The following is a 922,746-nucleotide window of genomic DNA, read 5'->3' as shown; positions in this document are numbered from 1 at the left end:
AACATCCGCCGGCCGACGCTGTAGCCGAGGGACCCGAGCATGACCGTGACGGCGAAGGGCGACCTGGGTCGCAGCGCGTCCAGAAACCGACTGATCGCGTGGTCGGCCTCGGCCCGGTCCGCCGAGATGGAGCAGGCCACGAAGAACATCGTGCCGGCGCTCCAGGCGTGCCTCGGCAGAGTGAAGACGCTGGCCCGCACCACCCGGCCGACCTGCGCCAGTCGCCGACGTGGGTCCGCCAGCGCCGCGTACGCCGGGTGCTCCGCGCACACCTGCCAGTACGGGTCCCAGAGTTCGTCGTAGCTGTCGACCTGCCCGCGCAGCCAGTTCACGTTCGCCGTCGACCATTCACACAGGTCGACGGCCCTCGCGAACGGCAGCAGCGACAGCGCCGGGTACAGATTTGCGCCCGACCCCACGTCGACGCACCGCGCGTCGGAGAGTTCCGCCTCGCCGAAGAAGTCGCGGATGCGGCAGAGGATCTCCCGATCGTCAGACCGCAGATCCGCGTAGTTGTGACGCACATATGCCTGCGGGTCGAAGTTGTCCCACTCGACATCGGCATTGACCGGCATCGACGACTGAATCGGTGAGCGTGGCGTCGACTCGCCGCAACCGCCCCCAGTCGCCGGGGTCAACGCCATGGACGGGCCTCCATCGATTCGGCGGATCACATTGGTCGCTGAAGCGGCGCTCAGTGCACTGCCCATTATGTATCGGAGGTGGTGCGGGCTCACAAGGGCAGGAACTTCACCGTCCGCCGGGATTGAGGGCGACAGGAGGGTTGTCGGACGCGCGCTCGCCCGTGCGGCGGTGGAGGTTCGATCGTGCGATACGGTTCGCGCGGCATGAGGCGGTGAGGTGGCTGGGGCTGCGCGGCCCGGGTCTGACAGGAGTGGACGAGTGACACAGCCGCTGTTCCGCTACCACCCCGATCCGGTGGCGACCGGCTCCGCCGTCTCCACCGATGAGGCATGTGTGCTGTGTGGAGTCGAACGCGGCTGGCGGTACGTGGGGCCGATCTACGGTCGGCAGGCCGACGTTCTGTGCCTGCACTGCATCGCCTCGGGTGAGGCGGCGCGGGCGTTGACGGGGTACGCCGAATTCCCCTGCATGTTCACGGACACGGTCGATGTGCCATCAGAGGTTCCGTTCGCCGTCGTCGAGGAGGTCACGCAACGCACACCGGGGTTCCACTCCTGGCAGCAGCCGTACTGGCTCTATCACTGCGGCGACGGCGCCGCATTTCTCGGCGCGGCCGGATACGTGGAGCTACGCGCCTATCCCGACGCGTTGGAAATGATCGGGGAAGATCTGCACCGGCTCGGTTGGCCGGCGGATCAGGCCGACGAGATCCTGCGGCGGATGGATCGCAGTGGTGAGCCGACCGCGTACCTGTTCCGCTGCCTGCACTGCGACGCGCACCTGGCCTCCTGGGACATCGGTTGACCGGCGTCGACCGGTACAGGCCGGCGGACGCCGGCGTGCCGACCGATGACGGGCGGGTCCGGTCGTCGATGGACGGGTCGTACATCCGGCGGTGGCGCCAGGACGTCACGGCCCGGCTGGATCGGTTGCTGCCGGGATTCGAAGTCCGGTTCGGTTACCCGCCGGACCGGCACACGATCGGCGGCCCGGCGGGGGAGGGGGAGATCGCTTCGCTCGCGGGCGTGCGTCCGCCCGCTGATCTGCTTGCGTGGTACCGGGAGGTGCGGGACGTCAGCCTGCCGGACATCGGCAACGGCTACTTCGTTCACGAACCCAGCCTGGTCGCTCGCAGTGAGGTCACGTCGATCCGGGGACGGTTCGTCGATGACGTGTTCGTGTTCGCCAGCGATGGCGGTGGCACCCTGTTCGCGGTGGGCGCGGCGACCGGCTCACCGGTGTACCGGCTGCCTGCCGGCGAGATCGTCGCCGATGTCTACCGCAGCGATGATCCACTGTTCGAGGTGGTAGCAGAGAATCTGATCGGCTTTTTCGACCGGCTCCGCGACACAGTCGACGCCTTCGTCATGACAGGCGCGGCCGGCGGCTGGACGGCAGCCCCCGACATCAGTCCCACCAGAATTCCCAGCAGTTCACACCCATGATGGCTTCGGCGTACTTGCGGAACGTGTCGGTGTTGCTCTGCCAGATGTTGTCCGGGCAGAAAGCGATATGTTCGGCGGTCACCCGTAGCGCCACATCAAGGGTGACCGGTGGTGCGGCGATGCTCAGGTGCAGGATGTCGAAGCCCAGGCCGACGACCGTGGCTCCAAATCGGGTCTGCCAGTCGCGGACAACGGCGGCGAAGCGGGCGGTGTCGTTGTCGTGGTTGAGCGGGCCGGTCCAACCGACTGCGGTCAGTGCGTGTGCGCCGTCGGTCGCGGGGACGAGCGCCAGGCGGGCCCGGCCGGTGGAGAGCAGGTCGGCGTACTGGTCGGCGAAGAGTTCCACCGGTCCTTGCTGATCGGGTGCGGGCGTGAGGCCGGGCCACCGTGCGCCGACCAGATCGAGGTGGCCGAGTTCGGTGTCGACCTCTCCGTCGAGTTCGTCTTCGGTGACCGCCTCCCAGCATTCGGCGAGGAACGCGTTGCTGTCGTGCTGCTCGACGGTGGTGATCTGGTCGTACTCGGCATCGACGCCGAAGGGGTCGTCACGGCCGTGGGCGTCGAGTGCGAGCAGAGGCCACAGTCCGGTCTGCTGATGTCGGGCCCGCCAACGGGACCAGTCTCCCGCCGCGGCCGGACCGGAGGAGAGCCAGTACACCGGTGTGACCCCGTTCTGCGGGATCACCGAACGGCCGTCGGGGATGCCCGCCGGCAGAGCCTCGTACCACGTCATGGCCGACACCCTAGAAGGCTGTTACGACACGATGATCCAGTAGCCGCAAGCCGTACGGACAGGCGAATCGGCGGTGACCGTCCCGGGGTCACCGCCGATTCGTGGTCGAGCGGTCAGGCGGCTGAGCAGGCGGTGTCCAGCTCCTTGATGGCGGCTTCCAGGGCCTTCTTGCTGGGCTTGGCGTCGGCGGACTTGTTGTACGCGTCGCTCAGGCTCATCATCTCGTCCTGGATCTTCTCCGAGGCGGCGGTGACGGCGTCATTGGCGCCGATCGAGTGGGCCAGGATCGCGACCGAGCCGGCTGCCCACTGAGCACTGACCGCGAAGTGACCGGCTGGCGGGCCGATCTTCTCGGCCTTGGCGATCTTTGCGGCGTTGTCCTTGATGTCCTTGTTGATGTCGGCGCAGGCCTTCACCGTGGCCGCGTCGTTGGCCGCTGCACTGGTGGCGGCACTGGTCGGGCTGCTCGTCGGGGCGGCGCTCGAGGCTGCCGGGGACGGCGAGGTTGCGGCGTTCTCAGTCGTGGGCTGCGGGTCGCAGCCGGACATCGCGATCGCCGCGAGGACAGCCACACCAGTCAGGACGAGTCGAGTTCGGTTCATCGATATTTCCCCCGTGATCTTCATGTTCGGCGCACGCTACCAGCCCCGATCCAACGGGTGGGACCGGTTTTCGGCCGGCGAGCACCGATCCCTGGAGCTGGAGTTGGATGCGAGGCGCGCGCGGTCCAGCATGGACGGCAACTGACTGGTCTGCGCCGACCGGACCGCCGCGGCGCTGCCCCGTCACTCCCGTGCGCCGGCTACCAGCGGGCGAGTCCGCGGCCGGGTGTCGCGACGAAGCGGAATCCCCGTCCCCCCGACGACGGTGCGCTCGTGACGGTGAACGCCTCGTACTGGTCGTCCGGCTCGACGACGAGGACCACGTCGTCGGCGAAGGTCAGGGTCAGTCGACCGCTCTTGCGGATCTCGGCGGCCGTGATGTGGGCCTGGTGCCGGTCGAGCAGGGGTGCCAGAGCTGTCGACAACGCGGGGTCGATTCGGCGCTCGGCGCCGGGTGTGCCGTAGGAGAACTCGGTTTCGATCCTGATCTCGATCCACGACTCGATCACGAGCGTGAGCGCGAAGTCGATCCGTAGTTGTGTGACGGTGCCGTCGCCGACCGGTAGCAGCCAGCTGTCGGCACGCTCGATCAGCCCGTGGGGGTGCATACGCTCGGCCATGGACCCATGCTGCCGTGGACTGTCGCGATGCTGCGGGTCGCCGACGTGCCGGTGCCGCGCAACTCGGACGCGCTCGGATCGATGGCCTCAGCTCTGCCTGTCCCGCGCCCACCCCTGGACATCTTCAGTTAACAAACCTAATAATTAGCCTCCCGTCGATATCTCGACCGGGCACCCCTCGGGAGGACCGGATGGCGCGCAGATTACGAACACCGTTCCTGGCTGCCCTGGCGGCCCTGGTCTCCGCCGCTGCGGCGACCCTGACCTTCGCTTATCCAGCCTTGGCCGCCGGCCCGACGGCCACCTTCACCAAGACGTCCGACTGGGGCACCGGCTGGGAGGGCCGCTACACCATCACCAACGGTGGGTCGAGCACGATCACCGGCTGGCAGGTCGCCTTCACGCTGCCGGCGGGCACCACCCTCGGCTCGTACTGGGACGCCACGGTCAGCAGCGTCGGGCAACGGCACACCTTCACCAACCGCTCGTGGAACGGCACCCTGGCCCCGGGCGCATCGGCGTCGTTCGGCTTCCTGGCCACCGGCTCCGGCTCGCCCGCCGACTGCACACTCAACGGCGCGCCATGCGCCGGTGGCACACCTCCCACCACGGCACCGCCGACCACCGTGCCTCCCACCACGACGCCGCCGACCACCGTGCCTCCCACCACGGCACCGCCGACCACCGCGCCTCCCACGACGACACCGCCCACCAGCCCGCCGCCGAACACGGGGCTGCCGAAGCACGCGCTGATCGGCTACCTGCACGCCAGCTTCGCCAACGGCGCCGGGTACCTGCGGATGGCCGACGTGCCCGACGACTGGGACATCATCAACCTCGCCTTCGGCGAACCCACCTCCGTCACCTCCGGCGACATCCGCTTCCAACTCTGCCCGGTCGCCGAGTGCCCCACCGTGGAGACCGAGGCCCAGTTCACGGCTGCCGTCCGCGCCAAGCAGCAGCAGGGCAAGAAGGTGCTGCTGTCCATCGGTGGCCAGAACGGGCAGGTGCAACTCACCACGACCGCCGCCCGTGACGCGTTCGTCCGCTCGGTGTCGGCGATCATCGACCGGTACGGCCTCAACGGCCTGGACATCGACTTCGAGGGCCACTCCCTCTACCTCAACACCGGCGACACCGACTTCCGCAACCCGACCACCCCGGTCGTGGTGAACCTGATCTCGGCGATCCGCGAGTTGAAGCAGCGCTACGGGAACGGCTTCGTGCTGACGATGGCCCCGGAGACGTTCTTCGTGCAGCTCGGCTACCAGTTCTACGGCTCCGGTCCGTGGGGCGGCCAGGATCCCAGAGCCGGGTCGTACCTGCCGGTGATCTACGCGCTGCGCGACATCCTCACCGTCCTGCACGTCCAGGACTACAACTCGGGCCCCATCGTCGGGCTCGACGGTCAGTACCACACCATAGGCAGCGCCGACTTCCACATCGCGATGACGGACATGCTGCTGGCCGGCTTCCCCGTGGCGGGAAACGCCAACGCCGTCTTCCCCGCGCTGCGCGAGGACCAGGTGGCGTTCGGCGCACCCTCCTCCACCAGCGCCGGCAACGGCTACCTCGCCCCGGCCGGCGTGCAACAGGCGGTTAACTGCCTGGTCCGAGGCCAGAACTGCGGCGCGTACACCCCGCGCAGCGGAACCAACCCCAACTTCCGAGGGCTCATGACCTGGTCGATCAACTGGGACCGGTACTACTCCTGGGAATTCCGGTTGAACCACGGCCCGTTCCTCAAGGCGCTGCCCTGACCGCGAGACCGGCGCAACCAGCCGGGATCACCGTCGCGGCCCGGTCGATCCGGACCGGGCCGCGACGTGGCACGGCAGCCCCGACCCGGCTCCCGGCACATCCACCGGCAGAGCACTTCCGGTGGCGGCCTCAGCGTGCTTTGGTGTGAGCACATCACCACCGCCCGTCACTGGAGGCTGAGATGACCCGGATCTCTCGGAACAGTTTCCTGGCCGGTCTGAGCGTAGGCGTCCTCGTCGCGACGCTGGGCCTGCCCGGCGTCGCCACGGCCGGGCCGCAGGCGCGAACCGTGTCGGCCTGCACGCTACGACCACTGCCCCTGCCCGCGGACCTGAACGGCGACGCTCGGGCGGTCGACCCGACCGGTCGGTTCATCGTCGGTACCGGCTACCGAGTCGATGGCGAGGATCGGCAGCCGCTGCTGCTGCTCTGGGCCACGCGGCCCGGGGTCTGGAACCAACCCCGCCTCACCGTCGTTGAATTCCAGACGGAGCCGCAGGTCTACAGCATCAATCGATTTGGTGTCGCCATCGGCACTGCCTATGTCGGTGACGTCTACCGCCCCTGGCGCTACGTTCAGGGGCGACTGGAGTGGCTACCCGTCCCGCCGGTGGTCGCCAACGTCACGGCGCACAGCATCAACGCGCGCGGTGACATCGTCGGTGCCGGCGCCATCGAGGAGACCGAGACGTCTCTGCCGCTGCTCTGGCCCGCCGACCGGCCGGGCACCGTCGAGGTGATCGACACTCCGCCCGGCTCTGGAGTGGTGGAGATCTTCGACGACGGCACCATCGTCGGCGGCACCGGCGTATCCGGCTGGGTACGCCATCCCGACGGGAGGACCGTCCGACTCACCGTGCCCGGCGCCCGGTGGGCGTGGGTCCACGCGGCCCGAGGGAACTGGGCGATTGGCCGCTTCGGCACCGGCAGCGAGGACGAGGACAGCACCGGGGTGCGCTGGGATCTGCGCACTGGCGTGGCCACCGCCGTGCACCCAGCGCTGGGCTTGCCGAACGACGTCAACAGTCAGGGCGCGGTGCTCGGCACCCGAGCCGTCGATCACGGCGACCGGCTCGTCACCCTGCCTGGCGCCATCCCGGACGTCCAAAGCAACTTCGCCGAGGAAATCGCCGACGACGGCCTCATCGTCGGTGGAATAAGCAGCATCGCCCGACGGCTTCCAGTGCGCTGGACCGACTGTTGACGTGGTCGCCGCCACGACCGGTGTTCCGACCGGAGGCCGGCCCTTGCGAGAGGGCCGGCCACGCCGCAGCAGCCCGGTCCTTCGCGGCGCCTGCCAGTCCGTTCGACGTGGTCAGGTCTCGGCACTGCCGGCGAGCCGGCCGACGGGCCTATCCGAGCAGGGTCGCCGCTGCGGCCAGGGTGCCCAGCGACAGGGTCGTGGTCACGACCACCGCGCGGTTGGCCACCGTCTCGCCGACGCCGTACTCCTGGCCGAAGATGAATGTGTTCTGGGCTGTCGGCAGGCCTGCGCACACCACCACGGCGAGCAACTGCGGCGCGGACAGGTGTAACGCCAGCCCGGCCGCGTACGCGATGACCGGCTGTGCGACGAGCTTCAGTGTGGCGATCACGGCCAGCTCGGCCGGGCCGGTCGGCTCTGCCCGTGACGGCGCCGCCGTACGGTGCAGCGACGCGCCGAGCGCGACCAGGGCGGCCGGGACCGCGGCGCCCGCCAGCAGGGCGAGCGACGTGTCGGCCGCCGACGGCAGGCGCAGGTCGGCCGCCGAGCACGCCACGCCGAGCAGCGACGCCAGGATCACCGGGTTGCGGACCGGTAGGGAGGCGATGCGGCGGACCCGTACCCGCCCGGCCGGGTCGCTGTGCCTGTCCAGGGCGATCAGGATCACGGGCGTCACCACCAGCACCTGCAGCAGTACCACCTCCGCCAGGAACGACACGGTGCCGAGCACCTGCGTCGCGATCGGGATGCCGAGGTTCGCCGAGTTCACGTACCCGGCGGCCATGCCCCAGATCGGCCGCTCGACCGGTGGGCGACCGAAAAGCCAGCTCGCGGCGACCCAACCGAATCCGACGACGGCGGCGGTGCTCATCCCAAAGGCGAGCAGCGAGCGGCCGGCGAACCCGGAGAGCGGCATGCGGGACAGGGCCAGGAACAGGGCGGACGGCATCGCGAGATGGAACACGAACCGGCCGAGCACCGATGCCACCGCCTCGCCCAGCAGGCCCCAGCGACAGGCCACGTAGCCGACAGCGGTGAGGATCCAGATCGGTACGAACGCCGACACCAAAGTCATACGTAGGTCACCTACCGGCGGGCGTCGCGCCAGTCCAGGATCTGACGCGCGGGTGGGAGGTACGAGTTGAGAACCAGGCGGCGATCCGCCGGCGGAGCGGTCAGGCGGATCGCCGGCGGGCAACCGACAGGAGCAGACCGGCAGCGGCCACGGCGACGCCGGCGGCGGCGGTGTACGCCGGGAGCTGGGTGGGGATGCCGAGGTGGACGGTGATACCGAGGATGCGGGACAGACCCCAGGGCAGCAGCGCGATCTGGTCGTTCCACACCGTCATCGCACGTTCCAGGCCCACCGTCCAGACCAGGGCGGACAGTGCGCCGAGGGGCACGCCCACGGCGGTGAGGGTCAGCCCGACGGCGCTTCGGCGGCGCAGGCCGTAGCGGTCCCGCAGGACCACCGCGGTGACCACGAACAGCCAGCAGAACGCCGCGAACGCGACGGTGACGTACGCCGCGCGCAGACCCGGCGCGGTCCAGAAGGCGAACCAGTAACCGCCGGGTCCGCGCCCGGCGAGCGCGGCCAGCAGAAGTACGCTGCGCAGCAGCGCGACGCCGCCGAGCGCGGCCCACAGGTGGAACGGGTCCCGCCGGCCGACGACGAGGCGTACGACGAGGGCGAACAGCGCCCACCCGGCGAGGGTGACCAGCAGGTGCGCCGGCGCGGCGAACCAGGTCAGCACGAGCCGGCTCGCCACCAGGACCACGGCCGGGACCAGCCACACCACCACCCGGTCCGCCCGCGTCGGGGGCGTCGGCAGCGCCGCGACCCGCCACGGCCGCAGCGCGCCGACCAGCAGCCCGCGCGCCGCGGCCGCGCCGAACCCGCGTCCGCGCAGGCCGAGCAGCATCACCAGCAGGATCGACGCGAGCAGCGCCCGGGCCGCCCAGGCCATCGCCGGGTCCCGGTCCGCGCGCCGGGCCCCGAGGTCGGCGGCGGTGAAGTTGTACGCCGGCAGGTCCAGGTCGGCGGCGTAGCGCTGCCGGTGCGTGTCGCGCGCGTCGCGGTACGCCGCCGCTGCCAGCCGCCACTCGTGGCGGGCGGTCGGGGCGCCCGTGTCCAGCCACTGCGCGTGCCGCAACACCATCCTCCGGTACGCGCCAAGCGTCTCGAAAAGGTCCACCTGGTAGTCGAGCGTCGCGGTGAAGCGCCCGCGCAGTTCGGGGTTCCGCCACGTCGCCGGGTCGGTCGAGGCGACCAGGTCGCGCATGCGTCGGGCCAGCACGACGGCCTGCGTGCCCTCCTCGATCGCCTCGTCGACGCGGCCGCCGGTCACCGCGTAGATGCTGTCCAGCGCCGCGGAGTCGCCCGTCGGGATGTCCCACTCGAAGATCCACATCATGGGCGGCGGTTCCAGCCCGAGCGCCCGCACCGACCGGTCGGCGTACGGACCGATGTAGAGGCCCTTGGTGACCGCCTGCCGGGACAGCGCCATGGCCTGCCCGATCGCGGCGACGGTAGCCGGGTCGTCGGAGAATGTGCGGTACGCCCAGTCCGCTGTGACCTGCGCTGTGTCGGCCTCTGGGTCCCACGCCAGGCGGCCGACGGCGTACGTGTTGAGGTCGTAGAGCTGCCAGAACCCGGCGCGTAGGTACAGCGACATGGGCCCTGCGCGCAGCGGTCCGCCGTCCTGGGTCCAGTTCCAGACGCCCTCGACGTTTCCGTTGGCGGCCAGGAACGCGCGCAGCGCCTGGCGGTGCAACGGGCCGAGGTCGTTGGGCAGCGAGCCGAACGCCTCGAACTCACGCCGGGCCTGGAACTCCACGATGCGGCGGTGCCCGCCACCCAGCAGGGTCGTGTTCAGCGGCAGATGGCTGTAGAAGTCGCCCAGGGTGTACTTCGTGGACACGATCAGGTGCGGGTCGTCGAGACCGCCGAGGACCTGCGCGTACGACTCCGGGTTGGTGTGCAGGTCGCCGACGGCGCCGACGCCCACCGTCCAGGTCCGGAAGATGATTTCCTTTCCGGCCGGGCCGGCCGTGTCCAGCAGCGCCCGCAGCATCGCGCGTACGGACGCTTCGGTGGTGACCGCGAGTCGGGACGAGTAGTCCCAGCCGCTGTCGGCGTACACCTCGCCGCCCTCGCCGATACGGACCATCAGGCCGTCGACGAACGGCATGCTCTCGAACAGTTCGGCCAGACCGGCCTGGTAGACCGCCCACAAACGAGGGTCGGCCGCATCGAGGCCGCCGACGGTTCGCGTGAGGTACGCCTCCAACGGAGGCGACACCGCGAGCATGTCGGTCAGCAGGAAGACCTTCACCCCCATGTCCTCGGCGTACCGGAAGACGGGACCGAAAGCTGCGACCATCGCCCGCGCCCGGTCGACGTGCGGGTCGCCGGGCGGGTAGACCGCGCGTCCGTCGCCGACCTTGGCGAACGTGACGTACTCCAGGAAGCCGGGCACGACGATCCCGTTGTATCCCTGCGCCACCGAATGGTCGACGATCTGGCGAAACTGCGCGTCGATGCGGGCCACCGCGCCGGCATCCACCCACGGCGCGCGGGGCAGCACCGCCGCGGCGACCACGTCGGTGTTCAGGCCGTAGTCGTCGCCGGCGGCGAAGGCGACCGGGTCGGGCTCGCGGCCCACCGAGCCGGCGTCGGTCAGCCGCAGGCCGAGCCGGGGGGCGACCACCCGACCCGTGTCCGCCGCGGGCAGCACCTCGACGCCGGAGCGGATCCGGTCGGCCAGCCGGTACAACCCGGCCGCCACGCCCGCGACGTCACCGCCCTGGACGACCAGGTCGGTGCCGCGCACGTCGAGCCGGTACGACTCGGGCGTGCCACCAAGGGCGGCCAGCACACCCGCCCGCAACGTGCGTACCGCCGACAGGTCGGGGGCGCCACCGCCCGCCGTACCGGTGTCCGGCGCGGTGGTCGCGGCCCCGGCCGAGGCGAGCACCGGCCGGGGCAGACCCCGGAAGACGACCGCGTCGGCAATGGCGGTCGCGGCCTTCGTGAGGCGCGGACTGTCGGGTACGACGACAGCCGCCAACGGTGGGACCGGCGCGGGCGTCCGTACCGGCGCGGCGACGGCCTCCTCGCGCGGCACGGCGGCGGGGGAGTGGCTCAGCCCCAGCGTGTCACCGACGCCCCAGGCCGTGAGGGCACCGAGCGCCACCAGGACCGCCAGGGCGACGATCAGCGGGTACGGCCTGCGGACACGGGCAACGTGAGTCACGCTCGGATGCTAGTGGTCCAGCGGGCTCCGGCTGAGGATCCGCAGGCATTCCGGTGGACGAGGCGACGGGCTCACGCCAGGTGGAAGTCCGCGAAGTCGAAGCCCGGACTCACCACGCAACTGACCAGGACGTGCTCGTCACCCGCCGGCGTCGCGGACTGCCACTCGCCCGCCGGCACCAGGACCTGCGGGCACCGGGCGCTCAGGATCGTCGGCGGACCGTCCCGGCCGATCGTCAGCGCCAACGGACCACCGGAGTGCCAGAACCAGATCTCGTCCGACCGCACGGTGTGCCAGGCCGACGAGTCGCCCGGTTCGAGGAGGAAGAGGATCGCCGTCGCGGCAGCCCGGCTGCCCGGGTACCCGTCGGGCTCGAACTCGACGGCGGACCGGTAGGTCTCCCGGAACCACCCGCCTTCGGGATGCGGCTGGAGGTCGAACTGTTCGGCCAGGGGCGGACGTGCGGTCATGCGGCCACTGTAGTGACGTCACCGCGGCGCGGGTCAGGACGTGTCAGACCCGGTCCCCGGTCCAGGCCGCTTCGAGGATCGCGGTCAGACTGGCGGTGTCGGTCGGACCCGGGTGGTTCTGGATCAGACGGGTGACGCCACTGGCCATCTCCGCGAAGCGCGGAAGGTCGGCGCGTGCCACCCCGATGTCCGCCAGGGTGGGCGGGATGCCGATGTCGGCGAGCAGCCCGTCGAGCCAGGTGAGGAACTCCTTCGCCGCCTCGGTGTCCGAGGCGTCGGCCACGTCGAGCCCGCACACCCGGGCAAGGGCGGCCAACCGGTCGTCGACGGCATTCCTGGCCGCGCGCAGCGCGTAGGGCAGGAGCAGCCCGACACCCAGGCCGTGCGGCGTGTGCGTGGCCGCACCGATGGGGTACTGGAGAGCGTGCGGGGCCGCGTTGCCCGCGTGGGAGAAGGCGAGCCCGGCGAGCATGGACCCGTAGGACATGTCCGCGCGGGCTTCCGTGTCGCCGCCGTTCCGGACCGCGCGACGCAGGCTCCGGGCGATCCGCTCCGCGGCGAGCAGCGCGTAGTGGTCGGTGACCGGGTTGCGACCGAGGAAGACCTGCTCCACCGGATCACGCGGTCCGTGGGGCCGGGGTCGCGCGGTGTAGCTCTCCACCGCGTGGCAGAACGCGTCGATGCCGGAGTGGGCGGTAACGGTCGGCGGGCAGCTGTAGGTGAGTTCGGGGTCGACGATGGCGAAGTCGGGCACGATGTGGACGCTGGAAACCCCCACCTTCAGCGCGCGGTCCGGGTCGGTCAACACCGAGACGGGTGTCAGCTCCGAGCCGGTGCCGGACGTCGTCGGTACCGCGACGAGAGGGATCGTCGGCCCGGGCACCTTCGACTCGCCGTAGAAGTCGCGCGGCGTTCCGCCGTGCCGCCGGATGACGCCGACGATCTTGGCGAGGTCGATCACCGTGCCACCGCCGATCGCGAGTATCACGTCGGCGTCCACCTGGGCAGCGGCCGAGACGGCCAGGGCGACATCGCTGAGTGGCACGTCCGGGGTGGCGTCCGAGAACACCTCGACGACGTCGACCTTCTCCCGTACGGCGGCCACGATCCCGGCCACGCCCGGCTGCCCCAACAGAACCTGATCGGTCACGATGAGGACTCGCGAGCCACTCTCGGCCACCACTCGCGGGATGTTCTGCGCGACCCCTTCACCGACTATCAGCTGGCGCGGTCCGCGGACGGTCTCAAGCATGTCGGTGCCTCTTTCGAACGTCGGCGGTGATGTACGGGGCGACAGCGCGGAGCAGCAGAACGGTCACGGCAGGTTGATCGCCGCGTAGGTGAGATCGAGGTACTCGAGGATGCCCTCGTGCGACCCCTCCTTGCCGATCCCGGACTGCTTCACGCCTCCGAACGGCGCCGACGGGTCCGATATGAGACCACGGTTGATGCCGATCATCCCGGTCTCCAACCCCTCGGCGAACCGGAGCGCCCGCCCCAGGTCGCGAGTGAAGACGTATCCGACCAGGCCGTGTTCGGTGTCGTTGGCCTTCGCCAGCACCTCGTCGTCGGACGTGAACGAGATGATCGGCGCCACCGGGCCGAAGATCTCCGTCCGCAGCATCCGGGCGTCGTCGGGTACGTCGACGAGGACCGTTGGCGGGTAGAAGTGACCCGGCCCGTCGGGGCGTTCACCGCCCACCACGACCCGGGCCCCGCGCTCGACCGCGTCGGTGACGAGGCCGTCGATCGTGGCGACCGAGGCCTCGTCGATCAACGCTCCGACGTCCACGCCGTCGTCGAGACCATGGCCCACCGCCAGCGCGCCCATCCGCTGTGCGAAGCGCGCCGTGAACTCCTCGCGCACCGGCTCCTCGACGTAGATCCGGTTGGCCGCGATGCAGGACTCCCCGATGTTGCGCATCTTGGCCACCATGGCGCCGCCGACGGCGACGTCCAGGTCGGCGTCGGCGCACACGATCAGGGCCGCGTTGCCGCCAAGCTCCATCGAGGTACGCAGCACGTTGTCCGCCGCCTGCCGGAGCAGCACACGCCCGACCTCGGTCGAACCGGTGAACGACAGCTTGCGGGTCCGGGCGTCGGCGAGCAGTGCGGAGACCACCGAGCCGGAACGCTTGGTGGTCACCACGTTGACGACGCCCGGGGGAACGCCGACCTCCTCCATGATGCGGGCCAGCACCAGCATGGTGAGGGGGGTCTGGCCGGCCGGCTTGGTGATCGTCGTGCAGCCCGCCGCCAGCGCCGGAGCGATCTTGCGGGCGCCCATGGCCAACGGAAAGTTCCAGGGCGTCACGAAGACACACGGTCCGACCGGCTTCGGCACGGTGAGGACCCGGTACCCACCGGCGGGAGCGGTGCTGTAGCGCCCCTCGACGCGTACCGCCTCCTCGGCGAACCACCGGAAGAACTCGGCGCCGTAGGCGACCTCCGCCCGAGCTTCGGCGAGCGGCTTGCCCATCTCGAGCGTTATCAGCCGGGCGACCTCCTCGGATCGCTCGGTCAGGGCCCGGTACGTCGCGGTCAACAACTCCGACCGTTTCCGCGGCGGGGTCGCCGCCCACTGCGCCGATGCCGCGCTCGCGGCGTCCAACGCGGCGAGCCCGTCGGCGACATCGGCGTCCGCCACCTCGGCGATGGTCTTGCCGGTGGCCGGGTCCTCGACGGCGAAGGTCGCTCCGCTCGCGGCGTCGCGCCAGGCGTCGCCGATCCGGAGCCGCCGGTGCTCGGGGGCCAGGACGTTCATCGGGTCACTCACTGCGCCGCCTCCTGTGATCTTCCTGCTGATGTCCGGCGTGCCCGCACCCTCGCGCGGGTGCGCGTCGACGGACGGGTCACCCGCCCTCGGCGGGGTGAGGTCGCCGGGCGGCGACGGGTCCGCCGAGGCGGTACCGCCAGTGCGGACGCATGGTGCCGTCCCCGCCCGGCGCGGTTACCGCCCCGCCTCGGACAGCGACAGCCCGGTGTCCGCGTCGAACAGGTGCGCGCGGTCCAGGTCGACCGTGACCGACAGCCGTTCGCCCGGCGTACCGGTGATGGTGGGTCGTGCCTTGACCTTGAGGATCTCCGTTCCCACCCGGACGTCGACCACCGTCCGGTCACCGAGCGGCTCAAGTCCGTAGAGCTCTCCCGACAACGACGCGTCCCCGCGCTGCTCGACGGACAGGTCCTCCGCGCGTACGCCCAACAGCAGCGCACGACCGTCCTCGGCGGTGGTCCAGCGGGGGCGCGGCAGCGTCCAGCCATCAGCGCCGACCAGACGATCCCCCTCGGCGCGGCAGGCGAGCAGGCTGATCGGAGGGCTCCCGACGAACCCGGCCACCCACTGGTTGGCGGGACGCTCGTACACCTCGGTCGGCGTCCCGACCTGTTGCACCTTCCCCTCCTTGAGGACCGCGACATGGTCGGCCATGGACAGGGCCTCGACCTGGTCGTTGGTCACGTAGACGAAGGTCGCGCCGAGGCTCCGGTGGATGCGGGTGAGCTCGGTGCGCATCTCGACGCGGAGCTTGAGGTCGAGGTTCGTCAGCGGCTCGTCCATGAGGAACGCCCGTGGGCTGCGGACCAGCGCCCGGGCCAGGGCGACCCGCTGCATCTCACCGCCCGACAACTGGGCGGGACGACGTTGCAGCAGACGTTCGATGTGCAGCAGTTTCGACATCTGCTCGACGGCGGCGGCGATCTCGCTCGGTGACCGTCGGCGGGCCCGCAGCGGTGAGGCGATGTTCTCGTACACCGTGTGTCGGGGGTAGAGGGCGTAGTTCTGGAAGACCATGGCCAGGTCGCGCGCGGCCGGCGCGTCACCGGTCGCGTCCCTCCCGTCCAGGTGCACCGACCCCGCGTCGAGCTTCTCCAGGCCGGCGATCGCCCGCAGGGTCGTCGTCTTACCCGCCCCGGAGGGCCCGAGCACGACGAAGAACGAGCCGTCCGGCACATCCAGCGTCACCCCGTCCAGGGCCTGGACCTTGCCGAAGGACTTGCGCAGCTCGTGCGCTGCCACGGTTCCCATCAGGCCACCAGCTCTTCCGTGCTCACGTCGTAGACCGCCGGGGTTCCGCCGGTGTGCCGCAGCCCGACCTTCGCGTCGGCGGCGAAGCGAACGGTCGGTGGCATCCGGACCCGTACGTCGCGCTGACCGCCGTGGTCGACCACGTAGATGATTTCGTCGCCCAGCCACTCGGCCGAGACCACGCGGGCCGGGATCGTGCCCTCCGTCCCGGGCGCGGTGACTTCCAGCGCCTCCGGCCGGACGCCGGCGACCAGGCGACGGTCGCGTGGCAGGCCCGACGGTGGCGTGAGGACCAGCCCGCCCTGACCGTGCAGCATGCCGTCGACCAGCTCGATGTCGATCAGGTTCATCGGCGGGGAGCCGATGAACGCGGCGCAGAAGAGACTCGCCGGGCGGTCGTAGACCTCCAGCGGCGTGCCGATCTGCTCCACCCGGCCCTTGTTGAGAATGGCGATCCGGTGACCGAGTGACATCGCCTCGACCTGGTCGTGGGTGACGTACACCATCGTCGCCCCCAGCTCTCCCTGGAGGTGCTTGATCTCCGTGCGCATGTCCGCCCGCAGCTCCGCGTCCAGGTTGGTGAGAGGCTCGTCCATGAGGAATGCGCGCGGTCGCCGCACCAGGGCGCGAGCCAGCGCGACACGCTGCTGCTCGCCGCCGGAGAGCTGGCGCGGCCGCCGGTCCAGGAGCGGACCGAGCCGCATCAGCCGGGCGGCCTCCTCGACCCGCGCGTGCACCTCCTGCTTGGGCAGGCCCTCGGCGCGCAGGGGGAACGCCAGGTTGTCGCGGGTTCGCAGATGCGGGTAGAGGGCGTAGAACTGGAACACCATGGCGATGTCGCGCTCGGCGGGCCGCAGGTCGTTGACCAGCGTGTCGCCGATGCGGATGTCACCGGACGTCTGCCTCTCCAGGCCGGCGATGGCCCGCAGCGTCGTCGTCTTGCCGCAACCCGAAGGGCCGAGCATCACGAACAGCTCGCCGTGGCCGATGGACAGGTCGACCTGCTCGACCGCGACCGTTCCGTCGGGGTAGCGCTTGTGCAGCGCGGTCACCTCGATGCCCGCCATCAGCGTCGCACCGCCCCGAGCGTCACACCGGCGATGAGGTGCTTGCGGACCAGGTAGGCGAAGATGAGCACCGGTAGGGCGAACACCACGGAGGCGGCTGCCACGAGGCCCCAGTCGGTGGTGGTGCCGCCGATGAGGCCGGCGATGGCGGGTGGGGCCGTCCGGACGCTGTCGCTGGAGGTGAGGAAGATGGCGAACACGAACTCGTTCCACGAGAAGATGAGCGCGAAGACCGCCGTCGCGGCGATACCGGGCACGAGCTGGGGAAGGGTGTATCGCCAGAACGCCTGGAGACGGGTGTAGCCGTCGAGCATGGCGGCGTCCTCGTACTCGGCGGGCACCTCGTCGACGAAGCCCTTCATCATCCAGATCGTGAACGGCACGTTGAACGCTGCGTAGATGAGGATCAGGCCGATCTTGTTGTCGATCAGGCCGACCTGGCGGTACATGAGGAAGATCGGAATCACCACCACCACGGGCGGCATGAAGCGGGTGGACAGGATGAAGAACAGTTGGTCCTTCTTGGCCTTCACGGCGAAGCGTGAGTAGGCCCAGGCCGCCGGGACCCCCAGCACGGTGGCCAGCACCGTGGAGGCGCCGGCGACGACGAAGGAGTTGAGGAAGCTGACGGACACGGGCGTGCGGCCGTCGCCCTGAGCGACGAACACGTCCTTGTAATGCTGCAGCGTGACGGCGAAGTCGAAGAACTTGGCCGGGATGGCATAGACGTCCCGGTTCTCCTTGAAGGACGTCTCGATCATCCAGAGCACCGGAAAAAGCATCACGGCGGCCAGCACGGCCAGTAGCGCGACCTCGACCGCGGAGCGGCCTCGGCCACCGCGGCGGCGTGCGGGAGGTGGGTGATCCCCGGCCGGACCGGTGGACACGGCCTCGTCGACGGAGACAGCCATCAGTCCTCCTTGAGCTTGTTCAGATAACGCAGGTAGAACTGCGTGAGGACGATGACGACGAGGACCATGAGGATTCCGTACGCCGACGCGGTCCCGGTGTTGAAGCCCAGGAACGCGACCTTGTAGATGTGGAACGACAACGTCTCGGTGGAGACCCCCGGGCCTCCGTTGGTGAGGATGTAGACGAGGTCGAACAGCCGGAACGCCTCGATGGCCCGGAACATCACGGCGATGAGCAGCAGTGGCCACACCAGCGGCAGCGTGATGGTGCGGAACTTGAACCACTCGGACGCCCGGTCGATCGAGGCGGCCTCGTAGAGGTACTTGGGCACGGCGCTGAGGCCCGCGAGCGCGATGAGCATGATGAACGGCGTCCACTGCCAGGTGTCGACCACGATCAGTGAGAGCAGGGCCGTCCGCTGCCTGGTCAGCCACTCCACCTGCCCCAGGCCGACCGAGCCGAGCATGCTGTTGACCACGCCGAACTGCGCGTCGAGCATGAAGCGCCAGAACAACCCGACGACGACCGGCGACAGCATCATCGGCACCAGGAACAGGGTGGTCAGCGCTCCCCGCCCGTGCGTGCGCCGGGAGATCAGGTAGGCGATGCCGAAACCGAGCACGGTCTGCAGGGAGACCGCGCCGATCACGTAGATCACCGTCGTCACGGCCCGGGTGTGGACCTGCGCCGACGTCAGGATGGCGGTGTAGTTGCCGAACCCGACGAAGTCGGCCGGGCCACCGCGGGTCGCCGAGTAGTCGGTGAAGGACAGGTACAGCGCCCACAGCAACGGGAACACCGACATGGCGAGCAACAGCAGGAGCGCAGGGGAGATGAAGGCCACGGCGAGCCCACGGTCGCTCAGCCGGCGGGACCGACCCGGTGCAGGCGGCGTCGCGGACGCCACCTGCCCGGGGTGGTCGGTCGTCAGGGGGGCGTCACTCACAGCCCGTCGCCGCCCTTGCGGTTGCTCGAGTCGAGCACGCTCTGCTGCTCCTTGGCGATGTCGTCGAGCGCGTCCTTCGGCTTCTTCGCGCCGTTGAGGGCCGCGTTCACGTTGGTGTTCTCGATGTCGACGAGGCGCGCGTACTCGGGCACGTTCCACATGTCCCGCATGCGTGGCACCGAGTCGGCGTACACCTTGTTGAACGGCCCGGCGTTGAGGAACTCGGGTGACTGGATCGCGTCGGTACGCGATGGCACGCCACCGGCGGCGGCCCACTTCTTCTGGATGTCAGCCCGCTCGAACCACTTCATGAAGTTCAGGGCTTCGGCCTGGTTCGCCGCGCCGGAGTAGGCCGACACGTGCATCCCCATCCCGCCGAGGGGGACCAGGTTCGTCTTCTGGGTCGGCAGGGTGGCGAAGCCCAGCTTGTCGAGGATCTGCTCCCGCGTGGTGCCGAGCGTCGACTGCTTGGGGTCGAGCAGGCCGCCGCTCGCCGCGATCCAGTTGAACGCGATGCACGCCTTGCCCTGGGCGACCGCCGCGTTGACCTCGTCGATGAACCAGTTGCCGGAGCCCTTGGCGGTCAACGGCTTCATCTTGTTCACCAGGACGTCCATCGCCTCCTGGCCCGCCGCGTCGTTGAGGACGCCCTGGATCTTGCGTGCCTTCGGGTCCCAGAGGTTGCCGCCGTAGACGCCGTTGACCGTGTTGTAGGTGACGGCCGCGGCGTCGGAGCCGTTGGCCTGGTGGAAAGCCAGCCCGCTCACGCCGGGGTTGTCCGCCTGGCACTTCCCGGCGACCGAGATCATCTCGTCCCAGGTCTGCGGCGGCTTGTCGCCGATCAGGTCCTTGCGGTAGATCATCGTCCAGGTGTCACCGAGCAGCGGCAGCCCGTACAGGCTGGCGTTCTCGTCGCGCTTGCCGGTCTCCGCCTGGGGGAACTGGCCGTAGGCCGCCAAGAGGTACGGGTCGTAGGCCTGCACCTCGATGTTGTTCTTGACGAAGTCCGTGAGGTCGAGGATGTTGCCGTTCGTCACGGCCTCGCCGATGTGCTGCGAGTCCAGGATCGCGATGTCGAAGTCGGTCTTGCGCGCGGCGAACTGGGTGAACATCGCGTCGTGCCAGTTCGCGTTCGGCACCGTGTTGACCTTGATGGTCGCGTTCGGCCGTTCCTTCTTGTACTCCGCGTTCGCGAAGGCTTCCAGTGCCTGGGCGGGCGGCCAGTCGAACCAGATGAAGCTGAGGGTCAGCGGGTCCTTGCTCAGCTCCGGCACGGCGGCCGGCGCCTTGGGGGCGCTCGCCTTCGCGTCGTCGTCCTTGTCGCCGCCGCACGCCGCCAGGGACGCGGCCACCAGCAGCATGGCCGCCGTCGCCAGCCGTACCGTCCGACCGGGGGTGGACATTCGTCCTATTCGCTTCTGATCGCGCATGTTATGCCTGCTTTCTGGGTGGGAACTTCTAGAACCTCGCTATGTGCTTCGCCGAGCGGTTGCCGGGTTGGTGAGGCGTGGCGCCGGGCCGTCGTGGGGGCCGGCGTCGAAGGTGCGCCGCGAGGTGGAGAATGAAGATCATCCCCCACATTTCCTATACGATCTGGTGGGGGCGTCAGCATGCCGCAGCGTTGTGACTGATGTCAACAGGTCGCAAAGGCGCAAGAAGGGACCTCACGTCACGATGGACGACGAAGCGATGATCGCGCGGGGCCGTAAGGCCGTGACGGGAGGAACCCCGGTGGGAAGATCAGGTGGCCGGCTCGCCGACGAGGTGTACGACACGCTGCTCGGACAGTTGATGTCGCTACGGATCGAGCCCGGCTCCCGCGTCACGATCGACGTCCTCGCGCGAGAGCTGGGAGTCTCCCAGACGCCGATCCGGGACGCCCTGAACCGCATGGAGGCCGAGGGGCTGGTCGTGCGAGTGCCGCATGCCGGCTACCGCATTCCTCCCCAGATCACCCGCCACCGGTTCGAGGACATGCTCGAGGTGCGCCTGCTTCTCGAGCCCGCGGCGGCTCGCCGGTCCGCCGAACGCGCCTCGGTGGAACAGGTGGCCGGACTGCGCCGGATGCTGGACGAGATGGCGGAGCTGGAGGGGGGCAAGGGTCCTGCGGCCTACGGCGCCTTCGGGCTCCGCGACGCCGCGTTTCACGACCTGGTCGCCCTCAGCGCGGAGAACCAGGTGATCCGGGAGGCGCTCGCTCGCCTGCACAGCCACGTGCACCTCTTCCGGCTGCACCACGACGCCCAGGTCACCCACCTGGCCATGGCCGAGCACGAGGACGTCGTGGCCGCGATCGCCGCGCGTGACCCCGACGCCGCCGCCTACGCGATGCGTCGGCACATCGTGCGCTCCGGCGAGCGTTTCCGACGATTGTTCGACGAGGTCAAGGACGCGGACCCGGTGGCGGTAGAGGCTTGACGGGCGGGCTGGGCCGAGGAATGCTATCGCCACCGGATCGGATCGGATTGGATCTCCACCACCCGCCACCAGATGCGAGGAGAAGCAGGTGCCCAGAGCGCTGCTCCTGACCGGCGACGCCGCCGAGGAACTCGACACCATGTATCCCTACTACCGCGTGCAGGAGGGCGGCTGGGACGTCGACGTCTCGTCACGGACGTTGCGTGACGTTCAGTTGGTCATCCACGAGTTCGACCCCAACTCCGACGCCTACGTGGAGAAGAACGGGCGCAAGCTGCCGGTCGACGTGCCCTGGGCCGAGGTCGACGTCGAGCGCTACGACGCCCTCATCATCCCCGGGGGACGCGCCCCCGAGTGGATCCGGGTCGACGCCGACGTCAGGCGCATCACCGAGCACTTCTTCGCGCGCAACCTCCCCATCGCCCTGGTGTGCCACGGCGCGCAGGTGCCAGCGGTGTACGGGCTCCTGAAGGGTCGGAAGACGGCGTGCTTCCCGCCCATCACCGGTGACATGGAGAACGCGGGCGCGACGGTCATCGACGCGCCCGACGTCGTGGACGGCAACCTCGTCTCCTGCCGGGGATGGCCCGACATGCCGCAGTTCGGCAGGGCGATGATGGAGGTCTTCTCGAAGTCCGTCAGCTCCGCATCGGCATGAGCGCACCCGGCCTGCCCCGATGACAGCACATCGGACGGTCACGGTCGACGCCTCACCCGTCCACGTTCTGGAGAGCGGCGCCGGGCCCGCGGTGCTGATGCTGCACGGCTCCGGACCCGGCACCACCGGGTCCGGAGCCTGGGCATCGACGGCGCAGACGCTGGGCACGTCCTGGCACCTGGTGGCTCCGGACCAGGCGGGGTTCGGCCATACATCCGTACCGGCTGGACATCGGGGTGGACTCCGGCTGTGGACGGAGCAGGCCGCAGGCCTGATGGATGCGCTGGGAGTCGAGCGCTACGCCGTGGTGGGTCACTCCATGGGCGGCGCCGTGGCGCTGGCGTTGGCCGCCGCGCGCCCCCGGCAGGTCACCCGTGTCGTGGCGGTCTCGACGATGGGTGCTCCCGGGGCGCCGCTGTCGGCCGATCTCGACGCGATCTGGTCCGCCCCCGCCGACCCGCACGGGGCGCGGGACATGCTGAGCCGCCTCCTCCTCGACCAGACGCTGGTGACCGATGCGGCCGTCGAGGCCCGTGCCGCGGCGATGCGCGACGGGGCGTCCGCGTACGCGTCGCTGTTCCCCGCGCCGAGGGCACGATGGGTCGACGACCTCACCCTCACCGCGCGGACGCTGGCAGCGATCCGCGCGCCCGTGCTGCTCGTGCACGGCGCCCAGGACCGGGTCACCCCGCTCGATACGGCCGCCCGACCCCTGCTCGAACACCTGGCCGACGTCCGTCTGCACGTGTTCGGTCGATGCGGCCACGTGCCGGCGATCGAGCACCCGCGTGAGTTCGGGCAGCTGCTGTCGTCCTTTCTCGGCAGCGGCAGCGGTTGACCGACGGTGAGCCGGCCACCGAGGCGGGAGCCCGACATGACCGGAGACGGCGGCCACGACCTGACGATCGTCGACGCCTGCACGCGCCGCGGAGGAGGGGGTAGCCCCACCGCCGTCCTGATCGATCACAGCGCTCTCAGCGACGGCGCTCGGCGGGCGATCGTCCGGCGAGCCGGCACCTCGCACGCGGCGTTCGTCGACACCGGGGCGGACACCACGCCGACGGTGCGGTTCTTCACCGCGTACGGCGAGCTCATCAACTGCGGGCACGGCACCATAGCCGCGCAGGCCGTCCTTTTGCACCGCCGCCGGGCCGGGGAACTCCGCGCCCGTCAGCGGACGGGTGGCCGCACCTTCGACACGACCGCGATCCAGCGTGACGATGGCATCGAGGTCTGGTTCGACCAGGGCACGGTGGACCTTCAGGGCGGCAGCGCCGCAGGGCTCGACCGCATCCTCGCTGCCCTGGGCATCAGGCCACACGACGTGCCCGCCGACGACGCCCCGTGTGTGGCCTCACCGGGAACACCGCGCCTGCTCGTACCGGTGACGACGCTGCCGACCCTGCTCTCGATGCGGCCCGACCTCCGTCGACTCGCGGCGGAGTGCCGTCGCCTCGGTTATCTCGGCTGCTTCGTCTACACGCTCTCCCCGACCGGCGACGCAGCGACCGCGCGCATGTTCGCGCCGGCTGTCGGAGTCGGCGAGGACGTCGTCAACGCGAACAGCGCCGGCTGCCTCGCCGCACACCTGTTCGCGACCGGCCGCCCCAGCACCATCGAAGTCGAGCAGGGGCACACCGCCGGCCGCCCCTCGTCGGTCTACGCCACCGCCGGCGCCACCGCGAGGGGCATCTCCGCCCGGGTCGGCGGAATGGCCGTCATCCGGTCCCGAAGCAACGGCACGGCGAACGGGTGAGAGGGTCGGCTCGCTGCTGTCACGTGCGTGGTGCCGATCCCACGCCGGTGCCGTTGATCCCGCGGAGGCGGAGCGGTCTCCATGGCGATCATCGATGTGCCTCGCTACGATCCGACATTGAACCGTAACGATGCGTAGGGATGTGTTGATCCATGCCCTGGGCGTAGGCGACCTGAGGCCGCTGCGAATGTGACGCAGGCCTGCGGATCGCGCCGTCTCGACGAAGGGAATCCGGATGACCGAGAGCGCGCAGACCACCGGGAGCCGAACCGTTCCGCCCGCGCGGACGTACCCGTTCAGTGTGCCGGACCGCCTCGTGGTCGATCCGACCTACGGCGAGCTGCGCGAGAGCGAGCCGATGACCCGGGTGCAGCTCCCCTACGGGGAGGAGGCGTGGCTCGCCACCCGGTACGAGGACGTCCGTACGGTCCTCGGCGATGTGCGCTTCGGTCGCGCGCCAGCCGTCCACCGCGACGAGCCCAGGCTCACCCCGCGCCAGCAGTACACCGGCATGCTGACCATGGACCCGCCCGATCACACCCGCCTGCGCCGGCTGGTGGCGAAGGCGTTCACGGCACGTCGGGTGGAGGCACTGCGTCCCCGAACCCAGGAGATCGCCGACACGTTGGTCGACGACATGCTCCGGCTCGGTCCGCCGGCCGACCTGGTGGAGCACGTCGCCACGCCGCTGCCGATCCAGGTGATCTGTGAGCTGCTCGGGGTCCCGTACGCCGACCGCGACCGTTTCCACATCTGGTCCGAGGCGATCGTCTCGACGACCTCACTGCCGCAGGAGACGATCCAGGAGTACCTGAACAATCTCTGGGGCTACATCGGTGCTCTGGTCGCCGAGCGCCGCCGCGAGCCGGGGATCGACGACCTGCTCGGCGCGTTGGTGCGGGCCCGCGACGAGAATCAGGACCGGCTCAGCGAGACCGAGCTGGTGGAGCTGGCCGCGGGGTTGCTCGCGGCCGGCCACGAGACGACGGTCACCCAGATCCCCAACTTCGTCTACGTCCTGCTGGACAATCCGGACCAGCTCGCCAGCCTGCGGGCCGATCCGTCGCTGGTGCCGGCCGCGGTCGAGGAACTGTTGCGGTACGTGCCGCTCGGCGTCGGTTCCTCCTTCGCCCGGTACGCCAAGGAGGACGTCGAGGTCGGCGGGGTGCTGGTCCGGGCCGGTGAGCCGGTTCTCGGCTCACTGTCGTCGGCGAATCGGGACGGTACCGTCTTCGCGGACCCGGACCGGCTGGACTTCGAGCGCGAGCAGAAACCGCACCTGGGCTTCGGGCACGGCGTACACCACTGCGTCGGCGCCCAGTTGGCCCGCATGGAGTTGCAGGTCGCGGTAGCCACCATCGTCACTCGTCTGCCCGGGTTGCGGCTCGCCGTACCGGAAGCAGAGCTGCCGTGGAAGCGCGGCATGTTGGTACGGGGCCTGCTCAGCATGCCGGTGGCCTGGTGAGCACCGCCTGGCGGGTCGGGGTGGACTCGGGTCGTTGCATCGGCACGAGCATCTGCGCCGGCACCGCGCCCGAGCATTTTCGCCTGGTCGACGGCGTTTCGGCGCCGCTGGCCGATGTCGTCTCCCCGGCCGAGGTCGTCCTCGACGCCGCCAACTCGTGCCCCGTGGAAGCGATCATCGTCCGCGACTCCACCGACCACCGGTTGATCGCTCCGGAGGAGTGAAACGCCCCTACGCAGGGCGTGGGTTCGACAATTCGTCCGACGTTGGCATCGCTGCGGTCGCCGCCTATGGTGGAGGCATGTCCCCGGTGACGTTCCGCTCTCCTGCCGTCACCGGTGTGACGGCGATCGGGGCTGCCCACGTGGCGACGGCGGCGTGCCGGCTGGTCGGCCTGCGGGTGCCGGTTGTCCGCGTGCTGCACATCGCGCCCACGTCGCGGCTGATGAGCCCGGCGCGAACCGGCCGAGGCCCCCCGCGGAATCGTTGCATCACCGAACGACCGCCAGGGCGAAGCTATCCAGCTTCGGCCCTTTTCTTTTTCCCCTTCGAAAGTAGAGGTAGGACCATGAGTGTCGATCATCGAGCTGTCGACCAGCGCTGGCTGGCCGATCTGCGAGCCTCACTGGCGGAAGACTTCGCCACGCAGACGGCTCGGTTGCGGGAACTGACCGAGCTCAACGCGGACACCGGCGACCCGAGCGAGGCCCACAACCGGGCCGCGCTGGTGGCGGCGACCCGGCGCAACATCGAACAGATCACCGGTGCGCTGAGCCGCATCAGCGCGGGCACCTACGGGGCCTGCGCGAAGTGCAGCCAGAACATCCCCGCCGAGCGGCTCGAAATCCTTCCGCACGCGCAGTTCTGCGTGGCCTGCCAGGCGAAGCAGAACGGCTGACGGGCGGCGTGGCTGCCGTGCCTCGGCGGGCACGGCAGCCACCGGTCGTCACGCGCAAGCCGGCGAGCATGGCCAGGCGAGGTGCCGTGGGCACGGTGATCAGGCGAGGCCCAGCGCGCGGTGCGGAGGAGCGTGATCCGCCGACCAGGTGGGCACCCGACCTGGGATCACCCGCCGTGCGGAACGGAGCACGATGCAGAACCCGGTCGTACGGGTGGCGGAGGCGCCAGTACGAGCATGGCAAGCAGCAGCAACGTCGGTGGCGGCACCCGCTCGCCGACGCGCCGAGGGCCGCGTCTGTCGTGCATCCCGAGAACCGCAGGCGTCGCCCAGAGTGTGGACGACATCCGCGCCTGGTGGCCGCCCCTGTCCCACCAGCAACGATGGCTGCCAACCCTGCACGTCGGTCCTCGCCGCACTCCTCGGCGCAACAATCACCCGCGTCTTCGCGCCCCTCATCGTCGGCGCAGTTGCTTTGCCCGCAACGCTGGAACGCTGCTCGAGCCGGGCTGTCGCGGCTCGGAACTCGATCCGTCAAGGTCATTCGTTCCGTCCCAGGCTCGGCCGGGTCGCGCGTTCGTGTGAACAACTACCTGGAAGGCCATCAAATGCCCTGGCTCAATCTGCAATCTGCCGTATCACTCCCTGCAGTCTGTGTCGTTCTCGGTGCCCCTGCCGGCCGTGGAGCTATCGCTGACTGGCTGGCCGCCCGGTGCTTACCCGGGAATGGCTACAATGGTCAAACCCTGTGGAGGAGTGCGAATGCCCGGCGATCCGCCCACGTTAGAGGTGCCCGATGGCGTGCGGAACGATCTCAGCGGCCAGGCGGGCAGTGCGGTCCTGCAGGCGGGATCCATCGGCGGTGATGTGCACTTTCACGGTGATCACGGGCACCGGTCGATACCGCGGCAACTCCCCGCCGGGGTGTCCCGATTCGTCGGCCGGACGAATGAACTCGCCGCGCTCGACGCCGCGCTCGACGCTCCCGACAGTACCGGGACGATTATCATTTCGGCGATATCAGGGGCCGGTGGAATCGGTAAGACCGCTCTGGCCCTCAGGTGGGCGCGACAGCTCGCCGACCGCTACCCCGACGGGCAGCTGTACGCAGACCTCCGTGGGTTCGCGCCCGACGCCGACCCGGTCGATCCCGCCGAGGTGATCCGCGGGTTCCTGGACGCTCTCGGGGTCGCGGCGGACAAGGTGCCGGTGAGCGTCGCCGCCCAGTCGGCCCTGTTTCGGTCCCTCGTCGCCGGGCGGCGGGTGCTGGTGGTGCTCGACAACGCCCGCAACTCAGCTCAGGTCCGTCCGCTGTTGCCTGGGGACCCGAGCTGTCTGGTCGTGATCACCAGCCGCAACGACCTGGCCGACCTGGTGGCGCAGGAGGGCGCCCGCCCGTTGAAACTCGACGTGCTCACCCCTGTCGAGGCGACCGCGCTGATCGCTGAGCACGTGGGTGGCCAGATGGTCGCCTCGGAGCCCGACGCCGTCGCCAGGCTGGTCGAGGCGTGCTCTGGCCTGCCCTTGGCGGTTGCCATCGTCGCAGCCCGCGCCGCCACCCGACCGAACTTCTCGCTGCGCGACATTGCCCAGGATCTTTCCGGGGAAGACCCGCTCAGCTCGTTTGACGGCGTCGACCGCAGCGTCCGGGCGGTCTTCTCCTGGTCATACCGCACGCTGAGCCCGGCGGCGGCCCGCGTCTTCGGCCTGCTTGGCCTGAACACCGGGGCCGACATCAGCCTCGCCGGCGTGGCGAGTCTGGCTGGCATTCCCCTCGCCGAGGCACGCGAGCTGATGAACGAGCTCACTGCGGTGCACCTCGTCGACGAGCATCTCGCCCGTCGGTTCCGGCTGCATGACCTGCTTCAGACGTACGCGGCGAGGCTCGCGGCGACGGGCGAGTCCGCCGAAGAGCGGGGCACCGCCATTCGGCGATTGCTCGACTTCTACCTCACCACGAGTTTCTGGGCTGATCGAGCGCTGGACCCGGCACGCGATCCCATCCACGTCATTCCATCCAGTAACTCTGTGTCACCGGTGGTGATCGAGGACATTCGGCAGGCCCTCGAGTGGTTCACTGGCGAGAAGGCCAACCTGCTCGCCGCAGTCGATGTGGCCACGCGCTCCGGGGAGGACGGGCACGCCTGGCAACTGGCGTGGGCCCTCAACACGTATTTCTACTGGCGATCGGACTGGCGTGACCTTGCGATGGTGCAGGAGGCGGCGGTTGAGGCCGCCGTGCGTTTGGATGATCTCCAAGGCCAGGTGAAGGCGTACCGTGGGTTGGGACGCGCCCTAACCAGCCTCGAACGCGACGACGAGGCGCTCGCACATAACGAGCGGGCGCTGGTGCTCAGCGAGCGGCTCCGCGACTTCCCTAACCAGGCGGCAAGCCATCACGCGATGAGTGTGATCCTCGACCGGCTCGAACGTTTCGAGGAGGCGCTGCATCATGCCCGGCGCGCGCTGGACCTCTCCCGCCGGATCGGTAACCGGTCGCGGGAGGCCCGGGCGCTGCGTGACGTCGGCATCGCACTCAACCGGCTCAGCAGCTTCGAGGAGGGAGTTCGGTACTGCACCGAGTCAGCGGATCTCTTCCGGGCGGCGGAGGACACCCACGGGGAGGCGGTGAGTCTCGACCACCTGGCCAACGCCCTAGCTCCGCTTGGGCGGTACCCGGAAGCCATCGAGCACCTGACCCGAGCCGCGAGCCTGCATCACCTGCTCGGCAACATCGAGTCGGAGGCCGCCACCCTAGACCTGCTCGGTGACTTTCACCTTGCAGTCGAGGACACCAGGTCGGCCCGGCGGACATGGCGGCAATGTCTGGACCTGTTGCGGCAGCTCGGCTCGCCACGGATCAAGTCGGTGCGTAGCAAGATTCGTAGCAGTTGACGATGTCGTCCAGACTTACAGACGGCACCAGATCGACGGACGGGTGGAGACATCATGGAACCAATCACCACGGCAGCCGTCGCCACTGTGCTCACTCCGCTGGTCAGCGGTGCGGCCACGGCCGCGGGTGAGCAGGCTTGGCATTGGCTCAGCGATCGGGTAGCGACCACATTCGGACGGACCTCGGCCGTCGGAGCGGCGCTTGAGCGGGCCCGGTCGAATCCGAATCGGCAGCAGATCGAGGAAGCCTCCAGGGTGGTCGCGGTTGCGGCCGAGGAGGACGCAGGCTTTGGTGCCGCCCTGCGGGTATGGCTAGACCGCAGCCAGCACCTTGCCCTGACTGACGGGCAGGTGTCCAACAACATCGGCGCCGCGACAATCCAGGGACCCGTCGTTCAGGCTCGGGACATCGCCGGCGGCGTCTCGTTCGGAAATGGCTGAGCGACTACCTCGGAGGAACCGTCCGTGGCGGTGACGCGCAGCGCGGCCCCCGCCTTGTGGGCCCGCCGGCCGATCGGCGCGCTCTTCAGGTCGTACCAGGAATAGGACAGCACCTCGCTCGTATCCGGCCGGACTACCGGGTGGTCGGCGACGAAGAGGAAGACCACGTCGGCGTGCCAGTGTGCCGGTTGGTCGGCGCGAGCCGGTATCGGATGCAGCTCGACATCGAGCGGACGGGTGCCGAGGTGGGCGGAGGGGGCGACCTCGGCAGCAGTTATCCCGGTCTCCTCGAACAGCTCACGTAGCGCCGTGGCCAGCAGGGATTCGTCCGACTGTTCGATGTGACCACCGGGCAGCAACCAGAGCCGGTAACGGCGGTGCCTGATCACCAAGATCTGCCTGGCCGCGTTCACGACCAGCGCGCCGCAGGTCAGGTGCCCACCATCGAAATGTGTCGACGAAGTGAGACGAGCAAGGCCCTCCGAATGGTCGAGCAACGGCGCTAGTGACTCACGCTCACTCGGATGACGCTGCACGTACTCGCCCAGTACCGAGCGGAGCTCGGATTCCTCAATAGCCATGACGCACCTCCCTTTTAATCGACCGCCCATGTCGACTGTGTGGAGCGTTGGGCGGACATTTCCGCGATCGCGCCAGGATCAGCGCCGTGATACCGCCGCTCCAGCCCCCGGAACCGGACGAGCGGGCAGGACCGCCGGCACATGGAGCACGGTTGGCCGGCGCGGTAGCCGTGCCGCTCCACAATGTCGGCTGCGTCCTTCGGATGGATCGCGATCTCGCACATGGTGGACCAGTCGTTCTCGCTACGTGCCCGTGACATCGCCTGGTCACGACTCGTGTCGCCGGTCCGGCCCAGCATGCCGATATGAACCGCGATCTGGAGGTACTTGATCGCGCGGACGAGGTCCGCGTGGGTCGGGATGTAGGTGTGCTCTCCGGCGGTCAGGCAGGCCAACCAGGGCGTGCCGTGCATGACCGCGGTGGCCGCGCCGACCGCGCCCGCGACGTCGTCGTACCCCATCGCGATGTCGGTGGGCAGCGGCCCCAGCGCACCGAATGGCGCTCCATCGAAGTGATGATGACCGATCTCGCAGTGTTCGGCGATCCGGTCGAGTGGGGTGTGCCCGATCAGTTCGACGCTCACGTTGACTCCCCGCTGGTGCGCCCGGGTCACCAGATCGGACTGCATCATGATCTCTTCCATATGGGCGGCACTGAACACGTCATGCACGCTGCCCACGCGGAAGGTGGCAGCCAGGCTGAGGGCGATGCCCGCCTCTGCGCACAGGTCGAGGATGTCGTCGAAGTAGGTCAGGATCGGATTCTCCAGTTCCTGGGCCAGCATCAGCTCCGCCATCATCGCGCCTCCCCGGCTCGTTATCGGGATCGTGCGCTCCTGGTGGCGGCGAGTGAGGAGTTGCTTCCGCGTCGCCGAGGCGTGCAGAGTGAAGTAGTCGACCCCTTCATCAGCCTGCTCCGTCAGGATGCTGAGCAGAGCGCTCCGCGCCGGCTGGCCGGCCCGGATGGCGGCGTAGAGGTTGTAGGTCGGAACCGTACGGCAGGCCACGTCGAGCTCTCGCAGGATCGTCCTTCGCAGCGTCGGATCGCCCTCGAACGAGACGTCGGTCAACATGGACACGCCCATTTCGGCGGCCGTGGTGGCCTTTGCGTACTCCAACTCGAAGGTCGTCTGTCCCTTCGTCAGGCCGATGATGACGTCGAGCAGCGGTGGGGCATCACCACCCATCCGAACGCCGGTGATCTCGTGCCTGGGGTTGCGGATCAGGAAGCTTCGGGGCGTTACGTGCGGTGGTGGGGTACTGGTCACGGCGTTGCTCCGTTCTGCAGGGCCACCTGCGTTCGCGCTGTGACTGGAGGCTGCGGTGCCGGCCGGAATGCGACCCTTCCGCGCGATCAGATATCGGCCTCCAGATGGACGTTGTAGACGCGTCTGGTGCTCGGCGTTCGGTGCCCACTGCCGTCTATCTGCTCCCGCGGGAATGGCATCCTGCCGTGAGCGACGCGATGGTTGTCTACTACGACCAGGTCGCCAGCGTGCAGGGGCAACTGGACGCGTACCGCATTCAAAGCGGCATCGAACGCATCCAACGCGTCGAGCTCATCGGCGCTCCAGCCATCGCGCCGGGCGTACTTCTGCATGTCGATCCAGTAGCGGAACGTCCACCCTCCCGCGGATGAACGACGCAGGATGGGTTCGGGACGCGGCGGCAGGTAGGGGATGTAGTCCGCCGTCACGGCTGTGTGCAGCAGCGCGTCCAGGAACTCCTCGGCCCTCTCCGGATAGACGCGACCCAACTCCTCGATGGCGTCATCAACCCGGCTGAACAGCGATTGACCGCTGTTTCCATCGGCGTCTGGCAGGCCAGAGCCGGCGTCCAACATGAGCATCATGTGTAGCTTCGGCTCGGTCGGCTCGTTGGCGCCTGCAGTGTGCAGGGGCAGCAGCTCGCCCCACCATCGCTCTGTCTCGTGGGCGTCCAGGTTGCCGATCCAGTAGGCAAGATCGCCAGGGGTAGCGGAGGCCGCCCGTGAAGTAGCCGGCTGCAGCCGGCCCAGCTTCCGCGCCAGGGTCAGTAGTGTGGCTGGATCACGGGGGAGATTCCGGATCAGGACCAGACCGTCGTTGCGAATTGCTTCGAAGATCGCCTTGATGAGCTCGTCGATGTCGCCATCGCAGCCGAATCGGGCCGCAATATCCGCCACTTGAGAGAGCTGCGTGCCGCATTCTGGCGTCTCAGGCATGTCGCTCCTGACTAGGCAGGATTTTCAAAAAGGTACCGCAGGATTGTCTGCCTGTGAAGGCCGGCGTTGGCTGCTTACCCGACGGGACACTGCACTGCATGGGGCGCGAAATTTGCGTCCGCGTCGACCGGCGGCCCACGGCTACGCCTGGACGGTCGCACCGCACCTCGTCTGGACCTGCCCTGCGATTTGTGGCAGCGGCCCGCAGCCGCGTCGGTGCGGGCCGAGGTCGTTGAGCGTCATTCGGTATCCCGTCCTGGAACTACAGGAATGGTCTCGCGCGTCCTCCCTGGCTCGTGCCGCATCTCATGGTGCCGTGCGTCCACTGCCGCCGGAGCGAGTACGTCCGGGTTCGCGGGACTGGTCAGGTCGTGCGCCACGCCGGACCGGACGGTTCAGCCGGGTCCGCTGGTGTGGCCCGCCTCAGCGGCCTGCGCGGCGGTGGCGGGGAGGGCCCCTGCGGCGTCGTTGGGTAGCGTCCCGGGCATGATCGAGTTCGTCGAGCGGCACACGGCTCTGGCCGTCGTGGTCGGGTCGCGGGCGTACGGGCTGCAGGGCCCGGGTTCCGACTGCGACCGGCGTGGTGTGTACGTGGCGCCCACGCGCGCGTTCTGGCACCTCGAGAAGCCGCCCACCCACCTCGACGGTCCGGCCGCGGAGCAGTTCTCCTGGGAAATCGAACGCTTCTGTCTCCTGGCCCTGCAGGGCAACCCGACGGTGCTGGAGGTGCTCTGGTCCCCGCTGGTGGAGCGGATCACCGACGACGGGAAACGCTTGCTGGCGGCCCGGCAGGCGTTCCTGTCGAGGCGGGTGGCCGAGACCTACGGCAACTACGCGCGGGATCAGCTCAACCGGGTGGCGTCCCGCCGCGAGCGCACCGGCGAGACGAATCACAAGCAGGCCATGCACATGATCCGGCTGCTGGTCGCCGGGGCCCACGTGCTGCGTACCGGGGAGGTACTGGTCGACGTTCGGCACCTACGCGAGCGGCTGCTCGCGGTGCGGCGGGGCGAGGTGCCGTGGGCGGAGGTCGACGCCTGGGCGGCGGACCTGTTCCGGGAGCTCGCCGACGCGGCGGCCACGACCGTGCTGCCCGATCAGCCGGACCGGGTCGAGGTCGATCGGCTCCTCACGGCCGTGCGGGAAGGAAACCTGTCGTGACCATCGAGGTGCCGCCGTGGGCCGCCGAAACAGCCCGCGCTCTGCCCCGCCCGCTGCTGTTCGCCACCGTCAGTGGTGCGCATCTGTACGGATTCGCCTCGGTCGACTCCGACCTGGATCTGCGGGCCGTGCACCTGCTCGCATCCGAGGAGGTCGTCGGGTTGCGGACCGGTCCGCAGACGCTGCAGCACATGGGCGTGCGGGACGGTGTCGAGTTGGACGTGGTCAGCCACGACCTGCTGAAGTTCGCCAAGCTGTTGACCAGCCGCAACGGGTACGTTCTGGAGCAGCTGCTGTCGCCGCTGGTGGTCGTCACCACGGCGGTGCACGCCGAGCTCGTCGCCCTGGCGCCACGCCTGGTCACCCGTCACCATGCGCACCACTATCTCGGATTCGCGGCCACCCAGGAGAGGCTGTACGCCAGGACCGGGCAGCTCAAGCCGGCGCTGTACACACTGCGGGTCCTGCTCACCGGGATCCACCTCATGCGCACCGGCCGGGTGGAGACGGACCTCGGTGTGCTCGGTACGGGACTGGCGTACGTACCGGATCTCATTGCCGCCAAACGGGAGGCCGAGCACGGCCCGCTCCCCGCAGACGCCGCGGCGCGGCTCGCCGTGGACGTGCCGCGGCTGCGCGCAGAACTGGAGACGGCCCGGGACGCCTCGACGCTGCCCGAGCGCAGCGACCCGGCCGCCGTGGAGGCTCTGCACGACCTGGTGGTGCGTACCCGACTGCACGGGCTTCCCGGCCGTGGACGCGTCGTCCTCCCGGGCCCGCGAGCCGGTGGTGGCCGACCAGGACCAGTCGCGCGCTGACCGCACGTGGTTCTGCCCGTGCCGTGGTGGGCGGCCACGGGTGCGTGGCCGCCCACCACGGTGTGGTTCCAGTCGGGGCTCAGCGGTTCGCCACCCCCGCGGTCGGGGTGGGCTGGACCCGCTCGAACCGCACCTTGCTCAGCCAGCCCGGGAGGTCGCTGAGCACGTACAGCTCGCCGTTCACGTCGGCGCCGAACGCCGTCGGCTGGGTGGGGAAGGTGCCGATCTCGGCGGACTCGTAGCCACCCGTGGACTTCGGACGTACGGCGAACGCGCGGGTCGAGCAGTAGTCGCTCGCGATGTAGGTCCCGCGCGCCTCCGGGGTGACGGACCCCCGGTACACGAGGCCGCCGATGATGGAGCAGTTCTCCGTCATGTAGTGCTCGTACTCGACGACCGGGTCGGTGAGCCGTACGCCGGGCCGGCACTGCGTCTGATCGAAGACCGGCGTGCCCTCTTTGCAGGACCAGCCGAGGTTCGCGCCGCGCTGGGACGGGCGGATGTGGTTGATCTCCTCGATCAGGCCCTGGCCGACGTCGCCGATCCAGAGGGAGTTGTCGACCGGGTCGATGGAGAACTTCCACGGGTTGCGCAGCCCGTAGACCCAGATCTCCGGACGCGCGCCCGCCGTGCGGACGAAGGGGTTGTCGGCGGGTACGCAGTAGGGCTTGCCCCCGCAGCTGCGGTTGACGTCGATCCGCACGATCTTGCCGAGCAGGGTGCCGAGGTTCTGGCCGCTCTTGAACGGGTCGTTGGCGTTTCCGCCGTCGCCGGTGGACCAGTAGAGGTAGCCGTCGCGGCCGAAGGCCACCTGGCCGCCGTTGTGGTTGCCGAACTCGGCGTGCTCCTGCGTGAGCAGCACCTGTAGCCGGTCGGGAGCGCCGAGCGGCACCCGCGCCAGGGTCAGCGCGCCGGCCGGCAGGCTCGTGTAGGCCACGTACAGGATTCCGGTGCGCGCGAAGTTCGGTGCGGGCGTGATGCCGAGAAGGCCGCGCTCGTTGTCGGACGTGTCGATCCGGGCGGTCAGGTCGAGCACCGGCTCGGCCGCCAGGCCGGTGTCGGGGTGGTACGCGCGGACGGTGCCGTTCTTCTCGGCGATCAACATCCGACCGTCCGGCAGGCCGGTGATCGCGATCGGACGCTGCAGACCGAACGCCACCCGCTCGGACACCACGGTCAGCTCGGTGAGTGGTGTCGCGCGGGCGTGGGATGTACTGGCCACCGAGGCGGGTGGTACCAGAAGCACGGACAGGGTCAGGATGAGCAGACCGGCCAGCATGGTGGCCGGGCGATGTCGCCGTCGCTGCATGTTCGGCTCCTCGATCAGGTGGTTGGTGGGTGGTGTGGGAGCGTTTCCACACTACATCGACCCGAGTCGATGCCAAACCCGCCGGTGATCCGCTCCACGCGCCAACGTCCGCGCTCCTCGACCACCCAGATCGAACTGATTCGATATAGCATCGCGACAGGGCAGTGCCACTCCGCAGGGCGTACGGCGCGGAGTGTTCGCCATCCACCGGGCGGGCCGGGCAGCCGGCGGTGGCCACCGATTTCGGGCGCGGCGGGGTTTGATGCCGGCTCGGCGTCACCCGCGGCGTGCTGGTCCAGTGGCGAGCACGGTGCTCCGGTCGTCGGCCGTGCGTCGATCGTCGAGTCGTGCCTCGTGTCGGGCAATGGACCGGACCGAACACCGAGGAGAAAGCACAGATGAACGACGTACCCGCTCGACCCCGACGCCGGACCAGGGGACCCGCCAGACTGCTCCTGGGCGGCGCCTGCGCCCTGGCGATCACCGTGTCCTCGATGGCCCTGGCGACCTTCGCCCGCGCTGATCTCCCCGGATCGCCCGGGACCACCCTGAAGGCCGCCGCCGAGCGCAGCGGCCGGTACTTCGGCGCCGCCATGGGGTCGGACCGTCTCAACGACTCCGGCTTCCTCACCATCGCGAACCGTGAGTTCGACATGATGACGGCCGTCAACGAGATGAAGCCCGACGCGACCGAGCCCAACCCCGGCCAGTTCAACTTCCAACGCGGTGACGCGATCTACAACTGGGCCGCCCAGCGCGGCATGCGGTTCCGTGGTCACACGCTTGCCTGGCACGCCCAGCAGCCGAGCTTCTGGGGGAGCCTGAGCGGCAGCGCCCTGCGGAACGCGATGATCAGCCACATCAACGGGGTCATGGCCCATTACCGGGGCAAGTTCGCGTACTGGGACGTGGTGAACGAGGCCTTCGCCGAGAACGGCAGTCGGCGGTCGTCGAACCTGCAGTCCACCGGCAACGACTGGATCGAGGTGGCGTTCCGGACCGCGCGCGCCGCCGACCCGAGCGTGAAGCTCTGCTACAACGACTACAACATCGAGAACTGGACGTACGCCAAGACGCAGGGCGTCTACAACATGATCAGGGACTTCAAGGCCCGAGGCGTCCCGGTCGACTGCGTGGGCCTGCAGACCCACTTCACCGGCGGCAGCTCGCTGCCGGGGAACTTCCAGCAGACGCTGTCCAGCTTCGCGGCCCTCGACGTCGACGTGGCGTTGACCGAGGCGGACGTCACCAACGCCTCGACCAGCCAGTACCAGGGCCTGACCCAGGCCTGCATGAACGTCCCCCGCTGCGTCGGCATCACGACGTGGGGGATCCGGGACAGCGACTCCTGGCGCGGCAGCGAGAATCCGCTGCTCTTCGACCGCAACAGCAACCCCAAGGCGGCGTACACCGCCGTTCTCAACGCGCTCAACGCCGCCTCCACCACCGTACCGGGCACACCACCGATCACCGACCCGCCGACGACTGCTCCGCCGACGACCGCTCCGCCGCCGACGGCTCCGCCGACGACCGCTCCACCGACCACGCCGCCGCCGGGTGCCTGTAGCGCGACGTACCGCACGGTCAACAGCTGGAACGGAGGCTTCCAGGGCGAGGTCACCGTCGCCAACAACGGCTCCGCCACCCTCAGCGGCTGGACCGTACGGCTGACGCTGGCCAGTGGACAGACCATCGCCAACGTCTGGAACGGCATCAACACCGGCACCAGCGGGACGGTCAGTGTCCGTAACGCCGACTACAACGGATCCCTCGGCGCGAACGCCTCGACCACCTTCGGCTTCCTGGCCAACGGCAGCAGCAGCGCGGCGCCCGGCAGCCTCTCCTGCACCAGCCCCTGACCGTCGACACGTACCGGTCCCTGAGCGTCACGAGCGCTGACCGGGCCCGGAGCCACCGGCTCCGGGCCCGGGCGCCGTCGTGGCTGGGCCGCACTCACCCACCGAAACTCGTCGATATGGAGAATGACCATGCGCAGCCTTCTCGCGGCGGTCAGCGCCGCCCTGGTCCTCGGCGCCGCCGCCGGTAGCGTTCCCGCCGCCGGGTCGGACGCCTCCCCGCGCTCGTGCCCCCGTGGCCTGCTCTTCTGCGAGGACTTCGAGCGCCTGCCGGTCGGAGGACCCAGCACGCTGAACTGGGGCGTCGACACCCGCCACGGCACGCTCACCGTCGAGCGCGCCCGCCGCGGCAACCAGGTGCTGCACGTGCACACGGTCGACAACGGACGAGCCTTCCTGCGCGTCGACGACTTCGCCGCGCCCGGCAACCGCTTCTACGGCCGGATGCGCCTGCGCGTCGACGCCTTCCCCACCGCCCCGGACTGGGCGCACTTCACCCTCGTCGAGGCGACCGGTAGCGGCAGCGCGGAGGTCGTGCGGCCGATCGGTGGCCAGTACGCCCCCACGGTCCCCGGGACGTTCTGGGGCATCGGCGCCGACGGAGGCCCGACCGGTGACTGGACCAACTGGCGGGAGTCCGCCCCCGTCGTCGAGGACACCTGGCAGTGCTTCGAATGGAAGTTCGACGCGGCGGACAACCGCGTCGCCGTGTGGATCGACGGCGTGGCGAACCCGGAACTGACCGCCTCCACGGACGACCACGGCGGCAACGACGTTCCCTTCGTCCTGCCCACCGTCGACACGGTGAAGATCGGCTGGCAGCTCTACCAGGGCGGCACGACGCCGGGTGAGTTCGACCTCTGGATCGACGACATCGCTCTGTCGACCAAGCGGCTCGGCTGCTGAGCTGAGGCTCCGCGATGCGCGAGGGCTCTCGACGCCAGGCGTCGTGATGTCGGTCGCGATGGACGTCTCTGCCGGGGTGCGGCTCTGTTGCCGCACCCCGGCCAGGGCCGCTGTGGTCGGGGAAGGGGTCGTGGCTCAGGCCCGCCGATCCGGAGCGCGCGAGCCGTACGCCGGACCGAACACCACCAACAGCGCCAGGTCCTCGGTCACCTCGTCGAAACGGTGCTCCTCGCCCGCCGGCACGAAGATGACCGCACCCGGGCCCACCTCGGTCGCGCCGTCCGGGGTGACGATCCGGGCCCGGCCGGCGGTGACCACGTAGATCTCATCCTCGGTGTGCGGGCTCTGATCGTCGAGGCCGCCCACCGGGATGCAGTACGTTCCCACCGACAGGTCCGGCACCCTCAGGTGTTCGATCCAGTCGTTGGCGGTCCCGGCGGGTGCGGTCCACCGACCCGCCCCTTCGATGATCTGCATCGCTGAAACCTAAGGGACGTCCCGCCGGCTCCACGGGCCTGGCGACTGGAAATGCCAAATCTGAGCGCTTCTCCTGTTTCGTCCGTGATTACGACTCCTTGTGCGTACCGTGAGGTCGGGCGATCATGCAGTCAACGCGGCATCGGAGGCGGTCCGCCACCGCGCCGCTCGGCGGTGGTTCCGACCGGTCGCGGCTCCGACTGGCCGCGTTGACCCCACACGCATCTGCCCGCGTTCGGCATCCATTGACCAACGAGGGAGAACAGACATGCTCGGAATCTCGCTACGTCGGCCGAAGGTCATCGCCGCTGCGCTCGTTGCCGCAACTCTGGCGACGGTGCTCGGCTCAGGCACCCCAAGCGTGTTCGCGGACGGCGGTGGGCGACCAACCCCCGATGAGGGACATGGCGACCGACCAACCATCGTCCTGGTGCATGGCGCCTGGGCTGACGGCTCGAGCTGGAACGGAGAGATCCGCAGGCTCCAGGCACGTGGTTTCGATGTCCAGGTCGCGCCGCAACCCAACCGGGGACCGTCGATCGACACCGGCTACCTGAAGGACTTCCTGTCCACCATCGAAGGTCCCATCGTGCTCGCCGGCCACTCGTACGGCGGCTTCGTGATCAGCGACGCCGCGACCGGCAACAGCAACGTCAAGGCCCTCGTGTTCGTCGACGCCTTCGCCCCGGACACGGGGGAGACCCTGGAGGAGCTCACCGCGGGCTCCGGCTCGATCCTTGAGCCGGCCCTGACCGACCCCACGAGCGTCTTCAGGCTGGTGCCGTTCCCGGGCGCACCGGAAGGTGCGGTAGACGCGTACGTCCTGCCGAAGGTCTTCATCAACGGCTTCGCCAACGGTCTGCCTCGCCGGCAGGCGGAGGTGCTCGCCGTGACCCAGACCGCTCTGGCCACGAACGCCCTGACGGAGCCGGCCACCGAGCCGGCGTGGAAGACGATCCCCGTGTGGGCCGTGATCGGTACCGAGGACCGGGTCATCCCGCCGGCCCGGCAGGAGGAGATGATGGAGCGGGCGGGGGCCGACATCACCCGGATCGACGCCGGCCACCTGGGCCTGATCTCGCATCCCGACCAGGTCACCAAGGTCATCCTGGAAGCGGCCCGGACGACCACCTGACGAGGTCTCGTGACAGCAGTGGCCGCGTGGGCCGGACCGGCCCACGCGGCCACTTCTCGACCGGCCGTGGCATCGCGCGGTGCGGTGCCACGGCCGGCCGCCGTATCAGTTGGTCGCCTTGGCGGCCGCCTCGATCTGGTTGGTGACCGCACCCGGGTCGGTGACCATCGACAGGTGGGGGGCGTTGATCTGGATGCTGTGCGCCTTGGCCCGCTCGGACATGACGACCTGCTCGGCGGTAGGGATGACGGCGTCCTGCTTGCCGATCACCGACCACGAGGGGATCGTCTTCCACGCCGGCTCGCCGGACTCCTCGACCAGCGCGCTGAAGGCCAGTGGACGCTGCCGGGCAGCCAGCACCGCCACGTCCTTGGCGGGAATGCTCCTGCCGGCGAACGCGGTACCAAAGACCGACGGCTTCACGTACAGGTTGACGTTGCCGGTTGCACCAGGGATCGCGACCTGGTCGAAGACGGCGGACGTGTCGCCCGCGAAGACCGAGCCCGGTACGGCGGAGGTCAGCGAAAAGACGGTGTCGTGCTGGTCCGGGATGTACGCGTCGACGTACACCAGGGCCTTGACCCGCTCATCGTCCAGGGCGGCATTGGTGATCACCATGCCGCCGTACGAGTGCCCGACGAGGACGATCGGCCCGGTGATGGTGTCCAGGTACGCGCGGAGGTTCGCCGCGTCGTTCGCCACGCCCGTGAGCGGATTCGGCGGTACGACCACCCGGTAGCCGTCGTGCTGGAGCTTGGCGGTCACCTTGTCCCAGCTCGACCCGTCCGCCCACGCGCCGTGCACGAGCACGACCGTCGGCTTGGCCACTGCGGGGCGCGACTGCGTGAGGTGAGTCGCCGAGGCCTGTGCGGTGCCGACACCGACACCGGTCAGGGTGAGGGCACCGATGACCACGCCTACGGAGACGAGGCGGCGCCGGAAGGACAATTTCACGGTTTCTCCTTACTGCTGAAAGAAATCGAGCAGGGCGGCGTTGACCTGGTCGGCGTGGGTCCAGGCAATGGCGTGCGGCCCGCCCTCGATGACGAGCAACCGGGAATCCCCGACGAAGGCGGAAATCCGCTGGCCGGTCACCCCGATGGGCAGCACGCGGTCCTTGTCGCCCTGGATCACGAGCACCGGCACGTCGACCTTGGCCAGGTCTTCGCGGAAGTCGGTGAGCCAGGTGGGGATACACGCCACCGCAGCGACCGGGGACCCGGCCTCGGCCACGGCCAGACTGGCCTGGAACGCCTCGTCGCTGACCAGTGATCCGCCGTACACGTCGAAGTTGTAAAAGTTCTCCAGGAACTGCTTGAGCCACCCGTTCCGGTCCGCTCGCGCGGCCTGGATGAACCCATCGAACAACGCCTGCGGCGCGCCTTCAGGATTGTCGTCCGTCTTCAGCAGGAACGGCGGGATCGGCGACATCAGCACGGCCTTCGCGACGCGTCCGGTGCCGTAGCGACCCAGGTACCGGGCGACGTCACCGGTTCCCATCGAATGACCCACGAGGATGGCGTCGCGTACGTCCAGTGTCTCGAGGAGCACATTCACATCGCTGGCGAACGTGTCGTAGTCGTATCCACCGGCGGGCTGGCTGGAATTTCCCCAACCTCGCCGGTCGTACGTGATGACGCGATAACCGGCGGCGAGCAGTGCGGTGACCTGCTTCTCCCAGGCCCGCCCGCTCAGCGGATAGCCGTGGCTGAGGACCACCGGCCTGCCGGCGCCGTGATCCTCGTAATAGATGTCGATCGGGTCGGCTCCCTCTGAGCCAACGGTGACATGAGGCATGCGTACTCCTTGGGCTTGCGTTCCGCGCTGGGAACCCTGCCGAAGGTACGGACATGGCAGCGTTTCGCGAATCGCCCGAATCACGTAGTCCCCGGCTTCGTCGGCGCCGGAAAGACAATGAGAGATGGGCGATGCGGCGAGCCCGGGACAAGCCGCAGGCTTGGGCCGAAAAGCGAAGCCGCCACTCTCTGATCCCTAGGATGTCAAACGTGACCACGCCCGACCGCAGGCTCCCGGACGGGCCGCCGTCCCACTGCGAGTTCAAGGTCTTCGGCGGTCTGGGCTGCCGGCGGGACGGCTCGGACGTCGATCTCGGCCCGGTCCGCCAGCGGATCATCCTGGCCAAGCTCCTCGCGGCCGGCGGTGACGCGGTCAGCCTCGACAGCATCGTCGACAGCGTGTGGGACGACCAACCTCCGGCCAGCGCCGCCAACCAGATCCACCGGCACGTCGGGAACCTTCGCCGGATTCTGGAACCGGACCTGGACGTCCGCGAAACCGGTCGCTACCTTCTACCGGCTGGTACGGGCTACCGGCTGATCCTCGCGACCGAGGCCTCCGATCTCGCCATGTACCGCGAGCTGGTCCGGCGGGCCCGTGAGGCGCTCGCCGGCGGGGACGCCCTGGCCGGGGTACGGGCGTACCTGACCGCACTGGAGCTCGGCCGCAGCCCCGCGTTCACCGACCTTCCGACCGGCGCGTTGCGTTCGCCGGAGTTCGTGGCCATCGAACGCGAACGCGTCGCGGTGGCGCTCGCGGCCAGCGAGGCCGCGATGGCCCACGGCATGGCCGACGCCGCGTTGACCCCGCTGGTGAGCGTGGCCGCCGCGGCACCGCTGGACGAGGCGCTGCAGGCGTGCCTGATGCGCGCGTACGTGGCCACCGGCCACCGGGCCGAGGGAGTGCAGGTCTTCGAGCGGACCCGTCAACGTCTCGCCGATGAACTGGGGGTGGATCCGGGGTCCGAACTACGGGAGGCGTATCGGGAACTGCTCGCCAGCGGCTGGACCTCGCAGGACGAGCTGCGCCCGCCGGACGCTCCCCGGCCCGCCCAGCTGCCGCCGCCGGTCGCGGGCTTCGTCCGACGCAACGACATGGCCGCCGTGCTCGACGCCTTACTGTCCGACGCGTTCAGCGACGCGACGATCGTGATCACCGTGCTCGGCGGCATGGGTGGCATCGGCAAGACCGCCCTCGCGGTGCACTGGGCCCACCAGATCGCCAACGAGTTTCCCGACGGCCAGTTGTTCCTCAACCTGAGGGGCCTGGACCCGGACGGACGGGTCATGTCATCGCAGGAGGCGCTCGCCACGTTGCTCGCGTCACTGGGCGAGCCGACGGTCTCGACACCACAGGAGAACGTCGACGCCCAGGCGGCTCGTTACCGGAGTCGCCTCGCCGGTCGTCGGGTCCTGATCCTCCTCGACAACGCTCGCGACGCCGACCAGGTCCGCCCGCTGCTGCCAGCCTCGCGAGGCTCTCTGGTCATCGTGACGAGCCGCCACCGGATGACGAGCCTCGTCACCCGGGAAGGGGCACGCTATCTGCAGGTCGACCGGCTCACCGGAGCCGAGTCCCGGCAGCTTCTGATCAACCGTCTCGGCGCCCGCCGCGCCACCATGGACCCGGACTCGTTGGACAGGGTCATCACGCTCTGCGCCGGGCTGCCGCTCGCACTGGCGATCGTCGCCGCCCGCGTGGCGCTCAACCCGACCCTGCCACTGAGCGCGGTCGTCACCGCTGTCTCGGACCCGTCAGCCAGACTCGACGCGTTGTCCAGCGCAGACTCGTCCGACGATGTCCGGTCGGTGTTCTCGTGGTCGTACCGGGCTCTCGACCCATCAGCGGCGCAGGTGTTCCGTGCTCTCGCCGTCCATCCGGGTCCGGGGGTCTCGCTGGAGTCGATGGCGAGCGTCGCCGGGGTCAGTCGGGCGCGGGCCCGCACGCTGCTCACGGAACTGGTGACCGCCAACCTGCTCGACGAGGCGCAGTCCGGGCGGTATTTCCTGCACGACCTGCTGCGGGCCTACGCGGGTGAGCTTCTCGACGAGGATCGAGAGCGACCGGAGTACGAGCGGCGCCTCGTCATGCACTATCTGCACTCCGCCCGGGCCGCGTACGCGAGACACCATCGGCAGCCAGTTGGCACCGTCACCGCAGTCCCGCCGGATGTGACGCCGGAATCGTTCGACAGCGTGTCACAGGCGGCCGCCTGGTACACGCGCGAACGGCCAGCCCTCTGGGCGACGATCGATCTGGCCCTCGCGCACGGTCTGGGGCCCGACGCGGCGGCCATGGTCCTCGCAGCCGCGGCGCCGGGCAACAACTCCATCCCTGCGGGCCGGACACCGACCGTACTCGCGATCCTCGACATGGCCAGCGCGTTCGGCGAGCCGCTGATCGAGGCCGAGCTGCTCCGTACCGTCGGTGAGGTGTTCGCCCCGCTGCCGCCGGCCGACGAATACCTACGTCGAGCCCTGTCCATCTTCGAAGGCGCCCGGGATCTCGCCGGACAGGCCGACGTCCTGCGGAACCTGGCCGTGCTCTCGTTGTCGCGTGGTGACCACGACGCGGCCAACGCGTACGGCGAAGGATCCGTGGCACTTGCCCGGCGTACGGAGCGTCAGGAGCTGCTCGCCGTCTCGCTGCTGACACTCGCGAGAGCGCGCCTGAGGTCCGATCGGTTCGATGACGGCGCACGGGTCGCGGACGAAGGTCTGGCCATCGCGATGGTGCAGCACCTCGATCATCTGAACCTCCGCTACGCGCAGCTCATCGCGGAATCGTCGTGGAGACTCGGTCGGCTTGAGCGAGCGGTGACGGTCTCGGAGTGGGGATTGTCGGAGGGCGTGAGCGAGTCGAACGGTCCCCGGTGCGCCATCGCGGCGATCCTCGCGCGGGCCGCCTTCGACCTGGACGACCAGGCGCGCGCGGAACAGGGTTGCCAGCAGTTCGAGAGCCTCATCGCCGACAACGGCTTCCGGGAACTCATCGAGTTCTCCGGCATCGAGGAGGCCGAGGCATACCGGACGATGGTCGCTTACGTGCGGGCCCGACTGAGCTTGAAGAGCGGCGCGTCGTGAGCCGATAGGGCGAGCACTCAGCCTGCACTCGTCGCGCACAGCGGTGCGTTCGGATGGTCGTCGAGACCCCGAACCCTCGCCCGAGGAGCACGATGCACCGCGCCCCAGCCGAGCCTGCCCGAGTTCTTCCGTGTGCGGCACTGACCCCTCGACAGGAACAGATCGCCCTGCTGGTGGCGGCAGGCTCCACCAACGTCGAGGTCGCCAGACACCTGGTCATCAGCCCACACACCGTCAAACACCATCTGCGCGGAGTGTTCGACAGGCTGAACGTCGCCTCCCGCCGCGAACTGCGCGGCAGGCTGAACCGCGGCGGCACGACCGATCGCTTCGTCCCGAGCTGCCGACTGACCCGCCAGGAGCGCGATATCGCGCGCCGGGTCTCGGACGGCGCGTCCAACCGGGAAGTGGCGGCACAACTGTTCATCAGCCCGAGCACGGTGGACTACCACCTACGCAAGATCTTCCGCAAACTCGACATCACCTCACGCCGCGAACTGGCGGCTCGCCCTCATCCGTGACGCGACCGCGCGAGAGCGGCCCGATCACCGACGCCTCGTCCGTCGCCACAGCAGCCCGGCGCCCGCCACGACGAGGACGGCGAGCGCCGCCCCGGCCGCGAGGACGCTGGCGCCCGGGCCGCGCTCGGCCTGCGCGGACGCCCTGTCGGTCGGTGTGCCGACGATCGGCGCGGCGCTGGAATCGGGGCTCGCCACGGTGAACGGGTACGAACCCTGGGCCGGGTGCCCGTCGGTGGAGACGACCCGGTAGGCGACGGTGTACGTCCCGCTCGGCAGGGCCTCGGTGACCTGCACTGACCCCTTTGCCCCGCTGACCACCGCGTGGCCGGTGGGGACCTTCCGCCGGGCGGCGTCGGTCAGCACGATGGTGGCGAACGCGGGGTCGAGCTCTTGGGCGAATTCGAGCACGATCTCGGTGGGGGCGCTCGACACGGTCGATTCCTGGACCGGGGCCGCCGACCGCAGCGTGTTGTGCGCCCAGGCCGGACTCGTCGGGACGAGGATCGCCACGACGACGGCGAGCGCCGCCGCGCCGAGCCGTACGACCAGGGGACAAGACCGTGGTCCGGTCATCACCGAACTCTGGATGACGCGGCTCACCCCAGCACCTGCTCGCCGATCCAGCCGCCCGCTCGGCAGCCGGGTGGGATGGCGAAGACGGCGGACCCGATCGGGGTGGTCCATTCGTTGAGCAGGTCCCGGTCGGCCAGCCGGCGTTGGATCGGCAGGAACTGTCGCGAGATGTCGGCCTGGTACGAGGTGAAGATCAGCCCGGCGTCGGCGTGGCCGTCGGCGCTCGGGACGCCGTCGTAGTTGTAGGGCCGGCGCAGGATCTTGAGCCGGTCGTCGGTGACGTGGGCTCGGGTCATGTGCGAGAAGTCGGGGATGACGGTGAGCCCGTCGGGGCCGGTGGCGGCGAAGTCGGGTTCGTCGTGCTCGGCGCTGCCGGTCAGCGGGGCGCCGGTGTCGAGGCGTCGACCGACGGCGAGTTCGCGGTCGGCGCGTCCGAGGAGGTCCCAGGTCTCCAGGTTCATGCTGATGCGCCGGATGACGAGGGTGGTGCTGTCGCGCAGCCAGGGCAGGCCGTCGGGTACGAAGACGGCTGAGTCCATCGGAGTGCCGGGGCGGGGGTTGGCGGTGCCGTCGAGTTGACCGAAGAGGTTGCGTTGGGTGTGGCCGCTCGGCTCGACGCCCGGACTGCGGCGAAAGCCCTGCTGGACCCAGCGGACGGTGGCGAACGGCCGGCTGTCCTTGAGCAGTACCCGTTGGGCGTGCGCAACGGTGATCGCGTCGTCGGCGCAGATCTGGAGTAGCAGGTCGCCGCCGGACCAGGCTGGTTGGAGCCGGTCGATGCGGAACGCGGGCAGGTCGGTGACCGAGGTGGGACGCCGGTCGTCGGCACCCGCGGCGCGGTAGAGGCCCGGTCCGAAGCCGAACGTCACGGTGAGGCGTGCGGGAAGGAGCCCGAGTTCAGCTTCGGTGTCGGCCAGGGCCGGTTGGCCCTGGGTGAGCCGGCCGGCGTCGTCGGTGAGCAGCCGCAGCATCCGGACCACCGCGGCCCGGTCGATGCCGGCCCGCAGGGTGAGGGCCACGAACGAGGCGTGGGCCTGCGGTTCGGTGGACACCCCTGCCTGCCGGGGCCCGTAAAACGGCTCCACCAGGCTTCCGACGCTCGCTACCGGCGTCGCGCCGGCGGCCGTCCGCCCGCCTCGGTCGGTACGAGTCGCGGCGATGGCGCCCGCGCCCGCGAGCGCCCCTCCGGCGGCCAGGGTGCCACCGGTGAGCAGACTGCGCCTGCTCACCGGGCGGACGGGCGGCGTACCGGTCACGATGCCGGGCTCATGCTCATCTCCGGCGTGGCGTTCGTGCCCGGCATGGGCTCGCCGTGGCCCGGGGCGTAGCTCTCCTGAGCGCCGGTGAACGGCTTGGCCACGGCGGTGAACTGCTGGGTCCTGCTGTCGGCGAAGGTGAGAGTGAAGGTCAGTTCCTCGCCGGCCTGGACGGGCTTGGTGAGGTTCATGAGCATCAGGTGGTCGCCGCCGGGCTCCAGGGCGTGGCTGCTCTTGGCCTTGATCACGATGCCGCCCTGCTTCTGCTGCATGACCATCTTGCCGTCCTTCATGGTCATCTCGTGCAGTTCCATGGGGGACGCCGAGGTCGCGGCACCGGTCAGCGTGACATCGGTGTCCCCGTCGTTGACCAGGGTTCCGAAGGCCGCCGTCATGCCCTTGTCGGCCGCCTTCACCCACGGGTCACGAATCGTGATCACGCCAGCAGGAGCGCCGGCGGACACCGACGCGCTTGGCTGCGCGGCCAACGACGGATCGGACGATCCACATCCGGTCGCACCGGTCGCCACGAGCGCGGCGGCGACGGCGAGGGCGACGGCCGAGCGTCGGCGTGCGCCGAGAGGGCTGATGGTGTGCATGAAATCGTCCTCCGATGGTGGCTGCTGCTCTGTTTGTCGGTCGCGGCAGGACGAAAGTTCCGGAGGCGGGGGTGCCGGCGTCGAAGGGGCGACGGCACGGGTTCAGGGTGCATCCCATCGTCCGGCGTCGGCGCCCCAGCCGGTGGGCGCTGCCCGGCGTACGTCGTCTCGGCTCAGCGCCGGCAGATCGGCTGATCTGACCTTCACCACCGGGAGCTCGAATGCGAACTCCACGTTCGACCCGTCCGCGAACGAGACCCTGACGTGGGTATCGGGACCTGCCGGGTGGTTGTCCAGCCACTGCACGTGGACGACCTCGGCCGTCAGCGACCCGTCGGGACGTACCAGAGCGAAGCCCTCCAGGTCACCCTGGGCGACGTCCCGATGGAGCTGTTCGCGCTGCTCCGCAAGCTGGCGTTGTCGTCAGCGTCGTCGTGCGTCGGCGTCCGACATGAAGTGCATTCTGCAACGGGCCACCCGGCCGAGAGGTGCGCGGTGCGCCGCAGCGCGAGGCCAACTCGGTCGGCCACCCGGATGACCCGACACAGACGCGCCGCCCGGAACGTGCCCGGGCGGCGCGTCTGTGCACCAGAGTCAGGTGCGCGTGCTCCACTGCTGGTTGGCGCCGCCGTGGCAGGCCCAGAGGTGCAGCTGCGTCCCGTTGGCCGTACCGGAACTGACGGCGTCCAGGCAGAGTCCCGACTGCGCCGAGGTGATGGTGCCGTTGGAGTTGACGTTCCACTGCTGGTTGGTCTGACCGTTGCAGTCCCAGATGATGACGGCGGTGCCGTTGCTGCTGCCGCCTCCGCTGGCGTCCAGACACTTGTTGCCGTAGACGGTCAGCGTGCGGTTGGCGGTACGGGTCCAGCGCTGGTTGGTACCACCGTGGCAGTCGTACAGCTGTGCGCGGGCGCCGTTGGTCGTGCTGGAGTTGGGAATGTCGACGCACCGGCCGGACTGGCTGCCCACGATCAGCACGTTCTGCTGGGTGGGCGGCGGGGTTGACGGCGGAGGAGTCGACGGCGGGGGAGTGGTGGGCGGCGCGCCGCCACCGAACTGGGCGAAGAAGTTCCACACCTCCTGCTTGACCCAGCTCCGCGCGCCGCTCTCGCAGCCGGCGCACCCGTCGACCGGACCCTGTTGGTGGCCGCCGTCGAACGCCGCCCACAGCACCGGGTATCCGGGCTGACAGGAGTAGGCGGTGGTGATGTGGGTCCGGCTGCCCGCCGCCGGTTCGGGCGGGTTCTGTGCGGCGCAGCCGTTGTTGCGGACGAACCTGTCGCGCAACGACCGGCCGCTCGGGATGTTGTCGTTGATGCCGTGGATTCCCAGGTACGCCACGGGCTGGGTGCCGCCGCTGCAGCCACTGATCGCCCCCGGGGCGGCGATGGCCGCGACCGCGCGGAACACCGTCGGTCGGGAACACGCCAACGAGTAGCTCATCGCGCCGCCGTAGCTGAACCCGACGGAGAAGAGTTGTGTCGTGTCGACACAGAGGGCGTTCTCGATCACGCGGACCATGTCGTCGGTGAAGGTGACGTCCTCACCGTTGGCGTTGCCCCAGCCGTTGTTGAGACCCTGCGGGGCGACGAAGATCGTGGTGTTGTTCGCCTGCGAGAGCATGCCGTAGTAGGCCCACGGCGCGCCGTCGCTCCCACCCGACGCGACCTGACTGGCGGTGCCGCCCAGCCAGTGGAAGCCGAAGGCCAGCCGGTGGGCGTAGGTGTTGTTGTAGCTGTCGGGTAGCCGAAGGATGAAGCTGCGGCTCTTTCCGCCGCTCTGGATGGTGTGGGTGCCGCTGGTCAATCCCGGCGCCTTGCCGCAGCCGGCGGTGGTGGCTGCGGATGCTGGAGCGACGGTCGTGACGACGTACATGCCGACGGCGATCAGGAGCAGGACCGCCATGGCCGCCCCGACCCAGGGGGCGGACAGTCTGCGAAGTGGCACAGCTGGATCTCCTTGTCTGCGGATGAAGAGGCGACGTGCCCACGGCCCGGCTCCACGCCACAGGTGCTCACCACCGGTCCCGCCGCCCACGCGGGACGAGTGGCCGTCGAATCGATTCGACGTCGAAGCTAGATCAGGCAGTGAAATATGTCAATGTCATGCCCGGTTGGTTACCGGTTGGTGACGTGCCCCATCGGCTGGCGGAGCCGCCACGTCGACAGACAAGGTCAGGCCCCCACGGCGAGGCTGCCGTGGGGGCCTGACACTGCGGCCGGCTACTTCTTCAGGCGCGGGTCCTCCTGCACCTTCAGGGCGTTGAGGATCGGATCACCCTCGCCCTTCTCCCGGGTGAACTGGATCGTCAGATCGCCACCGATGTGCTCGACCGTGACCGCGTTCGTGTCGACGGTCAGCGCGCCCACCTTCGCCTGCACGTCGTGGTCGTAGAGCACGACCTTGCCGTCGGCGAGCACGTCGAACGCGCGCTTGCCGGCCTTGACCTTCTCGAGCTCCGCGAAGTCGAGGCCGATCCGGTACGTGCCGGCGGGGGCGTTCTTGAACACGTAGCTGAACGTGTCGCCGGTCCGCTGGGTGCGGAACAGCGCGTCGTCAGTCGTACCGGCGATGTCGGCCTTGGTGGTGTGCGCCTTTCCGCCGACGTAGCCCCACTGCCGCGAGCCGAGCGCCTGGTCGGGCGCCCAGAAGAAGCCCGAGGCGTCGACGTACCCGGACCCGCCCGCGTCGACGCCCTTCCAGTACGCCGACGTCGCCAGGCGGACCGGCTTGAGCTGGCTTTCGCCCTTGCCGGCGGTGGACGCCACGAGCACGTCCCCGACGAGTACGCCGGGCTTGATGCCGGCGTTGTCGGCCGTCACCGTGACCGTGGTCGACGTGCCGGCCGCGAGCGTCACCGGGCCGGTCGCGGCCGGGCCCGTGAGGGTCAGCCACGGCAGGTCGGCGGCCTCGTGCCCACCGTCGTCGGTGCGCTTCTGCTCGCTGACCCGCACCTCAAGCGGTGCGGAACCGGTGTTGGTGACGGTCACGTCGGCCGTCGCCTTCTGGCCCTTGTCGAGGAGCCAGTCGATGTCCTCTCCGGCGACGGTGGCGATGCCCGTGGTCAGCGCCGTGTCGACCACCTCGGCCTGGTCCTTCTTCGTGATGGTCACCGGGTGGCTGACAGTGACGTAGTTCGGCGCCTCCACCTGCACCGTGTTCCCGCCGACGAGCGCCTGGGCCTTCCACCGGCCCTTCGCGTCGGTCGTGATGACCCGCTCACCGGCCGGTCCCTTGAGCGTGACGATCGCCCCTTCGATCGGCTTCTTGTCGTTCCTGTCGGTGACCGTGCCCTCGATCGTGCCCGCTGCCGGGAGGGTGTACTCCAGGCCCAGGCCGGCCTTCAGGATGGGCTGTTCGAAGGCGTACTGGAGCGCGGGGTTGCGGTTCAGGCTCTCCACGCCGACCGTCGCCGACGAACCCTTGGTGAGGGGGTTGTCGCCGCCGACGCCGTCGCCGTAGCCGATCTGGATCCGTCCGTCCGCGATCAGGGTGACCGAAAAGCTCACCCGAGCGCTCGGGTCAGCGAAGAAGGTGACGTTGCGCCATTCGATGACCTGCGCCGGGACCCCGTCCACCTCGGTCGTGCCGAAGTAGATGCCCGCCTCGTCGTCGACGACGAGATTGTCCCAGAACGGGTAGACAGCGTCGATCGGGTCCGGGGACGGGAGCGGCGTGTTGTCACCGAACCCGCCGACGCGGTCGAATGTGAGCGCGCCGTTCATCGTCACGCACACGCCGTCCCAGGCGGTGTCGTAGAACGGCTGGAGGTAGTCGGAGTCGAAGAACAGCGGGCCGCAGAGCTCGTCGCCGTGCCACCCGGACTCCTGGGTGCCCTGGCGGTAGAGCCCTTCGGTCACCTTCATCGAGTACGAGCGACCGGCGGGCGCCACCGGTACCGGACCCGGGTCCGGCTGCTCGGGCTCGGGCTCCGGCGCCACCGTGTCCGCCCGCGGGTCGAGCGTCACCCGCAGCGCGGCGATGCTGGGGGCCTTCAGCCCCTTCGAGCCCCGCAACTCCACGGTCAACGGACCGCCCTCGTGCTGCACGACGGCCCTGCGCCAGTCGGCGGCGTTCGGCCCCACGGCCGCGGTCGGGTCGTACGCGTAGTCCGTCAGGGCTCCATCCACGAGGACGTCGAACACCCGCTTGCCCTTGGCCGCCTTGTCGATCTCGGCGAACCCGAAGTCGATGGCGTAGGTGCCCTTGGGTGCGTCCGGGAAGCGGTAGAACAGCTGCTTCTCCGCGCTGGTGCGCTGCGACTGGAACAGGAGGTCGTCCGTCGTACCGGCGATCGGGGCCTTCGTGGACGCGACCTTCGTCTTGCCCTCGTAGCCCCAGGCCTTCTTGCTGGCCGGTTGGTCGGCGGACCAGGCGTAGCCGGTGCCGTCGGTGAACGTCGCGCCGCCGGCGTTGACGCCGACCTGGTACTTCGTAGTCGTGAGCGTCACCGGAACGTAGCTCTTGGACTGACGTCCGGAGTCGGACCGGACCACGATGTTCGCGCCCTGGACGCCGGGCTTGGCGCCCTTGGACGAGATCGAGACCTGGACGGTCGTCGACTGGCCGGGGGCGAGGGTGCCGCCGGTCGAGGAGAGCGACAGCCACGGCAGGTCGGTGAGCAGATCGTCCTCGACGTCGACGAGGACGACGTCGTCTGCGACCTGATCGACCGCCCACAGCGCGCCGGACGAGTCGGTCTCGAGGCCGCCGCCCTGGTTCGTCTTCTTGCCCGGGAACCACCACGCGTTCACCAGTGAGCAGTCGTCGGGGTCGACTTGCAGCAGGCGGGTGGGCCGGTTCGAGGTGAGGTCGGTATACCAGATCGTGTCCGAAGCCTGGTTGTAGGCCAGGCCGATGATCTCGGGCAGCGGTGGGGTGCAGAAGGACAGCAGCGCGCCCGGGTTGTCGTGCGACGTACCGGCCACGGTGCCGATCTTGCCGTTCCGCCGGCCACCGACGTAGAAGACGTCCTTGGCCGGGTTGTAGGCGAGACCGGTCAGCTGCGAGGTGACGAAGTCGCCCTTGATCTGCCTCGTCTCCTTGCCGGTGTCCCGGTTGAAGCAGTGGATGAAGCTGGCCGGGCTGTCCTCCATCTGGCACATGTCACCGGTCTTGGTGTCCAGGGCCATGTCGAAAGCCCGGTAGGCGGGGTTCCACGCCGCGTCGAAGACCTTGCCGGTCTTCTTGCCGGTCACCGTGTAGGCCGTGTTGGTGCGCGCCTCGTAGTCGTGGACCCAGACGTCGCCGTCGTAGCCGACGCCGGTGGGCACCTTCTCCCCGACCTTGCCGGGGATGGGGAGCCGGGTGATGACATCGCCGCCGGAGGTCGCCCCGACCTTGGCGGCCGCCTGCGCCTCCGCGGTGCTCGACGTGGCGGCACTGCTGTCGGTGCTGGACGGCTGCATACCGCCCGCACCGGCCTTCCATCCGGCGAGGTCGATCGTGCTCGCCGCGCCCCTGCCGGTACGCGCGGTGGCGCCGGCGGCGTCGAGCTCGGGGTGCCGCGCGGCCTCACCCAGGGTGTACGTGAGCGGGGCGGAGCCGGTGTTGGTGAGCGTCAGCGAACCGACGCCGTTCTGGTCGGTGCCCAGCAGCGTCTCCAGGCCGTCGGCCTTCAGGCCCGCGACACCCGTGGTCAGGCGCGCGTCGATCTTCGCCTGCGCGTAGAGCTTGTCGAGCGAGAAGGGGTACGACCCGGTCGTGTAGTTCGGCGCCTCGACCGTCATCGTGTAGCCGCCCACCGGAAGCTGGCGGTGCACGAGACCGGTCCCGTTGGTCGTGACGGTCTCGACGAGCCCGTCCTCGGTGCTGAAGGAGACCGTGGCGCCGGCTACCGGCAGCCCGTCGTTCTTGTCCACGACGGTCGCGTCGAGGTACCCGAAGTCCGGCATGTCGTAGGTGACGATCATCCCGTCGCGCAGCACCGGGGCGTGGTCGGAGAACCGGATGCCGTCGACGCCGGCCCAGCCCTGGATGCCGGTGACGCCGTTCGCGCCGGCGGTCACCGGGTCGTCGGACCCGACGCCGTCGCCGTACCCGAAGATCATCGTGCCCGAGCGGGTGAACGTGGCCGAGAAGTTGACCGGGGCCGTGTACTCCGAGCGGATGGGGTAGGCCCACAGCTTGGCGTTGCGGTACTCGACGACGAACGCGTCCTCACCGTTGACCTTGGTGGCGGCCGTGAAGACACCGCCGCCGGGGGCGAACTCGACGGGGCTCTCCATATAGAACGGGAAGGCGCCCGCGCCGCCGTAGCCGGGGCCGGTGCTGCCGTCCGGAGAGATGATGCCGCGCAGGCCGACGCCGAGGGTGTCGTGGCTGCCGTTGTACAGCGCGATCGGGAACGGCAGCTTCACCGTCGCCCACACCCCGTTGCCGAACGTGACCTGCTCGGTGCCGCGCAGGTAATCGCCCTCGGTGACGGCACAGCTGTAGCCGCCCTTGTCGACGACGAGCCCGACCGGGATCTCGGGCGACTCGTTCTGCGCGCCCACGGTCAGCGGGAGCGTCCTGGGCGAGAAGCAGGAGTTGGGCGTGACCGTCAGCTGGTACGTGCCCTCGGGGACAGCGGCGATCGTGAACGTGCCGTTGGCGTCCGTGCGTACCGGCTTCAGCGGCGTGTCCCGGACCGCGACGTCGGCGTTCGGTACGGGCCGCTTCTTGTCGTCGACGACCCGACCGCTGATGTCGTGCTTGGCGGCGGCCGTGAGCGGCAACGTGACGGAGGTGTCCTGGCCGAGGGTGATCGTGGCCTTGGCGGTCGCGGTCAGGTAGCCGAACACCTTGGTGGTGAGCTGGTAGTCACCGACCGGCAGGTTCGTCGTGAACCGGCCGTCCTTGTCGGTGCCGATCGACCGGCTGAACGGCCCGCTGATCGTCACCTCGGCGGCGGGGACCGGGGCGCCGTCGGCGGTCACGACACCGGTCAGGGTGCCGCCCTTGCGCGGCGCGAGTTCGAGCAGGCGGACGAGGTCGAGCCGGCCCTCGCCGTACTTGTTGTTGAGCTCGGCGGTGCCGCCGCACTCGGTGTCGTCGACGTCGGTGGCCGACTCGGCGAGCAGACGACGGGTCTCGTCGACCTGCCCGATCAGGGTCGGGTCGTAGCTCCAGAGCGCCGCGACGGCGCCGGCGACGTGGGGCGCCGCCATGGAGGTGCCGGACATCTCGACGTAGTTGTTTCCCGGGTACGACGACCGCACGCCGTCACCCGGCGCGGAGATCTCGGGCTTGATGCGACCGCCCGCACCCTCGCCCTTGCGGGAGAAAAGGGCAAGGGTCCCGTCCGACTTGTAGGCGCCGACGGAGTAGGCGCTCTCGGCGGCGCCCGGGGAGGAGACGGTGTCACAGTCCGCGTACGGCGTGGTGTTGCCCGACGACCAGGTGCTGAAGATGCCTGCGGCGGTCCAGGCCTCGTCGATCGCCTGGAAGAAGTCGTCGAAGTCGTGCTCGAGGTTCTGGCCCCACGAGTTGTTGACCACGTGCGGGCGCTTGGACGGGTCGGGGTTGTTCCCCTGAAGGTCGGTCGGGGCGAGCAGCCACCAGCCGGAGCGCAGCAGCGACTCGACGCCGGTGCTCTCGCAGCAGCCGTTCGTCGCGATCCACTGCGCGTCCGGGGCGACGCCGACGTGGTCGGTGCCGTCGACGCCGACCATGGTACCCATGGTGTGCGTGCCGTGTCCGTTGTCGTCGCACGGCGCGTCGGTGCACGAGCCCCGGGTGGCCATCCAGTTGTAGTTGTGGTCGATGCTGCCGTCCGGCTTCGCGCCACGGTACTGGCGCGACAGCGCGGGGTGGTCGAACTCGACTCCCGAGTCGAGGTTGGACACGGTGATGCCGGCGCCGGTCGCGCCCATGGCCCACGCCTGCGGGGCGTGGATCGCCTCGAGACCCCACGTGACGGTGTCGTCCGCGCCGGCCTTCGGGGCGGCGGGTCGGGCCGCCTGGTCGGCGGGGAGCTTCTTCTCCACGGGCGGGACCAGGGCGACCTGCGGCGTCGCGTGGATCTCGGCGACCTGCACCCCTGCGGCCACGTCGAGGGCGAGCTTCTCGGTGCCGCCCTTGACGAGTACGGCGTTGGCGATCGGGTAGGGGGTGTACGTGACACCGGCCCGGTCGAGGTCGGTGGAGACGGAGGCCAGGGAACTCTTCGACGCGGCGGTCAGGGCGTCGTAGACGAACTGGCCGCGGGCCGTCCAGTCGGCGATCTTCTTCGCCGGCCCGAGGTCGGGCTTCGTGTCGAACGTGATCCAGAAGTCGGAGGCTGGCTGCGTGCGGAAGCGGTCCTTCAGGGACGGCGCGATCTTGCGGGCCGACGTGCCCGGGTCCGGCTCGGCGGCGGACGCCGGTATCGGCTGGAGCACGGTCAGGCCGACCGCTGCGGCAAGCGTTGCCGCGAGGGCTGTAAGTCTCATCGGGGTCCTTCGCCTACAGGGGTTGGTAGGGGTCGTGGCTCACGTGGTCGACGGCACCGTCGGCGTCGCGTACGTCGGAGGCGTCGCGCGTGGTGACGCGCGATTCGCCGAGCCGCTCGGGTGGCGGCGGGAGCTCGAGGGCGGATTCGTCAGGCACGACGGGACGCTCAGGCATGCATTGCCCATGGGCTATGGATCATGGACTCATGCTCGGCGAGCCGGATGGCCGTAGCTATCCGGCGGATACGTCAAAATTCACGAGGCGTTGTCGAGGGATTCGTCCTCGGCGAACACACCGGCCTCCACCGCCTTGACCGCGAGCGCGGTCCGGCTGCTCACCTTCAGCTTGCGCATCGCGGCGCGTAGCTGCTGGTCCACGGTGGCCGGAGACTTGGCCAGGATGCGGCTGATCTCCCGGTTCGTCTTTCCCGCGACGACCAGTTGGACCACGTCGAGTTCGCGAGGCGAGAGTTGGTCCCCGTACCCGCGGCGGCCACCGCGCCACAGTCGCGGGACCTCGGCGCCGTGTTCGCGGAGCCGCTGCGCGACACGGTCCGCGTCGCCCCGGGCGCCGAGCCTGAACAGCCGCTCGTACTGTGCCGCCAACAGCTCGCGACCCTCCTCGACGCGGCCCTGCGCGATGATCGCCTCGGCCTGACGCTCGCGGGCGCGCATCGCGTCGTACGGGCGCGGCAACGCGTTCCAGGCACGCGCCGCCCGGTCGTACGACGTCGCCGCCCGGGCGTGGTCACCGCCGGCGGCGAGCAGCAGGGCACGGCACACGGTGAGCGCGGCGCGCGGCGCGGGCGCCGTACGACCACGCAGCCCTCTGGCGAACTGGTCGGCCAGGCGTGTCGCGGCCGTCAGGTCACCGGCCGCGAGGTGCGCCTCGATGCTGGCGGGGACGAGATCCGTCGCCCAGACCCAGACGCCCTTTCGCCGGACGGTGTCCATCGGCTCGTCCGTGATCCGCAGTGCCCGGCCGCTGTTGCCGTCGGCCAGCCACAGTCTCGCCAGTGCCGCGGCGGCCTCCATCGTGTCGTCGGCCGCGCCGAGACGGGCGGACTCCTCAAGGACCAGCCGGAACTGCTCCTCGGCGGCACGCCGCCGCCCGGCCGCGGCCGCCAGGCGGGCGGCGAGGCGAATGCTCCCCAGGTAGTGCGCCGGCCGGTCCCGGTCGGCGTCGGTCAGTGCCGCGCTCGTCTCGGCGAGGCCGTCCCACCGGCCGGTGAACCACGCCAGGTTGGCCTGTTCGAGTCGGACGTTGTGCTGCAACCGGGACGCCTGCTCGACCTCGGCGAGGCGCAGGGCGACGTCGAGGTGGTCCTCCGCGTCGGCGTACCGGCCCCAGATCAACGCGCCGGTGCCGACATTCGTGTGGATGCGGGCGACGTCGAGACGCTCCGTCGAGGTCGTGCCATCGAGGGGCAGGTCCGCGACGACCTCCCAGGCCTCCTCCTCGCCCAGCATGAGCAACGCGGCGGCGCGGTTTCCGGCCAGGTTCAGCCTCTCCGCCGGGGAGTCGATCTGGGCGGCGAGGTCGGCGGCCCGATCCAGCCATCGGCGATGGGTGGACGCCGGCCACGGCCCGGCGTAGGCCCAGCCGAGGTAGGTCATCGCCCGGGCCGCCTCGACCGGGTCGTGGTCGAGGTTGGCGACCGCCTGCTCCAGCTCGCGGAGGGCGGCCTGCGCCTCGCCTCCGGTGATGAGGAGCCGTCCCAGGGGATTGCGGATCTCGGCCTGCTGCCGGGCGGTGAGGCCGGGGGTCTCCAGCACCGAGCGCAGGGTACGGATCACCCGGTGGTAGACCTGGTCGACCTTCTCCCGGCGGCCCAGCGCGGCGACCCCGGCGATGCGGGCGACCCGCGCCCGGTCCGCCGGTGGCAGCACAGCCCACGACAGCAGGTCGACCAGCAGGTCCACCGCCTTGGTGTGGTCGCCCGAGGCCATGGCCAGCTCGGCGCCCTGTTCGGCGTACCGTGCCCAGGACGGGATCTCGCCGGCCTCGCGGAAGTGGTGGGCGAGGCGCGCCACGGGCGGTGGGTGGAGGTGCTCCAGGGCGCGACCGGCCAGCAGGTGCACGTGTCTACGGTCGGTCAGCGGGATCGACTCGTAGACCGCGGTGGCGGCCAGGACGTGCCGGAAGCGCCACCTGCCGCGGTCGTCTCCGTCCAGGACACCGGCGCTGGCCACCTCCGCGATGGCGCTCCGGCACGCGGTCGGCGACAGGCCGGCCGTCATCGCGATCGTCGCCACCGAGGACCGTTCCGCCAACGTCGCCGCCGCGCGTAACGCCTGCTGTGCCGTGGGCGACAGGCGGCTCACCCGCTCCCGGGTGGAGTCGCGCACCGTCGGCGGCACCTGTAGCTCACGCAGCTTCAACCGGACCCACTGGCCGTCGCGGAAGACGAGGTCGGCCCGGTCACACATGAGACGGACCGACTCCTCCAGCGCCAGCGGGACGCCGCCGGTCCGCTCGTGCAGGAACGTGGTGAACTCCTGCGAGATCGGGTTGCCGTCCAGCATCGAGGAGACGAGCGCCGCCGTGTCGTCGGGTCGCATGGGCGCGAGGGCGATCCTCAGCTGCGTCACACCGGCGGGCAGCCGGGACGTCAGCCGCAGCAACAGCGAGCCGTCGTCGACCTCCTCGGGCCGGTAGGAGATGACGAGGCTCGGCCCGTCGGACTGCTGTCGGGAGATGACGAACAGCAGGAACTCCAGCGTCACCTCGTCGGCCCAGTGCGCGTCCTCGAGGACGAGGACGTCGACACGCAGCGCCCGCAGCAGCTCGTCCAGGGCGCGGAACAGGCGATGCCGGGCCGCCTTCGCGTCGTCCAGGGGCGGCAGCGCCGGCGGAAGGCTCGCGGACCATTCGGGGAACAGGGGCCGTAGCGCGCCCGCGAGCGCGGTGAGCCGCAGCCGCGACACCGGACGGTCTGTCCCCCCGAACGCGTCGACGATCGGCCCCAACGTCAGCGACTCACGCAGCGGTGGGCACACCGAGACCAGGGTGGTGCGCTGAGTCGGCGCGGTGTGCCACTCGCGCAGCAGCCGGCTCTTGCCGATCCCCGCCTCGCCCTCCACCAGCACGATCGCCGGCGGCCGGGCCAGGGCGCCCCGCAGGGCCGCCAGCTCCCGGTCACGACCCACGAAGCGCGGGGTGGAGACGGTTGGTGCGGTCCCGTCGTCCTCGTTCGAGGGGTCGAGCATGCGTGATGATCTCGCTTTTCCATGCTGGGACACAAGACCATCGCCGTCGGTGGTTCCCGGGCGACCTTGCGGAAATCATCTTAGTCATTAAGATAACCGCGTGGGCATATCGACGGACTTCTCGGTGGCTATCGCCGGCGGCGGCCTCTCCGGTCTCTGCCTCGCCCAGTACCTCACGCGCGCCGGCATCGACGCGCACGTCTACGAGCGGGACCCCGGCCCCTTCGTCCGGCGGCAGGGCTACCGGATCATCCTCGACCGGTACGGGTTGGCGGCGTTGCGCGAGAGTCTGCCCCGCCCGCTGTACAACCTGGCGCTGACCACCGGCGACGAGCCCGGCGGGCACCTCCGCTTCACCGACAGTCGACTCCGGGACGCGTTCACCATCGCCTTCAAGGACGAGCCGTACGCCACCCGTCAGGTCGACAGACTGACGCTGCGCTCGATCCTGCAGACCGGGCTCGACGGGCGGATCCACTACGGCAAGGAGGCCGTCGCGGTGGACAGCGGCGGCCCTGCCGGGCTGCGACTGCGGTTCTCCGACGGCGGGGCCGTCGCGGCGACCGTCGTCGTGGGCGCGGACGGCGTCGGGTCGGCGCTACGGGCGCAGCTCATGCCGGACGCGGCCCCGGCGAGCGCGCCGATGGCGGGCATCTACGGTCGGTCGCCCCTGCGGCGCAACGGAGAGAGCATGATCCCGGACGCGCTGCGCAGCAGCGGCGTCCTGGCCATCGCCGATCGGCCCGGCCGGGCGTTTTTCTTCACCCCCATGCGGTTCGCCGAGAGGCCACGTGAGGCGTTCGCCCGTCTGGCCCCGGGCAGCTACGCGCCCACCGGCGACGACTACGTCATGTGGGGACTGCTGCTCCGGCAGGAGGAGGTTCCCATCGGCGTGCGCGGCGACCTGCTGGCGCTCTGGCGGCTGGCCGCCGGGATGAGCACGGACTTCCACCCGCTCGTCCGACGGCTGGTCGCCACGGCCGAGTTGGACGCCACGGTGCTGAACCTCTTCGCCACCGGCCGTCGCCCGCAGCGGTGGGCGGTGCCCCGGGCGACGATGATGGGCGACGCCGTGCACGTGATGCCACCGTTCGGCGCCCATGGCGGTAACACCGCACTGCGCGACGCCGCTCTGCTCGGCCGAAGGCTGCTCGAGGCGCGGGCGACCGGTCGGGCGGTGGAGGAGGCGATCGCCGCCTACCAGGACGAGATGGTGCCGTACACCTTCCGTGCCGTCGACACCGCCGGCCGGCTGATGCGCCGTCTCACCGGCGGCGCGACCGCACCACACTGGGTGTTGACCCGCCTGTTACCTCGGCTGCACCGGGTCACCGTGCCGGAGGCATGATTGCGGGCATGTCCCAGGTGCCGGCCCGTGCGTCCGCGATCGCCGACCTCATGCGCGCCGGACGGGAGATGTCCCGGCTGTCCATGGTGTTCCGCTATGCCATCGCGGAGCGGCTGGGCCTGACCGTGAGCGACCTGGAGTGCCTGGACCACCTGGCGGACGTCGGGTCCGCCACCGCGGGGCAGGTCGCCGAGCGCACCAACCTCACCACCGGGGCGGTGACCAGCATGCTGCGCCGGCTCCAGCAGGCGGGCTACGTGACGGCCGAACGCGATCCGACGGACCGTCGGCGGGTGATCGTCACCCTGCGCCCGGAGCGGGTGGCCGAGCTGACGCGGCCGTACGAGCGGTTCGCCGAGCGGGCCGAACACCTCGTCGAGGGTTACAGCGTCGAGGAGGTCGCGCTGCTGGTCCGGCACTACGACCGCATGCAGGCGATGTACCTCGCCGAGTTGGACCGCCTCCGGCATGGCGACACCGCGCAGCGGGCGCGCGCTCATATCGCGGACCCCGCGTCGCCGCCCGGGGCGACAGAGGGCCGAGGGTAGCCGAGTTCGTACGAGATCTGACGTGCGGTCTCCAGAAGGAGCGGCAGGTTGCCCTTCAACTCGTCGAGGCTTGCGATGACCTCGATCGCCGTGATCGAGACGGCGGCGATGACCTGTCCTCGGGAATCTCTGATCGGGGCGGCCACGCACATGACGTACGCGTCGTGCTCACCGTTGTCCACGGCCCAACCGCGTTCCTGGATGCGGGCGAGCTCGGTGTCGAGGGCGTCGCGGTCGGCGAACGTGGTGTTGGTGAACCTCTCGAAGACGACGGGGGAGAGCAGCCGCTCGCGATCCTGGCGGGGCAGGTACGCCAGGATGGTCTTGCCCACGGCGCTCGCGTAGATCGACACCGCGCGCCCGACCCGGGAGGGGAGCTTGACGGCGTCGAACGCCGGGCTGTCCACCTTGTCGATGTAGATGATCTCGTCACCGGTCAGCTGTGCCAGGTGCACGGTGTGGCCGGTCTCGCGTTGCAGCGCCCGCAGGTGCGCGGCGGCCGGCTGGCGCAGGTCCATCGCGCCGAGCGCGAGGTCCGCCAACTCGATCAGCCCGCTGCCGAGCACGTAGGTGCCCGCGCCGGTACGGCGGACGAAGCGCGCGGACTCCAGTGTGTGCAGGATCCGTAGGGCGGTCGATTTGTGTACGCCCAGTACGTCCGCGGCCTCCGTCAGGGACAGCGGACGTTCGGCGGATCGACGGATGAGGTCGATCGCGCGGCGGATCGATTGCGCCATGGCTGTGTCTCCCCTCGCACGGCGCGGCTTCCCCAGGTCGAGGACGACGGCGACCTCGTCGCCGCTGCCGTTGCATCATGTGCAATGTAGATGACGCGATGCGCAATCTCCACTTGACAACGTTGCACATGTCGCTACGATCGTTGCAATTTATGAACTTGACTCCGACTCGTAACGGTGGAGCGACGATGGGTAAGCGGCGCGCTCGTATCGGCTTCGCCGGGGCGACGAATGACGGCGACCGACGTGCCCTCGCATCCTGAGACCATCGACGGGCGGCTCACGCCGACCACCGCCGGCGAACCCCGACGCGAGGACTGGGTCGGCGACGCCGCGGAGGCCCTGCCGGACGACGCGGGGAGTGTCCTGATCGGCCGGATCTGGGATCCGTCCGTCGGCGGCCCCACACCCGTGGCCGTCCGCGACGGCGAGGTCGTCGACCTGAGCCACCGGTTTCCGACCGTCCGGGACATCTGCGAACTGCCCGACCCCGCCGCGACCGTGGCCGGGCTCGACGGGGCGCGGGTGGGGGACTTCGGGGAGATCCTGGCCAACACGGCGGTCGCGACCCGCGACCCTGGCCGGCCCTGGCTGTTGACCCCGGTCGACCTCCAGGCGCTCAAGGCCGCCGGCGTGACCTTCCCCATCTCGATGATCGAGCGGGTCATCGAGGAGCGAGCACGCGGAGACCTGGCGCTCGCGGCGGACATCCGGCAACGGATGTTCGCCGACATCGGCGTCGACCTGCACCACCTGGAGCCCGGCTCGGCCGAGGCGGATCGGCTCAAGAGCCTGCTGGTCTCCGAGGGCATGTGGAGTCAGTACCTGGAGGTGGGGATCGGTCCGGACGCCGAGATCTTCACCAAGGGGCAGGTTCTCTCCGCCGTCGGCACCGCCGTCGACGTCGGTGTGCTCGCCGCGTCGACCTGGAACAACCCGGAACCCGAGATCACGCTCATCGTCCAGTCCAGTGGCCGGATCGTCGGCGCCACCCTCGGCAACGACGTGAACCTGCGCGACATCGAGGGCCGCTCGGCGCTGCTGCTGCCTCTGGCGAAGGACAACAACGCCTCCTGCGCCATCGGCCCCCTGATCCGGCTCTTCGACGACCGGTTCGGCATGGAACGAGTACGCGAACTCGAGGTTCGCCTGGAAGTGCGCGGCGTGGACGACTTCCGGCTGGAGGCGGTCTCGGAGATGACGTGGATGTCGCGCGACCCGGAGGACCTGGTACGGCAGCTCATCGGGCCGCACCACCACTATCCCGATGGCGCCGCCCTGATGCTCGGCACCATGTTCGCGCCCATCCAGGACCGGGGCAGCCCCGGTGAGGGCTTCACCCACAAGGTCGACGACGTGGTACGGATCAGCTGCCCGGCGCTCGGCACCCTGGTCAACCGGGTGCGGCACGCCCAGGAGTGCGAGCCGTGGCACTTCGGTATCCGTGACCTGATGGGCAATCTGGCAAGGAGAGGACTGCTGTGAACGTGGTCAGCACGGTCGATCCGCGCGACGGCCAGCGTCGCGCGACGGATCTCACCGAGACCGACGAGTCCCGGGTGGACCTGATCGTCGGCCAGGCGTCCCGGGCGACGGGCTGGTTGGCCGAGCTGGGGAGGCACGGCAGGGCGGAGCTGCTGGACGCGGTCGCGGCCTCCCTCGAGGCCCGGCGGGCCGACCTGGTCGCGGCCGCCGAGGCGGAGACCGGGCTGGCCCAGGTGCGACTGGACTCGGAACTCACCCGGGCAGCCGTCCAGTTCCGGATGTTCGGCGACGTGCTCCGCGACGGGGCGTACGTCGAGGCCGCCATCGACCACGCCGCCGACACGCCGCTCGGGCCCGGCCCGGACGTGCGGCGGATGCTCGTACCCCTCGGGCCGGTCGCCGTCTTCGGGGCCAGCAACTTCCCGTTCGCCTTCTCGGTCGCGGGCGGTGACACCGCCGCCGCGCTGGCCGCCGGCTGCCCCACGGTCCTGAAGGCCCACCCGTCGCACCCGCTGACCTCGCACGCGTCCGCCGCCGCGATCGACGCGGCCGTCCGCGACCTGGGCGGCCCCGAGGGCGTCCTCGGGATCGTGTACGGCGAGCAGGCCGGCCTTGCCCTGGTGCGGCACCCCGCGATCCGTGCGGCCGCCCTCACCGGCTCGGTCAACGCCGCCCGCGCCATCCAGGCGGCCATCGACGACCGACCCGATCCCATCCCCCTCTACGCCGAGCTGAGCAGCGTGAACCCGATCGTCGTCCTGCCCGGCGCGGCCACCGACCGGGCCGAGGGGATCGCCGAGGGTCTGTTCGCCTCGTTCACCGCCTCCGGCGGCCAGCTCTGCACCAAGCCGGGTCTGGCGTTCGTGCCGGCCGGTGAGGGCGGTGACCAGCTCGTCGACGGTCTGCGCAAGAGGGTCGCCGGCTCGGGCGGCGCGGTTCTGCTGAACGAGCGGATCCGGGACGCGTACGAGATCCGGGCGGCGGAGTTCGCGCGGGCCGGCGCCCGCGTCTCGGCACAGCCGCAGGTCGAGGCCGGCGCGGGCTTCGCCGTCGCGCCGAGGCTGTTGGAGGTCGACCTGCCGGGACTGACCGCCGAGATCGCCGACGAGTGTTTCGGCCCGCTGATGGTCGTGGTCCGGTACGACGACACCGCCGACCTCGACGCCGCGCTGGCCACCGTGCCGCCATCGTTGACCGGTTCCGTACACCGTGGCCCCGAGGACGACGCCGACGTCGTCCGTTGGCTGGTCGACGTGCTCTCCGCCCGCGCGGGTCGCATCGTCTTCGACGGCTATCCCACCGGCGTCCGGGTGTCGTGGGCCCAGCACCACGGTGGACCCTGGCCGTCGACGAACGCCGTGCACACGTCGGTGGGCGCGACGTCGATCCGACGGTTCCTCCGGCCGCTGGCCTGGCAGGACGCCCCGGCCTGGGTGCTTCCCGAGGAGTTGCGCGACGAGTACACCGCCATTGTGCGACGAGTCGACGGGAGGCTGACGCCAGCGGTCGAATAATTGTGTCCGAGGGTCTCGCGGGTACGTTCCGACGCCGCCCGTGGCTGATTCGCGAATTCCTTCGCGGAAATGGTCGGAGCGGGAATCCGCGCGCCTGTTCGACAGGCGGTCGCCGCGTTTTCTCGGACGCAATTGTGTCGGTCCTGGCCGGACCGTCGACGCGATTCTCCGTACTCCCTGTGGTGGGGAAATCCCGGCCGCGCGCCCCTCGGTGAAGCCGGGGGTGCGCGGCCGGGGGTGGGTCTACGGGGTGACGTCGGTGACGCGCAGCCGCAGCATGGTCCACGACGCGGGCGCGAGGGTGAGCCGGACGCCGGCGTCCCCGGCCCGGGGCGTGTCGTTGGGGCGCGGCTCGGCGTGGTCCGGGCCGTCGGCGGTGTTCTTGGCATCAAGGTCGGCGCCGCCCACGGTGACGCACTCGACGATCTCGCCCACCTGGGCGCCGGCCAGGTCGACGGTCACCTCGGCCGGGGTGTCGACGACCCGGTTGACCAGGAAGACGGTCATCTCCGCAGTGCTGTCGTCCCAGGTGGAGACCGCGTCCACCGCGTCGATGACACCGTAGCGGTCGGTGGTCGTCGTGCTGCCGTCCCGCAGGACGTCCAGCACGACGCCCTGCGCGTGCCGGGCCGTGCGGGCGAACGGGTGGAAGATGGTCTGCCGCCAGGCCGATCCTCCCGGCTCGGTCATGATCGGCGCGATGACGTTGACCAGTTGGGCCTGGCAGGCCGCGGTGACCCGGTCGCTGTGCCGCAGCAGGCTGATGAGCAGGCCACCGACGACGACGGCGTCGGCCACGCTGTAGTGGTCCTCCAGCAGTGGCGGCGCGACCGGCCAGTCCTCGCCGCTGGGCGGCGTGGACGGCGCCGCCGACTGGTACCACACGTTCCACTCGTCGAACGCGATCATGATCTTCTTGGTCGAGCGGCGGATCGCGCCGACCGAGTCCGCGATGGCCGTGACGGCGTCGATGTACCGGTCCATGTCCTCGGCCGAGGCGAGGAAGCTGGGCAGGTCGTCGTCGACCGGCTGGTAGTAGGCGTGCAGCGAGATCAGGTCGACGTCGTCGTACGCCTCGGTGAGCACGTCGCGCTCCCAGCTACCGAAGGTCGGCATGCCGAGGTGGGACGAGCCGCAGGCGACCAGTTCGAGGTCGGGATCGAAGCGGCGCATCGCCTTGGCGGTCTGCGCCGCGAGTCGCCCGTACTCGGTCGCGCTGCGCTGGCCCACCTGCCACGGGCCGTCCATCTCGTTGCCGAGGCACCACAGTTTGATCCCGTACGGGTCGACGGCCCCGTTGTCGCGGCGCTGGTCGGCGAGGTGGCTCCCACCCCGGTGGTTGGCGTATTCCAGCAGGTCGACGGCCTCGGCGGTACCGCGCGTGCCGAGGTTGACCGCCATGATCGGGTCGACGCCGGCCTTGCCGACCCAGCGCATGAACTCGTCCAGTCCGAACGCGTTGGTCTCCAGACTGTGCCAGGCGAGGTCGAGCCGGGCCGGTCGCTTCTCGACCGGGCCGACGCCGTCCTCCCAGCGGTAGGAGGAGACGAAGTTGCCGCCCGGGTAGCGGACCGTCGTGACGCCCAGCTCGCGGACGAGCGCGAGCACGTCGCCCCGGAATCCGTCCGCGTCGGCGCTCGGGTGGTCGGGCTCGTAGATTCCGCCGTAGACACAGCGGCCCAGGTGCTCGACGAACGAGCCGAAGAGCCGGCGCGGCACCGATGCGACACGTCGCCGCGGGTCAAGGAGCAGGCGTGCGGTGTTCACGACCGCCCTCCCCGGTGGAGTGCGTGAGGCCGGACGGGTCGAGCGGCGCGGTGGGTGTTCAGGGCGGGCTCCTCTCGTACGAGGCCTCCGACGTCGGGATCCGTGTCGCGGCGCCGGGGACCCGGGGGTGGTGGGTCGGTGCGAGCTCTGGACATCGCCATGATCGTGGATTACGTTCGCGATCGATGTAAACGTTACCGATCATGCTCGCCGGAGGGAACACCCCCGCTCCGGAATGGTGCCTGACGGAGAGTGCCGTCCCGTTGTCAACGGGTAGAGCCCGCGCGCGAAATGGCGCGGTTTTGCGCGGCGGGAAGTCCGCCTTGCGCATTCCCGTTAGGACCTTGCTCCGGCGCTCGCGCCGGGATGAAAGGGTCTTGTGTTCATAATCGTGGTCGGTTACGTTGGCAACATCCTGGAAACGTAACCGATAACGATTGCAGTCCAGAGAGAGCGGCATGATCGAAGCCAATGCGCCGGTGACAATGAGTGATGTCGCCCGGATCGCCGGCGTTTCCACCGCCACCGTCTCCCGCGTCGTCAACGGGCACTACGGCGTCAGCGCCCGCACGATCGCTCAGGTCCGCACCGCCATCGAACAACTTGGCTACGAGTCGAGCCTGGTGGCCTCGAGCCTCCGGCGCAGCCGCACCAACGTCCTCGGCCTCGTGGCGCACAGCTTCCAGTCGTACACGGCCGAGGTGCTCAAGGGGGTCATGAAGGCGCTCAGCCGTTCCGGCTTCGACCTCATCATCTACGCCAACAGCGACCTCTACGGGTCCTACTCGGAGGGCTGGGAGCAGCGGCACCTGACCCGCCTGTCGGGCACCCTCACCGACGGATGCATCGTGGTCACGCCCTGGGGCGAGATGCGCAGCCGTACACCGGTCGTGGCCATCGACCCGGTGCGCGGCGCGACGGCGCCCTCGGTCATGGCCGACAATCTCGCCGGCGCCACCACCGCCGTCGAGCACCTGCTCGACCTGGGCCACCGCCGCATCGGGTTCATCGCCGGGCGCGACAGCCTCGCCTCGGCGTGGTCCCGGGAGGAGGGCTACCGGGCGGCGCTCGCCGCCGCCGGCGTCCCGGTCGACCCGACGTTGATCGAGCGGGGGGATTTCAATCCCGAGTCGGCGGTTCCGTTGGCGCGTGCCCTGTTGCAACGGGCGGACCGGCCCTCGGCCATCTTCGCCGCGAGCGACGGGATGGCCCTCAAGGTCCTGGAGGTCGCCAGGGAGCTTGGGCTCTCCGTCCCGCGGGACCTGTCCGTCGTCGGCTTCGACAACATCCCGGAGTCGGCGTCGACCGAACCCGGTCTGACCACAGTCGACCAGTCGATGTACCAGCTCGGGTACGAGGCGGCGCGGATGCTCAAGTCACTGGTGACCGGCGAGTGGGACGAGCCGCACCAGATAGTCCTGCCGACCAGCCTCGTGGTCCGCGAATCGACCGCAGCACCGGCGAGCGATCGAAGGAGGTGAGCGCTACCGCACGGCGAGATCCACCGATGGTTGAGCCGGCCAGCGGGTCGCATCCGCTGCCGGCACAGGAAAGGAGTGGAGCGTGACAACCGCACAGTATCACGGGCGCTCATCCCGCCTCGGCGTACGCCGACTCACGGCGGTGTTCAGCGCCGGAGTCATCGCCATGGCGGCGGCCCTGCTCGCGCCGCAACCGGCAGCGGCGGCGGACACGCCGTGGCTGGACGTCTCCCCGGACCGCTACGCCTCGTTTACCGTTCCGGCCGCGTACGTCCAGGAGCATCTGGGCACCGTCTCGCAGGTCGTCGTCGAGGGCAACTTCGGCCCGTCCGCCACCTGGGCGGAGTTCGGCCTGACCCGTCGTGGTGACGTCTGGTCCGGCGTGCTCGGCGCGCTGACGCCCGGGCTGTACCGCTACCAGGTGACCGCCGACGACACCAAGACCATCAAGGACCCGACGAACAGCACGGGCGTGGCGTCCGACCCGCTGCTGAGCACCTTCCTGGTCGCGGGCGACTCGGCGCGCTGGCTGGCCGACGCCCCGGCCGGCACCGGCGGCATGGTCGGGACGTTGACCTACCGGGTCCGGGGCGAGCAGCGCTCCGCCCTGGTCTGGACGCCACCCGGGTACGCGGCCAAGAAGCCGAAGGGCTACCCGGCGCTCTTCCTGGAGTCGGGGAACGGCGTGGCCGCCACCGACTGGCTCGACCTCGGTCGCACGAAGCAGATCCTCGACAACCTCTCGGCGGCGGGCGCGATGCAGCCGATGGTGGTGGTGATCGCCGACAGCGCGGACGACCGGGAGCTGAAGGATCTCCGCAGGGCGGTCGCGGACAACTACCGGGTCCTGCGTGACCCGGCGCACCAGGCCATCGCCGGCGTCGGCGACGGCGCGGCGCGGGCGGTCCGGGCGGCGTTCGCCAAGCCGGGTCAGTTCGGCTATGTCGGATGGTTCTCCGGCACGTCGGCGCCGACGATCGACCGTAGGGACGCCACCGCGCTCAACCACCTCAAGCTGCTGCGGCTCTACACCGGGAACGTGACCGACCCGGCCCACAACAGCACCTACCGGCTGACGAAGGCGTTGGACCGCGCCGGCGTCCGCTTCGAGTTCGACGGGGTCAACCCGGACGGCGGCGGGAACTGGACCACCTGGCAGGAGAACCTCGTCGACTTCGTACCCCGGCTGTTCGGGCACGTGTCGGACCACGGACCGAGCCCGGGCCACGGGCGGTTCACGGGCGAGTTCACGCCGCCGCCGGCCGGCACCACCCCGACGCCCTTCGTCACCGAGGACGGTTTCGTCACCTTCGAGACCACCACGGACTTCGCGGACGCCCAGCACGTCACGGTGTGGGCCAACATCGCGCCGGGGGGCAGTTGGTTGCGCGTGCCGCTGACGCGTGACGGCGACCGGTGGCGGGCGACCGTGGGGCCGCTGAAGCCCTGGTTCTACTACTACCGGCTGATCGTCGACCGGGTGCCGTTCAAGGACGTCTCGAACCCGACGAGGGTGACCACGGAGCCGATGTGGAGCACCTTCCTGGTGCCGGGCCCTGCGGCCCGACTGCTCACGGACGTGCCCGCCGGCCAGGGCGGCAAGGTCGAGAGCATGACCTACACCAGCACGGTGGCCGGTCAGGACCGCACCGCGCTGGTGTGGACCCCACCCGGGTACGACCCGCAGCGGGCCCAGCCCTATCCCGTCCTCTACCTCCAACACGGCGGCGGGCAGAACTACACGGACTGGGTCGAGATGGGCCGCGCCAAGCAGATCCTCGACCACCAGTTCCTCGACGGCGACCTCACGCCCATGGTGGTCGTGATGGGCAACGGCAACTCGTCGAACTTCAACCGGGAACTGTTGGACAACATCGTGCCGACGGCCCGGTCCCGCTACCACGTCTCCAGCGACCCGTCCCAGCAGGCCCTCGCCGGGCTGTCGATGGGCGGTGGGCAGGCGTTCGGCGTGCTGAAGGCCTACCCGGGCCAGTTCGCCTACGTCGCGGCCTTCTCGGCCGGCTTCGGCAGCGCCACCGGCGTCGACGTCGCGGCCATCAACAGCGGCACCAGGATGCTCCGGCTGTACGTCGGTGACCAGACCGACTTCGTGTACCCGAGCTTCATGGCCTCGCTGACCACGATGGACACCCTCGGTATCCGCTACGAGTTCGACGGGGTCACCCCCGGGCCGCACGGCTGGGACGTGTGGCAGAAGAACCTCATCGACCTGGCGCCCCGTCTGTTCAAACGCTAGGAGCCTGCCCGGGCGACGCCACCGGGGAGCGGGGTCCCAGCGCCCCGGTGGCGCCCGCCGGCGCATGGATGTCTGTGCACCGCCACCTTCCGAAGGGAACCATCTCAATGAAGAGAAGACGCATACTCGCCACGGTGGCCATGCTCGCGGCCGGGAGCGGCCTGGTCGCCTGCTCCTCGGACGACGGCGGCAGCGACGCGAGCAACTGCACGAACACCATCACCAAGCAGAACGTGCCGGTCGTGACGATGTGGGGCTGGTACCCCAACACCCAGCTCGTCGTCGACAACTTCAACAAGCTGCACGACGACGTGCAGGTGTGCTGGACCAACGTCGGTCAGGGCGGCGACGAGTACGACAAGTTCCAGACGGCCATCTCGGCGGGCACCGGCGCGCCCGACGTCATCATGGTCGAGGCGGACCGGATCCCGACCTTCCAGATCCAGGGCGCGCTCGTCGACATCAAGCAGTACGGCTACGACGCGGTCAAGGCCAACTACGGCGAGGGCGCCTGGAAGGACGTGTCGGTGGGCGACGCCGTCTACGGCGTCCCGGTCGACGGTGGTCCGATGGGCATGATCTACCGCAAGGACATCTTCGACAAGTACCAGATCACCCCACCGAAGACCTGGGCGGAGTACGAGCAGGCCGCGCAGAAGGTGAAGGACGCCGGCGGCCCGTTGTTCGGGGACCTCGGCGCGAACGTACCGGCGGTCCTGATGGCGCTCCAGATCCAGAAGGGCGCCGCCCCCTTCACCTTCGATCCGGCGCAGCCGAAGGCGATCGGTGTGAAGCTCAACGACCAGGCGTCCAAGGACGTGCTGGACTACTGGGGCGGCCTCGCCAAGAAGGGCCTGGTCGGCACGCAGGACCAGTTCACCCCCGAGTACATCTCCGGTGTGATCAACGGGAACTACGCGACCTACATCTCGGCGGCGTGGGCGCCGGGCTACCTCACCGGCGCGGGCGTCGGTAAGGGCCAGGACACCGGCAAGTTCGCGGTCGCGCCACTGCCGCAGTGGGATCCGGCCAACCCCGTGCAGGTGAACTGGGGTGGGTCGGCCTTCTCGGTGACCAAGCAGGCCAAGAAGCCGGAGCTGGCGGCGAAGGTCGCCTACGGCCTCTACGCCGACAAGGAGTCGCTCACCGACGGCTGGACCAACCAGATCATCTTCCCGCTGAACCTCACGGCGCTCAAGGATCCCGCGTTCGTCGACCTCAAGGTGGCGTTCTTCGGCGGCCAGCAGGCGAACAAGGAGGTCTACCTGCCCGCTGCCGAGGCCTACAAGGGTGTGGCCTACGCGCCCTTCGGCCAGTACTACCTGGACGCCATGACGAAGCAGATCAGCGAGGTCATCAAGGGCTCGATCACCGGCGCACAGGCGGCCGACAAGCTCCAGGAGGACGTCGCGAAGTACGCCAAGGAGCAGGGCTTCACCGTTCAGTGACCGCTCTGGGTGGGCCGTGCCGGCGGTGGTCGGCCGGCCCACCCACGACCCCCGCGTCCACGTTCCGGAGATCACAGATGACAGTCCTGACCGAGAAGCGCACACCGCGCCCACCGAGTGAGACGCGCACGATCCGTGGCAAGGTGCACCTCCGCGAGCACCTGATGGGGTGGCTCTTCGTCGGGCCCTTCGCGATCGTCTTCCTGGCGTTCCTCATCGCGCCGCTGGCGTACGCGCTGTACCTCAGCCTCTTTCAGAAGAAGCTGATCGGCGGCACCAGCTTCGTCCTGTTCGACAACTACGTGAAGGCGTTCACCGACCCGAGCTTCCTGTCCGGCGCCTGGTTCGTCATCCGCTTCTCGCTCGTCTCCATCCCGATCCAGATCGTCCTGGCGCTCGTGATGGCCCTCATCCTGGACGCCGTGACCACGCTGTTCGCGCGCTTCTCCCGCCTCATGATCTTTCTTCCGTACGCGATCCCCACCGTGATCGGCGCCGTGATGTGGGGGTTCCTCTACAGCAAGGGCTTCGGCCCGCTCACCGACATCTTCGGGCTGTTCGGCGCCACCGCGCCCGACTTCCTGAGCAGCGACCTGATCTTCTACGGCCTGCTCAACGTCGTCACCTGGCAGTGGGCCGGCTACTACATGATCATCCTGTACGCGGCACTGCAGGGCATCGACCCGACGCTCTACGAGGCCGCCCGGATGGACGGCGCCGGACGGTGGCAGATCGCGACACGCATCAAGATCCCGCTGATCGCGCCCGCGCTGATCCTGATCCTGGTCTTCTCGCTCATCGGCACCCTGCAGTTCTTCAACGAGCCGCAGATCCTGCGCTACCTCGCCGCGGGCACGATCGGGGCCGACTTCACCCCCAACATGTACGCGTACCAGCAGGCCTTCTCGCTCGCCAACTTCAACTACGGGTCGGCGATCTCGTTCGCGCTCGGCGGCATCGTCTTCATCTGCGTGTACGCCTTCCTGTTCTTCACCCGCAAGCGGAGGAGCTTCCTCTAGATGGCCGACCACACCAGCGTCCGCGCCGGCGTCCGCCGGCCGCAGCGCTACCTCCCTCTGCAGATCCTCCTCGGCTTCCTGGTGATCTACTTCCTGGTGCCGTTCTGGTGGGTCGTCGTCAACAGCTCCAAGGACGCGCCGGGCCTGTTCGGTGGCGGCAACACGATGTGGTTCACCGACCAGATCGACTACCTCGGCAACCTCCGGCAGCTCTTCACCTACGACGGTGGCATCTACCTGCGGTGGATCCTGAACTCCACGCTGTACGCCATCGCCGGCGGCGTCGGCGCCACGATCCTGGCGGTCATGGCCGGCTACGGGTTCGCCAAGTACCGGTTCGCCGCGCGGCGCTTCAGCTTCGCCGTCGTGCTCGGCGCGCTGATGGTGCCGGCCACCGCCCTGGTCATCCCGACGTTCATCATGTTCTCCCGGCTCGGGCTGACGAACACGGTCTGGGCGGTGATCCTGCCGTCGCTGCTCAACCCGTTCGGCGTCTATCTGATGCACGTGTACGCGCGCGACGCGGTGCCGGACGAGCTGCTGGACGCGGCGCGGGTCGACGGCGCGGGCGAGGTGCGCACGTTCCTGCAGATCGCGCTGCCGCTGATGCGTCCCGCGGTGGTCACCGTGCTGCTCCTGTCGGCCGTGGCGTCCTGGAACAACTACTTCCTGCCCCTGGCCATGCTCTCGGACAACCGGCTGTTCCCGGTGACCGTCGGTCTCGGCCTCTGGCAGGGGATCGCCTCGGCGAACAACTCGGGAGGCACCTCCCTGTGGAGCCTCATCATCCTGGGCTCGCTGGTGTCCGTGATCCCACTGGTCATCGCGTTCTTCAGCCTCCAACGGCACTGGCGCGGCGGCCTGTCCGTCGGCGGCCTTCGCTAGCTCGCGCCGCGCGATCACCAGGAACGACAGAGAGGTGTGCTGATGTCCACGACAGACAGACCACTGCGCAGCGGGCAGTGGTTCGGCGCCGAGGGCCGCAACGGGTTCATCCACCGGTCCTGGATGCGCAACCAGGGCTTCGCGGACGACGTCTTCGACGGTCGCCCCGTGATCGGCATCGCCACCACCTGGTCGGAGCTGACCCCCTGCAACGCCCACCTGCGAGACCTGGCCGAATCGGTGAAGCGCGGCGTGTGGGAGAGCGGCGGCCTGCCGCTGGAGTTCCCGGCCATGAGTCTGGGCGAGCCCCTCATGCGTCCCACGACCATGCTCTATCGCAACCTGCTCGCGATGGAGCTGGAGGAGTCCGTCCGCGCCAACCCCCTCGACGGGGTGGTCCTGCTCTCCGGCTGTGACAAGACCACGCCGGGCCTGCTGATGGGGGCGGCGAGCGTCGACCTGCCGACGCTGATGCTGACCGGCGGCCCGATGCTCAACGGCAAGTTCCGTGGCCAGGACATCGGTTCGGGCACGGTCGTCTGGCGCTTCACGGAGGAGATGCGGGCCGGCCGGATGAGCGCCGCCGACTGCGCCGAGGCGGAGGTCGGCATGTCCCGCAGCCGGGGTCACTGCATGACCATGGGGACCGCCTCCACCATGGCCTGCGTGACCGAGGCGCTGGGCGTGCAGCTACCCGGGGCCGCCGCCGTACCCGCCGTCGACTCCCGGCGGTACGCGCTCGCGCAGGCCGCCGGTCGTCGGATCGTCGCCATGGTGGGCGAGGACCAGCGGTTGTCCTCGGTGCTCACCCGCGAGGCGTTCGAGAACGCCATCCGGGTCAACGCCGCGATCGGTGGCTCCACGAACGCCGTCGTGCACCTGCTCGCAATCGCCGGACGCCTCGGCGTGCCCCTGTCGCTGGAGGACTTCGACACCCTCACCGCCGACGTCCCGCTGCTGGTCAACCTCATGCCGTCGGGGGCGTACCTGATGGAGGACTTCGCCTACGCGGGCGGCCTCCCGGTGGTCATGAAGGAACTCGCGCCGCTGCTGCACACGGAGCACATCACGGTCAGTGGCAGGAGCGTGGCCGAGAACGTCGACGGCGCGCAGTGCTGGAACCGGGACGTCATCGCCACCATGGCGGCGCCGTTCCAGGCCGCCGGCTCGGGCACCGTGGTGCTGCGCGGGTCGCTCGCGCCGTCCGGGGCGGTGTTGAAGGTCTCCGCCGCCTCCCCCCACCTCCTCACCCACACCGGTCCGGCGCTCGTCTTCGACCGGATCGAGGAGTACGTCGTCGCCGCCGACGATCCGGACCTCGACGTCACCCCCGACACGGTGATCGTCGTCCGCAACGCCGGCCCGCGCGGCTACCCCGGCTTTCCGGAGGTGGGCAACGTGCCCATGCCCCGCCGGTTGCTCACCGACGGCATCACGGACATGGTGCGGATCTCGGACGCCCGCATGAGCGGCACCGGCTACGGCACGTGCGTCCTGCACGTCGCGCCGGAGGCGTCCGTGGGTGGCCCCCTCGCGCTGGTGCGCACCGGCGACCTGGTCCAGCTCGACGTCGCCACCCGCAGCCTCGACCTCCTGGTCGACGAGGCGGAACTCGCCGAGCGTCGCTCCGCCTGGAAGCCGCCGCCGCCGGTCGCCGACCGGGGTTGGGTACGGCTGTACAGCGAGCACGTCCTCCAGGCCGACAGCGGGGCCGACCTCGACTTCCTCGTCGGTGGCGGCGGCAGCGCGGTGCCCCGCCACTCACATTGACGGCCGCGAACGGACGAGAATCCCCACCCATGGAAGAACGGACGGCCCGCCAGTGCGAGTTCACGCGGAGAGATCGGTGACGACCGCCCACCGGCCGGCGGTCATGGCGGACGTCGCCCGCCTGGCGGGCGTGTCACACCAGACGGTGTCCCGGGTCATCAACGGCGCGCCCGCGATCAGGCGCGAGACGCGGGAGCGGGTCCTCGAGGCCATCCGGCGACTCGACTACCGCCCCAACACGGCCGCCCGGGCGCTGGTCCGGGGGCGTTCCGGGATGATCGGCATCATCGGCACGGCCAGGACGCTGTTCGGTCCGACGAGCATCCACCGCAGCGTCGAGGACGCGGCCCGCGCCGCCGGCTACTTCGCCACCTCGGTCAGCCTGTCGGAGGTGACGGTACGGGCGCTCAGCGACGCCACCGAACACCTCATGCGCGTCGGCGTGGAGGGCGTCGTGATGATCGCCGGCAACGACGAGGCTCTCGAAGTGGTGCGGATGACCCGGTCCGGCGTGCCCTTCGTGGTGGTGGAGGGCGACCTGTCCAGGGCGAGCGTCACCGTCGGTGTCGACCAGGTGCTCGGCGCCCGGATGGCGACCGAGCACCTGCTCGGCCTCGGGCACACCGAGATCGTGCACGTGTCCGGCCCGCTCAACTGGGCCGAGGCCCGCGCCCGCCGTGACGGCTGGCGTACGGCGATGCTGGCGGCGGGCATCCGGCCGCCCGAGCCCGTCGAGGGTGACTGGATGGCCCACAGCGGCTACCTCGCCGGTCTGCGGATCTGCGAGATGCGCGGCACCACCGCGGTCTTCGCCGCCAACGACCAGATGGCCATCGGCGTGCTGCGCGCGCTGCACGAACGTGGCCGGCGGGTGCCGCAGGACGTCTCGGTCATCGGATTCGACGACGTGCCCGAGGCGGCGTACCTGATTCCGCCGTTGACCACGATCCAGCAGGACTTCGGCGCGGTCGGTCGACGGGCCATCACGGCGGTCACCCAGGCCATCGACGACACGGTGCCGCAGCCGTTGCCGTTGGTCGTCCCCACCCTCGTGGTGCGCGAGAGCACGGCGCCGCCGACCGGCTCGTGAGCCGCGAAGGCCGCACGGCGGGGCGGGCCCGGCGGAACGCCGAGCCCGCCCGGTGCGGCTACGTCAGGGCGGCGAGCCGGAACTGCTGGTTGGTCTGGCCGTGGCAGTCGTAGAGCTGGATCTGGGCGCCGTTGGCGGTGCTCCAGACGTCCAGGCAGCGTCCGGACTGGACGCTGCTGATGGTGCCGTTGGAGTTGATGTTCCACTGCTGGTTGGTCTGGCCGTGGCAGCTGTAGATCTGCACGGCCGCGCCGTTGCCGCTGCCTGCGGCGTCGAGGCACATGGTGCCGTACACCTGTAGTTGTCTGCCGGAGGTGTAGGTCCAGGACTGGTTAGCCTGCCGGTTGCAGTCGTAGAGGGTGACCCGCGTGCCGTTGGTGCGCGAGGCGTTCGGTACGTCGACGCACCGGCCCGACTGCGCGCCGATGATCTGGCTGGCGGAGCCGGGTGGGGTGGTGGGCGTGACGGTGGGGGTCGGTGTCGGGCTGCCTGTCGGGGTGGTGGTCGGCGTCGGGGTGGTCGGCGTCGACGGCAGCAGCGGGCAGGTGCTGCGGTAGGTCACCACGCCGCTGTTGTCCAGCAGCGGGCAGAGGAACTGGCTGTACCGGTCGTCGTTGTCGATGAACATCTTGACGAACGGCAACATGGTCCGGACCATCACCGGGTTCGACCGTCCGACCATGAAGCCGTGGTCCGCGCCGGCGACCTCCAGGTAGACGCTCTCGGTGGTGATCGGGATGCTGTTGTAGAGACCGGTGGCGTAGGACGGGGTGACCACCGTGTCGGCCTGGCCGGCGAAGATCATGGTGGGTACCCGGTCGTTCGCCAGGTTCGACGACGGCGAGTACGGCGCGATGCCGACCACGGCCTTCAGCGACGGACGCCGCATGGCGGCGCTGAGCGCTCCACCGCCGCCCATGGAGTGGCCGGCGACGGCCAACCGGTTCGGGTCGACGCGGTCGCGTACCGGGCTCTGCTGCGTCAGGTAGTCGAGCGCGGCGAGGAGTTGGGTGCCGCGCGCGGTGTCGAAGTCGTTGCGGCTGTTGGTCTCGATGCCGATCACGACGAAGCCGTGCGAGGCCAGCCACGGTCCCATCCAGGCCAGTTCGGCGGAGAACAACGCCGTGTAACCCGGCGAGATCGCGATGGCCCCGAAGGTGCCCTGGCTGGTGTCGGTCGGGTAGTAGATCCGGCCGCCGTTGAAGCCGTACTCGGTCGGGACGGCGACCGACGTGTTGGCGAAGGGGCCGTTCACGGCGGTGACGCTGGTCCGGGTGGGGTCCGGGCCGCGCTGGTACGGGTTGTCGGCTGCGGACGCCGACCCGGTCGCCAGGGTGATGGTGAGCAGCCCGACCGCGGCGGCCATCCCGGCGGCGGCGAACGTGAGCAGCCGTCCGCGGATGCCGGGCGGCCTGCGGTCGACAGGGGTGTCCGCCGGGGGCGGCGGGTGATCTGCGGGTCGCACTGTCGGTACCTCCTGGGGTGGTGGTGGTGAAGAGACGAGGGGCGGGCGGGCTCGTCAGGTGCTGAGCCCGCCCGCCCCGGGGTGTCCGAATCGTCAGCTGGACGAGTACCGGAACTGCTGGTTGGTCTGGCCGTGGCAGTCGTAGAGCTGGATCTGGGCGCCGTTCGCGGTGCTCCAGACGTCCAGGCAGCGTCCGGACTGGACGCTGCTGATGGTGCCGTTGGAGTTGATGTTCCACTGCTGGTTGGTCTGGCCGTGGCAGCTGTAGATCTGCACGGCCGCGCCGTTGCCGCTGCCTGCGGCGTCGAGGCACATGGTGCCGTACACCTGGAGCTGTTTGCCCGAGGTGTAGGTCCAGGACTGGTTAGCCTGCCGGTTGCAGTCGTAGAGCTGCACCCGGGTGCCGTTGGTGGTCGAGGCGTTGGGCACGTCGACGCACCGGCCGGACTGCGTGCCGACGATCTGACCGGCCGAGCCGGGTGGCGTGCTGGGCGTGGGCGAGACGGTGGGGGTCGGACCCGGCGTCGTGGGCGTGGGGGTGGTGCCGGGGCCCGCGCTGTTCAGCGCCTCCAGGGTGGCCGTGTAGGCGGCCTTCTTGTTGCCGTTGCAGTCGAAGAGCAGCGGGGTGCCGCTGGAGCGCCACGAGTCGCAGTCCCGCACTCCCCACACGGTGAGTCCGTTGCAGCGCGCCACGGCGAGGCAGTCGTTGACCACGCTGCGGTAGGTGTTGGCCTGCGTCGTGCCGGAGCCCTCGATGTCCAGTTCGGTGATCTGCACGTCCACCCCGAGGGCGGCGAAGCTGGACAGCGTCGTGCGGTAGTTGCTGTTGTACGGCGAGTTGGCGTTGAAGTGCGACTGGAAGCCGACGCAGTCGATCGGCACCCCGCGGGACTTGAAGTCGCGCACCATGTTGTACACGGCCTGGGTCTTGGCCCAGGTCCAGTTGTCGGTGTTGTAGTCGTTGTAGCAGAGCTTCGCGTCCGGGTCGGCCGAGTCGGCGGCGCGGAACGCCGCCTCGATCCAGTCGTTGCCGGTGCGCTGGAGGTTCGAGTTACGACGGGCGCCGCTGTTTCCGTCCTCGAACGCCTCGTTCACCACGTCCCAGGAGTAGATCTTGCCCTTGTAGTAACCGGCCACCCGGTTGATGTGGTTCAGCATCGCGCTGCGCAGCGCGCTGCCCTCCATGCTCTGCATCCACCCCGGCTGCTGCGAGTACCAGGCCAGGGTGTGGCCGCGTACCTTCCAGCCCCGGGAGAGGGCGTGGTTGACGATCCGGTCCGCGTTGCCGAACGTGAAGTTGTTCTGCTGCGGCTCGGTCGCGTCGATCTTCATCTCGTTCTCGGGCGTCACGGCGTTGAACTCGCGGTTCAGGATCGTCGTGTACGCGCTGTCGCCGAGCTTGTTCGCGGCCACGGCGGCACCGAAGTACCGGCCGGACTGGGCCGCCGCCGCGCCGAGGGTCGTCTCGGCGGCCTGAGCCAGGTTGGGCAGCATCGATACAACCAGGGCCACAATTATCGCGGCAGTTCCGGAAAGAGTGAACGTTCGTAGTCGGGTACGGCCGGTGGGACGGGGCCGGGAAAGCATGCTGATCCTCCGGTGGGGGTGGGGTGACTCGGTTGCTCTTCGGGTGGGTGACCCCGCTGTCCTGGCTGCGCTCGCGGTGCTGAGGTCGCTCGGGCGGGCCGGCGGTCGCGTGCGTCGTCCGGGTTGCTGTGGGCTGCCTGACCAGCGGGGGAGGGGTGGCGGTGAGGGGCGGTGGTGGACGCGGTCGGGTGGCTCGTGGACCGGCCTGGCGGATCGGGTGAGGCGCCTCCGATACAGGGAAAGGATCATGTAAATATCACACTGATCGATGTCTCAGGCTCGCAGAAAGTTCCGGGTTTTTCAACCGGTAGTTTCGGGGCTGTTGCGGCCCGAGGTGTCGGGCGTAAGCCCCGTCAGCAGCAAGATCGGATAACGTCCGGCCGTCGGCTCTGCTGTTGCTCCGGAGTGTTGACGTGTTCCTGACGTCGGCGCCTCGCCGGGCCCTGCTCGCGCTGCGGGCCACGCTGCTGACCGCCCCCGGGCTCACGCTGGGCTCGGGCGGCATCCAACCGTCCTACCTGTTCTCCGACTACCTGGACGACGACCTGAACGGCGGCCAGCGGCAGGAGGTCCGTGACGGCGCGTCGCGGATCGTGCATCTCGACGTGCTCTGCGACGCGCGGGCCGACACGTGAATCGGTGCGGGCCGGCGGCTCTGCGCCGGCCCGCACCGATCATCCGAGCGGTCCGTCGCTGTCAGGGGGCCCAGGGGGCGGCGATGTTCCAGGTGCTGTCGGCCGCCCACAGCGCGGGGCTGTTCCAGGCGTCGCCGCCTGTGCCGTTGCTGAGCCAGACCTCCGAGTTGTAGTGCCGAAGGTATTTGCCGCGGAAGTTGTACGACTCCAGCGACACGCCGCTTCCGGTCAGCCCCACGCGGGCACACCAGGTGGCGTCGGCCCGCAGGAGCGCCGAGCCGTCGTTCGGCGAGTTGCGGACCCGGGAGTCCTGGTGCCGCAGGTACTGACCGGGATAGTTGACCGACTCGAAGGAGTAGCAGGCGCCGTCGGCCAGGCCGGGACGGATGGTGTACGTCGCGTCGCTCTTGAGCAGCGCCGAACTGCCCGCGTCGACCACCTCCGTGTACGCCAGGCTGTTCTGGTGGCGCAGGTACCGGTTGGTGTAGCCGGGGGTGGTCACCTGCAACGAACGCCGCGTGTCGACCGGCAGGGCGACGGGGGCGGAACTGCCGATCGTCTTGGACGCGTTGACGAGGGCGGTGTTGGCCGCGCGCACGCGCGCCTGGTCCATCTTGACCACCTGCCGGTCATAGGTGAGGAAGCCGTTCAACTCTCCCTCCTGGTCGGCGATCTCGGTGTAGATCGAGGCGCTGAGACCCTTGCCCAGCATCAGGTTCTGCGCGCCCTGCACCAGCCCCACGTACCGGTCGGTGAGCGCCGTGGAGGTGGGCTGCCACTCGTAGGCGAAGAACTGCCCGTTGGGGCTGTACTCGTGGCCAGGTGCGCGCAGGCCCAGGCCGCCGAACTCGCCGAGCACCGCGATGCGGCTGCTCGACGGCGAGGGTGAGTCCGGACCGAGGTAGACGTGCCAGTCGTCGATGTCGCCGTTGCCGGGGTTGCCGAGGGACTGACAGCAGTTGTGGCCGCTGTGCGGGTTGACCAGGCGGGTGGGGTCCTGATTCTTGATGTTCTGCGCCACCCGGCGGGTGTCGGCCAGGCTGCGCTCGCCCCAGCCCTCGTTGTAGGGCGTGTAGGCGACGACCGCGGGGGAGCTGCGGTGCTCGTCGACGATCTCGCGTGCCTCGGTCTCGAACTGCGCCTGCTGCGCATCGGTGGGGTCGATGTTCTGCGCGGTGAGCGACGGGATGTCCTGCCAGACCAGCAGGCCGAGCCGGTCGGCGTGGTAGAACCAGCGCTGCGGTTCGACCTTGATGTGCTTGCGCACCATGTTGAAGCCCAGGTCCTTGTGCTTCTGCAGGTCGAAGGCGAGGGCGGCGTCGGTCGGCGCGGTGTACAGGCCGTCCGGCCAGAAGCCCTGGTCGAGGGTGCCGACCTGGAAGACGAACTGGCCGTTGAGCTTCGGTCGGAGCACCCCGTTGACCACGCCGGTGGTGATCTCCCGCATGCCGAAGTAGTGGGCGGTCTGGTCGACCGTCGCGCCGCTGGCGTTGCGCAGGCGAATTCGCAGGTTGTAGAGGAACGGGTCGTCGGGCGACCAGCGGCGGGCGTTGGGCACCGGAACGCTGAAGTCCGTGAAGCCGCCGGTGGCGGAGCCGACCACGGTGCTTCCGTTCAACGCCTCGGCGAGCACGCTGTGCCCGCTCACGTCGCCCCGCGTGAAGACCCGGACCCGCAGGGTGTTGGTGCCCAGGTTCGGGTAGACGTCCACGCTGCTGATCGACGCCGCGGGCACCGGCTCCATCCACACCGTCTGCCAGATGCCCGAGCTGGGGGTGTAGAAGATCCCGCTGGGCTGCTTGGTCTGCTTGCCGATCGGTGGCAGGCTGCCGTTCTGCCGGGTGTCGGTCGGATCCCACACCTTCACCACGATCTCGTTGACGCCGCCGTTGAGCTGTGGGGTCACGTCGAAGGTGAAGGCGTCGTACCCGCCGGTGTGTGCGCCGACCCGCACGCCGTTGACCCAGACCGTGCTCTGCCAGTCCACGGCGCCGAAGTGCAGCAGGGTCCGCCGGCCCGACCAGTTCGGTGGGACGGTGACGGTGCGTCGGTAGAACAGGTAGTTGCGGTTGTCGTTGGCGGCCCGCTGGACACCGGAGAGCGCGCTCTCCACGGGAAACGGCACGTTGACCCGCTCGGGCAGGTCGGTGTTGAACTGCGGGGCGTCGTCCGTGCCGGACTGCCGCAACTGCCACTCCCCGTTGAGGTTGAGCCAGTCCGGACGCGTCATCTGTGGTCGCGGGTATTCGGGCAGAGGCGTCCCGGCCAGTGCCTGGCTGGTCCACGGGGTGGTCAGTGGCGGCGTCTTGGCCGGGGCGGCCTGCGCCGGTCGGGCCGGTGCGGCGAACACGCCGGCGACGAGGGTGAGGATGAGCAGTAGGGGCAGGGCGGGGCGGGCGGGGATCTGACGTGTCATGCCGTCTCCGAGGGGCGGGTCGCCGCGGGCCGTGCAGCTGAGCCCGTAGCGCGCGGGCGGTGGGCATCGGGTGGCTTCTGGAACGTGGACGGGGGATGTCGGCCGGATCTCCGCCGCCGACAGGTCGTGGCGAACAGGTCAACATCCATCACCACCCGTACAAACGTTATAGAGCCATCGTGGACGCCTGGTCAATCGCTCATCGTCAATGCATCTCCTGTCCACTGCTCCTCAAGTGGCGTTGCCTACAACTCCAGGTGCACGGGTCATTACCCGACACGAAGGAGTTCTCATGGCTGACGTCACCGCACCGCCGTTGAAGGGCGTGCACCACGTCGCTTTCACCGTTCGGAACCTCGAGGCCAGCGTGGCCTGGTACCAGAAGGTCTTCCAGGCCACGCTCGCGGACGGCAAGCTTCCGCACTACGGGCGTGAGTGGACCGGGTACGCCGAGCTGGTCATCGATCCGCGCACCGGCTTCTCCATCGGTCTGCACCACAACGAGGGCAACCAGGGTGAGGAGTTCAACGAGGTCCGTACCGGCCTCGACCACTTCTCCCTGGACGTCGAGACGCGCGAGGGGCTGAAGGCCTGGTCCGCCTGGCTGGACAGCCTGGGCGTCGCGCACTCCGGCATCCAGACCGCGAGGGAGCCGTTCCTCTACTCGACGGTCGTCTTCCGGGACATCGACAACATCCAGCTCGAGGTCGTCGCCTTCGGCGTCTGAGTTGCCGGAGCGTGGGTATGACCGCCGACGCGACGTACGGCGGCGCTGGCCTGATGATTCAAGGAGTGGGACATGACCAGGGTTCTGATGGTATTGACCTCGCACGACCAGCTGGGTGACACCGGCCGTAAGACCGGGTTCTGGCTGGAGGAGCTGGCCACGCCCTACTACCGGTTCCGGGACGCCGGATGGGAGGTGACGCTCGCCTCGCCTCAGGGTGGACGGCCGCCCCTGGACCCCAAGAGCGACGAGCCGGACTTCCAGACCGAGCAGACCCGCCGGTTTACGGCGGACACCGAGGCGGAGCGCCAGCTCGCCACGACCGTACGGCTCGACTCGGTCTCCGTGGCGGACTTCGACACCGTCTTCTACCCGGGCGGCCACGGACCCCTGTGGGACCTCGCCGAGGACGACACCTCGATCAAGCTGATCGAGCAGGTCGTCGCGGCGGGCAAGCCGATCGCGCTGGTGTGCCACGCGCCGGGGGTGTTGCGGCACTGCGTGACGCCCGACGGTGGGTCTCTGGTGGCCGGCAAGCGAGGGTCACCGGCTTCACCGACAGCGAGGAGGAGTACATGGGCCTGACGAAGGTTGTGCCCTTCCTCGTCGAGGACGAGCTGGTCGCGAAGGGTGCCGACTTCTCCAAGGCGGGCAACTTCGAGCCGTACGTGGTGAGTGACGGGCTGCTGGTGACCGGCCAGAACCCGGCATCCTCAGGGCCGGCCGCGGATCAGTTGATCTCGCTGGTCGGCCGCAACGGCGGGTAAGAGCAACGCTCTCCGTCCGGTGGGCGTCACCGCCCGCCGGACGGGGCCTCGGGTGGCTGGCCGCGAATTCAGCGGGCCCGCACGGTGTGGACCGCGGACACCGCGCCGGCCCCCTCGCCGACGGCGGTCGCCACCCGCTTGGTGGAACCGGAGCGGATGTCACCCACCGCGAAGACGCGGGCGGCGCTGGTCTGGAACGGCAGGGGCGCGTCGTGCGTGCCGGAGGGCAGTCGGCTGTCGGTCAGCACGAAACCACTGTCATCCATCGCGATGCCCTTCATCCACCGGGACTCCGGTTCGGCACCGATGAAGCAGAACAGCCCCCGACAGTCCAGCCGCGTGGGATCACCCTCCTCCGACACGACGATCGCCCTCAGGGTGTCCTCCCCGTGCAGCTCCCGCAGCGTGCTGCCGGTGTGAACGGTGATCCGGGGATGGGCCCGGATCCGGTCGGTCAGGTACGCCGACATCTTCGCCCCGAGGTCGGCCGCGCGTACCACCAGGTGCACGGAGCAGCCGCGCGCGGCCAGGGAGAGCGCCGCCTGCCCGGCCGAGTTGGCCCCGCCCAACACCGCGACCGGCTGGGAGTCGTACCCCCGCACGTCCAGCTCGGTTGCCGCGTACCGGACGCAGCCACTGCGCTCGAACTCCGCCCACCGTTCGATGTCGAGACGTCGGTAACGCGCTCCGGTGGCGGCGATGACCGCGGAGGTCCCGATCCGGGTCCCGTCCTCCAACTCCACGACGGGACGCCTCTCGTCGGAGACGTCGAGGCCGGCCACCGCGCACGGCGCGTAGATCTGGACGCCGAACTTCAACGCCTGGAGCATCGCCAACCGGGCCAACCGTTCCCCGCTGACACCCTCGGGAAAGCCGAGGTAGTTCTCGATGCGCGCGCTCTTGGCCGCCTGGCCGCCGAGGCCGGTACCGTCCAGCAGCACCGTGACGAGACCTTCGGAGGCGCCGTACACCGCCGCGGCCAGCCCGGCCGGCCCGGCGCCGACCACGACCAGGTCGGGATCGCGCGCCGTGGCGGCGTAGGTCAGACCGAGCGCCTCCGCGAGCGTGCCGGGAGTGGCGCGGCGCAGTACTCGGTTGCTGGTGACCGCGACCGGTAGGTCGTCCTCGCCGACGCCCTCCGCCCGCATCAGCGCCCGCCCGGGCAGCGATGCCACGTCGAGCCAGGCGTGCGGGAGGAGCATCTGGTTCACGTACGTCCGCAGCTCCAGCGACTCGGCCACGTTCGGCCGACCGACGATCTCCAGGGCGTTGCCGGCCGCGCCGCGCATCAGCTCACGCCGGGCCCGGAAGGTCTCGATCAGGACGTCGGCGATGTCGACCTGGTCGGCGAGCACGCGCCGCAGCTCAGGGGCGGTGATCCGGACGACCGTCCCGGCCGTGACGACGCGCACCGTGAGGAACACCTGCTGCCCGGTCAGCAGACTCAGTTCGCCGAGAAACTCACCCGGCCCCCGCCGGTAGATCAGCCGTTCGGGCTCCAACGCGGTCGCGTTGCGGACCGCCTCGGCAGTCGCGGTACGCAGCAGGAAGAAGTCGTAGGAGCTGTCGCCGGCGGCGTACAGGTGTTCACCCTGGCGGACCTCCTCCTCGGTGCCGTAGCCGGCGAGGCGGTCGAACTGTTCGGCGTCGAGGACAGGGCCGTCGGCGTCTCCGGTGCTCACCCTCGCACGATAGATGGCCGGTGTTGACGAAGACTGGACCCTTACTGACTGGGTCAACATCTCCGGCCGGGTGGCTTCGGTGGCTTCACCGTAGCGAGGGCCGCGGCCAGCGGTAACTTGTTGGTCACTGGAAATCGTGTGCCCCGGCGTTGAGTAGACGCGCTGTGGACGACACGAAAGAGGGGCAGCCTTGACACACCAAACGATCTGGGGCCGGGACGGGTGGGCGGTCCAGCCTGGCGAGGGGAAGGTGATCGAACTCGGCGGCCCGCACCGGCCGGAGATCCTCGTCCGGGGCGCCGAGGTGGATGGGGCGTTGGGTGCCTTCCTGTTCCATCACGACGTGATCGGCGAGAACCCACCCCACGCGCACCAGGACTTCATGAAGATCGCTTACGTCCTCGAAGGGGAGTACCACTTCCGGGTGGGCAGCGCCGAATTCTCCGGTGGTCCGGGTACCACTGTCGTGGTGCCGCGGGGCGCTTACCACACGTTCGTCACCCCGACCGGCGGCAGGCTGCTGTTCGTCAGCGCGCCGGCCGGTAACGAGCAACTCTTCGAGGAACTCGGCAGCCTGGGTCCGAACCCCACGCCGGAGCAGCTCGCCGAGGTCGACCAGCGCTTCGCCACGACCCGGCTTCCCGGCGCGGATGGCCGCCCCTGGAGTCAGCTGCGTGGCACCGTAGGCCAGGCGGACGGAACCGCCCACTGATCGCCGGGGGACACCGCGCGTTCGCCCTGTCGGGCTGCGTACCGCGACCGGCGTCGGCCAACCTGTGGCCGACGCCGGTCGACGACTACGCGGGCGTGACGGCTGGCCTGGTCCGACCGACGGTGGTGAGGTAGAGGACCAGTCCGGCGCTGGTGAGGACGAACCCTGCCCACACCGTGGAGAGGGTTCCCCACCCGGCGCCGAGGGCCACGGCGCCGCCGATCGCGCCGAGCGAGTTGGCAAGGTTGAGGGCCGCCAGGTTGAGCGCGCCCATGAGGGTCGGCGCGTCGGGTGCGAACTGGGTCAGCCGTACCTGGATGGCCGGGATGGCGAACATCATGGTCGCGCCGACGCCGAACAGCGCCGGCAGGAGGATCAGGATCTCCCGACCGGTGAATGCGATGGCCACGAGCATCACCAGGACGTAGCTGAAGCCGTAGATCAGCGGCCGGCTGCCGTCGTGGTCGGCGGCGCGACCACCGACGTAGTTCCCGAACGCCATGCCGAGGCCGAAGACGGCCAGGGCGACCGGAATGAGCGAGGTGCTCTCCCGTGCCGCGTCGGTGACGAACGGCCCGATGAAGGTGTAGACGGCGAAGATGCTGGAGATGCCGAGCGCCGCGACAGCGACCATGAGCCACACCTCCCGTCGTCGGAGGGCGGCGAGCTCGTGCGCCACCGAACTGCCGTGCAGGTCGTCGGTGCGCGGCAACCAGGCCAGGAGCGCCGCGCCAGCCAGCAGACCCAGACCGACCACGGTCCAGTAGGTCGCCCGCCACCCGGCCTGCTGGCCGACGAGGGTGCCGAGCGGCGACCCCAGGATGGTGGCCACCGTCAGGCCCCCCATCACGGTGGCGAACGCCCTGCCACCCTTGCCGGGACCGTAGACGTACGCGGCGACGACCGCCCCCGCGCCGAAGAACGCGCCCTGCACGCTCCCCGTGATGAAGCGGAAGACGACGAGGGTCGCGATGTTCGGGGCCAGGCCCGACAGGACGTTGCCGACCAGGAACAACGCGATCAGACCCAGCAGGAGGGTACGGCGGTTGGCGCGGGCCGCGAGCAGGGTGATCGCCGGCGAGCCGATCATGACGCCGAAGGCGTAGGCGCTGATCGCGTACGTCGCGACCGGGATGGAGGTGCCCAGGTCGGCGGCGAAGAGTTGCAGGATCCCGTTGCTGCCGAACTCGCCGGTACCGATGGCGAAGGTGCCCAACGCCAGCGCGAAGAGGGTCAACGCCGGGCGGGGAACCGGCCGCGCCGCGCTGGCCGACCGCGCCGGCGCGTCGTGGATGTCGGGCGCAGCCGGTTGGAGCCGGGTGTGGTGTTCTGTGGTCATGGAGCCTTGTCCTCGGGGCGGGATTGCCTTCTACGTGGACATGCTGACGACCGCCAGTTGACACCTTCTGGAGTCGGTCGGACCGCGCTGCCCTCAGCCCGAGCGTCGTCGGCTCGCATCCCGTGTGAGCAGCACGAGGGCCGCCACCGTCAGCAGCCCACCGACGAGCGCGAGCACGCGTGCCCCCGACGTGGGCAGAAGGGCGCCGCCGAGCAGAGAACCACCGGCGATGCCGACGTTGAACGCGGTGCTGACGCCGGCCGAGGCGATGTCGGTGCTGCCGGGAGCCAGATGCAGCATCCGGTTCTGCACGGCGGAGGCGAACGCCGCGTAGGCGAGGCCGAGCCCGGCGAGACAGACGACCGCGCCGTGCGGGAGCGTGCCGAGTCCGTACATGCCGAACAGCGCGGCCGCACCGACACCCAGCGACGTCACCAGCGAGGCGACCGGCCGGGTGTCCAGGGTTCGGGCCGCGAGCAGGGTGCCGACGACGCCCGCGACGCCGGAGGTGAACAGCAGCGGCGTCAGGGCCGCTTCGGTGAAGCCACTGACGTCGAGCAGGAACGGCGTGATGTAGGTCTGCAGAGTCAGGAAGCCGCCGATACCGAGGGTGGTGGCGGCCAGTAACACCGCGAAGCGTCGTCCGTCGGGTGCCGTGCCCCGAGCGCCGCCACCGGCCGCCGGGGGACAGGTGGGCAGGAGGGCGAACACCGCGATGGCGATCGCCAGACCGACCCCCGCCAGCACCGCGAACGCCGCGCGCCAGCCGGCCTGCTGGCCGATCCAGGTGCCGAGGGGTACGCCGAGCACCGGGGCGAGCGTCGCCCCGGTCGCGAACAGCGCCACCACCCGCCCCCGCACCGCGACGGGGAAGGGTCCGATCACGGTCGCCGTGGCGATGGACCAGAACAGCGCCTGCGCGGCGGCGGTCCCGAGGCGTGCCCCGGCCAGCACGGCGTACGTGTGCGCGAGGGCGGCGGCGCCGTTCGCGGCGGCGAACAGGAGCATCGTGAGGCCGAGCAGGTGACGACGGGGGACTCGCCGGGTCATCCGGGCCAGCGGTACGGATGCCAGCACGACCACGACGGCGTACCCGCTGACCAGCAGACCCACCCGCGAGCGGGACCGGTCGAGCTCGGACGCGAGGTGAGTCAACAGACCGACAGGCAGCAGCTCGGTCGTGACGAACGCGAACGCGGCCAGGGAGAGGGTGACGAGCACCGCCCTGGCCCTGGCCGGCGACACCTCGGGCGTCACCTACGTGGCCACCGTCCGGCGGGCGCTTGACGGTGAGGACCGCGCCGATATAATTCATCGAACCGGGATGTCATCAGATGAGGAAACTCCTCCGTTCGGCACGTACATACCCGTCGAGTCGAGCCGGCCCGCCGTTCGAGCAGCGTGGAGGCCCTGTGTCCACTATAGATTCGCCGCTGGCGGCTGTGCGGCACGATCTGCCCGCGCACGGCACGGGCTGGGTCGACGACGTCCTGCTGGCCGGGCCGGGCAACGAGACGTGCCTCGTCCTCGGCACGCCGATCACCCGGGCGCAACTCCGCGCCGAAGTGGCCTCCCGGCAGGCCCGGCTCACCGACGCCGGGCTGCGCCCGGGCGGCGCGATCGCGCTCCGACTGCCCGCCTCGCTGGCGTACGTGGCCAACCTGCTCGCCGCCTGGCGGATCGGGGCCCAGGTGACGCTGCTCGACCACCGGCTGTCGCGCGGCGAGGTCGAGCGGGCGCTCGAGCGCGTCGGCGCGCAGTTCCTCGTCCAACCCGTCGACGCCGCGCTCCCGCCGCTGCGCGGCTTCGTGACCGTCGACGAGACGGTCATCGCGCGCCCGGCCGGGCGGCCGGCGTCGACACCCCACGCCCTCATCCAGCTCAGCTCCGGGTCCACCGGCCCGTCGAAAGTCATCGGCCGTACCGTCGACGACCTCGTCGCCGAGATCGAGCGCTACACCCTCACCGACGGCGTGCCCCGGCCCGGCGAGCGGCTCGTGCTGCTCGCGTCGATGGCGCACGTGCTCGGTCTGGTCGGCGGCCTGCTCTACGCCCTGCACGCCCGGGTCACGCTCACGCTGCCCGAGCGGATGACGGTGGGCGGCGTGTTGGGTGTCATCGCTGGGGACTCCACGCCGACCACGGTGATCGGTGTGCCCGTCCACCTCGAGATGCTGATGGCCGGCCGCCCCGCCGGGCCGTTGCCGCAGTTCGTCCGGATGACCACGGCGGGCGAGCTGGTCCGGCCCGGCGTCCCCGAGCGCTTCGCGGAGTGCTACGACACCGTGCTGGGCAACATGTACGGGATGACCGAGGTCGGCGTCATCGCCACCGACCTGTTCGGCGTGCACCGGCCCGCATTGCGCCCGGCGCCGGGGATCGACGTACGGGTCGTCGACGGTGAGCTCCAGGTCCGTCGGCCCGTCACGCCGTACGTGGGGCTCGTCGACGAGAGTCGCTGGTCCGACGGCTGGCTGCGCACCCGGGACGCGGCCACCCTCGACCCCGACACAGGGCTGTTCACGATCCGCGGGCGCCTCGACTCGCAGGTGTCCATCGGGGGCCTCAAGGTCGACCTCACCGAAGTCGAACAGGCCATCCTCGACCTGCCCGGCGTCACCGAGGCGGTCGTGACGTTCGACGGTGGTGCCATCGAGGCGTACACGGCTGTCGACAAGCCGTTGACCGGGCGCGAGCTGGACGCCGCGTTGGAGGACGTCCTGGCCCCGTACAAGCGACCGCTGCGGTGGCAGATCCTGGAGAAGTTGCCGCGTACGTCCAGCGGCAAGCTGGTCCGCGACGTGGCCGTGTTGCGCAGCGCGTCGGCCGAGCCGACGTCGTCATGACGCTCCGAAACGGGACGTGTGTGGCCCGGCCGCCGACAGGCCGTCATGACGCGGCCGCCTCCGGTGGGTCGATGAGCAGCCGGATGCCGCCCGTGTCGTCCGCGCGCGGTCGGTCCTGCCCGGCGACGGCCAGCACCAGGCCGTCGGGGAGGGCGCCGCAGGCCACCCCGGCCTGGCTGCCGGGCACGGGACGCATCGGCAACGACCCCGGCGGGTCCGGCCAGACGGTCGGCAGCATCAGCGGTTGCCGGAGGCCGCCGCCGCGCAGGCCGGTGCCGCGCGCCTTGCCGATGGCCTCCTTCTGGGTCCACAGCCAGAGGAACGCGCTGGTGTGCAGCGACCTCGGCTGGTCGGTCAGCCAGTCGGCGTCGGCCGGCGCCATCCAGCGCCGAGCCAACGCGGCGCCGGGCAGCGCGCGTTCGCGCTCGATGTCCACGCCGACCGGCGTCACCACGGAGACGGCCACCGCCACCACGCCGCGTCCGTGGCTGATGCTCGCGTGCAACCCGCGCGCCGCGCCGGTGAGCCTCGGCCGGCCGGTCTGGTCCCGTGCCACGCCAACGTCGGCGGCCGGCACGCCGAGCAGGTCAGCAGCGGTGCTGACCAGATGCTCCGACGCCCGACCCCTGGGGTCGCCGGTGATCGTCGCAATCCGCACCACGACCCATTCCATGGGAGGAGTCAAGCAATGTCAGATGAGGTTCGCCAGTCCATCGTCGATGCCCTGGCCCAGATGAACTACGACGTCGACGACGTCACCGGCGACACGGTGCTCGGTCCCGCCGGGCTCGACCTGGAGTCGCTGGCCGTCGCCGAACTCGCCGTCCGCGTCGAGGACACCTTCGGCGTCAAGTTCACCGACGAGGAGCTGGAGAAGCTGGCCGACTACACGCTCGACCGGTTCGCCGCCGAGGTGGCCGGGCGTGCGGAGCCGGCGCGGAGCGCCCCCGTCGCACCGGCCACTTCGGCGGAGTGACGGTGGGCGACAGCGATCGCCGCGACGAGATCCTGTCGATCCTCGCCGACGTGGGCTACCGGACCGTCGATGCCTCGCGTGAGCGCATCGACTCGTTGGAGCTCGCCCGGCTGGTCTACGAGATAGAGCGGCGCTACGGCCTCGACCTCGACCTGGACGACGACGAGCTGGCTGCCATGTCCACGGTGACCGGTGCGGCGGAGATCCTCAGTCGCCTTACCCTGACGGCGGCGGAGTCGGAGTGACCCCCTCGACTGTCGTGGTCACCGGACTGGGCCTCCTGACGGCCCACGGCCGCGGCCCCGCGCCGCTGCTGGCGGCGGTGCTGGCCGGAGAGCCCGCGTTCGGCGAGGTCCGTCGCTTCGACCCGGGCCGTAGCCGGGTACGAGCGGCGGCCACCCTCGCCGACGCCGGTGACCTGACCGACGAGGTGGTCGCCGTCGTGGCGCAGGCCTGTGACGACGCGGGGTTGGCGCACCGGCGCGCCGAGTGCCCGCTGTTCTTCGCCACCGGCACGGGCACCAGCGTGGTCCGCGCCGGCGGATCGGGCAACGGGCCGGCCGAGCTGGCCGCCACCGTCGCCCGACGAAGCGGGCTCTCCGGCGTCGCGCGGGTCTACACGTCGGCGTGCGTGGCGGGCAGCACCGCGCTGGCCGAGGCCGCCTCGATGATCGCCCGGGGTCGGTGTGACCGTGCCGTGGTCGCCGGGGGCTTCCTCGTCGACGCCGACCACCAGGCCCTCTTCGACGCCGGCCGGGCTCTGGCCGACGACGGCGCCGTACGCCCGTTCAGCAACGGGCGGCGCGGCATGCTGCTGGGCGACGCGGTCGCCGCCGTGGTGTTGGAGTCGGCGGCCGGTGCCCAGGGGCGGGGCGGTCGGGTGCGGTCCCGGCTGGCCGGCTGGGCCCGGGCCGGCGACGCCTACCACGTCTGCCAACCCGACCCGGGTGGCGCCGGGATGGCGTCGGCCATCCGGGCCGGCCTGACCCGGGCCGGTGTGACACCGGAGGAGTTGGCGTACGTCAACGCCAACGGCACCGGCACGACACGCGCCGACGCGGCCGAGAGCAGCGCGTTGCGCGTCGGCCTCGGCGCGGCGGTGGAGTCGGTGCCGGTGAGCTCGACCAAGTCCGTGCACGGGCACTCTCTGGAGGCGTCCGGCCTGCTGGAGTTCGCGGTCACCGCGTTGGCCCTCGACGCCGGCCGGTTGCCGGTCAACGCCGGCTTCACCGAGGCGGACCCGCAGTGCCCGGTACGGGTGGTGCGCGAGTCCGGCCCGATGGTGGGCCGGTACGCCCTGAGCTGCAATTTCGCGTTCGGTGGCGCCAACACCGCTCTGGTGCTGGGGGCGGTGTGACAGACCTCGACACCGCCGCAGGCGCGGTCCGCGAACTGGCGCGCGCGGCCTGGCCCGAGCCCGGCGACGCCGGTCGGCCCCCCGCGGTCCGTGGGTTCGTCGCCTCGCCGTTCCCTCCGCTCGTCGTGGCCGTCGCCGGTCGCTGCCTGCAACGGCGCACCGGCGCGGGTGCCGCCGGGCCGACCGCCGTCGTCCTGGTCAGCGCGTACGCCGACCAGGCCACCGCGGCGGCCATCGCCGGGGAGGTGGACGGGGGTCGGCGGGTGTCGCCGATGTACTTCTTCCAATCCGTGCCGAACTCGGTTCTCGGCCACGTCGCCACCGAGTGGGCCCTGACCGGACCGGTCGTGTCCCTCAGCCCGGCCGGCGATCCCTTCGGGGAGGGCCGGGCGGTCGCCGAGGGCCTGTTCGCCGACGGGGACGCGGCGGAGGCGCTGGTGATCGTCGTGGAGCACGACACCGACCCGGCCCGGCCCTCCGGCGCGACGGCCCTGCTGCTCACGCCGAACAACGAGATGACCAGGCCGCCGACCGGCGGCGGACAAGGCGGTTGACATGACCGGATCGACCCGACCCTCGGCCACCATCACCGGCATGGGGCTGGTGACGCCCGTCGGGCGGGGGGTGGAGGACTTCTTCGCGGCGATCTGCAACGGACGCTCCGGGCTGGTGCGCCCGCCCGTGGGGCACGGCGCGGCCGCCGCCACGGAGGTGGTCGGGATCGCCCCGGACATCGACCCCACCACCGTGCTGCCGCCCAACGAGGTGCTGGCCGCCGACCGGTTCCTGATCATGGCTCTGGCCGCCGCCGACGACGCGATGCGTGACGCCGGCCTGGAGGTCGGCCGCGACGTCGACCCACTGCGGGTCGCCGTTGTCGTCTCCAGCGGCGCGGGTGGCCTGACCACCTACGAGGCGCAGGCCAAGGCCCGGGAGGAGCGCGGCCGCACCGCCGTGAGCGCGTACCTCTATCCGGGTTTCCTCCCCAACATGGCGGCCGCCCGCATCGCCATCAGGTTCGGCATCCAGGGCTACAGCTCGTGCATCGCGACCGCCTGCGCCGCCGGCGCCCACGCCGTGGCGGAGGCGCTGCGGCTCATCCGGGCCGGTGACGCGGACGTGGTCGTGTGCGGCGGTGCGGAGTCCCCGCTCGGGCCGACCGGCACCGCCGGTTTCGCCAACGCGCGGGCCCTCGCCACCGGCTGGTCCGACCCGACGCAGGCGAGCCGCCCGTTCGACCGGCGACGCAACGGCTTCGTGCTGGGCGAGGGCGCCGGCATCCTGATCGTCGAGCGTGCCGAGCACGCGGACGCGCGCGGGGCCGCCGGCTACGCCGACATCATCGGGTGGGGCGCCACCACCGATGCCTTCCATCCCACGTCGCCGCGGGCGGACGGCGCCGGCGCCGCGCAGAGCATGCGCCGGGCGGTCGCCGACGCCGGCGTCGCGCCCACCGACGTCGACTACATCAACGCCCACGGCACGAGCACCAAGCGGGGCGACGTGGCCGAGGCCCGCGCCGTCCACACCGCATTCGGTACGCACGCCCCGGCGGTCAGCTCCACCAAGGGCGTGACCGGGCACCTGCTGGGCAGCGCCGGAGCCGTCGAGGCGGCGGCGACGGCCCTCACGGTCACGTACGGGATGCTGCCGCCGACCCACAACCTGGACGATCCGGACCCGGCCTGCGATCTCGACCACGTGCGGGGTCAGGCGCGTCCGGTCCGGCCCCGCGCGGTCCTGTCCAACTCCTTCGCGTTCGGCGGACACAACGTCAGCCTGATGTTCGGTCCGCCCTCCACGGCGCGGGTCCGGGAGGCGGACCCGGCGGCGGTCACCACAACGGATCAACGATGAGAGGAGCGCGATGACAACGACGGAATTCACGCTGACCGACGAGGAGCGGGCCGCGCTGCCCACCGACGAGGACGTCCGGTCGTACGCCGAGCGGGGCTGGTACCTCAGCCAGAAGCTGCTCACCGACGACGAGGTGGACACGCTCGTCGAGGCCAGCGAGCGGTTCTACGCGGGTCACCGCGACCGGCGGTTGCCCCGGCGGCCGGCGAAGCTGGCCTACTGGGAGCCGGAGCATGGCGACGTGCAGCGACACAACGACTACGTGCACTACGAGAGCGACGAGGTGGCCGCGATCCTGCGCAAGCCGATCATCGGCGCGGTCGCGGCGCGGCTGGCGGAGGCGGCCGAGATCCGGGTGTTCCAGAGCACGTTGATCCTCAAGCCGCCGAGCCCCGGTGAGCCGACCAACATCGTGCCCTGGCACTTCGACCGTCACTACTGGCAGACCTGCACCTCCGAGCGGATGCTGACCGCCTTCATCCCGATGCACGAGTGCACCGAGGAGATGGGCACGATCACGATGGTCGACGGCAGCCACGCCTGGAAGGAGGTCGGCGGCGACGACAAGACCACGAGGCACTTCGCCGAGCGCGACCGTTCCGAGCTGGAGGATCTGCTCGTCAACAACGCCGAGTACAACGGCGCGCAGGTCAACAAGATCCCGATGCACATCCCGAAGGGCCACATGAGTTTCCACCACTGCCGTACGTACCACGGCAGTGGGGCCAACCGGAGTCCGCGGCCCCGGCGTGCCATCTCTCTGCACCTGCAGGACGGTGACAACCGGTACCGGCGGTTCCACCGCTCCGACGGCGACCTCGTGGTCTACAACCACGATTCGCTGGTACGACGTGACGAGGCGGGTCTGCCCGACTACACCGACCCGCAGTTCTGCCCGGTTCTCTGGCGCTCCTCGACCCCTCAAGGCGAGACGGCATGACCGTCGGCACGCCCCGGCCCGTGGCAGTCGCACGGGACCGGGGCGCTGGCCGGCGCGATCCGCTGCTGTGGCCGGAGGAGTGCCTCTTCGCGGTGGCTCTCACGCTCGTCGCCGGGCTCGCCCTCGTCACGGGCGCGGTCTCCTGGGCGCTGATCGCCGCGTCGGCCGTGCTGGGCGGCGCGCTGATCGCCGGGATCGCGCTGTCGCGCCGCCGGCGTACCGCCGCCTCGGACGCGGCAACGCTCGACGCGGCGGCACGGGCGGGTGGCCCGGCGCGGCTGGCCAGGATCGTCGGCGGGGTGGCCAGGACGGCGGTGCCGTTCCTGTCCTGCCTGGTGATCTACTCGAGTCTGCGCGTCATCACCCCGGAGCTCGACTTTCCGCTCGTCGACCCGGCGCTGATCGAGTTCGACCGCGCGGTCTTCGGCGGCGACGTCAGCCGTTGGCTCAACGACACCCTCGGCTCACCGGCGCTGACACTGTTCATGGCGATCTGCTACCTGAGCTACGGCCTGTCCCAGGGGGCGTACGCGATCTTCTCGTATCTGCGGGGCCGTGCGCGCGAGTACCACGACTTCGCGCTCGCGATCTCCATCACGGCGGTCGTCGGCTACTCCGGCTACGTGTTGCTGCCGGGAGTGGGTCCGCACATCTACCAGACCGAAGTCTACGCCGACCCGCTTCCCGGTCACGGGGGATCGACCGGTGGCGCGCTGGACGCCATCACCGCAGTCCAGGGCCCGGCGCGGGATCTCTTTCCCAGTCTGCACACCGCCATGACGGTCGTGCTGATGGTCTACCTCTGGCGCGACGCCCGTCGCCTGTTCTGGTGGTACCTGCCGATCGGCCTGGGGCTGCTGCTGTCCACGCTCTACCTGCGCAAGCACTACGCAGTCGACCTGCTGGCCGGGACAGTTCTCGCGCTGCTGGCGGTGGTGGTGGCCGGGCGGGTCAACCGCTGGTGGTACCGGCCCCGGGTCGACCCACCCGCCGAAGCAGCTCGGTCACTCGCGCCGTAACCACGTCGACGACCTGTGGATGGTCGAGGATGAAGTGCCCGCCGTCCACCACGGTCAGGTCGAAGCGTTCGACCGTCTCCTGCTGCCAGGCCAGCGCGCCCGCCGCGTCGGCCATCCGATCGTGGCGGCCCACCACCGCGGCGATCGGACACCGCAACGCCGGCCGGGGTGGGCGGGCGTAGGTTTCCGCCAGCCGCAGGTCGGTCCGCAGTACCGGCAGGGCGAGCCGCATCAGCGCCGGTTCGGCCAGGACCTCGGCCGGGGTGCCGCCGAGACGTCCCAGCGACTCGATCAGCCGGTCGTCGTCCAACGCGTGCAGGGGGCGGTGGGCGAGGCCGGCGGTGGGTCCGTTGCGCCCCGCGGCGATCACCAGCTCGGGGCCCGGGCCGGTGCGCGGCAGCGTCGCGGCCACCTCGTACGCCAGCAGCGCGCCGAAGCTGTGCCCGGCCAGGGCGTACGGACCCGACAGGCGGTCGCGTACCGCGTCGCACGCGGCGGCCACCAGCCGGGGCCAGTCGTCGATCGCCGGCTCCTGCCGGCGGGTGCCGTGCCCGGGCAGCTCCACCGGCTCCACGACTACTCCGGCCGGCAGCCACCGGCTCCACCTGGTGAAATGCGACGCGGAGCCACCGGCGGCCGGAAAGCCGAACACCGTCAACGACGGCGGGCCTGAACGGCCGTTGTCCCGTGCTTCTTCGGCAACCAGGACGTGATCTATCAGCATTGACATCTCGCTTCCCGTCCGATGTACTTCAACGTACAGGGAAATCATCAGGCGGGGAATGGCCGCTGCAGTTCACCGAACGGATGCGCGTGGGGGGTGCCGTGGGGATGCGCCGCGACCGTCGCTCAGCCGCCAGGGCAGGTGCCACCGACATCGCGGTGGTGGGCGTCGGTTGCCGGTTCCCCGGCGGCGTGGACGACCTCGACTCGCTGTGGCGCGTCCTGGACGAGGGACGCGACGTCACCGGCCGCGTCCCGGCCGGGCGGCCCGGCGCCGACTCGCTCGAGACGGTCGGCGTCGGAGGATTCCTGCCCGACATCGACCTGTTCGACGCCGAGTTCTTCGGCGTCTCGCCCCGCGAGGCGCGCGAGATGGACCCCCAACAGCGCCTACTGCTGACGCTCGCCTGGCGAGCCATGGAGCACAGCGGTGTGCCACTGTCGGCCTGGGCCGGCAGCAACACCGGGGTCTACTTCGGCATCCTGGCGATGGACTACGCCGTCCTGCACGCCCGCACCCTCGGCGTCGACCACGTGGGGTCGCACTACGCCAGCGGCAAGGAGTTCAGCTTCGGCTCGGGCCGGGTGGCGTACACGTTCGGTCTGAACGGGCCGTGCATGACCCTGACCGCCGCCTGCGCGTCGTCGCTGCTGGCGGTGCACCTCGCCGCGCGCGCCCTGGCGGCGGGCGACTGCGACACCGCGCTGGCCGGCGGGGTCAACCTGATGGTCGGTCCGGAGCTCACCCTCTACATGCGACGCATCCAGGCACTGTCGCCGCAGGGGCTCTGCCGCCCGTTCGACGCGGACGCCGACGGGGTGGTGCGCGGCGAGGGCGGCGCGGTCGTCGTCCTCAAGAGGTACGACGACGCCGTCGCCGACGGCGACCGGATCTGGGGCGTGATCAAGGGAAGCGCGACGAACCACGACGGCCGCAGCGCCGGCCTCACCGCGCCCAACGCCGTCGCACAGGAGCAGTTGTTGCGCGCCGCGCTCCGTGATGCCGACGTGTCGCCCGCGGACATCGAGTACGTCGAGGCCCACAGCACCGGCACGCCACTGGGCGACCCGATCGAGCTGAGCGCGTTGGCGGCGGTCTTCGGTCCCGAGCGGGCGCCGGAGCGCCCGCTGCTCATCGGTTCGCACAAGGCCAACTTCGGCCACCTCGACTCGGCCGCCGGCATCCTCGGCCTGCTCAAGGGCCTGCTGGTCGCGCGTACCGGGGTGGTGCCGCCGCAGATCAAACTGACGCAGCCGACGCCACGGTTCGGCTGGTCCGACTCCGGGCTGGCGGTCCCCACCACCCGTACGGCGTTGTCCCCCAGCCCGCACCGCCTCACCGGCGTCAGCGCGTTCGGTCTGTCCGGCAGCAACGTCCACGTCGTGCTCGCCGCGCCCGGAGAGGAGCGCGCGGCGCAGCCGTCGGCGCCCGTGCCGTGGCCGGTGCTGGTGCTGTCCGGCCCCACCGAGTCGGCCCTGGCCGACCAGGTCACGCGACACGCGGCACTGCTCGACGACCCCGCGACCGCTGAGCCCGACCAGCTCGGCGACCTCTTGTTCAGCGTCGGCGCCCGGCGCAGCCACCACACCCACCGGCTCGCCGTGACCGGCGCGAGCGCCGCCGACCTGCGCGGCGCGCTGGCCGATCACCGGGCCGGCGCGCGGTCCGCCGGCGCGGTCAGCGGCGAATTGCTGCACGACGGTCCGGCGTACGTGGTGCAGGTGTTCTCCGGCCAGGGCTCGCAGTACCCGGGCATGGGTCTCGACCTGTACCGCGCCGATCCGACGGTGCGAGACACGCTCGACGAATGCGACGCGCTGACCCGGCGGATCGCCGGATGGTCGCTGCTGGAGGAGTTGGGCCGCCGCACCGGCAGCCGGTTGTCCGACACCCGGTTCGCCCAACCGGCGATCTTCGCGATCCAGATCGGGCTCTCCCGGCTCTGGGCCCGGTGGGGTGTGACGCCGGACTCGGTCGTGGGCCACAGCATGGGGGAGGTCGCCGCGGCCTGCGCCGCCGGCGCGCTGCCGCTGGAGGACGCGCTGCGGGTCATCGTGCTGCGCGGAGAGCTGTTGCAACCGGCCTCCGGCAGCGGACGGATGGCCGCGATCGCGCTCTCCGCCGACGAGGTCACCGCCGCCGTCGAGCGGTACGCCGAGGTCGTGATCGCCGCGGTCAACGGGCCACGCTCGGTCGTGGTCGCCGGCCCGGCAGCCACCGTGGACCGGCTCCTGGCCGACCTGACCGCCGCCGGGGTGCGGTGCGTGCCGCTGGCCGGCGACTACGCGTTCCACAGCCCGGCGGTCGCGGCGTACGGCGACGAGTTGGAGCGCCGGCTCGACGGGCTGACACCGGCCGAGCCGCGTGTGCCGATGCTGTCCAGCGTCGCCCCGACCGGCGTCGCACCGGAGTTCGGGCCGACCTACTGGGGCCGCAACGTGCGCGAACCCGTGCTGTTCTGGCCGGCGATCGACCGGCTGCTGTCCCGGCGGCCGGCGGTCTTCGTGGAGTTGGGCCCGCACCCGGTCCTGACCGGGCCGCTGGCGGCGTCACTCGTGGCGCGCTCCCGTCGTGGCGCGGCGATCGGCAGCCTGGTGCGGGGCCGACCGCCGGTGGAGAGCCTGACCCGAGCCCTCGCCGAGGCGTACACCGCCGGTGTCGCGGTGGACTGGGCGGCGGTGCACGGCGAGGGTCGGCGGTACGTGTCGCTGCCGCCGGTCCGGCTCTCCGAGGAGCGGTACTGGCTGCCGACCCCCGAGTCCGTCGCCTCGCCGTCACCGCAGTCGGTGGGGGCGGGTTCCGTCGGCTCCGCGCAGGGTGCCCCTGGCGTCGCCGGGGTGGCGCTGGGCGAGCTGCGAGCCGAGGTACGCCTCATCGCGCCGGACGGCACCGTCGTGCAGACGTTGGCCGGTGTCGGCGGTACGGGTGCCAACGGTGGCGGTGTCAACGGCGCGGCGGCCAACGGTACGACTGCCAGCGGTACGGATGCCGCGGGCGCGGGCGCGGGCGTCGGCGGTGGCGGGAGCGGCATCGGCGGCCGCGACGCCACCAACGGGACCGGCGCCCGCGCCCGCACACCCGTCGAGCGGGAGCGGATCGCCGCCCTGGTCAACGCCGCCGCCGCCGAGGCTCTCGGATACGAGCCCGGCCGGCGTCTGGCGCGCGGGCGTGGCTTCTTCGAGCTGGGCATGGACTCACTCGCCCTGGTGGCGCTCGTCAGCCGGCTCGAACGCGAGCTGGGGACCGTCCTCGGGGCTGCCGTCGGCATCGAGCACCCGACCATCGACGCCCTCACCGACCACCTCGTCGCCGAGGCGCTCCCCAGCGGGCTCCCTCCGGCCGAACCAACAGAGCCGGCGCGCCCGGTTGAGCCGCCCCACCCGACTGAGCCACCGTCGATCGCCTCGGCGGCGGCCGTTTCGGTCGCACCGGTCGTCCGCGGGACGGCCGAGCCGGTGGCCATCGTGGGCATCGGTTGCCGACTGCCACGGGCCGACGGTCCCGAGCAGTTCTGGCGGCTGCTGTCCGACGGGGTCGACGCCACCGGCGACGTGCCGACGGACCGGTGGGACGCCGAGGCGCTGCTCGGCGCCGGGCCCGGGGCACCCGGCACGGTGGTCACCCGCCGGGGCGGCTTCCTGGACCGGGTCGACCTCTTCGACAACGCGTTCTTCCGGATCTCGGCCCGTGAGGCCCGCGCCATGGACCCGCAGCAGCGCCTCTTCCTGGAGGTGGCCTGGGAGGCACTGGAGGACGCCGGGGTCACGCGGGAGCACCGACGGTCCGCCCGCGTCGGCGTCTTCGTCGGCATGAACACCACCGACTACCAGCAACTGCTCACCCGGCGGGCCCAGGACGTCGACCTCTACTACGGCACCGGCAACTCCTTCAGCGGCACTGCCGGCCGGTTGTCGTACTTCCTGGACGTTCGCGGCCCGAGTCTGGCGATCGACACGGCCTGCTCGTCGTCGCTGGTCGCGGTGCACCTGGCCGTGCAGAGCCTGCGCGCGGGGGAGGCCGACGTCGCGCTCGCCGGTGGGGTGAACGTGATGGTCCGGCCCACCGTGCACCTGGCCATGTCGGCCGCGGGCGCGCTGTCGCCCGACGGTCGCTGCAAGACCTTCGACGCCAGCGCCGACGGCTACGGGCGCGGTGAGGGCGCCGGTGTGGTGGTGCTCAAGACACTCGCGCAGGCCGAGCGCGACGGCGACCGGGTGTACGCCGTGATCCGTGGCAGCGCCGTCAACCACAACGGCGCGAGCGGCGGCCTGACCGTGCCCGGCGGCGAGGCGCAGGAGGAGTTGATCCGCACGGCGCTCGCCGCCGGTGGCGTCGCCCCGTCGGACGTGGACTACCTGGAGGCGCACGGCACCGGCACGGTGCTCGGCGACGCGGTGGAGCTGCGGGCGATGGCCCGTGCCCTCGGTGACGGGCGGCAGCCGGACCGGCCACTGCTGGTCGGGTCCGTCAAGACCAACATCGGCCACCTGGAGGCGGCCGCCGGTATCGCCGGCCTCATCAAGACCGCTCTGGCGCTGCGACACGGCGAACTGCCCGCGCACCTGCACGTCACCCGTCCCACTCCGCAGGTGGACTGGGCGCGGCTGCCGGTCCGGATCACCACGTCCACGACGGCATGGCCGGCCACCGGCGGGCGACCCCGGGTCGCCGGGGTGAGCGCGTTCGGATTCACCGGGACCAACGCCCACGTGGTGCTCAGCGGGCCAGCCACCCCGGCGTCGCAGAACGGGCACCTGACGCCGGGCGTCGCCCCGTCCTCCACGGCCGGCGCGATCATCTCCGGCCGGGCTCATCTCCTGGTCCTGTCGGCCGCCGGGGACACTGCCCTGGCCGCCGCGCGGGAGAGCTTCGCCGACGTACTGTCCGCGCAGGCCGGCGTGGACATCGGCGACATCTGCCACGCCGCGGCGGCCCGCCGCGCTCACCTGGAGCACCGGCTGGCGGTGGTCGGTCGCGGGATCGCCGACCTCGCCGCGGGGCTGTCCGGTGGCGACGGCACGCACCGGGGCGCGGCGTCCGGCGGGGCCGAGCGCCTGGTCCTCGTGTACGGGGACCGTGCGCAGATCGACTGGCGCGCCCTCGATCGCGACGAACCCGCCTTCCGGGCCACGGTGGACGCGCTCGACGACGACGGCGCGCTGCGTGCGGCGCTGACCGCCGGCGCCGCGGATCGGGGCGAGCCCGCCGCCGTCCTGGCCGTCCAACTCGCCCTCACCGCCGTCTGGGAGGCGTACGGGGTACGGCCCGACGCGGTCGTCGGACGTGGCGCCGGTGAGCTGGCAGCGGCGTGCGCCGCGGGCGCGCTCGACCGGGCGCGGGCGATCCGCGCGGCGCTCGACGGCACGGCGGTCACCGTGGCGGCACCCGCCGACACGTCGGCGGCACCCGTGCTGTGGCTGGCCTCGGCGGGCGGGCCGGTGTCCGGTCCGCACCCGGTACCCGTGCGGTCACCGGCCGCCGGCTGGGACGCGCTGGCCGCGCCGCTCGCGGCGGCGGGGGAGCGGGTGTGGCTCGCCGTCGACGCCGGACCGGACGCCGCTGCCGTCGCCGAAGGAGGGGAGACGAGCCTCCTGGCGGTCGGGGCGGATCTGGGCCGTCCGGAAGGATTCCTGGACGTCGTCGCCCAGCTGCACGTGGTCGGTGTCGGCATCGACTGGGAGAGGCTGTTCGGTCGTCGCCCGTACCGGGCGTCGCTGCCGCGCTACCCGTGGCAACGACGCCGGCACTGGGCGGACACGTCGGACCCGACCGGAGCCGCCGCCGATGTGGCCTCCTCGACCGCGCCCGCCGCCGATGTGGCCTCCTCGACCGCGCCCGCTGCCAGCGTGGCCCTCCCGACGGAAGCCGTCGCCGACGTGGCCTTGCCGGCCGACGGTGGCGCGAGCGTCGTACCCGAGGTGGCGGCCTGCGGGTCCGTCGGTGTCGCCCTGCCCGACGACGTCCGGGACCGCTGCGCCGCACGCACGTTCACCGTCCGCTGGCGTCGCGTCCTGCCACCCGCGCCGGAGGCGGCAGCCGGGCGGTGGCTCGTCGTTCCGCTCACGGACGCATCCGTCGAGGCGGGTCAGCGGGTGGTCGACGGTCTGCGGCTCGCCGGCGTCGAGGTGACCTGGCGGCCACCGTCCGCCGGTTCGGGCCGCGACGACGACCGGGGCGGTAGGTCGACCGCCGGCGTGCGGGAAGGCGATCTGCCCTCGTGGGCCGATGTTCCGCCAGACCACGGGATCGTGCTGGTCGCGGCGGCAGCGCCCGGCAGTGTGCCGGTCGAGGTCCTGGTGGCGCGCGTCGTGCGGGCGGCCCGTCAGCTTCGCGTCGGCCTCGGCGTGCCGCCCGGGCGGTTGCGTGTGGTCACCGCCGGGGCGTACCAGCCGACCGGCGTCGGCGAGGTGGACGCGGCGCAGGCGGCGGTGTGGACGGCCGGGCGGGTGCTCGCCATGGAGGCGGCGCCCGGGTGGGGCGGTCTGGTCGACGTCGACCCGCACCTGCTCGGCACCGCGCCACGTCAAGCAGACGACGAGCCGGGCCACGCGGGCGACGAGCCGGGTCAGGCGGGCGACGAGCCGGGCCGGCAGGACGTCGGCTGGACTCCCGGTGACGCCGCCGAGCTCGCCGGAGCGCTGACAGCGCCGCGCGGGCCCGCAAGCCAGCCGGCCGAGGACGAGCTGTGCCGGCGCGACGGGGTTTGGTACGCGGCCCGGTTGTCCTCGGCGGACCCGCTGCCGACGGCGCTGCCCGAGCTCGACTGTGATCCGGACGCCTGGTACCTGGTGACGGACGCGCTGCACCCGGTCAGCCGACCGTTCGTCGACGTGCTCGTACGCCGCGGCCTGCGCCGGCTGATCGTCGGGGACGCCACGCCGCTCGACGCCACGCCGCTGGACGCTGCGCCGTCCGACGGCGCGTCTCCGGGGGACGTCCGGCTCGCCGAGTTGGCAGCGGCCGGCGTGGAGGTGCGACGCATCGACCTCACGGCGACAGGCCGCAGCGGGGACGAACGATCCTCGACAGACCGTGGTGCGGACGAACGATCGACGGCAGACCGCGCGGCGGATCTCGCGGCCGACCTGGCGCCGGACGCGCTGGGCGCCCCGCTCGGTGGCGTGCTGCTCGTCGGGATGCCCGCGCCGGCCGCCCCGCTCGACAGCCTGGACGAGGGCGCGGTGTCGTCGGCCGTGCGCTGGGCTGACGTCGTACACCGGCTGGACCTGGCGACCCGTGACCTCGCGCCGCCGCTGTTCTGCGTGACCGGCGCGGCGGCCGCGGTCTGGGGGGCCACCGGGATGGCCGCGCGGGCCGCCGCCGAGGGCGCGGTCGACGCGGTGACCACGGCCCGGGAGCGGGCCGGTCTACCCGTCCAGGTGGTGCGGTTCATGCCCGTCGACGACCCGGCCGAGCTGTCCCGCCGGGACCGGATGGTGATGGTCGACAGCGGCCTGCGGCCGCTGGCCGGCGTGGAGGTGGGCGAGGCCTTCGAGGTGGCGCTCCGGGCGGGCCTGACCCAGGTCACGGTGGCGGACGTGGACGCGCCCCGGTACCTGCGGGTGTGCCGGGAACGGGCCGACCGCGCGTTCCTGGCCGAGGTGGGCGTCGAATCCGTGGCGAGCGACGGCCGACCGGAGGAGGCCGGACCGCCGGTCGCGCCGCTGGCCGCCGTCGTGCTGGCGCTGCCGGCCGAGCAGCGGGCCGAGCGCCTGTTGGAGGCGGTGCTCGACGCGGTTGCCGAGGTGCTGGGCGAGGCGTCCGGGGTGGACGTGCTGGCCCACCAGGGCTTCTTCGACCTCGGTATGGACTCGGTGATGTCGCTGAGCCTGCGCGGCTGGCTGGAACGCGCGCTGGGAGTGGACCTGCCGGCGACGCTCACGTTCGAGTTTCCCAACGCGGCGGCGCTCACCGATCACCTGCTGACGCTGCTCGCGCCGGCCCCGTCGGGCGTGGCGACCACCGGGCCGGCGACAACGGCGACCACCGGGCCGGCCACCACGGTTAGCGGCGTGCCGGACGGCACGGTGAGCGGCGTGCCGGACGGCGCCGACGACGACCTGGCGGCGATGTCCGAGGACGAGTTGATCGCGCGGCTGTCGGCCGCGCTCGCGGAGGGAGGCTGAGATGTCGACGACCGCTTCGCGTACACCGGACAGCCGCCGGCTCATGGCCGACGCGCTGCGCACCATCGAGGACCTGCGTCGTCGCCTGGCCGACAGCCGTGACGGTTGGTTGGACGAACCGATCGCCATCGTCGGGATGGCCTGCCGGTTCCCCGGCGGCGCGCACTCGCCCGAGGAGTTCTGGACCCTGCTGCGCAACGGGGTGGACACGACCTCGGAGTTCCCGCCGGAGCGCGCCGACGCCCGGGCGTACCACGATCCGGACCCGGAGGCGCCGGGCAAGGCGTACACGATCCGGGGCGCCTTCCTCGACCAGGTCGACCGGTTCGAGCCGGAGGCGTTCGGGATCTCCCCGCGCGAGGCGCTGGGCATGGACCCGCAGCACCGCATCGCGTTGGAGATCTGCTGGGAGGGGCTGGAGCGCGCCGGCTACGCGCCCGACCGGCTCGACGGCTCGCGGACCGGCGTCTACTTCGGGCTGAGCACGACCGACTACGTACGCGCCCGGCAGACCGTCGGCGACATCAACGACGTCGACTTCTACCAGCTCACCGGCGAGCCCAGCTTCCTGGCCGGCCGCATCTCGTACCTGCTCGGACTGCGGGGGCCGAGCAAGGTCGTGGACACCTCCTGCTCGTCGTCGCTGGTCGCCCTGCACGAGGCGTGCCAGGCGCTGCGGCTGCGGGAGTGCGATCTGGCGTTGGCGGGCGGGGTGAACCTGCTGCTGTCGCCGTACGGCTTCGTGATGATGAGCAAGTTCCGGGGGCTGTCCGCCGAGGGGCGGTGCAAGACCTTCGACGCGTCGGCCGACGGCTACGCCCGCGGGGAGGGCGCCGGTGTCGTGGTGCTCAAGCGGCTGTCCGCCGCCCTGGCCGACGACGACCCGATCGTCGCGGTCGTCCGTGGCTCGGCGGTCAACCACGACGGTCGCTCCAGCGGTCTCACCGTGCCGAACCCGCTCGCGCAGCAGGACGTGGTCGGCGCGGCCATGAGGCAGGCCGGCGTCGGGCCGGACGGCGTGGACTACGTCGAGGCGCACGGAACGGGCACCTCGCTCGGCGATCCCATCGAGCTGCGCTCGCTGGAAGCCGTCATCGGCCGGCACCGCCGACCCGACGACCCGCTGCTGGTGGGCTCGGTGAAGACGAACATCGGGCACCTGGAGCCGGCCGCCGGCATCGCCGGCCTGTTCAAGGTCGTGCTCGCGATGTCGAACGGAGAGATCCCACCGCACCTGCACCTGAGCGAGCCCAACCCGAACCTGGACTGGTCCGCTCTGCACGTGCGGGTGCCCGTCGCCTGCACGCCGTGGCCGGATCGGGGCCACCCGCGCACCGGCGGGGTGAGCAGTTTCGGGGCGAGCGGGACGAACGCGCACGTCGTACTGGCGGCGCCGCCGACCGGCGCGGTTCGGGCCGGTGCTGAACCGCCGTACGGGTTGTTCCTGGCCTCCGCGCGTACCGAGGAGGCGCTGCGCGAGACGGCCGACCGGCACGCGCGGTGGCTGCGCGGCCCGCACGCGCCATCCCTCGGCGATGCCTGCTACACCACGCAGGTCGGTCGCGCGGTCCAGACGTACGGCCTCGCGGTCACCGCCGCCGACACCGACGAGCTGGCGGACGTCCTGTCGGCGTACGCCCAGGGCCGCCACCCGCGCGGGCTGACGGCCGCCGCGCTGCCCCGCCGCCGCGATCGCAAGGTCGCCTGGCTGTTCACCGGCCAGGGCGCCCAGTACCCGGGCATGGCTCGGGGGCTGTTGGGCAACGCCGCCTTCCGCACCGCGTTCGAGGAGGCCGCGGCGCTCTTCGACCGCGAGCTGCCCCGTCGGTTGGCGGACGTGCTGTGGGCGGACGGTCCGACGCCGCTCGACGACACCCGCTACACGCAGCCGGCGCTGTTCGCGGTGGAGTACGCGCTGGCCCAGATGTGGCTCTCCTGGGGCCTGCGGCCGTCCGCGGTGGCCGGCCACAGTGTCGGCGAGCTGGTCGCCGCCTGCGTCGCCGGTGTCCTGGACCTGCCCGCCGCCGCGACGCTGGTGGCCGCGCGGGCGCGGTTGATGGCCGAACTGCCGGCTGGCGGCGCGATGGCCGCCGCGGGCTGCGCGGAGGACGTCGCCGTCGCGGCGATCGACGGGTACGCGGACACGGTCGCCGTCGCCGCCGTCAACGGGCCGGGCGACGTCACGATCTCGGGTAACGCCGCGCATGTGGCCACCGTCCTGGAACGGCTGGCGACCAACGGCGTCCGCACCCGGCGGCTGGCCGTGTCGCACGCGTTCCACTCTCCGCTGATCCGGCCCATGCTGGAGCCGTTCCGGGCGGTGCTGGCCGGCCTGTCGTTCCGCCCGCCGCGCATCCCGTTGGCGTCCAACGTCACCGGGCGACTGTTCGGCGACGACGACCTCGGCCCGGACTACTGGCTGCGGCACGCGGCCGGCGCGGTCCGCTTCCGCGACGGGGTGCGCGCGTTGCACGAAGCGGGCGTGCGTACCTTCGTGGAGCTCGGGCCCGCGCCCGTGCTGACGGCCCTGGCCGCCCGCTCCCTCGCCGGCGAGCCGGACTGCGCGTTCGTGCCCACGCTGCGGCGGGGCGGTGAGGACCTGCGTGAGGTGCTCGGCGCGGTCGGGACCGTGAGTCTGCGGGGTTCGCGTCCGGACTGGCGGGCCTTCCACGAGGGCGAGGACGTGCGGGCGGTACCGCTGCCGACGACACCGTGGCGCGGCGCGCACTACTGGTTCCGCGAGGTCGGGCCGGTCGCCCCGCCGGTGTCCGCGCCGGCCGCCGCCGAGGAGACCGGGGCCGCCGTCGTGGCCGGCGAGATCCCGGGCGTCGGCCGCCGCCTGCCCGGACCCGTGCCGGCGTACGAGGTGACGCCCGAGGCGCTGCCCGGTGAGGCACCGGGTCTCGGCGCGGTGCTGGACGTGGCGGTCCGGGCTGCCACCGATTGCCTGGGTGGCGGGTGGCGGTGCGCCGAGGATCTGAGCGTCCACACGTCGGTCCCGACCGGCGACCGGGGCCACCTGCGGCTCACCGTCACGGCGCGGGACGACGGCTCGGCCGCCTGGGAGCTGGTCGGGGCCACGGCGGCCCGCGAGGCGCTGGCCGCGCCGTGGATCCGCCACGCCAGCGGGGTGCTGCGTCGCCGCTGGCCGGCTGACCGCCCGTACCCCGACGTGGACACCGACGCCGGGACCGCACCGGCGATCTCCGTGCCGGACGGCGCGGGCTGGCACGAGGTGCTCGACGCCGCGCGGGTGGCGGTCGCGGTGGCGGGCGGGGTGGAGTCGGAGACCGGTTCGACGGTGGCCGGCTGCGGCGCGCTCGGTGGCACGCCCGCGCCGTCCGGTGGCGTCGTGCCGCCGGACGGCGTACGGGCGGTGCGGGTGCGCGCCGGCTCCCTGCGCGCGGTCGGCGACGCGCTGACCGGCGCCGTCGACCTGCTCGACGCCGGAGGCGTCCCGATCGGGTACGCGCAGGACGTGACCGTCGCGCCGGTGCCCGCGCCGGCGCACTGGGAGGCCCCGGCCGACCTGCTCTACGAGCAGACCTGGGCGCTCCTGCCCGGGCCGGCCCCGCAGCCGCCGGCCGACCTCTCCGGACAGAGCTACCTGCTGGTCGCCGACCCGACGGGTGCGGATGCCGCGCTGGTGACCGGGCTGGCCGCTCTGCTGCGGGAGCGCGACGCCGCCGTGACGGTGGCGGCGCCGCCGGTGCTGGGCCAGGGGCCGGACTGCCGGCCCGACCCCGACGCCGTCCGGGAACTGGTCACCACCTGGTCGGCCGGCCCGGGCCGCCCGCGGCTCGTGGTGGTCCTGACCGGGCTGGACGCGCCCTCGTCGACGGACTGCGACGCCGTGAGCCTGGAGGAGTACGCGGGGCGCGCGGACCTGACGACCCTCGCCCTCCTGAGCGCGATGCTCGACGACCCGGAGTGCGCCGACGCCCGACTCACGTTGGTGACCCGCGCTGCCCTGCGGGTGCCGAACGAGTCCGCCGCGCCGGACGCGGTCGCCCCGGTCGCCGGCACGCTGTGGGGCCTGGGCCGGGTGCTGGCGCTGGAGCACCCGGACCGGTGGGGCGGCGCGATCGACCTGGACCCGGAGCGCCGACCCGGCGAGGACCAGTCGCTGCTGGCCGCGCTGACCACGGGCGGGCTGATCGCCGGCGACCCGTCCCGCGTCGGCCCCGCCGACGGAGAGGACGGCTACGACGACCAGCAGGCGCTGCGCGCCGATCGTCGGTACGCGCTGCGCCTGACGCCCGCGCCGCTGCCGGCCGAGGCGCTGCGCCGTCGGCCGCCGGTGCACGGCGAGGCCACGTACCTCATCACCGGCGCGTTCGGCGGCATCGGCCTGACCGTCGCGGAATGGCTGGCCCGCGCCGGCGCCGGCCGCCTGGTGCTGCTCGCCCGCACACCGCTGCCCGAGCGGGACGGTTGGGCCGACGCGACCGGGGAGGCCGCGCGGCGGATCGACGCCGTGCGGCGGCTGGAACGGTTGGGGACCACCGTCGACGTGGTCGCCGCCGACGTGGTCGACGAGGCCGCGATGACCGCCGTGTTCGCCGCGCTGGAGAGCGACCCCCGGCCGCTGCGCGGCGTCGTCCACGCGGCCGGCGTGTCCGAGCCCGAGTACGCCCGCACGGCCACCGACGCGGCGTACCGGCGGGTGTGGCGGCCGAAGGTGATCGGCGGCTGGCTGCTGCACCAGCTCACGCGCGGCACGGAACTGGACTTCTTCGTCGGCTTCTCGTCGATCGCCGCGACCTGGGGCTCGCAGCACCTGGCCAGCTACGCGGCCGGCAACGCGTTCCTCGACGCGCTGGCCGGGCACCGCGACGCCGCCGGCCTGCCGGCCCTGTCCGTCGCCTGGGGCCCGTGGGACCTGCCCTCCGCGCTCTTCGGCGAGGAGGTGATGGCGTTCCTGAAGGCCACCGGGCTGCGTCCGTTGCCGGCCGACCAGAGCATCCGGATGCTGACGGCGCTCGCTGCCGGCGACGCCTCGCAGCGGGTGGTGTGCGCGGTGGACTGGTCGGTGTTCAAGCCGGTCATGCAGGCCCGCACGGAGCGGCCGATGCTGCGCGGCATCACCGCCGACGAACCGGTCGCGGACGATGTCGCGGAGGCCCCGCTGGTGGCCGGCCTGCGTGCCGAGGGTGACCCGCGCCGGGTACGGGCGACGCTCGGCGCGTACGCGGTCGAGTTGGCGACCGACGTCCTGGGCGCCGGTTCGGGGGCCCTCGACGAGGAGAGCGACGTGCTGGCCAGCGGGATGGACTCGCTCATGGTCATGGACGCCGTCCGGCGTTGCCGACGGGATCTCGGCCTCACCGTGCGCGCCGGTGACCTGCTCACCCTCGCCACCCCGGCACAATGGGCCGACCTTTTCGTCGGGCTGCTGGCCGACCGGTCCGTCGACGCGTCCGCCGAGGACGGCGGCCAGCCCGGCGGCGACCAGGGCGGCGACGACCTGGCGGGTGACCAGGCCAGTGACCCGGCGTGGATCGCGGGCGACGTGAGCCTCGCGCCGGACATCCGGGTGGCCGGTGACCCGCCGGCCCGGGTGCGCGATCCCCGGAACGTCCTGCTGACCGGCGCGACCGGCTTCGTCGGCGGCTATCTGCTGCACACCCTGCTGGAGTCGACCACGGCCCGGGTGTGGTGCCTGGTGCGGTGCGCCGACGAGGAGACCGGCCTGCGGCGGCTGCTGGACAACATGGAGCGTTACCTGCCCCTGCCGGCCACCGCCGTCGACCGGATCACGGTGCTGCCGGGCGACCTGGGGCAGCCCGGGCTGGGCCTGCCCGCCGACCGGTACGACGAACTCGCCGACCTGCTGGACGGCATCTACCACTGCGGCGCCCGGGTGCACTTCGGCTACAACTACCAGCAACTCCGGCCGGACAACGTCACGGGCACCGAGGAGGTCCTGCGGTTGGCCGCGCGTGGCCGGCCGACCGCGGTCCACCACGTGTCGACGTACGGCATCTGGGGCCTGCCGGCACCCGGCCGCGACGTCGTCGGCGAGGACGACGACATCGCCACGGCCGGTCGGTTGGTGACCGGCTACGTGCAGACCAAGTGGGCGGCGGAGCGGCTGGTCGAGCTGGCCCGCGCCTCCGGCGTGCCGGCCGACATCTACCGGCCGGGCCGGGTGCTCGGCGACTCCCGCACCGGCGCGAGCCTGACCACCCACTTCACCACCCGGGTGATGAAGGGCTGCGTGCAGCTCGGGTTGGCGCCGGACATCGACATCAAGGTGGAGATGACGCCCGTCGACTACGTGGCGAGCGCGCTGGTGCACATCTCCCGCTACGGCCCGGCCCTGGGTGGCACCTACCACCTGGTGAGTCCGTACAAGGCACTCTTCGCGGACGTGGTGCGCGCGCTGCGTCGGCACGGCTTCGCGGTCGAGGTCGTACCCGTCGAGGAGTGGTGGCAGGCGCTCAAGGCGACCTATGCCGTCGGCACGAACGAGCTGCACCCGGTCATGCCGGTGGTCCAGGAGTTCGTGGTCGGCGGTGAGGAGGCCGTCCACTACGCCGTCGACAACACCGAGGAACAACTGCACGGCACCGACGTCCGGTGCCCGCCGTTGGACGACGACCTACTCGACATCTACCTGCGCTGGATGGTGCGGACCGGCTACCTGCCCGCTCCCACAGCGATGAAGGAGCTTGAACGACATGACTGATCATCCGCGCGGCACACCGGAGTACGACGTCGCGATCATCGGGTCCGGCCTGTCCGGCACCATGCTGGCCGCGTGCCTGGCCCGAAACGGCGCGAAGGTGCTGATCGTCGACGGCACGACCCATCCGCGGTTCGCCATCGGCGAGTCGACCATCCCGGCGACGTCGATGATGATGCGGCTGGTCAGCGAGCGGTACGGCGTTCCCGAGATCAAGTGGCTGTCCACCTTCGAGGGCGTCCAGTCCAAGATCAACACGACGTCGGGGGTCAAGCGCAACTTCGGGTTCGTCTACCACCGACCGGGGGAGCGCCAGGACCCGCGCGAGACCCACATGTTCCCGATTCCCAAGGTCACCCACACCGAGAGCCACTTCTACCGCCAGGACATCGACAACTGGATGCTCACGGTCGCCGCCAAGTACGGCACCACGGTCCGTCAGCAGGTGCGGATCACCGGCGTGGAGATCGACGACGACGGAGCGACGCTGAAGCACACCGGCGGCCACTTCCGGGCCAAGTTCGTGGTCGACGCCAGCGGCTTCCGTTCCGTGTTGGCCGAGCAGTTCGGCCTCCGGGAGGAGCCGACGCGGTTCCGACACCAGTCGCGGTCGCTGTTCACCCACATGGTCGGCATCCGGCCGTACGACGAGCTGGCGCCCAAGTCCCGGTACGGGCATCCCAGCCCCTGGCACGACGGCACGCTGCACCACCTGTTCCGTGGCGGCTGGATGTGGGTGATCCCGTTCGACAACCACCTGCGCGGCACCAACGACCTGTGCAGCGTCGGGCTCCAGCTCGACCCGCGGATCCACCCGGTGCCGGACTGCTCTCCGGAGGAGGAGTTCCGCCGCTTCATCGCGCAGTACCCGGACATCGAGCCGCAGTTCGCCCAGGCGCGGTCGGTGCGGGACTGGACGCGTACCGGCCGGCTGCAGTACTCGTCGCGGCAGACGGTCGGCTACCGCTGGTGCCTCACCTCGCACGCGGCCGGGTTCCTGGACCCGCTGTTCTCCCGGGGGCTGTCCAACTCGCTGGAGACGATGCACGCGCTGGTGCACCGTCTGCTCTCCGCGATCGAGGACGACGACTTCTCGGTCGAGCGGTTCGAGTACATGCAGGAGTTCGAGCAGGGTCTGCTCGACTTCAACGACGACCTGGTCGCCAACGCGTACACGTCGTTCGGTGACTGGCGACTGTGGGACGCCTGGTTCCGCATCTGGTCGCTCGGGCAGTTCATCGCCACCTTCGAGGTGAACCGGGCGTACGCCCGCTTCCTGGACACCCGCGACCCGGCGGTGCTGGCCCCGCTGGAGCGGCCGTGGTGGCGGGGGCGGGTCATCCCGCAGGACTCGCCGTACGGCGCGGTCATGGGCCTGTTGCAGCAGGTCAACGACATGACCCGGGCCGTGCAGGAGGGACGGGCCGAGTCCGGCGAGACGGCCGCCGAGCTGCTGCGGCTGCTGCGCGAGGCGGACTTCGTGCCGCCCGCGTGGGGCCTCGCCGACCCGAACAACCAGTGGACCGACGCCAACTTCTTCGAGATCGGCAAGACCCTGCGCTGGGCCCGCAAGAAGGCGCCCAAGGCCGTCGGTGACCTCACGTACGACGGCCTGACGCTCTTCATGAAGAAGCGCTTCTCGCGCGGCGAGTTCGCCGTCGGCGAGGAACTCAAGCACCTCATCGCGCGCTGGCCCGTGGTCGGCAAGCGGCTCCGCGTCCCGGCGCCGAAGTGAATCCGATGGATAAGGAGTCCATGATGGAAGGTGCGGCCGCGCACAACGGGATGTTCGACGTGGTGGTGATCGGCTCCGGGCTGGCCGGCTCCACCCTGGCGGCATGCCTGGCCGCCAACGGCGCGTACACGCTGGTGATCGACGCCGGGACGCACCCGCGCTTCGCCGTCGGTGAGTCGACGATCCCGTACACGTCGATGGCGATGCGGTTGATCAGCGAGCGGTACGGCGTGCCGGAGATCAAGTACCTGAGCACCTTCGAGTCGGTGTACGCGAACATCAACACCACCGGCGGGGTCAAGAGGAACTTCGGCTTCGTCTACCAGCGGCCGGGCGAGCAGCAGCGGCCCGAAGAGTCCAACATGTTCCAGATCCCGAAGATCCTGAACACCGAGAACCACTTCTTCCGGCAGGACATCGACAACTTCATGCTCACCGTCGCGGCGAAGTACGGCGCCGTGATCCGGCAGCAGACGCGTATCGCGGGCGTGCAGGTCGACGACGACGGCGTGACGCTCGACGTCGGTCCCGGCGCGCCGGTACGGGCCCGCTACCTGGTGGACGCCAGCGGCTTCCGCTCGGCGCTGGCCGAGCAGTTCGACCTGCGGGAGGAGCCGACCCGGCTGGAACACCACTCGCGGTCGCTGTTCACGCACATGGTCGGTGTGCGGCCGTACGACGACTTCGCCCCGCGCGGTACGTACGGCAACCCGACCCGGTGGCACGAGGGGACGCTGCACCACATCTTCGAGGGCGGCTGGATGTGGGTGATCCCGTTCGACAACCACCCCCGGTCCACCAACGACCTGTGCAGCGTGGGGGTGCAGTTCGATCCCCGGATGCATCCGGTGCCGGACTGCTCGCCGGAGGAGGAGTTCCGCCGGTTCCTCGACCGCTTCCCGGGCATCGCGCAGCAGTTCACCGACGCCACCCCGGTGCGCGAGTGGGTGCGGACGGGCCGCCTGCAGTACTCGCCGAAGAAGACGGTGGGCTACCGCTGGTGCCTCATGTCGCACGCGGCCGGCTTCGTCGACGCGCTGTTCTCCCGCGGCCTGTCGAACACCATGGAGATCATCAACGCGCTGACCCAGCGGCTGCTCGACGCGCTCAAGGACGACGACTTCGCCGTCGAGCGGTTCGAGTACGTGCAGGAGCTCGAACAGGGTCAGCTCGACTTCAACGACGACCTGGTCAACAACGCGTACATCGCGTTCCGGGACTGGGACCTGTGGGACGCCTGGTTCCGGGTGTGGGCACTGACCCAGATCCTCTCCACCTTCGAGATCAACCGTGGCTACGCGCTCTACTCCAAGACCCGTGACCCCGCCGTGCTGCGGCGGATGGAACGGCCGTGGTGGCGGGTCGAGCTGCGCGAGTTCGACCGGTCGAAGGTCGACGACCCGGACCACGCCGAGGTGCTCGAGTTCCTGGCCGGCGTCAGCAGGATGATGCGCGCCGTCGACGCGGGGGAGGCCGAGCCGAAGGACGTCGCCAAGCAGATCCGCGACCAGCTCGCCAGCGCGCGGTTCGTGCCGCCGGCGTTCGGCCTGGCCGACCCGGCGATCCGGATCACCGGCGCGTCCGCGGCCAAGGTGCTCGGCACCCTGCGCTGGGCGAAGCGGGACGCTCCGCCGGCGATCGGTGAGCTCACCTACGAGGGCCTGACCCTCTTCATGCGCAAGCGCTTCGCCCGGGGCGAGTTCGAGCCGGTCGAGGAGATCAAGCAGAAACTCGCTGGCTGGCCGGTGCTCGGCTCCCGGCTGCGCGTTCCCGAGCCGAAGTAACCCGAGGAAATTGGAGTGCACGGTGAGTGAATTGATCGAGGCCGAGAAGGCCACCTATGACGTCGCCATCCTCGGCGCGGGTTTCGCCGGCTCGATGCTCGGCGCGATCCTGGCCCGCAACGGCGCGAAGGTGCTGCTGGTCGATGCCAAGGCGCACCCGAAGTTCGCCATCGGGGAGTCGACCATCCCCAACATGCTGGTGTCGCTGCGCACCATGTCCGAGCGGTACAAGGTGCCGGAGTTGATGACCCTGGCGACGCTGACCGCCTGCCAGAAGATCATCTCGCCCTGGCACGGCAAGAAGGACCACTTCGCCTTCCTCAACCACCAGGAGGGCAAGCCGCAGGACCCGAAGCAGGTCACGATGTTCAACTTCCCGAGCCTGCTGCACGAGACGCCGCACATGTACCGGCAGGACACCGACGCGTACCTGTTCCACGCGGCGATCAAGTACGGCTGCACGGCGCGGGTGAACTTCACGATCGCCGACGTCGACTTCGACGACTCCGGCGTGACCGTCAGCTCGACCCGGGGAGAGCAGTTCCGCAGCCGCTACGTGGTGGACGCCAGCGGCTACCGCTCCCCGCTGGCCGAGAAGTTCGCGCTGCGCGAGGACCCGTGCCGGTACAAGCACCACTCGCGGGCCGTCTGGAACCACATGATCGACCTCAAGACCACCGACGAGGTGTTCAACCGCACCGGGGCGGACAAGCCGCCCGTGCCGTTCTACGAGGGCACCGTCCACCACCTGTTCCCGCGCGGCTGGTCGTGGGTGATCGCGTTCAACAACCACAAGGACTCGAAGAACCCGCTGTGCAGCGTGGGCCTCACGATGGACCCGCGGATGTACCCGAAGACGCCCGGCATGTCGCCGGAGGAGGACTTCTGGAAGCACATGCAGCGGTTCCCCGGCATGGAGGCGCAGTTCGAGGGCGCGCGGCCGATGCGGGAGTGGGTGGGCACCGACCGGGTCCAGTACTCGTCGAAGACCACCGTCGGTGACCGGTGGGTGCTGCTGGCCCACGCCGCGGCGTTCATCGACCCGCTGTTCTCCCGTGGTCTGTCCAACACCTGCGAGGCGGTCAACGTCCTGGCCTGGCGGATCCTGCGGGCGGTCGGCGACGACGACTTCTCGGCCGACCGGTTCGAGGGGGTGAACACGCGCCAGCAGGCGCTGTTCGACGGCAACGACAAGCTGGTCAACGCCGCGTACGCCTCGTTCGAGCACTACTCGCTGTGGACGGCCGTGTTCCGGATCTGGGCGTGGGGCTCCAACGCGGGCACCTTCCGGGCCCACGAGGCGTACCGCCGGTGGCGCTCCACCGGCGACGACCGGCATCTGAACGAGCTGGAAGAGGTGAAGAACCCCGGCCTGCACTGGTCCGACCACGAGGGCTACGGCGAGCTGTTCGAGGACATGGTCAAGCAGTGCGGCGACTTCGAGGCCGGCAAGATCACCGGCGACGAGGCGGCCGACGCGCTCTACGACCACCTCAACCGGGCGCCCTTCGTGCCGGACCACTGGGGCTGGAAGGACCGCCACCTGCGGTTCATCAACCCGACTCCGCTCAAGATCGGCCGGACGATGCTCTGGGCGGCGACCAAGGCGCCGCCGGACGTGCGACGGCTGATGCTCGGCTTCCTGCGCGAGGCCGGCAAGGAGCAGCTCATGGGCCGAAAGATCTTCTAGGAGACCGTATGACCACCATCGAACCCGACGCCCCGGTGTCGTACGACGTCGTGATCCTGGGCAGCCATCTGGCGACCGGCCTGCTCGCCACGGTACTGGCCAAGCAGGCCCTGCGGGTCCTGCTCGTCGGCTCGCCCGACGACACGGTGCTGCCCTCGGGCGACAGCACCGTGCCGTACACGACCGCTGTGCTGCACCTGCTGGCCGAGCGGTTCGACGTGCCGGAGATCGCCTCCTTCGCCCACTTCGAGGACCTGCCGGACGCGGTGCGCGCGACCAGCGGGATCAAGAAGAGCCTCGCCTTCCTGCACCACACGGCGGGCCGCCGGCATGACCCGGCGCACGCCGTGCAGTTCCACGTGCCGGGCGAGCACAGCGAGTGGCACCTCTACCGGCCGGTCGTCGACGAGTACGCCCGGGAGCTGGCCGTGCGGTACGGCGCGTCGGTGCTGCCGGAACGGGCGTCCAGCACCGAGGTCCGGCTGGCTCCCGAGGCCGTACACCTGACCTTCGGCTCCGGGCGGGCGGTGACCGCGCGGTTCGTGGTGGACGCCTGCGGCGAGGAGTCACCCCTGCGGGCGGCGACCGCCGACGGCGATCCCGGCCCGCTGCTGTTGCGGTCGAAGATGATGCACGCCCACCTGCGCGGCGTCCGGAAGTTCGAGGAGTGCAGCCAGCTCGCCGACTACCACCGGGCGACGACCTGGTCACGGGGGACCGTGCACCACCTCTTCGACGGTGGCTGGATCCAGGTGGTGGACTTCCGCAACCACCACGACGCGGCCAACGACCTGTGCAGCGTGACGGTGGGGCTGGACCACGACCGGTTCGACGACCTGCCGGCGGAGCCGGACGCCGCGTTCCAGGCGCTGGTCGCGCCGTTCCCGAGCCTGGCGGAGCAGTTCGCGGCCGTTACGGCGGAGGACGGTTGGACCACCTCGCCCCACTGGCAGCGCCGGGCGGCGGTGACCCACGGGCCCCGGTGGTTCGCCATGGAGCGGTCGGCCTGCCGTACCGACGAGTTCCTGTCCCGGGACGTGACGATGACGGCGGAGATGGTCCACGCGCTCGGGGCCGCGCTGCCGCGAGCGCTCCACGACGAGCCGGCGACGGGCGCCGACCTGGCCGATGTGGCGGCCTTCCAGGACGCCCTGATCGAGTTCAACGACCAGATCCTGGCCGCTGCCCGGACGGCCGCCGGCAGCTTCGCGTTGTGGAACGCGTACAGCCGGGTCTGGCTGCTCTGGCAGATCCTGGCCCACCTGTCGCTGAAGCGGGCGACCAACGACGCCCTGGCCGCCGGGGCGTGGGATCCGGTCGAGCGGTTCGCCGACGGTGGACTGTGGTTCCGCACCCCGGACGGCCTGCGCCAGATGTTGGACTGGTTCTTCGAGGTCTTCGCCCGGGTCCGGGCCGGCGGGTTGCGGCAGGCCGAGGCGGCCGACATGATCTTCCGCGAGCTGCGCCGGGCGCGGTTCGTGCCGCCGCTGTACCGGTTCGGCGACCCGAACGCGCGGTACTACCACTTCACGATGCCCCGCCGGCTCCTCATGGTGGCCTGGGTCATGACGGTGGCGCCCGCGGACTTCAAGCGGCTGCTGACCAAGGACAACGTGACCGGCCGCCGGGATGACGCGCCGTCGCCGACCCGGGGGCGGGCGTCGGGCGACGACGGGCCGGTGGCGGCCCGCGACCTGGAACGCGCTGACGGCTCGACCGTCGACGCGCCCGGTGTCACTCAGCCAGGTCGGCGGTGAGGTAGTGCTGGATCGTGCGACCCATCATCCGCGCCAGATCGTCGCGGTCGTGCCGGGACAGCTCGGTGCCGTCGATCAGGTAGCGGCACAGGGCCAGGCCGATCACCTGGGACGCGGCGAGCGCCGCCCGCAGCTCGTGTCGGTCGGGGCTGACACCCTCGGCCAACGTGCCGAAGAACGCCCGGACGAACTCGTCGCGCATCAGCTCGGCGATCTCGTCGCTGGTCAGCGAGGCGGACAGCCGGGCCCGGTAGGAGATCGTCGTACGAGGGCTGTCCCAGTGGGCGAGCAGGGCCGTCGCGGTGGCCCGACCCAGTCGGCGACGGCTGCCGGCCAGCAGCTGTTCGGCGAGCTCAACCGGGTTGCCGTCGACCTGCACCGCGTGGCGCAGGAGCTGCTCCTTGGACCCGTAGTAGTGCCGCACGAGCCGCGGGTCGACACCCACGCGCCGGGCGACGCTGCGGATGCTCACCCCGGTCAGGCCGCACTCGGAGATTTCCCGCCGGGTGACGTCGAGGATCGCCTGCCGGATGCCGCTGCCACCGTCGAATCCCTGCTGCGTCGTCAAGGCAACCTCTTACGAGTTCCCGTACGCCCGAGCGCACGGCCCGATCAAATGCCTAAGTCTAGACCTTTGAGCATATGTCTGTCCGGTCCGGGTTGCTCCTGCAAGCCGGTCATTCCGCCGCGCCGGTTCACCGCGCGGCCGAGGGGGCACCGTGGACTTCACCTGGACGTCTGAACAGCGGGACGCGTACGACGAGGTGCGCGCGAGCGCCGAGCAGGCGTTTCCGCCCACCGCCGACGCCAGCCGGCTGCACGACCGCGAGGCCTGGCGGCGTCTCGGCCGACTGGGGCTGCTCGGCCTGTGCATTCCCGCAGAGTACGGCGGCGGCGGGCTGGGCGCGCTGGACACCGCGCTGCGTGTCGAGGCGTTCGGCCGGGGGTGCGCGGACACCGGTCTGGTGTTCGCGGCCAGCGCGCACCAGTTCGCGTGCGCGGTGCCGATCGCCGGGTTCGGCACCCCGGAGGTGAAGAAGGGCCTCCTACCGCGGATCTGCTCGGGCGAGGTGGTGGCCGGCAACGCGATGACCGAGGCGGGCGCGGGTTCCGACGTCTCGCGGCTCGCCGTGACCGCGACGGAGACGGCGGACGGCTACCTGCTCAACGGCGAGAAGACGTTCGTGACCAACGGACCGGTGGCCGACGTGCTGGTGACCTACGCGACCAGCGATCCGGCTGCCGCCCATCTCGGTGTCACCGCGTTCGTGCTGGACCGGGACACTCCCGGCCTGACGGTCGGCGAGCCGTTCGACAAGATGGGCCTCGTGTCGGCGCCGGCCGGCCGGGTGTCCTTTCAGGACTGTCTGGTGCCGGCGCACCGGGTGCTCGGCGAGCCGGGCCAGGGCGCGGCGATCTTCCAGCACTCGATGCGCTGGGAACGGGCCTGCCTGTTCGCCGGATATGTCGGCCTGCTGGATCGCCTGGTGGAGCGCTGTGTCGAGCACGTGACCTCACGCCGCCAGTTCGGCCGGCGCATCAGCGACTTCCAGGCGGTGGCGAACCGGATCGTCGAGATGAAGCTGCGCACGGAGTCGGCGCGGCTGCTGCTCTACCGGTGCTGCTGGGAGATGGACAACGGCGGCGGCTCGGAGCTCAACGTGGCGTTGTCGAAGCTGGCCGTCTCCGAGGCGGCCGTCGCCGGGGCGCTGGACGCGGTGCGCCTGTTCGGTGGGCTCGGATACCTGCGCGACACCGGGATCGAGACGATGCTGCGCGACGCCGTCCCCAGCACGATCTTCTCCGGCACGTCGGACGTCCAGCGGCTGCTCATCGCCCGCGAGCTGGGCCTGTGAGGGCCGCGCCGTGACCAGGGAGGTGTCGAGCGTGCGGGACGTGGACCAGTCCGACACGTCGGGTGAGGCGGGGATCCACGGCTACGTGGCCGAGTGGGCCCGGCGTACGCCGGACGCGCCGGCGGTGGTCGCGGACGACGGCCAGCTCACGTACGCGCAGCTGGCGACGGCCGCGCGGCGCCTGGCGGCGGGGCTGGCGCGCGTCGGCGTGACCCCGGGCGACCGGGTGGTGCTGTGGTCCGACAAGCGGGCCGACGCGGTGGCCGTCATGCAGGCGGCGCTGGCGTTGGGCGCGCCGTACGTCCCGGTGTCCGCGGCGAACCCGCCCGCCCGGGTGTGGCGCATCGCGACCGACTGCGCGGCGACCGTCGTCGTCGCGGACGGTCCGGCCGCGGACCGGGTCGCGCGCGAGGGCGGTGTTCCGGACGGGCCGCCGCTCGTGTCACTGGAGGAGCTGGAGCGGTTGGGCGCCGAGGGTGACCCGCCGCCGGTGCACCGACCGGCCCCGGACGACCCCGCCTACATCCTCTACACCTCCGGGTCGACCGGGGCCCCGAAGGGCGTCTGCCTGAGCCACCGCAACGCGGCCGCGTTCGTCGAGTGGGCCGGTGACCTGCTCGCCGTGTCGCCACGCGACCGGCTCGCCAACCACGCCCCGTTCAACTTCGACCTGTCGGTCTTCGACCTCTACGCGGCGTTCCGCGCGGGCGCGTCGGTGCACCTGGTCCCGGCCGAGCTGGCGTACGCGCCGGTGCAGTTGGCGCGGTTCGTGCGCGACGAGGGCATCACCGTCTGGTACTCGGTGCCGTCCGCGCTGACCCTGATGATCCGGGACGGCGGACTGCTGGACGGTCCGCCGCCGCCGGCCCTGCGGGCCTGCGTCTTCGCCGGTGAGGTGATGCCGATCCGGTACGTGCACGAACTCCGTGCCGCCTGGCCTGGCGTGCGGCTGCTCAACTGGTACGGGCCCACCGAGACCAACGTGTGCGCGTCGTACGAGGTGACCGACGCCGACGAGGGGCGCGACCGCCCGCTGCCCATCGGCCGGCCGGCCAGCGGCGCGGTGTTGACCCTGGTTCCGCCGAGCCTTGACGGTGCGGACGGCGGCGCTGACTGCCCGGAGGGCGAGATCCTGGCGGACGGGCCCACGGTGATGCTCGGCTACTGGGGGCGGGATCCGCAGCGTGGACCGTACCGGACGGGTGACCTCGGGCGGCTCGCGCCCGACGGCGCCCTGGAGTATCTGGGCCGCCGCGACGACATGGCGAAGGTACGCGGCAACCGGGTCGAACCCGGCGAGATCGAGGCCGTCCTCGCCGCGCATCCGGACGTCGCCGCGGCCGCGGTGGTCGTCGCCGGCGTCGGGCTCGCCGCGCGGCTGCACGCGGTCGTAGTACCGGCGGGCGAGCGCAGGCCCGGCCTGCTGGAGATCAAGCGTTGGTGCGCCGGACAGCTGCCGACGTACATGATCGTCGACTCGGTCCAGGCGGCCACGAGCCTACCGCTCACCCCGAACGGAAAGACCGATCGAGCCGCGCTGCTGGCGGCGATCGAAGGAGGTGGACCATTACTGGCACCGAACTAGTCAACGTGGCGCCGAGTGCGTTCCTGGCGATCATGGGCTCGCTGGCCAGCGGCGTCAGCGTGGTGACCGCACTCGACGCGGCCGGACGGCCGCACGGCCTGACCTCGTCGTCGGTGTGCAGCGTCTCCAAGGACCCACCGCTGCTGCTGTTCTGCGTGCGGCAGGTGAGTTCCACCCTGGACGCCATCCGGGAGACCGGCGGATTCGCCGTCAACTTCCTCGACGCCGACGGCCACGAGGTCTCCGAACTGTTCGCCAGCTACAACAGCGACAAGTTCGCCAACGTGGCGTGGCGTCCCGGCGACGTGGCCGGCATGCCGCAGCTGGAACCCACCGTCGCCTTCACCGAGTGCGCGCTCCACGACGTGATCACCGCCGGTGACCACGTCATCGTGCTCGGCCGTCTCGTCGGCGGGGCGACGGCGCCGGACCGATTCCCGCTGGGGTATTGGCGCGGGACATACGTCCGGGTCTCTCGCCCCCATTACCAACGAGAGGAGCGCAACGGGCAGCGTCCCAGCGATCCTTCCCAGTCAATCCATCTCGAGTAGGGAAACAGAGTGGACAAGAACCAACCGGCGACCCACAGTGCCGCATGGACATGGGTCGCGGCCCTGGTCGCGGTGTTCATGGTCGCAATCGACACCCTCGTCGTCACGACGACGCTACCGGTCATCCGCACCGAGCTCGGCGCGAGCCTTGAAGATCTTGAATGGATCGTCAACGCGTACACGCTCACCTTCGCCGTCTTTCTGTTGACCGGCGCGGCGCTCGGTGACCGCTTCGGCCGGCGCAAGGTCTTCACCATCGCGCTGCTGGTCTTCACCATTGCGTCCGGGCTGGCGGGCCTCGCCGACAACATCGAATTCCTGATCGCCGCACGCGCGGTGCAGGGCCTGGGCGCCGCGGTCGTCCTGCCGCTGACGCTCACGCTGTTGGCCAGCGTGGTGCCGGCACGTCAGCGCGGTCACGCGTTCGGGCTGTGGGGCGCGATGGTGGGTCTCGGTATCGCCCTCGGACCGGTCATCGGCGGTGCGGTCACCGAAGCCTGGTCCTGGCAGTGGATCTTCTGGGTGAACGTGCCCATCGGTCTGCTGCTGCTGCCGGTGATGACGCGCGTTCGCGAGAGCCGCGGCGGCTACGGTCGCCTGGACCCGATCGGCGTCGTCCTGATCACCGCCGGCATGCTCGGCATCGTGTCCAGCCTCGTGCGGGGCAACAGCGCCGGCTGGGACAGCCCCTCCATCCTGGCGGGGTTCATCGTCGGCGGTCTCCTCGTGCTCGTGTTCATCTTCTGGCAGTCGCGGGCGCGTACGCCGATGGTGCCGCTGTCGTTGTTCCGTAGCCGAGGCTTCAGCCTCACCATGGTGGCGACGATCATCATGCCGTTCGGTGTCTTCGGCGCGGTCTTCCTCGGCACCCAGTACCTGCAGAGCATCCTCGGTTACTCACCGCTGGAGGCCGGTCTCCGCACGCTGCCGTGGACGGCCATGCCGATGATCGCGGCACCGATCTCCGGCATCCTGACCGACAAGATCGGTGGTAAGCCGCTGGTGATCCTGGGCCTGACGATGCAGGCCATCGGCGTGGGCTGGATCGGCTCGGTCGTCGGCGACCTGACGTACTCGAAGCTGGTGGTGCCGTTCGTGATCACCGGGCTCGGCCTGGGCATCTTCCTCGCGCCGATCGGCCGGTTGGCCTTCGGGTTCGCACCCGCCGAGCTGGAGGGCGTGGCTTCGGGTGTGTCCAACGCTATCCGGCAGACCGGCACCGTGATGGGGGTGTCGGTGGGCGGCGCGATCCTCGGCGCGAACGGCGGCTACGAGTCCGTGGCCACGTTCGTCAACGGTCTGGAGGAGGCTCACCTGGTGGCCGCCTCCGCGCTCGCCGTGGGCGCGGTCATCGCGTTGTTCATTCCGCACCTGCGCACACAGGGACACGGCCACGCGGTCGAGGAAGAGGAGGAGGTCCTCGCGGCGGGCGCCCCGACCTGAGCGGTTGACGGGAATCGAGGCCCCGACCGCACGGTCGGGGCCTCGGTCGCGCCAGGGGGGCTTGGCGCGCGGATCGTTCGATGGTCCGGCGGTGAACCGCCGGTGGTTGGTGTCGTAATGGCGGCAGGTTCGACGGTGGGAGCTGGTTGCGCCGCGCCGGCGTCGGGCACGGGCTCGGCGCGTCCGGGCCCTTGACCTCACCACGTCGGGATGCGGCGTCGTCGAGGGTGGCGTCGGCGTTGGCCCATGTCAACCGGGGTCGCCGATTGCCGTGCTCGCTTTCCGGTGCGACATCTCCGCCCGGCGGGCCATGCCCGTTGAGACCTATTCGAGCCGTAACGGTCTGCAACCCGACCGGTGCTGCGTGATGGCCCACCCATTTAGGGGGGGACAGCGCGGCCCTCGGCAGGATAACATCCATCGATGAACTGGCGGTACGCTAATGGGGGATGGGGCCACCAGGGATATGAAGTCATCAGCGCTAGCGGTTACGGATGTCCAGGTACTCTTCTACGAGCCAGAAGGGCTGTTATTGACAGCGGGATTATTGCCGGCGGATGTAGCTGGGCGTGAGTACCGCGTAATGTTTCAATTGAGTTACCTGGGCAGTGGTGAGATTACGGCGCATGTCGGCTTCCAACAGTGCGACGGCACCGACAAGACAGCACCCGAGTTCGTCACGGTGGAATTGCTGGGAGCGGCACGACACCGGATGCCCATCATTTGGACGGCCTCGGCATCGGTGCGTGCGGAGCAGGTGAACTGCCGGCTCATCATCTGGGGGGAACCAGCCGGCGACGACCTCCTGCGGGGGGAGTTGATCGCCGAGGTCTCCGGGCGGCTGCCCGTGTTGACGGCCAGCTGTCAGGCATCGGTGACACAGGCGGAGCTTCCCACCCGGGAACGGGTCGCCTAGACGGCTGACTGCCCTCCGTCGTGGGCGGAGGGCAGTCAGCCCTCGGGGGTAGGCGACATGGCAGCCCTTTCGCGGGTCGGCGGCCGGGTCCACCGGCCGCACGTTCTGTGATGCGGGTTATCGGGTCACGCTTGCGGTGAGGTGGCCCCCTGCCAGGGGCGTAGGCGCGGGATCCACGCCGGGACCGCCGCGCGGTAGGTGTCGTACGCGGCGCCGTATCGCCGGCGCAGGCCGGGTTCCTCGTAGAACCGTACGAACGCGGCCTGGATGAGCGCGATGGCCAACCCGTACCACAGGAGCGCGCCCTGGCCGAAGATCAGTGCCTGGCCGAGGATCGCCGTCACCACCGCGACGTACATCGGGTTGCGGACGTACCGGTAGGGCCCGCCGATCACCAGGTGTTCGGTCGGCGCCACCGGGGCCGGAGTGCCCAGACCCTCCACGACGAACCGCACGAACGACTGCAGGAGAAACGCCACGGCGGCGACCAGCATCAGCGCGCCGAGGACTCGAACCGGCTGGTAGAAGCCGAACGGTGTTTCGACCTCCCAGTCGGATATCCACCATGGACCGAGGCCGGCGACCACACCCGGCGCGGCGCAAAAGAAGACAAGACTTCCGACGACGGCCCGTGTTCGTAGCACTGCGCCATGCTACGGCCCGTGCGGGGCACCATGTCAAGGCATCGTTACGTACTGTTGTCGTTGCCTGTCCGTAGAACCTGCGTATTTCCGCACGTGGGAAGGCGATACTATGTCCTTTGCCCCCATACGATGAATAGGGCATGCGATGAACTGGGAAAGGTGAACTTGTGGGCGCGGAGGTGTCCTCGAACGGTGCTCCACGACGACGGACGGGGCGACGAGTCGGGCCGACGGTGAGCCATCAGCTCATCCTCGAGATCGCTCGTGGCCAGTTCGCGGAGCGGGGCTACGAGGGCACCACGGTGCGCACCATCGCCCAGGAGGCGGGTGTCGACAGCGCGCTGGTGCACCACTTCTTCCTCACCAAGGAAGGCCTGTTCGAGGCCGCGGTGCGTGGCGCCCTGCAGCCGCCGGACCTGGTGGAGCGGGCGATGAAGGGCCCGCGTGGCCAGGTCGGCCGGCGTGCCGTCGAGCTGTTCTTCAGCCACTGGGACGAGCCCGACACGGCGGCCCGGCTCGGCGGCATCCTGCGCTCGATGACGGCCAACGACATGGCGGCGGACGCCGTCCGTAACTTCCTCGGCGACCAGGTGATCCTCCCGCTGACCCGGGCGTTGGGCCACTCCCAGCCGGAGCTGCGCGCCGCCATGGTCGGCTCGCACCTGATCGGTCTCGCCACCACCCGGTACGTCTTCCGCGTACCGGCGATCGCCGAGCTCAGCGCCGCCGCTCTGGCCGCGGGCACGGGCAAGGCCGTCCAGACCTACCTCACGGGCGTCCTGGCCTGATCAGTCCGCCCTCAGCGGGCGGGCTCCACCGTCGTCGTGCCAGTGGCCGGCGTCGATCCTTGCGCGGCATCCCCTTGACGAACCCGCGTGGGCTTCTAGAATTCATCGAGCAGGGATGTCATCAGAAGGGGAAGAGCCGGCGGGATTCGCGGCCTCCCGGGTGACGCCCCACGGGGGAGACCATGTCCGGCGACCTGGGAGGGGTTTGTGCCGACTGACCAACGCGACGAGATACTCGGCCAACTGATGGTGTACGTGCGCCACGAGCTGATTGGCGACCAGGACGAGGCGGTCACCGGAGTCGACCTGCGCCCCGACTCGCCACTGCTGGAGTGGGGCGTTCTGAACTCGCTGAACACGGCTCGGCTCATCGCGTTCGTCCGGGCGGAGCTCGACGTCGACGTGCCGCCTTCGCACATCACGGGACGGCACTTCCGCAGTCTCGACACCATCACCGACCTGATCCTGTCGTTGCCCCGCGCCTGACAGGCCCGCCGAGGAGGCGCCATGAACACCAAGCCAGCAGAGTGGGACGTCGGCATCATCGGAGGCGGGCCCGCCGGGTCCACGGCCGCCGCGTACCTGGCCAAGGCGGGGCTCTCCGTCGTGGTCTTCGAGAGCGCGCACTTCCCTCGCGAGCACGTGGGCGAGTCGTTGGTCCCGGCCACCACGCCGGTGCTGTTGGAGACCGGGGCGATGGCCGCCGTCGAGGCCGCCGGCTTCCCGCGCAAGTTCGGCGCGGCGTGGACGTCGGCCGAGTCGCGGCCGGTGAGCCACATGGGATTCTCCAACCTCACCCACGACTTCCGGCTCGCCGAGGTCATGTTCAACGAGCGGGACCAGGCCGGCGTCGACCGGGATTACACCTTCCACGTCGACCGGGGCAAGTTCGACCAGATCCTGCTGGAGAACGCGGCGAGTCTCGGCGCGGAGGTCCACCACGGCGTGCGGGTCAACCGCGTCGACTTCGAGGGTGAGCACCCCGTGATGCACACCCGCTCCGCCGACGGGCAGCGCGAGGTGCCGGTGCGGCTGGTGATCGACGCCAGTGGCCGGAACACCACGTTGGGCAGCCAGCTCAAGGTGAAGGTCGCCGACCCGGTCTTCAACCAGTACGCGATCCACACCTGGTTCGACGGCTTCGACCGGCAGGCGCTGTCGGCGGAGGAGTCGAAGTCCGACTTCATCTTCATCCACTTCCTGCCGCTGACCGACACCTGGGTGTGGCAGATCCCCATCACCGAGACCGTCACCTCGATCGGTGTCGTCACGCAGAAGGCCCGGTTCGCCGAGGCGGCCAAGGAAGACCTGGAAGCCTTCTTCTGGGAGTGCGTGGGCAGTCGGCCCGAGCTGGAGGCGGCCCTGCGCAGCTCGGAGCAGGTGCGGCCGTTCAAGGCCGAGGGTGACTACAGCTACGCGATGAAGCAGATCTGCGGCGACAACTTCGTCATGATCGGGGACGCGGCACGCTTCGTCGATCCCATCTTCTCCACCGGCGTCAGCATCGCCCTCAACAGCGCCCGGCTGGCCTGCAACGACATCATCGCCGCCGCCGAGGCGGGCGACTTCAAGCGCGAGCGGTTCACGACGTACGAGATGCTGCTGCGGCGCGGCGTGCGTAACTGGTACGAGTTCATCTCGGCCTACTACCGGCTCAACATCTTGTTCACCGCGTTCGTCCAGGACCCGCGGTATCGCCTCGACGTGCTGAAGATGTTGCAGGGCAACATGTACGACGAGGCCGAGCCCAAGGCGCTCGTCGAGATGCGGAACGTCATCCGGGCCGTTGAGCAGGACCCCGAACATCTCTGGCATCCGTATCTCGGTGAGCTGTCGGCTCCGACGGCGGCTCCCATCTTCTGACCACAAGGGGGCCGTGCGGCCCCGGTAGGGGGGACATCAGTGAGCGTGGGCAGCAGTGTGTTCAGCGACCTGGCTGTGCACCACGTCGAATTCCACGTGACCGACGCGGTCTGGGCCGCACGCGAGCTCGCCGCGCAGTACGGCTTCGCCGTCGTCGGTTCGCGCCGCGACGAGGACCATGTGTCGGTGGCACTGCGGCAGGGCTCGACAGTTCTCGTGGTGACCGAGGGGCTCACCGACGAGCACCCGGCCAGCCTGTACGTGCAGCAGCACGGTGACGGCGTGGCCGACCTGGCGATGCGTACCCCGGATGCCAGGGCGGCGTTCGAGGTCGCGGTGTCCCGCGGGGCGCGAGCGGTGGCCGAGCCGGCCGCCCGTGACGGGTTCGTCACGGCCACGGTCGGCGGTTTCGGCGACGTGACGCATACGTTCGTGCAGCCACCCGAGGGTTCGGCCGGGCCGGTGCTGCCCGGCCTGACCCCCGGTCTTCCGGACGGGCACGTGCTCCAATCGGGTCCGGGGCCGGAGCTGGGCGTGGTCGACCACCTCGCCGTCTGCCTCGAGGCGGGCACGCTCGACCCGACCGTGGACTTCTACCGCACGGTGCTGGACTTCGACATGACGTTCGAGGAGCACATCCTGGTCGGCAACCAGGCGATGTTCTCCAAGGTGGTGCAGAGCCCGTCGCGGTTGGTCACGCTCACGCTGATCGAGCCGGACTCGTCCGCCGCCGCCGGGCAGATCGACGACTTCCTCAAGGGGCACGGTGGCCCGGGGGTGCAGCACGTGGCGCTGTGCTCCCCGGACATCGTGTCGGCGATCTCGGCGTTGACCGATCGTGGGGTGGAGTTCCTGCGCACGCCGGAGGCCTACTACGACCTGCTCGGCCAGCGCCTCGACCTCGCCAGGTACGACGTGGACCAGCTCCGGTCGCGCAACATCCTCGTCGACGAGGACCATGACGGCCAGCTGTTCCAGATCTTCGCCAGGTCCACCCATCCGCGCCGGACGTTCTTCTTCGAGGTCATCGAGCGGCTGGGTGCGCGCACCTTCGGCAGCGGAAACATCCGGGCGCTCTACGAGGCGGTCGAGGCGGAGCGGACCAAGACCCACGACGTCCTGTGACCACCGTCGCGGCCCAGGGAACCGACCTCGCCGGCCTGCTCTGCCTCGACGACGTGGCACTGGCGGCGCGGCGGGTGCTGACCGAGCCCGTCTGGGACTACGTGGCCGGGGGCAGCGGCACGGAGTCGACGTTGCGCGACAACCGGGACGCCTTCGACCGCGTGCACCTGGTCCCACGGGTGCTGGTGGGTGCGGAGGCGTGCGACCTCGGCACGGAGCTGTTGGGCACGCCGTTGGGCCTGCCCGTCGGGGTGGCGCCGATGGCCTACCAGCGGCTCCTGCACCCGGACGGTGAGGTGGCGCTCGCCGAGGCGGCCCGGGACGAGGGCGCGGTCTTCGTCGCCAGCATGCTCAGCAGCGAGCCGATCGAGCGGATCGCCGCCACCCAGGCGGCGGTCTGGATGCAGCTCTACTGGCTACGCGACCGCGCGGTGGTCGCCGATCTGGTGACCCGCGCCGAGAACGCTGGTTGCCGTGCTCTCATGCTGACGGTCGACGTGCCCCGGATGGGCCGTCGCCTGCGGGACATGCGGTCCGGGTTCACGCTGCCCGACGACGTGGTGGCCGCCAACCTGCCGCCGGAGGTCGGCGCGCCCGCGCACTCCGGCGGGCTGCACAGTTCGGCGCTGATGGTGCACACGGGTCTCGCGTTCGACCCGAAGCTGTCCTGGCGGGACCTGGAGTGGCTGCGGCGACGCACGCGTCTGCCGATCGTCGTGAAGGGCGTCCTGCACCCGGACGACGCGGTGCGCGCGGCGGACCTCGGGGTGGATGCGGTCGTGGTGTCCAACCACGGCGGCCGCCAGCTCGACGGCGCGGTGCCCAGCATCGCCGCGCTGGAGCCGGTGGTCGCGGCCGTGGCCGATCGCTGCGCAGTGCTCCTGGACAGCGGCGTCCGTGGCGGCGTGGACGTGGCACGGGCGCTGGCCCTCGGCGCCTCCGCGGTGCTGGTGGGTCGGCCCGCTCTCTGGGGGTTGGCGGTGGGTGGCCGGGCCGGGGCCCGCCGGGTGCTCTCGCTGCTGCGGACCGAGTTGGAGGATGCGATGACGATGATGGGCTGCGCCGACCTGCGGGCGCTGGGCCACGGAACCACCGTGGCCGCTGGCGGGCCGGGATCGACGACGCGGAGCCGGGCGTCCGGCGGCGCCCTCGCGGGATGGTCCCCGTGACCGGCCTGGCGGGAACGACCACGGTGGGCGCCCGCGCGCCGATCGACCTGGCCGACCTGCACGGTTCGCTGACCGACCCGGTGCTCGACTCGATGACCTTCCTCAACGAGATCGCCGGTCGCTTCCCGGACGCGGTGTCGTTCGCGGCCGGCCGGCCGTACGAGGAGTTCTTCGAGGTCGAGGCGGTGCACCGCTACCTGCGCCGCTACTGCGAGCACCTGCGTGACGAGCACGGGCTGAGCGAGCGTCAGGTCAACCGCACGCTGTTGCAGTACGGGCGGACGAAGGGCATCGTGCACGACCTGGTGGCCCGCAACCTGTCCGTGGACGAGGGGATGGACGTCGACCCGGAGTCCGTCGTGGTGACGGTGGGCGCGCAGGAGGGCATGTTCCTCGTCCTGCGGGCGTTGCGGACCGACCCTCGCGACGTGCTGCTGGCGGTCTCGCCCAACTACGTGGGCATTCGCGGGGCCGCGTCACTCGTCGACATGACCACGCTCGGCGTGCGGGACGGCCCGCGCGGGATAGACCTCGACGATCTCGCCCGGGTGGTGCGCGCCGCGCGGGCGGCGGGGCAGCGCCCCCGCGCGCTGTACCTCGTGCCCGACTTCGCCAATCCGGCCGGGGCGAGCCTGGACACCGACACCCGGGTGGCGGTGCTGCGCGCGGCCGCCGAACACGACCTGCTGATCATCGAGGACAACCCGTACGGGTTGTTCCACGCGGGCGGCGATCGGCCGACCACGCTCAAGGCCATGGACGACGAGCGTCGGGTCGTCTATCTCGGCTCGTTCGCCAAGACCGGGATGCCCGGCGCCCGGGTGGGTTACGTGGTCGCCGACCAGCAGGTGGCCGGCCCCGAGGGAACGGGCCTGCTGGCCGACGAGCTTTCCAAGATCAAGAGCATGGTGACCGTCAACACCTCGCCGCTGGCGCAGGCGGTCATCGCCGGCAAGTTGCTGGAGCACGACTGCAGCCTCGTACGCGCCAACGAGCGCGAGGCCGGCGCGTACCGGCGCAATCTGCGGCACGTGCTGGACGGCCTGGCCGCGCGCTTCCCCCGGACCGGCCCAGGCGGGGGTCAAGTCTCCTGGAACACGCCGACGGGCGGCTTCTTCCTGGTGGTGACGGTGCCGTTCGTGGTGGACGACGCGCTGCTGGAGCGCTCCGCGCGCGAGTTCGGTGTGTTGTGGACGCCGATGCACCACTTCTACGCCGACGGAGGTGGCCGTCACCAACTGCGCCTGTCGGTCAGCCTTCTGCAGCCGCCGCAGATCGAGCAGGGGCTCGATCGGCTGGCGGCCCTGATCACGGAGATGAGGCCGGTATGAACGCACCCATCATGCCGCTGGCGGGCGGGCAGGTCGTGATCCTGCTCGTCCAGATCGCGTCCCTGCTCCTGCTGGGTCTCGCCCTCGGGCGGTTGGTGGCGCGTTTCGGGCTGCCGCCGATCGTGGGCGAGCTGATGGCCGGCGTGGTGCTCGGGCCGTCGCTGCTCGGCCACGCCGCCCCGGCGGTCCACGACTGGCTGTTCCCCGCCGACCCCGCACAGATGCACCTGCTGGACGCGGTCGCCCAGATCGGCGTCCTCCTGCTGGTCGGAGTGGCCGGCATCGAGTTGGACACCCGGATCGTCCGCCGCCGTGGCACGTCCGCCGTCCGGATCAGCCTGGGCGGCCTGCTCATCCCGATCGGCTTCGGCATCCTGATCGGTTACCTGGCCCCGGCCGTCCTGATACCGGACACCACCGAACGCCCGGTGTTCGCGCTCTTCCTCGCCGTGGCCATGTGCGTGACGGCGATCCCCGTGATCGCCAAGACGTTGGCGGACATGAAGCTGATCCACCGCGACGTCGGGCAATTGATCATGACGTCCGGCATGGTCGACGACGCCGTCGGCTGGTTCCTGTTGTCGGTCGTGTCGGCCATGGCGACCGTCGGTGTACGCGCCAACCAGGTCGCACTGTCGCTGCTGCTGCTGGTGGCGTTCGTGGTCGCCGCGATCGTCGTCGGCCGGCCGCTGGTGCGCGGCGCGCTGCGGCTCGCCGGCCGCTCCACCGAGAGCGGGCCGACAATCGTCACGGCCGTGATCATCGTCCTCGCCGGCGCGGCGATCACCCAGTCGCTGCACATGGAGGCGGTGTTCGGCGCGTTCGTCGCCGGCATCCTCGTCGGGCAGGCGATCCGGGAACGGCGGGCGGTCCTGGCCCCCCTGCGGACCATCGTGCTCACCGTGCTGGCACCGATCTTCCTGGCCTCCGCCGGCCTGCGGATGGACCTCGGCGTGCTGCTCGACCGCGATGTGGCCATCGCCGCCGTCGTGGTGCTGGCGGCGGCGATCCTCGGCAAGTTCACGGGGGCGTACCTGGGTGCGCGGTCCAGCCGGCTCGGCCACTGGGAGTCCCTGGCCGTCGGCGCCGGCATGAACGCCCGGGGCGTCGTCGAGATCGTCGTCGCGATGGTGGGGTTGCGGCTCGGCGTCCTGGACATCGCCACCTTCACGATCATCGCCCTCGTCGCGATCGTCACGTCGATGATGGCGCCGCCGCTGCTGCGCCTGGCGATGTCCCGGGTGGCGCACAGCGCCGACGAACTCCTGCGCAAGGCCGACCACGAGGAGCAGTGGTCGACCGGACCGGTCGTCCGGCCGGCGGGGACGGGCGCCCCGCCGGCCGCCTAGAAATCAACCGAGCACGCCGGCGGGGCCGATGGGATCGGCCTCGCCGGCATCGTGCAGCGCGAGGATGGCCTCGGCCGCGTTCGCAGGCCCGTCGGTGTCCGCGTACCAGCGCTGGACCCGCTCGGCCGCCTTCCGGTAGGACGGGTCGGCCAGCATCTCCGCGGCGAGCGGGGCCAGCCTCGCGCCCACGTGCCTCGGCGCCAGCAGGCGTGCCGCGCCGACCCGTTCCAGCAGCGCGAGATTGAGGTCCTGCTCAGGTTGCAGCGGGAAGCCGAGCACCGGCGTGCCACCGGACATCGCCGTCTGCACGCTGCCCTGCCCACCGGCGGTGATCGCCAGGTCCACCTCCGGCATGATCAGGTGGCTGGGCAGCACACCGCCGACCATGACCCGGTCGCCGGCCATGTCGTGCAGGTCGTGATGGGTGCCGGCGACCAGCACCCGCACCGGCAGGGTGGCGACGGTCGTCACCACGCGTCGCACGAAGCCGACCTCGGCCGAATTGACCGCCACGTAGACGACCGGCCCCGGCTCGGCGAGGAAACGGGCGACCCGCTCCGGCAACGGCAGGTCGAGCCGCGCGTAGAGCGGCCCGACGCAGCGCAGCCGGGTGCTCGCCCGGTAGCCGGACCGGCCGTCCGGCCGCCAGTCGGCCACCTCGGTGGCGGACACGCCCAGCACCTCCGGCACCTCCGGAATGAGCGCCAGGTCGCCGAGGACGAGCGCGGCGAGGCTGGGCACGGGTGGTACGCCCAGGTCGGCGGCCAGCCGGTTGAACCCGCCGCAGTAGAAGCCGACCCGGGATGGCAGGGAGTTGGACAACCACCGCAGCAGCGGCGACGGCAGCAGGCCGAAGTGCGCCTGGCTCGGCGCCGGCAGCATGCCGCGCTCGAACAGCGGCGGTACCCAACTGCCGGCGTGCTCGGTGACCAGCCGGGCGCCGGCCAGCCGGGTCGACAGCAGGGTGGTCAGCGTGAAGCCGGTGACCACCGTGCGGATGTCGTGCCGGCGGAAGTACTCGGTCTCGGCGGTGACGTAGTCACGCATCTCCCGGTCGGTGTACATGCTCTGACCGACGTACCCCATGCCGATCTCGTCGCGGATGAACCGTTCGCACCGCTGCGGCGTCATCCGTTCACCGACGATGTCGTACGGGACGCCGACGTCACGGAGCACGTGCTCGTAGGTGCCGCCGTGCGTGGCGATGCGGGCGGTCACCCCACGCTGGCGCAGCGCCCGGTAGATCTCCAACATGCGCGAGGTGGCGGACAGGAAGCCGCAGTGCGGCATGAGGCAGATCATGCGGTCGTCGCCTCCGGAAGGGGGTCGGCCTCCGGGAGCGGGTCGGCCGCCGGCGACGGGCCGACGCCGCGGGCCACCGCGCGGACCTCGTCCAGCACCCGGGCGACCGGCACGTCGGCGCGCCGGGCGACCGCCAGGGCGTCGTCGTACTCCGGTTGCACACTGACCAGACGGTCACCCAGGTAGCCGCGCTTGACCCGTACGGCGGTGTCGCCGTACGGCATGGCGATCTGGTCGCGGCGCAGCCGACGTCGCTGCACGGTGGACACCCGCACGCCGAGCGTGCCCGTGTAGGTGAACACCAGCCGGCAGACCAGGTCGAGCTGCGCCGGCGCGGCCAGCACGCTGAGCAGTTGCCCCGGCCGCCCCTTGCGCATCAGCACCGGCGTGCACCAGGCGTCCGCCGCGCCCACGGCCCGCAGTTGCTCCAGCAGATCCGGCCAGATCCGAGGGTCCACGTCGTCGATGGTGGTGTCGACCCGGTGCAGCGGTTCGCCCTGCCAGGGCGTGTCGTCCGCGTCCGGGACCGCCGAGGCGCCCACCAGCACCCGCAGGATGTTGGGGTGGCCGGCCGGGTCCCTGGTGCCGGCGCCGACCCCGACCGCGCGGGGCACCAACGCCGGTGGCGGCCCCCAGCCGGTGGCCAGTGTGGCGAGCAGGGCGGCGCCCGACGGTGTGCACAGCTCCATCGCGGCCGGATGGGCGGCGATCGGGGCGCCCGCGCCGGAGAGGATCTCCAGGACGGCGGGTACGGGCACCGGCATCGGGCCGTGCTCGGTGCGGACCACGCCGGAGCCCACCGCGACCGGGCCGACCACCCGGATCGGAGCGTCGAGGAGGCCCAGGTCGGCGAGCGCGAGCGCGCAACCGACCAGGTCGACCACCGCGTCGAGGGCGCCGACCTCGTGGAAGTGGATGTCCGCCAGGGGTACGCCGTGCACCCGCGCCTCGGCATGCGCGAGGGTGGTGAAGGCGGCGACCGCGAAGTCGTGCACCGCCGGCGGGAGCGCCGCCCGGTCGATGATCGCGGTCACCGCGGCGAGATCGCGGTGGGTGCCGCTGTCGGGCGCCGTGACGACCAGGTGGGCGGCGCGCAGGCCGTGTCGGCGTACGCTCTCCAGCTTCAGCGTCACCGGCTCCACCGCGAGTCGCGCCACGCCCTGCTCGACGGCGGACAGGCTCGCGCCGGCGTCGAGCAGCGCCGCCAGCAGCATGTCGCCGGCGGCGCCGTTGCTGGGGTCCACCCAGAGGGCGGTGGTCGATGCCGGCGGGTTGGTTCCGTCGGCCGTCGCCTGCGCCTCAGCCATTCGCGCCTGCGCAGCTCGGCGTGCGGCGGGCGATCCGGGCGGCGGCGACGCCCGCGCCGAAGCCGTTGTCCACGTTGACGGTCAGCACACCGGGGGCGCACGAGTTGAGCATGCCGAGCCATGCCGTCAGGCCGTCCAGGTGCCAGCCGTACCCGACGCTGGTCGGCACCGCGATCAGCGGGCTGCCGACCAGTCCACCGAGGACCGACGGCAGCGCGGCCTCCATCCCGGCGATGGCCACCACCACGTCGGCGCGGGCGATGCGGTCCCGCTCGGCCAGCAACCGGTGCAGGCCGGCCACCCCGACGTCCACCACGAGATCGGCCCGGGCGCCGAAGACCGCCACGGTGGCCGCGCACTCGCGGGCGACCGGCAGGTCGCTCGTGCCGCCGCAGGCGATGGCGACCGTGCCCACGGGCGTGCGTGCGGGACCCACCACCGCGGTCCGGGACACCGGATCCACCACGTCGGCGCCGAACTCGTCGGCGCACCGCGCCATGGTGGCGTCGGTGAGCCGGGTGGCGAGGATCGGCGTGTCGGGGTGGGCGACGCGCAACGCGTGCATCGCCCCGGTCACCTGTTCAGGGGTTTTGCCCGCGCCGTACACCACTTCGGGGTCGCCGGTGCGCGACAGACGGTCCACGTCCATCCGTGCGAATCCTAGGTCGATGAATTCCGGTGCGGACACCTCACGCTCCTTCCAGTACTGTCGAGCTGTGAGACCTGATGGATGGGCCTGGGGGGCCGCGGATCAGCTCGTCGCGGAATTCACACGATACGGCAAAACGCTCGTCGCATTCTCCGGTGGCGTGGACTCCAGCGTCGCCGTCGCGGCGGCGGTGCGGGCTCTGGAACCGGCCGACGTCGCTGCGGTGACAGCGGTTTCGGCAGCTGTCCCCGCCGCCGAGGTCGCCGCGGCCCGCGACTTCTGCGCCCGGCTCGGCGTGGCGCACCACGTCCTCGGCACCCGCGAGCTGGAGGTCGAGGGCTACCGCGAGAACGGCCCGCGCCGGTGCTACTTCTGCAAGAGCACGCTCATCGACACCGTGCGCGAGCTGGCTGACCGGCTCGGCTTCACGACCGTGGTGACCGGCACCAACGCCTCGGACCTGGCCGCCGGGTTCCGGCCGGGGATCGCCGCCGCGGCCGAGCGCGCGGCCCGCACGCCGCTTGCGGACCTCGGGCTGGACAAGCCGGCGGTACGCGCGATCGCGGCGCTCTGGGGGCTCGACACGGCAGCCAAGCCGGCCGCCGCGTGTCTGGCCAGCCGGATCGCGTTCGGCGTGCCCATCTCGCCGGCTCGACTGGCCCGGGTGGAGATGGCCGAGCTGGCCGCCCGCCGCCTGCTGGACCCGCACGGGGTCGTCGACCTGCGGGTCCGTGACCTGGGCGACGGCGTACGCCTCGAGGTCGACGCGCCCGTCGTGGAACGGGCCCGCGCCGACCAGCGGCTCGCCGCCGCCATCCGGGCGGCCGGCTTCCCCGACGTGCCGCTCACCGTGGAGGCGTTCCGTTCCGGATCGATGAACGAGCTGCTCGACGATCCGGACCGCTGGCGCTGACCGAGGGCGTCGTTTTTTCCGCGAATCGGTGGGCTGACGCGCGGCCCGTTTGACGCTATCCTCATCTGGTGAATTACAACCCGGGTGACCGACCCGCCACGCCGAACTGGTCTCTCGATGGTGCCCACGTCCTGCTCACCGGGGTGACCGGGTTCCTCGGGCAGGCAGCGCTGGAACGGCTTCTCGCCGACCACCCCAACACCCGAGTGACGGTGCTGGTGCGCGGTCGCGGCGCGACGTCGGGCGCCGACCGCGTCGCCGGCCTGGGCCGCAAGCCGGTGTTCCGCACGCTGCGCCGCCGGATCGGCGGGCCGGCGCTCACGCAACTGCTGGCCGAGCGGGTCAGCGTTCTCGAAGGCGACCTCACCGGCTCGGTGCCGGCGCTGCCGGACGACCTGACCGCCGTCCTGCACTGCGCGTCCACCGTGTCCTTCGACCCGCCCATCGACGAGGCGTTCCAGGTTAACGTCGGCGGCCTGGTCAACCTCTACGACGCGGTCGTCGCACTGCCGCGACGCCCGCACGTGGTCCACGTCTCCACGGCGTACGTGGCCGGCGCCCGCAAGGGCGTGGTTCCGGAGGCCCCGCTGGACCACGACGTCGACTGGCAGGCCGAGCTGACCGCCGCGCTGGCTGCCCGCGCCGAGGTGGAGCGCGCCTCCCGCCGTCCGGAGGCGCTCCGGGCGCTCCTGGCCGAGGCCCGCGCCGAGCACGGCAAGGCCGGCCCGCAGGCGACGGCGCGGGCCGCCGAGGAGGCACGGCGTCGCAAGGTGACCGAGCGGCTGGTCGACTACGGTCGGCTGCGCGCGCACAGCGTCGGCTGGCCGGACGTCTACACGTTCACCAAGGCGCTGGGGGAGCGGGTCGCCGAGCAGTACGCCCGCGACGAGGGGCTGCGCCTCTCCGTGGTGCGCCCGGCGATCGTGCAGAGCGCGCTGCGTCACCCGTTTCCCGGGTGGTTCGACTCCTTCAAGATGGTGGACCCGATCATCCTGTCGTACGGGCGCGGCACGCTTCCCGACTTCCCGGGCCTGCCCGACGCGGTGGTGGACATCGTCCCCATCGACCTGGTCACCAACGCCCTGCTGGCGGTCGCGGCCGTCGAGCCGGAGCCCGCCGCGCCGGTCTACTACCACGTCGGCACCGGCGCGCGGAACCCGCTCACCCAACGCCAGCTCGACGAGAACATCCGCAACTACTTCCGCCGTCACCCGCTGCCCGAGGCGGGCCGGGGTCACATCGCGGTGCCGACCTGGCGCTTCCCCGGCGCGAGCCAGATCGAGCGCAGGCTGCGCGCCGGTGAGCGTGCCGTGTCCTTCGCCGAACGGGCGCTCCTGCGACTGCCAGCCTCGCCGCGCACCCGCGACTGGATGACGAAGGTGCACAAGGAAACCAAGCGGATCGAGTCGCTGCGCCGGCTGTCCGACCTCTACGGCGTCTACACCGAGGTCGAGGCCATCTACACCGACAGCAACGTGCTGGCGCTGCACCAGCAGGTGCCCGAGGAGGTCGTCAGCCGGGGCAGCTTCGACGTCGCCGAGGTGGACTGGCCGCACTACCTCCAGGAGGTGCACTGCCCGGCCATCACCGCGCTGCTGCGGCAGTCGGTGACCCGGCGTCCCCGTTCCGGCGCGCGTGGGCCGCTGCCCGAGGGTCGCGACACGGTGGCGGTCTTCGACCTGGAGGGCACGGTGGTGGCGTCCAACCTCATCGAGACCTTCCTGTGGGCCCGCCTGTCCGACCGCCCGAAGGGCGGCTGGGCCAAGGAACTCGCGGCGCTCGCCGGCGCCGCGCCGCGTTACCTGCGCGCCGAACAGCGCAGCCGGGGCGAGTTCATCCGGACCTTCATGCGGCGGTACGCCGGCGCCTCCGAGGAGGCGCTGCGCGATCTGATCCGTGAACGGATGGGTGACGCGCTGCTGCGGCGGGCGCTGCCGGAGGCGATCCGGCAGATCCGGGCCCACCGTGCGGCCGGCCACCGCACCATCCTGATCACCGGCACCGCGGACATCCTCATCGAGTCGCTGCGACCGCTCTTCGACGACGTGGTCGCGAGCCGGTTGCACGTGCGCGACGGCGTCCTGACCGGCTTTCTGGCCTCACCGCCGTTGGTGGGCGAGGCCCGCCTGGCCTGGCTCCGCCACCACGCCGACGACATCGGCGCGGACCTGCGCAGCTCGTACGCGTACGGCGACAGTTTCTCCGACCGATCACTTCTTGAGGGGGTGGGCAACCCGGTGGCCGTCAACCCCGATCCCAAGCTGTACCGCCACGCGAAGCGCCAGAACTGGCGCATCGAGGAGTGGGGCGGGCACACGGTCGGCGCGGTCGAGACCATGGTCGAGCTGACCACCTCGGCCGCCGGCCCCGGCGCGCGGGGAGCGGACCGATGATGCCGGCCCTGGAGTACCGCCAGTCGACTCCCCGCTTCCTTGCCGCCCGGGGCGCCAGTTCCACCAAACTCGGCGGCCGGATGTCCGGGGTGCTCGCCAGCAACGTCGCGCCCCTGCGCCTGGTGCACCGGGCCGAGCCCAGCCTGCCGTCAGGCGACTGGGTCCGGCTGCGACCGCTGCTCTCCGGCATCTGCGGCTCGGACGTCAGCCTGCTGACGGGCCGCTCGTCGCCGTACTTCGGCGCGGTCGTGTCGATGCCCTTCGTGCCGGGGCACGAGGTTGTCGCGGAGACCCTGGACGACCTGCCCAACCTGCCCAAGGGCAGCCGCGTGGTGGTCGACCCGGTGCTGTCCTGCGCCGTACGCGGCGGGGAGCCCTGCCGCTGGTGTCTCGCGGGGCAGCACAGCCGGTGTGACCGGGTGACCGCCGGTCGTGTCTCCGCCGGCCTGCAGACCGGCTACTGCACGGACACCGGCGGTGGCTGGGGTCGGCAGATGGTCGCACACGCGGCCCAGCTGCACGCCGTACCGGACGCGATGGACGACCGCCGGGCGGTGCTCGTGGAGCCGCTGGCCTGCGCGGTGCACTCGGTCCACCGCGCGCAGGTGCCGGCCGGGGCGGCCGTGCTGATCGTCGGCGCCGGCACGGTCGGCCTGTTGACTCTGCTGGCGTTGCGGGCCCTGACCAAGGCCGGCCCCATCTACGTGGTCGCCAAGCACGCGCACCAGCACGCCCGGGCCCGCGAGCTCGGGGCCACCGAGGTGTTCCAGCCGTCCCGCGCGGCTCGCGCGGTGCGGCGCGCCTGTGGCGGGACGCTGGAGCAACCCATGATCGGCGGCGACTTCCTCCTCGGCGGGGCGGACGTGGCCTTCGAGTGCACCGGTGCCGGGGCCGGCCTGGACATGGCGTTGCGGCTGGTCCGGGCCGGTGGCACCGTGCTGCTGTCCGGCATGCCCTCCGGCGGGGTGGATCTGACACCCGTCTGGTTCCGAGAGCTGAACCTCGTCGGGTCGTACGCCTCCAGCGGCAGCGCGGCGGCGAGCCCGACCGCCGAGCCCGACGCCGATGCGCAGGAGACGGGCGAGCACGTCGGCGGCACGTTCGCCGAGGCGATGGCGCTGGCCGCCGAGGCGCCCCTGGACGGCTACGTCGACGCGATCTATCCGCTGTCGCGGTGGCGCGAGGCGCTCGGCCACGCCGCCAAGGCTGGGCAGTTGGGCGCCGTCAAGGTCGCCTTCGACCCCAGTCGCAACTGAATGAGCAGCCTGACGCACACGCACGAGCCGGAACGACGAAAGGACATTTCATGAGCAGACCTGGCTTCGTGCTCGAGGTCGACGAGCGTACGCCGCCGCTGCTCGTCCATCAGGGGGAGGGTTTCCTCCTCGAGCGGTTCCCGCTCGGCACGCGGGTGGTGTACCCGCCGGACTCGCTTCCGCCCATCGCCAACGTCGACGCCGCCATCCAGCGCGCGCTGCTGCACCCGGTGGACTCGCCGCCGCTGCCCGACCTGCTACGCCCCGGGATGCGGTTGACGATCGTCTTCGACGACCTGTCGCTCCCGTTGCCGCAGATGCGCCCGCCGGACATCAGGCAGCGGGTGATCGAGAACGTGCTGGAGCTCGCCGCCGAGGCCGGTGTGGACGACGTCGAGCTGATCGCGGCGAACTCGCTGCACCGGCGGATGACGCCGGCCGAGCTGAAGCGGATCGTCGGCGAGCGGGTCTTCCGCGCGTTCTTCCCGAAGCATCTGAAGAATCATGACGCCGAGGATCCGGACGGTCTGGTCCACCTCGGCACCACCCCCCACGGCGAGGACGTGGAGATCAACCGGCGGGCGGCCGAGAGCGATCTCATCGTCTACGCCAACATCAACCTCACCGCGATGAGCGGCGGCAGCAAGTCGGTCACCGTGGGGCTCGGCTCCTACAAGAGTCTGCGCCACCACCACAACGTCCACACGCTGCGCCACTCGCGTTCCTTCAACGACCCTCCGAACTCGGCCATGCACCACTCGTACGACCGGATGGCCGAGGTGCTGGGCGAGGCGGTCAAGGTCTTCACGGTCGAGACCACGCTGAACCTCGACTCGTTCCCCAACCAGGTCGGCTTCCTCAACAAGCGCGAGTGGGAGTGGGGGATCGGCGACCAGCTCTCCTACCTGGCCGCCAAGCGGGCCAACGATCTGACGCCGGCCAAGCTGCGCCGACGCGTCTGGCAGAACAACGACGCGCCGTACGGGGTGACCGGGGTCAACGCGGGCCGGCCGGACTCGGTCCACCCGCTCACGCTCGCCAACGTGCACCGTCAGCAGCTCACCGAGGTGCAGGGTCAGAGTGACATCGGCGTGTGGGGACTGCCCTTCATCTGCCCGTACAACGTCAACTCGATCATGAACCCGATCCTGGTGATGTCGCTGGGCCTGGGCTACTTCTTCAACCTCTACCGCAACCAGCCCATCGTGCGGCGCGGCGGGGTCGGCATCTTCTACCACCCGATGCCCAAGGAGTTCCACCCGGTGCACCACCCCAGCTACATCGACTTCTTCGAGGAGGTCCTGCCGCAGACCACCGACCCGGCGGCGATCGAGGCGAAGTACGAGCAGCAGTACGCGCAGGACCCCTGGTACCGGCACCTGTACCGGACCAGCTACGCGTACCACGGCGTGCACCCGTTCTACATGTGGTACTGGGGAGCGCACGCGATGGAGCACCTCGGCGACGTGATCTTCGTCGGCGCCGACCGGAAGACGGCGGCGGTGATGGGCTTCCGGGCGGCGTCCTCGCTCGCCGACGCGTTGGAGATGGCGCGCGACACCGTCGGGTCGAGCCCGAGCATCACCTACCTGCACGCCCCGCCGGTGACGCTGGCGGACGTCCGATGACCCGGGAGGCGACGTGCGCCTGATCGACGAGGTGAGGCTGCTGCGCGGCCGCCGCGACTGGCGTGGCCGGGCGACGACCCCTCGCTCCGCCGAGCCGTACGAGATCCGCCGCGAGCGTGCCGAGTTCCCCACCGCCTGGGCGCGTACCCGGGCGGCGGGGGCGGTCCGCTTCGGCCTCCAGCGGGGCGTGCTCAAGTCGGTGGCCTGGACACAGACCCATCCGGTCATCCGCGGCACCGAGTACCTCGACGGTCTGCAGGGGCCCGCCGTCTTCGTCTCCAACCACGCGAGTCACCTGGACACGCCGCTGATCCTCGGCTCGGTGCCCCGCCGGTTCGCGCGGCGGCTGGCCGTCGGGGCCGCCGCCGACTACTTCTTCGACGCACGCTGGCGCGCGGTCGTGACGTCGCTGGTGTTCAACGCGTTCCCGATCGAGCGGCAGGGCGACCGGCGGCTGCGCAGCCTCGCCACCAAGCTGCTCGGCGACGGTTGGAGCCTGCTGCTGTTCCCGGAGAGCAGCAGGTCCACCGACGGTTGGATGAGCGGGATGCGGTTGGGCGCGGCGCACCTGTGCTGCACGCACAACGTGCCGGCGGTGCCGGTGGCGCTGCGGGGCACGTTCGGTGCCATGCCGCGGGGCCGGAACTGGCCGGTGCCGGGCCGGCGTACCGTCGTGGTGCGCTACGGCCGGCCACTGTGGCCCCGGGAGGGCGAGGGAGCGCGGGCGTTCCACGAGCGGATGACCGCCGCGATCGGTCGACTGTGGGTGGAGGAGGAGGTCGGCTGGTACCGCTCACTGCGGACCGCGCCGGCCGCCGCGGTCGCGTCCACTGCCGGGCCGCAGGCCGCCGAGTGGCGGCGGCTGTGGGAGTCGACGCGCCCGCTTCCCGCGGCCGACGGCCGCCCGGCCCGTCGCATCTGGCCGACCAGCCGGTCCTGACCGGGCAGCACCGCCACCACCGGTCAGGGAATCCGCCGCCGGGCTACGGCCGCTCGCGCGGGAGGTCGGTGGGTGCCGGCCCGGCGACCGCGTCGCCGGGCCGGAGACGGTACGCGGCGAAGAAGACCGCCAGTCCCACCACGACGGCGCCGGCCAACAGGGCGTTCTCCGCGACGCTGTCGACGGTCGGCAGCGCCTCCGCGTGGGCCAGGTGGAACAGCAGGTGTGGCGTGTTCGCGACAACCGACGCGGCCGCTGCGGCGAGACACAACTCCCGCACCGGCCGCGCGGCCGCCCATCCGAGGACGACCGCCAACGCCAGGTAGGCGTAGCCCAGGTCGGACAACAGGTGCTCGTTGTACGGGCCACCGGCGGCCACCCAGCCCGCGCCGAACGGGAACCAGTCGAAGAACCACCGTGGCGCGACGGACGCCGGCACGCCGAGGGCGAGCATCTGCGCGGCCAGTAGTGCCGAACCGATCCGAATCCACCGCATGGGGCTCTTCCTGGGCTCTTCTGCGTCGTGTGTCGGCATCTTGCCTCTGCTCAAAGGTTCGTTGACACCCTTCAACGCGGGCATCTATGGTTCGACCGTTCCTCGGCCAATGAATTAGTAGCACAGACTGGCTTATACGGGAGGGGGCTGCGACGTTGCGATCGTACGGGTCCTACATCGCAGGTCAGGACGTTCCAGCGGAGAAGTGGGTACATTGCCTGCGCGCCTCGGCGGTGCTCGACGACATGCTGCCGCAGCTTTCCCTCAAGCGTGACCTGGACCGTGGTCGTCGGCACGACGGCGACGACCACGCGAGTGTCCTGGCCCGCTGCGCGGTGGCCGACGAGGCCGTCGTCGAGCAGGCCATCCAGGCCGCCGCGGCGGCGGCGCCCGTCTGGGGCGCGATGCCTCTTCGGGTACGGCTCCAGGTGGCGCACCGGCTGCACGAGGAGCTGCGTCGGCGCCACGACGAGGTGGTGGAGGTCCTCGTCCACGAGGGCCACCCCCGCGCGCTCGCCGAGTGGGAGTTGGCCGGCTGCCTGCACGGCACCAGCCCCGAGACGATCGGGCTGTGCGCGGAGCAGATGCACCGGGAGTACGAGGACGCGAACCGGCGTCTGCTGGTGGTACGCAAGCCCGACGGCGTGGTCGCGCTGAGCCCACCGCAGAACGCGGCGGCGGTCAACTCGCTGCTCGGGGTGCCCGCGCTCGCCGCCGGCAACGCGCTCGTCGTGAAGGCGCCGCGCGGGAGCCCCTACGGCGTGATGTTCGTGCTGCGCGAGATCGTGGCGCCGATCCTCGACGAGGTCGGCGCGCCTCCCGGCACCCTGAACGTGGTCTGCGGCCCACCCAAGCGGATCCTCGACCAGTTCCTGGCCAGTCCGCTCGTGGACGACATCTTCTACTTCGGCAGCAGCGAGCTCGGCATCCCGCTCGGTGAGGAGGCGGTCCGCCGGGGCAAGAAGCCGATCCTCGAGTTGGCCGGCAACGACGGCTGCGTGGTGTGGCACGACGCCGACCTGGACCGTGCCGCCGAAGCGCTCACCGAGAGCTTCTTCGGGTCCGGCCAGATCTGCATGGTCCCCAACTACGTGGTGGCCCATCCGGCCATCGCGGACCGCCTGCTGGCCCGCCTGATCAGCCACGCCCGCAAGATCCGGCCCGGTCGTCCCGAGGACCCGGACGTGCTGCTGTCGCCGGTGCTCAAGAGCGACCAGTTCAATCGGTACGTCGAGCAGGCCACCGAGTGCGGCGCCGAGGTGCTCGCCGGTGGTAACCGGATGGAGCTGGACGGCTCGATCTCGTCCACCGGGGTGTTCGTCGAGCCGACCGTCCTGCGGGTCAACGGCCTGGCCGACGCCCGGGCGGTGTGGGCGGTGGCCCGGGAGACCTTCTTTCCGCTGCTGCCGGTGGTGGTGCCCGACCCGGACCACGGCGACGGCCTGCTCGACGACGTCATCGACTTCCTCAACGCCAACGAGTACGCCCTGCGCAACTCGGTCTGGACCGGCGACGAGTCCACCGTCGAGCAGTTCGTCGCCCGGGTGCACAACGGCGGCCTGCTCAAGATCAACGACTCGCACATCGGCTTCGTCCCGTACCTGTCCACCCACGGTGGCGCCGGCCTGACCGGCGGCCCGCTGGGCGAGAGCAACTATCCAATGCTGCGGACGTCGCACCTGCAGGGCATCAGCATCGGCCGCGACGTCCAACCCCGGCGGGCGGCACTCGCCTCCCCGCTGCGTGCCGAGCGGGAGGGTCTGGCCGCATGAGTTTTCTCGACACCGAGCGGGACACCTGCGACATGCTGCTTCCGGGCCTGCTCAAGAGGCTCGGCGAGGTTCCCCTGATGGAGCTGGAGCGCCCGGGTGGCCCGGGCGTCGCCCTCTTCCGGGAGGCCGGCGGCGCGGGTCTGGTGGTGCCCAAGACGTACCAGGGGCTCGGCGCGTCCGCCCTCCAGGCCGTGCGGGTCACCCGCGCCCTGGCCGCCCAGGCGCCGTCGCTGGCGGTCGCCACCACGATGCACCAGTTCTCGGTCGCCGGCCTGGTGGCGCTTGCCAGGGCGAACGTCGGCTTCGAGTGGATGCTGCTGGAGGCGGTCGCCACCGATCGCCGGCTGGTCGCGTCCGGTTTCGCCGAGGGACACGCCGGCCGCGGCATCCTGACGCCCACCATGACGGCCCGGCGGGACGGCAAGAACTGGCGGGTCACCGGAGCGAAGCGGCCGTGCAGCCTCTCCGCCTCGATGGACCTGCTGACCGCGAGCGTCGCCGTGCCCACCGACGACGGCGGCACCCGCCTGGGTGTGGCGCTCATCCCGGCGGAGTCGCCGGGCATCACGATCGAGCCCTTCTGGGCGACGTCGGTGCTCACCGGCGCCGAGTCCGACGCCGTACTGCTCAACGACGTCGAGGTGCATCCGGACCTGTTCGTCTACCCGGAGGTCGCGCTCGACGGCCAGCTAGACGACCTGCAGACCATCGGGTTCGTCTGGTTCCAGCTCCTGGTGACCGCGTGTTACCTGGGGGTGGCGTCGGCGCTGGTGGAGCGCGCGATCACCAGCGGCCGGGGACCGGTTACCGAACGGGCGGACGTGGCGACGGCCGTGCAGGGCGCGGCGATCATGTTGGACGGCGCGGCACGGAGCCTCGACGACGGCGACGGCGGCAACGACGCACTCGGCCGGGCGCTCGTGGTGCGGTTCGCCGCCGCCAACGCGATCGCCACGGCGGTGCGCGGGGCGGTGGACCTGCTCGGTGGGATGGCGTTCATCTCCTCGCCCGAGGTGGCCTATCTGGCCGCCGCGTCGCACGCGGTCGCCTTCCATCCGCCGTCCCGGGTGAGCACCGCCGGGCAGCTGACGGCCTGGTTCGGCGGCCAGCCGCTCGTGGTGAGTTAGGGGGAGTGGTGACCACCAGCAGCGTAGAGACCGATCACCAGGTACGGGAGCAGGTCCGGGACAACTACCGTCGGTTCCTGTCCCGGGGCCGCGCCAAGCTCGGCGACATGTTCGGCGGGCACGTCGAGGTCGGCTCCGAGGGCGCGTGGGTGTACACGTCGGACGGCGACCGCTTTCTCAACGTGGGTGGGTACGGCGTGTTCCTGCACGGCGCCCGGCACCCGGCCGTGGTCGCCGCCGTCATCGCGCAGATCCAGAGCCACCCGATAGCCACCCGGATGATGCTGGAGCCGTCGGTGGCCGAGGCCGCGGCGGCGCTCGTCGCGGTGGCGCCGCCCGGGCTCACCCGCGTGCACTTCGCGGGCTCCGGCGCGGAGGCCGTGGAGGCGGCCATCAAGATGGCCCGGGTCCAGGGCCGGCGCAGGCTCGTCTCGACCGTCAACGGTTACCACGGCAAGACCATGGGCGCCCTCTCGGTCACCGGGCAGGACCTCTACCAGCGCCCCTTCCGCCCGCTGTTGCCGGACGCCACGCACGTCCCGTACGGCGACGCCGAGGCGCTGGGTACCGTGCTGGCGGCTGGACCGCCGGCCTGCGTGATCATGGAGCCGGTGCAGGGCGAGGGTGGGGTGGTCATTCCACCGTCCGGTTACCTGCGTGAGGTGTCCCGACTGTGCCGGGAGCACGGCGCGTTCCTGGTGCTCGACGAGATCCTCACCGGCGTCGGCCGTCTCGGCCACTGGTGGGGCGCTCTCCGCGAGGGCGTGACACCGGACGTGCTGCTGGCCGGCAAGAGCCTGTCCGGCGGCATCGTGCCGGTCTCCGCCGTGCTCGCCACCGCCGAGGCGTTCCAGGCCTTCGACAAGGATCCGTTCCTGCACACGTCGACGTTCTCCGGCGCGCCCATCGCGATGGCCGCGACCCGCGCGGCGATCGCGGCCGCCACCGAGGAACGGTTGGTCGAGCGCGCGGGGACGCTCGGCGACGAGCTGCTGGCCCGCCTGCGGGCGGTAGCCGCCGGGTACCCGCACCTGGTGCGTGAGGTACGCGGCGTCGGGCTGCTGATCGGCGTGGAGTTCGCCGGTCCGGGGCTCGCCGGCGAAGCAATCCTCGAACTCCTCCACGCCCGGGTGATCGTGAACCACTCGCTGAACGCCAGCGCCGTGCTGCGCCTCACTCCACCCGCGGTGCTCTCCGGCGACGAGGTCGCCCTCCTGGTCGACGCGTTCGACGGCGCGCTGCGCACGCTCGGCCACCGCTATCCGACAGCAGACCGGCTGGGGGTCCACTGACATGCGACGGGTCGAGATTCAAGCGTTCCTACCCGGTGGGGACGGCGGCACGGTGTTCGACCAACTGGTCGACTTCGAGCGCTACCCGCACCTGGTCGACGTCGTCCAGACGGTGACGGTGCAGTCGCCGGCCGACGCGGGCCGGGTCGTCAGCTCGTGGGAGGTCCTGTTCCGCAACGGGATCCTCGCCTGGACCGAGGCCGACGACCTGGACCGCGATCGTCTCACGATCGAGTTCGACCAGATCGACGGCGACTTCGACGAGTTCTCCGGCGCCTGGACGCTGCGCCAGGACCCGGACGGAGTGGCGATGACGTTCGTGGCGAGCTTCGACTTCGGCGTGCCGAGCCTCGCCAGCATCATCGACCCGGTCGCCGAGCGGGTGCTCACCGAGACGATCCACCACGTCCTCCGGGGACTGTTCCCGGCGGTGACCATCCCGGACGGCGTCCTGGCGACCGCGTCGGCCGGCGTCGGCGGAAAGGCCTGACGATGGACCAGCTGAACACCTTCGACACGCCGACGACCGCCCGGCTGCACCGCGCGGAGTGGTTCGCCGGGCTCGCGCTGGCGAGCGGCCTGTTCATCGCGCACTGGGACGAGATCCGGTGGCTGCCGGCGATCGGGCTGTTCCTCTACATCGACCTGATCGGCTACCTCCCCGGCGCGATCGCCTACCATCGCAGCCCCGACGGGCGGATCTCCAAGGCGTACTACGTCCTCTACAACAGCATGCACAGCCTGCTCAGCGCGGGTCTGGTGGTGGCGCTGTGGGCGTGGCTGATCGGGCCGGAGTGGGCGCTGCTGGCCGTGCCGATCCACCTCTTCGGTGACCGTTCGCTCTTCGGCAACCAGCTCAAACCCTTCGGCGTGCCGTTCGAGCCGAAGCGCCTGCCCGCCTTCGACGCGCTGCTGCGCGAGGTGACCGGCCGTCCGTCGCCGACCCCTGCCGGGCGAACCGACGCACCGGTCCCGGCGGCCACGTCGAGACCCACCTCGGTGGCCTGATGAGCCGGCCGGGCTCCGCGCCGAGCGGTTGGCAGCGCGACGACCCGCGGGCCGCCCGACAGCCTGCCCTCGCCGGCGACGAGGAGGCGTCCGTCGTCGTCCTCGGAGGTGGGCTGGCCGGGCTCGCGCTGGCGTACCAGTTGACGAACCATCTGCCCGCGAGCGACATCCTGGTCCTGGAGGCAACCGAGGTCGGCGCCGGCGCCAGCGGACACAGCACGGGCATCGTCGGCCCCGGGGTGGGCGGCCCGATCACCACCCTCGTCAAACGCTACGGGCGGGACCGGGCCCGGACCATGTTCGCCGCCACGCTCGACGGGATCGCCGCGCTGCGGCGGTTGGCCGGCGCCCTGCCCGACGGCTGTGAGCTGACCGACGGCTTCCAGCTCGTGGCCGCGTCGGCCCCCGCACACGCCGGATCGCTCCGACGTCAGGCGCAGACCCTGGGCGACCTCGGCTTCGGCGCCTCCTACCTGGACCGCGACGGCACCATCGAACGGCTCGGCAGCGCCCGCTACCACGGCGCGTTGTGCTATCCCGACGTGGCGCTGGTCAACCCGTGGCTGCTGGTCCAGGCGCTCCGGACGGCGCTGCTCACCGCCGGGGTACGCATCGCCGAGAACACGCCGGTCACCGCGATCACGGGCGGCGACCCGGTCACGCTGACGGCCGGCGGTCATCGGGTACGCGCCAGACAGGTCGCCCTGACCACGGACGGCTTCACCACCGGGCTGGGACTGTTCACCCGGAACGTCGCGGTGATCCGTACCCATGTCCTGCGCACCGGCCCCGTACCCGCCGAACTGCTGGCGCGGACCGGTTGGGACGGGCGCGGCGCGGCCATCGACAGCCGTTCCTTCTTCAACTACCTGCGGATGACCGCCCGTGGCCGGCTGCTGTTCGGCGGTGGTCCCGCCCTGCTGGAGCCACGGGTCGACGAGCGCGGCATCGCCGCCGTGCGGGACCGGCTGGTACGCGAGCTCGCCGCGACCTTCCCGGCGCTGGCGGACGTGCCGGTGACCGACTTCTGGTCCGGCGTCACGGCGTCCACGTTCGACCGGCTGCCGATCGTCGGTCCGGTGCCGGGCCGGCCGGGCGTGTGGTTCGCGGGTGCCTGGTGTGGGCACGGCCTGGCCCTCTCCGCTCTGACGGCCGAGCTGCTCGCCCCCCGGCTGGCCGACGCCTCGAATCCGAAGGCGGCCGACCCGACCGCGCCGCTGCCGGAGCTGCCCTGGCTGCGCAGCACCGCGGGCCTGATGCCGACGGGTCGGGTCGGCAATCTGCTGCTGGCCGGCTACCTGCGTGGGCTGGACGCGGCCGACAAGATCGCCCCCGCCCGCCGCTCGTCCGCCCTCGTGACCCCGGTCGCGGCCACCGACCCGACGTCGGCCGTCGAGCCAACCCGGCCCCCGGTCGCGGTGGCGACGGAGCTGCCGGTCTCCGCGGCGTCCGGGCCGGCCACCACGCCCGACCTGCCGGTCGCCGCGGCCCCCGCGCCAGCGGCCACCGCGACGGTGCCGCCGGTCGGTGCGGCCGCGGAGCCACCGGCCCCGGCCACCGGGTTGCCGCCGGCGGCGACGGGCGGCTCCGCCGTCGCCGGCAACCGGGCGGCGGAGCAGCAGGTCGACGTCGTCATCGTGGGGGCGCGGGTGGCCGGCTCGGCGCTGGCGGCCCGGCTCGCCGCCGCCGGGTTGTCGGTGGCCGTGTTCGACCGCGGCGACCTGCCCGCGCCGACCCTGTCCACGCACATCCTGCACGGCACCGAGGACCTGCGGATCGAGGGCGTGTACGACACCGTCGTCGGGCTCGGTGTGCCGCCGCTGCACGACGTGTGGGTCCGGCTGGACGATGTGAAGTTGCACTTCCGCCACCCGGACGATCCCGGGCTGTGTCCACCCCGGGACGTCCTCGACCAGGTCCTGCTGGAGCGGGCGGTCGCCGCCGGCGCCAAGACCTCCACCGGCACCGCCGTCGTCGGGCTGCGGCGCGGCGTGGACGGCGTGGTGCGTGGCGTGACCGTGCAGCGCGCCGACGGGTCGGTCCAGGACGTGTCGGCGCGGCTGGTGGTGGGCGCGGACGGCCGTAACTCGTCGGTGGCCCGGTGGGCGGGCGCCCGGCAGTACCTGACGGCGCGCAGCGAACGGGCTCTGCTCTGGCGGTACTTCACCGGCGTCCGGATCCCGCCGGCGCTGCTGTGGCACCGCATCGGGGCGCACATCGTCTCGATCCTGCCCACCGGTCCCGAGGACTTCGTGGTCATCGCGCAACCTCCGGAGCGCCTACAGGGTGAGTTGGCCGGTCGGGACGTGGCCGGGTTCCTGCGGCACGTCGAGACGGTCAGCCCGGAGGTGGGCCACCTCGCCGCCTCCGGCGAGCCGGTGGGGAACCTGAACCGGGTGGTGCGGTACCCGTGCTTCTTCCGAAAGCCGTTCGGGCCGGGCTGGGCCCTGGTGGGCGACGCCGGGCACGCCAAGGACGCGACCCTGGGCCACGGGATCAACGACGCGCTGCGGAACGCCCGCGGACTCGCGGCGGTGCTCACGGCGCACTGGGAGCAGCCGGCGGCGCTGTCGTCGGGGCTCGCCCGGTGGGCACGCGACCGGGACCGGGCCGAGTTGCCGAACTACTGGTACGGCCAGGACATCGGCCGGGGCGGCACGGTCACCGCGATGGAGCACGCGTTCCTCGCCGGCCTCCGGCGCAACCCTCGGGCCGTGGGTCGGCTCGACGACGTGATGGGCGACCGGCTCGACGCCGACCGGCTGCTCACCCTGCCCCGGCTGGTGGGTGCCGTCGCCCACCGGGTCACCGGCGGCGAACCCGCCTCGGCCGTCGGGCGCGAGGCCGTGGACCTTGTCCAGCTCGCGTGGGCGCGCCGGCGTGCGGCGACCCGTCACGACCCGTCCGCTCCCTGAGAGGTGGAGGCCGCCGCCATGGAACCGTTGACCGCACTGGCCGTCCTGCGTCGGCACGCGCAGCACTCCAGCGCCGCGCTGTCGCTGAACCGGGACACGCGGCACTTCACGATGGCCGGCCTCGACGGGTTCATCGCGTACCGGCCGGCCGGGCGGCGGCACGCCGTGCAACTGGGCAGCGTCTACGCCGACCCGGAGGACCGCAAGCGGCTGCTCGGCGCGTTCCACGGGTGGGCCCAGCAGGAGGGCCGGCGGTTGTGCGCGGTCCAGCTCACCCCGGACGACCTCGACCTGTACGCCGAGTTCGGTTACCAGCTCAGTCAGCTCGGCGCCGCCTACTCGATCGACCTGGACAGCTTCAGTCTGCGCGGCCGCAAGTTCGAGAAGGTGCGTAACAAGTTGGCGCGTTCCCGGCGGGCCGGGGTCACCGTGGTCGAGGCTGGCCGGGACGTGCCGTACGACGCGGCGCTCACCGCCCGGCTGGACGCCATGGACGCGCGCTGGCTCGCCGACAAGGGCCGGCACGTCAAGCAGATCGAGTTCCTGGTCGGTGAACGTGCCCGCCGGGACGACCCCGTACGCCGGCTGTTCCTCGCGATGTTCGACGGTGAGCCGGTGGCGTACGTGTCGTACTCCCCGGCGTTCGGCCGCGAGGGCGGGTGGCTGTACGACATCACGCGCCGTGAGCCCGACGCGCCGCCCGGCGCGGTCGATCTGGCGTTCGTGGTCGCGTTGCAGCGTTTCCAGGCCGAGGGTGTGGGATGGCTGCACCTGGGCCTCACGCCGTTTCGCGAGCTGTCGCCCCGGCACCAGCCGGCCGCTGGCAGCCACCGGGGTACGGACCGGCTGGTCGGGTTCATCGCCGAACACGGCGACTGGATCTACCCGGCCCGCAGCCAGGCCGAGTTCAAGGAGAAGTGGCAGCCACGGGTGACGCCCGAGTACGTCGGCTTCTACCCGAGCGTGTCCCTGCGTACCGTCTGGCGGTTGCTGCGGCTGACCCGGGCGGTGTGACAGACCGGCGGTCGTCCCCGAAAGCCACCGGGGCTTGCGGAGACGACCGCCGATTTCAGCTCCGCGTCACTCGACGGTCAGGCGGATGCGCCGCCGCCGGGCCGCGACGAGCGCGACCGCGCCGACCAGCAGCAGGAGGATGCCGGCGCCGGCGATCGTGAGGGCCTTGACGCCGGTGATCGGCAGGCCGGGGTCGCCGGACCCACCGCCGTTGCCCGTGCCGCCGCTGGGACCGGCGGTGGGGCTGCCGCTGGGCTGACCGCTGGGACCGCCGCCGACCGGGGCGCCCGGCTGGTCGACGGTGTACGCGCGCTCCACCGTGTCGGCCGTGACCGGAGACTTCGCCCGGAAGTAGTCGACCAGCACGGTGAGGTCGTTGTCGCCGGTCGCGAGCGGGTCGACGCCGCCGGCGAGCGCCTTGAAGTTGTCGCCGCCGGAGGCCAGGAACGAGTTGACCGTCACCCGGTAGGTGCCCTTCGGGTCGACGACCGTGCCGTTGAGGAAGATCCGGTCGGCGATGACCCGGTTACCGGCGGGACCGTTCGGGTCGTAGACGTAGCTGAAGCCCTTCGAGACGCCCAGGTGCAGGAAGGGCCGCGACGCGCCCGCCGGCTGCCACTGCTGCTCCAGCGTCTCCTTGATCTCGGCACCGGTGTACGTCTTCGTGATCACGTCGTTGGCGAACGGCTGGACGGTGGCGGCGTCGGCGAAGGTGACGGTGCCGTCGGGACGCTTGACGAAGTCGGCGCGCAGGCCGCCCGGGTTCATGAAGGCGATCTGCGCCCCGCCCCGGTTGGCCGCGCGGGTGCCCTCCAACTGGACGTCCGCGATGAAGTTGCCGAGGGTCGACTCGTTGCCACGGTCCTCGACGCCCTCGGCGGTGACGGCCCGCTTGATGTCGGCGGTGATCTCGCCGATCTTCACCTTGCCCTGTACGTCGGCCTCGGCCTTCTTGTCGGCGACGAACTGCGTGACCGCCGGATCCGCCGGATAGCCCTTGATCGGCAGGAGCGCGCCCTCGGCGGCCGTCACCTTGCCGTCGGCGATGGTGAGCTTGACCTGGTCCAACGCGTCCCCGTACCGGCCGGTCTGCAGGACGGGCCGCTTGTGCCCCAGGTTCGGCACGTCGTACGCGCAGTTGTACGGGACGTGGGTGTGACCCGAGATGATGACGTTGATGTCGGCGCTGGCGCCGGTCACGATCTTGCCGAAGGGAGTGGTCGGGTCCGCCACGGCGGCGCAGGCGGCGGCGTCCGTCCCGCTCGCCTCCGAGCCCTCGTGCACGAGGAGCACGACGGCGTCCACGTCCTCGTCGGCCTTCAGCTTCGCCGCGACGCGGTTCGCCTCGGCGGTCGGGTCCTTGAAGGTCAGGCCCGGGATGCCGGCCGGCGACACCAGCGACGGGGTCTCCAGGGTGACCGCGCCGACGACGCCGATGCGGACGCCGCCGACCGTCAGCACGGTGGACTCCGCCAGGCGGCCGGGAGCGGCCTCGGTGCCCCGGTACACGTTCGCGGCCAGGTACGGGAAGCCGGCGCGGGGGATGACCCGGTCGTTGAGGTCGTCGAATCCGCGGTCGAGTTCGTGGTTGCCGATGCTCGACGCGTCGACGCCGATCATCTTGAGGAAGTCGATCGTGGGCTCGTCCTTCTGCACGAGCGAGATGAACGGGGACGCGCCGATGCTGTCACCGGCGGACAGGAGCAGGGTGTTGTCGTTGGCCGCCCGCAACTGCTTGATCATGCCGGCCATCTGCGCGGCGCCACCGACTCCCGCCGTGGGCGCCTCCAGGCGGCCGTGGAAGTCGTTGAAGCCGAGGATCTGCACCTCGGTCGGCGCGGCCTGCGCCGGTGCCGGCGCGGTGCCCAGCACGACGAGTGTCGCCGCGGCTGTGGCAAGTGCCGCGCGCAAGGAAAGGGAACGCAACTGATACTCCTCATCGAACCATCGGTGGAAGCGCCGTCCGGGCGCCCTCGAAGGAGATTGCTTGATCTTCGCGCTCATGGTCAGTCATCTGTGTGAATGGCGAGTAACGTACCCGTTCACGTGACCATCAGGTAATTCTCGGTGCTGAACCACGCTCGTGCAGAGCGAGCCAGACCCGGTCGGCGGTGAGTGGCAGATCGGTGAAGCGGACGCCGGTCGCGTCGCGCAGGGCGTTCGCCAGCGCCGCCGCGACCGGATTGAACGGGCTCTCGCTCATCGACTTCGCGCCCAGCGGCCCGACGGCGTCACGCGTCTGCGCGAAGTGGACCTCCGTTCGCGGGATGTCGGCGAGGGTCGGCAGGTGGTACTGGCGGAACGCGGCAGTGGTGACCGTACCGCCGGCGTCGACGCGTACCTCCTCGCACAGGGCGGCCCCGATGGCCTGGGCGACCCCGCCCTCGACCTGGCCCCGGCACTGCATGGGGTTCACGACCGTGCCGGCGTCGGCGGCGTGGACGCTGCGCAGGATGCGGATCTCGCCCGTGTCCGGGTCGACCGCGACCCGGAACCAGTGCGTGTTGAAGGCCACCGACCGTGGTGTGCCCGCGCAGCGCCCGTCGGCGGCTGTCCGCTCACCGACCGACTGGGCGAGTTCCCACAGGTCCGGCAGGGACAGCCGGTTTCCGGCGCAGTCGAGGGCGTCGGCGACGAGCCGGCAGCGCGCGACCGGTACGCCGGTGTGCGCGGACGCGAGCGCGAGCAGGCGGTCCCGCAGCGCCGAACAGGCTCGCAGGACGGCGGTGCCCGCGACGATCGTGCCGGTGCTGCCGAACGCCCCGGTGTCGTGGCCGACCAGGTCGGTGTCGGACTGGCGGATGACGATCCGGTCCGGCGTCGTGCCCAGCGTCTCGGCGGCGAGCTGCTGGTGCACGGTGGTGCTGCCGTTGCCGAATTCGGCGGTGCCGACGGCGACCTCGAAACGCCCGTCGGGCAGCAGCGTCACCCGGGCGTCCGCGTGGTGACCACCGGGTGGCGCGGTGGCGATCATCGACAGGGCCATGCCGTGCCCGGTGAGCCAGCCGGGCGGTGGGGGCGGTCCGGCGTCCCTTCCGGCGGCGGCGACGACGTCCAGACACTGGTCGAGTCCGTAGCTGCCCACGGTCAGGTCGTCGTCGTGGCCGGCGGGAGGAACGAGCCGTTCACCAGGGCGTACGACGTTGCGGGCGCGCAGGGCGACCGGGTCGATGTCGAGGCGTCGCGCCAACTCGTCGAGGACCGACTCGACGGCGAAGCTGACCTGCCCGAGGCCGTAGCCGCGGAACGCGCCGGCGGGGACGGTGTTGGTGTAGACCGCGTACCCGTCGACCCTCTTGTTCGGGCACCGGTAGACCGACAGGGATTCGTGGCAGCCGTGGAACAGCACACCGGGCCCGTGGTTGCCGTACGCGCCGGTGTTGGAGACGACCCGCAGGCGGATGCCGGTCAGGGTGCCGTCCCGACGGGCGCCGGCCGTCACCTCGACGGTGAACGGATGACGGGTGGTGGTGGCGGTGAACTGCTCCGCGCGGGTGTGTTCGAGTTTCACCGGGCGGCCCGTGCGCAGCGCGGCGAGGACGACGAGGTCTTCGACCAGCATCTCCTGCTTGCCGCCGAAGCCGCCGCCGACCCGTCCGGTGAGCACCCGCACCCGGTCCGGTGGCAGGTCGAACAGCCGGCACAGCGCGCGGCGGGTGAGGAACGGCGTCTGGGTGCTGGAGCGTACGGTCACCCGCCCGTCGGCGTCGACCCAGGCCACTGCCCCGTGCGTCTCCAGGCTGGCGTGCTGCACCCGCTGGGTGCGGAACGTCTGCCGATGCACGACGTCGGCCGCCGCGAGCCCGGCGTCCACGTCGCCGACCTCGGCGTGGATCTCGCCGACCACGTTGTCGGCCGGCCGGGCGATACCGGCCTCGGCGCCCTTGTCGGCGTGCAGGACCGGCGCGCCCGGCGCCATGGCCTCCTCCGGGTCGACGACCGCCGGCAGCACCTCGTAGCGCACGACGACCCGTCGGCAGCCCTCCTCGGCGGCGGCCTCGGTGTCCGCGACGACGGCGGCGACCCGCTGGCCCACGTGCCGCACCACGTCGTCCAGGAGCCGGGTGTCGGCCGGGTCGTCGCTCGCGTGCTCGTGCTGCGCCGTGGAGTAGCGGCGATCGGGGGCGTCGACGTGGGTGAGCACCGCGTGGACACCCGGCAGGGCGAGCGCCGCGGTGGCGTCGACGGCCAGGATCCGCGCGTGCGGGTGGGGCGAGCGCAGCACCTTCAGGTGCAGCAGACCGGGCATGTCGACGTCGAACGTGTACCGGGCCGCGCCGGTGACCACGTCCCGACCGGCCGGCGCCGGCACGTTGGCCCCGACCGCCGCGCCCGAGGCCGGCTCGCGGACGTGGCGGACACCGCGAACGGCGTCCTCGATCGCCCGGTAGCCGGTGCAGCGGCACAGGTTGCCCTTCAACGCCTGCGGGAGCGCGTCGAGCTGGCGCTCGTCGAGCGCGGCGGCCGTCATGATGAACCCGGCGGTGCAGAAACCGCACTGGAAGCCCTGCGCGTCCAGGAAGCGCTGCTGCACCGGGTGCAGGCCGTCGGGCGTGGCCAGACCGCCGATGGTGGTGACCCGGCGCCCCCGGGCCCGGGCCGCCGGGTAGACGCAGCTGTGCACGGGCTCGCCGTCGACGTGCACCGTGCAGGCGCCGCAGTCGCCCGCGTCGCAGCCCTTCTTGACCCCGAAACGGCCGTGTTCCCGCAGGTAGGTACGCAGGCACTGGCCGGGCCGGGGCGCCTGGGGACAGGCGGTCCCGTCGACCTCGATCTCTCCGGCGGTCACCACGTGCTCCTTCCGGCGAGGTCGGCGCGGATCTGCTCGGCGAACAGCAGGGTGAGGTGGCGTCGCCACCGTGGCAGACCGTGCACGTCGTCGACGTACCACTCGGCGGGGATGCCGTCGGTGACGGCCTGCCGCAGGGTGTCGGCCGTGGGCAGGGCGCCGAACCGGAGCTGCGTCGGCCGTACCGTGGACGCGGTCACGGTGAGCACGAACGACCCGTCGGCCGGGTCGGTGCGGCCGACCAGCAGCGCGGCGGACCGGCCGCCGACGAACAGGGATCCCCGGCGGAACGCGGTCGGGCTGCGCAGGGTGGCGGCGGGCAGGGTCATCGACCGCAGGAACTCCCCGGGTACGAGGGCGGTCCTGCCCTCGCCCGTCACGAAGTCGACGACCGCCAGCTCACGCCGGCCGCCCTCGGCGGTGAGCAGCAGGCAGGTGCCGTCCAGGGCCGCGCCCAGCGAGATCATCGGCCCGGCCGGCAGCGCGGTGCACAGGTTCCCGCCCACGGTCGCCGTGTTCCAGATCTTGAAGGAGGCGAGGAAGGCCTCGCAGCATCGGCGGACCAGGTCCCGCAGCGCCGTCGACGGCACCACCGTGGACCGCGCCAGCTCCGCGATCGTGCACGTCGCGGCGATGTCCAGGCCGCCTGGTGTCGCGGTCACCGGCGGCCAGTCCTCGCCGGTCAGGTCGCGGAGTCGGCGGAGGTGTCGCTGGGGCTCGGAGAACAGGTACGTGCCACCGGCGAGCCAGGCGTCGCCCGGCTGCCAGCGACCGGCCGCCGCCGCCGGCACCACCGTCCGCACCGAGTCCAGATCCACCCCGCACACCCCGTCCCGCGAACCCGGTCGGCTCACCTGACAGCCATCTCAGCAGTGCGCGAGGTCGCATCCCATTGGCGCAGGGCACGAAGGCGGCCGGGTGGTCGCCGCCGCGAGTTGGGCGTTCGCACAGCGGGCGCCTTGGTCCAAGCGCCCCGCCCCCGAGTGCGGGCGGGGCGGCGATCGGTGGCGGGGGTGCTGACGGCTACAGCATGTTGGCTGGTGTCACGATGCGGAAGGACCGGTAGGTCTTCGTGACAGATCCCGCCTGCGCGACGCCGGCGGAACCTGGATCCGCTACGCCTCAGGCGATCACGCCCGGCCGCGACCCCGGATCTGAACCGAACCCGGCGGGAACGTTACCTTGGGTCCTGTTTAGTCGGTCGGAAATCGACAGCGAGGACCAACATGGATGACATTGTGATCGTGTTCGGCACGGCGCTGGTTGGCGCGATCGCCACCGACGGCTGGGTTTCGGTCCGTGACGCGGTGACCGGTCTGTGGCACCGTGCCCTCGACACCCGGGCCGCTGAGAACGTTGGTAGCGACCTCGAATCCCTACGCACGGAAATCCTCGAAGCCCGCGCGGCCCGCGACCAGGACACTGAGGACGCCCTCACCGGCGAGTGGCGTTCGCGGCTGCACCGGCTGCTGCGCGCCGACCCCGATATGGCTGCCGCCTTGCGCGAGGTCCTCGACCAGGTTCTGACCCCCGCGCTGCGACCCGCCGACCAGGCACTCGTACAGGAACTGCGGGGAGACAACGGCCAGCAGATCCACATCGTTGCCGGGAAAGACGCCTACACCGCCCTCGGGAACCAGGTCAACATCGGCGGTAGCCAGACCAATATCGGCCCGGTGTGACCACGATGCCCGCTGACGGTAAGGCAGGCCCGGACGGTACCGCTCAGCAACCTCCACCTCCACCTCCAGCGGATGGTGACCGGCCGAAGATCGAAGCCCGTGCCGGGGGAAACGCTTACACCTCGTTCGGAACCCAGACGAACATCGCCGGGGACCAGCACAACTATCCGGCGCCGGTACCGGCGCCGGAGCGCGTGTCGTGCAGCCTGCCTCGGGACACCGCGGCGTTTACCGGCCGGAGCACCGAGTTGGACTCCATCACCGATGCCGTGCGGCAGGCGGACATCGGCGGCATCCACGCGATCGTTGGGATGCCCGGTATCGGTAAGACCGCCCTGGCCGTGCACGCAGCTCACCAGCTTGCCGACCGGTTCCCCGACGGCCAGCTGTTTCTTGACCTGCACGCGCACACACCGGGACAGCAGCCCACCGATACATTCCGCGCGCTGGCGATGCTGCTGCTCGCCGACGGCCTATCCGTATCCTCGCTTCCCGCACACCTAGAAGAACGCGCCACGCTGTGGCGCGACCGGACCGCGGACAAGAAGCTGCTGCTGATCCTCGACAACGCCGCCAGCAGTAGCCAAGTCAGTCCGCTGCTGCCCGGCAATCCCGCCTGTCTGATCATGATCACTGCCCGACGCCACCTCGGTGACCTGCCCGGACAGACCAGGTCGCTGCCCCTGGACGACCTGTCCCCCCGAGAAGCCCGGAACATGTTCGACCGCTCAGCCGAACGCACTGTCGACGACAGCGACGACATCGAAACCCTGACCAAACTCTGCGGCTATCTACCGATGGCGATCACGATCGTCGCCCGCGTCTACAACCAGCACCCGCGTTGGAGCATGGCCGACCTGATCTGTGAGACCGAAACCCGGATACTGCGCTTGACCGCCGAAAACAACACCGTGGCAGCCGCGTTCGACCTGTCCGTGCACTACCTGACCGACCAGCGCCGCCGGTTCCTGACCCTGCTCGCACTGCACCCGGGAACCAGCATCGACCCCTACGCCGCGGCCGCGCTGACTGCCACCAGCCTGCAGGACGCCACCAACCACTTGGACGCGCTCTGGAGCGACAACCTGCTCACCGAGACCGCCTACCGCCGCTACGGCATGCACGACCTCATCCGTGCCTATACCCGCGAACTCGCCACCGGACTTTCCGACACCGAACGCGACCAGGCACTCGACCGGCTACTGGACTACTACCAGCACGCTGCCACCCGAGCCGCGACCGTCCTGTCCCAGATTCCCTGGACCGGGCCCGCCCTGCCCGCCCTGGACTCCACCGTTCCCCCGGTTGAGCAGTACCCGAAAGCCTTGACCTGGATCCGCACCGAACGGCCCAACCTGCACGCCTGCCTGGATCACGTCACGGATACCGCCACTCAACGCGTCCGGATCATTGCGTTCACTACGGCACTCGCACAGATCCTGCGCACCGATGGCCCCTGGCTCGACGCGATCCACCTGCACACCATCGCCGCCCAAACCGCCGAAACCGCCGACCAACTCGGACGGGCCAACACCCTTCACGACCTTGGGACCGTTCGGCGGCTGACCGACGACTTCCTGGAAGCGGACAAACTGCTTCGGCAGGCCCTGAAGCTCTACGAACGCCTCGGCAACCGACTCGGACGGGCCAACACCCTCCACGGCCTGGCGGGCGTGCGGCTGCAGGAAGGCAAAGGCTTCCCGGCCGCAGTTGACTTGCTACGGCGGGCCCTGAAGCTCTACAAACGCCTCGGTGACCAACTCGGACAAGCCAACACCCTTTATGAGCTGGGGGCCGTACGGCGAGCGCAAGGCAACTTCACGGCCGCAGCCAGCCGGCTGGAGCAGGCCCTCAAGCTCTACGAACGCCTCGGCGACCAGCGCGGACAGGTCAAGGCCCTCTACGATCTAGGGGCACTGCGGTACAGGGCCGACGACTACCCCCAAGCGGTCGAAATGTTGCAGCAGGCCTTGAACTTCAGCACCTGCCTCGGCGACCGACTCGGACAGGCCCACGCCCTCTATGCCTTGGGAGCCGTGCGACGGAGGACGGGCCACCTTGAGGACGCGGCCAACAAACAGACGGAGGCCCGAGCCCTCTTCGCCCACCTCGGCTCCGAGCGCGGGGAGGCCTACACCCTCCTCGAGCTGGGGATCGTACGGCGAGAGGAAGGTAACTACCAGGAAGCGCACGAACTACTGCGGCAGCTCCTGCCCATTTACGAGCGCCTCGGCAACCAGCACGGGCAGGCCAACACCCTCTACGAGCTGGGGAAGGTACGGCGAATGGAAGGCAACTTCCAGGCCGCAGCCAACTGCCTGGAGAAAGCACTGAATATTATCGACACTTCCGAGGAGAGCCAAAGCGATAGGCCGCAGGTGCTCGAAGAGTACGAGACCGTACGGCGACTTCTCGAGGATGAATCCGCTGCTTGGTAGTGAGCTGTCGAAACTCCGGATCAGCCACATGCGGCTGGAGTACTAGTGGCGTTGCAGTTGCAGCGCGAGGTACAGGTCGACCCGGTCGTCGAAGCGGTGCAGCTTGCGGCCGGTGAGCTGCTCGATGCGCTGGATGCGGTAGCGCAGGGTGTTGACGTGCACGTGCAGCTCCTTCGCCGTGCGGGTCCACGAGCCGTCGCAGCGCAGGAACATGTCGAGGGTGTGCACGAGGCGGGCGTCGTGGGCCCGGTCGTACTCGGCGAGGGGGCGCAACAGCCGACGGTGGAACGCCCGCCGGGCCTCGGTCGGGACCCCGGCCAGCAGCAGCGCGTGCGAGGACAGGTCCCCACTGGACACCACCGCCACCCGCTCCTGTCCGGTGACGGCGTACCGGTAGGCGTGGCGTGCCTCCTCGACCGCCGTGTCCAGCGCGTCGACCCCGGACGCCGGGGCGCTGAGCCCGACGGCGAACCGCTCTCCGCGCAGACCCGGTGTCAGCGCCCGCGTCGACTGACGGATTCCCTCCACGAGGTCGGCCGGGCTGACGTCGGTGGGGGAGTCGATGGGAATGACCGCATGGACCTCGTCGCCGACGGCCGCGATGGCCGACGTGGGCGCGAGCGGCCGCACGACCTCCTCGACGACGGTGAGCGCCAGGTCGTCGGGCGCTGCCGTGGCGGTGCCGGCGGTGAGGGCGAGGAAGGTGGCCTCCGGGTCCAGACGACACGCCTCGAGACGCGCCGCGATCTCGGCGGGTGCGGCTCTGCCGACCAGCGGTCGCAGCAGGAGCGCGGCGAGGCGACGCTCGACGTGCAGGTGCCGGTCGAGATGGGCGCGTTCGAGGGTGAGCAGGGTGACCAGCCCCTCGACGGCCTGACGGCGCTCGGGCTCCCAGGTGGTCACGTCGCCCGTGCACGCGAGGAACCAGGCGCCGACCCGCCGGCCGGGGTGGGCGCTTGCGCCGAAGAGCGAGAAGCGCCGGTCCCGGCCGACGCCGAGGACGTGTGGCAGCCGAGGGGCGGTCAGGAACGTACGCGCCAGACGGGCGCACAGGTCGCCGTCGATCGGTGCGGTGCCCGCGACGACCCGGCCGGTGGGCGACAGGACCCAGCAGGGGATCTCGGCGGCGGCCGAGGGCAGCAGGTCGGCGAGGTGCGCGTCCTCGGTGAGCGCCGCGATCAGACCCTGGTGTCGATGCACGGTCGCGGCCAGTCCGGTGGCTCTCTCGACCCGCAGGGCGGTGCCGATCGCATCGCTGATGACGGTGAAGGACACCTCGACGGGTACCTCGAACACGGGGATGTCGTGACGTGCGCACGCCTCGACGACGTCAGCCGGGACGGTGCCGAACGCCGCCGCGCCGGCACCGACCGCGCTGACGCCAGCCCGCGCGACGGCCGCCGCGAACACCTCGGAGTCCGTCGGACCGCGTCTCCACATGAGACCGGTGAGCACCACCTCGCCGCCGGACAGGTACCGGCTCGGGTCGAGCAGGTCGGTGGTGAAGAACTGCTGGATCACCCGCTCGCCCTGGCTGTGGCCGCTGAGCAACGTCAGTTTGAGGCCGGCCTGGCCCAGGAGGTCGCTGAGTCGCATCGACAACTCCTTGCCTTGGAGGAAGCTCCAGAGACCGTAGGGCGGCAATGTTTCAAGTTCGGTTCGCTCACCCAATGCACCCGGGTCGATGTCGCTGTTTGACTACCGCCACCGCAGGGTGGAGGGGAGGTCCGGTGCACGAGCGTCTGACGTGGTTCAACGCGTTGCCGGCGGCGGACGCCGAGCGGGAGCTGTCGGCCTGCTGCGCGTCGCCGTCGTGGGCGCGGGCCGTGGTCGCCTCCCGTCCCTACGCCACCCCGGGGGAGCTGGTCGCGGGGGGATCCGCGACGCTCGCCGCCCTGCCCTGGCCCGACATCGCCGAGGCGCTGGCGGCGCATCCGCGGATCGGGCAACGGGCCGACGGCGACGGGCGCGATGCCGCCTGGTCCCGCCGTGAGCAGGCCGGCGTCGCGGACGACGACGAGGTGACCGGACGAGCCCTGCACGAGGTCAACCGCGCCTACGAGGCCCGCTTCGGGCACCTCTTCCTGATCTTCGCGAACGGACGGTCGTCCGCCGAGATCGTCGCCGCCGCCACCGCCCGGCTCGCCAACGACGAGGAGGCGGAGCGGGAGGTGGTCCGGAGCGAGTTGACACGGATCACGGCGCTGCGACTGACGAGGCTGATGGACGAGTGAGCCTCTCCACGCACGTCCTCGACACCGCCCGGGGAGAACCGGCCCAGGGGGTGGCGGTGCACCTGTACCGCTGGACCGGCGACCGGTGGATCGACGTCGCCACGGGGCGTACCGACCCCGACGGGCGGCTGCGCGACTGGGTGCCCAAGCGGCGCTGGGCCCGGGGGACGTACCGACTCCGCTTCGACACCGCCGGCTATCTCGGCCTCGGGGCGTTCTTCCCGGAGGTCTCGGTGGTGTTCGTGGTCACGGATGTCTGGCGGCACGTGCACGTGCCCCTGCTGCTGAGCCCGTACGGCTATTCGACGTATCGAGGGAGTTGACCCCGTTGGACGTTGTTCTCGGTCCCCACCAGTACGGCAAGGCCGAAGTGCGGCTGGTCCACGTCGTCCGCCACGGCGAACGGCACGACCTGACCGACCTGACGGTCGGCGTCGCGCTCGCCGGCGACCTGGCCGACACCCACCTGACCGGCGACAACAGCAAGGTCCTGCCGACCGACAGCCAGAAGAACACGGTGTACGCCTTCGCCCGTCGCCACGGCGTCGGCGCGATCGAGGACTTCGGGCTGCGCCTGGCACGGCACTTCGTCGAGTCGCAGCCCGCCGTCACCCGGGCGACCGTCGACATCCACGAGCACGCCTGGACGCGCCTGGGCGGGCACTCCTTCGCCCGCTCGGCGGCGGAGACGCGGACGGCGACGGTCACCGTCGACGGGTCCGACGCCGTCGTCGTCTCCGGGCTGACCGGGATGGTGCTGATGAACACCACCGACTCGGAGTTCTTCGGCTTCGTCCGCGACGAGTACACGACGCTGCCCGAGGCGCACGACCGGATCCTGGCCACGGCGGTGGACGCCCGCTGGCGACACGCGACGAGCGAAAGCGACGACTGGGAGGCCTCGTTCGGCGAGGTACGACGGCACCTCGTCGAGGCGTTCGTCGACACGTACAGCCGGTCCCTGCAACAGACCCTGTACGCGATGGGGCAGCGGGTCCTCGAACACCGGCCGGAGATCACCGAGGTGCGGATGTCGCTGCCCAACAAGCACCATTTCCTCGTCGACCTCGCGCCCTTCGGGCTCGACAACCCCGACCAGGTCTTCCAGGCGCCCGACCGCCCGTACGGGCTGATCGAGGGCGCGGTGCGCCGCGACGACGCGCCACGGTGGGTCGAGTCGTGGTGGGACTCGTGAGCCCGCCCCGGCCGGAGCGCATCGTCATCGAGGGCTGTGCGGTCGCGACGGTCGACGGCACGGGCCGCGAGTACGAGAGCGGCCACCTCGTCGTCGAGGGTGGACGGATCGTCGCCGTCGGGGCCGGCCCGGCGGCGGGTACGGACGAGGCCGTGCGGGTCACGCGCGTGGACGGCACCGGCTGCCTCGCCACCCCGGGGCTGGTCAACACCCACCACCACCTCTACCAGTGGGTCACCCGGGGTCTGGCGCAGCAGGCCGACCTGTTCGGCTGGCTCACCGACCTGTACCCGGTGTGGGCGCGCATCGGCGAGGAGGACGTGTCGGCGGCCGTCGGCGCCGGACTGGGCTGGCTCGCGCTGTCCGGTTGCACGACGACCACCGACCACCACTACGTGTTCCCGGCGGGAGCCGGTGACCTGTTCGCCGCGGAGGTGGCCGAGGCGGGTCGGGTAGGGCTGCGCTTTCACCCCGTCCGTGGCTCCATGGATCTCGGGGCGTCCGCCGGCGGTCTGCCTCCGGACCATCTCGTGGAGGACACCGACGCCGCGCTGGCCGCGACCGTTGACGCGATCGACCGCTTCTCCGATCCCGCGCCCGACGCGATGGTCCGGGTCGCGGTCGGCCCCTGCTCCCCGTTCTCCGCGAGTGAACGGCTGATGCGCGACGCCGCCGCGTTGGCGCGGGACCGGGGCGTCCGGCTGCACACCCACCTGGCCGAGACCGTCGACGAGGAGGACTACTGCCGGGCCACGCACGGCTGCTCGCCCGCCGAGTACGCCGAGCGGCTCGGCTGGCTCGGCGACGACGTCTGGCTCGCGCACGGTGTGCACCTGGACGCCGACGCCATCGGGCGGATGGCCGCGACCGGAACGTCGCTGGCCCACTGCCCCAGCTCCAACGCCCGGCTCGGCGCGGGCATCGCTCCCGTGCGGGACCTGCTCGACGCCGGCGCGTCCGTCGGGCTCGGCGTCGACGGCGCCGCCTCGCAGGAGGCCGGACAGATGGTCGCCGAGGTGCGCCAGGCCCTGCTGGTGGCCCGCCTACGGGGAGGGCCCACCGCCCTGACCGCGCGCGAGGCGCTCACCCTCGCCACCCGTGGCGGTGCTCGCTGCCTCGGCCGCGCGGACGAGATCGGCTCACTGGAGGTGGGCAAGCTGGCCGACGTGGCGCTCTGGCGACTCGACGGGCTCGGGCACGCCGACATCGCCGATCCGGTCGCCGCCCTCGTCCTCGGCGCGCCGCCGCCGGTGGAGCTGCTGCTCGTCGGCGGGCGACCGGTCGTCGAAGGCGGCCGCCTGACCACCGTCGACGAACGGGACCTGCTCCTGCGGGCCCGACGCGCGGCGGTTCGGCTGCGCGGCGCGACCCCGTGACGGCGTACCGACAGCAAGGACAGGAGTGGACGTGCCGACGACGACCGAACCGGACATCCTCAGCCCCGAGGCGCTGGAGTTCGTCAGCGAGCTGCACCGGCGCTTCGGGGCCCGCCGTGCGGAACTGCTCGCCCGTCGCGCCCGACGACGGGCGGAGATCGCCCGGACCGGCCGACTCGACTTCCTGACCGAGACGAAGGACATCCGTGAGTCCGAGTGGCGGGTGCCCCCGCCGCCGCCCGGCCTCGTCGACCGTCGCGTGGAGATCACCGGACCCACCGACCGCAAGATGGCCATCAACGCGCTCAACTCCGGGGCGCAGGTCTGGCTCGCCGACCTGGAGGACGCCAACACTCCGCACTGGGCCAACGTCGTGGCCGGGCAGGTCAACCTGTACGACGCCGTACGCGCCACGATCACCCACGACGCGCCGGACGGGCGGCACTACGCCCTGCGCGCCGACGGGCCGCTCGCCACCATCGTCGTACGACCACGGGGCTGGCATCTCGACGAGCGTCACGTGCTGGTCGACGGCGTGCCGGCCGCCGGCGCGCTCGTCGACTTCGGCCTGCACGCCTTCCACAACGCGCGGGAGTCGATCGCGCGGGGTACCGGCCCCTACTACTACCTGCCGAAGCTGGAGAGCCACCGGGAGGCGCGGCTCTGGCACGACGTGTTCGCGTACGCCGAGGACACGCTCGCGATCGGGCGCGGCGCGATCCGCGCGACCGTGCTCATCGAGACCATCACGGCGGCGTTCGAGATGGACGAGATCCTGCACGCGCTGGGCCCGCACGCCGCCGGCCTGAACGCGGGCCGCTGGGACTACCTGTTCTCCATCATCAAGAACTTCCGCGAGCGCACCGTCCTGCCCGACCGTGCCGCGATCACGATGACCGCGCCGTTCCTTCGCGCGTACACCGATCTGCTCGTCGCGACCTGTCACCGCCGCGGCGCGGTCGCGATCGGCGGCATGTCGGCCTTCATTCCCGGCGGTGACGCGCAGCGGAACGCGGCGGCCTTCGCGCAGGTCCGCGCGGACAAGGAACGCGAGGCGAGCGACGGCTTCGACGGCTCCTGGGTGGCCCACCCCGCGCTGGTGCCGGTCTGCCGGGAGGTCTTCGACGGCGTCCTCGGGCAGCGGGACAACCAGCTGGACTGCACGCGCGACGACGTGCGCGTGCCCGCCGACCGGCTGCTCGACTTCACGGTCGCGGGCGGCGAGGTCACCTCGGCCGGGCTGCGCACCAACGTCTCGGTCGCGCTGCGCTACCTGGAGGCCTGGCTTCGGGGCGTCGGGGCCGTCGCCATCAACAACCTCATGGAGGACGCGGCCACCGCCGAGATCTCCCGCGCCCAGGTCTGGCAGTGGGCGCACCAGGGCGTCCGGCTGGCCGACACCGGCGAGACGGTCACCGCGGACCTCGTCCGACGCGTCGTGGGGGAGGAACTGGCCGGAATCCGGCACGCCGTGGGCGAGGCCGACTACACGGCCGGACGGTGGCCGGACGCCCGCGCCCTCGTCGAGAGGGGCGCGCTGGATCCCGAGTTCGTCGACTTCCTCACGGTGCCCGCGTACGAGGTCGTCGACTGATGGGCCGCCGACTCCACGAGCGGACCGGCCTCGAACTCGACCGTCGGCTCGCGCCGGTCGACGAGGCGCTGCGGCGGCGGTACCCCGGCGAGGCCCCCGGCCGGCAGCCGGTGCACACCGTGTACGTGCCGGCGGACCGGTACACCCCGGACCTGTGCCGGCGGTGGGGCGAGCAGGCACTCGACGCGCTCGACGCGTGCCCACCCCTGCCGTTTCCGGTGGAGCTGCGCGACCGTGTGGTGGCGAAGGTGTCCACCGAGCCCATCGAGGATCTCCGGCTCGACTTCGAGGACGGCTACGGCGTACGCGACGACGACGAGGAGGACGAGACCGCCCGCGTCGCCGCGACGGCGCTGCGGGACGGCCCGCGCCCCGCGTTCGTCGGGCTGCGCTGCAAGAGCTTCGACCCCGACAGCAGGGACCGGGCGATTCGCACCCTCGACGTGTTCCTCGACGCGCTCGGCCCGCCCCCACCCGGCTTCGTCATCACCCTGCCGAAGGTCCGGGCCGTGGAGCAGGTCGCGGCGATGTCCCTGCTCTGCGCGGCGCTGGAGGCCGCGTACGCGCTGCCGGCCGCGAGCCTGCGCTTCGAGCTGCAGATCGAGACCCCGGAGGCGGTGCTGGGCGCCGACGGCACCGCCACCGTCGCCCGCATGATCACCGCCGCCCAGGGCCGCTGCGTCGGGCTGCACTACGGCACCTACGACTACAGCGCCGCCTGCGGCGTCGCCGCCGCCCACCAGTCGCTCGATCATCCCGTCGCCGACCACGCCAAGGCCGTCATGCAGGCGGCGGCCGCCGGCACCGGCGTACGCCTCAGCGACGGCTCGTCAAACGTGCTCCCGGTGGGCGACGCGACGGCCGTGCACCGGGCCTGGCGGCTGCACACCAGCCTGGTCCGGCGGTCCCTGACACGGGGCTTCTACCAGGGCTGGGACCTGCACCCCGCGCAGTTGCCCACCCGGTACGCCGCCACCTACGCCTTCTTCCGCGAGAGCCGTGCGGCAACCGTGGAACGCCTCACGGCGTACCTGGACCGCCGGGCCGGAGGCGTGCTCGACGAACCGGCGACCGCCCACGCGCTCGCGAGTTTCCTGCGCCGTGGCCTCGACTGCGGCGCGCTCGACCCGGACGAGGTCGGCGTCGACCGAGCCACCCTGGAGGCGCTGTGAGCTACGACCTCGTCCTGCGCTCCACGCGGGTCGTCACCCCACAGGGTGAGCGGCCGGCGACGGTCTGCGTCACCGACGGACGCATCGAGGCGGTGACCGACCACGACGCCACGCCCGACGGGCCGGTGACCGACCTCGGCGACCTGGCCCTGCTGCCCGGCGTCGTCGACACGCACGTGCACGTCAACGAACCGGGGCGTACCGAATGGGAGGGTTTCGCCTCGGCCACCCGTGCCGCGATAGCCGGCGGCGTGACCACGATCGTCGACATGCCGCTCAACTCCGTCCCGCCGACCGTGTCGGTGCCGGCCCTCGACGTGAAGCGCCGCGCCGCCGACGGCAGGGTGCACGCGGACGTCGGATTCTGGGGTGGGGCGGTGCCCGGCAACGCCGGGGACCTCGCGGCGCTGCACCGCGCCGGTGTCCTCGGCTTCAAGTGCTTCCTGGTCGACTCGGGCGTGCCGGAGTTCCCACCGCTGGACCCGCCGGCGCTCGACGAGGCCCTGCGCGCGGTCGACGCCCTGTTCATCGTGCACGCCGAGAACCCGGACGCCGTCACCGCCGCACCTCCGTCGCGCCACTACGCCGACTTCGTGGCGTCCCGACCACCGAACGCCGAGACGGAGGCCATCGCCCGGGTCCTGGACGCCGCCCGACGCGCCGGCGCGCGGGTTCACATCCTGCACCTGTCGTCCGCCGACGCCCTGCCGCTGATCGCCGCCGCGCGCGGCGCCGGCGTCCGCGTCACCGTCGAGACCTGCCCCCACTACCTCTGCCTGACCGCCGAGGAGGTGCCCGACGGGGCCACCGAGTACAAGTGCTGCCCGCCGATCCGCGATCGCGCCAACCAGGACCGGCTCTGGGCGGGCCTCGTCGCCGGCGTCATCGACTGCGTGGTCTCCGACCACTCACCCAGCACACCGACGCTGAAGAGGCCGCCGAGCGGTGACTTCGCCGCCGCGTGGGGAGGCATCTCGTCGTTGCAGATCGGTCTGCCGGCGGTGTGGACCGGTGCCCGGCGGCGCGGGTACCGGTTGCTGGACGTCGTCCGCTGGATGGCGCAGCGGCCCGCCGAGATCGCCGGACTGGGCACCAAGGGGCGCATCGCCGCGGGCTTCGACGCCGACCTCGTCGCCTTCGCGCCGGACGAGCCGTTCGTGGTCGACCCGACCGCGCTGCGACACCGCCACCCCGTCACCCCGTACGCCGGGCGGACGCTGCACGGCGTCGTCCGCGGCGTGTGGCTGCGCGGTCGACAGGTGTCGCCGGACGGCCCGCCACAGGGGCGCCTCATCTCCGGGAGCAGCCGATGACCAACCTTCCCGACCTCGCCTCCCGGGCGCTGTCCGGTGGCGTCGTCCACGCCAACGACGAGTTCTTCGCCCCCGCCGACCACCTCGTCGATCCGAACCCGCCGACGTTCACCCCGGGCACCTTCGGGGCCAAGGGCCAGGTCTACGAGGGGTGGGAGACGCGCCGGCGGCGTACGCCCGGGCACGACCACGCCATCGTGCGGCTCGGCGTTCCCGGGATCGTGCACACGGTCGTCGTGGACACCAGCCACTTCACCGGCAACTACCCGCCGTACGCGGCCGTCGACGGCTGCCGCCTGGACGGGCACCCGTCGCCGGAGGAACTTGCCGACGCGGCCTGGACGCCGCTGGTGCCCCGGGCGGCGCTGGCCGGCGACACCCGCAACGTCTTCTCCGTCGAACCGGGAGACCGGGTCACCCACGTACGGCTGTCGATCTTCCCGGACGGCGGTGTCGCCCGGCTGCGGGTGCACGGCGAGGCGACCCCCGACCCCCGGTTCCTCACCGGCGGCCTGGTCGACCTCGCGGCCCTGGAGCATGGTGGTCTCGTCGTGGAATGCAGCGACATGTTCTACGGCACGCCCCACAACCTCATCGCCCCCGGCCGGGCACGCACCATGGGGGATGGCTGGGAGACCGCCCGCCGCCGCGACGACGGCAACGACTGGGTCCTGCTGCGCCTGGCCGCGCCCGGGGTCGTCCGCCTCGTCGAGCTGGACACCAGCCACTTCAAGGGCAACGCGCCCGGGGCGGCGGCGGTCCGCGGCTGCGCCACCGACCCGGACGACGGCGACGGCTGGTTCGACCTGCTGCCGGTGACCCGCCTGCAACCCGACACCCGGCACCGCTTCCTGGTCGCGGAGGCGGACGCCGTCACCTGGGTACGACTCGACGCGTACCCGGACGGCGGGATGGCCCGGCTCCGCATCCTCGGGGAGGTCACCCCGGCCGGCCTGGCTACCCTGCGAAGGCGGTGGTCGTCAGCGTGAACCGGACGCCCGCGAATCTCGTTGCAGGTGCGTGGCGTCGTCGTCGGAAGGACCGAACGTGCGGGCTCGTTGGGTGTCTCTGCGCGGTCGTGGCTGGGTCGCCGGCCTGGTCGCGGCCGGTGTCGCCGCCGCCGTCGGCATCGGGGTGACCGCGTACGCCCGGCACGACGAGACGGTCGGACGGTCGCTGTCCGACGACCAGATGTCTGCCGTGCTGTCCGCCGGGCACGCCTGCCCGATGCTGTCCTCGGCCCGGATCGCCGGGCAGCTCATGGCCGAGTCCGGCCTGGACGCGAACGCGGCGCGCACCACCTCCGGCGGCAGGGGCCTCGCCGGCCTCGACGACCAGCAGTGGCAACGCTGGGCACCCTGGACGGGCGCGCAGCGTACCGACCCGAGCGCCGCCGTGGCCGCGCTGTCGCACCTGATGTGCCAGCTCGGCGGCGAGATCCGGCAGGCCGGCGTGCAGGGCGACCCGTGGCGGCTGTCGCTGGCCGGTTTCCGGGCCGGTGTCCCGGCGGTGACCAGGGCCGGCCGGGTCCCCGACTCGGCAACCGAGTACGTCGACCGGGCCGCCGGCTACGCCACCTACTACCAGGGCCTGCCGCACTTCGCGGACGCCGGTGCACTGACCCTCAGCGCCGGGACGGCACCAGACGCCGTACCCCTGCCCCAGGCGCTCGCGCCCGTCATCGCCGCCGCCGGCCGGCGGTGCTCGCAGGTGCCCGCCGCCGCGCTCGCCGGTCAGATGATGGCCGTGTCCGGGTTCCGGGCGGACGGACCGGGCGGCGTCGCCGGCGTGCCGCCGGAGCTGTGGCGGCGGTACGCGCCCGCCGACGCCTCGGCGTCGAAGGCCGAGGACGCGGTCGGCGTGCTCGCTCTCGCGATGTGCCGGCTGACGAAGGAGTTGGCCGGACTGCCGGGTGACCCGTACCTGCTCGCGCTCGCCGCGTGGCGGGCCGGCGAGGACACCGTCCGACGCGCCGGGGGCGTACCGGACGCCAGGACACTGTCCTTCCTGGAACAGGTCCGCCGGTACACCGACTACTACCGCCTCGACACCCGCCTCGGCGTCGTGCCGGTGGTCTCGCCCTCGCCGTCCGCCCCGGTAGCCCCGTCGAAGCCACCGGCGGCCACCCCGACACGGCGGGCGAGCACGCCGCCTCCCGCGTCGCCGAAGCCGGTGGCACCCAAGCCCACGCCGAGCCGCAAGCCGTCCGGGACGATGTTCGCGCACGAGCGGTCCGGTCAGTGCCTGGACGCGGGCGCCGCCACCAACCTGCTCGCGTCCCGGATCGCGCCGTGTGACCCGTACAAGGTGTCGCAGCGGTGGAACGTGCGGTCCGACGGCACGATCCGGTCCGCCCGCAGCGGGCTCTGCCTCGAGGTCAACGACAGCGGCGTCACCGACGGCACCCTCGTGCAGACCGCCACCTGCGACGGTGCCGCCACCCAGCGCTGGACCCTCCGCGACGACGCCCTGGTCAGCCCGGTGAACGGCGGCATGTGCGTGGACATCGGCTGGGACCTGGCGACCACGGCCATCTGGACCTGCAACTACGACGCCGACCAGACCTGGCGGCCGACCACCTGATCCGGCCGCCTGGATCCGGGTGAGGGAAATCCCCGCAGAACGGCTCGCGAGCCTCCCGGGCGGTCCCGCGACCGTCCGCCGGCTGGTTGTCTACCGGTGCCAACGATCACCGGCCCAGAGGAGGCAGCCATTATGGCGATCACCGATATCAGACCGGAGGACGTCGAGACGGCGGCCGACAACCACCAGGCCGCCGAGCAGGACCTTGACAGTCAGCGCAGGGGTCTCGACGACACGGTCAACGTCCTCGTTACGACAAACAGCGGCTTTCTCATGCAGAAGCTGAACGAAGTCCAGGATGCCTGGAGCACGGACATGATCGCCATTCTCAAGGATCTCGACGCCTGCGAGCAGTTCCTGCGTGAGTGCAAGACGGAACTGGAACGGCTGAACCAGGAGCAGGGCGGCTCGCTCTCCTGATCGCTGTCCCTCGCAGATCTCAAGAAGGAGCATCCTCCATGACGGACCCGGATTACATCAAGTACGACTACAACTCCATGGACCTCGCCTATGACGAGATGAAGCGCATCAGCGACAACGTGATCAGCCAGTTGGACGTTCTGGAGCAGGAGGCGAAGCGGGTTCTCGCCTTCAACGGTGACTACGTCGACGCCTACGACCTGAAGGCCCAGAAGGTCCGGGACGGGATCACCGAGTTGAACGACGCCACCCTCCTGCGCAGCAAGGATCTGGCCGAGAAGTTCGCCGACTACCAGGCCACCGACAGGAAGCTCGGCTCCCGGTAGACCGCAGGGGCGGCGGGGAGTTTCTCCGCCGCCGCCCGCACCGCGCGACGCACACCTCGGCCTCGGCCCGGAAAGGAGCAGTGAGCAATGGCCAGCTCGGACAGCACCGAGATCGACCTCGCGGCGTTGCGCGACGCGGCGAGACAGATCGAGGACCTCATGACCGACGGCAGCATGACGATCTTCGAGACGGCGGCGGACACCAGCGCGCTGGAAGCCGGCAAGCTGGACGCCGCCCAGTGGCTCGAGGCCATGGTCGCCGACCGCGGGGCCGGCCTGCGCCAGCACGCCCTCGACCTGCAGGCGTCCTTCGAGGCGCTCGGCACCCGGCTGCGCACCATCGCCGACATCTTCGAGCAGCAGGACCAGGCCAACGGCGACTCGTTGCAGGGCAAGGCCGTCGACGAGATCGAGACCTGGACCGCATCGGTCGGCGGCCTCACCATCCCGCCCGCCGACGGCGAGGAGACGTACGACACCGGCGACAACGTCAACCGCGACGGCGCGCGCCTCGGCTTCGAGGTCGACCCGATGACGGGTGAGGCGAGAAAGGCCGACGACGGCAGCATCGAGGTCACCCTGCCGGCGCCGGAGGACCTGAACGTCACCGTCTTCCCGGACACCTCCATCACCCCGGACGTGCTCTTCACCGACACCGACGTCGTCGACTACGACTACGAGGGCGGGTTCTTCACCGAGGGCACCAACAACCAGTCGGTGCCAACGAGCACGAGCGTCACCGCGACCGTCACGCCCGAGGACGACGAGAAGTAGGCCATGCCCGAGGACTCGGTCGGCTCACTCCAGACGCCCGCCCCCCGTGGGCAGACGTTCGCCTCGCTGCACGTGTGGACGGACCTGCAGCCGTACGTCAGCGAACTGGTGGACAACACGGCGGAGACCGGCAACGCCTGGCACGACGCGGGGGCGGCCTTCGACAAGGCCGCCGCCGAACTCGCCCGCATCAACGACGAGTTCGACCGGATCAAGACGGCACTGGACCCGGGCTTCGTCGGCCAGGCGGGCGACGCGTTCCAGGAGCGGACAACGGAGCTGCTCAACCACAGCCGCGCCGTGCACGACCGGCTGGACGGGTACGGGCAGTTGGTCGGCGACGTCGGGCACGACATCAAGGTGTTCGCCACCGCCTTCTGGGAGGCGGTCGAGACGTTCCACCAGCTCACCGACCAGCAGGAGAAGCTGTTCGAGGGGGCGGTGTACGACGCGTACAGCGCTGTCGAGATGTCCCCACCGGCGGACATGTTGCAGAAGGCCCGCGACGCGGCGTACCAGATGGTCGAGCAGAACATCATGATGCCGCACATGCGGCAGCTGCTGATGACGCTGAGCGACAAGTACGTCATCAAGGGCGAGGCGCTGGACCCGCTGGAGATCACCCCGCCGAACGTGTTCACCAGCGCGGCGGACGACTCGTCCTCGTCGAACGGGGACGACGATTCGTCGTCCGACCAGGACGACGACGACTCATCCTCGGACCAGGACGACTCGTCCAACCAGGACGATGACTCCTCGTCCGGCCAGGACGACGACTCGTTGTCCGACGACTCCGACTCGGACTCCTCGTCGGACCGGGACGATCGGGACGAGGCCGAGGACCGGGCCGACGATGCGATCGACAACCTCCAGGACGCCGCGCCGGACGACAGCCTGGGCGGATCGAGCGGCGGCTCGTCCGGCGGGGGCCTCGGCGACGGCGCGCTGAACAGTGACGGCTCCGGTGCCGGTGACGGCTCCGGTGGCGGCTCCGGGTCGGGCGGCGGTGACGGTGCCGCCGAGCGGCAGGCCGCCCTTCAGGACGCGCAGAACGCAGCGAACGACGCCATCGACAGCCTCTCGAACCCGGGCGGCGGTACGTCCGGCAGCGGTGGGGCGCCGAGCGGGGAGACCTCCGGCGCGGGTGCGGGCGGTGGCATGCCGGGAATGGGCAGTGGCGGCAGCCCCGGGTCCGGCAGCTCGGGTGGCGGCAAGGGCAGCGGCAGCGGCGGGGGTCCGAGCAGTGGCAGCGGCCCCGGCAGTGGCGCTGGTAGTCCCGGCGGCGGCATGCCCGGCGGTGGATCGGGCAGCTCGGGTGGCGGCAAGGGCAGCACCGGCGGCGCTGAGCAGGCCCGTCAGAAGGCGCTGGATGACGCGCAGAAGGCGGCGAACGACGCGATCGAGGGCTTGCAGTCGGCCGGTGGTGGCATGCCGGGCGGCGGCTCCTCGGGAGGCGGCCTGCCGACCGAGTCCTCCGGCCCGTCCAGCGGTTCCGGCGGTGGCCCGGGAAGCGGCGGTGGACAGCCGTCCGAGGCGGCCCGGCAGCAGGCCCTGAACGACGCCAAGAAGGCCGCCGACGACGCCATCGCGGACCTGTCGGGCAAGTCCGGCGCGAGTGGCGCCGAGCGTCAGCAGGCGCTCGACGACGCTCGGGAGGCCGCGGACAAGGCCATCGAGGACCTGCTGGGCAAGGGCGACGCCAGCACCGGCGGTGAGGCTGTGCAGGATGCCCGGGACGCGGCCACCGACGCCATCGACGACCTGTTGGAGGAGAACGCGGCCAGTGACGCGGATCCCGAGTCCAAGGAGCAGCGTCGTGAGGCGCTCGAGGACGCCCGGGACGCGCTCGACGACCGCCTCGGCGACATGGCCCGGTCCACGGACACCATGGATCCTCAGGATGCCCGGCACGACGACGCGGTCCGCGAGGCCCGGGAGGCGGTCGACGCCGCGCTCGACGACCTGGTCGCGGACGCCGAGGCGCAGCCGGGTGAGAGCGCCGAGGAGAAGGCCCGGATCGAGGCGCTGGAGGACGCCCGCGAGAGCGCGACCGATGCTCTCGACGACCTGATCGAGGAGAACGGCGTCCACACCGGGGACGGCCGGCCCACCAGTCTCGCCGACTTCCTGCGGGGGACCGGCGCCGGTGCAGGCTCGGGCGGTGGCTCGGGCTCGTCCGGCGGGCTCGGCTCCGCCGGTGGCGGTGGCGGTGGCGGTGGCGGTGGCTCGGCGGGCGGTCCGGGCGGTGTGGGTACCGCCGGCGGCCCGCTCACCGACCTCCGTCCCGCCGTCCCGGTCGCGCAGGCCGGACCGGCCGGCCCGGGTGCCGTCGACCCGTCCGCCGGGCAGGGCATGCCGATGATGCCGCCGATGGGTCAGGGCCACGGGCACCAGCCGCCCCGCGACCGGGAACGCAGCATCTGGTTGGAGGGCGACGACGAGGCCTGGCAGGAGAACAGCGACGGAGCTTCCGCCGAGGCGATCGGGCGGCCGTCGTGACCGTCGCGTTGCTCCAGGAGGCCGTCGCCCGGCTGAGCCGTACCCCGCCGGCCGTCCTCTACGCGGCCGCGGACCGCTTCGAGGAGCGTCGGCAGACCTTCGCGGAACTCGCCGACCGGTACCGACGGGCCCTGCGCGACGCCGACGAGGCCTGCCGGACGTCCGGCTCGTCATCCTCGGTGCCGTCGTCATCCGCCCACATCGCGGCCGTGCTCGACCAACTCGCCACGACCGACTTCGCGAGCGCGCTGCGCCGGGCCGGCGACTCGCTGGCCGACGCCCGCGACCGGCTGGGCGACCTCGCCGCCCGCCAGGCCGCGCATCCACAGACGCGACCCGACGGGTACGACGTGCAGGGCCAGGTCGTCCTCTCGTCCACCGGAGCGGCGCTCCTGCGGGCCGGGCAGGACCTGCCGCCGCCGCCCCCGATCACCGCGACCGGCCGGGAGCTGACCGGATCGGCGCCCCCCGGAGTCGAGTTGTTCGCCGGCGACCTCGACCCCGACCGGGACGTCCCGCCCAGCCCGCCCGCTGCCGCATCGCCCGGCTCCGGCGCGCCCATGATGCCGATGATGCCGATGGGCGGGATGGGCATGGGCATGGGCGCGGTCGGCGCGCAACAGCGCGAGCGGCGTGTGGTCGTCACCGCGCCGGTCGACCCCGGCCCCTGGGCCGAATCGTCCGACGGTTGGGGAACCCCGGGACGCGGTCGGCCTTCGACACCCGTACGCCCCGAGAGGAGCCCGTCATGACCGACCAGCGACCACCCGGCGACGCGACCGCCGGTTTCGAGGCCGCCCTGCACACCCTCGCCGAGGAACGGGAACGCCTGGGGCGCATGCACGAGCAGATGGCCCAGGGCACGACGACCACCTCCAAGGACCGCATGCTCTCGGTCGCCGTGAACGCCCGCGGCGAGATCCTCAAGCTGACGTTCCACAACACCCGGTACCGCCAGATGGCCCCGGCCGAGCTGGCCGCGCTCGTCACCGAGACGATCGCGGCGGCCCGGGTCGAATCCCTGGCCCAGCTGACCGACGTCGCCGGCGACGAGGTGCTGCCCGGCATCTCGTTCCAGGATCTGGCCGGCGGCCGGGTCGACCTGGACCGGATGGTGAGCAGCTTCCTCAGTGCCTCGCTGGATGTCCTGCCGCCGGGCGCGGTCTCCGCGGCCGACCAGGCACGACTGCGGGGGGACCACTGATGGCTGAGATCACCTCCGCGGACATTCCCGGTGTGCACGGCGTGGCCGACCGGCTCGGCAAGGGCGGCGACCGACTCGGCGAAGCGCTCCGGGCGTTGCAGCGGGACCTCGACGCCGTGTACGGGTGCTGGGGCGACGACGACGCGGGCAAGTCGTTCGCCAACAACTACGTCGGAACCGCCGAACAGCAGCTCGCCGACATCGCCACGACGGTCGAGACCCTCGGTGGGGTCGCCGACAACCTGCACGTCATCGCCGACGCGTTCCAGCAACTCGACGCGCAGGGCGGCGGCTCGCTGGAGCTGACCAGCGAGTAGGAGAGGGTACGGAGGATTCGATGGCGGAGGATTCCGGGCCCGGGGTCGTCGACCTTCCCCCCGACCTTCAGCGGCTGCTGAAGGTCGTGGTCGGCATGGAGTGGCCCGAGGGCAACGAGGCGATGCTGCGGCGCATGCACGGGCTCTGGAGCGAGCACGGCCGCGTCCTGCGGGCGCTGCGCGAGGACATGCCCGGCCTGGGTCGTTCGCTCGGCGACTCGATGACCGGGTCGGCCGCCACCACGTACACCGATCTCGTCCGGTCCGACCTCCCCGGCGTCCTCGACGCCCTCGCCAGCGTCACCGACGAACTCGCCAAGACCTCGATGAACGCCGCCGCCGACATCCAGAAGACCAAGGTCACGATCATCGTGCAGCTGATCGTGCTGGCGGCGTCCATCGCCTGGCTGCTGGCCACCCTCTTCGGCGCGCTCTTCATTCCGGTGGTGGTGGCCACCGCGCGCGGCATCCTGTACGCGATCCTGCGGACCCTGGTCACGGAACTGGCCGCCGAGGTCGCCCTCGGCTTCGGTGTGGACCTCGCCACCCAGCTCGCCCAGATCGCCCGTGGTCTGCGCATCGGCGGCCTGGACACCCAGTCGTTGCTGGTGTCCGGCGTCGGCAGCGTGATCGGTGGCGTCGCCGCCGGCGCGGGCCGCCTCGTCGCCGGCGAGGCCGCCCGACACCTGGCCAACGCGTGGACGAGCACCACCCAGAGCATCACCGGGAACGGGATGCGCGAGATCAGGGACATCCAGTTCAAGGGCGCGTACGCCGCCATCTCCGCGACCGCGCAGGGCGCCGGCGGTGCCATCGCGGACGCCAGCACCGGCGCGATCTTCGGGCAGGCGTTCAACTGGGGCTCGGTGACCGCCGCGACGATCGGCGGCGCGTCCGAGGGCGGACCCTCCAACGGCAGTCACGGCGGCGGCGTGGGCGAGGTGGCCGTGCCGGACGTCGACGGCCTGCCCAGCTACGCCGAGGCGGTCGGCGACGCCGCCGACAAGCCCGGCGTCGAGGAGAAGCCCGGTCTCGACGAGAAGCCCGACGCGACCGCTCCGGAGAAGTCGGCCGGAACTGGCGGAGAGAAGGCGGGGGACGCTGTCGCCGATCGGTCCACCTCGGACGCCGCGCCGCAGGCGGTGGCGTCGGGCCCCACGGCCGGACCGGCCTCGGTGGGCACGTCCGCCGCCGGTCCGACCACCGCGCCGACGACGGCCGCTCGTGCGGGCGGGACATCCTCGACCAGTCCGCCGACGGCAAGCACAGGACCCGCCTCGGCCTCGGCTGCCCCGCCGTCGACGTCCTCCGCGCCGACGTCCTCCGCGCCGATGCCCTCAGCGGCCGCCGCAGCTTCGCCCTCCCCGTTGTCTGCGTCGTCTGCGTCGGCCTCCTCGGCTCCGGCGTCCGCGTCGTCGGGCCCGGCTGCGGCCTCCGCGTCGTTGGCGTCGACTCCGGCTGCGGCGTCCTCGGCTCCGGCCGCCGCTGCGTCGGCCTCCTCGGCCTCGGCTCCGGTGTCCTCGGCGGGATCGTCGTCCGGCGGCGTCGGGTCCGGTTCCACTGCCTCGATGTCGGCGTCGGGGCCGGGAGTCTCATCCGGTACGAGCCCAGGGGCGGGCGGCTCGGCGGGTACCGCTCCGGTGGCCGCCACCGCAGGCGGCAGCGCGGCGGGGGCTTCCACGTCCGGGACGACCGCCGGCAGCACACCGGTAGCCACGGTCGGCGGACCGTCGGGCGGGCAGACGGCCGGCGCTGCCACCGCCACCGGTTCGACGTCGACGACCACCTCGTCGTCACCCGCCGGTACGTCAACCGTCGCGGGTGCGTCGGTGGGTACGGCCAACTCCGCCACGGCGGCGCCTACCGCCACGACGGCGGCCGGCGGCAGTCCGACGGCTACTACGACGACGCCCGGCTCGACCACCGCCTCGACCCCGGGCTCGTCCGCTGGCGCTGCGACCGCCACGCCGACCTCGTCGGCCAGCTCGCCGTCGACGGGACCGACGCCGTCGACGTCCGCCTCCGGTGCGTCGGTCGCCGCGCCCGCCTCGGGTACGTCGACCGCCGGGTCGACGCCGACGGCAAGCGGTGGCTCGACGCCAACGTCGCTCAATCCACAGTCGACGTCGGCGCCGGGTGTTCCCCAGCCGACGGCGGCACCAGCGCCGACAGCCACGGCAGGCCCGCCGGTGGCACCGGCCGCCACCTCGACGACCGCCTCGACGTCGACCGCCGGCGCGGCGTCGGCGACGACTTCAGCGCCGGCCACGACCTCCGCCCCCACATCGACCTCCGCCCCGACGTCTGCCTCCACTCCGCCCACGACGGGGACTCCACCTGCTCCAACGCCACCGACCGTGCCCACCACAACGTCCCCGCCCGGAACCGCGATGTCGCCGCCCACGGCCCTCACCGCGACGCCGGCCACGCCCGGAACCTCGGCTGCCCCGCCCCTCGCGCCGGCGACATCAGCCACGACCCCGAACCCCGCGTCGACGGGAACGCCAGCCACGTTCCCGAACCCCGCGTCGACGGGAACGCCAACGACGACCCCGAACTCCGCGTCGACGGGAACGCCAGCCACGACCCCGAACCCCACGTCGACCGGGACGCCAACGACGACCCCGAACCCCGCGTCGACGGGAACGCCAACGACGACGCCGAACCCCACGTCGACCGGGACACCAACGACGACGCCGAACCCCACGACCGCGATGCCCTCGCCGACCACGACGGCGGGTCCGACCGCGACCCCAAGCCAAACCGCGACCCCAAGCCAAACCGCGACACCGAATCCCACGTCCACCGCGACGCCGTCCCCGACTGCGACGCCGTCCCCGACTGCGACGCCGTCCCCGACGCCGAGCCAAACGGCGGGTCCGACCGCGACGCCAGCTCCGACCGCGACGCCGAACCCCACGTCGACGGCGATGTCAGCCCCGACGCCGGCTCCGACCGTGTCGCCTGCCCCGGCGGCCACGCCGCCGACCGCCGTCGGGGACGCCTCGGCGGGCAAGCCGGTGCCAGTCGCGTCGACCGCTGATTCCGCGTCGGGTACCCGGCAGCACTCGCACACCGCCACCACCGGTCTGAGCGTGGCTCCGCACGTCACCGGGCCCGTGCCGACGACACCTGCGCGGGACGGTGGCGGTGGTGACGTGGGCGGTGTCGTGTTCGGGTACGCGGTGCCGCGTCCGGCCGAGCGTCCCCGTACCGACGGGGAACCGACCCCGACGTCGCCACCCGCGTCCGAGGAGTCGAGCAGCGCCGTACCGGCCGCCGCCGACGTCGCGGGTGCCGTGCCGGTGGATCGCAGCGGCTGGATCCCGGTCGGCGATCCGATCACGGTGGACCAGATGCGGGAGCGCTACCCGTACCTGGACCGGGTCAACCCGCTCCGGTCGCTGCTGAACTGCGTGTTCGCGGCGATCGTCACCGATCTGCTGGTGCGCGTCGGTGGGCGGGACCGGTTCGAGGCGCCCGCGTCGGTCGTCACCGAGGTGGGGGTGCTGGGCTTCTACGCGGGACGCCCCCTGCAGGAGGTCGACGGCTATCGGGCTGTCATCGACGCGATGCGCGCGTCACCAGTGGGGTCGCGCGGCGTCCTGGTCGTCAACGACGCCACGGGTTCGGTGGCGCACGCCGTGAACGTGGTGCGTGACGAGCACGGAGTGTTCTTCCTGGACGGTCAGACGAACGCGCCGGCGACCGTACCGCCGATGCCGTCGCGGGTCCGCTTCGTCGCCACCACCGCCGACGTGCCGGCGCCGGCCGTACCGGCGGATCCGGCGCCCGCGACGGAGCCGGACCTCGCGGGATCGGACCACGCCGCGCTGTTCGGCCTGCAACCGCTCGGCGGCCGGCCCCGCGACCTCGTCGCCGCCGTGCTCGCGGCGGCGGGACGCGACCAGGAGCCGGCGCCGGTGGCGCACCGCTGGGGTACGACCGATCCCGGCCGCCTCGCCAACGGCCTCGGGCTCCGCCTGGTCGTGCTGGGGGAGGACGGCGCGCTGCGGGCGTACGGCGATCCGGGGATGCCCGAGGCGTTCGTCGCGCGCAGCGGTGGGGGCTATCTGGCGTTGACGCCGACCGCTGGCCGCGAGCCGGAGTTGCCGGGTGACGGGGACGTCGAGGCGGTCGGGCAGCCACGGGGACTGACCGGCCGGGACGGCGCGGAGCCGGTACGCGCCGTGGCGTCGGAACTGCTCGACGCCCACGACGGCGGCCTCGGCCGGTACCGCTGGACGCTCGACGGTCACCAGGTGAACCTGGGCGCGCTGCTGACCCTGCCGTCGGTGCACCGTCACCTGCCCCGGCTGCTCGACGGCAACCTGGTGGTGCGGTCGGACCGGACCGGCCCGCGGGCACACCGCTACGAGCTGCGGCTGACCGGTCGCCGCGCGGACGGTTACGACCTCGGCGTCGACCACCTCACCAGCCGGGTCGACGTCACCGTGACCCTGCGCCGCATCGGCCAGGTACGCGGCAGCACCACCCGCGAGTGGCCGCGGACGGTGGCGCTCACGGAGGAGTTCACGCGGACCGTCCCGCTGCTGCCGCTGCCGCCGTCCGGGATGCCGGAGCCGACCGGCGTCCCGTTCCCGGTGACGGCCGATCAGCTCCGCAGCGGCGCGGTGACGGTCGGCGCGACCCGTAACCGGTCGGACCGGGCCCGGACGGACGGGTTCACCGACGCCGTACCGCTGGGGTTCGTGCAGCTCGGCGACCACTACCGCCTGGTGGCCCGGGCCGTCGGAGGCGAGGGTCCGCTGGAGCTGCTGCTCGACGTCACCGCCGTCGCCGAGCTGCGGGACCACTTCGCCGGGCCGGGTCTGGACGGTCTCGCGTCGTACGAGCGTCCGCCGGGGTACGCGGAGCCGACGCGCAGCCTCGGCCCGGCACCGGAGGGGGTCGACAACGTCAGGTGGGCCGACCCGTCCCTGGATCTCGACCGACCCCGGTGGGACGCGCTCACGGCGCTCGCCCCGGACGTGCCCGCCGCGCGCCTGTTCAGCTGGATCGCTGCGGTCGGCCGAGCACCCGGCGACCTCACCGCTCTGGCCGACCGGATCGGTGTCGCTCCCCGGGCGCTGCTGACCCTCGCCGTCGATGTCGGCGTCGACCCGCGGGCGCTGGCCGTGTTCGCCAGTCACCTCGCGCGGCTCGACGACGTGACCGTGCGGGAGCTGCGCGGCAGTCTCGACCCATTCGGCCGGATCACCGACGACGACGTGGTGGCTGTCGCGGACATCGCCGGCCGACTGGGGCTCGCCGCCGATGCTCTCCCGGCGCTCCTCGACTTCGTTCGGTACGCCGTGCCGTTCGACCTGCTCACCGCACTGCCGGACACCCTGCTCGCCGAGGCGGTGGCGGTGGCCCGGCTGCGGCACGACATCGACACCCGCCCCGACCGGGCCGCCGACGCGCTCGGCCTCGACGACCGTGACCAGGTCGAGGACCTGGCGATGGAGTTGGGCGTGCTGCCCGGCCACCTGGCGGTGATCGCGCCGGAGGTCCGCGACGCCGTGCTGCCGGACCTGGACGTGCCGGGTTCGAGCAGGGCACCGGTGGCCGGACGGGCCGAGGCCGTTCGCGCGAATCTGCGCCGCAGCGGCTACCTGCCGCACGACAACGCCGCCGGCCTCACCCGTCAACTGACCCTGGCCGGCCGGCTCGGCTTCCATCCCGGTCAGCTCTCCTTCCTGTTGCCGTCGCCGCACATCGTGCTGCTGTCCCACGAGTTCCTCGTCGACGTGCCGCTGCAACGGGTCGAGCTCACCCTGCGGCTGCTCGCCGAGGACCTGACCGGCCCGTCCGAGGCCCTGCTGACCGGTCTGCCGCGCACCACCGAGGTCAGCGACGCGGAGCTGACCGCGTGGGCGGGCTCGCTGACCAGCCTGGATGTCGTCGCCCAGGAACTCCGGGACGCCGCCCGCGCGCTGCTCGACCGGCCGTGGGGTGATCTGCGCGGGGCGACCGCGCTCGGTTACCGGGTTGGGTCGTCGGCGCTGAACCGCTTCGTCGACGTCGCCCGGGTCGCGGTGGCCAGCGGCCGGCTGCCGGTGGACCTGCTCCGCATCGCGCACCGGATGAACCTGTCGGCGGACACGGTGCTGGTCGCGGCCGGTGTCATCGGCACCGACCCGCGCTACCTGCACCCGTTCACCGCGCCGCTTCAGCGCAGTGAGCTGCCCGTGTCCGACCCGGACCACCAGAACGTGGTGGAGGTCGCCGCGCTGCTGCGGACGTACGCGGCCCGTCGCTCGCCGCTGCACGACGAGGCGTTGCGCGTACCGTGGATGTTCCGGCAGGCGGCGCGCGGCGTCGCCGGGGCGTGGGGCGCGGCGGTGACCCCGGCGGTCCTGACCACGGCTCTGGGCCGGTTGGGGCGCGCGGAGGTGCCCGAGTCCCACACCGACGTGTTGCGCGACCGGGGTGACCGGCTCCGCGAGGCGACGCAGCGGTTCGTCACGGACCTGCCCGCCGACCGGATCGGCCGTCTCGGTGATCTCGGCGGCCGTCTGAGGCGCTGGGCGGGAGGGTTGCGGCAGCTCACCGGCATGCATGGGGCCGTCGCCGCGGCGGCCACCGCCAACCGGGATCCGCTGCTCAACGCCGTGGAGGCGCGCGACCGGTTGGAACGCGAGATCATCCAGCTCCTCGACGCCTCCGCGCGGCCGGGGCCCGAGCTGCGAGCGGCGTGGGCCGAGCGCGACCAGGCGTTGCTGAACCTCACCGTCGAACCACCGGACCGCCTCGCCCGCACCCTGCCCGGGCTCTACCTCGCGGTCCTCACCGCCGACGCCCGGTACGTCCGGCTGCTGGCCGCGGAGGTGGCGACCAACCTGCGGCAGCGCCCTGAGCTGCGCGAACCGGACGGCACGCCGCACCCGGCCGCCGCCGAGCTGGGCAGCGCGGTCGAGGCGGTGGGCAGCGCGTTCGAAGCGGTCCTGCACGACCAGCCGTTCTTCCAGCGACCGGACGACCTCACCGCCCTGGAACTGGACGAACGTCTCGCCAACGCGCTGCCGGACACCCACGGCAGTGCCGTGACCGGTCAGCGCTCCGGTGAAGCGTGGATGGAGACGTACTGGTCGAGGCGTTTCGCCGACCCGCGGCTCGATGTGTACACCATCGCGCTCGACCACGAGGCACGGCCGTGGCTCGACCACCGGGCGGTCCTGGCGCTCGCCCGGGCCGCCGGTCAACCACCCTGGAGCATCTACGAGCTGGTGGCCGAGGAACTGGAGCGGACCCCGGTCGAGCTGCTGGACCCGGACAACCGGCACGGTATACCCCTCGACCGCCTGCTGGACTACGCCGCCCGCTGGTTCCTCGATCCGGCCGTCTTCGGGTTGCTCGACCGGGCGGCGCTCGCCGACGACGACCGGCACGCGGAGTACGCCACGCAGCTCGAGGAGCACCTGGACGCCCAGGGCAGCGCCGTCCGGCAGTTCGTGCTGGCCCGGGCGACGCAGGGCCGGTTCGCCGGTCCGCCGGCGGACACCCTGCTGTTCGACGATCCGACGGCAGTGGTGCTGAGCATGGGTCTGCCCCGCGCCTGGGGCACGGGTGACCCGGTCTCACCCGAGACTCTTATCGAGTTCGGCGAGCTCCAGGTGTCGCTGATCGACCTGATGGACGTCCGGGATTCGTCCCTCAGGTTGGGTGCCGAACTCGGCGTGCCGGCGATGTGGGCGGCACTGGTCGGTACGCGGATCGGCCGGGTGCCACTGGACGTCGCGGCGCACGCGGCGCGGCTCGGGGTGGTGGACCCGCTGCTGCTCTTCGCGCTGGTCGCCGAACTCGGCGTCGACCCCGCCGTGTTCACCTCGGCCGACGGGCTGCGGGCGCTCAACGACCCGGCCCCGGCGGAGGACCGGTACGCGCCGGTGCACGCCCTGCTGGCGGACCCGGTGACCGGCCCGCGACTCGCCACGGCGTGGACCCGGCCGGGGGCGCGGGTGAACCCGATACCGGACGGTGGCCGACCGCCCCGGCCACTGATCGAGTCGCTGTGGCAGATCCACCGGGTGACCGAACGCGTTCCCACCGATCTCATGAGGCTTGCGGCCAGCGCGTACCTGCACCCGGCGGTGCTCGCCGATGTCGCCGCCAGCCTGGGGATGGACCCGCGCACGGTGTCGGTGCTGGTGCAGTCCCTGCCGGACGCCCCGCCGCAGGACGCGACATCCACCGCGCCACGCGTGCCGCGTGTCGACCGGGCCGCCCGGGTACGCGACGTGGCGGTGGAGTGGGTGGACCGGCTCCAGCGGCGCTGGTCGGTGGCCGAGGACGAGATCGCCTCGCTCTTCCACTTCCTCCGGGGTGAGGGGCACACCCTCACCGTCCTCGACGACGGGTCGGCCGCCCAGGTCGCGGACCTGCTGACGCAGTGGCGGGCGGAACGCGCCGCCCGGCAGGGACGTTCGGCGATCACCACACCGGCGAACTCGCTCGACCTCGACGAGGTCATCAACGCCGCGGACGCCCCCGGCGTCCGGCCCACCGAGATCGAGGATCCGCCCGGTCTGCTGGACCTGCTGCGGGCCATCCCGGGCGTCGAGGTCACCGACTTCGCCGACACCGAGCAGGCGGACGCGGCGGCGGCGCAGTGGCAGGCGGACGTGGCGGCGCAGTGGCAGGCGGCCGCGGACCGGGCCGACGACTCGTCCGACACCGACACGGACAGCACGGTGGACGCGCAGACGCCCGCGCGCCGGTCTCCCACCGAACCGGGAGCGATCGGCGACCCCGACACCCCGTTACGCCCCCGACTGTCGGCCGGCGATCTCGTCGGGCGAGCGCTGCCCGGTCTCGGTCGGGTCGGTGGCCGGGACCCGGAACGGTTGCGACAGTGGGTGGCCGCGGTGGAGCCGGACCGGCCCGGCGACGAGGTCACGCTGAGCGAGACGGACTGCGTCATCCGGGCGTACGCGGCGTTCGTCGCCCTGCACGGCCGCAGCGCGAACGTGGTCGACAACCGGGCCGCCGCCGCTCCGCAGTCGATGACCGTCCGGGACCTTCAGGATCTGCTGGACGGGTCACTGACCCGGTTGACGGACTGGCCCGCGCTGGTCGACGGGCTGCGTGGCGCCCCCGGCGCGCTGGCGCTCATCCACCTGCCCGCGAACGACCTGGTGCTCGCCCCGGATGCAGGCCCGGCCCGGGGGCACGTCTTCTGGCTGTGGTCCGACGACCGGACCGGGACGCCGACCCTGCGGGTGATCGACACGCAACGCGCCGGCCTGCTCGCCGACGAGGCGTTCGCCGGGACGCCGAGCAGTCGGTGGGAGCGGGCGCTGACCGGGTACGGCGTCCGCGCCCTGCTGCTCGACGCGGACGGCCGCCCCGGCACGCTGCCGACGCCGGACGTTGCCGGCCGGCCACCGACGCAGTCGACGCCCGACGTCGACGGCCGGCCGTCGACGCAGCCGGTGCCGGACCGGTCCGACCTGGACGCGGTGACCCTGGCGTCGCGCTCACCCGCCGAGCCGGGCGTGCTGGGCCTGCCGGGAACGCGCCACGGGACCGGCTCGGACGCCGTGGCCGCAGCCCTGGCCCTGCCCGGCCGGTCCACCGGCCGCGACCCGGGCCGGTTGCGTGCCTGGGTGCGTACGGTCGAGTCGCAGCGCCCGCAGATGGTGTTGCAGCACGACGTGGCCCGCGCGTACGGGGCCTTCGTCGCGATGCACGGCCGGGCGGCGAACGTGGTGGACAGCCGCCGGTCCCCGGACGTCGTCCGGCTCACCCTGCCCGAACTCCAGCAACTCCTCGGCGGTGCCGTGCGGGCCCTGAACGACGTACCGGGCATGCTCACCGCGCTGCGCGGCGCGCCCGGCGCGATGGCCCTGGTGCACGTACCCGACCGCGACCGCGTCTTCTGGCTCTGGTCGGACGACACCGGCGACGCCCCGATCGTGCGGGTCGTCGATCCCACCCATGCCGGGCTGTTGGACCGGCCCACGCCCGGGGTCCTTGACCGGATGCTGCGCACGCCCGGCGTCACCGTCCTGGGGCTGGACGCGGACGGACAGCCCGGCGGCCAGGGCCCGGCCGACACGCTGCCGCCGCCCGCCGCGCCGGCCCAGGGGCCCAACGTGCCCTGGTACCTCGAGGACGGCGCGCTCGGCCAGTTCACCGTGCTGGCCGCCGGGCGACCGGCGAGCGCCCGCGTCGCCGCCGCGCAGCTCGCGAGAGGCCTCGCGGCCAGCCTGCCCGTCCTCCCCGGCGTGCCGGCCCACCACGCGGAGGCGATCCGGGTCGAGATACGGCGGGAGATCGCCCGGGCGCTGACCGCGCCGGAGCGCGGCACCGGCCCGGCCGACGCGGCGTACGAGCAGTACCTCGAACACTGGGACGAGCGGCTCACCAGCGGCACCCACCTCAGTGTCGGCAACCGTCTGGTCTGGATCCTGCCGGTGCCCCGGGTGGCCCGCCCCTCGCCACCCGCACCCGAGCAGGACGCCACGATCTACAAGGTCAGCTTCGGCTCGACGTCCCGAGGCTGGAGCAGGGACAGCGAGCGGCCGACCGGCGGCATCTTCAGCCCGGACACCGCGCTCGGCGGCATCAGCCAGTACCTGACCCGGGTGATCTTCCAGATGCCGGACATCACGTTCGGAAGCAACCGCGAGCACGGCAGCTCCGAGGGGCGCAAGGTGCTCGCCGGCCGCCAGATGTTCGTCACCGACACCACCCCGTTCCAGGCCGGACTGGCCTTCAAGGTGTACGTCGACGGCCGCCTCTGGACCACCACGCGAACCCTGCCCGCGCACGAGGACCTGCTGCTCATCCAGTTCCCCACGCCGTACACCGACCCCGCGAACGGGCAGTACCGCCCGGCCCGCGCCGCCGCTTCCGTCGACGGCTCACCACCTCGCACCTCGTACGCCGATCGGGTGTTCAACGCCCTGGCCACCGAACAGTTGATCACCAGCTGGCACCGGGCCCTGCGGGAGAGCCTCGACGCGGACGCGGCCGCCGACTTCGCCCGACAGGGCGTGGCGCAACTGCTCAACGAGCGGACCGCGCTCAACCGCAACCGACGCCTGCTGCACGGCTCGGACCGCGCCACCGGCCTGCACCACGGCAGCACGACCATGTCGCTGCACCTGATGCTCCAGCCGATGAGCCTCCAGCACCTCGGTGACACGCCGGACGTGGCGGTCCGCGACGACCTCGGCGTCATCGCGGAGACCGGCACCAGCGCCGACGGCAGCCGGAGCGTCGCGATCGCCGGCGAGATCGCGTCATACGGCATCAGTCACATCGCCCGTGCGCTGCCCACGCCAGGCGGGAAGCTGCCCAAGGACAACAGGTTGCAGGGCACGGTCAGCGGTGAGCTGGGCGGCAGCGTCGGCCGCGACGCGGGCGTCGAACTCGGCGAGAGCGTGCTCAACCACACGGTGTTCAAGCGCACCGCCGCGCAGACCCGGTACCGCCAGCAGTTCGAGGCGGTCCTGGTGACCCGGCTCAGCTCCGGCGAGGTCCGGCCGGTGGTGCTGCTCGGCATGCCCGGTGAGGTGGCCGTCTGGCAGGACCAGCGTGGCGCGTACGAGCAGGCGTTGCTCGGCGCACCCATGGACGGCCCGATCGTGGCGGTGCCGCCGGCGCCTCGGCGTATCGGCCGGCTGGTCGACGAAGATGAGGTCCGCGACCGCCTCGGGCCGCGCGCCGTCGAGGTGCTCACCGGTGGCCGGGTCGTCGACCCGAAGACCCGACGGCTGATGCCGAGGGTCGAGACGCCGCAGCTGCGGGGCCGTTATCCGGCGACGGCGGTGCCCGGCGAACCCCTGGCGCTGGCCACCCGACGCGGACTGGGCCCGAGCGCGCCCCTGTCGCTGCCCGGCGCCGAGGTGGTGCTCGACACCGCCACCGAGGGGCTGCTCGCCCTGTCGCACCGCGACGAGCTGCCCGTCGACGTCATCGAGGACCTGGAGATCCACATTGGTCGCGACGCCATGGAGGCGGATCCGAGTCGATTCCAGACGGGCGATCCGTTCCAGGTGACCATCGGCGGCGTCCCGTACGACGTGCTCGTCATCGCCTATCTCGAGGAGTTGCGCGATACGGTCGCCTATCCGATGGACGTCAACCTGCGCGCCCTGCAGGGCAGCTCGGTGGAGGGCTCGGTCGGCACCTCCCACGGCCTGGGCGGTGGCGTCGGCGGTGGTCTGCTCGTCCCGCTGCCGCTCGAGGAGTGGAAACTTCAGCTCGGGCGGGCCGAACTGCAGGGTGACTGGGAGTGGGCCCGCTCCGACGCGTACGACGGGGCGGTCAAGCACTACCGGCGCACCGAGACGACGCGGGGCGTGACCGAACTCCGCTACCGGGTGATCTACGAGGTCGTGTTGCGTCAGGGGACGCAGCCACGGGTCACGTACCTCATCGGCGACGACTCGAACGACCCGGACGAGCCGGACGTCACCGCGCTGCGGACCGTGGTGCCCGACGAGCACCGGTTGGACCGGACGGTCACACCGCGCGAGCAGGACCTGGCCGGCCGGGTGACCACCGTGACCTTCCGGGAGTGGAACCGGGCCAACCCCATCCCGTACGAGGACGAGTCCGCAGCCGGGGTGTTCCCCTTCCTGCCCGGGCTGCCCGAGGTGGCGGCTCAGGCCGCTCACGCGTACGCGCAGATCAACAACCTGGATCGCCGGTGGTTCGCGGAACCGCTGAACTGGCCGCGTCCGCTGTGGGGCCTGGGCATCGCCAGCCAGGCCGCCGGGCACCTCGCCGAGATGAGCGACCGCTACGGCTGGCTCGTCGCGCTGCCCGACGAGGGAGGGCACCACCAGGCGGTACGGGTGCAGATGCGGGCGTTCAACCCCGAGCAGACCCGGCCGCCCTCGGACGTCGAGATCGAGCACTACCAGCAGTTCAGCGCCGGCCACAAGTGGTCGCACGACACCGGCAGGAGCGCCGGGATCAGCATCTCCACCGGTCCGGTCTTCCCCCTCGGCGGTTCCGGCAAGGTCGACGATCCGACCGACCGGGTCGCGCCGTCCGACCCGTCCGGCCCGACCCGGCGGCAGGTCGGCGGCGTCGGCGGCGGCGGCGGACCGCTGCCCGGTGGTGACACCGCGGGCGAGGGCGGTCTCGGTCGCCTCGCCTTCGGTCCGTCCGGCGGCTACCGGTGGTCCCGCGAGGACGGGGTGTCCGACGAGTCCGGCTACATCGACATCACCCGGGCCACCTACGGAGGACTCACCCAGCACTATCGCAGCGACCTCGTCTTCAAGATCACTGCGGAGCGGTGGGACGGTGAGCAGGGCGAGGTCACGAGGATTGTCCGCTACCTGCGCGTCAACCTCGGCAAGGACTTCATCGCGCCGGACCGGCTCGCGGCGGCGCTCGGCCTGCCCGGCGCCACCGCCATCTCGCCAGCCAGCCCGCCGGCCCGTCGCCCGTTCGACCCGGAGCCCGTCCGCGCGTGGTCGCACCCGGAGCGGCTCGACACCCGCGCCGTGCTGCCCGCCGTCACCCGCGCGCTGTCGGTCTGGAAGCTGCTGCCGCGCCGTGCCGACCCGGTCGACCTGCCGCCCACGCTCCTGGTCCGCGCGCTCACCGCCCGGCTGCGGCCCTCCGCCCTCGAAGGACAGTTCGCCACCCTGACCGGCGCGGGCCTGCGGGTGTGGCAACCGATCGTCACCGACGGGAAGCTCCGGTTCCTGCTCGTCCAGGTGACCGGCGACCTCCAGGCGCCGACCGCCGACCTACCCCGCGGCGACGTCGCCCTGACCGAACGCAGCGAGGCGGTGACGGCGCACTCGACCGACACCTCGCACTCGGGCACCCTGCACGTGGGCGGTCGGACCCGCGCCCGTGGCGAGATCTCCTCCAAGGCGGACCTGGCCGGCGAGTTCCGGGCCGAGTGGCAGCGCACCACCGGCGTGGGCAGCGGCCTGGCCGACGAAACCAAGGACATCATGCGGCTCGGCATCAAGAAGTCGCACGAGTTCACCCAGCCCATCATCTTCCGGATCGACATCGGCCTCACCACCGAACTTCCGGAGCTGATCCGGTTCCTCGCCACGACCAGCGCCAACCTCTACCGCGCTCTGGAAGGGCTGGTCCTGCGCGACGCCGGTTCGTGGAGCCGCTGGTCGGCCGACGCGCCGGTGCTGGGTCGGGCGGCGTGGTGGGAGAAGACCACCACCGTCACCGGCATCACCGGCGACGGCCGGCTGGTCGTCCCCGCGTACCTGACGATCGCGAACCTACCCCCGGCCGCCACCGGCCCGGTGGACGGCAGTTGGGCGCCGGCCGGCCCGTCGCGGGCGGCGGCGCAGCCGGCGGTCCGGGTCGAGCGGGGCCCGCACCCCGCGCCGCCCGCCCTCAACGCGGCGGTGCTCGCGGACCCCACCTTCAACCCGCAGTCGATGCGCCCGATCGCCCGCGCCATCCACGCCTGGGCCAAGCTGGTCACCGAACCCCTGCGGAGGTGGCCGGCGACGTTCGACGGGAGCCGTCCGCCACGGATCGCCCGCAAGGGCCCCCTCAGCTCCCTGGAACGCGACGTCGCCCACCACACCTCGGACCGCCAGCTCAACCGGCGGTTCGACGAACTCTTCGAACACCGGTACCAGGTCGGCGACACCGGCATCCGGCTCGGCGTTGACCTCAGGGCCGCGTCGTTCAACGTCGACCTCAGCCCGGACGGCGCCGTGCGGCCCCGTGGTTTCGCCCACAAGGGCCGCACTTACCGGCAGCGGGACACCAAGCCCAGCTACGAGGTCTCCCAGAGCACCAGCTCCTCGGTGGGCGGTGGAGCGACCCTGCGTGGCACGTCCGGCAACATCCGTACCGGTCCGGGTGGTTCCGGCTATCGCGGGTTCGGCGGCGGCCGGGGGTACGAGGGCGAGACCAGCAACGTCGGTGAGCGCAACAGCGAACGACGGGCCGATTACCACCTCATGCGATACGACGTGACGCTGGTGATCTACCCGCCGGGCGATCCGGGTCACCGCCTGCTGATCGACCGGGACGGAGGCCTGTTCGCGGTGACGACCGTGCGGCCGGACACCAACTACCAGCCGCCGGCCCGGTTCGCGCCCACCGTCGTCGACCCCGTGCAGGGCATGGAGCTGGGCAGCCGGATCGACACCACGCCCACCGCCCCATTGGCGGCGCCGTCGCCGGCCAGGATGGACGAGCCGGCGTTCCGGCGGATGGTCGACGAGGTGGCCGACGCCGGTAACGCGGCGTCCGTCCGCACCGGTCTGCTGTCGCTCGCCGAGTGCCTCGCGCTGGCCGAGCGGATGGTCGCCCGGCTCTACCCGTCGGCCAGGCCGGAGCTGCACGCCCTGCGCCCGAGTCGCACCCGGGAGGCCGACGCCGCGGCGTCCTGGCTGACCGGGCAGACCGACTGGACGCCCGTCACAGGCTGGCAGACGGTCGAGTCGGATCTGCGGGACCGGCCCGCCACGACGGCCGTCGTGCTGCTGCAACGACCGAACCAGACCGTGCACCACATGTTCCTCGCACACACCCTCGCGAGCGGCCAGGTGCTCTGGGCCGATCCGAGCCGCCCACCGGGTGAGCGGGTCTTCGCGCGTCCCGGGCCGTTCGCGGACGCCCGGTTCGAGTCGGCCATCGCCGCCCGTGTCCTCGTCATCGGCGCGGACGCGACCGTCGCCCCCGGCCGGACCAGCCCGGAATCCGCCTCGACCGCGCGTGCCGTGGTGGACGCGCCGCTGGGCCACGACGTGCGAGGCAGCGTCCCCGTCCGGGGAGCCGTGCGGCCCTCGGTGGTCCCGCCGCCCTCCTCGACCGGCGACGGGCCACCGGCTCCGAGCCCTGTCACGCCGGTGGCGCAGCCCGACGCCGAGCCGCCCGCGCGGGTGGTGGTCGACGTCGCGGCGGTACGGGCCACCCTGCACGACCGGGCGGTTGCCGGCGACGACCCGATCCCGTACCGGACGGGTCAGGTCCTCACCGGCGCGGACGCCGCCGGCCTGAGCCTGACCCTGCGCACGGCCGGCCCGGTGGACGTGGCCGACCTCTCCGGTCGGCTGGCCGACCCGAGCACGGTGACCACCGGGCCGGACGGCCACGCCGTGACCCTGCGCCTGTCCGACACCCGCGACACCTGGGCGGACCTGCGGGCCGTGGCCCGGCACGTCCGGGCCTCCGGTGCGGGGATCCGGTCGGCCACGATCGACGCCGTGCTCGGGCCGGGCGAGCACACCGCGCTCGCCGCGTTCGTGTCCACCCACCACGCGGCCCTCGCCCGGATGGTCGGTGTCACCGAGGCCACCGGGGACGCGCTGCGCGCCTCGATCAGCCGGTCGAACCTCAACCTCGGCATCCTGCAGGCCCAGATCCGGCTGGTGCACGCGCTGCGGGGCGCCGGTGGAGCGGCCGCTCCGGTGTGGCTGGGCAACCACCACTACTGGTGGCACGACGACGAGCCGGTGGCCGTGTCGCACGAGGCACGCCGCCTGCTCGAGGCCGTCGCCGCCGTCCTGCCCGACGACCCCACGGATCTGATCGCCCTCGCCCTGCTCGCCGACGACGTGAACCACGGACCGGCCGTCCCCGTTGGTCAGTCATGACGATCCGCATGATCTCGGCCGACGGCGGCCGGCACGTACTGGCGGAGCAGCCCGCGGATCTGCTCGCCGAGCTGATCGGCGGGTACGCCCGCCTGCCGTCGCGGCACCGCCGTGCCGCCCGGGTCGCCCACGCGCAACGCTCACTGGCCCGGATCCGGCAGCGGCTGGCCGCCGGGTTCGGCCCGGACGCCGTACCGCCGACGGTCCTCGTCGACGTGCAGCACGACGCGGCCGACGGGCGGCACCGCGACGACGCCACGATCTGGTTGGACACCGAGGACGACGAGCGCTACCTGCGCTCGCTGGCCGTTGCCGGGGAGATCGTCCTGACCGTGGGGGAGGGGCATTCGCGAGGGATGTCCCCCGACTTCGCGGGGGCGAGCGGTGACGGCGACCCGACCGCGCCCGTGCGCTGATAGGAACCGGGGCATGCGGAGACGGCGTACGGCGGTGGGACGGCAGGCGGAACTCGACGCCCTCGCCACGGCCGGTCGCGACGCCGGGGAGGACGGCCGGTTCGTGCTGGTCCGTGGCACCGCCGGTAGCGGGCGGACGGCCCTGCTGAGCGCCGCCGCCGACGCCTGGCGGTCCGCGGGCGTCGCGGTGCTGCGGTTGCCGCCTACCGGTCCGGCGCAGGCCCCGACGAGCGGGTTCGAGGCGCTGCTCGACGCGGTACGGGAGCACTACGAGTCGCTGGGCGAGCCGACACTGGCGGCGCCGGTGGCCGCCCTCGGCGCGCTGTGCCCCTCGTCCACCGACCCGTCGCCGGGCCGCAACGCCGTGCTGGCCCGCGAGGCCGGCGCGCTCTTCTCGCTGATCGGCCGTCGTGGCCCGACCGTCCTGCTGGCCGACGATGCCGGCGACCAGCCGGCCCGGGTCCTCGCGCTCGGCGCCGCCGTCCGTCCGGGAGTCCTGGTCGTCGCCGCCGCCGAGCCGGACGCGCCCGCCGCCGAACGTCTCGACGCGCTGGCCGACGTGGTCGTCGACCTCCCGCCGCTGCCCACCTCGGCGGTACGCGAGCTGCTCGGTCGCCGTTACCGCACACCCGTCGACGACGCGTTCGCCTCGGCGCTGGCTGACGCGCTCGGTCCGCTGGCCGGGCATCCGGCGACCGTCGTGGCGACCGTCGACGCGTTACGCCGGGGCGGTCGGCTCACCGAGGCCGGCGGGCATCTGTGCCTGCGGGACCCGTACGCGCCGATCCTCCTGCCGCCGGATCACCCGCTGACCGTCCGGCTGCACGCTCACGGCGCCGACGCCGTACGTCTGGCCACGATGGCGTCGGTGGTCCGGTTCGGCATCGCCGACCTGCCCCTGTTCGCCACGGCCACGCTCGGTGACCCCGACGGTCACGGCGCGATCATCGACAACCTGGTGGAGGCCGGGGTGCTGGTCGCCGACCGGCACGGCGGCATCCGCCCGCAGAGCCCCGCGCTGGCCGCCCGTCTCGTCCACGACGCCGGACCCCGGGCGGTGGCCCGACTGCACCGGGCGTGTGCCGCCGCCCTGTTCCGACGTACGGGCGCGGGGGACCGGGCGGACCGGGCCACCCTCGCCGACCACGTCACCTCGGCCGGCGCCGCGGTGCCGCCCGACCGGCGTACCGCTCGCACGCTGCTGTCCACCGCCGCCCGGGCCACCGAACGGGAACCGGACCGCGCGGCGCACTGGCTGAGCGCCGCGCTGCGGCACTGCGACGGCGACGACTCCGCCGGCGACATCCAGGCGCGACTGCTGCGGCTGCTCGTGCGGACGGGCCAGTTCACGCGGCTCACCGCCGACGTCGACCGGATCGCCGCGCTCGGCGTCCCCGGCACGGGCCACGCCGACCTGGCCGCCGCCGCGCTGCTCGCCACCCTGCACACCGGTCGGCCACTGTCGCCGTGGGTGCGGACGGCGCTGCCCGGTCCGGACGCGATGGTGACGTTCGGCGAAGCCTGGCCGGCCGGTACGCCGATCCCGGTCACCGACCCGCCGGTCGGGGCCGCGTCGCTGCTGACGGCGCACGAGTTCGCCACGGTCCGGCGGGCGCTCACCGTCGGCGCGCAGGACGATCCGCTGGTACGCGCCGGCAGCCTCGGCGACCTGGCCCTGGTGCTGCGCCTGGTGCTCGGCGACGGCCGGTACGGCGTACCGGTCGACGGTCCGGTCGCCGCATACCACCGGTTGCACGAGCACCGCGCACGAGGCGACCTCGCCGGCGTTCTGTCCGCCGCCCGGGAGGCGAACGTCACCGACCTGCCGGACCGGCTCGTGCCCCGGCTGGCCCGACTGTGGGCCGCCGAGGCGTTGGCGCTGCGCGGACAGAGCGAGGCCGCCGCCGAGTGGCTGCGCTCGGTGCCGGCCGATCCGCCGTACGCGGCCCTGCGCTGGTGGGTCGCCAACGGCCCCGGGTGGGAGCCCCGCGACGCGGCGGACGTACGGGAGCGGCTCGCCGCCGGCTGGCGGGCCTACGAGGCGCACCTGTCGTACGGCAGCGTGCTCGGCGTCGAGCAGTTGCTCGTCCGGATCGCGGAGCTCGGCGCCCGGTATGCCCCCGGCGCGGCGGACCTCCGGCTGCCGGCACCGGGCCGGACGGGCGGTCCACGGCTCACCACCGAGGCGGAGGCGTTGATCCACGCTCTCGTCGAGCGGGATGCCCCGGCCGCCGAGCGGAGCGTCGAGCAGACCCGGGCGCGCGGTCACCGCCTCGACCTGTGGCACGCCACCCTGGCCCTCGGCCACACCGCCGAGGACGCCGGACCGTGGTTACGTCAGGCGTACGAGGTGGCCCGGACGCTGGACGCGGCGCCGGCCCGAACGGTGGTCGCCACGGCGATGCGCCGACGGGGCGTACCGCTGCCGCAGGCCCGGAGCGCCCGGCCCGCGTTCACCGCGATCGAGCTGCAGATCATCGAGCTGCTGCGCGGCGGGCGCACGAACCGGCAGATCGCCGCTCGCCTGCGCCTCAGCGAGAAGACCATCGAGAACCACCTGACCCGACTGTTCGCCCGCACCGGCCTGCGTTCGCGCGTGGAGCTGGCCGCGGCGAGCCTGGACGGGGACGTTCTCGGTGCGGTGTCCTGACCGGCCGACGCGGAGGTACCACCCGGCGTGAGAAGCAAGAGGATCCTCGTCTCCCGGACCGCCGGCGGGGCCAGCCGCAGCATCCGCGAGGCGTTGCAGAAGGCGGAGCCGGGCGCGCTCATCATGGTGGCGCCGGGTCACTACCCGGAGAACCTGGTGCTGGACAAGGTGGTCACGGTGACCGCCGAGGAAGGACCGGGCACCGTCAAGATCACTGCTGCCAGTGGCCCGGCCGTCGTGTTGACCGCCGAGTCGGCGGCCCTCAACGCGCTGACCATCGAGGCGCTCGACGCGGACAGCCCCGCCGTCGCGTTCGAGGCCGGCCAGCTCGGGGTCACCGAGTGCGAGCTGTCGGCCGGCTCCTGGGCGACCGTCTTCGTCCTCGGCCGGGCCTCGCTCACCATGCGCGGCAGCCGCGTCACCAATCAGGCCGGCGCGGGGGTCGTGGTCACCGCCGCGACCGGCACCGTTCTCGACGACTGCCGGCTCGTCCAGCTGGGCACCTCCGGCGTGGTCGTCGGCGAGACCGGTGTGCTGCGGATGCGGGCCAGCACCGTGCAGGGCGCGGGCGGCAACGGGGTGTGCCTCAACGGGCGCGCGTCCCTCGACCTGGAGGACTGCGAGATCGTCGCCGCCGGTAAACCGGCCCTCGCCGTGGAGCAGCAGGCCGCGGCGGTGATCCGCCGGCTGACCGTCACCGGCGGCGACAGCATCGGCGCGTACCTGGCGACCACCGGCGCGGTCTCCATCGAGGACAGCGCGATCACCGGCGTCGCTCACGACGGCGTGTTCGTCGGCGGCCGGTGCGCTCCACGGTTGACGCGGCTGACGGTGCGTTCCCCCGGGCGGCACGGCCTGAGCTTCGTCGGGCAGGCCGCGGGCGTCGTCGAGCGGTGCGCGGTCGTCGGGGCGGGCGTCACGGCGGTCAGCGTGGACGAACGATCCACACCCGAGTTCGGCGAGCTGGAGGTCGACGGCGGAGGCGACTCGGCGGTACGCGTCGGCGGCGGCGCGGACCCGTTCTTCCGCCGGCTCCAGGTGTCCGGCTGCCCCGGTACGGCCATCGTGGTCACCGGTGCCGCGCGCGGCACCCTGGAGAACATCACCGTGGACCGACCGGGCAACCACGGACTGGTCGTCGAGGACGGGGCACGTACCACCGTCAGCGGGCTCAGCCTGCGCGGCGCCACGGCCGCCGGCCTGCGGGTGGCCGGGGCCACGCTCACCTGCACCGACGCCGACATCGCCGAGTCCGGTGGCCCCGGCGTGGAGGCCGCCGCCGGCGCCGAGCTGTCCCTGACCCGGTGCCGGGTGCACGACGGCCGGGCCGACGGGTGCGCGCTGGCCGCCGACGCGTCCGGTGTCGTCGCGGAGTCGGAGTTCCACGCCAACGCGGGCAACGGGATCACCGTCGCCACCACCGAGACGGTGCGCCTGACCGGCTGCGCGGCGCACGACAACCGCGGATCCGGGCTGCGCCAGCTGGTGCCGGGTGAGCTGACCGTGGACGGGTTCAGCAGCGCCCGCAACGGCGCGCCGGACGCGTACGGCACGACCGCTGCCGCCACCGCCACCGTGTACGCCGAAACGGCCCCAACGGACCGCGCCGAGATCCGCCGCGCCGGTGACCCGCTGGCCGAGCTGCACGACCTGGTCGGCCTGCAGAGCGTCAAGCACGAGGTGTCATCGCTGGTCAACCTCAACAAGATGTCGCAACGCCGCAAGGAGGCCGGACTCAGCGCCCCGCCCATGGCCCGGCACCTCGTCTTCGCGGGGCCGCCCGGCACCGGCAAGACCACCGTCGCCCGGCTCTACGGCGCGATCCTCGCCGACCTGCGGGTCCTGCGCTCCGGTCACCTCGTCGAGGTGGCCCGCGCCGACCTGGTCGCCCAGATCATCGGCGGCACCGCGATCAAGGCCACCGAGGCGTTCAACCGTGCGCTCGGCGGTGTCCTGTTCATCGACGAGGCGTACACGCTCAGCACCGGCCGGGGCGGCACCGGCCCCGACTTCGGTCGCGAGGCGATCGACACGCTGGTCAAGCTCATGGAGGACCACCGCGAGGACATCGTGGTGATCGCCGCCGGCTACTCCGCCGAGATGCAACGATTCCTCGACACCAACCCGGGCCTCGAATCGCGGTTCAGCCGGACCATCGAGTTCCTCAGCTACAGCGCCGCCGAGCTGGTGACCATCGTCGAGGAGCAGTGTCGCCGGCACGACTACCACCTGGACGCCGAGGCGGCCGAGCTGCTGTTGACGCACTTCGAGACGATCCCCAGGACCGGGACGTTCGGCAACGGCCGCACCGCCCGCAAGGTCTTCGAACGGATGGCCGACCGGCAGGCGTCCCGACTCGCCACGTCCGACCGGCTCACCGACGCCGACATGCGACTGCTCACCGCCGCCGATTTCGCCGGTGACGCGTGACGGGCGTGGACCTGCGCGGCGGGCCGGCGCTCACCCTGGTCACCGGGCCGCCCGGCGTCGGCCGTACCCATGCGCTGCGGGCCACCGCCGACGCCGCCGCCCGGGACGGCGCGCCGGTGCTGGCGCTACGCCTCGCCCCGCAGGACCGCCACGAGCCGTGGTACCTGGCCGGACGCATCCTCGCCGCGCTCAGCCCGGCCCGTCCGTCCGGCCGGGTGGCCGAGCCACCGACGACCGCCCTCGCCGGCATCCTGCGCCGACGGCCCGGCCTGCTCCTCGTGCTCGACGACGCCCAGTGGGCCGACACGGAGTCGGCGGAGGCGATCGGCGACGTGCTGGACGACCCGGCGGGCTCGCCCGTGCGGTGCGTGGCCGCCCTCCGTACCGTTGGTGGACCGGCCGTCCCACGCCCCCGGCCCGGCCTGCGCGCCCGCATCGTGCCGTTGCGGCCGCGACGCGCGACCGAGGCCGAGGAGTTCGCCGCCCGGCTGCTGCGCGCCACCCCGCACGAGGACCTGGCCGCCGCGCTGCGCCGCTACGGCGCCGGCGTGCCCGCCGCGATCGACGCGGTCATCGCCGGATACCGCGACACCGGGCAACTCGTCGTGGCCGACGGCCGCGCCGGTCTCCGCGACCCGGGCGCGGTCCCGGTCATCCCGACCGGACACCAACTGCTGCGGCCGGTACGCCGGCTCGACCGCACGGCGCGTGCGGTGGCGCGTGCCCTCGCCGTGCTGCAACCGTTCGGCCCGGCCGCGCCCGCCCTCATCGGACAGGCCCTCGGCCTGACTCCGGACGAGGTGGACCGGCAGCTCGCCGTCGCGCGTACGGAGGGGGTCACCCGCGCTCGGCCGGGCGGTTGGACTCTCACCCCGCCGGCCCTGGCGCTCGCCCTCGCCGCCGACCTCGGCCCGTACGAGCGACATCGCACCGCCCAGGTCGCGGCCGAGGCGCTCGGGGGCGACCGGTCCGCCGTACCCGATCCACGCGACCTGCCCGACCGTCTCGTGGAGGCCGGCACGTCGGTCGACCCCGAGCGGCCCGTCGCAGCCCTCGCCCGCGTACACGCCGGTGGTCGGCCCGCCCGACCGTCCCTGGCCGACCGCTGCCTCCTGGACTTCCGGGCGGGCCGCTGGACCGCCGCCCTCGACGGCGCGGTGCTCGCCGAAGCGGCCGGACAGCCCGGAACCGACGTGCCGGTCGCCCGGGTGGCCGCCGAGGTGCTGCTCGCCCGGGGCCGGCCGGCCCGGGCCCGGACCCTGCTGGACGCCGCCGCCGACCAGCCGTCGCACCTGCTGGCACCGGTACGCGTCGACCTGCACCGGGCGCTCGGTGATCCGGCGGCCGCCGCCGAGGCGGTACGGACCGACCTGGAGCTGTCGACCGGCGGGGAGCTGTGGGTGCTCGCCGCCGAACTGGCGATCGAACACGGTGACCCCGCGACCGCCCGGGCGGCCCGAGCGGCGACTCTGCCCGCGTACCCAGCGGCTCTCGTCCGCCTGATCGTCGACGGGGACGCCGGCGCGGCGGCCGAGGCCGTGGAGTGGACGCGGCGACAGGAACGGCCGTACGAGGTGGCCCGCACCCTGGAACGCGCGGTGCGCTGGGCGGGCGCCGACCCCGGCCTGCTCGCCGAGGCGTACAACATCCTCGGCGCGCTGGGGGCGCTGCTCCACCGTTCCCGCCTCCGGCAGTTCGCCCGGAACCGGGGCGCCCCGGTCGCCGGTCGCGCCGAGACCGTCGCCGAGGGCGACCTGCTGCTCGCCGTCCTGGTGGCCGAGGGACTGTCCAACCGGGAGCTGGCAGCGGCGACACAGAGCAGCGAGAAGAGCGTCGAGGGTCGGTTGAGCCGCCTGTTCGCCCGGACGGGCTACCGCTCCCGCGTCGAGCTGGCCACCGCCGTGCTGGCCGGAACGTTCCCGGGGCAGGCCGACCCGGTCAGGCCGTGTGTCAAAGTCCTCGGTCGAGCCGAGGCGGAGTCCAGGCGGCGATCCGGCAAGGCGGAGATTCGTCAGGATACCGGTGTTGTATCCGGACGAATCTCCAACGCGGTCGGTCGTCGTCTGGGCCCGCCGTAGGCCGGCCAGGGGCTTTGACACACGGCCTAACGCCGTTCCGGGGCGATGAGGCTGGACAGCGGCAGCTCGATGCCCTTGGCCCGGGGCCGCCAGCGGTCGTTCTCCGCGTGCAGCACCTGGTCCACTGTCGTGCGCTCGTAGTACCGGCTGGGCAGCAGCATCGTCACCCCGTCCGCCACCAGCTCCGGCAGCCGTGACCGCACCGAGGTCAGGCCCGCCAGCGCGGCGGCGCTGGCCAACACGTCCACCGCCCGGTTCGGCGCGACCCGCAACCGGACCAGCCGGTGACCGGCGCGAACTGCGGGACGCCGGGCCAGCAGCACCAGGAGGTCGTCGTCCGTACCCGAGGGGTCCGGTCGGTCCGGAACCACCGCCCACATCCGTCCGCCGCGCGGCGCGAAGACCACCTCGTTCGGCAGGCCGTCGGCGCCGTGCCGGGCGCCGGCACACCGCAGCGTCAGCGGGTTGGCCGGCAGCTCGACGGGATCCCGCGGCTGCCCGGCCTCGTCCACCCGGTAGCCCTGTTCGAGGCGGGCCAGGTCCAACCACCCCGCCGGCAGCAGGAACGTCCCGTCGGTCGCCTGGTGGCGCAGGTCGGCGGGGAGGTCGACGCCCGCCCCGCCCGGGTGTACCGCGCCACCCGCCTCGACCCGGAGCGCCAGCAGATGCTGGTGTGGACCGGACCGGGCCAGCCCGTCGCCGGCAAGGTGGCCGACGAGGTGAAGGTTCGCCGACGGCACCCCCTCCACGGCGACGCGCTGTGCCGGCCACGGCGACGACAGCCACAGCCGTACCGGCGTCGCGTTGACCTCCGGCCGTTCCGGCAGCCAGCGGACGCCGTGCGGCCGCCGGCCCCGCGCGGAGACCGTCAGCGACGGCCGTGGGCTCGGCGGCGGCAGCGGACCGGCGGTCGCCGGGGCCGTCGCGGCCGGCTCCGCCACGCCCCCACCGGCCGGCGACAGCTCCGGGACCCGCCGCCGCAGGGAGACCAGCCAGCCGTCGTCGTTGCGCCACCGGCTGTCGTCGGGGTCCGGGCCGGCGGAGGCCGCGCGTTGCCAGCGCGCGGGAAGTCGCTGCTCGTCGACGGCCCGCGGCAGTCCCTCCTGTACGGACACCACGGCGCCCGGCGCGAGCGACCACACCTGGACGCCCAGCTCCTCCTCCAGCACCCGCAGGTGTTCGTGCAGACCGTCGGCCCGCTCCGGCGGCACCGGGGTGAGCACCATGAGGTCACCGCCGTCCCAGCCGGCCATCTCCAACAGCCGGCGCAGCTGGGCGGTGCCGGTGGCCAGGACGCCGCCGTCACCGTGCCGCAGCCCCAGCCGACCGTCCTCCAGGATCGTCAGGTCGACGAGCGTCAGGCCCGGCTCCGCGCCCAGGCCCCGGTACCGGTCGCGCGTCGCCGCCTCGCGCTGACGCGACGTGCTCATCAGCGCCACCGCGCCGGCCGAGGCCGTCGTGACGCCGTCCGCCGGGGTGAGCCGCCCGTCCAGGTCGGTGTCGAACACCGGCTCACCCGTCGCGTACGGGGGACGGACCGCCCGCCACGGCACCGCCTGACCGGACCGGTCCCGCGCGGCCAGGTCCCGGCAGCCCTTGAGCAGCACCGCCTCCGCGCCGACCGGAGGGGTCCACACCGTCGCGCCGGTCGTCTCGGCCAACGCGTGCACCTCGGCGTCGAGCAGCCGCTGCTCCGCCTCGTCCACCGGCCACCGCAGCCACAGTCGCAGGTCGCCACCGTGCAGCGGGATCGAGGACAGCGCGGCCGCGACCTCGTCGGCCCCGTGCACCCCGCTGCGCCCCCGATAGGTGGACAGCACGAACCTGCCGCCACGGGTGGCGAGGGCCACCGTCGCCAGATCCGGATGCGCTGCCCCCAACCGGGCCGCCGCCGCCCGCCGTACGACGTAGCTCTCCCGGTCGGCGAATTCGAGGCCGTTCGGCAGGGGCAGGGTGACGAGCCCACCGCGTTGCAGGACGAGGCCGCCGGCCAGGTCGTACCAGCCTGGCAGCGACGTACGCATCGACGCCGGCTGCACCAGCACCCAGTCGACCACCTCGCCGCTGGCCCGGTTCACCGGCACCGCTTCCGTCCGGGCTCCCGCCGCCGCCGTCGGCTGGACCGTCGCACCGGTCGGGGTGACGAGGACATCACAGCCCAGCGCGTCCGCCAGCCGGGCGAACACCGCGGCCTGCCGCGCGCCGTCGTCCATCAGCACGCGCAGGTCCCGTTCCCCGGCGCCGGCCTCCCGGGCGAGGTCGGCCAGGGCTTCGACGCCGAGCGCGGTCACCGGATCCTCCGGCGTGGCGACTCCGCCCTCGTCGCAGCGGACCAGCGTCAGGTCGGCGAGGCCGGGAACGGACGACGGACGATCGTCCGGGTCCCGCGTCACCACGTCCACCACCGGTTCCGGGGCCTGTCGCATCATGTCGCCAGCCCTTCAGCCATCGCGCGCACGGACCATCGGGCCGCCGGGGCCGCACCGATCACCACCGGGACGGTACGGTGCCCGACCGGCGTCAGCGAGCGACGCTCCCGCCACAGAGTTCCCACGGACGTCGCCGGGCAGAACACCACACGCAGCGGTACCGGGTCCAGCCGCGCCAGCTCGTCCAGGGACGCGAGTCGGCGGGTCCGCTCCGGCAGTGGCTCCACGCCGAGCACGTCAGCGATCACCACGACGTCGACGGCCGGCGCGAGCTGGGTGAGCAGCCGTACGCCCAGTCGCCGGCTCGCGTCCGGGTCGCCGCCGAGGGTGAGGACGTCCGGGGCGGCCGCCAGGTCGACCCAGAGGCGACGCCCGTCGCGCTCGCCGAGCACGACGGGGATGCTCGACGGCGGCGGGTTCCAGCCGTCCTCGAGCCATCCGTAGGCCGAGCCCCAGCGTGCCGGCCGCGCGCCGACCAGCCGTACCGCCGTGGTGGTCGTGTCGGTGGTCAGGTCGGCGACCAGGGGCGGGAACCAGCCGGGCATGGTCGCCGCGAGCGATCCGATGCCGGCCACGCGTTGCAGGTCACCGGCGGGCAGCACGATGGCACGTCGCAGTCCCTCGACCACCGGCGCGGGCGTCTGCGTCGCCGGATCCGTGGCCTGCTCGTCGTCGACCGACGGGAGGTCGTCGGGCGGTGTGGACGGCTCGGCCGGGACGAACGGGGCGTCGTCCGGAGGCTGCCGGGGCACAGGCACGGGCGTTGGGCGGGCCGCGGCGATCGGTGGTGACACGCGCGTCGGCGGCGTGGCGGGCGTCAGTGGGGTGACCGGCTGCGGCGCGGCCGTCGGGGCCGGGCTGAGCGGTCGCGGGGCGACGAGCCGCGGCGCGGCGGTCGGTGCTGCCGCGGGCTTCGGCGGTACGACCCGCTGCGGCCCGGCCTGCTCCGCCGCGATGGGCACCGATCCGGCGGGCGCCGACTCGGCGGGCGCTGAATCAGCGGGCACGGATTTGGCGGGCGCCGATTCGGCGGGCAGCGGCGCGGCGGGCAGCGGCGTGGCGGGCACCGAGTCGGCGGGCGCTGAATCGGCGGGGAGTGGCGCGGCGGGCTTTGGCTCGCCCTCACGTGATCCGGCGGGTTCCGGCCTCCGCGTCGCGGGCGCGGCGTCACCTGGCTCGGCGGCAGGCGGCCCGGCCGTGCTCGACTCCTCCGTCGACGGCTCGACGGTTCGCGGCGGGGCGGTCGATGGGCCGGTGGTCGGCGGCGTGTCGCGCGTTGGTGCCACCGGCGGAAGCGCGACCGGATCGGCAGCGGGGGAGGACCGGGCGACGATCGCCGGAGCCGGAGCCGGAGCCGGAGCCGGTGCGGCGGACAGCGGCGGCCGGTGGGGTTCGACAGTGGAGGTCGCGGGCGTGGCGGATGTCGGAACGGTGCCCGAGGGCGCGCCACGGGTCTCGTCGGGCAGCCTCGGGACGAGCGGCGCGTCGGGCTTGTCGGTGGGCGCGAGCCGGGCGGGCGACCGTGCGCCCTCGGACGGCGGTGCCGTGGAGGCCATGGGCGCGGCGGAGGGGCGGGTGGTGACCGGCGGCGCGGGGGCCGGGTCCACGGCGGAGGCGGCGGGCACGGCCACGACGCCGACGGCGGTGCGCGCGTCGGCGGTCGTGCGCGTGGTGCGGTCGCGGCGTCCGCCGCTGGCCCGGCGGGACGGGCCGGCCGGCGTCGGGGCACGGCGGGCGCGCAGGATCAGCAGGGGTACGGCCAGCGCCGCCAGCAGCAGGGCGGTCAGGGTGACCAGCAGGGTGGGGGACATCCCATCCCCGTCGGTACGCGGCCCGGCCTCGGCGGATGAGTCCGGGGCCCCGGGTGACGGTGGGGTGGACGGCGGCGCGACGGACGGCAGTGGTCCGGTTCGCACACCGGGGCCGCGCGCGTCGGCCGGCAGCAGCAGGATCCAGCCGGGCTCGAGGACCGTCGGGTCGTCCATGACGCGACCGTCCGGCTGCGCCCGTCCCCGGTTGAGGTCGAAGATCTCGCGGTAGCGCTTGCCGTCCCCGAGGGTCTGTGCGGCGATCGCGAAGAGGAATTCACGCCGGCCGTCGACCGGATCGCCGACCACGTAGAACTTGTCGGCCGTGGCCGTGGCCGTGGCCGTGGGCGTCGGGGCCGGCGCGGCGTGCGCGTCCCGGGTCGGCCCCCACGTCAGGAGCAGCCCGATCACCACGGCGGCCAGGACCGCGGGCGCTTTGCCGCGATCCGTGGCGCGGATCGTGAACAGCGGAGCCCCGCACTTCGTTCCCATGGTGAACTCCTGAGTGTGGAGGCATTATGAGCGGAATTACACCGTATTCGTCCGGCGAGGGCAATGTCGCTGACCGATGCCGTGCCGCCGTCCTGGAGATCGGTGAACAGGTCGATCGGCTACGTGTCCATCTTGGACGGCTGGACCCCGAGCGGCTGCGCATGTCCCCCCTACGGTTCCAGGCGCTGCTCGTCGGATTCGACATCTACGCTCGGATGCTCGACGACGCGCTGAACGACATCGTCGCCGAGCTACGGCCACCCGCCGTGCCCGCTCGTCGCGACCTCGAGATGGTCGCTGGTGAGAACCGATGACCGGGACACCGTACGAGGTCGACCCGGGCTCCGCCATCGGTGAGCTGGCGGCGGATCTCGTCAACCGGTTGGCCATGCTGCGACAGCTCGTGGAGCCCACCACGGCGGCCGCCCCGGCGTCCGGCCTGGTCGCGTTGCCGCCGGAGCACGAGTGCGCGATAGCCGTGGACGGGCTGCTGGGGCGGACCGGCATCCTCAGCCTCATCGGCGGCGCCCTGGACGCGGGCTGGTCGGTCGGCGGGGACGCCGGTTGGCACACGGGCGGCGCGGCGGAACGGGGTGCGTGAGATGTACTGCGAGGACGCCATCATGCGTGCGCAGGTCGGCCTTCTCACCATCGGGCGGGTCGACGACGCGGAACGCTCGGAGGTGGCGCGCCACCTGACGGAATGTCCGTCGTGCCGGTCCGAGCGGGACGACATCGCCCGCGTCGTCGGGATGCTCGAGGTGCTGCGTTCCGCTTCGGACATTGCCCCGTACGACCCGCTCGCGTCTCCCGCCGTGACGCCGCCCCGCCCTCCGGCCCAACTCTTCGGCGCGCCCGGCACGCCGTCGCCGCGGACCACCACGGCTCCGCTGCGTCCGGCCCTGGAATCCGGCGGCCTGTCGAGGCCGGCGCGCGACCCGGTCGGCCACCCCGCGCCCGTGATCGTGACGCCACTGCGGACGGATCCACCAGGGCGTCCGGCGTCCCCGCCGGGCGCGTCCGAGCGTCTCGCGCCGTGGCCGATCGAAACCTCCCGTCCGATGTCCCGCCTCCCCGCGCCGCGGCAGCCCGCGTTCGCGCCGGCCCTGCCGTACGCGCCCGTCGCCGCGATCGCGTCCCGTCCCGACGGTTACCTGCCACCTCGCCCGACCACCGGCCCCCTCTCCCGGGGCCCACACTCGCACCGGCGGCCGCGTCGCAGGTCGGCCCGCTTCCCGGTGTCGCTGGTCCTGCTCACCGTGACCCTGACCGCCGGTGCGGTCCTGGCCCCGTGGCCCCCGGCCGACGGGCGGGCTCCGGTCGTGGCGACCGCTGCCTCCGGCGATACGGCGCAGGTCGACCTGCGCGCGGTGCTGCGCGGCGGTGGTGACAGCGTGCGCGCGGAGCTGACCGTCGCCGGGCTCGCCCCGGGCGCCACCTACCAGGTGTACGTCGGCACGGTCCACGGTGACCTGGAACTGCTCGGCGAGCTGCCCGGTGTCGCGGGACCCGCCGACTGGTCGGGCGTGGCGACGGTGCCGATCGACGACCTCGCGTACCTCAGCGTGTGGGAGGTGGGCGGTCAGGTCGTGGCCGCGGCGAACGTCGTGAAGGACCCGGGAAGGGTGGTGTGACGTACGACACATCGTGGGTTTGAACGCTGTTTGCACAGGTCCGATCCCCAGTGGACACCGCAGGTGTCGGTAGGGTCCCCTCGTCCGTGAACCCGGCATTCGGCGGCATCGTTATGGTTTCCGTGGATCAGGCCACCGCGCAGGCGGCGTCCGGTGAGTTGTCACAGCCTCCGGCGGATGACGAGGCGTTACGGGTCGCGTATCGGACCCATGGTCCGATCCTGCTCAACTACCTGTCGCGCATGACGATGGGCAACCGTGCCCTGGCCGAGGACATCCTCCAGGAGACACTGGTCCGTGCCTGGAACCACCCGCAGGCGCGGACGGAGGACGGCCAGTGGAGCCGAGGCTGGCTGCTGACGGTCGCCCGGCGCATCGCCATCGACCACATGCGGTCGGTGCAGGGCAGGTCGACCGAGGTCCTCGACGAGCGGGTGGCGGAACGTCAGGTGGCCGATGACGACTTCGAGCGGCTGCTGAACGCGCGGACCGTGCGGGAAGCGGTGGCGTCGCTGCCGGAGCGGCTGCGCGGGACGCTCATCGAGATCTACTTCCGGGAGAGTTCGGTCGCCGAGGCGGCCCGTAACCTGTCCGTTCCCGAGGGGACGGTCAAGTCCCGGACCTTCTACGCGCTGCGGGCACTGCACGAGGAACTGGTGAAACGTGACTTCGCGCTCTAGGAGGCTTCCGGTGACGGTCCGATCGATCCGCCGGCGGGTGGCGGCCGGGCTGGTGGCCGCGCTGCTCGCCGTCCTGATGCCGGGCTCGGCGGCGGCGGCCGACGAGTACGTCCTCTACGCCACGGTCACCGCGGGCGGCGCGAACAAGGCGCCGACCCTGACCGACATCGCCGCACGCTACCTCGGCGACGGCGAGCGCGCGCAGGAGCTGTTCAACATCAACAGCGGCCGCCAGCAGCCGGACGGCGCCGCGCTGACCGACCCGAACCGGCTCACCGCCGGGTGGTACATCGTGCTGCCCTGGGACGCCGTCGGGCCCGGCGTCCAGTACGGCGTGCTGCCGACCCGGCCACCGGCGGCGTCTCCCGCCCCGACGTCGTCGTCCGCCCCCGGCGGTCCGGGGAGCCCACCGGTGGGTCCCGGCGCGGCCGGGCCGGCGCCGACGTCACGCCCAGGAGGCAAGTGCGTGGCCGCCGCCGTGGCCAGCGACCCGTCCAACTGGGCGTTCACCCGGCTGGCGGCGAGCCGGGTCTGGCCCCGCACCAAGGGCGCCGGCCAGTTGGTCGCGGTCGTGGACTCCGGCGTGGACGGTCGGCTACCCCAGTTGTCCGGTCGGGTCGCACAGGGGGCGGACCTGGTCACCGGTCGTGGCCGCGGTGATGCCGACTGTCTGGGCACCGGCACCGCGATGGCCGGTCTGATCGCCGCGGCCGCACCGGCCGGTGGCGGGTTCGCCGGCGTCGCGCCGGAGGCGGTCGTGCTTCCGGTCCGGATCGCCACCGACGGCAAGCCGGTGGGTCCGGCCGACCAGGCCGCGGCCATCGAGGTCGCCGCGTCCGCCGGCGCCACCGTGATCGCCCTCGGCGACCACGTCCTGGTCACCGACGAGAAGGTACGACAGGCGATCGATCAGGCGCTGTCGCGTGACATCGTGGTCGTCGCGGGCGCTCCGGCCGGTGCCGAGAACGCCGGCGCGGCGGCGCTGCTGCCGGAGTACCTGCTCTCGGTCGGTGGGGTCAGCGCCGACGGCAAGGCGGCCGAGGAGTACGCGACCGACACCGTCGACGTCGTCGCCCCGGGCGTCAACATCTCCAGCATCGGCATCACCGGCACCAAGGGGTTCGTCGGTAGCGGCACCCGGTACGCCGTGGCGCTGGTCGCCGGTGAGGCGGCGCTGGTCCGGGCCGCCCACCCGCGCCTGTCGGCGGTCCAGGTCGCCCGCCGGATCGTGCTGACCGCCGACGAGATGGGCGGATCGCCGGCCGGGAGTCCGTACGGCCACGGCATGATCGACCCCGAGGCCGCGGTCGTCGAGGACCTGCCGGACGAGACCGAGTCGTTGCCACCGGAGTCGACCGGCACGGCCGGCGGGGTCGGCGGCGCCAGCACGATCACGCAGGTCGCCATCCTGCTGGTCATGCTGGCCGCGCTGGTGGCCGGCGCGCTGCTGGTCGTCCGACTGCGCCGCTCCGCGCGTCGTACGGCCGCCGAGCGCGACGATCCTCCGGTCAGCGCCGAACCGGTACGGGACGAGGATTCGGCGCCCTCGACTCCGGGTGGCGGACGATGAGTCACTCCACGCCTGAACCTCCACCTGGCCACACTCGTTCTCCAGGTGCAGCGGTACGTACGGAGCGGGCGACCAGGATCATGAGGACTTGATGCCCAGTGGGCGACAACGGATGTGACGAACCGGAGGTGCGCGGCAAGGTCGCGCTCTACGTCGTCGGCCAGATCTCGGACAGCGAGCGGTGGGCGGTGGAGGAGCACCTCGCCCGCTGCGCCGAGTGCCTGGACGAGAGCCGGATCCTCGGCGACGCCGTGCTGGCCCTGACGCTTCTCGGCGAGGCGGATCGGCAGGAGTTGATCGCCGAGTTCGGCGTACCGGGCGGTGTGGCGACCACGCACGTGGCCGCGCGCACGGCGACGGCGTCCGGGCCGCCGGCACGGGTCGACGCGGACCGGCGGCCGGCAGCGCGGGCGCCCGGTGCGACCGGGCCGGGTTCGCGCGCGCGTCGCACGCTGCGACGTAAACCGGTCATGGTCGCGGGTGGGCTGGTCCTGGTGGTCCTCCTGGCGCTCGGCGGGGTGCTCGGCCAGGCCGCGCTGTTCGGGCCGCCGCCGTCCGCGCCGACGGCGCTGGTGGCCGACTCGGGAGGCAGTGCCAGTGGTGCCGTCCTGTCCGTGACGGTCTCGGCGGGCGGCGGTGACAGCGCGGTACGGGCCACCGTGTCGGGCCTGGAGCCGAACCGCAGCTACCGCTTCTACGTCACCGACGTGGACGGCAACAGCTACGACATGGCCGCGGTGACGGGCGCGGAACAGGCCCAGGACTTCACCACCTCGTGCCCGGTCCCCATGAACCGGTTGGAGAGGTTCAGCGTGACGGCCCCGGACGGCGCGCTCGTCGTGGCGGCCACGGTACGTCGGGACACCGACGCGCCGACCCCGCCCGGTTAGAGGTTCAACAAACTCTCAGTCGATAGTTGCCCACCGGAAACAACCAGCGCCTACCATCGCCTAATGCCCACCCCCGGCGGCGTGCGCCACGCCCGTCCACCGTCGCCGCCTGCATGACGCCCGACCAGTCCCGATGGCCGAGCCGGTCGGCGGCCCGCCCCTGATGCCACCGTCCGCAGCCTCCTCCACCGGCCCGCGTCGACATCTCTCCGGCTCCCTGCGCTGGCTGGCCGACGGCCTCGCCGTCGTCGGACCGGATCCGGACGGGGCCGTCGCCGTGGCCGCCGCCCAGCTGCCGGCGGAACCCGGTGTGGTGACGGTCGTGGGCGAGGTGGCCGGGCACCAGGACTGGAGGGCCGTCACCGAGGCGCTCCCGGCGCTGGTCCGGCCGGGCACGGCCGTGCGGCTGGGCCTCTCCGGCGCCGGCACCGCCCTCGGACCGGGTCCCACCCCGGAGTCCGACGTCTCGCCCGCCGCCGCCCTCTCCCGGCTGATCCAGACCGATGTGTACGCCCCGGACGGGCCGGTGCTGCTGGTGCCCGGCGGGACCCTGTACGCGCCGCACGGCTGGCGGCGGTTCGGCGAGCCCGGGTCACCGGCCCCCACCGTCCTGCGCCATCCGCGTCCGGACTGGGAACGGGAGGTCGACACGGTCGCCCGGCACACCTCGGGTCCCCTACGCGCGCGCTCCATCCCGGCCGGCCTCTGGCTGCACCGGCAGACCACCCAGTCGGCGTCGGCCTCGTACGACGACCCGGTGTACGCGATCCCGGTGGACGACGCCCGGCCCGTCGTGGTGGTCGGCCGGCCCGGGCTCGCGCCGCCGGACCCGCGTGCGGTCCGTACCGTCCTGGACGCGCTCGACCCCTCGCTGCTGTTGACGCCGTACGGCGTACCCCTGTCGCTGGTCCTGGATCTCGCGACCGAGCTGGCCGGGCGGTGGGGACGCCCGGTGGAGGTCGCGACCGGCCTGCCCACCGTGGACGACCGGGCCCTAGTGTCGGCGGCCGTGGACCCCGACGGCCTCGGTTGGTGGGTTCCGCCGGCGTCGCGGCTGCGGTGTGCGCCCGGCCAGCCGCCGGTCCCGATCGGGCCGCCACCGGTGGTCGCCGGACTGCCCCCCGAAAGTGACGCCTTCCGGCTCGGCGACGGCTGGGTCGTGGAGCCGACGGCGTGGGGCCTGTGGGTGCGCCCGCCGTCCGTCGGGAAGGACCGCGACGACGTGCGCCAGCGCCCGACCGACGGCACGCGGCTCACCATCCTGGTCGGCCTTCCGGGTCAGCCGCCGCCGCCCGGCGTCCGGACGCTGCTGTCCGGTCTCGTCGCCCGGCTCACCCCGCAGCAATGGGCGCGGACGACGTTCGCGCCGGTCGAGGTCGACGAGTTGCTCGGCGGCGGCGTGCCCGAGCGCGCTCATCGGCCCCAGGTACGTCCGACGAGCGCGGCGTCGCGGCCGAGCACCGGCCCGGTGGGCAGCAGCGCGAGGAACTCGCGTGGCACGTCCACGGGGGACACCCCCGAGTAGCCGAGCGAGTCGACGGCCTGATCGTCGGGCAGTGGAAACTTCACCCCGAACTCGGACACCAGGTAGACGCCGGTGGGTACCGCCGTGGGGGCCGGTCGATCGCGCAACAGCATCCCGCTGCCGGTCCTCATCACCACCTCGTCGGCCAGACCGGCCGCGTCCGCCCCCGTGGACGCGCTGACGGCCCGCGCCAGTGCCGGGTCGGGGACGGCGAGCGCCTCGGAGCGTACGGTGCCGCTGGTGATCGTGTGCCGCACGCACGCGACCGCCCCCCGCAGGTCGTTGACCGTGGACGGTGGTTCGGCGGGAAACCCGGTGATGTACTCACCGCCGTCGAGCACGGACGTCCCGTGCAGCGCGTCCGCGTCGATCGGGATCGGCCGTGGCGTCGAGCCGGGGTACGAACGGCGGGTGGCGGGGTCGCCCAGCAGCAGCGCGCCGACCGTACGGCTGATCGGCGCGAGTCCGTCCGTGCGCGCGAGGTAGAGCTCCCGCGTGGCGAGCGCCGGATTCGCCACCTCGAAGATCTGCCCGACCACCGAGGGTCCACCGGCGATGGGCGGCCCGGGCCGGCCTCGCCCGGCGACCGCCGGCACGACCAGGTCCCGCCCGGAGTCGAGCGGGTTGAGCCAGGCGGCGGTGACCCGGACCGGGGGCACGCCGCCGTACCCCAGCGCGAACCGCACCTGGTCGCCGCCGAGGCGGTAGCGGCGACCCTGCCACACCAGGTGCAGCGCGTTGTCCGGGGTGGACACCAGCAGCGCTCCCGGGTCGCGGCCCTCGACGTCGTCGAGCACCAGGGTGGTGCGTTCGGCCTTGGTGCGGTCCAGCGGGCGTCGGGTGCAGACGGTCCACGCGCCCCGGTAGAGCTGCCTGCCGGTCGGCACCGCGTCCGGCGCGTCCGGGATGCCCACCGGCGCGCCGACGGGTACCCCGGTCAGCGAGTTGCGGGAGACCGACCGCACCGGGGCGGTGCTCTGCATGATCAGCGCAGCGGACGTGTAGTTGAGCACCGGCCGTAGCTCACCGCCGAGCAGCAGGTATCGCGCTCCGGTCTCCTTGACCAGGATGATCGAGCCGGGCTGCCGCCACTGGTCGTTGCCGCCGGGGCGCAGCAGCCCGTAGATGCCGAAGCCCGCCGCGATGAGGACGCTGAGCAGCAGCCCCACGGCCGCTCCGATGGTGAACCGTCGGTGTGGTGGGTCGTCGCCCTCCGGGCGGCCCTTCATGAGCGCGCCGATCAACCGGCCCGCCTCGAAGAGGTAGGCCTGGACCTGGTCCCTGCGCGAGCGCACGTCAGCCGGCCCAGGCCCGGATCGCGGAGTACACGCCCAGCACGGCACCGAGCACGGGCAGGACGGCGAGCGCGACGACCAGCTCCACGATGTCCGCGGCCCGCGCCCAGTAGGGTCGCAGCCGCCGCCCCGGCAGGGTCGTGCTCGCGGCGAGGAAGGCCAGTCCGGCCGCGGCGAGCACGGGCAGCGCCGCGACGCGCAGGTAGAACGGCTGCTCGCCGCCGAAGCCGAGCAGCACCGACAGGACGAGGACCGTCGCCGGGACCACCACCGTCCACCGCTGGACGGTGGTGGTCAGGTGCCGGGCACGCAGCAGGAGCAGGGCGGCCGTGATCAGGGCCAGGGTGCGGGGCCAGGGACCGCCGGGCAGGGTCAGGAACACGGCCAGCGCGAGCTGCGCGGCGCCGACACCGATCAACAGCGCGGACTGGTGGCCGACCACCGCGTTGCCGCGCTCCACCACCAGCGTGTACGGAACGGGGTCGATGTCGTCGGAGAGCTGCTCCGGCCGGCGCGGCATCATCGGCAGCGTCATCCCGCCGAGGCGGAACGCCAGCAGCGGCAGCACCATCATCACCGCCAGCGTGGTGACCAGGGCGGTACCGGCGGTCCGTTGGGTGTCGAATCCGCCGGCGGCGGCGACCACCGCCGGCACGCCGGTCAGCAGCAGAGCCGTGATCGCGCCCGTGAACAGCACCGCGCCGTCCGCGACCGCGGCGAAGCCGGCACAGACCGCCGCCAGCGCGCAGAGACAGACGGCGGCGACGGCGACCGTCCACGAGGCGTCCGGCGCGGCCCACCGTGCCGCCGCCCAGCCGGCCCCGGCGGCGTACGCGGCGGCGCAGCCGGCCAGGAGTGTGCCGGCCACCGGATCGGCGGCGGCCCGGCTCACCAGGCCCGCCGCGCCGACGAGCACGATCGCCGCCACCGCCGCGACCATCGCCTGGTACGCCGACGGCCCGCCCAGCGCCAGCACCGGTAGCCCGGTCAGGACGGCGAGGACGCCGAACGACAGCAGCAGGGCCCGTAGCCGGGCCGGCGTCCACGTGCCACGGTGCTGTCCGACCTGCTCGGCGAGCCCGTCGATGAGGTCGTCGTAGCCGATCGGGGGTAGTGCGGCGGCACGTGGCAGCAGGTGGACCGTGTCGCCGTCGAGCAGGTCGAGAGCGGCCGGAGTGCGCTCCTCGTCCAGCGGCGGACCGCCGATCCGTTGCAGGACCCAGCCGTCGTGACCGGCGCCGTGGTCGCCGGCCTGCGGGTCGAGTTCGGCGAGGACGACGGGCAGCACGTCGACCAGCGGCGTATCGACCGGCATCGCCAGATCCACGACGCGTTCTTTCAGGACAAAACGTAGCCTTACCGGCGCTACCGTGCGATGCTGGATCAGCTCATCCATCGTTCGGACCCGGTTCCCTCCTGCCGCTGCGACGCCGACCAGATCTCGCCAGATCAGGGCCGTCACGCTAGCGGCGACAGCGGTACGCCGCCTCCGCCGTCGCGCGGCCGGTCGCAGGTAGGGGGAAAACCTCCACGAACGACAGGAGTGCACGTGGGCACCGTTCCCTTCGTCCGCCGTCCGCGCGTCGCCGGCCCGGTCGCGCCACCCGGGGAGATCGAGCTCCAGCCGCCACCGCCGGTGCCGGAGCCGGCAGCGGGCGGCATGGGACAGATCTGGCTCTACATCCCGATGGGTCTCGCGTCGATGGCGATGATGCTCGTCTTCGTGCGCCGTGACGCGGGTGTGCTCGCGTACATCGGTATGGGTCTGATGGCCGTGTCGGTGCTGGCCGGCGTCGTGGTGCCGTTCTTCCGGGCGGCCAGTGAGCACAAGGAACGCATGCACGGCGACCGGCGCGACTACCAGCGCTACCTCACCCAGATCCGGCGCAGCGCCCGCAGCAGTCTCGTCGACCAGTACCGTGCCGCGCGCTGGCAGCACCCCGATCCGCGGGCGCTCTGGTCACACGCGATGAGCCGGCGGCTGTGGGAGCGCCGCACCGCGCACGAGGACTTCGGCGAGGTCCGCGTCGGCATCGGAGCGCGTCGGTCGACGACCACCCTGACCGCGCCGCAGAGCAAACCCGTCGAGGAGCTGGAACCGATGGCCGCGCACGCGCTGCGCCGCTTCATCCGCGCCTACTCGACCCTGCGCGACGCCCCCGTCGCGGTCTACCTCCGGGGATTCGCCCGCCTCCAGCTCACCGGCGACGCGGCCGCCGTCCACGGGCTCACCCGCGCGATGCTCGCCCAACTCGCCGTCGCGCACGCGCCCGGTGACCTTGTCATCGCCGCCCTCGCCGCGCCGGGCCGGGAGAGGGACTGGGACTGGCTGAAGTGGCTGCCGCACGCGCAGAACGACGAGGACCCCGACGGCGCCGGCGCCGCTCGCCTGGTGGCCGCCGACCTGCCCGGGCTCGACGCGCTGCTCGCCGGGCTCGGCGTCGCCGACCGTCCGGCCTTCGAGCCAGACACCCCGATCACGGCCTCCGAACCGTTCGTCGTGGTCGTGCTCGACGGCCCGGCGGTCCACGGCGAGCACCGGCTCGCCGTCGAGGGCTACCGCAACGCGGTCGTCGTGGACACCGCCGGTGCGTTCGACTGGCAGTCGCGCCCGCAGACCCTGTTCGCCGAGGTGACCGCCGACGACCTGCACCTCGTCACGTTCGACCACCTCGGCAAGCCGTCGCGCAGCCGACTGTGCCGCCCCGACACCATCGGCCTGCCGTCTGTCGACGCCCTCGCCCGCCGGATCTCCCGCCTGCGCATCGGCCAGGCCGTCGACACCGAGGAACCACTGGCCACCGACTACGACCTGGCCGGCCTGCTCGGCATCGCCGACCTGCGCTCCTTCGACCCGGACGCCTACCGGGCCAACCGCCCGGCCGCGCAACGGCTGCGCGTGCCGATCGGCATCTCCACCACCGGCGCGCCGATCGAGCTGGACCTCAAGGAGTCCGCCGAGAACGGCATGGGCCCGCACGGCGTCCTCATCGGCGCCACCGGCTCCGGCAAGAGCGAACTGCTGCGTACGCTCGTGCTCGCCCTCGCCACCCGACACACGTCGGCCGAACTCAACCTCGTCCTCGTCGACTTCAAGGGCGGCGCCGCGTTCCTCGGCTTCGACCGGCTGCCGCACACCGCCGCGGTGATCACCAACCTGGCCGACGAGCTCGAACTGGTCGACCGGATGCGCGACGCGCTCACCGGTGAGCTGGTCCGGCGGCAGGAGCACCTCCGGGCCACCGGCAACTACGCCTCCCGGCGGGACTACGAACGGGCACGCGTCGAGGGCGCGCCGCTGGAACCGATGCCGGCCCTGCTGATCGTGGTGGACGAGTTCAGCGAACTGCTGACCGGCAAGCCGCAGTTCATCGAGGTCTTCGCGATGATTGGTCGGCTCGGGCGCTCACTCGGCGTACACCTGCTCCTGGCCAGCCAACGGCTCGACGAGGGGCGCATCCACCAGATCGAGTCACACCTGTCGTACCGGATCGGCCTGCGGACCTTCTCCGCCATGGAGAGTCGCAGCGTGCTCGGCGTCCCCGACGCGTACGAGCTGCCCAACGTCCCGGGCAACGGGTTCCTGCGCTCGGACATCCAGACCCTGACCCGGTTCAAGGCCGCCTACTCGTCCGGCCCGTACCGCCGGAACGGGCGTACCCAGCGGGGCGCGACGCGGACCGGCGTGGTCACCTTCGGCGTGGAACACGTCGAGCCGGTCGCCGCGCCGCCGCAGAGCCCCGACGACCCCGACGGCGAGAAGCCGCCCATGCTCGCCGAGGTGCTGCTGCAACGCCTGCAGGGACGCGGGCCGGCCGCGCACCAGGTGTGGCTGCCGCCGCTGCGGGAGCCGGCCAGCCTGGACCGGCTGCTGCCACCGCTCACCGACGACCCGGAACGCGGGCTGTGCCCGATCGGCGGCTACCAACCCCTCACCGTCCCGGTCGGGCTGCTCGACCTGCCCGCCCAGCAACGCCGCGAGCTCCTGCTCGCCGACCTGTCCGGCGGACGCGGCAACATCGGCGTGGTGGGCGGGCCGCAGAGCGGCAAGAGCACCCTGCTGCGGACGCTGATCTGCGCGCTCGCGCTCACCCACGGGCCGCAGGACGTGCAGGTCTACTGCCTCGACTTCGGCGGCGGCAGCCTCGCGTCCCTCGGCGGCCTGCCGCACGTCGGCTCGGTGGCGAACCGGCTGGACCGCGACCGGGTCACCCGTACCGTGCTGGAGCTGTCCAACCTGCTGGTCCTTCGGGAAAACCTGTTCAGCACGTACAACATCGACTCGATGGCGAGCTACCGCCGGATCCGTGCCACCGGTTCACTGCGCGACCAGGACCCGTACGGCGACGTGTTCCTCGTCATCGACGGCTGGTTCTCCGTACGACAGGACTTCGAGGAGTTGGAGCCCCGCCTCACCGACATCGCTGCCCGCGGTCTGGGCTTCGGCGTCCACCTCGTCGTCGCCGCCCGGCGCTGGGCGGAGATGCGGCCCTGGCTGCGGGACGCCCTCGGCACCCGGTTCGAGCTGCGGCTCGGCGACCCGATCGATTCCGAGATCAACAGCAAGTTCGCCGCCACCGTACCGTCCATTCCCGGGCGCGGCATCGTGCCCGAGCGCCTGCACTTCCTGGGCGCGCTGCCCCGCGTGGACGGGGACAGCGGCACCGAGGACCTGGCCGACGCGGTCGCCGACCTGGTCGACGCGGTGGCCGCCGGATCGCTGCCGCGCGCGCCGGAGGTCCGACTCCTGCCGAGCAGACTGCCCGACACGGCGCTGCCCGCACCCACCGCCGCGCGCCCGAGCGCGGACGTCCAGGTCGCCCTGGGGCTCGACGACGTCAAACTGGAACCGCTGTGGCACGACTTCGACGCCAGCCCGCACCTGTTGATCTTCGGTGACGCCGAGACGGGCAAGACCACGCTGCTGCGTCATCTGGCCCGCTCGATCGCCGCACACCACCGGGCCGACGAGGCGCGGATCATCTTCGGCGACTTCGGCCGCGAGCTGTACGACGCCGTGCCGCAGGAGCACCAGATCGGCTACTCGGTCAGCGCGGGCTCGCTCGCCTCGGCGCTGCAGGAGGCGGTCGGCCTGCTCAAGGAACGGGTACCCGGCCCGGACATCATCCCGAGCCGGCTGCCGTCGCGGGACTGGTGGTCCGGCGGCCGGATCTTCATCCTGGTCGACGACTACGAGCTGGCCGAGGCCGAGAAGCCCCTGCAACACCTGCTGCCCCTGCTCCCGCACGGCGCGGACATCGGCCTGCACCTGATCGTGGCCCGGCGGACCGCCGGCGCGTCCCGGGCCATGATGGACCAGGTCGTCCGGCGGGCCTGGGAGCTGGGCACCTCGGCCATGTTGTTCTCCTGCCCGCGCGAGGAGGGCGCGTTCCTCGGCACGGTGCGGCCCCGCGTGCTACCCGTCGGCCGGGCCCAGTACATCGACCGCCGCCGCAACGTACGTCTCGTGCAGGCGCCGGTCGTCGAGTGAGTCGCCGCCGTCCGGGTCGCCCCCGGCGGGCGCGGTCACCGCACCGGCGGGGCGACCTCGGGCGCGGTGGCCGCGGGGTCCGGCCCGGACACCTCGGCCGTACGCGCCGGACGCCAGCGCCGGCGGTGGCCGGCGGGCCCGAGGACCGCCAGCACCGCGCCCCCGGCGGCGACCAGCAGCACCAGCGCCACGCCGGTCGCCAGGAGCGGTCCCACCCGCGGGGGGCCGGTCAGGTCCGGTGCCGTCGCCCGTCGGGCCTCGCCCGCGATCGAGCCCGCCGTGCCCTCCTCGGGCAGCATCGTCGCCAACGCGGCCATCGGGTTTACCACTCCCCAGCCGAACTGTGCGTCCGGCAACGCGGCGGCGGGCAGATCCGCGGTCGCCTGGAGGCGGTGACGGATCTGCGCCGCGCTGAGCCCGGGGCGGTAGGCGCGCACCAACGCGGCGGTCCCGGCGACGAACGGCGCCGCGTAGCTGGTCCCGCTGCCCTGCCAGTGGCCGGCACCCCGTGGACCGATGCTGACCACGTCCTCACCCGGCGCGATCAGCGCCACCCCCGCGCTCTGCGACGCCGAGTCCGAGCGCCGTCCGCTGCTGTCCATCGCCCCAACGGCGAGGACGCCGGGCAGCGCCGCCGGATAGGTGCGTACGCCCGCCCCGGCGTCCCGGTTGCCGACCGCCGCGACGACCACGACGTTGCGCTGCTCGGCGTAGCGGACGGCGGCCTCCATCGCCGGATCACGTACCGTGGTGCCGGCCGAGACGTTGACCACGTCCGCGCCCCGGTCCACCGCCGTGCGGATGCCGTTCGCGATCGCGTCCGGCGCGCCGGCCGGCTGGTCGGTGATCCGGATCGGCAGGATCCGCACTCCCGGCGCGAGGCCGGCGAATCCCGTGCCCGACGCCGGCGCGGCCGCGATGATGCCCGCCACGAAGGTGCCGTGCCCGAGGCAGTCGGAATCGGCCCGTCGACCGCCCGTCCGGGTCAGGTCGACACCGGGGAGTACGCGCCGGGCCAGCTGCGGGCTGCGGGCGTCCACCCCGGAGTCGAGGACGGCGACCACGACTCCGGCGCCCTCGGTCAGCGTCCACGCCCGCTCGGGTGTCAGGTGCTGCTGCGGCCAGGGGATGTCCGGGATCGACGCGGCCGGCGCCGGGAGGCACTGCCCGGTCCGCAGCGGCGGGAGGACGGGTGCCGCCCACGCCGGGCCGACGCCGAGGAGGGCGGTCGAGAGTCCCGCCGTCGCGGCGTGGACGAGCCGTCGGAGACGCATGCGTGGTCACCTTCCGTCCGGTCAGGAGGCGTTCGCGGTCAGGGTCCGCTCGACGAAGCCCAGCGGCGGCCCGGCGAGGCGGTCCGCGGTGCCCTCGTCGGTGACCACGCGGGGAGCGGCGGACCGGCGCCGGTCCAACGCCCGTTGCAGTCGGCGCAGCGCCGCCCGGTCGTCGTCGTCGAGCCCGCGCCCGCTGCCGGTGTCGCCGGGAAGCAGCTCCCGCAGCAGCACTGCGGTGCCGGGTAGCGCGCCCCGGTCGCCGCCCGGCTCGTCGTTGACCGCCAGGACCCGGAACCGCGTACCGGCCAGGAACACCGCCTCGTCCAGGTCGCTGTGCTCGGCGAGCACCCCGATCTGCCGCGCGGTCCGGGACAACACCACGAAGTCGACGTCGGCGCCGTCGGCACACACGTCCAGGGACCCGCTGACGCTGCGGAACGCCGGCTCGACGAGTGTCGTGCCCTCCGGGTAGAGCCGCCGGGCGGGTACGCCCAACCGCCCCTGGCCGACCACGGCCCGGCGGTACGGCGGCAGTCGCCGCAGCCCGGAGACCAGGCAGGGCAGGAAACCCGGGGTGCCGACGTCCTGTCCCGCCCGCAGCGCCGCGTTGACCGTGGCGGCCGAGGTGCGCAGGTACGCCCGGACCGCGACCAGGTCCGACTTCTCCGCCGGCGCGATCTCCTGCCGCAGCGCGGGCCAGGCGGCGAGCGCCGCGTTCACCAGGGTGATCGAGTCGTGGTACGTGACCCCGAGGGCGGCGGCCAGCGCGCTCTGCTCCTCCGCGGTGCTGGGCCGGTCGACCACCGCCGTGCCGGACGCCGGGATCCAGCGCGGGACCTCGTCGACAGCCGGCACCTCGGTGACGTCCGGACCCGAGATGGTGCGCATGGCCGGGATCGGCCCGAAGCCGACGACGCTCAGCGGCGGTGCCGACGTACCGTGCGCAGGCCGCGCGACGGGCGGCGGAGGCGGCGCGACCGGCGGCGCTGAAGCGGCGACCGGTCCGGGCGGAACGACAACCGCTGGCACCACGGCCGGCGGCGGTGCGGCCGGTGGCAGCGCGGCCGGCGCTGGCGCGACTGCTGTCGGCACGGCCGGTGGCGGCACGACTGGTGGCGGCACGACTGGTGGCGGCACGACCGGTGGCGGCGCGGCCGGTTCCGGCGCGACCGGTTCCGGCACGGCCGGTTCGGTGTCGGCGGGTGTCCTCGTCTCCGCTGCGGGCGGGTTCACCGGGCGCGGTGGAAGAGGCAGCGTGACGATCTCCGAGGTCGCCCAGGTGGGCCGTGCGGGCCGTGGGGGAGTCGCCGGCGCGTGCACCGGCACGGACGCGTCCGGTCCGTCCCACACCCGGCGTACCGCGTCCCGCATGGCCGGGGAGGTCTCGCACCCCAGCACGAGGCGTCCCTCGACCGGGTCGACGAAGGCCAGGTCCGTCGAGGCGTACCCGCCGTCGCGGCGCAGCAGCACCCCCATCGGTACCACCTCGGCGAGCAGCCGCTCCACCGTCCGGTGCCGGTAGAGCCGGTCCCCGGTGCGACGCCAACCCTCCATGATCGCCGGTGCCCCGTGTCGCATCGGCTCGGCGGGAGTCGGCTCCGGCGGCCGCGCATCGCCGAGCAGGGTGGCCAGCGCGTCCCACCACGCCGGCTCCGGCACGACGTCCGACGTGTCCAGCAGCGCCGCTTCCACCCGTACCGGAAAGTGCGCCGGCAGTCCGGCGAAGAGCGACGCCACGTCGGCGGCGTCGGCCACCGGCCGCCCGACGTGGCGCAGCACGAGCACCGGTCCGCGCGGGTCGACCGGAATGCGGTACGCCGGATCCCCGGCGGCGGCCGGCGCGGAGGTGGCCGCGCGCAGCAGCAGGCCGGCCGGGACCGGGTCGGCGACCAGCCGTCCGAGATTCGTCGGCCGGTCGGGCAGGCACGGCTCCCAGGCCGGCGTGGGACACCGGTTGGCGGTGACCGGGCAGTCACCACCGCCGGAGAACGAGCGCCAACCCCAGGCCCCGGTGCCGCCCGCGGCGTACCAGGTGCCGTTCGGCACGACGACGACCGGCCCGTCGGGCGCGAGCAACTCCACCCCGGTGCGCGCCGCGAGGTCGGTCAACCACGGGGCGTACGCCTCGTCGGGGCGGCCGACGCGGTCCGCCGCCACCCAGACCCGCCGCACCCCGCCGATGTCCGCGGCCTCCTGCACGACGGTTCGCAGCACCGCGGCACAGTCCGGCTCGCGCTGCGCGCGGTCCGATGGGACGACCAGCACGTCGGGCGGTGCCCCGGCGCGCAACAGCCGCCACAGTTCTAGCGGCTGATCCTCGACGTGCGAGAGGACGGCGGTCGCGCCGTGCCACTCGACGTGCAGGGGCACGTCCCGTCGGCGCTTTCTCCACCCGATCGCAGTCACGTCCTTGCAACGGGCTCGGCACCCCGCCCGGTTCACGCCGTGGGTGTCCGGGCAGAATCTTCGATGTCGATTGCCGTCGAAGTGAACGAGCGCGATCCCGTCCACGTTGCTAAGACGTGGCTGCTACCGGGAGAGGGTGGAACACGGTGCGGGGCTTCGGGCTACAGAGGATCACCGGAACAGGCCGTGGCCTGATCGCGGGCGTGGCGGCGGTGATCGTGCTGGTGCTGGTGGTCGGCCTGGGCTGGAGCTTCGCGTACGCGGGAAAGGACACCCTCACCGGCCGCGCGCTCACCGGGGACCAGCTCACCGCGCTGTCCCGGGCGGGCCACGCCTGCCCGGCCGTGAGCTCCGCCCGCCTCGCCGGCCAGCTCATGGCGGAGTCCGAACTCGATCCTGCCTCCGCGCGTACGGAGTCGGGTGGACGGGGCATCGCCGGGCTCACCGACGAGCAGTGGCGTCGGTGGGCGCCGTGGCCCGGCGCGCAGCGCGAGGACACCGGGGCGGTTCTGCTCGCGTTGGCGCATCTGATGTGCAATTTCGTCGGCGAGCTGCGGACGAGCGGTGTCGACGGGGACGCGTGGCGGCTGGCGCTCGCGGCGTTCCGGTCCGGGCTCACCGAGGTCCGCAAGGCGGGCCGGGTGCCCGGCAAGGCGAAGGACTACGTCGACCGGACGGGAAAGTACGCCGCCTACTACGAGACCTTGCCACAGTTCGCGTCCGCCGGGTCGACCCAGTCCCTGGCCGCCGGGTCGGTGCCCGCGGCGGTGCCGCTGCCGGACGAGTTGGTCCCTGCCGTGGTGGCCGCCGGTAGCCGCTGCCCCGAGGTGAGCCCGCCAGCGGTCGCCGGGCAGCTGATGGCGCTGTCCAGCTTCAACGCGGAGCAGCGCGGGGCGTCGGGTGAGTTGGGGATCGCGGGCTTCTCCGAGGATCTGTGGCAGGACAGCGCGCCCAAGGGCGCGTCCGTGTGGGATCCGCAGGTCGCCGTGCCGGTGATGGGCGACGTGCTGTGCCGTCTGGTCCGCGAGCTGTCCGCGCTTCCGGGTGATCCCTACCTGCTGGCCGTCGCGGCGTGGCACGCGAGCGTCGACACGGTGCGCCGGGCCGGCGGGGTGCCGGACGCGATGACGCGGGCACACCTGGCGACCGTCGCCGCGTACACCGACTACTACCGGCTCGACACCCGGCTGGCACCGCCGTCCGCGCCGCTGCCGTCCCCGTCGCCGTCCTCGTCCTCGTCAGCGACCTCCGCGTCGCCGTCGGTCCGGCCAGCCGCCCCGACGAAGGCCGCGCCGCCCGCCAGCCGCGCCGCCACGAGCCCGGCCCGGCCGGCGGCCACGACGGCCCAGGCGCCCGCGACCACGGCCCCGCCGCCGGCCGTGACGACCGCGCCGACCCGCTTCGGTCCGGGTGGTCCCGGTGGCGGGGGATACCCGTGCCGCCGCCGCTGCCGCTGGTGACCGTCGCGTACGACGGCTCCGTGCCGGCGAGGGTGGCGATGGGCGTCTGAGCCTGCTGCCGGGGCCGTCGGCCTCACGTCTCGGCCGTGGGCGCCGCGGCCGTGGAGAGTGCCGGCCGGGCCATCCGGTCGAGGGCGTCCTCGCGACTGTCGAAGATCGGGAACACGCCGTCCAGGCGCATCGTGTGCAGGACGGTCCGGATGAACCGCGACGGCGCGGCGAGGCCGAGCGTGAGGCCCCGCTCGCGGGCGTCGAGGTGGGCCCGCACCAGCAGGCCGAGGCCGGTGGAGTCGATGGCGCGGACGCGGCTCAGGTCGACCAGTACGGGCGTGCCCCCGTCGGCCGCCTGTCGCAGGGCGGCACGCAGCGCGTCGCCGGTGGCGACGTCGATGTCGCCGCTGGCGGTGACGACGGTGGCGTCGTCGAGGTGGTCGATGCCGAGGATCCCACCGGGACCGAGGCCCTCGCCCAAGGAGTGCCCGGGGTTCGACGGCGGGAACAGGCTGCAGTGGGGGCAGCGGTGCGGGCCGGTGGCGAACGGGGAGCCGCTCCAGCCGTGCTCCGACACGAGCGTCCAGACGACCTCGGCGTCGGGGAGTACGCAGGCGGCGGCGGTGAGGCTGTCGCCGCAGGTGTCACAGATGAGTGTCATCAGGTTGTCGTCCGGGACGACGGTCATGCTGCTGATCCTTCCTCTCCGCCGAGGGTGACGAGCGCCGGCTCGACGGGCCGTGGCTCGTCCGGGGTCTCCGGGTCGTCGCCCGGTGCCGACGGCGGTTCGTCGACGATCGGCAGGACCTGGTCCAGGCGGGCGTGGTGCAGGATGCGCTGGATACGCCGGTTGGGGTTGCGCAGCACCAGGACCCCGTCCGAGCGGGTCAGCCGTCGGTGGACGTCCAGCAGCAGGCCGATGGCGGCGGCGTCGATGTACCGGCACTCCGACAGGTCGACGACGACCTGCCCGGGGCGCAGCGCCAGTAGCCGGTCGAACACGCCGCCGCTCTCGGGCAGGCAGCTCAGGTCGAGTTGGGTGATGCTGACCTGCACCAGCGGCAGCGCGTACGACGGAGGTTTGAGTGGTCCCGTCACTGTCGTACCCCTTTCTGGTGGCTCCTCTCGCCTGCCACCGTGCCGGTCCGGCGTGGCGGACCCCGCGCGGATCTATGACAGTTGGGTGACAAATCCGCAGGCCGGCGGACGCGATTGGCCGTGTCGTCGTGGCCTGGGGATGATGCGGTTATGACGGCCGTACTGGTGATCGAGGACGACGACCGGATCCGACTGGCGCTGCTGCTCGCCCTTGCGGACGAGGGGTACGACGCGGTGGGCGCGGCCACCGCCGAGGAGGGGCTGCGTGCGCAGCGTCGTGATCCGGCGGACTACGTGCTGGTCGACCTCATGCTTCCCGGCCTCGACGGCTTCGAGTGCATCCGGCAGCTCCGCCGCGACGACGATGTGCCGATCGTGGTGGTCAGCGCCCGGGACGACACCCATGACATCGTCGCCGCCCTGGAGGCCGGCGCGGACGACTACCTCGTCAAACCGGTCGCGATCAAGGAACTGACCGCACGGTTGCGGGCGCTGCGCCGCCGCGCCCGCGCCGTGGTCGGGGGAGCGGCGGCGGAGCCGGTGCCCGTGCTGGCGTTCGGCGAACTGGAGATCAGCCCCGACGCGGGCGAGGTGCGTCGTGACGGCCGGCCGGTCGCGGTGACCCGTACCGAGTTCCGGTTGCTGTGCGAGCTGGCCGAGCACGCGGGTCGGGTGCTGTCGCGCCAGCAGTTGCTGCAACGGGTCTGGGGCTACGACATCGGCGACGAGCGGTTGGTGGACGTGCACGTCGGCCGGTTGCGGCAGAAGATCGAGGCCGATCCGGCAACTCCCCGGCACCTGGTCACCCTGCGGGGTATGGGTTACAAGTTGCAGCGATGAGACGCCTCGGACTGCGTACCCGGGTCACCGCCGCGTTCGCCGTCGGCGCGCTCCTGCTCGCCGCCTCGATGGCTCTGGTCTCCTACGAGCTGACCCGCCGGTCCCTGCTCGGAGAGCGGGAACGCACCGCCCTGCGGGCCGCCTACTTCGACGCGACGGTCGTGCGTGCCGGGATCGACACCGACACCCCCGATGTCGTGGAGGTGCTGCGGTCGCTGGACACGGGCGGTGGGCGTCGTCCGGTGCTGCACCTGAACGGCGAGTGGTACGCCCGCACGGCCGACGCCGGACCCACCACCGTCATTCCGCAGGACCTGCGACGCGTCGTGGCGTCCGGGCAGCCGGCGATGCAGCGGGTACGGGTGGACGGCCAGTCCGTGCTCGTGGTCGGCGTGCCCCTCTCCGCGACGGCGACGTACTTCGAGGTCAACTCCCTGCGCGAGTTGGAGCAGACGTTCCAGGTCCTGGCGCTCGCGCTGACCACCGTGGCCATCATGATCGCCGGGTCCGGCGCCGCGCTGGGGTGGCACGCCACCCGGCACGGACTGCGCCCGTTGACGGCCGTCGCCGACGCGGCGGAGAAGATCGCGGCCGGCGACTTCACCGCCCGCCTGGCCCCGGCCACCGACCCCGACCTGACCCGGTTGTCCTCCTCGTTCAACCAGATGGTCGACCGGCTCGCCCAGCGCATCGAGCGCGACCGGCGGTTCGCCGCCGACGTCAGCCACGAACTGCGCTCGCCGTTGCAGACCCTCGCCGCCGCGGCGAGCGTGCTGGCCCGTCGCCGGGAACACCAGGACGAACGGACGGCGCTCGCGGCGGGGCTGGTCGCCGACGAGATCGACCGCTTCCAGCGACTCGTCAACGACCTGATCGACCTGGCCCGCAGCGACCAGCCCGCGCTCCGCGCGCCGGTGGACCCGGTGGCGCTGGCCCGCGCCGCCTGCGCCGCCCTGGACCTTCCGGAGTCGATCGTGCGGCTCGCGCCCGGCGTGCCCGCGACCTGGCGGGTCGAGCGGCGGCGCGTCGCGCAGATCCTGGCGAACCTGCTGGACAACGCCGTGACCTACGGCGGCGGTCCGACGTCCGTCCTGCTCGACCGGGACGGCAGCGCCGCCGTGATCGAGGTCGAGGACGACGGCCCGGGCGTACCCGTCGAGGACCGCGAGGCCATCTTCGACCGTTTCGTGCGGGGGCGTGCCGCCCACACGCGCGGTGCGGGTGACGGCACGGGTCTCGGTCTCGCCCTGGTCGCCCAGCACTCCGCCGCGCACGGTGGGACCGTCATCGTCACCGACCACCCCGGCGGTGGCGCCCGATTCCGCGTCACCCTGCCGGAGAGCCTGCCATGAGTCGTCGGCACCTGCTCGGTCTGGGACTCGTCGTGCTGCTGGCCGGCTGCGGCATCCCCACCGACGACGCGCCCCGCCCGGTGCTGCCCCCGCGCGGGCCGTTCCCGAGCACCGTCGACACCGCCCCCGCCGACTCCGCGCCGGCCGGCCCCGCCACCGAGACGCTCTGCCTCGTCCGCAACAACCGGATCGTCCCGGTGCTGCGGAGCGTCGACCGTCCACCCGGCGTCGAGGAGCACCTACGGCACCTGTTCGCCGGCCCCACGGCGGCCGAACGCGACACCGACCTCACCAGCGCCCTGCCGGGGGCGGTCAACGCGGCCGGCGCGACGGTGAGCGCCTTCCAGGCCCGGGTGATGGTCGACGAACCTGGTGCCGACACCGGCCGCAGCGACGAGGTTCTCGCCTTCGGGCAGATCGTCTGCACCCTCACCAGCCGCCACGACGTCAGCACCGTGACGTTCCTGCGCGACGATCGGCCGCTGGGAGTGCCCCGCGCCGACGGGTTGCTGTCCGCGCAGCCGCTCAGCCGTGCCGACTACGCCCCGCTGATCGCTCCACAGTGAGCGGTGCCGCTCGCGAAGCCGTCCGAGGTCGACCGCCGGATGTCGTTTCAACCGGACAGGTCGGTGGGTATCTGCCCGCCGGCTGATCGTCCGATCGACGGAGACCCTCGTGATCATGGCTTTGCTGCTCGACCTCGCCAACATCGTCGGCGGTTTCCTGCTCGCCGTGGCGGTGCTGCGGTTGCTGCCACGTGTCGGTGACGACCTGGGCCGCCTCGCGGCTCGGGCCGCGCCGATCGCGTGGGTGGTCGGGCTCGTGGCGCTCGTGACCGGTGGCTACTACCTGATCGTCCACCTGGTGTCCGGCCCTCGGGTTTTCCACTTCGAGGTCGTCGGCATCGGTGTCGGGCTGGCCCTGTTGTGGGACCGGCTGACCGGTCGTCCCGCGGCACGGGCCGAGCGGTCGGACGCCGCGACCGGAGTCCGCCTGTTGCTCGCGATCTTCGGCCTGATCGCGATCGTCGTCGGCGTGCAAGGGCTCTTCACCCCGGACGGCTGATCGTTTTCCCTGCTCAAACCCCCTGAATGAGGAGACCCTTATGTCCGCCCAGGCATTTCTGTACATCATCGCCGTCATCCTGATCGTGCTCGCGGCCCTGCCCCTGCCCACCCGCGGCATCTCGTTCGCGCTGCTCGGCGCCGCCTGCGCGCTGCTGGCCTACGCCTGGCCGGTGATCACCAACTGATCCTGCGTGGTTGACCTCCGGTGGCCGGGAGCGCGAGGCGTTCCCGGCCACCGATGGTCAGAGCGGCCGGAGCCGATCCGTCGCGTCCTCGTTCCCCGCTGTTCGGCGTCACGTCGACTGAGATCGATAGAGTGCGCCGACGGTCGCCGACGGCGGTCCGCAGGTGTGCGAAGGGGAGTAGATGTCGACGACAACACGCCGGCCAGCCCGAGCCCTCGGTGCTCTCGCAGCCGCCGTCGCGCTGGTGGCGGCTCTGCTGCCGGCCACACCGGCGGCCGCCGCGACCACGGCCTTCCGGGCGGCGACGCTGAACATCTACAACGGGTTGAGCCAGGCCGACTTCGCGCACGACCTGAACCTGATCGCGTCCCGGGCGGACCTCGTCGGTCTCAACGAGGTCGGCAACCGCAAGGACTTCCTGGAGAGCTGGGCCGCCGACAACGGGTGGTGGTTGTACGCGCCGGGCGGCACCAACCAGGCCGGCGAGGCGCTGATCGCCCGCAGGAGCATGTTCGACGTACGGGACAAGGGCTCGATCTTCGTGTGTGACACCAACGGCCCGGGCGAGGTGCCGCCCGCGCGGTACAACAACTGGGTCACGTACCGCCACAAGGCCAGCGGGCGCACCGTCACACAGATCAACGCCCACGCGGTGGCCGGCATCGAGGACGCCGGCCGGCCCGAGGACCTGCCGCGCACCCGGTGCGCCGAGGCGCAGTTCCAGGGCCTCAAGGACCTGGCGGTCGACAAGCAGCGCGAGGGTCAGGTCATCGTCAGTGGTGACCTCAACGTCGACTTCAGCGCCGACCGCGGCTACGGGTACGCGAAGTTCCCGTGGCGGGTCTTCGAGGCCAACGAGCTGCCCAACCTGCGCTCCATCTACAACCTGTACGGCGAGAAGGGCACCGGCACGCACGGCAACCGGCACATCGACTACATCTACTTCTGGAAGCGGCTGCCCGAGTACCAGCTCATGTGGATGACCGGCTACGACATCGTCGGCGGCACCGCGTCCGACCACAACGGCGTCGTCGCCACGTTCACCATCCAGAGCTGACGCGTCGGCTCACCCCGGCCAACGGGATACCCTGCCCGTGGTGCCCCGACGGCGTGGTGAAGGAGCCGAAGCGATGACGGCAGGGCGGGTCAACCCGACCCAGGAGGACGTGCTCGGGTACTTCGAGAAGCTGTCGAACTGGGGCCGGTGGGGCGACGACGACGAGCGCGGCACGCTGAACCACATCACCGACGACGTGCGGCTCGCGGCGGCGCGGGCCGTACGCCACGGCAGGAGTGTGTCCTGCGCGTGGGAGGTCGCCGTACCGGCGGAGATGGAGCGGTCGACGACGACCTGCCCGTACGCCGTCGACATGCCGGGCGCGGAGAACATGCCGGCGGCCTTCCACGCCGACCGGCGCTGGGGCTTCTCGTCCGAGCGGCTGGGAATCATGTTCCACGGCAACACCGTCACCCACCTCGACTCGCCGTGCCACCTCTTCTGGGACGGCCTCATGTACAACGGGCGGTCGCACGCGTTGGTCGACGAGGCGACAGGCTCGGCGTGGGCGGCCGTCACGGCGGCGGCGGACGGCATCGTCACCCGCGGCGTCCTGCTGGACGTCGCCCGGGCCCGGGACGTCGCGTGGTTCGAACCGGGGCAGGGCGTGTATCCCGACGACCTCGAGGAGGCCGAGCGCCGCCAGGGCGTACGGGTGGGTGCCGGCGACGCGGTGCTCCTGCGGACCGGCCACGGGCGCTTCCGGCGCGAGGGCCGCGCGGCCAGCGGTTTCGCGCAGACCGGCTGGCACGCGTCCTGCCTGCCGTGGCTCCACGAGCGCGGCGTCGCGCTGATCGCCGCCGACTCCCCGCAGGACGTCCAACCCTCGGGGTACGACGACGTGCTGATGCCCGTGCACGCCGTCGCTCTCGTCGCGATGGGTCTGTGGCTGCTGGACAACTGCGACCTGGAGGCGTGCGCGACGACGGCCGCCGAGCTGGGCCAGTGGGACTTCCAGCTCGCCGTCGCGCCGGTGCGCCTCGCCGGCACCTCCGGCAGCCCGGTCAACCCGATCGCCACCTTCTGACCGGTACGCGGGACGACCGCCCCGGCCGAAGCCGGGACGGTCGTTGGCCGAACACCCCCGATGTGACGCGTGCCCCGCGCGTACTCAGTGATTGTTGTTCAGCCAGATACAGGAGTTGTCGCTGCCCGTCCACCGCCAGCACAGGTGGTCACGGGTCTGCGGCCCGTACTCGCCGTCGACGGAGATGCCGAGGTCGGCCTGGGTGCTGCGCAACGCGTTGTAGGTGTAACCGCCGAAGTCGTTGTCGACTCCGTTGGGGCCCAGGTACCTGCCGTAGATGCCCTGCAACGTCCGTTGCAGCTCACCGACCCCGGAGCTGTGGTCGCCCCGGGTCAGCAAACAGTTGAAGTTGATGGTGCTGGAGACGTACGCCGGGATCCAGGCCGTCGCGCCCCGCGCGCCGGACCAGGTCGAGGTGTAGACGCCCGCGCCGTTGCAGTGCGGCAGGGCGGCCTGTGCGGGTGACGAGATCGCCACCGCGCCGCCTGCGGTCGTGACGGCGAGAAGCGCGGTCAGGCCGAGGCGTTGGAGACGTCGGAGCATGGAACCCCCCAGGTCGAGGTGAGAGTCGCCGCATGCGCATCGATGCGACGAGCGGCTTGCCTCACCATCGTTTCGTCCACCGCCGGGCGGCGAACAGGAGCCGGACCGGAGATTGACCGGCACTTGGGGCCGATCGACTGCTGCGCGGCGTGGTCGCCCATCGAGGGGTCGCCGTGTGTGCGGCGCACGACGTCACTCCGGTGGCACGAGGCGTCTCCTGACCTCGCGGCGATGCGTTGAGGTAATTCGGAGGCCAGCGTCAGAAGGGGTGGAAGATGAGAAGTGGCTTTCCCATGGTGGAGGAGCACGGGTTGGTCGGTGACCTGCAGACGGCGGCTCTCATCGCGCACGACGGCGCCGTTACCTGGTTCTGCGCGCCGCGCTTCGATTCACCCAGCATCTTCGCGTCCCTGCTCGACCCGGAGCGTGGTGGCACCTTCACTATTCGCCCCGACGGCGCCGACATCGTCTGCAAGCAGCTCTACCTGCCGGGGACGCCGGTACTGATCACCCGTTTCCTCAGCGATCGAGGTGTCGGTGAGGTTCTCGACTTCATGCCGGTCGCAGGCGGCGAGGCCACCGACCGGCATCGTCTCGTCCGGCTGCTTCGCGTGGTCCGCGGTGCGATGACATTCCGCGTCCAATGCCAGCCCCGTTTCAACTACGGACGAGACAGCCATGAAGTACAGCCCTACCCGGACGGCACCGTCTACCGCAGCCGAGCAGCGACGCTGACCGTACACATGATCCGGGCGGGAGCGGGACTCCTCACCGATCGACATGTCGAACGCGACGGGCGGGACTCTCAGGTCACCCTCGAGCTGACCGAGGGCCAGTCCGGCGGTGTGGTGCTGGAGACCGGCGAAGCGGGCATCCCACGGGCGTACGGCCTTGCCGAAGTTTTCGACCTGAAGCGACAGACGCAGGACTTCTGGCGGTCGTGGCTGGACCATTCGCCCTACCGCGGCAGATGGCGGGAGACGGTGCAGCGCTCGGCGATGACGTTGAAGCTGCTGACCTATGCGCCGACGGGCGCCGTCATCGCGGCTCCCACTGCTGGGCTGCCCGAGAGAATCGGCGGGACGCGGAATTGGGACTACCGCTACAGCTGGGTCCGCGACGCATCCCTGTCCGTGCTCGCACTCATGCGACTCGGATTCACACAGGAGGCGGTAGGCGCCGCCCGCTGGCTGCAGGACCGTGTCCGGGAGGCCGCGGACAACGCGAGCCCGTTGCAGATCATGTATCGGATCGACGGATCCAGCGACCTCCAGGAAGAGACCCTGGAGCACTGGGCCGGCTACCAGGATTCCTCGCCCGTACGGATCGGGAACGGCGCGGCCGGGCAACTGCAACTCGACATGTACGGCGCCATTCTGGAGGCCTTCCACTACGGGAGCCGCCGCAACCTCGGCATCACCCACCACGCTTGGCAGAACCTCGCCGCTCTCGTCGACTGGCTCAGCGATCACTGGGACCAACCCGACGACGGCATCTGGGAAGTGCGGGCAAGCCGTCGCGACCACACCTACAGCCGCATGATGTGCTGGGTCGCATTCGACCGCGCGATCCGTCTCGCCGCACGCCTCGGCCGTCCCGCGGACACCCACCGGTGGATCCGTAACCGCGACGCGATCTACCAGCAGATCATCCGCCGCGGCTACCACCATGGCAGGCAGTCCTTCGTCCAGCACTACGGTTCTGACGTCCTCGACGCGTCCCTGCTCACCATGCCGGCCCTCGGCTTCATCACCCCCGCTGACCCGCTGTGGCAGGGCACCCTGAGAGCGATTGACAACGACCTCGTGTCCGACAGCCTTGTCTACCGCTACGACCCCCGGACCGCGCCGGACGGACTACCCGGCGCCGAGGGCACCTTCAGCATGTGCACGTTCTGGTACATCGATGCGCTGGCACGCTCCGGACGCCTCGACGACGCACGGCTGACCTTCGAGAAGATGCTGACCTACAGCAGTCCTCTCGGGCTGTACAGCGAAGAGATCGCCCCGTCCGGGGAACAGATCGGCAACTATCCGCAGGCGTTCAGCCACCTGTCTCTGATCAACACAGCGCTGACTCTCGACCGGCTCCTCGACACGCCCGGGAGCTAGACCCAGCGGCGGCCGTGCCGATCGGGGAGTGCTGTCGACGGGCCGAGAAGAAGTCGGAGCACTAGCGCGCTGACGAGATTTTGGCGTCGAGCGCGGCGGTGTCGTCCTCGCCGAGCGCGACGAGGATGTCCCGCGCCTGCTGCCACGCGAGGCGGGCCGCCGTGCCGTTCCCGGCGGCCAGGTGGGCGTCGCCGAGGCTCACCAGCGCGTCCGCCTCCAACCGGCGGTGACCGATCTCGTGCCGCAGGCGGACGGCGTGTCCGTAGCAGGTGACCGCGTCCGTGAACGCGTCGAGCTGAAGGTGCGACTGTCCGAGACTGGCCCAGGTGATCGCCTGGCCGAGCACGTTCTCCACCGACGTGAACAGGGCCAGCGCCTGCTCGCAGCTCTCGATCGCGGCGTGGTGGTCGCCGAGCTGCCCCTGGGACCAGCCCACCGCGTTCAGCGCGAACGCCTGGCCGGTGACGTGGCCGGCCTGCCGGTGCAGCCGCAGCGCCTCCCGGGCGTGGCCGAGGGCCAGCTCCGGCTCGCCCGTCCGGTCGCGGATCCACCCGAGGTTCAGCTCGACACGCGCCTGACCGGCGAGGTCACCCAGCCGCCGGTACCGCTCGTACGCCAGCTCCAGGTGGCCTCGCGCGTCGGCGTACTCGTGCAGCGCGATGTCGGCGAAGCCGAGCACCCCGTGGGCGTACGCCTCGGCCCGGTCGTCGGCCAGCCGGAGGGCCGCCGACAACGCCGCCCGCAGGCTGCCGATCCAGTCCTGGAAGTAGCCGCCCTGGTTGAGGTAGGTGGTGATCGCCCAGGCGAGGTGACACGTGAGGCGGTCGAAGCCGTGGTCGGTCGCCAGTCGCAGCGCCGAGAGCAGCACCGGGTGCTCGTCGGTGAACCACGCCAGGGCCGCTTCCCGGTCGGCCAGCGGCACCGGCGCGACCCCGGGACCGGGCGGGTCGATCGGCAGCCGGTCCCGCTGCGGGTAGAGCAGCTCGTCGGCGGCGTACGCGACGCTGAGGTAGTGGTCGAGCAGGCGGCTGCGGGCCGCGTGACGCTCCGCCTCGCCGTCCTCGATCGCCGTCAGCTCGGCGGCGTACGCGCGCAGCAGGTCGTGGTACGTGAACCGGCCTGGCCGGTGCTCGCTGAGCAGGTGCGCCCGGGTCAGCTCGGTCAGGTGGCGGTGGGCCTGCGCGGGCGTGACCCCGGCGAGGCTGGCCGCCGCCGCGACGGCGAAGTCCGGACCGGGATGCACGCTCAGCAGCCGGAACAGGCGGGCGGTGGCCGCGTCGAGCGTCCGGTACGACCAGGACATGACCAGCCGTAGGTCGGTGACGGGTTCACCGCCGTCGAAGGCGTCGAGGCGACCGGTCTCCGGGCGCAGGTGCGCCGCCAGGTCCGTCAACCGGAACCCACTGTGGATCGCCGCCCGGGCGGCCACGACCGACAGCGCCAGCGGCAGGCCGGCGGACGCGCCGACGATGGCGTCGACGGCCTCGGGTTCGGCGGTCATCCGTTCCGCGCCGAGGCGTCGGGTCAGCAGCTCACGGGACTCGGCCCCGGACATGACGTCCAGGGTGACCGGATGGGCGCCGTTCACGCTGACCAGGCCCAGGAACTGGTGGCGGCTGGTGACGAGAACGAAGCAGCCCGGCGCTCCCGGCAGCAGCGGGCGTACCTGCTCGGCGTCGCCGGCATTGTCCAGCACGACGAGTACCCGTCGCCCGGCCAGCAGGCTCCGGTACCGGGCGACCTGCTCGTCCAGCCCGGTCGGCGGACGGGCCGCCGGCCCCGCGAGGGCGTTGACGAAGCCGGCGAGCGCCGTGCTCGGGTTGAGCGGGACACCGCCCGGGTCGAAGCCGCGCAGGTTGACGTAGAGCTGGCCGTCGGGAAAGTGCGCGGCGACGCGGTGCGCCCAGTGCACCGCGATCGTGGTCTTGCCCACGCCGGCGGTACCGGAGACGATCGCGAGGCCCATCGCGGTCGGCTGGTCCACCGACCCGGCCAGGATCCCGTCCAGGCGGGCCAGCGCGCCGTCGCGGCCCACGAAACCGAAGCCGTCCGCCGGTAGCTGCGCCGGAATGCCGCTCGACGGGGGCGGGTTGGGCGCCCCGGCGAGGAAGCGGTCCCGCCGCGACCCGTGCAGACCGAAGGCGTCGGCGAGCAGCAGCATCGTCGCCGGACGCGGCCGGGCGATCCGTCCCGCCTCCAGGTCCCGCAGATGCCGGACGGACAACCCGGTCTTCGCGGCCAGATCCTCCTGGGTCAACGCGCTGCTGCGCCGAAGTTCCTGCACGGCCTCCCCGAACACGGGACTCACCGTATCGACGGCGCTGAACGTGGACAATCGGCCATCCGACGTACGATCCGGCACGCTCCGCGCCGTGCCGCCGCACCGCTTCACGGGTACGGTTTCGATGCCCGACAAACGCCGGGGCGGCAGCGGCCGGCCCGGTGGCGACGGACGGTGGAAGGAGCGACGGTGACGCAGCCGAGAGCACTGGTGGTCCGAGGCGGATGGGAGGGGCACCAGCCGGTCAAGGCCACCGAGTTGTTCATCCCCATCCTCGAACGGAACGGCTACGCGGTCCGGGTCGAGGAGTCGACGGAGATCTACGCCGACGCCGACGAGATGGCCGGCACCGACCTGATCGTGCAGTGCATGACGATGTCGGAGATCACCTCGGCCCAGGTGGCCGGACTCGCCGCGGCGGTCGTCGCCGGCACGGGCTTCACCGGCTGGCACGGCGGCGTCGTGGACGCGTTCCGCGCGTCGTCGGAGTACCTGCACCTGGTGGGTGGTCAGTTCGCCACCCACCCGGGCAAGGAGCCGTGCGAGCGGCACGGCGGCGAGGAGGACAACTTCCTGCCGCACACCGTGCGCGTCACCGACCTCGGCCGGGAGCACCCGGTCACCGCCGGGATCGAGGACTTCGACCTGGTCACCGAGCAGTACTGGGTGCTGCACGACGACCTCATCGACGTCCTGGCCGTCACCACCCACCCCACGCGGGAGTGGCATCCGTGGCACCGGCCGGTCACCTCGCCGGCGATCTGGACCCGACGCTGGGGCGCGGGCCGCGTCGTCGTGACGACTCCGGGCCACAGCCTCGACGTGCTGGAGCACCCGGCCGTGCGTACCGTCATCGAGAGGGGGATGGTGTGGGCGACCCGCACGGCGTCGGCATCGTAGGTCTCGGGGTCATCTCCCGCGCGTACCTGGACACCCTCGCGCAGCACCCCGCGGTGCGCGTCGTCGCGCTGGCCGACCTCGACGCGTCCCGGTCGGCCGCGGCGGCGGCCACCGTCCCCGGCAGCGAGGCGATGAGCGTCGACCGCCTGCTCGCCCACCCGGACGTGGACACGGTGCTCAACCTCACGATCCCCGCGGCGCACGCCGACATCTCCCGCGCCGCGATCGACGCCGGCAAGAACGTGTACGTCGAGAAGCCGCTCGCCGTGACGTTCCCGGACGGTCGGTCCATCATCGAGCGGGCCGCCTCGGCGGGCGTCCACGTCGGATGCGCCCCGGACACCGTCCTGGGTACGGGCACGCAGACGGCGCGCGCCGCGATCGACGACGGACTGATCGGCCGCCCGATGTCCGCGACGGCCGTCATGGTCACAGCCGGCCACGAGCGGTGGCACCCGCACCCCGACTTCTACTACACCCCGGGCGGCGGCCCCCTGTTCGACATGGGGCCGTACTACATCTCGGCCCTCGTGCACCTGCTCGGGCCGGTCCGCGCGGTGGTCGGGGCCGCCAGCCGGCTGCGCTCCGAGCGGGTCATCGGCTCGGGGCCACGCGCCGGCGAGCGGATCCCGGTGAAGGTGGACACCCACGTCACCGGCGTCCTCGAACACGTCGACGGCGCCCTGTCCACCATCACCACGAGCTTCGACGGCACCGCGACGACGGCCGCGCCCATCGAGGTCCACGGGGAGACCGGCACGCTCGCCGTACCGGACCCGAACTACTTCGACGGCGAGGTCCGCCACTTCCCGCTCGGTGGCGCCGAGTGGCATGCCCTCCCGGCGCGCGCCGGGTACGTCGAGAGCGGTCGGGGCATCGGCCTGCTCGACTTCGTCCTGGCCGACGGCCAGCGTGCCCCCCGCGCCGGCGGCGACGTCGCGTTGCACGTCCTCGAGACGATGACCGCGCTGCTGGAGTCGGCGGCGCAGGGCCGGCGGATCGAGCTGACGACGAAGGCGCGGCGTCCCGTGCCGGTGCCGCTCACCCCGGCATCGGAGTGGAAGGGACGCTGACGGGTCGGCCGGCGGACGTCAGATGGTGATGACGACCTTGGCCCGCGCGTGCTCGCCCTCGACGTACCGGATGGCGTCGGGCACCTCGTGCAGCGGGTACGTCCGGTCGACGACCGGGGTGAGGCGGCCGGCCTCGACGTGGGCGCGGAGCGTGTCGAGGTGTCGCCCGCTCGGCGTCGTGGTGAGCGTGACGACTCGCTGCCGGATCAGCGGCGCGAGTAGTCGTCCGCGCGCGATCAGCCACACCGGCCCGACGAGGCTGCCGCCGCCGTACACGCCGCCGCCGGAGAGCACCAGCGTCCCGGTCGGTGTCAGCGCCCGCCGCAGGTCGGTGAGTGAGCGGTTGCCGACCAGGTCGAGCACGACGTCGTGGCGGCGCGCGCCGTCGGCGAAGTCGTCCCGGCGGTAGTCGATGACCTCGTCGGCGCCGAGGGAGCGGACCAGGTCGACGTTGCGGGTGCTGCACACCGCGGTCACGGTCGCGCCGAGCGCCTTGCCCAGTTGCACCGCGAGGGTGCCGACGCCGCCCGAGGCGCCGTTGACGAGCAGGCGCTGACCGGGCTCGACCCGCCCGACGTCGCACAGACCCATGAGCGCGGTGATGCCGGCCAGTGGCAGGGCCGCCGCCTGCTCGGGGGTCAGATTCGCCGGCATGGACGCGACCTGCGTCCGGGGCACGCACGCGTACTCGGCGAACGCGCCGTTCGCGTCGCCGAGGTCGCCGAAGACCGCGTCGCCCGCCCGGATGTCGCGTACGTCGGACCCGACGGCCTCGACGCGGCCGGCGATGTCCCGGCCGCGAATGCGCGCGCGAGGCCGCGCCAGCCCCATCGACAACCGCGCCATCCGGGGATCGCCGCGCATGGCATGCCAGTCGTACGCGTTGAGCGAGGCGGCCTGCACCCGAACGAGCACGTCGTCCGGGCCGGGCACCGGTTCGGTGACGTCCTTGAGAACGAGGGTTTCCGGGCCGCCGTACTGCTCCTGCACGATCGCCTTCATCACGCCTCCCTGAGGTGTACGGTGTACACCGACGGTAGGTGTACGCCGTACACCTGTCAAGGTGGTTATCGTTCAACAACCGCCGGACAGGACGAGGACGAGATGGTCGACCAGGCTGAGACGCTGCGCCGCACACCGCTGAGCAGGGACCGCATCCTGCGGGCGGCCGTCGCGCTCGCCGACGAGACCGGCATCGAATCGCTCAGCATGCGCAACCTCGCCCAGGACCTGGGCGTCGTACCGATGGCTCTCTACAAGCACGTGGCCAACAAGGACGAACTGCTCGACGGCATGATCGACGTGATCGTCGGCCAGATCGACCCGCCCGAGCGCGACACCACCTGGAAGGACGCCATCCGCCGGCGCATCCTCTCGGCGCGGGCGGTGCTGCGCCGGCACCCCTGGGCGCCGCTGGCCATCGAATCGCGGACCATGGCGACGCCGGCCGTCCTGGCCTACCTCGACTCGGTGGTCGGCACCCTCAGGGCCGGCGGGTTCACCGCGAACCTCGCGCACCACGTCATGCACACGATGGGCAGCCGGGTTCTGGGCTTCAGTCAGGAACTGTTCGACGACTCCCGTCGCGCCGGTCGGTCCGGAGCGACCAGCCCCGAACCCGCCGCGGCGCTGCCGCCGGAGTTCGCCGCCCGCTTCCCACACCTGGCGGAGATCGCCACGGCGGCATCCCACGACGACGAGTCGGTCGTGGGGCAGGGCTGCGATGACCAGTTCGAGTTCGAGTTCGCGCTCGACCTGCTGCTGGACGGTATCGAACGGCTGCAGGAGCAGGGCTGGACGTCGCCGCGACGACCCCGGTGACACCGCTTCTTCACCTCGATGTCACCGGTCGACCCCACAGGTGACGCTTCGGTGTCTGCCGGCGGGAGTTGGCTGTCGGCCGTCGCACTGTCTTGATCAGGAGCTGATCCGCGTGCCTTCCTCCCGTCGCACCTTCCTCGCCAGCGGCGCCGCCGCCGGTGTCGGCCTCGCCGTCGCCGGTGGCCTGCCGTCCCTGGCGCAGGCCAGCCCCGCCCGACCGCACTCGCCGGGCGTGGGTGGTCGCGTTCCCTTCCCGCCGCTGGTGGACGACCCCAAGGGGATCCTGGCCCTGCCCCAGGGCTTCCGCTACACGATCGTCACCCGCACCGGCGTCACCCGGCTCGATCGTGGTCAGGGCGTGACCCCGGCGGACCACGACGGCATGGCCGTCTACGACGCCGGACGAGGCCGCTACACCCTCATCCAGAACCACGAGATCGACCCGGGCGCCGAGTTCGGCGTACCCCACGTCAAGGGCACCGTCTACGACCCCGGTGCCGTCGACGCCGGCGGCTGCACGGTGATCACGACCGATCTCGCGGGCCGCAACCTGGGCGAGTTCGTCGCGCTCTCCGGCACCATCTCCAACTGCGCCGGCGGCCCGACGCCGTGGGGCACCTGGCTGACCTGCGAGGAGACCGAGGACCGCGCCGGCGACAGGTGGACCGAGGGCGACCGCTCCGGCGTCTACGCCAAGGACCACGGGTACGTCTTCGAGGTCTGGGCCGACGGCAGCGCGGACCCGAGGCCGATCAAGTGTCTCGGTCGCTACTCCCACGAGGCGCTGGCGATCGACAAGGACCGCACCCACGTCTACCTCTCCGAGGACGCCGACGAGCCCAACGGCCTCTTCTACCGCTGGTCGGCGCCGCGCGGCGTGAAGCTGGGTCCCGGCGTGCTGACCCGCCTCGCGCCGGACGCCGGTGTCCTCGCCGCCATGCAGATCATCATGGACGACGGGTCCGTGCTGCCGGACGTCGCCTACCTGACCTCCGCCCAGCTGGGCCGCCCGTTCCCCGTCCGGTGGATCGAGGTGCCGGACCGCGACGCGCGGCACACCTCCGTCCGCGAGCAGTTCGCCGACGGTCAGGTCACCCGTGGCCGCAAGTTCGAGGGCGTGTGGAGCACCGACGAGGGCGTGTACGTCGTCAACTCCTACGCGTGGGACGAGGGCGACCTGCCGGCCGACGCGGCGCCGCACGACGGCATGGTCTGGTTCTACAACTTCAAGGACCAGACGATCCAGCTCGTGACGTACTTCCCGCACCAGGCCGCCTCCGAGGAGGGGACGCCGGTCAGGTACACCGACATCACCTTCGACGGCCCGGACAACGTGACGGTCACCCCGTGGGGGAGCCTGGTGCTCGCCGAGGACGGCAAGGGCGCCTCGCACGTGCTCAGCACCATCCCGGGCGGGCCGACGTACGCGATCGCCCGCAACCAGCTCAACGACTCGGAGTTCTGCGGGCCGACCTTCAGCGCCGACGGCAAGGTGCTGTTCGTCAACATGCAGGACCCGGGTCTGACCCTGGCCATCACCGGCCCGTGGGAGAAGTACCTGGGCTGACGACGTTCCCAACGGCAGGTGGGGATCGGGCGACGGCCCGCTTCCCACCTGCCGTCTTTTCAAACCTCGGCAGTGCCTGACTATTGTCACGAGTTCGTGTGCACCTCGCATCACGGTCAGTGACTAAGCGCACTGGAGCCCACCGCGGCCCGTCGATGAGACTCGATGCAACGCCGGACGACAGCAGCCGGCCGGAATCGAGAGGTGGCGGGACAGTGGACGAACGCTACGACAGCTACTGCGCCGCGGATCGCCTCTTCTACGACTCGCTCGGCAGCGCCGTCGCGCAGCCCGTCTTTCCGGCCGCCGAGCGAGAGATTCCGGCCGGGTGGCGCCGCGAGCCGCTCGACGACTGGCTGATCTACGCCCCCGACGGCGGCTCGCTGCCGCAGCAGGGCTGGAAGATCCACGTGTCGGCGGGTCTGACGAACGCCGAGCGGGTGCTGGACACCATCTGGGACTACTGCGTACCCCGGGACCTGTCCTTCAAGTTCCTCCGCGGGCCGCGCACGCTCCTGCTGCGCAACTCCAAGTACGCCTCCCGGGCCGCCAGCGGCAAGTTCGTCACCGTCTACCCTCGCGACGACGCGGAGCTGGAGCTGGTCTGCAAGGAGCTCGACGAGCTGCTCGCCGGCGAGTCCGGGCCGTACATCCTCAGCGACCTCCGGTACGGCGCCGGCCCGATCCACGTGCGCTACGGCGGCTTCGCCGCCCGCTACTGCCACTCGCCCGACGGCCAGGTGGTGCCGGCGATCGAGGACGACTCCGGCACGCTGGTACCGGACCGCCGCGACCCGGTCTTCCACGTGCCGTCCTGGGTCACCCTGCCCGACTTCCTCGGCCCGCACCTGGCGGCCCGCAGCGGAACCAGCACCGACCAGGTGCCGTACCGGATCGAACGGGTGATCCACTTCTCCAACGGCGGTGGTCTGTACGTGGGCCGGGACCTGCGTACCGACACCGAGGTGGTGTTGAAGGAGGCCCGGCCGCACGCCGGCCTGGACGCTGACGGTGTCGACGCCGTCGCCCGGCTGGCCCGGGAGGCCGACGCCCTGCGGCAGTTCGCCGACCTGCCGCAGGTGCCGCGGGTGCACGACGAGTTCGACCTCGGCGAGCACCGGTTCCTCGCGCTGGAGTTCATCGAGGGCCGACCCTTGAACAAGGTGCTCGTCGACAGGTACCCGCTGATCGACGCTGACGCGACCGACGAGGATCGGGCGGCGTACGCCCGCTGGGCCCGGCACGTCCACGAGCAGGTCGAGGCCCTCATCGCGGCGATCCACGAGCGCGGCCTGGTCTACGGAGACCTGCACCTGTTCAACATCATGATCCGTCCGGACGACCGGGTCGCCCTCGTCGACTTCGAGGTGGCCGCCCCGATCGACAGGCATCGCCGACCAGGACTGCGCAACCAGGGCTTCGCGGCTCCCCGCGACCGGACCGGGCCGGCGGTCGACACGTACGCCCTGGCGTGCCTGCGACTGGCGTTGTTCCTGCCCCTGACCCAGCTCGTGCGGCTCGCCCCGGCGAAGGCGGCGCACCTGGCCGACGTCATCGCCGCCAACTTTCCGGTGCCGAGGTCCTTCCTCGACCCGGCGGTCGAGGAGATCACCGGCGGCCCCGGGGCGACCGGCGCGCACGACGCGTCCGTCACGCGGGACCGGCTGGCGACGGCGATCCTGGCCAGCGCCACCCCCACGCGCGACGATCGGCTCTTCCCCGGCGACATCGAGCAGTTCCGCAGCGGCGGCCTCAACCTCGCCCACGGGGCGGCGGGAGTGCTGTACGCACTGCACACCAGCGGCGTCGGACGGTGGCCCGAGCACGAGGACTGGCTGGTACGACGGGCGACCGCGCCCCCGTCCGGCACCCGCTGCGGCTTCTACGACGGCCTGCACGGTGTCGCCCACGCCCTGGAGAGCCTGGGACGACGCCAGGACGCGCTGGACGTGCTCGACATCTGCCTGCGCGAGCCACTGGACGGACTCGACCACAGCCTGGCGAGCGGACTGTCCGGGATCGCGCTCAACCTGGCCGAGCTGGCCGCCCGTACCGGGGAGGTGTCGTTGCGCGACGCCGCCTGGCGGGCCGCCGAGCGGGTGATCGGGCAACTGGCCGACGACCCCGGCCCGGACATCAGCGGCGGCCGCCACCCGTACGCCGGGCTGCTGCGCGGCCGTACCGGACCGGCGTTGATGCTGCTGCGGCTGTACGAGCTCAGCGGCGACGAGGACCTGCTGGGGCACGCCGCCACGGCGTTGCGCCAGGACCTGCGCCGGTGCGTGCTGCGCCCGGACGGCGCCCTGGAGGTCAACGAGGGCTGGCGGACCATGCCGTACCTGGCACACGGCAGCGTCGGCATCGGACTGGTCCTCGATCAGTACCTGCGCCACCGCGACGACGACCGGTTCGCCGAGGCCAGCGCGGGCATCCGCCGCGCGGCACGGTCACCGTTCTACGCGCAGTCCGGTCTCTTCGCCGGCCGGGCGGGCGTCATCGCCTACCTCGCCGCCTCCGCCCACGACGGCGACCGCCTCGAACTCGACGCCCAGGTGGACCGGCTGGCCTGGCACGCGCTGCCGTACCGGGAGGGGACGGCGTTCCCCGGCGAGCAGTTGCTCCGGCTCTCCATGGACTTCGGCACCGGCACCGCCGGCGTGCTCTACGCGCTGACCTGCGCGCGGGACGACGACCCGCCGGTGCTGCCCTTCCTCGCGCCCCTGCCGGGCGCGCAGAGACTCCCCCGCGACAGCGGGGGCGACCGGATCGACGAAGGAATGGAAGGGAGGTGAACGACATGGCGCTTCTGGACCTCCAGGGCCTGGAGATGGCTCCGGCCGACCGCACGGGTGGCGGTAGCCGGGCGAGCCTGCTGCTCTGCGGCGACAGCTCGCTCTCCGTCACGACCTGCAACTGATCCGTCGCAACAACGTGATCGCCCTGGGTGGGTAGACGTGCCCACCCAGGGCGACCGCGTAGCACCGGGAGGACCGATGTCGACGTTCGACGCGGGGGACCGGCTACTGCGGCGGACGGTCCTGGCCGGCGGAGGTTGGACCGCCGGGCTCGCGGTGGTCGCGCTCCTGGGCGCGGCCGCCGAACTGTTGCTTCCCGCGGCCCTGGGCCGCGCCGTCGACGCCGCCCTCACCGCCGGCTCGATCTGGTGGGCGGTGGCCGCCTGCGGGCTGGTCGTCGTCCTCGTCTGCGTCGACGCCCTGACCGACCTGGCCAGCGGATTCGGCGCCGCACGCGCCACCGCCGGACTACGCCGCCACCTGCTGCGCCACCTGTTCGCGCTGGACGTCCGCGCCACCCGCCGGTATCCGGTGGGGGATCTCGTCGGACGCCTGGTCGGCCAGGCCGCCGACGCGGGACAGGCCGGCAACGCGGTGGTCCTGACCGCCGTGGCGGTGCTGCCGCCACTGGGCAGCGTCGTCGCGCTCGCCCTTCTGGAGCCGGTCCTGGGGATCACCCTGCTCGCCGGCCTCTGCCTGCTCGCCGTGCTCATGCGCGCCTTCGTGGCCGACGCGTCCACCGCGACCGCCGGCTACCAACGGGTGCTCGGCGTCATCGCCGGCCGACTGTTGGAGTCGCTGACCGGGGCGCGGACCATCGCCGCCGCCGCCACGGTCCACCGCGAAGAGGCCCGCGTGCTGGCGGCTCTGCCGGAGCTGGGCCGCCACGGCCGACGTACGTGGGACCTGCTCGCCCGGGCGAGCGCGCGGACCGCGGCCGTGGCGCCGCTGCTGCACCTGAGCGTCGTGGCGGTCGGCGGGTACGCCCTGACGGCCGGCTGGCTCACGCCCGGTGAACTGGTCGCCGCCGTCCGGTACGCGGCCCTGGGCGCCGGGCTCGGTGCGGTCCTCGCCACGCTCAACCACCTGGTACGCAGCCGCGCTGGGGCGCAGCGGATCGCCGAACCGCTGCGACAGCCCGCGGCGACGAGCGGCTGCCGGCCCCTTCCGCCCGGCGGCGGCGCGTTGCGACTGCGGGGCGTGCGCGTGTACGGCGACGACGGCCGGCCCATCCTGGACGGCATCGACCTGGACGTACCGGCGGGCGCGACCGTGGCCGTCGTCGGCGCGTCCGGCGCCGGCAAGTCGACCCTCGCGGCCGTGGCGGGACGGCTGCACGACCCGGACCACGGTGCGGTGCTCCTCGACGGCGTACCGCTGCGTGACCTCGACGCGTCGGTGCTGCGCCGAGCCGTCGGCTACGCCTTCGACCAGCCGGTGCTGATCGGCGCGACCGTCCACGACGCGGTCGGCCTGGCGCTGCCGGGCGCCGCCGCGACGCCGCCGGCCGATGCGCGCCCGGCCACCCCGGCGGTTCTGCGGGCGGCCCGCCTGGCGGCGGTCGCCGACGTGATCGAACGGCTGCCCGAGGGTTATCGCACCCCTCTGGTGGACACGCCGCTCTCCGGTGGGGAGACCCAACGCCTCGGTCTGGCCCGGGCTTTCGCCGCCGAACGGCTGCTCATCCTGGACGACGCCACGTCCAGCCTGGACACCGCGACCGAACACCGGATCACCGAGGCGGTCCTCGGGCGCTCGGGCGAGTGGACCCGACTGGTGGTCACCCACCGGACGGCGGCGGCCGCCGGCGCGGACCTCGTCGCCTGGCTGGACGGCGGTCGGCTGCGCGCGCTGGCGCCACACCGCCGACTCTGGGCCGACCCGGACTACCGGGCCGTCTTCGCGCCGGACGGCGGTGGGTCGTGACCCCGCCGACCGTACGCCAGGTGACCTGGCGGGCGCTGCGGTCCCGCCGGGGTGACCTTGCCCGGCTCTGCGGATGGTCGCTCGTCGAGGCGCTGCCGGCGCTGCTCGCCGGCCTGCTGGTCGCCCGTGCCGTCGACGACGGCTTCCTGGCCGGGCGCCTGGTCGACGGGCTGGCGTGGTTGGGGGTCCTGGCCGGGGCCGTCCTGGTCGGCGCGGCGGCGACCGGTCGGACGTACCGGAGCCTCGGCGCGATCGTCGAGCCGTTCCGCGACGAGCTGGCCGCCCAGGTGGTGCGGGGCGCGCTGCGCGACGCCACCCGTGCCGGTGGTCGCCCGGACAGCGCGGCGACGACCCGGCTGACCCACCAGATGGAGATCGTCCGGGACACTTTCGCCGGCCTGCTGATGGTGACGCGCGGGTTCCTCTTCTCCGCCGGCGCGGCCCTGCTCGGCCTCCTCGCCCTCGCGCCGGTGGCGGCGGCGCTGGCCGCCGCGCCGCTGGTCGTCGGCCTCGTCGTGTTCCTCGCCGCGCTACCGGCCATGGTCGCGCACCAGCGGGCGTACGTCCGTGCCGGTGAGCTGCTGGGCCAGTCGGCGGCGACGGCGCTGGCCGGGCACCGGGACGTGCTGGCCTGCGGCGCCCAGACCCGCGTGACGTCCGACGTGGAACGTCGGGTGTCGGCGCAGGCCGCCGCCGAGCGCACCCTCGCGCGGATGGCGGTGATCCGTAGCCTCAGCCTCGGCATCGGCGGCTGGTCCCCGTTGGTGGTGCTGCTCGTCGCCGCCCCGTGGCTTGTCGACCGTGGGATGACCGCGGGCGCGGTCCTGGGGGCACTGATCTACGTGTCCACCGGCCTGCAACCGGCCCTGCACACCCTCGTGCAGGGCCTCGGCGGCGGCGGACTGCGCTACGCGGTCACGCTGGAGAACATCCTGCGCGTCTACCCCGAGCTACCGCCGTCCACGGGGGAGGCCCCCCGCTCGCGACCGCCCACCGGGCCGGTCGGCGGCGCACCGGCCGTCGAGGTCCGGGGACTGACCTTCCGGTACGGCCCGAGCGCCGCGCCCGTCCTGCGGAACTTCGCACTGACGCTGGCCGACGGCGATCACCTGGCCGTCGTGGGACCCAGCGGCGCGGGTAAGTCCACGCTTGCCGCGCTGCTGGCCGGGCTCGTACGGCCGCAGGAGGGCACGGTCCGCCTGGCCGGAGCTCCGGTCGCCGACGCCGCGCCGGCCGTCCTGGCCCGGATGCGGGTGCTGCTGCCCCAGCAGGCGTACGTCTTCACCGGCACCCTCGCCGACAACCTCCGCTACCTCCGGCCCGACGCCGACGACGACGCCCTGGAGGTGGCCCTCGACGCGCTGGGCGCGCGCCCCCTGGCGACCCGCCTGGGAGGCCTGGACGCTCCGGTCGTACCGTCCCTGCTCTCCGCCGGTGAGCGGCAGCTCGTCGCGGCGGTCCGGGCCTGGCTCGCGCCCGCCCCGCTGGCGGTCCTGGACGAGGCGACCTGTCACCTCGACCCGGCGCTGGAGGCGACCGTCGAGGCCGCCTTCGCTCGGCGGCCCGGCAGCCTCGTCGTGGTCGCGCACCGGATCAGCTCCGCCCTGCGGGCCGATCGGGTGCTGGTCCTCGACGGCGACGCGCCCACCGAGGGGACGCACGAGCAGTTGCTGATCCGCTCGGCCACCTACCGGGCGCTCGTCGGCTGCTGGGAGGATCCGGTGACGCCGTTCCCGGCGACGCGGCCGGCCTGACCGCCACCGGTCAGATCCAGCCCGCCTCGCCCGCCAACCGCACCGCCTCCACCCGGGTGCGCGCACCCACCTTGCGGGCGATTCGAGCGAGGTGGTTGCGGACGGTGCCACGGCTGAGCCCGAGCGATGCGGCCACCTCGGCGACCGGCGCCCCCGCGGCGGTCAGCGTCAACACCTCCCGCTCCCGCTCGGTCAGCGGATTGTCCGAGCGCAGGGCCGCGACGACGAGGTCCGCGTCGAGGACGGGCTCCCGGCGGGCGAGCCGGCGGATCCCGTCGACGACCCGCTGGGGAGCGGCGTCGTTGCGCAGGACGCCGACCGTCCGGGACGGGCTGAGCATCCCCCGCAGGCGGCGGGCCCGGCTCGGGTGGACCAGCATCAGGATGGGGCACAGGCCCAGGCGACCGGGCACCTCCTCCTCGACAAGATCGAGGTCGGCCACCACCACGTCCGGGCGCTGGGTGCGGACGGCCGCGGGGACCGCGTCGCCGCGATCCACCTCCGCCACGACACGGATGTCGTCCTCGGCGGCGAGGACGAACGACAGCGCTCCCAGCACCAGGGCCCCGTCCAGAGCGAGCAGGGTACGGATCACGACGAACCTTCCCGCGCTTGCATAGTGATCACTCAACGTCAATATTCAAACACGCATCCGCCGGGGCCGCACGGCGGCGGGGCGGGTCCGCCACGGACCCGCCCCGATGGCTACAGCCAGCCGTTGCGTCGGGCGTGCCACACCGCCTCCAACCGGTTGCGGGCCCCGATCTTGCGCAGGATCGCCGACAGGTGGTTACGCACCGTCCCGTGGGCCAGGAACAGGCGACCGGCGATCTCCTTGAGTGGCAGACCCTCGGCAGCCATCCGCAGCACGTCCAACTCCCGTGGCGTCAGCGGCATCTCCGGCGGGCTGAGCACCGCCACCGCAGCCGCCGGGTCGATCGCCCGCTCCCCGGCGGCGAGCGCACGGATCGACCGCACCAACTCCACCAGTGGGCTGTCCTTGCCGACCAGGCCGCGTGCGCCGGCCGCCAGCGCCGCCTCCACGAGCGCGGGGCTCCACCGGGGGCTCATCGCCAATACCGCGGCGTGTGGCGCCTCGGTGCTGATCCGGGCGACCACCTCCACCGGGTCGGGCAGCTCCGGGGTCAGCGCCAGCACCACCACCTGCGGCCTGCACCGGCGGACCGCCGTCAACAGTTCGCCGACGCCCTCGACGTCGGCGACCACCTTCATGTCCTCCTCACGGGAGAGCGCGGCGCAGAGCGCTCCGCGCAGCAGACCCATGTCCTCGGCGACAACAACGTGGATCACCGTGTTTCTCCGATCTCAGGTGCACGTCGCGACGATCACCGAACCCGGTGTGTCCACGGGTCGGCTGCGATCGTCGTACGCGAGAAGCCGGGCGGCCATCGGCCCACGACGCCGTCAGGGCGCGCGGGCACGGCCACCATTGACCAGGCCAGCAGGGTGGTACCGACCGTGCGGGCGAGCAGCCCCGGGTCGGTGGACGGCCTCAGCCCGGGCGGGCGATCGCAGACGGAGTTCGGCTCTCGACGAAGAGCGGCAGGAGGCGGCAGGGCGCGGCGATGCCGGGGTGTGACTGCCGGTGGGCCGGCCGGATCAGACCCGGCGCGGGCGCCGAGCCCTCGCCGGTGCCGGCGGCGTCCTGGTCGACCGGGGTGACGGGCTGACCCGGAGGGTGGGCCGCTACGGCCGGCGACGCCGGCCGCGCGGCGAGGTGACCCGGTGGGGCCGGAGAAGCTGGGTACGCGGCCACGGGTGTCGGCGGCAGTGCGGCCAGGGCTGGCGTCGCCGCGGCGCGTACGGGCGGCAGTGCCGGACCCGGCGGCGGCGTTGGCGGGGCGGGCGCGAGCGCCGCGCCGGGCGGCGGCACGACGGTCGGAGTGAGCGCCGGGGGAGCGACCGGTGCACGCGGCGCGGGAACGACCACCGCGCCGAGAGCCGGCGGCAGGACGGCGTCGACGACGCGCAGGAGCGCCGTGACGACGGGCGCGATCGGCAGGGCGCGCACGACGTCGACGGCGGGCCGCAGGACCGGGGTCAGCAGATCCGCCACGGCGGGTGATCCGAGCGGTCCGGGCAGCTCTCGGTGATCGGGAGAGGCAGCGGCCGGCTGCCGTGCGGGATCTGCCGCCGCTCGTGGTGGGCGGGCGCGCTGGGCGGGACGATGAGTCGCGTGGGCTGCGGTCGGGGCGCGCAGCCGATCGTGCCGGGCGGTGCCGGGCCGGACGGGTGTGTCCGGCCGGGACGGCGGCACGGACGTCCGCGCGGCGTCCGCCGGGCGGCGGGACGTGGCCGGGGACGGTACGTCCCGTGCGCCGACGACACCGGCGATCGCGCCGGTCAGCGGGGCGTGGCGCCCGCCCTGGCGGCGGTCGTCGGCACGCACGGCGGGCGGGGGACCGTGGTCGGCGCGCTCGGTGCTGGTGACCCGCCGGACCGGCTCCACCAGGGCGCCGACCTGCCGGTGGAGTTCGTCGGCGGAACTGCCGCGCGTGCCGTCCGCGCTGGCCGGCCCCTGGAACAGCAGGGCCAGGAGGAAGCCGCCCCCGACGGCGACCCCGATCAGCGCCAGCCGCCGGGCGAGCCTGCGCAGTCGGTCGGCCACGGACGGCATGGGCCGGTCCGGCGCGGACGTCGGCGCGGTTCCGTTGACGGGACTTCGCACGCGGGCACGACCCCCTTCCCCTCTGGATTGCTGACCCATAGTAGCGATGCACTCACGTATGCGCATCCGCTGATGCTCGCTGCTGTGGGTCGTGGGTCGTGGGTCGTGGGTCGTGGGTCGTGGGTCGTGCAGGCTGGCGGTGGCTGCGCGAACCAGCGCTGCTTACGGGCGATGGCGTCGGGGGTCAGCCCTCGTCGACTGGGCTGGGGCGGTTCTTGGCGATCCAAGATCGAACGGCCTTGCCGTCCCAGACGCGGCCCATGCTCAAGGTGGCGAGCGGGTCGGGGAATCCCTTGCGGCCCACGATGATCGTGGCGCGCTGCTTACTGATGCCGCCAAGCAGGTCGCGGATCTCATCTAGCCCGAGCAACTCCACGGTACCGACCGTAGGAGCCCTGGGGATTGCCCCTGGCGGTTCTGGGTGAGACAACTCCTCAGGGGGTTGCATTAGTACAACTGCCCATGGTGCCATGAACGGGTGGCCCGACGAGTTACCTATGCGGAGTATCTGGCGGCAGTAGCCATGACCCTCGCTCGCAGGCATCGGCCGGTGTGGTCGTGGGTCAAGTGGCGGAACGTCTGCAGGTGCGGAAGCGAGCTGCCGTGTCGCGCCAGCCACAAGATCCCAATCAGTCGGGGCCACTGGCCAGGTGAGGGCCAATGACGGCGCACGGACCGGTCTTGCCGCTCTGGCTGTGCGAGATGTGCGAACGCCCGTGGCCCTGTTCCGCAAGGCGTCTCGAGCTGTTGGACGAGTACTCCACCTCGCCGGTAGCCCTGCGGACCTATATGGCTGCGTATCTTGCGGCAGCTACGCAGGACCTGATCGGGTCTCCCGCCGACGCCGTCGACCGCAGGTTCGTCGGGTGGTTGGCGTGAAGGCCGGCGACCTGTTGATCGTGGGACGAGAGGCCAGCGTTCAGTTCGCCCGCCCAATCAGGTTCCGGCTCATCCGGCAGCTCGACTGGGTTACCTACGACGGGTGGGTATGGCTCGACGGCTACCAGGTCGGCGAACTGGGCGACGCCGTGGCCCGGCGGTCGATCTTCGTCAGGAAGGCCGGACTGCGGTGCTGTCGCTGATTGCCCCTCCTGCTCCTAGATGCACCGATTGTGGGACTTCTTCGGATAAGACCGTTTAACGCGAGTTCGGCTCGACTACGTTCCCCGTGGGAGCGACAACCGATTTGTCGCTGTCTGCGCCGAGTGTGGCGTGCAGAGACACGGTGTACGGAGAAGGGCCAGATATGTCCAACCATCGACACCCGAACGTCAGCGATGCGGCGGCCGGCCAGCCACGCCCGCCGAGGAAGCGCCGGGCCCGTTGGCTCGTCGCCGGGGTGGCCGGACTGACCGGGGTCGCCGGTCTGGTCGCCGTCGGCGCACCCGGAGGGCTGACCGGAGCGCTCGGAGCGGGCGGAGGGCTGCTCGGGAAACAGGTCCTCGCCGGCAGCAGCCGGGCGGCGAACGACGACAGCGGAAAGCACGACCCGGGCGGGCGCGACAAGGAGCACGGGGGCGACAAGGAACGCGGGAGCGACAAGGAGCACGGGGGCGACAAGGAGCGCGGGGACGACGACTGGAGCGGCGGCGGCCGGGACGCCTGGGACGTGCCGTGCGGCGCCAACGAGCTGATCGCGGCGATCGTCCGCGCGAACGCCGGCAACGGGGCGAAACTCCGGCTCGCCAAGGGGTGCACCTACACGCTCACCGCGTCCGCGCCCCAACCGCCCGTGCCCCACGGCCCCGTCGGCCTGCCGATCGTCACCCAGTCGATCACGATCGACGGGAACGGGGCCACCATCGTCCGGGCGGCCAACGCCACGCCGTTCCGGATCCTCGAGGTGGGCGCCGGCGGTGACCTGAAGCTCCGAGACGCCACCGTCAAGGGCGGCGACGACACCAGCGGGCTCGGCGGCGGCGGTGGCGGCATCCGCGTCGACGTCGGCGGCCGGGCCACCCTGGAAAACCTCGACGTCGTCTTCAACCACTCCAACGGCCCCGGTGGCGGCATCGCCAACTTCGGCGACACCAGGATCCTCGGCCGCAGCGACCACGGCGGCAAGGACAAGGACGGCAAGGACCGGGAGCGGTACGGCGACGACGAGAGCCGGATCAGCGACAACGGCGCGTTGTTCGACGGCGGTGGCGTCTACAACAACGGCAACCTCACCGTGAAGAACACCAAACTCAGCGACAACAGCACGATCGGGGTTGTCAACATCCTGCCGATCGGTGGCGCGGGCGGTGGCCTGTCGAACTCCAGCGTCGCCGTGCTCGACGACGTCCGCGTGCACCACAACAGCGCCGGCTTCCGGGGCGGTGGCATCCGTACCGGGATCAACGCCACCACCACGGCCCGGAACATCGAGGTCACCGAGAACGCGGCCGGTAGCGAGGGCGGCGGAATCTTCACCGACGGCACCTTCCACCTTCAGCACAGCAAGATCATTCGTAACGACGCCGGCCAACGCGGCGGCGGTGTGTTCAACCAGATCGGCCAGTTCGTGGCCGAGGACAGCCAGATCAGTGAGAACGCCGCCAGCACGAGGAGCACCATCGAGAACGGCGGCGGCATCTACAACGGCAGCGGTGTGGTCGTGCTGCGGCACACCCTCGTCAGCCGCAACAAGGCCTTCGGCACGAACTCACGCGGCGGCGGGATCTACAACAACGCCACCCTCACCCTCACCGCGTCCAAGGTGACGGAGAACATCTCCGTCGTGGCGCCGGGTGGGGTCTTCAACGACGGTGGTCAGGTCACGGCGGACGACAAGACTGTCATCAGCGGCAACCGACCCACCAACTGCACGCCCAGCGCGCCACCCGTACCCAACTGCTTCGGCTGACACCGCGGCACACCGCATCCGGTCCCGCCCGGGTCCGATCACCAGATCGGACCGTGGGCGGGACCGGCCGCGTGCGGTCAGAGGCGGGAGGTGAAGGTGGCCAGGAAGCGGTGTGGGGTGATGACGCCGGCGTTGTCGAAGCAGATCACGTCGACGTCGGCGTTTGTGGTGTACGTCCACGGTTGGGTCAGGTGGCAGTAGTTGCTGCCGGCGCCCTGCGCCACCACCTGGGCGTGCGTCTCCTTGACACCGATCTGCGGGAACGTCGCGAGGTAGCGGCCGGCGGGCGCGATCGCCGCCACGGTGTTCGCGCCGACGCCGAGCACCGAGTTGTCGTTGGTGGGCCCGCCGACGGCGGTACCCAGGTAACCGAAGTACGACGGCGGGCCGAGGGAGCCGATCACCGGCCGGCGACGGTGGTACGAGAGGACGAAGTCGGTGTTGACTGCGGCACCGGCCTGGTCGTAGCAGAAGACGTGGACCTGCACCTCGGTGCCGACGGGCGCCCACGAGTAGACCTTGCACCGGCGGGGTCCGGCGTTCGGCTGTACGGCGGTGACCTGCACGTCGCCGGCGAGCACGCCGGCCAGTCCGACACCGGGGAGTCGCACCAGATACTGCCCGACGCCCACGGGGCCGGCCGCGTTCACCACGCCCGTCGAGTTGTACGACTGCGCCACCAGACCGCTGGTCCGCTGCACGTACGCGTGGGAGGTGCCGGCCGGCAGGACGCCGGAGCTGGTCGTCCAGAGCACGGTGAACGGGGTGTCCTCGCGCGTGCCGCCGGGCCGGTGGCACTGCACGTCGACGATCTCGTCGGCGCCGGACTGGAACCAGCGGACCACCTCGCAGTAGTGCCCGGTCCGGTTCACCGGCGTCACGTGCGGTACGCCGCGCGCGGCGGCACCCACCTGCGGGAAGCGCACCTGGAAGCGGCCGGGCGCGAGCTTGACGCCGTCGGCCCAGGCGGCCGGGAACGCCGTCTTCCAGCTACCCCACTGGCGGCTGGTGTCCAGCACGGTCCAGACCGTGACGGTGGGGTCCTTGACGTACGCGAATCCCCAGCGGTCGGCGGTGGCGGCGGCGGCCGGCGCCGGTGGCGCGAGCGCGCCGGCGGCCAGGACGGCGGCCAGCGCGGCGGTGACGAACGAGCGGAGACGCATGTGTTCCTCCATTCGACAGGGACGTGTCGGGGAGGAGTGTGCTTTCGGTGATGGTTCGGTGACAGTCGGCTACCGCACGCCTTCGGTGTCGGGTGTCGGCTGACGAGAGGCGGCCCCACGCCTGCGCGTGGGGCCGCCTCTCGGGTTACCTGTGGGGTCAGCCGCCGGCGAACGTCACCTCGGTGCCGCACTTGGCCTTCTGGTTCAGGCAGGACTTGACCAGCGGTCCGATGTGGGCCGGGTCCCAGGCGTTCATGAAGTCGCCGTGCATGGAGGACGGCTTGCCGGAGGAGAGGCTCAGGCCGTTGCCGCCCAGCGACTGGTAGTTGACCATGAAGGACAGGTTCGGCACCGCCACCGGGTACTTGCCGGTGCAGACTCCGTTGACCGGGTCGCCCATGTGCGACTTGTGGTCGGGTGAGTCGATGTTCTTGCCGTCCCAGCAGTCCTTGAAGACGAGCTGGAAGATCAGGTTGCCGCCGGAGGCGCAGACCGGCCAGTTGCCGTCGGAGCTGCGGCCGGTCTCGGCGCTGCCGGCACACCAGAACTGGTTGCTACCGGCGTTCTTCGGGGTGTCCACCTGCTTCTTGGCGTCACCCTCGACCATCCGCAGGCCCGGGGGGAAGGGCTTCACGGTCGACGGGTCCTTCACCCGCGAGCCGTAGTAGACCCGGAAGCTCTTCATCGATACGGGCTTGCCGTCCTTGCGCAGCTCCGGGGTCCAGTAGGCGCTCAGGTCACCGGGGGCGTTGCAGGTGGTCGTCGAGGAGAGCAGCTGGTCGGTCGTGGTGAAGGCGTCGATCTTCGGGCCGAAGAAGGTGTGCATGTGCGAGGCGCCCGGCAGGCCGGGGACGACGATCGGGTCGTCCGGCGCAGAGTTGGCCAGCTCGCAGTCCGTGTGGAACTCGGGGACGCGGGTCGTTCCCGGCGTCACCGGCTTCGGCGTGATCGCGTTGAAGGCGGCCAGTTCCCGGTCCCACCGGGCCTGGTCCACCGGCACCCAGCCGGCCGCGGGCGCGGTGCCCGGCGTGGTGGGCGTGGCACCCGGGGTGGTCGGGGTCGTGCCCGGCGTGGTCGGCGTCGCCGGGCTGGCGCTCGGCGTGGGTGACCCGCTCGGCGTCGTACCCGTCGTGGAGCCGAACGTGAACCAGTTCAGGTTCACGAAGTCCGACCGGGAGCTGCTCTTCATGACGGCGAAGACGGTCTGCGGGCCGGACGGCACGCTCGCCGCCGTGGCGGTCACCGTCGTCCACTTCTGCCAGCCGCCGGTGTGGGCGATCGGGAAGCTGGCCAGCAGGGCGCCGGTCTGCGTACCGAGACGCAGCTCGACAGCGCCGCCGTCGGTGTTGTTCGCCGCGACCCGGGCCTTCAGGTCGGCGCCGGTGATCGACACGCCGTCGTACCGCAGCCAGTCTCCATTGCCGAGCCAGCCGACGTTGCGGCCGCCGTCGGCGTCGCCGGTGCTCTCGGTCTGCGCGCCGGACTGGGCCGCGAAGGACTCCGCTTGGACCCGGCCCGCCACGGCGACCTCTTCGGCCTGGGCGCCGGCGATGTAGATGCCACTGCCGACCAGGGCGGCGGCGACCCCCGAGGCGAGCGTGATGCGAGCGAGGCGGCGGCGCTTGCGCGCCCGGTCCGGCGGTGCGACGTGCGCGGGGGGAGGAGTCCGCATTACCAGTGATTTCCTTCGAGTCGACGATAACGCTCTGTCCGATGAAGTATGTGCACGTCCGGGACCTGCGGCAACGTGCGGAAAAAGAATTAAGGAGGGTCGAGGACAAGTGTCCTGGTGGCCGCCGGGCCGGTTCCGAATAACAATTTTTTGCCCTCGTACCCTTAAGTTTCTATTAATACTGATGGCATGCCTTCCAGGACCGGCGTCCCCCGGCTCGCGCGTCAGCCGGGGAGGTTGGTCGCCTTCAGCGACGCCGTCTTCGCCATCGCCGTCACCCTTCTCGTGCTGGAGATCCAACCGCCGAAGGACTTCGGACACCTCCTGCGAGGGCTCGGCGCGTTGTGGCCGTCGTACCTGGCCTACGCGCTGAGTTTCCTGCTGGTCGGTCAGGTGTGGGTCAACCACCACGTCATGTTCGACCGCGTCCGGCACGTCGACCGTCAGGTCCTGTTCCTCAACACGTTGCTCCTGATGGTCATCGCGTTCCTGCCGATCGCGGGCGTGGTCATCATCGCGGCCTTCCTGCCCGCCTACTACCTGCCCATTCGCGGTGAGGACGGCGAGTCCACCGACCGCCCCGGCTGACTCGACGAAAAAATCTGGACGTGGCTGTCGATCGGGGCCGGGTCCGTTCGTAGCCCTGGTGAGAGCCCGGCATCGAGCCGGACCACCCACCCGCTGGAGGGCACGATGACCACGACCACGCACACCAACCGCGCCCGCGCCACGTCGACCCTCGGCGCGCTGGTCCGCACCGGTGTCGTCGCCACCGTCGCCGCGAGCGCGGCGACCATGATCGTCGCCGCCGCCGGCCGGGCGGTGGGCGTCAGCCTCGACGTGAGCGGCGCTCCCATACCGGTGGCCGGATTCGGTGTGCTGACGACCGTCTTCTCGCTGATCGGCGTCGTCCTCGCGGCGCTGCTGTCCCGGTTCGCGCGGCGACCGCGGCGGACGTTCGTCCGTACGACGGTGGCGCTGACGGTCCTGTCGCTGGTGCCGGACGTCATCGCCGACGCCGACACGGCCACCAAGGCGCTGCTGATGCTCACCCACCTGGTCGCGGCTGCGATCGTGATCCCCGCCGTCGCCCGCCGCCTGGCCGCCTGAACTGTCACCATCGGACCGTCACACATCAGGAGGACCGTCATGAAGCAGTACCTGCTGTCCGTGCACTTCGTCGAGGGCGCGCCCGCCATGTCCGACGAGGAGACGGAGGTCATGTTCGCCGAGACCGGCCGCATCAACGACGAGATGCAGGCCGCCGGCGTCTGGGTCTTCGCCGGCGGCCTGGTGTCGCCGGAGAGCGCCACCGTCGTCCGGATCGACAACGGGGCCACCACCATGAGCGACGGGCCCTTCGCCGAGACGAAGGAGCACCTCGCCGGATTCTGGATCATCAAGTGCCCGGATCTGGACCAGGCGCTCGCCTGGGCCGAGAAGTGCGCGGCGGCCTGCGGCCCGATCGAGGTACGTCCCTTCGACGACCTGTCCCAGGCCTGACCGGGAGCCGGCCGATCGACATGGACCTGGCGAGCATCTACCGCGCGGAGTACGGCCGCTGCGTCGCCACCCTGGCCCGCCTCCTCGGCGACATCAACCTCGCCGAGGAGGCGGTCCAGGACGCCTTCGCCACGGCGCTTCAGAAGTGGCAGACGCCGCCACCCAACCCGGGCGCCTGGATCGTGACGACCGCCCGCAACCGGGCGATCGACCGGCTCCGCCGGGAGTCGACCCGCGAGGCCCGGCACGCCCAGGCACTCCTGCTCGCGCACCAGGACTCGCCCCAGGAGGTGGGACCCGTGAAGGACGACCAGTTACGACTCATCTTCACCTGCTGCCACCCCGCGCTCGCCCCGGAGGCGCGGACGGCCCTCACGCTGCGCCTGCTCGGTGGCCTCGAGGTCCCGGAGATCGCCCGGGCGTATCTGGTCCGCGAGACGACCATCGCGCAGCGGATCGTGCGCGCGAAGAAGAAGATCCGGGACGCCGCCATTCCCTACCGGGTACCCGCCGAGCACGAGCTGCCGGACCGCCTGCCGCCCGTGCTCACCGTGCTCTACCTGATGTTCAACGAGGGTTACGCCTCCACCGCGGGGCCGCTGATCCGGACGGACCTGTGCGCCGAGGCGATCCGGCTGGCCCGCGAACTGGCCGCGCTGATGCCGGACGAGCCCGAGGTTCTCGGCCTGCTCGCCCTGTTGCTGCTGATCGAGGCGCGCCGCCCGGCCCGGCTCGGCCCGGGCGGCGAGCTGGTGCTCCTGACCGACCAGGACCGGTCGCTGTGGAACGCCGCTCTCGTCGCCGAGGGGCACGATCTGGTCCGGCGGTGTCTGCGGCGCAACCAACCCGGCCCGTACCAGATCCAGGCCGCGATCAACGCGGTGCACACCGACGGCGCGGCCACCGACTGGCGGCAGGTCCTGGCGCTGTACGACCAGCTCATCGCGCTCACGCCGAATTCCGTCGTGGCGCTCAACCGCGCGGTCGCGGTGGCCGAGGTGCACGGTCCCGAGGCGGCCCTCGCCGCGCTGGACGCGGTCGACCTTCCCGGCTACCACCGGCTGCCCGCCACCCGGGCCGAACTGCTGGCCCGGCTGGGTCGCGACGCGCCGGCCCGCGCCGCCTACGACGAGGCCATCGGAATGGCCGAGAACGAGACCGAACGCGCCTTTCTCGAGGCGCGTCGCAGCGAACTCACCCACCCGAGGAGACCAGCGTGACCGCCACCTACACCTTCGACGTCTTCACCAGCCTCGACGGCTTCGGCAGCACCACCGGCGACTGGGGCGGCTACTGGGGCAAGCAGGGCCCGGAACTGCTGGAGCGCCGCCTCGCCAGCTATGACGAGGAGCACCGCATGGTCTTCGGCGCCCGCACCTTCGAGGTGTTCCGACAGATGCTGGCCGACAGCACCGAGGACTCCGATGTCCGCGACGCCTGGGTCACCCGGATGAGGAGCCTGCCGGCGACCGTCGTGTCGAACACCCTTGCGGGCCCGCTCGACTGGCCGGACGCCACCCTCGTCCGGGGCGACGCGGTCGACGTGGTCGCCCGGCTCAAGGAGGAGTCCGACGTGCCCCTGCGCTCGCACGGCAGCCTGTCGATGAACCGGGCGTTGATGGCCGCCGGCCTGGTCGACCTCGTGCAGGTGACGCTGTTCCCGGTGGTCACCGGCCAGACCGGAACCGAGCCGATCTTCCACGGCGCGGCCGACTTCGACCTGGAGCTGGTCGAGAGCCGCACGCTCGACGGCCGGACCCAGGAACTCATCTACCGACCCACCCCGCACAACTGAATCCCCCCGGGTTCGTCTCGCCGGAAGCGGGGCCGTCGACGCCCGGGTCGTCGACGCACCACATTGATGCCCGCCGTGGTTGGTTCGGTAGCCTCTGACACGCTCTGACAACGTCTGACAAAGTCGTCTGACCTGGGGGACTGATGAAGGACCAGCGTGCCGCGGAGTCGACTCAGGACGGACGGCCCGCCGAGAGGTTCGCCGAGCAGTTGCGCAGACTGCGCAGTGCCGCGGGAGACCCCTCGTTCCGCAAGATGGCGGGGCGATCAGGGCGGATCTCGCACACGACCCTGCACGAGGCCGCCGCCGGGACCCGGTTTCCCTCGTGGGAGACCACGCGGGAGTTCGTCCGAGCCTGTGAGGCGGACGAGGCCCTGTGGCGGCGCCGGTGGGAGGAGGCGCACCCGGCAGCGGCCGCTCGGCCCGGCGGAGACGGTGACCTGGCGCCGGTCGTCGCCACGTCCGCGTCGACGGAGCAGGGCACGGTGCAGCTCGTGGAGCATCCGCGGGCCGAGGATCGCGTCGTGATCACGCGGCGCCGCCGTCTGGCGTGGCTCAACGCCGCAGCGGTGGTGCTGGCGGTGGCGGTGGCCGCCGTCCTCGGCGTGACCCTTGGCGACCGGTCGGACTCGGACGGCGCCGGCGCGCCGACGGCGTCACCGTCACCGCCCGCGACGGCGATCTCGGACTCCCTGATCCCCGGGGACTCGAGCAGGTTCGTCGCCGACGTCACGATCCCCGACGGCACCCAGGTGAAGGTGAACGCCCAGTTCGACAAGGTATGGGCCCTCGCGAACGTGGGGAAGGTCGACTGGCACAACCGGTACCTGGCGCGGATGGACCCCGCCGCCGACGGTGCCGGCTGCCGGACACCGGACCGGGTGGCGATCGGTGACACGCCACCGGGCGAACAGGTGATGATCCGTGTTCGGGTCACCGCGCCGAGCCGCCCCGGCAGGTGCTGGGTCAGTTGGAAGATGGTCGACGAGGCCGGACGGGAGTACTTCCCGACCCGTCGGCCGGTGTACTTCATGGTCACCGTGACCGCCTGAGGTCGGGTCGCGATGTCAGACACGGGCTTCGAGCCGAGCTGACAACACCGCATTCATCGAGGTCAGTGATGGCCTGACGGATCTGACAGGACACCGGGGGTACCGAACAGCAGGGCACTTCTCGCAGGGTGAGGTCGAACCGAGAACGACTCCCCAGTTACGAGGAGGACCCACCTTGCGCCGTCCCTGGTCAACAGTCGGACTCGCCGCGCTCTGCGTGGCCGTCGGCCTCCCGGGTCCCGCGGTGGCATCCGGCGCCACAGCGCAGCGGACCACCACCACGGCCGCGTGGCCGATCGTGGACATGGAGGCCACCGTCCTGGCCGCTCAGATCGATCCCCGTCGGGCCGACAACACACTGACGCCCGGTGCGAAGACCTCCGTGCTCGCCGTGGAACAGGCGTTGCAGGCGCAGGGCCTGCTGAACGCGCAGTGGGTCGACGGCTACTTCGGCACGGTGACCGTCTCGGCGTACGCGGCGTACCAGCGCTCGCTCGGCTACACCGGACTGGCCGCGAACGGCCTGCCCGGAGTGGCGTCGCTGACCAAGCTCGGGCAGAACCGCTACACGGTCGCCAACACGATCGGACCGGGCGCGAAGGTCCCGCGCGACGGGTACGTCGTCAACGCCCGAACCCAGGCGATGCTGGCCGAGGCGCAGCGTCTGCTGGGCCAGACCCTGGTGCTCGAGCAGGGCTCGTACAACCCCGGGGGTGACCCGACCTCGGCCGGCACGCATGACGGCGGGGGTGTGGTGGACATCGCGGTCACCGGCATGACCGCGACCCGGCGCACCGCCGTCGTCCGGGCACTGCGACGGGTCGGCTTCGCGGCCTGGGTGCGCAACCCGAGTCAGGGCGACTGGCCGTGGCACATCCACGCCGCGGCGATCAGCGACACGGACCTGTCCAGCCAGGCGCAGCACCAGACCGGTGACTACCACCTCGGCATGAACGGTCTGGCCAACCGTGGCCCGGACGACGGCCCCCAGATCCCGATCCAGACCTGGGAGCAGTACCAGCGCGGGCAGTGACCCGCACACCCCCTCACCGTCCCGGAAAGGACACCATGAACATCCGTAAGAGTCTCGCCGCCGTCGGCGTCGCGCTGGCCGCGACCACCTCGATCGTCAGCGTCGCGGCGCCCGCCTCGGCGGCGGCCCGGGACGGGGTCTGCGACAGCGGCGAGTTCTGCTACTACTACAACAGCGACAACGCGGGATCGCTCTCGGACTTCACCGGTTCGCTCGACGACTACGGCACCGAGCAACCCTCGTGCTACGACTTCAAGGGCGCCGGCGCCGGCAAGGGCCTGTGCATCAAGAACGAGGCCGCCTCGGTCTGGAACCGCAGCACCAAGACCGTACGCGTCTACTACAACAGCGGCTACGCCGGTTCGTACCAGGACTTCGCCGCCGGTGCGAAGACCAACCTCAACGCCACGCTGAAGAACAACAACGCCTCGCACCAGTTCTCGCCGTCGACGCGCACGAACCTGTCGTACGCCCTGTACCAGGCCAGCGGCGGCTCGGTCACGTGCGGCTTCGACGGTTACACCACCACGCCCGGCCGGCACGAGGGCATCGACATCGCCCGCAGCGTCGGCTCGGACGTGCGCGCCCTGGTCTCCGGCACGGTCATCTACGTCGCGCGTGGCAGCACGGGCAGCGGCGGCCTGTCCACGATCTCGGTCTACAACTCCTCGCTCAACAAGACGGTGATCTACCTGCACACCGCGCCCAGGTCCGGGGTGAGCGTGGGGGACGCCATCAGCAAGGGCGAGATCATCGCCGATGAGTCATGGCACGGAGTGTCCTCCAGCTCAGGCGCGCACACCCACGTCGAGGTCCGGGCCGGTCGGCAGACCCACGCGGCCGTCAGCGTCGGGGACCCCACCCTGGACAACGCCGATCCGACCGCGTTCTGGAACTCCCAGGGCTACAACGAGAAGTAGGACGCCGTGAACATCCGCAAGGGCCTCGCCGCCGTCAGCGCCGTCCTCGCCATGTCCACCTCCATCCTGAGCGTCGCGTCGCCGGCGGCGGCGGCCGGGCGGGACGGAACCTGCGACAGCGGCGAGTTCTGCTACTACTACAACAGCAACCAGGCCGGCTCGGTCTCCGACTTCACCGACTCGCTTGACGACTACGGCACGACCCAACCGACCTGCTACGACTTCAAGGGCACGGGCGCCGGCAAGGGCCTGTGCGTGAAGAACAACGCGGCGTCGGTGTGGAACCGGACCGGCAGGACCGTCCGGGTCTACTTCAACAGCAACTTCGCGGGTACGACGCAGGACTTCACGGCCGGCGCGAAGGGCAACCTCAACGCCACGTTGAAGAACAACAACGCCTCGCACGAACTGCTGAGCGGGGCGACGGGCTGTAGCACCGACGGCACCAACAGCAGACTGCCGAGCACCATCCTCGTCTACCGGGTCGGTCTCGGACGCGTCGACCGGGTCGACTTCAAGACGTACGTCAAGAACGTCCTTCCGAACGAGTGGATCACGAGCTGGCCGGCCGCCTCACTGGACGCCGGTGCGATGGCCGTGAAGAGCTACGGCTGGTACTGGGCGCTGCACTCGACCCGCAAGACCCCCGGCGGCCAGTGCTACGACGTCCGGGACGACACGGGCGACCAGGTCTACCGGCCGTCGTCGGCGCAGTCCTCGACGTCGGCGGCGGTGGACCGGACCTGGTCGACCCGGATGACCCGGAGCGGCAACATCCTGCAATCGCACTACTGCGCGACCACCACCGCGTGCGGTGGCTGGGTGGACGGGGACTGGATGTCGCAGTACGGCTCGCGTGACCTCGCCAACTCGGGCAGCAGCTATCAGTCGATCCTGCGCCACTACTACCGCGACGTGGTCATCTCCTGACGTCTCGCGTCAACCGTGCCGCCCGTCGCGCGCCCGCGGCGGGCGGCACGCTCGTGGGCAGCCACGGCGCGGCCGGAGCGGTCGCCGGGCCGTACGCCCGCGCCCCCGCCGCTCGGACGGCGACAGGTGGCAGACTCGGCGGAGTGAACGACATGGCCGCACCGACGATGGACGGTGAGCTGGAGAGCGTCAGTCTGGTGGACCTCGCCGTCTCCCGGTTGACCCGGGAGATCCTCAGCGGCAAGAGCGATCCGGGGGAACGCCTCGTCGAGGAGCAGCTCACCCGTCGGCTCGGGATCAGCCGCGCGCCGCTGCGGGAGGCGCTGCGGTTGCTGGCACAGCAGGGGCTGGTCGAGCACGTGCCCCGGCGCGGCGTCCGGGTGGCCACCCTCTCCGACCGCGACGTGCGGGAGCTGTACGAGCTGCGGGACGTCCTGGAGCGGTTCGCGGTGCGGGCGGGCATCCCGGTCGGCCGGGAGAGCGATCTGGCGGGGTTGCGGGCGACGCTGGACGCGATGCGGGAGGCGACCCGGGTCGGCGACCGGATGCGGGTCGCCGAGTCGCACCGCGCCTTCCACGTCGCGCTCGTCGCACTCGCCGGCAACCGCCAACTGTCCGCCGTGTACGGCTCGATCCTGGTGAAGTTGCAGCTCTACATGGCGATCAACCTGCGGCGTGAGGCCGAGGTGGCGCAGCCCTTGGACGGGGTCCACCGGCACGAGCGGTTGCTCGAGGCGGTCGCCGGGGGAGACCCTGAGGAGGTCCTGTCCGTGCTGTCCGAGCACGGCGCACGCTCCTACCTGGACTAGGTTCAGCCAGAGCAAGCGCGCTTCGACCGCGTGCGGCGGGCAGGACACCCCCTTTCCGTCGGCTGTTCAATCGTCCTCGACGTGCACACCGACATCGAGGGCGCGGCCCTCTTCCCATCAGCTGTACGAGGCCATTGCCGCTCCCGACTCGCCCGTGGGAACATGCATCGATGAGGGGAAATCTCTTGCGTCGCAACGGGTCCCGCGTGCTGCTGACCGTGGCCGCAGCGGCCATGTCCATCGCGTCCCTGGGCCTCGGTACGCCGGCCGCCGCCGCGACCCCCGACGGCCACTACTGCTGGTACGTCCTGCCGGACAGTGTGCCGTGGAAGGCGGCCAACAACATCGTCAACTACACCGCGACGGTCACGTGCGACGGCGCGGTGCGGCGCGTCGACCTCTCGGTGGAGTTGCTGTACCACGGGACGGGCGGCGGCGCCGGCACGACCGTGAACGGCCGGACGACGCTGTGGACCGACGGCACCTCGATCCCCGTGGTCGCGCTCGGCGTCACCACCCCGAACACGCTCTGCGACTCGGGCTTCTACTCGGGTCGAGCGACCGCCACCGTCCAGTACCGCTCGGGCGAACCGGAGTACATCACCAGGTCGATCGCGTCGCAGCAGGTATCGCTGAACTGCTCGTTTCCCGAAATTCCGCCCACCGGCCCGAATCCCAGCACGGTGACGGTCACCAACCCGGGCACCCAGAGCTCGCTCAAGGGGGACAACGGGGGGCTGCAGATGCAGGCCACCGGCGGCAGTTACTCGTACACCTGGACGGCGGTCAACCTACCTCCCGGGCTGACCATCGAACCCGGGACCGGCCGGATCAGCGGCACGCTCACTCAAATCGGCTCCTACAACGTCACGGTCACCGCCGACGACGGATTCGGCAGCCTGGGCAGCACCACCTTCACCTGGAGCGTCCGCAAGGACTCTCCCTGCACGCGCTGCTGAGCAACGCCGGCGGCGCCCGTCCGGGGTCGGACGGGCGCCGCCCGACCGCGCCACCGCGCCCTGCCGGAGCGCCGCCCCGACTTCGCCTCGGCTCGGCCGCCGCTCTTGAAACAGGCCCAGCCGGGGGTCGGCGGGCGCACAAGCCGTCATGTCCCCGATACAGAACGGGTCGCCCGCTGTAACAGAACGGTCGACAATCGACTGTATGCCAGAGCCAGTCGGATCCATCTCGGACCTACGGACGGCGTACCGCGAGGGCCGCCTGACCCCGACGGACCAGGTCGAACGGGTCCTCGACGGGCTCGCGGGGCGCGCCGACGGGCCGGTCTGGATCAGCACGGTGCCGGCCGACGACCTGCGAGCCCGTGCCGAGGCGCTGACCCGACACGGTGATCCCGCGTCCCCGCTGTACGGCATCCCGTTCGCGGTCAAGGACAACATCGACGTCGCGGGCATGGTCACCACGGCCGGCTGCCCCGACTTCGGATACGAGGCGGCGCAGGACGCTCCGGTCGTACGCCGCCTGCTCGACGCCGGCGCGCTGCTCGTCGGCAAGACCAATCTGGACCAGTTCGCCACCGGCCTGACCGGCGCCCGCTCGCCGTACGGCAGTTGCGAGAGCGTCTTCGGCGGCGGGCTCATCTCCGGCGGCTCCAGCTCCGGCTCCGCGGTCGCGGTGGCCGACGGCCAGGTCAGCTTCGCCCTCGGTACGGACACCGCCGGCTCCGGCCGGGTGCCGGCGGCGCTCAACGGGATCGTCGGCCTCAAGCCCACCCGCGGTCTGCTCAGCACGGCCGGCGTGGTGCCCGCCTGCCGCTCGCTCGACTGCGTGTCGGTCTTCACGCCCGACGTGGCGGGGGCCGTCGACGTGCTGCACGCCGCCCGTGGCGTCACCCCGGCCGACCCGTGGGGCCGTCCGTTACCGGCGGAGCGGGTGGTCGCCCGCATGCCGGGCACGCTACGCCTCGGGGTGCCCTGGGCAGAAGACCTCGAGTTCTTCGGCGACACCGGGCAGGAGGCCCGTTTCGCCGCCGGGGTGCAACTGCTGCGTACCCTCGTCGGGTCGTTGCGCTCGGTGCCGCTCGGCGACTTCTTCGCGGCGGGTGACCTGCTTTACCAGGGGCCCTGGGTGGCCGAGCGCCTCGTCGGCCTGGGTGACTTCCTGCGGTCGCGTCCGGAGTCGGTGTTGGCGGTCACCCGGGCCGTGCTGGAGACCGGCCGACGCTACGACGCGGTCGACGCCTTCCGGGGGCGCCACCGCCTGCGTGAGCTGCGCGCCCAGGTCGACCGGCTCTGGCAGGACGTCGACGTGCTCGTCGTGCCCACCGTCGGCACCACCTTCACCCTCGACGAGATCGCCGAGGACCCGATCGGGCGCAACGCCATGCTGGGCCGCTACACCCAGTTCGCCAACCTGCTCGACCTGGCCGCGGTGTCCGTACCGAACGGTTTCACCGCCGCCGGTCGGCCGGCGAGCCTCACCCTGCTCGGTCCGGCGTTCAGCGACACCACGCTGGCCCAGCTCGCCGCCACCCTCACCACGGGCCGGGACGCCGTGCCCGAACCGCCCGCCGCCACCTCGGCGGAGGTGCTGATCGCCGTGGTCGGTCGGCACCTGAGCGGCGAGTCCCGCAACGGGGAACTGCTCGGGCGGGGCGCGGTCCTCGCCGGCGTCGCCCGTACCGCGCCGCTCTACCGGCTCTACCGGATGGACACCGCCGACGGCGAGGGACTGCCGGGGCTGGTCCGGGTCGCCCCGGAGACCTCGGCGGGCCACCCGATCGAGGTCGAGCTGTGGCGGCTGCCCAGCGCCGCGCTCGGTGGACTGCTGGCCGGCGTGCCGGCACCGCTCTCGCTCGGTTGGGTCCGGCTGCACGACGGGCGGGACGTGCTCGGCTTTCTCTGCGAGACGTACGCGGCCGGCCCGCCGGCCGAGGACATCAGCGCCAGTGGCGGGTGGCGGGCCTACCGCCGTTCCGCCGCCGCCCGGCGTTGAGGCGGGGCGCATCAGCGATCACGACAGGAGGCGAGAGGATGGGAAGCATCGGGCCGGTACCGGCCAACCCCTACCCGTGGCCGTACGACGGTGTGGCCGACACCGCGCGTACCGCGCTGCTCTGCATCGACTGGCAGACCGACTTCTGCGGGCCGGGCGGTTACGTCGACGCGATGGGATACGACATCGGTCTCACCCGGGCCGGCCTGCCGGCCACCGCCCGGCTGCTGGAGCACGCCCGGTCGCTCGGGATGCTGATCGTGCACACCCGCGAGGGCCACGACCCCGACCTGTCCGACCTGCCGGCGAACAAGCGCTGGCGCTCGGCCCGCATCGGCGCGGAGATCGGCGGGGCGGGTCCGTCCGGCCGGATCCTGGTCCGGGGCGAGCCGGGGTGGGAGATCGTGCCCGAGGTCGCCGCGCTGCCGGGCGAGGTGATCATCGACAAGCCCGGCAAGGGCGCCTTCTACGCCACCAACCTCGACCTCGTGCTCCGGACCCGGGGCATCACCCACCTGATCCTCACCGGCATCACCACCGACGTCTGCGTGCACACCACGATGCGCGAGGCGAACGACCGGGGATACGAGTGCCTGATCCTGGCCGACTGCACCGGCGCCACCGACAAGGCCAACCACGAGGCCGCCCTGCACATGGTCACCATGCAGGGCGGCGTCTTCGGCTGCGTCGCCACATCCGACGACGTCATCGCCGCCACGGCGAAGTGAGGTGAGCCATGCCGACCATCGCCGCCGCGCGACCCGGCCCGTACTCCTTCGACATCTCGACCACCGCGCTGCTCGTCATCGACATGCAGCGGGACTTCCTGGAGCCCGGCGGTTTCGGTGAGAGCCTCGGCAACGACGTGAGCCAACTACGTCGTACCATCGCGCCGCTCGCGGCCCTGCTGGCGGACGCCCGCGCCGTCGGCCTGGCCGTCGTGCACACCCGCGAGGGGCACCTGCCCGACCTGTCCGACTGCCCGCCCGCCAAGCTCAACCGGGGCGCGCCGAGCAAGCGGATCGGCGATCCCGGCCCCACGGGCCGGATCCTGGTCCGCGGCGAGTACGGCCACGACATCATCGACGAACTCGCCCCAGTGGCCGGCGAGCCAGTCGTCGACAAGCCCGGCAAGGGCGCGTTCCACGCCACCGACCTGGACGGTCTGCTCGCCGAGCGGGGCATCCGCAGCCTCCTGGTCGCCGGGGTCACCACGGAGGTGTGCGTGCACACCACCGTCCGCGAGGCCAACGACCGCGGGTACGAGTGCCTCGTACTCGCCGACTGCGTCGGGTCCTACTTTCCCGAGTTCCACCGGGTGGGGCTCGACATGATCGCCGCCCAGGGCGGGATCTTCGGGTGGGTCGCCGACTCGACGCAGGTCCGCGCCGTGCTGCCCACCACCTCCGCGTTGCAACCCTCCTCCTGACCGGGAGCAGCCATGGTCTCCTCGAAGCCCACCGTCGTCCCGCTCCCCTTCTGGGTGCGCGGCGACACCAACGCGTTCTTCGGTTTCGGCGTCAACGTCCTGGTCAACGTGCTCACCCTGACCGGGCTCTGCATCGGGGTGGTGAAGCTGCCCGAGGGGGAGGTGTTCGGCACCATCCTGCCGGCGCTCGGCATCGCCCTGGTCGCCGGCAACATCTACTACACCTACCTGGCCCGCCGGCTGGCCCGCCGGGAGAACCGCACCGACGTGACGGCCCTGCCGTACGGGCCGAGCGTGCCGCACATGTTCATCGTCATCTTCGTCATCATGCTCCCGATCTACCTGCGTACCCAGGACCCGGTGCGGGCCTGGGAGGCCGGGCTGGCGTGGGCCTTCATCATCGGCGTGATCGTGCTGATCGGCGCGTTCGTCGGGCCCTACATCCGCCGGTACGCGCCCCGGGCGGCGCTGCTCGGCACGCTCGCCGGGATCTCGATCACCTTCATCTCGATGAACCCGGCCGGGCAGATGTGGCGGATGGCCTGGGTCGCCCTGCCGGTCTTCGCGTTGCTGCTCATCGGCCTGCTCACCGACGTTAAGCTGCCGTTCAACTTCCCGATCGGGCTCGCGGCCCTGCTGGTGGGCACCGCGATCGGCTGGGTCGGCGGGGCGATGTCGGTGCCGGACGTGACGGCCGCCGCCCGGGACATCGCGGTCGCCGTACCCTCGTTCAAGCTCGACCTGTTGTTCACCGGGCTGTCCGACATGGCCCCGCTGCTGGCGACGGCCATCCCTCTCGGCGTCTACAACTTCACCGAGGGCATGACCAACGTGGAGAGCGCGGCGACCGCGGGCGACAACTACAACCTGCGCAGCGTGCTGCTGGCCGACGGCGCGGGCGCGGTGATCGGCGCGGCGCTCGGCTCCCCGTTCCCGCCCGCCGTCTACGTCGGGCATCCGGGCTGGAAGGCCGCGGGTGGCCGCAGCGGCTACTCGATGGCGACCGGCGTGGTGATCGCCGTGCTCTGCTTCCTCGGCATGTTCGGACTGCTCGCGGCGATCCTCCCGACGGCGGCCATCGTGCCGATCCTGCTCTACATCGGTCTGCTGATCGGGGCGCAGGCGTTCCAGGCGACCCCGCGGGCGCACGCCGCGGCCGTGGTCGCCGCGCTGGTGCCGAACATCGCGGCCTGGGCGACCGGGCAGATCGACAACGCGCTGGCGGCCGCCGGCACCACCGCCGCCACGGTGGGCGACGAGGCGCTCAACGGTGCCGGCGTCGTCTACGACGGGCTGCTGGTGCTGGGCCAGGGTGCCATCCTCGCCGGCCTGGTGCTCGGCGCGGTGGTGGTGTTCATCATCGACAAGCGGTTCGTCCGGGCGGCGGTCTTCGCCGGAACCGGCGCGGTGCTGTCGTTCATCGGGCTGATCCACGGTGAGCGGATCGAGTGGAACGCCAACGGGCAGGTGGCGCTCGGCTACCTCTTCGTCGCGGTGTTCTGCGGGGTCTTCGCGCTCGGTCGTCCCACGCCACGCGTGCCCGAGCCGGGGGAGGCCGAGATGGACGAGACGGACGGTCCGGCCGTGCCCGCCACCGAGCCGGAGGCCGACGCGCAGCGGACCGCGCCGGTGCGCGGCTGAGCCTGGGGCCACTCGAGGAGATGGAGAGGACGTACCGGATGGAGATCGATCGCGCGGACGTGGTCGCCGAGGTGGCGGCGGCCTTCGCCGGATACGAGCGGGCGCTCATCGACGGTGACGCCGAGGCGATCTGCGGGTACTTCTGGGACTCCGACCGGACGGTGCGGTTCGGTCTCGCCGACCATCAGTACGGGCTGGAAGAACAGCGCAAGTGGCGGGCCGCGCAGCCACCGCTGCCGGCCGACCGCCGGCTGGTCGAGACGAGGATCAGCACCTTCGGCGCCGACCTCGCGGTCGTGACGACCCGCTTCGGGTACGCCGGCACCGCCGCCACCGGACGGCAGACCCAGACCTGGGTACGCCTGCCCGTCGGGTGGCGGATCGTCACCGCACACGTCTCCGAACCCGCACCGGACCTCGACTGACCGGTCGCCGAGCCGAAACCGGCCGGAGGTGGTCGCGGCCCGATGACCGACCGCACGACGAAGCGCCCCGTCCGGTGTGGACGGGGCGCTTCGTGGCGTCAGCCGAACGGTGTGCCGGGCGTCGGACGGTCCTCGTCCGTACCCGGCGACGTGGCCACCTCGATCCGGGGCGACCGGTCCGGCGGAAGGTGGGCGGGGTCGGCGATGACGACCACGTCCACCTCGCCGTCGACCATCTTCTGCTCGACGGTCTCCCACGGCGCGCGGATGATCCCGTTCAGCCGGTAGTCATGTCGGCGCAGGTGGTTCAGACACGTCGCGATGGCGTGTTCCGACGGCTCGATGTCGGCGGGTACCCAGATGATGGCTAGCTCCATGATCTCTCCTGATCAACGTCGTGGACGTGGATGGGTGATCAGGAGCTGCCGGGGTGGCGGGGGACCCCGCTGGACGGGTCGACTGGTGGCCCGGCTGTCGAGGGGCCCGACGGCGCCGCCTCGACGCAGCGGCCCGATGGACGGCGGCGTGTCGCTCGTCGACGCCGTCAGGTCGGCGCCCCCGGCGCCGGTGCCGCTGGGCGCGGACACGAATGCGGGTACGAGCGCGGGCTGCGCCGGTAGGGGAAGAGGTGCGGGGACCGGCGTCGGTGACCTCTCGGCCGTCATCTCCGTCGGCCGGCGCGCGGGCACGCGACGGTCGGCGCGGTCGGCGCGGGATGCCCGCACCGTCAGCGGTGGCGACGACGGCGGGGTGGGGCGCGCAGAGGAGGCGATCGGCGTCCGCGCGTCGGGTGGCGGGGACGAGGGTCGCGTGCTGGGGGCTCGGCTGGGCGTGGGAGTCGCCGGTTCGTCCGTCGAGGCCGGTGGCCCGGTGACCTTCGGCAGGGGCAGGGGGGTGGCGGTCGGCAGAGGGACCGCCGTCGGTACCGGGACAGCGGTCGGCAGGGGGAGGGGGAGCGCTGTCGGCAGGGGAAGATCGATGTGCAGGGGAGTGTCGAGCAGGCCCCGCACCAGCGAGCCGACGATTCCCCCTGCGGTGGCGGTCTCCGTCGGCCCGGTGGTCGCCGGCGTCGGGATCGGCGTGGTCTCGGCGGAGGCGGGCTCGGCGCCCAGGGCCGCCGCGAGCGCGGCAGCGCCGAGCGCGACCGCGCCGAGAGCCACCGGTGGCGGGCAGTGCCTCGGCGGCGTCACGCGGCTGCCGCCGACCGTCGCGTCGGAGCGGCGTCGTCACGTCGACGTCCCTGGTCGAGCAGTCGCTCGTCGACCCGCGGCGTCCCACCCATGCGCGGATTGTTGCCCCTGGGGAACTCGGGCTACACCTGTCGCGGGCGATCGACGTCTTTCGCGGTGCAAGGACAGGGCAGACCGGCCCTGTGAGCGATAACAAGGATCGCGTCCATCGATACCACCGCATGATCCGGTCGGTGTGACCCCGCAGCCGCATCGTCGTGGGCCGATGCCGACCAGGGGGCGTTTGTCCGGCTCGTTACATCTTGACGAACAGCATGTTATCGCTCACCCTCGATGCAGAGGTCGGCGGCGTCGGTGGCTCACCGGGCGAGTCCCGTGGTCGCGCCTCGACGTACGGCGTCCTACGGGCAACGGACGCCGTCTCAGGACTCGTGCGGTTCCCGGCGAACGCCGGCCGATCCCGCGTGCGCCGGTGCGAGGTGGCCCAGGATGACCGTCCCGGATTCCTTGGTCCGCCCGGCGTGCGCTGCCGGGAACAGGTCGTCCTGAGCGAAGTGGCACATCACCACCGCCGACGCACTGAGAAGGATCGACATGAGACGTAGAAAAGCTCTGCTGGCGACGGCGACCCTCGCGGTCGCGCTGACCGCGGGTATGACGGTCGCGCTGGCTCCCACGGCCAGCGCCGGAACGACGTTGAAGGCGTCGGCGGCCGAGAAGGGCCGCTACTTCGGCGCCGCCGTCGCGACGGGCAAGCTCTCCGACAGCCAGTACGTCAGCATCCTGAACGGCGAGTTCAACAGCGTCACCCCCGAGAACGAGATGAAGTGGGACGCCACCGAGCCCCAGCAGGGTCGGTTCAGCTACACCGGGGGAGACCGTCTCGTCAGCCACGCCCAGGCCAACGGCATGAGCGTGCGCGGGCACGCCCTGCTGTGGCACGCCCAGCAGCCGAGCTGGGCGCAGGGCATGTCCGGCACCGCGCTGCGCAACGCCGCCATCAACCACGTCACCCAGGTCGCCACCCACTACCGCGGCAAGATCTACGCCTGGGACGTGGTGAACGAGGCGTTCGCCGACGGCGGCAGCGGCGGCCGACGCGACTCGAACCTGCAACGCACCGGCAACGACTGGATCGAAGCGGCCTTCCGCGCCGCCCGCGCCGCCGACCCGGGCGCCAAGCTCTGCTACAACGACTACAACACCGACGGCATCAACGCCAAGTCCACCGGCATCTACAACATGGTCCGCGACTTCAAGTCCCGCGGCGTACCCATCGACTGCGTCGGCTTCCAGTCCCACCTCGGCACCACGCTGGCGAGCGACTACCAGGCCAACCTGCAACGCTTCGCCGACCTGGGCGTCGACGTCCAGATCACCGAACTGGACGTGATGACCGGCTCCAACCAGGCGAACATCTACGCCTCGGTGACCCGCGCCTGCCTGGCAGTGTCGCGCTGCACCGGCATCACCACCTGGGGCGTACGGGACAGCGACTCGTGGCGCGGCTCGGACAACGCCCTGCTGTTCGACCGGTCGGGCAACAAGAAGGCGGCGTACACCTCCGTCCTCAACGCCCTCAACGCGGGCAGCGGCACCCCGACCACGCCCCCGCCGGGCTCGTCGGTGGACACCACCGCCTGGTACGTCCTGATCAACCGCAACAGCGGCAAGGCCCTGGACGTGTACGAGCGGGCGACCACCGACGGCGCCCGGATCGACCAGTGGACCCGCAACGACGGGGCGTGGCAGCAGTGGCAGTTCGTCGACTCCGGCAGTGGCTACTACCGACTGAAGTCCCGTAACTCCGGCAAGGTGCTCGACGTCTACAACCGCTCGACCGCCGACTCGGCGGCGATCGTGCAGTGGACCGACGGCAACGGCACCAACCAGCAGTTCCGGGTGGCGGATTCCGGGGGCTACGTGCGCCTCATCAACCGCAACAGCGGCAAGGCGGTCGAGGTGCAGGGCGCGTCCACCGCCGACGGCGGCAACGTCGTCCAGTACGCGGACTGGGGCGGCAACAACCAGCAGTGGCAGTTGATCAAGATCGGCTGATCATCCGTCGGTCGGATCGGCAGCGCGGTGGCGCGGACGTTCGTCGTCCGTGCCACCGTCGCCGCTCCCCGCACCGTCTATCGGTGTGCGGCCGTTGCGTCGTGCGGGAGAACCCGCCACGCTTCGGACATCAGATGGACAACCCCGGCACTATTGGAGAGCATCGATTTCATGATTATCCGGTCCGCCACCCCTCCACCAACCTCGGAAGACGTGACCCCCGACGAGATCCCCGAGGATCGGCCGCCGGCCGACTGGGGTCGATGGAACTGGGCGCGTTCGGAATGGACCGTGGCGGTGGCGGCGAGCCTGCTACTGGCGGTGGTGCTGACCTGGCCGACGATGCGCCACCCGGCGACCACGGTCCCCGGCGACCTGGGTGATCCGCTGTTGCAGGCGTGGCAGGTCGCCTGGTCGGGGCACGCCCTGCTGAGCAGCCCGGCCGACCTGTGGAACTCGAACACGTTCTACCCCGAGACGTACACGTACGCCTACAGCGACACGCTGCTCGGCTACGCCCCGATGGGGATGCTCGGCTCCGGCTTCACGGCCGCCGTGATCCACTACAACCTGCTGTACGTGCTGCTGCACGCGCTGGCGTCGTTCGGGGCGTACGCCCTCGCGCGGCAGCTCGGCGCGAACCGGTGGGGCGGCGCGGTCGCCGGGATCGCGTGGGCGTACGCGCCCTGGCGGCTGGCGCACTCCGGGCACCTGAACATCCTGTCCAGCGGGGCGATCGCGCTGTCGCTGGCCATGTTGGCCCGTGGTCACGGCTGGTCGCTGCGCCACGGGTACCGGCCCGAGCTGCGCAGGCCGGGCTGGGCGGTGGCCGGGTGGCTCGTCGCCGCCTGGCAGGTCAGTCTCGGGTTCGGCATCGGCCTGCCGCTTGTCTACTTCCTGCTGGCCGCGGTCCTGGTGGCGGCCGGCTGCTACGGCTGGTTCTGGTGGCGAAAGCGGGAACGGCCTCCGTTCGGCCGGCGGCTGCTGCTCGCGGATCTCGTCGGCGGCGGTGTGTTCGGCCTGGTGACGCTCCTGCTGGGCATGGTCTACCTGCGCGTCGTCGACCTCAACCCGCAGGCCGAGCGGACGCTGGACTGGACGAAGATGTTCTCGCCCCCGCTGATCGGTTTCGTCACCGCGCCGGCCGACTCGTGGCTGTGGGGTGAGCGGCACGCCGCCGCTCGCGAACAGCTCTCCTGGCCACCGGAGATGGCGCTGCTGCCGGGCATGATGCTGATCGGGCTGGCCGCGGCGGGGCTGTTCCTCTCGGCGTACCCGCTGCGGCACCGGGTCGCGCTGGGGCTCGGCGTGGTCGGCACGGTGCTGCTGGGGTTGGGCGCCACCCTCGGCGGCGACGGTGACCCGGGTTACCTGACCCTGTCCACGCTCCTGCCGGGCTGGGACGCGTTGCGGACGCCCGGCCGGATGATGCACTGGACGAGCCTGCTGCTCGCGGTGCTGGCCGCCGGCGCGGTGACCGCGCTGGCCGAGTCGTTGCGGCAGTCCACGCCCCGCCAGTGGGCGCGGACCCTCACGCCGCTGGTCCTGCTGATTCCCTTGACGGTGGTCACCCTGGAGGGCGTCAACTCCACACCCCACCTGACCGTGCCGCAGCCCCCGGCCGCGATGCGGACGGTGCAGGACCCGATCCTCGTGCTGCCGGCCGGGGGACTGGGCGACCTGACGTACATGTTGTGGACGACCGACGGGTTCCCCCGCGTGACGAACGGTCTGGCCGGGTTCGAGCCGGTCAGCCAGGCGCAGACCCGGACGGCGGTGGCGTCGTTCCCCGATCCGGTCAGCGTCGCGCACCTGCGCGGGATCGGCGTGCGCTCGGTGATGGTCGTGCCGAGCCGCGTCGTGGGAACGCCGTGGGAGAGCATCGCGACCCGGCCCATCGACGGGTTGGGCATCACCCGGGAGGATCTCGATGGCACGCTTGTCTACCACCTCTGACCCGGTGGGCGGCGGATGCCCGGGTGCGGGCGGGGTGAGGTGACGAGCATGCGACTGTCCGTCGTGGTGCCCTGTTTCAACGAGGAGGCGTCGGTCGAGCGGCTGCACGAGACCGTGTGCGCCGCCCTCGCCGAGCTGCCCGACGTCGAGGTCGAGGTGGTGTACGTCGACGATGGCAGCGAGGACGGCACTCTCGACGCGCTGCGCCGGCTCGCCGCCGCCGATCCGACCGTCTGCTACACGTCGCTGAGCCGTAACTTCGGCAAGGAGGCGGCGATGCTCGCCGGCTTGCAGCGCGCCACCGGCGACGCGGTCGTCATCATGGACGCCGACCTGCAGCATCCGCCCCGGCTGCTGCCCGAGATGGTGACGCTGTACCAGCAGGGTTTCGACCAGGTGATCGCCCGTCGGGACCGGCGCGGCGACCGGTTCGTCCGTATGGTCGCCTCCCGGTCCTTCTACCGGGTGATCAACTGGTGGATCGACGTGCGCCTCCAGGACGGCGCGGGCGACTTCCGCCTGCTGTCCCGGCTCGCGGTGGACGCGATACTCGCGATGCCCGAGTACAACCGCTTCTCCAAGGGCCTGTTCTCCTGGATCGGCTTCCGTACGGCCGTCGTCGCGCACCCCAACGAGACCCGGCAGGCCGGGCGGAGCAGGTGGACGCTCAGCAAGCTCTTCAACTACGCGTTCGACGGCCTGTTGTCGTTCAACAACCGGCCCCTGCGCCTGGCCATCTACGGCGGGCTGTTCCTCACCCTCATCGCGTTGGCCTACATGGCGTGGGTGGTCGCGGACGCGGTCGAGAAGGGCATCGACGTCCCCGGTTACACGACGATCATCGTCAGCGTGATCGGGCTCGGCGGCATCCAGATGACGATCCTCGGCGTGATCGGCGAGTACATCGGCCGGATCTACTACGAGACCAAACGTCGACCGCACTACCTGGTGCAGGAGACCGAGCACCTCGTCGCGGAGACGGGCGAGCGGCCGCGTATTCCGGCGCGGCCCGCGCCGCGCGCTCCGGTGCGGGGCCAACGGGCGACGTCGGCCCGGGAGGATCCCCTCTCCCGGCCGGCGTCCGGTCGGCGTGCGGTCGGCGACCCCGACCGGAGCTGAGCGGGGCCGGCGGCGGGTCAGCGTCCGCAGGCCCGGCACGCTCTGCGGGTACGCAGGTGGTAGTCGGTGGACGCGGCGAGCAGGCCGAGCCCCAGGAGGCAGTACGCCGACATGGCCACCCACAGGAACGCGTCGGAGAACTCGCTGGCCGACCCCGACGCCACCTGCGCCATCCCCATGCCGAAGTACGCGACGATGGCCGCCCCGAGCCCGAAACCCGGCACCAGCAACAGCCGGCGGGGGATCGTCCGGCCGGCGAGCAACGGCACCCACCCCGGCCAGACCTCACCCCAGGAGTGCACCAGCGCCAGCGGCAGCAGCACGCCGGCCAGCACCAGACCGATCTCCAACCCGATGATGGTCGCGTTCTGCGCGAGGTCGTCGAAGCCCACCACGGCCTGCGCCGCGAAGCGGGTCACGAGCCCGGCCACCGCGACGTACGCCCCCCAGCGTGCCCACGGCGCGGGCGTCGAGCGCCGTTGGCCGGGTCGGACCGTCCGGCAGCAGTCGGGGCAGTCGCCACGGGTGCGGCGCTGATAGTCGAAGGTGTGCAGGCCGAGGAGCGCCGCACCCGTGGCGCAGCCGAGCCGGCTCGCGAACGCCAGCGGGTCGAACGACGGTCCGGGCGCGAACAGCAGGAGACTCACCAGCTCCGGCAGCAGGATCGCCGCCGCCGCGACCAGCGCGCCGGCGACGATCCAGGCCAGTCCCGCAAGGGCCGGCCGCCAGGACGTCGTACGGTCGAGGACGGCCGCCACCGCGCCCGCGACCAGGCACAACGCCACCGATCGCCAGCCCGTGAAGCCGAGCAGGTCGGACCCGAACGGTGGGAACTCCGGGGTGGGTCCGACCGTCCACACCAGGCGTAGGGCGCCGTAGGCCACGGCCCAGCCGAGTACGGCGTACGTCAGGCCGTGACCGCTGCTGCGTGTGCGGGGCGCCGTCGTCGTCATGCCTGTGATCCTCGCGGCGCCCCCGCCGCAGGGCTTCCCTCCGGTCGGGGAGGGCGCTCCCCGACCGGAGGGAATCCGGCTCACGCTCGTCGTATCGCGGCGGCGGTCAGAGCGTGAACACGAGGGTCGAGATGCTCCGCGCGCCGACGTTGATGGTGGCCTGGCCTCCGTTCACGCTTGTCGGCTGGCTCGCCGCGTTGGCGTTCTGCGAGGTCAGGTAGTACTCCGCCCGGCTGACGTTCTGCGGGGCCTGGATGACGGCGTTGTTGACCGCGCTGTTCGACCGGTTGAGGATGACCAGCGTGATCTTGCCGTCTCCCTGGTAGGCCGTCACCTCCAGCGGAGACGCCTTGGAGCTCTTGGTCAGGGCCACCCGCTGGTAGCCCGGTCGGACGTACTTCGCGTACTGGGAGAACGCGTACCCGCGCTTGAGCGGGGCGCCCGCCGTGGTGCCGTAGGCCGCCTCGCCGTCACCGATGAAGGAGTAGTAGCGCTTGCCGTACCACCAGATGTAGGCGCTCCAGTTGGCCTCCATCGACCGGTGCACCGTCCGCATGATGTCGTCGAGCGTCTCGTTCCAGACGGCCAGGTTGCTGGGGTTGCCCCAGATGTTCGAGCCGCTGCCGTCCGCCGCGTGCAGGTTCCACTCGGTCATCCACACCGGCTTGTTGTACGTCGCGGCCAGGGGGTACGGGGCCAGCCGCCCCGCGGACTCGGTGCCGTACAGGTGGCCGCCGATGTAACCGATGTTGTTCCGGGCGGTCGCGTCGTTCAGGGTCGGGTCGGTGTAGCCGTAGTTCAGGTTGACCGCCTCGGCCACCATCAGCTTGCTGTTCTGCACCCTCGCACCCTGGTCGCGAACGAAGGTGCGCAGCTCGGTGCCGCTCCAGTCCATCGAGTCGTAGTCCGGGTGCCAGTCCGGCTCGTTCTGCACGGACGTGACGTCGATGGTCACGCCCTGACCCCGCATGTACTGGACATAGCTGTTCAGGTGGTTCGCGTAGTCGTCGTAGTAGTCGGTCTTCAGCTTGCCGCCGTTGGTCCTGCTGTTGTTGGTCTTCCAGGCCGCGGGAGCGGTCCACGGCGAGGCGAGGATCTTCACGTTCGACCCGTACGCCTTCGCCGTCTTCAACGAGTTGACGTGGGTCGCCCACTCGCTGGACTCCGGCGAGAGGCCGGTACGCACGATGGACAGGCCGAGCTGGTTGGCGCCCAGCCCGACCAGCGTCTGGGTGTCCGTGGTCGACCAGGCGCTGCCCCAGATGGACTGGGCGGCTCCGAATCCGTCGACGGTCTGGTACCTGGTGTTGCCGTTCACCGTGATGTCCGCCGGACCGGTGGGCGGCGGCGTGGTCGGGGGTGGGGTGGTCGGTGGCGGTGTGGTGGGCGGCGGCGTCGTCGGGGCCGGTGTGGTCGGCGTCGTGCCGCCGGTGCACGTCACGCCGTTGAGCGCGAAGCTGGACGGATCGGGGTTGCTGCCCGTCCACGAGCCGTTGAACCCGAACGACACGGTGCCGTTGGTCCCGATGCCCCCGTTGTAGCTGACGTTCTTTGCGGTGACGGCGGCGCCGCTCTGGGTCAGTGTCGTGTTCCAGGCCTGCGTGACGGTCTGTCCGGCGCTGTAGGACCAGGTCAGCGTCCAGCTGCTGACCGCGTCACCGAGGTTGGTGATCGTGACGTTCGCGCCGAAGCCGCCCTGCCACTGCGATGACACGGCGTAGTTCACGGCACAGCCGGCGGCTGCGGCGCCGGCGGGCGCGGCCAGCGCGACCGCTGTCGACGCCAGCAGGACGGCGCCCGCCGACACGAGGGCGGCGTTGGTGACCCTTCGTTTTCTCATCAGACTTCTCCCGAGATGGTGGTGGCGGCCGACGCGTCCGGGCTGGTCGGTTCGGAGGGCGTCGGGCGGAGGTCAGGCGTCGCCGGGAGCGCTCCCAAGGGCGCGACGGCGATGGTCGGATCCGCTGTCCAGATCAGCCCTGCCGGTCACCCTCGACATGCCGTGTCGGCCGCCGATCCCCACACCGCGCGACGATTCGCGGAGGGTGCACACCGGGGAACGCCGGTGCGGCGGCCGGGAGTCGACGCCGGATCGGCCCGCGCCGGCGGTGGTGCGGGGGCGGCGGCGCGAGGATGGCGATGCGGCGAGCGGGTCCGGCGGGGCTGCGGCACCCTCCTTTGTCGACCGGCTCGTCGGGCGGGCGGCCGCTCTGCTCATTCGCGGCTCGCGGGTGAGTGCCGCACAGCGAGCGCGCGAAACAGTTTCTCGTTGCCAGGAATTTATTTCGTTCAATGCCCCCGTGTCAACGCCACCCACACCCCGCCCGCGCCCCGCCGCGCCGGACCCCCTCCCGGTGATCATGAAGTTGTTGCCGTCGTCGGCGGCGTGTCGTGGCAACAACTTCATGATCACCGGGGCAAGTAGGGCGTGCTGCAACAAACCTGCAAACGGTAGGTGTTGCTTCACGGAAAACGCTTTCCTACGATCGTGTCACGTCGATGTTTCGTCCCCGGACTGACTGGGTGCGCCCCAGGGCGCTGCCGGTCGCGTGCCGCTTGGCCAGCGGCTCTGCCCCCGGACGGCAGGGCGATCGTATTGCCGACGATCGATGCCTAAATGGTTGTCGACTATTCCGATTCGCGCGACGGCGGTCAACTCGGACCGTCCGCCATCGACGCATCACTCGATTTCTTCGAAAGTGAGGCGAGATGAGACGAACACTCGTACGCCGTCTTCCGGCGGCACTCGTGACGGTGGCCGTCGGGGTCGCGGCCGGCGTGACTCTCCAGGGTCCCCGGCCGGCGGCGGCGGTCGGCGCCGCCACCGGTTACGCCACCCAGAACGGTGGGACCACCGGTGGCGCGGGAGGGCAGACGGTGCGCGCCAGCACGGGCACCGCGATCCACGCGGCCCTGTGCGGGCGGGCCAGCAGCAGCACTCCGCTCACCATCGAGGTCACCGGGACGATCAACCACGGCAACACCAGCAAGGTGTCGGGATCGAGCTGCAGCACGGCGGACGGCGTGATCGAGCTGAAGCAGATCAGCAACGTCACCATCATCGGGGCCGGCAGTGGAGCCGTCTTCGACCAGGTGGGCATCCACATCCGTGACTCCCGCAACATCATCATCCAGAACGTCACGGTCCGGAACGTCAAGAAGTCGGGTTCGCCGACCTCCAACGGTGGCGACGCCATCGGCATGGAGAGCACCGTCCGCAACGTCTGGGTCGACCACGTCACCCTGGAAGCGTCCGGCGGGGAGTCGGAGGGGTACGACGGCCTCTTCGACATGAAGAACGACACCCAGTACGTGACCCTGTCGTACAGCATCCTGCGCAACTCGGGGCGCGGCGGTCTCATCGGGTCCAGTGAGAGCGACCTGTCGAACGGCTACGTCACGTTCCACCACAACCTCTACCAGAACATCGACTCCCGTACGCCGTTGCTGCGCGGCGGCGTCGCCCACATCTACAACAACAGCTACGTGAGCTTGAACGAGTCCGGCATCAACTCCCGGGCCGGCGCCCGAGCCAAGGTCGAGAACAACCACTTCCGCGACTCGAAGGACGTCCTGGGCACCTTCTACACCGACGAGCGCGGCTACTGGCAGGTCAGCGGCAACATCTTCGACAACGTCACCTGGTCCACCCCCGGCAGCGAGAACTACCCCGCCGGTCCCAACCCGACGTCCACCACCACCGTCAGCATCCCGTACGCGTACCGGCTGGACGGCGCGAGCTGCGTCCCGAGCGTGGTCGGCCAGACGGCGGGCGCCAACACCGGCCTGCGGGTGTCCGACGGAAGCTGCTCGCCGCAGACGCCCCCGCCCACCACTGCGCCGCCGAGCACGCCACCGCCGACCACCCCGGCGCCGACCACCCCGCCGCCGAGCACGACGCCACCCAGCGGGACGAATCTCAGCCTGGACGCCGGCGCGGACGGTTCCAGCAAGGCCAGCGGGACCAGCTACGGCAACGTGCGCGACGGCGCCATCGCCACCTACTGGTCGCCGGCCGGCTCGACCGGTTCGATCTCGATCAAGTGGGGATCTGCCACGCGGGTGTCCCGCGTGGTCATCCGGGAGCCCTCCGGGACCCAGGGCTCCATCGGTTCCTGGCAGCTCGTCAACCATGACACCGGCGCGGTCCTGGCCTCCGGCGCGGGCGCGGCCACGATCACGTTCGCCGCGACGACGCTGAGCAAGATCACTTTTAAGATCAACAGCTCCAGCGGTACGCCCCGGGTCGGCGAGTTCGAGACGTACGCCAGCTGACCATCGGATGGCGGGCGCGTCGGTCACGCGGTGCTGAGCGGTATGCCTCAGAGGTATGGAGATGACTCTGAGGTATACCGCTGCTACGCATCGGCATGGCGGGTCAGGCGAAGGCCCTTCACGCCGTGTGAACCAGCTCGGCCCGAGCTGCCCCGACGTGCAATCACGTTCGGTCGTCGCGACGTCACTGTTAGCATGCGGCAATGTCCGCAGGTCAACGGGGGATCCAGGCAGGCGACGGCGATCCCGCGGTGACCGACGCGGGTCGCCTGGCGGCGTTCAGCGACGGCGTGTTCGCCATCGTCATCACCCTGCTGGTGCTCGACCTGCGGGTGCCGGACTTCCACGAGGGTGAACTGGCCGAGGGGCTTCTCGGCGAAGGGCCGTCGTACCTGGCGTTCGTCGTGTCGTTCATCTACGTCGGCGTCCTCTGGCTGAACCATCACGCCGTGCTCCAGTTGGTGCGGGGCACCACCCCCGCGTTCAGCTCCATCAACCTCGGCATCCTCTTCGGCGTGGTGATCATTCCCTTCCCCACCGCCGTCCTGGCGTCGGCGCTGGCCGACGGCAACACCGACGACCTCCGGGTGGCCGTCGTCCTGTACGCGTTCGCCGCCTCGCTGATGTCGGCGCCCTGGTGGGTGCTCTTCTCCTATGTCCGCCGCCATCCGGCGCTGCGGGCCGACACCGTCAGTCAGGACCAGGTACGGGTGCAGGAGATCCGCCCGATCGTCGGCCTGGTCCTCTACGGCCTGACCGGTGTGCTCGGCTGGCTGGTGAACCCGTTCCTCGGCCTGGTCGGCGTGGTCGTAATGATCATCTTCCATGGGGCCACCAGCCAGGGCCTCCGCTCCGGTCTGCGGTGGCTCGGGGGCGGCACCCGCCGGAGCTGACCCCCCGCCCCACCTCGGTTCGCGCAGGTCGTGGCGCTGCGGCTATGTTTGCGCACGCTCGGGGGAGCGTCAGGGGGAGAAGGCATGAACATCATCGGCGATCGGATGGCGGCGGCGTACGACGACGCCATCGAGGATCTGTGCGGTGCGACACCGAAGGGGCACTACGCGCGGCGGGGCACCGCCCGTGCGGCGGTCACCCACGCGGGAGCGGCGACGCTGAACGTGGCGTACGACCTGTCGCGGGAGCCGGATCTCGACGCCCTGCACGAGATGGCGATCGAGGTGTCCGGGCACGTGGAGGCCTGGTCGATCATGGTCCGGGGTGACGCCGACGGCGGGGTGGCCGATCTCGCCACCCGCCACGGCCGCTCCGCGCGCAGTGAGCTGCCCCTGCTGGCCGCTGCGGCGAACGAGCTGGTCCTGCGGGCGGACGCGGCGCAGCTGGAGCGCGTACGGCGGGTCGGCGCGGCGGAGAGCGATCGGTACACGGACGTCCTCACCCGGGGCTTCGAGGTGCCGGACGGTCTGTTCGGCCCGCTGATGGGCGGCGCGGTGCTCGACGCCGAGCGGATCGACGGCTACCTGTACGAGGAGGGTGGCCAGGTTCTCGGCACCGGTCTCGGGATGCGCACCCGAGGTGCGGTCGGCGTGTTCAACATCGCTGTCGTCCGCGACGCGCGTGGTCGCGGTCTGGGCCGTGCGATCACCGAGAAGGTGGTGCGCGACGGCGTCGCGGCCGGCGCGGACGCGGCGTACCTGCAGTCCAGCGCGCTCGGGCGGCCGCTGTACGAGTCGATGGGCTTCCGCTTCGAGGAGAACTGGATCGCCTTCCATGCCTGAGCAGCCGTCAACCTTCAGTGACGACGTCCGCTCGGCCTTCCGTCGGGGGGAGAGCGACGCGGTGGTACGGATGAGTACGGCGGAGATCGAGCGCGCTCGGGCCGTCGGCGACGCGGCGGGTGAGGTGGAGGCCCGCTACAGCCTGGCCCGGGTGGCGATCCGTGGCGGCGACCTGGCGCTCGGGGAGACGCGGGCGCGCGAGGCCCTCGACGTCGCGGTGCGCTCGGGTGACCGTGCGCTCGAGGAGCGGCCGAGACACGTGCTGGCGGCGGTGGCGCGGATGGCCGGCGACCTGGACCGGGCGCGGGACCTCTACCGCGCGAGCATCGCGCTGAACGAGTCGCTGGGCCGACCGGAGACCGTGAACTCCGAGACGCACAACCTGGCCTTCTGCGAGCTGGGCCTCGGCAATCTCGCCGAGGCGCGGAAGCTGTTCGCCCTCAGCCGTACCCGGGTGTTCCAGCACGGCTGGGACGACTTCGTGCCGTACGTCTGCGTGGCGGGAGCGGCGCTCGCCTCCGCCGAGGGCGACCATCCGCGCGCGGCGGTCATGGTCGGCCTCGCGGACGCGGCGTTCGCGGCGATCGGCCAGGTGCCGGACCCGGACGACGCGGCCGACCTCGCCGCCGTACGCGACGCCGCGATCGGGGCGCTCGGCCCCACTGCCTACGCCGCCGCGCAGGAGCGGGGTCGGCACCTCGATCCTCGTACGGCGTTCGACGACGACGAGCGCTGACGTCCGGGCGGTCAGGCCGACCGGGCAGCGGCCACGGCCTGACCGCGCTCGGACTCGGGAAAGCGCCGCAGCATGGCGCGCACCTCGTCGGCGCTGACGTTGGCGCCGAACAACTCGCTGCCCGGTTCGAGGCGTACGCCCTCGGCGAGCGGGCCGGCGACGACCGGGTCGAAGCCGAGGGCGTCGACGAGCGCGGCGACCGGAGCGAGGTCGGCCTCGTCGTCGCCGGCGATCGCGATGGCCTTGCGGCCGGCCGTGCCCGCCGGCCGCGCACCGTCCTCGAGATCGTGGTAGCCCATGTGGTTGAACGCCTTGACGACCCGTGACCCGGCCAGGAACGCCTGGACGATCTCACTGGACGAGGTGCGCGGGTCGGTCAGGTCGTCGCGGATGCCGTCGACCTCCCACCAGTAGTTCATCGCGTCGACCACGAGCTTGCCGCGCAGCGCCTCGACGGGAAGCGCACGGTACTTGCCCAGCGGGAGGGCGAGGATGACGATGTCGGCGTCCGCCACGGCGTCGACGGCGGTGGTCGCCAGCGCTCCGGGCGTGAGCACCTCGACGGTCAGCGCGATCTTCGCCGGATCGCCGGAGCCGGCGACGAGCACCCGGAAGCCGGCGGCGAGCGCGAGCCGGGCGAGGACGGTGCCCACCTTGCCGGCACCGAGGATGGCGAGGGTCCGTGGTCGGTCGGAGCCGCTGTCGTTCATGTCTTCCCTCTCCGAGGATCGGCCGGCGGTCAGCTGGCCAGGATGTCGCGGACCATGGGGATCACCCGGGAGCCGTACAGCTCGACGGCCCGCATCCGGGCGCTCACGGGCTGCGCCCCGGCGGTGTAGATGAGGTCGAAGCGGCCGACACCGAGACCCTTGATGGCGCTGGCCATCCGGCGGGCGACCGTCTCCGGCGAGCCGATGTAGAGCGAGCCGTGCTCCACCTCCGAGTCGAACTCCTGGCGGCGGATCGGTGGCCAGCCGCGCAGCGCGCCGATCCGGTCCCGCATGACCCGGTAGTGCGGCCAGAACAGCTCCTTGGCCTGCTCGTCGGTGTCGGCGATGAAGCCGGGCGAGTGCATCCCGACCGGGTGCGCGGTGGTGCCGAGCTGGTCGGCGGCCCGCCGGTACAGGTCGATGTAGGGCGCGAAACGTTCCGGAGCGCCCCCGATGATGGCGAGCATGAGCGGCAGGCCGTACCGGGCGGTCCGTACCACCGACTGCGGTGAGCCGCCGACGCCCACCCAGGTGGTGAGGTGCCCCGACTCCGTCTTGGGAAAGACGTCGGCGTCGGTGAGCGGGGCGCGGGTGGTGCCGCTCCAGGTGACCGGCTGCTCGTCGAGCAGCTTCGCGAACAGCTCGATCCGCTCCTCGAACAGCACGTCGTAGTCGGCCAGGTCGTAGCCGAACAGCGGGAAGGACTCGGTGAACGAGCCCCGACCGAGGATGACCTCGGCCCGGCCGTTCGACAGTGCGTCGACCGTGGCGAAGCGCTGGAAGACGCGGACCGGGTCGTCCGAGCTCAGCACGGTGACGCCGGAGGAGAGCCGGATCCGCGAGGTACGGGTGGCGATGCCCGCCAGCACCGTTTCCGGCGTCGACACCGAGTACTCCGGTCGGTGGTGCTCGCCCAGGGCGATGACGTCGACGCCGAGGTCGTCGGCCAGTACCGCCTCGTCGACGACCTGCCGGATGGCGGTGGCGTGGGAGACGGGCCTGCCGGAGTCGTCCTCCGGTACGTCACCGAAGGTGTCGAGGCCGAACACGAGGTCAGACATTGGTGGGCTCCTTCGCCAACAGCTCCCGGACCCGTGGCGCGACCTCGCTGCCGAGCAGCTCGATGGTGCGCGCCCGCGCCTCGCGAGGCAGGTGCATGATGTCGTACTTCAGGTCGAACCGACTCAGCCGCAGGTCGCGGGCCATGGTTGCGATCTTGCGGGCCACCGTCTCGGGCGACCCCACGAACAGCGCTCCGTGGTCGATCTCGGCCTCGTAGCGCTTGCGGTCCGGCCGGTAGAAGCCGCGCTCCTCGGCGAGCCGCGCCACGGTCGGCTGCCAGTACCGCCACCACGTCTCGACGGCCTCCTCGTCGGTGTCCGCGACGAGGCCGAGCGAGTGCTGCCCGACCGGTTGCGCGGCCTGCCCGAACTGTTCGAGCGCCCGACGGTGGAGGTCGACGTGGCCGGCGAACCGCTGCGGGCGTCCACCGATGATCGCCAGCATGAGGGGGAGCCCGTACCGGGCAGCGCGGATCACCGAGTTGGGGCTTCCTCCGACGCCGATCCAGGTGGGGATTCCGCCCGGGCGCATCCGCGGATGGAGTCGTTGCGCGACCAGGGGGATGCGGACGGTTCCCGACCAGGTGACCGTCTCCTCCTGCTGGAGTCGGAGGAAGAGGTCCAGCTTCTCCTCGAACAACCGTTCGTAGTCCGCCAGGTCGTAGCCGAACAGGGGGAACGACTCGGTCGCCGACGCCCGTCCGAGGACCAGTTGGGCCCGGCCGTCGCTGACCGCGTCCAGGGTGGCGAACTCGTGGTAGAGCCGTACCGGGTCGTTCGTGCTGAGGACGGTGACCGAGGTGCCGAGCTTGATCCGTTCGGTCGCCGTGGCCATCGCCGCGAGCAGGACGGGGGTCGCCGAGTCGTTGTGTCCCTCCCGGTAGTGCTCGCCCAGGCTGAACACGTCGAGCCCGACCGACTCCGCGAGCCGGGCCTCGTACACCAGCAGTCGTACGGTCTCGGCGTCACTCAGGGTCCGGTCGCCGTCGGTGGCCACCTCGCCGAACGAGTTGAGCCCCAGTTCGAAGGCTGTGGCGGACATGTCTCCTCCTCGGCGTTCCTCGCCGTCGACACGCGGGAAGCGGCCTCCCCGGTTGACGTGTCAATCATGCTAACCTGCTGATTGACACGTCAATTCCCGGGAGGGTTCGATGGTCGACGCCACCGGAGAGCGGCGCAGGGGTCGCCAGCTGCCGACGGCGGAGGAGCTACGGATCTGGCGGGACTTCGTCGAGACGACGGAGGTGCTCACCTCCCGGGTCGGGTCGCGTCTCCAGGTCGACTCTTCCCTCTCGCCGGGTGACTACGCCGTCCTGCTCGCCCTCACCGAGGCGCCGGAGCGGCGGATGCGCTCCTCCGCCCTGGCCGCGCACATCGGGTGGGAGCGGAGTCGGCTTTCGCACCATCTGGGTCGGATGGAACGACGCGGGCTCATCCGTCGCGAGGAGCGCCGGACCGTCCCGCGCGGGGCGGAAGTGCTCCTCACCCCGACCGGGGCCGAGGCGTTCCAGCGGGCCACGTACCCGCACCTGCGTACCATCCGGGAGCTGTTCGTCGACGCGCTCACGCCGGACCAGCTCCGCGCGGCCGGCGACATCGCGCGGGCGCTGCGCCAGCACCTCGGGACGCACGACGACGATCGGTCGGCGCATGGAGGCCGGCACATCGGGTAACCGCCGGCGGCCGTCGAGCCCGACGAGCGCCGCGCAGCCCGAGGAGCACCGACATGTCGATCGCGGGGCGGGCACGACTCGCGCCGAACGTCTCCCTGGTGCTGCTGGCGTCGATCCTCGTCTCGTTCCTGGCCGCCTCGGCGGCCCCGACCCCGCTGTACGGGACCTACCAGGAGCGCTGGCACTTCTCGCCGGTCACGACCACCGTGGTGTTCGCGGTCTACGCGCTCGCGGTGCTCGCCTCGCTGCTCACCTTCGGCAAGCTCTCCGACCACGTCGGCCGGCGTCCGGTCCTGGCCGCCGCGATCGCCGTGCAGATCCTGTCGCTGCTGGTGTTCATCCTCGCCAACGGCGTACCCGCGCTGCTGGCCGCCCGCCTCGTGCAGGGGCTAGCAGCGGGTGCCGCCACGGGCGCCGTCGGCGCGGCCATGCTGGACATCGACCGTGCCCGCGGGACGCTGGCGAACTCGATCGCACCCGGCCTCGGCACCGGCAGCGGAGCGCTCCTGTCGGCGCTGTTCATCCGCTACCTGCCCGCGCCGACCCGCCTCGTGTACGTCGTCCTCGTCGTGGTCCTACTGATCCAGGCCGTCGGGGTCGCGCTGATGCCGGAGACCGTCACCCGGATGCCGGGCGCGCGGCGCAGCCTGCGACCGGAGATCAGGCTGCCGCGCTCGGTACGTGGGCCGGTCCTGGTGGTCGCTCCGGTGCTGTTCGCGGTCTGGGCGCTGGCCGGCTTCTTCGGCGCGCTCGGTCCGGCGCTCGTGCGTAGTCTCATGGACACGTCGATCGTGGTCGCCGGTCTGGTGCTCTTCGTCTTCGCGCTCTTCGGGTCGGTCGCCGTCCTGCTGTTGCGCGACACCGCCGCGCGGACGGTGATCCTGACCGGAATCGTCGCCCTCATCCTGGGCATGGTCGTCACGGTGGTCTCGGTCATGGCCGAGTCCGTACCCGGGTTCTTCGTCGGCCTCGCGCTCGGCGGGGTCGGCTTCGGCGGTGGGTTCCAGGGCAGCCTCAAGACGATCATGCCGCTGGTCGAGGCGCACGAACGCGCCAGCGTGCTGTCGCTGCTCTACGTCGTCTGCTACGTCGGTTTCGGCCTTCCCACCGTGATCGCCGGCTTCCTCGTGGTGTACGCCGGGGGTCTCCCGCGGACGGCCGACGAGTACTCCGTCGCGGTCATCCTGCTCGCGGTGGTCGCCCTGTTCGGGCTGCGCAGGGCGACGAGGGCGGCCGCGGCCTGATGCCCCGAACGCCGCATCTCGTCCGGGCGCAGGACGTAGCGTGGTCGTCGACGGTGGGACCGACAGCCAGGAGGTCGCGATGAGTCCGAAGACCGGCCCGGGCGACCAGGGCCTCGCGAGCCTCGACGTCAAGGTCGAGGTGATCGTCATCGGGGTGTCGGACGTCGACCGCGCGACGCGGTTCTACCAGCGGCTCGGGTGGCGACTCGACCGGACGCCGCCCGGGATCGTGCAGTTCACCCCGCACGGCTCCCCGTGCTCGGTGCAGTTCGGCGAGCAGTTTCCGTCGGCGACGCCGGGGTCGGCGACGGCGTACCTGGTCGTGTCGGACATCGAGGCCGCCCGCGACGCGGTGGCCTCCGCCGGCGTCGAGGTGAGCCCGGTCTTCCACGTCACCCCGGACGGGCCGGTCGACGGCCTCGACCCCGAGCGCCGCAGCTACGTCTCGCGCGCCACGTTCCGGGACCCGGACGGCAACACCTGGCTGATGCAGGAGATCACGACCCGCCTGCCCGGGCGCGTCGAGGGTGACCTGACGTCGTACCGGTCGTCGACCGACCTGGCGGACGCGCTGCGACGCGCGGCGGCCGCCCACGGCGCGCACGAGGAGCGCACCGGCCAGCGGGACGAGAACTGGCCCGACTGGTACGCGACGTACCTGGTGGCCGAGCAGTCGGGGGCGACGCTGCCCGAGTGAGGCACCCTCAGCCGCGCCGCCGGTCCATTGAGGCCGTCGCGGCGTGGCTGATGCATTCGTCGGATGTCTGGCCGATGCTGGCCCGTCCGAGGCGACCCGGGTGAACGCGCGTCCCCGGCGCGGTCTCGACCGGGCCGATTCTCGATCATCGCACGCCGTCGTACAGCGGCGATCCGCCAGCGATCGACCGTTGCCTATTGCGTGACGCCGGAGTAATCTTCCCGAAACACATCGGACGTTTGTTCGTCCAACGGGTCTGCCTACGACCTGCGCTGCACGGTCGGTGTCACCGCGCGGACCCACTATCGGGGGTCGTCGTTGTCGCGCTCGGGTGGCCGCACCGGTCACCGTTTTGGAGGATCGATGTCAGACCTGACCCGGCGGCAGGCCCTCAAGATCGGCGCGGCCGGCGCGGGTGGCGCCCTGCTGCCGCTGCCGTGGACGGCGACCGCCAACGCCGACTCCGTCGCGCCGCCGCAGGTGCTGGCCGCCAACGACCTCGCCCTCTGGTACGACGAGGGCGCCGGCACGGACTGGCTGCGGGCCCTGCCGATCGGCAACGGCCGGCTCGGTGCCATGGTGTTCGGCAACGTCGACACCGAACGGCTTCAGCTCAACGAGGACACGGTGTGGGCGGGCGGCCCGCACGACCCCAGCAACACCCGCGGCGCGGCAGCCCTGCCGGAGATCCGTCGGCTCGTCAACGCGAACCAGTGGACCCAGGCCCAGGACCTCATCAACCAGACCATGATGGGCAACCCGGGCGGGCAGTTGGCGTACCAGACCGTCGGCAACCTACGGCTCGCCTTCGGATCGGCCAGCGGGGCGTCCCAGCACAACCGCACGCTCGACCTCACCACCGCCACGGCCACCACGTCGTACGTCCTGAACGGCATCCGCTACTCGCGCGAGGTCTTCGCCAGCGCGCCGGACCAGGTCATCGCGATGCGTCTGACCGCCGACCGCAGCACCTCGATCAGCTTCACCGCCACCTTCGACAGCCCACAGCGTACGACGGTGTCCAGTCCGGACGGCACGACGATCGGCCTCGACGGCGTCTCCGGCAGCCAGGAGGGCGTCACCGGGCAGGTCCGCTTCCTCACCCTGGCCAACGCCACCGTCACCGGCGGCAGCGTGTCCAGCTCGGGCGGCACCCTGCGGGTCACCAGCGCCACCAGTGTCGTCCTGCTGATCTCGATCGGCTCCAGCTACGTCAACTACCGCAACGTCGGCGGCGACTACGCGGGCATCGCCCGGCAGCGCCTGAGCGCCGCCCGTGCCTACAGCTACGACCAGTTGCGCAGCCGGCACGTCGCCGACTACCAGGCGCTGTTCGGACGGGTGTCCCTGGACCTGGGTCGCACCTCCGCGGCCGACCAGACGACCGACGTGCGCATCGCCCAGCACAACAGCGTCAACGACCCGCAGTTCTCCGCGCTGCTCTTCCAGTTCGGGCGGTACCTGCTGATCTCGTCGTCGCGGCCCGGTACCCAGCCGGCGAACCTCCAGGGCATCTGGAACGACTCGCTGACCCCCTCCTGGGACTCGAAGTACACGATCAACGCCAACCTGCCGATGAACTACTGGCCCGCCAACACGACAAACCTGGCCGAGTGCCACAACCCGGTGTTCGACATGGTCCGGGAGCTCGCCGTCACCGGAGCGCGGACCGCCCAGGTGCAGTACGGCTCCAGCAGTGGCTGGGTCACCCACCACAACACCGACGCCTGGCGGGCCACCGCCGTCGTGGACGGCGCGTTCTGGGGCATGTGGCAGACCGGCGGCGCCTGGCTGTCCACGTTGATCTGGGACCACTACCTGTTCAACGGTGACATCGAGTTCCTGCGGACGAACTACCCGGCCATGAAGGGCGCCGCGCAGTTCTTCCTCAACACCCTCGTGACCGAGCCGACCCTCGGCTACCTGGTGACCAACCCGTCGAACTCACCGGAGCTGAGCCACCACTCGAACGCCAGCGTCTGCGCCGGGCCCACGATGGACAACCAGATCCTGCGGGACCTCTTCGACGGCGTCGCCCGGGCCAGCGAGATCCTCGACGTGGACAGCACCTTCCGGGCCCAGGTACGCGCCACCCGGGACCGGCTCCCCCCGATGAAGGTCGGCTCGCGCGGCAACATCATGGAGTGGCTCTACGACTGGGTGGAGACCGAGCCCAACCACCGGCACATCTCCCACCTGTACGGCCTCGCGCCCAGCAACCAGATCACCAAGCGCGGCACCCCGCAGCTGTTCGAGGCCGCCCGCCGTACGCTGGCGCTGCGCGGCGACGACGGCACCGGCTGGTCGCTGGCCTGGAAAATCAACTTCTGGGCGCGGATGGAGGAGGGCAAGCGGGCCCACGACCTGATCCGCTACCTCGCCACCACCGCCCGGCTCGCCCCGAACATGTTTGACCTGCACCCGCCCTTCCAGATCGACGGCAACTTCGGCGCCACCGCCGGCATCGCCGAGATGCTGCTCCAGAGCCACATCGGTGAGCTGCACATCCTGCCCGCGCTGCCGCCGGCCTGGCCCAGCGGCCGGGTGACCGGGCTGCGGGGCCGCGGTGGGCACACGGTCGGCATCACGTGGGCGAGCGGTGTCGCCACCGAGGTGCTGGTGCGACCGGACCGCGCCGGCACCGTCCGTCTGCGCTCGCGCTTCCTGACCGGCACCGTCAGCGTCGTCGACACCGCCGACGGCACGTCGCGCCAGGTCACCCGGGTCGAGTCCGACCTGGTCGAGGTCACCGTGCAGGCGGGACGCACCTACCGGGTCACCAGTACGGGCGTCGCCACGCCGACGTTGGAGCAGAGCTTCACCAACGCGGGCATCACCAACGACAGCAATACCAACGTCGGCAACTTCGACGGCAACGGGGCCACCCTGTCGGCGCAGGCCCTGGCGCAGGCGGGTGCGAGCCCGGGTGGCACGGTGAGCCGCAACGGGGTGAACTTCCGCTGGCCCAACGTCAGTCCCGGCACGGCCGACAACGCCATCGCCTCGGGCCAGACCATCGGCGTCAGCGGCACCGGCAGCACGCTCGGGTTCCTCCTGACCGGCACGTACGGGGCCGTGTCGGGCACCGGAACGGTGGTGTACGCGGACGGCACCCGCCAGACGTTCACCCTCAGCACGCCCGACTGGTACGGCGGCCCGGCGTCCGGCGCGACCGCCGCCATCGTGTCCGCCTACCAGAACCGGCCCAACAACGGTCGACAGGCCACGGCCGCGTGCATCTACTACGTGGGCGTCGCCCTGCAGAACAAGGCGGTGACCCAGGTCGTGCTGCCCAACATCAGCGCCCGGGCGGCGGCCAACGTGCCGACGATGCACGTCTTCGCCATCGCGATCGGGTCCTGACACCGGCTCGCGTCGCGCCGCCGGTGACGGCACGGTCACCGGCGGCGCGGCGTGATCAGTCCCGACTCGTACGCCCACACGACCAACTGGGCGCGATCACGGCAGTGCAACTTGGTCATGGCCCGGTTCACGTGCGTCTTGGCGGTCAACGGGCTGATCACCATGCGCTGGGCGATCTCGTCGTTGGTCAGCCCCCGGGCGACCAGTTCGACGATCTCCTGCTCCCGGGCGGTCAGCACGTCCCGACCCGCCGTCGGCACGGCCGGCGGTGGCCCCGCCACGAACTCGCTGATCAGCGTACGGGTCACGGCCGGCGCGAGCAGCGCGTCGCCACCGGCCACCACGGCGACGGCCTGCAACAGGTCGACGGGGTCGGCGTCCTTGAGGAGAAACCCGCTCGCGCCCGCGCGCAGGGCGGCGAAGACGTACGAGTCGAGCCCGTAGTTGGTGAGGATGAGGACGCGGGTGGCGGCGAGGTCGGGATCGGCGGCGATGCGCCGGGTCGCCTCGATCCCGTCGAGTCCGGGCGTCTGCACGTCCATCAGCACGACATCCGGGCGTAGACGTCGGGCGAGCTGTACGGCCGACGCGCCGTCGGTGGCCTCGCCCACGACCTCCAGGTCGTCCTCGGCGGCCAGCAGGGCCCGGAAGCCGGCCCGCATCAGCGCCTGGTCGTCGGCGAGCAGAACCCGGATCATCGGTGCGGCCGCCCGGTCATGCCGACTCGTCCAGCGGGAACGTGGCCCGCACCGTGAACCCGTGGTCGTCGTTGGCGGTGGCCGACAGTGTGCCGCCCAGCCCGGTGACCCGCTCGCGCATGCCGCGCAGTCCCACCCCGGGTGTCGGGGGACGGGCCGACGACGCCTGCCCGTCGTCGCTCACCGCGACGGTCAGCCCGGCCGGGGCGTAGTCGACGTGGACACGTGCGGTCGCGGGACCGGCGTGCCGGGCCACGTTGGTCAGGGCCTCCTGGACGACCCGGAAGCCGGCCTGGTCGACCTCGTCCGGCAGATGCCGTGGCCGGCCGGTGATGCTCACCTGGACCGGCACGCCGACCGCGCGGGTCCGTTCGGCGAGCTCGTCGACCCGGGCCAGCCCGACGCGATCGTCGTCGGGCGCGCGCAGGACGTCGAGGGTGGTGCGCAGTTCGCGCATCGCGGCGGCGCTGGCCTCCTGGATCGCCAGTAGCGTGGCCGAGGGCTCGTCGCCCTGCTTGCGGGCCAGGTGCACGGCGATCCCGGCCTGCACCTTGATCACCGAGATGCTGTGCGTCAGGGAGTCGTGCAGGTCGCGGGCGATGCGCAGCCGCTCCTCGCCGGCGCGCCGCAACGCCATCTCCTCGCGGGTGCGTTCGGCCTCGACGGCCCGCTGCTCGACCTGCTCCAGGTAGGCGCGGCGCTGCCGGCCGACCAGTCCGGCGACGTTCGCCGCCACGAACCATCCCAGCAGCAGGGCCGTCCGCTCGACGATCAACTGGTTGGGACGGTCGACCGGCGCCACCGAGACGTCGCGGGCCAGGAAGCCACCGAGGAAGGCGACGCTGGCCACAGCGGCCGCCGCCCGGTGCCCCCGCCAGGCGGTCACGTAGACGACGCCGAGGACGGGGAAGGCGGCGGACACCCCGGAGTGCACCCGGACGTGCAGGGCCAGCATGGCGACGGTCACCACGCCCAGCGCGAGCACCGGATGCCGCCGGCACACCCCGAGGGCCGCGGCCATGGCGAGGACCAGGACGACGTCGAGAGCCCCGACCGTCGCGGCGTCCGGCGCGAGCGCGGCGTTGCCGAGCAGGAAGCCGCCGAGGGTGAGGCCGCTGAGGACGTACGGCAGGTCGCGGCGCATGGTCGCACTGTAGAGCGATCGTCCTCGCGGGAGCATCCCGCACGCGCGGTAGTTCCGGCGTACCGCGACCGTGGTAGCTCGGCGGCGCGAAGTGTCTGCGCCGGCACGACGCCGTGGCGGGCCGTCGCCGCGAGCATCGAGCACATGACATACCGCTTCTTCACCCCCGTCCCCACGAGGGCGGCGACCGGACGCACCGCGGAGGTCTACCAGCAGCTCCGCGAGGACTTCCTCGGACCGTTGCCCACCTTCCAGGCGCTCTCGGTCGTGCCCGAGGTGCTGGCCGCGACCTGGTCGCTGCTGCGTGAGGCCCTGCTCGCCGGCGACACGTCCCGGGTCGACCGCGAACTCGTCGCGGCGGTGGTCTCCCGGGCCAACGGCTGTCAGTTCTGCCTCGACGCCCACGTGCTGCTGCTGCACGCCCTGGGCGAGCACGGGCTGGCCGAGGTCGTCGCGCGGGGCGGGACGCCGGCCGAGCCGGGGCACGCCGAACTCGCCCGCTGGGCCCAGGCCAGCCGCAGCCCCCGCACCGGCGACTGGACGAGCCCGTACGGCCCCGAGCTCACCGGCACCCTGCTCGCGTTCCACTTCGTCAACCGGGTCGTCTCGGCGCTGCTCGACCCCGACCTGCTCCCCGGCGGCCTGCAACGCGCCCCGCTGGTGCGCTCGGTCGGCGGCCGGCTGTACGCCAGGTCCGCCCGGGAGCAAAAGGCGCCCGGACGCAGCCTCGGGCTCCTGGACGCCAGCACGACGCCGTCGCCCGCCTGGGCGGGGGACAGCCCGGTGGGTGTCGCGTACGCGTCGTTGCGGGACGCGGCCACCCGGGGCGGCGAGCTGCTGGGGGACGTGGCCCGCCAGACCGTGACGGCCACCGTGCGCTGGGAGGACGGCCGGTTCCCGACCCGGCCCGCGGACTGGGCCGTCGACCTGGTCCGGGACGTGCCCGGTCGGGACCGGGTCGGCACGCGGATCGCGTTGCTGGCGGCGTTCGCGCCCAGCGCGGTCAGCCCGGGCGACGTCGCCCTGTGGCGGCTGTCGCACCCGGCCGACGCCGACCTCGTCCGGATCGTCGCCTTCGGGGCGATCACCGCCACCGACCACGTCGCCCGGGCGTTGACCTCGGCGCAGCTCTAGGAGTCCCGCATGCGAAAGGCATTCGTCGTCAGTAGCGGTCTGCTCCTCACCGCGTTCGCCCTCCAGTTCGTCTTCGCCGCCGTCGGCGGGTTCACCAAGCCGGCGGGGGACGACGCGTATGCCCTGCACAGCGTCAACGGCATGGCGGTCATCCCGATCCTCACCCTGCTCACCGTCCTGCTCGCCGCGCTGGCCCGGGCACCCGGTCGGCTCGTCGGGCTGGCGGTCCTCCCGCTGGGCCTGGTCGTCGTGCAGGCGCTGCTCGCCATGCTCGCCAACGCCGGCACCGACGCCGTCGGCGTCAGCACGCCGTTCGGCCTGATCATCGGCGGGCTGCACGCGGTCAACGGCATCGTCGCGGTGCACGTCGTGGTCGGCGTCATGCGGGGAGCACGCCGGCTGGCCGCCGGGACGCCGACGGGCGACGCGCCTGTGGTCGTACCCCAGAAAGAGCCGGCATGACCACCGCCTCGCTGCTCGCGGCGGACCTTCTGCTGGCGGTCCTGGCCGCCGCCGGATGGCTGGGCGGCGGGGTCGCGGCGGCCGCCCGGCGTCGGCCCCTCGCCCTCGCGCTGGCCGCCGTCGCGCTGCTCGCCACGCTCGCCCGCGCGACCACGGTGGTCGCGCTCGCCCGGGCCGGCTGGTGGTTCGCCGCGGAGAAGGTCGTCGTCGCCGCGCCGCTGTCGCTCGCGGCCCTCGCCGTCGCCGGGCCGCGACTGCTGCGGGCCGCGGGCGACATCCGGTCCGTCGCGGTGCCGCTCCTCTTCGCGGGGTACGCCCTGAGCGCCGCCCTGCTCGTCACGGTCCTGCACGGCTACCCGGTGTCGGCGTCGGCGGGGCTGCTCGCGGTCGCCGGGGTCGTCGCGGCGACGGCGGTCTCGTGGCGTCTGCTCGACGCGCGCCCGTCCCGGACGGTGTCCCGGGCGGCGGTCGCGGTGGCGGCCGCGGCGCTGCTGGCCGGCACCGGGTTGGCCGTCACCCCGGGCGCGGCGCCCGCCGCACCGCACGACCACGGGTACCCGCAGGCCCGGATCTCCGACGAACCCACCCGGCGGTTCACCCTGACCGCCGGCACCGCCACGGTGCGCGTCGGGGGCCACGACGTCGCGGCCTGGGCGTTCGACGCGCAGGTGCCCGGGCCGGAGTTGACCGCCACCGTCGGCGACGTGGTGGAGGTGACGCTGCGCAACCGGGACATCGGGCGGGGCGTCACCCTGCACTGGCACGGGTACGACGTGCCGAACAGTCAGGACGGGGTGCCCGGGGTGACGCAGCCGGCGGTGCTGCCGGGACAGGAGTTCGTCTACCGGTTCCGTGCCGACCAGGCCGGCACGTACTGGTACCACACCCACTCGGTGTCCGACGTCGGCGTGCGGATGGGCCTGTACGGCGTCCTCGTGGTGCGTCCCGCGCCGACGAGCGGCCTCGACGTGATCGTGCCGGTGCACACCCTCGCGGGTCGTCCGCTGCCGGACGCCCGGGTGGAGTCCGCCGAGGCCGGCGCTCCGGTGCGGCTGCGACTGATCAACACTGACAGCACGACCCACCGCTACGCCCTTGCCGGGACGGATTTCCAGGTCGCCGCGATCGACGGCCACGACCTGGCTGGGCCGACGCCGGTGCGGGACACCGCCGTGCTGATCCCGGCCGGAGGTCGCTACGACCTGGTGTTCAGCGCCCCGGCCACCCCGGTGGCGCTGTACGTCGACGGACGGCTGGTCTACTCGACCGGCGCGCTGTCGACGGCGACCGACGGATGGCCCGTACTGGACCCGCTCACCTACGGCCGACCGGCCCCGACGCCCTGGACCCGGTTCGGCAGGGAGTTCACCCTCGTCCTCGATCGCGGTCTCGACCTGCGCGGACTGCTACCGCGCTACGCCCACACCGTCAACGGGGCATCCGATCCGGACATCCCGCCGCAGGTCGTCCGGCCCGGCGACGTCGTCCGGTTCACGATCGTCAACCGGTCGCAGATCGTGCACCCGTGGCACCTGCACGGCCATCACGTGCTCGTGCTGTCCCGCGACCGGCGGCCGGCCACCGGAAGCCCGCTCTGGCTGGACTCGTTCGACGTCCGGCCCGGTGAGGTGTGGGAGGTGGCGTTCCGGGCCGACAACCCGGGAATGTGGGCCAACCACTGCCACAACCTGGGGCACGCCGACGCCGGGATGATGCTGCACCTCGTGTACTCCTGAGCGCCCGGGCAGGGGCCCGGCCCCCGTCGCGTGGCGGCGGGGGCCGGGACGTGGTGCGTCGGCGCGGGTCAGCTCGTACGACAGCTGACCGTCGGCCAGGTCCAGTTGCCGTTGGCCATGATCGTGATCCCGAAGTTGTTGCCGTTGCCGTTCGGTCGGGCGGTCACCGTCCCGCTGGTGCCGCTGACGGACGCGTTCCAACTGTTCTGGATGCTCTGACCGCCGTTGAGGTTGAGGCTGACGACCCAGTTGTTGGTGCCGCTGACCGCGACGTTCAGGTTGAAGCGGTCACCCCACTGCTGGCCCGCCGAGAGCGTCGCGCTGCAGTTGCCGCCTCCCGGGTTGCCGGTGGTGGGCCCGGAGGTCGGTCCGGAGGTCGGGTTGCCGCCGCTGCCCTCGGACACGGTGACGTCGGAGCTGCCGGCGCTCTGGTAACCCTCGGTCGCCATGATCTGGTACGCGTGGTTGGTGCCGAGGTTCAGGCCGGCGCGGGCCCAGGCGTCGAAGTGGTTGGCCGTGGTGATGGTGCCACTCGAGCGCTTGTTCTGGCGGACGCTCCAGTACTGGTAGAACGTCTGGTTGCCGTCGATCGACGGGGCGTTGGTCCGCAGGCTGCGCAGGATGTCGTAGGTGCCGCCGTCGGTGGTGACCGTGCCCAACCGGGTGGCGCCGTTGCTCGGGTTGTAGCTACCGAAGTTCTCCACGACGTAGTACTCGATGAGCGGGTTGCGCGTCCACCCGTACAGGGCGAGGTAGGTGTTGTTGTTCCCCGGGTTGTAGTTGGCCGAGTAGGTGATCGTCCGCCGCGACCCGGTGGCCCAGCCCTTGCCGCCGACCCAGTTGTTGGTGCTGCGGTCCCAGCTGCTGGAGTACCGGCCGTTCTCGCGCAGCGTCATGCTGGCGTTGCCACTGTCCTTCCAGAAGGAGAAGTAGTAGCCGTTGTGCGTGCCGGTCAGGTTCGACGTGAGCGTCCGGTCGGCCTCGGCGTACGCGCTGGTGGCCGTGACCGCGACCGTGCCCGTGACGGCCAGGACGACCGCACAGGCGGCGCCGAGGAGCAGCCGTATCCGGCCGCGCCTCGGTGCTGCGGTGGAAGTGTGGTCGGTGTCGATCATGTAGGTGTTTCCTCCTCGTCACGGCTGGCGCGGGGCCAGCGGTGCGCTACGACGCGGGAAGCTGTCGGTTGCTGGTGACGGCCACGGCGGCCGTAGCGCGTGGTGGTGGTTTGACCGGTTGTCCGCGCGACGACCGGAGGCGGCAGTCGTGGCGCGGGCGGTGACGGCGATTGAGTGTCGTCGATGGGGACGGTATTGAGCCGGTCGTCCACTTGTCAACATTTTCCGGAAGCTCGGCGGCGGCGATCATCCCACCGCCATGCTCGAAAGGGTGTGCATCTTTCGAGGTCAGTTATCGATCAGGGGTGGCGGCGGCGAGGGCGGTGGCGGCTCCGGCGGGAGGCATCATCCGACGAATGCCGGGCGGAACTTCCGGAGACTTTCCGGACCGTCGGATGGCCGCCGGCGGGTGAACCGGGGGTGAAAGGTGCGCCACGCCGACGCGCGGAAGGGTGAAAACTTGATTCGTTCCAAAAAAGTGAGCTAGTGTGCAGCGCGTGATGCCCGACCTCGAAGCGCAGCTGAGAGGGGTCTCGTTACGAGTGACGCGACCCCGGCTGGCCGTGCTCGCGGTGCTGCGGGATCACCCCCACGTCGACACCGACACGGTGATCGCGCTGGTCCGGGCGGACCACCCCGCCATCTCGCACCAGGCGGTGTACGACGTGCTGCGCGCGCTTACCGACGCCGGTCTGGTGCGGCGCATCCAGCCGGCCCGCGCGACCGCCCGCTACGAGTCGCGGGTGGGGGACAACCACCACCACGTCGTGTGCCGCTCCTGCGGCGCCATCGCCGACGTCGAGTGCGCCGTCGGCCACGCACCCTGTCTCACCGCCTCGAACGACCACGGCTTCGCGGTCGACGAGGCGGAGGTCGTCTACTGGGGCACCTGCCCCGGCTGCGCGGCCGACCGCACCTCCCAGCGATCCGCCAGTTCGGAAGGAAGTACATGAGCGACACCCAGGACAACGCCCCCGTCAGCGCGCAGGGCGTGGACCAGAAGGCCGCGGCCGGCTGCCCGGTCGCACACGACTCGGTGACCGCGCACGGCAGCGAGAGCGAGAACCCGGCGATCGACTCGCCGACCCCGAAGACCGGTGGTCGCCCGCGCACCAACCGGGACTGGTGGCCCAACCAGCTCGACCTGTCGGTGCTGCACGCCCACTCGGCCAAGGGCAACCCGCTCGGGCCGGACTTCAGCTACGCCAAGGAGTTCGCCAAGCTCGACGTCGAGGCTCTCAAGCGGGACATCACCGAGGTCCTCACCACCTCGCAGGACTGGTGGCCGGCCGACTTCGGCCACTACGGCGGCCTGATGATCCGCATGAGCTGGCACGCCGCGGGCACCTACCGCATCGAGGACGGCCGTGGCGGCGCCGGCGACGGTGGTCAGCGGTTCGCCCCGCTCAACAGCTGGCCGGACAACGCCAACCTGGACAAGGCCCGCCGCCTGCTGTGGCCGGTCAAGCAGAAGTACGGCCAGCAGATCTCCTGGGCCGACCTGCTGGTGCTCGCCGGTAACGTGGCCCTGGAGTCGATGGGGTTCAAGACGTTCGGCTTCGGCTTCGGCCGTGAGGACGTGTGGGAGCCCGAGGAGATCTTCTGGGGTCCGGAGGACACCTGGCTGGGCGACGAGCGCTACGTCTCCGAGAAGGAGATGGCGGCCGGCGTCGGTTCGACCGAGATGGGCCTCATCTACGTCAACCCGGAGGGTCCCAACGGCAACGCGGACCCGGCTGCGGCGGCGTACTTCATCCGTGAGACCTTCGGCCGGATGGCGATGAACGACGAGGAGACCGTCGCCCTCATCGCCGGTGGCCACACCTTCGGCAAGACCCACGGCGCCGGTGTCGCCGACAACCACGTGGGCCCGGAGCCCGAGGGCGCTCCGATCGAGGCGCAGGGCCTGGGCTGGCTCAGCACCCACGGCAGCGGCAAGGGTGCCGACACGATCACCAGCGGTCTCGAGGTGACGTGGACCGACGTGCCGACGCAGTGGAGCAACCGCTTCTTCGAGATCCTGTTCGGCTACGAGTGGGAGCTGACCACCAGCCCGGGTGGCGCGAAGCAGTGGGTCGCCAAGGACGCCGAGGAGATCATCCCGGACCCGTTCGACCCGTCGAAGAAGTACCGGCCGACGATGCTCACGACCGACCTGGCGCTGCGCGTCGACCCGGCGTACGAGAAGATCTCGCGCCGTTTCCTGGAGAACCCCGACCAGTTCGCGCTGGCCTTCGCCAAGGCCTGGTACAAGCTGCTGCACCGCGACATGGGTCCGATCGAGCGCTTCCTCGGGCCGTGGGTCGCCGAGCCGCAGCTGTGGCAGGACCCGGTGCCGGCCGTCGACCACGCGCTGGTGGGTGACGCCGACATCGCCGCCCTCAAGGCGAAGGTTCTCGGCTCGGGCCTCACGGTCGAGCAGCTGGTCTCCACCGCCTGGGCCTCCGCCGCGAGCTTCCGCAACACCGACAAGCGCGGTGGCGCCAACGGCGCGCGCATCTGCCTGGAGCCGCAGCGCAACTGGGAGGTCAACCAGCCCGAGCAGCTCGCGACGGTGCTGAGCGCGCTGGAGGGCATCCAGCAGGAGTTCAACGCCGCCGGTGGGGCGAAGATCTCGCTCGCCGACCTGATCGTGCTGGCCGGCTCGGCCGCCGTCGAGAAGGCGGCGCGTGACGGGGGCGTCGAGGTGACCGTGCCGTTCCGGCCGGGCCGCACCGACGCCACCCAGGAGCAGACCGACGTCGACTCCTTCCGGGTCCTCGAGCCGCGCGCGGACGGTTTCCGCAACTACCTGCGGCCCGGCGAGAAGACCCAGCCGGAGGTGCTGCTCATCGACCGTGCCTACATGCTGAACCTGAGCGCGCCGGAGATGACCGTCCTCGTCGGCGGCCTGCGCGCCCTCGGGAACAACGTCGGGGGTGCGTCGCACGGCGTCCTCACCGACCGGCCGGGCGTGCTCACCGGTGACTTCTTCACCAACCTGCTCTCCCCGGGCACCCGGTGGAAGGCGTCGGAGACCGACGAGCACGTGTACGAGATCCGCGACCTGGCCACGGACGAGGTGAAGTGGACCGCCACCGCGGTCGACCTCATCTTCGGCTCCAACTCCCAGCTGCGCGCCCTCGCCGAGGTCTACGCCAGCCAGGACGCGCGCGAGAAGTTCGTGCGTGACTTCGTGGCCGCCTGGACGAAGGTCATGGAGCTCGACCGGTTCGACATCGCCTGATCCCGCTTTCCCCGACGAGCCCCGGCCCACCGGCCGGGGCTCGTCCGCGTTTCCGCCAAGTCCGTAAAACCCACGATCCCCGCAACTCCCTGAATTCAGGGAGTTGCGGGGATCGCTAGAACCCGCAGCGGACCGATGGCGTCTATGCAGTACTGGTCAGGCCGCAGGGTAAGTCTTCGCCATGTCGACGAACGCCCGCCAAGCCGTCGGGCTGAAGACCAGCGCGGGACCTGCCTGGTCCTTCGAGTCCCGGACACCAACGACGCCGGGCAGGTTGTCGGAGACCTCCACGCAGTTGCCGCCGTTCGTTCCGGACTTCGTCGACTTACGCCAACGGGCGTGGGTCATGTCCATGTCTTCGCCGTTTCCTTGATCACGTCTCGGGAGGATCTACGCGGGAGGGCGTCGCGGAGGATCGCTTCCCACGTCTTTTGAAGCGTAACAATCTCGGCCGTGCCGCTGACGGTCTGAGACCGCACCTGGTAGTCCGTGTGCCCGACGGCAGAGCCATCCGGCATCGTGGCGATGATGAACCCGCCCTGTAGGCCAGGGTAGAGCCCGGCGTCGTCCGGCACGACATGAATGTGGACGTGTGGAAGCTCGGCGACCGCAGCGAGGTGCTCGACCTGTTTCCGCATCAGCGTGCGGTCGTCGTCCACCGTCCGGCGCAGAACTGCGACGTCGAGCACGATCATTACGTGGGGAGGATCGTCGCGGGTGAGGATTGCCTGCCGCTCCATTCGCGACCGTACCCGCTGCGATATCTGCTCGGTGGTCAGCAATCCGCTCGCTTGAAGCGTCGCCCGTGCGTACGCCTCGGTCTGTAACAGACCCGGCACGAAGGCCGGTTCGTACCAACGCAACGCCCGAGCTTGTTCCTCGAACTTGATCCACTCGCGAAGCCAGACCGGGGCCGTGTCGAGCGCCGCCAGCCGCGCTACCAACCGCGCGAACATGCCGCCGGTCGTCAGCGCCTTGTCGATTGCCGTCGCGTAGTCACTGGTCGGCGGGCGCGTGCCGGTTTCAACGGCGCTCACATGGGTGCCGGAGTAGCTGATGAGTCTGCCGAAGTCGTCTTGATTCAGTCCCCGTGCCATTCGGGCGTGGCGCAACTCGTCGAGCAGAATCTCGGCTGCGGTCATGCTCATGTCCCCAACTCCTCCCCACCTCTGTCCCTCGCGTCCCCCAAGTCCCCTCACCAGGGCAATCGTTGGCCGTCAGGGTCTCTCCAACGTGGTCGAACACCTTCCGACACTAGGCGGTCACGGAACAGAGTGTCACCAGACGGCGCGGCCGGTGGAGGACCCGAACCCGGCGGACGCGTTCGTACCCGGGGCCGCCCCTGTCCGGCGAGCAAAACACGGGGGCGGCCCCTCCGACGACAGCGCGAAGGAGGCACCGTGCGCTTCACGTTCTGGCGCAGCGAACCCGCTCCGGAAGTGCCTGTGCGTGGCCCTGCCCCGCGGCCTGCCCCGTGACTTCCGGCCTGGGTCACGTCGCACCCCGAGGCGTTCCGTGTAAACGAGATCGGGCGAAGAGGTCACCTGACCCCGGCGCAGGAGTTCCGGGCGAGCGGGGGTCGGAAGTGATATCTACGCAGGTTTCAGGTCCTGAGCGGGGACCGGTCGCGGACCGTCCGCGTCAGCACCGCCAGGGCCCGCCGCACACGCCGTTACGGCCGCACTGGGCGTGCCGCGCCGACGGACAGCCGTGGCCGTGCGCGACGGCGCGGCTCATGTTGAAGGCCGAGTACGAAAACTCAATGCCGAGCCTGTCGATCTACCTGGCCGGGCTGCTGTACGAGGCGATGCGCGACCTGTACCACTTGAACCCGCACGACGGGCCGAGCCCGCGAGCCCTGTTCGACCGGTTCGTGGGCTGGGGCCCGTTCCGTAAGCCCATCGTCGAGGCTCCGTGACAGCCGGACCGCCCGCCCTGGGATCTCTTTCCCGTGGGGAAGTGACCCGGGCGGGCCTTCTCTTGCCCTGACGAGCGGTGAACCCCTGAGACCGATGGCCGGGGCTCGTCCGCGTTCGGCGCGGACGGCGGTAACCGTCGCACGGGTTTGCGATGCTGTGCCCGTCTCTGGGCCCGACCGCACCTCATGCAAAGGAGCACCGCGATGGCGAAGGTCATCTCCACGCTGTTCATCTCGGCCGACGGCGTCGCCGAGATCGACCCCGACTGGCACTTCCCGTACTTCGACGAGAACATGGGCCGCGCCGTCACCGAGGATTACGACACGTCCGACGTGTTGCTCATCGCCCGGCCGACCTATGACAGCTTCGCCGGGGCCTGGCCCGACCGGGAGGCCGCGGGCGGCGAGGACGCCGGGTTCGCCAAGCAGCTCGGTGACATCCGCAAGGTCGTCGTCTCCCGCCAGCCGCTGGACTTCTCCTGGCGCAACTCCGAGCTCATCGCCGGGGATCTCCCCGAGGCCGTCGCCGCGCTCAAGGCCGATCCCGGGATCAAGGGCATCCTCATCCCCGGGTCGATCTCGGTCGTCCAGCAGCTGCTCGCCGCCGGACTGGTCGACGAGTTGCGTCTGCTGGTGCACCCGGTGGCGGCGCGCAAGGGTCGTCGACTCTTCGACGACGGGGACACGCCGTACCACCTGCGGGTCATCGCGAGTGAGACGTTCCCGAACGGCGTGCTCCGCGTGATCTACGCGCCGACCGCGGCGCCCGGCGCGGTCGGGTACGACGAGGTCGTGGACCAGGTGCCCGCCGGCAACTGAGTCGGGCCGGCCCCGCCGCCGTGGGCGACGGGGCCGGCACGATCTGGTCGGAACGGCTCGCAGTCGCTCAGGCGATCGCGCAGGTCGCGCCGTTGAGCGTGAACGAACTCGGCCGGGCGGTGTTGCCGGTGTGCGTGGCCTGGAAGCCGACGGTCACCGATCCGTTCGGCGGGATGCTGGCGTTGTAGGAGGCGTTGCGGGCCGTCACCTGACCGGACGTGGGGGAGTAGGTCGCGTTCCAGCCCGAGGTGATGCTCTGGCCGCCGGGCAGGGTGAAGACGAGCGACCAGCCGTTGACGGCACTGGTTCCGGTGTTGGTGATGGTGATGTTCTCGGTCAGTCCGTTGTTCCAGGCGTTGATCGCGACGCCCACCCGGCACGCGCCCGAACTCGGCGGCGGCGTCGTCGGGTTCGGCGGCGGCGTGGTCGGGTTGGGCGGCGGAGTCGTCGGGTTCGGGGGCGGGGTGGTCGGGTTGGGCGGCGGGGTGGTCGGGTTCGGCGGCGGGGTGGTCGGGTTCGGCGGGGCGGTCAGCCCGAAGAACGCGACGGCGGCGGCGGCCATGCCGCCAGAAGGCAGGCTGTGGCCCGCGCCCTGGATGCTGTACGCCTCGATCTGGACCGTTCCGTTGGCGTCGGCGTACCGGCGGCGGTTCCAGTTGGTCTGCGGCGTGTCGGTGGAGGTGGGTGTCTGGCTGAGCCCGAACACGTTGGTCCACTGCTCGATAGTCTCCTGCAACAGCGAGAACGGAACGAGCGTGTCGCTGGTGCCGTGCCACAACTGCACCCGGGGACGGGGACCCGCGTAACCGGGGTACGCCGCGCGCACCGCGTCACCCCACTGCTGCGGGGTCCGGTTCATGTTCCCGCCGGTGCACTGGCTGCTTCCGGGTGGGTAGTCCGCCGCGTTGGCGAAGCAGTTGAAGGGGACACCCATGAACGCCGCGCCGGCCTTGAAGACGTCCGGGTACAGGGCCAGCATGTGGTTGGTCATCATGCCGCCGGACGAGCTGCCGGTGGCGTACACCCGGTCGGGGTCACCGCTGTACTGCTGCTGGGCGTAGCGGATCATCGAGATGATCGACACCGGGTCGCTGCCGCCGCCACGGCGCTTGGCGGCGTCCGACCAGGTGTCGAAGCAGTTGCCGAAGCCGGCCTGCTGGGTCGCCGACGGGTAGATCACGATGAACCCGTACCGGTCGGCCTGGGCGGCGAACTCGCTCCCGGAGTAGAAGCCGGGGCCCGACCCCCCGCAGCCGTGCATGGCCACGACGATCGCCGGCCTGGCCGGACGGGTGTCCGGCACGTAGATGTGCATGCGCATCCGGCCCGGGTTGTCGCCGAACGCGGTCACCTCGGTGAGCGAGGCGGCGTACGCGGGTTGGAGCGCGGGGGCCACCAGGCCGGCCGCCACCAGTGACGTGACCAGGCCGAGCAGCAGTTTCCTTCGGATCTTCACGGGGATGACTCCTTCGATCACCTGTGCGGGGTGGGTGTGGGGGGTCGCGCGCTGTGCGGTCACGGGTGCGCCCGACTCCCCGTGGTGATCGCGCCTCGCCCACTACGTGTGCTCGCCCTGTGCCCGGCTGCGTACGGCGTCGCGTAGCAGATAGTGTTCCTCGCGGTCGCCGAAGTGTCAATCGATGCATCTCGATCAGAGCGCGATGGTGCCGACACCGCCGTCCGGGCGGTCCGTCTACAGTCGGTGCACCGTCCCTGAGTCGAGCCGGGAGCGCCTGTGGCAAACCCCTTCACGATCGAGGAGATCTATCCCGACGAGGGGGACGAGCCGCCGCGACTGCCCCGACGGCAGGCCGGCAGTTCCCCGCAGGACCTCGCGGTGACCCTGCTGGCCGACTACACGCTGCGGACCCGGGCGCGGGTCCCGTCCGCGGCCCTCGTCGCGCTGCTCGCCGAGTCCGGTGTGAGTACGGCCGGCGCGCGCGCCGCGATCAGTCGGTTGGCCCGTCGCGGTGTGCTGGAGGGCAGCCGGGAGGGTCGACGCAGCTCCTACCGGCTCAGCCGGGCCGCCGCCGCGAACCTGTCCAGCGGCGGGAGTTGGATCCTGGCCGCGACCACCGAGGTGGTCGCGTGGGACGGCTGCTGGACCATCGTCGCCTTCTCCCTGCCCCAGGACCGTGGCGCGCAGCGGCGGGCCCTGCGCGGCCAGCTCCGTTGGCTCGGGTACGCGCCCCTGTACGACGGGCTGTGGATCTCGCCGTACGAGCTGAGCCCACCGGGCAGAGCCCAGCTCGCCCGGTTCACCCCGGGTGCCGTCACGGTGTTCCGTGGACGGCAGGCCGACCTCGACGCCATCGCCCAGCGCTCTCCGATCGACGCCTGGGACATCGAGGCGATCAGCCGGCACTACGAGGAGTTCCTCCGACGGTGGACGCCCCTGGTGCCGGCGGTGCGGGCCGAAGGCGTCGACGGCGCGACGGCCGTGCGGACGCGTACCGAGGTCATGGACACCTTCCGCCGATTTCCCACCCTCGACCCGCGGCTGCCCCTGGACCTGCTGCCGGCCGGATGGCTCAGGCGGCCGGCGCGGGAACTCTTCGAGACCATCTACGACGGCCTTGCCGCACCCGCCGAGCGGCACGTCCGAGCGGTCGTCGCCCGGTTCGCCGAGGAGGCGCAGTCCGGCATCCGGGCGCACACCGCCGCCGACATCCTCGCCGGGGTACGCGGCGCCGAGACGGCCGACGACGCCCAGGGCTGCGCCTCCTGAGCGCGGAGTCGGCGGGCACCCGCCCCGCCGTCGACGTGTGTACCTTGTGGAGGACGCGCAGCGAGGGGGAGGCCGGATGAGCTCGCACGGCGGACACCCCGCGGCCACCGACCGGATCGACACGTCGGTCGCGCACCCGGCGCGCAGGTACAACTATCTGCTGGGCGGCAAGGACAACTTCGCCGCCGACCGGGCGTCCGGCGACGCGCTCGCGGCGGCGATGCCCACCATCCGGCTCGCCGCGGTCGAGAATCGGATGTTCCTGCAACGCGCGGTGCGCTTCCTGGCTGAGCGCGGCGTCCGGCAGTTCCTGGACATCGGGACCGGCATCCCGACCGCCGACAACACCCACGAGGTCGCGCAGGCCGTCGACCCGTCGGCTCGTGTCGTCTACGTCGACAACGACCCGATCGTCCTCGCCCACGCCCGTGCGCTGTTGTCCAGTGCGCCCGAGGGGCGGACGGCGTACCTCGACGCCGACCTTCGTGCGCCGGCCGAGATCCTCGCGCACCCCGACCTGCGCGCGACGTTGGACCTGACCCGGCCCGTCGCGCTGATGCTGGTGGCCATCCTGCACTTCGTCCGCGACGACGAGGGCCCCAAGGCCATCCTCGATCGGCTCGTCGCCGCGCTGCCGTCCGGCAGCTACGTGGTCGCCTCGCACGTGACCTGGGAACATCTGCCGCCCGCGGTCACCGCCGAGCTGGCCGCCAACAACCGCGACGGCCGCTTCCAGGCGCGCAGCACCGAGCAGTTCGCGGCCCTGTTGGACGGGCTGGACCTCGTCGAGCCGGGCATCGTCTCGGTGGCGCGGTGGCACGCCGACGACGCGCCGCAGCCACGTCCGTCCGTGCAGGACGTGTCGTTCAACGGCGCGGTCGCCCGCGTCCGCTGACGACAACCGTCACCGTCGCCGACGGGACGACCCGATCAGCGGGTCTTCTTCGTCGGCCGCTTCCGGGGCGGGGTCAGCAGGTCGGCGATCGCCGCGATCGCCGAGGGCACGATGCGGTAGTACGCCCAGACGCCGCGCTTCTCCCGCTCGATCAGACCGGCCTCGGTGAGGATCCGCAGGTGATGGCTCACGGTCGGCTGCGAGAGGTTGAGCGGCGCGGTGAGGTCGGTGACCGAGGCCTCGCCGTCCGGGGCGGCCTGGATCAGGCTGAGCAGGCGCAGTCGGGCCGGATCGGCGAACGCCTTCAGCACCCCCGCGAGCCGTTCGGCGTCGGCGCGTTTGATCGGCTCACCGGCAAGTGGCGAGATGGCAGGCATGGCGGTATTGGCAGTTCCCACGACAGTCATCGTTCCACCAACGGACGGATCCGAGCGGCCGAACCGGACAAATCATCGGTTCGATGATGTGCTTCTCGCAACACCACCCCCTGCCGCACGCCCACGGTCAGCTCCCCGCCGGCGCCGGCGAGACGGGCGTGGCGCCGGGACGCCGACGCCGGGACACCACGCCCGCGACCACGTCGACGACCAGAAAGGCGAGCAGGCTGAGGCCGAACAGGGGTAGGGCCCAACCCACCGCCACGGTCACCGCCGCGCCGAGCAGCACCGCCCACCGGGGCAGCCGACGTACGCCTCCACGGGCCGGCGGCGCGCCCACGAGCGCGCGGCGGTCGGCGCGGGTCGGCCGACGCTGCCACCACATCCGGTAACCCCAGACGACGACGCAGAGCAGCCCCAGGGCGAGCGCGGCGAGCAGGATCTGGTTGACCGGGCCGAAGAGCACACCCATGTGGGCCTGGATGCCGAGACCGCTCAGCTTGGCCAGCAGGGGCCAGTCGGCGAAGTCGCTCCGGGCGGTGATCGTCGCGCTGGTGGGGTCGACGGCGACCCGGTCCTTCGCGACCGGCCAGGTGTTGTCGATCTGCGTGACGGTCCACGCGGTGCCCGGCTCCGCCGGGGTCATCTCGACCGGGCCGGAGAGGTCGGCCGTACGGGCAGCCGTCAGGACCCGGTCGAAGGCCGCCGGGTCGACGACCCCTTCCGCCGGCGCGTCGCCGTGGTGGTGACCGCCGCCGGTCTCGGCCGGAACGGCCGTGAGGCTGGTGGAGATCTCGGGCGAGCGCGCGTCGAGGGCGTCGAGGCCGGCGCCGAAGTTGGCTCCGGCGTACCGGGACCAGGTCAGGCCGGTCACCGAGAGGAACAGCAGACCGACGACCAGCCAGACACCGGTCGTGGCGTGCCACCCCCGGGTACGGCGGACACCCCTGCCGGTGGACAGGTTCGGCACGAACAGGTGTCGGGCGGCGGACCGGGAGGCCCTGCGTCGTCGCCACCACAGGAGCAGACCGCCGAGGGCCAGCACCCAGAGCCAACTCGCCGCCAGCTCCGAGTAGTGCCGGCCGACCGCGCCCAGGTGCAGGTTGCGGTGCAGGTCGTCCAGCCAGGTGGTGGCCGGCGTGGAGCCGAACCAGGTGGTGAGCTGGCCCCGGACCTCGGCGGTGTACGGGTCGACGTAGACGGTGTGCACCTTCTCGCCGAGCTCGGGCAGGGAGAACGCCACCCGGGTGGTCCGGTCGCCGTCTCCGGGCTGGACGGTGGCGATGGTCCCGGTGGGGTGCGCGGCGCGGGCGGCGGCGACCTGGTCGGCGAGGGGGAGGGGACGGTCACCGCGCGCGCCCACGGTCAACCGGTCGCCGTAGAGCGCGCCGTCCACCTGGGGCGCGACCGTGTAGGCGAGCCCGGTCAGCGCGGCGACCACGAGGAACGGCGCGACGAGGATGCCGGCGTAGAAGTGCAGCCGGACCAGCAGCGCGCCGAACGGCGAGCTGCGCCGGCTCGGCGGGATCGAGGGTTCCGCCGGGGTGGATTCCTCCGGCGTGGGCGGGCCGGTCAGCTCGGTCAGTGACATGTCTGGTAGTCGCGACATCGGCCCGTGTGGTTCCCGCCACTTTCCGGATCGGCCGCGGTCAGGGCAGATTGACGGTGTACTCGGCGGTCTGGACCTTGCCGTCGACCTGGAAGTCGAAGAAGGCCCGGTACCGGCCGGCACTGGGGACGGTCAGCCAGAAGGCCACCGCGTCGTCGACGAGATCCCGCTCCGGGTGCACGTGCACGTACCCGAGATCACCCTCGCGGACGACGACCAGGTGCCCGTACGCGCCCAGGTACGGCTGCGGCCGCACCGGGCCGGCGGCGTCCGTGCGGGTGATCTGGAAACGCACCGGCGCCGTCACCCCGGCCGTGGGCGTGCCGGTCATCGACACCGTGAACGCCCCGGCCGTCGCCTGTGCCTGGGCCGCCGGCAACGCGGCCGGCGCGTACACGCCCGGCACGTGGTGGTCGACGCCCAGCACGAGGGGGATCTGCCGGCCGTCGGGGGCGTCGACGGAGAAGTCGGCGTAGACGCGGTACCCACCGGGCCGGGCCAGGGTCAGCGGGACGCTCCACGTGCCGTCGGCCGCCATGCTCGGATGCAGGTGCTGGTAGCCGCCCAGGTCGCGACCCACCACGATCATGTGCAGGGGCTTGTCGTGGACGACGGCGAAACGGGTCACCGGCTGCCGGTCGGTCCCGACGATCCGGAACCGGTAGTCGGCGCGTACGCCGCTCGGCTGGGACCGCTCCACGGGTTGCAACGTGTACCCGCCGGCGCTGACCGTCGTCCCGGCCGCCAGGCTCTCGCCCGCGCCGGCGTCCCCCGGGTGCGAGTGCGGGCCGGTCCCGGGTGCGTGGTCGTGCCCGACCCCCGCCGAGAGGGCGGAGCTGGACGATCCACCGCCGGGACCCGCTTGCCGCCGCGCGTCACCGGCGGGGGACGCGTCGTCCGAACCGATTCGGGCGAGACCGAAGCCGGCCAGTAGCGCCGCCACCAACCCGCCGACGAGCAACGCCAGGTGGGCGTTGGTCAGCCGCGCCCCTCGTACCGCAGCGGCGTCGTCCGGCTCGGGCCGCGACGCCTCGGCGACCGACCCACGGTCCGGGTCCGGCACGGCCGACGAGGATCCGGCCGCGACCCGGCTGCGCGCGGCCGGCACGACGCCGCCGCGCTGACGGCCGGCGCTCCCACCCTTGCGGCCGCCGCCCGACCTGGGCGTGGCCCCGCGCCGTCCGGCGGACGCCTTCGAGCCACGGGCCCGGCGCGAGGCGCTGGCGGCAGAGGAGCGACGACGCCAGGTGACGAACCCGGCGACGGCCGCGAGGACCGCGATCGCGCCGCCGACCCACAGCAGGACGCCGGACCCGCTTCCGCTGTCCGAGGACGCCGGTGCGGGAGGTACGGCCGGCGACCCGGTGGGCGCGGCCGACGCGGCGGGCGTCTGGCCCGCGGACGAGTGCTGCTCGATGGCCGCCAGCAGCGCGGGATCCGGCTGCTGGGTCGGCGGCTGCCACCCCTGCGGCGCTGTGGTCGCGCGGCCGGAGTAGCGGAAGGTCATGGTGCCGCGGACCGCGTCGCCGTCCGAGGCCACCGACAGGTAGCTCACCGAGTACTGTCCGGCCGCCGGTAGGTGCGCGAGCGAGATCACCGCCGGGAACCCGGTCGTGTACTCGCGCGGCTGGAACTGCCCGTCGACGAGGAAGTACTCCCGCACCGGCTTGGTCAGGGGCTTCGGCTCCCCGTAGGTCCAACCGTTGTCGACGCGTACGCCGTTCGGCGCGGTGATCGTGAAGTACGCGTTGGCGCCGACCTTCTCGGTGAAGTACAGCGCCACCGACGTCAACGGGGTCGTGACGGTGGCGCCGTCGGCCGGTGTGGACATCCCGAGCGTCCCGTGCGCCGTCGCGGGTTGGGCGGACGCGAGGAGGGTGACCGCCGTGGCGAGGGCGAACGCGAACAGACCCGAGACCAGCCGGCCGAAGCTCTGGGGGAGACGACGCATCTGAACATCCTCGCCACGGCGAGGCTTTTTTCAAGAGGAGCCGATCTTTTTTCACGAATGCAAAAAGGGGCGCCGGCAGACTCGTCCCGCGTGGCGCTGCCGTGCGCGCCACGCGGGACTCGCCCCGGGGTGTCAGCCGGCGCTACAGGAGCGGATCTGTGGCCGGGCGCTGCTGTTGCCGTTGAACATCGTGGTGAAGCCGAAGGTGTTGCCGCTGCCGTTGGACCGCACGGTCATCACCGTGCCGCTGCTGTCCCAGGTGGCATTGCCGTTCCAGACGGTGGAGACCCGCTGCGGCGAGGTGAGGGCCACGACCACGGTCCAGGTGGTGCTGCCGCTGACCGTCACCGACGTGTTGTACCGGTCGCCCCACACGTTGGTGGTCGACGCGGTGGCGGTGCAGGAGCCGCCGCTGGGCGGTGGGGTGGTCGCGCTGGGGGGCGGCGTGGTGCCGCTCGGCGGCGGGGTGGCGCCGTCGGGCGCGACCGCCCGGCCGGTGGACGGCGAGATCATGCCCGGGCAGAGGTTGCGGCTGGTCAGGTTGGCCATGATCTGCCCGATGGCGTCCCGGGTGTTCTGGATGCCGTCGTGCATGAGGATGACCTGGCCGGCCTGGAGGCGACTGGCGTTCGAGACGATCTGGCTGACGCTGGCGCCGTTCCAGTCCTGCGAGTCGACGTCCCAGATCACCTGGCGCATCCCGAGCGAGGAGGCGACGGACTGGAGGGTGGAGTTGGTCTCTCCGTACGGAGGCCGGAACAACTGGGGTCGGGTGCCGGTCGCCGACTGGATGGCCGAACTCGTCTGGGACAGGTCGGACTGCATCTGGGACTGACTCATCGACGTCATGTGGGCGTGGTTCCAGCTGTGGTTACCGACCCACATGCCGGCGGCCACCTGCGCCTGCGCCGCCGACCGGTTGTTCTGCACGTTCTGCCCGACGTTGAACATGGTGGCCCGTACGCCGTTGGCGCGCAGCACGTTCAGCAGAGCGCTGGTGCTGCCGGTCGGACCGTCGTCGAAGGTGAGACCGACGTAGCCGTTGCAGGTGGCGGCGTTCGACGGGGTGGCGGTGGCCACGACGACGATGCCGCACGCCGCGGCGGCGGTGACGAGGATGGACAGCGCCGCCCGTAGTGGCCTGGACCGTACGAGCGTGCCAGCGGAGACAGTGCTCATCTGAGCCCCTTCTACCGGCCCGGGCCGTCGCGGTGTGGAAGGAGAGCACGGTCCGGAGGTGGTGGGTGGTGGGTGGGGAGATCGACGGCGACCGCACGGACGTCGGATCGCATCGATCACGGTGGATCGGAGTATTGCAGCGTAAATTCGGGGCAGTCAACAAGTTCCGGAAGTCCTCCGAGAGCGGGGTGCGGTCGTCGCGGATCGACCATCCTCGTGCCGAGCAGTGGCGATCCGCCTGCGACGAGGCGCGGACCGTCGGCGCGTCGGCCCCTCGGAGGTCGAGCTCCGATCGCGGTGGTCCGGAAATTCATCGGAACTATCGGCGTCAATCCGGTCGATGAATGGCGTCCCTTGCCGTCGGTTGTGAGTTCAATTGCCTGGCCGATGCGCGGGGACCAGTGTGGACGACTGTTGACCGCCTTGGGTCTGCCGTCTGACCTTTCGCAAAGTTTCCGAGAAACGTTGACATCGCGCTCGCGTCGTACCAATACTTTCGCCACCGACGGACCTCGATGAGCGTCGATCAGGGTCGTCCACGGCGACCCGAACGCCGGCCGCCGATGGCGGGGCGGGCCGGCCGACGCCGTCGCGTCGCACGACGTCGGTGCGCGCAGGGATCCACCCGCCGGGAGGCCCGCCCGGCCGGGTGGAACTGCGCTGCGGGGCCGCCCGGAGCGGCGGACCGGGCGGTCCGGCTCGGCGCCGACAGGCGCTGGTGGCGCGGCGGTTGCTGGGCCGCCGCGCCACGCCGCTCCCGCACACCGCCCCGCCCTGTCGCGCCACACCGCGCCGCCGCGTTGCCGCGCTGTCCCGTCACACCGCGCCGCCACGTTGCCGCGCTGTCCCGTCACGCCGCGCTGCCACGCCATTACGTCGCATCGAAACCGATCCGTGCAGAGCCGGCTTTGTTGACGCGGTTTGTCCTCGATCGATCGAGATCGTTGACATGTGCCGGAATTCCATCTTGGATGGTCGATGTTGTCTTCTCGTCGGTCTGGTTGGGCGCGTTGGGTCGCCCGACGTGGGGTCGGGCCGGCCGACGCCCCGACCTTGGAGGACGGATGAGCATTTTCGCGCGGCTCAGACCACGACGGCTCCTGCCGCCGATGATCGTGGCAGTGCTGGTGGCCGTGACGCTCGGCGTGCCGGCGGCGGCGGCCGGTCCGTCGACGATCGTCAGCGCGGCCTCCGGCCGGTGCCTGGACGTGGTGGGCGGTGGCCGGACCGCCGGCACCGGGATCAACATCTATGACTGCCTCGGGCAGGCCAACCAGGCGTGGACGCTCACCGACGCCGGCGAGTTGCGGGTGTACGACGCGACGATGTGCCTGGACGTCGTCGGCCAGGACACCACGGCGCCGGCCGCCGTGCAGATCTACGGCTGCACCGGCGGCGCCAACCAGCGCTGGCGGATCAACACCAACGGGACCATCGTCGGCGTCCAGTCGGGACTCTGCCTCGACGTGACGGGTGGCGGCACCGCCAACAGCACGACGGTCGGCCTCTGGACCTGCAACGGGCAGGCCAACCAGCGGTGGACGTCGTCGTTCGGCAGCGCCGACACCCAGCCACCCACAACGCCCGGCAGCGCCCGGGTGAGCGGACTGACCTGCAACTCGGTGACGTTCGCGTGGAACGCCTCGACGGACAACGTCGCGGTGGCGTTCTACGACATCTACCACGATGGCCAGCTCATGACGTCGGTGAGCGGAAGCACCCTGTCCGCCAACCTCACCGTCGTGCCCGGCGCGACCTGGGGGCTGTACGTCAACGCGCGAGACGCCGCCGGGAACGTGTCGCAGGCCAGCTCCACCGTGACGATCACCCCGCCGCAGTGCCAGGCCGACACCGTGCCGCCGAGCACGCCGACGCAGCTCACCGGCACCGCCTCGGGCACCACCGTCACACTGCGCTGGACCGCGTCCACCGACAACGTCGGAGTCCGGGCGTACGACGTCTACCGCGGTGGCGTGAAGATCGGCGCCGTCACGGGTGCTCCGCCGGTGACCACCTTCACCGACAGCGGCCTGGCGGCGAACACCACCTACCAGTACCAGGTGGCGGCCCGCGACGGGCAGGACAATGTCTCGGGGCGCAGCGCCTCCGTCGCGGTGAGCACCGGCGCCACCTGCGCCAACCCGGTGTGCACCGTACGGCAGGTCGCCACCGACACCGACGTGCCGTGGGGGCTGGTGACGCTGCCGGACGGGACGGTCCTCTACAACCGCCGCGACGCGCACGACATCGTCCAGCTCGACCCGGCCACGGGGGCGAAGACCACCGTCGGCACGGTGCCGAACGTGCAGAGCACCGACGGTGAGGGTGGCCTGATGGGCCTGGCGATCTCGTCGAGCTTCGCCAGCGACCGCTGGCTCTACATCATGCACACCTCGCCGACCGACAACCGGATCGTGCGGATCAAGCTGGAAAACGGCCGGCTCACCACCGCCGGCGAACAGGTCCTGCTCACCGGGATCCGGCGCAACAAGTACCACAACGGCGGCCGGCTGCGCTTCGGCCCGGACGGCAAGCTGTACGCCAGCACCGGCGACGCGCAGAACGGCGCGTACGCCCAGGACCGCGCCGCTCTCGAGGGCAAGATCCTGCGACTCAACCCGGACGGCAGCGTGCCGAGTGACAACCCGTTCGGCAACTACGTGTGGAGCTACGGTCACCGCAACCCGCAGGGGCTCGCGTTCGACTCGCAGGGCCGCCTGTGGGAGCAGGAGTTCGGCAACTCGATCATGGACGAGACGAACCTGATCACCAAGGGCGGCAACTACGGCTGGCCGGCCTGCGAGGGCACCAGCGGCACCTGCGGCACCGCCGGCTACATCGCGCCGGCACGCACCTACCCGACCGCCGAGGGCTCCTGCTCCGGCATCACGATCGTGCGCGACGCGCTGTACGTGGCGTGTGCGCGGGGCGCGCGGATGTACCGCGCGGTGATCAGCGGCAGCAGCCTGACGAACGTGCAGACGTACTTCAGTGGCACGTACGGCCGGCTGCGCACGGTGGAGCCGGCCCCGGGTGGGGGTCTGTGGCTGACCACCACGAACACCGGTGACAAGGACAGCACCCCGAACAACAGCAACGAACGCGTCCTGCACGTCACCCTCGGCGGTTAGGGGCGTTCGCCGACGGTCACCGCATCGCCAGGGTGACCGTCGGCGGACGGCAGGTGCTTCTGAGGTTCGGCGAGCGTTCACGTTCCGCTCGCGGCGAGGTCATCGGGGCCGGCCGTCTCCCACCTAGCGTGGCCAGGGCATCTGCACCTGAAGAGCTGAGGTTTCGCACCATGTCCCTGCGTCACGTTCTGGCCGGCCTCGTCGTCCTGCCCGCGCTCGCCGTTCCGGTGGCCGCGCACGCGTCGACCGTCGACAGCGCCAACGCGCTGCTGCCCCAGAAGACCCACTTCGACCTCCAGGCGCACCGCGGTGGCATCGGCATGACCACCGAGGAGTCGCTGGAGGGCTTCGCCAAGGCCCTGCGCCTCGGCGTCACCACCCTGGAGATGGACACCCAGATCACCAGGGACCAGAAGGTCGTCGTCAACCACGACCGCCAGGTCAGCGCGCAGAAGTGCGCCGACACCGCGCCGGTTGTGGCCGGTGACCCGATGTACCCGTACGTCGGCAAGTACCTCAAGGACCTCACCCTCGCCCAGGTCAAGACCATGAACTGCGGCTACCAGCAACTCCCGGGCTTTCCCGAGCAGGAGCAGGTCGAGGGCTTCCGCATGGTCGAGTTGAGGGACGTCCTCGACCTCGTCAAGAGCTACCACGCGAAGCAGGTCACCCTCAACATCGAGACGAAGGTCGAGGCGGGAGCACCCGAGCAGACCGCGCCCCGCGAGCTGTTCGTCCGGCGGGTCTTCGAGGAGATCCACGCCTCCGGCATCGAGAAGCAGGTCACCATCCAGTCGTTCGACTGGGGCGCGCTGAAGGAAATGCACCGGCTCGCGCCGAAGTGGCCGCTGGTGGCCCTGACGAACTACGACTTCCTCCAGGTCGGCAAGCCCGGCGCGTCCCCGTGGCTCGGTGGGATCGACGCCGACGACTACGACGGTGACTTCGTCAGGGCGGCCGCCGCCATCCCCGGCGTCACGGCCCTGTCGCCGAACTACGGATTCCCGCAGAACGGCACCATCGCCGACCCGAACTTCCGCTTCTACCCCGACGCCAGCATGATCGCCGAGGCGCACGCCCGTGGCCTGAAGGTCATCCCGTGGACCTGCGACGACCCGGCCACCGTGTCCGCGCTGATGGACATGGGCGTCGACGGGATCATCACCAACTACCCCAACCGCGTGCGGGAGATCATGGCCGAGCGCGGCATGCGCCTGCCGAAGAGCTACCAGCCCCGCCACTGATCTCGGGTCGGCCCCGATCCGTGAACCGTCACCCGGATCGGGGCATCCAACTCTGTGACAGGTGAAATCACGGAGAAGGGACCCCCATGCGCTACGGGACGCTCACCTCGATGGCACTGAGCCTCACCATGGTCACCGGCTGCACGCCGGCGACGGAACGGCTCGGCGGTGACGCGGCGCCCGCCGGCTCGCCCCGGGCGAGCGCGAGTACCGCAGCGCCCTCGGCGTCGAGCGTTGCCGCGACCGGCAGCCCACGGCCGAGCGGTTCCGCCAGCCGCACCGCCGGGCCGACCGCCTCGGCCACCCGTACCTCGGGGTCGAGTGGGTCGAGCGGTCAGTCCAGCGCGATCCGGCAGACCGACTGGCCCAACGCCACGATCACCAACCTGCGCTTCTGCGGGCAGTCCGACGACACCGTCCGATTCCGCGACGGCTCGAACGGCTTCGACGTGCCGTGCACGATCCTGCCCGGCGGCGCCCGCCCGGTGTACGCCGAGTTCGTGGTCGAGGAGCCGGCCAACGCGCCGTCGACGGAGGACGCGCTCGTGCTGGTGGAGCTGGGCAACCCCGGTGCCGCACGTCGGCAGGCGCTGGTGCCGGTCCAGCTCTCCGACAACGGTCGAGGGCTGTACGCGTGGCCGGTCATCGCCGGCGACGCGCCGGCCGCGGGTGGCGCGCAGGTCATGACCTTCACGTCGTACCGGGTGGTGGGGCAGACCGTGGAGGCCACCGTCCGGCGCACGGATGGCGGCAGCGAGACCCGGCGGTGGCGCAAGGCCGACGGCGCCGGCAACTGGGAGCGGTTCTAGCCTTGCGCGACCGTCGGGCCGTCCACCCGCAGGGTGTCGAGGACCTCGTCGGTGCGGTCCACCCCTCCGGTCTGTCTGACCTGGACGTAGACGCCGAAGGCGCCCTCGGGCGCGACCAGGGTGACCTCGCTGAAGGACATCGTGGTGCCGCGGCACCCCGACCAACGCCCGACGCTTCCCGTCAGGGCGCCGACCGTGACCGCGCGATCGGCCGCGCGGGTGCACTCGCTGTGGTCCGGCAGGGCCGGCCTGCCCGCCGGACCGGCGAGCGACGGGCTCGCCCCGGCGAAGACCCCGGACGTCACGTTGCCCACGTCGGGCCAGGCCGCGAGGTCTGGCCCGACGAGCAGGCCCGGGCCACGGCCGGCGGTCAGACCGACCACGGCCGGGTTCCAGCCGCGGTCGCGCAACTGCCGGGCCCAGTCGTCGGGTACGGCGATCGACAGCGCTCCGGTCACGTCGCTCACCCGCGTCCAGCCGTGCGGTGCGACCGGAACCGGGGTCGATCCCGCCAGGACAAGCGTCGCCGCGGCGACGCCGACGGCGGCCACGGACCGCAGGACACGCCGCAGCGCCGGACGTGCCCGACCCGGCGGCGTGGCGAGCACGTCCTCCAGGGCCGAGGCGTACGCGGTGGCGGTCGGCCAACGCCGGTCCCGATCGCGGTGCAGGGCCCGGCGTACGACGCGCTCGACGGCGGCGGGCAGCCGGCGTGCGGTCGCCGGGGCCTGCCCGGGCGGGCCCCCGGTCAGCATGTGGTGGGTCAGGGCGCCGATCGAGTAGACGTCGGCCCGTTCGTCCAGCCCGCCGTCCGCGAGCTGTTCGGGCGCCATGTAACCGGGTGTGCCGGCGACCAGTGTGAGGCCGGAGGCGTGCGCGAGTGTCTTCGCCAGCCCCAGATCGGCGACCAGCACGCGGCTTCCCGACCGGGCGGTGTCGAAGAGGACGTTGGAGGGCTTGAGGTCCCGGTGCAGCACCCCGTTGTCGTGCAGGACCGCCACCGCGCGGGCGATGTCGACGGCGATGCGCAGGGCTTCGTGGACCGGGAGTGGACCGTCGGCCAGCCGGTCGGCGAGCGAACCGCCGTCGGCGTACGTCATCACCAGGTACGGCCGGCCGTCGGGCAGTTCGCCGACGTCCAGCACCCGGACCAGGTGGTCGGAGTCCACCTGCCGCATGAACCGTGCCTCCTGGCGGAACCGGGCCCGGATGTCGGCCCGCTGTGACCAGTTCTCGGCGAGCACCTTGACGGCGACCGGGGACCGCAGCTCGTCGTCGTACGCCAGCCACACGGTGGCGAACGCTCCGGCGCCGACGGAGTGCGCGACGCGGTACCTGCCGATCTGCGACGGAATGGACACGGCCGTATTATGCGGCGACAACACGGACGACCGGGGGGCGTCGACAGTGGACAGGTCGGAGACAGAGGAACTGGCGCGCCGGGCCGCGGCCGGCGAGGCGGCGGCGCTCGACCATCTGCTGTCCGCGATCGGGCCGCGGGTGCTGGAGCAGTGTGGTCGGTTCCTGCCGTGTCGGCAGGACGCCGAGGAGGCGGCCCAGGACGCGCTCATGCAGGTCGCCAGACATATCGAGCGGTTCGAAGGCAGGTCGTTGTTCGCGACCTGGCTGCACGCGGTGGTCGCCAACTCGGCCCGGCAGACGTACCGCTCGTTGCGGCGGCGCGCCGTGGAGCACCCCAGCGAACTGCTGCCCGTCGAGGTCGCCGACCCGCGTACGACGAGCGTCATCGCCGGGACCCGTCTGGACCTGCTCGACGCGCTGGAGAGGCTGGAGGCGCACCGGCCGGAACTCGTCACGGCGCTCGTGCTCCGCGACTTCTGCCAGTTGGACTATCCGCAGATCGCCGCTCAGATGGGCATCCCGGTCGGGACGCTCAAGTCGCGGATCCACCACGCCCGCCGGCACGTACGGGAGTCGTTGCGGGAGCGGTGAGCCCTGCACGCCGGCGGAATACGCACGGGCGCCGGTCAGGCAGGGTGCTCGATGAGCCTTCTCGACGTCCGCTGGGCCGGCACGCCGGTCGGACGATGGCCCGCGTCCACCTCCGCCGTCCACGGGGGCTGCGCGTCCGGCGTCCGCCACCGGGCCACCCGTGCCCCCGGCGCAGCCGCCGAGTCCGCGTGCTGTCCGGTGTCCACGCCGGTCGTCGGACCGCCGGCCGGTGCAATGCCCAACTCCCGCATCCGCTCGACGTACGTGCGGTAGCGGCGTTGCGCCTCACCGTGCCGCCCGGCCGAGCGCAGCACCTGCACCAACTCCAGGTGGGCGTCCTCGTCGTACGGGTCCCGGTGCACCAGCCGCATCAGGTAGACGAGCTTCTGGTCGGTGTCCGCGGTGTGCTGGGCCAGTGCCCGCAGCACGCTGGTGTGGGCGACCTGCGCCTCCTCCCGCAGCGGCTGGGCCCAGTCCTCGTACGGGTCGTCCGCGAGAAAGTCGCCGCCGTACAGCTCGTCGGCGCGGACCAGCGCGCGGGCCGTGTCGGGGTGCCCGGCCCGCAGGGCGGCCTGCGCCTCCTCGGCCGCGGTGAGGAACGTCTCGACGTCCACGTCGATCACGTCGAGGTCGACCGCCACCGAACCGCGGTCGGCCAGCACCGCCCCCCGACCGCTGGTGCTGAGCACCCGACGCAACGTGGACAGCAGCACCGACAGCCGGTTCGCGGTGCGCGACGGTGACTCGTCCGGCCAGAGCAGCTCCATCAGCCGGGCCCGGGGCACGGCCCGGCCCCGGTGCGCGACGAGGATCTTCAGCAGGTCCCGGGCCTTCTTGGACTGCCACTCGCCGTACGGGACGACGGCGCCGGCCCGGAACACCCGGAAGTCGCCGAGGGTGTGGATGACCACCGCCGGTACGCGCAGCGTGATCGCGGTGAGCCCGTCCGCGACGCCCGGGTCGAGGCGTACCCCGCAGCGGCGCAGCTTCTGCTCGGCGCCCTCGGCGCCGCGACGGGCCTGCCGACCCTGCAACCGTGCGGCGATCAGCCGGACGGTGGCCTCCTCGGCCGCGTCGCCCAGCTCCCGGCAGAGCGCCGCCGCGTCGTCGAGCAGCCCGGCGGACGCGCGTGGGTCGTCCGCCGCGAGGACAGTGAGCTGAAGCGCCTCGACGAGGGTGGCCCGTCGCCGCCCGACGGTGGCCCCGGTGCGGGCCTCGGCGGCGTCGAAGTGGGCGGCGGTGGTGTCGCCGCGCAGCAGCGCCACCCAGCCGCGCGCCAGCAGGGCGTACGGCCGGTCGAGCTCGCGAGCCATGGTGACCGCCCGATCGGCGAGATCCTGTGCGGCGGCCAGATCGTCGGCGGCACGGATCCGCGCCAGCTCGGCGAGCACCCAGGCCGGGTAGGCGGGACGCGGTGCGGACGTGGCCAGAGCGCTCAGCGCGCCCTCCAACGCCTGCCGGGCCTGGCGTGGCTCCCGCCGCCGGCGGTGCACCATCCCGAGGGCGGCCAGCGAGAACGCCTCGTCGGCGGTGACACCCGCCAGCTCCCGCAGCCGAAGCCCCGCGGCGCCGTCGGCGAGCGCCTCCTCCAACCGACCGAGCTGGCACTTGGCGGCGGCCGCCAGGGTCAGCGCGTACGGCTCGAAGCCGGAGTCACCCGCCACCTCGGTCAGTCGTACGGCCGCCTCGGCCTGCCGCAGCGCCTCGACGGCGTCACCGGCCCGCAGCAGGTGGCCGGCCAGGTTCAGGTGGACCATCAGCCGGAACAGGTTGGCGTCGGCACGGCGCAGCCCGTCGGTCGCCTCCGCCCGTCCGAGGGTCGCCGCCGCGTCGCCGGTGGCCGCGGCGAACAGGACGACCACCCGGGCGTACGCCTGGTGGGCGGTCGGTACGCCGCACGCGTGGGCGGCGCGGGCCGCCTCCTCGACGTCGGCGCCGGCCCGCTCGATGTCGTCGTCGAGCAGGTGCTGCACCGCGGCGTGGCAGTACGTCTGCACGGCGTGCGGCCCGGTCGCGCCGATCGGCGCGGTCGCCAGGAGGGCCGTCGCCAGGTGTGGTTCCCCGGCGAGGTGGTGCCGCAGCGCCGTGCGCCAGATCTGGGCGACCGGGTCGTCGGTCTCATCGGGATCCGCGGTGAGCAGGTCGGGTTGGGTGGCGAGCCACAGGTGCGCCGCCGTGCGGTCACCGGTGGTGGCGAGATGACGCAGCGCCCGCCCCGGATCACCGCTCGTGGGTTGTCGTTCTGCCGCCGACGCGTCGCCTCCACCTTCGCTGCGGGCCGGCGTCGACGTGCGCCAGGCATGGTTGACAAGGTCTCCGGACATTCACCGCTCCTGTGTTCTCTCGTGGAGGCTCAGGCGAGCGAAGAGACAACCGGGCCCTGCGAGTCGTCGCCCGGCGTGGCTTCCCCCCGGCACGATCATCGCCTCCATCGAGCGGCATCGCCATAACCAAAAGAGTCGGTGTACTTACTGACTGCAATGCGCTATCGGCATAAAGCCGCGCTCAGGTTTCCCTCAGGCCGCCGCAACGGCACCCGAACGGCCCGTACAAGCAACTGGCACGGGTGCGGGCCAGACTCCCGGTCATTGCGTGTCACCCGCCGATCGGAGCTGAGATCCGATGACCGAACAGCCAATTGTTGCTGGCCTTTCCGCCTTCTGGGGGCGGCAGCTCGCCGCCCTCCCCGAACCGCCGGACCTGCCCTTTCCGCCGACCACGGACCCGCCCGGCGACGCCCGAGTCGACCTGGGCGACGAGCTCGATCCGCAGGTCAGCGCGTTGGCCGGCGTGTTCGCGCTGCTGCGCCGCTGGGTCGGTGGTCGGGACCTGCTCGCCGCGACGCCGTCCGCGTCGTCCGGTGCCGGGCGCTGGTTGCCGGTCCGGGTCCGGCTGCCCGAGGATCCCACCTGGACCGAGCTGCGGGGCCTGGTCCGAACGGCGCTGTGTGAAGCCCGCGAGCACGATACGGAATTGCCCGAAAATCCGCTCGACTATCGGCCGGTGGTATCGATTGGGCCCGATCAACCGCCGCCCGGTAATCGTGGGACGTTGCGACTGCTGATCGACGACGCCGATGAACGACCGACGGCCACGGTGGGCGGGCACCCCCACGCCACGTCGATCGCGACCGCGCTCGCCGTCCTGCTCGACCGGGCGCGGGAACGCCCCGCGGCCCGTCTGTCCGACCTGCCGCTGCTCGACCCGGCGACCGAACGGCGGGTGGTGCGGGACTGGAACGCCACCGACACCGACTATCCGCGCGAGTCGTCGGTGCCCGCCCTGTTCGCCGAGTGGGCCCGGCGGACCCCGGACGCGCCCGCGCTGCGCGACGACGAGCGGACCCTCGACTACCGCGAGGTGGACCGGCGTGCCAACCACCTGGCCGGGCATCTGCTCCGACTCGGGATCGGCGCCGAGACGATCGTCGGGATCTGCCTCGCCGACACCACGACCTGGGTGGTCGCCGCCCTGGCCACGCTCCGGGTCGGCGCCGCGTACCTGCCGCTGGACCCCGGTTACCCGCCGGAGCGGCTGGCGCTGATGTGCCAGGACGCCGCGCCGGGCGTCATCCTGCACGCCGCCGCGCTGGCCGACCGGCTTCCCGACGACGGCACACCTCGGATCGCCGTGGACCGGCTGCCCGCCGACGACGGCCCGGCGCAGCCTCCGGCGGTGACGGTCCACCCCGACCAGCTCGCGTACGTCATGTACACGTCCGGGTCCACGGGCCGGCCCAAGGGCACCGGCGTCACCCATCGCAACATCGTGCGGCTGGTCCGCGACACCACCTTCGTCGACGTACGCCCCGACGACGTGATGGGGCAGGCCGCCACGATGTCGTTCGACGCGGCCACGCTGGAGGTCTGGGGCGCGCTGCTCAACGGCGCCTGCCTCGCGGACCTGGACATCAACGACGTGATCGTGCCGGATCGGCTCCGCGCCCGACTGCGCGACACCGGCGTGACGATGATGTTCCTGGCCACCTCCGTGGCCCGGCAGGTGGCGACCGAGGCGCCGGACGCCCTGGCCGCGCTGCGGTACCTCACCTTCGGTGGCGAACAGGCCGACCGGGCCGCCGTGGACCGGCTCCGGGCGGCCTGTCCGGGCACGACGCTCGTCAACGGGTACGGCCCGACCGAGGCGACCACCTACAGCACCACGTACGACTGCGCCCGGCTCACCGCCGCGGACCCGGTCGTGCCGATCGGCGGCCCGATCGCCAACACCCGCGTGTACGTGCTGGACCGCCTGTTGCAGCCGGTGCCGCCGGGCGTGCTGGGCGAGCTCTTCATCGGCGGGTACGGGGTGGCCCGTGGTTATCTGGGCCGCCCCGACGCGACGGCCGAGAAGTTCGTGCCCGACCCGTTCGGGCCCCGCGCCGGGGGCCGGCTCTACCGCACCGGCGACGTGGTCCGGCAGCGCCCCGACGGGTTGATCGAGTTCGTCGGCCGGTCCGACCACCAGGTGAAGATCCGCGGTTACCGGGTCGAGCCGGGCGAGGTGACCGAGGCGCTGCGCGGCGGCAAGCTGGTCCGCGACGCGATCGTGCGCGCCGACCGCGACGCCGCCGGCGACTCCCGGCTGGTCGCGTACGTCGTGCCCGACGAGGGGGTGGGCGTCGAGGCGATCCGGGAACGGGCCCGCGAGCAACTGCCCGACCATCTGGTGCCGGCCGTGTTCGTGGTCCTGCCCCGGCTGCCGCTCAACCGCAACGGCAAGGTGGACATCGCGGCGCTGCCCGCCCCCGACGCCGCCACGACGGCCGACGACGACGCTCCCCGTACGCCCACCGAGCGGGCGGTGACCGAGATCTGGCAGGACGTCCTCGGTGTGCCGGTGCGCCGTCGCGCCGACGACTTCTTCGACCTGGGTGGGCGGTCCCTGAAGGCGACCCGGGTCCGCTCCCGGCTCGCCGCCGCGATCGGCGCGGAGGTGCCGTTGCGGCTGATCTTCGACCACCCCACGGTCGCCGGGCTGGCCGCCGCGCTGGACCGGATCAGCGGCGTGCCCGCCGATTCCGCCGAGCCGGTCGCGCCGGTCGTGCTGGACGGGCCGCCCCCCGCCGATCTCGCGGGCCTGCTCGACCAGCTCGAACAGGGCATCGCCCGATGATCGGCGCGCTCACCCCCGCGCAGTTGCGCCAGCGGGTGGACGCCCTGCCACCCGAGCGGCGGCGGACGTTCCTCGCGGCGATCGAGGCTGACGGCGACCGGTACGGCATCCACCCGCTCACCGCCGCCCAGGAGTGGATGCTCCTGCTGGCCCAGCTCCGACCGGACAGCCCCGCCTACCACGTGCCGTACCGGGTGGACCTGCGCGGCGAGGTGGACGTCACCGCGTTGCGCGGCGCGCTCGACGAGATCGTGGCGCGGCACGAGGCGCTGCGCACGGTCTTCGTGCCACTGGACGGCCAGTCGTACCAGATGGTCCTGCCGCCCACCGGTCTGCCGCTCACGGTCGTGGACGTCGCGCCGGAGCGGATCGACGAGTACGCCGCCGCCGAGGCGGTACGCCCGTTCGACCTGGCCCGGGGGCCACTGGTGCGCGCCACCCTGTGCCGCACCGGCCCGAGCGAATTCTCGCTGCTGCTCAGCCTGCATCACGTGGTCTGCGACGGCTGGAGCATGGGTCTGCTCTTCGAGGAGTTGTCGGCGGCGTACGCGGCCCTGCGCGAAGGCCGTGCCGTGGCGTTGCCGGCGGTTCCCCGGGACGTGCCGGCGGCGCTGGCCCAGGACCGGCTGCTCGGCCCGACCGAGGTGGCCCGGCGCCTCGCCTGGTGGCGTGACGCGCTGGCCGGCGCACCGCCCGGTCTCGACCTGCCCACCGACCGGCCCCGCCCGGCGGAGCTGGAGGACGCCGGCCACGAGATCGAGTTCTCCTGGCCGCCGGCGCTGGCCGACCGGGTCGCCGAGGCGCAACGACGCACCGGCGCGACCCCGTACATGATCTTCGCGGCGGCCTGGGCGGCGCTGCTGCACCGGCGCAGCCAGCAACCGGACCTGCTCATCGCCACCCCGGTGGCGAACCGGCAGACGCTCGACAGCGAGACCGCCGTCGGCTTCTTCGTCAACACCCTGGTGCTGCGCAGCCGGGTCGACGGTGGACTGACCTTCGCCGCGCTGCTGGACCGGCTCCGCGACTCGGCGCTGACCGCGCTGACCGACCCGGTGCCGTTCGACGCCCTGGTGCAGGAGCTGCGCCCGGTCCGCGACCCCGGCCGTCATCCCCTCGCTCAGGTCATGTTCGCCGTCGAGGACGGCTGGGAACAGCGGCTGACGCTGCCCGGCGTGACCGTGCTGACCAGCGGCGAGACGCACACCGGCACGTCCATGTTCGACCTGACGCTGACCGTCATCGTGCACGAGGGTCGGATCGACGGGCGGATCGAGTACCGGACCCGGCTCTTCGACGAGTCCACCGCCCGCGCGCTCGCCGACCAGCTCGACACCCTCCTCATGGCCGCGCTCGCCGCCCCGGACACCCCGGTGGAGCGGTTGCCGCTGCTCGACCCGGCCGCCGCTCGGGACCTCGTCGACAGCTGGGCCGCCACCGCGCCCGCGGCGCCGGACCAGCCGACCCTGGGCGAGCTCGTCGCCCGTCAGGCCCGGACCAACCCGGACGCGGTCGCCGTGGCGTACCGCGATCAGGCCGTCACCTACCGGGACCTGGACGCGCGGGCCGACCGGCTGGCCCGGACCCTCGCCGCCCGGGGCGTGCGGGCCGAGACGACCGTCGGCGTCTGCCTGCCGGCCGGCCCCGACTGGGTGATCACCTTCCTCGCCGTACTCCGAGCGGGTGGGGTCTATCTGCCCCTGGACCCGCAGCTACCGGCGGCCCGGCTGGCGCACCTGCTCGCCGACTCCGCCGCCGCGCTGGTGGTCACCACTGCCGACGCGCAGCTCGCGCTCCCCGCCACCGACCTGCCGCTGCTGCTCCTCGACGACCCCGCGCCCGACGACGACGCTGCGCCGCTCGCGGCCGTCCACCCGGACGCCGCCGCCTACCTGATCTACACGTCCGGCTCGACCGGGCTGCCCAAGGGCGTGATCGGCACGCACCGGGGGCTGGCCAACCTCGCCGAGGCGCAGGCCCGGCTGGTCGGCGTCCAGGCCGGCGACCGGGTGCTGCAGTTCCACTCGATCGGGTTCGACGTCGCGCTGTCCGACGTGGTCACCGCGCTCACCGTCGGCGCGACCCTGCGCCTGCTCGGCCCCGACGAGCGCACGCCCGGCCCCGACCTGGCCGCCGCGCTCGTCCGGCACCGCGTCACGGTCGCCGACCTACCGCCGGTGGTCCTCGACGCGTTGGACCCCGCCGCCGTCCCCGACCTGCGGATACTCACGGTGGGTGGGGAACCCTGCGCGCCGGACGTCGCCGCCGCCTGGTCGCGCGGCCGGCTCCTGATCAACGGGTACGGCCCCACCGAGGCCACCGTCACCGCCACCGCCGCCCGCTGCGTGGACACCGACGCCGACCTGCCGATCGGTTGTCCGCTGACCGGGGTACGCGCCTACGTCCTCGACACCGAGCTGCGGCCGGTGCCGCCCGGAGTGCCCGGCGAGCTGCACCTCGGCGGCGTGGGAGTGGCCCGCGGCTACCACGGGGACCCGGCGCTCACCGCCGGCCGATTCCTGCCCGACCCGTACGCGCCCACGCCGGGGGCACGGATGTACGCCACCGGGGACCTGGTCCGGTGGCGTGCCGACGGGCAACTGGTCTTCCTCGGCCGGGCGGACAACCAAGTCAAGATCAACGGGTTCCGGATCGAGCTGGGCGAGGTGGAAGCGCACCTGCGGCAGTACCCGGGCGTACGCCGGGCCGCCGCCGTGGTGCGGACCGACTCGCCCGGCGGCCGGCGACTCGTCGGCTACCTCGTGGGCGACGGGTTGGCGGTGGACGACCTGCGCCGGAGCCTGCTGCGGCGGCTGCCCCGCTATCTCGTGCCGAGCGCCTTCGTGGTGGTGCCCGACCTGCCGTTCACGTCGAGCGGCAAACTCGACGCGTCCCGCCTGCCCGCGCCCGCCGTGGCCCGCGCCGACCTCGGCGCCGCGTACGTGGCACCCGACGGGGCCGTCGAAAAAGCCATCGCCGACACCTGGCGACAGGTGCTCGGGGTCGACGACGTCGGGGCGGACGACAACTTCTTCGATCTCGGGGGAACGTCGCTGCTGCTGGCGCGGGTGCAGACCCGACTCGCCGAGCGGCTGGGCCGACCGGTCCCCGCGGTGGAGCTGTTCCGCCACCCGACCGTCGCGCAACTGGCCCGCTTCCTCGACGGCGGGTCCGCACCGACGCCGACGCCGACGCCGGCCGGCGGCCGCCGACGAGACGAACGCAAGCAGGCGCTGGCCGACCGGGCCCGCCGGGCTCGCCCGGTGCCGGCGGGGGAGGGACGAGCATGAGTGACCAGGAGACCGGACTGGAGATCGCCATCGTCGGGATGGCCGGCCGCTTCCCGGGCGCGGCCGACGTCGACGAACTGTGGCAGCGGGTCCTCACCGGCGAGGAGACCATCACCCGGTTCACGGACGCGGAGCTGGCCGCCGCCGGGCTGAGCGAACCGGAGCGGAGGCACCCCGACCACGTACCGGCGCACGGCGCGCTGCCGGACGTCGACCGCTTCGACGCCGCCTTCTTCGGCTACTCACCCCGTGACGCCCGGCTGCTCGACCCGCAACAGCGGCTCTTCCTCCAGACGGCCTGGACCGCCCTGGAACGCGCCGGTCACCTCACCGGGGACCCCGACCGGTTGGTCGGCGTGTACGCCGCCGCGGCCGCCAGCGGCTACCTCCTGCACCACCTGTTCCGTAACCCGCGGCTCGACTCGGTCTCCGAGTACGAGCTGATGCTGGCCAACGACAAGGACTCGCTGCCCACCCGGGTGGCGTACCACCTGGACCTGCGAGGGCCCGCCGTCGCGGTGCAGACGGCGTGCTCGTCGTCGCTGGTCGCCGTACACCTCGCCGCGCAGGCGCTGCTCGCCCGCGAGTGCGACGTCGCGCTCGCCGGCGCCGCGCACGTCCTGCTTCCCGGCGGCACCGGCTACCGCCACGAGGTCGGCGGCATCATGTCCCGCGACGGGCACTGCCGGCCCTTCGACGTACGGGCCACCGGAACCGTGGGAGGCGACGGCGCCGCTGCGGTCGTCCTGCGCCGGCTGGCGGACGCCCGCGACGACGGCGACACGGTGTACGCGGTCATCCGGGGCTCCGCCATCAACAACGACGGCCGTGTGAAGGTCGGCTTCACCGCGCCCGGTGTGGACGGTCAGGTGGCCGCGATCCGGGCCGCCCAGGAGGTGGCCGAGGTCGACCCGGCCACGATCGGCTACGTCGAGGCGCACGGCACCGGCACCGAGCTGGGCGACCAGATCGAGCTGCGCGCGCTGACCGAGGCGTTCCAGAGCGCGGCCGGGGGCCGGGGCTGTGCGCTCGGCTCGATCAAGGCGATCGTCGGTCACCTCGACGTCGCCGCCGGCGTCACCGGGCTGATCAAGGCCGCGCTGGCGCTGCACCACCGGGTGGTGCCACCCAGCCCGTACTGCACCGAGCCGCACCCGGCGCTGGCCGGCGGGCCGTTCCGGGTGCCCGCCACGGCGCAGCCCTGGCCCGACCTGGGCACGCCGCCCCGCGCGGCGGTCAGCTCCTTCGGGATCGGGGGCACCAACGCCCACGTCGTGCTCCAGGCCGCCGAACCGGCGGAACGTCTCCCCGACGACGAGCGGTCCGCGCACGTGCTGGTGCTCTCCGCCCGGGACGCCGACGCGCTCGCCGAGGCCCGTACGCAGCTCGCCGCCCGCCTGGACGCGAACCCGGACGTGCCGCTGGCCGACGTCGCGTACACCCTGGCCCACACGCGGCGCGCGTTCGGCCACCGCCTGGTCGCCGTCGCCCCGGATGTCCGCACCGCCGCCGCCCGGCTCGCCGACCGCGACTCGTCGCTGGTCCGCACCGGCGTCGCCACCGGTACGCCGGCCGGGGTGGCGCTGCTCTTTCCCGGCCAGGGCGCGCAGTACGCGGGGATGGGCCGCACCCTGTACCGCACCGAACCGGTCTACCGGGCGGCCTTCGACCGCTGCGCCCAGCTGCTGCGCCCGCACCTCGACGTGGACCTGCGTACGCTGCTCTGCCCACCCGGCGAGCCGGTCCCCGCCGTACCGGAGCTGGACGAGACCCGACTCACCCAGCCGGCCCTGTTCGCCGTCGAGTACGCCCTCGCCGAGCTGCTGCGCCATCGGGGCGTACGCCCGGTCGCGATGGCGGGACACAGCCTCGGCGAGTACGTGGCCGCGTGCCTGGCCGGCGTCTTCACGCTGCCCGACGCGCTCGCCACCGTGGCCGTACGCGGCCGGCTCATGCAGGCGCAGGCCCCCGGCTCGATGCTCTCGGTGGCGCTCGGCGTGGACGAGGTCACCGCGCTGCTGCCCGCCGGCGTGGAGGTGGCCGCCGCCAACGCGCCGCGCCTCGTCACCGTGTCCGGCGCGACCGCCGCCGTCGGCGCGTTCGCCGCCGACCTGCGGGGGCGCGGGGTGGCCTGCCGGGAGGTGCGCACCTCGCACGCGTTCCACTCGGCCATGATGGAGCCCGCCCTGGCCGGCTTCGCCGCGCACCTGCGCGAGGTTCCGCTCAGCCCGCCCGACCTGCCGATCGTGTCGAACGTGACCGGACGCTGGCTCACCGACGACGAGGCCACCGACCCCGACTACTGGGTGCGGCAGCTCCGCAGCCCGGTCAACTTCACCGCCACCGCCGACCTGCTGCTGGGCGAGCGGTACGCGCTGCTGGAGGCCGGTCCGGGTCGCACCCTGGCGACCCTCGTCCGCCAGCACGGGGCGGCCCGCGGGGCGACGGTGCTGACCAGCCTGCCCGCCGACCGCACTCCGGCCGGGGAGGACGACGCCGTCGCGCTGGCCGTCGGCCGGCTCTGGCTCGCCGGGGCGCCCGTCGACTGGCCCACCGGGCGACGGCGGGTGCCCCTGCCCACGTACCCGTTCGCCCGCGAGCGGCACTGGGTCGACGCGTACCGGCCGGGTCCGGTCACGGTCGACGAGAGCGAGCCGGTCACCGCCGCCACACCGCCGACGGTCCCGGAGGCTGCCGCCGTACCGACCGACGAGCCGTACGAGGTGGTGCGGCGGATCTGGGTGGACCTGCTCGGGGTGGACGAGATCGGCCCCGACGACGACTTCTTCGAGCTGGGCGGCCACTCGCTGCTCGGCACCCGCGTGGTGGCACGGCTGCGCGACGCGTTCGGCGTCGACCTGCCGCCTGCCGCGATCTTCGAGTCACCCACCCCCGCCGCGCTGGCGCGTACCGTCGCCGCGCTGGTCCGACCCGCTCCCGCCGTACCGGACGGCGACCTCACCGACCTGCTCGCGGAGATCCGGGCGCTCTCGCCGGAGAGTCTCGCCCGCGAGCTGCACCTGGCCCGACACGAGGAAGGCAACCCCAATGGCTGACGAACACCGCGTGGTGGTCAACGACGAGGAGCAGTACGCCCTGTGGCCCCGGCACCGGGAGGCGCCGGCCGGGTGGCGGGACGCCGGATGCGCCGGCAGTCGCGAGGAGTGCCTGGACTTCGTCACGCGCACCTGGACCGACATGCGTCCTCGCAGCGTCCGCGAACACCTCGCCAGCTGAAACGGTCGGTCACCGCCAGGCCGAGCGACGCCGGCCGCCAGCCAGGCGGTAGTGCGGCCTCGATGCTGGCTCGGCCCCGGCGGTGGCCCGGTCGACCGAGGTAGGTGTCCGTGCTGCCTGTCGAGCTGCCCCAGAAGTGGGGCAGCTACCAGGCGCCCCGAGCTGCCGCACCCCCAACGCCGAGCTGTCAATGTATCGTTGACACGATGACGACGCCGTTGGCTGGCCTGGCCGAGGTGCGTGCCGCTCGGGCGCACCTGGACGAGCGGGAGGCCGAGCTGATCGACCGCGCCCGCCATGACGGCGCGACCTGGGCGCAGATCGCGGCGGCACTGGGCCTCGGCACCCGGCAGGCCGCCGAGCAACGCCGGCAGCGTCTGGCGGTGGCGCGACGTGCGCGGCGGCAGGACCTGGACCGGGGCTACCCGCGTCAGATCGCCGCCCTGCGAGCCGCGGTGGCCGAGCTGGGGCGCTGGATCGCGACAGACCGGCGGTGGGACTCCCGCTTCCGCCGGGCGGCGCTCGTGCGGAGCACCGTGGACGCCGCCCTGGACGCCGACCCGGGCTCGCTCCACGCCCTGGTCCTGCACCTGCGTACCGACCTCGACGATGCCGGCGACCGGCTGCCGCCGCCGGTGCGGGCGGTGGCGGCAACGCTGGAGACCGCGTTGTCAACGCGGGATTGACAGCTGCCAACGGCATTGCCCGGGCCTGGCTCAAGAACCAGGATGTGAGTCGATCCGACTCAACCTGGGAGGGCTCATGCGGCGTAACGCGAGTCTGTTCGTGGCGATCTCGATGCTGTCCGGCTTCGGCAGCAGCGCCATGGCCCTCGTGTCCGGCATCTGGATCCTGGACCTCACCGGCTCCGCCGGCCTGGCCGCCCTCGCCGGGCTCTGCGTCTACGCCCCGGTGCTCGCCGGCCCGTGGCTCGGCGGCCTGCTCGACCGTGCGCCCCGGCGACCACTGGTGATCGCCGTCAACCTCCTGCTGGCGGCCGCGCTGCTGGCGCTCCTCGCCGTGCGTGGCCCCGAGCAGACGTGGGTCATCTTCGCCGTCTCGTGCGCCTACGGCGTCAGTTACGTGCTCATCGACGCGGGGGAGACCGCGCTGCTGCCGTCGGCGCTGTCGGCGGCGGAACTCGGCGTCGTCAACGGGTGGCGGTCCAGCGCCCAGGAGGGCATGAAGCTCGTCGCGCCGCTCGCTGGCGCGGGCCTCTACGCCTGGCAGGGCGGCCACGCGGTCGCCGTGCTGAGCGCGGCGATGCCGATCCTGGTCGCCGTCCTCTACCTGGCGGTCCGCCTGAACCGGACGCCGCCCGAGCGACTGATGAGGCGGGACCGCGGGTTCCGTAGCGGACTGTCGGTCCTGACCGGGCAGCGGTCTCTTCGCGTGCCGGTCCTGCTCGCCGGAGTGTCGATCGCCATGTCCGGCTTCGTGACCGCCGCCCTCTACACGATCGTCGTCGCGGACCTACGCCTGCCGACGACCTTTCTGGGGGTGCTGGCCAGTGCCCAGGGCGCCGGCTCCGTCCTGGGTGGAATCATCGTCGGCCGGCTCCTGACCCGGTGGGGTCCCGTACCCGTCGGGCTCGCCGGAACGGCGCTGTTCGCCGTGAGCTGTCTCGCGCGATGTCTGCCCTGGTGGCAGGCGATGGTGGCGGGTGCGCTCGTCGCCGGCGTCGGGCTGCCGTGGACCCTTGTCGCGGCGGTCACCGCCGTGCAGACGCACACCCCCTCGGCGCTGCTCGGCCGGGTCGCCGCGACGGCCAACACCGCGATGTTCGGGCCGCTGGTCCTCGCAATCCCGCTCGGTTCCGCCGCCGTCCACCTGGGCGGCCGCCCACCGGTCCTCGCCGCCACCGCGCTCTGCGCGCTCGCCGCGACCGCCGCCGCTCGCGATCGTTGGCCGCTCAGCAACATGACACGCCGGCGACACCGCTGCTCAACAGCCAACGATCAGCACCGAGCGACGTCCGCGACCGGTTGACGAAGTCACTCCTCGGCGAGGTGGTCGGGGGACTCCAGGGCCGTCTTCACGGCCTGGAGGAGGGCGACCGCCTCGCGTCCGTTGACCACCCGGTGGTCGTAGACGGCGCTCAGGTTGACGAACCGGCGGGTCACCACCTGACCGTCCGCGTCCAGCGCCAACTCCTCCTGGGTCCCACCGATCGCCACCACGCAGGTCTGGCCGGGAAAGACGATCGGCCCGGCGAGCACCACGTCGGGATCGGTGTGCAGGGACACGACGATGGTCCCGCCGGCCAGCTCGCCGGCCCGGAAGCCCTCGCCGCCGGCCCGGCTGCGGAAGTCCATCAGCGTCTCGGCGATTTCCGCGCAGGTCAGCTCCTCCACGTCGCGGACCACTGGGATGAACAGGCCCGTGCCGACGTCGATGGTGACGCCGACGTGGGCCGCCTCGGCCAGTCGTACGCTGCTGCCGTCGCCGGGGGAGGCGAACAGCAACGGGTGGTCCTCGCGCGTTCCGCCGATCGCCTTGACCAGCAGTTCCGGCAGGCCGACCAGGGTGCGGGTGGTGCGGGTGAGCTGCCGGGCCACCGCGAGGGCGGCGTCGGCCCGTACCTTGATCACCGCGAGCGCCGCCGGCACCTCCCGGTGCGACTCGGTGACCACGGCGGCCACCGCGCGCTGGGCGCGGGAGAGCGCGTGGACCGGGCGCGGGTCGTCCGGCTCCGGACCGTCGCCGGCCGCCAGCGCGGCGGCCGCGGCCACCACCACCGGCTCGGTCGTGGCCACCGGCGCCGTCGACCGGTCGGCCAGCAGACCCTCCACGTCGGTACGCCGCACGACGGCCTTGCCGAGCCCACGCAGCTCGTCGTCGCCGATGCCGTGCGCGGTGGCGAGGTCCCGGGCCGAGTCGGTGAGGACGGGTCCACCCGGCCGCACGTCGGGGGTCGGGGCGGCCGGAGCGACCGCCTCGGCGAGGAACCGCTGCCGCGCCTCCTCGTCGGCGAAGACGCGGCCGATGACGTCGCCCGGGGCGCACTCCTGGTTGACCTCGACGAGCCGGTGCAGCACGCCGTCGCCGTCGCTGAGCAGCTCCTCCGCCGCCTTGGACGTCTCCACCTCGGCGACCGGCTCGCCGGCGCGCACCCGCTCGCCGTCCTCGGCCAGCCAGTCGAGCAGGACGTACGTCGTGTCGTTGTTGTTGAGCTTGGGGACGACCAGGTCAGTCACCACTGACGACCTCCTTCACGGCCTGGTGGATGTCGGTGTCCTGCACCAGCACGGTGCGTTCGAGGTGCGCGGCGGTCGGGATGACGCTGTCCGCGGAGTGCACGAGGCGTACCGGCGCGCGCAGCGATCCCCAGAGCCGCCGGTGCACGACCTGCGCCAGCTCGGCGCCCCAGGTGCCGCCGGCGGTGCTCTCCTCGGCCACCACGACCCGTCCGGCCCGGGCGATCGGCGGTAGCAGGGCGTCGGTGTCCAGCGGCCAGAGCCGCGACGGCACCAGCACCTGGCAGACGACGTCGTCGCGCAGCAGCAGTTCCCGGGCCACCGAGACGGCCCGGGCGGCCAGCCCGCCGGGTACGACAAGCACGCAGTCGGCCTGCTCCTCCTCGTCCACCCGGATCCGGGCGACGTCGGCGTCCGGGCCGATCAGGTCGTAGCGGAACAGCTCGTCCACCACGCCGTCGGCGTACATGCGCGTGGTGTAGAGGACCTTGTCCTCGAAGAGCAGCCCCGGCCGGCCGGTGGCGAGCATCCCGGCGAGGACCGCCCGGTTGTCGTGGAACGGCGACACCTCGTGCACGCTCAGGCCGGGGATGCCGATGAAGTGCTTCAGCGGGCTCTGGCTGTGCGTCGGGCCGTACCCGCGGTTGCCGCCGCTGGGGCACCGCACCACCAGCCGCATCGGCACCCGCCGGCCGTACATGGCGGTGGACTTGCTGGCGAAGTTGAGGATCTGGTCGAACGCCAACGCCACGAAGTCACTGAACATGATCTCGACGATGGCGCTCTGCCCGGCCAGCGCCAGCCCACCGGCCACGCCGACGATCCCGCCCTCGCTCAGCGGGGTGGACAGCACCCGCTCCGGCCAGCGTTCGGACAGTCCCCGGGTCACCTTGAACGCCCCGCCGTACGGGTCGACGAGGTCCTCACCGAGCACGCTCAGCGTGGGGTCGTCGGCCAGCAGCGCGTGCAGGGCCTGGTTCAGGTTCTCCACCACCCGCTCAGCCACGGCTCTCCTCCGTCCAACGGCTCGCCGGCCGGCCGGCGACGTCGGCGACCACCTGCGCCACGTACGCCCGTTGGCGCTCGTCGTGCGCGTCGAACTGCTCCGGGTACGCCTGCGCGTAACGCGCGTACCAGTCGTGCGCCCGCGCGTGCGCGATCTCCTCGGGGCGGCGGCTGTCGTCCCCCTTGCTGTGCGGTCCCACCCGGTGGGTGAGCAGTTCCACCACGTACGGCGTGGACCGCTCGCGGACCCGGCGCAGCACCGGTGTCAGCGCGGCGCGGACCACCTCGGTGTCGGTGGAGGTGATCCGCAGGTGGTCCACCCCGAAGGCGCGCGCCCGGCCGCCGATGCTGCCGGCGAGCTGCGCGGTGGTCGGCGTGGACTGGGCGATGCCGTTGTTCTCCACGACCAGCACCAGCGGCAGGCCCCACAGCGCGGCCATGTTCAGCGCCTCGTAGACGGCGCCCTCGCCCCACGTGCCGTCGCCCAGGTAGACGAGCGCCAACCGGCCGGGTTCGGTGCGTCTGAGGTGCAGCGCCACCCCGGCGGCCACCGGCGCGCTCTCGCCCTGCACCCCGGTCGACAGGTAGCGGTCCCGCAGGATGTGCTGGCTGCCGCCGACGCCGTGGCACACCGCGCCCTCGCGGCCCATCACCTCGGCGAGCAGTCCGTGCGGGTCGTCGAACCGCGCCAGGTAGTGGCCGTGGCCTCGGTGGTTGCTGAACACGAAGTCGCCGTCGTCCAGCAGCGGGCGCAGCGCCACCGGCACGTACTCCTGACCCAGGCAGGTGTGCGTCGTGCCGTGCAGCTCCCCGCGTCCGAACATGTCGAGCAGGGCCAGCTCGAAGTGCCGGATCAGCAGCAGCAGGTCCAGGTCGGTGTCGGCGAGCCGGGTCGGCGCGACCGGCGCCGCCTCGGTGTGGGTGGCGGTCACCGGGTCGCCCCGTCCAGTTCGCCGGCGACCAGGTCGACCAGCTCGCCGACGGCCGTCACCGCCAGGTACGCCCGCAGGTCCAGCCGTACGCCGAGGTCGTCCTCCAGCGCGGAGAGCAGCCGCAGCGCCTCCAGGCTGGTCCAGTGGGCCAGCGACGCGAACCGGACGTCGGGCGAGATCTCCTCGGCCGGTACGTCCGCGACCTGCTCGATGAGGCCCGCGACGGTGGTGAACAGGTCAGGCACGGATGTCTCCCTCCTCTAGGGCGATCCACGCCGGCAGCAGCCGGGGCGGGGGGTGCAGCGGCAGCACGTGCCGGGTCGTGCCGTCCTCGACGGCGGCCACGGTGAAGCCGGCGGACGGCCAGACGGCCCCGCCGGGCTTGTTGCGGGCGGTGGGCCGGAACAGCGCCTCCAGGCGGGTCGCGCCGGCGGACCGGGCCAGCTCCGCGACCCGGTGCAGGGCGGCCTGCTCGACGCCCCGGGAGAAGACCCGGCAGCTCAGCACGAAGTTCTCGATCACCCACGCGTCCGGGTCGGCGCGGTCCAGCCACAGGCCGCCCACCAGGCCCTCCGCGCCGAACCGGTCGGCCACCTCGACGGTGAGCACCAGGTGGTCGGGGGAGTCGGCGCGCGCCCGGGTCTGCGCCTCGGTGTGCGCCCGTTCGGCCATCGTGAACTGGTTGGTCCGCAGCCCGAGCTGCGCGACCCGGGGCAGGCTGTGGGCGTCGACGTCCCGGACGCACACGCGCAACTTCAACTCGTGCAGGTAGTCGGCCGCCGACTCGAACGTGGCGGCGAAACGCTCCCGCCCGGCCCGGGCCCGGTACAGCTCGGTGCGCTCGCGGTCGGTGGCGCCGGTGGCCAGCACGGTGAAGTGCCCCTCGGTGAGCAGTTTCGTGGAGAAACCGGCCGGGTCGCCGGCCAGCTCGACCACCCGTACGGTCGGCAGCTCGTGGCGTACCAGCTCGCATTCGAACGGGCTGTCGTCGGCGAACACGACGGCGTCCAGGCCCAGGTTGAGGCCGGTGGCGAGCTGACGCAGGTTCTCGTCCTTGCGTCCCCAGTTCACCGCCTGCGCGACGAAGTCGTCGGCGCGCAGCAGCAGGTCCGGATGCTGCGCGAACGCCTCGGTCACCAGGTCCGGATCGTTCTTGCTGCACATCGCGAGCAGGACGCCCTGCCGGCGCAGCGCCAGGGCGCGACGTTGCACGTCCCGGTGGCAGTTGCCCGGGTAGTCGGTGCCGAGCTGGATGCCGGTCAGCCCGTCGTCGCCGAGCACACCCGCCCAGAGGGTGTTGTCCAGGTCCAGCGCGAGCACCTTCGCCGTCCGGCCGAGGACCGCGCGGCAGAAGGTGGCCGCCTCGTGGGCGTACCGGCGTTCCACCGTGGGCGTCCACGCCATGCTGGCGAACCGGTACAGGCGCTCGTCGCGCACCGGGCCGTCGTGGTCGACCAGCAGCGTCTCCAGGTCCAGGGTGTACGTGGTGTCCCGTCCGCCCAGCTCCAGGAGTTGGGCGTTCAGCTCCCGCCAGACGCGGCCCAGCTCGGCCCGTCCCCGGAAGCTGACCAGGCCGCGGTGCTCCAACGGGGACAGCGGCACGGTGTGCAGCAGCACGGCGCCGTCGGTGCGGGCGGCGTATCCGCCCAGCGCGGCGCTGAGCACGGCGGTCCGCTCGCGCAGCACGTCGGCGAGGCCGGCGAGGTCGCCGGGGTCCCACTCGGTGGGCAGGAACCAGCCGTCGTGCAAGAGGCAGAGCGTCACGTCCGGTTGGAACTCGGCAAGTGCCGAGCCGGGGTCGCTGAGATCGAGCACGAGCTGGTCGAAGCCGGAGACGTGGATCTCGGCGGCGATGCCGATCCGCAGCAGCGCCACCCGCAGCAGCGGTTCCAGCGTGCCGGGCGTGAACGTGCCGGTGACCGCGACCCGCAGCGGGCGCAGCGGGAAGTCCGGGCTGGCCAGCTTCCCGGCGGGCACGTCGGCGAGCAGCCGCCCGGCGGTCGCGACGGTGGTGACCGCCGCGTCGTCCAGGTGGACCAGGCCGGGCGCCAGCTCCGGGTCGGCGGCCGCGTCGCCTCGACGCAGTCGGCGGATCCGGTGCAGGACCTCCTCGACTCTCATGTTCGGTGTTCCTTCCCGTGGGTGGGGTGCGGCCGGTCAGACCCGCAGCAGGGTGCAGACCCAGTGCATGCCGCTGCCGGTGCTGGTCAGGGCGACCAGGTCGCCGGTGGTCAACTCGCCGCTGTCGAGGTGGCGCTCCAGGCCGATGAGCTGGTCGGCGCAGCCGATGTGGCCGTGCGCGAGGGCCAGCTCGACGTTCGTCCGTTCCAGCTCCACGCCGAGGTCCTTGGCCAGCTCGGCGAACTGCCGGGCGTTGTCGTGGAAGTGCACGAACCGGCGGACGTCGGCGAGCGGGACGCCGGCCCGGGCGCAGGCCGCCTGGACCACCTGCCGGTTGCGCTCGCGGATGGTCGCGACGAACCGGAACATCCGCCGGACGTCCCCGGCGAAGAACTCGTTGAGCCGGTCCGCCGGGTCGCCGACGCGGGGGGTGCCGGCGTCCGGCGTGAACGGCTGGGCGGCGCCTCCGACGGGCATGCGCATGAAGCCGGCGTACCGGCCGTCGGTGATGGTCTCGGTGGCCAGCCAGCGGCACCGGTCGTGGTCGCGGACCAGCACGGCCGCCGCCGCGCCGTCGGAGAAGACGCTGGTGTTCACCTCCATCCGGTTCCAGTACGGCTCGCACACCCGGTTCGCGCCGATCACCAGCGCCGTCCGGTACCCGGGGTGGGTGGCGAACCGACCGGCGACCGTGTCGAACGCGGCCACCCCGCCGCCGCACGCCTGGTTGAGCAGCACCGCTTCGGCCCGGTGCGCGCCGAGGCGGGCCTGGGTGTGCGCGGCCGGGTCCCAGTAGAGGTATTCGGCCAGGTCGGGGATGGCGAGCACGACGAGGTCCACGTCGGCGGCGGACAGCCCGGCCCGGTCCAGGGCCGTGCCGCCGGCGACCACCGCCAGGTCGGTCACCCCGACAGCGGGACCGGCCCGGTGGAAGGTCCGGTACTCCCAGGACCGCAGACGATCAAGATCCTTCGTGTACGCGGCCGCGGCCGCCGCCACGTCGACCGGCTCGCCGAGGACGTGGGCCAGGGCGGCCACCCCGACGCCGACCGGCGGCGCGCTCATCGCCGTACCCCCGTGCTCTGGTCGTCGCTCGCGGGAGTGGCGCGTAGCCGGACCCGTGGATCGCCGGGCGCGACCGCGTCCACCTCGGACAGGAAGCGCCGGGCGGTGCCGTTGCGGCCCGTGTCGGTCCACCGCACGACCACCTCGTCCGCTCCCGCCGCGCCGGCCCGGCGGGTCACCTCGCGCAGCACGGCCGCCTCGACGCCCTTGCCCAGCACGGGGCAGGAGAGCGAAAAGACGTCGACGGTCCAGCGGTGGTCGGCCCGGTCCAGCGCGACGAGGCCCGAGGTTCCGTAGTCGCCCAACCGGTCGCGGACCCGGATCGCCACCAGGTCGTCGGCCCGCTCGGCCAACGCGGCGGCCGGTGGCGCCGGGGCGAGGGCGAAGTCGTGCGCCCGGGCGACCACCTCCGCGACCTCGGCGACGCCGTCCGCGACCACCGGAAGGTAGTCGACCTGGACGTGCAGGCCGGCCACGAAGTCGTCCAGGGACAGCTCGACGGGCGCGGCGACGGGTCGGGACGTGCCGCCCGACCACCGGCACTCCGGCAGCCGGTCGGTCAGCCCGGCCGCCCGCAGTTCGTCCGACCAGAGCGTGGGATCGGCCCCGAGCGGCACGTGTCGTGGCGGTGGCTGCGCCGCGCCGACGCCGGCCAGGACGATCTGCGCCGGTACGACGTCCAGCTCCGCAGCGATCTCCGCGAGCTGGTCGCCCAGCGGCCGGTCGTCGGTGACCCAGCCGTCGAGCACGCGCAGAAGGTCGACGGCGTCGCCGGTGGACCACCAGTCGTCGCCGGTGGCGCGCAACGCCACCCGTACGCCTGCGGCGCGCAGCTCGCCCAGGGCCGGCAGCAGGTGCGCCGCGCCGGTCAGGCCGTCACCGTCCACGACCAGCGCCCCGCAGCCCGTGCCGAACCAGGAGGCCACCAGCGTGGCGACGGTCGCCCCGAGCCGGGCGAAGACCTCCTCGGTGTACGGCACCTTGGCGAGGCGGAACAGCACCTGGTGGTACGCGTGCTCGTCGCCGACGGCGCGTACCGCCTCGTCGGCGTCGACGAGCAGCACCCGGGGGTCGCCGGCCAACCGGTCGCGCAGGCGCTGTCGTACGACGGTGGCGCCGGCGGACACCCCGTCGGCGTGCATCGCGTCGGCCGGCCCGCACGGGCGGGCGGCGGGGACGGCCGGCAGCACGTACACCAGCAGGGCGCCGTGCCGGCGCGCGGCGGTGACGGCGGCCTCGGCCCCGGCCAGCAGCTCCGCCGCCCACGCGTCGCCGGCCGGGCCGGGGTCGCCGGCCTCCTCGAGGCGCTGGGCGACCACCAGCACGTCCGGCCGGACGTCGGCGAGGAATCCGTCGGTGGCCAGGCACTGCTGCATGACCTGCTGGAACGGGCCGACGCTGAGCGTGGCCGGTAGACCGCGCTCGTGCAGGTCCAGGCCCAGGTACGGCACCAGCGGGTCCGCCGTGTAGCTGGCCAGCAGCGCGACGCGCAGCGTCGGCGTCGGCCGCTGGCGGGTGAGCGCCTGCCAACGGGTGCGTCGGGTGAACAGGTCCGCGCTCATCGCGTCTCCGTGCCCTTGGCGCGCAGCACCGTCCGCAGCTCGCCGACGCTGCGCACGTCCCGGATCTCGTCGAAGGCGAAGGAGAGCCCGTAGACCTCCTCCAGGGTCACCACCAGTTGCAGGTGGCGCAGGCTGGTCCAGGTGCCGATGGTCTCCGGCCCGGACTCGTCGGTCACCTCGGCCGGGTCCACCTCCAGGACCCCGGCCACCACCTCGGTCAGCGTCACTTCGCCACCACCGCGCGGTCGTCGGTCAGCTCCTCGGTGCCGGTCGGCGACGGCAGCGGGGCGGGCGGATCGGTCGGCTCGTCGTAGTCGGGGAGGTCGGTCTCCATCCGGCGGACGCTCGGCGAGGCGAACCCGGCCGCCGCGACGCCGATGCCGAACACACCGACGATCACGAAGATCAGGCCCATTCCGGCGCCCGGTCCGCTGCCGACCAGCCACCCGAAGTACGGCACGCCGGGGCCGCCCTCGCGCATCATCGGCTCGAACCAGCGGTCCGCGGCGATACCCGCCAGGGCGGTGCCGCCGGGGTACGCCAGGTCCTCGATGAACTGGCGGGCGGCGAAGACGCGGCCCTGGTGGGACGGCTCGACCTTCTCCTGCCACACCGACTGGGCGTACCCGTCGATGAACGGGATGGACAGGTGCAGGAAGAGCAGGGCGACCGACCAGACGATGATGCTGTCCCCGACGCCGTAGACGATCCGGCCGAGGACGCTGAAGACCAGGATGGCGATCAGCATGCGGCGGATCTTGTGGCGGGTGTTGGGCAGCAGCCCGAGCAGGAGCGCGCCGGCCACGCCGCCCACCGCGCCGATGGTCTGCACCAGTCCGACCGCGTTGGTGCTGCTGTCGGTGCGGGCCAGGATCTGCGGCACCAGCAGGGCGAAGCCGACCGCCGCGAGGACGTTGATGGCGAACATGATCGCCTCCAGCCCGGTGAACGCCCGGCTGGCCAGGATGTAGCGGAAGCCGTAGATCGTGTCGTACCAGAAGCCGCCCTCGTTCGGCTGTGTCGAGCGGGGCACGGGTGGGAGCTGCACCAGCAGCACCGCGCCGATCGCCACGACGTAGGAGAGCGCGTCGACGAGCAGGATGACCTTGATGTCCAGAACACCGAGCAGCGCGGCGGCGAACCCGGGGGCGAAGATCACCGGAATGGTCCGGACCGCGAACATCATCGCGTTGGCCCTCGGGTACTGGCCCTTCTCCATCATCACCGTGATGGTCGCCTGGTACGCCGGGAGCTGGAACGCGAGGAACGCGCCGGTCACCAGGTTGACCAGGTAGAGGTGCCACACCTCGACCGAGCCGCTGAGGAACAGCAGCAGGACGACGGCCGTGGTGAGCGCCGAGCCGACGTCACTGAGCACGATGGTCAGTCGTCGTCCCCACCGGTCGACGAGCGCGCCGGCGATCGGGCTGAAGATCACGGTCGCGCCGAACGCGAACGCCATCAGCATGGTCAGGTCGAAGGCCCGGCCGGTGGCGTCCCACACCCAGATGCTCAGGGCGAAGTTCGTCATCCGGGTGCCGAGCGCCGACAGCAGCTGGCCGAACCAGATCGTGGTGAACCCGGCGAACCGGGACGGGCGTCGGAACGCCATGGGGGTCTCCTCCTACTGCCGTGGCGGTTGCCCGGGGCGTCCGGCCAGGCGCAACAGGCCGTGCCGGATGCCGTCGAGCAGGTTCTCAGCGGTCTCCGGCCGGAAGGCCGGAGTGGCGTAGCTCAGGTCGACGCGCAGCTCGGGGCCGGTGAGCGATCCCGTCACGTCGAAGGGGAAGGGCCAGTGCCCGTCGGGGTCCTCGGTCGGCCCGAACGGCGCCGTGCAGACGTCGAGGAGGTGGTTGGCCGGGGCGACGTCGTCGAACCCGTACCCGCCCATGTAGTTGACCGCCACCATCGGCGCGGCGGCGGCGGCCAGCCGGGCGCGCACGTCGTCGTCCGGGCAGAGGTGCCGCAGCAGCGCGTAGCCGATGCCGTTGTCCGGGACCCGGCCGAGCTGACGGATCACCGAGCGGACCGAGCGGGTCGCGTCGGCGGTGGCGGGCAGCTCCAGGCGCAGCGGGTACAGCACCTGGAACCAGCCCGTCGTACGGCTGACGTCGACGTCGTCGAAGAGCGCTTCCCGTCCGTGACCGGTCGTGGCGACGGTGACCGCGCCGCCGGTACGCCCCGCGACGGTGTCCACCACGGCCCACACGAGCAGGTCCCGGACGCTGGCGCGCAGCCGACGGGCGGCGGCGTGCAGTCCCCGGGTCGCGGCCTCGTCCAGGGCCACGGTGGCGAGGCCCAGGTCACCGAGGCGGAACGGCGTGGCCGTCGGCTCGTCGGTCAACCGGGACAGCACCCCGTCGTCGGCCTGCGCCAGCCAGAACGGCACCTGCGCGCGCAGTGCCGGCGAACCCGCGTACTCGGCCAACCGCTGCGCCCAGTCGCGGTACGACGTGGTCTTGGCCGGCAACGTCGGCTCGACACCGCGTTCCAGCTGGTCGCAGAGCGTCTCCAGGTCGGCCAGGAGGACGCCCCGGGAGACCGCGTCGACGACGAGGTGGTGGTTGACGAGCAGCAGCCGGTCGGGCAGCTCCGGGCCGAGCCGGAAGTGCGCCACCCGGGCCAGCGGGCCGGCCGTGAGATCCAGGCCGGTCTGCGCCTCGGCGCAGTGGACCTCGACCGCCGCCTTCCGCTCGTCGACGGCGAGTCCGGTCAGGTCGTGGCTGACGAACGGCACCGCGTCGGCCGGGTCGGCGTGGTGCTGACGCCAGCCCCCGTCCGCCTGCCGGGTCAGGCGCAGCCGCAGCGCGTCGTGCTGGGCCACCAGTCGGCGTACCGCCTCGCGGACCAGGTCGGCCGGGAGCGGCCGGGCCAGCTCGAGGTAGTAGGGGTGGTTGAACAGGGCGGGTCGACCCATGGTGGGGGCGATGACGTCGGTGAACCATCGCTGCGCGCCGGTCAGCGGGGCGTCGCCGTGCACCTCGCCCTGCTCGGCGTTCGACGTCGCGCTCGCCTCCCCGAGGCTGGCGGCCAGCTCGGCCACCGTGGGGTGGCGGACGAGCTGTCGGGGGGTGATGTGGATGTCGGCCGCCGCGCAGCGGGCCACGAGCTGCATGGCGAGCAGCGAGTCGCCGCCGGAGGCGAAGAAGTCGTCGGTGATGCCGAGCTGGTTGGTCCGCAGCAGCTCCGACCAGATCGCCACGAGCTGACGTTCCCGCTCGGTGCGGGGCGCGGCGGCGGCCCGGTCGGCGGAGCGCCGGTACCCGTCGGCGACCGCGCCGCGCACCGCCGCCGCGTCGGCCAACTCGGTGGCCACCTCGGCCAGCAGGCCGGCGGGAATCCGGTCGACGGGCGCGTCCCCGTCCACGGTGGTCCCGGCGTCGAGCGACCAGAGACCGCGCAGCAGGTCCATCGGCCCGACGCGCTCGTCGACGGGCAGCGCCAGGACGTCGGGTGGCGCGGGTGTGGTGGCCGGATGCAGGAGCAGGGTGGCCGCGTCGGTGGCGGGCGTCGGGGCGTACCCGATGATCCCGGCGGTGACCAGCGCGGACAGCTCCGCGCGCTGCGGCGTCGTGGTGAGCAGCACCTCGCGCCCGGCACGGGCCTGGGCCGCGAGCAGCCGGGCCAGCTCCGGCTGCTGGTGCGGCGGCCCGGCCGGTAGGACCAGCCGGCGCAGCGCGGGATGCCGCACCGCCCGCCGCACCAGCAGCGTCGCGGTGACCGCCGCCAGCTCCGGCGACCAGTCGTCGCCGGGCAGCTTCGGCACTCCGTAGCGCCGCGCCCACGCCTCGACCGGTACGACGTCGACGTCCGGTCGGGCCCGGGCCAGCCGCGCGGTCAGCTCCGCGAAGACAGCGGTGTACGGCGACGTCCGGTACGGCGGCGACGGCGGGCAGACCACGATCGTCAGCGCCGCCGCGCGGCGCGACCGGTGCGCGTCCAGCGCCGACAGCAGCTCGGTGTGGAAGTCGCGCAGCCCGGCGATGCCCGCCGCGAGCGGACCGGGTGCGAGCCGGTCCTCCCAGCGCAGGACCAGCGCGTTGCGGTCGCGCCGGCCGGTCGCCAGCCCGGCGGCCGGGTCGCGGAGCAGCCGCAGCAGCGCGCCGGGCGCGAGCTGTTCGAGGGTGTGTGGCAGGTGGAGCAGCCCGGCCCAGAAGCGGACGGTCTCCGCGAGCTCCGGAACCGCGACGGTGCCGCCGACCACCAGCCGGGGCGCGGGCGGCGTCGACCGCCGGGACGCCGGCGTACGGCGACCCGCGCCGATCGGCGCGTCCGGTCGACGCACCCCGTCGTCGAGCACCTTCGCCAGGCCGGTCAACAGCCGGACCATCCGCTCCGGGGTGAACAGGTCGGCCCGGTACGCCAGGTCGGCGTGCAGGTCGTCGCCCTGCCAGGTGACGCTGAGGAAGAGGTCGAAGTCGACACCCACGCTCGGCACCTCGACCGGCGTGGCGGCCAGCCCGGCGAACTCGGGCAGCTCGTCCGCGCCGTCGAGGACGTTGAGCACGCACTGGAACAGCGGGTGGTACGCGGCCTGCCGGGGCAGCCGCAGCGCCTCCACGATGGTGGCGAACGGCAACCCCTGGTGCCGGTACGCCTCCCGGGCCGTGCGGTAGGCCCGGGCCACGAGCTGGCGGAACGTGGGCCGTCCCGCCGCGTCCACCCGCAGCGGCAACAGGTCGGCGAAGCACCCGATCAGCGGGGCGAGCTCGGCGCGTTCCCGGCCGGCGGTGGGTGTGCCGAGCACCAGGTCCGGTTGTCCGCTCTCGGTGTGCAGCAGGGCCGCGAAGCCGGCCAGCAGGACGGCGAACGGGGTGACCCCCTCCGCCCGGGCCAGCTCCCGCACGGCCGCGCCGAGCCCCGCGCCGAGCCGCTGGGCCTGGTACCCGGCGACGTCCGAGCTCTCGTCGGGGCGTGGATGGTCGGTGGGCAGGTCCAGCAGCGGCGGCGCGTCGGCCAGCCGCTTGCGCCAGTACGTCAGGTGCGGCTCGACGGCGCTGGACGCCAGCCACTCGCGCTGGTGCCGGGCGTAGTCGGTGAACTGCACCGGCAGCGGCGGCAGGGGCCGGTCGACGCCGGTGGCGTGGTGGGCGTACCGGGCGGCGAGGTCGTCGAGCAGGATGCTCCACGAGGTGTTGTCGCAGACGATGTGGTGCATGCCGAGCAGCAGGTGCCAGCGTTGGTCGGGCAGCCGCAGCAGGCGGGCGCGCACCAGCGGCCCGGCGGCCAGGTCGTACCGGTGCGCGGCCAGCTCGGCGGCCGCCCGGCGCAGCGTACGGGGGTGCTTCGCCGCCGGTAGCGCGGTCAGGTCCAGCGTCTCCAGCCACGGGTCGACGTGCGGGTGCACCACCGGTTCGGGTTCACCGTCCCGGCCGCGGAAGGTGGTCCGTAACACCTCGTGCCGGGCCAGCACGTCGTCGAACGCCCGGCGCAGCGCGGTCGTGTCGAGGTCGCCGCGCAGCTCGACGGCGGCCGTGGTGTTGTGCCGGACCACGTCGTCGTCGAGCTGGTCGAGCGCCCAGAGCCGTACCTGCGCCGAGGACGCCACCGCCGGCGTACCCGCCGGGGCAGGGGTGAGCGGGGCGAGCGCGGTGGCGTCCTCATCGGCGTCCAGCACGGCGGCGAGCCCGGCCACGGTCGGGTTGGTGAACAGGGTGTAGAGCGACACCTCCCGGCCGAACTCGGCCTGCACCTGCGACAGCAGACCGGTGGCGAGCAGCGAGTGTCCACCGAGGCCGAAGAAGTCGCTCGTCACGCCGACCTGTTCGACGCCGAGCGCGGCGGCCCAGAGTCCGGCGAGCCGCTCCTCGGTGGGGGTGCGCGGCGCGACGACCTCCTCGTCTCCGACGGTGCGCACGGGGGCCGGTCGGCTGCGCTCGGCGATGGCGGCGGCGGTGCTCAGCTCCTCGACGACGTACGCGGCCCGCTCGGATCCGATCGGCGCGCACAGCTCACTCGGCCCGGCGCTCGTCACCGGCGGATCCAAGGCCCAGACGTGGGCGAGCACCCGGCGCAGGTCCTCCGTGCCGGCGGGCACGGCCAGCGCGAGCACGCCCGGGTGGTCGCCGCGCAGCGCCGCGACCGCCTCCGGGTCGCTGTGCAACACCATCGTGGTGGCCGGGTCGGCGGCGGCGAGCGCCTCCGCCGTGTACGCCCGCACCTCGTGACCGGCCAGCGCGTCGGCGAGCCGGTCGACCGGCAACCGTTCGCCGTCGACGAGCACGAGCCGGCGCGGCTGACCGGCGAGCCGCCGCAGCTCGCGCAGCACGATCGTGCCCAACGCCGCGAAGTACTCCCCGGTGTACGGCACGTGGCCCAACTCGTCCGCGCGCTCGTCGTCCACCTCGCCGACCGGGTAGGCGCCGGCCTGGTCGGCGGCCCACACCGCGTGGACCCCCGGCGTACGCGCCGCCAGCGCGGCCAGCCGGTCGTCGAGCCGGCCGTGCTCCTGGTCCTCGACACGTGCCGACGCGGGGCAGACCACCAGCAGCAACGGCGCGTCCGTTCGCCGCCGGTACGCCGCCACCGCCGCGTCGAGGTCGTCCATCGCCGCGTCCAGGGCCCCGGCGGTCTGGTCCCGCCGGCGCAGCCAGTCCTGGAACCGCAGCAGGCAGACCGTGGCGTCGACCGTCGGCCCGGCCAGCAGGTGGGCCACCAACTGGCCGTACCCGACCAGCTCCACCGACGCGGGTACGCGCAGGAAGCGCAGCCAGAACTCCACCGGATCACGCAGCGGATCCACGGTGAAGGTGGCCGCCAGGGCGATCCGGTGCCGGCGCAGCCCGGGCACCTCCGACAGCGGCCGGTCCGGATCGTCCACCATGGCGCGCAGCAGCTCGGGCAGCCGGCCCACGGTCGCGGCGATCGTCTCGTCGAGGTACAGGTCGGCGTTGAAGTCGACCGCGCCGTCGATCCGGTCACCGTCGACGGTCAGGCTGACGAACAGGTCGAAGTCGGTGAGGCCGCTCTCCGCCGGCACCGGGCGGAACGTCGCCCCGGCGGCCTGCCGCTGCCGTACGCCGCCGTCGGTCATGGTCGCCAACACCTGAAAGAGCGGGTTCACGCTGGGGTCGCGGACCGGGCGGACCTCTTCCACCACCCGCGCGTACGGGGCCTCCTGGTGGGCGTACGCCTCGCTGACCGTGCGGTGCACCCGGCGCACGAGGTCGCGGACGCTCGGGTCGCCGCCGGTGTCCACCCGCAGCACCAGCATGGTGGCGAAGCAGCCGATCAGCGGCTCCAGGTCGGTGCTCGCCCGGCCGGCGGCGGGCATGCCGAGCAGCAGATCCTCCTGGCCGGTGGCCTGGCGCAGCAGGGCGGTCAGCCCGGCGAGGACCACCGCGTTGACGGTGGCCCCGGCGCGGCGGGCCAGCCCGCCGAGGGCGTCGGTCAGCGCGGCGTCGACGGTGAACGGCAGGCTCCGGCCCCGGTGGGTCTGCACCGGCGGCCGGGGGCGGTCCGGTGGCAGCGTGGACCGGGCCGGCGCGGAGGCGAGCCGTTCGCGCCAGTGCGCCAGGTGACCCGCCAACTCACGCTCGGCCTCCGGCTGACGGCGGGCGGCGACGTGCGCGACGAACCGGGTGGGCAGCGCGGGCAACCCCGCCGGGACGTCCCCGGCGAACTCGCCGTACCAGCGCACCAACTCCTCGACGAACACACCTGCCGACCAGGCGTCGAAGACGATGTGGTGCGCGGTCACCAGCAACAGGTGCTCGTCGTCCGCGAGGGCGACCACCCGTGCCGCGAGCAGGGGCCCGCTGGTCAGGTCGAAGCGGACCGCCGCGTGCGCCGCGATCTCCCGCTCGGCCGCCGCCTCCCGCTCCGACGCCGGCAGTCCGGTCAGGTCGAGCAGCGGCAGCGGCACCTCCAGCGCGTCCGACACCCGCTGGGTGACGACGCCGTCGACGGTCGCGAAGACGACCCGCAGCGCGTCGTGCCGGGCCACCACCGCGTTGACCGCCCGGTGCAGCGCCGCCACGTCGAGGGGGCCGGTGATGCGCTCGGCGAAGGGCACGTTGTAGACGGGCGTGCCGGGCTCCAGCCGGTCGAGGAACCAGAGCTGCTCCTGGGTGAACGAGAGCGGGTAGCTCGCGGGTGTCGGATCGGCGCGGCCGGCCCGGGCCTGGTTGGCCTGGCCCTGGTTGGCGCGGGCCGGGCTGGCTTGGCCCGGGTTGCCGCGGGCCTGGCGCAGTCGCAGGGCCAGCAGCTCCCGCTGCTCGGGGGTGAGGTCGGCGAGGTCCGGGTGCAGGTCCTGGGTCATCGGGTGGCCCCTTCGACGTACGCGCGGTCGACGGTCGCCCCGCCGTCGAGCAGGCGGGACAGCGGGGGAGGCGTGTCGTGCAGGTAGAGGTGGCCCCCGGGAACGACGGTCAGCGAGAAGCCGGCTGCGGTGCAGGCCGCCCAGCCGGCCACCTCATCCGGGCTGACCAGGGGATCGTCGGCGGCCGCCACCGCGTCCACCGGCAGCGGCAGCGGCGTCACGGTCGCCGGCCGGTACGACGCGACCACGTTCAGGTCGGCCCGCACGGTGGGCAGGATCAGTTCCAGCAGGCCCGGGTCGGCGAGCACCTCGTCGGGAATCCCGCCCAGGTCGTGCAGCCAGCGGGTCAGCGCCGCGTCGTCGAGGCGGTGCGCCGTACCGAGCGGCGCGGCGTCGCGCGGCGGACGGGCCGCCGAGACCACCAGCCGCTGCGGTACCGGGCCGCCCCGCGCGACCAGGCGGGCCGACACCTCGTACCCGAGGAGGCCGCCCATGCTGTGCCCGAAGATCGCGAACGGCGTCGGCACCCGCGCGGCGATCGCCTCGACCAGCGGCGGCACCAGGTCGTCCATCGTGCTCAGGGGCGGCTCGGCCAGCCGACGTTCACGGCCGGGCAACTGCGCGGTCCACACCTCCACGTCGTCGCCGAGCAGGGCGGCCCACGGCCGGTACGCGCCGCCACCGGCACCGGCGTACGGGAGGCACACGAGCCGCAGCCGGGCGGCCGGACGGGACGCGACGCAGCTCAACCAGGCGGTCGGCGGCGGAGATACGGGTGGTGTCGCCATGCCCGCACACGCTAGGAACGGGCCTTGAGGGCGGTCTTAGCGTCGGCTGAGCGTTCCTCGTGGTGCTCGCTGTTCGTGGGCGGCCCGACTCACCCCGTCGCGGTGGCCGCGATCGCGTAGTGCGGCCGGTGCGGGCCGCCGTCGGGGCGTTCCAGGCGCTCCACCTCGGCGAACCCGGCCCTCGTCAGCCGCTCCGAGATCTCGTCGACCGGCCAGCGGTACGCGGTCGTGACCTTGTGGTCGAAGGCGTCGACCTCGTCGCCGGAGAAGAGGCCCAGCACCAACGCTCCGGACGGGATCAGGGCCCGTCGGAATGTCGTCAGTACGCCGTCGAGGCGCTCCGGGGGCAGGTGGATGAGCGAGTACCAGGCCAGGATGCCGGCGACGGTGTGGTCGGCCACGTCGAGGTCGTCCAACGACCCGAGGCGGTAGCTGCCGCTCGGGTGGGTCGCCCGCGCGTGGGCGATGAACTCGGGCACCACGTCGATGCCCGTGGCGTCGACGCCCAGCGACCGCAGGTGGTCGGTCAGGTGGCCGGGGCCGCAGCCCAGGTCGAGCACCGGACCCGGCAGGCCCGCCAGGTGTCGGCCGACGAAGGCGAGGTCGTCGGGGTGCACCTGCTCGCGGGTGCCGAACAGTTCGATGTACAGATCCGCGACCGCGCCGTACGCCTGCCGCACCCGTTCCGTGCCCACCGACCGACTATAGGAGATCGCAGCCGGCCGGCTGGCCGCGCGCAACCCGCCGTCACCGGGCTCGTTAGTGCCCGAGGGGTGCACGGATGTCGCACACGTGGACGGGACGCCTGCTGCGGGATCCGGTGGCCGCGCCCCGGGCGGCGTTCCTCGAACTCTTCTTCGACCTTGCCTTCGTCTTCGCCCTGACCCGGGTGGCGCAACGGCTCATCGACGAGCTGGACGCCAGCGAGCCCGAACGGAACGTGCTGGCGAGCGCCGCCGAGACGCTGTTCTTCTTCCTGGCGCTCTGGCTGATCTGGATGCTGGCGGCCTGGGTCACCAGCCTCTACGACCCCGCGCTGGCGTTCGTCCAGGCGTTGGTGATCGCGGTCATGCTCGGCGCGCTCATTCTGGCGGTCACGATGCCCCGCGCCTTCGGCGCCCGGGCCGCGGTGTTCGCGGGCACCTACGTCGCCATCCAGCTCGGCCGGCCGCTCGCGCTCACGCTGGCGCTGCGCCGTCATCCGCGGCGGTTGGTGACCCTCCGCATCACGATCTGGACGGCGGTCGCCGCCGTGCCCTGGCTCGTCGGCGCCGTTTCGAGCGAGCACGCCCGGCCCGCGGTGTGGGCCGGCGCGCTGGCCATCGAGTACGTGGGGTTCGCCCTCGGCTGGCCGATCCCCCGACTCGGCGCGTCCCGGGTCAACCAGTGGGTGATCAACGGGGTCCACCTCGTGGAGCGTTACCAGCAGGTGTTCCTGATCGCGCTCGGCGAGGCCATCCTGGTCGTCGGCCTGACCTCCAGCGCGAGCCCGTTCACCCCGGTGGAGATCGCCGCGTTCGTGATCGCGTTCGCCATCACCGTGCTGTTCTGGCGGATCTACTTCCACCGTGCCGGCCACCGGCTGCCGACGGCGGTGCGTGACGCGCCGTCCCCGGCGCGACTCGGTGAGATGGCGACGTACAACCACCTGGTGACGGTGGCCGGCGTGCTGATCACCACCGTCGGATTCGAACTGGTCATCGCCCACCCCACCGGCGAGCGCACGTACCCGTTGGCGGTCATCCTCATGGGCGGGCCCGCGCTGTTCCTGCTCGCGCAGGCCTGGGCGGACCACGCTGTCTTCGGTCGACACTCCGTCCACCGTCTGGTCGGGGCGCTGGTGCTGGCGGCGGCGGTCCCGGTCGGTGCCCGGCTGCCGGGGCTGGCGGTCCTGGTCACGGCCGCCCTGGCGCTCACCGTCGTCGCCGTGCTCGACACCCGCACGGGCCCCGCCGAGGCGCCCGGCCGCCCCTGACGGGTTCAGGGTCGCTCGGAAACCGTAATCTGATCTCCCTCGCCGCAGTCGCCCTGACCTGCCGAGATAACGCTCTCTCGGATAGTGCGGAAGTCCTTGACGAGGTGGTAATCGACCCGTAACGATGCATGCACACCACCACCGGCGTGATCGGCGCACGTCGTCCCGCGAAAGGACCAATCCGTGCGCAGATCCCTGAGAGCGTGGCTCGGCGCTGTGTTGAGCGCGATCCTCGTGCTGGGTGGCGTCGTCGCCACGCCCCCCGCGGCCAGTGCCGCCCCGTTCACCGTCCTGGTCTTCAGCAAGACCGCCGGATTCCGGCACGGCTCGATCACCCCCGGCATCACGGCGATCCAGCAGCTCGGCGCGGCCAACGGCTTCACCGTCGAGGCCACCGAGGACGCCGGTCAGTTCACCGACGCCAACCTCGCCCGGTTCGCGGCGGTGATCTGGCTGTCCACCACCGGCGACGTGCTCAACGCCGCCCAGCAGGCGAGCTTCGAGCGCTACATCACCGCCGGCGGCGGCTACGTGGGAGTGCACTCCGCCTCCGACACCGAGTACGACTGGCCGTGGTACGGCGGGCTCGTCGGCGCGTACTTCGCCTCGCACCCGGCCGAGCAGACCGCCACCGTGAAGGTCGCCGACCAGGTGCACCCGTCCACCCGGGCGCTGCCGCAGCGGTGGAGCCGCTTCGACGAGCTGTACAACTACCGCACCAACCCCCGGGGCAACGTGCACGTGCTGGCCACTCTCGACGAGAGCACCTACACCGGCGGCAGCATGGGGTACGACCACCCGATCTCCTGGTGCCAGAACTACTCCGGCGGTCGGGCGTGGTACACCGGCCTCGGCCACACCGACGCCTCGTACACCGACACGGCCTTCCGTCAGCACCTGCTCGGCGGCATCCAGACCGCGGCGGGAGCGGTCACCGCCGACTGCGGCCCGACGGTCACCACCAACTTCCAGCAGGTGGAGCTGGCCAAGGGCGCGGCCGAGACCGGCGAGCCGATGAGCCTCACCGTCCTGCCCGACCGGGGTGTGCTGCACACCTCCCGCAACGGCGTGATCCGGCACACCGACGCCGCCGGCAACACCAAGGTCGCGGGCACCCTCGCCGTCTACACCGGCGACGAGGAGGGCCTGCAGGGCATCAAGGCCGACCCCAACTTCGCCACCAACCGCTGGGTGTACGCGTACTACGCGCCCCCGTTGAGCACGCCCGGCGGCGGCGCGCCGGCCACCGGCACGGCTGCCGACTTCGCCGTCTGGGACGGGGTCAACCGGCTGTCCCGCTTCACCGTGAACGCCGACAACACCATCAACATGGCGAGCGAGACGCTGATCCTCAACGTGCCCACCAGCCGGGGCATGTGCTGCCACGTCGGCGGCGACATGGACTTCGACGCGGCCGGCAACCTCTACCTGTCCACCGGGGACGACACCAACCCGTTCGACTCGGCCGGCTTCACGCCGATCGACGAGCGGTCCGGCCGCAACCCGGCCTTCGACGCGCAGCGCACCTCGGCCAACAGCAACGACCTGCGCGGCAAGGTTCTGCGCATCAAGCCGAGCGCGGCGGGCGGCTACACCATCCCGGCCGGCAACATGTTCGCGCCCGGCACGGCGCGGACACGTCCGGAGATCTACGCGATGGGCTTCCGCAACCCGTTCCGGATGAGCGTGGACAAGGCCACCGGCATCGTCTACCTCGGTGACTACGGCCCCGACGCGGGCACCGCCGACCCGAACCGGGGGCCGGCGGGCAACGTGGAATTCGCCCGGATCGACCGGCCCGGTTTCTACGGCTGGCCGTACTGCACGGCCCGCAACGACGCGTACAACGACTACACCTTCCCGTCCGGGCCGTCCGGGCCGAAGTTCGACTGCGCCGGCGGACCCGTCAACAACTCGCCCAACAACACCGGCATCACCCAGCTCCCGCCGGCCGTCCCGGCCTGGCTGCCGTACGGCGGTTCCGGCTCGCCGCCCGAGTTCACCGGCGGTGGCCTGTCGCCGATGGGCGGTCCGGTCTACCGGTACGACCCGAACAACACCTCGCCCGTGGCGTTCCCGCAGTACTACGACGGCACCTTCTTCGCGGGCGAGTTCGGCCGCCGCTGGATCAAGAACGTCAAGCTCGACTCCAGCGGTCAGCCGTTGAAGATCAACCCGTTCCCGTGGACCGGCACCCAGGTCATGGACATGGAGTTCGGCCCGGACGGCGCGCTCTACGTACTCGACTACGGCACCGGCTGGTTCAACGGCGACGCCAACTCGGCGCTCTACCGCATCGAGTACGCCCGCGGAGGCCGGGCGCCCGTGCCGAAGGTCACCGCCACCCCCACCAGCGGGACCGCGCCGTTGACCGTGGCCTTCTCCTCGGCCGGCACCCTCGACCCGGACGGCGACCCGTTCACCTACGCCTGGGACTTCGACAACAACGGCACCACCGACTCGACCGCCGCCAACCCGAGCTTCACGTACACGACCAACGGCACGCGCAGCCCGACGCTGACCGTGCGGGACACCACCGGCAAGACCGCCACCGCGAGCGTGGTCGTCACCGTCGGCAACAGCGCGCCGGTGGTCACCGTGAACACCCCGTTGAACGGGCAGACCTTCAACTTCGGGGACGCGATCCCGTTCTCCGTCACGGTCACCGACGCCCAGGACGGCACCATCAACTGCGCACGGGTCAAGGTGAACTACGTCCTCGGCCACGACTCGCACGGCCACCAGCTCGGCAGCGTGCAGGGCTGCACCGGGGTCATCCAGACCTCGGCCGACGGCGAGCACGACACCGCGGCGAACATCTTCGGCATCATCGACGCCGAGTACACCGATCTGGGCGGGGGCGGCCAGCCGGCGCTGACCACGCACACCCAGGCGGTGCTGCAACCCCGCGTCCGCCAGGCCGAGCACTTCGGTGACTCGTCCGGCGTCCAGATCGTCGCCGGGGCGGCCGGGCACGGCGGGGCGGCGGTCGGCTACATCGACAACAACGACTGGATCTCGTTCCGTCCGTACAACCTGACCGGCATCCAGTCGTTCAGCGCCCGGGTCGGCGCGCCGGCCGGCGGCGGCGGGACGCTGGAGCTGCGCGTCGACTCACCCACCGGACAGCTGGTGGGCTCGGCGACGGTCACCTCCACCGGCGGGTACGCCAACTTCGCCACCGTCACCGGCGGGGTCACCGCGCCGACCGGCACCCGGACGCTGTACCTGGTGTTCAAGGGCACCGGCCCGTGGTTCGACATCGACGAGTTCACCCTCTCCACCAGCCCCGGCGGGCCCGGCCCGGACCCGGACCCGGATCCCGGGACGGGCACCAACCTGGCCAAGGGCAAGCCGGCACGCGCATCCAGCTACGAGGGCGCGTTCGTCGCGGCCAACGCGTTCGACGGTGTCGCCGGCACCCGTTGGGGCAGCGCCTTCGGCGACCCGCAGTGGATCGACGTGGACCTGGGGGCGACGTACGCCCTCAGTCGGGTCAAGCTGACCTGGGAGGCCGCGTACGGCAGCGCGTACCAGATCCAGACCTCGACCGACGGCGTCACCTTCACCACGATCCGCACGGTGACCGGCGGCGACGGCGGGGTGGACGACCTGACCGGGCTCACCGGCTCCGGCCGGTACGTCCGGCTCCTCGGCACCGGCCGGGGCACCGCCTGGGGCTACTCGCTCTACGAGTTCGAGGTGTACGGCGGCACCGGCACCCCGACCGGCGGCAACCTGCTGCTCAACAAGCCGACGACGACGTCCAGCACCGAGGGCGCCGACGTGACGGGCGCCCAGGCCGTCGACGGCAACCTCGCCACCCGCTGGTCGAGCACGTTCTCCGACCCGCAGTGGATCCGCGTCGACCTGGGCAGCCCCACCGCGATCGGGCGGGTCAAGCTCGCCTGGGAGGCGGCGTACAGCAGCGCGTACCAGATCCAGACCTCCAACGACGGCACCACCTGGACCACCGTGAAGACGGTGACCGGCGCCGACGGTGGCGTGGACGAGCACAGCGGCCTCGGCGCGAACGGCCGCTACCTGCGCATCTACGGCACGGCCCGGGGGACCGGCTACGGCCATTCCCTCTGGGAGGTGGAGGCGTACACGAGCTGAACCACCACCACCACGACGTGGCCGGCACGGATCTCCGTGCCGGCCACGCCGTTCGTTCCGCTAGTCGTCGGGGACGGCCACCGGTTCGGTGCCGATGCAGCGGACCTTCAACTCGTGCCGGCCGGCCGATCCCTCGAAGGTGACCTCGACGTCGTCGTCCGGGCCCCGGTCCACCTCGCGCACCCGGTAACCCTGCGCGGGCGCCCACGACACGAGGCGTACCCCGTCGGGGCCGCACTCGGCCACGGCCGTGCCGCCGCCGGTGGCGAAACTACGGCGGACCCCGGCGCTCGTGCTCGGCGCGGCGCTCGCCGTGGACGGCCCGCCCGGCGCGACGCCCACGGTGCCGCTCGGCGGGGTCTCGGGCGACGCGAGCGCCCGTTCGATCTCGGCCTCGCTGCGCACCCCGCCCGGCGTGCCGGTGATGCTCTCGCCCACCAGCCGGATCGCGCCCAACCCGATCAGGGTCGCCACGGCGACCGTGGCCACCCACCCGGCGGCGACGAGGATCGAACGACGGCTCATGGCACCGACTATCCCCGATCCACGGTTGTCGTCCGCATATCCGGAGGCTAAGGCACGGTTAACGTGCGTCGCGCCGGCATCGACACCGGCTAGCCTGCCTGCTGTGGCCCGCCTGCTGCTCATCGAGGACGACCTGACCATCCGTACCCCGCTGCTGCGTGGGCTGCGGGAACGCGGCCACGCGGTCGCCGCGGCCTCGACCGCGATGGCGGGCCTGCGGGACGCCCTCGACGACCGGCCCGACCTGGTGGTGCTCGACCTGGGCCTGCCCGACCTGGACGGACGCGAGCTGCTGCGGATGCTGCGCGCGGTCAGCTCCGTGCCGGTCATCGTGGCGACCGCCCGCGACGACGAGGCGGAGATCGTCCGGGTCCTCGACGCGGGCGCCGACGACTACGTGGTCAAGCCGTTCACCGCCGCGCAGCTCGACGCCCGTGCCCGCGCGGTGCTGCGACGCGGGGCCGCCGGCCTCGACGCACAGGATCCGTCCCTCCTGGTGGGCGGTCTGCGCGTCGACCCGAGGTCCCGACAGGTCACCCTGGACGGCACGCTGGTGGAGCTGACGCCGCGCGAGTTCGACCTGCTGCACCACCTGGCCGGGCGGCCCGGTCAGGTGGTCACCAAACGCGAGCTGCTCACCGAGGTCTGGCAGATCCCGTACGGCGGCGCCGACAAGACCGTCGACGTGCACCTGTCCTGGCTGCGCCGCAAGCTGGGGGAGACCGCCCAGAACCCCCGCTACCTGCACACCGTGCGCGGCGTCGGCGTACGCCTCGAAGCGCCCGCGGTCCGCCCGTGAGGGCGCGTCTGGCGCTGCTGGTCGCCGCGGTCAGCGTCCTCACGCTCGTCGCGTTCCTGGTGCCGCTGGCGCTGCTCGTGCGGACGGTCGCCCAGGACCGGGCGACCGTCCGGGCCACCGCCGACGCGCAGAGCCTCGTGCCGGTGGTCGGCACCGCCGACGCGCCCACCATCCGGCTCACCGTCGAGCAGCTCGCCGCGGAGTCCGGCCGACCGGTGAGCGTCTTCCTGCCCGACGGCACGGTGCTCGGCGCCCAGGCGCCCCGTACGCCCGCGGTGGCCCTCGCCGCACGCGGGCAGAGCCTCACCGGGGAGTCGGCTGCCGGCCGGGAGGTGGTCATCGCGGTGCAGGGCCGGGCGGACGGCACCGGCGTCATCCGGATCGTCGTTCCCCGGCAGGAGCTGACCGCCGGGGTGACCCGTGCCTGGCTGGTGCTGGCGCTGCTCGGTGTGGTGCTGGTGCTGATCGGGCTGGTGGTCGCCGACCGGCTGGCCCGCACGTTGGTGCGGCCCATCAGCGACCTGTCCGCCGTGTCGCACCGCCTGGCGAACGCCGAGCTGGACGCCCGGGTCGTACCCGCCGGCCCGGCCGAGCTGCGCGAGGTCGCCGGCGCGCTCAACCACCTCGCCGGCCGGATCCAGGTCCTCCTGCTCCAGGAGCGCGAGCAGGTCGCGGACCTGTCCCACCGGCTGCGGACACCCCTCACGGCGCTGCGGTTGGAGGCGGAGTCGCTGCGCGACCCGGAGGACGCGGCCCGGATCGCGGCCGCCGCCGACGGGCTCGAACGGGCGGTCACCGGGCTCATCCAGCAGGCCCGCTGGCGTCGTGCGCCGGCGCCGGGCACGGTCGCGTCCGACGCCGCGGCGATCGTCGCCGACCGGGTCGCGTTCTGGTCGGTGCTCGCCGAGGACACCGGCCGGGCCGTCCACCTCGACCTGGCCCCCGGCCCGCTGACCGTCGCCGTGGCCGCCGACGACCTGACGGCCGCCGTGGACGCCCTGCTCGGCAATGTCTTCGCGCACACCCCCGACGGCACGCCCTTCACCGTCCGGCTCGCGTCCGACGCCGGGGAGGTGCTGCTCACCGTCGCCGACGAGGGACCCGGGATGCCGGCGGGCGCCGTCCAGCGGGGCGCCAGCGCGGCCGGCTCCACCGGGCTCGGTCTGGACATCGCCCGCCGCGCCGCCCAGGCCGGCGGCGGGCGGCTGGAGCTGCGTTCCGGCCCGAGAGGTGGGGCGCAGGTGGTGCTGCGGCTCGGCCCACCGCCGCAGCGCCAGGCATAGCCGCTGCGCTGCCGGGTAGCTGCCAACCATGGCGCGGTACACGAAACCCGAGCTCAGAGAGCAGATCAAGGAAGAGATCAAGGCGTCCGACAAGGGCGGCAGGCCCGGTCAGTGGTCGGCGCGCAAGTCACAGCTGGTGACGCAGGAGTACAAGCGGCGCGGCGGCGGATTCCTGGGCGAAAAGGACGAGCGGCAGAAGGCGTTGCAGCGCTGGGGCAACGAGAAGTGGCAGACGAAAGAGGGCGACGCCCGAGCCCGCAAGGACGGCACCACGAGCCGTTACCTGCCCAAGAAGGCCTGGGACGAGATGTCCGAGAGCCAGAAGCGCGCGACCGACACCAAGAAGCGGGAGGCGTCCCGGACCGGTCGGCAGTACGTCGCCAACACCGGGCCGGCGAAGAAGGCACGACGCGACGCCACGACGGCCGGCCGGATCTCGGAGATGTCGGTCGCCGAGGCCAGCAAACTCGTCCGTGGCATGGACACGCGACAGCTCCGGACCGCCCTGCGCAACGAGCACGCCGGCAAGGACCGCAAGACCCTCGTCCAGCGGCTGGAGGCGGAACTCAACCGGCGCGGCCAGCCGTCCCGAAGCCCGTCGAGGTGACCCGGTCGTCGTCCCGGCGGCGCAGGATCCGCACCTCGGTGGTGGCCTCGGTGCCGGTCAACGGCAGCACCGCCACCGGAGGGGGCGCCACGGCGGTGACGCTCGCCGGCGCGATCGTCACTCCGAGGCCGGCCGCGACCAGGTGCACCACGGTGGTCCAACTGCCGGCGACCTGGACGATGCGCGGTGTGTAGCCGGCGTCCAGGCACGGCCGCAGGTTGCGCTGGTAGGCCCGCTCGCCGGCCACGCGTGGGATGAAGACGAACGGGTCGTCCCGCAGCACCGCCGTGTCGATCGCGCGGTCTCCCGCGTGCGGGTGGTCGGCCGGCACGACGGCGACGAAGGACTCGGTGGCGTACGTGACGCCGACCAGGTCGTCGTGGTCGTCCGGATCCCGCACCACGCCGAGATCGACCTCGCCGTCCAGCAGCCGGTCGACGATCTGCGCCGTGTACGCCTCGTGCAGGCGGAGGTGGACGGCCGGGTGGCGCTCACGGAAACGACGGATCGGCCCGGCCAGCCCGAGCTGGATCGCCGAGCTGACGAAGCCGATGTCGAAGCGCCCCTGCTCCCCGCGCCCGATGCGGCTCGCCTCGTGCACGTCGTCGGACACGGCGGCCAGCACCCGCCGGCACCGGACGAGGTACGCCTCGCCGGCGGGCGTCAGCGCCACCGACCGGGAGGTGCGGACGAACAGCGGCGTACCGATCATCGCCTCGAGCTGGCGGATCTGCTGCGACAGCGGCGGCTGGGCCATCCGCAGCCGCACCGCGGCCCGGCCGAAGTGCAGCTCCTCGGCGACCGCGACGAAGTACCGCAGGTGGCGCAACTCGGGATCCATACGTTGAGGATACGAATCAGTTCCAACAAGATATTGGACGTACGAATGGCGGCGACCGGAGAATCGGGGCATGAACCCGAGCACGCTGACCGTCACGTCCATGACCACCGCCGAGGAGGCCGCGGCCTTCCGGACGCTGAACGAAGAGTGGATCTCCCGCTCCTTCACCATCGAGGAGTCGGACCGTAAGACGCTCGCCGACCCGTTCGCCGCCATCGTCGAACCGGGCGGCGACGTGCTCGTCCTCCGCGACGACGGGCAGATCGTCGGCTGTGTCTCCCTGGTGCGCTACTCCGAGGACGTCTTCGAGTTGTCGAAGATGGCGGTGGCCCCGGCGGCGCGCGGCAGAGGCCTCGGCCGCCAGCTCATCGAGGCGGCGATCGAGCGCGCCCGCCAGCTCGGCGCGGCCACCCTGTTCCTCGGCAGCAGCACCAAGCTCCCGAACGCCGTGCACCTCTACGAGAGGGCCGGCTTCCAGCACGTCGCACCGGAGCAGATCCCGCTGCCGCCGTACGCCCGCGCCGACGTCTTCATGCGGATGTCGCTCCTGCCGGCTTAACCCGGCCTTAGCGTTCGGACAGCGCGCTGCTATCGGAATTCAGCCGATCCTCGTAGTCGACAACGAGGAAAGGTGAACACCATCATGAAGCGGACCAACCTGCTCCTGGCGTCGGTCGGTGGGGCGGCGGTGCTGGCGACCGCGGCGGTCGCGCTCGGCGTCACCGCCGCGAACGACTCGCGTACCGACACGACGCTCGCCGCGGCGACCGTCGCGCCGACGCCCGACACCACCACCACCGCCGCGCCGGCGACCGGCGATCCGTCGTCGACCGGCACCCCATCGGGTACGCCGACGAGCAGTGCCCCGTCGTCGAGTGTCGCCCCGTCCGCGGGCGGCGCGCCGGCCGGCGCCGCCGTCGACGAGAAGCGCGCCGGTGAGATCGCGCTCGCCAAGGCGGGCGGCGGCCAGATCGTCGAGGTCGAGGCCGAGCAGGAGAACGGCCGCCCGGTCTGGAGCATCGAGATCGTCGCCGGCGACACCGAGCACGAGGTGGACGTCGACCGTGAGAACGGCTCGGTCGTCAAGGCCGAGCAGGAGCCGGTCGACGCGGACGACGACGCCGATGACAAGGACGACGACGCGGACGACGGCGACGACGACTGACCGTCGACACTCGCCGCCCGCCCCGGGGATCGACCCGAGGCGGGCGGCGACGTCGTGGAGCAGCTATCCCGGCACGGTGGTCTGGATCGGCACGCGTTGCTCCTGGCCCGTCGGTTGGTCCTGGCCCGTCGGTTGGTCCCGGCCCGTCGGTTGGTCCTGGCCCGTCGGTTGGTCCTGGGAGAACTGCGTGCGGTACAGCTCGTGGTAGCGACCGCCGGCCGCGAGCAGGTCGCCGTGACGTCCGCGTTCGACGATCCTGCCGTCCTCCACGACGAGGATCTGGTCTGCCGCCCGGATCGTGGAGAGGCGGTGCGCGATGACCACGCTCGTGCGGCCGCTCAGAGCCTCGGCGAGGGCGTCCTGGACCGCCGCCTCCGACGTGGAGTCGAGGTGCGCGGTGGCCTCGTCGAGGATGACCACGCGCGGCCGGGCCAGCAACAGTCGTGCGATCGTCAACCGCTGCCGCTCGCCGCCGGACAGGCGGTACCCGCGTTCGCCGACGATGGTGTCGAGCCCGTCGGGAAGCGTACGGATCAGGTCGTCGAGTCGGGCCCGCCGGAGCACGTCCCACATCTCGTTCTCCGTGGCGTCGGGCCGGGCGAACGCCAGGTTGGCGCGGATGCTCTCGTGGAAGAGGTGCCCGTCCTGGGTCACCACACCCAACGCCGTCCGGATCGACTCGGCGGACAGGTCACGGACGTCGACGTCGCCGAGCTTCACCGTCCCGTCGTCGACGTCGTACAGGCGGGGCACCAACTGCGCGATCGTCGACTTGCCCGCCCCGGAGGAGCCCACCAGCGCGACCATCTGACCCGCCTCGGCGCGGAACGACACCCCGTGCAGCACGTCCTCGCCGCCACGCGTGTCGAGCTTCACCACGTCCTCGAGGGACGCGAGGGACACCCGGTCGGCCGACGGGTAGCCGAACCGCACCCCGTCGAACTCGACCGCGACCGGTCCGTCGGGAAGGCGTCGGGCGTCGGGCTTGTCGAGGATCAACGGTTTGAGGTCGAGGATCTCGAAGACCCGCTCGAAGCTCACCAGCGCGCTCATCACCTCGACGCGGGCGCTGGCCAGCGACGTCAACGGCGCGTAGAGCCGCGACAGCAGCAGCGCGAGAGCCACCACGGTCCCGGCGTCGAGGCTGCCCCGCAGGGCGTACAGGCCGCCCAGCCCGTAGACCAGGGCCAGCGCCAGCGAACCGACCACGGTGAGCGCGGTGATGAAGACCCACTGGAGCATCGCCGTACGGACGCCGATGTCCCGTACCCGCCGGGCCCGGGCGGCGAACTCGGCGGACTCCTCGGCCGGTCGTCCGTACAACTTGACCAGCGTGGCGCCGGGTGCGGAGAACCGTTCGGTCATGCGCGTGCTCATGGCCGCGTTGTGCTCGGCCGCCTCCCGCTGCAAGCGGGCGAGCCGGGACCCCATGTGGCGGGCCGGTAGCACGAAGATCGGCAGCAGGACGAGCGCCAACAGCGTGATCTGCCACGAGAAGCTGAGCATGACGGCCAACGTCAGCATCAGGGTGACCGCGTTGCCGACCACACTGGACAAGGTGTCGCTGAAGGCCCGCTGCGCGCCGATCACGTCGTTGTTCAGGCGGCTGACCAGCGCGCCCGTCCGGGTCCTGGTGAAGAACGCCACCGGCATCTGTTGGACGTGGTCGAAGACAGCCGTCCGCAGTTGGACGATCAGCCCTTCGCCGATGCTGGCGGAGAGATATCGCGTCACCAGGCCCAGGCCGGCTTCGGCGAGGGCGATCGCGGCGATCAGGACGGCCAACCGGACCACGACACCGCCGTCGGCGCCGTCCACGATCGCGTCGACCACCCGACCCGCGAGAATCGGCGACGCCACCGTGAGTACGGCCGTCACCACGCTCAACAGCAGGAATCTGACGATCCGCGCGCGGTGTGGCCGGGCGAACCGCCCGATCCGCTTCAGGGTGGCGCGGGACAGCGGTCGCTCGTCCCGCGCGTTCATCGCGTGGCGCAGAGACGTCCACGCGGTAACTTCCATGCTCATGCGTACCTCCGATGTCGGAGGCTAGGACCTCATCCGAACTTGAGGTCAACCCGCGGTCCGCGTTCACGGGGGAGAGCCCATGGAGTTGCTGGACGTCGTGGTGACGACAGTGGGTGGAGCGCTCGCGGCCACCGCCGGTGTCGTCGTCGGCGGAATGCTCGCCCGGCGCGCACAGGACCGGCACTGGTTACGGGATCGTCAACTCGTCGCCTATCAGGACCTGCTGCGGGAGTACGCGACGTTCTCGATGATCCTGCGGCGCGCCCACCTCGGGCGCACCCCCTGGGACTACGACTGGGGAGCATGGAGCACGGCCCTGATGTCGGCCAGTCTCGTCGCCCCGAGCGCCGTCGCCGCCGAGATCGACAGATTCGGCCGGGCGGTGCACGGGCTCCTGGATGCCACCGCAGGCGTGGACACGACGACGACACCGCTGTCGCAGAGCGATTTCGAGCAGGTGATGATCGCACCGGCCCGCGCGCACCTGGACCTGGTCAACGCCATGCGCCGATCCATGGGACGGCAGCAACGGCCCCTGTCGGTCTGGTTGGGCGGAGCGAGCGGCCGCCCACCCCACTGGCGAGACGCCGAAGTCGGCGGCTCGTCGGGACACGACGACACCGCCAGTTCCGCGCAGGCGGGAACCGCTTCCCGAGGAGACCCTGGTGGTCGTTGAGGCGGAGCGGATCGTTCACGCGGGACACCGGCTGCGACGCGAAGGGCTGGCCCCGCGCCAGCGCTGGCGCCGCCCACACTCCCGCTCTCGTGTCCTAGTTGCGCCGGTGGTAGCGGTTGCGGCGGGGGATCTGGTGGGGATCCAGCCAGGCCGGCGGGACAAACACCGGTGTGCCGTCGCTGCCGAGCCGGATTGTCCAGTCCCCCTTGTGTACGTGGCGATGGTGGTAGCCGCAGAGCAGCACGGCATTGGCCAGGCTGGTGTCGCCGCCGTCGACCCAGTGGCGGATGTGGTGGGCGTCGCACCAGCGGGGTGGACGGTCGCAGCCGGGGAAGGCGCAGCCACGGTCCCGCAAGACGAGGGCGCGGCGCAGGGGGCCGCTGACAAGACGGCGTTGCCGCCCGACATCGAGTGGTTGACTGTTGCCGCCGAGGACGGCGGGGAGGATGGCGGCGTCGCACGCGAGTCGACGTACCGTCTGCGGGGTCAGGGTGAGGCCGGTGTCGAGCGTGCCGGCGCCGAGCTGTCGGCTCAGGGTGTCGTAGCCGGTGGTGACGACGACCTGGGCGGGCTCGCCACCATTCGCGGGTAGGTCGCCGGTGCGGAGGGCGAGTCTGCAGACGTCGGCGAGGGCGTCGTGGCGGCGCTGACCCGGTGTACGGGTGTCGTCCGGGCCGCTGGGGCCGCTGAGCGGGTCGATGGCGGCCCGGAGCAGGCCGGCGGTCTCGGCGTCGAGCGTTCCGGCGAGTCGCAGCCGACCGTCGGTCTGCTCGGACACGGTGAGGTGTCGGTCGCGGCCGGCCCGGCGGTCGTCGGCGTCCAGTGCGGCCTTCGCGGCGGCGTCGGCGACGTCGGGTGCGACGTGGTCGAGGATGCGGGTGCTCATCCGTCGCAGCAGGGTGGGGTCGAACTGGCCGGCCCAGTCGACGAGGACGCCGGCGGCTTTGTCGGCGACCGCGGCACCGGCGGCGGAGTGCACGGTGGTCACGGTGTCGGCGATGACTCGGGCCTGCTCCATGCTGATGGCACCGTCGGCCAGCGCCTCCCGGACCCCGTCGTTGCGGCCGTCGTCGAGAGCGGCGGCGAGGTCGACGAGCCGCCGGGCGGCAGGAATCGTGAGGCGTAGACGTTCGCGGAGCCAGACGGCGGTGCCGGACGCGCCCTGGGCGCGAGCCGTGCCACGACCGTCCAGCTCGCGGACGAGGGTCAGTTGGAGCGCGGCGAGGCGTTGCGCGAGGCGGTGCGTGGCATCGAGCGCGGCGACAAGCTCCTGCTCGGTCAGGCTCCAGACGGCGGCGTCGAGGCAGGCGGAAATCGCCCCGTCCGCCTGCGCCAGCTCCTCGACCATGACCCGACACTAGAACAGGTGTACGACAGTTTTAGTCACCATGACCGATCAGAGCGTCATCAACGGCGAGGTCGACGGCCTGGACGCGATCGCGCCGCCACCCGCAGGTCCATCCGGACCGGGGGCGGCGGCGCGATGACCACCGTTACCGAACGCTGTTCGGCAGGCGGATCAGCCGATGCGGAACTGCTCGCCGTAGACGGCGAAGACCAACGGCGTGTTCAGGTTGAAGTTGCCGTTGTTGAGGAAGACCCGCTGGGCCGTGTCGACGCGGGAGGTGTCCGAGTGGGCCTCCTCCTTCTTCATCTCGATGACCCGCTCGTCGAGGAACGCGTTGAGCCAGGTCCGCTCGTTGCCGCCCTGGGCCGGCGGCTTCGCCCGGGTGAGGGCGCGGCTGCGGATCTGACGCATGCCCTCGTACCCGTGCATGACCGCCGCGTCGTAGTAGGCGAACTGGCCGAGTGCCCGTACCCCGTCGTTCTTGCCGTCGCGGACCGACGGGTTGAAGTAGACCCGGTCCCGCTCGGCCTCCTGCGCGGCCCGGAACACCGAGTCGTTGGCGGCGGTGCGCCAGTCGCGGGGGAAGTTCGGGTCGAGGCCCGAGTGCGACGCGGTGCCGTTGACGGCGCGCAGCGCCGGCAGGTAGCCGGACAGCACGTTGCCGGGCTTGGTGTTCGTGTACGCCTGGACGAGTTCGAGCATGTCGCCGGTGCCGGAGCAGAAGCCGATGATGCCGGCGGTGTAGCCGCGACCGTCGCCGATGTCCTCGATGTAGGAGAACTGGGCGCGCCAGTCGAGCGAGGAGTTCTCCGCCGCCGAGACGAGTTGCATGGCGACGTCCTTCTTCGCCGGGTCGTCGAGGTTGGTGCCGGTGGAACCGCTGGCGGTCGGCGTGGGGGTGGGGGTGCCGCCACCGGGGAGGGTCCACTGCTGGTTGGTGGTGCCGCCGCAGGTCCAGATCTGTAGCCGGGCGCCGTTCGCGGTGCTGCGGTCGGTCACGTCGAGGCACTTGCCCGAGGCGGTGTTGACGAGAGCGCCGCCGCTGGCGGGGGTCCACTTCTGGGCACCGGTGCCGTTGCAGTCGTACAGCTGGATCTTGGCGCCGTTGGTGGTCGACGCGGCGGTGACGTCGAGGCACTTGCCGAGCGCGCGGATGGAGCTGTCGCTGTTGCCCACCGTCCACGTCTGGGCCGCCGAGCCGTTGCAGTCGTAGAGCTGCACCGCTGTGCCGTTGGCGGAGTTGGCGCCGGCCACGTCGACGCACTTGCCGGCCAGGCCGGTGATCGGGCCGGCGGTCGCGGCGCTGGCGGACGGCAGGCCGTAGCCGACCGCCGCGACGCCGATCAGCAGGGTGCCCACGGCGTAGGCGGCTGTTCTCTTGCGCACCATGGTGTTCCTCGGGGAAGGGGCGGCAGGCCGCCGGCCGGTGGGTGCCCGGCGCGACGTCGGGCCCCGGCGGGCACCCTGAATATCAGGAAACTGTATTAACAGATAGCAGTATGTCGATCACCTGTCAATCGGGCTCAACCGGGCATTGTGGTGGCGGCACCTCGCAGCGCGGAAACGCACGCGAGCACCGCGGGGTGGTCGCCCGCGCCCCTGCGATAGGCGACCCGCGTACGGCGGCGGGTGGCCAGCGGGAGGAGTCGAACCTCGGGGGAGGGCCGCGGAACGGCGAGTTGGGGGACGATGGCGACGCCCTCGCCGGCGGCGACCAGCGCGAGCGTGGCGGTGAAGTCGTCGACGTGGTGCCGCACCGCCGGAGCGAAGCCCGCCATCCGGCAGACGTGCAGGGCGACCGAGTGGCAGAGCGTCCCGGGAGTGCCGACGATCCACTGCGCGTCGCGCGCTGCGCCGACCGGATCGGCGCCGTGGTCGTCCGACACGACCCCAGGGGGTACGGCGAGGTGGACCGGCTCGTCCAGCAGTGCGATCGAGTCCAGCGCCGGGTCGGGCGCGACCGGCGTGATGTCGTAGTCGTGCAGCAGCGCGACGTCGAGTTGCCGGCTCCGCAGGGCGGCCGGCATGTCGACCGGATCCAGTTCGGTGATCTTCAGGTCGAGCGCGGGATGGTCGCGGGCCAGGGTGACCAGCGCAGCCGGGAGCAGGGTGCGGACGGCGCTGGGGAAGGCGCCGATGCGGACGCTCCCGCGTAGTCCCGTTCGCGCGGCCGCGAGGCTCGCGTCGGCGGCTTCCAGCGCGGCCAGGACGACCTCGGTGTGCCGTACGAGCGCGGTCGCCGCCGGTGTGAGGGTGACCCGGCGGCCGGTGCGCTCCAGCAGCCGGGTGCCGGCCTCCCGTTGCAGAGCGGCCAGTTGCTGCGACACGGCGGACGGCGTGTAGGCGTGCGCCTGGGCGACCGAGGCGATGGTGCCGAGACGGGCCAGGTCCCGCAGCAGGACGAGGCGACGGACGTCAAGCATCAGCCCAGCTTAGGTATTGCGTGAGCAATCGGAACTGGACCTACCCGATCCGACCCATCGACAGTGGAGGCATGACCCTGACCGGCCTGTACGTGCCCCTGATCACCCCGTTCGACAGGTCCGGAGCCGTCGCCACCGACGCGCTGACCACGCTGGCCCACGACACCCTGGACGCCGGGGCGGCCGGTGTGGTCGCGTTGGGCACGACCGGCGAGCCGGCCGCCCTCGGCGACGAGGAGCAGAGCCTGGTCCTCGACGTCCTGGCCACGGTGTGCCGTGAACGCGGCGCGCGCCTGCTCGTCGGCGCCAACAGCGTCGCGGCGTTACGCACGTTGAGGGAGCGACCCGAGGTGACGGCGGCCCTGAGCCTGGTACCCCCGTTCCTTCGTCCGGGCCCTGCGGGAGTGCTCGCCCACTTCGTCCACCTCGCCCAGGCCAGCCCGGTGCCGCTGGTCGTCTACCACGTCCCGTACCGGACCGGGCAGCACCTCGACGCCGATGACCTCCGCCGGCTCGCCGAGGTGCCCGGCGTCGTCGGCGTCAAGTACGCCACGGGTCAGATCGACGCGGACACGATCGACCTCCTCGCCGACGTCCCGCCCGGCTTCGCCGTACTCGGTGGCGACGATCCGCTCCTCGCGCCGCTGCTCGCCCTCGGCGCGCACGGTGCCATTGCGGCCTCGGCCCAGGTCGCGGCCACGGAGTTCGCCCGGTTGGTCACCCACTGGCGCGCGGGCGACGTCGTCCGCGGACGGTCGCTCGGTCATCGACTCGCGGGCCTGTCGGCCGCGCTGTTCGCCGAACCTAACCCGACCGTCATCAAGGCCGTGCTGCACGCGCGGGGACGCATCCCGACCCCGGCGGTGCGACTGCCGCTGCTGCCCGCCGACGAGGACGCGACCCGGCGGGCGCTCCGTCGGTTGGACAGGGTGGCGAGCGAGCCGACGTGACACGTCGGAGACAAAGATCATTTGTTCATCCGGCCGTTGCCCGGCCGTGCGTGCCGGTCGCTATCGTCAGCCCGCGCGCGGCCCCCGACGGTGCCTGGAGCGCACACAGGCGTGCGTCAGCAGCGCCACCGACCGCGAGGAGCGTGCCATGGCAGTCGATCTCCGCCGTACCCTGCCCTGGTGGGCCGCCGCGACCGCCGTGCTCGCGGTCGCGGCGCTGTCGGCCTGCGCCAGCGCCGACGGCGCCGAGCCGGCCGCCGCGCCCACCACCGGCGGCGCGGTCGCGCCGGCGGCGAGCGCGCCGCCCGCGCCGGCGCGGGGAAAGCTGCGCGGGTACGGCACGGTGCAGCAGCTCACCGAGACCGCGGACCTGGTCGTCCGCGGCCAGGTCGCGTCCGCCGGCTTCCGGGTCGACGAGGTGCTGCGGGCCAGAACCGATTCCGGGGTACGCCCCGGAGCGTCGATCACGCTCGCCAGCCTCGACGCCGGGGTGGCGGACATGGCCCACATGTCCACCCTCGACGCGGGTCAGAACGTGGTCCTCTACCTGTCCCAGGACGCGGGGGCCGCGACGTCGACGTACCGGACGCTCAGCGGCGACTTCGGCATCTTCGACGTCACCGGATCCGACGACGACGCCGTCGCGGCCACCCGCTCGCAGGCCATGGCCGTGACCGGCCTGCGCACCGAGGACGCGACGGCGTCGGGTCGCGGGTTCCGCACCACCCTCGGCGAGTTGCGCGCGGTCGCCCGACGGCCGTGAGGCCTTCGCGTGGTCAGTGTTCCCGGTAGGTGGCGTGGTCGAAGTCGGCGTACACCCCGTCACCACCGAGATCCTGCACCCACAGGCCGACGAAGGCGCCGGTGAAGCCCCACGCCGCGGGCTCCCCGTCGATGATCAGCGCGGCGTGCTCGTCGGACAGGATGGTCGCGTCCAGGTCGACGGGCAGGCGCTGCCACCCGGCCCCGAGGTCGTAGTCGAAGCGGACCACGGGCCCGTCGAACACCGCCCGCAGACCGACCCGGGTGACACCGCTGGCGTCAACCGTCAGCTCGGGGTACGGGGTACGCCGGCCGTTGTCGGAGCTGAGCAGCTCCAACACCGTACGGCCGTCGTCGGCGCGGGTCAGGTAGAGGTGGTGCCAGTTCAGGGTGTTGTAGTACGCGGTGATCCCGGCGAGCTGCCGGTGGTCGATCGGATCGAACTCGACGACCGTCTCCAGTGAGCAGTGCGTCGCCCCGACCCGTCGTGCGACCAGGCTCGGCGCCTGGCGACCCACCGGCGACTGTCCACCGTGGACGCGGAGGTGCGAGGGCCGGGAGCGCAGGTCGACCCAGTCCGCCGTTGCCGGCCGGCGCAGCGTCGACCAGCAGGAGGCCAGCTCGGCGGCGTCGAAGTCGTCGGTGGCGGGCTCCTCGGGCCACGGGTGCGGTGCCAGGTCCGGAGCGACGACCTCCTCGGCCGGAACGCCGCCGGGAATGCGGGGCCAGCCGCCGTTCGGCCACTCGACCCGCTGGATCGCGGTCTCGCGCCCGAGCACGCAGTTGCCCAGGGGTGAGTAGGGGCGGCCGACCAGGTGGGCCAGGTACCACCCACCGTCGGGGGTCTGGACCAGGCTGCCGTGCCCCGCCTTCTGCAGGCGCAGGTCCGGACGGCCCACCGAGGTGAGCAGCGGCCCGTCCGGGTCCACCTCGTACGGGCCGAACAACTCCCGCGAGCGTGCCACGGTGACCTGGTGCTCCCAGCTCGTGCCGCCCTCGGCGGTGATCAGCCAGTACCAGCCGTCGTGGCGGTACAGGTGCGGCCCCTCGGTCACCCCGACCGGCGTACCGGTGAACAGGATGCGGGGCCGGCCGACGAGACGACGCGCCTCCCGGTCGTACTGCTGGATCTCGATGCCACCGAAGCGGTCCCGGCCCGGACGCCAGTCCGCGCTCATGCTCAGCAGCCAACTGGTGCCGTCGTCGTCGTGGAAGAGCGCGGCGTCGAAGCCGCGCCCGTGCAGCTTCACCGGGTCGGACCAGGGCCCGGCGATGTCGGGCGCGGTGATCAGGAAGTTCTGTGGATCCCAGTAACCGCTGGCGAAGCTGGCCACGTCACTGTAGACGAGGTGGAACTCTCCGTCGTGGTACGTCAGGTCGGGCGCCCACACGCCGTTGGAGTCGCCGCAGCCGCGCAGATCCAGCAGCCGGCGGTCGGTGATGATCCCACCCAGTGGGCGCCAGTTCACGAGGTCGCGTGAGTGGTGCACGCGTACCCCGGGATACCACTCGAAGGTCGAGGTGGCGAGGTAGAAGTCATCGCCGACGCGCAGGATCGACGGATCCGGGTGGAACCCGGCGAGGACGGGGTTGCGGATCGACCAGGCAGCGGTCGCCACGTCAGCGGTGTCGGTCGACACGGGGGCTCCTCTGTGCGGTGCGGCTGTGAAACTTCCGGAAACTTGCGGGACCAGATCACTGGAAGCCCCTCGTACGGTAGCCGGTCTTATCGCGATAGGACAGGGGTCTTGACCGCTGGGGGAACTGCTCGTAGCGTCCCGGCCATCGATCGGTAATACCGACGAAGCAATGAAAGTTCCGGAGATCCAGGTTCCAACCCTTGCCGGCTCGGCCGGCGTCCGAGCAAACCGTGAGTCCCCGAAGGGATGGATCATGACAGCGCACCTCTCCCGCCGATCGCTGCTCGGCATCGCCGGCGCCGGCGCCGGCGCCTACCTGCTCAGCGCCTGTAGCGGCGACGACAAGTCCAGCGACCCGAACGCGGCGCAGACGATCAACTGGTGGCACATCCAGAACACCGAGCCGATGCTGCCGGTCTGGGCCGCGATGGCCAACGAGTACAAGACCGCGCACAGCAACGTCACCTTCACCATCCAGCCGCTGGAGAACGAGGCGTTCAAGGCCAAGCTCACCACCGCCACGCAGGCCGGCGACCCGCCGGACCTCTTCCAGTCCTGGGGCGGCGGCGTGCTCAAGCAGCAGGTCGACGCGGGTCTGGTCAAGGACCTCACCGACGACGTGAAGGACCTGGTGGGCGGCATCCTGCCGGCCGCCATGGGGCCGTACACGATCGACGGGAAGATCTACGGCATCCCGTTCGACATCGGCATGGTCGGGTTCTGGTACAACAAGGACCTCTTCACCCGCGCCGGCATCACCGAGCCCCCCACCACCTGGACCGCCCTGCTCGACGCGGTCCGCAAGCTCAAGACCGCCGGCATCACCCCGGTCGCCATCGCCGGCAAGGACAAGTGGCCGGCCCACTTCTACTGGTCGTACCTGGCGATGCGCATCGGTGGCGTCGGCGCGCTGCAGAAGGCCGTCGACGACAAGAACTTCGACACCCCCGACCTGGTCGCCGCCGGTGAGCGGCTCAAGGAGCTCGTCGACCTGCAGCCGTTCCAGAAGGGCTTCCTCGGCGCCGAGTACGGCTCCCCGGACGGACAGGCCGCGACCATGGGCAACGGCGGCGCGGCCATGGAGCTGATGGGTCAGTGGGCGCCGGCGGTGCAGGCCTCCAGCTCGACCAGCAAGAAGGGCATCGGCGACAAGCTGGGCTTCTTCCCGTTCCCCGCCGTGGACGGCGGCAAGGGCACCGCGACCGAGGTGTTCGGCGGTGGCAACGGCTTCGCCGTCGGCAAGGACGCCCCGCCCGCCACGATCGATTTCCTGAAGTTCCTGCTCAGCGCCGACAACCAGCGCCGTTCCGCGAAGACCGGCGCGGTCCTGCCCACGGTGAAGGACGCCACCGACGCGATCAGCGACCCGAACAACAAGGTCGTCGCGGAGACCCTGGCCAAGAACACCGGCTTCCAGCTCTACCTCGACCAGGCGTACGCGCCCGCGCTCGGGCAGCAGATCAACGACAGCGTCGCCGAGATCATCGCCGGCAAGAAGGCGCCCGCGGCGATCCTCAAGGACATCACGCAGGTGGCGAAGACCGTCTGATCGTGACCCCGTACCCATCCGTAGCCGGCGATAGAAACCGAGTGGAGCAGGCATGACCAGGCCATCGACCGTGTCGTACACAGGACGCGGCGACACGGCGACAGATCCGCCGGCACCGGGGCCGGGCACCGCGCGACGGCGCGGCCGCCAGCCCCGGCCGGGGCGGGGTGGCGTCCTCGCCGTCTTTCTGACGCCCGCCCTGACCCTGTTCCTGCTGCTGGTCATCACGCCCATCGTGGTGGCCGGCTACGCCAGTCTCTACAAGTGGAACGGCTTCGGGCTCCCGGAGAACTTCGTCGGGCTGGACAACTACACCCGCGCCTTCGGTGACCCGACCTTCCGCGGCGACCTGTGGCGCGGCCTTGTGCTGGTGCTGCTGTCGCTGACCGTGCAGCTGCCCGCCGCGCTGGCCCTGGCGATGCTGCTCAACCAGCCGCTGCGCGGCCGGGCCTTCTACCGGCTGATCTTCTTCGCTCCGTACGTGCTGTCCGAGGTCACCACGGCGGTCCTGTTCACGCTGGTGTTCTCGCCCAACCGAGGGCTGGGCGAGTCGGTCTCCAAGTTCCTCGGAGCGGAGGCGGGCGCGGTCTTCGCCGACCCGTCCACCGTGCTGTACGCCGTCTTCCTGGTGGTGTCCTGGAAGTACTTCGGCCTCTACATGATGCTCTTCCTGGCCGCCCGACAGGGCATCCCGAAGGAGCTGTCCGAGGCCGCGGTCACCGACGGCGCCACCGCGTGGCAGTCGTTCCGCCACGTCACCCTGCCGCTGCTCGGGCCGACGATCCGGATCAGCATCTTCCTGTCGGTCATCGGCACCATCCAGCTGTTCGACATGGTCTGGGTGCTCACCGGCGGTGGTCCCATCCACTCCTCGGAGACCATGGCCGTCACGATGTACCAGTTCGGTTTCCGCCGGTTCGAGGTCGGCTACGCCAGCGCGATCAGCATGGTCATGTTCCTGCTGAGCCTCGTCTTCGCCCTGTTCTACCAGCGCATCGTCCTGCGTCGGGACACCGCGGGCGCGATCACCAACCAGGGAGGCCAGCGATGACCGCCAAGACCAGTGGCGCCCAGCGGGCCCGCAGCATCGTGCTGCACCTCGTCTGCATCGGCGTCGGCGCGCTCATCGTCGTGCCGGTCTGGTTCGGTGTGATCGGCGGCTTCAAGGACAACGGCCAGCTGTCGACCAACCCGTTGGGCCTGCCCGACCCGTGGGTGCCGTCGAACTACACCGACCTGTTCGCCTCCGGGGTGTTCTGGCGGCAGCTCGGCAACAGCCTGCTCATCGCCGTCAGCAGCACGTTCATCGTCGTCGCCGCGGCGGCGATGGCCGCGTTCGTCTTCGCCCGGTACGCCTTCCGGGGCCGCGAGTTCCTGGTGACCCTGTTCGCGATCGGCCTGATGTTCCCGTTCGCGGTGGCGATCCTGCCGCTGTTCGTCCTGCTGCGCTCCATCGGCCTGCTGGACAACCCGCTCGGCGTCATCCTGCCCCAGGCCGCCTTCGGGCTGCCGATCACCATCATCATCCTGCGTCAGTTCTTCCGCACCATCCCGGGCGAGGTGGAGGAGGCCGCCGTCCTGGACGGCTGCAGCTCCTTCGGGTTCTTCTGGCGGGTCCTGCTGCCGATGGCCCGCCCCGCGCTGGCCACCGTCTCGGTCCTGGCCGTCGTCACGAGCTGGAACAACTTCATGCTCCCGCTGGTCGTCTTCAGCGATCAGAGCTGGTGGACGCTGCCCGTCGGGGTCCAGGCGTTCCAGGGGCAGTACGCCGACGACACCGCCCGGGTGCTCGCCTACGTCGTCCTGTCCATGCTTCCCGCACTGGGCTTCTACGCCGTGGCCGAACGTCAACTGATCGGCGGCCTGACCGGCAGCGTCAAGGGGTGACGACACCAGATCGCCGACCGACCTGAAACGCCCCGCCAGACAAAGGAGCGGACCGTGGGCTCCGACAACGGCCGAAATGTCACCATCGCGATGATCGCGCGACTGGCCGGTGTCTCCGTGCCCACGGTCTCGCGGGTCATCAACGGCCGCACCGACGTCGCTCCCGAGACCCGGGAGCGCGTCGAGGCCCTGCTCAACCATCACGGCTACCGCCGGCGCACCCAGGCCCGGCGCACCGAGGCCGCGCTGATCGACCTGGTCTTCAACGACCTGGACAGCCCGTGGGCGGTGGAGATCATCCGCGGGGTGGAGGACGTCGCCCGCGCCAACGGCGTCGGCACCGTCGTCTCCGCCATCCACTGGCGCATCTCCTCGGCCAAGCAGTGGCTCGACAACATGCGGACGCGATCCACCGAGGGCGTCATCTTCGTGACCTCGATGGTGAACCCTCCACTACAGGCGGAGCTGCGCCGACTGCACCTGCCCGTGGTCATCATCGACCCCGCCGGCGTCGACCCGCAGGAGTCACCCACCATCGGCGCGACCAACTGGGCGGGCAGCCTGAGCGCCAACCAGTACCTGATCGGCCTCGGTCACCGCCGCATCGGCTTCATCGCCGGCCCGCCACACCTGATGTGCAGCCGGGCCCGGATGGACGGCTACCGCGCTGCGCTGGGTGCCGCCGGCATCGCCGTCGACGACGCCCTCATCCGGCCCGGCAACTTCTACCACGAGTCCGGCTTCACCTCGGGTACGCAGCTCCTGGCCCTGCCCGACCCACCCACCGCCATCTTCGCCTCCAGCGACCAGATGGCCCTCGGCGTCTACGAGGCCGTCCGCAAACGCGGCCTGCGGGTGCCCGACGACATCAGCGTGGTCGGCTTCGACGACCTGCCCGAGGTCCGCTGGTGCTCCCCGCCGCTGACCACCGTCCGGCAACCCCTGGCCGAGATGGGCATGCTGGCCGCCCGGACCGTACTGCGACTCGCCGGGGGCGAGAAGACCGAGAGCCCCCGCATCGAACTCGCCACCGAACTCGTCGTCCGCGACAGCGCCCGACCACCCCGCTGACCGTACGGCTGCCGTCCTCAGGCGTCGCCAGGCGGTCAGCGGCGCACGCGGTAGCGCAGGTGCAGCACCCGGTCGCCCTGGATCACCACGTCGGGATCCGCCAACAGGTGCTGCGCGTCGACCGATCCGAAGTAGCGCTTGCCGGACCCGAACACCACGGGTACGACGTCCATGCGTACCTCGTCGATCAGGCCCGCGGCGAGCACCTGGCCGCCGACGTCGCCGGCGGCGACCTCGACGACACGCTCACCCGCGAGCTCCTGCGCCTTGGCCACGGCTGCCTCGACGCCGTCGACGAAGTGGAACGGCGCCTCGGGATCCCAGCCCTCGGGACGGCCCCGGTGAGTCACGACGACGACGTGCGCGATCCCGCTCGGCGGCTTTCCGTCCCAGCCGTCCGTCAGGTCGAAGACGTGGCGGCCGACGATCGTCACCCCGATCTGGTCCCAGTACGGCCGGACGTGGTCGTAGGACGCCTGCGACACCTTCAGCGCGCCACTGTCGTCCAACGGCACGTCACCGCTGGTCAGCCAGTCGAACAGCGGGCCGGGCCGGTCCTTCTCATCCGCGACGAAGCCGTCCACCGACACCGAGCTGTACAGGACCACCGTGCCCACAGGGCTCTCCTCACGTCTTGGGATGCCCTCAAGTTAGCGTGTCGTGAGCTGCGGCTCTTGTAGGAAATCAATCTGTCGGCAGCGGCCAACCGTCCAGCACGTGGCCGGGGTGTTCGCGCAGGAACCGCCGCCGGACCTCGACGTACCGGGTCGGCGTGAGCCCGGTGAACTCCCGGAACTCGTGGCCGAAGTGCGCCTGGTCGAAGTAACCGGCGCTACCGGCGAGATCGCCCCAGTCGACCGGTCCGGCGGGGTCCATCGCGAACACGGTGGCGGTGAACCGGTAGGTGCGGGCCAGCCGCTTCGGTGTGACGCCGACGAGGTCCTTGAACCGTCGTGCCAGATGGGTGCTGCTGACCCCGGCCGCCACGCTCAGGTCGCCGATCGCCACCGCCCCGCTGGTCGCCGCGATGACCCTGCTCGTGTGGCGGACGAGCCCCAGACCGGCGGCGTCGCACAGCCGGCGCGTCAGCTCCTGTTCGAGCAGCGTCAGCATCTCGTACGGTCCGGACGTCGCGGCGAGCCGGTCGCGCAGCGCGGCGGTGGCGGGTCGGCCCCAGACCTGCTCGACCGTCACCGGCCGGTCGCACAGCTCGACGGCGGGCATCGGCAGAAGGGGTGCCAGCCCCCAGGGCTTGAAGTGCACGCCGACGGACCGGGTCCGGAGTGGGTAGCCGAACTCGTAGGCACGGGTGGGCGTGGTGATCACGCAGCCGTCGGCGTACTCGGCCGGCTCGATGTCGGTGCCGCCGCGAATACGGAACGGCGCTCCGAGGTTGATGATCAGCAACGCCGCCGGCATCGCCGGAAGCGTCAGCCGGGCGTACGGCGCAGTGCCCTCCAGGTAGTAGAGGTCATCGATCAGCTCGTCCAGCGGCGGCCGCGGCACTCTGGACACGTACTCCACGCCGACAGCATCGCAGACGCCACCGGCACCTGCGGGCCGCCTCGATGCGCACGGGGCCGCGTTCGGCATCAACCTCATCAGGGTACGGCCGGGCAGAAGGCCGACCATCGTGGACGTTATGCTGCTGGCTCGGCAGGGGAGAGGTGGTCGGCCATGACGCAGTCCGAGCCCGGGGTGAACCTCCAGACCGACCGGCCGAACGCCGCGCGGATGTTCGACTACTACCTCGGCGGCAAGGACAACTTCGCCGCCGACCGGGCCGCCGCCGAGATGGTGTTGCAGGTCGCGCCGTGGATGCCCGAGGCCGCCCGGCAGGGCCGCGACCTGATCGCCCGTACGGTCCGCCACCTCGTCGAGGAGAAGGGCGTCCGGCAGATCCTGGATCTCGGCTCCGGGCTGCCGACGCGCGACAACGTGCACGAGATCGCCCACCGCATCGACCCGACCGTACGCGTCGTCTACGTCGACAACGACCCGGTGGTCTGCGCTCACGGGCGTGCCCTGCTCGCCGACGCGGCGACGGTGTCGGTGGTGCAGGCCGACCTGTGCCGACCCGCCGAGGTGCTCGGTCACCCGGAGGTCGCCGCCGCCATCGACTTCGACAGCCCGGTCGCGGTCCTCATGATGTTCGTGCTGCACCTCGTGCCCGACGAGCAGGCCCCGCAGCGCATCGTGGCGACCTACCGCGACGCGCTCGCCGCCGGCAGCTACCTGGCGCTCTCCCACGCCAGCACCGACGCGCACCCGGACCTGATGGCCCGCATCTCCGCGATCTACGCCCGCGCGAACAGCCCGTTCGTGCCGCGCGGCCACGGGGACGTCACCGGGTTCTTCGGCGACTTCGTCCTCGAGTCACCCGGTCTGGTCAACATGTGGCCGTACCCCGAGCCGCCGGCCACCGTCGACGCCGAGGTGGCGCGCACCGGCTACAGCGGCGTGGCCCGCAAGCCGTAGGCGTCATCGGGCTCGTCTCGGCGACCGTCGCGCCGCGTCGGTCGGGATCCAGCCGGCCGCGATCAGCGCCCGTCGTACGGTGTCGGCGACCTCGTCGGGGCGGGCGCGGAGCAGCCAGGCAGGGAAGCGCAGGATACGGTCGCCGCTGGTCCAGACGTCGTTCTGTCGACGCATGTCCGCCGCCCACTGCCGCGCGTCCATGTGGTGCGCGCCGTCGACCTCCACCTGCACCCGCCACTCGTGCCAGTACGCGTCCAACCAGCGGTTGCGGCCCGCCGCGTCGACCCGGTGTCGTTGCAGGTCCGGTACCGGCAGCCGGTGCCGTCGGCACAACCGCACAAAATCGATCTCGGAGAGCGCCTCCGCGCCGCCGGCGATGTCGGCGACCGCCTGCCGGATCAGCTGTCGGCGCGGTGCCCGGGGCAGAACGTCGAGCACGGCGTCCAACTCCTCGGGCAGCACGCGACGCTGTTGGCATCCGGCCGCCAACAACCCCTGCGCCTCGTCCGCACTGCCCGCCCAACCGGCCGCGTCCACCAGGGCGCGGGCCGTCGTCGTACGCGGCGGACGGGCGAGCTGCACATGCGCGTCGGGCAGCACCGACGTGCGATGGACCAGCACCGCGGGCATGTCGATCGGGAGCCGACGCAGGGTGGTCCGCGCGGCGCGACGCTCGGCCGGCACCAGGACGTGCAGGGGTTCCCGCCGCAGTCCCCGTACGCCGGCCTCGGCAGCCGCGGTCACCCCGGCCAGGACCGCTCCCGGACCGGCCGCGAGGACCGCCACCCACAGTTGCTGGTCACGGGTCAGCCGGCCGTTGCCGGTCACCAGGATGCCTCGGCAGATCGAGCGCCAGCGGCCGGTGCGGATCCGGCTCCGCACCACCGGATCGCCGAGGATGCCAGCGGCCTGCGGAGTCGTCAGCACACGCGCCTGCTCGAAGGCGAGCCATTCGAGAGCGTCAGCGTCGTCGGCGGGCACCATGTGGGCGATCCTTGCCGCCGTACTGTCATGCGGCCAGCAGATCTTGGACACTTACCGTCCACGGAGGACGGTAAGTGTCCAAGATCTGCGGGATCGTGGCGTCCGGGCTAGCGGGGGGAGGCCCAGGCGGTGAATCGGTCGGTCAGTGTGGCGGGTAGTGGTGGGGTGTCCGGGTTCAGGGCGGTGAGGTGGGCGGCGGCCTCCGCCTGGAGCTCCGCCAGGTAGGCCAGCAGGGCTTGGCGATCCAGCCGGTAGGACGCGAGGAGGCGAAGCTTCGCCGGCGAGCAGGGCCAGGCGATCCCGCAGGTGCCGCAGCGCCACGTCGGGCGAGCCGGTTGGTGATCGCGGGCGCGGCGGGGCATCAGCCGACCCGCGCCGGACCGTGGGTGACCGGCCGCCGCGTATCCCGACGCGGCAGGGCGGTGGGCGGTGAGGTGGGCCGACGCGCGCCGGCAGGCATCAGGTACAACTCGCGGCGGGCTACCGCGTCGCCGTTCGGACCGAGTTGGTAGGCGTCGATCCACAACCAACCGTCGTACGTGTGCCGGTCGGTGAGTGCGCGGATCACGCGCACGGTGATAGGGCGGGCGAACTGCGGGCTCGCGGCGCGGTTCAGGTACAGCAGGTCGCCGGAGCGTACCCGCGGTGGCTGATCGACGGGCATGGTGATCTTCCCTGGCAGTCGTCGGGAGTGCCACACCGCGAGTGCGGCGGGCCCGGTACGAACGCGTCCGCCGGGTCCCGGGTCCTTCGCCGGCCGCGCCGTTGGTGACACTCTGCTGTGGAGGGCACTACGCTCGGAAGGCACTTCGTCGCTCCGGGTTGAGCTGGCGAAGCTTTCCACGCTGGGCAGTGGCGTGAGTAGTCGATCTTCCGGTTTGGGGAGCACTGAATGGCCGATCTGCCGCACTCGCTCGCCGCGTTCATCGTTGCCGAGATCCGTCGCGCCCGAGGGGCCGCCGGAATGACGCAGGAATCATTTGGTCGGGGTGCCGGGTTCAGCGCCTCGCACGTCAGCGCCGTCGAGAGCGAGACGCGGGCGCTGACGATGGACTTCATCAAAGGTGCCGACCGCGCCCTCAAGAACAACGGCCTGTTCGAGCGCATGGTGGGGAAGCTGGGCACCCCGTCCTGGTTTCTGCCGTGGCTGGACGCCGAACGCACCGCGACCCAGCTCAGGTGCTTCCAGCCAAACCTCGTCCCGGGCCTTCTGCAAACCGATGCATATGCCCGAGCGGTGATCCGGTGCAACGAGACGTTGAGCGAAGACGAGGTCGAAAAGCGGCTGGCACACCGGATCGACCGGCAGGCAATCCTGACGAAGGCGAACGCCCCGCATGTGGTCGCCGTGATCGCCGAGGCGGTGCTGCGCCGTGCCGGGATGGACTTCCGCGACATCATGGCGGGGCAGATCAAGCAGTTGACCACCCTCGCGGAGCAGCCCAACATCAACGTTCACCTGCTGCCGGACGAGGTCAGCATGCACGTCGGTCTGACCGGGCCGTTCAGCCTGGCACGTCTTCCGGAGCACAAATGGGTGGCAGAGATGGAGAACCAGCTCGGCGGGGTCGTCATCGATCGGGACGAAGATGTAGATACGCTCATGTCGAGGTGGGAGATGGTTCGCAGCGAAGCACTTCCCCGCCGTCAGTCGATCGAGCTGATGAAGGATGTGGTGACGTCATGGACCTGACCGCCGCTGTGTGGCGTAAGTCCACTCGTAGCGGGTCTGGCGGCGGCAACTGCGTCGAGGTTGCGGACAATCTGCCGGGCATCGTCGGCGTGCGGGACTCCAAGGACCCCGACGGGCCGACCTTGACCTTCCGGCCGACGTCGTGGCGGGCGTTCGTCGCTGACGTCACCCGTCGGTCGTAACCAGCGTCCCAAGAGACAAGCGCCCGCCCCCGAGAATCGGGGACGGGCGCTCTCGCTGTGCGCCGAAGCGGTCAGGCGACCACCGACCGTAGCGGCACTCCGGCGGCGCGCAGGGCGCGTACCAGATCGTTCGTGAAGGGGTGTTCGTCGGCCTGGAGGCCCTGCGGGTTGGGGATCACGACGTACGCCGAGGTGTCCTTCGCGGTCGTGCGCGCGTCGGTGGTGAAGCGTTCGACGACGGCCCGCGCGCGTGGCAGGTCGGCCGCCGCGACCTCGATGGTGATCGGCCGCCATCCGCCGCCGAGGTCCGCCGTCACCGGCGCGGCGGCGGCGCTGGCGCGCGCCGCGTCGACGCCCGGCGTCCGTCGGGCGTCCGGCGCGCCCGGCGGGTAGAGCAGCGCGTTGGCCACCAGGTGCAGACCGTTTTCGTTGTACGCCCGGAAGAGCGGGTTGAACGCGAACAGCACCGCCCGACCGGCGCCGGTGGGTTCGTCGACGACGGCCGCCGTGCCCCTGAGGGTGTCCGCGCCGACGGTGTAGCCGTTGGCCCAGAACGTGTCGCCGGTCGGGTAGCTGAGCACGTTCGTCCCGGTGCTGCTCGGGGTGAGGATCGGGTCGCTGTTGTTGAATTCGAAGTCCTCGGCGGGGCGGCCCAGGGCGACCGGGTTGTCGGTGTCGACGTCGACCCGCAGGTGTGAGCCGATCACCAGGTAGTCGGCCGGTTTGGTCTTCTCCGTGGTCGAGGTGAGGCCGGCGGCGCGGGCCAGTCGGGTGCCCTCGTTGCGCAGCCCGAGGTAGGTGTGGCCCTGGGCGATCCAGTCGCGCAGGTTGGCCTGGCCGGCGGCGGTCAGGCCGCCGGTCGCGTTGCTGCCGTCGGGGACCAGCAGCACGGTACGTCCCGTGAACGCGTCGGTGTTGTCGTTGATGTCGGCGGTGGTGACCGGCTTCAGGTCGAGGCCCCACCGCTTGCCGAGCACGTAGCGGGCCTCGCCGTGCGAGCCGGACGTGGTGGATATGCCGGTGCCCTGGAACAGTCCGACGTCGGGCAGGCCGAGTGGCGTGCCGGTGGGTCGTCCGCCCGGGGTGAGGGTGACCCCGGCGGCCCTCGCGAGGTCGTCGACCGTGCGGCTCAGGCTGCGGGCCGGTATCGCGACGCGGCCGGTGTCGAGGTCACGCACGAGCGGCACGTCCCGGCCCAGCAGGGTGAAGGTGAGCTCGGCGGCGGCGGCCGAGTCCAGCGGGTACGTGTAGGAGCCCCACGGCCAGGCCACGCCGTTGCGGCCGCCGGTGATCCCCTTGACCAGCCGGGCCTGCGGGCGCACGGCGTCTCCGGTGTAGATGGTCGAGACGCCCATCAGCAGCGGGTTGCTCCAGGAGGACACGTCGTAGAAGTACGGGAACGGGACGTACGGGTCCTCGCCCATGATCGCCTGGATCCAGTGTTTCTGCGGCTGGTCCATCGGGATCCAGTACGCGCCCTTGGGCACCGTGACGTTCGTGGCGCTGCGTCCACCGAAGACGCGCGCGGTGGGTACCCGGGTGGGCTTCTGCACCTCGTACACCTCGACGTCCATGCGGCGGAGCCGCTCGACGAGCCGGCGGACGTCGGCGAGCTGCCGGTCGGGCAGCAGGAAGTACGAGCGGATCGTGACGGCCGGCACGGGGAACTGGACCTCGTTGGTGGGCTGCACCACCTCGTTCGGTTCGAGGGTGCCCGCCCGGCCCTGGGCGAGCGCGTCGGTCCAGATGTCGAAGTAGCCGTCCAGCACCTCGCGCTTGTGGGCGGCGGCCCAGCCGAGCGTCGACCACTGGGTGTGGAACTGCTGCTGCACCCGGTCGGCGACGGCCGAGGCGCTGCCCTTCTCGTACGTCATGCCGGCCGCCCCGAAACCGGTGGTCGGCACGGTGTCGCCGTAGCCCATGAAGAACATGTCGTACGTGTCGTAGTTGAAGTAGCACTCGGTGGTGACGGTGTCGTCGCAGGCGCCGTTGTAGCCGAAGCCGGCCTTGTTGGCCTCGCCGATCCGGTTGATCCAGTCCACGGCCTCGCCGGCGATCTCGTGGTGGATCGGGTCGGCGTTGGGCGGGAAGAAGTACTGCCGGCCGCCCATCTCGTGGGCGTCGACGAACACCTGGGGCGGGTAGCGGCGCAGCAGTTCGAGCTTGCCGTCGGTCTCCTGCTGGGTACGGGAGAACCAGTCCCGGTTCAGGTCGAAGCCGAACTCGTTCTGTCGCCGGGTCGCGTCGCGGCCGTCCGGGTTCTGCGTCGGCACGATGATCGTGACGAGGTTGTCGTTGCGCCGGGCGACCTCGCAGGACAGGCCGGCGGCCAGCTCGTACAGCGTCTTGAGGGCCGCGTCGGTGCCGCTCTTCTCGCCGCCGTGCACGTTCGCGGTGATCCAGACGATGGCCGGGCCGTCCTTCGCCGTACGGGCGGCCGTCCGGGCGCTCGTCCGGCGGGGATCCCGCAGGTCGCGGACGTCGTCGGCGATCTTTCTCAGCGCGGACGGCCGCACGTGCCGCTCGTTGGACACCACCGCGTACGGCAAAGGTTGCCCGAGGACGCTGGACGCCAGCACTCCGGTGACGACCCGCTCGGAGGCGCGGTCGACGGCCCCGAGGTACGTGCGGACCTCGTCGTTGGTGACGACCCGCTCCTGGCCGGCGCCGAGGGGAAAGCCGAGCGCCGCCTCGGGGCTCGGCACACCGGCCAGCCGGGCGGTCGGGTCGCTGCTGCAGGTCGACGGTGGGGCGGCGCTCGCCGGTGCGGTGCCGCCGAGCAGGGGAGTCGTGCCGAGCAGGAGCGTGATCGCGGCGGCGCCCGCCAGCCGTCTCGGAGGGACCGTCCAGAACGGACGCGACGATGGGGCCATGTCTCGGGTTCCCTTCTTGGGGGAAAGCCTCGCAGTGGCCGGAGCCTATGAACCGGCCGACACGGCGGTCAAGGTCTGATCGACTTCGGTGAGTGCGTGGGATGCCGGCTCCGGGACCGGCTGGCAGGATGGGGGTGTGACTCAGCGTCGTCCTGGGAGGAGCAGACCGTGCCGGAGGCGATAACGCTCGCGGTTCGTCCGGATCTTCCGTCCGCCGATGTCCAGCGCTCGTTGGCGTCCTGGCTGCGCGCCGACGACCGACTCCGCGACGGGGTGACCACGACGCCGCCGACCGATGAGACGTCAACGGACGGCACGGACGTGCTGCGGGTGGCGATCGGCGACGCCGGCACTGTCATGGTGCTGGTCCAAGCGGTCGCCAGTTGGTTGACCCACCGCCGCGAGGACGTGACGGTGCAACTCGTTCTACCCGGCGGATCGTCGGCCGAGTTGGACGTCCGCCGGGCGCGGGACATGGACCAGGTGACGGCGCTCATCGCGGCCGCGGTGCGCGCGGTGGCCCCGGAGTAGGGCCGACCCCCTGATCACTTGATGAGCAGCAGTTGGGGGACCGGTACTGGCAACTGCTGGTCATCAAGTGATCAAGGGAGCCGGGCGTCGGGTGCGCCTACCGGGTGGTCAGGCCGAGGCCGATCGTCCTGGTCAGCGTGGCGTTGTCGTCGTCGCCGTCGAGTGACCAGATCATCGCGCCGCCCAGGCCGGCGCGTCGGATGTAGAGCGTCTTCTGCAACACGACGGCCGGGTCGTCGTACGTCCAGAGGGTCGTACCGTCGAAGAGCCAGGCGTGCCCGGCCCGCAGGTCGCGGTGCACGGTGTAGCCGTTGCCGGCCAGCTTCTTGAGGTTCTTGTAGTCCTCGTAGCCGGCCTCGAACGTCGCCGGCGCCGGCCCGGTGGCCGGCTGGAAGAGACCGTTGCCGCCGCCGCTGATGCCGGTCCAACCGCGACCGTAGTAGGGGATACCCAGGACCAGCTTGTCGCGGGGCGCGCCGCGGGCGATCCACCCGTCGACGGCCACCTCGACGGAGAAGTCCGGGTTGTCGGGCGAGCCCGCCGGCACGCGCAGCGCCGACTGCTGGTTGGCCAGCGCGTCCCAGCCGCCGTGGAAGTCGTACCCCTGCACGGTGGCGAAGTCCAGGTACTTGAAGATCTTGCGGCCCTCGTAGCCGGCGTCCATCGCGGCCGGGTTGGCCGGCAGGAAGGCCGTCAGCGGGTGGTGCGAGCGGGTGGTCCGGCCGTACGCGTCGAGCTGCCGGCGGAACTCGGCCAGCAGCTTGGTGAAGTTCTGCCGGTCCTCGGGGCGGATGACGTTGCCGGGCTCGCCGTCCCAGTTCGGCCACTCCCAGTCGAGGTCGACGCCGTCGAAGACGCCCGCGCCGGCGCCCGGCGCGCCCGGGAGGTTGCCCTTGAGGTACAGGTCGATGCAGGAGGCGACGAACGCCTTGCGGGAGGCGTCGGTCCGGGCGGCGTTGGAGAAGTACGTCGACCAGCTCCACCCGCCCAGCGAGATCAGCACCTTGAGCTGGGGGTGCTTGGCCTTCAGCTTGGCGAGCTGGTGGAAGTTGCCGTTCAGCGCCTGGCCGGGAGCGTCAGCGACGCCGTCGACGCTCTCCTCGGCGGGCACCGGCCGCTGGTAGTCGGCCCAGGCGTCGCCCTCACCCGGCCCGCCGTCCACATAGCAGCGGCCGTCCTCGCTGATGTTGCCGAAGGCGTAGTTGACGTGGGTGAGGCGGCTCGCCGCCCCGGACGTGTCGAGCTTCTTGACCGGGAACGCCCGACCGTAGATGCCCCACTGGGTGAAGTAGCCGACCCGGTGGTAGCCGGGCCGGCGGTCGGGCTTGGCGGTGGCGCTCGCGGCGGCGGGCGGGGCGGCGGTGACCAGGAGGGTCGCCAGGGCGACGACGGCGGTGAGGCGGCGGTGGCGCAATTGACGCATCGGCACTCCCACGAGGGATCAATCAGAATTAGTAAAGACACTTATCTGATTGATGAAGTTAAGCCGATCACGCTCTGCGGTCAAGAGCCGTCCGTCCGCCACCGCCGCCCCTGTCGGTCAGCCGATCTGGCTGTTGTCCTTCAGCGAGCCCCAGCCGTGCCACCGGTCGATCTCGATCAGGGCGCTGACCCGACCACGATCACGCCGGGGATAGGGATTGCCCGTGTAGTGCCGGGACAACCGGTCGATGTCCGCGAAGTCCTCGTCGGGACGCAGCTCGGCGACGTGCCCGATGATGCTCACGTGGGTGTACCACCCGGCCTCGTCCAGCACCGTGAGGGAGACCCGGGGGTCGTTGCGGACGTGCTCCAGGCGGCGGCGACTCTCGTCCATGTTCACCAGGATCCGGCCGTCCTCCCACAGGTACCAGGTCGCGGCGGACACCGGCTGACCACCATTGCGAAGCGTGGTGATGACAGCCGGGTTCGGCTTCTTGAGCATCTCGACCGCGGCCTCGGGAAGCGGTGGCTTGGACATGGGTCTCCTCCTCGCGTGGAACAGCTACCCCTGCACCGTACGCACCGACGGGCGGTGGTCGGGCGACATGCCGGCCGGTTCGGCGCGGCGGGGGACGCGAGGGCTCAGCGCAGTTCCTGGATGCGGACCATGCTCCCGGCCGGGTCCCGGAAGGCGCAGTCCCGCACGCCGTACGGCTGCTCCGTCGGCTCCTGGACGACCTCGACGTCACCGGACTGCACCTTCTCGAAGGTGGCGTCCAGGTCGCGGGTCGCCAGCAGGATCCACCCGTAGGTGCCCTTGGCCATCATCTCGGCGATGGTGCGTCGCTCGTCCTCGGTGATGCCGGGGTCGGCGGCCGGGGGCGCCAGCAGGATGGACGTGCCGGGCTGATCGACGGGGCCGACGGTGATCCACCGCATCGTGCCCTTCCCGACGTCGCTGCGGACCTCGAAGCCGAGGGCGTCGCGGTAGAAGGCCACCGAGGCGTCCGGGTCGACGTGGGGGAGAACGGTCGTGTGAATGGTGATGTCCATGCTGCTCATGCTAGGTAGGGCCGCCGGCGGTGACTTCTCGATTCCTGATCGATCCGGTGGGCGACCCGCCGGTACGCACCCGCCTGCGGGTCGCCGGAACCAGCCGACGAGGATGGGCTCATGAGCGATCCCGTACTCCCCGGACGTGTCGTCGTCACCGGCGCCACCGGCAAGCTCGGCCGCGCCGTGGTCGCCCACCTGCGCGGCGTCGGCGTCGACGTGCTGGCCGTGGACCGCGTCGGCGGGCGCGACCCCCGCGACGTCGACGGCGAGTTCCTCCTCGTCGACCTGACCGACTACGGGCAGGTGGTCGAGGCGTTCACCGGGGGCGCGGACGAGCACGCCGGTGGCATCGAGGCGGTCGTGCACCTGGCCGCCGTCCCGGCGCCCGGGCTCATGTCCAACGCGGTCACGTTCGCGAACAACTCCGCCGCGACGTACAACGTCTTCGCCGCCGCCCGCGCCGCCGGCATCAGGCGGGTGGTGTGGGCGTCGAGCGAGACGGTGCTCGGGCTGCCGTTCGACACCCCACCGCCGTACGCGCCGGTCGACGAGGAGTACGCGCCCCGGCCGGAGTCGACGTACTCGCTGAACAAGGCCCTCGAGGAGGAGATGGCCCGGCACTTCTGCCGGTGGGACCCGGAGCTGGTCATGGTGGGTCTGCGGTTCTCCAACGTGATGGACGTCGAGGACTACGCGCCGTTCCCCTCGTTCGACGCCGACCCCCGGGCACGGCGGTGGAACCTGTGGGGCTACATCGACTCGCGCGACGGCGCCCAGGCGGTCGAACGGGCTCTCGCGTACGACCGGCCCGGGGCGGACGTCTTCATCATCGCCAACGCCGACACCGTCATGACCCGCCCCAGCGCCAGCCTGATGGCGGAGGTCTACCCGGGCGTCGAGATCCGTAAGGAGCTGGGCGAGCACGAGACCCTGCTCAGCATCGACAAGGCGCGCCGCGTCCTGGGCTACGAGCCCCGGCACTCGTGGCGCGACCACGTCGAGCCCGCTGCGGGCGATCCGGCATAACCACCGGCCGTACCGGGATAAAGTTCCCTCAACCGGTACGAGGGGGTGCGGCCATGCTGACGCGCACCTGGATGCGCGGGCTGGCCGACAGCACGAGCCCGCGTTCGGCCACCGTCCTGGAGCTGTTGTTCGACATCGTCTACGTCTTCGCGCTCGCCCGCCTGGCCGGGCGGGTCGCGGACGACCTGACCATCGTCCGGCACACCCTGCTGTCCGAGGCGGGGCAGACGCTGCTGTTCTTCACGGCGATGTGGATGATCTGGTCGCTGAACGCGTTGCTGGCCAGCACGTACGATCCGCGCCGGGTGGACATCCAGGTCGTCCTCCTCGCCACGATGTTCGGCACGCTGGTGCTGGCGGTCTCGCTGCCGCAGGCGTTCGGTCAGCGGGGCGCGATCTTCGCCGGCACGTACGTCGTCATCCAGCTCGGCAGACCGCTCTACCTGGCGCTCGCCCTCCGGGGGCATCCGGCGCAGATGTTCTCGTACCGGGTGCTGGTCTGGCACTCGGTCTCCGGCGTGCTCTGGATCAGTGGCGGCATCGACGGCGGCCTCGGTCGCGGTGTGCTCTGGACGCTCGCGCTCGGCATCGAGCTCGTCGGCGCGGCCGCCAGCTGGCCCGTGCCGCGTATCGGTCGCGCGCCGATCGCCAGCCTGGTCTCGGTGTCCGAGGTGCACCTCGCCGAGCGGTACAACCAGTTCTTCATGATCGCGCTGGCCGAGGTGGTGCTCGAAGCCGGCGCCGCCGTCAGCTTCCCGGGTTTCTCGACCGAGCGGACCATCGTCCTCGTGTCCGCGTTCGTCGCCACGGTCTCGTTCTGGCGGATCTACTTCTACCACGTGGGCCCGGGTCAGAAGGCCAGCGGCAGCACCGGCGGCGAAGGGCTTCAGCTCTCCCGGCTGGCGAGCTACAGCCTGCTGTTCATCGTCGGTGGCATCATCTGCACCGCCGTCGGGTTCGGGCAGGTCATCGAGGATCCGCACCCGCCCATCGACTGGGCTCTCGTGGTCATCATCTTCGGCGGCCCGGTGCTGTTCCTGATCGGCCGAAGCTACCTGGAGCGCCGGTACTCGGTCGCGCCGCGCTGCCAGATGTTGTTCATCGGCGCCGCGGTGCTGGCGGTGGCGGCCCTGCCGAGCGTCCTGCTCCCACCGGTCGCCGTGACCGGCCTGGCGGCGCTGATCCTGGCCGGGATCGCCGTCGCCGACGGGCGCGCCCACCAGCGCGGCGCGCAGACCAACCCGACGCTGTGATCCGGGGGCGTTGAACGCCGGGGACACCTCCCGTATCGTGGCGGCACGCCGTCGAACCGGAAGGAGGTCAGAACAATGTCCGATGTTCTGCGCCCCCTCCGCGCCCCGGCGTCCACGCGGATCTGACCCGGGGCGCTCGCTTCCCGGAGGGTCACCACATGACCGACGTGCTCATCCGTCCGCTCGTCGCGGGCGAGGAAGATCTGTTCGACTCCATGGTCGATCCGCTGCCCCAACTGCGGCAGATCCCGTACGCCGACGGCATCGCCGGCGGCGGCTACCGGCCCGAGACCACCTGGATCGCCCTGCGCGGCGGCCGGGTCGTCGGCCGGGCGGCCTGGCTCCTCCCACCCGGCGCGGTGGGGGACCCCTGGCTGGAGCGGTTCGACCTGGCCGCCGAGCCGGAGGTGGGGGCCACGCTGCTGCGCGCGGCCCACGAGGCGCTCGGCGGCCCCGGTCACTACTACGCCGCCCTGCCCGCGCACTGGCGACGTCGACCCGAGGTGCTGGCCGTGGTCACCGCACCGATGGAGGCGGCCCGACTCGCCGGCCTGGTCGAGGTGGGTGAGCGGCTGCGCTGCTCGTGGACGGGTACGCCGCTGCCGGCGACCTCCGGCCGCTACACGTTCCGTCCACCCGCCGACGTGGCGGCGATCAACGCCCTGGTCGCCCGGGTCGCCGAGCCCGACATCCTGACCGGCAGGGAGATCGCGCGTGCCGTCGGAGGCGTCGACCTGGCCACCGATCCGGTGGCCTGGCTGGGGGAGTCGCCCGAGAACTGGCGGGTCGCCGTGGCGGACGGGCGGCCGGCGGGGCTGGTCGGGACGGCCGGCGACGCCTGCTACCCGCTGCTGGCGTACCTCGGCCTGTTCGACGACGCGGCGCGCGGTGAGCTGCTGGCCGAGGCGGTCCGGGTGCTCGCCGCCGGTGGCGCGCGGGAGGTGATCGCCGACGTGGACGCCCACCGCGTCGCGGTGCTCGCGGAGCTGGAACGGACCGGGTTCCGGCAGCTCCGCGCGCGCGTGCTGTTCACGCCGCCGAGGGAGGCGGCCGGGACGGCGTAGTCGCTTCGGGTGCGCCCCGGGTCACCGGGGCGCGCCCCCCGCGGCCGTGCCGACGTCCCCTCCTGCCAGGATCTGCCCATGCCGGAGTTCATCACCCTCGTCGTCGGCGGCGCCGCGGCGCTGCTCGCGGCGGCGGTCGCCGGGCTGTACCTCTGGCCGCTGGGGCACCGGAGGCTGCGGCTGGCGCCGGCGTCGCCGCTCGACTTCGCCGCCGCCACCGAGGCCGCCGCGAGCATCACGGCGGCGGAGGCCGCCGATCCGGAGGTACGGCCGCATTCGCGCAGCCGCCTGCTGAGCCACGGCACGCGTACCGCCCGGGCGGTCCTGCTGCTGCACGGCTACACCATGGCGCCGGAGCAGTACGACGAGTTGGCCGAGCTGTTCTTCGCGCGGGGCTACAACGTGTGGATACCGCGAGCCCCGCACCACGGCACCGTCGACCGGCGGGCCCACCACCGGGTCGAGGCCGGCGAGCTGACGGCGTACGCCCAGCAGGCCGTGACGGTCGCGGCGGGCCTCGGCGACGAGGTGGGTGTCGTCGGCATCTCCGGTGGGGCGGTGCTGGCCACCTGGCTGGCCCAGGTCCGTGGGGACGTCGTACGGCGGCTGCTGGTGCTGTCGCCGTTCTTCGGCCCCCGCCAGGGACCGGCGTTCGCGGTCCGGCCCCTCATCACGCTGTACGGGCGGCGCGTCCTGCGCGACCGGGTCACCGCTCGCGGCTACTCGCTCGCGGCGGTCACGCGGTACCTGACGATCGTGCGGTCGCTGCCGCGCCCGCCGCGACGGACCGACCTCGTGAGCGCGGCCGTGGCGATCAGCCCGCTCGACACCGTGGTGGATCCCGCCGCGGCGGTGCGGGTGCCTCGCCGGATCGCGCGGGCGAACGGTATCGACCTGCGGGTGTACGCCCTGCCCGAGGCGCTGGGAGTTGGCCACAACACCCTCGCCCTGACCGCGCTCGGCGACGAGGCCGCCGACGTGTTGGGGCGCTACGTCGACCTCTACGAGGGCGATCCGGCGTCGACGACCGACGCCTCCGACGCCGCGACGGTCGGCGGCTGACGAACGGTGTGCCGAGGGCTCGCCACGGCACACCGTCGCCCGCTTTCAGCTCGCCGCGTTGACGACCGGCGGCGCGTAGCCGGCCGGCTTGTCGCCGACGTGCAGGCCCGGGCTCACCAGCCAGGACTGGTACTGCGGGGTGAACATGCCGTACGGCAGCCCGAGGTTCGGGGCGCTGGCCTCGTCGAGGCGGCGTCGGGCGTCGGCCGGGATCTCGAAGTCCAGGGCTCCGAAGTTGCTGGCGACCTGCTCGGCGCTGCTCGCCCCGATGATCACCGAGCTGACCGCCGGCTGGGTGACCACCCAGTTGATCGCGACCTGCGCCATGGGACGGCCCAGCTCGGTGGCGACCTCCTCCAGGGCCTCGATGACCTTCCAGTCGTCGGGGCTGATCTCCCGTCCCCCGGCGTTGGGCGTGGTCAGCCGGCCGGTCCCGCTCAGGCCCTCGCTGGTACGGCGGTACTTGCCGCTGAGCAGGCCGCCGCCGATCGGGCTGAACGCGGTGATGCCCATGCCCAGGGTCTGGGCCATCGCCGTGTACTCCGCCTCGATGTGCCGGCCCACCAGCGAGTACGGGAGCTGAAGGTTGATCATCGGGGTCAGCGCGTGCGCCTCGGCGTAGCTCTGTGCCCGGGCCGCGTACCAGGCCGGCACGTCGGACAGCCCGGCGTACCGGATCTTGCCGGCGCGTACCAGGTCGTCGAAGGTCCGCACGACCTCCTCGGCCGGGGTGATCCGATCCCAGGTGTGCAGCAGGTACAGGTCGATGTAGTCGGTGCCGAGGCGGCGCAGGGACGCCTCGACGGCGCGCATGATGTGCTTGCGGCCGTTGCCGCTGGCGTTCGGGTCGCCCGGGTCGACGCTGTAGGTGAACTTGCTGCTGAGCACGAGCCGTTCCCGTACGCCGGCACGGTCGATCAGGCGGCCGAGGATCTTCTCGCTCTCCCCGGCGGTGTAGAAGTCCGCCGTGTCGACGAAGTTCCCGCCCGCCTCGAGATACTGCCGGAAGATCAGCTCGGACTCCTCCTCGGTCTTGCCGTACGCGGCGTGGAAGCCGTCGACACCGAAGTTCATCGTGCCTAGCGCGAGTCGGCTCACCCGCAGGCCGGACCGTCCGAGCAGGTAGTACTGGTTCATCGTCGAGTCCTCCTGGTCGCTGTGCGGGCCTCGGAGCGGGCCGCGCGTCAACGACCTTGGCTCGCCAAAAATGGACCCGCAAGTCCAGAACCCGAGCTAGGGTGGGGCCATGACTCGCGCGTTGACCCGCAAGGGCGAGGCGACCCGTGCGCGGATCGTCGCCGGCGCCGCCGCCGAGATCCGTGAGCGCGGCGTCGACGAGGTACGCCTCGAAGATGTGATGGCCCACACCGGCACCAGCAAGGGCCAGCTCTTCCACTACTTCCCGGACGGCAAGGAGGAGCTGCTGCTCGCGGTGGCCCAGCACGAGGCCGACCAGGTGCTCACCGACCAGGAGCCGATGCTCAGCAACCTGACCTCCTGGGCGGCCTGGCAGGCGTGGCGGGACCGGCTCATCGAGCGTTACCGCGCCCAGGGCGTGAAGTGCCCGCTCAACGGCCTGCTCGGCCAGACGGGCCGGCGCGCGCCGGGTGCCCAGGCGATCGTGACCGGGCTCATGTGGCGCTGGCAGGACAAGATCGCCGAAGGCGTCCGGCACATGCAGTCGACCGGGGACATCGCCCCCGAGGTGGACGCCGAGCGCGCGGCCGCGGCACTGCTGGCCGGCATCCAGGGCGGCGTCCTGCTGCTGCTCTCCACCGGGAGGACCGACCACCTGGAGGCCGCCCTCGACCTGACCATCGAACGCCTGCGGGCGAGCCGCCGAGATGACCGAGACCCGGAAGAGGTACGGCAGTGAACGACGACGACAACCGACCGCCGTTGGTCCTGATCCACGGCCTGACCTACGACCGGAGGCAGTGGGATCCGGTCCGGCGTGAGCTCGCGACGCTCGACCCGCGGCGGCAGATCCTCGCCCTGGACCTGCCCGGTCACGGCGACGCGCCCCGGCGGGACTCCTACCGGATGGCCGAGGTCGCCGAGGTCGTGCACACCCAGGTGACCGAGGCGGGTCTCGCCGCGCCCGTCGTGGTGGGGCACTCGGTGGGCGCGGTCGTCGCCACGACGTACGCGGCGCGTCATCCGGTGCGGGGTGTGGTCAACCTGGACCAGATCCTGCTGCCCGGCCCGTTCGGCGCCGCCGTACGCCAGGCCGAGCCGACGCTGCGCGGCCCGCAGTGGCGGCAGGTGTGGGACCGCATGCTGGCCGGCATGGGCATCGAGTCGTTGCCCGCCGAGGCGCGGACGATCGTCACCACCGCGACCGATCCCCGGCCGGATCTGCTGCTGGGCTACTGGGGCGAGATCCTGCACTCCACCGACGAGGGCATCGCCGCCGAGCGGTCCGATGACCTGCGGTCGATCGCCGAGCGGGACGTTCCCTACCGCTGGGTCACCTCGTCCGAGCCGCCGGCTCGTTACCTCGCCTGGCTGACGGGGGTTCTGCCGCAGGTCGAGGTCACCGTGTTGCCCGGTAGCCACTTCCCGCACCTCGCGGAACCGGCGACGATTGCCCGGTTGCTGGTGAGCTGAGCGCCAGGCGGGGCGAGAGGATGGCCGGCCCGGAGCCGGCTATCCTTGCCGCCGACATCGCCGGAGATCGGAGCAGACGTGGCAGGTGACGACGACATCTCCGGGTGAGCACCCGGACCGGCCGCCGACCGGCGCGTGATCGCGCCGCTGTCGCCGCGGCCTCCGTCGTCATGCCCTGCTCCCGCCGGGTCGCCCGCGTGCGCCCGGGTCGTCGTCCTCCGGAGTCCCCATGTCTGCTCGACCTGCCCTCGTCGCTCAGGACGTCGTGCGCGTCCGCGGCGCCCGCCGCGTGCTCGACGGCGTCTCCCTGACCGCCGCGCCCGGTCACCGGATCGGCCTGATCGGTGCGAACGGCACCGGCAAGACCACCCTGTTACGGGTGCTGGCCGGCGTCGACGAACCCGATTCCGGCCACGTCACCCGTCCGCCGGACGTCGGGTTCCTGCACCAGGAGATGCCCTTCACCCCGTCCGTGACCATCGCCGGCGTCCTCGACGACGCGCTGCGCGAGGCCCGCGCGGACCTGGCCGAGCTGGACCGGCTGGCCATCACCCTCGCCGACGCGCCGCAGGGCACCGAGGAGCACGAACGGCTGCTCACCGCGTACGGCGCGGTACTGGAACGGGCGCAGGACCGCGACGCCTGGGACGCCGACCGGCAGGCCCGGACGGTGCTCGACGGGCTCGGCCTCGGCGGGATACCCCACGACCGGACGGTGGACGCCCTCTCCGGTGGCCAACGGGGCCGCCTCGCACTCGCGGCCATGCTGATCCGTCGGCCGAGCGCGCTGCTGCTCGACGAGCCCACCAACCATCTCGACGACACGGCGGCGGCGTTCTGCGAGGAGCGGCTCCGGGCAATGCCCGGCGTGGTCGTGGTGGCCAGCCACGACCGCGCCTTCCTGGACGCGGTGTGCACCGACGTCGTCGACCTGGACCCGGCGATCGAGGGGTCGGTCCGCTACGGCGGTGGTTACACCGCGTACCTGACCGCGAAGCGCGCCGAGGCGCACCGGTGGCGTCGGCGCTACGACGAGGAGCAGGCGCTCCTGGCCGATCTGCGGGAGGCCGCCGCCGTGACCGGGCATCAGGTCGCCCACGGCCGCGGGCCGCGCGACCGCGAGAAGATGGGGTACGGGCACACCGCCGGCCGGGTGCAGAACCAGATCTCCCGCCGCGTCCGGGACGCCACCCGTCGATTGGAGGCGATCGAGCGGGACCGGATCCCCGAGCCGCCCGAGCCGTTGCGCTTTCACCCGTCCACTCTCGCCACCGGTGACGGCGACGACATGATCGTCCGGGCGGAAGGCCTGGAGGTTCCCGACCGGGTGCGGGTGGAGCGCCTGGAACTCACGGCCCGCGACCGACTGCTGGTAACCGGCCCCAACGGCGCGGGCAAGTCGACCCTGCTCGCCGTTCTCGCCGGTAACCTGACCTGCTCCGGCACGCTGTGGCGACGAGCGGGCCTGCGGGTCGGCCGACTGGGGCAGGACAGTGAGTTCGCGGACGCGCGGCGCACGGCCCGGCACATCTTCGACACGACCGTCGGGGTACGACGGGCCGAGGCGGTGCCGCTGTCGTCGCTCGGCCTGCTCGCGGCGGCGGACCTCGACCGCCCGGTCGCCGACCTGTCGGTGGGTCAGCGCAGGCGGCTCGCCCTGGCGGTGCTCGTCGCTGACCCGCCGGAGCTGCTGCTCCTGGACGAGCCCACGAACCACCTCTCGCCGACGCTCTGCGACGAGTTGGAGGACGCACTGAGCTCCAGCCCCGGCGCCATCGTGGTGGCCAGTCACGACCGCCACCTCCGTACCCACTGGCAGGCCCGCCACCTCCCCCTCCACCTCCACTCCGCCACGCCCGCCGATCTCGAGCGGTGATCAAGAGGTTCGCGTCACGACACGCCGGGTGTGCCGACGCGAACCTCTTGATCACCGAGGTCGGACGAGGTTGGAAACGTTTTCGTAACGAGGGGTTGACCTCTCCGACGCAGCGGTAGCAGACTCCCCGGAAACGTTTACAGCTATCGGGTGGAGGTGCCGGACGTGGGTCGTAAACGTTTACAGGAACCAGTGGACGGCCGCCCCACAGTGCACACCGTCGCCGCCCGCGCCGGCGTCTCCATCGCGTCCGCCTCGCGGGTGCTCAACGGCGTCGGCGGCAGCCCAGAGACGATCCGCAAGGTCCGCGAGGCCGCGGCGGAGGTCGGCTACGTGCCCAACGCGATCGCCCGGTCGCTCCAGTCGCAGCGCACCGGCCTCGTCGCGCTCGCCGTCGAGGACATCGGCAACCCGGTGTATGTGGAGATGATGCGTGCCATCGAGGCCGTCGTCGCCGGCTCGGGGCGGCAGCTCCTGGTGCACGCCACCGGCGGACGGATCGACAACGAGACCGCGCTGCTGCGGCGGCTCGCCAACCGCTACGTCGACGGGATGATCGTCTCGCCGATCCGGGTCACCGACGACCACCTGACCGCCCTCGTGGACAGTCCGGTGCCGGTGGTCGTGGTCGGTCAGCTCGCCGCGGACGCCCCGGTCGACAACGTACGCACCGACTCCCGGCACGGCATGGCGCTGGCGGTGGACCACCTCGTCGCCACCGGCCGACAGCGGATCGGCTTCGTCAACGGTCCACTCGACACCGTCCCGGGCACGGCCCGGGACGCCGGTTTCCGGGCCGCTCTGGCCCGGCACGACATCCCGGTCGACGAGCGGCTGATCGAGGTCGGCGACTTCCAGTACGCCGCCGGACGGGACGCCACCGAAAGGTTGCTCGCCCGCGCCGAACCCGATGCCCTGGTCTGCGCCAACGACCTCATCGCGGTCGGCGCGCTGCACGCCCTGCTCGCCGCCGGACGGCGGGTGCCGCAGGACGTCGCCCTGGTCGGCATGGACGACACCGAACTTGCTCGGATGATGTTCCCCCAGCTCTCCAGCGTCTCGCTCGGATCCGCCGAACGCGGTCGCCGGGCCGCGGAACTGCTCCTGCAGCGCATCGCCGACGCGGCCCTGCCACCGCGCCGTGAACAGGTGCCGCCCAGCCTCAGCATCCGCGCGTCCAGCGCCGCGACACTGCCCGCTCCCCGGCCCGGCGACCCGCCCACCACCCACCCGTTTACCGAAGGGGTGACCGCATGACCGCCCTGGCCGAGCGGCCGGACGTCGAGCGGGCCGGACCGGTCCGCCGGCCGAGCCGGTTCCGCTCCGACCGCACCACCATCTACCTGCTTCTGCTGCCGTCGCTGCTGCCGATCCTGGTGCTGTCGGTGTTCCCGCTGCTGCGCGGCATCTACCTCGGCTTCACCGATGCCCGGGCCGGGCGCAACGTCGAGGTCAGCTTCACGGGCCTGGCGAACTACCGGGAACTCCTCGGCGACGAGCTGTTCTGGAACTCGTTCAGGATCGGCCTGCTCTGGGCGGTCGGGGTGACCGTCCTGCAGTTCCTGCTGGCCCTCGGGCTGGCCCTGCTGCTCAACCAGCAGCTGCGGTTCCGGGGCGTGGCCCGGGTGCTGGCCGTGGTGCCGTGGGCGATGCCGCCGGTCGTGGTGGGCATCCTGTGGAAGCTCGTCTACCACCCGGACGCCGGCCTGATCAACGAGTTCCTCCACCGCGTCGGCGCGGACGGGCTGCGCAGCAACTGGCTGGGCGACTTCAGCACCGCCCTGCCCGCCGTGATCCTCGTCGGGGTGTGGGCGGGCATGCCGCAGACCACAGTGGTCCTGCTCGCCGGCCTCCAGGGCGTGGGTCGCGAGCTGCACGAGGCGGCGGCCGTGGACGGGGCCAGCACGTGGCACCGCTTCCGGCACGTCACGCTGCCCGCCCTGGCCCCGGTGATCGTGGCGATCACCTCGCTGGACTTCATCTGGAACTTCAACTCGTTCGGCCTGGTCTACGTGCTGACCGCCGGCGGACCGGGCGGCAAGACCATGCTGCCGATGCTCTTCGCGTACGAGGAGGCGTTCCGCTACGGCAACTACGGCTACGCGGCGGCGCTCGGCAACGTCATGGTCGTCATCATCGTCGCGCTGCTCGCCGTCTATCTCCGTCGCCGGCTCAGGGAGGCGAACTGACATGTTCGGAAAACCGAGTCGCACCAGCCGGACACTGCAGTACCTGGCGCTCGCCGGCTACCTGATCTTCCTCGGGTTCCCGCTCGTGTGGCTGCTGTCCACGGCGTTCAAACCGCCGCGCGAGCTGGTCCGGCTGCACCCGACGCTGATACCGGACAACCCGACGCTGCAGAACTTCGTGCAGGCCTTCACCGAGCAGGAGCTGGGCCGGGCGGCGCTCAACAGCCTCCAGGTCTCGCTCGCCTCGGCCGTACTGACCGTGCTGGTCGCCATGCCCGCGTCGTACGCCCTCGCCCGGTTCCGCTCCAAGCTCGGCACCGCCGCGCTGGGCTGGGTGCTGCTGTCGCAGCTCTTTCCGTTCGTGCTGCTGATCATCCCGATCTTCCTGGTGCTGCGGCAGGTCGGCCTGGCCAACACGCACGCCGGACTGGTGCTGATCTACGTGGTCTGGGCGCTGCCGTTCGCGCTGTGGATGTTGCAGGGCTTCGTCCGCAACATCCCCCGGGAACTGGAGGAGGCGGCCTCGGTCGACGGCGCGAGCCGGGTACAGGTGCTGCGCCGGGTGGTGTTCCCGCTGCTCGCCCCGGGCATCGTGGCGACCGCCCTGTTCTCGTTCATCTCGGCCTGGAACGAGTTCTTCTTCGCCCTGGTCCTGATCAAGACTCCGGAGCTGGCCACCCTGCCGGTCGCGCTGGCCCGGTTCGTCGGCATCGAGGGCACCGCCCGACTGGGCCCGCTGGCCGCCGGCTCGCTGCTCGCCACCCTGCCCAGCCTGATCTTCTTCGCGTTCATGCAGCGCCGGCTCTCGTCCGGTTCGCTCGCGGGCGCGGTCAAGGGCTGAGCGTCCCCCCGAACCACCACCAAGGAGGTAACCCCCCATGCTTCGTACCCGATTCCGTCGACTCGCGGCGGCCGCCGCGGTCGCGGTCGTCGGCCTCGGCGCGCTCAGCGCGTGCGGGTCCGGCGGCGACGACGAGGCCGCGTCCGGCCCCGCCAAGCTGCGCTTCCTCAGCCTCGCCTGGCAGAAGGAGTCGCTCCAGGTCAACAAGGACCTGGTCGCCAAGTGGAACGCCGAGCACCCGGACATCCAGGTCGAGTACGTGCAGGGTGACTGGAACTCGGTCCACGACCAGCTGCTGACGTCGTTCGAGGGCGGCGACGCGCCGGACATCGTGCACTACGAGGCCTCGTCGATCGGCGAGTTCAGCAAGCAGGGCTACCTGGCCGACCTGTCCGACCTGGTCTCCGACGACCTCAAGGGGCAGATCGACAAGGGCATCTGGGACACCGCCACCACCGATGGCAAGGTCACCGGCGTGCCGTTCCTGCTGGAGTCGCAGGTCGTGATCGCCAACAAGAAGCTGCTCGACGCCGCCGGTGTCGCGGTGCCACCCGCCGACGGTGGCTGGACCTGGGACGAGTTCCAGGCCAACGCGCAGAAGCTCACCAAGCCCGGCCAGTACGGCGCGGCCTGGGCGCTGAAGTCGCCGACCAACCGGGTGCTCAACCTGGCGCTCAACTACGACGGGAAGTTCTTCTACTCCGACGGCGGACGCACCGAGGTCAAGGTCGGCGACGCGGAGAAGGAGGTCCCGAAGCGAATCCACGACATGCTCTACACCGCCAAGTCGGCCTCCCCCGAGGCGCTCGGCATGAGCGGCGCGGACACCCTGCCCGGCTTCTTCGGCGGCAAGTACGCGATGCTCCCCGGCTCGGTGTCCCTGCGCCAGCAGATGGTCGAGCAGGCCCCGGCGGGCTTCGAGTGGGTCACCCTGCCCCCGATCAAGGGAATGTCCAGCAAGCAGGCGGCCAACCCGCAGACACTGTCGATCTCCGAGGACAGCACGCACAAGAAGCAGGCCGCGCAGTTCCTGGAGTACTTCCTCAACCCGACCAACATGGCCGCCCTGGCCAAGGGTGACTGGCTGGTGCCGACCGGCAAGCAGGCCAACGAGGAGCTGGTCAAGCTGACCGCCGGCAAGCAGGGCTGGGACGTCGCGGCGGACAGCGCCGCCGACCTCACCGTCGCCCCGTTCCAGCAGGCCGACGGCTACCCGGAGTGGAAGACCAAGTACGCCACCCCGGCCCTCCAGCAGTACTTCGCCAACAAGATCACCCTCGATCAGCTCGGTACGCAGCTGGTCGACGGTGGCAAGCAGGTTCTGAGGTAACGAGATGTCACTCTTGCTCGACACATCGGTTGGTTGCCTGGTCGGCGCCGCGGTCGGAGACGCCCTCGGCGGCGCCACCGAGACGGCCCTGCCCGAGCAGATCCGTACCCGCTTCGGCGGCTGGGTCGAGGGCATCGTGCCCCCGTACCACGCCGACTGGGCGACCGCGCGGCCGCTCGCGCCGTACCACAAGGGCGACGGGCACATCACCGACGACACGTTGATGACCCACGCCCTGGTCCGGGCCTACGCGGCCAAACGGGACCACCTCGACGCGTACGACGTGGTGGAGCTGCTGGTCCCCGACCTGATCGAGCGGGTGGTGCACATCCCCGACCTGGAGCGGGACGGGGTGACCTTCCACCGGCTCGCCGCCGCCGAGCGGTGGTTGGTCACCCGCCTGCACCACGCCCACGCGGATCCGCGTGAGGCCGGGGTCGGCAACATCGTCAACTGTGGCGCGGCCATGTACATGGCCCCGGTCGGCATCGTCAACGCGGGCGACCCGGCCGGGGCGTACGCCGAGGCGGTGGAGATCGCCGGCGCGCACCAGCACAGCTACGGGCGGGAGGCCGCCGCCGTCTTCGCGGCAGCGGTCGCGGCGGCGGCGACCCCCGGCTCGGGCGTCGAGGACGTCGTCGCCGCGGCGCTGGACCTGGCCCGCGACGGCACCCGCGCGGCGATCGACGCGGTGGTCAAGGAGGCCCGGGGTCACGACGACTGGAAGCAGGCCATCGCGGCGCTGCGGGCCGCGGTCGCCCCCTTCGACACGGTGGGGGAGGAGTACCGCAGCCCGGGGCTGGGCGCGCGGCGGCCGAGCCGCCTGCACGCGATCGAGGAGCTGCCCGTGGCGCTCGGCATGCTGGTGGTGGCCGGCGGCGACTTCCGGGCCGCGGTGCTCGGCTCGGTCAACTACGGCCGCGACGCCGACTCCACCGCCACCATGGCGGCCGCGATCGCCGGGGCACTGGGCGGCGCGGACGCGGTGCCGGCGGAATGGTCCGAGGTGGTCGCCACCGCGTCCAGGACCGATCTGGTCGAGCCGGCCCGGGTCCTCGCGGCGGTGGCCGGCGAGGTCTTCGAGCGCGACCAGGCCCGGTTCGCCCGGCGGGCCGACCGCTTCGCCGCGCTGGCCGCCGGCTCTTCCCGGGAGGCTGGGGGCGAGACCCGGTGAGGATCACCTGGGTGCAGCCGGAGGACCTGCTGCCGCACGAGCTGGCGGCCAGCCGGGACGAGGGGCGTGACGTCGCGGCCCTGGCCGAGCGCTGGACGGCGGCCGGCGGCGACCCGACCCCACCGGTCAGCGGGGCGTCGGCGGCGCCGGCGGCACCGGAGCTGCGTGCCCTCGCGGCGGAGCTGCTGGACGCCGCCGACGCGCTGCCCGCCGCCGACACCGCCGACGAGGCCGACGACGTGGCCGGGCTGCGCGCCGGGTGGCCGACTGCCTGGTCACTGCCGACCGAGGTCGCGTACGACCGGCTGCACGGCGCGTGGCTCGGCCGGGCGGTCGGCTGCCTGCTCGGCAAGCCGGTCGAGAAGATCCCCCGCGAGGGCATTCGGGAGATCCTCACGGCGACCGGCCGGTGGCCGCTGCGGGACTGGTTCACCGCCGAGGGCCTGCCGGCCGAGGTCGCCGCCCGCTGGCCGTGGAACCGGCGCAGCGCGCCCACCAGCCTCGCCGAGACCATCGACGGGATGCCCGAGGACGACGACCTGAACTACGCCCTGCTGGCCCTGCGGGTGCTGGAGACGAAGGGCCGGGGCTTCACCAGCGCCGACGTGGCGCAGGCGTGGCTGGACTGGCTGCCCGCCGGGCGGGTCTTCACCGCCGAGCGGGTGGCCTACCGCAACCTGCTGCTCGGGTACGCGCCACCGGACAGCGCCCGCCGGCACAACCCGTTCCGGGAGTGGATCGGCGCGCAGATCCGCACCGACGTGTACGGCTGGGTCAACCCCGGCCGGCCGGACCGGGCGGCCGAGCTGGGCGTCCGCGACGCCGCCGTCAGTCACGTCCGGGGCGGCGTGCACGGGGCGATCTGGGCCGCCGCCCTGGCCGCCGCCGCACCCGTCGCGGCCACGATCGACGAGGTGCTGGACGCCGCCGAGGCGGTGCTCCCGCCGCGCAGCCGGTTCGCCGCGACGGTTCGCGAGGCACGCGCTCTCGGCGCGCAGGCCGACGACTGGGAACGCGTCGTCGACGAACTGTACGAGCGCCACGGCCACCTGCACTGGGTGCACGTCCGCAACAACGCGGCCCTGGTCGCCGCCGCGCTCGCGTACGGCCGGGGTGATCTGGAGCGGTCCGTCACGGCGGTGGTCAGCGGCGGTTGGGACACCGACTCGACCGGCGCGACCGTCGGCGCGGTGACCGGTGCGCTGGCCGGGGCGTCCGGTCTGCCGGCCCGCTGGGTCGACCCGCTGCGCAACCGGCTCGCCAGCAGCATCGCCGGCTTCGACGGGATCGGCTTCGACGAGCTGGCCGAGCGGACCCTCGCCCTGGCGGAGCAGGGCGCGACGGAAGGGAGCGTGGCATGAGCGCACGCGTGGCGGTGGTGGGCAGCAGCAACCTGGACCTCGTGGTCACGGCGTCGCGGCTGCCGGCCCCGGGCGAGACGGTGCTCGGCGGAAACTTCCGGACCGTGCCCGGCGGCAAGGGCGCCAACCAGGCCGTCGCCGCGGCACGCGCCGGCGCCGCCTGCGACTTCGTGGGGGCGGTCGGCGACGACGACTTCGGTACGCGGATGCGGGCCAGCCTCGTCGACGCCGGCGTGGACGTCCGCGGCCTGCGGACCGTCGCCGGCCCGTCCGGCGTCGCGTTGATCGCCGTCGATGCGAACGCGGAGAACTTCATCGTGGTCGCGCCCGGGGCCAACGCCACCCTGACCGAGCTGGACGCCGACGACCGGGCCACGATCGCGGCAGCCGACGTGCTGCTGCTGCAACTGGAGGTGCCGTTGCCGGCGGTGACCCGCGCGGCGGCCTGGGCGCGCGCCGACGGCACCACGGTGGTGCTGAACGCCGCCCCCGCTGCGACGCTCCCCACCGAACTGCTCGATCTGGTCGACGTGCTGGTCGTCAACGAACACGAGGCGGCCGTCGTCGCCGGGGTCACCTCCGACGACCCGCCGGTGCTGTTGGACGCCCTGCTGAAGTTGGTGCCCCGGGTGGTGCTCACCCTCGGCGCGCGGGGCGCCGCGTACGCCGATCGGCACGGCCTGCGCGTCGCGGTGCCGGCCCCCCGGATCGAGGCGGTGGACACCACCGCCGCCGGGGACGCGTTCACCGGCGCACTCGCCGTGGGCTGGGCCGAACGTGGCGACGCCGGCAGCGAGGACGCCGTCACGGCGAGCCTGCGCTGGGCGTGCGCCGCCGGCGCGGCCTGCGCACAGCGACCCGGAGCGTCCACCGCGCTGCCCGACCGGCCGGCGATCGACGCACTCCACGACGCGACCTACCGAGGTGCACCGTGAGCTTCAACCCGTACGTTCCCCGCCCGATCGACCGGCCCACCGAGGTACCGCTGGACGGGCACGCCGACCTGAGCGTTCTGGACGAGGCGAAGATCTTCGCCGCGCCCGGCGACCCGGCGGACTGGCCGGCCTGGCGCGAGCAGATCACCAGGTGGCGGGCCGACGCCCGACGCCGGATCGGCTACACCGGCGAGCACTACGACGAGATCACCGGCGACTGCCTCAGCGTCTGTCTGATCTGGCTGTGGGACGAGACGCTCTACGACCACGAGCGCGGTGTCTTCACCGTCGACGAGTTCCTCGACGCCGCCGGGCGCGACTTCGGCGGCTTCGACGGGGTGGTCCTCTGGCACGCGTACCCGGTGATCGGCCTGGACGACCGCAACCAGTTCGACTGGTACCGGGACGTGCCGGAGCTGCCCGAGGTGGTCCGCGCGTTCCAGCAGCGGGGGGTCCGGGTCTTCGTCGACTACAACCCCTGGGACACCGGCACCCGCCGTGAGCCGGGCGCCGACGCCGAGGAGGTCGCGGCGCTCGCCGGCACGCTCGGCGTCGACGGGGTCTTCCTGGACACCCTCAAGGAGGGCGCCGGGGAGCTGCGCGCCACGCTGGACGCCGTCCGTCCGGGCCTGGTCCTGGAGGGCGAGAGTCGCGTCCCGCTGGCCCGCATCGCCGACCACGCCATGTCCTGGGCGCAGTGGTTCGCCGACTCCGAGGTTCCCGGGGTGCTGCGCGCGAAGTGGTTCGAGCGCCGGCACGTGCTGCACCACACCCGGCGCTGGCACCGCGACCACCTCGACGAGCTGCACTCCGCCTGGCTCAACGGCGTCGGCGTGCTGGTCTGGGAGAGCGTCTTCGGTGTCTGGGTCGGCTGGAACGACCGCGACCGCGCGGTCCTGCGGGCCATGCGCCGGGTCCAGGGCAGCCACGCCGCGTGGTTGCGCGCCGAGGACTGGGTTCCGCTCGCGGACCACCCCGGCGAGGGTCAGGTGTACGCGTCGCGCTGGACGCACGACGGTGAGCCACTGTGGACGGTGGTGAACCGGGGCGCGGACCACGACGGTCCGTGGCTGGTCGTCGACCCCAGCGCCGGGCGACGATTCGTCGACCTGGTCACCGGCGTCGCGCTGACCGTCACCGAGACCGCCGACGGTCGACTCGCGGTGGGTGGACCGCTGGCCGCAGGCGCGGTCGCGGCGGTCGTCCCCGGCGTCGCCGCCGCGCAGCGACACGAGCCGCCCACCGGTGACCCGTCCTTCCCGGCCCGCGCCGCGGTACGGGTCCGCACCCCGTGGGCGCCGCAGCCGCATGTCCCGCCGGGCCTGGTCGCCGTCGACGGCGGCCGGCGGGACCTGGTCGTCCGGCACCGGGTACGGGAGACGGGGCTCTACGGCGAGACGCCCTACGTCGACGAGTGGAAGCCGCTGCCGCCCCGCCTGCACCACATCGGGACGCTGCGGCGCAGTGTCCACCTGGGCCGGTTCGCCATCGCCACTCACGAGGTCACCTACGGCGAGTACGCCGAGTTCCTGCGCGCCACCGGCTACCACCCGGTGCGTCCGGAGCGGTTCACGACGGGTCAGGGGCCGGCCGACGCCCCGGTGACCGGGGTCGAGCTGACCGACGCGCGGGCGTACGCGTCGTGGGCCGGACTGCGACTGCCCACCGAGGACGAGTGGCAGGTGGCCGCCGAGGCCGGGCTGCTGGTCCGGCGCGAACCGCTGGTGTGGAACCTGACCGAGAGCGAACACACCGACGGTCGTACCCGCTTCGTGATCCTCAAGGGGGGCGCCGCGTACCGTGCGCAGGGCTCGGACTGGTACCTCGACGGCGGGCCGCAGCCGGCGGACGTGTCGGTGAAGCTGCTGCTCACCGGCGCCGGTCTCACCCGATCCGACCAGGTCGGTTTCCGCTGCGCGGCCGATCTGCCGGAGGTGACCCGGTGAGCGCGCCGCTGGACGGCATCACGGTCGTCGACCTGGCCACCCTGTTCGCCGGTCCGCTCGCGGCGGCGTTCCTGGGCGACTTCGGCGCGGACGTGATCAAGGTGGAGCATCCGGCCAAGCCGGACCCGTCCCGGGGGCACGGCCCGTCCCGCGACGGCGTCGGGCTCTGGTGGAAGGTGCTCGGCCGCAACAAGCGGACCGTGACCCTCAACCTGTCCGACCCGGAGGGCGCGGAACTGCTGCGCCGGCTGCTCGCCGACGCCGACGTGCTGGTGGAGAACTTCCGACCGGGAACCCTGGAACGGTGGGGGCTCGGCCCGGCCGAGCTGCACGCCGTCAACCCCCGGCTGGTGATCACCCGGATCAGCGGGTTCGGGCAGGTCGGCCCGTACGCCCGCCGGCCCGGCTTCGGCACCCTCGCCGAGGCGATGAGCGGGTTCGCGGCGGCCACCGGGGAAACGGACGGCCCACCGACGCTGCCGCCGTTCGGGCTGGCCGACTCGGTGAGCGCGCTCGCCGCCGCGTACGCCGTCATGCTCGCCCTGCGCGCCCGGGACGTCACCGGCACCGGGCAGGTGGTCGACCTCGCCATCATCGAGCCCATCATGGCGATGCTCGGGCCGCAGATCACCTGGTACGACCAGCTCGGCTACGTCCAGCCACGGCTGGGCAACCGCTCCAACAACAACGCTCCGCGCAACACGTACCGGTGCGCCGACGGACGCTGGGTCGCCGTCTCGACCAGCGCCCAGAGCATCGCCGAGCGGGTGCTGCGGCTGGTCGGCCGGGCCGAGCTGATCGCCGAACCGTGGTTCGCCACCGGCAGCGGCCGGGCCGCCCACGCCGACGAACTGGACGCGGCGGTGAGCGCCTGGGTGGCGCAGCGGGACCGGGACGAGGTGGTGGCCGCGTTCGAGCAGGCGCAGGCCGCTGTCGCGCCGGTCTACGACGTGCGCGACATCCTCGCCGATCCGCAGTACGCGGCGCTGGGCACCGTACGGACCGTTCCCGACGAGGAGCTGGGCGAGGTACGGATGCAGAACGTGCCCTTCCGGCTGGGCGCCACGCCGGGGGAGATCCGGCACGCCGGGCGTCGGCACGGGCAGGACACCGACGCGGTCTTCGGCGCGCTCGGTCTGGACGCCGACGAGCTGGCCGCGCTGCGCGAACGGGGGGTGCTCTGATGCTGCTGAGCCTGCTCTACGTGCCGGGCGACCGTCCGGACCGGTTCGCCAAGGCGGTCGCCTCGGGGGCCGACGCGGTGATCCTCGACCTGGAGGACGCCGTGGTCGCCGGGCGCAAGGCGTACGCCCGGGACGCCGTCGCCGAGTTCCTCGCCGAGGCGCATCCGGTGCCCGTGCAGGTGCGGGTCAACGAGCTGACCGGGCCCGACCTGGACGCGGATCTCGCGGCGGTGGCCGGGCGACCCGGGCTGTCCGGGTTGCGGCTGCCGAAGGTCGAGTCGGCCGCCGTGGTCGCGTCGCTCGCCGAGCGCACCGACGTACCCCTGCACCCGCTGATCGAGTCGGCCCTCGGGCTGGAGTCCGCGTACCCGATCGCCTCGGCCCACCCCGCGGTGGCCTCGATCGGGCTCGGCGAGGCCGACCTGCGCTCGGACCTCGGGGTCAGCGACGACGACGGTCTGGCCTGGGCCCGTGGTCGGGTGGTGGTCGCCGCCCGGGCCGCGGGCCTGACCCCGCCGGCGATGTCGGTGTACGCCGACGTCGTCGACGTCGCCGGTCTGGCCGCGTCGTGCGCGGTGGGCCGGCGGTTGGGTTTCCTCGGCCGGGCGGCGATCCACCCGCGCCAGCTCCCGGTGATCGTCGACGCGTTCCGACCGGTCGAGCGTGAGGTGGCCCGCGCCGAGGAGTTGCTGGCGGCGGTCGCCGAGGCGCAGCAGCGGGACTCCGGGACCGTCGTGCTGCCCGACGGCCGGTTCGCCGACCGGGCCATGGTGGCCGCCGCCCGTCGGACCGTCGACCTGGCCGCCCGCTACGCGGCCTGAGCGTCCCCGGGTCGGTCAGGTCGCGGGCGGGGTCGCTGGTCGGTCGAGCTGGTCGAGGCGGGCGAGGTCGTCGTCGCCGGCTCGGATCACGGCCGCGGCCAGCGCGGTGGTGGCCGGGTGGACTCCGGCCCGCTGCTCGGCGGCGGCGATCTTGACGGCCTGCGCGAGGTGCGCCCGCAGATGCGCCGCGAGCAGCCGCTGGAACGTCTTCCCGCTGGCCGACCGCAGCGCGGCCAGCTCGTCGGCGGTGATCATGCCGGGCATGTCGTGACCCTCGTGCGGGTTGGTCGTCGGCGCGCCGGCCTCGTTGAGCAGGTCGCGCGAGCGGGTCAGGTCGGCCCGGGCGCTCGCCTGGACCTGCGTGGCCAACCGTCGCCAGGTCGGGTCGCTGGTGTGGCTGGGCACGAGGTCCAGCACCGGCAGCAGCCGTTGCGTCATCGCCGCCGTGAGTTGCAGCCAGGCGATGTCGGTGGGGCTGAAGGCGCCGGCCGTCGGGCTCGCGGCGGTCGGTGCGGGGGCCTGCGGTGCCGCGTCGTCCGTGGTGCTCGACGGCCCGCCGGCGCAGCCGGCGACGAGCATCGCCGTCATGAGCAGCGCGACGTGAACGCGCATGCGTCCTCCTTCCGGCGCGGCCTCGGCGTGGAGAGAGGGCGGCCCGGCAGAACCGGGCCGCCCCTTTCGACGGATCAGATGGGTCGGCCGTCGTGGCCGCACTTGATGACCGGACGGATGCAGTCCTGGACGCGGCGGGCCATCTCCGCCGTCGGCCAGGCGTTGAAGAAGTCGCCGTGCATGGTGTAGCCCGGCCCGGAGGCGAGCCGGAAGTGCGACGGGTCGCCGTTGACCGGGTAGCGCAGCACCTGGCGCAACTTCGGCACGTGCACCGGGTGGGTGCTCGGGCAGGCCTGGTTCACCGGGTACGCCAGGTGGCTCTTGTGGTCGGCGGAGTCCAGGTCACGGCCGTTCCAGCACTGCGGGAAGTCCAGGTACGACTCCAGCATCGTGCCGGCCGGGCAGTTCACGAAGTCCTTCGACGGTGGCACCTGACCGGCGTGCAGGCAGGACCAGCGGGCGATGCTGTCGTTCGATCCGGTGGCCTTCGCGTTGCCGGCGACGAGTCGCAGGCCCTGCGGGAACGGCTGGGTGTTGGCCACGACGTCGGAGCGCACACCCTCACCGAGGTAGTAGAACGTGGCGATGGCCGGCTCTACCGCGACGTTGTCGCGGTAGAGGGTCGGCACCCAGTACGACGAGACGTCCACCGCCGGGTTGCAGGTGGTCGTGGACTTCACGAGGTCGGGCAGGGTGGTGGTGGCGTTCGTGACAGTGCTGCCGAAGAAGCTGTGCATGTGTGAGGCTCCCGGCAGCCCGGGGAAGACGATCGGGTCGTCCGGCAACCGGTGGCTGTACGTGCAGTCCGCGGGGAACTCGGCGACCCGGATGACGTTGGCGACCGGGGCGGCGTCGGCCCGGTCGGTGGTCGAGACCAGGTACGTGCCGAGGAGCGTCAGCAGAGCGCCGATCGCCACGGTGAGGCGTAGCCGGCGGTGGGAGAGGGGTGCGGCCCTGTCCATCGTGACTCCTGTCGGGGACGGGTCAGGGGCAACTCCGGTGCCGCCGCCGAAGACAGCGGAGTGTGGCCTGGCCAGACTGGTGGTGGCCCGGTGGGGCCGGTGCGAGAGAGCGCTCTCAGCAGTCCAAGCCTCACCCCGATGTCGAAAGTTGTCAATACGTACCGCAGTTGCTGGAAAAATGACGACCGCACGCTGCCGAACCCGGCCCTTGTTGGTGGTGCGGTGTCGCGGGTCGGCGGAGTCGGCGACCGTGACCACCCTTTGGCGTGATCGACTCCAGATCGCCGAAGTCGGGGCATCCTCGCGCAGGGATAGCCCGACATCACCGACCTGGAGTGGATCACCCGCTGCCTCGCGCGGCCCACGCGAAACGGTCGGAGGCTACGACCTATCCTCCTAGGATGGCGGAGCGGATGTGTTGGCCTGCACCACCAGACGCGGGTGGGGCGGCCCGACGAGTCGTCGAACCGCCCCACCCGTTGACCGAGCCGGTCAGAAGCCGAGTACGCCCCGCCCGCCCACCACGGGGAGTCGCAGCTCGCTGTCGTTCGGGGCGACCCGCAGCTCGGTGCCGCCCAACGGCAACAGCGTGTACTCCTGGTCGCTGGAGAAGACGACCACACCGATGCGGTGGCCCGCCGGGAAGACGTAGTCCTTCGGCTCCATGGTCCACCGGTAGTCGTACAGCTTGCCCTGCTTGACCGGTGCGGTGCGCGCGGCGCTGACGCGGTTCTGCGGGTCCATCCAGCCGCGCGTCACCACGACCGGCGCGGCGGTCGACCCGGCCGGACCGTAGTCGACCAGGTACGCGGTGAGGTTGGCGTCCGGCTTGTTGTCGATCGCCATCCGGAGCCGCATCTCGGGACGGCCGGAGATACGGACGTTCTGGGTCAGCGCGGGGGAGCGGTAGGCGAGCCGGTTGGCGCTGGCCGTGTCCGGGTCGGCGACCAGGGTGTCCGGGTGGATCGTCCGCCCCTCGTCGACGAAGCTCTGCTCGACACGGGCCTTCGGCGGCTTGCCCGTCGTGAGGGTGCCCGGCGCGGTGGCGTCGGTGGCGGCGAACCGGAGCCCGACCTCGCGGGCGGCCGGGTCCGGCCAGTTGGCGTACGTGGTGTACGCCCGGTCCTCGCGCTGGAGCACCGCCGTCGGCTCGTCCATGATGCCGTTGCGCACGTTCCACAGCCAGTAGTCGAACCACCGGTTCTCGGTCTGCTTGTACGTCCAGGTCTGCCCGCTGGGCAGGGTCACCGAGGCGCTGCTGCCCGGCCCGCCGTGCCCGCCCTGGTGCAGCCAGATCTTGCGCGGCACGTGGCGCTTGGCCAGCTCGTCCCACCAGCCGGCGAAGTGTTCGGTCTTGACGTTCCAGTCGTTGAGGCCGTGCACGACGAAGACGCTGGCCTGGACGTTGCGGGCGTCGAGGTAGTCGCGCTCGCGCCAGAACGGCGAGTAGTCGCCGGTGATGCGGTCCTGCTCCTCGGTGATCTGCGCGAGCTCGTCCGCGCAGGGCCCCTCGGCGCGCGCCTGCCCGGCCGTGTACTGGGCCAGGATGTCGAGGTCCTCGCCCTGGAACGTGCCGGGCGCGACGACCAGGCCGTTGGCCCGGTAGTAGTCGTACCAGCTGCTGATCGCCGAGACCGGCACGATGGTCTTCAGGCCCTTGACCCCGGTGGTGGCCACCTGGTTGGGCAGCGTCCCGTTGTAGGAGACGCCGGTCATGCCGACTGCGCCGGTGGTCCAGCCGGCGGTCACCGGGGCGCCGCTGGCGTCGTACCCCTTGGCCCGCCCGTTGAGCCAGTCGATGACGGCCCTGGTGCCGAGCGTCTCGGCCTGGTCGCCGCTGGTCGGGCAGCCGTCCGAGTCACCGGTGCCGACGCTCTGGCCGAGCACCACCGCGTACCCGCGCGGCACGTAGTAGTCGTCGAGCGAGCCGGGCAGGTTGGCCTTGGCCTGGGCGCGCTGCGTGCCGGCGTCGAGCGAGCGCCGGCCGGAGTGGTCGGTCAGGCCGTTCTGCGGCAGGTCGTCGACGAGCACGCTCGGGTACGGCACGTCTCCCCAGGTGCCCTTGCGGTACGGGCTGTGCTCGAAGATGACCGGCACCTTGAAGCCCTCGGTGGCGGTCTCGCGGGGCCGGGAGATGTCGACGGCGACCCGGTCCGGGCGGCCGTCGTGGTCGGTGTCCACCGGGGTCTGGACGTACACCCGCTCCTCGATGGCGTCGGCGAGCGAGAACACCGGTTGGGTCATGCCGTCGGCCACGACGATGCCGGTGGGCGCGGCCGTCGTGGGCCGGGCCGCCGCTGGTGCGGGTGTCGCGCTCAGGACCAGTGCGCCGGATACACCGACGCTGAGAAGTGCCAGATGGCGGGGTCGACGCACGCGCGTCTCCCTTCGGTCGGGCTGGTTGCCGGGTCTCGGCAGGGGCCAATCGCGAAGATCCATTCGTCGCCATGCTAGGTGCGAGTGGACGTCGGCGTCGATCCCTTCGGGTGGTCGCCATCGGCCGAATTGCGGGGCGCGACAGGGGCGGTAATCGAATCGACATCGAACCGGGTAGCCCGTCGACACATGGCGGAAAACGTTGTCTCGGCGGAAGAAAAAAGCCTCGTCGCGACCTCCCGAAGATCCGCCGGGCAGACCTATGATCTTGCAAATGTCGCCCAAGAGGCGTCATTTGTCCACATGAGACAGGAGCAACATGCTCAGGAGAACACGCTGGCTGCTGGCCGTCGCCGTGACGGCCACGGCGCTGACCGCCGTGCCCGGCGGCACCGCCACGGCCGGCTCCGGCGGTATCGCCGGCACCGACACACCCCGCACCTCCGCGGACGGCACGACACACACCGTCACCCTGCTGACCGGCGACGTGGTGACCGTCCGCAGCACCGGCACCGGATGCCCGCAGGCCACGATCCGACCGCTCGACGCCAACGCCGTGATCCGGCAGAGCTGCGGCCCGGACGGTCACCTGCACGTCGTCCCCGCCCGCGTCGAGTCCCAGATCGGCTCGGTCCTCGACCCCGACCTGTTCGACGTCACCGCGCTGATCGCCGACGGGTACGACGACGAGAACACCGCCGAGCTGCCCGTCATCGTGCAGCCCGCCACCGCCTCCGCCCGGGTGGCCGCGCTCGCCGACGTCCAGACGCTGTCCAGCATCGGCGCCGTGGCCGGCCACGTACCCAAGAAGAGCCCGGCCACCGCGAAGCTGGCGACGAACTCGCTGCTGGCCGGGGCGAAGAAGGTCTGGTTGGACCGCAAGGTCCGCGCCACCGCCCTGCCCGCCGGCGCGAAGCCCGCCGGCCTGGACCGTAACCTGACCCAGATCGACGCGCCGGACGCCTGGAAGGCGGGCTACACCGGCAGGGGCGCCCGCGTCGCCGTGCTCGACACCGGCGCCGACTTCAGCCACCCGGACCTCGCCGGGCGGGTCGCCGAGCGGGCCGACTTCACCGCCGAGGGCGGCGACGCCGTCGACCACAACGGCCACGGTACGCACGTCGCCTCGACCATCGCCGGCACCGGCACGGCCTCGCACGGCCTGCGCCGTGGCGTCGCGCCGGACGCCAAGCTCGTGATCGGCAAGGTGCTCGACGACCACGGCTCCGGCGAGGACTCCGGCATCATCCTCGGCATGGAGTGGGCGGCCGCCCGCGCCGACGTCATCAATATGAGCCTCGGCGGCAGCCAGGCCGACGACGGCAGCGACCCGCTCTCGCTCGCCGTCGACGCCCTGAGCGAGCAGACCGGTACGCTGTTCGTCATCGCCGCCGGCAACAGCGGCGCGCAGATCTCCTCGCCCGGGTCGGCCGCCACCGCGCTCACCGTCGGGGCCGTCGACCGCGACGACAAGCTCGCCGACTTCTCCAGCCGGGGACCGCTGATCAACAACAACGCGGCCAAGCCGGAGCTGGTCGCGCCCGGCGTCGACATCGTCGCGGCCCGCGCCGCCGGCACCAACCTGCAGGACCCGATCGACGAGTACTACGAGTCGCTCAGCGGCACCTCGATGGCCACGCCGCACGTCGCCGGCGCCGCTGCTCTGCTCGCCCAGCGGCACCCCGACTGGACGGGCGCGCAGCTCAAGGCCGCCCTGGTCGGCGCGGCCGACCCGCTGACCGGCATCGACCCGTACGCCATGGGAGCCGGCCGCCTCAACGCCGCCCGCGCCCTCGACGGCCCGACCAGCGACCAGCCGGTGGTCAACCTCGGCACGTTCGCGTACCCGCAGTCCGGGACCAGCGAGACGAAGCTGAGCTGGACCAGCGGGTCCAGCCCGGCCACGACGGTCCTCGACCTCGACGTGTCGATCGTCAACCACGACGGCCAGAGCGTGCCGCGCGGCGCGGCGTCGCTGTCGACGAGCCGGGTGACCCTCAAGCGGGGCGCGACCGCGGCGGCGACCCTGCGGATCAACCGCAAGGCGTTGGCCAGCCGGCCGGGCCTCTACCTGGCCACCGTCACCGCCCGCACCGGCCACATCGTGGTCGCCACCACCCCGGTGAGCTTCTACGTCGAGCAGCCCAGCTACGACCTGACGATCCACACCAAGCCGATGCCCGGCCTGCGGGAGGGCGCGGACAGCTGGGTCAACCTCATGGTCACCAACCTCACCGACCCCCTGCTGTTCTACGGCGGGGGCGGCGGCACGCCCGGCGGAACCTTCACGCTGCGGGTGCCGGCCGGTCGGTACTCGGTGCTCGGCGCGTCGATCGCCTACTACGTCGACAGCGACGTGCAGGAGAGCACCCTCACCGCCGCGGGTGACCTGGACGTGCACGCCGACCGGAGCGTGACCCTCGACCCGGCGCAGGCCCGGCCGGTCACGGCGACCGTCGACGGGACGGCCACCAGGACCACCCGGACCGACCTCACCACCTTCCAGACCGCGGTGAACGGCCTGCCGTGGTGGCACCAGATCAGCGGGTTCGGTGTGGCGACGGCGATCCGCAGCGTGGCGGTCCCGAAGCCCACCATCGGATCGCGGCGCATCTGGGCGGCCGTCAACATGGACTCGCCGGCCGGTACCGCGAAGCCGTACCGCTACAACATCGTGCACGAGTACACCGGCGGTGTACCGGCCGACCCGTCGTTCCGGGTGACCCGGGCGGAGCAGGCCCGGCTGGCCCGCATCGACGAGCGGTTCCACCAGACCGACTCGCCGGAGATGTACACCACGTTCGTCCGCTTCGGCGAGACTCCCGACGGGGTCGCGGTGACCCAGACCTTCGAGGGCGTCATGCCGCCGAACCGGACGTCGTACCTCTCACCGGAGATCGTCTGGGCCGACGAGGGCGTCTACGGCGGGTTGCCGGCCGTGGAGGCGCCGCGCCAGTACCGGCCGGGCAGCCAGCAGTCCAAGGTCTGGGCACGGCAGCCGCTGCACTCCGACTGGTACGACGACCCGGCCGGTGACGGCTGGAGCTGCGCCAGCCCGCCGTCGCGGACCCGGGGCAACCTGCACCTGGACATGGTGACGCTGACCGACCAGCACCAGCGCGCCGACTGCCTCCAGGGCGAGGCGGTCGGCGTGAAGCGCACGCTGTCGCTGTACCGCAACGGCAAGCTGGTCGAGCAGAGCGACCGGCCGATCGCCGACTTCACGGTGCCGCAGGCGATGGCCGACTACCGGCTGACCTTCGACGTCGACACCAGCCTCATCCTGCCGATCTCCACCAAGGTCAGCACGTCCTGGACGTTCCGGTCCGCCGGGCCGGACGGGACCGGCCACGTGCCGGTGGCGCTGCTCGGGGTCGACTACGCGCTGCCGATGGACCACGACAACCACCCCGTCGGCGGTCCGGTGGAACTGACCGTCCGGCAGGCGCACGGCGTCAAGGCGCAGAAGGTGACGTCGATGCAGGTGTGGACGTCGACCGACGACGGGGTCACCTGGACGTCGGCCCGGGTCACCGGCAGCGGTGACAGCTACCGGTTCGACCTGCCGAAGGTCGCCTCCGGGCAGGCCGTCTCGCTGCGCGTGAAGGCCGCCGGCAACGGCGGTAGCGGCATCGAGCAGACCGTCATCCGGGCGTACCACGCCGGCTGACCGATGACGTGGTGTCGGCTCGGCCACGGCCGGGCCGACACCACCGCCGTCACTGACCCTCCCAGACCGCCTTCGCGCCCGAGTCGCCGGTACGGACCACGTAGTACACGGCGACGGCGGCGGCCACCACCGACAGCACCTGCAACGTCACGGTCACCGCCCGGTTGGCGCTTACTCCCTCGGCGGCGCGCGGCGGCACGAAGCGGACCAGGGCCAGCGCCACGACCGCCAGCGCGATCGTCGCGTACAGGGTCAGGTCCCCGAACTCCTGGTGCGCCTCCAGCTTCGGGACGAACTCCGGCGTCACCCGGTTCGCCGAGCGCAACCGCTCGAAGAAGGCGTCCCCGGTGAGCTTCGCCAGCAGCGCGCAGACGGGCGCGCCCACCGCGAGCAGCGCCAGCACCCAGCGCGTGTGCGGCCGGATCGGCGCGACGAGCGCGTAGGCGATCGCCAGGAGCGCCAGCAGCGGCACGAACACGACCGCGGCGTGCAGCACCAGCGGGTGGGCGGGGATGCCCTGGAACTCTTCGAACATTCGGCGACTCCTCCGGCCATGGCGGATCTCGATGATCCGAGGCATGGAGGCTATCGGTACCGACCGGGCGTGCCCAGAGCGTGTACGCGGAGCCGCCGCTCAGCTCCGCGACCGCGGCAGGCAGTCCTTCTTGTACTTCAGGCCCGACCCGCACCAGCAGGCGTCGTTGCGCTCGGGTGGCCAGGGAACCCGGGCGGCGGGCCGCGCCGACACCTCGGCCGCGTAGCCGGCCCGGATCGCCGCGTCGGTCGGGTCGCCGTCGCGTCCACGGGCGAACGCGTCCAGGCCGGCCACGCTCGCCCGATACACGCCCAGCCCGGTCCGGCCGGCGCCGGTCAGCCGTACCAGCTCCTTCTCCAGTCGCGCCCGGTGCGCGTCCCAGTCCGGCCCGTACACGTCGGTCAGCTCGGGATGCGCGGCGAGCAGCCTGTCGAACTCGTCCCGTGGCCAGAGCAGCAGGTCCGACGCGCCGCCCTGCCGCTCCGAGACCTGACGGACGAGCTGGTTCTCCAGCCGGTCGGCCAGGTCGTCCTGCCGGTCGTGCGGCAGGTTGAGGTTGCGGCGTACCCGGTGGCGCTGTTGCAGCAGCAGGAACAGCACACCGGGCGCGTCCGGCGGACCGACCTCCGGGTCCGCCGTCGTGTCGCGCTCGCCGAGCAGCGTGTCGACCGCCTCGCTCAGCCACGTCTCGGCCGTCGACGAGCGACCGGCCGCGTCCAGCGCCGCGCTCAGGTAGGCGGGCACGTCGGGCTGCGTGAGCAGCAACGGACGCAGCGCGGTCAACTCGGCCATCGCCTCGTCGTCCCGGCCGCCGGCCTGGAACATCACCCGGGCCCGCAGCGCGCGGGCCACGCCCGCCCGGGGGTCGTCCACCGAGGGGTACGCCGCCAGCGCCTGATCCGCGTACCGCAGCGCGGCTTCGGTCCGGGTACGGATCCGGGCGATCTCGGCGGCGAGGGTCAGGGCGTCCCCGGCGTCGTCCGGATCCTCCAACCGGCCCTGCTCGACCGCCTCGGCGATGTCGGCCGCGACACCGAGCGGGTCGGCCGCCCCGAGCGCCGTGCGGCGCAGTTCGGCGAGGTCAGCCTTGGTGAGTATGTCTCTCGTCGGCACGATCTCACGGTACGTCGGAGGGCTCCCGCCCGGCCCAATTATGGTCATCTGCCGTCAACCCGCCCTCGATAGCGTCCGCTCGCCAGTTTCTCGACCAGAGCACACAAAGGCGGAGTTATGGGCACGGTGGATCGCCGTACGTTCCTCAAGGCGATGGGAGTTCCCGCGATCGGCGCGGCGCTCCCGCTGGACCTCAGCAAGGCGCTCGCCATCCCGGCGAACAACCGGACCGGCTCGATCGAGGACGTCGAGCACGTGATCATCCTGATGCAGGAGAACCGGTCCTTCGACCACTACTTCGGCACCATGCGCGGCGTACGCGGCTTCGGCGACCCCCATCCGGCGACACTGCCGTCCGGTAGGGACGTGTGGCACCAGCCCGACGGCGCCGACGAGCTGCTGCCGTTCCGCCCCGAGGTGAAGAACCTCGGCCAGACCTTCCTGCCCGACCCGCCGCACGGCTGGAACGACGGGCACGCCGCCTGGAACGACGGCCGGTTCGACGGGTGGGTGCCGAACAAGGGCGTCACGTCGATGACGTACCACACCCGGCAGGACCTGCCCTACCACTACGCGCTCGCGGACGCGTTCACCGTCTGCGACAGCTACCACTGCTCGCTGATGGGCCCGACCGATCCGAACCGCTACCACATGTGGAGCGGCTGGGTCGGCAACGACGGCAAGGGCGGCGGCCCGGTCATCACCAACGCCGAGGCCGGCTACGACTGGTCGACGTACCCGGAGCGGCTGGAGCGCAACGGCATCTCCTGGAAGATCTACCAGGACGTCGGCACCGGCCTTAACGCCGCCGGATCCTGGGGCTGGACGAACGACCCGTACATCGGCAACTACGGCGACAACTCGCTGCTCTACTTCCACCAGTACCAGAACGCGCAGCCCGGCACGCCCCTGGCGGACCGCGCCAAGACCGGCACCGAGATCCGTACCCAGGGCCGTGACCCCGAGGCGCTGCTGGCCGACTTCCGGGCCGACGTCGCGGCGGGACGCCTGCCGCAGGTCTCCTGGATCACCGCGCCCGAGGCGTACACCGAGCACCCGAACTGGGAGCCGGCCTACGGCTCCTGGTACATCTCGCAGGTCATCGACATCCTGGCGTCGCACCCCGAGGTGTGGAGCAAGATGGCGCTCTTCATCACGTACGACGAGGAGGGCGGCTTCTTCGACCACGTGGTCCCGCCGACGCCTCCGCAGACGCGCGAGCACGGACAGTCCACCGTGCCGACCACCAACGAGATCTTCCCCGGCGACGCCGACCACCCGGCCGGCCCGTACGGCCTCGGCATCCGCGTACCCATGATCATCGTGTCGCCGTGGACGCGTGGCGGCTACGTCAACTCGCAGGTCTTCGACCACACCTCGCTGATCAAGTTCCTGGAGACGCGGTTCGGGCACGGCCGGCCGGACCTGGTCGAGAAGAACATCACCCCGTGGCGGCGGGCCGTCGTCGGTGACCTGACCACGGCCTTCGACTTCCGGCACCCGAACCGGTCGCGCGACGTGACGCTGCCGGACACCGACGACTTCAAGCCCGACGACCTGGTCCGGCACCCCGACGAGGTGCCGGTACCGCCGGCCGACCAGCGTCTGCCCAGGCAGGAGCCGGGCGTGCGCCCGGCGCGGGCGATCCCGTACGCCCTGCACGCCGACGGACGTCGGGGCGACGGCGAGTTCCGGATCGAGTTCCGCAACACCGGCGGCGCGGGAGCGGTCCTCCAGGTCCGCCAGGCCGGCAGCACGGCCGCGCCGCGCAGCTACACCGTCGAGCCGGGCAAGCGCCTGGCCGACACCTGGAAGACCTCCTCCGGGTACGACCTGTCGGTGCACGGACCGAACGGCTTCTTCCGCCGGTTCGCCGGCGGCGCGTCGGATCTCGACATCACGCCCGCCTTCGACGAGCAGGGCGACAAGCTCGAGCTCACTCTCACCAACCGGGGGCCGAAGCGGGTCGAGGTGACCGTTCGGGACGCCTACCACTCCCGGCCGGTCACGCTGTCGCTGCGCCCCGGTCACACCGAGCGCGCCACCTGGCCGCTGGCCCGCACCCACGGCTGGTACGACCTGACGGTCGTCGCGGCGGGTGACCCCGGCTTCGCGTACCGCTGCGCGGGCCACGTCGAGAACGGCAAGGACAGCATCAGCGACCCAGCCCTCGGCGGGCTCGTGTAACCCCCCCCGCCCCGCCCCGCCCCGCCCCCGCCCCCGCCCTACCCCTACCCCCGCCGATCTTGCACTTTCGGTTGTCGATATGCGCGGTGACGCCCCAGATGTCGCCACCGAAAGTGCAAGATCGGCGCGGTGGGCGACTTGTGCCCGGCGGTCGGGGCCGGATGTCCCGACGAGCGTGATGCCTCAGCGGCATCTTGATGCCGCACAGTCATCACGCTCCTCCCGGCGTCCGCCCCCACCGAGGTCACCCACGGTAGCGATCAATCGGGTGCCCTCGACGCCTCGCTACGGGGTGCGGGCGAGGTAGGCGCGCATCTCCTCGCGGCTTCCCGGGAGACCGTAGCCGCCGATCAGTTCGCTGACGTTGCCGAACTGCTCACCGTCGATCAGCCAGGGCTCGGTCGATCGGCTCAATTCCTCGACGAGCCGACGTTGCCGGGGCGTCAACGCGTCGACCGGTGGCTGCGCGGCCGACGGGCCGTCCGGGAACGCCAGGTGCAGCGCCACTCCGAGCAGCGTCAACGACCGGTCGCCGCTGACGGTCGGCAACCGTTCGAGCAGCGCGTCGAACGCGCGGTCGGCGTGCTGCGGACCGAGCTGCCGCAGGGCGAGCGCCGCGTAGCCGCCGAGGTCGCTAGACAGGAACGGCACCCACTCACCCTCCTCCGGCTTGGCCGGGATCTCGCCGGATGCCGCCGACGCCCAGCCCAACACCTCCGCGAGGGTCGCCGGGTCGGCCGCCGCGCCGAGGACGCGGACCCGACCGATCGCGGCGCCCCAGCGGACCAGCGGGCGCGGATCGGTAAGCCACCGGCCGTCGGGCGCGGCGCCGAGCAGCCCCAGGGACACCAGCATGGTGGCCACCGCACCGGGCGTCTCGGCAACGTCGACCGCGCGGGCCAGCGCGGCCACGCTGCCGTCGGCCTCCTCGGGGAACCAGGCCAGGAGGTACGCCGCGACCAGGCGTACGTCCGGATCGGCGTGATCCAGCAGGGCGCGGAACACGGGAACCCCGGCGCGCACCGCGTCGTAGGTCGCCAGCGTGACGTACGCCCACAGCCTGCCCTGATCCGCCCTCGACAGCGACTCGACGTAGAGGTACTCGACGTACTCCTTCTGCGACTCGTCGCTGCCGGTCCACGGCGGCGGCTTGGCCGCGAGCAGCGCCCGCCCACCCTTCGCGGCCCGGCGGTACTCGGCCACCGGGAAGCCGTCTGGGAGGACACCCTCGTCGTACCCGACGGCCAGGGCGCTCAACAGCCCGAGCACCGCCGCCGGGTCCGGGGTGGCCGCGTCGGTGAGCATCTCCAGCAGGAATGGCACCGCGTAGGCGCTCGCCTCGAACCGGTTGCCCTGGTGGAACACGTTGCCGTACAGCTCACCCAGCGCCTCGTTCCGCACGGTCGCATCGGGGTCGAGTAGAGCGCGCAGCTGGCCGGGCACGTCGTCGGCCGCCCCGTAGGCGTGGCCCAGCCGCGCCCAGTCGATGTCGTCAAGTCCGTCGAGCACGCCGACATGCTCTCCCGAGGCCCCGACCGTCCGGCGTGCCGGGTCGGTCAGAACTCCTCGTACACCGCGGGGTCTTGATCTGACAGCCGCCCGTCCGGGCGGCCCAGCGCGGTGATGGCCTCGACCTGGGCGTCGGTGAGCGCGACGTCGAAGACGTTCAGGTTCTCGACCTGCCGCTGCGGCGACGCGGCCTTGGGCAGCGGGATCACCTGGCGGGCCACGTGCCAGGCCAGGATCGTCTGCGCGGTGCTGACGCCGTGCGCGGCCGCGATCTCGGCGATGACCGGGTGCTGCCGCAGGTCGTTGCCGTGCCCGAGCGGACTCCACCCCTGCACCAGGATCCCGTGCTCCCGGTGGTAGTCCAGCGCCTCCTGCTGCGGGAAGTACGGGTGCACCTCGATCTGGTTGACCACCGGGGCGACCCCGGTCTCGGCCACCAGCCGGTCGATGTGCTCGGGCAGGAAGTTGGAGAGCCCGATGTGCCGTACCAGACCCCGCTCCCGCGCCTCGATGAGCGCCCGCCAGGCCTGCACGTACCTGTCGACCTTCGGGTTCGGCCAGTGGATCAGGTACAGGTCGATCCGGTCGAGGCCGGTGCGGAACACGCTCTCCTCGATGGTCGTCAGCGCCTCGTCGTAGTCGTGGTGCCGCCCCGGCAGCTTCGAGGTGACGATCAGCTCGTCGCGGACGCCGCCCGCGTCCCGCACGGCCCGACCGACCGCGCCCTCGTTCTCGTAGTTGACCGCCGAGTCGAGCAGCCGGTAGCCCGCCCGGATCGCGTGCCCTATCGCGTCGACGCCCGCCGAGCCGTTCAGCTGGTACGTGCCGAGCCCGATCGCGGGCAGGGTCGTGCCGTCGGCAGCGCTCAGGTGCGGAATCGTCATGATCGGGACCCTACTCGCCCGAGCGGGCTCGGCGCTCAGGCAGGCCCGGGATCACCGACGGGGGCGTCGCGGATGGCGAGCGCGGCCTGGACGAGCGCGGCGTGGGTCAGTGTCTGGGGATAGTTGCCGAGGTGGACGCCCGTCGCCGGGTCCACCTCTTCGGCGTACAGGCCGAGGGGACTCGCGTGGTCGACCAGGGCCTCGAACAGCGCGACGGCCTCGCCGCGACGCCCGGTACGGGCCAGGGCCTGAACGAGCCAGAACGAGCAGGGCAGGAACGCGCCCTCGACGCCGGGGAGGCCGTCCCGCCCGGGCGGGTAGCGGTAGAGCAGTGGACCGCCGGCGGACAGCCGGTCCCGGATGGCGTCGATCGTGCCCCGGACCCGGGGTGACCCGGCCCGGTCCATGCCGAGCAGCGGCAGGACGAGCAGGGCCGCGTCGAGGTCCGGGGAGCCGTACCTGCGCACGTAGCTGGCCGCCGCGGGGTCGAAGCCGCGCGTCCGGACCTCGGCGGCGATGGCATCTCGGGATCGCTGCCAGCGTCGACGTCGACGGTCCGACAGGGGATGCGTGTCGGCGATGGCCAGGGCACGGTCCAGCGCGAGCCAACCCATGAGCTTGGAATGGACGTGTTGGGCGGGCGTCCGTACCTCCCAGATACCGGCATCGGGCTCCCGCCAACACCGGTCCACCACGTCGGCGAAACCGCGCACCGCCCGCCACGTCTCGGCGTACAGGCGATGTCCGGCCTGGGCGAACGCCCAGGCGGCGTCGATCACCCAGCCGTACCCGTCGAGCTGGTGCTGGCCGGCGGCGGCGTTGCCCATGCGTACCGGGCGGCTGTCGAGGTAGCCGGGCCAACCGGGAAGTGCCCGTTCCGCAGGTACGTGCCGGCCGTGCAGGGTGAGCAGCGCCGGCAGGCGTGGCCGTTGCAGCCGGCTGGCGTGCAGCAGCCAGGCGAGGAACCCCTGTGCCTCGTCGGCCTTCCCGACGTTGAGGAAGGCGCTGACGCCGATGCTGGCGTCACGGGGCCAGACGTAGCGGTAGTCCCAGTTGCGTTCCCCGCCGGGATCCTCGGGCAGGGACGTGGTGGGCGCGGCCACCGGCGCTCCCGAGGGTGAGTACGTGAGCAGCCGCATCGTGAGCAGGCTCCGTACGACGTGCTCCCGGAAGGGCACCCGCTCGTCGATCTCCCCGGTCCAGGTGCGCCAGCGGGCCTCGTCCTCGACGAGCAGGTCCCAGGCGGCTTCGGGCTCGACGTGGATCACCGGCTCGCGGTAGGCCACGGCCAGCACGAGGGTGACCGGACGACCCGGCCGGACCGTGACCGGGGTGGGTCGGCCCGGTTCGATCCGGAAAGCGGGCGTGCTGTCCAGCGCGACCGCCAGCGCCCCCCACTCACACACCAGGGTCCGACGCCGGCGCTCGACCCGGGGCCGGCGGTGCCGAGCGCCGAGGCGCGGATCGAACTCCACCACCGCGTCGACGGCCGCCCGCTCGGCCGACAGCCGTCGCACGATCAGTGTCGTGGGCAGCAGGCGACCGGTGACCTCGGCGACCATCGCCTCGGTGAGGCGCAGCCGGCCGCCACCCACCGCCCAGGTGGTCTCCAGAGTGGCGGTGTGCGGCCGGTACCGCCGTTCGAGGACCGTCGCCGGGCCGGCCGGGCCGACCCGGAACGTTCCGGCGTCCGGGCCCCCGACCAGCCTGCCGAACAGCGGATCACCGTCGAAGCGCGGCACGCAGAGCCAGTCCATCGCGCCGTCACTCGCGACCAGGGCGGCGGTACGCGTGTCGCCGAGCAGCCCGTAGTCGCTGATCGGTGGCTCAGCGGTCACGGCGATCGCCCCTGCACGAGGGGCGTGTCACCTGGCGTGCAGGAGCAGTCCGAGAGCGACTCCGTAGACGACGTGGACGACGGCCGTGACCAGGGGAGTCTGGACACCGTAGTTGAGGGCGAACAGCCCGGGCGGCTCCAGCACCGCCGTGCTGGCCGGTCCCGCCCGCTGCGACGCCATCCGGGGGTGGACGCCAGGAAGCAGCGGCAGCAGCACCGTCAGCGCGATCCCGACGTGGACAATTCCGAGCAGCGCTCCGATCCACCAGGTGGCGCGGTACAACAGCGCGAACGTGGCGGCGTACCCGAGGGCGAAGCCCTGACCGGCGCACAGGTGCAGGAAGAACCCGACGAACCGGGCCCGGTCGGGATCGTCCGTGACGAAGGTACCGAGCACCAGGGGCAGGTCGAGCCGGGTGAGGCCGGCCAGTTGAGCGGTGATCATCGCCGCGGTGAGCGCCGCGGTGGCGACGAACCCGAACAACGCCCATCCGGCCCAGTCCATCTCAGCAGTCGTCGACGCCGCGGGTGTGCTCGGTCATCGGTCCACCCTCCGGCTGAAACAGCGCGCAATCCACGGCCCGGACGCTCACCGAGCGTCCGGTTTATCACCATAAGCCACTGGAGCTGTCGTGCTGGCTCGCTCGCCCAGACGTCTCTTGACGAGTTCGACCGCCGCAACTGCCGGATGGTTGTGCCCCAACCGGACCGGCCTCTCGTTCGTCCAAGATAGTGAGGACAACACCGAGGGGACTCTGTCGTGGCAGGTTGGGAGCAGGCGCTGGCGGATCTCGTCAACGCCAGGGGTGCGGCGCTGAAGCGCTACGCCTACCTGCTGTGCGGCAATGACAGCGACGCCGAAGACCTGGTACAGGACGCGTTGGTGCGGGCATTCACCCGGCCACGGCACGACAAGGTCGCAAACTCTGAGCAGTACGTGCGCAAGGCCGTCGTCAACCTCTACCTCGACCGGGTCCGGCGGCGGGACGTGTGGCGGCGCGTGATGCCATTCGCGCTGGCGCCGGACCGGGTCGAGGACGGCTCACGTGCTGCGGATGCCCGACATGACCTCCGGGCGGCGCTCCTGGAGCTCACCCCACAACAACGTGCTTGCGTTGTCCTCTACTACCACGTCGATCTGCCCATTCCAGAGATCGCCGCGCAACTCGGATGCGGCGCCGGGACGGTGAAACGCCACCTGCACGACGGTAGACGTCGCCTGGCCGGGCTGCTGCACGATGACATAGGGGAGGACGACCGTGCCGTCCGATGATCGTCTTTGGCGGGACCGTCTGGCAAGGGTGGCGGACGAGGCCGATCCGCCGTCGTTCGCCACTGATCACGTGCGCGCACGTGTGCGGCGACGGCGAGGGCTGCTAGCGGCCGGAGCCGGCCTCGCTTCGGTCATGGTGATGTCGCTGGTGGCGGTCGCTGCGGCGGGGATCGTCGGCGACGGTGATACGCCCATCGGCGCAGGCGCGAGCCCGGGGCCGTCGACCCCCACCGGGCCAACCGCCACTGCCGAGGAGGAGCCCGAGGTGTACGTCTGCGGCGACCGCTACGACCACGTGGTTCCCACTCCGGGCCCCCTCCTCACGGCAGAGGTGTCCTCGGTGGTCAAGGTGAAAGCCGACTCCGGTCCAGCGGTGACGGTGATGTTCGCCGCCACACGGGCGGTCCACGTGGCTTCCAGTCCGCCATCGCTTCTTCAGGTGCTCTATCTGAAGGACGGTGTCATTGTCGGCGGAGGGCCGATGGTCAACCAGCCGGGCGATCCCAGCCCTCAGGGCATCGATGCGATCCGAGGTGGGTTCGATCTCGCTCCCGGCAAACCCCACGAACTGCAGCTGGGCCCGCGAGAGGTGTTGTGCCCGTCCCTGACCTGGCCCGACATCTGGGCCAGACCCCAACTCTACGAGGTCGCCGTGGTGATCGGTCCGGTCGAAGACCGGGGGGACGAGCTTCTCCTCAATGTTCCACTCCCGCCCTCGGCCGCCTCGCTGGTGATGAAGGCGGCGTTGCCGGGCTGAGCGACGTCTTCCCCGCGCGGCCCGACTTCGAGGCCACGCGGGGAAGTGCCGATGCCGGGGATCAGGGTGCGAGCGACATTCCAAGTGTGTTCAATATGGCCGGTGCCTCCGTCCACCTCGCCATCGTGCCGCCGCCATAGCTCATGATTCCGCGAGCCTGACGAACGTTGACACTCACGTCGCAATGATCGCCTGTCACAACGAGACGACGACCGGCTGGACCTGGACATTCTTGGTCAACTGCTGAGGCGAGGGGACCGGCGTACTGATGTCGACGGACAGGTTGTAGCCGTAGATGGCGACTCCGTCGAGGTGGTTCGCGCCCGGCCAGTTCGACTCCAAGCGGACCGCGATCTGGGTGGGGAAGTTGGTCACCTTCTCGGCGCACGAGCGGATCAGGACCACGCTCGGGGTGGCGGTCAGGTGGGTGGCCAGCATCCGGGCCAGTTTCTTGTAGGTCCAACCCCAGTCCTTGGCACCCGCCTCGGCGTCACCGATCTCCTCGTCGTTGCCGTGCGCCCGGATGCACAATGGCTCGCCGTTCTGCACCCCGGCCAGGTAGGTGGCCAACTGCCGATCCGCCTCCGCCTGCGTGAGCCCAGCGTCGATGGGCAGGAGAGCACCCCATGCGGCCGCGCCCGATTCGGCTCCCTCAGAATTACGGCGGGTATTCGGGTCCTGGGTCGCCACGATGAACATGACATGCACCTCCGGCTCGCTGCCTTATTGGGACGGACGAGAGGAGGCTAGCCCGGTGGGCGAAGGAACACGCTGTCGTCTATCCGGCCCGAATTGCCGTGGTCGTATGTCGGACAACTATCCGCCGGACGATTGTGGACAGGATCGACCAATCTCAGTCGTCGACCCGCAATTCCTGAGGAAACAATTTGCACACGGCCGAGCTTGAAGGCGCAATACGGGTTCTGCCCTCCTCGGCCGCGACCCGCGCTCCCTCGAGCATGGTGAAGCGCGGCGTGCCGCTGCTGCCTCCTCGTGGGGCCGCCAGGATCCTGCGCGAGCTCGTCGGCGACATCCTTCACCCACAGCGAACCGCCCCGCCTCGATCAGGTCGGAGATGCGGACCCGCGCCGGTTGATCAGTAGCTTCGGCGGCGGGACGGCGACGAACTGTCGGTCAGTGGACGCACAGACTGGTTCGGCGCGGGCTCAGTACGAGCGGGTAATTGCGGTGTGGGTAGCAGCGACAACACCCGCGTTGTGTCGTTCGACGCCGCGGGCTGCGAGTAGGGGGCCAAAGACCAGGTACGCGATCCACGTCAGGGGCATCGTCACGAGACCGACGACAGCGAATATGAGGAGGAAGTTGATCCAGAAGAGCCCCCAGAAAGACAGCATCAGGAGCACTCCGGTTGACGTGCGACCGGCATACAGGTTGCCCACGCCGAAGATGCCGAAGAGGCCCAGGATCAACTCGAGGGCGACGGCAGCCCCGGCGGATTTCTGTGGAATGAGCACCGCTTGGGGTCCGACGTAGACCGACTGTGTGGGCACCGGAACGTGATATTGCTGAGTAACAGGTACCGGTAGCTGCTCGGTCGGTGCGGGCTGCCACTGCTGATAGGGATCGGGATGAGTCACTGCACGAGTCTCGCGTTCGGATAGTCTGCGAGTCACCCGCCGTTTGGTCCCGTGCATCGGACTGCAAGGGCCGTCCCAGCGGCCGTGCGGCTACCGGGTATACGACTTCAGTGGATCAGCGCGTTGTCGCGGACGCTGCTGACGAAGGCGGACCAAATGGTTGGGCGGAAGGTGAGAGTCGGTCCGGCCTGATCCTTGGAGTCACGTACGGCGACGACACCGGGGAGATTGGTGGCGACCTCGACGCAGGCGCCGCCGTTGTCGCCGCTACGGGTGCTCTTACGCCAGATGGCACCGGACAGGTCAGTCATGTCGCATCTCCCCGGAGATCCTCTTGATCATGTCTTTCGATTCTGCCTCGCCGAGGGCCATTGCATCCAGCCCTCGCCAGACGCGCTGATAGGGGTCCAGTTCGTCGTGGGTGTCCCTGTGGAAGGCAACATCCTGACGTCGGCGCTTTGCAGTTCGGACTAGTCCGGTGAGGTCGGCCGAGTTGTGCGGTCATGGCCGCCGTCTCGTCCCGGCTGCTGCTGCTAAAGCTCGGTCGGGCGGATCAGCTCGACCTGGTCGCCGGGCTCGACTTCAACCCTGCCCGTGCCGTGGCGGATCTCCAGCACGGGAACGCCTTCGTCCAGTTGCAGCTCGTTCCGTTCCTGGCCGGTCGGCATCCGGGCGATGACCGACGCGCCGGCAGGCAACTCGACCCGCTGGCGATCGGGCGCGCGTCGCACCCGCGTCCCGTGCCCGCGGACGGTGCTGACCAACCCTTCGGACCGCAGGATCGAAATCGCCATCCGGACCGCCTCGCGGCCAATGCCGTACTCCTGTGTCAGCCGGGATTCGCTCGGCAGCGACACCCCGGGTGCCAGTTCACCGGACTCGATCTGCCTCCGCAACAGGTCGGCGACCTGCACGTAGACGGGCGTGTGGGAGCGCGGATCGATGGTCATGCCTGCTAAGCCTTGTCCCCCCGTGTGCCGCACTGGTTGTACCCCTGTGCCCCTGTGCGTATATTCATCAAGGCGGCGGCAGTTGTAGCCAGGATGCGGACCTGTAGCTCGGTCGAGTGAGACCTTGCCGCAGCCTGCGGCCGTGCGCTGTCCAACGCGGCGGCAGGCCGCATGTTCGCGTAAGCGACATGCACGCCGTACCGCCCCTCAATCAACGGAAAGCAGGTTGGAGAGATGAGCGTCCGTAACCAACGACCGGCGCGGGATGTCGGAGTGAGCCGCTCCGGCGCGTACACCAGTTTGCTGCCGTGGCAGGTGCGTGAGCGGCGCTTCGCGGCGGCCGGGCTCGGACGTCGCGGTCTCAACCCCGACGACGTGTACGCCTTCCTCGACCGGGTCGCCGTCGACATGGCCGCCGTCTACGCGGCCCTCGCCCAGAGCCGCCGCGAGGTCACCCGGATCAAGGGCGAGCTGAACCGCCGTAACCCGGCGCAGGAGCAGCCCCGATGAGCCAGCGGTACGTCATCCACCTGCCCGTCGTCGCCACCGACCTGCCCGCCGCGCAACGCCTGGCCCGGGTGATTGGACGCTGGATGGTGGTGCTGCCGATGGCCGATCCGGGGGAGACCACCGTCTCCGAGGAGGACCAGCAGTTCCTGCGCCACCGGGTCTTTTGCGACCTGCGGCTGCCCGGCGGCCGGCGCTGCCTCCTGCGCGACGGTCACGACGGCGACTGCTCCCGGCGTTTACGTCGATGACAAGTGCCCTTCGCCGTACGCGTCGCAGAGGCCATCTGCTTCGCTGGGCGTCAACGCTGCTTGGTGCAGGTGAGCACAATCAGCGTGTCAGTGGGCACCTTGTTCCCAGCCTTGGTGGACTGCTTGGTGACGGTCCAGTTAGAAGCAAGCAGAACAACGGTGTCGTGTTCGTCTTGGGAGCCGTACTGAATTTTGGTGAATCCGAGGTCACGGAGTTGGTCCGCGGCCACGGCCGCGTTCTGCCCAACCACATTGGGCATCGCGACGGTTTCCGGCGCGGTGCTTGATGGCGGTGCGGCCGGCGTGCCGCTGGCGGCTGGAATCTCCGCCGATACGGACGGTGTGGTCGGGGCATTCGTGGCCCGAGCGGCATCGGCGGGAGCCGATGCGACCGCCGTAGGCGCAGGATCGGATTGGCCCATGCTTCGTCCGATCGCCACGCCGCCGCAACACCCGATAAGTAGGGCGACGGAACCTGCGACGAGACCGACAACGAGCGGGTTGGTCGCCTTCTTCGGCATTGTGGGCAGACCCGGAGGAGGTGGCGGTTGTTGAGGAAAAGTGACTCGCCGATTTTCATGATCACCAGCACTGTTGGCTAGCCACCGAGCAGGTGCCGGGATCAGCCCGTTCGGTCGACTGTCTACGCCACGTGGATAAATGAAATGAGCGAGTGGGGTTGCCGGATAGCGCAGTCGCCACCGTTGTCGCCGCTCCGGGTGCTCCTACGCCAGGCGGCGCCGGTTGGATCAGTCATGCCACGACGGCGAGTGCTCCCGCCGCTTGCGCCGGTGTGGGGAGTGGAGCCGGCCGCCGGGCCAGTGGGTCCGGCGGCCGGGATTGCGCCAGTCAGTACGTGAAGCTCCAGAGGAAGTAGAACCCCGGGGCGTTGGGACCGTACTGGCGGTACTCGCAGTAGTACCAGCTCCACTGGCCGGTCTGGACACCCTCGCTGCCGTAGCTGTTGCAGAACTGACCGTCGTAGTAGACGCCGCGAAGCGTGCCGCCCTGTGGGTCTGCTGCCGCCGGGGCGGCGCCGGTCCCGACCAGCCCGCCGAGTGCGAGCGTCGCGGCCACCGCCAGCGTCGCCCATCTGCGTCCGCGCATGGAGTCTCCTTCCGTCACCGTCCACACTGAACGTGCTTTGCGCCGAGTCGAGGCCAGGACATCGAAGCCTATGAGTGTAAGGCTAACCGTTGGAGCGGCCTCCGCAGTACGGGCCGAACGGGTGGCCGGCGGTGGGGAAATCACCCACTCCTGATTCGCCCGATCGGGATGAGGTCCGCTCACCTCCAGTTCCGGCAGGTTGTCGAGCTGCGAGGGTGCGCGACAACCGGTGGGGATCACGGGCGGGCTCAAGGAGCGGGAACGCCAGGGAATCCTTCCGCCGTTGCCGGGAACCCAGGAGTCAGCCATTTCGAACACGCTGACCCCTTACGCGTGAGCGAGGAGCAGCGAACCGACATTGGGCGCATCGAGGTCAGGGGTGCACTAACCGGCGGTTCGACGGTGATCGGGCCGGAGAGGAGAATCAGGTGGAATACGATGATTTCATCAACCTAGTGGCCACGCGGGCGAAGATGTCGACCGAGCAGGCGGCGACGGTCAGCCGCGCGACGCTGGAGACATTGGCGGATCGGATCAGCGCCGGCCAGGCTGAGGAGCTTGCCTATCAGCTTCCCGACGGGCTCGACGATCACCTGCGCAAACCGCCACCGCTTGGAAGGCAGGATCACGCCCAGCCCTTCGGATTCGATGAGTTCGTGCGGCGGGTGGCGGACCACCCGGCCATCGACCGTGCGATTGCCGGTACCGGGGTTCGCGCGGTGCTCACCACGTTGCGTGAGGCTGTTACACGCGACGAGTTCGAGGACGCAATGGCCCAGCTTCCGAAGGAGTTCCGGCAGGTGGTCGAACCGGTGGGTGCCGACAGCAGGCAGCGCCGCGGGTAGCACGCGGGATCCCGCGACGCACCCCAACTGGTCCGGAAGGAGAACTGGTGAACTACGCCGAATTTCTCGCAGCGGTGGGGGAGCGGGCGCGGATGCCGGCGGTGCAGGCGGAGAACGTCGTCCGAGCCACGCTGACGACCTTGTCGGAAGGGATCAGTGGTGGCGAGGCGCGGCACCTGGCCACCCGGGTGCCCGAGGAGTTGCGGGGGTACCTGTACAAGGACGTGGACTTCGCCGAACGGATCGACCTCGTGGAGTTCCTGAACGAGGTAGGGGTCCGCGCGGGAACGGATGACGAGCGGACCGCAGAGGGGGCCCGGGCCGTGTTGACGACCCTGCGCGAGGCGATGAGCGCGGAAGACCTCGACAAGCTGGAATCCGAGCTGCCAAAGGACTTCCGGCGGCTGCTCCGTCCGGCGGACCGCAGCGTCGGCGCCTGAACCGATCCACTTCCTCGCTCGATCCGAGTACGGTGCGCGCTGGTGGAGGTTGATTTTGCCGGGTAGGCCCTGCCGCTGGCCGGGCCGAACGCCTGGTCATAGTCCCACTGACAGCCTTCCGCAGAGGCGTCGTGGGCAGAACTGCTGCGGTGAAGGACGTGGGCAGCCCGGTCCTGCCGAGCAACGCGGAGCTGGCTCTGCGGCTCGGCGACGAAGGAGCCGACATCTTCCACGGCGTGGTCGTCGCGCCGCCGAAGCCGTACGGGTCCCACCGCTTCGCCCACCGGGAGCAGATCGCCGACCTGTCACGAGCGGGGGTCGTGCTGTTGGTGCCCGGTGCCGAGATGCACAAGTTGGACGAGGACACGCCGGCCAGAAGGGCCGAGGCCGCGGGTGACGACCCGGTGCAGGTGGGCCTCTGCCACGCCTGGGAGTGGCTGAGCTGCCCCCGCTGAATCTTGCGAGCTACCACGCAGCACTGGCTCGTACGCCTCGCCCTCGCACGGTTCGCTGTCCTCCGGGCGCGGGAGGATAATCCTGTCATCCTCCCAGCATGGCTCTGATGACGGCCTCGATCTCCGAGGTAGCTGGGTGCTGACCCAGCACGACGCGGATCCGGCGACGCATTGCCACGAAGTTCATGCCCTCCGCGAAGTTCAGCCCGGCGACGACCTCGCATTGATCACGGCCGTACTCCGCGAGCCTCTGGTGTGTCGGGTTCGCGTCGTTGTATCGGGGGATGGGTAGATTCCACAGGTGTTTGTCGATGTCTCGCTCATCCTTGCCGTAGGACATCATCGGTCGGACAAGCTCGGTGAGCACGGTGCTGTTCAGGATTGCGGATAGGAAGAGACCCTCTTCCCGGGTCGCGATTGGGGCCCAATACAGCTTATGTTCGACGACCGCCGCCGGGTCGTCGATGATCGCCGCGGCGACGTGCATCCCGGAGGCGGTGTAGGCCAACCGGAGCGGCGGTGCGGGGAACTGCGCGGTTAGTTTGTGTCGGAAGTCGAGTTGCTCGGCCAGGGTGAGACGAGCGCTGCTGCGGTGCGCCTCCCAAGTGGCCTCAGCCTGCCGCCACCACTGGGCCAGGCCGAAATAGTAGTCGAGGCGCGATTCGGCGTCGGTCATCAACGCGGAGCCGTCCAGCGGAAGAACCGCCTCCTTCGCCGGCAAGATGCGGTATGGCAGCAAGCTCTCGCCGAGCAGCACCCGCCGGATGAACTCGGCCTCCACGACGCCTTCGAGAGCGGGCAACTCCTTCCAAGGCGCCTTCTCCAGGCTGCTGCGCGCCGAGCGTACGGCGCGACGGCCGGTGCCGAGGCCAAGAGGGCCGCCGGATTCTGTCTCGACGAAGAACAGCAACTTCGGAACGATCGTGGCGCCCTGCGTGAACCGCGGCTTGTACGGTGAAGCGCTGGCGGCCGATTCACCGGCGACCAGATCGGCTGCCGCGCGGGTGAGGAACGGTTCGACCAGCCGCCATGACTTCGCGTTCGTCGGTACCCGGCCCGTCCACCGCTCGGTCACCGAGGGAAGACGCCGGTAGGTGCTCAGGGTGGCTCGGTCGCCGAAGACGACGCCGGCGCCGCGCGGAAAGGGGTGCGGACGCAGACGTCGCAGATCCCAGGAGTCAGTGAAGGCGACGGCAGCTGGCTCGACGGTGTCGTCGTACCACCCGCTGCGGAAGCCTTCGAAGTATTCGCGGTCGAGTACCGAGTTCGGTAGGACGAAGGCGAACGAGCCGCCCTCGCGAAGGTACTGCTGGACCGCTCTCGCCACGAACAGAGCCGAGAGATCCTGGTGCGTGGCGAACTCACGGCCGTGCCACAAGCCGCGGTCGCGGGAGAGGTCCCTGAATCGTCTCTGCATGTCTCGTGGCATATGACGGTAGGACAGCCACGGCGGGTTGCCGATGAGAACATCCACCCGGCTTGCCGGCATAGCCAACCACACGGGCCGAGCCAAGTTGCGCAGGTAGTAGCTCCAGATGTGGTCGCGCCCCTCGTCGTGCAGCCGGCACATTGCCTCGAAGGTGCTGAGGATCATCGGTTGATCGTCGGGCACGATCTTCATTCGGTCGAAGAACGCCGTCAGCGACGGGCGACCGTTCCCCTCTTTCGGCTTTGCCGCAATGGTGGCCAGCCCCGCGACGATCTGGTCGAAGCGGCTCGGTTCATTGAGCAACTCCTTGGGGAAGCGGAGCCACTCCTCGACCTCGCTCGCGTTGTATCCGGCGCTGATCCGTACATGCTCTTCGGTGAAGAGGTCGCGGCGCTCGCGCCACTGCACGCTGTCGCCGAGGTAAACCGGGATGGTGATGGCGTCGCGCTGATCGGTCAGCCGCTGGTGGCCAATGGCGAGGAGGTAGGTCACCCGCGCGAGCGCCACGGCGACCGGGTGCAGGTCGACACCGATCACGTGGTGGGTGAGCTGCGTCAAGGCGGCGTCGAGTGGAACGGCCGCCGCCTCAGCGGCAGCAAGATACCGGCGCACGGCGTGGAACAGGAAGGTGCCGGAGCCGCAGGCGGGGTCGAGCACCCGTTGCCGCAAGGGTTCCGTGACGACGGTGTCGACGAGATGCTCCGCGAGCCAGTCCGGGGTGTAGTACTCGCCCATCCGTTTGCGTGTCTCGGTGCCGATCATCGACTCGTAGAGCACCTTCAGGATGTCGTGGTCGGCCAGCAGCCACTCGAACCGGGCCAGCCGGCGGGTGAGCCCCTGAATGAATTCGCGGCCGCCGGGCACCTCGGTGGTCCAGCCGAAGAAGTCGTGCTCGACCACCCCGAGGATGCGGGCCTGGTCGAACCGTTGCCCGGTGATGAGGTCCTGCGGCTGCAACTCCAGGGCATCGATGCCGACGACCAGGTGCGCAATGATGTGCGCGCTGTTCATCAGCAGGGTGTGCTCCACGAAGAGATCCGGATCGTCGACGAACTGCGTGCCGAGCGCGCTGTCGAGTAGCTCCGCCCACAGCTTCCGCTTCAACTGCACGGTCGGCAGCTCCGCGTGTTCGTCGTACAGCGCGGCGAGCGCGGCACGATCCAGCTTGTGGGATGTGCTCGCCGCGCCGAGGCGACGGGCCACCTCGGCGGGCTCGGGCCGGACCCGTTGGCTCGTCGCCAGCACGCCCTCAAGCCAGTAGAAGAGGGCCAGCCCGTCAGGACGGGCAGCCGCCAGCGTGTGGCTGTCGACGAGGGTCAGCGAGTCGCCGGTCAACTGGTACGCACGCCATGTGGCCCCGTCGGTGAGGATGCCGACGTACCGTTGGCCGCTCTCTTGGCTTCGCGACCGGACGTAGCCGCCGAGTTGCCCCTCGGCTTCCCGCAGTGAACGCCCGTTCTGGAGCCGGCGCTTGACCTCGATGACGGTGTAACCGACTTCGATGTCGATGCGTCCACCGCCGGCAGGGGTCTCAAGATCAACGTCGAGCTGGGAGTCGGCGAGGCTGAAGTCGCCAGCCAGCAGGAGTTGTCGTATGTCGGCCTGCAGGGTCGCTTCGCTGCGCGTGGCTCGGCGATCGGCAATCCGCGCCAACAACGACTGCAAGGAAGGGGGAAAGCCGTCCGGAGCACGCATCTCCGGTTGAGGTGACGTCTGGCGGCTACGGCTTACATGTGGCGTACCGTCCGAGCGGGCCATGCATCAGTGTGGATCTGGGCCCAAGGCGAAAGTGAGTAGCTGTCGGATTACGGACAGCTACTGATGGTGATATTGCCATGCTTGCCGGCCTGGTCGGTCGTCCTGTACGGCGTCAGCGGTAGCCGAGGATCCGTGCTGCTTCCTCGCCGGCCAGCCGGAGCTGATCTCCTCGGAGATCGGGCACGCGGTAATCATTGCCACGCACTGTCTCCAAGAATTCCGTGGGTAGCTGCACGCGGTATGTGGCCAGGTAGAACCGCAGGTCTTCGCGCCACAACCACTCACCATCCGTCAGCACGGATGCGCCCCCGACAAGGTGTCGGCCGCTCCCGAGGACGTCGATCTCCGCGCCCATGACGTCGATGAGGCCGTGCCCATGGCGTAGATAGTCTTCGACTTTGAGGGCGTCGGGGAGCGGCTGCGCGTCGACGTGCGTATGGATGCTCTCCACGTACACCTCGGTCTGGTTAGCTCCTAGTTCTCGAAAGAACCCCACGGTCCTCATCGGTGCCCCCTCGCTCGTGGCTCGAAGACCTCCCAGGAGCCGCCGTTCTCGATGACTGGTGGCTGAGGTTCTGCGGTCCATCTCTGGGTTCCCACTCGGGCCGTCGGCGCGAGCACGCTCACCCCAAGTTCGTCGGCGACCTGTTGGCCCAGTGGCACCGCGTCGAGGCCGGGCTTGACGGTGCCGGCATAGCAGGAGACCAAACGGAGAGGGCGACCGTCGTAGGCGGGATTTTCCCGAACCGCGGCGGCGATCTGCGCTGCGTTGGTGGCGTTTCCGTCCATGTGTGCTCCGTCTGCTGAAACCTTGCCCGGGACAAAGTAGCCCTGGTCGGTGCCGTGCACGATGACGTCATGGTGCCCGTCCAGTGGCCGCACCTTCTCAATGTTCCGCATCGTCAGTTCGTCGTAACCGATGCCTGTTGAACGATCGGAGTGGTAGACCGGGTCTCCAGCGGAGAGGTACGAGTCGGGGGACCGGCTTGGCGGTAGCGGCCGACTCCTCGGATCGGCCCAGTCACGTCGCTGTCCCATCCGGTCGGCGGGCCCGAGCCGAGTGAGGCGACCCAGCGCCTGCTTGAGCTTCTCGATGAGGTCGCTGAGTCGGCGTACCTCCGGGATCAGCCGTCGCAGGCTGGCCAGCAGGGCACGAAGCATCCGCGCGATCCGCGCCCCCCAGGACGCGACCAGCGTCGTGACCTGCTCCACGACCAGCGGTGTGGCCAGTCCGCCGGTGATGACGAGTTCGCCCGCGTACGTGATGAGACGGGACACGCAGGTGGCGATGGCGTCGCGGACCAGGAGCCGGACGGCGGCCACCAGGCCGGCGGCGCCCTCGGTGATCGCGGCCATGGTGTCGGCGCCCTGGGCGAGGCCGGTGATGGCCTGGTGTTGTTCGGCGGCCCAGGCGCGGTAGGCGGGGCCGGCGCTGCCGCCCCAGGCGGCGACGTCGTCGCGGACGGCGCGGGCCAGCTCGGCTGCGTCCTCGCGGAGTGAGACGGCGACGTTGCGCCAGGTCTGGGCGTGTGCGGTGATCTGCGCCGGGTCGCCGGCGAGCCAGTCGAGCGCCTCACTGAGCGGCTTGACGTGCTCGATGAGCCAGGCGATCCCGTACTGGAGCAGGGCGCCGACCGGGTCGGAGACGAGGGCGAGGGCGTCGAGGCCGGCGCTCACGACACCGAGGCTGCCGTCGATCCAACTGCCGTTGCGCACGCCCTGCGCGATGAGTTCGATGTCCTCGCAGATCCACACACCCGCCCAGGCGCTGGGCGGGGTGTCCGCCGCGGCGGCGACGAGCGGGTTGGACGTCACGGGCGCTGCCGTACCCCGTCGAGGAGGCGCTTGGCGTGGGCGTCGGAGTGTCGGTAGCGGTCGGCGGTGGTTCGCAGCTTGCCGGCGGTGTCCCGCACCGACGCGGCGGCGCCGCCGATGCCGTCGACCAGGGTCCGCTGGAGGCCGTCGAGCAGTGCCGGCATCCGCGCGCAGAGCTGACCGTACGCGTCGGTGCCCAACCGGACGTGCTGCCCTGCCTGTTGGGCGCTGTCGAGGCTGCCGGCGCAGCGATCGAGGCGTGCGGCGTGGGCGGTCAGATCGTCCGGGTCGACCTGGATGCCGTCACCGCCCGGCATCGCTCGGCCCCGGCTCGTGGCTCAGTCGATCGCGGTAGGAGTCGATGATGGCCCGAGCGCTCGCGTCGTCGCCGAGAGACTCGGCGGTCACTTCGGCGACCTGCCGCAGCAGGTCGATGCGCGCGGCTCTCGTGGTGTCCAGGATCTGCTCGGCGGTGCGTGCGGCGGGTTGCTGCCGGCTGCGCTCGTCGAGCCGCAGGTCGATCAGCAGGCCGGCCGAGTCGACGGTGACCAGGACCGTCCGATCGGGGGTGTGGGCGGTGCCGGTCAGCTCCTGCACCCGCGTCGACAGCGCCTTGGCCCGTTCCGCCCGTTCGGCGAGCGACGACTCCCACTCGTCGAGCCGGCGCCCCGCCGCGTCGAGCGCAGCGTCGTCCGCCCACATGCTGACCCTCCCCAGGGGACCACCGCCGGCCGCCGCCAGCGAGATCACCCGTACGCTACCAACCGGTGGCGCTCCGTGCATGCCCCAAATCCGCGCCACGAGACGGTCCGGCCGAGGAAGATTGCCTCCGTGACGAGCAACAATCCGCTCCGGGGCTGGTCCGCCCGAACGGCCTGGCAGGGGCGGGTCAACGCCCCGCTGCGCGCGTTCCTGCGCACCGAGACGGGCGGCGCGCGGGTGGTGCTGGTCGCCGCCGTGGTGGCCCTGCTCTGGGCCAACCTGCACCCGTCGTCGTACGAGTCGGTGTGGCGTACCACCCTGTCGGTCCGGCTCGGTGACTGGCCCGTCTCGCACGACCTGCGTACCTGGGTCAACAGCGGCCTCATGACGTTCTTCTTCCTGGTCGCCGGGCTGGAGCTGCGCCGCGAGTTCGACATCGGTGAGCTGCGTGAGCGGCGTCGGCTGGCGTTGCCGATGTTGGCCGGGTTCGGCGGCATGCTGCTGCCGATCGGGATCTACCTGGCGATCAACGCCGGGCGACCCACCGCCGTGGGCTGGGGCGCGGTGATGGCCACGGACACGGCCCTGGCGCTCGGGGCGCTGGCCGTCTTCGGGCCGCGCTTCTCGGACCGGCTGCGGGCCTTCCTGCTGACGGTCGCGGTCGTCGACGACCTGGTGGCGATCGCGGTGCTGGCGATCGCCTACCCGGAGCACTCGTCGTCGACGGCGCTGCTCGTCGCGGCCGGCATCTTCGGCCTCGTGCTGCTCCTGCGGGCGTGGGGGCTCCGGAACGGATGGTTCTACGCGCTGCTCGGTGTGGCGGCCTGGCTCGCGGTGTCGGAGTCCGGCGTCGACCCGGTCGTGGTGGGTCTGGTGATGGGGCTGCTGACCTACGCGTACGACCCGGGTCGCAAGGACCTGCAGTGGGCGAGCGACCAGTTCCGCCTCTTCCGGGAGCAGCCCACTCCCAAGCTCGCCCGGATGGCCCAGGCCGGGCTGACCGCCGCGCTGTCGCCGAACGATCGACTGCAGAGCCTCTACCACCCGTGGGCGAGCTACGTGATCGTGCCGCTGTTCGCGTTGGCGAACGCCGGGATCGTCATCGACGGCCAGCTGCTGGGCCGGGCCGTGACGTCTCCGGTCACGCTCGGCGTGGTGGTGGCGTACGTCGTCGGCAAGCCGGTCGGCATCGTGATCACCTCGTGGTTGGTGACCCGGCTCAGCGGCGAACGGTTCCGCCCGCCCGTCGGCTGGGTCGCCGTGGTGGGGGTCGGCACGGTCTCCGGTATCGGGTTCACCGTCGCGCTCCTGATCGCCAACCACGCCCTGCACGGCCCGGCGCTGGACGAGGCGAAGCTCGGCATCCTCGTCGCGACGGTGGGCGCGTCCGTCCTCACCTGGCTGCTGTTCCGGATCGTCGCCCGGCTCTCGCCGACGCGGCGCGCACGTGCGCTGCTCGGCATGGCCATGGGCATCGTCGACCTGAAACTTCCGGTCGACCCGGAGCGCGACCACATGCGCGGGTCGCTCGACGCGCCGGTGACGGTGGTGGAATACGGCGACTTCGAATGCCCCTACTGCGGGCAGGCCGAACCGGTGGTCCGGGAGCTGCTGGCCGACTTCGCCAACGTCCGGTACGTCTGGCGGCACCTGCCGCTCACCGACGTCCACCCGCACGCGCAGCTGGCCGCCGAGGCTGCCGAGGCGGCGGGCGAGCAGGGCGCGTTCTGGGAGATGCACGACCTGCTGCTCGCGCACCAGGACGCGCTCAACCCCGCCGACGTGATGCGCTACGCCGAGCAGCTCGGCCTGGAGCTCGAGGTGTTCCGGGAGCACATGGCCGAGCGGATGGGCGTCGACCGGATCGCCGAGGACGTCGAGTCGGCCGACCTCAGCGGCGTCACCGGCACCCCGACCTTCTTCATCAACGGCCAGCGCCACCACGGGGCGTACGACATCGCCGCGCTCAAGGCGGCGGTGAAGTCGGCGTTCACGAGCGCGCGGCTGCAACCCGAGTACCACCGTCGCGAGCCCGGCCCGGGCGGGGAAGCGACCCCGAAATGATCGCGATAAATGCGGTCCGACCTGCGTGAACCGTCGACACGGAAGCGCTCTACGATCGCCGGCATGCGGATCGGTCCCCCCGCCGTGACGCCCGCCCTCGACGTGGAATCGCTTCCGCTCACGGCGGACGCCGTGGACGTCTACCAGAACCTCCTGCGGGTGGGGCCGGTGGCGCAGCGGACGTTCCTGACCACCGCGTCGCCACGGGCCACGCGCGCGCTCGCGAGCCTGCTGAGCAGCGGCGCCGTGCACCGCGACGACGCCGGCGTGCTGCACGTCCGGCCACCGCGTACCGCCCTGGAGAACTGGGCCGCGCAGCGGGAGATGGAGGCCACCCGGGCGCGGGCCGCCGCCGAGACGCTGTCCGGTCTCTACACCGCCGTGCACGGCGACGGCGCCGCGTTCGTCGAGGTCATCGAGGGCAAGGACGCCGTCCGCGAGCTGTTCCGCCAGTTGCAGGCCGGCGCCCGCGCCGAGGTGCGCGGTCTGGAACGCGGGCCGTACCTGCGGGACACCACCCGCGTGCCGGAGGAGGTGCAGTACGACGCCCTGCGCCGCGGGCGGCGGTACCGCTGCGTGTACGAGGGCGAGCTGTTGCACGACGAGGCGATGCTGGCGGCCGTACGCGCCACGGTCGCCGCTGGTGAGCAGGCGCGCGTCTTTCCCGAGCTGCCCCTGAAGATGATGCTCGCCGACGTCGACCGCGCTCTGGTCGTCCTGCCCCGGGCCAGCGGTGACGAGGCCGACGCGGTGCTGGTGCACCGCTCGCGGTTGTTGGAGGGGCTGTCGGAGCTGTTCGAGGTGTTCTGGCGGCTCGGCGCGCCGATCCACGCCACCGCCGACACCGCGGAACCGGACGCCGAGCCGACGGTGGCCACCCAACGGCTGCTCGCGCTGCTCACCGCGGGCCTGACCGATGAGGCCATCGCCCGTGACCTGGGCGTCAGCAACCGTACGGTGCACCGCCGGGTCAGTCGCCTCCAGGAACTGCTGGGCGCGCGCAGCCGGTTCCAGCTCGGCGTGCAGGCCACCCGCCGCGGCTGGTTGTAACTGGCCGGATCCTGCCATGACCGGTCTTCGTCACGGCGGGACGGCGGCGGCGAAACACTCCTGGGCCAGGGTGAAGGCCGTTCGATCAATCGCTGTACGAGAGGACGGGACGATGCCCCATCCCACGACCGGATCGCGCCACCCACGCCGCGTGCGCCGGCCGGCCGCCCTGCTCGCCGTGACCCTGGTCGCGGCGGCCCTGACCAGCGGCGCGGCCGGCACTGCGGCCAGCGCGACCACGGTCGCCGAGCCGGACACCGCCGCCCTGGCCGCGTCGCTGGCCACCCAGCGGCTCACCTGGGAGCCGTGCGGGCTGGCCGAGGTCAGCCCCGAGGACGAGGCGCAGCTCGGCCTGTCCTGCGCGACGGTCACCGTGCCCCGCGACTGGCACAACCCCCGCGACGGCAGGACGATCCAGGTCCGGATCAGTCGCACCGCCGCCTCCGGCAGCGACCGCGCGGGCATCCTGCTGGTCAACCCGGGTGGCCCCGGCGGCAGCGGCCTGTCCCTGGCGCCGTACGTGGCGCGGTCCGCTCCCGCCCTCGCCGAGCGGTACGACGTGATCGGCTTCGACCCGCGCGGGGTCGGACAGAGCACCCCGCTGCTCTGCACGGTCACCTACTCCGACACCGACAACACCAACGACCTGATCACCCAGGCCAACGTGCGCGGATGCCGCAGCACCGAGCTGACGAAGTACATCACCACCGAGCAGACCACGTACGACATGGACTTCATCCGGGTGCTGCTGGGCGAGCGCAAGCTCAACTACCTCGGCTACTCGTACGGCACGTGGCTGGGCACCTGGTACGCGGCGACGTTCGGCAGCCGGACGGGCCGGATGGTGCTCGACTCGGTGGCGGCGGTCGGCTCGCCGACGCTCCAGGAGACCTGGGACCTGCAACCGTTCACCCGGGACCGGGCGTTCCAGGAGCAGTTGCTGCCCTACATGGCCCGCCACGACGACTTGTACGGCCGGGGCAGCGACCCGATGAAGATCCGGGAGATGTTCGAGCGGGCCGGTGGCACGCGCGTCGGCATGGGACCGTTCATGTTCGGCTGGTTCATCCTCGGGGCGCTCTACGACACGCAGAACTACCCGACCGCCGCGGCGGCGGTGAACACCGTCATCGAGTACTACGAGCAGTGGAACGGCTGGACGCCCGAGCAGATCCTCAGCGCCGCGACCGCGAAGCTGCTCGCCGCGCCGGGCATCACGGCCGACGACCGGGTGTACATCGAGCAGTCCCGCGTCGCCGCCCAGGCGGCGCTGAAGACCCAGCGTGACCGGTCCCTGCTGGCCCAGGGCGCGGACGAGTACACGTACGACATCGACTACGTCTTCGAGGTGATCCGCTGCCAGGACGGGCAGTGGAACGACAGCATCGCGCACTGGAACGCGTTCAGTCGCCGCCTCACCCGGGACGCGCCGCTGGTGGCCCCGTACCTGCAGAACCCGCCGGCCTGCGCGTACTGGCCGACCAGCAACCGGATGCCGAAGTTCGACCGTAAGACCTTCCCGAAGGTCCTGATGCTCCAGGACGAACTCGACGTCGCGACCGCGTACGAGGGTGCGCTGGCCGCGTCCAGGAAGCTCCCGGGCGCGTCGATGATCAGCGTCGACAACGAGGGCAGCCACGGCGTCTTCCCGTACTACACCCCGTGTGTGGACGACCCGGTGTACGCCTACCTGCTGGACGGCCGTCTGCCCGCCGAGACGTACACGGGTTGCCAGGCGGTGCCGCTGCCGGGCGAGAACGTGGTGTTCGAGGTGGGCGGCAAGCTGAGCGGTAAGGGAACGGTGCGGACCCGTCTGATCACCGACGACATGCGGGAGGCGAACCGCATGTTGAAGCGGATGCTGCGCACCGAGCCGGGACCGTCGTACCCGGAGTGACGCCGCTCGGGGAGCGGGCGGCGACCTGCCGCCCGCTCCCCAGTGGATAGGACGCTGGCTCTTGACTCCGGGAAAACATCAGGCCACCATCTGACAACGTTGTCAACCACCCTCGATCACCTGACAACGTTGTCACCCTGGAGGCGCAATGTCCGAGCCATCGACCGTATCGCGGCGTACCTTCCTCTCCGCCGGAGCGACGCTGCTGGCGTCGGTCGGGGTGACCGCCGTCCTGCCGGACGCGGTCGCCGGTGCCGCGCCGCCAGCCGGCGACGCGTCCACCACCACCGACCTGGCCAGGTACCGCCCGGTGGCGGTCTCGTCGACCGACTACGCGCCGACGCCGGCCACGTTCGCCGTGGACGGCCTGCCCCAGGTCGGCGTGCGGGGCAGCGGATGGCGGGCCGCGAACGGTGATCCCCAGTGGATCTCGGTGGACCTTCAGGCGCAGTGTCGCGTCGAGGCCGTCACCCTGGTCTTCGAGGCGACCCTCGCCGACGGGCCGTTCGACGGCAACTACACCGACACCGACGGCGACGAGATCCTCTCCAGCGCCGCGACGGCGTACCGCATCGAGGTCTCCACCGACGGGCACGACTGGCGGTCGGTGTACGAGACCACCGACGGCCAGGGCGGTGTGCAGGCGATCACGCTCCCGCAGCCGGTCACCGCGCGCTGGGTCCGGATGACGGTCACCAGGCGGTCGAACAGCAACCCGGTCGGCCTGAACGGCTTCCAGGTCTACGGCGTCGCCCTGTCACCTCGTCCGAAGGCCGAGGGCTGGACGAGCTGGGAGGGCGGCAACACCGGGCGGGCGCCGGAGCTGACCGTCGCCCCGGACGGCACGGTCGCGCTGGAATCCGGCTGGTCGCTGACCATTGACGACTTCGCGGGCACGACCGACGGCGCCGAGCTGTCCCGCGCGGGCGTCGACGTCGGCTCCTGGCTGCCGGCCACCGTGCCCGGCACCGTACTGGGCACCCTGGTCGAGCAGGGCCACCTGCCCGACCCGGTCGCCGGCTTCAACAACCTGCGCATCCCCGAGGCGCTGTCGCGGCACACCTGGTGGTACCGGCGGGCGCTGCGGCTGCCGCGCGGCCTGGACACCTCCGCCGGCCGCCGCATCTGGCTGGAGTTCGACGGCATCAACCACGAGGCCACCGTCTGGGTGAACGGCGTACCGGTCGGCAGCGTCAAGCACCCGTTCGCGCGGGCCGCCTTCGACATCACCGACGCTCTCGCGGGCCACCGCGACCACGTCCTGGCCGTGCGGGTCACCCCGATGCCGCACGTCGGCACCCCCGGCGACAAGGGGCCCGACGGTCGTACCTTCCTCCAGTCGGCCCACCACTACCTCGACGCGCCGACCTACCTGGCGGTGTCCGGCTGGGACTGGATGCCCGCCGTTCGGGACCGCGTCACCGGCCTGTGGGACCACGTGCGGCTGCGCAGCACCGGCGCTGTGGTCGTCGGTGACCCGCACGTGGAGACCACGCTGCCGAAACTGCCCGACACCGGCACGGCCGAGGTCACCATCCGGGTGCCCGTGCGCAACGCCACGGCCACCGCGACCACCGTCACCGTCCGCGCGGAGTTCGACCGGGTACGCGTCGAGTCGACCGTCACCATCGCCGCCCACGCCTCCACGACGGTCACCTTCGCGCCGGAGCGCTTCGGGGCGCTGCGGCTCGCCAAGCCCCGCCTCTGGTGGCCCAACGGCTACGGCGAGCCGCACCTGTACGACCTGACGCTCACCGCCACCGTCAAGCGCGCGGTCAGCGACCGGCGTGAGCTGCGCTTCGGAATCCGCCAGTTCGGCTACGACTGGCACCAGCCGGTTGTGATCTCCCCGCCCGGCCAGCCCCCGCTGGACTTCGTCGACGGAGCCGCCACGCAGACCGTCACGTTCGACCGGCAGCACGCCCGGCACGTGCGTATCCAGGCGGGCCAGCGGGCCACCGGCTGGGGCGTCTCGATGTACGCCCTGTCGGTGGCCGACGGCTCGGGCCCGGACCTCGCGCTGGGCCGCGACGCGACCGCCTCGTCGTCGGAGAACGACACCAACGTGCCCGCCAGGGCGGTGGACGGTGACGTGTCGACCCGCTGGGCCTCGCAGGCCGAGGACGACCAGTGGATCCAGGTCGACCTCGGCGCGGCCGTCGACTTCGACCGGGTCACGATCGTCTGGGAGCAGGCGTACGCCCTGGACTACCGCGTCCAGGTCTCCGCCGACGGGCAGGGGTGGACGGACGTCACGTCGGTCAGCAACGACACCCCGCTGGGCAGCCGCGCCACCCAGGTCGAGACGTTCGCCAGCCGGACCGCCCGCCACCTGCGCGTCCAGACCGGCGCGCGGGCGACGTCGTGGGGCGTGTCCATGTGGACGCTGTCGGTGCAGCGGCAGGCCGAGCCGGACGTCGACCTGGCCCTGGGCAGGACGGCCACCGCGTCGTCGTCCGACGGCGACTCGAACGGGCCGGGGCGGGCCGTCGACGGCAACCCGCGTACCCGGTGGTCCTCGACGTTCGAGGACAACCAGTGGATCGCCGTCGACCTGGGTGCCCCGGTCGACTTCGACCAGGTGACGATCGTCTGGGAGCAGGCGTACGCCCGCGACTTCGTCATCCAGGTCTCCGACGACGGACAGTCGTGGACCGACGTCAAGGCGGTCAGCAACAAGATCACCGAGCTGAAGATCAGCGTCAACGGCGTGCCGGTGTTCGCCCGAGGCGGCAACTGGGGCTGGGACGAGCTGCTGCGCCGGGTGCTGCCGGACCGGCTGGCCGACACGGTCGAGATGCACCGCGACATGAACTTCACGATGATCCGTAACTGGCTGGGCAGCAGCAACCGCGAGGAGCTGTACCGGGCCTGCGACGAGCAGGGCATCCTGGTCTGGAACGACTTCTGGCAGGCCGGCGGCTTCCTGCCCAACCCGCCCGGGTACGTCGACATCGCCGCCGACACGATCCGGCGGTTCCGCCACCACCCGAGCATCGTCGTCTGGTGCGGCGCGAACGAGGGCGACCCGCCGCCGATCGTCGACGCCGGCCTCAAGCAGGCCGTCGCCACCGAGCACCCGGAAATCCTCTACATCCCCAACTCCGCCAGCGGAATCGTGAGCGGACGCGGGCCGTACGGCTGGGTCGACCCGACCACCTACACCGACGCGACGATCTACGAGGCCGACTCGTTCGGCTTCCACACCGAGATCGGCATGCCCGTGGTGTCGGTGGCCGAGAGCATGCGCAACCTGGTGGGCGACGCGCCGGAGTGGCCGATCGGCGAGGTGTGGAACTACCACGACTGGTCGACCATCGGTAACCAGCGCGTCGGCACGTACCAGGAGGCCATCGACGCGCGGCTCGGCGCGTCCGGCTCGCTCGACGAGTTCGCCGCCCGGGCGCAGTTCGTCAACTACGAGAGCCACCGCGCCATGTTCGAGGCGTGGAACGCCAACCTGTGGCGGGACGCCACCGGCCTGCTGCTCTGGATGTCGCACCCGGCGTGGCACAGCACGGTCTGGCAGACGTACGACTACGACCTGGACGTCAACGGCGCGTACTACGGGGCGCGCAAGGGGTGCGAGCCGGTGCACGTCCAGGCCGACCCGGGCACCTGGCAGGCGCGGGTGGTCAACCACACCACGGGGGCGCTCAACGGTGTGACGGTCACCGCCCGCCGGTACGACCTCAACGGCCGGTCGCTGGGCGCCGCCCAGCGTCAGCGGGTGGACGTGGCGCGCTCGTCGACGACGCCCGTGTTCCCCGTCGCCGCGCCGGACGGCGGTGGGCTGCACCTGGTGCGGCTGGAGTTGCGCGACGGCCGGGACCGGCCGCTCGCGGAGAACACCTACTGGCGGTACGACAGGGCCGAGCAGATGCGGGCGCTCACCACGCTGGCCGGCGCCCGCCTGTCGACGTCGACGAGCGCCGTACGCGTCGTGGACGGCCGGAACACCGTCACCACGACGGTCCGCAACCAGGGCCGTACCGTCGCCGCCATGGTCCGCCTCGCCGTGCGCGACGAGCACGGCCAGCGGGTCCTGCCGGCCCGCTACGACGACAACTACCTCTGGCTGCTGCCCGGGGAGACGCGTGAGGTGCGTATCTCCTGGCCGGCTCGGCCGGGCCTCGCCCGCAAGGCCACCGTGACCGCCCAGGCGTACAACGCGGCCTAGCATGTGGCGCGGGAAGGCGGCTCCGCGAGGAGTCGCCTCCCCGTGTCACCGGCCCCAGTGAGGTGTTGTCATGTCGTTCACCACCCGACCGACCCTGCAGGGCACCTTCGGCATGGTGTCGTCGACGCACTGGCTCGCCAGCCAGTCGGCGATGGGGATGCTCGAACGCGGCGGCAACGCGTTCGACGCCGCCGTCACCGCCGGTTTCGTCCTGCACGTCGTCGAACCCCACCTCAACGGTCCCGCAGGCGAGGTGCCGGCGATCGTGGCGACCGCCCGGGACCCGCGCCCGAGGGTGCTGTGCGGGCAGGGTCCCGCGCCGGCCGGCGCGACGACCGCCCACTTCCGGTCCCTCGGCCTGGACCTCGTCCCGGGCGCCGGCCCGCTCGCGGCGGTCGTACCCGGCGCGGTCGACGCGTGGCTCCTGCTGCTGCGCGACCACGGCACGCTCTCCCTCGCCGAGGTGCTGGAACCGGCGATCGGCTACGCCGCCGCCGGCCACCCCCTGGTGGGCGCGGTCGGTGCGACGGTGACGGCCGTGCAATCGCTGTTCGAGGAGCACTGGCCCACGTCCGCCCAGCTCTGGCTGCGCGGCGGCCGGCCGCCGGTCGCGGGGGAACGGTTCGCCAATCCGGCGTACGCGCGCACGCTGCGCCGACTCGTCGACGCGGGGCAGGCGGCCGGCGTCGACCGGGAGACCCAGATCGAGGCGGCCCGCCGAGCCTGGGGTACGGGTTTCGTGGCCGAGACGATCGACACGTTCAGCCGGAAACCGTTCCGCGACTCCAGCGGACGCGCACACGCCGGGCTGGTCACCGGCGACGACCTGGCCGCGTACTCGGCGACGTGGGAGGCGCCGGCCACCCTCGACTGGCAGGGCTGGACGGTGGCCAAGACCGGGTTCTGGGGTCAGGGCCCGGTGCTGCTCCAGACGTTGGCGATTCTCGACGCGCTCGACGACGCCGCCGCGTACGACACGGCCAGCGCCGCCGGCATCCACGCCCAGGCCGAGGCGCTGACGCTCGCGTTCGCCGACCGCGAGGCGTGGTACGGCGACAGCGCCGACGTGCCCGCCACGGCACTGCTCGACCCGGCGTACGCGAGCGACCGGGCGGCCCTCATCGGTGACCGCGCGTCCGGCGAGCTGCGGCCAGGGAGCCCTGGCGGCGCGCAGCCGCGCCTGCCGGGGCACCTCCGCTCGGGCGTCACCCACCGGGGCGACGTGCCGGATCCGACCACGGGCGAGCCGACGGTGCGCTCCGACGGGGTGACCCGGGGCGACACCTGCCACGTGGACGTCGTCGACAGGTGGGGCAACATGATCTCCGCGACGCCCAGCGGTGGCTGGTTGCAGAGCTCACCCACGATCCCCGAGCTCGGGTTCCCGCTCGGCAGCCGGTTGCAGATGTGCTGGCTGGAGGAGGGGCTGCCCGCGTCGCTCGTTCCGGGCCGCCGGCCACGCACCACGCTCAGCCCGACCATGGTGCTGCGCGACGGGCAGCCCGTCCTCGCCTGCGGCACGCCCGGCGGCGACCAGCAGGACCAGTGGCAGGTGCCCTTCCTGCTGCGCCACCTCCTCGGCGGCCAGCACCTCCAGCAGGCCATCGACGCGCCCGCCTGGCACAGCCTCGGCGTGCCGTCGTCGTTCTACCCGCGCGACTCCGAGCCCGGCGTGCTGCTGGTGGAGGACCGGCTCGACGCCTCCGTGGTGACGGCCCTTCGGGCGTACGGGCACGAGGTGCGGCTCGCCGACGCGTGGAGCCTCGGCCGGCTCTGCGCCGTGACCCGGGACCCGGCCACCGGGGTGCTCGCCGCCGGCGCGAATCCGAGAGGCATGCAGGGCTACGCCTGCGGCCGGTAGCGGACGCCGGTCTCACGCGCCGCGCGCGAACAGCGCGAGGCGTACCCGGTTGGGGCTGTCGGTCTTGGTCATGAGGCTCGTGATGTGGGTCTTGACGGTGGTCACGCCGATGTGGAGCCGCTCGGCGATCTCGGTGTTGGACAGGCCCTCGGCGACCAGGGTGAGCACGTCCTGCTCGCGGGCGGTCAGCCCGTCGAGCTGCCGGGGCGGCGTGACGCGCGCCCGCACCGCGCGCTGGACGAGGCGGTGCAGCACCTCCGCGCTGAACGGGCTGTCGCCCGCGGCGGCCCGCCGGATGCCGTCCAGCAGTTCGGCCGGGGGCGCGTCCTTGAGCAGGAAGCCGCACGCGCCGGCGCTCAGGGCGGGGTAGAGGTGGTCGTCGTCGCCGAACGTGGTCAGCACCAGCACCCGGGTGGCGGGACGTTCGGCGAGGATGCGGCCGGTCGCGGTGATCCCGTCGACACCCGGCATGCGCAGGTCCATGACGACCACGTCGGGGACGAGCCGCGCGGCGAGGGTGACCGCCTCGCGGCCGTTGTCGGCCTCGCCGACGACCTCGATGTCGGTCTGCGCGTCGCACAACATGCGCAGGCCCGCGCGGATGAGGTGCTGGTCGTCGACCAGCAGGACACGGATCACACCGGCCTCCGGGTGGGTGTTCCGGGCGGGACCGTACGGGCCCGGGGCGGCGACTCGGCGGGCCGGGTGTTCGGCAGGACGGTCCGCACACGCCAGCCCGTTCCGGTGGGGCCCGCCTCCAGGCGTCCGCCGAGGACCTCGACCCGTTCGGCCATCCCGGTGACGCCGTGACCACCGCCGGCCGGCACCGGTGTCGACGCGCGGTCGCCGTCGACACCGCCCCCGTCGTCGGTGACCTCCCAGTGCACGGCCCCGTCGCGTACCGCCACCACCAGGCGCGCCCGCGCGGACGTCCCCGCGTGACGTGCCACGTTGGTCAGCGCCTCCTGGGTCAGCCGCAGCACCGCCAGACCCCGAACCGCGTCGAGTGAGCCGATCGCCGCGTCGACGTCGGCCTCCACGGTGATGCCGCCCTGGCGGGCCCGGTCGACGGCGGCGCCGAGCGCCGTGGGGAGCGCCGAGGGCTCGATCGCGGTCAGCGCGGCGTCACCGCGTACCCCGTCGGGGTCGCGCAGCACCGCGACCAGCCCGCGTAGCTCCGACAGCGCCGCGGTGCCCGTGCCGTGCACGTCGTCGAACACCTCGCCCACCCGGGGGTCGAGGTCGGTCAGGACGTGCCGGGCCACACCGACCCGCAGCACCATCGACGCCACGTGGTGGGCGACGACGTCGTGCAGCTCGCGGGCGATGGCAGCGCGCTCGTCGGCGCGCGCGGCCCGGCCCTCCGACTCGCGGCGTCGCTGCTCGGCCAGCGCCCGCTCCAACGCCTGCCGACCCAGCTCCCGGTTGGCCCGGATGACCAGGCCGAGCAGCACCGGGACGCCGACCTCCAGGCCCAGACCGACGACACCGGAGGCGACCTGACGCAGGGGGTCACCGATGCTGGCGGTCAGTTCGACCACGGTCAGCAGCCCGGCCGCCAGCCAGATCGTGCGGACGCGACCCGCGAGCATCGTGACCTCGAGCAGAGCCCAACTCGCGCCCACCTGGTTGATGGTGAAGTCGTCGACGAGGTGGATCGCGACCGCCAGCAACGCCGTCTGCGCCACCAGGTTGACGACCGGCCGGCGGTACGCCACGAGCGCCACGGCGAACGCGGCCACCGCGAGGGTCCACTGTGTCGGCGTCGGCACGGACGCCGAGTGGGGTACGAAGAGCAGGTAGCACAACCCGCTGAGGTCGAGCAGCGCCATCCGTACGCGCGCGTCCCGCGCGTCGAACAGCCGCCCCCACCCCACGATCGTCAGCCTAGGTGTTCGGTGTGGACGGCCGCGACCGCCGGCCGCGGCCACCTGGCCCGTACGCCCAGGTAGGCGGCCAGGCCGAGCGGCCCGAGCAGGATGGTCAGCAGCAGCACCGGCGCCATGACCAGCGCCGGCACCCCCCGTTCCCGGCTGTCCAGCCAGGCCCACCGGCCCACGAACAGGTCGAACGCGATCATGTGCGCCCAGCCCGCCGCCGCGCCGTCGGGCGTGCCGAGCAGCTCGCGCACCCCGTCGAGGGTCGGCAACGCGACGGCGGGCAGCACCGTGCCGAACGCCGGCACCACCAGCAGCGCGTAGATCGCCATGACGGGCAGCACGATCAGCGGCGAGCCGACGACGCGGGCCGTCCAGGACCAGCGCGGCAGCAGGATCATCAGCGCCCAGAACGGCGCCGCCAGCGCGAACGTCAGCGAGAACAGCGTCCCGGTCATGCCGCGAGCGCCAGATCCGGGCGGCGGCGAGCGAGCACCAGGCCGATGGCGGTCGCGGTCGCGACCGCCAGAGCCGCGACGACCGCCAGGGTCAGGGCGTCCGGGCGGAGCAGCGGCTGCCCGCGCAGGGCCTGCCAGGTCAACACCAGAGTGAGTACGCCGTACGCGGCGCCCGCGACGACCAGCAGCCGGACGCGGGTCCGTGCGTCGAGCCGGGACGCGAGCCGGTTCAGCAGCATCGCCAACAGGGGCAGGGCCTGCAGGGCGTGCAGCCCCACGAAGTGCCCGATCCGCAGGTCGCCGCCGGTGGTGCTCCAACCCACCACGGGCAGCCCCGGCCCACCGTCGGCCACGCCCACGCTGTGCGCTCCGGAGACGCCCTCGATGGCCGGGTCCGGCGTCTGACGCACCATCGGCACGGCCGCGAGCATACCCAGCAGGGACAGGCCGAGCCCCCACCCGACGGCGGTCGCGGCGACCCGGTCCGGGATCCGCCGGATCAGCAGCACGACCCCGAGGACGAGGTGCGCGGCGAACAGCACCATGATCGCCGCGCCCATCACCGCGAAGAGGGCGCTGTTCAGCGGCGTGGTGTCGTTGAAGTGGCTCGTCGTACCCCGGATCACCTGCGCGACGATCACCACCATCTCCACCAGCGCCAGCGCGACGATGGTCGCCGCCGCCCACTCCGCGACCCGGTTGCGGCGCGGCAGCAGCGACAGCATCCAGGCGAGCGTCGCGCCGTACAGGACGAAGGAGACCGCGAACTTGAACGGCTTGAGCCAGATCGGCGCCCCGGTGAGGACGCGCGGGTCGACGAGGATGCCGACGGCGGCGACGACGGTGAGCACCACCATCGCGGCCACGAGAGATGTCAGTGGGCGGTTCCAGCGTGCCGCCCGACGCAGAACGGTAGTCATGCCTGTAGATGCTCGTGGCCGTCTGTGCCGTACGCGTCCGACCTCGGGTCCCGGTCACGGCTCCGGGTCGGAGGCCGCCTCCTCCCTGGGTAGGAGATGACGTCGGGCGCGATCCGCCGCCGAGGCTGGCACAATGGCCGGCCTGCCGACCGGGGGAGTGACCGTGACGATCAGCGAGGACCGCGTCCAGCCGAACGAGACCACCGTGCCGCTGCTGCCCTGCCCGGCACCGGAGGAGACCCTGGCGTTCTGGCGGGCCCTCGGCTTCGAGGTGACCTACGAGCAGTTGCGGCCGTACGTGTACCTGGCGTTCCGGTGGAGCGGGTTCGACCTGCACTACGGCCCCGCGCCGAAGGACCTCGACCCGGCGCGGGAGCAGTCCGGCGGTGCCCTGGTCATGGTCGACGCGGTCGCGCCGTACCACGCCGCGTTCGCCGAGGCGATGCGCCGCGCGTACGGGAAGGTGCTCGTCAAGGGCCTGCCCCGGATGACCCGCTTCCGGGCGGGGGCGTCGCGGTTCAGCATCGTCGACCCGTCGGGCAACACCATCGTCTTCATCCGCCGCGACGAGCCGCAGGACCTGGAGTACGGCGGGTCGTCCAAGCTCCAGGGGCTGGCCCGGGTACTGGACAACGCGCGGATCCTGCGCGAGTTCAAGACCGACGACCGGGCCGCCTACCGGGCGCTCGACTCGGGGATGCGCCGCCGCGCCGAGGACGCCCCGGTGGTCGAGCAGGCGATGGCGCTCGCCGCCCTCGTCGAGTTGTCGGTGGCGCTGGGCAAGACCGACCGGGTGCCCGAGTGGGGCGCCCGACTGCGCGCGCTCACGCTGACGGAGTCGGAGCGTACCCAGGTCGCGGCCTATGTCGCGGACCCGGACCTGCTGGAACCGTTCTGGTCCGTCGCAGGCTGACCGCGCCCGGCCCCGGTCAGCGGTTCGCGGAGCTGCGGCGGAACAGTGCCGTCACGCCGGCCAACAGGACGAGCAGGAGGCCGGTGAACCAGTTCATCGCGGTGATCGTGCTGACCGCGCGGGTGGCGATCCCGATGCCGAGGGCCGGCAGGCTCATCCCGAGGTAGGCGATGAGAAACAGCCCGGCCAGGGCCTCGCCGCGCCGGGCGGGCACGGCCATCGCCGCGACCGTGCCGACGGCGGCCTTGAACAGCACGCCCGCGCCGACGCCGGCGAGCACGCCACCGATGAGGAACGCGGTAAGGCTCGCGGTGTGCATCCCCACCAGCACGACGGGCACGCCGACGGCCTGCGCCAGCAGTCCGAGCCGTACCTTGGCCCGGGCGGGCAGCCGGGTGGTGAGGCTCTGCGCCACGGCCGCGCCGCCGAACACGGCGAACACGACCGCCCCGGCCAGCGCCCGCGACGGCAGGTGCAGGGCGCCGGCGACGAAGCCCGGCGCCACGGAGGTGAACAGGCCGAACACGGCGAACGACGCGAAGCCGGCGGCGGTGGCCGCCACGTACCCGGCGGGATCACCGTGGTCGGCGCTGATCCGCTGCGGCCGGTAGGTGGGCCGGACCGGTTGCTGGGGCACGGTCTCCGGCGTCGCCGCGACCGCCACGAGGCTGACGGCCAGCAGCACGGCGAACACCAGGTACGGGGTGCGCAGCGGCGCGTGCACGTACTGGGCGAGGACGCCCGCGACCAGCGCGCCCACGCCGAGGCCGCCGATGTTCGCGGCGGTGGAGACCACCTCGAAGCGCTGCCGGGACGCGTCGGGACGGTGCGCCGCGTGCAACTCCTGGAGGTAGGCGGTGGCCGTCGCGGTGATCATGCCGATGCCCAGCCCGCTCACCAGACGGGCGACCAGCAGCACCGGCAGGGACGTGTCGCTCAGGAACAGCGCGGCGGCGACCAGTTCCAGCGCCAGCGCCGGGACGAGGATCCTCTTGCGGCCGACCCAGTCCGACACGTGCCCGGCGAGCAGCAGGCTGATCACCACACCCACCGCGTACGCCGCGAACACGATCGTGACCGCGAACGTGGAGAAGCCGTCCCGCGCCTGGTAGAGCGGGTAGAGCGGGGACGGCACGGTGCAGAACGCCATCGCGGTGAGGAACGCCAGCGCGATGGCCCAGAAGCCGCGGCCGTGGCGGGACGATCCTCCGCCAGTGTCAGCCGGGGTGACGGGCTGGCGGGAGGACAGGGTCGTAGACGACATGAGCCCACTGTCACCCCACCCGATCATCACGTCCAACGAAAGTTGGCGCTAGTCACCATCGCTGTGAGTGATACTTGGCGGCGTGGAACTGCGCCAGCTCGAGTACTTCGTCGCGGTGGCCGAGGAGCAGAACTTCACCCGCGCCGCCGCCCGCCTGCACGTCGTGCAGTCCGCCGTCTCGGCGGCCGTGAAGACGCTGGAACGCGAGCTGGGCGCGCCGCTGCTGGACCGCAACTCCAAACGCGTACTCCTGACCGACGCCGGTGTCGCCCTGCTACCGCGCGCCCGGATCGCCCTGGACGCGGCCCGGGACGCCCGCGACGCGGTCGCCGAGGTGCACGGCGGCCTCCGGGGCACCCTGCGCATCGGCACGATGACCTCGATCAGGCTCCTGCACCTGCCGGCCCTGCTCGGCGAGTTCCACCGCCGGCACCCCGGGGTGCTGCTGCACACCAGCGTCGCGCCGTCCGGCTCCCAGGGGCTCATCGACGCGCTCACCGAACGCCGGCTCGACCTCGCGTTCGTCTCGCTGCCCGGCACGCCACCGGCGGAGATCCACCTCACCGAGCTGGCCCGGTCGGTGATCGATCTTGTCGTGCCGGACGGTCACCCGCTCGCCGCGAACGAGGCGGTGTCGCTGCGCGACCTCGCCGGCCTCGACTTCATCGACTCCCCGATCGGCTACGGCAACCGCGCCGTCACCGACCGGGCGTTCGCCACCGCCGGCCTGTCCCGGCGCGTCACCATCGAGATCCCCGACATCGCCACCGGCGCCGACCACGTCCGGCACGGTCTCGGTATCGCCCTGCTGCCCCGATTCGTCGTCGCCGACGCTGCCGGAGTCCGCACCCTGACCGTCACCGACGCCGACCTGGACTGGACCGCGTCGCTGGCCACGCCCGTGGACCGCCCGGTCGGCGCCGCCGCCCGCGCCCTCATCGCCCTGACCGGCGAGTTCCTGCCCTGAGCCGCGCGCCACGGGGGCCGGCGGCCCCCGCGGCGCGGATCAGAAGGGCCACCGCTCGGCGGACCCGGCCTCGATGAGCGGGATCATCGCGAACGCGGCGTCGGACAGCCCACCGAAGGTGTGTCGGCTCGTCCCGTTCCTCGTGTGCCCGACCCGGTACCCGGCGAGGTTCCAGGTGTACACGGGCGTCTCCGCCGGCACCGTCGCGACCACATCCGCCGAACCGTGCCAGTGGGCCTGCTCGTCGGTGAGGATGATCAGCCGGTCGTGACCGCTGAAGTGCGTCCGGACCGCCTTCTCGGTGTCGGTTCCCCCGCCGATGAAGTAGCCGCCCTCCTTGAAACGCCGTACCGCCGCGAGGACCGACTCACCCGCCACCGCCGGGAACACCCGGCTGTGACCGGAGAACGACACCACCGTGGCCGCCTGCGCGCGGGCGGCCAGCGCGAGACCGAACACCGTGGCGGCGTCCCAGCAGCGCAGCGTGCCGTCCTTGCTGAACCCGCTCTGCATCGAGCCGGACGTGTCGATGAGGATCAGCGTCCGTCCGTCCAGGGCGGGAACGTGTGCGAGGGCGTGCTGCAACGCCGTCTCCAGCGGGTACGCCCACCGCAGGCTCGGTGCCGCGTTGTACGCCGACAGGAAGCGCATCGGCAGTACCCGCGACCTCGCCACCTGCGCCGGGTCGGAGAGCGTGGCCGCCACCGTCCCGGCGACGGCGTCGCCGACTCCGACCTGGTCGAAGTTGCGCAGGTTACGCAGCAGCGCCAGGTAGCCCATCGTCGGGATGACGGACTCCCATGCCGCCGCGTCCATCGCCGTCTGTCGCCAGCCGGCCAGGGCCTCCCACGTCATACCCGCCTCGTCCAACGCGGCCCGGTCGGCGACCTCTGCGCGCTGCTCGACCGGCATCGCCATGAGCGCGTCCCGCGCCCTGAGCATCCGCAGGGACTCCGGAACCGGATTGTCCCGCTGGTGCCGCCGATCCAGCGCGTGCCGGAACAGGTCACCCTGCCGCTCGTCCCGGGCGGTGGGGTGGGTCAGGTCGAGGACGTCACCGAAGCGCACCTGGCGGCCGACAGAGTCGTACTTGAGCAGGCTCCGCTCGGTGTACAGCCGGACCGCGGCGTCGGCGATGCCCCGCTTCACCGGCTTGGGCAGTGCCCGGCCGTGACGAGCCAGCCAGTACGCGAGCGCCTCACCCGGCTCGTCGGCACGCTGCAACGCCGCGTCGACGACCGCGCGCGAACCCGGTATCCCGGCCGCCACCTGGGCGCGGGCGCCCTCGAGGGCCGCCACCACGGACGCCGAGCGCATCATCGCGCCGGTCCGGAGCCACGGCACGAACCGGCCGAACCAGTCGGGGTCAGCGACGGCGACGGTGGCGACCAGGTCGCGGAATCGGGCGTCCCGGTAGGTGGAGCCCTCGTAGAAGGTGGCCTCGCCAATCATGTTCGAGACACCGAGCAGGAACAGTTCGAGGCGCGGCTCGCGGACGACACCGGGCGCGCCCTCGGCGGTCACCGGCCGCTGCCGGCTCGTGCGAGGCTTGAGGTTGAACTTGGCCATGACGTCCCCCACGTCGGTCGGCCGAGAAGGCGCCACCACCACGCACACCCGAGATCGAAGTCGGCCACGGACTGGTCCGCCGTTCTGTCCGTTGAACCACTCACCCGAAGGTGCCGGAGGGATTCGAACCCCCATCTGCGGATCCGGGAAGTAACCGTTGCCTGCGCACCGGGTGTGCGTGTGGTCGCGCTCCCCGAGATCGAGGTCGGCGACGGATGTCCTTCACCAGGGCCGAAACCCCTCCAGATGTAACCGTCGCCTGCGCACCGGGAAGTGCGGTCACGACCGTAGCGGCGGTGGCGCCGGGCGGGCAACGGAGTTTGTGATCACGTGACGAGCCCTTGTGCGGACGCGCCGCACGCCCGAGATCAAGGATGGACACGGTGTTTTGCGGGCTCGAACCGCAGGCCCTTGCCGGGCCTTTACCAGAAGTAGCCGTATCCGTCGCACCGGGCGTGCGGCGAGCGCACCTCCCGAGATCGAAGCGGCGACGGCGACCGGCCCTCGCGGGCCAAGGTGACCTGGGCCGCTGGTCGACGCCACCCGAAGTGGCGGTGGGATTCGAACCCACGTCTCCCCGTTGGAAGCGGAAGTAGCCGTTGCCTGCGCACCGGAAAGTGCCCCATGACGGTAGGCCCGCGTCACCACGCCGACAACCTCATTTCGGAGCGACCGTCGAGGGAGCAGGTGGCTACCGTTCCGCGGGCGCGTTGACCGTGCTGCCCAGGTGCATCGACAACACCAGCGCGGTGGTGGCCACCAGTTCCCGATCGAGCACCTCGTCGCGCGGCACGAAGACCATCGCCTGCCCCTCGCCGAGTACGACGTCCTCCTGCCGCGCGGTGGTGGTGCCATGGAAGGCGTGCACCGTCACGGTGTGCGGGAAGCCCGCCTCGTACGGACGCGGACCGCTCCACAGCAGGCGCAGCTCACCGGCGCTCAGGCCCGTCTCCTCCAGCAGCTCGCGGCGGGCTCCCTGCTCGGGCGTCTCGCCGGGCTCGACGTGGCCCCCGGGGAGGCCCCACTGGTTCGGCGAGACGGGCGTGTGCTCGTCGCGATGCTGCATCAACACCGCCCCGGTGGGATCGACGAGCAGCACGAGAGCGACGTCGAAAGTGGCCATGACGGGACTATGGCACTCTCACCGGTCCTTGTCACCGACGGACGCGCCGTCCGAGCTGCATGGATGGCGGCTAGACCGGGGGCGCCTGGCCGAACCGTGGATCAGGCGTCCCCGAGGTGCATCGACAACACCGCGGCGGTGGAGGCCGCCAGCTTCCGATCGAACACCTCGTCGCGCGGCACGAAGACCATGGCCCGCCCCTCGCCGAGCACGACGTCCTCCTGTCAGACCGGTCTCCTCCAGCAGCTCGCGGCGGGCCGCCTGCTCGGGCGACTCGCCGGGCTCCAGGTGGCCGCCAGGAAGGCTCCACTGGTTCGGCGAGACGGGGGCGTGCTCGTCGCGATGCTGCATGAGCACGGCCCCGGACGGATCGACGAGCAGCACGAGGGCGACGTCGTAGGTGGCCACCACGAGACCATTTCACCCTGTCCGGCTTCTGTCACGCTGGTCATTCGCTTTGCGGCTCGCCGTGGCGATTTGCTGTTGAGCGGTATGCCACAGAGGTATGAATATGACTCTGGGGTATACCGCTCACCACCGCATCCGCCGTGACCGTGACCGAGACTGGCAGGGCTTGCGGTGGACGATGGGCCGCTGTCAGGCGGGTGGCATCGCCTGTTTCGGTGGGCGGCGCCGGCCGCGCGCCGTGTCCTCGGCGGCGAGCGCCGCGAGGACCAGCGTCGTGAAGGCCAATGGAACCTCCGGCGGCAGGTGGATCGCCACGGGGGACAGGGCGGCCAGGGCGAGGATGGCGATCAACCGGGGTACGGTCACCCGACCGAAGATCACGTATTCGAAGCCGACGCGCCCCAGCAGGAACAGGGCGGGACCGCCGATGATGCCGGCGATCCAGGGCGGTGGCGTGTGCGCGGCGGGACGGTCCATGGCCAGCGTGAAGCCGACCGCCGCGAGGAGGGTCCCGGCGACCATGGTCATGTGGGCGTACGCCGACCACTGGCTGAGCCGGTGGGGGTCGCGGGCGGCGTTGATGGCCGGCCCGAGCTGGCTTCCCGCCTGGTAGATGTAGAGCCGCCACATGAGCGCGGCGCTGGCGAAGGCGAGGACGAGCGCCACCATGCGTCGGGGCGTGAACCCGTAGGAACTGATGTTGGTGAAGGTCATGCCCATGGCCAGGACGATCTCGCCGAGCGCGATGATGAAGACCTGCCGGTAACGCTCGGCGATGTGGGTGGCGGTGATCTCCAGGGCCGGTCCCCGCTCGTGACCGAACCGGCGCGGGGTGGGCCAGCGCAGCGCCGCCGCGACGTAGTCCACGGTCAGCGCCCCCAGCCACAGGAGGCCGCGGGCCCAACCGTCGACGAATGCTCCGGGGATCCACAGCAGCGTCGAGATCAGGGACCAGAACCGGGCCCGCAGCACGTGGTTCAGCACGGGTGTGGTGCGGGCTGCCCGTACGACGAACAGGAAGCGCCCGAAATTGATGAGGGCGAAGGTGGCGGCGAAGAACGGGCCGTTGCCGTGGAATCCCTCGGGCACCTGGATGGCCATCAGGAAGACGCCGAACATGACCAGCACCACGTACCACTGGACCGACGCGTGCTGCGGGTCGAACTGGTCGGTCATCCACGCGGTCAGGAGCCAGATCCACCAGAGCGCCAGCAGCAGCACGAGCGCCTCGAACCCACCCTCCAGGGTGAGGTCGTTGACCAGCAGGTGAGTGAGCTGGGTCAGGGCGAAGACGTACACCAGGTCGAAGAAGAGCTCGATGAACGCCGGCTGCTTCGGAGCCGTCCGGTCGCGCAGCAGTGGCCGCAGCGATGCGTGGCGAGTCATCGCAGCCATCACAACACCCAGGCTGGTCTTCGTAACCTGGATCCGTAAGACTCCCCGGTATGCGTGATCGTTCTCGCCGGTGGGCGTGGGTCGGTGTGCTCGTTGTCGGGCTGGTCCTCTACCTGGCGGTGCTGCGGACGCTGGTCCGTACGCAGAATCCGAACTTCGTGCCGGCGCTGATCCTGCTCGGCGCGACCCTGGCGCCCCTGACGTTCCTGACGTTCGCCCAGGCCCGTACCGGGCGGTGGCAGGTGCCGGCCTCGGTTCTGGTGACGTCGGCGTTCTTCGGCGGGGTGATCGGCACGGTGGTGGCCGGCACCCTGGAGTACGACACCCTGCGCGGCCTCGGCACCCTGCCCATGCTGTTCGTGGCGCTGATCGAGGAGTCGGCCAAGCTGATCGTCCCCGTGGTGCTGTTGTTCACGGCCCTGGCCCAGCACCGCCGCCGGGTGCCGTCCGACGGTCTGGTCATCGGCGTGGCCGCCGGCATGGGCTTCGCCGCGCTGGAGACGATGGGGTACGCGTTCACCGCCCTGCTCGGCTCGAAGGGCAACATCGGCGCGGTGGAGCAGACCCTGTTCATCCGTGGTCTGACCGCGCCCGCCGGGCACACCGCCTGGACCGGGTTGACCGCCGGCGCGTTGTGGGCGCTGCTGGCCGCCCCGAGCGTCCGCCGCCTGTTCGGGTTCCTCGGCACCTTCGTGGGCGTGGTCGTCCTGCACACCCTCTGGGACACGTTCACCGGCTCGTTCGTCTTCGTCGCCGTGGCGATCGTCAGCATCGGCTGGCTGCTCTGGGAGCTGCGCCGCTACCGCACCTTCGGCGACCATCTGGCCGTCGAGCAACCCGCGAGGTGATCACGAGTAGGCGTTCCCGCTGATCCCGCTGCGCCCGGGCCGGCCCCTCATCTACTGTCGGATTGTTCACGTTCAGTGACTTTCGTCGGGAAGGTGCAGCGATGGGGGTGCGCCGCTGGATCGAGAGCTGGCCCCTCTATCGCCAGCTCGCGGGCACCGACCCGCTCGGTCGCGGCACCGCCGCCAAGTCGGCGGGCTCGGCCGCTCTGACCGCCCGTACCGAGACCGCCGATTCGGTCGCCCGTTCGGTGTGTCCGTACTGTGCGGTGGGGTGTGGTCAGCGGGTCTTCGTGACGGACGGGCAGGTCACGCAGATCGAGGGTGATCCGGACAGTCCGATCTCGCGGGGCCGCCTGTGTCCCAAGGGGGCGGCGAGCAAGAGCCTGGTGACGAGTCCGCTGCGTCAGACGACGGTCCGCTACCGCCGGCCGTACGGCACGGAGTGGGAGGACCTCGACCTCGATACGGCGATGAACATGATCGCGGACCGGGTCCTGGCCGCCCGGGACGAGACCTGGGAGGACCGCGACGCCGAGGGTCGGCCCCTGAACCGGACGTTGGGGATCTCCAGTCTGGGTGGGGCGACGCTGGACAACGAGGAGAACTACCTCATCAAGAAGTTGTTCACGGCGATGGGGGCGTTGCAGATCGAGAACCAGGCCCGTATTTGACACTCCGCCACCGTCCCCGGTCTGGGGACCAGCTTCGGTCGCGGCGGCGCCACCCAGTACCAGCAGGACCTGTCGAACTCCGACGTGATCGTCATCCAGGGTTCGAACATGGCCGAGGCGCACCCGGTGGGTTTCCAGTGGGTGATGGAGGCCAAGCGTCGCGGCGCGAAGGTGTTCCACGTCGATCCGCGGTTCACGCGGACCAGCGCGCTGGCGGACGCGTACCTGCCGATCCGGGCGGGGACGGACATCGCGCTGCTGGGTGGGGTGATCCGCTACATCCTCGACAACGAGTTGGACTTCCGCGAGTACGTCCTCGCCTACACCAACGCCGCCACCATCGTGACCGAGGACTTCCGGGACACCGAGGATCTGCACGGACTCTTCTCCGGCTTCGTCGAGGCCAACGCCAGCTACGACCAGAGCAGTTGGCAGTACGAGGGCGCCCCGGAGAACATCTCCACCCGCGACACCGAGACGCAGCGGGAGACGGCGGCCGGGTTGGAGCACGAGTCGCACGGCGCGCCGGTGGGCGGGCAGACGCAGCGGGACGAGACGCTGCGGCATCCGCGCTGCGTCTACCAGATCCTCAAGCGCCACTACGCCCGCTACACCCCGGAGATGGTCGAGCGGGTCTGCGGCATCCCGCAGGAGAAGTTCCTGGAGTTGGCGCGCGCGTGGACCGAGAACTCGGGTCGGGAGCGCACCGGCATGCTCGTCTACTCGGTGGGCTGGACCCAGCACAGCGTGGGCGTGCAGTACATCCGGGCCGGGGCGATCATCCAACTGCTGCTGGGCAACGTCGGTCGCCCGGGTGGCGGGGTCATGGCGCTGCGCGGGCACGCCAGCATCCAGGGCTCGACCGACATCCCGACCCTGTTCAACCTGCTGCCCGGCTACCTGCCGATGCCCCACCACGCCGACCACCCGACCCTCGACGACTGGATCAACAGCATCGCCCACCCCGACCAGAAGGGCTTCTGGGGCGACGCGCGCATCTACGGGGTGAACCTGCTCAAGGCGTACTGGGGTGACGCGGCCACCGCCGACAACGACTACTGCTACGGCCACCTGCCCCGGATGACCGGTGACCACGGCACCTACCAGCAGGTGTTGAACATGATCGACGGGAAGGTCAAGGGGTACTTCCTGCTCGGCCAGAACCCGGCGGTGGGGTCCGCGCACGGTCGGGCGCAGCGCCTCGGCATGGCGAACCTCGACTGGCTGGTCGTGCGCGACCTGTTCATGATCGAGAGTGCGACCTTCTGGAAGAACGGTCCGGAGACGGAGACGGGCGAGATCGTGCCCGAGGAGTGCCGGACCGAGGTGTTCTTCCTCCCGGCGGCGTCGCACGTGGAGAAGGAGGGCACCTTCACGCAGACGCAGCGGCTGTTGCAGTGGCGGGAGAAGGCCGTCGAGCCGCCGGGCGACGCCCGCTCCGAGCTGTGGTTCTTCTACCACCTCGGCCGCATCGTCCGGGAACGCCTCGCACGCTCCACCCGGCCCCGCGACCGGGCGCTGCTCGACCTCGCCTGGGACTACCCCACGCACGGTCCGCACGCGGAGCCCAGCGCCGAGGCGGTCCTGCGCGAGATCAACGGGTACGACGTGACGACCGGCCGACCACTGGCGAGCTACACGGAGATGAAGGACGACGGCTCCACGGCGGGTGGCTGCTGGATCTACAGCGGGGTGTACGCCGACGGCGTCAACCAGGCCGCCCGCCGCAAGCCCGGCGCGGAACAGTCGATGGTGGCGCTCGAATGGGGTTGGGCCTGGCCGTCCAACCGGCGGATCCTCTACAACCGTGCCTCCGCCGACCCGGACGGCAACCCGTGGAGCGAACGCAAGAAGTACGTCTGGTGGGACCCGGAGAAATCCGAGTGGACCGGATACGACGTGCCGGACTTCGAGAAGACCAAGCCGCCGTCGTACCGGCCCCCGCCGGACACCTCGGGCGTCGCGGGCATCGCGGGCGACGACCCGTTCATCCTCCAGGGCGACGGGAAGGGCTGGCTGTACGCGCCCAGCGGCGTGCTGGACGGGCCGCTGCCGACCCACTACGAGCCGGTCGAGTCGCCGGTGCGGAATCCGCTCTACCGCCAGCAGGCCAACCCGACCCGCAAGGTCTACACGCATCCGATCAACACCCTCAACCCGAGCCCGCCGGAGCAGCAGGTCGACGTCTTCCCGTACGTGTTCACGGTCAGCCGGCTCACCGAGCACCACACCGCCGGTGGCATGAGCCGGACCGTGCCGCACCTCGCCGAGTTGCAGCCGGAGATGTTCGTCGAGGTGTCGCCCGAGTTGGCCGTGCAGCTGGGACTGACTCACCTGGGCTGGGCGCACCTGGTCACCGCCCGTGCGGCCATCGAGGCCCGGGTCCTGGTGACCGACCGCGTGACGCCCCTGCGGGTGGACGGTCGGATCCTGCACCAGGTGTGGTTGCCGTACCACTTCGGGTTCGAGGGTCTGGTCACCGGTGATTCGGCCAACGACCTGTTCGGCATCACCCTCGACCCCAACGTCCTCATCCAGGAGAGCAAGGTCGGCACGTGCGACGTCCGGCCCGGCCGGCGTCCGCGAGGGCAGGAGCTGCTGGATCTCGTCATGGACTACCGGCGACGGTCGGGGAACCTGAGCCACCGCTATCCGCCGCTGGTCACGACGGACGTCGCCGACAGCAGCAGCGACCAGGAGGACTGAGCGATGCCGCATGCCAACGCCCTGTACGGGCCGCTCGATCCGGCGCCGGACGCGGGGTACGTGGACGCGCCGGCGCGGATGGGGTTCTTCACCGACACGAGTGTGTGTATCGGGTGCAAGGCGTGTGAGGTGGCGTGCAAGGAGTGGAACGGCGTTCCGGAGAGTGGTCTGGATCTGCTGGGTATGTCGTACGACAACACGGGTGCGTTGACGGCGAACTCGTGGCGGCACGTGGCGTTCGTGGAGCAGCCGCGCCCGGTCGGCTGGGCCAGTCCGCCGTTCGCCGGTTACCCGGACGGGCCGGCCGTCAGCCCGGCGACCGCGGCCGTCGGGTCGCGGACCGACACCGACACCGGCACGGACCCGGGTCTGCCACCCGGCGAGCCCGGCGCGGCGACCCGCATGTCGGGCGGCCCGGAGTTCCTGGGTATGCCGGGTGCGCAGCCACCGGGACGGGGCACGGGTGGGGAGGGGCGGACGGATTTCCGGTGGTTGATGATGTCGGATGTGTGTAAGCACTGCACGCATGCGGCCTGTTTGGATGTGTGTCCGACGGGGTCGTTGTTCCGGACGGAGTTCGGGACGGTGGTGGTGCAGGAGGACATCTGCAACGGGTGTGGGTACTGCATTTCGGCGTGTCCGTACGGGGTGATCGATCAGCGTAAGGGTGATGGTCGGGCGTGGAAGTGCACGCTCTGTTACGACCGGTTGGGTGTGGGGATGACGCCGGCGTGTGCGCAGGCGTGTCCGACGGAGTCGATCCAGTACGGGCCCTTGGACGAGTTGCGCGAGCGGGCGGCGGCGCGGGTGCAGGTGTTGCACGAGCGGGGCGTGCCGGAGGCGCGGTTGTACGGTCACGACCCGGACGACGGCGTCGGTGGTGACGGGGCGTTCTTCCTGCTGCTCGACGAGCCCGAGGTGTACGGGCTACCACCGGATCCGATCGTGACCACCCGGGACCTACCGGCCATGTGGAAACACGCCGGCATCGCCGCCCTGACGATGGCCGCCGTCACGGCGGTCGCGTTCCTCGGCAGGCGGCCATGACCGACGAGACGTCACCGGACGACCGGGTCGGTGCCCGGTTCCGCGCGTACCAGGCCCACCTGGACCGCCCCGACGGTCGGCGGGGGCGCGGCCACGGCGGTGAACAGCTGACCGTGCCGCCGGCCGACTTCAGCTCCTACTACGGCCGGCCGATCCTCAAGGCGCCGGTGTGGAAGCGCGACATCGCTGGATACCTGTTCGCCGGTGGCCTCGCCGCCGGAGGCGCCCTGATCGGCGCGGGCGCTCAACTGACCGGACGTCCCGCCCTGCGTCGGGTGGGCCGCTGGACGGCCCTCGGTGGCATCCTCGCGAGCGCCTACCTGTTGGTGCACGACCTCGGTCGGCCCGAACGGTTCCACCACATGCTGCGGGTCGCCAAACCGACCTCGCCCATGTCGATCGGCACCTGGATCCTCACCGCATTCGGTCCGGCCGCCGGGGTGGCCGCGATCGCGGAACTCGCGCCACGACTGCCGCAGCACGGTGTGCTGGGCCTCGCCCGTCGGCTGGCGCCCGGTGTCGGTGACGTCGCCGGTCTCGCCGCGGCGGCCGCCGCCCCGGCGCTGGCCACGTACACCGGGGTCCTGCTCGCCGACACCGCCGTACCGGCCTGGCACGACGCGTACCCCGACATGCCGTTCGTCTTCGGCGGCAGCGCGCTCGTCGCGGCCGCCGGGGTCGGACTCATCGTGGCGCCCCCCGCCGAGACCGCCCCACTGCGACGGCTCGCCGTCGCCGGCGCGGCCATCAAGCTGGTCGGCGGTCACCGGATGGAGCGGATGCCGATCACGGGCGAGCCCTACCGCAGCGGTCACAGCGGTCGCCTGGTCCGGGCGGGCAACTGGTTGATCAGCGTCGGCGCGGTCGCCGCGCTGCTCTCCCGACGCCGCCGGCTCCTCTCGGTGCTCTCCGGCGCGGCCCTGGTGGCCTCGTCGGTGGCCACCCGGTTCGGGATCTTCGAGGCCGGCTCGGTGTCGGCGCGCGATCCGAGGTACACGGTCGTACCCCAGCGGGAACGCCTCGCGGCCGACCGCCCGGCGACGGACGGCGCTGACCGCCAGGTGCGCTGAGCGCCGGCGGCCTCAGCCCGTGAACAGCTTCGCGGCCGTGCTGAGGGTCTCGACGATGCCGTAGCCGAGCAGCACCGCGACGAGCAGCCAGGACAGCCAGAGCCGCCCGGTCTGACCGCCGACGTGTTCGGGCACCGGCGGTCTGCTCTGGGGGCCGAGGGCGACCGGCTCGGTGACGCTGGCCCGCGCCACGGGCGAGGTCGACCCCCGGTCCGGCTCGTGGAACCGGTCGGGAACGGCACGGACCAGCAGGTTGGCGACGAAGCCGATGGCGAGCACGCCGACCATGGTGAACAGCGCGGGCCGGTACGCCGACGCGGTGAGCGTCCCCGGCTTGCCCTGGGTGTCGAGGATCCGGTTGACGATCAGCGGGCCGGCGATGCCCGCCGCCGACCAGGCGGTCAGCAACCGCCCGTGGATGGCGCCGACCTGGAAGGTTCCGAACAGATCCCGCAGGTACGCGGGCATGGTGGCGAAGCCGCCGCCGTAGAAGGAGATGATCAGAGCGGCGATCAGCACGAAGAGCGCCGTCGCCGCGTGCCCGGCCACCGCGAGCAGCGCGTAGAGCACCATGCCGACGCCCAGGTAGACCAGGTAGATCGGCTTACGGCCGATCACGTCCGACGTCGTCGACCAGACGAAACGGCCGGCCATGTTGAACAGCGACAGCACACCCACGAAGCCCGCCGCCGCCGACACCGACACGGCGGTGGACCCGTTGTCCCGGAAGAAGTCCTGGATCATCGGGCTGGCCTGTTCCAGGATGCCGATGCCCGCCGTGACGTTGCAGAACAGCACGATCCACAGCAGCCAGAACGAGCGGGTCCGTACGGCGTTGGACGCGGACACGCTCGCCCTCGTCACCAGCGGCCGGGTCGCGACGCGATCGGGATCGAAGCCGGCGGGCCGCCAGTCGGGCGGGGGCACCCGTACGTTGAACGGACCGAACATCATGATCACGAAATAGCCGATGCCGAACGTGACGAACAGCCCCACCAGCGCGGACCCCGAGGCGACGGCCGCCGGGTTGGCCGGGTTGTAGTCGCTGTCGTAGAGCGAGAGCAACTGGCGCGCGAGCGGACCGGCGATCAGGGCGCCACCACCGAACCCCATGATCGCCAAGCCGGTGGCGAGACCGGGCCGGTCCGGGAACCACTTGATCAGCGTGGAGACGGGCGAGATGTAGCCGATGCCCAGTCCGATGCCACCGATGACGCCGTAGCCGAGGTAGAGCAGCCAGAGTTGCTGAGTTGCGATGCCGAGCGCCCCGACCAGGAAGCCGGTGGCCCAGAAGCAGGCGGAGACGAACATCGCCCGGCGCGGGCCGTTGCGCTCCACCCACCGGCCGCCCACCGCGGCCGACGAGCCCAGCATGACGATGGCGATGCTGAAGATCGCACCGATCGCCGTCTGGCTCGTGTCGAAGTGCGCGATGAGCGAGTTCTTGTAGACGCTCGTCGCGTAGACCTGACCGATGCACACGTGCACGGCCAACGCGGCGGTCGGGATGAGCCAGCGGCTGTATCCCGGGGGAGCGACGGTGTGCCGGGGATCGAATACCGACAGCATGGGCTCTCACCTCCTGCGGCTGAGCGGGCAGGCGGCGGGCGCGTCCGGCGTTCGCCGTTGATCGGCTGTAGTTCACGTTACGTGCTCGTCGGACGCGGCTCCCGGATACGCGAAAACGCGCCGACCCGGGCCGTGGCGGTCGGTCCGTGCTGACGAACTGCCTGCATCAGGCAGCAGTCAGGCGCGCCCGATCCGCGGGTCGCGCCGGTCCGTGAGTCGCAGCCCGACGCCACGGACCGCTTCGATCGTGGCGCCGGTGCCGAGGTCCACCAGCTTGCGCCGCAGCCGCTTCACCAGGGACTGGACGTCGGCCCTACGCGCGCGCCCCTCGTCGTGCCAGACCGACCGGTGCAGCTCGGCGTAGCTCCACACCCGTACCGGCTCGGTGGTCAGGCAGATCAGCAGGTCGTGTTCCAGCCGGGTCAGGTCGACCTCGCGCGCCTCGTACCGGGCGGTGGAACGGGCCGAGTCGACGACCAGGGCGGGGTGCGGCTCGGCGGCGGGCGGACGACCCGGCGGCGGCTCGCCCGGCAGCCCCGGCCGCTGCTGCGGCACCCCGATCAGCCGGCGCAGCTCGTCGAGGTCGGCCACCAGCAGCAGCGGCGCGACTCCGTCGAGGCGTTCCGCGAGCCGGATGCGCTCGCGAGGTGACGGCGTCACCGCGATCAGGAGCGGAAACTCCTCGTCGGCCGGGTCGCCCCCGTCCAACGCCGCGTCGTCGGTCTCGGCCACCGCACCACCTGCGAATCGACGGGCATCCCTGCGCACCTTATCGTCACGGCACTGACAGTGTTTGGCAAGCGCGTCATCAGCAGGGCAACCGGTAGCGACAAGATGCTCACAGCAAGTTCTTGATCGTCCTTTCCTCTCGATCATAGTGTCCACTCGGGCAACCGGCGTGACCCGCGCGGTGCATGGGGGAGGCATGAGGGGTCCGTTCGCTCGGTTCCGTCGAGTGGATCTCGCGCACTTCTCACATGGCCCACGTACACCCCTGGGTCGTTCTGAGGAAGGCGGCACCGATGTTCAGACGTCCACAATGGAGACGCACGGCCAGATCGATGGTGAGCGCCGGCGCGGCGCTGGTCCTCACCGTCACGTGCCTGGCCAGCTTCGGCTCCGGGGCGCAGGCCGCGCCCGGCTCGACGGGCACCGCCGTCGGGGACAAGATCCGGCCGGAACTGGCCAAGCAGTTCCAGGCCAAGAGCGCAGGGGACTTCTGGATTCGGTTCAAGGACCGGGCCGACCTGAGCAAGGCCGGCGCCATCAAGGACTGGACCAAGCGGGGTGCGGCCGTGGCGCAGGCGCTGCGCGAGAGCGCCGCCGCGAGCCAGGGCAAGATCCGCGCCGAACTCGACAGCTCGGGTACGAAGTACCAGAGCTTCTGGGCCACCAACGCCATCAAGGTGAACAGCGGCTCCCTGGCGATGGCCCAGCAGTTCGCCGCCCACGGTGAGGTCGAGGGCCTCTACGCCCCGGTCGCCTACGAACTGCCGAAGCTGACCAAGGGGACCGACGAGAAGACCGTCAACGCCGTCGAGTGGGGCGTTGCCAACATCAACGCCGACGACGTCTGGTCCCAGTACGGCGTCACCGGCGAGGGCGTCACCATCGCCAGCATCGACAGTGGCGTGCAGTACGACCACCCGGCCCTGGTGAACTCCTACCGCGGCAACAACGGGGACGGCACGTTCGACCACGACTACAACTGGTTCGACGCCGCCGGGACGTGCGACGGCGCGCCCTGCGACGACGACGGCCACGGTACGCACACCATGGGCACCATGGCCGGCTCCGCCGGCGCGAACCAGATCGGTGTCGCGCCCGGCGTCAAGTGGATCGCGGCGAACGGCTGCTGCCCCACCGACGAGGCGCTCATCGAATCCGGTCAGTGGATGCTCGAGCCGACCGACTCGAACGGCCAGAACCCGGACGCCAGCAAGCGGCCGAACATCATCAACAACTCCTGGGGCACGCGACTGCCGTCCAACGAGCCGTTCATGGAGGACGTGACCCTGGCCTGGGCCGCCTCGGGCATCTTCGGGGTGTTCTCCAACGGCAACAGCGGACCGGCCTGCCAGACCAGCGGCTCGCCGGGAAGCCTGGCCAGCAACTACTCGGCGGGCGCGTACGACGTCAACAACAACATCGCCAGCTTCTCGGCCCGGGGCGTCGGGCAGAACGGGGAGATCAAGCCCAACATCTCCGCGCCCGGCGTCAACGTCCGGTCGAGCGTGCCCGGCAACGGGTACGGCACCGCCAGCGGCACGTCGATGGCCGCTCCCCACCTGGTGGGCGCGATCGCCCTGCTGTACTCGGGGGCGCCCTCGCTCGTGGGTGACGTCGACGCGACCCGCGCGCTGCTCAACGGCACCGCGATCGACAAGGCCGACGACCAGTGCGGTGGCACCGCGGCGGACAACAACGTCTGGGGTGAGGGCCGGCTGGACGCCCTCGCGCTGCTCAACGCCGCCCCCACCGGCGACGTCGGCACTCTCGCCGGCACGGTCACCGACGCGGCCACCGGCGCCCCGATCGCCGGCGCGACCCTGACGCTCACCGGCCCGACCTCGCGCGAGATCACCACCGGCGCCGACGGCACGTACTCGACCCTCGTCCCCACCGGTGACTACCAGGTCGTCGTGTCCGCGTTCGGATACGGCAGCGCCACGAAGACAGCGACGGTCACCAACCGCACGACGACCACGCTCGACGTCGCCCTGACGGCGGTGCCGCGCGTCAACGTCACCGGCTCGGTCACCGACGGCTCCGGCCACGGCTGGCCGCTGTACGCCAAGGTGACCGTGAGCGGCCCGGCCGGCGTGTACGACTACACGACCCCGTCGAACGGCCGTTACAGCATCACGCTGCCGGCGGGTCAGACGTACACGCTGACCTACGAGGTGCAGTACCCGGGCTACCAGAAGGTCACCAAGGAGGTCGTGGTCGGCACCCGCAACGTGACGGCCAACGTCGCGGTGCCGGTCGACACCACGAAGTGCACGACGGCCCCCGGCTACACGTTCGGCTCCGACGGCGAGTACGAGACCTTCGACGCGACGACCACCCCGGCCGGCTGGTCGGTGGTGGACAACGTCGGCGCCGGCCAGGTGTGGAAGTTCACCGACGACGGTGCCCGGGGCAACCTGACCGGTGGCACCGGCAACTTCGCGATGATCGACAGTGACGACTACGGCGCGGGCAAGACCCAGGACAGCTCCCTGGTCAGCCCGGTCGTCGACCTGACCGCCGTCAGCGCCCCGGTCATCCGGTTCAACCAGGACTTCAACCAGCTCAACGACGACACCGCCGATGTCGACCTGAGCATCGACGGGGGCGCGACCTGGACGAACGTCCTCCGGCAGGAGACCGACGTCCGGGGACCGAAGCTCACCGAGATCCCGATTCCGCAGGCGGCCGGCAAGTCGCAGGTCCAGGTCCGGTTCCACTACTACGACGCCAAGTACGACTGGTGGTGGGAGGTCGACAACGTCCTGATCGGCAGCCAGGTCATCTGCGTGCCGGTCGACGGCGGTCTGGTCGTGGGCAACGTCCGCGACAAGAACGACGACAGCTACCTCAACGGCGCCACCGTCACCAGCAACGACCGGCCCGCCGAGAAGGCGGTCACCGTGGCGACCCCGGACGACCCGGGGCTGCCCGACGGGTTCTACTGGATCTACTCGACGTTGACCGGTACCCACAAGTTCACCGCGACGGCCGGCAGCTACGTCAGCCAGAGCAAGCAGGTCGACGTCGAGCCCGACTGGGCGACGACCGCGAACTTCGTCCTCGCGGCCGGACGCCTGTCGGTGACGCCCACCGCGCTGAGCGCGACGCTCCAGATGCCCAGTGGCAAGGCGACCAGGACGTTCACCGTGACCAACACCGGCGGCGCTCCGGTCGAGGTCGCCTTCGGTGAGCGGGACGACGGCTTCGAGCTGCTGCGGGCCGACGGCTCGCGGGTGACCCGGCAGCAGGTGATCGGCGCGGCCGGCGCGCCGGAGCAACGGCTGACGGTGCCGACATCGGTCGCCTCCAGGGCGTCCGGCAAGGCGGCGACGGCGACGCCCGCGACGGCCGGTCCGCAGGCCGCGCCGTGGACGGACATCGCCGACTACCCGGGCAACATCATGGACAACCGGGTGGTCACCCTGGACGGCAAGGTGTACTCGATCGGTGGTGGCGACGGAACCGCCTCCACCGCGAAGACCTACGCCTACGACCCGGTCGCGCAGACCTGGACGGCGGCGGCCGACATTCCCGGCGCCCGCAACGCGCTGACCGTCGGCGTGGTCGGCGGGAAGATCATCGCAACGGGCGGTTGGGGCGACTCCGGCCCGGACGCCGCCACCTGGTCGTACGACCCGGCGGCCAACACCTGGACCGAGCTGGCCGACAACCCCGCGCCGCGGGCGGCGGCCGGGCAGGCGGTCGTCGACGGCAAGCTCTACGCCGTGGGTGGCTGCACGACCGCGGCCTGCGTGCCGATGTCGAACACCGTGGTCCGCTACACCCCCGGCACCGACACCTGGGAGACGGTGGCCAACTACCCGAAGTCGGTGGCCTTCGCCTCCTGCGGCGGGATCGACGGCGTCCTCTACTGCACCGGTGGCAACGACGGCACCGCGGCGCAGAAGGCCAGCTACGCCTACGACCCGGGTGCCAACACCTGGACCGCGATCGCGGACGCGCCGACTGACAACTGGGCCAGCTCGTACGCGGTGGCCAGCGGCAAGCTCCTGGTCGTGGGTGGTTCGCAGGGCGGCGCCATCACCAACGCCGGTTTCGCCTTCGACCCGGCCACCAGCTCGTGGTCGAACCTGCCGAACGCCAACACCGCCCGGTACCGGGGTGGCGCGGCGTGCGGCTTCTACAAGATCGGTGGCTCGTCGGGCAGCTTCAACGCCGCGCCGGACAGCGAGGCGCTGCCGGGCTTCGAGGGGTGCGCCGAGGCGGCGGCCGACGTCAGCTGGATGACGATCGACAAGACCACGGCCACCCTCGCGCCGGGGGAGAAGGTCACGGTCACCGTCGGGTTGACCGCGAACGTGGACCAGCCGGGCACCTACTCGGCCGGGGTCACGATCCGGGAGAACACGCCGTACTCGGTGCCGCCGGTGGCGGTGACCATGAACGTGACGCCCCCGAAGACCTGGGGCAAGCTGATGGGTACGGTGACCGGTACGAGCTGCGCGGGCGCGACCGCGCCGATCGCCGGGGCGGTGGTCCAGGTCGACTCGTGGGCGATGTCGTTCACCTTCGCGACCGATGCCGCCGGTAACTACGCCTACTGGATGGACCGCCGGAACAACCCGCTCACGATGATCGTCGCCAAGGACGGCTGGAAGCCCCAGACCCGTCAGACGAAGGTCAACGTCACCACTCCCACCGTGGAGAACTTCGGGTTGTCGCCGATCCGGTGCTGACACCCGGGAGGTAGCACACTGATCCGGCCCGCCTGGTCCTCGACCAGGCGGGCCGGCCTGTTCTCCGGAAACAGACCCTAGATCGGCGCGAGCCGGAAGCCGACCCCGCGCACCGCGTGGATCGTGGCGGCGGCGTCGAGCCGGGCGAGCTTGCGGCGTACCCGACGCACGACCGAGTGCATGTCCGACCCCCGGCCGAGGTGCCGATTGCCCCAGACCTCCAGGTGCAGCCGCTCGTACGTCCAGACCTGCCCGGGAGCGTCGACGAGGCAGAGCAGCACGTCGTGCTCCAGCCGGGTCAGGTCGATCTCCTGGTCGCGCCAGCGCAGCACCCGGCGGTCGGAGTCGACACTCAGGTCGGGCGGCGGCTGCGGGCGCTGCGCCACCTCCACGCGTACGGGCGGGGTCGCGGGAGGCGCGACGGGGGGCAGGTCGCCCACTCCGAGGAACTCCCGTGCCTGCTCGACGTTCGAGACGATCAGAAAGGCGTCGCTGCCGCCGAGCAGGCGTGCCAACTGCCGGCGCTCGGCCGGCGACGACGCGATGCCGATGACGAGTGGAGCGACCGAAACCCCGTGCATTGCCCAACCCCTTCCGGTTCCCCACGAACACTCCGGATGGTTTTCGCACCGCCGAGGATCATCGATCGGCGTCTTGATCTTAGTGACGGCTCGTCTCGGCCAGGTAAAACATAGTTGCATGTAAGCATGTGAATAAACGTTCACGTCCGGACAGCTTGGCGACAGGAGGCGGCCACGGGCGTTGGCGGGGCAGGATCGCCCGGTTTTCCCGGTACGAGCGCCGGTTGTGACAGAACCAAGACATTCCCCGGACAGCGTCCGGATCTGGCGGGCCGAGCATGGTCGTCATGTCCCACGGATCGTCGTACCCCGTCGGTCGCCCGTCGTCCACGACGCGAACGCTGCCGCATGCGCTGACCCACGACCGGCCCGCCGTGCCGCCGGCTCTCCGACTGCTCGCGGCGGGCGTCTGTTGCCTGCTCGCGCTGGGTCTGGTCGGCGTGGTCTTCGTGTGGACCCAGCCCGGCCAGTGGATCGACGGGCTGCTCCTGCCGCGCGCCGAGCGGGGCGGGGGCTACGCGCAGCCCGGTGGCCTGTTCGGGCCGGCCACGGTCGTCCTGCGGTACTTCGGTCAGCCGGCCCTGCTTGCCGTCCTGCTCACCGCCGTGCTGGTGGTGGGCCTGCACGGCCGTCGGCTGCTGCCCGGCGTCGTGGGCGTCGGCACGGTGCTCGCCGCCGTGCTGGCGGCCGGCGCGGCGAAGTCGGCGCTGCCCCGCCCGGAACTCGCGGTCGCCGATTCGACCACCCACAACAGCTTTCCCAGTGGCCACGTCGCGGTCGCCACGGCTCTGGCGCTGGCCTTCCTGCTGGTGGCGCCCGGCGCGGCCCGGCGGTGGCTGGTGGTGCCCGCCGCGGCGGGTGTCTCGGTGATCGGCGCGGCCACCATGATCGCGGGATGGCACCGGTTCAGCGACGTACTCGGGGGCGTTCTGCTGAGCCTGGCGCTGTTCTGCCTGGCGGCGGCCGCGTTGGCGGCCCGGTCCGGCGGCGACGCGCTCCGGCCGTCCGGCGGGCCGACCTCCGGCCGGGTCCGGCGCGCTCTCGTCGAGGGTGCGGTGGGGGTGGCCGTGCTGGTCTGGGCGGTTCGGGTGCTGGTTCCCGGTCTGGCCGCCGAGCTGCGGTCGGGGCCGCTGCTGGCCGTCCTGATGGCGGCCGCGTTGACGATGCTGGCGGTGGGCGTGGCGGTGTTCCTGATCCGGCCCGTGGAGTTCGTCCAACCGGGGAGGACCGGGGCTCCGGCCGGTCGGCAGCGGCCCCGGAACATCGACAGATACGAAACATATTCATGATGGGATACTTGACGGCATGCCCCAGGTCCTGCTGATCGAAGATCACCAGACGGTCCGCGACGGACTGCAGTTGGCGCTCACCCGGCAGGGCCACGACGTGGTGGCCGTGGCCACCGGCGAGCAGGGCCTGGAGCAGCTGCGGACGACGGCCTCCGACGTGGTGGTCCTCGACATCATGCTGCCCGGTATGGACGGGTTCGAGGTGTGCCGTCGCATCCGGCAGCAGGGCGACCTGCCCATCATCATGCTCACCGCCCGCAACGACGACATGGACGTGGTGGCGGGTCTCGAGGCGGGCGCCGACGACTACGTGGTCAAGCCGGTGCAGGCCCGGGTGCTCGAGGCACGCATCCGCGCGGTGCTGCGTCGTACCGGCGGCGACTCGCGGCGGCCCGGCGCCGACCGGCCCGGGCTGCACCGGCACGGCGACCTGACCATCGACCGTGCCGCGCTGGTGGTCAGCAAGGACGGCGTGCCGGTCGGCCTGGCCCCCACGGAGCTGCGTCTGCTGCTCGAACTCTCGCACACGCCAGGCCAGGTGCTCAGCCGTCAGCAACTGCTGGAGGCCGTCTGGGAGCACGGCTACCTCGGCGACTCACGGCTGGTGGACGCGTGCGTCCAGCGGCTGCGCGCCAAGATCGAAGACGAGCCGTCGACGCCGGTCTACATCCAGACGGTACGCGGCTTCGGATATCGGTTCGGCCCACTGTGACCCCCTGGCAGCGGGCCCGCGCCATGGCGTTGGGCCTGCGTACCCGGCTGCTCCTGGCGTTCGCCCTGCTCGGCGTGACCACCACGGCGGTGGTCGCCAGCGGCAGCTACTTCCAGGCCCGGACCGTCATCCTCCAGCAGGCGCAGGACGCGGCGGTGGCCTCGCTGACCGACCAACTCTCGAAGGTGTACCCGGTGCTGCGCCTGCCGCCGAGCCAGGAGGAGCTGGAGCTGTTGTCCCAGCAGCTCTCCGACCGCGAGGGCAACACCGTCGTCTTCTACCACGACCACCGCTCGGAAGGTGTCGAGGCGGCCGAACCCTTCCCCGCCGAGCTGCGGCACGAGGTGGCGAACGGCCGCATCGCGTGGCAGCGCGTCGAGCGCTACGGGCAACCCCAGCTGATCATCGGCACGCAGCTCCGGCTCGACCGACCCGACGGCTCGTCCGTCGCGTCCGGAGTGGAGGTCTACTCGGTGCGCAGCCTCGCCTCCGAGCAGCAGAGCATCGACCGGCTCGCCACCCTCGCCTGGGTGACCGGCGGGCTCTCCCTCATTCTCGCGGTCCTGCTGGCCCTGGTGGCCGCGCAGGGGGTGCTGCGGCCGGTACGCGAGCTGGGTCGCGCGGCACGCCGGCTCGGCGAGGGCGACCTGTCCGCCCGGCTGACCGTCCGGGGCGTCGACGAGTTGGCCGACGTCACGCGCACCTTCAACGACACCGCCGCGACCATCGAGCGGCAGGTCGGTGAGCTGCGGCGGATGGAGTCCGACGCCCGGCGCTTCGTGGCCGACGTGTCCCACGAACTCCGTACGCCGCTGGCCGCGATGACGGCCGTCACCGACGTGCTGGACGAGGAGGCGGACCGGTTGCCGGGCGACGCCGGCCGGGCCGCCCGGCTGGTCAGCCAGGAGACGCAGAGCCTCACCCAGCTCGTCAACGACCTCATCGAGGTCAGCCGGTTCGACTCCGGCACCGCCCGGCTCGCCCTCGACGACGTGGACGTCGCCGCCGCGGTCACCGCGACGCTGCGGCTGCGGGGGTGGACCGATCGGGTACGGGCGGACCTGCCGTCCGGTGTCGTCGCCCGGCTCGATCCCCGGCGGCTCGACGTCATCGTCGCCAACCTGGTCGGCAACGCCTTCCGGCACGGCGCCGAGCCGGTGTCCGTCCGTCTCGCCGCCGAACCCGACTGGTTCACGATCGAGGTCACCGACCAGGGACCGGGGCTGGACCCGGAGGTGCTGCCGCACGTCTTCGACCGCTTCTACAAGGCGGACACCGCCCGGACCCGCTCCGAGGGCAGCGGCCTCGGACTCGCCATCGCGTGGGAGAACGCGCGCCTGCACCGGCAGGCCGGGCAGTCCGGGAGCCTGACGGCGAGCAACGACCCGCGGGGCGGGGCGGTGTTCACGCTCCGCCTGCCCCGGGTGGCGTCCGAGACCGTCCACGCCGGAGGCGTACGGTGAGCCGCGCACGTCGCACGGTGAGCCGCCGTCGCGGGGCGGTGCTCGCGGTCGGGCTGCTGGTCGCGCTGCTCACGGCCGGCTGCGGAGTCCGGCCGACCGACGTCATCACCGGCCGCTCCGCGGTGAGCGGTCCGTCCGCGGGTGAGGGCCTCTACCTGATCGCGGACGGCGAACTGGCGCTCGTCGTCCGGCCGGCGAAGAACGCGCCCGCGTCACCGCTCGAGACACTCGTGCTGCTCGCGACCGGTCCCACCGAGGCCGAGCGGAGCGCGGGGTTCACCAGCGAGGTGCCGGCCGACATCGCACCGGTGAGCATGACGCCGAGCGCCGACGAGCCCGGCATCACGGTACGGATGAAGGGCGCCGTGCTGCCGCTGTCCACCCTCGCGGCCAACCAGATCATCTGCACCGTGGCGCTCTCCAGCCAGCAGATCAGTTACGCCCCGGTCACCCTCGCCGGCTCGGACGGCGCCCGGCCACCCTGGTCCTGCCCCATCGAGTGACCGGGGCGACGGCCGCTCACACCAGGTCGACCGCCCGTTCCGGCCGGGGTAGCCCCGGGGCGAGGGCCCGACGTCGGTCGGCGAGCGCGCCGGAGATCAGGATGTCGAGCAGGGCCGGGAACTCGATGCCCGCCCGCTGCCAGATCTGCGGGAACTGCGACGCGGCGGTGAAGCCGGGGAAGGTGTTGACCTCGTTCACGATGGGCTCGGCGCCCTCGTGGGGGAGGAAGAAGTCGACCCGGAGCAGTCCCCGGCAGTCGAGGGCGTCGAAGGCGCGGACGGCCCGGTCCTGGAGCACCTCGGTGGTGGCCGGGTCGAGCTGCGCCGGGATCTGGAAGACCGCGCCACCGTCGTACTTCGCGTCGTAGTCGAAGAAGCCCGCGCCGCTGACCCGGATCTCCAGCGGCGGTCCGGCCTGCACCCGACCGTCGGGGTGCTGAAGGACGGCGATGTCGATCTCCCGACCCTGCGCCCCCTGTTCGACGAGCACCTTGGGATCGACCTGACGGGCCTGCGCGAGCGCGGCGGGCAGCGCCGACCACTCCGTCACCCGGACCACGCCCAGGCTGGACCCGGCCCGTGCCGGCTTCACGAAGACCGGCAGAGCCAGCCGCTGCTGGTCGGCCGGCGACAGGTTCTCCCCGGGCCGCAGGGTCACACCGGGGCTGACCCGCAGGCCCTCCGCGGCGAGGAGCCGCTTGGTGACGCCCTTGTCCATGCCCGCCGCGCTGGCGAACACCCCGTTGCCGACGTACGGCACGCCGAGCCACTCCAGCAGCGACGCGACCGTGCCGTCCTCGCCGTACGGGCCGTGCAGGGCCGGGAACACCACGTCCTGGGCGCGCAGCACCCGCAGCGCCTGCGGCAGGCCGATGGGACGACCGTCCACGTGCCAGCCGCCGTCGGTGTCGATGAGCACCTCGGTCACCTGGTACCGCTCCCGGTCCAGACCGGCGAGGATGGCGGCCCCCGAACGTCGCGACACCTCGTGTTCGCCGCTCCGCCCGCCGTACAGCACTGCCAGTCGCGTCAACATGCGACGTCCGCCCTTTCGTGAAGATGGGCGCGGCCCACCCGCGCCCCGATTCCGGTCAAGATCTCGTGTGGGTTGGTGCCGGCCCAGCGCGCCCATTCGGTGACGGTCGGCGCGTCGTCGTCGCGTCCCGTGCCGATCACGACGACCGGGTCGCCGATCCGCACCGCCAGGTCGCCCACGTCGACGACGCACTGGTCCATGGCGATACGCCCGACCACCGGGCAGCGTCGGCCGCCGAGCCACACCTCGGCCCGACCCTCCGTGGCGCGGGGCAGCCCGTCGGCGTAGCCGAGCGGCAGCAGGGCCACCGTCGTCGGGGCGGCGGTCACGTGTTCCGGCCCGTACGAGACGCCCGTGCCGGCCGGCACCCGCTTCACGTTCACCACGGTCGTCCGCAGCGTCAGGGCGGCGTGCAGCCCGAACGCCCCGGGACCGGCCGCGCCGAACGGGTCGACGCCGTAGAGAGCCAATCCGATCCGGCAGAGGTCGAAACGGGTCCGGGGCGCGGACAGCGCGGCCGCCGAGTTGGCCAGGTGGACGAGGTCGGGGTCGAGGCCGGCGGCCCGGGCGACGCCCAGCGCCTCGGAGAACGTCCGCACCTGACCGTCCAGCGCGGGCGCGCCCGGTACGTCCGCGTCGGCGAGGTGGGACCACACGCCGCGTACCCGGACCGTGCCCTCGACCTCGTACTTGCGGGCCCAGGTGGCCAGGTCGGGCCAGTCGTCGCGGCCGGCGCCGTTGCGGGTGAGGCCCGTGTCGACCTTGAGCTGCGCCGTCGCTGGCACGCCGACCCGCACGGCCGCGTCGGCGAGCGCGTGCAGGTGGGTGATCGTGGAGACCCCCACGTCGACGCCCGCGCGGACCAACTCGCAGAAGTCGTCGTCCGGACGGTGCAGCCAACTCAACGTGGGCGCGGTGATGCCCGCGGCGCGCAGGGCCAGGGCCTCGGCCGACGAGGTCACGCCCAGCCAGGTCGCGCCGGCGCGCAGCGCCGCCCGGGCTACCGGCGCCGCGCCGTGGCCGAACCCGTCGGCCTTCACCACCGCCATCAGCTCGGTGCCGGTGACCGCGGCGACCGTCCGCACGTTGTCGGCGATCGCCCCGAGGTCGACCACCGCCTCGGCCAGGGCGGTCATCCGGTCACCGCCGAGCGGCGGGTCCCGGGAAGCGCGAACAGCCACCGCGCGTGCGCCGCCAGCAGCGCGCGGTGCACGGCCAGGCTCAGACCGGCGACGAGCGCGGTCAGCACGATCGGGTAGCCCACCACGATCAGGCCCTGCGCACCCGCGTCCAGCTCGGAGACCGGGGCGACCAGCAGGCGGTGCAGCAGAGCCACGAGCGGCATGTGGATGACGTAGATGGGCAGCGTGACGCGCCCGAGCGCGGCCAGTCGGTCGCCGACGGCGGGCCACCGGACCACCCGGGCGGCGGCGGTGACGCCGAAGGCCACCGCGACGACGGAGACGGCCGGCCAGACGCCGAACCACCGCTGGGCGTCGGCCGCCGCCATCACGGCGAGCGTGAGGGCGTACGCCCCGCCGGTCAGCGCGAGTCGACGTCGGGTGGCGGTGGCGGCCCAGCGCTGGATGTGTGGCCGCAGGTACAGGCCGGCCAGGAAGAAGACCAGGTTCGCATAGAGGCCGGCCCGGTTGCCCGGCGTGGCCAGCAGGCCGGCGGCGGCGACTGCGGACAGCGCCGCGGCGGGTACGACGACCAGCGACCGGGGCAGCCGGCGGGTCGCCTTGGCGAGCGTGAAGTAGAGCGCCAGGGCGTACAGGTACCAGAGGTTCGAGGGCGTGACGGTGAGCTGCGCCAGCAGACCGAGGGCGGAGGTGGCCCGGTCGGTCGGGAAGTCCGGCGTCGCGGCGAGGACCGCCGTGTGGATGAGCAGCCAGAGGGCGTACAGGTAGAGGAATCCCGCGATACGGCCCCGGGCGACGGTACGCCAGGGACGCTGCACGGCGTTGGCCGCGAAGAGGCCGCTGATGGTGAAGAAGAGCGGCATGCGCAGCGGTAGGAACTGCTCGCCCAGCGTTCCCCACAGGCCCGGCACGGGTACGCCGACGTGCCAGTCGATCCGCAGGTAGTCCTTGATGACGACGTGCCAGCCGACGACGAGGACGATGCAGACGCCCTTCGCGGCGTCCGCCCACACCACACGCTGCGGTCCGCCGATGTCGGCCCCGGCCCGCCGTCGGTGACGGAACCGGACGCGCGCGTCGGGGTCGTACCCGTCCGGTCGCGGCTCGGTACGAGACAGCTCTTGGATCACCCAGCGAAAGGTGCCAGCGGGATATCCGCGCCTGATCCCCGAATTGTCATGATCCGGTAATGGACTGACGAGGGCTGCCCTCCCGCCCAGGGAAGGACAGCCCTCGTTCCGTGACGGATCAGCCCACCGAGGCGGGGAACCTCTCCCAGACCCGGTGCGCGGCCATCAGCCGCTGCACCCCGGTCAGCGTCTCGGCGCCGGAGCCGGCAGCCACGATGCCGGGGGTGCCGGCCACCCCGGCCTGCTCCAGGACGGTGACACCGGCGCCCCACGCGCCGATCGCCTTGGCGTGCCGCCAGCACTCCTCGACGAGGAGCAGCACGCGGGGGTCGACGGTCGCCGCGTCCGGCCGGCCCGCCTTGGCGTCCCGGGCGGGCAGCGCGTCGGGCGCGGGCACCGGCGCCCCGGCCAGCAGGAGCGCGTCGAACTCGACCGACCGGCCGGTGGCGAAGGTCCGCTGGACCGTCAGGTCGCCCACCATGCCGCCGTGTGGGGCGATCAGCAGCGGCACCATGCCGGCATCGAACACGGCCCGGCGGACCTCGTCGACGTCGTCCAGGTCACCGTCGGGGTCGACGACGATCCCGACAGTGCGGCCGTCCGCCGGCCACTCCCCGCCGACCTGCGACAGGGCCGGGCTCGGCGTGACGTCGACGGGCGTCACCGTGGGCTGCGGCGCGGGCAGCCCCAGGCCGGTGGCCACCTGCTCGCACAGCACCGGGTCGATGTTGGCCAGGCACTGCAGCTGTCGTTCCTTGATCGCCTGGTGGTAGCACTTGCCCAGCTCGAAGGTGTACGCCCGGATGATGTGCTCCCGCTCCACCGGCGACATGCTCAGCCAGAACAGTCGTACCTGGCTGTAGTGGTCGTCGAACGACGCAGGGTTCGCGCGGACCTTGGGCGCCTGCGCCACCGTCACCGGCACGTCGACGAAGGCGTGCTCGGCGTCGCCGGCCTCGAAGGGGTTGCCGCCGTCGAGGGAGTTCGGCCGGTACGGCGCGACCCCGACGTGCACGGCGTGCTGGTGGAAGCCGTCGCGCAGCATGTCGTTGACCGCCGCGTGCGGACGGTTGATCGGGATCTGCGCGAAGTTCGGCCCGCCGAGGCGGGTGAGCTGCGTGTCGACGTACGAGAAGAGCCGCCCCTGGAGCAGCGGATCGTTCGTGACGTCGATGCCCGGCGGCAGGTGGCCGAGGTGGAAGGCGACCTGCTCGGTCTCGGCGAAGAAGTTCGTCGGCGTCCGGTTGAGGACCAACCGGCCGATCGGCTGCACCTCCGCCAACTCCTCCGGGACGATCTTCGTGGCGTCCAGCAGGTCGATGCCGGCGAAGGTCTCCTCGGGTGTGTCGGGGAAGACCTGGATGCCGAGTTCCCACTCGGGGAACGCGCCCGCCTCGATGGCGTCGTAGAGGTCCCGGCGGTGGAAGTCGGGGTCGATGCCGCCGAGCATCTGCGCCTCCTCCCAGGTCAGGGAGTGCACGCCGAGCTTCGGCTTCCAGTGGAACTTGACCAGCGCCGTCTCCCCGGCCTCGTTGACCAGGCGGAAGGTGTGCACACCGAAGCCCTCCATGGTCCGGTACGAGCGCGGGATGCCCCGGTCGGACATGTTCCAGATGGTGTGGTGCTGCGCCTCGGTGTGCAGCGAGACGAAGTCCCAGAACGTGTCGTGCGCGCTCTGCGCCTGGGGGATCTCCCGGTCCGGGTGCGGCTTCGCGGCGTGGATGATGTCGGGGAACTTGATGGCGTCCTGGATGAAGAAGACCGGCATGTTGTTGCCGACCAGGTCGAAGGTGCCCTCGTCGGTGTAGAACTTGGTCGCGAAGCCCCGGGTGTCCCGGACGGTGTCGGCCGAGCCGCGCGATCCGAGGACGGTGGAGAACCGGACGAAGACCTCCGTCTCCCGACCCTTCTTCAGGAAGCCGGCCCGGGTGACCGCCTCGGCGGTGCCGTAGGCGGTGAACACCCCGTGCGCGCCCGCGCCCCGCGCGTGCACCACGCGCTCCGGGATGCGTTCGTGGTCGAAGTGCGTGATCTTCTCGCGCAGGTGGTGGTCCTGGAGCAGGACCGGTCCCCGGGGACCGGCCTTGAGCGAGTGGTCGGTGTCGCGCAGCCGTGCCCCGTTCGCCGTCGTCAGGTACGCCCCCTGCTGGCCGTTCGCGGTCGTCGGCGCGCCGGTCTCGACGCCGGTGGGCGTACGCGTCTGGGGCGCGCCCTGTTCCGTCTTCGGCGGCAGCGGGTCGTGGGGCGAGGTCGGCTCCTCGACGGTGGGCGGTGCGCTGCCGGGTGCGCCCGGCACGTCCGGCGTGAGGGCATCGGCGATCTTCTCGGAGGCGGTCTTCACGACGTTCTTGACTGCCTCGGCGGGCTTGCTGGATTCCACTTGGCGAACCTCTCGCTGGAGCGTTTGAGCAGGCCCCTGCACCCCTACCCCTGCCCTGAGGGTCGAAACGCACGATAAATCCGGGACTGGTGATTTCGCCGATGCGCCGGCCGACCCGGTCGAAGAACACTGACGAATGTCGATATTCCTCGACTCTAGGGAGTGCCCGACGTGTCGTCACCAACCACCACCCGTCCCCGTTCCCTGCCCGTCCGAGCCGCCCGGCTCGCGCTGGCCGCCACCCTGCTCGTCGCCGGTGTCCTCGTCGGACCGGCGGGCGCGGCGCAGGCGGCCGGCCCGTACGACCGGGGTCCCGACCCGACCACCGCGATCCTGGAGGCCAGCCGCGGCCCCTTCGCCACCGCGTCGCAGAGCGTCTCGTCGCTGAGCGTCACCGGCTTCGGCGGCGGGGTCATCTACTACCCGACCAGCACCAGCGAGGGCACCTTCGGCGCCGTCGCCATCTCGCCCGGCTACACCGCTGCCTGGTCCAGCATCAGCTGGCTCGGTCCACGGATCGCCTCGCACGGATTCGTGGTGATCGGCATCGAGACCAACACCCGACTGGACCAGCCGGACAGCCGTGGCCGGCAGTTGCTCGCCGCGCTGGACTACCTCACCCAGCGCAGCTCGGTGCGGAGCCGGATCGACAGCAGCCGGCTCGCGGTGGCCGGTCACTCCATGGGCGGCGGAGGCAGCCTGGAGGCGGCCTCGTCCCGGCCGTCGTTGCAGGCCGCGGTGCCCCTCGCGCCCTGGAACACGGACAAGAGCTGGTCCGAGCTGCGCGTGCCGACGCTGATCATCGGCGGTGAGAGCGACAGCGTAGCGCCGGTCGCCACGCACTCGGTCCCGTTCTACAACAGCATCCCGGCCTCGGCCGAGAAGGCCTACCTGGAGTTGAACGGGGCGAGCCACTTCTTCCCGCAGACGGTCAACACGCCGACGGCGCGGCAGATGGTGGCCTGGCTCAAGCGGTTCGTCGACGACGACACCCGCTACGAGCAGTTCCTCTGCCCGGGCCCCAGCGGGTCGCAGATCGAGGAGTACCGCAACACCTGCCCCAGCGCCTGATCGTGTCGACCGGGACGGCCGCTGTCGGGCGGTCGTCCCGGTCGCGTGGGCGCATCGAAGGGTCTTGACGCGATCACCGAGAAACGTACACTGCGAGTGTAAATAACACCCGCCACGGCAGAGGGATGGGTGCATGGAGCGCGGCCTCGAACTGCACGACATCGGCGTCCGTTTCGGCGGCCTCACCGCCCTGGACCACGTCTCGCTCCGGGTGCCACCCCAGCGGGTGGTCGGCGTGATCGGGCCCAACGGCGCCGGCAAGACCACCCTGTTCAACGTGGTCTGCGGCTTCGTCGCACCGCAGACGGGTTCGCTCACCCTCGACAATCGGCCGCTGCGACCCCAACCCCACCGGCTGACCCGGCTCGGCATCGCCCGGACCCTCCAGGGGACCGGGCTCTTCGCGGGCCTCAGCGTGGTGGAGAACGTGATGACCGGCGCGTCCCACACCGCCCGTGCGGGTTTCGCGGCGGCGCTGTTCGGGTTGCCCGGCAGCGACCGCGACGAGCGCCGGCTGCGCCGGCAGGCCCTGGACGTCCTCGACGATCTGGGCATCGCCGCGCACGCCGAGGCCGCGCCCGGCACGCTGCCCTTCGCCGTACGCCAGCGGGTCGCCCTGGCCCGCGCGCTCGCCGCGCGGCCCCGGCTGCTGCTGCTCGACGAACCCGCCGGTGGCCTCGGCGCGGACGACATCGCCGAGCTGGCGGATCTGATCCGACGGCTGCCCCGGCGGGACGTCGACCCGTGCGCGGTGCTGCTCGTGGAGCACCACATGGATCTGGTGATGGACGTCTGCGACGAGATCGTGGTCCTCGACTTCGGCCGGGTGATCGCCACCGGGACCCCCGACGAGATCCGCGACGACACGGCGGTCACCGACGCGTACCTGGGCGCCCTCGTCGAGGAGGCCGCGTGAGCGCGAGGAGTGAGCCGGTTCTGCGAGCCCCGCAGTCGCGAACGCAAGAGGGCTCAGGGAGCGCGCCGGACCTGCTCGTGGTCCGGGGGCTGGTGGCCGGTTACGGCGCCGCGCCGGTGTTGCGGGCCGTCGACCTCACCGTGCCGGCCGGCACCATCGCCGCCGTCGTCGGCGCCAACGGCGCCGGCAAGACGACGCTGCTGCGGGCGCTCTCCGGCATGATCCGGCCGGCCGCCGGCCAGGTCGTCCTCGCCGGCGAGGACCTGCGGGGTACGCCGGTGGAGCAGCTCGTACGGCGCGGCATGGCGCACGTCCCGGAGGGCCGGGGCGTGATCGGCGAGCTGACGGTCGACGAGAACCTGCGGCTCGGTGGGCTGTGGCGACGCGACCGGGCGGACGCCGGCCGGGCCCTCGACGAGGTCTACGAGCTGTTCGAACCACTCGCGCGGCGTCGTCGCCACCTCGGGCACCAGCTCTCCGGTGGCGAGCGGCAGATGCTCGCGTTGGGCCGGGCGCTGGTCGGCCGGCCGCGCCTGCTGCTGCTGGACGAGCCGTCGCTGGGGCTGGCGCCCCGGGTGGTCGCCCAGATCATGGCCCTGCTGCGCCAGTTGCGCGACCGGACCGGCCTGACCGTGCTGCTGGTCGAGCAGAACGTGCGCAGCGCCCTCGCCGTCGCCGACCAGGGCGTCGTGATGTCCCTCGGCCAGGTGGTGATCGCCGCCCCGGCGGCGTCGCTGCGGGACGACGTCGACCTGCGCCACGCGTACCTCGGTTTCTGACCAGCACCGGACGTCCCTCGGAGGGAGAACAGTTGGACCGCTTCGTCTTCCTCACCGTCGACGGCCTGTCCCGGGGCGCGGTGTACGCCGCGTTCGCGCTCGCGCTGGTGCTCATCTGGCGGGCGGCCCGGGTCGTCAACTTCGCCCAGGGCGCGATGGCCGTCGCCGCCGCGTACGTCGCGTACTCGGTGTCCGCCGCGACGGGCGCGTACTGGCTCGGCTTCGTGGTCGCGATCGTCGCCGGCCTGCTGCTCGGGGCGCTGGTGGACCGGGTCGTGATGCGGCACGTCGACCACGCCTCACCGCTCAACCCGGTCATCGTCGCGCTCGGCCTGGTGCTGCTGATCCAGGCGGTGCTGGGCATGGTGTACGGCAACGAGTTCCGCCCCGCCGACGTCCCGTTCAGCCGGTCCGCCCTCACCGTCGGCGGGATCGCCGTGCTGTCGCCGTACGACCTGTTCGTCTTCGCCGCGATCGGCGTGGTGGTGAGCGGGCTGGGCTGGATGTTCGCCCGTACCTCGGTCGGGTTGCGGATGCGCGCGGCGGCGTTCGCGCCGGACGTCTCCCGCCTGCTCGGGGTGAACGTCGGCGGCATGTTGACGCTCGGCTGGGCGTTGGCGTCGGGCGTGGGCGCGCTCGCCGCGATGCTGGTCATCCCCACCGAGCTGGGCCTGCACCCGCACGCCATGGACCTGGTGTTCGTCTCGGCGTTCACCGCGGCGGTGGTGGGTGGGTTGGACAGTCCACCGGGGGCGGTCGTCGGCGGCCTCGCGGTGGGGCTGCTGCTCTCCTACGTGAGCGGGTACGCCGGCAGTGACCTCACCCCCCTCGCGGTGCTCGTCCTGCTGCTGGCGGTGCTGCTGGTGCGCCCCGGCGGGCTGTTCGCCCCGGTCGCGGCGAGGCGGGTGTGAGCGCGACCCGGGCGGTCCTGCCGCCCAGGCGCCGGCCGGTCGACGCCGACGAGCGCCCGCCCGAGCCTCGACGGGGGTCCACGCTGCTGCGGCACCTGGCCGTGGCGCTCGCCGTGGGCGCGCTGCTCGTGGCGGTCAGCTACACCGTCGAGCCGTTCCGGAACTTCCAGCTCGCCACGATCGCGGCGTACCTCTGCGCCACCGCTGGGTTGACCGTCCTCACCGGGCTCAACGGGCAACTCTCGCTGGGGCACGGGGCGTTGATGGCGACCGGGGCGTACATGGTGGCGCTGTGCCAGAACGCCTTCCTCGACCGAGGGTGGACCGGAGGCTGGCTGTTGGCGCTGTCGCTGTTCGTGGCGGTGCTGGGCACGGTCGTGGTCGGCGCGGTGGTCGGTGTGGCGGCGGCCCGGCTGCGCGGCCCCTACCTGGCCGGGGTGACGCTCGCCGTGGCCGTCGTCGTGCCGGCGCTGGCCGTCACCTTCGACGGCGTCCTGGGCGGCGAGCAGGGGTTGTCGGTGCCGGTGGAGCCGCCGCCGTTGGCGCTCGGCCCCTACTTCCCGTACGAGCGGTGGCAGCTCTGGGTCTCGGGCGCTGCCACGCTGCTGGCGCTGCTGCTGCTGGCGAACCTGGTCCGCAGCCGGTACGGGCGGACCTTCCGGGCCGTCCGCGACGACGAGGTGGCGGCCCGACTCGCGGGCATCCACGTGGCCCGTACGCAGGTTCTCGCGTTCGTGGTCAGCGCCGCCACGGCGGGGCTCGGCGGCGGACTGCTCGCGGTGCTGGCGCAGAGCGTGTCGCCCGGGGCGTTCTCGCTGACCCTGTCGCTCTTCCTGCTGATGGCCGTGGTGATCGGCGGTCTCGGCCGCCTCGCGGGCGCCCTCTGGGGGGCCGTGCTGCTGGTCGCCCTGCCCGACCTCACCCATTCCGTGACCGAGCTGCTCACCCTCTCGCCGGCGGTGGCGCAGCGGCTGGAGGGCAACCTCCCGCTGGCGATCTTCGGCGTCACGTTGATCGTCGTGATGATCGCCGCGCCCGGCGGTGTGCAGGGCCTGCTGGCCCGCCTCGGCCGGGCGCTGCTGGCCCGTTGGCCGGCGCGACATTCCTGAACTGTTCCCGGCCCGGCCTTCGCCGGGCGCCTCACCACCACACCGCTCCCACCCAACCGGACCGAGAAAGGTCGGTGTCTCCCATGCACCCTACGGCGCGACGCGGTCTCGCGATCGCCAGCACCATCGCTCTGCTCATCGCCGCTGCCGGCTGTGGCGGCGACGACGGCCCCGGCTCCGGCGGGAGGTCGGTGCCGGGGGTCACCGACACCGAGATCGTCGTCGGCACCCACATGCCGCTCACCGGGCCGGCCTCGGCCGGCTACTCCAAGATCGCGCCGGCGACGAAGGCGTACTTCGACTACGTCAACGCCAACGGCGGCGTGCACGGCCGGAAGATCACCTACAAGGTCATGGACGACGGCTACAACCCGGCGAACACCCAGCAGGTGGTACGCCAACTCGTGTTGCAGGACAAGGTCTTCGCCATCCTCAACGGCCTCGGCACGCCGACCCACAGCGGTGTGCTCGACTTCCTCAAGAGCAACCGGGTGCCGGACCTCTTCGTCGCCTCCGGCAGCCGTAGCTGGGACCAGCCCGACACCTATCCCGGCACGTTCGGCTTCAACCCGGACTACACCGTCGAGGGCAAGATCCTCGCCAACTACGCGAAGTCGAACCTGGCCGGCCAGAAGGTCTGCTTCCTCGGTCAGGACGACGACTTCGGCCGCGACAGCCTGGCCGGCGTGGAGAAGGTCCTCGGCGCTCAGGCGGTGGCGGTCAAGCAGACGTACGTCACCAGCAACACCAACGTCGCGCCGCAGATCGGCGCGTTCAAGGCGGCCGGCTGTCAGGTCGTCATGCTGGCGACCGTGCCCGGCTTCACCGCGCTGTCCATCGGCACCGCCGCGCGGCTGGGCTTCAAGCCGCAGTGGCTGGTGTCGAACGTCGGCGCCGACCAGCCGACCCTGGCCAAGCAGCTCGGCGCCGCCGCGCCGCTGCTGGAGGGCATGGTCGGCACCAACTACCTGCCGATGCAGAACGAAACCGCCAACCCGTGGATCCAGCTCTTCATGAAGATCAACAAGTCGCACAACGGGGACGCGCCGTTCGACGGCAACACCGTCTACGGCATGTCGGTCGGCTACCTGTTCGTGCAGGTGCTGCTCGCCGCCGGCAAGGACGTCACCCGCGAGAAGGTCGTCGACGCGGTCGAGAAGGGTGGCTTCCAGGGTCCTGGCCTCGCGCCGCTGCGCTTCGCCGCCGACGACCACTCCGGCTACGGCGGGCAGCGGTTGAGCAAGGTGACCGGGGGAGTCCAGAGCTACTTCGGGCCGACGTACGAGACCGACGAGCGGGACGGACCGGTCAAGGAGTACACCGCCGCGCCGGTCGCGCCGCCCGCGAACGGGGTTCCGACCGCCTCCTGACCCGCGCGCCATGGCGTCGTACGGCCCGGTCACCACGGCCGGGCCGTACGGCCCACGCGTTGACCAACACCTTCCGACTCTCATACTATTTGCACCGTGAATGCAATCCGGCCGGCCCGGATGACGCCGCCCACGCGTACGCGAAGCCTTTCGATCATCGCCTGTCTAGACTCGTCGCAGAGCCGGACGACACCGTGGCGGTGAAGGGGCGGGGGCGGATGAACAGGGTCGATACGCCGGCGCGGGTCGACGGACGGACGGCCCGCGCCGAGCGCACCCGGGCGGCCATCGTCGAGGCGCACCTGGCGCTCATCACCGAGGGCGACCTGCGGCCCACCGGCGAGCGCATCGCCGAACGGGCCGGGATCTCGCTGCGGACGCTCTGGACCAACTTCAAGGACATGGAGACGCTCTTCGAGGCCAGTGGCGCGGAGGTGCTGCGGCAGCAGGACGCCGCCTACCGGCCGATCTCGACGGCGTTGCCGCTGGCCAAGCGGGTCGACGCGTACTGCCGGCAGCGGGCGCGGCTGCTCCAGCTCATCGCGCCGTCGGCGCGGGCCGCCCAGATGCGCGAGCCCGTCTCCGAGCAGTTGCGCCGCAACCGCGTCAAGCACGTCGACCGGGTCCGTGACGAGGTCGAGCAGCTCTTCGCCGCCGAGCTGGCGCGCGCCGGGCGCGAGCGCGGCCAACTGCTCAACGCGGTGGTGGCGGCGAGCATGTGGCCGGCCTGGTCGATGCTGCGCTACGGCCTCGGTCTGGGGGTGGACGCCGCCCGCGCGGTGATGACCCGGACGGTGGGCGCGCTGTTGGCCGAGGTCGCGGCCGACTGATCCCAGCCTGTCCTCTTTCCATCCGCTTCTGGATGAGTGACACTGGGTCGCATGGTTACTGCATCACAAGTGCAAATAACTGTGCTGCGCGGCCGGGACGACCAGTGCGCGGCCGTCCGGAGCCTGGTCGACGGTGTCACCGACGGTGGCGGCGCTCTGCTCCTGCACGGCGAGCCGGGGTCGGGCCGCACCGCGCTGATCTCCTTCGCCCACCGGTACGCGAAGGACTGCGCCGTCCTGGCCGCCACCGGGCTGCCCGAGGAGGCGATGCTGCCGTACGCCGGCCTGCAACGCCTGCTCGACCCGGTGCGTGACCGCGCGAGCGCCCTGCCCGAGGAGCGCCGCCGCCTGCTGTACCGGGTCATGGACGGGGAGGGCTGCCCGCCCGAGCGCCGGCTGGCCCTGTCGGTGGCCGTCCTCGGGCTGCTCGCCGCGACCGCCCGGGAGCGTCCCCTGCTCGTCACGATGGACGACGTGGACCGGGGTGACCCGCAGACCACGCAGGTGCTCGCGGTCGTCGCCCGCCGGCTGCGGCAGCTGCCGGTGGTCGTCCTGCTCACCGCGGACGCCACCGCCACCGTCGACGGTCTCGTGACCCACCGGCTGGCCCCGCTGAGCGAGCGGGACAGCATCGCCGTCCTCACCGACCGACTGTCCGAGCGGCCCGCCGTCCCGGTCGCCGCCGCGCTCGCCGCCGTCGGTGGCGGCAATCCGCAGGCGCTCGTGGACCTCGCCGACGTGCTCACCCCGGCGCAGTGGCGCGGGGAGGAGTCGCTTCCGGCCGCGCCGCCGGCCGACGGCGCGCTGGCGCGCTCCTACCGGGCCCGCCTCGACCGGCTGCCGCCGGACACCCGCCGGATGCTGCTGCTCGCCGCGCTCGACGAGTCGGACGACGCGGCGACCCTGGTCCGCGCCGCCGACGCCGCCGGGATGGCCATCGAGGCGCTCGCCCCGGCCGAGGCCGCCGGACTGGTCCGCGTCGAGTCGGGCGGCGTCACGTTCGCGCAGCCCCTGGCCCGCGCGATGGTCGCGGCCGCCGCTCCGCTCGCGCAGCGGCGGGCCGCGCACCAGCTGCTCGCGGGCGTACTCGATCCGCTCGGCCAGCGGCTACGGCGGGCGATGCACCTCGCCGCCGCGACCGCGGGCGCCGATCCGGTCCTCGCCGCCGAGTTGGAGCGGGCGGCGGCCGGTGGACGTAGCGGCTGGGCCGTGGCGTCGGCGGCGCTGTGCCGGGCCGCCGCGCTCAGCGACCACCCCGACGACGCCGCCGCCCGCCTGCTCGCGGCCGCCCGGTACGCCTGGGCCGGCGGCCAGCCCGGCCAGGCCCGCCTCCTGCTCGACCGTCTCCGCGCCACCTGCGCGGACCCGCTCGTGGAGAGTCAGGCCGGGCTGCTGCGCGGCGAGATCGACCTGCGCTGCGAGGACGCCACCGGCGCGGCGGCCACCCTGCTGTCCGCCGCGCGGGGTGTGGCCGCCGTCGACCGTGCCCGGGCCATCCAGGGGCTGGCACGCGCCGGTGAGGCCGTCTGCTTCGCCGGCGACCAGTACCGGTACGCCGAGGTCGGCCGGCGTGCCGACGCGCTCCGCCAGCGGGACGACCCACCGGCCGTGGAGCTGACCGGATGCCTCGTCACCGGGGTGGCGGCCACCCTGCGGGGCGACCACGAGCGGGCCGGCCCCGCACTGCGGCGGGCGGTCGTGCTGGGTGGTCGCCTCGCCGGGCCGGAGCTGACCCCGACCGCGCTCGCCTGTGCGGCGGCGGCCGGGCTGGTGGTGGCCGTGGACGGCGCCGCGCACCGCCTCGCCGAGCGCGCCGTCGGGTTGGCACGCGAGCACGGCGAGCTGTCCATGCTGTCCCGTGCGTTGGAGCTGCGGGCGGTCGCCGAGTACTGGCTGGGGCGGCACGAGGTGGCGGCCGAGACCTCCCGGGAAGGGCTGCGCGTGGCGCGGGCCACCGGCCAGTTCAACTGCGCGAACGTCCACCTGGGAATGCTGGCCGTGCTGGCCGCCGTACGCGCCGACCGCGAGAGCAGCCTGCGGCGGATCCGGGAGATCGGTACGACGCCGACACCGGGCAGCCGACCGCACGCCCTCGCCGGATGGGCGCTGGCCGTGCTCGACCTCGTCGATGGTCGGCACGCGGAGGCGGCGACCCGCCTTGCGTCCCTGGCCAGCCTCGGCACCGGTCGGGGCCAGGTGCTCGTCCAGGTGATGGCCACCCCGTACCTGGTGGAGGCGGCCGCGTACCTGCCGCACCGCCCGGCGGCGACCGCCGCGCTGGCGGCCTTCGACAGGTGGGCGAGCAGCACCGCGAGCCCGCTGCGCCGGGCGCTGTCGGCCCGCTGCCACGCGCTGTTGGCGCCCCGGGGCGGCGTCGAGGCGGAGCGGGAGTTCCGGACGGCCCTGCGGTTGCACCCGACGGAGGCCGGCGCGTTCGAGCGGGCCCGCACCGAACTGCTTTTCGGCCAGGAGTTGCGCCGCAGTCGGCGACCCCGCGACGCCCGGGAGCACCTGCACCGTGCCTGGGAGGCGTTCACCCTGCTCGGGGTCGGTCGCTGGGCCGAGGTGGCCACGGCCGAGCTGCGCGCCGCCGGGGAGTCGGTCGGGCCGCCGGATCTGCCGGCGGCGCGGCTGCTGACCGGTCAGCAGCTGCGGATCGCCCGACTGGTCGCCGAGGGCGCGACCAACCGGGAGATCGCCGCCCGGATGTTCCTGTCCACCCGGACGGTCGACCACCACCTCCGCAACGTCTTCCACCGGCTCGGCATCCGGTCCCGTACGGAGCTGGCCCGCGCGTTCGCCGGGGAACAGCACGCCGGCCTCGCCTCCGACCGCTGAGCGCCGTCCCGCTCTGGACGGCGTTAACTATCACCGCTAGTTTGGCGTCAGGCACCCTCCAGCACTAAGGACACCCGCATGCGCGTCTTCACCTCCGTCGACGAGCTGACCGCCGCAATCGGCGAGACCCTCGGCCCCGGTCCCTGGCAGCCGATCGAGCAGGACCGCGTGAACCTGTTCGCCGACGCGACCGACGATCAGCAGTGGATCCACGTCGACCCGGAACGCGCGGCGGCCGGTCCGTTCGGCGCCCCGATCGCGCACGGCTTCCTCACCCTGTCGCTGGTGCCGGCGCTGGCCGGTCAGCTCTACCGCGTCGAGGGCGTCGCCATGGGAGTCAACTACGGGCTGAACCGGGTGCGGTTTCCCGCGCCGCTGCGGGTCGGTGCCGCCGTACGGGCCAGTGCGGTCATCGCCGAGGTGTCGCCCGTCAGCGGTGGGGTGCAGTTGGTCACGGCGGTGACGGTGCACAGCGACGGCGGCGACAAGCCCGTCTGCGTCGCCGAGACGGTGAGCCGCCTCTACCGCGCGGCGAGCCGCTGAGGTCACCGGTCGCCGGTCGCCGCGAACAGCTCGGCCAGCGGTGACCCTCGGTCGCCTCCGTGCGGGCGGATGCGTTCGTGAGCGTGATGCCTGAGAGGCATCAAGATGACTCTGCGGCATCACGCTCAACAGCACATCGGCACGGCGGCCAGCCACAGCGGATGGTCAGCGCCCCAGGCACCTAACTGTGCGCCGGAGCATGCCAAGCCGGGCACAAGGGCGGGTAGAAGCCTTGGTCCCGTTGGCGTCAGTGTGCCGTCGACCAGGTATTGACCTGGTCGTACCTCGGCAGGTTCGGTCGCACGGCGAGGCCGTCACGGACGGCTTCCGCGGTACTCAGGGACGCCGCCAGGGCCGCGCGGAAAAGCAGGGAACCGGTGCTGATTCGTCGGACGCCCAGTTCTGCCAGGGCGGTGACGGTGTGCCGGCCGGGTAGGAACAGGATATTTACCGGTACGTCGACCGCCGACACGACGGCGGCGACATGGGCCGGCTCCGCCAGGCCGGGAACGAATACCCCGTCGGCGCCGGCGTCCGCGTAGAGCCGTACGCGGCGTAGGGTCTCGGCGAGGTCGCCGGGGCGCTGCCAGTGGGTGTCGGTCCGAGCGTTGACGAACAGGTGGGGGACCTCCCGCTTCACCGATCGGATCAACGCCGCGTGCGCTTCGGCGGGTCCCATGGCGTCCTCCATGTTGACGCCGACCGCGCCGGCCGCGGCCACGGCGACCGCGGTGCCGACCGAACCGGTCTCGATGTCGACGGTGAGGTGTACCGGCAGCTTCGCCAGCGCGCGGGTCAGGCGCAGCGTCTCGGCGTCGGCGGCACCCGTGCCGTCGGGGAGGCCGGCTGCGGCCGCTACGCCAAGGCTCGTGGTGCCGAGTGCGGAAAAGCCGGCCTCGACCAGACATCGGGCTGACGCGACGTCCCACACGTTCGGCAGGACAAGCGGATCACCGCTGCGGTGCAGGGCGGCGAAGTCGTTCATGCGACGGCTCCTTCGACGAGCGCGAGGGCATGGGCGCGTCCCGGGCAGCGGCGTGGCCCCGCCCCGAATGCCAGATCGCCTGCCAGCCGCACCTGCACCACCTCGCCGGCTTCGACCGTGACGTCACCGACGATGGCTTTGACGAGCGCCTGCCGCTTGGTCGCCGGGACCGGCGGGTCGTCACGTAGCACGTCGTCAACGGCGCGGTGCCGGGCCCGTTCGGTCATTGCCACGGTGGCGTCGCAAGCCTGCACGAGTAGCCCGATGCGGGCCGCGGTCGGCTCGTCGAAGACGCCACCGAAGGCCGCAACCAGCCGGGCGACCGCCGCGTCCGCTCTGGGTTCGTCGCCGGTGCCGGGCTGGTAGGCCTGCGTGACATCGCCTACGAGGTCCACCACGGGCTCGTCGATGCCCATCTCGCCGGCGAGGACTGCCACCGGATGCATCGGACCGTAACCTCCGAGGGACTCCGGCGGGATCGTATCCAGGATCGCGACGGACAACGCGCGTCGGCGCTCGTGGGCCTCTCCGGTACTGAACCGGCCGACCGTGGCGCGTAGCCAGGCGAGTCCGGCGGCCCCGGACGGGACCGGCGGCACCACGAAGGCCGGGTCGTTCAGGACGGCGAGAGCGGTGTCGCGGCCGTTGATCTGCTGCATCAGGCGAAGGTACGGCCGGGATCGTTCGGCGGCGGCCGAAAGGGAACGACCTACGCTGGGCAGGTGACCTCAGCCACCGACCTGGCGTCGCTCGCTGCTCTGCTGGCTGACGAGAGCCGGGCCGCAATGTGCCTCGCGCTGCTCGACGGCCGCGCGTGGACCGCCGGCGAGTTGGCGTCGCACGCGGGCGTCGCACCCTCCACTGCGACCGAGCACCTGCACCGCCTCATCGACGGCGGGCTGCTCGTCGAGCGACGCCAGGGTCGTCACCGGTACGTACAACTCGCCGGCCCGTCCGTCGCGCAGCTTCTCGAGGACCTGGCGGCTCGGATCGAGCACCGCCCAGCCTCGCCGCGAGGGCTGCGGGCGGTGACGGCGAACTCGGCCCTGCGACGCGGCCGCACCTGCTACGACCATCTTGCCGGACGGCTCGGCGTGGCGGTGACCGACGCGATGACCCGCGCGGGACTGCTGGACCAGGCCGGTGGTTTCGCCTTGACCGCGGCCGGCCTGGCCTGGCTCACCGACCCGCTCGGGCTGAGCCCCGAGGACCTACGGCCCGGCAACCGACCCCTCGCACGCGGATGCCTCGACTGGACGGAGCGGCGGCAGCACCTCGCCGGGTTGGCCGGGGCAAAGCTGTGTGAGACGTTCCTCGGCAACGAGTGGGTGGCCCGGATCGGGTCCGGTCGGGCGGTCCGGCTCACCCCGAACGGAAAAGCAGCTCTGCGGGACCTCCTGGGCCTCTCCGGCGTCGATTGACGGGTGCCCGGGCGGAGGACGAACGCCCGCTCCTCGACAGATCCGGACGCCGAGCGGCGGGGCGCTCGGCGCCCGACCGTTACGCGTCCTGAGCTATTGGTACCTGTGGGGGCGGCGAGAAGGTCCTCGCCGCCCCCACGTTCGGTGCCAGTGCGTGTCAGGCGACCGTGCAGGCGGTGCCGTTGAGCGTGAAGGCGGTCGGCTTGCCGGCGTTGCCGGTGTGGGTGGCCTGGAAGCCGATGTCGACCGAGGTGTTCGGGGCGATGGTGCCGTTGTAGGAGACGTTGCGGGCGGTGACCGCGCCGCTGGTCGGGGAGTAGCTGGCGTTCCATCCGCCGGTGATGGTCTGGCCGCCCGGCAGGGTGAACGCCAGGGCCCATCCGTTTATCGCGCTGCTGCTCGTGTTGGTGACCGAGACGGCCGCGGTGAGCCCGTTGTTCCAGGCGTTGACCGTGTACGTCACCCGGCAGCCCGCCGACGGCGGCGGCGTGGTGGGCGGGGGAGTGGTCGGCGGTGGGGTGGTCGGCGGCGGGGTGGTCGGCGGGGGAGTGGTCGGGGGCGGGGTGGTCGGCGGCGGAGTGGTGGTGGGTGGGGTATCCCCGCCGATGCTGCCGGGAACCGCGCGCAGGGCGTCGTACCAGGCGACGGCCATCTTGCGGTAGCCCGTGGCGTTGGGGTGCACGCCGTCGGCCAGGTCGCTGAGCGTCAGCGCGCTGTACATGTCGACCAGGTGGACGCGCTTGCCGGCCGAGGCGCGGGTCTGCACGATCCCCGGGATCGCCGCGTTGTAGCCCCGGACCACGTTGTCCGCGCCGGACTTCGGAATGATCGTGGCCACGAACACGTCCGCGTTCGGTGCGGTGTTGGTGATGCGGTCGACCAGGGTGGCCAGCCGGCCCGGCGCTCCGGAGGTGTCGCCGTACATGTCGTTCGTGCCGATGTGCAGCAGCACGGTGCGCGGGTTGGTGGCGCGCAGCCAGTTCACGATGTTGGCGTCGATCTGCGCGATGGTCCAGCCGGAGTGGCCCTCGTGGTCGTGGTCACCGAGGCTGGACGGGCCGTTGAACATCGAGCCGACGAAGTCGATCCGGTAGCCGCCGGACGTGAACCGCTGCCAGAGTTCGATCCGGTAGCCACCCGCGACGTTGAAGCCGTCGGTGATCGAGTCGCCGAGGGGCATGACGCGTACCCCGCCGTTGGATTCGGCGCTCGCGGGCGCGGTCGCCACCGGTACGGCGGCGGTCATGGCCGCGACGGCAGCCAGTGCCGCCCACCACAGCCGGGCCCGGCGGGGCCTCGGGCTCGTCGCGGGCCTGGTGGGTGTCGGGGGTACGGGTTTACCAAGGGTCACAGGGCTCATGAGGGCTTCCTCGGGTGGTGGGTCGACGACCAGGAACCCGGACGTCGGGATGTGCCCTTCACCCCGCCCGGACGCACCATAGCTTGTTATCGCTAACACCGGCAATGCATCGACCGCCGGCCATGGCTTGTTCAGCTCGCGAGCGTCGCGGCGAGCCAGCGCAGTTGCCGCCGGACGTGCAGGGCCTCGCCGCTCTCGTGACCGTTGAACGGGTACACGTGCATCTCCCGCCGCGGCGCGTCGGGTCGGCCGGTCGCGGCGCCGTACTGGTTGTAGGCCGCGAAGCCGGTGCTCGGCGGGCACACATTGTCGCGCAGGCCGATGCCGAAGTGCGCCGGTGCGGTGGCCCGCCGGGCGAAGGTCACCCCGTCGACGTAGGACAGCGTGCGCCGGACCGCGGGCTCGGCCTCCCGGTGGACCGCCAGGAACCGGGCGATCTCACCGTACGGCGAGGCGTCGCTGAGCGCGATGGCGTGCTGGACGTCGCAGAGGAACGGCGCGGTGATCAGCACCGCCGCGAGGTCGTCGACCAGGCCGGCGACGGCCAGGGCCACGCCCCCGCCCTGGCTGTTGCCGAGCAGGGCGACCCGTCCCGGGTCGACGCCGGGCAGGGCGCGTACCGCCTCGACGGCCCGGACGGCGTCCGTGATCAGCCGTCGGTAGTGGTAGTCGTGCGGGTCGAGGATGCCCCAGGTCGCCGGCCAGGGGCCTCCGGGCGCGCCGTGCGGGTCGGCGGTGTCCCCGGCGGCGTACAGCCCGGACTGGCCCCGGTTGTCCATCAACAGGTGCGCGTACCCGGCCGCCGGCCAGACCAGCCGCTCGTGCGGGAGGCCACGCCCGCGTCCGTAGCCGGCGTACTCCACCACGGCGGGCAGCGGTTCGGGTACGCCCGCCGGGCGGGTGAACCAGGCCCGTACCTCGTCGCCGTCGAAGCCCGCGAACGTGACGTCCCAGGTGTCGAACACGCGCAGGCCGGTGGGCTCGGGGCGGACGTCGACGAGCGCCGGACGGGCGGCGGCAGCGGCGAGCGTGTCGTCCCAGAACCGGTCGAAGTCCTCCGGTTCGGCGACGGTGGGGCAGTATCGCTCGAGCTCGTCGAGGCGGACAGCGGGGTCGGACACGGTTCCTCGCAGGGGTCAGCGCGGCGGGGCGGGGGGCGCGGTGCTCTCCCGGACGACCAGCTCGGTCACCAGATCGATCCGGCTGGTCGCCGGGACCGTTCCGGCGGACAGGTCGAGCAGCATCTGGGTGGCGATGCCGGCCATGTCGCGCAACGGCTGGTTGATCGTCGTCAGGGCCGGGTCCGTCCAGGTGGCGAGCGGCAGGTTGTCGTACCCGATCACCGAAAGGTCCTCGGGGACGCGCAGGCCGCACCGACGTGCGGCCCGGAGCACCCCCATCGCCTGGATGTCCGAACCGGCGAAGATCGCCGTGGGTCGGTCCGGTCGTTGCAGGAGCTGGAGCCCGTGGGTGTGCCCGGCCCCGGCGGAGAAGCTGCCGTAGCGGACCAGATCGGGGTCGAGGGTGAGGCCGGCCTCTTCGTGCGCGGACTGGAATCCGGCGGCCCGGGCCCGGCTGCACAGCATGTCGGGTGGCCCGGAGATGACGGCGATCCGCTGGTGCCCGAGCTCGATCAGGTGTCGGGCGGCGAGCAGGCCGCCGTTGAAGTTGTTCGAGCCGACGGTGGGCACGGAGGCCGAGGTCGCGCTGTCGGTGTCGATCACGACGAACGGTACCCCCTGACGCCGCAGGAGCTGCTGTTGCGCGTCGGTGAGGTGGCAGAGGACGAACAGCACGCCCAGCGGACGCTGACCGAGCAGGGTGTCGAGCCATCGCGCCGCCGGACGGTGCGCGCCGCCGAGCTGCGACACGGCGAGACTGACGCCGAGGACGCTCGTCACCGCCTCGACCCCGCGCAGGACCTCCATCGCCCAACCGGTGTCGAACTCGTGGAAGACGAGGTCGATCCGACGGGTGGCGGACGAGGAGCGCCGACTGCGGCGCTGGTACTGGTGTCGGTCGAGACTCTCCTCGACGCGCGCCCTGGTGCCGGGGGAAACGTCCTCGCGTCCATTGAGGACCTTGGAGACCGTCGCGACCGACACTCCCACGTCGTGGGCGATCGTCGCGATGGTGGTGGTGGAGCCGGGTGGGCCGAGCGGGTGGTGCTCTGTCATCGCAGCCTCGTACAGCATCCGAAAGTTTCGGACGACACTAACACGATCAGTCGACGATTCTCGTCGATGCAGCTAGGCGGCCTGGTAGGCATCCCAGGACGCATCGAAACTCTTGACACGCTCAGGCAGCGGACTTAGGTTGCCGAAAAGGTTGCTCTGGTTTCCGGAAAGTTTCGGATTGTGGAACCGCGCGCCATGAACCGGTCCCACGACGGCGCGGTTCGTGGCCGAGCTAAGGGGTCTCGGCATGAGAAGTCAGCAGCCCGCCGACGCTGAACCGGCGTCCCGCGACGCCGCACCGTGGCGCGACAATCGGCGGTCGCCGTCCGAGCGGGCCGAGGCGTTGCTCGCGCTGATGTCCGTCGAGGAGAAGGTCGCCCAACTCTTCGGGGTGTGGGTCGGCGCCGACGCGTCCGGCGAGGGTGTCGCGCCGCACCAGTCCGACATGGTCGCCAACACCCCGTCGTGGGACACGATCATCCGCTACGGGCTGGGTCAACTCACCCGCCCGTTCGGCACCGCGCCGGTCGACCCGGTGCTCGGCGCGCGCTCGTTGGCCGCCTCCCAGGAGCAGATCGTCGCCGCCAGCCGATTCGGCATCCCGGCTCAGGTGCACGAGGAGTGCCTGACCGGGTTCGCGGCGTGGAAGGCCACCGTCTACCCGACACCGCTGGCCTGGGGCGCCTCGTTCCACCCCGAGCTGGTCGAGGAGATGGCCGGCCGGATCGGCGCGTCGATGCGCGCCGCGGGCGTGCACCAGGGCCTCGCGCCCGTCCTCGACGTAACCCGCGACTACCGCTGGGGCCGGACCGAGGAGACGATCGGGGAGGACCCGTACCTGGTGGGCACGACCGGCGCGGCGTACGTGCGAGGGCTCGAGAACGCCGGAATCGTGGCCACCCTCAAGCACTTCGCCGGCTACTCCGCTTCCCGGGGCGGCCGTAACCTCGCCCCGGTGTCGATGGGCCGTCGCGAGCTGGCCGACCACATCCTGCCGCCGTTCGAGATGGCCCTGCGACTCGGCGGCGCGCGGTCGGTGATGAACTCCTACGCCGAGATCGACGGCATGCCCGCCGCCGCCGACGAAGACCTGCTGACCGGGCTGCTGCGCGACGAGTGGGGCTTCACCGGCATCGTGGTCGCCGACTACTTCGCCGTACGGTTCCTCGAGACCCTGCACGGCCTCGCCGGGAACGCCGTCGACGCCGCCCGCCTCGCCCTGCGCGCCGGCATCGACGTGGAACTACCCACCGTGGACGCCTTCGGCGACGCCCTCGTGCAGGCGGTGCACGCCGGCGAGGTCGACGTGGCGCTGATCGACCGGGCGGCGCGTCGGGTGCTGATCCAGAAGATCGAGATCGGCCTGCTCGACGAGGACTGGCGGGCCCTGCCCGACGACGTCGCGGCCCTGCGCCTCGACGACGAGGCCGGCCGGGACGTCGCCGTACGCCTGGCCCGCGAGTCCGTCGTGCTGCTGCGCAACACCGGCGTGCTGCCGCTGCCCGTCGCGAGCCGGGTCGCCCTGGTGGGTCCGCTCGCCGACGACCCGATGGCCATGCTGGGCTGCTACACGTTCCCCAACCACGTGGGCGTCAACCATCCCGACCACGGCCTCGGCGTGGAGATCCCCACGCTGCGCGACGAGCTGGCCCGCCGCGTCCCGCTGCTGGTCCACGAACCGGGCTGCGCCGTCACCGGCGAGGACGCGTCCGGCATCCCGGCAGCGGTCGCCGCGGCGGCCAACGCGGACGTGTGTGTGCTCGCCGTCGGGGACCGGGCGGGAATGTTCGGCCGCGGCACCTCCGGCGAGGGCTGCGACGCCGCCGATCTGCGGCTGCCCGGCGTGCAGGCCGACCTGGTCCGGGCCGTCCTCGCCACCGGCACCCCGGTGGTGCTGGCGCTGCTGACCGGCCGCCCGTACGCGCTCGGCCCGGAGTTCGACGCGGCGGCGGCCGTGGTGCAGGCGTTCTTCCCCGGCCAGCTCGGCGGGCAGGCGCTCGCGGAGGTGCTCACCGGCGCGGTGAACCCGTCCGGGCGGCTGCCGGTGAGCGTGCCCCGCCACGCCGGCGGGCTGCCGGGCACCTACCTGGCACCGCCGCTCGGACGACGCAACAAGGTGTCCTCCATCGACCCGACCCCGGCGTACCCGTTCGGCCACGGCCTGAGCTACACCACCTTCGAGTGGTCCGACGCGACCGTCGTGGGTGAGGCGCGGGACGAGCCGACTCCCTGGCCGGTGGACGGCGAGATCCAGGTGCGGATCACCGTGGCGAACACCGGTGACCGGGCCGGCGTCGAGGTCGTGCAGCTCTACCTGCACGACCCGGTGGCGCAGACCACCCGCCCGGTGCACCGGCTGGTCGGCTTCGCCCGGGTGCCGCTGGAACCCGGAGCGCGGGCGCACGTCACCTTCGGCGTACCGGCCGACGTCACGTCGTTCACCGGTCGCTCCGGCCGGCGTGTGGTCGAGCCCGGTGCGGTCGAGCTGCGGTTCGGGCGCTCCAGCGGAGAGGTCGTGGACGCCCTGACGCTGCGGCTCACCGGGGCCGAACGCGAGGTCGGACACCAGCGGGACCTGCTCACGTCGGTGCGGATCGAGCCGCTCGTGGCCGTTCCGCACTCCGCATAGGAGGCGAGGATGTCATCTGACACGTTACGGCCCCCGCCGCCGGCGCCACCCGGCGCCGCGGTGGAGGCCAGCGTCCCCGCCCCACGCGCGCCCGGTCGGCGGCGCACCTGGCGACAGGCACTGCGCCGGGACTGGCAGCTCTACTCGCTGGCCGTCCTTCCGCTGCTGTTCTTCCTGGTCTTCCGGTACCTCCCGATGATCGGCAACGTCATCGCGTTCCGCCGGTTCAAGCCGGGTGGGAGCATCTTCGGTGAGTACTGGGTCGGGCTGCGGTACTTCCGGATGTTCCTCACCGACCCGACGTTCTGGGACGTGTTCACCAACACGCTGGTGCTCGGGGCGCTGACCCTGCTGTTCTGCTTCCCGCTGCCGATCGTCCTCGCGCTGCTGCTCAACGAGGTACGCGCCCGACGGCTGCGGCGGTTCGTGCAGTCCGTGTCGTACCTGCCGCACTTCCTGTCGATCGTGATCGTCGCGGCGATGGTCATGCAGATGACCTCGGTCGACGGCACGATCAACCAGATCGTGCAGGCCGCCGGCGGCGAGGCGGTGCCGTTCCTGCAACGCGCCGAGTGGTTCCGGACGATCTACGTGTCGTCCGAGGTCTGGCAGACGGTCGGCTGGGGCACCATCCTCTACCTCGCCGCGCTCACCACCGTCGACGACGACCTGTACGAGGCGGCCCGGATCGACGGGGCCAACCGCTGGCGGCAGACCTGGCACGTCACGCTCCCGGGCATCCGGCCCACCATGGTCACGTTGCTGATCCTCAACATCGGCTCCTTCATGGCGGTCGGGTTCGAGAAGATCCTGCTGCTCTACAACCCGCTGACCTACCCGACCGCCGACGTGCTGTCGACGTACCTGTTCCGGATGGGCTTCGGGTCCAGCAACTTCAGCTACGCCGCCGCCATCGGGCTGTTCGAGGCGGTCATCGGCCTCACGCTGGTCCTGACGGCGAACCTGATCGCCCGGCGCACGGTGGGGACGAGCCTGTGGTGAGCGTCGACGCCACCGACACGGCCCGCGCCGGCGACCTGCCCGCCCGCGTCCGGCCCCGCAGCATCCGGCCCACCCGGGGCTACCGCGTGTTCCAGGCCGCCAACGCCGTGGTGCTCAGCATCGTGGTGGTGGCGACCCTCTATCCGTTCGTCAACGTGGTGGCCACCTCACTCAGCGACGAGCGGTACATCATCGCCGGCCAGGTCAACCTCGTGCCGCGCGGGTTCAACCTGGACACCTACCGGCTCGTGCTGGGCGACTCGCTCTTCTGGACCAACTACCGCAACACCGTCTTCTACACCGTCGTCGCCACGGTCATCTCGATCGTGCTGACCACCTGCTACGCCTACGTGCTGTCGAAGAAGCACCTGCGGGGTCGTACGGCGCTGGTCGGCATCGCGGTCTTCACCATGTTCTTCACCGGCGGCCTGATCCCCAACTACGTGCTCGTGACCAGCCTCGGCATGAAGAACACCGTCTGGGCCATCGCGGTGCCCAACGCGATCAACGTGTTCAACCTGCTGGTGATGAAGGCGTTCTTCGAGTCGCTGCCCACCGAGCTGGAGGAGGCCGCCGCCGTCGACGGGCTCAACACGTACGGCATCCTGCTGCGCATCGTGCTGCCCCTGTCGAAGGCGATCGTCGCCACGATGGTGCTGTTCTACGCCGTGGCCTTCTGGAACTCCTGGTTCGCCGCCTTCCTCTACATGGACCAGCAGGAGCTGTGGCCGGTGACCGTCTATCTGCGCAACCTGATCGCCGGAGCCACCGGCGCGGAGAACGTCGGCGCGATCGCCGAGGCCGACGAGGTGCAGGCCGAGGCGACGCTCAAGTCCGTGACGATCGTGCTCACGACCCTGCCCATCCTGCTGGTCTACCCGTTCGTCCAGCGGTACTTCGTTCGCGGCGTGATGCTCGGCGCCGTGAAGGGTTAGCCAGCACGTCCACCTTTCCTCCACCGAACCCGAAAGGACCGCCATGCTCCACCGATCGTGGCGCCGCGTCGCGACAGCGGTAGCCGTGCTGCTCACGGCGACCAGCATCGCCGCCTGCAGTGATGACCCGTCCGACGCCAAGGACCTGTCGGAGAACAAGGCCGGTGCGATGGCCGACTACGGCATCGGCAAGCAGTTCAAGGCGAGCGAACCGGTCTCCTTCTCCATCCTGTACAACAACCACCCGAACTACCCGCTGCGCGAGGACTGGCTCTTCTGGTCGGAGCTGAAGTCGCGGGCCAACGTCACCCTCACGCCGGTCGCCGTGCCGTTGAGCGACTACGAGCAGAAGCGCAGCCTGCTGATCGGCGCCGGCGACGCCCCGATGATCATCCCGAAGACGTACCCGGCGCAGGAGGACGCGTACGTCTCGTCGGGGGCGATCCTGCCGGTCAGCGACTACCTGGACCTCATGCCGAACCTTCAGGACAAGATCTCGAAGTGGAACCTGAAGCCCGAGATCGACACGCGGCGTCAGGAGGACGGCAAGTTCTACCTGCTGCCCGGCCTGCACGAGAAGCCCTGGCACGACTACTCGCTGGCGATCCGCACCGACATCCTCGACGAGCTGAAGCTGGCCCCTCCGAAGACCTGGGACGAGCTGTACACGGTGCTCAAGGCGATGAAGGCCAGGTACCCGGACGTCTACCCGTTCTCGGACCGGTGGAGCAAGCCCAACCCGGCCGGCAACCTGCTCAACCTCCTGGCCGTGTCGTACGGACTTCAGGGCGCGGGCTGGAACTTCCAGCACACGAGCTGGGACGCCGACAGCAAGAAGTTCGTCTACACCGGTGCGAGCGACAAGTACAAGCAGATGCTTCAGTACCTCAACAAGCTGGTGAAGGAAAAGCTGCTCGACCCGGAGAGCTTCACCCAGACCGACGACCAGGCCCGGCAGAAGCTGGCCAACAGCAAGTCCTTCGTGATCAGCGCCAACGCGCAGGCCGTGGTGAACGACTACCGACCGGACCTGGCGAAGACCAATCCCAAGGCCAGGATCACCAAGATTCCGCTGCCGATCGGGCCGGCCGGTGAGATCAACCCGGCCAGCCGCATGGAGAACGGCGTGATGATCTCCTCGAAGGCCCGCGACAGCAAGAACTTCGTGGCGATGATGCAGTTCATCGATTGGCTCTGGTACTCCGACGCCGGCCAGGAGTTCGCCAAGTGGGGTGTCGAGGGCACGACCTTCGTCCGGGACGCCGCAGGCATGCCCAAGCTGGCGCCCGACGTCAACGTCATCGGGCTCAACCCCAAGGCCGCCAAGCACCTCCAGAAGGACTTCGGCTTCTACAACGGTGTCTTCGCGTACGGCGGCAAGCCGGAACTGGTGCAGGGCTTCTTCGCCCCGGAGGAGCAGGAGTTCCAGAAGGTCATGAACGCCCGCACGCCGGTCGCGGTACCTCCGCCGCACCCGTTGACCGACGAGGAGCGGGAGCAGGCGTCCCTGTGGGAGACGCCGCTGAAGGACGCCGTCTACCAGGCGACCCTCCAGTTCGCGCTGGGCCAGCGGGACTTCGCCCAGTGGGACGCCTACCTGGCCGAGCTGAAGGGCAAGAACATGGACGCCTACCTGGACATGGTCAACAAGGCGTACGACCGGTACCAGAAGGACCATCGCTGACGTGTCGGCCGGTCCGGTGACGGCCCCGGACCGGCCGACCACGGCAAACCGCGCGGGGATCGCCTGCGGACGGGAAGGAGGACAGTGAACGACGCTGCGCAGGCTGGGCGGCAGATCGGCGACGGACCTCTGTCCCGGATCGCGTCCCGCATCTACATCCTGCTCGTGGTCGAGGCGCTGCTCCTCGTCACCACACTGCCCGCCCTGCTTCCGCTGCTGCTGCTCGACCGGGACCCCAGCAACCTGCCACTGGTCGCGCTGCTGCTGGTGCCGGTCGGACCGGCCATCTCCGCCGCCCTCTACGCCCTGCGCCACCAGCGGACCGACCTGACCGACCTGCGACCCGCCGCGCTGTTCTGGCGGGGCTACCGCGGCAATGTCGGGGGCGCGCTGCGGGTCTGGACGCCGACGCTGCTGTGGTTGACGGTGCTCGCGCTGAACCTCGCCTACCGTGACGCGGTCGGCCTGCCGAGCTGGTGGGTGGTCCCGCTGATCCTGGTCGCGGTCGGGGTGACCCTCTGCGCGCTCAACGCGCTGGTGATCACCTCGCTGTTCGAGTTCCGTACCCGTGACGTCCTGCGCCTGGCCGTGCACTTCCTCGTGCGGACTCCCGGTGTCACCGCCGGCAACGCCCTGCTGCTCGCGGCGGCGGCCGGGATCACCGCCGTCTTCTCCGAGGCGGTGCTGGCACTGCTCGCCTCGGTCGTGGCCCTGGGGGTCCTGCGCGTCGCCGACCCGATGGTCCACCTGATCCGGAAGGAGTTCGTCGCATGAGCCGCTGCACGACCGCCGAGGTGATCGTTCCGCGGGGGGACGCGTGAACGCCGACCTGGAGGATCCGGTGTTCGTGGCCGAGCCGCCCAATGTCGATGATCCACGCGTACACCCCGCCTGGCTGCCACCGGAGGCGTTCCGGGCGCTCGGCGCGCGGCGCGTCCTCGTGCACGGCGACGGGCTGCTCGTCGACACCGTTCTCGACGAGGTGACGCGGGCCTGCACGCGCTACGGCGGGCGGGTGTGGCATTCACCCTCCTGGGACGTCGACGTCGACCTGGTGCTCACCCTGCGCGGGGCGAGCGAGCTGCCCAGCTCCGCCGTGCAGGCGGCCCGTGCGGCGGGGGAGGCGGCGCTCGCCGACACCGGCGAGGCGCTCGGCGACGAGGGGTTCCTGCTGGCCCGCAGCGGCGAGACGACGGTGGTGCTGGCCGACGCGCCGGCCGGCCTTCTCTACGGGCTGTTCCACGTCGTACGCCTCTGCGCGGCGGCCTTCGACCCGGCCCGCCCAGCCGAGCTGCACCGGCCCGCGCTGCGCCGACGCATGCTCAACCACTGGGACAACGTGGCCGTGCACCCGGTGATGGGCCAGGTCGAACGGGGGTACGCGGGCGGCTCGATCTTCTGGGCCGGTGGCCGCCCGCGCGGGGACCTGGCCCGGATCCGGGAGTACGGGCGGCTGCTGGCCGCCAGCGGAATCAACGCCATCTCGGTGAACAACGTCAACGTGGGTCGGGCCGAGGCGCTGCTGCTCACCGACCGGCTCGGTGACGTGGCCCAGGTCGCGGACGCGCTGCGCCCGTACGGCATCCGGGTCCACCTGTCGGTCACCTTCGCCGCGCCGATGGTGCTCGGCGGACTGCCCACCGCCGACCCGTTCGACGAGCGGGTACGCGCCTGGTGGGCGGCCACCACCCGGCGCGTGTACGAGCGCATCGACGACTTCGGCGGCTACGTCGTCAAGGCCGACTCCGAGGGGCAGCCCGGCCCGTTCAGCTATGGGCGCGACCACGCCGACGGGGCGAACCTGCTCGCCGAGGCCCTCGCTCCGTACGGGGGAGTGGTGCACTGGCGGGCGTTCGTCTACAACCACCACCAGGACTGGCGGGACCGGTCCACCGACCGCGCACGGGCGGCGTACGACCACTTCACCCCGCTCGACGGACGGTTCCGCACCAACGTGGTCCTTCAGGTGAAGTTCGGTCCGGTGGACTTCCAGACGCGCGAGCCGGTGTCGCCGGTGCTCGCCGCCATGCCGGCCACCCGGGTCGCGGTGGAGTTGCAGGTCACCCAGGAGTACACGGGTCAGCAGCGGCACGTCTGTCACCTCGGCCCGTGCTGGGGTGAGGTGCTGAGCTTCGCGCCGTGGGGCTCCGGTGGGCGCACCATCGCCGACGTGGTCACCGGCGAGGCCGGCAAGGGTGGCGGCCTGGTCGCCGTCGCCAACACCGGCGATGATTCGTTCTGGACCGGGCATCCGCTGGCGCAGGCCAACCTCTACACGGTCGGCCGGCTCGCCTGGGACCCGCGGCTCGACCCCACGGCGGTCCTCGACGAGTGGATGACCCTGACGTTCCCACCGTCGGCGACCGCCGACCCGGAGCTGGTGCGGCGGACGCTGCACGAGATCATGGACGACTCGTGGCGCACCTACGAGCGGTACACCGCCCCGCTGGGCGTCGGCTTCATGGTCCATCCCGGCGACCACTACGGCCCGGACGTCGACGGGTACGAGTACTCACGGTGGGGCACCTACCACTTCGCCGACCGCGACGGCGTGGGCGTGGACCGCAGTCGCGCCTCGGGCACCGGCTTCGCCGCCCAGTACCCGCCGTACTGGGCCGACGTGTACGAGTCGCCGCAGACCTGCCCGGACGAGCTGCTGCTGTTCTTCCACCACGTGCCGTACGACCACGTTCTGCACAGCGGATCGACGGTCATCCAGCACATCTACGACACCCACTTCGCGGGCGTCGAGGAGGTGGCGGTGATGCGACGCCGGTGGCAGACCCTCAACGGGATGATCGACCCGGCCGTCTACGAGCGGGTGGCCGAACGCCTCGACGAGCAGATGCGCAGCGCCACCGAGTGGCGGGATCAGATCAACACGTACTTCTTCCGCAAGTCCGGGGTGCCCGACGCGCGAGGGCGGCGCATCTACTGATCCGGCCGGCCCGATCGGGCCGGCCGGAGCGCCGGCGCGGTCGGGTTCACCAGGGGTGGACGGTCCCGTCCTCCAGCCGGTTGACCGGCAGGTACGCGGGCGCGTACGGATAGCGGGCCGCCGCCTCCTCGTCGATGTCGACGCCCAGCCCGGGCGTCTCGGCGGGGTGCAGGTAGCCGTCGGCGAAGTGGTACCCGTGCGGGAACACCTCGTCGGTCTGCTCGGTGTGCCGCATGTACTCCTGGAGGCCGAAGTTGGGGATCGAGATGTCGAGCTGTAGCGCGGCGGCCATGCAGACGGGAGACAGGTCGGTGGCGCCGTGCGAGCCGCTGCGGACGTGGTGCAGCGCCGCCAGGTCGAAGATGCGCCGCAGGTGGGTGATCCCGCCGGCGTGCACCACCGTGGCCCGCATGTAGTCGATGAGCTGCTCGCGGATGAGCTGGGCCGCGTCGACGACGCTGTTGAACACCTCGCCCACGGCGATCGGCGTGGTCGTGTGCTGCCGGATCAGCCGGAAGCCCTCCTGGAGGTCGGCGGGGACCGGATCCTCCATCCAGGTCAGCGCGTACGGCTCCAGGCTGCGGCCGAGCCGGGCCGCCTCGATCGGGGTGAGTCGGTGGTGCACGTCGTGCAGCAGCCGCAGGGTGGGGCCGAACTCGTCGCGGACCCGCGCGAACACGCCCGGCACGTGTGACAGGTAGCGCTGCGTCGACCAGGTGGCCTCGCTGGGCAGAGCCGCGTCGGCCGGCTCGTAGAAGAGCTTGTCGGCGCTGACCCCGTACGTCTTGGGCAGCCCCGGCACACCGCACTGCACCCGCACGGCCCGGTAGCCGAGGTCGACGTAGCGGGCGACCTCGACCAGCACCTCCTCGACGGTCTCGCCGTTGGCGTGGCCGTACACGGTGACGCCCTCGCGGGACCGGCCGCCCAGCAGCTGGTAAACCGGCAGGCCCGCCACCTTGCCCTTGATGTCCCACAGCGCGGTGTCCACCGCGGCGATCGCGCTCATGGTGACCGGGCCGCGCCGCCAGTACGCGCCCTGGTACAGGTACTGCCAGGTGTCCTCGATCCGTGCCGGATCCCGGCCGATCAGCAGCGGCGCCACGTGATCGCGCAGGTACGACGCGACGGCCAGCTCGCGACCGTTGAGGGTGGCGTCTCCGACGCCGGTGACGCCCTCGTCGGTGACGATCTTGAGGGTGACGAAGTTGCGGCCCGGACAGGTCACGATGACCCGGGCGTCGACGATCTTCACTCGATCTCCTTGGGGCCCGCGGGAGTCGGGTGGGGACGCTCGCAGGGGGTGGGCGCGAGGGCGGTCTGGTTATCGGGAACGTGCCGATAATATCCCGCCATCGGCAGGTGTCGAACGCTCCCGTCGAGCGGAATGAGCGTGCAGGTGACCGCGCAATCCCTTGCGCCGAAAGGTTTCCGGAAGCCTTGACAATCGAGTGGTCTCGATCGAAGCTGACATCGGTCACGCGAGCCGCGGTCACGGTCGGGCGAAGGGCAGTCCTCGACTAACCCCCTTCCATGCGCCATTCTCCCGAGGATTCGCGAACCATGACACTGAAGACAAGGCTGCTCGGCGTCCTCACGGCGGTCGCGACGGTCGCCGCCGCCGCGCTGGCGTTCGCCACGCCCGCTTCGGCGGCGACGCTCACGCAGGTGACCGGCTTCGGCAGCAACCCCACAAACCTCCAGATGCACCTGTACGTCCCGGACCGGGTGGCCTCTCGGCCGGGAATCCTGCTCGCCCTGCACTACTGCACCGGATCGGGCCCCGCCTTCTACTCCGGCACGCAGTACGCCTCACTCGCCGACCGGTACGGCTTCATCGTCATCTACCCGTCGGTGACCCGCAGCAGCAAGTGCTGGGACGTGGCCTCGCCGCAGGCGTTGCGCCGAGGTGGGGGCAGCGACCCGGCCGGGCTCATGTCGATGATCGACTACGTCAAGCAGCGGTACTCCGCCGACCCGGACCGCGTCTTCGCCACCGGCACCTCGTCCGGCGCGATGATGACCAACGTCATGCTCGGTGACTACCCGGACGTGTTCGCGGCCGGCGCGTCCTTCGCCGGGGTGCCGTTCGCCTGCTTCGCCACCGGGGGCACCTCGGAATGGAACAGCGAGTGCGCGAACGGGCAGTCCATCAAGACCGCCCAGCAGTGGGGCGACCTGGTCCGCGGGGCGTACCCGGGTTACAGCGGCCGACGACCGCGGATGCAGATCTGGCACGGCACCAGCGACGACACCCTGCGCTACCCGAACTTCGGTGAGCAGGTCAAGCAGTGGACCAACGTGCACGGTCTGAGCCAGACCCCGACGTACACCGACTCCCCGCAGTCGGGTTACACCCGCACCCGGTACGGCAGCAGCGGCCCGATGGCCCCGGTCGAGGCGATCAGCATGCAGGGCGTCACGCACAACATCCCCGTCGACGCCGCCCAGGTGATCCGCTTCTTCGGCCTCGACGGCACCGCCCCGCCGACGACGCCGCCCCCGACGACCCCTCCGCCGACCACGCCGCCTCCGACGACCCCTCCGCCCACGACGCCGCCCCCGACGACGCCGCCGCCCACCACGCCGCCCCCGACGACGCCACCGCCGACCACGCCGCCGCCCAGCGCGGGTGCCTGCGGGGTCACCTACACGGTCAACGCCTGGAACAACGGGCTCACCGCGAGCGTACGGATCACGAACACCGGGACCACGGCGGTGAACGGCTGGGCACTGACCTTCACGCTGCCGGGCGGCCAGACCATCACCGGCGGCTGGAACGCCAGCTACTCGCCGACCAGCGGCGCGGTGACGGCCCGCAACGTCTCCTACAACGGCACCATCGCCCCGAACACCTCAGTCGACATCGGCTTCCAGGCCACCCACACCGGCAACGCCGGCAAGCCCACGACCTTCGCCCTCAACGGGGCGGCCTGCTCGGTCTCCTGATCCCCTCCACACCCCACCCACCAAGAGGAGTCGCACAAATGCGAAACGCGAGATGGAGGGCGGTGTCCAGAGCCGCCGTCGCGCTGGCCGGGGCGGGCGCGCTCGCCGCCGGCATGGCGCTGGTCCTGACGGCGCCCGCCGCCGCCGGGACCACGCTCGGCGCGTCCGCCGCCGAGAAGGGCCGCTATTTCGGTACGGCGGTGGCCGGTTTCAAGCTCTCGGACAGCGCGTACACCACGATCCTGAACCGTGAGTTCAACATGGTGACGGCCGAGAACGAAATGAAGATCGACGCCACCGAGCCGCAGCAGAACCGGTTCAGCTACGGTTCGGCCGAGCAGATCGTCAACCACGCCCGCAGCCGCGGCATGCAGGTACGCGGTCACACGCTCGCGTGGCACTCCCAGCAGCCGAGTTGGATGGAGGGCATGAGCGGCAGCGCCCTGCGCCAGGCGATGCTCAACCACGTCACGCAGGTGGCCACGCACTTCCGGGGGCAGATCTACTCCTGGGACGTGGTGAACGAGGCGTTCGCCGACGGTAACTCCGGTGGTCGGCGCGACTCGAACCTCCAGCGCACCGGCAACGACTGGATCGAGGCCGCGTTTCGCGCCGCGCGGGCCGCGGACCCGGGCGCGAAGCTCTGCTACAACGACTACAACATCGACAACTGGACGTGGGCCAAGACGCAGGGCGTCTACAACATGGTCCGCGACTTCAAGTCCCGTGGCGTGCCGATCGACTGCGTCGGCTTCCAGTCGCACTTCAACAGCGACTCCCCGTACGTCAGCAACTACCGCACCACGCTGTCGAGCTTTGCGGCGTTGGGCGTGGACGTGCAGATCACCGAGCTGGACATCGAGGGCGCCCCGGCGAACACGTACCGCAGCGTGGTCGAGGACTGCCTCGCGGTGGCCCGCTGCAACGGCATCACCGTGTGGGGCATCCGGGACAGCGACTCGTGGCGGTCGTACCAGTCGCCGCTGCTGTTCAACAACAGTGGGCAGAAGAAGCCCGCGTACGACGCCGTGCTCGCCGCGCTGAACAGCGGCACCAACCCGACGACCCCGCCGCCCACCACACCGCCGCCGACTACGCCTCCGCCGACTACGCCTCCGCCGACGACGCCTCCGCCCACCACCCCGCCGCCCACCACGCCGCCACCGGGACAGGGCAACTGCTCCGCCTCCGTGACGGTGAACCAGTGGAACGGCGGCTTCGTGGCGAACGTGCGGGTGACCGCCGGCTCCTCGGCCCTCAACGGGTGGACCGTGACGATCGACCTGCCGTCCGGCGCGACCGTCACCAACGCCTGGAGCGCCACCAACAGCGGTAGCACCGGCACGACGACCTGGCGGAACGTGTCCTACAACGGTCAGGTCGGTGCCGGACAGTCCACCGAGTTCGGGTTCCAGGGCACCGGCACCGCCGGCACCCTGACCCCAACCTGCGCCCCCGCCTAAACCCCGCTCCACCCCCACCCACCCACGTCCCACCCCCGCTTCACCCCGCTCCGAACGCGTTGATCATGAAGTTGTTGCCACGACACGCCGGCGCAAGTGGCAATAACTTCATGATCAACCGGGGCGGGGCGGGGCGGGGCGGGGGCGGGGTTTGGGGTGGGTCAGCCGTCGATTCGGGTGATGTTGCGGATCTTGTTGGAGGCGTCCAGGGCGGCAACCTTGTAGGCCTCGGCCAGGGTCGGGTAGTTGAACACCGCGTCGATCAGATAGTCGATCGTGCCACCACAGCCCATCACCGCCTGTCCGATGTGGACGATCTCCGTGGCGGCCGTGCCGAACACGTGCACGCCGAGCAGCCGACCGTCCTCGGGGGAGACGAGCAGCTTCAACATTCCGTACGAGTCGCCGACGATCTGGCCACGGGCCAGCTCCCGGTAGCGGGCGACGCCCACCTCGAACGGCGTCGACGCCTCGGTCAGCTCGGCCTCGGTCTGGCCGACGAAACTGATCTCCGGAATCGTGTAGATCCCGATGGGTTGCAGGCCGAGCATCCCGCGGATCGGTTCGCCGCAGGCGTGCTGGGCGGCCAGCCGACCCTGCTCCATCGAGGTGGACGCCAGCGCCGGGAAGCCGATCACGTCACCCACCGCGTAGATGTGATCGACCGACGTCCGGTAGTTGGCGTCGACGGCGATCCGGCCCCGCCGGTCGGCCGTCAGCCCGGCCGCGTCCAGGGCCAGGTCGTCGGTCTGGCCCTGCCGGCCCGCCGAGTACATGACGGTGTCCGCGACGATCTTCTTGCCGCTCTTGAGGATGCACAGGGCCGCCGTCTGGTGCTTCTCCACCGCGGCGACCTCCTCGCCGAAGCGGAACGCCACCGACAGGTCGCGCAGGTGGTACTTCAGCGACTCGACGATCTCCTCGTCGCAGAAGTCGAGCATCCGCTCGCGACGTTCGACGACGGTCACCTTGGTGCCGAGGGCGGCGAACATCGACGCGTACTCCATGCCGATCACGCCGGCGCCGACCACGACCATGCTGCGGGGTACGGCCTGGAGGTTGATCACCCCGTCGGAGTCCACGATGGTCCGGTCGTCGAAGTCGACGCTGTCCGGCCGGGCCGGGCGGGTGCCGGCAGCGATGATGGCCTTGTCGAACGTCACCTTCGACTCGCGCCCGGAGCCCGCGTCGACCCAGATGGAGTGCGCGTCCGCGAATCGCCCCGTTCCGGTGATCATCGCGACCCGGTTGCGGGCGAGTTGGTTGCGGATGACGTCCGTCTGTCGGGTGATGACGTGCTGGGTCCGGGCGGCCAGATCGCTGACCGTGATCTCCTCCTTGACCCGGTAGCTGCTGCCGTACAGGTCGCGCTGGCTCAGGCCGGTCAGGTAGAGCACGGCCTCGCGTAGCGTCTTGGACGGAACGGTGCCGGTGTTGATGCACACCCCACCGATCATGTCGCGGCGGTCCACGATGCCCACCCGCCTGCCGAGCTTGGCGGCGGCGATCGCGGCCTTCTGACCGCTGGGTCCGGAGCCCAGCACCAACAGGTCGTAGTCATACACGAGCGTTAGCGTCGCAAGATGTCGCCGTCGACACCAGACCCCGGACGTGAGCGTTACTCGTCCGCCGCCGCGCAGACACCGCCGTTCAGCGTGATCTCCTCCGGCAGTTGGGTGCCGGTGGCGATGATGCCCAGCAACACCGTGCCACCGGGTCTGATCACCGCGTTGTGGCTGGTGTTGCGGACCCGCAGATAGCTGTTGTTCGGCCGGTCGACGACCTGCGCGCCCCAGAGCGCCCGTACCTCCTGGCTGGCCCAGAACCGCCAGGTCATCGTCCAGCCGTCCACGGCTGTCGTGCCGGTGTTCTCGATGGCGAGGTACGCCACGAAGCCGTCCGGCCACTGCCGGACGACGGTGCGTACCTCGCAGCTCGGCGGGGGCGGCAGGGTGGTCACGGTGACCGGCGGCGACAGCGCCGACCAGTTGCCCGCCTCGTCGCGGGCACGGACCACGAAGGTGTACGTCGTGTTCGGCGTCAACCCGCTGACCTGCGCCATGGTGGGGCTCGGCGGGAACTGGTACAACTCCCTGACCAGGGTGAGCTGACCACCGGCGTCGACCCGGTACACCTCGTACCGGTCGAGCACGACGTTGTCGGTCGAGGGGGTCCAGCGCAGCCACACCAGGGTCGCCGCGACGTCGTACGCGACCGGCTGGCCCGGCGCGCTGGGCGGCTGGGTGTCACCCGGTGGCATCGTCAACCGCAGCGTCGGGTTCGACACCGACCGGTTGCCCGCCGCGTCCAGCCCGGCGACGCTGAGGGTGTACGTCCGCGACGGGCGCAGGTCGGTGATGCGAATCGTGGTGGTGTCGGTCGAGTACGCCCGTCCGGTGTCCTCGAACAGCGCCGAGACCGCGTAGCCGACCACGCCCACGTTGTCGGTCGAGGCGGCCCAGGTCAGCTCCACCCAGGTGGTGTCGATGGCGGTGACCGTGATCGGGCCTGGGGCGGTGGGGCGCTCGGTGTCGTCCCCGGCGTACGCCGGGCTCGTGCCCAGCATGGTCGCTGCGGCGACCAGCGCGGCGACGGCCAGGGAGACGGCCCGCGGCCGGGGCCGTGTTCGGATTGGGTGCACGATGAATCCCTCGCCTCCGGTTGTCCGCAGCGGGCCGGCGATCCACTGTCGTCGATTTTATGGCAGCGGGAGATTCGAGGATGTCCTGTCGCCGCACTCACCCCGGGGCCCGCCCGAGGTGGGCGGGTGCCGGCGGGACCTGGCAGGCAGGGTGTTGCTCGGATCCTTTGGAGCTGAATCGTCTACGACATCGCCGGCGGCCCGGCGGCCCGGCGGCCCGGCGGCCCGGCGGTCCGGCGGTCCGGCGGCGCGGCGGTGCGGCGGTGCGGCGGTGCGGCGGTGCGGCGGTGCGGCGGCGCGGCGGCCTGGCGGTGCGGTGGCCCGGCGGCGCGGCGGCCTGGCGGCGCGGTGGCCGGCGGCGCAGTGTTGAGCGGCCCGGAGGCTGGCTGTCCCGACCGCCGGGCGTCCCCGCAGCCTCGCGACCACGGCGTGTTTCAGATGTCGGCGGCGGCGGAGTAAGCGCCAGCGGTCATGAGCAGATCTGCTGTCTGTGAGTGGCCGCCTCGTAGCGCCCAGTCCAGTGGCGAGTAGCCGGCCCCTCGGTCTTCGCGAAGGTTCGGGTCTGCGCCGTGGGCGAGGAGCTCTTGCACGACGTCGGTATGTCCCCAGGCCGCCGCAGCGCACAGGGGCGTTCCCTCCTCGCCGTGCCCGCTTTCGGTGTCCGGCGTAGCGCCGGCGGCAAGGAGAAGCCGCACGAGGTCGACCGCGCCGTGCACGGATGCCTGGTAGAGCGGGGTCGTGCCCTCGCGGTCGGCCGCGTCGGGGTCCGCTCCGACGCGCAGGAGGGCGCCGGCGGCCCTTGCGTCTTCGCGGAGCACCGCCTCCGTCAGGCGCTTGGCGAGTTTCTTTCGCCGGCGCTTGTTCACGGTCTTCAGGGTAGGCAAGTCCGGCAGTTCGGCGGTTGGCACCTTCAGAGCCACTCCGGTTTCAGGTCCTGGTCCGATTCGTTTGCGGCATCAGCTCCAAAGGCTCCCCACCAGACACCCGCCTCCCCTGAGGCTGCCGCCATCTCGCCGCCGCCATCCCGTCGCCGGATCGCTGGTCAGCGGCTGGCAGTGTCATCGGTACGTGGGGCGATCAGCCCGGGGGCGGCCGGCCGAGGTGGCTGCTAGTTGACCAGGCGGCGTTCCCAGGCCCAGGCGGCGATCTCGACGCGGTTGCGGGCCGGTAGCTTCGCCTGCACGCTGGCCAGGTGCGTCTTGACCGTGCCGACGGCGATGAAGAGCTGGCCGGCGATCTCGGCATTGGTCAGGCCCCGGGCGACGAGCTTCACGACGTCGAGTTCCCGTGGGGACAGGCCCGCGTCGTCCCTCGGCGCGGTGGGCGAGCTGAGGTGCTCCAGCAGCCGTACGGTGATGGACGGGCTGATCAGCGCGTCGCCGGAGACGGCGGCGCGGACCGCCTCGACGAGCAGCGCCGGGCCGGAGTCCTTGAGCAGGAAGCCGCAGGCGCCGTGGGACAGCGCGGTGTGCACGTACTCGTCGAGGTCGAAGGTCGTCACCACGACCACCCGCACCGGGTCCGCGACGCCCGGTCCGGCGAGCAGCCGCAGCGCCTCCAGGCCGTCGAGGCGGGGCATCCGGATGTCCAGCAGCACCACGTCCGGGCGTAGTCGACGGGTCATCTCGACGGCCGCGATCCCGTCGGCGGCCTCACCGACCACCGCCATGTCCGGCTGCGCCCCGATGATCATGCCGAAGCCGGTCCGGACCATCGCCTGGTCGTCGGCGATCAGCACCCGGATCATCGGGTCACCGCACTGCGCAGGGGAAACGCGGCGTCGAGCACCCAGCCGCCGGAGACGCCCGGTCCGGCGGTGACCGTACCGCCGAGGGCGCGTACCCGCTCGGTGAGGCCAACCAGGCCGAAGCCGTGCCCCCGGGCGGGCGTCGGGCGAGGGCTCGCGCCGTCGTTCGCGACCCGGACCAGGAGCCAGTCCGGCGTACGACGCACGGACACCGCCACCGACCGGGCGTCCGACGCGTGTTGACGGGCGTTGGTCAGCCCCTCCATCACCACCCGGTACGCCGAGGTGGAGACCTCCACCGGCAGCTGGTCGAGCGGACCGTCGACGTACAGCTGGGCCGGCGCGTCGGTCGTGCCGTTGTGGCCCTCGAGCAGCGGCGCGAGATCGGCCACCCCGGCCAGCGGGGCCAGCGGCGCGTCCGGCGGGGCGTCCGGATCACGCAGCACGCCGACCATCCGCCGCATCGAGGCCATCGTCTCGGCGCCGGCCCGCTCGATCTGCTCCAGGGCGACGATCACCCGTTGCGGGTCCTGTTCGGCGACGAACCGTGCGCCCTGCGCCTGCACGACGATGCCGGTCACGTGATGGGCGATGAAGTCGTGCAGGTCGCGGGCGAACTCGGCGCGCTGCTCGGCGCGTACCAGCGCGATGGCCCGCTCCCGGCCGCTGGCGACGACGCGCAGGTAGATCCCGGCGGCGGCGGCGCCGATCGCGCCGAGCGCCTGGAGCAGCCCGAAGATCACGTAGACGAGGTCGGGGCCGGCGCGCAGCGGTAGGGCGGCGGCGGCGAGCGCGACGAGCACCGCCGCCGGTGGGGCGAGCCGGGCCGCCCCCCACCGGGTCACCACGAACACCACAGCGATCATCCCGGCGGACTCGGCCAGCCCCCACGTGCCGCCCAGCAGATAGGCCCCGCGTGCGCCGAGCAGCAGGAAGCCCGCCGTGACGGTGAGTGAGACGGCACCGAGCGTGAGCGCCGCGACCGGCAGCACCCGCGATCCCTGTCGGTGCACGGGCAGCCAGACGACCGCGGTCGCCGCCGCCAACCCCACCTGGAGCAGAGCACGCAGCGCTTCGACCATCCCCATCCCGCTGGAGAGGCCGTACCGGAGGTCGAAGGCACAGAGCAGGGCCAGCGCCGTCAGACCGGCGAGCTGACCCAGGCGTACCCACCAGGTCGAGGAGATCGGCGCGTTCATCGTGACCCAGCGTAGCCACGCGGAGGGCCGGTCCAGATCAGCCGAAAGACAGACCCGTCGGCCGCGGTCCCTGACCGCGGACCGATGCGGCTGCCACCCGGCGCGGGCGAGGCTTCCGGCGGTCACATCGCAACCACTGGAGGAACCCATGACAACCCACGCCCCACCGCAGACCGGGCAGGCGGCCGTCGCGGCCGTCGACCTCGTCAAGGTGTACGGCAGCGGCGACACCGCCGTCCGCGCCCTGGACGGCGTCTCGGTCGCCTTCGGCCGGGCCGAGTTTACGGCGATCATGGGCTCGTCCGGGTCCGGCAAGTCGACACTGATGCACTGCCTCGCCGGCCTGGACACGGCCACGTCCGGGCGGGTCCTGCTCGGCGGCACGGAACTGACCGGTCAGTCCGACCGTACGCTGACGCGGGCACGCCGCGACCGGATCGGCTTCGTGTTCCAGTCGTTCAACCTGCTGCCGCAGCTCACCGCCGCGCAGAACATCACCCTGCCGCTGGACCTCGCCGGCCGGGACGCCGACCGTGACCTGTTCACCCATCTCGTCGACGTGCTGGGCCTCGGCCAGCGGCTCGGGCACCGGCCCAGCGAGCTCTCGGGTGGTCAGCAGCAGCGGGTGGCGCTGGCCCGGGCCCTGGTGTCCCGCCCCGAGGTCGTCTTCGCCGACGAGCCGACGGGCAACCTCGACTCCCGCTCCGGCGCGGAGGTGCTGGCCATCCTGCGCGACTCGGTACGCGACCTGGGCCAGACGGTCGTCATGGTCACCCACGATCCGATCGCCGCCGCGTACGCCGACCGGGTGGTGCTGCTCGCCGACGGACGGATCGCCGGCGAGGTCCACGAGCCGGACCAGGGCTCGATCACCGACGCGCTGCGCGCCCTGGCGGTCGCCGCGTGAGGACGACCGTGCTGCGTACCCAGGTGATCGCCGCGGCCCGACGGCCGGGCCGGCTGATCCTCACCGGCCTGGCGATCCTCGTCGCGTCGTTCGTCGTCTTCGGCACCGTGCTGGCGCAGGACATCACCGAACGGACCGCCCGGGACACCCTCAGCGGCACACCGGCGGCCACCGACCTGGCGATCGGTGATCCCGAGCGACCGCCCGCCCTGACGGAGCTGCGGGACGTCCGTGCCGTGCCCGGCGTCGTCGAGGCGGTCGCTCGGGTGACCATCGGCGTGTCGGTCGGCGGGGGATACGTCAACCTCCGGGCGGATCCCGGCCGAGGCCCGCTGGCCACGGTCCGACTGGTCCAGGGCAGCTATCCCGACCAGCCCGGCGAGATCGCAGTGAGCCCGCGTACGGTCGAGCGGCTGGGACTGACCGTCGGCACGGTGACCACCGGGACGGGCGGCGACCTCGGCGGCGATTCGCCGCTCACCGTCACGGGAGTGGTCGACACCCTCACCGACGACGGCGCGAACGCGTACGCGCCGGACGACGTCGTGGCCGCGTGGGGTCACCTGAGCTACGTGGAGCGGATCGACCTGCGGGCCGCCCCGGGGGAGACGCAGGCGGTCCGTGAACGCCTGATCGCGGCGGTCCCGGGCGAGCAGCGGATCCGCTCGGGCGCCGAGGTGCGCGACGCCGAGGCCGACGCGGCGGCCGAGCAGGTGGGAAGGCTGTTCGCGCTGGTCGGCATGTTCGTCGGGATCGCGGTGGCCGCCGCGGCGCTGGTGGTCACCTCCACGTTCCGCATCGTCTTCGCCCAGCGGATGCAGCACCTCGCGCTGCTACGGGCGGTCGGGGCGGGTCGGGGCGCGTTGGTGGTCGCGCTCACCGCCGAGGGGGCCCTGACCGGGTTGGTCGCCGGTGTCGTCGGGGTGGCCGCCGCCCTGGCCGTCGGGCAGGCGCTTCCGCCGATCCTGCGCGCCTTCGGCTCGGTGGTGTCGTCGCCGGGCCTGCCGCTGACGGCGGCGGTCGCGGTGGTGGTCGGGGCGGTCGTCGTCACCGTGGGGGCGGTCCTCGCCCCGGCGTTCTCCGCCGCTCGGGTCTCGCCGCTGGAGGCGTTGCGGGCCGCGAGCGTCACCGCCGGGCGGCGTGGCATCGGATCGGCACGCCTGGTGTCCGGGGCCCTGCTGGTCCTCGGTGCAGTGCTGGCCGGTGTCGCGGCGGTGCGCCGCATGCCGACGCCGGGCGCGGAGTCCTACGACCCGACGGCCGGTCTGCTCCTGCTGGTCACCTCGGGCGCGTCGGCGTTCTTCGCCCTCGTGGCCCTCGGGCCGCTGCTGGTGCGTCCGGTGCTGGCGGTCGCGGGCTGGCCGCTGCGCCAGCTCGGGACCCTCGGCCGGTTGGCGGTCGGCGGGATCGGTGGAACACCGCGCCGTGCCGCAGCCGTCTCCGTGGTGGTGGCGCTCGGCGTGACGCTGATCTCCGGGGTGGTCATCGGTGGCGCGTCCATGCGGGTCGTCGCCGATCGCGACATGGCCCTCTCCGCGCCGGCCGACTTCGAGGTGGCCTCCGCCGAGGGTACGGCCCTGCCGGTCGCCGTCCTGGCCCGGGCGCGGGCGGCCACCGCCGCGCTGACGCGGGTCGTGCCGTACCGGATGGTCCACGACGTCGTGCTGTCGCGGGGCGGCGAGCGCCTCGGCGACACCGAGGCCGGATACTCGACGACCGACCTGGACCTGTCGGCGTTGCCGACCCTCGCCGACCTGCCCGTGGCGCAGGGCAGCCTCGCCGACCGGGGACCTGGCCGGATCGTGCTCGGCCAGGCAGTCGCCGACGTCACCGGGCTGCGGGCCGGCGACAGGGTCACCCTCGGCCGCGCCGCGTCGACGGTCGACGTGCGGGTGGCGGCGGTCCTGCCCGACCGTGGTCCCCTGTACGCGGGCATCCTCGCCGACCGTGCGGACCTGGACCGGATCGGCGGGCCCACCGCGTACACCGGTCTGCTGGCCGACGCGGCCCGCGCGGGTGAGGACGGCCGTACCGCCGGGGCGCGTGCCCTGCGACAGGCGGTCGGGAACGCCCCCGGGCTGCACATCGGCGTGCTCGCCGACGATCGGGACCGTAACGACGCGGTGCTGAGCGCGCTGGTCTGGATCACCGCCGGGCTGGTCAGTCTCACCGTGCTGATCGCCGTGGTCGGGGTGGGGTCGACGACCGCGCTGTCGGTCGTGGAGCGGGTACGCGAGTCCGGGCTGCTGCGCGCCGTCGGCCTGTCCCGGGCCGGCCTGCGCACGATGCTGACGGTCGAGTCCGGCCTGTACGGGGTGATCGGGGCGACCTTCGGTCTGCTGCTCGGCGTCCCGTACGCCTGGTTGGCGGTGCGGGCGCTGGGGCTCAACGCGCCGCTGACGCTGCCGGTGCTGCCGCTGGTCGGGCTCTTCGTGGCGCTGGTCGGGCTGACCGCGCTGGCCGGCGTGCTGCCGGCGCGGCGGGCCTCGCACGTCAGCCCGGTGGCGGCGCTGGGCGTCGAGGGCTAGGCACGGCCCGGGGCGGCGGCGGCCCGGCAGCGGCCCGCCCCGCTGGCCTCGTCACCGCCCCGACCGCACCGTGTCCACGGAGAGCCGGCGCAACCTGTCGTCGCTCGCGGAGCCGGCGGCGGCGGTGAAGACCAGCAGGGTCTGTGACTGGTCCGGATCGACGAGCGTCTGGCAGTGCAGCTCCAACGGCCCGACCTGCGGGTGCAGGAGATGCTTCGGTGGGCACTGGCCGCCCGGCACCGGGTGCTCGCGCCAGAGTCGGGCGAACTCCGGGCTCGCGGCCAGCAGGTCGTCGACGAGCGCCGCGGCCCGCGAGCCACGGCCGTCACGGGTGTACGCGGCGTGCAGGTGGGCCACCAGCAGCCGGCTGTGCTGCTGGTGGTCCTGCGCCCGATACCGCTGTCGGGCGTCCGGGTCGGTGAACCAGCGGTGGTGCGCGCTGCGGGCCAGACCGGTGTGCCGGGTCTCGTCCCCGAGCAGGGCGACGGCCGGGGGAGTCTGCGCCAGGGTCTCGCCGAGGTGGTTCACCACCTGGGCCGGGGTGTCGTGCAGCCGGTCGAGGATCCGCATCATCCCGGGGTTGACGTGGTCGGCGCGTACCGCGCGGTGGGGGACGGCGTGCCCGGCGAGCTGGAACAGGTGATCCCGTTCGGCCAGGGACAGGCGCAGGCCACCGGCCAGGGCGGTGAGTATCTGCTCGGAGGGGTGCGGCCCGCGCTGCTGCTCCAACCGCGTGTAGTAGTCGGTGGACATGCCGCTCAACGCGGCGACCTCCTCGCGCCGCAGCCCACCGGTACGCCGGCGCGGGCCACGGGGCAACCCCACGTCCTCGGGCCGCAGCGCCTCGCGTCGGGTCCGCAGGAAGCTGGCGAGGTGGGCGCGGTTCACGGTGACTCCGATCGGCATGGGTGGCGGCGGGCAGACCGCACGGTCGGTGCAACGGACGAGCGGGGGCCGGATGTTCCGCGCCCGTGCGACCGGTCGGCGGCGCTCGGCGTGCCGGCCACTCCGCCGACTGGCTGCAATCCGACGGCTGATCGGTTTTCGCCACGCGGCCGTCACGAAATCCGGCGGCGGAGCGTCACAGTCCCCGGTTAGTCTGCCTCCGCGCGTCGTCGCCCCGGCACGTCGCGTCCCGCGCCTGGTCGGCGCGGCGTCCGCCGCCACCGCCCACCATCCGCCGGACCAACCGACCTCAGGAGAGTTAGTGACACAGCAATCCGTCGCGACATCGGACAAGCTCGACGCCGCGGTGCTCAAGGTGGCGGGTGTCGTCGTCCTTGGCGCGATCATGTCGATCCTCGACGTGACAGTGGTCAGCGTCGCGCTGCCCACGTTCCAGACCGAGTTCGACGCCTCCTACGCCCGCGTGGCCTGGACGATGACGGGCTACACGCTGGCCCTGGCCACGGTGATCCCGCTCAGCGGGTGGGCGGCCGACCGGTTCGGCACGAAGCGTCTCTACATGGTGGCGCTCGCCCTGTTCACGATCGGGTCGGGGCTCTGCGCCACCGCCGACTCGATCGGCCAGCTGATCGGCTTCCGCGTCCTGCAGGGCCTCGGCGGCGGCATGCTCATGCCGCTCGGCATGACGATCATGACGCGGGCGGCCGGGCCGCACCGGATCGGTCGGCTGATGGCCGTCCTCGGCATCCCGATGCTCCTCGGCCCGATCGGTGGCCCGATCCTCGGTGGCTGGCTGATCGACACGGCGAGCTGGCACTGGATCTTCCTGATCAACCTGCCGATCGGTGTCATCGCCCTGATCTACGCGCAGTTCGCCCTTCCGAAGGACGCTCCCGAGCCGTCGGAGTCCTTCGACTTCCTCGGCATGCTGATGCTCTCCCCGGGTCTCGCGCTCTTCCTCTACGGCGTCTCGTCGCTGCCGGAGGCGGGCACCTTCAGCGCGACCAAGGTGTGGGCCCCGATGCTGGTCGGCGGCGCGCTGGTGGTGGCGTTCGTGCTCTACTCGTTCAAGCCCCGGCACCCGCTGCTCGACCTGCGGCTGTTCCGCAACCGCAACCTGACCATCGCGGCCGTGACGCTGTTCGTGTTCATCATCGCGTTCATGGGCGCCGGCCTGCTCTTCCCGAGCTACTTCCTGCAGGTGCGCGGTGAGTCCACGCTGGCCGCCGGCCTGCTGATGGCCCCGCAGGGCATCGGCGCGATGATCACCATGCCGATCGCCGGAACGCTCGCCGACCGGGTGCCGATCGGCCGTACCGTCCCGTTCGCGCTGGCCCTGATCGTCGCCGGGTTCTTCGGCTTCACCCAGGTCGACCCGCAGACGTCGTACTGGCTGCTCGGTGGGTCGCTGTTCGTGATGGGCCTGGGCATGGGCGGCACGATGATGCCCATCATGACGTCGGCGCTACGGACGTTGCAGGCGCAGGAGGTCGCACGCGGCTCGACGCTCGTCAACATCCTGCAGCAGATCGGCGGCTCGGTCGGCGCCGCCGTGATGTCGGTGATCCTCACCAACGAGCTGAACGGCTCCCGGCCGATCCCGGGCCTGGTCGACGAGAGCGGCAAGCCGATCACCGAGGCCGGGCTGGCCATCGCCTCCCAGCAGCGCCCGGAACTGCTCGCGCAGATGCCGGTGGACCCCTCGATCATCGAGCGCGGTCTCGACTTCGCCGCGAGGTCGTTCGCCCACACGTTCTGGGTGGGGTTCGCGCTCGTGCTGGCCACCTTCATCCCGGCCGCCCTGCTGCCGCGCCGGCGTACGCCCGCGCAGCCGCTCGGCGACGAGCAGACCGACATGCCGAAGACGCCGGTCGTCATCCACTGACCGACGCGCCCGCCGCGCTCGACGCCCGTTGCGGTGTCGAGCGCGGCGGTGGGCCGGGTCAGCGCAGGGGACCGTCGCCGGGCCCGTCGGGGTCGTCGACCACGTGCACCGCGGCCTCCTCGGCGCTGGCGCCACCCGCGTCGATCCCGGCGTCCCACGCCACCGAGTCGGCCTCGTCGTCCTCGCGAACGCCCTCGTCGTACTCGACGAGACGGCCGGCGCGCGCCTCGGTCTCGTACCCCCGGCGGGTCAGCTCGTCCTCGTCATCGCCACCCTCGGCGTACGGGTCGACGTCCGGCACCTCCTGGGCGAGGTGCTGTTCCAGCGACTCGCCGGCCCGCTCCTCGGCGGGGGTGGTGCCGAACCGGTTCGCCGCCGTCCAGTGGTCCGCGGCGACGATGCCGGTGTCGAGGGGGTCGCCGACCAGGTCGTCGTCGAGAGTGTCGGAGGCGTCCAGCACCCCGTCGTCCTCGGCCACGTTCCACTCGTCGACGGAATCCGTCTGGCTCACGGCGGTCTCTCCTTCGTCAGGGCGCAGCGAAGTGCCAAGCCTAAGACCGTGCAACACCGGCGGCCCCGGAGGCCTGCCCGCTGTGACGAACAGGCCTCGGGGGCGGCGGGATTCACCGCTTCAGCAACTCCACCACGGCCTCGGTGAACTCCTCCGGCTGCTCGATGTGGCCGAAATGACCGCTTTGTTCCAGCACGACCAGCCGTGAGTCCTTCAGGCCGGCGTGCAACTCGCTGGCGTAACGCGGGCCGCAGATGAAGTCGTAGGCCCCGACGACCACCACGGCCGGAGCGGTGATCTCACCGAGCCGGTCGCGTACGTCGAAGGGAACCGGGTCCTGCGCGCCGGCCGGCGCCGCCCAGGCCCGCAGGCCCGCCTGCAACGGGGCGAACTCGGCCTGCCGGGCCCAGAAGTCCGCGAAGTAGACCGGTAGCGCGCCGCCCAGAGCGGCGCTCAGGGTCTCGTCGTCGGTGGCGGAAAGGGCCCGTTGCAGGGCCGCCGGGATCTCCGCGGCCTCCGGCCGGTCCGGGTGCCGCTGCGGGTAGGCGGCGAGGTTGGTCATCGCCTCGGCCCAGAAGTCGGCGCCGGTGAGCGGCGAGGTGTCGTACAGGACCAGCCCGGCGACCCGGTCCGGGTGCTCCAGGGCGTACCGCTGGACGACGAAACCGCCGTACGAGTGCCCGAGCAGGTACACCCGGGGCTCGCCGAGATGCGCGACGACCGCGTCCAGGAACCGGACATAGGTGCTCATCCGGTAGTCGTCGGCACTGTCGAGTCGTCCCGACGCGCCCGTGCCGACCGGCTCGACGTACACCATCGTGAAGTGCTCTTCGAGGCCCGGCGTCCGCAGGTAGGACCACTCGATGCCGGGGCCGCCCGAGTGCGCCACGCACACCGGGCCGGTGCCGGCGACGTGGTAGACCTGCCGCACTCCGTCGACGGTGAACGAGTGGACGCCGGGCGCGAGCGCGCCGACGTCGTGGTGCGTGGAACCCATGAACTGTCTCCCGATGCGTGACCCGTGCGGCGTGTGCCGCGACGGTAACCAGTGGCTGTCGGGAACCAGATGCGCGGGCCGAGGGGAAAGTTCGCTCGGTACGGACCTTTTCTCAGCCTCGCGCCGGCACGGGGTGGAACAGGGTGAGCTGGCGCACCCGGCCGTCGCGCAGCACCTGCAACCACAGGGCCGACGGCGGGCAGTGCTCGGGGTCGTCCGGCGGGCTGATGAGGTCGGTTTCCCAGATCAGCACGTCGCCGCTGGCCACGACGTTGCGCAGCCGCTGTCGTACCCCCGCTCGCAGATCGGTGGTCATGCCCCGGACCGCCAGGTCGCGGCCACCGCGTGGTCCGCCGGGAACGATCATCCGGGCGTCCGGCCACCAGCTGTCCTCGACCACCCGGTCGAAGTCGCCCCGCATCGCCGTGGCGATCATGTCGACGCCCTCGCGCCACCGCGCGTCGCCCTCCGCGCGCACGTCGGCGTGCGCCGAGGTCGCCGCCGCCCGCAGGCCGCCGGCGAGCGCCCGCCGAGCGTGGCTGAGCCGGCTGCGGACGGTGCCGACCGGCACACCGCACACGGCCGCGATCTGCTCGTACGACGAGGCGTCGCTGAAGTAGCGCAGCATGGTGACCAGGCGATCGGGCTCGGACAGCGCGCCCACGGCGTGCCACACCCAGTCGCGCAGCGCGCCGGAGTCCAGCGCCTCCTCCAGGGTGGGGTCGGTGGCGGGATGGGCGAACCACTCCGGGTCGGCGACCGGCGTCGGACGCGGGCCGCGCAGCGTCATCCGCGCGTTGTTCCGGACGATCGCGCGCAGCCACGGGCCGACGGCGGCCGCGTCGCGGACCTCGCCGACCCGCCGCACCGCCACCACCATCGCGTCCTGCACGGCGTCCTCGGCATCCGGTCCGTAGCCGAGCAGGCTCACCGCGACCGCCCGCATGCTCGCCTCGTGGCGGGTCAGCAGCACGCCGAGGGCAGCGGCGTCCCCGGTCCGCGCGAGCGCCACCAGATCGGCGTCACTCACCGTCATGCCCAGTTCCTCCCCGAAACGCCCGTTCTGAACATGGCTGCTCACCAAGCGTACGGCGGGAGGCGGACCGGGCGTCGCGGCCCGGCGGCCCGGCGGCCCGGCCGATGACGCCGGGCCGCCGGCGCAGCACTTCGGTCTCCAATGTCGCGCCGTTACGGGGCAATCACACCCCAACCCCCCTTTTGGGCCCGAAGATCCGCGCAACATCAGGGTTGTTGCTGCCTCCCGCGCGCGGGAAGCAGCAACAACAGGGAAGTTGCGCGGATCTTGGCACCGGCAGGCCCACAGCGGCGACCCGACGCGAGCGACGACAGCCGGGCAACGACCGGCCGCGTCGGTGTCGCTCAGTAGCGGCCGCCCTCGGGAGCGGGCAGGGCATCCAGGTCGGCAAGGTTCTGAGCGTCGAGCCGCACGTCGCCCGCCGCGCAGTTGTCCACCAGATACTTCGGGGTCTTGGTACCGGGGATCGGAACGACCCGGTCCCCCTGCGCGACGACCCACGCGAGCGCGACCTGCGCGGGGCTGACGCCCGCCCGGTCGGCGATCTCCCGGACCCGGCCGACGATGGCGAGGTTGGCGCGCAGCGCGTCCTGCTGGAAGCGCGGCAGGCCGCGCCGGAAGTCGTCGGCCGGCAGGTCGTCGAACGACGCGAACCGGCCGGCGAGGAAACCACGACCCAGCGGAGAGAACGGCAGGAACGCGATGCCCTGCGCGGCGCAGTACGGCAGCACCTCGGTCAGCGGGTCCCGGGTCCACAGCGACAGCTCGGACTGCACCGACGCCACCGGATGCACCGCCTGAGCCCGCACGATCTGGGCCACCGTCACCTCGGACAGGCCGATCTGTCGCGCCTTGCCCGCCGCGACGACCTCCGCCATCGCGCCCCAGGACTCCTCGATGGGCACGTCCGGGTCGACGCGGTGCAGTTGGTAGAGGTCGACGTGGTCGGTGCCGAGGCGGCGCAGGCTGTCGTCGATCGCCGCGCGAATGTGCTCCGGCCGGCCGTTGTTGCCGAGCTTCGGTGAGTTGCCGGGGCCGCCCGTCGGGGACGCCGCGACCAGCCCGACCTTCGTCGCCAGCACGGCCCGCTCCCGGTGGCCGCCGGTCAGCGCCCGCCCGACCAGCTCCTCGTTGGTGTACGGCCCGTACACATCGGACGTGTCGATCAGCGTGGCGCCCAGGTCCAGCGCCTGCCGGATCACGGAGATCGAGGTGTCGTCGTCGCGAGGACCGGTGATGTCGTATCCGTGGCTCATGCCCATGCACCCGAGACCGATGACGCCGACCTCAGGCCCCGCACTGCCCAGCGTGGTGGTTCGCATGCCCCCACGCTACGACCGTTGCCGGCCACCCGCCGGACGGCGCATCGGCGGTGGACGGCGTGGGCTCGGGTGGTGACGATCGGCCCCAATTAGAATCGACAATGCTCACTGCTTTTGGTGGTGTGGGCTGGGGGCTGACACGAAGGGCGGTGGGCGGCATGGGGCCGGACGAGCGACGACGGTTGTTCGAGCAGGCGCGGGAGCGCTCGACCCGACAGGAGACGTGGGCGGAAGCCGACCGGCTGTGGGGCCAGGTGATCGAGGCGTACCGGGAGGCCGTGCGGGGGCCGGGTCGGGCGGCGCGGGAGGACCAGCAGCAGTTGGCCCGGGCGCTGTGGCGGCACAGCATGCTGCTGTCCGCGCGGGGCAGGGCCGCCGACGCGATGGCGCCCGGCGGCGAGGCGGTCGTCGTCTTCGAGCGGGTGTACGACGCCGTGGCGGCCGAGGGCGGGAGCATCGCCGCCGCACCCCGGGACGATGCCCTGGCCGAACTGATCACCGCGCTCGTGGATCTGGCCGAGGTCTCGTTCGCCGCCGGTCAGCCCGCCACCCGGAGGGACCTGTTGGAGCGTGCCGTGACGGTGGGCCTGACCTCCGCCGGATCACCGCCGTCCGCCGGCCCACGGACCCGGGAGGCGATGGGGACGGCCTACCACAACCAGGCGGTGGCGCTGTTGCACCGGCACCTGACCCGGCCGTCGTCGGCCGAGGGCGCGAAGGAGGCGGCGCTGGCGGCGTCACGGGCGTGTGAGCTACGACAGGGGCTGCTGGACATGGCGCGTCCGCTGTCGTTCTGGGAGATGGCCAACACCTACGGGGTGTACGCCCAGTGCCTGGTCCTGATCGGGGACCTGGATCGGGCTGCCCTGGTGCTGTCGATGGGTAACCGGTTCGTCGAGACGCTGGGTCCGGCCGCCGCGGAGCCCGCCCAGAAGTTGCGGGTGGCGGCCGAGATGCTGGCTCGGGAGAAGGGTGGATCGCGGGGCACGGCCGGTTCGCGTCGCTGGGGCTGGCGGCGCTGAGCGGCGGTGATCCGTCCGGCTCGGCTTGCCTGACATCGTCACTGATCGATACTGTGCGCGAAGGCGCCGCCCCGCCTCAGACCATCACCGTCGATCCGAAGCGGGTTCCGCATGCGCACACTGAGACTTGTCACGTCGCTGGCCGTCGCCGGCCTGCTCGCCGGCGCGGTCGCGACGATCGCCACGCCGGCCAGCGCGGCGACCGCCGCGTTCTCCGTGACCAACAGCTGGGGCAGTGGCTATCAGGGCCAGGTCACGGTCACCAACGACACCTCCGCGTCGATCAGCGGCTGGCGCGTCGAGTTCGACCTGCCGTCCGGGTCGAGCATCACCCAGTCGTGGAACGCCCAGCAGGCGACCTCCGGCAGCCACTACACGTTCAGCAACGTGTCGTGGAACGGCACGCTCGGCGCCGGCGCGTCGACCTCGTTCGGCTTCCTCGTCAACGGCTCCGGCACGCCGGTGAACTGCACCGTCAACGGCGTGTCCTGCTCCGGCGGCACGCCCCCGCCACCCACGACCCCGCCCCCGACCACCCCGCCACCCACGACCCCGCCCCCGACCACCCCACCGCCCACGACTCCGCCGCCGACCGCCGGCACGCCGGTCGAGCGGTACGGGCAGCTCCGGGTCTGCGGCACGACCATGTGCGACCGGAACGGCGCCCGGGTGCAACTGCGCGGCATCAGCAGCATGTGGCTCAACTGGGAGACCGCTCCCTACGCCGAGAACCTGTCGGCGCTGCGATGGATGCGGGACAACTGGAACCTCCAGGTGATCCGCGCGGCGATGGGCGTCGAGCCGGCCGGGGCGTACCTGAGCGACCCGAACAAGGCGCGGGCACAGGTGGAGACCATCATCAACAACGCGGTCAGCGCCGGGGTGTACGTGATCGTCGACTGGCACGCCCACGAGGCGCAGAACAACCAGTCCCAGGCGGTGGCGTTCTTCGGTGACCTGGCACGACGCTACGGTCACCTGCCCAACGTCATCTGGGAGACGTGGAACGAGCCGTTGCAGTTCAGCTGGACCGGCGTCATCAAGCCGTACCACCAGGCGGTGGTCTCCGCGATCCGCGCCGCCGACCCGGACAACATCGTGGTGCTCGGGACGCCGACGTGGTCGCAGGACGTGGACGCCGCCGCGGCCAGCCCGCTCTCCGGCACCAACCTCATGTACACCCTGCACTTCTACTCCTGCACCCACGGCGCGTCGCTGCGCGCCAAGGGCGACGCGGCCATCAGGGCCGGCCTGGCGCTGTTCGTCACCGAGTGGGGCGCCAGCAACGCCGACGGTGGCCTCGACGGCCGGGCCTGCCTGCCGGAGGCGCAGTCCTGGATCGACTGGATGAGGGCGAACGGCATCTCCTGGACCGCCTGGAAGCTCGACGTCGGCACCGACACCACCAACCTGCTCAGCCCTGGCGCGCCCGTGACCGGCGGTTGGAACAACTACCTGCACGGCCACGCGCCGTTCGTGGTGGCCAACATGCGCTGACGCGGCCGCCCCGGGCGGCTCGTACAAAGGACGAGCGGTGTGCCGCGGAGTCAGAACGATGACCCGGCGGCACGCCGCTCGTCGCTGTCCGAAGGTGATCAGAGAGCCGGTGACCACGAGGCGGAACGGCGCGTCACCTTAACGCGCCGGAAACACCCCCGGTACCAAGCCTGGGAACGCTCGTCGGACAGTCGAGACCACCGACACGCGAACCGGGGTGACCATGGTCGACAACACCACCAACGCGGCCACGTTCGACGGGCCGGTGGACCGGTCCGGCAACGGCCGGGCCGTGCCCGCGTCCCGTCCCGCTCCGGCCCCGCCCGGGCACGACGACCCGGCGGACCTCGCCACCCTCGGTGTCGAGGAGGAGTTCCACGTCGTCGACCTGCACACGCGGGAGCTGGTGCCCCGGGCCGGGGAGCTGCTCGACCGGCTGCCGGCCACGTCGTTCACCGCCGAGCTGCACCGCAGCGTGGTGGAGACCAACACCGCGGTCTGTCGCACCCTGGACGAGATCCGTGCCGAGCTGACCCGGCTGCGTCAGTCGGCCGTCCAGGTCGCCGACCGGATCGGGCTGGGCATCGTGGCGGCCGGTACGGTGCCGCTGCGCGCCGACGGCGACCCGAGCGTCACCCCGACCTCGCGCTACCGGCGGATGGTCGACGAGTACCAGTTGCTCGCCCGGGAACAGTTGATCTGCGGCGCGCAGGTGCACGTGGGCGTCTCCGACCGCGACCTGGCGGTGGCCGTCACCCGCCGCGTCCAGCCGTGGCTGCCGGCGCTGCTCGCCCTCTCCACCAGCTCGCCCTACTGGATGGGCCAGGACAGCGGCTACGCCAGCGTCCGCTCGCTGGTCTGGCAGCGCTGGCCCACGGCCGGCGACCCGGGCGAGGTGACCAGCGCGGCCGACCACGAGGCCCTCGTCGCCGAGCTGATCTCGTCCGAGACCATCACCGACCCCGCCATGATCTACTTCGACGTCCGGCCGTCGGCGCACGTGCCCACCGTCGAGCTGCGCATCACCGACGCCAACGCCGACGTCGAGACGATCGTCCTGCTCACCGGGCTGTTCCGGGCGCTCGTGCGGCGGGAGGTCGCCGCCCTGCGCGCCGGGGTCGAGCGCACCGCCGTCCGCCCGCCGGTGCTGCGTGCCGCCGTGTGGCGGGCCGCCCGGTCCGGCCTCGAAGGCGACCTGCTCGACCTGCCCCGCTCGGCCCGGCCGGTGCCGGCCGCCGAGGCGATCCGTCGCCTGGTGACCGATCTGCGCCCCCAGTTGGAGGCGACCGGGGACTGGGAGCAGGTCAGCGAGCTGGCCCGGTACGCGCTGGAGCGGGGCAGCTCCGCCGCGCGGCAGCGGCGGGCGTACGAGCGGCGGGGCCGGCTGGCCGACGTGGTCGACCTGCTGCTCGACGAGACCCGGGGTCGGGTGCGCCCGACTCTGTCCGGCTCGTCGACATCGCCCGCGCTGTCCACGTACACCGACGTCGGCGACGAGGTCTTCGGCCCGGCGGGGCCGACGCCCGCGTACCGTCCGCTGCTCGCCGCCCTGCGCACCCTCGGGGCCGCCGGCCTGCGTCAACGCGAGCACGACCGGGACGAGGAACAACGCGCCCGGGGCGTGACGTTCAGCGTGGCCGGCGAGGCCAGCACCCGGCTCTTCCCCGTCGACCTGGTGCCCCGGGTCGTCCCCGCCGACGACTGGCGGACGCTGCGCACCGGCCTCGTGCAGCGCGCCCGCGCGCTCGACGCGTTCCTGCGCGACGTGTACGCCGACCGGGCCGTGGTGGCCGACGGGGTCGTACCGGCCTGGGTGGTGGAGTCCTCGCCGGGGCTGCGCCCGACCGGCGCGCTCATGGGCCGGCACGGCACACGGGCCCAGGTGTCCGGAACCGATCTCGTCCGCGACCCCGACGGCGGCTGGTACGTGCTGGAGGACAACCTGCGGGTGCCCTCGGGCATCGGCTACGCGGTGCAGAACCGGCGGCTCACCCGGGCGGTGCTGCCGGAGCTGCCGGTGCCCGACGACCTGCTGCCCGCCGACGAGACACCGGCGATGCTGCGCCGGGCGCTGGTCGCCGCCGCGCCGGCCGCCGCCGACGATCCCGCCGTGGTGGTGCTCAGCAGCGGCCCGGGTGACCCGGCCTGGTTCGAGCATCGGCTGCTCGCCGACGAGATGGGTGTGCCGCTGACCGAGAGCGGTGACCTGCTCGTCCAGGACGGCCGCGTGCACATGGTTTCCGAGGGGCACCGCAGCCCGGTGGACGTGATCTACCTGCGGATGGACGAGGAGGCCCTGCTGCACGCCCCGGGCGCGGACGGTGTGCCGCTGGGCTGGCCGCTGCTCGCGGCGGTGCACGCCGGGCGGCTCACGCTGGCCAACGCGCTCGGGAACGGCGTCGGGGACGACAAGGCGCTGTACGCGTACGTGCCCCGGCTGATCGAGTACTACCTCGGGGAGAAGGCGCTGCTCGGCGACGTGCCGACGTACCTGTGCGGGGTGCCCGAGCAGCGCGCCGAGGTGCTGGCCCGGCTGGGCGAGCTGGTGCTCAAGCCGGTCGACGGGTACGGCGGCGACCGCGTGGTGATCGGCCCGCGCGCCGAGGCGGAGGAGTTGGACGCCGTCCGGGACCAGATCCTCGCCGCCCCACACCGGTGGATCGCCCAGGAGATGGTCACGCTCACCACCCACCCGGTCTTCGACGGTACGGCTCTCGCGCCTCGCCACGTTGACCTGCGGGCGTTCGTGTTCCTCGGCGAGACTGCGGAGGTGGCGCCGGTGGCCCTGACCCGGGTCGCGCCGGCCGGCAGCATGATCGTCAACTCGTCGCGGGGAGGTGGGTCGAAGGACACCTGGCTGCTCGGCGGAGCCGGAGAACCCTCGGTGTAACCCACGCTTGATATGGATGTCATCGGGCCGCAACCGGGTCCACCAAGCCTGGACCGGTCAGCGGCCCGCGCGGAACGAGCCGATGAGAGGTGTGTGCCATGTGCGGTATCGGAGGCGAGTTCCGCCTCGACGGGGCGTCACCGGACCTGGCGGCCCTGGAGCGGATGCTCCCCGTCCTGTCCTCCCGCGGCCCGGACGGTGAGGGGCGGTGGCAGCACGGTCCGGCCGCGCTCGTGCACCGTCGGCTGCGCATCATCGACCTGTCCGACACCGGCGCCCAGCCGATGGTCGATGCCGAGCTGGGCCTCGCCCTGGTCTTCAACGGCTGTATCTACAACTACCGGGAGCTGCGCGACGAGCTGACCGCCGCCGGCTACTCGTTCCGGTCCACCTCGGACACCGAGGTGATCCTCAAGGCGTACCACCGGTGGGGGACGGCCTGCGTCCAGCGGCTGTTCGGGATGTTCGCGTTCGCCCTGGTCGAGCTGGCCACGCACACTCTCGTGCTGGCCCGCGACCGGCTCGGCATCAAACCCCTCTACCTGTCCGAGACGCCGGGCCGCATCCGCTTCGCGTCGACGCTGCCGGCCCTGCTCGCCGCCGGTGACGTCGACACCGACCTGGATCCGGTGGCGCTGCACCACTACATGAGCTTCCACTCGGTGGTGCCGCCGCCGCGCACCATCCTGGCCGGCGTCCGCAAACTCCCGCCCGCCACCGTGCGGGTGATCACCGCCGACGGGCGCAGCACCGACACCGTCTACTGGCGGCCCGAGTTCACCCGCGCCGCCGCGCCGGCCATGTCCGCCGAGGAGTGGCAGGAACGGATCATGGAGGCGCTGCGCACCGCCGTACGACGGCGGATGGTCGCCGACGTGCCGGTGGGCGTGCTGCTCTCCGGGGGTCTCGACTCCAGCCTGATCGTCGCCCTGCTCGCCGAACAGGGCCAGACGGGCCTGGCGACCTTCAGCATCGGCTTCGAGGCGGCGGCGGGGGAGACCGGCGACGAGTTCCACTACTCCGACCTCATCGCCCGCCACTTCGGCACCGACCATCAGCAGATCCGCATCGACGCCGCCCGCTTCGTGCCGGCCGTGCACGACGCCATCGCGGCGATGAGCGAGCCGATGGTCAGCCACGACTGCGTGGCGTTCCACCTGCTCTCCGAGGAGGTCTCGAAGCGCATCACCGTGGTCCAGTCGGGCCAGGGCGCGGACGAGATCTTCGCCGGCTACGACTGGTACCCGCCGATGGCCAACGTCGCCCGCGAGGACGCCGTCGAGGCGTACGCCCGGGTGTTCTTCGATCGTCGCCACGACGCGCTGGCCGGCCACCTCGCGCCCGAGTGGATGCTCGACCACGACGCGAGCCTGGAGTTCGTCACCGCCCACTTCGGCGCGGCGGGCGCGGACACCGCGCTCGACGCGGCGCTGCGCCAGGACAGCCTGGTGATGCTCGTCGACGACCCGGTCAAGCGGGTCGACAACATGACGATGGCGTGGGGCCTGGAGGGCCGCGTGCCGTTCCTCGACCACGAGGTGGTCGAGCTGGCCGCCGCCTGCCCACCGGCGCTCAAGCTGGCCCTGGGCGGCAAGGGCGTGCTGAAGGCCGCGAGCCGGGGCATCGTCCCCGACGAGGTCATCGACCGGCCCAAGGGCTACTTCCCGGTGCCGGCCATCCGGCACCTCTCCGGTCCGCTGCTGGACGACGTCCGGGACGCGCTCACCGCGCGCCCGGCCCGCGAGCGCGGCCTGTTCCGCAAGGACTACCTGGAGGAGTTGCTGGACACGCCGAACGCCCAGCGGACCACGTTGGGATCGAACGCGCTCTGGCAGCTCGGGCTGCTGGAGCTCTGGTTGCAGCGGATCGGGGTTTAGATGAGCGTACGGACCGAGGTGCCGCGCCGGACCCGCCCCGCGCGGCACCGGCCGACGGTGACCCTGCCTCCCGGCGAGGACTTCGCGCCCGCGCCGTCGCCCGACGGCCGGCGGGTGGCGTACGTGTCCGACCGGGCCGGAACCCCGGCCGTCTGGGTCCGCGACGTGGACGCCGCCGAGGCCGTCGCGCTGCCCAGCGGCGACGAGCCGGTCCTGTCGGTGAGCTGGTCACCGGACGGGCGGTGGCTGGCCATCGTCGTCGCGCCCGGCGGTGCGCCCCGCACCGAACTGTGGGTGCTGCGCCCGGACGGCACCGAACGCCGCCAGGTCGCCGGCTTCGGCCGCCGCAGCGCGAGCCTGTCCCGGTGGCTGCCCGGAGGCGCGTCGATGGCGGTGACCGAGACCGCCGAGCGGGGCGCCGCCGTGCTGGTCGACGTCGACACCGGGCACCGGCGGGTGCTCGCCGAGGACGACCTGCTCATCCTCCTGGACGTCACCGACGACGGCGCGTCCGCCCTGCTGCGCCGGGGCCCCCGCAACGCCCGCTGGCTGGAACTGCTCGACGTGACCACCGGCGACCGGGTACGCCTGCTGCCGGACACCGGTCGGGGCAGCACCGAGCAGGGCTGGTTCGGCTCCGACGGGAGCGTGCTGGCGCGTACCGACGCGTTCTCGGAGCTGGCGGCGCTGGTGCGCGTCGACCTCGCGCGACCGACGCTGGCCCCGACGCGCGTCGCGGCGCGACCGGACGCGGAGCTGGAGCACGTGGCGCTCGACGCCCGGCGTGAGCGGGCCGCGCTGCTGTGGAACACCTACGGCGGGCGCAGCGAGCTGAGCCTGTGCGATCTCGCCAGTGGCGTCCAACGCGCCGTGACCGCCCCCGGCGAGGTGCTCGGCGACGCCGTCTTCGCCGCCGACGGTGACCTGCTCTGCCTCACCGCTCAGGGGCCGGTGCAGCCCCGGGAGGTCTGGCTGGTCGACCCGGCGATCGGCGATCCGCGCCCGCTGCGGCCGGACACCGACGCCGCGCGTACGAGTGGCGCGGGGGTCGCGCCGCAACTGGTCGACCTGCGGGCCCACGACGGACTGCCGCTGTCCGGTTGGCTCTACCGCCCGGCCGGCCCGGGCCCCTGGCCGACGGCGATCAGCCTGCACGGCGGCCCCGAGGCGCAGGAGCGGCCCGGCTACAACCCGCTGTTCCAGGCCCTCGTGGCGCAGGGCATCGCGGTGTTCGCGCCGAACGTGCGCGGCTCGTCCGGCTTCGGCCGTTCCTTCGTCACCGCCGACAACCTCGCCGGCCGCTACGGGGCCATCGCCGACGTGGCGGCGTGCGCCGAGCACCTCGTCGACAGCGGTGTCGCGATCCCGGGCCACCTCGGCTGCCTGGGCCGCTCCTACGGCGGCTACCTGGTACTCGCGGTGCTGGTGAACTTCCCCGGCCTGTTCGCCGCGGGCGTGGCCGAGTGCGGCATCTCCGACTTCCGCACCTTCTACGCCGGCACCGAGCCGTGGATCGCCGCCGCCGCCGTCAGCAAGTACGGCGACCCGGTGCGCGACGCCGAGCTGCTGCGGGACCTGTCGCCGATGACCCGCATCGACCAGCTCGACGTGCCGGTGCTGCTCATCCACGGCGCGAACGACACCAACGTGCCGGCCGGGGAGTCGGAGCAGGTGGCGCAGGCGCTCGCCGCCCGGGACGTACCGCACGGGCACCTCGTCCTCGCCGGTGAGGGGCACGACTTCCTGGCCCGCGACAACGCCGAGGCGGCGCGTACGGCCACCACCTCATGGCTGACCCGGCACCTCGCCACGACGGTCATCACCCTCGGCTGAGGCGTTATCCTGCGCCGGTGGACGTCACGGCGCAGGGTGAGCGGCTGGCCGCCGACCTGGGCCGGTCCCTCGCCGAGCTGACCTTCGTCGACCTGGACACGGACGAGGTCACCGGGCTGGTGATCGACGCGGTGGTGCGGTGGGCGCGCGCGCAGGGCTGGCGGGTCTACCGGCGGGCGCCCAGCGTGCTGCCGTTGCCGCCGCCGATGCAGCAGCGGCACTCGGTCCTCGACGTGGCGTGCGCCCGCCCGGACGGGCCGCCGGTGGTGGTGGAGGTCGACCACACCGACCGGGCCCGTACGGTGCAGAAGCTGACCGCGGAGGCGGACGCCGGACGGATTCCCATCTGGGTGCGCTGGGGCGTTGGCCGATTCACCGTTCCGCCGCCACCGGTGGCGATGGTGACCGTCGAGGTCACCCGACGTTCCGGACCGGCGGGGCGGGGACGCCTGCACAGCCGCGGCGGCGAGCGGCCCGCGCCGGCACACTCCGCCGGCGGCGGCACGGCGGCCACGCAGGCGCTGCCGATTCCGCTGGTCGAGCCGCTGTCGGACCCGCTTTCGGGCCCGCTTTCGGACCCGCGCAAGGGCACCTGAAGCGAATCGTAAGCGGGGCCCGGCAGGGTTCTGGGTGTCACCGGAGAACACGACCGACACCCAGGAGATACCGATGCGCAAGCTCGTCAACTCGACCTACATCACCCTCGACGGCGTCATCGAGAACCCGATGTGGACCGCGCCGTACTTCGACGAGGAGGCCATGGGCCTCGCCGGCGAGCTGACCGACGCCGCCGACGCCATGCTGATGGGCCGGGCCACCTACGACGGGATGTCCGTGGCCTGGCCGCAGCAGGACGAGAGCGACCCGAGCACCGGCGCGGCCTACTTCAACAACGTCAAGAAGTACGTCGCCTCGACCACCCTCACCGACCCCACCTGGAACAACACGGAGGTGCTCCAGGGCGACCTGGTCGAGGCGGTCCGCACGCTCAAGGCCCAGGACGGCAGGAACATCATCCAGTACGGCTTCGGCTCGGTCACCGCCCAGCTCGTCGACGCGGGCCTGGTGGACGAGGTCCGCTTCTGGATCCACCCGGTGCTCCAGGGCGCGCCGAGCGTCACGACGCCGCTGGCGGACTTCACGGCGTCGTTCGACCTGGTCGACACCCGGGTGCACAAGAGCGGCGTGATCGTCGCGACGTACCGGCCGAAGAGCGCCGCCTGACCGTCGTCGGGGTCGCCGCCCGACGGTCGCCTTAGAGCTGGGCCCGGGCCTCGCCCGGGCTCAGCTTCGTGCCCTCGTCGACAAGCGCGTCGAAGCGGTCCGCCCCGAGCGCGGCCCGGACCCGCCGGGTCACGCGGTCGACCTCGTCGCGTTCGGCCGGCGCGCACGGCGCCTGGGTGGCCAGCCGCGCGGCTGCCGCCGCGCCGAGCAGCCGGGCCGCGACCTCCGGCACGCGCACCGCCGACGCCATCCCCTCCAGCGCGAAGATCCCGTCGCGCGGCGCGGCCATCGCCTCGGCGGCCTCGAACGCCTCGACGTGCAGGGCCAGCGCGGCGTCCGGGTCGCCACCCTGCTCGATCGCGTGCCCCAGCTCGACCAGGACCGGCGGCAGGTACAGCGCCGGCTGGGCCTCCGCGCGTCCCCGTTCGGCGAGGTTGCCGAGGTGGGTGACGGCCAGGTCGAGCTTGCCGTCGCGGCGGGCGGCCAAGCCGAGGCTCAGCTCGGCGAAGACCAGCGCGCCCGGGGCGTCCTGCTCCACCGCCAGGTGGTACGCGCGTTCGGCCAGCTCCCGGGCCTGCGAGTAGTCCCGTGTCTGCACCGCCAGCCAGGCCAGCCAGGACAGTTCGGTGCCGACCTGCGGCCAGAGCCGCAACTCCTGCGCCCAGCGCAGCCCTTCGGCGTGCAGCGCGGCGGCGCGTTCGTGGTCGCCGCGCATCTCGGCGAGCCCGCCCACCCACTCGGTGGCTTGAAGCCGGCCCCACCGGTCGCCGATCTCGGCGAAGAGCGTCGCGCTGCGGGTCGCCGTACGCTCCAGGGTCGCCTGGTCACCCGCGACGTGGGCGATCTTGGCCTGCGAGGCGAGCACGGCCGCCTCGGTCCACGTGTCGACGTCCGCCGGCATCAGCTCCATGGCCAGTGCCAGGTCACTGTGCTCGATCAGCGCGTTCGCCGCGAACCACGCGCCCCGGCCGCCCGGATCGCCGGCGACCGCCGCCCGGACGTCCGCCGGCGCGACCGCCGCGCCCCGCAGCAGCGCGAACCCGACCCGCCAGGGGGCCGCTCTGCGCTCCTGTTCCGGGTCGCCGGGAACGGCGAGCGCCCGGCCCGCCTCGGTGAGCCGACCGCGCAGATACCAGTACCAGCTCAGCGCGACAGCCAGTCGTAGCCCGCCGCCGTGGGCCAGTGCCGCGCGCAGGTTCGCCGTCTCGGCGTCCAGCAGCGCCAGCCACCGCCGCTGCTCGGGTCCGCGCAACTCCGGGTCGGCGCGCTCGGCCAGCTCGGTGTAGTAGGCCGCGTGCCGCGTCCGAACGTCGTCGGCGTCGTCCAGGCGGTCGACGCAGAACGCGGCGACCGATTCGAGCAGGCGATAGCGCGGGCCCTCCGGCGAGTCGTCCAACACCACCAGCGACCGGTCCACCAGCCGGGCGAGGGCGTCCAGGTCGGTGCGGCAGACCAGCTCGGCGGCCTCCGGCGTGCAGCCGTCGCGGAACACCGCGAGCCGGGCGAGCACCTGCCGGTCGGCCTCGTCGAGCAGGTCCCAACTCCAGCCGATCACCGCGGTCAGCGTCCGCTGACGCGGTGGCACGTCGCGCTGCTGCGTACTGAGCAGCCGGAACCGGTCGTCGAGTCGTTCCACCACCCCGTGCACACCCAGGGCGCGGACCCGGGTCGCGGCCAGCTCCAGGGCCAGCGGCAGGCCGTCCAGGCGACGGCAGAGCTGGGCGACGGCCGGCGCGGTCCGCTCGTCGAGACGGAATCCGCGCTGCTGCGCGGCGGCGCGGGCGGCGAACAACCGGGCCGCCGCCGAGCGCCGGACCGCGTCCGGGTCGCCGTCCGACGGGGGCAACGACAACGGGGGTACGTCCCAGAGCAGTTCCCCGGTCAGCCCGAGCGGCTCCCGACTGGTGGCGAGCACGTGCACCCCGGGCGCGTCGCGCAGCAGCCGGGCGACGAGCGCGGCGGCCGGCTCGACGACGTGTTCGCAGTTGTCCAGCACCAGCAGCAGGCGCCGTTGCCGCAGCGCCGTGACGAGCCGGTCGGTGGGGGACACGCTGGCGCCGGCGGACTCGCGCACGTCCAGCGCGCCGAGCACCTGCTCGGCGACGCCCGGGTCACCGGCCGGCAGCGGCGCCAGCTCGACCAGCAGGACTCCGTCCGGCGGAGACTGGGTACGGGCGGCCTCGGTCGCCAGTCGGGTCTTGCCGACACCGCCCGGCCCCACCAGCGTGACCAGGCGCTGCCCGGGCAGCAGGGCGCGCAGCTCGGTCACCGCCTCGGCCCGCCCGACCAGCTCGTCGAGCTGCGCCGGCAGGCTGTTACGGATGATCGCGGCCTTCGGTGGCGCGCTCAGGCCGGCGTCCTGTTCGAGGATGCGGCGGTGCAGGGCGGCCAGTTCCGGGCTGGGGTCGAGGCCCAGCTCCTCGGCGAGCCGGTCCCGCAGGTCGGTGTAGCTGTCCAGCGCCTCGGACTGGCGGCCGGCCGCGTACAGCGCGCGGAGCTGCACCGCCCGCAGCCCCTCGTGCAGGGGATTTCGGGCCACCAGCTCGGCCAGGGCGGCGACGGCCAGGTCGTGCTCACCCCGGGCCACCCGCGCCTCGGCCAGCCGCTCGTGCACGGCGAGACGCTGCTCGGCGAGGCGGGTCGCCTCGGCGCGGACGAACTCGGCGTCGGCCACGTCGGCGTACGCGTCGCCCCGCCACAGCGCCAGCGCCTCGGTCAGTGGGCCGACGTCGGTGTGCCGGGCCAGCTCGGTGAACCGGTCGGCGTCGATCGCGGCGGCCCGCAGCAGGTAGCCGGGAGCGCGGGACTCGACCAGGTCGCGGGCGCCCGGTTCGGCGTCGTTGAGCGCCTTGCGCAACTGGGACACCCGTACCTGAAGCGCCCCGATGGGGTTGGCGGGGGCGTCGTCGCCCCACAGGTCGTCGATGAGCCGGTCGGCGGAGACGACCTGATTGCGGTTGGTCAGCAGATCGGCCAGCAGGGCGCGGACCTTGGCGCCGGGCACCACCACCGGCTCGCCGGCGTCCGTGGTGACGGCGAGCGGCCCGAGCACCCCGAACTGCACGGCGGTCATCTTAGGGCGGTATCGACGTCCCCGGTCGGACCGCGCAGGCTTCGGCACAGTTCCGAACGCCGGTAAGCCGACCTGAAGCGGACCGTAAGCGGGCTGCCGCACCGTGTGGGCATGGACATCTACCACGAGTTTCATGGCAACGGCGAGGGCCGGCCGCTGGTCCTCATCCACGGCGCGCTCTCCGCCATCGGCACCTCGTTCGGCACGATCCTGCCGCTCCTCGCCCGGTCGCGGCGGGTGATCGCCGTGGAGTTGCAGGCGCACGGCCACACCCTGGACACCGACCGTCCACTGACCGTCGAGCACTTCGCCGCCGACGTGGTCGAACTGCTCGACCGCCTCGGTGTCGCCCGGGCCGACGTGTACGGGTGGAGCATGGGCGCGGCCGTGGCGCTGCGCCTGGGCACCCACCACGCCGAGCGGGTCGGACGGCTGGTGCTCGCCTCGGTGAGCTTCGACGACGCCGGCCTGCACCCCGGGCTGCTCGACGGCATCCAGGACCTGCGACCGGAGCACCTGCACGGCTCGGAGTTCCACGAGGAGTATCTGCGCACCGCCCCGGACCCGACGGGCTGGGCCAACCTGGTCACCAAGATGAAGGTGCTGGACGCGAACCTGCCCCGGTGGACGCCCGAGCAGATCGCGGCCCTGGCCGTACCCACCATGATCGTGCTGGCCGACTCGGACATCGTCCAGCCCGAACACGCGGTACGCATGTTCCGACTGCTCGGCGGCGCGGTGCCCGGCGACCTGACCGGCCTGCCCGCCTGCCGCCTGGCCATCCTCCCCGGCACCACCCACACCACGATCCCCCACCGCGCCGACTGGCTAACCCCAATGATCGACGACTTCCTAGAAGACCCCACCCCCGCGCCCACCCCCGCGCCTCCCTCCGCGCCCACCCCCGCTCCTCCCCGCGATCTTGCAGTTTCTGTGGCGGCATAGGGCGCGAATGCCGCAGAACGCCGACACAAAGTGCAAGATCGCGGGGGAGGAGGTGGGCGGGGCTGGCTTCAGGGGTTGAAGGCCCGGCGGTAGGCGGTGGGAGTGGCGGCGAAGGCCCGGCGGAAGTGGGCTCGCAGGTTGGTGGCGGTGCCCAACCCGGTCCGTCGGGCCACCTCGTCGATGGTGACCGTGCCGTCTTCGAGCAGGCCGCACGCCGCACGTAGTCGTTGCTGCGTCAGCCAGGTCTGTGGGCTCATCCCGAAGTGCTGCCGAAAGTTGCGGTGCAGCGTACGGGTGGACCGGTGGCCGCGTCGGGCCAGGTCCGCGACGGTCAGTGGCAGGTGCAGGTGGGCGGTCGCCCACTCGGTGACCATCGCCAGGTCACTGTCGTCGGTCGGTTGGAGGGGAATGAACTGCGCCTGACCGCCGGCTCGGTGCAGGGGTGTGACCATGACGCGGGCGCGCTCGATGGCCGCCGTCTGGCCGTGGTCCCGGCCGACCAGGTAGAGGCACAGGTCGAGGCCGGCGGCCAGCCCGGCGCTGGTCAGCACCCGGCCCTCGTCGACGTACAGCGCGTTCGCGTCGACGGTGACCCTGGGGTGTTCGCGGGCCAGTGCCGCGGCGTGGACCCAGTGGGTGGTGGCCCGGCGGCCGTCGAGCAGCCCCGCCTGGGCGAGCGCGAAGGCGCCGGTGCAGATCGATGCGACACGAGCACCCCGTTCGTACGCGGCGACCAGGGCGTCGAGCGCTCGGACCGGCGCGGGTCCACGCCTGAAGCCGGGCACGAGGACGGTGTCCGCGTGGCGCACGGCCTCGAGGTCGGCGTCGACCGTCATGCCGAGTCCCGCCGTCGTGGTCGGCACGGTGCCGCCATCCGGGGAGCAGATGGTGGTCGCGTACCGGCCCTGCCCCTCGTGACCGAAGACATGTGTCGCGATGGTCAGGTCGAAGGCGACGACGGGCGGCAGGGCGAGTACGGCGACCCGGTGCGTGGCGGATTGCTTGTGCACGGTGGCAAGAATGCCACTCGTCAGGGCCGACGGACGGACGAGATCCTGACCCGGTGCGAATAGAGATCGTGGTCTTCGACGGCTTCGACGAACTGGACGTGTTCGGCCCCTTCGAGGTGCTGGCGATGGCGGGGTTCGCCGTCGAGCTGGTCGCGGTCGAGCGGCCGGGCCCGGTACGCAGCATGCGGGGCGTGGACCTGCACCTGCCGACGGTGCTCGGGCCGGCCGACGGCATCGTCGTACCGGGTGGGGGCTGGCTGAACCGGGCCGCGGCGGGGTCCTGGGCGCAGGCGCAGCACGGGGTGCTGCCTGCCCGGCTGGCCGAGCTCGCACCCGCGACGCGCTGGATGGCGTCGGTGTGCACCGGCAGTCTCCTGCTCGCCGCCGCCGGACTCCTGACCGGCCGGCGCGCGACCACCAACCGCAACGCGTACGAGGAATTGCGGGCGTTCGGTGTCACGGTCCTCGACCAGCGGGTGGTCGACGACGGGGACCGCATCACGGCGGGCGCGCTCTCCGCCGGGCTGGACCTGGCCCTCTGGATCACGGAACGCGAGAGGGGCGTCGCCACCGCGGACCGGGTCGCCGCGACGATCGAGTACCAACGAGCGGTCGGAAGCGTCGGCGGCAGAATGGTGGACGATGACTGACCATTCCCTGTCCGTCCTGACCGGCGAGATCGGCGCGTTCGCCGGTGCCCTGGACCAGATGCCGCCGTCGGGGTGGGAGCGGCCGACGCGCTGCGACCCGTGGCGGGTACGTGACGTGGTGGGGCACGTCATCGTCGTACTCTCGCGGGTGCCGGACATGGTGGCCGCGCCCGCTCCCGAGCGGGCCGGGACCACCGCGGCGGGCTACTACCGCGCGGACGGACGGTTCAGCGACGACACGAACGACGAGCGGGTGCGGACGGCGCAGCGCCGCGCGGCCGACCCGGACGCGGCCACACTGGTGCGGGATCTCGCGGACGCCGGGCGGACCATCGTCGAGGTGTGCCGCACGGAGCCCGCGGACCGGGTGGTCCGGACCCGGCACGGCGACGCCATGCTGCTCTCCGACTTCCTGACCACCCGACTCGTCGAGGTGGCCCTGCACGGCCTCGACGTCGCCGACGCGGTGCCCTGCGAGCCGTGGCTCACCCCGGCCGCCACCGAACACCTGCTGCGCCTGCTCTTCGGCCCACAGTGGCAGGTCGCGGTCGACGCCACCGGAGACCCGATCACCCTCCTGCGCAGGGCGACGGGCCGCGAACCCGTCACCGCCGACGACCGCCGCGCCCTGGACCACCTGGGCCTGCGTCGCCTGACCCTGGGCTGACCCACCCCGGCCCGCCCCCACCCCGGCCCACCCCCGGCTCGCCCGCCCCCGGCCCGCCCGCCCCCGGCCCGCCCGGCCTCCGGCCGTCGGGTGAGGCAGCAACTTCGGGGATGTTGCTGCTTCCGGCGCGGCTGAGGCAGCAACATCCCGGATGTTGTGAGGATCTTGCGCGCGGCGCACGGCGCACGGCGCACGGCGCACGGAAGCGGCGTGTGGCGCGCGGCTAGGGGGTGGCGTGGCGGCGGACTCCGGCCAGCATTCGGCGTACGCCGAGCACGTGGCCGCCGGACCGTAGGAGCAGCTGTCGGTAGAGGCCGCCGGCCAGGCCGGGGAAGATCGCACGGGTCTCCGCGCGCAGGCGCGTCCGTCCCGGCTCGACCGGTTCGACGCGGAACGTCAGCGCGTACGTCGAGAAGTGGTGGCTGCCGCGCAGCGCCAGTTCCCGAGCGGGGTGCGCGGTCTCCACGTGGAAGCCGGGCAGGGTCGAGCCCTCGGCGAGGGGCCGTGGCCCGGACGCGACGGGGTCGGCGGCGCGCACGAGACGGGCGTACGCGGTCACGGTGGGCCCGTCGAACGTCTCCTGCACCACGTGCAGGAGGTGCGGCCAGACGTCGTGCGGTTCGGCCGCGATCAGGATGGTGTGTTCGTCCACCTTGGGCAACGAGTCGATCCGCATCGGCGCCTCCCCGCGTTCCGGTCCATTCTCGCCCTCCCGGTGGACATCGTCGACCGGGTCGATGGCGTACGGAGCGTCGACCGGGTAGAAACGGGGTCAGAGAGCGCTCTCACCGTCGAGTGCGCCCATGGTCCGCCCAGTGGATAGGACGAACCACATGACGAGCCCGTCCCGACGTACCTTCACCCTTGCGCTGCTGGTGACCGCCGCCGTCACCGTGAGCGGCACCGCGGCCAGCGCCGGTCGCCCGACGCACGGCGCACCCGATTTCGGGCCGAACGTGACCATCTTCGACCCGTCCATGCCGTTCGGGGAGATTCAGCAGACCCTCGACGCCGCGCACGCCCGCCAGGTCGACAGCGAGATGGGCACCGAGCGGCACGCGTACCTGTTCAAGCCCGGCGCGTACGGCACGGCCGAGCAGCCGTTGCAGGCCAAGGTCGGCTACTACACCGAGGTCTCCGGCCTCGGCGCGTCACCCACCGACGTCGCCGTGAACGGCAAGATCGAGGTCTACAACCGTTGCCTCGCCGACGGCGGCACCGGCAACTGCCTCGCGCTCGTCAACTTCTGGCGCACACTGTCGAACCTGTCGCTCACCGTCAACGCCGCCGGCCAGGACGGCTGCCGCTCGACGGCGAACTTCTGGGCCGTGTCCCAGGCGGTCTCGATGCGCCGGCTCAACATCACCGGCGGCGGGTTGTCCCTGATGGACTACTGTACGGCCGGCCCGCAGTACGCCAGTGGCGGCTTCATCGCCGACTCGCGGCTGCCGGCCACCACCAACGGCTCCCAGCAGCAGTGGCTCACCCGCAACAGCGAGGTCGCCGGGTGGTCCAACGCCGTGTGGAACCAGGTGTTCGCGGGTGTCGAGGGCGCGCCGGACGACGCGACCTTCCCCGACCCGCCGTACACCACCCTCGACACGACGCCGGTGAGCCGGGAGAAGCCGTACCTGTTCGTGGACGCCAAGGGTCACTACAACGTGCGGGTGCCGGCGGCGCAGCGGGACACCCGGGGCGTCTCGTGGGCGGACGGCATGACGCCCGGACGCACCCTCGGCATCGACGACTTCTTCATCGCGAAGCCGTCGGATCCGGTCCGCGTGATCAACGCGCAGCTCGCGCGCGGCAAGCACCTGCTGCTCACCCCCGGCGTCTACGACATCGCCCGGAGCATCGAGATCCGGCGGGCCAACACGGTGGTCCTCGGCATCGGTCACGCCACCCTCACGGCCGTGAACGGCGCGGTCCCGCTGGACGTCGCGAACGTTCCCGGCGTGATCGTCGCGGGCGTCACGATCGACGCCGGTACGGTCGAGTCGCCGGTCCTGCTGCGGGTGGGCCGGCAGCACGGCCACGACCACAGCAGCGCGGCCAACCCCACCACGCTGTCCGACGTGTACTTCCGGGTCGGCGGCCCGCACATCGGCCGGACGGACACCGCGCTGGAGGTCAACAGCGACAACGTGCTCATCGACCACACCTGGGTGTGGCGCGGCGACCACGGCGTCGAGGGCTTCACCGAGGGCGTCAACGGCGATACCGATCGCTGGCGCACCAACACCGGTCGCTACGGCGCGGTCATCAACGGCGACCACGTGACCGCCACCGGCCTGTTCGTCGAGCACTTCCAGCGCTACAACACCGTCTGGAACGGCGAGCACGGCACCACCGTGCTCTACCAGAACGAGCTGCCGTACGACCCGCCGACGCAGGCCGAGTGGATGAACGGCCCGGTCGAGGGCTACGCCGGCTACAAGGTCGGCGACCGGGTACGCCACCACGACCTCTACGGCGGTGGGGTGTACGTGTTCAACCAGAACAACCCGTCGATCCACACCGAGAACGGCTTCGAGGTGCCGAACCGGCCGGGTGTGCGGCTGCACCACATCATGACCGTCAACCTCAGCGCGGGCACGATCGACCACGTCGTCAACGGCGTCGGCGACGCGGCCGACATGACGAAGGTCGGCGTGCCGATCTACCTCGCGCAGTTCCCGGTTTCGTAACGCTTCCGGGCGTACCAACGGGGGTCGGAGCCGGCGTACGGCTCCGGCCCCCGTGTCGCGTCGGGGTCACTCAGGCGACGTGGTGGCGGCGGTCTGCGCCCGCTCGGGAGGCGCGGTCATGGCCGGGATGCCCGGTATCGTGCTCTCCGGCGCGGTCGCCTTCGTGGCCCGGCCCGGTGAGACCAGGAACGTCAGGTCCGGCGTACGGGACCGGTTGGCACGGCGCGCCGCGGCTCCCGCCTTCGGGATCGGCTGCGTCGACCGGCTGTGTCGCGCGCCGGCCTGGTGCCGGCCGGTCGACGGGCGTGCCTCGGCCCTCCGCGCGCCCCCCGCGCCGGCGGCGCGCTGCGGACGTTGACGGGCGGCCTGCTTGGCGACCCGGTGCCGGGCGCGTCCGCTGCCGGTCTTGAACCCGAGCGCGGGACGCTCCACCAGGTGCCAGGACAGCGCGGCGCACAGGACGCTGCCGAGCAGGCTCAGCACGATGTAGCCGACGATCCCGAACCGGGTGCCGCCGAGCAGAGCGACCATCTGCTGCACCGGGAAGCCGTAGATGTAGATGCCGTACGTGTAGTCGTTCCGGCGGCTGATGCGGGACCACCGCCTGGGCAGCGCGACCGCCGCGAACAGCACCAGGTAGGCGAACGCCGGAAGACCGACCGCGAAGAATCCGCCCAGCCACAGCGAGCCGACCAGCGTGACGCCGGCCAGCACGGCCAGCGTGGAGTTCATGGGGACCCGGTGTGCGTAGAGGCGTGCGGCCGCTCCCAGCAGGAACAGGAAGCCGAGCATCAACGTCCAGTCCGCGGCGAACGCCCCGATCAACGGGAACGGCCCGACCGCGCCGTGCTGGGGTGGCCGGGAGCTCCAGTCGGGCGCCGCGAAGAAGTCCGCCAGGATCAGGGCGTAGCAACCGCCGGCCAGCACGAGCACCGCGCGGGGGGAGCGGTGCAGCACCGAGGTCACCATGAGTACGGCGACGACGGCGTAGAGCGCCAGGTCGTACCGCAGTGTCCACAGTGATCCGTCGAAGGCGCTCGGTCCGCCGACGATCTGTCCGTACGGGGTGTCGGCCAGAAGCCCGGAGATGGGGAACTGCTCCATCGAGGCGAGGACGTTGGTCATGACGTAGTCGAACGGACCGTCCGGGTGCCCCCAGAATCCGTTCAGGTTGCCGTTCTCGTAGAGCGCCGCCAGCGGGGCGAACACGAACGCGGTGACCAGCAGGCAGACCCACAACCCGGGGAAGACCCTCAGCACCCGGGCGCGCACGTACTGGCGCAGTGTGGAGCGCAGGGCGCTGTCGGCGATGAGGAAGCCGGAGATCAGGAAGAAGCCGTACAGGCACATGGTGCCGAGGTCGCTCTGCCGGCCGAACGTGGCCGCGCCGATGTTCGCGCGGCCGAAGCCCAGTGGACCGGCATGCGCGATGATCACGCCACAGGCCATCGCCAGGCGAAGCACCCCGAAGGCGTTGTGCTGGGCGGAGAACCTGTTTTGCAGAGTCGGGGACTGCTGCCCGTTGACCAACGCCTGCACCTGACGACTCCTTCGATCACTGACCAGTGAGAACCTCGGCCCGGAACGCTGCCGATCGATGGGTCAATTATCAGGTGACTGAGGAGGTTTGTCGCAGAATTCTAACGATTGTCCGAATCTGGGTGTGTCAGGTGGCGGCGCCGACCGTCCGGCGGACCTGCGTGACGCGCCGAGCCGACACGTCCAGGAGCCGTGCCATGGCGGCGACGCACCGTTCCGCGGCCCGTCCGTCGCCGAACGGTGAGCCGATCGCCGAGGCGCGCGGTGTGGCGAGGTGCCGGAGACCCGCCGACAGCAGCAGCTCCGGATCGGTGCCGACCAGCTCACCCCGACCCGCTGCCAGGGCCTCCGGCCGTTCCGTGGTGTCCCTGGTGACCAGCAGCGGCACTCCCAGGGTGGCCGCCTCCTCCTGGAGCCCGCCCGAGTCGGTGACGACCAGGTCTGCCATCCGCAGCAGCCCGACCATCTGCGGGTAGGGCAGCGGCGGGGTGACCCGCGTGTTGGCGATGCCCGCCAGGCCCGCGCTGACCTCGGCGCTGAGGCGGGGATTTGGGTGGGCGACCATGACGACCTGGACGTCGGGGCGTTGCCGTGCCAGGCGGCGCAACCCGTCTATCGTGGCCGCCACCCCCTGGCCCCAGTTCTCCCGGCGGTGCGCGGTCGCCACCACCAGCTGGCGGGTCGGCTCGACCCAGGCCGGTGGCCGGGCCGCGCCGCGCTCGATGAGGTCCTCGAGCGCGTCCACGACGGTGTTGCCGGTCACCGCGATGGCCTCGGCGGCGATGCCCTCGCCCAGGAGGTTCGCCCGGGCGGCGTCCGTGGGCGCAAGGTGCAGCGCGGCGATCCGGGCGAGCATCGCGCGGTTCGCCTCCTCCGGGAACGGCCGGTCCAGGTCGTTGGTCCGCAGGCCGGCTTCCAGGTGGACGATCGGAATACGCCGCCAGAAGGCGGCCGTTCCGCCGGCCAGGGCGGTCGTGGTGTCCCCCTGCACCACGACCGCCGCTGGACGGTGGTGTGCGAGCAGGTCGTCGACCCCCGTGATGAGGGCCGCCGCCAACTCCGCGAGCGAGCCGATGCGTCGCTGTGGACGCAGGCTCACCTCGGGGCGGAGGCCGAACGGGAGGAGTGCCTCGGCGACGCGTCCCGGCTGTTGGCCGGTGTCCGCCACCCGCACCGTGAACCTCGGATCATCGAGGAGACGGCGGATCAGAGGCGCGGTCTTCACACCCTCCGGCCTGGTGCCGGCGAGAATCATGACCTCTCGTGTCGTCGACCTGCTCGCACACATGGTGGGTCAGCTCCTGACGGTCGCGCGGCGACGCCGGTAGAGCGAGAACCCGCCGGTGGTGCCGGCCACGAGTGCGCCGATACCGAGTGCGAGCGGTGCCCCGGCGAGCGGGATCACCGGGATGGGCGGTGCGACCGCGTTGGCCCCGCAGTTCGACGTGCCGATGGTGACGCCCGCCAGCGCCCCACCGAGAGCCGTGAGGTTCAGCGCGGTGACGCTGAGCTGACCGACGCCCGAGCTGCTCTGGCTGTTGAGCGTGAGGTCGATCAGCCCCGGCACGCTCAGCCCCGTGTTCGGCGCCGGGTTGGCCGGCAGGTTGAGCAGCGTCGTCTCGACGCCCAGCACCGTGGAGGTGATGCGGGCGTTGACCAGGGTCGTCGTGCCGGTCGCGGACGGGCTGCTGGTGGCGGTGCACGACGAGTAGATGGCGTCGGCCACCAGCGCGATCGTGGCGAGACCGTTGGTACCGAGGTTCAGGTTCACCGCCGCGCCCGGTGTGACGAGGCACGACCCACCCGCGCCGATGGTCACCGTGCCCCCCACGCCGAGCACGCCGGCGCAGGCCGCCGAGGTGCCGTCGTTGAAGGCGCGGACGTTCTGCGCCAACACCCCGGCGGTGATGACGGTCTGTCCGCCGAGCACGGCCAACGGCGGGTTCTGGTTACCGGAGATCGACTCGGTGGTGCCGTCGTTGGTCGCCGACGCGGTGCCGGAACTCGCGAAACCTCCACCGAGCAGGCTGATCTGCAGCGCGGAGGCTGAGGACTGGGAGGTGTCGGCCAACGCCGGGGAGGCCGCCAGGACGGCCATGGCGAGGCCACCGGCCAGCACCGCAGCGGTACGGGCGAGACCGGATCTGACTCGTGGCATAGATGTCTACTTTCTGACGTGGGCGGTTGTGGGGCGGTCTGTGGTGGGGGTGGTGGTGAGATGCGTGAGGTGGACCAGGTGCCGTGGCGGCCTGATCGAGCGAGGTCCGGCGACCCGGCTCGAACCGCGCGCCGGATGCGCCCGTCGGGGTTGGGGCTGGGTCGGTACGGCCACCCGACCGACGGCCCGGACCGGAGCCGGTTGCGGCTTGGGGTCGGCGGCACGGGCGGTCTTCTGCCAGTCGGTGCGGGCGGTCACCATGCGGGCGAAGGCCAGCCAGACCGCGAGCGACTGGGCGTAGCTGTAGAGCCAGTGGCAGACGCCGAGCAGCAGAGCCTTGCCCACCGACAACTGCGGCTCACAGCGAGCCCGGTAGACGATCCCCCACAGGGCGAACGGTCCGATGCCGAAGACGAGCACCAGCGGTGGTACGCCCCACCCGCCGCCCTCCCACCAGCCGGCCAGCCCGCCGGCGGTGTGGTCGACGTAGTAGATCATCACCGCCAGGCAGGCGACGTAGATCGGCGTACCGAGGAGCTGCGTCCACGGCGCGGCCAGGAAGTGGGCGATCTCCAGCGTCGCGGAGTTTCTGATCCGGGGGGAGCGCAGCACCCTGCCCAGATAGCGGCCACACTGCATCGAGCCCTGGGCCCAGCGGGTCCGCTGCCGCACCAGCGGCCGGATCCGGGTCAGCGCCTCCTGGGCCACCCAGCTCTCCGCGCAGTACTCGGTGCGTCCACCGGCCAGCAGGATGTGCAGGCCCAGTTCGAAGTCCTCGAGCAGGGCCCCGTGCCACGGTGTGCCGTGCTCGGCGGCGATGTCGTTGAGCAGCGACAGGCGGGTGAACTGTCCGTTGCCGCCCATCGCCACGCTGCCGGTGTGTCGGCGCAGGGACTGCATGGCGGCGATCGGCGCGCGGAACTCCATGTCCTGTAGCCGGATCAGCAGCCGTCCCCAGCGGCTGACCTCGGTCGCCGGGGCGTACCGACGTGGCGCGCACTGGAGCATGCGCACCTCCACCTGGACCGCGCCGACGTCCGCCGAGCCGAAGTACTGCCGGCCGGCGAGCGCGACGGGGCCCTGTGGGTCGAGCCGGCTGTCGGCGTCCAGGACCCCGACGATCACCCGGCTGCGGTCGGCACCGGCCGGCAGCGACTGCTCGATGCACCGCCAGGCGGCGTTGAGCGCGGCGCCCTTGCCCTGCCGCGCGTCCGGCAGCTGACGCCGGACGACGTGCACCCGGGGCTGGTCGGCGAACGCGGCCAGTTCGGCGAGCGTGCCGTCGTCGGACGCGTCGTCGACGCACCAGACGGTCACCTGCGGGAAGTCGCCGAGCAACCGCCGCAGGGTGTCGCCGATGACCGACGCCTCGTTGCGACACGGCACGATGATGTGCCAGTCGAAGCCGTCCGGGCTGCCGCCCCGGCTACGTCGGGTCTTCAGGTGCAGGACCAGGATGCTCAGCACGTACGCGCAGAAGCTGACGCACAGCAGGAACGCCGCCGTGTTGAGCAACGCGAGGGTCTGCGTCTCAGCGGACACCGGCGATCGCCCCCCGCATGCGCTTGGTCCGGCTGACCAGGACGACGAACAGAATCGCCACGGCGATCAGGCCGGCCGTCGTGATCACGGATCCGATCAGTACGTGGCTGCGCTCGTAGCCGAGCCGGAAACCCCAGGTCTGCATCGAGACCACCACCGCCGCGAGTCGCACCTGGTTCACGGTGACCAGCAGCAGGGTGGCGATTCCCAGGGCGTTGAGTCCCCGGGTCATCGAGATGCGCCGGAACCCGACGAGCGTCGAGGCCAGCACGATCGGCGGTATCAGCAACATGGCGACCGAGCATCCACTGGAGACCATGAAGCCGACCCAGCGCTCGTCCAGCGGGAAGATGACCGCCGCGCCGATCGACCTGGCGTGGGCCAGGCCGACGGCGTCGACCAGGCGGGCGTTGAGCCAGGCCTCGCCGCTGGCGATGTCGTGCCAGCGCCACAGGGTCGCGGCGGCCACGGCGACGCCGAACAGGATGCCCGTCGTCGCGCGCAGCCACGCTCCCCAGGTGGTGGAACCTGTCATCGTTCACGGCCCAGCAGGGCGACGAACCACAGCGCCAGGCCGAGCACGACCAGGCCGATGCCGACCAGCAACCACGACTGGATGGCGATCCCGGTGGCCGCCAGCCCTCCGCCGATGTGTGGACCCTTGGTAGGTCTTACGTACATGGCCAACCCCCTCGTCAACTCGGAGGTCAGGATGGCATCGGCAGAATCGGGCAAACAGGATAAAAGCCCATAGAAACCCTAAAGGGTGATTAAATACGCCTGGTGGGGTGGTGCCGATGGTCGCCGGCATCCCTTGCGCCGCAACAGGTTCGATGTCCCGACAGGTGGTGCAGAGGTGGTCAAGATGGTGACCGGATCCCCCCGCAGGACCGACCCGACGGCAACGTCCCGCTGGCGGGCCATGGCGGGCTGGCAGAAGGCCATGGTCGCGTTGACCCTGGTCTTCGCGGTGCTCTGCGCGGGCGTCGTCACGGTCGGCTTCGGTCTGAAGCACCGGTACGAGAGCCGGGTGCAGCGCGAGGACATCCTCGGTCAGGGCACCGGTCCGCGCGACGAGCGCCGGTGGAAGTCGGGACCCCTCAACCTGCTGCTGCTCGGGTCGGACTCCCGCGACGGCGAGCCGGATCAGGCTCTCTACCCGGGGCAGCGTTCGGACACCATCATGCTGGTGCACGTCAACGCCGCCCGGGACGCGGCCACCGTCGTCTCGATTCCCCGGGACAGCTACGTCGACGTTCCCGCCGCCGGAACGGTCTGGTCCGGCGGACTCAACAAGATCAACGCTGCGTTCGCCTTCGGCGGCGCCGCGCTGGCCGCCGAGACGGTCGCCAAACTCACCGGCCTTCCCCTGGACGGGGTACTGGTGGCCAACTTCGCCGCCGTCCGCAAGCTCGTGGACGCGGTGGGCACCATCAACGTCTGCCTGCCGTACCCGGTCACCTCCTCGGACACCAAAGTCACCTGGACCGCCGGCTGTCACGACCTGGACGGCAGGGCGGCCGACGACCTGATGCGGCAGCGGCACGGGGTGCCCGGCGGCGACTTCGGGCGCATCTACGACCAGCAGCTGGTGGTCCGTGCCCTCGCGGAGCGGATCAGCGCGACGAGTCTGCTCACCAACCCGACCCGACTCGACCGGGTGCTCACCACGGCGGCCGAGTCGCTTGTCGTCGACCGTGACCTCGACCTGGCCGACCTCGCCCTCGCGGTGCGCCGGGTCAAGCCGGAGTCCGTCCAGTTCGTCACCGCCCCCTTCAGCGACGCCAACCTCCAGACCCCGGCCGGGTCCGCGGTACGGCTGGACGAGGTGAAGGCCCCGGCGCTCTTCGCGGCCGTCCGCGAGGACCGCGTCGCGCAGTGGCTCGCGGCCAACCCGCAGACGGCGCCGGCCAACTGAGCCGCGCCGCCCGCCGCGACAGAACCAACGGGGTACGACGAGAGGCGGCGGACCTTCCACCCACCTGGTGGTGACGCTCGGGCTCTCGACGGGTACGACGACGCGCCGCCCGGATCACGTCCGAGCGGCGCGTCGCAGCACGGCGAACGGTCTTTTGCGCGCGCCGGACGCCGTTATGAGCGGTATACCTCAGAGTCATCTTGATGCCTCTGAGGTATACCGCTCACCAGCACATCGACACGGCGGGCAGCCGAGCGAACGGCCGGCGCCCTCGTTCAGCGCGTCCGCTGCCAGTAGCGGCACGTCCAGTCGACCTGGTGCAGCTCGTCCTCGATGCCGTGCTCGGCACGGAAGTCGTCGACGGCCTGCTTGCAGCCGCGTACGGCGTGGTAGTCGTCGATGATCACGTATCCACCGACCGACAGCTTCGGGTAGAGCGAGCGCAGCGCCACCATCGTCGAGTCGTAGAGGTCCCCGTCGAGACGCATCACCGCCAGGCGTTCCACCGGCGCGGTGGGCAGAGTGTCCGAGAACCAGCCCTTGAGGAAGCGGACCTGGTCGTCGAGGAGCCCGTACCGTTCGAAGTTCTTCATTACCTGCTCCTGCGAGACGGCCAGGAAGGGCACCTGCCAGAGCGCGTCCTCGACGTCCTCGACCCGGCGGGGGTCCGGTTTGGGCAGACCGCGGAACGAGTCCGCGACCCACACCGTGCGGTCCCGGTCGCCGTAGGCGCGCAGCATCCCGCGCATGAAGATGGTCGCGCCGCCCCGCCAGACCCCGGTCTCGATCAGGTCGCCGGGTACGCCCCGGTCCAGCACGTCCGCGATGCACTGCTCCAGGTTGTCCAGCCGGCGCAGACCGATCATCGTGTCGGCCTCCGGCGGCCAGTCCCGGCCGTTGGCCCGGGCCTCCGCGTCGAACGGGAACTGGAGCACCAGCTCCAGCCCCTTGCGTTGCAGCAGGTGCCGGCCGCGCTGGTAGAGCTTGCCGTGCAGGGAACCCCGGCGCGGCTGGTAGGGCATCCACGTCTCACGGAAGACGTACCTGGTCAACGCCTTCTTGAGCAGGTCGCAGTAGAGCGCGCGGGGATCGTCCAGCATCGGCTCGGACGACGGGGTCGGCGCCAACATCTCACTCATCGGCAATCTCCTTGTTCGGTGTCTCTGCTCGGCAACTGGCGGGCTCGCGGGCAGCCGCCCCTTCGTTCGTCAGCCCCAACGTTCGGCTTCGCCGACGGCGACCGCGCGGCGCAGCACGATGGACGTGGAGGAGAGTCGTTCCGTGCCCGGTCGTCCCGCAGGCAGCAGCTCCTGCCCGTAGGTCGACCACCGGCCCGTCGGGTCCGGGATGGGCGTCTGCGGGGACGACGGCGGCGGCACGGGCTCGGCCGTCGCCGACCGCCAGCTCGCCTCGGGCCGGGCGAGTGGCCGTCCGAGCACGCTCACCCCGGCGTTGCCGCCCCGGGCCGGCGAGCCATTCGTGTGCTCGGGCCCGCGGGGAACGTCGGTCACCACCGGGTTGGGCTCGGTGATGGCGTCCTCGATGCGGGTCGGCCTGACCGGCGGATGCGGGAGGCGGCCATTCGCGTCGCCCACCGCCTGCTCGACCGGGGCCGGCCGCTCGACCGCAGCGGGCCGCTCGACCGGAACCGGCCGTTCGACCGCAGCGGGCCGTTCGACTGGGGCCGCCCGCTCGACCGGAACCGACCGCTCGACGGCGGTGCCTTCGACCGTCCTCGCGGACGGGCGAACCGATCCGCCCGAGTCTCCGGTCTGCCGGCGGTGCCGCCCGCCGGTGCTGCCGGAGGAGTCCTCGACGAGCGCGCTGACCAGCTCCCGGATGACGGCGCCCGACCTCGATGCCGGCACCGACAGGGTGTCGTGTGTCGCGTCCGGCGTCGGAGTCGGTTGCTGACCGGCCACCCGGTGGTCCGTACGCGCCTCCGCGCCGATCACCACGACACCGGCCAGCGGGAGCCCGAGGCGCTGCACGAGCCGGGCGGCCCGCGTACCGTCGTCGAGGTTCGTCCGGCCGGCGCGAATCACCAGCAGCACCCCGTCCGCGTGCTGGGCGAAGGCGGAGATCTCCCGTCCCGCCAGGATCGGCGGCGCGTGTACGAGCACGCAGTCCTCGTCCTCGCCCAACGCGTTGAGAAGTCCGCCCAGGTCGTGCAGGGCCTGCGTGTCGGCGCCCTCGCGGGGTTCGGCCGGCAGCACGGTCAGGGTGGGGAAGTCGACCAGGCGCACCGGAGAGCACTTCTGGGTGAGGACCTGTTGCCAGGTGTGTGGCGCCTCCGGGAAGTGGCCGGACAACACCGGGTCCCGTACCGCCCCGTCCACCAGGGTGGCCCGGCAGTGCTCGTCGGCCAGACCGAGACCCAGCAGCGCGGTCACCAACGCCTTGCCGTCGTCGTCGTGGGCGCTGGTGACCAGCAGCCTCCGGCGCGGCAGCGGGGCGGTGAGCACACTGAGCGTCGAGATCGTGGCGCGTACGGCGTCGGTGACGTCGGTGCGCGCGTAGAGCGCGCTGGCGTGGTGGCGGGAGAAGCGGCGCGGCAGCTTCGGCAGCACGCCGAGGACCGGCAGGCCCAGACGCGTCTCGACCTGCCCGACGTCGCGCAGTCGGCTGTCGAACCGGTCACGCAGGAGCGTCGCGCCCCAGCCGGCCAGCAGTCCGGCCAGGGCGCCGAGTACGCCGTTCAACAGCGGCTTCGGAAAGGCCGGGGTGGTCGGCGCGCTCGCGGTGTCGAGCACCCGGGCGCTGATGCTGGTCGAGCCGCCCATCTCCAGTTTGCTCAGGCGGTCGCTGGCGGCATGGGACGCCACGTTCGCGATCGCGGCGGCCTGGGCCCCGGAACCGGCGCTCGCGTGCACGGTGATGATCTGGAGACCGAGTTCGTACTCACCGCTGACGTGCCCGAGCACCGCGTGCTCGGGCAGTCGCAGCGTCCGCGCCGTCTCGATCGCCACCTCCCGGGAGCCGACGAGCCGGGCGATGGTGGGTGTGAGGTTCTGCGCGAGAGCCAGATCTGCGGGTCGGCTCTCGTCGGTCTGTTCGGCGCTGACCAGTACGGACGCCTCGGCCTCGTAGCGGGCCGGGAGGAGTTCGGTGACCCCCTGGGCGGCGGCCAGGCCCGCGCACAGGCCGATCAGCGGTACGCCCACTCGGCGCCAGGAGGCACCGAGCAGGCCTTTGACATCTATCGACGCGCTCATCAGGCGATCGCCTCTCTTGTTGAGTGCCCGGCCTCGGCGGGCGGTGTGCGAAAGGGGCGCGTGGGGGACCGCAGCCCGCGCCAGGTGGCGCAGAGGGTGTCGGCGATGCGTTCCCAGTCGAACTCGGCGTCCGCCCGGCGCAGGCCCTGGTTGGCCAGCCGGCCGGCGAGCGGGGGATCGTCGCGCAGGCGCGCGAGACAGGTCGCCAGCGCGGGTACGTCGCCGGCGGGAAAGACCAGGCCGGCGTCACCCACCACGTGGGGGATCTCGCCGACGTCGCTGCCCACGACCGGTACGCCACAGGCCATGGCCTCGACCAGCACCCGGCCGAACTGCTCGCGCAACGGGATGCCGATCCACGGCAGGGTGTTGCGCTGCACCACCTCGACCGACGGCATCGCCAACGCGTCCATCCGGTTCAGCAGACCGGGCAGCTCGGCGTGCCCGGCCCAGCCGTGCCGGTGCACCCGGCCGGGTCGTCGCGCGGCTGCCCGATCGATCTCGCCGCCGAGGCTGCCGTCCCCGACCAGCGACACGTCGCAGTCGATCAGCTCGGTGGCGCGCAGCAGGTCCGTCACGCCCTTGTGTGGCTCGAACCGACCGACAAATCCGACCGTGAACGGGCGCATCGCCGGATCGGTGGGCAGCGGACGGAAGGTCCGGGTGTCCACACCGAGCGGGACGATCGTGGCCGGCCCGCGGTAGCCCTTGACGCGCAGCACGTTGAGCGCCGCGGGCGTGATCGGGAAGGCGTGGTCGACGGACAGATAGGACTGTCGCTCGATCCGCGGAAACGGCACCGGGAACCGGGTCACCACGTTCTGCGCGGCGTACAGGGTGGTGGGCACCCCTGCCCAGCAGCGCTGACGCAGCCGCAGGGCCTGCCAGGTGGTGAGGTAGGCCGCCTCACCGATGACGTGCAGGATGTCGGGGCGGGCGGCGGTCACGCCGTGGTTCCCGGGGAGCCGGAACAGCACCGAGGCCATGTGGCCGGTCAGCGACTCGCCGAGCAGGTGCGGTACGACGTGGTACCGCAGTCTGCGGTGTCGCCCGGTGAGCCGGGCCAGCTCGCGTCGTGTCACCGGGGACACGTCCGCGGCGAGGACGGTCAGGGTGACGTCGGGCTGTTCACACAGCACGTCGAACAGGTCCGTCCAGTGTTCGGTGCGCTTGCCGACGACCGTGATCAGGACGTGCATCACGCTCCTCCTCTCGTCTCTCCTCGGGTGACCGCGATCCGGCCGATGCGGGCCCAGGCCCGCAGCCGTGCCGTCCCGGCCCGGGGTTGCAGGGGCATCCGCACACCGGCCAGACCGATACCGATCAGGGCGCGCAGCAGCACGGCGCCGCGTACGGCGCGCAGGGTGTGAGCGCGGTGCCGGGCGAAGTACCGGAGCATGCTGCGGTACAGGTGGGGCCAGATCCAGGCCGGGTCGGAGCTGCTCGCGCCGCCGGTGTGCAGGGCGGTCACGGACGGCACGTACAGCACCTCGGCGCCCCGCCGGGCGGCCTGGAGGCACAGCTCCTCGTCCTCGTAGTACAGGAAGTAGCCCTCGTCGAGCCCGCCGACCGCCTCGAACAGGTCCGTACGCACCGCCAGGCAGGCCCCGGAGACCCAGTCCACCGGCACCGGCTGCGATCCCCGTACGCAGGCGTCGTAGGCGGCCCGGCGCTGCCGGCCGCTGAGCAGCCGGCGCAGCGCGACCGGCGTCAGCGAGCCACCGAAACGGCTGGCCAGCACCGTGCCGAGGGACTCGAACCGGTGCGCGCTGATCGCGATCCGGCCGTGCGCGTCGATGAGCCGCGGTCCCGCGATGCCCACCGACGGCCGGCTGCGGATGACCTGGACCAGCTCCGCGGTCATACCGGGGGTGACCACGCAGTCCGGGTTGACCAGGAGTACGACGTCGGTGTCGATCCCGGTCGCGCCCTGGTTCACCGCGCTGGCGAAGCCGGTGTTGGTCGTGTTGGCGAGGACGGTCACCTCCGGGAAGCGGCTGCGGACGAGCGCGACCGTGCCGTCGGTGGAGGCGTTGTCCACCAACCGCACCGGCAGCCCTTCCTGCCGGAGCGCGGTCAGGGCGGCGACGATCTGCCGCTCCGAGTTGTGGGTCACCACCACGGCGGTGGCGTCGGCGTTTCTCATGCCGGAACTCCCGTCCGGTGCACCGGACGGCGCAGGAGCGGCGCCCCTGCGAATCGTCGGAGCGGCGCACCTTCCTGTTGTGCGGTGAGCAGGGTCAGCGCCGGCAACAGGCCCAGTTCCCAGTGCCCGTCGGTCGGCGCCGCGAAGACGGCGGCGGCCAGGAAGCCGCAGGACAGGGCCGCGAACGGCAGGGTGATCCCGTCCCGGCCGCGCAGGCCGACGCGGATGCTGCGCACGATCGGCCAGAGAACGAACAGCAGGCCGACCAGCCCGAGGTTCGCCAGCACCGTGACGTAGAAGGCGTGGTAGACCGGCCCGACGTCGGTGAGGGTGAAGCCGGACAGGTAGACGCCGGGCGTGCTCTGTCCGAGGCCGGCGCCGACCAGCGGCTGGTCGGCGAAGACGCCCAGGCCCACCGACGACTCCGCACCCCGGTAGCCGGCCGACTGCTGAAGGCCCTTGGCGATCTCGTCGGCCCGGTCCCGTACCCCCGGTTGCAGGGCCAGGACCGCGGCGACCGCGACCGCGGCGGCGGCGGTCGCGGCCAGCCCGGTGCGGACGGCCCGACCACCGCGGACCAGCATGATCAGCAGGGTCAGCGCGGCGGCGAGCCAGATTCCCCGGTACGACGCCAGGAGCACGTCGAGGGCGAAGAACCCGGCGAGCAGGAGGACGCCGTTGCGACGCCACCCCCGCCGTCGACCGGCGGCCCAGACCAGCGGCGGGACCGCCATGAGGGTGATGAGTCCACCGTGCCGGCCCGGCGTGGTGACCGACAGGGCGGTGAAGGTGGCCGCCAGCACCACGTACAGGATCCCGGCCGCCAGGATCCGACGGGCGGTGGTCAGGGTGTGGGTCGCGACGAAGAAGTACACCGGGATCGTGGCCATCTGGTACGCGGCGACCAGCACCTCCTCGGGCGCGTTGCCGACGGCCAGGCCGTAGATCGCGGCCACGACGGTCAACCCGACGAGGAGCAGCATGCCCACGTCGGCGGGGGTACGCCGGGTCGGCCCCTCCACCCGCAGCCAGTGCCGTACGGCCAGCGCGGCGCCGCCGACGGCCAGCAGCAGCACCTTCACCGCGATGAATCCCCGCACGTCACCGCCGCTGAGCACGGCGCCGATCACCGCGCCGCCGATGATGCCGACCGGCAGCACCGCCCAGGGCCAGAGCAGGAACACGCCACCGGCGAGCACGGCGGCGGAGGCGGCCAGGCCCACCGGCCCGGGCAGCAGGGTGACCACGGTGACCAGGGCGCCCAGCCCGGCGCCGCCGAGGAGCACGGTGGGCGCGACGATCGGCACTCTCATCGCGGCAACCCCGCCAACAGTGAGCGCAGCCTTAGGCCCCGGACCGACCAGCTGTTGCGGGCGGCGACCGCCCGCCGTCGGGCCACCTGTTCGGGCGTGCCGGCGTCGTCCAGCGCAGCGCCGATGGCGGCGGCGAAGCCCGCCGCGTCGTCGGCGAGGGCGATGACGTCGGCGAGCGCCCGCAGCGCTGGCAGCGGTGTCGCGACGACGGGCTTGCCGAGGGCGAGGTACTCGTAGCACTTCTTCGGGTGCACGTAGTCGACGAGGCTGCCGACCCGGTAGGGGATGACGGTGACGTCGCAGGCCCGCAGGATGTTCGGCACCTCGGCGAAGCCGACGGCGTCCACCAGCTGCACGTTGGACAGGTGCAGCAGCGGTGCCCGGCCGGCACGGGTGGACGGTCCGATCAGTACGAAGGTCCACTCGGGGTGCGCCCGGGCGACCTCGGCGACCAGGTCCCCGTCGAAGGCGCGGGTGTCGACCGCCCCGCTGTAGCCGATCAGTGGCCGGCGCAGCCCGGCCAACCAGGGCGCGACCGGGCCGTCCGGCGAGAAGTGCTCCGGGTCGCAGCCGTTGGCCAGGACCACGGGCGCGGGGTCGACGGCGGGCATCCGTTCCGGTAGCGCGCTGGACGAGGCGAGCACGAGGTCGGCCGCGCCGACGGCGGAGTCCAGCGCCCGGCGCAGGTGCCGACGGTTCCAGCGTCTCGTGAACGTCCAGTCCAGGTCGGTGGCGTCATACACGACGGCGGACGCGGTCAGGCGGGCGGCGACCGGCGCGGCCAGGTCCTCGTCCAGCCAGAGCAGTCGTACCGACTCGGCGTGCCGGCGGAACCAGCGACGGAGCCGTAGCGCGGCGAACCAACGGTTGACCCGGTTGACCGGCGGCACGTGCCGGCCGAGCGGCAGCAGCGCCGGCCCGGCGCACTGCCACAGGCCGTCGGCCACCTGCCGGACGCGCAGCCGCCAGCGGGGGAGGTGCCCGGCGGGATCGACGAAGAGCACCCGGTGGTCGACGGTCAGCTCGCGCGCCAGCGCGTGTTGACGGTGGGCGCCGTTGGCCCACGGGGTGCCGCTGAAGACGACCACCCAGTCCCGGTCGTCGGTGACCGTGGCGTCGACGGTCGGCGCTGCCCGGCGAAGCGTCCGCTCAGCCACGGCTCGACCGCTGCATCGGTCGGGGCCCCGCGGCCGGCAGCACCTCGTCCTCACCCAACCGGCCGAGCACCGGACGGGCGCGCTCGTCGTCCAGGCGCACCAGGCGAGCGCCGGCGTGGCGGTCAAGCCAGCTGCGCACCGCGTTGGCCGCGATCCGGCGGTTGATCCAGTTGACCATCGGCAGCGCGTCGCCGAACGGCAGCGCGGTGGGCGCGATCGCGTGCCAGGCCGCCGAGCCGATCGGGGTCACCTCGCAACGCCAGCGGGGACGCCGTGTCGGCGGGTCGACGATGAGCAGCCGTTGCCCGGGCGTCAACTGCCGCAGCACCGCCGAATGCCCGTCGACGGTCCACCTCGTACGGCTGAACAGCACCAGCCAGTCGCGGGTGTCGCCGTCGGGCAGCGGGCCGACGTCGCCGCGCAGCGCGGCGAACAGGTCGGCCACCCCCAGCTGTACGGGTCGGCCGAGCAGCCGCTTGACCAGGTGGTCGACGAGCAGGACGGCCCGGAACACCGCCATCCGGTGCCGAGGTTGGGTCGTGCGCAGGTAGCCGATCAGGCTGCCCAGGAGGTGCCGGAAGCGGATGGTCGGCCCGAGCAGCCGGCAGGACGCTCCCCGGGTGTGGGTCACCACCGCGTCCGGGAGCATCCACAGCTGGTGGCCGGCCTGCTGGAGTTGGCGGGCGAGGATGGCGTCGTTCCAGTAGACCGGGAACGCCTCGTCGAAGATGGCCTGCCGTCCGAGCACCGCGCGGCGCAGCAGCATGCAGCTGCCGGAGGCGAGTTGCCGGGGGCGGCTGAAGTCCTCGCCGCGCATCTGGAACCGGTGCAGCGCCTGGCGGAACCCGGGCATGCGGCGCAGCGCGGTGACGAGCGCGAGGGTGGCCGCGAAGCTGGGCTGCTGGACGTAGTGCTGCTGGAACGTGCCGTCCGGGTTGAGGTACAGCGGGCTGACCCCGGCCACCTCCGGCCGCTCCCGCAGATGGTCGATCATCCGGGTCAGCGCGCCCGGGTGGAACCGGACGTCGCTGTTGAGCAGCAGGACCAACTGCCCGGTCGAGCGGCGGTACGCCTGGTTCACGGCGGCGGCGAAGCCGGTGTTGTGACTGTTGCGGATCAGGCGGACCCGGGGTTGGTCCGCGAGCATGTCGGCGGAGCCGTCGGAGGAGGCGTTGTCGACGGCCACCACCTCGTAGTCGAGGTCGGCGGGGGCGGTCGCGGCCAGCGACTCCAGGCACTGCCGGGTCTGTTCGCGCGTGTTCCAACTGATCAGCAGGACCGACAGCAGCGGGGCGCCCATCACGACCCGCTCCGGTCGTCGCGGCGGGCGAAGATCCGCAGCAGGTCACCCTGGCGCGGGTGCGTCACCCGGGGCGATCCGCTGGCGGCGACGTCGGCGACCAGGAGGTTGCGCGCGTTGCGCCATCGGGCCGCCGGCCGCCAGTAGAACCGCGAGAAGACCGTGTCGTGCGCGATGACGCGGAAGCCGGTCTCCACCAGCATCCGGCTGAGCGTGTCCGGGGTGAAGTGCCACCGGTGGTACGCCGGGGCGATGGCGGGCCAGTCGGTGCCGAGTCGGCGGGCGGCGGCGGAGTCGATGTTGGGTACTTCGAGGGCGAGCCAGCCGCCGGGGGTGAGGGCGGTGTGGGCGGCGTGCAGGAAGGTGCGGGGGTCTTGGACGTGTTCGAGGACGTGGAAGGCGCAGATGGTGTCGGCGGTGAGGGTGGGTGCGATGGTTTCGAAGTAGCCCTGCCGTACGGGCATGTGGAGGTGGTCGCGGGCGTAGGTGGCGGCGGCGTGGCTGACTTCGATGCCGGTGGCGTTGATGCCGGCCTGTTGGGCGGCTTCGAGGAAGTAGCCGCCGGCGCAGCCGGCTTCGAGCAGGGTGGTGGGTCGGGTGGCCGAGAGCAGCCAGCGCAGCCGGCGGGCGGCCTCGAACCGGCGCTGGCCGGCCGAGGCGAAGTATTCCTGGTACCCGTCGGTGGTGTAGTAGGCCTCGTCGTACAACTCCTCCGGGTCCGGCGCGTCGCCGGCCGTCCACACGAAGCCGCAGTCGCCGCAGCTCCAGAGCAGGTCGCCGAGTGTCGGCGAGTGCCCGCCGGCGCGGCCGCAGAGCCGGCAGCGGACCAGCTCGATCCCATCCAGTTTCATCGGGTACTCCGTCGGTTTCGTGGCGTCCGGGCGATCACCCGGAGCAGGTCGCCGAGGCGCGGATGGGTCAGCCGCGGTGAGCGGAGCCCGATCAGGTCGGCGGGTAGGAGGTGTCGCGCGTGCCGCAGCCGGTACCGCAGCGGCATGTAGTAGCGAAAGACCGTGGTGTCCTGCCGGACCACCTCGAAGCCGGCGTCGGTGACGAGCCGGACCAGCGTGGCGGGGGTGAAGTGCCAGCGGTGGTAGCGCGGTTGCAGACCGGGCCAGTCGGTGCCGAGTCGGCGGGCAGCGGCGGAGTCGATGTTGGGTACTTCGAGGGCGAGCCAGCCGCCGGGGGTGAGGGCGGTGTGGGCGGCGTGCAGGAAGGTGCGGGGGTCCTGGACGTGTTCGAGGACGTGGAAGGCGCAGATGGTGTCGGCGGTGAGGGTGGGTGCGATGGTTTCGAAGTAGCCCTGGCGTACGGGCATGTGGAGGTGGTCGCGGGCGTAGGTGGCGGCGGCGTGGCTGACTTCGATGCCGGTGGCGTTGATGCCGGCCTGTTGGGCGGCTTCGAGGAAGTAGCCGCCGGCGCAGCCGGCTTCGAGCAGGGTGGTGGGTCGGGTGACCGAGAACAGCCAGCGCAACCGGCGGCCCGCCTCGAACCGGCGCGGCCCGGCCCGGAAGTAGTCGTCGTAGCCGCCGTCGGCGAAGTAGTCCTCGTCGTACCGGCCGTCCGCCTCGGCCTGCTCCTGCGCGGTCCAGGCGAACCCGCACGCCCCGCAGCGGCGCAGCAGCCCACCGAGTTCCGGCTGGTGGTCCTGCCGCGGTCCACAGACGAGGCACCGGGCGGTCCGGCGGTCGACGCTCATCGCGGACCGCCCGTCGTGGGCGCGAGGATGGCCGCGGGAGCGCGCAGCAGCCGGTGCAGCCGCATCCGGTCGCTCGCGCTGACGTGTCCGCCGACGACCAGCAGGACGGCGGCGACGAGCAGGGTCAGACCCGCCCGGCTGCTGACGGCGAGGGCGGCGTCGAGTCGCCCCGGGCCGTCCGGCAGGTACCGGCTCGCCGCGCTGGTGACCAGTCCGGCGGCGACCGCCACGGCGATCGGCGGCCAGATGGCCTGGGCCAGCGGCGTCAGCCGCCGGGCCGTCGCCGCGTGGAAGTGGACCAGGAAGTACGCGGTGCTGAGCACCACGGCCAGGGCGGTCGACAGTGGTACGCCCAGCGGCCCGCACAGCCAGATCAGCGGCACCGTGAGGGCCAGGTTGAGCACGACGGAGAGCAGCACGTAGCGCGTCTCCAACCCGGGTCGGCCCTCGGCCCGCGCCACCACCGTGGTCGCCCCGCTGATCAGGTTGAGGGCGTAGGCGGGGGTGAGCACGAGGATGTTCACCGTGGCCCAGGTGACCTGGTGTCCCAGCCAGAGCCGGACCAGGGGGTCGGCGCTGACCATCAGGGCCGCGGCGGCCGGCGCGAGGAACAGGGCCAGGTAACGGGTGGCCGCCAGGTGAAACCGGTCCGCCCAGCCGACGCCCTGGGCGGCCGAGCGGGCGACCGCCGCGGGGAACAGCACGACCAGGGCGAGACTCGGCGGTAGCCGCAGCAGGTTGAGCAGGCGGGTGCCGAGGTCGAAGTCGCCGGCGACGGCGGGACTGAAGACGCCGCCGAGGACGAGACGGTCGAGTTCCACGTTGACCATGCCGGCGCCGGTGGACACCTGCACGCGCATGCCGTACCCGCCGATCCGGCGTACGTCGCGCCGGTGCAGACGTCCCCAGCGCGGAGACAGCTCCGGGTGCTGCCGGTGGGTGGCCCCGGCGAGCAGAAGGGTGCGGATCGCGCCGGTGGCGGCGGCGGAGGCGGCCAACGCCACCAGGCCGCCGCCGAGGCGTACCACCAGGATGGCCAACGCGGCGCCGAGGACGGCGGTGCCGGCGCTGACGGCGGCGAGCGACCCGTACCGCTGGCCGCCTTCGAGCACGGCACGCCAGGGCAGCTCGACGGCGCCGGCCACCAGCCCGAGCACCAGCCAGATCGTCGCGTGCCACGCCTCGTCGGCGAGGTCGCCCAGCCGCAGCAGCCCGCTGATCCACGGCCAGCAGACGCCGAGCGCGCCCACGGTGAGCAGACCGAGCAGCACGGCCCAACCGAGTGCCAGCCCGAGCAGCCGGCGCACCAGGTCACGGTCCGCCGCGCTGCCGGCCTTGGCCACCTCGCGCACCAACGCCGAGCCGAGTCCGAGATCGATCAGCGCGGCCATGGCCAGCAGGCCGGCCAGCACGATCCAGACGCCGAACTCCCGGGGGCCGAGGCTCTGGTAGACGACCGGCACCGAGACCAGGCCGGACACCGCCATGACCACCCGCGCGCCCAGCATGCTGGCCGTGTTGCGGGTGACCCGGGTGTCGACCGCGTCGGTGGCGCTACCCACGGGGGAACCCCCGGAACAGCTCGACGACGGTCAGCAGCAGCAGGGCCAGGTCGACCCGCATCGACCGGCAGTTGAGGTAGAGCAGGTCGCAGCGGAGCTTGTCCTCCACGGTGGCCGCGTAGCCGCCGGTGAGTTGCGCGATGCCGGTCAGGCCCGGGCGGATCAGGTGCCGCAGGTCGTAGTGCGGCAGGCGATCGAAGCCGGCGATGAACTCCGGACGCTCGGGGCGTGGACCGACGAGGCTCATCTCGCCGCGTACGACGTTCCACAGTTGGGGGAGCTCGTCCAGGCGGGAGCGGCGGAGCCAGCGTCCGACCCGGGTGATCCGGGCGTCGTCGGGTTGGGCGAGGACGGGTCCGGTGGTCTGTTCCGCGCCGACCCGCATGGTCCGGAACTTGACCAGCCGGAACAGCCGGCCGCCCGCGCCGACGCGCTCCTGGAGGTAGAACGGGGGACCGGTGAACGAGACCACGGCGGCGATCAGCGCGATCAGCGGGATCACCACGACGGCGCTGAGCAGGATCACGGCGAGGTCGAAGGCCCGCTTGAGTCGTTCGTGCCGGGGTCGGCCCGCGCCGGAGGCGAGGCGGATCCAGGGCAGCCCGCCGAAGCGGGCCATCGCCGGCGCGCGCAGCAGGCCGTAGACCGGTCGGGCCAGCACCAGGATCTCGACTCCGGCTCTCAGGCAACTGGTCATGAGGCGCTCGTCGATGCTCTCCAGGGAGTGCTTGAGCAGCAGGAGTCGGGGGCGGACGCGGGTGAGGACCGCCACGACGTCCTCGGCGCGCGACGGCATCGGGAGCCGGGCGGCGACGTCGAACTCCTCGTCGAGCCGATCGGGCACGGCGGGGACGTCGTCCGGTTCGATGACCACCACGCGTACCCGCCGGTTGTTCTCCTCCGACCTCGGCGTCCGCTCGCGGCGCTCGGCGCGGTGGACGGACACCTGGTGGACTCCCGCCGGTGACCTCGGCCCGACGCCGATCGGGACGTCGGCGCGGTCGAGCGACGCCGGAGAGTGGCCCGCACGGATGGGACCCCGGGTCTTCCTCAACGCGTCGACCTCCTCGGTCAGGGACTCACAGGGCATGCCGGCCAGCACCCCGGGAGCAAGTGTCAAGGACAAAAGACCCAACAGGGTCAAAACGGCAAAAAAAGGATTCTGGGGACGAGCGTGCCGATATGGCGTCAACCTGGGTGGGGAAAGGTTCCCTTTTTGGGCGTTCCAGGCCAGCGCCGGTGGCCCGAACCCGGGTTTGCCGCGCCGGCCGACGGCCCTGTCGTACCGAGGAGTTCCAGATGGTCCTGCCCGACATCGCCGTCAGTGGAGAACCGGCGACAACCCCGGTGCCCCGGCGCGTTCTGGTGATCGGCGGCGCCGGCTTCATCGGCAGCCACGTGGTCGCCCGGATGATGCTGATGGGAAGCGAGGTCCGCGTCCTCGACAACTTCTCCACCGGACGGCTGGAGAACCTCGCCGACGCCGCGTACGGCGGGCTGACCGAGGCGGACGTGGTGACCGGCGACATCCGCACCCCGGAGGGGCTGGAGATCGTGCAGCAGTGGCAGCCCGAGGTGGTGGTGCACCTGGCCGCGCAGCCCAGCGTCCCGGCGGCCCGCCGCTCGCCCCTGTACGACGCCGACGTCAACGTGTTCGGCACCGTCAACGTGCTGGACGCCTGCGTCCGCAACGGCGTACGGCTGGTCATCAACGCGGCCAGCAGCGCCATCTTCGGCCGGGTCCCCGCCAACGAGCTGCCGATCCGTGAGGACCACGCGATCGCGCCGGTCAGCCCGTACGGCATCAGCAAGGCCGCCGCCGCGCACTACCTCGACTGGTACGGGCGCCAGCACGGCCTGGCGTACACCTCGATGGTTTTCGGCAATGTCTACGGCCCCCGCCAGGAGGGCGGCGACTGCGGCGTCGTGTCCCTGATGGCCGATGCCCTGGTCCGTGGCCGGCAGGTGGTGATCTACGACGACGGGGCGCAGACCCGCGACTTCATCCACGTCAGCGACGTCGCCGAGGCGGTGGCCGTCGCCTCCCACCACCCGGGGGCCGGAATGGTCAACATCGCCTCCGGCCGGCAGACGAGCATCAACGAGGTGTACGACGCCGTCCGGGACGCGTGCGGGGTCGACGCCGCGGCCCGCTACGAGCCGCTGCCCTGGCCGGGGGAGGTACGCACCATGGCCCTCGACATCCGCAAGGCGCGCGAGTTGCTCGGCTGGTACCCGAAGGTCGGCCTCACCGAGGGTGTGCGGATGACGGTGCGGGACGCCCGTCGCCGCCACGGCGGCCAGGTCCTCACCCAGGCGCGCGACCTCGACCAGATGGCGGCGACCCAGTAACGGCGGCGGGCGGGTTACCGCCCCGTCGTCTCGAGGCGCGGTGAGCGGGCGCGGGCGGTCTCGGCGAGAGCGGCGAACACCGGTGTCCGCAACGCCTCGCCGAGCTGCTCGCGCCACGGCGCCTGCGGGCGCACCCCGGCGACCCGCCACCGCCCGTGCGCCAGCACGCCGTAGGCGGGACGCTGGGCGGGGCGGGGGAACATCGTGTGCGGCACCGGCCGGACCCGCTCCGGGTCCAGTCCGGCCAGCTCGAACAGCGCCCGGGTCAGGTCGTACCAGGTCGAGTGGCCGGCGCTGGTGCCGTGGTAGATCCCCGGCGGGGCCACCCCGGCGTGGGCGGCCTGGCCCAGCTCCACCAGCTGGCGGGCCAGCGCCCGGCTCCAGGTCGGCTGGCCGGTGTGGTCCGCCACCGCCCGGACCACGCGCGACTCGGCGGCCTGGGCGAGCATGGTGGCGACGAAGTTGCGCCCGTGCTCGCCGTACAGCCAGGCGGTACGGACGATCCAGCCCTGCTCGGGCAGGAGCCGCAGCAAGGCGTGTTCGCCGGCGAGCTTGCTCCGGCCGTACGCGTTCAGCGGGCCGGTGCGGTCGTGCTCCCGGTAGGGGCGGCGGGCGGCCCCGCCGAAGACGTAGTCGGTCGAGATGTGCAGCAGGCAGGCGCCGGAGTCGGCACAGGCTCGGGCCAGGTGTCCCACGGCCGTGCCGTTGACGGCCGTCGCGTCGTCCTCGGCCTCCTCGGCGGCGTCCACATTGGTCCAGCCGGCGGTGTTGACCACGATGTCGTGGCCCGGCACGAGGCGCGCGACCGCCACCGGATCGGTGACGTCGAGCGTGGCGTGGTCGGCGATGGTCACGGCCGCGCCGGGGTGACGGGCGAGCGCGTCGACCAGGTCGCGACCCAGCATGCCGTGCGCTCCGGTCACCAACCACCGAGCTGCTGTCTCCATCGAAACAGGGTAAAACGTACATAACGCCCAAGCAGGGCTTTTGATGCATGAAACACCAGAGCCCCGCGCCACTTCCCGAGACCTGACGAATTTTTCCATCGATCAGTCGTACTCTTGCTGAACCGCATTCGGAACTGCCACGATGGCCGTCAATGCCTTCCGTCCCGAAGGAGTGGTCCTCATGGCGGTAACCCGCCGCAGGTTCGTCACGTCCGTGTTGGCGGGCTCCGCCCTCGCCGCCGCCTCCACCACCGAACTGCTCGCCACGCTCGACAGCCCCGCACAGGCCGCCAGCCCTCCCGGCGACGTCGTCGGCAAGGTGACCGTCGGCTACCAGGGCTGGTTCAGCGCCCCCGGCGACTCCGCGCCCATCGGCGGCTGGTGGCACTGGAGCCGCGACCGGTTCCAGCCGCCGTCGCCCAGCAACACCACAATCGTGTCCTGGCCGGACATGCGCGAGTACACGCGCAGCTACACCACCGCGTACCCGAACCTCGGCAACGGGTCGCCGGCCACCCTCTTCTCCTCCTACGACCAGCAGACCGTGGACACCCACTTCCGCTGGATGCAGGAGTACGGCTGCGACACCGCCGCCCTGCAACGCTTCAACCCGACGGGCGACGAGGGGCCGACCCGCGACGCCATGACGCTCAAGGTCCGCTCTGCGGCCGAGCGCTACAGCCGCAAGTTCTACATCATGTACGACGTCACCGACTGGCTCACCATGCAGGCGGACATCAAGACCGACTGGCTGAACAAGATGTCGACGCACACCGCGTCCAGCGCGTACGCCCGCCAGAACGGCAAGCCCGTCGTCTGCATCTGGGGCTTCGGCTTCAGCGAACCCAGCCGACCCTTCACCCCCGGGCCCTGCCTGGAGGTCATCAACTGGTTCAAGGCGCAGGGCTGCTACGTCATCGGCGGCGTGCCAACGTGGTGGCGGCAGGGGATCAACGACTCCCGATCCGGCTTCCTCGACGTCTACCACGCCTTCCACGCGATCTCGCCGTGGATGGTCTACCGGACCGACACCCTCGAAGGTCTCGACTCGTACTACAACAACGTCAACCTCGGCGACATGGCCGACTGCGCGGCGCGCGGCATCGACTACCTGCCCTGCGTGATGCCCGGTGACCTGGCCGGTGGGCACCGCCGCCACGGCGACTTCTACTGGCGGCACATCTACAACATGGTCCGGCTCGGCTCCCAGGGCCTCTACGTGTCCATGTTCGACGAGTACAACGAGGGCAACCAGATCGCCAAGACCTCCGAGACGCAGGCGACCACCCCGGCCGGCGCGAACATCCGCGCCCTGGACGAGGACGGCGTCGCCTGCTCCTCCGACTACTACCTGCGCATCACCGCCGACGGCGGCCGCATGCTCAAGGGACAGCTCGCCCTCACCGCGACCCGCCCCACCCCGCCCACGGTCGGCACCCCACCGCCGACCAGCGGCGACCTCGCGGCCGGCCGGTCCACCTCGGCCAGCAGTCAGAACGGCCCGTTCGTCGCCGCGAACGCGGTGGACTCCGACGCCGGCAGCTACTGGGAGAGCGGCGGCGGCTCGTTCCCGCACTGGTGGCAGGTCGACCTCGGCGCCAGCCAGCAGGTCAGCCGGCTCGTGGTGCGGCTCCCCGCCGGCTGGGGCGCGCGGACCCAGACCATCACCGTGCAGGGCAGCGTCGACGGCAGCTCCTTCTCGACCATCGCCGGGGCCTCGGTGTTCGCCTTCGACCCGGCGACCGGCAACACCGTCAGCCGCACGCTCACGACCACCACGGCCCGCTACGTCCGGCTGAGCATCGCCGGCAACACCGGCTGGGCGGCGGGCCAGCTCGCCAAGGTCGAGGTGTACGGATCCAGCGGCACCACGGACAACCCGCCGACCGCCCCGAGCAACCTCGCGGTGACCGCCAAGACGTCGAGCAGCGTGTCCCTGGCCTGGACGGCGTCGACCGACGACAAGGGCGTCACCGGCTACCAGGTACGGCAGGGCGGCACGGTCGTCGCCACCGTCACGGGCACCACCGCGACCGTGAGCGGACTCAACGCGTCCACCTCGTACACCTTCACGGTCGTCGCCCGCGACGCGGGCGGCAACACCTCCAGCGCGTCGAACGCCGTCACCGTGACCACCGACGCCGCCGCCAACTCCGACCTCGCCCGCGGCCGCTCCACCAGCGAGAGCAGCCACGTCCAGAGCTACGGCTCGGGCAACGTGGTCGACGGCGACGCGAACAGCTACTGGGAGAGCGCCAACAACGCCTTCCCCCAGTGGGTGCAGGTCGACCTGGGCGCTACCCGCACGGTCGGACGGGTGGTGCTCAAGCTGCCGCCGTCATCGGCGTGGGGTGCTCGTACGCAGACGGTTGCCGTCACGGGCAGCACGGACGGTTCGAGCTTCGGGACGCTGGTTGGAGCGGCGGGGCGGACGTTCGATCCTTCGACGGGCAACTCGGTGTCGCTGACGTTCAGTGCCGCGCAGGCTCGCTACGTGCGGATCACCGTTACCGGTAACACCGGCTGGCCGGCCGGGCAACTGGCGGCACTTGAGGTGTACGCGAGCTGACCGGACGTGGGGCGGCCGCCGGACGCCGACCGGCGGCCGCCACCCACCGCGCTCCCAGCTGGCGAGCGGGCTCTTTCGGCCAGGTCGTGGCCGACAGCCAGTCACTGCGCATCGACGGGCTGCCAAGCCGCGGTGGCACACAACTCGTCGACTGTGCAGCGGAGTCGCAAGATCGCCGTCACCGCTTGACAAGTTGCCAGCGAACGGGCAGCTGGCAAACGGTTTTGCGGGATGAAACGGACCACCGGACGCTCAGTAGCACCACCATCCTTTAGTCATTTCCAGTACTGCCATCGATAGCCGGCAGGCGAATCAGGCGATCCTCCTGGGTCAAGTTCAAGGCGACCATTTGAGCATATTCAAGAAGAATCCGATTAGACAGAACGTTATCGAAAGCAATGATCTGAAGTGAGTGTTCATATTCTCGCCCAACCGTGGCAAGCAGTCTATACACGTCGCTAACTCGTTCTTGGTCGAAGCCCTCAAAGCCCGCATTGGCAGAAAGTCCATCCAGTACAAGGAGGCCAGGCAGGGGAAGATTTCGATCAATTGCAACCGTGTGGTGGGCAAGCGCATGAGCGATGTTGACCAAAGTTTTGAGACCTTGACTCGACAATTCGTCGAAAGATCTTCCAGCAACGATCGGCAGGTACGTGTTCCTGTTGATTTCTACGGTCAACTCTTGCCCCAGCTCAGGGATGTGAAGAGCATGTAGGTACTCAAGCATGCGAGATTCAAGTGCCGTGACGTTACTTTCCGCGTCTCCCTGCGTAAGCTCCCAGCTGCCGATTATGCCGACCAGCTCTTCCCTTTCGGCCTCCAGGTCAGAACGCGCGCGCCCCTGACTGTCAAGCCGATCCAAGACCCTCAGATAATCCTCAAGGGTGCGTAACCGAGTCTGGGATCGCCCCTGCTCTTCGGCAAGGTGCTCGAGGCGGCTGGCGTTATCTGACACGAAGGTCCGAGTCTGCATCTCCAGCGCTGAGGCTAGGTCGTGCGCCACCACTTCAAGGTTGTCGCCTGATGCTTCGAGTTTCGCCAAAGCAGAGCGTCTCAGAGAGAGAACCTCTCCAGTCTCAGTTATCTGGCTAATGACGCGCTCCTGCTCGGCGAGCAATTGTTCCCGAGAAGTCGACGGCTGGGGATCCTGCAAGCACAGGTAGCACTTGTCGACCGGTGCCCTCGCTGCCTCCACATCGCTGCCGCATCTTGGACAGACCAGGAAGTCGAAGTCCACTAACCACTCATCTGCCACGATTGCTCGCGTCAGCCGAGCAGACTGACTCGAAAGCTGACGCTGGAGATCCGACAAATCCTTAATCTGTCCCTCAATTCGAGAGATTCTTGCCGCAACCTCTGCCCGCTCACTTCTTGCGGCTAAAAGCCGTTCACGTAATTCACGAACTCCCGGTACTTCCACAGCGGATTCGCTTAGGCTCTCACGGGCGATGCGAAGACGAGTCGCGTGCTCTGCAAGAGCCTCCAATTCCTGAACAATTGTCTGCCGATCAGCAAAAGGGGTCTCTTCCAAAAAGCGCTTTTGGACAGCCGCTGCTCGATCTAATGCGTCGAGGCGGAGTTCAACGCTTCGGAGCTTTGCGTTTAGCTCTGCGATCGATTGGTCGTAGTAGCCATATGCTATTTCAAAGACCCAGCGCCTTTTAGCATCCCTAAACACACGTTGATGGCCGAAGAGTTGGGTGTCCAGCTCGTCGCCCGTAATGATGCAGTAACCAAGCCAGTCAGTCATCGTAACGGGCGTCTGAGCGCCTGTCGGTTCACTACGTGCCTGAGGAACGTTGATTGTGGGGATGCCAAGCTGGTCCAACATGAAGGTGCTGTACGATGACTCGGCCCCGGTCGCGCGAAGGCGGTATGCGCGACTGAGGCTGTCGGCTGATGACGTCATTTCGGCCGCTTCGACCGGTGCATCTCGTGTGGTTGTTCGGGGCCGATATATTTGCCAGGCATGGTCGTTGAGCACGACTTCACCGCGCAATGCTCGGACGTATTCAACCTCTGGCGGGAGGTTTCGCGGGACTGTTCCAAGCAACCCACGGATAAGATTTACTAACGTGGTCTTTCCGGTGGTTATGTCACCTTGAACAATGTTCAGGCCGGGCGTGAATCTGACTCGCCGATTGCCGCCGACAAGTTCGATGGATACAAGCTCCAGACGATGACGGTTCGGATGAAGGTCATTCGAGCGGAGGATCTCGGGTAGATCCGCCGGATCCGTCATGCTAGCTCCTCATTCCATTCGGCGTCGGCAACCTCGGGTAGTTCATAAATGTAATTCTTTAACGTACTACCACTTTTGTCCAGATATCTCGCAAGAAGGCGTAACCTTTGAGCCATGTAGGCAAAGCTTTCGTCTTCTCTCAGCGTCGCCGCGAGGTTTGCCCCTAATCCAGTGGTTCTATAGCCAAGGCCTTTCGCTGTGCCAAGAGGCGTCAGCTCAATGAGCCCTCGGCCGACAAGGGAGCCAAGTATCGAATAGTACGAAGGATCCCAGGGGCCATAGCGATAACGCATCATCCGTGCGTCCAAGGGTGCGTCATCCTCTTCGACAGAGGCGAGATCGGCGGGCCGCGCGTTATGCGCCTCGAGGACTCTGCGCAGGTGTCGCGGATATCGCAAAAGAAAGTCAAGCTTTGCCAGCTTAACGCGACCCTCAAGATGTCGAGGTCTCCCTCTTGCAGTTGTACTAAATTGGTCAATCAGCAGCAGAATCCGCGCCTCGCCTTCGCGAGATGCACGGTAGCGGGCGCGGCTGACCGAATACGGCCCGAGGTGGGTCGGCGGAAGACCGCTGTTCGCAGCGGTCCCCGGCGGCACTTGAGCAACGACCGTCATGCTGCCGCCCGCCAGGGGAAATCACACTTATCGGAGAGATGTGCCAGGTATCCATAGACGTGGAATGGGTTGCCACCGAAGAGCTTGTCGTGATCACAATAACTGAGGTCTGCCAAGCGTGATAGAAGACCTGTGGCGATAAACTCGGCCTCTCGGTGTCCCTGTACGGGATTTGCGGCCGCGCTCATCCGAGCTTGACTTGCTACAGCTCGAGCCAATGAAAGGGTTCGACGACTAAGCCCTTCCAAGCTTTCTTGCGCGTCTACTCTTTGAGCTATCAGAAGTTGTCGTTGCACCTCCATTTCAGCCCGATAGTATTTTGCTTCCTGAATCGTCTCCTCGCGCGCTCTTCCTGCCCGCATTTTTAGCTCTAGCATAGAAACGCCAGCTCCAGTTGAGAGCCTTCGGGTCAAGGACTCAAGGGGCTCGCTCGGCAAGGGCGGCGTCAAGGCCCTTACCATCTCTCGACTTAGAGTCTGCCGTGAGATGGCGGCAGGAATACACTCGCTGTCTGGGGCCTCGCCGTGGTCGGCCAGCGCATTCTTTGCTTGGGATAGAATCGCGGAGATGGTAGGGGGGAGGCTTCCTGCTTCTTGCGCCGTCGTAGCTGTTTCCAGCAAACGTATATAAATGGTTTCCAGCTCCGACATTGACATGTCCGGCCAGATGCTTCCCATCTCATAAATTGCGTGCGCATCCATCTGGCCCTGGGTTGGCTGGTTATGGCGGATAACCAAGCGCGACAGAAAGTCGTTTATCCATCTACGGTTCAGTCCGTGGGTAACGAGCTTGTTCCGGACCTCGGAGTCTGCAGTCGCCGGGTCGTTAACGAAATTGACCGTTGCGCGCACTTCTGAAATTGGGCCCTCTAGCCACAATTCAAAATTTGACTCACCGTGAAGTCGCGCCTGTCGCACATTATTATATGACCTGACAAGTGAGTCGAATCCGCTCTTGCACATGTTCTTCGCGCTCCAAGAACCGCGATCCCGCGTTTTGAGCTGGATGAAGCGGAATCGGTCGGGGTATACGAGCGTCACGTCCTCGACGTGCTCACAAAGAACAAATGAAGGGCCCTGTTCCGAGAGGCACGAGAGCCACTGAAGGGCAGCCTGCTTCGCCTGCCACCTGTATCGAGCAAAGGTGCGAGTACCTGTCGGATCGCTTGCAACCCTCGCAACTTGCTCCAAACGCGTTCGCGCGGCGCCGGCGGTCTCGGCCCCGTAGGTCGTCATAAAGATTCCACCAAGAGGGCGGGTCTCTCGATTCTGGTTGCGCAGCGTGACGAACGACGGAACTGCATGTGACGGATGTTACTCATAACTATCACCCGTAGCGACCCTCTGCCTGTCGGGTAGCCGCTTGACAGCGCGTTAGATGACGCTCAACCGCACATTGGCAAGACGCTCTGTCACGGATCGATGGACCGCGCTCCGCTCTGCGCAAGGTGGGGAGGTTGACCGGCGGCAGGCCTACCCAAGCCTTCTAACCCCGGGTGAGCCCACGGGCCCGGCGGGACACGCCCAAACAGTCCGCTGTCAGTTCGGTGCAAGCCCCTCCGGAAAGCGCTCGCTTATGCGCGGCGTGTGTCTCCATGGCCGGGCGATGACGACGGAGGTACTGTCCGAAGTGGCAGTTGCGATGTCGACGCTGCCCTGCGCAGCACCGTCGGGAGCAGTAATGTCGGAACCCACCTCGTCTTTCGCTGACCAATTTCGCGCTTTGATCATGAACCGTGGAGTCAGCTACCGGGCGCTGGCAAGTCAAACGTTCTACAGCAAGAGCTACCTGCATGACCTAGCCTGCGGTCGTAAGACGCCGGCCCTGAGTACTGCTCAGCGCTTGGACACTGCCCTAGCGGCGGGCGGGAAGCTGGTTGCACTCCTTGCGGTCGCTGGGATAGGGAGAATTCGGCGGGCACCGGCGTGGCCCATTGGCCACCATGCGATGCGGAACAACTCGCCGGACTGCTCGTCACGCAGACGCCTACGTCTGTGAACGCTGCTGCCTTGGCCCATCAGTGGCTGATCGCCGAGCCACCACAGCGACATGAGCTGGGTGCGGGCCGACGGGTTGGGGACGAGACGGTGGCTCGGATCGAAGAGCGGGTTCGTCAGCTCCGACGGCTGGACGACCACGTTGGTAGTGCCGAGACCTACGCGATGGTTTCCGCCGAGTTGTCCGCCACCGCTGACCTGCTTCGTGAGGGCAGCTATCGGGAGGCTACACATTGCCGGCTGCTCGTCGTCATCGCCGACCTGTGTCAGTTGGCGGGCTTCGTCGCCGAGGACGCTGGCCGGCTCTCCGAGGCGCGCCATTACTACCTGACCGGGATGCGGGCTGCACATGCTGGTGGCGACGCTGTGAGTGCGGCCAACTGTCTGAGCAGCCTTTCCTACCTTGAGGCGAATCTTGGCGACCGGCGCGAGGCAGTCACCTTGGCACGATCGGCCTACGTGGGGGGCCGGCACGCGGCCGAGTCCACCGGCCAAGCTCTGCTGCTTGAGCGCGTGGCCTGGGCGCATGCACGCATGGGCGAGGCGAATCTCGCCGAGCGGGCCTTGGGCGACGTCGCGGAGATCTATCAGCATGTTGACCTGCGCGAAGCACCTTCCTGGGCGTACTGGTTGACCCAGGACGAGGTTCAGGTCATGGCAGGGCGTGTGTGGACTGAATTGCGTCGACCGCTTAGAGCGGTGCCCCTCTTGGAAGACGCCATCCGTCGCTACGGCGACGACTCGCCCCGCGAGACCTCCTTGTATCTCGGTTGGCTTACGCAAGCGCTGCTGCAAGCCGGAGAGGTTGAGCAGGCCATCGCCGTGGCCGGACGTTCCGTGGCTCTGGCGCGCACAGCGCGGTCGCAACGTGCCGTTGACCGTGTCGCCGAGCTGCGCCAGATGATCGCCGCCGTCGACGGCAGGACGAGCGCCGCTGACGAGTTCCTAGAGCTGTCCGCTGGCCTGTCCGCCGCGTCGGGCGGACACCTCGAAGGACAGTAGCGGACGCGATCCGTCTGGATCGCAATCGATGATGGTCACAGGCTGTCACCTAGGCATCGCTGATCGGTCGCCCGGTGGGGCGCGGCGAGCCGGGCGCGGCTGCCAACTCCGTCATGTGCACGTCGCGCCCCGACCCGTGAGGTGGGGGAATGAGCGGCAGACACGATGGGCGTGGCGATCAGACGGCGAGCAAGGGTGAACAGGTTGAGGCTGCCGAGCGGGAGGCTGCCAAGCAGCGCATCCTGGCTCAGGCCGAGGCGGAACGCGTGCCCGTGGACGACACGACCCGTGCGGTCCCGGACCGGCGGTGGCGGCGTGAGCAGCGATGACCTCCCCATCGGACGACGCGTCGCCGGCTGGCGGGTGCGGCGCTCGATGACGCAGCAGATGCTGGCCGATCGCCTGCGCAGGTCGAAGAGCTGGGTAGACAAGATCGAGCGCGGCGTCCGCCCCCTGGACCGGTACTCGGTCATCCAGGAACTCTCCCGCGTCCTGCGGGTTGACCCGGAGGTGCTGCTCGGCCAGCCGCTCAGCACGCCGACGAGCGCTCCGGCCGGGGTGGACGACGTCCGGGCCGCCCTCGCCCGCTACGACACCCCGCCGACCCCGCCACACATGCACGAGCTGAGGCGGCAGGTCGGGCACGCCTGGCTGGCCTACCAGCACGCGCACTACCCGCAGTTGGTACGCGCGGTGCCGAGTGTGCTCGACGCTGCCCAGGGCGCGCGATCACCCGAGCTGCTGGTGCAGGCTTACCGGATCACCGCGCTACTGCTGGTCAAGCTCGGCGAGGCCGACCTCGCCTGGCTGGCCGCCGACCGCGCGATGGGCGCTGCCCAGGACGACCCCGTCCTGGCCGCGACAGCGGCAGTCGCGGTATCCCAGGCGCTACGCGCGTCGGGCCGGGACCGCCTGGCCCTGTTGGCGACCCTCAGCGCTGCACACCGTGTCCTCCCACCGTCAGCCGACGAAGATGATCAAGAGGTTTACGGCGCATTTGGAGATCAAAGTCGACGCAAACCTCTTGATCACCGGAGCGAGGGCGGGGGAGAGCGCCGGGGTGACCGTCGAGCGTGGGCGGTGGGCGGGACGTTGCTGGTCCAGGCCGCACTGGCCGCCGCCGGCTGCGGCGAGCACCGCCGCGCCACCGACCTGATCGAGCGGGCCGCGGGCGTCGCCACCAACCTGCGGGGGTACGACGACCCGCACGGCACCAGCTTCGGGACGGTCACCGTGGAAATGGCGCGGGTGCTCCTCGCGGGGCAGCGCGGTGACACCGACGGCGCAGTGGCACGGCATTCGACGATCGTGCGGCGGGAGGTGTGGCGGCGACTGCCGGCCGAGTATCGGGGTGCCTACCTGCTCGACGCCGCGCGGATCTACCTGCACGCCGGTGACCTGCGCGGGGCGGCGCGGGCGTTGGTCGACGCGGACAGTGTCGCGCCGGGTGAGGTTCGGGGGAGGCCTCTGGCGCGTACTCTCATCGCTGATCTTGCCCGTGCCAAGCCGGTGCCGGCCGGCGTGGCGCGGCTGGCGACGTTGGTCGGGCTTACCCGGTGACGGACGTGCGTCGGCGCACCTCGTCGGCGGGGTTGATGGTGCGGACCGGGTTCGGGACTACGGTCATGTCCCCAACATGCGGCAACACGGTCTTGACTTCAACCTGCCTTGAGCCCCCAGCATCAGCCGTATGCAGATCCCAGGAAGCAGCGGTCTTCAGATGCAGGCCGACGCGAACCAGGTGGCCGCGTACTGGACGCGGTTGGCGTACGAATCCATCATCCGGTTCACCCGCGACGAGCAGGCCAAGCGCGGCTTCACGCAGCCGCAGTTCTGGATCCTGCGCCACCTCTCTCCGCACGACCTCGCGCCTCATGACCGCGCAGCCAGGACCATCCCCGAGCTTGAGCACGCCATGACCGAGTACATCCGCCCCGAGGATGACCTCGCGCGCGACGCCGAGGTGCTCCTCAGCCGCGGATGGATCCACGCGGATCATGACGGCAACCTACGACTCACCGACGCCGGCGAGGCGGCTCGCCTGCGGATGAAGCAGTCCGCTCCCGAGATCCGGTCGCTGATCCATCGAGGTATCGACGACGCGGACTACGTTGCGGCGCTCACAGTGCTACAGAGACTCATCGCCAACACGACCCGGGCACCGGAGACGCAAGCCTGAGGCTTGCGTCAGAAGCACCCAGGCCTGCCCTGGCCGTCGCGCCGGCTGAGGTTCGGGGGCGGCCTCTGGCGCGTACTCTCATCGCCGATCTTGCCCGGGCCAAGCCGGCGCCGGCCGGGGTGGCGCGGCTGGCGACGCTGGTTGGGCTTACCCGGTGACGGACTCGCGTCGGCGTACGTCGTCGGCGGGGTTGATGGTGCGGACCGGGTTGGGGACCGGGCCGCGTCGTCGCCACTCGCGGGGGTAGCCGAGGGAGACCTCCTCGAAGCGGACGCCGTCGTAGGAGGTCGTGCGGGGGATGTGCAGGTGCCCGTAGACCATCGTGGACGCGCCGAAGCGCAGGTGCCAGTCGCGGGTGCGGACGGTGCCGCACCACTGGGCGAACTCCGGGAACCACAGGATGTCGGTGGGTTCGCGTACGAGGGGGTAGTGGTTGACCAGCACGGTCGGCAGGTCCGGGTCGCGTTCGGTGAGCCGGCGCTCGGTCTCGGTGACGCGGGCGTCGCACCAGGCCTCGCGGCTCGGGTACGGGTCGGGGTGCAGCAGCGCCTCGTCCGTGCAGACCACGCCGGCCTTGTACGCGATGTCGAGGGACTCCTGTTTGGTGCTCGCCTGGGGCACCCGGAACGTGTAGTCGTAGAGCACGAACAGCGGGGCAATGGTGGCGGGGCCGCCCTCGCCGTCCCACACCGGGTACGGGTCCTCGGGCGTGACGACGCCCAGGCGTTGGCACATCGCCACCAGCTCGCGGTAGCGGGCCTCGCCGCGCAGGTGCTCCGGGTCGCCCGGCGGCGTCCACAGCTCGTGGTTGCCGGGCGCCCAGACGACCTTGGCGAAGCGAGTGCTCAGCAGCGCGAGCGCCCACTCGATGTCGGCGAACCGGTCGGCCACGTCACCGGCCACGAGCAGCCAGTCGCCGGGGTGGTCCGGGCGCAGCTCTTCGACGAACGCGCGGTTCTCCGCGTAGCTGATGTGCAGGTCGCTGACGGCCCGCAGCCGGGGAGATACGCTCACGCATCGAGGCTAGGCCGTCGCGGCCGGATCGGGACACCCCGATCCGGCCGGTCGGTCAGCAGAACCAGCCGTCCTGCACCCAGCCGCGCCGGTTGATGTGTCCGTAGGCGAAGCCGTAGACGTAACCGCCGCTGCGCGGACCTTCGACCAGGAACGTCTGACCCTGGTAGAGGGTGCCCATCCAGGCGCCGTTGGGCTGCGTGCGGACGAACAGGTCGTTCGCGCAGACCGTCTCGCGCTGGCCGATGGTGCCGTTGGCGGCCTGCGCCGGAGCGGCGGCGAGGGTCACGGTGGCGACCCCGGCGAGCAGGGCGGCGATCACCCGTCGCCTCACCATGAGTCGTACCCGCCGATGCACTCGATGCGCAGGTAGCCCCAGTCGTTGGGGCCGAAGTCGAAGGAGGCGGCCCACCCGTTGTAGACGGGGTGCGCGCCGGGGGTGTGGCCGATCTTGTTGCCGTACGCGAGGGTGCGCTTCAGGCCGGTGGGACCGCCGGCGGAGTCGTAGTTGGCGTAGAAGCTGGCGCTCTGGCAGATGACGACGGCGTGCCGGGGCACCACCGGATCGGCCTGCGCCGGTGTGCCGCCCAGAGCGGCCACGACCGCTCCGACGGCCAGCGCTGCGGGTACTCCTCGACGCATGCCCACCTCCGGTGTGCCGAAACTTTCCTACCGGCGAGCCTAGCGATCGTGTCGATAAATGTCGATGGGCGGCGCTACCACGGGACGTGCCCGCCGGCCGGCATATCCGCAGGCCCGGCGGGAAAGCGCGGGGCGTCCGAGAGCCCGAAACCGGAGCAGGAGACGAAACATGCCTTTCATCACCGTGGGGACGGAGAACTCCGCGCCCATCGACCTGTACTACGAGGACCACGGGTCCGGTAAGCCCGTGGTGCTGATCCACGGCTTCCCGTTCAACGGTGCGACCTGGGAGAAGGAGACCAGCGCGCTGCTGAATGCCGGATACCGGACGATCACCTACGATCGGCGCGGCTTCGGAAACTCGGCGCAGCCGGCGTTCGGGTACGACTACAACACGTTCGCGGCCGACCTGGACGTGTTGATGACCGAGCTGGACCTCAGTGACGTGACCCTGGTGGGCCACTCGATGGGCACCGGCGAGGTCGTGCGGTACCTGGGCAACTACGGCTCCCAGCGGGTCAGCAAGGCCGTGCTGCTGAGCCCGCTCGAGCCGATGCTGGCCAAGGCCGACGACAACCCCGAGGGCGTCGACCGGAAGATGTTCAAGGGCTTCCAGGACGCCATCATGAAGGACCGGTTCGCCTACCTGACGTCCTTCTGCGACGCGTTCTTCAACCCGGACCAGAACATGGGCAAGCGGGTCAGCGAAGAGGCGTACCGGGCGCACTGGCAGATCGGCGCGATGGCCTCCGGCAAGGCCACCCACGACAGTGTGGACGCCTGGCAGGAGGACTTCCGGCCGGACCTGCCGAAGATCAACATCCCGGTGCTGATCGTGCAGGGCGACCAGGACCGGGTGCTGCCGTACCCGGTGACCGGTCAGCGGCTCGGCCCGATGATGCCGACCGGCACGCTCGTCACGCTCAAGGGCGCTCCGCACGGTATCCCGTGGACGCACGCCGACGAGGTCAACAAGGCGATCATGGACTTCATGAAGCAGCCTGCGAAGGCGCGCGCCTGACCCGTACCGGTAGCCGATCGGACGCCAGCGCCGTAACGGCGCTACGGCACCCGGCCCCAGCGTTTCGCACCGGGGCCGGGTGCCGGCTTTCCTTGATCGCTCGATCACGCCCGGATCAGCGTCACCAGCCCGGCCGCGACCAGCACGCCGGCCCAGAGTCGGTCGACGTTGAACCACGCCTTGCGTAGCACCCCCACCCCGAGCACCTCGTAGACCAGCACCGCCACGACCAGGGCGGTGCCGAGCATCGCCACGGTGTGCACCCCGGCGGCGGCCAACCCGGGTAGCGCGCCCACCGGCGCCGCGGCCAGGTGCCCGGAATGGCCCCCGGACACCGGCTCGGCCACCAGCACCGGCAGCAGCATCAGCCCCGCGCCGTGGGCCGACGACATGAGGAACGACCAGCCGGCGAGCTGTGCCGCCGACAGTCGCATCCCCGCCCAGCGGAAGTGCCGCTCGGACAGCAGCCGCCACAGTCCGAAGCCGACCAGCAGCACCCCGCCGACCACCGCCAGAGCCGTGCTCGCCGTCACCGAGCGGGTCGCCGTGACCAGGGCGGCGACGATCGCCACCGAGGCCAGGTGCCCCGCCGCGATCGGTGGCAGGGCCCGCAGCAGCGCCGAACGGCTGCGCTCCTGAAGGCCCCGGGCCACCGCGAACAGCCAGCCCATCGCCGGGTTCAGGCCGTGGAACGCGCCGAGCGCCGCGAGCGTCGCCAGGGTCCCGAGGGTCACGGGAAGCAGTACGAGTCGGAGGACGCGTCCCCACCCTGTAGGCGCGTCTGGTGCACGCGCAGCCCCCGGAACTCGTCCCCGTGCGGGAAGAACCGCTCGTCCGGGGTGAGCCCACCGGCCTCGACGTCGACGTCCAGCTTGGCGAGCCACGCGCCCACCCCGTCGGGGTAGAACTGGTCGTCCCACGCGCCGTAGAGGGAGTTGCTGACGTAGACCCGCCGGCCGTCCCGGCTCACCTCCACCATCTGCGGGCCGCCGGCCAGGGCCTCGTCGGGCGCGGACGGGTGTGCCGTACGACGGACGATGCCGCCGAGGTGCACCGAGCCGGTCTGCACCGGGTGCAGCGGGTCGCTGACGTCGTACTGGCGCAGCTCGCCGGTGCCCCAGCACGACACGTACAGGAAGCGGTCGTCGACGGACAGGTCGATGTCGGTCACCAGTGGCGGCACCGCGCCGAACGGCTTGAGCAGGTCGGGCAGGTCCGCCGGGTCGGCCGGCTCGGCGGGAATGTCGATGACCTTGGTGACCGCCCAGCCGTCGCCGTCGCGGTGCCACAGCCACACCGAGGCGGACAGGTCCTCGACGCTGATCACCACCCCGACGAACCCGTACGACTTCGTCGGGTCGTGCGCCGGACGCAGCTCCAGCGGCATCTGGTACGCATCGCCCAGGTCGACGCGCTGCACGTGCCGGCGCTTGGCGAGATCCCAGAAGTGGATGGCGTGCCCGTAGCGGCGGCCCAGCAGCAGCTCCCCGATGATGCCGTCCTCGATCATCGACGGCGTGCCCCACTCGCTGGTGACCAGCACGTCCTGGTTGAGGTGCCACCACACGTCGTACGCGAGGAACTGCGGCCCCCGGTCGGCCTCCCACGCCCCGCGGACCTCGAAGGTGGTGTGGTCGAGGATCGCGATGCCACCCGGGCCCTCCTCGCCGTCCGCGCCGCCCAGCGCGGACAGGTAGATGCCGTCCGGGCCACAGTGCACGGTGTGCGGGCGGGAGTAGCCGGCCCGCTTCGCCAGCTCCTCCGGGCCGATCACCTTGACGACCTGCGGCTGTCGGGGATCGGGCTGGGTGTCGATCACGTGGATGCGCGAGGAGCGCAGGCCCGGCACGATCAGGTAGCGCCGCTCGACGTGCGGGTGCGGGGCGGTCGGGCAGAGCGCGCTGCTGCACGCGTTCCAGCCGAAGTGGTGCAGCTCGTCGCCGAGGTGCGGCAGGTCGGTCCAGCCGACGACCCGGCCGTAGTCGGGGGAGTCCGGGTCGGTGTCGAGCACCACGATGGCGTCCGGGCGGCTCGCCGTACGGTCGAAGGCCGCCACGTAGGCGAGCTTCTCGGCCGGCGCGGTCGCCGCCTCGCGGGGGGACGGATAGAAGGTCGGGTCGGGGGTCCAGCGGGTCATCGCATCTCCGCTTCCTCAGGTGGTTGGGACGCCGAGTCGGTCGAGCAGCAGGCGGCGCAGCGCGCCGAAGCCCGGGTCGTCCGGCGTACGGGTGGGGGCCAGGTCGACGGGCAGCTCCGCGGCGATGCGGCCCTCGTCGAGCAGCAGGATCCGGTCGGCGAGCAGCAGCGCCTCGTCCACGTCGTGGGTGACCAGCAGGGCGGCGAAGCCGTGCTCGGCGCGCAGCCGGCGCAGCAGCACCTGCATCCGTAGCCGGGTGAGCGCGTCGAGGGCGCCGAACGGCTCGTCGAGCAGCAGCAGGTCCGGCTCGCGGACCAGCGCCCGGGCGACGGCCACCCGCTGCGCCTGCCCACCGGACAGCTCGGCCGGCCAGGCCCGGTGCCGCTCGGCCAACCCGACCTCGGTCAACGCCCGCTCGATGCGACCGGCGGTGTCGGGGCCGGACAGGCCGAGCCCGACGTTCGCCGCCACCCGCTTCCAGGGCAGGAGCCGGTGCTCCTGGAAGACCACGGCGGCGGTGCCGTGCACCACGGTCTCGCCGGTCGCGTCGCCGTCCAGGCCGGCGAGGATGCGCAGCAGGGTGCTCTTGCCCGAGCCGCTGCCGCCGAGCAGGGCCACGACCTCGCCCCGGGCGATGCTCAGGTCGACCCCGTCCAACACGACCGTCGGCCCGAAGGACCGGCGGATCGCACTCGCGGTCAGCACCGGGGTCGCGCCGATCAGGTGGCTCGCAGTCCGCGTCGCCATGTCAACATCCTCCTCTCCGCCACGCGTAGGGCAAGGTCGGATATCAGCCCGAGCAGCGCGTAGACGAGCAGGCCCAGCACCACCACGTCGGTCTGGCTGAACTCCCGCGCCTCCATCATCAGGAAGCCGATGCCCGTCTGGGCGTTGACCTGCTCGCCGACGACGAGGCTGAGCCAGGCCGCGCCGATCGCGAGGCGCAGGCCGAGAAACAGCGACGGCAGTGCCCCGGGCAGCACGACGTGACGCAGCCGGGCGGCCGGCCCGAGCCCGCAGGCCCGGGCCGCCTCCACCAGCCGTTCGTCGATGTCGCGGATGCCGGCGTACGTGTTGAAGTAGACGGGGAAGAACGCGCCCAGCGCCACCAGGCTGATCTTCAGCGACTCGCCGATGCCGACCCAGATGATGAGCAGGGGCACCAGGCCCAGGTGCGGCAGCATGCGGGCCATCTGCACCGGTGGGTCGACGAGGTCGTCGCCGAGCCGCAGCAGCCCGGCCACGGTGCCCAGGACGAGCGCCAGCACGCCGCCGATGAGCAGTCCCGCGCCGGCCCGGGTGAGGGAGTCCACCAGGTGCACGGCGAGGGTGCCGTCGCGGGACAGCCGCCAGCCGGTCGCGAGGACGTCGCTGGGCGCGGGCAGCTTCTCCGGCGCCAGCAACCCGGTCCGGGCCGCCAGCTCCCAGCCCAGCACCAGCGCGACCGGGCTGACGATCCGCCGCCACCGTAGGGTCCGCCGTGGGCGGGCTGCGGCCGTCGCCTCGGCTACGACCTCCACCGGCGTCTCCAGCAACGGGGTACGACTCACTGGAACACCGCGCTGAAGCGGTCGTCCACCCGGCTCCTGATGTCGACCGGTCCCGGGATGAGCTCCAGCGCGATGAAGCTGTCCGTGATCGCCTGGAGTTCGTCGCCGATGGCCGGGGTGACCGGTGCGAGTGGCTTGGCGCTGCGGCTCAGGGCGCGACTGGTGACGTCCTCCGGGATCTTCAGCTCCGGCGCGAGCGTGCGGGCCCGCTCCTGCGGGTTGGCGATGCCCCAGTCGGTCACCTCGCGGTACTTCGCCAGGAACGCCCGGACGTCGTCCGTGCGCTTGCTGACCGCGTCCGGGGCGGCCAGCACGTACTCGCGGTTGCTGGCCAGGCCGGTCGCGTCGGCCAGCACCCGCACGCCGGGCTGCTCGGCCAGGGCGAAGTAGGGATCCCAGATCACCCAGGCGTCGATCTGACCGCTGTCGAAGGCGGGGCGTCCCTCGGCCGGCTTGAGGTACTTGACGTTGATGTCGCTCAGCTTCATCTTGTTGGCCTCCAGCAGCCGCACCAGCAGCCAGTGGACGTTGGAGCCCTTGTTCAGGGCGACCGTCCTGCCCTTGAGGTCGGCGAAGCTGCGGAAGCCGCTGTCGGCCTTGACGAGCACGGCCTCACCCTGCGGGATCGGCTCCGAGGTGCCGATGATGGAGAACGGGATCTTGCCGGCGGCGGCGAAGACCGGTGGGGCCTCGCCCACCTGTCCGATGTCGATCGACCCGGCCTTGAGCGCCTCGGTGAGCGCCGGACCGCTCTCGAACAGCGACCACTCGACGTCCGGGGCCGCGCCGCGCGCCTTGACCAGGCTGAGCCCGCCGAAGCGCTGGTAGCCGATCCGCAGCTTGCCGCCGTCGTCGCCGGCGTCGGCGGAACCGCCGCAGGCGCTCACGCCGCCCGCGGCGAGCAGGGCGAGCGCGGTGAGGGCCGCGGCGAGCAGCCGGCGACGCGGGGGATGGCCAGGTGAGAGGGTACGCATGACGGCTCCTTGCGATGAGCGGACGAGCCGGGCCGCGTCGACCGGCGTGGGATGGCGTGGGCGGTAGCCTACTAACCCGATAGGTTTTATCGGTAGGCTGTCGGCGGGTTCGTCCCACCCCTCAGGAGCGCCACGCGCACACACGGAAAGAGCCGCGATGACCCTCACCTTCCACTGGTTCCTGCCCACCAACGGCGACAGCCGGGACGTCGTCGGCGGGGGACACGGCGTACCCACCGGCGTGGCCGGGGGCGCCCGCCCGCCGAGCGTGGCCTACCTGGGTCAGATCGCCCGCACCGCCGAGCAACTGGGCTTCGTCGGCGCGCTCACCCCGACCGGCGCGTGGTGCGAGGACGCGTGGCTCACCACCGCGATGCTCAGCGAGGTCACCGAACGCCTCAAGTTCCTGGTGGCGTTCCGGCCCGGCCTGACCTCACCCACCCTCGCCGCCCAGATGGCCTCCACCTTCCAGCGGCTCTCCCGGGGCCGGCTGCTGCTCAACGTGGTCACCGGCGGCGAGTCGAGCGAGCAGCGGGCGTACGGGGACTTCCTGGACAAGGACGCCCGGTACGCGCGAGCCGACGAGTTCCTGCACGTCGTGCGCGCCCTGTGGCGGGGAGAGACCGTCGACCACGCGGGCGAGCACCTGCGCGTCGAGCAGGCGCGACTGCACCGGCTGCCCGACCCCGCGCCGCCGGTCTACTTCGGTGGCTCGTCCGCCGCCGCCCTGCCCGTGGCCGTACGACACAGCGACGTGTACCTCACCTGGGGCGAGCCGCCGGCCCAGGTCGCCGACAAGCTGGACCGGGTACGGGCGCTCGCCGCCGAGGCCGGCCGGGAACTGCGCTTCGGGATCCGGCTGCACGTCATCGCCCGGGACACCGCCGACGAGGCCTGGGCGCAGGCGCGCCGGCTGCTCGACGGCATCGCCGAGGCCGACATCAAGGCGGTGCAGGAAGGGCTGCGCCGCAGCGAGTCCGAGGGGCAGCGCCGGATGCTCGACCTGCACGGCGGCTCCCGCGACAGCCTGGAAGTCTCACCCAACCTGTGGGCCGGCGTCGGTTTGGTACGGGGCGGGGCCGGCACCGCCCTGGTCGGTAGCCACCGCGAGATCGCCGACCGGATCGCCGAGTACCACGCGCTCGGTATCGACGAGTTCATCCTTTCCGGCTATCCGCACCTGGAGGAGGCGTACTGGTTCGGCGAGGGCGTACTGCCGATCCTGCGCGAGCGCGGCCTGTGGCGACACCCCGACGGCCAGCCCGACCCGGCCGACCTCCCGGACGTCCCCTTCGCCGGTACGACCACACGCCGGCCGTCGCCGGAGCCCGCGGCGGTTCGCTGACCGGCCGTCGGGTGCGGGCGCCCCGCGAGCCCGCACCCGACGACGTGCCGCTGCCGGGACGCGCATCCCGTCCGTGCCGGTAGTCTCCGCGCGTGAATCTGAAGGTGATCGAGGGTCGGCTGACCGAGACGCGGGCCGGCTCGGGTGTGGAACGGCGCGCTTTCGGCGAGTTCGTCGGGCCCCGCGGCGAGCTCGCGTCGTACGCGTTCGGCTGGACGACCAACTCCGAGCCTCACGTCGCCCGGCTCACGGTAGGAATCGGGGCCGGAAACCCCGGCGGCGGCAGCTTCCACGCGATCATCTTCGACAGCGAGAACAGCTACGCCTGCTCGCTCGTCGACGAGCCGTTCGAGCGGGTCCCCGAGGGCGGCCCCGACCTCACCGCGACCGAGGCCCGCGCACACCAGGATCTGCCGTTCATCTGGTGGGTGGTGGACCGCGTCATGGAGCGTGACCGGCGCGCACGGTGGATGGAACACTGGCTGTTGGGCACCAGCAGCATCCAGACCGGCGAGGTCTTCGACCAGAAAGAGCCGATCCTGTACGTCAGCCACGACGCCGACGACGGACTCTGGCAACTCATCGGCGCGAGCGACGCCGACCCCGCGACGGGCAAGCTGAGCCACCTCCACCACGCCGTGGAACACGACCTCACGCTGCTCGACGTTCTCGACCTCGGTCCGGGCGAGAGCGCCCACCGCACCGGGCCGGACGCGCCCTGGACCGCCGCGCCGTCCTGAGACGGTTCGGCTGGGCAGCTTTGCATTCTGGGTCATCAGCCGATCGGCTGACCGAAGGCGATGATCGGCTATTTCCATGTGCGACGGACACCCTGCGACGCCTAGGAAGGAGGCATGACCAACGAGCGGACCGTTCCCCTGCTGCCGTGCGCATCCATCGACGACATCGAAACCTTCTACGGGGTTCTCGGTTTCCGCACCACGTACAAGCAACGCAAGCCCAACGCGTGTGTGGGGGTTCAGCGGGAAGACCTGCATCTGCAGTTCTTCGAGATCCCCGGATTTGACCCGGAGCAGTCCTATGGCTCCTGTCTCGTCATCACCCCGGACATCGAGGGACTACATCAGGCATTCGCAGCCGGCATGCGGGCCGCGTACGGCAAGGTACTGGTGTCCGGAACGCCGCGGATGACCCGGCCCAGGGCGCGGAAGAACGCCGACGGGTTGGGCGGGTTCAGCGTCATCGACCCGGGCGGCAACTGGATCCGCGTCTTTCGGGACCCCGCCACCGCACCCATGCCGGCCGCCACGCCTGCCGGGCGGCTGGCCAAGGCCCTGGCGAATGCTGTCGTGCAGGCCGATTCCAGGGGAAGCGTCGAGCAGGCCGTCCGGATCCTCGACAGCGCGTTGGCCCGCCCGCAAGCCGACGACGACCCGGTCGAGCAGGTGGAGGTCCTGGTCTACCGCGCCGAACTAGCGATGGTGCTGCACGATCCAAAGACTGCGGCCGACACGCTGGCCCGCGCCCAGTCCGTCACGCTCACGGACGACGAATCCGAAAGGGCGGCACCCGCGTTCGACAACGCCGCCGAACTCGCAGCAGCACTGCGGTGACGAACGCCTCCCTCAACTCGGCAGAAGCGGCCTGCGCGACGGCAACCAACGAGCCGGTGCGAGGTCGTCGGGATGCGTCCTAGTCGGAACGGGCGACCCGGCCACCGGCGAGCCGGCGGACGGCGAGGCTCACCGTCGTACTGCCCACCGCCATCCCGACCAGCACCAGGACCGCTCCGACAACCCACAGCCCGCTGTCGTCGCGCGCCGCCGCCTGGCGGGACCAGGCGGCGGTGAAGGCGACAGTCATCACGGCTGCCACCAGCCATGGGCTGAGTCGCCACGCGGCCAGCGCGGCCAGCAGCACGAGCGTCAGTACGCAGCCGATCACCTGCCACGCCTCGTACGGGCCACTCGTCGCGCCGGTCCGCGCGTCGACCGTGTAACCGGTGTCCCAGCCCAGCCAGACGAGCCACACCCCGACGGTGGCCACCGCCAGGAACAGCCCGCCGATCAGTGCGCCCGTACGCCTCGTCGCCGTCATCGAGCGATCATCTCTCGCAGTGACGTCTGGCGGAAATGAGTACCCGGCGCCGCGTCAGCCGCCCGTGACGTCCCACACCACGACGTGCATGACGAACGTCTGATCGGCGCGGGTGTTCGTGATGGTGGCGAACCCGAGGCGACCCTCCGAGGTACGGAAGCACCAGTTCGCGCCGGGCGTGAAGGAGGCCCACGGCGTGATCTCTCATCCCGAGCAGACTGTTGCCCTCGCCGGTGACGATCCTTTACGGTCGGCACAAGCGGTGGGCGGTGCGGTCCGCATCCGACCGACACCGCCGGGTGCCCGTCGTGCGGGCCGGGATGGTGGAGTCCCGGGCCACCCCGTCGACGGTCGTCACGGCGGTCGTGTGATCCCAGCTCGTTCTCCGGGTGGTGCTGCCCGGGCGTGGCTCAGCGCGGAGCCGACGGCGAGCCGGCCACGCCGATCCCCACCGGAGAATCCCGTGTTCCTCAGCCCGCACGAGCAGGACCGCCTGCTCGTCCACGTCGCGGCCGACGTGGCCCGCCGCCGCCGCGAACGCGGCCTGCGACTCAACTATCCCGAAGCCGTCGCGATCATCACCGCCTTCCTGCTCGAAGGGGCCCGGGACGGGCGGTCGGTGGTCGACCTCATGTCGGCCGGCCGGACCGTGCTCGGCCGCGACGACGTCCAGGACGGCATTCCCGAGCTGCTGAGGGAGGTGCAGGTGGAGGCCACGTTCCCGGACGGCACCAAGCTCGTGACGGTGCACCACCCGATCCCGTGATCCCCGGGGAGATCCTGCCGGCGGCCAGCCCGGTGGAGATCAACGTGGGTCGACCGGTGACCACCCTGGTCGTGGTCAACACGGCCGACCGTCCGGTGCAGGTCGGCTCGCACTACCACTTCGCCGAGGCGAATCCGGCCCTGGCCTTCGACCGGGGCGCCGCCTGGGGGCAGCGCCTCGCCGTTCCGGCGGGTACCTCGGTCCGGTTCGAGCCGGGCGTGAGCCGCAGCGTCGACCTGGTGCCGCTCGGCGGCGCGCGCGTCGTGCCGGGCCTGCGCGGCGAGTGCGCCGGGCCGCTGGACGCGGCGTCAGCAGCCAGGCCGACGACCGACGGGCCGGCGCGGTGAGCGCCGTGCGGCGGGACCGCTACATCGACCTGTACGGGCCCACCACCGGCGACCGCATCCGACTGGCCGACACGAGCCTGCTCATCGAGGTCGAGACCGACCACTGCGTGGGCGGCGACGAGGCGGTCTTCGGCGGTGGCAAGGTGATCCGCGAGTCGATGGGCCAGTCGCGGGCCACCCGCGCCGAGGGCGCCCTCGACACCGTCATCACCGGCGCGGTGGTGCTCGACCACTGGGGCGTGGTCAAGGCCGACGTGGGCCTGCGCGACGGGCGGATCGTCGCCCTCGGTCGGGCCGGCAACCCGGACACCATGCCCGGTGTCCACCCCGACCTGGTCATCGGCCCGGCCACCGAGGTCATCGCCGGCAACGGGCGGATCCTCACCGCCGGGGCCGTCGACACCCACGTGCACTTCATCTGCCCGGAGATCGTCACCGAGGCGCTCGCCAGCGGCGTCACCACGCTCGTCGGCGGCGGCACCGGCCCCGCCGAGGGCACCCGGGCCACCACGGTCACCCCGAACGCCTGGCACCTGGCCCGCATGCACGAGGCGCTGGACACGCTGCCGGTCAACGTCCTGCTGCTCGGCAAGGGCAACACGGTCTCCGAAGAGGCGCTGTGGGAGCAGCTACGCGCCGGCGCGGGCGGTTTCAAGCTGCACGAGGACTGGGGCACCACCCCGGCGGCCATCGACGCCTGCCTGCGGGTGGCGGACGCCTCCGGGGTGCAGGTGTCGATCCACACCGACACCCTCAACGAGGCCGGGTTCGTGGCCGACACGCTGCGGGCGATCGGCGGCCGGGCCATCCACTCGTACCACACCGAGGGGGCGGGAGGCGGGCACGCGCCGGACATCATCACGGTGGCCAGCGAGCCGAACGTGCTGCCGTCGTCGACCAACCCGACCCGGCCGTACACCGCCAACACCCTCGCCGAGCACCTGGACATGCTGATGGTCTGCCACCATCTCAACCCGTCCGTGCCCGAGGACCTGGCGTTCGCCGAGAGCCGCATCCGACCGTCCACCATGGCCGCCGAGGACCTGCTGCACGACCTCGGGGCGATCTCCATCATCGGCTCTGACGCGCAGGCGATGGGCCGGGTGGGCGAGGTGATCCTGCGGACCTGGCAGAGCGCGCACGTCATGAAGGAGCGGGTGGGCGCGCTGCCCGGCGACGGGGCGGCCGACAACCACCGGGCCCGGCGGTACGTGGCGAAGTACACCATCTGCGCGGCGATGGCGAACGGGCTGGACGGCGAGATCGGCTCGGTCGAGCCGGGCAAGCTCGCCGACCTGGTGCTGTGGGATCCGGCGTTCTTCGGCGTACGACCACACCTGGTGATCAAGGGCGGGATGATCGCGTACGCCCAGATGGGTGACGCCAACGCGTCCATCCCGACACCGCAGCCGATGCTGCCGCGACCGATGTTCGGGGCGTACGGCGTCGCGGCGGCGGCCACCAGCCTGGCCTTCGTCGCGCCGGCCGCCCTCGACGCCGGGCTGCGCCTGGACGTACGGCGACGGGTGGTGCCGGTCGCCGACGTGCGCTCGCGGGGCAAGGCCGACCTGCCGGAGAACGACGCGATGCCCCGGATCGAGGTGGACCCGGACACCTTCACCGTGCGGATCGACGGGGAGGTGGTGGAACCGGATCCGGTGCCCCGCCTGCCGATGGCCCAGCGGTACTTCCTGTTCTGATGCCGACGTCGAGCCTGCTCCTGTTGCTGGCCGACGGTCGCTTCCCGGCCGGCGCGCACGCGCACTCCGGCGGCCTGGAGGCCGCCGTCGCCGCCGGCCGGGTCGGCGACCTGGCCTCGTTGGAGGCGTTCCTCGTCGGCCGGCTGGCCACCGCCGGTCTGGTCGGTGCCGCGTTCGCGGCGGCGGCGCACCGCGCGGTGTGGACCGATCCGGAGGTACGCGGGTCCGCGCTGGTGTGCCTCGACGCGGAGTTGGACGCCCGGACCGCGTCGCCGGCGCTACGGGGGGTGTCCCGCCGACAGGGTCGGGCCCTGCTGCGCGCCGGCCGGGCCATCTGGCCGGACGCGCCGTTCGACGACCTGCCCGCGACACCGCAGGGAGCGCACCAGCCGTTGGTGCTCGGGCTGCTCTGCGCCGCCGCCGGCCTGAGCCGCGCCGAGACCGCCATGGTCGCCGCCTACGGAACGGTGACCGGCGCGGCCAGTGCCGGCGTACGCCTGCTCGGCCTCGACCCGTACCAGGTGCAGGCCCTGCTGGTGGGTCTGACCGACCTGTGCGACGGCACCGCCGCCGACGCGGCCCGCGCCGCCGACGATCCACCCGAGCGGCTGCCCGCGGCCGCCGCGCCCCTTGCCGACATCTACGCCGAAGCTCATGCCACCTGGGAGGTGCGTCTCTTTGCGTCCTGACACCGTTTCGCCGACCGCTGCGCCCACTGCCGACCCGGCCCTCGTACCGCACGACGAGACCGTTCCGCACACCCATCCCGAGCCGGGGGTGGACCCCCATCCGCCGTTGGCGCGGCCCGGCCGGGCGCTGCGCGTCGGCATCGGTGGGCCGGTCGGGTCCGGCAAGACCGCCCTGGTGGCGGCGCTGTGCCGGGCGTTCGCCGGGGAGCTGCGACTCGGCGTGGTCACCAACGACATCTACACCACCGAGGACGCCGACTTCCTCAAGCGGGCCGGCGTGCTGGACCCGACCCGGATCCGCGCCGTGGAGACCGGGTGCTGCCCGCACACCGCCATCCGCGACGACATCGGGGCCAACCTCGACGCCGTGGACGAGCTGGCCGAGGCGGTCGGCCCGCTGGACCTGGTGCTGGTCGAGAGCGGCGGGGACAATCTGACCGCCACGTTCAGCCGGGGCCTGGTGGACCGGCAGATCTTCGTGGTCGACGTGGCCGGTGGGGACAAGGTGCCGCGCAAGGGCGGCCCGGGGGTCACGTCCGCCGACCTGCTCGTCATCAACAAGACCGACCTGGCGCCCATGGTCGGCGCGGACCTGGCCGTCATGGACCGGGACGCGCGGGCCCGGCGCGGCGACCTGCCGACCGTGTTCCTGTCGATCGTCGGGGACCCGACGGCGGGTCGGGTCGCCGACTGGATCCGCCACGAGCTGGCGCACCACGCGGCCCTGCACCCGATCGCCGCGCAGGCCGGCTCGGCCTGATGCGCGCGTACGCCCGGGTGGTGGCCCGCGCCGACGGCCGGGGCGGCACGGTCCTCGCCGAGCTGCGCGGCGAGACGCCGCTGCTGCTGCGGCAGACGCCCGGGGATGGTCGCGTCGCGACCGTGTACGTGGTGGGCGGGGCGGCCGGCCCGCTCGCCGGCGACGACCTGCGGCTGGAGATCGACGTGGGGCCGGGGGCGGCGGTGCGGGTACACAGCGTCGCCGCCTCGATCGCCCTGCCCGGTCGGCCCGATGCCGTGTCGCGGATGGCGGTACACGCCGTGGTGCACGACGGTGGCGCACTGCACTGGCTGCCCGAGCAACTGGTCGCGGCGGCCGGCTGCGCGCACCTCGCCGAGTCCCGGGTCGAGCTGGCCGTGGGCGCGACGCTGACCTGGCGGGACGAGGTGATCTGCGGCCGGTACGGCGAGACGCCCGGAGCTGCCGTCGTGCACACCCGGGTCGACTACGACGGCGGGCCGCTGCTGCGCCAGTCGCTGGCCGTGGGGCCCAGAGCGCCCGGCTGGGCCGGCCCCGCGGTGCTCGGCGGCGCGCCGGCCACCGGGTCGCTGCTGGTGGTGGACCCGACCCGACCGGCCGACTCGGCGATGGTCGAGGGCACCGTCGCCCGGCTTCCCCTGGCCGGTGGTCCGGCGACGCTGTGGAGCGCCACCGCGCCCGACGCGCACACGCTGCGCGCCCACCTCGGCGGCGCGGCCCTCGCCGAGGTCACCGCCTGATCCGGTACGCCGTTCTGCGGCATCTCGGCCCCCGGCGCTCGCTTCGCTCCTATCCTCGGAAAACGTGCGATCGCCGGTCGCCGGATGGCTCACAGGAGGCCGTGATGAGTGGCAAGGCTCGACCCGAGGGCATCAGTCCGACAGCCGTGGAGGGCGCTCCCGGGCTGTGGCGCGTCGACCTCCAGCGGCACGACCTCAGCATCGAGGGCCGGGAGGTCGTCCAGAGTCGGGTCGAGTTCACGCCGGACTCGCCGCCGTTCCTGCACTTCCACCCCGGCGAAGAGATCATCTGCGTGCTCCAGGGGTCGCTGGAGTACACCCTCGAGGGTCAGCCGCCGGTGGTGTGCAACGTCGGTGACGCCCTGACCGTGCCGTACGGGGTCCACCACCAGGCCCGCAACGTCGGCGACGGGGTGGCCGTCGAGTTGGCCACGTACGTCGTCGAGAAGGGCAAACCGCTGCTCACCAAGGTGGAGTGAGCCCGGCGTTCAGCGGCGCGGGCCGGCCGCCTCGGCGTGATCACGGCGAGCCGCCGGGTCGAGGCGGGCGATCAGCTCGGCGAGGTCGTCGAGCAGGGCGGTGTCGGCCGGTACGCCCACCTCGGCGAGACTGGCGCGGACCCGCTCGTCGAGGCGGGCGTGCTCACGTCGGCCCCGCGTCGTCAGGTAGGCCCGGATCCGTCGGCGATCCAGCGGGTCGATCCGCCGGAACACGAGGTTGCGGTCGACGAGCTGGTCGACCAGCTTGGTGAGGGTGCCCGGCGGCAACGAGGCCTCGGCGGAGACCTCGCTCATCGGGTGGCCCTGGCCGTCGGCGAGCAGGCAGAGCACCCGCCACGCCTCGGTGGTCAGCTCGTCGTCGGCCAGAACGGCGGCCAACCGGCGGGAGAGCAGCCGTTCGGCGCGGGTGAGCGAGCGCAGCAGGTCGGCTGGCGCCCCGGGCACGTCTGACATGGAACTCCCTGGGCAGGTGGCCCTGTCATGGTAGCGAGTCGTCCCGGTCCGTGGTGAGGTCTGGTTTTGCGTCGTTGTCCGGGCAATCATGTGCTCATGTCCGCGCCGGCACCGCCGTGGCTCACCGTCGATCGGGCCGTGGTCAGCATCGCGCTGGTGTACCCGATGCGCGGGCCGGCGGGAATGTTCGGCCCGACCTGCGAACTCTGCGCCCAGCTCGCGGTCGAGGAGATCAACGCCTGCGGCGGTGTGCTGGGCCGGGAGGTACGGCTGGTGCCGGTCGACGGTGGCGCCCCGCCCGCCGAGGTGGCCGCCGAGGTCGAGGCGCTGGTGTCGGTGGGTGCCGTGCAGGGCGTCACCGGTTGGCACATCTCCTCGGTGCGCCAGGCGCTCGCGCCCCGGGTCGCCCACCGCGTGCCGTACGTCTACACCGCCCTGTACGAGGGCGGTGAGCGTACCGAGGGGGTCTATCTGACCAGCGAGACGCCGGACGCCCAGTTGTGGCCCGCCATGCGGCTGCTCGCGGGTGAGCAGGGCGTCCGTCGCTGGTTCGTGGTCGGCAACGACTACGTGTGGCCCCGGCGCACCGCGCGGGCGGCCCACCGGTACGCGTTGCGCGGCGGCGGTCGGGTGGTGGGGCAGGCGTTCCTGCCGTTGGAGACGCACGACTTCGACGACGTGCTGCGCCAGATCGAGCGCAGCGAGGCGGACGCGGTGGTGATGCTGCTCGTCGGCGCGGACGCGGTGCGGTTCAACCGGGCGTTCGGGCGTGCCGGGATGGACCAGCGGTGCCTGCGACTGAGCACCCTGATGGACGAGAACATGCTGCTCGCCAGTGGGGTGGGCGCGACGCGGCGGCTCTACAGCACCGCGGGCTTCTTCGCCGGCCTCGTGACGCAGGAGAACCTGGACTTCCACGGCGAGTTCGCGCGCCGGTTCGGGGTGGAGGCGCCGCCGCTGGGCAGTCTGGGGGAGTCCTGCTACGAGGGCGTGATGCTGCTCGCCGCCCTGATCGCGCAGGCCCGCACCCTCGACGTACGGGCGATCGAGACGGCTGCCGACACGGTGGCGTACCACGGGCCGCGCGGTCGGCTGCGGCTGCGTCGGCGGCACGTGCGCCAGCGGATCTACCTCGCCGAGGCCGACGGTCTCGACTTCACCGTGCTCGCCCAGCTCTGACCGCCCGTCCGGACCCTTGACAGGTCCACCCGGCACGACCCTAAGATGCTTCCTGCGTGAAGTATCTGGCTCGGGCCGGATACCGCGATTGTGTGTCCACCGTCGGCGGAAATCTGTCCGCCGACCATTGTGGTGGCCCTTTTCCCGCTGAATTAATCGCTGCCGGCATCGTTCTGCGAAGACGCTGCCGGCCATTGTGGCGTGCGCACTCTCCACGTGCCGGGGAAACAGTCAATTAAGGACTGGGAAACACTCACGCAATCATGCCGGTCGACGCTTTGCGTGCCCGTACCCGATGCGATGACCACAGGCGACGTCCACCCGTCGACCTCGGCGTCGCCAACGTCAGCTCCACCGGACCGCACCGACCGTCCTTTCGATACTTGAGTGCACCGCAGGGAGATTAGATGTCACTTCTTTGGGGCCGCCGCATCCTGGCGGGTGCCATGACCCTGGTCGCCGCGGCCGCCATGACCGCGTGCGGCAGCAAGACCAGTGACGAGGGCGGCGCGGCCGGCGTCACCGCCGACGTCTCCGGCGACACCGTCAAGGTGGGCCTGCTCAACTCGCTCTCCGGCACCATGGCGATCAGCGAGGTCACCGTCCGCGACTCGATCATGCTCGCCGTCGAGGAGATCAACGCGGCCGGCGGCGTCCTCAACAAGAAGATCCAGCCGGTCGGGGAGGACGGCGCCTCGGACTGGCCCACCTTCGCGGAGAAGGCCGAGAAGCTCATCTCCGAGGACCGGGTCGCGGCCGTCTTCGGCTGCTGGACGTCGGCCAGCCGCAAGGCGGTCAAGCCGGTGTTCGAGAAGAACAAGGCCCTGCTGTTCTATCCGGTGCAGTACGAGGGTCTGGAACAGTCGCCCTACATCTTCTACACGGGCGCCACGACCAACCAGCAGATCGTCCCCGGGCTCGACTACCTCAAGGCCCAGGGAACGAAGTCGGTCTACCTGGTCGGCAGCGACTACGTGTTCCCCCGGACGGCCAACAAAATCATCAAGGCGTACGCGGCGGCGAACGGGATGACCGTGGTCGGCGAGGATTACGCGCCCCTCGGGTCGACCGAATTCGGCACGATCGTCAACAAGGTCAAGTCGTCCGGCGCGAACGCCGTCTTCAACACCCTCAACGGTGACAGCAACGTGGCCTTCTTCAAGGAGTACAAGTCGGCCGGGCTGACCGCCGCCGCCATGCCGGTGGTGTCGGTGTCCATCGCCGAGGAGGAGGTCAAGGGCATCGGCACCCAGTACCTGGAGGGCCAGCTGACCGCCTGGAACTACTACCAGACCACGCCCGGCGCGGCGAACAGCAAGTTCGTGGCCGCGTACAAGGCGAAGTACGGCGCGGACAAGCCGACGAGCGACCCGATGGAGGCCGCCTACGTCAGCGTCTACCTGTGGAAGGCGATGGTCGAGAAGGCCGGCGCGTTCGACGTCGAGAAGGTCCGTGCCGCCTCCGACGGGATCACCTTCGACGCGCCGGAGGGCCTGGTCACCGTCGACGGCAAGACCCAGCACATCGCCAAGACCGCCCGCATCGGCAAGATCGGTGCCGACGGCCTGATCACCGAGGTGTGGAACTCCGGCAAGCCGGTCACGCCGGACCCGTACCTCAAGACCTACCCGTGGGCGAGCGGCCTGAGCTGACGACGCCGGCCCGGGCGGGCGGCGCGACGACGCGCGGCCCGCCCGGGTCCCCCGACCAGCAGTACGGAGTACCCACCGTGACAGTCCTCTTCGGTCAACTCTTCACCGGCATCAGCATCGGCGCGGTGCTGCTGCTCATCGCGCTCGGGCTGGCGCTGACCTTCGGCCAGATGAACGTCATCAACATGGCCCACGGCGAGTTCATCATGGCCGGCGCCTACACCACGTACGTGCTGCAACAGAGCATCACCGGGGCCGGCGTGTCCCTGCTGGTGGCGTTGCCGGTGGCGTTCGTGGTCGCCGGCACGATGGGTGTGCTGCTGGAGATCCTGCTGATCCGCCGGCTCTACGCCCGCCCGCTGGACACCCTGCTGGTCACCTGGGGCGTGTCCCTGATGCTGCAACAGCTCGCGCGGGACGTCTTCGGCAGCCCGAACGTGCAGACCCGCGCGCCGGACCTGCTCACCGGCAACGTGGCGTTGCCCGGCGGGCTGACCGTCGCCAACAACCGGCTGTTCATCCTGGCCCTGGCCCTGGCCGCCGTCGCCGCGCTCACCCTGGCGCTGCGGCTCACCCCGCTGGGGCGTCGGGTCCGCGCGGTGGTGCAGAACCGCGACCTCGCGGCGGTGTCCGGCATCCCCACGGCCCGGGTCGACCGGACGACGTTCTTCATCGGCTCCGGCCTGGCCGGGCTCGCCGGAGTGGCGCTCACCCTCCTCGGCCCGATCGGCCCGACCATGGGCACAAACCTGATCATCGACGCCTTCCTGGTCGTCGTGGTCGGCGGCATCGGCCAGCTCAAGGGCAGCGTGATCGTCGCCTTCGCCCTCGGCGTGCTCCAGGCCACCGGGGAGTACCTCACGACCCTCAGCGTCGCCAAGGTGATCGTCTTCGTGGCGATCGTCGCGTTCCTCCAGTGGCGGCCACAGGGCCTGTTCACCCTGCGGACCAGGAGCCTCGCATGACCGCCGTGACACCCGCGCCGCCCAGCACCGCCAGCACACCGGCCCCGACCGACGCCGTGCCACCGAAGCGGCCCGGTGGCCGCTCCCGGCTGCGCACGCTGGCCGGGTTCGCGTTCGGCGCGGCGCTGCTGTTCGCCGTCGCGCCGCTGGCGCTGTCGGACTTCCGGTTGGCCCTGCTCGCCAAGTACCTCTGCGTCGCCATGGTGGCCGTCGGCATCGGCATCGCCTGGGGGCGGGGCGGCATGCTCACCCTCGGCCAGGGCGTGTTCTTCGGCCTGGGCGGCTACGCGATGGCCATGCACCTCAAGCTCGCCGACGCGGGTCCCGGTGGGATGCCCGACTTCATGCAGCTGTACGGGCAGCTCGACGAACTGCCCGTGTGGTGGCGGCCGTTCGCCAGCCCGTGGTTCGCGCTGCCGGCCACGGTGCTGCTGCCGATGGCCGTCGCGTTCGGGCTCGGTTCGCTGGTGTTCCGCCGCCGCGTGCGGGGCGCGTACTTCGCCATCCTCAGCCAGGCCCTCGCCGCCGCCATGGTGATCCTGCTGATCGGTCAGCAGGGCACCACGGGCGGCACCAACGGGCTCACCGACATCCAGGGCTTCTTCGGGTACGACCTGGACGACCCGGTCAACCAGCGGATGGTCTACTTCATCATCGCCGGCGTCCTGCTGGCGCTGCTCGTCCTGGCCCGCCAGCTGATGCAGAGCCGCTACGGCGAGCTGCTGGTGGCGGTACGCGACAGCGAGGAGCGGGTCCGCTTCCTCGGCTACGACCCGGCGTCGGTCAAGCTCGTCGCGTACGTGGTGGCGGCGGGCATGGCGGGGCTCGCCGGCGCGCTGTTCGTGCCGGCGGTGGGCATCATCTCGCCCGCCCTGATCGGCATCGTCCCGTCGATCGAGTTCGTCATCGGGGTCGCGGTGGGCGGCCGGGCCACGCTGCTCGGGCCGGTGCTCGGCGCGGTCGCGGTGGCCTGGGCGCGTACCGCCCTCTCCGAACGGTTCCCGGGCACCTGGACGTACCTTCAGGGGTTGCTCTTCGTGGTGGTGGTGGCGTTCCTTCCCGGCGGCCTGGCGTCGCTGTGGGCGCTGGCCCGCCGCCGCGACGCGGACCCCGCGTCACGACGGGGCTGGTGGTCGGCGCTGGGTCGACGACGCGCCGAGCGAGCGGAGGTGCCGGCCTCATGAGCGAGGACCGACTGGACGGGTTGTCCGTCCGTGACGTGCGGGTCAGCTTCGACGGTTTCACCGCGGTCGACGGCGTCTCGCTGGAGGTGCCCGCCGGGGACATCCGGTTCCTGATCGGGCCGAACGGCGCCGGCAAGACGACCCTCGTGGACGCGATCACCGGCCTGGTGCGGGCCACCGGCTCGGTGTGCTTCGGCGACCAGGAGCTGTTGGGCCGCCCGGTGCACCGGATCAGCCGCCTCGGCGTCGGACGGACGTTCCAGACGTCGACGATCTTCGAGGAGCTGTCGGTCGTGCAGAACCTCGACATCGCGGCCGGCGCCCGCCGAAGCTGGGCCACCCTCGCCCGGCGTCGCCGGGGGATCCCCGACGAGGTGGCCGCCGCGCTGGAGACCATCGGACTGATCGGCCGGGCCGACCAGCTCGCCGGCACCCTCGCGCACGGTCAGAAGCAGTGGTTGGAGATCGGCATGCTGCTGGTGCAGGACGCTCGGCTGCTGCTGCTCGACGAGCCGGTCGCCGGGATGAGCCACGAGGAGCGCGACGCCACCGGCGTCCTGCTGGAGACGGTGAGCCGCGATCGTACGGTCGTGGTGATCGAGCACGACATGGACTTCCTGCGCCGCTTCGCGCGCAGCGTCACCGTGCTGCACGCGGGGAAGGTGCTCAGCGAGGGCACGGTGGCGCAGGTCCAGGCGGACCCGCGTGTGCAGGAGGTCTACCTTGGCCACCCGGTCGACGCCGGGTCGGTCCCCAGTTCTGTGGAGGCATGATGCTGACCCTGCGTGGGGTGCACGCCGGCTACGGGCGTTCCCGGGTGCTGCACGGGGTGGACCTCGCCGTCCCGCCCGACGGGGTGGCCGCGGTGCTCGGGCACAACGGCGCCGGCAAGAGCACCCTGCTGCGGCTCGCGGCGGGCCTGCTGCGCCCGACCGCCGGCACGGTCGAGCTGGACGGTGAGGACGTCACCCGGCTCGCGCCGCACGAGCGGGTGGCGCGCGGGATGGCGTACGTGCCGCAGGGCCAGCAGTGCTTCCCGCACCTCACGGCGGCCGAGAACCTGCGCCTGGTGGCCGACGGTCGGCGCGACGGCGCGGTGGCCACGGCGGAGGTGCTGGACCTGTTCCCCGCGCTGCGCCCGCTGCTGCGGCGGCGGGCCGGGCTGCTCTCCGGCGGTCAGCGTCAGCAGCTCGCCATCGCCCGCGCGTTGATCACCCGGCCGCGGCTGCTCATGCTCGACGAGCCGACCGAGGGCATCCAGCCGTCGGTGGTCGCCGAGATCCAGGAGCGGATCGTCGAGCTGACCCGCCAGTCCGGCTTCAGCGTGCTGCTCGTCGAGCAGCACCTCGGGTTCGCGCTGCGGGTGGCGAACCGCTACCACGTTCTCGAATCCGGCCGGGTCACCTCGCACGGCGACGGTGGCGTCACGGCGGAGCGGGAGGTACGCGCCGCCCTCGCGGTCTGAGTCGAGTCGGAGCGTGCCTCGGCGGCCGTTCTGGTTCGTAGAATCCGTGCCATGGCGCAGATCGTCGAGTTGCTGGCCTCGCCCGTGCACCGCTTCCTGGGCCGACCCAGTGACGGCCCGGCGCCCGCGCCGCCCGGCGAGTTGGTCGACACCGTCCAGATCCGGGCCGGCCTCGGCATCGTCGGCGACCGCTACTTCGGCAAGCCGGCACACCGCGACGCCAGCGTCACGGTGATCGCCCAGGAGTCGCTGCCGGCCGGCATCGGGCTGGCTCAGGTCCGCCGCAACATCCTCACCACCGGCCTGGCCGTGGACGAGCTGATCGGCCGGGTGCTGGTCCTCGACTCCGGCGACGGCCCCGTGGGCCTGCGGGTGAACCGGGCCGCGCGCCCCTGCGCCTGGATGGACGTCACCGTCGGCCCGGGCGCCTGGAAGGCGCTGCGCACCACGGGCGGCGTCCGCTGCACGCCACTGCACGACGGCGTGCTGCGCGTCGGCCCGATCACGGCCACCGTGAACTGACCGGCGCTCACACCTGGCTGATGTGCGCGGCGAGGACCCGCCACCCGTGCGGGTCGTCGTGCACCCAGGTGCGGGTGTAGCGCAGGCGCGCGGAAAACGGCGCGCCGCCGAACATCCCGGCGACCCGGGCCAGGCAGAACGTCACGCCGGTCGATCCGACGACGAGCAGGTCCAGCTCCTCCTCGACGAGTTCATCGACGACCGAGGTCCGGTCCCGGTGCGTGACGAGGTCCTCCGCCTTGGTGTGCTTTCGGCCGTCTGGGCCGATCGCGATCAGTTGGTCGACGAGCAACTGGTCCAGGGCCGAGACGTCACCGGCGCGCTGGGCGGCCTGCAGGGTGCGTTCGGCGTCGAGCAGCTCCGCCTCGCGTGCGCTGTCCGGCATGGTGCCGTCCTCCCGGTCTCCCGCGCCCGGCGTCACCGTCCGGACTGACCGCATTGTGGCAGCCCGCGCCGCTCGGACGTGGGCGCATCGGCGCGGCGGCGCGCCCGCCCGTTTCGAGAAACCACCGACCGGAGTCTGATTCATCCCGAATACTGGTTCTATGCCACGGAAGGTGATGCCGCATGAGTGCTTCTGACACGTCCGGCCAGCAGGCAGGGCTGCCCACCATCGTGCTCGTGCACGGGGCCTTCGCCGACTCGTCGAGCTGGAACGGGGTGATCGCGAACCTCAAGCGCCGGGGCTATCCGGCCATCGCCGTCGCCAACCCGCTGCGCGGCGTGCAGGGGGACGCGGCGTACGCCCGCTCCGTCGTCGACAGTGTCGACGGTCCGGTCGTCATGGTCGCGCACTCGTACGGCGGAGTGGTGATGACCGAGGCCGCGGACGGCGCGGCCAACGTGAAGGCCCTGGTGTACGTCGCCAGCGTCAGCCCGGAGGTCGGCGAGAGCGTGGTCGACCTGGTCATGAAGTATCCCGGCAGTCAGCTCGTCACGTCCGTGAAGATGGTTCCGTTCACCCAGCCCGACGGTGGGACCGGCATGGACCAGTACATCGACCAGGAGAAGTTCCCGGCCGTCTTCGCCGCCGACGTCGATCCCGAGGTCGCCGAGCTGATGGCGGTCACGCAGCGGCCGGCCACGGCGGAGGCCCAGACCGGGTCCGTGACCAAGGCGGCCTGGAAGACGATCCCGTCGTGGACCCTGATCAGCACCCAGGACCAGGGCATCCCACCGGAACTGCAACGCTTCCTGGCCCAGCGGGCCGGGTCCACCGTGGTCGAGGTCGAAGGGTCGCACGCCGTGGCGGTCTCGCAACCGGGCCCGGTCGCCGACTTCATCGACTCCGCTGCCCGCGCCACCATGGGGTAGCTCGGACAGCGGTGCGTACTAGGCTTCGTGCCATGGCGGACCAGGACGGTCCGGGCGCGCACGCCGCCGGAGCGACGCGGCCGGTCGAGACGGTCGTCCGGGAGATCCTCGCGGTGGTCCCGGCCGGGTGCACCTGGCTGGTGCCGGTGCCCGACGACCACCGGGCCGTCGCCGACTGGCGGATCGAGGCCACCAGCGGGCAGAGCCAGGACATCTACGGTCGGGGCGTCGACCGGATCGGCGCCTGCCTCAGCGAGTTGTACCCCAGCATGGTCGGCGGGCCGCTCTGGCAGCTCTACGAACGGGTGCTCACCACCGGGTCGTCCGGCCGCCTGGCCGACTTCCGGTACGTGGAGAAGCGCACCGGCGTCGTCGCCGACTCGCTGTTCGACATCGAGGTGCACCGCGTCCTGGGCGGCCTGCTGGTGTCCTGGCAGCGGCTCGACGAGGACCGTCGTCGCCTGGACCGCACCGAGCTGCTGGGCAACCTCGGCTGGGCCGAGTACGACCTGGCCAGCGGGATCAGTCAGTGGTCACCCGGCATGTACCGCATCTTCGAACGGGATCCCGCCCTCGGGCCGCTGTCGCGCGCCGAGCAGGCCGCCGCCCTGCTACCCGACGACAACATGCTGCGCGAGGCGGCGTGGCAGACGCTGGACAGCGGGGCTTCCTCCGACGTGACCGTCCGGTTCCAGACGACCGGCGGGGTGCGGCACCTGCGGATCCTCTCCGACGTGTCCCGGGACGCGGACGGCGTACCGCTGAAGATCCACGCCGTGGTGCAGGACGTGACCGCCCGGGTGGACTCGCGTACCGCCATCGAACGGCTCAGCGACCAGTTGCGGACGCGGGAGATGACCGCGCTGGCCGAGCACCGGCTCGCCGGGCAGTTGCAGAACCTCATCCAGCCGGTGCCCCGCGAGACGTTCGCCCTGCCCGGCATCGAGGCGGTGGTCAACTACCTGCCGGCCGAGAGCACGGCGCAGGTCGGCGGCGACTGGTACCACGCGCAGGCCCTGCCGGACGGCACGGTCGTGCTCGCCGTCGGCGACGTCGCCGGTCACGGGCTGGACGCGGCGAGCGGGATGGCGCACCTGCGCTTCGCCCTGGTGTCCTGGCTGTCGATCGGCATCGGGGACCCGTCGGTGCTGCTCGGGCACCTCAACCGGCTCTGCGGTCAGCTCTCGATCACCGGTACCGCGGTGGTCGCCGTGTACGACCCGGCGACCCGGGCGCTCTGCTGGGGCCGTGCCGGGCACATGGCGCCGCTGCTGTCCCGCGCCGGTCGGACCGACCCGCTCGAATGCCCGCCGGGTCTGCTGCTGGGCGCCGTGGCCGACTCGACGTACCCGGTGCTCACCCCGCGACTGCGCCCCGACGACCTCGTGCTGTTCTACACCGACGGCCTGGTCGAGCGCCGGGAGCCGGAGCAGGACCGGTTGCGGCAGGTGAGCGCCACCCTGTCCGCGCTCAGCGCGACGCCGGGGGAGCAGACCCTCGCCCGGCTGCGGAATCTGCTGCACCACCCCAGCCCGGACGACGACACCTGCACCCTGGCCGTGCGCGTCCTGCCCTGACCCGGGCCCGGCTCACCGCGACAGCCGGATCCGGACCACCGTGCCGTCTTCGGCGGCGAGCACCCGCACCTCGTCGCAGATCTGCTCGACGATGGCCAGCCCGCGACCGCGTACCGCGTTGGCCGCGGGCATCTCCCGGCCGAGCGTCCGCGCCGGGCCCTGGTCGACGACGTCGCAGAACACCTGGTCACCCTCTGCCCAGAGCCGGACCTGGCCGCCGCCGGTGGTGTGCTGCAACGTGTTGGTCGCCAGTTCGCTGACCGCGAGCGCCAGCAACTCCACCCGCTCGGCCGACAGGCCCCGAGCCGTGGCGCCGTGGCAGACGAACGCGCGCAGCGCCCGCAGGTCGGCCGCCACCTCGTACGCCATGGTGTCGGGGACGGACGGCGGCTCGTCGGCCACGGCGTGGGCGTGGGGTCGGTCGGCCGCCATCAGCCCGCCAGCCGCGGGTCGTCGGCGGGCGGACGCAGCAGGCTGCCGACGCCGGTGATGTCGAGGACGGCCGCGACCGGACCGGTGGCGTTGACCGCGTACAGCTGCCGGCCGTCGGCGCGCGCCGCCTGGTGGGCGGTCACCAGGCCGTGCAGGCCAGTGGAGTCGAGGAACCGGAGGCCGCCGACGTCGACCACCACCACCGCGGCGGCGCGTACGGCCGCGGACAGCACGGTCGTCAGCTCGGGCTGGGCCGCCAGGTCGCACTCACCGGTCAGCGTGACCACGATCCGCCCCGGTGCCGTGGACGTGCGGGCCTCGAAGTGCGCCATCGGACAGCAGCACCCTTTCTCGTCGCGTCAGCCGTTGTCGGGACATCATGTCATCCGATGGCCGGCCGGCCGTGTCCTCCGTTTGGCGGTTGATCAAGAAAACGCGGTCACTCCGCGACGGCGGACGGGTCATGACCCCGAGTCGAACGCGACGGATTCGCTCAGCTCGCGCCACCGCGCGTCCGACGCGGCGAGCGCCTGGGCCACCGTCGCGGCGGCCGCCACGGCGTCGGCGCCCAGGAGCAGCCGCGCGGGTGGGTCCTCGACGAGGGTGATCTCGATGATCGCCCGCGCCGCCCGCGCGGGATCGCCCGGCTGGTTCCCGCTGGTGCGGCGCATCCGCTCGACGACCGGCTCGATCACCGGCCGGTACGGCTCGGTGGTCGGCAACATGCTCATCGACGCGCCCGCCCAGTCGGTGCGCAGCGCGCCGGGCTCGACCGTGGTGATCCGGATCCCGAACGGCGCGACCTCGGTGGCGAGTACCGCCGAGAAGCCGGCGACCGCCCACTTGGCGGACTGGTACGCGCCCAGTCCGGTGCTGGCGACCCGGTCGCCGACGCTGGAGATCTGCACGATGTGCCCGCGCCCCTGCTCCCGCAGCACCGGCAGGGCGGCGCGGGTCAGGTGGACCACCCCGTAGAAGTTGGCCTCGATCTGCGCCCGGAACGCGTCCTCGGACATGTCCTCGATCGCGCCGACGTCGGCGTACCCGGCGTTGTTGACCAGGACGTCCAGCGCGCCGAAGGCGTCCACCGCCGCGCGTACGGCCGACCGGGCGGCGGCCGGATCGGTGACGTCGAGCGCGATCGTCCGAACCTGGTCGCCGTACCGGTCGGTGAGGTCGGCGAGCTGCGCGGGGTCGCGGGCGGTGGCGACGAGCTGGTCCCCGTCGGCCAGCACCGCCTCGGCGAGCGCCCGGCCGAGCCCTCGCGAGCAGCCGGTGACGAGCCAGACTCGCGGCACGGCATCTCCTTCCGACCGATGACCGATCGCTACGGGCGGATGTCCAGGGCGCCGATCAGGCCGTCGCGCAGGGTGAACCGGTACCGCAGCTCGACCGGACTGCCGGGGAAGTCGCCCGACAGCCGCGTGAGGACCAGGTACGAGTCGCCGGCCTGGGGCGTGACCCGCACCGGTTCGGCGGTGTAGGAGTACTCCGCCATCGTCCGCTCCCGCCAGGAGCGGATGGAGGGCCGGCCGTCGTACAGCCGGTCCTCGTCGGCCACGCTGGCCGTGTCCGCGAAGCAGGCGACAAAGGCGTCCACGTCCCCGTCGCCGACGGCCCGGAAGTACCTGTCGATCACGTCGGGCAGGTCGACCGCCATCTGCTCCTCCTGCGGCACGGGCCGCCGTCGGGCGGCCACCGTGGTCCCGGTCCGCCCTCACCGTACGAGACACGGCGGGCGGGGCGCGGCGCAACCGGCAGAACCGCCGGTCCGGCGCCCCGGGTTTGCCGCCGCCCGGCCCGGGTAGCCACGCGTCCCGGCGACGAGAGGGGCGGGTCCATGGCCGAACTGGCGTTCGTCGACAAGGTCGCGGCACGGGCGGGGATCGGCCCCGCCGAGGCACGCCCGCTCACCGAGGCCGTGCTGCAGACGCTCACCGAGCGTCTCAGCGGGGGCGAGGCGTCCGCGCTCGCCCCGCACGTGGCCGCCGAGCTGAGCCCGCTGCTGGTCAAGGCCGCCGAACCGCCCGAGACATTCGGGTACGACGAGTTCCTGCGCCGCGTCGCCGACCGCGCCGGCACGGACCGGGCCGGGGCCGAGCGGGGCGCACGGGCCGTTCTGCAGACCCTGCACCGGGTGGTCGGGCACCGGGAGTTCTCCGATGCCCTGTCCCAGCTTCCGGCGGACCTGCGGGCGCTGGCCCAACCGTTGCCGCACGGCCCCTGACGGGCCGACCGCACGAGGCGTGGTCCGACCGACCGGCGGCCGGACCACGCCCGCGCCTGACTAGCCGGCGTTGATCACCCATTTCTGGTGCGCGCCACCGGCGTACGTGCCGATCTGGATCTGGGTGCCGTCGGCACTGGCACCCCCGGCGGCCTGCAACACCTTGCCCGACTGCGGGTTGCGGATCGACCCGTCGGACTGCGGCTGCCACACCTGCGATCCGGTGCCGTTGCAGGTCCACAACTGCACCTTCGTGCCGTCGGCGGTGCCGGCGTTGTCCACGTCCAGGCACTTGCCCAACGCCCGGTAGGTGTCGCCGTTGCGGCTCCACGACTGTGCGCCGGTGCCGTTGCAGTTCCACAACTGCACCTTCGTGCCGTCTGCGGTCCCGGCGTTGTCCACGTCGAGGCACTTGCCGCCGACGCCGACGATGCTGCCCGCGCCGCTGGCGGCGGTGCCGTACACCTCCAGCTCGTAGATCCGGGCGGCGGTGTCGGTGGTGCTGGTCGGCGCGGTCACGGTGAGCCGGACGTAGCGGGCCCCGGGCGCGGTGACGTCGTGCGTCGTCGTGCTCGCGGTGTTGCCGGTCACCGTGGCCCGGGTGGTCCAGCTCGTGCCGTCGGGGCTGGACGCGATCGTGAAGTCCCGGGTGTTCCAGGCGGCGTCCTCACCGCCCGCGCCGGCGTGCTTCACCACCACCCGGTTCACCGCGTAACTGCCGCCCAGGTCCACCTGGAGGTACTTGGACGTGCCCTTCGAGCACCACTTGTCGCCGTTGCCGCCGGACACGCTGCCGTTGACGGCCTTGGCCGGCCCTTCGGTGGTGGAGCAGGAGCTGTCCGCGGTGGCCGTCTTGTTGAGCGCCAGGTTGGTTCCGGTGGGCGGCGGGGTGACGCCCGGGATGGCGTTGAGCGTGTACCACGCCTCGGTGCTCCACAGCGACTGGCCGCTGGTGGAGGTGAACGGGCGGGGTGAACGCAGGTAGACCACCCGGCCGGCCTTACGACCGTCGACGGTCAGCGTGACCTTGCGGCCGTCCGACGACAGCGTGGCCCCGCTGACCGTCAACGTCTCCTCGTCGATCTTCGGGCCGCCGTAGGCCGACGTCGGCTGGTACCGCCACTGCTTGAGCTTGTAGTGGGACGCGAGGTTGGCGGCGGTCTCCGCCGAGACCGGCTGCGTGTACTCCACCTCGAAACCGGTGGTGGTGGCGCGTATGGCCAGCATCTCGAAGGTGCTGGCGCTGTTCGGGGTGAGCTTCTGCAACCCGTACGTCAGCTTGCCGGTCTGCCCCCAGTTGCCGCCCGCGCCGAGCCCACCGACGTAGATCGCGCCGTCCGGGCCGAGGTTGACCTCGGAGACGCCCGCCTCCAGGCCCTGGGTGAGCCGGAACAGCGCACCCTGGTACTCGCCGTTGACCTTCTCCACGTTGGCGCGCTGGAGACCGCCGTAGGTGACGTCGCCGATGACGAACTGGCCGGCGTACCGCCCGCTGGTCAGGTAGAGGGGCGTGCTGGGGGAGTTGGCGATCTCGTTCTGCGGCATCCACAGCACCGGCGGGGTGACCGGGTTGGCGTCGAACGGACCGGCCGGGGTCATGTAGTGGTTGAAGAAGCGGCCCTGCTTGATGTGCACCAGCTTCGACGAGGGCAGCCAGCCGCCCTGGTTGTCGGTGACGAAGATGCCGCCCTCCGGGCCCCACCCGATGCCGTGCGGGGTGCGCAGACCGCCCGCGACGTAGCTGACCGCGCCGGTGTCCTTGCTGACCTTGATGGTGGTGCCCCGGTTGGCGGCCGGCTGCGGCACCGTGGTCGCGCCGCCGTAGTCGATCGACACCGACAGGTTCACGTAGAAGAACCCGTCCTGGTAGAGCAGGCCGAAGGCGAACTCGTGGAACTTACCGCCGTACGGCCAGGTGGCGACGGTGTCGAGTCGGTCGGCCACCTCGTCGCCGGTGGTGTCCACGAGCCGGGTCAGCCGCTGCTTCTCCGACACGTAGACCACGCCGTCGACGACCTTGAGCCCCATCGGCTCCTTGAGCCCACCGGCGATCTTCTTGGTGGTCACCGATCCCGGACCGGTCGTGCCGCCGGTGCCGCCCATGATGTAGACCTCGCCGTCCTGCGAGGTGCCGGACTGGTCGCTGCCACCCCAGGTGCTGATGACCAGGCGTCCGTCGGCCAGCCAGTCCATCCCGGTGACCTTCGGCTGGAAGCCGCTGGGCCGCAGGTTCGTGAGCGTGTATCCGGGGTGCACGCCGGTCAGCGGCAGGCCGTCGCCGGGAGTGTCGCTGACCCCCTCGCACTCCTTGCGGCCCGGCGCGGTGACGCGGACGACCCCGGCGTCGGTGCTCAACGCCGAGTTCGGTACGACCACGAAGGACGACGAGCCGGGCGTACGCCACTCCAGGGTGATCTGCTGGTCGCCGCCGCGCTCGAAGTGGTCGATGCGCAGCGGGTGCAGGCCGGCGGCGAGGGTGACCGTGCCCTCCTTGGGCGGGGTCGCGCCGTGCAGGCCGTCGTGGTTGACGACGACCGTGTTGTCGATGGTGAGCTTGGACCCGTCGTCGCTGCTGAGCCGGAAGGTGTAGCTACCGGCCTGGGTGACGGTGATGTTGCCGAGCACCTGCGAGACGAAGTTGTCGTCGAAGCCGAAGTCGGCCGCCGACGTCCAGTTGATGGTGGACATCAGCTTGTCGACGTTGGGGGTCTGCGCCGGCTTGAGCGTGCAGATCTCCGAGAGCGGTACCTGGACGTCGTAGACGCGCAGGGTGACGCCCGGTTCCTGCTCTGCGGCGGCGTCGGCCGGATCGGCCCAGAAGCCGAGGGTGAGGACGAGCGCGAGCGCGCCCAGGACGGGACTGCGGAATCGGCGAGGCAGCCGTGTACCCATCGTTCCTCCAACGAGGATGAGGAGTGACCGACGGCCGGCGTGCAGCATGGTGAGGTGGTGGCCGCCGGCCCGGTCCGTAACGCCCTCGACGCCGACGAGTGACGATCCGGAAACACCGGGTTGATGGGTCGAGACATTAAGGGGTTTCGATTGAGGTGTCCATGCCTTTGCATCGATACATCAAAAGTTCCCGATGTCTCTGCGAAAGGTCGCGGCACTGATCCCGGAATGTCCAGGGATGTGACCGCGACCCGAGCCTCAGCGGCGGCCGCGACGAGCCGGCCGGCGATTCGTTCCGCCACGCGATGTCGACGTGCCGCTGCGCGGGCGGGGAGCGCCGCCGCGTTGGCGGGCCGCGCCCGCGGTGGGCCGTGCCGCCGGGCGGCGACGGGCCGCCACGACGATGAGCGTGCCCACGACGGCGACGATGGCGGCGGGAACCACCCACGGCGGGAGCCCGCCCTCCTTCGCGGGGGCCGGCGTCACGGCGGGGGGCGTGACGGCCGGGTCGAGTGTCGCCGCCGGTACGGCCGACGCCTTGCCCTCGGCCTGGGCGAGCAGGGCCGGATCGGGGCCGTTCGTCGGCGCCGTCCAACCGGCCGGAGCCGCCGTGCTGGGCCCCTGGTAGTCGAACGTGACGGTGCCCTTCACCGCCTCACCGTCGGACGCGACCGTGAGGTAACTGGCGGTGTAGCGGCCCTTCGCGGGCCAGTGCGCGACGGCCACCATCGCGGGGAAGCCGGTGTGGTACAGCCGGGGCTCGAACGTGCCATTGACCATGAAGTACTCCTGGACCGGCTTGTCCAGCCGCTTCGGCTCGCCGTACGACCAGCCGCTGTCCACCCGCGACCCGTCCGGGCCGGTGAGGGTGAAGTGGGCGTTGGCGGCCGGCTTCTCCGTGAAGTACAACCCGACCCGCTCGAGGGGCTGGCGCACCACCGTGCCGGTCAGCGGGGTGGACGTCGCCAACTGGCCGTGCGCGGACGCCGGGGCGGCGGGCAGCGCCAACGACGCGACCACCAGCACGGCCAGCACCGCCAGGGCGCGGCGCACAACATTACCGACAGTGACCAGCCTCGATCGCATTCGTTCATCATGGTCATTTCCCCGCCGCCGAACAAGACGTAGAGTTCACCCTCCGACGATCACCTCGACACCCCGTCCCCCCGCGTCGTTCGGAGTCCACCCGTGTCCGTCCCCGGTTCGCGCCCCACCGCCCGCTCCACCGCCCTGCTGGTCACCGGTCTGCTCACCGCCGTGCTCGCCACGGGCTGTGGCCAGGACGACGACCCGTCCGTGGCCGCCCCCTCCACGGCCCCGACATCAGCCGCCGCGCCGGCCACCTCCGCTGGGCCGACCACGGCCGACAGCCCCACTCCCAGCCCCGCGGCCAGCACTCCCGCCGTCGACCGGGAGATCACCGTGACCATCGCCAAGCGACGGATCACCCCGCCGACCGGCCGGGTGACCGTGACCAAGGGCCAGTCGGTCCGGATCACCGTCACCTCGGACGTCGCCGACGAACTGCACGTGCACGGCTACGACCTGGGCGCCCGCCTCCCGGCCGGCACACCGGGCTCGGTGGAGTTCCGGGCCGACAAGACCGGGCTGTTCGAGGTCGAGACGCACGAGACCGAGCTGGTGCTGTTCCAGCTCGTCGTCCGCTGACGGGGATGGCCGCCGCACCCACGCTGCTGGCGCACGGCGTCGGTGGCCGTCAGGACCTTCCGATCACGCTGCCCGAACTCGTCGTGGCCGCCGCCCTGACCCTGGTCGTCACGTTCGTCGCGCTGGGCGTGCTCTGGCGCGAGCCACGCCTGGACCGGGACGCCGCAGGTGGTCGTCCGGTGCCGGACCGGCTGGCCCGCCTCGTCGACGCCCCCGCGTTCCGGTGGGCGCTGCGCGCACTGGGCCTGCTCGCCGCCGGCTGGTTCTGCGTGGGCCTCCTCGCCGGGCCGGACACCCCGGAGAACCCGACGGCCGGCGCGCTCTACGTGCTCCTCTGGGTCGGCCTGGTGCCCGTCTCGCTGCTGTTCGGTCCCGTCTGGCGGGCGGTCAACCCACTGCGTACCGTGCATCTGCTCGTCGCGCTGGCGGCCCGGCGCGACCCCGCGCGCGGCGTCCGCGAACTGCCGGCCGGCCTGGGCCTCTGGCCCGCCGCGCTCACCCTCTTCGGGTTCGTCTGGCTCGAACTGGTCGCGCCGGACCGGGCCACCCTGCCGGTCATCACCGCGTGGCTGGCCGCGTACGCCGTGGTGATGCTGGCCGGCGCCGTGGTCTTCGGGGCGGGCTGGTTCGACCGGGCCGATCCGTTCGAGGTCTACAGCGCGCTCGTCGGCCACCTCGCTCCGATCGGCCGGGCCGCCGACGGTGTGCTGGTGTGGCGCAACCCGCTCGACGGAATCGCCGGGCTGCGGCCCCGCCCCGGGCTGGTCGCCGTGGTGGTCGTGCTGCTCGGCTCGACGATGTTCGACAGTCTCTCCAACGCGCCGGCCTGGCTGCGCTTCGCCCAGGAGAGCGGGCTGCCTCCGGCGGTCACCGGCAGCGCGGGACTGGTCCTGGTGATCGGGGCCGTCGCCGTGGCGTACCTCGCCGCCACGGGCGTCGCGGCTCGGGTCGGCCGCACCGAGCGGGCGGACGGCGCTGTCCTCGCACGACGCGTACCGGGCGAGATCGCGCACTCGATCGTGCCGATCGCGGTGGGTTACGTGGTGGCGCACTACTACTCGCTGCTGGTCCTGGAGGGTCAACGCACCCTCGCCCTGCTGTCCGACCCCCGGGACACCGGCGCGAACGTCTTCGGCACCGCGAACTGGGAACCGCACACCGCGTTGGTGACCCCGTCCGGGGTCGCCAACCTCCAGATCACCGTCATCATCGTCGGGCACCTGCTCGGCACGCTGCTCGCCCACGACCGCGCCCTGTACCTGTTCCCCCGGGCGCGGGCGGTCGCCGGTCAGCTTCCGCTGCTCGCGCTGATGGTCGCCTACACCATCGCCGGCCTGCTGCTGCTCTACGCCGGTTAGGCGTTGTCACAGCCGGAAGCCGGTCGCTGGTTGCCCGCCGCTCGCGGACCCGTGCCCCGGCCGGATCGGAGCCGCCCGCTCCATTGAGCGTGATGCCTCTGAGTCATCAAGATGACGCACAGGCATCACGCTCACAATGGTGTCCGTCGGCCGGGCAGTCCGCCGTCCGCGCCCGCAGACGAGGATGGTGGCGTGGACTCTGCTCTGAAGCGCTACCTCGACGATCTCGTGGACACCGCCCGGACCGTGCTCGACGACGATCTCGTCGGCGCGTACGCGGCCGGTTCGGTGGGGCTCGGCGCGTACCAGCCTGGCCGCAGTGACGTGGACGTGGCGCTGGTCTGCGCCGGCCCGCTCACCGACACCGTCAAGCGGACGCTGGTGGCGCGACTGCGGCACGAGGCCCTGCCCTGTCCGGCGCGCGGGCTGGAACTCGTCGTCTACCAGCGGGCCGTGGCGGCGTCCGGCACCCCCGAACCCGGCTTCGAGGTCGAGCTGAACACCGGACGAGCCATGCCGTTCCGCCGCACCCTCGACCCGGCCGACCGGCCGAGCGCCGACGGTCGGTTCTGGTACGGGCTGGACCGCAGCATCCTGCACCAGAGCGGTCTGCCGCTTCTCGGCCCTTCCGCGGCGGAGGTCTTCGCCGACCTCGCCCCGGCCGACCTGCGCCGCCTGCTGGTCGAGGCGCTGACCTGGTGGCTGGCCCTGCCGACGCCCCCGGACGACCAGCCCGCGCCCGGTGTCCAGGACGCCGTGCTCGGCGCCTGCCGATCCCTGGTGCGGCACCGCGACGGGGTGTGGCTGTCCAAGGTGGCCGCCGGCCAGCGGCTCGTCGACGGCGGCGACCCCGCCGAGGTCGTCCGCCGGGCGATCGACGCCCGGCACGGAAGCCCACCACCCACCGGCGCCGAGGCCCGTGCCTTCCAGGAGCGGGTACGCGCCGAGATCGCCGGCTGACCTGTGCTCAGCGCACCGGTCGGGTCTGGAGCGACGCGAACAGCAGGTTGAGGCCCTCGGCCATGGTCGGATGCGTGATGATCGCGTCCCGCAGCGCGGTCCACGGCATCCGCGCGAGCATGGCCAACTGCACCGAGGTGATCACCTCACCCGACTCCGGGCCGAGCAGCGCCGCGCCCAGGATCAGGTCGGTGCGGGTGTCGATCACCGCCTTCCACATGCCGCGGGTCTCGCGCAGGGTGCGGGCGCGGGGGATCGCGGCGACGGGCAGGTGGGCCACCTCGACGTCGTACCCGGCGCGGCGCGCGTCGCTCTCGCTGAGACCGACCCGCGCCAGCTCCGGGGTGGTGAAGACGGTGTACGGGATCAGCCGTCCCGACGTGCTGCGCCGCTCGCCGCCCAGGTTCGCCCGGATGATCCGGTAGTCGTCGAGCGACACGTGCGTGAACTGCGGACTACCCGCGACGTCCCCGGCCGCCCAGGTCCGCTCGGCGCTGGTGCGCAGGTACTCGTCGACCAGCACGAAGCCACGCTCGTCGAGCCGGACACCGGCCGCGTCCAGCCCGAGCCCGTCGGTGACCGGCGCCCGGCCGGCCGCCACCAGGACCTCGTCGCCGGTCACCACGCTGCCGTCGTCGAGGGCGACCCGGAGCGTTCCGTCGGGATCACGGTCGACGCGGGCGACGGCCACGCCGACGCGGACGTCGATACCGTCGGCGAGGAAGACCCGCATCAGCGCGTCGCCGACGTCCGGGTCCTCGCGGCTGAGCAGTTGCGGACCCGCCTCGATCACCGTCACCGCGCTGCCGAACGAGGCGAACATCTGCGCGAACTCGACCCCGACGGTTCCGCCGCCGAGCACCACCAGCCGGGCCGGCATCCGATCCAGCCGGAGGAGGTCGTTGCTGGTCAGCACCCCGGCCTCGGCCATCCCGGGCACGGACGGCAGATGGGGGCGGGTACCGGTGTTGACGACCACGTCGGCGCCCCGCAGCAGTCGTTCACCCCCGTCGGCCAGCGTCACCCGAACGGTCCGGGCGGCGACGAAACGGGCGGCGCCGATCACCAGGTGCAGACCCGAGTCGAGGAACTGCTGCCGGTTGGCGGCGACCATTCCCTCGACGACGTCCTGTTTGTGCGCCCGCAGCAGGTCGAGGTCGACCCGGCCACCCTCGACCGCGAGGCCGAGCGCGGCGGCGTGTCGTAGCTGGCGAGCCGCCCGTGCGCTCGTCACCAGCGCCTTGGTGGGGATGCACGCGACGTTGATGCAGCTCCCGCCGATCATGCCGCGCTCCACCATCGCCACCCGACGTCCGGAGCGGGCCAGGTCCATGCTCAGCGTCTTGCCGGCCTTGCCGCCGCCCACGACGAGCAGGTCGAAGTCCTCCGGTTGGTCGGTCACGGGCACTCCTTCGCGGCCACGAGGCGTTCGTCGTCGCCACCCGGACCGGCGGCCGTCGGTGCCTTCGGCCAGCCCAGCCTGCCAGCTCAGACCGGACGTCCGGAGCGGTTCCCGGCGAAAACACGCGGCGTACCGGGTCGCTCGTGAGCTGGCTCATCCGCCCATCCCACCATCGGTCCGTGGGCGCGCGGTGCAGCCGGTGCGTGGATTCGGTGAAGGTTGCCGACCGTGGATCGGGCCGGGCCCGGGGCGCACGCGCCCCGGGCCCGGTTCACCGCTGCGAGGTCAGTGCCGGGCGTTGCCGTTGTCGTTGACCGGCTGCCCGAAGGCCAGGAAGGGTACGGGCGTCGGCTCGGGGCGGGTGAAGATCGGCTCGGGATGCGGCGCGGGCCCCGAGGTGGCCGACCGGTCGGCAAGCGCTACCGGGTACCGCACGGGCGTGCCCTCCGGGTGCTCGTCATCGGTCCGGTCACCATCGGTGTGCTCCGCGTCGGCGGGGGTCTCGTCGGCTCGGGTCCCGTCCGCAGCGGCCGCCTCGTGGGGGCCGACCTCGTCGTCACCGAGCCGGTCCGCGTCGACCCGGTCGGCGCGGGACAGCTCGGCGTCGTCCCCGTCGCCGCCAGCACGCTCGGCAACGTCGGCGCGGTCACCGGCGGGCTGGTCGACCGAGAGCAGCTCCACATTGGCGCGGGACGGTGCCGACCGTGGACCCACCATCGGGTACTCGGCCGTCTCCGTACCACCGGCAGCGGCGGCCATCACGGCGGCGGCGGCCAGGTCGGCCACCCGCTTCGCCTCCCGCTGCACCCGGGCACGGACCTCCTTCGCGTGCCGCTCGGCGGAGTCGCCCGCCCGCCGCGCCTCGTCGAGCCGGCTCGCCTCGGCGGTCAGGTCCCGGCGCACCTCGCTGAGCCGTTGCTGCATCCGGGACAGCTCGTTCTCCAGGGTCTCGCCCTCCTGGCGGACCTCGGCGAGCTGCTGCTGGGCGGTCTCCAACTCGGCGTGCAGTTGGGCCGACTCCTCCCGGCGCTCCTCGATCTCCTGCTGGAGCGCGGTCAACTGCTCCTGGTGGCTGGCGGCCTGCTCGTCGGCCCGGTTCCGCAGCTCGGTCACGTGCTGCTGCGCCTCGGCGAGCAGCGCGGCGATCTGCTGCTCGGTGGAGCTGCGCTCCTCGGCCAACTCCTCCCGCGTGGCCGCCTGCAACTCGGCGATCTCCTGCTCGGCGGCGCTGCGTCGCTCGGCGACCTCGCGCTCCACGCCGGCCTGCCACTGCGCCATCTCCTGCTGGTTCTTGGCGCGGGCCGCCTGGACCTCCTGCTGGATCTGCGTACGCGCCGACTTCATCAGCGCGTCGGCGGCCACCCGCGTCTGGTTGAGCTGCTGCGCGCTCTGCTCGGTGATGCGCTTCGCCTCGTGCTGGGCGCGTTCGTGCGCGGCCTCACCGTCGGCGCGCAACTGCTCGGCGCGTTCCCGGATCGCCGTCAACTCGGCCTCGGCCACCGCGCGCCGCTCCTCGTAGGCCTGCTCCTGCTCGCTGCGCCGCGCGGCCAACTCCTCGGACAGGTCCTGTCGCGCCTGCGCGGCCCGCTCACGGGTGTCGGCGAGGATTCGCTCCGCCTCGGTGCGCAGCTCGTTGGCGCGGTCGCTGGCCGACTCGGTGATGAGGGCGGCCTGCTTCTCGGCGAGGGTCAGTATCTCGCCCACCATCGGGCCCAGATCCTGGAACGAGGCGCGGTCCACCTGGACCGGCTGCTCGTGCATCTCGGCCAGCTCGGCGCGCAGCCGCTGCACCTCGGCGGTCAGCTCACGTACCCGCACCGCCGACCGTCCGTGCTCGCCGCTGAGCATGGCGATCTGCCCGTCGAGCTGCTCCAGGTGCCGGTCCACCTGGCGTTTGTCGTAGCCGCGCAGGGCGAGCTCGAAGCTCGGCCGCGAGGCCGCATCGTCGCGTGTTGCGAGCGGCTCAGCGCCGATGGACATGCACCATCCTCCGTACGTCGGGCGCAAGGTCAACCGCCCTGCGGGCCGTGAGTGTGGCGCAACGCTACCGCCGAGCACACCCCCGTGCGAAGGCACGCACCCCTCATTCGCCGATCACGGAGTCGTGGTGCCCGGAAGGCCCTGATTGGCGGCTCTTGTTAACCACCACGACTCCATGATCGACGGTGCGGGTCAGCGGCGGCGGGCCACCAGCACCGCGTCGTGGTGGACCACGTCGTGCGGGCCGGGGCGGGGACGGGTGTCGGTGGTCTGCACGTCCCAGTGCGTCGGGTCCAGGTCGGCGGCGACGTCCTCGGCGGTGTACATCATGTCCGGCATGTGCAGCCGGTGACTCGACGTCCACAGGTCCATCGGGTGGTGGCCCACGATCAGCAGGACGCCGCCCGGGGCCACCGCGGCGGCCAGGCGGGCGAACAACTCGCGCCGCTGCGCCGGGGGCAGGTGCATGTAGTGCGCCGTCACCAGGTCGTACGCCTCCTCGGCGGGCGGCTTGTCGCGCAGGTCGACGTGCGTGAACTCGATCCGGTGACCGACCCCGGCGGCCTCGGCGTGCTCGGCCGCCCGGCCCAGGGCGGTGGTCGAGATGTCCACCGCCGTCACCTGCCAGCCCCGCTCGGCCAGCCACACCGCATCGGCGCCCTCACCGCTGCCCACGTCCAGCGCCCGCCCAGGGGCAAGGTCGGCGGTCTCGGCGACCAGCTGCGGGTTCGGGCGGCCACTCCACACGGCCGGCTTCGACAGGTACCGCTCCTCCCACGCCGGCTCCTCGAAGGTCGTGGCGACCAACTGCCGGTACGCGGTCACCGCGTCCCGGGTCTCCTCGGCGATGAGGTCGGCGTTGATCGCCGCCCCGGCCATGAGCCCGGCGGCTGCCGACGTGATGACCTGCCCGCGCAGGTCGGCCACGTTGCCGGCCACCCAGACGCCGGGGACGGTCGTCGCGCCGGTGGCGTCGGCGGGGATCTGGGTGCCCACCACGTGCCCGCCCATCGTCACCTCCTCCGGGGCCAGACCCAGCCCCACGAGCAGGTCGGCGCGGGGCGACGTGCGGGTGGCGACCACGACGACGTCGAGCGCCACGACGCGGCCGTCGGCGAGCCGGACACCGCTGAGCGCGTCCCCGGTCACCTCCAGCGCGGCGATCGGGCCGGGCACCACCGCGATGCCCCGGGCGGCGAGCCGTTCGGCCGTCTCCTCGTCCGGGGCCGGGGCGTCGTGCAGCAGGAGCAGCACGGTGGAGGTCCACTGTCGCCACATCTCGGCCTGGTGCACGGCCATCGGCCCGGTCGCCAGGATGCCGACCCGTCGGTCCTGCACCTCCCAGCCGTGGCAGTACGGGCAGTGCAGCACGTCACGGCCCCACCGCTGCGCCACCCCGGGCACATCGGGCAGCTCGTCGGTGAGCCCGGTGGCCACCAGGAGTCGACGTGCCCGCACCGCGTCGCCGTCGTCGAGGGCCAGCCGGAAGCCGTCGTCGTCCCGGGTCGCGGTACGGACCCGGCCGGCGCGGAACTGCCCGCCGTACCCGGCCACCTCGGCGCGGCCGGCGGCGATCAGCTCGGCCGGCGGCGTCCCCTCCCGGCCCAGGTAGTTGTGCACGTGGTCGGCGGGCGCGTTACGCGGCTCGCCCGAGTCGATCACCAGCACCGACCGCCGGGCGCGGCTCAGCGCCAGGGCGCCGCTGAGCCCGGCCGCGCCACCGCCCACCACCACCACGTCGTACGTCTCGTCCACCGCAAGGTCCCCCTCTGTCGTCGGCTGAGCCCACCATCCGTCGCCGCCGCCGAGATGGCAAGTATCGTTGCCGTTATGGCAAACGAGGACAACGCCGCGCTGGCCGCCGTCGGCCCCCGGTTGCGGGCCCTGCGCCACCAGCGCGGCACCACGCTGACCCAACTCGCCGACCTGACCGGCATCTCGGTGAGCACCCTGTCCCGGCTGGAGTCCGGCTCCCGCAAGCCGACCCTGGAGCTGCTGCTCCCGCTGGCCCGGGCGTACCAGGTCGCGCTCGACGAGCTGGTGGACGCGCCGGCCACCGGCGACCCCCGCGTACGCCCCAAGCCGATCGTGATCCACGGCGTGACGCACCTGCCGCTGACCCGCCGCCCGGGCGGATTGCAGGCGTTCAAGCAGATCTTTCCGCCGGACCCGACCGCCGGGGGACGCACCCCACAGGTCCACGAGGGGTACGAGTGGTTGTACGTGCTCTCGGGTCGACTGCGCCTGGTGCTCGGTGACCGCGACCTGATCCTGACGCACGGGGAGGTGGCCGAGTTCGACACCCGCATTCCGCACCTCATCCTGAACCCCGGGCCCGGCACGGCCGAGGCGCTCAGCCTCTTCGGGCCGCAGGGGGAGCGGCTGCACGTACGCGCCCGCCCCATCGGCTCGGACCGGCCGGACTGAGACGGTGAACACCTGCCGCGAGGGCCGGACCGGTTCCCCTCCGGTCCGACCCCCGCGACGGGCCCTGTCAGGCGCGGAGCCTGCGCTGCCGGACGACCAGCAGCAACGCCGCACCGAGGAGCACCGCCAGCACCCCGACGGCCATCCAGCCGCCGATCGGGAACGCCGCGCCGGTCACCGGCAACTTGCCCTTCACCGGAATCGTGATGGTGGACTCCGGCGAAACCGGCGCGGGACCGTCCGGCGGGGTGCCCGTCGCCGTCGCGGTGTTGCGCAGCGACCCGTGGTGGATGTCGGCCCTGCTGACCGTGTACGTCGCCGCGCAGGTCACCGCCGCACCCGCGGCCAGGGTGACCGTGCCGTTGGGTGTCCGGTCCGGCCCGCAGGTGATCGGACCGAGGTTGGCCGGTGACGCCGGCGCCGTGAGCGTGTCGGTGATCGTGACGTCGGTCAGCGTCACCTGTCCGGTGTTGGTGACGACGAACTGGAACGGCACCTGCTGACCGGGCCGGTGGATCTTCTCGGTACTGCTGGACTTCACCACGGTGATCGCCGCGCCCCGGGTGGCGGTGACCTCGGCGGTGACGGGTCCGGAGCGTACCGGTGCGGGTGGTTCCTGGCCCGGGATGGTCGGCGGAGTGCCGGCCGCCACGGCCGTGTTGGTGATCCGGCCGGCCGCGATGTCCGCCGCCGTGACGGTGTAGGTCGACGTGCAGGTGGTGCTCGCCCCGGTGGGCAGCGTGACGCTGCCGTTGGCGACGGGCGGCGTGCCGCAGGTGATCGTCCCGGGCGTGCCGGTTCCGGAGAACGCCGTCTCGTCGACGGTCACCGCGGTCAGCGGGGTGTTGCCGGTGTTGCTCACCACGAACCGGTAGGTGACCACGTCACCGGCCGTCGAGACCGCGCCGGGTGTGGCCGACTTGGTGATGCTGATCGCCGGGTGCGGGATCGGGATGTCCAGCGGGGACGGCGGCGAGACCGGCGGTGGCCCGTACGGCGGCGTGCCGGTGGCGGTGGCGACGTTGCGCAGCGCCGAGCCGGTGAAGTCCTCCTCGGTGACCGTGTAGGTCGCCCGGCACTGGATGGACGCGCCCGGTTCCAGGGTCACCTGGCCGTTCGGGATGTTCTGCGGACCGCAGGTGATCACGCCGAGTTCGGCCCGGGGGGACGGCGGCAGCACGGTGTCGTTGACCGTCACCCCGGTGAGGGTGAGGCCGCCGGTGTTGACCACCAGGAAGGTGTACGGCACCTGCTGCCCCGGGGCGGTGATCGCCACCGTGGTCGACGCCTTGATCACCTCGATGGCGGGGACGACCCCCGCCTGGGGAATGGTCAGCGTCGAGGGCGGCGAGTCCACCGGAGCGCCGCGGGGTGGTGTGCCGTGTGCGGTGGCGGTGTCGGTGACCCCGTCGTTGTCGAGGTCGGCCTGGGTGACGGTGTAGGTGGCGGTGCAGGTGGTCGACGCCCCGGGCGCGAGGGTGGTGGCGGCGCAGGTGATCGGACCCAGGTTCGTGTTGGACGACGGCGGCGCCTGTACGTCGGCGACGTTCACGTTGGTCAGCGTGAGTCCGCCCGTGTTGACCACCAGGAACCGGTACGGCACCTGCTGACCGACCATGCCGATGGTGGTGACCTCGGAGGTCTTGACCACCGAGATCGCGGCCACCAGCCCGGATTCGGGGATCGTCAGCACCGACGGCGGTGAGTCCACCGGTGTCTCGCTGTTCGGTGGTGTGCCATGCGCGGTGGCGGTGTCGGTGACCCCGTCGTTGTCTAGGTCGGCCTGGGTGACGGTGTAGGTGGCGGTGCAGGTCGTCGACGCCCCGGGCGCGAGGGCGGTGGCGGCGCAGGTGATCGGACCCAGGTTCACGTTCGACGACGGCGGTGTCTGCACGTCGGTGACGGCGATGTCGCTGAGCGTCACACCGCCGGTGTTGGTGACCAGGTACCGGTACGGCACCTGCTGCCCGACGGTGGTGATCGAGGCGGTGGTGGACGACTTCACCACGGCGATGGCGGCGGTGAGCACCTGCGCCGGGATGGTCAGGCTGTTCGGGTCGGAGACGACAGGTTGACCGACGGGTGGGGTGCCGCTGGCGGTGGCCGTGTTGGTCACCCCGCCGTTGTCGAGGTCGGCCTGCGTGACGGTGTAGGTGGCGGTGCAGGCGGTGCGCGCCCCGGGCGCGAGCGTGGTGGCAGCGCAGGTGATCGGGCCGAGGTTGTCGTTCGACGACGGCGGCGTCTGGGTGTCGGCCACCGAGATGCCGGTCAGCGGCACGCCGCCGGTGTTGACCACGTGGAACGAGTACGGCACCTGCTGCCCGACGGTGGTGATCAGCGTCGTCGTCGACGACTTGATCAGGGAGATGTCGGCCGGGGTGGCGCCCTCGCAGGAGAGCGTGGTGCTGAACGGGAAGTAGTGGATCTCTCCACCGCGGTGGTCCAGCGTACGGGTGATGACGCTGCCCTCGGTGTTGCTGGCCGACAGGTCGGTGAGGCTGGCGTTGGGGGCGTAGATCGTGCCCTCCACCGTGGCCGCCTGCGGGGTGAGGGTGAGCGCGGTCGCGGTCGGGAAGTTGAACAGGACGTACCGCGCCTGCTCGCCGCCGATGCCGGCGAAGTTCGGCGCGGTCCAGGCGAAGGTGTTGCCGACGCCGGTGGTGTCCACGTTGACCAGCAGCGGGGTGGACGCGGTGGGCTGGTTCGCGAAGGTCAGGATCTGGATGTTCGTCAGGTCGGTGGCGGTCAGGTTGAGCACGTTCGTCACACCCGGGGTGAGGGTGACCACGGCGTTGCTGCCCGGCGGGATCGGCCGGGGCAGCACGTCGCCGTTCGGCGTCCGGAGCACGACCGTGTTGTCGCAGGTGGCCAGACCGGCGGTGGTGTCGCGGAAGGCGGCGAACGCCGCGCCGAAGTTGATCGGCGAGGTGGGCCCGACGCTGGCGACGGGCTGCCGGGTGACCAGCTCGACCCGGGGGTACGCGTCGTAGTTGTCCGTCGGCAGGATCCGCGTGTTGACCTGGGCGCCGTTGTTGTCGGTGTCGCGTACGACGGTGCCGGTGAGGTTGCCGACCTTGGCGTACCCACTGGAGAGCACCTGGAGGCGGGTGCCACCGACGCTGCCGGCGAAGTTCACGCGTCCGCCGACGACGAGGGCGCTCGGTCGGGCGTCACCCGGTACGACGAACGATCCGGCCGTCGCGCCGGCGAGCTGATAGTTGCCGAAGGTCAGGTCACCGCCGACGGCGAGGGTGCCCTCGTTCTCGTCGTTGACGACGTTGGCGTCGCCCTCGGTCATCACCCCGAAGCTCAGCGCCTCGGCGACGGGGTCCACCGGCCCGATGGCCTCGTTGACCGCGGCGAGCACCGTCCGGGCGGGCGCGGCGGAGGCCGGCAGCAGGCCGGTGACCGCCAGCACTCCGCCGACGGCCAGCAGCGCCGTCGTCCGCGATCCGCGGCTGCCCCACGCAAGAATCCTCATCACGCCCCCGTTGCTCCATGTGCGAGCGAAGCGTAACGAGGCAGTTATGGGGATATAGGTCTTTTGTCCGAATCGGTCAGCGCGGTGCAGCCAGCGGCGCCGCCGTCGACCCGAAGGCGGTCAGGAACCGGTCGCGGAAGGAGTCCATCGGCCACACCGGCGCCTGCGGACCGGGGCGCAGACCGTCCTGCCAGCCCCACCCCGCGATCCGTTCGAAGACCTTCGGGTCCCGGGCGACGATCGTGATCGGCACGTCCCGGCTCGCGCCCTCGCCGGTCACCACCGGAGCGGGCTGGTGATCGCCGAGGAAGACCACCACCAGGTCGTCGTCGCCGTAGGTCTCGACATAGGAGATCAGCGCCGACAGGGAGTAGGCGACGGCCTGCCGGTACCCGGCCCGTACCCGGCCGGTGTCCCGGTCGTCGCCGTTCCCGTCGTCCTTCGCGCCGGCGTCGTCGTGGTAGACCGAACCGTCGCCCACCGCGTCCCAGGAGATCATGCGGGGCACGGCCGTCCACGGGGAGTGGCTGGAGATCAGCGGGATCTCCGCCATGATCGGACGGTCCGCGCCGGCCCGGACCTGCCGCTGGAAGAAGGACAGCGTGTACTGGTCGGGCATCGGCGCGTAGCTGAACTTCGGGCCCCGGTAGCCGAGTGCCTCGGCGTCGTAGTAGCGGTCGTACGAGAAGAAGTCCTTCTCCGGCCACGGCTGGGTGGCCGCCGGCAGCACCCCGACGGTCTGCCAGCCGGCCCGGCGGAACGCGCCGTTGAGGGTGAGCCGGTCGCTGGCCAGCAGGCTGCGGTGCCGTTGCTCGTTGTCCGTCCAGAGTCCGGACAGCAGGGTGTCGTGTGCCAACCAACTGCCCCCGCCGGACGTGGGGGAGGTGAGATAGCCGCTGCGCGAGCCGTACCCGGCCGAACGCAGCCGCTCGGTCCCGGCGTCCAGCACCGCGTTGACCTGCGGCGCCAACTCCGGGTCCTCGACGGCGTCCCGCCCGTAGCTCTCCACGAAGGCGAGCACGACGTCCTTGCCGCGCAGCCCGGTCAGCAACTGCTCGCCCGGTGCGTCCTGGAAGGGGTCGGCGTTTATCTGGGCGGTGAACCGGCTCCGGTCGTGCAGCCGCGCGTCCACCTGCTCGGCGTGCGCGCCCACCAGCGCGGTGGTCCCGGAGTCGGCCACCGGCACACCCGGGACGATCCGTACCCCGGCGACGGCGCAGGCCACCCAGACGACAGTCAGCGCGGCCACCGTCCGGGTCGCCGTGCGCTCGTGGTCGACCAGCAGCGACGCCAGCCGCCGCAGCGCCATGGTCACCACGACGAGCAGCGCTCCGATCAGCAGCACGATGCCGACGACCGCGCCGAGCGCGCCGGCCCGTCCCGCCGAATCGCGGACGAATCCGAACGCGTCGTCCAGCAACAGCCAGTCGAGCACCAGGTCGAACGGCCGGTCGAGGGCCGTGCGGAAGCCCAGGTCGGCGAACTTCACGATGGCCAGCAGACCGAGCAGCGGCCCGAGGACGGCCACCACCGTCCGCCGTGGGCGCGCCGGCAGCGCCAGCAGCAGCGCCGCGACCAGCAGACCCTCCAGCGGGATGCGGACGAACGCGCCGGGCGTCAGCTCACCCAGCCGGTCCGGTCCGACCAGGACGGCGTACACCAGCAGGACCGCCAGCGCCGTGCCCACCCACCGCAGCGTCCGCCGCGCCGGGCCGCCGCGCGATGCGGGCGACACCAGGGGAGTACGACCACCGGCGTCAGCGGTCGACGCCGAGCGCCCGCGCAGCCGGTCGGCCAGCCGGCGTCGCCAGGGCGCAGGGGTCATCGGGGCCTCCAGTCGGAGTGGACCGTACCGCCGGAGCGGGCCGCCAGCGCGGGCCGGGGCACCGGCAGCGCTGTCGTGTGCACCGGCATTGTCGCGGTGGGCAGCGGCAGCGTCGGCGTGGGCACCGGCAGCAGGGAACGAGCCGGCCGGGGCGCCGGGCGGCGACGCCACAACCAGGCCACGTCCCGGCCGAACGACTCGACCAGCAACGCCAGCGCCGCCACCAGCACCAGCGTGGTCCACGGTTCCGGTAGCGCCCGCGCGGCGGCCACCGTCAACAGGACTCCCTGGGCGGCGGCCACCACCTTGCGCCAGAAGCGCGGCGGCAACGTGCCGCGCAGCCAGGGCAGCACCGCGCTCGCCGCGACGAAGGCGTACCGCATCGCGCCGATGGCCAGCACCCAACTCCCGGCCGTCGGGGCGACGTAGACGCTGAGGACCAGGATGAGGAACGCGTCGACCTCCATGTCGAAGCGGGCGCCCAGCGCGCTGACCGTGCCGGTGCGCCGGGCGACCTGGCCGTCCACCGCGTCCAGCAGCAGGGCCACCGCGCTCAGCGCGACCAGCAGCCCTACCGGGGCCGGGTGGTCGAACGAGTCCACGACCAGCGCGGTGACCGCGCCGACCAGGACGCCCCGGGCCAACGTCACCCGGTCGGCGGGGCCGAGGCGGGACGCGCCGGACAGGTGCAGGCCCCGGCTCAGCGCGAGGCAGGTGACCGCCGCGTAGCCGACGCCGGCCAGCCAACCCGCCATGTCCAGACCCACGGTGGCGGCCAGCCCCGCCAGCACGACCAGTTGTGCGGTGAGCCCGATCACCGGACCGCTTCGAACTGTGGGCACCGTACCTCCGTGTTTATGATCGACGACCCCGACAGGGAACACGGAAAACAGGGCCGTTCGGTTCGACCGGGACAAAAGGTGAGGTGTACGAGGGTGAACCGCGAGGCGTACGCCTGCTGGGTGCGCGAGCCTGGCGCGGCGGAGATCCGGCCGGTGTCGCTGCCCGTCCCGGGCCCCGACGAGGTGCTGGTCCGGGCGCGCTACTCCGGGGTCAGCCGAGGCACCGAGACGCTGGTGTTCGCCGGTCGGGTGCCCGCCGACCAGTACGCGGCGATGCGCGCCCCGTTCCAGGAGGGCGACTTTCCCGGCCCGGTGAAGTACGGCTACCTCAGCGTCGGCGTGGTCGAACAGGGCCCGCCGGACCTGCTCGGGCGTACGGTGTTCTGCCTGCACCCGCACCAGAGCGCGTACGTCGTCCCGGCGACCGCCGTGGTGCCGGTGCCGGAGGACGTGCCACCGGCCCGCGCCGTGCTCGCCGGCACGGTGGAGACCGCCGTGAACGCCCTGTGGGACGCCGCGCCCCTGGTCGGCGACCGGGTCAGCGTGATCGGCGCGGGCATGGTGGGCTGCTGCGTCGCGGCGCTGGTGGCGCGGTTCCCCGGTGTGGACGTCGAGCTGGTCGACACCGACGCCCGCCGGGCCGGCGTGGCCGGCGCGCTCGGCGTCCGGTTCGCGCGACCCGCCGACGCGACCGGCGACCGGGACCTGGTCGTGCACGCCAGCTCCACGTCCGCCGGCCTGCAACAGGCGCTGGACCTGCTCGCGCCCGAGGGCACGGTGATCGAGCTGAGCTGGTACGGCGACCGCCAGGTGCAGGTGTCCCTCGGTGGGGCGTTTCACTCCGGACGACTCACCGTCCGCAGCAGCCAGGTCGGCATGGTCGCGCCCGCGCGGCGCGGTCGCCGCAGTTACACCGACCGGTTGGCGCTGGCCCTGGACCTGCTCGACGACCCGGCGTTCGACGCGCTGATCACCGGCGCGTCCCGGTTCGCGGAGCTGCCCGACGTACTCGCCCGACTGAGCTCGGGCGACCTGCCCGCCCTCTGCCACCTCATCACCTACGACGACGGGGAGTGACCGTGTTCAGCGTGACCGTTCGGGATCACATGATGATCGCCCACAGTTTCCGGGGCGAGGTGTTCGGCCCGGCCCAGCGCCTGCACGGGGCGACGTTCGTGGTGGACGCGACGTTCCGCCGTCCCGACCTGGACGCCGACGGCATCGTCGTGGACATCGGCCTCGCCACCGAGCAGCTCCGGGCCGTGGTGGGGGAGCTGTCCTACCGCAACCTCGACGACGAGCCCGCGTTCGCCGGGATGAACACCACCACCGAGGTGCTCGCCCGTACCGTCGCCGACCGACTGGCCGAGCGGGTGCACGCCGGCGACCTGGGCGCCGGTGCGCGGGAGCTGGCCGGCATCACCGTCACCCTGCACGAGTCACACGTCGCCTGGGCCAGCTACGAGCGGTCGCTGTGATCGACGCGGGCCGGCCGACGCCGGCCCACGCTCCCGAGGCTCGGCGCGGACGCACGGTGCACGTCGTCCTGCCCGGGGACATCGACGACCCGGGCGCGCCCAGCGGTGGCAACACGTACGACCGGAGGGTCTGCGCCGGGTTGGCCGAGCGTGGCTGGGCGGTGCAGGAGCACCCCGTGCCCGGCGCCTGGCCGCACCCCGACACCGTCGCGCGGGCCGCGCTGTCCCGGCTGCTCGCGGCCACGTCGGACGATGCCGTGGTGCTCGTCGACGGCCTGATCGCCTCGACCGTGCCGGACCTGCTCGCCCCGCACGCGACACGGCTGCGCCTCGTCCCGCTGGTGCACATGCCGCTCGACGACGAGGCCGAGGGGCGTGCCCTGGCCGCCGCCCGAGCCGTCGTCACCACCAGCGAGTGGACCCGCCGCCGGCTGCTGGCCCGCCACCCGCTGCCCGCCGAGCGCGTCCACGTCGCGGCGCCCGGGGTGACGCCCGCGCCCGTCGCGCCGCAGGGCAGCGCAGCCGGTGACCGGTTGCTCTGCGTCGCCGCGGTCACCCGCCACAAGGGCCACGACGTGCTGGTCGACGCGCTGTGCGTGTTGGCCGAGACGCCCTGGACGCTGGTCTGCGCCGGCACGCTGACCCGGGAACCCGAGCTGGTACGCCGGCTGCGCGACCGGCTCGCCGGCGCCGGTCTGGCGGAGCGGGTCCGACTGGCCGGCCCGCTGACCGGCCCGGCGCTCGACGCCGCGTACGCCTCCGCCGACCTGCTGGTCCTGCCCTCCCGGGGCGAGACGTACGGCATGGTCGTCACCGAGGCCCTCGCGCGTGGCGTGCCGGTGCTGGGCACCGACGTGGGAGGCCTGCCCGAGGCGCTCGGGCGTGCCCCCGACGGCGTCGTGCCCGGTCTGCTGGTCCCGCCGGACGATCCGGCCGCCCTGGCCGGCGCGCTGAGCGGGTGGCTGGGCGACGGCGAGTTGCGGTCCCGGCTGCGGCGCGCCGCGCTGGGCCGCCGCGACACCCTGACCGACTGGCCGGTGACGACCGCGCGCCTGGCCGCCGTGCTGGAGGAGGTGACGGGGTGACCGTCGAGGAGACCCTGCCGTTCGCCGACTGGCTGCGTCTGCGGGAGCCGGCCGACGCGGCGGCCCGCGCCGACGACCTGGTGGACGCCGTCCGACCCCGGCTGGTCGGCCACGACCCGATCGTGATCCACGACCTGGGCAGCGGCACCGGCTCGATGAGCCGTTGGCTCGCGGCCCGGCTGAGCGGACCACAGCAGTGGGTGCTGCATGACCGGGACGCCGACCTGCTGGCCCGGGCCGCCGACAGCCTGGCCGGGGTGACCGCCGCCGACGGATCGCCGGTCACCGTCCAGACCCGCTGCGGCGACCTGACCCGGCTCAGCGGCGCCGACCTGTCCGACGGCGCGCTGGTCACCGCGTCCGCGCTGCTGGACATGTTGACCGCCGAGGAGGTCGAGCGGGTGGTGACGGCCTGCGTCGACGCCGGTCGTCCCGCCCTCTTCGCGATCTCGGTGACGGGACGGGTCCGGCTCACCCCCGAGGACCCGCTCGACGCCGTCGTCGAGGAGGCGTTCAACGCGCACCAGCGGCGTACCGTCGACGGTCGTCGGCTCCTCGGCCCGGACGCCGCCGCCGTCACCGCCGCCGCGTTCGCCCGGCGGGGCGTGCCCGTGGCCGAGCGGCCCAGCCCGTGGCGGCTCGGCCCCCAGCAGGCCGACCTGGCCGCCGAGTGGTTCCGGGGCTGGCTGGGCGCGGCCTGCGAGCAGCGACCCGACCTCGCCGGTCCGGCCGGCGCGTACGCCGAACGTCGGCTGGCCGAGGCGGCGGCCGGCCGGCTGGGCGTGGTGCTCGAGCACCGGGACCTTCTGGCCGGCGGATGAACCATCCACACCCTGGGTACGTGCACTAGAGGGAGTGGACGATCTTCAGGGAGGACCGGCGTCGATGGTGTGGGCCTGGGCACGAGTGGTCGGCGGGGTGGGCCTGCTCGCCGTCCTGCTGTGGCAGGTGGGCGGCGGCGCGTTCCTCGCCGGCGTACGGCTGATCGACGCCCCGGCGCTGGCCGCGGCCCTGCTCATCGGCGCGCTCACCACGGTCTGCGCCGCGTGGCGGTGGAGTCTCGTCGCCGGTGGCCTGGGCGTACGGCTGCCACTGGCGACCGCGGTGGCGCACTGCTATCGGGCCGTGTTCCTCAACGCCACGCTGCCCGGCGGGGTGCTCGGGGACGTGCACCGGGCGGTGCGCCACGGCCGCGACGCCGGTGACGTCAGCCGGGGCATCCGTGCGGTGGTCTGGGAGCGTACCGCCGGGCAGGTGGTCCTGGTGGGCGTCGCCCTGGTGGTGCTCGCGGCGTTCCCGTCCCCGGTGCGGTCGTACCTGCCGGCCGCCGCCGCCCTGCTCGTGGCGGTCGGGCTGGCCGCCGTACTCCTGGCTCGGCTGTTGCCCGGGACCGGCCGGTCCCGGTGGGCGCGCGGCCTGCGCACCGCCGTCGCCGACGTGCGGGCCGGGCTGCTGGCGCGGCGCACCTGGCTCGGCGTGCTGGTCGCCTCCGCCGTGATGGTCGCCGGTCACCTGGCGACCTTCCTCGTGGCGGCCCGGACCGCCGGATCCGACGCGCCGCTGACCCGGCTGCTGCCACTGACCCTGCTCGCCCTGCTGGCCATGGGCCTGCCCCTGAACGTCGCCGGCTTCGGCCCCCGCGAGGGGGTGGCCGCCTGGGTGTTCGGCGCGGCCGGTCTCAGCGCCGCCGAAGGGGTCGCCACCGCCACCGTCTACGGCGCTCTCGTGCTGGTGGCCAGCCTGCCCGGCGCGGCCGTGCTGCTGGCCCGGCGGGCCCGCGAACCCACCACCGTTCGGGAAGCCGCCTCGCCCGGCGGCTGTTGACTCAGTGGTGAAACGGTACGCGTCGCCGCCGTCCCGCGGCGCCGGACAAAGGAGTCCCATGCCCGAAGCACTGCCGATCGCCACGGTCCGTACGCAGGTCACGGTGCCGTTGGCGTTCCCCGACGGCTACACCACCACCGTCCGGGTGTTCACGTTCAAGGGTCTGGTCGACGGTCGTGAACACCTCGCCCTCGGCCTGGGCGACTGGGCCGGCGCGCTGGACCGGCTCGCCGCCGGTGATGAGGCGCCGCTGGTCCGCCCGCACAGCGAGTGCCTGACCGGGGACGTGTTCGGCAGCCAGCGCTGCGACTGCGGGCCGCAACTGCGGGAGGCGGTGCAGCGGATCGCCGAGACCGGCGGGTTCCTGCTCTACCTGCGTCAGGAGGGCCGGGGCATCGGCCTGTACGCCAAGCTCGACGCGTACGCCCTCCAGGACGCCGGCCTGGACACCTACCAGGCCAATGTGGCGTTGGGCCGAGGCGAGGACGAGCGCGACTACACCGCCGCGGCGCAGATGCTGGCCACCCTCGGCGTGCCGCGCGTACGCCTGCTCAGCAGCAACCCGGACAAGGCCGAGCAGCTGAGCCGGCTGGGCGTGGACGTCGTGGAACGCGTCCCCACCAGCATCTTCCTCTCCCCGGCCAACGCCGACTACCTCGCGGCAAAGGCCGCCAAGGCGGCCGAGACCGAGGCGGCGGAGGCCGAGGCGGCGGAGGCCGAGGCGGCGGAGGTCGAGGCGGCCGAGGCGCAGGCGATCGGTGAGCCGGCGGGCCGTACCCCTGACCGGCCCGTCTCCCGGTGAGCTGCCGGCCGGCGTCGCCGCGGCCCTACGTGCTGCTGAGCTGCGCCACCTCCATCGACGGGTACATCGACGACGCCTCCGACCAGCGTCTGCTGCTGTCCAACGAGGACGACCTCGACCGCGTCGACGCGGTCCGGGCCGACTGTGACGCGATCCTGGTCGGGGCCTCCACCGTCCGCCGCGACGACCCCCGCCTGCTGGTGCGGTCGGCGGAGCGGCGGACCGAACGGTTGGCGTGCGGCCAGCCCGCCTCGCCGGTCAAGGTGACGCTGACCGCGCGCGGGGACCTCGACCCGACCGCCCGGTTCTTCACCGCCGGGGATTCCACCCGGCTGGTCTACTGCGCCAGCGGCGCGCTGGACAAGACCCGGGAGCGGGTCGGCGCGCTGGCCACCGTCGTCGACGGGGGAGAGCCGGTCGATCTCGAATGGGTCCTCGCCGACCTGGCGGCCCGGGGTGTGCGTCGCCTGATGGTCGAGGGTGGCGGGACGGTGCACGCCCAGTTCCTCACCGCCGGCCTCGCCGACGAACTGCACCTGGTCGTCGCCCCGTTCTTCGTCGGAGACCGCCGGGCGCCGCGCTTCGTCGACGAGGGCAGCTTCCCCTGGCACCCGGGCCGGCGGGCGCGACTGGCCGAGACGCGTCAGATCGGCGACGTGGTGCTGCTGCGCTACGCGCTCTCCGACCGCTGCCCCGACGACTGACGGCGACGTCGCAGCGCGTACGCGAGCGCGCTGAGCAGGAAGAGCGCCCCGCTGAGCGCCAGCCAGCGCAGCAGGTACGGCCGCTGGGTCTGGCCCGTGGCCGCCTCGTGGGTCGTCTCGCCCCAGCGCAGGATGCCGGGGGCGTAGACCACGAACAGCAGCGCCGTGCCGAGCGCCGGCACCCGCAGGTGGTTGAGCAGCGCGACACGACCGCGTGCCGCCGCGCGCAGCACGCGGTCGACGCCCGCGTACACCGGGAACAGCACCAGGTCGTGCGCGATGACCGCGCCGACGAACCAGAGCAGCATCCGGCCGAACGTCGCCTCGTCGGCGAGGCGGAGCGCCACCCAGCCGGCGAGCACGATCACCACCGTCACCAGGACGAGGTGCCAGGGCGCGGCCCCGTAGGCGGTCCGCAGCCGGGCCGTCCGCCCGGCCGGTCCCCGCGTCGGCCCGACCCGCTCAGTCATCGGCCCGCTCCCGGAAGTCGATCTCGGCGACCCACTTCGTGCAGTGCACGCCGGGCAGGGCGGGGACGATGACCCGGGCCGGATAGCCGTGGTCGGGGGAGAGGTCGACGCCGTTGACCCGCAGGGCCAGCAGCGAGTCGGTGTCGAGGACCTGGTTGGCCGCGAGCACCGCCGTGCGGAACAGCCCGGCCTGCTCCAGCGACGACACCTGCGCCGAGGCCGGGTCGGGCACGCCGGCGAGCGCGGCCAGGTCACGAAGACGTACGCCGGTCCATCTCTGCCGGGTCGACCAGCCCTCCACGCAGGCGATCGGCAGCGTGGCGGTGTGCTGGGCCAGAGCCAGCAGACCGGGCCGGTCCAGGGTGACCGTGCGTCCACCGCCGCGCAGCGTCAGTCGCCAGCTCGCGCCGGTCTGCTCGGGGCGTACGCCGGCGGCGGCCACGGTGCGGTTGACCGGGAAGCCGTTCGGTCCGGTGTCGGGCTGTCGCCCCCGGGGCAGCAGCAGCGCGGTCCGCCGCAGGGGACCGTCCAGGCTCTGCCCGATGGTCAGCACGGCCAGCAACAGCGCCCCGCCGCCGACCAGGGCGACCGCCCCACGCCGGCTGACCGTGGCCGGCCCGGGTTCGGCAGCGACCAGGCCGTCCGGGTCGGGCGGCTCGGGTCGCGTGTCGGCGCGCGCGGTCCGCAGCTCCGTGCCCAGCGGGCGGGACCGCAGCGCGGTCACCAGCCGGGGAAACTTGATGATCACGTGCGCCACGAAGGCCGCCGTGAAGATCCACGCGCCGAAGTAGTGGGCGGTGTAGAAGTCGAAGCCGAACACGTACGAGTACTGGATGTTGAGCAGGCCGGTGGCGATCTGGAACAGGATCCCGCCGACCAGCAGCAGCAGGGTGAGCCGTTCCAGCACCTGCGCCACCGAACGGGCCGGCGGCCAGTCGAACAGCTTCGGCAGCACCGACCACAGCTTGCCCAGCACCACCGGGACGAGCACGATGCCGAGCGTCACGTGCAGGCCCTGGGTGACCCGGAACAGCCAGGACGGCCGCGTCGGCCAGTCGAAGACGGGCAGTCGCAGCCAACCGACGTCCTGGGGGAACGCCTGGTCGAAACGGGGGCTGTAGGCGGCGTAGTCGAGCAGCCCCGTGATGATCACCAGGGGCAGCGCCACCAGCAGCGCCGTGCCGTAGACGGCGGTGAGCCAGGGACCCCGCAACGGGCTGCGCCAGGCATGGTCGGCCGCGTCCACGCCCGGCGGACGATGTCGGGCCAGCCCGCGCCAGAGCCGGCGCGGCGCGCCGTAGCCGTCCTCGTCCGACGCCGGGGCCCCGCCACCGCCCGGTCCGGGCCTTCCTCCTGGCACTCGCTGTCGCCTCCTCGCACGCTCCGCCGTCGCCGGCCCGCCGAACCGCCCGGCACGAGCGCCGGCGGCGGGCACTGCCGGCAGGTTAGACCCCGGGGGTACGCCCCAACGGGGTTTACGCATTACCGAACGCTTACCGGGCCACGCAGCCCGCCTAGCTGTTGCGAACTCCTTACGGCTGCGCCGAACCGGCCCGCCGGGCCCCCGGTCGGCCCTACCGTGGCCGGCATGCGCGTACTGGTCACCGGCGCGGCCGGGTTCATCGGGTCGCAGGTCGTCGACCTGCTCGTCGAGCAGGGCCACGAGGTGGTGGCGCTGGATGCGCTGCTGCCGCAGGCGCACGGCGGGGAGCTGCCCGCGTGGTCACGCGAGCACCAGGTGGTGCGCGGCGACGTCCGTGACGGCGCCCTGCTGGACCGCCTGCTGCCCGGCGTGGACGCGGTCTGCCACCAGGCGGCGATGGTCGGCCACGGCCTGGACCCGTCGGACGGCCCCGACTACGTCACGCACAACGACTACGGAACGGCCGTGCTGCTGGCCGCCCTGCATCGGGCGGGGATCGGCCGGCTGGTGCTGGCCAGCTCGATGGTGGTGTACGGCGAAGGGCGCTACGCCTGCCCGGAGCACACCACGGTCCGCCCCGCGCCACGGCGACCCGAGGACGTGGCGGCCGGCCGGTACGACCCGACCTGCCCCCACTGCGGTCGGGGACTGGAGCCGGTGCTCGTGCCCGAGGACGCGCCGCTGGAGCCGCGCAGCACGTACGCGGCCAGCAAGCTCGCGCAGGAACACCTGGCCGCCGCCTGGGCCCGGCAGACCGGCGGGACGGTGTGGGCGCTGCGCTACCACAACGTCTACGGCCCCCGGATGCCCCGCGACACCCCGTACGCGGGAGTAGCGTCCATCTTCCGGTCCGCGCTGGCGGCCGGTATGGCTCCGCGCGTGTTGGAGGACGGCCGGCAACGGCGGGACTTCGTGCACGTCACCGACGTGGCGCGGGCCAACCTGCTGGCGCTCACCAGCGACCTGCCGCCGGCCACCCTGGTGCCGGTGAACGTCTGCTCGGGCGAGCCGCACACCGTCGGGGAGCTGGCGGTCGCACTGGCCGAGGCGATGGGCGGACCGCCCCCACAGGTCGTGGGCGGGGCGCGCGCGGCCGACGTACGGCACGTGGTCGCCGACCCCCGCCGGGCGGCGGAACTGCTCGGCTACACCGCCCGGGTCGGCTTCGCCGACGGCGTGGCCGGCTTCGCCACCGACCCGCTCCGCGAACCAGCCGCCGTAGCAAGCTGACCCCCACCGCCCCCACCGCCCCCACCCCCACCCCGCCCCGCCCGCCCGCTCGTGCGCCGATCTTGCACTTTCTGCTGCGACAGATGTGGGCACACAGTCCATATCGGCAACCGAAACCGCAAGATCGACGCGTCAAGGGGGCGGGGAGCGCGGGGCTGGCGGCTCTTTACGTCGCTGCCGTCCGGGGAGGGGTTCTTGGCCGTCGGGGAGGCGTTGCCGCTCCTGCGAGCGTGATGACTGTGCGGCATCTTGATGCCGCAGAGTCATCACGCTCATTGAAGTGGTCGGGCATCCGGCTGTCCGCGTTGGCCGTGCCCCTGGCTCTACCCGCATGACCGCCGCTCGTCGCGCGCCTGCGCCTTCGCGCGCCTGCGCCTTCGCGCGCCTGCGCCTTCGCGCGCCTGCGCTGCCCACGCCGGGCCGCCCCGCGCCGGGCCTGCCCGCGCCGCGTTGCCCGCGCCGCGTTGCCCGCGCCGCGTTGCCCGCGCCGCGTTGCCCGCGCCGCGTTGCCCGCGCCGCGTTGCCCGCGCCGCGTTGCCCGCGCCGCGTTGCCCGCGCCGCGTTGCCCGCGCCGCGTTGCCCGCGCCGCGTTGCCCGGACATGGCCGCCCGCGCCGTGTCGTGCGGCGAGGTCGTCGCACGCGCGACGGAGCGTCGGTTCTAGGAGACCGTCCAGAGGAGGTGGTTGACGGCCAGGGCGGTGAGCGCCTGCGCGGCCAGCCACCAGCGTCGCGAGGTCGCCGGCAGGTGGGCGGTGGCGACCAGCAGCCAGACGACGAAGGGCAGCCAGATCCGCTCCACCTCCGCCTTGCTCAGCCCGGACAGGTCCGCCCCGAGGACCGCCACCAGGGCAGCGAGCGGTAGCAGCACCGTGGGGCCGGCTGCGCGTACTCCTGCTGCCGCAGGCAGGGCCAACCGCCCACCGACCCGCCGGCCACGCGCGGCCGTCAGCGCGCGGCGCAGGGCCGGGCCAAGCGCGCGGCGCAGGGCCGGCCCCAGAACCGGGCCGGCGCTGAGCAGCAGGGCGGCCAGGTTGGCCCACACCCAGTAGGCGTACGGGCGGTCGGCGGCCCAGCCCTGGTAGTAGCGCTGGACCACCAGCTGGTAGCCGTCCCACCAGTGAAAGCCCGCCGCGACGAACACCGCCGTCACGGCCGCGACCCCGATGGCGGCGGCGAGCAGCGCGCCCAGTCGGTGGGTACGGCGCAGCGCCACCACGGCCAGCGCGAGCACACCGACGAGCAGGAACCCGTACGACAGGTGCAGCGCGAACCCGAGCACCGCGCCCCCGGCCAGGGCGGCCACGCGGCCCCGGACGGCCAGCAGCGCCAGACCGGCCGCGACCACGGCGGCGAAGATGCCGTCGGCGGAGGCGCCCACCCAGACGGCCCCCGGAAGCAGCACGAGGAACGGCACCACCGTGCGGGCCGCGTCGGGCGCGCCGAGCGCGCGCAGGGTCACCGGCACCGACACCGCGATCGTGGCGCCGAGCAGGACGCAGGCCAGCGCGGCGGCGGTGCCTCCGCCGAGGCCGACGCGGTCCAGCCAGACGAAGATGAGCAGCGCGCCCGGCGGATGGCCGGCGGTGTGGGTGGACCAGGAGTCGGGTTGGAAGTCCACGATCCGGCCGGCGAATCCGGCCAGCATCGTCGGGATGTCGGTCACCCCGGGAACCTCGTGCAGGTACTCGGCCTGCGGCGTGAGCCGTCGGGTCAACCCTGCCGACCAGCCGTCGACCAGGGCCAACGACATCGTCCAGGCCACCGCCGTCAGCCACGCGGCAGCCAGCAGGTGGCCCCAGCGGGCGGTGCGGGCCCATCGGGCACCCCAGCCCACCACCGCGACCGCCACCACCAGCGCGGCGGGGCTGCCCCAGCCGACATGTGGCCGCCACGTCGCGTACAGCGGAGCGGCGTCCGCGTGCAGCCCGGAACCGCGCGCGTTGAGCAGGGCACCCACCAGCACGGCGACGCCGAGCAGCGCCGCCTCCAGGCCCAGCACGAGGAGGTCTCCGCCGTGGCGGCGAGGCGTGGTCCGCCCGGGGGCGGCGGCGTGAGCGGTGGTCGAGGCCATGACCACCGGACGGTACGGCGACAGCCCACACCCGCGCTCGCCAATCGGCGGCCCGTCACCGGACGGTAAGAAATGCCCGGGCGGTAAGGGTTCGGTAAGCACATTCCGGCCTCCGCCGCGAGGGCGTCGTCCTAGCGTCGGCGGTATGGCGACTGAGATCGACGTGGTGCTGCCCTGCCTGGACGAGGCAGCCGCCCTGCCGGGTGTGCTCACCGCGCTGCCGCCCGGCTACCGGGCCATCGTGGTGGACAACGGCTCCCGGGACGGTTCGCCCGAGGTGGCCCTCCGGCACGGCGCCCGGGTGGTGCACGAACCCCGACGCGGCTACGGCGCGGCGGTGCACGCCGGTCTGGAGGCCGCCGACGCCGAGCTGGTGTGCGTTCTCGACGCCGACGGGTCGTTCGACCCCGCCGAGCTGCCGGCCCTGGTCGCACCCGTGTCCGCCGGTACGGCCGACCTCAGCGTGGGTCGGCGTCGTCCGGTCGGGGCGGGGGTGTGGCCGTGGCACGCCCGTGCGGGTACGGCGCTGGTCGCCGCGTTGCTGCGCCGTCGGGGCGTACCCCTGCGGGACCTCAGCCCGATCCGGGTGGCCCGCCGCCAGGCGCTGCTCGACCTCGGTGTCACCGACCGGGCCTTCGGCTACCCCCTCGAACTGCTGATCCGGGCCGCCGCGGCCGGCTGGCGCATCCACGAGACGGACGTCACCTACGCGCCCCGGGCCGCCGGCACCCGGTCCAAGGTCTCCGGGTCGGTGCGGGGAACCCTGCGGGCCACCCGCGACTTCGCCGGTGTGCTGCGGACCGTGGACGGCTCCCGGTGACCGTCCTGCTGGTGGTCGCCAAGGCGCCGGTCGCCGGGGCGGTGAAGACGCGGCTCTGCCCACCGGTCACGCCGGCCCAGGCGGCCCGGATCGCCGCCGCCGCGCTGCACGACACCCTCGACGCCGTCCGCGCGACCCCCGGTGTCACTCCCGTGCTGGCCTGGTCGGGTCGGCTGGCCGAGGCAGAGGACGCCGACGTGTTGACCGCCGCGCTGCACGGCTGGTCGGTCCTCGACCAGCGGGGTGTCGGGCTCGGCGAGCGGCTCGCCAACGCGTACGCGGACGTCGCCGCCGCGTACCCCGGGCAGCCGGTGGTGCAGATCGGCATGGACACCCCGCAGGTGACGCCGGGCCGGCTGGCCGCGGCGGTGGCGGGGCTGCGCGCCGCCGACGCGGTGCTCGGCCGGGCGCACGACGGCGGTTGGTGGTCGTTGGGGCTGCGCGACCCGCGGCACGCCGGGGTGTTGCGGGACGTGCCCATGTCGACGCCCGACACCGGTCGCGACACGTGGGCGGCCCTGACCGGGCGTGGCCTGCGGACAGCGCCACTGCCGGTCCTGCGTGACGTCGACGAGTGGTCCGACGCCCTCGCGGTGGCCGTCGAGGTGCCCGGTGGACGCTTCGCCCGACAGGTCGCGGCGGTCCGCCTCACCCTGCTGCCGAAGGTCCGGCGGTGAACCCCGTCGACACCACCCCGGTCGAGGCCACGTCGCCGCGCCGGTCACCGTCCACGCCGACGTCGACCCGGGGGTACGACGGGTCCCCCGGCGACCCCTTCGCCGCCGCGCTCGCCGCCGACCGCGTGGCCCTGCGGCGGTGGCTGGTGCACGGCGACGGGGTCCGCAGCCGGCTCCCCGTGGACCGCTGGCACGGCACGGCCGAGTCGGCGGTCGCGGGCCTCGTCGCCCGCTGTGGCGGCCCGACGCTCGACCTCGGCTGCGGTCCGGGTCGGCTCACCGCGGCGCTCACCCGGGCTGGCCGGACGGCGGTCGGCGTGGACGTCTCGCCGACGGCGGTGCGGCTCACCCGCGCCCGTGGCGCGGTGGCGGTGCACGGCGACCTGTTCGGACCGCTGCCCGCCGAGGGCCGGTGGGCGCACGCGGTGCTGATCGACGGAAACATCGGCATCGGCGGGGATCCGGTGGCGCTGCTGCGTCGCTGCCGGGACCTGCTCGCACCGGGTGGCACGGTCCTGGTCGAGCTGGAGCCGCCCGGCGCGGGATTGTGGCAGGGCCAGGCCCGGGTGGCCGCCGAGCAGCGGGCCGGCCGGGTGCTGCTCGGCCCGGTGTTCCGCTGGGCCCGGGTGGACGCGCGTGCGGTGCCCGCGGTCGCCGACGCCGCCGGGTTGGCGGTTCAGGACGTGTTCCGGCAGGGGCGGCGCTGGTTCGGTGAGCTGCGGGCGAGTCGTTGAGGACGCGGGGGCGTCAGGCCGCCGGCAGGCGTACCACGAACCGGCAGCCACCGCCGACGTTCTGTACGTCCACCCGGCCGCCGTGCGCCTCGACCAGTCCGCGCACGATCGCCAGTCCCAGACCGCCGGAACCCTCGCCGCCGGGACGGGGCGTCCGGGCCGGCTCGCCCCGGAACGCCACATCGAACAGTCGGGGCAGGTCGTCCTCGGGGATGCCGCCGCAGGTGTCGGCGACCGCCAGCCAGGCGGCGTCGCGTTCACATCCGGCGTCCACCCGCACCGTGCCGTCGTCCGGCGTGTAGTGCACCGCGTTCAGCAGCAGGTTGCCCACCACCCGGGCCAGCTCGCGTTCGCTGGCCAGCACGGTGGGCCAGCCGGACTCGGCCGCCTCCAGGCGGATGCGACGGGCCTTGGCCAGCGGCGCGGTGCCGGCGAGGGCGTCGGAGACCACCTCGCCGAGCGGTACCGCCGACAGGGTCAGGCGCAGCGCGCCGGCGTTGATCCGGGAGAGCTCGAACAGGTCGTCGACGAGTCGGGTCATCCGGTCGGTCTGCACGCGGATCCGCCGGTGGTACTCGGCGACCGTCGCCGGGTCGTCGACGACCCGGTCCTCCAGCGCCTCGGCCATCGCCCGCAGGCCGGCCAGCGGTGTCCGCAGGTCGTGCGACACCCAGGCGACCAGGTCCCGGCGGCCCTTCTCGACCCGGCGTTCCCGCTCCCGGGCCTGGGCCGCCCACACCGCTGCCGCGGCCAGTCGACGCCCGAAGTACCAGCCCACCCCCAGGCTCACCACGGCCGCCGCGGCGACCGTGAGCAGGACGACCTGGAGGTCGTGCGGGGACAGGAACATCGCCTGGGCGACGACCACCACCCCCGCCACCACGGCGACCACGGTGATGGTGAGCAGGACGCACACGTGCACGGTGATCGACCGGTGCCGCAGCAGCCGCAGGGTCAACGCGCCGAGCAGGCCCACGCCGAGCGCGGCCGCGAGGGCCGCCCCGAAGATCAGCGCCAGGTCACGCATCGGCCGGCTCGTACCGGTAGCCGACGCCCCACACCGTGACGATCCGTCGTGGCTCGGCCGGGTCGTCCTCGATTTTCTCCCGCAGCCGGCGGACGTGCACCGTCACCGTGGACTGGTCGCCGAAGTTCCAACCCCACACGCGTTCCAGCAGCTCGGCGCGCTTGAACGCCCGGGTCGGGTGCCGCATCAGATGGGCCAACAGGTCGAACTCGCGCAGCGTCAGGGCCAGCTCGCGGCCGTGCAGACGGGCGATCCGCGGCCCGGTGGACACCTCCAACCCCGCGTCGGCGAGCAACTCGGCCGCCGGCGTCACCGGCTCGCCGGCCCGGCGCAGCACCGAACCGACCCGCAGCACCAGCTCACGCGGCGAGAACGGCTTGCTCAGGTAGTCGTCGGCGCCCAGTTGCAGCCCGAGCACCCGGTCCGCCTCGTCGCCGCGGGCGGTCAGCATGATGATGGGTACGCCGTCCGGCCGCTCCCGCAGTCGCCGGCACACCTGTAACCCGTCCAGGCCGGGGAGCATCAGGTCCAGGACGACCAGGTGCGGCGGCCGGTCCTGCACGGCATCGAGGGCGGCCAGCCCGTCCGCGACGTGACTCACCTCGTACCCGGCGTGCTCCAGATAGCGGCAGACCACGTCGCTGACCGTCCGGTCGTCGTCGACCACGAGCACCCGCTGCGCCACCGGCCACCTCCCCGCGACCAGCCTAGCCAGGGCCGATGCGGCCGGCGATTCCGCAGATCTTGTGGTCTCCTTACGGTTCGCCTGCTGACGGCGGGGCCTGTGGTGCGCAGTGCGGTGGCCCGCCCGGAGGCCGAGGTCACGTTGATCCCGAGTCTCCGCGGGGCCGCTTGTGGTCTGCCTGCGTACGATGCGGGGCTGAGTTTCCTCGTCACGGCGGAGGTATCGGGTAGATGTCAGGCCAGCACGAGGGTTTCGCCCTCGGCGTCGACCTCGGTACGTCCAACACGGTAGCCGTGCTGCGCTGGCCGGACGGCCGGACCCGCCCGGTGCTGATGGACGGTCAGTCGGTCAGCCCGTCGGCCGTGTACGCCGACCCGGACGGCACGCTGCACGTCGGCTGGGACGCCCGGCGGCTGGCGCAGGCCGATCCGGCCCGGTTCGAGGCGAACCCGAAGCGTCGGGTGGACGAGCCGACCGTGCTGCTCGGTGACCGGTCGTACCCGCCGGCGGAACTGCTCGCCGCGGTGCTGGCGGCGGTCGCCCGGGCCGCGGTGGGTGCGGTCGGCTTCCTGCCTCCGGCCGTGCTCACCTGCCCGGCGGCCTGGGACGAGTCACGGCGGCAGGTGCTCGCCGACGCGCTGTTGCGGGCCGGGTGGCCGCAGGCGGCCGAGCACACGCTCGCGGGGCCGACGCCACCGGGCACGCGTCTGCTGCGCGAGCCGGTGGCCGCCGCCCGCTACTACACCCAGGTCCTGCACCGGCCGGTGCCGGTCGGCGGCGCGATCGCGGTGTTCGACTTCGGTGGCGGGACGCTCGACGTCGCGGTGTTGCGCAACGAGGGCGCCGACCCGTGGGGTGACTCCGGGTTCCGGGTGGTCGCCGACGGCGGTCTGCCCGACCTGGGCGGCCTCGACCTGGACGCGGCGCTGGTGCAGCGGGTCGGCGAGCTGCTGGGGGAGCGGCACGCCCGGCGGTGGGCGCGCCTGGTCCGCCCGTCAGACCCGGCGCAGCGCCGCGACCAGGTCCGACTGTGGGACGAGGTACGCGGCGCGAAGGAGACGCTGTCCCGGTCCACTGTGGCGCCGGTCGCGGTGCCCGGGGTGGCCGAGGCGGTGCGGTTGACGCGCGACGACGTCGAGCGGGTGGCGGCGCCGCTGTTGCGTCGTGCCGTGGAGCGGGCCCGGGAGGTGATCGCCGCGGCCGGCCTGCGCCCCGACCAGCTCGCCGGGCTGTTCCTGGTGGGCGGCTCCTCGCGGATTCCGCTGGTGGCGCGAATGCTGCACGCCGAGCTGGGAGTGGCGCCGACGGTGCTGGACCAGCCGGAGCTGCCGGTGGCCGAGGGCGCACTGACGGACCTTCCGCTGCGCCGAGCGCTGCCGGCGTACGCGGGACCGCAGGCCTCGCCGGCCGGCCCGCCCGTGCCGGCTGAGGCGTCGCCCGTGCCGGCCCCGGCCGGTCCGCCGGCCGTGCCGGTTGCGTCGGAGAACGCGCCGACCGTTCCGTCGCAACCCGGGCCAGCGTCGGCCGGGCCGAACGGCGCGGGCACCCTGGTCGGCGGGGCGGGCGCCGCGCCGACGCCCACCCCGCCCATCCCGAGCGGCGGTACGACCTGGCGGCTGGCCCGGTGGGTGGTGCTCGGGGCGGTGCTCGCCCTGGCCGGGGTGGCCACCGCGACGACGCTCTACCTGCTGCGGGACCGCTATCCGGACCTGGAGTTCGGGCCGCTGCGCGAGGTGTCGAGGCCGTCGGCCGGCGCCGAGCGGCCCACTGAAATGTGGACCGCGGTGCTCGGCGACCGGGCCTATCTCGGGTACCCGCTGTCGGACGACCGGCTGGAGGTGGTCGCCGTCGACACCGGCACCGGCGACGAGCTGTGGCGCAGGCAGACCGGCGTCACCGCCGACGACTGGACCGGCCTCGTCGCCGTACCGGGGGCGGTTGCGGTCCTCGCGGACGCGCCGGGCGACAGCACTCCGCGTGAACTGGCCGTCCTGGACGCCCGTTCCGGCGCCCAGCGCTGGCACCGGGCGGTCCGCGGCGACGACGACGTCTACTTCTCCGACGACACCGCCGTGCTGGTGGACCGGGCCGCCGGTCGGCTGGTCGGCCTGAAGCTGGGCGACGGCACCGACAAGTGGAGCAGACCCAACCCGCGTGACCAGTACGGCGAGGTGCGTACCGTCGTCCTGCCGGTGGGCACCGACGCGGCGGCGGGCGGGCCGGCGTTCCTCGGCGGCGCTGCCCGCGACCCGTGGACGGGCAAGGGACGACGACTCGTGCAGATCGAGGCGGACCGCTCGGCGCGACTGCTCGACATGTCCTCCGGCTCGGTGCTGCGCGAGTGGGGCAACGTAGCCGACCTGGACGACCTGGTGGTGGCGCACGAGGACCGCCTCTTCGTGGCCCCCACCGACGGCGGGTACCAGGTGCTGGCGTACGACCTGGGTTCCGACGCGGCACCGGTGGTTGTCTACCGGGCCGAGAACGCGGAGTACCGGCCGAAGGCGCTGGTGGCCTGCGGCGAGCGGCGGGCCTGTCTGGTGCAGGTGCGCAGCGGCGACGCCGAGCACACCGAGGTGGTGGCGGCGACCGAAGGCAAGGCGGCGATCTCCTGGTCGGCGCCGGGCGCGACCGACCTGGTGCCGGTCGGCGAGCAGGTGCTCACCCAACGGGAGTACCCCAAGCCGACGGTCACCCTCTTCGACCCGGCCGGCAAGGCGGTGCTGGCCGACCGCCCCGGCGTGGCGGCCCGACTGGACGCCGGCAACCTGCTCGTCTTCGCCGAGCCGACCAGCACGGTGGCGGACAACCGGAGCGTGGCCGGCGTGTGGGCCGAGTCGGGCGACGTCGACGAGTTGGGCCAGCTCGTCGACGTGCGCAGCGAGTCCTGCTCGTGGAACACGCGGGTGATCGTGTGCGGCGCAGACAAGGACTTCGTGTTGTACCGGTTCGCCGACGACTGACCACCGGCCCGTACGATGCTCCGGTGAATCTCCGGGGTGTCGTGCGCGCCGATCGTCCGCTGGTGGTGCTCGCCGTCGGGGAGGAGGCCCGCTACCTGCCGGACGAGCTGCCCGTGCTGCTCACCGGCATGGGCAAGGTCAACGCCGCCAGCGCGGTCGCGGCGGTGCTGGCCGCCGGGCCACGTCCCAGCCTGTTGCTCAACCTGGGTACGGCCGGCGCGCTGCGCCCCGGCTGGACGGGTATCCACGAGGTCGCCACCGTGCTCCAGCACGACCTGGACACCGCCCTGTTGCGTACCCTCACGGGTCAGACCTACGGCGCGCCGCTCGCGCTGGCCGCCGAGGGCGCGGTGCTGGCCACCGGCGACACCTTCGTGGCGGACGACGACGCGCGGGACCGGCTCGCGCAGCGCGCCGACCTGGTGGACATGGAGGGGTACGCGGTGGCCTGGGCCGCCGCGCAGGCCGGGGTGCCGTGTCGGCTCATCAAGCAGGTCAGCGACGAGGCGGGGGACGGCGCGGCGCGGACCTGGCGAGAGTCGGTCGACGACTGCGCCCGGGACCTCGCCGAGTGGGTCGGGCGACACCTCGCCTGATCGTCGAAGGAGTCATCCGGCGAGCTTGCGCGGCTTGAGCCCCCGCGTGGTCTCGCGGTCACCGGCCACGGGGACCACGACGTGTCCGGCCAGCGCGAGGGCCACGATCGCGGTGACCAGCACCGGTGGCCAGCCGCCCGCCCAGGGCAGCACCAGCAGGGGCAGCAGTTGCGACGCCAGTCGCCGCCACGGCATGCGGGCGGACAGCAGGTAGGCGAACAGTGCCCGGCCGAGCACGAACACCAGTGGTCCGCCGATGATCAGCATCAGCCACCGCGCCGGGGTCGTTCCGGTCGGACGGTCGACGACCAGGTCGAAGGAGGCGGCCGTGAGGGCGACACCGACCAGCAGGACCAGGTGGGTGTACGGAGCGGCCCGGGTGGATCGGCCTCGCGCCGAGGCCGCCGAGGTCTCGAGCAACTCGCCGGCCCGGAAGACGTAGATCTGCCAGAGCAGCAGCATGATGGCGAACGCGCACAGCAGGGCGGCGATCCGGAGGCGGTCGAACTCGCTGCGGCTGAGTTCCAGGGTGGGCACCAGGATGATGTCGCCGAGGGCCAGGATGACGAACTGCTGGTACCGCTCGCCCAGGTGCGCGGTGGTCCGGTCGTACTGGTCGAGAGGCACCCGGCCGAGCCACGGTGTGGGGTAGCGCGCCGCCGCCGAGAGCAGGTCGATCGCGATCGCGGTGGTCCAGATCCACCACCGTGCCGTATCGAACAGCACGCCGGTTATCCAGAGGACGCCGGACACCAGGAACCAGAACAGGAACCGGCTGGCTCGCGCGATGGCCGCGCGGTGCCGCTGCCGATACAGGGTGCTGACCAGGACGATGCCGCGCACCACGTGGGTGCCGACGTAGGCGAGCGCGAACGCCGCGGCCTGCCCACTGGTGATCATCGGCAGCGACGCCGCCATCCCGACCGACCCGACCATGGCGATCATGAGAATGCCCTGGATCGGGCGCTGTTGGGGATCGTAGAACTCGGTCGTGGTGGTGGTGACCGACCACGTCCACCAGATCGCGGTCAGCATCAGCCCCACCGCCGCGGTGCGGGCCCAGGACTGCTGGTCGGCGAGCAGCTTCGAGGTCTGCGCGAGCGCGGCCACGAAGACCACGTCGAAGAGCAGTTCGAGCAGCGTCGCCCGGGTCGACCCGTCCGGCCGGCGTACCAGCGCCGCGGTGCCTCCGGTGGTCATGCCCGGCCTCCCGCCGTGTCTGGGAGGATTATCGGCGGCGGGGGCGCGGCGCGTCCCCGGATCGGCTATTCCCGCTGACCGGGGAAGAGGGCGGCCGGAGGTTGCCACGCCGTCGTAGCCGGGCGACGCTTGTCGGCATCCATCTATCTCGATCTCCGTCGGAGGTTCGGATGCGCCGTACGCCGCTCGTCGCCCTCGTTCTGACCGCCCTCCTGCTCGTCGCGCCGGGAGCGGCGCAGGCGGCCCTTCCCGACCGTGCCGCGTCCGACGCGGCCGGCGTCCTGTCCGGGGTACGCACACCGGGCGTCGCCTGGGGTGTCGACCCGGCCAGCGGCCGGATGACCGTCACCGTCGACGACACGGTGGCGCCCGCCGACCTGGCGCGGCTGCGGACGGTGGCCGATCGCTCCGGCGCGCTGCTGCGCCGGGAGCCCGGCACGTTGCGGACCCTGATCGCCGCCGGTCAGGGCATCTACGGCGGGGGTGGTCGCTGCTCGTTGGGCGCGAACGTGCGCAGCGGCAGCACCTACTACGTGGTCACCGCCGGGCACTGCACCGCGACCGTCAGCACCTGGTACGCCGACAGCGCACAGACCACCGTCCTGGGCACCCGAACCGCCACCAGCTATCCCGGCAACGACTACGGGCTGATCCGCTACACGGGCCGGATCGCGCATCCGAGCGCCGTCTACACCTATCCCGGGCTGCTGACCATCAACGGCCCCGGCACCGCGTACGTGGGTCAGGCGGTGTGCCGCAGCGGCGTCACCACCGGCGTGCGCTGCGGCACGGTCACCGGGCTCAACCAGACCGTCAACTACGCCACCGGCGTGGTCACCGGCCTGATCCGCACCAACATCTGCGCCGAGCCGGGTGACAGCGGCGGGCCGCTGTACGTGGCGTCCACCGGCACCATCATCGGCATCCTGTCCGGCGGCAGCGGCAACTGCACCTCCGGCGGGACGACCTACTACCAGCCCATCGCGGAGGTGCTGGCGGCATACGGACTGACCCTGCCCTGACCGTCGTTGCGCTCTCCGCAACGGCTTGCTCGCCTGGCACAACGCGCCTAGGCTCGGCGGGACCCCGGACCCCTCCCCGAGGACGTGCGCCGCGATGCCGAGCGAGCCCCGATCCGACCGTGCATCCACCTCGGCCGGCCCGCCGCCGGCCGAGGTGGTCACGGTGGGCGAGACCATGGTGATGCTGTGCCCACCCGCGGGCGAGCCGCTGGAGCACGCCGAACGCGTCACCGTCTCGGTCGGCGGCGCGGAGTCCAACGTGGCCTCCTACCTGGCCCGGCTCGGCCACCGGGCGACCTGGGTGAGCCGCGTCGGCGACGATCCCTTCGGCCGGCTGGTCGTCCGGCACGTCGCCGACGCCGGCGTCGACGTCGACCTGGTGGCGGTGGACCCGGCGGCGCCCACCGGCCTCTACGTCAAGGATCCCGGCCCCACGGCCACCGCCGTGCACTACTACCGGGCCGGCTCGGCCGCGTCCCGGATGGGCGGCGACACGGTGACCGACCCACGACTGGCCGGCGCGCGGGTGCTGCACCTCTCCGGGATCACCCCGGCGCTCTCGGCGTCCTGCCGGGCGCTGGTCGAGCGCGCCCTGACCGACCGACCGCTGCCGGGCGCGCTGGTCAGCTTCGACGTCAACCACCGAGCCCGGCTCTGGCCCGCCGAACGGGCCGCGCCCGTGCTACGCGACCTCGCCGACCGCAGCGACCTGGTCTTCGTCGGGCAGGACGAGGCGTACGCCCTCTGGGGCGCGAGCGACCCGGCCGCCGTACGCCGACTGCTGCCCCGCCCCGAGGCGGTGGTCGTCAAGGACGGCGCGGTGTGCGCCACCGTCCTGTTCCGCGACGCCGAGCCGGTCGTCGTACCGGCCCCACGCGTGTCGGTGGTGGAGCCGGTGGGCGCGGGTGACGCCTTCGCCGCCGGTTACCTGGCCGGACTGCTGCGCGACCTCGACCCGACGCGACGGCTGCGTCTCGGTCACCTCGTCGCCGCGCAGGCGCTGGGCAGCACCGGTGACAACGCTGCGCTGCCGCCGTGGCCGTGGTTCGAGCGGCTGCTCGACGGCCCCTGGTCGCCACCGGACCTGACCGCCCCCGAAGCGGAGGGCTGAGCGGTGTCCGAGGGCGTCGACCGGGCGATGCGCGTGCTCGAACTCCTGGCCCGCGAGCCGGCGCAGCTCGGCGGCGTGGCTGCCCACCTGGGCGTGCACAAGTCCACCGCGCTGCGGCTGCTGCAGACGCTCGAGGCGGGCGGCTTCGCGCGCCGCGCCGACGGCGGCTGGACGGTGGGTCTGCGGCTGATCGACCTCGCCCAGCAGGCCCTGGACTCCCTCGACGTCCGCGCGGTGGCCCGCCCCCACCTGGCGGCGCTGGGCCGCGACTGCGGGCACACCATCCACCTCGCGCAGGTGGTCGAGGACGACCTCGTCTACGTCGACAAGATCGAGGCCCGGGGTCAGGTGCGCATGTACTCCCGGATCGGCCGCACCGCGCCGCTGCACGCCAGCGGGGTGGGCAAGGTCGTCCTCGCGTACGGCCCGGCGTCCCGGGTGTCCCAACTCGTCGACGGCGTCCCGCTGCCGGCGTACACCCCGGCCACCATCTGCGACCCGGCCGCGCTGCGCGCGGAGCTGGCGGCCGTCGCCGCGCAGGGCTGGGCCGCCGACGACGGCGAGTTCGAGCCGCTGATCACCTGTGTGGCCGCGCCGGTCCGGCAGGCCGACGGCACGGTCACGGCCGCGGTGTCGGTGACCGCGCCGACCGTGGTGGCCACCCTCGCCGACCTGCGTGCCCTGCTACCCCGACTGCTGGACACCACCCGGCAGATCTCCCGCGACCTCGGATGGAGTGGACCATGACCACAGCGGACTTCGCGCACCTCTTCGGCGGCGCCCGGGTGATGGCGATCCTGCGCGGCCTGCCGGTCGCCGAGACGGTCCGGCTCGCCGAGCGCGCCTGGGACCTCGGCATCGACGTGGTGGAGGTGCCGGTCGCCACCGCCGAGGCGGTACCCGCCCTGCGTGCCGCCGTCGAGGCGGGCGCGGCGCGGGGCCGGATCGTCGGGGCCGGCACGGTGCTCGACGGAGAGACGGTGGCGGCGGCCGTCGATGCGGGCGCCGCGTTCACCGTCGCGCCCGGTCTGGACCTCGCGGTGGCCGACGCCGCCGCCGCGCGCGGCCTGCCGCACCTGCCCGGCGTGGCCACGCCCACCGAGGCGCAGGCGGCTCTGCGGCACGGCCTCACCTGGCTCAAGGCGTTCCCCGCGATCTCCCTCGGCCCGGCCTGGTTCAAGGCCATGGCCGGCCCCTTCCCGCAGCTCCGCTTCGTGGCAACAGGCGGCCTGGACGCCACAAACGCCAGTTCCTTCCTGGACGCCGGAGTCCGCGTGGTAGCCGTCGGCAGCGCCCTGACAGACCCCACCCAGCTAAACCACCTAGCCAAGCTGACAACCCGTCCCTGACCCGCACCCCCTCCGCACGTCGATCTTGCAGTTTCTGTCGTGACGAAAGTCGTGAATCGGGGCGCATCGGCGATAGTAAGTGCAAGATCGGCGCGGGGGAGGGGCGCGGGGCAAAGGGTGGCGGGTTTGTGCCATGGCGGGAACGCGCCGGGGCGTGCGGGGTGGGACAGCCGGGCGTTACGCCGATGCTGTGCTGCGTACCGCTCCTCGACACAAAGAGGTCATCGTGGCTCTGTCTCTCAGGCGTCGCCGATCCGGGCTGATCGCCCTCGGTACCGCCCTCGCTCTGACCGCCGGGTTCACCCCGCCCGGCACGGGGGCGTCCGCCGCCCCGCCCGGCAACCCCACCCGACCGACCGGCCAGCCGCCCGCGGCCCCCGGGCGGGCGTCCACCGTCACCCTGATCACTGGGGACCTCGTCACGGTCACCACGGCGGCCGACGGCAGCACCGTCTCGGCCGTTCGCCGGCCCGACGGCAGCACGCCGACGTTCCACCGCACGGTGCTCGACGGCGACACCTACGTCTACCCGGACGCCGCGCTGCCGTACGTCACCAGCGGCCTGGTCGACAAGAGGCTGTTCAACGTCACCGACCTGATCGCCGACGGGTACGACGACGCGCACACGGACGCGCTCCCGCTGATCGTCACCCTGACCGAGGCCGCGGCCCGCGCCCGTACCCGTCCCACCGTGGACGGCTCCGAGCTGGTGCGGCCCCTGGACAGCGTGCGGGGCGCGGCATTGAACCGCCCGCGCGAGAACGCCGAGAAGTTCTGGGGCGCGCTGACCGCCGGCGCGGCCCGCCGGACCGGCGACACCCCGACGCTCGCGAGCGGTATCGCCAAGGTCTGGCTGGACGGCCGGGTCCGGGCAGACCTCGCCGAGTCGACCGCGCAGATCGGCGCGCCGAAGGTGTGGGCCGAGGGCAACACCGCCGCCGGTGTGGACGTCGCCGTGCTCGACACGGGGGCGGACGCCGAGCACCCGGACCTCGCCGGCCAGATCGCCGCGTCCAGCAGCTTCGTGCCGGACGAGCCCGACATCCTCGACTACCAGGGGCACGGCACGCACACCGCCTCGACGATCGCCGGCACCGGCGCCGCTTCCGGGGGCGTTGAGCGGGGTGTGGCCCCCGGCGCGCGGCTGCACGTCGGCAAGGTGCTCAACAGCGAGGGCGGCGGGCAGGACTCGTGGATCATCGCCGGCATGGAGTGGGCCGCCCGGGAGCAGAAGGCCCGGATCATCAGCATGAGCCTGGGTGGTGAGTCCACCGACGGCAGCGACCCGCTGAGCCAGGCCGTCGACCGGCTCAGCGCCGAGACCGGCGCGCTCTTCGTGATCGCCGCCGGCAACAGCGGCCCGGCGAGCATCGGCAGCCCCGGCGCGGCGAACTCCGCGCTCACCGTGGGCGCCGTCGACTCGACCGACCACCTCGCCGACTTCTCCAGCCAGGGCCCGCGCGCCGGCGACGGTGGGCTCAAGCCCGAGATCACCGCACCCGGCGTGGACATCCTGGCCGCGCGCTCGCACCTGGTACGCGGCGGCTCCGGGGACTACACGCTGATGAGCGGCACCTCGATGGCGACTCCGCACGTGGCCGGCACGGCCGCGCTGGTCGCCGCCGCGCACCCCGACTGGACCGGTCAGCGCATCAAGGAGGCGCTGGTCAGCACCGTCAAGGCCACCCCGGACTACACCCCGTACCAGGCCGGTGCCGGGCGGGTGGACGCGGTCGCCGCCGTGCACGCCACCGTCTTCGCCACCCCGAGCGCCTACTCCGGCTTCCAGGCCTGGCCGCAACAGCCGGGTACGACGGTCGACCGGACGGTGACCTACACCAACGTCGGGAACGCGCAGGTCAGCCTGAAGCTCGCCCTCGACGCGCCGAGCGCCCCGACCGGTCTCTTCGCGCTCTCCGCCGACACGGTGACCGTGCCCGCCAACGGCACCGCCACCGTCACCCTCACCGCCGCGTACGACAAGCTTCCGGTCGAGAAGCAGGTCAGCGGCATGATCGTCGCCACCGACGCCGCCGGTACGGTCCGCGGTCGCACCCTGATCGGGGCGAGCCGGGAGGGTCAGCGGCAGAACCTGACGCTCGTCGCGAAGGACCGGGACGGCAAGCCGCTCGCCGGCAAGGTCCTGCTCACCACCGACGGCCTGTTCACTGCCGTCGACCTGCCCGAGAGCGGCACCGCGACGCTGCGGCTGCCGGTCGGTAGCTGGTCGGGGTGGATCTCCGCCGACGTGCGTGGTGTCCACGGGCCGCGTTCCAAGGGCATGGCGATGCTCAGCTTCGTCGACGTCGACCTGAGCGCCGACCGCACCGTCACCCTCGACGCCCGCAAGGCCCGGCAGGTGCGGGCCGAGGTGCCGCAGGAGGCGACCGCCACCTCGTTGCGGATGGACATCCACCGCGCCACCGACGTGAGCCTCATGGAGAGCCAGGTGCTGCCGGACGACTCGTACGACAGCATGTGGGCGTTGCCGACGGGCCCGGCGGTCACCGACGGCGAGTTCGAGTTCGGTGCCCGGTGGCGGCTGGAGCAGCCCGCGCTGACCGTGGCGGCCGGCGGCCGGTCGTACGACGATCTGCGGGTGAAGCGCTCGACCCCGGCGTTGCCGGCGGGTCGTCGCCAGCTCGACGCGGTCTACGTCGCCGACGCGTCGGCGGCCGGGCTGGCGAAGCGGCCGGTCCGGGACCGGGCGGTGGTGGTCCGGCGCAGCGACACCGTGGACGTCGCCACCCAGGCGCAGGCCGCTGCGGCGGCCGGGGCCAAGCTGCTGCTGGTGGTCAACGACGGCGTCGGCCGGCTCCAGCCGTGGGACGAGGCGATGTGGGGCCCGGAGAGCCCCGCCGCCCCGCTGACCGTGGCGACCCTCACCGCCGACGAGGGTGACCAGCTCGTCGCGGAGCTGGAGCGCGGCCCGGTGCGGCTGACCGTCGAGTCGCACCCGGAGACGACCTACCTGTACGACGTGGCGCACCACTGGACCGGCGCGGTTCCGGTCGACCCGACCCACCGGTTCACGAAGCGGGAACTGGCCCGGGTGGACGTGGAGTTCCGTAACTACCGGCAGGGCCGGGCGCTGGAGTTCCGCACCGACATCTGGAAGGGCCTGGGGTCCGGCAACCAGGAATTGGCACCGGCGCAGGGCCGGCGCACCGACTGGGTGAGCGTCGACCAGCGCTGGCTCGACGACGCGTTCATCCCCGGGGAGACCGGGCAGCACCCGATGGCGGTGGCCACCTACGCGGCTAACAAGCCGAGCACGGTGACCTGGTTCGGGCCCATCCAACGCCCCCGCATGGGTGGGAGCTACGTGCCCGTGCGCTACCTGGACACCGTCTACCTGCCCGCACCCGGGTGGGGCGACGGCGGCGGGCACATCGGTGAGGCGTACGCCAACTTCGACATGGTCAACCGGACCACCCTCTACCAGGGCGACAAGGAGCTGAACTGGGGTAACGCCGAGTACCTCCAGGTGGATGGCCTGTCCGCGCAGCGGCTGCCGTACCGCCTGGTGGTGGAGAACGACCGGGCCGCCTGGAGCAACCCGTACTCCCGGCAGACCCGCACCGAGTGGGGCTTCAGCTCGGCGGCCACCGGCGAGGAGTCGGCCGAGGTGCTGCCGATGATCCAGCTCGACTACGAGGTGGCCATCGACCGCGACGGCTTGGCGTCCCGTCGGGCGCCGCTCACCGTGGTGGCCTCCCAGCTGCCCGGCGTCTCGGGCACGGTCGGCGCGGTGACGGTGGAGGTCTCGTACGACGACGGCAGGACGTGGCAGAAGCCGCGTCTCACCCGGCACGGTGACGGCTGGCGTACCGCGCTGGACGCGCCGGCGAAGGCCCGTTTCGTGAGTCTGCGGACGACCGCGCGCGACGCGGCCGGCAACACCGTGAGCCAGAGCATCACCCGGGCGTTCGGCCTGCGGTAGTGCGGGACCGGCCGCCGGTCGGGGTGCCCACGCATCCCGACCGGCGGCCGTCGTCGTGCCAGGCTCAGCCGGCGATGTCGTGCCGGGCTCAGCCGGCGTCGCCCGTGCCGGGCTCAGCCGGCGATGTCGTGCCGGACTCAGCCGGCGTTGCCGTCGTGGGCGGGGGCGGCGCTCTCCGGCCGGTCGAGGAAGTACAGCCGGGCGCTCTTCTCCGGCAGCTCGATCTCCGGGCCGGGCCGGAAGCCGCTGCGCAGCAGCCGCCGGTGCATCCGCTCGTTGCGCACGTCCGGCTCCATGACGACCCGCCGTCGGCCCGGGTCGGCGAAGACGAACGCCAGGATCGCGTCGAACAGCGCGCCCGTGAAGCCCCGCTCGACGGTCACCGCGGGGCCGACCAGAAGGTGGACGCCGACGTCGCCGGGGCGTACCTCGTAGACGTCGCCGACCGGGTCGGCCTCGGGCTCGTACGTCTGCGCCAGCGCCGCCGGCACACCGTCACGGTGCACCAGGTACGCGTGGTGGGTGTTCAGCGAATCCAGGTACGCGTAGATCTCGTGCACCCGCTCGGGGCTGGCCTCGCGCATCCCCCAGAATCGGGCCCGGTCGGTCGTGACCCAGCCGTGCAGCAGGTCGGCGTCGTCGTCGGGGCGTACCGGCCGGATGGTGACCACGCCGAATCCGGGGACGTCACGTCGGTAGTGCTGTCGGTCAGTGCTCATCCGGCTCCTCGGTGAGGCGGTCCCAGTCGGTGGTCACCGGCAGCAGGTCACCGGTCAGCCACGCGGACTGCTGGTCGTGGTGGTGCTCGTCGCCGGGCACCCCGCTCGCGCCCGACGGGACCACCCACCGGCTGTCGTGCCGCCGGGCCAGGTCCCAGACGTACCGTGCGGCCGGCCCCCGGAAGCATCCGTGGGTGATCCCGGGCACGCTCGACGTGGCCAGCACGCAGTCGTGGTCGCCGTCGAGGCGGGGGCCGGGCCGCGCGTCCGGGTCGGGCAGGGCACGCCAGGCCGTCAGCCGGTGCAGGTCACCCCAGCGGACCGTGCCGTCCGTCGCGGCCGCGACCTCCTCGGCCGCGTCGCGTACCACCGCCGCGACGTCCACGCCGGGCAGCGGGGCCGCGCCGAGCAGGTGCTCCAGCGCGTAACCGACCCGCGGCGTCAGCGCCAACCAGGGCGCGAACACCTCGGGGTACGCGGGCGGCCCGGCCAACGCCGCCAGGGCCGGATGATCGGCGATCCGGCGTACGACGGCGGCCCGCAGCAGGGCGAAGTCGGCGGCGTCGACGCTCTCGGCGTCCATCCGCCGATCCCAGCGCAGCAGCCGGTCGCGCAGCGCGGCGGCGGCCGGACCGAGCCCGGTCATTCCGTCGAGCACCCCCAGCAGCGCCCCGGCCGAACCGAGGTACGTGTCGGTGTGGATCGCGGCCATGTCCTCGACCGTGTGGTCCCGCCCGGCGTCCAGCAGGTCGGCGATGCGACGCGCGCGGTGCGGTGGCGCGAACTCGACGCCGAGCGGCGCCGACAGCCCGCGCTCGTTGGCCATCACCGCCCGGCCGGTCACCTCGGCCCGGGGCATCGGCGCGTACCAGCCCCGCCAGGCGTACGCGGTCTCCCACGCCGGGACGGGCCGCCGGCCGTTGTCCGGATGTCGCACGGGCACCGCACCGGCGACCCGGTGCAGCAGAGCACCGGCGGTGTCGGCCGCCTGCACCACGTTGACGGGCTCCACCCAGTGCCGCAGGGCTGAGTCCACATCGGACACACTACGGGCCCGCAGCAGCTCCGGTATCGCCGCGAAGCCCAACTCGCCCCGGACCCGGGGCGGATAGCGCAGGCTCAGCGCCGTCTCGTCGTCCGGTCCTGCGGCGATCACCGGGCCCCGGTCGGTCTCGACGACCTCCACCTCGACCGGGTCCGCGCCGGCCACCTCGATGGTCTCGACGTGGACGGACGCCTCCCGCCAGCCGTCCGGGCCGAGCGCCCGCACCCCGTCGTCGTGCCGGCGCAGCCGCTCGACGTAGACGTCCTGGTAGTCGGCCATCGCGTTGGTGATCGCCCAGGCCACCGGGCCGGCGTGGCCGAAGTGCGCGACACCCGGCACGCCGGGCACGGCCAGGCCGACCACGTCGTACTCCGGGCAGGCCAGCCGGATCTGCTGGTAGACGCCCGGTTCCTCGAGGATCCGGTGCGGGTCGCCGGCCAGCAGCGCCGCGCCGCTGGCGGTACGGGAACCGGCCAGCAGCCATCCGTTGCTGCCGGCGACGGCCGGCCCGTCGGTGGCGAACGCCTCGACCGCCTCCGGACCGAGGCGCTGCGCGACGTGCTCGCGCCAGAGCTTGCTCGGGAACCCCGCGAACAGGATGTGATGCCCCAGCCACACCGCGAGCGGCGTCCACGGCTCCCACCGGCCCGGGGCGAGCCCGACGGCGGCGAACTCCGGCGCGCGGGTCGCCCCGGCGGCGAGACCGGCGTTCACCCCGGCCACGTACGCGCCCACCCACTCGGCGGTCGCCGCGTCCAGGTTGGCGTGACAGCGACGGGCGGTGTCGTCCAGTCGTACCTGTCGGGCGAAGCGGTCCCAGCCGAGCGCGTCGACGCCGAGGAAGGCGGCGCTGGTGCCCTGCGACCGGTGCCGCTCGACCTCGATCTGCCACGCCCGGTCGTACGCGGTCACCCGGCCCTGCGCCGCGGCCAGGGCGAGCGGGTCGGCGGCGCGGACGTGTGGCACGCCCCACGGGTCGCGGAAGCGCCGCGCGGTCATGCCGGCTCGGCCGCGCGTCGGCGGGCGGCCGGTACGACCAGCGGGGTGCCGGTCTCCGGGTCGTCGATCACCCGGCAGGGCAGCCCGAACACCTCGGCCACCAGGTCGGCCGTCACCACCTCGCGTGGGTCGCCGGCGGCCACCACCCGACCGTCGCGCATCGCGATGAGGTGGGTGGCGTACCGGGCGGCGTGGTTGAGGTCGTGCAGCACCGCGACCAGCGTACGGCCCTGCTCCTCGTGCAGCCGGGCGCACAGGTCCAGGATGTCGATCTGGTGGGCGATGTCGAGGTAGGTCGTCGGCTCGTCGAGCAGCAGCAGCGGCGTCTGCTGCGCCAGTGCCATCGCGATCCACACGCGCTGCCGTTGGCCGCCGGACAGCTCGTCCACCGGCCGGTCGGCGAGGTCGGCGACCCCGGTCGCGGCAATCGACTCGTCGACGATCCGCTCGTCCTCGCGCGACCACTGCCGCAGCAGTCCCTGGTGCGGGTAGCGACCCCGGGCGACCAGCTCGGCGACGCCGATCCCGTCCGGCGCGATGGACGTCTGCGGCAGCAGCCCGAGGGTCCGAGCGACCGAGCGGGCATTCTGCTGGTGGATGTCCCGGCCGTCCAGCAGCACCGCGCCCGCGCTCGGGCGGAGCATCCGCGACAGCGCGCGCAGCAGCGTCGACTTGCCGCACGCGTTCGGCCCGATGATCACCGTGAACGACCCGTCGGGCACCGCCACGCTGAGGTTCTCGGAGATGGTGCGCCGGTCGTAGGCGAGGGTCAGCGCGCTGCCGCCAAGGCGGGAGGTCATGGGTGCTCCTTGCTCAGGGGTGGTCACAGCCGGCCCGCCCGGCGTTCGACGGCCAGCAGCCAGACCAGGTAGCCGCCGCCGAGCACGCCGGTCACCACGCCGACCGGAAGCTGGTGCCCGGGAAACGCGCGTTGGGCCACCAGGTCGGCGCCGACCAGCAGGGCCGCGCCGACCGCCATCGAGGGCACCAGGTTCGGCCCGGGCGCGCGGGTCAGCCGCTTCGCGACGTGCGGCGCGACGAGCGCCACGAACGACACCGGGCCGGCTGCCGCCGCCGCGAACGAGACGAGCAGCACCGCCGCGGCGAGCAGCACCAGGCGGATCCGGCGTAGCGGTACGCCGAGCGCGCTGGCCGTGTCGTCGCCGAGCTCCATCATCCGCAGCGCCGGGCCGCCGCCGACGAGCACCAGCGGCGCGAGCACGGCGGTGACGGCCAACAGCGGCCCGGCGTTGGCCCAACCCCGCCCGTCCAGGCTGCCGGTGAGCCACAGCACCGCGCGGGCGGCGTCCATCAGCGGGGCGCGGGTCAGCAGGTAGCCGTTGACGCCGGTGAGGATGGCGGCGACGCCGATGCCGACCAGGACGAGACGGTAGCCGTGCACGCCCCGCCGCCACGCGAGCGCGTAGATCAGCAGGCCGGTGGCGAGCCCGCCGACCACCGCCGCACCGGCCAGGGCGAGGCTCCCGCCACCCACGACGACCACCACGAGCGCGCCGGTCGACGCCCCCTGGGTGAAGCCCAGGATGTCCGGGCTGCCCAGCGGGTTGCGGACCAGCGACTGGAACAGCGTGCCGCCCAGCGCCAACGCGGCACCGACCAGCAGGGCCGTGACCAACCGGGGGAGGCGCAGTTCGGTCACGATGAACTGCTCCGCCGCGCTGCCGCCACCCGTCAGGGCGCGCAGCACGTCGGTCGGACCCATCGGGTAGTCGCCGCTGCCCATCGCGACGAGCGAGAGCCCGGCGGCGAGCAGCGTCGCGCCGAGACCGACCGCCAGTGCGCGGGGGCGGAACCGCACCGACAACCCACCGGGGGTACGAATGACCGCGCTCACGGGGCCACCTCAGTTCGCGACTGCGGGGCTCGCAAACCCGGCTCACTCCTCGCGCTCACGGGGCCACCTCAGTTCGCGACTGCGGGGCTCGCAAACCCGGCTCACTCCTCGCGCTCACGGGTGGGCCATCCGCGAGCGACTGACCAGCCAGAGGAAGAGCGGGCCGCCCAGCACGGCGGTGACCATGCCGACCTGGAGTTCACTGGGTCGGCCGAGCACCCGGCCCAGCACGTCGGCGCCGAGCAGCAGGACCGGCGCGAGCACCGCGCAGTACGGCAGCAGCCAGCGCAGGTCGGGTCCGGTCAGCGCGCGGACCAGGTGGGGCACGAGCAGACCGACGAAGACGATGGGACCGCAGGCGGCGGTCGCCGCGCCGCAGAGCAGGGTGACCGCGACGATCACGGCGGCCCGGATCACGGCCGGACGGGCGCCCAGCGCGCGGGCGGCGTCGTCGCCGAGCGCGAGGGCGTTCAGCGGACGGGCGGCGCCGAGGGCGACCAGCAGGCCGACCAGGATGAACGGCGTCACCCGGGCGACCGTCGCGGAGTCCGCGCTGGCCAGTGAGCCGACCGTCCAGAACCGCAGCCGGTCCAGCGAGGCGGTGTCCAGCAGCATGACCGCGCTCACGAACGAGTAGAGCGTGGCGTTGAGTGCCGCGCCGGCCAGCGCGAGGCGGGCCGGGGTGGCGCCCCGTCCGCCGCCGACAGCGTAGACCAGCGCGGTGACCAGGGCCGCGCCGAGCAGCGCGAACCAGACGTACCCGCCGATGGCCGTGACGCCCAGGAAGGCGGCGGCGGTGGCCACGGCGGCGGACGCTCCGGCGTTGATGCCGAGCAGCCCGGGGTCGGCGAGGGGGTTGCGGGTGAGCGCCTGCATCACGGCGCCGGCCACACCGAGCGCCGTGCCGGCGAGCAGTCCGAGCAGGGTGCGGGGCAGGCGCATGCGGTGCACCACGGCGTACTCGGTGGCGTCGCGGTGCAGCAGCCCGGACCAGACGTCGGCGAGCGGCAGCGACTTCGCGCCCACCGCGATGCTGAGCACCAGGATCACGCCGAGCAGCGCCACGGCGGCGAGCAGACCGGCGGCGCGGGTCGCCCGACGTCGCTTCGGTGCGGGGGCCGTCGACGCGTCCGGCACGGATGGTGGCGGAGTGGTGACGGTGGGTGTGGCGTCCAGTGTGGGCTCCGGGGTGTGGCGACACGGCGAACCGCTGTTGACAACGAGCGAGGTTAGGCTAACCTAACCCCGCTGTCCCGGTCGACCCCGGCCTTCCTTTGATCGAAAGACGACACCATGCCCGATGCACTGTCCGCCCGTCGCCTCTCCCGTCGTGGCCTGCTGGCCGCTGGCGGCGCTGCCACGCTGGCCGCGCTGCTCGCCGGCTGCGGCAAGGACGACACCGCCAAACCTTCGGGCAACGACAACGCCGCCGGTCCCTGGTCGTTCACCGACGACCGCAACAAGAAGGTCGACGCGGCGGCTCGCCCGGCGCGCGTGGTGGCCTTCACCGGCGTGGCGGCGGCCCTGGTCGATTTCGGTCTCGACAAGCAGCTCGTCGGTGTGTTCGGCGAGACCAAGCGCGCCGACGGCACGAAGGACCCGCAGGCCGGTGACCTGAATGTCGAGGCCGTCGAGATCCTGGGCAACGTGTGGGGCGAGTTCAGCCTGGAGAAGTACGCCGCCCTGCGCCCCGAGCTGCTGGTCACGCACATGTACGACCCGGACGCCCTCTGGTACGTGCCGGACGAGAGCAAGGACAAGATCCTGCCGCTCGCGCCCAGCGTGGCGATCACCACCGCGCGGGTGCCGATGACCAAGCCCATCGAGCGGTACGCCGCGCTCGCGGAGTCGCTCGGCGCCGACCTGTCCGCCAAGAAGGTCACCGACGCGAAGACCCGCTTCGACGCCGCCGCCGACGCCGTCCGGCAGGCGGTCAAGGCCAACCCGGGCATCCGGGTGATGGCCTGCTCGGGCAGCCCCGACCTGTTCTACGTGTCCAACCCCAAGGTCAGCACCGACCTCATGTACTTCGCCGAGCTGGGCGTCGAGATCGTGGTGCCGACCAAGCTCGAGGCCGGCGACTACTTCGAGGCGCTGAGCTGGGAGAACGCCGGCAAGTTCCCCGCCGACCTGATCCTGCTGGACAACCGCAGCACCGCGTTGCAGCCCAAGGACCTCGCCGCCAAGCCGACCTGGGCACAGCTTCCCGCCGTGCGGGCCAACCAGGTGACGCCGTGGGACGCGGTGCCCCGCTTCTCGTACGCCGGGGCCGCGCCGCTGCTGGAGAACCTCGCCACCGCCATCCGGAACGCGAAGAAGGTCGGCTGACACCATGAGTACGAGCACCGTCGAACCCGTCGCCCTCCAGTACCGCTTCTTCGCCGCGCACGTCGTACGGGCCCGTCGCGTCGGCGCCTCGCTGATCCGGGTCACCTTCGGCGGGGCGGAGCTGGTCGACTTCGCCGGCGGCGGCCGGGACCAGAGCGTCTCGCTGTTCCTGCCGCACCCGGGTCAGGACGCCCCGGTCGTCCCGGTCGAGCGCGGCGATGACTGGTTCGGCGCCTGGCGGGCCCTTCCGTCGGACGTCCGTGCGGTGATGCGCTCGTACACCATCCGTGAGCACCGCCCGAGCGTCGGCGAGGTGGACATCGACTTCGTCGGCCACGGCGGCACCGGTCCCGCCTCGCGGTGGGCCAGCCTGGCGGTGTCCGGTGACCGGGTGCTGCTGCTCGGTCCGGCGGTGTACGACAACCGCAGCGTCTGCTTCCGGCCGCCGGACGACACCGACCTCGTGGTGCTGGCCGCCGACGAGACCGCACTGCCGGCCACCGCCGGGATCCTGGCCTGGCTGCCCGCCGGCACCCGCGTCCGCGCCTGGATCGAGGTCCCGGACGCGGCGGACATCACCGAGCTGCCCACCGACGCCGACGCGGAGATCCGCTGGATCGTGCGCGGCAGCACCGCCCCCGGGAGTGACCTGCTGGTCAGCGCGCTCCGCGCGGCCCGGCTACCGGCGGTCACGCCGTACGCCTGGATCGCCGGCGAGTCCAGCGTGGTACGCGCGCTGCGCCGGCACCTGGTCGGCGAACGCGGCTACGACCGTCGACGGGTCACCTTCGCCGGCTACTGGCGACGCGGGCTCTCCGAGGAGGACCTGCGCGCCGAGGCGCTGGCCGTCGCCACCGCCTGACCGGCGCTCCCACCAGAACGCAGCACGGCCCCCGGCGCGCACCTGCGCCGGGGGAGGGTTCCGGCTGCCCATCGTCAGAACGTGGAAGGACATCCCGTGACCGTGCCGACGTACCCCGGCGAGACCGATCCGAGCAGCGCGCCGGCCGCTCCACCATCGGCCACAGCGCCTGCCGCGGCGCGGGCCCACCTGCTGCACGACGGTTCGGTCGAGCAGTACCGGCGCGCGATCGCCGACGGCGTCGACCGGGTCGCCCGGCGGGTCGCCACGGTGGACCGGCCCACCACCGGAATCGCGCCGGCCGAGCTGGCGCCCCTCGTCGACGGCGTCGACCTGGACCGGCCGTTGGGTGACGCCGGCGCGGCGTTGGACGAGCTGGAGGACGTCTACCTGCGCGACGCCGTCTGGTTCCACCATCCCCGCTACCTGGCCCACCTCAACTGCCCCGTGGTCATCCCGGCGCTGCTCGGCGAGGCGGTGCTCAGCGCGGTCAACTCCTCGCTGGACACCTGGGACCAGAGTGCCGGCGCGACGCTCATCGAGCGTCGGCTGATCGACTGGACCGCCGCCCGGATCGGCCTCGGTCCGGACGCCGACGGCGTGTTCACCAGCGGGGGCAGCCAGTCCAATCTCCAGGCGCTGCTGCTGGCCCGGGAGGAGGCGTGCCTCGCCGCCACCACCCCGGCGGCACGTCTGGACCTGCTGCCCCGCCTGCGCGTGCTCACCTCCGTCGCCGGGCACTTCAGCGTCCAGAAGTCCGCCAAGCTCCTCGGCCTCGCCCCGGACGCGGTGATCGCGGTGCCCACCGACGCGCGGCGGCGCATCCAGCCCGCCGCCGTCCGCGAGGAGATCGCCCGGTGCCGGGCCGCCGGACTGGTCCCGATGGCCGTCGTCGGCACCGCCGGCACCACCGACTTCGGCTCCATCGACCCGCTCGCCGAACTGGCCGAGGTCTGCGCGGCGGCGGGCGTCTGGCTGCACGTCGACGCCGCGTACGGCTGTGGACTGCTCGTCTCGCCGACGCGCCGGCACCTGCTCGACGGCATCGAACGCGCCGACTCGGTGACCGTGGACTACCACAAGTCGTTCTTCCAGCCGGTCAGCTCCAGCGCGCTGCTGGTCCGCGACCGGCGGACGCTGCGGCACGCCACGTACCACGCCGACTACCTCAACCCGGCGCGCATGGTGGAGCAGCGGATTCCCAACCAGGTCGACAAGAGCCTGCAGACCACCCGCCGCTTCGACGCGCTGAAGCTGTGGCTGACCCTGCGGGTGATGGGCCCGGACGCGCTCGGCGAACTCTTCGACGAGGTGGTCGACCGGGCGGCGGACGCCTGGCAGCTCGTCAGCGAGGACCCCCGTTTCGAGGTGGTGACGCGCTCGCAGTTGAGCACCGTGGTCTTCCGTTACCTGCCCACCGGTCCGGGTCGTGAGCTGGCCGACGCCGCGAACCTGTACGCCCGGGAGGCGCTGGCCGCCTCCGGCCTGGCCGTGGTCGCCGGCACCCGGGTGGACGGCCGGCACTTCCTCAAGTTCACGCTGCTGAACCCGGCCACGACCGTCGACGACGTCGGCCACGTCCTGGAACTGATCGCCGCCCACGCCGGGCGGTACGTGCGCGACACCGTCACCGCCGACCTGACCTGCCCCGTCGGCTGACCTCGAACCCCCGCCTGGAGAACAAGATGTCCACCCACGACTTCGTCGCCATCGGGCTCGGCCCGTACAACCTGGGCCTGGCCTGTCTCACCGCGCCGATCGACGAGCTGGACGGGGTGTTCCTGGAAGCCCGGCCCAGCCTCGCCTGGCACCCCGGCATGCTGCTGGAGTCCGCCCGGTTGCAGACCCCGTTCATCGCCGACCTGGTCAGCCTCGCCGACCCGACCTCCCCGTACTCGTTCCTCAACTACCTCAAGGAGATCGGCCGCCTCTACCCGTTCTACATCCGGGAGAGCTTCTACCCGCTGCGCAGCGAGTACGACGCGTACTGCCGGTGGGCGGCGGCGAAGCTGCCGAACCTGCGCTTCGGTCAGACGGTGACCACTGTGGAGTACGACAGCGCCGACGAGCGGTACGTGGTGCGGGCGACCACCGGCGGGTCCGAGAGCGTCGAGTACCGCGCCCGGCATCTGGTGCTCGGCACCGGCACACCGCCGCACCTGCCGGCCGCCGTCGCCGGGCTCGCCGGGGACGCCGTGCACAACTCGCGCTACCTGGAGCACCGGGACGCGCTGCGGGCCAAGCGCAGCATCACCGTGGTGGGCAGTGGGCAGAGCGCCGCCGAGATCTACCACGACCTGCTCGGCGACATCGGTCGGTACGGCTACCGGCTGAACTGGGTCACCCGCTCGCCCCGGTTCTTCCCGCTGGAATACACCAAGCTGACGTTGGAGATGACCTCGCCGGACTACGTGGACTACTTCCACGCGCTGCCCGAGGAGACCCGCTACCGGCTCGAATCGGCGCAGAAGGGCCTGTTCAAGGGGATCAACGCCGACCTGATCAACGACATCTTCGACCTGCTCTACGCGCACAGCGTCGACGGTCCGGTGAACACCCGGCTGATCACCAACACCGAGCTGGTCAGCGCCACCCACCACGACGGGGAGTACACGCTCGGGTTGCGGCACGTGGAGCAGGAGCGGGACTTCACCCTGCGCACCGAGGGTCTGGTCCTGGCCACCGGCTACCACTACCGGGTGCCGTCGTTCCTCGAACCGGTCCGCGACCGGATCCGCTGGGACGCGCACGGCCGCTTCGACGTGGCCCGCAACTACAGCATCGACCACGACGGGCGGGGCATCTTCCTGCAGAACGCGGGCACCCACACGCACAGCATCACCTCACCCGACCTGGGCATGGGCGCGTACCGCAACTCCTGGATCATCCGCGAGCTGCTCGGCCGCGAGCACTACCCGATCGAGAAGAGCATCACCTTTCAGGAGTTCGGGGTGGTGTCGTGAGAGTGGTCTTCACCCGCGCCGACGACGGTCTCGGGGAGTTCGCCCTGCGTACCCTCGATCCGGAGGCCGACGCCGCGCTTCTGCACGGCTGGGTGACCCACCCGAAGTCGGCGTTCTGGCTCATGCAGGACGCCGACGAGGCGCAGGTCGTCGAGGAGTACCGGCGCATCGCCGCGCACCCGCACCACGACGCGTACCTGGGCCTGTGGCGGGGGAGTCCGGCCTTCCTGGCCGAGCGCTACGACCCGGCCCACGTGGAACTGGTCGGCCTCTACGACCACCGGCCCGGTGACGTGGGCATGCACTTCCTGTGCGCACCCGTCGGCACGCCGGTGCACGGCTTCACCCGCGCGGTGATCCGTACCGTCATGGCCTGGCTCTTCGCCGACCCGGCGACCGTGCGCGTGGTGGTCGAGCCGGACGTGCGCAACACCGCCGTGCACGCGCTGAACGCCGCCGTCGGCTTCGAGGTCGTCGGTCCGATCACCAAGCCGGAGAAGGAGGCGCTGCTCAGCGTCTGCACCCGCGCCCAGTTCGAGGCCGCCACCGAGCCGGCCGCCGTCACCGCAGAAGAAGGAGTCCCGGCGTGACCACCACCGCCGTCCCCACCTCGCCGACCGTCGCCGGCCCGGCCACCCCGGGCGACCCGGTCGCGCACCTCACCCCGCAGCGCTGGGCGCGGGCCAACCGGATGCTGGTCCGCAAGGCGCTCGCCGAGTTCACCCACGAGCGGCTGCTCACCCCGGCGCCCGTGCCGGGCCCCGACGACCGGCAGTGGTACGAGGTCCGCAGCGACGACGAGACCGTCACCTACCGGTTCGCGGCCCGGGTGCTCGCCCTGGCCCACTGGCAGATCGACGCGGACAGCATCACCCGGCACCGCGACGGCGTCCCGCTGGCACCCGACGCGGTGGACCTGATCATCGAGCTGCGCGGCGCCCTCGGGCTCTCCGCGCGGGTGCTCCCCGTCTACCTGGAGGAGATCACCTCCACCCTCGCGGGTACGGCGTACAAGCTGGCCCAGGGCCTGCCGAGCGCCGCCGAGCTGGCCGGGGCGGACTTCCAGACCATCGAGACGTCAATGACCGAGGGCCATCCCTGCTTCGTGGCCAACAACGGCCGGCTCGGCTTCGGCGTCGACGAGTACCACCGGTACGCGCCGGAGGCCGGCACGCCGGTGCACCTGGAGTGGCTGGCCGCGCACCGGGACCACTCGACGTTCAGCAGCGCCGCCGACCTCGACTACGACACCCTCGTCGAGGCTGAGTTGGACGCGCCGACCCGGGCGCGGTTCGCCGCCACGATGGCCGAGAACGGGCTCGACCTCGCCGACTACCACCTCATCCCGGCGCACCCCTGGCAGTGGTGGAACAAGCTGGCGGTGACGTTCGCGGGGGAGCTGGCCGAGCGGCGGCTGGTGCACCTCGGTCCCGGTCCCGACTCGTACCTCGCGCAGCAGTCCATCCGTACGTTCTTCAACGTCAGTGAGCCGGGCCGGCACTACGTCAAGACGGCGCTGTCGGTGCTGAACATGGGCTTCATGCGGGGGCTGTCGGCGGCGTACATGGCCGCCACCCCGGCCATCAACGACTGGCTGGCCGACCTGATCGCCGCCGACGAGGTGCTGGCCGGCACGGGCCTGACGGTGATCCGGGAGCGGGCGGCGGTCGGCTACCGGCACCGGCAGTACGAGGCGGCCACCGAGCGGACGTCCCCGTACCGCAAGATGCTCGCCGCGCTGTGGCGGGAGAGCCCGGTGCCGAACCTGGCCCCGGGGGAGCGGTTGTCCACGATGGCCGCGCTGCTGCACGTCGACGACGACGGCGGCTCACTGGCGGCGGCCCTGATCGACCGGTCCGGCCGGACGCCCGAGGTGTGGCTGCGCCGCTACCTGGACGCCTACCTGACCCCGCTGCTGCACAGCTTCTACGCCCACGACCTGGCCTTCATGCCGCACGGCGAGAACGTCATCCTGGTCCTGGACGAGCACGACACGGTCCAGCGGGTGATCTTCAAGGACATCGCCGAGGAGATCGCGGTGCTGAGCGCCGACGTCGAGCTGCCGGCCGAGGTCGAGCGGATCCGCGTCGAGGTGCCCGACGACACGAAGTTGCTGACCATCTTCACCGACGTCGTGGACTGCTTCCTGCGCCACCTCGGCGCGGTGCTGGTCGAGGCGGGGGTGCTCACCGAGGACGCCTTCTGGGGCACGGTCGCGGCCTGCGCCACCGACTACTTCGCGCGGGTGCCGCACCTGGCCGAGCGCGTACGCCACTACGACCTGTTCGCCCCCGAGTTCGCGCTGTCCTGCCTCAACCGCCTTCAGCTCCGCGACAACCAGCAGATGATCGACCTGGCCGACCCCTCGGCCGCACTCCAGTTCGTCGGCACCCTCACGAATCCGTTGGCCGCCCGCGCCCCGGCCCGCTGACGCCACTCCGCGTCCCGGCGTCGGCCGGGACGCGTTGCGCTCCCTCACCGGGTCGGCGGCAGCCCTCCGTCTTCATCGCGATCACTTGATGCTGACCAGTTGTCCGGCCCCTCATGGAACTGGTCAGCATCAAGTGATCATTCCCCGCCTAGCGGTAGTCGGCGAAGATCCGCCGTTGTACGCCGTCGACCGTGACCGGGCCGCCGTGCGGAAGGATCCACTGCGGTCTGGTGTGGCCGAACGGCACGCCGACGCAGACGACCGCCTCGGGGTGGTAGCGGTGTACCAGGTCGACGACCGTGTCGCGCTGCTGCTCGCGGAGCCGCGCCCGCTCCTGCGCGGCGGGCCGTCGGTCGAAGTCGGAGACCGGGGGACGGGCGACCAGGACCGCGTCGACGGCGGCCAGGAGGCCGCGTTCACCCAGCGCGCGCACGATCCAACCGACCTCGCGGGCGGGCAGGAGCTCCTCCGACGTCTCGATGATCAGCACGCCGCCCCGCAGGATCTCCGGAGGAAACGGGAAGCGTCCCGCCGTGAGGATCCACTGGAGGACCTCCAGGCACCCACCCCAGCTGGGGCCGGTGACCGCGCGACGCGGCCCGTGCCAGCTCCACGGCTCGGTCGGCTCCCGTTCCCCGAACGACTGCAACGCCCGCGGGTCGTCCCAGGGGACCCCGATGTCCTCGGACTCGCCGGGATCGGTGACCTCCAACCGCTCGCCGGTCAGCAGCGCGGCGCGCAGCGACCGGGCGTGGATGTCGTCCACGGCGGGGCCGGGGCCGAGGTGCACCTGGGACGACCCGCCGTAGAAGCTGGCGATGCCGAGTCCCCAGAGCCACTGGTGCAGGTTGGTGTTGTCGCTGGTGCCCAGGAACGGCTTCGGGTCGGCGCGGGCCAGGTCGGCGTCCAGGTGGGGGATGACGGTGATCTGGTCCTCGCCGCCCACGACGGCGAGGATGGCGCGTACCCGAGGATCGGCGAAGGCGGCGTTGAGGTCCGCCGCGCGCGCCTGCGCGGTCGCGCCCACGGTGCGGGTGGTGGGGTACTCGACCGGGACGAGGCCGGTCACGTCGGCGAGCCGGCGCATGGCCTGCTCGTGGATCGCGGGAAAGGCGCCGGCCGCGGCGAAGGAGGGCGACACGACCGCGATGCGGTCGCCCGGACGCGCCTTGGGGGGACGAACAAGATCGTGCTCCATCTCGAGATTCCACCAGCGACACCCGTCGGCGCGCATCCCGTTTCGGGCCCGCCGACGGTGGGCGGGCGTTGCGGCAGGCCCGTGGTGTTATCGATAACACGAGGTGATGCGCCGCCCCACGTCCTCTCCATCGCACCTGATCTCCCAGCTCAGCGGGGTGCACAGCGAGCTGTAATAGTTAGAACCTTGAATTCGTGCGTCGTCCAGCCGTAACATGCCGAACACGGATGTGAACGCTAACGTTCGGACCCCTGCATCCCGCCGAGCCCGTCCCGCCCGGTTGCCGTCCCATCGCCGGTTGCGCTCATTTGGAGGTCCCATGTCGTCCCTGCCCCTCAGCCGACGCCGCGTGTTGCAGGCCGCCGGCGCCACCGCCGTGCTCTCCGCGACCGGCGCCACGACGCTCGGCGCGGGCCCCGCCTCCGCCGCGGTGGTCCCGCCGGCGCGCGCGGACATCGGCGTCGCCGCCTACGCCTTCGACCCGGGTCAGGTACGACTGACCAGCGGCCGTTGGCTGGACAACCAGAACCGCACCCTGAACTACCTGCGCTTCGTCGACGTCGACCGGATGCTCTACAACTTCCGCGCCAACCATCGGCTGTCCACGAACGGCGCCGCCACCAACGGTGGGTGGGACGCGCCGAACTTCCCGTTCCGTACGCACATGCAGGGGCACTTCCTGACCGCGTGGTCCCACGCCTACGCCGTGCTGGGTGACACCACCTGCCGGGACAAGGCGAACTACATGGTCGCCGAGATGGCCAAGTGCCAGGCCAACAACGGCGCGGCCGGGTTCGGCGCGGGCTACCTCTCGGGTTTTCCGGAGTCGGACTTCACCGCGCTCGAGGCGCGGACCCTCTCCAACGGCAACGTGCCGTACTACTGCATCCACAAGACGCTCGCGGGTCTGCTCGACGTCTGGCGCTACACCGGCAACACCCAGGCCCGTACGGTGCTGCTGGCGCTCGCCGGCTGGGTCGACACCCGTACGTCCCGGCTCAGCTCCAGCCAGATGCAGTCGATGCTCGGCACCGAGTTCGGCGGCATGAACGACGTGCTGACGGACATCTACCAGATGACCGGTGACAGCCGGTGGCTCACCGCCGCCCAGCGGTTCGACCACGCCGCGGTGTTCAACCCCCTGGCCAACAACCAGGACCAGCTCAACGGCCTGCACGCCAACACGCAGGTGCCCAAGTGGATCGGCGCGGCCCGCGAGTTCAAGGCCACCGGGACCACCCGCTACCGGGACATCGCCAGCAACGCGTGGAACATCACCGTGAACGCGCACTCCTACGTCATCGGTGGCAACAGCCAGGCCGAGCACTTCCGCGCGCCGAACGCGATCGCCGGTTACCTGAGCAACGACACCTGCGAGCAGTGCAACACCTACAACATGCTCAAGCTGACGCGCGAGCTGTGGCTGCTCGACCCGAACCGGACCGACTACTTCGACTTCTACGAGCGCGCCCTGATCAACCACCTGATCGGGGCGCAGAACCCGGCCGACAGCCGCGGCCACATCACCTACTTCACCCCGCTCAAGCCCGGCGGGCGGCGCGGCGTGGGCCCGGCGTGGGGCGGCGGCACCTGGAGCACCGACTACAACTCGTTCTGGTGCTGCCAGGGCACCGGCCTGGAGATCAACACGAAGTTGATGGACTCCGTCTACTTCTACAACGGCACGACGCTCACGGTGAACCTCTTCGTACCGTCCGAGCTGAACTGGTCGCAGCGGGGAATCACGGTCACCCAGAGCACCACGTACCCGGTGAGCGACACCACCACGCTCACCCTCTCCGGCACGATGAGTGGCTCGTGGAGCATCCGGGTGCGCATCCCGGCGTGGACGAGCGGCGCGACCATCAGCGTCAACGGTGTGGCGGAGTCCGCCAGCACGACGCCCGGCAGCTACGCCACCATCACCCGCACCTGGGCCGCCGGCGACACCATCACCGTACGACTGCCCATGCGGGTCGTCATGCGGGCGGCCAACGACAATCCCAGCGTCGCCGCCGTCACGTACGGCCCGAGCGTGCTCTGCGGCAACTACGGCAACACCACGCTCAACTCGTTGCCGTCGCTGGTGGTCTCGTCGATCGCACGGACCAGCACCAGCTCGCTCGCGTTCACCGCCACCGCGAACGGCGCCACCGTCAACCTCGCGCCGTTCCAGGACGCCCACGGCTACAACTACACGGTGTACTGGAACACCAGCACCAGCAGCGGCGGAGGCAGTTACCGGCTGGTCAACGTGGGCAGCGGGATGGTCCTCGGCATCCAGAACATGTCCACCGCCGACGGCGGGTTGGCCCTGCAGTGGGACGACAGCGGCACGGCCGACCACAACTGGGTCATGATCACCGATGGCAACGCGGTCCGGTTCCGCAACGTCAACAGCGGCAAGGTCCTCGGTGTGGAGAACATGTCCACCGCCGACGGCGCCCGGGTCCTGCAGTGGTCGGACAACGGCACCGCCGACCACCGGTGGACCCTGGTCGACAACGGGGACGGCACCTACAAGATCCGCAACGTCAACAGCGGCAAGCTGCTCGGCATCCTGAACAACTCGACCGCCCGGGGCGCGCAGGCCGTGCAAGATTCGGACAACGGCACCGCGGACAACCGGTGGCGGCTCGTAGCCAACGCCTAGACAGTCACGTCGAGGGCTCGGCCCGGCTCAGTCGGCTGCTCCCGCGCGCCGGAACGCGCGGGCCAGCTCGGCCAGGTCGAGCCCCTCGAAGTGGCGCAGGAACCGCCGGCGTACCGCGGCCAGGTGGCTGGGCCAGGACTCCTCGAGCCGGGCGAAGCCCGCGTCGGTGAGCACCGCGTTCCAGCCCCGGGCGTCCTCCTCGCACCGTTCCCGCTTGACCAGCCCCTGGCTCTCCAGCCGGATGATCGTCCGGGTCATCCCGCTCAGCGAGAGGTAGCAGGCCGCGGCCAGCTCGTGCATCCGCATCCGCCGCTCGGGGGCCTCGGAGAGGTTCATCAGGGCGGTGTACTCGGTCAGGGGGAGCTGCCGGTCGCCGACCATGTCGGCGTCGATGCTGCGGGGCACCACGTACATCACCTGTCCCAGGGCACGGACCAGCGCCTCCTCGTCGGGATCGAGGGGGCGCGGCACCTCTGCGCGGGAATCGGCCATTCTCCCAGTATAGTTGCTTGATTGAGCAAATGCTCACGCAGTGTGTGAGCACGGTCATGGGGCAGCCATTTGCTTGACGAAGCAAGGAGCGGCTAGCGTTCCGGCGGTCACGTTCGAACCACTGAAAGGCGCAGCCATGACCAGGATCGGGATCATCCTCGGAAGCACCCGCCCGGGGCGCAACGGCGAAGCCGTCGCCCGCTGGGTTCTCGAGAACGCCCAGCAGCGCACCGACGCGCAGTTCGAGCTGATCGACCTGCTCGACTACAAGCTGCCGCACCTCGACGAGGCGATGCCGCCGGCGATGGGCCAGTACAGCCAGCCGCACACCCTGCGCTGGGCCGAGACCATCGCGTCGTTCGACGGTTTCGTGATGGTGACGCCCGAGTACAACCACTCGACCTCCGGCGCCCTGAAGAACGCCATCGACTTCCTCTACAACGAGTGGAACAACAAGGCCGTCGGGTTCGTCAGCTACGGCTCCCTCGGTGGCGCCCGCGCCGTCGAGCACCTGCGCCTGATCGCCGGTGAGCTGCAGATGGCTGACGTGCGCTCGCAGGTCGCGCTCTCGCTCTTCACCGACTTCGAGAACTTCAGCACCTTCAAGCCCGGCGACCAGCACCTGTCGGCGCTGACCACCACCCTCGACCAGGTCGTGGCCTGGAGCGCCGCGCTCGCGCCGCTGCGCCAGAGCTGACCTGATCGGGTACGCCTCGAAACGGCCGCGGGACTCGCTCCCGCGGCCGTTCGCGTACCCACCGCCGGGGTCGAGCACGATAGCCTCGGCGGGATGAGCGAAGCGTCCCGGCTGGCCCGGGCCCCGCTGTGGCGGGACCGTTCCTTCGGCACGTACTGGATCGCGCAGACGCTCTCCGCGGCCGGCAACGCGTTCGCCTACCTGGCGGTGCCGCTGCTGGTCCTCGAGGCGACCGGATCGGTGGCCCGGATGGGTCTGCTCACCGCCGTCGCGGGCGCGGCGTCGGTGATCGCCGGTGTCTTCGGCGGGGTGCTCGTCGACAGGTACGACCGGCGTCGGCTGATGATCGTCGCGGACCTGGTCCGGTTGGTCCTGTTCGGTCTCGTGCCGCTCGTCTGGCTCGTCAGCCCGCAGGTCTGGCTGCTCTTCGTCGTGCTGCCGATCTGCGCGGCGGCCGGCATGCTGTTCCAGGTCGCCGCGGTGACCGCCGTCCGTAACCTCGTCGACGCCGACCGGATCACCGAGGCCAACGGCCGGCTCCAGGCGACCTTCGCGGCGACTGCCGTCCTCGGGCCGCTGCTCGCCGGTGTGGTGTCGGCCCGCTTCGGCCCGGCGGTCGCCATCGCCGTCAACGCCGCCAGCTTCGCCCTCTCGGCCGTTGGCCTGCGGCTGATCCGGTTGCGCGGTCCCCGGGCCGCCGACACCGCGCCGGTGGCCCGGGAACGCCCCCTGGCCGAGTTCCTGGCCGGTGCGCGGTTCCTGTGGCGGCAGCCCGTGCTGCGCGCGTTGACCGTCCTGCTGTCGGTGTTCATCTTCCTGACCTACGGCTTCACCGACGTGCTGATCTACCACGTGACACATGACCTCGGCGGCACCGAGGGGACGGTCGGCGCCGTGCTCGGCCTGGCGGCCCTGGGCACGGTCGCCGGGGCGCTGCTGGTGGCCCCGCTGCGTCGGCGACGCGGCTTCGGCGCCACCTGGATCGGCGCGCACGCGGTCTGCGGGTTCGCGGTGGCGGGCGTCGGCGTCGCGACGACCGTGCCGACGGTCACCGCCCTGACCGCCGTGTACCTGTGCTGTCTCAGCGTCGGCGGGATCTGCTCGATGTCACTGCGCCAGGAGATCACGCCCGATCACCTTCTCGGCCGGGTCACCTCGGCGTTCTGGAGCACCCACTACGCCCTCGGCCCGGCCGGCGCGGCCATCCTGACCTGGGCCGCCGGCCGGTACGGCGTACCGGCGGTGGCGCTCGTGGCCGGCGTCGGCTGTCTGCTGGTCGCGGTCGGCGGGCTGTTCACCCCGATCCGCCGCGCGGGCGCCGAACCGGCGTCCGCCCCGCCGGCACTCGGGCCGGCACCGGCCGTGGGCACGACCGGCGGCTGAGGCGCGAGTCAGGCCGTGTGTCAAAGCCCCTGGCCGGCCTGCGGCGGGCCCAGACGACGACCGGCCGCGTTGGAGATTCGTCCGGATACAACACCGGTATCCGAACGAATCTCCGCCTTGCCGGACCGCCGCCTGGACTCCGCCTCGGCTCGACCGAGGACTTCGACACACGGCCTAGAACTCCCGGTACATGACGTGCAGGCCGACCCGGCCGAGGGTGCGGTGACGGAACGCGCCCGGCACGGTGCCGACCACGTCGAAGCCCTCCCGCAGGTACAGCTCGACCGCCGTCCGGTTCGTCTCCACCACGGCGTTGAACTGCATGCCGGCGTACCCCGCAAGGCGTGCCCAGGTCAGGGCGTCGCGGCACAGCGCGGTGCCGACACCCCGGCCGCGGGCGTCGGCGGCCACCAGGAAGCTGGCGGTGCTGACGTGCGCGCCCGGTCCGGGGCGGTTGGGCCCCATCTTCGCGCTGCCCAGGACCCGGTCACCGTCGGTCGCGACGACGGTCCGCCCGGGCGGGGCCACCACCCAGACGGCGTACGCCTCGTCCGCGGTCATCTGAGGGTCGTAGGCGAATGTCTCCTGTGCCCGGACCACGTCCTCGATGATCGGCCACACCTGCGACCAGTCCTGGTCGGTGAACGTACGGATCAACACGGGCGCAGGCTACGCAGGACAGGCCGCCGGGGACAACGGGTTTGCGTGCCCGTCACGAGGCGGCGTCGGCCCGCCGGGCGCGGGGCGTCGTCGAGGCCGTGGCGCGTGCGGGATCCGGCGCCGGCCCGGCGGTGTCCCGGCGGACCAGTTCGGCGGGCAGCACCTCGACCCGGGGGGTCGGCGCCGCCGCGCCGAGCACCAGCGACATGGCCCGGACCCCCATGTCGACGAGGGGAAGCCGCACCGTGGTCAACGCGGGTGTGACGTCGCGGGCGACCGGCATGTCGTCGAAGCCGACGACGGAGATCCGTCCCGGTACGGCGAGCGAGCGGGACCGCAGGGTGGCGAGGGCGCCGATGGCCATCGAGTCGTTGAGCGCCACGATGGCGGTCAGCTCCGGATCGGAGTCGAGCAGCCGGGCGGTGGCCTCCGCGCCGCCGTCACGGTCGAACTGGGCGTAGCGGATACGCCGCTCGGGCAGGTCGACGCCGTGCTCGGTCAGCGCCTGCCGGAGCCCGGCCAGCCGATCGGTGGTGGTGGTGAGGATGCGCGGACCGGCGACCACGCCGATGGCCCGGTGGCCGAGCGCGCAGAGTTCGCGGCCGGCGAGGTGACCGCCCGTGCGGTTGTCCGGCATGACGGCGTCGCCGGAGTGTTCGTGGCGGCCGATGACCGCGACCCGCCCGCCGGTCGCCTCGTACGCGGCGAGCTTCTCGTTGAGCTGCCGGGTGAAGGCGTCGTCGTGGTAGCCGGAGCCGGCCAGGATCAGCGCCGCCACCTGGTGCCCTCGCAGCAGCTCCACGTACTCCAGCTCGCGGTCCGGGTCGCGGTAGCTGTTGCAGATCATCAGCAGCCGGCCCTGGTCGGTGGCGACCCGTTGCAGCCCGCGCGTGATCTCGGCGAAGTAGGGATCGGAGACGTCGTGCACGATCACGCCCACCGCGCTGCGGTGCGAGCGGGCCAGCAGTTGGGCGTGCGCGTTCGGCACGTACTGCAACTCGGCCACAGCCGCGAGCACCCGCTCACGCAGCTCGTCGGTGACCGGTTTGCTGCTGCCGTTGATGACGCGCGAGGCCGTGGCGGGTGAGACGCCCGCGCGCCGGGCCACGTCGGACAGGGTCGCCATGGCCCGCCCCCTCGGTCTGTTGACGGCGTTTCGCCGCGCCGACTAGCGTCACCGTACCGCAGAGAAAGCCCTTTCCCGCAGGGAGGCCCGGCCATGTCGGAACGCTTCGCGGCACTGCCCGGCGGCATCGGAGTGTCCCGGCTGCGCGTCTACGACACGGCGGCGCCGGACGGCGTGGTCGGCGGCACGCCGCACGTGCACCTGTGCTGCACCGAGGGGTACGTGGTGACCGGCGGCGAGGGCGTCGTGCAGACCCTCAGCGGCGAGGGCTTCCGGGAGACCCCGCTGCGCGCGGGCGCGATGGTCTGGTTCGAGCCGGGCACCGTGCACCGCCTGGTCAACGGCGGTGATCTGTCCATCGTGGTGCTCATGCAGAACAGCGGCCTCCCCGAGGCCGGTGACGCGGTGCTGACCTTCCCACCCGAGGTCCTGGCCGACCCGGGCGCGTACGCCGAGGCGGCGGCACTACCGGACGGGGGAGCGCCGGGGGCGGACGTGCGGGCCGCGTACCGTCGACGCGATCTGGCGGTGACCGGCTTCGCGGCGCTGCGGGCCGGCGGTCCGGCGGCGCTGGCCGCCTTCCACACGGCGGCGGCGGCGCTGCGCCAGCCGCTGCTGGCGGCCTGGCGGCAGCGGTGGGCGGCCGGCGCGGGTCGGGCCGCCGCCGGCACCGGCGCCCAGTTGGACGCCCTGGAGCGGGGCGACTCCGGCTATCTGGGCGAGGCCGGCGTGTACGCGGTGGACGCACCGGCCGAGCGCGGTCGGTTGGGCATGTGCGGCCTGCTCGACACCTATCCCGCCGGAGCCTGACAGCGCGGGCGGTCTCGCGTTCGGAGGGTGCGAGCGCATTTGCGGGAATAGATCGAGGAAAGGCCTTGCCCGGTGTCGAGGACCCCGCCTAGGCTCCCCAGGAAAGCGTTTGCCTGACCCGCTGACCGGCCCGGCCCCCAGGTGCCGTGCCCGGCCCCGAGGAGGTTCCGCGTGACCGAGAACTCCCTGGACAGCCGGCAGGCCGCCGACCGGGTGGCCGTTCCCACGCGGTCCCCCCTCGACGTGCCGGCCGACACGCACGGCGCGCCGTCGTCCACGGTGGCGAACCAGCCGGAGGTCGGCAGTGGCCGTCCGCCCCGACCCACCGTCGGCCGTCGTGCGGCGGCGGTCGCCGACTCGCTGTGGCGGCCGGCGCTCGTGCTGGTCGCCTTCTTCCTCGCCTGGTGGTTCGTCGCCGCCCGGGAGTACGTGCCGAACTACCTCGTCCCCACTCCCGGCCAGGTCTGGACCACGATGACCGACCAGTGGTCCGAGTTGGCCCGACACACCATGGTCACGCTCTACGAGACCGTGCTCGGCTTCATCCTGGCCGCCGCGCTGGGGCTGGCCACCGCGGTCGCCATCGCCTACTCGCGCACCCTGGACAAGGCGCTCTACCCGATCGTCCTGTTCGCACAGGTCATCCCGAAGATCGCCATCGCGCCGCTGCTGGTCGTCTGGTTCGGTCTCGGCCTCACTCCGAAGATCATCCTGGCGGTGCTCATCGCGTTCTTCCCGGTGGTCATCTCCGGCGTCGCCGGCCTGCGCTCGACCGACCCGGAACTGCTCGACCTCTCCGCCACGATGGGCGCCGGGCCCTGGCGGACCTTCCGCAAGATCCGCTTCCCGAACGCTCTGCCGCACCTCATGGCCGGCCTGAAGGTGGCGGTCACCCTCGCGGTGGTCGGCGCCGTGGTCGGCGAGTTCGTCGGCGCCAGCGAAGGGCTCGGCTACGTCCTGTTGCTGGCCAACGGCAACCTCGACGCCCCGCTGCTGTTCGCCGACCTGATCCTGATGTCCGCCATCGGCATCGTCCTGTTCGTCCTCGTCGAGATCGCCGAGGCGCTGCTCATCCCCTGGCACGCCAGCCGTCGCGCCGGCGTGTCCCTCACCACCTCCTGACCGACCCCATCACGGAGGCACCGATGAAGCGCACCGCCACCACCATCCTGGCCACCGTCGCCCTGCTGCTCGCCGCCGCCGGCTGCGGCGGCTCGGACTCCGCCGGCAAGACCGGCGCCGACGGCAGGAAGCAGGTCACCCTCACCCTCAACTGGGTGCCGTACGGCGAGCACGCGCCCTTCTACTACGGCCTGCAGAAGGGCTACTACTCCGCCGAGGGCATCGACCTGAAGATCCTGCCCGGCAACGGTTCCGGCAACACCGTCAAGCAGGTCGCCCAGAAACAGACCGACTTCGGTTGGGCCGACAGTCCCGTCCTGCTCAAGTCGGTGGCCAGCGGAATGCCGGTGCGCAGCCTCGGCGCGTACCTGGAGAAGGGTCCCTCCTCGGTGGAGTTCTTCACCGAGAAGAACATCAAGACCCCGGCGGATCTCAAGGGCAAGACCGTCGGCGGCACCCCCGGCGACGCCCTCTACGCGACCTTCCCGGCCTGGCTGGAGAAGAACGGCCTGAAGAAGGACGACGTCAAGGTCGTCAACGTCGACGCCGCCGGCAAGATCGCCGCCCTGGCCGAGGGCAAGGTCGACGCCATCATGGGCTTCTTCCACGACCAGGCGCCCACCATCGAGAGCAAGACCGGCAAGAAGGTGGACGTGCTGCTCTTCGCGGACTACGGGATGAACCTGCTCGGCACCGGTCTGATCGCCAACACCCAGACCCTGCAGAAGGACCCGGAGCTGGCCCGCAAGTTCGTCCGGGCCACCCAGAAGTCCTGGGCCGACGCGGCGCGCGACCCGGCCGGCGCGGTGAGCGCCATGGTCGCGCTCGCCGAGAACGAGCCCGCCCCCGAGGTGCTCACCAAGCAGCTCACCCTGAACCTGCCGCTGCTCGGCGCCGACGGTCCGGCCGGGGTCAACACCGACGCCCAGTGGTCCGAGACCATCGACCTGATGGCCCGCTACGCGGAGCTGAAGGACCCGGGCGCGCCGAACGCGTACTGGGACTCGTCGTACGCGGCCAAGGGCTGACGCGGTGAGCGGCGCGCCGGCGACCGCCGGCACCGCCATCGGGATGTCCGGGGTGACCGTCCGGTTCACCACCCGACGCTCACGGACCACCGCCCTCGACGACGTGTCCCTGCACATCGAGCCGGGGGAGTTCGTCACCATCGTCGGCCCGTCCGGCTGCGGCAAGTCCACCCTGCTGAAGATCGTGGCCGGACTGGTGAAGCCCACCACCGGTGAGGTCTCGCTGCTGCGACAGCCGGTACGCGGTCCGCAGAAGGAGATCGGCTTCGTCTTCCAGAAGGCCGCGCTGCTGGAGTGGCGTGGCGCACGGGCCAACATCCTGCTCCAGGCCGAGATGCGCGGTATGGACCGGGCACAGGCGGCCCGCCGGGCCGACGAGCTGATCGAGATGACCGGGCTGACCGGCTTCGAGAAGGCGCTGCCGCACGAGCTGTCCGGCGGTATGCAGCAGCGGGTGGCACTCTGCCGCGCGCTGCTGCACGCCCCGCCGGTGCTGCTCATGGACGAGCCGTTCGGCGCCCTGGACGCGCTCACCCGCGAGCAGATGAACGCCGAGCTGCACCGCATCTGGCGGGAGACCGGCACCACGGTGGTGCTGGTCACCCACTCCATCGCCGAGGCGGTCTTCCTCGGCACCCGGGTCGTGGTGATGAGCGCCCGGCCCGGCCGGATCATCCGCACCTTCGACGTCGAGCTGCCGGCGCACCGCGACTACGCGCAGGTGATGTCGGATTCCCGCTTCGACCGGCTCGCCACCGAACTGCGCGGACTGCTCGGCAGCGCGGCCGCCAACCACTGAACGACCAGCACGACGGAAGGGACCACCATGACCCGCAGGTCGATCGGCATCATCGTCAACGGCGTGACCGGACGGATGGGCTACCGCCAGCACCTCGTCCGGTCCCTGCTGGCCATCCGCGAGTCCGGCGGCGTGACGTTGGCCGACGGCACGACCATCTGGCCGGAACCGGTCCTGGTGGGACGCAACGAGACCAAGCTCCGCGAGCTCGCCTCGCGGCACGGCCTCACCGACTGGACCACCGACCTGACCTCCGCGCTGGCCCGCGACGACGTCGAGATCTACTTCGACGCCCTGGTCACCCAGCAGCGGGAGAAGGCGATCCGCCAGGCGATCGAGGCCGGCAAGCACATCTACACCGAGAAGCCGCTCGCCGAGGACACCGAGGCCGCGCTCGACCTGGCCCGCGCCGCCGACGCGGCCGGCATCCGCACCGGCGTCGTGCAGGACAAACTGTTCCTGCCCGGGTTGCGCAAACTCAAGCGGCTCGTCGACGGTGGCTTCTTCGGCCGGATCCTGTCGGTGCGCGGCGAGTTCGGCTACTGGGTCTTCGAGGGCGACTGGCAGCCGGCCCAACGTCCCTCGTGGAACTACCGCGCCGAGGCCGGCGGCGGCATCACCTCCGACATGTTCCCGCACTGGCACTACGTGCTCCAGGAGCTGTTCGGCCGGGTCACCGCCGTCACCTGCGTCACCGCCACCCACGTGCCCGAGCGGGTCGACGAGGACGGTCGCCCCTACGCGGCCACCGCCGACGACGCCGCGTACGCCATCTTCGAACTCGACGGCGGCGTGATCGCGCAGATCAACTCGTCGTGGGGTGTGCGGGTGTACCGCGACGAGCTGGTCGAGTTCCAGGTCGACGGCACCGAGGGCAGCGCCGTCGCCGGGCTGCGTCGCTGCCGGGTGCAGCACCGGGCGGTCACCCCGAAACCGGTGTGGAACCCGGACCTGCCGGTCACCGAGGACTTCCGCGCCCAGTGGTCCGAGGTGCCCGACAACGAGGAGTTCGACAACGGCTTCAAGGTGCAGTGGGAGGCGTTCCTGCGGCACGTCGTGGCCGGCGAGCCGTTCCAATGGGACTTCCTGGCCGGCGCGCGGGGCGTCCAACTCGCCGAGCTGGGGCTGCGCGCGGCCCGCGAGGGCGTCCGCGTCGAGGTCCCGGAGCTGCACCCGTGAGTGCCGTCGACGTGGCGCTGCCGGGCGGGCGACGCCACCGGCTCACCGAGGTCGGCGGATTCGCCCGCCCGGCCGCACCGGCGACCAGCCGGATCGCGTACGCCGCCGCGCACGTCGTCGCCGATCCGGGCGCGGAGAACGTGCCGGGCGCCCCGGCGGCGGTGGACTGGGACGCCACCCTCGCGTTCCGGCGGCACCTGTGGTCGTACGGGCTGGGCGTGGCCGAGGCGATGGACACCGCCCAGCGGGGGATGGGGCTGGACTATCCGGCGACCCGGGAGCTGGTCCGGCGCAGCGCAACCGAGGCCCGTGCCGTGGGCGGGCGGATCGTCGCCGGTGTCGGCACCGACCAGCTCCCGACCGGCCCGGCCAGCCTGACCGAGGTCATCGCCGCCTACCGCGAGCAGCTCGACGACGTCCGCGCCGCCGGGGCGCGGCCGGTGCTGATGTGCAGCCGGCACCTGGCCGCCGCCGCCCGCGACGCCGAGGACTACCTGCGGGTGTACGACGAACTGCTGACCGCCGCCGGCGAGCCGGTGGTGCTGCACTGGTTGGGCCCGATGTTCGATCCGGCGCTGACCGGCTACTGGGGGTCGGCCGACCTGGACCTGGCCGCCGACACGGTGGTCGAGCTGATCAAGGCCCACCAGTCGACGGTGGACGGCATCAAGGTGTCGCTGCTCGACGCCGACCGGGAGATCGCGTTGCGTCGCCGGCTTCCGGCCGGTGTACGCCTCTACACCGGCGACGACTTCCACTACCCGGAGCTGATCCGGGGCGACGAGGTGGGGCACTCCGACGCGTTGCTGGGTGTGTTCGCGGCCATCGCGCCGGCCGCCGCCGCCGCGCTGGCCGCCCTCGACCGGGGCGACCTGTCGTCGTACGACGAGATCTTCGCGCCGACCGTGCCGCTGGCTCGGCACCTGTTCGCGGCGCCGACCTGGCACTACAAGACGGGCATCGTGTTCCTGGCGTGGTTGGCCGGGCACCAGGACCACTTCACGATGGTCGGCGGCGCGCAGTCCGGCCGGTCCCCGGCGCACCTGGCGACCCTGCTCACCCTCGCCGACGCCGCCGGGCTGCTGCCCGACGCGGAGCTGGCCGCAGCCCGCGCCCGGGCGTTCTTCACCGTGGCGGGGGTGCTGCAATGAGTCTGACGCGGTTCTCGTTCAACCAGGCCACCGCCCAGCGCTGGCCGCTGGCCGAGGTGGTCGCCGGCTGTGTGACGGCCGGCGTGCCGGGCATCGGACTGTGGCGCGAGCCGGTGGCCGAGTACGGGTTGGCCCGCGCGGCGAAGCTGGTCCGCGACGCCGGCCTGACCGTCACGTCGCTGTGCCGGGGCGGCTTCTTCACGGCCGACGACTGGCGTGCGGAGAACCTGCGGGCCATCGAGGAGGCGGCCACACTGGGCGCGCCCGAGCTGGTCCTCGTCTCCGGTGGACTGCCGGCGGGCAGTCGGGACGTCGACGCCGCCCGCCGTCGGGTGGCCGACGCGATCGGCGAGCTGGCACCGCACGCGGCGGCAGCCGGCGTACGGCTGGCGATCGAACCGCTGCACCCGATGTTCGCCGCCGACCGCTGCGTGATCGCCACCCTCGGCCAGGCGCTGGACATCGCCGAGGGGTTCGATCCGGCGGTGGTCGGAGTGGTGGTCGACGCGTACCACGTCTGGTGGGACGACGCCGTGTACGCGCAGATCGCCCGGGCCGGCACGCGGATCGCCGGGTTCCAGGTCTGCGACTGGGTGACACCGCTGCCCGAGGGGGTGCTGCTCGGCCGGGCGCTGCCCGGCGACGGGTGCATCGAGCTGCGGCGGCTGCGTGAGGCGGTGGACGCGGCGGGCTACCGCGGCCCGATCGAGGTGGAGGTCTTCTCCGCCGAGGTCTGGGCGCGGCCGGGCCCGCAGGTGCTGGACGCGGCGATCGCCGGCTACCTGCGCCACGTCGTCTGACGCCGGCCGGAGGTAGGGTCGTCCGCGTGGATCTGAACGAGACCGCGGCCCTGCTCGGGGTGCCCGTCGAGGCTGTCGAGCGGGTGCACCGGCTCGCCGGCGACCGACCCTCGGCCCCGCTGCCCGCCAAGGCCGACGCGCCGGCGATCCTCGATCGGCTCGCGGTGCCGTCGGACGACGCCACCGAGATCATGGCGGGCTGGCCGGACGACGGGTCACCACTGTGGACGCCGGAGCTGCGCTGGCTGCTAGACCGTTCGATCGCGCTGGTCCGCGCGGATCTCGGCGGGTACACCTGGCTGCCGCCCGGTCCGGAGCTGCCGCGCGACCGTGGTCTCGCCTGGCGGCATCTCTACGTGTACGCGTACCTCGCGCTGGTCGAGGTCGTCCGGGGCTACCACCGCGACCACGGCGTTCCCGACGCCGTGTCCTGGGCGACGCTCGCCGACCTGGGCCGTAACCTCGCCGTGGACCGGCGGATGCGTGGCGAGGGCTGGCCGGTCATGCAGAGCTGGTTGACGCTGCACGTGCGTGGCGCCGTGTACGAGTTGGGCCGGTTGCAGCACCACCGTGGCGACGGGGCCATCGGCCTGCACATCCCGGACGCCGGGCCGCTGACGCCGGAGGCGGTCTCGGCGTCGCTCGACGCGGGCCGCCTCTTCTTTGCGCGCCACTTTCCCGACGAGAGCTACACGGCGTTCTCCTGCGGCTCGTGGCTGCTCGATCCCCAACTGCGGGAGTACCTGCCCGAGGAGTCCAACATCATCCGGTTCCAGCGACGGTTCGAGCTGGAGCCCTACACGGAGCCGGAGGGGCTGGACGCGGACGTCGAGGTGCTGCGGTTCGTGTTCCGGACGCTGAGCACGCCGCTCGACGAGCTGCCGCGCCGCACCGCTCTGCAACGCGCGATCGTCGACCACCTCTCGGCCGGCCGGCACTGGCAGTGGCGTCAGGGCCGCTTCCCGATCGACGCGACCGATCGGCCGCACCTACCCTGATCCGGTGCTGAGCGCCGAAGCCCCGAAGATCACGGACTGGATGCAGGCGTGGGGGAGCCTGGCCGGGTTGGTCATGTCGACCTTTGCCGTCGTCTTCACCGGACTGCTGTTCCGTCACGAGACCCGTGTCCGTCGGGAGGAGCAGGCGAGCCGCGAGGCGGCGCAGGCCCGCCTGGTCATCCCGGTCCTCACCCGCGATGACGACGACAGCGAGGACGAGGGCGTCGTGGTCCGGCGGGACCCGACCGGGGCGACGGTGACCCTCGTCAACCACAGCGCCGCGCCCATCTTCGATGTGCATGTCGACGTCGCCTGGCAGGAGTCGTTCCGCTGGCCCGGGCGTCGCCGAGAGGTGCGGGGCACCGTGATCGCGAACGGGGGCAGACGCTTCGCGGTGGTGGAGAAGTCCGAGGTGGTGCGCTTCGAGTTGACCGGCAGCGCCGCGTTCGTCGGAGAGGCGAGGATCCGCTTCACGGACGCGGCCGGGCTGGTCTGGCAGCGGACGGGTCTGGGGTCGCCGGTCCGCTACACCCCGTCGGAGAGTCCGATGGGGAGGGCGCTCCGGTTGCTGCCCTGGTTGCTCCTGGCGATCTACGTGGTGTTGCCCGCGATCGTCATCGCCGCCGTCGTCGCCGTGGTGTGGCTCTGGCCGTAGCCAGTGATTGTCCCGCAGCCGCGGCGAAAAATCATGATCTAGGCACGGGTAAAACATCATGATCTTATCTGCGTCATGATCCGTAACACCGCTCAAATCCTCGATTAACCGTCGAGGGCTTAGGTGGGGGAGCGCTCCCACGCGGGTCGCGATCGATAAGAAGCCCCACACCGGGGCGATGGAAGGGAGTCTCGTGTCCACACGCACGAGCGGAAGAAACCTGCGAAGACTGGCGATACCGACGCTGGTCGCAGCGATGCTGGCCGGTACAACCGGTGTCGCGGGATCGGCGTCGGCAGCGCCCACGGACCGGTCGGCCAGCGGTGGCCCCGGCTACTTCACCAAGGGATCGGACCGGCGCGCCACCCTGACCGACGGCGCCGATCGTCGCGACGACGCCGAGGAGACCAGCCCGAAGTCCGCAGTGGACGTGACCGGCTCGGGGGTCTACATCGTCGAGTTGGCCGAGGCGCCGCTGACCACGTACGTCGGCGGGACGTCCGGGCTCGCCCGGACCCGCCCCACGCCGGGCGCCCGGCTGGATGTGACGTCGGCGCCGTCGCAGGCGTACCGCCAGCACCTCGACGCGCAGCGATCCGCTGTCGCAGGCGCGGCCGGTGTCCAGGTCAAGACCGCCTACACCGCCGCCTTCAACGGTTTCTCGGCGACGCTGACCGCGAAGCAGGCGACCGCGCTGCGGGCCGACAAGCGCGTCCGCGCCGTCACCGCCGCGCGGGCACTGGGCACCCGGTCGGCGACGCCGCTCGCGGCCGCCACCACCGCCGGTGCGCCGATCTCGTCCGCGCTCGCTCCGCCCACCGCGGACGACACTGCCAAGCCCGCCACGCCCGCCAAACCGGTCAAGCCCGGTCCGGCCACCGGAGCTGGCATGGTGGTCGGCGTCCTGGACACCGGCATCTGGCCGGAGAGCGCGTCGTTCGCCAAGAAGATGCCCGCGCCGAAGACGTGGCACGGCACGTGCCAGACCGGCGTGGCCTTCGTGGCGGAGCACTGCAACGGCAAGATCGTCGGTGCCCGGTACTTCGCCGACACGTGGCTCGCCGGCGGCGGCTCGGTGCCCGAGGGTGAGGTGCTGTCCCCCCGCGACATGGCGGGGCACGGTACGCACACCGCGTCCACGGCAGCCGGTCTGCCGGTGCGGGACGTCACGATCGACGGCCGGTCCTTCGGTTCCGTCTCCGGCGTCGCGCCGGACGCCCAGATCGCCGTCTACAAGGTGCTCTGGGGCGGGATGGGCTACGACGCCGACATCATCGCCGGCATCGACGCGGCCGTCTCCGACGGCGTGCAGGTCCTGAACTTCTCCATCGGCAGCCAGCTCGGCGACTGGGAGGCCAACACCCCCATCGGCGTCGCGTTCCTCAACGCCACGCTGTCCGGGGTCTTCGTGGCGGCGTCGGCGGGCAACACCGGCATCGTGAGCGGGGCCATCAGCAACGCGGCGCCCTGGGTCACCACGGTGGGCGCGGCGGTGACCAACCCCAACGAGGCGACGGTCAAGCTGGGCGACGGCACGAAGCTGGTCGGCGGCTCACTGGACGCTCTGCCCGGCGACGCCTCGCGGCCGATGGTCTTCGGCGACCAGGCCGGCTCGCTGGAGCAGGGTTCGGCGTACTGCGAACCGGGCAGCCTGGACCCGGCCAAGATCAAGGGCAAGGTGGTCGCCTGCGCGCTGTCGACCCCCTTCAACTCCGCGCTGGAGGTGAAGGAGAAGGGCGGTGCCGCGATGGTGGTGTTCGACCCGAGCGGCAACTACCGCGTCAACTCCATCTACAACTTCCCGGTGGTCTACCTGAACACCGAGAAGCAGGCCGGCACGCTGTTCAACTACCTGATGCGCCACCCCACCGACGCGAGGGTGTCGCTGCGCACCGGTGGCGACGGCTCCAGCGTTCCGGGCGTCCCGAGCGTGGCGGACTTCTCCTCGACCGGCCCGGACAAGGTGACCTTCGGCGTCTTCAAGCCGGACCTGGTCGCGCCGGGTGCGGACATCATCGCCGCGGTGTCACCGGCGGGGAACTTCGGACGGAGCTACGACGCGTACTCCGGCACGTCGATGGCGTCGCCGTACGTCGCCGGCGCGGCGGCGATCCTGCGCGCCACGCACCCGACCTGGTCGCCGGGGACGGTCGCCTCGGCCCTGCGGACCACCGCCACCGACACCCGGGGCACCAGCAACCCGTTGGACCAGGGCAGCGGTTTCATCAACCTGGCCGGGGCCAAGGACCCGGGCCTGGTCATCGAACCGACCGCGGCCGAGCTGGTCACGTTCAGCGAGACGGCCCAGCCCGACGGCAAGGAACTCAACCTGCCGGCCATCTCGCTGCGCGAGTACGACGGCACCCGCCCGGTGACCATCAAACGCACCATGACCAACATGGGTACGACGCGGGAGACCTACCGGTCGTCGGTGTCCGGCCTGCCCGGCATGACGGTCACGGTCTCGCCCGCGTCGGTGACGCTCGCGCCCGGCAAGTCCGCCACGGTGACCATCACGTTGCGTCGGGGCAGCGCCCCCTGGGACCGGTACGTCACCGGGTCGATCACCTGGCGCGGCAAGGTCCACAGTGCCCGGATTCCGGTCGCCGCCCGCCCGTGGGGAATCACCCCCCGGCCGTACGGTGACGACGGCGAGGAGTTCGGCCGCAAGACCAGCGGCTCCTACGGCTACGCCGAGCCGGGCTTCACCGGACCGATCACCGGTCGCAGCACCGGCTACACGCCGATGCGCCGGCAGTCGTACTCAATGCCGGCCGGCGTGTACGGCGGCGTGTTCGACCCGAGCGCGTCCGGGGTGAAGAAGGTCGACTTCACGGTGCCGGCGAACACCGCCGCCATCCTTGTCGAGGCCAACACCGAGGATCCGAACACCAACCTCGACCTGTACCTGTACAAGGGCGACGAGCTCGTCTACAGCAGTGACAGGTACTGGACCAGCCTGGAGGAGGCGTACAAGTTCCTGCCCGAACCGGGCCGCTACACCGCGTACGTGTTCGCGCAGGTGCCCGGCGGTCCAGTGGTGGACTTCCAGTTGAGCCACGCCATCGTCGGCCGCAACGCCACGTACGCGCCGGCCACGCTGACGCTGCCCTCGACGACCGAGCGCGGTAAGAGCCTCAACTTCACGTTGAAGCCCGACCGGCCGCTGCCCGAGGGTGACTTCTGGGCGTACACCGAGTACCGGACCAACGGCACGGTCATCCCCGGCAACCTCGTCTACACCCAGCAGAGCGCCTGGGAGGAGTAGCCGTACCGGAGCAGTGGGGCGGCGCACGACGGCGCCGCCCCACCGCTCTTTCTAGCGCTGCCAGGCGTCGATGGCGCGGACGCCCTCGCGCATCGTCCGGTCGAGGGTGGCCGGGTTGCCGCTGGTGCCCTCCCAGCCCTGGTCGTCGAAGACCGTCACCACACCGTCGACCCGGGCCACGGCGATCTGGCTGGAGGTCTCGCCGCCGGTGCGTTCACCGCCCGGGCTCGTGGCCGGCCACGTCCGGGTCACGAGCAGCGCCTCGTCACCGACACCGGGCACCGCCTTGCTCTCGACGGTGACCTTGTTGCCACCCTGGTCGAAGGAGGGGCACGCCCGCACCGCGTCGCCGAGGCGGCGCACGTAGTCCGCGGCGCCGTCCCCGGCGAAGGTGAAGATCGTCTGGTGGATCATGCCCTGGGGCACGTTGGTGTCGGGCTCGCCGGCCTTCTTGTACGTCACCGTCATGGCCGCGCTCGCGGTGACCTGTCGACCCCCGGTGCCGAACTCGTTGGCGCACAGCTTCGGCAGGGCCTCGGCTACCGGCGTCGGACGGCGCGGAGACTTCCGCAGCTCGGCCGGTAGCTCCACGAAGGCCGACGTCGGGATGGTCGTCGGGGCGCTGGCGCTCCCGGACGGCTGGTCGGCCTGCGTGGGCCCGCCCGACGGTGTCGACGTCGTCGACACGGCCGACGGCGTGGGATCGGACCCGCCGGCGTCGGCAGTGCAGGCGGTGCTGAACGCGACGGTGCCCAGCAACGGCAGGACCAGCGCCCGGGTGGTCGGCGACAGTGCGTGTCGGCTCATGGTTCCCCCTCACCTCGATCTGAGCAGTTCCCCGCCGGCGACGACCGGAAACGATCAATGTCGGCGTGCCGACAGGTGTCGCCGGGCCGGACGCATCGCTCCTTTGCCGGGAGCCGTCTACGCGGCGGCCGGGAGCACGGCCTCGATGAGGTGCGGGCCGGGCTGGGTCAGCGCTCGGGAGAGCTGTTCCGCGAGTTGCTCGGCGGTGGTGACACGACTGGCTGGCATGCCGAAGGCGTTCGCCAGGCCCACGAAGTCGATCTGCGGGTTGGCCAGGTCGAAGAGCGGATTGGCGTCCGGGTTGGTGGAGCCCGGGCGATCACCGAAGTACTCCCATTCCTGGCGCAGGATCGCGTACGCGTGGTTGTTGAGGACCACGTTGGTGATGTTCAGCTGCTCGCGGACCTGGGTCCACAGGGCGGTGACGGTGTACATGACGCAGCCGTCGGCCACCAGCGCCAGCACCGGCCGGTCGGGTGCCGCGACGGCGGCGCCGACGGCGAGGGGCAGGCCGTCACCCATCGCCCCGCCGGTCTGCATCAGCACGTCGTGGCGTGGAGCGCCGGCGGTGGCGGCCGCCAGGGTGATGCCGGAGCTGACCGTCTCGTCGATGATGACGGCGCGTTCCGGCAGCAACGCCGCGACGACGTCCGTCCAGTTCTGGAGGGTGAGTTCTCCCTTCGGCAGCGCCGGCCGACGCGGTTCGGTCACCGGGGCGGTCGTTCCCGGTGCCACCAGGTCGGCGAGCCGGTCGAGCGCGGCGACGGCGTCCTGGCCGACTTCGGCCAGGACGTGCGTCTGCGCTCCCTCGGGTACGAGCAGGCTCGGTTGGTCGGAGTAGGCGAAGAAGGAGACGGGTGCCTTGGTGCCCGCGACGATGAGGTGCCGTATCCCGTGCAGTTGGTCGAGCACCTGATCCGGATAGAAGCCGAGCCGCGGAAACATGGGCAGGCCGGCCCCCCGCTCGACCCGGTTCGAGTACAACTCCTGGAGCACCCGCGCGCCCGTCGCCGCCGCGATGCGACCCGCCGCCAGCAGACCTGCCTCGCGCAGCGCGGTCCCGCCGATGACCAGAGCGGTGGCCTCGCCGGTGCGAAGGACCTCCGCGATCTGCGTGAGCACCTCCTGGCTGACGGGTGGTGCCGGGCGGGGCGGCATCGGCGATGCGGCCGTGCCTCCGTCCGACCACGACACGTCCGCCGGCATGATGACGGTGGCGACCTGACCGGGCGGCTCCAGTACGGCGGCGAGCGTGGCCGCTCCGTCCGCCCCGGCGCCGGGCGCGTCCTCGGGGCGGCGGACCGGGCCACGCAGCCATCCGCCCAGGGCGGCGATGTCCGAGTTCAACGGGGGATCGAAGGCGGTGTGGAAGGTCGCGTGGTCCCCGACGATGTTGACCACCGGCGAGTTGGCGCGTCGGCTGTTGTGCAGATTCGTGAGCCCGTACGCGAGCCCGGGCCCGAGATGCAGCAGGGTCGCCGCCGGCCTGCCCGCGATACGGGCGTAGCCGTCGGCCGCGCCGGTGACGACGCCCTCGAAGAGCGCGAGCACGCCGCGCAGCTCGGGGACCGACTCCAGCGCCCCGACCAGGTGCAGTTCGGTGGTGCCGGGGTTGGTGAAGAGCACCTCCACCCCGCCGTCGGCCAGCGTCCGCAGCAGTGCTTCCGCCCCGTTCACCCACATCACCTCACCGACGGCTGAACCAACAGTGACTCGATCCTAAGCAGGCATTTCGGACTAAAGTGGTGGCGCTCGTGAAATAGCTGGACGGGGATCGGGGAACGCGGGATGAGGCAGGGGTACACCGAACGCACCTACCAGGCCCGGCGTCTGGAGATCAGCGTCGATCGACCGTTCGAGGAGCTTCGGCGGCAGTACGAGCAGGCCGTCCCGCCCTACGACAAGGCGGCGTTCGACGCCCTGGTGGCCCGCCACGCCCCCTGGGACGACGTCCTCACCCTGATGCGCGAGCGTGCGCCCCACGACTTCCTCATCTACTGGAGCAGTGGCGAGCTGCGGCCGATGATGAGCCTCGCGGGTGACGCCGGCAACGCTGTCGAGTACCTGATGGGCAACCACACCATCGCCGAGAAGATGTACCGGCACGACCCGACCGCCGTGCTCTACGCGCCGTTGCGCACCATGATCGGCGATGTCCCCGGCGGCGGGGTCCGGTTCGTGATCGAGCAGCCCAGTCACGCCTTCGGTTCGTTCGGAGTGGACGCGATCCACGAGGTCGGCCTGGAGCTCGACCGTGAGGTCGCCGCCCTCCTGGCACATCTCGAGCTACCCGTGCCAGCGCCCCTGTCGAACTAGGGCCACTCAGGCGGGGATCTCGCGCTGACGGGTGAGCTCGTCCTCGACGAACGCGGGCCTTGCGAGCGTGATCGCCGGGATCATCGCCACGAGGGCGACCGCGAGCAGAAACAGCAGCGGCAGGGTCCACCCGTCGCTCACGTCGTGCAGCAGTCCGACGAGCAGCGGACCGAGCGCGCCGAGCGCGTACGCGACCCCCTGGGCGAACCCGCTCAGCGCGACGGTGCCGCCGGGGGATCGGGTGCGCACGTTGATGAGCACGAGGCAGACCGGGAACAGGATCGACCCCGAGCCGATGAGCAGCACCCAGAGCAGTGTGAGCGTCGCGGGCGCGAGCAGCAGGCCGAGGTAGCCGAGCACGAAGCTCGCGACACCGGCGGCGATCAGCCAGCCGACATTGCGCAGCCGCGCGACGAACAGGGGTGCGATGAGCGCGCCGGGCACGCTGATGATGCCGGTGACGGCGAGCAGCACACCGGCCTCGGTCGGCGTCGAGCCGGCGATGTCGCCGAGGATCTCGGGCAGCCACGCGAAAGCGGCGTAGGTGCAGATCGTGCTGGTCGAGAACACGACGGTGATCGACAGTGCCACGCGGGACCGCCACAGTCGCGTGACGAGGGCGGCAGGCGGGGACTCGACGGCGACGGCGTCCGAGAGTCGCCGGCGGCGCTCCCGCGCGATGATGACGAGCCACGGCATGAGCGCGACCACCGAGGTCACCGACCAGACGCCGAGCGAGAACCGCCAGCCGATCTGCTCGGCGATCGGAGCGGCGACCGCGGCGGGCACCGCAGTGCTCACGCCCACGATGCAGACGTAGACGGCGGTCAGCAGCGCCACCCGGTCGGAGAAGTAGCGCCGCACGATCGGCGGCAACAGCACGTTGCCGATGCCCGTACCGGTGAGCGCGACAACGCTGCCGACGAGCAGCACCGCGAAGCTCGGGGCGAACGCGCGTACCAGATGGCCGAGGGTCATGAGTATCAGCGCGAGCACGATGCCGCCGTCGAGGCCGACGCCGCGGGCGACGCGCGGCGCGACGAACCCGGACGCCGCCAACAGGATGGGTGGCAACGTGCCGAGCAGCCCGACGCCGATGTTCGAGATCGGGATGTCCACCCGGATGTCGCCGAGGATCGTTGATACCGCCGCAACCGCCTGCCGCAGGGTGAGCGCGACGAGCACGATGCCCAGCAGCGCGGCCGTGCGTCCCGCCCACAGCGGAAAGGGGCGGTGCTCGGACATTTCCCGAGTCTAGTCCTCCGGCCCGGGATTGTGATCATGGGCGTCGGTCCGGGGAGATCGTGGACGGTTTCCGTCCGGAGCTGACGAAAATCGTCCACGATCTCCTCGACCGACCGCTGATCAGGTGACTGTGACGGTCAGGTTGAGCGAGCGGGTCTCCCCGCCGGTGTAGGTGATCGTCACGCGGGCGGTGAAGGTGCCCTTGCGCGCGTAGCTGTGACTCGTCGACCGCAGCGTCGCACCGTGCGCCACCGCGCTGTTGTCGCCGTAGTCCCACGCGTAGTCGGTGATGCTCTGCCCCGACGGCGCGGTGGCGGTGGCCGTCAGCGTGGTGGTCAGCGGTGCGGCGCCGCCGGTCGGGTTGGCCGCGATCGACAGGGTTCCGCCCGGCTCCTGCTTGACGCCGGCGCCGTTGAACCGCATCCAGTCCAGCGACATCAGGTCCGGGGTGCCGCCGACCTGGGCGGCGTTGACGAACTTCGCGTACAGGGTGGTGGTGCCGGTCGGCTTGTTGGTCAGCGTGACCGTGGGCGACACCAGGTTGTCCCACCCTCCGGTCGAGCCGATGGTGGCCGTACCGATGAGGGTGCCGGTGGGCGAGCCGGTCCGCAGCTCGACGGTGCCGCCGAGGCCGCCGTTGGTCACCCCGAGCGTCACCGAGCCGATGTTGCGCAGGTCCACCGGCCCGTACGCCGCCCAGTCGTTGTGGTCGACGTCGCCGAGCCGCTTGCCGGCGCGGGCGGTGGCCCGGTCGTTGACGATCAGGCCGGACTGGGCGCTGAAGTGTTCAGCCTCCTTGCTCTTGGGTTGCAGCTGGACCCGGGTCGAGCCGGTGAGTGCCGGTACGCCGCCGGCCGCGCCACCGTCGGTGTACTGCGCGGTGATCAGGGTGTAGAGGTTCTGCCCCGGCCCGTGCCCGTCACCGGCGTCGGCCTCGGTGGCGAGCAGCCCCGAGCAGCCGGTGTAGACGTCCAGCGGGTGGGCGTGCGTGTCGTGGCCGAGCTGCGTCTGCACGGTCACCTTGGCGCAGTCGATGGTGGTGTCCTCCGGGTCGGTGACCGTCACCGTGTACGGGATCTTGTCGCCGAAGTCGAAGAACCCGCCGTCGGGCACGGTGATGGTGACCGTCGGCCGGGTGTTGCCGACCACGACATCGGTGACGGCGGTGGCGGTCAGGCCGTTGCCGCTGTTGCGGACGGTCAGCCGGGCGGTGAACTTCCCGGCCGCCGCGTACGTGAAGCTCGGGTTGGCGACGGTGGAGTCGGTGGTGCCGTCGTTGGTGAAGTCCCAGGCGTAGCTGAGCGCGGTCCCGTCGCCGGCTGTCGTGCCGGCCGAGGAGAAGCTGACCGTCAGCGGGGTACGCCCGGTGTCCGGAGTGGCGGTGATCTTCGCGGTCGGTGGCCGGCCGTTCGCCACGTAGTCGATCCGGTAGATGCCGGCGCCGGCGTTGCTGCCGCCGCGACCGCTGCCGGTGCCCTCGCCGAAGTCGATGACGTAGAGCGACCCGTCCGGGCCGAACTCCGCCTCGAAGGGCTGGATCCAGCTCATGTTCTCGAAGATCCCGTTGATCGACTGGAGGTCGCCGACGGCGGTGGGCGCGAAGCGTGAGTTGCCGAACGTCTGCGCCGTCTTGTGGATCGAGAGCGTCTTGAACCACTTGCGGGTGAACTCGTACGTGATCCACTTGCCCTCGAAGTACTCCGGGAACTTGGTGGTACGGGTGTTCGCCGGGTCGAAGTCGTAGACCGGACCGCTCATCGGCCCGCCTCCGCCGGTGCCCACCTCGGGGAACTGGGTGGAGGCGGAGTACGCGTACCAGACCAGCGCCGGCCTCGCCGCCGGAAGGGTGGTCAGGCCGGTGTTGTTGGGCGAGTTGTTCACCGGCGCCGCGCAGTTGAACTTCGCCCCGGAGGTGCTGGTGGCGAAGTTGTAGTCGTTGAACGGGATGTTGTTGCCCACGCAGTACGGCCAGCCGTAGTTGCCGGCGGTCGTGATGCGGTTGAACTCGACCGTCCCCTCCGGTCCACGGTTCGCATCCGCGGCGCGGGCGTCCGGGCCGTAGTCACCGACGAGCACCGCGTTCGTCCCCGGCTCGATGGTGATCCGGAACGGGTTGCGCATGCCCATCGCGTAGATCTCCGGTCGGGTCCGGGCGGTGCCGGCCGGGAAGAGGTTGCCGCTGGGCACGGTGTACGTGCCGTCGGCCTGCGGGGTGATCCGCAGGATCTTGCCGCGCAGGTCGTTGGTGTTGCCGGCGGTGCCCTGGGCGTCCCAGGCGGCCCGCCCGGACTGCTCGTCGATCGGGGTGTAACCGCTGGACGCGAAGGGGTCGGTGTTGTCGCCGATCGCGGCGTACAGGCGACCGGCCGCGTCCATGGCCAGCGATCCGCCCATGTGCGAGTTGGCCCGACCCACGCCCCGGTACGTCGGGACGGTCAGCAGCCGCTTCTCCGAGGAGAGCGCGACGCTGTTGTTCGCGACCGTGAACCGGGACAGGTTGAGCTGCTTGAGAGTCTTGTCCGACCAGAGCAGGTAGACCCAGCCGTTGCTGGCGAAGTTGCGGTCCAGGGTCATCCCGAGCAGTCCGTCGGACTGGTCGGTCATCGCCGAGGTGTAGGCGAAGTCGAGCAGCGTGGTGACCTGGAGCGTGTCCGAGTCGACCACCTTGAGCGCGCCCGTGCGCTGGATGTAGTAGACCTTGCGGTCGGGCGCGACGGCCAGTTCGAACGGGTCGGCCAGGTTCTCGGTGACCAGCCCGACCCGCTCGAAGGTGCCGGTCCTGGTGGCCGAGCAGTCACCCGCGACCGCGCCCGCGGCCCATTCGATGCCGTAGCGCAGGTGCTCCAGGAACGGGGCGCTGCTGAACTGGGCGCTGGCGTGTCCACCGGCCGTGAACCAGGAGCGACCACCGTCGTAGCGCTGACACCAGGAGTACGCGTGGTCGACGCCCTCGTCCAGGCCGCTGATCCCGTCGCGCACCTTGATCTGCGCGAGGGTGTGCACCTTGCCGGTCGGGTTGGTCCGCCAGTTGTACCACTCCTCGCTCTGCTCCCACAGCTCCGGCAGGTTCCGGGTGGAGGGGTGGGCGCGGTCGAGGACCTTCACCCGTCCGGGGTACGTGCCGCCGGTGGCCGAGAAGTCGGGGTGGTAGTCGAAGATGGTGCCGACCAGGCCCTCGTACCAGGGCCAGTCGCGTTCACTGGCGGAGGCGGCGTGCAGGCCGGCCCAGCCGCCGCCGTTGCGGATAAACGTCTGCAACGCCGCCCGCTGGCTGGCGTTGAGCAGGTCACCCGAGGCCGGGGTGGAGTTGGTGTTGTTGAAGACCAGGGCGTCGAAGGTGGCGAGGTTGGCGTCGGTGAAGGCGCCGGCGTCGGTGGTGGCGACGACCTCGAAGTTGTGGGTGGCACCGAGTTGCTGGATCGCGGCGACGCCGGCCGGGATCGAGTCGTGGTAGAAGTTGGTGATCTTCGAGAAGACCAGCACCCGGAAGCGTGGGGCGGCCTCGGCGGGCAGGGCGGTGGTGGTGCTCAGGACGGTGGCGACGGTGAGCAGGACGAGGCAGATCGCGCGCAGGTGTCTGGGCATGGGGGCGCTCCCTGTCGGACGGTGAGGGTCGGAAAGCGCTTTCTCGCTGCCCGGATCACGGTACTGACGCGCAGTTACGAACGTCAATAGAGCAGAGGTAAGCGGTTTCCTGGTGGATCGCCGTCCAGCGTCCCCGCCCTCGCCCCGAACCGAGGAGCCCGCCGTGCACGTCGACCTCGCCACGAGCGCCGGTAGCGCCGGCCGGCCGAACGAGGACTTCGTCGGAGCCGTCCCCGGCGCCGTCGTACTGCTCGACGGCGCCGGCATCCCCGGCGCCGAAAGGCTCTGCGCGCACGGCGTCGCCTGGTACACCCAGCGTCTCGGTGGGACGCTGCTCGGCAGCCTCTCGCGGGCCGACGGACGCGACCTCGCGGCCGTCCTCGCCGACGCCATCGGCGAGACGGCCGCCGCCCACCGCGGCACCTGTGACATCGCCGATCCCCGCAGCCCGCAGGCCACCGTCCTGATGGTCCGCGCCCACCGGGGACGGCTGGAGCACCTCCTGCTCGCGGACTCGTACCTCGTCCTCGACCAGGTCGGCGGCGGCGTGCGGTTGGTCACCGACGAGCGCGAGGTGGTCGCCAGGCGGGAGTGCTCGATGCCCCTGAACGGCATTCCACCCGCAACACCGGAGTACGACCAGATCCGCGCCACCTGCGCCGCCGCGCTACGCGCTCGCCGCAACCGGCCGGGCGGCTACTGGATCGCCAAGGACGATCCGCGCGCGGCATGGGAGGCGGTGACCGGCAGCACTGACCTCGACGAGCTGGACGGCATCGCGTTGCTCAGCAACGGCGCCAGCCGGATCGTCAGCCCGTACGCCCTGACCGACTGGCCCGGGGTACGCGAACTGCTCGCCACCGAGGGTTCGTCCGCCGTCATCCGCCGCGTGCGCGAGTTCGAGGCGAAGGTGAGCGGCGGCCCCGACGCCCCGGTCCCCGACGACGCCACCGTGGCCCACTACCGTCCGATGGCGTGATCGAGTACGAGTTCGAGGGCGCCGTGTGGGAGTGGCGAGGCTACAACGTGCCGGTGGGCGTCGCCCTGGCCGGACGCCGTGCAGCAGGCGCCCGACCAGAGTCGCCCCGCTAGAGGTACGGGCGCGTGATCAGCTCGATCGCGTGTCCTGCGGGGTCCTTGAAGTACACCCCGCGACCACCGTGCTCACTGTTGGTCTCTCCGGGCCGCTTCATCTGTGGGTCCGCCCAGTACGTGATGCCTCGTTCCTCGATGTACGCCAGGCACCGCCCGAACAACTCGTCGTCGACGAGGAACGCGTAGTGCTGCATCTGGATGTCCACCGGCGGCTCGGCGAACTGGAGCAGTACACCCTCGTCCAGCAGGACGTTGACGAACAGCCCCCACGAGGGTGCCTCCGGGAGTCCGAACAGTTCCCGGTAGAACGCCGCCGACGCGTGCTTGTCCGTCGCGGCGATGATCGTGTGGTTGAACGTGACTGTCACGCGTACCCGTCTTTCGGTCGATCCGAAGACCCGACCGGAAGATCACGGCGTCCAGCAGCCGTACTGAATGACAGACCCCGAAGGCGGCAACGCCCCGGACCCATGCGGCAGACGCGTACGCGTCGACTCGGCATGGCGGCTGAAGTAGCCAGAACCTCCGGGGGTAGGCCCATCTGGGGCGCACAAGGAGGCTAACACGACGTCCTCTCACGCGCGTGACGACAACGCGCGGCCCGCGAACTCGGAGCTCCTGGCTATCGTTCTACTCCGGGGCCGCCCACCCGCCCCTCGCTACGGCCGATCCGTCGCCAACAGCAGCGCCTCCGCGCCGACCGGGCGGAACCCGGCCGCCTGGAAGGCGCGCACGCTGCGGGCGTTGCCGGCGGCCTGCTGCGCCCAGAGCGGTTGCCCGTCGGGTACGAGGTGCCGGGCGGCCGTGGCCAGTGCCCGGCCCAGGCCCCGGTGGCGGCAGTCCTCGTCGACCTCGATCGCCGTCTCCCAGCGGCCCGCCACGCCTCGGCCCAGGACGACCACCCCGCCGTCGGCGGCCCAGACCCGGACGTCGTCACGTCGCCGCCGTGCCCGGCCCGCACGAGCGTGCCCGGCGTCCGGAACCTCGATCAGTCGCAGCGGGGGTGGCCCGGGCAGCGAACTCGCGACCGTCAACAGGTCGATGGTGTCGGTGGATCGCCCGGTGCGGTCGAGCAGCGCGGCGAGGAAACGCGGGTTCATCGTGGCCGCCAGGCCGTCGCAGTCGAGGGTCGCCAGCGTGTGGCGTACCCAGTCGGGGTCTTCGTCGATGAACACCACGGAGTGCGCGGTGAACGCGACGACTCCGGCGTCTCGGTGACACGGCTGCGGTACGACGGTGGTCCCGCCGTCCGCCGGCGGAAAGTGCCCGTTCGCCGCGGCCCGCAGGATGTCGGCCAGCGTACTCCCGGCGATCGTCGTCTCCTCGGGTCGGTGAAACGCGCTCGGCGGCCGGCGCGTGACGCGCCGACCGCCGAGGTGGTCCGGTGTCAGCTTCCGGTGCAGGTGGCGGTGGCGCCGCCGCCGTTTCCGGTGCCCTGGAATCCGAAACTGGTGGTCTGGCCCGCGGCCAGCCGCCCATTGTAGCTCTGGTTGGCGACGGTGACGGTGCCGCTGCTACCGGTCGCGACGCCGTTCCACAGCGAGGTGATTGTGGCGCCGCTCGGCAGGTTGAGGGTGACCCGCCAACCGCTGAGCGCGGTGCTTGCGGCGGTGACGGTGACGTTGGCGACGAAACCGCCGTTCCACTGGTCCTGCACGGCGTAGGTGGCGGTGCAGGCGGCACCCGTGGGTGGGGGCGTCGTGGGCGGTGGGGTGGTGGGCGGCGGCGTGGTGGGCGGGGGAGTGGTCGGAGGCGGAGTGGTCGGAGGCGGAGTCGTGGGCGGGGGCGTGGTCGGCGGAGTGCCGGGGTCCAGCGTCAGGTTCTTCTGCTGGACCGTCCACTGGGTACGGCAGAGACCGCAGTTGGACCCGACGAAGTTGGCGCCGGCGGTGGTGTCGCCCTTGAGACGCCACTTGAGGTAGAGCACCGCGACGCGGCCGAACTCGCCGCCGTTGGTCTGGTCGTAGGTGCCGCCGTGCCCGACGTTGAGGTTGCCCATGAAGGCGGGCAGCCCGGAGGGCAGCTTGCCCCAGTCGTCGATGGCGTTCGGGTAGGCGATGTCGCTGGGCCCGCCGACGAAGTAGGCGATCGGCTTGGTCAGTCTCCTGAGCTGGTAGTCGTCGGCGTCGTTGAGCAGGCCGCTGCTGAAGATGCCGGTGGTGGTGACGCGCGCGTCGTTGGAGACGGCGTACGCCTCGAGCCCGCCGCAGGAGAAGCCCGCGACCGCGACCTTCGTCGTGTCGATCTTGTTGAAGTACATGCTGCCCTGCCGGGAGTTCTCCGCAATGGCCCAGTCGATGGACTGGGTGAGCATCTGGGAGTTGGTGGAGCCCGAGCCGTTCGGGGCGCCGTTGGCGATGGCGAGGAAGCCGTGCGAGGCGATCTCACGCAGGAAGTTGCCCTGGGAGAGGCCGTTGGCCGAGCACCCGCCGTTGCCCCAGACGAAGATGGGCAGGCGTTCGGACGGAAGCGTCTGCGGCCGGAAGATGGTGTGGTTGGCCAGGCTGGCCGAGGTTTCGTAGTCGGCGGGATAGGGGCCGGACCCGCCGACGGCGGCATCGGCGGGTGTCGCGCCGAGCGTGATGATCATCGTGGCGATCGGGACGACGGCGGCCGCCAGGCCCGCGTAGATCTTCGATCTTCTTCTCATGCACCCCTCCAACGGATGTCACGTGGGGCTCCCCGCGGCGGCGGTGGCGGCTGTACGTTCGCGCGGCGACCGGTGGGTCGGCGCAGGCCACGGGCCAGGTCGATAGGTACGCGTCGACCACCCGGCGGGGTCCCCACAGGCGATCCGATGGGAGCGGTGTGCAGTTACTATCACTGTCGCAACGAAAAGTGTCAATGTCTCGGGTGTTCCGCCGCCGTCATCGGCCCGCCCTGCCGCTGGCACCCGGCCCGGCCGCCGAGGAATCCTCCGACGCCTCGAAATGGGTGATCCACACGGCGGCGTCCGGCCAGTGCGGTGTCGCCACCTCGACCAGCCGCGCTTGCGCGAGCGCGCCGAGCGCGGAGTGGACCTCCAGGAAGGTGTCCCGGGCCTCCTGGCGGGGCCAGGGCGTCGGCAGCAGGTGATCGGGCAGGTCCGGGTCGATGTCGGCGAACCTGCGCCAGGAGTCCATGGCCGAGGTCCGGGCCACCAGTGCCTGGGCCGGGCCTACCTCGTTGCTGCGCACCGCCACCCGCAGGCGCGCGTACCGCTGGATGAAGGCCGAGTACGCGGACGCGAGCGCGGTCAGGTCGTACGCGGCGGCCGGCCCGTGTGGTCCGGACTCCTCGTCGAACCGGACGTGCATGACCGACCACCGAGCGCCCCTGACGTCGTCCAGCAGCTCGCTCAGCGCCCTCCTGGCTGGCGCGGCGTCCGAGCCTGGCCGGATCCACACGCTGTCGTACAGGCCCGCGAAGCGCAACGCGCCCAACGCCCGGCGCACCGCGTGCCGGGACGCCTGTCCGGAATTCGGGATCGAGAAGGTGGCCAGCACCCAGTCGCCCGTCCAGTGTGGTGGCTGCGCGCCGAAGGTCAGGAACTGCCGCATCCGCGCCCGGTGCCGGGCGATCGCCCCGGACGTCAGGTGGTAGACCGGGGGCCGCCGGCTCGCCCGCATCGCGATGAGGCCACGCTTGACCAGCCGGGACAGGGCGGCACGGGCACTGGACTCACTGACGCCGAACTCGCGCAGGATCGCGATGACCGCCGCCGACGGCAGATCGGCGTCCGCCGAGTCGAGATACTCGCCGAGCACGGTCGCCAACAGGTGCTGCGGGCTGGACCCGACCTGGGCCCGGGGAACTCGCACGTCGTCACCGTCCACGCCACCAGATTGCCGCACCCAGTGGCGCACAGCTCGTCAGCTCAACCCGGCGGCCTTGTGCAGCAGCACCGAGCGTTCGCGCTGGTTGGCGCAAAGCCGTGCCGCCGCCTCCCATTCGGCGCGGGCTTCCGTACGCCGGCCGAGTCGCGCCAGCAACTCGCCGCGCACGGTCGGGACCAGTTGTGACCCGGGGAGCCGACCTGCGGCAACCAGCTCGTCCACGATGGCCAGCGCCCGCGCCGGGCCGGAGGCCATGGCCACGGCGACGGCCCGGTTGAGATCGACCACCGGCGACGGCGCGACCCGGCCGAGCGCGTCGTAGAGCGCCACGATGCTGTCCCAGTCGGTCGCCTCCACGGAGGGCGCCGAGGCGTGCGCGGCGGCGATCGCGGCCTGTAGGCCGTAGCGGCCGAGACCGCCGCTCGACGCCCGGGCCAGCGCGGTCAGTCCTCGGCGGATAGCGGAGGCGTCCCACCGCCGTCGGTCCTGCTCGTCGAGCAGGACCGGAGTGCCGTCCGGGTCGGTCCGGGCGGGGAACCGCGCGGCTGTCAGCTCGCACAGCGCGAGCAGGCCGTGCACCTCCGGCTCGTCGGGTTGGAGCGTGGCCAGCGTACGAGTCAGTCGGATCGCCTCGTACGCGACGTCGGGGCGCAGCAGGCGGTCGCCCGAGGTGGCCGTCGACCCCTCGGTGAAGATCAGGTACAGGACGTGGAGCACGCCGTCCAGCCGTGCCCGACGCTCGCCGGCCGGGGGCAGCTCGAACGGCACCCCAGCCGCCGCGATCGTCTTCTTGGCGCGGGTGATGCGGGCCTGCACGGTCGGCACGGGCACGAGGAACGCGCGGGCGATCTCCTCGCTGGACAGCCCGCCGACCACCCGCAGGGTCAGCGCCACCCGCGCCTCGGGGGAGAGCACCGGGTGGCAGCTGACGAACATCAGGGCGAGGATGTCGTCGTCGATGCGATCGGGGTCGACGGCCTCGTCCAGGTCCTCGCCCGTCGCCGCGTCGACCGCCAGCAGCGCATAGCGCTCCCGCAGGGCGGTCCGGCGGCGGATCGTGTCGATGGCGCGTCGTCGCGCGGTGGCCATGAGCCAGCCGGCCGGATTGGCCGGGGAGGCGCGCGGCCAGGACACCAGCGCCTCGGCCACCGCCTCCTGGGCGGCATCCTCGGCCAGCCCGACGTCACCGGTGAACCGGGTCAGCGCGGCGACGATCCGCGCCGACTCGACCCGCCAGACGGCCTCGACGTCGGCCGTACCCATCAGGGCTGACCGTTGGTGAGGCTGCCCGGCGGGACCTCGTCGGCCTCGGCCACCCGCCGGACCTCGATCTTGGACCCACGGACCGCCGGCACCCGCCTGGCCCACTCGACGGCCTCCTGCTTCGAGGCGACGTCGAGCAGGAAGTAGCCCCCGAACAGCTCCCTGGTCTCGCCGTACGGGCCGTCCGTGACCACGGGCGCGTCGCCGCCGAAATCCACCACGACGCCCTGGCCCGGATCGTCCAGCCCTTCGGCCGCGAGGAGGACACCGGCCTTCAGCATCTCCTCGATGAACCGGCCGGTCGCGGCCATCGCCTCGTCGATCGACGCCATCATGGCCGCGTTCGACTCGTCGGTGCCCCGCATGATCAGCATGTACTTCGCCATCGCCTTCTCCTCCTTCGGCGGGGTCGCCGCTCGCCCCTCGCGCCTCTTCGTCGACCGAGCGGACCGCGGATCGACACCGCCGCAGAGAATTCTCCGACCGACCGTATGGCGCGGGCTGCCGGATCGCCGCCCGGACTCCGCCTCGGCTCGACCGCCCTTATGAAACAGGCCCTGACGCCCAGGAGGGGCGCCAGGTCGTCGCGGGTGACGGAGTCAGGCCCGCGCAGTGGTCCAGCACCGCGCCCAGGCCCGGGTGCGGGTTCGCGCGGCGCAGCAGGAGGGAGATCGGGTACGCGAGCGTCGGGCGCGCGATCGGGATGCGGCGCAGATCGTGGCTCGTCGGCCAGAGGTACCGGTCGCGCGCGCCCACGAGGGTCGCCACGTCGGCGGACTCCGCGAGGATGTCGAGCAGTACCTCGTCGCCGAAGTGCGGGCCGGCGGCGTCGATCCGCAGGTCGAAGGCGGTGGTGAGCTGGTCGTAGAAGTCCGCCCACTCGGAGCGCGGCGCGATGCCGGGCACCCAGATCCGGTGTCCCCGGAGCTGGGTCGGCGTCAGCGTGCGGGCGGAAGCGAGCGGGTGCCGGGGGCCGACGAGCAGTTCCAGCGCCGAGTCGAAGGCGTGGACCATCCGCACGTCGCGCGGCAGCGTCGCCGGATCGGTGACGGACCGGAACGAGGCGTCGACGTCGCCCGCCTGGACGGCGGCGACCGCCTCGCGCGGGTCGTCGACCCGCAGTGTCACGACGTCGAGGTTGATCTCCGGATGCGAGCGCCAGTAGTCGTGCAGGACGACGGCCTGCGCCGAGCGCAGGCCGAGAACGTCGATCCGCAGGGCCCGCGAGCCCGGTCTGATCGCGGCGACCGCGCGGTCCACCCCGGCGACGATGCCCCGGGCGTGCGGGAGGAACGCCTGGCCGTCGAGCGTCAGCTCGACCCCTCGGGGGGTACGCGTGAACAACCGGACGTCGAGCGCGCGTTCGAGAGCCGCGATCCGCTTCGACACGGCCTGCTGCGTCACGCCCAGCTCGTCGGCCGCGTGCTGCAACTGCCTGAACTCCGCTGCCCGCACGAACGATCGCACCGCTTCGGTATCCACCGGCTGATTATGTACCCGCACAACCAATGGTTGTGACGAGGCCGTGGTCGGTTGTTTGCTTCCGAGCCCGCTGCCGCGATCTGCTTCCCCGGACCCGCTCATCGGTTGTCACGGGGGAGTCGGATGCGCGATCGGTTGGGGCCCAACTTCGGGTGGCTGTGGTCGGCCTACGCCGTGAGCACGTACGGCACATGGATCGCCTACGGCGCGTTCGGGCTGATCGCGGTCCGCGTGCTGAACTCCTCGGCGTTCGCGGTGTCGGTGCTGGAGGCGGCCGGGCCCGCGGTCGCGGCGGTCGTGGCGTTCGCGCTCGGGCCCTGGGTCGAACACCGGGCGAAGCGTCCGGTGCTGGTCGCCATGGACCTGATCCGGTTCGCGGCGATGGCGAGCGTCCCGGTCGCGTACGCCCTCGGTCTGCTGTCGTACGGCCAGTTGCTGATCGTCTCGGTCGTCGGTGGCTCCGCGGGCATCGCGTTCGCCGCGGCGTCCGGCGCGTACCTCAAGCATCTCCTTCGTGGCGACCACCTGCTGGTCGCCAACGGCCGGTTCGAGGGCACGGCCTGGGCGGCGACGGCGGCCGGACCGCCCCTCGGCGGCGCGCTCGTCGGACTGCTCGGCCCGGTCGTCACCGTCGGAGTCGACGCCGTCAGTTACCTGCTGTCGGCGCTCGCGGTCCTGCGCGTGCGCGGCGGTGACGTCGCGTCACCCCGCGACCGCGCGAGCGGGCTGCGGCCCGCCGACCTTCGGCACGGGTGGCGGGTCATCCTCGGTGACGGCGTTCTGCGGAGGTTGTTCCTCAACTCGGTCCTGGTCGGCGGCCTCATCATGGCCACCGCCCCGCTGCTGGCCGTACTCCTGCTCGGGCAGTACCACTTCCCGGCGTGGCAGTACGGTCTCGCCTTCGGCGTTCCGGCGCTCGGCGGCCTGGTGGGCGCGCGCCTGTCCGCACGCCTCGTGGCCCGCCACGGCCGACACCAGGTCATGATCGTCTTCGGGTGGTTGCGCGCGGTCTTCCCACTCGGTCTCGCGTTCGTCCGGCCGGGCGTCCCCGGGCTCCTCACCGTGATCGTCGTCGAGGGACTGCTGATCACCTGCATGGGCGTCTTCAACCCGATCTCCGCGACCGAGCGGCTGCGCCGCATCCCGCTCAGCCACACCGTCCGTGTCCTCACCACGTGGAGCGCCGTCAGCAGGATCGTCCAGGCGGCCCTGGTCGTGATCTGGGGCGGCCTCGCGACCCTCACCGGTCCGCTCACGGCGATCACCATCGCCGGCGTGCTCCTGCTCGCCACCCCGCTCCTGCTGCCCAACCGGCGGCGAACGGTCTCGACGGCCTCTGTCGCGTCCGCCTCCGCCTCCGTGGCCGCCGACGGCAGCGGTTGCCCGTCGCGTCGATGTGCTGATGAGCGGTATACCTCAGAGGTATAAATATGAATCTGAGGTATACCGACGTTCGGCATGCCCTCATCCTTGCGGGTCCGTCAGACCAATGGCGCCTGCGCCGATCGGTCACCGTCACCGGCCGCGCGGACGCCCTCGGGAGCGGTGATGATCCGGCTCGGCAGCACCGGCGCGTCCCGGCCCGTGCCCCGGTGCGCGCCGCCGTCGGTCGACTGTTCGTGGTAGTCCTGCTCGACGTTGACCGACCAGACGTCGTGGGCGCTGCCGGTGACGATGTTCTCCACGGTCAGCATCGCGGTGAGCATCGAGTGGTCCTGGTTGTTGTAGCGGTGCATGCCGTTGCGTCCCACCGGGTGCACGTTCGGCACGGCCTCGGCCAGCCACGCCCGGATCACCTCGACGTTGTGCTGGTAGCGCTCGTCGTACACCGGGTAGGCCTTCGGCATGCGCACGACGTGGCCGGCCTCCACCACCCCCGGGCGGACCAGGCCCAACCGCTCCAGCTCCGTGGTCGCGAGGGCCACCAGGTCGGCATCGGGGCTACGCCACATCTCGTCGTCCTCGAAGACGAAGTACTCCAGGCCCAGGCAGGTGCGTCCGTCCTTCACCAGGTACGGCGACCAGGAGCCGAAGTTCTGGATCCGGCCCACCCGCACCGCGGGATCGTGCACGTAGATCCAGTTGTCGGGGAACGAGAACTCGGCCGGCACCACCAGCGCGACGGTCAGGAAGTCGCGGTAGCGCAGGTCGGTGGCGCAGGCCAGCACGTGCGGAGGCGCCGGCGGGCGGATCGCGGCGACCAGCTCCGAGATCGGCATCGACGAGATCACGTCGTCGGCCGGCTCGGTACGCTGCCCGGCCACGCCGTTGACCGTCACGCTGATCGCCCGACGTCGTTTCGGGTCGCGGTGCACGGCGGTCACCCAGGTGCCGGTCGAGACCTCCCCACCGCGCTGGCGTACCTGGTCGGCGCAGCGTTCCCACATCATCCCCGGCCCGTACTTCGGGTACTGGAACTCCTCGATCAGGCTGGTCACGTCGGTGCGGCCGCGTCCGGGCCGCACCGCGTTGCGGATCGCCGTGGCCAGTGACAGGTTCTTGATCCGCTGCGCGGCCCAGTCGGCCCGCAGCCGGTCCGCGGGCATACCCCAGACCTTCTCGGTGTACGTCTTGAAGAAGATCGAGTACAGCCGCCAGCCGAATCGGGCCGACACCCAGCCCTCGAAGTGCGACTGGTCGCGCGGCGGGCGAACCCGCGCCCGGGCGTACGAGGCGAGGCACCGCACCGCCTCCGGCAGACCCAGGTTGCGCAGCGCGTTCGTCGCGCTCAACGGGTAGTTGAACAGGGCGCCCCGGTAGAAGATCCGGCTCATCCGGGGTCGGGTCAGGAAGTCCTCGTCCGGCAGGATCTCGTGCCAGAACGCCTCCACCCGGGGGACCTTGGTGAAGAACCGGTGTCCGCCGATGTCGAAGCGCCACCCGTCCCGCTCCACGGTCCGGCTGATTCCGCCCACCACCTCGTCGGCCTCGAAGACCCGTACCGGCCGTCCGTGGCGGAGCAACTCGTACGCCGCGGTGAGCCCTGCCGGCCCCGCGCCGATGACCACCGTGCCGTGCTGCTCGCTCATGCCGCCGTACTCCCTGTTGCTGGTCGAGGCGGCCCGCGTACCCGTTATGCCCGGGATGTCACCTCCGGTCCTGATGGGTTTCTCCTCCGGCGAGGGTCGCCGGGGCGTACAACGGGGAGGGCGGCGGGCGGTTCGGCGGACCGGGGGAGCGGGGCGGATGCACCGGTGGCGAGGCGGCCGGCGGCGCGTGGCGGCGCTGGCCGGGGCGGGCGCGCGACTGATCCACCGGGTGCCGCCGCCCTGGCCGTACCTGATCGGGCTCTTCCTCGGCGCGAAGCTGCTGCTGACCCTGCTCGGCCTGGTGGTCCTGCACGCCTGGGACGGCGTTCCCGGCGCGCCCCCGCCAAACGAGGCGCTGATGTGGGCGCAGCAGCGGGAGATCTCCGGGCACCGGTGGATCTCCTTCTGGTTCGCCTGGGACGCGCTGCTCTACCTGGGGTTGAGTGAGCTGCCGCTGACCGGGCGACCGTGGGGGGACTTCGGCTTTCCGCTGCTCTACCCCTTCCTCGCCCGGCCGGTCGGCGCGCTGCTGGGCGGCGACAACGCGCTGGCCCTGCTGTTGATCAGCAATGTCGCGTTCCTGGGCGCCCTCGGGTACGGCTACCGGCTGGCCGAGCTGCTGTTCGGTGACGGCGACGCGGCGCGTCGATTCACCCGCTACCTGGTGCTGCTCCCGACGGCCTTCCTGTTCCAGGCCGCGCTGACCGAGTCGCTGTTCGTCTGCCTCGCGCTGGCCGCCTTCTACTACGCCGAGCGCCGCCGGTGGCTGCTGGTCGGTGTGATCGGCTACTTCCTGGCGATGAGTCGGTCTCTCGGACTGCTCGTCGCCCTGCCGTTGGCGCTGGTGCTGCTGCGCCAGCACGACTGGCGCCTCGGTCCGCGTGCCCTGCTCGGATACCTGCGGACCGGGTGGCCGTTGTTGCTGCTGCCCGCCGGATGGTTCACCTTCATGGCGTTCTGCAAGTGGCGTGGCGGCGACTGGTTCGCCTACCAGCACGCCCAGAAGGCCGGCTGGGGGATCGAGGCGCAGAACCCCTTTCCGGTGGTGCTGGACGGACTCACCGGCGAGCCGCGCGACGCGGCCCGGGTCCTGTTCGCCCTGGTCGTGCTCGCCGTCCTGGCTGTCGGTGTCCGCCGTCGGGAACTGCCCTACCTGGTCTACGGCGTGCTCATGGTGGTGGTGCCGCTGTCGCTGGGCCCGGCGGTCTACAAGAGCCTGCTGCGCTACCTGCTGGCCGCGTTCCCGGTGGCCCTGGTGCTGACCCGGTGGGCCCGCCGCGCGAGCGTCGACGTGTGGCTCACGGCGGCGCTCGCCCTCGTGCAGGGCGCGTTGTTCGTGCTCTGGCTCACCTATTGGACCCACATGATCATCTGATTGGAGGGACGTCGGTCGGGGCAGGATGAGGCGATGACCGAGCCACGGGTACGCCTCGACGACCTGGGCGCGTGGCTGATCAAGGGCAACGCGGACACGGTCGACCTCGCCGCCCGCTTCGCCCACGAACCGCTGGTGACGAGCTGGTGCGTACGCCCCGGCTACCGGGCGCGGCTGATGCGGGCCGGGCAGCCGGTGGTCTTCTGGGCCAGCGGCAGCCGCGCCCGCCTGCCCTACGGCGTGTGGGGCGTCGGGCGGGTCGCCGGACCGGCCGAGCCGGGGCCACCGGGCCAGCCCTGGTCGGTGCCCGTGGACCTGCCCATCCTCCCCGAGCGGGACCGGGTACCCCGAGGCGTCTTGCGCGCCGACGACCGCCTCGCCGCCCTGGAGGTGTTCCGTCAGCCGCAGGCGGCCAGTCCCTCGTACCTGACGGTGGCCCAGTTCGCCGCCCTGCGTACGCACCTGCCGGTCTGAGACTCAGCCGGCCTGTGCGAGGCTGCTCTCCGTCGTCGTACACCCAGACTCGGGAGGCTTCCGTGTTCGCCCTGGCGCTGACCGAGGACGTCGAGCTGCGCCCGCTGGAACCGTGGCGGGCCGAGGAGTTCCTCGCCCACCTCGACCGGGCGCGGGACCACATCCGCCCCTGGGTGTCGCCGTCCTTCGTCGCCACCGACCTGCCGTCGGCCCGAGCCGTGTTGCAGCGCTACGCCGACCGCTGGGCGGCCGACGCCGGCGGTATCTGGGGCCTGTGGTGGCGCGGCACGCTGGTCGGTGGCGTGATGTTCGTGTCGTTCGACGTCACGCTGGGCCTGTGCGAGGTCGGCTGCTGGCTGGAGCCGTCCGCCCAGGGCCGGGGATTCGTCGCCCCCGCGGTCCGGCGGATCGTCGACTGGGCGGTGCGTGAGCGCGGCATCCAGCGCGTCGAGTGGCGGACGAACGCCGCCAACGTGCGCAGCATCGCCCTGGCCCGCCGGCTGGGTCTGCGCCACGACGGCACCCTGCGCCAGGTCTACCCGGGGCCACACGGTCGCATCGACCTGGAGATCTGGTCGGTGCTGGCCGACGAGTGGCGGGCCGCGTCCGCACCGCCGCCACCCACCGTCCACTGACGACGACGGATTTCTGTCGTACCCGGGCGGCAGCATGCATCCATGGCCATCCCCGCGCTCACCCCGCATCCCGACCCGCCGCGCTCCGTGCCGCTGCGCGAGGCGCGCACCCGGTTCAGCCAGCTCGTCGCGTTGGCCGAGCTGACCGACGCGGTCACCGTCGTCACCCGCGACGGCGATCCCCGCCCGGTCGCCGCGATCGTTCCCGCCGCCGCGGCCCGCAGCGCCGCACAGGCCCGCGCCGACGCCGACCGGCTGGCGGCGGTCACCGCCGGATGGGCCCGCCGCCTCGACGAGCAGCACCGCCGCAGCAGCCAGCGGCACGCCGCCGAGCTGGGCGCGGTCCGCGCGGCGCTGGCCGAGGTGTGGGCCGAGCTGGACCGTCGGGTCGTCCCGGGCAGCGACCCGGCGCTGGCCCGGCTGCGCGCCGCGCACGCCGACCTGCTCGCCGACTGACCGCTGCATACCGGAACCGGCGTCTCACCGGAACCGGCGTCTCACCGGAACCGGCGTCTCACCGGAACCGGTGGCAGCTCGCGCACGGTCCGGCGTCGGCCTGCGCACCGTGCACCGGCGGCGCGCACGTGTTCCCGCATCGCGTGCAGCGGTGGCGCAGACGGTCCGGCATCGGCCTGCGTGCCGAGGCCGGGAGCCGCGGACACGCTCCGCTCGTCACACGTGGTGGCGGCGTCGGGTCGCCGCGCGGTGGCGAGCGTCAGGTCGTCGCGGGATAGGCGTGGGTCTCGGTCGCCTTGACCGCCACCCAGATCCGTTGGCCCGGGATCAGCCGGAGCTGGGCCGCCGCGGCCGGCGTGACGTCGGCGGCCACGCCGATGGGCCCGTCCACCTGCACCCGCACGTTGTCGCCGTGGCGCTGGACGCCGCTCACCGTGCCCGCCCAGGTGTTGCGAGGGCTGCCGTCGGGCCGCGACGGGTGCAGGGCGACCGCCGCCGGGCGGAACGCCACGAACGCGTCGCCGGCGAGCCGGTCGGCCACGCTCAGGGTCAACTCCGGCGCGACGCGTACGCCGTGGCCCTCGGCAAGACCCCGGTAGAGGTTCAGCCCGACCAGACGCGCCACGTAGTCGGTGCGCGGGCGGGCCGTGACGCTCGGACCGTCGCCTTCCTGGACGACCCGCCCGCCCTCGACGATGACCAGGCGGTCGGCCAGCGCCAACGCGTCCAGCGGATCGTGGGTGACCAGCACCGTCGCGCCCGGGTGCGCGGCCAGGTGGCGGTGCAGCTGCGCGCGGGTCTCCAGGCGGGTACGGGCGTCCAGAGCGGCCAGCGGCTCGTCGAGCAGCAGCAGCGACGGGCCGACAGCCAGCGCGCGGGCCAGCGCCACGCGCTGCGCCTGCCCACCGGAGAGCTGGCGGGGCTTGCGGTGCGCCTGGCCGTCGAGACCCACCCGGTCGAGCCAGCTCCGCGCGGTGGCCCGTGCCGTGCGCCGATCGATGCCGTGCCGGCGCGGCCCGAACGCCACGTTGTCCAACGCGTCGAGGTGCGGAAACAGCAGGTAGTCCTGGAAGACCACGCCGATGGGCCGGCGCTCGGTCGGCACCCAGGCCCGAGTCGCCGGTCGGTCCAGGTCGACACGGTCGAGGGTGACGTGTCCGGCGGTGAGCGGGTGCAGCCCGGCCAGCGCGCGCAGCGCGGTGGTCTTGCCGGCCCCGTTCGGCCCGAGCAGCGCGACGACCTCACCCGGCGCGACCCGCAGCGGTACGTCCAACCGGAAGGCGCCCCGGTCGACGACCAGCCGGGCATCCACCAGCGGCGCGGTCCCGGGCCGGTCGTCGGGTGGTGGCGCGGTCATGGACTGACCATCCAGCGGTCGCGCAGCGCGGCCAGGATGCCCACCGAGACGATCAGCAGCACCAGGCTGAGGACGATGGCGGACTCCAGGTCGGTCTCGAGCGCCAGGTAGACGGCTAACGGCATCGTCTGCGTACGCCCGGGGTAGTTGCCGGCGAAGGTGATGGTGGCGCCGAACTCGCCGAGCGCCCGTGCCCAGCACAGCACCGCGCCGGCGGCGAGCCCGGGTGCCACCAGCGGCAACGTGACGTGGGTGAAGGTGGTCCACCGGCTGGCGCCCAGTGTCGCGGCGGCCTCCTCGTAGCGGTGGTCGGCGGCGCGCAGCGCGCCCTCGACGGCGATGACGAGGAACGGCATGGCGACGAACGCCTCGGCCAGCACCACGCCCGCGGTCGTGAACGGCAGGGTGACGCCGAACGTGGCGTCGAGCCAGCCGCCGAGCAGCCCGCGCCGGCCGAAGACAAGCAGCAGCGCCACACCGCCGACCACCGGCGGCAGCACCAGCGGCACGGTGACCAATGCGCGTACCAGCCGGCGGCCGGGGAACTCGACCCGGGCCAGCAGCCACGCCAGGGGCACCCCGAGCAGCAGGCAGAGCAGCGTGGCCAGGGTCGCGGTCTGCACCGACAGGCGCAGCGCCGTCAACGCTCCCGGCGCGGTGAGCCGCTGCGGCAGCGTCGTCCACGGTGCCCGGACCACCAGCCCGGCCAGCGGCAGGACCAGGAAGAGCAGGCCCAGCACGGCCGGGATCAGCAGTGCCGCCGGCACCCGTGGACGCCGTCGGGAAGGGGTGGGCTCGCGGACCAGGCTCACGGAACCGCCTGGAACCCCGCCTCGGCGAGGACCGTCTGTGCCGGCGTCGAGCGGACGTACGCGACGAAGGCCCGCGCGCCGGGCCGGTTCGGCGCGTCCGTCAGCGCGACGATCGGATAGTCGTTGATCGCCCGCGCCGACTCGGGGAACTCGACACCCGTCACGTCGGTGCTCGCGGCGCGGGCGTCCGTGCGGTAGACGAGGGCCGCGTCGACCTCGCCGAGCTTGACCTTGGCCAGCGCGCCCTTGACGTCCTGTTCGAGGGTGACCGGGGTCAGCGCGACGCCAGCAGCGGTCAGGGCGGTACGCGCCGCCGCGCCGCAGGGCACCTGGTCGGCGCAGAGCGCGACCTTCACTCCCGGCCGGGCGAGGTCGGGGAGACCACTCACGCCCTTCGGATTGCCGCTGGGCACCGCGATCACCAGTTGGTTGCGGGCGAAGACGACCGGCGTGCCGTCGGCGTCGCCGGCCTCCGTCACGGTCGCCATGTTCTTCGGCGCCGCCGAGGCGAAGACGTCCGCCGGAGCGCCCTGGGTGATCTGGTTGGCCAGGGCCGAGCTGCCGGCCAGGTTGAGGGTAACGGTGACGCCCGGGTTGGCGGCCTCGAAGTCCCGGGCGATACGGGTGAAAGACTCGGTCAGCGAGGCGGCGGCGAACACGGTCACCGTGCCGCGGACCCGGCCGTCTGCGGTGTCACGCCCGGTCGTCGGGTCGCCGGCCTGGTCGCAGCCGGCCGTCGCCAGCACGGCCACCGCCAGTGGCGCCGCGACGGATCGGGCCCGAATCCTCATCCGTTCCCCCTGGCGCCGGCCGAGGTGGTGGGCGCGGCGCGCTCCACCACCACGGTGGTCGACTTGATCACGGCCACGGCGACCGAGCCGACCCGCAGGTCGAGCTCGTCGACGGCCTCCCGGCTCATCAGCGACACCACCCGGAACGGGCCGGCCTGGATGTCGACCTGGGCCATCACCGTGTCCTTGCGGACGTCGACGACGATGCCGCGCAGCCGGTTGCGCGCCGAGGAGAACTCCGCGCCCGCGTCCGGGTCGGCCGCCTGCGCCCGGGCGAACGCGGCCAGGTCGACGCCGTCGATGATCCGGTGGCCGTGTTCGTCGCGCCCGGCCGGCAGCCGCCCGGCGTCCACCCAGCGGCGGATCGTGTCGGCGCTGACGCCGAGCAGGTCGGCCGCCGCGCCGATCCGGAAGGTCGTCACCGGATCACCATAGCTGCCGCATCTGCGAGGATGAAGCGCCAGACGGGGTGGATTCTGCGTCTTGATGCGGCGTTTTCAGCGGCGGGTGCGAGGTGCGTCAGCCGGCGCGAGTGTCGTACGCGGCACGGTTGGTGGACACGTCGTCCATGTGCGTCTCCGCCCAGCCGAACATCCTGCTCATCCCCGGGACGTCGTCCGTGGCGCACCTGCGCGAGAACATCGCCGGCGCGGCACTCGCCCTCTGCGCCGACGACCTGGTCGAGCTGGACACGACCGGGCGCTGAGGGCGCCTCGACCCGCACGGCGGTCGGCGAGTGGGGGTGTCGCGGCGGCGCGACGCCCCCACCGCCCGGTCAGGCCAACGGGTACGTCAGCAGTTGCGCAGTTCGGGGGACTGGTTCAGGAGTTGGCCCCGGGTGGACACGAAGCGGCGGTAGCGCTCCCCGTCGACCGCCGACGGGCGAAACGCGGCGACCCGGTGGCAGTTCTGGAAGGCCAGTCGTACGCCGAAGTGACGCTCCAGGCCGGAACGGATCGCGTCGCTCGCCAGCGCCCGGAGCAGTTGCCCCCGATCGGCGTCGGTGGGCGGCGGGACGACGTTGTCCGCCAGGTCGGCGTCGCCGGCCTCGAGATCGGCGACCACCCGGCTGACGGTCGCCCAGGCGTACGGCAGGGATTCGCGGACGCAGGCGATGAACGCCTCGTCGTCGACGGGGCCGCGCTCGGCGGCGTCGAGCAGGGCGGGCGGGACGGTGAGCGACATGATTCTCCTCCATGTATAGAAACGACTACCGTTTTCATTAACGGCGTCGACAGGAGCACACCATGTCGCTCCCGTGTCGTCAACGATGGCGCGCGTGCCGCGCCGAGAACCCGCCGTCAGGGGTGGCGGGGATGACCCTTGAGGTGTCGGCCCAGCTCCCGGGCGATCTCGCGGTTGGCGTCGCGCTCGGCGAGGGCCTGCCGCTTGTCGTACGTGCGCTTGCCCTTGGCCAGGGCCAGTTCGACCTTGGCCCACCCGTTGTCGAAGTACATCGACAGCGGCACCAGCGTCACCCCGCCCTCGCGCACCTTCTCCAGGATTTTGCCGATCTCGGAGCGGTGCAGCAGCAGCTTGCGGTTACGGCGGGGCGCGTGGTTGGTCCACGTGCCGTAGCGGTACTCGGCGATGTGCAGCCCGTACAGCATGATCTCGCCGTCGCGCTCGTGCGCGAACGCGTCCACGAGCGACGCCCGCCCCTCGCGCAGCGACTTCACCTCGGTGCCGACCAGCACGATGCCCGCCTCGTACGTGCGCAGCACGGTGTACTCGTGCCGCGCCTTCTTGTTCGACGCGATCAGTCGGCGCTCGGGCTTGCGGGACGTGCTCACCCGGCGACGATATCCGGCCGCCCCCTCAGCCCTCCGTCCGGCGCTCGGCACGCAGCCGCGCGGTCAGGTCCCGTACCGCCTGCACGAACTCCTCCTGCGACTCGCACGGCCAGTGACCGAGGATGGGCGGCGGCACGCTGTCGCTGGGCGGGGGCATCAGCCCCTGCGGGTCGATCAACCGGCGGTCCACCGCCGCCGGCCCGGTCGCCGGCACGGTGTCCCCGCGCCGATGCGGGGCGAAGATCCACCCACCGATCGGGTCGGTGTCGCGCCACAGGTTCACCCAACGCCAGCCGATACGCCCGCCGATCTCCCGCAGCGACCCCTGGTTGACGTAGGTGGGGAACAGCCGCGAGTACAGCCGGCTCAACGGTGAACCGTAGGTCAGCAGGGCCACCCGGTGGGTGACCCGCCGTGGCAGTTGCAGCAGCGTGGCCGCGAGCAGCACCGACCCGTGACTGTGCCCCGAAAGCAGCACCCCCTCGCCCCGGTCCACCAGGTAGGTGATCCGCTTGGTCAGCTCGGGCACCGCCCGTTCGGCGTAGCAGGGCGGCGCGAAGGGATGCGCTCCTCGGGGCCAGAAGGTGCCCAGATCCCACAGGACGCCCACGTACCGGCGGAACCCGGCCGTGCGATAGGCGAAGATGCCGCCGATCACGAGCCCGACCAGGATCGCGCCGATGGCGTAGCTGCCGGCCACGATCAGGAAGTTGACGAGGTTGTCGGGCACGCCGAGGTACTCCTCGGACACGTCGCCGGGATAGATCTGCAACAGGCCGAACAGGCTGGTGGCCAACCCGAGGGCGGCGAGTCCGGCATAGACCACGGCGAGCGGTTCCAGTCGTTCGGTGAACCGGGCCCGTGCCACCGCCTGCTGGACCTGACGCAATCGCAGCGCCGCCTCCGGCGGCGCGTCCGGGAAGTCGGCGGCCACGATGGCCCGCGCGACCCGCCACCGACCGGAGCGGGTCACGACCGTGACCAGCACGCCCACCAGCACCGCCGTCAACACCGCCAGGAAGAACCCGCAGATCGCCCACTTGTAGGCCAGCGGCGGGTCGAACGCCAGTTTCTGCGCGCGCCCACCGTCGCGGTCCAACACGTCCGCCACCCGGTAGACCAACTCCGCGGAGAACGCCACCGCGAGCCCGGCGGCCACGGTGACGAACACCGGGGCGCCCAGCGCCCGCAGCCGCGGCAGCCGCTGTCCGTCCGCGCGTCGCCCGTCGCCGCGCGCCCAGATGACCACCACCGCGAGGGCCACCAGCAGGACGGTCTGGCTGACGAACAACCACGCCACGGTGGCGCTGTACCCGGGCAGCATCCTGCTCTGCGGCCACGGCTCACCGCTGCTCATGGTGTAGGCGATCACCAGGATCGTGAGGCCGAAGGCGATCGTGCGGAGGCCGCGGGTGACGCGCTCCAGCGGGGGCACGGTGCTGGTCCGATCCATGCCGCTCACCTGGGTCAGCAGGACCAGACAGGCGAGCAGCACGGCGAGCGTCGCCACGGCCAGCGCCGCCCGGACCCACGAGGAGTTGTCACTGTCCCAGGCGGCCAGCAGGCTGCCGTCCAGCGTGGCGAACGCGGCCGCCACGTGCACCGAGCGCAGACGTCCCACGACCGGGCTGCGGTCCCACTGGCCGACCGCGCTCAACTGTTGCACGGAGGTCTCCTGCACCGCTCCCGTACGGAAGGCGTCGAACGAGTGGCTCGGCCGCGCGCCCAGCCACCACACGATCCCGATGGCGGCGACCGGCACCAGGGCCAACACACCCAGGCGTACGCCGGGCGGACGCCCGCCGAGCCAGGACAGCCAGCTCCGGCCGGCGACGCAGGCGGGGTCGCCCATGCAGCGCCAGGCGATGAGGTCCACCGCCACCCCGACGATGGTGAGCACGTAGAGCGCCGTGAGGGTCAGTGCCAGCACCCGGCACAGGGCGACGATGGCATGTTTCGCGGACGGGCTCTCCGGGCGCATCCAGAGCGCCACGTTGCAGAGCATGAACGGCAACAGGAACACCAGCGACAGCGTCCGTACGGCCGTACCGGACGGTAGGTCGTTCCAGCGGTACGCCTCCAGCGTCACCCCGTCCGTGCCGGTCGAGTCCGGGTAGCCCGGGCGGGGGCGGTAGAACCCGCCGCTGCGGTCGCCGGCCACCTGGTGCACGAACGGCCGGTTGAGCACCCGGTCGGCGCCCGCCCCCGAGACGCCGTGCACCCGCAGCTCCACGATCCGACCCGTCGTCGGTTCGGTCGGCGACGCGTCCGCCATGAGCCCCCCGAGGTGTGTGACAGCCGGCAGGTCGCGGCGCCGGCCGCCCGCGGCGGTGCGGCTTACCCGTCCCGGGCCGTGTCACGCCTCGCGTCGGTGACCGCCGGTGGTGCGGTACGGCCCGGCGAGGTGGTTCTATTGGCGCCATGGCAAACCCGGTGATCCTGACCGTCGACGACGATCCCGCGGTGTCCCGGGCGGTGGCCCGGGACATCCGGCGCCGCTACGGCGACCGCTACCGGGTGCTGCGCGCGGCCTCCGGGCCGGAGGCGCTGGACGCGCTGCGGGAGGTCAAGCTGCGCGGCGAGCAGGTGGCCCTGCTGTTGGCCGACCACCGGATGCCGGAGATGACCGGCGTCGAGTTCCTCGAGGCCGCCATGGACATCTATCCGGCGGCCCGCCGGGTGCTGCTCACCGCGTACGCGGACACCGACGCGGCGATCGAGGCGATCAACGTGGTGGACCTGGACCACTACCTGCTCAAGCCGTGGCACCCGCCGGAGGAGAAGCTGTACCCGGTGGTCGACGGGCTCCTGGAGGCCTGGTCGGTCACCCCGGACGCCACGAGCGCCGAGATCCGTGTGGTGGGGCACCGCTGGTCGGCGCCGTCGTTCAAGGTTCGTGACTTCCTGGCCCGCAACCTCGTGCCGTACCGCTGGCTGCTCTCGGACGACCCGGAGGGCGCTCGGCTGCTCGACGCGGCCGGGGCCACCGAGGCGGACGTACCCCTGGTGGTGACCGCCGAGGGCAAGGCGCTGGTGGCCCCCAGCGAGGCCGAGCTGGCCGCGCTGGCCGGGCTGACCGTGGTGCCCGCGTCCGACTTCTACGACCTCGTGGTGGTCGGCGGCGGCCCGGCGGGCCTGGGCTCGGCGGTGTACGGCGCGTCCGAGGGGCTGCGGACCGTGCTCGTCGAGCGGCGGGCGACCGGCGGGCAGGCCGGGCAGAGCAGCCGGATCGAGAACTACCTGGGCTTCCCGGACGGCGTCTCCGGCGCACAGTTGACCGACCGGGCCCGCCGGCAGGCGGTGAAGTTCGGCGCGGAGCTGCTCAGCGCCCGCGAGGTGGTCGGCCTGAGCGAGGCCGGCGGCGCGCGGCTGCTGCGCTTCGGTGACGGCAGCGAGATCGCCGCGCACACGGTGGTGCTGGCGACCGGCGTGTCGTACCGGGTGCTCGACGCCCCCGGACTGGCCGACTTCACCGGTCGGGGGGTGTTCTACGGCGCGGCCGCCACCGAGGCCCCGAGCTGCGTCGACCAGGACGTCTACATCGTCGGCGGGGCCAACTCGGCCGGCCAGGCGGCCGTGCACTTCTCCCGGTACGCCGCCCGCGTCCACCTGCTCATCCGTGGCGCGGACCTGACGGCGTCGATGTCGAGCTACCTCATCGACCAGTTGGAGCGCATCGACCGGATCACCGTGCACCCGCACACCGCCGTGGTCGGCGCGGTCGGCGACGACCACCTGGAACGGCTGACCCTCTGCGACACCCGCACCGGGCAGAGTCGCACGGTCGACACCTCCTGGCTGTTCATCTTCATCGGCGCCGAACCCCGCACCGACTGGCTGGACGGGGTGCTCGTACGGGACGGGCGCGGCTTCATCGTCACCGGCCCGGACCTGCTGGCCGGCGGACGTCGCCCGGCCGGCTGGTTGTTGTCCCGCGACCCGTACCACCTGGAGACCAGCCTGCCGGGGGTGTTCGCCGCCGGTGACGTCCGCGCCGAGTCGGTCAAGCGGGTCGCCTCGGCCGTCGGCGAGGGCGCGATGGCCGTGTCGCTCGTGCACCGCTACCTGGAGGCCCAATGACGACCGCGTCCGATCGGCTGACCCCGGCAGAGCTTCGGGACCTGTTCCTGTTCGAGGCCCTCGACGACGCGCAGCTCGACTGGCTCAGCGAGCACGGCCGCGTGGAGCAGCGGGCCGGCGGCACCCTCGTGTACGGCGAGGGCGAGCCCGCCACCTGCTTCTTCGTGCTGCTGCGCGGCGCGGTGGCGCTGAGCCGTCAGGTCCACGGCGACGACGTCGAGGTCAGCCGCACCGACCAGCGCGGCGTGTACGGCGGGGCCACCCAGGCGTACCTGGGCGACCAGGTGGAGCAGACGTACCGCAACAGCCTGCGCGCGCTCGTCGACGCCGACTTCTTCGTGTTGCCGGCGGAGGACTTCGCGCACGCGCTGCGGTCCTGGTTCCCGATGCCGATGCACCTTCTCGAGGGGTTGTTCTTCGGCATGCGGGACAGCCAGACCATCGTGGGCGAGCGGGAACGGCTGCTGGCGCTCGGCTCGCTCTCGGCAGGGCTGACCCACGAGCTGAACAATCCGGCCGCCGCTGCGGTGCGGGCCACGTCGGTGCTGCGCGACCGGGTCGCGGGGATGCGGCACAAGCTCGCGATGATCGCCGACGGGCGGCTCGACGGCCGGGCGCTGCACGGGCTGGTCGCGTTGCAGGAGGAGGCGGTGGCCCGGGTGGCGACCGCGCCGAAGCTGACCCCGGTCGCCACCGCCGACGCCGAGGACACCCTCACCGACTGGCTGGAGGACCACGGTGTGGCCGGCGCGTGGGACCTGGCGCCCATCCTCGTCGCCGGGGGTCTGGACGCGGAGTGGCTCGCGCAGGTGAAGGCGGCCGTCGGCCCGGCGGACCTGGAGGCCGCCGTGCGATGGCTGTCGTACACGGTCGACACCGAACTGTTGATGCGCGAGATCGGCGACGCGGTGACCCGCATCTCGGGCCTGGTGGGCGCGGCCAAGCAGTACTCCCAGCTCGATCGCGCGCCGCACCGGGTGGTGGACGTGCACGACCTTCTCGACGCGACGCTCGTCATGTTCAAGGGCAAGATCCCGGCCGAGGTCAAACTCGTCCGCGAGTACGACCGGAGCCTGCCGCCGATCCCGGCGTACGCGGCGGAGCTGAACCAGGTGTGGACCAACCTCGTCGACAACGCCCTGGGCGCGATGGGGGAGAAGGGCGTGCTGACCGTCCGCACCGGACGGGTCGGCGACCTGCTGGCGGTGGAGATCACCGACACGGGTCCCGGTATCCCGCCGGAGGTGCGCCCGCGCATCTTCGAGCCCTTCTTCACCACGAAGCCGGTCGGGACGGGCACCGGGCTGGGGCTCGACATCTCGTACCGGATCGTGGTCAACAAGCACCACGGCGACATCCGGGTGGAGACCGAGCCCGGCCGAACCACCTTCCGGGTCCTGCTGCCGCTCACCGAGGACGCGAACGTGCTGCCCTGACACGCCCGCTACCTAGAGACATCGGGTGGTTGCGGGCAGTAGTGTCGGGCGGCGTCCGTGCTTCCCGCCCCCCGAGGAGCGTCCGTGGACTCGATGGCCCGCCCACGCACCCCGACCCACGATGACCAGCCGATCGATCCCCCCGACGACAGCTCCGTGCTGCCGGAGCTGGAGGACGCCGCCTGGATGCACCACGCGCACACGTTCGCGCACACCAGCTTCTGGGCCGTGGCCCGCCGGCTGCCGAGGCTCGTCCGTGAGGCGGTGGCCCTGGCCTGGGCCACCAACCGCACGGACACGGTCGCCTCGATCGGCCTGAACGTCGCCGCCGGGGTGATGACCACCTTCGGCCTGCTCGCGACGACCGGCGTACTGCGGGAACTCTTCGCCGCCGGTCCCACCCCGGACCGGGTGCGCTCAGCCCTGCCGGCGCTGATCGTGGCCGCGACGGCGATCTCGGCGCGCGGCGGCCTGACGATCGCCGCCGGGTGGGCCCAGGCCCGACTCACCCCACAGATCAACTACCAGGTGGAGCTACGGCTGTTCGAGGCCACCACGGCGGTGGACCTGGCCGCGTTCGACGACGCCGGGTTCGCCGAGGAGATGGACCGCGTCCGCGACCGCGGCATGGGCGAGGCGGCCTGGATCGTCGACCACACCGTCAACCTGGTCACCGGAGTGGTCGGGATGCTCGCCACCGCCGTCGCGGTGACCGTCATCCAGCCGCTGCTACTGCCGTGCCTGCTGCTCGCGGCGGTGCCCCAGGCGGTCACGGCCGTGCGGATGGCCCGTCGGGAGTACCTGGCGATGCTGGCCCGGATCACCCGTCGTCGGCGAATGTGGATGCTCGCCCACCTGATGGCCAACCGGCACACCGCCGCCGAGGTGCGCGCCTACCAGATGCGCGAGTTCCTGCTCGCCGAGTACCGGGGCGTGATGGCCGTCGAGACCCGCGCCCAACTGCGGCTGGTCCGCTCGCAGACCGGCACCCGCGTGGCCGGCGCCACCGTGGCGGGCCTGGCCACCTTCGGCGTGTACGCGGTGCTCGGCGGCCTGCTGCTCGCCGGCATGGTCGCCCTCGCCGCCGCGGCCACCGCCCTGCTCGCCCTCCAGTCCGCCCGGACCAGCCTGGGCGTCGCGGTCGTCGCCACCAACTCGCTGTACGAGGACGCCCTCTACTACCAGGACTACCGGGACTTCCTCACCCGGGCGCAGGGCCGGGTGCCCGTCGGCGGCAGCCGGACGGCCGACGGCGTCGAGGCGATCGACCTGTACGAGGTGAGTCTGCGCTACCCCGACACCGACGTGCCCGCCGTGGACCGGGTCAGTCTGACGATCCGGCGCGGCGAGGTGGTCGCGCTGGTCGGCGAGAACGGCTCCGGCAAGACCACCCTCGCCAAGCTGATCGCCGGGCTCTACCAGCCGACCGGCGGGACGATCCGCTGGGACGGCGTCGACGCGGCCGAGCTGGACCCCCGCGCGCTCGGCGCACAGGTCGCCGTGATGACGCAGGAGTACTGGAAGTTCCCGTTCACCGCCGGTCAGAACATCCGCGTAGGCCGGCACGACCGTACGCCCGACCGGCCCGGCCCCAGTGTGCAGGAGGCGGCCGACGCGGCCGCCGCCCACGACATGATCGTGGGCCTGCCGCACGGCTACGACACCCTGCTCGACCGGGAGTTCAAGAACGGCCACGAGCTGTCCGGCGGACAGTGGCAGCGGCTGGTCGCCGCTCGCGGCCTCTACCGCGATGCCGCCCTGCTGATCTGCGATGAACCGTCGGCGGCCCTGGACGCCCGCGCCGAACACGCCCTGTTCCAGCACCTGCGTCGCCGTCCCGACCGTGCGGTCGTCCTGATCACCCACCGGCTGGCCAACGTCCGGCACGCCGACCGGATCTTCGTGATGGACCAGGGTCGCCTCGTGCAGCAGGGCAACCACGACGAGCTGATGGCGGCCGGGGGCCTCTACCGCGAGCTGTTCGAACTACAGGCCAGCGGCTACCGCGCCAACACCAACGAAGCCCACCACCACTGACCCCCGCCCCTCGCCCTCGCCCCCGCGACTCGCCCCCGCCCCGCCCCTCGCCCCGCCCTCGCCCCTCGCCCCGCCCTCGCCCCTCGCCCCTCGCCCCCGCCCCTCGCCCCGCCCCCGCCCCTCGCCCCCGCGATCTTGCACTTTCGGTTGTCGAATTCGCTGGGTATGCGCCCTATGTCGCCGCAGTAAGTGCAAGATCGCGACGCGGCGGGGCCGGCTGGGCTGGCTAGGTCAGGTCGGGTCGGGCTGCTGGGTCGGGCCGGACTGGCTGGGTCGCGCCGAGCTTGGCCGGGCCGGGCTGGCTGCGTCGGGCCGGGCCGGGCCGGGCTGGGCTGGGCTGGGCTGGGTCGGGCTGTGCCGGTCGGGCTGGCCGGGCTGGGCGGGTCGGGCTGGTCGGGTCGGGCTGGTCGGGCTGGCCGGGCTGTGCGGGTCGGGCTGGCCGGGCTGGGCTGGGTCGGGCTGGCCGGGCTGGGCGGGTCGGGCTGGCCGGGCTGGGCTGGGTCGGGCTGGCCGGGCTGGGCTGGGCTGGGTCGGGCTGGGCCGGTTGGGCCGGCCGGGTCGGGCTGGCCGGGCCCGGGCTGGGGGGTTTGTGGGAGCTGCGGCGGGTCGTGGGTCGGGGGGAGCGTGGCCTTGGGCTTGATCCACTCGAGTTCAGGGAATCCGGGGCGTCTCGCCGCCGAGGACGGCCCGACATCCCCGAACCCGAGTGGATCATCGCGCCTGGGGGCGGTGATCCACTTCAGGTCGCCGATGCGGGGGCATCGCGGCGGTGGCATGCCCCCACCTCGGCGATCTGGAGTCGATCAGGCGCCGGGCGCCGGGGGCCGGGGCCCGGGGGTCGTGGTCAGGGTTGGTGGGGTGCGGTGAGGACGTCGGCCAGGACGCGGGTGTGGGTGGAGAACGCCAACTGGACCGGCTCGGTGAGGACCAACCACTCGGTCGCCTCCTCGGTGGGCTGCGACGGCGGCAGATCCTCGGCGGCACGCTCCGGCAGCACCCCGAAGATCATCATGGTGCCGCCCTGCGGTGCACCCCACACGGCGAGGAGCCGGGCGTCGCCGGCGTTCGCGACCAGCCCGGTCTCCTCCCACAGCTCACGCACCAGCGCGTCGGACCACTCCTCGCCGTACTCGATGAAACCCCCTGGCAGCGCGAGCAGCCCGCGGGCCGGCTCGATGGCCCGGCGGACGACCACCACGCCCAGGCCCGCGGCCGTGCGGACCGGGAGCACCGCCACCGCGACGGGCAGCGGGTTGCGCCAGACGGTTTCGCCGCAGACCGCGCACACCCGCGGCCATCCGGCCGCCGCCGGGTAGGCGGCGCCGCAGTAGGAGCAGTGCGAGTACGGCGTCCCGGTCATGCCGCAGCACGTTACCCGCCGGCTGCGCTGCGGGCGTGTGTCAGAGCCCTGGGCCGACCTGCGGCGGGCCCGGACCACGGCCGGCGGCGTTGGAGATGGGCTCGGACACACCACCGGTATCCGGGCTCATCTCCGCCCTGCCGGACCTGGACTCCGCCTCGGCTCGACCGAGGGCTTTGCACGCCCTAGGCGATCGGCGTGCCGGTGTAGAAGGCGGTGGTGCGTTCGGCGGCGGCCTTGGCCTCGTCGGGGTCGGTGCCGGCGGCGATGCTCGCCTCGCACCACAGGTGGCTGCTCAGCTCCATGGCCCGTCGCCCCTCGGCGGAGGCGACCCACTCGGCGCTGTCCTCCGGGCGGACGCCGACGCCGCCGGAGAGGTACGTGGCGAGGCCGAGCAGGCCCAGGTCCCAGCCGACACCGACGGCGCCCGGGCCGAACTGGGCCCACCGGTCCTGGTCGACGTGCGCGATGTGGTTCAGGTCTAGGCGGGCCCGGTCGTCGCCCACCGGCGTGACCCGCACCTCGATCCAGCTCACCTCGCCGCCCATCTCCCAGGTCGCGGTGAACCGCTGCGGAGGTTCGCAGGTCTCGATCGTGCCGCCCGCGTTGCCCTCGAGCTGGTACGTGCCGTGCAGCCGCAGGTCGCCGCTGATCGGCAGGAACCAGCGGGGGATGCGCTCGGCGTTGGTGCAGGCGTCCCACAGGTCCTCGGCCGTCGCCTGGTAGGTCTGGCTGATGGTGGTCACCCGCGCCTCACCGGCGGCCAGGGTGCGGCTGCCGACCTGCCGCTGCACGGCGTTGATCTGCTCGGTCGCGTCGAACATCAGGTGTTCCTCTCGTCGGATGAGTCTGAGGGCCCGCGCAGGCGACGCTCGCGTCGACCGCGGGCCAGCTCGGTGGCGAGCGCCGCCAGGGGTGGCGCCCAGAACCGGCGGAAGTGCTCCAACCAGCCGTCGACCTCGCGCAACGGGCGCGGGTCGACCGCGTAGAGCCGCCGGGCGCCGTTCGGACGCACGGTGGCGAAGCCGTTGTCCCGTAACACCTTCAGGTGTTGGGACACGGCGGGCTGGGAAATGCCGAACTCGTCGCGGATGACCGCGCTGACCGCGCCCGCGGTCTGCTCGCCGTCGGCGAGCAGCTCCAGGATGCGGCGCCGGACCGGATCGCCCAGCACGTCGAAGGCGTGCACGGCGACAGTTGTATCACCGATGGCTTATTTAAGCCAACTCTGATACTCCGATGAGCTTGTCGAGCTGGATCGGCAGGTCGCGGATCCGGACGCCGGTGGCGTGGTACACCGCGTTGGCGACCGCCGCAGCCGCGCCCACGATCCCGATCTCGCCGATGCCCTTCACGCCGGCGAGGTTCAACTCGTCGTCGTGCTCGTCCACCCAGTACGCCTCGATGGACTCCACGTCCGGGCAGGCCGTGATGTGGTAGGTCGCCAGGTCGTGGTTGACCCAGTCGCCGTACCGCTCGTCGAGCAGGCCCCCCTCGTGCAGCGCCATCGACAGGCCCATCGTCATGCCCCCGATGAGCTGGCTGCGCGCCGTCGTCGGGTTGACGATCCGGCCGGCCGCGAACACTCCGAGCATCCGGTTGAGCCGGATCTCGCCGGTGGTGGTGTCCACCCGGACCTCGACGAACTGCGCCCCGTACGCGTACCGGGGGAGCGCGGCCTGCTCGCCGATCTCGTCGGTGGTGTCCGCCTCGGCGCTCACCTCGGCGGCCGGCGGTGTGCCGTCGGGCAGCTTGGCGCGCAGCGCGGCACAGGCCCGGATCACCGCCCAGCTCCAACTGGAGGTGCCCATCGATCCACCGGCCAGCGGGGCCGTGGGCAGGTCGCTGTCACCGATCCTGATCTCGATTCGTTCCGACGGCACAGCCAGGGCGTCGGCGGCCACCAGCCAGAGCGCCGTACGCGCCCCGGTGCCGATGTCGGTGGCGTCGATCTCGACCAGGAAGCCGCCGTCCGGGCGGGCGGTGACCCGCGCCGAGGACGGGCGGGACCGGGTCGGGTAGGCCGAGCCGGCCACTCCGGAGCCGACCAGGAAGCGCCCCTCGCGCCGGGACCGGGGCGTCGGGTTCCGGTCGGCCCAGCCGAACCGCCGCGCGCCCTCGCGCAGGCAGGTCACCAGATTGCGGCTGGTGAACGGTTCCCCCTGATCGGGGTCGACCTCGGGGTCGTTGCGGATCCGCAGCTCCACCGGGTCGATGCCGACGGCCACGGCCAGCTCGTCCATCGCCGACTCCAGGGCGTACGCGCCGGGGCACTCGCCCGGCGCCCGCATCCAGAACGGCGTGGGCACGTCGAGGCGGGTCAGTCGATGCGTCGTACGGCGGTGCGGCGCGGCGTACATGCTGCGGGTGTAGACGGCGGTCTGTTCGGCGAACTCGCGGATCATGGACGTCTGACTGATCGCGTCGTGGCTGATCGCGGTGAGTCGTCCATCGGTGTCGGCGGCCAGGCGGACCCGTTGGATGGTGGGCGTGCGGTAGCCGATCGGCCCGAAGATCTGTTGGCGGGTCAGCGCCAGTTTCACGGGCCGGTCCACGTGCCGGGCGGCCAGGGCGGTCAACACCACGGCGGCCTTGGCGTACCCCTTGCTGCCGAAGCCCCCGCCGACGTGCTCGGCGATCACCCGGACCGACTCCCGGGGCAGGTCGAACAGCTCGCTGAGGGTGGCCTGCACCGATGACGCGCCCTGGTTGGAGTCGTGCACGAGCAGCCGCCCGTCGGTCCACTGCGCCGTGGTGGCGTGCGGCTCCATCGGGTTGTTGTGGTAGGCCGGGGTCCGATAGGTGGCGTCCACCCGGACCGGCGCCGCCGCGTACCCCGCGTCGAAGTCGCCCTCCGCCGTGTCGGTCGGGTAGTGGGGATTGACCTCGTCCGGCTTGTACAGACCGGGGTGGTCGTCGGTGAGCACCGTGCTGTGTGGGCCCGCGTCGTACTCGACGCGCACCAGCCGGGCGCCCTCGCGGGCCGCCTCCAGGCTGGTGGCCACCACCACCGCGACGTACTGCCCCCGGTAGTGCACCACCGGGTCCTGAAGCAGCCACAGGTCCGGCTCCACGCAGGTCGCCAGTCGGGGCGCGTTGCCGTGGTGCACGACGTCCAGCACGCCGGGCGAGGCCAGCGCCTCGGTCGTGTCGATCCGGGTGATCCGACCGCGCACCACGGTCGTGGGCACCACCCAGCCGTAGGTGACGCCGTCGACCGGGTACTCCACGGCGTACCGTGCCGTGCCGGTGACCTTCTCCCGGCCCTCCAGCCGGGGGTGCGCCCGGCCGATCGCCCCGGTGCTCACGACGCCGCCAGTTCGCTGAGCACCCGTACCGTGATGGACCGGGTCAGGGGCAGCTTGAAACCGTTGTCGCTCAGCGGGCGTGCCTCGGCCAGCTCCGCGTCGGCGGCCCGCGCCGCCAGCTCGGGGCTGAACGGGTGGCCGCGCAGCTCCTGCTCGGCCCGGTACGCCCGCCACGGTCGGTGGGCCAACGCCCCGTAGGCCAGCCGCACGTCGCGGACGACGTCGCCGTCGAGGTCCAGCACCGCGGCCACCGAGCCGGCCGCGAATGCGAACGACGCCCGGTCGCGGGCCTTGAGGTACGTCGAGCGGCGCGCTGCCGGCAGCGCCGGCAGCCGTACGGCCGTGATCAGCGCGCCCTGGGCCAGCGTGGTCTCCCGTTCCGGATGCGCGCCGGGAGAGCGGTGCAGCTCGACCATGGGCATGTCGTGCACGCCCTCGGTGTCGTGCACCTCCACCACGGCGTCCAGCGCGGCGAGGGCCACGGCCAGGTCCGACGGGTGGGTGGCCACGCACTGCTCGGACCAGTCCAGCACCGCGAGGTCGCGGTTCTCGCCGTGCAGGGCGGCGCACCCGCTGCCCGGGTCGCGCTTGTTGCACGCCTTGCCGGTGTCCTGGAAGTACGGGCAGCGGGTGCGCTGCAACAGGTTGCCGCCCGTGGTGGCCATGTTGCGCAGTTGCCCGGAGGCGGCGGCGAGCAGCGCGCGGGTCAGCACCGGGTAGTCGCGGCGGACCGTCGGGTGTGCGGCCAGGTCGCTGTTGCGTACCGTCGCGCCGATCCGCAGTCCGCCGTCGGGCAGTTCCTCGACGGCGTCCAGAGGCAGCCGGTTCACGTCCACCAGCACGTCGGGGCGCTGCACGCCGAGTTTCATGAGGTCCACGAGGTTGGTCCCGCCGGCGAGGTACGCCGCCTGCGGCTCGGCGGCCAGCACGGCGACGGCATCGGCCACGTCGGTGGGCCGGTGGTAGCGGAACGGCCTCATCGCGCCGCCGCCGTCTCGCGGACGGCCGCCACGATGTGCGGGTACGCGGCGCAGCGGCACAGGTTGCCGGCCATCCGTTCGCGGATCTCGGCGTCGGTCAGGTCGGGCGCGGCGGTGATGTCCTCGGTGACCGCGCTGGGCCAGCCCCGCTCGACCTCGTCGAGCATGCCGCGCGCCGAGCAGAGCTGCCCGGGGGTGCAGTAGCCGCACTGGAACGCGTCCTGGGCGATGAAGGCGGCCTGCAACGGCGACAGTTCCTCCCCGTCGGCCAGCCCCTCCACGGTGACCACCGACCGGCCGTCCAGGGTGACCGCGAGAAGCAGGCAGCTCTTCACCCGGCGACCGTCGAGCAGCACCGTGCAGGAGCCGCACTGGCCGTGGTCGCAGCCCTTCTTGGCGCCGGTGAGGCCGAGATGCTCGCGCAGCGTGTCGAGCAGCGTGGTGCGGTTGTCCAGTATCACCTGGCGCGGGGTGCCGTTGACGTCGAACGCCACCCGTGACGCGTGCGCGGCGTCGACGACCGTCTGACTCTCTGCTCCTGCGGACATCGCCCCAGATTAGCCGTACGGGGTACAAATCCGGGCGGATAACGCGAAGAGCCCTTCGCTCACCCGCGTCGTGCGGCGCGGCCGCCCCGCGAACGGCGACGGCCGCCCGGGTACGCGCCGCAGCGCCACCCGGGCGGCCGTCCGCCCGCCTTCGGTCTCAGGCCACGTCGGTGGTCGCCCGGGCGAGGCTCCGGTGCGCGCGGATCAGGTCCGCGTAGCGCAGGCCGCTGGCCTTCACCGTCCGCTGCTGGGTGGCGTAGTCGACGTGCACCAGCCCGAAGCGCTTGTCGTAGCCGTACGCCCACTCGAAGTTGTCCAGCAGCGACCACACGAAGTAGCCCTCCAGGGGCACACCCCGCGCCACCGCCGACGCGCACGCCGCCAGGTGCTGCTCCAGGTGGTCGGTACGCTCCTTGTCCTCCACCGTGCCCTCGGCGGTGACCTCGTCGTGCCACGCCGAACCGCTCTCGGTCACGATGATCCGGGCCGGTCCGTACCGCTCGTGCACGTCGACGAGCAGCCGCTCCAGACCCGCCGGGTAGTTCTCCCAGCCCATCGCGGTCTCCACCGAGCCGGGCACCGGCACCTGCTTCACGAACGGCGCCGGGCCGGTGGGGTCGTCGACCACCAACTGCCGGAAGTAGTAGTTCACCCCGAGGAAGTCGGTGGGAGTGGCAATCACCGCCAGGTCGTCACCGCGTACCGGCGGCTCGACACCGTACGTCTCGACCATGTCGGCGGGGTAGCCACGCCCGTGGATCGGGTCCAGCCACCAGCGGTTGACGTGGCCGTCCGCCCGCCGGGCCGCCGCGACGTCCTCGGGACGGTCGGTCGCCGGCTCGATCGGGCTGAGGTTCACGACCAGGCCCACCGAGGCGGGCCGGGCGGCGTTCGCCCGGATCGCCTGGGTGGCCAGGCCGTGCCCGAGCAGCACGTGGTGCGAGGCGCGCACCGCGCGGGTCAGGTCCCGCTCGCCGGGGGCCATGTTGCCGTCCAGGTGCCCGATCCAGCACACGCAGAGCGGCTCGTTGACCGTGCACCAGTCGGCCACCCGGTCGCCGAGGCGGCCGGCGACCACCGCCGCGTAGTCGGCGAACGCCTCGGCCGTGGCGCGCTCCGGCCAGCCGCCGGCGTCCTGCAGGGTCTGCGGCAGGTCCCAGTGGTAGAGCGTGACGAACGGTCGGATCCCGTCGGCGAGCAGCGTGTCGACGAGCCGGTCGTAGAAGTCCAGCCCGGCGGGGTTGACCCGACCGACGCCCTCGGGCATCACCCGGGGCCAGGCCACCGAGAACCGGTACGCGTCCACGCCGAGGCGGCCCAGCAGCGCCAGGTCCTCCGGCCACCGGTGGTAGTGGTCGCAGGCCACCGCCCCGGTGTCGCCGTTGTCGACCTTGCCCGGCGTCGCCGAGAAGGTGTCCCAGATGGACGGCGCCCGGCCGTCGACGTCGACGGCCCCCTCGATCTGGTAGGCCGCCGTGGCGACGCCCCAGAGGAAGTCGGGTGGCAGCTTGGACAGGTCCGGCACGGGAAGGCTCTCCTCTGGGTTGGGGTGACTCACTTGACGGCACCGGCGGTGAGGCCGGCGACGAAGTACCGCTGCAGGGCCAGGAACCCGGCGACGACCGGGATGCTGACCACCAGCGACGCGGCCATGATCTGGTTCCAGTACACGTTGAACTGGGTCGAGTAACCCTGTAGGCCGACGGCCAGGGTGCGGCTGCCCTCGTCGGTCATCACCGAGGCGAACAGCACCTCACCCCAGGCGGTCATGAACGCGTACACGGTCACCGCGACGACGCCGGGCACGGCGGCGGGCAGGATGACCTGGAACAGGGTCCGCAGCGGCCCCGCGCCGTCGACCTGCGCCGCCTCGTCCAGCCCGCGCGGGATCGAGTCGAAGTAGCCGACCAGCATCCAGATCGAGAACGGCAGCGAGAAGGTCAGGTACGTGATGATCAGGCCGGTCCGGCTGGCGTACAGCTCGATGCCGGTGGCGTTGCCCAGGTTGACGTAGATGAGGAAGAGCGGCAGCAGGAACAGGATGCCGGGGAACATCTGCGTGGACAGCACCGTCACCGTGAAGACGCCCCGGCCGCGGAACCGGTAGCGGCTGACCGCGAAGGCCGCGAAGATCGCGACGGCCACCGAGCAGACCGCCGCGATGCTCGACACCACGAGGCTGTTCACCAGGTAGCGGGCCAGCGGCACGGTGCTCCACATGTCGACGAACGGTTGCAGCGTGGGCCGGCTGGGCCACCAGGTGAAGCCGTTCTGCACGTCCTGCAACGGCTTGGCGGCGGAGGTGACCATCACGTAGAGCGGGATGACGACGAAGAGGGTGAGCAGGGTCAGCACGATGCGTCGGCCCCAGCGCTCACCGGCGGTCTCACGCATGGTCGTCCCTCCGACGGTTGGTGATCAGCAGATACGCGGCCGAGACGATCATCAGGAACAGCAGCAGCGCCACCGACATCGCCGAGCCCGACCCGAAGTCCCAGGTCTTGAAGGAGCTGCGGTAGATGTGGATGGAGATCAGGTCGGCCTGCGCGGGCGCGGAGCCGCCGAAGAGCACGAACGGGGTGTTGAAGTCGTTGAACGTCCAGAGGAACAGGACCAGCAGCAGCACCAGGTTCACCGGCCGCAGCATGGGCAGGGTCACCGAGCGCAGCCGGCGCCAGAACCCGGCGCCGTCGATCGCGGCGGCCTCGTACATCTCGCCGGGCACGTTCTGCAGGCCGGCCATCAGGCAGAGGAACGCGAACGGCCAGTTGCGCCAGACCGACACCACCAGCAGCGACCAGAAGCTGTTGTCGCCGATCAGCCAGAACGGCCGCTCGTTCAGCAGGCCGAGCTGGTCGACGAGCACGTGGTTGACCAGGCCGGTGTCGCGCTGGAGCAGGAAACTCCAGGTGATCACGGCGGCGTAGACCGGCAGCGCGTACGGGGTGAGGAACAGCGCCCGCAGGATGGCCCGTCCGCGGAACGGCTTCTGGAGCACGACGGCCGCGGCGATGCCGAACAGCCAGGCGAACCCGACCGAGAGCACGCTGTAGGCGAGCGTGATCCAGAACGAGTGCAGCAGCTCCTTGCCGGCGGCGCTGTTGAAGTCGAGGGTGGCCCGGTAGTTCTCCAGGCCGACGAAGGGCGCGGTGGACCAGTCACGGATGTGGAACTGGGTCAGCTCCAGCATGCTCATCCAGACCCCGACCACCATCGGGATCACGTGGATGGCGAGTTCCAGGACGATGGCCGGTGCGAGCAGCAGGTACGGCAGGAGGGAACGGCGTGGGCCGCGCGGCCGGCGGGCGGGTCCCCGGGCGGGTGACCCGGCCCGGGGTACGCGCCGGTCGGCGTCCGGCGCGGTGGTGCTGGTTGCCATCGGGGTCCTCTCGGAGGCGGTGGCCGTGGTCGGGCGACGAGCCCCGACCACGGCCACCGGCGCTGCGTGGGTCAGCGCATCTTCTGCTGCGCGTCGGTCAGCTTCGCCTTCACCGAGGCCTCGGTGACCGGCTTGCCGCTCGCCGCGTCGGCGAACAGCTCCTTCATCGCGGTGCCGACCAGGGTCTCGAAGGTGCTCTCCTCGGGCACCTGCGGCAGCGGGGCCGCGGTGGTGACCAGGGTCTCCTGGATGCTCTTCTGCTCCGGGGCGCTGAACGCCGGGTCGGAGCCGGCGGTCTTGACGGCCGGCAGGGAGCCGTACGTCTTGTTGAGGATCGTCTGCTCCTCGTCGCTGGTCATGAACTTGACGAAGCTCAGCGCGCCGTCCTTGTTCTTCGTGTGCTTGAAGACGGCCATGTTGATGCCGGCCACCATGCTGTTGACCTTCTTGCCGCCGGCCGGCGGGTTGGCCAGGAACGGCACCGGGGCCACGCCGTAGGCGTCGGCGGCCATGTTCTGCGTCTTGAGGTTCGAGCCGGCGGACTGCCACAGCAGCATGGCGGCCTTGCCGTTGGCGAAGTCCGAGACCGACTGGTTCTGCGCGTACTCGGCGTTGCTCGGGTTGGTGATCTTGTCAGCGGCCATGAAGTCGACGTAGCGCTTGATGGCCGAGACGTTCTGCGGGGTGTCGAAGGTCGGCTTGCCGGCCGAGTCGAACCACTCGCCGCCGTACTGCTGGCTGAAGGTGAAGGCGTGGTGGGCGTTCTCCGACGGGTTGGCGCCCTCGATCGCGAGGCCCCACTTGCCACCGGTGCTCAGCTTCTTGCCGTACTCGACGACCTGCTCCCAGGTCGTCGGCGGGGCGGTGATGCCCGCGTCGGCGAACATCTTCTTGTTGTAGTACAGGCTGTACGCCATGGAGTAGAGCGGCACGGCGGCCGGCGGCTTGCCGGGCGCGCCGGCGGCGGCGAGCGCGGCGGGCACGATCCGGTCCTTGCCGCCCACGGCCTGGAGCGTGGCGTCGTCGAACTCGACGAGCGCGCCGGTGGCCTGCAGCGACGCCGACCAGGTGTTGCCGATGTTCACCACGTCCGGGCCCTTGCCCGAGGTCGCGGCGGCGAGGAGCCGGTTGAGCAGGTCCGACCAGGGGACCACCTCGACGTTGACCTTGATGCCGGTCTGCTTCTCGAACTTGTCCAGCTCGGGCTGGAGGGTGGCCTTGTCGGCCTCCAGGCTGGCGCCCTGGTTGCTGGCCCAGTAGGTGAGGGTCTTGGGCGATGAGGCGGAGTCGTCGCCGGAGCCGCCGCAGGCGGTCAGCGATGCGGCAGCCAGTACGGCGGCAGCGAATATCCCGAGGTGTCGTCTCGACACGGTCAGCCCTTCCGGTACGTGGTGGGGGTCCGCCGACGGTCGTCGTCGATAGGGGTCTGGCGACGGCGGTCGGCTGCGGACGGGGTTTCTCCGGACGCGCCGTCGGAGTTCCGTCGGCGTTTCCCGGGAGTTACATCACGGCTTAATGAATGTCGTCATTAAAGTGGTTGGCCGGTGGGTCGTCAAGCACGGTGCGGTTACAGTCGCCACCTACGGCCGACGGGAACGAGGTGACGAGTGGAGCTGGCGCGTGCCACGAACCGGAGCGTCCGGCTGCGCAACCGGTCCGCCCTCCTGACGAAGCTCTTCCTCGACGCCCCGCTCACCCGGCAGGACCTGGTGCGCAGCACCGGGCTGAGCCAGCCGGCGGTCAGCAACGTGGTGACCGACCTGATCGACGAGGGCATCGTCGTCGAGGCCGGAGCGGCCGAGTCCGACGGCGGCCGACCCAGCATGCTGCTGCGGGTCGCCGCCCGGTACGCCTTCGTGATCGGCGTGGACGTCGGCGAGACCCGGGTCCGGGTCGAGCTGTTCGACTTCGCGATGACACTGCTGGCCAGCGTCGAGTACCCGCTGGATCCGGCGCGTACCGAGCCGGACGTGGTGGCCGGGCACGTGCTGGCCGGCATCGAGGTGGTGACCGGCCAGGCCGGCGTCACCACCGCCGACGTGCTCGGCGTCGGCATCGGCGTCTCCGGCGTGGTCGAGCAGGGCGACGAGGCGGTCGTGCACGCCCAGGCCCTCGGCTGGGACCGGGTGCCGCTGGAACGCCTCATCGGCGCCGGCACCGACCTGCCGCTGCACATCGACAACGGCGCGAAGACCCTCGGGCAGGCCGAGATGTGGTTCGGTGCCGGGCGCGGGGCCCGGCACGCCGTCTTCGCGCTGGTCGGCTCGGGTGTGGGCGCGGCCGTGGTGACCAACGGCGCCACCTACCGGGGCGCGTCCAGCAGCGCGGGGGAGTGGGGGCACACCACCCTGGTGTACGGGGGCCGGACCTGCCGGTGCGGCGCGCGCGGCTGTCTCGAGGCGTACGTGGGCGCGGAGGCGATCATCGACCGTTACCGGGAGGCGCGTCGGGGACGCGTCGTTCCCGGCGAGGACGAGGAGTCCCAACTCGCCGCGCTGGTCGCCGCCGCCGACAGCTCGGCCACCGCCCGTCGGGTGCTGACCGACACCGCCGGCTACCTGGGCGCCGGGGTGGCCAACCTGATCAACCTGTTCAACCCGGAGCGCGTCGTCCTCGGCGGGTGGGCGGCGATGGCGCTGGGTGACCTGCTGCCGGCAGTCCGCGAGGCCGCCGGCCGGCAGGCGTTGCGGCAGCCGTACGAGCAGGCGTCGATCGAGCTGTGCCGCCTGGGCGTCGACGCGGTGGCCCTCGGCGCGGCCACCCTCCCGATCGCCCGCTTCCTCACCGCCGGCGGCGTCCGCCCCTCCTGACCCTCCTTCGTGCGGTGATCAAGAGGTTCGCGTCAACCTGGGCCCGGTTTCTGACGCCAACCTCTTGATCACTGGGAGTCAGCCTGGAGCGGGGACGGGCGGGGACGGGGTGGAATTACACAAAAACTGATCCTCGGGATAAATAACGAAGTTATAGATCGATGTCTTGACGCCGCCGCAATCTCGCCGCAACACTCCTACGAGAGCGCTCTCATCCCCCGCGGCGTCGCATCGGCGGCACCACCCACGGCACCACGGGCGAAATCCGACCCCACCCGCACGGCGTCCGTAACGCCCTATCGACAGGCGATGTCATGACATCTCGTGCTACATCCGTACGCCCGCGTCCCCGGCGGCGGACCGTTCGGCACCTCCTCACCGGAGTCGCGGTGGCCCTGGTGGCAGCCCTGACCCCGGCGGTGGCCACGGCGCCCGCGCAGGCCGCCCCCACCCTGCTCTCGCAGGGCCGCCCGGCCACCGCCTCCTCCACCGAGAACGCCGGCACCCCCGCGTCGGCCGCGGTCGACGGCAACACCGGCACCCGCTGGGCCAGCGCCTTCAGCGATCCGCAGTGGCTCCAGGTCGACCTCGGCGCGCGGGCCACCATCAGCCAGGTCAACCTGCTCTGGGAGGGCGCCTACGGCCGTGCCTTCCAGATCCAGACCTCCGACGACGCGGCCACCTGGACGACGATCTACTCGACCACCACCGGCGCGGGCGGCACGCAGAACCTCACCGTGACCGGCGCCGGCCGGTACGTGCGGATGTACGGCACCGCCCGGGGCACCGGCTACGGCTACTCCCTGTGGGAGTTCCAGGTCTACGGCGAGACCGACGGCGGCACGTCCACCTGCGGCACCGCCAACGTGGCGCAGGGCAGCCCGGCGACCGCCTCGTCCACCGAGGGCGCCGGCACCCCCGCGTCCGCCGCGGTCGACGGCAACACCGGCACCCGCTGGGCCAGCGCCGCCAGCGACCCGCAGTGGCTGCGCGTCGACCTGGGCAGCAGCCGCACGATCTGCCGGGTCACGTTGACCTGGGAGGCGGCGTACGCCCGTGCCTTCCAGCTCCAGACCTCGGCCGACGGTTCCACCTGGACCACGATCTACTCCACCACCACGGCCACCGGTGGCACGCAGAGCCTCACCGTCACCGGCACCGGACGCTACCTGCGCGTGTACGGCACCGCCCGGGGCACCGCCTACGGCTACTCGCTCTGGGAGGTCGCGGTCAACACGACCGGCGGCGGCACCAGCGAGCCTCCGGTCGGCACGACCGACCCGTACAACCCGAACCTCGGCGCGAACACGTACGTCTTCGACCCGAGCACCCCGACGTCGACGATCCAGAGTCGACTGAACACCATCTTCACCCAGCAGGAGACCAACCAGTTCGGCGCGCAGCGCTACGCCGTGCTGTTCAAGCCGGGCACGTACACGGCCGACGTCAACCTCGGCTTCTTCACCCAGGTCGCCGGCCTCGGCATGAGCCCCGACGACGTCAACCTCAACGGCCACGTCCGGGCCGAGGCGACCTGGTTCGGCGGCAACGCCACCCAGAACTTCTGGCGGGCCGCGGAGAACCTCTCGGTGACGCTGCCCTCCGGCGTCAGCGTGGAGCGTTGGGCGGTGTCGCAGGCCGCGCCGTACCGGCGGATGCACCTGCGTGGCGCGCAGAACCAGATCCAGCTCTGGAACGGTGGCGACGGCTGGTCCAGCGGTGGCCTGCTGGCCGACACCCGCATCGACGGCCTGGTCGTCTCCGGCTCGCAGCAGCAGTGGTACTCGCGTAACAGCGAGTTCGGCAACGGCTGGACCGGCTCGGTGTGGAACATGGTCTTCCAGGGGGTCAACGGCGCTCCGCCGCCGAGCTTCCCCAACCCGTCGCACACCGTCATCGCCCAGACCCCGCAGGTCCGCGAGAAGCCGTTCCTCTACGTGACCGGCAGCGGCGAGTACCGGGTCTTCGTGCCCGCGCTGCGCACCAACTCCACCGGCACGAGCTGGTACAACAAGACCCCGGCCGGCTCGTCGATCTCGCTGTCGCAGTTCTACGTCGTCCAGCCCGGCACCAGCGCGGCCACCATCAACGCCGCTCTCGCCCAGGGCAAGCACCTGCTCTTCACCCCGGGCGTGCACCACGTCACCGAGCCGATCCAGGTCAACCGGGCCGACACGGTCATCCTCGGCCTCGGCCTCGCCACCATCCAGGCCGACAACGGCAGCGTCGGGATGCGGGTCGCCGACGTGGACGGCGTGAAGGTCGCCGGCATCATGTTCGAGGCCGGCACCACCAACTCGCCGGTGCTCATGGAGGTCGGGCCGTCCGGCTCGTCCGCGAGCCACGCCAGCAACCCGACCTCGCTGCACGACGTGTTCTTCCGCATCGGCGGTCCGCTCGTCGGGAAGGCCACCAACACGCTGACCGTCAACAGCGACAACGTGATCGGCGACCACATGTGGCTGTGGCGGGCCGACCACGCCGCCCAGGGCGTGCCCACCGGGTGGACGCTGAACACCGCCGACACCGGACTCACCGTCAACGGCGACGACGTCACCATGTACGGCCTCTTCGTCGAGCACTACCAGAAGTACCAGACCATCTGGAACGGCAACGGTGGGCGGACGTACTTCTACCAGAACGAGCTGCCGTACGACGTGCCGAACCAGGCGGCCTGGATGAACGGGTCGACCCGGGGCTACGCCGCGTACAAGGTGGCCGACTCGGTGACCAGCCACCAGGCGTACGGGTTGGGTAGCTACAGCTACTTCAACGTCAACCCGGCCGTCGTCGAGGAGCACTCCTTCGAGGTGCCCGTCAACTCGAACGTGCGCTTCACGAACATGGTCACGGTCTCGCTCGGTGGCGTCGGCACCATCAACCGGGTGATCAACAACGCCGGTGGCACCGCCAACGCGGCCAACCAGACGGTGTACCTGACGAACTACCCCTGACCGGGGCGCCCGCGCCGATCCGGTTGACTCATCTGACCGGGCCGGCGCGGGTCGTACCCAGGGCCGAGGCCGGCCCGGTCCCGCCGAAGACCGGGCCGGCCACGGTCGTGTCCGCGTACGCCAGCTCCCCGGGCAGCCGCAAGCGTCGGGCATACGACTCTCCGCGCGCCCGCGCCGATGATCGCGGCTCGGGTGGGCTGGCATCGACGGTCCTATACTGTGCCTACCGGTCGTGGAACCCGTGAGCGGAGGCGGGCGTGCCACTCTTCTTCTTGAGTTACGCCCAAGAGGACAACCGCAACAAGCAGGTGCACCAGTTCTTCATCGATCTCAGTGAGGCGGTGGGCGGGCTCGCCGCCCTGCACCGGGACGAGGCGGGGTTCATCGACGGCCGCATCCCACTGGGCAGCACGTGGCCGGACACGCTCTCCGATGCGCTGTCCACAAGCGCCTGTCTCATCGCGCTCACCTCACCCCGGTACGTCGTGAGCGACTACTGCGGTCGGGAGTTCCAGGTCTTCGCCGAACGGATCGACGAGCACGAGCGGCAGCACAGGGTCCGTCCACCTGCCATCGTGCCGGTGCAGTGGATCCCGTGTGACCGCCTGCCCGAGGCCGTCGCCGGCTTTCAGTACCGCAACTTCGCCACCGGCAACGCGTACGCCCAGGACGGACTGCTCACGCTCAAACAGCGGAAACGGCACGAGGACGACTACCGGGACTTCGTCGACGCGCTCGCCCGGCACATCGTGCAGACCGCTCGCAAGCACGAGCTGCACCGGCCGGCGCAGCGCCCCGTACTGGCCAAGGTGACGAGCGCCTTCGATCTGCCACCGAGGCCGCAGGCGCACCACGGCCCGGCCGCCTCGACGGCGGTGCAGCGCGCCACCAGCGCCCGACACGTGCACATCGTCCTGGTCGCCGGCAGCTCCGCCGAGCTCGCCGCCAGTCGCCCCGGCGCCGAGGACCGCTACGGCGCGGTCTCGCGGGACTGGCGGCCGTACCAGCCCGAGCTGGAGGTCCCGATCGGCAGCTGGGCCGGTGCCATCGCCACCACCAAGAGCTACGGCTGGACGGTGGAGGACGCCGAGGACCTGGCGGACGTGCGGGAGTGGGCGCGGGCACACAACCAGATCGTCGTGCTGGTGGTCGACGTCTGGTCCGCCGACCTGCCGCGCTACCGGGTGAGTCTGATCCGCCACGACAGCGACGAAGACTCGCCCCGGTCGCCGGTCCTGGTGCCGTGGACGGCCGCCGACGCCGCGGCCGCCGACGGCAACCGCAAGATGTGGGACACCCTGGCCCGGGTGCTCCCGCATCACGTCGTGCACAACGACCGCGACGTGTGGCGCACCGAGATCGCGACCTCCGCGCGCTTCCAGGAGGAGCTGGAGGACGTGCTGGTCGTCGAACAGGGCCGGATCTACCGCACGGGCACCGTCTACCAGGAGCCGCCCACCGACGGCCCCGGTACCCGCCCGATCCTCGAAGGTCCCTAGGGGAGGCACGTCATGGCGCTGAACGAGACGGCACGCGGCCAGATCGTGACCTTCTACTCGTACAAGGGTGGCACCGGCCGCACGATGGCGCTGGCCAACGTGGCCTGGATCCTGGCCAGCCAGGGCCTGCAGGTGCTCGTCGTCGACTGGGACCTGGAGTCTCCGGGCCTGCACCGCTACCTCCATCCGTTCCTGCGCGACAAGGAGCTGCGGGCCACCCCCGGTGTCATCGAGATGATCTGGGATTACTCGATCGCCACGATGCAGCGCAACCGGGACGAGGACTCCCAGGAACTCCTCACCGGCCACGCCAAGATCCAACGTCGTGCGGTTTCGCTGAACTGGGACTTCAGCCATGGCGGCGTGATCGACTTCGTTGCCGCCGGTCAGCAGGACTCGGCGTACTCCCGGTTGGTGAGCACCTTCGACTGGGCCAACTTCTACGAACGGCAGGGTGGCGCGTCGTTCATCGACGCGGTCCGGGCGCAGATGCGCGCCGAGTACGACGTGGTGCTGATCGACAGCCGTACCGGCCTCAGCGACGTGGCCGGCATCTGCACCGTGCAACTGCCCGACCTGGTGGTCAACTGCTTCACCATGTCCACCCAGAGCATCCGGGGCGCGGCGGCGGTGGCCCGCTCGATCCGCAGCCAGCGCCCGGACGACCCGCCACTGCTGCTGCCGGTGCCGATGCGCGTGGAGGACGCCGAGCTGCGCAAGCTGGAGACCGGTCGAGATCTGGTGCGTGCCGAGTTCGCCCCGTTCCTCGACCACCTCTCGGAGGCGGAGGCCGCCCGCTACTGGAACACGATCGAGGTTCCCTACCGCACCTTCTACGCCTACGAGGAGATCCTCGCCGCGTTCGGTGACCGGCCGGAGCAGGTCGGCACCCTGCTGGCCGCGTACGAGCAACTCGCCTCGGTGATCACCGACGGGCGGGTCACCCAGCTGCACCCGATCGGTGAGGCGGACCGACGACGGTCGTTGACCGAGTTCGAGCGCAGCCGACTCACCGCCGAGCAGGCCGTGCTGCTCAGCTACGCATCCGCGGACCGGCTCTGGGCCGAGTGGATCACCGACCAGTTGGAGGACGCCGGGCTGCGGGTGGATCGCCGCGCGCTGGACGTGCCGGTGCCGGCCCGCGGGCGGACCGAGTTCGACCGGGCCGTCAGCGGCGCGAGCCGGGTGCTGGCCGTCCTCACCCGGCACTACGTCGGCACCCATCTCGCGGGCGAGGTGTGGAAGAACGCCACCGGCCGGGACCAGCTCGGCGGGGTTGGCGTGCTGGTGCCGCTGCGCGTCGACGAGTCGCGGCTGGCGATGCCGTACAGCGACCACAGCCCGGTGGACCTCACCGACGTCGACCCGTCCACGGCCCGTAGCCGGCTGCTGGAGGCCGCCGGAGTCACGGTCACGGCCGGCGGGCGCGCGGTCGGCCGGTTCCCCGGCTCGTCCCCGGCGATCTCCAACGTCCGCCAGCACGGCACCCCGTTCGTCGGGCGGGCCGTCCAACTCGAGGCGCTGCGCGACCGGCTCACCACCTCACCGGACCCGGCCATCCAGGTCGTGCACGGCCTCGGCGGTGTCGGCAAGACCCAGCTCGCCGCCGAGTACGCGCTGCGTTTCGCCCGCGACTACGACGTGGTCTGGTGGATTCCGGCCGACAGTGACGACCGCATCCGCGGTGGCCTCGCCGACCTTGGCCAGGCGATGAAGCTGGGCACCGGCGGTGGCGCCGAGGCCGCCCGGCGGGTGCTCGACGCGCTGCGCCGCGCCGGGCCCGACCAGCGTTGGCTGATCGTCCTGGACAACGTCGACAAGCCGACCCACGCCACCCGGGCGCTGCTGCCGCAGGGGCCCGGCCACGTCCTGCTCACGACCCGGGACCAGAGCTGGGGCGAGTACGCCACCGCGACCGAGCTGACCGTCTTCGACCGCACCGAGAGCGTCCAACTGCTGCGCGACCGGGTGCGTGGGCTCACCGAGGCCGAGGCCGCCCAGGTGGCGGAGAAGCTCGGCGACCTGCCGCTCGCGGTCGAGCAGGGCGCGGCGTACCTGCGGGCCAGCGCCATGCAGGTCGAGAAGTACCTGAACTCCCTGGACACCCCCGGCCTGCTGCGCATCCTCGACGGTCGGCAGTCCGCGGGCTACTCCAAGGCGCTCGCCGCCACCTGGCTGTTCACCCTCGGCCAGTTGCGTGCGGAGAAGCCGGCCGCGGCCCGACTGCTGGAGCTGTGCTCGTTCTACGCGCCGGAGCCGATCCCCGTCGCCATGCTCACCGGCGACCGCTTCGCCACCTTCATGGCACCGATCGATCCGACGCTCACCGACCCGATCCTGCAGGGCCTGGTCACCGCCGAGCTGGGCCGCTACGGCCTGGCCCAGGTCGACGCCGAGAACAACACGGTGCAGATCCACCGGCTGGTCCAGCTCGTCATCCAGGACCAGCTCAGCGACCCCGACGTGGCCCGCCGGGAAGCCCAACTGCTGCTCGCCGCCGCCAACCCCCGGGACCCCGACAAGCCCGTCAACTGGCCCGAGTACGCCGAGCTGTGGCCGCACGTACGCCCCAGCGGCCTGCACCTGTCCACCCTGGACGAGGCGCGCCAGCTCGTCGTGGACATCGTGCGCTACCTCTACCGGCGCGGCGACTACGACACCAGCCGCGCCCTGGCCGAGGAGGCGTTGAACGGGTGGCGCGACACCGACGAGGACGATCCCACCCGCCTGCGGATGCGCTTCCACCTGGCCAACGTGTTGCGCGCGCAGAGCCAGTTCGACCAGGCGTACGACATCGACCGGGAGGTCTACGACCGGCAGCGGCGGATCTTCGGCGAGGAGCACCTCTACACCCTGATGACGGCCCGCAGCCTCGGCGCGGACCTGCGCGCCCAGGGCCTCTACCACGAGGCCGAGGCGCAGGACCGGCGCACGCTGGAGTTGAGCGTGCGCACCTTCGGCGACGACAGCGGCCGGACGCTCACCGCCGAGAACAACCTCGCCGTGTCACTTCGCCTGGTCGGTGACTTCCGTGGCGCGGCCGCGCTGGACCAGCACATCCACGAACGGCGGCGGGACCGTTTCGGCGAGGACGATCCGTCGACCCTGGCGTCGGCCAGCAACTACGGTCGCGGCCTGCGCGACATCGGCGAGCTGTGGCGGTCGCACACCGTCCTGCAGCGCGCGTACACCACCCAGCAGAAGGTGAACGGCCCGGACCATCCGGAGACCCTGCGGACGGCCAAGGAACTGGCGCTCACGCTGCGTCAGCTCGGCCGTTTCGCCGACGCGCACCGGCTGATCGAGCGGACCGTGGTCCGTTACCAACGCACGCTCGGCGGCGAGCACGCCGACACCCTCTCGGCCGAGATGGCCCTGGCCACCACCTGGTCCGCGGTGGGCGACAACCAGACCGCACTGCGGATGGCGCGTCGCCTGCGCGACGGCTACCAGAGGCTGCTCGGCGAGTCGCACGCCATCACGCTGGCCTGCCTCAACAACCTCGGCGTGCTGCTGCGCAAGCAGGGCGAGCACACCCAGGCCCGCGAGCTGTCCCAGCGGGTCCGCGACCAGTTGCTGGACAGCCTCGGTGATCGGCACCCGCACACCCTGCTGGCCACGCTCAACCTGGCCAACGACCTGTTCGCCCTCGGCGACGGCGAGAACGCGTTGCTGCTGGACACCACGGCGTACGTGGAGCTGACCCGTGCGTTGGGCGCCGAGCACCCGGACACGCTGTCCGCGTCGGTCAACCTCGCCTTGAGCCGCCAGGCCACCGAGAGCGAGGCGGACGCCGGCCGGGCGCTCTTCGACGAGGCGTTCGGGCAACTGGTGCAGCTCTTCGGCGGCGACAACCCGCGGGTCGTGCAGGCCCGCCAACGGGAACGCTCCAACGCCTACATCGAGCCGGCGCTGCTGTAGACCCGCACCGCCCCGTCGTTCGGCGCAGCCCCGCCACCCTGCACCGTTCCGGCGTCCACGCCCAGCCAGGTCCCGACGGCGTCGGGGTCCCACCTCGACCACCTCTCACGCGTCCTTTGCTCTGCTTCACCCCAGGCAACACTTGTGGGCCGCGAGTGTTGCGTCCGTTGAAGCAGAGCAAAGGACGCAAGTGACCCCTGAGGGTGGATCCGGAGGTGGCCGGCTCCAGGGGGTGGATCCGGAGGCGGCCGGCTCCTGGCGTCGGATCCGGGGGCGGCTGGTGGCTGGCGTCGCCGCACTGGCCGAGCAGCCTCGTCCGCGGCCGACCGGTCAGGAGGGCTGTGTCAGCCAGGCCGCGAGGGTGAGCGGGTCGGCGTCTCCAAGGGTCTGGCTGAGCGCCCGTACCAGCTCGGGCCGGTGGGTCAGCACCCGCGCCGCCGCCGGTTGCCCGGTGTGGTGTGCGGCCAGGGCGAGTCCCACCCAGGCGTCGACATCGCCGGGGTCGGCCGCGAGACGTCGCCGGTACCCGGCCAACGCGTCCTCGGAGTTGCCCGCCGCGTACGCCTGGTCGCTCGGGCTCGACCCGCACGGCCCGCCGCCGCCCAGCAGACGGTGGCGGACGGCGGCCTCGGGGCCACTGGCCACGGTGAGAGCGGGCCGGGCCGGGGCCGCAACGACCGTCGACGCCGCCCGGTCGAGAGCCGGTGGCAGGCCCTGTCGCCACGCGTGCGCCAGGCGGGCCACCCCGTCCGGGTCGGGCCGCAGGTTGGCCAGGGTCCAGCGCACCGCGCCGGCGTCCGCGACGTCCCGCACGGCGGCCTCCACCGGGCCGTCGAGCGGGTCACGCCAGCCGTGCAACGTACGCGCCATGTCGGCCACGAAGGACCGACCGGCCTCGGTCAGCTCGGCCGCCCCGGCGAGCTGCCGGACCGCGCGGATGGTCTGCTCCCGCCAGTACGCGTACTCGAACGCGGCCGCGGTGCCCTCGTGCCGGCGCTGCCGCCACACCTCGGCCACCCCCAGGTGGGCGTACGCGCCCTGGAGCAGCGCGCCGACCGGGCGCGGGTCCAGCCGCCACGGCGCCCGGTAGCGCGCCGGGCCACCTGCCGAGTGCAGCGGAACGAGATCGAGGAGCGCGCCGAGTTTGGTGTGCTGCACCTCGTGCACGAGCAGCAGCGCGAGGGTCCGCGCGTCGGCCGGTACGGAGAGCGCGATGGCCCCCAGCGCGTCTCTGCTGGTGGCGCTCACCGGGTTGCCCGAGGGCGGGGGTCGCAGCGGTACGAGCGAGCGCAGCAGACCGGCCAGCGCGTCGACGTGCGCCGGAAGGTGCTCGCGCAGCCACTGCCCGGCTTCGGCGGCCAGACGGTCCAGACGGGCGGCCCCGGCGTCGTCCAGCCGTGGCGCGGACGGCCGGTGGTAGCAGTTGCGCCACGGGTCCTGGTCGTCGACCAGCACCCCGGCCGCGTCGAACGGCACGGTCCGGCGCGCCGGCTGCCAGCCGATCCGGCCGTTTCCCGCATTCAGCAGCCGACCGTCGCGGGCGTCGACGCGTACCCCGTCGTCGGCCGCGCCGACGTCGATGCGCAGCGCGCCGGCCGCGCCGCTCAGCCGCACCGCGTCGTCGGCGCGCAGGCCCGTCGCCGCGCCGACCGTCGGCAGCGGCAGTACGCCGTCGGCCGGGCGGGGCAGGGTCAGCGTGAACGTCAGACCGGCCCGGACCGCCGCCGCCGTGGCGAGCGTCGCCAGGTAGGTGGGCCCGGCGGCGCCGTCGAGCGCGGCGCGGGCCCAACCGGTCACCGGTGGATGGGCCAGCACCGCGGCTACCGATGCCGCGTCGGCATGCTCGGCCCGGGTCAGCAGCTCCAGACTCTGCCGCACCAGCGGCCCGTCCGGGCACGCGCGGGCCGCGGCGACCGTCAACAGCCGGCGGCGACCGAGTTGCCCGCCGCGCAACACGGCGATGGTGTCGGCGTCACCGTGGCCGGCGGCCAGCCCGGCGAGCTGCGCGGCCGTCAACGGGGCCGTCACGGGCCCACCGCCGGCACGCTCCGACCACGCAGCGCCTCCAGGTCGGCGGTCACCCTCTCCTGGACGTGCCGGATCAGCCGGAACAGGTCGGCGCAGTAGACCGACGGGTGGTCGAAGCCGACGCCGTCCCGGAAGCGGTGCGCGTAGAGGCCGCCACCGCAGACACCGACGACCGGACAGGCCCGACACTGCGGGGCGAGCGCCGCGATCCCGGTGGGACGCCCGGCCAGCGACGGGTGCCGCAGCGCCTCGTCGAAGCTGTGCCGGAAGACGTCGAAGCCGGTGCGCATCACCGACGCGGTGGTGGTCTTGAGCGTGTCGGTGCCCTCGATGGTGCCGTCGGTCTCGATCGTCATGACGTCCGGCTCGGCGACGCCCAGCGCCTGCGTGCCGCTGCGCCCGCCCAACAGCAGCGCGATGAGCGACTCGAACAGCCGGATGCCGGTCCGTCGGGGCGTCTCGGAGTACCAGCGGTCGAAGACGGCGATCAGCCAGTCCGCGTACGGGGTGGCGGGGTCGTCCGGATGGCAGCCGGGTGGGGGAGCGCTCCAGTTGCCGTGCGGCAGCAGCAGATCCAGCCGGGGCGGGTCGAACTCCCGCAGGCCCTCGTAGACGGCGATCGGGTCGTTGGCCAGGTCGACGGTGCAGAGCAGGCCGGCGTAGCGGGCCCGGTGTTCGGGTCGCGCCAGCAGGCGCAGCGCCGTAGCCACCTCGGCGTAGCTGCCGCGCCCGTCGGCGTGACGGCGGTGGCGGTCGTTGGCCGTACGGTCACCGTCCACGCTCACGCCGACGTCGATCCCGTGCGTGTGGCACAGCTCGAGCGCCGCCTCGTCGAGCAGCAGCCCGTTGGTCTGCATCGCCACATCGAGGGTGACGTCGGACGGCATCGCGGCGCGCAGCATGCGTACCGTCCGGTCGAGCACGGCGACACCGGCGAGCAGCGGCTCACCGCCGTGCAGCACCACCCGGACACGGTCCACGCCGTGCCGGGCGAGGTGGGCGGCGAGCCGGTCGGCGACCCGGCGCACGGTCCCGGGGGCCATGATCCGGGGACGGGACCGCCAGTCCTGGTCGGCGTGGCGGTAGACGTAGCAGTAGTCGCAGGCCAGGTTGCATCGTGAGTGGATCTTCAGCACCACCTGACGGATGTGTGGCGCGACCGCGGCAGGGCGGTGTCGGGTGGCCGACGGCGAGGCGTCGGCCGGCACGGTCAGAAGCTCGACTCGAACGCCGACACGTCGCCGGGTCGACCCTGCTCACCTTCGGCGGCCAGCGTGCCCAGCACGTGCGCCAGGACGCCGTCGCCGGCGCCGGCCAGCAGGTCCGCCAGGGGTACGTCGCCGAGCTGCACCAGAGCGGTGCCGACAGTGCCGGAGATGGGCGGCTGGTCGTGGTCAGCCACCGTGGACCGTCCTTCGGTCGAAGGCCGGCACCTGAGTCACCGCTGCGCTCACTCCGCCTTTCTACACCATCGCACCCGGCCCGCGAGGGCGCGACACCGTACCCCGTACGCGCTGGCCACCGTGCCGTTACCTGGCGTACCACCACGGCCCTTCGGCGTCGGCGGGCCGACACCCGTCCGGTCGACCTGTCGATGTGGGCGGTCGTCGTTCGTATGGAGGATGAGGGGTCGGCATCGTGTCGACCGTCGCCGCGAGGAGGAACGATGACGCTGTACCTGCTCAGCATTCACCAGCCCGACGGCGGGACACCGGAGCCGGAGTTCCTGGCCCAGGTCATGCGCGAGGTCGGTGAGCTGCGGAACGAGCTCGTCGCGGACGGGTCGTGGGTGTTCGGTCAGGGCCTGCACGGGCCGGAGACCGCGACCGTGCTGCGCCCCCGCGACGGTGACGTCCTGGTCACCGACGGGCCGTTCGTCGAGGGCAAGGAGTACCTGGGCGGGGTCACCATCATCGACGTGCCGGACCTGGACGCCGCCCTGCGCTGGGGTCACCGCTACGCGCTGGCCACCACCCTGCCGATCGAGGTCCGTCCCTTCCGGGGCGCCGGCGGCTGACCGTGCCGGACGTGGAGGCGGTGTTCCGTGCCGAGTACGGCCGCGCGGTCGCCGTCCTGGTGCGCCTCCTCGGCGACATCGACCTCGCCGAGGAGGCCGTCCAGGACGCCTTCGCCGTCGCGCTGCGGCGCTGGCCGACCACCGGCGTACCGCCCAGCCCGGCCGGTTGGATCATCACCACGGCCCGCAACCAGGCCGTCGACCGGCTGCGTCGGGAGGCGACCCGTGCCGAGCGGCACGCCCAGGCGGCTCTGCTGTACGCCCCCGACCCACCCGCCGAGGAGGGGCCCGTGCGCGACGACCAGCTCCGTCTGATGTTCACCTGCTGCCATCCGGCGCTCGCGCCGGCCACCCGGGTCGCGCTCACCCTGCGCCTCCTCGGCGGCCTGCGTACCGCCGAGATCGCCCGCGCGTTCCTGGTGCCCGAGGCGACGATGGCGCAACGGCTGGTGCGGGCCAAGTCGAAGATCCGCAACGCCCGAATCCCGTACCGGGTACCGGGCGACGCCGACCTGCCCGACCGGCTGCACGCCGTGCTCGCGGTGCTGTACCTGGTCTTCAACGAGGGGTACACGGCCAGCAGCGGCCCGAACCTGGTCCGCGCCGACCTGTGCGCCGAGGCGATCCGGCTGGCCCGGCTGCTCGTCGAGCTGATGCCGGACGAGCCGGAGGCGCTGGGACTGCTCGCGCTGATGCTGCTCACCGAGGCCCGCCGCGCGGCCCGCACCACCGCCGAGGGCGACCTCGTGCCGCTGCCCGAGCAGGACCGGGGCCGGTGGGACGCCGCGTTCGTCACCGAGGGGCAGGCGCTGGTGCGCCGCTGCCTGCGCCGCGACCGGCCGGGGCCGTACCAGATCCAGGCCGCGATCGCCGCCGTGCACAGCGCCGCGCCCCGCGCCGCCGACACCGACTGGGGTCAGATCCTGACGCTGTACGACCAGCTCACGGTCATCGCCCCCGGCCCGGTGGTGGCGCTGAACCGGGCCGTCGCGCTCGCCGAGGTCGCGGGCGCGGCCGTGGCGCTGGCCGAGGTGGACCGGCTCGACCTGCCCGGCTATCACGTGCGGCACGTGGTCCGCGCCGACCTGCTGGTCCGGCTCGGCCGCGACGGCGAGGCCGTCGAGGCGTACCGGACGGCCGTGACGTTGACGGACAACGCGGCCGAACGGGCCTTCCTCGCCGCACGCGCGGCGGCGCTGGCCGCGGGCTGACCGCGCGTTTGCCGGTGGCCCACCCGGGAACCCGAGCCGCCCGTCGGCCCGGGTTCCCGCCCGTGGCCGCAGCAGTGGACGGAGGCGGAGATGGCGTACCGTGCGGCGACCGTCGACGCCGCTGCCGACCTCGGCATGCTCACCCTCGGCGTCGAGGAGGAGTTCCTGCTGCTCGATCCGGTCAGCGGCGGCAATCTGCCGGTGGCCGACGAGGTGCGGGCCGCGCTGCGCGGACCGGCCCGCGACCAGACCCGCCAGGAGTTCCGGCACAGCATGGTCGAGATGGTCACCCCGGTCTGCGCCGATCTCGACGACCTGCGTACCCACCTGGTGGCGCTGCGGCGATCGGCCGTCGACGCCGCCGCGCGGGCCGGCGCCCGGCTCGTCGCGGTCGGCGCGACGCCGATGGCCGAGCCGCACCGGACGGTGCCCGACGAGCCGCGCTACCACGCCATGTCCCGCCGGTACGGGCCGGTGGCGCACGATCCGGCGGTCTGCGGCTGCCACGTGCACGTCGGGCTGCCGGACCGGGAACTGGCCGTGCAGGTCTGCAACCACCTGCGGGTGTGGCTTCCGGTGGTGCAGGCGATCACCGCCAACTCGCCGCTGCACGACGGGTACGACACCGGCCACGCCAGTTGGCGGTCGATGCAGTTGGAGCGCTGGCCCAGCATCGGCCCCACCCCGTACTTCGACTCGGTCGCCGACTACGACCGCACGGTCGACGAGCTGATCGCCGCCGGCATCATGCTCGACGCGGCGATGGTCTACTGGTACGCCCGGCCGTCGTCGGCGTACCCGACGGTCGAGGTGCGCGTCGGCGACGTCTGCCCGACGGTGGACGACGCGGTGCTGGTGGCCGCCCTGGTCCGCAGCCTGGTCGCGGTGCTCGCCGAGGACGTACGCGCCGGTGTGCCCGCCCCGCGGGTGCGCGACTGTCTCGTTGCCGCGGCGCACTGGCGGGCCGCCCACGACGGCCTGGACGGTGACCTGATCGACCTGCGGGCCGGCGGCGCACGGCCGGCCTGGGACCTGGTCGACGACCTGATGGCGACGGTAGCCCCGGCGCTGCTGCGCCACGGCGACCTCGGCTACGTCCTGGCCCAACTGGCCCGGCTGCGCCGCGACGGCACCGGCGCGGCGCGACAGCGCCGGGTGCTCGACGACACGGGGGACCTGCGGGCCGTCATCGACGACCTCGCCGCCCAGACCGCCGCCGCCTGACGGGCCCGCCGGCTCAGTGGATGTCGTGGGTCTGTAGCCACAGTTCCAGCAGGCCGAGCTGCCACAGCTTGTTGCTGCCGGCCGCCGCCTCGGCCCGGTCCGGCTCGGCGAGCAGGCGAGCCACGTACCCGGGTCGGAACAACCCTCGCTCCCGGGCCACCGGGGCCTGCAACGACTCGGCGACCAGCGCGCGCACCGGCCCGTCCACGTTGCGCAGCGCCGGCACCGGGAAGTAGCCCTTCGGCCGGTCGATCACCTCGGCCGGCAGCACCTCCCGGGCCACCTCCTTGAGGACGCCCTTGCCGCCGTGGGTGACCTTGTGCTCCGGCGGGCAGTGCGCGGCGACGGTGACCAGGTCCTGGTCGAGGAACGGAGTGCGCACCTCCAATCCCCACGCCATGCTCATGCTGTCCACGCGCTTGACCGGGTCGTCGGGCAGCATCAGGTGGGTGTCCAGGCGCAGCACCGCGTCCAGCGCGGTCTGCGCCCCGGGCGCGCCGAGGTGTTCGGCGAGCAGGTCCCGGCTGGCGTCGTGGTCCAGCGTGTACTCCGGGCCGACGATGGTGCGCAGCTCGTCGTGTTCCCGGTCGAAGAACGCCGCGGCGAACGTCTCGGCGGCGCCGTGCCGGGGCACGTCGACCAACGGCTGGTGGTAGCCGTAACCGGCGAACACCTCGTCCGCGCCCTGCCCGGACTGGGCCACCTTCACGTGCTGCGCCACCTGTTGTGAGAGCAGGTGAAAGGCGACGACGTCGTGGCTGCCCATCGGTTCGGTCATGGCCCGTACGGCATTGCGGACGGCGGGGGCCAGGTCGTCGTCGGCGAGCCGGATCCGCTGGTGGTCGGTGTCGTACGCGCGGGCCACCAGGTCGGAGTAGTGGAACTCGTCGCCGGCCTCGTCGCCCCGGCTGTCGAAGCCGATGCTGAACGTGCGCAGGTGCTCCTGACCGGCCTCGGCGAGCAGCGCCACGATGAGGCTGGAGTCCAGACCACCGGAGAGCAGCACACCGACCGGGACGTCGGCCACGAGCCGGCGGCGTACGGCCGTGCGCAGCGCGTCCCCGACGGCGGCCCGCCAGTCGGCGGCGTCCATGCCGGCGTCGGCGGGCTCCCGCACGTAGTCGGGCTGCCAGTACACCTGTTCCCGGCTGCGCCCGTCGGCCTCCACGACCCGCAGGGTGGCCGGTGGCAACTTGCGGACGCCGCGCAGCACGGTCCTCGGCGCGGGCACGATGGAGTGCCAGGACAGGTAGTGGTGCAGAGCGACCGGGTCGATGCCGGTGTCGACGTCCCCGGCCGCCAGCAGCGCGGGCAGGGTGGAGGCGAAGCGGAGCCGTCCGGGAGTCTCGGCGAGGTAGAGCGGTTTGATGCCGAGCCGGTCCCGGGCCAGGACGAGCCGTCGCCGCACCCGGTCGACGAGACCGATCGCGAACATGCCGACCAGGTGGTCGACGAAGCGTTCACCCCAATGGGCGTACGCCACCAGGATCACCTCGGTGTCGCTGGTGGACCGGAAGGCGTACCCGGCGTTCTGCAGCTCCTCGCGCAGCTCCGGATAGTTGTAGACGCAGCCGTTGAAGACCAGGGCGAGGCCCAGGTCGTCGCGCGCCATCGGCTGGCCGCCGGCCTCGGACAGGTCGATGATGGTCAACCGCCGGTGTCCGAGGGTCACCCAGTCATCGGTCAGCAGGCCCTCGTCGTCGGGGCCCCGGGAGCGCATCGCCTCGGTCATCCGGATGACCGCCGTGGCGTCGGGTCGCCGGCCGTCGAAGCGTGCCTCCCCGCTGATCCCACACATCAGGCGCGGTGGTGCTGGTTCAGGGCGGACATGGCCTCTCCTGTCAGGTCTCCCCGACTGGTGGTGGCGGGGCCCCTCGGAAAACGGGGCCCGCTGGCTACCCGCGCAGCGGACGGGCAAACCCGCTGCTGCTTCCGCGGCCCTAGCCCCGCAGGGTGCGCAGGATGCGGGTCAGCTCGGCCCGGTCGGTGTCCGGGAGGTGGCCGAAGAAGCGGTCCGCCTCGGCGCGGCGGGCGGCCCGGATGGCGGCGCTGACCCGGGTGCCCTCGGCGGTCAGCGCGACCAGGGTGGCCCGGCGGTCGGCGGGATCGGGCCGCCGCTCGACGAGCCCTCGGGCCTGAAGGTCGTCGACGACCTCGGTCGCCGAGCGGGGCGCGATGCGCAGGTGCTCGGCAAGGGTGCCGGGGCGTACCTCGCCGTGGCGGCCGAGCACGCCGAGCGCCCGGGCCTGGCCGGGGGTGACGTCCCACGGGGCCAGTGACTCGCGGGTCTGCCGGCGCAGGCGGGACGCGACCGCCCAGAACGTCTCGGCCAGGCTCTCGTCGCCGTTGTCGGCGGTGTCCTCGGTCACCGGAATACGGTAGCAGCCGATGCTGTTGTTCCCTCATGTTGAGGTAACCTCAGCATATCTCTCCGGAAGGAGTTCCCCTTGGAACCCACCCCGACGGGCCGCGACCGCGGCCACCGCACCGTCAGCGCCGAGGAGAAGGAGCAGGCCCGCCAGGTCTCCCTGCGCCGCATCGGCCGCCTCTTCACCCCCCACCGACCCGCCATGGTCGTCGTCACCGCGATCATCGCGCTCTCCTCGATCGTCTCGATGGCGAGCCCGTTCCTGCTCCGTACCGTCATCGACCGGGCCCTCCCGCAGGGTGACGTGACCCTGCTGGTCTGGCTGGTCCTCGGCATGGTCGGCGTCGCCGCCGTGACCGCCGCGCTCGGCGTCGTCCAGACCTGGATCTCCACCCAGGTCGGCCAGCGGGTCATGCACCGGCTGCGCACCGACGTCTTCAGCCACCTTCAGCGTCAGTCGCTGGGCTTCTTCACCCGCACCCGCACGGGCGAGGTGCAGTCCCGGATCACCAACGACATCGGCGGCATGCAGTCGGTGGTCACGTCCACCGCCACCGCCGTCGCGGCCAACCTCACCACCGTGGTCGCCACCGCCGTCGCGATGGTCGCGCTCTCCTGGCAGCTCTCCCTGGTCTCGCTGGTGGTGCTGCCGCCGGCCATCTGGCTGACCCGCCGGGTCGCCCGGATGCGCCGCGAGATCACCGCCCAGCGTCAACGCGAACTCGCCGACCTCAACGTCACCGTTGAGGAGGGGTTGTCGGTCAGCGGCGTCCAGCTCGCCAAGACCCTGGGCACCGGTCCCGCCCTCATCGAGCGGTTCACCACGTCCTCGGCCCGACTCGTCGACCTGGAACTGCGCAGCGAGCTCGCCGGACGCTGGCGGATGGCCTCGATGAGCATCATCTTCGCCGCCGTACCGGCCGTCATCTACCTCGCCGCCGGCCTGCCCGGCACCGCCGGAACGCTGAGCATCGGCACCCTGGTCGCCTTCACCGCCCTCCAGGGCGGCCTGTTCCGGCCCCTGATGGGCCTGCTCAACGTGGGCGTGTCGCTGACCGCGTCGCTGGCCCTGTTCGCCCGCATCTTCGAATACCTCGACCTGCCGGTCGACGTGGCCGACCCGGCGGACCCGGTCCGCCTCGACCCGGCCCGGGTCCGGGGTCACCTGCGCCTCGAGGACGTCACCTTCGGCTACCCGGGCAGCGACACCGCCGCCCTCGCCGGCATCACCCTCGACGTGCCCGCCGGCACCAGCCTCGCCCTCGTCGGCGAGACCGGCTCCGGCAAGAGCACCCTCGCGGGCCTGGTCAGCCGCCTGCACGACCCGACCGCCGGTCGCGTCACCATCGACGGCGTCGACCTGCGCGACCTGCGCCTGGCCGACCTGGCCGCGATCGTCGGCGTGGTCAGTCAGGAGACGTACCTGCTGCACACCACCGTCCGCGAGAACCTGCGCTACGCCCGGCCGGACGCCACCGACGCCGAGATCGAGGCCGCCGCCCGCGCCGCCCAGATCCACGACCTCATCGCCGCGCTCCCCGACGGGTACGACACGATGGTCGGCTCCCGTGGGCACCGGTTCTCCGGCGGCGAGAAACAACGGCTCGCCATCGCCCGTACGCTGCTACGCGACCCGCGCATCCTGGTGCTAGACGAGGCGACAAGCGCGCTGGACACCGAGACCGAACGAGCGGTGCAGAGGGCGTTCGACGTCCTCGCCCAGGGACGTACGACCATCACCATCGCCCACCGCCTCTCCACGGTCCGCGACGCCGACCAGATCGCGTTGCTCGACCACGGCCGCATCGTCGAATCGGGCGACCACGACAGCCTGCTCAACCGCCAGGGCCGCTACGCCGCCCTGGCGGCCTGAACTCTTGCTTCCTTGATCGTCGCGCCTCGCTCGACAGGCCCCTCTTGATCGTTGGCTGCTGGGCAATACGACACGCCGGGCGAGGTGCTGCTGAGCAGCCACCGATCGAGGCGTAGCAGACCTCGGGCGCCGGTGGGGGCTTTCTACAGTGGGTGCGCTGTCCACAGTGGCTGGGGTGGCTGCCTGCGGATCTCGGTCCGTGGCGTGAACTGCGACCCGCCGTGCTGTCTGAACAGGACGCATGGTGCGGGTGGCTCGGTTTGCCCGGTGCTGGCAGCCTCGGGGCGTGGGCATGCTTCTGACGCAGCTTCCGGCGCTCCTCGGCGTGCTGATCGGCACGCTGGGCACTATCCTCGCCACTTCGCTCGCCGACCGCGCGCGTTGGCGACGCAGCCAGGGCGTGCGCTGGGACGAACGACGTCTCGACGCGTACGTCGAGTTCGCGCACGCCCTCAAGGAGAGCCAAGCGGTGGCGTTACGGATGACGGCCCACCTGCGGCCCGGCTCGCACAGCCACCCCATTGACCGGGAGGAGGGCCTGGTTCGGCTCGCCGAGTCGGACGCGCGACGCACCATCGTGTGGGAGAACCTGCTGCTTCTCGGCGACGAGCCGACAGTGCTGGCCGCCGCCGACTGGCGGGACGCGATCCGGCAGTTGGAGCGGCTGGCCCGGGGGATCGTCGACGTCACGGAAGACATCTCGGCGGATCTGGACGCCGTCAACGAGGCCCGGGACGCCTACTATCGGGCGGCCCGGCGGAGCCTCGGCGTCCGGGGTGGCTCGGTGGAGCAGTCCGCAGCCCTGCGTCAGGCGCTCGCGAGCCGGACACCGGTGCCAGAATGATCACCGATGACGGATGACGAATCGCGTAGGCGAATCAACCCGCACCTGCTCACCTGGCCGGAGGTCGATCCCGCGCGGCATCCGTTCGACCCGGATGACGTGCTGGACCTGGTGCGTAGCGTCGCACCTCCGGTGCCACCACGGCCCCGCTGGGCGGGGTTCACGCTCGTCGGCCGCGCCGACGCCGAGCGGTGGCGGGAGTCGATGAGTCACGCCCTCGTCGACCATTACGGCCGCTGGGCCAGCGGCTGGTGTTGGGCCGTGGGCGAGAGCGATTATGACGGTGGGCCGGTCTACTCGTGGTGCTGCATCTCCCACTCCATCGCATCGCCGGAAGAGACCCTGACCGCGGTCGCCGACTCGCTGGGTGAGTGGCGAGCCTGGCTGGAGACCGTGGCTGCCCGGTTCGACGACTTCCTGCCGTTGCCCGGTCCGGATGAGGCGCCCGACGTTCTCATCATGGCGTGGGAGGTGGCGGTCGCCCAGCTCGTCAATCTGACGGTGGGTCGCACGAGTAGCGACAGCGGCTGGTACGGCCACTGCAAGCAAGTCCTCTCGTGGTTTCTCGTCGCTGCCGGTGTGCCCGAGGACCGCCATGTGCCTCTGATCGAGCATGCCATCGGCGGACGGTTCCGGAGCTGGGTGCGGCCGTCCGCGGCTGACGTGAACGATGTCGCGGAGCGTCTCGCCCGGCGACTCGTCGGCGAATCCCTGGTCGATTCGCCTCCGTCGGTCGTGCACCGCGACGACGAATGGCCCGACACGTGGCCGCAGGATTGGCCGTCATCGCGCACCACCACCCGGGGGTCTCGGTCGAGGCAGCAGCGCCGTCCCGAGGGCAGACGCCCGGACGACCTGGAGACGTGGCAGGCTATTCGCGCCCGGGTCGACTGGGCCAGCGCATCCGAGCCCGTGTCCGGTCCCGTCGCCACCGGCGAGGACGCGATCGCCGAGCACGCGGCCCGTCGCGCGGCGGACGGCCCGCCGTTGATCGCCGCTGTCGATCAGGCACGGCAGGCTGCGGCAGAGGGCGGGCCGCTCACCTTCGCCCTGCTCGCGCATTGGCAGGGCACACTGCTCGGTGTGCCGACGCCCGCGTTCCGCGACGGCCCGGCGTGGGCCAAGGGCGGGCGGGAACGCTACTACTGGCACGCCGACCTTCCCGCCCAGTTCAAGGCGTACCTCCTCGCGGCGACGGAGGACGACCTCCCGCTACCCTCCCGAGCCGCGCGGGTCTACCTCGACGTGGCGTTCTTCCACCCGTTCGACGACGGCAACGCGCGCTCGGCCATGCTGGCGCTCTACTACGTGCTCGCCCGGGAGGGGGTGGTCCTCGACCGCGCCGCGCCGCTGCTGAGGACCGTGCGGCAGGCGCATGACAGGTACGGCGCCGCCGGGCTCGCGAAACTCGTGGAACTGCTGATCCGGGATACGCGGAAACGGATGCGCTGAGTGCCGGGTTCGCCTGCGCTGGCTGCCGTACTCCACGGGTCGGTGGCGCGGCAACGTGGCCGGGCGTCGGAACCGCCCCCACCACTCTGCCAACTGTTACCTGCAACTCCCCAAAGCCGGCGCTTGCGACATGTGCGGTAGACGCCGCCGGACCCGCATGCTGGCAATACACCGCAATCGTGTCCAGGTGGCGGTCCTCCTTCCCTGCCGGCGGGCTCTAGGATCTCTGGAATGCAGGAGGGCCGGTGGACGACGATCACGCCGTCGCAGTTTGCGCACGAGCGGGAGGCGCTGGCGCACGTCCAGGCGCTACTACCGGACAGCGAGCCCTACCGAGCCTGGTCGAATTTCACTTTCACCGCCCAGACCGGGCATCCCTACGAGGTTGACCTGTTGGTCGCCGCGCCGGGCGGCCTCTACCTCATCGAGATCAAAAGTCTGAACGGCCAGCTCCGGTCTAGCGGCTCCAACTGGATCCTCCAGGGCCCGAACGGCACCCGCACCTTCGACAACCCTCTGCACCTCGCGGATGGCAAGGCGAAGAAGCTCAAGTCGTTGCTGCAGGTAGCCGCTTCCCGGCGAAAAGGTCAGCAGGTCCGCGTTCCGTTCGTGCAGGCGGCGGTGTTCCTGTCCAAGCCGGGCCTGCGGGTGGAGCTGTCGGAGCATCACCTGCACGGCATTCTCGGGCCGGTTCCGGCCCCGGGGCATGAGCCGGGGCCACTACCGACGATCAAATCCCTGCTCGAGCGACCTCCGCAGGATGAACGCCAGCGGGTCACCAAGGAGGTATCGGCGGCACTGCCCGACCTGCTCGCCGCGGTGGGCATCGCGCGGAGCCGTCGGCACTATCAGGTTGGCGCCTGGGAGCTGGAACCTCGCCCATTCGATGTCGGCCCCACCTGGCAGGACCACCAGGCGCGCCACCGTGATCTAGAGCGCGAACGTCGCCGGGTGCGTATCTACCTGGTCGAGCGTAACGCCGTGCAGACCGAACGGGCCAGCATCGAACGCGCCGCCAAGCGCGAGATGCTCGCCTTGCACGGGATCAACCACCCGGGCATCGTGCAGGTCGACTCGATGGAGTCGCACGAGGCCGGCCCGGCGCTCATCTTCCGGTACGACCCCCGCTCCGTGCGACTGGACCACTACATGGCCCAGTACGGCGAGCGCCTCGACTCCCTGAGCCGGCTCGCCATGATCCGTCAGCTCGCCGACACGGTGGCGTACGCGCACCGTCGGCGACTACACCACCGGGCCCTGTCCGCCCGCAGTGTGCTGGTTAACCCCGGCCCGAAGCGGCGGGGCGGCAACGAGGACGAAGCCTGGCTGATTCCCCAACTACAGATCAGTGACTGGCAGGCGGCGACCCGGAGCGCGGACAGCGCCGGCGGCAGCAGCGGTGATCCGGTGAGCCTCTCCTCGCACGCTTCGGCGCACATCGAGCGGTCCGCCGAGGCGTACCTCGCTCCGGAGCTGACCGCGCCGACGCCCGACGCGGTGGCGATGGACGTCTTCGGCCTCGGCGCGCTGGCGTACCTGATCCTGACCGGTCAACCACCTGCCGCAAAGCGCCCGGAGCTGTTGGCCCGGCTGGCCCGGGACAACGGCCTGCGGGCAGCCGCGGTCGCCGACGGCATCAGCGAGTTCGCCGACGAGTTGATCCAGGCCGCCACCGCACCGGTCCCGGCACAGCGGCTCACCACGGTCGCCGACTTCGTCGAGATGCTGCAGGGCGTCGAGGACGAGCTGACCACCCCACCCGCCGAGTCGGTGCACCCGCCCGAGCCGGAGCCCGAGCAGCCGGACCCGTTGGAGGCGCGCGGCGGCGACCGGGTCGGCGAATGGAAGATCGTCCGCCGCCTCGGCACCGGTTCGACCTGCCGAGCGTTCCTCGGCTTCAACGAGCGCACCCGCCGGGAAGAGGTGCTCAAGGTCGGGCTCTCCGACGAGAAGGGCGCCCGGCTGGCCCACGAGGCCCGGGTGCTGGGCCCGCTCACCGACTCGCGGGTGATCCGGCTGGCGCGGCCCGAGCCGCTGGAGCTCGGCAAGCGCACCGTCGTGGTCCTGGAACACGCCGGCGACCACACCCTCGCGCGCAAGCTGCGCGACGACGGTCGGCTCACGGTCGACGAGCTGGAGACGTACAGCGACTACCTGTTCGGCGCCCTCGACTACCTGGAGGGTGAGGGGGTCTACCACCGCGACATCAAGCCGGACAACATCGCCATCCGGATCCGACCCAACCGGACCCGGCAACTGGTGCTGTTCGACTTCTCCCTCGCCGGCGTCTCGGTGAAGGAGATCAGCGCCGGCACCCCACGCTACCTGGACCCGTTCCTCGGCACCGCCAACCGCCCGGTCTACGACAAGCACGCCGAGTGGTACGCGCTAGCGGTCACCCTGCACGAGATGGCCTCAGGCGAACTGCCGGTCTGGGGTGACGGCGGCACCGAGCCTCAGCTCACCGACGGTCCGCCGATGTTGGCCGCGGAGGCGTTCGACCCGGCGATCCGCGACGGCCTGGTGGAGTTCTTCCAGCGCGCGCTGCACCGCGACCACCGTCGACGGCACGCGTCACTCAAGGATCTGCGCGACGCGTGGCAGGACGTCTTCCGGCGCTCGGATGCGAGTACCCCGGTCGGCAGCGATCACCCCGAGGTGGACGAGCCGGACGAGCAGGTTGCCGCAACGGCACGCGACGATGCCGCCGGCAAGGCGAACAGGGCCACCGCGCTGGAGGCAGCCGGCCTCACTCCGCGGGCCGTCTCCGCCGCCCACCGGCTGGAAGCCACCACCGTCGGCGAGCTGCTCGCGGTCGCCAACAAGCTCGCCCACCTGCCCGGCCTGGGCGCGAAGACTCGCCAGGAGCTGCAACGCAGGGTCAAGGAGTGGCGTCAGCGTCTGGGGGAGCGGGAAACACTGCCCACCACGCCCGCCGCGCGCAAGGCGGCGAGCGAGGAGGTGGCCACCGAGTCCACCGCCGGTCGCGGCGACACCGATCTGGTACGCGTCGGCCTGGACGCCATCGCCACGCTGCTCGTGCCGGCGAAGAACGGACGCAACGCCACCGAGATCGAAGGCACCCGCCTACTGCTGCACCTGCCCGACGAGTTGGGGGCGCTGCCGGCGTTGCAGCTCTGGCCGCAGCAGCCGCAGGTGGCCACCGCCCTGGGCGTCACCGCGGGTCGTGTGGCGCAGATCCTCGGCAAGCAGCGCAAGCGCTGGCTCGACATCCCCGTGGTCGGCAGCGTGCGTACTCAGATCATCGAGCTGTTGCACGACGGCGGCCGGGTGATGGGTGTCGCCGAGTTGGCGGCGGCGCTGCTGAGCAGTCGCGGCTCGGTGCGTACCGGGGACGAGCTGCGTCTCGCGGTGGCCGTCGCGGCGGTCCGCGCCGCGGTGGAGGTCGACGCGCTCGCCGACGAGCCTCGCCTGCTGCTGCGTCGGCACGCCCGTGCCGACATCGACGGCAAGCCGCACCCGCGCGGCGACCGGCTCCTCGTGGCTCTGGAGGTCAGCGACGATGACGCTCCCGACACCCCGGCCGCGCCGGCCCTGCTCGACTACGCCGACGCGCTCGGCAAGGCTGCCGACAAGCTCGCCGCGAGTGAAGTGTTGCCCAGCCCGGCGACGGTTCTGCGTACCCTCGCGGCGGTGACCGCGCCCGGCGGTGCGGCCGAGGCGTTCGACGAGCGGCGACGGGTGTTGCTCGCCGCGGTTGCCTCGGAGCGGGCCGCCGCCACCGCGCGGCTGGAGATCTATCCGCGCGACCTCGACCCGGTGCGCGCGCTGCGGCTGGCCCAGGCCGGTGTGGTGCCGCCGACCGTCGCCGCCGACGGTCGACGGGGGCTGACCCCGACGCACGTGGCGGACCGGGTGACGGCGCGCTTCCCGGAGCTGGACCCGCTGCCGGGTCACCCCAAACTGGACCGGCTGCTCGCCGAGGCGGGCTTCGAACTGCGCTGGGACCGGGACCGCTATGTCCCACCGCCGCCCCGCACGGCCTCGTCATCGGTGTCGATCATTCAGCGGCGTCCGTCGACGCCAACCCCGCCAAGCCGGTGGACGGCGGACTCGCCCGAACTGGCGGCGGCGATGCGAGCCGAGGAACGGCTCTCCGGGGCGCGGTCCGCCGGAGGGTTCCGCGCGCTGACGGTACGCCTCAACCGGTACCACCTGGCCCGGGAGGAACTGGCCCGGCGCTTCGACGCCCGACCGGTCAACGTGGCGGCGGCCTTCCTGGGTCACCTGCGCGCCCTGGTCGACGCCCGCCCGAAGCCGACGTGGGAGACCGTGCTCGGCGCGGACATCGCCAAGGAAGGATCGCGGCCGGCAATCAAGTTGGGGGAGTACGTCGAGCAGGCGTGGCAACTGACGATGCCCTCGCTGCGCGCCGCGCTGTCTGCCACGGACGGGCCGGTGCTGCTGCACGACGCGGCGTTGCTGGCCCGGTACCGGGCGATGGAGCGGCTGCACGAGCTGGCCGATGCGGCGCGCGGTGGGGCGGGGGACGTGTGGCTGCTATGCCCGATGGAGGACCCGGCGCTACTACCGAAGTTGGACGGCTCGGTGGTCCGGGTGGGCGACAACGAGTGGATCGCCCTACCGGACGCCTGGGTCGTCAACGCTCACCGCAGCGCAGTCATCGCTTGACGGACCAGCCTCTGCGGCACTTCGGGGCACTCACTACTCACGATAAAGTGATCAAGAATTCTCTCCTCAATCCATCAGTCATCGGAGTAGCTGGGAAGCGTGGCTCCTGCTGTCCGGAATGGTGCACCCCGATCGTCGACGATTAGCTGCTCAGTCTTCCCGTCACTGATGACAGTCGCCACAAGGCGCCATTCGACCAAGAAGCCGCGCCGAACTCTCGCCAAGAGGTTGAAGGTGTCCTGAGTGCCCGGCCCCAATTTCCATCGCGGCACTTCCTTGATAGCGCCTCCATAATCAGAGATGAATCCAATTTTGGGGGTCGGGCTATCCAGATCTATCTGCAAACCTTGTTCTTTATCTGGATCAGCGCCTCCAGTAGTGCATTCGGCGATAAAACCTACAGACAGGGGAGTTTTCTTGACGATCTCGACGTGAAGGTCCGCAATCGTCACCTCCGCTGACCGATTGCTGGCGAGAGTCATTTCAGCCCATGTCTCGCCTGCGTCGGCGCCGTCGTGTTGCCAAGCCCAAGCCCTCCGTTCTTTACACGACACCGGAGGTGGGGGCGGTACGCTGGATCGCTCGTGCGGAATTACGTAGTTGAAAGACTCGTCAAAGATGCCGCCGAAGAAAACGTTGGGTCGGGCCTCCACGCGCATCACCGGGATGACCGGAGGGCCAGGCGTAGGTGACGGTGTGGCTACAGATGTTGGATCGACAAGAGGTGTCAAACGAAGCAACACAAGCGTCGGTACAGTTCCGACGACGACGCCGACGAAGATGGCGGTGCCTTGTGCGGCAGCCCACGACTTCATCCGTCGCCAGGGCGAGCGCGCAGCAGTCGCAGTGGCTGCCAAAGGCATCTCGGTAGCCGGCCGGGCCTGCCCGCCCCGCCGCTGCTTCTTTCGCCCAGTCAAGCCCACCCTCACATCTTTCGAGACGGCCCTTATTCGACGTAGTCCGTTCCGTTCCAATAATAATAAGCGTGGGTGACGTCACCTTCGGCGCAGTTTGGATCGCAGTCATTCGTCGCCTTGTCGACCTGATACGTGCGCTCAACCTGAATGAGCTTCGCACCGTAAAAGCGAGCGTTGTACTCGCCCGGATCGGGGAGCGTGCCAAAATCATCAATACCGTCATCGATGGCGCGAAGAATGATGACGCCTGACTCGCCCCCAGGGTCGTAGGTCAGGAATACGTTGCCCGAGGAGTCCGTCGGTGGATCGGCGTAATCGAGGCTGTACCAGTCGCCTAGCGGCTTCCTCCATTGCAATTCCCCGCCCGAATTGACAGCCACGATCGCAAATTGGCGATCTTCTCCCTCCTCTCCCCAATCAACAACTCCTAGGAAAGTTCGTCCCCACGTCGGGTGGTTCACGAGCAGCAGCCCGTCAAGGTTGCACTCGCTGAGGCAGGCCCCGGAGATCATGAGTTCTGTTTCGCTGGGTATGGTCAGGATCTCACTGCTCGCGAGCGCACCCGCCGAGCGTCCAGCCTCATTCTCGACGCCAGCGCCCATATCTTTTTCTGCGGTTTTGAAAATACGCCAATATCCACCAACCAGATAGGCGCCGGAAGCGCTGATCACAGCGGCTAGAAGCATTACTATCCAGCGATTTGGGTGACGCGATCTAGTAAGGCTGGAGGTTCTTGCGGCCTTGTCTTCTTCTGCCAAGATCCCTCCGCTCACCGATTGGTTGTGGATGGTTCTGGTCAAGGCGAGTTGCGAACGGTATCAAATTGCTCTGCGGTGACGTGTCGGCTACCCGACAGAGCGACGCCAGATATAGCAGTGTTCGCGGCTGCTGTTCTGTAGTCAGACGCCTGAACCACCGCCTGGTCTCAGTGTCCTTGCAAAATGATCACGACTGGCAGCGAACAGATCGCCAGAGAGATCAAGAAGGGTCTTGCCTGGCACGGCTGGTGCAGCATGCTGGTGGCGCTGATCCAAGTGATCGAGAAGGTCAACAAAGCCATCGGCCTGGTCGCCGACGTCGCCAAGCAGGCATTCAAGAAGGCGCAGTTGAAGGATGCGGTCGTCGACAAGGTGTGGTCGGGACTGAAGCGGGTGCTGGACGCCCACTTCCCCCTCCTGGGCGCGGATACCGTGCGCGTTCTCCGGATGCTGGTCGTGTTCGCCTGTCCGTCGGTCGAACGGCACCGGGACGTCTACTAGCACGCACTCGTGCCGCTCATGGGCGACGCCAAAGGGCTCGTCGCGGAGGAGGTCAAAGCTCAGGTTGCCACCCTGTTCACCGCCTGGTGGCGACGAAAGCGCCCAGCGACCGCCCAGTGACACGCGATACCGAGGAGCACATCGGAGGCACCGCTCAGCGGACGCACCGCTGCCGGCGCCCCGACGCTCTCCGAGCCGGTGCAACGGGTGTGGCAGCAGGGCGAAGGCCGGCGAGCTGGACGAAGACTTCTCTCTTGTCGGTCGCTTCGCCTCGGCGGCTGATGACGTAGCCGGTCAACCAGACCCAGCCCTGGTAGGTCAGCTCGTCGGACACCGAGACGACGCGGAGAGTCAGCGCGCGATTCCCGGCGAACTGCACCGACGCTCGGCCGTCGATCGCGAGCAGGTCGCCGGGGGAGGGGCGCGCGGTCACCAGTGGCCGGAGTTGGGCTGGTCATGCGGTGGCTGGCACTCGCGTGCGTGCATCGCCTGCCAGTCGCGCAGCGCCCGCCGAATGCGGTCGTTCTCCTGGCTGAGCAGCCGTACCGTCTCGTTGAGCAAGGCCATCTCGTCGGCCACCCGAGCCTGGAACTCGCGTACCTCATCGAGGTCGACGCCGCGCCGGCGCGCGGCGAACTCGCGGGTCCGCACCTCGTAGGGCGTCAACCGGGCCGGGTAGCCAGCCGATTGGGGTTGACCACTTCGATACACCTGAGCCACGACGATCCTCTCTGGGGGCAGGCGGGAGCGCGGAAGGTCCCGGTGGTGTGTCTGGAAGGGCGGGCCGTCCGCGCGGGGGCCGCGGGCGACCCGCCCGCTCCGCCCCCGCAGCCCTATTCGGCGGTACGGCGGCAGAGCAGTTCGTGGGGTCGGGACGGGCACATGCACCCGCCCCGACCGAGGGGATGAGCCGAACTCGTTGCCACGCGAGGATCGGCTCAGGACCAACATATCTAGACATGCTAGTTGAGTCAACGCTGCTTGTTAGGCGCGTCGCGGTGTGATCAAATCGGATTGCCACGCGAGGAGTGCCATGCGAGAAGTGCCGGATTACTGGCGCATCGCCGATGATGTGATCGCCGACGTCAGGTCAAGGAAGCTCAAGCCGGGGGAGAAGCTGCCCTCGATCGCCGAACTGCGTTCCCGCTACGACGTCAGCCACGGAACCGCGCAGATGGCCTATGCCCGGTTGGAGGCGCTGCGGGTGATCCGGCGACAGCAGGGCAAGGGTGTCTTCGTGACCGACCCGAAGACCTGGATGCGGGAGCCGTAGGTAGCGGGCCGGCTACCGATCTGAGCCTTTTGGGTACCCCCGTCTCATCGACGGGACGACTAGAGTCGGCGCGTGATCGACCGGAAGCTGCTCTTGTCCGACCTGCAGAAGCAGGTCAAGAACCTGGAAAAAGACCTGCGGGAGCAGGCCGAGTCGGTCGAGGAGGTGCGCCTCCGGCTGCGTGGTGAGTACGACCACGCCTTCAGGGTCGGACGCACCGCCGCCACCTGGACAGCCTGGCGGGATGAGCGCGTCACCCAGGCCGCCGTCGCCTGGGTGCTCGGCACGGTCTTCGTACGCTTCTGCGAGGACAACGGCCTCCTGCCGGACCCCTATCTGGCTGGCCCGGGGGACCGCCTGGTGCTCGCCGAGGAGGCCGAGGCGCAGTTCTTCCGGGAGCGGCCCGACAAGACCCTCCGCGACTGGCTGCACCAGAGCTACGACGCCATCGCCAGCACCCAGGCCGGCAAGTCGCTCTTCGACAAGCGGCACAATCCGCTCTACCAGATCCCGCTGTCACACGACGAGGCCAAGAATCTGATCGCCTTCTGGCGTCGGCGCGGCGAGTCCGGCAACCTGGTCCACGACTTCACCGACCCCGAGTGGGACACCCGCTTCCTCGGCGACCTCTACCAAGATCTCTCCGAGGCTGCCCGCAAGACCTACGCGCTGCTGCAGACTCCGGAGTTCGTCGAGGAGTTCATCCTCGACCTGACGCTCACCCCGGCGATCGCCGAGTTCGGCCACGACGTCGTCAAGATGATCGACCCGACCTGCGGCTCGGGCCACTTCGTCCTCGGCGCCTTCCACCGCCTGCTCAAGGAATGGGAGCAACACGCCCCCAACCGCGACCCCCACGAGCGAGTACGTCTCGCCCTCGACGCGGTGCACGGCGTCGACATCAACCCCTTCGCGGTAGCCATTGCTCGTTTCCGACTCCTCGTCGCCGCCCTGCGCGCCTGCAGCGTCAAGACTCTCGCCGACACGGCCGGCTTCGTCTTCCCGATGCACCTCGCAGTCGGCGATTCGCTGATCAAGCGCCGGCAGGCCATGCTCTTCGGCGAAGACCCAATGACGGAGTTCGCCTACGCGACCGAGGACGTGCAGGAGTATGCCGGCATCCTCGGCCCCGGCAACTACCACGTCGTCGTGGGCAACCCGCCCTACATCACGGTCAAAGACAAGGGCCTCAACGAGGCCTACCGCAGCATGTATGACGCCTGTTCCGGCAAGTACGCCCTGTCCGTCCCATTCGCGCAGCGCTTCTTCCAGCTCGCCAAGCCTGGCGACGGGGACGGCAAGGGCGCCGGGCACGTGGGGCAGATCACGGCGAACTCGTTCATGAAGCGCGAGTTCGGCAAGAGGATGATTGAGAAGCTGTTCGCCGTCGAGGTGAACCTGACCCACGTCATCGACACCTCCGGGGCCTACATACCTGGCCACGGCACTCCGACCGTAGTCTTGGTTGGTCGCAACACCAACCGAGGTCGAGCGGGAACGATCCGCACTGTGATGGGCATCCGAGGCGAGCCCAGTGCGCCAGCAAACCAGGGTCAAGGCTTTGTTTGGCAGGCCATAGTTAGCCAGGTAGACCGGCCGGGTTCAGAGAGTGAGTGGATCAGCGCCAGTGATCTCCCGCGGACGCAGTTGGCAAGCCATCCTTGGAGCTTGAGCGGCGGCGGCGCGGGAGATCTCCTTGCAATGCTAGAGGCCACGCCAGGCAGACTCTCCGCTATCGCAGACTCAGTGGGCATCACGTCGGTCACAGGCGAGGACGACCTATTCATGCTCCCAATGAATGGAGCCCGGAGTAGGGTTCGCGTGAATGAGACCCGCCCGCTCGTGACCGGTGACGTGATCCGCGACTATGTGCTGGCTGTCGATGCAGAGGCTGTCTGGGTTTACGACGACGAACTGCGCCCACTCCCGCTTGAGGAGCAAGCGGCTAATGCCAGGTACCTTAAGCCCTACCGCACTGCTATTTCAGGCCGAAAGCGATTCGGCGTGCCGATGCTTCAGCGGGGCATGGTCTGGTGGGAATGGCAAGAGGTCTACCCGAGCAAGCTTAAGAGGCCACTGTCGATCGCCTTCGCATTTGTGTCAACGCACAACCACTTCGTCCTCGATCGAGGTGGAAAGGTCTTTAAACAGACTGCGCCAGTGATCAAACTGGCTGTCCAGGTGTCAGAAGATGGGCACATGGAACTCGTCGGGCTTCTGAATAGTTCGACCGGGTGCTTCTGGCTTAAGCGAGTTAGCTTCGATCGGGGTAATGGAGGGATCGGAGGTGGAATCGCTAGCGAGGATTGGGAGCGGTTTTACGAGTTCGCCGGCACGAAGCTGCAAGACTTTCCGCTGCCGTCCGCGTACCCCCTCGAATTGAGCCGGGAGATCGACGGCCTGGCGCAGCGCCTCGCCACCGTGACCCCGGCGGCGGTCGCGGCCTCCGGCGTTCCCACCCGAGACCGGCTGGACGCTGCCGCCTACGAGTGGCACGCCATACGAGGCCAGATGATCTCGTTGCAGGAGGAGTTGGACTGGCAGGTCTACTCGCTCTACGGGCTGTTGGACGAGGATCTGACCTCGCCGGAGAGCGTCCGACCGCCGATGCTCAGCCTCGGGCAGCGGGCGTTCGAGATCGTGCTCGCGCGCAAGATGGCCGCCGGTGAGGCGGAGACGCAGTGGTTTGAGCGACACAAGTCGACGCCGATCACCGAGCTGCCGGCGCACTGGTCGGACGAGTACAAGGCGGTTGTGGAGCGGCGGATCGCAGTCATCGAGGGCAACCGCAACATCGGGTTGATCGAGCGGCCGGAGTGCAAGCGGCGGTGGGCCAGCGAGGGCTGGGACGCGATGCAGGCGAAGGCGCTGCGCGATTGGCTGCTGGACCAGTGTGAGGCGCGTGAGCTGTGGTACCAGCATGTCGACGGCCTGGAGCAGCCGCGTCCACTGACCACCGCGCAACTCGCCGACGAGCTGCGCCGCGACGACGAGGTGCTCACCGTCGCCAACCTCTACGCGCCCGGCAAGGATCTCGGCAAGGTGATCGCCGACCTGGTCGCCGACGAGCACGTGCCGCACCTGGCTGCGCTGCGCTACAAGGACAGCGGCCTGGTCAAGCGGGCCGACTGGGAGCAGGTGTGGGACCTGCAGCGGCAGGAGGATGCGCTGCCTGACGAGGCGGCCAAGCGGGAGTTTCGCAAGAGCATCCCGGTGCCACCGAAGTACACGTCGGCGGACTTCCTCAAGAGCAGCTACTGGAAGCATCGCGGCAAGCTCGACGTACCCAAGGAGCGGTTTGTCTCGTACCCCGGCGTCAGCCGCGACGGCGACCCGTCGCTGCTGGTCGGCTGGGCCGGTTGGGACCACCGCGAGCAGGCCCAGGCCCTGGCCACCCTCATCGTGGCCCGCGAGCAGGAGGATGGCTGGGCCGACGACCGGCTGTTGCCGCTGGTCGCGGGGTTGCGCGAGGTTCTTCCCTGGGTACGCCAGTGGCACGGCGAGTTTGACCCCGAGTGGGGTGCGTCGCCGGCGGACATCTACGAAGGCTTCCTCGCTGAGACCACCAACCGGCTACACCTCACGGACGAGGCACTGGCGTCGTGGCGTCCCGCCAAAGCCACCCGCGGTCGTAAGGCCAAGGTATGACGACCGAGTCGGCGGCGACCGGCCTCTGGTCGGCGGGTGACGTCGAGGAGCTGACCGGGATGCTGGCGGCCCGCCGGTCCCGGCTCTGGCAGGTGACCCGGCCGGCCGACCTCGCGGCCTGGGTGTTCGCCGACCCGCAGCCCGCGCCGCTGGACCCGCCGCCGGCCGCCCTGGACGGTGGCTGGGCTGACGGACTGGACGAGCGGCAGCGCGCGGTGTGGGCTTTGGCCGGATGGGTGGCCCGGATGGGCGTGCCCGAGGCGGCGTCGACCGCCGGCACGCACTGGCTGCTGTCGCGGGTCAACGACGGCCACGGTCCGCTGCTGCGGTTGACCGTCGGATTGCTGGAAACCCTCGGCGTGTACGAGTCCGGCGAGGAGGTGTGGTTGCGGGTTGCCGGAGCGCCGATCGTCCTTGCCATGGAGGCCGGGGCGGCGGACCTGGAGGAGTGGGGCCGGCGCCGTATCGACGTGGTGCAGGACCGAACGAAGACCCTCGCCGAGGAGAAGCTGCTCCTCACCTGCCCCGATATCGACACGGCGCTGTGGCTGCTGCGACAGCCGCCGGTGATGTCCGCCGCCCGGATGCTCAACGCCTGGGTGGCGGCCGGCCCGTTCCCGTTCGAGAGCCGCTACCGGCCCGAGATCGCCGCGCGTGCGTGGCAGGCCGCCGAGACCATGATCGAGGACGTGACACCCGCTGGCGTCCGAGGGCATCGTGGCTTCGACCGGGAGTACGCGGGGTCGGCCGCTCCGGTCGACCTGCCGGCGCAACGGTTGTTCGACGGGGACGCCTACCGCGCCGGGGTGAGCGAGCACGACCGGCTGTGCCGGGCAGTGATCGACCACCTCGGCGCCGACGGCATCCCGGTCGGTGCGGGACTGCACGGCGTACCGGTGGATCTGGCGTGGCGGGACGTCGACGGGCGGCAGTTCGTCGCCGAGGTGAAGAGCGCGGTCGAGGGCAACGAGTCGGAGCAGCTGCGACTGGGCCTCGGTCAGGTCCTCGAATACCGTCACCGCCTCGCGACGCGCGGAGTCATTGCGACGCCCGTGCTGGTCGTGTCGAGATGCACGGACGAGGCGTGGTTCGACATCTGCAACGAGAACCAGGTCGTCCTGCTCCAGGGCGAGGCAATCGCGGATTGGAAGGCCAGGCTGCGATCGGCGGCTTGAGGATTCGGTTGGTGTCGGTACGTCGCCGATGGTGATGTCAGTTTCGGGGAGGGGACAGGACGTGACCACTGTTGACATGGCACCCGTGCCGGTGTGGACGCTCGCCACGGAGGCGGTGAGTGTGCCCGACGTGTTCGATACGGACGGTATGACGCCGGCCCGACTCGCCGAGCTGAGAACGGCTCTGGCGACGTTCGCAGGTGCGCCCATCGCCACGCTGGAGGCGCACCCGATATCGACCAGACGCGACCGTTCCAGCGGGCTTCCGCTGCACGCCACGAGCCCGCTCGCCCAGCAGCTTTCGCAACTCGTGAGCCAGACGGCGAAGTCAACGCAGGGCGTTGCCGCTTCCGGTGAGGTGCTCTACCGGATGGTGGTGCCAGCCAAGGTCGCTGCGCAGGTCGGCAAGGGACTCGTGCGGTCCATGCCGTCGACAGCTGCTACCGGCGGCATCCACGGCGCGCTCGTCAACTCCAGCGGCATCGCCGCCCAGGCCAGGTTCGTGCCCGTTGCCGGCAAGGCCGCTGCCGCGGGTGCCGCAACCGGCTCGGCCGCAACGGCAGGTGCGGCGGTGGCCGGTGCCGGAGCGTTGACGGTGGCCGCGCCACTGGTGTTGATGGCCGTTGCGGTCGGCGTCAGCGCCTACGCCGACCACCAACGCCAGCAGGCGATCGAGCGGATCACCGACCTCCTGGAGCAGTTGCACCAGGACGGCCTGGACAGGGAACGCAACGCGTTGGACGGTTGCCGAGACGCGATCGACAAGGCGACGTCGGTCCTCCTCGACCAGGGCCGCGTCGGCCTGTCGTTAGGACTGGATTCGTCGTCGTACGCGATCAACACGGCGATCGAAGGCACCAAGCGTCGGCTCGTGAAGTGGCAACAGGCCCTCGCTACGCTGCCCGACGGTCCGGTGGAACTCGGCGTACTGACGAAGCTGTTCCCTGGCATCAACGAGGAGAGCGGCGCCTTCCGCGCGCACCTCGAACTGGCGCGACTCGCCATCGCCCTCAAACGGCGAGTGCTCGTGCTGCAAGCGGTGGAGCATGCCCAACTGGTGGGTGCGGACAATCCGTTCAAGAGCTTCGTCGCGAGCCTGCACGAGGACGAGCGTCGCGTCGACGAGCTGGAATCCGGCATCAACTCGGTGCTGTTGCGGTTGTCGTCGGTGGAGTTGAAGCGTCACGGCGGTTTCCGAAACATCATGTTCACGCAGGGCGAGGTCGACGAGCTGCTCAAGGCGGCGTATCGCCTGCGGTCGTGGGGTGACGGGCTCACCGTTGGGAATCACCAGGCTGACGTTGCAATCGACATCGAGCGGACCGGCGATGGGTCGATCGTGGTGTTCCCTGCAGTCACCGCCTGACTGTGTGGATCGCGCGATCTGACGGCTGGGTTGGCATTCGCTCATCCCGCGAGTTGCAGGGTCGAGCAGAGCTTCACATTGAAGTCCGGTGGCTGCGGGAGGCGTGATGGCATCGAGGAAGAAATCTCCCGGCTACCGCGTCACGCGGGTCTACCCGGCGCGGGGGCACTTGCAGCGGTTTCTCCTCGACCAGCCGATCACCCTGCGCTGCTCCAAGTGTCAGCAGACCAGCATGTCCAGCTCGGTGGTCACCGTTTCCGGAGACTGGGGCAAACTGCTCTGCATCCGGTGCTACAGCCATGCGAAGACCGATGCACCCGTGACGAGAGAGACCAAACCCAAGCCCGAGCCTACCGCCGTGCCACTGCGCCCGCAGCCGGTCGCCAGTTCGATACCTCGGGACATGGCATGGTTGGCGTCGCTGCATCGCACCGTCGCAGAGGGCGGCAAGCTCGCACCGGCGGAGCAGAAGTTTCTCGAGTCAGGGGCTGGCAAACCAGACTCAATCGCCGCGATACGTTACGCGGAGCTTCTGGTCGACAGCGAGGCGCGGGTCGCCGACGTGTGTGGCGACGCGCAGGGGGCTAGGAGGCTTACCGCTGTTCGGGACATCCTGGCTCAGTCGTGCCAGGCGGCAGCACTGACCTTTAAGAACGAGTATCAGCGTGAGCGCACCGCTCTGGATGCGGAGCCAGTCATGTCGGATCCGTTGGAGGCGGCGGTCGTTCGTGCCGTGACCGGTGACCGCTATACCGCAGCATTGACCCAGGCACTCAAGCGGCGCTCGCTTCGAGTGCACGCCCTCGAGCGACCTACCACCGACGTCTGGCGATGGCTCGATGAACATGAAGGGTCGCGGTGGCGGTCACTGCCGTCTGGAGTACGCCGGATGTGCCGGCTGGACTCCGCGGCATTCACGCGCAAAGCGTTCATCGACGTCTACGGAGCGCAGCGTGATCCGAATCTGGCACACGAGGCCGTCGCGGAGCAGTGGGTGAGCTGCGCCAACGAGATCGTGTCCGCCCTGATACGAGTACGGGGATCGCTGGAGTCGGAGTTGCGTAACGCACCTCCAGCCGCCAAGGCTGCGTTGAAGGACCGGCTGCAGCAGAGCGGGGAGGCCTACGCCAGAGGCGGTGCCAGGTGTCTTGAGGCTCGGTTGATTCTTGGCCACCTTCAGCTTCGCGCTGTCCGGAAGTACCGAACTCAAGGGATGCGGAACCTGCGTGCCGATTGTCTGGCCGAAGCCACGAGAACGGTGATCGAGGCGGACACCGTACTCAGCGCTATCGTGACGGAAGCGTGCCGGGAGCATCGCGTTGCATGCCCCGCCGCCGACGGTGTCCGACCCTGCGCAGACTGCCCACCTCAGGTGGCAGACGTGGTGCGTGAGCGCCTGAGCGAGGCCCCTCCAATCGACGTGCCGCGACAGCCGGCACAGCGGGACCTGCCGCAGCCATCGGAGCGGAAGATAGCCGAGCAGCCTTCCGATGGGCTCTTCACTTGCAAAGAGCTGCTGAAAAGCTTCTCCGACCAGAAGAAGCTGAGTCTCGTCGTCTTGGAATGCCAGACCGGCCCGGACGACGGCACCTTCGGCTACGCGTGGCTGGCGAGGGACGGTAGTCACGGGCAGGGTGTAGGTACCGCGCTCAACGAGTTGGATCAGACGGTGCAGGCTCTCTGCACCTCCGCCCTCCTGATACGCGAGACGGCGTCGAGCGTTCGCCTCGTCAGTCGCCATCTGAGGGCAGTGAACATCGTGCACCTGACGCTGCGATCAGGCGCTGCCTACACCCCTTTGGACGCCCAGATGTCCGAACGGACACGAGAGTCGCTGCGGCAGGTGGCCGAGCGTCCGCATGGCATCGCCGTTTCGATCGACCCATGCGAGCAACGTCACCAGGGATCGATGAGAGCAGAGGAATTGGCGCGACTCGCGGCGCTGGGCGCTGATGGCGGAGCGGACGAACGTCCGGATGAGGCGCTTCCCGCAGCCGAAGTAGCGCCTCGCGCGCTCGTACCGGCGGCCACGGAGCGACTGGTCGGACCCGACGACGAGGCCGGCCCAGCCCGATGGCTGACCGTCAACGGCGGCCAAGGCGTCGAGATGTCGTGGCGAGTCGCCCTGCATCGTGTCCACCTCGACAACAACTGGTGCCCTCTGCCCGAGGGCCGGATGCCCGATCGTGAGGAGGGACGGCACCTTAGCCTCTACCTCAACCACGAGCCCGAGGACACCTCGTACGAGCCGGTGCAACGCGTCGCGCTGCGCCAGCGCGGAAGCCAGTGGGAGCTCGCCGGGCTGACCTGGCCGTCGGGCCTGGTACCAGGAACGCTAATTACCTTCACCTGGCGCCTCGCGGAGGGCTTCGTCACCGGTGAGACCGCTCCGTTGGCAGAACCTGAGCGAATCGACGGTGTTTACTTCACCCACGAGTACGACCCACACGTGGTGACCAGACAGAATGCGCCCGGCACCGACCAGTACGACCGTGTTCCGGACCTCACCGATACCGGCTGGGCATTGCACACACTGCGGAAGCTGGGCTACCTGACTGAGGACGGCGAGGCGATCCTTGCCGAGGATGCCCTGGTAGAAAACTGCCTGAGACTTGGACTGCCTGCTCACCGCGCCGTCGATATCCCGGACGCTGTCCGGCAACTCCTGCGCGCTCGTACGCTCGATCGCGTCATCGGTAGTCAGGACAGCTCAGGTTATCCCTGGTACCCACCGCTGGCGAGGCAGCCGCGAGTCCCGCTCCTACGGTATCGGCCCCGAGTCGAGGCGGTGGCCACGGGACACGCGCCAGCGGGCGAGGCTCCGCGGCGACGCTCGCACGACGTGGCTGGGTTTCTCCGGCGGCTGCCTCCAGGTGCGAAGGCATCCCCCGAGCAGGAGGACGCATACCGCGAGGCGATCCGCGAAGCGCGGATCGTGGATCGCGGACTCCCAGACGGACTCACCTACGTGAGGCCGCACCACCGGGCGCGTTGACTTGGTCCCCCGCCGCTTGCGGGATAGCTGAGTGCCGATCACATTCGGTAGGGTGACGCATCCTTAGCGTACGAGGGGATGCGACGTGGGTAGACCTGGCAGCGTCTTCTGTCTAGAGGGCCAGTGGGGCGACGACATGGCTGAGCGTGGGTCCGTGCTGCCGACATTGGAACTGCTCGAGCGGCTACGACAAATTCGCTACATCCATCGAGACGTGGCCACGCTCGACGAGCTGCGGTACTACCTGGATCAGTGGCTGTCCCGCAGGTACGCCGCCTACGAAGTCGGCATCTTCGCCATCGATGGTTCACCGGGCCGTTTGCGACTCTCCAAGCGGCACGAGTTGGACCTCGCTGAGCTGATGAGCTGGTTGCAGGGCCGATGCTCCGGGAAAAGGCTCTACTTCGACTGCGGCACCATCCTCCGCGTCCCCGAGAGCACCCTCGACGACATCGTGGAGCAGACCGGGGCGGCGATGGTATGCGGCTTTACCAGGACTATCGACTGGATCGAGTCCTCGGCGTTCGACACAGTGCTCATCGAGCGGCTCGCCAACGGCCAGAAAGCCAACAGTGTGGGGCAGCTGGTCGACTCCGCCCGCTGGGCGCCGTTGGCCCAGCACCTCGGCTTCCGCATGTTCCCACAGAGCGGAGGACCTGCCCGCATCCCCGCGATGCGGAGGCCGGAGTCGGCGACTCCCGCGTGAAGCAGGGAACGGTCGAGACTTCGGAGGACGAGCGGATGATGGTTGGGGATAAGCCCGAGCAGTCTGCTGATCGCGCCCAGCGACGACAGGACGGCTGGTGACCGGCGGCTTCGAAGTCGACCCCCAGTCGCTGCGAGTCCATGCGTCGGCCGTCGACGACACCTCCGATGCGATCGACGAATGCCGTCGTGCGGCGTCCTCGATTTCGCTGGGCCGTGATGCGTACGGCCGGATGTGTCAGCTGATACCCAGCCTGCTGCACCCGACGCAGGACGCCATCATCGACAGCATCGCCGACACGGTGCGGGCGCTGCAGGAGGCGGCGGACGGGCTGCGTGCGGTCTCCGAGCGGTACGAGCGGGATGACGAACGGGCAGCCGGTCGGTTCGGTGGAGCCCTGTAGTGGACCAGCCAGCTCCGCTGATCGCTGCCCGCCGGGACAGCACGACCGCGTTCAGTGGCGTCTTCATCGCCGAGGACATCGACGCCCTGGTGGCGGGCTACAAATCCGGTAGCTGGATCGATGGTGCAATCGGCGGCATCGCGACCTCCATGGATGCCCTCGCGTTCGTCACGGATCCGCTCGGGCAACTGGCCGCGTGGGGTGTGGGCTGGCTGATCGAGCACGTCAAGCCTCTGTCCGACGCGCTTGACGAGTTGGCGGGCGACCCCGATCAGATCACCGCGTACGCGCAGACCTGGCGCAACGTCGCCAAAGCGGTAGCAGAGACCGGTACCAACTTCAGGGCGATGGTCAGCAGCCAGCTAGTGGGCTGGAGCGGTGCCGCCGCCGACGCGTACCGTCGCAACAGCGAGCAGCACGTTGCCGCAATGAACGCTCTCACCAGGGCCGCAGACGCCATGGCGGAGATCACCAGTGGCGCCGGCATGCTCGTCGCCATGGTCCGAGGGCTGGTCCGTGACCTCATTGCGGAGTTCGTGTCGGTGCTGGCGGTCCGCCTCTGGGAATGGCTCGCCGAGGCAGGGCTCACCCTGGGACTGGCATCCCCGTGGGTGGTCACGCAGGTGACGACTCTCGCCGGGAAGTGGGCGGCCCGAATCACCCGTCTACTACACGGATTGGTCGAAAGCCTGCGCCGGCTGGCACCCATCCTGCGACGTCTGGAACAGCTTGTCGCTGACCTGAAGACGCTCGTCCGCGGCAGGGCGCCGGGGGGACATCCGGGGTCCGGAGCGCCCGATCGCAGTACCCATCTTCTCCACACCGACGCTGACCCGCTTCGAAAGTGGGGCCCAGCGCGACAGACGCACCCCGAGGAGTGGGAGGCGGCGATCAAGGAGGCGCGGGACCTGGATGTCGAGGTCACCTTCCGCTCGGACGCGCTCGCATACGGCCCTGCCCCCGGGCCCGGTCGCCCGGGCCAACTCGTCCTCGACCCGGACGCGTCGTATGGCGCGTTGCTGCACGAGATGCAGCACCTGCGCGACGACCAGGCTGCCGGCTGGGCGGGCATGAGAGGCTGGTTCGAAGATCCGGTCGTACGGTATGAGAACGAGGTACGGGCGTATCAGAGGGAGATCGACTACGCCAGGTCAATCGGTGATCACGAGTCTGTGGAGCGACTGAACCAGGCGATACGCGAAGAGTATGTGAAGATTTTTGGAGTTGAACCATGACCGCGCCGCCCCCACCCAACCTCCCGGTGCCGCCGGTGCGTCAGATGGGCAACGGGGAACTGGCGGATCTGGCCGCGAGCCGCGACCCGTACCGAGGCAGGGCGGTGTTCGAGCTCATCGACAGAGCACGCTCCGATGACGACGCCGCCACGAGACTCGGCCAGTTGAGCCGGCTACCGGCCCTGCGCGAAGACCGCGCGTTTCACCTGGTCTCCCTCGCCTGGGCGGCGATCATCGGCCTGCTGGCCGCGGAAACTGCCCACGCCCGTGCGAGCGCCTACGCCGCGTTCGAGGCGCTCGACAGCAGCGAGCAGGTCGACTTCCTCAAGTACGTACGAGCGGAACGGGTCGAGGACGCGCACCCGCGCATTTGACGCAACTGCACAGGCTGGGTTGTGCGCTGGTGGGCGGCCTACTTGCGTCACCCGCGATCTGATCAGCTCCGCCGCTCGAAGCGGACACGGCGACGAGCGATGTCCGGGTGAGCGGAGAAGCCGGCGTCGCCCCATGACCTGGACTGGGGATGGGTCCTGTCCTCGTTCGTCCACCAGGCCGAGTAGCGGTGAGCCGAGCTGGGCAGGCCCCCAGGAACCAGGGCCGAAACCTCCTCGAAGCTCATCTCGACATCTCCCGAACGGTGCCGAAGGTAGTCGCGCAGACCGTCGTACTTGGCCATCGTCACTGCACGGTGGACTCGGCGGCGTTGAGGACGTCCAGCATCGCGGCGGCGACCTGCTCGATGTAGTCGATCGTCCGTGTGGTGCTGGGCCCGTCGATGGGCCGCTTCCGGCTGGTGTCGTCAGGATCCTCGTCGTACTCGTGGGCGATCTTGTGGCGACGCTGCACGACCTGCCGGAGTTGTTCCTGGATGTCCTTGCCGGTGAAGACGACTCCGTCGCCGCTCTGCTCCGTGAGGACCCGCGCCACCCGGTCCCAGAAGCCCTTGACGTCATGGACAAGACCGAAACCCTCACGGATCTTGTCCGGATTCTGGTAAGTGAGGTGGCCCTGATCGCGGAGCTGTTGATCGAGAGCCTCGATGAGCGTCTTCGTGCCGAGCTGGACCTCCTCGACCAGGCCGAGCGAGATCTGGAAGGTGGTGAAACCTCTGGGCCTCTGGGCTGTTGGCTGCGCGACCAACTTGAGCATTCGACTGCGGATCTCCTGCCGGACCCAGTGGTCGAGTGCGGCGACGCTCTGCACCCAGGCTGCCCGGAAGACGTCGGAGACCTCGAAAGAACCCACCTTGAGCTGATCCAGGTGCTGGCCCGCGGTGGCGAGACTCCGTGCGTAGTTGAGGTTGCGCCGCAGGTTCGTGAACGGACTGGAGCCGTCATCCTGGCCGGTTGGGCCGGAGGTGACGGTTTCCTCGGGCGTCGTCGTCGGCATGTGGTGACCGAGAAGCCGCTCGAGCCGATCGACGCTGTCCGCCTGGTTGATCCGGTAGACGGTGGTCAGGGAGGGGAGGGTCAGCACCTCCTGCTCCACCAGGGCCCGCGGGATGTCGGTGCGGGACCAGTGCACCGGCCGCACATGGCGGATCCCTGAGGGGAGGTCCGACCGGTAGTCGTAGGGGCCGACGACCCTGCCAACAGCAACATCGGGGCTGGTTCGCTGGAGGAACAACACGATGTCGCCCTCGGACATCCGTGACCGGAACGCGAGCAGCTGGATGGCGTAATTCTCTACCGAACGACGCTCGACCTCGGGGTAGGCGGCCTGGACCCGCTTGTAGATCTCGCTGTGGGTCGTGGCCTCCGTCAGATCTCCCGCACCGGACCAGCCGACCGCGATCAGATTCTTGTCGAGGGCGAGGGCGTCGTAGCTGTCGTCACGACCAGCCCGAACGATCCATGCCTTCGTCATCGGATCTCCTTCACAGGGGTGTCAGTGTGCCGGTCAGTCGGTACTGGTGATCGGGAACTTGATGGGTTCACCGTCCCACCGCTTGGCCTCCACCTGGGGGAGCGCGGAGAGCGGCTGAGCGGTGTCGAGTTCCCGGTCGAAGACGCCGCGCCACTCCTCCGGAGTGCCCGTGACCATGAAGGGGCCGATGTTCACCTGCAACGAATCCTCGATCATCTCGACGGGGGTGGACTCGCCGCCGATCGTCACGTCGCTGTCGATGCCGGCGATCCGCGCCGACTCGATGGCGCTGTCCAGTTCGGCCATGCTGGCCGAACCCAACCAGGAAATGCCGTCGCCCGAAGCCGTGAAGACAATCCGGCCACCTTCGCGGACGCTGCCGTAGAGCGCCAGGTCGAGCGACAACCCTGCGCTCGGGTCGGCGTTCTCCACCGGTACCTCGTCGAGGAACGCTGGCCTGAAGCGGTCCAGAAGCCCGTTCATGGCCTCCGCGAGGAGGGCGCGGCGGGCATTGAGGAACCGCTGGTAGCCATTCGGATCCCTCAGCGCCTCGTCCAGCGGCACCAGATGTGCCCGCAGCTCGTCCTCGCCCAACGTCGGGAAGTACTCGGCCGGGCTCCGACCATTGATCTTCTTGTTGGCCTGGGTCGAGATGAACACCAGGTTGGCGAGATCGTTGACCATCCCCTTGTCGAAGCGGCGATCATCGAGAGTTGACGGCGGATGGACATGATGGTGCTCGAGCCGGGGTGCCATTTCCCTGTCGGGGAGGATGTCGGAGCCGTACCACCAGTCACGGGCACCTCGGGCCATGGACACGAGCAGACTGAGGAAGAAGTACGGGCTCTCCTTCGTCCGGCCCCGCAGCGCCCGCTCGGTGACTTCAGCTCGGGAGTTCTCGACATTGAGACCCTCGAGGAGCGCCCGGACCGGATCTGGCTGCCGAGCAGCCCTGATGTCCTGACTCAGTCGGGTATCGGTGGAGCCGCTGTAGCGGGTCCGGATGGTGGCGAGCAGCAGCCAGTAGATGAGTCCGTTCGAGGTCTCCTCGTCGACGGTGTCGTCGGTGCGTTCACCGAGAAGCACGACCAGAGGGATCAGGACGATCATCGAGGGCAACGGGTCCGATCGCGTCAGCTTGAGATGGGTCTGCAACAGCGGAACCAGCCGCTGGAGGCCGCGCTGGACCACCGCCCAACCCTGCTCGAGCTCCGTGTCGCCGGTCTGTCGCAGCTTGCTGTGCGACCACACGGACAGGCCACGTCCCAGGACGACACCCGCCAGCGCCCGGGACAGGAAGTTGACGTCGATATGTCCGTAGCCGTTCTGGAGCCAGTGCTCCGACTCCCGCTGCAGCTTGGTCAGTACCCCCGTCCACCTGGTCGAAAGGGTCGCCATGGCCAGGTCGAGGGTGCCGAGACGGCGGCCACCGCTGTTGACTCGTACGAAGATCTCGGCGACCTCGTCGTACGGGAAGCCCTTGAGGACCTCCATAAAGAACCGGCGGTTGCGCAGTTCCTTGATCTTGCCGAGTCGATCCTCGATCTCGTGGTCCTCGAGAGTGGAACCCGCGTCGAGTAGCCGCTGGGTCAGGCGCAACATGCTCGCCTTGGGGTCGAGCACGTCGGCCACCTTCACCCACTTCGGGTCGCGCTGCGTGGCCGCGCTCTGGTTCTGGAATTTCTGGTTCTCGACGTGGAACACGACCTGGGCCTCGGGGTGGTCACTGAACACCCGGTGCAGGGAGGTGAGGCGTTGCTGGCCGTCGAGCAGGAAGAGTGGCGGCTTCGATGGTGCTCGTTCAGGGCCACTAACGAACATTTCGCGTGTCTCAGGGACATCATCGGTCTCCCAGAAGAGGAGCGAACCGAAGGGGTAGCCCCGGTAGATGGAGTCCATCAGTTTGGCGACCTGTGTCGGCTTCCAGACATATTCGCGCTGGATCTCAGGAAGCAGGATCTCGCCTCCCGAGATCTCGTCGATCAGTTTCCCGATGGACCGCTCGATCCTGTCGACGTGCATCAGTCAACCTCTTCATCCCACGAGGATTTGGAACCCGAGACGGGCGGGCACGCACCTGAGCAGCGGTCTCAACCCGTACTCGGCTCGCCGCACGCCGGTATGCGGCGTGGCGCGCTGAGCGGTTTGCCCGACTGAAGTCCTACCGTGCGTAGGTACGCCTGTCCACCCCATGATCGGCCGTCCGATTCGTGGATGGTGATGTTCAGGTGGGGGATACGGCCGAACCGCGTCGGCCATAAGGCCAATCCTGTCGTCGCGCACGCGCCTGTACTCAACTCTGCCGACGTTGATCGGTACGGTATGCAGATGTCTTCGCCCAGCCCCGCGCCGCTACTCCGGGAGTTCATCGACATCCCGGAGCGCACGAGCACGAGCGACTTCGTGCTCAAGCTCGCCGACAGCGTCGCTGACGTCGACGCCACCCTCCGCGACTACGTCGTCACGGACCGGCTGCTCGGCAACTTCGACGAGGCGCTCGGGTTGATCCGCTCCGCCGTCGAGGGGCACGCGTCGAAGGCCGCCTACCTGCACGGCTCGTTCGGTTCCGGTAAGTCGCACTTCATGGCCGTGCTGCACGCGCTCCTGCGAGGCGAGGCTGCCGCTCGTGGTCGGGACGAGCTGGCGCCGCTGGTCGCCAAGCACAGCGTGTGGCTGGACGGCCGCAAATTCCTGCTGGTGCCGTACCACCTGCTCGACGCCCGCTCGCTGGAGCAGCGGGTGCTCGGTGGCTATGTCGACCGGGTCCGGGCGCTGCACCCCGAAGCGCCGATTCCGGCGGTGCACCGCACCGACGCGCTGCTGGAGCAGGCCGCCTCGCTGCGGGAGAAGATCGGTGACAAGCAGTTCATTGACGGCCTGCCCGGAGGGGACGTCGAGGACGAGTGGGGCGAGAGCGAGACCTTCTGGACGCCCGAGCGTCTGGATGAGGCGTTCGCCGGCGCGTATTCCGATGAGCTGCGCCGCAAGCTCGTCAACGACCTGCTGACCAGCTGGAACAAGGGCTTCTTCAGCAACGCCCGGGAGGACGCGGAGGCGTTCGTCTCGCTCGACCGGGGCCTAACCGAGATCAGCCGGCACGCCAAGGAACTCGGTTATCACGGCCTGATCCTCTTTCTTGACGAGCTGATCCTCTGGCTGGCCAACTCGATCGGCGACCAGCAGTTCGTCTCCCGCGAGATCCAGAAGATCACCAACTTCGTCGAGGGTGGCGACACGCGTCGCCCCATCCCTGTGGTCAGCTTCATCGCCCGGCAACGCGACCTGCGTGAGCTGGTGGGTGAGGAGGTCACCGGCGCCAACGAGCTGAGCTACCAGGACACCCTCAACCTGGCCAGTGGCCGGTTCGACGTGATCAAATTGGAGGACCGCAACCTTCCGGAGATCGCCCGCCGCCGGCTGCTCAAACCCCGCGACACCACGGCCGGCGAGGCCATCTCCCGGGCCTTCGACGCCACCACGAAGGTACGTCGGGAGGTCTTCGACACCCTGCTCGGCACCGACTCCGGCAGCGGTGCCGACATCGACGCCTTCCGGTCGACGTACCCGTTCAGCCCGGCGTTTCTCTCGACGCTGGTGCACGTCTCCAGCGCGTTGCAGCGGTCCCGGACGGCGCTGAAGCTGATGCGCCAGCTGTTGGTCGACCGCCGCGACTCGTTGCGCCTCGGCCAGTTGGTACCGCTGGGCGACCTTTACGACGTCATCAGCACCGGGGGTGACCAACCCTTCACCGAGAAGCTCAAGGCCGAGTTCGAGATGGCCCAGAAGCTGTACGACCTCAAGTTGCGCCCCTACCTGCTGAGCCAGTACGACCTCACCGATGACGAGCTGGAAGCAGCCCGTCGTGGAGACGCCCAGTCCGCTGACGCGGCGGGACGTATCCGTGCCTTCACCGGTGACGACCGGCTGATCAAGACGTTGCTGCTGGCCGCGCTGGCGCCGAGCGTCCCGGCGCTGCGGAACCTCACCGCCCGACGGCTCTCGGCGCTGAACCACGGCAGCATCACCAGCCCGATTCCCGGCGGCGAGGTCGCTCAGGTCAACCGGAAGCTGACCGACTGGGCCGGTCGCTTTGGCGAGATTCGCATCGGCGAGGACGACGATCCGATCGTGTCGCTGGAGCTGGTGGGCGTCGACGTCGATAGTGTGCTCGCCACCGCCAAGCAGTACGACAACGACGGCGCCCGCAAGCACCTCGTCCAACGGCTGCTCTGGAAGCAGCTCGGAGTGCCGTGGAGTGACTCGTTCTTCGCCGAGGCCGCGCTGACCTGGCGGGGGAGTCGACGGACGATCGAGCTGGTGTACGGCAATGTCCGCGACCCGCACGACATCAGGGACGAGACATTCCACCCCAGTGACCCGAGCGGGTGGCGTCTGATCGTCGACTACCCGTTCGACGACGGCACTCACGGGCCGGCCGACGACCGGCAGCGGGTCCAGGAGCTGAGCGGCCGGATGAATCCCCGTACGGTCTGCTGGATCCCGGCCGCGCTGACCATCGAGCGCCGTACCGAACTGGGCAAGCTCGCCATCATCGACAAGCTGCTGGAGGGCCAGCGCTTCGACAGCCATGCCGGCCACCTCAACCCGGACGACCGACGGCGGGCGCACGCCACGCTGACCAACCTGCGCACCGCTCTGCTCAACAAGATGCAGTCGGTGCTGCGCCAGGCATACGGGCTGGCTGCGAAGCAACCCTCGGATGTGCAGCTCGGCTTCGACGACCATCTGCAGTCGCTCACCCGCGCCCTTGAGCCGAAGCTGCCGATGGGTGCCACGTTCGCCGACGCCCTGCGCAGCCTCGGCGATCAGATGCTCGCTCAACAGTTCCCCGCCCATCCCGACTTCGACCCCGACCGCAAGGGCGAGCCGGTACGCCCTGCCGACGTGAAGATCGTGCTCGACCACGTGCGACGGGCGGTCGAGTCGCCGGAGGGCCGCGTCGAGGTCGAGCGCACGCACCGGCAGACCATGCGCCGCATCGCCAACCCGCTCGGGCTCGGCACGATGCACGAGGCGGCGTTCGTGGTCGAAGGCCTGTGGGCCCAGCAGTTCCACCACAGGGCTGCCGCCGAGGCCGTCACCGGCGAACTACGCGTCGCGGACCTCCTGCGCTGGATCGACGATCCCAGTCCACGCGGCCTCGACCCGATCGTGGCCCAACTCGTCGTAGCCGCCTTCGCGGAGCAGACCGACAGGGCCTTTCATCTGCACGGAAGCGCGGTCACACCGGCTCCCGAGCCGGGCCGGATCACCTTGGATCACACCCTGCGGGAGGCCCCGCTGCCCAGCGAGAAGGAGTGGATCGAAGCTAGAACCCGGGCCGGCGTGATCTTCGGGGTGCACAGCCTGAACCTGCGGCGGGGTCGCCTGGTGGCGATGTTCGGCCGCGACATCAGCAACGAGGCCGGCCGGTACCGCGATGCTGCCCACAACCTGACCGCCCTGCTCGAGCAGCACGAGAAGTGGCTGGGTGTCGACCCGGCATCGCCGACTGGCCGACTCGCCACCGCCCGCGCGGCGGCCGATCTCCTGGAGCGGCTGGCGACCGGGCGTACGGCGGTGGAGACCATCGAGCGGCTCGCCCAGTCGGATCTGGCTGGGCCGGCCGAGAGGATCGGCAAGAGCCTCAAGAGCGCCCAGCAGGTGGCTGCGAGCCTCGCCGCTACCGCCTGGACCAACTTCGAGATCATCGCCGGCCTCGGCGAGCCCTACGTCGGTGACGCGACGCGGATCCTCGCCGAGCTGCGCCGCGTCGGCCAGGCCGACGAGTTGACCGCGGCACTCAGCCCCGCACTCCGGACGGCGCAGACTGACGCGGTTGCTCTCATCCGCCGCGCTACCCGACCGACTCCCGCTCCGAACCGGACCCCCGGCCCAGAGTTGACGCCGTTAGGCAAGGTCGAGCGGACTGGTGGCGAGCAGAGCAGGGTCGTCCCGCCAGAAGCCGTTACGGTCCCGGCGACCGACCTTCGCCGTGCCCTGGGCGACCTGGAGGCCTTCGCCGCCGCCCACCCGGAGGCCACGATCGAGGTGACCTGGAGAATCGTCACGTGACTCAGGCACCCGCTCCGGCTCAGGCACTGCGGATCAGTCCGGTGGCGCTGCGTCAGAAGGTGGCGCAGCAGCTCGAGCGACACCGCAACGGCGACGCGTACCCGGTGATGGTGATCCGAGCCGAACCGGCATGGCCGCACGATCCGACGGTGCTGTTGCCGGACGGACGCCCGGTCCGGGTGGTGCCATGTGTCTCACCGCTGGCCGTGTGGGAGCACCTCGCCGCCGACCGCGGCGAAGAGGTGCTGGTGCTACTCACCGACGTTCCGGAGTCGGTGTTGCACCACGGGGTACGCAGCCGGATCTTCCGTCAACACGTCATCACCGTGCAATCGTGGGACCTCGTGGTCGACGCGTTCGGTGCGCACCTGCCGGACGCCGCGTTGGAACGCGAGGTATGGGCGGGTGAGGCGCTGCTCGACGCCATGCCCCCCGGCGGCTGGCCGAGGCTGGCCACCTCGGTGTTGACCAGGGACGTGGCTCTCCGGCACCTCGCGGCGGCGCGGCTCCATGTCTATCACCAGGGCATCGGCCCCGACGACCTGGACGTGACGGCCCTGCTGCGGTGGAGTGCCGAGCCCGGTGCCGTCGATGCCTACGGCCTTCTGCGGGAGAGCGAGCGCATTGGACTCTCCCAGTGGCTGCTGGAACAGTTCGGTCGACCGGCGAAGGCGCTCTTCGCGCTGGTCGACGCCGGGAACGGCACCGAGGCGCTGCCGTTGGGCCTCGTCTGCGACGCCCTGTGGACCACCGAGGGTGCGGAGGCGGTGCGTGCGCAGGGGCGCATCGACCAGTACTTCGGCAACCTGAATGATGATGCCACCCTGCGGGCTTTCGCGGACGCGGCCGTGCAGGTGGTCACCGCGTTGCTCACCGCGCCGAGCGCTGCGGTTCGTCGCGAGGGGCACGCCATCCTCGATCGTGCGGAGGATCTGCTCACCCAGTTCTCCGCCGTCAGCAGCGCCGGGCACAGTCCGCTCCTGCGGACCGGTTTCACGCACCGCCTCGGTGCCGCGGCAGACGCACTTCTCGCCGGATTGCGGGACGCCGCGACGCAGGGCCTTGACGCGGCGGTCGCGCACCTTGCCGAGCACTGGTTGGCCGAGGCCGAGGCCGAGCGGGTACGCCGAGCCCGGATGGCCCAACGGCTGGTGCGTTGGCTCGGGACGACGGTGCAACCCCCACAGAGCGTCGCGGATGGGGTGGACCGGCACATCGCCGAGTGGGGTTGGGTGGACCAGGCGCTCAACCACGTGTGGGCCGGTGAGGAAACCCACGCGGGATTGCAGCGGGCGTACCGGGAGATTCATCAGCTGGCGCAGCAGCGGCGGCGTGACCTCGACCGTGCGTTCGCGAGCAGGCTGGCGGCGTGGGCCACCGCCGGCCCCGGCAGCGATGGCGACCTGCTCACCATCGAGAATTTCCTGCCGCGAGTGGTCGATCCACTGATCCGAGCGGGACGACCGTTGCTGCTCGTCGTGCTCGATGGCATGAGCGCCGCGGTCGCTGTGCAGCTTGCCGACCAACTGGCGCCGCACTGGGTCGAGTACGACCCGTTGGCGGGATCGGGAGCGGCTCGGCGGCGGGGAATTGTCGCCGCGCTGCCCACCCTCACTGCGGTATCCCGCACCTCGCTCTTCGCGGGGGCACTGCGAAGCGGTAACCAGGATCTGGAGCGGAGACTCTTCCGCGAAGGACGGTGGGGCCGGGACTCACGGATCTTCCACAAGGGGCCGGCGCGTGGCGGCGCGGGCGAAGTCGTCGCCGTCGAGCTGAGCGACGCGTTGGCCAGTGCTGCGCCCGTGGTGGCGGCCGTGATCAACACGGTGGACGACTCGTTGGACCGTGGTCGCGAGGGCGACGAGGCCGGTTGGCAGCTCAACGACCTCGGCTTCCTGAGGAGCCTGCTCGACCAGGCTCGCTCGACCGGCCGGGCCGTCATCATCACCAGCGATCACGGACATGTGCTCGAGCGCGGCGGTCAGCACCTCAAGACCCCGGATGCGGCGTCCGCCCGGCACCGAACGGGTTCCGGGCCGATAGGGCCCGGCGAGGTGGAGTTGATGGGTCCGCGAGTCGTCGCGGACGGCAATCGCATCATCGCGCTGTGGGATCCGCTGCTGCGCCACCGTCCCAGCCGGGCGGGCTATCACGGTGGCGCGTCCCTGGCCGAGGTGACCATCCCACTGTTGGCCTATCTGCTTCCGAACGTTACTGATCCGCCGAAGGGCTGGGCGCCCATTGAGGAGCGCATCCCGGAGTGGTGGCAGGAGAATCCTGCGATGGCGGAGCCGCGTGCCGCGGCACTAGCGGCGTCGACGCCGAAGTCGCGCCGTAAGACGTCCGCTGCCGTCTCCGCCGACGCCCTCTTCGACGTACCCGTGGCGGCGACCGCGCCACCCGCCGCCTCTGATCTCGTGGCGGCGCTACTGGACACCGAACTGTTCGAGGCACAGCACAGCCTCACGCCGCGGCGCGTGGAGTTGAAGAAGGTAGAGGCGGCGCTGCGAGCGCTTGTCGACGGCAAAGGCGTGCTACCCGTGGCGGTGCTGGCCCAGAAGGCGGGCGAGGCACCGGTACGGGCCGTCGGCTTCGCCACCACCCTCCAGCGCATCTTCAACGTCGACAACTACCCGGTTCTGTCGCTCACCGACAACGCGCGGACCGTCCGGTTGGATGTCCGGCTCCTTCGGGAGCAGTTCCGACTGCCGAGGGAACGCGCGTGACGACGGTGAGTCCGGCTCGCCGGCGCGAGGTGATCGACGCACTACGCCGAGGCGCGGTGCCATCCGCCGGGTTGGACCTGCTCGCGGTGGGCCTGGACCGCTTCGACGCCGCGGTCGGCTACGACCTTGACAATGTCGCTGCCGGCGGATCGGTCTTCAAGGCGGTTCGAGGCGAGTACGGTTCCGGCAAGACGTTCTTCACGCGGTGGATCGGCGAGAGGGCGAAGCAGGCGAATCTCGCTGTCGCCGAAGTGCAGATTTCGGAGAGCGAAACGCCGCTGCACAAGCTGGAGACCGTCTATCGCCGGCTCACCGAGCGACTCACCACGTCGACATTCCCGCCCAGCGCGCTCCGTCCCATCGTGGATGGCTGGTTCTACGCGTTGGAGGAGGATGTGCTGGCGGCCGGCCAGGTCGCTGGAGATGATGCCGACGGGCTCGACCGCGCGGTGGACAAGCTGCTCGACCACCGACTGGCCATGGTCAGCCGCAGCGCACCCGCCTTCGCCGCCGCGCTGCGCGGTTACCGAGCCGCTGCCGCCCGGGGAGACGCGGCGACCGCCGACGCCGTGCTCGCCTGGCTGGGTGGGCAACCACATGTGGCGGCCGCTGCCCGGCGGGCAGCCGGAGTACGCGGCGATCTCGACCACTTCGCGGCGCTCAGCTTTTTGCAGGGCCTCCTGGCTGTCCTACGCGACAGCGGGCACCCGGGCCTTCTGCTGGTGCTCGACGAGGTGGAGACGCTGCAACGCGTCCGGTCCGACGCACGGGACAAGGCGCTCAACGCTCTCCGGCAGCTCATCGACGAGGTGCACTCCGGGCGGTTTCCCGGCCTCTACCTGGTGATAACCGGTACGCCGGCGTTCTACGACGGCCCGCAGGGCGTCCAGCGACTGGCCCCACTGGCGCAGCGACTGGCAGTGGACTTCACGACGGACCCGCGGTTCGACAATCCACGCGCCGTGCAGATCCGACTGTCGGGCTTCACCGTCGAATCTCTCGTCGAACTCGGGGGCCGGGTACGGCACCTCTACGCCGACGGCTCTGCCGCGCCGGAGCGGGTGTCCGCCCTGGTCGACGACAAGTACCTCGCCGAGCTGGCACGAGCTGTTGCCGGTGGCCTGGGCGGCAGGGTGGGGGTGGCGCCACGCCTGTTCCTGAAGAAGCTCGTCGGAGAGGTGCTCGACCGGGTGGACCAGTTCGCCGACTTCGATCCTCGGCGACACTACGCGCTCACGCTGGCCGAGGCAGAGCTGACGGACGTCGAGCGAAACGCCACGAGCGCCGACGAGATCTCGCTCGACTTCTAGGAGGAATCAGTTCATGAGGGGTGCCGACCTGCTACACCCGGTCGTACTGCATCACGTCGTGAACTCCCTCCAGTGGCCGGCACTGCGGCCGTTACAGGACGCCTCGGTCCAGCCACTGCTGGCGGGAGAGGACGCGCTTCTCCTTGCTCCCACCGCCGGCGGAAAGACCGAGGCGGCGGTGTTTCCGATCCTGTCCCGAATGGCGCAGGAGAACTGGTCGGGCACGTCCGTGCTCTACGTCTGCCCGCTGAAGGCGCTCCTCAACAACCTCCTGCCCCGGCTGGAGACCTACACGGCCTGGCTCGGGCGTCGGGCGGCGCTCTGGCATGGCGATGTGACGACGGGACGGCGTCGGGCGATCCTGCGCGAGCGTCCGGACATCCTGCTGACGACCCCGGAGTCCCTGGAGTCGATGCTGGTCAGCGCTGTCGTCGATCACGACGCCTTCTTCGGTCAGCTCCGGGCGGTCGTCGTTGACGAGGTGCACGCGTTCGCCGGTGATGATCGGGGTTGGCATCTGTTGGCCGTGCTGGAACGTCTCAGCCGGGTGGCGGGGCGGTCGGTGCAGCGAATCGGACTCTCTGCGACGGTCGGCAACCCGGCTCAACTGCTGTCGTGGTTGCAGGGCTCCGGTCATGGCCAGAAATCCGCACGGGTGGTGGCACCGGACCTTCCCCCCGCGACGGCCTCGCCGACGCCCGTGCCACCTCCGAAGGGTGAGGTTGAGCTGGACTACGTCGGGTCCGTGCACAACGCGGCGAAGGTGATCGCAGCGCTTCATCATGGCCAGAAGCGTCTGGTCTTCTGCGATTCCCGAGCGCTGGTCGAGGACCTAGGTCAGCGACTGCGAGCCCTCAACGTGACGACGTTCCTCTCCCATGCGTCTCTCTCCGCCGACGAGCGGCGACGGGCGGAGGAAGCCTTCGCTCAGGAGCGCGACTGCGTCATCGTCGCCACCAGCACCCTCGAACTCGGCATCGACGTGGGCGACCTCGATCGGGTGATCCAGATCAACGCTCCGCGTAGCGTCGCTGCCTTCCTGCAGCGGATCGGCCGGACGGGCAGGCGTCCCGGCGGCACCCGCAACTGCCTGTTCCTGGCACTGAACGAGGAAGGACTACTGCACGCTGCTGGCCTTCTCGACCTCTGGGCGCAGGGTTGGGTCGAAGCAGTCGTGCCTCCACCCGAACCACGACACATCGTCGCCCAGCAGGTGTTGGCTCTGTCCCTGCAGCGACATCGCGTCGGCGACAGCCTCTGGTCGCGGGAGTGGAACGGGCTGACACCGTTCGACGAGAGCGCGGACGTGATCGTGCGGCACCTCATTGACCATGGGTACCTCGATGTCGACTCCGGGATGCTGTTCATCGGCCCGGAGGCGGAGATGCGGTTCGGACGCCGGCATTTCATGGACATGCTGGCGGTTTTCACCGCACCGCCCCAGTTCACCGTTCTGGCTGGTCGTACCGAGATCGGCCGGACCGATCCCGCTCTGTTGACGGCGAAGGTGTCCGGCCCCCGGCTGTTGCTGCTCGCCGGCCGCAGTTGGCGCGTTACCCATGTCGACTGGAAACGCCGGCGATGCTTCGTCGAGCCTGCGGACGGCGGCGGAAAGGCCCTGTGGATGACCAATGGGCCCCGTCAGGGACTGTCGTACGAAATGGTCCGCGCCATGCGCGACGTGCTGCTCGGTGCCGAACCGCCGGTCGCCCTCACCGGCCGGGCCAAGACCAGGCTGGCTGATCTACGAGACAGCGCGACGTCGATCGTGCATCCCGGTGGCACCGTCGTCGCCAGGGATGGCGATGACGAGGTGCGGTGGTGGACCTGGGCGGGCTTTCGCGCGAACGCCACCCTTGTCGCCACCCTGAGCGAACTCGCCGACCCCGCCCAGCGGTACGACGACGCGTCGATCCGGCTGCGGTCGGACGTCGACAACCGGACGATGCGGTTGGCGCTGGCGGACGCCGCTGAGCGGATCTGCTTGCCGGAGGTGTCCGAGCGGGCAGTCGCCGGCCTCAAATTCAGTGCCGCACTGCCGAACCGTCTCGCCGTCGCCACGCTGGCCGTTCGACTGGCGGACATCCCAGCGGCCCGGTCGGTGCTCACTCAACCGACTCGCATGACGACTCTCGGACAGCATTGACAGCCGTCGCTGAGCAACTGTCCCGTCGCATACCACGTCGAGGCGCGGCCTGGGGCGTCGTCCACAGGAGTGCGCACCGTCCACAAGGGCGCTCGCGCGGCCGGTGTGCCAGGGCGCGGTACGGCAGGTTCGTACCATGGATTCCCGACTCTCCGCGCTGGTGGCGTGCGGCGGTGGGGTGTGCACCTGGCGGGAGATGGCGCGGGTCGCACCCGAATGGGCGGTTCAGGCAGCCTGCCGGGCTGGCCGTCTGGTCCGCGTGCTGCCCGGGGTTTACCTGGATGCCACGCTGCTCTCCCGCACGGGCACTGAGGAACCGGTCCTGGCCCGTGTCGAACCCGAGGTGGCGCGGCGGGCGGCACTCGCGTACACCGACGGTCGGGGCGCGCTCAGCCGGCTGACCGCGCTCGACGTGTGGGGCCTACGCCGCCAGCCACCCGGCGAGCCGGTTTACGTCGACGTACCGACCGGCTCGGGTCGGCGTGATCGGCCGCCGTTGGTCCTCCGTCACCGCACCGGGTTCGCGGCCGAGCCGCCGCAGGTGGTGGTACGGGCGGGTTTCCCGGTGACGCGACTCGACCGGACCCTGGTGGACTGTTGGCCGCTGCTGCCGCCGGTCGACCGTCCCGGGCCGGTCATCCGTGCGGTGAACGACCGCCTCACCACGCCGCAGCGGCTCGTCGTCGCTCTGGCCGAGGAGCCCCGGTTGACCGACCGCGCGGCTCTGCGTGGCCTGGTGGAACGGCTGGCCACGGGCTGCCGCAGCGCGCTGGAGATCTGGGGCCACGACCACGTGTTCATAGGCCCGGGCATGCCGGCGTTCGTCCGGCAGGCACCGGTGCGGATCGGCGGCCGGACCGTCTACCTCGACATGTTCGCCGAGGCCGAGCGGGTCGACATCGAGCTGGACGGGGCCACGAGCCACGGCGACCCGGCCGAACGCGAGATCGACCTCCGCCGCGACGCCCTGCTGGCCACCAGGGGAATCCTCGTGGTCCGCTTCACCCACCGCCGCCTGCTGGCGAACCCCGACGAGGTCCGCCAGCAGACCCTGGCAATCCTGGCGAGCCGCCGCTCATCTTCATGATCACTTGATGGTCACCAGCTCTCCGCGACCTCTGACAACTGGTCACCATCAAGTGATCATGAAAAGCGCCGGAAGCGCCAGCGGCGCCGGAGCGCCAGCGGCGCCACACGCTTCAGGGGGTTGTGGCGAAGGCCAGGGCGCCGCAGGCGGCGATCAGGAGGAACAGGGTCAGCAGGATGAGGCTCACGATTGCGCCGGGGCGTTGGATGACCGGCTTGCCGGGGTCGAGGGGCGCGGGTAGGTGCGCCGCGACGCCCGGCGTCGGCTGGGGCGGGGCGAGTCGCAGAATGCGCCGCAGCCGGAAGCGGTCGACGCCGAGGAAGATCGGGATGCCGATGATTCCGATTCCCCACCAGCCGGCCAGCAAGGTCTTGTTGGTGTGGTGGCGGTACAGCGAGAGGCCGCAGGCGCGGCACATCCAGCCGCGTTGGGCGGAGACGACGTACAGGATCACGATGCTCGTCATCGACTGGAACGACACCCGCGCGGCGGGGTGACTGCCGCAGAACTGGCACTCCCCGTCGGCGGGTGGCCGCAGCGCGGGGGGTGGCACGGGCGCGGGAGTGGGCATTGTCGACATCGGTGGCTCCCCGTGCTCAGGCGGCCGGGGTCGGGTAGCGGTCCCCGCCGTACTGGCGCAGCGCCGCCTCGACCTCGCCGCGGGACTGCCGGGTGTTCCGCAGGTCGGCGACGCGGTAGCCGCGCAGGCCGGTCAGCTCGACATCGGGCGGCACCGCGCGCTGGGTCTGGTCGGCCACCCACACGGTGAGCATGCTCGGCTTCTCCAGCTTGCCGGCGTTCGGCTTCTTCTCGATCGCGACCCGGGTCACCTCCGACCATCCGAACTCGGTGGTGGCCGCCCCCTTGGTCCAGGTGATGCCCTGCTCACCGATGCGGACGGCGAACGCCTCGCGGCTCTCCCGCAGCGCGCCCAGGCCGCCGATCAGGGCCAGCACCGCCATCGCGTACCCGACCCAGTTGCCGAAGGTGAACTCCTGGTTCATCATCGCCAGCAGCTCCGGCGAGAACAGCAGGACGACGGCGAGCACCAGCAGCGCCGGGCCCTTGGCGTACGGCTTCCAGTTGCGCTCAAGTTCCATTGTGTGTTCCTCCCCCGTGCCTTCCCTGGCGGAAGGACGGGAGGATGCTAACGAGTCGTGATCAAGATTTGGTGACGCGATGGTGAAGAAGCTCGCCGATCCAGCGCGCGGCCTCCCGCTGGGCGGCGAGCAGATGCTCGCGGGCGTCCGCCATCTCCTGATCCGCGTCCGCGTCGAGGTGATCGCCGAGGATCGTCGCCCACCGCCGGCTCAACTCCTCGGCGTACGTCGCCCGGCGCATGTGCTCGTCGAACTGGTACTCCATGCGCACCATCGCGTCGACGTGCGGCCGCAGCGCCGGCATGATCCGCTCGTCGAGGCGTACGGCGGCGTCGGGTCGGCAGGTCACGAGGACGTCCCCGCGCCGGTAGGACCACTCCGGGTCGTCGGCGAGCGCGCGCTGCAACGCCACCTCCAGGTCGGCGGCCCGGTGCGGCGGCAGCTCCCGGGCGGCGTCGGCGGCGAGTCGGGTCAGCCGCTGGATGGCGTTCGGCTGGAAGTACCCCACGTACCAGTTCAGCACCTCGGCCCGCAGGCTGGCCGGCGACGACCAGGCGAAGGTGGCGCGGACGTAGAACGAGTAGACGTAACCCTGTGCGGGCACCGCGATCAGCCGGGGCGCGTCGCGCTGCTCGACGAGCGGACCGGGCGGGGACGGGCCGGCCCCGGCGCCGACGGGGGCCTCGTCCTGGAGCGCGGCCACCAGCCGGTCCCACGTGCGCGCCCACCACCGCCAGCCGCGCACGCTCACGTCCCGGGTGATGGTGAGCCCACGGATGCCCCGCTGCCGCCACAGATCCGCCGGCTTCGGCCTCTGCTCGGGAGCGTCCGTCATGGCACCCCTTCACGGTCACGGGTCCGCGCGCCCGCAGCTCACGCTAACAATGGATGACCGAAATGCCCGACGCCGCGCCGGTGTGCGGCGCGATGTCGGTTGCCCGGGATTCACCGGGCATTGTGGAGCAGTTGGGCCGGTGGGGCTGTCGCCGAGGGCGGGCAGCGGCCAGACTGAGCCCGATCCGCCAATCACGCGGGTCGATGGATCGGATGGTCTGGAGGCAGCCTGTGTCCACCCTCGTGTCCCCGCTGGCCACGCTCGGCGCGATCCGCCGGCGTACCACCACCCTCGCCCTGCTCCTCGCCATGGTCGCCACCGCGCTGGTCGGTCCCTCCGTGGTCACCCCACGGCTGACGGACTCCGCGTCGGCGGCGGTCTACAGCTCCTGCACCATCAGCCGCTGCGCGGACGCGCGCACCGCACGATCCGGCTGGTCCGCCAAGGGCTTCCCGACCAGCCGCGGCTGGTACTCCTGGAGCGGCGGGCTGTCCAACTTCGCCGGTGGCCGGTTCTACAACTACGAGGGTCAACTGCCCACGAACGCCACCTACTACGAGTACGACGTGTACCCGCGCACCCAGGGCGCCGCCCGCGACGCGTACCGGATCGTGGTGAACCGCAGCACCGGTGTCACCTGGTTCTCGCCCAACCACTACACCGACTTCTACCGGCTCTGACCGATCCGGTGGCCGGCCGGTCCGGGAGGCACGTGCATGGACGACGCTGAGCAGGCCGGCACGGTGACGCTGGCCGGAGCGACCACCCGCACCCGGCCCGCGCTCTTCGCCGCGCTGGCCGGGGCGCTGGCCCTGCCGGCGTACCTGGGCGACACCTGGGACGCCCTCGCCGACGTGCTCCGGGACCGGCTGGACGCCGGCCCGCTGACCCTGCTGGTCACCGACGCCGGTCAGCTCCTCGCCGACGAGCCGAGCGATCAGCACGCCCTGCTGACGGACGTGCTCGACGACCTCGCCGGCGACGCCCCGCACCCCCTGCGCGTGGTCCTGCGCCCCTGAGGTCGCGGTCGGGCTGCCGACAGTCCGGCCGCTGACCGGTCACGGTGACGGTGGCGGTGACGCTCGGGTGACGGCCCCTTCGCGATCATCGTGCCGAGCCGGGCGGTGTGCCCCGGCGTGGGGGAGCGGGGAGGCCGCAGCGTGGACTTCGTCGACGGTGTGCTGGTGCGGTTGGCCGACCCGGGCACTCGCGCCGCGCTCTTTGACGACGCGTCGCTGGCGCACCTGGTCGAGGCCGCGTACGACACCGAGGCGATGCCCGTCGCGCCCCCGTACGCGGCCGTCTTCGACGAGCTGACCCTCGGCTTCGCCGCCGCGCCGGTGACCCTCGCCGAGGGGGAGTGGCTCGGCGCCGGCGGCACGGACCGCACCGAGCTGCGCGTACGTCTGCACGGCCTCGGTGGCTCGGCGCTGCGCATCGACGCGCTCTGGCGGGGGAGCCTCGTGGTGCGCACGAGCGCCGCCCGGGACCGGGTCGAGGACCTCGACGTGGCGATGCCGGCCTTCGACGTCGACCCGCAGATCATCGCCGACCTGGGCGCGTTGCCGGCCGATCCGGCGCTGCTGGAGGCCGAGCGCCGTACCCGACTGGTGGCCCGGCTGCGGGCGGGCCTGCACCAGCCGGCCGCCTTCACCGACGCGCACCTGGACCGGCTGCTCGCCGGTGTCGGCGCCGCGAACGCCGGTGACCTGGTGGACCGGATGCGCGGGCAGGCCGCCGGCGCGACCGTGAAACTGCGCTACGCCGCGCCGCCGGCCGCCCCACCGATACCCCGCCCGCTGCCGTTCGCCGCCGCCGTGCTGATCCGCGACAAGGGCTTCTCCCTGGCCGACCTGCTCGTCGAGACGCGGCTGGTCCGCGCCCGGGCCGAGGAGCTGGGGCTGGACGTGCCCGCGCCCGAAGATGTCCGGCGGCGACATCGGGTGGTCGCCGTGTGGGTGGTGCCCGTCGAGACGTTCGACGACGACGGATGGCCCGGCGGCGACACCGGCACCGCCGCGCAGAAGCGGGCCGACCGGTTCGCCCGCGCCGGCCAGTGGCTCGCCCGCAGCGGCATCGGGCTCGCCGCCGTCCCGACCTGAGAACAGACCCGCAGCAACTTCGTCCGGGAGGACCCGTGGCACCGACAGCAGCATTCCCGTTCATCGAGGTCCGGATCGTGCCGCCACCGGCGCCGCTGGCCCAGCGTTCGCCGGGCGTCATCGCCGTGGTGGGCAAGACGCCGTCCACGGCCGACGGTGGTTCGGCCCCGGCGAACACGCCGGTTCGGATCGAGACCCTGGACGACGCGGTCACCAACTTCGCCCGTCGGCAGGCCGGAAACGTCGTCCGCAACGCCCTCTACAACTCGCTCGAACTGGCGTTCCTCCAGGATCCGCGCCCGGCGAAGGTGTACGGCGTCAAGGTCGCCGGCGACGACTACGCCGCCGCGCTGGGCGGTCTGGAGGCCGCCGACGACGTGACGATGGTGTCGCTGGCCAACGAGTCGACCGTCGGCAACCCCGCCGGGGCGGGCGCGCCGACCGGGCTGCACGCCCTGAAGGCGCACGTCGAGACGATGTCCGCGGCCGGTCAGCGGCGGATCGGCTTCGCCATGGTCAACCCGGCCACCGAGAAGAGCCCCAGCTACGTCGGGGACATCACCACCGCCGCGAACCCGCTCAAGAGCAGCACCAGCCGGATGGTGATGATCGCCGCCCGGGGCGCGGACGGCGACGCGGCCACCGCTGCCATGGCAGCCGTGGCCGGGTTGCCGGTGCACCACAGCATCGTGCTGAAGAAGATCCGCGGGGTGGCCATCCCGGTCGCCAAGCAGTACAGCCCGGCCGAGATCAAGGGCCTCTCCGAGGCCAACCTTACGCCGATCATCGACCCGACACTGATCACCGGCGAGAGCCTGCACTTCGCCGACGGGCGGCTCTTCACCTCCGACGCGAGCCTGCTGCACGTCGACCTGGTCCGCACTCTCGATGCGATCGAGTTCATGCTCCGCGCCGGGCTCATCGGCCTGGTCGGCGACGCCCGCATCACCAAGCCGGGCATGACCCTGCTCAAGACCCAGGTGGACGGCATCCTCGGCCCGCTCAAGCGGCAGGCCGTGATCGACGACTACCGCATCGAGATCCCGGTGCTGGACATCCTCACCATCCCCGAGGTCGCCCGTACCGCCACCGACACATCGATCGTCACCACCGCCCGGGCCGACCGCACCGTCGACCTCGTCGTCACCGTCACCTACGGCCCGGCCGTGAGCCGCCTGCTGGTCACGCTCGTGGCCAAGTTCTGACCGGAGGAACCAGACCATGGAGTGGAAGACCCGCCTCGCGGTGCAGTACACCAAGGGCACCGAGACGGTGTTGATCAGCCCGATCGACTCGTTCAGCCCGTCGTTCTCGCTCAACGTCGAGGCGCTGCACTCGTGCGAGGTGACCCACATGGGCGCCATCCACGCGCCCGTGTCGATGAACTTCACGATGACCGTCAAGGCGATCGGGGACGTCGCCGGCCGGCTCACCAAGCTGGCCCTCGACGGGGAGCTGTTCGACATCGCGCTGCTGGAGCACACCGGCGACGACTGGGCGTTCTCGTCCTTCGTGTTGCAGGACTGCCTCATCACCAGCGCGACGCCGACCACCGCCACCATCTCCGGCGCGCCGGCGGCGACCTTCAGCGGCTTCAGCCTCGCTGCCTCGGTCGACCCGAAGACCGGCGACCCGTCGGTCCTGCCGTAGCCGACGACCACCGACGGAGGTAACAGATGGCGACCGGAGCTGGCCGCGCCGCCCGGGTCACCCGTACCGGGCTGGCCCTGGTGCACGCGGGCGAGCTGGTGTTGCCGGCGGCCGGCAGCGAGGCCGAGGCCGAGCAGGTGGCCGAGGACGATCGCGCCGTCATCGCGTACCACTTTCCGGTGGAGATCGAGGTGGTCGCGGCCGGCGGCGCGTTCGACGCGGACGCGCTCGCGGACCTCACGCTGGCCCGGCTCGCCGAGCACCTGGACGGGCGGTTCTGACGGTGGCCATCTCGGTGCACGTGCCGGTGCGGATCCGGCTGGACGCCCGGTCGGTGACCGAGCGGCCGGAGGTCGTGACCGACGCGCTCGCCGCCGCCCTGGCCCGCGCCCTGGAACGCTCCCGCCAGGAGGTGGTCGCGCCGCACGGCGGCTACCTGGAGGTACGCACCGACGCGCCGGAGTTCCGCTGGACCGGCGCGGCCCGCGAGCACGTGTCGCCGGACGAACGGCGTGCCTTCGAGGCCCGGCTGCGCCGGCGCGTCGACGAGGTCGTCACCGCCGCGCGGCTCGACCCGGGCCTGCCGCCCGGGGTGCCCCTGCCACTGAGCGAGCCGGCCACCGAGCTGTTCGACCCGCAGCGGATGCGCCACCTGCTCGCCGTGTACCGGGTGCCGTCCTACGACGACGGTGGTGCGGCCGCCGAGGTGCCGGTGGACGGCCCCGAGCCGCCGCGGGTGACCTACCAGTGGCTGCTGCGCCCGGCCGCCTACCTGGCCGGTCACTTCGCCGAGCTGGCCCGCGAGGCGGTACGCCAGCACGGCGGCCTCCCGTCGGGCACCCCGCAGGGGATCATCGCCCGGGTCATCGGCGTGGACGGCCGCCCGGTCTGGGCGATCATGGTGACCACCACTCCACTGTCGGTCCTGACCTTCGAGCAGTTCGGCGAGACGGTGTTCCGGGCCACCCCGCAACCGCACTTCGAGGTCGAGGCGCGGGTGCCCAGCCCGCAACCCGGGACGGTGCAGCGGCGGCCGGTCGCCGACCGCAGCGCCCTGGTCGCCATGGTGGACGAGGAGTTGAGCGGCGACATCCGGCGGCGGTTGCGGATCGCCTCGCCGCGCGGCGAGACCACGAGCGTCGAGGAGTACCAGGCGCAGATCGAGCGGGCCGTCGACGCCGAGGTGAGGCGGAGGGTCGACGCGATCCTCGCCTCGGTGGGCGGGGCCACGCCGACCAGCCTCGTCGTGGTGGACATCGGCGGCGTCTCCCTGCTGCTGGTCGGCACCGAGGAGACCGACGCGACGCTGCACTTCACCGGTACGGCCAACCTGTTGCCGATCAGCGTCGAGCACCGTCCGGCCACCCCGCCGGATGAGAACGCGCCGCCCGGCGGCGGTGTCGGCACGGGCACCGGCGCCGGCGCGGGGAACGGACCGGGCGGGAGCGGGCCGGGCGGGACCGGATCGGGCGGGAGCGGGCCGGGTGGTACCGGCGCGGGCGGCCTCGGCACGGGCACCGGTCCGGGCGGCGGGGCCGGCGGCACCGGTGACGGTGGCACGGCCGCACGACGGGGCGGGTTCGTCTTCGACCCGAGCAGTCCCAGCGCCCCGCCCGGCGTCGAGGGACGGCGGTTCCCCGCCGTCGGGGCCGGGCACTCCACGATGCCCGCCTGCGCGTCGTTCAACGGGGAGCCGGAGCTGGCGGCGCTCGGCCCGGACGGCGACGAGCTGCGGCGGCTCATGGACGACATCGCGTTCCGGTTGCAGATGGGCGAGGCGTGCCGCTACCCCGCGAACTTCTGCCTCCAGGCCGCCGCCGTGCTGCGCGGCCGGGCCGCCGCGATCAGCCTGCTCGTCGGCTCGGCCGAGCGGGAGGCGTTCACCCGTCCCGTACCGGAGGGCAGCGGGCGACTCGGCCCGCTGGACTTCCGGCCCGTCGCCTCGCCGGCCGTACAGTTCCTGCGTCACCTGGCCGGCGTCGTGCCGCGCCTGGACCACCTCGCCCAGCTCGTCATGCGCCGCTACCGCCAGCCCGAGCACTTCGCCCGGATCCAGGGCGGCTGGATCGACACCTCCGCCTCCTGGAACCTGCACTTCGTGCAGGCGCTCAGCCCGGCCGTGAACGCGGCGGTGGGCGAGCTGTTCGTCGTCGGCAGCCAGGCCATGCTGGTGCAGCTCCTGCTCAGCTCCCGGACCGGTATCGAGGCGCGGATCGCCCGATTCGACCAGTACGCGCCGATCTTCGAGCGGTTGATCGTCTCCCAGCTCACCGACTACGCCGAGTTGCAGGGGCTGCGCGAGCGGCTGCGCCGCCACGAGGCCGCCCGCTGGACGCAGGAGCACACCGACCTGGGCGGCGGTGCCGTCGCCACGCTGAGCGTGCTGAACCCGTCCACCGCCTGGTACGGGGCCGCCCGCGCCATCTCCAGCGCGTTCCTGGCCACCGAGGCGGCCCTGACCAGCCCCGGCGCGGCCGGCGAGATCGTCGAACGCGACGGCGTCACCCGCATCCGCGACTCGCACGCGGTGCTCTGGACCCTCGCCGAGATCGAACAGGCGCTCGTCATCCAGCGCGGCGAGGCCGAGGGCGTCGACCCGCTGGTCAAGCAGATCAGCGACCTGCCCGACGTGCTGGCCCGCTTCGCCGGCAACCGGTCGGCGATCCGCGACGAGCTGTGGCGGGTGTTGCAGGACATGCGACGCCACAACACCGAGATGCTCGGGCGCGCCCGCAGCGACGCGCGCTTCGCTTTCCGGTCCAGCCGGATCAGCGAACACATCCCGTCGGCCACCATCCCCGGCGGACGCTACGCGTTGCAGGGCGTCCACCTCGTCACCCACCAGCAGCTCGGCGAGTTCTTCGGCGGCAACCTCTACTACGCCACCGGCGTCGACAGTCTGTTCAGCACCGAGTTGGGCCGGGAGGCGCTCAGCGCGTTCGCCGTCATGGTGGGCATCATCGCGCTGTCCCTGCTCTGCCCGCCGCTGGGCTTCGTGGTCGGGGTCGCCGTCGCCGCCGTCGACGTGGCGCACGCCCACCAGCGCGATCGCCTCTACGGCTCCATGCTGGACCCGGAGCTGGTGCTCACCCGTACCGAGGTCGAGGTCGAGCTGTTCGCCGCGTACCTCGGGTTGGCGATGTCGCTGATCCCGGAGGCCGGCACCATCGGCGGCGCGGCCGTGCGCGGCGGCCGGGTCGCGCTGCGCTTCGGCGTCCGCGCGGGGCTGCGCGCCGCCCGGGGGTACGTGGTGCGCCGGGTCACCCGGCAGATCGTCGAGGCCGCGTCCCGTGACCTGCTTCAGGGGTTCCTCACCGAGATCCTGCTCAACGAGGTCCTCGAACGGGTCGTGCAGAAGCTGATGGAGCCGATTCTCGCGTACGTGGAGCGCGAGGCGATGCTCAGCGGCGCGGTCGGCGGCCCGGAGGGCGCCCGGTTCATCCTCATGGTGCTCGACTCGCAACCCGGTGGCGCCGCCGCCGGGCCGCGCGTGCCGGTGGTACGACCGTGACCGGGCCCCGCCGGTTCCGCGCCGGCCGGTTCCTCGACGCCGCCGCCGTGCACGCCGCCGCCGACGCGAACCCCCGGCTGCGGCGCTTCATGCGCACGATCGCGGAGCACAGCGAGGCCGGCGAGGTGCGCTCCCGGCGGCTGCTGGAACACCTCATCCGCCGCATCGTCGACGACGTCGGCGACCTGCACCTGGGCAACGCGCTCAACCGGCTGGAACGCATCGCCGTGCTGCGGGACAACATCGCCGCGATCCTGGACCACGTGTTGGAGGGTGGCACCCTGCCCGAGGGGGTGCGGGTGGCGACCCTCGGCGAGTACTTCGACCAGCTCAGCACCGAGATGCGCGAGCTGAGCCGACCGCGCGAGGGCATCGTCGGCGACGCGCCGCTGCGGCTGGCCGACGACGCGGGCGCGTACGCCGACTCGCTGCTGCGCGAGTTCGACGCCGGCGGCGGCGCGGCGGGCCGGCACGTCGAGCCGGCCGCGATCGTCGGTGACGCGTTCCGGGCCATGCCGGCGGACCGCCAGGCGGCGCTGCGTCGCGCCGCCGAGCTGGAACCGGCCGCGCTGTGGCGCGCGGTCGCCGCCGAGAGCGAGGCCGGCAAACGGGCCGCCGTCGCGGACCTGCAAACCCGCCTCGGTGGCCGGCTCACCCCCGACGAGCTGGCCCGGCTGCGCACCGCCGTCGACGACCTGGGCCGGGCCCGCTCGCGAGGCCTGCAAATGAGCGACGCCCGGCTCGCCGACGCCCTCGCCCGCATCGGCGATCCGGACCTGCGCGCCGTGGTGGCCGGCGGCGACGTCTGGCTCACCCAGCAGCTCGCCGTGCACAACCCGGAAGCCCTGGCCACCCTCTGGCGGCGCTTCCGCGACGGGGGTGGGCGCGCCGACGACGGCCCCGGCTTCCGCGCCTACCTCCGGCACGACATGGTCACCTACGGCCGGGGCGTCCTCGGCGAGTACAGCGCCGCGTTCTCGCTGAGCAGCATCGAGCTGTTCCTCAAGGGACCGGACGCCAACGTCAAGGTCGCCGGCACCGACCTCGTCGGCATCGGCCACGACGGCTGGGTCTGGCTCGTCGACGACAAGTCCCACCGGGCCACCAGCGTCTCCGGAGTCAGCGCGCTCACCGACAACCTGGTGGTCAACCTGCGCCGCGACGCCGCCGACTTCCGGGACGCCATCGCCCGGCTGCAACGCGACGACCCCGGCTTCACCCCCGACCCGCGACTCCTCGACGCGATCTCCCGGATGGAGGACGCCGCCGCCGAGATCGACCGGATCAACCGGCGGGGGTCCGCGTCCACCCGGCCCGCGCGGATCAGCGCGGCCCTACAGGAGCGCCGGTTGCGGCTGCGCGTCACCAGCGCCGCGGGCGAGGTCCGCGAGATCACCCAGGCCCTGCGCGACCTGGGCCTGGCCGTCGAACCCACCGGCACGCCGGTGCCGCTGCCACCCACCGGAGGGCGCTGAGCATGGCCATCACCAGCAGCTTCATGCGGTACGGCACGGTGCCGTCGGCGATCATCAGCGACGGCGTGCTGCCGATCCCACTGTGGGCGGTCACCGCCATCTCCCTGGCGCAGACGTACCACCTGCCACCGATCGGCTCCACCGCCCACAAGGCCATCGTCGCCACCCACGACGACACCATCACGCTCACCGGAGTACTGGTCGGCGCGGAACGCTACGCCTGGAAGTTCGCCCTGGAGACGATGGCCGAGGCGAGCAAACGCGGCACCGCCCTGGCGGCGTACTCCGGGGGGAAGTTCGGCGGACTGATCCTGGTCACCTCCATGACCATCCGCACCGACATGCAGGTGCAGTCACTGACCTTCAACGCCTCCGCCGCCCGCCGCGACGTCCTGGACACCACCATCACCCTCGTCCACGTGCCGCGTCCCAGCCTGCTCGGCAAGCTGCTCGACGTGGCCAGCATCGGAGTCGGCGCGCTCGCCGACGGGTTGGGCAACTGATGCCACCGTTCCCGATCGACCGCTACCTGCTGCCGGAGACACCGATCGAGGTGCCCGACGGGTTCACCGAGGTGCGGCAGAACCTCACCGCCGGCCTCCCGCACCGCGTCGAGCTGGGCGCGGGCGTGCACGCCGTGCTGATCCTGCCCACCGGCCTGGCCCGGCAGTGGCTGGCCACCGACCCGCTCGCGGTGGTCAGCAGCTCCGCCGACGACCTCGCGCCTCGACCCGCGCCGACGGCCACGCCCCCGCTCCCGGCGCTGGTCGGTCGGGTGCCGCTGCGTCTCGTCGTACGCCAGGGCACCCGCATCCTCGGCTCCGTACCGGTCGCCACCGGCCTGCGCCGGGTCTGCCCCGACGCGGGCACACCAACCGTCCCCGGCGTCACCCCGGTCGCCGTCGAGGTGCTGGTGCTGGCCTGGCTGCTGCACGCCGGGACGGTCCGCGGCTCCGGCGACTACGGCTCCCACCTGACGGTGGCCTGGCGGCGGACCGACCGCGCGGTGGACCAGTTCGGGCCGCCACCGATCAACGAGTTCGTCTGGCGTCGCCGTCCGCCCGCGCAGCGCGTCGAGTCCGACCTCGGCCCCGGCAGGCTGCGCTACCGCTACCTGCTCGACAAGAAGATGCGGAGGGTGCTGCGATGACGCTCACGCCGTTCCAGACCGGCCAGGTACGCCAGGGCGCCGTCGGCAACGACGCCGGCTGGACCATCACCTTCCACCGGGAGACCCCGACCGGAATCAGTCCGGACGCCGCGCTCACCCTGTCCAGCGCCGACTACTACGCGGCCATCGACGCCGCGCTGCCCGACGGGCTGGGCCCCGGCGCGTACACGGTCACCGTGCAGGGGCTCGTCGACGAGCACTTCGCCGCGCTGCGCACCGCCGAGGGGCAACCGCCGCTGGTGGCGAAGCTGCACCTGTACTGGCGCGACGCCAACACCTCGGTCGGCGCGTTCTTCACCAACCTGGTCGGCGTGAACGCCGGCCCGACTCCGGCCGAGCTGACCCAGGCGCTGGTCGCCGTCCTGCGGGTCACGAAGGTGCGCCGGCTCACCGGGGAGCGGACGTACGACACCGAGCTGACCCTCGTCGAGCAGGCGTACGCCCGGCTCGGGCAGCGGGTCGCCGAGCGGTTCGAGGCGGCCACGTTCACCGCCGCGATCCGCGCCATCGGCGAGCGGACCCGGGTCGACGTGACCGGATGGGGCGCCAACCCGGACGGCACGATGACCCGGGGCGCGACCGAGGCGGCCGGCGACGAACGGGTCGCCTTCGGGGCGGGGCTGCTCTACCGGGCCGCCCTGGACCGCCTCGGCGGCGCGTTGCAGCAGTCGCTGAACGCGTACGGGCGGGGAATGCTGCTGATCCGCGACGGCACCGTGCACGTCGGCAAGCGGCCCATCCCGTACCCGGAGGGGGAGCCGAAGCCGCTGACCCTCGCCACCGGCCTGTTGGCCTGCACCGAGAACGGCACCCAGGACACCGACCCGTACGCGGCCACCGAGGCCGGCGGCACCGCCCCGCCGCGTCGTAAGGCGTGGACGCTGACCCTCAAGGGCCGCCCCGACCTCAAGCCCGGCGACCTGGTGCGCTTCGACCCGCCCGTCACCGATGAGGCCACCACGCTGGGCAGCGTCGGCGCGGCGCTGCTCGGCTCGTTCGCCGCCCCGTTCGCCCCGTCGACCGGGGAGCTGGGCGCGGGGTCGAAGCTGCTCTACCTCAGTGCCGCCCGGCACACCCTGTCGCGTACCGCCGGTTTCGTCACCGTCGTGCAGGGCGTCGAGGTCGCCTCCGGCGCGCAGGCCTGGGACACCTGGAGCGACGCGTCCGGCGTGGCCGCCGCCGAGCCGGCCGGTCCGGCGTCGTCACCCGGGGTGGCCGCCGCCGAGGCGGTGCGCCGGGCGGCTCGCGCGGCCCGGGGTGAGACGCGCGGTCTGGAGATCGGCGAGGTACGCGCGGTCGCCACCAACGCCAGCGGCGCGGTCGAGCCGCCCGCGCAGACCGAGACCGTGTGGGAGGGCCTCGTTCGCCCGGACGGCCGCCCCAACGCCGCCCGCCGCCTTCCGGTACGCCGGCAGCAGCCCGCGCCGCTGCCCGGGGTGACCTACCTGACGCCGTTCGCCTGGGGCGGCTGCGGGCTGATCCTGCCCCGCTACCCGGGCACCCGAGTGGCGCTGGCGTACCGCAACGGCGCGCCGGACGACCCGGTCGACGTCGGCGCGCTCTGGCCCACCGGGCACGCCCCGGTGTCCGAGCCGGGGGACTGGTGGCTGTCCCTGCCGGTCGGGGTGGCCAGCACCAGCCGTTCGTCGATCGCCGACACGGTGACCCCGGCCGACCACGACGGCAAGGTGGCGCACGACCTCACCGACGGCGACGGCAACCGGGTCATCGAACTGGGTGAGCTGACCGTGCGGGTGGGCCGGGCCCAGCTCAAGGGTCGCGGCCAGCGCCCCGCCCGCGCGCAGGAGGCCGACAGCATCACCATCGAGCACGCCGCCGGCGGGTCGTCGATCGTCATGAGGCAGGACGGCTCGATCACCATCACCGCCACCCAGATCGACCTGAACGCGGGCAACGGCGCGGTGAACATCAGCGGCGGCACCGTCAACATCGCCGCCGACGACGTCGATGTCCAGGTCGACAACGCGATGAACGTCCACTGAGGAGATCGAGATGGCCTTCGTGCTCACCACGTCGAGCGACGTGCACTGCCCCAGCCAGGGCACGGTCACCCCGGCCGGACAGTCGAAGCTGATCGTGGCCGGCGCCCAGGTGACCCGCCTCGACGGCATCACCGGCAAGTCGGTGTCCGGGTGCACGATCACCGACAGCAACTCCACCGTGCAGTGCAAGTCGGTGATGTCGGCGACCGGCGCCGCCCAGAAGCTCGTCGTCGGCGGTGCCGGAGTCGCACTGAGCACCCTCACCGGCACCACCAACGGCAGCACCTCCGGCCTGGCGGCGAACGCCGGGCAGACCAAGCTGAAGGCGGTCTGAGATGGACCGGACCGAGCGGGAACGGCAGGCCGCCCAGCGTCGCTACCTCGGCTGGGGGCTCGCCTTCGAACCCACCATGCCCGGCGTCGACCTGGCCCGGGACATCGTCTTCGACGACGGCCCGAACGGCCGGACGCTGGCCCTGGTCGAGGGCACCGGCAACGTGGCGCAGAGCCTCGCGGTGGCGCTGACCACGCTGCGCGGCTCGAACGTCTTCGACGCGACGTTCGGCTTCGACGGGCTCAACGCGCTCGCGGAGCAGATCGAGCCGAACCTCATCCGCGAGCAGGTCCGCATCGGCATCATCACCCTGCTCGACCGCGATCCGCGGGTCCGCAAGATCGTCGACGTGAACCTCGACGACGGCCGGCTCGGCGCGGGCCGCGCCGACGACGCGTCCGCCGCCGCGCTGCGCGCCTCGCGCACCCTCCAGGTCCAGGTCCAGTTCGAAACCATCACCGACGACCGGCTCTCGGTGCGCCTCGGGGAGCTGCCCAGTGTCTGACCCGACCCTCCCGGCCGAGCTGGCCGACGTCCTCGCCGTCGACGCCGCCGCGCTGCGGGCCACCGGCTCGACGGGTTTCGGCATCGTCGAGACCGGCTTCGTGCCCAAGTCCTTCGCCCGGCTGCTCGCCGAGAAGCTGGCCACCGCCCGGCTGCTGTTCGGCGAGGACGTCGACCTGACCAGCGGCGCGGTGCTGCGCAAGGTCCTCGAACTCGCCGCCCTGGAGGACGCCCGGATGTGGGCCGCGCTCGGGGCGGTGTACGACAACTCCTTCGTGGTGTCCGCGACCGCCGACGCGCTGACCCGCCTCGGCGAGGAACTCGGCATCGCCCGGCCATACCTGCAAGCCCGAGGGACGGTGAAGCTCAAGCTCAAGGCCGCCCTGCCGACCGGTCACAGCCAGCTCACGCTGCCCCGGGGCGCCCGGCTGTCCACCCCGGGCGGACACCACGTCGCCCTGGACGAGACGGTGGTGCTCTCCGCCGCCGTCGGCGAGCGCGAACCGGCCGTCGCGGCCTTCTATCCCGGCCCGGCCCACAACCTCGATCCCACCCAGCCGCAGCAGAAGATCGACCGCTGGAACCGCGCCGACACCCTGCTGGCCGACCTGGACGACGCCGAGCAGGCCGCCGGCAAGGAACTGGTCGAGATCACCCACACCGTCGCGCTCAGCGGAGGGGAGCAGCAGGTCTCCGACGCCCGATACCGGCAACTGCTGCTGGCCGCGCCCCGTTCCATCTGGACGGCCGAGGCGATCGGCCTCGCCGTGGCCACCGTGCCCGGCGTACGGCAGGTGCAGGTCTTCGACGGCCGGGGCGGGCTGGACCTCAACCAGTCCATCTTCGGCAACTTCAGCTTCATCGAGCGGGTGTTCAGCACCGAACGCGACCTGGGCAACCCGTACTACGTCACGGTGCTCGTCGCCCCGACCGCCGCCGCCATCTGGGACGGGCCGGACGGGCTACACGCCGCCGTCGAGTCGGTCATCGAGGACCTGCGCCCGGTGGGCATCTTCGCCTCGGTGGACCGCGCCGACGAGGTCGGCATCGGCGTCGAGGCCGACCTCGTGATCCGGGGCCTGCCGCTGCCCACCGGCTCGAAGGAGACGGTGAACGCCTCCACCGCCGCCACCGAGCTGCGCGCCCGGCTGCACGCCCGGCTGCGCCGGTACGTCGACGAGCTGCCCTTCGGCGAGCCGGTCCGCGCCGCCGAGGTGATCTGGACGATCATGAACGAGCCGGGCGTCGCCGACGTGCGCAACCTGCGGCTGGTCCGCTTCCCGGCCGACTCGGCGGTGGTGGTGACCGGTAGCGCGCCCACCGGCGACGGGGTGCAGCGGCTCCCGGTCGGCGACAACGCGGTGCTCGCCGCCAACCAGGTGCCCGTCTACGTCGACCGGGACGATCCCCGGCCGTTCCGGATCGTCTGAGCGGGGTCGCGATGACCGACATCCGGGTACCCGTGGACGGCGCCGACCCGTCCGTCGAACGCAACCTCGTCGACCAGTTGGAGGGCCCGTACCCGGGGACCGTCCGGCGGGTCGTGGTGCCGCTCGCCGCTTCCGGGGCCGCTGCCGGCGCCGCCGCCGTGGACTGGACGAGTCGACACCCGCTGCTCACCGTCGTACTGCGCCGCGACCTGGCCGAGGAGACCGTCCGGGTGACGGTCACCGTGGACCCGGGCGGCGCGGGGCAGCGGGTGCTGCCACCGGCGGTCTTCGCGCCCTGGTCCGCCGCCGGCGCGTCGGTGCCCGCGTACGTGCCGGACACCGCCGACGAGCCGCTGGTCGCGCCGTTCACCGTCGCCGTGACGGCCGAGCGCGCGGTCGAGGGGGCCACCGCCACGGCGGTCACCGGTACCGCGCTTGCGGCGCTGGTCGAGCTGGCCGTGGTCGAGGGAAACCTGGGCCGGCTGCTCTACCTGGTGTCGTACGAGAAGCACCGGCTGCGTCGCGCGGCCCGCGAGGTGCACGCGTACCGCACCCTGGCCCACGCCCGACGCGACGCCCTGGACCGGATCGGCGCGGACGTCGGGGTGGCCCGCTTCGTCGACGAGTTGGTCCACGAGCCGACCAACGGCGAGGTGTACGCCCGCCGGCTGGCGCCGCCGGCCCGCGAGCCGGACGCGGCGTACGCTCACCGGCTCGGGCTGTACCGGCGGTTCCTGCTGCCCACCCCGGGCGCGGTACGCCGCCTGCTCAACGGCCCCGGCGCGGACACCGACCCGAACACGGGCCTCTTCGCCGACCTGCCCGGCGGCGCGCGCTTCACGCTGCGCGAGGACGACGACCAGTTCGCGGTGGCGGTCCGGCTGGTGGCCGTCGGCGACCCGCAGCACCGCACCAACTTCCTCGCCCAGCTGCGCCGCGACCGCCTGGTGCTGCCCGCCAACACGCCGCCGAACAACACGGTCCACGCCGGTCGGGCGCTGCCGGCGAGCCGGCTCGCCCAGGTCACGGCGCTGCGGGCGAGCCTGCGTCAGTCGTACGCCTTCGGCAGCGCGCACGGCATCGCGCCGCCGCTGGCGGCTGCCCTGGACCGTGCGGGACGGGTCTGCCGGGCGCTCGGCTCGACGATCGTGTGGCAGGTCAGCAGGGCCCAGGACGACGCCGGTGGGAGCCGCTACGAGCTGGGTCTCGGCGTCGACGTGAGCTGGCCGACCCCCGCGCAGGCCACCGACCTGCGCAACCGGGTGCTGGACACCGGCCGGACGGTGACCGCCGACCGGACCGCCGAGGCGCTCATCGTCGCCGCCCGCGCCGCCGGCGTGCCCAGCGTCTCGGCCGACGGCGAGCTGGCCTGGCTGTGGCGGGTGTGCGGGTTGCCGACCACGCACCGGCTCAGCACCACCGTGATGTACCTGTCGCACCTGCCCACCCGGGGTCTCGCGGTGACCGCGCCGCTGACCGCTGCGGTGGGCGTCGACGCGGCGGTCGAGGCGCAGTTCCACGCCCCCGGCGATCCGGGTGGCAACGCCCTGCTGCTGGCCGGCCTGGCGGCGGCGAGGACGGCCTGGGTGGCCGCCGGGGAGACGACGTGGAGCCCGCTGACCGACGCGGCGGCCCGGACCCGGTGGGCGGCCGTGCCGACCCGACCGGCGGGGCAGCCGGTCGACGCGGTGCTCGCCGCCGCCGGCCTGCCCGCGGTGCGCGACCCGGCGCCCGTGGTGGCCGCGCTGAACCGGCTCCCCGACGAACTGGTGGAGACCATCGAACTGCCGGCCGCGCTGGCGTCCGCGCTGATCGCCGGCCAGCCGGCCGCCGCCGACCGGCTGGCCCGGCTGGTCGGGCTGCTGCGCGACCAGCACCTCGCCGCCGTGCTCCCGCTCGTCGAGACCGGCAACCGGGTGCTGCTGGTGTGCAGCGTCATCGGCCTGCCGCAGGCCGGGCTGAACCTGAGCGAACGCCGGGCCACCGGGTTCCGCTGGTACACGGTCGGGCTCGGCGGTGGCACGGCGGAGATCAAGGCGGTCGGCGCGCGGACCGCGCTACGCCCCACCCACGCCGGCCTGGTCGCCGTGGTGGCGCTGTCCTACGTGCGGACCGGCCGGACCGATCCGTACGAGTTCCGGGTCGAGCTGCCCGACGGGGTGACGTTGACCCTCGAGCAGTACGAGCGGCTGATGAACACCCTGACGAGGGTCTGCCCGCTCGGCGTGGAGATCAACACGTACGGCATCCGGCGTGACCACGTCGACCTCGACGACGACGGGACCGCCGAGCCGCTGCGCCCGGCCGTCGCCCGGACCTTCCGCACCTTCCAGCAGCGCCGGCACCGCGGCGTGTACGACCAGCTCTGAGAGGGACACCACGATGGCGAACGAGATCAACTACGACGGGGTGACCGTCACCGAGCTGTACGAGGCGTTCACCCGCAACGGCATTCCCGCCTCGGACGCCAGCGTGCTGGTCTCCTCCTGGATCTACGAGAACGTCGGCACCGCGAAGCGGGTGTTCAGCTACGCCGAGCCGTTCCCGGCCGTCGAGCCGGGCTGCGCGCCCCCACCGTTCGCCCGCACGTTCGCGCACACCGACTGGGTGGACGGCGAGGACGTCGTACAGGCCGGCCAGACACCGGGGGAGCAGGGCTTCAACGAGCGGTTCCACCGCATCGAGCACGACCTGGACCACCTCGGCGCCGATCTGGCCAAGGCGTTCACCTGCATGGCCGCGATGCGGGTGAGCCTGCGTCGGCTGCTCGACGAGATCCGCGCCGAGATCAACCGGCTGCACTCCACGGTGCACGAAAACAAGATCGTGCCCGGCCCGTACACCTTCGAGCAGATCCCCAACTACATCGGGGCGTTGGACTTCGGCAAGTACATGGGCACCACCATGTTCATGGACAAGAAGGTCAGCATCTGGCAGACCAAGGCCGGCACGATCGTGCTGCCCGCCGTGGAGACCCTCGGCGTGGACGTGGTGGTCGGTCCGAAGGTGCGCGGCGCCGCCCAGGTCGCCCGCTATGCCGTGGAGCACGGTGACGTGCGGCAGCGCTTCCCACGCGAGGTGAAGGTGGTGGAGTTCATCCGCTACTTCGGTGAGGACGAGGTGGCCGACGGCCGGACCATCCGCGACGTGCTCAAGGTGCTGCCGGCAGACAGCAGCTACCCGAGCCTGGACGCGATGATCGCCGAGGTCAGCGAGCGCGAGGCCGTCATCGTCCGGACCACCGTCGGCGCGCAGTCGGCGGTCTCTGCGGCCCTCGGGGTGGACGCGGGGCTGGAGAACGTCGCGGACGCCGACATCGCGATGCTCGCCGGGGTGCCGACCAAGGCCCGCGCGGCGCTCGCCCGCGCCGGCATCAGCACCCTGGGCAAGCTCGCCGAGGCGCCGGCCGAGCGGGTGCTCGGCATCATGAAGGAGGCTGGTGTACGCGCCGAGGCCGGCGACGCCGCCGAGTGGACCGGGTACGCCCAGACGCTGAGCAAGCTGCGCTGAACGGGCGGCGACGACTCCGGCGAACGGTTGATCCGCGCCGTTCGCCGGGTCGGTGTGACGACACTGCGCTGGCGTACCGACCCTCCACACCCGACCGTGGGACTCCCACGGAGCGATCGGGTACGAAGGGCGCACGGATGGCAGTTCACGAGGTGGCACAGGACCTCCGCTCCGGGGCGCAGGAGACCGAGGCGGCGCGACCACCGCGCTACGCGCTGCGGCTGCTCGGCGGGTTCGCGCTGGAACGCGACGGTCGGTCCGTCGCGGTGCCGCAGGGCGCCCGCCGACTGCTCGCCTTCCTCGGCGTACGCCAGCGGTGCGCCCGCTGGGAGGCCGCCGGCACCCTCTGGCCCGGCTCCCACGAGGAGCGGGCTCGCGCGAACCTGCGCACCATGCTGTGGCGACTGCACCGGGCCACCCCCGAGCCCCTGGTCGAGGAGGACGACCGGCTGGCCCTGGCCGCCGGCGTGACCAGTGACGTGGCCACCCTCGGTGTGGCCGCCGCGGCCCTGCTGACCGGCGGCGTGCCGGCCGGGGTCGGTGTCGGGGTGCCCGCGCTGGCGACCGGCGAGCTGCTGCCCGGCTGGTACGACGACTGGGTGCTGACCGAGCGGGAGCGGCTGCGCCAGACCCAACTGCACGCGCTGGAGGCCCTCGCCGAACGGCTCACCGCCCAGGGACGCCTCAGCGAGGCGGTGCAGGTGGCGCTGACCGCCGTGCACCTGGAGCCGCTGCGGGAGAGCGCCACCCGCGTGCTGATCGGCGTGCACCTGGCCGAGCGCAACCTCAACGAGGCGGTACGGCGGTTCGAGCTGTTCCGCGCCGACCTGGGCCGGGAGTTGGGCATCGCCCCGACACCCTGGCTGGAGCAACTCGTGCGCGCCGGCCTGACCGGGGTGACCGTCCCGTCTCCGTGACCGTCCCGTCTCTGTGACCGGGCCGCCGCAGTCGCCCGACGTGCGGCGTCCCGGGACCGAAACGCGCCGCGCGGTGCCCCCGGCGGAGGCCCCCCGACCACCTGTCTTCGTCCTTTGCTCTGCTTCAGCGGACGCAACAGTTGGGGCCGGTGACTGTCGCCTCCGTTGAAGCAGAGCAAAGGACGCGGGTGCAGCGGGGTGGGGTGCGGTGCAGCGGGGTGGGGCGCAGCGGGGTGGGGTGAGGTGCAGCGGGGTGGGTGGGGTGGGGGTCGGGCGAGGTGGGCGGTGCGCCCGGCTGGAGTCGGCGTCAGTTCCGGGCCGGCTGGTCCAGGATGGCGCTGAAGCGCTCCTCGGCGAGGTCGAGCTGGCCGAAGATGTGCCGCTTCACCGCGGGCGACAGCGGGGTGTCCGGCCGGCCGATCAGGTCGCGGAAGAGCGGCACCAGCGGCCGGTACTTGCGGGCCGACGAGACGACCTTCGGCCCGATCGTGTGGATGACCCCCACGCCGTTGTCGGTGAAGTCCGACACCTTGATCACCCGTGCCCACGGCTCGCGTTCCAGGCTGACCGCGAGATGCTCGCGGTACTGCTCGTTGCGGTCCCGGTGCGGGTCGTACACCGGGTTGGTGACGGCCGCGACGAGCGTGGCGACGCGCGGCCCGAACCGCGCGGCCAGCGCTCGCAACGCGGCCGGGACCGGGTCGGCCCCGGACTCACCGCCGGCCAGCTCCAACGGGTGGTCCTCGACCGCGTCGTGCAGCAGACCGGCGACCACCACGTCCACGTCCCGCACCTGGTAGTGGTACATCAGCCGGATCGCGACACGCAACAGGTGGTTCAGGTACGGCTCACGAACGCGTCGGTCGTCGCGGTGCAGCTCGGCGGCGAGATCGAGGGCGGCGGTCAACCGCGCCCGGTCGGTGTCGCCGAACTGCCGGACCTCCAGGCGGAAGCGCTCCAGCAGGCCCGGTTCGCCGTGGATCTCGGTGATCGCGTGCATCGGCATGCTGCCCAGGTGCGGCGGGAAGTCCATGCGTCACTTATAGCCGATCTTCTCCACGTCGATGAGCCGGTACGTCGCCGACCCGACCGCGAGTTCCGGGCCCGCCGTCGACTCAGACCGGCAGGCGGTCGGCGCCGGCGAGCGGCCCCACCAGGAGAGGGACCAGCGGCGCCGGGAGGACCGGATCGCGCCGCAGGGTGGGGGTCCAGCCCGCGTCGGCGCCCAGGTCGGGGTCATGACCGGCGTTGTACGCCGCCAGCAGGTCGGTCGGTCGCGCCGGCCCGCCGCCCTGGCGCACCCAGGACCCGCGCTCGGTCAACGCCGTGCCGCCCCAGTCGTAAAGCAGGTCGGCGGGGTCGACCGAGGCGTCCAGGGTGAAGAAGTTGTTCTGCGCGTAGATCGCGGACTGCACGCCGACGCCGAGCGCGTACTGGAAGCCGTCGCCACCGAGCCGGTAGTGGTTGTTGTACACGTCGACCTGGCCGAAGCGCACCCGGGGGAGCCGTTGCAGGACGCCGTCGAACAGGTTGTGGTGCAGGGTGACCTTCAGCCGACCCACGTCCGGGCCGACGGTGTTGGACGAGCCGATCAGCAGCAGCTTGTCCCGTCCCGTGAAACGGTTCCACGATGCGGTGACCAGGCTGGCGGTGTGTGTGACGTCCAGCGACCCGTCGTGCACCTGGTAGGGGCGTCCGAAGTAGGTGGGCTGGGCGCTGTCCGGGTTGTCGCCGTCGGTGAAGGTGTTGTGGTCGATCCACACGTTCTCGCCGCGCCGGACGGAGATCTGGTCGTACTGGCTGTTCCAGTTGCCGGCGTCGCCGTCGGTGGGTGACCAGGCGGGGAAGCAGTCGCGCGCGTCGACGAAGGTCAGATTGCGGACGATGACGTTCGACGCCCGGTCGATCATGAGGGTGAGGCCGGTCAGCCGGGCGCCGCGCAGCCCGATGATCGTGGTGTTGGGGCCCACGTTGATCTGGGTCTGGCGGGTCTGGTTCGTCACCGACCGTACCCGGGCCTCCTCCAGCGGCCCGGTCGGTGCGACCCGCCCCCACACCGCCGGGTCGTACGCGGCCAGGTAGTCCGCGAGCCGGTACTCCGGGTCGGCCAGCTCGTCGCAGCTCAGCGGCGTGCCGTCGGCCCCTTCGAAGCCGTCGACGGCACCGTCCACGTAGATCAGTTTCGGGGTGGCGTCGGCGGCGTTCGTGGCGTTGTCGCCGCCCAGCGCGGCCACCAGATCGGCGCGGCTGTGGACCACGCGGGTCCGCTCGCTCGTCGCCGCCGAGCCGCCGGTCGTGCCGGGCCCGTCGGCTGCCCAGCCGTCCCGCTCGGGCAGCGTCTGGCGTCCGAGCTGGTACGCCAACCCGGGGAGCCGGTCGGGCCGGGCGGCGGCCGACGCCGGCGCGGCGACGAGGAGCAGGGCGGTCACCGTGACGCCCGCGAGGGTTCTGCGCATGGGGATTCTCCCGGTCATTGGTGGTGGTCGGGCGTCCGACCCGTCAGGTCGGCGCGGTACGCGGGCACCGCCCACGGCACACCCAGTTCGCTCGGCAGCGACCCCTGGTCGGCGCAGCGACGCAGCACCTCGACCACGCCGCGCACGTGGCGTGCCCGTTCGTGCCCGTCGCCCACCACGTCGACCAGGTCGCCGTCGAGCAGTCGGGGCTCGGGCGCGGACCGCAGCCCGTCCAGCAGCGCGGTGAACGGGGCGGTACGGGCCAGCGGCGCGATCAGCGGTACCGCGGGCGGGTCGATCCGGTGGGCGAGCAGGTTCTCCAGCAGGCCCTGCCGACCGGGGACGTGACGGGGCGCCGCGTCACCGGGCAGGCGCAGCCGGTCGGTCGGGTATTCCAGCACCGCCTGCCCGGTCGTACCGGTCACCGTCACCTCGCCCGCCACGAACCGCGCGGAGGCCAGCGTGACCGCCGCCAGTACGGGTGGGCCGGCGCGGAACCGGACGCGCAGCACCGCCGTGTCCTCCACCTCGATCGGTCGTACCCGGTAACGCTCCACCTCGATCGCGACCGGCGACGGTGGCGCTCCGCCCAGCGCCTCGGCGACGGCCAGGCACTGCATCACCGCGTGCGCGAGCGGGTTGGCCAACGCGCCGTCCAACACGGGCCGGCCGTCCACCGAGCGGCGGCCGGCCCACGAGGCGCGGGCGTAGTAGGCGTCCGGACGCTGCCAGGCCGCGACGGTCGAGATGGCGGTGACCGCGCCGAGGCGGCCGGCGGTCAGGGCGTCGGTCAGCGCGGTCAGCGCCGCCGAGCCGAGCGCCTGGAAACCGACCTGGGCCACCCGGCCGGCCGCCGTGAGCGCGTCGGTCAGCTCGTCGTGCTCGGCCAGGGACAGCACCGGTGGCTTCTCCAGCAGCAGGTCCGCGCCGGCCGCCACGGCGTCGCGGGCGATCGGCAGGTGGGTGTGCGGCGGGGTGCAGATCACCACCACCTCCGGGCGGGTGGCGGCGAGCATCGCCCGGTGGTCGGTGAACACCCCGACGCCGGGTGGGACGGGCGCCTCCCGCTCGTCGCGCACCGGTCCGACGTCGACCAGGGCGACGAGCCGCAGCCGGCCGTCGGCGTGCAGCGGAGCGATCACCCGCCGGTGCCAGTGGCCGTGCCCGTTCGCCCCGATCACCGCCACCGTCGCCGGCGGCACCGACCCGTTCACGGCACACCCGCCGAAGCCGCCCGGCGCGCGACGACGCCAGCCAGGGCCGACACGCCAGCCCGGGCCGACACGCCACCCAGGGCCGACACGCCACCCAGGGCCGACACTCCGGCCACCTCCGCCCGGTTCACCGGGCGCCGGCCAGGGTCGCCTCGACGCCGTGCCGCCCGAGCGCGGTGAGCCAGGCGATCACCTCGGCGCGTACCTCGTCGTCGTCGGCGACCTCGGCCGGGATGACCTCGCGCAGCGCGAAGACGGCGTCCACCGCGCCGGCCGGGCTCTGCGCTCCGGCGTCCAGAGCGGCCCGGATGGGCCCGGCCAGGGGATCCTGCAACGGCAACGGGCGGCCGTCGTCGGCGTACCCCAGCGCGAAGCGCAACCAGGACGCCACGACCAGCGCGCCCCAGCGCGCGGACCGTCCGGACGCGCGCAGGTCGGCGATGGTGTGCAGGACGCGTTGCGGCAGCTTCTGCGAGCCGTCGATCGCGACCTGGAGGGTGCGGTGCCGGATCGCCGGGTTGCCGAACCGGGCCAGGACCTGCTCGCCGTAGTCGACGACCCGCACCCCGTCCGGCGGGGTGAAGCTGGCCGCGACGTCCTCGGCGATCAGCCGGCGCAGCACGTCGGTCAGGTGCGGGATCTCCAGGGCGTCGGCGATGGTCTCCCGCCCGGCCAGCGCGCCGAGGTACGCCACGGCCGAGTGCACGCCGTTGAGGGCGCGCAGCTTCAACCGTTCCCACGGCCCGGCGTCGTCGGTGAGCACCGCCCCGGCGTGTTCCCAGCCCGGCCGTCCCCCGGGGAAGTCGTCCTCGATGACCCACTGCGCGTACGGCTCGGCGGCCACCGCGGCCAGGTCGGTGACGCCGAGCGCCCGGCGGGCCGTGTCGATGGTCTCCGGGGTGCTGGCCGGCACGATGCGGTCCACCATGGTCCCCGGGCACGTCACGTTGGCGCTCACCCACTCGACCAGCGCGGTCGGCGCTCCGGCGGTCCGCTCGATCCCCTGATCGACCAGGCCCCGCAGCCGTCGGCCGTTGGCCGGCAGGTTGTCGCAGCTCACCAGGGCGATCGGCCCGGCGTCTGCGGCGGCGCGGGCGGCCAGCCCGCGCAGCAGCAGACCCGGCACGGTCGTCGGCGGCCGATGACCGGCGAGGTCGGCGGCGAGCGCGGCGTCCGGCGACAACCGGCCGGTCACCGGGTCGAGGTGGTACGCCTTCTCGGTGACGGTGAGCGTCACGACGCGGACCGCCGGGTCGGCGAGCAGGGCCACCACGGCGTCCGGGTCGCTCGGCGCGTGCCGGACGCCGCTCAGGGCGCCCACCACCCGGGTGGTGGCGTCGGCGGCGGACAGGGCGCTCACGCTGAACAGGTTGTCCTGGGCGGTGAGCGCGTCGACCACGGCGGTGCTGCGCGGCGCGACGGCCACGATGCCCCAGTCGCCGCCGGCCGCGCCGACCGCCGCCTCGGTGTAGACCGCCTGGTGCGCGCGGTGGAAGGCGCCCAACCCCAGGTGTACGACGCCCGTCGGCACGGTGCCCGGCCGGACGAGCGGACGGGAGTCGACGGGCAGGTGGCGCAACACCCCCAGGCCGAGGCGGGACGCGCCGACGGTCACCGCCATGCCGGGCCGTCCGGGAAGCGGAACTCGGCGATCGACTCCGGTCGCATGGCGGCGCTGTAGCCGGGCCGGTCCGGCAGCAGGTAGCGGCCATCGCGGGTGCGTACCGGGTCGACGAAGTGTTCGTGCAGGTGGTCGACGTACTCGATCATCCGGCCGTCGAGGCTCGCGCCGACCCGCAGGTAGTCGAAGATCGCCAGGTGCTGGACGTACTCGCAGAGGCCGACGCCGCCGGCGTGCGGGCAGACCGGCACCCCGAACTTCGCCGCCAGCAGCAGTTCGGCCAGGACCTCGTCGACGCCGCCGACCCGGCACGCGTCGACCTGCATGACGCCGATCGCCTCGGCCTGGAGCAACTGCTTGAAGATGACGCGGTTGGCGGCGACCTCGCCGGTGGCCACCCGGCACCGGCCGCCGGTCAGCTCGGTCACCGCGCGGGCGATCCGGGCGTGGCCGAGGATGTCGTCGGCGTGCGTCGGCTCCTCGATCCAGTACGGGTCCACCTCGGCGAGGGCGCTCATCGCGGTGATCGCCTCGTCGACGTCCCAGACCTGGTTGGCGTCCATCATGAGCAGCGCGTCGGGGCCGATCTCGGCGCGGATGATCCGGGCCCGGCGCAGGTCGTCGGCGAGCGGGCCGCCGACCTTCATCTTCATCGCCCGCCAGCCGTCGTCGTACGCCTGCCGGGTCAGCGCCCGCACCTTCTCGTCCGGGTAGCCGAGCCAACCGACCGAGGTGGTGTACGAAGGGAAACCGTCCCGTTCCAGCGTCGCCAGGCGGTCGGCCAGACCGTCGCGTCCCTTGTCGAGGATCGCGGCCGCCTCGTCGGGCGTCAGCGCGTCGCTGATGTGGTGGAAGTCGACGCTGGCGACGAGGTCGTCGGTGGGCAGCTCGGCCAGGAACCGCCACATCGGCTTGCCGGCGAGGGTGGCCCGCAGGTCCCACACGGCGTTGACGAGCGCCCCGGTGGCCATGTGGATGACGCCCTTCTCCGGGCCCAGCCAGCGCAACTGCACATCGGCGCTGAGCGAGCGCCAGAACGCCACCGGCTCGGCGGCGATCTCCTCGACCGTACGACCCCGCACGTGGTGGGCAAGCGCCCGCACCGCCGCGCAGGTGATCTCGTTGCCCCGCCCGTTGGTGAAGGTGAAGCCCGCGCCCACCGGCCCGGCGTCGGTGCCCAGCTCGACGTACGTCGCCGAGTAGTCGCCCCGGTTGATCGCGTCGGACCCGTCGCCCCGGGCCGCGGTCGGGAACCGTACGTCGTGCACCTCGACGGAGGTGATGGTGACGGTCACTGGTGCGCTCCCTCGAAGTGGAAGACCCGCTTGGGCAGCCGGTACGCCAGGTCGACGATCGTCTCGGCGGCCTCGTCCATGTCCAGCCGGTGCTCGGCGACCAGCCGGGCCAGGAAGCCGGCGTCGACCCGGCGCGCCACGTCGTGGCGTACCGGGATGGAGCAGAACGCCCGGGTGTCGTCGACGAACCCGGTGGTGTTGTAGAAGCCGGCGCTCTCGGTGACCGTCTCGCGGAACCGCCGCAGCGCCTCGGGGGAGTCCAGGAACCACCAGGGCGCCCCGAGCAGCAGCGCGGCGTACCCGCCCGCGAGGGGCGCCAGCTCGCGGGTGAAGGTGTCCTCGTCGAGGGTGTAGAGCACCACCGTCAGCCGCGGGTCGTTGCCGTAGCGGGACAGCAGCGGGGCGAGCGCGTGGACGTACTCGGTGGCCTGCGGCACGTCGCCGCCCACGTCGCGGCCGTGCCGGTCGTACAGCCAGCGGTTGTGGTTGCGCACCGCGCCGGGGTGCAGTTGCAGGACCAGACCGTCGTCGAGGGACATCCGGGCGAACTCCATCAGCATGTGCGCCCGGAACGCCTCGGCGTCGGCGGCGTCCGCCTCGCCGCGCAGCCCACGGTCGTACAGGCGGGCGGCCTCGGCCGGGGTCAGGTCCAGGGTGCGCGCGGTGGGATGCCCGTGGTCCGACGAGGTCGCCCCGGCCGCGACGAACGCGGCCCGGCGGGCCCGCAGGGCGGCCAGATAACCGGGGTACGTGCCGGTGTCCTCGCCGGCCAGCGCGCCGAGCCGGGCCACGTTCGTCGACCAGCCGTCGAACTCCATGTCCACCACGTCGTCCGGGCGGAACGTGGTGACCACCCGGCCCCCCGGACCACCCCACCCGTCGGCGGCGAGCTTGGCGTGCGCCGCGAGGTCGTCCAGCGGCGACTCGGTGGTGGCGAGGACCTCGATGCCGAAGCGCTCGAACAGCGCCCGGGGCCGGAACTCCGGCTCGGCGAGCCTCGCGGCGATCTCGTCGTAGAGGGCGTCGGCGGTGTCGGGACGCAGCGGGGTGTGCGCCCCGAAGACGGTCCGGAAGGTCTGCTCCAGCCACAGCCGCGACGGGGTGCCCCGGAACAGGTGCCAGTGCGCGGCGAAGCGCCGCCAGATCACCCGCCCGTCGGTCTCCACCGGACCGCCGTCGCGGGTGGGCACCCCCAGGTCCGCCGGGGGTACGCCCTGACTGAGCAGCATCCTCGTCAGGTAGTGGTCGGGCACGATCAGCAGCCGCGCCGGGTCGGGGAAGGGCCGGTCCTCGGCGAGCAGGGCCGGGTCGACGTGCCCGTGCGGCGAGATGATCGGTTGTCGCGCCGCGAGGGCGTACAGCTCCCGGGCCAGCGCGCGCTGGCCCGGCTCGGCCGGCAGGAGCAGGTCGGTGTGGTCGGACGTCGGCACGGGGCTCCTCGTTCTGCTTCTCAGCGGGGGGTGAGCAGGTCGGCGACGCGTACGGGTCGCCCGGTCTCCAGGGACCGGTTGGCGGCCAGGCCGGTGAGCAGGGCCAACGCGCCGTCCTCGGCCGTCGCGGCGCGGCCCAACGGATCGGGCTGGCCGCCCAGGAGCACCGCGGTCATCCGGGCGTCCGCGCCGCCGTGCCCGTGCCGGGTACGACCCTCGACCCGGATCCGTCGGGGAGGTTCCCAGAACGGGCGAACGGTAAGCGTCGCGCCACCGCCCTCGGCCGGCGCCTCGACGCCGTGCAGGGCCGCGCCCTTGACGGCGCCGGCGGTGCCCCGGTCGACGTAGTCGTTCTCGGTCACCTCCAGCTCGAGGCGTCCCCGGCTGCCGTTGACCATCACCCGGTAGCCCTCCCAGGGGGCGTACGCGGTGAGGTGGTAGGTCATGGTCGCGCCGGTGGAGTAGCGGGCGAGCACCGCCATGTCGTCCTCGATGCTCACGCCGGGGGCGAAGACGTTGCGGTCGCGCTGGTAGCCGTCCTCGGCCTCGGCGTCGAGGTACAGCTCGCGCAGCCGGGGGTGCGCGTCGAGCCGCAGCGCGAACGGATCGTCGACGGCGGTCGGCGCGCCGTACGCCCGGTCGTAGTCGCGGGCGTAGCCGTGCCGGCGGCCGTCCTCGCCGTAGAAGAAGAGTCGGCCGGCCGCGTACACCTCCGTCGGGGTGGCGGCCAGCCACCAGTTGACCAGGTCGAAGTGGTGGCTGGCCTTGTGCACCAGCAGGCCGCCGGAGGTGGCCTTGTCGCGGTGCCAGCGGCGGAAGTAGTCGGCGCCATGGCGTACGTCGAGCAGCCACTCGAAGTGCACCGAGCCGATCTCACCGACCGCGCCGTCGGCGAGCAGCCGGCGGACCTGCTCGTGCAGCGGGTTGTAGCGGTAGTTGAAGGCGACCGTGACGCGGCCGCCGGTCTCGGCCACCGCGTCCAGGATGCGCCGGCAACGGGTGGCGTCGACGGTCATCGGCTTCTCGGTGACGACGTCCCGGCCGGCGCGCAGCGCGGCCACCACGTACTCGTCGTGGGTGACGTCCACGCTGGTCACGAGGACGACGTCGACGCGTTCCTTGTCCAGCATCGAGGCGAACTCGCCGGCGGAGTACGTGGGCACCGGCCGGTGTCCCAGCTCGCCCAGCCAGCGGTTGTGCGCGTCCATCCGGGTCTGGTTGACGTCGGTGAAGGCGACCAGCTCGGTGGTGTCGGGGTGGTCGAGCACGAGGGCTCGGACGAACATCTCCGCCCGCGCGCCGGTGCCCACGACGGCGTACCGGGCGCGTTCGCCGGACCTCGGTGACATGTGCTCGCCCTCCGGATGACTCCTGCAAAGGTTTGCAGTGAAGTAACCACGATCGATCTGATGACGTCAACGACGGCGGCACAATCGGCGGCAATTATGGGTTTTTGCGGGTTTGAAGGTGACCGATGGAAGCGTCGACGCAACAGACCTGCAAACATTCACCGTTGACAGTGGAGCAACCGTTTGCATTAATTGGCGGCACCCGCGTGACCACCGCCGCACTCGGACGAAGGGGCCGCCGTGCCAGTCACCATCCGGGACGTCGCCCGCGCCTCCGGGGTGCACATCTCCACCGTGTCCCGCACCTTCTCCGCACCGCACCTCGTCAATCCCGAGACCCGGGTCCGGGTGTTGGCCTGCGCGGAAGACCTGGGCTATCGGCCGAACCGCGCCGCCCGCGCCCTCATCACCGGGCGTACGCACAACATCGGGCTGATCATCGCCGACATCGCGAACCCGTTCTTCCCGCCGCTGATCAAGGCGGCGGAGAGTCAGGCGCGGCACCGCGACTACCACGTCTTCGTGGCCGACACCAACGAGGACCCGACCGCCGAGGAGGAGTTGGTCCACGCCCTCGCCAAGCAGGTCGACGGGGTGCTCCTGTGCAGCCCCCGGATGAGCAACAGCCTGATCGAGCAGCTCAGCCGCGAGGTGCCGCTGGTCGTGGTGAACCGTCAGGTGACCGGCCTGCCCTGCGTGCTGATGGACGTCGGGCAGGGCGCCCGAGCGGCCGTCGAGCATCTGATCGGTCTCGGTCACCGTGACATCGCCCTGCTCGGCGGGCCGCGCAGCTCGTGGACCAACCGGGAGATGCGGCGCGCCGCCACCACGGCCGTCCGGGCCGGTGGCGGGGAGTTGACCGTGCTCGGCCCCAACGCTCCCACCGAGACCGGCGGCTCCGCCGTGGCGGAGCAGGTGCGGCGCAGCGGCGTGACCGCCGTGCTCGCCTACAACGACCTGATGGCGATCGGCCTCATCGAGGGGCTGGACGCGCTCGGGGTCCGGGTGCCGCAGGAGGTGAGCGTCGTCGGGGTCGACGACATCGCCCTGAGCCGGCTCACCCGACCCAAACTGACGACGGTGGCCACACCCACCGGTGCCGCCGGCCGGACGGCCGTCGACATGCTGCTGCAACAGGACATCGAGTCACCGCGCGGCGCGCGAGGGCCCGGTGCCGGCACGGCGGTCGGCGTCCGTCGTACCACCGCACAGGTAATGCTCCAGACCGACCTGGTTATCCGCGACTCGACCGGTCCGGGCCCGCACGCCCGACCGGCACGTCCCCTGGCCGCTTCCCGTGGCCCGGACCCGCACTGCCCTGCAGGCCCGGGCATCCCGACCGCGGCCACCGGTGATGCCGTCGCCTCCTAAAGCCGAGGAGTGAGCGCACATGCACCCCGCAACGCCCCCCACCACTGACGCGCCCGTCGGGCGTCATCACGGTACCCCGCTGCCCCGGCGGCGGCTGCTGCGCGGCCTGCTCGCCGCGACGGTCGCCGCGCCGCTGCTGTTCGGCGCCGCCGCCTGCGGCGACGACGGCGCCGCCGATCCGAACGCCCCGGTCAAGCTCTCGATCTTCTGGTGGGGCGGCGACGCCCGGGCCAAGCTGACCGAGGACGCCCTCGCCCTCTACACCAGCAAGCACCCGAACGTGACGTTCGAGAAGACCTGGCAGGCCAACCAGGGCTACTTCGACAAGCTCGCCACGCTCACCGCCGGGGGCAACCCGCCGGACCTGTTCCAGATCGACGACAACTACCTCGCCGAGTACGCGGCCCGCAACACCACGCTCGACCTGAAGACCTACCAGGACTCCGGCAAGCTCGACGTGTCCAAGTTCCCCCGGAGCCTGCTGGAGTACGGGGTGGTCGACGGCAAGCTCGCCGGGGTGGCCGCCGGGGAGAACACCCAGGGCCTGGTCTACAACAAGACGCTGCTGACCAAGCACAACCTGCCCGAGCCGACCACCGGGATGAGCTGGGAGCAGCACATCGCCTGGGCCGAGGAGGTGTCGAAGAAGACGGGCGTGCCCGGCACCCAGGACCCGAGCGCCGACTACAAGGCGCTCTGGGTCTGGCTGCGCCAGCAGGGCAAGGACCTCTACAAGGGCAAGGAGCTGGGCTTCACGGCCGAGGACGTGACAGCGTGGTTCGACCTGTGGAAGGGCGCCCGGGACCGTAGGGCGACGCCGACCGCCGACGTCATCCACGAGGGCAACTCCAGCGACGTCACCAAGCAGTTGGTGGTCACCGGCAAATCGGCGACGTCCTGGGTCTGGGCCAACCAGATGCCGGACCTGAAGAAGAACACCAAGGACGACCTGGGGGTGGTCGCGTACCCCGGTGACCCCAGCGCCCAGTGGGCCCGGGCCTCGATGTACTGGTCGGTGTTCAAGGGCAGCAAGCACCGGGACGTCGCCGTCGACGTGATCAATTTCCTGAACAACGACCAGGACGCCGTCAAGCTGCTCGGCACCGACCGTGGGCTCCCGTCCAACCTGGACCTGCGCCGGGTGGTCAGCGACGACACCACCGACCCCGCGATGAAGCAGTCGATCGCCGTCGAGGCGGAGCTGACCCAGAAGTTCGGCGCCTCGCCGCAGGTGCCGATCAAGGGACACAGCAAGGTCAAGTCCGAACTGGTCAAGGCTGCCGAGAACGCACAGTACGGCCGGGCCACCCCCGCGCAGGCCGCCGCCCAGTTCGTCGAGGCGTGCAAGGCCGCCATCGCCTGACCCGCCCAGCGGGCGAGGAGAGGAGCTGCTCGTGGCGTTGACCACGGCGCCCGTCAAGGCCCGACGCGGCCCCGGATCCGACCGGGCCCACGCCGCAAGGCGTGGGCCCGGCACCGCCCGGCGCAGCGAGGGTCTGGCGGGGTACGTCTTCCTGTCGCCGTGGCTCATCGGCCTGATGGGTGTCACGGCCGTACCCATGCTGCTGTCGCTCTACCTGAGCTTCACCGACTACGACATCCTCACCCCGTTCTCCGAGGTCCGGTGGGTGGGGCTGGCCAACTACGAGCGGATGTTCACCGCCGACCCGTCGTACTGGCACGCGGTGCGGGTCACCCTGACCTTCGCGCTGGTCGCCGTACCCCTCAAGCTGGCCGCCGCCCTCGGCGTCGCGCTGCTGCTCAACCGCGCGTGGCGCGGCGTCGGGCTGTTCCGGGGTCTGTTCTACCTGCCGTCGCTGCTCGGCGGCAGCGTGGCGCTGGCCATCGTGTGGGTCAACATGTTCAACCGCGACGGGGCGTTCAACTCGCTGCTGAGCCTCGTCGGCATCGAGGGCCGGCCCTGGGTGAACGACCCGGACTGGGCCCTTGAGACGTTGATGGTGCTGGCGATCTGGCAGTTCGGCGCCCCGATGGTGATCTTCCTGGCCGGGCTCAAGCAGGTGCCCACCGAGCTGTACGAGGCCGCGTCGGTCGACGGGGCCGGCCGGTTCCGGCAGTTCCGCAACGTCACGCTGCCGATGCTCTCCCCGGTGATCTTCTTCAACCTGGTGCTGGAGACGATCAACGGGTTCCAGGGTTTCACCGCCGCGTTCGTGCTCAGCAACGGCACCGGCGGCCCGGTCGACTCCACCCTGATGTACACGCTGAACCTCTACATCACCGGCTTCACCGACCTGGAGATGGGCTACGCCTCGGCGATGGCCTGGGTGTTCCTGCTCGCCATCGCGGTGATCACCGCGATCTTCTTCAGCACCGGGCGGTTCTGGGTGCACTACTCCGACGGGGAGGACCGGTGATGGCGACTCCGACGGCGGCGGCGCTGCCGCGAGCGGGACGACGCCCCGGTGGCCGGCCCGTGCTGCGGCTGCTGATCCTGGTGGCGATCGTGGCCGTGGTGCTCTATCCGCTGATCTGGATGGTCGGCACCTCGGTCAAGTCCCAGGAGGAGATCGTCAACAACATCGGGCTGCTGCCGGAGCGGCTCACCCCGGGCAACTACACCGCCGGATGGTCCAACTTCGACGTCAGCTTCGGCCGGTTCTTCCTCAACAGCGCGCTGGTCAGCCTGCTCACCGTCGTCGGCAACGGGATCTCCTGCCTGCTGGCCGCGTACGCCTTCGCCCGGCTGCGGTTCCGGCTCCGGGGGATGTGGTTCGCCGTCATGATCGGCACGCTGCTGCTGCCCCAGCACGTGCTGATCGTGCCGCAGTACATCCTGTTCCGCACCCTCGGTCTGGTCGGCGGCGAGTGGCCCTACCTGCCGCTGCTCATTCCGCAGTTCCTGGCCACCGAGGCGTTCTTCGTCTTCCTCATGGTGCAGTTCATGCGGGGCGTCCCGCGCGAACTGGACGAGGCGGCCCGGATCGACGGCGCCGGCCCGTACGGCATCTTCCGGCACATCATCCTGCCGCTGAGCCGACCCGCGCTGGTCACCACGGCGATCTTCTCGTTCATCTGGACCTGGAACGACTTCTTCCGCCAGCTGGTCTTCCTGTCCCAACTCGAGGACTACACGGTGCCGGTGGCACTGACCCTGTTCATCGACTCGACCAGCCAGAGCGCGGTCGGGCCGATGTTCGCCATGTCGGTGCTGTCGCTGCTGCCGGTCTTCCTGTTCTTCGTCGCCTTCCAACGGATGCTCGTCGAGGGGATCAACACCAGTGGCATCAAGGGCTGAACCCCTCGACGCCGTCGGACGGCGGGACTGGCGGGACGTCGCCCGCGACGCCGCCGACCTGGCGCTGCTCGGCATCCTGCTGACCCTCGCGGCGGCGCCGCTGCTCACCGTGGCCGGGGCCGCCGGCACGGCCAGCGCGGCGGTGCACGACTGGACGCGCACCGGGAGCTGGCCGTCGGCGCGTACGACGCTGCGCCGGTTCGGCCGCTCGGTGCTGCCCGGGGTGCCGGTCAGCCTGCTCGGACTCTGCGTGCTCGGGCTGCTCGCCGCCGACCTGGCGGCGCTGGCCACCGGCCGGGTGCCCGGTGGTCAACCGGTGCTGGTAGTGACCGGGCTGGTCGCGGTCGCGCTGGCCGGGTACGCCGGGCTGGTCGTCGTCGAGGCGGGCCGTAACGGGGGCGGGCGGTGGCGGGTCGCGGCCCGCTCCAGCGTCCGCGCCTGCCTCGACGCGCCCGCCCGGTGGGCCGCCCTCGTGGGCGTGACGGTACTGGCCGGTCTGCTCGCCGTCCTGGTCACACCGGTGGCCGTGCCGATCCTCGCCGGCTACACCCTGGCGGCCCTGCACGCCGTCGCCAACCGTCGACCGGTCCCGGAGCGGGTGGAGGCACGGTGAGCGTCGAGGAGCCCGCCCGGCTGCTCGTCGGCGGGAACGAGGTGGCCGGGTACGTCGTCGACCCGGCGCTGGACGCGCGGCACGGTCCCCGGCCGTACCTGCACCCGGTACACACCCTCGGCGGCACGGTGGTCACCGACGCGCTCCCCGCCGACCATGTCTGGCACCTGGGGGCCTCCCTCGCCGTGCAGGACGTCGACGGCGTCAACCTGTGGGGCGGACGCACCTACGTGCGCGACGTCGGTTACACGTGGCGCGAGGACCACGGGCGGATCGTCCACACCGACTGGACGCGGCGCTCGGCCGACCTGCTGGCCCACCAGCTCCAGTGGCGCGACCCGCGCGGCGGGGTGCTGCTCACCGAGCGGCGTCAGCTCGTCGCGTCGGCCGTGACGCCGGACGTCTGGCGGCTCGACCTGGACTCCGCGCTCACCGCGCCGCCCGACAGGTCCGTGCGCCTGGGCAGCCCAGCCACCAACGGCCGTCCCGGCGGAGCCGGCTACGGCGGGTTCTTCTGGCGGGCGGTCGCCGACGGCGAGGCGACGGTGTTCACCGCCGACGCGGCAGGGGAGGAGGCGGTCAACGGCAGCGCGGCCCCGTGGCTGGCGCTGGCCGGCGTCGGGCCGGGCGGTGGGGCGTACACCCTGGTCTTCGCGGGCCTCGGCCCCGGCGACCGCTGGTTCGTGCGGACCGCGATGTATCCCGGCGTGTGCGTGGCCTTCGCCTTCGACACCCCCGCGGAGATCCCCGCCGCCGGAACCCGCCAGGGCCGCTACCAGGTGCTGATCTGCGACGGCACCCTGCCGCCCGACCGCTGTGCGGCCCTCGTCAGCGGCCGTTGATCATGAAGTTGTGGTCACGACACGCCGGGCGTGGTGACGACAACTTCATGATCGACCGGGTAGGGCGGCGGGTACGGCGGCGGCGGTGACCCGGATGGCCTTGACGATCGCCGGGATCGAGCCGATCAGCAGCACCAGGCCCCAGATGATGGCGATGATCGCGAAGACCAGCGCCGCCACGTCGTCGACGATGCTCACCAGGATCACCGGCACCAGATTGTGCAGGAACTCCAGCACGACGGTGCACAGCAGGGTGGTGAGGATTATCAGGACGAGGCCCTTGTTCTGCAGGAACCGGGGCTGGGCCAGCACCAGCAACCCCGCCCACACGAGCTTGAGCAGCAGTGCCAGCCCGAGCAGCACCGCCGCGTCGCCGACCGGGAAGAAGCCCCACAGCGCGAGGTACGCGAGAGTGCCGAACGGCACGGCCAGGAACAGCGACACCATGATCATCAGCTCCACGAACGCGATGATCAGCAGCACGAGCGAGCCCAGGATGAGCAGGATTGAGAAGATCAGCGTCGCGACGCCCTGGATCCGGCCCTGCACCCGCTCGGGCACCACCAGGCTCAGGCAGAACAGGCCGGTGGTCCAGAGCGCCACCGCGTCGACCAGCGCCAGGTAGGTGGTGCCCCGCCCGGACGGTTCGCTGACCCCGGCGGCGTCCACCTCCACGCCGAGCTCCGCCGCGCCGACCAGCAGCGCCCCGGTGGCGTCGCCGCCCCCGGTGAGCAACGACGATCCCACCTCGACGAGGACCACCAGCGTGATCGCGACCAACGCCAGCAGCAGGAAGGGTTTGCGCAGGTCACCCATGGCGGGCCTCCGTACGGTCGAGGAGGACGCTGCCCGGGACGCCGGTCACTCGGCGGCGACGGTGACCGTGCATCCGACACCTCCCGGGCAGCCCAGCAGCACCGTGGCCGCGCTGTCGACAGCGATCCGGGCGACCGCCTCGCCGTCGTCGTCCCGATCGACCTCCGAGCGCACGGTGAGGTCGGCGTCCCCGGGCGCCGCGGCGGTCACCACGAACGGGCGGCCACTGCGCAGCACCAACGTCCGCAGTTCGCCCGGGTCGGCCACGCGTACCGCGCAGCCGCCGACGAAGCTGAGCACGTCGCCGGTACGGTCGCAGTCGGCCTGCACCGTCGCCGGATCTATCGTGCCGCTCCCGCCGGCCAGGCGGCCCAACCGCTGCACGATCCCCGGCCGATCGTCCGCGCGTCCCTGCTCGCCGCCACCGACGCCGACGGCGAGCGCGAAGAGCGCCACCAGCAGCACCGCGAGGGTCACCAGCACGACCTTCTGCCGACCGCTCATCGCCGCGCGACCGCCCCGGTCACCTCGGTGAAGCGGATCTGGTCCACACCGGCGAAGTACTTGTCGGAGCCCTGCGTCTTGCCGACGACGACCAGGGTGAGCGTGTGCCGACCCGCCCCCAGCCGGACGGTGCCCACGTCGGTGAAGTCCTGGAGGACGACCGTCGGGGTGAAGCCGAAGAAGGTGCTGCCGAGCTGCACGCCGTCGATCTGCCAGATGGTGTTGGCGTAGTCGAAGCTCGTGGTGCGCGTGGTGGAGAACCGCCAGAGGGCGTCGGCCGGCAGTTCGACGGTGACGCTCACCCGGTCGCCGGGGGCGAGGCCCGTGAAGAACAGCTGCGCGTCGTCGGACCAGGTGACGTCGCAGCAGTTCGGCTGCGCGTCGATGCCCGCGGCGGTCTTCGCCGGAGAGTCCACCCGTGCGCCGTCGACCAGGCTCTCCGCCTCCAGGGTCACGACCCGTGGCGTGCCCGGCGTCGGCGGGCCGTCGGAGCGGGTCAGCAGGTAGCCGACCACCCCCGCGACCACGAGCACCAGCGCCGCCGCGGCGGCGATCCACGGCCAGGGCGTCCGCTTCGGCGCGGCGACCGCCCGGACCTCGTACGTCACCCGGCCGCTGGAGCGTGAGCTCTCCTCCGGCGCGGTGTTCGCCGAGTACGCGAACCCGGTCATGTCGTAGCGGCGCGGCGCGGTGCCGGCCGGCACGGCGAGACGGACGAGGAACGAGACCGAACCCTGACCGGGCACCACCCGCTGCGGCTCGGTGACGGTGAACCAGGCCCGCTGGCTGCCCTCGCCGGGCGCCACGTCGAAGACGACGGTGTCCGGCGCGAGCCCCGGGTTGGAGACGGTGAAGGTCAGCTCGCCGTGGTTGGCGGCGTCCAGCGTGAACTGCGACGCGGCGGCGACGACGGCCCATTCGGTGGTCATGACAGCTCCTTAAGCGGACGGTGCCGCGGTCGGCTGATCCGATGGTGGCGAGGCGGCGAGGACGACCTCGGCGGTGGTCGCCGCGGGTTTCTCCGCCTCGACGATGCGGGTGATCACGGCGAGGTGGTCGGCGGCGGCCGCCGGCACCCGCACCACGACGTGAAAGGGCCTGTCGTCGGGTTCGTCGACGGCGAAGCCGTCCACTCCGGTGGCCACTTCCAGGGCCCGGCGCATCCCGTACGGGGTGCCGCGCCACCGCGCCAGCAGCGCGCCGTGGGCCACCAGGTCACGCAGGCGCCCGACCGGCAGGGGCAGCGGCGCGTCCGGCCGGTGCGACGCCACGACGTGGTCCATCGCCACCCAGCGGGTCAGGCGTACGACCATGTCGTCGGGCGCCCGGTACGGGTCGAACAGCGCGTCCACCTCGGCGAGGATCGCCTCGTCCGGGGCGTGCAGCCCTTCCATGACGTCCAGCAGCGCCCACAGCACGCTGCCCGGCACGCACGCCCGCTGGTACGCGGCGGGCAGCAGCCGTTCAATCGCCGAGCGTCGCATCCTGGCGCACCACCTCGATGTCGTGCTCGCCGGAGCAGAGCAGCCACGTGTCCGGGACGGTCACCACGTCGGCGGTGGCCTGGTTGGCGCTGGCGGTCCAGGTGACCGTGTCGGCGCTGCGGTACACGCCGCGCTCACCGCAGGCCAGCACCAGCCGGTCCGCCGCGGGGCCGCCCACGCCGGGGGCCGCCGGACCGCCCGCGCCGACGGCCGCCGCCGGAGGGCCGCTCACGGCGACCGCGTCCACCGGCACGAACCGGGTCCGGTCCCGCAACGGCAGCCCGCAGTTGACCGAGACCGGTTGCCACTGCGGCTGGGCGGCCAGGGTGTCCAGCCGCAGCACCCCGCCGCTCTGCGTGGCGGCCACCGCCTGCTGCCCGGCGAACGCGAGATCCCGGCAGGTGCCGCCGATCCAGCCGGCCTGCACCGACTGCCACTTGACGTCGGACTCGAACAGCCGGGTGCGGTGGCAGCCCTGGCCGGGTTTCTTCGGGTCCGGCTCGCCCGCGCCGCTCCACAGCAGCGTGGCCGGGCCGTCGTACTGCACCGCGAGGACGCGATTGTCCACGTTGGAGAGCCCGACGTGCGTGAAGGTGCCGGGCCGGCCGCCGGCCGTCGACAGGTACACCCCGAAGCTGGCCTGCGCCGCGACCGCCACCCCCGGCGCGCCGCGCTCGGACACGAAGGCGCGGACCGCGTAGAAGCCCCGGTCGGCGTCGGACGGATCGACGAGGATCTGCAACGGCACCGCGCCGGGCAGCAGCGACACCTCGTACAGGCCGGTGTCGGTCGCCACCAGCAGCGCGCCCGCGCCGTCGCGGTCCAGCCACGCCACGTCGGAGATGCGCGCGTCCAGGTCGGCCAGCAGCGACCACGTCTCGCCCAGGTCGGTGCTCAGGCGTACCCGGGACCCGCCCGACGCGCGCACCGTCACCACGGCCACCGACCCGGGACGCGCGACGATGCCGGGCCGCACCGGGGCGGGCGCGGGCGCCACCCGCAGGACCGTCTCGTCGTCCTCGAACCGGCCGGCCGGCTCCCAGCCCGCGCCCGCGTTGCTGGAGCGGAACAGCACCGGGCCGCGCCCGGCGTACCAGGTGCGCGGCTGGTACGCGTCGACGGCGAGGGCGCGGACGTTGGCGTCGGGCGCCTCGTCCACCACGAAGCGCACCGACTCGACGTACCGCACGCCCGGCTCGGCCTGCTCCAACAACCGGTACACGTTCGACGCCCGCAGTGGCTCCCCGAACGGCCACCCGCTCGGGTTGAGCGCGGTGGGCAGCGGGCTGAGCGTCTGGTGCAGCCGGTCGTGGATGCGCCGCCGGACCGCGTCCACGTCCTCCTCCCGCCGTACCACCACGCGGGCCCGCACCGACACCGCCTTGAGCCGGGCCCAGCTGGCCCGCGAGCGGATGCCCACCATCCGGCGCTGTTCCAGGTCCGTCTCGACGCGCTGGCGGGCCTCGGGCACCTCGTGCTCACGCAGCACCGCCACCGGCAGCCGGCCGCCCGGGCGGGCCGCCGGCGGCACGTACGGCACCAGCACCACCTCGACCTCACCCGGGCGGGCGAAGCTGTAGACGGCCGAGCGGGTGAACGCCCGGGCCCGTGCCACCGCGCCGGAGCTGGTGGCGAGGACCTCGAAATCGCGGGCGGTGACCGCGCGCTGCTGGGCGAAGAACTCGTACGGGCCGCGTAGCAGCACCGATTCCAACGCCTCCATCTCCCGGCCACCGGCCGCCGGGGTGGGGTTGTCGACGCGTACCCCGGGCAGTGGATCGCGCAGGGTGGTCAGCGTCCCGGCGGCGACGTTGCCGGCCGGACCACCACCGGCCCGGTACCAGAGGCGGACCTGCCGCCCGGCCGGCGGCACGGCCGCCACCGGCGTCGACGCGGCGGGCCCGCCGGCGGGCGACCGCAGGTCCAGGGCCGGGGCGAAGGTGACGGTGCCCGAGCAGCGGTCCACCAGGTACGCCTTGGCCTGCGGCCCGAGCCCGGCGAAGCTGTCCACCGGCTGCCAGATCTCGAACGTGCGGCCCTCGTGCTCGCGGGCCGCCGCCCCCAGCTCCACCGACCCGGTCGGCACCTCCACGCCGAGCAGCAGGTCCAGCGGCTCGCCGGTGTGCGCGAGGGGAGCGCGGGCCGCGCGCAGCACCTGCCCCGGCTGGCCGGTGCCGACGCCCAGCAGCTCCGCGTCCACCGGCTCGCAGTGGTGCAGGCGGACGGTCACCGAGGACTCCCCGACCGGCAGCACCGCCGGCTCGGTCGTGACGAACACGACGGGCCGGGGATCGGCGCCACGCGCCGCCGCGACCCGCAGCCCCGCCGGGATCCGCACGGCCGAGGTGTCCGTTCCGGCGCGGGTGAACACCACGTCCGCCCAGGCCGCGGTGGGCGCGTGCCGCGCCACCCCGAGCAGGTTCAGGAACTGCACGTACGCCTTCTCCGGCAACTGGTTCAGCCGGTAGATCATCACCTCGGTCAGGTGCGCGAACGCCTCCACCAGCGCCATGCCCGGGTCGTGCGCCGACAGGTCGGTCCAGGCGGGACAGGACTGGCGGATGCGCTCGCGGGCCTCGGTGACCAGGTCGAGAAACCCGCGATCGTCCAGGTGCGGCACGGGCAGCGTCATGACGGTTCTCCCGGTTCGTCGTCGGCGGGGAGCAGATCCACGGAGAACACCAACTGGCCGGGCGTGAGGCTGGCCCGCACCCGGTAGTCCAGCCGGATCACCAGCCGCCACGCGTCGTCCAGGTCCGGCCCGGCGTCGACGTCGATGACCTCGACCCGGGGCTCCCAGCGGGCGATGGCCTGCCGCACGTAGTGGATGGCCAACCCGGCCGTGGTGTCGTCGTTGGGCGCGAAGATCAGCCGGTGCAGCCGGGAGCCGTACCCGGGTCGCATCAGCCGCTCGCCCGGCGTCGTCGACAACAGCAGGAACAACGCCTGGCGTACGCTTTCGTCGCCCTCGGTCATGGCCAGGCCACCGGCGGCGGTGAGCGCCAACCCGCCGCCCCGGCCGGCGTCGAAGCCGGCCCCGACGAAGCGGAACGCCCTCACCGGTCCGCCCCCAGGAAGCGCTGCCGGGGGTCGCGGACGGTGTGGTGGACCGCGTTCGGCGGTGTGCCGTCGGTGAACCCCTCCAGGTGCGACAGCACCACCCGGTGCCCGTCCACGCGCAGCCACTCGCTGTAGCCCACGCGAACGGTCAGCGTCTTCCCGCACGGCTTGATGGTCGGGCCGTAGTTCGGGCAGGCCACGATCGTCCGTCCCTCCGGGTCGTCGTCCACCAGCACCGGCACGGCGGTGACGGTCACCCACCGCTGCGACGGTTGGTTCTCGACCCGGCCGTCGTGGTCACACGCGATCACCGAGTCGCGGTGGATCCAGCGCATCAGCCGCCTCCTTCGTGATGGGCGCGGGCGAGCGAACGGGCCTGCTGCGCCGCGGTGGTCGGGTCCTCCGTCGCCTCGGCGTGCAGGAAGTCCACGCTGCGGGCGCGGACCACCATGGCCCGCCCCGGCGCGGAGATCACCAGGTCGGTCGCCGCGTGCAGGGTGGCCAGGTCGGGGGTGAGTTCCAGCCAGCTGCCGCCCTCGGTGCCGAGCCGCAGGCTGCGCTGGACGTCGTCCACGACGATCGACTGGCCACCGGCCGTGCGCAGCGTCCAGCGCCGGGCCCGGCCGTCGTCGATGCCCGCGTCGTACGGCTCGACGGCCCCGAACAGCGAGCCCAGCACGATGCCCGCGGCCGGCTCGCCGCCGGGCAGCACCACCAGCACGGTGTCGTCCGGGTCGGGGAGCGCCACCAGACCCTTGCCGCGTCCCGCGCCGGGGCAGAGCACGCCGAGCCAACCGGCGTCCAGGTCCCCGTACGCGGGCAGCGTCAGCCGTACCCGGCCCAACCCGTCCGGGTCGGCCACGTCGGTCACGGTGCCGAGGGTGACGACCGCCCCGCCGGCCGCCGTGGGCGTCGTGGCCGGCGGCACCGTCGAGAACCGGGTGAGGTGCCCGTCGCCGTCGACGGTGTGCACCACCTCGGTCAGCACGTACGCCCCCGCGAGCGGGTCGGGCACCCCGGCCAGCTCGATCCGTCGTCCCGGTCGCAGCGCCGGATCACCCTCGGCCACGCCCTCGGCGGTGGACAACGCGGCCGCGCGCAGGTCCAGTCGCGCCTGGGCCAGCGCGGCCAACTCGTCGTCGCTGCGTCCCGGCTGGTCGACGGCGGTACGTATTCCGTCGGCCCCCACGTCGGCCGCATCCGGACGGTCACCGGCCGGTCGACCGCAGCGCGCCTCGTCGGCCCGCTGGCTGATCGGCTCGGCCCGCTGCGGGTGCCACCCCAGCGCGGCGCTCGCGCCGCTGGCCTGGTCCGCGTTCGTGGACAACCGCAGGGTGTGCACACCCGCGCCGAGTGCCAGCGGGACCGGCTCGCCGTAGCCGGCGAGGGTGACCAGTCGTACGCCGTCGCCGTCGGCGGCCAGGTGCAGCCCGGCCCGCCCGGCGACCTCGCAGAGCAGCTCCAGATCGCTGTGCCGGTGCTGGACCAACCGTTCCAGCCGTGGGCCGTCGTCCTCGGCCGTCACGGTCAGCCCCACTGCGCCGCACAGGTCCCGGGCCAGCTCCACGGCCGTCACCGACGTGAAGACCCGCAGGTCCTGCCGCTTGCGCAGCCGGTGCAGCGGGTCGTACGCCCGCAGCCGCAGCACCGCCGCGCCGTCGGCGGCGTACTCGACCTCCACACCGGTCACCTCCCCGACGAACAGCGCGTCGGCATGGTCGGCGAGCCGCACGTCGAGGGTCGTGCCGGGGCGCACGGCGGGGTCGAGCGCCGCGGTGCCGGCCGCGGTGGCGAGCACCAGCTCGGCCTGGGTCGGCTGGTCGAGACGGGCGGCCACCCGCAGCGAGCGGATCCGCCGGCGGGCCACGGCGTTCAGCTCGACGCCGTCGAGCAGGACGGTCAGCGCCCGGGGCGCGACGCTGGTCACGGCGTACTCCCCGCAGCTGGCGGGCCGCCGGTCGACGCGGTTGCGCCCGCGGCGGCCGTTCCGGGCGGGCCGGCCCGGGTCGCGGTGGCCGTGTCGCTAGGGCCGGCCCAGGTCGCGGCGGCCGTTTCGCCAGGGCCGGCCCGGGTCGCGGCGGCGATCGAGGCGGCCCAGCTCGCGGCGGTGGCGACGGCGGCGTCCACGAACGACCCGCCGGCCCGGGCCATCGTGCCGAGCGTCGACTCGGACGTGGGGCCGCCCGAGGTGACGGGGGGAATCGCGAGGGTCGTACCGGCCGGCACCGCGAGCGGATCGGTGATCCGGTTGTGTTCGGCCAGCAGCCGCCACCGCAGCGGCGACCCGAGCGCGTCGTTGGCCAGCAGGTCGAAGCGCACCCCGGCGTGGCCCGGCTCGGTGGCGCCGTCGCCGGCCGCGACCACGGCGCCACCCGGCGCGGCGGCCGGGGTGCTCGCCGCGGCCAGCTCCTCGGCGAAGCCGGCCTGTGCCTGGTCGGCGGTCTCGGCGGCCCGCACCAGCTTCAGCCGCAACCAGGAGCGCCGTGGCGAACCGGTACCGGTGAACGCGTCGAACCGCTCGGCCACCGCCACGATCACGCCCGGCACGTTCCACGTCTTGCCCCAGACCAGCCGGACCAGCGGCGGACGCAACCAGCCGTGCTCGGCGGCGGAGTTCTCCGCCAGCATCCACAGCGGCCGGGTCAGCAGCCGTACGTCGGCGGGGCGGACCTGCGCCTGGACGAAGTCGACGTCGAAGAGCAGGTCCAGCACCAGCTCCGTACGGCCGCCGCCGGTGAAGATCAGCGGGTCGTCGGCCAGACCGGAGCCGGTGAGCTGCGCGCCGCCCGCACCCCGATGGCGTACGCCGGCGAGCCGGGTCACCTGCACGGTCTCCGGATTGAGCAGGCAGTCCACCCGTTCCCCGGTGGTGTCGATCAGGAAGGCGACCCGTTCCATCAGCCGCCCGCCTGCTCCCGGTCGAGGCGGCGCTCGTGGCCCGCGTCGAGCGCCGCGCCGGGCACCGTCCACAGTGGTCCGTCATCCGGTAGGGCCGGCCACGGGTCGAGGCCGGGCCCGACGGCGGCCGCCGGGATCGGCACGCTCACCGGCCGGCGTCCGGCGCTGTCGGTGCCCGTCCCGTACCCCGGCGAACTGTCCCACTGCCCGAGTTCGCCGCCGCGCTGCCCGTGCCACACGCCGACGGACGGGCGGTCGGCGCGCTGGTCGCGCTCCGGTCGCGGGTGCTGGGGTGCGGCGGGCTGGCCGGGCGGCGGCGCGGCCACCTCCGGCCCCCGATACCGGACCGTCTGCTGCTGGTCACGGAATCGGCCGGCGTGGTGCTCGGGCAACTGCCTGAGGTGCCCGCGGGGGTGGTGGTCGGCAACTCGCTCCCGGTGCTGCTCGGTCCGTTGGTCGGGGAGTCGCGCGGGATGCTGGCCGGTGTGGGGCCGGGCGATCCGTTCGGCGGGGTGCTCGCCCGGCAGAGCGGGCCAGGACGATTCGCCGTCCCTCGCGTCGCCCTGCCCGAGCCCCGTCGCGTCCGCAATGGATCGTGGGCCGAGACCTTCCACGACGGGTGGCTTCGGTGTGGGGGACAGGTGTGTCGCGGTGGATACCGCCGCAGCGGGGTCGGCGACACCGAACGCTCGGAACGGCCTGCCACCGCCCGCCGCGCTGTCCCGCCCGCTGGTCGACGGGGATCCGTGGGAGCGGGCCGGCCCGCTCGACGACTCCGCGCCGTCCGGGATCGCTTGTCGAATGACCGGAGGCCGTCGGTCGGACCCGCCGTCCGGGTGCCCGGGACCGCCCGCTCCCGGATCGGGGTGGGCGTGCTCACCAGCGCTGCCCGGCCGGACGCGCGGGTGCGGTTCGCCGAGCCGGCCCTGAACGGCGGCGGTGGGCCGGTCGGTCCGCCCCGCGAACGGCCGGGCCGCCGGGCCGACCGGGCCGCCGGATCGGTCCGGCCGCCGCGCCGGCGTCTCGTCCCGGGCCGCCGCGCCCTGGTCGAGGTCCAGCTCGCGGAGCAGGCCGGGGGCGTGCGCGGCGACCAGGTCCACCCAGTGCCGCGGTGGCTCGCCGAGACGACGCGGCACGTCCGTCGGAGGTTCCGGCTCGGCGACCGCGTTCTCGACGCGTCCGGCGAGGCGCTGCACCGCGCCGGCCACCGAGCGGAGGCGACCGGCCAGCCAGCTACGCGGGTGCCGGCGCGGCGGCACCGCCGGCCTCCAGTTCGAGGCCCTCGTAGCGCAGCGTCAGCGACGCGATGGCGATCTCGTGGCCGACCGTGTTGAGGTGCGCTCCGCGCCACCGGGTGGGCCAGGCGTCGATCAGGTTCCAGCGCAGCACCTCGGCGGTGCCCGCCGCGTCGAGCAGCACCACCGACACGTTGCGGCGGTTGAGGGTGCCCTTGGCGGTGGCGTTCACCCAGTCCCACAGCTCACGGGACGCCGTCAGGCCGAAGTGCAGTGTCACCGGCTCGTACTCGGCCTGGCCGGGGACCATCCGCGTCGGCCCGGGGCCGTGCTCCCGGTACGGCTGCCCGGGGATGTTCACCTCCAGTCCGCTCATCTCGGTGAAGTGGCCGTTGGTGACGCCGTTGATGAGCAGCCGGAAGTTGTACGCCCGGTACGGGTCGACGGGCGCGCCGGGTTGCGGGGTGGCGGGGTTGGCCATGTCAGCCTCCGATCGTCTCGGTCTCGGTGCCGCCGGCCCACTGGCTGAGCTTGAACACCACGAATTCGGCGGGCTTGACGACGGCGATGCCGATGTGGGCGATCACCATGCCGGCGTCACGGACGTCCGGCGGGTTGGTCTCCTCGTCGCACTTGACGAAGAACGCCTCCTCCGGGCTGCGCCCGAGCAGCGCACCGTCGCGCCACACGCGGGTGAGGAACGCCCCGATGTCGCGCCGGATCGAGCGCCAGAGGGTGAAGTCGTTCGGTTCGAAGACCATCCACCGGGTGCCGTTCGCGATGGCCTGTTCGATGGCGATGCTGAGTCGCCGGACGTTGAGGTAGCGCCACTCGCTGGCCTCGGCGGCGAGCGTACGGGCGCCCCAGACGCGGATGCCCTCGCCGGCGAAGTAGCGGATCACGTTGACGCCCTTGGGGTTGAGCACGTCGTGCTCGGGTCGGGTGACCCGGTAACCGAGGTCGACGGCGCCCCGGACCGGTTCGTTGGCCGGCGCCTTGTGCACGCCGCGCAGGGCGTCGGTGCGGGCCCAGATGCCGGCCAGGTGCCCGCTCGGCGGGGTGAGCTCCAACTCCCCGCTGATCGGGTCACGGACCTGCACCCACGGGTAGTAGAACGCGGCGAACTCGGACTGCCGGGGCCGGTACGCCGGCCCGTCGCCGCCGGAGCCGCCCGGCTGCGCCGCGCCACCGCCCGGCCCGCCCCCCTCGGCGGGTTTCGGGGGTTTTCCGGACGACGGGGTGGCGACCCGGGTCAGCGCGGAGATGTCGTCGATGTCCGGGGCCGGGTCGCAGATCGCCACCATGGTGCGGGTCCGCTCGGCCATGCTGATCAGCGCCTCGTGGGAAACCGGGTCGGAGAAGCCCGGCGCGGCGATGATGGAGATCTCGTCGACGGCCTCCAACAGTTGCAGGCCGCCGCGTTGCTTGCCGGTGCCGGTGATCGCGCCGCCCTCGCCGACGTTCACCACCCAGCAGCGCGCGCCCCCGTTGTCCAGGAAACCGAACACGGCCCGGGCCAGCGGCGTGCTCTCGACCTGGTCGCCGTCCGCGAAGAGCCGCAGGAACTCGGTCCAGTTGTTCACCGGTACGGCCTTGCCCAGGTGGGCGCCGCGGTTCGGGGCGACGCCGACGAACGCGGCGATGCTGGTGCTCACCGGTCCGATCGGTCGGGCGCCGCTGGGGACCTCCTCGACGTAGATGCCGGGGGAGAAGTAGCTGGGCATCGGTCCTCCTGTGCGGGGTGGGCGTCAGTGGGTCGGCGGCGCGCAGACGATGACGATGTCGTCGTCGTCCGCGTCCACGTCGGCGGTGAGCACGAGCCCGCGACCGGTCAACCGCAGCCGTACCGGGCGGGGGTGTTCGGGGTCGTGCGGGACCCCGGCGATCAGGAACCGGCCGTCGGACCCGGTGCGGGTCGCGGACGCGGTGCCCGGCACCTCGACGCGCATGGCGGCGAGGGGCTGGTCCTGCGGGCCGACGACCCGACCGGCGAGCGCGCGCACCGCGACCTGACGCAACCGCAGCGGTTGCAGGACCGGGGGCGCGGCCGGTGTCGGATGGTCCACCTGAGCCGGGACGTCGATGAGCAGCGCCGGGCGCGGCGCGGCGTCCAGCGCACGCCACAGGGCCGCCGCGCCGGCCTCCAGCACCACCGGGTAGCGGCCGTCCCGGGTCGCGGCGGCGAGCACCCGGTCCAGCAGGGCGAGCCCGGCCGGACCGGCCACGCAGAGCAGGTAGCGGACCGTGAACCGGTACGGCTCGCGGACCGCGCCGCTGGAGCGGGTCTGCTGGGCCGGACGCAGTTCCAGGGGCCAGAGGGTCAGCCCGTCGGCGTCGCCGCCCGCGCGGGGTGGACCGATCGGGACGGGTTCCCCCGCTGCGCCGGTCAGCCAATCGACCAGCTCCGCGGTGGCCGTCTCGATCGGTCCGCGCCCGTCGATGGTCATCGCGGCGGCGTCCCCTGGATGCGGTACGCGATGGCCTCGTTCCAGACGTGCGGGTAGACGCCGATCTCGAAGTAGCGGGTGAACCGGTTGATCGGCGCGTTGGCGTGGTCGTGGTAGAGCAGCCAGATCGGCGCGACGGTGAACAGCACGTAGTTCGCCAGCACCAGCGGGATGTAGAGCGGTCCGAGCAGTCGCGCCTGGAAGATGTGCACGTCCTCGTGACGTTGGATGCTGGAGTTGGAGCCCGCGCAGACGGTGCCGATGGTCGTGGCGTAGCGGGGGGAGACCCCCTCCACCACACTGACCCGCCCGCTGGCGGCCGACGTGGGCCGGTCCAGCGAGTGCCCGAAGACGAGGTGCACGACCAGGTAGACGGCGCCGATGACCGTGTTGAGCAGGCTCCACGTGTGGTCGACGACGAAGAGGAAGATCCCGCGGGCGTCCGGGGCGTACACCCCGGCCGAGGCGACCGCCCAGCCGAACACCGCTCCGATCAGCAGACCCACGACGGCCCCGACGAGCAGGCCGATCGGCCCGCCGGCCAGGAGGCCGAGGACGGCGCCGCCGGCAATCTGGATCACCGCGCTGAGGATTCCGAAGATCATGACGACACCTCCCTCAGACCCAGGACCGGAAGACGCGGGGCTCGCGGCCGTCGGCGACCTGCGTGGGCGTCGCCTGCCGGTTGCCGGGCGGGAACTGGTTGACGCCGAGCGCGGCGGAGAAGATGACCAGCGCGTTGAAGAACGCGATGACCCACTTCTCGCCGCCGACCTCGTCGGCGAACGCCGCCGAGATGTAGGACAGCAGCAGGGCGATGGCGATGGCGATCCACTTGCGGAGCTTGTCGCCGCTCGGGCCGATCAACCCGCCGATGACGTTGGTGGCCAGCAGGGTGGCGGCGCTCGCGCCGGCGAGGCTGCCCAGGGCTGCCCAGGTGAAGAGATCGTTCACGGCGATCCCCCCTTTTCTGCGATGGTGCGACCGGGGATGTGATGGTGGTGGTGAGGCCGGCGCTCCCGCGCGGGGAGCACCGACGCCGGTCGCCGTCGTCGCGGGGCGGCCGGGGCCGGGAGGTGGCCGGCACGGGCCGGCCACCGGATGGATCAGCTGGGCCCGGGCGCGCCGGCGGGCGGCCCCGGCGGGGTCGGGCCGGGTGCGGTCGGGTCGGGCGCGGCCGGACCGGCTGCCGCCGGCGCCGTCGAACGACGGCGACGCAGCAGGAGTACGACCACCGCGGCGAGGACGAGCAGCAGGAGTACGCCGCCGACGACCAGCAGCCACGGGAAACCACCCGAGTCGGTGTCGGCGGCTGCCGGCGAGGTCGAGGGACGGGGTGGCGCCTCGGCGACGGCGCGCAACTCCATCGGCTTGTCCTGGTTGGAGTCGACCTTCCAGGTGACCGATCGGCCGTTGACGGTGCCATTGGTGTCGATCACCCGTCCGGGAAAGGTCACCGAGATCTCGAACGACATCAGCTTGAGGAATGCCTGCTGCTGTTGAGGATTCTGCTGGGCGACTTTCCCGCCGTATTTCTTCGGGTCCAGCGGCAACGTGAAACGGTAGAAGTCGCCGTCGCGGACCAGTTTGACGCTCTCGGTGTCGAAGCCCGCCAGCGGCGCCCTGCGGTAATTGATCTGGCTACCGAAGAGTTTGCTGTCCTCGTAGGTGGTCTCCTCGCCGGGAGGCAACGCCGGGATGTTCTGCCGCAGCTCGGCGAAGGCGGCCGGGATGTTCTTGTTCCGGGCGCTCAGCAGGGACTTCTGGGCGGTCAACAGCAACTGCCCGTCGACCGTGTCGTCGGCGTTCACGGTGAGCCCGATGTTGAGTTGCATGCAGCCGCTCAAAGCGGCGAGAAGAAGGAGACACACCGCGACGCGGAGTGCCCTACCGCGGTTGACGCTCCTGTTCATGCGCTCAGTGTGTGTGATCGCTTTCACCATCAGCAGTCAGCGATCGGTCACAAGGCAGTCGCCGATTGTACCGGGACACTGTCGTATCCGGCCGAGGTCGGAGGCGGTCCCGAAGAATAGACTGGAATTTTGCGCCCACGCCTGCCGCAGCGCCGCCGCTTTTCAGCCCTGCGGCGGTCGCCAGTTGGTGCACCACGTCATGCTCCGCAGCGCCGCGCTGCCCGGCGTGAGACGCAGCGCGGCCGTACGCGCCGCGAGGGCGAGCGGGTTGCGCAGTTGCTGGCCGTACCGGCCGGCGCGGAAAGAGGCGCGGGCCACCGCCCCGACCCCCGGCACCCCGGCCAGCCGTGCCGATCTCGCGGACGCCGTCCGTACGCTGCTGCGCGCCCTGACCGGGAGCTGACCGGGCCACCGTGCCCGGTGCCGGCGGCCGCTCACCGACCCGGGGGCGGCGTCGGGACCGTCGAGCAGCCCGGTGAGCGGCCCTTTCGTCCGATGGTGGACGATCGCCGGAGGCGTTCCGGCGGCGTGACGCGCGACCGGTATGAAGGTGGTCGCGCACGGCGTCGGCCGGCCGGTGCGGGGTGGTGGGAGATGGCGATGGCGTGGTTCGCGGGCCTGCGGGTCGCCGGTCGCCGGTTGCGGCAGGGCTGGCGGCCGGTGCTGGAGGCGACCGTCGCGGCGACCGTGGCCTGGCTGCTCGCCACCCGCCTGCTCGGGCATCCGCAGCCGTTCTTCGCGCCGGCCGCCGCGCTGATCGTCCTCGGTCAGGCCCGTGGGCAGCGCATCCGGCGGGCCGTCGAGGTCGTGCTCGGGGTGGCTGCCGGGGTGCTCGTCGCGGACCTGGCCGTGCAGGCGCTGGGCCCCGGCAGCACGTGGACGGTCGGCACGGTCATCCTGCTCACCGTCCTGCTCGCGGTCGCCTTCGGCGCGACCGGCGTCACCCTGGTGCAGGCCGCCGTCTCCGCGCTCTACCTGGTGGTGGTCGCGCCGCCGGACGGGTCGCTGGTGCCGTTCCGCTTCGTCGACGCGCTGGTCGGCGGCGCGGTGGCGCTCGCCGTCAGCCTCCTCGTCGATGCCCGGCACCCGCTCGCGCCGCTCGTCGCCGAGGTACGGCGCACCTTCGACGAGCTGGCCGGTCTGCTCGGCGAGATCGCCGACGCGCTGGACGGGCGCGACGAGCCGGCGGCGGTGGCCGCGCTGGCCCGCGCCCGGGGCATGGACGCCCGGGTCGACGGGCTGCGCGACGGCGTGCTCGCCGCCGGCGAGGCGCTGCGGCTCAACGTGCGTCGACGTCGGCACATCGGCCGGTTGCGGTCGGTGGACGAGTCGGTCCGGCAGATCGACTACGTGGTTCGCAACGTCCGGGTGCTGGCCCGCGCGGGCGTGACGCTCAGTCGGCTGCGGACCCCCACCCCGCCCGAGCTGGGCGACGCGCTGCGCTGCCTGGTGGAGGCGGTCCGGGAGGCCGGCGCGGCGCTCGCCGCCGACCTGGACGGGCAGGAGGAGATCGCCGACCGGCACGCCGTACGGGCGGACGAGGCGGCGCTGGCCGCCGTCCGTACCGCCGGGCAGCTCTTCGGGTCGACCCAGACCCTCCCACTCGCCATGATCATCGGTCAGGTCCGGGCGACGGCGATCGACCTGCTGCGGGGCGTGCACCCCGACGACGACGTCGCCGTCCTGGCCCGCGTGGACGCGGCCCTCGGCCTCCCCGCCGTCTGACCGACGCCCCGACCTAACCGGTGAGCCACCCGGTGGCCCTCGCGCGGATTCCAGCGGGCAGCTCATGACCGCCGGGGAACTCCTCGTAGGTGACGTCGTAGCCGATGCCGCGCAGGTGCGGCACGAAGCGGCGGCTGCACACGTCGACGGGCAGGACAGGATCGTCCACCCCGTGCGAGACGAAGATCCGTGGCCGCCCACGGACGACCGGCGGCGCGGCGAAGCCGGGGGAGAAGGCCAGCACCGCGTCGACCAGGTCGCCGTTGGCCAGGCCGAGCGAGAGCGCGTACGAGGCGCCGTCGGAGAAACCGCCGAGCGTCACACCGCGGACGGGGTAGCCGTCGAACGCGCTGGCCAGCAACGCGTCGATGTGCTCGACGTCCACCCCGAGGCCACCGGCGATCAGGTCCCAACTGGTCGCCGACGACTGCGGGGCGATCAGCAGCAGGCGGTGCGCGTCCGCGACCGGCAGCAGCAGGTCCAGTCCGTGCCGGGCGGAGCCACCCGCCCCGTGCAGCAGCACCACCAGCCGGTACGGGGCGCCGTCGGCGGCCGGCTCCGGCACGTACGCCATGGCCGGCCGGCCGCCGTCGCCACCCGGCAGCGGCACGATGCCGGGCGGCCCGGTCACCACCGGCGGGTGCGGGCGTGTGGTCAACCGGCCGTGCCGGTGACCCTGCGCGGGCGCCCGGCTCGGCGGCGCGGGGTCGGACACGGGCCACCAGCTCCTCGCGGTCGACGAGAGGTGCGAGGCGGTTACCCGGTCGGCCGCCCGTTAAGCGGGCGGCAGGCTCAGGCGCTGTCGCGGGCCACCAGGGCGGACGGGAAGAGCGTCACCGGCGCTCCCGGGCGGCCGGCCAGCACGGCGGTGGCCGCCGCGGCGGCGATCCGGCCCACGGGGTGACTCGCGGTGGTGAGCGCCGGCGTGGTCATGCCGGCCAGCGGGATGTCGTCGAAGCCGGCCACCGCCACGTCGCCGGGCACGCGTACGCCGTCCTCGCGCAGCGCCGCGATCACCCCGAGGGCCGTCTCGTCGCTGATCGCGTAGATCGCGTCGACGTCCGGCCAGCGACGCAGCGCCTCGCCGGCCGCCTCCCGGCCCCGCGCCGCCGTGAAGTCCCCCCACACGACCCGCTCCGGCAGGCCGGCCTCGCGCATCAGCCGGCGGTACGCCCGCACGGGCCGCTGCGCGCACGGCAGCCAGCGCGGGCCGGTCACCATGGCGATGCGGCGGCGGCCCGTCTCGTACAGGTGGCGCAGCACCGCGCCGGCGCCGGTGGTGTTGTCGACGTCGAACGACGGCACCGTGGCCGAGCCGATGCCGATCGAGGCGATCCGGCCGTGCAGCGCCCGGGGTACGGCGTCGAGCAGCTCCTCGGTGGTGTTGACCAGCACGACCCCGCACACGCTGCGATCGGCGGCGAGCTGGTCGAGGCCGTACGGGTCGCCCAGCGCCAGCCAGTGCAGGGCCACCCCGATGCCGGCCGGCCCGCACACCCGGGCGGCCGAGGCGACCACCCGGTCCACGTACGGGTCGTCCAGCACCGCCGCGCTGGTCCCCAGGGCGGCCACCACCAGCCGTACGCCGCCGCCGCGCACCAGTGCGCGCGCGGCCGAGTTGGGCACGTAGCCGAGCTGGTCGGCCGCCGTCACCACCCGTGCCCGGGCGGCCGGCGAGGCGAATCCCGTGCCGGCGATCACCCGGGAGGCGGTGGACCGGGACACCCCGGCGGCCCGGGCGACGTCCTCCAGAGTGGCTGGGCGGTGCGCCGCTGCCGTCATCGTGTCCTCCCCGACGACGCCCACCCCCCGCGGGCGTGCGCCTGCCAGGAATCATCCCCCGACCTGCATGCCGCCGGTAAGGGGTGGTGGCCCGCTTGTGGTGGTAGCGCTCTCAGGTGTGCGATCGTGCCAGGAGATCACCCCCCAGGAAGAGGACCACCCCCTTGAGCGCCCCCACCAGTCCCGCCGTCGTTCCGGACGCCACCGTGCCGGCGCGCGCCGTCCGGCTCGCCCGCAACGGCGTCGCCTTCACCTTCACCCTGAACGGCCTCGCCGTCGGTAGCTGGTTCTCCCGGGTGCCGGCCGTCCGGGAGGCGCTGGACCTGTCCGCCGGCCGTCTCGGGCTGCTGTTGCTGGCGCTGAGCGTCGGCGCGCTGCTCGCCATGCCGACGTCCGGGCTGCTCGCCCAGCGCCTCGGCTCGGCCCGCACGGTGACCCTCTCCACCGTGCTGGTCGCGGTGGGCCTGGTCGTGGCCGGGTTGGGCGCGACGGTCGCCGGGTCGACCGCCGTCGTCGCGCTGGGGATGGTCGCCTTCGGCTACGGCTCCGGCGCGTGCGACGTGGCGATGAACGTCGAGGGCGCGGCGGTGGAGCGTCGGTTGGGGCGTACCGTCATGCCCCGTTTCCACGCGGCCTGGAGCCTCGGGTCGGTGGCCGGCGCGGGCGTCGGCGCCGGGGCGGCCCGCCTGGACGTGCCGGTCGGCGCGCACCTCGCCGTGATAGCGGTCGTGGTCCTGGTCGGCACCGTGCTCGCCTCCCGGGCGTACCTGCCCCAGCCGGCCGTGAACGCGGCCGACGCCTCGACGGACACCAGCCCGGCCGGCCGTCGGCGGGCCCAGCTCGCCGCCTGGCGTGAGCCCCGCACCCTGCTGATCGGGTTGTTCGTACTGGTGGCGGCCTTCACCGAGGGCAGCGCCAACGACTGGCTGGCCGTCGCGTTCGTCGACGGTCGGGACCTGAGCGAGGCGGCCGGCGCGGCGGTCTTCGGCGTGTTCGTCGTCGGCATGACCCTCGGTCGCACCGCCGGCACGATCGCGTTGGACCGCTGGGGGCGGGTGCCGGTCCTCAGCGGCACCGTCCTGCTCGCCGCCGTCGGCGCGGCGCTGGCCGTGCTGGCCGGCTCGGGACCGGTGGCCATCGTGGGCGTCGCGCTGTGGGGAATCGGCGCGTCACTCGGCTTTCCCGTCGGCATGAGCGCGGCGGCCGACGAGGAGGCGCACGCGGCGGTACGGGTCAGCGTCGTCGCGGTGATCGGCTACACGGCGTTCCTGGGTGGCCCGCCGCTGCTGGGGCTGCTCGGCGATCACGTCGGGGTCCTGCGGGCGCTGCTGGTGGTGCCGCTGCTGCTCCTGCCGACGTTGGCGCTGGTGCCGGCGCTGCGCCCGCCGCGCGCCGCCGAGGAGGAGTCGGAGGAGGCCGTCGCCGAGCAGGCGCCGGCAGCACAGCAAAACTAGCCCGGATCGGGGCGTACCGGTATCGGGCGCGCGGCCGAGTGCGCCGCGCGCCCGTGCTGGCTACGGTCGCCCGATGCCAACCGACGAGATCACCGCCGCCGCGGCGGGCACCTGGACCCTGGGCGACCGCACGGTGCGCCGGATGGGCTTCGGCTCGATGCGGATCACCGCGAACCCTGACCGTGAGCGTGCGATCGCGCTGCTGCGCCGCGCCGTGGAGCTGGGCGTCAACCACATCGACACGGCCGCGTTCTACGTCTCGCCCGGCGGAACCCTGCGGGTGGGCACCGGTCCCGCCCGGTACGCCACCGAGCTGATCCGGGCTGCCCTCACCCCGTACCCCGAGGATCTGGTGATCGTCACCAAGGTCGGCTTCGGCTACGACCCGGCGGCGGGGTTCCACGAGGCGGTCACCGCCGCGCAGCTGCGCGCGCAGGTCGAGGAGAACCTGCGGCGTCTCGGCCGCGACCAGCTCGACGTGGTGAACCTACGGCTCGGCCGCGGGCCGGGCGCGGTGCCGCTGGCCGAGCGGTTCGGCGCCCTGGCCGAACTGCGCGACGCCGGGCTGATCCGGCACCTCGGGCTGTCCAACGTCCGGCCCGAGCAGCTGGACGAGGTGGCCGGCATCGCGCCCGTGGTCTGTGTGCAGAACAACTACGGCGTGGACGCCTACCGTGAGCAGGACGCCTTCGTCCGGGCCTGCGGTGCGCGGGGGATCGCCTACGTGCCGTTCTTCGCGCTGGCCGGAACCTTCCGGGAAGCGGGCGCGACCGCCGCGCCGGGCGCCGCCGTCGAGGCGGTCGCCCGCGACCACGGCGTCACCCCTTCGCAGGTACGCCTGGCCTGGACCCTGCACCAGGGCCCTCACGTCCTGGCCATCCCCGGCACCGGCGACCCGGCACACCTGGTGGAGAACATCGCCGCCGCCGCCCTCCACCTGACCCCGGAGGACCTGCTCCGCCTGCCCTGACCCCGCCCGCGCCCCGCCCCCGGCCCCCGCTCCCGCGCCCGCCCCGCCCCGCCCCCGCCCCGGTGATCATGAAGTTGTTGCCGTCGATGCCGGCGTGTCACGCCGATAACTTCATGATCACCGGAGTGGCTAGGTGAGGACCACGAGTTGCCGGGTCGCGCGGGTCATCGCCACGTACCTGTCGACGGCGCCCTGGACGCCCTCGCCGAACAGGTGCGGGTTGACGAGGACGACCAGGTCGAACTCGAGCCCCTTCGACAGCTCGGGGGTCGACGACCGGACCCGGTCCCGGGGCGTGAAGGTGGGGTCGCCGATGACGCAGGCGATCCCCTCGGTGTGCTCCGCGAGCCAGCCGTCGACGATCGCGTCCCGGTCGGCCACCGATCCGTGGGTGACGGGGATCCCGTTGCCGCGGATCGAGGTCGGCACGTTCGCGTCCGGGAGTACGGCCCGGATGACCGGTTCGGCCTGCGCCATGACCTCCCGGGGCGTCCGGTAGTTGATGGTCAACGAGGTCAGGGTCACGTCGTCGAGTCCGACGCGGGCGAGTCGTTCCGCCCACGAGCCGGTGAACCCGTGCCGGGCCTGGGCCCGGTCCCCGACGATGGTGAAGCTGCGCGACGGGCACCGCGACAGCAGCATCTGCCACTGCGCGTCGGTCAGCTCCTGCGCCTCGTCCACGACGATGTGCGCGAACGGGCCGGCCAACAGGTCCGCGTCGACGCCCGGCAGGACGGCCTCGTCGACGAGCGCGTCCTGCAGGTCCAGTTGGCGCAGGCTCGACAGCACGCCCTCGCCGTCGTCGTAGGTGTGCGCCTCGATCAGCTCGTCGACGACCGTCGCCATGCGTGCCCGTTCGGCGGCGATCGTGGCCTCACGACGGCGGGTACGCCCCGACGCCTCCGGATCGCCGAGCCGCTGCCGTGCCGCGTCCAGCAGCGGCAGGTCGGACACCGTCCACGCGCGGGCGTCGACGCGCTGGAGCCGGCGGACGTCCTCCGGAGCGAGCCAGGGGGCGCATCTGCGCAGGTAGGCGGGCACCGACCACAGGTCCGCGACGAGGTCGGCGGCGTCGAGCAGCGGCCAGGCGCGGTTCACCGTCGTACGGAGTTCCGGGTCGCGCCGCAGCGCCGCGCGGACGAGGTCCTCCGGCTCGTCGCCGTCGTACCTGCCGAGCAGGATGCTCAGCAGCTCGTCCCAGATCTCGTCGCGGGCCTCGTTGTGCGGGGTGCCCGGTCCGGGCGCCTCGAACGCCTGGGCCCAGTCGTCGGCGTCCAGCCGGATGTCGGTGTCGCCGGCCGGGACGGTCAGCGCCGTCGTCGGCGGCTCCTCGTAGAAGCGCACGGCCGCGTCGATCGCCCCCACCAGGTCGGCCGAGGACTTGAGGCGGTCCACCTCCGGGTCGGTCTCGACGGCCGCCGAGGCGCCCTGGGGTACGAGGTCCCGCAGGGTGCAGGTCTGCACGTCCTCCTCGCCGAGGCTGGGCAGGACGTCGGCGACGTACGCCAGGTAGGGCTGGTGCGGCCCGACGAACAGCACCCCGCCGCGGCCCTGCCGCAGGCGCGGGTCGGAGTAGAGCAGGTACGCGGTGCGGTGCAGGGCGACGACGGTCTTGCCCGTGCCCGGACCGCCGTCGACGACGAGCGCGCCGCGTGATCCGGCCCGGATGATGGCGTCCTGGTCGGCCTGGATGGTGCCGAGCACGTCGCGCATCCGCGCCGAGCGGTTGCCGCCGAGGCTGGCGATGAACGCCGACTGGTCGTCCAGCGCGGCGTGCCCCTCGAACCCGTCCGGGGTGAACACCTCGTCCCAGTAGTCGCTGATCCGACCGAGGGTCCAGCGGTACCGGCGTCGGCTCGCGAGGCCCATCGGGTTGGCGTGGGTCGCACCGAAAAACGGCGCGGCGGCCGGCGAGCGCCAGTCGAGCAGCAGCCGGCGGCCGTCGCCGTCGCTGAGGCCGAACCGTCCGATGTAGACGGGATCGGGGTCGTCCGCGTGCACGATGCGGCCGAGGCACAGGTCCAGGCCGAAACGACGCAGCGCGCGCAGGCGGGCGGTCAGCCGCCGGACCTCCTCATCCCGGACGACCGCCTGCCGCCCCTTGCCGGCGGGCGCCCGACGCTCGGCGTCGAGGCGGTCGGACAGGTCCGCGACGGACCGCTGAAGGCTCGTCGCGATCACGGCGAAGTGCTGCTCGTCCCGGGCGACGAGCGCCGGGTCGGCCTTGGCGGCGAGGTTCTCCGGCAGGTCGAACACACTGGCCGCCGACGACGACACGTTCATCTGCATGGCTCCCGTTTCCGCAGGTCATGGCCTTGGACGGGCCATTCTGCGGCACAGCGGGGGCCTTGCCGCAAGTCCCCCCATGCGGTATATGTTGGATATGGCGGAAGGGTTGTCCCCGTCCTCACGGCTTCCGATCGGCGTAGACGAGATCCATCGTGTCGGTACGCCCGGCCCACCGCAGATCGAGATGCCAGCACCCCGCCTCGGGCATGTCGATGATCGACGGCCCCGGCCCGCCGGCGACCTCGTGGGTCACTGTCGTGTCGGTGCCGTCCAGCGTCGCGGTGATCTCCAGCGTGGTCGACGCCCCCGGGGCCGGCGAGGTCGTCGCGGGCCGGGCCACCCAGAGGATCTTGTTGTTCGACCCGTCCGATCGGACCTGCGCGAGCGGGTTGCCGAACAGCACCGCCACGATCTCGCCCCGTGCGCCGAAGACGTGCGGCGCGCGGGTGTCCCCGTGGAACCCCTCGTCCGCCCAGTCGGGCAGTGACCCGGTCTCGACGCGCGCCGCGCAGCCGGTCGCCGTGTTCACCGACGCCGTGGCCGGGCCGTCGGCATTCGTCGCCGGCTGACCACTCGCCGTGCAGCCGGCCAGCAGGAGAACCGACCCCAGTAGAAACCTGCCCCAGGTGACCATCGCGCTCCCTCCCGAAACAACATGTGCCCCGGTCTGGAGACACCGGCCGGGCCGCACGGGTTCCTAGGGGAGCGAACGGGCGATCTCGAGCGCCACGGCCTTGCTGCGCGCACCCTCCAGCCGGTAGGTCACGCCGGCCTGTTCCCAGATCAGGGTCGACGCGGCGAGTCGGGCGGTCTCCCGGCGGATCTGACCCGAACGGTCGACGTAGGACAGCACGTGGGGACCGTCGACCCAGATGGCGAAGTCACCCTCGACCTGCGTCCACTCCGCTCCCGGCTGGCTCGTCTGCTTGTGGAACGCCAGGTCGAGGCGACCGTCGAACGCGTCGAGACGTACCGTGCCGCCCTCGTAGAGCAGCGTCGCGACCCAGCACGCGCCGGTGCCGTCGGGGTCGGCGACCGACACCCGCTCCGGCGGACCGAGCGCGGCCGGGACACGGATCGGGAAGCGCACGGCCCGCCGCGCCTCGTCGAGCCCCACCGTCCGCAGCGACGGCAGGGGTGACGGCTCGTCCCCGGGCGGCGACGGGCTGGACGACGTGACGATGTCGACGCCGGCGAAGCGCAGCACCTCACCGACCGCGTCGGCGACGGCGGCGCGCGTCGGCGGCAGCGCCGCGACCAGCAGGGCCGCGAGCGCCGCCGCGGCCACCGAACGCCACCGACGCCACCCGCGTACGCCCCCCACGAGCCGGTCGTGCACGCGCGCCGTCACGTCCGGCGCGGCGGGCGTGTCCAGCCAGCCGCCGAGGTCACGCAGCTCCGCTTCGAGGTCGTCGCGGGCGAGGTCATCCATGCCGCACCTCCTCGTCGGCGAGCAGGGCGCGCAGCTTCGCCAGTGCCCGGGAGGTACGGGACTTCACCGTTCCCCGGGGCCAGCTGAGCAGGACGCCCGTCTCCTGCTCGCCGAGATCGAGGAAGAACCGGCAGACGATCACCTCGCGGTCGCGTACCGGCAGTTGTCGCAGGGCCGCCACCAGCGCCGCCCGACGCTCGCCGGCCAGGACCGCGTCGACGGCGTCGTCCTCGGCGATCTCCGGTGGCGGATTCGCCGCCGCCCGCAGGACCAGGCCGTCCCGCCGGGAGCGGGACCGGTGCAGATTGCGGGTCTCGTTGGCGACGATCGCCAGCAACCAGGAGCGGAAGGACGACTCTCCCCGGTAACGGGACAGCTTGCGGTAGCCCTTCACGAACGCCTCCTGGACGACGTCCTCGGAGTCCGAACCCGCACCGAGCAGCACCGCCGTCCGGTACGCGGACGCGGTGTGCCGGGCGACCAGGAGGTCGTACGCCTCCAGGTCACCGGATCGGGCGCGGCTGACGAGCACGTCGTCGTCCAGGGGGAACCTCCGGTCGGACTCGCACTGATGACACCACCCGCGCGCGTCGGGTTCCGCCCCGGACGAGTCAGATTTCTCCCACCCGCCGTCCAGCGTGTTGCCAGGAATCGGTGCTGAACTGGGAGTGGAGTCGAGGGAGAGGGGCTGGGCATGGGCTGGTTCAACCGGCGGTCTCGAAGCGCCGAGGCGACCCCGACGAAGCTGGACCGGGAGGCCACCCGGGAGGACCTCGCCGCGCTGGAGGCGTTCGTCACCAGCCGGCGGGGCGTGGAGTTCTACCTGGAACCCGAGACGACCGCCACCGACACCACCGTGGTCGCGATCGCCCATGACGGCGAGTGGATCCGTCGCCGCACCGGCACACCCCGTGCGGCCGGCGACATCGCCCGCAAGCACGCGGTGCCGCTGTACGAGGCGGCCCGCACCGGCTACCCGGAGCGGATGCGGGTGTGGAATCGGGCACACCCGGAGCGCCACGCCCGCTGAGCCCTCCGCGTCAGACCGTCCCCGCGTCCCCGCTGATCTGCCGGGCCGGGATGACCGACCAGCGTGCCGGATGGGCGGCGCCACGCTGAGCGACCGCGCGGGCCAGGGCGTGTGACGCGTCCTTTGCTCTGCTTCCCTATACGCGACAGCCAGCGGGCCGCAGTGTCGCCTATGGGGAAGCAGAGCAAAGGACCGTGGGTGCAGGTCCGGGGGGGCATCGCGGTGTGCCGATCCGTCGCCGCGTCACCCGCCGATCCGTCGCCGCGTCACACCCGCCCGGCGGGTCGGGGCGGCGTTGACCGGCGGCTCGGCGGTGTGGCAGCATTCGCGGCCTGACGGCAGTGAAGGAAGTCGGTGCGAATCCGACGCGGTCCCGCCACTGTCACCGGGGAGTGATCCCCCCTCGTGAGTCACGACCGTGTGTCTGCGGTTGGAAGGCCGGGGGAGAGCGTCGATCCGGAAGCCAGGATACTTCGGCCGTCGGGACGTACCCCAGGGCGTGGACACCCGAGGAGGACCCGATGACGCTTGGCGTCTCCACCATCGACGGCCGCAGCCGTCTTCCGCACCGCTGCCGTCTCCCGCACTGCGGCCGTGCTGTCGCCGCGATCGGCATCGACTCCGTTTCCCGCTGAGTTCCGCGCCACGCCACCCGTCGCTGCCGGCCCCGTGCCGGTGAGCGGTCCGGGCCGCGGCGCCCCCTGAACCCCGCGCTCACCCCACGTCGTCGCCGAATCGCCTCCGCGAACGCGCTGACGTTACCGTCCGGAGCCTGCCGTGCGCATTCTGCTGCTCTCCACCGCCGACACCGACCTGCTGGCCGCCCGTGCCAGCGACGCCGACTACCGGCTCGCCAACCCCGCCCGCGTGGCGGCCGGCGAGGTGCCCGCCCTGCTGGACGGGGTCGGCCTCGCCGTCGTACGCCTGCTCGGGGGACGGCAGGCGTGGCCGGACGGCCTCGCCGCGGTGCTCGCGAGCGGCGTGCCCACGGTCGTGCTCGGCGGCGAGGCGCTGCCCGACGCGGAGCTGATGGCGGTCTCCACGGTGCCGTCCGGGGTGGTCGCCCAGGCCCTCGCGTACCTGGTCGAGGGTGGGCCGGACAACCTGGGGGAGCTGGCCCGGTTCCTCTCCGACACGGTCCTGCTCACCGGCGAGGGATTCGCCCCGCCCGCGCCGACCCCGTCGTACGGCGTGCACGGTGAGTACCCCACCGAACCGGATCGGCCCACCATCGGGATCGTCTTCTACCGGGCGCACGCCCTGGCCGGCAATACCGCGTTCGTCGACGTGCTGGCCGAGGCGGTGCGCGCGGCCGGCGGCAACCCGCTGCCGATCTTCTGCGGTTCGCTGCGCGGGCTGACCGCCGGCGCCGGCCCGCTCGGGCTCTTCGCCCGCTGCGACGCGTTGCTGGTCACCGTCCTCGCGGCCGGTGGCGCGGTCGCGGCGGACGCCTCCTCGGGCGGCGACGAGGACGCCTGGGACGTCGGCGCGCTCGCCGCCCTGGACGTGCCGGTCATCCAGGCGCTCTGCCTGACCAGCACACGCGAGCAGTGGGCCGGCAGCGACGCCGGACTGTCCCCGTTGGACGCGGCGATGCAGGTGGCCATCCCCGAGTTCGACGGCCGGATCGTCACCGTGCCGTTCTCGTTCAAGCAGGTCGACGCCGACGGTCTCTCGGTATACGTCGCCGACCCCGAGCGGGCCGCCCGCGTCGCCGGCATCGCGGTGCGGCACGCCCGGCTGCGGTACGTGCCGAACGCCGACAAGCGGATCGCCGTGGTGCTCAGCTCGTACCCCACCAAGCATTCCCGGGTCGGCAACGCCGTCGGGCTGGACACCCCGGCTTCGGCGGTCCGGCTGTTCGCCGCGCTCGCCGAGGCCGGCTACGACCTGGGCCACGCGCCGCCGCCCACGGACGGTGACGCGTTGATCCACGCGTTGATCGCCGCAGGTGGGCACGACGTGGAGTGGCTCACGCCGGAGCAGTTGGCGGCCGCCGAGGCGCGGGTGCCCGGGGAGACGTACCGGCGGTGGTTCGAGCAGATCCCGGTCGAGCTGCGCGCGCGGATGCGGGAGCACTGGGGTGAGCCGCCCGGCGAGCTGTACACCGAGGGCGGTGACATCGTGCTGGCCGGGCTGCGCTTCGGCAACGTGGCGCTGCTGATCCAACCGCCACGTGGTTTCGGGGAGAACCCGATCGCCATCTACCACGACCCGGACCTGCCGCCGAGCCACCACTACCTGGCCGCGTACCGCTGGCTCGCCGCTCCGGTCTCGGACGGCGGCTTCGGCGCGGACGCCGTGGTGCACCTGGGCAAGCACGGCACCCTGGAGTGGCTGCCGGGCAAGGGACTCGGCCTGGCCGCCGACTGCGCGCCCGACGCCGTCCTCGCGGACCTGCCGCTGGTCTACCCGTTCATCGTCAACGACCCCGGTGAGGGCACCCAGGCCAAGCGGCGGGCGCACGCCGTGGTCGTCGACCACCTGGTGCCGCCGATGGCCCGCGCCGAAACGTACGGCGACCTGGCCAAGCTGGAGCAACTGCTGGACGAGTACGCCACCGTGCAGGCGCTCGACCCGGCCAAGGTGCCCACCGTGCGGGCCCAGATCTGGGACCTGGTGCGTGCCGCCGAGCTGCACCACGACCTGCACACCGAGGCGATGCCCGACGCGGACGACTTCGACGACTTCGTGCTGCACCTCGACGGCTACCTGTGCGAGGTCAAGGACGTGCAGATCCGCGACGGGCTGCACATCCTCGCCGACGCGCCCACCGGCGAGCCGCGGGTCAACCTGGTCCTCGCGGTGCTGCGCGCCCCGCAGATCTGGGGCGGCGCGCAGGCCCTGCCCGGCCTGCGGCAGGCCCTCGCCGCCGCGTACGCCCTCGACGAGCAGGCGCTGCTCGCGGCACCGGGACAGCGGATCGCCGTGCCCGCCGCGTTGACCGACGCGGTGGACGGGCCGGCCGGCACCGCAGCCGACGCGATCGACCTCATCGAGGGACTCGCGCGCCGGTTGGTCGTCGGCATGGAGACCCTCGGCTGGGCCGTCGACGCCGCCGACACGGTCGTCGCCGAGGTGGCCGGCCAGCCGATTCCGGACGCCGCCGCGGTGCTGCGCTTCGCCGCCACCGAGCTGGTGCCCCGGCTGGAGCGCACCACCGACGAGCTGCGCAACACCCTCGGCGCGCTCGACGGTCGTTTCGTGCCGCCCGGCCCGTCCGGCTCGCCCACCCGGGGCCTGGTCAACGTGCTGCCCACCGGCCGGAACTTCTACTCCGTCGACCCGAAGGCCATCCCCAGCCGCAACGCCTGGGACGTCGGCGTGGCCCTGGCCGACTCGCTGCTGGCCCGGCACCTCGCCGACACCGGCGCGTACCCCCGCTCGGTGGGGTTGACCGTGTGGGGCACCAGCGCGATGCGCACCCAGGGCGACGACATCGCCGAGGTGCTCGCGCTGCTGGGCTGCCGGCCGGTGTGGGACGACCGGTCCCGGCGGGTCACCGGCGTCGAGGTGGTGCCGACCGCCGAGCTGGGCCGGCCCCGGGTCGACGTCACGGTGCGCATCTCCGGCTTCTTCCGGGACGCGTTCCCGCACGTGGTGGCGCTGCTCGACGACGCCGTACGGCAGGTCGCCGCGCTCGACGAGCCGGACGAGGAGAACTACCTGCGGGCGCACGTCACCGCCGACCTCGCCGAGCACGGCGACGAGCGGCGGGCCACCGCCCGCATCTTCGGCTCCAAGCCCGGCGCGTACGGCGCGGGCCTGCTGCCGCTGATCGACGCCCGGACCTGGCGCACCGACGCCGACCTGGCCGAGGTGTACGCGGTCTGGGGCGGCTACGCGTACGGCCGGGGCCTGGACGGGCGGGAGGCGCGCGCCGACATGGAGCGTTCGTTCGCACGCATCGCCGTGGCGGTGAAGAACCAGGACACCCGCGAGCACGACATCGTCGACTCGGACGACTACTTCCAGTACCACGGCGGGATGGTTGCGATGGTCCGCCACCTCACCGGCACGTCACCGGCGGCGTACGTGGGCGACTCGGCGATGCCGCACGACGTGCGGACCCGCACGCTGGGCGAGGAGACCCGGCGGGTGTTCCGGGCCCGGGTGGTCAACCCGAAGTGGATCGCCGCCATGCGTCGGCACGGCTACAAGGGCGCGTTCGAGCTGGCGGCCACCGTGGACTACCTGTTCGGCTACGACGCCACGGCAGGTGTCGTCGACGACTGGATGTACGAGCACCTGGCCGCCGCGTACCTCTTCGACGACACCACCCGGGAGTTCCTGGAGCAGTCCAACCCGTGGGCGCTGCGCGGCATCACCGAGCGACTGTTGGAGGCCGCCGACCGGGGGCTGTGGGCCAAGCCCGAGCCGGCCACCCTGGACCGCCTCCGCGACACGTACCTGGCCAGCGAGGGCGACCTGGAGGACCGGGTGTGAGCGCGAGGAGTGAGCCGGTTTTGCGAGCCCCGCAGTCGCGAACGAAAGAAGGCCCAGTGCCCACGTACCCGTTCAGCGCCGTGCTCGGCATGGCCGACATGCGGCTGGCACTGCTGCTCAACGCCGTCTCCCCGGCGATCGGCGGCGTCCTCGTCCGGGGCGAGAAGGGCACCGCCAAGTCCACCGCCGTCCGCGCGCTCGCCGCGCTGCTTCCCCCGGTACGCCGGGTGGCCGGCTGCCGCTTCGGGTGCGATCCGACCGAGCCCGATCCGGCCTGCCCGGACGGGCCGCACCCGCAGGGGTCGGCCGCCGAGACCCACCCGGCGCGCCTCGTCGAGCTGCCGGTCGGCGCCGCCGAGGACCGGGTGGTCGGGTCGCTGGACCTGGAGAAGGCGCTCGGCGAGGGCGTACGCGCCTTCGAACCGGGTCTGCTCGCCGCCGCGCACCGGGGCGTGCTCTACGTGGACGAGGTCAACCTGCTGCACGACCACCTGGTCGACCTGCTGCTCGACGCGGCGGCGATGGGCCGTAGTCACGTCGAGCGCGAGGGCGTCTCGGTCAGTCACGCCGCCCGGTTCCTGCTGGTCGGCACCATGAACCCGGAGGAGGGGGAACTGCGTCCGCAGCTCCTCGACCGGTTCGGGCTGACCGTGGAGGTGAACGCCAGCCGGGACCCGGAGATCCGGGTGGAGGTGGTCCGCCGTCGGCTCGCCGCCGACGCCGACCCGGCCGGATTCGCCGCCCGGTGGGCCGACGCCGACACCGAGATCGCCGCCCAGGTGGCCGCCGCCCGCCGCCGGCTTCCCGGGGTACGCCTGCCGGACTCCGCGCTGCGGCAGATCGCCGAAGTGTGCGCGGCGTTCGACGTGGACGGGATGCGCGCCGACATCGTCACCGCCCGAACCGCTCTCGCCCACGCCGCCTGGCAGGGGCGGGACCGGGTCACCGGCGACGACGTTCGGGTGGCGGCCCGGCTGGCGCTGCCGCACCGCCGTCGCCGCGACCCGTTCGACACGCCGGGGCTCGACGAGAAGCGCCTCGACGAGGCGCTGCAACGGGCCCAGGACGCCCACCCGGACGACCCGGACGACGACGGCGGCCCGCACGACGGCGGCCCCGCCGGCCCGCGCCCCGACGGCCCGGACCGCGGAGGCGGCGGCCCGGACGGTGGCGGCCCGGGCAGCAGTGCCGGCGGTGCGGGCGACCCGGGCGGTGAGGGCAGCGGCCCGGGCGGTGGTCACCGTTCCGATGGGTACGGACCGGACGCTCGTGGCCGTGGTGGTGCCGCCCCCGACCCGACCGGCGGCCCGGAACGACACAGCTCCACCGGCGGGGACGAGCGCGGCACCGGCGGGGGCGAGCGCGGCACCGGCGGGGGCGAGCGCGGCGACGGTCCCGAGCCGCAGGTCGGCGACGCCGGCGCGGGCAGGCCCTCCGACCGATCGCAGGCCGACGGCAGAGGCAGGCCGCGTCGACGGCCCGGAGACGCGGGGCCGAGCGACGGCGGCGACGATCGGGACTGGAACGGCGGGGCGGTGGCCGTACCCCGGGCTGGCCTGCGGGCCCGGCTGCTCACCGCGCCCGGCGTCGGTGACGGGGTGCCCGGCCGGCGGTCGCGCGCCCGTACCGGGCGCGGGCGGACGACCAGCGCGCGCATTCCGGCGGGCCGGGTCGGCGCGCTGCACCTGCCGGCCACCATCCGTGCCGCCGCGCCGCACCAGGCGGCGCGAGGGAGGCTCACCGGTCCGCTGCGACTGCGCCCGGACGACGTGCGCGAGGCGGTCCGGGAGGGGCGCGAGGGCAATCTCGTGCTGTTCGTGGTGGACGCCAGCGGGTCGATGGGCGCGCGGCAGCGGATGGTCACCGTGAAGGACGCGGTCCTCGCTCTGCTCACCGACGCGTACCAGCGCCGGGACAAGGTCGCGGTGATCGCCTTCCGGGGCGCCGGCGCGCGGACGCTGCTGCCGGCCACCTCCTCGGTGCTGGCCGCGTCGACCCGGTTGGCCGAACTGCCGACCGGCGGGCGGACGCCACTGGCCGAGGGCCTGCTGGCCGCCGCCGATCTGCTGCGCGTGGAGCGCCTGCGCGATCCGAAGCGCCGCCCCCTGGTCCTCATCGTCACCGACGGCAGAGCCACCGCCGGAACCCGCCCGCTGGACCGCGCAGCAGCGGCGGCCCGAGTACTGGCGGCAACCGGAGCCCCCTGCGTGGTCGTCGACTGCGAGACCGGCCCGATCCGCCTCAACCTGGCCACCCGCCTGGCAACCCAGCTCACCGCACCCGTACACCCCCTCGCAACCCTGACCCACCCCCACCCCCACCCCCACCCCCGCGATCTTGCAGTTTCTGTCGCGGCATAAAGGACTCAAGGACACAAATGGTCAACAGAAACTGCAAGATCGCGGGACAGCTGGACACGGGACGGGGGATGGGCTGATGCCGCAGGGACAACCGACGTCCGTGCCCGCTGACGGGTTGACCACCCGGCAGCGGCGGCACCGGCCGCTCGTCATCGTCCACACCGGGCAGATGAAGGGGAAGTCGACGGCCGCCTTCGGGTTGGCGCTGCGGGCCTGGACGGCCGGCCTGCCGGTCGGCGTGTTCCAGTTCGTCAAGAGCGCCAAGTGGCGGGTGGGGGAGGAGAACGCCTTCCGGGCGCTCGGCGAGGTGCACGAGCGTACCGGCCAGGGCGCGCCGGTCGCCTGGCACAAGATGGGTGAGGGCTGGTCCTGGATCCAGCGCGGCGGCGAGGCCGACCACGCCGCCGACGCCCTGGAGGGGTGGCGGCAGATCCAGCGTGACCTGGCCACCGAGCGCTACGGGCTGTACGTGCTGGACGAGTTCACCTACCCGATGAAGTGGGGCTGGGTGGACGTCGACGAGGTCGTCGCCACCCTCGCCGACCGCCCCGGCTTCCAGCACGTCGTCATCACCGGGCGCGACGCCGACCCGCGCCTGGTCGCCGCCGCCGACCTGGTGGCCGAGCTGACCAAGGTCAAGCACCCGATGGACGCCGGCCAGAAGGGCCAGAAGGGCATCGAGTGGTGAGCACACCGTTGTCGCTGCCCCGGGTGGTGGTCGCCGCGCCGGCCAGCGGCCACGGCAAGACGACCGTCGCCACCGGGCTGCTCGCCGCCCTGCGCCGGCGCGGCCTGGCGGTCAGCCCGCACAAGGTAGGCCCGGACTACATCGACCCCGGCTACCACGCCCTCGCCGCCGGGCGGCCCGGCCGCAACCTCGACCCGTTCCTGGTCGGGCCCGAGCGGATCGCCGCCCTGCTGCGGCACGGCGCGAGCGTCCCCACGCCCGCCGACATCGCCGTGGTGGAGGGCGTCATGGGCCTGCACGACGGCGCGGTGGGCCGCCGCGACTTCGCCTCCACGGCACACGTCGCCCGGCTCGTCGACGCGCCCGTGCTGCTGGTGCTGGACACCACCGCGCAGGGCCGCTCGGCCGCCGCGCTGACCCTCGGCATGGCCGCGTTCGACCCCGCCGTGCGGATCGGCGGCGTGATCCTCAACCGGGTCGGCTCACCCCGGCACGAGACGCTGCTGCGCGACGCTCTCGCCGAGGTGGGCGTACCAGTGCTCGGGGCGCTCACCCGCGCCGCCGAGGTCGCCGCGCCCGCCCGGCACCTCGGGCTGGTGCCGGTCGCCGAACGGGCCCCCGAATCCCTCGCCATCGTCGCCGCACTCGCCGACCTGGTCGAGGCCACCGTCGACCTCGACGCCGTGCTCGACCTGGCCCGCGACGCCCCGCCGCTGACCGCCCCCGCGTGGGACCCGGTCCAGGCCGTCGGCAAGCCGGCGGGCCTCGGGCGGCCACAGGTCGCGGTCGCCGGTGGTCCGGCCTTCACCTTCTCGTACGCCGAGACCGCCGAACTGCTCACCGCCGCCGGCGCGGACGTCGTCACCGTCGACCCGCTGCGCGACCGGTCCCTGCCCGCCGGCACCCGCGCGGTGGTGATCGGCGGCGGCTTCCCCGAGGCGTACGCGGAGGCGCTGGCCGGCAACGGCACGCTCCGCGCCGAACTGGCCGACTTCGACGGGCCGATCGTGGCCGAGTGCGCCGGGCTGCTCTACCTCGGGCGGTCCCTGGACGGCGTACCCATGTGCGGCCGGCTGGACCTGACCGCCCGGATGACCGGCCGGCTCACCCTCGGCTACCGCGAGGCGGTGGCCGTCACCGACTCACCGGTGGCCCGGGCCGGCGAGCCGGTACGCGGCCACGAGTTCCACCGCACCACCACGGACCCGGGGCACGGCGAGACGCCGGCGTGGCGCTGGAACGACACCGAGCACGGCTTCGTCAGCGGCCGGGTGCACGCCTCCTACCTGCACACCCACTGGGCCGGGCACCCGGAGGCGGCCCGCCGGCTGGTCGAGGCGTGCCGATGACCGCCACGTTGACCGGGGTCGGTGTCGGCCCGGGTGACCCGGAACTGCTCACCGTCAAGGCGGTGCGGGTCCTGCGTGAGGCCGACGTGGTCCTCGTACCCGTGATGGCAGACCGGCCCGGTGCGGACGCCGGGCGGGCCGAGACGACCGTGCGGGAACACGTGCCGGCGGACCGGCTGCGCCGGCTGCCGTTCGCCCTCGACGACCGGGGCGGGGTGACCGCCCGCCGCGCGGCGGCGTGGGACGAGGCCGCCCGGACGGTCGTCGAGGCGATCGACGCGGGCGCACAATCGCTCGCCTTCGCGACCATCGGCGACCCCAACGTCTACTCCACCTTCGGCTACCTGGCGCAGAGCGTGCGGGCCCTGCGCCCGGCCGTGCGGGTGGCGACGGTGCCCGGCGTGACGGCCATGCAGGAGCTGGCCGCGCGCAGCGGCGTCCCGCTGGTCGAGGGACGCGAACCGCTCACGCTGCTGCCGGCCACCGCCGGCCTCGCGCCGTTCGCCGACGCCCTCGCCGGGCCGGGCACCGTGGTCGTCTACAAGGGCTGGCGGCGGCACCCCGAGTTGCTGGCCGAGCTACGCCGGCAGGGCCGCCTTCGGAACGCGGTGCTCGGGCGCGCCCTGGGCCTGCCCGGCGAACGGGTCGGCCCGGTCGACGACACCGGGACCGACCTGCCGTACCTGTCCACGCTGCTGGTCCCCGCCCGCCGCGCGCACCGAGGAGGAAAGCTGTGACCAGCGACGGCAAGGTGTGGTTCGTCGGCGCCGGCCCGGGCGCCGCGGACCTGTTGACCCTGCGGGCCGCCCGCGTGATCGCCACGGCGGACATCGTGATCTGGGCGGCCAGCCTGGTGCACGCCGACGTGCTCGACCACGCCCGCCCCGACGCCGAGGTCGTCGACTCGTCGCAACTGCCCATCGAGGGGGTGCTGCCGCTCTACGAGCGGGCCGCCGAGCACGGGCTCACCGTGGCCCGCATCCACTCCGGCGACCCGGCCCTCTGGGGGGCCGTGCAGGAGCAACTGGACCTGTGCCGGGCGCTCGGCCTGGCCGTCGAGATCGTGCCCGGAGTCTCCTCGTTCACCGCCGTCGCGGCGCTGGTCGGGCGGGAGCTGACCGTGCCCGAGGTGGCCCAGTCGGTCATCCTCACCCGCCTCGAAGGAGGCAAGACCCCCATGCCGCCCGGCGAGCGGGTCCGTGACTTCGCCCGACACGGCACGACGATGGCGCTGTTCCTGTCCGCCGCCCGCTCCGGGCAGGTGCAGGCCGAGCTGCTGGCCGGCGGCTACCCGGCGGACACCCCGGCCGTCGTGGCGTACCAGGCCACCTGGCCCGACGAGCTGGTCGTGACCTGCACGGTCGGCACGCTGGAGGCCACGGTCAAGCGGCACAAGCTGTGGAAGCACACCCTGTTCCTGGTCGGGCCGGCCCTCGCCGCGACGGGCACCCGTTCACACCTCTACCACCCGGGGCACTTCCACACCTTCCGTCGCGCCGAACCGGCCGCCCGCGCCGAGCTGCGCCGCGCCCGCGCCGGAGAAACCGAAACCCCATGACGTACGCCGAGCCGCCGCTGCGTGAGCCGGACCTTCCGCGTACGGCGAAGGTCCGGCCCACCGCGCTGCGGACCGGCTGGACCACCGGCGCGTGCGCGACCGCGGCGGCCAAGGCGGCGGTCACCGCCCTGGTGACCGGCGAGATCCAGCCGGAGGTGGAGATCGGGCTGCCCGCCGGCCGTCGGGTGCGCTTTCCGGTGGAACGCTGCGAGGTGACCGGCAGCCCACCGGTACGCGCCGAGGCGGTCGTGGTCAAGGACGCCGGCGACGACCCGGACGTCACCCACGGCGCTGAGCTGACCGCCACCGTGGACTTCACCGACGCCCCGGGGCTGCGGTTGGCCGGCGGCGCCGGCGTCGGCACCGTCACCAAACCCGGCCTCGGGCTCGCCGTCGGCGGCCCGGCCATCAACGACACGCCCCGCCGGATGATCGGCGAGGCGGTGGCCGAGGTCGTCGACCTCACCGAGGTCGGCGTGCGGGTGGTCATCAGCGTGCCCCGGGGCGAGATCATGGCCCGCAAGACCACCAACCGGCGGCTCGGCATCCTCGGCGGCATCTCGATCCTCGGCACCACGGGGATCGTCCGGCCCTTCTCCACGGCCTCCTGGCGGGCCAGCGTCGTACAGGCCGTGCACGTCATGGCCGCCCAGGGCGAGCGGACCGTGGTGCTGTGCACCGGTGGGCGTACCGAGCGGGCCGCCCGCGCGCTGCTGCCCGACCTGCCCGAGGTGTGCTTCGTCGAGGTGGGCGACTTCACCGGTGCGGCGGTCACCGCCGCCGTCGAGGACGCGATGACCGGGGTGGTCTTCGTCGGCATGGCCGGCAAGCTCGCCAAACTCGCCGCCGGCATCCTCATGACCCACTACACCCGCTCCAAGGTGGACCTCTCCCTGCTGGGCGCGGTGACCGCCGACGCCGGTGGCGATCCGGCGCTCGTCGCCGCCGTGACCGAGGCCAACACCGGGCGGCACGCGTACGAGCTGTGGGAGGCCGCCGGTCTGCTCGGCACCGCCGGAGACCTGCTCTGCCAGCGGGTCCAGGCGGTGCTGCGCCGCTTCGCCGGGCCGACCGTCACCGTGGACGTGGCGATGGTCGACTTCGCCGGAGCGCGGGTCGTCGCCTCGTCCGGCCGGTGGCCGCGATGAGCGCCCCGGACGCGCTGGTGGGCGGTGTGACATCGAGCGACGCGCCGGCGACGGGGGCATCCCCGGAGGCGCTGGTGACCGTCGTCGGGCTGGACGCCGCCGGGGCGCTACCGCATCCCGCCCTGGCGTCCGCGCTGGCCGGAGCGGGGCTTGTCGTCGGGGCGGCCCGGCACCTGGGCACGGTGCCCGTACCGCCCGGCGTCGACACCGTCGTCCTCGGACCGCTCGCCCCGGCCCTGCGCCGACTGGCCGACGCCGTCGCCGCCCGGGTGCCGGCCGTCGTGCTGGCCAGCGGCGATCCCGGCCTGTTCGGCATCGTCCGGCGACTGCGCGCGGCCGGGCTGCCGCTGCGGGTGGTACCGGCGGTGTCCAGTGTGGCCGCCGCGTTCGCCCGCGCCGGACTGTCCTGGGACGGCGCCGCCGTGGTCACCGCGCACGGCCGCGACCTGCGACCGGCGCTGAACGCCTGCCGGGCCCTGCCACTGGTCGCGGTCCTCACCGCGCCGGGGGCCGGGGCCGCCGAACTGGGCGCCGGCCTCATCGGCTGGTCCCGTCGCCTGCTGGTCGCCGAACACCTCGGCACCGACGCCGAACGCGTCCGCGAGGTGACCCCCGCGCAGGCCGCGTCCGGCACCTGGCCCGACCCACACGTCCTGCTCAGCGTCGCCATGTCCGCGCCTGCCGTGCCCGCGCCTGCCGTGCCCGAGGCCGGCCTCTCCGAGGCCGGCCTCGTCGCGGTTGGCGGGATGCGCGTCGACAACCAGCCGGCCGCCGCGCCGGCCGGCGGGTGGGCGCTCGCGGAGAGCCGGTACGCCCACCGCGACTCCATGATCACCAAATCGGAGGTGCGTGCCCTGGTCGTCGCGCGGCTGCGTCCCCGGCTGGGCCGGCTCGTCTGGGACGTCGGCGCGGGCAGCGGCTCCGTCGGCATCGAGTGTGCGCTGCTCGGCGCGGCCGTGCTCGCCGTCGAGCAGGACCCGGCGTCCGCCGCGACGATCCGGGACAACGCCGCCACGCACGCCGTCGACGTCCGGATCGTCGTCGGGCGCGCCCCGGCGGCGCTGGACGCGCTGCCCGAACCGGACGCGGTCTTTGTCGGCGGCGGCGGCGTCGACGTCCTCGCCGCCGTGGTGGCCCGCCACCCCGGGCGGATCGTGCTCACCCTGGCCGCCCTGGACCGGGTCGCGCCGGCGGTGGACCTGCTGCGCGCCGCCGGCTACTCGGTCGAGGGCAGCCAGCTCTCCGTCGCCCGCCTCGCCGACCTGCCCGGCGGCTCGATCCGACTCGCGGCCACCAACCCGGTGGTCGTCCTCACCGGGGAGCGCCCGTGAACCACAACACCCCCGCCCGGATCGGACTGGTGGCGGCCACCGCCGCCGGCCGCCGGCACGCCGACACCCTGGCCGCCGCCTGGCCGCACGCCCGGCTGATCGAGGGGCACAGCGTCGCCGACGCGCTACGCGCCGCCTGGGCGGGCTGCGACGCGGTGGTCGCCTTCCTGGCCACCGGCGCGGTGGTCCGCGTCCTCGCGCCACTGCTCGGCGACAAGCGCACCGACCCAGCCGTCGTGGTCGTGGACGAGGCGGCCCGGCACGCGGTCGCGTTGCTGGGCGGTCATGCCGCCGGCGGCAACGACCTCGCCGAGCAGGTCGGCGCGCTGCTGGACGCCCGACCGGTGGTCACCACGGCCACCGACGCGGTCGGGCTGCCCGGGCTGGACACGCTCGGCTGGCCCGTGCGGGGCGCGGTGGCCGCCGTGTCCCGCGCCATCCTGGACGGCGAGCCGGTCGAGCTGGTCGCCGACGCCATCTGGCCGCTACCCGCCCTACCTCCGAACGTGCACGCCGTCCACCCCGGGGCCGCCGCCGTTGAAGGCGCGACCGTTGAAGGCCCGGCCGTTGAAGGCCCGGCCGTTGCAGGCGCGACCGTTGAAGGCGCGACCGTTGAAGGCCCGGCCGACGAGGGCGCCGCCGTGGAAGGCGCGGCCGTTGCAGGCGCGACCGGCAGCGTGGCCGTTGAAGGCGCGGCCGGCGGGCGGGCGGCCGACGGCCGCTACCGGCTGGTGGTCACCGATCGGGTGGTGCCGGCCGACGCGCGGACCGCCGTGCTGCGACCGCCGTCGCTGGTCGCCGGTGTCGGGGCGAGTCGGGGCGTACCGGCCGCCGAGGTGGCCGAGCTGCTGCACCGGGTGCTGGCCGAGGCCGGCCTCGACCCGGCGAGCCTGAGCTGCCTGGCCAGCGCCGACATCAAGGCCGACGAGGCGGGCATCCGCAGCACCGCCGACGCGCTCGGCGTACCCCTGGTGACCTGGCCCGCGACGCGCCTCGCGGCGGTCGACGTGCCGCACCCCAGCGAGGTGGTCCGGGCCGCGGTCGGCACGCCGAGCGTCGCGGAGGCCGCGGCGCTGCTCGGCGCGGACGGCCGGGTCGACGACGCGACGCTGCTGGTGGGCAAGACCGCGACGGCGATGGCGACCGTGGCGGTGGCGCGGCACGCGCCGCGCGGCCGGCTCGCCGTCGTCGGCCTCGGGCCGGGCGCGGCCGACCTGCGCACCCACCGTGCGGTGGCGGAGCTGCGCCGCGCGTCGGTGGTGGTGGGCCTGGACCAGTACGTCGACCAGGTCCGTGACGTGCTGCGGCCGGGTACCCGGGTGCTCGCCAGCTCACTCGGCGCGGAGGAGGCGCGGGCCCGCGCCGCCGTGGCCGAGGCCGCCGCCGGCCGCGCGGTCGCGCTCATCGGGTCCGGCGACGCCGGGGTGTACGCGATGGCCAGCCCCGCCCTCGAGTACGCCGACGAGCGGATCGACGTGGTGGGCGTGCCCGGGGTGACCGCCGCCCTCGCCGCCGGGGCGCTGCTCGGCGCGCCGCTCGGCCACGACCACGCGTACGTCAGCCTGTCCGATCTGCACACCCCGTGGGAGGTCATCGAGCGGCGGGTGACCGCCGCCGCCGAGGGCGACTTCGTGACGGTGTTCTACAACCCGCGCAGCCGGGCCCGCGACTGGCAGCTCGGCAAGGCGCTCGGCATCCTCGCCGCGCACCGGCCACCGGACACGCCCGTCGGGGTGGTGCGCAACGCCAGCCGGGCCGGTGAGCGTGTGCACCTGGCGACGCTGGCCACCGTCGATCCGGCCGTCGTCGACATGTACAGCGTGGTCGTGGTCGGCAACAGCGACACCCGGCTGGTCGCCGGGCGGATGGTCACACCCCGGGGGTACCGGTGGCGTTCGTGACCATCGACGCCTGCCAGGGCTGCGGCGCGTGCCTGCGCACCTGCCCCACCCACGCGATCCGACCGGTCGCGGGCGGCCTGACGGTACTCGCCGACCGGTGCACCGGTTGCCTGGAGTGCCTGGAGATCTGCCCGGTCGACGCGATCCGCGTGACCGAACCCGACCACAGTGGAGGGACCCGATGAGCCGGGCCGTACACCCGATCGAGGTCGAGTCGTACCGCATCCTGCGCGAGCGCGTCGACCTGTCGCACCTGCCGCCGCTGAGCCGGGCGGTCACCGAGCGGGTGGTGCACGCCAGCGCCGACCTCGCGTACGTCGACGACCTGGTCTGCGACGAGGCGGCCCTGGAAGCGGGTCTGGCCGCGCTGCGCGGAGGCGTACCCGTGGTGACGGACGTGGCGATGGTCGCCGCCGGCATCACCCGGGCCGGCCTGGAGCTGGTCTGCCCGGTCGCCGAGCCGGCCGCCGCCGAGCTGGGCCGCGCGGCCGGCATCACCCGCTCGGCGGCGGCCGTGCGGATCGCCCTGGACCGGGTCGGCCCCGGCGCGGTCTGGGTGGTCGGCTGCGCGCCGACCGCCCTGGTCGAACTACTCACCCTGGACGCCGCGCCGGCGCTGGTCGTCGGCCTGCCGGTCGGCTTCGTGGGCGCGGCCGAGTCGAAGGCGGCGCTGCGGGCCAGCGGCCTGCCCGGGGTGTCAAACGTGGGCGAGAAGGGCGGTTCGGCGGTGGCCGCCGCCGCCCTCAACGCCCTGCTCTACAGCGAGGAGAGGTCATGACCGGGTTGGTCATCGTCGGGCACGGCACGCGCAGCGCGGCCGGGGTCGAGCAGTTCGCGGCGCTCGTCGAGCGGGTCCGGCGTCGGGGGGACATCGGCGACGTCGAGGGTGGGTTCATCGAGCTGTCCCGTCCGCCACTGACCGACGCGGTCGGCGCGCTCGTCGGGCGCGGCCACCGGTCCCTCGTCGCGCTGCCACTGGTGCTCACCGGCGCCGGGCACGGCAAGGGCGACATCCCCGCCGCGATGGCCCGGGAGCAGCAGCGGCACCCCGGGCTGACGTACCGCTACGGGCGTCCGCTCGGCCCCCACCCGTTGCTGCACACGGCCATCGAAGAGCGCATCGACGCCGCATTGGCGGGCGCGTCACCGGCCGATGTCGACCGCGCCGACGTGGTGTCGGCGGATGTCGACCGCGCCGACGTGGGTTCGGCGGACGTCGACCGGGCGGACGGCGCGTCGGCGGTCGCCGACCGGGCCGGCACGTGGGTCGCGCTGATCGGGCGTGGCTCCACCGACCCGGACGCCAATGCCGAGGTAGCCAAGGTCGCCCGGCTGCTCTGGGAGGGGCGCGGGTACGCGGGCGTCGAGCCGGGGTTCATCTCCCTCGCCGAACCGTCCGTGCCGGCGGTGCTGGAACGGCTGCGCCGGCTCGGCGCGCGGCGGATCGTCGTCGCGCCGTACTTCCTGTTCGCCGGGGTGCTGCCCGACCGGATCGTCGCCCAGTCGGCCGAGTTCGCCGCCGCCCACCCCGACCTGGACGTCCGTGTCGCCGACGTGATCGGCGACTGCGACGACCTCGCCGACCTGGTGCGTGAACGCTACGACGAGGCGCTGGGCGGCGACATCCGGATGAACTGCGACACCTGCGCCTACCGGGTGTTGATGCCCGGCTTCGCCGACAAGGTGGGCCGCCCGCAGCAACCGCACGACCACCCCGACGACCCGGTCGGCCACCACCATCACCACCACCATGGGCATGCGGCGATCGCGGTGGCCACCGGGCCGTAGGTTCACTCGCTGCGGGCCGTCTCCGGGCCGGTGACGCGTTCCAACAGCGGCATGGTCGAGGCAATGACGCCCAGGCAGGCAGCCAGGCCGACGACGACGATCACGGCGAAGCGTGGCGGCGGCGCGACGAGCGTGTAGCCCATCTGCGCCCGCAGGAAGAGGTGCGCGGCGAGCAGGCCCATCCCGATGGCGACGGCGGTGACGGCGAGCATCGGTACGGCGCTCTCCAGCGCGACGACCCGGCGCAGCACCCGTACCGGTGCGCCGCTGAGGCGTAGCAGACTGAACGGTCGCCGCCGTTCGGTCAGGCCGCCGATCACGCTGACCGCGAGGCTGCACCCGCCGAGGGCCAGGCTGGCGATGATGACGACGTTCGCCAGCTGCTCCCAGCCGTGCAGCGTGTCGGCGAAGTCCGACTCGAAGTCGCCGGGCACGTTCGGCCCCACCCAGAAGGTCGGGAAGGCGACCTCCAACACGGTGCGGACCCGCTCGACGGCGGCGGCGGAGCCGTCCGTGCCGACGACCATCGCCCCCACCGGTAGCCGTTGGAGATCGTCGAGGGTGAGCGACGCGGCGGGCCAGACCGTCGCGGACGACGCCGATTCCTCCCAGCGGCTCAGGCCGTACGGCACCTCGATGACGCTCGCGCCCTCGGCGCACCGGCCGTACGCGCTCGGCAGGTCGGCGCAGGCGATCAGGCCGACCTCTCCGGAGGCCGTCAGCTGCGGGTTCTCCCGGATGGCGGTCGCGGATCGCACCCCGCTGATCGCCCGAAGGTCGGCGAAGACGGTGTTCGGCACCATGGTCGGCTTCTCGTCGAAGACGGTGGTCACCGTGCCCGCGTCGGTGGAGCCGACCGGTGCCGGGCCGCGTTCGTCGACGATGGTGGTGATCACGCCGACGGCGACGCTCGTGACGAACAGCGCGAGCATGATCCCGCTGATCGCCCGGAAGCCGGCCTTCGGGTTGTCCGCGAGCCGTCGGGCGGCGATGAGCGTGGCCGGACGGTCGGCGTACCGGGCCATGATCCGTGCGCCGACCATCGTCAACCACGGCCCGGCGACGACGAGGCCCGCCATGATGAGCAGCAGACCGGGCAGGAACACCGCCGTCTGCCCGTCCGACGTCCCGGGCCGGTAGCCGAGGGCGGCCACCAGCACGGCCACGCCGGCCAGGGCCGGGATCAGCCGGTACGCGCGCGGCGCCCGTGGGGTGACCCGCCGGGTGACGCCCAGCGGCGAGATCCGGACCCGGCGCAGCGAGACCCGGGCCGCCACCGCCGCGCCGGCCGGGACGCCGAGCGCCACGGCCAGGATGTCCCACACCCCCAGCGACATGTCGCCGGGGAAGAACGGCATGCCGGTGAACGGGATGCCCGCGAGCGTGCCCCGGAAGGCGTAGAACAGGCCGAAGCCGACGGCGGTGCCGGCGACGGCCGCGAGGGCCGACTCCACGGCGGCGACCGTCGCGATCTGCCGGGGTGTCGCGCCGACCAGGCGCATCGCGGCGAAGCGCTGCTCCCGGCGGGCGGCGCTGAGCCGGGTGGCGGTGCCGATGAAGATCAGCACCGGGAAGAGCAGCCCGCCGGCGACCACGCCCAGGATGAGGTTCACCGTGGTCTCGGGAAGCGCGGGAGTGTCGCCGACGCTGCGGACCTGTCTCGCGTTGGGCAGTGCGGCGACCCGCTCGGGTGTGCCGCCCACGATGGCGAGGAGAGTGTCCGGCGAGGTCAGCCCGGCCGGGCCGACCACGCCGAGGTCACGTCCTGGGTAACGGTCGGCCAGTTCGGCGGCCGGGTGGGCGGCCAGCAGGTCACGCAGCGCGGGGGAGGCGTAGAACTCGCCCGGCCCGGGAGTGGCCGGGACGCCGACCGGGACGGGCGCGCTCGGCCCGGTGACGGCGACGTCAATCCGGATGATCTGTCGGCCCTGGAAGTAGTCGTCCCGGGTCGACCACCACAGCGGGCCGTCGCTCGCGGCCTGGGGATAGATCGAGGCGTACCGGGTGAGCTGGGCGTTGGTGGCGTTGACCCCGGCCAGGGTGACCAGCAGCAGCCCGCTTCCGACCGCGACGGCGGCGGCGATGACGATCAGGCGGGTGAGCGCCTCTCGGCCGCCCGCCACGGCGAGGCGCAGCGCGAAGCCGATCACGACGCGACCCATTCCGGCGCGTTCACACGCCCGTCGCGCACCATGACCTCGCGGTCGGCGTACGCGGCGATCCGGGGTTCGTGGGTCACCAGGACGACCGTGGTGCCCTGCTCCCGGGCCGCGTCGACGAGCAGGTCCATGACGTGCTCGCCGGTGAGGGAGTCGAGGGCGCCGGTCGGCTCGTCGGCGAAGAGCACCCGCGGCTCGGCGACCAGGCCACGGGCCAGGGCGACGCGCTGCGCCTGCCCGCCGGACAGCTCACCCGAGCGCCGTTCCTGGAGCCCGTCCAGCCCGAGGCGTGCGAACCAGGCTCGCGCCCGGGCCAGCGCCGGTGTGCGGCGGACACCGCTGAGCAGCAGCGGCAGGGCCACGTTCTCGACCGCGGTGAGCTCGGGGACGAGCTGGCCGAACTGGAAGACGAAGCCGAAGCGGTCGCGGCGCAGGCTGCTGCGGGCGGTCTCGGCCAGGGTGTCGATCCGCGCGCCGTCGAAGAGGATCTCGCCGGCGTCGGGCACCAGGATGCCGGCCAGGCAGTGCAGCAGGGTGGACTTGCCTGAGCCGCTGGGGCCCATGACGGCGACGATCTCGCCGGCGTCCACGGCGATGCTGGCGCCGCGCAGCGCGGGTGTCTGCCCGAACGCGAAGGTCACGTCGCGGGCCTCGATGACGGCGCTCATGGCCGTACCTCCTTGCGCAGGGCGTCCAGGCGGGCGCCGGTCATCTCGATCCACCGGAGGTCCGCCTCCAGGTGGTACAGCCCGTGGTCGGCGAGCAGCGCGTCGACCAGGTTGCCGGAGCGCTTGATCTCGGTCAGCTCGCGCATCCGGCGCAGGTGGGCGCGGCGTTGGGTGTCGAGGTACTCGTCGGCGGGACGGTCGGTCATCAGCGCGAGCACGACCTTGGCGAAGAGCACCGTCTGGAGGTGCGGTTCCGGGTCGACGGGCTGGGTCAACCACTGCTCGACCTCGGTCGCGCCCCGGTCGGTGATGACGTAGCGCTTGCGGTCCGGGCCGGCGCCGGGCGCGACGTCGCTGATCACGACCTTTCCGTCCCGGGCCAGGCGGCTCAGGGTGGAGTAGACCTGGCCGAACGGCAGTGGCTTGCCCCGGCCGAAGAAGGCGTCGTAGTCGCGCTTGAGGTCATAGCCGTGGCTGGGCTCCCGTTCGAGGAGGCCGAGCAGGGTCAGTGGCACGCTCATGCCGAGGAGACTACACCGAGGGTATACCTCGCGTATATACCTTCAGGGTGTTCGTCGTCGGCCCCCTGATCCGGGGCGTGCTGGTGGGAGGGGTCAGCCCGTCAGAGCGTGGGTCAGGGCGTAGCCGGCGGTGGCCGCGGCGAGCCCCGCGGCGACGCTGCCCGCCACGTTGGCCAGCGCGAGCAGCCGGTGACCGCCCCTGGTCAGCCGCAGCGTCTCGTAGCTGAACGTCGAGTAGGTGGTCAGCGCCCCGCAGAATCCGGTGCCGAGGAGCGCGCTGACCGTCGGACCCACCGGTACGCCGACGAGAGCGCCGAGCAGCAGCGAGCCGACCACGTTGACGGCCAACGTGCCCCAGGGGAACGCCGAGGTGTGCCGGGACTGCACGGCCCGGTCGGTGAGGTAGCGCAGAGGCGCGCCGACGGCCGCGCCCAGGGCGATGAGCAGGACGGTCATCGGGCCGCTCGGCCGTTCAGCAGTCGGGCGGTGACGGCGTCGCCCAGCGCGACGGCGACGAGCGCCCCGAGCAGCGTCGCGGCCAGGTAGGCCAGCGCGGCGCCCGGGGCGCCCGCGACGAGCGCCTGCTGGATGTCGACCACGTAGGTGGAGAACGTGGTGAAGCCGCCGAGAATCCCGACCCCGAGGAACGGGCGCGCGAGGGGGTGCCCGCCGCCGAGGTGCCCGAGCGCTGCCATCAGCACACCGATCAGCAGGCAGCCGGACGTGTTGACGGCGAAGGTCGCCCACGGGAAGCCGGTCGGTGTGTGCGGAGCGAGGTGTTGCAGGCCGGCCCGACCCAGCGCGCCGAGCACGCCGCCCGCCGCGATGGTGGCGAGGACCGTCGCGGGGTGCGCGGTCAGCTCACCCCGGTCGGCGGGTACCCGGAGGTCGACGTCGGGGTCGGTGCGCGGGTCCAGCGGCTCTGCCACGGGTTCTCAGCGTACTGCCGCTGCCGGCGGCGTCCGCGTACGGCTCACGGACGGCGGCCGCGCACGCCCCGGCTCAGCGTACGGCCACGACGGCGGCGTCCGCGCCGCCTCGCCACAGGGTGCCGACCTGGTCGAAGCCGGCTGTCGTGAGAGCGGTCAGGTGCCAGGAGACCGGGGGGTTCCACTCGGGGCTGTGCCCGCTCGGGTAGATCGTCTGTCGCCGCGCGACCAGCGGGGCGAGCGCGGGGTCGGCGCCGGCCCGGGCCCACCAGTCCGACCAGGACAACGTCGAGCCGGCGGCGTAGCGGGCGTTGCGCCGGTCGCGGGCCCGATCCAGGAGTCGCTTGGTCAGCTCCGGCAGCGCGTCGTCGGGCATGTGGTCGGCGTTGACGAGGACGCCGCCCGGGCGCAGCGCGTCGCGCAGCTCGGCGTAGAGCTGCCCGAGCCGGTCGGCCGGCAGCCAGTGCAGGGCGGTGGCGGTGAGGACGGCGTCGTACTCCCGGTGGGGGAGCGCGGCGTGCCAGTCGGGCGTGCCGAGGTCGGCGGTGACGACGGTGGCGCGACCGCCCAGCGAGGCGCGGGCGATGGCGAGGAGCGCCGGGTCGAGGTCCACCAGGGTCACCTCGGCGTCGGGGAAGCGGGTCAGCGTACGCAACGAGATGGTCCCGGTGCCGCCGGCCAGGTCGAGCACGCGCGGCGGTCGGCCGTCGACGACCGCGTCGACGGCGTCGAGCATGGCGGTGAACCGGTGTTCCCGGTCCGGCAGGTACGCCTCCTGCTGGCGGTCCCAGCTCTCCTGCCACGCCCACGGATCGGTGATGTAAGGACTCATACGCAAGAGGCTAGTTACGGCTCCGAAGCGTTGTCCAGACCTTGTTGCACATAATTTGCAACTGCGAGAAGATGGCAGGGCGATGATCGAAGCGATGCCGGGTCGGGCCCGCGCCCGTCCCGGCGTCGTCGTCCCGGCGGTCAGGTCGCCGTCCCCGCCAGCTCCGCCTCGGCCGTCCGCGCCGGCTCGTCCCGTCGGGCCAACCGCAGCGCCCCGAGAAGGACCAGCAGTCCGGCCAGGGTGAGCGCGGCGCCGGCCCAGATCGGCGAGGTGTAGCCGAGCCCGGCGGCGATGGTCATCCCGCCGATCCAGGCGCCCAGCGCGTTGCCGAGGTTGAACGCGGCGATGTTCGCTCCGGACGCCAGGGTCGGGGCCTGGCGGGCGTAGTGCATGATCCGCATCTGCAACGGCGGGACGGTGGCGAAGCCGAACCCACCCATCAGCACCAGCGCGACGATGGTCAGCGCCGGGCTCGTCGCGGTCAGCGCGAAGCCGACCAGCACCACGGTGAGCGCCGCCAGGACGGTGACCAGGGTGCGCGACAGCGACCGGTCGGCGGCCCGGCCGCCGAGCAGGTTGCCGGCGAAGAGGCCCACCCCGAACAGGACGAGCAGCCACGGCACGGTGCCGCTGGCGAACCCACTGACCTCGGTCAGTGTGAAGGCGATGTAGGTGAACGCGCCGAACATGCCACCGAAGCCGAGGACGGTGATCACCAGGGAGAGCCAGACCTGCGCGTGGGTGAAGGCTCCCAGTTCGGTGCGGAGCCCGCCGGCGGGGCGGTCGGCGTCGGCGGTGTCGCGGGCGGGGATGAGCAGGGCCAACCCGATCAGCGCCACCACGCCGATGGCGGTGATCGCCCAGAACGTGGAGCGCCAGCCGAAGTGCTGTCCGAGGAAGGTGCCGAAGGGTACGCCGAGCACGTTCGCGATCGTCAGTCCGGCGAACATCATGGCGATGGCGCCCGCGCGACGGGCCGGCGCGACCAGGCCGGCGGCCACCACGGCGCCGATGCCGAAGAACGCGCCGTGGCAGAGCGCGGCGACGACGCGACCGGTCATCAGCACGCCGTAGTTCCCGGCGACGGCCGAGAGGAGGTTGCCGAGGATGAAGAGCACCATCAGGCCGAGCAGTACGGGCTTGCGAGGCAGTCGGGTGACCGCCGCGGTGAGAGCGACTCCGCCGACGGCCACGCTGAGCGCGTAGCCGGAGATCAGCCAGCCGGCCACCGGCTCGGTGACCGCGAAGTCGGCCGCGACCTCGGGCAACAACCCCATGATCACGAACTCGGTGAGGCCGATGCCGAACGCGCCGATGGCCAGCGCGATCAGGCCGGGCGGCAGGGACTGTTGACGTGCGGACATGGTCTTCCCATCGGGGAGGGGTCAGATGTGCGGCGCATGCAACTACCCGCGCCGGCAACAAAATACTTGCACGCGCCTTATATCGGCGCAAGCGTGATAGCCTGGGCCCCGGACAGATCACACCGAGGAGGCCGACATGGGCATCGCCGACGACGCGGTGGAGATCCGCGCCCAGGGCTGGCGCACCCTCGCCGCCCTGCACGGGCTCATCGAGGCGTCCCTGGAGCGGGCGTTGCAGGCCGACCACGAGCTGTCCGTCGTCGAGTACACGGTGCTCGACGCGCTCTCGCGCCAGGACGGCTGGCACATGCGGATGAGCCAGCTCGCCCGCGCCGCCGCGCTCTCCGGCAGCGCCACCACCCGCCTGGTCACCCGCCTGGAGCAGCGCGGACTGCTGACCCGCATCCTCTGCGCCGACGACCGGCGCGGCATCTACACCGAGCTGACCCCGGCCGGTTCCGAGCTGCTCGACCGTGCCCGGCCCACCCACGACCGGGTACTCGCCGACGCGCTCGCCCAGGCGCACGGCACCCCCGAGCTGGCGCCGCTGGTCGACGCCCTGCACCGGCTGCCGGCCGTCCGCTGACCGCCGGGTCAGCCTGAGGGCGGCGGGCGTACGGTACCGGCAGCCCCACCGGGACCGCCGCACCGAGGAGACACGCGATGCAGGACCGCACCCCGTCACCGGAGGAGCTGGAGCCGATCGAGCGCGCCGACGTCGACGAGCTGCGCGCCCTGCAACGGGAGCGACTGCGCTGGTCGTTGCGGCACGCGTACGACAACGTGCCGCACTACCGCCGCGCCTTCGACGCCGTCGGCGCGCACCCGGACGACTGCCGCGACCTCGCCGACCTGGCCCGATTTCCGTTCACCGGCAAGGCGGAGCTGCGCGACAACTACCCGTTCGGCATGTTCGCCGTACCCCGCGAGCAGGTCGCCCGCCTGCACGCCTCCTCCGGCACCACCGGCCGACCCACCGTCGTCGGCTACACCCGGGACGACCTGCGCACCTGGGCCCGGTTGATGGCCCGGTCCATCCGCGCCTCCGGGGGACGCCCCGGCGACCGCGTGCACGTCGCGTACGGCTACGGGCTCTTCACCGGCGGTCTCGGCGCCCACTACGGCGCCGAGGAGTTGGGGTGCACGGTCATCCCGGTCTCCGGCGGCATGACCGAGCGGCAGGTCATGCTGATCCGCGACTTCGAGCCCGAGATCATCATGGTGACGCCCAGCTACATGCTCGCCATCGTCGACGAGATGCGACGTCAGGGCGTCGACCCCCGCGCCACCTCGCTGCGCGTCGGGATCTTCGGCGCGGAGCCGTGGACCGAGGACATGCGCCGTGAGATGGAGCAGCACCTCGACATCCACGCGTTGGACATCTACGGACTCTCCGAGGTGATGGGCCCCGGCGTGGCGACCGAGTGCGTCGAGACCAAGGACGGGCTGCACCTCTGGGAGGACCACTTCTACCCGGAGATCATCGACCCGGTCAGCGGCGCGGTGCTCCCCGACGGCGAGCAGGGCGAGCTGGTGCTCACCTCACTGACCAAACAGGCGATGCCGGTCGTGCGCTACCGCACCCGCGACCTCACCCGGCTGCTGCCCGGCACCGCCCGACCCATGCGCCGGATCGAGAAGATCACCGGCCGGACGGACGACATGATGATCGTGCGGGGCGTGAACGTCTTCCCCACCCAGATCGAGGAGCTGATCCTGCGGACTCCCCAGCTGTCGCCGCATTTCCAGTGCGTCCTCGACCGCCAGGGCCGGCTGGACACCCTGACGGTGCGGGTCGAGCGGCGCGCCGACGTGGCCGCCGACGCCGCCGAGCGGGCGGGCGTCGCGCTGGTGGAGCTGGTGAAGAACACGATCGGGGTGAGCGTGACCGTGGACGTGCTCGCCCCGGACCAGGTGGAGCGGTCGATGGGCAAGATGCGGCGCATCGTCGACCAGCGCCGAGCCGGCTGAGCTGGTCGGCGCCCACCCCCGCGTGTCCCCACCGGTCCGTGGCCCGGTGGCGGCAGGATGACCGGATGCGCCACGTCGTGCTGTTCCACTCCGTGTACGGGTTGCGGCCCGCCGTCCGCGCCGCCGCCGACCGGTTGCGCGCCGCCGGGCACCAGGTCACGACCCCTGACCTGTACGGCGTCCCCGCCGCCGACACCGTCGAGGAGGGCTTCGCGCTGCTCGACAAGATCGGCCACGAGGTGGTGCTCGACCGGGCCCGCGCGGCGCTGCGCGACCTGCCGCCGCAGACGGTCCTCGCCGGCTTCTCCATGGGCGCGGGGGTGGCCGGGGCGCTGCTCGCCGAACGCCCCGACGCCGCCGGCCTGCTCCTGCTGCACGGCACCGGCGGCGCGCCGGACGTGGTCCGGCCCGGGTTGCCGGTGCAGTTGCACGTCGCCGACCCGGACCCGTACGACGCGCCGGACGAGGTCGACGAGTGGCAGCGGACGATGACCGCCGCCGGCGCCGACCTGACGGTGTTCCGCTACCCCGGCGTGGGCCACCTGTTCACCGACCCGGCCCTGGCCGAGTACTCCCCGGACGCCGCCACGGCGGCCTGGCCCCGGGTGCTGGCCTTCCTCGCCGACGCCTGACCGCCCATCTGCGTGCGGTCAGGCGTCACCCTCGCCGCATCCGTGCCACCTCGGCTTGGCCTGCGCCCCTGCCCCTTGCCACTCCGGGCGGGGCGTCGCCCCGGTCCCCATGCGGCGTCGTCTTCGCCCCGGCCTCACCCCCGGGCGCGGTGGCGTCCTTGCCCCACGGCCTTCCCCGGCGGGGGCGTCGCCCTTGCCCCGCCTCACTCCGGGCGTCCGTGGCGTCCTGGTCGCCGTGCCACCCCGCGCGGCGGCGTTCGTCGCCGGCGCCCCCAATTCGCCGGCGGCGGTCGGCGTGCGTCGACCGCGCCACCCCCTCGTCGGCGCGGCCGATCTGACGAGATCTTGGACAGTTGCCGTCCGCAGATGACGGTAACTGTCCAAGATCTCAGCACGAGCCGAGTGTTCAGCTGGCGTTCGCGCCGATGCGTGGGGGCGTGGCCGTGCCGTGGACGCGCTTGGCGTACGAGCGGTAGAGGCGGGGCCCGACGATCGGCATGAGCAGCCGCGCCGGCAGCGGGGCGTGCGCGAGCACGGCCTTGATCACCGCTTTGTCGCCCTCGTACATCCCCATTCCGAAGATCAGCGGCAGGTCCTTCTTCGGGGTGTCGTTGAGCCCGTGCTCACCGAGCTTCGCCCATTCGGCCGCGGTGACGTACCGCTGCGCCAGCGGCAGGATCTCGGCCTCCTCCAGGGCCATGTGCTCGACGGCCGCGGCACGAAGTTGCTCCACGGCGTCGGCCACCGCCGCGCCGTCGTGTCCGGTCCGACGCCATCCGGGGAGCAGGGCGACGACCGCCTCGTAGGCCTGCTCGATGGCGTGGTGCTGGGTCTGCATCGCGGGGACGACGGCGGCCGCCTCCGCGCCACCACGTTCGGCGAGCAGGGGCCACAGGAAGAGGTCCTCACCCTCGTGGTGCAGGTGCAGCTGCCGGCACAGGAGCGCGGCGTGCGCGCCGACGACGTCCGCGCGCTTCGCGTCGCCGGGGTGTACGCCGCGGACGAGTTGCGGGAGCAGGCCGAGCTCACGACGGAACATGATGTGCACCATGTACATGTCGCGGACGTCGGCCATCGCTTCCTGGTGGGTCTGGTTCACGGTGCCCTTTCCAAGGATTCGGTGGGTCGAACACGACGATCATTCGCGCCGCCACTTGGAACCCACTTGGAACCCGGCAGGATTCAGTCGGTGAGCGCTGCCGTCGCCTGGGCCAGCCAGTGCGGCGACTCCCACCGGCGCGCCAAGGTCGCCGCCAGCCGGAAGTGTTCCGCCGCTTCATCGGTACGACCGGTCAGGCGGAACAGCTCCCCGAGCGTCAGCGCGACCGGTCGTACCACGGCCGCGGTGGTGCAGAGCCCGGCCAGTTGATCACGGAACGGAAGCAGCGCGTCGATCACCGGTTGCGCCAGGTCCCGCCGACCCAGGGCCACGATGACCATCGCCCGTACGCTCAGCAGGGACGACTCAAAGTAGTCGGGCCGGTAGGTGTGCCGGCCGATCGGCATGGCCCGGGCCTCGTCCACCCGACCGCTCTCGATCAACGCCAACGCCAGCAGGTCGTCCACGATCGGCCCCAGCACCGGTCGCATCCGGCGGGTCGCCTCGACGTGCTCGCCGAACCGGCCCTGGCTCATCAGCAGGGTCGCCACGGCGAGGTAGTGGAAGGCCTCGGCGTGCAGCGATCCCTGCCGACGCATCTGCTCGGCGACCTCGTCGTAGTGCCGTCGCGCGGCCACGAAGTCCCCGGCGACGTGGGCGAGCACCGCCAGCGAGCACAGGTGCAGCACCTGTGCCTCCTTGAGCTGGTACGTCTCGGCCAACTGCCCCTGCCGGGCGACGCTGGCACGTAACCGCTGCGGATCGTTGAGCGCGGCGGCGCAGTGACCGACCACCTGCTCGGCGACCCACCGCCAGGTCACCAGGCCGTGCTCGTCGGCGAGGTCCCGCAGCTCCCCGGCCAGCTCCAGGCGTTGCGACGCCTCCAACTCGTAGTTCATGGTGCGGGCCCGGGCGGCCAGCGCGAGAGCACGCAGTTCGGGATCGTCCAGCCGCCGGGCGATCGTCACGGCCTCCCGGCCGGCCGCCACGCCCCGCGGGTCCGCCTCACCGTCCAGCTCGGTGGCGAGCGCGTCGAGCAGCCGGCACCGGATGACCGGGTCCAGGTGGTTGGTGCGCAACAGACGCGTGAGCAGCTCGACGGCGGTGTGGTCCACGGCCCCGTACTCGTGTCGCAGCCAGGGGCTCGGCACGGTCCACGCGGTGAAGGCCGCGACGAGCAGCTCGTCGCGGCCGGCCGCGATGGCGATGTCGACGGCCCGCGTCCGCGTCTGCTGGGCGGCGGCCACCGCGCCGGCCCGGGCCTGGGCGCGCAGCAGCCGGCCCAGCAGGTCGACGCGGAGCGCGTCCCGATCCCCGGGCACCGACGCGGCGGCGTCGACGGCGTTGCCGAGCAGTTCGATGGCGGTGTCGTACGCGTACCGACGTTCGGCCAGCTCGGCGGCGCGGACGGCGTACTCGACGGCGAGGGGCGCGGTGGCCGTCGACGCGGCGCGCGAGTAGTGGTACGCCAGGGCCGGGTAGTCGTCCGGGTCCAGCCGGCGGGTGACGGCGGCGATACGGGCGTGCAGGCGGGTGCGACGGAGCTGCGGCAGGTCGCGGTAGATGGTGTCGTGGACCAGACCGTGGACGAAGCGGACCCGTCCCGGCGCCGGCTCGGTGAGCAGACCGGCGCTCAGCCCGGCTTCCAGCCCGCCCAGGACGGTGCCTTCATCGGTGCCGGAGGCGTCGACGAGTGTCCGTACCTCCGCCTCCCGCCCCACGGTCGCGATGAGGCGCAGCACCGACACCGCCGCCGACGGCAGGTGGGCGAGTCGCCGGCGCAGCACGTCGCGTACCCCCTCGGGCACGTCGGAGGTGGCGACGAGGGTGCCCTCGGCCGCGAGCAACCGGGCCGACTCGCGGACGTAGAAGGGGTTGCCGCCGGTGCGTTCGGCCAGCGCGGCGACAGTGTCCGGATCGACGGTGGTCCGGGCCAGCGCGCCGAGCAGCCGTTCGACCTCGGGCGTCGCCAGTCCGCCCAGCGCGATCCGGTGGGGAGACCGGCGGGCCAGGACGGCCATGGCGTCGGCGAGCCGTTCGGCGTTGTCGGCGGGCCGCAACGCCGCGACGAACAGCACCGCGCCCGCCGTCGTCCCGGTGACGCTGGTCAACAGCAGCAGCGTCTCGGCGTCCGCGGCGTGCAGGTCGTCGAGCACGACGGCGACCGGTCGGTCGGCGGCCGCGGCGTCCAACCAGGCGGCGACGGCGCGGTGCAGGCGGAACCGGCCGGCGGTGACGTCCCCGCCGATGTCCCCGTCACGCTCGTCGAGCAGCGGTGCGAGGGCCGGGGCGAGACCGCCGGGCGGCGCGTGGAGCGCGAGGTGCCGGAGCGCTTCGACCCACGCCCAGGCCGGTGGGGCGCCCTCGACCTCGGGGCAGCGGCCGAGAGCGACCAGCCATCCGGTGGCGGTCAGGTCCTCGACGAACCGGCTGAGCAGACGCGTCTTGCCCGCGCCGGCCTCACCGCTGACCAGCGCGACGCGCTGACCCCGTGTCCGCGCCTCGATGGCTGCCCGGCCGAGGGCCGCCAGCTCGGCCTCCCGGCCGACGAACATCTCCTCCGGCGGCTCGGCGTCGACGGGCGTCGTCGCGGCGACCGGCGGGAGCAGGTCCAGGCGTTGGCCCAGGATCGCGGACTCGACCTCGACCAGCGCCGGGCCGGGATCCAGGCCGAGCTGGTCCGCCAGGGTCGCCCGGGCCCGCCGCAGCGCGGCGAGCGCGTCCCCCTGACGGCCGGTACGCCACAACGCCAGGGCCAACAGCCGCCACGCCTCCTCCCGCAGCGGCGCCTGGCGGGTCAGCAGCTCCGCCTCCGGCACCGCCTCGGCGGGGTCACCGCCGCGCATGGTCACGTCGACGAGCAGCTCCCGGGCGACCAGTCGCAGCTCCTCCAGCCGCATCACCTCCGGCTGCGCCCACGGCTCGCCGACGAATTCGGCGTACGCGGGCCCGCGCCACAGATCGAGCCCGGCGCGGACCAGCCGACGCGCGCGCTCCGGGTCGGTGGAGCTGACCACGCGGGCCTCGGCCAGCAGCGACTCGAACCGGCCGGCGTCGACAGCGTCGGCCGGCAGGCGCAGGGCGTACCCGGGTGGCGCGGTGACCAGGACCCGCGCCGGCGCGCGGCGTTCGCGGGTCGGCTCCACCACACGGCGCAGGTGCGAGACGTACGCCTGGAGCGAGACGATCGCGCGTGGTGGCGCGTCCCCCCGCCACAGCAACTCGATCATCCGGCCGACGGAGACGACCTCGCCGCGGGCTGCCAGCAGCAGCGCGAGCACGGCGCGTTGACGGGGGCCGCCGAGGTCGGTCGGTCCGCCGGTGTCGACCTCGACCTCGAGCGGCCCGAGCACCCGTAGCAGCATGACTGCGGCAATCCTAGTCAAGTCGATCCCACCGCACCCTGGGCCCGGGTCGTCACCGTCAGGCCGAGGCGGCCAGATCGACCGGCGGAGGCGTCACCGGTAATCGGAATCCGGCCCGGGCGCCGCTCGCGCGGATCGCCGTCCGGGTGTGGCCGCCGGGCGTGCGCGCGCTCGTCCGAGCCGGCGGACCGTCGTCCGCCGGGACCGCGCGCAGTCGGCGGCGGACCGGCGCGCGGTCGACCGGAGGCGTCGGCGCCTCCGGGGCCGCGCGCAGCGGTCGGAGAATCCGCGCGCGCTCGGGCGTGGGCCCCGCCGGGGTGGGCACGCGCCGCGGCTGGCCGGCGGGCGGCAGCGGCGCGAGGCCACCGACGGTGTCGGATGCCGGACTCGCCGCGGCCCGCCGGGTGAGCACGGCGCGCAGGGCGTGGGGAAGACGCTCGGCGGCGACCTGACGCAGCGCCGGCGCGACGAACGCGTACCCGTGGGCGCGGTCGTCGCGCAGCAGTCCGGCGGAGACGAGGGCGCGCAGCAGGGGAGCGGACCGTCCCGGCGTCCAGCCGAGCGCCCGGTCCAGGGCCGGGCCGGAGAGCACGCCCCGGAGGGTGCCGGCGGCCATCAGCACCGCCCGGCCGTCACCGCCGAGCCGGTCCAGCTCGGCTGCGGCGCTGCGACGTACGGTCTCGGGCAGCGTCGCCGGGTCCGCGCCCGCCGCGACCGAGGCGACGTATGCGGCGGCGTGCCCGGGCCGGCCACCGGTCAGCGGCAGCAGCCGGCCGACCAGGGCCACCGGCTGCCCGACGCGGGTCAGCAACTGGCGCAGGAGGCGGCCGGACTGAACGGCCGCCAACGGTCGGACCGGTACCCGTCGGGCCGGGCCCGGCCGGGTGTCGGCCCACTGCGGCTGGTGCACGGTGAGCACGGCCAGTGGCACGCCCCGCACCGTGGCCGCGGTGAACAGGTCGTGCAGGAAACGACTCACGGCCGGCGCGGCTCGGTCCACATCGTCCACGGCCACGACCAGCGGCCGACGGGCGGCCAGCCGCAGGAGGACGTCGCGGCAGATCGCCGCGGCGGCCAGCGCCTCGGTCGAGGCGTCCGGGCTGGTCAGCAGCCGGTGCAGCGCCGACACCGCCTCCGCGACGCGCTCGGGCGGGTACAGCGGCGTCAGGGCGTCCGCCAGGCGTTCGCGTACCGCCGCCGGGCCGTCGCCGGGGCGGATGCCGGCCAAAACGCGGACCAGCTCGGCGACCGGCGCGAGCACCTGATCGGGGTACGGCGGGCAACCCACCACGCACCAGCGAACCGGCACCCCGTCCACCGTGTGCAGCGTCCGACTCAGCTCGTGCAGCAACCTGCTGCGGCCGCTGCCGCTCGGGCCGACGAGGGAGATCCAGCGCGGTTCGCGCGCCCGCAGTGCCCCGCTCACCTGTTCGCCGATGCCGGCCAGTTCGCGGCGACGCCCGATGAGGGGGCCGTCGTGCCGTTCGGCGCTGGACTGGGCGGGACCGGTGGCGTGCCACACGGGCATCGGCGTCAACCGGCCGGCCACCGGCATCGGCGCGAGCTGACGCTGGGCGATGAGGCCGGCGGTGGCCCGCGCGGTGGCCGCGCACAACGCGACGCCGCCGGGTGCCGCGTACGCCTGTAGGCGGGCCGCGGTGGTGATCACCGCGCCGCTGGCCACGCCGTGGCCGCCGCTGACCGCGTCGCCCAGGTCGACCACCACCTCGCCGGTGGCGATGCCGACACGAACCCGCAGGGTGATGTCGCCGAGGATCGGACGGCGGTCCAGCGCGGCCTGGATCTCCAGGCCTGCCCGCACCGCGCGGTACGCGTCGAAGCCGTCGGAGTGCCGTGCCCCGAACAGCGCCATCACCGCGTCGCCGACGTACTTCTCCACCACGCCGTGCCAGCGGCGCAGCACACCGGCGACCCGGTCGAAGTAGGCCCGTTGCAACGCGCGGACGTCCTCCGGGTCGAGCTGGTCGACGAGCGCGGTCGAACCGACGATGTCGGCGAAGAGGACGCTGACCGTCCGTCGTTCCTCGGGCACCGGCCAGTGTGGGCGGTCGGTCCGCTGTCTGTCGGCGACGATGGTGTTCATGGGTGACGCACCCGACCTTCCCCGGTGATGGGCTGACGATCCTCGGAGACTGGCATCCCTGGGCTGACTGGGGATCGGCAGAACGACGTATGTCGGCCACCCGCAACCTTTAGTCGCAATGTCGACGCGAGGAGTACCACAAGCGGCAGATGGCAGTAGAAGGGTCGGCGGGCGTGTGATTAGGCTGCGTTCCATGGCCAGCGATGTGGACACCGCACCGCTCGTGGGCCGGGCCGAGCTGGTACAGACGGTTCGGTCGGCGCTGCTCGGTGACGTGGCACAGGGACAGACGGCCGCCGTCTTCCTCAACGGCGAGAGCGGTGTGGGCAAGACCCGGATCCTCGGCGAGGTCGGCGTCCGGCTGCGCGAGGCGGGCGCGCTGGTGTTGACCGGCAGTTGCCTGGACATCGGCGACGCCTCGCCGCTGCACCCGTTGCTCCAGGCGCTGCGGCGCTTCGACGCCGACCTGACCGCCGCGCAGGCACGCACCTCCTCGGCCGTCCGAGGGCTGTTGCAGGTGTTCGCCGACGAGACCGGCGGCCCGGACGGCGCGGGTACCCTGCTGGAACGCGTCTCCCGGGGCCTGCACCTGATCGCCGAGGGACGACCGCTGGTGCTGATCCTCGACGACCTGCAGTGGGTCGACCGCAGCACCCGGCAGCTCCTGCTGTACCTGCTGGCCGGTCTGGGTGACCTGCAACTCTCGGTGCTGGCCGCGGTACGCGCCGAATCCTTGCAGGGCGCGCACCCGCTGCGCCGCGTGCTGACCGAGCTGCGCCGGCTACGGACCGTACGGGTGCTCGATCTGTCCCCGCTGGACCGTGCCGGCACCGAGCAGCTGGCCGCCGCGGTGGTGGGCCGGCCACTTCCCGTCGAGGCGGCTGACCAGGTCTGGCAGCGCAGCGGCGGCAACCCGTTCGTCATCGAGGAGTTGGCCCGCGACCTGCGGGACGGGCGGGACGGGCTGTCCGAGACGCTGCGCGAGATCTTCCTCGACCGGGTCGACGCGCTGCCGCAGCACGCGCACGCCGTGGTGCACGCCGTGGCGGCCGGTGTCGAGCCCGTGCAGCACTGGCTGCTGGCCGAGGTGCTGAGCCTGCCCGATGGCGAGTTGATCGAGGCCGCGCGGGCCGCGGTCGCGCACCGCTTGCTGGTTAGCGCCGACGACGGCTACCGGCTGCGGCACCGACTCGTCGCCGAGGTGCTGGCGCACGAGCTGCTGCCCGCCGAACGCTCCGGGCTGCACCGCCGCTACGCCGAGGCGCTCACCGCGGCGCCGGGCGAGCTGCACCAGGCCCGGTTGGCGCATCACTGGCGGCTGGCCGGCGAGCCGGCCCGGGCGTTGCCCGCCGCGGTGGGCGCTGCCCAGGAGGCCGAGCGGCTGCACGGTTACGCCGAGGCGCACCGCCACTGGACGGCCGCGTTGCAGTTGGCCGGCGACTCCGGCTCGCCGGAGGTGGACCGGGTCGAGCTGCTCGGCAACGCGGCCGAGGCCGCCCACCACTGCGGGGAGCACGCCCGCGCCCTGGTGCTGCTGGAGGAGCTGGCCGCGGTGCAGGGTGGCGCGCCGAGCTGCGCGCTGCACATCCGCCGGGCGCGATACCTGGCCGCCGCGGGCCGCTCCGCCCTCGCCGAGAAGGAGTACGAGCGGGCCCTGGACGCGGCGGACTGCTCGCCACGGGACCGGGCGACCGCCGCCGCGCGGCTCGCCGAACTGCTGCTGCACCTGGGCCGGTACGCCGACGCGGGTCGGCGCGCCCGGGAGGCGCTGGCGTTGGCCGCCGAGGTGGAGGGGTCCACCACGGAGGTGGTGCTCGCCAGTTCGGCGCTCGGCTTCAGCGACGCGTACCTGGAGGACCCGGACGCCGGGCTGGCCGTCGTGCGGCAGGCACTGGAGACCGCCGAGCGCTCCGGCCAGCCGGAGGACGTGGCCTGCGCCTACCTGCACCTGGCGGAGCTGTTGACCGGGCCGCTGAACATCCTCGAGGAGGGCGTGGTGGTGGCCCGCCGGGGCGCCGAGCGGGTGGCCGAGCTGGGCCTCGGGCGTACCTATGAGACGCGCCTGTTGGCCATCGCCACCAACGGGCTGTTCCGGGTGGGACAGTGGGCCGAGGCGGAGAAGGTGGTGGCGGCCGCGCTGCGGCACCGACCGTCCGGAGCGGACGCCGTCGAGCTGCTGCTGGCCCGGTGCCGGTTGTCGGTGGGCTACGGCGACATCGCCGCCGCCGCCCGGGATCTCGACGCGGTGGCGACGGTGCTGGCCGGCGGTGGCGCCCGGCACGTCATCCCGCTGCTGACGCTGAGAGCCGGGCTGTCGATGTGGGAGGGCCGGCACGACGTGGCGCGCCAGGCCGTGCAACGTGGCCTCACCGAGAGCCGCTCGGACGACGTGACGATCCTGTCCGCCCTGGTCTGGCACGGATTGCGCGCCGAGGCGGAGGCGCACGCCAGCCGTACCGTCGAGGTGGATCCGACGGCGGTACGCCGATTGCGGGACGTGGCCGAGCGGGTGGCGCGCAAGAGCGCCTCCGCGGCCCGGCCGGTGCGGTCGGTGGTGGACGGCTTCCTGGCGCTGTGCGCCGCCGAGGTGAGCCGCCTCGACGGCAGCGACCCGGAGCTGTGGGCCGCCTCGGTCGCCGAGTGGGACCGGCGCAACCACCCCTACCCGGCGGCGTACTCGCGGCTGCGCCAGGCCGAGGCTCTGCTGGCCCGACGTAGCCGGGTGGCCACCGCGGGCAAGTTGCTCCGGGAGGCGTACCGGGTGGCGCAGGGGTTGGGCGCGGTGCCGTTGACCTCGGAGATCCGGGAGTTGGCCGGGCGGGCCCGGGTGTCCCTTGCCGAGCGGGACAGCCCCGACGGCGCCTCCGGATCGGTCGAGCCGGCCGACGACGAGTTGGCGACTCTCACCGCGCGGGAGCGGGAGGTGCTCGCGCTGGTCGCCGAGGGACTGACCAACCGGGAGATCGGGCAGCGGCTGTTCATCAGCGAGCGGACCATCGGCGTGCACGTGTCGCACATCTTCGACAAACTGCAGGTCCGCACCCGCGTGCAGGCCAGCGCGATCCACCTGCGCAACGCGCGCGGCTGACCACACCACTACGTATCCCCGGCGCGTGTGTGCGCCGGGGATACGTCGTTCTACTGATCCCGGCGGCGGTTGCCGGCTGAGAGGCTGTGCCCCGTCGACGGCGTCGCGGAGGCGCAACGACCATCATGGAGGAGAGATGACCGAACCGGTCTGGGGACCCGTGCACCGGGACATCGTCGACCTGCTCGCCGATCACCCGGCGGACGTGCCGGCGGTGGTCGACCATCTCACGAAGCTCCAGGACATGCTGGTGCGGTTGCCTCCGTTGGAGGCGAGCTGCCCGCTCGCCGACTTCAACAGGCTCTACCTGACGATCACCAGCAGCGTGCTGGACGGCCTGTACGACGACCGCTTCGTCGACCCGGTCTTCCTCTCCCGGCTGGACGTCGAGTTCGCGGCCCGCTACTTCGACGCCCTGCGGCTCTGGACCGACTCCAGCCCGGGCACGCCCAAGGCCTGGTCGTGTCTGTTCGAGCGGATGCGCGGGCCCGACGCCCGCCCGTTGCCGTCGGCGGCGGCCGGTGTGAACGCGCACATCAACTTCGACCTGCCGTTCGCGTTGGTGACCACGTTCGACCACCTGGAGTCGGAGCCGGTGGACGGCACCGACCAGCACCACGACTACCTCGAGATCAACAACATCTTCGCCGACAAGATCCCCGGTCTGCGCCGGGGCTACCTGGAGCGGTGGCAGCTGCTCATCGACATGCTCAACGGCGACATCGACGACTGGTACCAGGGGGAACTGGTCGAGTACACCCGGGATGTCGCCTGGCGCAACGCGCAGAAGATCTGGCGATGCCGGCACGATCCGGACGCCCGAGAGTGTGAGCGTCTGCGGCTGGACGACAACGCCGCTGCGCTCGGACGGTTGCTGCTCTCGCCCCTCGGGGCGTTCCTGCAGTAGCCGGGACGGGGGGTCCCCGCGCTCCGCCCGTGGGGGCGGCGGAGCGCGGGGGCGCAACCGCCCGCCCGCTCCACCTTCCCGCACAGCCGGCCGGTGCCACCGGCGGGCGGCGGGGAGTCAGCCGGTCGGCTCCGGGGGGTGTCGACCGTCTGCCGTCGTCGGCCGGCCCGGGGGGTGTCGGCCGGCGACGGGGGAGCGGCGGGCGCGGAACATCCACGGGTGTCGGGCGGCCCGTTCGGGGTACGCCCGCGCCATGACCGTCCTGGCTCGGCGTCGTCCCGCCGCCCGACCTCGTCCGGCGCGGCCCGGCCCTCTGCGCCCGGGCGGCCCGGTCTCCCGGCCCGCCGCCCGGCCGGGCGCCCGATGACCGACGCCCCGACACGTTTTCCGTTCCGGTTCGACGTGGCGTTCCGTGCGGCACTGGCGCTGGTGGGGGTCCGGCCGGCGACGGCGTGGGTGGCCGTCACCGAGCGGGACCTCCTGATCCGGTACGGGCCGTGGCGGCTGCGTACCGGTCGGGACAACGTGCGCGGCGTCGAGGTCGGCGGCCCGTACCGGTGGTGGCGGGTGATCGGCCCGCACGTGTCGCTGGCCGACCGCGGTGTGAGTTTCGGCAGCAGCACGGCCGGCGGAGTCTGCGTGCGCTTCGGCGTCCCGGTGCCGGCCCTGGCGCCCGGTGGCTGGCTCCGACACCCGGCGGCCACGGTCACCGTCGCCGACCCGCCGGCCCTCGCTCGGCTCCTCGCCGGACCGGACCGGCCCTGAGCAGGCGATCTACCTGGCCAGTTCGGCCGCTCGTGCCGTGGCCTGGCACCTACGGTCGGAGCAGGACCTGCGAGGGTGGGACGGGCGATGGCTGACGAGCACCGGGCGAGACCGCGACGCTGGGGCGGACGACGCCACACGCCGACCGGGCCGGACCCGGCCCTGCGCGCGGCCCGCGACCCGGCCCGACCGCACCCGGGCGGTCGACATGGTGTCGTCGTGCCGGAGCGGGTGGACAGCCCGGTCCGCTCGACGCCGCCGGCCAGCCCGCTGCGGCGGTGGCTCTTCGAGCACCGGGTGCAGCCGCCGGGCCCGGAGACGAGCGAGGGACAGAACCGCAGGCACGCCTGGTGGCAGGTGATGTGCCTGACCGGGGTGGACTACTTCTCCACCCTGTCGTACCTGCCGGGCATCGCGGCGGTGGCCGCCGGGGCGCTGTCACCGCTGGCGACCCTGCTGATCGTCGCGCTGACCCTGTTCGGGATGTTGCCCATGTACCGGCGGGTCGCCCAGGAGAGCCCGCACGGGCAGGGTTCGGTGGCGATGCTGGAACGACTGCTGCCGTTCTGGCGGGGCAAGATCTTCGTGCTCGTGCTGCTCGGGTTCGTGGCCACCTCGTGGATCATCACCATCACCCTCTCCTCGGCGGACGCCACCGTGCACCTGCTGGAGAACCCGTACCTCCCGGACGCCCTGCACGGCCCGGCGGTGCCGGTGCTGGTCACCGTGGCGCTGCTGCTCGTCCTCGGCGGGGTGTTCCTGCTCGGCTTCCGGGAGGCCGTGGTGGTCGCCATCCCGTTGGTGGCCGTGTTCCTCGTGCTCAACGCGGTGATCGTGGTGGTCGCGGTGACCCGGATCGTCGGCGATCCCGCCATCGTGTCGAACTGGACGGCGGCGTTGACGGCCGGCGGCGGCGGACCCGCCGACGTGCTGCTCACCGCAGTGCTGGCCTTTCCGCTGCTGGTGCTGGGGCTGTCCGGCTTCGAGACCGGAGTCAGCATGATGCCCCTGGTGGCGGCCGACGGGCCGGACCGGCAGGCCCGCCTCGCCGCCCGGATCCGGAACACCCGGCGGCTGCTCACCACCGCCGCGCTGATCATGTCGGTGTACCTCATCTCGACGACGTTCGTGACCACCGCGCTCGTCCCGGCCGCCGAGTTCCGCCCGGGCGGGGCGGCGAACGGGCGGGCGCTGGCGTATCTGGCGCACACCTACCTCGGTGAGGCGTTCGGCACCGTGTACGACCTGAGCAGCGTGCTCATCCTCTGGTTCGCGGGCGCGTCGGCGATGGCCGGGCTGATCAACATCGTGCCTCGTTACCTGCCCTCGTACGGCATGGCCCCGGAGTGGGCCCGCGCCGTACGCCCGGTGGTGATCGTCTACACCGTCGTCAGCGTCGCCATCACGGTCGCCTTCCGCGCCGACGTCAACGCCCAGGCCGGCGCGTACGCCACCGGCATCCTGGCGATGATGGTGTCCGGCGCGGTGGCGGTGACCATCTCGGCGGTCCGGAGCCGCCAGCGCGGCGGCGCCATCGGCTTCACCGTGCTGACGCTGGTGCTGGTGTACGCCCTGGCGGAGAACGTCGTCGAGAAGCCGGACGGCATCACCATCTCGGCGCTGTTCATCCTCGGCATCATCGCGGTGTCGCTGATCTCCCGGGTCACCCGTACCACCGAGCTGCGCGCCGAACGGATCGAGTTCGACGAGCCGGCGCGACGGTTCATCAGCGAGTCGCTGGCCCACGACGGGCAGTTGCACCTGATCGCGAACAAGCGCCAGGGCGGGTCGATGAAGGAGTACACGATCAAGGAACGGGCGCAGCGGGGCATGAACCCGGTGCCCGGCGCGTCCGACGTGCTGTTTTTGGAGATCGACGTGGTGGACCCGTCGGGGTTCAGCCAGGTGCTGTGCGTGCACGGGGTGGAGGTGGGCGGATTCCGGGTGCTGCGCGCCAGCAGTCCGGCCGCGCCGAACGCGATCGCCGCGATCCTGCTGGCGCTGCGCGACGCGACCGGGGTACGTCCGCACGCGCACTTCGAGTGGTCCGAGGGCAGCCCCATCGCGCACCTGCTGCGCTATCTGATCCTCGGCCGGGGGGACACCCCGCCGGTGGTGCGGGAGATCATCCGTCGTACCGAGCCGGACCCGCTGCGCCGCCCCGGCATCCATGTCGGCGGGTGACAGCCTGCGCCGTCTGATGCCGAAAAAGATGAATGGCAGCACTATTCACGTTCACACCATCCTGTCCGTATTGCGGTCATATCGTGACCTCTGGTGGTCGGCGGCACGTCCGGCCCCCCGCGCCCGAATGGGACGCGGTCACGGCACGTACGCAGGAAGGCAGGAACCCGGATGTCCATGTACCGACCAGGAGACCGCGAAGCTCGACCTCGACGGCGGTCCCGATGGTTCTTAGCCGGCGGACTCCTGGCGGGGAGCCTGGTGGTGGGCGCGGCCGGGGTGGCCGGCGTCGCCGCCGCCGCCGATCGTGACCTCTCCCTCGGAGTCCTGGGCAGGTTGACCGCCGCCGACCGCGACGACGACCGGCGCTCCGGCGACCGGTCCACCCCCGAGCGCGGCGGGGACGACGCCGAGCGGGGCCGGCCGCAGACGCCGGGCACCGGCAAGCGCGGCGTGGTCGAGGTGCCGTGCGACGCGGCGAAGCTGGTGGCGGCGTTGGTGACGGCCAACGCGGAGGGCGGCGCCGAGCTGCGGCTCGCGCCCCGGTGCCGGTACACGCTGACCGAGGCGTTCCACGAGACCGACCAGTACGACGGCGGTATCCGCGACGCCCGGGAGCAGGCCGACGCCGCGGAGACCCCGGGGGACGCCGACGCACCGCCGCACAACCCGGCCGACGACACGGCCGGTCTGCCGGTGATCTACCAGCCCATCACCATCGACGGCGCCGGCGCGACCATCGCCCGTGACGCCCAGGCCGAGGCGTTCCGCTTCTTCACCGTCCGCGACGGCGGCGAGCTGACCCTGCGCGACGTCGAGCTGCACAACGGCCGCTCGGCCATCGAGGGCGGCAGCGTGCACGTCGTGCACGGCGCGACGGCCGTGGTGGAACGGGTCACCGTCACCCAGAGCACGTCGCTGTCGCCCGAGGGCGGCGGCGGTGGGATCTTCAACGACGGCAACATGGTGGTCACCGACTCCACGTTCATCGGCAACAGCGCCTCCGGCGCCGCGGGCAAGGGCGGGGGCCTGCTCAACGGCGGAGTGCTGACGCTCAAGCGTTCGGAGTTCCACCACAACAGCGCCAACGGCTACGGCGGCGGGCTCGGCAACTACCGGGGCGCGGCCGACGTGGAGAGCACCAGCTTCGCGCAGAACAGCGCCGGGCAGGGCGGCGGCCTGGCCAGCTTCTCGGCCCGGACCAAGGTGTACGACACCGAGTTGCTGAACAACACCGCGCAGGTCGGCGGCGGCGCCGCCAACTCCGACGCGGTGCTGGTGATGCGCAAGATGACCATCCGCGGCAACACCTCCACCGTCAACGGCGGCGGCATCTCGACCGTCAAGGGGCTGCTGCCCCTGGATGACAGCGTGGTGGCCGGCAACACCACCCACGGCATCGGGGGCGGCATCTACACCGAGAAGTCCAACCTGCTCGTACGCGGCAGCGACGTCACCGGCAACGAGGCGGTGGGCGCGACGTCCAAGGGCGGCGGCATCTACGCCACCGCGGGCGCGGTGGCGCTCTACACGAGCAAGGTCACCCACAACGCGGCCACGGTGAAGCCGGGCGGCATCTTCGCCGAGCACGCCCAGGTCAAGATCGATGACGAGAGCGTGGTCGTCGAGAACGAGCCCACCAACTGCGAGGGCAGCGCCGTACCGATCGCACACTGCTTCCGCTGAGCTTCCGCCCATCCTGAGCCCAGCACGCCCGCCCGGCAGCCGTCCGGGCGGGCGTGCTCGCGTGCCTGACCAGCCGGTCCGGGTCTCGGCTCCACCACCGATGGCCGCGCTGGTTCAGCCGTTCGAGCCCAGCGCGCGCAGCCGGCCGGACAGGTCCGCGGCGAAGAAGTCGAGGAAGCCGTCGGGGTCCGGACCGGCGTTCTGCAACACGATGTGGTCGAATCCGGCGTCGACGTACGACCGGACCTTCGCCACGTGCGCCTCGGGGTCGGGGCCGACGGCGAACAGCGCACGGACGTGCTTCTCCTCGACGTGCGCGCTCGCCGCGTCGAAGTTCACCGGGTTGGGCAGCTCGCTCATCACCTTCCACCCGGTGACCAACCACCGGCTCGTCTGCAACACCGCCTGCACCGCCTGCTGCTCGTCGGTGGCCCAGGCGAGCGGCACCTCGGCGTAGCGGGGACCCGACCCGCCGGCGCGCCGGTAGTGCTCGACGATCGAGGCGTCCGCATCGGTGGCGAACAGTCCGTCGCCCAGTTCGGCGGCGAGCCGGGCGGACGCCTCTCCGCTGGCCGCGACGGCGATCACGGGTGGGGTGTCGGGCAGGTCGAAGACCTGGGCGTCCTCCAGGTGCAGGTGCCGTCCCTCGTACGACTGGTAGCCGCCCTGCCAGAGCAGGCGGATGATCTCCAGCGCCTCGCGCAGCCGTTCGTGCCGTCCCCGTACGCTCGGGAAGCCCTGTCCCACGACGTGTTCGTTGAGCCGTTCACCGGCTCCGACGCCGAGGGTGAACCGTCCGTCGGAGATCAGCCCCATGGTCGCCGCCGCCTGCGCGATGATCGCCGGGTGGTAGCGCACCGTCGGGCAGGTGACGCCGGTGGCGAGGCGCAGCGTGGTGGTTCGGGCCGCGATCGCGCCCAGGACGCTCCAGGTGAAGGACGAGTGGCCCTGCGCCTCCAGCCAGGGGTGGTAGTGGTCGCTCATCTCGACGAAGTCGAAACCGGCCTCCTCGGCCCGGACGGCCTGCCGGATGATCTCCTGTGGCCCGAAACCCTCCGAGGCCAGCTTGTAGCCGATCTGCATTGGCGCGCCCCCGACATCCGTTCCTCCGGCCCCTGACGCCACCCGGTTCCCGACCACCAGACCAACAAACGCCGCCCAACCCCCAACCCAGCCCCCTAGGACGCCCCACAGGAACCGACCCCCGTCACGCCCCACCCCGTGCCTCCCACCCGTCGATCATGAAGTTGTTGCCTCGACGCGCCGGCCGGGCGGGCAACAACTTCATGATCGACGGCAGCTGGAGGGTGGTGTCCTAGGACGCTCTAGAGGGTGTGCGGCCTCGGGTCGAGACGAAGTGGTAACTCATGACGGCGAACGCGGGGTCGCGTACCAGTCGGCGGAAGGCGGCGAGCTGCTGCGGTGACAGCCCCGCCGCCAGCAGGTCCGGCTCCAACTGGCGGGAGTTCGTCTCGTAGAGCGACGTGCCGGTCGACCCGCCGGCCCAGCTCTGCGAGTGGGTGACGGTGTCGACGTCGGTCAGGCCGGCGAGGGTCATCTCGGTGTGCACGTCCTGCGCCCACCCGAGGTCGGCGCCGTGGTCCTGGAGCACGCCCATCATGGTGTCCATCACCTGCGCGAACAGCTTCGCCGCGTCGTCGCTGGGCGCGGTCAGCACGCGTACCGGGGTGGTGCAGTCGAACTCCTCGACGACCAGCCAGCCGCCGGGGGCCAGCGCGCCGGCGAGCGTACGCAGGACCCGCCGGCGCTCGGGCAGGTGCAGCAGCACCAGGCGGGCGTGGACCAGGTCGAACGTGTCCCCGGGCGGAAGATCGGCGCGTACGTCGTGGCGGCGCACGCTCAGGTTGCCGTCGGCCACCAGGTGCGTGGGGTCGATGTCGGTGGCCAGCACGCTACCGTCCCCGCCGACCGCGCGGGCGATCCGCCGGGCCATCGAGCCGCCACCGGCCCCGACCTCCCAGCAGCTCGACCCGAGGCGCAGGACGGGGCGGGCCAGGCGGCGCATCGTGATCGGGTCCAGGAAGGACTCCAGCGCCCGCATCTGCGGTACCGCGTCCGGTGCGCCGTTGTCGAAGGTGTACGTGCCGTTGCTGGTCGGGGTCGCCATTCGTCTTCCGCCTCTCCGAGTGGGTGACTGCGGGGTGTCGGCCCCGAGCAGGGGACCTACGGGGTGTCGGCCCCGAGCGGGGGACCGGTTGACTACGGGGTGTCGGCCCAGAGCCGAGGGATCGCTCCGGTACCCGGGGGTGTGGTGGTGGCGGTGATGCCGACCATCGCCTCCAGGCGGCCCGGGTCCCTGCGCGCCTCGGCGGTCGGCCGGTCGTAGACCACCCGGCCGTACTCCAGCACCGCCACCCGGTCGGCCATCTCGATCGCGTGGCGGAGTTGCTGTTCGACGAGGAGCACGGTCAACCCGTTCGCGGCGAGGTGACCGACGAGGTCGCGGACCCGCGCGGCCAGGTCGGGCGCGAGCCCTTCGCAGGGTTCGTCGAGCAGCAGCACCCGTGGTTGGCCGAGCAGCGCGCGGGCGATGGCCAGCATCTGCTGCTCGCCGCCGGATAGTTCGCATCCGCGGTGTCGCAGCCGTACCCCCAGGCGTGGCAGCAGTTCGAGGATCCGGGCCACCGTCCAGCCCTCCCCGCCGGGTGTCGCGGCCCGCCAGGGCGCCGCCGCCAGCACGAGGTGCTCCGCCACCGTCAACCGGGAGAAGACCCGCCGGCCCTGCGGTACGAGGCCGACGCCGGACTGGGCGACCCGGTGCGGTTGCCGGCCGGCCACGTGGACGCCGCCGATCTCGACGCGGCCGCTGGAGGCGCGGACCAGCCCGGCGATGGCGTGGACGAGGGTGCTCTTGCCGGCGCCGTTGCGACCCACCACGGCCTGGATGGTGCCCGGCGGCACCCGCAGGTCGACGTCGTGCAGCACGGTGCCCCCGGCGTAGCCGGCGCAGAGCCGCTCCACGTACAGCATCAGGACACCCCGTCGGCGTAGGCCCGCCGCACCAGCGGCGAGGTACGGATCTCGTCCGGTGTGCCGGCGGCCACCGTCCGGCCGTCGCGCAGCACGGTGACGGTGTCGCAGAGGGCGTACACCAGGTCCAGGTGGTGTTCGACAAGCAGCACGGCGACCTGTCGGGGCAGGGCCGCCAGCAGCTCGGCGAGCCGGCCGACCTCGGTGGCGGACAGTCCGGCCGCCGGTTCGTCGAGCAGCAGCAGGCGGGGACGGCCGGCGAGGACCATCGCGATCTCCACCTGCCGGCGCTGCCCGTGTGCGAGCTGGCCGGCGGGTACCGTCGCGAGGTCGGACAGTCCGAGTTGGTCGAGCAGCGCGGTGGCTCGCTGTCGGGCGGCGTCCCGGGTTCCACCGGGCCACCAGCGGCGTGGCCGGATCGTCCGGGGCATCGCGGCGACCTCGATGTTCTCGCTGACGGTGAGGGTCGCGAAGACGGCGGGCCGCTGGTGTGTGCGGTCGATGCCGCGTCGGGCCCGTGCCGCCGGTCCGAGCCGGCTGACGTCGCTCCCGGCGAAACGCACCCTGCCGTGCTGCGGGCGTGTCGTCGCACCGAGCACGTTGAGCAGGGTCGTCTTGCCGGCTCCGTTGGGCCCGATCAGGGCGTGGCGCTGGCCGTCGTGCACGCACAGGTCGACGTCGGTGAGCGCGGCGAGCGAGCCGTACCGCACGGTGACGTTCTCGGCGCTGAGCAGGCAGGTCATACCCGCAGCTCCGGTGTCGTGTCGCGCGCGCGGGTGGGCGTCGCGACCGGATGGACGGTCGTGGGCGCGGCCTGCCGCGGCGCGGGCCGGCGGATTCGCGTGACGCCGGTGGGCAGGAGGTAGACCGTCGCCACGAACAGCACGCCCAGCACCAGCGGCGCGTGACCGGGCAGCACCCCGAACAACCAGTCGCGTACGGCGATGACGAGGACCGCGCCCACCAGTGCGCCGCCGACCGACACGGTGCCGCCGACGACAACGCCGAGCAGCAGCAGCGCGGACGTGTCGAAGCCGAAGTCGGCGGGGGAGATGTACTGCTGGGCGACGACGAGCAGGGAGCCGGCCGCGCCGGCGATCGCCCCGGCGGCGACGTGCGCGCCGGACAGGTACAGCGGCACCCGGTGCCCGCTGGCCCGCAGCCGCGCCTCGTCGTCGCGACCGGCCCGCAGCAGCAGCCCGCTCCTGGTCCGCACCAGCAGCAGGACCGCGCCGACGAGGGCCGCCACGACGATGAGGGTGTAGACGTACCGGGCCCGGTCCGAGGCCAGCACCGGCAGTCCCCACAGCGGACGGACCGGGGTGATCCCGGCCAGGCCGTCCGTGCCGCCGGTCACCGATCGCCAGCGTCCGAGGACGGTCACGACGAGCTCGCCGATCGCCAGGGTGATCATCAGGACGATGACGCCCCGGGCCGGCACCACCAGCGGCAGCGTCACCGCCGCGAGGGTCGCCCCGGCCAGCGCGGCCACGGCGACCTGCACCACGCCGACGTCGGAGATCTGGCTGCCCAGCACCGCGCTGGCGTACGCGCCGGCGGCGTACGGCGCGGTCTGGCCCAGCGTGGGCTGGCCGGCGACACCGGTGAGCAGTGCCACGCTCACCCCGACCAGGCCCAACGCCAGCGTCCGGGCGAGGATCGCCGCGGTGTAGTCGTCGACCACCCATGGGGCCGCGACCAGGCCGGCGAGGACGAGCGCGGCGACGGCGACGCGTACCCGGCGGAGCACCCGCTCCCTCACGTCGCCGCCCACCGCAGGGCCAGGCCGCGCGCTCGCACGGCGAGCACGGCGGCCATGGCGGCGAACAGCAGGAACGGGGCGGCGGACGGCAGCAGCGCCACGCCCAGGGTCTGGATCTCGCCCACCGCGAGGGCCGCGAGCAGGGTGCCCGTCATGGACCCGAGCCCGCCGAGGACGACGACGACGAGCGACAGCAGCAGCACCGTGTCGGCGGTGTCCGCGCCGGGACCGATGATGGGCGCGCCGAGAACCCCGGCCGCGCCGGCCAGCGCGCCGCCGGCGGCGAGCACCCCGGCGCGGATCCGCGCCGGGCTCACGCCCAGGCAGGCGACCATCTCCGGGTCGTCCACGGCCGCGCGGACCAGCATCCCGGCCCGGGTCCGCCGCACCACGAGGTAGAGACCGGCGGCGAGCGCCGCCGCCACGACGATGAAGACCAGCCGGTACGCGGCATAGCGGTGCCCGGCGACCGCCACCGACCCGTCGAGGGCGGCCGGGACCCGTACCTGCGGGTCGTCGGGGCCGAAACCGGCGACGAGGAGGCTGCCGCCGGCGAGCGCCACCCCGAAGGTCAGCAGGGCCTGGGTGAGGTGGTTGCCGGTGGCGACCGGCGTGAGCAGCGCGGCGAGCACCACACCGGCCGCGGCGGCGGCCAGCACACCGACCCCGAGGGCCAGCGCCAGACTCGCCCAGCCGCCGTCGAGCACCGCTGCGGCGGTGTAGCCGCCGATGGCGTAGAGCATGCCGTGTGCCAGGTTGAGGATGTTGGCGACGCCGAAGCAGAAGACCAGGCCCGCCGCGGCGACGAACACGAGCAGCCCGTAGGCGACACCGTCCAACGCCGGGATGAGGTACGGGTCGATCCGGTTCGTGCCGGCCGCCACGGTGCTCACCGGCCGATGGTCGCGAGGTCGCCCACGACGGTGTTGGACAGCGCCCGGCCGTCCTGGCGGACCTGACGCAGGTACCACTTCTGCACCGGCGAGTGCGTGACCGAGGAGAACTGCCAGGCGCCGCGCGGGCTGGCGATCTGCCCGAGCTTGCCGATCTGCTCGTTGATGGCCTCGGGTGTCGGGTCGTTGCCGGCGGCCCCGATGGCGCGGTCGAGCACCGCCGCCGCGTCGTACGACGCCAGGGCGTACGTCGTCGGCGACCCGTCGTGCTTGGCCTTCCACGCCGCGACGAAGTTGCGGTTCTCGGCGTTGTCGAGGTCGGGGGAGTAGTTGAGCACGGAGTAGATGTCCCGGGCCGCCTCGCCCTGGGCGTTGAGCACGCCGCCCTCGGTGAGGAATCCGGCCGCGTACAGCGGGATGTCCTTGATCTCGGACTGCGCGTACTGCTTGACGAAGTCGACGGCGGCGCTGCCGGCGTAGAAGGTGTAGACCGCCTGCGCGCCGGAGGCCTTGATCCGGGCGAAGTACGGCGTGAAGTTGGTGGTGGCGGGGAACGGAGTGAAGGTGGTCTTGCCGTCGGGGTTGGCGAGCGTCCCGCCGGCCTTGGCGAAGGCCTCGGTGAAGCCGCGCAGCTCGTCCCAGCCGCCCTGGTAGTCCGGGCCGATGGCGTACACCGAGCCCTTGACGTTGTCCTTGACGTGCTGGGCGATCGCGGCGCCCGGCTCGTCGGAGAGGTACGAGGTGTGCCACACCCGGGAGACGTCCTTGATCTCCGGCCGGCCGTTGGAGCCGACGAGCGGGACCTTGGTCTCCTGTAGCAGGGGGTAGACGCCGGCGACCGAGCCGCCACCGACGATGCCGGTGAGCGCGGCGACGCGGTCCTGCTTGAGGAGCTTGGTCGCCGCCGGCACGGCGGTCGCGGCGCCGTTGCCCTCGTCGGCGACGACGAGGTCGACCTGCCGGCCGCCGAGCTTGCCGTCGTGGGTGTCCAGGTACAGCTCGAAGCCGTCGCGGATCTCCTTGCCGACGGACTGGTACGTCCCGGACAGCGACGCGAGGAGGCCGATCTTGATGGAACCGCCGCCGGTCGTGCCCGGTTCGTCGTCGGCGCAGGCCGTGCTCACGGCGAGCACGAGCGCGAGCAGCGTGGCGCCAACGGCACGGCTACGCGCAGGGGTATTGCGGGACATGTCGTCTCCAGGGGAAGAAGGAGGGGGTCGGTCGGTGGATCAGCGGGTGCGGGCGAGCGCCGCTCGGGCGGCGGGGGTCAGCGCGTCGCCGATCCGGTTCGCCAGCTCCGTCATCTCGTAGGACACCTTGCCCACGTCGCAGTCGGGCGCGGCGAGCACGAGCAGCGACGCCCCGTCGTTGAAGGCCATCGAGAACATGAAGCCGCCCTCGAGCTGGGTGACGTTGGAGATCACCGCCCCGGCGTCGAAGAAGGCCGCCGCGCCCCGCAGGAGGCTGACCAGGCCGCTGCCGGTCGCGGCGAGCTGGTCCGCCCGGTCCGGCGGCAGGTCGCGGGTGGCGGCCACCATCAGGCCGTCGCTGGAGATGGCGATCGCATGGCTGACCTCGGTCGCGCGCTCGGCGAAGCTGTCCAGCAGCCAGCCGAGGTCCTGGTGGTCGGTCACGTGCTCTCCCTGTCGGTCACGAGTTGCCGAGGTTGATCGGGGTACGCCGGCGGGCCGCCACTCCGCGCGCGTACGCGGCCATCGCGGTGGCGACCTGGGCCGGGTCGCGGTACTCGGAGCGTTGCTGCGGAGCGGGCGGGGTGACGCCGCCGGGCACCAGGTGTCGCTGCGGTTGTCGTTTGGGCAGGCCGGTGGTGGTGGTCGTGGCCACCTCGGGCGTCTGCGCCTGGGCGGCGGTACGCCACGCGTCGTCGGCCGGGCTGGACCACTGGCGGCCGTTCGGGGCGTCCACGACGTCGGTGTGGAACCAGTGGTTGACCTCTTCGAAGATGAGCAGCTCCTCGGTCGGCGCGTCACCGGTGTCCACCCGGGACGTCGGATGGAACACGGGCGCCGCCGGCAGCGTCCGTGGGGCGGGGGCGCGCCCGGCGGTCGGTTCCCCGCCCGGCCGGTACGGGGGCGGGGCGGTGGACGTGCGGGCGGCCCGCCGGGACAGTCGGCCGGGTGCGAGCAGGTACTCCTCCGGCGGCAGTGATCGGATCATGGCGGCGGGCAGCGTCGCCTCGGCGAGGGTGCCGCGTCGGGGACCACGGCGCAGTTGGACGCTCGCGCCGAGGCGGGCGGCGAGCTGGCCCACGACGACCAGGCCCATGGCTCGGACGGCGGCGACGTCGATGGCGGGTGGCCGGGCCAGCAGCTCGTTGAGTTGCTGCAACCGGTGCGGGGGCAGGCCCACGCCCTCGTCGCTGATCTGGACGATGACCCGGTCGCCGAGGCTGCGGCCGCTCACCCAGGTCTCGCTGCCCGGCGGTGAGTAGGCCGTCGCGTTGTCCATGAGTTCGGCGAGCAGGTGCACGACCTCGTCGACGGACTTGGCGGCCACCGCGACGTCGCCGTCGACCATGCCGAGCCGGATCCGCGCGTAGTGCTCGATCTGGGACTGGGCGGCCTGGAGCACCTGTTGCAGGGGGACGTCGTGTTGGCGTACCCGGCCGACGCCGACGCCGCCCAGCACGAGGAGGCTGGCGTTGATCCGGCCCATCCGGGTGGCCAGGTTGTCCAGGGCGTAGAGCTGGTGCAGGCGGTCGGGGTCGGTCTCGTCCCGTTCGACCCGGTCGACCTGTGCGAGCACGGCGTCGACGAGCCGCTGTTCGCGTCGACTGAGGTGGATGAAGATGTCGGCGGTGTTGGCGCGCATGACGGCCTGCTCGGCGGCGGTCCGCACGGCGGCCTGGTGCACCGCGCTGAACGCCTGTCCGAGTTCGCCGATCTCGTCGTCGCTGGACGCCTCCAGGGCTGCCGTGGACTGTTGGCGGGCCAGTTCGTCGGGGTCGACACTGGAGCTGTCGGGGCGTTGCAGCCGGGCCACCACGGCGGGGAGCTGTTCGAACGCGACGGCGTTGGCCGCGTCGCGCAGGCGGCGCAGCCGGCGGGTGATCTGCCGGGCGACGGCCCAGGTGACCAGGGCGGTCAGCACCAGCGCCAGCAGTACGCCGACGGCCTCGGCGACGGCCCGGCGGCGCTGATCGGCGTACGCGGCCCGCACGTCGTCGAGCACCGCCACGTCGACGCGGCCCCGAAGGTCGGCCAGGCGGGCGGCGCGCTGCTGCGTCGTGGTGACCCAGTCGGCGGTCGCGAGGCGCAGCGGCGACCCCGGTTGGGCGCGGTTCACCTCGTCCTGCATCCGTTGCAGGGCGAGCGCCTCCTTGCCGGTGCCGGCCTGCTCCCACCACTGGCCCCACTCGGCCGGGGCGAGGGCCAGGAACGACAGGCTGGACTCGGTGTAGCTGGTGCGGGCGGCGGTGATGTCCTGCTGGGTGGCGGGGGTCAGCTCACCGGCCGCGACGGCCCGCAGGACGGCGACCTGCTGCTGGCCGATCGCCTCGGCGGTCTTCGACAGCGCGGCCGAGGCGCGGATGCCGTCGGCGAGCCGCGCGTTGACGACGCCGTGCGAGACGTTGTCCCGGAAGGTGATGAGGTCGGCGATGGCGATGCGGTAGCTGAACGTCATCGCGGACACCGAGGCGTGTTCCGCCGTCCGGACCTGGGTGCGCAGCGGGGCCAGGCCGTCGAGCGCGGTGTCGACGCGGCGCAGGAGCGCGGCGTTGGCGTCGGTGGGCACCCGGTCGCGCTGGCGGCGGTAGCGCGCGACGGAGGCGTCGGTGGCGGCCATCTCCGCGCCGAAGGCGTCCTGCTGCTCGGCGGCGGCGTTGGTGAGCAGGTCGGCGGCGGCGACCCGTTCGCGTTGCAGCCGGTACGCCAGGTCACCGGCCTCGGCGCCGAGGCGCGCCAGCACCTCCAGGTCGCTGGCGCGGGTCGTCTGGCGGGCGCTCTCGGTCAGCGCCAGGCCGGCGAACCCGATGACGGCGACCAGTGGCGCCGCCACGATGAGACGCATACGGCCGGCGATCTTCCAGCCGCGCTGGCGGGTCGGGTAGGGTCGGGCCGCGTGGGACCTCGTGCTCGACGCCAAGATTGACTCCCACGACTCGTCGATGACGGTCTATACGCACCTTGCCGAATGCAAGTCCCATTCCGCCGGAACCCGCGCTCGGAGGCCAGACCTCGCGGTGGTACAAACTGGCCGTACCAGCATCTGTACCCAGAGTCAGCGACCGGTGTCGCGGCGCCTCCGGTCGCGGCGGGACGCGCTCAGCGCTGGTCGTCGAGGCGCTCGGGCCCGCGCCGTGGTCCGGCGTCGTCCGCCTCGGGTTGGCTGCTGAGCACCTGGCCGATCAACTCGCGCAGTTCGTCGATGGCGTCCACCACGGCGCCCGGGTCGCGCGCGTCGCGACGACCGCGTTGGCGCGGCACGGGTGGGTCGAGGCGAGCACGGTCCGACGATCGTGGGCCCCGTCGTCCGTCCGCCGCCAACTGCTCGGCGGCGACCTGCGGCCACAGCGACGCCAGTCGGCCCCCGGTGTCGAGCACGTCGTCGCAGCGGACCGCGAACTCCTGGCTGCCGAAGCGGCGGCCCGACTCCACCGCCGCGACCGTCTCCCGGCTGAAGCGCACCAGGTCCGCCAGGGCCCGCTGGGTCAGGCCCCGCCGTACCCGGCAGGCGCGCAGCTCCCACCGGAACTGTTGGCTGGCCGCGGAGTACGCGGCGCTCGGCGGGGGCGTGTGCTCCATGCGCTCACCTTCGTGGCGCCCGCGAATCAGCGGCGGGCATCAGATCTAGATTGACCGATGGGCCGGACATTCATAGGGGGCAATTCTTAACCCTTGACACGATGGGTGTGAAGACGTGCGCGATGAATTGTCGCGCAATGCGCGAGAGATCCACGCCGCCGACTGCTCCTACGGTGCCGACAGCGTCCTGCCGATAGGACCCGGTGGGGCGTCGGGCCGCCGCGCCGGTCGACGCCGCCGTGGCCCGCCTCGTCACGCGGCCTGTGCCGTGGCCGGGGTCGCCTCCGGAACGTCGGCGGGCATGCGAACGTCGATTGTCGCGACAAGAGAGTGGTGCGCCCGGAACGACACATTGGGCGCGAACGAACGGCGATGGTCGGAGGAGAGGCTCAGGCCGGGAATGGCCGCGGCGAGGCGCGTCAGAGCGACGTCGGCCTCCAGCCGCGCCAATGCCGCGCCGATGCAGAAATGCGGTCCGTGCCCGAACGACAGGTGATCGCCGGCGTCGGTGCGGTGCGGATCGAACCGGTCCGGTCGGTCGAACACCGAAGGGTCCCGGTTGGCCGCCCCGATCATCAGCAGGCAGCGCGCGCCCGCCGGAATGGTGACCTCGCCCAGGGTGACGTCCCGCCGGGTCACCCGCAGCCAGCCGTCGATGGCGGGCGCGAACCGGAGGGTCTCGGTCACGAAGTCGGGCACGGATCGCGGGTCGTCGACGAGCGCCCGCCACCGTCGCGGGCTGGACAGGGCCGCGTCGAGCGCGTGGGCGAGCAGCCCGGCGGTCGTCTCGTGCCCGGCCACCAGGAGGTTGAAGGCGAGGCTCGCCACCTCCGGCACCGTCAGCACGTCGTCGTCATCGTCGCGGTAGGCCAGGGCGCGGCTGATGAAGTCGGTGCCGTCGGCCCCGCTGTCGAGTCGCTGCCGCACCAGGTCCTGGCAGTAGCGCCAGAAGTCCAGCAGGCCCTGGGCCAGACGTACCTGCTCGTCCGGGTCCGGTTGCCCCCAGACGAGGGCCACCTGGCCGTCCGCCCACCGCCGGATCTCCTCGACGTCGCCGTCGGGAACCCCGAGGATGTCCAGGATGACCAGCAGCGGGAGCTCGGTGGTGAACGCGCTGACGAGATCGACCCGCCGGCCCTGCTGGGCGACGAGCCGGGACACCAGGTCGTCGACGCGTCGGCGGACGATCTCGCCGTACTCGGCCTCGGCCCGGTCGGCGGTGTTGGCGAAGGTCGCTCGCAGGGCGCGGCGGGTGCGAGGGTGTACCGGCGGGTCGGCGGCGGCCGTGGTCGGCGGCGCGTCGATCTGCGTGACGATGCTCATCGCCCGCGGGCAGACCTGGTAGACCGGAACGAGGGTGAGGGCGTTGCCGAACGTCGTGGCGTCGGCGAGGGCACGCCGGACGTCCGCGTGTCGACTGATCAACCACAGGCCCAGGTCCTCGGCGTACAGCGCCCGGCCGGGATCGTCGAGAATGCGTCGCCAGGTGGCGGCCGGATCGCTGAGATAGGCCCCTGAGTACGGATTCAACTGCATCGAATGCCTCCTGACACACCGCACGAAATCAGCGGCGCTCGCATTCCGTCCGTCCTGCGAGGCGGGCCGACAATGGTGGGATCCGCCGCCTGCTCCTCACGGTGCGCTGCTCCGATGCGTAAGTCAAGATTGGTGTTTATCTATTTAGCGGTGCTGTCATTTGTCGAATGCAGGACCGTATCGGCGCTGGCCGGCTGCACCTTGCAGGCCGGTGGTTGCCCCGAGCTGTCGTACCCGCGCTTTCCATTTCGGGGCAACGATCGCCCCGGCCGCGGGTGACGCCACCGCGCCCGCCGTCGGCCGGGGCACGGCCGGCGGCGGGCGCGGATGGACGGATCAGGAGTACGGAAGGCGGAGCACCGACTGGTTGCCGATGCCCAGGGTGGTGGGGTTGTTGCCGATGGCCGACCACACCTCCACCCGGACGGTGCCGTTGCTCAACGTGCCCAACGTCCCGGTGGCCGAGGCCAGGCCGGCGCTCTGGGTGTAGTGCTCGTAGCCGGCGACCGGGTCGGTGGCGAAGTAGCGCCAGGTCTCCGTCCGGTCCCAGCTGCCGTTGCCGGTGAGGTCGTAGGAGACCCGCACCTGTGTGCCGTTGCCGACGGCCGTTCCCGCGTCCAGGAACAGGTCGAATGCGGTCTGCGCCCCGGAGTAGGTGAGGTTGAGGCCGGTCGCCGTGAAGACCTGGGCGTTCGTCGGCGTACCGTCGTGGTTTCCGTTGGCGGCCGCGACCGTGGTCGTGGTCGCGCTGCCGGCGTTGCCCAGCCCGCCACCGGCGAGCAGGTACCGCGTCGGCGAGCCCGAGCTGGGCGGCGGCGTGGTCGGCGGCGCCGTCGTGGGCGGTGCCGTCGTCGGTGGCGCGGTCGTGGGCGGCGCGCTGGTCGGCGGTACGCCGCCCGAGGCGTTGCCACCACTCCAGGTGTACGCCCCGGTGGTGGCCGTCCGTCCGGCCCCGACGGTGAGCCGCGTGCCGTTGGAGAACGTGACGGTGATGGGGTTCGCGGTCGGGTTCGATGCCACGTAGGTGCGTGCGCCGTTGCGGGAGAACACCGCGCTGAGCGGGTGGTTGGCGCTCACCGAGGTGTCGACGGTGCCGAGTGCCGCGAGGTTACGGATCCAGTGGAAGGTGTGCGCCCGACTCTCGCCCTCCTCCGGGGTGTAGCCCGGGTTGGCGCGCAGGTTGGCCAGAGCCGCGTCGGGGTCGCCGAGGGCCTGGAACTGCCAGAGGATGTCCTGCCACACCGTCGGCGGCCCGCCGTTGTTGCGGACCAGTTCGGCGTAGTTCGTGCGGACGTACGCCGGGTTGGCGCCCAGGTAGAGGTGGCCACCCGTGACCGGCAGCAGGTTGATGCCCTGGATCATCTCCGGCTCGCCGCTGAACCAGGTGGCGTACGCCCCACCGTCGCCCCAGACCATGCCGACGGTGGAGTGCCCGAACGCGGCGGGGAAGTTCTGGTCGCTGACGTCGAACCAGTACTCCTGGATCGCGGCGGCCTGCGTCGTGTAGAGGAAGATGCCGGCGTCCCGGACGGCGCTGTCGCCGGTGACCTGTCCCCACTGGATGAGGGCGTTGGCGAAGTTCATTCCCTCCGAGGACGACTCCTGGTTGTTGCCGGAGCCGAACGAGCCGTGCCCGGACGCCCAGTCGTGCCCCGCGTAGATGTCGAAGTCCCGCAGGTACGGGAAGCGGGTGTCGTCGCGGCGGTAGTTGTTGGCGTCGCGGATCAGCAGGTCCACCATGCCGCCGTAGCGGCTGCTGGCGGCCCACGACGGGTCGAACTTGGCAAGCGTCGCGGCGGCGGCGATGTAGTAGCCGTAGTGGAAGTGGTGGTCGTTGAGCTCCTGGTCGGAGCCGTACGACGCCGGGTAGCCGATCAGGGTGCCCCAGTTGGCGTCGTAGTAGAAGACCCTGCTGGTCTTGCCCGTGGAGGCGGTGAACCAGTCGGTGAGCGTGGAGCGGATCGCGTTCAGCGCGCTGTCGCGGGTGGTGGTGTCGTTGACCAGGTCGGCGATCTCGGCGATCCGGGCGGCCCGGCCGAGCCCCTTGCCGGTCCAGTACGTGTCGTTGCCGCGCTGGTCCATGGGGTTGCTCCGGGCCGCGGCCAGGTGACCGGTCAGCGTGGACAGGTCCGAGCCACTGCCGTCGCCGACGGCCGGCAACTCCGGCAGCACGCCCTGGAACGTCATGGCGGTACGGAACTGGCTGATCCCGGTGAGGACCTTCATCCGGCCCCGCGCCGACGGGTAGGTCGGCGTGATCGGGGTCGAGCCGGACAGGGACTTCCACTGGTGCGGGTAGAGGCTCACCACGGTCTGCGTGGCGCTGCCCTCGCGGGCGGTGGTGGTGAACGCGTACGTCGTGCTCAGGCCGTTGGTCGACGGGTCGTAGGAGTAGGAGACCCGGGTGCCGGTGACGTGGGCGTGCGCGTACCGGCCGTAGGTGGTGGCCAGATCGGCACGCTCGCCGGCGCTGCTCGTCGGTGGCAGCAGGGCCACCGAGAAGTAGCCGCGACCGGCCAGGGTGGACGAGATTCGGCCACCGCTGACGGTCCAGCTCGCGCCGCTCGGCGCGTACGCCGCGTAGTCGTGGCCGTTGACCCGGAAGCCGATGGTGGTCCCGCTGTTGGACCACACCTCGGGGGTGCCGGACGTGCCGATCACGGCGTCCCCGCCGCTGGCCTGGAAGTAGGCGAACGGCAGGCCGTGGCCGATGGTGGCGCGCAGGGTACGGGTCCCGTCGCTCCAGTACGGGCTGACCGTCCAGTCGGTCCAGCCGTCCACCTTGACCTGTCCGGCGGCGAGCCCGGCCACGCCGACGCGGATGTCCTGCACGTACGGGTAGTGGTACTCGCCGACGCCGGTCGCGGTGCCGCTGATGGCGGGAGTGGAGTTGGCCGAGAAGCCGAGCCCGTCGGTGAACGTGTCGTACGAGGTGGGGTGGGCGTGCAGGGGCTCGCTGAAGGCGCAGTCGGTGCGCTTCCAGAGCAGGGAGGACCACCAGTCGTTGGTGGGCACCGCTCCGGCGGGCGCGTTGGCGGTGGCGAACTGCCGGGGGTTGCTGGACATCTGTCCGCAGCCGGTGGGGAGAGCGCCGACGGGGGTGGTGGTGTAGCTGCCGGCGCCGACGGGGGCGGCCTCGGCGGCACGGGTGACGGGGATCGTGAGGCCACCGACGACCAGGGCCAGGGCGGTGGCGGCTGCCAGCGCCCATCGGCGGTGGGGGACGGGAGGTTTCATGGTGCCTCCATCGCGCGTCCGGGCGCGGATCGTGCCGCCCCGGCGCCATGCGTCTGAATTGTGGAAAACGTCGATCGAGAGAGCGCTCTCTCAGTCGGCACGGTAATCGACCGTCGAGATCCCCGTCAATGTGTCCGTTCGGTTGCGTGCGGATGTCGCGAACTGATCGCCCTAGCCCTCCGCAGCGCCGACTCCGTCCAGCTCGGCGTGCAGCGTCTCGGGCGCGCGCATCCGCCAGGCGTCCGTCACCAGCTCGGCGAGCCGGTCGACGTCGACCGCCGCCAGACGCAGCAGCACCAGCGGCAGGCCGTCGTACCCGGGCGTGGTGAAGAAGATCTCGGGTTCGCCGAGCAGCAGGGCCTGCTTCTCGGCCTCGTCCCCGACGAACAGCACCGCGATGTCGAGGCGGATCACCCGTGGCCTGCCCGGTGTGCGCTCCGGATAGGACCAGACGAAGCCCTTGTCGGCCACCCGGAAGTCGAAGCCCTCGCTGTCGATCTCGACCGTGTGGGGCAGGGCCAGGGCCAGGCGGCGGACGTCGTCGGCGTCAGCCACCGAGACCCCGCACGTCGCGCGCCATCCGCATGAGCCGAGAGTACGCACCGGCACCGACAAGGCTCAGCCGGACAGGTCGACGCCTGCGGCGCCCACGACCACCCGGTCGGCCTCGCGCTGGACGTAGCCGATCACCGCGGCCTGGCCCGGGTCGAGGTCCGGTGGCACGGCCAGCTCCACCTGCCCCCGCTCACCGTCCAGGGGTGTCGAGGCGAAGGCGCGTACCACGTTGTCCTGCCGCAGCGTCCGGCCGGCGTTCTCGCCACGGGCGATCGCGCTGTCCAGCCCGCGCTGCACGATCGCCATGTTCACCACCGCGCGCTCCGGCGGCCGCTCGACCCGGTAGTCCAGGACCATTGGCGTGCCGCCTCCACCGAGCTGCGTGACCGACACCGTCAGAGGCGCGGCGGCGGCCGACGTCAGGGCCGACGCGATCGCGCTCGCCGCCTGGCCACGGTCGGAGCCGACGAACTCCACGCTGCCGTTGACGATCATCTGCGGCGTGTAGAGACGTCCGGAGCCGAAGGCGCGGGCGTACGCCTCCTGCCGCGCGGTGTGTGCCGCGTCCGCGAACTGGTCGGGCCAGCCCAGGTCGTCCCAGTAGTCGACGTGGAAACCGAGGGCGAAGACGGGCTCCCCGCGCGTACGGGCGTCGCGCTCGATCTCGGTCAGCAGCTCCTCGGCCGGCGGGCAGCTGTTGCAACCCTGGGAGGTGAACAACTCCACGACGGCGACGCCGCCGCCCGCCGCCGACCGTGGCTGCGTCGATGGGTTCGTCATGACACTGCGGTTCCCGTTACCGCACCGACAACGCCTGGTCGGCGCGCCCCTTGTAGCACAAATCAGCCGTTCAGGGCGGCAGTGCCACTTACGGGCAATCAGCCTCTAAGCCGGATCTTCCTCCGATAGCTTGCCAATAAGAGAAAAACTCTCATTCTTCACGAGATGCGGCTAAGGAGTCAGTGATGAAGCGCAGCGTAGCGCTAGCGGCGGCCCTCCTGGTGGGTCTGACCAGCGCCGGAACACTCCCCGGTGCTGCCTTCGCCGACGGCGGCGGACCCGCCGGCGGCCACGACGAGCGCGGCGGCGGACACCACCGCGGCAGCGAGGGCGCGGTCTTCGTCCAGACCAACAAGGCCGAGGGCAACACCATCAAGGTGTACGACCGGGACGAGGACGGTCAGCTCAGCAAGGCGGGGGAGTACGAGACCGGCGGCCTCGGCGGCTTCACGATCGGCGCGCCCGTCGACGCGTTGGCGTCGCAGGGTTCGTTGACGTACCACCGTGGGCTGCTGTTCGCCGTGAACGCCGGCAGCAACACCGTGACCGTCTTCGACGTCGACGGCACCCGGCTGCACAAGCGGCAGGTGATCTGGTCCGGCGGCCTGCTCCCGGTCAGCGTCACGGTCCGCGACAACCTCGTCTACGTGCTCAACGCCGGTGGCGAAGGCTCGGTGCAGGGCTTCGAGCTGCACAAGGGGCGCCTGTCGCCGATCCACGGCGCCAACCGCTCGCTCGGTCTGCACAACGGCAACCCGCCCGCGTTCATGACCGCCCCGGCACAGATCAAGATCGACCCGGACCGCGAGTTCGTCCTGGTGTCGGCGAAGGCGGCCAACGTCATGTTCAGCTACGAGATCGGTCGCCACGGCGAACTGTCCCGCCACCCGGTCATCAGTGACGCCGGGTCCGCGCCGTTCGGCTTCACCTTCGACACCGAGGACTCGGTGCTGGTCACCGAGTCGGGCAGCAACGAGGTCAGCCGGTTCGACCTCGACGAGGACGGCGCCCTCGACCAGGTCGGGCCCTCGGTGCCGAACGGCCAGCAGGCGCCCTGCTGGATCCAGCGCGTCGGCGACTACTTCTACGTCGCGAACGCCGGCAACTCCACGATCAGCGCCTACCGGGTGGACGACGACGGCAAGCTGGAACTCGTCCACGCTGTCGCCGTCGACACCGGCGGAGGGGCGATCGACATGACCACCAGCGACGGTTTCCTGTACGTCCAGAACGCCGCCGCCGGCAACGTGCAGGGCTACGAGGTGAACGACGACGGTTCGCTCCGTCTCGTCACCACCGTCGAAGGCCTGCCGAAGTTCGCCGACGGCATCGGCATGGAGGGCATCGCCGCCTCCTGACGATCGACCGCCGCTGGTCCCGGTCGCTCCCGGCCGGGACCAGCGCACGCCGCCCCCGGTACATGACAAACGTGTGACAAATCAGCCCGTGGGCCGATCACCGGTTTCGGCGGGGCCGGCCGTGGGGCAACCAGACGTCGCTGACGACAACACATTCGGAAGGGACGGCCCCCGTGGAAATCCAGGGCTTCTTCACCGCGATCATCATCGGCCTGGTCATCGGCGCCCTCGGGCGTCTGGTGGTTCCCGGCAAGCAGAACATCTCGATCGTGCTCACCCTCGCGATCGGCGTGCTCGCCGCGATCCTCGGCACCCTCGTCGCCGGTGCCCTCGGCGTCGACGACACCGCCGGCATCGACTGGATCGAGCTGCTCCTGCAGGTCGTGTTCGCCGCGATCGGTGTGGCCGGCGCCGCCGCCGTGCTGGGCCGCCGGCGTCCCTGACGCCCCGCTCCCCGGGGGCCCGCCGGCCCCCACGCGCCCGTGGCGACGACTGGTCGCCACGGGCGCTGTGCTTGGATGATCCGGTGCAGTTCACCGTGACAGACGTGCCCGCCCGGGAGCGGTTCGAGGCGCGCGACGAGACGGGCGCGGTCGCCGGCATCGTCACCTACCAGCTGACCGGCGCCATCATCGCTTACACCCACACCGAGGTCGATCCGGCCTACGAGGGTCGGGGCGTCGGCTCGACCCTGGCGCGTGCCGTCATGGACGACGCGCGCGCCAAGGGCCGCAGCGTGGTGCCGATCTGCCCGTTCCTCGCCGAGTGGCTGGTGAAGCACCCCGAGTACGAGAACATCGTCGTACGGTCCACCCGCAAGGTGAAGTAGTCCCGCGCTCAGTGCCAGTCGCTGATCGCGACGTCGTCCGGCGCGGGCCTGCCGCGCCCGGTCTCCACCAGCTCCTTGAGGCTCATCAGGAACGTCGCCCACTTGGTGCTGCAGTGGTGCATGAACTCGCCCGGCTCCCGCCAGCCCTCGTGGGCGAACAGGACGATCGTGTGGTCTCCCCGCTGGTCGAGCCGCCAGTCCACCTCGGTGCCGACCCATTCCTCGGGCCCCTCGGTGACCCGCCAGCGGACGTGGCCACCGGGGTCCAGCTCAAGGACCTGCATGTCGAAGCCACCGACGTCGCCGAAGCGGAAGGCCAACTGCCCGCCGACCTCGCTGGTGCCGACCGTGTCGGTCGTCCACCAGCCGGCGAGTCCCTCCGGGGTGGCTACCGCGCGGTAGACGTCGTCGAGCGGTGCGACCACGCCGACCCGGTGCAAAATGTCGACCATCTCATTCTCCCTGGTTGTCGGTGCGGTGACGTTCGATCGTCTCGGCGATCCGCTTGATCCGGCGCAGGCGAGCGTCCCAGGTCGCCCCGACGGCGGTCAGTTGGGCGACCGCGCGGGCCAGTTGCGCCTCGTCGACCTGGTAGTGCCGCTCCCGGCCGGCCGGCGCGGAGTGGATCAGGCCCACCCGGTCCAGGACGGCCAGGTGCTTCGAGACGGCCTGGCGGGTGACGGGAAGTCGCTCGCTCAGTGACGTGGCGGTGCCGGGCCCGCCGGCGAGCAGCAGGTCGATCATGCTGCGCCGGATGGGATCTCCGATCGCCGACCACAGGGCGTCGTCGACTGCGGTGCTCATGACGTGGCGACCAGCCGGGTGACGTACGCGCCGAGGTTCGGGACGTAGTGGTTCCACCCGCTGACGTGGTCCTGGTACTGCTTCTCGAGCAGCGCCACCTCCCAGCCCATCTCGCGGAACCCGGTCTCCGTCATGCGGATGCGGGTTCCCGCGCCGACCGGGACGAGGTCGAAGGTGACCAGCAGCGACTGCCCCGTGCGGTCGGGCTCGGTGAAGCACCACCGGAAGGAGAACCGCTTCGGCGGGTCCACGTCGACGACGGCCAGGTCGACGGTCGTCGTCGCGCCCGTCTCGGCGTCGCGCCACACCAGCTCGCCGGGAGCGCCCGCGACCGGTTCGAACCGGGCGTCGTCGGGCCACCACTCGCGCACGTGCTCGGGCTGGCTGATGACCTCGAAGACCACCTCGGGCGAGGCGTTGACGTCGATGTCGCGTTCGATGACTCCGTACTCCATGCGTACCACCCTTTCGCAACCTTTGGTTGCGTCACGGTACAACGGCCCGGCGGCGGTGTGCAACCTTCAGTTGCGCGTTGCGCGGCCGGCACGAGGCGTGCGGTGACGGGTACGGTCCAGGTTGGCCGGCCTGTCCGGCCCGCGCCGTCGTCCGCCCACGTCCACCCCGGAGACCTGAACGATGACTGCCTCCACCCTCCGTGCCCTGCACCACGACCGCCCGGTCGGCGACCCGCTCGTCCTGCCGAACGCCTGGGACGCGGGCAGCGCCCGGGTCCTCGCCGACGCGGGCTACGACGCGCTCGCCACCCCCAGCGCCGGAGTCGCGGCCTCCCTCGGGTACGAGGACGGCTCGACCCCGCCCGCCGAGATGTTCGCCGCGGTGGCGCGGATCGTGCGGGCCGTGGCCGTACCGGTGTCCGCCGACGTCGAGGACGGCTACGGGCTGGCCCCCGCCGAGCTGGTCGAACGGCTGCTGGAGGCCGGCGCTGCCGGCTGCAACCTGGAGGACTCCGAGGGGCACGCCACCCTCAAGGACCCACAGCGGCACGCGGACTGGCTGGCCGAGGTGCGCGCGGCGGCCGGTGACGCGCTCGTCATCAACGCGCGCGTCGACACGTTCCTGTTCGGTACGGGCGACCCGGCCGACGCGATCGCCCGCGCGAGGCTCTACGTGGCGGCGGGCGTGGACTGCGTGTACCCGTTGCGGGCCCCCGTCGAGGTGCTTCCGGCGCTGCGGGAGGGCATCACCGGCCCCATCAACATGGCCGCCGCACCGAATCGGGAGTCGGTGGCCGAGCTGGCCCGCCACGGCGCCACCCGCATCACCTTCGGCCCGGGCCTGCAGCGGTACGCGATGGCCGCGATCGGCGACCTGGCGGCGAACCTGCGGGCCTAGGTGTCACCCCGACTCGGGGCGCTCGCGGTCGGCCGTCGTCGCGCGGCGGCCTCGGGGTCTCCGGCGTCGACGCGGGCGGCCAGGGCGTCCACGAGTCGGCGGGCGGACCCGGCCAGGTTCCACCGGCCGGCCAGGTCGAGCAGCCGCTCCGGGTCGGCGGGGACCGTCGGCAACGCGGTGGGCAGCTCCGGCAGAGCCACGTCCAGGGCCACCCGGACCACCGTCGGCGCGACGGCCAGGTAGTCGCGGGCGCCCGCCAGCTTGGTGCGCAGGCCCGGCGCGAACGACGAGTCGGAGTCGTCCAGCGCGGCCAGGATGCCGTCGATGCTGCCGTACCGCTCGATCAGCCGTGCGGCGGTCTTCTCGCCGACGCCCGGCACCCCGGGCAGTCCGTCGCTGGGGTCGCCGCGCAGGGCGGCGAAGTCGGCGTACCGGTCGGCCGGCACGCCGTAGCGGGCGCGCACCGCCGCGTCGTCGCAGTCATCGAGCTTGGCCACGCCGCGCCCGACGTAGAGCAGGCGTACGTCCCGGGGGTCGTCGACGAGTTGGAACAGGTCCCGGTCGCCGGAGACGACCTCGACCGGGCCCGGCTGGGTCACCGACAGGGTGCCGAGCACGTCGTCGGCCTCGTAGCCGTTCGCGCCCACGGCGGTGATGCCGACCGCGTCGAGGACCTCCAGGATCATCGGTACCTGGGGGGAGAGCGTGTCGGGGACGACCTCGCCGCCCTGCGGGGCGACCCGGTGCGCCTTGTACGACGGCAGCAGCTCGACCCGCCACGCCGGCCGCCAGTCGTAGTCCAGGGCGCACACCATCCGGTCGGCGCCGCGACCCCGGATGAGCGTGGCGAGCATGTCGAGGAAGCCGCGTACCGCGTTGACGGGCGTGCCGTCCTCGGCGCGCGCGGCGGACTCCGGGATGCCGAAGTAGGCCCGGAAGTAGAGGCTGGGTGCGTCGATCAGCAGGATCGGGGATCGGTGTGCCACGCCCGACAGCCTGGCACAGCCCACCGACGATCAGCGGCACGCCCGGCCGCCCGGGCGACGTCAGCGCCGCTCGTCGTGCCGGTAGACGGTGTCGCGGCGGGCGAGGTGCTGCACGACGTAGCTGGTCACCAGCAGCAGGATCGCGACCACCACCTCGACCCAGGCGGCGACCCCGTCGGCCACCGTCAGCCCGATCACGAGCAGGACCAGGCCGACGAGGGCGAGGACTCCGGCCCACAGTTGCCGACGGCGACGGGTCGCCGCCCGGTTCGCGTCGTTCGCTGCCACGTCGGCCCTCCCGGTCGGGGCTGCCCCTGCCGGCATCCCATCCCAGGCTATGGCCCCCGCCCCGGTCCTACCCGGGAAACCAGCGTGCGAGCCGGCCCGGGCCCGCCGGGTGGCCGACGGTCTGTTGTCGGACGCGCTCACCGACCGGTGGTGACGACCGGACGCGGGCTCTCGTCGCGGTCATGGTCGGTGAGGTCGTGCAGGTGCCGGACCGGGGAGAGCAGCAGCACCAGGGGCGCACCGATCAGGGTCGCCGCGAAGACGAGCAGGGTGGCGCGCGCGCCGAGCGGGCCGGCCAGCGCGCCCGCGACCAGCCCGCCGACCGGGATGGCGCCCCAGGAGACGAACCGCACGGTCGCCATCACCCGGGACAGGAGCTCGGGCGGGCTGGCGATCTGCCGGTACGTCCGCGTGATCACGCTGAGCACGACCGTGCCGAGGGAGAAGACGATGCTGCCGGCGGCGAAGGCGACGTACGCGGGCCATCCGGTGCCGCCGGGGATCAGGAACGCTCCGACGACCGTCGTGAATCCGGCGGCGACCAGCGCGCGGGCGCTGCCGAGCCGCGTGGTGATCCGGGTGGTCAGGGCAGCGCCGGCCAGCGCGCCGACGCCCTCGACGGCGAGCAGGACGCCGACCAGGCCGGCCGGCGCGTGCAGGTCGCGGACCAGGTAGAGCGGGTGTAGCGCGAACTGCGCGCCACAGACGAAGTTCATCGCCGTCGCGGCCCACATGCACGGGCCGATGACCGGGTGGTACGCGGCGTAGCGCCAGCCCTCGCGGATCAGCTCACCGACCGGCGGCCAGTGTTCCGGCGCGTCGACTCGGCGCGCGGGCAGGGTACGCAGGAGGGCCGCGGAGACGAGGTAGCTGGCCGAGTCGACGAGCAGGGTGGGCACCGCGCCGAGCGCCTGCACGGCGAGCCCGCCGAGGGACGGGCCGCTGAGCAGGGTCGCGGCGTGGGTGGCCGAGGTGAGGCTGTTGCGCGACTGCAACTGCTCGCGTTCGACGATGCTGGGCAGGAAGGTCGAGTTGGCCACGTCGAACAGCACGTTGGCGAAGCTGACGACGAGCGCGGTGACCACCAGGTGGGTCACGGTGAGCTGCCCCCACCACCAGGCCAGTGGGATCGACGCGACGGCGAGAGCCCGGGCCACGTCCGCACCGACCTGGGCGCCGCGCAGCGGTAGGCGCTGCACGATGACGCCGGCGGGTAGGCCGATCACGATCCAGGCGACGTAGCTGGCCGCAGCGATCAGTCCCATCTGCCAGGCGGAGGCGTCCAGGACGACCAGCGCGGTGAGCGGCAGCGCCACCGCGCCGACCGCCGACCCGACCAGGCTGGTCGTGCCGGCGGTCCACCAGCGCCAGAACACCCCGGCCCGTTCGTCGACGTGCATGTCGTCGGCCCCCGTTCGTCGCGCCGAGATGTGCCCGGTGTCGGTGCGTTCCATTATGGAACGGACTATAGTCGGGTCAGGACTGAGGGAGGAAGCGGGTGCGACGGGAGGATCTCGCCGACGCGGACTGCGGCATCGCGCAGGCGCTCGGTGTGCTGGGGGACTGGTGGACGTTCCTCATCGTGCGCGACGTCGCCGGCGGCACGACCCGCTTCGACGCGCTCCAGCGCGAGCTGGGCGTCAGCCGACGGGCGCTGACCGAACGCCTGGCCGCGCTGGTGGAGCACGGCGTTCTCGAACGTCGCCCGTACTCCGCGCACCCGCCACGGCACGACTATCTGCTCACCGCGCGGGGCGAAGGACTGCTGCCGGTGCTGATCGCCCTACAGGACTGGGGAACGAGGCATCTGATGGGGGACGGGAAACTGACGGCGACCGCCGACGACGCCTCCGCCGAGGCGCGACGGGTGCAGCACCTCGTCGGGCGGCGACTGCCCGAGGTCGTCCTGCCCGGGCCGGACGGACGGCCGGTCCCGGTGGCCTCGCCGGACGCCTGGAGCGTCCTCTACCTCTTCCCGGGCGCGTACGCGCCCGGCGTGAACGCCTATCCGCCCGGGTGGGCCGACATCCCGGGCGCGCGGGGCTG

At 72.0% G+C, this 922,746-nt stretch carries 748 protein-coding genes, 9 pseudogenes and 1 riboswitch (2 of these 758 only partly in view); of the genes and pseudogenes, 424 read left to right on the top strand and 333 right to left on the bottom strand.

Annotated elements, in window-relative coordinates:
- Positions 1-575, bottom strand: the 5' portion of a protein-coding gene (locus ACQPZK_RS19560) for an SCO2525 family SAM-dependent methyltransferase (RefSeq protein ID WP_433534380.1). Its footprint begins 148 nt before the window's first position; 575 of the gene's 723 nt are visible here — the first part of the coding sequence; the start codon lies at positions 573-575; its stop codon lies off the left edge, out of view.
- A 328-nt stretch (positions 576-903) separates the two neighbouring features.
- On the opposite strand from ACQPZK_RS19560, the gene ACQPZK_RS19555 reads away from it, so the two are divergent.
- Entirely contained in the window at positions 904-1,449 is a 546-nt protein-coding gene (locus tag ACQPZK_RS19555; protein WP_433534379.1) for a CbrC family protein, read from the top strand.
- A complete protein-coding gene (locus ACQPZK_RS19550; protein WP_433534378.1) occupies positions 1,446-2,090 on the top strand; it encodes a hypothetical protein in 645 nt (214 codons plus the stop codon). The genes ACQPZK_RS19555 and ACQPZK_RS19550 overlap by 4 nt, the downstream gene beginning before the upstream one ends.
- On the opposite strand, the gene ACQPZK_RS19545 is transcribed toward ACQPZK_RS19550, so the two are convergent.
- The 3 genes from ACQPZK_RS19545 to ACQPZK_RS19535 all read right to left on the bottom strand — a co-directional run bounded on the left by ACQPZK_RS19545 (position 2,053) and on the right by ACQPZK_RS19535 (position 4,045).
- The gene (locus ACQPZK_RS19545) at positions 2,053-2,823 is read right to left on the bottom strand and encodes a DUF4253 domain-containing protein (protein WP_433534377.1); all 771 of its coding nucleotides are present in this window, start codon (positions 2,821-2,823) and stop codon (positions 2,053-2,055) included. The two genes, ACQPZK_RS19550 and ACQPZK_RS19545, sit on opposite strands and share 38 nt — an antisense overlap.
- Positions 2,824-2,936: 113 nt before the next feature.
- Entirely contained in the window at positions 2,937-3,449 is a 513-nt protein-coding gene (locus ACQPZK_RS19540; protein WP_433534376.1) for a hypothetical protein, read from the bottom strand.
- A 176-nt stretch (positions 3,450-3,625) separates the two neighbouring features.
- On the bottom strand, positions 3,626-4,045 hold the full coding sequence (locus ACQPZK_RS19535; RefSeq protein ID WP_433534375.1) for a DUF6188 family protein: 420 nt from the start codon (positions 4,043-4,045) through the stop codon (positions 3,626-3,628).
- Positions 4,046-4,051: 6 nt separating this feature from the next.
- Between ACQPZK_RS19535 and ACQPZK_RS19530 the strand changes: the two genes are divergently transcribed.
- From ACQPZK_RS19530 to ACQPZK_RS19520, 3 genes are all read left to right on the top strand, one after another.
- Complete coding sequence (locus tag ACQPZK_RS19530; RefSeq protein ID WP_433534374.1) at positions 4,052-4,177, top strand: hypothetical protein; 126 nt, start codon at positions 4,052-4,054, stop codon at positions 4,175-4,177.
- 59 nt (positions 4,178-4,236) lie between these two features.
- Positions 4,237-5,805: a chitinase gene (locus tag ACQPZK_RS19525; protein ID WP_433534373.1), complete on the top strand. Its 1,569-nt coding sequence runs from the start codon at positions 4,237-4,239 to the stop codon at positions 5,803-5,805.
- Positions 5,806-5,987: 182 nt separating this feature from the next.
- Complete coding sequence (locus ACQPZK_RS19520; protein ID WP_433534372.1) at positions 5,988-7,010, top strand: hypothetical protein; 1,023 nt, start codon at positions 5,988-5,990, stop codon at positions 7,008-7,010.
- Between the two features lie 148 nt (positions 7,011-7,158).
- Here ACQPZK_RS19520 and ACQPZK_RS19515 read toward each other — a convergent pair whose 3' ends face one another.
- The 10 genes from ACQPZK_RS19515 to ACQPZK_RS19470 all read right to left on the bottom strand — a co-directional run bounded on the left by ACQPZK_RS19515 (position 7,159) and on the right by ACQPZK_RS19470 (position 20,091).
- Complete coding sequence (locus ACQPZK_RS19515) at positions 7,159-8,085, bottom strand: AEC family transporter (protein ID WP_433534371.1); 927 nt, start codon at positions 8,083-8,085, stop codon at positions 7,159-7,161.
- 100 nt (positions 8,086-8,185) lie between these two features.
- Positions 8,186-11,266: a hypothetical protein gene (locus ACQPZK_RS19510; protein ID WP_433534370.1), complete on the bottom strand. Its 3,081-nt coding sequence runs from the start codon at positions 11,264-11,266 to the stop codon at positions 8,186-8,188.
- A 71-nt stretch (positions 11,267-11,337) separates the two neighbouring features.
- On the bottom strand, positions 11,338-11,736 hold the full coding sequence (locus tag ACQPZK_RS19505; RefSeq protein ID WP_433534369.1) for a cupin domain-containing protein: 399 nt from the start codon (positions 11,734-11,736) through the stop codon (positions 11,338-11,340).
- Between the two features lie 43 nt (positions 11,737-11,779).
- Positions 11,780-12,988, bottom strand: coding sequence for an iron-containing alcohol dehydrogenase (locus ACQPZK_RS19500; RefSeq protein ID WP_433534368.1), 1,209 nt, complete (start codon positions 12,986-12,988; stop codon positions 11,780-11,782).
- Between the two features lie 63 nt (positions 12,989-13,051).
- Positions 13,052-14,512: an NAD-dependent succinate-semialdehyde dehydrogenase gene (locus tag ACQPZK_RS19495; RefSeq protein WP_433534367.1), complete on the bottom strand. Its 1,461-nt coding sequence runs from the start codon at positions 14,510-14,512 to the stop codon at positions 13,052-13,054.
- Between the two features lie 174 nt (positions 14,513-14,686).
- Positions 14,687-15,763, bottom strand: a complete 1,077-nt coding sequence (locus tag ACQPZK_RS19490) for an ABC transporter ATP-binding protein (protein ID WP_433534366.1) — start codon at positions 15,761-15,763, stop codon at positions 14,687-14,689.
- A complete protein-coding gene (locus ACQPZK_RS19485) occupies positions 15,763-16,830 on the bottom strand; it encodes an ABC transporter ATP-binding protein (protein ID WP_433534365.1) in 1,068 nt (355 codons plus the stop codon). The genes ACQPZK_RS19490 and ACQPZK_RS19485 overlap by 1 nt, the downstream gene beginning before the upstream one ends.
- Positions 16,830-17,741 (bottom strand): carbohydrate ABC transporter permease, encoded by a 912-nt coding sequence (locus ACQPZK_RS19480; protein ID WP_433534364.1) that lies wholly within the window; start codon positions 17,739-17,741, stop codon positions 16,830-16,832. Before ACQPZK_RS19480 ends, ACQPZK_RS19485 begins: the two co-directional genes overlap by 1 nt.
- On the bottom strand, positions 17,741-18,688 hold the full coding sequence (locus ACQPZK_RS19475) for a carbohydrate ABC transporter permease (RefSeq protein ID WP_433534363.1): 948 nt from the start codon (positions 18,686-18,688) through the stop codon (positions 17,741-17,743). The genes ACQPZK_RS19480 and ACQPZK_RS19475 overlap by 1 nt, the downstream gene beginning before the upstream one ends.
- Positions 18,685-20,091 carry an extracellular solute-binding protein gene (locus tag ACQPZK_RS19470; protein ID WP_433534362.1) on the bottom strand — a complete coding sequence of 469 codons (1,407 nt, stop codon included), beginning with the start codon at positions 20,089-20,091 and terminating at the stop codon, positions 18,685-18,687. Before ACQPZK_RS19470 ends, ACQPZK_RS19475 begins: the two co-directional genes overlap by 4 nt.
- Positions 20,092-20,362: 271 nt before the next feature.
- On the opposite strand from ACQPZK_RS19470, the gene ACQPZK_RS19465 reads away from it, so the two are divergent.
- The 9 genes from ACQPZK_RS19465 to ACQPZK_RS19425 all read left to right on the top strand — a co-directional run bounded on the left by ACQPZK_RS19465 (position 20,363) and on the right by ACQPZK_RS19425 (position 29,219).
- Positions 20,363-21,106, top strand: coding sequence for a GntR family transcriptional regulator (locus tag ACQPZK_RS19465; RefSeq protein ID WP_433534361.1), 744 nt, complete (start codon positions 20,363-20,365; stop codon positions 21,104-21,106).
- An 88-nt stretch (positions 21,107-21,194) separates the two neighbouring features.
- On the top strand, positions 21,195-21,764 hold the full coding sequence (locus ACQPZK_RS19460; protein ID WP_355047859.1) for a DJ-1/PfpI family protein: 570 nt from the start codon (positions 21,195-21,197) through the stop codon (positions 21,762-21,764).
- 19 nt (positions 21,765-21,783) lie between these two features.
- Positions 21,784-22,602 (top strand): alpha/beta fold hydrolase, encoded by an 819-nt coding sequence (locus tag ACQPZK_RS19455; protein ID WP_433534360.1) that lies wholly within the window; start codon positions 21,784-21,786, stop codon positions 22,600-22,602.
- A gap of 36 nt (positions 22,603-22,638) precedes the next feature.
- Positions 22,639-23,520, top strand: a complete 882-nt coding sequence (locus ACQPZK_RS19450) for a PhzF family phenazine biosynthesis protein (RefSeq protein ID WP_433534359.1) — start codon at positions 22,639-22,641, stop codon at positions 23,518-23,520.
- Between the two features lie 235 nt (positions 23,521-23,755).
- The gene (locus ACQPZK_RS19445; RefSeq protein WP_433534358.1) at positions 23,756-24,985 is read left to right on the top strand and encodes a cytochrome P450; all 1,230 of its coding nucleotides are present in this window, start codon (positions 23,756-23,758) and stop codon (positions 24,983-24,985) included.
- Complete coding sequence (locus tag ACQPZK_RS19440; protein ID WP_433534357.1) at positions 24,982-25,209, top strand: ferredoxin; 228 nt, start codon at positions 24,982-24,984, stop codon at positions 25,207-25,209. Before ACQPZK_RS19445 ends, ACQPZK_RS19440 begins: the two co-directional genes overlap by 4 nt.
- 77 nt (positions 25,210-25,286) lie before the next feature.
- Positions 25,287-25,883, top strand: a complete 597-nt coding sequence (locus ACQPZK_RS19435; RefSeq protein ID WP_433534356.1) for a TraR/DksA family transcriptional regulator — start codon at positions 25,287-25,289, stop codon at positions 25,881-25,883.
- 762 nt (positions 25,884-26,645) lie between these two features.
- Positions 26,646-28,778, top strand: a complete 2,133-nt coding sequence (locus tag ACQPZK_RS19430; protein ID WP_433534355.1) for an ATP-binding protein — start codon at positions 26,646-26,648, stop codon at positions 28,776-28,778.
- A 54-nt stretch (positions 28,779-28,832) separates the two neighbouring features.
- Positions 28,833-29,219: a hypothetical protein gene (locus ACQPZK_RS19425; RefSeq protein ID WP_433534354.1), complete on the top strand. Its 387-nt coding sequence runs from the start codon at positions 28,833-28,835 to the stop codon at positions 29,217-29,219.
- On the opposite strand, the gene ACQPZK_RS19420 is transcribed toward ACQPZK_RS19425, so the two are convergent.
- The 3 genes from ACQPZK_RS19420 to ACQPZK_RS19410 all read right to left on the bottom strand — a co-directional run bounded on the left by ACQPZK_RS19420 (position 29,174) and on the right by ACQPZK_RS19410 (position 32,003).
- Positions 29,174-29,830 carry an NUDIX hydrolase gene (locus ACQPZK_RS19420; RefSeq protein ID WP_433534353.1) on the bottom strand — a complete coding sequence of 219 codons (657 nt, stop codon included), beginning with the start codon at positions 29,828-29,830 and terminating at the stop codon, positions 29,174-29,176. The genes ACQPZK_RS19425 and ACQPZK_RS19420 overlap by 46 nt on opposite strands.
- Positions 29,815-31,068, bottom strand: a complete 1,254-nt coding sequence (locus ACQPZK_RS19415; protein ID WP_433534352.1) for a phosphomethylpyrimidine synthase ThiC — start codon at positions 31,066-31,068, stop codon at positions 29,815-29,817. The genes ACQPZK_RS19420 and ACQPZK_RS19415 overlap by 16 nt, the downstream gene beginning before the upstream one ends.
- A gap of 86 nt (positions 31,069-31,154) precedes the next feature.
- On the bottom strand, positions 31,155-32,003 hold the full coding sequence (locus ACQPZK_RS19410; RefSeq protein ID WP_433534351.1) for a TauD/TfdA family dioxygenase: 849 nt from the start codon (positions 32,001-32,003) through the stop codon (positions 31,155-31,157).
- Positions 32,004-32,489: 486 nt separating this feature from the next.
- On the opposite strand from ACQPZK_RS19410, the gene ACQPZK_RS19405 reads away from it, so the two are divergent.
- Both ACQPZK_RS19405 and ACQPZK_RS19400 read left to right on the top strand, forming a co-directional pair.
- Positions 32,490-33,164, top strand: coding sequence for a nucleotidyltransferase domain-containing protein (locus ACQPZK_RS19405; protein WP_433534350.1), 675 nt, complete (start codon positions 32,490-32,492; stop codon positions 33,162-33,164).
- Complete coding sequence (locus ACQPZK_RS19400) at positions 33,161-33,982, top strand: nucleotidyltransferase domain-containing protein (protein ID WP_433534349.1); 822 nt, start codon at positions 33,161-33,163, stop codon at positions 33,980-33,982. Before ACQPZK_RS19405 ends, ACQPZK_RS19400 begins: the two co-directional genes overlap by 4 nt.
- Before the next feature lie 79 nt (positions 33,983-34,061).
- Here ACQPZK_RS19400 and ACQPZK_RS19395 read toward each other — a convergent pair whose 3' ends face one another.
- Positions 34,062-35,291, bottom strand: a complete 1,230-nt coding sequence (locus ACQPZK_RS19395) for a PQQ-dependent sugar dehydrogenase (protein ID WP_433534348.1) — start codon at positions 35,289-35,291, stop codon at positions 34,062-34,064.
- Between the two features lie 398 nt (positions 35,292-35,689).
- On the opposite strand from ACQPZK_RS19395, the gene ACQPZK_RS19390 reads away from it, so the two are divergent.
- Both ACQPZK_RS19390 and ACQPZK_RS19385 read left to right on the top strand, forming a co-directional pair.
- Positions 35,690-37,150: an endo-1,4-beta-xylanase gene (locus ACQPZK_RS19390; protein WP_433534347.1), complete on the top strand. Its 1,461-nt coding sequence runs from the start codon at positions 35,690-35,692 to the stop codon at positions 37,148-37,150.
- 129 nt (positions 37,151-37,279) lie between these two features.
- Positions 37,280-38,053: a hypothetical protein gene (locus tag ACQPZK_RS19385; RefSeq protein ID WP_433534346.1), complete on the top strand. Its 774-nt coding sequence runs from the start codon at positions 37,280-37,282 to the stop codon at positions 38,051-38,053.
- A gap of 135 nt (positions 38,054-38,188) precedes the next feature.
- Here ACQPZK_RS19385 and ACQPZK_RS19380 read toward each other — a convergent pair whose 3' ends face one another.
- The gene (locus ACQPZK_RS19380; protein ID WP_433534345.1) at positions 38,189-38,530 is read right to left on the bottom strand and encodes a cupin domain-containing protein; all 342 of its coding nucleotides are present in this window, start codon (positions 38,528-38,530) and stop codon (positions 38,189-38,191) included.
- Positions 38,531-38,960: 430 nt separating this feature from the next.
- Here ACQPZK_RS19380 and ACQPZK_RS19375 point away from each other — a divergent pair, with 430 nt between their 5' ends.
- Positions 38,961-39,665 carry an alpha/beta fold hydrolase gene (locus ACQPZK_RS19375; protein ID WP_433534344.1) on the top strand — a complete coding sequence of 235 codons (705 nt, stop codon included), beginning with the start codon at positions 38,961-38,963 and terminating at the stop codon, positions 39,663-39,665.
- Between the two features lie 105 nt (positions 39,666-39,770).
- On the opposite strand, the gene ACQPZK_RS19370 is transcribed toward ACQPZK_RS19375, so the two are convergent.
- Entirely contained in the window at positions 39,771-40,619 is an 849-nt protein-coding gene (locus ACQPZK_RS19370; RefSeq protein ID WP_433534343.1) for an alpha/beta fold hydrolase, read from the bottom strand.
- A gap of 9 nt (positions 40,620-40,628) precedes the next feature.
- Entirely contained in the window at positions 40,629-41,462 is an 834-nt protein-coding gene (locus ACQPZK_RS19365) for an alpha/beta fold hydrolase (protein ID WP_433539251.1), read from the bottom strand.
- Between the two features lie 131 nt (positions 41,463-41,593).
- Between ACQPZK_RS19365 and ACQPZK_RS19360 the strand changes: the two genes are divergently transcribed.
- Together ACQPZK_RS19360 and ACQPZK_RS19355 are read left to right on the top strand one after the other, a co-directional pair.
- The gene (locus ACQPZK_RS19360; RefSeq protein ID WP_433534342.1) at positions 41,594-44,545 is read left to right on the top strand and encodes a BTAD domain-containing putative transcriptional regulator; all 2,952 of its coding nucleotides are present in this window, start codon (positions 41,594-41,596) and stop codon (positions 44,543-44,545) included.
- Positions 44,546-44,598: 53 nt separating this feature from the next.
- Positions 44,599-45,066 carry a response regulator transcription factor gene (locus ACQPZK_RS19355; RefSeq protein WP_433534341.1) on the top strand — a complete coding sequence of 156 codons (468 nt, stop codon included), beginning with the start codon at positions 44,599-44,601 and terminating at the stop codon, positions 45,064-45,066.
- A 24-nt stretch (positions 45,067-45,090) separates the two neighbouring features.
- On the opposite strand, the gene ACQPZK_RS19350 is transcribed toward ACQPZK_RS19355, so the two are convergent.
- The 7 genes from ACQPZK_RS19350 to ACQPZK_RS19320 form a co-directional block, all read right to left on the bottom strand.
- Entirely contained in the window at positions 45,091-45,639 is a 549-nt protein-coding gene (locus ACQPZK_RS19350) for a copper resistance CopC family protein (RefSeq protein ID WP_433534340.1), read from the bottom strand.
- Positions 45,640-45,662: 23 nt separating this feature from the next.
- Positions 45,663-46,895, bottom strand: a complete 1,233-nt coding sequence (locus ACQPZK_RS19345; RefSeq protein WP_433534339.1) for a Dyp-type peroxidase — start codon at positions 46,893-46,895, stop codon at positions 45,663-45,665.
- Positions 46,892-47,494, bottom strand: coding sequence for a copper chaperone PCu(A)C (locus tag ACQPZK_RS19340; RefSeq protein ID WP_433534338.1), 603 nt, complete (start codon positions 47,492-47,494; stop codon positions 46,892-46,894). The genes ACQPZK_RS19345 and ACQPZK_RS19340 overlap by 4 nt, the downstream gene beginning before the upstream one ends.
- Positions 47,495-48,088: 594 nt before the next feature.
- Positions 48,089-49,441, bottom strand: coding sequence for a ricin-type beta-trefoil lectin domain protein (locus ACQPZK_RS19335; RefSeq protein ID WP_433534337.1), 1,353 nt, complete (start codon positions 49,439-49,441; stop codon positions 48,089-48,091).
- Positions 49,442-49,716: 275 nt separating this feature from the next.
- Entirely contained in the window at positions 49,717-55,908 is a 6,192-nt protein-coding gene (locus ACQPZK_RS19330) for a S8 family serine peptidase (protein WP_433534336.1), read from the bottom strand.
- A 13-nt stretch (positions 55,909-55,921) separates the two neighbouring features.
- Positions 55,922-56,065, bottom strand: coding sequence for a hypothetical protein (locus ACQPZK_RS19325; protein WP_433534335.1), 144 nt, complete (start codon positions 56,063-56,065; stop codon positions 55,922-55,924).
- A gap of 98 nt (positions 56,066-56,163) precedes the next feature.
- Positions 56,164-59,118, bottom strand: coding sequence for an ATP-binding protein (locus ACQPZK_RS19320; RefSeq protein WP_433534334.1), 2,955 nt, complete (start codon positions 59,116-59,118; stop codon positions 56,164-56,166).
- A 100-nt stretch (positions 59,119-59,218) separates the two neighbouring features.
- Here ACQPZK_RS19320 and ACQPZK_RS19315 point away from each other — a divergent pair, with 100 nt between their 5' ends.
- Positions 59,219-60,466: an FAD-dependent oxidoreductase gene (locus tag ACQPZK_RS19315; protein ID WP_433534333.1), complete on the top strand. Its 1,248-nt coding sequence runs from the start codon at positions 59,219-59,221 to the stop codon at positions 60,464-60,466.
- Between the two features lie 8 nt (positions 60,467-60,474).
- Positions 60,475-61,014 carry a MarR family winged helix-turn-helix transcriptional regulator gene (locus ACQPZK_RS19310; protein ID WP_433534332.1) on the top strand — a complete coding sequence of 180 codons (540 nt, stop codon included), beginning with the start codon at positions 60,475-60,477 and terminating at the stop codon, positions 61,012-61,014.
- Here the strand turns inward: ACQPZK_RS19310 and ACQPZK_RS19305 are convergent.
- Entirely contained in the window at positions 60,963-61,751 is a 789-nt protein-coding gene (locus ACQPZK_RS19305) for an IclR family transcriptional regulator (RefSeq protein WP_433534331.1), read from the bottom strand. The two genes, ACQPZK_RS19310 and ACQPZK_RS19305, sit on opposite strands and share 52 nt — an antisense overlap.
- 231 nt (positions 61,752-61,982) lie before the next feature.
- Here ACQPZK_RS19305 and ACQPZK_RS19300 point away from each other — a divergent pair, with 231 nt between their 5' ends.
- Both ACQPZK_RS19300 and ACQPZK_RS19295 read left to right on the top strand, forming a co-directional pair.
- Positions 61,983-63,236 (top strand): fumarylacetoacetate hydrolase family protein, encoded by a 1,254-nt coding sequence (locus ACQPZK_RS19300; RefSeq protein WP_433534330.1) that lies wholly within the window; start codon positions 61,983-61,985, stop codon positions 63,234-63,236.
- Positions 63,233-64,750, top strand: coding sequence for an aldehyde dehydrogenase family protein (locus tag ACQPZK_RS19295; protein ID WP_433534329.1), 1,518 nt, complete (start codon positions 63,233-63,235; stop codon positions 64,748-64,750). The genes ACQPZK_RS19300 and ACQPZK_RS19295 overlap by 4 nt, the downstream gene beginning before the upstream one ends.
- Before the next feature lie 243 nt (positions 64,751-64,993).
- Here the strand turns inward: ACQPZK_RS19295 and ACQPZK_RS19290 are convergent, their stop codons facing one another.
- Positions 64,994-66,517, bottom strand: a complete 1,524-nt coding sequence (locus tag ACQPZK_RS19290; protein ID WP_433534328.1) for an alpha-N-arabinofuranosidase — start codon at positions 66,515-66,517, stop codon at positions 64,994-64,996.
- A gap of 458 nt (positions 66,518-66,975) precedes the next feature.
- Between ACQPZK_RS19290 and ACQPZK_RS19285 the strand changes: the two genes are divergently transcribed.
- The 7 genes from ACQPZK_RS19285 (at position 66,976) to ACQPZK_RS19255 (ending at position 76,467) form a co-directional block, all read left to right on the top strand.
- Positions 66,976-67,998, top strand: a complete 1,023-nt coding sequence (locus ACQPZK_RS19285) for a LacI family DNA-binding transcriptional regulator (protein WP_433534327.1) — start codon at positions 66,976-66,978, stop codon at positions 67,996-67,998.
- Between the two features lie 82 nt (positions 67,999-68,080).
- Positions 68,081-70,255: an alpha/beta hydrolase gene (locus ACQPZK_RS19280; RefSeq protein WP_433534326.1), complete on the top strand. Its 2,175-nt coding sequence runs from the start codon at positions 68,081-68,083 to the stop codon at positions 70,253-70,255.
- Positions 70,256-70,362: 107 nt separating this feature from the next.
- Positions 70,363-71,703: an ABC transporter substrate-binding protein gene (locus ACQPZK_RS19275; RefSeq protein WP_433534325.1), complete on the top strand. Its 1,341-nt coding sequence runs from the start codon at positions 70,363-70,365 to the stop codon at positions 71,701-71,703.
- 77 nt (positions 71,704-71,780) lie between these two features.
- The gene (locus tag ACQPZK_RS19270) at positions 71,781-72,722 is read left to right on the top strand and encodes a carbohydrate ABC transporter permease (RefSeq protein ID WP_433534324.1); all 942 of its coding nucleotides are present in this window, start codon (positions 71,781-71,783) and stop codon (positions 72,720-72,722) included.
- A complete protein-coding gene (locus ACQPZK_RS19265) occupies positions 72,723-73,607 on the top strand; it encodes a carbohydrate ABC transporter permease (RefSeq protein ID WP_433534323.1) in 885 nt (294 codons plus the stop codon).
- 42 nt (positions 73,608-73,649) lie between these two features.
- Positions 73,650-75,377: an IlvD/Edd family dehydratase gene (locus ACQPZK_RS19260; protein WP_433534322.1), complete on the top strand. Its 1,728-nt coding sequence runs from the start codon at positions 73,650-73,652 to the stop codon at positions 75,375-75,377.
- A 76-nt stretch (positions 75,378-75,453) separates the two neighbouring features.
- Entirely contained in the window at positions 75,454-76,467 is a 1,014-nt protein-coding gene (locus ACQPZK_RS19255) for a LacI family DNA-binding transcriptional regulator (RefSeq protein ID WP_433534321.1), read from the top strand.
- A 58-nt stretch (positions 76,468-76,525) separates the two neighbouring features.
- Here ACQPZK_RS19255 and ACQPZK_RS19250 read toward each other — a convergent pair whose 3' ends face one another.
- Both ACQPZK_RS19250 and ACQPZK_RS19245 read right to left on the bottom strand, forming a co-directional pair.
- Positions 76,526-77,932 carry a ricin-type beta-trefoil lectin domain protein gene (locus tag ACQPZK_RS19250; RefSeq protein WP_433534320.1) on the bottom strand — a complete coding sequence of 469 codons (1,407 nt, stop codon included), beginning with the start codon at positions 77,930-77,932 and terminating at the stop codon, positions 76,526-76,528.
- 93 nt (positions 77,933-78,025) lie between these two features.
- Entirely contained in the window at positions 78,026-79,519 is a 1,494-nt protein-coding gene (locus ACQPZK_RS19245; RefSeq protein WP_433534319.1) for an endo-1,4-beta-xylanase, read from the bottom strand.
- Between the two features lie 413 nt (positions 79,520-79,932).
- On the opposite strand from ACQPZK_RS19245, the gene ACQPZK_RS19240 reads away from it, so the two are divergent.
- Entirely contained in the window at positions 79,933-80,154 is a 222-nt protein-coding gene (locus tag ACQPZK_RS19240) for a hypothetical protein (RefSeq protein WP_433534318.1), read from the top strand.
- A gap of 61 nt (positions 80,155-80,215) precedes the next feature.
- Here the strand turns inward: ACQPZK_RS19240 and ACQPZK_RS19235 are convergent, their stop codons facing one another.
- The gene (locus ACQPZK_RS19235; RefSeq protein ID WP_433534317.1) at positions 80,216-82,570 is read right to left on the bottom strand and encodes an AbfB domain-containing protein; all 2,355 of its coding nucleotides are present in this window, start codon (positions 82,568-82,570) and stop codon (positions 80,216-80,218) included.
- 292 nt (positions 82,571-82,862) lie between these two features.
- On the opposite strand from ACQPZK_RS19235, the gene ACQPZK_RS19230 reads away from it, so the two are divergent.
- From ACQPZK_RS19230 to ACQPZK_RS19220, 3 genes are all read left to right on the top strand, one after another.
- Positions 82,863-83,297 (top strand): VOC family protein, encoded by a 435-nt coding sequence (locus ACQPZK_RS19230; RefSeq protein WP_433534316.1) that lies wholly within the window; start codon positions 82,863-82,865, stop codon positions 83,295-83,297.
- Positions 83,298-83,369: 72 nt separating this feature from the next.
- Positions 83,370-83,882 (top strand): type 1 glutamine amidotransferase domain-containing protein, encoded by a 513-nt coding sequence (locus ACQPZK_RS19225; protein WP_433534315.1) that lies wholly within the window; start codon positions 83,370-83,372, stop codon positions 83,880-83,882.
- The gene (locus tag ACQPZK_RS19220) at positions 83,873-84,064 is read left to right on the top strand and encodes a hypothetical protein (protein ID WP_433534314.1); all 192 of its coding nucleotides are present in this window, start codon (positions 83,873-83,875) and stop codon (positions 84,062-84,064) included. Before ACQPZK_RS19225 ends, ACQPZK_RS19220 begins: the two co-directional genes overlap by 10 nt.
- 68 nt (positions 84,065-84,132) lie before the next feature.
- On the opposite strand, the gene ACQPZK_RS19215 is transcribed toward ACQPZK_RS19220, so the two are convergent.
- Positions 84,133-85,746 (bottom strand): FAD-dependent oxidoreductase, encoded by a 1,614-nt coding sequence (locus ACQPZK_RS19215; RefSeq protein WP_433534313.1) that lies wholly within the window; start codon positions 85,744-85,746, stop codon positions 84,133-84,135.
- A gap of 250 nt (positions 85,747-85,996) precedes the next feature.
- Here ACQPZK_RS19215 and ACQPZK_RS19210 point away from each other — a divergent pair, with 250 nt between their 5' ends.
- On the top strand, positions 85,997-86,458 hold the full coding sequence (locus ACQPZK_RS19210) for a cupin domain-containing protein (RefSeq protein WP_433534312.1): 462 nt from the start codon (positions 85,997-85,999) through the stop codon (positions 86,456-86,458).
- Positions 86,459-86,543: 85 nt separating this feature from the next.
- On the opposite strand, the gene ACQPZK_RS19205 is transcribed toward ACQPZK_RS19210, so the two are convergent.
- Complete coding sequence (locus tag ACQPZK_RS19205) at positions 86,544-87,797, bottom strand: MFS transporter (protein WP_433534311.1); 1,254 nt, start codon at positions 87,795-87,797, stop codon at positions 86,544-86,546.
- A gap of 93 nt (positions 87,798-87,890) precedes the next feature.
- Positions 87,891-89,054: an MFS transporter gene (locus ACQPZK_RS19200; RefSeq protein ID WP_433534310.1), complete on the bottom strand. Its 1,164-nt coding sequence runs from the start codon at positions 89,052-89,054 to the stop codon at positions 87,891-87,893.
- Positions 89,055-89,218: 164 nt separating this feature from the next.
- Here ACQPZK_RS19200 and ACQPZK_RS19195 point away from each other — a divergent pair, with 164 nt between their 5' ends.
- Positions 89,219-90,643, top strand: a complete 1,425-nt coding sequence (locus tag ACQPZK_RS19195) for a class I adenylate-forming enzyme family protein (RefSeq protein WP_433539250.1) — start codon at positions 89,219-89,221, stop codon at positions 90,641-90,643.
- 43 nt (positions 90,644-90,686) lie between these two features.
- Here ACQPZK_RS19195 and ACQPZK_RS19190 read toward each other — a convergent pair whose 3' ends face one another.
- Positions 90,687-91,316 (bottom strand): 4'-phosphopantetheinyl transferase family protein, encoded by a 630-nt coding sequence (locus ACQPZK_RS19190; protein WP_433534309.1) that lies wholly within the window; start codon positions 91,314-91,316, stop codon positions 90,687-90,689.
- Between the two features lie 15 nt (positions 91,317-91,331).
- Here ACQPZK_RS19190 and ACQPZK_RS19185 point away from each other — a divergent pair, with 15 nt between their 5' ends.
- From ACQPZK_RS19185 to ACQPZK_RS19155, 7 genes are read left to right on the top strand one after another with little or no spacing between them, the layout of a single operon-like run.
- Positions 91,332-91,619, top strand: coding sequence for an acyl carrier protein (locus ACQPZK_RS19185; RefSeq protein ID WP_357125188.1), 288 nt, complete (start codon positions 91,332-91,334; stop codon positions 91,617-91,619).
- 2 nt (positions 91,620-91,621) lie between these two features.
- A complete protein-coding gene (locus tag ACQPZK_RS19180; RefSeq protein WP_433534308.1) occupies positions 91,622-91,864 on the top strand; it encodes a hypothetical protein in 243 nt (80 codons plus the stop codon).
- A complete protein-coding gene (locus ACQPZK_RS19175; RefSeq protein WP_433534307.1) occupies positions 91,861-92,976 on the top strand; it encodes a beta-ketoacyl synthase N-terminal-like domain-containing protein in 1,116 nt (371 codons plus the stop codon). Before ACQPZK_RS19180 ends, ACQPZK_RS19175 begins: the two co-directional genes overlap by 4 nt.
- Complete coding sequence (locus ACQPZK_RS19170) at positions 92,973-93,530, top strand: beta-ketoacyl synthase chain length factor (protein WP_433534306.1); 558 nt, start codon at positions 92,973-92,975, stop codon at positions 93,528-93,530. Before ACQPZK_RS19175 ends, ACQPZK_RS19170 begins: the two co-directional genes overlap by 4 nt.
- 1 nt (position 93,531) lies before the next feature.
- Complete coding sequence (locus ACQPZK_RS19165; protein WP_433534305.1) at positions 93,532-94,833, top strand: beta-ketoacyl-[acyl-carrier-protein] synthase family protein; 1,302 nt, start codon at positions 93,532-93,534, stop codon at positions 94,831-94,833.
- 10 nt (positions 94,834-94,843) lie between these two features.
- A complete protein-coding gene (locus ACQPZK_RS19160) occupies positions 94,844-95,773 on the top strand; it encodes a phytanoyl-CoA dioxygenase family protein (protein WP_433534304.1) in 930 nt (309 codons plus the stop codon).
- Positions 95,770-96,792, top strand: a complete 1,023-nt coding sequence (locus tag ACQPZK_RS19155; protein ID WP_433534303.1) for a phosphatase PAP2 family protein — start codon at positions 95,770-95,772, stop codon at positions 96,790-96,792. The genes ACQPZK_RS19160 and ACQPZK_RS19155 overlap by 4 nt, the downstream gene beginning before the upstream one ends.
- On the opposite strand, the gene ACQPZK_RS19150 is transcribed toward ACQPZK_RS19155, so the two are convergent.
- On the bottom strand, positions 96,725-97,516 hold the full coding sequence (locus ACQPZK_RS19150; protein WP_433534302.1) for a thioesterase II family protein: 792 nt from the start codon (positions 97,514-97,516) through the stop codon (positions 96,725-96,727). The two genes, ACQPZK_RS19155 and ACQPZK_RS19150, sit on opposite strands and share 68 nt — an antisense overlap.
- 107 nt (positions 97,517-97,623) lie before the next feature.
- On the opposite strand from ACQPZK_RS19150, the gene ACQPZK_RS19145 reads away from it, so the two are divergent.
- The 6 genes from ACQPZK_RS19145 to ACQPZK_RS19120 are packed head-to-tail and all read left to right on the top strand — an operon-like array spanning position 97,624 to position 119,296.
- Positions 97,624-105,642 carry a type I polyketide synthase gene (locus ACQPZK_RS19145; protein ID WP_433534301.1) on the top strand — a complete coding sequence of 2,673 codons (8,019 nt, stop codon included), beginning with the start codon at positions 97,624-97,626 and terminating at the stop codon, positions 105,640-105,642.
- Position 105,643: 1 nt separating this feature from the next.
- Positions 105,644-112,333 (top strand): thioester reductase domain-containing protein, encoded by a 6,690-nt coding sequence (locus ACQPZK_RS19140; RefSeq protein ID WP_433534300.1) that lies wholly within the window; start codon positions 105,644-105,646, stop codon positions 112,331-112,333.
- Complete coding sequence (locus ACQPZK_RS19135) at positions 112,326-114,065, top strand: NAD(P)/FAD-dependent oxidoreductase (protein WP_433534299.1); 1,740 nt, start codon at positions 112,326-112,328, stop codon at positions 114,063-114,065. Before ACQPZK_RS19140 ends, ACQPZK_RS19135 begins: the two co-directional genes overlap by 8 nt.
- Positions 114,066-114,085: 20 nt before the next feature.
- Complete coding sequence (locus tag ACQPZK_RS19130) at positions 114,086-115,849, top strand: NAD(P)/FAD-dependent oxidoreductase (RefSeq protein ID WP_433534298.1); 1,764 nt, start codon at positions 114,086-114,088, stop codon at positions 115,847-115,849.
- A 22-nt stretch (positions 115,850-115,871) separates the two neighbouring features.
- Positions 115,872-117,539: an NAD(P)/FAD-dependent oxidoreductase gene (locus ACQPZK_RS19125; RefSeq protein ID WP_433534297.1), complete on the top strand. Its 1,668-nt coding sequence runs from the start codon at positions 115,872-115,874 to the stop codon at positions 117,537-117,539.
- An 8-nt stretch (positions 117,540-117,547) separates the two neighbouring features.
- Positions 117,548-119,296, top strand: a complete 1,749-nt coding sequence (locus tag ACQPZK_RS19120) for an NAD(P)/FAD-dependent oxidoreductase (protein WP_433534296.1) — start codon at positions 117,548-117,550, stop codon at positions 119,294-119,296.
- Here the strand turns inward: ACQPZK_RS19120 and ACQPZK_RS19115 are convergent.
- Positions 119,274-119,864 (bottom strand): TetR family transcriptional regulator, encoded by a 591-nt coding sequence (locus ACQPZK_RS19115; RefSeq protein WP_433534295.1) that lies wholly within the window; start codon positions 119,862-119,864, stop codon positions 119,274-119,276. The two genes, ACQPZK_RS19120 and ACQPZK_RS19115, sit on opposite strands and share 23 nt — an antisense overlap.
- Before the next feature lie 151 nt (positions 119,865-120,015).
- Here ACQPZK_RS19115 and ACQPZK_RS19110 point away from each other — a divergent pair, with 151 nt between their 5' ends.
- The 5 genes from ACQPZK_RS19110 (at position 120,016) to ACQPZK_RS19090 (ending at position 125,647) form a co-directional block, all read left to right on the top strand.
- Positions 120,016-121,152 (top strand): acyl-CoA dehydrogenase family protein, encoded by a 1,137-nt coding sequence (locus tag ACQPZK_RS19110; RefSeq protein WP_433534294.1) that lies wholly within the window; start codon positions 120,016-120,018, stop codon positions 121,150-121,152.
- A 31-nt stretch (positions 121,153-121,183) separates the two neighbouring features.
- On the top strand, positions 121,184-122,737 hold the full coding sequence (locus ACQPZK_RS19105; protein ID WP_433534293.1) for an amino acid adenylation domain-containing protein: 1,554 nt from the start codon (positions 121,184-121,186) through the stop codon (positions 122,735-122,737).
- A 5-nt stretch (positions 122,738-122,742) separates the two neighbouring features.
- Positions 122,743-123,288, top strand: a complete 546-nt coding sequence (locus ACQPZK_RS19100; protein ID WP_433534292.1) for a flavin reductase family protein — start codon at positions 122,743-122,745, stop codon at positions 123,286-123,288.
- Between the two features lie 9 nt (positions 123,289-123,297).
- A complete protein-coding gene (locus ACQPZK_RS19095) occupies positions 123,298-124,731 on the top strand; it encodes a DHA2 family efflux MFS transporter permease subunit (RefSeq protein ID WP_433534291.1) in 1,434 nt (477 codons plus the stop codon).
- 592 nt (positions 124,732-125,323) lie between these two features.
- The gene (locus ACQPZK_RS19090) at positions 125,324-125,647 is read left to right on the top strand and encodes a hypothetical protein (protein WP_433534290.1); all 324 of its coding nucleotides are present in this window, start codon (positions 125,324-125,326) and stop codon (positions 125,645-125,647) included.
- A 125-nt stretch (positions 125,648-125,772) separates the two neighbouring features.
- On the opposite strand, the gene ACQPZK_RS19085 is transcribed toward ACQPZK_RS19090, so the two are convergent.
- Positions 125,773-126,291, bottom strand: a complete 519-nt coding sequence (locus tag ACQPZK_RS19085; protein WP_433534289.1) for a methyltransferase family protein — start codon at positions 126,289-126,291, stop codon at positions 125,773-125,775.
- Between the two features lie 233 nt (positions 126,292-126,524).
- Here ACQPZK_RS19085 and ACQPZK_RS19080 point away from each other — a divergent pair, with 233 nt between their 5' ends.
- From ACQPZK_RS19080 to ACQPZK_RS19050, 7 genes and pseudogenes are all read left to right on the top strand, one after another.
- Positions 126,525-127,079, top strand: coding sequence for a TetR family transcriptional regulator (locus tag ACQPZK_RS19080; protein WP_433534288.1), 555 nt, complete (start codon positions 126,525-126,527; stop codon positions 127,077-127,079).
- Positions 127,080-127,286: 207 nt separating this feature from the next.
- Positions 127,287-127,565: a phosphopantetheine-binding protein gene (locus ACQPZK_RS19075; protein WP_355047938.1), complete on the top strand. Its 279-nt coding sequence runs from the start codon at positions 127,287-127,289 to the stop codon at positions 127,563-127,565.
- Positions 127,566-127,586: 21 nt separating this feature from the next.
- On the top strand, positions 127,587-128,942 hold the full coding sequence (locus tag ACQPZK_RS19070; RefSeq protein WP_433534287.1) for an NAD(P)/FAD-dependent oxidoreductase: 1,356 nt from the start codon (positions 127,587-127,589) through the stop codon (positions 128,940-128,942).
- A gap of 45 nt (positions 128,943-128,987) precedes the next feature.
- Complete coding sequence (gene hppD, locus ACQPZK_RS19065; protein WP_433534286.1) at positions 128,988-130,067, top strand: 4-hydroxyphenylpyruvate dioxygenase; 1,080 nt, start codon at positions 128,988-128,990, stop codon at positions 130,065-130,067.
- Positions 130,064-131,143 (top strand): annotated as a pseudogene (locus ACQPZK_RS19060) (alpha-hydroxy acid oxidase); the annotation flags it as partial. The gene hppD and the pseudogene ACQPZK_RS19060, both read left to right, overlap by 4 nt.
- 80 nt (positions 131,144-131,223) lie before the next feature.
- On the top strand, positions 131,224-132,567 hold the full coding sequence (locus ACQPZK_RS19055) for a PLP-dependent aminotransferase family protein (RefSeq protein ID WP_433534285.1): 1,344 nt from the start codon (positions 131,224-131,226) through the stop codon (positions 132,565-132,567).
- Complete coding sequence (locus tag ACQPZK_RS19050) at positions 132,564-133,916, top strand: cation:proton antiporter (RefSeq protein WP_433534284.1); 1,353 nt, start codon at positions 132,564-132,566, stop codon at positions 133,914-133,916. Before ACQPZK_RS19055 ends, ACQPZK_RS19050 begins: the two co-directional genes overlap by 4 nt.
- 3 nt (positions 133,917-133,919) lie before the next feature.
- Here the strand turns inward: ACQPZK_RS19050 and ACQPZK_RS19045 are convergent, their stop codons facing one another.
- From ACQPZK_RS19045 to larB, 3 genes are read right to left on the bottom strand one after another with little or no spacing between them, the layout of a single operon-like run.
- Complete coding sequence (locus ACQPZK_RS19045; protein WP_433534283.1) at positions 133,920-135,206, bottom strand: glycosyltransferase; 1,287 nt, start codon at positions 135,204-135,206, stop codon at positions 133,920-133,922.
- An 8-nt stretch (positions 135,207-135,214) separates the two neighbouring features.
- Positions 135,215-136,525, bottom strand: a complete 1,311-nt coding sequence (gene larC / locus ACQPZK_RS19040; RefSeq protein ID WP_433534282.1) for a nickel pincer cofactor biosynthesis protein LarC — start codon at positions 136,523-136,525, stop codon at positions 135,215-135,217.
- Complete coding sequence (gene larB / locus ACQPZK_RS19035) at positions 136,518-137,174, bottom strand: nickel pincer cofactor biosynthesis protein LarB (RefSeq protein WP_433534281.1); 657 nt, start codon at positions 137,172-137,174, stop codon at positions 136,518-136,520. Before larB ends, larC begins: the two co-directional genes overlap by 8 nt.
- A gap of 160 nt (positions 137,175-137,334) precedes the next feature.
- Here larB and ACQPZK_RS19030 point away from each other — a divergent pair, with 160 nt between their 5' ends.
- The 5 genes from ACQPZK_RS19030 (at position 137,335) to ACQPZK_RS19010 (ending at position 144,304) form a co-directional block, all read left to right on the top strand.
- Positions 137,335-138,087 carry an ATP-binding protein gene (locus ACQPZK_RS19030; RefSeq protein ID WP_433534280.1) on the top strand — a complete coding sequence of 251 codons (753 nt, stop codon included), beginning with the start codon at positions 137,335-137,337 and terminating at the stop codon, positions 138,085-138,087.
- A 68-nt stretch (positions 138,088-138,155) separates the two neighbouring features.
- Entirely contained in the window at positions 138,156-140,480 is a 2,325-nt protein-coding gene (locus ACQPZK_RS19025) for an HAD-IB family hydrolase (RefSeq protein ID WP_433534279.1), read from the top strand.
- On the top strand, positions 140,477-141,736 hold the full coding sequence (locus ACQPZK_RS19020; RefSeq protein WP_433534278.1) for a zinc-dependent alcohol dehydrogenase: 1,260 nt from the start codon (positions 140,477-140,479) through the stop codon (positions 141,734-141,736). The genes ACQPZK_RS19025 and ACQPZK_RS19020 overlap by 4 nt, the downstream gene beginning before the upstream one ends.
- 50 nt (positions 141,737-141,786) lie before the next feature.
- Positions 141,787-143,364: a lactate racemase domain-containing protein gene (locus ACQPZK_RS19015; protein ID WP_433534277.1), complete on the top strand. Its 1,578-nt coding sequence runs from the start codon at positions 141,787-141,789 to the stop codon at positions 143,362-143,364.
- 13 nt (positions 143,365-143,377) lie between these two features.
- Positions 143,378-144,304 (top strand): lysophospholipid acyltransferase family protein, encoded by a 927-nt coding sequence (locus ACQPZK_RS19010; RefSeq protein ID WP_433534276.1) that lies wholly within the window; start codon positions 143,378-143,380, stop codon positions 144,302-144,304.
- Positions 144,305-144,347: 43 nt separating this feature from the next.
- Here ACQPZK_RS19010 and ACQPZK_RS19005 read toward each other — a convergent pair whose 3' ends face one another.
- Positions 144,348-144,800, bottom strand: coding sequence for a hypothetical protein (locus tag ACQPZK_RS19005; RefSeq protein ID WP_433534275.1), 453 nt, complete (start codon positions 144,798-144,800; stop codon positions 144,348-144,350).
- Between the two features lie 245 nt (positions 144,801-145,045).
- Between ACQPZK_RS19005 and ACQPZK_RS19000 the strand changes: the two genes are divergently transcribed.
- From ACQPZK_RS19000 to ACQPZK_RS18970, 7 genes are read left to right on the top strand one after another with little or no spacing between them, the layout of a single operon-like run.
- On the top strand, positions 145,046-146,572 hold the full coding sequence (locus tag ACQPZK_RS19000; protein WP_433534274.1) for an aldehyde dehydrogenase family protein: 1,527 nt from the start codon (positions 145,046-145,048) through the stop codon (positions 146,570-146,572).
- On the top strand, positions 146,569-147,699 hold the full coding sequence (locus ACQPZK_RS18995) for an acyl-CoA dehydrogenase family protein (protein ID WP_433534273.1): 1,131 nt from the start codon (positions 146,569-146,571) through the stop codon (positions 147,697-147,699). Before ACQPZK_RS19000 ends, ACQPZK_RS18995 begins: the two co-directional genes overlap by 4 nt.
- Positions 147,700-147,707: 8 nt before the next feature.
- The gene (locus tag ACQPZK_RS18990) at positions 147,708-148,991 is read left to right on the top strand and encodes an aspartate aminotransferase family protein (protein ID WP_433534272.1); all 1,284 of its coding nucleotides are present in this window, start codon (positions 147,708-147,710) and stop codon (positions 148,989-148,991) included.
- Between the two features lies 1 nt (position 148,992).
- Positions 148,993-149,481 carry an SRPBCC family protein gene (locus ACQPZK_RS18985; protein WP_433534271.1) on the top strand — a complete coding sequence of 163 codons (489 nt, stop codon included), beginning with the start codon at positions 148,993-148,995 and terminating at the stop codon, positions 149,479-149,481.
- Between the two features lie 2 nt (positions 149,482-149,483).
- Positions 149,484-149,999, top strand: coding sequence for a hypothetical protein (locus tag ACQPZK_RS18980; protein WP_433534270.1), 516 nt, complete (start codon positions 149,484-149,486; stop codon positions 149,997-149,999).
- Positions 149,999-152,914 (top strand): FAD-dependent oxidoreductase, encoded by a 2,916-nt coding sequence (locus ACQPZK_RS18975; protein WP_433534269.1) that lies wholly within the window; start codon positions 149,999-150,001, stop codon positions 152,912-152,914. Before ACQPZK_RS18980 ends, ACQPZK_RS18975 begins: the two co-directional genes overlap by 1 nt.
- Positions 152,915-152,932: 18 nt before the next feature.
- A complete protein-coding gene (locus ACQPZK_RS18970) occupies positions 152,933-153,928 on the top strand; it encodes a bifunctional lysylphosphatidylglycerol flippase/synthetase MprF (protein ID WP_433534268.1) in 996 nt (331 codons plus the stop codon).
- Positions 153,929-153,994: 66 nt separating this feature from the next.
- Here the strand turns inward: ACQPZK_RS18970 and ACQPZK_RS18965 are convergent, their stop codons facing one another.
- The 3 genes from ACQPZK_RS18965 to ACQPZK_RS18955 form a co-directional block, all read right to left on the bottom strand.
- The gene (locus ACQPZK_RS18965; protein ID WP_433534267.1) at positions 153,995-155,854 is read right to left on the bottom strand and encodes a bifunctional metallophosphatase/5'-nucleotidase; all 1,860 of its coding nucleotides are present in this window, start codon (positions 155,852-155,854) and stop codon (positions 153,995-153,997) included.
- Between the two features lie 127 nt (positions 155,855-155,981).
- Positions 155,982-158,717 (bottom strand): molybdopterin-dependent oxidoreductase, encoded by a 2,736-nt coding sequence (locus ACQPZK_RS18960; RefSeq protein WP_433534266.1) that lies wholly within the window; start codon positions 158,715-158,717, stop codon positions 155,982-155,984.
- Positions 158,714-159,571, bottom strand: a complete 858-nt coding sequence (locus ACQPZK_RS18955; protein WP_433534265.1) for an FAD binding domain-containing protein — start codon at positions 159,569-159,571, stop codon at positions 158,714-158,716. Before ACQPZK_RS18955 ends, ACQPZK_RS18960 begins: the two co-directional genes overlap by 4 nt.
- Positions 159,572-159,943: 372 nt before the next feature.
- On the opposite strand from ACQPZK_RS18955, the gene ACQPZK_RS18950 reads away from it, so the two are divergent.
- On the top strand, positions 159,944-160,399 hold the full coding sequence (locus tag ACQPZK_RS18950; RefSeq protein WP_433534264.1) for a hypothetical protein: 456 nt from the start codon (positions 159,944-159,946) through the stop codon (positions 160,397-160,399).
- A 5-nt stretch (positions 160,400-160,404) separates the two neighbouring features.
- A complete protein-coding gene (locus tag ACQPZK_RS18945) occupies positions 160,405-162,837 on the top strand; it encodes a tetratricopeptide repeat protein (protein WP_433539249.1) in 2,433 nt (810 codons plus the stop codon).
- 42 nt (positions 162,838-162,879) lie between these two features.
- Here ACQPZK_RS18945 and ACQPZK_RS18940 read toward each other — a convergent pair whose 3' ends face one another.
- Positions 162,880-164,433, bottom strand: coding sequence for a helix-turn-helix domain-containing protein (locus ACQPZK_RS18940; protein WP_433534263.1), 1,554 nt, complete (start codon positions 164,431-164,433; stop codon positions 162,880-162,882).
- Between the two features lie 134 nt (positions 164,434-164,567).
- On the opposite strand from ACQPZK_RS18940, the gene uraD reads away from it, so the two are divergent.
- From uraD to ACQPZK_RS18860, 16 genes are all read left to right on the top strand, one after another.
- The gene (gene uraD / locus ACQPZK_RS18935; protein ID WP_433534262.1) at positions 164,568-165,071 is read left to right on the top strand and encodes a 2-oxo-4-hydroxy-4-carboxy-5-ureidoimidazoline decarboxylase; all 504 of its coding nucleotides are present in this window, start codon (positions 164,568-164,570) and stop codon (positions 165,069-165,071) included.
- Positions 165,068-165,394: a hydroxyisourate hydrolase gene (gene uraH / locus ACQPZK_RS18930; protein ID WP_433534261.1), complete on the top strand. Its 327-nt coding sequence runs from the start codon at positions 165,068-165,070 to the stop codon at positions 165,392-165,394. The genes uraD and uraH overlap by 4 nt, the downstream gene beginning before the upstream one ends.
- Before the next feature lie 5 nt (positions 165,395-165,399).
- The gene (gene pucL / locus ACQPZK_RS18925) at positions 165,400-166,266 is read left to right on the top strand and encodes a factor-independent urate hydroxylase (RefSeq protein ID WP_433534260.1); all 867 of its coding nucleotides are present in this window, start codon (positions 165,400-165,402) and stop codon (positions 166,264-166,266) included.
- Positions 166,263-167,642: an 8-oxoguanine deaminase gene (locus tag ACQPZK_RS18920; RefSeq protein WP_433534259.1), complete on the top strand. Its 1,380-nt coding sequence runs from the start codon at positions 166,263-166,265 to the stop codon at positions 167,640-167,642. The genes pucL and ACQPZK_RS18920 overlap by 4 nt, the downstream gene beginning before the upstream one ends.
- Positions 167,643-167,673: 31 nt before the next feature.
- Positions 167,674-169,236, top strand: a complete 1,563-nt coding sequence (gene aceB / locus ACQPZK_RS18915) for a malate synthase A (protein WP_433534258.1) — start codon at positions 167,674-167,676, stop codon at positions 169,234-169,236.
- A complete protein-coding gene (locus ACQPZK_RS18910; protein ID WP_433534257.1) occupies positions 169,236-170,408 on the top strand; it encodes a DUF6986 family protein in 1,173 nt (390 codons plus the stop codon). Before aceB ends, ACQPZK_RS18910 begins: the two co-directional genes overlap by 1 nt.
- Complete coding sequence (allB, locus tag ACQPZK_RS18905) at positions 170,405-171,721, top strand: allantoinase AllB (protein WP_433534256.1); 1,317 nt, start codon at positions 170,405-170,407, stop codon at positions 171,719-171,721. Before ACQPZK_RS18910 ends, allB begins: the two co-directional genes overlap by 4 nt.
- Entirely contained in the window at positions 171,718-172,710 is a 993-nt protein-coding gene (alc, locus tag ACQPZK_RS18900; protein WP_433534255.1) for an allantoicase, read from the top strand. The genes allB and alc overlap by 4 nt, the downstream gene beginning before the upstream one ends.
- A gap of 58 nt (positions 172,711-172,768) precedes the next feature.
- The gene (locus ACQPZK_RS18895) at positions 172,769-174,304 is read left to right on the top strand and encodes a ricin-type beta-trefoil lectin domain protein (RefSeq protein ID WP_433534254.1); all 1,536 of its coding nucleotides are present in this window, start codon (positions 172,769-172,771) and stop codon (positions 174,302-174,304) included.
- A 132-nt stretch (positions 174,305-174,436) separates the two neighbouring features.
- Entirely contained in the window at positions 174,437-174,724 is a 288-nt protein-coding gene (locus tag ACQPZK_RS18890; RefSeq protein ID WP_433534253.1) for a hypothetical protein, read from the top strand.
- Positions 174,725-174,762: 38 nt separating this feature from the next.
- Entirely contained in the window at positions 174,763-175,050 is a 288-nt protein-coding gene (locus ACQPZK_RS18885; protein WP_433534252.1) for a hypothetical protein, read from the top strand.
- Between the two features lie 87 nt (positions 175,051-175,137).
- Positions 175,138-175,824, top strand: coding sequence for a hypothetical protein (locus ACQPZK_RS18880; RefSeq protein WP_433534251.1), 687 nt, complete (start codon positions 175,138-175,140; stop codon positions 175,822-175,824).
- 3 nt (positions 175,825-175,827) lie between these two features.
- Positions 175,828-178,323 (top strand): hypothetical protein, encoded by a 2,496-nt coding sequence (locus ACQPZK_RS18875; protein WP_433534250.1) that lies wholly within the window; start codon positions 175,828-175,830, stop codon positions 178,321-178,323.
- Positions 178,320-179,075, top strand: a complete 756-nt coding sequence (locus ACQPZK_RS18870) for a hypothetical protein (protein WP_433534249.1) — start codon at positions 178,320-178,322, stop codon at positions 179,073-179,075. The genes ACQPZK_RS18875 and ACQPZK_RS18870 overlap by 4 nt, the downstream gene beginning before the upstream one ends.
- Entirely contained in the window at positions 179,072-179,527 is a 456-nt protein-coding gene (locus tag ACQPZK_RS18865) for a hypothetical protein (protein WP_433534248.1), read from the top strand. Before ACQPZK_RS18870 ends, ACQPZK_RS18865 begins: the two co-directional genes overlap by 4 nt.
- Positions 179,527-179,844 carry a hypothetical protein gene (locus ACQPZK_RS18860; RefSeq protein ID WP_433534247.1) on the top strand — a complete coding sequence of 106 codons (318 nt, stop codon included), beginning with the start codon at positions 179,527-179,529 and terminating at the stop codon, positions 179,842-179,844. Before ACQPZK_RS18865 ends, ACQPZK_RS18860 begins: the two co-directional genes overlap by 1 nt.
- A gap of 67 nt (positions 179,845-179,911) precedes the next feature.
- On the opposite strand, the gene ACQPZK_RS18855 is transcribed toward ACQPZK_RS18860, so the two are convergent.
- Positions 179,912-180,757: a hypothetical protein gene (locus ACQPZK_RS18855; RefSeq protein ID WP_433534246.1), complete on the bottom strand. Its 846-nt coding sequence runs from the start codon at positions 180,755-180,757 to the stop codon at positions 179,912-179,914.
- 60 nt (positions 180,758-180,817) lie between these two features.
- A complete protein-coding gene (locus tag ACQPZK_RS18850) occupies positions 180,818-182,929 on the bottom strand; it encodes a hypothetical protein (RefSeq protein WP_433534245.1) in 2,112 nt (703 codons plus the stop codon).
- Positions 182,930-183,002: 73 nt separating this feature from the next.
- On the opposite strand from ACQPZK_RS18850, the gene ACQPZK_RS18845 reads away from it, so the two are divergent.
- Genes ACQPZK_RS18845 through ACQPZK_RS18825 form a run of 5 tightly spaced genes read left to right on the top strand, consistent with a single transcriptional unit; the run spans position 183,003 to position 203,980 of the window.
- Positions 183,003-196,406: a toxin glutamine deamidase domain-containing protein gene (locus ACQPZK_RS18845; RefSeq protein ID WP_433534244.1), complete on the top strand. Its 13,404-nt coding sequence runs from the start codon at positions 183,003-183,005 to the stop codon at positions 196,404-196,406.
- Positions 196,403-196,822 (top strand): hypothetical protein, encoded by a 420-nt coding sequence (locus tag ACQPZK_RS18840; RefSeq protein ID WP_433534243.1) that lies wholly within the window; start codon positions 196,403-196,405, stop codon positions 196,820-196,822. Before ACQPZK_RS18845 ends, ACQPZK_RS18840 begins: the two co-directional genes overlap by 4 nt.
- 13 nt (positions 196,823-196,835) lie before the next feature.
- Positions 196,836-199,472, top strand: coding sequence for a LuxR C-terminal-related transcriptional regulator (locus ACQPZK_RS18835; protein ID WP_433534242.1), 2,637 nt, complete (start codon positions 196,836-196,838; stop codon positions 199,470-199,472).
- A 27-nt stretch (positions 199,473-199,499) separates the two neighbouring features.
- Positions 199,500-201,902, top strand: a complete 2,403-nt coding sequence (locus ACQPZK_RS18830) for a right-handed parallel beta-helix repeat-containing protein (RefSeq protein ID WP_433534241.1) — start codon at positions 199,500-199,502, stop codon at positions 201,900-201,902.
- Positions 201,899-203,980 (top strand): AAA family ATPase, encoded by a 2,082-nt coding sequence (locus ACQPZK_RS18825; RefSeq protein ID WP_433534240.1) that lies wholly within the window; start codon positions 201,899-201,901, stop codon positions 203,978-203,980. The genes ACQPZK_RS18830 and ACQPZK_RS18825 overlap by 4 nt, the downstream gene beginning before the upstream one ends.
- Before the next feature lie 26 nt (positions 203,981-204,006).
- Here the strand turns inward: ACQPZK_RS18825 and ACQPZK_RS18820 are convergent, their stop codons facing one another.
- Together ACQPZK_RS18820 and ACQPZK_RS18815 are read right to left on the bottom strand one after the other, a co-directional pair.
- Positions 204,007-206,409 carry a hypothetical protein gene (locus ACQPZK_RS18820; RefSeq protein ID WP_433534239.1) on the bottom strand — a complete coding sequence of 801 codons (2,403 nt, stop codon included), beginning with the start codon at positions 206,407-206,409 and terminating at the stop codon, positions 204,007-204,009.
- Complete coding sequence (locus tag ACQPZK_RS18815; protein WP_433534238.1) at positions 206,406-208,709, bottom strand: hypothetical protein; 2,304 nt, start codon at positions 208,707-208,709, stop codon at positions 206,406-206,408. Before ACQPZK_RS18815 ends, ACQPZK_RS18820 begins: the two co-directional genes overlap by 4 nt.
- Positions 208,710-208,735: 26 nt before the next feature.
- Here ACQPZK_RS18815 and ACQPZK_RS18810 point away from each other — a divergent pair, with 26 nt between their 5' ends.
- From ACQPZK_RS18810 to ACQPZK_RS18780, 7 genes are all read left to right on the top strand, one after another.
- On the top strand, positions 208,736-209,023 hold the full coding sequence (locus ACQPZK_RS18810) for a hypothetical protein (protein ID WP_433534237.1): 288 nt from the start codon (positions 208,736-208,738) through the stop codon (positions 209,021-209,023).
- Positions 209,020-209,310 carry a hypothetical protein gene (locus ACQPZK_RS18805; protein ID WP_433534236.1) on the top strand — a complete coding sequence of 97 codons (291 nt, stop codon included), beginning with the start codon at positions 209,020-209,022 and terminating at the stop codon, positions 209,308-209,310. Before ACQPZK_RS18810 ends, ACQPZK_RS18805 begins: the two co-directional genes overlap by 4 nt.
- Before the next feature lie 22 nt (positions 209,311-209,332).
- Entirely contained in the window at positions 209,333-210,343 is a 1,011-nt protein-coding gene (locus tag ACQPZK_RS18800) for a hypothetical protein (RefSeq protein ID WP_433534235.1), read from the top strand.
- Between the two features lie 122 nt (positions 210,344-210,465).
- Complete coding sequence (locus ACQPZK_RS18795; RefSeq protein WP_433534234.1) at positions 210,466-211,023, top strand: sigma-70 family RNA polymerase sigma factor; 558 nt, start codon at positions 210,466-210,468, stop codon at positions 211,021-211,023.
- A gap of 10 nt (positions 211,024-211,033) precedes the next feature.
- Positions 211,034-212,593, top strand: coding sequence for a S8 family serine peptidase (locus ACQPZK_RS18790; protein WP_433534233.1), 1,560 nt, complete (start codon positions 211,034-211,036; stop codon positions 212,591-212,593).
- 98 nt (positions 212,594-212,691) lie between these two features.
- A complete protein-coding gene (locus ACQPZK_RS18785) occupies positions 212,692-213,483 on the top strand; it encodes a zf-HC2 domain-containing protein (RefSeq protein WP_433534232.1) in 792 nt (263 codons plus the stop codon).
- A 133-nt stretch (positions 213,484-213,616) separates the two neighbouring features.
- The gene (locus tag ACQPZK_RS18780) at positions 213,617-215,008 is read left to right on the top strand and encodes a hypothetical protein (protein WP_433534231.1); all 1,392 of its coding nucleotides are present in this window, start codon (positions 213,617-213,619) and stop codon (positions 215,006-215,008) included.
- Here the strand turns inward: ACQPZK_RS18780 and eccB are convergent.
- Positions 214,897-216,303, bottom strand: coding sequence for a type VII secretion protein EccB (gene eccB, locus ACQPZK_RS18775; protein ID WP_433534230.1), 1,407 nt, complete (start codon positions 216,301-216,303; stop codon positions 214,897-214,899). The two genes, ACQPZK_RS18780 and eccB, sit on opposite strands and share 112 nt — an antisense overlap.
- A 1-nt stretch (position 216,304) precedes the next feature.
- A complete protein-coding gene (gene eccD / locus ACQPZK_RS18770) occupies positions 216,305-217,630 on the bottom strand; it encodes a type VII secretion integral membrane protein EccD (protein ID WP_433534229.1) in 1,326 nt (441 codons plus the stop codon).
- Between the two features lie 222 nt (positions 217,631-217,852).
- On the opposite strand from eccD, the gene eccCa reads away from it, so the two are divergent.
- Entirely contained in the window at positions 217,853-221,794 is a 3,942-nt protein-coding gene (eccCa, locus tag ACQPZK_RS18765) for a type VII secretion protein EccCa (RefSeq protein WP_433534228.1), read from the top strand.
- Positions 221,795-221,829: 35 nt separating this feature from the next.
- Here the strand turns inward: eccCa and mycP are convergent, their stop codons facing one another.
- Together mycP and ACQPZK_RS18755 are read right to left on the bottom strand one after the other, a co-directional pair.
- Entirely contained in the window at positions 221,830-223,068 is a 1,239-nt protein-coding gene (gene mycP, locus ACQPZK_RS18760; protein WP_433534227.1) for a type VII secretion-associated serine protease mycosin, read from the bottom strand.
- A gap of 21 nt (positions 223,069-223,089) precedes the next feature.
- The gene (locus tag ACQPZK_RS18755; protein ID WP_433534226.1) at positions 223,090-225,438 is read right to left on the bottom strand and encodes a hypothetical protein; all 2,349 of its coding nucleotides are present in this window, start codon (positions 225,436-225,438) and stop codon (positions 223,090-223,092) included.
- A 182-nt stretch (positions 225,439-225,620) separates the two neighbouring features.
- Here ACQPZK_RS18755 and ACQPZK_RS18750 point away from each other — a divergent pair, with 182 nt between their 5' ends.
- Entirely contained in the window at positions 225,621-226,934 is a 1,314-nt protein-coding gene (locus ACQPZK_RS18750; RefSeq protein WP_433534225.1) for a ricin-type beta-trefoil lectin domain protein, read from the top strand.
- A gap of 73 nt (positions 226,935-227,007) precedes the next feature.
- Here ACQPZK_RS18750 and ACQPZK_RS18745 read toward each other — a convergent pair whose 3' ends face one another.
- Positions 227,008-227,613 carry an STAS domain-containing protein gene (locus ACQPZK_RS18745; RefSeq protein WP_433534224.1) on the bottom strand — a complete coding sequence of 202 codons (606 nt, stop codon included), beginning with the start codon at positions 227,611-227,613 and terminating at the stop codon, positions 227,008-227,010.
- On the bottom strand, positions 227,610-228,023 hold the full coding sequence (locus ACQPZK_RS18740) for an STAS domain-containing protein (RefSeq protein ID WP_433534223.1): 414 nt from the start codon (positions 228,021-228,023) through the stop codon (positions 227,610-227,612). The genes ACQPZK_RS18745 and ACQPZK_RS18740 overlap by 4 nt, the downstream gene beginning before the upstream one ends.
- Before the next feature lie 150 nt (positions 228,024-228,173).
- On the opposite strand from ACQPZK_RS18740, the gene ACQPZK_RS18735 reads away from it, so the two are divergent.
- From ACQPZK_RS18735 to ACQPZK_RS18705, 7 genes are all read left to right on the top strand, one after another.
- Complete coding sequence (locus tag ACQPZK_RS18735) at positions 228,174-228,863, top strand: response regulator transcription factor (protein ID WP_433534222.1); 690 nt, start codon at positions 228,174-228,176, stop codon at positions 228,861-228,863.
- The gene (locus ACQPZK_RS18730) at positions 228,860-230,215 is read left to right on the top strand and encodes a sensor histidine kinase (RefSeq protein ID WP_433534221.1); all 1,356 of its coding nucleotides are present in this window, start codon (positions 228,860-228,862) and stop codon (positions 230,213-230,215) included. The genes ACQPZK_RS18735 and ACQPZK_RS18730 overlap by 4 nt, the downstream gene beginning before the upstream one ends.
- The gene (locus tag ACQPZK_RS18725; RefSeq protein WP_433534220.1) at positions 230,212-230,781 is read left to right on the top strand and encodes a GerMN domain-containing protein; all 570 of its coding nucleotides are present in this window, start codon (positions 230,212-230,214) and stop codon (positions 230,779-230,781) included. The genes ACQPZK_RS18730 and ACQPZK_RS18725 overlap by 4 nt, the downstream gene beginning before the upstream one ends.
- Positions 230,782-230,896: 115 nt before the next feature.
- A complete protein-coding gene (locus tag ACQPZK_RS18720; RefSeq protein WP_433534219.1) occupies positions 230,897-231,280 on the top strand; it encodes a hypothetical protein in 384 nt (127 codons plus the stop codon).
- 40 nt (positions 231,281-231,320) lie between these two features.
- Positions 231,321-231,467 (top strand): hypothetical protein, encoded by a 147-nt coding sequence (locus tag ACQPZK_RS18715; protein ID WP_355048005.1) that lies wholly within the window; start codon positions 231,321-231,323, stop codon positions 231,465-231,467.
- 181 nt (positions 231,468-231,648) lie between these two features.
- Complete coding sequence (locus tag ACQPZK_RS18710; protein WP_433534218.1) at positions 231,649-232,524, top strand: endonuclease/exonuclease/phosphatase family protein; 876 nt, start codon at positions 231,649-231,651, stop codon at positions 232,522-232,524.
- Between the two features lie 73 nt (positions 232,525-232,597).
- Entirely contained in the window at positions 232,598-233,551 is a 954-nt protein-coding gene (locus ACQPZK_RS18705) for a cyclase family protein (protein ID WP_433534217.1), read from the top strand.
- An 84-nt stretch (positions 233,552-233,635) separates the two neighbouring features.
- On the opposite strand, the gene ACQPZK_RS18700 is transcribed toward ACQPZK_RS18705, so the two are convergent.
- Positions 233,636-234,094 (bottom strand): peptidoglycan-binding domain-containing protein, encoded by a 459-nt coding sequence (locus tag ACQPZK_RS18700; protein ID WP_433534216.1) that lies wholly within the window; start codon positions 234,092-234,094, stop codon positions 233,636-233,638.
- Between the two features lie 293 nt (positions 234,095-234,387).
- Here ACQPZK_RS18700 and ACQPZK_RS18695 point away from each other — a divergent pair, with 293 nt between their 5' ends.
- Positions 234,388-236,205: a glycoside hydrolase family 15 protein gene (locus ACQPZK_RS18695; RefSeq protein WP_433534215.1), complete on the top strand. Its 1,818-nt coding sequence runs from the start codon at positions 234,388-234,390 to the stop codon at positions 236,203-236,205.
- A 61-nt stretch (positions 236,206-236,266) separates the two neighbouring features.
- Here ACQPZK_RS18695 and ACQPZK_RS18690 read toward each other — a convergent pair whose 3' ends face one another.
- Positions 236,267-238,504, bottom strand: coding sequence for an ATP-binding protein (locus ACQPZK_RS18690; RefSeq protein WP_433534214.1), 2,238 nt, complete (start codon positions 238,502-238,504; stop codon positions 236,267-236,269).
- 171 nt (positions 238,505-238,675) lie between these two features.
- Between ACQPZK_RS18690 and ACQPZK_RS18685 the strand changes: the two genes are divergently transcribed.
- Entirely contained in the window at positions 238,676-239,386 is a 711-nt protein-coding gene (locus ACQPZK_RS18685; RefSeq protein WP_433534213.1) for a ThuA domain-containing protein, read from the top strand.
- Positions 239,356-240,459 carry a Gfo/Idh/MocA family protein gene (locus ACQPZK_RS18680; RefSeq protein WP_433534212.1) on the top strand — a complete coding sequence of 368 codons (1,104 nt, stop codon included), beginning with the start codon at positions 239,356-239,358 and terminating at the stop codon, positions 240,457-240,459. The genes ACQPZK_RS18685 and ACQPZK_RS18680 overlap by 31 nt, the downstream gene beginning before the upstream one ends.
- 18 nt (positions 240,460-240,477) lie before the next feature.
- On the opposite strand, the gene ACQPZK_RS18675 is transcribed toward ACQPZK_RS18680, so the two are convergent.
- Positions 240,478-241,461 (bottom strand): NAD(P)-dependent alcohol dehydrogenase, encoded by a 984-nt coding sequence (locus ACQPZK_RS18675; protein WP_433534211.1) that lies wholly within the window; start codon positions 241,459-241,461, stop codon positions 240,478-240,480.
- 102 nt (positions 241,462-241,563) lie between these two features.
- On the opposite strand from ACQPZK_RS18675, the gene ACQPZK_RS18670 reads away from it, so the two are divergent.
- The 6 genes from ACQPZK_RS18670 (at position 241,564) to ACQPZK_RS18645 (ending at position 250,322) form a co-directional block, all read left to right on the top strand.
- Positions 241,564-242,280, top strand: coding sequence for a TetR/AcrR family transcriptional regulator (locus ACQPZK_RS18670; RefSeq protein ID WP_433534210.1), 717 nt, complete (start codon positions 241,564-241,566; stop codon positions 242,278-242,280).
- Positions 242,281-242,392: 112 nt separating this feature from the next.
- On the top strand, positions 242,393-243,847 hold the full coding sequence (locus ACQPZK_RS18665; RefSeq protein ID WP_433534209.1) for an alkaline phosphatase PhoX: 1,455 nt from the start codon (positions 242,393-242,395) through the stop codon (positions 243,845-243,847).
- Positions 243,848-244,062: 215 nt separating this feature from the next.
- A complete protein-coding gene (gene lanKC, locus ACQPZK_RS18660) occupies positions 244,063-246,639 on the top strand; it encodes a class III lanthionine synthetase LanKC (protein WP_433534208.1) in 2,577 nt (858 codons plus the stop codon).
- A 5-nt stretch (positions 246,640-246,644) separates the two neighbouring features.
- The gene (locus ACQPZK_RS18655; protein WP_013734295.1) at positions 246,645-246,764 is read left to right on the top strand and encodes a SapB/AmfS family lanthipeptide; all 120 of its coding nucleotides are present in this window, start codon (positions 246,645-246,647) and stop codon (positions 246,762-246,764) included.
- 76 nt (positions 246,765-246,840) lie between these two features.
- On the top strand, positions 246,841-248,568 hold the full coding sequence (locus ACQPZK_RS18650; protein WP_433534207.1) for an ABC transporter ATP-binding protein: 1,728 nt from the start codon (positions 246,841-246,843) through the stop codon (positions 248,566-248,568).
- 368 nt (positions 248,569-248,936) lie between these two features.
- Positions 248,937-250,322, top strand: coding sequence for an ATP-binding cassette domain-containing protein (locus tag ACQPZK_RS18645; protein WP_433539248.1), 1,386 nt, complete (start codon positions 248,937-248,939; stop codon positions 250,320-250,322).
- A 10-nt stretch (positions 250,323-250,332) separates the two neighbouring features.
- Here the strand turns inward: ACQPZK_RS18645 and ACQPZK_RS18640 are convergent, their stop codons facing one another.
- The 4 genes from ACQPZK_RS18640 to ACQPZK_RS18625 form a co-directional block, all read right to left on the bottom strand.
- Positions 250,333-250,917, bottom strand: a complete 585-nt coding sequence (locus ACQPZK_RS18640; protein ID WP_433534206.1) for a response regulator transcription factor — start codon at positions 250,915-250,917, stop codon at positions 250,333-250,335.
- A gap of 110 nt (positions 250,918-251,027) precedes the next feature.
- Entirely contained in the window at positions 251,028-251,633 is a 606-nt protein-coding gene (locus tag ACQPZK_RS18635) for a response regulator transcription factor (RefSeq protein WP_433534205.1), read from the bottom strand.
- 202 nt (positions 251,634-251,835) lie between these two features.
- The gene (locus ACQPZK_RS18630) at positions 251,836-253,011 is read right to left on the bottom strand and encodes a hypothetical protein (RefSeq protein WP_433534204.1); all 1,176 of its coding nucleotides are present in this window, start codon (positions 253,009-253,011) and stop codon (positions 251,836-251,838) included.
- A gap of 184 nt (positions 253,012-253,195) precedes the next feature.
- The gene (locus ACQPZK_RS18625) at positions 253,196-253,387 is read right to left on the bottom strand and encodes a hypothetical protein (protein WP_433534203.1); all 192 of its coding nucleotides are present in this window, start codon (positions 253,385-253,387) and stop codon (positions 253,196-253,198) included.
- Between the two features lie 499 nt (positions 253,388-253,886).
- On the opposite strand from ACQPZK_RS18625, the gene ACQPZK_RS18620 reads away from it, so the two are divergent.
- Both ACQPZK_RS18620 and ACQPZK_RS18615 read left to right on the top strand, forming a co-directional pair.
- On the top strand, positions 253,887-254,093 hold the full coding sequence (locus ACQPZK_RS18620) for a hypothetical protein (protein ID WP_433534202.1): 207 nt from the start codon (positions 253,887-253,889) through the stop codon (positions 254,091-254,093).
- Between the two features lie 164 nt (positions 254,094-254,257).
- Positions 254,258-255,859 carry a right-handed parallel beta-helix repeat-containing protein gene (locus tag ACQPZK_RS18615; protein ID WP_433534201.1) on the top strand — a complete coding sequence of 534 codons (1,602 nt, stop codon included), beginning with the start codon at positions 254,258-254,260 and terminating at the stop codon, positions 255,857-255,859.
- Positions 255,860-255,936: 77 nt separating this feature from the next.
- Here ACQPZK_RS18615 and ACQPZK_RS18610 read toward each other — a convergent pair whose 3' ends face one another.
- Entirely contained in the window at positions 255,937-257,022 is a 1,086-nt protein-coding gene (locus ACQPZK_RS18610; RefSeq protein WP_433534200.1) for a hypothetical protein, read from the bottom strand.
- 157 nt (positions 257,023-257,179) lie between these two features.
- Complete coding sequence (locus ACQPZK_RS18605; protein WP_433534199.1) at positions 257,180-258,694, bottom strand: DUF1996 domain-containing protein; 1,515 nt, start codon at positions 258,692-258,694, stop codon at positions 257,180-257,182.
- 189 nt (positions 258,695-258,883) lie between these two features.
- Between ACQPZK_RS18605 and ACQPZK_RS18600 the strand changes: the two genes are divergently transcribed.
- The 16 genes from ACQPZK_RS18600 (at position 258,884) to hpxZ (ending at position 273,186) form a co-directional block, all read left to right on the top strand.
- Positions 258,884-259,282, top strand: a complete 399-nt coding sequence (locus ACQPZK_RS18600; RefSeq protein WP_433534198.1) for a TMEM175 family protein — start codon at positions 258,884-258,886, stop codon at positions 259,280-259,282.
- 105 nt (positions 259,283-259,387) lie between these two features.
- A complete protein-coding gene (locus ACQPZK_RS18595) occupies positions 259,388-259,804 on the top strand; it encodes a DUF6069 family protein (protein ID WP_433534197.1) in 417 nt (138 codons plus the stop codon).
- Between the two features lie 39 nt (positions 259,805-259,843).
- Positions 259,844-260,197: a YciI family protein gene (locus ACQPZK_RS18590; protein ID WP_433534196.1), complete on the top strand. Its 354-nt coding sequence runs from the start codon at positions 259,844-259,846 to the stop codon at positions 260,195-260,197.
- A gap of 20 nt (positions 260,198-260,217) precedes the next feature.
- A complete protein-coding gene (locus ACQPZK_RS18585) occupies positions 260,218-261,417 on the top strand; it encodes an RNA polymerase sigma factor (protein ID WP_433534195.1) in 1,200 nt (399 codons plus the stop codon).
- A complete protein-coding gene (locus ACQPZK_RS18580) occupies positions 261,414-261,992 on the top strand; it encodes a dihydrofolate reductase family protein (protein WP_433534194.1) in 579 nt (192 codons plus the stop codon). The genes ACQPZK_RS18585 and ACQPZK_RS18580 overlap by 4 nt, the downstream gene beginning before the upstream one ends.
- A gap of 143 nt (positions 261,993-262,135) precedes the next feature.
- Positions 262,136-263,044, top strand: a complete 909-nt coding sequence (locus ACQPZK_RS18575) for an NBR1-Ig-like domain-containing protein (protein WP_433534193.1) — start codon at positions 262,136-262,138, stop codon at positions 263,042-263,044.
- A gap of 244 nt (positions 263,045-263,288) precedes the next feature.
- A complete protein-coding gene (locus ACQPZK_RS18570; protein WP_433534192.1) occupies positions 263,289-264,077 on the top strand; it encodes a peptidoglycan-binding domain-containing protein in 789 nt (262 codons plus the stop codon).
- 35 nt (positions 264,078-264,112) lie between these two features.
- Complete coding sequence (locus tag ACQPZK_RS18565) at positions 264,113-264,997, top strand: peptidase inhibitor family I36 protein (protein ID WP_433534191.1); 885 nt, start codon at positions 264,113-264,115, stop codon at positions 264,995-264,997.
- Positions 264,998-265,003: 6 nt separating this feature from the next.
- On the top strand, positions 265,004-265,927 hold the full coding sequence (locus ACQPZK_RS18560) for a peptidase inhibitor family I36 protein (RefSeq protein ID WP_433534190.1): 924 nt from the start codon (positions 265,004-265,006) through the stop codon (positions 265,925-265,927).
- A gap of 152 nt (positions 265,928-266,079) precedes the next feature.
- Positions 266,080-266,736 carry a GntR family transcriptional regulator gene (locus tag ACQPZK_RS18555; RefSeq protein WP_433539247.1) on the top strand — a complete coding sequence of 219 codons (657 nt, stop codon included), beginning with the start codon at positions 266,080-266,082 and terminating at the stop codon, positions 266,734-266,736.
- Positions 266,737-266,906: 170 nt separating this feature from the next.
- Positions 266,907-267,695 carry an Ig domain-containing protein gene (locus ACQPZK_RS18550; RefSeq protein ID WP_433534189.1) on the top strand — a complete coding sequence of 263 codons (789 nt, stop codon included), beginning with the start codon at positions 266,907-266,909 and terminating at the stop codon, positions 267,693-267,695.
- A gap of 205 nt (positions 267,696-267,900) precedes the next feature.
- Positions 267,901-269,691, top strand: a complete 1,791-nt coding sequence (gene atzF, locus ACQPZK_RS18545) for an allophanate hydrolase (protein ID WP_433534188.1) — start codon at positions 267,901-267,903, stop codon at positions 269,689-269,691.
- 38 nt (positions 269,692-269,729) lie between these two features.
- A complete protein-coding gene (biuH, locus tag ACQPZK_RS18540; RefSeq protein WP_433534187.1) occupies positions 269,730-270,419 on the top strand; it encodes a biuret amidohydrolase in 690 nt (229 codons plus the stop codon).
- 8 nt (positions 270,420-270,427) lie between these two features.
- Positions 270,428-271,120: a cysteine hydrolase family protein gene (locus ACQPZK_RS18535; RefSeq protein ID WP_433534186.1), complete on the top strand. Its 693-nt coding sequence runs from the start codon at positions 270,428-270,430 to the stop codon at positions 271,118-271,120.
- A gap of 12 nt (positions 271,121-271,132) precedes the next feature.
- Complete coding sequence (locus ACQPZK_RS18530) at positions 271,133-272,761, top strand: regulator (RefSeq protein ID WP_433534185.1); 1,629 nt, start codon at positions 271,133-271,135, stop codon at positions 272,759-272,761.
- Positions 272,762-272,799: 38 nt separating this feature from the next.
- On the top strand, positions 272,800-273,186 hold the full coding sequence (gene hpxZ, locus ACQPZK_RS18525) for an oxalurate catabolism protein HpxZ (protein ID WP_433534184.1): 387 nt from the start codon (positions 272,800-272,802) through the stop codon (positions 273,184-273,186).
- 98 nt (positions 273,187-273,284) lie between these two features.
- Here hpxZ and ACQPZK_RS18520 read toward each other — a convergent pair whose 3' ends face one another.
- On the bottom strand, positions 273,285-273,563 hold the full coding sequence (locus ACQPZK_RS18520) for a hypothetical protein (RefSeq protein WP_433534183.1): 279 nt from the start codon (positions 273,561-273,563) through the stop codon (positions 273,285-273,287).
- 12 nt (positions 273,564-273,575) lie between these two features.
- Entirely contained in the window at positions 273,576-274,376 is an 801-nt protein-coding gene (locus ACQPZK_RS18515; protein WP_433534182.1) for a hypothetical protein, read from the bottom strand.
- 594 nt (positions 274,377-274,970) lie between these two features.
- Here ACQPZK_RS18515 and ACQPZK_RS18510 point away from each other — a divergent pair.
- The 3 genes from ACQPZK_RS18510 to ACQPZK_RS18500 all read left to right on the top strand — a co-directional run bounded on the left by ACQPZK_RS18510 (position 274,971) and on the right by ACQPZK_RS18500 (position 279,509).
- Positions 274,971-276,434: an endo-1,4-beta-xylanase gene (locus ACQPZK_RS18510; RefSeq protein ID WP_433534181.1), complete on the top strand. Its 1,464-nt coding sequence runs from the start codon at positions 274,971-274,973 to the stop codon at positions 276,432-276,434.
- A 171-nt stretch (positions 276,435-276,605) separates the two neighbouring features.
- Positions 276,606-278,390 carry a hypothetical protein gene (locus tag ACQPZK_RS18505; RefSeq protein WP_433534180.1) on the top strand — a complete coding sequence of 595 codons (1,785 nt, stop codon included), beginning with the start codon at positions 276,606-276,608 and terminating at the stop codon, positions 278,388-278,390.
- 39 nt (positions 278,391-278,429) lie between these two features.
- The gene (locus ACQPZK_RS18500; RefSeq protein ID WP_433534179.1) at positions 278,430-279,509 is read left to right on the top strand and encodes a glycosyltransferase family 2 protein; all 1,080 of its coding nucleotides are present in this window, start codon (positions 278,430-278,432) and stop codon (positions 279,507-279,509) included.
- Positions 279,510-279,526: 17 nt separating this feature from the next.
- On the opposite strand, the gene ACQPZK_RS18495 is transcribed toward ACQPZK_RS18500, so the two are convergent.
- The gene (locus ACQPZK_RS18495) at positions 279,527-280,462 is read right to left on the bottom strand and encodes a hypothetical protein (RefSeq protein WP_433534178.1); all 936 of its coding nucleotides are present in this window, start codon (positions 280,460-280,462) and stop codon (positions 279,527-279,529) included.
- A 106-nt stretch (positions 280,463-280,568) separates the two neighbouring features.
- On the bottom strand, positions 280,569-282,302 hold the full coding sequence (locus ACQPZK_RS18490; protein ID WP_433534177.1) for a cellulose binding domain-containing protein: 1,734 nt from the start codon (positions 282,300-282,302) through the stop codon (positions 280,569-280,571).
- An 869-nt stretch (positions 282,303-283,171) separates the two neighbouring features.
- Here ACQPZK_RS18490 and ACQPZK_RS18485 point away from each other — a divergent pair.
- From ACQPZK_RS18485 to ACQPZK_RS18470, 4 genes are all read left to right on the top strand, one after another.
- Positions 283,172-284,737: a pectate lyase family protein gene (locus ACQPZK_RS18485; protein WP_433534176.1), complete on the top strand. Its 1,566-nt coding sequence runs from the start codon at positions 283,172-283,174 to the stop codon at positions 284,735-284,737.
- A 203-nt stretch (positions 284,738-284,940) separates the two neighbouring features.
- The gene (locus tag ACQPZK_RS18480; RefSeq protein WP_433534175.1) at positions 284,941-285,630 is read left to right on the top strand and encodes a TMEM175 family protein; all 690 of its coding nucleotides are present in this window, start codon (positions 284,941-284,943) and stop codon (positions 285,628-285,630) included.
- A gap of 84 nt (positions 285,631-285,714) precedes the next feature.
- Complete coding sequence (locus ACQPZK_RS18475; protein ID WP_433534174.1) at positions 285,715-286,473, top strand: GNAT family N-acetyltransferase; 759 nt, start codon at positions 285,715-285,717, stop codon at positions 286,471-286,473.
- Positions 286,466-287,209, top strand: coding sequence for a tetratricopeptide repeat protein (locus ACQPZK_RS18470; protein WP_433534173.1), 744 nt, complete (start codon positions 286,466-286,468; stop codon positions 287,207-287,209). The genes ACQPZK_RS18475 and ACQPZK_RS18470 overlap by 8 nt, the downstream gene beginning before the upstream one ends.
- Before the next feature lie 11 nt (positions 287,210-287,220).
- Here the strand turns inward: ACQPZK_RS18470 and ACQPZK_RS18465 are convergent, their stop codons facing one another.
- From ACQPZK_RS18465 to ACQPZK_RS18455, 3 genes are read right to left on the bottom strand one after another with little or no spacing between them, the layout of a single operon-like run.
- Positions 287,221-287,919 carry an NADPH-dependent F420 reductase gene (locus ACQPZK_RS18465; protein WP_433534172.1) on the bottom strand — a complete coding sequence of 233 codons (699 nt, stop codon included), beginning with the start codon at positions 287,917-287,919 and terminating at the stop codon, positions 287,221-287,223.
- A gap of 29 nt (positions 287,920-287,948) precedes the next feature.
- Positions 287,949-288,980: an LLM class flavin-dependent oxidoreductase gene (locus ACQPZK_RS18460; RefSeq protein ID WP_433534171.1), complete on the bottom strand. Its 1,032-nt coding sequence runs from the start codon at positions 288,978-288,980 to the stop codon at positions 287,949-287,951.
- Complete coding sequence (locus tag ACQPZK_RS18455) at positions 288,973-290,022, bottom strand: LLM class flavin-dependent oxidoreductase (RefSeq protein WP_433534170.1); 1,050 nt, start codon at positions 290,020-290,022, stop codon at positions 288,973-288,975. Before ACQPZK_RS18455 ends, ACQPZK_RS18460 begins: the two co-directional genes overlap by 8 nt.
- Before the next feature lie 109 nt (positions 290,023-290,131).
- Between ACQPZK_RS18455 and ACQPZK_RS18450 the strand changes: the two genes are divergently transcribed.
- The 4 genes from ACQPZK_RS18450 to ACQPZK_RS18435 all read left to right on the top strand — a co-directional run bounded on the left by ACQPZK_RS18450 (position 290,132) and on the right by ACQPZK_RS18435 (position 295,957).
- Positions 290,132-290,653 (top strand): MarR family winged helix-turn-helix transcriptional regulator, encoded by a 522-nt coding sequence (locus tag ACQPZK_RS18450; protein WP_433534169.1) that lies wholly within the window; start codon positions 290,132-290,134, stop codon positions 290,651-290,653.
- A 53-nt stretch (positions 290,654-290,706) separates the two neighbouring features.
- Positions 290,707-291,897 (top strand): MFS transporter, encoded by a 1,191-nt coding sequence (locus ACQPZK_RS18445; RefSeq protein WP_433534168.1) that lies wholly within the window; start codon positions 290,707-290,709, stop codon positions 291,895-291,897.
- 79 nt (positions 291,898-291,976) lie between these two features.
- Entirely contained in the window at positions 291,977-292,594 is a 618-nt protein-coding gene (locus ACQPZK_RS18440; protein WP_433534167.1) for a VOC family protein, read from the top strand.
- A gap of 363 nt (positions 292,595-292,957) precedes the next feature.
- Positions 292,958-295,957: a glycoside hydrolase family 95 protein gene (locus tag ACQPZK_RS18435; protein WP_433534166.1), complete on the top strand. Its 3,000-nt coding sequence runs from the start codon at positions 292,958-292,960 to the stop codon at positions 295,955-295,957.
- Between the two features lie 35 nt (positions 295,958-295,992).
- Here ACQPZK_RS18435 and ACQPZK_RS18430 read toward each other — a convergent pair whose 3' ends face one another.
- Positions 295,993-296,655 carry a response regulator gene (locus ACQPZK_RS18430; protein WP_433534165.1) on the bottom strand — a complete coding sequence of 221 codons (663 nt, stop codon included), beginning with the start codon at positions 296,653-296,655 and terminating at the stop codon, positions 295,993-295,995.
- A 16-nt stretch (positions 296,656-296,671) separates the two neighbouring features.
- Positions 296,672-297,799, bottom strand: coding sequence for a sensor histidine kinase (locus ACQPZK_RS18425; RefSeq protein ID WP_433534164.1), 1,128 nt, complete (start codon positions 297,797-297,799; stop codon positions 296,672-296,674).
- Positions 297,800-297,943: 144 nt separating this feature from the next.
- On the opposite strand from ACQPZK_RS18425, the gene ACQPZK_RS18420 reads away from it, so the two are divergent.
- Genes ACQPZK_RS18420 through ACQPZK_RS18410 form a run of 3 tightly spaced genes read left to right on the top strand, consistent with a single transcriptional unit; the run spans position 297,944 to position 301,131 of the window.
- Positions 297,944-298,933 carry a carboxymuconolactone decarboxylase family protein gene (locus tag ACQPZK_RS18420; protein ID WP_433534163.1) on the top strand — a complete coding sequence of 330 codons (990 nt, stop codon included), beginning with the start codon at positions 297,944-297,946 and terminating at the stop codon, positions 298,931-298,933.
- A 9-nt stretch (positions 298,934-298,942) separates the two neighbouring features.
- Positions 298,943-299,395 (top strand): DUF6220 domain-containing protein, encoded by a 453-nt coding sequence (locus ACQPZK_RS18415; protein WP_433534162.1) that lies wholly within the window; start codon positions 298,943-298,945, stop codon positions 299,393-299,395.
- Positions 299,392-301,131: a multicopper oxidase family protein gene (locus ACQPZK_RS18410; RefSeq protein WP_433534161.1), complete on the top strand. Its 1,740-nt coding sequence runs from the start codon at positions 299,392-299,394 to the stop codon at positions 301,129-301,131. The genes ACQPZK_RS18415 and ACQPZK_RS18410 overlap by 4 nt, the downstream gene beginning before the upstream one ends.
- A 68-nt stretch (positions 301,132-301,199) precedes the next feature.
- Here the strand turns inward: ACQPZK_RS18410 and ACQPZK_RS18405 are convergent, their stop codons facing one another.
- Complete coding sequence (locus ACQPZK_RS18405; protein ID WP_433534160.1) at positions 301,200-302,246, bottom strand: glycoside hydrolase family 11 protein; 1,047 nt, start codon at positions 302,244-302,246, stop codon at positions 301,200-301,202.
- Between the two features lie 500 nt (positions 302,247-302,746).
- On the opposite strand from ACQPZK_RS18405, the gene ACQPZK_RS18400 reads away from it, so the two are divergent.
- Both ACQPZK_RS18400 and katG read left to right on the top strand, forming a co-directional pair.
- On the top strand, positions 302,747-303,199 hold the full coding sequence (locus ACQPZK_RS18400) for a Fur family transcriptional regulator (protein WP_433534159.1): 453 nt from the start codon (positions 302,747-302,749) through the stop codon (positions 303,197-303,199).
- A complete protein-coding gene (gene katG, locus ACQPZK_RS18395) occupies positions 303,196-305,472 on the top strand; it encodes a catalase/peroxidase HPI (RefSeq protein ID WP_433534158.1) in 2,277 nt (758 codons plus the stop codon). The genes ACQPZK_RS18400 and katG overlap by 4 nt, the downstream gene beginning before the upstream one ends.
- Before the next feature lie 156 nt (positions 305,473-305,628).
- On the opposite strand, the gene ACQPZK_RS18390 is transcribed toward katG, so the two are convergent.
- Both ACQPZK_RS18390 and ACQPZK_RS18385 read right to left on the bottom strand, forming a co-directional pair.
- Positions 305,629-305,826, bottom strand: coding sequence for a DUF397 domain-containing protein (locus ACQPZK_RS18390; RefSeq protein WP_433534157.1), 198 nt, complete (start codon positions 305,824-305,826; stop codon positions 305,629-305,631).
- Positions 305,817-306,620 (bottom strand): helix-turn-helix domain-containing protein, encoded by an 804-nt coding sequence (locus tag ACQPZK_RS18385; RefSeq protein ID WP_433534156.1) that lies wholly within the window; start codon positions 306,618-306,620, stop codon positions 305,817-305,819. The genes ACQPZK_RS18390 and ACQPZK_RS18385 overlap by 10 nt, the downstream gene beginning before the upstream one ends.
- 440 nt (positions 306,621-307,060) lie before the next feature.
- On the opposite strand from ACQPZK_RS18385, the gene ACQPZK_RS18380 reads away from it, so the two are divergent.
- A complete protein-coding gene (locus ACQPZK_RS18380) occupies positions 307,061-307,390 on the top strand; it encodes a hypothetical protein (RefSeq protein ID WP_433539246.1) in 330 nt (109 codons plus the stop codon).
- 204 nt (positions 307,391-307,594) lie between these two features.
- On the top strand, positions 307,595-308,209 hold the full coding sequence (locus tag ACQPZK_RS18375) for a dihydrofolate reductase family protein (protein ID WP_433534155.1): 615 nt from the start codon (positions 307,595-307,597) through the stop codon (positions 308,207-308,209).
- A 67-nt stretch (positions 308,210-308,276) separates the two neighbouring features.
- On the opposite strand, the gene ACQPZK_RS18370 is transcribed toward ACQPZK_RS18375, so the two are convergent.
- Positions 308,277-309,665, bottom strand: a complete 1,389-nt coding sequence (locus tag ACQPZK_RS18370) for an extracellular catalytic domain type 1 short-chain-length polyhydroxyalkanoate depolymerase (RefSeq protein ID WP_433534154.1) — start codon at positions 309,663-309,665, stop codon at positions 308,277-308,279.
- Positions 309,666-309,944: 279 nt separating this feature from the next.
- On the opposite strand from ACQPZK_RS18370, the gene ACQPZK_RS18365 reads away from it, so the two are divergent.
- Positions 309,945-310,937, top strand: a complete 993-nt coding sequence (locus tag ACQPZK_RS18365; RefSeq protein ID WP_433534153.1) for a PaaX family transcriptional regulator — start codon at positions 309,945-309,947, stop codon at positions 310,935-310,937.
- 76 nt (positions 310,938-311,013) lie between these two features.
- Entirely contained in the window at positions 311,014-311,832 is an 819-nt protein-coding gene (locus tag ACQPZK_RS18360) for an SAM-dependent methyltransferase (RefSeq protein ID WP_433534152.1), read from the top strand.
- A gap of 35 nt (positions 311,833-311,867) precedes the next feature.
- Here ACQPZK_RS18360 and ACQPZK_RS18355 read toward each other — a convergent pair whose 3' ends face one another.
- The 4 genes from ACQPZK_RS18355 to ACQPZK_RS18340 all read right to left on the bottom strand — a co-directional run bounded on the left by ACQPZK_RS18355 (position 311,868) and on the right by ACQPZK_RS18340 (position 316,948).
- Positions 311,868-312,239, bottom strand: a complete 372-nt coding sequence (locus ACQPZK_RS18355) for an ArsR/SmtB family transcription factor (protein ID WP_396803249.1) — start codon at positions 312,237-312,239, stop codon at positions 311,868-311,870.
- 97 nt (positions 312,240-312,336) lie between these two features.
- On the bottom strand, positions 312,337-313,800 hold the full coding sequence (locus ACQPZK_RS18350; protein ID WP_433534151.1) for a PepSY-associated TM helix domain-containing protein: 1,464 nt from the start codon (positions 313,798-313,800) through the stop codon (positions 312,337-312,339).
- Positions 313,801-313,858: 58 nt separating this feature from the next.
- A complete protein-coding gene (locus ACQPZK_RS18345) occupies positions 313,859-315,769 on the bottom strand; it encodes a copper resistance CopC family protein (RefSeq protein ID WP_433534150.1) in 1,911 nt (636 codons plus the stop codon).
- A gap of 132 nt (positions 315,770-315,901) precedes the next feature.
- Positions 315,902-316,948: a polysaccharide deacetylase family protein gene (locus ACQPZK_RS18340; protein WP_433534149.1), complete on the bottom strand. Its 1,047-nt coding sequence runs from the start codon at positions 316,946-316,948 to the stop codon at positions 315,902-315,904.
- A gap of 1,064 nt (positions 316,949-318,012) precedes the next feature.
- Between ACQPZK_RS18340 and ACQPZK_RS18335 the strand changes: the two genes are divergently transcribed.
- The 3 genes from ACQPZK_RS18335 to ACQPZK_RS18325 all read left to right on the top strand — a co-directional run bounded on the left by ACQPZK_RS18335 (position 318,013) and on the right by ACQPZK_RS18325 (position 322,132).
- Positions 318,013-320,079: a PQQ-dependent sugar dehydrogenase gene (locus ACQPZK_RS18335; RefSeq protein ID WP_433534148.1), complete on the top strand. Its 2,067-nt coding sequence runs from the start codon at positions 318,013-318,015 to the stop codon at positions 320,077-320,079.
- 170 nt (positions 320,080-320,249) lie between these two features.
- A complete protein-coding gene (locus tag ACQPZK_RS18330) occupies positions 320,250-321,323 on the top strand; it encodes a glycerophosphodiester phosphodiesterase family protein (protein WP_433534147.1) in 1,074 nt (357 codons plus the stop codon).
- An 86-nt stretch (positions 321,324-321,409) separates the two neighbouring features.
- Positions 321,410-322,132: a hypothetical protein gene (locus ACQPZK_RS18325; RefSeq protein ID WP_433534146.1), complete on the top strand. Its 723-nt coding sequence runs from the start codon at positions 321,410-321,412 to the stop codon at positions 322,130-322,132.
- Here ACQPZK_RS18325 and ACQPZK_RS18320 read toward each other — a convergent pair.
- A complete protein-coding gene (locus ACQPZK_RS18320; protein ID WP_433534145.1) occupies positions 322,129-323,493 on the bottom strand; it encodes a serine/threonine-protein kinase in 1,365 nt (454 codons plus the stop codon). The two genes, ACQPZK_RS18325 and ACQPZK_RS18320, sit on opposite strands and share 4 nt — an antisense overlap.
- Before the next feature lie 46 nt (positions 323,494-323,539).
- Here ACQPZK_RS18320 and ACQPZK_RS18315 point away from each other — a divergent pair, with 46 nt between their 5' ends.
- Positions 323,540-324,085: an RNA polymerase sigma factor gene (locus ACQPZK_RS18315; protein WP_433534144.1), complete on the top strand. Its 546-nt coding sequence runs from the start codon at positions 323,540-323,542 to the stop codon at positions 324,083-324,085.
- A gap of 35 nt (positions 324,086-324,120) precedes the next feature.
- Here ACQPZK_RS18315 and ACQPZK_RS18310 read toward each other — a convergent pair whose 3' ends face one another.
- Complete coding sequence (locus tag ACQPZK_RS18310) at positions 324,121-326,409, bottom strand: BTAD domain-containing putative transcriptional regulator (RefSeq protein WP_433534143.1); 2,289 nt, start codon at positions 326,407-326,409, stop codon at positions 324,121-324,123.
- Positions 326,410-326,707: 298 nt separating this feature from the next.
- On the opposite strand from ACQPZK_RS18310, the gene ACQPZK_RS18305 reads away from it, so the two are divergent.
- The 6 genes from ACQPZK_RS18305 to ACQPZK_RS18280 all read left to right on the top strand — a co-directional run bounded on the left by ACQPZK_RS18305 (position 326,708) and on the right by ACQPZK_RS18280 (position 337,716).
- Complete coding sequence (locus ACQPZK_RS18305; protein ID WP_433534142.1) at positions 326,708-329,200, top strand: non-ribosomal peptide synthetase; 2,493 nt, start codon at positions 326,708-326,710, stop codon at positions 329,198-329,200.
- Positions 329,197-332,490 (top strand): non-ribosomal peptide synthetase, encoded by a 3,294-nt coding sequence (locus tag ACQPZK_RS18300; protein WP_433534141.1) that lies wholly within the window; start codon positions 329,197-329,199, stop codon positions 332,488-332,490. Before ACQPZK_RS18305 ends, ACQPZK_RS18300 begins: the two co-directional genes overlap by 4 nt.
- Complete coding sequence (locus tag ACQPZK_RS18295; RefSeq protein WP_433534140.1) at positions 332,487-335,546, top strand: type I polyketide synthase; 3,060 nt, start codon at positions 332,487-332,489, stop codon at positions 335,544-335,546. Before ACQPZK_RS18300 ends, ACQPZK_RS18295 begins: the two co-directional genes overlap by 4 nt.
- Positions 335,539-335,727 carry an MbtH family protein gene (locus ACQPZK_RS18290; protein WP_433534139.1) on the top strand — a complete coding sequence of 63 codons (189 nt, stop codon included), beginning with the start codon at positions 335,539-335,541 and terminating at the stop codon, positions 335,725-335,727. Before ACQPZK_RS18295 ends, ACQPZK_RS18290 begins: the two co-directional genes overlap by 8 nt.
- A gap of 206 nt (positions 335,728-335,933) precedes the next feature.
- Complete coding sequence (locus ACQPZK_RS18285; RefSeq protein ID WP_433534138.1) at positions 335,934-336,413, top strand: hypothetical protein; 480 nt, start codon at positions 335,934-335,936, stop codon at positions 336,411-336,413.
- Positions 336,414-336,489: 76 nt separating this feature from the next.
- The gene (locus ACQPZK_RS18280; protein WP_433534137.1) at positions 336,490-337,716 is read left to right on the top strand and encodes an MFS transporter; all 1,227 of its coding nucleotides are present in this window, start codon (positions 336,490-336,492) and stop codon (positions 337,714-337,716) included.
- A gap of 5 nt (positions 337,717-337,721) precedes the next feature.
- Here ACQPZK_RS18280 and ACQPZK_RS18275 read toward each other — a convergent pair whose 3' ends face one another.
- The 12 genes from ACQPZK_RS18275 to ACQPZK_RS18220 form a co-directional block, all read right to left on the bottom strand.
- A complete protein-coding gene (locus tag ACQPZK_RS18275; RefSeq protein ID WP_433534136.1) occupies positions 337,722-338,924 on the bottom strand; it encodes a 2-oxo acid dehydrogenase subunit E2 in 1,203 nt (400 codons plus the stop codon).
- Positions 338,917-339,930 carry an alpha-ketoacid dehydrogenase subunit beta gene (locus tag ACQPZK_RS18270; protein ID WP_433534135.1) on the bottom strand — a complete coding sequence of 338 codons (1,014 nt, stop codon included), beginning with the start codon at positions 339,928-339,930 and terminating at the stop codon, positions 338,917-338,919. The genes ACQPZK_RS18275 and ACQPZK_RS18270 overlap by 8 nt, the downstream gene beginning before the upstream one ends.
- Positions 339,923-340,861: a thiamine pyrophosphate-dependent dehydrogenase E1 component subunit alpha gene (locus tag ACQPZK_RS18265; protein ID WP_433534134.1), complete on the bottom strand. Its 939-nt coding sequence runs from the start codon at positions 340,859-340,861 to the stop codon at positions 339,923-339,925. The genes ACQPZK_RS18270 and ACQPZK_RS18265 overlap by 8 nt, the downstream gene beginning before the upstream one ends.
- Positions 340,858-341,106, bottom strand: a complete 249-nt coding sequence (locus ACQPZK_RS18260) for an acyl carrier protein (protein WP_433534133.1) — start codon at positions 341,104-341,106, stop codon at positions 340,858-340,860. Before ACQPZK_RS18260 ends, ACQPZK_RS18265 begins: the two co-directional genes overlap by 4 nt.
- Positions 341,099-342,982 carry an HAD-IIIC family phosphatase gene (locus ACQPZK_RS18255; protein WP_433534132.1) on the bottom strand — a complete coding sequence of 628 codons (1,884 nt, stop codon included), beginning with the start codon at positions 342,980-342,982 and terminating at the stop codon, positions 341,099-341,101. Before ACQPZK_RS18255 ends, ACQPZK_RS18260 begins: the two co-directional genes overlap by 8 nt.
- 36 nt (positions 342,983-343,018) lie before the next feature.
- Complete coding sequence (locus ACQPZK_RS18250; protein WP_433534131.1) at positions 343,019-344,047, bottom strand: 3-oxoacyl-ACP synthase III family protein; 1,029 nt, start codon at positions 344,045-344,047, stop codon at positions 343,019-343,021.
- On the bottom strand, positions 344,044-345,609 hold the full coding sequence (locus ACQPZK_RS18245) for a hypothetical protein (protein ID WP_433534130.1): 1,566 nt from the start codon (positions 345,607-345,609) through the stop codon (positions 344,044-344,046). Before ACQPZK_RS18245 ends, ACQPZK_RS18250 begins: the two co-directional genes overlap by 4 nt.
- Positions 345,606-345,836: an acyl carrier protein gene (locus ACQPZK_RS18240; protein ID WP_355048096.1), complete on the bottom strand. Its 231-nt coding sequence runs from the start codon at positions 345,834-345,836 to the stop codon at positions 345,606-345,608. Before ACQPZK_RS18240 ends, ACQPZK_RS18245 begins: the two co-directional genes overlap by 4 nt.
- A complete protein-coding gene (locus tag ACQPZK_RS18235) occupies positions 345,833-347,221 on the bottom strand; it encodes an MFS transporter (protein WP_433534129.1) in 1,389 nt (462 codons plus the stop codon). Before ACQPZK_RS18235 ends, ACQPZK_RS18240 begins: the two co-directional genes overlap by 4 nt.
- Before the next feature lie 12 nt (positions 347,222-347,233).
- Positions 347,234-353,869 carry a condensation domain-containing protein gene (locus tag ACQPZK_RS18230; protein ID WP_433534128.1) on the bottom strand — a complete coding sequence of 2,212 codons (6,636 nt, stop codon included), beginning with the start codon at positions 353,867-353,869 and terminating at the stop codon, positions 347,234-347,236.
- Positions 353,866-354,657 carry a thioesterase II family protein gene (locus ACQPZK_RS18225; RefSeq protein WP_433534127.1) on the bottom strand — a complete coding sequence of 264 codons (792 nt, stop codon included), beginning with the start codon at positions 354,655-354,657 and terminating at the stop codon, positions 353,866-353,868. Before ACQPZK_RS18225 ends, ACQPZK_RS18230 begins: the two co-directional genes overlap by 4 nt.
- Before the next feature lie 89 nt (positions 354,658-354,746).
- Positions 354,747-355,352, bottom strand: a complete 606-nt coding sequence (locus tag ACQPZK_RS18220; protein ID WP_433534126.1) for a class I SAM-dependent methyltransferase — start codon at positions 355,350-355,352, stop codon at positions 354,747-354,749.
- 86 nt (positions 355,353-355,438) lie between these two features.
- Here ACQPZK_RS18220 and ACQPZK_RS18215 point away from each other — a divergent pair, with 86 nt between their 5' ends.
- Both ACQPZK_RS18215 and ACQPZK_RS18210 read left to right on the top strand, forming a co-directional pair.
- A complete protein-coding gene (locus tag ACQPZK_RS18215) occupies positions 355,439-356,632 on the top strand; it encodes a low temperature requirement protein A (RefSeq protein WP_433534125.1) in 1,194 nt (397 codons plus the stop codon).
- Between the two features lie 183 nt (positions 356,633-356,815).
- On the top strand, positions 356,816-360,751 hold the full coding sequence (locus ACQPZK_RS18210) for a ThuA domain-containing protein (protein ID WP_433534124.1): 3,936 nt from the start codon (positions 356,816-356,818) through the stop codon (positions 360,749-360,751).
- 60 nt (positions 360,752-360,811) lie between these two features.
- On the opposite strand, the gene ACQPZK_RS18205 is transcribed toward ACQPZK_RS18210, so the two are convergent.
- The gene (locus ACQPZK_RS18205; protein WP_433534123.1) at positions 360,812-361,276 is read right to left on the bottom strand and encodes a septum formation initiator; all 465 of its coding nucleotides are present in this window, start codon (positions 361,274-361,276) and stop codon (positions 360,812-360,814) included.
- 103 nt (positions 361,277-361,379) lie between these two features.
- On the opposite strand from ACQPZK_RS18205, the gene ACQPZK_RS18200 reads away from it, so the two are divergent.
- The 3 genes from ACQPZK_RS18200 to ACQPZK_RS18190 are packed head-to-tail and all read left to right on the top strand — an operon-like array spanning position 361,380 to position 363,965.
- The gene (locus tag ACQPZK_RS18200) at positions 361,380-362,075 is read left to right on the top strand and encodes a response regulator transcription factor (RefSeq protein WP_433534122.1); all 696 of its coding nucleotides are present in this window, start codon (positions 361,380-361,382) and stop codon (positions 362,073-362,075) included.
- Positions 362,072-363,358 (top strand): HAMP domain-containing sensor histidine kinase, encoded by a 1,287-nt coding sequence (locus ACQPZK_RS18195; RefSeq protein WP_433534121.1) that lies wholly within the window; start codon positions 362,072-362,074, stop codon positions 363,356-363,358. The genes ACQPZK_RS18200 and ACQPZK_RS18195 overlap by 4 nt, the downstream gene beginning before the upstream one ends.
- A gap of 28 nt (positions 363,359-363,386) precedes the next feature.
- Complete coding sequence (locus ACQPZK_RS18190; RefSeq protein ID WP_433534120.1) at positions 363,387-363,965, top strand: DUF5872 domain-containing protein; 579 nt, start codon at positions 363,387-363,389, stop codon at positions 363,963-363,965.
- Here the strand turns inward: ACQPZK_RS18190 and ACQPZK_RS18185 are convergent.
- Positions 363,925-364,806, bottom strand: coding sequence for a LysR substrate-binding domain-containing protein (locus ACQPZK_RS18185; RefSeq protein WP_433534119.1), 882 nt, complete (start codon positions 364,804-364,806; stop codon positions 363,925-363,927). The two genes, ACQPZK_RS18190 and ACQPZK_RS18185, sit on opposite strands and share 41 nt — an antisense overlap.
- 70 nt (positions 364,807-364,876) lie before the next feature.
- Between ACQPZK_RS18185 and ACQPZK_RS18180 the strand changes: the two genes are divergently transcribed.
- Both ACQPZK_RS18180 and ACQPZK_RS18175 read left to right on the top strand, forming a co-directional pair.
- Entirely contained in the window at positions 364,877-365,365 is a 489-nt protein-coding gene (locus ACQPZK_RS18180; RefSeq protein ID WP_433534118.1) for a GNAT family N-acetyltransferase, read from the top strand.
- Positions 365,366-365,437: 72 nt separating this feature from the next.
- Positions 365,438-365,971, top strand: a complete 534-nt coding sequence (locus tag ACQPZK_RS18175) for a PepSY domain-containing protein (protein ID WP_433534117.1) — start codon at positions 365,438-365,440, stop codon at positions 365,969-365,971.
- A 63-nt stretch (positions 365,972-366,034) separates the two neighbouring features.
- On the opposite strand, the gene ACQPZK_RS18170 is transcribed toward ACQPZK_RS18175, so the two are convergent.
- Positions 366,035-367,999, bottom strand: coding sequence for an ABC transporter ATP-binding protein (locus ACQPZK_RS18170; RefSeq protein ID WP_433534116.1), 1,965 nt, complete (start codon positions 367,997-367,999; stop codon positions 366,035-366,037).
- 79 nt (positions 368,000-368,078) lie between these two features.
- On the opposite strand from ACQPZK_RS18170, the gene ACQPZK_RS18165 reads away from it, so the two are divergent.
- Complete coding sequence (locus ACQPZK_RS18165; RefSeq protein ID WP_433534115.1) at positions 368,079-368,675, top strand: hypothetical protein; 597 nt, start codon at positions 368,079-368,081, stop codon at positions 368,673-368,675.
- Between the two features lie 94 nt (positions 368,676-368,769).
- Here the strand turns inward: ACQPZK_RS18165 and ACQPZK_RS18160 are convergent, their stop codons facing one another.
- From ACQPZK_RS18160 to ACQPZK_RS18150, 3 genes are all read right to left on the bottom strand, one after another.
- Positions 368,770-370,023, bottom strand: coding sequence for a DUF222 domain-containing protein (locus tag ACQPZK_RS18160; protein WP_433534114.1), 1,254 nt, complete (start codon positions 370,021-370,023; stop codon positions 368,770-368,772).
- A 171-nt stretch (positions 370,024-370,194) separates the two neighbouring features.
- Positions 370,195-371,412, bottom strand: a complete 1,218-nt coding sequence (locus ACQPZK_RS18155; RefSeq protein WP_433534113.1) for a chitosanase — start codon at positions 371,410-371,412, stop codon at positions 370,195-370,197.
- A gap of 134 nt (positions 371,413-371,546) precedes the next feature.
- Positions 371,547-372,446: a LysR family transcriptional regulator gene (locus ACQPZK_RS18150; RefSeq protein WP_433534112.1), complete on the bottom strand. Its 900-nt coding sequence runs from the start codon at positions 372,444-372,446 to the stop codon at positions 371,547-371,549.
- Between the two features lie 71 nt (positions 372,447-372,517).
- Between ACQPZK_RS18150 and ACQPZK_RS18145 the strand changes: the two genes are divergently transcribed.
- Together ACQPZK_RS18145 and ACQPZK_RS18140 are read left to right on the top strand one after the other, a co-directional pair.
- Positions 372,518-373,396: a dihydrodipicolinate synthase family protein gene (locus ACQPZK_RS18145; protein WP_433534111.1), complete on the top strand. Its 879-nt coding sequence runs from the start codon at positions 372,518-372,520 to the stop codon at positions 373,394-373,396.
- Positions 373,397-373,544: 148 nt separating this feature from the next.
- Positions 373,545-374,159 (top strand): hypothetical protein, encoded by a 615-nt coding sequence (locus tag ACQPZK_RS18140; RefSeq protein WP_433534110.1) that lies wholly within the window; start codon positions 373,545-373,547, stop codon positions 374,157-374,159.
- A gap of 13 nt (positions 374,160-374,172) precedes the next feature.
- Here the strand turns inward: ACQPZK_RS18140 and ACQPZK_RS18135 are convergent, their stop codons facing one another.
- On the bottom strand, positions 374,173-375,798 hold the full coding sequence (locus ACQPZK_RS18135) for a glycoside hydrolase family 43 protein (protein WP_433534109.1): 1,626 nt from the start codon (positions 375,796-375,798) through the stop codon (positions 374,173-374,175).
- Between the two features lie 253 nt (positions 375,799-376,051).
- Between ACQPZK_RS18135 and ACQPZK_RS18130 the strand changes: the two genes are divergently transcribed.
- From ACQPZK_RS18130 to ACQPZK_RS18115, 4 genes are all read left to right on the top strand, one after another.
- Entirely contained in the window at positions 376,052-377,347 is a 1,296-nt protein-coding gene (locus tag ACQPZK_RS18130) for an extracellular solute-binding protein (RefSeq protein ID WP_433534108.1), read from the top strand.
- 52 nt (positions 377,348-377,399) lie between these two features.
- Positions 377,400-378,398: a carbohydrate ABC transporter permease gene (locus ACQPZK_RS18125; protein WP_433534107.1), complete on the top strand. Its 999-nt coding sequence runs from the start codon at positions 377,400-377,402 to the stop codon at positions 378,396-378,398.
- On the top strand, positions 378,395-379,234 hold the full coding sequence (locus tag ACQPZK_RS18120; protein ID WP_433534106.1) for a carbohydrate ABC transporter permease: 840 nt from the start codon (positions 378,395-378,397) through the stop codon (positions 379,232-379,234). The genes ACQPZK_RS18125 and ACQPZK_RS18120 overlap by 4 nt, the downstream gene beginning before the upstream one ends.
- A 90-nt stretch (positions 379,235-379,324) precedes the next feature.
- The gene (locus ACQPZK_RS18115) at positions 379,325-380,305 is read left to right on the top strand and encodes a LacI family DNA-binding transcriptional regulator (protein WP_433539245.1); all 981 of its coding nucleotides are present in this window, start codon (positions 379,325-379,327) and stop codon (positions 380,303-380,305) included.
- A 35-nt stretch (positions 380,306-380,340) separates the two neighbouring features.
- On the opposite strand, the gene ACQPZK_RS18110 is transcribed toward ACQPZK_RS18115, so the two are convergent.
- Positions 380,341-380,922: a dihydrofolate reductase family protein gene (locus ACQPZK_RS18110; protein WP_433534105.1), complete on the bottom strand. Its 582-nt coding sequence runs from the start codon at positions 380,920-380,922 to the stop codon at positions 380,341-380,343.
- Positions 380,923-380,989: 67 nt separating this feature from the next.
- Entirely contained in the window at positions 380,990-381,829 is an 840-nt protein-coding gene (locus ACQPZK_RS18105) for a helix-turn-helix domain-containing protein (protein ID WP_433534104.1), read from the bottom strand.
- A 153-nt stretch (positions 381,830-381,982) separates the two neighbouring features.
- Here ACQPZK_RS18105 and ACQPZK_RS18100 point away from each other — a divergent pair, with 153 nt between their 5' ends.
- Positions 381,983-382,783 carry an SAM-dependent methyltransferase gene (locus ACQPZK_RS18100; protein ID WP_433534103.1) on the top strand — a complete coding sequence of 267 codons (801 nt, stop codon included), beginning with the start codon at positions 381,983-381,985 and terminating at the stop codon, positions 382,781-382,783.
- A 3-nt stretch (positions 382,784-382,786) separates the two neighbouring features.
- Here the strand turns inward: ACQPZK_RS18100 and ACQPZK_RS18095 are convergent, their stop codons facing one another.
- The 3 genes from ACQPZK_RS18095 to ACQPZK_RS18085 form a co-directional block, all read right to left on the bottom strand.
- On the bottom strand, positions 382,787-383,767 hold the full coding sequence (locus tag ACQPZK_RS18095) for an endonuclease domain-containing protein (RefSeq protein ID WP_433534102.1): 981 nt from the start codon (positions 383,765-383,767) through the stop codon (positions 382,787-382,789).
- Positions 383,768-383,874: 107 nt separating this feature from the next.
- Entirely contained in the window at positions 383,875-384,129 is a 255-nt protein-coding gene (locus ACQPZK_RS18090) for a flavin reductase (RefSeq protein ID WP_433534101.1), read from the bottom strand.
- Positions 384,129-384,431: a hypothetical protein gene (locus ACQPZK_RS18085; protein ID WP_433534100.1), complete on the bottom strand. Its 303-nt coding sequence runs from the start codon at positions 384,429-384,431 to the stop codon at positions 384,129-384,131. Before ACQPZK_RS18085 ends, ACQPZK_RS18090 begins: the two co-directional genes overlap by 1 nt.
- Before the next feature lie 228 nt (positions 384,432-384,659).
- Between ACQPZK_RS18085 and ACQPZK_RS18080 the strand changes: the two genes are divergently transcribed.
- Together ACQPZK_RS18080 and ACQPZK_RS18075 are read left to right on the top strand one after the other, a co-directional pair.
- Positions 384,660-385,460, top strand: coding sequence for a helix-turn-helix domain-containing protein (locus ACQPZK_RS18080; protein WP_433534099.1), 801 nt, complete (start codon positions 384,660-384,662; stop codon positions 385,458-385,460).
- Positions 385,451-385,642 carry a DUF397 domain-containing protein gene (locus tag ACQPZK_RS18075; protein WP_433534098.1) on the top strand — a complete coding sequence of 64 codons (192 nt, stop codon included), beginning with the start codon at positions 385,451-385,453 and terminating at the stop codon, positions 385,640-385,642. Before ACQPZK_RS18080 ends, ACQPZK_RS18075 begins: the two co-directional genes overlap by 10 nt.
- A 71-nt stretch (positions 385,643-385,713) precedes the next feature.
- Here the strand turns inward: ACQPZK_RS18075 and ACQPZK_RS18070 are convergent, their stop codons facing one another.
- Positions 385,714-388,515 carry a M14 family zinc carboxypeptidase gene (locus ACQPZK_RS18070; RefSeq protein WP_433534097.1) on the bottom strand — a complete coding sequence of 934 codons (2,802 nt, stop codon included), beginning with the start codon at positions 388,513-388,515 and terminating at the stop codon, positions 385,714-385,716.
- A 168-nt stretch (positions 388,516-388,683) separates the two neighbouring features.
- Between ACQPZK_RS18070 and ACQPZK_RS18065 the strand changes: the two genes are divergently transcribed.
- Positions 388,684-389,046 carry an effector-associated constant component EACC1 gene (locus ACQPZK_RS18065; RefSeq protein WP_433534096.1) on the top strand — a complete coding sequence of 121 codons (363 nt, stop codon included), beginning with the start codon at positions 388,684-388,686 and terminating at the stop codon, positions 389,044-389,046.
- 97 nt (positions 389,047-389,143) lie between these two features.
- Here the strand turns inward: ACQPZK_RS18065 and ACQPZK_RS18060 are convergent, their stop codons facing one another.
- The 3 genes from ACQPZK_RS18060 to ACQPZK_RS18050 form a co-directional block, all read right to left on the bottom strand.
- On the bottom strand, positions 389,144-390,469 hold the full coding sequence (locus ACQPZK_RS18060; RefSeq protein ID WP_433534095.1) for a glycoside hydrolase family 18 protein: 1,326 nt from the start codon (positions 390,467-390,469) through the stop codon (positions 389,144-389,146).
- A gap of 117 nt (positions 390,470-390,586) precedes the next feature.
- On the bottom strand, positions 390,587-391,006 hold the full coding sequence (locus tag ACQPZK_RS18055) for a PPOX class F420-dependent oxidoreductase (protein WP_433534094.1): 420 nt from the start codon (positions 391,004-391,006) through the stop codon (positions 390,587-390,589).
- A 104-nt stretch (positions 391,007-391,110) separates the two neighbouring features.
- Positions 391,111-391,521: a VOC family protein gene (locus ACQPZK_RS18050; RefSeq protein ID WP_433534093.1), complete on the bottom strand. Its 411-nt coding sequence runs from the start codon at positions 391,519-391,521 to the stop codon at positions 391,111-391,113.
- Between the two features lie 120 nt (positions 391,522-391,641).
- On the opposite strand from ACQPZK_RS18050, the gene ACQPZK_RS18045 reads away from it, so the two are divergent.
- The 4 genes from ACQPZK_RS18045 (at position 391,642) to ACQPZK_RS18030 (ending at position 395,929) form a co-directional block, all read left to right on the top strand.
- Positions 391,642-392,550: an NAD-dependent epimerase/dehydratase family protein gene (locus tag ACQPZK_RS18045; RefSeq protein ID WP_433534092.1), complete on the top strand. Its 909-nt coding sequence runs from the start codon at positions 391,642-391,644 to the stop codon at positions 392,548-392,550.
- A gap of 53 nt (positions 392,551-392,603) precedes the next feature.
- Positions 392,604-393,803 (top strand): low temperature requirement protein A, encoded by a 1,200-nt coding sequence (locus ACQPZK_RS18040; protein ID WP_433534091.1) that lies wholly within the window; start codon positions 392,604-392,606, stop codon positions 393,801-393,803.
- Positions 393,804-393,961: 158 nt separating this feature from the next.
- Positions 393,962-394,867 carry an acetyltransferase gene (locus ACQPZK_RS18035; protein WP_433534090.1) on the top strand — a complete coding sequence of 302 codons (906 nt, stop codon included), beginning with the start codon at positions 393,962-393,964 and terminating at the stop codon, positions 394,865-394,867.
- 78 nt (positions 394,868-394,945) lie between these two features.
- Entirely contained in the window at positions 394,946-395,929 is a 984-nt protein-coding gene (locus ACQPZK_RS18030) for an alpha/beta hydrolase (RefSeq protein ID WP_433534089.1), read from the top strand.
- Between the two features lie 45 nt (positions 395,930-395,974).
- On the opposite strand, the gene ACQPZK_RS18025 is transcribed toward ACQPZK_RS18030, so the two are convergent.
- Complete coding sequence (locus ACQPZK_RS18025) at positions 395,975-397,066, bottom strand: aldo/keto reductase (protein WP_433534088.1); 1,092 nt, start codon at positions 397,064-397,066, stop codon at positions 395,975-395,977.
- A gap of 109 nt (positions 397,067-397,175) precedes the next feature.
- On the opposite strand from ACQPZK_RS18025, the gene ACQPZK_RS18020 reads away from it, so the two are divergent.
- From ACQPZK_RS18020 to ACQPZK_RS17960, 13 genes are all read left to right on the top strand, one after another.
- The gene (locus ACQPZK_RS18020) at positions 397,176-397,805 is read left to right on the top strand and encodes a TetR/AcrR family transcriptional regulator (protein ID WP_433534087.1); all 630 of its coding nucleotides are present in this window, start codon (positions 397,176-397,178) and stop codon (positions 397,803-397,805) included.
- A complete protein-coding gene (locus ACQPZK_RS18015) occupies positions 397,802-398,539 on the top strand; it encodes an alpha/beta fold hydrolase (RefSeq protein WP_433534086.1) in 738 nt (245 codons plus the stop codon). Before ACQPZK_RS18020 ends, ACQPZK_RS18015 begins: the two co-directional genes overlap by 4 nt.
- Before the next feature lie 229 nt (positions 398,540-398,768).
- Positions 398,769-400,415: an ABC-F family ATP-binding cassette domain-containing protein gene (locus ACQPZK_RS18010; RefSeq protein WP_433534085.1), complete on the top strand. Its 1,647-nt coding sequence runs from the start codon at positions 398,769-398,771 to the stop codon at positions 400,413-400,415.
- A gap of 165 nt (positions 400,416-400,580) precedes the next feature.
- Positions 400,581-401,672 (top strand): LacI family DNA-binding transcriptional regulator, encoded by a 1,092-nt coding sequence (locus ACQPZK_RS18005; RefSeq protein ID WP_433534084.1) that lies wholly within the window; start codon positions 400,581-400,583, stop codon positions 401,670-401,672.
- The gene (locus ACQPZK_RS18000; RefSeq protein ID WP_433534083.1) at positions 401,669-402,604 is read left to right on the top strand and encodes a carbohydrate ABC transporter permease; all 936 of its coding nucleotides are present in this window, start codon (positions 401,669-401,671) and stop codon (positions 402,602-402,604) included. The genes ACQPZK_RS18005 and ACQPZK_RS18000 overlap by 4 nt, the downstream gene beginning before the upstream one ends.
- 1 nt (position 402,605) lies before the next feature.
- The gene (locus ACQPZK_RS17995) at positions 402,606-403,445 is read left to right on the top strand and encodes a carbohydrate ABC transporter permease (RefSeq protein ID WP_433534082.1); all 840 of its coding nucleotides are present in this window, start codon (positions 402,606-402,608) and stop codon (positions 403,443-403,445) included.
- Positions 403,446-403,482: 37 nt separating this feature from the next.
- A complete protein-coding gene (locus ACQPZK_RS17990; RefSeq protein ID WP_433534081.1) occupies positions 403,483-404,775 on the top strand; it encodes an ABC transporter substrate-binding protein in 1,293 nt (430 codons plus the stop codon).
- Between the two features lie 4 nt (positions 404,776-404,779).
- Positions 404,780-405,949 carry an ADP-ribosylglycohydrolase family protein gene (locus ACQPZK_RS17985; protein ID WP_433534080.1) on the top strand — a complete coding sequence of 390 codons (1,170 nt, stop codon included), beginning with the start codon at positions 404,780-404,782 and terminating at the stop codon, positions 405,947-405,949.
- A complete protein-coding gene (locus tag ACQPZK_RS17980) occupies positions 405,946-407,310 on the top strand; it encodes an ADP-ribosylglycohydrolase family protein (protein WP_433534079.1) in 1,365 nt (454 codons plus the stop codon). The genes ACQPZK_RS17985 and ACQPZK_RS17980 overlap by 4 nt, the downstream gene beginning before the upstream one ends.
- The gene (locus tag ACQPZK_RS17975; RefSeq protein ID WP_433534078.1) at positions 407,307-408,245 is read left to right on the top strand and encodes a ribokinase; all 939 of its coding nucleotides are present in this window, start codon (positions 407,307-407,309) and stop codon (positions 408,243-408,245) included. The genes ACQPZK_RS17980 and ACQPZK_RS17975 overlap by 4 nt, the downstream gene beginning before the upstream one ends.
- Entirely contained in the window at positions 408,242-410,191 is a 1,950-nt protein-coding gene (locus ACQPZK_RS17970) for an SUMF1/EgtB/PvdO family nonheme iron enzyme (RefSeq protein ID WP_433534077.1), read from the top strand. Before ACQPZK_RS17975 ends, ACQPZK_RS17970 begins: the two co-directional genes overlap by 4 nt.
- Positions 410,188-411,375 carry a CaiB/BaiF CoA transferase family protein gene (locus ACQPZK_RS17965; protein WP_433534076.1) on the top strand — a complete coding sequence of 396 codons (1,188 nt, stop codon included), beginning with the start codon at positions 410,188-410,190 and terminating at the stop codon, positions 411,373-411,375. Before ACQPZK_RS17970 ends, ACQPZK_RS17965 begins: the two co-directional genes overlap by 4 nt.
- On the top strand, positions 411,375-412,196 hold the full coding sequence (locus tag ACQPZK_RS17960) for an HpcH/HpaI aldolase/citrate lyase family protein (protein WP_433534075.1): 822 nt from the start codon (positions 411,375-411,377) through the stop codon (positions 412,194-412,196). Before ACQPZK_RS17965 ends, ACQPZK_RS17960 begins: the two co-directional genes overlap by 1 nt.
- 15 nt (positions 412,197-412,211) lie before the next feature.
- On the opposite strand, the gene ACQPZK_RS17955 is transcribed toward ACQPZK_RS17960, so the two are convergent.
- The 3 genes from ACQPZK_RS17955 to ACQPZK_RS17945 form a co-directional block, all read right to left on the bottom strand.
- Positions 412,212-412,808 (bottom strand): DUF305 domain-containing protein, encoded by a 597-nt coding sequence (locus tag ACQPZK_RS17955; protein WP_433534074.1) that lies wholly within the window; start codon positions 412,806-412,808, stop codon positions 412,212-412,214.
- A gap of 74 nt (positions 412,809-412,882) precedes the next feature.
- Entirely contained in the window at positions 412,883-413,770 is an 888-nt protein-coding gene (locus ACQPZK_RS17950) for a DUF1996 domain-containing protein (protein ID WP_433534073.1), read from the bottom strand.
- 492 nt (positions 413,771-414,262) lie between these two features.
- Entirely contained in the window at positions 414,263-416,146 is a 1,884-nt protein-coding gene (locus ACQPZK_RS17945) for a Xaa-Pro dipeptidyl-peptidase (RefSeq protein WP_433534072.1), read from the bottom strand.
- 319 nt (positions 416,147-416,465) lie between these two features.
- On the opposite strand from ACQPZK_RS17945, the gene ACQPZK_RS17940 reads away from it, so the two are divergent.
- A complete protein-coding gene (locus ACQPZK_RS17940; protein WP_433534071.1) occupies positions 416,466-419,816 on the top strand; it encodes a S8 family peptidase in 3,351 nt (1,116 codons plus the stop codon).
- Between the two features lie 49 nt (positions 419,817-419,865).
- On the opposite strand, the gene ACQPZK_RS17935 is transcribed toward ACQPZK_RS17940, so the two are convergent.
- Together ACQPZK_RS17935 and ACQPZK_RS17930 are read right to left on the bottom strand one after the other, a co-directional pair.
- A complete protein-coding gene (locus tag ACQPZK_RS17935; RefSeq protein WP_433534070.1) occupies positions 419,866-420,351 on the bottom strand; it encodes a DUF2231 domain-containing protein in 486 nt (161 codons plus the stop codon).
- 99 nt (positions 420,352-420,450) lie between these two features.
- Positions 420,451-421,464, bottom strand: a complete 1,014-nt coding sequence (locus tag ACQPZK_RS17930; protein ID WP_433534069.1) for an SEC-C metal-binding domain-containing protein — start codon at positions 421,462-421,464, stop codon at positions 420,451-420,453.
- 117 nt (positions 421,465-421,581) lie between these two features.
- Between ACQPZK_RS17930 and ACQPZK_RS17925 the strand changes: the two genes are divergently transcribed.
- Positions 421,582-423,651: a phosphocholine-specific phospholipase C gene (locus ACQPZK_RS17925; RefSeq protein ID WP_433534068.1), complete on the top strand. Its 2,070-nt coding sequence runs from the start codon at positions 421,582-421,584 to the stop codon at positions 423,649-423,651.
- A gap of 285 nt (positions 423,652-423,936) precedes the next feature.
- Here ACQPZK_RS17925 and ACQPZK_RS17920 read toward each other — a convergent pair whose 3' ends face one another.
- From ACQPZK_RS17920 to ACQPZK_RS17905, 4 genes are read right to left on the bottom strand one after another with little or no spacing between them, the layout of a single operon-like run.
- Positions 423,937-425,160 (bottom strand): hypothetical protein, encoded by a 1,224-nt coding sequence (locus tag ACQPZK_RS17920; RefSeq protein WP_433534067.1) that lies wholly within the window; start codon positions 425,158-425,160, stop codon positions 423,937-423,939.
- Positions 425,161-425,207: 47 nt separating this feature from the next.
- Positions 425,208-426,044, bottom strand: coding sequence for an aldo/keto reductase (locus tag ACQPZK_RS17915; protein WP_433534066.1), 837 nt, complete (start codon positions 426,042-426,044; stop codon positions 425,208-425,210).
- Between the two features lie 35 nt (positions 426,045-426,079).
- The gene (locus ACQPZK_RS17910; protein ID WP_433534065.1) at positions 426,080-427,882 is read right to left on the bottom strand and encodes a glycoside hydrolase family 15 protein; all 1,803 of its coding nucleotides are present in this window, start codon (positions 427,880-427,882) and stop codon (positions 426,080-426,082) included.
- 27 nt (positions 427,883-427,909) lie between these two features.
- Positions 427,910-428,386: a hypothetical protein gene (locus ACQPZK_RS17905; protein ID WP_433534064.1), complete on the bottom strand. Its 477-nt coding sequence runs from the start codon at positions 428,384-428,386 to the stop codon at positions 427,910-427,912.
- 255 nt (positions 428,387-428,641) lie between these two features.
- On the opposite strand from ACQPZK_RS17905, the gene ACQPZK_RS17900 reads away from it, so the two are divergent.
- Complete coding sequence (locus ACQPZK_RS17900; RefSeq protein WP_433534063.1) at positions 428,642-429,154, top strand: RNA polymerase sigma factor; 513 nt, start codon at positions 428,642-428,644, stop codon at positions 429,152-429,154.
- A 28-nt stretch (positions 429,155-429,182) separates the two neighbouring features.
- Positions 429,183-429,911, top strand: coding sequence for a hypothetical protein (locus ACQPZK_RS17895; protein WP_433534062.1), 729 nt, complete (start codon positions 429,183-429,185; stop codon positions 429,909-429,911).
- Positions 429,912-430,106: 195 nt separating this feature from the next.
- On the opposite strand, the gene ACQPZK_RS17890 is transcribed toward ACQPZK_RS17895, so the two are convergent.
- The 4 genes from ACQPZK_RS17890 to ACQPZK_RS17875 form a co-directional block, all read right to left on the bottom strand.
- The gene (locus tag ACQPZK_RS17890; RefSeq protein WP_433534061.1) at positions 430,107-430,610 is read right to left on the bottom strand and encodes a hypothetical protein; all 504 of its coding nucleotides are present in this window, start codon (positions 430,608-430,610) and stop codon (positions 430,107-430,109) included.
- Positions 430,611-431,077: 467 nt separating this feature from the next.
- Complete coding sequence (locus ACQPZK_RS17885; RefSeq protein WP_433534060.1) at positions 431,078-431,509, bottom strand: hypothetical protein; 432 nt, start codon at positions 431,507-431,509, stop codon at positions 431,078-431,080.
- A 107-nt stretch (positions 431,510-431,616) separates the two neighbouring features.
- Positions 431,617-431,820: a DUF397 domain-containing protein gene (locus ACQPZK_RS17880; protein ID WP_433534059.1), complete on the bottom strand. Its 204-nt coding sequence runs from the start codon at positions 431,818-431,820 to the stop codon at positions 431,617-431,619.
- Positions 431,821-432,042: 222 nt separating this feature from the next.
- Positions 432,043-432,459, bottom strand: a complete 417-nt coding sequence (locus ACQPZK_RS17875) for a GntR family transcriptional regulator (RefSeq protein ID WP_433534058.1) — start codon at positions 432,457-432,459, stop codon at positions 432,043-432,045.
- 234 nt (positions 432,460-432,693) lie between these two features.
- Between ACQPZK_RS17875 and ACQPZK_RS17870 the strand changes: the two genes are divergently transcribed.
- Both ACQPZK_RS17870 and ACQPZK_RS17865 read left to right on the top strand, forming a co-directional pair.
- The gene (locus ACQPZK_RS17870) at positions 432,694-432,969 is read left to right on the top strand and encodes a DivIVA domain-containing protein (RefSeq protein ID WP_433534057.1); all 276 of its coding nucleotides are present in this window, start codon (positions 432,694-432,696) and stop codon (positions 432,967-432,969) included.
- Positions 432,966-433,217 carry a hypothetical protein gene (locus ACQPZK_RS17865; RefSeq protein ID WP_433534056.1) on the top strand — a complete coding sequence of 84 codons (252 nt, stop codon included), beginning with the start codon at positions 432,966-432,968 and terminating at the stop codon, positions 433,215-433,217. Before ACQPZK_RS17870 ends, ACQPZK_RS17865 begins: the two co-directional genes overlap by 4 nt.
- A gap of 50 nt (positions 433,218-433,267) precedes the next feature.
- Here the strand turns inward: ACQPZK_RS17865 and ACQPZK_RS17860 are convergent, their stop codons facing one another.
- Both ACQPZK_RS17860 and ACQPZK_RS17855 read right to left on the bottom strand, forming a co-directional pair.
- Positions 433,268-433,738 carry a PASTA domain-containing protein gene (locus ACQPZK_RS17860; RefSeq protein WP_433534055.1) on the bottom strand — a complete coding sequence of 157 codons (471 nt, stop codon included), beginning with the start codon at positions 433,736-433,738 and terminating at the stop codon, positions 433,268-433,270.
- A gap of 328 nt (positions 433,739-434,066) precedes the next feature.
- On the bottom strand, positions 434,067-434,324 hold the full coding sequence (locus tag ACQPZK_RS17855; protein ID WP_433534054.1) for a hypothetical protein: 258 nt from the start codon (positions 434,322-434,324) through the stop codon (positions 434,067-434,069).
- Positions 434,325-434,752: 428 nt separating this feature from the next.
- Here ACQPZK_RS17855 and ACQPZK_RS17850 point away from each other — a divergent pair, with 428 nt between their 5' ends.
- The 3 genes from ACQPZK_RS17850 to ACQPZK_RS17840 all read left to right on the top strand — a co-directional run bounded on the left by ACQPZK_RS17850 (position 434,753) and on the right by ACQPZK_RS17840 (position 436,064).
- A complete protein-coding gene (locus ACQPZK_RS17850) occupies positions 434,753-435,169 on the top strand; it encodes a DUF2267 domain-containing protein (protein WP_433534053.1) in 417 nt (138 codons plus the stop codon).
- A gap of 47 nt (positions 435,170-435,216) precedes the next feature.
- Positions 435,217-435,609 carry a DUF2267 domain-containing protein gene (locus tag ACQPZK_RS17845; protein ID WP_433534052.1) on the top strand — a complete coding sequence of 131 codons (393 nt, stop codon included), beginning with the start codon at positions 435,217-435,219 and terminating at the stop codon, positions 435,607-435,609.
- 131 nt (positions 435,610-435,740) lie between these two features.
- Complete coding sequence (locus tag ACQPZK_RS17840; protein WP_433534051.1) at positions 435,741-436,064, top strand: hypothetical protein; 324 nt, start codon at positions 435,741-435,743, stop codon at positions 436,062-436,064.
- An 85-nt stretch (positions 436,065-436,149) separates the two neighbouring features.
- Here the strand turns inward: ACQPZK_RS17840 and ACQPZK_RS17835 are convergent, their stop codons facing one another.
- The 5 genes from ACQPZK_RS17835 to ACQPZK_RS17815 all read right to left on the bottom strand — a co-directional run bounded on the left by ACQPZK_RS17835 (position 436,150) and on the right by ACQPZK_RS17815 (position 441,768).
- Positions 436,150-439,188 (bottom strand): N-6 DNA methylase, encoded by a 3,039-nt coding sequence (locus tag ACQPZK_RS17835; protein ID WP_433534050.1) that lies wholly within the window; start codon positions 439,186-439,188, stop codon positions 436,150-436,152.
- Between the two features lie 175 nt (positions 439,189-439,363).
- A complete protein-coding gene (locus tag ACQPZK_RS17830; RefSeq protein ID WP_433534049.1) occupies positions 439,364-439,702 on the bottom strand; it encodes a hypothetical protein in 339 nt (112 codons plus the stop codon).
- A gap of 50 nt (positions 439,703-439,752) precedes the next feature.
- Complete coding sequence (locus ACQPZK_RS17825) at positions 439,753-441,066, bottom strand: WXG100 family type VII secretion target (RefSeq protein WP_433534048.1); 1,314 nt, start codon at positions 441,064-441,066, stop codon at positions 439,753-439,755.
- Entirely contained in the window at positions 441,063-441,383 is a 321-nt protein-coding gene (locus ACQPZK_RS17820) for a type VII secretion target (protein ID WP_433534047.1), read from the bottom strand. Before ACQPZK_RS17820 ends, ACQPZK_RS17825 begins: the two co-directional genes overlap by 4 nt.
- Complete coding sequence (locus ACQPZK_RS17815) at positions 441,370-441,768, bottom strand: YbaB/EbfC family DNA-binding protein (protein ID WP_433534046.1); 399 nt, start codon at positions 441,766-441,768, stop codon at positions 441,370-441,372. Before ACQPZK_RS17815 ends, ACQPZK_RS17820 begins: the two co-directional genes overlap by 14 nt.
- 129 nt (positions 441,769-441,897) lie before the next feature.
- On the opposite strand from ACQPZK_RS17815, the gene nhaA reads away from it, so the two are divergent.
- The 5 genes from nhaA to ACQPZK_RS17790 all read left to right on the top strand — a co-directional run bounded on the left by nhaA (position 441,898) and on the right by ACQPZK_RS17790 (position 452,820).
- On the top strand, positions 441,898-443,832 hold the full coding sequence (gene nhaA / locus ACQPZK_RS17810; protein WP_433534045.1) for a Na+/H+ antiporter NhaA: 1,935 nt from the start codon (positions 441,898-441,900) through the stop codon (positions 443,830-443,832).
- A 63-nt stretch (positions 443,833-443,895) separates the two neighbouring features.
- The gene (locus ACQPZK_RS17805) at positions 443,896-444,882 is read left to right on the top strand and encodes a LuxR C-terminal-related transcriptional regulator (RefSeq protein ID WP_433534044.1); all 987 of its coding nucleotides are present in this window, start codon (positions 443,896-443,898) and stop codon (positions 444,880-444,882) included.
- A gap of 151 nt (positions 444,883-445,033) precedes the next feature.
- Positions 445,034-446,779 (top strand): alpha/beta hydrolase, encoded by a 1,746-nt coding sequence (locus ACQPZK_RS17800; RefSeq protein WP_433534043.1) that lies wholly within the window; start codon positions 445,034-445,036, stop codon positions 446,777-446,779.
- Between the two features lie 148 nt (positions 446,780-446,927).
- Positions 446,928-450,959, top strand: a complete 4,032-nt coding sequence (locus tag ACQPZK_RS17795; RefSeq protein WP_433534042.1) for a discoidin domain-containing protein — start codon at positions 446,928-446,930, stop codon at positions 450,957-450,959.
- A 70-nt stretch (positions 450,960-451,029) separates the two neighbouring features.
- The gene (locus ACQPZK_RS17790; protein ID WP_433534041.1) at positions 451,030-452,820 is read left to right on the top strand and encodes a gamma-glutamyltransferase family protein; all 1,791 of its coding nucleotides are present in this window, start codon (positions 451,030-451,032) and stop codon (positions 452,818-452,820) included.
- Between the two features lie 12 nt (positions 452,821-452,832).
- On the opposite strand, the gene ACQPZK_RS17785 is transcribed toward ACQPZK_RS17790, so the two are convergent.
- From ACQPZK_RS17785 to ACQPZK_RS17770, 4 genes are read right to left on the bottom strand one after another with little or no spacing between them, the layout of a single operon-like run.
- Complete coding sequence (locus ACQPZK_RS17785; RefSeq protein ID WP_433534040.1) at positions 452,833-453,459, bottom strand: response regulator transcription factor; 627 nt, start codon at positions 453,457-453,459, stop codon at positions 452,833-452,835.
- Positions 453,456-454,697 carry a sensor histidine kinase gene (locus ACQPZK_RS17780; protein WP_433534039.1) on the bottom strand — a complete coding sequence of 414 codons (1,242 nt, stop codon included), beginning with the start codon at positions 454,695-454,697 and terminating at the stop codon, positions 453,456-453,458. The genes ACQPZK_RS17785 and ACQPZK_RS17780 overlap by 4 nt, the downstream gene beginning before the upstream one ends.
- Before the next feature lie 5 nt (positions 454,698-454,702).
- A complete protein-coding gene (locus tag ACQPZK_RS17775; RefSeq protein ID WP_433534038.1) occupies positions 454,703-455,155 on the bottom strand; it encodes an ABA4-like family protein in 453 nt (150 codons plus the stop codon).
- Positions 455,152-456,075 (bottom strand): hypothetical protein, encoded by a 924-nt coding sequence (locus ACQPZK_RS17770; protein WP_433534037.1) that lies wholly within the window; start codon positions 456,073-456,075, stop codon positions 455,152-455,154. Before ACQPZK_RS17770 ends, ACQPZK_RS17775 begins: the two co-directional genes overlap by 4 nt.
- A 163-nt stretch (positions 456,076-456,238) precedes the next feature.
- On the opposite strand from ACQPZK_RS17770, the gene ACQPZK_RS17765 reads away from it, so the two are divergent.
- The gene (locus ACQPZK_RS17765) at positions 456,239-456,988 is read left to right on the top strand and encodes a glyoxalase (RefSeq protein WP_433534036.1); all 750 of its coding nucleotides are present in this window, start codon (positions 456,239-456,241) and stop codon (positions 456,986-456,988) included.
- Between the two features lie 16 nt (positions 456,989-457,004).
- Here the strand turns inward: ACQPZK_RS17765 and ACQPZK_RS17760 are convergent, their stop codons facing one another.
- The gene (locus ACQPZK_RS17760) at positions 457,005-458,252 is read right to left on the bottom strand and encodes an MFS transporter (protein WP_433534035.1); all 1,248 of its coding nucleotides are present in this window, start codon (positions 458,250-458,252) and stop codon (positions 457,005-457,007) included.
- Between the two features lie 82 nt (positions 458,253-458,334).
- On the opposite strand from ACQPZK_RS17760, the gene ACQPZK_RS17755 reads away from it, so the two are divergent.
- Positions 458,335-459,219, top strand: coding sequence for a LysR family transcriptional regulator (locus ACQPZK_RS17755; RefSeq protein ID WP_433534034.1), 885 nt, complete (start codon positions 458,335-458,337; stop codon positions 459,217-459,219).
- A 39-nt stretch (positions 459,220-459,258) separates the two neighbouring features.
- Here the strand turns inward: ACQPZK_RS17755 and ACQPZK_RS17750 are convergent, their stop codons facing one another.
- The 4 genes and pseudogenes from ACQPZK_RS17750 to ACQPZK_RS17735 all read right to left on the bottom strand — a co-directional run bounded on the left by ACQPZK_RS17750 (position 459,259) and on the right by ACQPZK_RS17735 (position 463,705).
- Positions 459,259-460,788, bottom strand: coding sequence for a TROVE domain-containing protein (locus tag ACQPZK_RS17750; RefSeq protein ID WP_433534033.1), 1,530 nt, complete (start codon positions 460,786-460,788; stop codon positions 459,259-459,261).
- Positions 460,789-461,479: 691 nt separating this feature from the next.
- The gene (locus ACQPZK_RS17745) at positions 461,480-461,911 is read right to left on the bottom strand and encodes an NUDIX hydrolase (RefSeq protein WP_433534032.1); all 432 of its coding nucleotides are present in this window, start codon (positions 461,909-461,911) and stop codon (positions 461,480-461,482) included.
- A 279-nt stretch (positions 461,912-462,190) separates the two neighbouring features.
- Positions 462,191-462,262: pseudogene (locus ACQPZK_RS17740) on the bottom strand (NUDIX hydrolase); the annotation flags it as partial.
- Between the two features lie 246 nt (positions 462,263-462,508).
- The gene (locus tag ACQPZK_RS17735; protein ID WP_433534031.1) at positions 462,509-463,705 is read right to left on the bottom strand and encodes a low temperature requirement protein A; all 1,197 of its coding nucleotides are present in this window, start codon (positions 463,703-463,705) and stop codon (positions 462,509-462,511) included.
- A gap of 59 nt (positions 463,706-463,764) precedes the next feature.
- Between ACQPZK_RS17735 and ACQPZK_RS17730 the strand changes: the two genes are divergently transcribed.
- The 4 genes from ACQPZK_RS17730 (at position 463,765) to nrfD (ending at position 470,056) form a co-directional block, all read left to right on the top strand.
- Entirely contained in the window at positions 463,765-464,562 is a 798-nt protein-coding gene (locus ACQPZK_RS17730) for a PrsW family intramembrane metalloprotease (RefSeq protein WP_433534030.1), read from the top strand.
- A 101-nt stretch (positions 464,563-464,663) separates the two neighbouring features.
- Entirely contained in the window at positions 464,664-467,939 is a 3,276-nt protein-coding gene (fdh, locus tag ACQPZK_RS17725) for a formate dehydrogenase (protein ID WP_433534029.1), read from the top strand.
- Positions 467,940-467,942: 3 nt separating this feature from the next.
- The gene (locus ACQPZK_RS17720; protein WP_433534028.1) at positions 467,943-468,986 is read left to right on the top strand and encodes a 4Fe-4S dicluster domain-containing protein; all 1,044 of its coding nucleotides are present in this window, start codon (positions 467,943-467,945) and stop codon (positions 468,984-468,986) included.
- Complete coding sequence (gene nrfD, locus ACQPZK_RS17715; protein WP_433534027.1) at positions 468,983-470,056, top strand: NrfD/PsrC family molybdoenzyme membrane anchor subunit; 1,074 nt, start codon at positions 468,983-468,985, stop codon at positions 470,054-470,056. The genes ACQPZK_RS17720 and nrfD overlap by 4 nt, the downstream gene beginning before the upstream one ends.
- A 12-nt stretch (positions 470,057-470,068) precedes the next feature.
- Here the strand turns inward: nrfD and ACQPZK_RS17710 are convergent, their stop codons facing one another.
- Complete coding sequence (locus ACQPZK_RS17710) at positions 470,069-471,625, bottom strand: OFA family MFS transporter (protein WP_433534026.1); 1,557 nt, start codon at positions 471,623-471,625, stop codon at positions 470,069-470,071.
- A gap of 177 nt (positions 471,626-471,802) precedes the next feature.
- On the bottom strand, positions 471,803-472,357 hold the full coding sequence (locus ACQPZK_RS17705) for a winged helix-turn-helix domain-containing protein (protein WP_433534025.1): 555 nt from the start codon (positions 472,355-472,357) through the stop codon (positions 471,803-471,805).
- A 329-nt stretch (positions 472,358-472,686) separates the two neighbouring features.
- Between ACQPZK_RS17705 and ACQPZK_RS17700 the strand changes: the two genes are divergently transcribed.
- Positions 472,687-477,054, top strand: a complete 4,368-nt coding sequence (locus tag ACQPZK_RS17700) for a S8 family serine peptidase (RefSeq protein ID WP_433534024.1) — start codon at positions 472,687-472,689, stop codon at positions 477,052-477,054.
- Positions 477,055-477,131: 77 nt separating this feature from the next.
- Here ACQPZK_RS17700 and ACQPZK_RS17695 read toward each other — a convergent pair whose 3' ends face one another.
- Positions 477,132-477,635 carry a winged helix-turn-helix domain-containing protein gene (locus ACQPZK_RS17695; protein ID WP_433534023.1) on the bottom strand — a complete coding sequence of 168 codons (504 nt, stop codon included), beginning with the start codon at positions 477,633-477,635 and terminating at the stop codon, positions 477,132-477,134.
- Between the two features lie 287 nt (positions 477,636-477,922).
- Here ACQPZK_RS17695 and ACQPZK_RS17690 point away from each other — a divergent pair, with 287 nt between their 5' ends.
- From ACQPZK_RS17690 to ACQPZK_RS17675, 4 genes are read left to right on the top strand one after another with little or no spacing between them, the layout of a single operon-like run.
- Positions 477,923-478,924, top strand: a complete 1,002-nt coding sequence (locus ACQPZK_RS17690) for a phosphatase PAP2 family protein (protein ID WP_433534022.1) — start codon at positions 477,923-477,925, stop codon at positions 478,922-478,924.
- Between the two features lie 16 nt (positions 478,925-478,940).
- Entirely contained in the window at positions 478,941-479,636 is a 696-nt protein-coding gene (locus ACQPZK_RS17685) for a response regulator (protein ID WP_433534021.1), read from the top strand.
- Entirely contained in the window at positions 479,633-481,099 is a 1,467-nt protein-coding gene (locus ACQPZK_RS17680; protein WP_433534020.1) for an ATP-binding protein, read from the top strand. Before ACQPZK_RS17685 ends, ACQPZK_RS17680 begins: the two co-directional genes overlap by 4 nt.
- The gene (locus ACQPZK_RS17675; RefSeq protein WP_433534019.1) at positions 481,096-481,602 is read left to right on the top strand and encodes a hypothetical protein; all 507 of its coding nucleotides are present in this window, start codon (positions 481,096-481,098) and stop codon (positions 481,600-481,602) included. The genes ACQPZK_RS17680 and ACQPZK_RS17675 overlap by 4 nt, the downstream gene beginning before the upstream one ends.
- 16 nt (positions 481,603-481,618) lie before the next feature.
- On the opposite strand, the gene ACQPZK_RS17670 is transcribed toward ACQPZK_RS17675, so the two are convergent.
- The 4 genes from ACQPZK_RS17670 to ACQPZK_RS17655 all read right to left on the bottom strand — a co-directional run bounded on the left by ACQPZK_RS17670 (position 481,619) and on the right by ACQPZK_RS17655 (position 487,290).
- On the bottom strand, positions 481,619-482,638 hold the full coding sequence (locus tag ACQPZK_RS17670) for a D-alanine--D-alanine ligase family protein (RefSeq protein ID WP_433534018.1): 1,020 nt from the start codon (positions 482,636-482,638) through the stop codon (positions 481,619-481,621).
- A complete protein-coding gene (gene alr, locus ACQPZK_RS17665; RefSeq protein ID WP_433534017.1) occupies positions 482,632-483,774 on the bottom strand; it encodes an alanine racemase in 1,143 nt (380 codons plus the stop codon). Before alr ends, ACQPZK_RS17670 begins: the two co-directional genes overlap by 7 nt.
- On the bottom strand, positions 483,771-484,910 hold the full coding sequence (locus tag ACQPZK_RS17660) for an acyltransferase family protein (protein WP_433534016.1): 1,140 nt from the start codon (positions 484,908-484,910) through the stop codon (positions 483,771-483,773). The genes alr and ACQPZK_RS17660 overlap by 4 nt, the downstream gene beginning before the upstream one ends.
- 118 nt (positions 484,911-485,028) lie before the next feature.
- Complete coding sequence (locus ACQPZK_RS17655; protein WP_433534015.1) at positions 485,029-487,290, bottom strand: catalase; 2,262 nt, start codon at positions 487,288-487,290, stop codon at positions 485,029-485,031.
- 171 nt (positions 487,291-487,461) lie between these two features.
- Here ACQPZK_RS17655 and ACQPZK_RS17650 point away from each other — a divergent pair, with 171 nt between their 5' ends.
- From ACQPZK_RS17650 to ACQPZK_RS17610, 9 genes are all read left to right on the top strand, one after another.
- A complete protein-coding gene (locus ACQPZK_RS17650; RefSeq protein ID WP_433534014.1) occupies positions 487,462-488,361 on the top strand; it encodes an alpha/beta hydrolase family protein in 900 nt (299 codons plus the stop codon).
- Positions 488,362-488,494: 133 nt separating this feature from the next.
- Complete coding sequence (locus ACQPZK_RS17645) at positions 488,495-489,277, top strand: ABC transporter ATP-binding protein (protein ID WP_433534013.1); 783 nt, start codon at positions 488,495-488,497, stop codon at positions 489,275-489,277.
- A 71-nt stretch (positions 489,278-489,348) separates the two neighbouring features.
- On the top strand, positions 489,349-490,056 hold the full coding sequence (locus ACQPZK_RS17640; protein WP_433539244.1) for an ABC transporter ATP-binding protein: 708 nt from the start codon (positions 489,349-489,351) through the stop codon (positions 490,054-490,056).
- A 32-nt stretch (positions 490,057-490,088) separates the two neighbouring features.
- Positions 490,089-490,967 (top strand): branched-chain amino acid ABC transporter permease, encoded by an 879-nt coding sequence (locus ACQPZK_RS17635; RefSeq protein ID WP_433534012.1) that lies wholly within the window; start codon positions 490,089-490,091, stop codon positions 490,965-490,967.
- Positions 490,964-492,076 carry a branched-chain amino acid ABC transporter permease gene (locus ACQPZK_RS17630; protein ID WP_433534011.1) on the top strand — a complete coding sequence of 371 codons (1,113 nt, stop codon included), beginning with the start codon at positions 490,964-490,966 and terminating at the stop codon, positions 492,074-492,076. Before ACQPZK_RS17635 ends, ACQPZK_RS17630 begins: the two co-directional genes overlap by 4 nt.
- 83 nt (positions 492,077-492,159) lie before the next feature.
- Positions 492,160-493,446 carry an ABC transporter substrate-binding protein gene (locus ACQPZK_RS17625; protein WP_433534010.1) on the top strand — a complete coding sequence of 429 codons (1,287 nt, stop codon included), beginning with the start codon at positions 492,160-492,162 and terminating at the stop codon, positions 493,444-493,446.
- Positions 493,447-493,664: 218 nt separating this feature from the next.
- Positions 493,665-494,276, top strand: coding sequence for a TetR/AcrR family transcriptional regulator (locus ACQPZK_RS17620; RefSeq protein WP_433534009.1), 612 nt, complete (start codon positions 493,665-493,667; stop codon positions 494,274-494,276).
- A gap of 51 nt (positions 494,277-494,327) precedes the next feature.
- On the top strand, positions 494,328-497,114 hold the full coding sequence (locus ACQPZK_RS17615) for an AAA family ATPase (RefSeq protein ID WP_433534008.1): 2,787 nt from the start codon (positions 494,328-494,330) through the stop codon (positions 497,112-497,114).
- Positions 497,115-497,192: 78 nt separating this feature from the next.
- A complete protein-coding gene (locus tag ACQPZK_RS17610; RefSeq protein ID WP_433534007.1) occupies positions 497,193-497,657 on the top strand; it encodes a MaoC family dehydratase in 465 nt (154 codons plus the stop codon).
- A gap of 247 nt (positions 497,658-497,904) precedes the next feature.
- Here ACQPZK_RS17610 and ACQPZK_RS17605 read toward each other — a convergent pair whose 3' ends face one another.
- The gene (locus ACQPZK_RS17605; RefSeq protein ID WP_433534006.1) at positions 497,905-498,642 is read right to left on the bottom strand and encodes an isocitrate lyase/PEP mutase family protein; all 738 of its coding nucleotides are present in this window, start codon (positions 498,640-498,642) and stop codon (positions 497,905-497,907) included.
- Positions 498,639-499,301, bottom strand: a complete 663-nt coding sequence (locus ACQPZK_RS17600; protein ID WP_433534005.1) for a hypothetical protein — start codon at positions 499,299-499,301, stop codon at positions 498,639-498,641. The genes ACQPZK_RS17605 and ACQPZK_RS17600 overlap by 4 nt, the downstream gene beginning before the upstream one ends.
- Positions 499,302-499,364: 63 nt before the next feature.
- Between ACQPZK_RS17600 and ACQPZK_RS17595 the strand changes: the two genes are divergently transcribed.
- Positions 499,365-500,063 carry an ArsR/SmtB family transcription factor gene (locus ACQPZK_RS17595; protein WP_433534004.1) on the top strand — a complete coding sequence of 233 codons (699 nt, stop codon included), beginning with the start codon at positions 499,365-499,367 and terminating at the stop codon, positions 500,061-500,063.
- 157 nt (positions 500,064-500,220) lie between these two features.
- On the opposite strand, the gene ACQPZK_RS17590 is transcribed toward ACQPZK_RS17595, so the two are convergent.
- From ACQPZK_RS17590 to ACQPZK_RS17580, 3 genes are all read right to left on the bottom strand, one after another.
- Positions 500,221-501,423, bottom strand: coding sequence for a cellulose binding domain-containing protein (locus ACQPZK_RS17590; RefSeq protein ID WP_433534003.1), 1,203 nt, complete (start codon positions 501,421-501,423; stop codon positions 500,221-500,223).
- A 131-nt stretch (positions 501,424-501,554) separates the two neighbouring features.
- Entirely contained in the window at positions 501,555-502,544 is a 990-nt protein-coding gene (locus ACQPZK_RS17585) for an acetylxylan esterase (RefSeq protein WP_433534002.1), read from the bottom strand.
- A gap of 15 nt (positions 502,545-502,559) precedes the next feature.
- The gene (locus tag ACQPZK_RS17580; RefSeq protein ID WP_433534001.1) at positions 502,560-503,600 is read right to left on the bottom strand and encodes a LacI family DNA-binding transcriptional regulator; all 1,041 of its coding nucleotides are present in this window, start codon (positions 503,598-503,600) and stop codon (positions 502,560-502,562) included.
- 247 nt (positions 503,601-503,847) lie between these two features.
- On the opposite strand from ACQPZK_RS17580, the gene ACQPZK_RS17575 reads away from it, so the two are divergent.
- The 6 genes from ACQPZK_RS17575 to ACQPZK_RS17550 all read left to right on the top strand — a co-directional run bounded on the left by ACQPZK_RS17575 (position 503,848) and on the right by ACQPZK_RS17550 (position 512,788).
- Positions 503,848-506,229: a glycoside hydrolase family 3 N-terminal domain-containing protein gene (locus ACQPZK_RS17575; protein WP_433534000.1), complete on the top strand. Its 2,382-nt coding sequence runs from the start codon at positions 503,848-503,850 to the stop codon at positions 506,227-506,229.
- A gap of 9 nt (positions 506,230-506,238) precedes the next feature.
- Positions 506,239-507,231, top strand: a complete 993-nt coding sequence (locus ACQPZK_RS17570) for an ABC transporter permease (protein WP_433533999.1) — start codon at positions 506,239-506,241, stop codon at positions 507,229-507,231.
- Positions 507,228-508,166, top strand: coding sequence for a carbohydrate ABC transporter permease (locus ACQPZK_RS17565; protein WP_433533998.1), 939 nt, complete (start codon positions 507,228-507,230; stop codon positions 508,164-508,166). The genes ACQPZK_RS17570 and ACQPZK_RS17565 overlap by 4 nt, the downstream gene beginning before the upstream one ends.
- 43 nt (positions 508,167-508,209) lie before the next feature.
- Positions 508,210-509,850 carry an ABC transporter substrate-binding protein gene (locus ACQPZK_RS17560; RefSeq protein WP_433533997.1) on the top strand — a complete coding sequence of 547 codons (1,641 nt, stop codon included), beginning with the start codon at positions 508,210-508,212 and terminating at the stop codon, positions 509,848-509,850.
- Positions 509,851-509,934: 84 nt separating this feature from the next.
- Entirely contained in the window at positions 509,935-510,624 is a 690-nt protein-coding gene (locus ACQPZK_RS17555; protein WP_433533996.1) for a DUF624 domain-containing protein, read from the top strand.
- Positions 510,625-510,667: 43 nt separating this feature from the next.
- The gene (locus ACQPZK_RS17550; protein ID WP_433533995.1) at positions 510,668-512,788 is read left to right on the top strand and encodes an alpha-glucuronidase; all 2,121 of its coding nucleotides are present in this window, start codon (positions 510,668-510,670) and stop codon (positions 512,786-512,788) included.
- Between the two features lie 46 nt (positions 512,789-512,834).
- On the opposite strand, the gene manD is transcribed toward ACQPZK_RS17550, so the two are convergent.
- The gene (gene manD / locus ACQPZK_RS17545) at positions 512,835-514,043 is read right to left on the bottom strand and encodes a D-mannonate dehydratase ManD (RefSeq protein ID WP_433533994.1); all 1,209 of its coding nucleotides are present in this window, start codon (positions 514,041-514,043) and stop codon (positions 512,835-512,837) included.
- Positions 514,044-514,351: 308 nt separating this feature from the next.
- Here manD and ACQPZK_RS17540 point away from each other — a divergent pair, with 308 nt between their 5' ends.
- Complete coding sequence (locus ACQPZK_RS17540) at positions 514,352-515,737, top strand: extracellular catalytic domain type 1 short-chain-length polyhydroxyalkanoate depolymerase (protein ID WP_433533993.1); 1,386 nt, start codon at positions 514,352-514,354, stop codon at positions 515,735-515,737.
- 38 nt (positions 515,738-515,775) lie between these two features.
- The gene (locus tag ACQPZK_RS17535) at positions 515,776-517,200 is read left to right on the top strand and encodes an endo-1,4-beta-xylanase (protein ID WP_433533992.1); all 1,425 of its coding nucleotides are present in this window, start codon (positions 515,776-515,778) and stop codon (positions 517,198-517,200) included.
- Positions 517,201-517,361: 161 nt separating this feature from the next.
- On the opposite strand, the gene sthA is transcribed toward ACQPZK_RS17535, so the two are convergent.
- The 5 genes from sthA to ACQPZK_RS17510 all read right to left on the bottom strand — a co-directional run bounded on the left by sthA (position 517,362) and on the right by ACQPZK_RS17510 (position 522,787).
- Positions 517,362-518,765, bottom strand: coding sequence for a Si-specific NAD(P)(+) transhydrogenase (gene sthA / locus ACQPZK_RS17530; protein ID WP_433533991.1), 1,404 nt, complete (start codon positions 518,763-518,765; stop codon positions 517,362-517,364).
- 53 nt (positions 518,766-518,818) lie between these two features.
- Entirely contained in the window at positions 518,819-519,841 is a 1,023-nt protein-coding gene (locus tag ACQPZK_RS17525) for a fibronectin type III domain-containing protein (protein WP_433533990.1), read from the bottom strand.
- 434 nt (positions 519,842-520,275) lie between these two features.
- Complete coding sequence (locus tag ACQPZK_RS17520; RefSeq protein WP_433533989.1) at positions 520,276-520,707, bottom strand: ankyrin repeat domain-containing protein; 432 nt, start codon at positions 520,705-520,707, stop codon at positions 520,276-520,278.
- Between the two features lie 242 nt (positions 520,708-520,949).
- The gene (locus ACQPZK_RS17515; RefSeq protein WP_433533988.1) at positions 520,950-521,588 is read right to left on the bottom strand and encodes a response regulator; all 639 of its coding nucleotides are present in this window, start codon (positions 521,586-521,588) and stop codon (positions 520,950-520,952) included.
- Complete coding sequence (locus ACQPZK_RS17510) at positions 521,585-522,787, bottom strand: sensor histidine kinase (protein ID WP_433533987.1); 1,203 nt, start codon at positions 522,785-522,787, stop codon at positions 521,585-521,587. The genes ACQPZK_RS17515 and ACQPZK_RS17510 overlap by 4 nt, the downstream gene beginning before the upstream one ends.
- A 148-nt stretch (positions 522,788-522,935) precedes the next feature.
- Here ACQPZK_RS17510 and ACQPZK_RS17505 point away from each other — a divergent pair, with 148 nt between their 5' ends.
- Entirely contained in the window at positions 522,936-523,694 is a 759-nt protein-coding gene (locus ACQPZK_RS17505) for an ABC transporter ATP-binding protein (RefSeq protein WP_433533986.1), read from the top strand.
- On the top strand, positions 523,691-526,222 hold the full coding sequence (locus ACQPZK_RS17500; RefSeq protein WP_433533985.1) for an FtsX-like permease family protein: 2,532 nt from the start codon (positions 523,691-523,693) through the stop codon (positions 526,220-526,222). The genes ACQPZK_RS17505 and ACQPZK_RS17500 overlap by 4 nt, the downstream gene beginning before the upstream one ends.
- A gap of 51 nt (positions 526,223-526,273) precedes the next feature.
- Here ACQPZK_RS17500 and ACQPZK_RS17495 read toward each other — a convergent pair whose 3' ends face one another.
- Complete coding sequence (locus ACQPZK_RS17495) at positions 526,274-527,110, bottom strand: helix-turn-helix transcriptional regulator (protein WP_433533984.1); 837 nt, start codon at positions 527,108-527,110, stop codon at positions 526,274-526,276.
- A 319-nt stretch (positions 527,111-527,429) separates the two neighbouring features.
- On the opposite strand from ACQPZK_RS17495, the gene ACQPZK_RS17490 reads away from it, so the two are divergent.
- On the top strand, positions 527,430-529,013 hold the full coding sequence (locus ACQPZK_RS17490; protein WP_433533983.1) for a DHA2 family efflux MFS transporter permease subunit: 1,584 nt from the start codon (positions 527,430-527,432) through the stop codon (positions 529,011-529,013).
- A 58-nt stretch (positions 529,014-529,071) separates the two neighbouring features.
- Here the strand turns inward: ACQPZK_RS17490 and ACQPZK_RS17485 are convergent, their stop codons facing one another.
- The 4 genes from ACQPZK_RS17485 to ACQPZK_RS17470 form a co-directional block, all read right to left on the bottom strand.
- On the bottom strand, positions 529,072-529,524 hold the full coding sequence (locus ACQPZK_RS17485; RefSeq protein WP_433533982.1) for a DUF5709 domain-containing protein: 453 nt from the start codon (positions 529,522-529,524) through the stop codon (positions 529,072-529,074).
- Positions 529,525-529,636: 112 nt separating this feature from the next.
- Positions 529,637-530,521: an alpha/beta fold hydrolase gene (locus tag ACQPZK_RS17480; protein ID WP_433533981.1), complete on the bottom strand. Its 885-nt coding sequence runs from the start codon at positions 530,519-530,521 to the stop codon at positions 529,637-529,639.
- Between the two features lie 112 nt (positions 530,522-530,633).
- Entirely contained in the window at positions 530,634-531,557 is a 924-nt protein-coding gene (locus ACQPZK_RS17475) for an RNA polymerase sigma factor (RefSeq protein WP_433533980.1), read from the bottom strand.
- Positions 531,558-531,901: 344 nt separating this feature from the next.
- The gene (locus ACQPZK_RS17470) at positions 531,902-532,879 is read right to left on the bottom strand and encodes an aldo/keto reductase (protein ID WP_433533979.1); all 978 of its coding nucleotides are present in this window, start codon (positions 532,877-532,879) and stop codon (positions 531,902-531,904) included.
- Between the two features lie 158 nt (positions 532,880-533,037).
- Here ACQPZK_RS17470 and ACQPZK_RS17465 point away from each other — a divergent pair, with 158 nt between their 5' ends.
- The 7 genes from ACQPZK_RS17465 to ACQPZK_RS17435 all read left to right on the top strand — a co-directional run bounded on the left by ACQPZK_RS17465 (position 533,038) and on the right by ACQPZK_RS17435 (position 543,222).
- Positions 533,038-533,901, top strand: coding sequence for a hypothetical protein (locus tag ACQPZK_RS17465; protein ID WP_433533978.1), 864 nt, complete (start codon positions 533,038-533,040; stop codon positions 533,899-533,901).
- Between the two features lie 111 nt (positions 533,902-534,012).
- On the top strand, positions 534,013-535,398 hold the full coding sequence (locus tag ACQPZK_RS17460) for a cellulase family glycosylhydrolase (protein ID WP_433533977.1): 1,386 nt from the start codon (positions 534,013-534,015) through the stop codon (positions 535,396-535,398).
- Positions 535,399-535,621: 223 nt separating this feature from the next.
- Positions 535,622-538,288 (top strand): glutamate--cysteine ligase, encoded by a 2,667-nt coding sequence (locus tag ACQPZK_RS17455; RefSeq protein WP_433539243.1) that lies wholly within the window; start codon positions 535,622-535,624, stop codon positions 538,286-538,288.
- Positions 538,289-538,386: 98 nt separating this feature from the next.
- Positions 538,387-540,165 (top strand): N-acetylglutaminylglutamine amidotransferase, encoded by a 1,779-nt coding sequence (locus ACQPZK_RS17450; RefSeq protein ID WP_433533976.1) that lies wholly within the window; start codon positions 538,387-538,389, stop codon positions 540,163-540,165.
- The gene (locus tag ACQPZK_RS17445; protein ID WP_433533975.1) at positions 540,166-541,998 is read left to right on the top strand and encodes a S9 family peptidase; all 1,833 of its coding nucleotides are present in this window, start codon (positions 540,166-540,168) and stop codon (positions 541,996-541,998) included.
- A 17-nt stretch (positions 541,999-542,015) separates the two neighbouring features.
- Positions 542,016-542,594: a hypothetical protein gene (locus ACQPZK_RS17440; protein ID WP_433533974.1), complete on the top strand. Its 579-nt coding sequence runs from the start codon at positions 542,016-542,018 to the stop codon at positions 542,592-542,594.
- Between the two features lie 73 nt (positions 542,595-542,667).
- On the top strand, positions 542,668-543,222 hold the full coding sequence (locus ACQPZK_RS17435; RefSeq protein ID WP_433533973.1) for a dihydrofolate reductase family protein: 555 nt from the start codon (positions 542,668-542,670) through the stop codon (positions 543,220-543,222).
- 31 nt (positions 543,223-543,253) lie between these two features.
- Here the strand turns inward: ACQPZK_RS17435 and ACQPZK_RS17430 are convergent, their stop codons facing one another.
- Positions 543,254-546,295, bottom strand: a complete 3,042-nt coding sequence (locus ACQPZK_RS17430; protein ID WP_433533972.1) for a BTAD domain-containing putative transcriptional regulator — start codon at positions 546,293-546,295, stop codon at positions 543,254-543,256.
- 111 nt (positions 546,296-546,406) lie between these two features.
- Between ACQPZK_RS17430 and ACQPZK_RS17425 the strand changes: the two genes are divergently transcribed.
- Positions 546,407-547,240 carry an alpha/beta fold hydrolase gene (locus ACQPZK_RS17425; protein WP_433533971.1) on the top strand — a complete coding sequence of 278 codons (834 nt, stop codon included), beginning with the start codon at positions 546,407-546,409 and terminating at the stop codon, positions 547,238-547,240.
- 68 nt (positions 547,241-547,308) lie between these two features.
- On the opposite strand, the gene ACQPZK_RS17420 is transcribed toward ACQPZK_RS17425, so the two are convergent.
- Entirely contained in the window at positions 547,309-548,250 is a 942-nt protein-coding gene (locus ACQPZK_RS17420) for a GlxA family transcriptional regulator (RefSeq protein ID WP_433533970.1), read from the bottom strand.
- A gap of 53 nt (positions 548,251-548,303) precedes the next feature.
- Between ACQPZK_RS17420 and ACQPZK_RS17415 the strand changes: the two genes are divergently transcribed.
- Positions 548,304-548,900 carry a DJ-1/PfpI family protein gene (locus ACQPZK_RS17415; RefSeq protein WP_433533969.1) on the top strand — a complete coding sequence of 199 codons (597 nt, stop codon included), beginning with the start codon at positions 548,304-548,306 and terminating at the stop codon, positions 548,898-548,900.
- Entirely contained in the window at positions 548,893-549,567 is a 675-nt protein-coding gene (locus ACQPZK_RS17410) for a maleylpyruvate isomerase N-terminal domain-containing protein (protein WP_433533968.1), read from the top strand. Before ACQPZK_RS17415 ends, ACQPZK_RS17410 begins: the two co-directional genes overlap by 8 nt.
- Positions 549,568-549,790: 223 nt before the next feature.
- On the opposite strand, the gene ACQPZK_RS17405 is transcribed toward ACQPZK_RS17410, so the two are convergent.
- A complete protein-coding gene (locus ACQPZK_RS17405) occupies positions 549,791-550,243 on the bottom strand; it encodes a hypothetical protein (protein WP_433533967.1) in 453 nt (150 codons plus the stop codon).
- Positions 550,244-550,400: 157 nt separating this feature from the next.
- Between ACQPZK_RS17405 and ACQPZK_RS17400 the strand changes: the two genes are divergently transcribed.
- Positions 550,401-552,254: an adenylyl cyclase gene (locus ACQPZK_RS17400; protein ID WP_433533966.1), complete on the top strand. Its 1,854-nt coding sequence runs from the start codon at positions 550,401-550,403 to the stop codon at positions 552,252-552,254.
- A gap of 66 nt (positions 552,255-552,320) precedes the next feature.
- Here the strand turns inward: ACQPZK_RS17400 and ACQPZK_RS17395 are convergent, their stop codons facing one another.
- From ACQPZK_RS17395 to ACQPZK_RS17370, 6 genes are all read right to left on the bottom strand, one after another.
- Positions 552,321-553,793, bottom strand: a complete 1,473-nt coding sequence (locus ACQPZK_RS17395) for an acyltransferase family protein (protein WP_433533965.1) — start codon at positions 553,791-553,793, stop codon at positions 552,321-552,323.
- 127 nt (positions 553,794-553,920) lie between these two features.
- On the bottom strand, positions 553,921-555,048 hold the full coding sequence (gene wecB, locus ACQPZK_RS17390; RefSeq protein ID WP_433533964.1) for a non-hydrolyzing UDP-N-acetylglucosamine 2-epimerase: 1,128 nt from the start codon (positions 555,046-555,048) through the stop codon (positions 553,921-553,923).
- 39 nt (positions 555,049-555,087) lie between these two features.
- On the bottom strand, positions 555,088-555,951 hold the full coding sequence (locus tag ACQPZK_RS17385) for a choice-of-anchor P family protein (protein WP_433533963.1): 864 nt from the start codon (positions 555,949-555,951) through the stop codon (positions 555,088-555,090).
- Between the two features lie 6 nt (positions 555,952-555,957).
- Positions 555,958-557,493, bottom strand: coding sequence for a glycosyltransferase (locus ACQPZK_RS17380; protein WP_433533962.1), 1,536 nt, complete (start codon positions 557,491-557,493; stop codon positions 555,958-555,960).
- Complete coding sequence (locus tag ACQPZK_RS17375) at positions 557,483-558,028, bottom strand: hypothetical protein (RefSeq protein ID WP_433533961.1); 546 nt, start codon at positions 558,026-558,028, stop codon at positions 557,483-557,485. The genes ACQPZK_RS17380 and ACQPZK_RS17375 overlap by 11 nt, the downstream gene beginning before the upstream one ends.
- Complete coding sequence (locus ACQPZK_RS17370) at positions 558,025-558,174, bottom strand: hypothetical protein (protein ID WP_433533960.1); 150 nt, start codon at positions 558,172-558,174, stop codon at positions 558,025-558,027. The genes ACQPZK_RS17375 and ACQPZK_RS17370 overlap by 4 nt, the downstream gene beginning before the upstream one ends.
- Positions 558,175-558,358: 184 nt before the next feature.
- Here ACQPZK_RS17370 and ACQPZK_RS17365 point away from each other — a divergent pair, with 184 nt between their 5' ends.
- Positions 558,359-559,411 (top strand): LCP family protein, encoded by a 1,053-nt coding sequence (locus tag ACQPZK_RS17365; protein ID WP_433533959.1) that lies wholly within the window; start codon positions 558,359-558,361, stop codon positions 559,409-559,411.
- 275 nt (positions 559,412-559,686) lie between these two features.
- Here ACQPZK_RS17365 and ACQPZK_RS17360 read toward each other — a convergent pair whose 3' ends face one another.
- The 11 genes from ACQPZK_RS17360 to ACQPZK_RS17310 form a co-directional block, all read right to left on the bottom strand.
- Positions 559,687-560,550 carry a TylF/MycF family methyltransferase gene (locus ACQPZK_RS17360; protein ID WP_433533958.1) on the bottom strand — a complete coding sequence of 288 codons (864 nt, stop codon included), beginning with the start codon at positions 560,548-560,550 and terminating at the stop codon, positions 559,687-559,689.
- A gap of 69 nt (positions 560,551-560,619) precedes the next feature.
- The gene (locus ACQPZK_RS17355) at positions 560,620-562,575 is read right to left on the bottom strand and encodes a hypothetical protein (RefSeq protein WP_433533957.1); all 1,956 of its coding nucleotides are present in this window, start codon (positions 562,573-562,575) and stop codon (positions 560,620-560,622) included.
- A gap of 50 nt (positions 562,576-562,625) precedes the next feature.
- Positions 562,626-563,825 carry a glycosyltransferase family 4 protein gene (locus ACQPZK_RS17350; RefSeq protein WP_433533956.1) on the bottom strand — a complete coding sequence of 400 codons (1,200 nt, stop codon included), beginning with the start codon at positions 563,823-563,825 and terminating at the stop codon, positions 562,626-562,628.
- Entirely contained in the window at positions 563,825-564,772 is a 948-nt protein-coding gene (locus ACQPZK_RS17345; protein WP_433533955.1) for a glycosyltransferase family 2 protein, read from the bottom strand. The genes ACQPZK_RS17350 and ACQPZK_RS17345 overlap by 1 nt, the downstream gene beginning before the upstream one ends.
- Entirely contained in the window at positions 564,769-566,085 is a 1,317-nt protein-coding gene (locus tag ACQPZK_RS17340; protein WP_433533954.1) for an O-antigen ligase family protein, read from the bottom strand. Before ACQPZK_RS17340 ends, ACQPZK_RS17345 begins: the two co-directional genes overlap by 4 nt.
- Positions 566,082-567,242 carry a glycosyltransferase gene (locus ACQPZK_RS17335; protein ID WP_433533953.1) on the bottom strand — a complete coding sequence of 387 codons (1,161 nt, stop codon included), beginning with the start codon at positions 567,240-567,242 and terminating at the stop codon, positions 566,082-566,084. Before ACQPZK_RS17335 ends, ACQPZK_RS17340 begins: the two co-directional genes overlap by 4 nt.
- Positions 567,235-568,542 (bottom strand): glycosyltransferase family 2 protein, encoded by a 1,308-nt coding sequence (locus ACQPZK_RS17330; RefSeq protein WP_433539242.1) that lies wholly within the window; start codon positions 568,540-568,542, stop codon positions 567,235-567,237. The genes ACQPZK_RS17335 and ACQPZK_RS17330 overlap by 8 nt, the downstream gene beginning before the upstream one ends.
- The gene (locus ACQPZK_RS17325) at positions 568,542-569,393 is read right to left on the bottom strand and encodes a class I SAM-dependent methyltransferase (RefSeq protein ID WP_433533952.1); all 852 of its coding nucleotides are present in this window, start codon (positions 569,391-569,393) and stop codon (positions 568,542-568,544) included. The genes ACQPZK_RS17330 and ACQPZK_RS17325 overlap by 1 nt, the downstream gene beginning before the upstream one ends.
- Complete coding sequence (locus ACQPZK_RS17320) at positions 569,390-570,241, bottom strand: class I SAM-dependent methyltransferase (protein ID WP_433533951.1); 852 nt, start codon at positions 570,239-570,241, stop codon at positions 569,390-569,392. Before ACQPZK_RS17320 ends, ACQPZK_RS17325 begins: the two co-directional genes overlap by 4 nt.
- Entirely contained in the window at positions 570,238-571,803 is a 1,566-nt protein-coding gene (locus ACQPZK_RS17315; protein WP_433533950.1) for a lipopolysaccharide biosynthesis protein, read from the bottom strand. The genes ACQPZK_RS17320 and ACQPZK_RS17315 overlap by 4 nt, the downstream gene beginning before the upstream one ends.
- Positions 571,796-572,893, bottom strand: coding sequence for a sugar transferase (locus ACQPZK_RS17310; protein WP_433533949.1), 1,098 nt, complete (start codon positions 572,891-572,893; stop codon positions 571,796-571,798). Before ACQPZK_RS17310 ends, ACQPZK_RS17315 begins: the two co-directional genes overlap by 8 nt.
- A 209-nt stretch (positions 572,894-573,102) precedes the next feature.
- Here ACQPZK_RS17310 and ACQPZK_RS17305 point away from each other — a divergent pair, with 209 nt between their 5' ends.
- Positions 573,103-574,155: a GDP-mannose 4,6-dehydratase gene (locus ACQPZK_RS17305; protein ID WP_433533948.1), complete on the top strand. Its 1,053-nt coding sequence runs from the start codon at positions 573,103-573,105 to the stop codon at positions 574,153-574,155.
- Positions 574,156-574,169: 14 nt separating this feature from the next.
- On the opposite strand, the gene rfbD is transcribed toward ACQPZK_RS17305, so the two are convergent.
- Positions 574,170-575,102: a dTDP-4-dehydrorhamnose reductase gene (gene rfbD / locus ACQPZK_RS17300; protein ID WP_433533947.1), complete on the bottom strand. Its 933-nt coding sequence runs from the start codon at positions 575,100-575,102 to the stop codon at positions 574,170-574,172.
- Between the two features lie 181 nt (positions 575,103-575,283).
- Here rfbD and ACQPZK_RS17295 point away from each other — a divergent pair, with 181 nt between their 5' ends.
- The gene (locus ACQPZK_RS17295) at positions 575,284-577,671 is read left to right on the top strand and encodes a galactose-binding domain-containing protein (protein ID WP_433533946.1); all 2,388 of its coding nucleotides are present in this window, start codon (positions 575,284-575,286) and stop codon (positions 577,669-577,671) included.
- A 271-nt stretch (positions 577,672-577,942) separates the two neighbouring features.
- Here ACQPZK_RS17295 and ACQPZK_RS17290 read toward each other — a convergent pair whose 3' ends face one another.
- The 3 genes and pseudogenes from ACQPZK_RS17290 to ACQPZK_RS17280 form a co-directional block, all read right to left on the bottom strand.
- Positions 577,943-579,913, bottom strand: a complete 1,971-nt coding sequence (locus ACQPZK_RS17290) for a hypothetical protein (RefSeq protein WP_433533945.1) — start codon at positions 579,911-579,913, stop codon at positions 577,943-577,945.
- 610 nt (positions 579,914-580,523) lie between these two features.
- Positions 580,524-581,378: a hypothetical protein gene (locus ACQPZK_RS17285; RefSeq protein ID WP_433539384.1), complete on the bottom strand. Its 855-nt coding sequence runs from the start codon at positions 581,376-581,378 to the stop codon at positions 580,524-580,526.
- 159 nt (positions 581,379-581,537) lie between these two features.
- Positions 581,538-581,762, bottom strand: a pseudogene (locus tag ACQPZK_RS17280) (dsDNA nuclease domain-containing protein); the annotation flags it as partial.
- Positions 581,763-581,904: 142 nt separating this feature from the next.
- On the opposite strand from ACQPZK_RS17280, the gene ACQPZK_RS17275 reads away from it, so the two are divergent.
- The 5 genes from ACQPZK_RS17275 to ACQPZK_RS17255 all read left to right on the top strand — a co-directional run bounded on the left by ACQPZK_RS17275 (position 581,905) and on the right by ACQPZK_RS17255 (position 585,705).
- The gene (locus ACQPZK_RS17275; protein WP_433533944.1) at positions 581,905-582,525 is read left to right on the top strand and encodes a helix-turn-helix domain-containing protein; all 621 of its coding nucleotides are present in this window, start codon (positions 581,905-581,907) and stop codon (positions 582,523-582,525) included.
- 89 nt (positions 582,526-582,614) lie between these two features.
- Positions 582,615-583,526 (top strand): transcriptional regulator, encoded by a 912-nt coding sequence (locus tag ACQPZK_RS17270; RefSeq protein ID WP_433533943.1) that lies wholly within the window; start codon positions 582,615-582,617, stop codon positions 583,524-583,526.
- A gap of 149 nt (positions 583,527-583,675) precedes the next feature.
- The gene (locus ACQPZK_RS17265) at positions 583,676-583,855 is read left to right on the top strand and encodes a hypothetical protein (RefSeq protein ID WP_433533942.1); all 180 of its coding nucleotides are present in this window, start codon (positions 583,676-583,678) and stop codon (positions 583,853-583,855) included.
- Positions 583,842-585,086, top strand: coding sequence for a helix-turn-helix domain-containing protein (locus tag ACQPZK_RS17260; RefSeq protein ID WP_433533941.1), 1,245 nt, complete (start codon positions 583,842-583,844; stop codon positions 585,084-585,086). Before ACQPZK_RS17265 ends, ACQPZK_RS17260 begins: the two co-directional genes overlap by 14 nt.
- 130 nt (positions 585,087-585,216) lie before the next feature.
- Positions 585,217-585,705 (top strand): MarR family transcriptional regulator, encoded by a 489-nt coding sequence (locus ACQPZK_RS17255; protein ID WP_433533940.1) that lies wholly within the window; start codon positions 585,217-585,219, stop codon positions 585,703-585,705.
- Positions 585,706-585,852: 147 nt separating this feature from the next.
- Here the strand turns inward: ACQPZK_RS17255 and ACQPZK_RS17250 are convergent, their stop codons facing one another.
- The 3 genes from ACQPZK_RS17250 to ACQPZK_RS17240 are packed head-to-tail and all read right to left on the bottom strand — an operon-like array spanning position 585,853 to position 587,361.
- Complete coding sequence (locus ACQPZK_RS17250; protein WP_433533939.1) at positions 585,853-586,719, bottom strand: metallophosphoesterase family protein; 867 nt, start codon at positions 586,717-586,719, stop codon at positions 585,853-585,855.
- 55 nt (positions 586,720-586,774) lie between these two features.
- A complete protein-coding gene (locus ACQPZK_RS17245; protein ID WP_433533938.1) occupies positions 586,775-587,056 on the bottom strand; it encodes a hypothetical protein in 282 nt (93 codons plus the stop codon).
- Positions 587,050-587,361 (bottom strand): hypothetical protein, encoded by a 312-nt coding sequence (locus tag ACQPZK_RS17240; protein ID WP_433533937.1) that lies wholly within the window; start codon positions 587,359-587,361, stop codon positions 587,050-587,052. Before ACQPZK_RS17240 ends, ACQPZK_RS17245 begins: the two co-directional genes overlap by 7 nt.
- A 169-nt stretch (positions 587,362-587,530) precedes the next feature.
- Between ACQPZK_RS17240 and ACQPZK_RS17235 the strand changes: the two genes are divergently transcribed.
- The gene (locus ACQPZK_RS17235) at positions 587,531-588,382 is read left to right on the top strand and encodes an alpha/beta fold hydrolase (protein WP_433533936.1); all 852 of its coding nucleotides are present in this window, start codon (positions 587,531-587,533) and stop codon (positions 588,380-588,382) included.
- Positions 588,383-588,486: 104 nt separating this feature from the next.
- Here ACQPZK_RS17235 and ACQPZK_RS17230 read toward each other — a convergent pair whose 3' ends face one another.
- Genes ACQPZK_RS17230 through ACQPZK_RS17210 form a run of 5 tightly spaced genes read right to left on the bottom strand, consistent with a single transcriptional unit; the run spans position 588,487 to position 593,043 of the window.
- A complete protein-coding gene (locus tag ACQPZK_RS17230; RefSeq protein ID WP_433533935.1) occupies positions 588,487-589,116 on the bottom strand; it encodes a hypothetical protein in 630 nt (209 codons plus the stop codon).
- The gene (locus tag ACQPZK_RS17225) at positions 589,113-590,519 is read right to left on the bottom strand and encodes a selenium-binding family protein (protein ID WP_433533934.1); all 1,407 of its coding nucleotides are present in this window, start codon (positions 590,517-590,519) and stop codon (positions 589,113-589,115) included. The genes ACQPZK_RS17230 and ACQPZK_RS17225 overlap by 4 nt, the downstream gene beginning before the upstream one ends.
- A 15-nt stretch (positions 590,520-590,534) precedes the next feature.
- Positions 590,535-591,266, bottom strand: coding sequence for an ABC transporter ATP-binding protein (locus tag ACQPZK_RS17220; RefSeq protein WP_433533933.1), 732 nt, complete (start codon positions 591,264-591,266; stop codon positions 590,535-590,537).
- Positions 591,239-592,069, bottom strand: coding sequence for an ABC transporter permease (locus ACQPZK_RS17215; protein WP_433533932.1), 831 nt, complete (start codon positions 592,067-592,069; stop codon positions 591,239-591,241). The genes ACQPZK_RS17220 and ACQPZK_RS17215 overlap by 28 nt, the downstream gene beginning before the upstream one ends.
- Positions 592,066-593,043 (bottom strand): aliphatic sulfonate ABC transporter substrate-binding protein, encoded by a 978-nt coding sequence (locus tag ACQPZK_RS17210; protein WP_433533931.1) that lies wholly within the window; start codon positions 593,041-593,043, stop codon positions 592,066-592,068. The genes ACQPZK_RS17215 and ACQPZK_RS17210 overlap by 4 nt, the downstream gene beginning before the upstream one ends.
- Positions 593,044-593,200: 157 nt before the next feature.
- On the opposite strand from ACQPZK_RS17210, the gene ACQPZK_RS17205 reads away from it, so the two are divergent.
- The 3 genes from ACQPZK_RS17205 (at position 593,201) to ACQPZK_RS17195 (ending at position 595,962) form a co-directional block, all read left to right on the top strand.
- Positions 593,201-594,388, top strand: coding sequence for an LLM class flavin-dependent oxidoreductase (locus tag ACQPZK_RS17205; RefSeq protein ID WP_433533930.1), 1,188 nt, complete (start codon positions 593,201-593,203; stop codon positions 594,386-594,388).
- A gap of 92 nt (positions 594,389-594,480) precedes the next feature.
- Entirely contained in the window at positions 594,481-595,128 is a 648-nt protein-coding gene (locus ACQPZK_RS17200; protein ID WP_433533929.1) for a hypothetical protein, read from the top strand.
- A 114-nt stretch (positions 595,129-595,242) separates the two neighbouring features.
- Positions 595,243-595,962 (top strand): VOC family protein, encoded by a 720-nt coding sequence (locus ACQPZK_RS17195; protein ID WP_433533928.1) that lies wholly within the window; start codon positions 595,243-595,245, stop codon positions 595,960-595,962.
- A gap of 79 nt (positions 595,963-596,041) precedes the next feature.
- On the opposite strand, the gene ACQPZK_RS17190 is transcribed toward ACQPZK_RS17195, so the two are convergent.
- The gene (locus ACQPZK_RS17190) at positions 596,042-596,446 is read right to left on the bottom strand and encodes a hypothetical protein (RefSeq protein WP_433533927.1); all 405 of its coding nucleotides are present in this window, start codon (positions 596,444-596,446) and stop codon (positions 596,042-596,044) included.
- Positions 596,447-596,679: 233 nt separating this feature from the next.
- Here ACQPZK_RS17190 and ACQPZK_RS17185 point away from each other — a divergent pair, with 233 nt between their 5' ends.
- The 8 genes from ACQPZK_RS17185 (at position 596,680) to ACQPZK_RS17150 (ending at position 601,927) form a co-directional block, all read left to right on the top strand.
- Complete coding sequence (locus ACQPZK_RS17185; RefSeq protein WP_433533926.1) at positions 596,680-596,817, top strand: hypothetical protein; 138 nt, start codon at positions 596,680-596,682, stop codon at positions 596,815-596,817.
- Positions 596,818-596,909: 92 nt separating this feature from the next.
- A complete protein-coding gene (locus ACQPZK_RS17180; protein ID WP_222957358.1) occupies positions 596,910-597,212 on the top strand; it encodes an urease subunit gamma in 303 nt (100 codons plus the stop codon).
- Positions 597,209-597,559 carry an urease subunit beta gene (locus ACQPZK_RS17175; RefSeq protein ID WP_433533925.1) on the top strand — a complete coding sequence of 117 codons (351 nt, stop codon included), beginning with the start codon at positions 597,209-597,211 and terminating at the stop codon, positions 597,557-597,559. Before ACQPZK_RS17180 ends, ACQPZK_RS17175 begins: the two co-directional genes overlap by 4 nt.
- Complete coding sequence (locus ACQPZK_RS17170) at positions 597,556-599,259, top strand: urease subunit alpha (RefSeq protein ID WP_433533924.1); 1,704 nt, start codon at positions 597,556-597,558, stop codon at positions 599,257-599,259. The genes ACQPZK_RS17175 and ACQPZK_RS17170 overlap by 4 nt, the downstream gene beginning before the upstream one ends.
- Entirely contained in the window at positions 599,259-599,948 is a 690-nt protein-coding gene (locus ACQPZK_RS17165; RefSeq protein ID WP_433533923.1) for an urease accessory protein UreF, read from the top strand. The genes ACQPZK_RS17170 and ACQPZK_RS17165 overlap by 1 nt, the downstream gene beginning before the upstream one ends.
- On the top strand, positions 599,938-600,708 hold the full coding sequence (ureG, locus tag ACQPZK_RS17160; RefSeq protein ID WP_433533922.1) for an urease accessory protein UreG: 771 nt from the start codon (positions 599,938-599,940) through the stop codon (positions 600,706-600,708). Before ACQPZK_RS17165 ends, ureG begins: the two co-directional genes overlap by 11 nt.
- Positions 600,708-601,448, top strand: a complete 741-nt coding sequence (locus tag ACQPZK_RS17155; RefSeq protein WP_433533921.1) for an urease accessory protein UreD — start codon at positions 600,708-600,710, stop codon at positions 601,446-601,448. Before ureG ends, ACQPZK_RS17155 begins: the two co-directional genes overlap by 1 nt.
- A 104-nt stretch (positions 601,449-601,552) precedes the next feature.
- Positions 601,553-601,927 carry a cupin domain-containing protein gene (locus ACQPZK_RS17150; protein WP_433533920.1) on the top strand — a complete coding sequence of 125 codons (375 nt, stop codon included), beginning with the start codon at positions 601,553-601,555 and terminating at the stop codon, positions 601,925-601,927.
- Between the two features lie 9 nt (positions 601,928-601,936).
- Here ACQPZK_RS17150 and ACQPZK_RS17145 read toward each other — a convergent pair whose 3' ends face one another.
- Positions 601,937-602,401, bottom strand: coding sequence for a MarR family winged helix-turn-helix transcriptional regulator (locus tag ACQPZK_RS17145; protein ID WP_433533919.1), 465 nt, complete (start codon positions 602,399-602,401; stop codon positions 601,937-601,939).
- Between the two features lie 96 nt (positions 602,402-602,497).
- Between ACQPZK_RS17145 and ACQPZK_RS17140 the strand changes: the two genes are divergently transcribed.
- The 7 genes from ACQPZK_RS17140 to ACQPZK_RS17110 all read left to right on the top strand — a co-directional run bounded on the left by ACQPZK_RS17140 (position 602,498) and on the right by ACQPZK_RS17110 (position 609,368).
- Positions 602,498-603,580, top strand: a complete 1,083-nt coding sequence (locus tag ACQPZK_RS17140) for a substrate-binding domain-containing protein (protein WP_433533918.1) — start codon at positions 602,498-602,500, stop codon at positions 603,578-603,580.
- 407 nt (positions 603,581-603,987) lie between these two features.
- Complete coding sequence (gene urtA / locus ACQPZK_RS17135; RefSeq protein WP_433533917.1) at positions 603,988-605,232, top strand: urea ABC transporter substrate-binding protein; 1,245 nt, start codon at positions 603,988-603,990, stop codon at positions 605,230-605,232.
- Positions 605,233-605,309: 77 nt separating this feature from the next.
- Positions 605,310-606,197, top strand: a complete 888-nt coding sequence (gene urtB / locus ACQPZK_RS17130; protein ID WP_433533916.1) for an urea ABC transporter permease subunit UrtB — start codon at positions 605,310-605,312, stop codon at positions 606,195-606,197.
- Positions 606,194-607,381, top strand: coding sequence for an urea ABC transporter permease subunit UrtC (gene urtC / locus ACQPZK_RS17125; protein ID WP_433533915.1), 1,188 nt, complete (start codon positions 606,194-606,196; stop codon positions 607,379-607,381). The genes urtB and urtC overlap by 4 nt, the downstream gene beginning before the upstream one ends.
- On the top strand, positions 607,378-608,154 hold the full coding sequence (gene urtD, locus ACQPZK_RS17120; RefSeq protein ID WP_433533914.1) for an urea ABC transporter ATP-binding protein UrtD: 777 nt from the start codon (positions 607,378-607,380) through the stop codon (positions 608,152-608,154). Before urtC ends, urtD begins: the two co-directional genes overlap by 4 nt.
- Positions 608,151-608,846, top strand: coding sequence for an urea ABC transporter ATP-binding subunit UrtE (gene urtE, locus ACQPZK_RS17115; protein WP_433533913.1), 696 nt, complete (start codon positions 608,151-608,153; stop codon positions 608,844-608,846). The genes urtD and urtE overlap by 4 nt, the downstream gene beginning before the upstream one ends.
- 51 nt (positions 608,847-608,897) lie before the next feature.
- Positions 608,898-609,368, top strand: a complete 471-nt coding sequence (locus ACQPZK_RS17110; RefSeq protein ID WP_433533912.1) for a molybdenum cofactor biosysynthesis protein — start codon at positions 608,898-608,900, stop codon at positions 609,366-609,368.
- Positions 609,369-609,375: 7 nt separating this feature from the next.
- On the opposite strand, the gene ACQPZK_RS17105 is transcribed toward ACQPZK_RS17110, so the two are convergent.
- Positions 609,376-609,807, bottom strand: coding sequence for a nuclear transport factor 2 family protein (locus ACQPZK_RS17105; RefSeq protein ID WP_433533911.1), 432 nt, complete (start codon positions 609,805-609,807; stop codon positions 609,376-609,378).
- 128 nt (positions 609,808-609,935) lie between these two features.
- Between ACQPZK_RS17105 and ACQPZK_RS17100 the strand changes: the two genes are divergently transcribed.
- Both ACQPZK_RS17100 and ACQPZK_RS17095 read left to right on the top strand, forming a co-directional pair.
- On the top strand, positions 609,936-610,682 hold the full coding sequence (locus tag ACQPZK_RS17100; RefSeq protein WP_433533910.1) for an alpha/beta hydrolase: 747 nt from the start codon (positions 609,936-609,938) through the stop codon (positions 610,680-610,682).
- 32 nt (positions 610,683-610,714) lie between these two features.
- The gene (locus tag ACQPZK_RS17095) at positions 610,715-612,259 is read left to right on the top strand and encodes a PP2C family protein-serine/threonine phosphatase (protein ID WP_433533909.1); all 1,545 of its coding nucleotides are present in this window, start codon (positions 610,715-610,717) and stop codon (positions 612,257-612,259) included.
- A 12-nt stretch (positions 612,260-612,271) separates the two neighbouring features.
- Here ACQPZK_RS17095 and ACQPZK_RS17090 read toward each other — a convergent pair whose 3' ends face one another.
- The 4 genes from ACQPZK_RS17090 to ACQPZK_RS17075 form a co-directional block, all read right to left on the bottom strand.
- A complete protein-coding gene (locus ACQPZK_RS17090) occupies positions 612,272-612,691 on the bottom strand; it encodes an ATP-binding protein (RefSeq protein ID WP_433533908.1) in 420 nt (139 codons plus the stop codon).
- Positions 612,691-613,023, bottom strand: coding sequence for an STAS domain-containing protein (locus ACQPZK_RS17085; RefSeq protein WP_433533907.1), 333 nt, complete (start codon positions 613,021-613,023; stop codon positions 612,691-612,693). Before ACQPZK_RS17085 ends, ACQPZK_RS17090 begins: the two co-directional genes overlap by 1 nt.
- Before the next feature lie 129 nt (positions 613,024-613,152).
- Positions 613,153-613,989, bottom strand: coding sequence for an oxidoreductase (locus ACQPZK_RS17080; protein WP_433533906.1), 837 nt, complete (start codon positions 613,987-613,989; stop codon positions 613,153-613,155).
- Positions 613,990-614,018: 29 nt separating this feature from the next.
- Entirely contained in the window at positions 614,019-614,351 is a 333-nt protein-coding gene (locus ACQPZK_RS17075; RefSeq protein WP_433533905.1) for a nuclear transport factor 2 family protein, read from the bottom strand.
- A gap of 180 nt (positions 614,352-614,531) precedes the next feature.
- Here ACQPZK_RS17075 and ACQPZK_RS17070 point away from each other — a divergent pair, with 180 nt between their 5' ends.
- Positions 614,532-614,918 carry a DUF2267 domain-containing protein gene (locus tag ACQPZK_RS17070; RefSeq protein ID WP_433533904.1) on the top strand — a complete coding sequence of 129 codons (387 nt, stop codon included), beginning with the start codon at positions 614,532-614,534 and terminating at the stop codon, positions 614,916-614,918.
- A 60-nt stretch (positions 614,919-614,978) separates the two neighbouring features.
- Here ACQPZK_RS17070 and ACQPZK_RS17065 read toward each other — a convergent pair whose 3' ends face one another.
- Together ACQPZK_RS17065 and ACQPZK_RS17060 are read right to left on the bottom strand one after the other, a co-directional pair.
- Positions 614,979-617,810: a ricin-type beta-trefoil lectin domain protein gene (locus tag ACQPZK_RS17065; RefSeq protein WP_433533903.1), complete on the bottom strand. Its 2,832-nt coding sequence runs from the start codon at positions 617,808-617,810 to the stop codon at positions 614,979-614,981.
- Between the two features lie 258 nt (positions 617,811-618,068).
- Positions 618,069-618,896 carry a copper resistance protein CopC gene (locus tag ACQPZK_RS17060; protein WP_433533902.1) on the bottom strand — a complete coding sequence of 276 codons (828 nt, stop codon included), beginning with the start codon at positions 618,894-618,896 and terminating at the stop codon, positions 618,069-618,071.
- Positions 618,897-618,998: 102 nt separating this feature from the next.
- Here ACQPZK_RS17060 and ACQPZK_RS17055 point away from each other — a divergent pair, with 102 nt between their 5' ends.
- The 3 genes from ACQPZK_RS17055 to ACQPZK_RS17045 all read left to right on the top strand — a co-directional run bounded on the left by ACQPZK_RS17055 (position 618,999) and on the right by ACQPZK_RS17045 (position 621,796).
- The gene (locus ACQPZK_RS17055) at positions 618,999-619,478 is read left to right on the top strand and encodes a hypothetical protein (RefSeq protein ID WP_433533901.1); all 480 of its coding nucleotides are present in this window, start codon (positions 618,999-619,001) and stop codon (positions 619,476-619,478) included.
- Between the two features lie 5 nt (positions 619,479-619,483).
- Positions 619,484-620,836, top strand: coding sequence for a hypothetical protein (locus tag ACQPZK_RS17050; RefSeq protein WP_433533900.1), 1,353 nt, complete (start codon positions 619,484-619,486; stop codon positions 620,834-620,836).
- A 192-nt stretch (positions 620,837-621,028) separates the two neighbouring features.
- A complete protein-coding gene (locus tag ACQPZK_RS17045) occupies positions 621,029-621,796 on the top strand; it encodes a nucleotidyltransferase domain-containing protein (RefSeq protein ID WP_433533899.1) in 768 nt (255 codons plus the stop codon).
- A gap of 7 nt (positions 621,797-621,803) precedes the next feature.
- On the opposite strand, the gene ACQPZK_RS17040 is transcribed toward ACQPZK_RS17045, so the two are convergent.
- The 3 genes from ACQPZK_RS17040 to ACQPZK_RS17030 form a co-directional block, all read right to left on the bottom strand.
- Positions 621,804-623,198 (bottom strand): dihydrolipoyl dehydrogenase family protein, encoded by a 1,395-nt coding sequence (locus ACQPZK_RS17040; protein WP_433533898.1) that lies wholly within the window; start codon positions 623,196-623,198, stop codon positions 621,804-621,806.
- 285 nt (positions 623,199-623,483) lie between these two features.
- A complete protein-coding gene (locus tag ACQPZK_RS17035; RefSeq protein WP_433533897.1) occupies positions 623,484-625,178 on the bottom strand; it encodes a hypothetical protein in 1,695 nt (564 codons plus the stop codon).
- A gap of 192 nt (positions 625,179-625,370) precedes the next feature.
- Positions 625,371-626,933, bottom strand: a complete 1,563-nt coding sequence (locus ACQPZK_RS17030; protein ID WP_433533896.1) for an FAD-dependent oxidoreductase — start codon at positions 626,931-626,933, stop codon at positions 625,371-625,373.
- A 75-nt stretch (positions 626,934-627,008) separates the two neighbouring features.
- Between ACQPZK_RS17030 and ACQPZK_RS17025 the strand changes: the two genes are divergently transcribed.
- Positions 627,009-627,605 (top strand): helix-turn-helix domain-containing protein, encoded by a 597-nt coding sequence (locus tag ACQPZK_RS17025; protein WP_433533895.1) that lies wholly within the window; start codon positions 627,009-627,011, stop codon positions 627,603-627,605.
- A 67-nt stretch (positions 627,606-627,672) separates the two neighbouring features.
- Here the strand turns inward: ACQPZK_RS17025 and ACQPZK_RS17020 are convergent, their stop codons facing one another.
- From ACQPZK_RS17020 to ACQPZK_RS17005, 4 genes and pseudogenes are all read right to left on the bottom strand, one after another.
- A complete protein-coding gene (locus ACQPZK_RS17020; RefSeq protein WP_433539241.1) occupies positions 627,673-629,565 on the bottom strand; it encodes a DUF7507 domain-containing protein in 1,893 nt (630 codons plus the stop codon).
- Between the two features lie 153 nt (positions 629,566-629,718).
- Positions 629,719-631,086: pseudogene (locus ACQPZK_RS17015) on the bottom strand (choice-of-anchor A family protein); the annotation flags it as partial.
- A gap of 76 nt (positions 631,087-631,162) precedes the next feature.
- Complete coding sequence (locus ACQPZK_RS17010) at positions 631,163-632,911, bottom strand: sulfatase-like hydrolase/transferase (RefSeq protein WP_433533894.1); 1,749 nt, start codon at positions 632,909-632,911, stop codon at positions 631,163-631,165.
- 113 nt (positions 632,912-633,024) lie between these two features.
- Positions 633,025-633,753 (bottom strand): annotated as a pseudogene (locus ACQPZK_RS17005) (CDP-alcohol phosphatidyltransferase family protein); the annotation flags it as partial.
- A 93-nt stretch (positions 633,754-633,846) separates the two neighbouring features.
- On the opposite strand from ACQPZK_RS17005, the gene ACQPZK_RS17000 reads away from it, so the two are divergent.
- The 7 genes from ACQPZK_RS17000 (at position 633,847) to ACQPZK_RS16970 (ending at position 639,646) form a co-directional block, all read left to right on the top strand.
- Complete coding sequence (locus ACQPZK_RS17000; RefSeq protein WP_433533893.1) at positions 633,847-634,830, top strand: dehydrogenase; 984 nt, start codon at positions 633,847-633,849, stop codon at positions 634,828-634,830.
- Positions 634,831-634,832: 2 nt separating this feature from the next.
- A complete protein-coding gene (locus ACQPZK_RS16995) occupies positions 634,833-635,231 on the top strand; it encodes a 6-pyruvoyl trahydropterin synthase family protein (protein ID WP_357169592.1) in 399 nt (132 codons plus the stop codon).
- A 56-nt stretch (positions 635,232-635,287) separates the two neighbouring features.
- Positions 635,288-636,316, top strand: coding sequence for a glycosyltransferase family 4 protein (locus ACQPZK_RS16990; protein WP_433533892.1), 1,029 nt, complete (start codon positions 635,288-635,290; stop codon positions 636,314-636,316).
- Entirely contained in the window at positions 636,313-637,137 is an 825-nt protein-coding gene (locus ACQPZK_RS16985; protein ID WP_433533891.1) for a class I SAM-dependent methyltransferase, read from the top strand. The genes ACQPZK_RS16990 and ACQPZK_RS16985 overlap by 4 nt, the downstream gene beginning before the upstream one ends.
- Before the next feature lie 64 nt (positions 637,138-637,201).
- On the top strand, positions 637,202-638,140 hold the full coding sequence (locus ACQPZK_RS16980) for a lysylphosphatidylglycerol synthase transmembrane domain-containing protein (RefSeq protein ID WP_433539240.1): 939 nt from the start codon (positions 637,202-637,204) through the stop codon (positions 638,138-638,140).
- Positions 638,141-638,198: 58 nt separating this feature from the next.
- On the top strand, positions 638,199-638,942 hold the full coding sequence (locus tag ACQPZK_RS16975; protein WP_433533890.1) for a GTP cyclohydrolase II: 744 nt from the start codon (positions 638,199-638,201) through the stop codon (positions 638,940-638,942).
- Entirely contained in the window at positions 638,939-639,646 is a 708-nt protein-coding gene (locus ACQPZK_RS16970) for a RibD family protein (RefSeq protein ID WP_433533889.1), read from the top strand. The genes ACQPZK_RS16975 and ACQPZK_RS16970 overlap by 4 nt, the downstream gene beginning before the upstream one ends.
- On the opposite strand, the gene ACQPZK_RS16965 is transcribed toward ACQPZK_RS16970, so the two are convergent.
- Both ACQPZK_RS16965 and ACQPZK_RS16960 read right to left on the bottom strand, forming a co-directional pair.
- Complete coding sequence (locus tag ACQPZK_RS16965; protein ID WP_433533888.1) at positions 639,613-640,116, bottom strand: hypothetical protein; 504 nt, start codon at positions 640,114-640,116, stop codon at positions 639,613-639,615. The genes ACQPZK_RS16970 and ACQPZK_RS16965 overlap by 34 nt on opposite strands.
- On the bottom strand, positions 640,109-641,476 hold the full coding sequence (locus tag ACQPZK_RS16960) for a molybdopterin-dependent oxidoreductase (protein WP_433533887.1): 1,368 nt from the start codon (positions 641,474-641,476) through the stop codon (positions 640,109-640,111). Before ACQPZK_RS16960 ends, ACQPZK_RS16965 begins: the two co-directional genes overlap by 8 nt.
- A 228-nt stretch (positions 641,477-641,704) precedes the next feature.
- Between ACQPZK_RS16960 and ACQPZK_RS16955 the strand changes: the two genes are divergently transcribed.
- Positions 641,705-642,769: an NAD-dependent epimerase/dehydratase family protein gene (locus tag ACQPZK_RS16955; protein ID WP_433533886.1), complete on the top strand. Its 1,065-nt coding sequence runs from the start codon at positions 641,705-641,707 to the stop codon at positions 642,767-642,769.
- Positions 642,770-643,428: 659 nt separating this feature from the next.
- Here ACQPZK_RS16955 and ACQPZK_RS16950 read toward each other — a convergent pair.
- The gene (locus tag ACQPZK_RS16950; RefSeq protein WP_433533885.1) at positions 643,429-644,841 is read right to left on the bottom strand and encodes a hypothetical protein; all 1,413 of its coding nucleotides are present in this window, start codon (positions 644,839-644,841) and stop codon (positions 643,429-643,431) included.
- Positions 644,842-644,986: 145 nt separating this feature from the next.
- Between ACQPZK_RS16950 and ACQPZK_RS16945 the strand changes: the two genes are divergently transcribed.
- From ACQPZK_RS16945 to ACQPZK_RS16935, 3 genes are read left to right on the top strand one after another with little or no spacing between them, the layout of a single operon-like run.
- The gene (locus ACQPZK_RS16945) at positions 644,987-645,661 is read left to right on the top strand and encodes a glycosyltransferase family 2 protein (RefSeq protein ID WP_433533884.1); all 675 of its coding nucleotides are present in this window, start codon (positions 644,987-644,989) and stop codon (positions 645,659-645,661) included.
- Positions 645,658-646,338, top strand: coding sequence for a TIGR04282 family arsenosugar biosynthesis glycosyltransferase (locus tag ACQPZK_RS16940; protein ID WP_433533883.1), 681 nt, complete (start codon positions 645,658-645,660; stop codon positions 646,336-646,338). The genes ACQPZK_RS16945 and ACQPZK_RS16940 overlap by 4 nt, the downstream gene beginning before the upstream one ends.
- A complete protein-coding gene (locus tag ACQPZK_RS16935) occupies positions 646,335-647,072 on the top strand; it encodes a class I SAM-dependent methyltransferase (RefSeq protein ID WP_433533882.1) in 738 nt (245 codons plus the stop codon). The genes ACQPZK_RS16940 and ACQPZK_RS16935 overlap by 4 nt, the downstream gene beginning before the upstream one ends.
- A 13-nt stretch (positions 647,073-647,085) precedes the next feature.
- Here ACQPZK_RS16935 and ACQPZK_RS16930 read toward each other — a convergent pair whose 3' ends face one another.
- Positions 647,086-648,099, bottom strand: a complete 1,014-nt coding sequence (locus ACQPZK_RS16930; RefSeq protein ID WP_433533881.1) for a sensor histidine kinase — start codon at positions 648,097-648,099, stop codon at positions 647,086-647,088.
- Positions 648,092-648,784, bottom strand: a complete 693-nt coding sequence (locus ACQPZK_RS16925) for a response regulator transcription factor (protein WP_433533880.1) — start codon at positions 648,782-648,784, stop codon at positions 648,092-648,094. The genes ACQPZK_RS16930 and ACQPZK_RS16925 overlap by 8 nt, the downstream gene beginning before the upstream one ends.
- A gap of 230 nt (positions 648,785-649,014) precedes the next feature.
- Here ACQPZK_RS16925 and ACQPZK_RS16920 point away from each other — a divergent pair, with 230 nt between their 5' ends.
- Together ACQPZK_RS16920 and ACQPZK_RS16915 are read left to right on the top strand one after the other, a co-directional pair.
- Positions 649,015-651,747: an Hsp70 family protein gene (locus tag ACQPZK_RS16920; protein ID WP_433533879.1), complete on the top strand. Its 2,733-nt coding sequence runs from the start codon at positions 649,015-649,017 to the stop codon at positions 651,745-651,747.
- A gap of 23 nt (positions 651,748-651,770) precedes the next feature.
- Positions 651,771-652,343 (top strand): nucleosidase, encoded by a 573-nt coding sequence (locus tag ACQPZK_RS16915; protein ID WP_433533878.1) that lies wholly within the window; start codon positions 651,771-651,773, stop codon positions 652,341-652,343.
- Between the two features lie 12 nt (positions 652,344-652,355).
- On the opposite strand, the gene ACQPZK_RS16910 is transcribed toward ACQPZK_RS16915, so the two are convergent.
- Entirely contained in the window at positions 652,356-653,543 is a 1,188-nt protein-coding gene (locus tag ACQPZK_RS16910) for a low temperature requirement protein A (protein WP_433533877.1), read from the bottom strand.
- Between the two features lie 170 nt (positions 653,544-653,713).
- Here ACQPZK_RS16910 and ACQPZK_RS16905 point away from each other — a divergent pair, with 170 nt between their 5' ends.
- The 5 genes from ACQPZK_RS16905 (at position 653,714) to ACQPZK_RS16885 (ending at position 660,968) form a co-directional block, all read left to right on the top strand.
- The gene (locus ACQPZK_RS16905; protein ID WP_433533876.1) at positions 653,714-654,565 is read left to right on the top strand and encodes a S1 family peptidase; all 852 of its coding nucleotides are present in this window, start codon (positions 653,714-653,716) and stop codon (positions 654,563-654,565) included.
- 163 nt (positions 654,566-654,728) lie between these two features.
- Positions 654,729-655,676 carry a sugar kinase gene (locus ACQPZK_RS16900; protein WP_433533875.1) on the top strand — a complete coding sequence of 316 codons (948 nt, stop codon included), beginning with the start codon at positions 654,729-654,731 and terminating at the stop codon, positions 655,674-655,676.
- A gap of 3 nt (positions 655,677-655,679) precedes the next feature.
- A complete protein-coding gene (locus ACQPZK_RS16895; RefSeq protein WP_433533874.1) occupies positions 655,680-656,423 on the top strand; it encodes an IclR family transcriptional regulator in 744 nt (247 codons plus the stop codon).
- Entirely contained in the window at positions 656,420-657,025 is a 606-nt protein-coding gene (locus ACQPZK_RS16890; RefSeq protein ID WP_433533873.1) for a bifunctional 4-hydroxy-2-oxoglutarate aldolase/2-dehydro-3-deoxy-phosphogluconate aldolase, read from the top strand. The genes ACQPZK_RS16895 and ACQPZK_RS16890 overlap by 4 nt, the downstream gene beginning before the upstream one ends.
- Before the next feature lie 226 nt (positions 657,026-657,251).
- Positions 657,252-660,968: a S8 family serine peptidase gene (locus ACQPZK_RS16885; protein ID WP_433533872.1), complete on the top strand. Its 3,717-nt coding sequence runs from the start codon at positions 657,252-657,254 to the stop codon at positions 660,966-660,968.
- A 137-nt stretch (positions 660,969-661,105) separates the two neighbouring features.
- Here ACQPZK_RS16885 and ACQPZK_RS16880 read toward each other — a convergent pair whose 3' ends face one another.
- From ACQPZK_RS16880 to ACQPZK_RS16860, 5 genes are all read right to left on the bottom strand, one after another.
- On the bottom strand, positions 661,106-661,687 hold the full coding sequence (locus ACQPZK_RS16880) for a GNAT family N-acetyltransferase (RefSeq protein ID WP_433533871.1): 582 nt from the start codon (positions 661,685-661,687) through the stop codon (positions 661,106-661,108).
- Positions 661,677-663,731, bottom strand: coding sequence for a penicillin acylase family protein (locus ACQPZK_RS16875; protein ID WP_433533870.1), 2,055 nt, complete (start codon positions 663,729-663,731; stop codon positions 661,677-661,679). Before ACQPZK_RS16875 ends, ACQPZK_RS16880 begins: the two co-directional genes overlap by 11 nt.
- The gene (locus ACQPZK_RS16870) at positions 663,728-664,531 is read right to left on the bottom strand and encodes an ABC transporter ATP-binding protein (RefSeq protein WP_433533869.1); all 804 of its coding nucleotides are present in this window, start codon (positions 664,529-664,531) and stop codon (positions 663,728-663,730) included. The genes ACQPZK_RS16875 and ACQPZK_RS16870 overlap by 4 nt, the downstream gene beginning before the upstream one ends.
- 23 nt (positions 664,532-664,554) lie before the next feature.
- Positions 664,555-665,586 carry a FecCD family ABC transporter permease gene (locus tag ACQPZK_RS16865; protein ID WP_433533868.1) on the bottom strand — a complete coding sequence of 344 codons (1,032 nt, stop codon included), beginning with the start codon at positions 665,584-665,586 and terminating at the stop codon, positions 664,555-664,557.
- Between the two features lie 114 nt (positions 665,587-665,700).
- Entirely contained in the window at positions 665,701-666,651 is a 951-nt protein-coding gene (locus ACQPZK_RS16860; RefSeq protein WP_433539239.1) for a FecCD family ABC transporter permease, read from the bottom strand.
- Between the two features lie 228 nt (positions 666,652-666,879).
- Here ACQPZK_RS16860 and ACQPZK_RS16855 point away from each other — a divergent pair, with 228 nt between their 5' ends.
- From ACQPZK_RS16855 to ACQPZK_RS16830, 6 genes are all read left to right on the top strand, one after another.
- Positions 666,880-667,914, top strand: a complete 1,035-nt coding sequence (locus ACQPZK_RS16855; RefSeq protein WP_433533867.1) for an ABC transporter substrate-binding protein — start codon at positions 666,880-666,882, stop codon at positions 667,912-667,914.
- 4 nt (positions 667,915-667,918) lie between these two features.
- On the top strand, positions 667,919-668,776 hold the full coding sequence (locus tag ACQPZK_RS16850; protein ID WP_433533866.1) for a siderophore-interacting protein: 858 nt from the start codon (positions 667,919-667,921) through the stop codon (positions 668,774-668,776).
- A gap of 96 nt (positions 668,777-668,872) precedes the next feature.
- Positions 668,873-670,435 (top strand): pyridoxal phosphate-dependent decarboxylase family protein, encoded by a 1,563-nt coding sequence (locus tag ACQPZK_RS16845; RefSeq protein WP_433533865.1) that lies wholly within the window; start codon positions 668,873-668,875, stop codon positions 670,433-670,435.
- A 26-nt stretch (positions 670,436-670,461) separates the two neighbouring features.
- The gene (locus ACQPZK_RS16840; protein WP_433533864.1) at positions 670,462-671,739 is read left to right on the top strand and encodes a lysine N(6)-hydroxylase/L-ornithine N(5)-oxygenase family protein; all 1,278 of its coding nucleotides are present in this window, start codon (positions 670,462-670,464) and stop codon (positions 671,737-671,739) included.
- The gene (locus ACQPZK_RS16835) at positions 671,736-672,329 is read left to right on the top strand and encodes a GNAT family N-acetyltransferase (RefSeq protein ID WP_433533863.1); all 594 of its coding nucleotides are present in this window, start codon (positions 671,736-671,738) and stop codon (positions 672,327-672,329) included. The genes ACQPZK_RS16840 and ACQPZK_RS16835 overlap by 4 nt, the downstream gene beginning before the upstream one ends.
- A gap of 101 nt (positions 672,330-672,430) precedes the next feature.
- The gene (locus tag ACQPZK_RS16830) at positions 672,431-674,170 is read left to right on the top strand and encodes an IucA/IucC family protein (RefSeq protein ID WP_433539238.1); all 1,740 of its coding nucleotides are present in this window, start codon (positions 672,431-672,433) and stop codon (positions 674,168-674,170) included.
- 148 nt (positions 674,171-674,318) lie between these two features.
- Here ACQPZK_RS16830 and ACQPZK_RS16825 read toward each other — a convergent pair whose 3' ends face one another.
- Positions 674,319-675,368, bottom strand: a complete 1,050-nt coding sequence (locus ACQPZK_RS16825; protein ID WP_433533862.1) for a S66 family peptidase — start codon at positions 675,366-675,368, stop codon at positions 674,319-674,321.
- A 319-nt stretch (positions 675,369-675,687) separates the two neighbouring features.
- On the opposite strand from ACQPZK_RS16825, the gene ACQPZK_RS16820 reads away from it, so the two are divergent.
- Positions 675,688-678,021, top strand: coding sequence for a beta-L-arabinofuranosidase domain-containing protein (locus ACQPZK_RS16820; RefSeq protein WP_433533861.1), 2,334 nt, complete (start codon positions 675,688-675,690; stop codon positions 678,019-678,021).
- A gap of 27 nt (positions 678,022-678,048) precedes the next feature.
- On the opposite strand, the gene ACQPZK_RS16815 is transcribed toward ACQPZK_RS16820, so the two are convergent.
- A complete protein-coding gene (locus tag ACQPZK_RS16815; protein WP_433533860.1) occupies positions 678,049-678,513 on the bottom strand; it encodes a MarR family winged helix-turn-helix transcriptional regulator in 465 nt (154 codons plus the stop codon).
- A gap of 136 nt (positions 678,514-678,649) precedes the next feature.
- Between ACQPZK_RS16815 and ACQPZK_RS16810 the strand changes: the two genes are divergently transcribed.
- Positions 678,650-679,210: an NADPH-dependent FMN reductase gene (locus ACQPZK_RS16810; protein ID WP_433533859.1), complete on the top strand. Its 561-nt coding sequence runs from the start codon at positions 678,650-678,652 to the stop codon at positions 679,208-679,210.
- 93 nt (positions 679,211-679,303) lie between these two features.
- A complete protein-coding gene (locus tag ACQPZK_RS16805) occupies positions 679,304-680,593 on the top strand; it encodes an MFS transporter (RefSeq protein WP_433533858.1) in 1,290 nt (429 codons plus the stop codon).
- Between the two features lie 174 nt (positions 680,594-680,767).
- Here the strand turns inward: ACQPZK_RS16805 and ACQPZK_RS16800 are convergent, their stop codons facing one another.
- Positions 680,768-681,253 (bottom strand): N-acetyltransferase family protein, encoded by a 486-nt coding sequence (locus ACQPZK_RS16800; RefSeq protein ID WP_433533857.1) that lies wholly within the window; start codon positions 681,251-681,253, stop codon positions 680,768-680,770.
- Between the two features lie 52 nt (positions 681,254-681,305).
- Positions 681,306-682,379 carry a LacI family DNA-binding transcriptional regulator gene (locus ACQPZK_RS16795; protein ID WP_433533856.1) on the bottom strand — a complete coding sequence of 358 codons (1,074 nt, stop codon included), beginning with the start codon at positions 682,377-682,379 and terminating at the stop codon, positions 681,306-681,308.
- Between the two features lie 93 nt (positions 682,380-682,472).
- On the opposite strand from ACQPZK_RS16795, the gene ACQPZK_RS16790 reads away from it, so the two are divergent.
- The 10 genes from ACQPZK_RS16790 (at position 682,473) to ACQPZK_RS16745 (ending at position 694,189) form a co-directional block, all read left to right on the top strand.
- Complete coding sequence (locus tag ACQPZK_RS16790; protein WP_433533855.1) at positions 682,473-683,189, top strand: cupin domain-containing protein; 717 nt, start codon at positions 682,473-682,475, stop codon at positions 683,187-683,189.
- Positions 683,190-683,360: 171 nt separating this feature from the next.
- Positions 683,361-684,311, top strand: a complete 951-nt coding sequence (locus ACQPZK_RS16785) for an ABC transporter permease (protein WP_433533854.1) — start codon at positions 683,361-683,363, stop codon at positions 684,309-684,311.
- 23 nt (positions 684,312-684,334) lie between these two features.
- On the top strand, positions 684,335-685,339 hold the full coding sequence (locus tag ACQPZK_RS16780) for an ABC transporter substrate-binding protein (protein ID WP_433533853.1): 1,005 nt from the start codon (positions 684,335-684,337) through the stop codon (positions 685,337-685,339).
- Positions 685,340-685,382: 43 nt separating this feature from the next.
- Positions 685,383-686,138, top strand: coding sequence for an ABC transporter ATP-binding protein (locus ACQPZK_RS16775; RefSeq protein ID WP_433539237.1), 756 nt, complete (start codon positions 685,383-685,385; stop codon positions 686,136-686,138).
- A gap of 27 nt (positions 686,139-686,165) precedes the next feature.
- Entirely contained in the window at positions 686,166-687,317 is a 1,152-nt protein-coding gene (locus tag ACQPZK_RS16770; protein WP_433533852.1) for a Gfo/Idh/MocA family protein, read from the top strand.
- Positions 687,314-688,468: a dihydrodipicolinate synthase family protein gene (locus ACQPZK_RS16765; protein ID WP_433533851.1), complete on the top strand. Its 1,155-nt coding sequence runs from the start codon at positions 687,314-687,316 to the stop codon at positions 688,466-688,468. Before ACQPZK_RS16770 ends, ACQPZK_RS16765 begins: the two co-directional genes overlap by 4 nt.
- Entirely contained in the window at positions 688,465-689,268 is an 804-nt protein-coding gene (locus ACQPZK_RS16760) for a sugar phosphate isomerase/epimerase family protein (protein ID WP_433533850.1), read from the top strand. Before ACQPZK_RS16765 ends, ACQPZK_RS16760 begins: the two co-directional genes overlap by 4 nt.
- A gap of 26 nt (positions 689,269-689,294) precedes the next feature.
- Positions 689,295-690,266 carry an acyltransferase domain-containing protein gene (locus ACQPZK_RS16755; RefSeq protein WP_433533849.1) on the top strand — a complete coding sequence of 324 codons (972 nt, stop codon included), beginning with the start codon at positions 689,295-689,297 and terminating at the stop codon, positions 690,264-690,266.
- A 4-nt stretch (positions 690,267-690,270) separates the two neighbouring features.
- A complete protein-coding gene (locus ACQPZK_RS16750) occupies positions 690,271-690,921 on the top strand; it encodes a hypothetical protein (RefSeq protein ID WP_433533848.1) in 651 nt (216 codons plus the stop codon).
- Between the two features lie 256 nt (positions 690,922-691,177).
- Positions 691,178-694,189, top strand: a complete 3,012-nt coding sequence (locus ACQPZK_RS16745) for a S8 family serine peptidase (RefSeq protein ID WP_433533847.1) — start codon at positions 691,178-691,180, stop codon at positions 694,187-694,189.
- A gap of 51 nt (positions 694,190-694,240) precedes the next feature.
- On the opposite strand, the gene ACQPZK_RS16740 is transcribed toward ACQPZK_RS16745, so the two are convergent.
- Positions 694,241-694,996 (bottom strand): hypothetical protein, encoded by a 756-nt coding sequence (locus tag ACQPZK_RS16740; protein WP_433533846.1) that lies wholly within the window; start codon positions 694,994-694,996, stop codon positions 694,241-694,243.
- A gap of 117 nt (positions 694,997-695,113) precedes the next feature.
- On the bottom strand, positions 695,114-696,673 hold the full coding sequence (locus ACQPZK_RS16735; protein ID WP_433533845.1) for an acetolactate synthase large subunit: 1,560 nt from the start codon (positions 696,671-696,673) through the stop codon (positions 695,114-695,116).
- Between the two features lie 111 nt (positions 696,674-696,784).
- On the opposite strand from ACQPZK_RS16735, the gene ACQPZK_RS16730 reads away from it, so the two are divergent.
- Entirely contained in the window at positions 696,785-697,312 is a 528-nt protein-coding gene (locus tag ACQPZK_RS16730) for a hypothetical protein (protein ID WP_433533844.1), read from the top strand.
- Between the two features lie 6 nt (positions 697,313-697,318).
- On the opposite strand, the gene ACQPZK_RS16725 is transcribed toward ACQPZK_RS16730, so the two are convergent.
- Positions 697,319-698,557 (bottom strand): MFS transporter, encoded by a 1,239-nt coding sequence (locus ACQPZK_RS16725; RefSeq protein ID WP_433533843.1) that lies wholly within the window; start codon positions 698,555-698,557, stop codon positions 697,319-697,321.
- 120 nt (positions 698,558-698,677) lie between these two features.
- On the bottom strand, positions 698,678-702,142 hold the full coding sequence (locus ACQPZK_RS16720) for a ThuA domain-containing protein (protein ID WP_433533842.1): 3,465 nt from the start codon (positions 702,140-702,142) through the stop codon (positions 698,678-698,680).
- Between the two features lie 163 nt (positions 702,143-702,305).
- Here ACQPZK_RS16720 and ACQPZK_RS16715 point away from each other — a divergent pair, with 163 nt between their 5' ends.
- Positions 702,306-703,121, top strand: coding sequence for a hypothetical protein (locus ACQPZK_RS16715; RefSeq protein ID WP_433533841.1), 816 nt, complete (start codon positions 702,306-702,308; stop codon positions 703,119-703,121).
- Between the two features lie 109 nt (positions 703,122-703,230).
- Here the strand turns inward: ACQPZK_RS16715 and ACQPZK_RS16710 are convergent, their stop codons facing one another.
- From ACQPZK_RS16710 to ACQPZK_RS16680, 7 genes are all read right to left on the bottom strand, one after another.
- Entirely contained in the window at positions 703,231-703,605 is a 375-nt protein-coding gene (locus tag ACQPZK_RS16710; RefSeq protein WP_433533840.1) for a VOC family protein, read from the bottom strand.
- 291 nt (positions 703,606-703,896) lie between these two features.
- A complete protein-coding gene (locus tag ACQPZK_RS16705) occupies positions 703,897-704,550 on the bottom strand; it encodes a GNAT family N-acetyltransferase (RefSeq protein ID WP_433539236.1) in 654 nt (217 codons plus the stop codon).
- 74 nt (positions 704,551-704,624) lie between these two features.
- Positions 704,625-705,887, bottom strand: coding sequence for a cellulose binding domain-containing protein (locus ACQPZK_RS16700; protein ID WP_433533839.1), 1,263 nt, complete (start codon positions 705,885-705,887; stop codon positions 704,625-704,627).
- Between the two features lie 217 nt (positions 705,888-706,104).
- Positions 706,105-707,037 (bottom strand): PaaX family transcriptional regulator, encoded by a 933-nt coding sequence (locus ACQPZK_RS16695; RefSeq protein ID WP_433533838.1) that lies wholly within the window; start codon positions 707,035-707,037, stop codon positions 706,105-706,107.
- Positions 707,038-707,088: 51 nt separating this feature from the next.
- Positions 707,089-708,315, bottom strand: coding sequence for an RNA polymerase sigma factor (locus ACQPZK_RS16690; protein WP_433533837.1), 1,227 nt, complete (start codon positions 708,313-708,315; stop codon positions 707,089-707,091).
- Entirely contained in the window at positions 708,315-708,701 is a 387-nt protein-coding gene (locus ACQPZK_RS16685) for a YciI family protein (protein WP_433533836.1), read from the bottom strand. The genes ACQPZK_RS16690 and ACQPZK_RS16685 overlap by 1 nt, the downstream gene beginning before the upstream one ends.
- 157 nt (positions 708,702-708,858) lie before the next feature.
- Positions 708,859-709,797: a LysR family transcriptional regulator gene (locus ACQPZK_RS16680; RefSeq protein WP_433533835.1), complete on the bottom strand. Its 939-nt coding sequence runs from the start codon at positions 709,795-709,797 to the stop codon at positions 708,859-708,861.
- A gap of 123 nt (positions 709,798-709,920) precedes the next feature.
- Here ACQPZK_RS16680 and ACQPZK_RS16675 point away from each other — a divergent pair, with 123 nt between their 5' ends.
- On the top strand, positions 709,921-711,225 hold the full coding sequence (locus ACQPZK_RS16675; protein ID WP_433533834.1) for an MFS transporter: 1,305 nt from the start codon (positions 709,921-709,923) through the stop codon (positions 711,223-711,225).
- Between the two features lie 53 nt (positions 711,226-711,278).
- On the opposite strand, the gene ACQPZK_RS16670 is transcribed toward ACQPZK_RS16675, so the two are convergent.
- Entirely contained in the window at positions 711,279-712,826 is a 1,548-nt protein-coding gene (locus tag ACQPZK_RS16670) for an NAD(P)/FAD-dependent oxidoreductase (RefSeq protein WP_433533833.1), read from the bottom strand.
- A gap of 157 nt (positions 712,827-712,983) precedes the next feature.
- On the opposite strand from ACQPZK_RS16670, the gene ACQPZK_RS16665 reads away from it, so the two are divergent.
- From ACQPZK_RS16665 to ACQPZK_RS16650, 4 genes are all read left to right on the top strand, one after another.
- On the top strand, positions 712,984-714,201 hold the full coding sequence (locus ACQPZK_RS16665) for a hypothetical protein (RefSeq protein WP_433533832.1): 1,218 nt from the start codon (positions 712,984-712,986) through the stop codon (positions 714,199-714,201).
- Between the two features lie 33 nt (positions 714,202-714,234).
- Complete coding sequence (locus ACQPZK_RS16660; protein WP_433533831.1) at positions 714,235-714,675, top strand: hypothetical protein; 441 nt, start codon at positions 714,235-714,237, stop codon at positions 714,673-714,675.
- 62 nt (positions 714,676-714,737) lie between these two features.
- Positions 714,738-715,310 (top strand): GNAT family N-acetyltransferase, encoded by a 573-nt coding sequence (locus ACQPZK_RS16655; protein WP_433533830.1) that lies wholly within the window; start codon positions 714,738-714,740, stop codon positions 715,308-715,310.
- A gap of 42 nt (positions 715,311-715,352) precedes the next feature.
- Positions 715,353-715,766 (top strand): type II toxin-antitoxin system prevent-host-death family antitoxin, encoded by a 414-nt coding sequence (locus tag ACQPZK_RS16650; RefSeq protein ID WP_393221268.1) that lies wholly within the window; start codon positions 715,353-715,355, stop codon positions 715,764-715,766.
- A 259-nt stretch (positions 715,767-716,025) separates the two neighbouring features.
- Here ACQPZK_RS16650 and ACQPZK_RS16645 read toward each other — a convergent pair whose 3' ends face one another.
- From ACQPZK_RS16645 to ACQPZK_RS16630, 4 genes are read right to left on the bottom strand one after another with little or no spacing between them, the layout of a single operon-like run.
- The gene (locus ACQPZK_RS16645) at positions 716,026-717,123 is read right to left on the bottom strand and encodes an ABC transporter ATP-binding protein (protein ID WP_433533829.1); all 1,098 of its coding nucleotides are present in this window, start codon (positions 717,121-717,123) and stop codon (positions 716,026-716,028) included.
- Complete coding sequence (gene modB, locus ACQPZK_RS16640) at positions 717,120-717,935, bottom strand: molybdate ABC transporter permease subunit (protein ID WP_433533828.1); 816 nt, start codon at positions 717,933-717,935, stop codon at positions 717,120-717,122. The genes ACQPZK_RS16645 and modB overlap by 4 nt, the downstream gene beginning before the upstream one ends.
- Positions 717,932-718,720 carry a molybdate ABC transporter substrate-binding protein gene (modA, locus tag ACQPZK_RS16635; RefSeq protein WP_433539235.1) on the bottom strand — a complete coding sequence of 263 codons (789 nt, stop codon included), beginning with the start codon at positions 718,718-718,720 and terminating at the stop codon, positions 717,932-717,934. The genes modB and modA overlap by 4 nt, the downstream gene beginning before the upstream one ends.
- A gap of 2 nt (positions 718,721-718,722) precedes the next feature.
- On the bottom strand, positions 718,723-719,148 hold the full coding sequence (locus tag ACQPZK_RS16630) for a TOBE domain-containing protein (RefSeq protein ID WP_433533827.1): 426 nt from the start codon (positions 719,146-719,148) through the stop codon (positions 718,723-718,725).
- A 161-nt stretch (positions 719,149-719,309) separates the two neighbouring features.
- Here ACQPZK_RS16630 and ACQPZK_RS16625 point away from each other — a divergent pair.
- Positions 719,310-719,432 (top strand): annotated as a pseudogene (locus ACQPZK_RS16625) (oxidoreductase); the annotation flags it as partial.
- An 86-nt stretch (positions 719,433-719,518) separates the two neighbouring features.
- On the opposite strand, the gene ACQPZK_RS16620 reads toward ACQPZK_RS16625, so the two are convergent.
- The 3 genes from ACQPZK_RS16620 to ACQPZK_RS16610 form a co-directional block, all read right to left on the bottom strand.
- Positions 719,519-719,911 carry an SCO5389 family protein gene (locus ACQPZK_RS16620; protein WP_433533826.1) on the bottom strand — a complete coding sequence of 131 codons (393 nt, stop codon included), beginning with the start codon at positions 719,909-719,911 and terminating at the stop codon, positions 719,519-719,521.
- A gap of 116 nt (positions 719,912-720,027) precedes the next feature.
- Complete coding sequence (gene smpB, locus ACQPZK_RS16615; RefSeq protein ID WP_433533825.1) at positions 720,028-720,519, bottom strand: SsrA-binding protein SmpB; 492 nt, start codon at positions 720,517-720,519, stop codon at positions 720,028-720,030.
- A 25-nt stretch (positions 720,520-720,544) separates the two neighbouring features.
- Positions 720,545-722,794 carry a hypothetical protein gene (locus ACQPZK_RS16610; protein WP_433533824.1) on the bottom strand — a complete coding sequence of 750 codons (2,250 nt, stop codon included), beginning with the start codon at positions 722,792-722,794 and terminating at the stop codon, positions 720,545-720,547.
- A gap of 146 nt (positions 722,795-722,940) precedes the next feature.
- Between ACQPZK_RS16610 and ACQPZK_RS16605 the strand changes: the two genes are divergently transcribed.
- From ACQPZK_RS16605 to ACQPZK_RS16595, 3 genes are all read left to right on the top strand, one after another.
- Positions 722,941-724,599, top strand: a complete 1,659-nt coding sequence (locus ACQPZK_RS16605; RefSeq protein WP_433533823.1) for an FAD-dependent oxidoreductase — start codon at positions 722,941-722,943, stop codon at positions 724,597-724,599.
- Positions 724,596-726,035: an ATP-binding protein gene (locus tag ACQPZK_RS16600; protein ID WP_433533822.1), complete on the top strand. Its 1,440-nt coding sequence runs from the start codon at positions 724,596-724,598 to the stop codon at positions 726,033-726,035. Before ACQPZK_RS16605 ends, ACQPZK_RS16600 begins: the two co-directional genes overlap by 4 nt.
- Before the next feature lie 93 nt (positions 726,036-726,128).
- A complete protein-coding gene (locus ACQPZK_RS16595; RefSeq protein ID WP_433539234.1) occupies positions 726,129-728,072 on the top strand; it encodes an ABC transporter ATP-binding protein in 1,944 nt (647 codons plus the stop codon).
- Positions 728,073-728,916: 844 nt separating this feature from the next.
- Here ACQPZK_RS16595 and ACQPZK_RS16590 read toward each other — a convergent pair.
- From ACQPZK_RS16590 to ACQPZK_RS16545, 10 genes are all read right to left on the bottom strand, one after another.
- Positions 728,917-729,432: an NUDIX domain-containing protein gene (locus ACQPZK_RS16590; RefSeq protein ID WP_433533821.1), complete on the bottom strand. Its 516-nt coding sequence runs from the start codon at positions 729,430-729,432 to the stop codon at positions 728,917-728,919.
- Between the two features lie 185 nt (positions 729,433-729,617).
- A complete protein-coding gene (locus ACQPZK_RS16585) occupies positions 729,618-730,256 on the bottom strand; it encodes an SRPBCC family protein (RefSeq protein ID WP_433533820.1) in 639 nt (212 codons plus the stop codon).
- The gene (locus tag ACQPZK_RS16580) at positions 730,256-730,621 is read right to left on the bottom strand and encodes an ArsR/SmtB family transcription factor (RefSeq protein ID WP_433533819.1); all 366 of its coding nucleotides are present in this window, start codon (positions 730,619-730,621) and stop codon (positions 730,256-730,258) included. Before ACQPZK_RS16580 ends, ACQPZK_RS16585 begins: the two co-directional genes overlap by 1 nt.
- Positions 730,622-730,649: 28 nt before the next feature.
- The gene (locus ACQPZK_RS16575; RefSeq protein WP_433533818.1) at positions 730,650-732,740 is read right to left on the bottom strand and encodes a xanthine dehydrogenase family protein molybdopterin-binding subunit; all 2,091 of its coding nucleotides are present in this window, start codon (positions 732,738-732,740) and stop codon (positions 730,650-730,652) included.
- Entirely contained in the window at positions 732,737-733,720 is a 984-nt protein-coding gene (locus tag ACQPZK_RS16570) for an FAD binding domain-containing protein (protein ID WP_433533817.1), read from the bottom strand. Before ACQPZK_RS16570 ends, ACQPZK_RS16575 begins: the two co-directional genes overlap by 4 nt.
- Complete coding sequence (locus tag ACQPZK_RS16565) at positions 733,717-734,268, bottom strand: 2Fe-2S iron-sulfur cluster-binding protein (RefSeq protein WP_433533816.1); 552 nt, start codon at positions 734,266-734,268, stop codon at positions 733,717-733,719. The genes ACQPZK_RS16570 and ACQPZK_RS16565 overlap by 4 nt, the downstream gene beginning before the upstream one ends.
- A 157-nt stretch (positions 734,269-734,425) precedes the next feature.
- Positions 734,426-735,793 (bottom strand): GH1 family beta-glucosidase, encoded by a 1,368-nt coding sequence (locus ACQPZK_RS16560; protein WP_433533815.1) that lies wholly within the window; start codon positions 735,791-735,793, stop codon positions 734,426-734,428.
- Positions 735,794-735,822: 29 nt separating this feature from the next.
- Complete coding sequence (locus tag ACQPZK_RS16555; protein WP_433533814.1) at positions 735,823-736,662, bottom strand: carbohydrate ABC transporter permease; 840 nt, start codon at positions 736,660-736,662, stop codon at positions 735,823-735,825.
- Complete coding sequence (locus ACQPZK_RS16550; RefSeq protein ID WP_433533813.1) at positions 736,655-737,647, bottom strand: carbohydrate ABC transporter permease; 993 nt, start codon at positions 737,645-737,647, stop codon at positions 736,655-736,657. Before ACQPZK_RS16550 ends, ACQPZK_RS16555 begins: the two co-directional genes overlap by 8 nt.
- Positions 737,648-737,718: 71 nt before the next feature.
- On the bottom strand, positions 737,719-739,017 hold the full coding sequence (locus tag ACQPZK_RS16545; protein WP_433533812.1) for an ABC transporter substrate-binding protein: 1,299 nt from the start codon (positions 739,015-739,017) through the stop codon (positions 737,719-737,721).
- 237 nt (positions 739,018-739,254) lie between these two features.
- Here ACQPZK_RS16545 and ACQPZK_RS16540 point away from each other — a divergent pair, with 237 nt between their 5' ends.
- The 4 genes from ACQPZK_RS16540 to fxsT all read left to right on the top strand — a co-directional run bounded on the left by ACQPZK_RS16540 (position 739,255) and on the right by fxsT (position 748,831).
- Complete coding sequence (locus ACQPZK_RS16540) at positions 739,255-740,457, top strand: ROK family protein (protein ID WP_433533811.1); 1,203 nt, start codon at positions 739,255-739,257, stop codon at positions 740,455-740,457.
- Positions 740,458-740,771: 314 nt separating this feature from the next.
- Positions 740,772-743,411, top strand: a complete 2,640-nt coding sequence (locus ACQPZK_RS16535) for a discoidin domain-containing protein (RefSeq protein WP_433533810.1) — start codon at positions 740,772-740,774, stop codon at positions 743,409-743,411.
- Positions 743,412-743,668: 257 nt separating this feature from the next.
- Positions 743,669-744,910 (top strand): TIR-like protein FxsC, encoded by a 1,242-nt coding sequence (locus tag ACQPZK_RS16530; RefSeq protein ID WP_433533809.1) that lies wholly within the window; start codon positions 743,669-743,671, stop codon positions 744,908-744,910.
- A 12-nt stretch (positions 744,911-744,922) separates the two neighbouring features.
- Positions 744,923-748,831, top strand: coding sequence for an FxSxx-COOH system tetratricopeptide repeat protein (gene fxsT / locus ACQPZK_RS16525; protein WP_433533808.1), 3,909 nt, complete (start codon positions 744,923-744,925; stop codon positions 748,829-748,831).
- Between the two features lie 330 nt (positions 748,832-749,161).
- Here the strand turns inward: fxsT and ACQPZK_RS16520 are convergent, their stop codons facing one another.
- The 3 genes from ACQPZK_RS16520 to fxsA are packed head-to-tail and all read right to left on the bottom strand — an operon-like array spanning position 749,162 to position 752,261.
- On the bottom strand, positions 749,162-750,859 hold the full coding sequence (locus tag ACQPZK_RS16520; RefSeq protein ID WP_433533807.1) for an aKG-HExxH-type peptide beta-hydroxylase: 1,698 nt from the start codon (positions 750,857-750,859) through the stop codon (positions 749,162-749,164).
- Positions 750,856-752,067, bottom strand: coding sequence for an FxsB family cyclophane-forming radical SAM/SPASM peptide maturase (locus tag ACQPZK_RS16515; protein ID WP_433533806.1), 1,212 nt, complete (start codon positions 752,065-752,067; stop codon positions 750,856-750,858). Before ACQPZK_RS16515 ends, ACQPZK_RS16520 begins: the two co-directional genes overlap by 4 nt.
- A gap of 2 nt (positions 752,068-752,069) precedes the next feature.
- Positions 752,070-752,261 (bottom strand): FxSxx-COOH cyclophane-containing RiPP peptide, encoded by a 192-nt coding sequence (fxsA, locus tag ACQPZK_RS16510; protein ID WP_433533805.1) that lies wholly within the window; start codon positions 752,259-752,261, stop codon positions 752,070-752,072.
- A gap of 264 nt (positions 752,262-752,525) precedes the next feature.
- On the opposite strand from fxsA, the gene ACQPZK_RS16505 reads away from it, so the two are divergent.
- The 3 genes from ACQPZK_RS16505 to ACQPZK_RS16495 all read left to right on the top strand — a co-directional run bounded on the left by ACQPZK_RS16505 (position 752,526) and on the right by ACQPZK_RS16495 (position 755,311).
- The gene (locus ACQPZK_RS16505; protein ID WP_433533804.1) at positions 752,526-752,876 is read left to right on the top strand and encodes a YciI family protein; all 351 of its coding nucleotides are present in this window, start codon (positions 752,526-752,528) and stop codon (positions 752,874-752,876) included.
- 2 nt (positions 752,877-752,878) lie between these two features.
- Positions 752,879-754,087 carry an RNA polymerase sigma factor gene (locus ACQPZK_RS16500; RefSeq protein ID WP_433533803.1) on the top strand — a complete coding sequence of 403 codons (1,209 nt, stop codon included), beginning with the start codon at positions 752,879-752,881 and terminating at the stop codon, positions 754,085-754,087.
- 90 nt (positions 754,088-754,177) lie between these two features.
- Positions 754,178-755,311, top strand: coding sequence for a carboxylate-amine ligase (locus tag ACQPZK_RS16495; RefSeq protein ID WP_433533802.1), 1,134 nt, complete (start codon positions 754,178-754,180; stop codon positions 755,309-755,311).
- A gap of 13 nt (positions 755,312-755,324) precedes the next feature.
- On the opposite strand, the gene ACQPZK_RS16490 is transcribed toward ACQPZK_RS16495, so the two are convergent.
- Positions 755,325-757,109: an N-acetylglutaminylglutamine amidotransferase gene (locus tag ACQPZK_RS16490; RefSeq protein WP_433533801.1), complete on the bottom strand. Its 1,785-nt coding sequence runs from the start codon at positions 757,107-757,109 to the stop codon at positions 755,325-755,327.
- A gap of 142 nt (positions 757,110-757,251) precedes the next feature.
- The gene (locus tag ACQPZK_RS16485) at positions 757,252-757,680 is read right to left on the bottom strand and encodes a MarR family winged helix-turn-helix transcriptional regulator (protein ID WP_433533800.1); all 429 of its coding nucleotides are present in this window, start codon (positions 757,678-757,680) and stop codon (positions 757,252-757,254) included.
- A gap of 78 nt (positions 757,681-757,758) precedes the next feature.
- Between ACQPZK_RS16485 and ACQPZK_RS16480 the strand changes: the two genes are divergently transcribed.
- The 4 genes from ACQPZK_RS16480 (at position 757,759) to pglW (ending at position 766,501) form a co-directional block, all read left to right on the top strand.
- Complete coding sequence (locus ACQPZK_RS16480; protein ID WP_433533799.1) at positions 757,759-759,552, top strand: ABC transporter ATP-binding protein; 1,794 nt, start codon at positions 757,759-757,761, stop codon at positions 759,550-759,552.
- Between the two features lie 292 nt (positions 759,553-759,844).
- The gene (locus ACQPZK_RS16475; protein ID WP_433539233.1) at positions 759,845-760,396 is read left to right on the top strand and encodes a hypothetical protein; all 552 of its coding nucleotides are present in this window, start codon (positions 759,845-759,847) and stop codon (positions 760,394-760,396) included.
- Positions 760,397-760,402: 6 nt separating this feature from the next.
- On the top strand, positions 760,403-761,848 hold the full coding sequence (locus ACQPZK_RS16470; RefSeq protein WP_433533798.1) for a Fic family protein: 1,446 nt from the start codon (positions 760,403-760,405) through the stop codon (positions 761,846-761,848).
- Positions 761,849-762,079: 231 nt separating this feature from the next.
- Complete coding sequence (gene pglW, locus ACQPZK_RS16465) at positions 762,080-766,501, top strand: BREX system serine/threonine kinase PglW (RefSeq protein WP_433533797.1); 4,422 nt, start codon at positions 762,080-762,082, stop codon at positions 766,499-766,501.
- Positions 766,502-766,575: 74 nt separating this feature from the next.
- Here pglW and ACQPZK_RS16460 read toward each other — a convergent pair whose 3' ends face one another.
- Positions 766,576-767,163: a hypothetical protein gene (locus tag ACQPZK_RS16460; protein ID WP_433533796.1), complete on the bottom strand. Its 588-nt coding sequence runs from the start codon at positions 767,161-767,163 to the stop codon at positions 766,576-766,578.
- 284 nt (positions 767,164-767,447) lie between these two features.
- Positions 767,448-768,176: a hypothetical protein gene (locus ACQPZK_RS16455; protein ID WP_433533795.1), complete on the bottom strand. Its 729-nt coding sequence runs from the start codon at positions 768,174-768,176 to the stop codon at positions 767,448-767,450.
- Between the two features lie 183 nt (positions 768,177-768,359).
- On the opposite strand from ACQPZK_RS16455, the gene ACQPZK_RS16450 reads away from it, so the two are divergent.
- Entirely contained in the window at positions 768,360-768,677 is a 318-nt protein-coding gene (locus tag ACQPZK_RS16450; protein WP_433533794.1) for a hypothetical protein, read from the top strand.
- Positions 768,678-769,106: 429 nt separating this feature from the next.
- Here ACQPZK_RS16450 and ACQPZK_RS16445 read toward each other — a convergent pair whose 3' ends face one another.
- A complete protein-coding gene (locus ACQPZK_RS16445) occupies positions 769,107-769,343 on the bottom strand; it encodes a DivIVA domain-containing protein (RefSeq protein WP_433533793.1) in 237 nt (78 codons plus the stop codon).
- Positions 769,344-769,710: 367 nt separating this feature from the next.
- Here ACQPZK_RS16445 and ACQPZK_RS16440 point away from each other — a divergent pair, with 367 nt between their 5' ends.
- From ACQPZK_RS16440 to ACQPZK_RS16400, 9 genes are all read left to right on the top strand, one after another.
- The gene (locus ACQPZK_RS16440; RefSeq protein WP_433533792.1) at positions 769,711-769,950 is read left to right on the top strand and encodes a winged helix-turn-helix domain-containing protein; all 240 of its coding nucleotides are present in this window, start codon (positions 769,711-769,713) and stop codon (positions 769,948-769,950) included.
- A 72-nt stretch (positions 769,951-770,022) separates the two neighbouring features.
- Entirely contained in the window at positions 770,023-773,598 is a 3,576-nt protein-coding gene (gene pglX / locus ACQPZK_RS16435; protein WP_433533791.1) for a BREX-2 system adenine-specific DNA-methyltransferase PglX, read from the top strand.
- On the top strand, positions 773,595-774,773 hold the full coding sequence (locus tag ACQPZK_RS16430) for a hypothetical protein (protein ID WP_433533790.1): 1,179 nt from the start codon (positions 773,595-773,597) through the stop codon (positions 774,771-774,773). The genes pglX and ACQPZK_RS16430 overlap by 4 nt, the downstream gene beginning before the upstream one ends.
- Before the next feature lie 61 nt (positions 774,774-774,834).
- On the top strand, positions 774,835-776,139 hold the full coding sequence (locus tag ACQPZK_RS16425; RefSeq protein ID WP_433533789.1) for a hypothetical protein: 1,305 nt from the start codon (positions 774,835-774,837) through the stop codon (positions 776,137-776,139).
- A 106-nt stretch (positions 776,140-776,245) separates the two neighbouring features.
- Complete coding sequence (locus ACQPZK_RS16420) at positions 776,246-779,134, top strand: hypothetical protein (protein WP_433533788.1); 2,889 nt, start codon at positions 776,246-776,248, stop codon at positions 779,132-779,134.
- A 154-nt stretch (positions 779,135-779,288) separates the two neighbouring features.
- A complete protein-coding gene (locus ACQPZK_RS16415) occupies positions 779,289-779,840 on the top strand; it encodes a DUF6642 family protein (protein WP_433533787.1) in 552 nt (183 codons plus the stop codon).
- Between the two features lie 97 nt (positions 779,841-779,937).
- Complete coding sequence (locus ACQPZK_RS16410; RefSeq protein ID WP_433533786.1) at positions 779,938-780,243, top strand: type VII secretion target; 306 nt, start codon at positions 779,938-779,940, stop codon at positions 780,241-780,243.
- Positions 780,243-781,478, top strand: a complete 1,236-nt coding sequence (locus ACQPZK_RS16405; RefSeq protein WP_433533785.1) for a WXG100 family type VII secretion target — start codon at positions 780,243-780,245, stop codon at positions 781,476-781,478. Before ACQPZK_RS16410 ends, ACQPZK_RS16405 begins: the two co-directional genes overlap by 1 nt.
- The gene (locus ACQPZK_RS16400) at positions 781,475-781,852 is read left to right on the top strand and encodes a hypothetical protein (RefSeq protein WP_433533784.1); all 378 of its coding nucleotides are present in this window, start codon (positions 781,475-781,477) and stop codon (positions 781,850-781,852) included. Before ACQPZK_RS16405 ends, ACQPZK_RS16400 begins: the two co-directional genes overlap by 4 nt.
- Before the next feature lie 62 nt (positions 781,853-781,914).
- Here the strand turns inward: ACQPZK_RS16400 and ACQPZK_RS16395 are convergent, their stop codons facing one another.
- The 3 genes from ACQPZK_RS16395 to ACQPZK_RS16385 are packed head-to-tail and all read right to left on the bottom strand — an operon-like array spanning position 781,915 to position 785,366.
- Positions 781,915-782,154, bottom strand: coding sequence for a DUF7662 domain-containing protein (locus ACQPZK_RS16395; protein WP_433533783.1), 240 nt, complete (start codon positions 782,152-782,154; stop codon positions 781,915-781,917).
- A gap of 2 nt (positions 782,155-782,156) precedes the next feature.
- Positions 782,157-783,344 (bottom strand): restriction endonuclease, encoded by a 1,188-nt coding sequence (locus ACQPZK_RS16390; protein WP_433533782.1) that lies wholly within the window; start codon positions 783,342-783,344, stop codon positions 782,157-782,159.
- A 33-nt stretch (positions 783,345-783,377) separates the two neighbouring features.
- Positions 783,378-785,366, bottom strand: coding sequence for a GmrSD restriction endonuclease domain-containing protein (locus ACQPZK_RS16385; RefSeq protein ID WP_433533781.1), 1,989 nt, complete (start codon positions 785,364-785,366; stop codon positions 783,378-783,380).
- A gap of 306 nt (positions 785,367-785,672) precedes the next feature.
- On the opposite strand from ACQPZK_RS16385, the gene pglY reads away from it, so the two are divergent.
- From pglY to ACQPZK_RS16360, 5 genes are all read left to right on the top strand, one after another.
- Positions 785,673-789,419 (top strand): BREX-2 system ATPase PglY, encoded by a 3,747-nt coding sequence (gene pglY, locus ACQPZK_RS16380; RefSeq protein ID WP_433533780.1) that lies wholly within the window; start codon positions 785,673-785,675, stop codon positions 789,417-789,419.
- Positions 789,416-792,145 (top strand): BREX-2 system phosphatase PglZ, encoded by a 2,730-nt coding sequence (pglZ, locus tag ACQPZK_RS16375; RefSeq protein WP_433533779.1) that lies wholly within the window; start codon positions 789,416-789,418, stop codon positions 792,143-792,145. The genes pglY and pglZ overlap by 4 nt, the downstream gene beginning before the upstream one ends.
- On the top strand, positions 792,142-793,455 hold the full coding sequence (gene brxD / locus ACQPZK_RS16370) for a BREX system ATP-binding protein BrxD (protein WP_433533778.1): 1,314 nt from the start codon (positions 792,142-792,144) through the stop codon (positions 793,453-793,455). Before pglZ ends, brxD begins: the two co-directional genes overlap by 4 nt.
- Positions 793,456-793,468: 13 nt before the next feature.
- The gene (locus tag ACQPZK_RS16365) at positions 793,469-795,601 is read left to right on the top strand and encodes a DEAD/DEAH box helicase (RefSeq protein WP_433533777.1); all 2,133 of its coding nucleotides are present in this window, start codon (positions 793,469-793,471) and stop codon (positions 795,599-795,601) included.
- Positions 795,602-795,737: 136 nt separating this feature from the next.
- Positions 795,738-796,688: a DUF559 domain-containing protein gene (locus ACQPZK_RS16360; protein ID WP_433533776.1), complete on the top strand. Its 951-nt coding sequence runs from the start codon at positions 795,738-795,740 to the stop codon at positions 796,686-796,688.
- Between the two features lie 112 nt (positions 796,689-796,800).
- Here the strand turns inward: ACQPZK_RS16360 and ACQPZK_RS16355 are convergent, their stop codons facing one another.
- From ACQPZK_RS16355 to ACQPZK_RS16345, 3 genes are all read right to left on the bottom strand, one after another.
- Positions 796,801-797,268, bottom strand: coding sequence for a hypothetical protein (locus ACQPZK_RS16355; RefSeq protein ID WP_433533775.1), 468 nt, complete (start codon positions 797,266-797,268; stop codon positions 796,801-796,803).
- Between the two features lie 16 nt (positions 797,269-797,284).
- Positions 797,285-797,788 carry a hypothetical protein gene (locus ACQPZK_RS16350; protein WP_433533774.1) on the bottom strand — a complete coding sequence of 168 codons (504 nt, stop codon included), beginning with the start codon at positions 797,786-797,788 and terminating at the stop codon, positions 797,285-797,287.
- Between the two features lie 61 nt (positions 797,789-797,849).
- Positions 797,850-798,623 (bottom strand): hypothetical protein, encoded by a 774-nt coding sequence (locus tag ACQPZK_RS16345; RefSeq protein ID WP_433533773.1) that lies wholly within the window; start codon positions 798,621-798,623, stop codon positions 797,850-797,852.
- Between the two features lie 242 nt (positions 798,624-798,865).
- Here ACQPZK_RS16345 and ACQPZK_RS16340 point away from each other — a divergent pair, with 242 nt between their 5' ends.
- The 17 genes from ACQPZK_RS16340 to ACQPZK_RS16260 all read left to right on the top strand — a co-directional run bounded on the left by ACQPZK_RS16340 (position 798,866) and on the right by ACQPZK_RS16260 (position 817,230).
- Positions 798,866-799,303 carry a ribonuclease domain-containing protein gene (locus ACQPZK_RS16340; RefSeq protein ID WP_433539232.1) on the top strand — a complete coding sequence of 146 codons (438 nt, stop codon included), beginning with the start codon at positions 798,866-798,868 and terminating at the stop codon, positions 799,301-799,303.
- A gap of 36 nt (positions 799,304-799,339) precedes the next feature.
- Positions 799,340-799,642, top strand: coding sequence for a barstar family protein (locus ACQPZK_RS16335; protein ID WP_433533772.1), 303 nt, complete (start codon positions 799,340-799,342; stop codon positions 799,640-799,642).
- Positions 799,643-799,783: 141 nt separating this feature from the next.
- Entirely contained in the window at positions 799,784-800,725 is a 942-nt protein-coding gene (locus ACQPZK_RS16330; RefSeq protein ID WP_433533771.1) for a hypothetical protein, read from the top strand.
- Between the two features lie 35 nt (positions 800,726-800,760).
- The gene (locus ACQPZK_RS16325; protein WP_433533770.1) at positions 800,761-801,930 is read left to right on the top strand and encodes a hypothetical protein; all 1,170 of its coding nucleotides are present in this window, start codon (positions 800,761-800,763) and stop codon (positions 801,928-801,930) included.
- A gap of 16 nt (positions 801,931-801,946) precedes the next feature.
- Entirely contained in the window at positions 801,947-802,375 is a 429-nt protein-coding gene (locus ACQPZK_RS16320) for a hypothetical protein (RefSeq protein ID WP_355051244.1), read from the top strand.
- Between the two features lie 26 nt (positions 802,376-802,401).
- Positions 802,402-802,656: a hypothetical protein gene (locus tag ACQPZK_RS16315; protein ID WP_433533769.1), complete on the top strand. Its 255-nt coding sequence runs from the start codon at positions 802,402-802,404 to the stop codon at positions 802,654-802,656.
- A 2-nt stretch (positions 802,657-802,658) separates the two neighbouring features.
- Complete coding sequence (locus tag ACQPZK_RS16310) at positions 802,659-805,886, top strand: hypothetical protein (protein ID WP_433533768.1); 3,228 nt, start codon at positions 802,659-802,661, stop codon at positions 805,884-805,886.
- Positions 805,883-807,361 carry a hypothetical protein gene (locus ACQPZK_RS16305; protein WP_433533767.1) on the top strand — a complete coding sequence of 493 codons (1,479 nt, stop codon included), beginning with the start codon at positions 805,883-805,885 and terminating at the stop codon, positions 807,359-807,361. The genes ACQPZK_RS16310 and ACQPZK_RS16305 overlap by 4 nt, the downstream gene beginning before the upstream one ends.
- A gap of 2 nt (positions 807,362-807,363) precedes the next feature.
- On the top strand, positions 807,364-807,864 hold the full coding sequence (locus ACQPZK_RS16300; RefSeq protein ID WP_053659787.1) for a hypothetical protein: 501 nt from the start codon (positions 807,364-807,366) through the stop codon (positions 807,862-807,864).
- Positions 807,864-808,511, top strand: coding sequence for a hypothetical protein (locus ACQPZK_RS16295; protein ID WP_433533766.1), 648 nt, complete (start codon positions 807,864-807,866; stop codon positions 808,509-808,511). The genes ACQPZK_RS16300 and ACQPZK_RS16295 overlap by 1 nt, the downstream gene beginning before the upstream one ends.
- Entirely contained in the window at positions 808,508-810,535 is a 2,028-nt protein-coding gene (locus ACQPZK_RS16290) for a hypothetical protein (RefSeq protein WP_433533765.1), read from the top strand. Before ACQPZK_RS16295 ends, ACQPZK_RS16290 begins: the two co-directional genes overlap by 4 nt.
- 10 nt (positions 810,536-810,545) lie before the next feature.
- Positions 810,546-810,869 carry a hypothetical protein gene (locus ACQPZK_RS16285; protein WP_433533764.1) on the top strand — a complete coding sequence of 108 codons (324 nt, stop codon included), beginning with the start codon at positions 810,546-810,548 and terminating at the stop codon, positions 810,867-810,869.
- A gap of 1 nt (position 810,870) precedes the next feature.
- Entirely contained in the window at positions 810,871-811,374 is a 504-nt protein-coding gene (locus ACQPZK_RS16280; RefSeq protein ID WP_355051237.1) for a hypothetical protein, read from the top strand.
- Positions 811,367-812,803, top strand: coding sequence for a baseplate J/gp47 family protein (locus ACQPZK_RS16275; RefSeq protein ID WP_433533763.1), 1,437 nt, complete (start codon positions 811,367-811,369; stop codon positions 812,801-812,803). Before ACQPZK_RS16280 ends, ACQPZK_RS16275 begins: the two co-directional genes overlap by 8 nt.
- A gap of 11 nt (positions 812,804-812,814) precedes the next feature.
- Entirely contained in the window at positions 812,815-815,172 is a 2,358-nt protein-coding gene (locus tag ACQPZK_RS16270; RefSeq protein ID WP_433533762.1) for a hypothetical protein, read from the top strand.
- Positions 815,173-815,185: 13 nt separating this feature from the next.
- Entirely contained in the window at positions 815,186-816,313 is a 1,128-nt protein-coding gene (locus tag ACQPZK_RS16265) for a hypothetical protein (protein WP_433533761.1), read from the top strand.
- A 137-nt stretch (positions 816,314-816,450) separates the two neighbouring features.
- On the top strand, positions 816,451-817,230 hold the full coding sequence (locus tag ACQPZK_RS16260) for an AfsR/SARP family transcriptional regulator (protein ID WP_433533760.1): 780 nt from the start codon (positions 816,451-816,453) through the stop codon (positions 817,228-817,230).
- Between the two features lie 307 nt (positions 817,231-817,537).
- Here the strand turns inward: ACQPZK_RS16260 and ACQPZK_RS16255 are convergent, their stop codons facing one another.
- From ACQPZK_RS16255 to ACQPZK_RS16225, 7 genes are all read right to left on the bottom strand, one after another.
- Positions 817,538-818,263 carry an HD domain-containing protein gene (locus ACQPZK_RS16255; RefSeq protein WP_433533759.1) on the bottom strand — a complete coding sequence of 242 codons (726 nt, stop codon included), beginning with the start codon at positions 818,261-818,263 and terminating at the stop codon, positions 817,538-817,540.
- 82 nt (positions 818,264-818,345) lie between these two features.
- Positions 818,346-819,686, bottom strand: coding sequence for a pectate lyase family protein (locus ACQPZK_RS16250; RefSeq protein WP_433533758.1), 1,341 nt, complete (start codon positions 819,684-819,686; stop codon positions 818,346-818,348).
- Between the two features lie 14 nt (positions 819,687-819,700).
- A complete protein-coding gene (locus ACQPZK_RS16245; RefSeq protein WP_433533757.1) occupies positions 819,701-820,900 on the bottom strand; it encodes a Gfo/Idh/MocA family protein in 1,200 nt (399 codons plus the stop codon).
- Between the two features lie 127 nt (positions 820,901-821,027).
- Positions 821,028-822,521, bottom strand: coding sequence for a mannitol dehydrogenase family protein (locus ACQPZK_RS16240; RefSeq protein WP_433533756.1), 1,494 nt, complete (start codon positions 822,519-822,521; stop codon positions 821,028-821,030).
- Positions 822,512-823,816, bottom strand: coding sequence for an enolase C-terminal domain-like protein (locus tag ACQPZK_RS16235; RefSeq protein WP_433533755.1), 1,305 nt, complete (start codon positions 823,814-823,816; stop codon positions 822,512-822,514). The genes ACQPZK_RS16240 and ACQPZK_RS16235 overlap by 10 nt, the downstream gene beginning before the upstream one ends.
- Positions 823,813-825,246: a glucuronate isomerase gene (gene uxaC, locus ACQPZK_RS16230; RefSeq protein ID WP_433533754.1), complete on the bottom strand. Its 1,434-nt coding sequence runs from the start codon at positions 825,244-825,246 to the stop codon at positions 823,813-823,815. Before uxaC ends, ACQPZK_RS16235 begins: the two co-directional genes overlap by 4 nt.
- Positions 825,247-825,266: 20 nt before the next feature.
- Positions 825,267-826,595 carry a Gfo/Idh/MocA family protein gene (locus ACQPZK_RS16225; RefSeq protein WP_433533753.1) on the bottom strand — a complete coding sequence of 443 codons (1,329 nt, stop codon included), beginning with the start codon at positions 826,593-826,595 and terminating at the stop codon, positions 825,267-825,269.
- Positions 826,596-826,835: 240 nt separating this feature from the next.
- Between ACQPZK_RS16225 and ACQPZK_RS16220 the strand changes: the two genes are divergently transcribed.
- Genes ACQPZK_RS16220 through ACQPZK_RS16195 form a run of 6 tightly spaced genes read left to right on the top strand, consistent with a single transcriptional unit; the run spans position 826,836 to position 832,680 of the window.
- Positions 826,836-827,966, top strand: a complete 1,131-nt coding sequence (locus ACQPZK_RS16220; RefSeq protein WP_433533752.1) for a LacI family DNA-binding transcriptional regulator — start codon at positions 826,836-826,838, stop codon at positions 827,964-827,966.
- A gap of 19 nt (positions 827,967-827,985) precedes the next feature.
- On the top strand, positions 827,986-829,329 hold the full coding sequence (locus tag ACQPZK_RS16215; protein WP_433533751.1) for an ABC transporter substrate-binding protein: 1,344 nt from the start codon (positions 827,986-827,988) through the stop codon (positions 829,327-829,329).
- 31 nt (positions 829,330-829,360) lie between these two features.
- On the top strand, positions 829,361-830,344 hold the full coding sequence (locus tag ACQPZK_RS16210) for a carbohydrate ABC transporter permease (RefSeq protein WP_433533750.1): 984 nt from the start codon (positions 829,361-829,363) through the stop codon (positions 830,342-830,344).
- Entirely contained in the window at positions 830,344-831,225 is an 882-nt protein-coding gene (locus tag ACQPZK_RS16205; protein ID WP_433533749.1) for a carbohydrate ABC transporter permease, read from the top strand. The genes ACQPZK_RS16210 and ACQPZK_RS16205 overlap by 1 nt, the downstream gene beginning before the upstream one ends.
- Complete coding sequence (locus ACQPZK_RS16200) at positions 831,209-831,838, top strand: hypothetical protein (RefSeq protein ID WP_433533748.1); 630 nt, start codon at positions 831,209-831,211, stop codon at positions 831,836-831,838. Before ACQPZK_RS16205 ends, ACQPZK_RS16200 begins: the two co-directional genes overlap by 17 nt.
- Positions 831,835-832,680, top strand: a complete 846-nt coding sequence (locus ACQPZK_RS16195) for a PmoA family protein (RefSeq protein WP_433533747.1) — start codon at positions 831,835-831,837, stop codon at positions 832,678-832,680. The genes ACQPZK_RS16200 and ACQPZK_RS16195 overlap by 4 nt, the downstream gene beginning before the upstream one ends.
- A gap of 45 nt (positions 832,681-832,725) precedes the next feature.
- Here ACQPZK_RS16195 and ACQPZK_RS16190 read toward each other — a convergent pair whose 3' ends face one another.
- From ACQPZK_RS16190 to ACQPZK_RS16110, 17 genes are all read right to left on the bottom strand, one after another.
- Positions 832,726-833,496, bottom strand: coding sequence for a hypothetical protein (locus ACQPZK_RS16190; protein WP_433533746.1), 771 nt, complete (start codon positions 833,494-833,496; stop codon positions 832,726-832,728).
- 45 nt (positions 833,497-833,541) lie between these two features.
- Positions 833,542-834,000, bottom strand: a complete 459-nt coding sequence (locus ACQPZK_RS16185; RefSeq protein ID WP_433533745.1) for a hypothetical protein — start codon at positions 833,998-834,000, stop codon at positions 833,542-833,544.
- Positions 833,997-834,929 (bottom strand): hypothetical protein, encoded by a 933-nt coding sequence (locus ACQPZK_RS16180; protein WP_433533744.1) that lies wholly within the window; start codon positions 834,927-834,929, stop codon positions 833,997-833,999. Before ACQPZK_RS16180 ends, ACQPZK_RS16185 begins: the two co-directional genes overlap by 4 nt.
- A 9-nt stretch (positions 834,930-834,938) precedes the next feature.
- Positions 834,939-835,484, bottom strand: coding sequence for a phage tail protein (locus tag ACQPZK_RS16175; RefSeq protein WP_433533743.1), 546 nt, complete (start codon positions 835,482-835,484; stop codon positions 834,939-834,941).
- Positions 835,465-838,116 carry a putative baseplate assembly protein gene (locus tag ACQPZK_RS16170; protein ID WP_433533742.1) on the bottom strand — a complete coding sequence of 884 codons (2,652 nt, stop codon included), beginning with the start codon at positions 838,114-838,116 and terminating at the stop codon, positions 835,465-835,467. Before ACQPZK_RS16170 ends, ACQPZK_RS16175 begins: the two co-directional genes overlap by 20 nt.
- The gene (locus ACQPZK_RS16165; protein ID WP_433533741.1) at positions 838,113-838,544 is read right to left on the bottom strand and encodes a GPW/gp25 family protein; all 432 of its coding nucleotides are present in this window, start codon (positions 838,542-838,544) and stop codon (positions 838,113-838,115) included. Before ACQPZK_RS16165 ends, ACQPZK_RS16170 begins: the two co-directional genes overlap by 4 nt.
- Positions 838,541-838,879, bottom strand: a complete 339-nt coding sequence (locus ACQPZK_RS16160) for a hypothetical protein (protein WP_433533740.1) — start codon at positions 838,877-838,879, stop codon at positions 838,541-838,543. Before ACQPZK_RS16160 ends, ACQPZK_RS16165 begins: the two co-directional genes overlap by 4 nt.
- Positions 838,879-840,471 (bottom strand): contractile injection system protein, VgrG/Pvc8 family, encoded by a 1,593-nt coding sequence (locus ACQPZK_RS16155; RefSeq protein WP_433533739.1) that lies wholly within the window; start codon positions 840,469-840,471, stop codon positions 838,879-838,881. The genes ACQPZK_RS16160 and ACQPZK_RS16155 overlap by 1 nt, the downstream gene beginning before the upstream one ends.
- Positions 840,468-841,442, bottom strand: coding sequence for a hypothetical protein (locus tag ACQPZK_RS16150; protein WP_433533738.1), 975 nt, complete (start codon positions 841,440-841,442; stop codon positions 840,468-840,470). Before ACQPZK_RS16150 ends, ACQPZK_RS16155 begins: the two co-directional genes overlap by 4 nt.
- Positions 841,442-842,701 carry a hypothetical protein gene (locus ACQPZK_RS16145; RefSeq protein WP_433533737.1) on the bottom strand — a complete coding sequence of 420 codons (1,260 nt, stop codon included), beginning with the start codon at positions 842,699-842,701 and terminating at the stop codon, positions 841,442-841,444. Before ACQPZK_RS16145 ends, ACQPZK_RS16150 begins: the two co-directional genes overlap by 1 nt.
- Complete coding sequence (locus ACQPZK_RS16140) at positions 842,676-843,158, bottom strand: phage tail protein (RefSeq protein ID WP_433533736.1); 483 nt, start codon at positions 843,156-843,158, stop codon at positions 842,676-842,678. The genes ACQPZK_RS16145 and ACQPZK_RS16140 overlap by 26 nt, the downstream gene beginning before the upstream one ends.
- A 1-nt stretch (position 843,159) precedes the next feature.
- Positions 843,160-844,401 carry a phage tail sheath family protein gene (locus tag ACQPZK_RS16135; protein ID WP_433533735.1) on the bottom strand — a complete coding sequence of 414 codons (1,242 nt, stop codon included), beginning with the start codon at positions 844,399-844,401 and terminating at the stop codon, positions 843,160-843,162.
- A gap of 24 nt (positions 844,402-844,425) precedes the next feature.
- Positions 844,426-845,124, bottom strand: a complete 699-nt coding sequence (locus ACQPZK_RS16130; protein ID WP_433533734.1) for a carboxypeptidase-like regulatory domain-containing protein — start codon at positions 845,122-845,124, stop codon at positions 844,426-844,428.
- Complete coding sequence (locus tag ACQPZK_RS16125) at positions 845,121-845,729, bottom strand: glycine zipper family protein (protein ID WP_433533733.1); 609 nt, start codon at positions 845,727-845,729, stop codon at positions 845,121-845,123. Before ACQPZK_RS16125 ends, ACQPZK_RS16130 begins: the two co-directional genes overlap by 4 nt.
- A gap of 13 nt (positions 845,730-845,742) precedes the next feature.
- Positions 845,743-846,078, bottom strand: a complete 336-nt coding sequence (locus ACQPZK_RS16120; protein WP_433533732.1) for a hypothetical protein — start codon at positions 846,076-846,078, stop codon at positions 845,743-845,745.
- A gap of 152 nt (positions 846,079-846,230) precedes the next feature.
- Positions 846,231-847,037 carry an LppM family (lipo)protein gene (locus tag ACQPZK_RS16115; protein ID WP_433533731.1) on the bottom strand — a complete coding sequence of 269 codons (807 nt, stop codon included), beginning with the start codon at positions 847,035-847,037 and terminating at the stop codon, positions 846,231-846,233.
- 162 nt (positions 847,038-847,199) lie between these two features.
- Positions 847,200-847,355: a hypothetical protein gene (locus tag ACQPZK_RS16110; RefSeq protein WP_433533730.1), complete on the bottom strand. Its 156-nt coding sequence runs from the start codon at positions 847,353-847,355 to the stop codon at positions 847,200-847,202.
- 282 nt (positions 847,356-847,637) lie between these two features.
- Here ACQPZK_RS16110 and ACQPZK_RS16105 point away from each other — a divergent pair, with 282 nt between their 5' ends.
- Positions 847,638-848,762: an FUSC family protein gene (locus tag ACQPZK_RS16105; RefSeq protein ID WP_433539066.1), complete on the top strand. Its 1,125-nt coding sequence runs from the start codon at positions 847,638-847,640 to the stop codon at positions 848,760-848,762.
- A gap of 13 nt (positions 848,763-848,775) precedes the next feature.
- Here ACQPZK_RS16105 and ACQPZK_RS16100 read toward each other — a convergent pair whose 3' ends face one another.
- Together ACQPZK_RS16100 and ACQPZK_RS16095 are read right to left on the bottom strand one after the other, a co-directional pair.
- Complete coding sequence (locus ACQPZK_RS16100; RefSeq protein WP_433539065.1) at positions 848,776-849,477, bottom strand: alpha/beta hydrolase; 702 nt, start codon at positions 849,475-849,477, stop codon at positions 848,776-848,778.
- Between the two features lie 77 nt (positions 849,478-849,554).
- Positions 849,555-850,544 (bottom strand): LacI family DNA-binding transcriptional regulator, encoded by a 990-nt coding sequence (locus ACQPZK_RS16095; protein ID WP_433539064.1) that lies wholly within the window; start codon positions 850,542-850,544, stop codon positions 849,555-849,557.
- Positions 850,545-850,708: 164 nt separating this feature from the next.
- On the opposite strand from ACQPZK_RS16095, the gene ACQPZK_RS16090 reads away from it, so the two are divergent.
- Both ACQPZK_RS16090 and ACQPZK_RS16085 read left to right on the top strand, forming a co-directional pair.
- A complete protein-coding gene (locus ACQPZK_RS16090) occupies positions 850,709-851,998 on the top strand; it encodes an MFS transporter (protein ID WP_433539063.1) in 1,290 nt (429 codons plus the stop codon).
- 73 nt (positions 851,999-852,071) lie between these two features.
- Complete coding sequence (locus tag ACQPZK_RS16085) at positions 852,072-852,968, top strand: aldo/keto reductase (RefSeq protein ID WP_433539062.1); 897 nt, start codon at positions 852,072-852,074, stop codon at positions 852,966-852,968.
- Positions 852,969-853,097: 129 nt separating this feature from the next.
- Here ACQPZK_RS16085 and helR read toward each other — a convergent pair whose 3' ends face one another.
- The 4 genes from helR to ACQPZK_RS16065 form a co-directional block, all read right to left on the bottom strand.
- The gene (gene helR / locus ACQPZK_RS16080) at positions 853,098-855,251 is read right to left on the bottom strand and encodes an RNA polymerase recycling motor ATPase HelR (protein WP_433539231.1); all 2,154 of its coding nucleotides are present in this window, start codon (positions 855,249-855,251) and stop codon (positions 853,098-853,100) included.
- Between the two features lie 124 nt (positions 855,252-855,375).
- Positions 855,376-855,891 (bottom strand): hypothetical protein, encoded by a 516-nt coding sequence (locus ACQPZK_RS16075; RefSeq protein ID WP_433539061.1) that lies wholly within the window; start codon positions 855,889-855,891, stop codon positions 855,376-855,378.
- A gap of 63 nt (positions 855,892-855,954) precedes the next feature.
- Positions 855,955-856,689, bottom strand: a complete 735-nt coding sequence (locus tag ACQPZK_RS16070) for a hypothetical protein (RefSeq protein ID WP_433539060.1) — start codon at positions 856,687-856,689, stop codon at positions 855,955-855,957.
- Positions 856,682-857,221 carry an RNA polymerase sigma factor gene (locus ACQPZK_RS16065; protein ID WP_433539059.1) on the bottom strand — a complete coding sequence of 180 codons (540 nt, stop codon included), beginning with the start codon at positions 857,219-857,221 and terminating at the stop codon, positions 856,682-856,684. The genes ACQPZK_RS16070 and ACQPZK_RS16065 overlap by 8 nt, the downstream gene beginning before the upstream one ends.
- Positions 857,222-857,383: 162 nt before the next feature.
- Between ACQPZK_RS16065 and ACQPZK_RS16060 the strand changes: the two genes are divergently transcribed.
- From ACQPZK_RS16060 to ACQPZK_RS15995, 14 genes and pseudogenes are all read left to right on the top strand, one after another.
- Positions 857,384-857,719, top strand: coding sequence for a hypothetical protein (locus ACQPZK_RS16060; RefSeq protein WP_355051187.1), 336 nt, complete (start codon positions 857,384-857,386; stop codon positions 857,717-857,719).
- A 319-nt stretch (positions 857,720-858,038) separates the two neighbouring features.
- A riboswitch (cobalamin riboswitch) is annotated at positions 858,039-858,215 on the top strand.
- Between the two features lie 281 nt (positions 858,216-858,496).
- A complete protein-coding gene (cobN, locus tag ACQPZK_RS16055) occupies positions 858,497-862,165 on the top strand; it encodes a cobaltochelatase subunit CobN (protein ID WP_433539058.1) in 3,669 nt (1,222 codons plus the stop codon).
- The gene (locus ACQPZK_RS16050; RefSeq protein ID WP_433539057.1) at positions 862,162-864,525 is read left to right on the top strand and encodes a VWA domain-containing protein; all 2,364 of its coding nucleotides are present in this window, start codon (positions 862,162-862,164) and stop codon (positions 864,523-864,525) included. Before cobN ends, ACQPZK_RS16050 begins: the two co-directional genes overlap by 4 nt.
- A 76-nt stretch (positions 864,526-864,601) precedes the next feature.
- A complete protein-coding gene (gene cobO / locus ACQPZK_RS16045) occupies positions 864,602-865,213 on the top strand; it encodes a cob(I)yrinic acid a,c-diamide adenosyltransferase (RefSeq protein WP_433539056.1) in 612 nt (203 codons plus the stop codon).
- A complete protein-coding gene (locus ACQPZK_RS16040) occupies positions 865,207-866,562 on the top strand; it encodes a cobyrinate a,c-diamide synthase (protein WP_433539055.1) in 1,356 nt (451 codons plus the stop codon). The genes cobO and ACQPZK_RS16040 overlap by 7 nt, the downstream gene beginning before the upstream one ends.
- Complete coding sequence (gene cobI / locus ACQPZK_RS16035; protein ID WP_433539054.1) at positions 866,559-867,299, top strand: precorrin-2 C(20)-methyltransferase; 741 nt, start codon at positions 866,559-866,561, stop codon at positions 867,297-867,299. Before ACQPZK_RS16040 ends, cobI begins: the two co-directional genes overlap by 4 nt.
- Positions 867,296-868,120: a precorrin-4 C(11)-methyltransferase gene (cobM, locus tag ACQPZK_RS16030; protein ID WP_433539053.1), complete on the top strand. Its 825-nt coding sequence runs from the start codon at positions 867,296-867,298 to the stop codon at positions 868,118-868,120. The genes cobI and cobM overlap by 4 nt, the downstream gene beginning before the upstream one ends.
- Positions 868,117-869,268 carry a cobalt-precorrin-5B (C(1))-methyltransferase gene (locus ACQPZK_RS16025; RefSeq protein ID WP_396798276.1) on the top strand — a complete coding sequence of 384 codons (1,152 nt, stop codon included), beginning with the start codon at positions 868,117-868,119 and terminating at the stop codon, positions 869,266-869,268. Before cobM ends, ACQPZK_RS16025 begins: the two co-directional genes overlap by 4 nt.
- Positions 869,265-870,599 carry a precorrin-6y C5,15-methyltransferase (decarboxylating) subunit CbiE gene (gene cbiE, locus ACQPZK_RS16020; RefSeq protein ID WP_433539052.1) on the top strand — a complete coding sequence of 445 codons (1,335 nt, stop codon included), beginning with the start codon at positions 869,265-869,267 and terminating at the stop codon, positions 870,597-870,599. The genes ACQPZK_RS16025 and cbiE overlap by 4 nt, the downstream gene beginning before the upstream one ends.
- On the top strand, positions 870,596-872,500 hold the full coding sequence (gene cobJ, locus ACQPZK_RS16015; protein WP_433539051.1) for a precorrin-3B C(17)-methyltransferase: 1,905 nt from the start codon (positions 870,596-870,598) through the stop codon (positions 872,498-872,500). Before cbiE ends, cobJ begins: the two co-directional genes overlap by 4 nt.
- Positions 872,488-872,685: a DUF362 domain-containing protein gene (locus ACQPZK_RS16010; RefSeq protein WP_433539050.1), complete on the top strand. Its 198-nt coding sequence runs from the start codon at positions 872,488-872,490 to the stop codon at positions 872,683-872,685. The genes cobJ and ACQPZK_RS16010 overlap by 13 nt, the downstream gene beginning before the upstream one ends.
- Positions 872,682-873,278 carry a precorrin-8X methylmutase gene (locus ACQPZK_RS16005; RefSeq protein ID WP_433539049.1) on the top strand — a complete coding sequence of 199 codons (597 nt, stop codon included), beginning with the start codon at positions 872,682-872,684 and terminating at the stop codon, positions 873,276-873,278. Before ACQPZK_RS16010 ends, ACQPZK_RS16005 begins: the two co-directional genes overlap by 4 nt.
- A pseudogene (locus ACQPZK_RS16000) lies at positions 873,275-873,640 on the top strand (sirohydrochlorin chelatase); the annotation flags it as partial. The gene ACQPZK_RS16005 and the pseudogene ACQPZK_RS16000, both read left to right, overlap by 4 nt.
- Positions 873,641-873,745: 105 nt before the next feature.
- Positions 873,746-874,258: pseudogene (locus ACQPZK_RS15995) on the top strand (CbiX/SirB N-terminal domain-containing protein); the annotation flags it as partial.
- Positions 874,259-874,290: 32 nt separating this feature from the next.
- On the opposite strand, the gene ACQPZK_RS15990 reads toward ACQPZK_RS15995, so the two are convergent.
- The 7 genes from ACQPZK_RS15990 to ACQPZK_RS15960 form a co-directional block, all read right to left on the bottom strand.
- On the bottom strand, positions 874,291-876,450 hold the full coding sequence (locus tag ACQPZK_RS15990) for an FtsX-like permease family protein (RefSeq protein WP_433539048.1): 2,160 nt from the start codon (positions 876,448-876,450) through the stop codon (positions 874,291-874,293).
- Positions 876,435-877,115 (bottom strand): ABC transporter ATP-binding protein, encoded by a 681-nt coding sequence (locus tag ACQPZK_RS15985; protein ID WP_433539047.1) that lies wholly within the window; start codon positions 877,113-877,115, stop codon positions 876,435-876,437. Before ACQPZK_RS15985 ends, ACQPZK_RS15990 begins: the two co-directional genes overlap by 16 nt.
- The gene (locus ACQPZK_RS15980) at positions 877,112-877,636 is read right to left on the bottom strand and encodes a PadR family transcriptional regulator (protein WP_433539046.1); all 525 of its coding nucleotides are present in this window, start codon (positions 877,634-877,636) and stop codon (positions 877,112-877,114) included. Before ACQPZK_RS15980 ends, ACQPZK_RS15985 begins: the two co-directional genes overlap by 4 nt.
- 93 nt (positions 877,637-877,729) lie before the next feature.
- Positions 877,730-878,092, bottom strand: a complete 363-nt coding sequence (gene crcB / locus ACQPZK_RS15975; RefSeq protein WP_433539045.1) for a fluoride efflux transporter CrcB — start codon at positions 878,090-878,092, stop codon at positions 877,730-877,732.
- Positions 878,089-878,565, bottom strand: a complete 477-nt coding sequence (locus ACQPZK_RS15970; protein ID WP_433539044.1) for a FluC/FEX family fluoride channel — start codon at positions 878,563-878,565, stop codon at positions 878,089-878,091. Before ACQPZK_RS15970 ends, crcB begins: the two co-directional genes overlap by 4 nt.
- A 73-nt stretch (positions 878,566-878,638) precedes the next feature.
- Complete coding sequence (locus ACQPZK_RS15965) at positions 878,639-879,397, bottom strand: class I SAM-dependent methyltransferase (protein ID WP_433539043.1); 759 nt, start codon at positions 879,395-879,397, stop codon at positions 878,639-878,641.
- A gap of 140 nt (positions 879,398-879,537) precedes the next feature.
- Positions 879,538-880,761 carry an MFS transporter gene (locus tag ACQPZK_RS15960; protein ID WP_433539042.1) on the bottom strand — a complete coding sequence of 408 codons (1,224 nt, stop codon included), beginning with the start codon at positions 880,759-880,761 and terminating at the stop codon, positions 879,538-879,540.
- A gap of 136 nt (positions 880,762-880,897) precedes the next feature.
- On the opposite strand from ACQPZK_RS15960, the gene ACQPZK_RS15955 reads away from it, so the two are divergent.
- The 3 genes from ACQPZK_RS15955 (at position 880,898) to ACQPZK_RS15945 (ending at position 883,364) form a co-directional block, all read left to right on the top strand.
- Positions 880,898-881,347 carry a MarR family winged helix-turn-helix transcriptional regulator gene (locus ACQPZK_RS15955; RefSeq protein WP_433539041.1) on the top strand — a complete coding sequence of 150 codons (450 nt, stop codon included), beginning with the start codon at positions 880,898-880,900 and terminating at the stop codon, positions 881,345-881,347.
- A 77-nt stretch (positions 881,348-881,424) separates the two neighbouring features.
- Entirely contained in the window at positions 881,425-882,732 is a 1,308-nt protein-coding gene (gene paaK / locus ACQPZK_RS15950; RefSeq protein ID WP_433539040.1) for a phenylacetate--CoA ligase PaaK, read from the top strand.
- Between the two features lie 65 nt (positions 882,733-882,797).
- Complete coding sequence (locus ACQPZK_RS15945; RefSeq protein WP_433539039.1) at positions 882,798-883,364, top strand: dienelactone hydrolase family protein; 567 nt, start codon at positions 882,798-882,800, stop codon at positions 883,362-883,364.
- 406 nt (positions 883,365-883,770) lie between these two features.
- Here the strand turns inward: ACQPZK_RS15945 and ACQPZK_RS15940 are convergent, their stop codons facing one another.
- From ACQPZK_RS15940 to ACQPZK_RS15930, 3 genes are all read right to left on the bottom strand, one after another.
- Complete coding sequence (locus tag ACQPZK_RS15940) at positions 883,771-884,463, bottom strand: hemerythrin domain-containing protein (RefSeq protein WP_433539038.1); 693 nt, start codon at positions 884,461-884,463, stop codon at positions 883,771-883,773.
- 83 nt (positions 884,464-884,546) lie between these two features.
- Positions 884,547-887,828, bottom strand: coding sequence for a BTAD domain-containing putative transcriptional regulator (locus tag ACQPZK_RS15935; RefSeq protein WP_433539037.1), 3,282 nt, complete (start codon positions 887,826-887,828; stop codon positions 884,547-884,549).
- Between the two features lie 58 nt (positions 887,829-887,886).
- Positions 887,887-889,932, bottom strand: coding sequence for an adenylate/guanylate cyclase domain-containing protein (locus tag ACQPZK_RS15930; protein ID WP_433539036.1), 2,046 nt, complete (start codon positions 889,930-889,932; stop codon positions 887,887-887,889).
- A 193-nt stretch (positions 889,933-890,125) separates the two neighbouring features.
- On the opposite strand from ACQPZK_RS15930, the gene ACQPZK_RS15925 reads away from it, so the two are divergent.
- The 5 genes from ACQPZK_RS15925 to ACQPZK_RS15905 all read left to right on the top strand — a co-directional run bounded on the left by ACQPZK_RS15925 (position 890,126) and on the right by ACQPZK_RS15905 (position 898,562).
- Positions 890,126-893,020, top strand: coding sequence for a helix-turn-helix transcriptional regulator (locus ACQPZK_RS15925; RefSeq protein WP_433539035.1), 2,895 nt, complete (start codon positions 890,126-890,128; stop codon positions 893,018-893,020).
- A 136-nt stretch (positions 893,021-893,156) separates the two neighbouring features.
- Positions 893,157-893,927 carry a DUF5995 family protein gene (locus tag ACQPZK_RS15920; RefSeq protein WP_433539034.1) on the top strand — a complete coding sequence of 257 codons (771 nt, stop codon included), beginning with the start codon at positions 893,157-893,159 and terminating at the stop codon, positions 893,925-893,927.
- Positions 893,928-894,290: 363 nt separating this feature from the next.
- Complete coding sequence (locus ACQPZK_RS15915; RefSeq protein ID WP_433539033.1) at positions 894,291-894,692, top strand: hypothetical protein; 402 nt, start codon at positions 894,291-894,293, stop codon at positions 894,690-894,692.
- Positions 894,693-894,779: 87 nt separating this feature from the next.
- A complete protein-coding gene (locus ACQPZK_RS15910; protein WP_433539032.1) occupies positions 894,780-896,876 on the top strand; it encodes an amino acid transporter in 2,097 nt (698 codons plus the stop codon).
- A gap of 171 nt (positions 896,877-897,047) precedes the next feature.
- A complete protein-coding gene (locus ACQPZK_RS15905; protein ID WP_433539031.1) occupies positions 897,048-898,562 on the top strand; it encodes a hypothetical protein in 1,515 nt (504 codons plus the stop codon).
- A 114-nt stretch (positions 898,563-898,676) separates the two neighbouring features.
- Here the strand turns inward: ACQPZK_RS15905 and ACQPZK_RS15900 are convergent, their stop codons facing one another.
- The 14 genes from ACQPZK_RS15900 to ACQPZK_RS15835 form a co-directional block, all read right to left on the bottom strand.
- Entirely contained in the window at positions 898,677-899,645 is a 969-nt protein-coding gene (locus ACQPZK_RS15900; protein WP_433539030.1) for a TIGR03557 family F420-dependent LLM class oxidoreductase, read from the bottom strand.
- A 232-nt stretch (positions 899,646-899,877) separates the two neighbouring features.
- Positions 899,878-900,690, bottom strand: coding sequence for a class I SAM-dependent methyltransferase (locus tag ACQPZK_RS15895; RefSeq protein WP_433539029.1), 813 nt, complete (start codon positions 900,688-900,690; stop codon positions 899,878-899,880).
- A 92-nt stretch (positions 900,691-900,782) separates the two neighbouring features.
- Positions 900,783-901,553 (bottom strand): ABC transporter ATP-binding protein, encoded by a 771-nt coding sequence (locus ACQPZK_RS15890; RefSeq protein WP_433539028.1) that lies wholly within the window; start codon positions 901,551-901,553, stop codon positions 900,783-900,785.
- Entirely contained in the window at positions 901,553-902,296 is a 744-nt protein-coding gene (locus ACQPZK_RS15885; protein WP_433539027.1) for an ABC transporter ATP-binding protein, read from the bottom strand. The genes ACQPZK_RS15890 and ACQPZK_RS15885 overlap by 1 nt, the downstream gene beginning before the upstream one ends.
- Entirely contained in the window at positions 902,293-903,315 is a 1,023-nt protein-coding gene (locus ACQPZK_RS15880) for a branched-chain amino acid ABC transporter permease (protein ID WP_433539026.1), read from the bottom strand. Before ACQPZK_RS15880 ends, ACQPZK_RS15885 begins: the two co-directional genes overlap by 4 nt.
- The gene (locus ACQPZK_RS15875) at positions 903,312-904,208 is read right to left on the bottom strand and encodes a branched-chain amino acid ABC transporter permease (RefSeq protein ID WP_433539025.1); all 897 of its coding nucleotides are present in this window, start codon (positions 904,206-904,208) and stop codon (positions 903,312-903,314) included. The genes ACQPZK_RS15880 and ACQPZK_RS15875 overlap by 4 nt, the downstream gene beginning before the upstream one ends.
- Positions 904,205-905,398 (bottom strand): ABC transporter substrate-binding protein, encoded by a 1,194-nt coding sequence (locus ACQPZK_RS15870; RefSeq protein ID WP_433539024.1) that lies wholly within the window; start codon positions 905,396-905,398, stop codon positions 904,205-904,207. Before ACQPZK_RS15870 ends, ACQPZK_RS15875 begins: the two co-directional genes overlap by 4 nt.
- 39 nt (positions 905,399-905,437) lie before the next feature.
- Positions 905,438-905,842 (bottom strand): roadblock/LC7 domain-containing protein, encoded by a 405-nt coding sequence (locus ACQPZK_RS15865; RefSeq protein WP_433539023.1) that lies wholly within the window; start codon positions 905,840-905,842, stop codon positions 905,438-905,440.
- Positions 905,843-905,858: 16 nt separating this feature from the next.
- Positions 905,859-908,240: a nitrate- and nitrite sensing domain-containing protein gene (locus tag ACQPZK_RS15860; protein ID WP_433539022.1), complete on the bottom strand. Its 2,382-nt coding sequence runs from the start codon at positions 908,238-908,240 to the stop codon at positions 905,859-905,861.
- A gap of 254 nt (positions 908,241-908,494) precedes the next feature.
- On the bottom strand, positions 908,495-908,974 hold the full coding sequence (locus tag ACQPZK_RS15855) for a helix-turn-helix transcriptional regulator (protein WP_433539021.1): 480 nt from the start codon (positions 908,972-908,974) through the stop codon (positions 908,495-908,497).
- 252 nt (positions 908,975-909,226) lie between these two features.
- Positions 909,227-910,510: a cytochrome P450 gene (locus ACQPZK_RS15850; protein WP_433539020.1), complete on the bottom strand. Its 1,284-nt coding sequence runs from the start codon at positions 910,508-910,510 to the stop codon at positions 909,227-909,229.
- Positions 910,511-910,846: 336 nt separating this feature from the next.
- Positions 910,847-913,747 carry a glycosyl hydrolase gene (locus ACQPZK_RS15845; protein WP_433539019.1) on the bottom strand — a complete coding sequence of 967 codons (2,901 nt, stop codon included), beginning with the start codon at positions 913,745-913,747 and terminating at the stop codon, positions 910,847-910,849.
- 171 nt (positions 913,748-913,918) lie between these two features.
- A complete protein-coding gene (locus tag ACQPZK_RS15840) occupies positions 913,919-914,302 on the bottom strand; it encodes an MmcQ/YjbR family DNA-binding protein (protein ID WP_433539018.1) in 384 nt (127 codons plus the stop codon).
- A gap of 63 nt (positions 914,303-914,365) precedes the next feature.
- On the bottom strand, positions 914,366-915,082 hold the full coding sequence (locus tag ACQPZK_RS15835; protein ID WP_433539017.1) for a DUF1223 domain-containing protein: 717 nt from the start codon (positions 915,080-915,082) through the stop codon (positions 914,366-914,368).
- A 185-nt stretch (positions 915,083-915,267) separates the two neighbouring features.
- Between ACQPZK_RS15835 and ACQPZK_RS15830 the strand changes: the two genes are divergently transcribed.
- From ACQPZK_RS15830 to ACQPZK_RS15820, 3 genes are all read left to right on the top strand, one after another.
- Positions 915,268-916,440: a lactonase family protein gene (locus ACQPZK_RS15830; RefSeq protein ID WP_433539016.1), complete on the top strand. Its 1,173-nt coding sequence runs from the start codon at positions 915,268-915,270 to the stop codon at positions 916,438-916,440.
- 173 nt (positions 916,441-916,613) lie between these two features.
- Positions 916,614-916,883, top strand: coding sequence for a GlsB/YeaQ/YmgE family stress response membrane protein (locus ACQPZK_RS15825; protein WP_355051144.1), 270 nt, complete (start codon positions 916,614-916,616; stop codon positions 916,881-916,883).
- Between the two features lie 95 nt (positions 916,884-916,978).
- On the top strand, positions 916,979-917,269 hold the full coding sequence (locus tag ACQPZK_RS15820; RefSeq protein ID WP_433539015.1) for a GNAT family N-acetyltransferase: 291 nt from the start codon (positions 916,979-916,981) through the stop codon (positions 917,267-917,269).
- 8 nt (positions 917,270-917,277) lie between these two features.
- Here ACQPZK_RS15820 and ACQPZK_RS15815 read toward each other — a convergent pair whose 3' ends face one another.
- From ACQPZK_RS15815 to ACQPZK_RS15805, 3 genes are read right to left on the bottom strand one after another with little or no spacing between them, the layout of a single operon-like run.
- Entirely contained in the window at positions 917,278-917,721 is a 444-nt protein-coding gene (locus tag ACQPZK_RS15815; protein WP_433539014.1) for an SRPBCC family protein, read from the bottom strand.
- A gap of 1 nt (position 917,722) precedes the next feature.
- Positions 917,723-918,073, bottom strand: coding sequence for an ArsR/SmtB family transcription factor (locus tag ACQPZK_RS15810; RefSeq protein WP_405432896.1), 351 nt, complete (start codon positions 918,071-918,073; stop codon positions 917,723-917,725).
- Positions 918,070-918,528, bottom strand: a complete 459-nt coding sequence (locus tag ACQPZK_RS15805; protein ID WP_433539013.1) for an SRPBCC domain-containing protein — start codon at positions 918,526-918,528, stop codon at positions 918,070-918,072. The genes ACQPZK_RS15810 and ACQPZK_RS15805 overlap by 4 nt, the downstream gene beginning before the upstream one ends.
- Before the next feature lie 181 nt (positions 918,529-918,709).
- Here ACQPZK_RS15805 and ACQPZK_RS15800 point away from each other — a divergent pair, with 181 nt between their 5' ends.
- A complete protein-coding gene (locus ACQPZK_RS15800; protein WP_433539012.1) occupies positions 918,710-919,426 on the top strand; it encodes an isocitrate lyase/PEP mutase family protein in 717 nt (238 codons plus the stop codon).
- A gap of 65 nt (positions 919,427-919,491) precedes the next feature.
- Here the strand turns inward: ACQPZK_RS15800 and ACQPZK_RS15795 are convergent.
- The 3 genes and pseudogenes from ACQPZK_RS15795 to ACQPZK_RS15785 form a co-directional block, all read right to left on the bottom strand.
- A pseudogene (locus tag ACQPZK_RS15795) lies at positions 919,492-920,412 on the bottom strand (5'-3' exonuclease); the annotation flags it as partial.
- Between the two features lie 60 nt (positions 920,413-920,472).
- Positions 920,473-920,700 carry a hypothetical protein gene (locus ACQPZK_RS15790; RefSeq protein ID WP_425729588.1) on the bottom strand — a complete coding sequence of 76 codons (228 nt, stop codon included), beginning with the start codon at positions 920,698-920,700 and terminating at the stop codon, positions 920,473-920,475.
- 137 nt (positions 920,701-920,837) lie between these two features.
- Positions 920,838-922,100 carry an MFS transporter gene (locus ACQPZK_RS15785; protein WP_433539230.1) on the bottom strand — a complete coding sequence of 421 codons (1,263 nt, stop codon included), beginning with the start codon at positions 922,098-922,100 and terminating at the stop codon, positions 920,838-920,840.
- A 98-nt stretch (positions 922,101-922,198) separates the two neighbouring features.
- Between ACQPZK_RS15785 and ACQPZK_RS15780 the strand changes: the two genes are divergently transcribed.
- Positions 922,199-922,746 carry the 5' portion of a winged helix-turn-helix transcriptional regulator gene (locus tag ACQPZK_RS15780; protein WP_433539011.1) on the top strand. Its footprint extends 340 nt past the window's final position, so 548 of the gene's 888 nt are visible here — the first part of the coding sequence; its start codon is at positions 922,199-922,201; the stop codon falls past the right edge of the window.

Origin of the sequence: Micromonospora sp. CA-249363 (assembly GCF_050950185.1) — a bacterium.
Classification (GTDB): domain Bacteria; phylum Actinomycetota; class Actinomycetes; order Mycobacteriales; family Micromonosporaceae; genus Micromonospora.
Note: the sequence above shows the minus strand (reverse complement) of the source record. Positions and strands in the feature narration are given on the sequence as shown.

Bases quoted from the DNA above. Each gene is read 5' to 3' on its own strand.
- ACQPZK_RS19545 (WP_433534377.1), bottom strand. From the start codon at position 2,823: ATGACGTGGTACGAGGCTCTGCCGGCGGGCATCCCCGACGGCCGTTCG.
- ACQPZK_RS19540 (WP_433534376.1), bottom strand. From the start codon at position 3,449: ATGAAGATCACGGGGGAAATATCGATGAACCGAACTCGACTCGTCCTG.
- ACQPZK_RS19535 (WP_433534375.1), bottom strand. From the start codon at position 4,045: ATGGCCGAGCGTATGCACCCCCACGGGCTGATCGAGCGTGCCGACAGC.
- ACQPZK_RS19530 (WP_433534374.1), top strand. From the start codon at position 4,052: ATGCTGCCGTGGACTGTCGCGATGCTGCGGGTCGCCGACGTGCCGGTG.
- ACQPZK_RS19525 (WP_433534373.1), top strand. From the start codon at position 4,237: ATGGCGCGCAGATTACGAACACCGTTCCTGGCTGCCCTGGCGGCCCTG.
- ACQPZK_RS19520 (WP_433534372.1), top strand. From the start codon at position 5,988: ATGACCCGGATCTCTCGGAACAGTTTCCTGGCCGGTCTGAGCGTAGGC.
- ACQPZK_RS19515 (WP_433534371.1), bottom strand. From the start codon at position 8,085: ATGACTTTGGTGTCGGCGTTCGTACCGATCTGGATCCTCACCGCTGTC.
- ACQPZK_RS19505 (WP_433534369.1), bottom strand. From the start codon at position 11,736: ATGACCGCACGTCCGCCCCTGGCCGAACAGTTCGACCTCCAGCCGCAT.
- ACQPZK_RS19500 (WP_433534368.1), bottom strand. From the start codon at position 12,988: ATGCTTGAGACCGTCCGCGGACCGCGCCAGCTGATAGTCGGTGAAGGG.
- ACQPZK_RS19490 (WP_433534366.1), bottom strand. From the start codon at position 15,763: ATGGGAACCGTGGCAGCGCACGAGCTGCGCAAGTCCTTCGGCAAGGTC.
- ACQPZK_RS19485 (WP_433534365.1), bottom strand. From the start codon at position 16,830: ATGGCGGGCATCGAGGTGACCGCGCTGCACAAGCGCTACCCCGACGGA.
- ACQPZK_RS19480 (WP_433534364.1), bottom strand. From the start codon at position 17,741: ATGGCTGTCTCCGTCGACGAGGCCGTGTCCACCGGTCCGGCCGGGGAT.
- ACQPZK_RS19470 (WP_433534362.1), bottom strand. From the start codon at position 20,091: ATGTCCACCCCCGGTCGGACGGTACGGCTGGCGACGGCGGCCATGCTG.
- ACQPZK_RS19465 (WP_433534361.1), top strand. From the start codon at position 20,363: ATGGACGACGAAGCGATGATCGCGCGGGGCCGTAAGGCCGTGACGGGA.
- ACQPZK_RS19455 (WP_433534360.1), top strand. From the start codon at position 21,784: ATGACAGCACATCGGACGGTCACGGTCGACGCCTCACCCGTCCACGTT.
- ACQPZK_RS19450 (WP_433534359.1), top strand. From the start codon at position 22,639: ATGACCGGAGACGGCGGCCACGACCTGACGATCGTCGACGCCTGCACG.
- ACQPZK_RS19445 (WP_433534358.1), top strand. From the start codon at position 23,756: ATGACCGAGAGCGCGCAGACCACCGGGAGCCGAACCGTTCCGCCCGCG.
- ACQPZK_RS19435 (WP_433534356.1), top strand. From the start codon at position 25,287: ATGTCCCCGGTGACGTTCCGCTCTCCTGCCGTCACCGGTGTGACGGCG.
- ACQPZK_RS19430 (WP_433534355.1), top strand. From the start codon at position 26,646: ATGCCCGGCGATCCGCCCACGTTAGAGGTGCCCGATGGCGTGCGGAAC.
- ACQPZK_RS19425 (WP_433534354.1), top strand. From the start codon at position 28,833: ATGGAACCAATCACCACGGCAGCCGTCGCCACTGTGCTCACTCCGCTG.
- ACQPZK_RS19420 (WP_433534353.1), bottom strand. From the start codon at position 29,830: ATGGGCGGTCGATTAAAAGGGAGGTGCGTCATGGCTATTGAGGAATCC.
- ACQPZK_RS19410 (WP_433534351.1), bottom strand. From the start codon at position 32,003: ATGCCTGAGACGCCAGAATGCGGCACGCAGCTCTCTCAAGTGGCGGAT.
- ACQPZK_RS19405 (WP_433534350.1), top strand. From the start codon at position 32,490: ATGATCGAGTTCGTCGAGCGGCACACGGCTCTGGCCGTCGTGGTCGGG.
- ACQPZK_RS19395 (WP_433534348.1), bottom strand. From the start codon at position 35,291: ATGCAGCGACGGCGACATCGCCCGGCCACCATGCTGGCCGGTCTGCTC.
- ACQPZK_RS19390 (WP_433534347.1), top strand. From the start codon at position 35,690: ATGAACGACGTACCCGCTCGACCCCGACGCCGGACCAGGGGACCCGCC.
- ACQPZK_RS19385 (WP_433534346.1), top strand. From the start codon at position 37,280: ATGCGCAGCCTTCTCGCGGCGGTCAGCGCCGCCCTGGTCCTCGGCGCC.
- ACQPZK_RS19380 (WP_433534345.1), bottom strand. From the start codon at position 38,530: ATGCAGATCATCGAAGGGGCGGGTCGGTGGACCGCACCCGCCGGGACC.
- ACQPZK_RS19365 (WP_433539251.1), bottom strand. From the start codon at position 41,462: ATGCCTCATGTCACCGTTGGCTCAGAGGGAGCCGACCCGATCGACATC.
- ACQPZK_RS19360 (WP_433534342.1), top strand. From the start codon at position 41,594: ATGCGGCGAGCCCGGGACAAGCCGCAGGCTTGGGCCGAAAAGCGAAGC.
- ACQPZK_RS19355 (WP_433534341.1), top strand. From the start codon at position 44,599: ATGGTCGTCGAGACCCCGAACCCTCGCCCGAGGAGCACGATGCACCGC.
- ACQPZK_RS19350 (WP_433534340.1), bottom strand. From the start codon at position 45,639: ATGACCGGACCACGGTCTTGTCCCCTGGTCGTACGGCTCGGCGCGGCG.
- ACQPZK_RS19340 (WP_433534338.1), bottom strand. From the start codon at position 47,494: ATGCACACCATCAGCCCTCTCGGCGCACGCCGACGCTCGGCCGTCGCC.
- ACQPZK_RS19330 (WP_433534336.1), bottom strand. From the start codon at position 55,908: ATGAGACTTACAGCCCTCGCGGCAACGCTTGCCGCAGCGGTCGGCCTG.
- ACQPZK_RS19320 (WP_433534334.1), bottom strand. From the start codon at position 59,118: ATGCTCGACCCCTCGAACGAGGACGACGGGACCGCACCAACCGTCTCC.
- ACQPZK_RS19310 (WP_433534332.1), top strand. From the start codon at position 60,475: ATGTCCCAGGTGCCGGCCCGTGCGTCCGCGATCGCCGACCTCATGCGC.
- ACQPZK_RS19305 (WP_433534331.1), bottom strand. From the start codon at position 61,751: ATGGCGCAATCGATCCGCCGCGCGATCGACCTCATCCGTCGATCCGCC.
- ACQPZK_RS19300 (WP_433534330.1), top strand. From the start codon at position 61,983: ATGACGGCGACCGACGTGCCCTCGCATCCTGAGACCATCGACGGGCGG.
- ACQPZK_RS19285 (WP_433534327.1), top strand. From the start codon at position 66,976: ATGATCGAAGCCAATGCGCCGGTGACAATGAGTGATGTCGCCCGGATC.
- ACQPZK_RS19275 (WP_433534325.1), top strand. From the start codon at position 70,363: ATGAAGAGAAGACGCATACTCGCCACGGTGGCCATGCTCGCGGCCGGG.
- ACQPZK_RS19270 (WP_433534324.1), top strand. From the start codon at position 71,781: ATGACAGTCCTGACCGAGAAGCGCACACCGCGCCCACCGAGTGAGACG.
- ACQPZK_RS19265 (WP_433534323.1), top strand. From the start codon at position 72,723: ATGGCCGACCACACCAGCGTCCGCGCCGGCGTCCGCCGGCCGCAGCGC.
- ACQPZK_RS19260 (WP_433534322.1), top strand. From the start codon at position 73,650: ATGTCCACGACAGACAGACCACTGCGCAGCGGGCAGTGGTTCGGCGCC.
- ACQPZK_RS19245 (WP_433534319.1), bottom strand. From the start codon at position 79,519: ATGCTTTCCCGGCCCCGTCCCACCGGCCGTACCCGACTACGAACGTTC.
- ACQPZK_RS19235 (WP_433534317.1), bottom strand. From the start codon at position 82,570: ATGACACGTCAGATCCCCGCCCGCCCCGCCCTGCCCCTACTGCTCATC.
- ACQPZK_RS19230 (WP_433534316.1), top strand. From the start codon at position 82,863: ATGGCTGACGTCACCGCACCGCCGTTGAAGGGCGTGCACCACGTCGCT.
- ACQPZK_RS19225 (WP_433534315.1), top strand. From the start codon at position 83,370: ATGACCAGGGTTCTGATGGTATTGACCTCGCACGACCAGCTGGGTGAC.
- ACQPZK_RS19220 (WP_433534314.1), top strand. From the start codon at position 83,873: ATGGGCCTGACGAAGGTTGTGCCCTTCCTCGTCGAGGACGAGCTGGTC.
- ACQPZK_RS19205 (WP_433534311.1), bottom strand. From the start codon at position 87,797: ATGACCACAGAACACCACACCCGGCTCCAACCGGCTGCGCCCGACATC.
- ACQPZK_RS19190 (WP_433534309.1), bottom strand. From the start codon at position 91,316: ATGGAATGGGTCGTGGTGCGGATTGCGACGATCACCGGCGACCCCAGG.
- ACQPZK_RS19185 (WP_357125188.1), top strand. From the start codon at position 91,332: ATGTCAGATGAGGTTCGCCAGTCCATCGTCGATGCCCTGGCCCAGATG.
- ACQPZK_RS19165 (WP_433534305.1), top strand. From the start codon at position 93,532: ATGACCGGATCGACCCGACCCTCGGCCACCATCACCGGCATGGGGCTG.
- ACQPZK_RS19160 (WP_433534304.1), top strand. From the start codon at position 94,844: ATGACAACGACGGAATTCACGCTGACCGACGAGGAGCGGGCCGCGCTG.
- ACQPZK_RS19155 (WP_433534303.1), top strand. From the start codon at position 95,770: ATGACCGTCGGCACGCCCCGGCCCGTGGCAGTCGCACGGGACCGGGGC.
- ACQPZK_RS19150 (WP_433534302.1), bottom strand. From the start codon at position 97,516: ATGCTGATAGATCACGTCCTGGTTGCCGAAGAAGCACGGGACAACGGC.
- ACQPZK_RS19145 (WP_433534301.1), top strand. From the start codon at position 97,624: ATGCGCCGCGACCGTCGCTCAGCCGCCAGGGCAGGTGCCACCGACATC.
- ACQPZK_RS19140 (WP_433534300.1), top strand. From the start codon at position 105,644: ATGTCGACGACCGCTTCGCGTACACCGGACAGCCGCCGGCTCATGGCC.
- ACQPZK_RS19135 (WP_433534299.1), top strand. From the start codon at position 112,326: ATGACTGATCATCCGCGCGGCACACCGGAGTACGACGTCGCGATCATC.
- ACQPZK_RS19130 (WP_433534298.1), top strand. From the start codon at position 114,086: ATGATGGAAGGTGCGGCCGCGCACAACGGGATGTTCGACGTGGTGGTG.
- ACQPZK_RS19120 (WP_433534296.1), top strand. From the start codon at position 117,548: ATGACCACCATCGAACCCGACGCCCCGGTGTCGTACGACGTCGTGATC.
- ACQPZK_RS19070 (WP_433534287.1), top strand. From the start codon at position 127,587: ATGAACACCAAGCCAGCAGAGTGGGACGTCGGCATCATCGGAGGCGGG.
- ACQPZK_RS19055 (WP_433534285.1), top strand. From the start codon at position 131,224: ATGGTCCCCGTGACCGGCCTGGCGGGAACGACCACGGTGGGCGCCCGC.
- ACQPZK_RS19050 (WP_433534284.1), top strand. From the start codon at position 132,564: ATGAACGCACCCATCATGCCGCTGGCGGGCGGGCAGGTCGTGATCCTG.
- ACQPZK_RS19045 (WP_433534283.1), bottom strand. From the start codon at position 135,206: ATGCCGCACTGCGGCTTCCTGTCCGCCACCTCGCGCATGTTGGAGATC.
- larC (WP_433534282.1), bottom strand. From the start codon at position 136,525: ATGGCTGAGGCGCAGGCGACGGCCGACGGAACCAACCCGCCGGCATCG.
- larB (WP_433534281.1), bottom strand. From the start codon at position 137,174: ATGGACGTGGACCGTCTGTCGCGCACCGGCGACCCCGAAGTGGTGTAC.
- ACQPZK_RS19020 (WP_433534278.1), top strand. From the start codon at position 140,477: ATGATGCCGGCCCTGGAGTACCGCCAGTCGACTCCCCGCTTCCTTGCC.
- ACQPZK_RS19015 (WP_433534277.1), top strand. From the start codon at position 141,787: ATGAGCAGACCTGGCTTCGTGCTCGAGGTCGACGAGCGTACGCCGCCG.
- ACQPZK_RS19005 (WP_433534275.1), bottom strand. From the start codon at position 144,800: ATGCGGTGGATTCGGATCGGTTCGGCACTACTGGCCGCGCAGATGCTC.
- ACQPZK_RS19000 (WP_433534274.1), top strand. From the start codon at position 145,046: ATGCTGCCGCAGCTTTCCCTCAAGCGTGACCTGGACCGTGGTCGTCGG.
- ACQPZK_RS18995 (WP_433534273.1), top strand. From the start codon at position 146,569: ATGAGTTTTCTCGACACCGAGCGGGACACCTGCGACATGCTGCTTCCG.
- ACQPZK_RS18985 (WP_433534271.1), top strand. From the start codon at position 148,993: ATGCGACGGGTCGAGATTCAAGCGTTCCTACCCGGTGGGGACGGCGGC.
- ACQPZK_RS18980 (WP_433534270.1), top strand. From the start codon at position 149,484: ATGGACCAGCTGAACACCTTCGACACGCCGACGACCGCCCGGCTGCAC.
- ACQPZK_RS18975 (WP_433534269.1), top strand. From the start codon at position 149,999: ATGAGCCGGCCGGGCTCCGCGCCGAGCGGTTGGCAGCGCGACGACCCG.
- ACQPZK_RS18970 (WP_433534268.1), top strand. From the start codon at position 152,933: ATGGAACCGTTGACCGCACTGGCCGTCCTGCGTCGGCACGCGCAGCAC.
- ACQPZK_RS18950 (WP_433534264.1), top strand. From the start codon at position 159,944: ATGGATGACATTGTGATCGTGTTCGGCACGGCGCTGGTTGGCGCGATC.
- ACQPZK_RS18945 (WP_433539249.1), top strand. From the start codon at position 160,405: ATGCCCGCTGACGGTAAGGCAGGCCCGGACGGTACCGCTCAGCAACCT.
- ACQPZK_RS18940 (WP_433534263.1), bottom strand. From the start codon at position 164,433: ATGCGACTCAGCGACCTCCTGGGCCAGGCCGGCCTCAAACTGACGTTG.
- ACQPZK_RS18910 (WP_433534257.1), top strand. From the start codon at position 169,236: ATGGGCCGCCGACTCCACGAGCGGACCGGCCTCGAACTCGACCGTCGG.
- alc (WP_433534255.1), top strand. From the start codon at position 171,718: ATGACCAACCTTCCCGACCTCGCCTCCCGGGCGCTGTCCGGTGGCGTC.
- ACQPZK_RS18890 (WP_433534253.1), top strand. From the start codon at position 174,437: ATGGCGATCACCGATATCAGACCGGAGGACGTCGAGACGGCGGCCGAC.
- ACQPZK_RS18885 (WP_433534252.1), top strand. From the start codon at position 174,763: ATGACGGACCCGGATTACATCAAGTACGACTACAACTCCATGGACCTC.
- ACQPZK_RS18880 (WP_433534251.1), top strand. From the start codon at position 175,138: ATGGCCAGCTCGGACAGCACCGAGATCGACCTCGCGGCGTTGCGCGAC.
- ACQPZK_RS18875 (WP_433534250.1), top strand. From the start codon at position 175,828: ATGCCCGAGGACTCGGTCGGCTCACTCCAGACGCCCGCCCCCCGTGGG.
- ACQPZK_RS18865 (WP_433534248.1), top strand. From the start codon at position 179,072: ATGACCGACCAGCGACCACCCGGCGACGCGACCGCCGGTTTCGAGGCC.
- ACQPZK_RS18860 (WP_433534247.1), top strand. From the start codon at position 179,527: ATGGCTGAGATCACCTCCGCGGACATTCCCGGTGTGCACGGCGTGGCC.
- ACQPZK_RS18840 (WP_433534243.1), top strand. From the start codon at position 196,403: ATGACGATCCGCATGATCTCGGCCGACGGCGGCCGGCACGTACTGGCG.
- ACQPZK_RS18835 (WP_433534242.1), top strand. From the start codon at position 196,836: ATGCGGAGACGGCGTACGGCGGTGGGACGGCAGGCGGAACTCGACGCC.
- ACQPZK_RS18820 (WP_433534239.1), bottom strand. From the start codon at position 206,409: ATGATGCGACAGGCCCCGGAACCGGTGGTGGACGTGGTGACGCGGGAC.
- ACQPZK_RS18815 (WP_433534238.1), bottom strand. From the start codon at position 208,709: ATGGGAACGAAGTGCGGGGCTCCGCTGTTCACGATCCGCGCCACGGAT.
- ACQPZK_RS18810 (WP_433534237.1), top strand. From the start codon at position 208,736: ATGAGCGGAATTACACCGTATTCGTCCGGCGAGGGCAATGTCGCTGAC.
- ACQPZK_RS18805 (WP_433534236.1), top strand. From the start codon at position 209,020: ATGACCGGGACACCGTACGAGGTCGACCCGGGCTCCGCCATCGGTGAG.
- ACQPZK_RS18800 (WP_433534235.1), top strand. From the start codon at position 209,333: ATGCGTGCGCAGGTCGGCCTTCTCACCATCGGGCGGGTCGACGACGCG.
- ACQPZK_RS18780 (WP_433534231.1), top strand. From the start codon at position 213,617: ATGGCCGAGCCGGTCGGCGGCCCGCCCCTGATGCCACCGTCCGCAGCC.
- mycP (WP_433534227.1), bottom strand. From the start codon at position 223,068: ATGCGTCTCCGACGGCTCGTCCACGCCGCGACGGCGGGACTCTCGACC.
- ACQPZK_RS18745 (WP_433534224.1), bottom strand. From the start codon at position 227,613: ATGACCGTCGTCCCGGACGACAACCTGATGACACTCATCTGTGACACC.
- ACQPZK_RS18735 (WP_433534222.1), top strand. From the start codon at position 228,174: ATGACGGCCGTACTGGTGATCGAGGACGACGACCGGATCCGACTGGCG.
- ACQPZK_RS18730 (WP_433534221.1), top strand. From the start codon at position 228,860: ATGAGACGCCTCGGACTGCGTACCCGGGTCACCGCCGCGTTCGCCGTC.
- ACQPZK_RS18725 (WP_433534220.1), top strand. From the start codon at position 230,212: ATGAGTCGTCGGCACCTGCTCGGTCTGGGACTCGTCGTGCTGCTGGCC.
- ACQPZK_RS18720 (WP_433534219.1), top strand. From the start codon at position 230,897: ATGGCTTTGCTGCTCGACCTCGCCAACATCGTCGGCGGTTTCCTGCTC.
- ACQPZK_RS18715 (WP_355048005.1), top strand. From the start codon at position 231,321: ATGTCCGCCCAGGCATTTCTGTACATCATCGCCGTCATCCTGATCGTG.
- ACQPZK_RS18710 (WP_433534218.1), top strand. From the start codon at position 231,649: ATGTCGACGACAACACGCCGGCCAGCCCGAGCCCTCGGTGCTCTCGCA.
- ACQPZK_RS18705 (WP_433534217.1), top strand. From the start codon at position 232,598: ATGACGGCAGGGCGGGTCAACCCGACCCAGGAGGACGTGCTCGGGTAC.
- ACQPZK_RS18700 (WP_433534216.1), bottom strand. From the start codon at position 234,094: ATGCTCCGACGTCTCCAACGCCTCGGCCTGACCGCGCTTCTCGCCGTC.
- ACQPZK_RS18695 (WP_433534215.1), top strand. From the start codon at position 234,388: ATGGTGGAGGAGCACGGGTTGGTCGGTGACCTGCAGACGGCGGCTCTC.
- ACQPZK_RS18675 (WP_433534211.1), bottom strand. From the start codon at position 241,461: ATGAAGGCGATCGTGCAGGAGCAGTACGGCGGCCCGGAAACCCTCGTT.
- ACQPZK_RS18670 (WP_433534210.1), top strand. From the start codon at position 241,564: ATGGTCGACCAGGCTGAGACGCTGCGCCGCACACCGCTGAGCAGGGAC.
- ACQPZK_RS18655 (WP_013734295.1), top strand. From the start codon at position 246,645: ATGGCGCTTCTGGACCTCCAGGGCCTGGAGATGGCTCCGGCCGACCGC.
- ACQPZK_RS18650 (WP_433534207.1), top strand. From the start codon at position 246,841: ATGTCGACGTTCGACGCGGGGGACCGGCTACTGCGGCGGACGGTCCTG.
- ACQPZK_RS18645 (WP_433539248.1), top strand. From the start codon at position 248,937: ATGGAGATCGTCCGGGACACTTTCGCCGGCCTGCTGATGGTGACGCGC.
- ACQPZK_RS18615 (WP_433534201.1), top strand. From the start codon at position 254,258: ATGTCCAACCATCGACACCCGAACGTCAGCGATGCGGCGGCCGGCCAG.
- ACQPZK_RS18610 (WP_433534200.1), bottom strand. From the start codon at position 257,022: ATGCGTCTCCGCTCGTTCGTCACCGCCGCGCTGGCCGCCGTCCTGGCC.
- ACQPZK_RS18605 (WP_433534199.1), bottom strand. From the start codon at position 258,694: ATGCGGACTCCTCCCCCCGCGCACGTCGCACCGCCGGACCGGGCGCGC.
- ACQPZK_RS18600 (WP_433534198.1), top strand. From the start codon at position 258,884: ATGCCTTCCAGGACCGGCGTCCCCCGGCTCGCGCGTCAGCCGGGGAGG.
- ACQPZK_RS18595 (WP_433534197.1), top strand. From the start codon at position 259,388: ATGACCACGACCACGCACACCAACCGCGCCCGCGCCACGTCGACCCTC.
- ACQPZK_RS18590 (WP_433534196.1), top strand. From the start codon at position 259,844: ATGAAGCAGTACCTGCTGTCCGTGCACTTCGTCGAGGGCGCGCCCGCC.
- ACQPZK_RS18585 (WP_433534195.1), top strand. From the start codon at position 260,218: ATGGACCTGGCGAGCATCTACCGCGCGGAGTACGGCCGCTGCGTCGCC.
- ACQPZK_RS18575 (WP_433534193.1), top strand. From the start codon at position 262,136: ATGAAGGACCAGCGTGCCGCGGAGTCGACTCAGGACGGACGGCCCGCC.
- ACQPZK_RS18565 (WP_433534191.1), top strand. From the start codon at position 264,113: ATGAACATCCGTAAGAGTCTCGCCGCCGTCGGCGTCGCGCTGGCCGCG.
- ACQPZK_RS18555 (WP_433539247.1), top strand. From the start codon at position 266,080: ATGGCCGCACCGACGATGGACGGTGAGCTGGAGAGCGTCAGTCTGGTG.
- ACQPZK_RS18550 (WP_433534189.1), top strand. From the start codon at position 266,907: ATGAGGGGAAATCTCTTGCGTCGCAACGGGTCCCGCGTGCTGCTGACC.
- atzF (WP_433534188.1), top strand. From the start codon at position 267,901: ATGCCAGAGCCAGTCGGATCCATCTCGGACCTACGGACGGCGTACCGC.
- biuH (WP_433534187.1), top strand. From the start codon at position 269,730: ATGGGAAGCATCGGGCCGGTACCGGCCAACCCCTACCCGTGGCCGTAC.
- ACQPZK_RS18535 (WP_433534186.1), top strand. From the start codon at position 270,428: ATGCCGACCATCGCCGCCGCGCGACCCGGCCCGTACTCCTTCGACATC.
- ACQPZK_RS18530 (WP_433534185.1), top strand. From the start codon at position 271,133: ATGGTCTCCTCGAAGCCCACCGTCGTCCCGCTCCCCTTCTGGGTGCGC.
- hpxZ (WP_433534184.1), top strand. From the start codon at position 272,800: ATGGAGATCGATCGCGCGGACGTGGTCGCCGAGGTGGCGGCGGCCTTC.
- ACQPZK_RS18520 (WP_433534183.1), bottom strand. From the start codon at position 273,563: ATGGAGCTAGCCATCATCTGGGTACCCGCCGACATCGAGCCGTCGGAA.
- ACQPZK_RS18510 (WP_433534181.1), top strand. From the start codon at position 274,971: ATGAGACGTAGAAAAGCTCTGCTGGCGACGGCGACCCTCGCGGTCGCG.
- ACQPZK_RS18505 (WP_433534180.1), top strand. From the start codon at position 276,606: ATGATTATCCGGTCCGCCACCCCTCCACCAACCTCGGAAGACGTGACC.
- ACQPZK_RS18495 (WP_433534178.1), bottom strand. From the start codon at position 280,462: ATGACGACGACGGCGCCCCGCACACGCAGCAGCGGTCACGGCCTGACG.
- ACQPZK_RS18490 (WP_433534177.1), bottom strand. From the start codon at position 282,302: ATGAGAAAACGAAGGGTCACCAACGCCGCCCTCGTGTCGGCGGGCGCC.
- ACQPZK_RS18485 (WP_433534176.1), top strand. From the start codon at position 283,172: ATGAGACGAACACTCGTACGCCGTCTTCCGGCGGCACTCGTGACGGTG.
- ACQPZK_RS18480 (WP_433534175.1), top strand. From the start codon at position 284,941: ATGTCCGCAGGTCAACGGGGGATCCAGGCAGGCGACGGCGATCCCGCG.
- ACQPZK_RS18475 (WP_433534174.1), top strand. From the start codon at position 285,715: ATGAACATCATCGGCGATCGGATGGCGGCGGCGTACGACGACGCCATC.
- ACQPZK_RS18470 (WP_433534173.1), top strand. From the start codon at position 286,466: ATGCCTGAGCAGCCGTCAACCTTCAGTGACGACGTCCGCTCGGCCTTC.
- ACQPZK_RS18465 (WP_433534172.1), bottom strand. From the start codon at position 287,919: ATGAACGACAGCGGCTCCGACCGACCACGGACCCTCGCCATCCTCGGT.
- ACQPZK_RS18460 (WP_433534171.1), bottom strand. From the start codon at position 288,980: ATGTCTGACCTCGTGTTCGGCCTCGACACCTTCGGTGACGTACCGGAG.
- ACQPZK_RS18455 (WP_433534170.1), bottom strand. From the start codon at position 290,022: ATGTCCGCCACAGCCTTCGAACTGGGGCTCAACTCGTTCGGCGAGGTG.
- ACQPZK_RS18450 (WP_433534169.1), top strand. From the start codon at position 290,132: ATGGTCGACGCCACCGGAGAGCGGCGCAGGGGTCGCCAGCTGCCGACG.
- ACQPZK_RS18445 (WP_433534168.1), top strand. From the start codon at position 290,707: ATGTCGATCGCGGGGCGGGCACGACTCGCGCCGAACGTCTCCCTGGTG.
- ACQPZK_RS18440 (WP_433534167.1), top strand. From the start codon at position 291,977: ATGAGTCCGAAGACCGGCCCGGGCGACCAGGGCCTCGCGAGCCTCGAC.
- ACQPZK_RS18435 (WP_433534166.1), top strand. From the start codon at position 292,958: ATGTCAGACCTGACCCGGCGGCAGGCCCTCAAGATCGGCGCGGCCGGC.
- ACQPZK_RS18430 (WP_433534165.1), bottom strand. From the start codon at position 296,655: ATGATCCGGGTTCTGCTCGCCGACGACCAGGCGCTGATGCGGGCCGGC.
- ACQPZK_RS18425 (WP_433534164.1), bottom strand. From the start codon at position 297,799: ATGCGCCGCGACCTGCCGTACGTCCTCAGCGGCCTCACCCTCGGCGGC.
- ACQPZK_RS18420 (WP_433534163.1), top strand. From the start codon at position 297,944: ATGACATACCGCTTCTTCACCCCCGTCCCCACGAGGGCGGCGACCGGA.
- ACQPZK_RS18415 (WP_433534162.1), top strand. From the start codon at position 298,943: ATGCGAAAGGCATTCGTCGTCAGTAGCGGTCTGCTCCTCACCGCGTTC.
- ACQPZK_RS18410 (WP_433534161.1), top strand. From the start codon at position 299,392: ATGACCACCGCCTCGCTGCTCGCGGCGGACCTTCTGCTGGCGGTCCTG.
- ACQPZK_RS18405 (WP_433534160.1), bottom strand. From the start codon at position 302,246: ATGATCGACACCGACCACACTTCCACCGCAGCACCGAGGCGCGGCCGG.
- ACQPZK_RS18400 (WP_433534159.1), top strand. From the start codon at position 302,747: ATGCCCGACCTCGAAGCGCAGCTGAGAGGGGTCTCGTTACGAGTGACG.
- katG (WP_433534158.1), top strand. From the start codon at position 303,196: ATGAGCGACACCCAGGACAACGCCCCCGTCAGCGCGCAGGGCGTGGAC.
- ACQPZK_RS18390 (WP_433534157.1), bottom strand. From the start codon at position 305,826: ATGGACATGACCCACGCCCGTTGGCGTAAGTCGACGAAGTCCGGAACG.
- ACQPZK_RS18385 (WP_433534156.1), bottom strand. From the start codon at position 306,620: ATGAGCATGACCGCAGCCGAGATTCTGCTCGACGAGTTGCGCCACGCC.
- ACQPZK_RS18375 (WP_433534155.1), top strand. From the start codon at position 307,595: ATGGCGAAGGTCATCTCCACGCTGTTCATCTCGGCCGACGGCGTCGCC.
- ACQPZK_RS18360 (WP_433534152.1), top strand. From the start codon at position 311,014: ATGAGCTCGCACGGCGGACACCCCGCGGCCACCGACCGGATCGACACG.
- ACQPZK_RS18355 (WP_396803249.1), bottom strand. From the start codon at position 312,239: ATGACTGTCGTGGGAACTGCCAATACCGCCATGCCTGCCATCTCGCCA.
- ACQPZK_RS18350 (WP_433534151.1), bottom strand. From the start codon at position 313,800: ATGTCACTGACCGAGCTGACCGGCCCGCCCACGCCGGAGGAATCCACC.
- ACQPZK_RS18345 (WP_433534150.1), bottom strand. From the start codon at position 315,769: ATGCGTCGTCTCCCCCAGAGCTTCGGCCGGCTGGTCTCGGGTCTGTTC.
- ACQPZK_RS18340 (WP_433534149.1), bottom strand. From the start codon at position 316,948: ATGAGCACTGTCTCCGCTGGCACGCTCGTACGGTCCAGGCCACTACGG.
- ACQPZK_RS18335 (WP_433534148.1), top strand. From the start codon at position 318,013: ATGAGCATTTTCGCGCGGCTCAGACCACGACGGCTCCTGCCGCCGATG.
- ACQPZK_RS18330 (WP_433534147.1), top strand. From the start codon at position 320,250: ATGTCCCTGCGTCACGTTCTGGCCGGCCTCGTCGTCCTGCCCGCGCTC.
- ACQPZK_RS18325 (WP_433534146.1), top strand. From the start codon at position 321,410: ATGCGCTACGGGACGCTCACCTCGATGGCACTGAGCCTCACCATGGTC.
- ACQPZK_RS18310 (WP_433534143.1), bottom strand. From the start codon at position 326,409: ATGTCCGGAGACCTTGTCAACCATGCCTGGCGCACGTCGACGCCGGCC.
- ACQPZK_RS18305 (WP_433534142.1), top strand. From the start codon at position 326,708: ATGACCGAACAGCCAATTGTTGCTGGCCTTTCCGCCTTCTGGGGGCGG.
- ACQPZK_RS18300 (WP_433534141.1), top strand. From the start codon at position 329,197: ATGATCGGCGCGCTCACCCCCGCGCAGTTGCGCCAGCGGGTGGACGCC.
- ACQPZK_RS18295 (WP_433534140.1), top strand. From the start codon at position 332,487: ATGAGTGACCAGGAGACCGGACTGGAGATCGCCATCGTCGGGATGGCC.
- ACQPZK_RS18290 (WP_433534139.1), top strand. From the start codon at position 335,539: ATGGCTGACGAACACCGCGTGGTGGTCAACGACGAGGAGCAGTACGCC.
- ACQPZK_RS18285 (WP_433534138.1), top strand. From the start codon at position 335,934: ATGACGACGCCGTTGGCTGGCCTGGCCGAGGTGCGTGCCGCTCGGGCG.
- ACQPZK_RS18280 (WP_433534137.1), top strand. From the start codon at position 336,490: ATGCGGCGTAACGCGAGTCTGTTCGTGGCGATCTCGATGCTGTCCGGC.
- ACQPZK_RS18255 (WP_433534132.1), bottom strand. From the start codon at position 342,982: ATGAGAGTCGAGGAGGTCCTGCACCGGATCCGCCGACTGCGTCGAGGC.
- ACQPZK_RS18250 (WP_433534131.1), bottom strand. From the start codon at position 344,047: ATGAGCGCGCCGCCGGTCGGCGTCGGGGTGGCCGCCCTGGCCCACGTC.
- ACQPZK_RS18245 (WP_433534130.1), bottom strand. From the start codon at position 345,609: ATGAGCGCGGACCTGTTCACCCGACGCACCCGTTGGCAGGCGCTCACC.
- ACQPZK_RS18235 (WP_433534129.1), bottom strand. From the start codon at position 347,221: ATGGCGTTCCGACGCCCGTCCCGGTTCGCCGGGTTCACCACGATCTGG.
- ACQPZK_RS18230 (WP_433534128.1), bottom strand. From the start codon at position 353,869: ATGACCCAGGACCTGCACCCGGACCTCGCCGACCTCACCCCCGAGCAG.
- ACQPZK_RS18225 (WP_433534127.1), bottom strand. From the start codon at position 354,657: ATGGCGACACCACCCGTATCTCCGCCGCCGACCGCCTGGTTGAGCTGC.
- ACQPZK_RS18215 (WP_433534125.1), top strand. From the start codon at position 355,439: ATGTCGCACACGTGGACGGGACGCCTGCTGCGGGATCCGGTGGCCGCG.
- ACQPZK_RS18205 (WP_433534123.1), bottom strand. From the start codon at position 361,276: ATGAGCCGTCGTTCGATCCTCGTCGCCGCCGGGTGGGTGGCCACGGTC.
- ACQPZK_RS18190 (WP_433534120.1), top strand. From the start codon at position 363,387: ATGGCGCGGTACACGAAACCCGAGCTCAGAGAGCAGATCAAGGAAGAG.
- ACQPZK_RS18185 (WP_433534119.1), bottom strand. From the start codon at position 364,806: ATGGATCCCGAGTTGCGCCACCTGCGGTACTTCGTCGCGGTCGCCGAG.
- ACQPZK_RS18180 (WP_433534118.1), top strand. From the start codon at position 364,877: ATGAACCCGAGCACGCTGACCGTCACGTCCATGACCACCGCCGAGGAG.
- ACQPZK_RS18170 (WP_433534116.1), bottom strand. From the start codon at position 367,999: ATGAGCATGGAAGTTACCGCGTGGACGTCTCTGCGCCACGCGATGAAC.
- ACQPZK_RS18165 (WP_433534115.1), top strand. From the start codon at position 368,079: ATGGAGTTGCTGGACGTCGTGGTGACGACAGTGGGTGGAGCGCTCGCG.
- ACQPZK_RS18160 (WP_433534114.1), bottom strand. From the start codon at position 370,023: ATGGTCGAGGAGCTGGCGCAGGCGGACGGGGCGATTTCCGCCTGCCTC.
- ACQPZK_RS18155 (WP_433534113.1), bottom strand. From the start codon at position 371,412: ATGGTGCGCAAGAGAACAGCCGCCTACGCCGTGGGCACCCTGCTGATC.
- ACQPZK_RS18150 (WP_433534112.1), bottom strand. From the start codon at position 372,446: ATGCTTGACGTCCGTCGCCTCGTCCTGCTGCGGGACCTGGCCCGTCTC.
- ACQPZK_RS18145 (WP_433534111.1), top strand. From the start codon at position 372,518: ATGACCCTGACCGGCCTGTACGTGCCCCTGATCACCCCGTTCGACAGG.
- ACQPZK_RS18140 (WP_433534110.1), top strand. From the start codon at position 373,545: ATGGCAGTCGATCTCCGCCGTACCCTGCCCTGGTGGGCCGCCGCGACC.
- ACQPZK_RS18130 (WP_433534108.1), top strand. From the start codon at position 376,052: ATGACAGCGCACCTCTCCCGCCGATCGCTGCTCGGCATCGCCGGCGCC.
- ACQPZK_RS18125 (WP_433534107.1), top strand. From the start codon at position 377,400: ATGACCAGGCCATCGACCGTGTCGTACACAGGACGCGGCGACACGGCG.
- ACQPZK_RS18120 (WP_433534106.1), top strand. From the start codon at position 378,395: ATGACCGCCAAGACCAGTGGCGCCCAGCGGGCCCGCAGCATCGTGCTG.
- ACQPZK_RS18115 (WP_433539245.1), top strand. From the start codon at position 379,325: ATGATCGCGCGACTGGCCGGTGTCTCCGTGCCCACGGTCTCGCGGGTC.
- ACQPZK_RS18100 (WP_433534103.1), top strand. From the start codon at position 381,983: ATGACGCAGTCCGAGCCCGGGGTGAACCTCCAGACCGACCGGCCGAAC.
- ACQPZK_RS18095 (WP_433534102.1), bottom strand. From the start codon at position 383,767: ATGGTGCCCGCCGACGACGCTGACGCTCTCGAATGGCTCGCCTTCGAG.
- ACQPZK_RS18090 (WP_433534101.1), bottom strand. From the start codon at position 384,129: ATGCCCCGCCGCGCCCGCGATCACCAACCGGCTCGCCCGACGTGGCGC.
- ACQPZK_RS18085 (WP_433534100.1), bottom strand. From the start codon at position 384,431: ATGCCCGTCGATCAGCCACCGCGGGTACGCTCCGGCGACCTGCTGTAC.
- ACQPZK_RS18080 (WP_433534099.1), top strand. From the start codon at position 384,660: ATGGCCGATCTGCCGCACTCGCTCGCCGCGTTCATCGTTGCCGAGATC.
- ACQPZK_RS18075 (WP_433534098.1), top strand. From the start codon at position 385,451: ATGGACCTGACCGCCGCTGTGTGGCGTAAGTCCACTCGTAGCGGGTCT.
- ACQPZK_RS18070 (WP_433534097.1), bottom strand. From the start codon at position 388,515: ATGGCCCCATCGTCGCGTCCGTTCTGGACGGTCCCTCCGAGACGGCTG.
- ACQPZK_RS18060 (WP_433534095.1), bottom strand. From the start codon at position 390,469: ATGCGTCAATTGCGCCACCGCCGCCTCACCGCCGTCGTCGCCCTGGCG.
- ACQPZK_RS18055 (WP_433534094.1), bottom strand. From the start codon at position 391,006: ATGTCCAAGCCACCGCTTCCCGAGGCCGCGGTCGAGATGCTCAAGAAG.
- ACQPZK_RS18050 (WP_433534093.1), bottom strand. From the start codon at position 391,521: ATGGACATCACCATTCACACGACCGTTCTCCCCCACGTCGACCCGGAC.
- ACQPZK_RS18045 (WP_433534092.1), top strand. From the start codon at position 391,642: ATGAGCGATCCCGTACTCCCCGGACGTGTCGTCGTCACCGGCGCCACC.
- ACQPZK_RS18040 (WP_433534091.1), top strand. From the start codon at position 392,604: ATGCTGACGCGCACCTGGATGCGCGGGCTGGCCGACAGCACGAGCCCG.
- ACQPZK_RS18035 (WP_433534090.1), top strand. From the start codon at position 393,962: ATGACCGACGTGCTCATCCGTCCGCTCGTCGCGGGCGAGGAAGATCTG.
- ACQPZK_RS18030 (WP_433534089.1), top strand. From the start codon at position 394,946: ATGCCGGAGTTCATCACCCTCGTCGTCGGCGGCGCCGCGGCGCTGCTC.
- ACQPZK_RS18025 (WP_433534088.1), bottom strand. From the start codon at position 397,066: ATGAACCAGTACTACCTGCTCGGACGGTCCGGCCTGCGGGTGAGCCGA.
- ACQPZK_RS18020 (WP_433534087.1), top strand. From the start codon at position 397,176: ATGACTCGCGCGTTGACCCGCAAGGGCGAGGCGACCCGTGCGCGGATC.
- ACQPZK_RS18010 (WP_433534085.1), top strand. From the start codon at position 398,769: ATGTCTGCTCGACCTGCCCTCGTCGCTCAGGACGTCGTGCGCGTCCGC.
- ACQPZK_RS18000 (WP_433534083.1), top strand. From the start codon at position 401,669: ATGACCGCCCTGGCCGAGCGGCCGGACGTCGAGCGGGCCGGACCGGTC.
- ACQPZK_RS17995 (WP_433534082.1), top strand. From the start codon at position 402,606: ATGTTCGGAAAACCGAGTCGCACCAGCCGGACACTGCAGTACCTGGCG.
- ACQPZK_RS17990 (WP_433534081.1), top strand. From the start codon at position 403,483: ATGCTTCGTACCCGATTCCGTCGACTCGCGGCGGCCGCCGCGGTCGCG.
- ACQPZK_RS17985 (WP_433534080.1), top strand. From the start codon at position 404,780: ATGTCACTCTTGCTCGACACATCGGTTGGTTGCCTGGTCGGCGCCGCG.
- ACQPZK_RS17975 (WP_433534078.1), top strand. From the start codon at position 407,307: ATGAGCGCACGCGTGGCGGTGGTGGGCAGCAGCAACCTGGACCTCGTG.
- ACQPZK_RS17960 (WP_433534075.1), top strand. From the start codon at position 411,375: ATGCTGCTGAGCCTGCTCTACGTGCCGGGCGACCGTCCGGACCGGTTC.
- ACQPZK_RS17955 (WP_433534074.1), bottom strand. From the start codon at position 412,808: ATGCGCGTTCACGTCGCGCTGCTCATGACGGCGATGCTCGTCGCCGGC.
- ACQPZK_RS17950 (WP_433534073.1), bottom strand. From the start codon at position 413,770: ATGGACAGGGCCGCACCCCTCTCCCACCGCCGGCTACGCCTCACCGTG.
- ACQPZK_RS17940 (WP_433534071.1), top strand. From the start codon at position 416,466: ATGCTCAGGAGAACACGCTGGCTGCTGGCCGTCGCCGTGACGGCCACG.
- ACQPZK_RS17935 (WP_433534070.1), bottom strand. From the start codon at position 420,351: ATGTTCGAAGAGTTCCAGGGCATCCCCGCCCACCCGCTGGTGCTGCAC.
- ACQPZK_RS17925 (WP_433534068.1), top strand. From the start codon at position 421,582: ATGGGCACGGTGGATCGCCGTACGTTCCTCAAGGCGATGGGAGTTCCC.
- ACQPZK_RS17915 (WP_433534066.1), bottom strand. From the start codon at position 426,044: ATGACGATTCCGCACCTGAGCGCTGCCGACGGCACGACCCTGCCCGCG.
- ACQPZK_RS17905 (WP_433534064.1), bottom strand. From the start codon at position 428,386: ATGGACTGGGCCGGATGGGCGTTGTTCGGGTTCGTCGCCACCGCGGCG.
- ACQPZK_RS17890 (WP_433534061.1), bottom strand. From the start codon at position 430,610: ATGTTCATCGTGGCGACCCAGGACCCGAATACCCGCCGTAATTCTGAG.
- ACQPZK_RS17880 (WP_433534059.1), bottom strand. From the start codon at position 431,820: ATGACTGACCTGTCCGGTGCCATCTGGCGTAAGAGCACCCGTAGCGGC.
- ACQPZK_RS17875 (WP_433534058.1), bottom strand. From the start codon at position 432,459: ATGACCATCGATCCGCGCTCCCACACGCCCGTCTACGTGCAGGTCGCC.
- ACQPZK_RS17870 (WP_433534057.1), top strand. From the start codon at position 432,694: ATGAGCGTCCGTAACCAACGACCGGCGCGGGATGTCGGAGTGAGCCGC.
- ACQPZK_RS17865 (WP_433534056.1), top strand. From the start codon at position 432,966: ATGAGCCAGCGGTACGTCATCCACCTGCCCGTCGTCGCCACCGACCTG.
- ACQPZK_RS17860 (WP_433534055.1), bottom strand. From the start codon at position 433,738: ATGCCGAAGAAGGCGACCAACCCGCTCGTTGTCGGTCTCGTCGCAGGT.
- ACQPZK_RS17855 (WP_433534054.1), bottom strand. From the start codon at position 434,324: ATGCGCGGACGCAGATGGGCGACGCTGGCGGTGGCCGCGACGCTCGCA.
- ACQPZK_RS17835 (WP_433534050.1), bottom strand. From the start codon at position 439,188: ATGCGTGCTCCGGACGGCTTTCCCCCTTCCTTGCAGTCGTTGTTGGCG.
- ACQPZK_RS17820 (WP_433534047.1), bottom strand. From the start codon at position 441,383: ATGCCGGGCGGTGACGGCATCCAGGTCGACCCGGACGATCTGACCGCC.
- ACQPZK_RS17815 (WP_433534046.1), bottom strand. From the start codon at position 441,768: ATGTGGGCGGACGACGCTGCGCTCGACGCGGCGGGGCGCCGGCTCGAC.
- ACQPZK_RS17805 (WP_433534044.1), top strand. From the start codon at position 443,896: ATGCGGATCGGTCCCCCCGCCGTGACGCCCGCCCTCGACGTGGAATCG.
- ACQPZK_RS17795 (WP_433534042.1), top strand. From the start codon at position 446,928: ATGTCCGAGCCATCGACCGTATCGCGGCGTACCTTCCTCTCCGCCGGA.
- ACQPZK_RS17790 (WP_433534041.1), top strand. From the start codon at position 451,030: ATGTCGTTCACCACCCGACCGACCCTGCAGGGCACCTTCGGCATGGTG.
- ACQPZK_RS17775 (WP_433534038.1), bottom strand. From the start codon at position 455,155: ATGACCGGGACGCTGTTCTCGCTGACGTTCGCGCTGGCGGCGCCGTTC.
- ACQPZK_RS17770 (WP_433534037.1), bottom strand. From the start codon at position 456,075: ATGACTACCGTTCTGCGTCGGGCGGCACGCTGGAACCGCCCACTGACA.
- ACQPZK_RS17760 (WP_433534035.1), bottom strand. From the start codon at position 458,252: ATGTCGTCTACGACCCTGTCCTCCCGCCAGCCCGTCACCCCGGCTGAC.
- ACQPZK_RS17750 (WP_433534033.1), bottom strand. From the start codon at position 460,788: ATGGCCAAGTTCAACCTCAAGCCTCGCACGAGCCGGCAGCGGCCGGTG.
- ACQPZK_RS17745 (WP_433534032.1), bottom strand. From the start codon at position 461,911: ATGGCCACTTTCGACGTCGCTCTCGTGCTGCTCGTCGATCCCACCGGG.
- ACQPZK_RS17735 (WP_433534031.1), bottom strand. From the start codon at position 463,705: ATGACTCGCCACGCATCGCTGCGGCCACTGCTGCGCGACCGGACGGCT.
- ACQPZK_RS17730 (WP_433534030.1), top strand. From the start codon at position 463,765: ATGCGTGATCGTTCTCGCCGGTGGGCGTGGGTCGGTGTGCTCGTTGTC.
- ACQPZK_RS17720 (WP_433534028.1), top strand. From the start codon at position 467,943: ATGCCGCATGCCAACGCCCTGTACGGGCCGCTCGATCCGGCGCCGGAC.
- nrfD (WP_433534027.1), top strand. From the start codon at position 468,983: ATGACCGACGAGACGTCACCGGACGACCGGGTCGGTGCCCGGTTCCGC.
- ACQPZK_RS17710 (WP_433534026.1), bottom strand. From the start codon at position 471,625: ATGCTGTCGGTATTCGATCCCCGGCACACCGTCGCTCCCCCGGGATAC.
- ACQPZK_RS17700 (WP_433534024.1), top strand. From the start codon at position 472,687: ATGGTGAGCGCCGGCGCGGCGCTGGTCCTCACCGTCACGTGCCTGGCC.
- ACQPZK_RS17695 (WP_433534023.1), bottom strand. From the start codon at position 477,635: ATGCACGGGGTTTCGGTCGCTCCACTCGTCATCGGCATCGCGTCGTCG.
- ACQPZK_RS17690 (WP_433534022.1), top strand. From the start codon at position 477,923: ATGTCCCACGGATCGTCGTACCCCGTCGGTCGCCCGTCGTCCACGACG.
- ACQPZK_RS17685 (WP_433534021.1), top strand. From the start codon at position 478,941: ATGCCCCAGGTCCTGCTGATCGAAGATCACCAGACGGTCCGCGACGGA.
- ACQPZK_RS17670 (WP_433534018.1), bottom strand. From the start codon at position 482,638: ATGTTGACGCGACTGGCAGTGCTGTACGGCGGGCGGAGCGGCGAACAC.
- alr (WP_433534017.1), bottom strand. From the start codon at position 483,774: ATGACCGCCCTGGCCGAGGCGGTGGTCGACCTCGGGGCGATCGCCGAC.
- ACQPZK_RS17645 (WP_433534013.1), top strand. From the start codon at position 488,495: ATGGAGCGCGGCCTCGAACTGCACGACATCGGCGTCCGTTTCGGCGGC.
- ACQPZK_RS17625 (WP_433534010.1), top strand. From the start codon at position 492,160: ATGCACCCTACGGCGCGACGCGGTCTCGCGATCGCCAGCACCATCGCT.
- ACQPZK_RS17620 (WP_433534009.1), top strand. From the start codon at position 493,665: ATGAACAGGGTCGATACGCCGGCGCGGGTCGACGGACGGACGGCCCGC.
- ACQPZK_RS17615 (WP_433534008.1), top strand. From the start codon at position 494,328: ATGGTTACTGCATCACAAGTGCAAATAACTGTGCTGCGCGGCCGGGAC.
- ACQPZK_RS17610 (WP_433534007.1), top strand. From the start codon at position 497,193: ATGCGCGTCTTCACCTCCGTCGACGAGCTGACCGCCGCAATCGGCGAG.
- ACQPZK_RS17605 (WP_433534006.1), bottom strand. From the start codon at position 498,642: ATGAACGACTTCGCCGCCCTGCACCGCAGCGGTGATCCGCTTGTCCTG.
- ACQPZK_RS17600 (WP_433534005.1), bottom strand. From the start codon at position 499,301: ATGCAGCAGATCAACGGCCGCGACACCGCTCTCGCCGTCCTGAACGAC.
- ACQPZK_RS17590 (WP_433534003.1), bottom strand. From the start codon at position 501,423: ATGAGCCCTGTGACCCTTGGTAAACCCGTACCCCCGACACCCACCAGG.
- ACQPZK_RS17580 (WP_433534001.1), bottom strand. From the start codon at position 503,600: ATGACAGAGCACCACCCGCTCGGCCCACCCGGCTCCACCACCACCATC.
- ACQPZK_RS17575 (WP_433534000.1), top strand. From the start codon at position 503,848: ATGAGAAGTCAGCAGCCCGCCGACGCTGAACCGGCGTCCCGCGACGCC.
- ACQPZK_RS17570 (WP_433533999.1), top strand. From the start codon at position 506,239: ATGTCATCTGACACGTTACGGCCCCCGCCGCCGGCGCCACCCGGCGCC.
- ACQPZK_RS17560 (WP_433533997.1), top strand. From the start codon at position 508,210: ATGCTCCACCGATCGTGGCGCCGCGTCGCGACAGCGGTAGCCGTGCTG.
- ACQPZK_RS17540 (WP_433533993.1), top strand. From the start codon at position 514,352: ATGACACTGAAGACAAGGCTGCTCGGCGTCCTCACGGCGGTCGCGACG.
- ACQPZK_RS17535 (WP_433533992.1), top strand. From the start codon at position 515,776: ATGCGAAACGCGAGATGGAGGGCGGTGTCCAGAGCCGCCGTCGCGCTG.
- ACQPZK_RS17515 (WP_433533988.1), bottom strand. From the start codon at position 521,588: ATGATCCGGGTGCTGATCGCCGACGACCAGGCGATGGTCCGGACCGGC.
- ACQPZK_RS17510 (WP_433533987.1), bottom strand. From the start codon at position 522,787: ATGAACGCGCCGATCTCCTCGACCTGGTGGGTACGCCTGGGTCAGCTC.
- ACQPZK_RS17505 (WP_433533986.1), top strand. From the start codon at position 522,936: ATGACAACCCACGCCCCACCGCAGACCGGGCAGGCGGCCGTCGCGGCC.
- ACQPZK_RS17480 (WP_433533981.1), bottom strand. From the start codon at position 530,521: ATGGGTTCCACGCACCACGACGTCGGCGCGCTCGCGCCCGGCGTCCAC.
- ACQPZK_RS17475 (WP_433533980.1), bottom strand. From the start codon at position 531,557: ATGACGGTGAGTGACGCCGATCTGGTGGCGCTCGCGCGGACCGGGGAC.
- ACQPZK_RS17470 (WP_433533979.1), bottom strand. From the start codon at position 532,879: ATGCGAACCACCACGCTGGGCAGTGCGGGGCCTGAGGTCGGCGTCATC.
- ACQPZK_RS17465 (WP_433533978.1), top strand. From the start codon at position 533,038: ATGGGGCCGGACGAGCGACGACGGTTGTTCGAGCAGGCGCGGGAGCGC.
- ACQPZK_RS17460 (WP_433533977.1), top strand. From the start codon at position 534,013: ATGCGCACACTGAGACTTGTCACGTCGCTGGCCGTCGCCGGCCTGCTC.
- ACQPZK_RS17455 (WP_433539243.1), top strand. From the start codon at position 535,622: ATGGTCGACAACACCACCAACGCGGCCACGTTCGACGGGCCGGTGGAC.
- ACQPZK_RS17450 (WP_433533976.1), top strand. From the start codon at position 538,387: ATGTGCGGTATCGGAGGCGAGTTCCGCCTCGACGGGGCGTCACCGGAC.
- ACQPZK_RS17445 (WP_433533975.1), top strand. From the start codon at position 540,166: ATGAGCGTACGGACCGAGGTGCCGCGCCGGACCCGCCCCGCGCGGCAC.
- ACQPZK_RS17435 (WP_433533973.1), top strand. From the start codon at position 542,668: ATGCGCAAGCTCGTCAACTCGACCTACATCACCCTCGACGGCGTCATC.
- ACQPZK_RS17430 (WP_433533972.1), bottom strand. From the start codon at position 546,295: ATGACCGCCGTGCAGTTCGGGGTGCTCGGGCCGCTCGCCGTCACCACG.
- ACQPZK_RS17425 (WP_433533971.1), top strand. From the start codon at position 546,407: ATGGACATCTACCACGAGTTTCATGGCAACGGCGAGGGCCGGCCGCTG.
- ACQPZK_RS17410 (WP_433533968.1), top strand. From the start codon at position 548,893: ATGACTGACCATTCCCTGTCCGTCCTGACCGGCGAGATCGGCGCGTTC.
- ACQPZK_RS17405 (WP_433533967.1), bottom strand. From the start codon at position 550,243: ATGCGGATCGACTCGTTGCCCAAGGTGGACGAACACACCATCCTGATC.
- ACQPZK_RS17400 (WP_433533966.1), top strand. From the start codon at position 550,401: ATGACGAGCCCGTCCCGACGTACCTTCACCCTTGCGCTGCTGGTGACC.
- wecB (WP_433533964.1), bottom strand. From the start codon at position 555,048: ATGATTCTCGCCGGCACCAGGCCGGAGGGTGTGAAGACCGCGCCTCTG.
- ACQPZK_RS17385 (WP_433533963.1), bottom strand. From the start codon at position 555,951: ATGCCACGAGTCAGATCCGGTCTCGCCCGTACCGCTGCGGTGCTGGCC.
- ACQPZK_RS17375 (WP_433533961.1), bottom strand. From the start codon at position 558,028: ATGACAGGTTCCACCACCTGGGGAGCGTGGCTGCGCGCGACGACGGGC.
- ACQPZK_RS17370 (WP_433533960.1), bottom strand. From the start codon at position 558,174: ATGTACGTAAGACCTACCAAGGGTCCACACATCGGCGGAGGGCTGGCG.
- ACQPZK_RS17365 (WP_433533959.1), top strand. From the start codon at position 558,359: ATGGTGACCGGATCCCCCCGCAGGACCGACCCGACGGCAACGTCCCGC.
- ACQPZK_RS17360 (WP_433533958.1), bottom strand. From the start codon at position 560,550: ATGAGTGAGATGTTGGCGCCGACCCCGTCGTCCGAGCCGATGCTGGAC.
- ACQPZK_RS17350 (WP_433533956.1), bottom strand. From the start codon at position 563,825: ATGCACGTCCTGATCACGGTCGTCGGCAAGCGCACCGAACACTGGACG.
- ACQPZK_RS17345 (WP_433533955.1), bottom strand. From the start codon at position 564,772: ATGAGAAACGCCGACGCCACCGCCGTGGTGGTGACCCACAACTCGGAG.
- ACQPZK_RS17340 (WP_433533954.1), bottom strand. From the start codon at position 566,085: ATGAGAGTGCCGATCGTCGCGCCCACCGTGCTCCTCGGCGGCGCCGGG.
- ACQPZK_RS17330 (WP_433539242.1), bottom strand. From the start codon at position 568,542: ATGGGCGCCCCGCTGCTGTCGGTCCTGCTGATCAGTTGGAACACGCGC.
- ACQPZK_RS17325 (WP_433533952.1), bottom strand. From the start codon at position 569,393: ATGAAACTGGATGGGATCGAGCTGGTCCGCTGCCGGCTCTGCGGCCGC.
- ACQPZK_RS17320 (WP_433533951.1), bottom strand. From the start codon at position 570,241: ATGAGCGTCGACCGCCGGACCGCCCGGTGCCTCGTCTGTGGACCGCGG.
- ACQPZK_RS17310 (WP_433533949.1), bottom strand. From the start codon at position 572,893: ATGCCCTGTGAGTCCCTGACCGAGGAGGTCGACGCGTTGAGGAAGACC.
- ACQPZK_RS17305 (WP_433533948.1), top strand. From the start codon at position 573,103: ATGGTCCTGCCCGACATCGCCGTCAGTGGAGAACCGGCGACAACCCCG.
- rfbD (WP_433533947.1), bottom strand. From the start codon at position 575,102: ATGGAGACAGCAGCTCGGTGGTTGGTGACCGGAGCGCACGGCATGCTG.
- ACQPZK_RS17295 (WP_433533946.1), top strand. From the start codon at position 575,284: ATGGCGGTAACCCGCCGCAGGTTCGTCACGTCCGTGTTGGCGGGCTCC.
- ACQPZK_RS17290 (WP_433533945.1), bottom strand. From the start codon at position 579,913: ATGACGGATCCGGCGGATCTACCCGAGATCCTCCGCTCGAATGACCTT.
- ACQPZK_RS17275 (WP_433533944.1), top strand. From the start codon at position 581,905: ATGACGCTCAACCGCACATTGGCAAGACGCTCTGTCACGGATCGATGG.
- ACQPZK_RS17265 (WP_433533942.1), top strand. From the start codon at position 583,676: ATGAGCGGCAGACACGATGGGCGTGGCGATCAGACGGCGAGCAAGGGT.
- ACQPZK_RS17255 (WP_433533940.1), top strand. From the start codon at position 585,217: ATGCAGATCCCAGGAAGCAGCGGTCTTCAGATGCAGGCCGACGCGAAC.
- ACQPZK_RS17245 (WP_433533938.1), bottom strand. From the start codon at position 587,056: ATGGTGAGGCGACGGGTGATCGCCGCCCTGCTCGCCGGGGTCGCCACC.
- ACQPZK_RS17240 (WP_433533937.1), bottom strand. From the start codon at position 587,361: ATGCGTCGAGGAGTACCCGCAGCGCTGGCCGTCGGAGCGGTCGTGGCC.
- ACQPZK_RS17235 (WP_433533936.1), top strand. From the start codon at position 587,531: ATGCCTTTCATCACCGTGGGGACGGAGAACTCCGCGCCCATCGACCTG.
- ACQPZK_RS17225 (WP_433533934.1), bottom strand. From the start codon at position 590,519: ATGACCCGCTGGACCCCCGACCCGACCTTCTATCCGTCCCCCCGCGAG.
- ACQPZK_RS17220 (WP_433533933.1), bottom strand. From the start codon at position 591,266: ATGGCGACGCGGACTGCGAGCCACCTGATCGGCGCGACCCCGGTGCTG.
- ACQPZK_RS17210 (WP_433533931.1), bottom strand. From the start codon at position 593,043: ATGCGTACCCTCTCACCTGGCCATCCCCCGCGTCGCCGGCTGCTCGCC.
- ACQPZK_RS17205 (WP_433533930.1), top strand. From the start codon at position 593,201: ATGACCCTCACCTTCCACTGGTTCCTGCCCACCAACGGCGACAGCCGG.
- ACQPZK_RS17195 (WP_433533928.1), top strand. From the start codon at position 595,243: ATGACCAACGAGCGGACCGTTCCCCTGCTGCCGTGCGCATCCATCGAC.
- ACQPZK_RS17190 (WP_433533927.1), bottom strand. From the start codon at position 596,446: ATGACGGCGACGAGGCGTACGGGCGCACTGATCGGCGGGCTGTTCCTG.
- ACQPZK_RS17165 (WP_433533923.1), top strand. From the start codon at position 599,259: ATGCCGACGTCGAGCCTGCTCCTGTTGCTGGCCGACGGTCGCTTCCCG.
- ACQPZK_RS17155 (WP_433533921.1), top strand. From the start codon at position 600,708: ATGCGCGCGTACGCCCGGGTGGTGGCCCGCGCCGACGGCCGGGGCGGC.
- ACQPZK_RS17150 (WP_433533920.1), top strand. From the start codon at position 601,553: ATGAGTGGCAAGGCTCGACCCGAGGGCATCAGTCCGACAGCCGTGGAG.
- ACQPZK_RS17145 (WP_433533919.1), bottom strand. From the start codon at position 602,401: ATGTCAGACGTGCCCGGGGCGCCAGCCGACCTGCTGCGCTCGCTCACC.
- ACQPZK_RS17140 (WP_433533918.1), top strand. From the start codon at position 602,498: ATGTCCGCGCCGGCACCGCCGTGGCTCACCGTCGATCGGGCCGTGGTC.
- urtA (WP_433533917.1), top strand. From the start codon at position 603,988: ATGTCACTTCTTTGGGGCCGCCGCATCCTGGCGGGTGCCATGACCCTG.
- urtC (WP_433533915.1), top strand. From the start codon at position 606,194: ATGACCGCCGTGACACCCGCGCCGCCCAGCACCGCCAGCACACCGGCC.
- urtD (WP_433533914.1), top strand. From the start codon at position 607,378: ATGAGCGAGGACCGACTGGACGGGTTGTCCGTCCGTGACGTGCGGGTC.
- urtE (WP_433533913.1), top strand. From the start codon at position 608,151: ATGATGCTGACCCTGCGTGGGGTGCACGCCGGCTACGGGCGTTCCCGG.
- ACQPZK_RS17110 (WP_433533912.1), top strand. From the start codon at position 608,898: ATGGCGCAGATCGTCGAGTTGCTGGCCTCGCCCGTGCACCGCTTCCTG.
- ACQPZK_RS17105 (WP_433533911.1), bottom strand. From the start codon at position 609,807: ATGCGGTCAGTCCGGACGGTGACGCCGGGCGCGGGAGACCGGGAGGAC.
- ACQPZK_RS17100 (WP_433533910.1), top strand. From the start codon at position 609,936: ATGAGTGCTTCTGACACGTCCGGCCAGCAGGCAGGGCTGCCCACCATC.
- ACQPZK_RS17095 (WP_433533909.1), top strand. From the start codon at position 610,715: ATGGCGGACCAGGACGGTCCGGGCGCGCACGCCGCCGGAGCGACGCGG.
- ACQPZK_RS17090 (WP_433533908.1), bottom strand. From the start codon at position 612,691: ATGGCGGCCGACCGACCCCACGCCCACGCCGTGGCCGACGAGCCGCCG.
- ACQPZK_RS17085 (WP_433533907.1), bottom strand. From the start codon at position 613,023: ATGGCGCACTTCGAGGCCCGCACGTCCACGGCACCGGGGCGGATCGTG.
- ACQPZK_RS17075 (WP_433533905.1), bottom strand. From the start codon at position 614,351: ATGGCGGTCGACCTGCCCGACGTGATCGACAGGTACTTCCGGGCCGTC.
- ACQPZK_RS17070 (WP_433533904.1), top strand. From the start codon at position 614,532: ATGGCCGAACTGGCGTTCGTCGACAAGGTCGCGGCACGGGCGGGGATC.
- ACQPZK_RS17065 (WP_433533903.1), bottom strand. From the start codon at position 617,810: ATGGGTACACGGCTGCCTCGCCGATTCCGCAGTCCCGTCCTGGGCGCG.
- ACQPZK_RS17060 (WP_433533902.1), bottom strand. From the start codon at position 618,896: ATGCGATCGAGGCTGGTCACTGTCGGTAATGTTGTGCGCCGCGCCCTG.
- ACQPZK_RS17050 (WP_433533900.1), top strand. From the start codon at position 619,484: ATGGCCGCCGCACCCACGCTGCTGGCGCACGGCGTCGGTGGCCGTCAG.
- ACQPZK_RS17035 (WP_433533897.1), bottom strand. From the start codon at position 625,178: ATGTCCATCGGCGCTGAGCCGCTCGCAACACGCGACGATGCGGCCTCG.
- ACQPZK_RS17025 (WP_433533895.1), top strand. From the start codon at position 627,009: ATGGCAAACGAGGACAACGCCGCGCTGGCCGCCGTCGGCCCCCGGTTG.
- ACQPZK_RS17010 (WP_433533894.1), bottom strand. From the start codon at position 632,911: ATGACCCCTGCGCCCTGGCGACGCCGGCTGGCCGACCGGCTGCGCGGG.
- ACQPZK_RS16980 (WP_433539240.1), top strand. From the start codon at position 637,202: ATGGTGTGGGCCTGGGCACGAGTGGTCGGCGGGGTGGGCCTGCTCGCC.
- ACQPZK_RS16975 (WP_433533890.1), top strand. From the start codon at position 638,199: ATGCCCGAAGCACTGCCGATCGCCACGGTCCGTACGCAGGTCACGGTG.
- ACQPZK_RS16965 (WP_433533888.1), bottom strand. From the start codon at position 640,116: ATGACTGAGCGGGTCGGGCCGACGCGGGGACCGGCCGGGCGGACGGCC.
- ACQPZK_RS16955 (WP_433533886.1), top strand. From the start codon at position 641,705: ATGCGCGTACTGGTCACCGGCGCGGCCGGGTTCATCGGGTCGCAGGTC.
- ACQPZK_RS16950 (WP_433533885.1), bottom strand. From the start codon at position 644,841: ATGGCCTCGACCACCGCTCACGCCGCCGCCCCCGGGCGGACCACGCCT.
- ACQPZK_RS16945 (WP_433533884.1), top strand. From the start codon at position 644,987: ATGGCGACTGAGATCGACGTGGTGCTGCCCTGCCTGGACGAGGCAGCC.
- ACQPZK_RS16930 (WP_433533881.1), bottom strand. From the start codon at position 648,099: ATGCGTGACCTGGCGCTGATCTTCGGGGCGGCCCTCGCGGCCGCGCTC.
- ACQPZK_RS16920 (WP_433533879.1), top strand. From the start codon at position 649,015: ATGTCAGGCCAGCACGAGGGTTTCGCCCTCGGCGTCGACCTCGGTACG.
- ACQPZK_RS16910 (WP_433533877.1), bottom strand. From the start codon at position 653,543: ATGACCACCGGAGGCACCGCGGCGCTGGTACGCCGGCCGGACGGGTCG.
- ACQPZK_RS16905 (WP_433533876.1), top strand. From the start codon at position 653,714: ATGCGCCGTACGCCGCTCGTCGCCCTCGTTCTGACCGCCCTCCTGCTC.
- ACQPZK_RS16890 (WP_433533873.1), top strand. From the start codon at position 656,420: ATGACCACAGCGGACTTCGCGCACCTCTTCGGCGGCGCCCGGGTGATG.
- ACQPZK_RS16880 (WP_433533871.1), bottom strand. From the start codon at position 661,687: ATGAGCACTGACCGACAGCACTACCGACGTGACGTCCCCGGATTCGGC.
- ACQPZK_RS16875 (WP_433533870.1), bottom strand. From the start codon at position 663,731: ATGACCGCGCGGCGCTTCCGCGACCCGTGGGGCGTGCCACACGTCCGC.
- ACQPZK_RS16870 (WP_433533869.1), bottom strand. From the start codon at position 664,531: ATGACCTCCCGCCTTGGCGGCAGCGCGCTGACCCTCGCCTACGACCGG.
- ACQPZK_RS16855 (WP_433533867.1), top strand. From the start codon at position 666,880: ATGCCCGATGCACTGTCCGCCCGTCGCCTCTCCCGTCGTGGCCTGCTG.
- ACQPZK_RS16850 (WP_433533866.1), top strand. From the start codon at position 667,919: ATGAGTACGAGCACCGTCGAACCCGTCGCCCTCCAGTACCGCTTCTTC.
- ACQPZK_RS16840 (WP_433533864.1), top strand. From the start codon at position 670,462: ATGTCCACCCACGACTTCGTCGCCATCGGGCTCGGCCCGTACAACCTG.
- ACQPZK_RS16830 (WP_433539238.1), top strand. From the start codon at position 672,431: ATGCTGGTCCGCAAGGCGCTCGCCGAGTTCACCCACGAGCGGCTGCTC.
- ACQPZK_RS16825 (WP_433533862.1), bottom strand. From the start codon at position 675,368: ATGGAGCACGATCTTGTTCGTCCCCCCAAGGCGCGTCCGGGCGACCGC.
- ACQPZK_RS16820 (WP_433533861.1), top strand. From the start codon at position 675,688: ATGTCGTCCCTGCCCCTCAGCCGACGCCGCGTGTTGCAGGCCGCCGGC.
- ACQPZK_RS16815 (WP_433533860.1), bottom strand. From the start codon at position 678,513: ATGGCCGATTCCCGCGCAGAGGTGCCGCGCCCCCTCGATCCCGACGAG.
- ACQPZK_RS16810 (WP_433533859.1), top strand. From the start codon at position 678,650: ATGACCAGGATCGGGATCATCCTCGGAAGCACCCGCCCGGGGCGCAAC.
- ACQPZK_RS16805 (WP_433533858.1), top strand. From the start codon at position 679,304: ATGAGCGAAGCGTCCCGGCTGGCCCGGGCCCCGCTGTGGCGGGACCGT.
- ACQPZK_RS16795 (WP_433533856.1), bottom strand. From the start codon at position 682,379: ATGGCGACCCTGTCCGACGTGGCCCGGCGCGCGGGCGTCTCACCCGCC.
- ACQPZK_RS16790 (WP_433533855.1), top strand. From the start codon at position 682,473: ATGTCGGAACGCTTCGCGGCACTGCCCGGCGGCATCGGAGTGTCCCGG.
- ACQPZK_RS16780 (WP_433533853.1), top strand. From the start codon at position 684,335: ATGAAGCGCACCGCCACCACCATCCTGGCCACCGTCGCCCTGCTGCTC.
- ACQPZK_RS16775 (WP_433539237.1), top strand. From the start codon at position 685,383: ATGTCCGGGGTGACCGTCCGGTTCACCACCCGACGCTCACGGACCACC.
- ACQPZK_RS16770 (WP_433533852.1), top strand. From the start codon at position 686,166: ATGACCCGCAGGTCGATCGGCATCATCGTCAACGGCGTGACCGGACGG.
- ACQPZK_RS16760 (WP_433533850.1), top strand. From the start codon at position 688,465: ATGAGTCTGACGCGGTTCTCGTTCAACCAGGCCACCGCCCAGCGCTGG.
- ACQPZK_RS16745 (WP_433533847.1), top strand. From the start codon at position 691,178: ATGCTGGCCGGTACAACCGGTGTCGCGGGATCGGCGTCGGCAGCGCCC.
- ACQPZK_RS16740 (WP_433533846.1), bottom strand. From the start codon at position 694,996: ATGAGCCGACACGCACTGTCGCCGACCACCCGGGCGCTGGTCCTGCCG.
- ACQPZK_RS16730 (WP_433533844.1), top strand. From the start codon at position 696,785: ATGAGGCAGGGGTACACCGAACGCACCTACCAGGCCCGGCGTCTGGAG.
- ACQPZK_RS16725 (WP_433533843.1), bottom strand. From the start codon at position 698,557: ATGTCCGAGCACCGCCCCTTTCCGCTGTGGGCGGGACGCACGGCCGCG.
- ACQPZK_RS16720 (WP_433533842.1), bottom strand. From the start codon at position 702,142: ATGCCCAGACACCTGCGCGCGATCTGCCTCGTCCTGCTCACCGTCGCC.
- ACQPZK_RS16700 (WP_433533839.1), bottom strand. From the start codon at position 705,887: ATGAGAAGAAGATCGAAGATCTACGCGGGCCTGGCGGCCGCCGTCGTC.
- ACQPZK_RS16690 (WP_433533837.1), bottom strand. From the start codon at position 708,315: ATGGGTACGGCCGACGTCGAGGCCGTCTGGCGGGTCGAGTCGGCGCGG.
- ACQPZK_RS16685 (WP_433533836.1), bottom strand. From the start codon at position 708,701: ATGGCGAAGTACATGCTGATCATGCGGGGCACCGACGAGTCGAACGCG.
- ACQPZK_RS16675 (WP_433533834.1), top strand. From the start codon at position 709,921: ATGCGCGATCGGTTGGGGCCCAACTTCGGGTGGCTGTGGTCGGCCTAC.
- ACQPZK_RS16670 (WP_433533833.1), bottom strand. From the start codon at position 712,826: ATGAGCGAGCAGCACGGCACGGTGGTCATCGGCGCGGGGCCGGCAGGG.
- ACQPZK_RS16665 (WP_433533832.1), top strand. From the start codon at position 712,984: ATGCACCGGTGGCGAGGCGGCCGGCGGCGCGTGGCGGCGCTGGCCGGG.
- ACQPZK_RS16660 (WP_433533831.1), top strand. From the start codon at position 714,235: ATGACCGAGCCACGGGTACGCCTCGACGACCTGGGCGCGTGGCTGATC.
- ACQPZK_RS16650 (WP_393221268.1), top strand. From the start codon at position 715,353: ATGGCCATCCCCGCGCTCACCCCGCATCCCGACCCGCCGCGCTCCGTG.
- ACQPZK_RS16645 (WP_433533829.1), bottom strand. From the start codon at position 717,123: ATGACCGCGCCACCACCCGACGACCGGCCCGGGACCGCGCCGCTGGTG.
- ACQPZK_RS16620 (WP_433533826.1), bottom strand. From the start codon at position 719,911: ATGTCGCTCACCGTCCCGCCCGCCCTGCTCGACGCCGCCGAGCGCGGC.
- ACQPZK_RS16610 (WP_433533824.1), bottom strand. From the start codon at position 722,794: ATGGCGGACGCGTCGCCGACCGAACCGACGACGGGTCGGATCGTGGAG.
- ACQPZK_RS16605 (WP_433533823.1), top strand. From the start codon at position 722,941: ATGGCAAACCCGGTGATCCTGACCGTCGACGACGATCCCGCGGTGTCC.
- ACQPZK_RS16600 (WP_433533822.1), top strand. From the start codon at position 724,596: ATGACGACCGCGTCCGATCGGCTGACCCCGGCAGAGCTTCGGGACCTG.
- ACQPZK_RS16595 (WP_433539234.1), top strand. From the start codon at position 726,129: ATGGCCCGCCCACGCACCCCGACCCACGATGACCAGCCGATCGATCCC.
- ACQPZK_RS16590 (WP_433533821.1), bottom strand. From the start codon at position 729,432: ATGACCGGGACGCCGTACTCGCACTGCTCCTACTGCGGCGCCGCCTAC.
- ACQPZK_RS16585 (WP_433533820.1), bottom strand. From the start codon at position 730,256: ATGTTCGACGCGACCGAGCAGATCAACGCCGTGCAGCGGCAGGTCGGC.
- ACQPZK_RS16570 (WP_433533817.1), bottom strand. From the start codon at position 733,720: ATGAGGCCGTTCCGCTACCACCGGCCCACCGACGTGGCCGATGCCGTC.
- ACQPZK_RS16565 (WP_433533816.1), bottom strand. From the start codon at position 734,268: ATGTCCGCAGGAGCAGAGAGTCAGACGGTCGTCGACGCCGCGCACGCG.
- ACQPZK_RS16555 (WP_433533814.1), bottom strand. From the start codon at position 736,662: ATGCGTGAGACCGCCGGTGAGCGCTGGGGCCGACGCATCGTGCTGACC.
- ACQPZK_RS16550 (WP_433533813.1), bottom strand. From the start codon at position 737,647: ATGGCAACCAGCACCACCGCGCCGGACGCCGACCGGCGCGTACCCCGG.
- ACQPZK_RS16535 (WP_433533810.1), top strand. From the start codon at position 740,772: ATGACATCTCGTGCTACATCCGTACGCCCGCGTCCCCGGCGGCGGACC.
- fxsT (WP_433533808.1), top strand. From the start codon at position 744,923: ATGGCGCTGAACGAGACGGCACGCGGCCAGATCGTGACCTTCTACTCG.
- ACQPZK_RS16505 (WP_433533804.1), top strand. From the start codon at position 752,526: ATGACGCTGTACCTGCTCAGCATTCACCAGCCCGACGGCGGGACACCG.
- ACQPZK_RS16495 (WP_433533802.1), top strand. From the start codon at position 754,178: ATGGCGTACCGTGCGGCGACCGTCGACGCCGCTGCCGACCTCGGCATG.
- ACQPZK_RS16490 (WP_433533801.1), bottom strand. From the start codon at position 757,109: ATGTGTGGGATCAGCGGGGAGGCACGCTTCGACGGCCGGCGACCCGAC.
- ACQPZK_RS16475 (WP_433539233.1), top strand. From the start codon at position 759,845: ATGCTTCTGACGCAGCTTCCGGCGCTCCTCGGCGTGCTGATCGGCACG.
- ACQPZK_RS16470 (WP_433533798.1), top strand. From the start codon at position 760,403: ATGACGGATGACGAATCGCGTAGGCGAATCAACCCGCACCTGCTCACC.
- pglW (WP_433533797.1), top strand. From the start codon at position 762,080: ATGCAGGAGGGCCGGTGGACGACGATCACGCCGTCGCAGTTTGCGCAC.
- ACQPZK_RS16450 (WP_433533794.1), top strand. From the start codon at position 768,360: ATGATCACGACTGGCAGCGAACAGATCGCCAGAGAGATCAAGAAGGGT.
- ACQPZK_RS16440 (WP_433533792.1), top strand. From the start codon at position 769,711: ATGCGAGAAGTGCCGGATTACTGGCGCATCGCCGATGATGTGATCGCC.
- ACQPZK_RS16430 (WP_433533790.1), top strand. From the start codon at position 773,595: ATGACGACCGAGTCGGCGGCGACCGGCCTCTGGTCGGCGGGTGACGTC.
- ACQPZK_RS16420 (WP_433533788.1), top strand. From the start codon at position 776,246: ATGGCATCGAGGAAGAAATCTCCCGGCTACCGCGTCACGCGGGTCTAC.
- ACQPZK_RS16400 (WP_433533784.1), top strand. From the start codon at position 781,475: ATGACCGCGCCGCCCCCACCCAACCTCCCGGTGCCGCCGGTGCGTCAG.
- ACQPZK_RS16395 (WP_433533783.1), bottom strand. From the start codon at position 782,154: ATGGCCAAGTACGACGGTCTGCGCGACTACCTTCGGCACCGTTCGGGA.
- ACQPZK_RS16390 (WP_433533782.1), bottom strand. From the start codon at position 783,344: ATGACGAAGGCATGGATCGTTCGGGCTGGTCGTGACGACAGCTACGAC.
- ACQPZK_RS16385 (WP_433533781.1), bottom strand. From the start codon at position 785,366: ATGCACGTCGACAGGATCGAGCGGTCCATCGGGAAACTGATCGACGAG.
- pglY (WP_433533780.1), top strand. From the start codon at position 785,673: ATGTCTTCGCCCAGCCCCGCGCCGCTACTCCGGGAGTTCATCGACATC.
- ACQPZK_RS16365 (WP_433533777.1), top strand. From the start codon at position 793,469: ATGAGGGGTGCCGACCTGCTACACCCGGTCGTACTGCATCACGTCGTG.
- ACQPZK_RS16360 (WP_433533776.1), top strand. From the start codon at position 795,738: ATGGATTCCCGACTCTCCGCGCTGGTGGCGTGCGGCGGTGGGGTGTGC.
- ACQPZK_RS16355 (WP_433533775.1), bottom strand. From the start codon at position 797,268: ATGTCGACAATGCCCACTCCCGCGCCCGTGCCACCCCCCGCGCTGCGG.
- ACQPZK_RS16350 (WP_433533774.1), bottom strand. From the start codon at position 797,788: ATGGAACTTGAGCGCAACTGGAAGCCGTACGCCAAGGGCCCGGCGCTG.
- ACQPZK_RS16345 (WP_433533773.1), bottom strand. From the start codon at position 798,623: ATGACGGACGCTCCCGAGCAGAGGCCGAAGCCGGCGGATCTGTGGCGG.
- ACQPZK_RS16335 (WP_433533772.1), top strand. From the start codon at position 799,340: ATGGACGACGCTGAGCAGGCCGGCACGGTGACGCTGGCCGGAGCGACC.
- ACQPZK_RS16320 (WP_355051244.1), top strand. From the start codon at position 801,947: ATGGAGTGGAAGACCCGCCTCGCGGTGCAGTACACCAAGGGCACCGAG.
- ACQPZK_RS16315 (WP_433533769.1), top strand. From the start codon at position 802,402: ATGGCGACCGGAGCTGGCCGCGCCGCCCGGGTCACCCGTACCGGGCTG.
- ACQPZK_RS16300 (WP_053659787.1), top strand. From the start codon at position 807,364: ATGGCCATCACCAGCAGCTTCATGCGGTACGGCACGGTGCCGTCGGCG.
- ACQPZK_RS16295 (WP_433533766.1), top strand. From the start codon at position 807,864: ATGCCACCGTTCCCGATCGACCGCTACCTGCTGCCGGAGACACCGATC.
- ACQPZK_RS16290 (WP_433533765.1), top strand. From the start codon at position 808,508: ATGACGCTCACGCCGTTCCAGACCGGCCAGGTACGCCAGGGCGCCGTC.
- ACQPZK_RS16285 (WP_433533764.1), top strand. From the start codon at position 810,546: ATGGCCTTCGTGCTCACCACGTCGAGCGACGTGCACTGCCCCAGCCAG.
- ACQPZK_RS16280 (WP_355051237.1), top strand. From the start codon at position 810,871: ATGGACCGGACCGAGCGGGAACGGCAGGCCGCCCAGCGTCGCTACCTC.
- ACQPZK_RS16270 (WP_433533762.1), top strand. From the start codon at position 812,815: ATGACCGACATCCGGGTACCCGTGGACGGCGCCGACCCGTCCGTCGAA.
- ACQPZK_RS16265 (WP_433533761.1), top strand. From the start codon at position 815,186: ATGGCGAACGAGATCAACTACGACGGGGTGACCGTCACCGAGCTGTAC.
- ACQPZK_RS16260 (WP_433533760.1), top strand. From the start codon at position 816,451: ATGGCAGTTCACGAGGTGGCACAGGACCTCCGCTCCGGGGCGCAGGAG.
- ACQPZK_RS16255 (WP_433533759.1), bottom strand. From the start codon at position 818,263: ATGGACTTCCCGCCGCACCTGGGCAGCATGCCGATGCACGCGATCACC.
- ACQPZK_RS16250 (WP_433533758.1), bottom strand. From the start codon at position 819,686: ATGCGCAGAACCCTCGCGGGCGTCACGGTGACCGCCCTGCTCCTCGTC.
- ACQPZK_RS16240 (WP_433533756.1), bottom strand. From the start codon at position 822,521: ATGGCGGTGACCGTCGGCGCGTCCCGCCTCGGCCTGGGGGTGTTGCGC.
- ACQPZK_RS16225 (WP_433533753.1), bottom strand. From the start codon at position 826,595: ATGTCACCGAGGTCCGGCGAACGCGCCCGGTACGCCGTCGTGGGCACC.
- ACQPZK_RS16215 (WP_433533751.1), top strand. From the start codon at position 827,986: ATGCACCCCGCAACGCCCCCCACCACTGACGCGCCCGTCGGGCGTCAT.
- ACQPZK_RS16205 (WP_433533749.1), top strand. From the start codon at position 830,344: ATGGCGACTCCGACGGCGGCGGCGCTGCCGCGAGCGGGACGACGCCCC.
- ACQPZK_RS16190 (WP_433533746.1), bottom strand. From the start codon at position 833,496: ATGGGTGACCTGCGCAAACCCTTCCTGCTGCTGGCGTTGGTCGCGATC.
- ACQPZK_RS16185 (WP_433533745.1), bottom strand. From the start codon at position 834,000: ATGAGCGGTCGGCAGAAGGTCGTGCTGGTGACCCTCGCGGTGCTGCTG.
- ACQPZK_RS16180 (WP_433533744.1), bottom strand. From the start codon at position 834,929: ATGACCACCGAATGGGCCGTCGTCGCCGCCGCGTCGCAGTTCACGCTG.
- ACQPZK_RS16175 (WP_433533743.1), bottom strand. From the start codon at position 835,484: ATGCGACGCTCGGCGATTGAACGGCTGCTGCCCGCCGCGTACCAGCGG.
- ACQPZK_RS16170 (WP_433533742.1), bottom strand. From the start codon at position 838,116: ATGACGCTGCCCGTGCCGCACCTGGACGATCGCGGGTTTCTCGACCTG.
- ACQPZK_RS16160 (WP_433533740.1), bottom strand. From the start codon at position 838,879: ATGCGCTGGATCCACCGCGACTCGGTGATCGCGTGTGACCACGACGGC.
- ACQPZK_RS16150 (WP_433533738.1), bottom strand. From the start codon at position 841,442: ATGGAACGGGTCGCCTTCCTGATCGACACCACCGGGGAACGGGTGGAC.
- ACQPZK_RS16140 (WP_433533736.1), bottom strand. From the start codon at position 843,158: ATGGCCAACCCCGCCACCCCGCAACCCGGCGCGCCCGTCGACCCGTAC.
- ACQPZK_RS16135 (WP_433533735.1), bottom strand. From the start codon at position 844,401: ATGCCCAGCTACTTCTCCCCCGGCATCTACGTCGAGGAGGTCCCCAGC.
- ACQPZK_RS16130 (WP_433533734.1), bottom strand. From the start codon at position 845,124: ATGACCATCGACGGGCGCGGACCGATCGAGACGGCCACCGCGGAGCTG.
- ACQPZK_RS16125 (WP_433533733.1), bottom strand. From the start codon at position 845,729: ATGATCTTCGGAATCCTCAGCGCGGTGATCCAGATTGCCGGCGGCGCC.
- ACQPZK_RS16115 (WP_433533731.1), bottom strand. From the start codon at position 847,037: ATGAACAGGAGCGTCAACCGCGGTAGGGCACTCCGCGTCGCGGTGTGT.
- ACQPZK_RS16105 (WP_433539066.1), top strand. From the start codon at position 847,638: ATGGCGTGGTTCGCGGGCCTGCGGGTCGCCGGTCGCCGGTTGCGGCAG.
- ACQPZK_RS16095 (WP_433539064.1), bottom strand. From the start codon at position 850,544: ATGACGGCAGCGGCGCACCGCCCAGCCACTCTGGAGGACGTCGCCCGG.
- ACQPZK_RS16085 (WP_433539062.1), top strand. From the start codon at position 852,072: ATGCCAACCGACGAGATCACCGCCGCCGCGGCGGGCACCTGGACCCTG.
- helR (WP_433539231.1), bottom strand. From the start codon at position 855,251: ATGAACGTGTCGTCGTCGGCGGCCAGTGTGTTCGACCTGCCGGAGAAC.
- ACQPZK_RS16075 (WP_433539061.1), bottom strand. From the start codon at position 855,891: ATGGTCACCTGGGGCAGGTTTCTACTGGGGTCGGTTCTCCTGCTGGCC.
- ACQPZK_RS16070 (WP_433539060.1), bottom strand. From the start codon at position 856,689: ATGGATGACCTCGCCCGCGACGACCTCGAAGCGGAGCTGCGTGACCTC.
- ACQPZK_RS16060 (WP_355051187.1), top strand. From the start codon at position 857,384: ATGGGCTGGTTCAACCGGCGGTCTCGAAGCGCCGAGGCGACCCCGACG.
- cobO (WP_433539056.1), top strand. From the start codon at position 864,602: ATGCCGCAGGGACAACCGACGTCCGTGCCCGCTGACGGGTTGACCACC.
- cobI (WP_433539054.1), top strand. From the start codon at position 866,559: ATGACCGCCACGTTGACCGGGGTCGGTGTCGGCCCGGGTGACCCGGAA.
- ACQPZK_RS16025 (WP_396798276.1), top strand. From the start codon at position 868,117: ATGACGTACGCCGAGCCGCCGCTGCGTGAGCCGGACCTTCCGCGTACG.
- cbiE (WP_433539052.1), top strand. From the start codon at position 869,265: ATGAGCGCCCCGGACGCGCTGGTGGGCGGTGTGACATCGAGCGACGCG.
- ACQPZK_RS16005 (WP_433539049.1), top strand. From the start codon at position 872,682: ATGAGCCGGGCCGTACACCCGATCGAGGTCGAGTCGTACCGCATCCTG.
- ACQPZK_RS15990 (WP_433539048.1), bottom strand. From the start codon at position 876,450: ATGGGTCGCGTCGTGATCGGCTTCGCGCTGCGCCTCGCCGTGGCGGGC.
- ACQPZK_RS15985 (WP_433539047.1), bottom strand. From the start codon at position 877,115: ATGAGCGCCGTCATCGAGGCCCGCGACGTGACCTTCGCGTTCGGGCAG.
- ACQPZK_RS15980 (WP_433539046.1), bottom strand. From the start codon at position 877,636: ATGAGCGTGCCACTGACCCTGCTCGGCCTCCTCGAACGGGAGCCCAGC.
- crcB (WP_433539045.1), bottom strand. From the start codon at position 878,092: ATGACCGTCCTGCTCATCGCCCTGGGCGCGGCCGTCGGCGCGCCTCTG.
- ACQPZK_RS15965 (WP_433539043.1), bottom strand. From the start codon at position 879,397: ATGAGTCCTTACATCACCGATCCGTGGGCGTGGCAGGAGAGCTGGGAC.
- ACQPZK_RS15960 (WP_433539042.1), bottom strand. From the start codon at position 880,761: ATGTCCGCACGTCAACAGTCCCTGCCGCCCGGCCTGATCGCGCTGGCC.
- ACQPZK_RS15955 (WP_433539041.1), top strand. From the start codon at position 880,898: ATGGGCATCGCCGACGACGCGGTGGAGATCCGCGCCCAGGGCTGGCGC.
- paaK (WP_433539040.1), top strand. From the start codon at position 881,425: ATGCAGGACCGCACCCCGTCACCGGAGGAGCTGGAGCCGATCGAGCGC.
- ACQPZK_RS15945 (WP_433539039.1), top strand. From the start codon at position 882,798: ATGCGCCACGTCGTGCTGTTCCACTCCGTGTACGGGTTGCGGCCCGCC.
- ACQPZK_RS15935 (WP_433539037.1), bottom strand. From the start codon at position 887,828: ATGCTGCTACGGGTGCTCGGGCCGCTCGAGGTCGAGGTCGACACCGGC.
- ACQPZK_RS15930 (WP_433539036.1), bottom strand. From the start codon at position 889,932: ATGAACACCATCGTCGCCGACAGACAGCGGACCGACCGCCCACACTGG.
- ACQPZK_RS15925 (WP_433539035.1), top strand. From the start codon at position 890,126: ATGGCCAGCGATGTGGACACCGCACCGCTCGTGGGCCGGGCCGAGCTG.
- ACQPZK_RS15920 (WP_433539034.1), top strand. From the start codon at position 893,157: ATGACCGAACCGGTCTGGGGACCCGTGCACCGGGACATCGTCGACCTG.
- ACQPZK_RS15915 (WP_433539033.1), top strand. From the start codon at position 894,291: ATGACCGACGCCCCGACACGTTTTCCGTTCCGGTTCGACGTGGCGTTC.
- ACQPZK_RS15910 (WP_433539032.1), top strand. From the start codon at position 894,780: ATGGCTGACGAGCACCGGGCGAGACCGCGACGCTGGGGCGGACGACGC.
- ACQPZK_RS15905 (WP_433539031.1), top strand. From the start codon at position 897,048: ATGTCCATGTACCGACCAGGAGACCGCGAAGCTCGACCTCGACGGCGG.
- ACQPZK_RS15900 (WP_433539030.1), bottom strand. From the start codon at position 899,645: ATGCAGATCGGCTACAAGCTGGCCTCGGAGGGTTTCGGGCCACAGGAG.
- ACQPZK_RS15895 (WP_433539029.1), bottom strand. From the start codon at position 900,690: ATGGCGACCCCGACCAGCAACGGCACGTACACCTTCGACAACGGCGCA.
- ACQPZK_RS15890 (WP_433539028.1), bottom strand. From the start codon at position 901,553: ATGCTGTACGTGGAGCGGCTCTGCGCCGGCTACGCCGGGGGCACCGTG.
- ACQPZK_RS15885 (WP_433539027.1), bottom strand. From the start codon at position 902,296: ATGACCTGCCTGCTCAGCGCCGAGAACGTCACCGTGCGGTACGGCTCG.
- ACQPZK_RS15870 (WP_433539024.1), bottom strand. From the start codon at position 905,398: ATGTCCCGCAATACCCCTGCGCGTAGCCGTGCCGTTGGCGCCACGCTG.
- ACQPZK_RS15860 (WP_433539022.1), bottom strand. From the start codon at position 908,240: ATGCGTCTCATCGTGGCGGCGCCACTGGTCGCCGTCATCGGGTTCGCC.
- ACQPZK_RS15855 (WP_433539021.1), bottom strand. From the start codon at position 908,974: ATGGAGCACACGCCCCCGCCGAGCGCCGCGTACTCCGCGGCCAGCCAA.
- ACQPZK_RS15850 (WP_433539020.1), bottom strand. From the start codon at position 910,510: ATGCAGTTGAATCCGTACTCAGGGGCCTATCTCAGCGATCCGGCCGCC.
- ACQPZK_RS15845 (WP_433539019.1), bottom strand. From the start codon at position 913,747: ATGAAACCTCCCGTCCCCCACCGCCGATGGGCGCTGGCAGCCGCCACC.
- ACQPZK_RS15835 (WP_433539017.1), bottom strand. From the start codon at position 915,082: ATGACGAACCCATCGACGCAGCCACGGTCGGCGGCGGGCGGCGGCGTC.
- ACQPZK_RS15830 (WP_433539016.1), top strand. From the start codon at position 915,268: ATGAAGCGCAGCGTAGCGCTAGCGGCGGCCCTCCTGGTGGGTCTGACC.
- ACQPZK_RS15815 (WP_433539014.1), bottom strand. From the start codon at position 917,721: ATGGTCGACATTTTGCACCGGGTCGGCGTGGTCGCACCGCTCGACGAC.
- ACQPZK_RS15810 (WP_405432896.1), bottom strand. From the start codon at position 918,073: ATGAGCACCGCAGTCGACGACGCCCTGTGGTCGGCGATCGGAGATCCC.
- ACQPZK_RS15805 (WP_433539013.1), bottom strand. From the start codon at position 918,528: ATGGAGTACGGAGTCATCGAACGCGACATCGACGTCAACGCCTCGCCC.
- ACQPZK_RS15800 (WP_433539012.1), top strand. From the start codon at position 918,710: ATGACTGCCTCCACCCTCCGTGCCCTGCACCACGACCGCCCGGTCGGC.
- ACQPZK_RS15785 (WP_433539230.1), bottom strand. From the start codon at position 922,100: ATGCACGTCGACGAACGGGCCGGGGTGTTCTGGCGCTGGTGGACCGCC.